Source organism: Naumannella huperziae (assembly GCF_054073625.1).
Window position 1 is genome coordinate 1469202 of the sequence record NZ_JBSXPH010000001.1, and the last position, 915958, is coordinate 2385159.

Consider the following 915958-nt stretch of genomic DNA (forward strand, 5'->3'; position numbering starts at 1 on the left):
CAGCACCACCGCCGTGTAGGCCGCGCGGCGCAGCAGGAATCCCAGCAGGGGAGGGAATCCGCGCCGGGTGGCGCCCGTCGTCGGTGTCGCGGTGGCCGTCATGATTGCGCGATCATGGCGCGAGCGAGGCGGTCCGGAACCGCACCGCCCGGTCGGACCGGATCGCATAGTTCGACAGCTTCGGGCTCCACACCTGCAGCACCGCGGGGTTGTAGAGGTAGATGTAGCTGCAGTCGTCGGCGATCGTGGTCGCGGCCTGGGCGTAGGTCTGCTTGCGTCGGGCGACGTCGGTCTCGGTGCGGCCGGCATCGAGCAGCTTGTCCACCTCGGGATTGGAGTACCCCTGGGCGTTGTTCGCGCCGTCGCTGTGGTGCTGGGCGTAGTAGAAGTCGTCCGGGTCGAGGTTGCCCAGCCAGCCCATCATCAGCAGGTCGAACTTGTGCGCGCTCTGATCGTCGAGCCAACTGGAGAAGTCCGGCTGCCGGATCTTGACCTCGATCCCCAGCGGTTCGAGATTGGCGGCGACGATCTGCGCCACGGTGACCGTCTCGGGGTAGTCGCTGGTGGCCATGAAATCGATCGTTCCGCCGGAGAAGCCGACCTCGCCGAGCAACTGCTTGGCCCTGGCCAGGTCCGTGCGGTACGTGCCGTACTCGGTGTACCACGAGCTGGTCGGCGGGATCGCGAGCTGGTTGAGCTGCGCGGTGCCGTAGCTGACCGCCTGCACGATGGCGTCGCGGTCGATTGCGTACGCCACGGCCTGCCGGGCGCGCGGATCGTTCCACGGCTGGTTGCGTTCGTTCAGCGCGAGGTACCAGTAGTCGCTGCTCGGCTCTTGTCCCAGCACGACGCCGGAATCGGTCGAGAGCGCCTGCACCTGCTGCGGGGGTACCGAATCGGTCCACTGGATCTCGCCGCTCCTCAGCGACGCCAGCGCGGTCGACGCTTCGGACACGAAGGTGTAGCGGACCTCGCCCAGCCCGGGTGCCCCACCCCAGTAGGTGGGATTCGCGGCGAGGGTGATGTGGTCGCCGTTGACGTACTCGGCGAGCGAGAACGGACCGGTGCCGATCGGCTTGGTGGTGATCGCCTTGGACTCGACATTGTTCTTGCTGACGATCGCCACGCCCTTGAAGCTGCCGAGGCTGGACAGCAGGTTCGGCGCCGGCTGTGACAACGTGATCACGACCGTCGCGGGATCGGCGGCCTTGACGTCCTTCACGGCGGCGAACTTGTAGGCGTTGGCGAGCTTGTCGTCGATGATCCGGCGGTAGGAGTAGACGACGTCGTCGGCGGTGAACGGCGAGCCGTCGTGGAACGTGACGCCCTGACGCAACGAGAACGTCCAGGTCAACTGGTCGTCGCTGGTGGTCCACTTCTCGGCCAGCGCCGGTTGCAGCTCGAGGTTCTCGTCGGGCTCGACGAGGGTGTCGTAGACGTTTTCCAGCACCTCGAAGGAGAAATAGGAGGTGGTCTTGTGCGGGTCGAGCTGGTCCGGCTCGCCGGCGATCGCGGCGTTCAGTACCGCGCCGGCGGCGGATCCGCCCGACGGGCCCCCGGCGCCGCCGAGATCCACCGACCTGCCGGTGGAGCAGCCGCCGAGCACCCCGGTCGCCGCGAGCGCGCCCGCGGTCAGGAGGGTTCTGCGCTTCATCGCTGCCTCGCAATCACTTCATTGATGATCTGATCAGTATGGGGCAGACTGGCGGCGTGCGACAAGGTTTCGGTGCGGGTGGGTTTCGCCGCCTCGGCCACGCGGAGGTGGTCCGGTGACCTACACCCTGCTCGCGGCCGGGACCGGCGGCGCGCTCGGCGCCGTCAGCGCCAGCCGCAGCCTGGCGGTCGGCGCCTCCACGATCGGGATCGACCCGACGTGCGGGGTGGTGGCGAGCCAGGCGTGGACGAACCGGCGCCTTCGCGACGTCGCCCTGCGCAGCCTGCCCGCCGGGGCCGAGGCGGCCGTGGCAGATGCGGTCGGCGCCGACCCGGACCCGGCCTGGCGGCAACTGGCCGCGCTCGCTCGCGACGGCGGCACTGCGCACTTCACCGGGCAGCGCTGCGGATCGTGGGCGGGGGCGCTCGCCGAGCGGGGCGTGGTCGCGGTCGGCAACCTGCTGGCGGGCCCGGCCGTTCTGCGCGGTCTGGTCGACGGTTTCGCGGCCCCGGACCCGGACGCCTTCTCGCTGGTACGCGAGGCCGCCGCCGACGAGTCGGACACAGGCCCGGTCGATGCGGGGGGTTCGCCCGATCGCGGGGTGCCGGGTGGCGCGGCCGAGCTCGCGATCCGGCTGCTCGCCGCGGCGGGCGCCGCCGAAGCAGCCGGCGGCGACCTGCGCGGGCGGCAGTCCGCGGCCATCGTGGTCGCCGAGCCCGCCGAGCGACTGCTGCAGCCACCGGAGTTGATCATCGACCTGCGCGTCGATGATCACGCCGAGCCGGTACGCGAGCTCGCCCGGCTGTTGGCGCTGCGGCTCGGCCACGGCGCGGACCGGGCCGAAGAGTTCGCCCGGAGCTTCGGCGGCGTGTTCAGGGCTCGATCGGGCTGACCGCCCCGAGGACGACGGTTTCGCCATCGTCGCCGTTGGCCCACCAGTGCGGCACCGAGCACGGGTAGGTGATCGAATCGCCCGCGGCGAGCCGCACTCGCCGCTCGCCGTGCACGACGATCAGCACCCCGCTCTCGACGGTCACCGCCTCGGTCCCGAGATGCCGGAACGGTTGCTCCTCGTTGGAGAAGCCCGGCGGCAGGGTCGATCGGATGAGCTGGATCACCAGCGCCGTCCGCGGGGTCAACAGCTCCCGGACGACGCGCATCGACGCCGGGGTGCCGGGCGCCACCGGGATGTGGGTGCGCTGGTCGCCGCGTACCACCATCGCGTCGTCGGCGCGCGGACTGACCAGCGCGGCCAACGGCATGTCCAGTGCGGCCGCGAGCCGGCTGAGGGAGGAGAACGACGGATTTCCCTTGCCCCGCTCGAGTTCGCTCACCAGGCCGAAGCTCACGCCGGCGCGGGTGGCGAGGTCGGCCACGCTCATGCCGAGCCGTTTGCGCGTCGTGCGGATGACGGCGCCGAGGTCGGCGACGGTCACGGCGTCGACCTCTTCGCTCACGCGGCTCCCTCGGGTCATCTGCCGGGTCGTCGGGTGGCCCGGATCAGGGTCTGCCGACAGCCTGCCACGACCCCGGACCGGGCGACAAAGCTGCGTCGCGGGTGAGCGGCGAGCCGGCCAACCGCCAGCGCCGCGCCCAACCGCCGGACCCGTCGCGATCATCACCGGCCCGATCACCGCGGGCGGGCAGCGCCCGGAGCACCGCGATCACCGCGGCGACCTCCTCGGGCGTGGGGTTGCCCCGGAACTCGATCTTGGCGGTGTCGTCGGTCATGGCGTACCTCTCGGCGGGCGGGGTGGTTCAGAGCGGGATGTTGCCGTGCTTCTTCGGTGGCAGTTGCTCGCGCTTGGTCTCCAGCAGTCGCAGCGCGCGGGCGATCTCCAGCCGGGTCCGCCGCGGGTGGATGACCTGGTCGACATAGCCGCGCTCGGCAGCGATGTAGGGATTGGCGAGCTGGGTCTCGTAGTCGTCGATCAACTCCGCCCGGCGGGCGTCGGGGTCGTCGGCCTCGGCGAGGGTGCGCCGGTGCAGGATGTTCACCGCGCCCTGGGCGCCCATCACCGCGATCTGCGCGGTCGGCCAGGCGAGATTGAGATCGGCGCCGAGGTGCTTGGAGCCCATCACGTCGTAGGCGCCGCCGTAGGCCTTGCGGGTGATCACGGTGATCAGCGGCACCGTCGCCTCGGCATAGGCGTAGATCAACTTCGCTCCGCGGCGGATGATCCCGTTCCACTCCTGGTCGGTGCCGGGCAGGAAGCCGGGCACGTCGACGAAGGTCAGCACGGGGATGTTGAAGGCATCGCAGGTACGCACGAAGCGCGCCGCCTTCTCCGAGGCGCCGATGTCGAGGCAGCCCGCGAACTTGGTCGGCTGGTTCGCGACCACGCCGACGCTGCGGCCGGACACGCGGCCGAAGCCGCAGACGATGTTCTCGGCGTACAGCGGCTGCACCTCGAGGAATTCGCCCTCGTCGACGACCGCGGAGATCACGTCGTGGATGTCGTAGGGCTGGTTCGGCGAGTCCGGGATCAGCGTGTCCAGCGCCAGGTCGGCCTCGGTCGGCTCCGGCGAGGTCTCGTCGCCGAAGCGCGGCGGGTCGGCCAGGTTGTTCTGCGGCAGGTAGGACAGCAACTCCTTGACGTAGTCGATCGCGTCCTGTTCGTCCGCGCCCAGATAGTGCGCATTGCCCGATGTGGCGTTGTGGGTACGCCCGCCGCCGAGGTCCTCCATCGTGACGTCCTCGCCGGTCACGGTCTTGATCACGTCCGGGCCGGTGATGAACATCTGCGAGGTCTTGTCCACCATCACGATGAAGTCGGTCAGGGCGGGGGAGTAGACGTGGCCGCCGGCCGCAGCGCCCATGATCAACGAGATCTGCGGGATCACGCCCGAGGCGTGGGTGTTGCGACGGAAGATCTCGGCGTACAGGCCGAGCGAGACGACACCCTCCTGGATCCGGGCCCCGCCGCCCTCGTTGATCCCGACCAGCGGGCAGCCGGTCTTCATCGCGAAGTCGATGATCTTGACGATCTTCTCCCCGTAGACCTCGCCGAGGCTGCCGCCGAAGACGGTGACGTCCTGGGAGAAGATCGCCACCGGCCGGCCGTCGACGGTGCCGACGCCGGTCACCACGCCGTCGCCGTAGGGCCGGTTCTTGTCCAGGCCGAAGTTGGTGGAGCGGTGCCGGGCGAGCTCGTCGATCTCGACGAAGCTGTCCTCGTCGACCAGCAGTTCGACGCGCTCGCGGGCGGTCAGCTTGCCCCGGGCGTGCTGCTTCTCCACGGCCTTGGCCGAGCCGGCATGGACGGCCTCGTCGATGCGGCGGTCGAGGTCGACGAGCTTGCCGGCCGTCGTGTGCAGATCTGGTTCCACAAACTCGGACCCTAGCGTTCGGCCGCCCGGGCTAGGCTCGCGGCCGTGTCAGCATCCCCGCCCGGGGCGGTCGTCGACCCGGTACGCCTGCGCGCCGCGCTGTCGGCGAGCGCCTGGCCCGAGCTGAGCGTCGTCGACCGAACCGGCTCCACCAATGCCGATCTGCTGGCCGCCGCGGCGGTCGGCGACGCGGCGCCCGGGGCCGTGCTGATCGCCGGGCACCAGACGGCCGGGCGGGGTCGACTGGCCCGGGCCTGGACGGCGCCGCCGTGGACCTCGGTCGCGACCTCGGTGCTGCTGGCGCCGCGGCGCCCGGTCGAGGACTGGGGGTGGCTGTCGATGATCGTCGGGCTCGCCGTGGCGACCGGGATCCGGGAGGCGACGGGCCTCGCGGCGCGGCTGAAGTGGCCGAACGACGTGCTGCTGGACGGGCGCAAGGTCTGCGGCATTCTCGGCCAACGGGTGCCGGGCGAGCGGCCGGCCAGCGTGGTCGGCTTCGGCCTGAACACCACGATGACCGCCGCCGAGCTGCCCGTGCCCACGGCGATCTCGCTCGACCTGGCCGCGGCGGCGGCCGACATACCCGCTCCGGACCCGACCGACGTCCTGGCCGCGATCCTCGGCGACCTCGCCGCGCGGCTGGCCCGCTGGGACGACGGCGCGGATCCGCGCCCGGACTACCTCGCGCTGAGCGACACCGTCGGGCGCCGGGTCCGGGTCGAACTGCCGGGAGGCGCGCCGCCGGCCGAGGGCGAGGCCACCGGCGTCGACGCCGGCGGGCGCATCGTCGTCCACACCGTCGCGGGCCCGCGCGCCTTCGGCGCCGGCGACATCGTGCACCTTCGCCCCGGCGAATAGCCGCACCACCGGCATCTCGGCAGGTCTCGCGCCGAAAGTGACCACTCGTCGGGGTTTCGGCTGTGGCGGGGGCAGCGTGGTGGCCAGAACTCTGGCGAGTGGTCGATAACGGCGGTTGGGTGCTGTGTGATGGCGTGCTGGGTGTTGGGTGATGGCGTGCTGGTGGTTGTGGGGACTCGACAGGCTCAACGAGCGTTGGTCTCGACTGGCGGCGCGCCCGCGCTGTGTCAGCATGGGGGCCGTGGGTGGCAGGCGCTGGCTGGCGGCGGGGGAACAGGAGATCGTCACGCTGCGCCCGCACGCGAAGGTGATCGCCTGGCCGGTGATCCTGCTGCTGATCCTCGCCGCGCTGTTCGGCGCCGGGTTGCGCGCGATCCCGGACGATCGGCCCGAGCTGTTCTGGGTGCTCGCGGCGGTGCTGGGCAGCGCGTCGCTGCTGTTCGTGCTGCGGCCGCTGCTGCACTGGCGTACCACTCGTTATGTGTTCACCGACCAGCGCATCCTCACCCGCCGGGGGGTGTTCGGCCGGGTCGGCCGGGTGATCGCGCTGCGCGGGATCCGCGAGGTCGGCTACCGGCGTACCCTCAGCGACCGGCTGCTGGGCTGCGGCAGGCTGCGCCTGACGACGTTCGACGGGCTGCCGCTGCAGATCTCCCACGTCCCGGACATCCGGCGGGTGCAGCTCGTGCTGGACGAGCTGTGCCGCGCGCAACTGCCCGCGATGCCCGCCCGCTGGTGATCCGGCGGGTACGCTGACCGCCCGTGACCGACCCGTCCCAGGCCGCGGAGGACCCGCACCCCGCCGAGCTGCCGCAGCCGATCGAGCTGCCGCTGGAGGAGCGGGGGAGCGCGGCGCCGCTGGGTACGCAGCTCGTCCGGTTCGTGGTGACGGGCGGCCTGTCGGCGGTCGTCGACTTCGGCACGCTGCTGGCGCTGACCCACTTGCTGGGGTTCAGCCAGCCGGCGGGCAAGGCGGTCTCGTTCGTGCTCGGCACCACCACGGCGTACCTGATCAATCGTCGCTGGACCTTCCGGGCCGAGCCGAGCAAGCGGCGCTTTGCCGCGGTGGTCGCGCTGTATGCGCTGACGTTCGCGCTGCAGGTCGGGCTGTACTCGCTGACCTTTCCGCTGGTGCTGCGTGCGCTCGGGCACGGGGCCGAGGTGCCCACCCAGGTGATCTGTTTCGTCTTCGCCCAGGGAGTCGCGACCGCGGTGAACTTCGTGGTCCAGCGATTCGTGATCTTCCGGCTGATCTGAGCGAGAGTTCAGGCGCCGGGCCAGGGGATCGAGGCGATCAGGTCGCGCAGCCACCGATGTGCGGGATCGCCCTCGTCGGCGACGCGCCAGAGCAGCGTGATCGCGAAGCTCGGCATCGGCATCGGCGGCGGGCTGACGGTGAGGCCGGCGGCATGGGCGAACTCGTGCGCGGCGAAGCTCGGCAGCGTTGCCACGGTCGGGGTGCGGCGCAGCGACGTCAGCACGCCGGCGAAGTGGGTGAACGAGCCGATCGCGGGACGCTCGTGGCCCATCGCGTCCAGCAGATCGTCGACGAAGCCGCGCTGGGCGTCGTAGGAGATCCGGACGTGGCGCAAGGAGACGTAGTCCCGCAGCGACAGCGGCGTCGAGATGCCGAGCCGCGCGCCGTCGTAGAGGCAACTGTAGGAGCCGGAGAACAGCGGGCGGCGCTGGTACGCGGCGGGCACGCTGCCCGGGTCGGCGCAGATGACGGCGTCCACCCGCGGGTTCGCCAGGGCATCGCGCCACAGGTGGGAATTGGTTTGTCGGAAGGTGAACCGCACGCTCCACTGTCGCTGGCCGGCCGCGGCGAGCAGGCGCGGTGCGAGCCAGGCCTCGAGGTCGTCGGAGAGCGCGATGATCATGGTGCGCCGCGATGCCTGCGGTTCGAAGACCTCGTCGCCGAACAGCGCTCCGGCGATCTGGCCCAGGGGCTGACCGATCCGCGAGGCCAGCTCCAGCGCCCGGGGCGTGGGCTGCATCCCGGAGCGGGTGCGGACGAACAGGTCGTCGTCGAAGGTACGCCGCAGGCGCCCGAGCGCGGCGCTCACCGCGCCCTGACTGATCTGCAGGGTGGCGGCGGCGCGCGTGACGTGCCGCTCGCGCATCAGCACGTGGAACACGACCAGCAGGTTGAGATCGACCCGCCTCAAATCAATGACGTTGATGATGCCCACTGTAGTCATTACTACTGGTGGTCGGTGACCGTCCCGGGTACCTAGCTTCGGTCCGCAAGGAGGCCGGCACCGGAGCCGGAGTGATCATGAATCAGGCCAGCACCCAGTCGCCCACCGCGGCGAGCGCCGGCGTGGACCTGCGCAAACGCGGCCTTGCCGTCGGCATCGGCAACTTCATGGAGTGGTTCGACTTCGCCATCTACGGCTACTTCGCCGCCGTCATCGGGGCGCAGTTCTTTCCCTCCGACGATCCGAGCGCCTCGTTGCTCGCCTCGCTCGCCACCTTTGCCGCCGGCTTCCTCGCCCGCCCGATCGGGGCGCTCGTCCTCGGGCCGCTCGGCGATCGGCTCGGCCGGCGCGCGGTGCTCGTGATCACCGTGTTCGGGATGGGGGTGGCCACGGCGCTGATGGGCCTGCTGCCCACCTTCGACCAGATCGGGATCTGGGCGCCCGCGCTGATGGTCGTGCTGCGGCTGGTGCAGGGCATGATGGTCGGCGGCGAGTGGTCCAGCGCCGCGGCGTACCTGATCGAGAGTGCACCGGGCACCCGGCGGGCCCGGACCGCGACGATCCTGACCACCACGGCGGGCCTCGCCTTCCTCACCGGCACCGTTCTGGCAACGCTGCTGACCGCGACGCTGTCCGCGGAGCAGGTCGCGGCGTGGGGCTGGCGCCTGCCCTTCCTCGCGTCGTTCGTGATGGCCGTCGTGGCCATCTACATCCGGCGACGGCTCGGCGAGACGCCGGTCTTCGAGCAGGTCGCCGCGCGCCGCGCGGCGGGGGAGACCGCGCCCCTGCGGGCCGACGCGGTGGCGCGTTCGTTCGTGCTCGCCCTGACGTTCTCCGCGCTGTTCGGCGTCAGCTTGTACTACCTGATCACCTACGCCAACAATCACCTGTCCGGCGTGGTCGGGATGGCGCGCTTCGACGCCCTGCTGGCGTGTTCGATCGGCCTCGGCTGTTACGTGTTGGTCAATCCGCTGATCGGTATGATCGCCGATCGGATCGGTCGGCGACCGGTCGTGCTCGCCTCGGCCGCCGGGCTGGTGCTGCTCGGCCTGCCCATCTTCTGGCTCTGGGACACGGGTTCGTTCCCGCTGGTCCTGCTCGGGCTGGTCGTGCTCGGTGTGCTCGTCGCGATGGCCGGTGTGATGAACGTCGTCTTGCTGGTCGAGGTGTTCCCCGCATCGATCCGTTCCAGCGGGGCCGCGCTCGGCCACAACATCGCGTTGGCGCTGCTCGCCGGCCCTGGCCCGTTCATCGCCGCGCTGCTGATCCGGCTCACCGGCAACTCGCTCGCGCCGGCCGGCTACCTGGTCGCGGTGGCCCTGCTCGCCGGCATCGTGTTGGCGACGCTGTTGCCGGAGACCCTGCGCCGGGACATCTCCGAATGATCATGGCCCGAGTGATCATGGCCCGAGTGATCATGGCCCGAGTGATCATGGCCCGAGCGATCATGGCCGCACGTGCCCGGCGTACCCCATTCATCCGCATCATCGACCGAGGAGCCGATCAATGACCCGTGTAGCCGTCGTGCAGGCCGGATCCGTGCCGTTCGATTCCGCCGCCGCCATCGACAAGACCGCGGACCTGCTGCGCGAGTGCGCCGCCGGCGGGGCCGAGCTGGCCGTCTTCCCCGAGGCATTCATCGGCGGATACCCGAAGGGATCGACCTTCGGCAGCGTCGTCGGGGCGCGCTCGCCCGAGGGTCGCGAGCTCTACCGGCGCTACGCCGACGCGGCCGTCGCCGTGGACGGCCCGGAGGTCGCGCGGCTCGTCGAGCTGGTCGGGGAGTCCGGTGTGTTCACGGTGATCGGCGTGATCGAGCGGCGCGGGAACACCCTCTACTGCACCGCGTTGATGATTGATCCGGGCGCCGGCCTGGTCGGGATGCACCGCAAGCTGATGCCGACCGCGCTGGAGCGGCTGGTGTGGGGCTTCGGCGATGGCTCGACGCTCGACGTGGTCGACTCGCCGGCCGGGCGCCTGGGTGCGGTGATCTGCTGGGAGAACTACATGCCGCTGCTGCGCCAGGCGATGTATGCCCAGGGAGTGCAGATCTGGTGTGCGCCCACCGCCGACGACCGGCCCACCTGGCAGGCGACGATGACCCACATCGCCCTCGAGGGGCGGGTGTTCGTGTTGTCGGCATGCCAATACCTGACCCGGGCCGACTTCGGCGAGGACTACCGGGTCGAGTACGAGGCCGACGGCGACGTGCTGATGCGCGGCGGGAGCATGATCATCGATCCGGGTGGGCAGGTGCTGGCCGGGCCGGTCTTCGACGCCGAGGAAGTGCTCTTCGCCGACATCGACCTCGCGGCGAAGACCGAACGGCATCTCGACTTCGACCCGGTCGGGCACTACGCGCGGCCCGACGTGTTCGAGCTCGTCGTCGACAGCCGGCCGCGCGACGGGGTCAGGTTCGACTGAGGCCGACGGCCGACGGCCGGCGGCGGCTAGGCTGAGCGGCCGTGAGTGAATCGGTACGCCCGTTCGTCGTCGGCATCATCGGCGGCGGCCAGTTGGCGCGGATGATGTACGCCGCCGCGATCCGGCTCGGGCTGCGGGTGCGCCTGCTGGCCGAGGGGCCGGACGTGAGCGCCGCGCAGGTGGTGGCCGACGTGACCGTGGGCGACTACACCGATCCAGCGACGGTACGTGCGTTCGCCGAGGGCTGCGATGTGATCACCTTTGACCACGAGCACGTGCCGACGCAGATCCTGCGCGAGTTGGAGGCGGCCGGCGTGGCGGTGCGGCCCGGGCCGGACGCGTTGGTACATGCGCAGGACAAGGCGGTGATGCGGGAGCGGCTGACCGCCCTCGGCGTACCCGTGCCGGCCTGGCGGGTGGTGGCGGATGCGGGTGAGTTACGCGCGTTCGGCGACGAGCACGGCTGGCCGGTGATCGCCAAGACATCCCGCGGGGGCTATGACGGCAAGGGCGTGTGGAAGCTGGACGGGGCCGAGGTCGCGGACGAGCCGTTCGCCGGGCTGGGCGAGGGGGTGCAGGTTGTCGCGGAGGAGTTCGTCGACTTCGAGCGCGAGCTGAGCGCGCTGGTGGTGCGCTCCCCGTCGGGCCAGGCCGCGGCGTACCCGATCAGCGAGTCGGTCCAGCGTGACGGGGTGTGCGTCGAGACCACCACGCCGGCGCCGGGGCTGACCGAGGAGCAGGCCGTGGGTGCGGAGCGGCTCGCGCTGGGGATTGCTCATGATCTTGGTGTGGTCGGGGTGCTGGCGGTGGAGCTGATGCAGCGTCGCGACGGTTCGGTTGTGGTCAATGAGCTGGCGATGCGCCCGCACAACACCGGGCACTGGAGCATTGACGGGGCGGTCACCTCGCAGTTCGAGAACCACCTGCGCGCGGTGGTCGATCTGCCGCTCGGCGATCCCGCCGCGCGCGAGTCGTGGACCGTGATGGGCAATGTGCTCGGCGGAAGCGAGCCGGATCTGGTGTCGGCGCTGTTGCACTGTTTCGCCCGGGACCGCGAGCTGCGCGCGGAGCTGTACGGCAAGGAGGTGCGCCCGGGCCGCAAGGTCGGGCACGTGAACGCCTACGGTGATGATCTTGAGCAGGTACGCCGCCGCGCCCGGCACGCCGCCGGGTACCTGATGGGTGATCCTGCCGAGCGGGGCTAGGGGTGGAGATGTCGGGTGGGGAGTACAACGCTTTCGTGTCGGGTCATGTTCGTGGTGGCCGAGCGGGGGCGGTGAAGTCGTATCGCAGTTATCGGAGTCGGGTGGCCAAGGTCCGGTCTGAGCGGGCGTATGCGAACCACCGCCGCGGGGAGCGGCAGTCGTTGGCCGAGGGTTGGTCGCGTCAAATTCCGGGTGGGCGGCGCGCGGTCCGGCGCGGGACGTGGGCTCATCCGCATCCTGATCGGTACGAGGTTGCGAAGTCTCGTAACGGTGGGGTGACGCCGGTGGCGTGGGCCAATACCTACAATCCGGAGAACCGGCCGTATGTGAGTGCTGGTTGTGGCAATGCTGACGATCCGTATACGTGTTCAGAACTCCAGCGTGAGATCGCGTTGACCGCGCTCACCTTGTTCATCCCCGGTGGGGGCACCGTTCGAGCGGGCACTTGGGCCGCCCGGAGCGGGGCGTGGGGTGTGCGGGCCACACGCGTCGCCACGTCAACCACACGCGCCGCAAACGGCGCGGGCGACATCATACGGCTGCCCACAAAGGACAGCTGGGCGAATCTCAAGACCTTGGATGACCACTTCGCGCGTCACGGGGCTGATTTCGGCGCCAAGTCGGCTGATGACTATGCCTCGATGGCGTCCGAGTTTTTCCAACGAGGCGGCGCGCAGCAGATCCCGACCAAGATCACCCCTGACGGCACGATCCGAATGTTCGACTCCGCCACCAACACCTTCGGGTCGTTCGCCCCGAACGGGATGACGAAGACGTTTTTCAAGCCAACCAGCCCCACTTGCTGGAGCCGGCAGCCAGGAGTCCTCCAATGACCCACCTACACACCTGCCCCGTCTGCGGATACCCGGAACTCTCCGAGGAGCCCCGAACCGAGAGCGGCGGGTCGTACGAGATCTGCTGGAGTTGCGGCTTCGAGTTCGGCGTCACCGACGACGACCTTGGCTACAGTTACGACTCTTGGCGGCATCTGTGGATCGAGCGCGGTATGCCGTGGGACAGCGAGCCATTGCATCCGCGGCCGGAGGGCTGGGACCCGGCCGCCCAGCTGGCGCGACTCGAGTCGGGCGGCGCCACGTGATCTGTCGCGTCTGGCGGCAGTCACCGGCTCATTCTGTGCCATCTTCGGGGTGCTGCACCGCGCAGATCGACAAGACCTCCGGCGCCGGGGCGACCACGATCACCTGGCAGCATCCCGAACCGGGCGCATCTCGTCCACACGCCCCAAGCTCGATGACGATCGCTGCGCCGGCGAAGCCGGTCGAGACCAGCAATCTCAGCTATGACGGTTCCGGGAACACCGTAAATCGAACCAGCCAACCGTCGATCTTGGTGGGGGCGAGCAGGAACGCCCAGACGATGAGCTACAACGCGGAGGGCCGGCTGGACAAGATCGTTCAGGGCACGACCACGGTGAGTTATGTCGATACCGCCGAAAGGGAGCCGTTGATCCGGCGCGATGCTACTGCGACCACGCTGTATCTGTTCGACGGCGTTGAGCTGACATTGAATCGGGCGACCAACACCCAGAGCATGGTGCGGCACTACATCTTCAACGGTGAGACCGTGGCGGTACGGACTGGTCAGGGTGCGGCGAATGTGTTCACGTTGTGGTCGGATCTGAACAACACGGTGGGGTGGCAGATTCGTAACAGTGATGAGCAGCTTGCTACCCGGCGCAGCTACCCCTATGGGGAGGTTCGCGGTGCGCCCACGACCTTGGGCACGAATCGGGGCTTTGTTGATGGCACTGTCGACTCGAAGGTGGGGATCGTGCGGATTGGTGCGCGCGACTATGACCCGGGGAGTGGGCGGTTCCTGAGCCCGGATCCGGTGATCGATCCTGCTGATCCGGGTCAGTGGAATGCCTACGGGTATGGGAATGGGAATCCGGTGTCGAAGCCGGACCCGACGGGGTTGCGGCCGGATCAGATGTCGGGTGGGGAGTACAACGCGTTCGTGTTGGGTCATGTTCGTGGTGGCCGAGCGGGGGCGGTGAAGTCGTATCGCAGTTATCGGAGTCGGGTGGCCAAGGCCCGGTCTGAGCGGGCGTATGCGAACCACCGCCGCGGGGAGCGGCAGTCGTTGACCGAGGGTTGGTCGCGTCAGATCCCGAGTGGTCGGCGCGCGGTCCGGCGCGGGACGTGGGCTCATCCGCATCCTGATCGGTACGAGGTTGCGAAGTCTCGTAACGGTGGGGTGACGCCGGTGGCGTGGGCCAATACCTACAATCCGGAGAACCGGCCGTATGTGAGTGCTGGTTGTGGCAATGCTGACGATCCGTATGCGTGTTCAGAACTCCAGCGTGAGATCGCTTTGACCGCGCTCACCTTGCTCATCCCCGGTGGGGGCGCCGCTCGAGCGGGCACCTGGGCCGCCCGGAGCGGGGCGTGGGGCGTGCGGGCCACACGCGTCGCCACGTCAACCACACGCGCCGCAAACGCAGCAGACGATGTCGCGTCGGCGTCGAACAAGATCTACTCGAGCCGCGCTCTCCAGCGGATGGCGGACGAGCCGGGGCCGTTCCACAACTTCCCTGGGTCGTTCGACGAGACGATCTTCTCCCAGGGCAACAGGACGGTCGTTCCGAATTACTTCAACAAGGTGAAACCGAACCTCGGGAACGACTCGATCCAGTACGGGTTGCCCGGCTACTTGAACGGTCGCGCGGGCACTTACGAGATCTTCACCAGACCGTCCGTGAGTAGCCGAACCGAGCTGATCATGCACCGATTCTTCCGCTCGGACTACTGATGATTACGAACAGTCACTTCGTCTCGGAGTTCGACGTCGCGGTCGTGGACTACGCGGCCGCGACTCCAGACCAGGTCTTCGCGGCCGAGGGTGCCGGGTCGCGTGCCGTCGTGGTGGCCGTCGAGCCATGGGGAGAGCCGGCGTGGACTGCTTCTTTTGCCGGTCCCGATCCAGGCCGCCGCGCGCTGACGGGGCTCTTGGGAACGCCGAGCCCGACCGGGCTTTGCGTTGTCGAACGTGGAACCGCGTTCTTGGGAGACGTACTTGAACCGGAAGTGTTCGAGGTTGTTGCAACGCCTGGCCCGGTGGTGGCCGCCGAGGAGTTGGTGGACGAGGCGATGCTCCTGCTCGTGACGCCTTGGGCGATCACGGCGGTTGGTAGGAACGGCGTCCAGTGGACCACTCCGCGGATCGCGGTCGACGGGCTGCGCGTGGATGAGGCCAGCGACGGCTGGCTCAGGGGAGTTGCTGATCCTGGCGACGACGAGCCACGTGACTTCGCCGTCGACCTGTCGACCGGGCAGGTGACTGGCGGGGCGGCGATCGCCTGATCAGCTGGCTTGTCCGCTGCAGGCTTGGCGGGCGTGGTGGCGCAGGAGGGCGCCTTCGATGAAGGCGGCGACGTGTTCTTGCTCTTCGGGGGTGAACTGGTCGACGGCTTCGAGCTTGAGCCGCAGAGTGGGGTTCTTGGGGCCGCGTTCGTCTCCGAGTGGATCGGTGAGTTGCTCGCGGCCGAGCCGAGCGAGACCTGGGGTCACTGGAAGATCCGGCACTTCCTGATCTATCTCGACGGTGCCGGCGCTTACGAGGTCGCGGCCGAGGACGTCGAGTGGCTGCCGGAGGAAGCTGCGCCGTGACTCTGAGCGACGTCGACCTGAGCCGGGCCGTGTCTCATGCCCTGCGTCACGAGCCCTGGCTCTACGAGCTCGAGTTGGACGAGGAAGGCTGGGCACCGATCGACCAACTGCTCGATGCACTGCGCGAGAAGGGTGGCGGCTGGGAGGCGGTCAACCGCGATGCGCTGGAGCGGATGATCGCGAGCGGGACGAAACGCCGTCACGAGATCGATGGTGGCCGGATTCGAGCGTTCTACGGCCATTCGGTTCCCGGTCAGATTCGACGGACTCCGGCGAGACCGCCCGCGCAGTTGTTCCACGGCACGGCGCCGGTGACCTGGGCCTTGATCGAGGCCGACGGGCTGCGGCCAATGGGACGCCAGTTCGTGCACCTGTCGGTGGATCGCGAGACCGCCACGAGGGTGGGCCGGCGCAAGAGCGCCAGCCCAGTGGTGCTGGTGATCGATGCCATCGCGGCCGAGACGGCTGGGACCAGGTTCTACGAGGGCAACGAGCTGGTCTGGCTTGCCGACACCGTCCCCGCGCAGTTCATCAGTCTGGCGGCGTAGTCAGCTGGTTTGCGCGAGCCGCCGTGCTTGGTGGCGCAGCAGTGCACCTTCGATGAGAGCGCGGATGCCTGCCCGTTCGTCGGGGTCGAGCTGGTCGAGCGCAGCAAGGTGGAGTCGCAGGGACTCGTCTTGGGACCGCGTTCCTCGGGGTCGAAGACCAACTCGTCGGCGGAGACGGTGAGCGCGACGGCCAAGGCGCGGAGGTCCAGCACCTGGCTGGCCTGGCCCGCAAGAACGAACTGCTCAACGCAGGCGAGTGGGCGCCGACCGTGCGAGCCATCGAGGACCTGTTCGCCGCGATCACCGGGCCGCCGCCACGTCGCTACCGCTGAGCACGGCTCGGCGCTGGAACACTGACGCCATGGACACCCACACCCGGCAGCCGACCTCATGGAGCTGGGTGCTTCCTTTCCTGACCGCTATCGTCGCGGTCGTGGTCACGCTGCTGAGCTGCGCCACTGCGTCCGCCGCAACCACCGCCGGGGCTGAAACTCGCGTCGGAGCTTCCGGCGTTGTGGTCGAGCCAGCCGTCGGGCCCCCGGAACACATCATCGCAGGTCAGCGGCTAGGAAACGACGGCCAACAGGTCGTAACTGTGGTGGCTACCGGTGGTCCCGCAAACGGGGCGTCGCGTCTCGCAGAGTCGTCGAACTCGGCCTTCCGCGCGGCGGACAACATTGATGATTGGTCAGTTTCTGCGAAGCACCTGCCTGGCGCGGGTGGTCGCTGGAACAAGTGGGCCGAGGGCGTCGACATCAACGGTTCCGTCGCGGGCGGGCTGAGATCTGAAGGCGCAAGTTTCCTGCCCAACGCTGGGACGGCGACCGACCGATTCATCGTGCGAACCAACATGGGTTCGATCCTCGGAACGAGGGGCGAGACCTTCGTCAAGGTTGTCGTCTCGAACGATGCCCGCATCATCACCGCCTACCCGGTGAAGTAGCGATGGCCACCATCTCGCTCAGCTTCAGCGACACAGCGTTCAGGCGCGACTCAGCGCGCAACAAATTCGACTTACTCCTGGGCGTCGAGGGCACGCTTCAATTGGCAGTCGGGGATCGGCTGGTCTACAGCGAACCGATGTTCCCAGTTGTCGAGTTGCGCCACGCATTGGCGTCTTGGCTCCGCTGCGCGGACAGCGACTTTGAATTCATTTCAATGGAATCGGACGAGCCGGGCCTCATCTGGTTCCGACAGCAGCCTTCTGGCCGCTGGAGGGCCGGCTCGATCCACCAGGACGACATCGCTGTAACGGAGCTCGATCTCCCCGCGGTCGAGGCGGGCTGCTATCGCTTCATCGAAGCCGTTGATCAGTGGGTTCGCGAAAACCTTGGGGTCGAGGTCGAAGACGTCTTGGGGGCCGACGATGTGTAGATGGCTGGTCGCCATCCGGGGCGCGGGCATCACGGGCCGGACGCATACTGGAGAGTCGTCGGCCTGAATGGACCCGTGGGAGGAATAATCCGGTGACGATCCCGACTGACCTCCTGGCGTTTGCCGCCGCGCTTCGACACCTCGCGGCACCCGCGCCTGATCAGATCGAGTACCTCACTTCGTTGGGGGTTGCAGATCTCGCTGACGAGCTCGCTCTCGAGTTCGATGACAGCTACCGCACGATCGTGGGGCCGCTTCAGCGAGTGTCGCCTGATTCTGCCGCGGCGAGCCGTGAGCTTGATCGCATGCTGTCCTCCCGACTGCTTGGCTGGACTTTTGCCGATTTGAAGTCCGGTGCGTGGGAGAGAATCCGAGCGCGCGCGGCCGACGCGATCGAGGCGCTCGCTCGCGACTCAGCAGATAGGGCGTCACGAATTGGGCGCCAGGGCAAGCCAATGCATGAGCGCTCGGAGTCTGATCCGTGTTCACCCCCGCGCCGAGGATGATCCCCGGTGCGCAAATCGGTGGCGGACCTGACCACGACGGCCCCAAGGGTGCGGGCATCAATGGGGCGGGTGTAGTCGTGATCTGGTGGCCTCGTCGGCGGGGAGGAAGGTCTCCAGGTGTAGCTCGTCGATGGTGGCGTCGTGTGCGGTGAGCACGGCGCTGACCACGCTGAACAGCCGCAGGGGTGGCGCGTCGTCGGCTACACAGAGGACGAGTTCGGCGACAGGGCCGGATGGTGTGGGCGCCGTGCCGTTGCTCGGGTACTGCCGGCACTCGGCGTGCAGCGCGGCCAGTCGCGGGTCGGCGGTGTGGTCGGCTCGGGCGGCGACTTGGTGCAATAGGTGTTCGCGCCACAGGGCGAGGTTGATGATGCGTGGGGCCAGCCCGTCGGGGTGCAGGCTGAGGCGGACGACGTTGACCGGTGGTTCCAGCAGGTGCGGCGCGCAGTCGGCGAGCAGCGGGGCGACGGCGTCGTTGGCGTCCACGAGATCCCAGTAGCGGTCCAGGAGCACGGCCGGATACGGCTGGTGTGCGTCGAGCAGGGTGCGGAAGGAGGCGAGGATTTCTGCGGTGTCCTCCGGGTGTGCGTGCCGCGGGGCGAAGCCGGCGGCGATGAGGAGGGTGTCGCGTTCGCGCGGTGGCACCTCCAGGTGGTCGGCGAGGCGTAGGACCATGTCGGCGCTCGGCCGCGATCGTCCGGTCTCGACGAAGCTCAGGTGTCGCCCGCTGACCTCGGCGCGGCTGGCGAGTTCGAGCTGGCTGAGCCGTCGGCGCTGGCGCCAGGCGCGCAGCAGCGTACCCACCTCCATCGTGGTCATGGTCGCGAATCTAGGCCGCGTGCCGACGTGCTGCCATTACCTACGGGGTAATCGCCACCGGTTCGTGGCCGGGGCAGGCTCGGCGTCGATCGAATTGACAGCACGAGACCGGAGGACACCATGAACAACATCGTCGACGCCTACCTTGCGACCTGGAACTGCACGGACCCGGAGGCCCGCCGCGACCTGCTGACGCGGCACTGGTCGCCCCAGGCCACCTACACGGATCCGATGGCCGACGTTGCCGGTGCCGAGGCCATCGGCGCCGTGGTGGCCGGTGTGCAGGAACAGTTTCCGGGGTTCGAGTTCAGCCTGGTCGGCGAGCCTGACGCGCACCACCGCCAGGTGCGGTTCCGGTGGGGCCTCGGTGCCTCGGGCGCGGAGCCGCTGGTGATCGGCTTCGACGTGGTGACCGTCGACGCCGACGGTCGAATCGCCACCGTTGCCGGCTTCCTGGACCGCGTACCGGCCTGAGCGAGGGAACTCGCGCGCTTGATCGTTGGTCGTTGGCAAGACCTGGCGGAGATCATGTGCGACTCTGGTCAAGAGCCGTGGTCTGCCCGGGATGCGACGTCAATGAGGGTGGAATGGTTGATGAAACTGCGGTAGACGGGAATGGGCTGGACGGCATCGCGACTGTCGGCGGTCGGCTCGGCGTCTGCGTGGTCATCGCGGTCGTGCTGTGGGTTCTGGGCGCCATTCTGGTGGTGTATGCGACACCGCTCGACGCGCTGGTTCCGTTCGGCGGCTGTACCCGAGCTGAGCGGATCGGTCAGGACACCGACGTGCTCGCGTGCAACGACCGAATCAAGATCGGCATGTTCGGCATGCTCCAGGCGCTCTCGGTGGCAGTGGCGATCGTCGCCGTCGTTGTCTTCGCGGTCCTGACGGCACACGCCCGCCTGCATCGACGACCTCCGCGAAGCTGACGGGCCCCGGCCTCACTCGCGCCCGGACGAACGCCGCCGATAGGCGACCACGCCCAGTGCGACGGCGGCTAGCAGGCAGATCAGCCCGAAGATCCACATCAGCGCGCCGTAGGAGCTGACCTGGCGACTGAGCGCCGCCAGCACGATCGCCGCGATCAGCAGGACGGCGACACCGATCCACAGGCCGATCGCTCTGGTTCCGCGCACGGTCGGACGATAGCGTCCGGACCGAGCAACGAGTAAGGGGCGGCGCGTGGGTGTGTTCGAGGTACTGGTGATCATCGCAGGCGTCGGGGCAGGGCTCGGGGCCGGATCGTTCTTCGTGTTCTCGGTGATGGTGCTGCCGGCGCTGGACCGGCTCGCGCCCGTCGACGCGGTACGCGCGATGCAGCAGTTCAACATCGTCGCCCCGCGCCCGCTGTTCCTCGCCGTGCTGTTCGGCACGATCCTGCCCGCACTCGTCGTGCCCGTGCTGGTGATCGGCCGGAACGGCCTCGGCGCCGTCGCGCTCGGTGCCTCGCTGGCCGCCCTGGCCCAGCTCGGCGTACTCGTGATCACCGTCGTCGGGAACGTGCCGCTGAACAACAAACTGGCCACCGCCCACCCCGAGAACGCCGAGCGCGAATGGGCCGAGTTCCGCGAGCCGTGGGCGCGCTGGAACACCCTGCGTACCCTCTCCGGCACCCTCGCCCTATTGATGTGGTTCGTGCTGCTCGCCGGTCCCACCCGCGGCCCCGCGCTCGGCGGGCTGTGACCCACTAGTCTGCCGACCATGAGCGCGCGCGTCGGCATCGTGATGGGATCGGACTCCGACTGGCCGACCATGTCCGCGGCCGGCGAGGCGCTGGCCGAGTTCGGCATCGACCACGAGGCCGACGTGGTCTCCGCGCACCGGATGCCTGAGGCCATGATCGACTACGGCCGCCGCGCCCACTCCCGCGGCCTCGAAGTGATCATCGCCGGCGCCGGCGGAGCCGCGCACCTGCCGGGCATGCTCGCCGCGGTGACCCCGCTGCCCGTCATCGGCGTACCCGTCCCCCTGAAGTACCTCGACGGCATGGACTCGCTGCTCTCCATCGTGCAGATGCCGGCCGGCGTGCCGGTCGCGACCGTCGCCGTCGGCAATGCCCGCAATGCCGGGCTGCTGGCCGTCCGGATCCTGGCCGCCGGCGACCCCGACCTGACCGCGCGGATGGTCGCCTTCCAGGACGATCTGCGGGCGGCCGCCGAGGCCAAGGGGGAGCGGGTACGCCGCGGCGACGCGGGCTGAGCTCCCGGCCGCGGGCCGACGCTGACCCGGACCGGCCCTAGCCTGCGGTCATGATCGAGCCCCGGCGGGACCGGCGCAGGTACGCGCTGCCGGTGATCGGCGCGCTGCTCGGCCTCGTCGTCGTCGCGGTCGTGGTCGGCTACACCGGCGGGTTCGTGCCGCGCCCGGCCGGGCGGACGCTCGCGCAGATCGGCGACGTGAAGCCGATCGGTCGGCCGGTCACCTGGGCCGGGCTGTACCGCGACGACTTCGCCGCCCTCGCCGACCGGGTCGCCGAGCAGGGCCGGCCGGCCGAGGAGATCCGGGGTGCGGACCCGATGCGCGGCTTCCTCTATGCCCATGCCTACGATGCGTGCGGCTACGCCTTCGACGGCTGGCGGTTCTCCCGTGGCGGCCTCGAACCGGCCATGATCGACTTGGGGCGCAACTGCGTGCGCCCGCAGTACGCGGTGGTGGTCACCTGGTTCGACTGGTCCGAGCTGCCCGGCGAGTTCACCGTGCGGGGCACGCCGGTCCGGCGCTAGCGTTGGCCGCATGGACCGTGACATCCGCGTCAGCGCCGTCGTGGTGCGCGACGCCGCTGGCCGCGTGTTGACGGTACGTAAGCGCGGCACCACCCGTTTCATGCTGCCCGGCGGCAAACCCGAGCCCGGCGAGGACCCGGCCGCCGTGGCGGTCCGCGAGTTCGCCGAAGAGCTGTCCGGGCAGCTTGATCACCGGATGCTGCGCCCACTCGGCCGGCACACGGCCGCCGCGGCCAACGAACCGCGGCATCGCGTGGTGGCCACTGTCTTCGAACACCCGCTTATCGAACCGGTCGCGCCCGCCGCCGAGATCGCCGAGCTGCGCTGGGTCGATCCTGCCGCCGCGCCGGGCGCCGATCTCGCCCCGCTGCTTGCCGACGCGGTCTTTCCGATGCTCGCGCAGGCGGCGCGATGAGGTCAGTCTTCACCGGCGCGGGCTGCCTGTTGCGTGGCGCCGGGATGATCATCCGCCGGCCGAAGCTGTTCTGGACCGGCGCGATCCCGCCGATGATCACCTCGGTGCTGTTCGTCGGCGCGCTGGTCGGCCTGTTCTTCGGTGCACCGACGCTGGGCGGCGCGCTGACGGCCTTCGCCGAGGGCTGGGATCCAGCGGTACGCGAGGTGCTGCGCGGCGTCGCCGCCCTGCTGATCGTCGCGGCCGCCGTGTTGATCATGGTCGTCGCCTTCTCCAGCATCACCCTGCTGATCGGCGGCCCGTTCTACGAGCGGATCGCCGCGTCGGTGGAGCGCGAGCTCGGCGGGCCGCCCGAGGGCCGGGCAGTCGACGTGCCCCTGGCCCGCTCGATCGGCCAGACGATCGCCGTCGTCGCGATCACCGCGCTCGGCGGTGCCATCTTCTTCGTGATCGGTCTGATCCCGGTCGTCGGCACCATCGCGGCCGCGGTCGGGGGAGCGATCTTCGGCGGCTGGATGATCGCCCTGGAACTCGTCGGCCAGCCGCTCGCCCAGCGCGGGGTGGTCAGCCTGCCCGCCCGGGACCGGGTGCTGCGCGGCCGCCGGCTGGCGACGCTCGGCTTCGGCGTACCCACTTTCTTGTTGTTGTCCGTGCCGCTGCTGGCCATCGTCGTCTTCCCCGCCGCGGCCGCCGGCGGAGTGCTGCTGGCCCGGGCCCAGACCGGCGAGCCGTTGGCCGCCGGCCGGGGGACTACCAGCCCTGCTTAGCGAGCGCTAAGCTGCCTCGGTGAGCGACTTCACCGATATCTATCGCCCGACGGAGGACCACGAGGCGTTCCGCGCGGCCGTCCGCGAGGTCTGCGACAACAAGGTGGCGCCCCGTGCCGCCGAGGTCGACGAGCTCGCCGAGTTCCCGCAGGCCTCCTACGACGCGCTGCGCAAGGCCGACTTCCACGCCCCGCACATCCCGGAGGCCTACGGCGGCGTCGGTGCCGACGCGCTGGCCACCGTGATCGTGATCGAGGAGGTCGCGCGCGCCTGCGCGTCCAGCTCGCTGATCCCGGCGGTGAACAAGCTCGGCTCGATGCCGGTGCTGCTGTCCGGCTCGGACGAGCTGAAGCAGGCCGTGCTGCCGCCGATCGCCGCGGGCGAGGCGATGTTCTCCTACTGCCTGTCCGAGCCGGACGCCGGCTCCGATGCCGCATCGATGAAGACCCGTGCGGTCCGCGACGGTGACGGCTGGGTGCTGAACGGGGTGAAGCGCTGGATCACCAATGCGGGCGAGTCGGAGTACTACACGGCGTTCGCCGTGACCGATCCCGATGCCCGGTCCAAGGGGATCAGCGCCTTCGTCGTGCGCAAGTCCGACGAGGGCGTCGACTTCGGCGCGCCGGAGAAGAAGCTCGGCATCAAGGGCTCGCCGACCCGCGAGGTCTACCTGGAGAACGTCCGCCTCGGCGACGACCGGCTGATCGGCGATCCCGGCACCGGCTTCGCGACTGCCATGCGTACCCTCGACCACACCCGCGTCACCATCGCCGCGCAGGCGCTCGGCATCGCCCAGGGGGCGCTCGACTACGCGCTCGGCTATGTCAAGGAGCGCAAGCAGTTCGGCAAGGCGATCGCCGACTTCCAGGGCCTGCAGTTCATGATCGCCGACATGGGAATGAAGCTGGAGGCGGCTCGCCAGCTCACCTACGCCGCCGCGGCCAAGTCCGAGCGGGGCGACGGCGACCTGACCTACTTCGGCGCCACCGCCAAGTGCTTCGCCTCCGATGTCGCGATGGAGATCACCACCGACGCCGTGCAACTGCTCGGCGGCTACGGCTACACCCGCGACTACCCGGTCGAGCGGATGATGCGCGACGCGAAGATCACCCAGATCTACGAGGGCACGAACCAGGTGCAGCGGATCGTGATGGCTCGCCAACTTCTGGCGGGGCTGCCGCAGGCCTGAGGAGTCAGGAGTCGGCCCGGAAGCGGTCGAGCTTGGAGGTGTCGCCGGACTTGATGTCGGCGAACATCTCCTCGGCCTGCTCGATGTCCCAGATCATCGAGCTGCCCGCGCTCGTCCGCGCATTCGCATCGCTGATCGGGATCATCAGCGTCAGGCCGTCACCACCGGACGTGCCGAGCATCGCCTGGCCCATCAGCCCCACATCGATCGGGCTGGCCTGCTCGTCGACGCCGAACGAGCGCGCCGCCGCCATGTTCACCCCCCAGTAGCGGACCGGGTTGACGAAGGTCACCGGCGAGGCCACCTTCTTGGCGATCTTGCCGATCACCTCGCGCTGCCGCTGGGTCCGCGCGATGTCGCCCGTCGCGTCCGTGTAGCGGGTGCGGACATAGCCGAGCGCCGTCGGCCCGTCGACGTTCTGGCAACCCGCCTTGATGTCCAGGCCCGCCCGACGGTCCTTGATCGCCTTCTTCGGGCACACCTCGACGCCGCCGACCGCATCGACCATCCCGGCAAATCCGGCGAAGCCGATCTCGGCGTACCGATCGACGCGCAGGCCGGTGTTCTGCTCGATCGTCTCGATCAACAGTTGCGGGCCGCCGAAGGCGTAGGCGGCATTGATCTTGTTCTTGCCCTTGCCCGGGATGCGGACGAAGGAATCCCGCGGCACCGAGATCAGCGCGGGTTTCCCGATCGTCGGCCGGTAGAGCAGCATGATCGTGTCGGTACGCCGCCCCTTGCCGCCGCCCGTGCTCAGCCGCTCGCGCTCTGCCTTCGACAGGTCCTCGCGGCCGTCGGAGCCGACCAGCAGCCACAGCGTGCCCGGCTGATCGTCGGGCCGGTTGCTGCCGCTCGGCATCGCCTCGATCTTGGTCGTCTGCGTCCATGCATAGATCGGGGTGGCGATCAGGAAGACCAGCCAGGCGATCAACAACGCGAGCAGGGTACGCCGGACCGGGTGGCTACGCCGCGGGCGACCGGCCGGGCCCGGGCGGGACGGACCGGGCCGGGGCGGGGAGGCCGGCGGGCGCGGCGGCGGCGCGGCCGGCGGAAGGGCCGACCTGCGCCGCTGCGCCGGGGCGGCCTCATGGGGCAGCCCCGACTCGGTGCGGGAACGGGCCGGGCCGCCGGGGTCGCCGAACGACGCCCGGCGCCGCCCGCCTCCGGCCGGCGGATCCGCGGGCGCATCCGGGCCGAACACCCGGGTCGGTTCCGGAGGGGACGGCTGCGGTGCGGGCTCGTCGTCGCGGCGATAGAGCCAGTCCATGTCGTCGCGGTCCTCGGGGCCGGGGCGCCCACCACGGTCGGTACCTGCCATGGCGTCCACGGTAGCCAAGGCGTACCACCGAGACCCGGTGCGGCGGCCCGGGCAGCGGGTTTCGAGACCGTGGTGCCACGCCGGTGCCGGATTGCGGACCGAGGTTCGGTACGCCGGGCCCGCGGATCCGCCACCGTCACGGCGTGGCTGGTTCCCCGGCCGTGCGCGAGCTTCCATACTGGCCAGCGGGTGTCTAACCGCCGGGCACCACTTCCCCCGCACGAAAGGCGCAGCGTGAGCGATCCCACTCACCGTCCCGCAATCTCCCGTGCCGGCAGCCGCCGGCCCGGGCCCGATGACCGCGGCTCGGAGGCCGCGGGTCGCAGCGACGGCATCCGGCTGCGACGTGGCATGGGACTGCTGCTGATCACGCTGTTGGTGCCCGGATCGGCCCAGATTGCCGCCGGCAACCGCCGGCTCGGCCGCCTCGCCGTGCGGTGCTGGCTGATCATGCTCGGCGTGGTGGTGCTGTTCGGGACCGGGCTGCTGCTGGCCCGCGGCGCGACCATCGCCGTGCTGGCATTTCCGCCGGTCACCGCCGCGTTGTGCATCGCGGTCGTGGCGGCCGGCATCGGCTGGGCCCTGCTCTTCGCCGATGCCTGGCGGATCGCGCGCCCGCCCGAGCTCGCGCGCCAGCACCGCCCCGCGTTCGCGCTGATCGCGCTCGTCCTCGCGCTCGGGGCGCTGCTCGGTTCGGCCGGCACGGCCCGCACGGTCTGGGCCCAGGGCAGCCTGCTGTCCAGTGTCTTCGTCGGCGGCGGGCAGACCGCGCCGTCGGCTGGCCGGATCAATGTGTTGCTGCTCGGTGCCGACGACGGGAAGGGGCGCGTCGGGTTGCGGCCCGACTCGATGACCGTGGCGAGCATCGACGCCGAGACCGGGCGTACCGTCTTGTTCTCGATCCCGCGGAACCTGCAGGGCGCGCCGTTCCCCGACAGCTCGCCGCTGAAGCAGTTCTATCCCGACGGGTTCCGCTGCGCCGAGGAGAAGTGCATGATCAACGGCGTCTACACCGAGGCGACCGAGGTGCACAAGGGGCTCTATCCGGAGTCGGTCGGCGATCCCGGGCTGCAGGCCACCCGCGAGGTGATCGGCGAGCTGCTCGGGCTGCAGATCAATTACTACGCGATGATCGATCTGGCCGGCTTCGAGCAGCTCATCGACGCGGTCGGCGGCATCCGCCTCGACATCAACAAGCCGGTCCCGGTCGGCGGCGGCAGCTCGAAGATCAGCCGCTACATCCAGCCCGGAAAGAACGTCTTGTTGAACGGTGAGGACGCGTTGTGGGTTGCCCGCTCCCGCGCCGAGAGCAGCGACTACGACCGGATGAGCCGGCAGAAGTGCGTGATGAACGCGATGCTGCAGCAACTCGATCCGGTCACGGTGCTGACCAAGTTCACCGCGATCGCGGATGCCGGCAAGGAGATCGTCGAGACCGACATCCCGACCGACAAGGTCGACTCCATGATCGAACTCTCCCTGAAGGCGCGCTCGACCAAGATCAGCAGCGTCGCATTCGTGCCGCCGCTGATCAAACCGGCCCAGCCCGATCTGGCGCTGATCCGGGCCACCGTCCAGGAGAAGATCGCCGCCGCCGAGGCCGCGGACGCGCCAGCCACCAGCCCGCCCGCACCCGCGGACAAGCAGTCCGATGGCGCGAAGCCCAGCGGTCCGGTGGAGTCAAGCAAGGACAAGAGTGGCTCGGGCAAGGACGACGCCGGGAGCGACCGGGAGGGGTCGGGCAAGAAGGACCGGGCGGATACCGGCGACGCCGCCGAGCCCCAGCCCGCCAATGACGACCTGGGAGAGGTCTGCAGCGCCGCCTGATCCGCGAGCCGAATCGGCAGCCGCGAGTGTTGCCCGGCCCGCGTCTGCCGGTTGGGTTCGCGGATGCGGGGTGGCGTACCTTCCGCGGGCTGAACCGGCACCCGCGGGCTGAACCGGCGCCTGCCGGGTGTGGCGGTGGGCGAGTCAGTCGGTGCGATGGTGAGAGTGCACTTTTCTGGCTGGGAGTGCGCGGCGTCGGCCAGGCCAGCGCGTCATGCCGGGGATCGGTGCGCGGGGCCGGCAGCTCCCGACCAGAAAAGTGCGGCCGAACGAGCCCTCGCCACCCAGCTTCCGGGCCACCCCCGGCCGCGACCAGGCTGACGGCCGCCGGATGTGGGGGTGGCGCACCTTCCGCGGGGTGAACCGGCAAGCGCGGGCTGAACCGGCACGCGCGGGCTGAACCGGCAGCCGCGAACCGGCGCGGTCAGGCGATCCGTTCCGCCGTGCGGATCCGGTCGAGTTCGGCGGCGGGTACGCCGGGAGCCAGCACCGCCGAGCCGCCGCCGAGCAGCGGCGCGAGCAGGCCGTCGCGTACCGCCGGCCACGGGCCCGCGGGGTCGCTGATCAGCACCGGCCCCGGCGCCGATGCCACCCCGTCCAGCAACTCGCCCAACGACCGCGCGCCCGGTGCCCCGGCCCAGGCCGCGCGGGACGGATCGTCGGCGACGGCGACATGGACATCCGGCTGGGCGCGTACCTCCGCGGCCCAGTCGAGCACCCCGGGCGCGGGATCCCCGGGCATCGCGAGCGGGTGCAGCGAACACGCCACGGTGACCGGCCCGCCCGCGCCGGCACCGGGCCCGCCGACGCGCAGCACCGCGCCCTCGGCCGGCCCCGGCGCCACCGCGAGCCCCGCCTGCCAGGCGGCCATCAACCAGGCGAAGGTCATCCAGTGCGCCGGCTGATCGGCGGCCAGCTCCAGGGCCAGCAGCGGCGCCGGCGACGGCGGGTCGTACAGATCCGCGATCCCCTCGTCCTCCAGCCAGTTGGTGGTCTTGTCGACCCAGTTGGCGAAGCTGGCGGCGGACAACTCGGTCCGCCCAGCCGCCGCGTACTGCGTCAGCAGGGGCTGCGCGGGCGCCTCGCGGACCCGCGCGGCCAACAGTTCGGTCGGGTTCGTCACCGCGCCAGCCTACGGGCGCCCCCGGCAGCGGACCCTGCGCGACGAATCGGCGTCTCGATGCCCGGCTGGTTAGGCTGTCCGCCATGCGTTATGTGGTCATCATGGCGGGCGGTTCGGGGAAACGCCTGTGGCCCCTGTCCCGCAAGGGCATGCCCAAACAACTGCTGCGGCTGGTCGGCGACACCTCGCTGCTGCGCCTGGCCTACGACCGGGTGCAGGGCAGCGTACCCACCGAGAACATCCTGGTCTGCACCGGAGCGCAGTACGCCGCCGAGGTCCGCGCGGAGATCCCGGAGCTGTCCGACGACCAGATCCTCGGCGAGCCCGAGGGCCGCGATTCGCTGAACGCGGTCGCGTGGCCCGCCGCCGTGCTCGCCGCGGCCGACCCCGATGCGACCGTCGCGATGGTCACCGCCGACCAGATCATGCGACCGGTGGAGGCATTCCGGGACGCGCTCGACGTGGCCTTCGACGCCGTCGATGCCGACCCGACGGCACTGGTCACCTTCGGTGTGGTGCCGACCTCCGCGCACACCGGCTACGGCTACCTCAAGCGCGGCGCCCAGGCGGCCGGGCTGACCGACGTCTACCGGGTGGACGGATTCCGCGAGAAGCCCGATCTCGACACCGCGCGGGAGTACCTGGCCGACGGCAAACACTGGTGGAACTCCGGCATGTTCGTCTGGCGGGCGGCCACCCTGCTGGAGCAGTTGCAGCGACTGGTCCCCGACTGCCACGAGATCGTCACCAGGATCGCCGCCGAGCCGGCGCTGCTCGGGGAGCTGTTCGGCAAGCTGCCGAAGATCAGCATCGACTACGCGGTGATGGAGCCCGTCGCGGCCGGCCGCGGCACCGCGCACGTGCTGGCCGTCCCGTTGCCGGTGACCTGGCACGATGTCGGCGGTTTCGCCGCTCTCGCCGAACATCTGCCGAGCGACGACCAGGGCAACAGCGTCGAGGGTCGCGCGGTGCTGCTCGACGCCCGCAACAATGTGGTGATCAACCGGGCCGCCGACGACACCCTGGTCGCCGTGTTCGGGATGGAGGGCGCCGTCGTGGTGCACAGCGGCGACGCGATCCTGGTCTGTTCCGCCGCCGAATCCGAACGGATCAAGGAGATCGTCGCGCTGGTCGAGAACGAGGCCGCCCAGTTCGCCTGAGACGTACGTTCGCGGAAAGCCCGGGATCGGTCAGGCGATCGTGCCGACGATGGCCCGCACCGTCGCCGGGTCGCCGTCGACGGCCTCGGTCACGGCCTTGATCAACTCCTCGCCGTCCAGTTCGACCAGCTCGGCGTACCGCTCCGTCGATCGGTACGCCGACAGCACCGCCCACAGCACCGCCTCCCGGCTGCCCCGGGCGAACAGGTCCTGCTCGGTCGGGCGCTGCAGCTCCCGTGCCGAATGCTCGGCGTCGGTGATCAACTCCGCCAGGCCACGGATCACCGCCACCGGCCGGCCGGCGAGCTTGCCCTTGGCCAGGTCGGCGGCCGCGGCAAGCTCATCGGCGACCGCCATCTCGGTGACCCGCAGATCGTTGCCATAGGAATCGCGCAACCCGGCATGATCAAGAGTCGGTCGTACGCCGGCCAGGCCGATGGCATGGTCGGTCTGCCCGATTCGCCAGGCGCGGCCGGCGGTGTCGGTGATGATCACGCCGAGCCGGAGCCCGGTGCGCGCCCCGAGCTCGCGGAGCAGTGCCGCGGCACTGGCGTCGGGGTCCTGCGGCAACAGCAAGATCGTGCCGACCTCGACATTGGAGGAGTCGATGCCGGCCGCCGCCTGGGTGATGCCCTGCCGGTTGCGGACGATGCGTACCCCGCCCCGCCGGGCGACCACGGCGACCGACTCCGCAGCGGCAGCCTCCGCGGCCCGCTCGGCCGGCACGGCACGATCCTCGGCCTTGCTGATGATCTTGGACGTCACGCAGACCAGATCACCGTCGGCGAGCGGCCGGGCCGCCGCGGCACAGGCGTCGCTGATCAACTCCGCAAGATCGGCGCCCGGGCCGACCTCGCCGATGCCGTCCGGGGCGAAGATCGTGATCATCAGGCCGCGGGCCGGGGTGGCCGGGCGAAGGCGGCGCCGGCCGTGACGAAGCGCGCCGTCGCCGCCGGGTCGGTCATCAGCAGTGGCATCGGCAGGGTGGGCAGGCCCTCGGCAGCCAGCGTCGTCGCCGCCGCCTCGTCGGCGGCGTCGACCAGCCACGCGTCCAGGATCCCGGTGCCCGACCGCGGGCCGTAGTGCCGCCCGACCCCGGCGGCGCTGACCTCGACGCCGATCGCCGGCAGCAGCTTGTCGGCCATCCCGAGCACCGGCGCGCCGCCCAGGATGCCGGAGAACCCGACCACCGCCGCGGCGGCCGTGCGCAGGGCGCCGCGGATGCCCAGCACCGCGAGAATCGGGCCGATCGAGACGACCGGGTTGCTCGGCGCGAGGAGGATCAGGTCCGCCTCGGCCAGGGCGTCCAGCACGCCGGGGGCCGGGCTCGCCTGTTCGATCCCGACGAAGACGACCTGCTCGACCGCCGGGGCGGCGTGCAGGCGTACCCAGAACTCCTGGAAGTGCACCGCGCGCCGGCCCGACGCCGCATCGGAATCGGTGATCAGCACATGGGTCTCGACGCGCTCGTCGGTCATCGGGAGCACCCGCAGCCGGGGCAGATCGGCCAGCCAACGCGCCGCCAGGACCTCGGTGACCTGGCTGAGCGGGTAGCCGTTGCCGAGCATCTGGGTGCGGACCAGATGCGTTGCGATGTCGCGATCGCCCAGGCCGAACCAGGTCGGCTCGGCACCGTAGGCGGCGAGCTCCTCGCCGATCAGCCAACCCTCGTCGCGCCGGCCCCAGCCCTTGGCCTCGTCGATCCCGCCGCCGAGGGTGTAGAGCATGGTGTCGATGTCCGGGCAGATCCGCAGCCCGTGCAGGGTGATGTCGTCCGCGGTGTTCGCGATCACGGTCACCTCGGCCTGCGGCCAGGCCGCCAGCACCCCGCGGGTGAAGCGCGATCCGCCCACGCCGCCGGCCAGTACGACGATCCGGCGGGGGGCGGGCTGCGGTGTGGTCGATTCGTCGGCGGGCACCCGCCCAGTCTGGCAGGGCCGGGTGACCGGATCGGTGGCGTGTCACATCGCGTTCCTCGCGGCAGCGCGATCTAGGCTGGCGCCGGTCGAGCACCGCCGAGCAGAACCGGCGGGGTAGGAGCGAGATGGGAAGCGTGCGGCGGTTCCGCGAACCGGTGGCCTGGGTGGTGTTCGTCGTCGTCGTGCTGCTCGCCGCCGGCGCGATCGCGCTGCACACGGTCGCCTCGTCGGCCGACGAATCCTGGCTCGCCGCCGCCGGGGCCATCTCCGAGCGCCTGTACAACCCCCTCTCGGCGATCGCCCTGACCATCGTCGTCGGCGCCTGCGTGCTCTGGCAGCCCCCGACCCGGCACGCGCGGGCGCTGACCTTCCTCGCCGCCTGGTTCGCCCTGATCGCGACCGCCCTGGTCCTCGTGCTCGGGGTGATCGGGCTCTTCGGCGCCGGCTCGGTCCTCGGCGCCCTGATCGATCTGGTCGGGCTGATCACCATCGCCTTGCTGCCCGCCCTGTCGGCGTGGTTGTTGTGGCGCTTCCGGGAGTCCGCGCGGACCGGTGAGGCAGGGTTGCCCGACCTGCGCCGGGCCCGCGCGAGCGTCGGCCTCGCCCGGGACGAGCCGGCTGAGGTGATCGACGACGGTCAGGCCGAGGGCGATGCCCCGCCCGTCTGGCAGCCGGGCGAGGCCTCCGGCGCCGTCTGGCACCGGGCCTCCGACGCGGCGGGCGGTGCGCCCGCCAGCGAGCGCGGCGGGAACCCGTCGCAGGCAGCAGCGCCGGGCGGGGCATGGCGTCCCGCGCGGCCACCGGCCGGTGGGACGGCGCCGTTGGCCACTCCCGAGCGTCAGGAGCCGGAGTCGCGCGGCCCGAAGGGGCCCGGAGAGGACCCGCCGAGCGCTTGACTTGATCGAACAACAGGCATGTAATTTCAGGCAGGGACCGGGCTCGAGCCGGTCCGGGTCGAGGAGGAATCATGCTGGAGCTGCATTCGGAAGAGCCCGCAGAAGACGACGAGGGCGCCCTGGGTTGGCAGGAGCGTGCCCTGTGCGCGCAGACCGACCCCGAGGCCTTCTTCCCCGAGAAGGGCGGGTCCACCCGCGAGGCCAAGAAGGTCTGTCTGTCCTGCGATGTCCGCAGCGAGTGTCTCGACTATGCGCTCGCCAACGACGAGCGGTTCGGTATCTGGGGCGGCCTCAGCGAGCGCGAACGCCGCAAACTGAAGAAGCGCGCCGTCTGAGCGCGGCACCGCGACACCGTGCGGCCTGAAGCCGAGCCGGGGCAGGATCCTCCTGCTGCGCGCGTACCCACTGCCCAGGACTGGTCCTGGCTGCACGAGGTGACCGACCGTCCCACCGTCGACCCCGGTGCGACCACGGTCACCGCAGTTCTCGTCGCACACAACGGCGCCCGCTGGCTGCCCGACGCCCTGGCCGCGATCGCGGCGCTGACGGTACGCCCCGGCCGGATCATCGCCGCCGACGCCGCCTCCACCGACGAGACCCCCGGACTGCTCGCCGCGGCCGCCGCATCCGGCGTGGTCGATGCCGTGCACACCGTCTCCGACGCCGGGTTCGGCCTGGCCGTCGCCGAGGCGCTCGAGGCCGACAAGGCACCGCCGGGGCAATGGCTGTGGCTGCTGCACGACGATGCCGTTCCCGAGCCCGAGGCGCTCGCCGAGTTGATCACCGCCGCCGTGCGCTCCGAATCGCCCGACTCATCAGAGTCATCGGAATCATCCGAGTCACCCCCGGCGCACCGACCGTTGGATGTGATCGGGCCGCTGCTGTTGCGGCCGCGGCTGCGCGGGCACCCGGTGGCCATCGGCGAGCTCGGGGTCTCGATCTCGGACACGGGGCGGCGCGAGCTGGGGCTGGAGCCCGGCGAGATCGACCAGAAGCAGCGCGAGGCGTCCGATGTACTCGGCGTCGGCACCTGCGGGATGTTCGTGCGGCGTACCGTCTTCGACGGCCTGGGCGGCCTGGACAGCGAGCTCGGGGTGTTCCGGGACGGCGTCGCGTTCGGGTGGCGGGCCAATCTGGCGGGGCATCGCGTCGGCACCGCGCCGCGCGCCCGGATCACCCACCGGCAGGCCGGGCGCGAGGGCGAGCGCGAGTCCTGGGTGATCGGCGAGCACCCGGCGGCCACCGATCGCGCGCTCGGGATGATGGTGATCAGCGGGCACCGCTCGGGTCCGGCGGCCCTCGGCACCGCGATCCGGCTGGTCTGGGGCGTGCTGCTGCGCGCGATCGGGTTCCTGCTCGGCAAGGACCCGGCCTCGGCGGCCAACGAGTTCCGGGCGCTGCGGCACTGGGCCGGCTCACGCGCGGTCATCGACGCCGTCCGCGAACGCAACGGAGAGGCGGCCGCCAGCCCGGCCGATCGGCAGCGCACGCGCGCGCTGCGGCCGCCGCCGCTGGATTCGTGGCGGGTCGGCGCGGACGCGGCCGGCCGCTCGATCACGAACCGCTGGCGGCGGCTGATCGGCGAGGGCGAGCGCAGCTCGATCGACGAGCTGACCGGCGATGCCTACGCCGAGCACTCCGACAGCACCCGCCCCGCGTGGCAGAACCCGATCGGCATCACCTTCGCCCTGCTGGTGCTGGCCAGCCTCACCGCCGGGCGCGAGCTGATCGGCCCCGGCGTGCTGTCGGGCCCGCAACTGCTGCCGAGCCGGCCGGACCTGGCCGCCGCCTACGGCGCCTATCTCGATGCCATTCCCGGTTCCGCGGCGATGGCGCCGCCCTGGCTCGGCCTGACCGCGCTGGCCGCGACCCTGACCCTCGGCCAGCCGGAGCTGTTGACCAGCCTCCTCGCCTTCGGCTGCGTGCCGCTGAGCTTCCTGACCGGCTGGCTGTTCGTCCGGCCGATCCTCGCCTCGCGCGCCGCGCGCTGGGGCGGCCCGCTCGCCTATGCCGCACTGCTGCCGGCGCTGGGCGGCCTGAACCGGGGCGCCCTCGGCGCCGCCGTGGTGTCCATCGTGTTGCCGCTGTTGGCGATTTCGGTACGCCGGATGGTCCGCCCCGCCGACGACAGCAGCGCCGCCGAGCGCTGGCGGCCGGCCTGGTCGGCGGCGGTGTTCTCCTTGATCATCATCGCGGCGCTGCCGTCCTTCGTCGTGCTGACGGTGCTGGGGGCGCTGGTGCTGCTGATCGTGGCGCCCGGCGCACGTGCCCGCGCGGTGGCCGCGCTGGTGGCGCCACTGGTCTTGCTCGCGCCCTGGCTGCCCGGGCTGGCGGCGGGCTGGGGGCGGCTGCTCACCGGCCCGGACGGCGCGCTGGCGTTGCTCGAGCCGACCGCCGGGGGCTGGCCGCTGCTGATCGGGCAGACGCCCGGCGCCGGCGCGGCCCCGTGGTGGTTGGTGATCGGATTCTTCGGGCTGATCTGGCTGGCGGCGCTGGTCGGGGTGGCCGGGGGACCGAGCCGCCTGCTGCTGGTCGGCCTGGGCGTCGCGCCCGTCGGTTTTGCGATGGCCGCGCTGCCCGCCGGCTGGCTGCTGCGACTCGGCCCGGGCGATGCCCAGGCCCGCGCGGATGCGCTGACCTGGCTGCTGATCGCGTTCGCGGGGCTGGTCCTCGCCGGGACCGCGGGCGCCAATGCGCTCAGTCGGGCCGGGACCACGCATCCGCTGCGCGGGATCGGCAAGGTGGCGGTCTCCGCGGGTGCGGTGATCGCCGCGGCGGGCGTGCTGGCGGGCGCGGGGTGGTGGGTCGCCGGCGGGCTGACCGGACCGATCCAGCGCGGCCCGGCGGGGGAGTTGCCGCCGTTCATGGTGAACGCCATGCGGTCGGAGGTCGGGGTACGGGTGCTCGCCATCGACCTGACCGGAGCCGAGCCCGCCTGGTCGCTGATCGAGGGGGAGGCGTACCGGCTCGGCGATGCCGACCGAGGGTATGCCTTCGGCGGCGATCCCCAGTTGCGGGCGCTCGCGGCCGGGCTCACCGCGCGGCTGCTCGGCGGCAGCGCCGACGAGGCCATCGTCGGCGACCTGAATCGGCTCGGCGTCGGCTATCTGTGGGTACGCGGCGCCGACGGCGACGAGGTGATCGCGCAGATCAGCAATGTGCCCGGTCTCGGACCGGGCAGCGGGGAGCGGGGGACGCGGGTCTGGACCGTGCCGAGCACCGTCGGCCGCGCGGTCCTGATCGGCGCCGCCGATCCCCAACCGATCGGTCGGACCGGCACGGTGATCGCGCCCGGCGGCGAGCGGACCCTGGTCCTGGCCGAGCCGGTCGACCGGCGCTGGGTAGCCGAGCTGGACGGTCGCCCGCTCGCGCCCGTGCCCGGCCCCGCGGGGCAGCCCGCCTTCGCGGTCGGTACCCAGGGCGGGCTGTTGACCTATCGCCTGGACAACGGGCTGCTTCCCGGCCTGGCGCTGGCCCAGCTCATCGCGCTGCTGGTGCTCATCGTGCTCGCCGCCCCGACCGCGCGTCGCGGCCGCGCCGCCGCCCCCGAGGTACGCCCCCGCCGGGTAGCCGACGACACCGGCGACGCCCGCGAGGCGCCCGAGTCGGCCCGACCCGCGCCCGCGGCGACACCGGCCACACCCGAACCGGTCACACCCGCACCGGCCGCACCCGCACCCGCACCCGCGGCGACGCCGGGCGCCGCACCGGCGGCCGCAGCCGGCTCGGCCACCGAAACCGACCACGAGGGTCGCCTCCGCGCGGGAGACGGGCCCGAGGCACGACCAGAACCGACCACCGAGGGCGCTTCCGGACCCGCCGATGCGCCGCGACCCCGGCGCGCGGCCCGCCGGGCACTGGCCGAGGACGAGCCGTCGGCGGACACACCGTCGTCGACGCCTCCGGCGCAACCCCCGACTGAGCCGCCGGCAGCGCCCAGCCGCCGGGCCCGGGGCGGGCCGGATCCCGGCGTACCCGCCGAGACCGAGCCGCCCCGGCCCAGGCGCGCGGCCCGCCGGGCGATCACCGAGGAGGACGAGTGATGACTGCGCCGATCCGGGCGATCTACGCGCTGGTCGCGGTCGCGCTCACCCTCGGTGCGGTGCTGCTCGGCCAGGGCCTCGGCGCCACCCCCGCCGAGCCGGACCGGCTGACCGTGACCACCGGGGCCAGCACGCGGGTCTGCCCGGCGCTGACCTCCGGAGGCTCCGGCGGAACGGTCGTGATCGACGGTCGCGCCGCCGAATCCGGCTCGGAGATCCGGCTGCAGCGCGGCGACGGGACCGATCTGGGCGTCGTCCCGGGCGGCCAGATCCGCGGCATCGGCGTGGACGAGTCGGCCACCACGCTCGCCCGCGCCGGCGTCGGCGCGGCCGACCGTTCCGGCCAGTCGGCCGTCGCGCGGATCGCCACCGGCCCGCAGCGCGGCCTGTCGCTGACGCCCTGCGCCGACCCGGGCACCGACGGCTGGTTCGTGGGGCTCCGCTCGACCGACCGGGACCGGGCCACGGTGCTGCTGACCAACCCCGACCGCTCGCCCGCCGAGGTGTCGCTCGCGGTGCACACCAGCCAGGGCGTGCAGTCGGTCGCGGGCGCCTCGGGCCTGACCCTGCAGCCCGGCCAGACCCGCGCGGTGGGTCTGGAGCCGCTGCTCACCTCGCCCGACCCGCTCGCCGTGCAGGTACGCGCCACCGCCGGTCGCGTCGCCGCGGTCGCCACCATCGAGTCGGGCACCGGCGCGGAGCCGGCCGGGGCCGACTGGACGATCCCGGCGGCCGAGCCGGCGACCAGCGTGATCATTCCCGGCGTACCCGGCGGCGACGGGTCACGCGAGCTGTCCGTGGTGAATCCGTCCGACGTGCGTACCACGGTCCGGGTGGAGGCGATCGGCGCGCAGGGCGCGTTCGCGCCGGCCGATGCCGACACGATCGAGCTCGGGCCGCAGAGCGTCGGCCGGGTGGCGCTGGAATCCGCGCTGTCGGGCGAGGCGGTCGCCATCCGGCTGACCGCCGATCAGCCCGTCACGGGCGCCGTGGTCTCGCGCAGTTCCACCGACACCGCCCGCGCCGACCTCGCCGTGGCACCGGCGGCCGCGCCGGTCACCGGGCTGGGCATTGCCGCCGTCGCGGGGTACGCCGAACACCGGGGCACGCTGGTGGCGACCGCGCCTGGCGCGGCGGCCGGCTATGCCTGGGAGGTCTTCGACGGCGAGGGGACATCGGTGGCCAGCGGCCGCGAGACCGTCGCCGCCGGCGCCACCGCGGCGATCGAGCTGCCCGCGGGGGAACAGCTCAGCCTGCAGGTGGTGCCGGATCCGGGCGCCGAGCTGTACGCCGGTGTGGTGCTGGCGGGCGACTGGGAGAACATCGCCACGCTGTCCGACGCCGCCGTGATCTCCCCCGAGGGCGTCGCCGGCCCGGTGCCGCGGTTCGATCCCCGGGTCGGCTGAGCGCGACCCCGCAGCCAGGTCGAGCACGCGCGCGAGACATCAGGGCTGGTCGAGCTGGGGATCGATCTCGTGCAGCGGGATCGTCGTCAGCGCCGACAACTGCTCCACCAGCGCGCGATGCACCAGCAACCGCAGGTCCGGCCGCGAGATCGCGCGATACTCCAGCGGCCGCCGGTACAGCACGACCCGGGCCGGCTCGTCGCCGACCGGCTCGACGGCGGCAGCCAACGGCGCCTCGCCCTCCTGCCAGGCGTCGGTGATCTCGGGGACGTCGACGACCCCGACCTGCACCCCGGCGATGGCCCGCGGGCAGGAGGCGCGTACCCGGCGTACCGATTCGGCGACGGCATCGTCGAAGAAGGCCGCCCGACCGGGCGGCCGGCGGGGCGAGGCGGGCCGTCGGGTCAGCGGATTCGGCGCCGCGAGCGGCCCGCGCAGCCCTCGCTCATGGCGGTCGCGTCGCATGCCGCCGACCCTACCCGCGGGTCGGCGGGGCCGATGGGCCCTCGCTGGTGTGTCGAACCCGGGCCCGCGCCCGCCGCGCCACTAGCCTCGAATGGCCGGACGTAGCCGGGGGCGCGTCGGTGTCGGCACCACGAGGCAGGGGAGCAGTCATGGCACGCAGGCGCTGTACGCGTACCGCATGCACAGGTTGGGCGGTCGCCACCCTGACCTACGTCTACGCCGACTCGACCGCGGTCCTCGGGCCGCTCGCCCTGCGTGCCGAGCCGGGCTCCTACGACCTGTGCCGGTCGCACTCGACCGGGCTGTCGGCGCCGCGCGGGTGGGAGATCATCCGGCTGCCCGACGACACCTTCGAACGCGAGAAGGCGGCGAACGACGATCTGCTCGCGCTCGCCGATGCGGTGCGGGAGGCCGGTCGCGGTTACGACGACGAGCGCCCCGCGCGCCGCGACGACCCCGCGCGGAACGGACTGGTCGAGGTCGCCCGGCGCGGTCACCTGACCGTGCTGGCCGAGCCGCCGACCGGCGCGGAGGCCGATGGGCCCGGCGGGGGCGATCGCGGCTAGTCTTCGCGCGTGCTGCAGGACGGAATCTTCAAGGCAAATGACATCCGTGGCGTGCTCGGGGGAGCAACTGCCGAATGGGACGCCGACGGCGCCCGCGCCGTAGGCGCGGCGTTCGCCGACGCGATCGGGCTGGGGCCGGGCAGCTCGTGCGTGATGGGCCGCGACATGCGGCTCAGCGGCCCCGAACTCGCTGAGGCCTTCGCGGCGGGGGTGATCTCGCGCGGCGCCGATGTGATCGACATCGGGCTGGCCAGCACCGATCAGCTCTGGTACGCCTCGGGCAGCCTCGATCTCCCCGGCGCGCAGCTCACCGCGAGCCACAACCCGGCCCGCTACAACGGCATCAAGTTCTGCCTGGCGGGCGCGCGGCCGGTCAGCTCCGAGCTGCTGCGCGACGTCCGCGACCGTGCGTTCGCGATCGAGCGCGGCGAGACCGGCGAGACCGGCGCGCCGGGCGTGACCCCCGGCCGGGTGATCGAGCGCGACGTGCTGGACGGGTACGCCGAGCACCTGCGCTCCCTGGTCGACCTGTCGGGCCTGCGGCCGCTGCGGGTGGTCGTCGATGCGGGCAACGGCATGGCGGGTCTCACCGCGCCGGTCGTCCTCGGCCCGCTCGATGTCGAGGTGATCGGTCTCTTCCTCGACCTGGACGGCAGCTTCCCCAACCATCAGCCGAACCCGCTGGAGCCGGAGAACCTGGTCGACGCCCAGCGGGCCGTGCGCGAGCACGGTGCCGACTGCGCGCTCGTCTTCGACGGCGACGCCGACCGCTGCTTCGTGGTCGACGACACCGGCGCCGTGGTCGACCCGTCGGCGATCACCGCGATGATCGCCAGCGCCGAGCTCGGGCGCGAACCGGGCGCGGCGGTCGTCCGCAACACGATCACCTCGCGCACCGTCGCCGAGGTGGTCGCCGAGCAGGGCGGGCGCAGCGTGACCTCGCGGGTCGGGCACACCTTCGTCAAGGCGGCGATGGCCGACAACGACGCGATCTTCGGCGGCGAGCACTCCGCGCACTACTACTTCCGGGACTTCTGGTTCGCCGACACCGGGATGCTCGCCGGGCTGCACGTGCTCAGCCAGCTCGGCCGCAGCGACCGTCCGCTGTCGGAGCTGGTCGAGAGCTTCCGCCGCTACACGCCGTCGGGGGAGATCAACTCCACGGTCGCCGACGCCGACGCCGTGCTGCGCCGCTTCGCCGACGCCTTCGCCGGGCGCGGGGAGATCGAGTGGGGCGACGGCGTGTTGATCAACGCCGAGGACTGGTGGGTGAATCTGCGCCCGTCCAACACCGAGCCCCTGCTGCGGTTGAACATCGAGGCCCGCACGCCGGAGCAGATGACCGCGCTGCGCGAGGAGGTGCTGGAGATCATCCGCGGTACGCCGTCGCGGCCGACCGGCTAGCGGCGCAATGCCGCGAACGCGATGCTTCCCTGCGCCTAGACTGCCCGCATGGAGTCCGGACCCGACGACGGCGTGGCGCTCAGCGCCGACCTGCTCGACATCCTCGCCTGCCCGCGCTGTCGCCAGCGGCTGGCGGTCGATCATGATCGCGGCGAGTTGATCTGCCTCGGGCCGGAGTGCGGTCTGGCGTACCCCGTCCGGGACGGCATTCCCGTGCTGCTCGTCGACGAGGCGCGCCCCACGCTCGCCGGCCGTCCCGCCTGAGGGGCAGCGGTGGCAGAGTTCGACGACGCCCGACTGGAGAACCCGCTGGCGCTGGGTCGCGCCGACGATGTGCTGCGCCGACTGGCGTCGGCCGGGGCGCGGGTACGCCGGGAGGCCGAGGGCGCCGAGAGTGGGCGCGCGGCGCTGCGCGACCTCCCGCGACCGCGGGCGGTGATCGCCGCGGGCGGCGAGGCCCGGCTGATCCGCGCGCTGCTGGAGCCGACCTGCCCGGTGCCGTTCCTGGCCTGGCCCCGCCCCGGCCTGCCCGGCTGGGTCGGTGCGCTCGATCTGGTGGTGGTCAGCGCCTCCGACGGCGGTTCGCCCGACCTGATCGCCACCGTCCGCGAGGCGGTACGCCGCGGCGCCACCTTGATGATCGCCTGCCCGGTGCCGTCCGCGATCGCCGAGTTCGCCGGCGGCCGTTCCAGCATCGTGTTGCCGACCGTGACCGGCGACCCGCTGGCGGCCGTCGTGATCGCCCTGGCCGGCCTGCACGACGCCGGGCTCGGCCCGTCCACCTCGCCGGAACAGGTTGCCGACGCGATGGACCGGGTCGCCGAGGACTGTTCGCCGCACGAGAGCATCGCCACCAACCCGGCCAAGGACATCGCGCTCGGCCTGGCCGATGCGCAGCCGCTGATCTGGGGCGGGTCGGTACTGGCCGCGCGGGCCAGCCGCCGGATCGCCGAGGCCATCCGGGCCGCGACCGGGCGGGCCGCGCTGGCCGCCGATGCAGGCGAGCTGACGCCGGTGATCGAGGCGGCCGGCCGCCGAGACCCGTTCGCCGATCCGTTCACCGACGATGCGCCCGCCGATCGACGCCCGGCCCTGATCGAGCTCGACGACGGCTCGGCCGACGAGCACGTCCGGTTGGACCGCAACCGGCTGACCGGCGCCGCGGCCCGCCACGACGTCCGGGTCTGCCTGATCTCGGCCCAGCACGGGTCCGACCTGGAGCGCTACGCCACTGTCCTGCAGACCGGGCTCTTCACCGCCTGCTATCTCGCCGTCGGCCTGGATCGGCTCCAGTGATGGTTCCCATCTTCGGCGGCGCTGGCACAATGGCGTCTCGTGAGCGCTGAGGGAGGGACCAGGGCCGTCGTGGCGGCCCTGACGGCGAATCTGTCGATCGCCGTCGCGAAGTTCGTCGCCTGGGGGCTGACGGGTGCCTCCTCGATGCTGGCCGAGGCGATCCACTCGGTCGCCGACTCCGGCAACCAGGTGTTGTTGCTGATCGGCGGTCGGCGCGGCCGGCGGCCGGCCGACGCCGAGCATCCGTTCGGCTACGGCCGGGTCCGCTACCTCTATGCCTTCGTCGTGTCGATCGTGCTGTTCTCCGTCGGCGGCCTGTTCGCGCTCTACGAGGCGTACCACAAGTTCGAGGAGGTGCGCACCGGCCACCCGAACGAGCTGCTGGAGAGCCAGTGGTGGTGGGTGCCGCTGGCGGTGCTGGGATTCGCGATCATCGCCGAGTCGTTCTCCTTCCGCACGGCGCTCAAGGAGGGCAATGCCGCGCGCGGCCGGCAGAGCTTCCCCGCCTTCATCCGCAATTCCAAGTCCCCGGAGCTTCCGGTGATCCTGTTGGAGGATCTGGCGGCCCTGATCGGTCTGGTCCTCGCCCTGTTCGGTGTCGGCCTGACCCTGCTCACCGGCAACGGGATCTTCGACGTGATCGGCACCGCCATGATCGGCGTCCTGCTGGTCGTCGTCGCCGCCGTGCTGGCCTGGGAGATGCGCTCCCTGCTGATCGGCGAGTCGGCGAGCGCGGAGGACATCGAGGCGATCACCGAGGCGATCACCGGTACGCCCGGGGTCGACCGGCTGCTGAACCTGCGTACCCTGCAGCTCGGCCCCGACGACGTTCTGGTCGCGGCCAAGATCTCCGTTGCCGATGCGACCAGCGCCGACGATGTCGCCCGGGTGATCAACGCCGCGGAGGAGCGGATCGCCGCCGCCGAGCCGACGGTCACCCACTGCTACCTCGAGCCCGACATCTACGCCGCCGACTACCGGCCGGCACCGCGACCCGACGGCGCGGAGCACTGATGCGCGTACTCGTTCTGAACGGCCCCAATCTCGGCCGCCTCGGTCGCCGCGAACCGGAGATCTACGGGTCGCTCACCCATGATCAACTCGCGGCACAACTGGTGGACTTCGGGTCCGGACTGGGCCTGGGTATCGAGGTCCGGCAGACCGACGCCGAGGCCGAGATGATCGGCTGGTTGCACGAGGCCGCCGACGAATCGCTGCCGGTGGTGCTGAACCCGGCGGCGTGGACCCACTACTCGATCGCGATCGCCGATGCCGTCGCCCAGCGCACGGCGGACCTGATCGAGGTGCACCTGAGCAATGTGCATGCCCGCGAGGAGTTTCGGCGACACTCCTACATCACCCCCTACGCCACCGGTGTGATCGCCGGCCTCGGCGTCGACGGCTATCGGCTCGCGCTGCGTGCCCTCGCCGACCGCATCGCGCGCCGAGACGAGGAACAGGAATGACGATGACCGACGAGCTGCTCGACGACGAGGTCGTCGACACCGATCCCGAGCCGCTCTCCCGGCGAGCACTGGGGCTGATCCTGGTGATCTGCTCCGCGGTCGGGCTGTTCTGCGCGATGGCGCTGAGCATCGAGAAGATCACCTTGCTGCAGAATCCGGACCAGGCGCTGGTCTGCGACATCAACGCGCAGATCCAGTGCGCCGAGGTGATGCGCTCGTGGCAGTCGAACGCGTTCGGCTTCCCCAACCCGTTCCTCGGCCTGGTCTGCTTCGGAATCACCATCGCCGTCGGCATGGGGCTGCTGGCCGGGGCGCGGTTCGCCGAGTGGTTCTGGGGCGGCCTGCAGGCGGGAGTGATCTTCGGCGCGGTCTTCGTGCACTGGCTGATGATCAACACGATGTTCGACATCGGCGCCATCTGCCCCTACTGCATGGCGGTCTGGGCCATCACGATGCCGATGTTCTTCGCGGTCACGGCGCGCAATCTGCATGCCTGGCGCGACGCCATCCCGGGCTCGCTGCGCGGCGCCGCCGGCTTCCTCTCCCGGATGGCACTGCCGCTGACGGTGGTCTGGTGGATCGCCGCCGCCGCGCTCGTCGTCTCCGTCATCTTGTTCGTGCTCTGAGCTGTGCCGTGTTCGCCTGTCAACGCGGGCCGGCTTTCTGTTGGTTGTCGTCAGTCCAGGACAGCGTCTCGTGCGACCATGTCTTGCCATCCGCCTCGCCGGAGAGCGCGGGGTCGATGAGACGCTTCGTTAGAACGGCAGCGCGGTCAACAGTCTGGTAGTCGGTGCAGTATGGGACGGGCTTGCTCAGCCTCGCGTAGCCGCCTGCCCACCCGGAGGGCACCATGAAGCTGTCGAACGGCTCCATCTGGCGTCGGCGTGCCTCGGTAACGACGGCGACTCGCAGCGCGCTGCCGTCGATGTCCTGCGTGGTCGCGATGACGACGAGGTCGACGAGGTCCTTCGCGCGGCTTGACGCACGTTCGTTGTACGTGGTCATGGTCGCGCAGACCTTGTCGGCGATCTGATCGACGACGGGGTAGAGGCGATACGGATGGCTGACGAGACGCGGCAGATCCAGTGCGTTCGCCGGGTCGGTCGTGGTGACCTCTCTGGTGCTTCCGGTGCCGACGGCGAGGTCCACGTGCAGGCGGCCCCTGGTGCTGAGCCCGATCAGGATCTCGAATTGGACCCGGTAGCCCTCGGTGTAAGGCTGGGTTGCGTCGCCGATCGACTGGGTGTGGCTGACGTGGTCGAACCGGAAGTGATCGCCGAGGTCGATGGCTGCCAGGCGGATCAGATCGTCGAGGGCTTGGGTGAGAGTGGAGCCGAGGCGGTACAGGTCGATGTCCAGAGTAGCGCGGGTCGAAGGCACTCGGGCGAGCATGCCTGTGCCGCCCTTCAGCACCCACTCGGAGTCCCCGGCCTCGGAGAACACGCGGCTCAAGAAGCGGTTGAAGTACTCCAACTGAATCCGCTTGCTGACATCGAGCGATGGCTCGTCCGCAGCTGCCCTCCTCGCAGCGTCCTTGATCGCGTTCTCGACGCCGCCCGGAGTGGAGTAGGGCTCGAGCTCAGTCACGCTTGGGCGCCCTCTGGCCCGTACGAGTGGCGGCGAGCGCCTCCTCCTTGAGCACGACGTTGTCGCTCAGGGCAGTGGCCCACCCCTGGCTGAGCTTCTCCATGATGCCGCTGTTGACGAGATGTGTTGAGATCTCGTCGAGACCTGTGTTCTTGACCAGGTCGGCGCTCGCGAGCGCCATAGTGGCGTGGATGTCGGTGAGCGTTGGACCCACGGCGCTTCGGATGACTGCGGCGACCAATTCCTGGATCGTCTGTTGCATCTCCGGAGTCATGACGAGCAGACCGAGGTCCTCCCTGCTGAGACCGACGAAGAAGCTCGCGGCAACTCGACGAGCGACAGCCCCCGGGTCAATGCCTGCGATCTCCATCAGCCGATCCAGCAGGGCGGCACCATCGCCATTCCTGAATCCGTTGCGCTGGGCCAGCGGAGCGAGGAGTGACCGGAGCCGGCCGAGGTTGATCTCGCGCGCGCGAAAGGCATCGCGCAGTGCGTCAGCTACGAGGCTGAGGTCACCCACCTCTTCGATCAGGTCGGCGACGGTGCGCTCCATCGTCATGACCGGCAGGCCATCGATGAGCGTGACGTCGCCGGGATCAAGGGTGCGCTGGCGGTAACGGATGGTGCTGCGCTGGCTCTGGCGGCGGACGGGGGAGACGAATTCGTGCCGCAGGGTGCGGAAGTCACCGATGCCGTGCACGTCGGCGGCGGACTCTCCTGCCACAACGACACCGTTGGCGAGGTCCTTGATGCGCGCCTCGCCCATCGTCTTCGGATCGGTGCTGAGCCAGGCTGCCTTCAGGTTGTCGTGCGGACCGGCGGGAGCGCCAACGTCCTTGTAGACCCCGTGGGCGATGCGTTCCAGCTGGCCGTCAGCGGCGAGTCGGGAGAGGTCGAGACGCGAGATGCCGTGCATGCTGGCTTGAGCCGATGTCACCATGCCCCACTGGTAGGCGGTGATCTCGGCAAGCATACGGAGAGCGGACCTAGCCTTCATGCTTGGATTGTATCTCTAATCCGGATACATTCCAAGTGTAACGCTAGGACTCATCGCCGGCGCCGCTGGCCGGGGGCGGTCGCGACTTTCACCGATGGGCGAAGGCGATGACTGGATGGTCAACCGGCAGCAGTTCCGGCCACGCGGGCCCGTGCTCAATGGGCAAGGGGCCGCCGAACCGCGAGGCAAAGGTGCGCAGGCCGAACGGCCACACGCCATTCGGACTCGGCCGCCTAGGATGGCCGCGCCGACAACGAAGGGAACCCTGTGACCACGACCACCGATGCCAGCACCGACTTCCGGGTCGCCGACCTCGGGCTCGCCGACTTCGGCCGCAAGGAGATCACGCTCGCCGAGCACGAGATGCCGGGCCTGATGGCGATGCGCGAGCGGTACGCCGAGTCGCAGCCGCTGGCCGGCGCCCGGATCGCCGGGTCCCTGCACATGACCGTGCAGACGGCCGTGCTGATCGAGACGCTGGTCGCGCTCGGCGCGCAGGTGCGCTGGGCGTCGTGCAACATCTACTCCACCCAGGACCATGCCGCGGCGGCGGTGGCCGTCGGTTCGGGTACGCCCGAGGCGCCGGCCGGCGTACCGGTATTCGCTTGGAAGGGCGAGACCCTGGAGGAGTACTGGTGGTGCACCGAGCAGATCCTGAACTGGCCGGACGGCGAGCACCCGAACATGATCCTCGACGACGGCGGGGACGCGACGATGCTGCTGCACTCCGCGGTGGAGTACCTGAAGGCCGGGCGGGTGCGCGAGGCCGGCGAGGACGACCCGGAGGAGCTGCGGGTCCTGCTGGCGCTGATCGCGGACAACCTTGCCGAGCAGCGCACCGACTGGGTGGCGCTGGCCAACGAGATCAAGGGCGTCACCGAGGAGACCACCACCGGCGTGCACCGGCTGGCCGAGATGGCCCGCGATGATCAACTGCTGTTCCCGGCGATCAACGTCAACGACTCGGTGACCAAGTCGAAGTTCGACAACAAGTACGGCTGCCGGCACTCGCTGATCGACGGCATCAATCGCGCCACCGACGTGCTGATCGGCGGCAAGGTCGCGGTGGTCTGCGGCTACGGCGACGTCGGCAAGGGCTGCGCGGAATCCCTGCGCGGGCAGGGCGCCCGGGTGATCGTGACCGAGATCGATCCGATCTGTGCGCTGCAGGCGGCGATGGACGGCTACCAGGTCGCCCGGCTCGAGGACGTCGTGGAGACCGCCGACATCTTCGTCACCGCCACCGGCTGCAAGGACGTGATCACCGCCGACCAGATGTCGCGGATGAAGCACCAGGCGATCATCGGCAACATCGGCCACTTCGACAACGAGATCGACATGGCCGGGCTGGCCCGGATCGACGGGGTGGTCAAGGACGAGGTGAAGCCGCAGGTGCACACCTGGACCTTCCCCGACGGGCGCTCGATCATCGTCTTGTCCGAGGGCCGGCTGCTGAACCTCGGCAACGCGACCGGGCACCCGAGCTTCGTGATGAGCAATTCCTTCACCAACCAGGTGCTGGCCCAGATCGAGCTGTTCACCAAGCCCGACGAGTACCCGGTCGGCGTCTACGTGCTGCCCAAGCACCTCGACGAGGAGGTCGCCCGGCTGCACCTCGGCGCCCTCGGCGTGGAGCTGACCGAGCTGACGCCGGAGCAGGCGAGCTATCTCGGCGTGGAGCAGGCCGGCCCGTACAAGCCGGAGGCGTACCGCTACTGACCGCGGGCGCGTCCGCGATCCGACCCCGCGAGCTGAACCGGCATCCGCGAGCTGAATCGGCATCCGCGAGCTGAGTATCGTTCGCGGCTGCCGGTTCGGCCCGCGGATTGTGGGTTGCCCTTGTTACCGCGAACGGAACCGGCATCCGCGGGTCGGGCGTACCCGCGTGGCCGATATCGACCGCTCGTCAGGGTTTTGGTCATCGATCTGGGTCGGCGGGCGCCAATATCCGGGCGAGTGGTCGGTTGTGGCGGGCGGTCGGCGGGTCAGGCGTGGACGCGGCGTCGATGAGTGCGGTCGGGGCCGCGAGTTGCGGTGGGTCAGTGCGGTGGCTGCGGGTCGGGCGTACCCGCATCGCCGATATCGACCGCTCGTCAGGGTTCTGGTCATCGATTTGGGTCGGCGGGCGCCATTATCCCGGCGAGTGGTCGGTATCGGCGAGGGGGTACGCGAACTGCCGCGCGGCGGGCGCCGACATCCCCACAAGTGGTCGGTTGTGCCGAGGGGTACGCGAACGACTCAGTCCTCGCCGTCCTCCGGGCGCAGGGTCTCCCAGATCTCCTTGCACTCCGGGCAGACCGGGAACTTGTCCGGGTTGCGGCTCGGGACCCACACCTTCCCGCACAGCGCGATCACCGGCGTACCCAGCACCATCGCCTCGGTCAGCTTGTCCTTCGCGACGTAGTGCGAGAGCCGTTCATGATCACCCGGCTCCGCCGGAGTGGTGTCGGTGCGCTCGTCGAGGATCGTCTCCGCGCCCGGGCTCAACTGCTGCTGCGTCATGGGCGGGAGTCTACGTCGGCCGCGTCGCGGCGAGGAGAACCCGCGTTGCGTTGACCGCAAGCGGGGTCGAGGTGGTTGCATGACCCTGTGCCCGACCGTCCCTCCGATGCCACCGCGTCGACGTCCCGATCGGTCGGCGGCGTGTCCGTGCGGGCGGACGGCACGATCCGACCCACCCCGATGCTGATCATCGGCATGGTCTCGGGGGTGTTCAGCGCCGCCTTCGAGAATATCGCGGTGGCGACCGCCATGCCGGAGGCGGCGCGCGACCTCGACGGCCTGACCTACTACGCCTGGGCGTTCACCCTGTTCGTCATCGGTCAGCTCGTCGGCACGGCGGTCGGCGGCCGGGTGAACGACCGGATCGGGCCGCTGCGCCCGATGCTGATCGGGTTCGCCCTGTTCGCCGTCGGGCTCGTGGTCGCGGGGGTTGCGCCGGTCTGGCCGATGCTGCTCGTCGGCCGGCTCACCCAGGGGCTCGGCGCCGGCGCGATGTTCGTCAGCCTGACCGTGGTGATCGCGCGGCTCTTCGACGATGCGGACCGGGCGCGGGTGATGGCGTGGATCTCGGCCGCCTGGGTGGTGCCGGCCTTCGTCGGGCCGCCGATCGCGGGCTGGCTGGCCGAACGGCTGTCCTGGCACTGGGTCTTCTTCTCCGTGCTGCCGCTGCTGTTGCTCGCGGCGGTGCTGGTGATCCCCATCGTGGTCCGGGTGGCGCGCGCCGGCCTGCTCGACGCCGATGCCGACAATGCGACCCCGATCCCGCTGTGGGCACCGGGGTTGGCGGCGGCGGCCGCGGCATCCCTGCAGGCGGCCGGCCAGTCGTGGGCGGCCGGGATGGCGTCGCTCGCCGGGCTGTTCGCCGTCGTCGGGGTGGTGCTGCTGGTAGTCGCGCTGCCGAAGCTGATGCCGGAAGGGTTCGCGCGGATGCGGCGTGGCCTGGCCTCGGTGGTCTGGTGCCGGATGATCTTCCCCGGCGCGTTCTTCGGTGCCGAGTCGTTCCTGCCGCTGATGCTGGTCGAAACCCGCGGCCTGAGCCTGACCCTGGCCGGAGCGATCCTCACCGTCGGCTCGCTCGGCTGGGCCCTCGGCGCCTGGGGCCAGTCGCGCCCGTGGGTGCGGGGGAGCCGCAATCGGCTCGTCGTGTTCGGGGTGATCGCCGTCGCGGTCGGGGTCGGCGTGGCGTCGATCGCGTCCTGGCTGCCGGCCGCCTGGCCCGGGATCGTCGCCCTCGGCTGGGTGATCGCCGGCCTGGGGATGGGGCTCGCCGTGGCGAGCACCAGCCTGGTCGTGATGACGCTGTCGCCGACCGCGCAGCAGGGCCGCAATGCCGCCTCGCTGCAGATCGCCGAGGGCATCGGCGTCAGCATCTTCGTCGGCCTGTCCGGCACGATCTTCGCCGCGCTGCACCCGTCGGGAAACCTGCCGCTGACCTTCGGCACCGTCGCCTCCGCGATGATGGTCGTCGCCGTGTTGGCCCTCCCGTTCGCCCTCCGGATCGGCCGCGTCAGCGAGACCGTCCCCCTGCGCTGACGCGCGCCCGGTCACCGAAGCGGCTCATCTCGACGGCGGTCCGGGCGGCCTCGGCGCCGACATTGTGGCCGCCGGCGCCCTCGCTGCGGGCCAATGCCTGGTCGATGTTCTCGGTCGTCAGTACGCCGAAGACGACCGGTACGCCGGTGTCCAGCCCGACCCGCATCAGCCCGGCCGCCGCCTGCCCGGCGACATGATCGAAATGCGCGGTGTCGCCGCGGATCACGCAGCCGAGGGCGATCACCGCGTCATGCTCAACCGCCAGCCGCCGACAGGCGAACGGCAGCTCGAACGCGCCCGGCACCCAGGCCTCCACGGCCGGTTCCCCGCCGAGGCCCGCCAGCTCGCGCCGCGTACCCTCCAGCAGCCGCATCGTCACGTGATCGTTGAACCGCCCACACGCCACGGCGATCCGCAGACCCGTCGCGTCGAGGGCGGGCTCGACCCGCCCGGCGTACCTCACATCCGTGCCCATGCCAGCCTCTCCTCCAGGTGTGCGGACAGTTCCGCGATCGTGATCATCGGTAGGGCGTGCCGGGCGGCGAACCGGCGCAGCTCGGGCGCGCGGGCCATGCCCCGCTTGTCCGCCGTCACCACCTCGCACAGCACACCCGCGGGCGCCCGCCCCGCCAGGCGCGCCAGGTCGACCGCGGCCTCGGTGTGCCCGGGCCGCTCCGCAACCCCGCCCGGCCGCGCCCGCAGCGGCACCAGGTGCCCGGGCCGGCGCAAGGCCTCGGGCCCGGCCGACGGATCGGCCAGCGCCCGGGCGGCACCCGCGCGCTCCGCGGCGGAGATCCCGGTCCCGGCGTCGGCAACGTCGACGGTGACCAGGTACGCCGTGCGCAGCGGGTCCTCCTGCGCGCTCGTCATCGCCGGCAGCGCGAGCTCGTCGGCCCGCTCGGGCGTGATCGCGCAGCAGATGAAGCCCGAGGTGTGGGCCAGGAAGAACGCCAGCGACGACGCGTCGGCCGCATCCGCGGCCATGATCAGATCACCCTCGGCCTCGCGGTCGGCGGCATCGAGCACCAGCGCCATCCCGCCCGCCGCGATGGCGGCGACCGCCTCCTCGACCGCGCTCATCGCCCCTCCCGCCACGCGAGCAGTCGCTCGTCCCGCCACGCGAGCAGCCGCTCGTCCCGCCACGCGAGCAGCCGCTCGACATGCTTGGCGGTCACATCGGCCTCCAGATGCACCGCATCGCCCGGCGCCCTGCGGCCGAGCGTGGTGGCCGCGGCGGTGTGCGGGATGATCGCCGCGCCGAAGGAATGATCATCCGGCTCGACCACCGTCAGGCTCACCCCGTCCACGGCGATCGAGCCCTTCGCCACCACATAGCGCGCAAGATCATCCGGCAGCGACACCCGCAGGTCAGGAGCGGGGGAGAGGACCCGCCCGACCCCGTCCACATGACCGGTGACCAGGTGCCCGTCCAGCCGGCCACCCAGCCGGGCCGGACGCTCCAGATTCACCACCTCGCCGGCCACCAGCTCGCCCAGCGCGGTACGCCGCAGCGTCTCGGCGCTGAGATCGGCGCGCCACCAGTCGGCACCACGCTCCACCACGGTCAGGCAGCAGCCGTTGACCGCGATCGAGTCGCCGAGCGCCGCATCGGCCAGCACCTCGGTACAGGTGATCACCAGTCGGCCGCCGGTCGCCTCCGTCACGGTGCCCAGCTCGGCCACGATTCCCGTGAACATCAGGCCACCCCCTTCTCCAGCTCGACCACGAGATCGCCGCCGAGGTGGCGCACCCCGGCGATCCGGCCGCGCCACACCTCGTCGATGCTGCGCGCCCCGCTCCCGCGGAACAGCGGCGCCGCGTCGTCGCCGCCGAACAGCGCGGGCGCCAGGTGCATCAGGTAGCGGTCGACCAGCCCCGCACGATGGAAGTCGTGGGCGACCCGGGAGCCGCCCTCCACCAGCAACTGCAGCACGCCGCGACGGCCAAGATCGTCCAGCACGTCGGGCAGCGGCCCGGACAGCTCCAGGCACGGGTGCACCCGTGCCCCCGCCGGCGCCCTGCCCAGCACCACCCGCAGGGGGTCGCGCCCGGCAACCGCCCGTACCGTCAACTCGGGGTCGTCGGTCCGCACCGTGCCCGCCCCGACCAGCACCGCGTCGCACTGCGCCCGCAGCCGATGCGCCTCCGCGCGGGCGGCGTCCCCGGTCACCCAGCGCGAGCTGCCGTCGGCGGCCGCGATCCGGCCGTCCAGGCTCGCCGCGAGCTTCATGATCACGAACGGCCTGCCCGTCCGCCGATGGGTCAGATAGGGCCGCAGTTGATCCGTCGCTCGATCCGTGCAAACCCCTTCGGTGACGGCGATCCCGGCAGCCCTCAGCCGTGCGGCGCCGCGCCCGTCGACCCGCGGATCCGGGTCGCCGACCGCGAACACCACGCGCGCCACGCCCGCCCCGATCAGGGCCTCGGTGCAGGGCGCGGTGCGGCCGTGATGATCACACGGCTCCAGCGTCACCCACACCGTGGCGCCGGTCACGTCGGCACCCCCGGCCCGCGCCGCGTCCAGCACGACCTGTTCGGCGTGCCGGCCGGGCGGGGGCTCGGTGGCCCCGGCGAACTCCCGGCCGTCGCGGGTACGCAGGATCGCGCCTACCCAGGGATTGGGTGAGGTCAGGTGGCGAACCCGATCAGCCCGTGTGATCGCTCGCCGCATGCCCCACTCGTCGGACTCAGGTGCGAAGCTCGCGCCCGTCATCGGTCCTCCAGCGGTCCATGCGAGCGCGCGCTGCCGCGTACCGTGCTCCGCACGCGCGTACGCTGCCGCGCACCCTCGCTCTCATCCGGACTGACGATCGCCTCGAGCGACCGAACACCGTCGGTCCCGGAATTGCGCCGGGTCGGCCAGGGTCGCATCGGGCGACCGAGGTTCGCGGACTGTCACCGCCGGTCAGGAATTGCACCGTGCCCCGCGAGGGGTCGACGCACACCCTAGCGCCGGCCCGGTGGGGTGCGTCGGGTGTCTCGACGGTCGGCCGCTGCCCCTAGGATGGGGCCAGTGAGCTCGCCCGATCCGCAACCGCTGGTCGTCCATGCGGACAAGCTCCCCCCGGCGTTCCCCGATCGGGCCGCGTGGGGCACCGTCAAGCAGTTGCGGGCCTGGCAGGCCGCGGCGCTGGAGGCCTATCGCGAGGCCCAGCCGCGCGACTTCCTCGCGGTCGCGACCCCGGGCGCGGGCAAGACCTCGTTCGCGCTGACCCTGGCCGCCGAGCTGCTCAACCGGCGCATCGTCGAGCGGATCACGGTGGTCGCGCCCACCGAGCACCTGAAGACCCAGTGGGCGCAAGCCGCCGCCCGGATCGGCATCCAGATCGACCCGAACTTCGGCACCCGGCAGGGCCGGACGTCGGCCGACTTCCAGGGCTTCGCGCTCACCTATGCCGGCGTCGCCGCCAACCCCAACGCCCTGCGGATCCGCACCGAGCAGCGCAACACGCTGGTCATCCTGGACGAGATCCACCACGCCGGCGACGCGCGCTCCTGGGGCGAGGCGGTACGCGAGGCGTTCGAGCCGGCCCGGCGCCGCCTGGCGCTGACCGGTACGCCGTTTCGCTCCGACGCCAACCCCATCCCGTTCGTCCGCTACGAGCCCGACGGCACCGGCGCGCTGCGTTCCCGCGCCGACTACTCCTACGGCTACGGGCCGGCGCTGGCCGACGGCATCGTCCGCCCCGTCCTGTTCCTGGCCTACTCCGGCGACATGCACTGGCGGACCAAGGCCGGCGACGAGCTGACCGCGCGGCTCGGCGGACCGCTGACCAAGGACCTCGCCGCGCAGGCGCTGCGCACCGCGCTCGATCCCGGCGGCGCCTGGATCCCCGCGGTGCTGCGCGCCGCCGACACCCGGCTGAGCGAGGTGCGCTCCGGCGTACCCGATGCCGGTGGCCTGGTGATCGCCGGCGACCAGACCAACGCCCGGGCGTACGCGAAGATCCTCACCCAGCTCACCGGCCGCAAGCCGGCGCTGGTGCTGTCCGACGAGCCCGGCTCCAGCAAGCGGATCAGCGACTTCGCCGAATCCGACGAGCGCTGGATGGTCGCGGTCCGGATGGTGTCCGAGGGCGTCGACGTGCCGCGGCTCGCGGTCGGCGTCTATGCCACGCCCACGCTGACGCCGCTGTTCTTCGCCCAGGCGGTCGGCCGGTTCGTCCGCGCCCGCGCCAAGGGTGAGACCGCGTCGGTGTTCCTGCCCAGCATCGCGCCGCTGCTCGGCCTGGCCGCCGAGCTGGAGGCCGAGCGCGACCATGCCCTGAAGCCGCCGACCGCGCAAGACGAGGCGGCGCTGCTGGCCGAGGCCGAGCGGCAACAGACCGAGCCCGATGCCGACCTCGACGAGGGCGCGTTCACCGCGCTGGCGAGCGAGGCCGACTTCGAGAAGGTGCTCTTCGACGGCGGCGAGTTCGGGCTGCAGACGATGGCCGGCAGCGACGAGGAGCGCGACTATCTCGGCCTGCCCGGGCTGTTGGAGCCCGATCAGGTGAAGGACCTGTTGCGCCGCCGCCAGGCCGATCATCTGGAGCGTTCCGAACAGCGGGGTACGCCGGCCCAGCCCCGGCCGGTCGCCGGGCACCAGCAACTGCGCGAACTGCGCAAGGAACTGAACGGCCTGGTCGGCGCCTGGCACCACCGCACCGGCAAACCGCACGGCGTGATCCACAACGAGCTGCGCGAGGCCTGCGGCGGACCCGCGGCCGTGGCGGCCGATGCCGAGCAGCTCACCTCCCGGATCGAGCGGATCCGGGCCTGGGCCACCCGGGCCTGATCAGGTCAGGGAGAAATAGATCCAGCCCAGCAACACGGCGAGCAGGAACGCCCCGATCGCCAGCAACAACCACGTCAGCGCGCCGCCGCGGCGGCGCTCCGGCTCCGCTGGCGGGCGCGCCGCCGGCAGGTAGCTCCAGTCGTTGACCATCTGCCCGTGCGTCGGCACGTTCTGGATCGGCGGTGCCGGTTGCCCGCCCTGCGGATGTGGGGCCTGCGTGGGTGCGGCCGGAGGCTGTGGGGTACGCGTCGGCTGGGCGGCGGGCCGCTCGGACCAACTCTGCCGCTGCCGGGCCGCGGACTGCTCCGACCACGACACGCGCTGCCGCGACGCGGGCGGCAGCGAGCCCGGCGAGGGCGCGGAATGCGAGGGCGCACCCTCGGCGGGACGCTCCGGCAGGGTCGGCCAGGCCGGCGGGGCCGTGACCCGGCGTACCCGCGTCAGGTCGACCGCGGTCGTGCTCGGCTCGGCACCATCGGCCTCGATCTGCCCGGCGATCCGGTCCAGCCGGTCCGCCAGGGCCTTCGCCGACGCGGGCCGGGCCGATGCGTCCCGGGCGAGCGCGTGCCGCAGCACATCGTCCAGGTCGGTCGGAATCCCGAGCCGCTCGGCGATCGGCTCCGGATGCTGGTCGGCGGTGCGGTTCAGCAGGTCGGCGAGATTGCGTACCCGAAACGGCGGCCGGCCGGTCAGCAGGGCATAGGTCACGCAGCCGATCGCGTAGATGTCGGCGCGATGGTCGAACCCGGCGCCGGTCGCCTGCTCCAGCGCCATGTAGGACGGCGTACCCGCCGTCATTGTCCCGCCCACGTCGTCGACCATCGACTTCGCGACGCCGAGATCGGACAGCCGGATCACCAACGACCCGTCCGCTCGCGTGTCGAGCAGCAGATTTCCCGGCGTGACGTCGCGGTGCACCACCCGGTGATCGTGCAGCACCTGCAGCGCCCGGCAGGCCTCGGCGGCCGCGCGGATCGCCTGCGCCGGCGCCCGCAGCTCCCGCCGCCACTGGTCGAGTGAGCCCGCATCGCAGTAGTCCATGACGAAGTACGGCCGACCGTCGTCCAGCTCGCCGATGTCGTAGACCCGGATGATCCGGTTGTCCGAGATCCGGCGCATCAGCCGGGCCTCGCTGACGAACCGGCCGCGCACGTCCTCGCGCGCCGACCAGTTCTCCGCCAGCACCTTGATCGCCACCGGCACGTCGAGATCGTCGTCGTGGCCCTGCCAGACGGTCGCGAACGAACCCGCGCCGATCCGCGCGACGAGCCGATAGCGTCCGATCCGTTCCATGGTCCTCCTAGTGTCGGCACGAACGGGGCCAGAAGCCAGCCCATCGGCCGCTCCCGGCCGGATTCGACCGATTCTCCCCGCCGGCGGCCGAGAGGGGACAATGGCCGGGTGAGTGACATTCCCGTCGGCCGCCCGCCCGCCCCGCCCGGCCGTCACGCCGCACCGGCCGGCTGGTATCCCGATCCCGTCGATCCGCGGCGCGCCCGCTACTGGGACGGCTGGCAGTGGAGCCGGGACACCCGCGAACAGGAGCCGGGTTCCGCCGCGCCCGGTACGCAGCAGCCCGGTCTTCAGCAGGCCGGTCTCCAGCAGGCCGGCGGTCACCACGTCGGCGGTCAGCCGGGGGCGTCGTCCTTCGGTACGCCGGGTCGCGGCGGCAAGGCCGTCGCCACCGCCGACGGCGTACCGCTCGCCGCGTGGGGCGCGCGTCTCGGCGCCTGGCTGCTGGACCTGGTGATCATCGGCGTGGTCTGGGTGCTGATCACGCTGCCGATCTGGCAGCGGCTCTTCGCCCGGGTCGGCGCCTACTACAACGAGGCGCTGGCCGCCGAGCAGGCCGGCCTGCCGATCCCGCCGCAGCCCGATCCGGAGACGCTGCTGTCGCCCGACGATCAGCTCTGGCTGTCCGGGGCGCTGCTGCTCGCCGCCATCGTGATCCACGTCGGGTTCCTGGCCTGGCGCTCGGCCACCCCGGGCCAGTTGCTGGTCGGGATCCGTGCGGTGCCGGTGGACCGCGGCCGCGAGCCGGGCCGACTCGGCGCGGGCGCCGTCGCCGCGCGCACGGTCGCGCGCGGGCTGCTGCCGCAGATCTGGCTGCTCTGGCCGCTGGTGATCATCGACGGTGTGGTCGCCGCGACCGACCCGAAACGCCAGTCGGTGCACGACAAGATCTCTCGCACCCAGGTCGTCCGCACCCGCTGATGAGCACCGTCTCCCCGCTGCACGAGCTGGCCGCCGCGCACGGCATTGCCACCGAGTACCAGGACTGGCGACAGGTCCGGCGTACCGCCTCCGATGCGACCCTGCGCGCGGTGCTGGCCGACCTCAGCGTCGACGCCTCCACCCCGGAGCGGGTCGATGCCGCGCTGGCGGACGCGCGCGCCGCCGCGGGCGCGCTGCCGCCGGTGATCATCGCCCGCGAGGGCCGACCCGGCACGGTGCCCGCGCCCACCGGTACGCTGGCCGAACTGGTCACCGAGGACGGCGCTCGCCGCTCGCTCGGTCCCGCCCGGTCCGGCGAGCTGGCGCTGCCGGGGGACCTGCCGCTCGGCTATCACCGGCTCGAGCTGGCCTCACCCGCACGCCGGATCGCGCGGACGCTGATCGTCGCCCCCGAGCGCATCCCGGTGCCGCCCGCGCTCGCCGCGACCCGCCAGTGGGGCACCGCCACGCAGGTCTACTCGATGACGTCGGCGCGTTCGTGGGGGATCGGCGACCTGGCCGATCTCGCCGACCTGGCCCGCTGGTCGGGCCGCGAGCACGGCGCGGGATTCGTGCTGGTCAACCCCCTTCAGGCCGGCGGGGTGGTGCCGCCGCTGGAGCCCTCGCCGTATCTGCCGGCCAGCCGGCGGTTCACCGATCCGCTGTACCTGGCGATCGATCGGCTGCCCGAGTACGCCGCCCTGTCCACCGCCGAGCGTGCCGAGGTGGACCGACTCGCCGACGCCGCCCGCGCCTCGCTGGGCGAACTGATCGATCGCGATGCCGTCTGGAACGCGAAGCTGGCCGCCCTGCGCCTCCTGTTCGGACACGTCGACCGGGCGGGCGAGGCGCTCACGGCGTACCGCACCGCGTGGGGACGCCCGCTGACCGATTTCGCGACCTGGTGCGCGCTGGCCCGCGAACACGGCCCCCGCTGGCAGGACTGGCCGGCCGGGCTGCGCAGCCCCGATCTGCCGGACGTCGCGGGGTACGCCGATGCGCATCGCGACGAGATCGACTTCTGGTGCTGGGTGCAGTACGCGGCCGACGCGCAGCTCGGCGAGGTCCAGGCCGGGGCCCGCGCGGCCGGGATGGCGCTCGGGGTGATGCACGACCTGGCGGTCGGCGTCAGCCCGGACGGGGCCGACGCCTGGGGCCTCGGCGACGTGTTCGCCCGGAGCTGCCGGGTGGGCGCGCCGCCGGATGCGTTCAACCAGCTCGGGCAGGACTGGGGCCAGCATCCGTGGCGCCCGGACCGGCTGGCCCAGGTCGCCTATGCGCCGTTCCGGGACATGGTCGCCGGGATCCTGCGGCATGCGGGTGGTCTGCGGATCGATCACGTGATGGGCCTGTTCCGGCTCTGGTGGGTGCCCGGCGACGCGGCGCCCACCGAAGGCACCTATGTGCACTACGACCACGAGGCGATGCTCGGCATCCTCGCGCTCGAGGCGCAGCGGGCCGGCGCCGTGATCGTCGGGGAGGACCTCGGCACCGTCGAGCCCGAGGTTAGGACGGAGCTCGCCGACCGCGGCGTGCTCGGCACCTCGATCCTGTGGTTCGAGCAGGACTGGGACGCCGGCGTACCGCTCGAACCGGGGCAGTGGCGGCGTGACTGCCTGGCCTCGGTCACCACCCACGACCTGCCGCCGACGGCCGGCTATCTCGACGGCGTACACATCGCGCTGCGCGACCGGCTCGGCCTGCTGACCATTCCGGTCGCCGACGAGGAGGCTGCCCTGGCCGCCGACATCGCGCGCTGGCGGGAGATGCTGGCGCGGCACGGCCTGCTGGCGCCGGGCGCCGGCCCGGACGCGATGATCGAGGGCCTGCACGCCTTCCTCGGGCTCACCCCCGCACGTTTGCTGGGGGTGTCCGTCTCGGACCTGGCCGGCGATCGTCGGGCACAGAACCAACCGGGCACCAGCGACGAGTACCCGAACTGGCGGCTGCCGCTCGCCGACGCCGACGGGCGCACGGTGCTGCTGGAGGAGCTGATCGCCTCGCCGAGGGCCAACGCCCTGGCCGAGGTGATGCGCGCCGCGTCGGCCCGCGACGCGTCAGCCGGCGCCGCGTCAGCCCGCGACGACTCCCCGTAGCGAGACGCCGGCACCGGCCAGCTCGTCACTGACCTGCTGGACCCGATCGGCGGCGACCGCGGCGGTCAGATCGAGCAGCACGGTCGTCGCGAACCCCTCGCGGGCGGCATCCAGCGCCGTCGCGCGGACGCAGTGGTCGGTCGCGATGCCGCAGATCTCGACCTCGCCGATCCCCTGCGCCCGCAGCCAGTCGGCCAGCCTCGCCCCGCCGGGTTCGGTGCCCTCGAAGCCGGAGTAGGCGGCGCTGTACTCGCCCTTGTCGAAGATCGCGGCGAAGTCGCGAAAGGTGAGTTGATCATCGAACTCCACCCCGGGCGTACCCACCACACAGTGCGGCGGCCAGGAGTCGACGAAGTCGGGTTCGGTGGAGAAATGATCACCGGGGTCGATGTGATGATCACGGGTGGCGACGACGGTGGCGTAGCCGTGCTGGTCTGCTAGCAGCCGGGAGACGGACTCGGCGACCGCGTGGCCGCCGGACACCCCGAGCGCGCCGCCCTCGCAGAAGTCGCGCTGCACGTCGACGACGATCAGGGCCCGACCGGAAGTGGTCGGCGCGGCGGCGTTGATGTCGGCATGGGTCATCGTCGACTCCGATAGGGGCTCAGAAGTTGATCACCGTCGGGTTCGACGTAGATGGTCTCGATCACCGGGCCGCCGCGCGACATCTTGCGCGCATCCAACGGCAGCTCGGCCCGCGCGCGGACGTGCCGCTCCCGCGCCGCGGTCAGGGGTTCGTCGCCGACGATCTCGCCCTCGCGGACCAGCGGCACCAGCAGCGGGCGGTCGTTGTGATCACCACGCGCGGGCTCGCCGATGCCGATGACCTCCGCCTCGGCCACGCCGCGCTCGTCCAGGCGGCGCAGGGCGTACTTGCGCCCCCCGATCGAGGTCTTGTTGGTGGACTTCTTGGCCACCGGGACGAGGGGAGAGGCGGGGTCGGCGTCGACGGCGCGCGCGACCAGCTTGTAGACGAATCCCGACGTCGGGTGGCCCGATCCGGTGACCAGGGCCGTGCCGACTCCGTAGCCGTCGACCGGCGCCCCGGACAGGGCGGCGATGTTCCACTCGTCGAGATCGGAGGTGACGATGATCTTGGTCTTGGTGGCGCCGAGCTCGTCGAGCTGTCGGCGTACCCGGCGGGCCGCCTCGGCCAGGTCGCCCGAGTCCAGCCGGATGGCGCCGAGCTCGCCGCCCGCGAGCTCGATGCCGGTGCGTACCGCCTCGGCGACGTCGTAGGTGTCGACCAGCAGGGTCGTGCCGGTGCCGAGTGCGTCGAGCTGGGCGCGGAACGCCTCGCGTTCGGAGTCGAACAACAGGGTGAACGAGTGCGCCGCCGTGCCGGCCGTGGGTACGCCGTAGCGGCGCCCGGCCTCCAGATTGGAGGTGGTCTCGAAACCCGCGATGTAGGCGGCGCGGGCCGCCGCGACCGCGGCCAGCTCCTGGGTACGCCGCGAACCCATCTCGATGCACGGCCGGCCGTTCGCCATCGCCGTCATCCGCGACGCCGCCGACGCGATCGCCGAGTCGTGGTTGTAGATCGACAAGAACACCGTCTCCAGCAGCACCGCCTCGGCGAAGCTGCCCTCGACCACCAGCAGCGGCGATCCCGGGAAGTAGATCTCGCCCTCGGGATAGCCCCAGATGTTGCCGGAGAAGCGGTAGTCGGCCAGCCAGTCGGCGGTCACCTCGTCGACGATCTCGCGATCGCGCAGGAACGCCAGCGACTCGTCATCGAACCGGAAGTGCCGCAGCGCCCGCAGCGCTCGACCCACGCCGGCGACCACGCCGTAGCGGCGGCCCTCCGGCAGGGTGCGCCCGAACAGCTCGAAGACGCTGTGCCGCTGCGCGGTGCCGGCCTGCAGCGCGGCGCGCAGCATGGTCAACTCGTACTGGTCGGTCAGCAGGGCGGTGGTGGGAACGTCGCTCGGCCCCCAACTGGCCCGGGGCGCGGGATCCGGCGCCGCAGCGGCGCGTGGCTCGGTCACGGTCGCAGGGTAACGCGGCCCGTCGGCATTTCAGGTGGCGGCCCGGCTTTGCCACAATGAACCCCATGCCCGCCACCATCTCGTGTTCCTCGCCGGAGGTGACCCCGGCCGGTGGCGCCGCCATCGCCGAGCGGCCCGCCGAGGGCGGACTCGACGCGGCCCCGTGGGTGACGATCGTCTGGGACGATCCGGTCAACCTGATGTCGTATGTCACGCACGTCTTCGTCACCTACTTCCACTACTCCCGGGAGAAGGCGCAGCAACTGATGATGCAGGTGCACTCCGAGGGCAAGGCCGTGGTCTCCTCCGGGGGCCGGGAGGAGATGGAGCGCGACTGCAATGCCATGCACGGCTTCGGGCTGTGGGCGACGCTGGACAAGGCCGACTGACCGGGCGTGCCCGGACGGTCCGGGCGACGGCACGGACGGCGAGAAGGAGACGATGAGAAGGTTCACCCGCAAGGGCTCGGTGCTCACCGCGCGGATGTCGGAGGCGGAGGTGGCGATGCTCGCCTCGCTGATCGGCCAGTTGGTCGAGCTGACCACCGACGCGCTGGGCGAGCCGGCCGCCGAATCGGCCGATCCGCTGGAGCGGTTGTCCGCCGAGCTGTCGGCCGAGCCCGACGAACCGGAGCAGTCCGGTGATCCCGTCATCCAGCGGCTGTTCCCGAATCCGTATCCGCACGACCCGCAGGCCGCGTCGGACTATCGGCGCTACACCCAGGCCGATCTGCGCGACCAACTCGTGGCCCACGCCCGGCAGGTGCTGGACGACCTGGCGGCCAGCGGGTCCGGGTCGCGGCCGGTCGCGGTCGCGGAGGCCGATGTCGATTCCTGGCTGAAGGTGCTGACCGCGCTGCGGCTGAGCCTGGCCGCACGGCTGGGGGTGAGCGACGCCGAGGGCGTGGAGGAGCTGGCGGCGCTGCCCGAGGACGACGCCCGGGCGTACCTGTATTCGGTCTTCGAATGGCTGGGCTTCGCCCAGGAGACGTTGGTGGGGAGCCTGTGAGCGGCAGCGAGGAACGGGCAGTGGTCGACACCGAGGCGCCGATCGGGATCTTCGACTCCGGTTTCGGCGGGCTGACCGTGGCGCGCGCCGTGGTCGACCAGTTGCCCAACGAGGACATCATCTATCTGGGCGACACCGCCCGCGCCCCTTACGGCGTACAGACCATCGGGCAGGTACGCGAGAACGCCCTCGAGTGCCTGGATCACCTGGTGTCGTTGGGCGTCAAGGCGTTGGTGATCGCCTGCAACACCGCCTCCGCGGCCATGCTCCGCGACGCCCGCGAGCGCTATGCGGTGCCGGTGGTCGAAGTGATCGTTCCGGCGGTACGCCGGGCCGCCGCCGCCACCCGGTCCGGGCTGGTCGGGGTGATCAGCACCGAGGCCACGGCCACCTCGGGCGCCTACGCCGACACCTTCGCCGCGGTGCCTCAGGTCGAGGTGATCAACCGCGCCTGCCCCAAGTTCGTCGAGTTCGTCGAGGCCGGGATCACCGGCGGCCCGGAGCTGCTGGCCTGCGCCGAGGACTACCTGGCGCCGCTGCGGGCCGCGCAGATCGACACGCTGATCCTCGGCTCGACGCACTTCCCGCTGCTGACCGGCGTGATCTCCTATGTCCTCGGCGAGAACGTCACGCTGATCTCCAGCGCCGAGGAGGGCGCGAAGGAGACCTATGCGACCCTGACTCGCCGCGCGCTGGTCCACGATCGGCCCCGCGCGCGCAACCATCGCTTCCTGACCACGGGCAACCCCGAGCAGTTCGCGGGCGTCGGCCGACGCCTGATGGGTGGATTCGTCACCGACGTCGAGCAGTTCTCCTGAGATCGGGGCCACCTGCGAAATCTCGTTGAACGTCCCGCTCGCGCGACATACGGTGGACAGCACGCGAGAGAGGAGGTGGTCCGAGTAATGAATGACTTGTGGACACGTGAGGTGGCTCGCCGCTGACCAGCGGCATCGCCAGGACCGCGCCGGGTGACCGGCGCAGCTGTTGGTAGCAGCGAATCCCAGCGAGCTACCCGGACCCGCAGGCGCCGGAAGAGTCCATCCGGCACGCCTCCTTCGCGAGGCAGCCTGCGGGTCTGTCCATGCCCGGTAGGGTCTGGCCCATGAGTTCCCAGCCTCGTGTCGACGGTCGTGCCCTTGATCAACTTCGCGAGGTGCGGATCACCCGCAACTGGCTCGACCATGCCGAGGGTTCGGTGTTGGTCGAGTTCGGCGCGACGCGGGTGCTGGTCGCCGCCAGCGTCACCGAGGGCGTACCCCGCTGGCGCAAGGGCAGCGGCCTGGGCTGGGTCACCGCGGAGTACGCGATGCTGCCCCGGGCCACCCACGACCGCTCCTCCCGCGAGTCGGTGAAGGGCAAGATCGGCGGGCGCACGCACGAGATCAGCCGCCTGATCGGGCGCAGCCTGCGAGCGGTCGTCGACTATGCCGCGCTGGGTGAGAACACCATCGTGCTCGACTGCGACGTGCTGCAGGCCGACGGGGGTACGCGTACCGCCGCGATCACCGGCGCCTATGTCGCCCTCGCCGATGCCGTGGAGTGGCTTCGCGGCCGCAATGCCCTGGCCGGTGAGCCGCTGACCGACTCGGTCGCTGCGATCTCCGTCGGCGTCGTCGGTGGTACGCCGATGCTCGACCTCGCCTACACCGAGGACTCGGGCGCCGACGTCGATCTGAACGTCGTGATGACGGGCTCCGGGCGTTTCGTCGAGGTCCAGGGCACCGCGGAGGCCGAGCCCTTCGACCGTGACCTGCTGAACACGCTGCTCGACCTCGGCGTCGCCGGCTGCGCCGAGCTGACCACCCTGCAGCGCGCCGCCCTGGACACCGAACCGGCAGCGCGGTGACCAGGCTGCTGTTGGCCAGCCACAACGCCAAGAAGCTGGCCGAGCTGTCGCGGCTGTTCGCCGGCCGCGGCATCGAGGTGGTCGGGCTCGGGGATGTCTCCGCCGAGCAGCCGCCCGCGGAGACCGGCGGCACCTTCGAGCACAATGCGCTGATCAAGGCCCGCGCGGCGGCACGCTCGACCGGGCTGCCGTCGCTCGCCGACGATTCCGGGTTGGCGGTGGACGTGCTGAACGGCATGCCCGGCGTCCGCAGCGCCCGCTGGTCGGGTCCGGAGGCCACCGATGCCGACAACCTGGCGCTGCTGTTGCGCCAGCTCGACGATGTGCCCGAGGCCGACCGCGGCGCCCACTTCGTCTGCGCGCTGGCCTATGTCCGGCCCAGCCCCGCCGGTGAGCTGCGCGAGGATGTCGCGATCGGCGAGCTGCCCGGCACGCTCACCCTCGCCCCTGCCGGGCGACACGGGTTCGGCTACGACCCGATCTTCCGCGCGGCCGGACATAGGATGACCCTGGCCGAGATGGCGCCGGAGGAGAAGGACGCGATCAGCCACCGGGCCCGGGCGCTGGCGCTGATGGCGCCGCTGGTGGTCGAGGAGCTCGGGAAGACGGACCCGCGGGAGAACTGATGCAGCAATACCTGGAGCTGTTGGACAAGGTGCTGAACCAGGGGGTACGCAAGGACGACCGCACCGGCACCGGCACCCTGAGCCTGTTCGGCCACCAGATGCGCTTCGACCTGAATGCCGGTTTCCCGCTGGTCACCACCAAGAAGGTCCACCTGCGCTCGGTGGTCGGCGAGCTGTTGTGGTTCCTGCGCGGCGACACCAATGTCGCCTGGCTGCGCGAGCACGGCGTGACGATCTGGGACGAGTGGGCCGACGAGGCGGGCGAGCTCGGCCCGGTCTACGGCTACCAGTGGCGCTCCTGGCCCACCCCCGACGGCCGCCACGTCGATCAGATCCGCACGGTGATCGACAACATCCGGTCCAATCCCGATTCGCGCCGGCACCTGGTCAACGCGTGGAATGTCGCCGAGCTGGACGAGATGGCGCTGCCGCCGTGCCACACGATGTTCCAGTTCTATGTCGCCGACGGCAAGCTGTCCTGCCAGCTCTACCAGCGATCGGCCGACGTCTTCCTCGGCGTACCGTTCAACATCGCCAGCTACGCCCTGCTGACCCACATGGTCGCGCAGGTCTGCGGGCTCGGGGTGGGCGATTTCGTGCACACCACCGGCGACACCCACCTCTACCTCAACCATCTTGATCAGGTACGCACGCAGCTCGCGCGCGAGCCGCGCCCGCTGCCGACATTGCGCCTGGATCCGGCGGTACGCGACATCGACGCCTTCTCCTTCGAGCACATCGCGGTCGAGAACTACGACCCGCATCCGCCGATCAAGGCGCCGGTGGCCGTGTGAGCGAGCTGACCGCGATCGTGATCATGGGCCACGGGGGAGTGATCGGCGACGGCGCGGACCAGCCCTGGCACATCGCCGAAGATCAACAACGGTTCAAGCGACTGACCACCGGCGGTGTGTTGATCATGGGCCGGCGTACCTTCGAGGCGATCGGGCGGGTGCTACCGGGGCGGACCACCGTCGTGCTCACCCGCGACCCGGAGTGGCGCCATGACCAGGTCACCGTCGCCCATGACGCCGACGCCGCCCTGGCGGCCGCCCGATCTGCCGGCGGGCCGATCTTCGTCGCCGGTGGTGGCGAGATCTACCGGCTCTTCGCCGACCGGCTGACCCGGCTCGAGGTGACGCTGGTCGACGCCGAGGCCGAGGGCGATGTGACCTTCCCGGTGATCGACACCGACACCTGGTACGAGTCCGCGCGCGAGAATCGCGACGGCTACTCCTTCGTCACCTGGGAGCGGTTGGATCGCGCCGGCTGAGCGGATCCGCGCGGGCCGTTGTGGTGCGGCCGGTGAGACTCGAACTCACACTGGCAGGTACCTAAAACCTGTGCCTCTGCCAATTGGGCTACGGCCGCGCAGCAGACAGGCTACGCGGTCGGCGCGGCCTCAGATGTCGAGCTGGGTCCGCAGCCGGTCGACGTGACCGGTCGCCTTCACGTTGTACTGGGCGAGGTCGATCGTCCCGGCGCCGTCGTCGTCGACGTCGATCACGAAGGTGGAGCGGATCACGCCCTCGATCTCCTTGCCGTAGAGCTTCTTCGTGCCGTAGGCGCCGTAGGCCTCCAGCACCGTCCGGTCGGGATCGGACAACAGCTCGAAGCTGATCTGCTCGGCGTCGCGGAACTGCCGCAGCTTGTCCAACGGGTCCGGGGAGATCCCGAGCACCACGACGCCGGCCTCGTCGAAGCGCGGCCCGGCCGCGGTGAAGTCGATCGCCTGGGTCGTGCAGCCGGGGGTCATCGCGGCGGGGTAGAAGTAGACGACCACGCGCCGGCCGCGCTGATCGGCGAGCGAGATCTCGGAGCCGGATGCGGCGGGCAGGGTGAAGGGCGGCGCGGGCGAACCGGCCTCGAGTCTGGTGGACATGACGGCAGGGTAGCGGGGGAGCCCGACAGCGCCGATCGAAGTGCTTTGTGTCTGTTCGGTAACCATCCACCGCAAGACATTTCCCACTCGTTGTCGACAGTCCTACAATCGGCCATTGCCGCGGCTCGACGGATAGCGGCATCTGACCCGCAAGAGAGGTGACGACGATGTCCACTGTCCTTCGCTCCCGCCCGCGAGCGCGGGTGATGCTCGCCGGCGCCATCGGTGGTCTGGCCCTGCTGGCCGCCGCCTGTGGTGCCCCGGCCGATCCGGGCGGCGGCACCGCCCCGGGCCCGACGGCCGACCAGGCCGCCTACAACGAACGCGGTCCCATCACCTACGTGCAGGGCAAGGACACCAGCGGCTTCCTGCAGAAGCAGATCGACAAGTGGAACGAGGCGAATCCCGACCAGGAGGTCACCCTGGTCGAGTTGCCGGAGGACGCCGATTCCCAGCGGACCCAGTTCGTGCAGAACGCGCAGACGCGCAACGCCGACTACACGGTGCTCGGCCTGGACGTGGTCTGGACCGCCGAGTTCGCGGCGAACAGTTGGGTGGATCCGCTGCCGAGTGATCAACTCGACCTGACCGATTTCGTCCAGGGTGGCGTGCAGACCTCGACCTACTTCGACCAGTTGTACGCCGTACCGCTGACGGCCAATGGCGCGCTGCTGTACTACCGCAAGGACCTGTTGGACGCGGCCGGCGTGACCAAGGTGCCGACGACCTATGCGGAGATGAAGCAGGCCTGCGAGACGGTCAAGTCCAAGGTCGCCGAGGCCAAGGACATCGACTGCTACTCCGGCCAGCACCAGAAGTACGAGGGGCTGACCGTGAACATCTCCGAGGCGGTGAACAGCTCCGGTGGTTCGATGACCGACGAGCAGGGCAAGCCCGCGGTGAACACGCCCGAGGCCAAGCAGGCGTTCCAGTGGCTGGCGGACTGGTTCGCCGACGGCACCATCCCGAAGGAGGCGCTGACCTGGAAGGAGGAGGAGAGCCGCACGGCATTCCAGGACGGCAAGTTGATCTTCATGCGCAACTGGCCCTACGCCTATGCGCTGGCCAACAAGGGCGACGGCTCGTCGAAGGTGAACGGCAAGTTCGACATCGCTCCGCTGCCGGGCCTGAACGGTCCCGGCACCTCGACGCTGGGCGGCCGCAACCTCGCCATCTCGGCCTTCGCCAAGAACAAGGGCACCGCCCTCGAGTTCGTCAAGTACATGACGCAGCCGGAGCAGCAGAAGGAGATGGCCCTGCAGACCAGCCAGGCTCCGATCCTGACCAGCCTGTACGACGACGCCGAACTGAACAAGACCTATGGCTACTACCCGGTCCTGCTGGAGTCGCTGAAGTCGGCCAAGCAGCGGCCCCAGGTGGTGCGTTACGGCGACGTCACGCTCGCCATCCAGGACGCCGTCTACCCGGTCGAGCAGGGCACGTCCCAACCGGACGCGGCGGCAGACCAACTGCAGACCCGGCTGAGCGAGCTCACCGGCTAGAGTACGACTCGCTCGGGCCCGACCCGGGCCCGAGCGAGCCCAGCCAGGAGGGATTCGTGTCCGACCCGAAGCAGCGCAAGGCCCCGGACCCGCGCAGCGTGTCCGAGATCGAGTCCGACATTGCGGCCACCGAGGCGCGACTGAGTGCCGACGTCGAGGATCTGGTCGATCAGGTACAGCCGGGACGCGTGAAGGAGCGGGCCTTCAGCGAGGCCAAGACCTTCGCCACGACCGAGTTCAACAAGGCCAAACAGGAATTCGTGGACAACTACGGGCTGCGCTGGGATCGCGTTGCCCTGATCGGCGGCGCGGTCGTCGGCACGGTGGTGTTCGCCCTCGTGCTGCGCGGCATCGTGAAGGCGGCCCGCCGCAACTGACCCCGTCCCGCGGGAGCGGACGCAGACGTCGAACACGCTGGTGCGACCGGCGATGCCGGGCAATGCCGGCGCCGCGGCTGCGCTGAACGAGTGGCAACCCGGGCTGGAAGGACGTGTCCTCGGGCGAGCCGGGCGGCCGTTGCGCAACGCTCTGTCGCCGGTCGCGATGCTGGGTAACGATTTGGGGCACAGCACGCGACGCGGAGTGCCCTTCGAGGCCCGACGGCGTTAAGTTCTGGCCACTGCACAAACTGAACATCCGGCACGGTCCAGACCAGCCGGGCGTACACGACATAAGGATCGACGATGGGGACGAACCGAACAGCAGTACGCCGACCCGCCGGCCGCGCGGTGCGCGCGGCGGCAGGTGTGGCGATCGTGTCGGCGCTGGCACTGACGGCGGCCGCCTGTGGCGGCACGCCGCCGCCGGGCGATCAGCCGGGCGGGGACACCGGGAGCACCGCCGCGCCCGACTTCACCCAGCGCGGCCCGATCAAATACGTCCAGGGCAAGGACACCTCGGGCAACCTGCAGAACCAGATCGACGCGTGGAACAAGGACAACCCCGACGAGAAGGTCGAGCTGGTCGAGTTGCCCGATAACGCCGATCAGCAGCGCTCACAGATGATCCAGAACGCTGAGACGCGCAGCCCCGAGTACACGGTGCTCAGCCTCGACGTGGTGTGGACGGCGGAGTTCGCGGCGAACAGCTATGTGGATCCGCTGCCCGCCGACCAGTTCGACATGGCGAGCTTCCTGCAGCCCACCGTCGACGGCGCGACCTATTTCGATCAGCTCTACGGCATTCCCGGCACCGGTGACGGCGGGTTGTTGTACTACCGCTCGGATCTGCTGAAGGAGGCCGGCGTGGCCCAGCCGCCGACCACCTGGCAGGAGATGAAGGATGCCTGCGCAGCGGTCAAGTCGAAGGTGTCGGATGCCAAGGACATGGGTTGCTTCGCCGGCCAGTACCAGAAGTACGAGGGTCTGACGGTGAATGTCGCCGAGGCGGTCGACTCCGCCGGCGGCGCGCTGGTGGACGCCCAGGGCGTACCCACCGCGAACAGCCCGCAGTCGGTCGAGGGCCTGAACTTCCTGGGCGAGTCGTTCGCCGACGGGACCATCCCGAAGGAGGCGATCACCTGGCAGGAGGAGCAGGGCCGGCAGGCCTTCCAGGACGGCAAGTTGATCTTCCACCGCAACTGGCCGTACGCCTTCGCACTGATGAGCAAGTCCGACGGCTCGTCGAAGGTGAACGGGAAGTTCGAGGTCGCGCCGCTGCCCGGCAAGGACGGCCCGGGCGTGTCCTCGTTGGGCGGGCACAACTTCGCGATCTCGTCGTTCGCCGAGAACAAGGGCACCGCGCTCGACTTCATCAAGTACATGACGAGCGCGGAGACGCAGAAGGCGAACACGCTGGCAACCTCGCTGGCGCCGACGCTGACCGCGCTCTACGACGATCCCGAGCTGAACAAGAAGTACCCGTACATGCCGACGCTGAAGGCCTCGATCGAGAGCGCCAAGCCCCGGCCGAAGGTCGTCCAGTACGGCGATGTCACGCTGGCGATCCAGGATGCGACCTATCCGGTCATGCAGGGCGACTCCACGGCCGCCGATGCGATGAATCAACTGCAGCCGCGGCTGGAGCAGTTGATCCAGAGGTGATTCCGTGCGGGGAGGCCTGATCGGGCCTCCCCGCCTGGCAAGGAGGCACGGCCATGGCCGATGAGCAAGTCCCGTCCCGAGCCGCGAGCGGATCAGCCAGTTCCGTTGCGGACGAGGAGCCCGCGGCCCGCGCCGCGGTCGATCGATCCGCGGCGGCCAAGCGGCCGCCGCACAAGACGCGGCGCAATGCGCTGTCCGACGGCCAGGGCCGGCTGGCCGGGCTGTTGCTGTCACCGACGATGCTGGTCATCTTGTTCATCGTCGGCATCCCCATCCTGTTGTCGATGCGGGAGTCGGTGTTCCGCCAGTTGGACGCGGTCGATCCCCGGACCGGCAAGGTGGTCGGGGGCGACCAGTTCGTCGGACTGGGCAACTACACCGACGTGTTCTCCAACACCGCGCAACTGGTCACCACCCAGTGGGGCACCCATGACCGGTTCACGAATGCGCTGATCAACACGACCCTGTTCACGGTGATCTGTGTGCTGATCGAAACCGTGCTCGGCGTGGCGATGGCGCTGATCATGGCGCGGGCGATCCGCGGCACCGGTCTGATCCGCGCCGGCATCCTGGTGCCGTGGGCGATCCCGACCATCGTCTCGGCGCTGATGTGGAAGCTGATCTTCGACTCCGACGGTGTCGCCAACAAGATCCTCGGCCAGCAGATCCTCTGGCTCGCCGACGGCCCGCAGTCCTTCCTGGCGGTGATCATCGCCGATGTCTGGAAGACGGCACCGTTCATCGGGCTGCTGACCCTGGCGGGCCTGCAGACCATCCCCGCCGAGGTCTACGAGGCGGCCAAGGTGGACGGCGCCAGCCCCTGGCAGACCTTCGTGCGGATCACCTTGCCGATGGTCAAGCCGGCGCTGGTGGTCGCCGTGCTGTTCCGCGCCCTCGACACGCTGCGGATGTTCGATCTGCCCTGGGGCATGATCGGCTCGGGCAAGTACTCGGTCGAGACGCTGTCCATGTTCGCCTACATCGAGAGCAATGCCACCAGATACGGGCCGGCGGCGGCGTACTCGATCGTGTTGTTCCTCTACATCATGCTGATCGCCTTCGTGTTCGTCCGGGTGCTCGGCGCCGATGTCGTCGGCGACGAGGAACTGAATGCCATCAAGGAGCAGAAGAAGCGGCACCGGCAGCAGAAGCGCACGGGCGCCCGCAATGGGAGCACCCGGTCGACCGGGGCAACGATCACGTCGGGAGACATGCCATGAGCACCACCGTCGACACCGGGTCGGAGCAGCAGCGGCGGACCAGCGCCGAGGAGTTCGCGGAACTCAAGAAGCCGAAGAAGTCGGCGCGCAGCCGCGCCTTCCAGATCCTCGGCATCCTCGGCATGGCGGCGATCCTGATCTATTGTGTGGCGCCGTTCTACTGGATGGTGGTGTCGTCGCTGCGGCTGCCGACGATGGGCCGGAGCACGGACTTCTTGCCCAACCCGCCGTCCCTGGCGAACTTTGCCGGCGTCTTCGCCGGCAACAACCGGTTCGGTCAGGCGCTGCTGAACTCGCTGATCGTGAGCCTGGCCACCACGCTGCTGACGCTGATCTTCGGCATCCTCGGCTCCTATGCGCTGGCGCGACTGCGCTTCCCGCTGAAGGGCGTGGTGCTCGGCGTGATCATCGCCTGCGCCATGTTCCCCGGCATCACCTTGCTGATCCCGCTGCTGAAGATGTTCTCCGGCTCCTACCCGTGGCTGCCGATCTATTGGATCGACACCTACCAGGCGCTGATCCTGCCCAGCCTGTCGTTCGCGCTGCCGCTGTGCGTATGGAACCTGACGGCCTTCTTCCGGCAGATGCCGCGCGAGCTGGAACAGGCGGGGATGGTCGACGGCGCCACGCCTGCCCAGGCGTTCCGGCTGCTGATCCTGCCGCTGGCCGCCCCGGGCATCTTCACCACGGCGATCATCACCTTCATCGCGGTCTGGAACGAGTTCATGATCGCGCTGACCTTCGGACGCAGCGCGGACATGCAGACCGCCGCGGTGGCGATCTCGAAGTTCACCGGCGTCAGCGGATTCGACACCCCATACGGCACGATCATGGCGGCGGGTGTCATCGTGACGGTGCCGCTGCTGATCGGCGTGCTGATCTTCCAGCGCCGGATCGTCGCCGGGCTCACCTCGGGCGGCGTGAAGTAGCCCGGTACGCTCACTCGGGATGAGCGTGCCGGGGGAGTGGACGGAGATCACCGACGACGCCGCGTTGACTGCGCTGGTCGGCGAGCCGGTTGCGCGCGTGCGGGAGAAGGTACGCCCGGCGCTGACGGCGCTCGACCGCGACTGGCTCGCCGCCAGCGCGTTCTGTGTGGTCGCCACCGCCGATGCCGAAGGCAACTGCGATGCCTCGCCCAAGGGCGACCCGGCGGGCGACCTGGTGTACGTGCTGGACGACCGCACGATCGCGCTGGCCGAGCGGCCCGGCAACCGACGGGTGGACGGCTACCGCAACGTGCTGCGCAACCCGCACGTCGGGCTGATCTTCGTCATCGCCGGTCGCGGCGACACGCTGCGGGTCAACGGGCGGGCCCGGCTGATCGCCGATGCCCCGTTCCTGGACGAGATGGCGGTGCGCGGCAGGCGGCCGATCATGGCGCTGGTGGTCGAGATCGACGAGGTCTTCCACCACTGCTCGAAGGCGTTCCTGCGCTCGAAGCTGTGGCGGCCGGAGACCTGGCGCCCGGACGCCGTCCCCGAGCGCGCGGTGATCGCCAAGGCGATGGAGCGGCCCGACGAGGACCTGTCCGAGCTGCAGCGCTACTACGGGACGTCGTACGCGGAGAAGCTCTACTGAGTCATCCGCGATAGCCCTGCTCGGCGAGCACCCGGGCGAACTCGGCCGGCGCATCGGCCGGCGCGGCCGTCGCGGCGACGAAGCCGTCCGGGCGTACCAGATGGAGCAGCGCGGGGTCGAGGTGAAGATCGCGCCGCTCGCCGAAGCGGTGGGCGGCCCTGATCACTTCCGGTAGGCCGGCAAGGGTGGGTGCGGTCGCACCGTAGGCGTGCACCTGCCAGCTCGCGTCCCGCAGCACGTCGAAGTTCTGGCCCGTCCACGGCAGCCGGCGCCCGACCACCGGATTCCGTCGCCCGGTGGCGCGGGCCGCGTCGGTCATCCAGTAGTGGATGCGGAACTGCCCGAGGTAGCCGACCAGTCGTCGGGCGATCGGCAGCCGGGGCAGCACGCCGCCCAGCAGCGGCGCCCACAGCGGCACCAGGATTCGTCGCGCCGCCACCATGGCCGGGGAGGGGTCGACGACCGCATCGAAGACCCGGTCGACGCCGCCGACCAGGCGGCGGGCGACCGGGCGGCGCTCGGCCTGGTAGCGATCGAGCGCCTTCTCGCCGGCCGTGCCGGCAGCGACCGCGGCGAGCTTGTAGGCGAGGTTGTGGGCGTCCTGCAGGCCGGTGTTCATGCCCTGTCCGCCGACCGGTGAATGCACGTGCGCGGCGTCGCCGGCAAGCAGCACTCGACCGGTGCGGAATCGGTCGGCGATGCGGTGGTGAACCCGGTAGTGGGCGAACCAGGCGGACTCGCCCCAGGTGACGCCGAATCGCTCGGCGACATCGCGGCGGACGGTGGTCTCGGACGGCTCGTCGGCGCGGTCCATCCCGATCAGGCGATGGTGATCGCGCCCGCGCATGGGGAAGGTGATCAGGAAGCCGTGCTCGGCGAACCGCAGGCTGACCGCGTCGGCGGGCAGGCCGGTCACGTCGCGGGCATCGGCGACCCAGAAGCTGCCCGGTTGGGTGGTGCCGGTGAACGCGATGCCGGCCCGCTCCCGGGTCGGCGAGGACGCCCCGTCGGCGCCGACCAGCCAGCGCCCGGTCGCCTCACCCGGCCCGTCCGGGGTGCTGAACCGGACGCGCACGCCGTCCGGGGTCTCGCGGTGCTCGGTGATCTCGTGGCCCCAGCCGACGGTGCCGCCGGCGCGCTCGAGGTGTTCGACGAGGAGCCGCTCGTTCTCCGACTGTTCCAGCTCGGCGAGGCCGGGGTAGGGGGTGAGACCGGCGCCGAGGCGGGCGAGGGGCACGGCGCTCGGTGCCGGCCGGTCGCGCCAGCCGGGGTAGACCCGGAATGCCGGTGCGGCGGCATCGCGTACCGCGTCGATCATGCCGAGCTGGTCATAGATCTCCAGGCTGCGTGCCTGCAGCGCGAGCGCGCGGGATTCGCGGGTCGGGCCGGTCTTGGGGTCGAGCAGCAGGTGGGGTACGCCGAGGCGCTGCAGCCAGTTGGCCAGCATCAGCCCGGTCGGGCCGGCCCCGGCGATGATCACCTCGGTGTCGCGGGTCGTCATGGATCGACCATAGAACTCAACGGGTGTTGAAATCAACAGTTGAGGAATTATGCTGGGCGCGTGAGTGGCACCACGGCCCGCGGGCGGCGGCCCGGCAGCCCCGGTACCCGGGCACTGATCATCGAGCGCGCGCGCGAGCTGTTCGCCGAGCGCGGCTACGAGCGGACGTCGCTGCGCGGCGTCGCCCGCGCCGCAGGGGTGGATCCCGCGCTGCTGGTGCACTACTTCGGCGGCAAGGACGGGCTGTTCGCGGCGGCGTTGGAGCTGCCGGTCGACCCGGCCGGGCTGGACGATGCGGTCGATGTCCCGAAGGCGCGGCTGGGGGAGGCCGTGACGCGGTTCTATCTGTCGATCTGGGAGGACCCGGCCAGCGGGCCGGCAGCCGTGGCGCTGCTGCGGTCGGCCGCCACCAACGAGGCCGCCGGGGCGTTGCTCCGCGAATTTGTCGAGCGGGTGGTTCTCGGGCGCCTGGTCGGCCGGATTCGCGACGATCATCCCGAGCTCCGGGCCGCCCTCGCCGGGTCGCAGCTGATCGGCGTGGCCCTGGCCCGCCACGTGCTGCGCGTCGGGCCGCTGGCCGGCGTACCCGTCGAGACCGTGGTCGCCGCCGTCTCGCCGGCCATCCAGCGCTACCTGACCGGCGCCGTGGATTTCTCAAGCCGGGCCTGACGCTGCTAGAGTTCTGCACCGCGCGCCGCTAGCTCAATTGGCAGAGCAGCTGACTCTTAATCAGCGGGTTGGGGGTTCGATTCCCTCGCGGCGCACCGATCGCAGATCGCAGCAGACCGGCCGGCACCCCAAGGGGTGCCGGCCGTTCGCGTTGGGGGCCGCCGCTACTCGAACCAGCTCAGATCGACGCGGCTGACGCTGGGCAACAGGTCGCCGACCTCGACCCCGAGCGCCTGGGCCAGCCCGACCAGCACTCGCAGCGACGGGTTGGCCGGCTGGCCCGGCTTCCATGCGCCGCGTTCGAGCTGCTGATAGTGGGTACGCGTCATGCCGGCCCGGCTGGCCAGCTTCTCCTGGCTCAGCCCCGCGACGGAGCGGCGGCGTTGCAGCTCGAGCCCCAGCTCGCGGGCATAGGACTCCCAATCGGTTGGTGCGGGGGATTGCACGCGGACAACGTTCTCAGCCGGCGTCCTTGACAGACGCCAGAAATATTTGGCCTAATTGATCAGGCAGTGGTGCGGGCCCGGGAATGATCAGGGCCGGGTGCGGTGCGGGGGTTCGCGCCCGGAGCGCCCGATCGCGGGCGCGGCTGGCGGGCCCGTTCCACTGCTCGCTCAGTCGGCATAGGGCGTCTGCGGGCCCCAACTGTCATTGAGCAGCGTCAGCTCGTCGGCGCTCAGGTCGAGGTCCGCGGCGCGTACCGAATCGGTGATCGACTCCGGGCGGCTCGCGCCCGGGATCGGGATCACCACCGGGGCCTGCGCCAGCTCCCACGCCAGTGTCACCTGCTGCGGGCTGACCCCGCGCGCCTGCGCCACCTCCGCGATGGCTGGGTAGTTCTCGCCCAGCGTCTTCGAATCCGCCCCGGTCCCGCCCAGCGGACTCCATGGCAAGAAGGCGATCCCGCGCTCGGCGCAGTACTCCAGCTCGTCCGCCGAGGACCGGTACCGCGGCGAGAACTGGTTCTGCACGCTCGCCAGGTTGCCCTCACCCAACACGTCCACGGCGACCGCGATCTCCTCGACATTGGCATTCGAGATGCCGATGGCGGTGATCAAGCCCTCGTCGCGGAACTTCGCCAGCGCCTCGACGCCCTCGGCGTAGCGGATGTTCCGGTCCGGCCGGTGCCACTGGTAGAGATCGATCTTGTCCCGGCCGAGGATCCGCAGCGACTTCTCCAGCGCCGCCCGCAGGTACGCCTCGGAGCCGTCGCGGCCCCAGCTCTCGCCCTCGCCGCGGGTGATGCCGCCCTTGGTGCCGACGACGATCGAGCCGGCATCGCCCGACCAGGAGCCGAGCGCCTTCGCCACGATCGCCTCGTTGTGGCCCATCGTGTCCCAGCTCGGGGCGTAGATGTCGGCCGTGTCGACGAACGTGATGCCGGCGTCCAGCGCGGCGTGCACCGTGGCGATCGCCTGCTCCTCGCTCGGCTGGGTGTTGCGGCCCATCGACATCGGCATGGCGCCGAGCCCGATGGCCGAGACGGTGAACGGTCCGAGGGTGCGCGTCTTCATCTGCCCAAACTAACCCGGCCGTCCCGGGCTGGCTATGCTGCCCCGGTGATCATCCGTGCGGGCGGAGCCGCGGCGGTACTGATCATGCTCGCGGCGCTCGTCGGCTGCGGCGGAGGTGTCGCGGCGCCGGCGAGCCCGAGCGACGAACGAGCGGCCCGGATCGCCGACGAGCAGATCGACTGGATCGCCAAGGACCTCGGCTATCGGGAGAACCCTCGCGACGCCGAACAGGTCGCCGCCGAGTTCGCCCCGAGCCGCTCCGACAGCAACGGCCCGACCATCGCCGTCGAGACCCTCGGCTGGGCCGGGGAGGTACGCCAGATCGGCCAGCCGGCGACCATCGACGTCCGGATCACGGTCGATCTGCCCGAGACGAACAACGCCGGATTCGGCGGCACCGAACCGCCGGGCCATGCGGTGCGCTGCTATCAGCTCGTGGTCGAGTTCAATCGCTACACCGAATACCGCCCGCTCGACTGCGCGCCCGGCGCCGCCGCCGTGACACCCGCGCCGAAGCCGATCGAGCGTCTGCCCGACGACGCGGCCGACCGGCTCGGCGCGGCGCTGGCCGACGCCGACCCGGACACCCTCGAGGCCCGGGTACGCGCGGCCTTCGACGAGGGATATGTCACGACGACCACCGAGGTACGCGGCAAGGAGCTGATCGCCACAGCCGGGGTCGCCGGCGAGCGCGACTGCGTCCTGGTGGTACGCCGCGCCGACGGCGAGATCGTCCGGCCCGGCTTCGACCGGATCCAGCTCGAACCGGGCGAGACCGGATGCCGGACCGCGCTCTACCGCGACTGAGCCCGCCGGGGCGATCCCGCGCCACCGGCCGGCATCACCTTCCACGCTAGTTGCCGCATTCCGCACCTTGCTGACGCTCGCGAACGCTCGCCGCGGCGCCCACCGCGTCGTGGCGCCGTGTGGCGGCGGACCGATGTCGCCGAGAGTCGGCACGGTGCGCGGCAGCGCGTCAATGTTGCGTCTCGGCGCGGCCGGCGATCCCGCGGCGCCGACCGAGCGCGAAATAGTGGCGGAAGCTGTAGATCAGCGGGCGCCAGGCCAGCGGATCGACATGCGAGGTGCCCGCGACGGTGAGCGGAGCGGCGACGTGCACGGCGCTGCACCGGGCGTGGGCGACGGTCAGCCCGCCGGTTTCCTCGTGCAGCGCGGTGACGCGGGCCTCGAGGTGCACCGCCAACTCGGCGACCCGCGCCGGCGCGACCGTGGTGGCGGCCAGCGGCGACCATCCGGCGGCCGCGAACTTGTCGGCCGCATGCCGGGTGTCGGCCGGCTTGTCCGCCGGCACCGGGTGCGCGCCGGTCAGCCGACCCAGTCGCTCGATCGGCTCCCACTGGTGCTCCTCGGGCAGGTTCAGCACGAGCTCGGGGCGCTCGCGCAGGTTCGCGGCGGTGTGGCCGGTCGCGCCGAGGCCGATCACCAGCAGATTCCCCAGCGCCCAGAACGACGAGATCGGAGCGAGGTTGGTCGACCCGTCGGCATTCGACGACGAGACCACCGCGACCGGCGTACCGAAGTAGAGAACCGAAGGCGTGATCGTGCGGTGTGCGCGCATCCGGCCATCCTGCGGCCCGTTCACTTCGGGGTACGCCGAAGCGCCATCTGCGATGCGGGCACCAGCGCTCACGCGTCCGTACGCGCCCTATCATTCCGGGGTCATCGAGGCGGGGTCCGACCCGTCGTGCTCTCGGAGGGTCGCATGAAACGCCACACTGCTCGCACGTCCAGTCCTGCCGGGTTTGCCCTGCTCGCCGGGGCGATCCTGCTCGCCGGTTGCGCGGCCCCCGTCGACGAGTCGGGACCGGCTGCCCGCGCACCGGAGCCCACCACCTGTACCAAGGAGGCGCTGGCCTCGGCCGGGGCGCTGAAGGCCGACGGGGTGTTGACGATCGGAACCGACAAGCCGGCGTATGCGCCCTGGTTCGTCGACGACGACCCGAGCAACGGCAAGGGCTACGAGTCGGCGGTCGGGTACGCGATCGCGAACCAGCTCGGCTTCGGCAACGACGAGGTCAGGTGGGAGGTGGTCCCGTTCAACTCGGTGATCGCGCCGGGACCGAAGGCGTTCGACTTCGATCTCAACCAGGTGTCGATCAGCGACGAGCGGAAGCAGGCGGTCGACTTCTCGTCCGGCTACTACGACGTCCAGCAGGCCGTGATCACCTACCAGGGCAGCCCGATCGACGGCAAGACCAAGATCAGCGATCTCGCCGGCGCCAAGCTCGGCGCGCAGGTGGGCACCACCTCCTACACCGCCGCGACCGAGCAGATCAAGCCGACGCAGCAGGTCGCGGTCTACGACACCAACGATCTGGCCGTGCAGGCGCTGAAGAACAAGCAGGTCGACGGCATCGTGGTCGACGTGCCCACCGCGTTCTACATGACCGCCGCCCAGCTCGACGACGGCGTGATCGTCGGACAGTTGCCCGCCGCCGGCGGCGAGGGCGAGCAGTTCGGGGCCGTGCTGGACAAGGGATCCACGCTGACCGGCTGCGTCACGCAGGCGGTCGACGCGCTGCGCGCGGACGGCACGCTGGACAAGCTGGAGCAGCAGTGGCTCGCCACCCAGGGCGCGCCCGAGCTGACATGATCACCGACCGCGCCGGGGATCAGTTGGCGGCGGCGGACGAGTGGACGCCATCGCAGCGGCAATTGCAGCGGGAGGCGTACCGCCGGCGCCGCGCGCGACGCTCGACCGTGATCGCCCTGGCGTCGACCGCGGTCGTGGTCGGGCTGCTGGTGGCCGGCGTGGTCGGCTCGCCGGGCTGGCCGCGGGTGCAGCAGACCTTCTTCGACCCGGTCAAGGCGGTCGAGGCATTCCCGGACGTGCTCGCCGGGTTGTGGCTGAACATCCGGGTGATGCTGGTGTGCGCGGTCCTGATCGGCGTGATCGGCCTCCTGCTAGCGATCCTGCGTACCTTGCGCGGCCCGGTCGCGTTCCCGTTCCGCCTGCTGGCGACGATCTACGTCGACCTGTTCCGGGGACTGCCGCTGCTGTTGGTGATCTTTCTGCTGGGATTCGGCGCACCGGCCCTGCGCCTGCAGGGACTGCCGACCAGCGTGCTGTTCTGGGGCGGCGCGGCGCTGGTGCTGACCTACTCGTCGTATGTGGCCGAGGTGTTCCGCGCCGGCATCGAGTCCATCCATCCCTCGCAGCTCGCGGCGGCGCGCTCGCTCGGGCTCAGCCACGTCCAGACGCTGCGGTTCGTCGTGTTGCCCCAGGCGGTACGCCGGGTGCTGCCGCCGCTGATGAACGACCTCGTGTCGTTGCAGAAGGACTCCGGCCTGATCGCCGTGCTCGGCGTGATCGACGCCATCCGCGCCGCCCAGATCGCCACCGCCACCGACTTCAACTTCACCCCCTATGTCGTCGCCGGCGCCCTGTTCATCTGCCTGACGGTGCCGTTGGCCCGGCTGACCGACTGGGTCGCGAAGCGGCAGGGCCTGCACACCACGGCGGGGGTTCCATGATCGGCAGAGAGGACACGGGCGCATCGGCGCCCGGCCCGCTGCTGTCACTGCGCGGCGTACGCAAGTCGTTCACGACCCACGGCCATACCAACGTCGTCCTTCGCTCGATCGACCTCGACGTCGCGGCGGGGGAGTGCGTCGTCCTGATCGGGGCCAGCGGATCGGGCAAGTCGACGCTGTTGCGCTGCGTCAACCTGCTGGAGACCGTCGACGACGGGGTGATCACCCTCGACGGCGCCGAGATCACCGATCCGCGCGTGGCCGTGGACCGGGTACGCGCCAAGATCGGCATCGTCTTCCAGGCCTACAACCTGTTCCCGCACCAGTCGGTGATCGACAACATCACCCTCGCGCCGATCCGCGTGCACAAGGTCGCCCCGGCGCAGGCGCGGGCGCGGGCGATGGAGATGCTGGAGCGGGTCGGCCTGCCCGACAAGGCGCATGCGCGGCCCGACGACCTGTCCGGCGGCCAGCAGCAGCGCGTCGCGATCGCCCGTGCGCTGGTCAACAACCCGGCACTGATGCTGCTCGACGAGGTCACCTCGGCCCTGGATCCGGAGCTCGTCGGCGACGTGCTGGATCTGCTCGGCGAGCTGTGCCGCGACGGCATGACCATGATCGTGAACACCCACGAGATGACCTTCGCGCGGCAGATCGCCGACCGGGTGTGCTTCCTGCACGGCGGCGAGATCCACGAACAGGGCACCCCGGAGGACGTGCTCGGCGCGCCGCAGCAGGAGCGTACCCAGCAGTTCCTGGCCCGGCTGCGCGACTGACGGGCCGGCTTCGTGCCGGTGATCAGCCGGTCGATGGCGCCGCTCAGCTCCCCGCGCCCGGCCCCAGCACCCGCACCGCGAGCGTGATGATCATGGTGGCGCCGAACAACACCAGGAAGCCGCCGGCGAGGCGGGTGAGCCAGGGCAGTACCCGGTCCATCCCGGCCAGCGCCCGCCGGGAGCCGAGGAGGACGGCCACGAAGATGTCCCAGGCCAGGAGGATGCCAACCATCCAGGCGCCGTAGCCGACCAGCGTCAGCGGTGCGGCGGCGCCGACCACCGCCGCAAGGCTCAGGTAGAACAGCGCGTTCTTCGGGTTCAGCAGCCCGGAGGCGATCCCGAGGCCGAAGTTCCGCAGCCAGGTGGTGCGCTCGGCGCCCCGCACCTGATCGGGATCGATCCGTGCCCCGGACCTGAGGAACGCGACGCCGACGAAGATCAGGAATCCCGCGCCGGCCAGTTGGATGGCGTCCAGCACGACCGGATGGGAGATCAGCGAGACTCCGGAGAACGCGGCCGCGATGATCATCGCGTTCGCGGCGGCGATGCCGAGGCAGGCGCCGGTCGCGTTGCGCCAGCCGCCGGTCATCGCCGTGCGCGCGATCAGGAAGAAGTCGACGCCGGGGATCAGTAGGGCCAGGAAGTGCGCGATGGCGACGCCGACGAACTGCTCCATGTCTCCCCTCGAGGACGATCAACCCCGAGAGCATCGGCGATCGGTCGGCGAGGGGTCTTGTACGTTCTTGCGGTCAGCCCCGGTACGACCCGGGCGAGGTGGCGACGTGCGCCCGGAACACCCGGTGGAAGTGGCTCTGGTCGACGAAACCCAGCTCGTGGGCGGTCTCGGCGATGGGCCGGCCGTCGCGGAGCATCCGGCGGGCCTGCAGGATGCGCGCGTTCTGCCGCCAGGCCAGCGGGGTGAGGCCGGTGGCGCGCCGCACCGCGCGGATGAGCTGGTACGGGGTCATGCCGATCGAATCGGCGAGCGCGCCGAGCGCCGGGTTCGCCCGGTCGGAGCGGAGCCGGCGCAGGACCGGCGCCAGCCGTCCGAGCAGCTCGGCGTCGGGCTCGCCGGCCACGAGATGCGCGGGAGTCGCGCGGGCGAGTTCGGCGAACAGCGCGGCCGCGCGCGCCTCGGTCGCCTCCCGGTCCGCTCCGGCGAAGATCGCCTCGGCCAGTCCGCGGGCCAGCGCGGCGACTTCGGGTCGGCGTACCACCCGGATTGCGGCGAACAGCTCGCTGCTGGCGGCTGGCGGCGCGAGCGAGGCCGCCCACTCCTGATCAAGGTGGATCATCTGGTAGTGCCACGGGCCGGTGTCGGGATTGCACGCGTGCACCCGACCGGCGGGAATGGTGATCACGTCGCCGGCGGCGAGTCGGAGCGGGCCATCGGGCGAGCCGGTGACCACCGAGGAGCCGGCCTCGATCACGCCGAGGGAGAAGTCGTCGTGGGCGTGCGGCCGGTAACAGTCCCTCTCCTGGCGCGACCGGCGCGCCTCGACCTGGGGCAGCGCCGCGCTGCGACGGAACTCCGCTACCACGCTGCCTCCTTCTCCCGATCCGGTGCGTAGTACAGCACGGCGAATGAAACGCGGACCTCCACACCCGGCCCGGCGGGCGCAGCTTGGCTTTCCGTCATCCGGTCACAGTGGACACTCAGCGCCGCCGAGACACCCGCGATGCAGGTGCGCCCTTCAGAGAAAACTTTGCCCCCGACCCGTGAGTCGGGGGCAAAGTTGCTGGGGTGGATGACGGGACTTGAACCCGCGACCACCGCGACCACAACGCGGTGCTCTACCAACTGAGCTACACCCACCATGTCCGCCCGTGGGCGGGACCGGTCGATTCTAGCGAACCGGCCCGGGCTGTGCGAAATCTTTGGCCGGTACGCCCGGTCTTCAGCCGCGCGCCGCCTCGCTGACCCGGCGGGCGATGTCGCGGGCGGCGGCGGAGTCGGGGCCGGGCGCCGGGACGAACACCGCGTCGCGGTAGTAGCGCAGCTCGTTGATCGACTCGGTGATGTCGGCGAGCGCCCGATGGTTCCCGCTCTTGGCGGGCGCCTGGTAGTACGCCTTGGGGTACCAGCGCCGGGCCAGTTCCTTGATCGACGACACGTCGACGTTGCGGTAGTGCACGTGTCCCTCCAGCTCGGCCATGTCCCGGGCCAGGAATGCGCGGTCGGTGCCGATCGTGTTGCCGGCCAGCGGTGCCTTGCGCGCCTCCGGCACCCACTCGCGCACGTACTCCAGCACCCGGCGCTCGGCCTCCGCCAGCTCCAGGCCGCCGGCCAGCCGATCCAACAATCCGGACTTCGCGTGCATCTCCCGGACGAAGTCGTTCATCTGCTCCAGTGCCTCATCGGGCGGCGTGATCACGACGGTGACACCCTCGCCGAGGACGTTCAGATCACCGTCGGTGACGAGCGCGGCCACTTCGATCAATGTGTCGGTCTGCAGGTCGAGTCCCGTCATCTCGCAGTCGATCCAGACCAGGGCATTCTGCGGCTTCGCACTCACGACGGCCCACTCTACGGGTCGCGGCGGCGTGCACCCGACGACCCTTCTGGGGATGGACCGCCGCGCAACCCGGGCGGCAGCCAGCGGGCCAGCCAACCCGCGCCGGCCAGCGACAACACGCCCATCAGCACGACCGCTGCCGGCAGCGCCGCGACGGCCACCACCGCGGCGATCAGCCCGGGCCCGACCGCATTGCCGAGATCGGCGGCGAGCCGCCACAGCGCCAGGAACTTCGGTCGCCCGGCGACGGGAGCATGATCGGCGCCCAGGGTCAGCACCACCCCCGCCGAGATCCCGTTGCCGAGCCCGATCACCACCGCGACCACGCCGAGGCTGACCGGATCGCGGGCGAGCACCAGCGCCAGCAGGCCGGCGCCGATCACCACCAGAGCCGGTACGCCGACCCAGAACCGTCCGAAGCGGTCCATGATCATCCCGCCCGGATAGAACAGCACCATGTCCGCGGCCGCGGCGATGCCGAAGATCACGCTCGTGGTCGCCGCGTCGATGCCGAGGGACTCCGCCCACAGCGGCACCAGAGTCAGCCGGGCGGCCCGCGCCATCATGATCAACATGATGCCGATGCCGAGCGTACCGAACAGGCCGCGATGGGCGATCAGGACGGACCGGAAGGACACCGCTGACTCCGGGCTCGCCCGCCGGCCGCCGCCGGGCAGGTTCGGCAGGCTGAGGTTCAGAGCGGCGGCGCCCAGCGCCGTCACGGACGCGAACAGGTACGCCGCGGACAGCCCCCAGGTGGCCACGACCGCGGCGCCGGCCAGCGGACCGACGAACATCCCGATCCGGTACACCCCGCCGAGCGTCGACATCGCCCGCGCCCGCTGGTGGGCGGGAATCGCGTCGGTCAGGTACGCCTGACGCGCCAGCCCGAAGACCGCCGCCGACATCCCGGCGACCAGCACCGCCGCACCCAGCACGACGACGCTCCGCGCCTGCCAGGCGACCAGGAAGGCGACCGCGTCCAGCAGGGACGCCCCGACCAGCGCCCGCTTCTCGCCGAACCGGGCGGCGAGCTGGCCCGCGGGCAGGTCGCCGAGCAACTGACCCACCCCGAGCAGCGCCACGACCAGCGCGGCGGTGCCCACATCGGCGCCCAGCGCCCGCGCCGACAGCGCGACGAGGGGATAGATCGCGCCGAGCCCCGTCGTCGCGATCAGCGTCGGCGCATAGGCAGAAACCGCGAGCCGCACCAGGCTGACCGATCCGCGTTCGCGCACCCGTCGAACCTATCCGGGACAGCCGGCGGTGCGGGCCCTAGGGTGTGGCGCATGACTGAACCCGGAAGCACCGCAGACATCCCCGCGTCAGTCCCGCCGGCCGAGCTGGCGGAACGCATCGATCGCGCCGTGGCGGCGCTCGATCTGCGCCAGAAGGTCGCCCTGCTCAGCGGCGACACCACCTGGACGGTGCCCGCCGAACCCGCGGCGGGGTTCGCCGGCATCACGACCTCCGACGGCCCGGTCGGCGTCCGCGGCACCAGGTCCGACGATGCCGATCCGTCGGCGAACACCCCCTCGCCGACGGCGCTCGCCGCCACCTGGGACATCGCTCTGGTGGAGCGGATCGGCGCGCTGCTTGCCGCCGAGGCGCGGCGCAAGGACGTCGACGTGCTGCTCGCCCCGACCGTGAACCTGCACCGCACCCCCGTCGGCGGCCGGCACTTCGAGTGCTTCTCCGAGGATCCGCTGCTCACCGGCGAGATCGGTACCGCCTATGTTCGCGGCGTGCAGGGCGGCGGCGTCAGCGCATGTGTCAAGCACTTCGTCGCCAATGATCAAGAACATGATCGGTTCACGGTCGACATCGTGGTCGATGATCAGACGCTGCGCGAGCTGTACCTGCTGCCATTCGAGATGATCACCGGCGACCCGGGTCGGGGCGGGGGTGGCGCGTGGTCGGTGATGGCGGCCTACAACGCCGTGAACGGACCGACCGCCACCGAGAACCCGCTGCTCGCCGACGTGCTGAAGGGGGAGTGGGGTTGGGACGGCGCCGTGATGTCGGACTGGTTCGCCGCCCGCGACACCGTGGGCGCCGGGCGAGCCGCGCTCGACCTCGCGATGCCCGGCCCGAACACCCCGTGGAGCGGTGATCAGCTCGTCGCGGCCGTCGAGGCCGGCGAGGTGCCCGAGGCCGCGATCGATGCCAAGGTGCGGGCCATCCTGCGCCTGGGCGCCCGCGTCGGCGCCCTGGCCGACCTGCCGGCTCCGGCCCGGCCGGAGGACTTCGACGATGCCGACGCGCGCGAGCTGCTGCGTACCGCCTCCTCGGCGGGAATGGTGCTCGTCCGCAACGACGGCGTCCTGCCGCTGCCGCGCGGTGCCTCGGTCGCGCTGGTCGGCCCGAACGCCGAGCGGATCCGCAACCTCGGCGGCGGATCCGCGACCGTCTATCCGGAATCGGTGAGCCACCCGCCCGAGGCGCTGACCGAGGCCGGCTTCGAGGTCCGTACGGCGCCCGGCGTCACCGCCAGCACCCGGCTCACCCGGGCCGAGGCCGAGTGGTGCGAGCTGCCCGACGGTTCCGGCCCGGGCGTGCTGGCCCGGATCTACGACACCGCGGGCAACGAGGTCGACACCGCCACCTCGCGCAGCGGCCGATTCCTGTGGAGCCGGGAGAGCCCGGCGGCCATCCCGGCCGCCGAGATCGGCCGGATCCGGCTGCAGACCCGGCTCAGCGTCCCGCGCGCCGGCCGCTACCGGATCGGCACCTCCGGGGACGGTCACACCACGCTGACGGTGGACGGTACGCCCGTGCTCGACGGGGAGGCCCACCTGCCTGCCGGCGCCGACCCTGTCCTGTTGACGATGGCGCCGCCCCAGGTGGACGCCGAGACCGAGCTGCCCGACGGCCCGGCCGAGGTCGTCGTGGACTTCGTGCCGGCGCGCTCCGAGACGGCCTTCGGCGGCGACGATCGGGTGATCATCTCCTGGCTCAACTGCGCCCCGGTGCTCGCCGACGACGACACCGAGATCGCCCGTGCGGCCGAGCTGGCCGCCGACAGCGATGTCGCGGTCGTCATCGTCGGGACCACCGAGGAGGTCGAGTCCGAAGGCTTCGACCGGACCAGCCTCGACCTGCCCGGGCGGCAGGCCGAGCTGGTCGATGCGGTACTCGCCGCCAATCCCCGGACCGTCGTCGTGGTGAACTCCGGCGCCCCGGTGCTGATGCCGTGGCTGGACCGCGTGCCCGCGACCCTGCTCGGCTGGTTCGGGGGGCAGGAGATGGGGCACGCGCTGGCCGACGTGTTGTCCGGAGCGGTCGAGCCCGGCGGCCGTGCGCCGACGACCTGGGGAGCGCCGGCCACGGTGATCATTCCCGACAACATCGGCACCGACGGCAAGCTCGCCTACACCGAGGGCCTCGACATCGGCTACCGGGCGTACCTGCGCGACGGGGTCGAGCCCGCCGTCCCGTTCGGCCACGGGCTGGGCTACACCACCTGGCAGTTCGGCGAGGCGACCCTCGGCGACGGCGAGGTCAGCGTGCAGATCACCAACACCGGCGAGCGAGAAGGCAGCCAGGTGGTCCAGGCCTACCTGTCCCGGTCGGATTCGCAGGTACGCCGGGCCACGGCCTGGCTGGTGGGATTCGCGCGGGTGGAGGCCGGTCCCGGGCAGACCGTGACCGCGACCATCCCGCTGACCGATCGCGCGTTCCGGCACTGGGCGGGCGACGGGTGGGCGGTGGAGCCGGGCGACTACGAGCTGCGGCTCGGCACCTCGGTCGCCGACACCCCGGTCGGCCTGACGATCACCCGCTGACCGTCGCGCCGATTGCCTCGTCGCTGAGCTCGGACAGGGCCGCGCGCGTCCGGCGTACCCGCTCGTCCTCGCGGTCCAGGCGTTGCTCGACCTTCGCCAGTTCGCGCCGCAGGTCCGGGCAGAGCTGCACCTGCAGGCCGTCCTCGCCGGCGGCGAGGCAATCCAGATAGCGCCGGATGGTCGCCGTGCCGAGGCCTGCCGCCAGCATCACCCGGATCCGCTCGACGGTGCCGGCGTCCTGCTCGGCGTAGTCGCGGTAGCCGCCGCTGGTCCGGTGCGGGTTCAGCAGCCCTTGCTCCTCGTAGTGCCGCAGCGCGCGCGGGCTCACCCCCGTGCGGGCGGAAAGTTCGCCGATCTGCATGGTGCCCTCCAGGTGTCGTGCTTGACCTTCACGCTAGCGGCAACCCCTAGCGTCCCCCTCATGTCCCACAACGCCAGGCCAGACGACGCCAGGCCCGACAACGCCAGGCCCGACAACACCAGGCCCGAGAACGTTGTGCCCGAAAACAGCTGGGACCGGGTGATCATCCTGCACGGCTTCGGCGCCGGCATCGACGACCACTGGTTCGGCTGGCTGGCCGGCGTGGTGCGCGGTGCCGAACGGGTCGTGCTGCCCGCATCCGACGCGCCCCGGTTCGCCGATTGGCTGCCGGTCGTCGCCGCCGCGATCGGTACGCCGACCCGCCGCACCGCGGTCGTCGCGCACAGCCTTGGCTGCCTCACCGCCGTCCGCGCCCTCCAGCGGCTGGCACCGGGGTCGGGGCCGGGCGCCTTCGTCGCGGTCGCGCCGTTCGCCGAGCTGCTGCTCCCGATCGGCGATCCGGGCCTGGATGCGTTCCTGGTCGACGGCTTGCCCGCATTCCTCGACGGCCTGGATCTCGCCGCGGCGCGAGCGGCGATCGGCCGAGCGGTCGTGCTGCGCTCGGATGCCGACCCGATCGTGCCGGCCGCCGCCAGCGACGCGTTCGCCGCCGGTCTGGGCGCGCCGGTGCGGGTCGTGCCGGGGGCGGGGCACTTCCTCGCCGACGAGGGCATCGACCGGCTGCCCGCCGCGCTCGACGCGCTCGCGGGTACGCCCGCCGCGTGAGCAGGATCGCCCGCGGTCTCGCGCTGGGCGCGCTGTCGGTGGCGCTGTTCGCCTACCTGACGGCCGAGGTCTTCACCGCGGGCGCGCTGCTGGCGATGCAGGCGGAGTTCGGGGTGCCGCCCGGCGAGATCGGCGCGCTCGTCTCGACCTATGCGATCGTCGCGGCGCTCGCCATCCCGCCCGTCGCCTGGCTGACCCGGCGGGTCGCGGCGCGGCGACTGCTGCCCGCCGCGCTGGCGGTGTTGGCCGTCAGCCAGCTCGTTGTGGCGACGGCCCCCGGGCTCGCCGTGATCCAGTGGGCGCGAGGCGCCGCGGCGCTCGGGCACGGCGCGCTGTGGGCGGGCGCGCCCGTGGTCGCGGCGGCAATCCTGCCCCGGACGCCCGGGCGGGCCACGGCGATCGTCTTCCTCGGCAGCTCGATCGGGGGAGTGGCCGGCGCGCCGATGGTGGCGCTGGTCAGTCAGCTCGCGTCGTGGCGGGCGGCCGCGGCCGGGCTGGCGGTGCTGGCCGCGTTGTGCGCGGGCGCCCTGGCGTACCTGCTGCCGAGCGGGGTGGGTACGCCGCACGCGCGGCAACGGGTCGCCAGTCGGGGGTCCGTGCGCCGGGTGGCGCTGTGGTGCGGGCTGGTCATCGCGGTGGCGACCGCGCACCTGGCGTCGTTCAGCTATGTTGCCGACACCGCACTGCGCCGCGGGCTGGCCGCCGGCTGGGTGGCGCCGCTGTTGCTGGGCCTCGGCGTGGCCGGGATCGTCGGGAACCTGCTGATCGGCCGGGTCAACGACCGGGCGCCGCTGCGCAGCACCCTGCTCGCGCTGGTGGTCCTGACGATCGGTTTCGGGCTCACGTTCGGCCCGCTGCCGCTGTTCGTGATCGGCGGGATCGCCTGGTCGGCGGCCTATGCCGGATTGACCGTTGCCTTCCAGGCGTTCGTCACCCGCGACGCGCCGGGCTGGGAGCGGCAGGCGTCGAGTTGGTACGTACTCGCCTTCCAGATCGGCATCGCCGCCGGCGCAACGCTCGGCGGGCTGGCCGTGCCGGGCCTCGACCCCGCCACCCAGCGCTCGGCGATCTCCGCCGGGGCGGCGCTCGCGGCCCTCGTGGTCGCCGCGATCGCCCTGGCCGGTCGCGCCCGCAAGATCGGAGAAGCGCCGACGGGCCCTCCCGCCTAGCGTGGGGCGTACCCGAATCCGGCAAGCCGATCCAGGAGCCCGAAATGCCCGCCATCACCCCGTGTCTGTGGTTCGACACCAAACTGGACGATGTCCTCGACTACTACTTCTCGATCTTCCCCGACAGCTCGGTGCGCGAGCAGTTGCGCTACGGCGAGGAGGCGGGCGACAACGCGGGCGAGTTGATGTATGTCGTGTTCGAGCTCGCCGGAAATCGCTTGTCCGCGATCAATGGCGGCGGCCAGGACTTCCCGTTCTCCGAGGCCGTCTCGCTCGAGATCGACTGCGCCGACCAGGCCGAGATCGACTACTATTGGGACAAGCTCACCGCCGACGGCGGCGAGGAGGGCCCGTGCGGCTGGTGCAAGGACAAGTACGGCCTGAGCTGGCAAGTTGCGCCGAGCAGCCTGAACGAGCTCTTCGGCGATCCCGATCCCGCCCGGGCCGCGCGCGCCATGAACGCGATGATGCAGATGAAGAAGCTGGTGATCGCGGATCTGGAGGCCGCCGCGAACGGCTGAACGAGGACGGACCCCGACCCGGCCAGCCCGAGACGATAAAGTCGCGAGTCGATATTCGTCGGGGCCGGCCGCGAGGCCGCACCGGGCCAGCAGCGACGGTCCACCCCGGGCCATCAGCAACCGGGAGGATCGCCCCGCCATGACCGATGCCAGCCGGACCGAGACCGCCGAGCCGCCGACCGGGGCGCTCAAACGTTGCATCTCGGGACCGTTGCTGTACTTCTACGTGCTCGGCGATGTCCTCGGGTCCGGGATCTACGTGCTGATCGGTTCGGTCGCCGCGGCGGTCGGCGGGGCATTCTGGCTGGCGTTCGCGGCCGGGGTCGCGATCGCGACGATCACGGGGATGGCGTACGCCGAACTGGTGACGAGGTATCCGCGGGCCGCGGGGGCGGCACTCTTCGTGCACAAGGCGTTCCGGCGTCCGGTGCTGACCTTCCTGATCACGATCTGCATGCTCTCCGCGAGCTTCGCCGCCGCCGGCTCGCTGGCCACCGGCTTCGCCCGCTACTTCGGTCAGGTCTGGGCGCTCCCGCCCGGGTTGTTGGTCGCCCTGTTGTTCATCCTCGCGCTGTGCGTGATCAACTTCATCGGGATCACCGAATCGGTGGTGGCCAACATGATCATGACCTTCGTCGAGATCATCGGACTGGCGATCATCTTGCTGATCGGCATCATCCACGTGGCCGGAGGCAATGCGCAGTTCGGCGTGTTGACCGATTTCAACGCCGAGGGCAACCCGATCTTCGCGCTGCTCGCGGGCATCGCGCTGGCCTTCTTCGCCATGACGGGCTTCGAGAACGCCGCCAATGTCGCCGAGGAGACGGTGAACCCGCGGGTCAACTTCCCTCGCGCGTTGATCGGCGGCCTGCTCACGGCCGGAGTGATCTATGTGCTCGTCGCCGTCACCGCCGCGCTGGTCGTGCCCACCGATGTTCTCGGGGACTCCCCGGCGGCGCTGCTGGAGGTCGTCCGCGCCGGCATTCTGCCGGCGCCCGTCGGGATCTTGGTGATCGCATTCGCGATCATCGCGATGGTGGCGATCACCAATACGACCCTGGTGGCCGTGGTCACCGAGGCGCGGATCCTGTTCGGGATGGGTCGCGAGGGTGTGGTGCCGCGCATCTTCGCCCGACTGCATGCCAGCCGACGCAGCCCGTGGGTCGGCCTGGTCTTCTCCGGGCTGGTCGTCGGCTCGTTGCTGGTCATCGGCCAGTTGGTGATGGCGGTGAACCCCGAACTCGACCTGGTCGATCGGCTGGCGACGGTGACCGTGGTCTTCACCCTGGTGATCTACGGCCTGGTGATCGTCGCGGCGTTCAAGCTGCGCGGCAGCGACACCGATGCCGACACCTATCGCGCCCCCACGGCGCTGCTCGTGCTGGGCATCCTCGGCAACCTGGCGCTGCTCGGCTATGTGGTCGCCGACGACCCCGAGTCCCTGGTCTGGGCCGCCGGGCTGCTCGGCATCGGCGTGGTGCTCTATCTGGTGTCGCGGCTGATCTCGGGCTCGGACCCGATGAAGGCCTACGACGCCGACACCGACACCTGACCGAACGCGATCTCCACGGTTGCCGGGCAACCAGCGGCTGACCACTCCGGGACGATCAGGTGAACCTTCGGCACCCGGGCCCGACCGATGTGGCGCGGCAGGCGATCGGTCGAACACGATCGGCCACGACAGCCCGGATCCGTCTCCGGGTCGCCGACGCCGAAGAGGTGATCATGACGCGACCGCCCGTGATCGAGATTGTGGCGCATCGGGGCGACCCCGTCGGCGAGCCCGAGAACACGGTCGCGTCGATCCGCCGGGCCATCGCCGACGGCGCCCGGGTCGTCGAGGTGGATGTTCGGCTGAGCGCGGAGGGGACGCCGGTGCTGCTGCACGATGCGACCACCGAGCGGTTGTGGGGCCGTGGCGCGCCGGTCGGTCGGCAGAGCCTCGCCCAGCTTCGCGCGCTGCGGGCGGTCGGCCGCCGGGAGGCGGTCGGGATTCCCACCCTCGCCGAGGCGCTGGCCGCCGCCGACGGGGCACGCCTGCTGATCGATCTGCCGGATCGGCGCACCGCACCGGCCGCGTGGGAGGTCGCGCACGCGTCCGGGGCTCCCGTCGCCTGGTGCGGGGACCTGGGCGGTTTGCGTACCGTGCGCAGGCTCGACCCGGGTGCCGAGCTGTGGCTCACCTGGCATCGGCCCGGATTCCCCGGTGCCGCGCTGCTGGCGAAGCTCAGGCCGCATCGGGTCAATCCGTTCCACCGGTTGGTCAACGACCAGTGGGTACGCCTGGCGCGGCGCGCCGGCGTGGAGGTCAGTTGCTGGACCGTCGACGACATCGGCCGCGCCCGAAGGCTCGCCGACAGCGGGGTTGCGGCGATCATCTCCAATCGCGCCGCGAGCCTGCGCAGCGCGCTGCAGCCCGCATCCGTCGCGCTCTGGCCAGCGGAAACGATCACGCGGTCGATCAACGATCAACCGGAATCGGTGGTCGGCGATCACCAGATCGATCGACAAGCATCAAGCGGACCGGCACATGACGGTGCGCCCTGGCAGACACGCGGTTTCGGGCGAAAGTTCAAGGCTGTCTCGGGTGACGGTTAACCCTGCCGGATACGCACGGGCCGAACGGGTGGCTGTGCAGTCGGCCCGCAGGCAGGTCGATGGCCGCGACATTACACCACTACGGTTGTCGAGGTCTGGGTACGCCGCCGAGTTGGTCGGGCGGAATCCGGGCATGGACCCGCCCGCGTGGCTTGCGCTCCCCGCGATCTTCACCGCGCCCCAGGAGGAGTGATTAGGTTGACCGCCGACGTCGATTCCGAAAGTCCCGCGAGGATCCGCGTCGAGTGGGCCGAAAGCTTCTCGGATCCGCTGAAGTGGGACCAGAGTGTCCTCACGCGGCTGGCGTGACGCGGCTCCCTGTCGTTCCTATCCTTGATGTCGCTCGATCCGGACATGAGTGGTCTCGGTTGTAGACCGTGACGGATACCGTGCGAAGCGACCAGGACGAGTCGACGGATCTAGGTGACACCCCACGATGAGAGGGACTCATGAGTGACAGCGAACCTAACGCTCAGCTCGACTATGCGTTCGTAGCCGAGTGGGCCAAGCTCAACGAGAACTCGACGCTGACGGCGATCGGTGCCAGTTTCTTGCGGGTGTCTGCGCCAATCGGTGCCACCGTATCGTTCGCGGTGGCCGGACGCATCCGCCTTCGAACGGGCGTCCGGGGTGCCACGCTCGCGTTGGAAATCACGCTTCCGGGAGCGGGGTCACGCAAGTTCGAGATGGTGGGCGCGGCGGGGCCAGACGTCGAGTATGGCGGGGGAAAGAGCCACTTGATGTTCGCGATGCCGGTCAGCGCTCAGATCGGCGAGTACGGTCAGGCAGTCGTGACCATCTCGGTCGATGGCGTCCGGCAGCGAGAACTCCGCTTCGACCTCATCGATCCCAACGCGACGGCACCCGGCGATGCGAGTTAAGCTAACCAAGCACGCAAAGGATCAGATGGCGGAACGGCGGATCGCCGACACCGATGTATTTGAGCTCTGCCAGCGGCCACACCCGGCGCCGGTACACGATCCGGTGAAGAACAGCTACCGGCTCGAGGGAGCGATTCAGGGCAAGGGCCGGCTCAAGGTCTGGGTGACTCCACCGTGGCCTCCGGGCGCGAACGGCATCATTGTGGTCAAGTCTGCGGCATGGAAAGATTGACACATGTTGAGCGTCGACTTCGAGGCCCAGGCTGCGTATCTCAAGCTCTCCAGCGGTCAGGTCGCGCAGACCACTGAGGTTGGTCCGGTGAACGTCGATGTGGACGACCTGGGGGTGGTGGTGGGTGTCGAGATTCTCAACCTGAACGCTGTCATCCCGATGGACACGCTGCGCGATCAGTTTGCTTTTCCTCAGGGATCGGATGGTGACTTGGAACGGCTGCGTTCCCTTCGGATGATGCAGCTAGAACCCTCGCGAGGCGGGACGGTTTCGGGCGCTCAGACGGACCGGCTTCAGATCGCCTGACGTCGAAGCCACCCGCCGAGCAGCCAGGGGCGTGACGACGTACCCTACGCATGCGGATGGGTTAGGGCGGTCGTCAAGCCCGTAGGCGGACTCATCCGGCTGCGCGGGCATCGCGCCCGAACAGTGGCGTCATGTACGGCGGTGTGCCTTACGAAGTGGCGGCACGCCTCGTTGCGAAGCAGGGGCAGTCGTGAGCCCCCGGGGGGTATCCCAGATCGGGGGCACATGGGGGCACATTTGTCTGCTACGCGAGGTCGTAGATGTTGACGTGGCGCGGATTCTCGGGGCACGCCGGGGCACACCATTAGGGCCAATTAGGACCAATCAGCGGCCGGCGCGGCCTTGATCAAACCGCCTCTGACCAGCGGAAACACTGAGCGCCCCCGGCAGGACTCGAACCTGCGGCCTGGAGATTAGAAGTCACCTGCTCTATCCAGCTGAGCTACGGGGGCCCGGCGGGTGATTCTAGTGGCCGGGACCGGCCGGGCGAGCCGGCGAGGCGCGGAATACGCTGCCGCCATGAGCACCACCGACCTACCGCCGCGCAGCCGCATCGTCGCCGAGGCGCTGGAGCGCGCGGGCGTACCGGGCCGGATCCGCGCCATCGCCGAGTCCGCCCGGACCGCGCCCGAGGCCGCCGCCGCGGTCGGCGTACCCGTCGGGGCGATCGCCAACTCGTTGATCTTCACCGCAACGCTCGACGACGACAGCACCGAGCCCGTGCTCTTGCTGGTCTCCGGCGCACACCGCGTGGATGTCGCGGCCACCGCCGAGCGGATCGGAGTACGCAGCCTCGGCCGCGCCACCCCCGACCAGGTTCGCGCCGCGACCGGCCAGGCCATCGGCGGCGTCGCGCCGGTCGGCCACCCGGCACCCGTGCGGACCTGGGTCGACGAGACGCTCGCCGAACATCCCGAGATCTGGGCGGCCGGCGGCACGCCGCACACGCTGTTCCCGATCAGCTACGACCAACTCGTCGGGCTGGCCGGCGGGCGTACCGTTCGCGTCGACTGAGCCGTACCCGTCCGCGGGTACGCTGGCCGCCATGACCCAGCTCGCCCCGCCGGAGGTACGCCGGCGCTCCGGGCTGCCGCGGCGTACCGAAGGGATGACGCCGCAGCGCCGATTTCTGACGAGCCACCTCACCTGGGTTCACCTCGGCCTGATCGCCGTCTCCCTGGTCGGCTTCGGCCTGTTGGTCCAAGAAGTCGTCCCCGATCGTCCGGTGCCCGGCGGCACCCGGATCGGGATCGGCACGGAGGCGTGGCGGATTGCGGCGTGGTACGCCCTGCCCACGGCGCTGGTGCTGATCCTGCTCTTCGTCGCCGCGGGCCGCTGGCGCCCGCGCCCGCTCGCCGGGCTGGTCGCGCTGCTCTGGGGCGGGGGCGTCGCCACCTTCGCCTCCCTGAAGATCAACACCTGGGCGGCCAGCCAGCTCAGCATCATCGGCGACGGCGACCCACAGACGGCGATACGCGCGGCGGTCTTCGTCGCGCCGTTCGTCGAGGAGTCCACCAAGGGCTCGGTGCTGTTCATCCTGGCGATCGTCGCCCGCTACCTGTGGGTCAACCGGCTGAACGGCCTGGTGCTCGGCGCACTCGCGGGCGTCGGCTTCGCGTTCACCGAGAACCTGCTCTACTACGGCCGGATCTACCGCGCCGCCGCCCAGACCTACGGCGCGGTCACCCCCGACGAGGCGGTGCAGCAGCTCGCCTTCCTGCGTGGTGTCGCGCTCGCCTTCGGGCACCCGCTGTTCACCATGATGATCGGCATCGGCCTCGCCATCGGGCTCGCCGCCCGGTCCCGGCTGGTCCGCATCCTGGCCCCGCTGACCGGATTCGTGGTGGCCGCGCTGCTGCACATGATCTTCAACTCGGTTGCCAGCCAACAACAGGCCGAGGGCCTGCCGCAGATGCTGATCTACATCTTCGGCTACTGGGGCCTGGTGATCACGATGCTGATCTTCGCGATCCGGCAGATCCTGCGCGAGTCGCGGCTGATCCGGGCCCGGCTCACCGACTATGCCCGCACGGGACAGTTGCAGCCCGGCGATCCCGAGGTGATGTCGCGTCTGCTCCGCCGCGGCAAGGCCCTGTGGCACGGGCTGCTGGCCGGCCGGCCCATCGCCACCTGGCGGATGCAGCGGGCGATGACCGAGCTGGCCTACCTGCGCGACGCGATGACCCGCGGACTGATCGACGAGGTCGGGCGCGAGCGCGAACGCGAACTCCTGACCACCATCGCGGCGCTGCGACCGGTCGCCGTCGTCGAGCCGTACACGCGCACGCCCCGGCCGGCGCTGCCGTGGCGCCGCCACCGGCCGGGCGTACCGCCGCTAGGATCGCCCGGCACGCATGGGCAGTACGCGGCGAGCGACCCCCGGTGGGGCCCGCCGCGCTGATCGGCGAGGCGTCGGCATGGGCCCGCGCCCGCGAGATGGGCGAGGAGGCGTCATGACGAGCAGCACCGAACCACCCGTGGCCGCGCCGCTGGTCGCGTTGCGCGACGCGCTGGCCACGGCGTACCTGCCCCTGCCGCTGCCCGATGCCGCGTCCGCCCGGCGTAGCGCCGCCGAGCTTGCCGGCCAGCTCGACGATTACGTGCTGCCGCGGCTGGCCCGCCTCGACGGGCCGCTGCTCGCGGTGGTCGGTGGCTCGACCGGCGCCGGCAAGTCGACCCTGGTCAATTCGTTGGTCGGGCGCGAGGTCACCCGGCCCGGCGTGATCCGGCCCACCACCCGGGCGCCCGTCCTGGTGCACAACCCCGCCGATGCCGACGCGTTCACCGGTGACCGCATCCTGCCCGGCCTCGCCCGCTCGGCCGGGTCCACCGCCGACACCCACTCGCTCCAGCTCGTCGCCGAGCCCAGCATCCCGCCCGGCCTGGCGATCCTCGACGCCCCCGACATCGACTCGGTGGTCGAGGAGAATCGCGTGCTCGCCGGGCAGTTGCTCGCCGCGGCGGACCTGTGGCTGTTCGTCACCTCGGCCGCCCGGTACGCCGATGCGGTCCCCTGGGACTTCCTGCTGGCCGCCGCCGACCGCAGCGCCGCCGTCGCCGTCGTGGTCGACCGGGTGCCGCCCGCCGCGATGGCCGAGGTGCCCCCACACCTGGGGCAGATGATGACCGAGCGCGGGCTGGCCGATTCGCCGCTGTTCGCCGTGCCGGAGACCAGGGTCGGCGCCGACGGCCTGTTGCCCGACTCGGCGGTCTCGCCGATCCGCGACTGGCTGGCCGGGCTCGCCGCCGATCACGCGTCCCGGCAGCGGCTGGTCGAGCAGACCCTGGCCGGCGCGATCGGCGCCCAGCTTCGGCGAGCACCCGCGGTCGCGGACGCGATCGACGAGCAGGCCGACGTGATCGCGCAGTTGCGGGCCGAGGCCGACGCCCATTTCGCCGAGGCCGCGCGCAGCGTCGCGGTGCAGTCCGCGGACGGGACGCTGCTGCGCGGGGAGGTGCTGCAGCGCTGGCACGACTTCGTCGGAACGGGAGAGTTCTTCCGCGCACTGGAGCAACGGGTGGGTTGGCTGCGCGACCGGGTCGGCGCCTTCTTCCGCGGCCAGCCGCCGGAGGCCGACAATGTGAAGCTCGCGGTGGAATCCGGCCTGGAGGCGCTGGTCCGCGCCGAGGGCGAGGCGGCGGCCGAGCGTACCGAATCGGCCTGGGCCGCCCACCCCGGCGGCCGCGCCGTGCTCGCCTCGACCCGCGACGATCTTGCCCGCGCCTCGCGCGACTACGGGGAGGCCGTCGGCCGGATGATCCGCGAGTGGCAGGGCGGCGTACTCGATCTGGTCGCCGACGAGGGGATGGGCCGGCGCTCCCGCGCTCGCTTCCTCGCGCTCGGCGTGAACGGCGTCGGCGTCGCGTTGATGATCATCGTCTTCTCCCAGACCGGCGGCCTGGTCGGCGCGGAGATCGGCGTCGCCGGTGGTACCGCGGTGCTCGCGCAGCGGGTGCTGGAGGCGGTCTTCGGCGACGATGCGGTACGCCGGCTGGCCAAGAAGGCCAAGGATGATCTTGATGCCCGGACCGAGGCGCTGCTGGCGACCGAGCTGGGCAGGTTCCACGCGGTGCTCGACCAGCAGGGGGTACGCCCGGAGCAGGCGGCGGCGATCCGGGAGGCCGTGGCCGCCGTCGGGGCCGGCGTCGGCGGCCATGACTCTGCTCCCGCCGCGGTCGCGGCCGGCGGCACGGTCGGCGAGCTGACCACCGGTGAGCCCGTCGCCGATCCGTGGTTCCCCGGGTTGCCGCCCGGCGAGGTGGTCGAGGCCGAGCTGGTGCCAGATCCGATCGAGCGCGAGCCCATCGACCGCGGGCACATCGAACGGGGGCCCATCGAGCGTGAGGGCCAGGCCCGCGAGGAGTGGCGATGAGCCGCAGGCGGGTCGGCCTGGCGGATCGGGTGAAGGCGCTGACCGCCGCCGTGGAGGAGAGCTCGGGGCGGCTCGACGAGGAGCTGCTGGCGCGGTCGCGCGCGCTGCTCGCCCGGGTCGGTCAGCGACAGCGGATCTCCGGCGATGCCACCGTCGTGGCGCTGGCCGGGGCCACGGGCTCGGGCAAGTCCTCGCTGTTCAATGCGCTCGCCGGCGCCGAGTTGGCCGTGCCCGGGGTGCGCCGCCCGACCACCTCGGAGGCGATGGCGGTCACCTTCGGCGAGGACTCTGCCGAGGAGCTGTTGGACTGGCTGTCGGTACGCCAGCGGCACGCGCTCGGCCAGCGCGGCGGGGCCGGGCTCGATGATCTTGTGCTGTTGGACCTGCCCGATCACGACTCGACCGAGCGCGCCCACCGCGCCGAGGTCGACCGGCTCGTCGAACTGGTCGACGCGCTGGTCTGGGTGGTCGACCCGCAGAAGTACGCCGACGCCGCCCTGCACCGCGACTATCTGGTCCCGCTGGCCCGGCAAGCCGAGCAGATGATCATCGTCCTGAATCAGGTCGACCGGCTGGAGGATCGCGAACGGAAGGCGATGGTCGATGATCTACGCCGGCTGCTGGCCCGGGAGGGCCTGCCCGGGGTCGAGGTGTTCGCGGTCAGCGCGACCACCGGCGAGGGCGTGGATCGGCTCCGCGAGCGGCTTGCCCGCCGGGTCGCGGAGAAGCGTCTGGTCGCCAGCCGGTTGAGCGCCGATGTCGCCGAGGCGGCCCGGGAGCTGCTGGAGCAGGGCGGCGCGGCGCCGGCGCCGAAGCTGGGCCGGGGCCCGGTGCGCGAGCTGGAGCGTCAGCTCGCGGCGGCCGCCGGCGTACCCGCCGTGACCGAGGCCGTGGCCGGCGCGTGGCGGCATCGCGGCGCGCTCGCGACCGGCTGGCCCGCGCTCGCCTGGCTGGGACGCTTCCGGCCCGATCCGCTGAAGCGGCTGCGGCTCGGGCTGGGCGTCGGCCGGCGGCGGTCGAAGGAGATCGCGCCCGCGGAGGTGTCGCGCAGTTCGTTGCCGGCGACCGCGGGGGTGGAGCGAGCGCGGGTCGACAGCGCGATCCGGGCGCTGGTCGGCGAGGCCACCGAGGGGCTCGCGCGGCCGTGGCGCGATTCCGTGCGCGCCGCCGCGCGCCGAAGCGAGGACCGGTTGGCCGACGACCTCGACCGCGCGGTGGCGACGACCGATCTCGGCGTCGATCGCGTCCCGGTCTGGTGGCGGATCCTGCGGGTACTGCAGTGGCTGCTGGTGGCGGCCGTGCTGGCCGGGCTGGGCTGGCTCGGGATCGGTTTCGTGCTGCTCTATCTGCAGTTGCCGCCGCTGCCGCCGGTGACCTGGTGGGGTTTCCCGGCCCCGACCGTGCTGGCCGTCGGCGGGGTGTTGGCCGGGCTCGTCCTGGCGGGCCTGTCCCGGATCGGCGTGGAGGTCGGTGCCCGGCGGCGCCGCGCCGCGGCCGGTCAGGCGCTGCGGCGCTCGGTCGGGGCGGTCGCGCGTACCGACATCGTCGACCCGGTCAATGCCGAACTCGAGCGGTACGCCATCGCGCGCGACGCCGCCGCGCAGGCCGCGTCCTGAGGGACGTCGCTCGTTCCCGCCGGAACGTATCCGTTGTCCACAGGCCGCCGACCGCACCGAGTTGTCCACAGATCGGCGCACGTCCGACAAAACGCGCGCCGCACCGCCCAACTGTCTCGATGAGCCCGGGTGTCCGGGCCGGTGGCGAGGAGGAGCGAGACATGGAGGCACGAGTGACCCTGACCGGCCGCGTCGGCGGGCCGATCGAGGTGAAGGACACGACCGGCGGGATTCGGGTCGCGTCGTTCCGGCTGGGGAGCACCCCGCGCAGCCGGCGCGATGGCGAGTGGTCCGACCTGCCGACCACCTGGCTGACCGTGAAGTGCTTCGGGCGGCTGGCGTGGAATGTCGGCGGTTCGCTCGGCAAGGGCGAGCCCGTGGTCGTCGAGGGCCGGCTGCGGACCGAGCAGTGGCAGACCAAGGAGGGCGAGGACCGCGAGCGCCTGGTCCTCAACGCCGATGTGGTCGGTCACGACCTGAACCACGGCACGGCCAACTTCCGGAAGGTGCGGGTCGAGCCGAGGCAGGCAGAGATCGCGAACGAGGAGGCGACCGCCGCGACCGATCCGGCGCTGCGCACGGAGGAGGGTGAGCGGATCGATCCGGACACCGGGGAGATCGCCGCCTGAGCCGGGCTTTGCCGAAACTCCATAAACACGTATTATCGATGTTATGGAGTTGGAGGACCGGGTGGCGGCGCTCGAGAAGGCCGTGGCCGAGCTGCGCGAGGCCGCCGAACGGGCCGCCTCCGCGTCCCCGGCCGACGGCACGTCCGTGCCCCCCGACGAGCGGGGGGCCGAGACGACCGAGCACTGGATGGTCGATGGACTGGACGCCCTCGGGTTGGCCGGCGGGGCGCTCGGGTTCGCGGGGAGCCTCCGGGTGGGCGATGGCGATCCGGTGCGTTGGCAGTGGGTACGCCCGGCCGAGCAGGTGTTGGGCGCCGACTGGCGGGTGGCCGCGGGCCGCCTGGACGCGCTCGGCAACCCGGTCCGCCTCCGGATCTTGCATGCCGTGCTGGCGGGAGCGCGCAGCACCGCCGAGCTCGGCGCGATCGACGGCCTCGGCACGAGCGGGCAGTTGCACCACCACCTGCGCACCCTGGTCGCGGCCGGCTGGCTGCAGTCGCTTTCCCGCGGCCACTACGAGGTGCCGGTCACCCGGATCGTGCCGTTGTTGATCGCCGTTCTCGCGGGGGTGGAGTGAAATGATGAGTCCGTCACGTCGCCGCAGATCAGGTCCCGCCAGGTCGGGTCCCGGCAGGCCAGATCCCGGCAGGCCAGGTCCCGGAAGGCCAGGTTTCGGCAGGCCGCGTCCCGGGCGCGCGCTCGCCGTTCTCATGGCCTGCCTGGTGGTCGGCGTGCTGGCCGCCGTGGCGATCATCCCTCGCCCGGTCCTCGGCCCCCGGGACTCGGGGGATCTCCGGCTCGCCGCCGATGCCCGCGCCGTCGCCGGCGACGGGCGGGGGCTGGGCAGCCTGGCGATCGCCCGGATCGCGAACGGTCGGGTGAGCACGGCCGCGGTCGGCGACGGCTTCCTGCCCGGGCCCGACACGAGCTTCGAGCTCGGGTCGGTCACCAAGACCTTCACCGGCAACCTGCTGGCCGATGCGGTCGAGCGCGGCGAGATCGAGCTCGACGCGCCGGTCGAACGCTGGATGCCCGAGCTGGTCGGCACGCCCGCCGGCTCCCTCACGCCCCTCGAACTCGCCACCCACACCTCCGGGCTGCCGTCCCTGCCGCCGCAACTCGTCACGCGCCCTGATTTCTACGCCCCCGACGGTCTGCCGATGCTCGGCGGCAATCCCTACCGTGGCGTGGGCACCGCGACCATGATCAACTGGCTGCGCGATGTGCCGCTGTCGGGACGCGGCCAGCGGGCCTACTCCAATCTCGGCATGTCCCTGCTCGGGCACACCGTGGCCCGAGCCGCCGGCAGCGACTACCCGACGCTGCTTCGCCAGCGGCTGCTCGACCCGCTCGGGATGACCGCCACATCCCTCGCCCTCGACGAGCCGGCCGCCCCCGCGGCCCGCCCGCACACGGCGCCGGGCTGGGCCGTCGGGCCGTGGTGGGGCGAGGCGTTCGCGCCCGCCGGGACGTCCACGCGGACCACGCTCGCCGATCTCACCCGCTACGCCCGGGCGCTGCTCGACGGCACCGCGCCCGGCGCCGCCGCGATGGACCCGGTCGACGGGCCGATCGGTGAGGAGGCCGGGCTGGCCTGGCAGCTCGCTGAGGTCAACGGCGCAGCCGTGGTCTGGCACAACGGGGCGACCGCCGGCACCAGGACGATGCTCGCGCTCGACCGGCAGCGCGGGGTCGCCGCCATCGTGTTCTCCGACCACGGCGCGGCCCCCGACCAGGACGCCACCATCGACCTGATGGGGATCCGGCTGGTCACCGGCAGCACCGAACCGTCGAACGGGCCGCGGTTCACCATCGGCGGGCTGGTTCCGGTCGCGATCGGGCTGATCTTCCTCACGCCGCTGTTCCTCGGGCTGCTGCGCCGCCGCCCGCCAACCCGCCTCGCCGCGGTCGACGTCTCCGCTTGGGCGGCGGCCGGCCTCACGCTGGTCGCCCTCACCGGTCCCTGGCAGTTCGTGCCCGGCATCGCGTGGGGCGTGATCGCGGGCGTGACGCTCGCGGCAGTCGTCGCCACCGCGCGGCGCGCCGCGGCAGGCCGCTGGATCGACCGCGGTGCGTGGTTCGGCGTCCCGTCGCTGCTGATCGGGCTCGCCGCGCTCGGCTACCTGCTGCTGGCCTTCGGCTGAGGCGGGTACTGCGCCAGCAGCACCTCCGAGGCCTTCTCCGCGACCAGATAGACGGCCGAGGCGATGAACAACCCCGGAATCCGGGGGAAGACCGACGCGTCGACCACCCGCAGGCCCTGCACCCCGCGCACCCGGAAGTCGCCGTCCAGCACCGCCATCGGGTCGTCGGCGGCGCCGATCGGGGCGCTGCACGAGGCGTGATGACCCCACGCCTGGTCCCGGACGAAATCCTCCACGGCATCCCGGCCGGCCACCTCGGCGCCCGGCACCAGCTCCTCGGCAACCAGGTCGCCGAGCCGGTCCCGCAGCCGCCGGGCGAAGTCCACGCCCTCGGCGACCGCCGTCAGATCCGCCCGCCAATCCCCGTCGCCGGTGTCGAAATAGCGGAAGTCGATCATGGGGGTATCGAGCGGATCGGCCGAGCGCAGGCGTACCGTCCCGGCCCGGTTGTCGGTGTGTCCCTTCAGGATGACGAAGGTGACGGCGTCGTGCCGGGCCCGGAAGTCCACCGAATAGCCCGGGTAGTAGCCGCGGAACTGCACCGGCAGCGAGAAGACGATCAGGTCCGGATCCTTCCCGGCCACGCTCGAGCGCTTCAGGTACGCCGCGAGCGACCCGTTCGTCGTGAACGGCCCGTCCCGGTGATCGCGCCACTCCGCGAAGAGCCGGTCCGGCTCCTGCCCGGGGCCCGGTGCGTCGAGGTCCGACCCGTCGAACACCGGATAGTCGCGGGTGAGCCGCGACACCACGCTGACCTCGTAGCGGTCCTGCAGGTTCGCCCCCACGCCCGGCAGGTCGGCCACCACCGGGATGCCGTGCTTGGCCAGTTCGTCCAGCGGCCCGACGCCCGACAGCTTCAACAACTGCGGGGTGTTGAAGGCGCCGGCGCAGACGATCACCTCGTTGCGGGCCGCGACGGTGTGCCGGGTCGGCGTACCTTCCCGATCGTTCCCGGCGGCGGGATCGGCGCGATACAGGTGCGCCCCGCGCAGATACTCCACGCCGACCGCGCGGCCGTCGACGATGTCGATCCTGGTCGCGAGACTGTGCGAGCGGATGGTCAGCTTGTCCCCGGCCCGCTGCGCTGCCTCCAGCAGCCGCTCCCGGGCGCCATTGCGCGCGCCGTGCGACACCGCGACCGGGATGAATGCCATGCCCTCCCCGTGCGCCTCGACCACCCGCCAGTCGTTCGGGTCCAGCGGCCAGTCCATCCCCTCCGGCGGGGCCGACAGCTCCTCGCGCGCCGCCTCGTCCATCGTGTTGATCACGTCGATGAACATCGGTTCGCGGTTGCCGACCGCCGGGTTCGCCCGGGTCACGCCGAGCCAGCCCGCATAGCCGTGCCGGGCGGGGTCGGGCTCGTGCTCGGGCCGCGTGGCGAAATCGCGGGTCGGATCGCGCCAACGCTCGATCCGTTCGGTGTAGAGCTCACGCATCCGCTCCGGCGACCAGCTCCGATCCCCGGTGAGATCGGCGATGCGTTGCCAGTCGGCATTGTGCGGGTAGAGATTGATCATGGCCGAGACCGCGGTGCTGCCGCCGATCGTCGCGCCGCGCGGGTAGAGCACCCCGTCGCGCTCGGCGGTGAACTTGGGATCGCGCTCGGAGCGCTCCCGGTCGGGGTAGTGCCGCACGAAGTAGTCCCACCGCAGGTGCGGATCCTCGCTCGCCTGGGCGTGGAAGATCGGCAGGTCGTAGTAGGCGCAGTCGTGATCGTCACCGGCCTCCAGCACGAGCACGCTGTGCCCGGCCAGGGCCAGGTTGGCTGCCAGGGGACCGCCGCCGGCGCCCGAGCCGACGATCACGAAGTCGAACTCTTCCATCGCCCCACCCTAGGCGCCCTCGTGCGAAGCTGGGCAGCACACCGATCGACAGGGAGAGTGTCATGACCGAGCCGAACGAGCAGATTCCCGGGATCGATCCGAGCGTGCCGCCGTCGGGCACCGGCTGTGCCGAGTGCCTGGCCGGTGAGGGGGCCGGCTGGTGGGTGCACCTGCGCCGTTGCGCCCAGTGCGGCCACATCGGCTGCTGCGACACCTCGCCGAGCCAGCACGCGACCGCCCACAACGCCGCGACGGGGCATCCGTTCCTCACCAGTTTCGAGCCGGGCGAGGACTGGTACTACAACTTCGACGACCAGCAGATGTACGCCGGGCCGGAGCTCGCGCCGCCGACCTCCCACCCGGCCGACCAGCCGGTGCCCGGCCCCGAGGGCAAGGTGCCGGCGAACTGGCGCGAGCTGATCCACTGATCGGCGGGTCGGGGAGCCGGCTGGCATACTGGCACGGTCCCGGCCGGCCGCGCGCCGGCGTACCCGCGAAGCAACGAGGTTGAACTCAGCGACATGCCCGAATTCGTCTACTCCATGTCCCGTGTCCGCAAGGCCGTCGGCGACAAGGTGATCCTCGACAACGTCACGATGTCGTTCTTCCCCGGCGCCAAGATCGGCGTCGTCGGCCCGAACGGCGCCGGCAAGTCCACCCTGCTGAAGGTGATGGCCGGCCTCGAACAGGTCAACAACGGCGACACCCATCTGGCCAAGGACGCCACCGTCGGCATCTTGTTGCAGGAGCCGCCGCTGACCGAGGGCAAGACGGTACGCGAGAACGTCGAGGAGGCCGTCGCCGACATCAAGGCGCTGCAGGCGCGGCTGGAGGAGCTCGGCATCGCGATGGGCGAGCCCGATGCCGACTTCGACGCCCTGATGGCCGAGATGGGCGAGGTGCAGACGGAGCTCGACTCCCGCAACGCCTGGGACATCGACAACCAGCTCGAGCAGGCGATGGACGCGCTGCAGCTCCCGCCGAGCGACGAGATCGTCGATCACCTCTCCGGCGGCGAGCGGCGCCGCGTCGCGCTGTGCAAGCTGCTGCTGCAACAGCCCGACCTGCTGCTGCTCGACGAGCCCACCAACCACCTCGACGCCGAGTCGGTGAACTGGTTGGAGGGCCACCTGAAGGCCTATCCGGGCGCCGTGCTCGCCGTGACCCACGATCGCTACTTCCTCGACAATGTCGCGGAGTGGATCTGCGAGGTCGACCGCGGCCGGCTGCACCCCTACGAGGGCAACTACTCCACCTACCTCGACACCAAGCGCGAGCGGCTGCAGATCGAGGGCAAGAAGGACGCCAAGCGCGCCAAGATCCTCGCTCGCGAGCTCGACTGGGCCCGGTCCAACCCGAAGGCCCGCCAGGCCAAGAACCGCGCCCGGCTGGCCCGGTACGAGGAGATGGCCGCCGAGGCCGAGCGCAACAAGAAGCTGGACTTCGAGGAGATCAACATCCCCGCGGGTCCGCGGCTGGGCTCCACGGTGCTGGAGGTGGCCGACCTGAAGAAGGGCTTCGGCGACCGGACGCTCATCGACGGGCTGTCGTTCTCGCTGCCGCGCAACGGCATCGTCGGCATCATCGGCCCGAACGGCGTGGGCAAGTCGACGCTGTTCCGGATGATCGTCGGCGAGGAGACCCCGGACTCGGGCTCGCTGGAGCTGGGGGAGACGGTCAAGATCAGCTACACCGACCAGAGCCGCTCCGGGCTGGACCCGAAGAAGAACGTCTGGGAGGTCGTCTCCGACGGGCTGGATTACATCAAGGTCGCGAACTTCGAGATGCCCTCGCGCGCCTATGTCGCGTCCTTCGGTTTCAAGGGCCCCGACCAGCAAAAGCCCTCCGGCGTCCTGTCCGGCGGCGAGCGGAACCGGCTGAACCTCGCGCTCACCCTGAAGCAGGGCGGCAACCTGCTGCTGCTCGACGAGCCGACCAACGACCTCGACGTGGAGACCCTGCAGTCGCTGGAGGACGCGCTGTTGGAGTTTCCCGGCTGTGCCGTGGTGATCTCCCACGACCGCTGGTTCCTCGACCGCGTCGCGACCCACATCCTGGCCTGGGAGGGCACGGACGAGAACCCGTCGAACTGGTTCTGGTACGAGGGCAACTTCGCCGACTACGAGTCGAACAAGATCGAGCGGCTCGGCGCCGAGGCCGCCCGGCCGCACCGGGCGACGCACCGCCGGCTCACCCGCGACTGAGCCGCGGCCCGCTCAGCGGGCGAGCAGGTCGGCCAACGTGACCGCTTGCCGCCCGGCGAGCTGGTCGGCCTGCAGCCGGCAGGAGAAGCCGTCGGCGAGGAAGATCGCGTCCGGGGCATCGGCCAGCGCCGGCAGCAGGTCGTGCTCGGCGACCTTGACCGAGACCTCGTAGTGGCCGCGCTCGACGCCGAAGTTGCCGGCCAGGCCGCAGCAGCCGCCGAGGGTGCGGACCTCTGCCCCCGTCCGCTTGATCAACGCCAGGTCCGGGCCGTAGCCGGTGACCGACGCGGCATGGCAGTGCGGCTGGGCGATGATCGTCTGCCCGCTGAGGTCCGGCGGCGTCCAGCCGTCGGTACGCTGCAGCAGCTCGGCCAGCGTGAGCACCCCGGCGGCGACGTCGGGCACCCGCGGATCGTCCGGCAACAGCTCCGGGGCATCGGAGCGCCACACCGCCAGGCAGGACGGCTCCAGTCCGATCACCGGGATGCCCTGGCTGACCAGGGGATGCAGCACGTCGAGCGAGCGCCGCAACTGCGCGCGGGCGCCGTCGAGCTGTCCGGTGCTGATCCAGGTCAGCCCGCAGCAGGCGGTACGCTCCAGCACCCGCGGGGCGTACCCGGCGCTCTCCAGCACCCGCAGCACCGGCTCCACCTCGACGCCGGCGAAGCTGTCGCTGAAGGAGTCGACCCAGATGATCACCTCGCGCCCCGACGCCGGTGCGAGATCCCTGGCCCGGCGGCGCGCCGAGCGACCCGCGAACCGGGGCAGTGGGCGTCGGCGGTCGACCCCCGCGCCCCACTTCAGCAGCGCGCTCGCCCCGGGCAGCCGGCCGACGGTGTTGATCAACGCCGCCAGACCCGGCACCGCGGTGATCATGCGCGCCCAGCGCGGCAGCCAGCCGAGGGCATAGTGCGACCGCGGCCGCAGCCGCCCGGCGTAGGCGCGGTCCAGCACCGTCGCCTTGTAGCTCGCCATGTCCGTTCCGGTGGGGCAGTCGCGCCGACAGCCCTTGCAGGACAGGCACAGGTCGAGGGCCTCGTGCACCTCGGGCGAGCGCCAGCCGTCGCCGATCACCGAGCCGTTGATCATCTCCTGCAGCACCCGCGCCCGACCGCGGGTGGAATCCTTCTCCGCGCCGGTCGCCTGGTAGGACGGACACATGACGCCGCCGCCCGGGGTCAGATCGGCGACGCACTTGCCGACGCCCGTGCAGCGATGCACCGCCGCCGCGAACTCCGGATCGGCGAGCTGCAGCGGCTTTCCGACGAACTGGGCCGCACGCACATCGGCATCCAGCGGCGCCGGCTCGACCAATACTCCGGGATTCATCAGATTGTCCGGATCGAAGATCGACTTCACCTCGCGCATCAGCCGCAGCGAAGCCTCGTCGTACATGATCGGCAACAGCTCCGAGCGCGCTCGTCCGTCGCCGTGCTCGCCCGACATCGAGCCGCCGTAGCGCGCCGCCAGCCGCGCCGCGTCGAACATGAATGCGCGGAACCGGTCCGTGCCGCCCGGGCTGGTCAGGGGAAAGTCGATCCGACAGTGCACGCAGCCGTCGCCGAAGTGGCCGTAGGGCAGGCCCTGCAGTTCGTGCTCGGTGAGCAGGGCGTCGAAATCGCGCAGGTACGCCCCGAGGTGCTCCGGGCGTACCGCCGCATCCTCCCAGCCGGGATAGGCCGGCGCGCCGAGCGAGACCTGCGCCAGCCCGGCGCCGTCCTCGCGGATCTTCCACAGCGCCCGTGCCTGCGCGGCATCGGTGACGATCCGCCCGTCGACCGCGTCTGCCGCCTCGAACAGCGCGCCGGCCCGCTCGCGCAGCCGGTCGGCGTCGTCGTCGACCAGCTCGACGAAGAGCCAGCCGTCGCCGTCGGGCAGCGGCGGAACGGCGGCATCGCCCAGATGGCGCCGCACCACATCGACGATCCGGCGGTCCAGACCCTCGGCGGCCGTCGGCCGGTGTGCCAGGATCGCCGGGATGTCGTCGGCGGCCTGCGGCATCGACGGGTATCCCAGCGCGACCATGATCGAATACGGGGCGTCGGCGACCAGATTGACCGTCGCCTCGGTCCACACCCCGAGGGTGCCCTCGGTCCCGGCGAGGAACCGTTCGACCGCGAATCCGTTCTCCGGCAACAGGTGCTCCAGGCTGTAGCCCGAGACCTGGCGGTCGAACTGACCGAAGTTGGTGCGGATGGTGGCCAGGCCGGCCCGGGTCAGCTCGCCCAGCCGGGTCAGCGCGGTCGCATCCGGCGTACCCGAATCGGCCGTGCCGGGGTGGCCGACCCGTAGTGTCTCGCCGGTGCCGGTGATCAACTCCAGCCCCAAGACATTGCTCGCGGTCTTGCCGTAGCCGAGCGCGCGCGGGCCGCAGGCGTTGTTGCCGATCATGCCGCCGATGGTGCAGCGGGTGTGCGTCGACGGGTCCGGGCCGAACCGCAGCCCGTAGGGCCGCGCCGCGGCCTGCAGCTCGGCCTGCACGACCCCCGGCTCGACGGTGGCGGTGCGTGCCTGCGGGTCGAGCGCGAGGATCCGGTTCAGCCCGGCGCGGAAATCGATCACCAGCCCGGGCCCGACGGCATTGCCCGCGCAGGAGGTGCCGGCCCCGCGCGATGTCACGGGTACGCCGTGCTCGCGCGCCGCCCCGAGCAGGGCCCGCAACTGTTCCCGCTCGCGGGGGCGGGCGACGGCTCCCGGGGTGACCCGGTAGAGGGAGGCGTCGGAGGAGTAGAGCGCGCGGGCGAGATCGGTGGTGTCGACGACATCGCGCAGTCCGGCGTGGCCGACCGCGCGGGCGAACCCGGCCCAGTCGGGCGCGGGCGCGGCCCGGGGAGCGTCGATCAGCGCGGGAGTGCTCACCGGGCGGATTCTCGCTGGTCGGGGTCACCGACCTCAAGTACGGCGCCGAAGGCGCGCCCCAGGGCCTCGAAGTCTGCCGGGTCGACCGCCTCGACGAAGATCTTGCGGACCGCCTCGACATGGCCCGGCGCCGCGCCGGCCAGCAACTCGAATCCCTTCGGCGTGAGGTGCGCCCAGACGCCGCGCCGGTCGTCCGGGCAGGTATCGCGCTCGACCAGGTTGGACTTCTCCATCCGGGCAACGGTGTGGGTGAGCCGCGAGCGCGACTGGTGCACCCGGTCGGCCAACTCGGACATCCGCAGCCGCCGATGGGGCGCCTCCTCCAGGCAGACCAGAATCTCGTACTCGCCGAGGTCGAGGCCGTGTCGGCGCAGGTCGGCGTCGAGATATTCTGCGATCCGGGCCACCCCGAGCAGATAGGTACGCCAGACGTGCTGCTGCTCCGTCGAGAGCCAGCGAGCCGAGACCCGATCGGTCTGCGTGGCGGCGCCGGTGGTCTGCGGCGGGTGGGCGGTGCGGGCGGACATGCGTACCATCCTATCCGGGAAATTGACGATTCAACTCAATACCCCTACCCTGAACGTAGTTGAAAATGCAACTATGTTGTCGACCACAGTCAACGCACCCAGCACGAGGAGCACCCCCATGACCCAGTCCACGACCGAGCAGCTCACCGGCTCCTGGCAGATCGACGCGAGCCACTCCGAGGTCGCCTTCACCGTCCGGCACCTGATGAGCAAGGTGCGCGGCACCTTCACCGCCTTCCAGGGAACGATCGAGACCCCGTCCGACGACCTGACGCAGGCCTCGGTGCAGGTCCGGATCGACATGTCCTCGGTGAACACCAACAACGAGCAGCGCGACGGGCACCTGCGCAGCACCGACATCTTCGACGTCGAGAAGAACCCGGAGATGACCTTCGCCTCCACCGCGATCACCGACAACGGCGACGGTGACTACACGATCACCGGTGATCTGACGATCAACGGCACCACCCGGTCGGTCGACCTGGCCGCGGAGTACCTCGGGGTGGACGTCGACGCCTACGGCGTGACCCGGCTCGGTGCCGAGGCGAAGACCCAGATCAACCGCAAGGACTTCGGTGTCGACTTCAACGTGCCGCTGGACGGCGGCAAGGTGCTGCTGGGCGACAAGCTCGACATCACCCTGACCATCGAGGCGACCAAGAACTGACCGAGTGCCGGCGCTTCCGTCAGCGGTCCCGGCTTCGTCTGTGCGCGCAGGCTACGGCCCGGTAGGATCGCGCCACCACGACGAGGAGGACCAATGACGGATGCGCCGGCGCGGGCGGACGGCCCGGGGCGTGAGGCCCAACTTCGGGACCGGAGCAGCTCGGTCGGGCAGATGCTTCTCGACCAGGTCGAGCGGTCCGGCAATCGGGAGGCCTTCCGTCATCGCGACGCGGCCGAACGATGGACCTCGCTGAGCTGGAACCAGACCAAGGACCAGGTCTTCGAGCTCGCCGCCGGCCTGCTCGCGCTCGGCCTCGAGCCCGAGGCGCGGGTGTCGATCGCCGCGACCACCCGGATCGAGTGGATCCTCGCCGACCTGGCCGCGATGTGCGCCGGCGGCGCGGTGACCACGGTCTACCCGACGACCCAGCACGACGATGTCGCCTTCATCATGAACGATGCGGGCGTGAGCATCGCTGTCGTCGAGGACGCCGAACAGTTGGAAAAGGTACGCCGGGACGCGGAGCTCTACGACCGGCTGCGTGCCGTGATCATGATCGACGGCGACGATCCCGACGAGAAGGTGCACTCCTGGCAGGACCTGCGCGAGCTCGGGCGTACCCTCCTGCAGGAGAATCCGGGCGCCGTGGACGAAGCGATCGCGCGCACCGGACCCGACACGGTCGCCACCTTGATCTACACCTCCGGCACCACCGGCCGGCCCAAGGGCGTCGTGCTGAACCATGACGCCTGGGCCTATGAGGGCCGCGCGGTGCAACTGTTCGCGCTGCTGCACCCCTCCGATGTGCAGTTCCTCTGGCTGCCGCTGTCCCACGTGTTCGGCAAGGCGCTGCTCGCGCTGCAACTGCAGATCGGTTTCGTCACCGCGGTCGACGGCCGGATCGAGAAGATCGTCGACGGCCTCGGGGAGGTCCGCCCGACCTGGATGGCCGGCGCCCCGCGGATCTTCGAGAAGGTCCGGGCCCGCGTGATGATGGGCACCCAGGGCGGGGTGAAGGGGCTGATCGCGCGCTGGGCCTTCTCGGTCGGGCAGCGCACGATTCCCTATCGCCTGGCGGGGCGGCCGCTGCCGCGCGGGCTCGCCGCCCAGTACTGGCTCGCCGACCGGCTGGTCTTCTCGAAGCTGAAGGAGCGGATGGGCGGGCGGATGCGCTTCATGGTGTCCGGCTCGGCCAAGCTGTCCACGCAGGTGCAGAACTGGTTCTACGCCGCAGGCCTGCTCGTGATCGAGGGCTACGGTCTGACCGAGACCTCCGCGGTCACCTTCGTCGACGACCCGCGCGCGCCTCGCCTGGGCACGGTCGGTCGCCCGGTGCCCGGCACCGAGGTGCAGATCGCCGACGACGGGGAGGTGTTGCTACGTGGCCCGGGCGTCTCCGGCGGCTATCACAACCGCGCGGAGGCGAACGCGGAATCCTTCGTCGACGGCTGGTTCCACACCGGCGACATCGGCGAACTGGACGCCGACGGGTACCTGCGGATCACCGACCGCAAGAAGGATCTGATCAAGACCTCCGGCGGCAAGTACGTGGCGCCGCAGAAGGTCGAGGGGATCCTGGTCGCCAACTGCCCCTATGCCTCCCAGGTGGTCGTCTACGGCGAGGGGCGCAAGTACGTCACCGCCTTGATCGCCCTCGATCCCGAGGCGATCACCCAGTGGGCCGCGGACAACGACCTGGGCGGGCAGAGCCCGTCGGAGCTGGCCCGGCACCCGAAGGTGCGCGAGCTGATCTCCGGCTACGTCGACCGCGCGAACGAGCGGCTCGAACGCTGGGAGACCGTGAAGCGGTTCGTGATCCTCGACTCCGAGCTGTCGGTGGATTCCGGTGAGGTGACGCCGAGCATGAAGATCCGGCGCGGCGCCGTGGTGCGCAAGTACCAGCCGCAGTTGGACGATCTCTACGAGGACTGATCTTGACTCGCTTCGAAACCGGCGTCGAGTTGCGCTGGTCGGATCTCGACGCGCTCCGCCACGTCAACAACGGCGCCTATGTCGATTTCCTGCAGGAGGCGCGCGTCGGGCTGCTGCTGAGCGGGCCGGACGGCACCGGGCCGGTCCGCGAACTGCTCGGCGGCGGGGTGCTGGTCGCCGCCCACCAGGTCGCCTACCTGCGCCCGATGACCTCCACGCGTACCCCGTTGCGGGTGTCGATGTGGACCGAGAAGATCGGTGCCGCACGGTTCACCGTCGGCTACGAGCTGTTCGACCGCGACCGGTCCGGGGTGGAAACACTGGTCTGTTCCGCGCGGTCGGTGCTCTGCCCGTTCGACCTGTCGGCCCAGCGGGTGCGCCGGCTCGGTCCCGATGAGCGGGCCTTCTTCGAGTCGGTACGCGACGACGCCGCCGAGCCGATGCGCCCGCTCGCGCCGGCCACCCGCAGCGGGCTGGCGGTCCGCGGCGATCTGCGCGTGCGCTGGGGCGACCTCGACTCCTACGGCCACGTGAACAACGTCCGCTACTTCGACTACTTCCAGGAGGGCCGGCTGTGGCTCCTGGACCGCGCGCGGGACTCGGCTTCGGCCGGGCCGTACTGGGTGGTCGCCCGGCAGGACGTGCGCTACCTGGAGCAGCTCAACCACCGGCTCGAGCCCTACCGCCTGTCGACGGAGGTCACCCACCTCGGGCGTACCTCGATGCGGCTGGACGCGACGATCACCGACCCGCGCACCGACACCGTGCACGCGACCTGCTCGACCGTCTGCGTCGCGACCGATCGCGACGGCCGGAGCGTATCGATCGGCGACGACTTCCGCGCCCGCGTCTAGCTGTTGCCGGTCCGGGGCCGGCGACTCAGACCGCCAGCCAGACCGCCTCGTCGGTGCCGACGACGCCGCTGCCGGCATCGCCGGAGTGCACCAGCACGCGGGCGCCGTCCGGGAGGGGGTACGCCTGCGCGCCGAAGTTCACCACGCACCGAAAGCCGGGCTCGCGGGTGAACGACAACACATCGTCCGGCACCCCCTCGTCCCAGGTCAGGGTGCCGTCGCCGAGCGCTGGATTGCGCCGCCGCTCGGCCAGGGCCGCCCGATACAGGTTCAGCTCGCTCGCCGGATCGGTGTCCTCGGTCTCGACGGAGAACCGCTGCCAGTCCGCCGGTTGCGGCAGCCACGGCTGGGCGTCGCCCGGCCCGAAGCCGAAGGGCGGCTCGGCGCCCGACCACGGCAGCGGCACCCGGCACCCGTCCCGGCCGCGCTGGGTGTGCCCCGAGCGCTCCCACACCGGGTCCTGCAGCGCCTCCGTCGGCAGGTCCTCCACCTCGGGCAGGCCCAGCTCGTCGCCCTGGTAGATGTAGGCGCCGCCCGGCAGGGCGAGCTCCAGCAGCGCGGCCGCACGCGAGCGGCGACGACCGAGTTCGAGGTCGGTGGCGTCGTCATTGGTGATCATGTTGGGCCGCGCCGTCTCGCCGAGCATCGAGCCGTCGGCGGCGAAGGCCGCCCCGGTGCGGGTCTTGCCGTAGCGGGTCGCGACCCGCTGGTTGTCGTGATTGGCCAGCACCCACGTGCACGGCGCCCCGACCGCGGTGTGCGCGGCGATCGTCGTGTTGATCACATTGCGCTGGGTCTCGGCGCTCCACTCGGCGAGCAGCGCGTCGAAGTTGAAGGTGGTGTGCAGCCGCTCCGGCACCACATAGCGGACCAGCCGCTCGGCCGGGGTGAGATAGGCCTCGGAGACGAAGATCCGGCCGCCCAGCTCGGTGTCGGCATAGGAGTCGGCGATCGCCCGCCAGCGCTTGTGGATGCGTTCCACGCCGGGGTGGTCCCAGATCGGCGAGCCGACGAACTTCTCGTGCGTGGGCTGCTGGGTCACCGAGTCGACCGGGACATCGGGCAGTTGCTCGAGGTCCTTGGCCATCGAGTCGGCGACATCGATCCGGAAGCCGTCGATGCCGCGGTCGAACCAGAAGCGCAGGATCGAGTCGAACTCGTCGGCGACCGCATCGTTGTCCCAGTTCCAGTCGGGCTGGGAGATGTCGAACAGGTGCAGGTACCACTGCCCGGGCGTACCGTCCGGATTGGTCGTGCGCTCCCAGGCTGGACCACCGAAGACGGCAGGCCAGTTGTTCGGCGGCTCATCGCCGTTCGGGCCGCGGCCGTCGCGGAAGATGTAGAGGTCGCGCTCGGGAGCGGCCGGGTCGGCGAGCGCCGCGCGGAAGGCCGGATGGTCCCACGAAGAGTGGTTCGGGACCAGGTCGATGATCACCCGGATGCCTGCCTCGTGGGCCTTCGCGATCAGTTCATCGGCATCGGCGAGGCTGCCGAAATCGGGGTTGATGTCGCGGTAGTCGGCGACGTCGTAGCCGCCGTCGAGCAGCGGCGACGGGTACCACGGGCTGATCCAGATCGCGTCCACGCCGAGCTCGGCCAGGTAGGGGAGCCGGTCGATGATGCCGCGCACGTCGCCGGTGCCGTCGCCGTCGGCGTCGGCGAAGGAGCGGGGATAGATCTGGTAGACGACCGCCGAGCGCCACCAGTCGGGGCTGGTGTCGAGGCGGTGCGCGCCCGGGCCGGCCGGGGCCGTCGCGGGGGAGTCGGTGCGGGTGGTCTGCGAGTCGTTCGAGGACACGCCGCGACTCTGCCACCGAAACGGTTCGACCGACAAGCCTCGGCGGCCGATCGCGTGAGAAAACGTTCCCGCGGGAACGTCTCAGATCAGGCTGGTACGCCCGTCGGGCGCGGCGGGTGAGGGCGTGTTGACCATCGCGTGCGCCGCGCGCCACAGGTAGTCCCACAGCTCCTGGGCATCGCCGTCGGGCAGGCCGAGGCTGAGCACCGCGGCGCGCATGTGGGTGAGCCACCGATCGCGCATCTCGGGGGTGACGGCGAAGGGAGCGTGGCGCATCCGCAGCCGCGGGTGGCCCTGGAGCTGGGAGTAGGTGGTCGGGCCGCCCCAGTACTGCTCCAGGAACAGGCGCAGGCGATCCTCGGCCGGGCCGAGATCCTCCTCGGGATAGAGGGCGCGGAGCTCGGGGTCGCCGGCCACGCCCCGGTAGAACTCGGCCGTCAGCTTGTCGAAGGTGGGGTGGCCGCCGACCCGTTCGAAGAAGGTCGGGCCGTCCGGTCCGGGCTGGCCGGGGGGCTGGGCGATGGGATTCGTCATGGCGCGACCAGCCTACGCGGGGTCGATGGGGAACGGACGCGCGGTGATCACCCGGTCGCCGCGACGCATTCGGCCTCGGCGCGGCTGACACCGCGCTCGTCCTCGGGCAGCACCGCGTGTTCGCCGCTGGCGAGCCGCTGCAGGGTCACGGTGCCGGCGGTCGGATAGATCTTCGGGGTCAGGCAGTCGGCGACCCGCTGCGCTCCGGCCTCGCTGAGGCCCTGGTCGGTCATGATCGACGCGATGCCGCGGCGTACCTCCGATTCCGGTGGGCGTACGCCCGCGCAACCGCCGAGCACCAGTGCCGCGGCCGCCACGGCCGCCACCAACGGCCCACGCACCGCGCGTCGTCGCAGCATCAGCCGTTGCCCTTCTTGTCCTTGTTCTTGTCGCCCTTGTTCCTGGCGTTCTTGTCGAGCTTGTGCACACACGACTCGACCGCGGAGCGCAGTTGCGGCATCGCCTCGTGCGGCAGCTCACCGTCGGCGAGGCGGCGCAACTGGGACGCGTCCAGGGTCTGGTAGAGCTCGTCCACGACGCAACCGTAGTAGCGCTCGGCCTTCTCGCTCGACGAATATGCCTGCGAGTTGACCAGCTTGCGTACGCCGTCGAGCACCTCCGCCTTGCTCGGCTTCGCACCGGTTTCACCCTCGTCCTTCGGCGACGCGGGCGCCGCGGGAGTGCCGGAGCTCGCCGGGTTGGTGGGGCTCGCCGGGTTGGCCGGGCTCGCCGGGCTGGTCGGGATGGGGCTGGTCGGGATCGTGGGGCTGGTCGGGCCGGGCGGCGCCGGGGGTGGGGAGTCCGGCGGGGCGTCCGCGCGGGTCTGGGCGGCGCAGCCGGCGAGCACGATCAGCACCGCGACGACAACCAGCACGCCGGGCAGGCGGCGGGCGATCGTCGACGAGGGCATGCCGGACAGGTTAACGAGGCCGGGCAAGACGCCGGTGGTACGCGGGGGCGACAATGGGGCGATGGGGGAGCCACCAGGGGAGCCGCCACAGCAAGCGCCCGATCCGGTCGCCGAGGCGTTCCGCCGGCTGCCGCGGGCCGGCTTCCTGCCCAGCGACCAGCGGGCCAGCGCCGCGGTCGACGCGGCCCTGCCGATCGCGGCCGGCCAGTCCAACAGTCAGCCCCGCACGGTCGCCGCGATGCTGCGGCTGCTCGCCCCGGTGCCCGGGGACCGGGTGCTCGATGTCGGTTCCGGCTCGGGCTGGACGACGGCGCTGCTGGCCGTGTTGGTCGGCCCCGCGGGCTCGGTCCTCGGCGTCGAGCGACACCCCGAGCTGGTTGCCTTCGGCCGGGCGAATCTCGCGTCGGCGCGCCTGCCCTGGGCCCGGATCGAACCCGCCACGCCGGGGGTGCTCGGCGACCCGTCGGGCGCGCCGTACCGGCGGATCCTGGTCTCGGCCAGCGCGCGCCGACTGCCCGCCGCGCTGGTGGCCCAGCTCGATGATGGCGGCGTGCTGATCTGTCCCGTCGGCTCCACCATGACGCGGGTCCGCCGCGACGGCGACCGGGTACGCGTCAGCGAGCACGGGGCGTACCGCTTCGTGCCCCTCGTCGAGGACTGATCCGTCGAGGTCTCAGTCGCGCGGGTCGGGCTCGTCGAGCAGGCGTACCCGCTGGACCGGTTGCGGTTCGACCACCGGCCGGCCGGTCCCGCCCTGGGAGAAGTTCCCGACGCGGGAGACCTCGCCGTTGCGGACGTACCACAGATTGCCGTTGTCATCGCGCAGCGTGGTGTTCCGCAGACCGACCTGGACGACCGTGCCGGAGGCCTCCTCCAGATCGACGTAGTCGCCCACGCCGAGCTGGTCCTCGACCAGGATGGTGATCCCGGCGACGATGTCCTTGATCACGTTCTGCATGCCGAAGGCGATGGTCGCGGCGACGATCGTGGTGCCGGTGAGCAGGCCGGTGATGTTGAAGCCGAGTTCGGCGAGGATCATCGCGGCGAGGATCACGAAGATCACGGCGCTGATGATGGAACGCATCATCGAGCCGAGCGCCCGCATCCGCTGCTCGCGGCGCTCGTCGCTCATCGCCGATGGGAAGCGGGGCCTGGCATCGGCGGCGCGCCGGAATGCGGTGGTCACCGCTCGGACGATGATCGCGCGGATGATCACGGCAAGCACGACCAGGAACGCGATCCGGAACGGCAGGGAGGTCAGGACCGCGAGCACGGCTTCGGGGATCCAGTTCTGCACGCTTCCTCCTCAGTCGTGGCGGTAGGTGACGCGCCCGGCCCACACGGTCATTCGGACCGGATCGGGCAGGTCGCGGCCGTGCCACGGGTTGTTCCGCGACAGCGACAGCGACGCGGCGGCATCGACGGATGCTCGGGCCTGCGGGTCGATCAGGGTGAGATTGGCCGGCTCGCCGATGGCGATCGGCCGGCCCTGCCCGGGCAGCCCGGCGATCCGGGCGGGCGCGTGGGACATCGCCTCGATGACGCGGGACCAGTCGGACCGATCGGTATTGATCATGGTCTCGATCAGTACGCCGAGCGCGGTCTCCAGGCCGAGCATGCCGAAGGCCGCATCGGCGAACGCGTGTTCCTTGTCCTGGCGCGCGTGCGGCGCGTGATCGGTGCCCACGGCGTCGATCGTGCCGTCGGCCAGCGCCTCGCGCAGCGCGTTGACATCCTCCGCCGGGCGCAGCGGCGGGTTCACCTTGTAGGTCGGGTCGTAGCCGACGACCTCGTCGGTGGTCAGCATCAGGTGATGCGGCGTCACCTCGGCGGTGATCGCGATCCCGCGTTGCTTGGCCCAGCGCAACACTTCGACGGTCTCGGCGGTGCTGACGTGGCAGACGTGGACGCGGGAGCGGGTGAGCGCGGCGAGTTGCGCGTCACGGGCCACGATGGTCGACTCCGCGGCCGCCGGCCAACCCGGCAGGCCCAGTCGGCCGGAGACCTCGCCCTCGTGGCAGCAGGCCTGCCCGCCCGCCAGCCGCGGGTCCTGCGCGTGCTGGGCGATCACGCCGCCGAAGGTCCGGACATATTCCAACGCCCGGCGCATCAGGGTCGGATCGTGCACGCACCGGCCGTCGTCGGAGAACATCCGGACCCGCGCCCGGCTGCGCGCCATCAGGCCGAGCTCGGCCAGCTCCTCACCGGCCAGCCCCTTCGACACGGCACCGACAGGCTGCACCTGCGCGGAGCCCTCGCGCGCCCCGACATCGAGGACGTACTCGGCGGCTTCTGCGGTATCGGTCACCGGTGTCGTGTTGGCCATCGCCAGGACTGCGGTGTAGCCGCCACGCGCCGCCGCGGCCGTGCCGGTGGCGATCGTCTCGGTGTCCTCGCGACCGGGCTCGCGCAGGTGGGTGTGCGGGTCCACCAGGCCGGGCAGCGCGAGCAGGCCGTCAGCATCGACGCGCTCGGCATCGGCGGGCGCGTCGGCCGGATCGGCGTACCGGCCGTCCATGATCAACAGGTCACCGGAGCCGGCGTCGGCGCGGCGGGCGCCGGTGATCAACAGTGGGCGGGCCGGCAGCGGGGCAGGTCCGGGGGGCTGGCTCACGTCGTCTCCTCCTCGCCACCCAGCAGGTGATACAGCACACTCATCCGGACCGCAACCCCCGCCGCGACCTGGTCCAGGATCAGCGACGACGCGGCGTCTGCGGCATCTGCGCTGATCTCCAGGCCGCGGTTCATCGGGCCGGGATGGCAGATGGCGGCGCCGGGCTTCATCGCGGCCAACCGCTCGCGGGTCAGGCCGTAGCCGACCGTGTACTCCCGCGGTGTGGGGAAGTAGCCGCCCGACATTCGCTCGCGCTGCACCCGGAGCATCATCGCGATGTCGACCGAGTCGATCACGGCATCGAGATCGTTGCTGATCTCGACCCCCCAGGAGTCGACGCCCGACGGCAGCAGCGTCGGCGGCGCCACCATGATCACCTGCGCACCCAGCGTGCGCAGCAGCGCGACATTCGACCGAGCGACCCGGGAATGGGTGATGTCGCCGACGATCGCGATCCGGGCCCCGGCAAGATCGCCGTGATTCCCGCGGCGCAGGTGATTGCGGATGGCGTAGGCATCCAGCAGCGCCTGGGTCGGATGTTCGTGCGTACCGTCTCCGGCATTGATCACCGGGATTCCGGTCCACGCCGCGGCCTGGGCCGGTGCGCCGGAGGCCGGGTGCCTGATCACCATCGCGTCCACCCCCATCGCCGCGATGGTCAGCACGGTGTCGCGCAGCGACTCGCCCTTGGAGACGCTGGACCCCTTCGCGGACACGTTGATCACGTCGGCCGACAGCCACTTGCCGGCCAGCTCGAAGGAGGACCGCGTGCGGGTGGAGTCCTCGAAGAACAGATTGACGACGGTACGCCCGCGCAGCGCGGGCAGCTTCTTGATCGGCCGCGACTGGACCTCGGCCATCTCCTCGGCGAGATCGAGCACGGAGTCGATCTCGGCGACGCTCAGGTCGGCCGCGGACAGCAGATTCTTCATGCGCCCGTCCCGTCGCCGGGCCGCTCGATCGCGACCTCGGTGCTGCCGTCGGTCTCGGCGAACCGGACGTGGACCCGCTCGCCGGTGGCGGTCGGGAGGTTCTTCCCGACATGGTCGGCGCGGATCGGCAACTGCCGGTGACCGCGGTCGACGAGCACTGCCAGGCGCACCGCACGCGGCCGGCCGATGTCCTTCAGCGCGTCCAGCGCCGCGGCGACGGTGCGGCCGGAGAACAGCACGTCGTCGACCAGCAGCACGGTCGCGTCGTCGATGTCGCCCGGCAGCCGGGTCCGCCCGACGGTGCGGGTCGGTTGGTTGCGCAGGTCGTCGCGGTACATGGTGATGTCGAGCTGGCCGATTCGCGGGGCGCGCGACTCGACCTGGCCGATGGCCGCGCCGATCCGTTCCGCGAGCGGTACGCCGCGGGTCGGGATGCCAAGCAGGACGAGCTGCTCCGCGCCGTGGTTGGCCTCGAGGATCTCGTGCGCCATGCGGGTCACCGTGCGAGCGATCTCCTCGGCATCGAGAACGGTGCGGGCGGAGCTGGCTGGCTCGGTGCTCGGCGGTGGCACGCTCAACGGCGTTCTCCTCGGGTCCGTTCCGACTGGCTGCCCGGGGCGCGGGCTGCACTAGCCTAGGGCCCGTGAGCGGATTCTTCAGCCCCATGCAGGTCGTTCCGATGGAGACGCTGCCCGGTTGGCCGCCGGCGCAGGACCCGTCGGCCCTGACCTTCCTGCTGGCCTTCGTCGGTATTCCGGCCCTGCTGCTCTCGGTGCTGGCGCTGCTGATCTGGGCGCCGGCGCTCGGCCGTGCCGCGCGCGGGCAGACCCGCGGGGGCAGGGAACCGCTGTGGTTGGGCTCGACGTCGTCGCCGAAGGCGCTGGCGAGCGATCCGCGGGTCGGTGCCGCGGGCGGGGCGAGCCAGGCCCCGACGCGGGAATCGCTGGAGGTGAATGCCGAGGGCGGGGTCTCGTTCACTCCGGCCGAGATCGACGATCTCAAGCAGGCGCTGCATGATGCCGACGCCCAGTCCGGGCTGGACTTCTCGCTGTTCGTCGGTGCGCCCGCCGACCAGCCGCGGCAGTTCGCCGAAGGTCTGCTGAGCGCCCAGCCGGACCCGGCCACGGCCGTGGTCGTGGTCGTGGACCCGGAGTCGCGCGGCATCGAGATCGCCACCGGGGAGCAGGCGACCCGCCAGCTCGACGACGCCGACTGCGCGCTCGCCGCCGCCGGCATCCAGCGCGCGGCCACCGACGGCGCGTTGACCGGCGGCATCGTGGACGCGCTGAATCTGCTCGGCAACGCAGCGCGCGAGATCCCCTCGCTGCACGGCTCCACGGAGTTCCACCCGGAGCACTGAGCGCGTCGGTCGCGCCCGGCGCCTCCGCCGGGGCGTCGGGTTCAGGCCGCCAGCGGCCGGTCATCGGGTGCGCGGCGCATCCCGAATCTGGCAGCCTCGAGACGTGACGCCCGCATCATCGACCTCCGTCCGACGGCCGGCCGTCCCGCGCCCGGAGTACCCGCGCCCGCAATTTCGCCGTGAGCGCTGGCTCAGCCTGAACGGGACCTGGCGCTTCCAGCGCGACCCGTCGGATTCCGGCCTGGAGCGCGGCCTGCTCGGTGCGGACTTCGCCGAGACCATCGTCGTCCCGTTCGCGCCGGAGTCGGAGCTGTCCGGGATCGGCGACCCCGACTTCTGCGAAGCGGTCTGGTATGCCCGCGAGATCGCCGTTCCGGACGAATGGCCGGCGGACGGGCGCGTGCTGCTGCACTGCCAGGCGATCGATCATGACGCGACCGTGTGGCTCGACGGGCGCGAGGTCGGGCGGCACCGCGGCGGTCACACCTCCTTCACCCTTGACCTCACCGACGCGCTCGCCGGCCGGCGTACCGGCACCCTGACGATCCGCGCCCGCGACAGTCGCGACGCTCCGCAACCCCGGGGCAAGCAGTCCACCCACTACGCCAACTCCGGCTGCCACTACACCCGCACCACCGGGATCTGGCAGCCGGTCTGGTTGGAGTGGGTGCCGGCGAGCCATCTGGCGCGGCCGCGGATCACCCCGGACGTCGCGCGGGGCGAGTTCGAGCTGGACGTTCCGGTACGCCACGGTCGGCGCGGGATGACCGTGCGGGCGCTGCTGCTGGACGAACCGGCGGCGCCCGCCGCCGCGAGCCCGATCGACGCGGACGAGGCCCCGGCCGATGCGTCGATGACGCCGCGGCTGCGGCTGCGCGTACCGGCCGACCGGGTTCGTCTCTGGGAGCCCGGCGCGCCCAACCTCTACGGCGTGCGGTTCGAATTGCGCGGCCCGGACGGTGCGCTGGTCGACGCCCTCGATTCGTACGCCGGCCTGCGGTCCATCGCGATCGACGGGCAACGGGTGTTGATCAACGGCCGCCCGGTGTTCCAGCGGCTGGTGCTCGACCAGGGGTACTGGCCCGACGGCCTGATGACCGCCCCGAGCGAGGAGGCGCTGGTCGCCGACATCGAGCTCGGCCTGGCCGCGGGGTTCAACGGGGCCCGCGTGCACCAGAAGATCGCCGAGGAACGCTACCTCTACCACGCCGATCGGCTCGGTTACCTGGTCTGGGGCGAGTTCGCCGACTGGGGCGCGAGCGGCGCGGGACCGGCGGGGGACAACCAGCGCCCGACGCCGACCTGGATCGCGCAGTGGGTCGAGGCCGTCGAGCGCGACTACTCCCACCCGAGCATCGTCGGGTGGTGCCCACTGAACGAGACCCACCAGTTCATCCATGATCGATTCACCGTGCTGGACGACGTCACGACCGCGCTCTTCCTTGCCACCAAGGGGATCGACCGCACCCGCCCGGTGATCGACGCCTCCGGCTACAGCCACCGGGTCACCGCGACCGATGTCTGGGACAGCCACGACTACAGCCAGGATCCGGAGGTGTTCGCCGACCGGATGGCCGGGCTGGAACGTGGCGAACCGTTCGCCAACACGGGCGCGAACAGCGGTGAGGCCCGGCCGGGCGCCCCGGACTACTCGCTGCCGTACGCCGGTCAGCCCTACTTCTGCAGTGAGTTCGGGGGGATCTGGTGGGTCCCGCCGCACCTGCGTGGCGACGGCGACGACGGCTGGGGCTACGGGGATCGGGTCGCCGACGAGGAGGAGTGGTACGCCCGCGCTGCCGGCCTGACCCGCGTTCTTGATCAGAATCCGCTGATGTTCGGCTATTGCTGGACCCAGCTCACCGACGTCTTCGGCGAGCAGAACGGGATCTACCGCTTCGATCGCTCCGCCAAGCTGGATCCCGATCGCGTGCGCGCGATCTTCGATCACCCGGCCGCGTACGAGGACTCGTGATCGAGCACGGCGCTCTTCACCTGCAGCCCGTAGCGGAAGCCGCCCAGGCTGCCGTCGGTGCGCAGCACCCGGTGACAGGGCACGAACAGTGCGGCGGCATTGCGCGCGCAGGCGCTCGCCGCGGCGCGCGAGGCGGCCCGATTGCCCGACAGCTCGGCGAACTCGGTGTAGGTGACCGTGCCGCGTACGGTCCGCAGCACCTGCCAGGCCTGCTCCAGGAACGGCCCGGAGCGTTGCCGGACGGCGACCGAGTCGAGGGCGGTCAGCTCGCCGTCGCCCCACGCGCGCACGGCGTCGTCGACAGCCGCGGCATTGCGTGGGCGTACCGACCCGGGGCGCAGGCTCGGGTGCACCAGCGCGCGCAGCTCCTCCGGATCGGTGGTCCAGCCGCTGGCCAGGACGACGGGCGTACCGTCCTCGTCGCGCCACAGATAGCCGAATCCGCCGCCGACGGTGTCGAGGGTGCCGAAACCGGTCTCGGGTGCGGTGGTCGGGGGGTTGGTGTCGATCATGATGGTGCTCCGTTCCACAGGTGCAGGGATGCATAGGTACGCCAGGGGGCGAGTCGGTCGGTGTCGGTGACCCCGCGGCGGTCGAGTTCGCGGCGGATGATCAGGTCGGAGTCGAGCAGCACGTCGGGATCGCCGAGCGCGCGGATCATCAGATAGCCGGCGGTCCACGGGCCGATCCCGCGCAGCGCGGTGAGCGCGCGGTACGCCGCGGGCCGGTCGGCTGCCGGGCCGAGGTCGATCTCCCCGGCAGCCAGGGTGGCGGCGAGACCGACGAGGGCGCGCCCGCGGCTGCGGGGCATCGCGAAGGCGTCCGGGTTGGCCGCGGCGAGCGTCGCCATCGACGGGAACAGCCGGGTCACCGCGCCCCGGACCAGCTCGGGGGGCAGGTCCTCGCCGTGCTCGGCGACCAGCCGTTCGGCCGCGCGTACCCCGCCGAGCAGGGAGATCTGTTGGCCGAGCAGAGCGCGGACGGCGAGCTCGTCCGGATCGGGGCCGCCCGGAATGCGCAGCCCGGGGTGCGCGGCCACCAGCGGGGCGAACGCCGGGTGCGCGCCGAGGACGCCGTCGATGGCGACCGGATCGGCGTCCAGATCGCACATCCGCCGCAGCCGTGCCACCAGCGGACCAAGATCGCGCAGCTCGGCGAGCCCGACGATCGCCTCCAGCGGTGACGTCGCGCCCGGGGTGACGACCAGCTCGAACACGCCCGGACCGTGCGGCAACCGCACGCTGCGCGCGAAGCGGAGGGGGCCGTCGGCGAGTTGCGCGGACTCGGTACCGGCGACGGTCCGGGTGCCGAGGAAGCGCAGCAGCGCCGCGCCGTCGAACGGCTCGCGGACCGGCAGTCGCAGGCGCAGCGTCCCGGCGGAGCCGGCGGCCGGCGTCCGGCGCGCCGCGCGCAGCCGGGTGGGGGTGGCGCCGAAGACCTCGCCGATCGTGTCGTTGAACTGCCGGATCGAGCTGAAGCCGGCGGCGAAGGCGATGTCGGCCATCGTCAGGGTGGTGTTCTCGATCAGCAGCCGGGCCGCGTGTGCGCGCTGGGCGCGGGCGAGCGCGACGGGGGAGGCGCCGGTCTCGGCGACCAGCATCCGATGCAGTTGCCGCTCGCTGTAGCCGAGCCGGCGCGCCAGGCCGCTGACCCCCTCGCGGTCGACGACGCCGTCGGCGATCAGCCGCATCGCCCGGGCGGCAACGTCGCCGCGCAGATTCCATTCGGGCGATCCGGGCACGGCGTCGGGATGGCAGCGGCGGCAGGCCCGGAAGCCGGCCTGCTGCGCGGCACCCGCGGCGGCGAACCAGCGACAGTTCTCCCGGCGCGGCGTGAGGGCCGGGCAGGACGGGCGGCAGTAGATGCCGGTCGAGGTGACCCCGACATAGATCCACCCGTCGAAGCGCGGGTCGCGTCCGCTGACCGCGCGGTAGCAGGTGTCCGCATCGGGCAGCGCCCCGGTGGCGGCCGGCTGGTGTGCGGTGGCTGTCATGGGAACGAGTCTGGCACCGCAACGGCGGCGGCTCTGGCGGAAATCGGACATGGGTACGGGTGGTGTCTCGGCCCGGCGCGCTCTACCCGGCCGATCATCAGGCCCCGTGCCGGAAGGTACGCCGGTACGCGTCGGGGGCGACGCCGACGATGTCGCGGAAGTGGCGGCGCAGGTTCGCCGCGGAGCCGTGGCCGGTGCGCGCCGCGATCACCTCGACGGTGTCGCCGGTGGTCTCCAGCAGTTCCTGGGCCCGGCGTACCCGTGCCTGCGCCAGCCAGTCCAGCGTGCCGTGTCCGGTCGCGGCGCGGAAGCGGCGGCCGAGCTGGCGGGTGCTGAGCCCGGCCCGCGCGGCCAGATCGGCCACCCGCAGCGGCTGGTCGAGCCGCGCGATGGCCCAGTCGCAGAGCGCGGCGAGGTCGTCGGGCCGGTCCCGCCCGGGCCGGTGCGCGACGAACTGGGCCTGGCCGCCGTCGCGGTGCGGCGCCATCACCAGCCGCCGGGCGACGGCGTTGGCAACGGCGGCCCCGTGATCGCGTTGCAGGACGTACAGGCACAGGTCAAGACCAGCCGCGTTGCCGGCCGAGGTCAGCACGTCGCCGTCGTCGACGTGGATCCGGTCGGGCTCGATGACGGCCGTCGGCGCGAGCTCGGCCAACCGACGCGCGTAATGCCAGTGCGTCGTGGCGCGGCGGCCGTCCAGCAGGCCGGCGCGCGCCAGCACGAACGCCCCGGTGCAGATCGAGATCACCCGGGCGCCGCGGGCGTGGGCCGCCCGGAGGGCGTCGACCAGGGGATCGAGATCGCGGAATCGCGCGCCGCCCACGCCGGGAACGACGATCGTGTCGGCGATGTCGAGCGTCTCCGGCGGATCCGTCGGGTCTAGCCGTCCCCAGGGACCGAGCGGCACGGAGTCGCCGCCGCAGACCCGGAAGTCGTACCAGCTCGCCGCGCCCGGCGGCGGCGCGGCGCCGAACGTGTCGCAGGGTGCGGCGAGGGACAGCATGGTCGGTGCCTCGACGAGCGCGACCGCCACGACATGGGAGCGTGGGACGTCGGGCGCGACCGTCATCATGTCCGAAATTGTACGATCGTCGTCATTTCCGACACTGGTGGATGCGGACCGCGTCCGGGCACAGTGGCGATCGTGCAACGCTTCGATTCGTCTCCGACGACCGGAGACGTTCCCGCGGGAACGTCTCGGCGAGAGGACGTTCCCGCGGGAACGCCGCGCGCCGATCGGCCGGTCTCGCCGAATGCCTGGTGGCCGCCGGCGCTGGCGCTGATGGCGGTCGGCTGGGGCGCGAACCAGTTCACGCCGATGCTGTTGCTCTACCGCGCGGACTTCGGGGTCGCCACCACGCAGGTGCAGCTTGCGTTCGCGGCCTACGTCTTCGCCCTGGTCCCGGGCCTGCTCGCCGGTGGGCCAGTCTCGGACCGGATCGGTCGCCGCCCGGTCGTGCTGATCGGGGTCGCCTGCTCCCTGCTGTCCGGGCTGGTGCTCGCCGGGGCCGGGATCGCCGATCGTCCCGCGCTGGTCGGTGTGCTGATCGCGGGCCGGCTCCTGCAGGGCTTCGCCGCCGGGGCGGCCTTCAGTGCCGGCGCCGCCTGGGTCGCCGAGCTCAGCGCACTCGTCGGCGATGCCGCTGCCGCACCTCGCCGTTCCACGATCGCCATGACCGCAGGGTTCGCGCTGGGACCGCTGGTCGCGGGGCTGTGCGCGCAGTGGGCGCCGCTGCCTCAGGTCACCGCCTACCTCCCGCATCTGGTGCTGTGCTGCGCGGCCATCCTCGCGCTCGTCCGGATGCGCGTTCCGGCGCGTCTCGGCCCGGTCGCGCCCGGTGCCACCCGCCCCCGTCGGCGGGTGCTCAGCCCGCATCTGCGGCACCGGCGGTTCCTGCTGGTGATCGCGCCGCTCGCCCCGTGGGTGTTCGCCGCGCCGAGCGTGTCGTTCGGCTATCTGCCCGGCGTGATCATGGACCGGCTGGGCGACCTTGCCCTCGCCTGGACGGCGATGCTGACCGCGGTCGTCGGTGTCGCCGGCGTCGCCGTGCAATCAGTCGCCCGCCGGCTCGCGCCGCGGGCCCTGCTGGCGGTGGCTCTCGGGCTCGCGACGGTCGGGATGCTGCTCGGCGCGGGCGCGGGGGGGCTCGGTTCGCCGGGAGCGGTGCTGGTCGCCGGGGTGGTGCTCGGAGCGGCCTACGGTTGCTGTCAGGTCGCGGGGCTTGGTGAGGTGCAGCGGCTGGCCGAGCCGGCTCATCTCGCCTCGACCACCGCCGCGTTCCAGGCGCTGTCCTATCTCGGGTTGACCGCGCCGCTGTGGCTCGCGCTCGCCGAGGCCGTAGCGCCGCCGCCGGTGCTGCTGGTGGTGGTCGCCGGTCTGGCCGCGCTGACCATGCTGATCGTGCTCGCCGCCGCGCGGCAGCCGGCGTCGCCGGAGCGCGAGCCGGAGGCTGCGCCGTGACCGATGTCGCGCTGCCCGCGCCGGGCGACCCGCTTCCCGGGCTGCCCGGCCGGCTCGGCATCACCCTCGCGGAGTGCGGGCCGCGGCTGACTCGCGCGTCGCTGACCGTGACGCACGACCACGTCGCGCCCCCGATCGTCGCCGGGCAGGAGCCGTGGTCCCACGCCGGCGCGGCGTTCACTCTCGCCGACACCGCCTGCGGCTACGGCTGCCTGGCGGCAATCCGGGCCGCCAGTGAGCAGTCGACCGATGCCGATCCGGGTACGCCCGGGCCCGCCGGCTTCACCACCATGACCACCTCGGGCAACCATCTCGCCGCGGCGCAGGTCGGCGACGCGCTGGAAGCGTTCGCCCGGCCCGCGCATCTCGGCGCCACGACCCAGGTCTGGGAGGCGGAGGTACGCCGCGGCGACCGCGTGATCATGCTCTTCCGCTGTACCCAGTTGCTGCTCCGGCCCCGCTGACCCGCTCGTCCCCCTGACCCGTGATCAGCCGGTCCCGTGATCACTCGGGCCCGTGATCAGCCGGGCCCGTGATCACTCGGAGGCCGGGTGGACGGCGAAGTCCCACGGATCGGTGCGCAGCTCCGAGACCAGTGGCCGGGCGTCCGTCTCGGTCGCGATCACCCGGCCCAGCAGCGGCAGCCAGGTCCACTCCGCCGCCCAGTGCGCGACGTCCAGCAGCGCCGGCGCATCGGCGTACTCGCGGAACTCGCTCGCGGGATGGTGCCGCAGGTCGGAGGTGAGATAGGCATCGGCGCCCGCCCGCCGGGCGTCGTCTAGCAGGGAATCACCCGCCCCGCCGAGCACGGCGACGGTGGTGATCATTGCGTCGGGATCGCCGGACACGCGTACCCCCGAAACGGTCGCCGGCAGCGCATCCGCCACCCGCGCGGCGAAGTCGGCCAGTCGCACCGGCGGATCCAGCTCGCCGACCCGGCCCAGCCCGTCGGCCGAGGGCTCGGCGGCCAACTCGTGCACATGCCAGGCCGGCTCCTCGTAGGGATGCGCCGCGCGCATCGCCGCCACCACCGCGGCCCGCCGCGCCCGCGGCATGATCATCTCCACCCGCGACTCGGCGACCTCCTCGATCTCGCCGGCCCGGCCGAGATACGGATCGCTGCCCGGCCCCGGCCGGAAGCTGCCGGTGCCCTCGGCCGTGAAGAAACACCGGTCGTAGTCGCCGATCCGACCCGCACCGGCCGCCGCCATCGCGTCCACCACCGCGCCGCGATGATCCACCGGCACGAACACCACGATCTGGTCGCGGGCCGGCTGCCGGTCGCGCTCGGCCAGCGGCCGTACCGCGCGCAGGCCGAGCGCGTCGGCGAGCGCGGCGGAGACGCCGTCGGGCGCGATGTCGGCATTGGTGTGGGCACAGACCAGGGCGATGCCCGCGGTGATCAACTCGGTCAGGATCGCGCCCTTGGGAGTCGCCGGGTCGACGGTATGGATGCCGCGCAACAGCACCGGATGGTGCGCGATGATCATCTGCGCCCCCGCCTCGCGGGCCTGCGCCACCACCTCCCGGGTGACGTCGACGCAGAGCAATACCCGCGAGACCGGCGCCGCCCGATCACCGCAGACCAGCCCCACCCGGTCCCAGCCCTCCGCGGTCCCGGGCGGCCAGTGCCGGTGCACCAGATCGGTCAGCTCGCCGACCGTCGCCATGATCAGTCCCGTCCGGCGTCGCTCGCCGCGGCATTGAACTCCTGGCAACGCAGGGCGCGCCGGGTGTCGTCGAGCTGCTCGGTCAGGATCCGCGCCACCGAGTCGGTCAGTTCGCGTTCACCCATCCACTCCTGCGCCCGCGCCACGAAGTCGGCATCGGCCACGACCCTCGGGTAGAGCATCTCCAGCACGTTCTGCGACGCCTGCGATCCCCGCTGCGGCCAGTCGCCCCGCGCGGCGGAGATGTCGTCGGCGACGGCCAGATAGCGTTCCGCGTAGGGGGCCAGCACCTCGGCCTGCCCGGGCTGGTTGAACGACGCGCAGATCTGGCGAAGGGTCTCGTTCGGCACCGACGGATCCGCCGTCGCGGCCTGCCAGGCCTGTTCCTTGGCCTCCGCGGTGTTGCCGGCGGCCCGCGCGGCCGCCGCCCTTTCGGCGCCAGTGATCGTCTGGTCCCGTTCGGCCTCCGCGGCGATCTCGGCCTCACCGACAGCGCCGAGGCGCGAGAGCTGGTTGATCAACCACCAGCGCAGCTCCTGATCGATGGCGAGGCCCTCGGGCGCCTCGTCCCCGGCCAGCCAGCCACGCAGCAACTCCGCTCCGGCGTCGTTGTGCACCGCACCCGCGAGGGCGCGGGCGAAGGCGAGCTGATGATCGGAACCGGGCTCGGCATCCTTCAGCAACCGCGCCAGGCCGGCGACGAACCGGTCGGCCACGGTGCTCGCCCGACCGGCAGGCAGGAAGCGGTCCACGGCCAGGCCCGCCTGGCCGAGGCTGCGCTGCACCGCCGTCAGGTCGGATTCGGCCCCCATCCCGGCCAGCACCAGCTCGACATAGTCGGCGACCGGGAGTTCGGCGTCGCGGCACATGTCCCACGCCGCGCCCCGCAGCAGCGCCCGCGGCAGCTCCGCCGCCAGTCGGGGCAGGTGCGCGGTCGCGGTCGCCGAGGACCGCTCGTCGAGGCGCACCTTGGCATAGCTCAGGTCGTCGTCGTTGAGCAGGATCAGGTCCGGGCGGGCCAGCCCGATCAGCTCGTCGATCTCGGTGGACGCGCCGTCGATGTCGGTCTCCACCCGCTCGGTGCGGACAAGTTGATCATCGCGCAGCCGGTAGAGCCCGATCGCGATCCGGTGCGGGCGCAGCGTCGGCCAGTTCTCCGGCGCCTCCTGCAGCACCGCGAACCGGGTGAAATTCCCGGCATCGTCGACGTCGAAGTCCGCGCGCAGGGTGTTCACCCCGGCTCGTTCCAGCCAGGCGGCCGACCACGCGGCAAGATCACGGCCGGACTCGGCCGTCAGCGCTCGCAACAGATCGGCCAACTCGGTATTGCCCCAGGCATGCTCGGCGAAGTAGCTGCGCAGCCCGGCGAGGAACTTCTCCCGCCCGACGAAGGCGACCAGTTGCCGCAGTGCGGACGCGCCCTTGGCGTAGGTGATCCCGTCGAAGTTCAGCTCCACCGCGGCCAGATCGACCATGTCCGCGGCGATCGGGTGCGAGGTCGGAAGTTGATCAACGCGGTACGCCCAGGTCTTGCGCGAGGCCCCGAACATCGCCCAGGCGTGATCAGGATCGTCGTAGATCAGCGACTGGGCGAAATGCGATGCCCACTCGGCGAACGACTCGTTCAACCACAGATCGTCCCACCAGCGCATGGTGACCAGGTCGCCGAACCACATGTGGGCAAGCTCGTGCAGGATGGTGTTGTCGCGGCTCTCGTAGGCGGCGGTGGTGACCCGGGAGCGGAACAGGTACTCGTCGCGGAACGTCACGCAGCCCGCGTTCTCCATCGCCCCCATGTTGTACTCGGGCACGAATGCCTGGTCATAGCTGCCGAACGGGTACGGCTGACCGAAGTGCTCCTCGAAGACGTCGAAACCCTTGGTCGTGGTCTCCCAGATCCGGTCGGCGTCGAGATGATCAACCAGCGACCGCCGCGCGACCAGCGACATCGGCACGACGGTGCCCGCGGCCGTGGTGTGCTCGCGCGTCACCCGGTGGTAGTCGCCGGCGACCAGCGCCGTGATGTAGGTCGAGATCGGCTTCGTGGTCTCGAAGGTCCACTGGGCGAAGCCGTCGCCGATGTCGGTCGGGTCGCCGGCGACGGTGTTGCTGATCACGGTCCAGTCGCGTGGCGCCCGGATCACGAAGTCGAAGGTGGCCTTCAGGTCGGGCTGCTCGAAGTTGGCATACATCCGCCGGGCATCCGCGGTCTCGAACTGCGTGTAGAGATAGGTACGCCCGTCGGCCGGGTCGACGAACCGGTGCAGCCCCTCGCCGGAACGGCTGAACCGGTGGATGGCGGTGATCGCCAGGCGATGATCACCCTCGGTCAGCCGCAGCGGCAACCGCGTACCCTCGAAACCGGAGACGTCGATCGGGGTGCCGTCGAGCCGGGCGTCGAGGATCCGCTCGGCGATCACGTCGACATGGGTGTCGCCGGCCTTCGAGGAGAAGTTGATCACCGATGTCGCGCCGAAGGTGGCGTCCGGCTCGGGCAGCGCGGTGCCGTCGGGCAGCCGCCCGGTCAGGTCCACCGTCACGTGGTAGTTCCGGGTGGAGACCAGCGCGGAGCGCGCGGCTGCCTCCTCGCGCGTGATATTCGCGTACATCTGCGCGACCTCTCGTCCAGTTCGAGTTGCACCTTGTCGGAGGGTGCATGCCAACAATCAAAGTCCCCCGACACTACTCACGATCATGGCGCACCGAGTGCCCGGGGGCCGGGATTTGGCCGTGACTAGGCTGAGGGCATGTCCGAGACGACGACTGGCGAGCGCCAGCAGGTTGACCTGTGGTTCGATCCGATCTGCCCGTGGGCGTGGATGACCTCGCGCTGGCTGCTGGAGGTGGAGAAGGTCCGGCCGATCACGGTCCGGTTCCATGTGATGAGTCTGTCGGTGCTGAACGAGGGGCGCGACGATCTCCCCGAGCAGTACCGGGAACTGATGAAGAGCGGCTGGGGCCCGGTCCGGGTCTGCATCGCGATCGAGCAGCAGTACGGGCCGGAGAAGCTCGCGGAGTTCTACACCGCGATCGGCACCAGGATCCATCCCGGTCAGGAGGGCCGGGGGCCCGAGGTGATCGAGGCGGCGCTGGCCGATGTCGGGCTGCCGGCCGACCTGGTCCGCTACGCCGACAGCGACGAGCTGGACGAGGCGCTGCGGGCCTCGCACCACGAGGGCATGGACCCGGTGGGCGACGAGGTCGGCACGCCGGTGATCAGGATCAACGGCAAGTCGCTGTTCGGCCCGGTGATCAGCCCCGCCCCGAAGGGCGAGACCGCCGGCCGGCTGTTCGACGGGGTGGAGCTGGTCACCGCCTACGACGGCTTCTTCGAGCTGAAGCGCACGCGCACCGTCGATCCGATTTTCGACTGACCCGGGCTTCGACTGAAATCAGGGCGCGGCGGCACCGGTCGCCGCGCCCATCAGCGCGGTCCAGGCGCCGTCGTCGGTGAGTGAGCCGCCGACGCCGATGTCGGCGAGCACCCGCCCGGTCGCGGCGCGGGTCGCGTCGTCCCAGCGTCCGGTGATCGGCACGTCGAGGCCGTACAGATAGCTGCACACGGCCTGGACGCCCTGCAGTTGCGTCCGCGAGCGCGTGGAGAAACGCGCCAGCTCCGCACCGGAGGCCCCGTTGTCGACGTGGATGTGGTTGCGATGCGCGTCGTTGTAGAGATAGGTGACCACATAGGAGAAGTGCCGGTGCAGGCTGGCCGCCAGCGCCCAGTAGCGCCGCCGCTGCGTCGGCAGGTCCGCCGCCTCCCGCCACAGGTCGTTGCGGCAGGAGACGATCTCGGCATCGCCGCGGACCAGCCGGGCGAAGTCGAGCGCCCGCCCGGAATGGTGCCAGGAATCGCAACTGCCCGACCCGTCGATCCAGGCGCCATACGTCCGGATCCGGTCCGGCGCGCCGAGGCCGGCGCGGGCATCGAAGAACTCCAGCCACCCGTCGAGCTGGCGGGCGAAATCGGCGTCGATGTTGAACGGCTGGGCCCGGTCGTTCTCCTCGTAGGCCAGTTCGGCCTCGCCGATGCCCGCGCGCCGCTGCGTCGCCGACCGGGGTACGCAGTAGGCCCGATCGCCGTCGCGCTCCCCGCCGCCCCGCCGGTCCAGGCCGCAGCCGGCGAGCAGGCTCGCGGCGCCGATGCCCGCACCGGCGCCCAGCAGGCGGCGGCGGGCGATCACGGACTCCACCGTATGTGCCATGGGGTATGCGCAGTAGGGAATGCGCAATAGTTGGGCCATGCGCGTACACCTCGCCGCCGATCACGCCGGCTTCGAACTCAAGGCCGCCCTCGCTGATGCCCTCGCCGCCGACGGACACGAGGTCGTCGATCATGGCGCGGCCGCCTACGACGCCGACGACGACTACCCGGCCTACTGCATCGCCGCGGCCGAGGCGGTGCGCGACGACCCGGGCTCGCTCGGGATCGTCATCGGCGGCTCGGGCAACGGCGAACAGATCGCCGCGAACAAGGTCGAGGGGATCCGGGCCGCGCTGATCCACAGCACCGAGACCGCGCGGCTGGCCCGCGAACACAATGACGCCCAGGTCGCGGGCATCGGTGCGCGCATGCACACCCCCGACGCCGCGATCGAGCTGGCCCGGATCTTCGTGGGTACGCCGTTCTCGAACAATCCACGCCACGTCCGCCGGATCGAGCAGGTCGCCGCCTACGACGCAGCCCGCGGCTGACGGATGCCCGAGGGTCACACCCTGCGCCGGTTGGCGCTCGATCTGGACGACGCGTTCTCGGGCACCGCGCCGCGGGTGAGCAGCCCGCAGGGACGGTTCGCCGAGGGTGCCGCGCTGCTGGACGGCATGCCCTATGCGGGCGCGATCAACAACGGCAAGCAACTGTTCGTCGGTTTCGGTCCGGACGACGAACACCCCGACGGCGCGCGGGTCCTGCACATCCATCTCGGGCTGATCGGTTCGATGCGGTTCGACGCACCGCTGCCGGCGCCGGCACGGTTGCGGATCGAGCTGCCCGACGGGCCGGTGGCGGAGCTGCGCGGGCCACAGACCTGTGCGCTGATCACGCCCGGCGAGCGGCAGGCGATCGAGGCCCGGCTGGGTCCGGACCCGTTGCGCGCCGATGCCGATCCGGATCGCGCCTGGCAGCGGATCCGCCGATCGAGCAAGCCGATTGCGGCGCTGCTGATGGACCAACAGGTGCTGTCGGGAATCGGCAACGTCTATCGGGCGGAGGTGTTGTTCCGGAACCGGATCAATCCCGACACCCCCGGCAAGGCGCTGAAGCCGGCGAGCTGGCGCGCGATCTGGGCGGATCTGGTCGAGCTGATGCCGACGGGCGTGATCGACAACCGGATCGACACGGTACGCCCGGAGCACACCCCGGAGGCGATGGGCCGCGAACCGCGCGTCGATGATCACGGCGGCGAGGTCTATGTCTACCGGCGCCATGATCAGCCCTGCCTGGTCTGCGGGTCGCGGGTGCGCACCCGGGTGCTCGAGGGCCGCAATCTCTTCTGGTGCGGGAAATGTCAGCGGCGCGGCTGATCATCGACGGCCGGCCGCTGGAGGTCGGCGACGACGGTGCGGCCGCCGCGCCGGGGGTCGCGGTGCGGCTGGTCGGCGTACTGATCGACGGCGGGCGCACGGAGATCACCGACTGGACGGTGCAGGCCGATCCCGACGAGGTGAACCTGGCCGGGGAGCTGCCGGGTCTACGGGTCGACCAGCGGCACGGCGCCGACACGGCCTGGAACTGGCGGCTCCGGCTGGCCGCCACCGGCGACGCGGAGGTACGCGTCGCGCCGATCGTCGAGATCGCCGCCGCCGACGGATGGGTACGCCGGGCCTGGGCCGGCGGCACGGATGCGTTGATCACCGTGCGCGTGCCCGGCGAACCGCTGTGGGCCTGGCGGCCGCGGCTCGGGGCGCTCGCCGTGGGGGAGCCGGGCGAGCTTGCCGTGGGCGGACCCGATGATCCGGCCGGCCCGGCGGAGTTGATCATGGCCGAGCGGGTGCTCGCACCCGGGGAGGCCTACGCCGTGCACTGGCGGGGCGAGCTGCTGCCCGATCCCGCCGCGGCGGCGGCGCTGCTGCCGGCGTGGCTACCCGATCGGCTCGAACTGGCCGACGACGCCGAGTGGGAGCTCGAGCTGCCCGATGCCGCCGTCGTGGGCGTACCCGGTGGTCCCGGTGTGCACCGGGCGCTGGTGCACGCCGGCACCGGAAGCACCGAGTTGATCATCAGCGTCCCGCAGGATCTGCCGATGCTGTTGGACGCGGCGGCCGGGGCGATCATGGCCCGCGGTGGCCGGGGCGGGGCGGATGCCGTCGTGTTGTTGCACACCGCGGCGATCGGCCCGCAGCACGGGGCGATCGAGGAGGCCGAGCTCGCGGTCCAGCGGCCGGCCTTCGACGATCCGCTGGCCGTGATCGCCGTCGCGACCGGGGTGAACGTCGCCGGCTGGAACGACGGGGAGATCGGGGCCGAACTGGTCGACGCGGCGCGGGCCCTGCCGGGCCCCGGGGGCGATCTCGCGCGCCTGCACGTGCGCGCCGCGTCCCTGGTGGCCGGTGCGGAGGCCGGGGTCGGGCAGGTGCACGGCGGCGCCGCTCCCGAGGAGATCCTGGCCCGGCTGGGGTCGGGACTGCCCGGCGAGACCGACGGGGCGAGCCCGGCATCGACCGGCCTGGCGCTGGCCTGGGCGGCAACGCTGCCGGAGGAGTTGTGGGCACGATTCGCCGACGGGCTGGCCGCGCCGCCGGGGGAGATCTTCGACCGGGCGCGGAGCTGGGCGCTGGCCCGGCTGCGCCCGGGCGACGCCTCGCCGCGGGCCGTCGAGGCGCTGGCCTGGCTGGCGATCCACCAGCAGCTCGTCCGGGGCTGACGGGGGCGCTGGTCCGCTAGACTCACGCCGTTGCGGTACGCCGCAGCGGGGCGTGGCCCAGTGGCTAGGGCACCTGCTTTGGGAGCAGGGGATCGCAGGTTCGAGTCCTGTCGCCCCGACGGGGTGATGTCTCACGACATCGGCATGGCCCGATCGACGCAGTCCCGAGGCCGGAGTGTGTCACGAAGGCTCCGTGGCGGCTGGTGCGGCGACCTCCGGCGCGGCGGGTCGGGTGCGTTCCCGCAGCAAGAAGCTTGCGGCCAGCGCGATCACCAGCAGGCCCGTCATGAGCGCCATCGTGGTGCGGATGCTCGTGGCGTCGGCGAGCGCACCGAGAGCAGGGCTGGCCAGCCCGCCGAGGGAGAGGGTGAGCCCGAGAGTGACGCCGCTGGCAAGCCCGATCCGGCTCGGCAGGTAGGAGTGGGCGAGCGTGATCTGCGGCGCGAAGGGGATGAACAGCGCGATTCCCAGTGCTCCCGACCCGATGACGACGATCGCGGGGGAGGGGGCGAGCACGATGAGCAGCATGGAGCACGCAGCGGCCAGGTACCCGCAGCGAATGACGGTGAAGCGCCGATATCGGTCGGCGAGCCACCCGCCAGCCAGGGTGCCGATCGCGCCCGCGGCCGGGAAGACCGACAGCGCGATCGATGCGACGGCCGCGTCCACCTGGAAGCGTTCGATGGAGTAGAGCGTAATGAAGGACGACACGCCGACGTAGGTGATCGACCAGAACGCGACCAGTCCTACCAACAAGGCGAAGAGCACCCATGCATCGTCCATTCGGGGCGGGCCTGCCGGCTGATCGCTGGTGGGCACTGCCGACCGGGACGAGGCCCGTCCCGCCAGCCACGCGCGGGTCAGGTACGGAATTGCCACAGCAACAGCCGGAGCCGCGAGGAGTGGGGTGGCGCCCAGGCCCAGGGTCCCGACCACGAGGATCACCGCGGTGGGCGCGAGTGCGGCGCCGACATTGCCGCCGACGGCGAACATGCTCATCGAACCGTTCGAGCCACCGCCGGCCTGCCGCGCCGCCACGGTCGCGGCCGGGTGATAGGCGGCGACGCCGATCCCCGAGATCGCGATGACGATCCAGGTGAGCCAGTAGGTCTGCGACACCAGCCCGCTGACGGCGACACCGGCGGACGCCATGCCAAGTCCGGCGATGACGAGCCACCGGAGACGGAAACGATCGCAGAGATAGCCGAACGCCGGTTGCGCAATACTGGACAACGATGTTGCCGCGAGCGTGATTCCCGCAGCCGCGGCGTAGTCGTAGCCTCGCTCGAGGACGAAGAATGGCAAGAGTGCTGCAATGGCCCCCGGGTAGAAGTCGTTGGCCGCATGGGTGGCGGTCAGGATCCACAGACCGGTCCGACGCTTCACGTGACTGCGCTTCGAGGTCTCGTGGTTCGGCTCCGCTCGTCCATTGCCATGTCCTTGTCGTGCGATCGACGGCGTTTGCGAAGTACTTTAGGCAGGAATAACTCCTCAGACAAGCTGAGAGGTGTGGATGAACACGATACGGCGCGCCCCGCTGGCCGAGCAGGCCGCAGAAGCTCTCCTGTCGCGCGTCCGAGCGGGAGAGTGGGGGCTTGGTCACAAGCTCCCGGGGGAGACGACGCTGTCGGTGCAGCTCGGTGTCGGGCGTTCGACGGTGCGGGAGGCCATCCGCGACCTCGCTGGTCGTGGGGTGCTGGAGAGTCGTCAGGGAGCGGGCGTCTTCGTCACGTCGCTGGAGCCGGCAGACGACTGGGACACGGTGTTGGCGCGGGCGGACGTCGTTGCCGTGATCGAGGCCAGGGTCGCGATCGAGGCGGAGGCCGCAGCACTCGCGGCCGGACGGCGGACCCCGGCGGATCTGCGCGCTCTGCGGCGGACTCTCGCTGATCGGTCGAAGCTGGGCACGAGTCCGCAGGTGCACGTGGACGCGGACATGGCATTCCATCGCGCGGTCGTGGTGGCGGCGCACAACGAGGTGTTGTCGGAGTTGTTCGACGCGTTCGTGCCGCGGGTTCACCGGGCGATGGTCGACATGCTCAAGATCAGCCCGCTGCCGTGGGAGGACGCGGACCATGCTTCGCACGAGGTCTTGTTCGAGGCGATCCGGGCTCGTGACCCGCTCGCCGCGGCGGAGGCGAGCCGTTCGCAGTTGCAGACCCTGAAAGACCTGTACTCATGATCGCCCGGCTCGGCCGACCGATCCCGTCCGGGCCAGTCCAACTACTCCGCAGGTCATCCGTGCGCTAGCCTGAGAGACGCCCGGAGACGGGCGACGCGGATGTAGCTCAATGGTAGAGCCTCAGTCTTCCAAACTGATTACGCGGGTTCGATTCCCGTCATCCGCTCCATTTCTCGGCCGTCCCGATGCCCGTATTTCTACGGGTCTTCGGCCACCGCGGGGCGCACGCGACCTGCGCGGCCCTCGCTGCTGCCTACCGTGTTGGGCGGGTCCGGATCAGGGCCCCCCGGAGAGCAGCGACGAGCGGATGGACCATGATCAGACAAACCCTGGTGGCGGCGGCGACGGCCGCGCTGTTCCTGGCCGGCTGCGGCACTCAGCCTGCTCCCGAGCCGCCGACGGATGCACCCGTCCCGCAGCCGAGTTCCCTTCCGACCGGTGCGGGGCCGACCGGTGAGGGGCCGACCGGAGGCGGGACGGCGGCCGCCGGCGAGCCGACGCCCGTGCCCGGCGGGGGCTGGGCCTACGGCACGTATTCGGACGGTACGCCGGTTGCCGCGGTGGCGGACACGACGGGTGGAGCCGTACTGGAAATCGCGTACTCCGACGTCTGGGGAGACGGTGCCGCCCTGCGCGCGGAAGGGCTGACCCTGGAGGAGCTGACCGAACTCTGTCCGCTCGGCTGCGACGGCACCATCGCCTACGACGGCGGGGCACCGGAAGAGCTCTCGATCACGGTGCCGGAGGCGCCCGACCGCCCGTCGTTGGCTCTCCAGGATCTGCGCGAGGTGATCTGGCCGAAGCTCCGCGAGGCCAGCAAGGTGACGATAGCCGTCGATGACACCGACGTGAGCTGGACATTCGACGTCGCCGGCATCGATCCGTCCAAGGTCCCCGGTCTCGACGCCTGACGGGGCTGCCGCTAGTCCGTGCGGGCCGGCTGCGGAACCCGCACGGCGGGCCGTTCGGCGCGCTGTTCGTGCAGGGCCAGCGCCACCACGCTGACCAGCACGACGCCCAGACCCACCCATTGGCTGGGCGCCAGGCTGGCACCCAACAGCGTCACGCCGACCAGCGCTGCGGTCAGCGGAAAGGCCAGCTCGGCCAAGGTCGCGCGGGAGGCGGCCGTCCGGCGCAGCCCGTGGTAATAGAGCAACAGCGCCGCCAGCCCGGGGATCAGCGCGAGCGACAGGATCGAGCCCCAGGTCGACACGGGCATGATCATCGGCGTACCGAGCGCAGCGTTGATGATCACCAACGCGACGAAACCGCCGGCGAAGCGCAGAGCGGTCACCTGCCAGAAGGTCAGTTGCGCCGATACCGCCCGGCCGAGCACGGTGCCGAGCGCCCACAGCGCGGCGGCACCCACGCCGAGCAAGGCCGGTACCAGCGACCGAATGCCCACCTGCAAGGGATTCGGGAAGGCCATCAACCACGCGCCGGCCAGCGCGGGGACCGCGAACAGCCAGAACCGGCCGCGTACCCGCTCGCCCAGCAGCAGGGCGGCGAGCCCGATCGCCAGCAGCGGCTGGAGCTTCTGCAGCACCTGCGGGCTGATCGGGTCGCCGTAGGCGAAGGCCGCCGTGAACAGCGTGGTGGCCAGCGCCGAGGAACCACCGCCGATCACCAGCACGGCCACGACGGTGCGCGCCGAGGATCGCCGCAGGGCCCGGATCGCGCCGGGCAACAGGGGACTCACCAACACCACCAGGAACAGGTGCTCCCACAACACGACCGAGGTCGAGGGGTAGGCCCGCGACAGCGGCGCGCGCAACAGTCCGGAGAAGCCCCACAGGGCAGCCGCCAGGGCAATCAGCCAGGTCCGGTCCGCGGCGCCACGTCGCATCACGGCGTGAGGCTAGCGCGCGGGTTGGGCGCGCGGGCGCCGGGCTGGCTACCATGGCCGGGTTATCCGCGCGGGCGGCCGCGCCCGCCAGCACACGATCATTCCCGGGAGACCATCTTGCCCAGCACCGTCGAGCAGCTCAGCCCGTCGCGCGTGAAGATCACCATCGAGGTGCCGTTCGCGGACCTGAAGCCGAGCCTGGACAAGGCGTACGCGCAGATCGCGAAGCAGGTGACGATCCCCGGCTTCCGCAAGGGCAAGGTCCCGCCCGCGGTGATCGACCAGCGGTTCGGCCGCGGAGCGGTGCTGCAGGAGGCGATCAACGATGCGCTGCCCGACCAGTACTCCAGGGCCGTCGTCGAGCACGAGCTGAACCCGCTGGCGCAGCCCGAGATCGAGGTGACGCGGCTGGAGGACGGCGATGTCGTCGAGTTCACCGCCGATGTGGTGGTACGCCCGGACTTCGAACTGCCCGACTTTGCCGACGTCTCTGCCACCGTCGACCCGCTGAGCGTCGACGACGCGGTGGTCGATGAGCAGATCGACCTGCTCCGGCAGCGTTTCGGCACCCAGCACGACGCCGACCGCCCGGCCGCCGACGGCGACATCGTGACCATCGACCTGCTCGGCCGCAAGGGCGGCGAGGAGCTTGACGACGCCACCGCCGAGGGCATCCAGTACAAGGTCGGCGCCGGCGGCATGCTGGACGGCCTGGATGACGCGGTCACCGGCCTGAGCGCGGGGGAATCGAAGGAGTTCACCTCCACGCTGGTCGGTGGGCCGCTGCGTGGCGAGGAGGCCGACATCACCGTCACGGTGCAGAAGGTCGCCGAGCAGGAGCTGCCGGAGGCCGACGACGAGTTCGCCCAGCTCGCCTCCGAGTTCGACACCATCGACGAGATGCGCGCCGACCTGCGGACCCGGGTCGAGCAGATGGCCCGCCTGGACCAGGCCGCGCAGGCCCGCGACCGGGTGCTGGAGGCGGTCATCGCTGATCTCGACTTCGAGGTGCCGGAGAGCCTGCTCGAGTCCGAGACCCGCGCCCGGCACGAGCAGATCAACGCCCAGCTCGCGCAGGCCGGCCTGACCCTGGACCAGTACCTCGCCGATGCCGAGGAGGAGCAGACCGCCGAGGAGTTCTGGGCCGATGTCGACACCCGCTCGGCCCAGGCGCTGAAGGCGCAACTGGTGCTGGACAAGGCCGCCGACGAGCTCGAGGTCGGCGTCGACCAGGCCGATCTGACCCAGCATCTGGTCCGCCGGGCGCAGCAGAACAACAGCACGCCCGAGGCCGAGGCCCAGCACATGATGGAGCACAACCACACCGGGGAGTGGATGACCGAGATCCGGCGCGGCAAGGCCCTCGCCGCGCTGGTCGCCGCGGCAACGGTCACCGACAGCGACGGCAATGCCGTCGACCTGGCCAACCTGCGTCCCGACGGCAGCATCGGCGAGGCCGCCCCGGCCGACGACGCGGCCGATGAGGCGGCGGGCGACGCCGCGGACGAGCCGGCCGCCGAGGAGGCTCCGAAGGCCTGAGGGCGCGCTGTCGGCGTACCCGCTGCGCCGACAGCGAACACGCCGCGGGCGCCGTCCGGTTTGTCCGCCCGGACCGGTACGTTCGTCGGTGTGAACGCACCAGACAAGCACACCGCGGCCGTGGCCGACGTGCGGGCCGCGACCTCCGCCCCGGCCGGCTTCGGGCTGACCGACAACGTCTATTCCTCGCTGCTGGCCAACCGGATCATCTTCCTCGGCTCCGAGGTCAAGGACGAGAACGCCAACGCGATCTGCGCGCAGATGTTGCTGCTCAATGCCGAGGACGCCGATTCCGACATCTGGCTCTACATCAATTCCCCGGGCGGTTCGGTCGACTCCGGGATGGCGATCTTCGACACCATGAAGTGGATCTCCAACGACGTGGCGACCGTCGCCATGGGCCTCGCGGCGTCGATGGGCCAGTTCCTGCTCAGCGCGGGCACCAAGGGCAAGCGGTACGCCCTGCCGCACAGCCGGATCATGATGCACCAGCCCTCGGGTGGGCTCGGCGGCACCGCGTCCGACATCCGGATCCAGGCCGAGCAGTCGCTGCACATCAAGCAGCAGATGGCCTCGTTGATCGCCGAGCACACCGGCCAGCCGCTGGAGCAGATCGAGCGCGACTCCGATCGCGACCGCTGGTTCACCGCCGAGCAGGCCAAGGACTACGGCTTCATCGACCACGTCTTCGAGCGCGCCGCCCAGATCCCCACCGGCGACGACGCCCCCAACCAGTGAGGCACCCCATGAACATCAATCCCAGCCAGCCGGGCGGGTACGCCCCCGCGGGCCCGGCGATGGACTACTTCATCCCGCAGTGGGAGGAGCGCACCTCCTACGGCATCCGCCGCGTCGACCCCTACACCAAGCTGTTCGAGGACCGGATCATCTTCCTCGGCACGCCGATCACCGACGACATCGCCAACGCGGTGATGGCGCAGTTGCTCGTGCTGCAGTCGATGGACGCGGACCGCCAGATCAGCATGTACATCAACAGCCCGGGCGGCTCGTTCTCCGCGATGACGGCGATCTACGACACGATGCGCTACATCAAGCCGCAGGTGCAGACGATCTGCCTCGGGATGGCCGCGTCGGCCGCCGCGGTGATCCTCGCCGCGGGCGCCAAGGGGCAGCGGCTGATGCTGCCGAACAGCACCGTGCTGATCCACCAGCCCTACACCAGCCAGGGCAGCTACGGACAATCCTCGGACCTGGAGATCCAGGCCAAGGAGATCCTGCGGATCCGCGAGCTGATGGAGACGATGATCGCCGAGGCGAGCGGCAAGGACCGCGAGCAGGTGAGCCTGGACGTCGAGCGCGACAAGTACCTGACGGCCGAGCAGGCCAAGGAGTACGGCATCGTGGACGATGTGTTGACGTCGCTGAAGGACGTCGAGCCGAACTGATCGATCCCGACCCGCGGCGCGGGGCGAAACACCCCCGGAATTGTCCGCGTCGCGGGTTAGGGTGGAGTCGGCAGTTGCCGGCGCCGACGGTGCCGGGCAGCGGTTGGTTGACACGGCGGACTGTTCGCACGGTGGATGGAGAGTGGACGCATGGCACGGATCGGTGAGAGCGGCGACCTGCTCAAGTGTTCCTTCTGCGGAAAGAGCCAGAAACAGGTCAAGAAGCTCATCGCGGGCTCGGGTGTCTACATCTGCGACGAGTGCATCGAGCTGTGCAACGAGATCATCGAGGAGGAGCTGTCCGGCGCCTCCGAGACCGGTCTGCTCGAGGAGTTGCCCAAGCCGGTGCAGATCCGGGAGTTCCTCGACACCTACGTGATCGGGCAGGACCCGGCGAAGAAGGCGCTCGCCGTCGCCGTCTACAACCATTACAAGCGGGTGCAGGCCCAGGCGCAGGCGCCGTCCGGTCGGCGGGCCGCCGAGGACGACGGGGTCGAGCTCGGCAAGTCGAACATCTTGCTAATCGGCCCGACCGGCTGCGGCAAGACATATCTCGCCCAGACCCTCGCCCGGATGCTGAACGTGCCGTTCGCGATGGCCGATGCGACCGCGCTCACCGAGGCTGGCTATGTCGGCGAGGATGTCGAGAACATCTTGCTCAAGCTGATCCAGGCCGCCGACTTCGACGTGAAGAAGGCTGAGACCGGGATCATCTACATCGACGAGATCGACAAGGTCGCCCGCAAGTCGGAGAATCCGTCGATCACCCGTGATGTGTCCGGCGAGGGCGTGCAGCAGGCGTTGCTGAAGATCCTCGAGGGGACCACCGCCTCGGTGCCGCCGCAGGGCGGTCGCAAGCACCCGCACCAGGACTTCATCCAGATCGACACGACCAATGTGTTGTTCATTGTCGGCGGCGCGTTCGCCGGCCTGGACCACATCATCGACGAGCGGGTCGGCAAGCGGCCGATCGGCTTCAACAACGACCTCGAGTCCCGGCGCCCGCCCGCGGAGGATCCGTATGCGGAGGTACGCCCGGAGGATCTGGTCAAGTTCGGCCTGATCCCCGAGTTCATCGGCCGGCTGCCCATGATCAGCACCGTCGCCCCGCTCGATCGCGAGGCGCTGATCCGGATCCTCACCGAGCCGAAGAATGCGCTGGTCAAGCAGTTCCGCAAGCTGTTCGAGCTGGACGGCGTCGAGCTGGAGTTCACCCCCGAGGCCGTCGAGGCGATCGCCGACCTCGCGCTGCTTCGTGGCACCGGCGCGCGCGGTCTGCGCGCGATCCTCGAGGAGGTGCTGCTGAACGTGATGTTCGACGTGCCCAGTGCCGAGGACATCGCCCGGGTGATCATCACCGAGGACGTGGTCAACGACAATGTCGTGCCCACGCTCGTGCCGCACGCCAAGCTCCCGCGCCGGGAGCGCAAGGAGAAGAGCGCCTGACGCGCCGGGTGCGTCTCCATCGGGGCTGACCCCGTCGGCCGCTACCGTCGTGCTCGTTGTCCGCGACCTGGAAGGCACCATCAGATGAAGATCAAGTCCCTCACACTCGGCGTGCTCGGTGCCGCGATGTCCGGCATGTTGCTGCTCGCCGGTTGCGGCGGAGCTCCGGCCGTTCAGGACCGCCCGACGGAGCCGGCGCAGACCCAGGACGCCGGCGACGAGCAGGGCGGCGAGGAGACCTCCGCGGGCGAGGCGTCGCCGGACACGGGCGGCGAGTCGACCGACAGCTCGGGCGGTGAGGCCGCCGGCAAGCCCAGCCTGGACGACGTGAAGTCGGGCCTGAGCACCTGGCTGAAGGAGAACGACCCGACCGGCACGCTCGGCTCCCTGCCGCAGGACATGGTGAAGAAGCTCACCGACTGCTGGGCCGAGGCGGCCTACGATCAGCTCAGCGCCGAGACGCTGCAGCAGCTGGCCGACGCGACCACCCCGTCCAATGCCGGCGATCTGCAGAAGCTGAGCGAGATCTTCTCCAGCCAGGAGTGCCAGCAGGCCGTCACCGGTTGAGCCGGGCACGTCTGATCGACGCGGCCGGGCTCGCGCCGATCATTCGCCGGTACGCCCGTCGATCAGCTCGCGCACGATGTCGAGATGGCCGAGGTGGCGGGCGTACTCGTTGATCACATGTACGCAGATCCACGCCAGGCTGGCCGGCGGCCGAGGTTCGAACCGCGGGCCGGCCGGCGCGATCTCGTCCAGCGCGTGCTCGGCGAGCACCTGCCGGGTGAGCGCGCCGCCGGCGCGCAGCGCCTCGACCAGCGCCGGCAGGTTCTCCTCCGCACCGACGTGCCAGGCGCCGTCCGGGTCATCGTCGGCGGTGTCGCCCCACGGGCGGTCCACCCGGGAGCCGAGGAACCCCCAGACGAACCAGCGCCGCTCCATGAACACCAGGTGCTTGATCAACTCGATCGGTGACCAGCCCGAGGGCAGCCTGCTCGCCCGGAGTTGAGCATCGTCGAGATCGGCAACTCGTTCGATCACCGACTCCCGGTAGAAGTCCAGGTAGTCGGCGAACAGGGCGGCGACATCGGTCGACGAAGCGGGCTCGGGGAACTTCGGCTCCGGCATCGCTGCGGCCTCAGCCGGCCTGCGGCACGAGCTGTGCCTCGACCGCGATCGGGGCGTCGTCGGCGGCCCAGTCGATCTCGCCGGTGATCCGACCGACCGCGCGCAGGTCGCCTTCGGCGGCCCGCAGCCGGTCCAGCGATGCCGTCGGCCCGCTGACCCGGGCGCGTTCGATCTCGGTCTTCATCGACACCTTGGCCTGCGACTTCGCGCCGCGCAGTGCCACCAGCGCCGCCGCCACGTCGGTCACCGCGGCCGCGTCGCCGGACGTGGTGATCTCGGCGGCGTCGGGCCAGGCGGCGGTGTGGATCGAGCCGTCGCGCCACCACGACCAGACCTCCTCGGTGACGAAGGGCAGGAACGGCGCGAGCAGTCGCAACAACACGTCCAGCGAGTACGCCAGCGCAACCTGCGCCGAGCGGGCAGCCTGTTCGCCGCGCGCCCCGTAGGCGCGCTCCTTGACCAGCTCCAGGTAGTCGTCGCAGAACGCCCAGAAGAACGCCTCGGTGACCTCCAGCGCCCCGGTGTAGTCGAAGGCCTCGAACCGCGCGGTCGCCGTCTCGATCACCGCCTTCAGCGCCTCGAGCTGCGCCAGGTCGGCCGGCTCGTTGACCACGGCCAGATCCGTGGCCGACCCGTAGCCGAGCACGAACTTCGACGCATTGAGCACCTTCATCGCGAGCCGGCGGCCCACCTTCATCTGCGTCTCGTCGAACGGCGAGTCCAGCCCCGGCCGGGCCAGCGCTGCGCGCCAGCGCACGGCATCGGCGCCGTAGCGCGCCAAGATCTCGGTCGGCACCACGACATTGCCCTTGGACTTCGACATCTTCTTGCGGTCCGGGTCGACCACGAACCCGCTGATCATGGACCGGTACCAGGGCAGCGAGTGGTTGGCCAGGTGCGCCCGCACCACCCGGGCGAACAGCCAGGTCCGGATGATGTCGTGGGCGTGGGTGTTCAGGTCCATCGGGAAGGTCAGCCCGAACAGCTCGGGATCGCGCCCGCCCCAGCCCGTCGCGATCTGCGGCGTCAGCGACGAGGTCGCCCAGGTGTCCATCACATCGGGGTCGCCGACGAACCCGCCGGGCTCGCCGCGCTGCGCCTCAGTGTAGCCGGCCGGCACATCGCTCGCCGGGTCGACCGGCAGTTGATCTTCGGTCGGCAGCAGCGGGTTGGCGTGGTCGGGCTCGCCCGCGTCGTCCAGGGCGTACCAGACCGGGAACGGTACGCCGAAGTAGCGCTGCCGGCTGATCAGCCAGTCGCCGTTCAGGCCGCCCACCCAGTTCTCATAGCGGTGCTCCATGAACTCCGGCACCCACGCCAGTTCGCGCCCGCGCGCGAGCAGTTCCTCGCGCAGCCCGGCGTCGCGGCCGCCGTTGGTCAGGTACCACTGCCGGGTGGAGACGATCTCCAGCGGCTTGTCGCCCTTCTCGTAGAAGTTGGCCTTGCGCTGGGTCGGCTCGGGCTCGCCGGCGAGGTCGCCGGAGTCGCGCAGCAGCGAAACCATCGCCTCGCGCGCGGAGAACACGGTCTTGCCGGCCAGCTCGGCGTACGGGCCGGCGTTGACCAGCCAGTCCGGGGTCTCGCGGCTCAGCCGTCCGTCGCGGCCGATGATCACCCGGGTCGGCAGTTGCAGCTCGCGCCACCAGGCGACGTCGGTCAGGTCGCCGAAGGTGCAGCACATCGCGATGCCCGCGCCCTTGTCCATCTCGGCGGCCGGGTGGGCCAGCACCGGGACCTCGACGTCGAAGATCGGCGACGTCACCGTCTCGCCGAACAGCGGCTGGTAGCGCTCGTCGTCGGGGTGGGCGATCAGCGCCACGCAGGAGGCGACCAGCTCGGGCCGGGTGGTCTCGATCCGCACCGGCGTACCGTCCGCGCGGTGGAAGTCGATCTTGTGGTAGGCGCCGGGGTAGTCGCGGGCCTCCAGCTCGGCCTGGGCCACCGCGGTCTGGAACGTCACGTCCCACAGGGTCGGCGCCTGCGACAGGTACGCCTCTCCGCGCGCCAGGTTCTCCAGGAATGCCTTCTGGGAAACGAATCGCGTGTCGTCGGAGATCGTCGTGTAGAGCAGCGACCAGTCGACGCTCAGGCCGACCCGGCGCCACAGGTCCTCGAACACCTTCTCGTCGATGTGGGTGAGCTCGGCGCACAGCTCGACGAAGTTGCGCCGGCTGATCGGGAGCTGCCGCTTCGGGTCCGGCTTGGCCGGGGGCGCGAAGTCCGGGTCGTAGGGGACGGCCGGGTCGCAGCGCACGCCGTAGTAGTTCTGCACCCGCCGCTCGGTCGGCAGGCCGTTGTCGTCCCAGCCGATCGGATAGAACACGTGCTTGCCGCGCATCCGCTGGTAGCGCGCGATCAGGTCGGTGTGGGTGTAGGAGAACACGTGCCCGACGTGCAGGCTGCCGGAGACCGTCGGCGGGGGAGTGTCGATGGAGAACACCTGCTCCCGAGACTCCGGACGGGTGAAGGCGTAGGTGCCGGCATCGCGCCAGGCGGCCAGCCACTTGTCCTCCAGCCCCTCCAGGGCGGGCTTGTCCGGTACGCGTACCTCCCGCGCTCCCGAGCCGGTGGTGGGTTCGGTGGCGGCGCGCTGCGTATCGGTCGTCATGAGCTGCAATCCTACGGATCGGGCCGAAGCGGCGCACGTTCGTGCCGCCGGACCGAGCGGGCCCGAGGCCGGGTCGATGCGTCCCCGGTGAGTGGACGAGGCCGAACACCCGACGCTCCGCCTACAGTTGCCCACCATGAGCCATGCCGAACTCACCGCCGCGCTGACCGCCCGCTGGCCCGAGCACCGGGTCGCCCCCAGCCTGTCCCGCATCCGCGCCCTCTGCGAGCTGCTCGGCGACCCCCAGAACGCCGCCCCGGTGATCACCATCACCGGCACCAACGGCAAGGGCTCGACCGCGATCATGATCGACGCGCTGCTGCGGTCGACCGGCCTGCGCACGGGCCGCTTCTCCAGCCCGCACCTGCGCGACGTGACCGAACGGATCAGCATCGACGGGCGGCCGATCAGCGAGGAGCGGTTCGCAGAGATCTGGGCCGACATCGAGCCCTATGTGGCGATGGTGGACGAGCAACGCCTGGACGGCGTACCGCAGATGACCTTCTTCGAGGTGATCACCGCGATGGCCTTCGCGGCGTTCGCCGATGCGCCGGTGGACGTGGTGATCCTCGAGGTCGGTCTCGGCGGCACCTGGGACGCCACCAGCGTCGCCGACGCCCAGGTCGCCGTGGTCACGCCGATCGACGTCGATCACGCCCACCTGCTCGGCGACACCCCGGCCAAGATCGCGCAGGAGAAGGCGGGGATCATCAAGCCCGGCTCGACCGCGGTGCTGGCCGGTCAGAGCGTCGACGTGGCGAAGGTGCTGCTGGAGCGGTGCGCGGAGGTCGGCGCACCCGCCCTGCGCGAGGGCGTCGACTTCGGCGTGCTGGAGCGCCAGCCCGCGGTCGGCGGGCAGTTGCTGCGGCTGAACGAGCCGCAGGGCACCGTCGGGGACGTGTTCCTGCCGCTCTTCGGAGCCCACCAGGCGGCCAATGCCGCGCTCGCGCTGGCCGCGGTCGAGGTCTTCCTCGGCGGCAAGGATCTCGACGCCCAGGTGATCACCGACGGGTTCGGCGATGTGCGCGCGCCGGGTCGGCTCGAGCTGGCCCGCAGCGCGCCCGCGGTGGTGCTCGACGCCGCCCACAACCCGCACGGCGCGGCTGCGCTGGTCGAGGGGATGCGTGAGGCGTACCACTTCGATCCGCTGATCGGCGTGCTCGCGGTGATGCGCGACAAGGACGCCGAGGCCATGTTGCGGATCCTGGAGCCGATCCTGAACGAGGTGGTCGTCAGCCAGGTCGCCTCCACCGACCGCGGCCTGCCGGCCGCCGAGCTGGGCGAGCTCGCCGAAGGCATCTTCGGCGCCAACCGGGTCAGCGTGCAGCCGCGCCTGGACCGGGCCATCGAGCAGGCCGTCGCGCTCGCCGAGTCCGGCACCGGCGGCGACGAGCTCACCGGGTCCGGGGTGCTGGTCACCGGTTCGGTGATCGCCGTCGGCGAGGCGCGCACACTGCTGGTCGCCGAGGAAGCCGACGAGCCCGTCGTCGACGATTCCGACGACGACGAGATCGAGATCGTCGACGCCGAACTGGTCGACGACGAGGACTGATCAGCGGCTGGTCAGGATCTCGGTCAGCGCGCCGAACAACGCCGGGTCCAGCTCCAGCGCCTCCAGCGCCGCGAGTCGGTCCAGCGGCTGGTCGTGATCGACCAGCAACTGCTGCAACGCCTGCTTGGTCAGCATCTCGACCTGGGAGGTCTGCAACAACTCCATGATCATCTCGTCGTGGCGCGGGGGTGCGATCCGCGGCGTACCGAACGACGCGCGGACGGTACGCCCGACCGGGGTGGCGGGCAGCTCGACGGTCGCGGTCCGCGTCGCCTCGTCCCACGCAGGCTTGCGCGCCCGCGGCCGGTCCACGCCGATCAGCCTGATCACCAGATCGCGCTCGGCGGGCAGCACCGACCGGTCGCCGACCGCCCGATGCACGGTCACCACGCCCGTCCCGTCGTCGTAGGCGATCCGCGTCCGCACGGCACGGGGCTCGGCCGCGTCGTCGTCCTCGTACAGCTCGAACTCGCCGTCGGCGCCGGCGAAGACCAGGATCTCCAGCGACCCCGGGTTCTCGATGCCGTATTCGCCCTCGCCGGTCAGCGGCACGATCGCACCGGCCCGGGCCAGCACGGGATAGCCCGCCAGGGGGCGGTGGAAGGCGGCCACCCGGCCGCCGGTGTAGCGCTGGGTGGTGAAGATGTCGATCCACTCGCCCTCGGGCAGCCAGGCGGTCGAGCGGCCCAGCCGGGTCCGCCGGTCCGCGGGACGGGTGATCGGTGCGATGATCAACTCGGTGCCGAAGTGGGCGGCATTCGGATGCCGGTACGGCTCGGTGCGGGCCGGGTACGACCAGTAGATCGGGCGCACCAGCGGCTCACCGAGCCGGTGGGCACGCTCGTTCATCGTGTAGAGGTAGGGCACCAGCCGGTGCCGCAGCCGGAGGAACTCGCCCATCGTCGCCTCGGCGATGGCGTCGAAGCGCCATGGTTCCTTGGAGGCGAAGGCCGAGTTCGTGCTGTGCAGGCGATTGATCGGGGAGAAGCAGCCGAGCTGCACCCACCGGGTCGCGAGCTCGTCGTCGCGCACGCCCCACGTGTGGCCGCCGACATCGTGGCTCCACCAGCCGTAGCCGACATTGGCCGCGGATGCGGTGAACTCCGGCTGGAAGTCCAGGGATTCCCAACTGATCACCGTGTCGCCGGAGAAGCCGATCGGGTAGCGGTGCGAGCCGAGCCCGGCGTACCGAGAGAAGGTCAGCGGCCGGGCGCCGTTCCGGCCGGAGTCCAGGTAGTGCACGTGGTTCAGCATCCACAGCGGATCCAGCCCCGCCATCGTCGAGTACGGGCCGGACTGCCAGTCCAGCCACCAGAAGTCGACGCCCTCGTCCTCCAGGGGGTGGTGCACAAGATCGAGATAGGGCGGCACGAAGGTCGGGTCGGCGATGTCGAACAGCACCGGTCGTTCGCTGGCCGGGTCGATCCCGCGGGCGCGGGCGATCTCGGGGTAGCGGTCCTCGAAGGCGCGGATGCCGTCGGCCGGGTGCACGTTCAGCGTCACCCGCAGCCCCTGTTCGTGCAGCCAGGCAAGGAATTGCGGCGGATCGGGGAACAGCTCGGTGTTCCAGGAGTATCCCGTCCAGCCCGAGCCGAAGCGCGGGTCGGGATCGGTCCAGTGCCAGTCCATGTCGATCACCGCGACGCTGAACGGCAGGTCCTCGGCGGCGAACCGCCCGATCAGCTCGCGGTACTCCTCGTCGGTGTAGCGGTGGTATCGGCTCCACCAGTTGCCGAACGCATAGCGCGGGAGCATCGGCTGCGGCCCGGCGATCTGGGTGAACTCGCGCACGGCGGCGGCGTAGTCGTGGCCGTGGGCGAAGACGTAGAGATCGCGATTGCCGGGCCGACGCGGCTCGACCCAGCCGCGATCGGTGAGGGCGAGGGTGGCCGAGTCGTCGACCTCGGCGTACCCGTGATGGTTGATCAGCCCCGGGTCGAGCGCGATCCGCCCGTCGACCCCGTCGAGGGTGCGCGCGGTGCCGCCCGGGTTCGAGTCCTCGCCCTCCCACGGATCGGGGGGTACGCCCGGCCGCCACACCGAGTGGTAGTTGGAGATCCCCCCGAGCAGCTCGATCCGCAGCCCGGTCGGGGAGAACTCCTGGCCGTCGTAGCTCAGTCGCAGATGCTCTGTGGTGATCAACACCCCGTCGCCGTCCCGCTCGACGGAGAACGTGGGCACCTCGAGATCGCGGTTGATCACGAGCTGAGTCGCGCGGTCCTCGAACTCGTCGTCGGGCGACCATTCCAGGCGGACCAGGCGGGAACTGAGCATCGTGATCCGCCAGTGGGGCCCGGTGATCACCGCCTCCGGCCGGGCCTCCGGCGTGGTCGCCAGACGCAGATGTGCGGGCAGGGATGGGTGGGTCGGCGTCGACTGGGCCATGCGGACAGTCTGGCAGGCCGGTGCGATGATGGCCGCATGAGGATGACGGCCCGATGAGACTGCAGCCGGGCAACCCCATGCAGTCGGTGCTGTTGTCGGTGCTCGCCTTCGAGGTGATCGTCTTCGGCCTGTCGATCTTCGTGATCTACCAGATCTCGCAACGCCCGCTGTGGCTGGCGGTGCTGCTCGGCGGCGGGCTGGCGCTGCTGGCCCTGCTCGCGGCGGCGACGCTGCGGCGGGGCAGCTTCGGCTATCTGCTGGGCTGGCTGGTCCAGCTCGGCGCCGTCGCGCTCGGCTTCGTGAATCCGGCGATCTGGATCATGGCGCTGGTCTTCGGCGGGCTGTGGGTGCTCGGCATCGTGCTCGGGCGCCGGCTGGAGGCGCGCGCCCGGGACACCGACTGAGCCTCACCATTAGGGTTGCGGCATGACTCAGCGCACCTTCGTCCTGATCAAGCCCGATGCCGTGCGGCGTGGGCTGGTCGGTGAGATCCTGCACCGTTACGAGGCGAAGGGCCTCGCGATCGAGGCGCTGGAGCTGCGCCACGTCGATGCCGAACTGGCCGACGCCCACTACGCAGAGCACGTCGAGCGGGATTTCTACCCGCCGCTGCGGGCCTTCGTCACCTCCGGGCCGTCGATCGCGATGATCCTGTCCGGCGATTCGGCCATCGAGGTGGTACGCCTGCTGAACGGCGCGACCGACGCCCGGGTGGCGGCGCCGGGCACCATCCGCGGCGATCTCGCCCTGTCCAACCGGGAGAATCTGGTCCACGGCTCCGACTCACCAGAATCCGCCGAGCGCGAGATCGCCCTCTGGTTCCCCGGCGAGGGCCCGGCCCGATGACGGCACCCCCGCCCGGGGACCGGCCGCCGGGCGCCGTGCCCGGCGACGCCGCTGCGCCACCCGACGGCTTCCCGCCGCCAGCGGCCGGCTTCGCCGTGCCACCTGGCGGCTTTCCCCCGGCTCCGGGTCCCGGGGGCTTCCCGCCGGCGGCCGTCCCGCCCGGCGCCCATCACCCGGGTGCGCAGCCGGGCCCGCCCGTGGCGTACCCGCCGGGCGCACCGCACCACCCGGTGCCGATGGCCCATCCGGGGCGGCCGCCGATGCTGCCCGTCGAGCCGCGGAACTACTACCGGTTCTATCGGACGCCGGCGCTGCGCTGGTGGCGCCCGCTGGTCGGCATCGTGTTCTTCGTCGGGCTCGGTTTCGTGGCGTCGCTGGTCTTCGGCGCGATCGGCTTCGGGGTGGACATCGCAACGGGCCGAACCGACTTCGACGCGTTGAGCCCCGCCGAGCTGGAGGTGACGCCGGCGATCTTCGTCGCCAACAACCTCGGGCTCGCCGCGCTGATCGGTATCGCGATCCTTGCCCAGTTGATCTTCTTCGGACAGCGGCCGGGCTGGCTGGCCTCGGTCGACGGCAAGCTGCGCTGGGGTTGGCTGGCCCGCTGTTTCGGGGCGGCCCTGGTCGGCTATCTGCTGATGTATGTCGTGCTCGGCCTGCTGGAGCCGTTCCCGCCGTTCGGCAATGATCCCGATTTCGGGCTCTATCTGGCCTTCACGCTGCTCACCACACCGCTGCAGGCGGCGGGGGAGGAGTACGCCTTCCGCGGATTCCTGCCCCGGGCCATCGCGTCGTGGATCCCGCACCGCTGGGTCGGCATGATTCTCGCCTGGGTGCTCTGCTCCATGGTCTTCATGACCCTGCACGGGGCGGGCGACGTCTGGCTGAACGTCTACTACTTCTGCTTCGGGATGATCATGAGCATCGCGACCTGGCTGACCGGCGGCCTCGGCGTGGCCATCGCGTTGCACGTGGTCAACAATCTCGTCTCGCTGATCGTCGCCTTCTACGCCGGGGAGGGCGGCTCGCTGTTCGAACGCGGCGCAGGCACGGTCAATCCGGTCGAGCTGGTGCCCAATGTGGTCGTGCTGGTGGTCTTGTCGGTCGTGCTGGTGTGGTGGGCGAGCCGCCGCGGCCTGCGTCGCGAGTCCGCGCCCGCGGCAGTGGCCGGTCGGGGCTGAGATGGAGCTTGTCGCGGGGCGCTTCGAGCTGTACGACCGGATCGGTGACGGCGGCATGGGTCGGGTCTGGCGTGCCTTCGACCGCAAGAGCGGGCGCTGGATCGCCGCCAAGCAACTGACCCACTCCGATGCGGCGATGGTGCTGCGCTTCGTCCGCGAACAGGCCCTGCGGATCGATCACCCGCACGTGCTCGCACCGACCGGGTGGGCGGCCGACGACGACCGGGTCGTGCTGGCCATGGACCTCGTCGCCGGCGGCTCGCTGGAGACGCTGCTCGGCGATCACGGTGCCCTGCCCGACGCCTATGCCGCGGTCCTGCTCGACCAACTGCTCGCCGCGCTGGAGGCGATCCACGCCCACGGGGTCGTGCACCGCGACATCAAGCCGGCCAACCTGCTGCTGGATGCCACCGGGACCGGGATGCCCCGGCTGCGGGTCTCCGACTTCGGCGTCTCGGTGATCATGGACGAGCCGCGCCTGACCCACACCTCGATGAGCATCGGCACGCTCGGCTACATGGCGCCGGAACAGGCCCGCGGCGCCGAGCCGGAACCACGGCACGATCTCCACGCGGCCGGCGTCGTCGGCAAGCGGATGATCACCGGCCAGCCGTCGCGCGGCCTGCCCGAGAACTGGCCATCGCCGCTGTGGCCGTTCCTCGCCCGGCTCACCGATCCCGATCCGCGGCGCCGGCCGTCGTCGGCGGCCGACGCCCGCGCCGAGCTGCGGCGTACCGGCCTGCTCACCGGGGGTACGCCGTGGCTGGCCGAACCCGATCCGCCCGAGGTGTTCGATCAGCTCGCCGCCCTGCCGCGGCGCACGCTGATCGATTCCCCGCCGACCCCGACGCCGGTGGATCCCGGCACCGGCCGTCGGATCGCCGCCCCGGCCCGCGCGCAGCGCCCCGCCCGGAACTCCGGACGGGGCGCTCGGAAGACGGCGCTGATCGTTCTCACCGCCGGCGCCTTTCTCGGCGCCATCGCGCTGGTGGTGGCGATCCTCGTGATCCTGCTCGGGTGATCCCCGGGCGGCGGGCGTGCTGTCGTGACGCGCTCAGCCGCGCCGCAACAGCCACAGCGCGCCGCCGCCGATCGCGACCAGAGCCGCCGCGCCGCCGGCCAGACCGATGATCAACGGCCAGGGCCGCCCGCCCAGCAGGCCGCGATCGTTCCCGGGGCCGCGGACGTCCGGCGGGTCGCCCTGATAGTCCGGGACCTGGGCGTCGTCGCCGATCACGTCCGCCTGCAGGGTCGCCGTCATGGTCTCACCGTCGCCCTCGTCGTAGGTGACCGCGATCAGATACTCGCCCGGCAGGGCCGCGCTCGTCCGGGCCTCGGTGGGCAGTTCCCGGTTGCGGTAGGCGATCGGATAGGTCGACACCGACGCCGCGGACTCCGTGCCCGTCGAGGTGCTGTCGGAGCTCGAGTTGGGCGATTCGGCGGCATCGACCGAGGCGTCTCCGCCCAGCGGCGACAGCACCCGGAGCTTGAACGATGACCCGTATCCGTCGCCGGTCGCGGGCGGCATCAGTACGGTCGCCTGGATGCGCTGCCCCCAGCCCGCCGGGACGCGGAAGAGTTGCACATCGCCGGGGCTGATCGTGAACCGATAGGTGCCCGGGTCGATCAGCGGTGCCGTGTCGAAGCTGAACTCGCCCTGCCGGTCGATCGGCTGGCCCAGGGGAACCGGCTGCCAGGTCGGGTCGGCCGGCGGCTGCGGGATCGCAGCATCCGCGGCCAGCGGCGGTTCCTCGACGACGTTGATCTGAATCGGTTGGCCCTCCAGCGGATCGTAGGCCTCCGCCGGGGTGACGCTGAGGACCAGATCGCCGGTCAGGCAGTCGGTCTTCGTCGAATCCGGCGGCAGCCACGAGTTCGCGACGCCGGTCAGCAGGGTCCGGGAGAAGCTTGCGGTGATCCGGCTGGCGATGTCGTCGCCGCAGCTCAGGCTGGGCTGGCCGAGCGGGGACAGGCGCAGCGAGACCTGGGCGTCTGAGCTGGACGGCGGCTGCATGCTGGCGCCGACCCAGAAGGACGAGCCCTCCACCGTGCGGGTCAGCCGGTAATGCCTGGCCTGACCCGGCGCGCCCAGCTTGTCCACCCAGCGGCCCGTGGTCAGCGGCGGCGCCGCGGCCGAGTCCGGCGTACCCTCCACCGGCGTGCCGGTGACCTCGAACGGGTTCAGCGCCTGGTCCTTCGCCTCGTTCAGCGACTGGGTGAGCTGTTCGGTGTCGGCGGCGTCGTAGTAGCCGCCCCGGCCCTTGTCGGCGATGCATTCGAGCTGTTCGCGGGCCTGCCCGGAGACCTGGAAGCCGACGACGTCGATCCGCAGGTCGATGCCCCGATCGGCGATCTGCTGGGCCACCTTGCACGGGTCCGGTGCGCAGGTCTCCTCGCCGTCGGAGACCAGCAGGATCGAGCGCCGGCCCTCACCGCCGAGATCCTTGGCGGCCTGTTCCAGGGCATAGGCCATCGGAGTCTCGCCGAACGGCTTGTACTTCGCGATCTCGGCCTTCAGCGCGGCGGCGTTGCCGGTTCCGATCGGAACGACGAGCTGGGAGTCCTCACAGGCGCCGGGGTCGTCGGCGGAGAACACCGTGGCGCCGTAGACGCGCATGCCCACCTGCGCGTCGGCGGGCAGCGAGTCGGCGACCGAGGTCAGCGCGGTCTTGGCGGCGTCGATCTTGCTGCGGTCGTCGCCGGCGGGTTCGTTCATCGACCCGGACGAGTCGAGCACCATCAGCAGCCGGCCGTCGGGGACATCGGCCCGGCTCAGCGCCGCGGGCCCGGCGACGAGCCAGGTGAGCATCAGCCCCAGACTCGCTGCGAGGGCGATGAGATGTCGGATACGCATGGTTCCCCTTTCCCAGGTGTTTACGAACGGAAAGTATTGACTACGTTCGGAACCAGTGTCAAGCATTTCGTTTCCATCCGTCATCGCCTGTCCTAGGCTGGCGCGGTGCCCGACGACCCGACAGCCAGCCACCGCGCGAGCCAGGCCGCACTCTACGGCCAGCCACTCGCGGAGATCATCGCCGAGATCGGCCGCGCGCTGGGCCTGAACCAGGCCCGGATCGCCGCGGTCCTCGGGCTGTCGGCCCCGATGCTTTCCCACCTCGTAGCGGGCCGCCGCGTGAAGATCGGCAACCCGGTCGCGCATGCCCGGCTGGGTCAGTTGCGGGCGCTGGCCGCCGATGCGACCGCGGGCCGCGTCGGGGCGGGAGAGCTCGCCGACCGGCTGGCCGGAATCGAGGCATCGAGCGACAGTTGGGCCACCACCGAGCTCTCGACCGCCGCCTCATCGGACGACCCCGGGGCGCTCGCCCGGCAGACCCAGGGCATGTTCCGCGGCGTGGCGGCCGCCGGGGACTTCCTGTCCGCCGCCGACCGACTGGACGCGGAGTTTCCCGCGATCGCGGAACTGCTGCGGATCTACGGCGCCGGACGTTCGGACTCCGCGGCCGCGCACTGGGCACGGTCGACGACCGGCTGAGCGCTGCCGGCCGCCGGCAGCTCGTCCTCGATCACCCGTGGCCGCGCGGCGAGCAGGGCGAAGACGGCCATCAGGACCGAGATCGCCATCATCAGCGCCAGCGGCCAGGTCCACCCGCCGGTGGCATCGCGCAGGACACCGACCGCCATCGGGCCGAGCAGGCCGAAGGCGTACCCGGTGCTCTGGGTGAACGCCGAGAGCGACCGCAGCCCGGCCGTCGTGCGGGCGCGGTGCCCGATCATCGCCAGATAGATCGGGAAGCTCGAGTTGCCGATGCCGAGGATGATCGCCCACAGCACGGGCGCCGCCGTGGGAGCCAGCAACAGCCCCAGGTCGCCGATCACCGCGAAGCCGATCGTCACGCCGATCAGCCCGTAGGGGCTCGGGTGCCGCGCCGTCCAGTAGCTGAAGACCAGCGCGAGCGGTACGCCGATGCCGGCGACGACGGCTAGCAGGGCCCCGGCAGTGACGCGGTCCAGGCCCGCATCGACGAAGATCGTCGGCAGCCAACCGAACAGGGCATAGGCCTGCATCGCCTGCAGCGCGAAGAAGGCCGTGAGGATCCACGCGGTCGGGGTGCGCGCGATCTCGCCCAGCCCGACCCGCCGCTCGGCGGGGCCGATCCGGGCGTCATGGCCGAGCAGCCCCAGCCACGGCACCAGACAGATCGCGGCCAGCACGGCCCAGACCGCCAGCGCGGGGCGCCAGCCGCCGACGGCGTCCGCGAGCGGCGCGGTGCCGACGCTGGCCAGCGTCATCCCGATCATCAGCGTCGTCGTGTACCACGCCGTCACCTGACCCACCCGGTCCGGGAAATGCAGCTTGACCAGCGCGGGCAACAACACATTGCCGAGCGCCATCCCGGCCAGCGCGAGCGCGGACAACGCCAGGAACGTCACCTGGTCCTGGGCGAACACCCGGCCCGCCTGTCCGGCCACCACGGCGAGCAGGCCCAGCGCGACCGCCCGGTGCAGGCCGACCAGCCCACTGAGAGCCGGGGCGAGGATCCCGAAGATCGCGAAGCAGATCACCGGCAGCGAGGTGAGCAGGCCGGCCACGACGCCCGTCATGGCGAGATCGGCACGAATGGGGCCGAGCTCGGGGCTGACCGCCACCGCGGCGACGCGCAGATTCGCGGCGAGCGAGAGCAGGGCAACCAGGGCCAGCAGGCCGGCCCCGACCCGCGGCCCGCCCCCTCTCGTCACGGCCTCACTCTAGGCAGCGCTGCCTACAGTCGATGTCATGACCGCGACCCGGAACACCCGCCGCCGCGCCGCCGTCGTCGCTGCCGCGCTCGGCGGCTGGCTGCTGCTCGGCTGCACCGCCGGCGATCCGGCGCCCGGCGCACCGCCCACCCCACCCGGGACACCCGCACCCGGCCCGCCGGGCGCGTCCCGGCCGACCCCGACCCCCAGCCCGACCCCGGCGCCGGAGTTCTCCGCCGATGCGGCGCTGGCCGACGTGGAATGGCTGGCAGGCGACATCGGCCCGCGGCTGGCGACCGATGAGTCCTTCGCCCGGGCCGCCGATGAGGTGTCGCGACGGCTGCTGCAACTCGGCTACGACGTCGATCGTCCCGAGTTCGACGTCCCGGCCGGCGACTCGTGGGGTACGCCGGTCGCGGCCGGCACCTCCAGCAACGTGATCGCCCAGCCGGCGACCTTCGACCCGGACCGCGACTACGTGATCATCGGCGCGCATCTCGACACCATCGCCGTCTCGCCGGGCGCGGAGGACAACGCGTCGGGGGTGGCCGTGCTGCTGGAGCTGGCGCGGCTCGCGGCGAGCCAAGATCTGCAGCAGGTGCGGTTCATCGCCTTCGGTGCCGAGGAACCCCGCGGGCGGGGCGACGATGATCATCACTACGGCTCGCAGCGCTATGTGGCCGACCTCGGCAGTCAGGGTGATCGGATGGTGGCGATGATCGCCCTGGACCGGGTCGGCGTGCCCGCGGACGAAGTGCCGATCTGCACCGGCGGCCCGGTCGGCCGCGACCTGCGCGACGAACTGCTCGATGTCGCCGCCGGCCTCGACATCGCCGCCCGCGGCTGCGAAGGGCGTACCTCGGATCACTGGTCGTTCGAGAAGGCGGGCCTGCCCGCGGCCCGCTTCGGCAGCGTCGACTACGCCGGCTACCACTCCCGGCGCGACACCCCCGATGTCGTCGACGAGGCCCAGCTCGGCCGGGTCGGCGAGATCGTCTGGGCCTGGCTCGCCGACCGGCCCTGACGGGCCACGGTCAGGCGTCCGGGTCGGCGAACGGGCCGGAGCTGGTCGAGGCCAGATCGCCGAGGATCTCCGCGCGCGCCCGGTCGCCGGCCAGCCGCGGGGCGTGGTCGTCGCCGATCTGGTGGGCGACCGGATCCACCGCGACGACCGTGCCGTCCCAGCTCGTGATCTCCACGAACACGCCCTGGCGTACCTGCTCGTTCATCGACATGTCGAAGACGAAATTGCCCAGCGAGTACGCGACCGTCGTGTCATCGAGTTGCTCCCAGCCCTGCACCCAGTGTGGGTGCCCACCGATCACCAGATCCGCGCCGGCATCGGCGAAGGCCCGGGCGGTCTCGCGCTGGGAGTCCTCCACCTCGTGGGTGTATTGCGTGCCCCAGTGCGGCATCACGATCACCACATCCGCGTCGGCGGCGGCCTCCCGGATCACCTGCAACGTCGCCTCCCGCTCGGCCCGGTTCAGCGGACCGGTACGCGGCGGCATCGACAGCCGGTTGACGCCGGGGGAGTCCTCGGTGGCGGCGACGCCCTCGATCGACTCCGTGCCGATGAACGCGATCCGCTGCCCCTGGGCTTCCATGATCAGTGGTGCCCGCGCGGCGGCGACATCGCGCCCGGCGCCGAACCGCCCGATTCCCGCCTCGTCGAAGATGTCGAAGGTGGTCACCAGCGCGCCGGTGCCGAAGTCGCCGACGTGGTTGTTGGCCAGGCTCACCACGTCGAAGCCTGCCCTGTTCAACCCGGCGAGTGCGATCTCGGGATCGGCGTGGAAGGAATCGGCGCCTTGGTAGGGCGGGCCGTCATCGGACAGTGCCGCCTCGAACGTCCCGACCGTGAGATCGGCCCCAGACAGTCGGTCGGCCAGCGGGGCGAAGACGGCGGTCGGGTCCTCGCCCGCGGCGAGCGAGTCACCCACCCGCCGGCCGAGCATGATGTCGCCGACGATCGTCACGGTCGCGACCGATTGCGGCGGTCGGCCGGACGTGGTCAGCGGATAGCGGGTCGGATCGGCGAGCGGATGGGCGCCGCCGACCGTCAGCACCCGTACGGTCGGGTCGACCGCGTCGGCGGGCACCAGGGCCAGCGTGTCGGGGTCGGCGCGAACCCGGTCGAGGGCCTCGGCCGGTGTGGCCGCCTCTGCGGCGCCCGGTGGCGCCGCCCGGTCCGGCAGCGCGGAGGTCACCCGCAGGCGCCCGCGCGGCAGGCCCAGGTCGGCCCAGTCGTCGGCGCCGCCGGCCAGCAGGGCCTGCGCGGCAGCCGCGTCGATGTCGAGCACGGGGCGGGTCGCGTGGGCGGCCAGGACGAGGGGTACGCGGGGCGCGGTGCTCGGCGTCCCGGCCGGCGCCGGGGAAAGCGGCGCGGACGCGCCCGGGTTGGTTTCGAGCGGGCTGGTTTCGTGCGGGCTGGTTTCGAGCGGGCCGGTTTCGAGCGGGCCGGTGCACCCGGCCACGGTCAGGGCGGCGACGGTCAGAGCGACCGCGGCGACCGCCCGGGCGGCGCGACCGTGTACTGCGCGGCGACGCGGTGGGATGCGCCTCATGCGGTGAATCTATGTAGTCCGGACAACTGGGCCGTCGAGCGCCTCCGCGGCGCGCGGCCGGCGCCGGAGTTTCGGGAGCCGGTGGAACTTGTGGGATACTGGCCGAGGTTCGGGACCGACCGGTCCCACCTGGTCAACCCGGTCACGGGTACCGGCCGCGAGGTGACAGCTCGCGACCGTGGCCCCACCGCGACGCCGCCCACCCGGGTGGCTCGACCGCGGGGGCGTACCCGGCCGCTGACCGCCGAGATCTTTCTGTCCGGCCACGGCCGGCAGCCAACCCCGGCGTGCGCATGCGCCGCCGGATGAAGGAGCCCCGATGCTCGACGAGCCGACGAACAATTCCGACAACGGCTCCGGGGAGGACGCGCGCCCCCAGCGCCGTCGCCGCCGGGCCGCCAGCAGGCCCGCGGGTCCGCCGGTAGCCGTCCCGGAGAACCCGTCCACCCCCGAACAGGCCACCCCCGAACAGGCCACGCCCGAGGTGGTCGGCGACGGCCCGATCCCGGCCGAGGCCGAGCTGACCGATCAGACGCCCGTCGATGCCGAAATCGTCGACGAGCCTGCCACCGACGCGAGCGTCGGACCGACCGAGATCACCGCGGCCCCGGCCGAGCAACAGCCCGCCGCCGAGGCCGTCGAGGAGCCTGGCGAGGCGGTCGCCACCGGCGCCGACGAGGCCGAGGACGTGCAGCCGGCCGGCGGCGGATCTACCCGGCTGAACCGCGTGCTGCTGGACCCGTTCGCGCCGCCGCAGGTCGTGGCCGCGCCCGCCCGCCCGGAGAGCGATCGTGTCGGCGAATCCGATGAGGATGCAGACGAGCCCGACGACGACAGCGACGATTCCGACAGCGACGATTCGGACAATGACGACTCCGACAACGACGACTCCGACAACGACGATTCGGACGAGTCCGGCGACGGGCGCCCGCGCCGCCGGCGCCGCCGGCGCGGCGGTCGCCGCCGCCGACGTGGCGGCGATGATTCCGACGAGTCCGACGATCAGCAGTCCGCCGGCTCCGACGACGCCGAGGGTGGCGAAGGCGACGGCAAGGCGGGCGAGTCGGCCAAGGACGGCAAGGGCGATTCCGGCGCGAAGTCCGACGACGATGCCGACGACGAGGACGAGGGTCAGTCCTCGGGTCGCCGTCGCCGCCGCCGGCGTCGCCGGCGCGGGGAGGACGCCTCCAGCGCCGATGACGACCCGAGCGATGTGGTCGTCAAGGTACGCGACGGCCGGCGCGGCAAGGCCAGCGACGAGGTCACCGGGATCGACGGCTCGACCCGGATGGAGGCCAAGCGGCAGCGCCGCCGGGAGGGCCGCTCGGCCGGCCGGCGCCGCGCCCCGATCCTCAGCGAGGCCGAGTTCCTGGCCCGCCGGGAGTCCGTCGACCGGAAGATGGTGATCCGGCAGAACGACGAGCTCGCCCAGATCGGCGTGCTCGAGGACGGCGTACTCGTCGAGCACTATGTCGATCGGGCCAGCGCCGCCTCCCTGATCGGCAATGTCTATCTCGGCCGGGTCCAGAACGTCCTGCCGTCGATGGAGGCCGCGTTCATCGACATCGGCCGCGGCCGCAACGCCGTGCTGTACGCCGGTGAGATCGACTGGAACGCCTTCGGTGTCGAGGGCGATGCCCGCAAGGTCGAGAACGTGCTGAAGTCCGGCCAGACCGTGCTGGTCCAGGTCACCAAGGACCCGGTCGGCGCGAAGGGCGCGCGGCTCACGGGCCACGTCTCGCTGCCCGGGCGCTACATCGTCTACGCGCCGGGCGGTCACCTGTCGGGCATCTCCCGCAAGCTGCCGGACAACGAGCGCAAGCGGCTCAAGGAGATCCTGGCCGAGCTGGTCGACGACGACGCATCGGTGATCGTGCGTACCGCCGCCGAGGGCGCCACCGAGGACGAGCTGGTCCGTGACGTGACGCGGCTGAAGGCGCAGTGGGAGGCGATCAACAAGCAGGTGAAGTCCGGCTCCGGCGCCCCGAAGCTGCTCTACGGCGAGCCCGATCTGACGGTACGCATCGTCCGCGACCTGTTCACCGAGGACTTCTCCGAGCTGACCATCGACGGCAACGACTCGACCAACGACGCCTACGAGACGGTCACCGCCTATGTCGGCCACGTCGCGCCGCACCTGGCCGACCGGATCAAGCGCTGGGACCGCGAGCAGGGCGACATCTTCGCCGCCAGCCGGGTGGACGAGCAGATCGCCAAGGCGCTGGAACGCAAGGTCTTCCTGCCCTCGGGCGGTTCGTTGATCATCGACCGCACCGAGGCGATGACGGTGATCGACGTGAACACGGGCAAGTTCACCGGCAGTGGCGGCAACCTCGAGGCCACGGTCACCTCCAACAACCTGGAGGCCGCCGAGGAGATCGTCCGGCAACTGCGCCTGCGCGACATCGGCGGCATCATCGTGATCGACTTCATCGACATGGTGCTGCCGAGCAACCGCGAGCTGCTGCTGCGGCGCCTCGTCGAGTGCCTCGGCCGCGACCGCACCCGCCACCAGGTCGCCGAGGTGACCAGCCTCGGCCTGGTGCAGATGACGCGGAAGAAGATCGGGACTGGGCTGGCCGAGGCCTTCACCGAGACCTGCGAGTGCTGCTCGGGCCGCGGCTACGAGATCCACGACATGCCCGTCGAGACCCAGGCGCCCTCCGACGGCGGCGAGCGCAAGGGCCGCGGCGGCCGGCGCGGCGGGAAGGACCGCTCCTCGGCCAAGGGCCGGAAGAACCGCGACAAGGCCGGTGACGATTCGGGCAAGAGCGATTCGGGCAAGAGCGACTCGGGCAAGAACGATTCGGGCAAGAACGACTCGGGCAAGAACGACTCGGGCAAGGGCGCGAGCGAACCGGCCGGCAACGATGCGGCCGGGTCCGGCGCGACGGAATCCCCGGGGCCCCAGCAGTCCGACGGCTGATCACGAGAGCGCCGCGTCCCTCGGGGCGCGGCGCTCTCTTGTATCCTTCGATGCGTCAGTTGCGTAAACGACGAAATAGGACTCCCATGCCGCCATCAACCGCCCCCGACGCGCGAGACATCCGTCGCTGGCGCGGCTACCTTGCCGACGAGCGCGCCGAGCGCCAGGTCTATGCCGAGCTTGCCCGCCGCCGCACCGGCGAGGACCGCGAGATCCTGCTCGCCCTCGCCGAGGCCGAGCGCCGACACGAACAGCACTGGGTGGACCTGCTGGGGGAGCGGGCCGAGCCGGCCCCGCGACCCTCGCTCGATGTACGCCTGCTCGGCACGCTGGCGCGGCGCTTCGGTTCGGTGTTCGCGCTCGCGCTGATGCAGCGCGCCGAGGCGCGCTCGCCGTATGCCGCCGACGCGCACGCGACCGAGCAGATGGCCGCGGACGAACAGATCCACGGCGAGGTGGTGCGCGGCCTCGCGGCCCGCGGCCGCCGCCAGCTCGCCGGCTCGTTCCGGGCCGCGGTCTTCGGCGCCAACGACGGCCTGGTCTCCAATCTGGCGCTTGTCACCGGCATCGGCGCGGTCACCCAGGAGCCGGCGATCGTGTTGGCGACTGGCATTGCCGGCCTGCTCTCGGGTGCGCTGTCGATGGGGGCGGGGGAGTACGTCTCGGTACGCTCCCAGCGCGAGCTGCTCGGCGCCTCGCGCCCCGACCACCGATCGGTGGATGTGATCGACGATCTCGATCTGAACACCAACGAGCTCGCCCTGGTGTTTCGGGCCCGGGGGCTCACCCCCGACGAGGCGGAGGCGCGGGCCGGCGCGCTGATCAGCGATCGCGAGAGCCGGTCCGCCGGACTGCTGGGCGGGATCGACACCTCCGCCGACGCCGGGGTCGATCCCGACGAGGCGGTCGGCAGCGCCTGGTCGGCGGCCATCTCGAGCTTCCTGTTCTTCGGCGGTGGCGCGCTGATCCCGGTGCTGCCGTTCCTGTTCGGCATGGTCGGCCTGCCCGCGATCGCGGTCTCGCTGGCGCTGGTCGGGGTGGCGCTGCTGCTTTCCGGCGCGCTGGTCGGGATCATGTCGGGCGCCTCGCCGGGCAAGCGCGCGCTGCGGCAGCTCGCGATCGGTTTCGGCGCGGCCGGGGCAACCTATCTGCTGGGGCGGCTCTTCGGCGCGACGATGGGCTGATCGGACCGCTCGTCCGGGGCGGTCTCGGCGATCATCGTCAGCGTCCGGCGCAGATCGGCCACCCGCTCGTTGCCGATCCGCTCGGCCAGCCAGGCGTCGAAATCGGCAACCACGCCCAGGCCGGCGCTCAGCACCTCCTCCCCGCGCGGGGTCAGGCGTACCCGGCGGACCCGACGATCGGCCTCGTCGGTACCGACCGCCAGATAGCCCCGATCGCCGAGCTGGCGGATCAGCTCGCCGACCGCCTGCTTGGTCATCCGGGTCCGCTCGGCGAGCGCCGTCACGCTCGTCCCGTCGGCGTCGATGGCCAGGAACAGCGGCGCATGCGCCGCTCGGACGTCGGCGAAGCCGGCCGCGCGCAGCGCAGCGTCCAGCTCCGCCGAGAGCCGGCGTCCCGCGGCCGCCAGCAGGGAGCCCAGCGGTGCCGGGCGCGCGCCGGATGAATTAGTAAGGTTCTTGACCATATCCGATCCCCGTTCTAGCATTTGGTCAGGAACCTTACTGAATCACAGCCCCGGTCGGGGCGGATGGGGTCGCGATGAGCTGGATGGACGGGGCGCGCCGGGTGGGCGGCTGGCTGTGGGTCTTCGGCGGACTGGCGTGCCAGCTCGTCGGAGGATTCGCGTTCGCGGTGTGGCCGGGCTGGATCACCGGCACCGTGCTGGTGGCGATCGGACTGCTCGGCATCGCGACGCTGCCGCGCGTGGCCGAGCGCCTGGGCCGCATCCCGCGGGTGCTCGGCATCGTGGTCGCGGTGTTGTTGGCGGTCTCCCTGCTCGGCGCGGTGGCCGATCGGTTCGGCCTGTTCGGGCCCGCCGGCTCGCCCGGTGTCTCCTGGGGGAACTGGCCCGCCTTCGTGGCCTACACGGCCGGCCTGTTGCCGGGCCTCCCCGCGCCGGCGGTCACGGTGGCCGCGATCGCCGCGACGATCGCCGAGGCCGTGCTGGGTGTGGCGCTGATCGTCGGCTGGCAGCGCCGCTGGGTGGGCAAGGCCGCCGCGGGGCTGTTCGCGGTCTATCTCGTCGCGATGCTGCCGAGTGTCGGCGCGGGCGAGGTGGTGCGCTACGGCGTACCGACGCTGATCGGCGGCGCCCTGCTGGTGTCGGCCACGCCCCGGTTTGACCGCCGCGAGGCCCCCGCGTACGCTTGACCGTCGGTGTGCGGAGGCGAATCTTCGCAGCGCCTCGGGAGTGCCCGGCCGGTCGGCAAGCGGCACCCACACCAGAAGCAGACGAGGAAAGAGGGTCAGGCGTGTACGCGATCGTGCGTAGTGGCGGCCGCCAGCACAAGGTCGCCGTGGGCGACGTCGTCGAGATCGACAAGGTCACCGACGAGGTCGGCTCGTCGGTCGAGCTGCAGCCGTTGCTGCTGGTCGACGGCGACTCGATCACCGCCGATGCGGCGACGCTGGGCAAGGCCAGCGTCAAGGCCGAGGTGCTGGGCGAGACCAAGGGTCCGAAGATCCGGATCATGAAGTACAAGAACAAGACCGGCTACCGCAAGCGCCAGGGACATCGCCAGCGCTACAGCCAGGTCAAGATCACCGGCATCGAGAGCTGAGGCGAGACAGATGGCACACAAGAAGGGCGCGTCCTCGACGCGGAACGGTCGCGATTCCAACTCCCAGCGGCTCGGCGTGAAGCGCTTCGGCGGCCAGTTGGTCAACGCCGGGGAGATCATCGTCCGGCAGCGCGGTACCCACTTCCACCCGGGCGACGGCGTCGGCCGCGGTGGCGACGACACCCTGTTCGCGCTGGTCGAGGGGCGGGTCGAGTTCGGCACCCGCCGCGGCCGCCGCGTCGTGAACATCCTGGTCGAGGAGACCGCCGCCGCGCAGTGACGCGACGCCTCCCGGCCGATCGGCGAGGGCCCGTCCCAGTTGGGGGCGGGCCCTCGCCGCTGTTCCGGCGCGGACCGGCGGTCGCCTAACAAACCTAATTTCGGCCGGTTTTCGTTTTGTTAGGTACGCTGATGCGCATGGACGGTCCGTTCTTCCCCGGCGCCGGGACCAGCCCGTATCGGCTCGAGGGCCGCGAGGCCGAGCTGCGGCAGTGGCGGCGCGTGCTCACCGACTTCGCGGCGTTCGGGCACACCCAGGCGAGACACCTGATCATCTCCGGCGTGCGCGGGGTCGGGAAGACCTCGCTGCTCAAGGAGTTCGCCGAGGCGGCGCTGGTCGAGGGCTGCCTCGCGATCCGGGTGCGCTGCCAGGCCTCCGGCCGGGAATCGCTGATGGACCGGGTCGACGCCGCGGTGGATGCCGCGCTCGAGCGCGCCGACTTCGCCGCCGAGCACGGCCGGCTGACCAGGGCCGCCATCACCACCCCGATCGGCGGGATCGAGCTCGAGCGCGAGCTGAACGACGATGACACGCTGATCGACACCGCGTTCATGACCCGGCTGCTCACCGCCACCGACACGGTGCGCCGACGTGGCGGCATCGGGCTCGCGCTGCTGATCGACGAGACCCAGTACGCCGATCACGCCAGCCTGGTCAACCTGTCCGAACTGGTCTCCCTGCTCGGCGAGCGCGATGCCGACAAGCCCGGGTTGATCATCTGCTTCGCCGGCCTGCCGGGCGACACCGCCCGGCTGGTCGGCAAGTCCTCCAGCCACGCCGAGCGCGTCTATCGCCGGATCAATCTCGGCTACCTCGACGCCGAGGCCACCAGAGACGCCTTCCTGCTCCCGGTCCGCGAGGCGGGTGGCGCCTGGACCCGGGAGGCGCTGGACGCCGCGGTCGAGGTGTCGGGCGGCTACCCCGCCTTCATCCAGGAGCTGGGCGCCGAGGTGTGGGCGCACCGGGTCGACGACGAGCTCACGCTGGCCGCCGTCCGGGCGGGCATCGAGGCCGCCGCGCCGCAGCTCGAGGCCTACTACGAGGGGGCCTGGGAGGCCGCACCCGCCGAGGGGCGCCGGATCCTGATCGCGCTGGCGGATGCCGGCGGCGAGGCGAGCGTCGCCGAGCTGGCCCGGGCCGTCGGCAAGGAGTCCAGCTCACAGATCGCCTGGGCCGTCGATGCCCTGGTCAAGCGCGGTACGGTGCTGCGGCCCGCCCGCGGCCGGATCGTCTTCGGCCGCTCCGGGATGGACCGCTGGGTGCTGGAGAACCACGGGGGTCCCGATCCCGGCGAGCAGCATCGGCCGATCGGCCGGAAAGGTAGGCACTGATGGCGATTCCGAGCTTCGTGGACCGGGTCAGGCTGCACGTCGCGGCCGGTCGTGGGGGCAATGGCACGGCGTCGGTGCATCGGGAGAAGTTCAAGCCCCTCGGCGGTCCCGACGGCGGAAACGGCGGCGACGGCGGCTCGATCATCCTGCGCGTCGACCCGAACCTGTCCACCCTGGTCGACTATCACCGCCAGTCCCAGCGCCGGGCCCGCAACGGCCAGCCCGGCGAGGGCGACAACCGCAACGGCGCCCGCGGCGAGGACATCGTGCTGGCGGTGCCCGACGGCACCCTGGTCACGGACGCCGACACCGGCGAACAGCTCGCCGACCTGACCGGGGCCGGCGCCGAGCTCGTCGTCGCCCGCGGCGGCAGGGGCGGCCTGGGCAATGCCGCGCTCGCCTCGGCCTCGCGCAAGGCGCCGGGCTTCGCGCTGCTCGGCGAGCCGGGCGAGGAGCGTACCGTCACCCTCGAGCTGAAGGTCGTCGCCGATGTCGGACTGGTCGGCTTCCCGAGCGCCGGCAAGTCCTCGCTGGTCGCCGCGCTGTCCCGGGCGCGGCCCAAGATCGCCGACTACCCGTTCACCACCCTGGTGCCGAATCTCGGTGTCGTCGTCGCGGGCGACCTCACCTACACCGTCGCCGACGTGCCCGGCCTGATCGAGGGCGCCAGCGAGGGCCGCGGCCTCGGCCACGACTTCCTGCGCCACGTCGAGCGCTGCGCCGCCCTGGTCCACGTCGTCGACACCGCCACCTACGAGCCGGGACGTGACCCGGTCGGCGACCTCAAGATCATCGAGAACGAGCTGGCCCGCCACGGCGGTCTGGAGGACCGCCCGCGGTTGGTCGCGCTGAACAAGGTGGACGTGCCCGACGGCCGCGACATCGCCGACATCGTCGCCGCCGATGTCGAGCAGTTCGGCTGGCCGGTCTTCGAGATCTCCACCAAGACCGGCGAGGGCCTGACGGAGCTCAGTCACGCCATGGCCGAGGTGGTACGCCGCCGCCGCGCGGCCACCCCGACCCCCGAGCCCGCCCGGATCGTGCTGCGGCCCGCGCCGTCTGCCGGCGAGGAGTTCACCATCAAGCGGCAGGGCGACGGCGAGGGCGGACACCTGTGGCGGGTCCGCGGCGACAAGCCCGAGCGCTGGGTACGCCAGACCGATTTCGGCAATCCCGAGGCCGTCGGCTATCTCGCCGACCGGCTGAACCGGCTCGGCGTGGAGGACAAGCTGCTCGCACTCGGCGCGGCCGCCGGTGATGCGGTGGCGATCGGGGGCGACCCGCGTACCGGCGACGGGGCCGTGGTCTTCGACTTCCGCCCCCAGGTCGACATCGGCGCGGAGATCTTGTCCCGGCGCGGCGAGGACGACCGACTGGTCGAGGACCGTCCGGCGGTCGCCCGGCGGCGCGAGCTGGACCGCGAGTACCACCGCCGCAAGGCCGACGGGACCTGGCGCACCGATGTCGACGAGGATGCGCGCGACGATGATCAACAGCCCCGCCGGGACCCGACCGATGACTGACCGGGCGGCGCTGCGCGATGCGCGGCGGGTGGTGATCAAGGTCGGCTCCTCCTCGCTGACCAGCGACGGCGGCGCGCTCGACCCCGACCGGCTGGCCGGCCTGGTCGACGCGCTGGCCGCCCGGCACCGCGCCGGTGCCGAGGTCGTCCTGGTGTCCTCGGGGGCGATCGCCGCGGGGCTGGTCCCGCTCGGCCTGACCCGCCGGCCGCGGGATCTGCCGCTGCAGCAGGCCGCGGCCGCCGTGGGGCAGGGCCTGCTGGTGGAGCAGTACGCCAGCCGGTTCGCCGCGCACGAGATCACCACGGGCCAGGTGCTGCTGACCGTGGACGATGTCACCCGGCGCAGCCACTATCGCAATGCGCACCGGACCTTCGCCAAGCTGCTGGAGCTCGGTGTCCTGCCCGTCGTGAACGAGAACGACACGGTCGCGACCAGCGAGATCCGGTTCGGTGACAACGACCGGCTGGCCGCGCTCGTCGCCCATCTGGTCCATGCCGACGCGCTGGTCCTGCTCAGCGATGTCGACGGGTTGTGGACGGACAAGCCGGGGACGCCGGGCGCCGTCCCGGTGCCGCAGGTGCACTCGCGTACCGATATCGACAAGATCAACATCTCGGCGACCGGGTCAGCGGTCGGCACCGGCGGCATGATCACCAAGGTCGACGCCGCGGCGATCGCCACCTCGGCCGGCATCCCGGTGGTGCTGACGGTGGCCGCGAACTGCGCGCGCGCGCTGGCCGGGGAGCCGGTCGGCACGATCTTCCATCCGACCGGCAAGCGGCGCCCCGCCCGATTGCTCTGGCTGGCCCATGCCTCCAGCACCAGCGGCGATCTGTGGCTCGACGCCGGCGCCGTGCGGGCCGTGGTCGAACGCAAGGCCTCGCTCCTGCCCGCCGGGGTCACCCGGGTCGAGGGGGCCTTCAGCGCCGGCGACCCGGTCAACCTGCGCGGCCCGTCGGGGCAGGTGGTCGCCCGCGGTCTGGCCGGCTTCGACGCCTCGGAGCTGCCGTCGCTGATCGGGCGCTCCACCCGCGAGCTCGGCGCCGAGTTCGGTCCCGAGTACGAACGGACCGTTGTGCACCGTGACGCGCTGGTGGTCCTGGGTTAAGCATTCCTGAACGCTTCGTCGCCCCCGGACGTTCGGGTCGGTCGGCTAGTTCGGGTCGTGGCGCGGGTCGGCGCCGTCGCGGACGGAGCCGAGCTGGTGGCGACCGAGCCGGGACACGCTGAGCGACTCGGCGACCTCGGCGAAGGCCCGCTCGATGGCCGCGGCCGCCGGCCGGGCGGGGCGGTCGCGGACCCGGCTGAGCAGGATCCGGCGGTGCGGCACGTCGTCGTCGGCGGCGATGCTGACCAGGCGGACGTCGTCGCGCAGGTTGGTCAGCCCGAGCCGCGGCGCCAGCGCGATGCCCAGGCCCGCGGCCACCATCGCCTGGATCTCCTGGTAGTCCTGGGCGCGGTAGGTGATCCGCGGCTCATAGCCCGCCCGCACGCAACTGCGCAGCAACAGATCGCTCGCGGGGTGGGTCTCCGACCGCACGACCCAGCGCCGATCGGCCAGGTCGGCCATCGTCACGGGCCGCTCCCGGGGCAGGTCGCTGGCCGCGGGGACGACCAGCACGGGCGGGTCGTCGAGCAGGTGGACCGAGGTCAGGCCCGGATCGCGCAGCCGGTTCCACGGGTAGTCCCACAACAGCGCGAGCTCGACCTCCCCGCTGTGCAGCAGATCGATCAGCGGCGCGAGCAGCGCGCTGTGCACGGTCAGGTCGATGTCGGGCCAGCGCTGGTGGAAGCGGGTCACCACGAGCGGCAGCAGCGACGCGCTGGCGGTCGGGAACGAGCCGATCCGCAGGCTGCCCGCGCGCAGCCCGGAATGCTCGGCCAGATCGGATTCGGCGGCCCGCAACTGCCGCCGGATCGCGCTCGCGCGCGTGGCCAGCGCGGCCCCGGCCTCGGTCAGCCGGATGCCGCGTGGCAGCCGTTCCAGCAACGGCTGGCCGGCCTCGGACTCCAGCCGCCGGAGTTGTTGCGAGATCGCCGAGGTGGTGTAGCCCAGCGCCGCGGCCGCGCCGGTCAGCGAGCCGTGTTCGGCGACATCGGCGAGCAGCAGCAGGCGACGGACATCCACGCTCATCGGCGTACCCACGACTTAAGCATGAGTACATGCTAGTCAACGAACTCGCGATTGTGCTTCAACCTCTGCGAAGTCAGGCTGGGACGCGGAACCGGCGCGGTGGCCGGACGGTGCGAGGAGGACGAGGATGCAGGTACGCGGGACCCTGGTCCGCGGTGGCACCAGCAAGTGCTGGCTGTTCACCGAGCACGACGTGCCCGGTACGCGTACCGATCTCGAGGCCATGCTCGTGGCCGCCTACAACGCGGCGGACCGGCGCCAGATCGACGGCGTCGGCGGCGCCACCTCGACCACCTCCAAAGCCGCGGTCGTCGGACCGTCTCGCGCCCCCGATGTCGACATCGACTACCTCTTCGCACAGGTCGGGATCGGCGAGGGGAGAGTCGAGTGGGGCAGCAACTGCGGCAACTGCGCGACCGCGATCGCGCTCTACGCCGTCGCCAAGGGACTCGTCCCGGCCGGCCCGCGCGAGACCCGCGTCCGGCTGCGCAATGTGAACACCGGGTCCCGGCTGGACGCCGTCGTGAGCACCCCGGGCGGCCGGATCAGCGACCACCCGAACGCGCTGGTGCCGGGCACCGACGCCGCCGGGGTCGGTGTGCGGCTGATCTTCCTGGCCCCGGGCGGCGGCAGCACCGGCGCGCTGCTGCCGACGGGTCGGCCCGCGGAACCGATCACGATCGCCGGGCGGCGCGCGCGGCTGAGCCTGCTCGACGCCGGCGCGCCGGTCGCACTGCTGCGGGCCGGCGACCTCGGGCTGACCGGCGACGAGGACCCCGCCGAGCTGGCGCCGTGGCTGCCGGAGCTGATCGCGGTACGCGCGCAGGCCGCGATCCGAATGGGCCTGGCCCGGCCCGGGGAGCCCGCCCCGCAGGCGGTACCGAAGGTCGGCATCGTGGGCGAACCGCGTGGTGATCGGATCGGCGTCCGGATGGTCTCGATGCAGGAGTTCCACCCGGCGATCGGCCTGACCAGCGCGGTCGCGCTGGCCACGGCGACCCGGACCCCCGGGTCGGTGCTGGCCGGCGCGGCCGCGCCGGAGGGGCCGGCCCGGCTCCGGTTGGCGACGCCGTCGGGGGAGGTGGCGGTACGCAGCAGCCTGACCGCGGGCGGCGCCGTGGCCGAGGTCGAACTGGAACGAGCGGCGCGGCTGATCGCCGATGCCGTGATCTACCTACCGGCGGCGGCCTGAGCGCCCACCCGGACAATCACTGTCAGCAGGACAACAACGAAGTTGGAGGCGAGGACACCATGCGGGTATCCCTTGAGCAGTTGGTGATCAAGTACGGTGCGGCAACGGCCGTCGACCGGCTCGACCTGACCATCGAGCCGGGGGAGTCGCTGGTGCTGCTCGGCAAGTCGGGCTGCGGCAAGACGACGACCATGCGCAGCATCGCCGGGCTGGAGACGCCGGTGGCCGGGCGGATCACCATTGGTGACCGCGTGGTGCTGGACGCCGAGCGCGGCATCGAGGTGCCGTCGCACCGGCGCAATGTCGGGATGGTCTTCCAGTCCTATGCGGTGTGGCCGCATCGCACCATCTTCGAGAACGTGGCCTTCCCGCTGCGGATGCAGAAGCTGTCGCGCACCGAGACCCGGCGGCGGGTGCACGAGGTGCTGGAGCTGGTCGGGCTCGGCGAGCACGCCGATCGCGGTGCCAGCCTGTTGTCCGGCGGGCAGATGCAGCGGGTGGCCCTCGCGCGCAGCCTGGTGATGCGGCCGAGCGTGCTGCTGCTCGACGAGCCGCTGTCCAACCTGGACGCCCGGCTGCGCGAGCGGCTGCGGATCGAGCTGCGCGGCATCCAGCAACAGCTCGGCCTGACCTGCGTCTATGTCACCCACGACCAGGCCGAGGCGATGGCGCTGGCCGACCGGATCGCGTTGATGCAGGGCGGCCGGATCGTCCAGGCCGGTACGCCGGAACAGATCTGGTCGCGGCCGGCGAGCGCGTCGATCGCGGACTTCCTCGGGGTCAGCAACATTCTTCCGGTACGCGGGGACGCAGGCGGCGGCTACCGGATCGACAACTCGCCGCTGACGGTGACGGCGGCGGAGCGCGTCGACGGCGATCAGGCCCTGCGCGCCTGTATCCGTCCGGAGGACCTGAGCCTGGCCGGCGAGTCGAACGGACACGGCAATGCCTGGGCGGGCGGCGTCGAGGTGGTCACCTTCCAGGGCAACCACACCGTCTACCGGGTCGGCCTGGACGACGGGCCGGCGGTCGAGGTGGCCGCGCCGGCCGGCGGTCCGGCCTTCCGTACCGACGATCGGGTCTGGGTCAGCGCCGATCCCGCCGCCGTGCGGATCCTGCCGCAGGAGGTGCCGGCCTGATGAGCACCCTCACCCGATCCCTGCGGATGCTGCCCGTCGGGGCCCAGTTCGCGCTGCTGGTCGTGCTCGTGGTGATCCCGATGGGGCTCATCGGACTCGCGGCGATCAGCGCCGAGACCCCGCGCCCGGGCGCGCTGTTCGGCGGCCTGTCGGTCGACAACTTCGCGATCCTGACCACCCCGGCCGCCCTCGGCGCGCTGGCCAACTCCGTGTTCGTCGCGGCCTGCGCCTCGGTGCTCGCCATGATCATCGGCGGGGTGCTGGCCTTCCTTGCCGCCCGCAGCGACGCGCCCGCCCGCGGCCTGATCTATTTCGCCGGGATCTCGCCGATGTTCCTGCCCTCGCTGGTCGGCGCGCTGGCCTGGTCGCTGTTGGCCGGGCCCGCGATGGGCTACCTGAATGTCGCGGCCCGCGCGATCGGCCTGCCGAACCTGGTCGACATCTATTCCTACGGCGGGCTGATCTTCGTCCTCGCCGTCTACTACGCGCCGTATGCCTTCTTGCTGATCCACGGGGCGATGAGCCTGATGAACCCCGACCTGGAGGACGCGGCCGGGGTGCACGGCGGCTCGCCGCGGGCAACCCTGCGCCATGTCACCTTCCCGTTGGTGCTGCCGGCCATCCTCGGCTCCGCGGTGCTGGTCTTCACCCTGACCATGGAGAACTTTCCGGTCGCGCAGATGATCGGTACGCCGGGCCAGATCGAGACCCTGCCGGCCTTCATCTACCGGCTGATGAACGCCGCCCCCGCGCGCGGGACGGAGGCCGCCGCGGTGGCCGTTGCCCTGACCGCGGTGTTGATCATCGTCACCGCCGTGCAGCAGCGGATCGTGATGCGGCGCCGCTTCACCACCGTGTCCGGCAAGGGCGTGAAGCCGCGGCGCTTCGCGATCGGGCGCTGGCGCTTTGCCGGGCTCGGCTTCGCGATCGCGTACCTCGTCCTGGCGCTGATCCTGCCGCTGCTCGCGCTGCTGCTCGCCTCGCTGCAGTCCTCGCCCTATGTCGCCGAGCTGTCCCAGCTCGCCCGGCCGGGCGCGCTGTCGTTCTGGTCGCTCGGCCAGACGATCACCGACCCGCAGTTCCTGCGCTCGCTCGGCAACAGCGTCGCCGTCGGCGTCCTGGTGGCGGCGATCGGCACCGCCTTCGCGTTCTGGCTCGGCTACTCGGTCTATCGCACCGAGCTGCCCGGCCGGCGCGTGCTGGAACAACTGGCGATGGCCCCGCTCGCGGTGCCCGCGATCGTGATGGGCCTCGGCCTGCTGTGGACCTGGTTGGTCGCCCCCGTGCCCGTCTACGGCACCCTGGTCGTGCTGGTGATCGCGTTCTTGTCGATCTACCTGCCGCAGGGCTATCGCGGGGCCACCGCGGCGATCCAGCAGGTCGATGCCGATCTTGAGGACAGCGCCGTGCTGTCGGGCGCCCGGCGGCTGCGGGCCATCGGTTGGGTGACTGTGCCGCTGCTGCGGACCGGGCTGTTGTCCACCGCGTTGTTGTTGCTGATGCTGGCGATGCGCGAGCTCTCCGCAGCCCTGTTCCTGTTCACCTCCGACACCCGGTTGCTCTCGATCGCGGTGTTCGACGAGTACGACAACGGCGCATTGCGCGCCGCCGCATCCACCAGCCTGCTCTACTGCCTGGCCGTCGTGATCATGGTCGGTCTGCTCCGCTTCGCCGGCGCGCGTACCGCGTCGGGACCCAGTTCTGATCAAGGGAGATCGTGATGCACCGACGTACCCTGCTGACCGGATCGGCCGGACTCGCGGCCGCACTCGGCCTCGGCGCCGCGGCCTGCGCCCCGCCGCCGCAGACGCAACTAGTGACCGGGGCCCCGGTGATCGACGATGCGGCGGCGTTGATCATCGACGGCGAGCAGATCGCCGATCAGGCGCTGTGGCGGGCTGCCCAGGACGAGGGCGGGTTGATCCTCTACAGCGGGTATGTCGAGAACAGCGAGAAGGAAGTGATCAAGGCCTTCACCGCCGACACCGGGCTGGCGGTCTCCCTGGTCCGGTTGGTGCCGAACCGGCTCCTGGAGCGGGTGCTGAGCGAACAGGGCGCCGGGAAGCTGCGCGCCGACCTCATTCGGACCTCCGACCCCGCGGGCGTGGCCAAGATGGCCGCCGCCGGCGCGTTCGGGCGCCACCGGGTCCCGGGCATCGACGACCTCGGTGCCGATGTCGTCTTCGACGACGGCCGCTACTACCGGACCTTCGATCCGGCATTCACCTTTGCCTACAACACGGCTCTCGTGCCCCCCGGACAGGAGCCCCGCGGGTGGCAGGATCTGCTGCACCCGCGCTGGCGCGGCAAGCTCGGGATCACCCAGGCCGGTGCCGGTGGCAGCTCGCTGTCGTTGCTGCGCTTTCAGCTCGACGTGCTCGGCGAGGACTACCTGCGCGCCCTCGCCGCGCAGCAGCCGCGGATCTTCGACTCCTCCGGCGCGATGCAGGAAAGCCTGGCCCGCGGTGAGCTGCACGCGGCAACGGCTGTGATCAGCTCGGTGAACGTGGCGGCGGCCAGCAATGCGCCGGTCCGTTTCGTCGTCGCACCCGAGGGCTTTGCCCTCTACGACTACTTCCTCGGGGTGAGTGCGTCGCCTGTCAACCCGGCCGCCGCGAAGGTGTTCTGCAATTGGAACCTCAGCCGCCGCGCCGGCGACGTGTTCGGACAGATCGGTGAGTATCCGGCAATCGCCGCGTCGGCGCCGCCGCGGGTACTGGGGATCGATCTGCCGTCGATCGCCAGCGGGATCCCCTATCGCCCGCTGCCCGCCGACCTGGCCGCGAACCGGGAGGCCGACCAGGCACTCTTCAACAAGATCTTCGGCTACCTGGCATGAATCCACGAGTGCCCGTGGTGGTCCTCGTGCACGGTGCGGCGCACGGCGGCTGGTGCTGGCAGTTCGTGCGCGAGGGGTTGGCCCGCGCCGGCGTACCCGCGATCGCGCCGGATCTGCCCGGTCACGGCGCCCGGGTGGGCGAGACCGAGCGGGCCTCGATGCGCGCGTACGCCGACGAGATCGCCGCGCTCGTCGCCGGCATCGACCAGCCGGCAGTGCTCGTCGGGCACAGCATGGCCGGGCAGGTCATCGCCCGGGTGGCGCTGGACGCCCCCGACCGGATCCGCCGCCTGGTGTTCCTCAGCGGCCAGGTGCTGGAGCCGGGGATGACGGCGCTGGACACATTGCCGCCGCGGCGACGTGCGGACTACCTGGCCCGCGCCCGTGAGCGCGGCGGGCTCGCCTATGACGTCGCCGAGCAGACGGTACGCGAGCTGTGGTTGAACACCTTGGCCAAGGACGATCCCCGGTTGGACTGGGTGCTCGGCCAGATCACCCCGCAGCCGCTGCGGCCCCTGACCGAACGGGCCGCGGTCGCCGGTTTCCGGCGGCTCGCGATGCCGATCGACTACCTGTGGCCGCGATCGGATCGGAGCACCACCGCGGGACGGATGCGCACCTTCGTGTCCCGGCTGCCGTCACATGCCAGCGTGCGTACCCTGCCCGGCGATCATGACATCATGGTCAGCGCGCCCGACCGGCTGATCCGAGAGCTCCTGCGGCTCACTCAGGCGGTTGCAACCCAACCGTTATCGCGAACGGCTGAGGGGCCGACGCCTTCTGGGTTAGGTTGACGCGGACCTGGACTCGATTGCGGAGGTTTCTCGTGCGCAACGGATGGAAGAAGCGCGGCCTGGCCGCGTTCGGTGCCCTGCTCGTCACGGCGGGGCTGGCGGCGTGTGCGCAGAGCGAGCGCGACCCCGGCGGTCAGAGCGGCGGCGCGGCCGACACCTTCGTCTTTGCCGCCTCCTCTGATCCGGTGATGCTCGACCCGGCGATGGCGAGCGACGGCGAGACCTTCCGGGTTGCGCGGCAGATGTTCGAGGGCCTGGTCTCGCTGCAGCCGGGCTCCACCGAGCTGGCGCCGCTGCTCGCGACGGAGTGGACCTCCAGCTCCGACGGCAAGACGCACAGCTTCACCCTGCGCGAGGGCGTCAAGTTCCACGACGGCACGGACTTCAACGCCGAGGCCGTCTGCGCGAACTTCGAGCGTTGGTACAACTGGACCGGCCTGAACCAGAACGAGAACATCACCTACTACTACGGGAAGCTGTTCAAGGGCTTCAAGAACCCCGAGGGCGCGGACAAGTCCGCCACCGGGATCTATGAGTCCTGCACCGCCGAGTCCCCGACCAAGGCGACGATCACGCTGAAGAAGCCGTTCGCCGCCTTCGTCGACGCGATGACCCTGCCGTCGTTCTCCATGCAGAGCCCCGCCGCGATGCAGCAGTGGGACGCCAACAACACCACCGGCACGGCGGATGATCCGCGATTCTCCGCCTACGCCACCGAGCACCCGACCGGCACCGGCCCGTTCAAGTTCGAGTCCTGGGACCGCGGCCAGCAGGTGACGCTGGCGGCCAATCCCGACTACTGGGGCGAGAAGCCGAAGATCGCCAAGGCGATCGTGAGGACGATCCCCGACGGCAATGCCCGCAAGCAGGAGCTGCAGGCCGGCAACATCGACGGCTACGACCTGGTCGCGCCGGGCGATGTCGAGCCGATGCAGGCCGAGGGGCTGCAGATCAAGAACCGTCCCGCGTTCAACATCCTCTACCTGGGCTTCAACCAGAAGAACAAGGCCCTGCAGGACGTGCGGGTACGCCAGGCGATCAACTACGCGATCGACAAGGAGGCCGTGATCAGCCAGACGCTGCCGCCGGGTTCGGTGGCCGCCAAGGAGTTCATGCCGGACATGGTGAACGGCTACAACCCCGATGTCACGAGCTATGACTACGACCCGGAGAAGGCCAAGCAGTTGCTGGCCGAGGCGGGGCAGAGCGATCTGACCCTGCGGTTCGCGTACCCGACCAGTGTCTCGCGGCCCTACATGCCGACGCCGGAGGACACCTTCGTGGCGCTGAAGTCCCAGCTCGAGGCGGTGGGGATCAAGGTCGAGCCGCTGAACGCGAAGTGGACCCCCGACTACCTCGACATGGTGCAGGGCGATGGTGGCACCGACAAGCGCGACATCCACCTGCTCGGCTGGACCGGCGACTACAACGACGCGGACAACTTCGTCGGGGTCTTCTTCGGTGGCAAGTCCAACGAGTGGGGCTTCGAGAACAAGGCCCTGTTCGACGAGCTGGGCGCGGCGCGCGAGCTGCCCGACAAGGAGCAGCAGGCAACGGCGTACTCCAAGATCAACGAGGACATCGCGAAGTTCGCTCCCGGCGTGCCGATCGCGCACCCGGCCCCGTCGCTCGCCTTCGGCAAGGGCGTCCAGGGCTATGAGCCCAGCCCGGTCCAGGACGAGGTCTGGAACAACGTCACGGTGACCCGCTGATCCTTCGCCCGGAGGCGGCACCATGCTGAGATTCGTGGTCCGGCGGCTGCTGTTGATGATCCCGGTGCTGTTCGGATTGTCGCTGCTGTTGTTCGCCTGGCTGCGCGCGCTGCCGGGTGATCCGGCGCGCGCGCTGCTCGGCGAGCGCGCGACCCCGGAGGGGATCGCCCGGCTGAACGAGCAGTACGGCTTCGACAAGCCGCTGGTCGAGCAGTACCTCACCTACATCGGGCGGTTGATCACCGGCGACTTCGGCAGCTCGCCGCGCACCGGCGAGGCGGTTCTGCCGACCTTCCTGGAACGGTTCCCGGCGACGATCGAGCTCGCGGTGGCGGCGTTGATCTTCGCGATCGCGATCGGCATCCCGCTCGGCTACTTCGCCGCGCGGCGGGCCGGTGGGTTCCTCGACCTGCTCGCGGTCGGCTCCTCGCTGGCCGGGGTGGTGATCCCGGTGTTCGTGCTGGCCTATGTGCTCAAGGTGATCTTCGCAGTCGGCCTGCCCGGGCTGGAGTTCCTCGCCGTGCTGCCGACATCGGGCCGACAGGACCCGCGGATCGACGCCACCCACATCACCAACTTCTATGTGTTGGACGGGCTGCTGACCCGCGAGTGGGACGCGGCGCTGGACGCGATCGTGCACCTGATCCTGCCGGCGATCGCGCTGGGCAGCATCCCGCTCGCGATCGTGGTCCGGATGACGCGCGCCTCGGTGCTGGAGGTGTTGAACGAGGACTACGTGCGGACCGCGAACGCCAAGGGCCTGCCGCGACGGTGGATCACGACCCGGCACGTACTGCGCAATGCGTTGCTGCCGGTGGTCACCACGATCGGCCTGCAGGCGGGAGCGCTGCTGGCCGGCGCCGTGCTCACCGAGTCCGTCTTCGCGTTCAACGGGATCGGCTCCTACCTGTTCGAGGCGATCTCCTCCCTCGACTTCGCCGTGCTGCAGGGCTTCATCTTGTTCATCGCGCTGACCTACGCGGTGGTCAACCTCGTCGTCGACATCCTCTACGGCGTCATCGATCCGAGGATGCGGGTCGCATGAGCGAGCGGACGAAGATCGGCGGGGAGGCCGCCGACGAGCTGACCGATCACCGCCCGCCGGCCCTGGTCGAGGCGATGGGGCGGACCGCGCGCGCCGAGGAGACCGGGACCAGCCTGTGGGTCGGGGCCCTGCGCCGGTTGGTGCGCAACCCGTCGGCCATCGTCGGCGCGATCATCGTTGCCGCCTTCTTGGTGGTGGCGCTGTTCGCTCCGTTGCTCGCGCCGTACGCGCCCTCGGACCCGCGCTGGGCGAGCCAGGTGACGCCGTCGAGCGTTCCGCCGTTCAGCGCCGAGCACCCCCTCGGGCTGGACTCGTTCGGTTCCGACCTGCTCACCCAGTTGATCTACGGGGCGCGCCAGTCGCTGGTGATCGGGGTGGTGTCCACCACGCTCGGTCTGCTCGGCGGTGCGCTGCTCGGCGGGATCGCGGGCGCGTTCGGCGGCTGGGTCGACACCGCCGTGATGCGGGTCGTGGACATCTTGTTGTCGATCCCCGCGTTGCTGCTCGCCGTCAGCGTCGCCGCGGTGCTCGGTCGCAACCCCTATGCGTTGATGATCGCGATCGCGGTCGCCCAGGTGCCGATCTTCGCCCGGCTGCTGCGCGGGTCGATGTTGTCCCAGCGTCGGCAGGACTATGTGCTCGCCTCCACCTCGATCGGCCTGCGCCAGCGCACCATCGTGATGAACCATGTGCTGCCGAACTCGCTCGGCCCGGTGATCGTCCAGGCCACGCTGGTGCTGGCCACCGCGATCATCGAGGTGGCGGCGCTGTCCTATCTGGGTCTGGGCGACCCGAATCCGACCGTCGCCGAGTGGGGCCGGATGCTGGTCCGCGCGCAGACCCGCCTGGAGTCGGCGCCGCACCTGACACTGCTGCCCGGTGCCTGTATCGCGATCACCGCGCTCGGCTTCACGCTGCTCGGCGAGGCCCTGCGCGAGGCGCTCGACCCGAAGTCCCGACGATGAGGGGGCGCGGAGGTGACCATGGCTGAGGCACGCACACCCGAGCCGGCGAGCGAGCCGGTGCTGGCGGTGCGCGATCTGCGCGTGCACTTCGTCCGCCGCGGTCAGCCGCCGGTACGCGCGGTCGACGGCGTCGACTTCGAGGTCGGGGCCGGGGAGGTGGTCGGCATCGTCGGCGAGTCCGGCTCCGGCAAGTCGGTCACCTCGATGGCGATCATGGGCCTGCTGCCGCGCCGCGGCGTACAGGTCACCGGTGCCGCCGACTACCGCGGACAGAACCTGCTGCAGCTGTCGCCCGACCGGCTGGCCAGGCTGCGCGGCAACGACCTGGCGATGGTCTTCCAGGACCCGATGAGCTCGCTGAACCCGGTGATGACCGTCGGCGCGCAGGTCGCCGAGGTGCTGCTCGCGCACGAGAAGATCAGCAAGCGTGCGGCCCGCGAGGAATCGATCGACCTGCTCCGCCGGTGCGGGATTCCCGACCCGGAGCGGCGCTTCGGCGAGTACCCGCACCAGCTCTCCGGCGGCATGCGGCAGCGCGCGCTGATCGCCACGGCGCTGGCCTGCAAACCGCGGCTGTTGATCTGCGACGAGCCGACGACCGCGCTCGACGTGACCATCCAGGCCCAGATCCTGGAACTGCTGGCCGAGCTGGTACGCGGCTCCGGCGCGTCGATGATCATGATCACCCACGACCTCGGCGTTGTCGCCGGGCTGTGTGACCGGGTGAACGTGATGTATGCCGGGCGGATCGTGGAAACCGCGCCGCGCCGCGAACTCTTCGCCCACCCCCGGCACCGCTACACCGCCGGGCTGCTCAGCTCGATCCCGCGGCTGGACGCCGTGCGCAGCGAGCGGCTGGTGCCGATTCCCGGCACCCCGCGCGACACCATCGGCTGGGACGCCGCGTGCGCGTTCGCACCGCGCTGCCGGCATGCCACCGACGCCTGCGTACGACCCGAACTGGAGCTGTCGGGCGAGGCCGAGCATCGCTGGCGCTGCGTCCATCCTGCCGAACCGGAGGCGACCCAGTGACCGACACGATGCCCAACCCAGAGACCGATCACGCAACCGACGTGCTGCTCGACGCGCGCGGGGTGCAGGTGCACTTCCCGATCCGGCGCGGGCTGGTGATCGACCGCACCGTGGGGCATGTCCGCGCCGTGGACGGCGTCGACCTGGCGGTACGCCGGGGCGAGAGCTTCGGGCTGGTCGGCGAGTCGGGCTGCGGCAAGTCCACCCTGGGGCGGGCGCTGCTGCGGCTGGAGAAGCCGACGGCCGGCACCGTCGAGCTCGGCGGCACCGACCTCGCCGCGCTGCGCGGGGAGGCGCTGCGGCGCGAGCGGCGCCGGATGCAGATGGTCTTCCAGGACCCGCTGTCCAGCCTCGATCCCCGGATGAGCGTGCAGAGCCTGATGATGGAGCCGCTGCGCGTGCACGGACTGAGCGAGCGCGACCGGGACACCTTCGGTGCGGACTCGGGCCGGACGCACCTGGCGAAGGTGCGCGACATGATCGAACGCGTCGGCCTGCCGCAGTCCAGCCTGGCCAAGTATCCGCACGAGTTCTCCGGCGGCCAGCGGCAGCGGATCGGCATCGCGCGGGCGATGGTGCTCAATCCGGAGCTGGTGATCGCCGACGAGCCGGTCTCGGCGCTGGACGTGTCGGTGCAGGCGCAGGTGATCAACCTGCTGGAGGACCTGCAGGACGATCTCGGGCTGACCTACATCGTGATCGCCCATGATCTTGCCGTGGTACGCCACATCGCCGACCGGATCGGCGTGATGTATCTCGGCCGGATCGTCGAGGAGGCCGACAGCGACGAGCTGTATGCGATGCCGATGCACCCGTACACGATCTCGCTGCTGTCGGCGATCCCTGTGCCGGACCCCGACGTGGAGGACGCGCGGGAGCGGATCCTGCTCGCGGGCGACCTGCCCAGCCCGGCGAATCCGCCCAGCGGTTGTCGCTTCCACACCCGGTGCCCGTTCCGGCAGCCCGAGCGGTGCGACACCGAGGAGCCACAACTGGTGGAGGTGTTGCCCGGGCACCGGGTCGCCTGCCACTACGCCCGCGAGATCAACGACGGGAAGATCACGGCCGCCGGATCGCAGGTCGTCGATCCCGAACGGGCCGGGATCGTGCCCGAGGCGTGAGCCGTGGTGGACTGACCGGCATGCCCGAGCAGGTACGCGTGGACAGTTGGCTGTGGGCGGTGCGCCTGGCCAGGACGCGCTCGGCCGCGACCGCGGCCTGCCGCGCGGGGCATGTGCGGGTGCGCGGCGAACGCGCCAAGCCGGCCCAGCCGGTCCGCATCGGCGACGAGGTACGCCTGCGCCTGCCCGGGGTCGAACGGATCGTGGTGGTACGCGAGCTGCTGGTCAAACGCGTCGGTGCGCCGGTGGCTGCCGAGGCGTACCTGGATCGGACCCCGCCGCCACCGCCGCGGGTGGAGCGTGGCGCCGTGCCGCAGCGCGATCCCGGCAGCGGCCGGCCCACCAAGCGGGAGCGCCGCCAGCTCGACCGGCTGCGCGGACGCCGGGGCTGACCGGGCCGATCGCCCGTATCCTGTGCGGGTGAGCGAGGTCATCGAGGCGGCGAACCGGGCGCGGGAGGCGGCGCGGGCGCTGGCGGTCGCGTCCAGCAGCGAGAAGGACGCGGCGCTCGCGGCGATGGCCGACGCGCTGGAGTCCGAGCGCGAACCCATCCTGCGCGCCAACGAGCGCGACGTGGGCGCCGCACGGGAGGCCGGCGTGGACGCAGCGATCGTCGACCGGCTTCGGCTGAACGCCAAGCGGATCGCGGCGATGGCGACCGGGCTGCGCGACCTGGTCGCGCTGCCGGACCCGGTCGGCGAGGTGGTGCGCGGGTGGACGGCGCCGAACCGCGTCGCCTATCGGCAGGTCCGGGTGCCGTTCGGTGTGGTCGGGATGATCTACGAGGCGCGGCCGAACGTGACCGCCGACGCGGCCGGGATCTGCCTGAAGTCGGGCAACGCGGCGCTGCTGCGCGGGTCGTCGTCGGCACAGGCCTCCAACGTCGCGGTCGCGGCGGCCCTGCGTACCGGTCTGGCGTCCACGCCGCTGCCCGCCGACGCGGTGCAGTTGATCACCGGGCCGCGGGAGGTGACCGGCGAGCTGATGCGCGCCCGCGGGCTGGTGGACGTGCTGATCCCGCGCGGCGGCGCGGGCCTGATCGAGGCGGTCGTCACCGGATCGCAGGTGCCGGTGATCGAGACCGGCACCGGCAACACCCATCTCTACGTCGACGAGCACGCCGACCAGCAGATGGCGCTCGACATCATGATCAACGCCAAGACGCAGCGGCCGTCGGTGTGCAACTCGCTGGAAACCCTGCTGGTGCATGCGGCGATCGCCGACTCGTTCGTGCCGAAGGCGCTGGCGGCGCTGGCCGAGCACGGCGTGACGGTGCACGGCGACGCGCGGATCGCGGGCCACGACCCGGACGGCGTCCGGCCCGCGACCGAGGACGACTTCACCGCCGAGGCGCTGTCGCTCGATCTCAGCGCCGCCGTGGTCGACGATCTCGACGCGGCGTTGGCCCACATCCGGCGCTACTCGACGGGCCACTCCGAGACCGTGGTCACCGAGTCGCTGGGCGTCGCGGAGCGGTTCAGCGCGGAGGTGGACGCCGCCGCGGTACTGGTCAACGCCTCCAGCCGGTTCGTCGACGGCGGCGAGTTCGGCTTCGGCGCCGAGATCGGCATCTCCACCCAGAAATTGCACGCCCGCGGGCCGATGGGGCTGCCGGAGATGACCACGACGAAGTATCTCGTCACGGGCCGGGGTCAGGTACGCCCGTGAGGCCGTTCGCGGCTAGGGTGTCGCCATGCTGATCCCGCTCGAGGCCGAGGTCGTCAATCACCTGCCCATGCCCGCCTATGTCTTCGGCATCGTGGCGTTCCTGCTGCTGATCGGCCTGCTGCAGCTCGTCCGCGGCGTCGGCAAGGGCCGCCCGCACAGCTGACCGATGGTGCGTGCATGACGGAGGCGACAGGGCTGGCGCACGGCGAGGAGGCCGGGCGACGCTACCGACTCGGGGTGATGGGTGGCACCTTCGACCCGATCCATCACGGCCACCTGGTCGCGGCGAGCGAGGTGGGCAGCCGGTTCGGGTTGGACGAGGTGGTCTTCGTGCCCACCGGCGTACCGTGGCAGAAGAAGGACCGCGAGGTCTCCCCGGGCGAGGACCGCTACCTGATGACGGTGATCGCGACGGCGTCCAATCCGCGGTTCACCGTGAGCCGGGTCGACATCGAGCGGCCGGGGGACACCTACACGGTCGACACGTTGAAGGACCTGCGCGAGCAGCGCGGCGACGTCGACCTGTTCTTCATCACCGGCGCGGACGCGCTGGCCAAGATCCTCACCTGGCGCGGGGCGGACCAGCTTTTTGATCTTGCCCATTTCGTCGGGGTGTCGCGGCCCGGTGTCGAGCTGAACTCGCCGGCGGTCGCGCATCTGCCGAAGGACAAGATCACGTTGATGGAGGTGCCGGCGATGGCGATCTCCTCGACGGCGATCCGGGAGCGTACCCGCTCCGGCGAGCCGGTCTGGTATCTGGTGCCCGACGGCATCGTGCAATACATCTCCAAGCGGGGCCTGTACGCCCCCGGGAATGATCAGAAGCCCGAGCATGATCACGACGGAGAAGGAGCCGGATGAGCGCGGACCCGGAGGCCCTGGCATGGGCGCGCGCGGCGGCACGGGCCGCCGATGACAAGCAGGGCATCGAGATCGTCGGCTTCGACGTCTCCGAGCAGCTTGCGATCACCGACATCTTCCTGGTGGCGAGCGCGTCCAGCGAACGCCAGGTCGGCGCGATCGTCGACGCGGTCGAGGAGGCACTGCTGAAACTCGGCGCGAAGCCGATCCGCCGCGAGGGCGACCGGCAGAACCGTTGGGTGCTGCTCGACTACGGGGTGTTGGTGGTGCACGTGCAGCACGCCGAGGAGCGGGCGTTCTATGCGCTGGAACGGCTGTGGCGCGACTGCCCCCAGCTCGATCTGGAGCTGCCCACGCACGACCGGTCGGGTACGCCGGAGGACGACGCGTGACCGCATCGCGGATCGTGGTCTGGCGGCACGGGCAGACCGACTGGAATGTCCAACTCCGCTTCCAGGGCCATGCCGACATCCCGCTGAACGAGGTCGGCCGGGCGCAGGTGGCCGCGGCCGCCCCGGCGATCGCGGCGCTTCGGCCCGATGTGATCATCTCCTCGGATCTGTCGCGGGCGCGGGAGACGGCGGGCGCCCTGGCAGCGCTGACCGGTCAGCCGGTGGCGACGGATCCCCGACTCCGCGAGATCGCGGTCGGGACCTGGGAGGGGCGTACCCTCGCCGAGATCGCCGAGGAGGAGCCGGACTTCCGGGACCGGGAGATGGCCGGCGACGACGTGCGGCGCTCGCCCACCGGCGAGACCGTGACCGAGGTGGCGACCCGGTTCGCCGCGGCGCTGGCCGAACATGCCGATGCCCTGGCCGACGGGCAGACGCTGCTGGTCGCCGCGCACGGGCTGGCGGCCCGGGTCGGCTCGTGCGCGTTCCTCGGCATGTCGGGCAAGGACGCGCGGCTGCTGCGCGGGATGGACAATGCCGGGTGGTTGATCATGGACCGCTCCGGGGAGGGCGCCTGGCGGATGGCGGCGTACAACCGGGTCGCCTGACCGCCGTCGAGGCCGCGCGTACCGAAATGCGATGATCACTCCATGAGTGAACGTATCGAGGTCTCCCGGGTGGTGCCGGCCGGCGCGGCCGAGGTGTTCGCGGTGCTCCGCGACCCGGAGGGCCATGTGGCGATCGACGCGTCCGGGATGCTGCAGGGCTCTGACGGGCGGCCGGTCGAGGCCGCGGGGGAGTCGTTCGTGGTGCACATGGACCGCGAGGCGCTGGGCGACCTGCCGATGGGCAAGTACGACGTCGAGGTGGTCTTCACCCGCTACGAGCCCGACACGGAGATCGCCTGGACCATTCACGGGACGATCAAGCCACCGATCGGGCACGTCTTCGGCTATCGGCTGGAGCCCGTTGCGGAGGGCACGCGGGTGGTGTCCTACTACGACTGGTCCGATGCCGCGCCCGAGTGGAAGGGCATCTTCCCGGTGATCGGGGAGTCCTCGCTGAAGGCCACCCTCGGCATCCTCGACCGAACGGTACGCCGGGGCTACCCGCGCGGTTGACCGAGCGGCCCCTGTCGGACCGGGCTCGGGCGGGTTAGCGTGGCACATGGCCATCATCGACAGCCCGGGATTCGCAGACGTGCACATCATCGTCTCCGACATGGAGCGGGCGAAGGACTTCTACGACCAGCTGTTCGGCTGGCCCGAGGTGGCGGCGAAGCCGATCCGCTACGACGCCAAGATCGGATCCGAGGTCGCGGCGACCTATGACCGCGGCACCGTCTACCGCACCCCGCAGGGCACGCTGCTCAGCCTGCATCCGACGGGGATCGGAGCGTTCGACCCGGCGATCACCGGGCTCGACCATGTGACGTTCGGCGTCGGCTCGAAGGCCGACCTCGATCGGGCGACGAAGGCGCTGGACGAGGCCGGGATCAGCTACACCGGGCCGATCGAGGCGACCGAGGTCGGGCTGGCGCTGCTCGCGGTACACGACCCGGACGGCCTGCCGATCAACCTCACCGCCCCGCTGACGTAGCCCCCCATTTGTGTCGTCAGTTATCGCCGCCTGCGGTAGCCCGCAGGCGGCGATAACTGACGACACGATCGTGGTGGTCAGGCCGACAGCGGCCCGAACCCCTCGTGCCGGGTGGGGGCGTCGGGGCGATCGAGCTCCTGCCAGGCGCGCGCGATCCGGCGTACCGCCTCGGCGAATGCGTCCTCCGGCGCCGCGAACGGGAGCCTGAGCCAGCGCTCGCCGCCCGGATTGCAGAAGAAGTGCGGGCCCGGGGTGAGCAACACGCCGTGCTCGGCCGCGCGCCGGGTGAGCCGCGTCGAGGATGCCGACGGCAGCTCCAGCCACAGCGATTGCCCGCCGTCGGGCCGTCGGAACGCGAACTCCGGCAGGTGCTCGCGGACCAGGTCCAGCGCGGTGACCGCCTGCCGGTGCACTCGCTCGCGCGCCGCCGGGGTCGCCGTCGGATCGGCGAGCAGCTCGGCGAGGACGAGTTGTTCGACGGCCGCACCGTGGTCGGCGAGGGTACGCGCGCGCAGCAGCGGTTCGATCATGGCGTGCGGGGCGCGGATCCAGCCGAGTCGCAGCCCGCCCCAGTAGGTCTTCGACGCCGAGCCGACCAAGATCGCCGACGGGTCGTGCGCCGCGACCGGTAGTGCTGGTGCGGCCCACGGCAGGGGGAGCTCGGCGAGGGTTTCGTCGGCGACGACGGGTACGCCGGCACGGCGGGCGCGGGCGGCCAGGCCGGCGCGGGTGGCGTCGTCCATCTGCCGGCCGGTGGGGTTGTGGAAATCGGCGATCACGAAGACGGCCGCGGGGCGGGTCTCGGCGAGGGCGGCGGCGAGGGAGTCGAGGTTCCAACCGGCGGGCGAGGTGTCGAAGGAGCGGACCCGACCGCCGGAGCGACGCGCGACATCGTGCAGCAGGTGCAGGGTGTTGCCGAAGCCGACCGACTCGGTGATCAAGGCGCGCCGTGGCCCGGCGAGGGTGCGCGCAACGATGGCGAGCGCGGAGAGGGCGCCGGTGGTGATCAGGAGCTGGCGCGGGTCGGTCGGCAGGCCGCGGGCGGCGTACCGCTCGGCGAGCGCGGCGCGCAGCTCCGGCAGCCCGTCGGGGAAATAGCCGCTGCCGCCGGTCAGCTCGGGCAGGCGGTCGAGCGCGCGGGCGTAGGCGGCGCCGACGTGGGGGAGCGCGGCGTCGGCGGCGGCGGTGAGGCCGATCCGGCCGTCGGCGTCGGGGCCGGCGGCCGGGAGCAGCGGGCTCATCGTCGGGGCGGGGCGTTCGGTGACGAAGTGGCCGGCGCCGCGGCGCGGGCGGAGCAGGTCGCGCTCGGTGAGGGTGGTGTAGGCGGCGCCGATGGTGGTGCGGCTGAGGTCGGTCGCGGCCGCGAGGTCCCGCTCGCTCGGCAGGCGCGTGCCCGCGGCGATGCGGCCGTCCGCGATCAGCCGCGCGATCCGGTCGGCGAGGTCGCGGTAGCGCGGCTGGGTCCAGGGTGGGCCGCCGAGCAGGCCGGCCAGGACGTTCGCTCCGATGGACACGGGTCCACCCTTGCAGAATTGGCTATGGCGTACCAGTCCAATTCATGGTCGACTGCTCGGGTGACGACGACGCTGCAGAACCTCGGACCGATCGAACAGCTCCGCGCCGGCCGTCTGGCGCGCCGGATCCCCCAGTTGCTGGTGGGGCTGTTCCTGTACGGGTTCTCGATCGCGATGCAGGTACGCGGGGCGCTGGGCGTCGCGCCCTGGGACGTGCTGACCCAGGGATTGAGCCGGTGGCTGCCGTTGAGCTTCGGCACGATCGCGATCCTGGTGGCTGTCGTCGTGTTGTTGTTGTGGATACCGCTGCGCCAGCTACCCGGCCTGGGGACGATCTGCAATGTCGTGCTGGTCGGGATCTCTGCCGACATCGGGCTGGCCCTGATTCCGGTGGTGGATGATCTTGGTCCGCGGATCGCGCTGATGGTCGGCGGGGTTGTGCTGAACGGGCTCGCCGGCGGGCTCTACATCGGCGCGCAGTTCGGCCCCGGCCCGCGCGACGGGCTGATGACCGGGCTGCACCGCCGGACGGGGCGCTCGCTGCGGCTGGTGCGTACCGGCATCGAGGTCGTGGTGTTGTCGATCGGTTGGCTGCTGGGCGGGCAGTTCTGGATCGGTACGCTGCTCTACGCCCTCGCGATCGGCCCCCTGACGCAGTTCTTCCTGCGCTGGACGCTGGTACGCCTCCCCGAGCCCGCGATTTGAGGCGGCGCCTCCGCGGGCGCTATCATCTCGTGGTCCTGGCCGCGAGGTCGGGCAACCTGGGGCTATGGCGCAGTTGGTAGCGCGCTTCCATGGCATGGAAGAGGTCAGGGGTTCGAATCCCCTTAGCTCCACAATTTCAGACGTATCCGGCACGGCTCCTGGCTGGCTCGTCGCGCCGGTCGGTGACCACTCGAAGTCCGACTGGATGTTTCCCCGCCCGCGGAGGAAGGGCGAGTCGATCGCGAAGCAGTACGCGAACCGGGCGGCGCTCACCCACGCAGTCGCGTGGGCGAACGAGATCGAAGGAGAGGATCCCGCGGCAATCGCCCACGAGTTCCGGCACACCTTCGCGGGGATCTCGCTGTCGGAGGCGGAGGCCGATCTCTTGAGCGTCTCCTCATGCGCGGCCGTCGATCGCCCTCGACAAGTACGGCCACCTCTCGAAGAAGGGCCTGGCACCGCTGATGGCGAAGAGCGACGTTGCTGTCGCGAGGCTTCTCGGTCGGACCCGGCCGATAGCCTTGGGACCGTGGACGAGGATGCCGAGCGGTCCGAGTTGGCCGGTGACGGAGATGTCGCTCTCGTCATGGGCGACCCCGGCCGCAACGCGGAGAGCTGGGCTTGACCAATGGCTACATCCAACGAGCTGATGCTCGCAGATCTGAAGGCCAAGTACGAGGAGCAGCCCAGCTCTGTTACCTTCGATCGGCTGTACACGGACGAGGTGGAGCTCGGCCGCGTGTTCAGCGTCCTCCACAAGCAGCTCAACGAGCACTTCGAGAGCATCAACGGCCGGGCGCGGAGCACCCATCACTACTGGGCCGACGACAGCCGTGCGCTGCTCGCGCTGATCGACGATATCGAGAAGGACCTCTACAGCCTCAAGCGGGCAGGCATCGACGTCGCGCTCGACCCGCGCTATCAGGACGGGATCGAGCACTGCCGGCCGTGGCTCTCGGACAGCGGCGGTAGCACGGTCCCGGAGGACTTCGACGAGGTTGAGGTCGTCAAGTATGAGCCGGTGTTCACCCGGCCCGCCGAGGCCGTCGTCCTCGCGCACCAGCCCGAGAGGGTCAAGCTGCGGATGGTGGGTTCGGGCTCGTATGCGAACGTCTATTCCTACGTCGACCCCGAATACGGCATCCCTTTCGCAGTGAAGCGCGCGAAGAAGGGCATCTCGAAGCGCGACCTGGCCCGGTTCAAGCGCGAGTTCGCGATCATGAGGCGCCTGAGCTTCCCGTACATCGTCGAGGTCTACCGCTACGACGAGGGCCGCGACGAGTATCGGATGGAGTTCTGCGACGACACTCTCCGGGCCTACATCGGCAAGCGCAACGCCGCTCTGAAGTTCTCCACGCGCAAGCGCATCGCCCTGCAGTTCCTCTACGGCCTGAACTACATCCACAGCGCCGAGATCCTGCACCGCGACGTCAGCCTGCAGAACGTCCTCGTCAAGAGCTACGCCAGCGGGGCCGTCATCGTGAAGCTCTCGGACTTCGGGCTGTCCAAGGAGGTCGACTCGGACTTCACCCTGACCAGGACCGAGCTCAAGGGCACGATCCGCGACCCGCAGCTCGAGAGCCTCAAGGAGTACGGGGCCGTCAATGAGATCTACGCGATCGGGTGGGTGCTGCACTTCATCTTCACCGGTAAGGAATCGCTCTCACACGGCAGCGATCCCGTCGCCGCTATCGTGAGGCGGTGCACCGACCAGGACCCCGCCAGGAGGTACCAGACGGTCCTCGAGCTCATCGCCGACGTCGAGGCCCTCGCGCCCGGCCCGACCGACGCGCCCGCATGAAGCGGCACATCAGGCCGTCCGCTCGGCCGATGCGCCCGAGATGCGCCCCGAGCCATCTCGAAACCGCCTCTGACCAGGCATGATGCGGCTGCTTTGCAAGCAGGAGGTTAGGGGTTCGAGACCCTAGGCTCCACTCGATGAAGCCGCAGGTCAGACTGCGCTTTTGCATTTCGTTTCCACGCATTAGGTCGGGCAGATCGACGCTGTGGGGACTGGTGGGGGAATCATTCCGGCCGGTTGCGCCGGGCGTCGGTGGTTGAGTCATCTCATGACACCGATCTGCCGGGTGTGTGGTCGCGAAGGTGCGCTGACGAAGGAAGACATCCAACCCCAGTGGCTACGGCGATTCATTGTGAGTTGGGCGGAGCAGCAGAACTCGCCGCTCAGTGGTCAGTTACCTGCCCGCCACGTCATCCGGATCTGCGATTCCTGCAACGCGACGATGGGATCTAATCTGGAGCAGCCGGCATCGCAGGTGCTTCCCAGCTACTTCTTGGGGCAAGAGACAGAGGTTCACCGTCAAGACCATGACCTGATGGCCGCTTGGGCTGCCAAGGCCATGCTCTTGGCGACCTTGAACTCGCACCGACCCGGTCACTGGGGCCTTCAAGAGTGTCAACAGGCCCTGGCTTCGGTCGTTCGCGACGGTCAACCGCCGGTGGGGCTGCACGTCCGTGTGGGACTGGTTGACCGCGGGTCGCAGAAACGAGGTCTCTTCGGGGTCCTGCCATCGACAATGCCTCGGTACGAGTTCTACTCGATGTCGGTAGATGTCGAGCTTGTTTGGGAAGTGCTCCTCAGCCCGCACCCAAGCCTGGACGACTTCGGCCAGTGGGCCGATCGGAACGATGGCTGGCTGACACGCATCTGGCCGTCACCCGGGCACGATGTGCATTGGCCACCGAACCGAATCTCACCAGTACAACTGGAGCAACACCGCGCGTCCTTGTTGGCGAACAGGAATCTCAGAGACCCTCTCCCGCCCCCGGTACACCGCACGTTCACCGTGCCGCCGGACTCCACTGGGACCGGTCCTCAAGGCGATTAGGCAAAGCAGCGCCGCGTGTGGGAATCACTTCCTTCAGCTTGCACGGTGCTCCTTCCAGTGATGACTCAACCACTGGACCTGGCTGTCTTGCACGTCGGCACGCAACCGCTGATCATGGAGCCGCGCGTATTGCGGATAGCTTTCGAGAGGGTTGGCGACGTCGATACGCAGACTCTCCGGATCGACTGCCAGCCAACCATCGTCGAAGAGGCGGTGAATGTCGCGGCGCAGTAGTAGACCGCCATGCTCGTGATGGACACCGAGCTGCGCATAGCTATAGAGGTGCCCAGCCTCCAGGACCCGCGTCGGCGCCTCACCGGTGAAAGCACAGGCATCCCTCTGAGTGGCCAACAGATGTTGACGGAACTGCCGTTGGCCGCGGCGCTGTGTCGCTCTTTGTCATCGCACTCGTTGTTCCTCCGGCTGAGCGGGCGTTCGTGGGGATCGGCAGATCTATGCGTGCAGGAGTTCTTCTGCGCGGATGCGAACACGGTCGAGGACGTTTCGGGTGGTCTCCTGTTCCTCGTCGCTGAGGTCTTCCACGAGGCGCGAGGTGGTCGCGGAGACCGCGGCCCGTGCCGCGGATAGCTCGGAGTGGCCGAAGTTCGTCACATCATCATGGTCGTCGACGAGGTTCGCGGATCGAAGCTCGTCGAGTACCTCATCGATGACGACCTGTTCGACTTTGAGCGCATCAGCGACGGCGGTTCGCCACGACGTCCCAGAAGAGGAAGCGTTCGCCGCCACCGCGTTGAGGACAACCCATCCCCCATATGAACTGATGGCGGTGGTCGAGAGCGTTTTCGTGAGCAGGGCGCGGAGCGCGTTCTCGGTGCGGCCGGTGACGGTCGGGAGGGGACGTGTGCTGGGCATCGGGCTCTCCTATATGTTGGTAGTACCAAGACTGTATTGGTGCCACCAAGATAGGGCAATATCCGTGCTTGAATCTCTCGCAGCGCTTCCCACCTGGATCCTCAGCTCTGCCGCCACCCGCTCGCACCAGACGCTTCATCTGCGCCTCGCCGAAGCCGGCGTCAGTGGATACGGATATCGGTGCCTTGCCGCGCTGGCCGAGCGCGGTCAGCTGAGTCAGGCCGCGCTGGGCGAAGCGGTCTCGCTCGACCCGCGCGACGTAACTCACACCGTGCGAGCACTCGAAGAATCGGGGCTCGTCTCCCGCATCAAAGACCCAGGACATGGGCGTCGAGTACTGGTCTCCTTGACCGTCGCGGGCCAGCAGGCCGCTGGTCGCTCTGGTCGCGTCATGGCGGGCGTCCAGGATGAAGTATTCGCGAAGCTGAGCGCAGAGGAACGGTCCACGTTGCTCGCACTCCTCGCGCGCGTAGGCTGACCTGGATCTGGCCGCCTCAATTGCCCGGGTGGGCGAGCACGGCGGGTAGCGGTCGATTGCAGCAATCACAGCGAGACCACGAGCAAGGACCCTCACCGATGGGCGGCGTTCATCGCGTGGCCGAGTTCGTGTTCTTCGTACCGGAAGTGGGACTCGACGATCTCGGCGAGGGCGTGGACCAGGATCCGGAGCTCGTCGCGATCTGCCGCAGTCGCGACGCTCAGGGTCCGGTCGTACGCGAGCCGGATCGCTTGGTGCATGTCGTCATGCTCGGCGCTCAAGCGGGTCAGCACGGTGGCGAGTTCGGGCCGCATCGCTGCGAGCGCGGGGAAGATGTCGCTGTCCTCGCGGACGTGATGGCTGACCAGATCGACGCAGTACCGCCGGCACGACAGCGCGGTCAGACGAGCGCGTACGGGTCGGAGGTCGAGATCGTCCTCGCCGTTGTCGAGCAACGTGTGGATGTCTTCGACAAGGCGACGGAAATGATCATGGACGTCGGTCAGGCGGCTGGTGACGGGCGCCTCGAGGGTGTCGGGACCGGTGGGGCGTTGATCTTCGTAGCTCTCGAGGCGAAGGCAGGGCGGTAGGACGAATCTCATCCGAGCGCCTCCCGGACCCGGGGTGCGATGTCGGTGCCGTAGCGGGTGATGGTGGCCGGGTCGTCGGTGAACAGCAGGAACCCGCTGATCCCGTGCTGCTCGGCCAATCGGGTGAGCTGGCGGACCCAGCTTGTCGTCGTGGTGTCGGGAGGGGCGGGGCTGTTGTAGAGCCGGCGGATGTCGGCGGGGTCGCGGCCGACAGCGCGGGCGGCTCGGTCGATGCGCGCGTTGGCGGCGTCGAGCTGCTCGGGAGGGATGCGGGTGGCCGAGGGGATCCACCCGTCGCCGAGTCGCCCGACGAGGCCGAGCATGCGGGGCCCGACCGCTCCGATCCACAGCCCGATCCGGTGCGGGTGGGCGGGCCCCGGGCTCGCTCGGACGAGCCGGTGGTGCGCACCGTCGATGGTCACGGGCGGCCCGGGGGTGGTGAGGGATCGGACAACGGTGAGGGCTTCGGTGAACGCGGCGATGCGCTCCCCGACGGTGAGGTCGGCGCCGCCCTCGGCGGCGATCGCGTGACCGTGGCCGCCCGCGCCGAGTCCGAGCTCGACGCGACCCAGGCTGAGGGCGTCCAGGGACGCTGCGGCGCGGGCGAGCCCAGCGGGCGGGCGGAGCTGGACGTTGGCAACGTTCGGCAGCACCGTCACCCGCTCGGTGCGGGCGGCGATCCAGGCGAGTAGCGTCCACGCATCCAGGAATCCCGGGTGGTACTGGTGATCGGAGACGCTCACGACGTCCAGCCCGGCCTGCTCGGCGAGGACAGCGCGATCGACGGTCCGCCCGGGGTCGCCGGCGTCGGGAGTCAGGACGACCCCGAGCAACGGCTCGTGCCCGTAACCGGTCTCCTTCGCGGCGCTCATCGGGGCGTACCCGTCGCCTGCTGGGTGCGGGCGGTACGCCCGAGGAACGCGGCCAGGGCGGCGACGAGCAGGGCGATCGCCGAGATGGTGAAGGCGAGCGTGTAGCCGCCGGGCTCGGGGACGCTCGTGCCGGCCGGGGTGTTGCCGGTGACGATGGCGGAGGCGATCTGCGCGCCGAAGGCCCCGCCGATGGTGCGCAGGATGGTGTTGACGCCGGTGGCCTCCCCGGTCTCGTGGGGGTCGACGGCCGCGACGACGACGTTCGCCAGCGCGGAGAACGCGAACCCGACGCCGACGCCGATGATCCCCGCTCCGGTGGCGATCGCCCAGCCCGCATCGCGGCCGATCGCGAGGAAGGCGAACCCGATGGCCCCGATGAAGCAGGAGGCGACGAGCGTGGCCGCCCACCCGAGTTTCGGGCCGAGCCTTCCGGCGAGGGGCCCGGCGACGAGCATCGTGGCGGCCATCGGCAGCAGGAAGAACCCGGCTTGCGTGGTTGTCGCCCCGAATCCGTACCCGGAGCTGGTGGGCGTCTGGACGAGCTGCGGGACGAGGGTGAACGCCCCGTACATCCCGAAGCCGATGATCAGGGCGGTCACGTTCGCCGCGGCGACGGGTCGGCGACGCAGGATGCCCAGGTCCATCAATGGCGAGGGCGTACGCGCCTCGACGACGAAGAACACCGCGAACGCCGCAACCGCAACCACGATCAGGGCCAGAAGCGGCAAGACGACCCAGAGACGGGACTGGCTGACCGCGAGCAGCAGTGCGACCAGCGCGACCGAGAGTGCGAGCGCGCCGATCCAGTCGACGCGCCCCGCGGTCGGGGTGGCGGGGACGCGGATGAAGGCGATGACCGCGGCGGCAGCCACAAGGACGAGGACGAGGGATGCCCAGAACAGGGACGGCCAGCCGAAGGCGTCGATGAGGGGCCCGGGCAGCACGAGCCCGAGCCCGAATCCGATGCCGAACACGGCGCTGATCGTCCCGATCACGACCGGCACCCGGTCGCGCGGGAAGATCTCTCGCACCAGGCCGAATGCCAGGGGGAAGGTCCCTGCGCCGAGGCCCTGGATGGCTCTGGCCGCGATGAGGGCGCCGATCGAGCCGGACAGGGCGGCGAGCAGCGAGCCGAGCGCGAGGATCGCGAGGCTGATCAACATCAGGCGCTTGCGGCCGAAGATGTCACCGAGGCGGCCCAGGATCACGGTGCCGACCGAGGAGGAGACGAGGAACGCGCTGATGACCCAGGAGATCGTCGCGGTGTCGGTGCCCAGGTCGACGCTCAGCGCGGGCAGTGCGGGAACGGCGAAGGTCTGGAGCAGGGAGAAGGAGAGCACGGCCAGCAGCAGGGCGGCGAATGCCCCGCCCGTGGAGTGACGAGTAGATGAGTCCATGCAGATATTGTTACACAACGACACGATTTCAAGATGTACGCTTGCTCCGTGAACGAGAGCCGACGCCCGCCGACCCTGATGCGGCTGCCGTCATACGTTGCCGGCCATGTGTCCACCATCGGCAAGAGGCCGCTGGTCGAGCGGCTCGCCGAACACGGCCTGCGGTTGCCGCACTTCGCGGTCCTGGTCGGCTTGCGCGACTTCGGCCCCACGGCGCAGCACGAGCTCGCCGACCGCCTCGGGTTCAACCGCAGCCACCTGGTCGGCTATCTCGATCACCTCGAAAACGGCGGCCTCCTCGCCCGGGCCAGGGACTCGGCGGACCGGCGCCGGCAGTACGCCGAACTCACCTCGGCGGGCACGAAGTTGACCACAGAACTCATCGATGTCGCGGAGTCCACCGAGCGCGCCCAGCTCGGCGCGCTGAGCAGCAGCGAGATCAAGACCTTGACCGCGCTGCTGGCGCGCGTCGTCGAGGGGGAAGGCGGCCTCGACCGGTAGTGGTCCGGCGCGTCATTTGATCATGGCGATGGTCTTGGATCCGGGGTCAGTTCAGTCGCCCCTCTCGGGTGCCGTTCGCATCCGGGCTGCGATCTTCTCCCCAGCGGTGACGGCGGTATGGATGGCGTTGGCGGGCGGCGGGAGGGCGCAGGCGCTGAGGTGGGAGTAGCCGCAGGGCCCGTTGCCGGCGCGGTTCAGGTCGAGAGTGAAGTCGAACGCCTCGCCGCCGTGACCCTCGGGGAAGGTGATGAACACGACCTGACCGCCCGGGTAGGTGTCGTCGCCGCTGGTGTTGTCGCGAGACGACAGGTGGTACTCGCCGCCCGCGCGGAGTAGGACTGGTACGCGAGTGCCGTGGCGTGTTCCCTCTCGGGTCGATCGTGCGGTGGGTGCTGATTGGTCACGTACTCACCGTAGGCAAGGGGCTTACCATGGGGATGTACGCACTTCGCGCTCACGCCCCAACCCCTGCCCCTGGGTAAGGAGGTGGCTGCCTTGGCAGACGCTCGCGCGCTCGACCCGTCGACGGACGCATTCGACGGATCCTGCTATGGCCGGGTGGTCCTCGACCAGCTCACCAGTCGGTGGGGATTCCTCATCCTGGTCGCCCTGCGCGACGGCGAGCACCGCTTCTTCGAACTGCGCGATCGCATCCACGGTGTCAGCGAGAAGATGCTCTCCCAGACCCTGCGCACACTCGGCGGCAGCGGCCTCATCGAGCGCAGTGTGGCGGCGACCGTTCCGCCGACCGTCAGCTACCGCCTGACCCCGCTCGGGCGCAGCGCCTCAGAACCGCTCGCCGGGGTGTTCGACTGGCTTCGTGATCACGCCCACGAAATCGCGGAACGCGGCGAGTAGACCGCGGCATCCCGGCAGGCCTGGCAAGCTGTCCTCGTGGCGACGGTCTGTGCAAGTCATCTGCAGCGATCCAAGAAGGCTTCCACACGGTCTGCCGTCTCGGGCGCCGAGTCGTGCTCCCATGTGCGAAGCACGGTCCAGCCGATGTTGCGAAGGGCACGGATGGTGTCTTCGTCGCGATCGCGGTTCACTGCAACCTTGGCAAGCCACCATGCGCGATTGTGTCTGGGTGGAACGAAGTGCTCCGGACAGCCGTGCCAGAAGCACCCGTCAACGAACACAGCGATACGAGCACGCGGAAACGCTATGTCGATGCGCCTCCGAGGGTTTCCAGGAACTGGATACTGCACCCGAAAGCGTCTACCCCGCCGGTGAAGCTCGCTGCGAAGCGCCAACTCAGGTTTCGTACCCTCTCGAACTTGACTGCTGAACCGCGACCGGACCGACGGGCTGACTGGAGGCAGTGGCGCCGCCATCGCCCGTGCGACCTCGGCGCGGAGATCCCCGTTCATCGCCAACACAGTCACCACCCTGGCATGGTGCACTCTGGGGTGTCCGACGGCGAACATATGTTCGACCGACACGCCGCGACGACTACCGCCGATGGGGATGCGATGCGGACACAATGTCCGCAGGTCATCCCCACGGGACCGAGAGAGGACTACCACGACGATGTCGGACGAGTTAGAGATCTTGATAACGCGACTTGGCTCCTTGGCGGCTGTCGCCGACGCACTGGGCAAGAGCGAACGTCAGGTACGCCGGTGGCAGGCTGGCGACACCGCGGAGCCAAGTTGGGTTCGCTCGCGGTGTGCGCAACTCCTCACGCCCCGGGTTGGGGCGCCCGACGAGAGATTCACCTTCATTGATCTGTTTGCTGGAATCGGCGGGACCCGCTTGGGCTTTGAGGGTGCGGGTGGAAAGTGTGTCTTCACTTCTGAGTGGGACAGATTTGCCCAGCAAACCTATCAAGCAAATTTCGGCGTGCAGTTAGGGCATCGCTATGCGGGCAATATAACGGATGTTCACGCCAACGACGTACCAGATCACGACGTTTTGGTTGGAGGATTTCCGTGCCAGCCGTTCAGTATCGCTGGAGTCTCAAAAAAGAACTCACTTGGGCGCCTCCACGGGTTCTCAGATGCAACTCAAGGTACGCTCTTTTTCGATGTCTTGCGACTACTCAAAGAGAAGCGACCGGCGGCTTTCGTTCTGGAGAATGTAAAGAATCTGAAATCGCATGACCGCGGGCGCACATTCGAGGTCATTCGAAGATCTCTTCAGGATGAGCTCGGGTACGAGTTCCATTATCGAGTTATCGATTCAAGGCCATGGGTACCCCAAGCCCGGCGCCGGATCTTCATGGTAGGATTTCGCGAGCCCACCAAGTTTTCGTTTGATGACGTCGAGATGCCCTCAACCGAGCCGACGATGTCAAGCGTTCTTCATCCAGAAGACGGGTCAGAGATTGCTTGCCCGCCGTATACTAATGATGACGGTGTGGTCGCCGCCAAGTACACACTGACGTCGCACCTATGGACTTATCTACAGGGATACGCTATAAAGCACCGTACTGCAGGAAACGGTTTTGGGTATGGGGTGGTAGATCGGAACAGTGTGGCTCGAACACTCTCAGCCAGGTATTATAAGGACGGATCGGAGATACTGGTCGCGCAAGGTCCGCGCAAGCGACCGCGACGTCTTACTCCGCGAGAATGCGCGCGCCTCATGGGTTTTGATGACAGTTTCGCTATCCCAGTAAGCGATACCCAAGCATACAAGCAATTCGGGAATAGCGTCGTTGTCCCGTTGGTTACGGCGGTGGCTCATGCCGTCAGGCCGCACGTCGAGCGCATCGTGGCGCCTGCAGCCGCCTAGGCTGCGAGCCCGAGGACAGGGTCAAGATTGATTGCGAAGCGCATGGCCCAAGAGGTCCTCCACGTCCCAGAGCCAGTCTTGTTGCTCGTCGGTGTATCCAGTGTGTAGCGGTCGTGGAACGACCAGCTGCACGCCGCGGTGGCGCATCTCGTCTGTTTGATGCGTCGTGACCGACGGTTGGATCGTGAGCAAAAATCTGCGCTCAACCCGCTGAGCTTCCGCGAGAACTTGGCGCCAACGATCCTTGACGCTGGTCTTCACGCCAAGAACAGTGAGTCGCTCGACTGGGAAGTCATCGTCACCGTAATGAGACGACCCCGGCAATATGAAGTCTGGTCGAGAACGCCCTTCCGTGACTGGCTGCCGGCTGTACTGCGCGCCACGCAGCTCGAACATGGCCTGAACGTGATTTTCCAGAGAATGTCCCGCGCGAGATTTCCGGCGATTTATAACAGTAAGTGCCGCGCTGACGAATTCGTCAACGGAAACAGTGTCGTCATTGACGAAGCCCTGACGCAGGCGTTCTTGTATCAAGTGGTGCTCCAGGGCGCGAAACAGTCGTTCTTCTTGGTCGAGCCACGCCTTGAGCAGATCATCGGAACTTGAATTGCTGTCTTGCGTGATCAGCCGTGCGACTTCTGAGAACCTCGACGTGGAGGGAAAGTCTGTGATGTCTATGTGCTTAGACAATTCCGTCAATGCGTCAGGAGCGTCGATCTCAGGTTCAGCGACCCCGAGAACGTCAAGAATCATGCGCTCAACCAGGCCGCTCGCACTGCCCTCAGTCATTGAATTGCCGACCGCTTTTTCGCCGACAAGTTCGACGTCGAACAGCCACGAAAGCTGGCCGATGAACTCAGACCCCGCCGCCACGTACACTATCAAGAGTTCGCGGGAAATGGTCAGAATGATAAAGCAGGCGTCGCCAGCACGCACTCCCGCTGTCAATTGTACGTGCGTGGGATAATATAGCCGATACTCTGTGCGTGTTGGGTGGTTTTGCCTGGAGTCGTACCAAGTGGTGGTGCCAAATTCTATTTCTTGGTCCTCGTCGGCGTCAAGATAGACGAACTTGGTGGCAAAGGTCTGACGTTCAGGTCCGAGCAACGATATCATGGATAGCCCACCGTTGAACTCGTGCTGATTCGAACGGTTCGGATCCGTTTCCACGGCAGTCAGTCGTTTTGCAACGACACCGACAATCGTGTCACTCAAGCGCGCCATGGGTCGCCTCCGGTTGGCCTGTGGCGGATCGTTGGCTGGATCTTAACCAACCTGCTTGCTGTCGCGGGGCGTTGGACGGTCCTGATGCCAGGCTTCGTCGGCGCTGGGATCAGGTCGTCAACGGCTCCCGAACAGCGCCCGGAGTTCCCCGATCACTCGTTTGCGGGCGGCGCCGCGGGCGGGAGCAAGATCAAGTGTGTCGGCGAGCCAGAGGCCGTCGACGGCGAACCGGATCGTGGCCGCCACCTCCGCGGGTACGCCGTCGCGGTCCAACCGGTCCTGCCACGCCCGGTAGCGCTCCCGCAGCGAGTCCAGCGCCCGCGGGTTGACCACCGTCGCCGCGAGCAGCGCGATCACCGGCTGCCCCGCCGGACCGCTGGTGCGCTCCGCCGACCGCAGGTACGCCTCGGTCGCCGCCCCCGGCTCCTCGCCGGCCCGGTTGATCAACTCGTCGAACGTCGCCACATAGCGCGCGATGAGACCGTCGATCAACAGCTCCTTCGACGCGAAGTGATAGAACAGCCCGCCCTTGCTCACCCCCGCCTCGCGCGCCACCGCCGCGATCGTCACCGCGTCCCCGCCGTCGCGGACCAGGATCCGCCCGGCCGCGTCGAGGATCCGGTCCCGAGAAGTCACCCGGGGACTGTACCGGGCGTCCGGGATGTGGTTTCGGACAATACCGGACGTCCGGTACAGTGAGATCGTGATCATGCAGCACCAGCCGCGCCGCCTGCCGGCAGCCCGCAAGGCCCTTCTCGTCGTCACCGATCTCGGTCTGCTCGCCTACTGGGCCCTGACCGCCCTCGGCGTGATCTCCGTCGGCGAGGGGGCCTGGCTCAAGGCCTGGAACTGGTCGTTCTTCCCGCTCGACGCCCTGGCGATCGCCGCCGGCCTGGTCTGGTCACTGCTGCCCGGGGGCCACCGCTGGTCGGTGCCCGCCTACGTCACCGCGCTCGCCCTCACCCATGCCGCCGGGCTGATGGCGCTCAGCTTCTTTGCGCTGTGGGGGAGCTGGGACGCCTCCTGGTGGGCGGTCAATCTCTGGCTCGCGCTGCTGCCGGTCGCCCTCGCGCTGGCTTCCGGTCTCGTCGCGTGCAAGACCCCGAACTGGGCCTGATGTGGTACGCGGGGTTATGGTGGCGTACCGGGGATGACGAGACGGCCGACGATCGGCCGCACCGAACGCCGGAAGGACAACGCATGCGACGGCTGGGCCGCGGGCTTGCGCTCGCCGTGCTGGGCAGCACCGCACTGTTGTGCACCCCGGTGCCGGCCCAGGCCGCACCCCCGACCGGCACCTGGCAGCTCGAACTGGCCGACGAGTTCAACGGCACCGCCCTCGACACCAACATCTGGAACGTCGCCGAGCAGGGCGACCACAGCGCCGACCAGGTCACCGTCGCCGGCGGGGCGCTGCTGCTGTCTGCCCGCGAGGACGGCGGCTGGTCCACCGGCGCCGTCAGCACCGGCGGCGCCGACCAGGGGGTCGCGCTCGCCCCCGGCAGCTACCTGGAGACCCGCCTGCGGGTGCCGAAGGGAGCGGCGTACCGCCCCGCCGTCCGGCTCACCCCGGCCGAACCGGACGACGCACCCGACCGGGACACCACGACGATCACGGCCCTGGAGGTGACGGGTACGCCAACCGCGGCGCGGCTCGGCCTGCGCACCCCGGACGGCCCGTGTACCGACGCCGGAGCCGCCGCCTGCACCGCGACGCTGCCGACCCCACCCGAACTACTCGCCGAGGGCGACCACACCATCGGCCTGGCGTGGCGCGACGACCGGCTCGACTACTACGTCGACGGCGACCTCGTGCTCAGCCTCACCGAGCAGATTCCCACCGGGCCGCTGGTGCTCGACCTGGCTCTCGATGTCGACCCGGGCGCCGGCTCGTCGATCGACGACGAGGCCAGCCTGCGGGTCGACTACGTCCGGATCTACCGGGCCGCCGACCCCGCGCACGTCCAGATCTCGGCCTGAGGGCGTACCTCAGAAACCAGCACCGGGATTCAGAATCCCGTCCGGGTCCAGCGCACTCTTGATCTTGTGGGTGAGCGCCATCACGTCGGGCCCGAGCTGCTGGGCCAGCGGGCCGCGCTTGAGTCGGCCGATGCCGTGCTCACCGGTGATCGTTCCGCCGAGACCGATCGCCAGGCCCATCACCTCGTCGAAGGCCCGCGCCGCGCGCGCCTCGGCGTCGGCATCGGTGCCGTCGTAGACCACGATCGGATGGGTATTGCCGTCGCCCGCGTGCGCGACGGTGGGGATCTCCACCTCGTGCCGCTCCGCGATCTGCTCGATGCCCTCCAGCAACTCGGGCAGCCGGGGGATCGGCACGCCGACATCCTCCAGCATCAGCGAACCCTTGCGTTCCACGGCGGGGAAAGCCGCCCGCCGCGAGGCGAGGAACAGCTCGCCCTCGTCGGCGTCGGTGGTCACGAAGGTCTCCTTCGCCCCCGCGGTCCGAAACGCCTCCTCCATGATCGAGATCTCCGCGCCACAGGCCTCGCCGGGCGCATCCGACTGCGCGATCAGCATCGCCCCCGCATCCCGATCCAGGCCCATCGGCTGGTAGTCCTCCACGCAGCCGATCGACCGGGCATCCATCAGCTCCATCATCGACGGGCGCAGCGTCGCTCCGACCTCCACGACGGCCCGGGCCGCCGCGCTCACGGTGGGGAAGTAGCCGACCAGTGTCGCCGCCGGCGGCTTGGCGGGGATCAGCCGCAGGATGGCCCGGGTGACGATGCCGAGCGTGCCCTCGCTGCCCACGAACAGCTTCGTCAGCGACAGCCCGGCCACGTCCTTGATCCGCTGGCCGCCGAGCCGCACGAGCGTACCGTCGGCCAGCACCACATCGAGACCGAGCACGTAGTCGGTCGTCACGCCGTACTTCACACAGCACAGCCCGCCCGCATTCGTCGCGACATTGCCGCCGATCGAGCAGATCTCGAACGAGCTGGGGTCGGGCGGGTACCACAGCCCGTGCTCGGCGGCCGCGGCCTTGACCTCGGCATTCAGGGCGCCGGGTTCGACGACGGCGGTACGCGTGGCGAGGTCGATCTCGATGCTCCGCATCCGATCCAGGCTCAGCAGCAGGCAGCCCTCGACGGCACACGATCCGCCGGACAGCCCGCTCCCGGCGCCGCGCGGCACGATCGGGATCCGATGCGCCGCGGCCCAACGGACGGCGGCCTGGACGCCCTCGGCGCTCGCCGGGCGGGCGACCGCCAGCGGCTTGCCGGCCAGGCGGCTGCGGGTCCAGTCCCAGCGGTAGTTGTCGATCAGCCCCGGATCGGTCACGACCGCGTCCGCGCCGATCTGGGAGATCAGCTCGGCAACCGTCGCCGACACGTCCTCGTGTTGCGCCATTGCGTCAGCGTACCGACCGGGCGGGGTGGGGCTCAGGCGATCCGCCGCCGCGCCAACAGCCAGCCGATCGAGCCACCGCCGATGGCGGCGAGGAAACCGCCGATGAGCGCGAACACCGCGATCGGCGGCGCGATCAGCACCGAGCCCGCGACCATCAGGAAACAGGTCAGCGTGCAGGCCGCCGCGATCACTCCGGCCGCGACCGTCGCATCGCCGTAGCCGCGACCGACCGGCGCCCGGCCGGCGGCCGGCGTGCGGGGCCCGGGCCGGGGGAGGTCGTGGAACAACGCATACAGCTCGGCCGCGCGCTGTGCGCGCGCGGCCGATTCGATCCGCTCGGACAGCTCGCCCTCGGTGAGCCGGCCGGCGGCGAAGTGGACGGCCAGTTCGTCGCAGGCGGCGGAGCGTTCGGCATCGCCGATCCTCAGATCGGGGGTCGGCATCGCGAGAGGTGCGGGCGGGAGGGGCGCGGCCGCCGGATATGAGATCGCCATGCCGCCATTGAAGGCGCCGACGCCGTGCCCGGCCACGGTCTCGGGCCGATCGCAGACCCTCGGCGGCGAAGGCCAGACCACGGTCGCACGCGCCCGGGACACGGGCCGGACGGCGGTGGCGTAGCAGATTGTTTCCGAATCGAGACCAAGTTCTGCCCGCCCACGGGAACTCCCCACTCGTCGCGGGACTCGTTTCTGCCATAGATTGACTCCCGTTGTCCCGACGCTCCGGGCCCCCCGCCCGGCAAGGAGAAGGTTCGTATGTCCCGACGAGTCCCCGCTCTGATGGCCACTGCCGCGATCGGCGCCCTGCTGTTCGGTGCCTGCGCGGCACCGGCCGACGAGGCGCGCCAGACCGCGGTGGTCGCGCCCGCGCCGACAACGAGCGCACCCGAGACCCCCTCGGCCAGCCCCACGCCCGACAACACCCCGAGTCCTACGCCGACCAAGGATCCCGCGCTGTTCTCCCGCGGCGCCAAGGGTGACAAGGTCAAGGACCTGCAGGCCCGGCTGAAGCAGATCGGCTGGCTCGAGGGCAAGGTCACCGGCGAGTACGACGAGACCACCGAGAACGCGGTCAAGGGTTTCCAGGCCAAGCGCGAACTCGAGCAGACCGGTGAGGTCGACGCGAAGACGCTCGAGGCGCTGAACTCGATGACCCGCAAGCCGACCGACGACGAGCTGAACAACCGGATCACCCCGGGCCCGACCCTGCTGGAGTCCGGCGACTCCGGCGACAAGGTCAAGGACCTGCAGGCGCGGTTGAAGCAGCTCGAGTGGTTCTCCGGCGATGTGACCGGCAACTACGGCTCGCAGACCGCCGCGGCGGTGAAGGGCTTCCAGGAAAAGCGCGCGTTGCCGCAGACCGGCAAGGTCGACCAGCGCACGCTGGACCGCCTGCACGACATGACGCGCAAGCCGACCAGCGACGAGCTGAACAACGTGAAGCCGAAGACCGACGAGAAGAAGGACAAGTCCGACAAGTCGGGCACGTCGGGATCGGACTCCTCGGCCAAGGCCAAGGGCCTCGACCCGCGCTGCATGACCGGCCGTGTGATGTGTGTGTCGAAGAAGTCGAATCGCCTGTGGTGGGTGATCGACGGACGCGCAGTCATCTCCTTCGACGTCCGCTTCGGCACCGATGAGACCCCGACCCGCGAGGGCACGTTCTACGTGGACCGCAAGTCCAAGAACCACGTCTCGAACATGTACTTCACCCCGATGCCGTACGCCATGTTCTTCAGCCGCGGCCAGGCGGTGCACTACTCGGCCGACTTCGCGGCCCGCGGCTACAACGGTGGCTCGCACGGCTGCGTGAACGTCCGGGACAAGGGCAAGATCGCCAAGCTCTACTCCCAGGTGCGGATCGGCGACAAGGTCGTCGTCTACGGCTGATCATCCGACCCGGCTCGGCTCCGACCAGGGGCCGAGCCGAGTCGTTCCCTGGGGCAGATCCTCCGGGTCGGATCCGGGTTCGCAGGACGACTACGTCGACGCCGCGCTGCACTACGCTGACAGCGTTTGCAGACCGCTGAGCGGGACCCGGCCGTGGGCTGTGGATCCGATTCCTGGCCGAGGAGAGTCACCCTGAGCATCGCCATCGCCATCGGACTGGTCGTCATCGCGTCGTTCTGCTTCGCCGGCGGCGCGATCCTGCAGCACATGGCGATCAGCGCCGACCAGACCGCCGGCGCCAAGCAGGAGATGAGCCTGCGCCAGATCCTCGGCCTGTTGCGCAAGCCGCGCTGGGTGCTGGGTCTGGCACTGGTCGGCTTCGGCGCCGCGCTGCACCTGATCGCGCTGACCCAGGCCCCCGTCACCGTCATCCAGCCGGTCGGCATCCTCGCCGTGCCCTGGTCGGTGCTCGTCGCCTCGAAGATCTACGGCTATCGCACCACCCCGGCGGTCTGGCTCGCGGTCGGCGCGACGGTGGTCGGCATCGTCGGCTTCACCATGTTGTCCACCCGCTATTCCGACGATCACCGCGCCACCATCGACTTCGGCCACATGATCATCGCGATCGCCGTCTGCTACGGCATCGGCTTCGCCCTGGTCGGGCTGAGCCGGGTGATCCCGGAGGTCTTCCGCTCCTTCGCCCTCGCTGCCGGCGGCGCGGTGCTCTACGGGCTGGCGTCGGCGCTGATGAAGTCGATGTTCGTCTTCCTCGGGCGCGGGGAGCACTTTCTCTCGCCGGGGGTGGTCGTGTCGTTCGTCGGCATCATCGCGACCTATGTGATCGGCGGTTGGATGATCCAGCAGGGGTACGCCCTGGGCCACCCCGAGATCGTCGTCGGGGCCCTGACCACCATCGACCCGCTGGTCGCGGTGATCTACGGGCTGTTCGTGCTGAACGAGGGCGTCGGCATCACGCCGCTGGTGGTCGTCGGCATGACCGTCGCCGGGGCTCTCGCCACCGCGGGCGTGGCCGGCCTGTCGAGGTATCACCCGGAGGCCCGCCAGCGCGCGGAGGCGAGCGGGCCCGCCTGATGCCGCAGCAACGCCCGCCGCGCGTCGCAGTGGTCAGCGACTACACGCTGGCGACGCTGGGCGGCGCCGAGAACGCCTTTCACGAGCAGGTCGGCACCCTCGCCCGCAGCACCGAGGTGTTGGCGATCTGCCCGCCGAGCGAGCGGCTCGCCGCCCTCGGCCGGCAACCCCGCGTCACCGCGCTCGGCGTACCCGTCGCCTTCGTCGCGCCCGGCCTCGGCTTCCCGGTCGCCCGGAACACGGCGCGGTTGCGGGCCATGTTCCGGCGAGCCTTCGCCGCCGCCGGGACCGAGGTGGTGCACGTGCACTCCGAGTTCGGCGTGGCCGCAGCGGCGATCGCCGCCGCGCGCCAGCTCGGCCTGCCCGCGGTGCAGACGATCCACACCTTCTTCTGGCAGACCCAGGCACCGATCCAGCGGCTGCTGGCCCTCGGCGGGCCGCCGTTCCACCGCTGGCTCACCGGGCTCGCCGACCCCGGGGCCCGGCTCGCCGACCGGCCCGGCGATTCCGCCCTGCGCAACATGAGCCTCGCCGTCGGCCTGGCCGCCGACCGGGTCGTCTCGCCCTCGGCGCACCAGGCCGCGGCCCTGCGAGCGGCGGGACTGGAGCGCGTCGACGTCGTGCCCAATGCCGTCTCTCCGAACGCCGCGGCCCGGCCCGTGCGCAGCATCGACGGACCGCTGCGGGTGCTGTGGATCGGCCGTTTCGCCGACGAGAAGCGCGTCCTGCCGTTCCTGCGCTCCGCGCTGCGCGCGCTGGAGGCCGTCGGCCCGGAGCGGCTGCACATCGACCTGCTGGGCACCGGACCGCAGTACGACCGGGCGCGCCGGCTGGTCGGCGCCGCCCCCGGCATCACCCTGCACGGCCGCGTCCCGCACGCCGACATCCCCGACTGGCTGGCCCGCAGCCACGTGAGTGCGCTCAGCTCCATCGGCTGGGACAATCAGCCGATGACCGTCGCCGAGTCGATCATGGCCCTGCGCGGAGTGATCTGGGCCGACCCCGCGCTCACCGAAGGCCTGGACCGCGCCGGCATCCCCGCCTTCGGCCACGACGAGGGGGTGCTGGCCCGCCGGCTCGCCGACCTGGCCCGCGACCCCGCGCCCGTGCTCGCCGCCTCGGCAGCGGCCGTGCAGGCGCGCGAACTGTTCGGCGCCGACGAGTTCACCCGAGCCGTGCTGGGCGTGTATGCCCGGGCCGGCGTACCCACGACCGGAAAGCAGCCATGAGGGTCCTGATCGGCACCGACACCTACCCGCCCACCGTGAACGGCGCGGCGCAGTTCTCCCAGCGGCTCGCCCGCGGGCTGGCCGCGCGCGGACACGAGGTGCATGTGGCCTGCCCGTCGCCGACCGGGCCACCGGAGCGGGTGGTCGGCGCGGACGGCGTCGTGGTGCACCGGATGCGGTCGATCACCTACCCGCTCTACGACACCTTCCGGGTCTGCCTGCCCGGGACGGTACGCCGCTCCGCGCGCCAGGTGATGGACGCGGTCTCGCCCGATGTGGTGCACACCCAGGACCACTTCCTGCTCGGCCGCGCGCTGATGACCATCGCCGGCGCCCGCGGGATCGGCATCGTCGCCACCAATCACCTGATGCCGCAGAACTTCTTCGATCATGTGCCGTGCCCGGTGCCGCTGCGCGGCCCGGCGTCGCGGGTGCTGTGGTGGGATCTGGCGCGGATCTACCGCAAGGCCGGTGCCGTGACCTCGCCGACGCCGCGGGCGGTCGAGCTGTTGGACCGCTCGACCGGCGTCGGTGCGATCGCGGTGTCCAACGGGATCGACATCGCCCCCTATCTGGCCGCCGCCGAGCGGGCAGAGCACGATCCGACCCCGGTGATCTTGTTCGTCGGCCGGCTGGACCAGGAGAAGCGGGTCGACGACCTGCTGCGCGCGATGGCCCGGTTGCCCGAGGACCTGCCGGGCCGACTGGAGGTGGTCGGCGACGGCTCGCACCGCGACAGTTGGCGCGCGCTCGCGGGGCGGCTCGGCCTTGGTCCCGACCGGGTCGTCTTCCGTGGGTTCCTGCCCGACGAGGCGCTGCTCGCCGCCTACGGGCGCGCCGATGTGTTCGCGATGCCCGGCGTCGCGGAGCTGCAGAGCCTCGCGACCCTGGAGGCGATGGCTGCCGGGCTGCCGGTGGTGGCCGCCGATGCGATGGCGCTGCCGCACCTGGTGCACCACGGAGACAACGGCTACCTGTTCACGCCGGGCAACGCCGCGGAGCTGGCCGGGCGCCTGGAGTCGCTGCTGCGCGATGCCGAGTTGCGGGCCACGATGGGCAAGAACAGCCGCGAGATCGTGGCCGCACACAGCTTCGAGCAGACCCTCGACACCTTCGAAGACCTCTACCGGCAGGTCGGCCGGGCGGCGCGCACCGCCTGAGCGCGAGGCTTTCCACAGGCGGGTTTTCCGCCGGAGTTCTCCACAGATCCGGCCGCGGGCGACAGTTCGGGGCGGCTCACGGCAACTGTCTGGCATGAACTCGGACGGCCCGAACTCGGGCGACATCGACTCGGGCGACATCGACTCGGGCGATCCCGGCGCCGCTGGCCATCGGATGCGCATCGGAGACCGCGGCGATCTCGTCGCGGCCGTGCCCTACCTGCTGGGCTTCCACCCGGCGGAGTCGCTGGTCCTGGTCGCGCTGCGGGGGACCCGGCTGGTGGTCACCGCGCGCGTCGACCTGCCCGATCCCGAACGGGCCGGCGAGCTCGTCGCCCGGGCCGCGCAGATCCTCGACACCCAGCGCTGTGACGGCGTGCTGCTGCTCGCCTTCAGCGACGACGAGGACTACCCGGTGGGCTATCTGCTGGCGAGGCTGGCGCAGGCGCTGGCAGGGGTGGTGGTCGATGCGCTCGTGGTCCGGCACGCGGCGTGGTGTTCGGTGTTCGAGCCGGACGGCGCGACGGAGGCCGTCGATGCCGCCAGCCCGAAGGTGGCGGAGGCGGTGGTCGCCGGCCTGCGGGCGCTGCCGAGCCGGGAGGGGCTGGCAGACCTGGCCCGGCACGGCGACGACACGCTCGCCGAGTCCTGTACCGAGGCGATGCTGGCGCTGATCCGGTCCGATCCCGACGACGACGAGCTCGACGCCCGCACGGCGGAGCTGCTGGATGCGGGGCTTGCCGGCCCGCTCGGCGAGGAGGCGGTGGCCGAGCTGGCCGTGCTCGCCGGCACCGGTGCCGGGCAGGCGGCGGCGCTGGGCCGGTTGACCCGCGACCGGGCGTCCGACCTGGTCGGGTTCTGGTCGTCCGTGGTGCGGCGTACCCCCCAGCCCTGGGCGGCTGGCCCGTTGGCGCTGCTCGGAATGGCCGCCTGGGTGAGCGGCGACGGGGCGCTGCAACTGATCTGCGCCGAGCGGGCACTGGCGATCGACGAGACCGAGCCGCTGGCCCACGACCTGCTCGACCTCAACGCCGCGATGGTGCCCCCGTCGGCCTGGGACCCCGCGCGCGCCCGTGGCCCGCTGTCCGTGCCCGACCCCGACGAGCCGGGGTAGCGTACGCGGGTGGACATCGGACGGTTCGTGGTGTGCGGCGAGGCATTGATCGATCTGCTGCCGGCGGGGGGTACGCCGGATGCCTGGTTCTCCACCACCTGGCAGGCCACCTCGGCCGGCGGCCCGATGACCACCGCGATCGCGCTGCGGCTGCTCGACCAGCGGGCCAGCTATCTGGGGCGGTTGTCCCGCGACGCGTTCGGCCAGCAACTGCGCCAGCACCTGGTCGAGAACTGGGTCGACCTCGACCTCGCCGTCTCCACCCCCGAGCCGACCTCGCTGGCGGTGGTCAGCCTCGACGAGCAGGGCCGGGCCAGCTACACTTTCCACTTCCACGACACCGCCAACTTCGCCTGGCGGCCCGAGGAGCTGCCGGCGCTCGAGCCCACCGACTGGCTGCACACAGGCACGCTGGCGGCCGTGGTCGAGCCCGGCGCCTCGGTGCTGCTCGACTGGGCACGCGGCCTGCCGGGCGGGATCTCGGTCGACGTGAACGTGCGGTCCAGCCTGATCGACGACCCGGCCGAGTACTGGCGCCGGATCCGGCCGTGGCTGCAGATCGTCGGCGAGCGCGCCCGGGCGGGTGCCGGCGGCATGGTGAAGGCCAGCGACGACGACATCCGGTTCCTGGCCCGAGGTTCTGGCGCGGCCGGCGACCCCGAGGAGCTGATGCGCGGCTGGGTCGCCGAGTTCGGCCTCGACCTGGGCCTGTTGACCCTCGGCCCGGACGGTGCCGTCGCCGTCTCCGCGACCGACGCGGTTCGCGTACCCGGGCGCAAGGTCGAGCTGGTCGACACGATCTCCGCGGGCGACACCTTCATGGCCGGGTTCCTGTCCGCCCATGCCGCGGACCCCGCCGACCTCACCGGTGCCCTGGAGCGCGCCGTGGCAGCCTCGGCGCTCGTGGTGACCCGGGTCGGGGCCCAGCCGCCGACGCTGGCGGAGGTGTTGGAGTTCCAGCGCGCGGGGGCCTGAGCGCACCGGGAAGCGCCGGTGGCGGGGCGGGGTTAGAATCGCGGCATGGAACGCACCCTGCTCCTTACCGGGCCGCGCTGAGGCGACCGACCAGGCGCGGCGGCCCCTCGTGCGCGGGGGGCTTTGTCGTGTCCGGGCGCGCACGCCCGGGCAGGGGATCCACCGGAGCAGGCTGAGGAAGGACGCATGACCAACGAACAGGCCACGCGCGAGGTCGACGAGCCGCGCGGCGGCGAGGTGGAGCGGCGCGGCTACGACGCGGCGGCGGCGCAGGAGCGCTGGCAGCGCTACTGGGCCGAGCACGACACCTTCGCCGCGCGCGATGACGACTCCGCCGAGCGCCGCTACATCCTCGACATGTTCCCCTATCCGTCGGGCGACCTGCACATGGGCCATGCCGAGGCCTTCGCGATGGGCGACGTGATCGCGCGCTATCTGCGGCTGCGCGGCTACGACGTGTTGCACCCGATCGGCTGGGACTCCTTCGGCCTGCCGGCCGAGAACGCCGCGATCAAGCGCAACGCGCATCCGGCCGAGTGGACCTATGCCAACATCGAGACCCAGGCCAACTCCTTCCACCGCTACGGCCTGAGCCTGGACTGGTCGCGCCGACTGCACACCTCCGACCCGGAGTACTACCGCTGGACCCAGTGGCTGTTCCTGCGCTTCTTCGAGCGTGGCCTGGCCTATCGGAAGGCGAGCCCGGTCAACTGGTGTCCGGTCGACAAGACCGTGCTGGCGAACGAGCAGGTGATCGACGGGCACTGCGAACGCTGCGGCGCGCTGGTCACCAAGCGCAACCTCACGCAGTGGTACTTCAAGATCACCGACTATGTGGAGGACCTGCTGGCCGGCCTGGACGAGCTGTCCGGTCACTGGCCCGAGCGGGTGCTGACCATGCAGCGCAACTGGATCGGCAAGTCCGTCGGTGCCTGGGTCGACTTCGCCGTGCCCGGCCGCGACGAGCCGATCCGGGTGTTCACCACCCGGCCGGACACCCTCTACGGGACCACCTTCCTGGTGCTGGCGCCGGAGTCGGCGCTGGCGACCGAGCTGGTCACCGATGATCATCGCGAGGCGTTCGAGGCGTACCTCGAGCAGACCAAGCAGGCCAGCGAGATCGAGCGACAGTCGACCGAGCGGGAGAAGACCGGCGTCTTCACCGGCCGGTACGCGACGAACCCGGCGACGGGGGAGGAGATCCCGATCTGGGTGGCCGACTACGTGCTCGCCGACTACGGCAGCGGCGCCGTGATGGCCGTGCCCGCCCATGATCAGCGCGACCTGGACTTCGCCCGCGCCTTCGGGCTCGACGTGCGGATGGTCGTCGACACCGGCGAGGACGACCCGGCGAGCAGCGGCATCGCAACCACCGGCGACGGCGCCTATGTGCACTCCGGCGTGCTGGACGGGCTGACCGACAAGCAGTCCGGCGTCGCGACGATCATCGAGCGGCTGACCGCGGACGGCACCGGCGAGGCCGCGACCACCTACCGGCTGCGCGACTGGCTGTTGAGTCGGCAGCGGTTCTGGGGCTGTCCGATCCCGATCATCCACTGCCCGGAGCACGGCGAGGTTCCGGTGCCCGATGATCAACTTCCCGTCGAACTGCCCGACCTGCGGGGGCAGGACCTGGCCCCGCGCGGCGGGACCGACGGGCAGGGCCCGCTGGCCGCGGCGACGGACTGGGTGAACACCACCTGCCCGATCTGCGGCGGCCCCGCGAAGCGCGACACCGACACGATGGACACCTTCGTCGACTCGTCGTGGTACTTCTTCCGCTACACCTCGCCCGGATACGACCGGGGCCCGTTCGATCCCGAGGCGGTGCGGCGCTGGATGCCGGTCTTCCAGTACGTGGGCGGCGTCGAGCACGCGATCTTGCACCTGCTCTACATGCGCTTCTTCACCCGGGTCCTGCACGACATGGGGATGGTCGATTTCACCGAGCCGATGCAGCGGCTGCTCAACCAGGGCCAGGTGATCAACCAGGGCAAGTCGATGAGCAAGTCGCTCGGCAACGGGGTCGATCTGGGCGAGCAGATCGACCGGTTCGGTGTCGATGCCGTCCGGCTGACGGTGGTCTTCGCCGGTCCCCCGGAGGACGACATCGACTGGGCCGACGTGTCGCCGGCCGGCTCGCTGAAGTTCCTGCAGCGGGCGTACCGGCTGGCCCAGGATGTGACCAGCCCCGTCGGCGCCGATCCGGCGACCGGCGACGTGGCGCTGCGGCGGGTGACGCACGGGACGATCGCCCAGGTGACCGAGCTGATCGAGGGGCAGCGGTTCAATGTCGCGATCGCCCGGATCATGGAGCTGGTCAACGCGGCGCGCAAGGCGCTGGATGCCGGCGGTGGCGACGATCCGGCGGTACGCGAGGCGGCCGAGACCGTGACGATCATGCTGAGCCTGGTCGCCCCGTATGTCACCGAGGAGATGTGGGAACTGCTCGGGCACGAGCCGTCGGTGGCGAATGCGAACTGGCCGGTGGCCGATCCCGCGCTGCTGGTGCAGGAATCCGTCACCTGCGTGGTGCAGGTGAAGGGGAAGGTACGCGCGAAGCTCGAGGTCGCCCCGGACATCTCCGACGGCGAGCTGGAGTCCCTCGCGCTGGCCGATCCGAACGTGCAGCGGGCCCTGGCTGGCGCGGAGATCGCCAAGATCATCGTCCGGGCCCCGAAGCTGGTCAGCATCGTCCCGGCCTGAGCTGGCCGTTGCCCGAGGCGTTGTCGGCGCTGGGCAACCGTCGCGCCTATTTGGCGATGCTGTCGCGGCCTTGTCGGATGACGATGTCGAGGAGACCGGGGAAGCGATCGTCGAGGTCGGTACGCCGGAGCCGGTTCAGTCGCCTGGTCCCCTCGTCGCGCTGGTGGATCACTCCCGCTTCGCGGAGGGTCTTGAAGTGACCGCTCTGGGTCGACTTGCTGACGGACAGCGCGAAGGTTGTGCAGGCCAGTTCGCCGTCGGGTTCGACATCGGCGAGTCGTGTGACGATGGCCAATCGGACCGGATCGCTGAGCGCTGCCATCACGGTGGTGAACTCCAACTCGTCAGCGGCCGGGTGCACGAGTTTGGTTGCGGTCCTGCTCGCCATGACTGCCACCCTACCGCACATGTTCGGCGGGTACGAACATGTGCTATGTTCGCAAACCATGAACATGGTACGCGGCGGCAGCACCGACGACATCGGCGCGCCGGACCGGGCTCAGCCTCCCGGCTCGGCGGCATCACATGTCGGCATCCGGCGGGCAGGAGGAGCCAGCCGGTGGAGGTTCTGGGCGACGGCGTATGCGTTGCTGATCCTGCTCACGGGAACCAATCTGCCCACCCCGCTGTACCGGAGCTACGAAGCGTCGTTCGGGTTCTCCCCGTTCGTCCTCACGCTGGTCTTCGCCGTCTATGTCGCGGCTCTCATCCCGTCCCTGCTCGTGGCCGGACCGCTCTCCGATGTGATCGGGCGACGACGGGTCCTGTTGCCGGCCCTTGTCCTGGCAGCCCTGGGCGCGCTGGGGTTCGCGCTGGCCAGCAGCACCGGCTGGCTGTTCGCCGCGCGGATCCTCCAGGGTCTCTCGGTAGGTGCGGCGTCCGGCGCACTGACCGCGGCCCTCAGTGAACTCGAGCCCACCGGCAACCGTCGCAGGGCGGCGGTGATCACCACGGTGGCCTCGGTCGGCGGACTCGGCCTGGGACCAGTCCTCGCCGGACTGATCGCCGAGTACGCACCGGCTCCGACCGTGGCCCCGTTCGTCGTCGAGATCGTGCTCCTCATCCCTGCTGCCATTGCCGTCGCGCAGCTGCCCGCGACCCACCAGACGGCGCGGTGGCGTCCTCGCCGACCGCAGATTCCGGCCGCGATGCGGACCGTGTTCATGACCAGCGGGAGCGCCAACTTCCTTGCCTTCGCCGTCATCGGACTGTTTCTCGCCCTCATCCCGACATACACCGCCACACTGACCGGAAGCACGAACCTGCTCCTCGGCGGCGGGACATCCGCGCTCATGCTGGCCACCTCCGTCGTCGTCCAACTCCTCAGCTACGGACGGCCACCACGCCGCCTGCAGCTCGCCGGACTGCCGATCCTCGCGGTGGGGCTGGGCCTCGTCGTGCTGGTCGGGGCCACGGGTTCGCTCGCACTCCTGCTGACGGCCACCGTCATCGCCGGAGTCGGCCACGGGCTGGTGTTCCTCGGCGGTCTCACCGCGGTGAACAGCAACGCCCCTTCGACCAAACACGCCGAGGTGGTGTCGAGCTTCTACGTCATCGTCTATGCCGGCGTCGGCTTGCCCGTGCTCGGTGTGGGCCTCCTCGCCACCGTCCTCGATCTGACCACGGCCATGACCTGGTTCGCCGGAACCGTGGCCGTCTTGTGCCTGCTCGTGCTCGTCGCGCTCGTGCGTACCGACCGCGTAGCCCTTGGCGAGTAGCCCGCGACATCCTCCACACTTGGGAAGGCCCGATGGATACCACTGACTTCGACGCCGTCTACAGCGATCTGCTGAGGGTCGCCGAATCGATCCGGGACACGGCGAACCACCCGGTGCCGGCGCGAGACGACATTGACTGGACGCTGAGTCACATCGCGCTCAGCGATTCGCTCCTCGTCGAAGCGGCTCGCGACATCCGTCACGGTCGCGATGCGGTCGTCGACAACCGGGGCGCGATGAACGAGACCGCGATCACCGAGCTCATCGCCTCCACCACTCACCAACAGCGCGTCGCCATGGTGAGCGACCACGCCCGGGAGCTGCGCGACGCGCTCGACGCGATCCCCGAGCAAGCGGCCGAACGTCCGGTGCTCCTCCGCGTGTTCGATCGTGCGGGCGATGCGCTTCCGGAGCAGCACATGGCCTGGCAGGACCTGGTCACGCTCCGCATCACCACCCACATCCCTGGCCACACCGCCCGGATCAGGACGTACGCAGCGGCCGACGACACGAGGCGCGATGCATGAGAACGCGCCGCTGGATCGCCGGGCCGACCTCGTCCCGGAGTTGTCCACAGCGCCCGGCCCGGCCGAAATTGTCCACAGATCGGCCCGCGGGTGACAATCCGTGGGCCCGCGAGCCAACTGTCTGGACATGGCACGCGATGGGGATGGTTCGGCGGTCGGGGGAGCCCCGCTCACCGATCATGTGCGGCGGCGGCTGGATGACCTGATCGCCCGCGAATCGGGACCCGACGCCCCGCCGTCGGACGATGGTCCCGACGGGCCGCCGACCGAGATCATCGACCCCGTCGACGACGCGCCCGGCCCCGACTGGCTGGCCGAGCTCGCGGCGCGACGCCGGGTTGGCGCCCTCGCGGTGCCGGCCGATCGCCCCCGGGGCGTCGCCCGCCGCGCGGGGGAGCCGGCGGCGAGTCCGGGCGAGCGGGCCATCGCGACCCGAGCGAGTGAGCCGCCCGGTGCCGGGCGCGGGCTGCCGGGGCGGGGTGCGTTCGCACGCATGGGCTTCGGACGCCTGCACGTGTTCGCTCTTGCCGCGCTGGCCGGCGTCGGGCTGCTGGTTGCCGGGTTCACCGTGCTCAGTGCGCGCGCGGTCCCGGTGCCGGAGGCGCCCCCCGTGACGGCCGAACCGCTGGGCGAGCAACGTGGCGGCGAGCAGCAGTCCGCGGGTGCGCCCGTGGAGCCGGAGTCGGCACCTGCCGACGGTGCCACGACCGGGCCGACGATCACGACCGAGCCGATGATCATGGTGCACGTCGTGGGTGCGGTGCAGAAACCGGGGATCGTCGAGCTGCCGGCGGGCTCGCGGGTGAACGACGCGATCGAGGCCGCCGGCGGCCTCTCCGACAAGGCCGATCCGGGCGAGCTCAACCTCGCTCAGGTGCTGAACGACGGCGAGCAGGTGGTCGTCGGCACCGACCGTGATCCGGCCGGCGAAGTGCGCGGGGCAGGCGCAGCGTCTTCGAGCGGTGAAGCCTTGGGCGGGTCGTCCGGCCCGCTCGTCAACCTCAACTCCGCGACCAGCGACCAGCTCGAAACCCTGCCGGGGGTCGGGCCGAAGACGGCGGAGAAGATCATCGCCTGGCGGGAGGAGAACGGCGGCTTCTCCGCGCCCGAGGACCTGCAGGCGGTGCCGGGCATCGGCCCGAAGACCTTTGCGGAGCTGGCGCCGCTGATCACGACGTGACCGGGTTGCCCGGGGTCGCGCGGTTCGCACGGGGCGGAGCGGAGCTGGTCCGGCGCCGGGTGGGCGCCGCCGCCCGACGGGAGCCGCCGGGTGCCCGGGGCGGCGACGAGGCGGCGGCCGCCGGTGATCATCGATTGGTGCTGCCGGCGCTCGCGGTCTGGGGCGGGGTCCTCGCCATCGTGCAGGCGGGCCCGGTGGGTGCGCTCGGCGCGGCGGTCGGCGCCGCCGTGCTGATCATGGTCGGCGTCCGATTGCGTCGCCGGGCGGCGACCGCGGCCGGGGTGTTGGTCGTGATCATCTGTGCCGCGGCCCTGCTGCGGGTCGCGGCGACCGAGGCCTCGCCGGCGCGCGCGCTGGCCCGCGACGAGGCAGGCGGTCGGGTGGTCGTGGTGATCACCTCCGATGCGCGCTACTTCGCGGCGAAGGGCGCGCGGCCGGCGTTCGCGGTGCGGTACGCCCAGCTCCGGGAGCTGCGCGCCCGGGGACAGACCTGGCGGCTCGACCAGACGATCGCGCTGACCGGCATCGGGCCGGTCGCCGAGGCGCTGCGCGGGCCCATCGTGGGGACGACGCTGGAGGCCCGCGCCGGCCTGCGGCTGCCCGACCCGGGCGAGCGGGCCGTCGTCACGGCGCGGCTGCGCGCGCCGCCGGTGACGATCGCCCCGGCAGGTGCGCTCGACCGGCGGGTCGAGGCGGTTCGCGCCGGGCTGCGGGCATCGGTCGCCGGGCATCCCGAGGAGCGCCGCGGCCTGGTGCCGGCGCTGGTCGTCGGCGATGTCTCCGGCGTGCCCGAGCGGCTGGGCGAGGACTTCCGGACCACGGCGCTCACCCATCTGACCGCCGTCAGCGGCGCCAATCTCACCCTGATGCTCGCGTTCGTGTTGTTCGTGGCCCGCTGGGTCGGCGTGCGCGGCTGGTGGCTGCGGGTGATCGGGCTCGGCGGGGTGGTCGGATTCGTGCTGTTGTGCCGCACGGAACCGAGCGTGCTGCGGGCTGCGGCGATGGGTCTGGTCGGGCTCGCCGGCCTCGGCCTGACCGCCGGGCTGCGCCGCGGGATGCGGCCGCTGTGCGCCGCAGTGCTGGGCCTGTTGCTCGTCGATCCGTGGCTCGCCGCCGAGATCGGGTTCGCGCTGTCGGTGTTCGCGACGGGCGGCATCGTCTGGTGCGCCGGTGGCTGGGCCGACCGGCTGGCGGGCTGGCTGCCGCGGCCCCTGGCCGAGGCGCTTGCCGTGCCGCTGGCCGCCCAGGTCGCGACTCAGCCCGTGGTCACCGCGATCTCCGGGCAGGTCAGCATCGTCGGGCTGCTCGCCAACGCGCTGGCCGGCCCGCTCGTCGGGCCCGCCACCGTGGCCGGTTTCGCGGCCGCGGCGCTCTCGCAGGTGCACCCCTGGCCCGCGGCCGCCGCGGGCTTCGTGGCGGCATGGTGCGCGCAGGGGATCATCGCGATCGGCACCGCCGGCGCCGCGCTGCCAGGTGCGGCGATGGCGTGGCCGGCGGATCCGTTCGCCGTCGCCGTGCTCGGCCTCGGCTGCCTGCTCTGGGCGGCGGTGCTGCCGGCAATCCTCGCCCGTCGGCTGGCCTGCCTGCTGCTGGGCATCGTGCTGATCACGATCATGCTGCGCGGGCCTGTCCAGCCCGGCTGGCCACCCCCGGGCTGGCGGCTCGTGGCCTGCGACGTCGGGCAGGGCGACGGGCTCGCCATCCGGGCCGGTCCCGCCGCCGCCGTCGTCGTGGACGCGGGCCCCGAGCCGGAGCCGATCGCCCGGTGTCTTGATCAACTCGGCATCACCGACGTGCCCCTGCTGATCCTGAGCCACGGCCACGCCGATCATGTCGGGGGACTGCCGGGCGTGCTGGAGCGCCGGCGGATGGGCACCGTCCTGGTCTCGTCGGCCTCCACCGGGTCGGCGGGCGCAGCGGCCCTCGCCGGCCGGGCCGGGGCGACGGTCGTCGCGGCAGGCGCCGGTCAGGCGTACCGGGTCGGCGAAGCCGAGGTCGAAGTGCTCGCCCCGTGCGCGGCGCCGGCGAGGGCCCGCGCCTCGCCGGCGACCGGAAAGGACGGCGAATCGGCGGCGGAGAACGACGCCGGTCTGCTGGTCCGGGTGCGCTCGGGCGGTGTGTCGGTGCTGCTGTCCGGCGACCTCGAACCCGCCGGCCAGGCCGCGGCGCTGCGTTGCGCGACCGACCTTCGCGCCGCCGTGCTCAAGGTGCCGCACCACGGCTCGTCGCGACAGGACGAGCGCTTCCTGGCCGCGACCGGCGCACGGATCGCGATCGCCAGCGCGGGCGCCGACAACGACTACGGACACCCGTCCCCGCGCACGCTGGGCGTTCTCGGTGCACTCGGGATGACCGTCGCCCGCACCGACACCCAGGGTGCCGCCGCGGTCGCCGTCGTCGACGGTCACCCACGGCTCTTCGTCCAGCGCCGGGCGTGACCCGGGACGAGGGACGATTCCGTCACCGATCGGCCGGGGGAGCCCCGGAACCGGGGGTGAGGTCGATACCGTCGACCTCACCGACGAAAGCGAGCCGACGATGTCCACCACCGCCCCCGAGATCCCCGATCGCATGCGCGCCAATGTGCTGACCGGCAAACGGAGCATGGAGATGCAGGAGCGGCCGGTGCCCACCCCGGGCCCGGGCGAGGTGTTGATCAAGGTCCGCACGGTCGGCGTGTGCGGGTCCGATGTGCACTACTACACCGACGGCCGGATCGGCGACATGATCGTCGACGGCCCGCTCGTCCTCGGCCACGAGGTGTCAGGCGTGATCGCGGCCGTCGGTCCCGGTGTCGATGAGGGCCGCGTGGGGGAGCGGGTCGCGATCGAACCGCAGCGCCCGTGCCGGGTCTGCCGCGCGTGCACGACCGGGCATCTGAACCTGTGCCCGGAGATGAAGTTCTACGCCACGCCGCCGATCGACGGCGCCTTCGCCGAGTACGTCACCGCTCCCGCCGAGTTCGCCTTCGCCGTGCCCGACACGCTCAGCGATGCCGCGGCGGCGCTGCTCGAACCGCTGTCGGTCGGGCTGTGGGCCTGCCGCAAGGCCGGGATCGGGCCCGGCGACCGGGTGCTGATCACCGGCGCCGGGCCGATCGGGGCCCTGGCGGCCGTCGCGGCCCGCAGCTACGGCGCCGCCGAGGTGATCGTGACCGACCCGGTCGCCTCGCGCCGCGAACGGATCGCGGCGTTCGGCGCCACGGCGACCCACGATCCCGCCGCGGCCGATTTCGCACCCGAGACGCTCGCCGTGGATGCCTTCATCGAGTGCTCCGGCGCGACCCCGGCGATGCTTGCCGGGCTGCGGGCCCTGCGGCGCGGCGGAACCGCCGTGATGGTCGGCATGGGAGCGGACGAGATGACCCTGCCGGTCCAGCTCATCGCCCGCAACGAGCTCGTGCTGACCGGCATCTTCCGCTATGTCGACACCTGGCCGACCGCCATCGCGATCGCCGGACAACCCGACGTCGACCTGGACGCGCTGGTCACCGCCGAATTCCCGCTCGAGGACGCCGAGTCGGCCCTGAACGCCGACGCGGACCCGCTGAGCATGAAGTCGTGCGTGGTGGTCTCGCGCGGCTGATCACACTGCCGAGCAGCGCCGCAGGTTGTCCTGGGCGAGGTCGGTCGTGAGCGAGGTCGGCCGTGAGCGAGGTCAGCCACGAGCGATGTCGGCCCGGACTGGCATGCTTGCGCCCATGGCCTCACCGTTCGGACGGACCCTGCTGGTCACGGGGCCGGAGTCGCTGATCGCCGACCGGCACGTGGCCGAGCGGGTGGCCGCCGCACGCGCCGAGACGGCAGAGGCCGAACACAACGACCTGTCGGCGACCGAGCTGGATGCGGGCAGCCTCGCCGAGATCACCGGCGGCTCGCTGTTCGCCGCCCGCACCATCGCCGTGATCCGCGAGCTGGGCGCCCTACCCGCCGACCTCGCCGACGCGGTCCTCGCGCTCGCCGGCGACACGCCCGCCGACCTCGCCCTGGTGCTGGTCCATCCGGGAGGCCAGCGGGGCAAGGGCCTGCTCGACAAGCTGCGCAAGATCAGGTCCGTCGAGACCGCCGACAGCCCGCAGGTGAAGCCGTGGGAGCTGCCGCGCTTCGTCACCGCGGAGGTACGCCGACACCATGCCCGGGCCGATCCCTCCGTCGCCCAGTTGCTGGTCGACTCCGTCGGGCACGACCTGCGCGCGCTCGCCGCCGCCGTCGACCAGCTCGTCGCCGACTCCGAGGACTCGGTGATCGACGAGCGGCTGGTCCGGCGCTACTTCTCCGGGCGCGCCGAGGCGACCAGCTTCGCCATCGCCGATCTCGCGCTGGCCGGCGAGACCGCCCGTGCGCTGGAGCACCTGCGCTGGGCGCTCGCCACCGGGGTGCCGGCGGTGTTGATCACCAGCGCGCTCGCCTCCGGGCTGCGCGGCCTCGGGAAACTCTCCGGAGCGCGGGGGAGCGGGATGCGCGAGGGCGACCTGGCGCGCGAGGTGGGCGTACCCCCGTGGAAGCTGAAGACCATGCGCAACCAGCTCCGCGGCTGGGACGATCGCCGCCTGGCGCGCGCGATCGCCACCGTCGCAATCGCCGATGCCGACGTCAAGGGCGCGGCGGACAATGCCGACTACGCCCTCGAGCGCGCCGTCCTGGCGATCGCCGCCCGTTGACCCGCGATCGCCCGCTGACCCGCGATCAGCGCGGGTAGAGCAGATAGCGCTGCCGGCGTCGGTCGAACTCGGTGAGCTCCCGGCGCCAGCGGGCGATCAGCGCCGCCGGCGCAGCGCCCCGCTCGAACTGCTCGCGGAACCGCGACGACCCGGTCAGCAGGTCGATCCAGCGGCCCTTCTGCCCGCCGCCGGCCTCGGCGCGCCAGTCGAAGTCGGCGTACAGATCTCGCGCGGCGCACAGCATCGTCACCGCGACCGCGATCGCGTCCACCCGCCGCGGCTCGGTCAGATGCACCTGGACGCCCGCGCACACCGTGCCGGCGTGCTTGGAGAAGGTCGGGTTGAAATACGCCTCGCGGAACCGCACGCCGGCGAGCCCAGCATCGTTCAGCCGCGCATTCCACCGGTGGTCCATGAACGGCGCCCCGATCAGCTCGAACGGCCGGGTCGTCCCGCGGCCCTCCGAGAGATTGACCGCCTCGAACAGGCCGGTCCCGGGATACAACAACGCGGTGTCCGGGGTCGGCATGTTCGGGCTCGGCAACACCCAGGTCAGCCCGGTCTCGGCGTAGAGCTGGTCGGGCTGCCAACCCTCGACCTTGATCACGTCCAGCGCGGGCAGCCGGCGCCCGGCCTTGCCGGCGACGAACTCCCCGTCGAAGAACCGCGCCAGCTCGCCGACCGTCATCCCGTGCTGCTGCACGATCCGGTCCTGCCCGACGCCGGAGGTGAAACCGTCGACCAGGAGCGGGCCGCGGGCGGTGCCGCCGACCGGATTGGGCCGGTCCAGGATCACGAAGCGCAAGCCGGCCCGGGCGGCGGCGATCATCGCGTGGTACATGGTCCAGATGTAGGTGTAGAACCTCGCGCCGACGTCCTGGATGTCGAAGACGACGGTCTCCACGTCCGCCTCGGCGAACAGGGCCTCGAACTTCGCGTCGTTCGCGCCGTAGGCGTCATAGACCGTGACGCCGGTGCGCTCGTCGACATAGGTGTCCTCGGACTCGCCCGCCTGGGCGCTGCCGCGGAAGCCGTGTTCGGGGCCGAAGACGCCGCCGATCTCGACCTTCCCCGAGCTGGCCATCACGTCGACGATGCTGGCCAGGCTGTCGCTCAGCACACCGGTCGGGTTGGTGATGATGCCGATCCGCTGGCCGGCGAAGGCCGACCAGTTCGCGGCGGCGGCGACATCGGCGCCGGTGCGTACGCTGCCCGCAGCGCCGGCACGGGTCGGCCCGCCCAGGCCGCCCGAGGCGGCGAGCCCGGCGGCACCCGCCGCTGCGGCGGCGCCCAGCAACACGCCCCGGCGCCCGATCGACGGCAGTTCTGGCTCGGTCACGACTGACTCCCTCGTCCGTGGTGGCTGCCTCCGACCCTAGGCGAGCCCGGCGCGGCTCGGGCGCATTCGGGCAGATCCGGCGCATTCGGGCAGATCCGGCTTGTTCGGCAGATCGGGGCCCCGATCAGCCCAGGTGCCCGCGTACCGACACGTGCCCCTTCAACAGGTTCCGGGCGATGGTGCGACGCTGGATCTCGTCGGTGCCCTCGTAGATCCGCAGCAGCCGTAGCTCGCGATACCACCGCTCCAGCGGCAGCTCCCGGGTGTAGCCCATGCCGCCGTGGATCTGCAGCACCCGGTCCACGATCTCGTTGGCCTTCAGCCCGCCGTAGAGCTTCGCGATCGACTGCGCCTGCCGCGAATCCAGGCCCTGGTCGACCTGCCAGGCGGCGGTCAGCACCAGCCAGCGCAGCGCCTCGATCTCGACCGCGGAGTCCGCGATCATCCACTGGATCGCCTGCCGGTTGGCGATCGGCTCACCGAAGGTGACCCGGTTGTTCGCCTGCTCGATGCCCATCTCGACCAGCCGCTCGCACGCGCCCAGCGCGTGCGCGGGCAGCATGTAGCGCCCCCGCCCGATCCACTGCATGGCCAGCGCGAAGCCCTGACCCTCCTCGCCGAGGATCTGGTCGTGCGGCACCCGCACGCCGTCGAAGACCAATGCCGCCGGCCCCCACTCGCCCATGGTGTCGATCGGCTCGGACTTCCAGCCCATGTCGCGATCGACGAGGAAGCAGGTCACCCCGCCGTCGGCCCCCTTCTCGGGATCCGTCACCGCGAAGACCATGCAGAAGTCGGCCTCGTTGCCTCCGGTGATGAAGGTCTTCTCGCCGGTGATCACCCACTCATCGCCGTCGCGTACCGCCCTGGTCCGGATCGCGCGCGCATCGGAGCCGGCACCCGGCTCGGTGATCGCGAAACAACTGCGCAGCTCGCCGTTGATCGTCGGCAGCAGGTAGTCCTGCTTTTGTCGATCATTGCCCGAGAACAAGATGTTGTCGGCGTACCCGGCGAACCGGAACGGGATGAACGAGCGGCCGAGCTCGACCTCGATCAACGCGGTCATCACCGCGCCGAGCCCCATGCCGCCGTACTCGGTCGGGGTCTGGACGCCGAAGAAGCCGGACTTCTTGGCCTTGTCCTGCAGGGCGGTCAGCTCCTCGCGGGTGATCGCCGGCTCGCCGCGCCGTTCGCGGTTCAACGCCTCCGGCTCCAGCGGCCGGATCTCTCGGTCGACGAAGGTACGCACCCACTGCCGGATGTCGCGCTCCTCCTCGGTCAGGGTGAGGTCCATGATCAGTTGCTCACTTTCTCGTCGTTTCCCGGCCGGGCCAGCCTCGCCCGCAGCTCACGCTTCAACACCTTGTGCGAGGGCCCCGTCGGCAAGGCATCGACCACCTCGATCCGCCGGGGAAACTTGTGCCGGGCAAGCCGGTCGCGGGCCCAGGCGCCGAGTTCCTCGGGATCGATGCGGCGGCCGGTCGCCGGGACCACCACGGCGCAGACCTCCTCGCCGACCCGGTCGTCCGGCAGGCCGATCACGGCGACCTGGCCGACGTCGGGGTGGCCCATCAGCACCTCCTCGACCTCGCGCGGATAGACATTGAAGCCGCTGCGGATGATCAGGTCCTTCAGCCGGTCGACGATGTGCACGAAGCCGTCGGCATCGGCATGACCGAGATCGCCGGTGCGGAACCAGCCGTCCACCACGGCCGCCGCCGTCGCGGCCGCGCCGTCGAGGTTCTCGCTGTCCAGGTAGCCGCCGAACACGTTGTGCCCGCGGACCACGATCTCGCCCGTCTCGCCCGGCTCCAGCAGCCGGATGCGAGCGCGGTCGGCGGGATCGGCGATCGCGGTCTCCACGCCCCACATGCCGTGCCCGACCGAGCCGGGCCGGGTGCCGAAGGTCGCCTGGTTGGCCGAGGCGCCCGAGGCGGTCTCGCTGAGGCCGTAACCCTCGTGGATCTCGGCCGAGAAGATCTCCTCGAAGCGCCGCAGCAGCGCTACCGGCAGCGAGGCGCCGCCCGATCCGGCGTGCCGCAGCTTCGGCAGCCGCGGGGCGTCTCGTGCCGCGTCGACCAGCCCGACGAACATGGTCGGTACGCCGCAGAACAGCGTCACGTCGTGCTCGGCCATCAGCTCGATCGCGCGCGCCGCGTCCCAGCGGGGCTGCAGGACCAGCGTCGAGCCCTTGCGGAACGAGGAGTTCAGGACCGAGGTCTGGCCGAAGACGTGGAACAGCGGCAGGCAGGCCAGCACCACCTCGTCCGGCTCCATGGTGCGCCCGACGTCGAACGCGTTCACGGTCGCGTTCATCACCATGTTCAGGTGGCTGAGCAGCGCGCCCTTCGGGCGACCAGTGGTGCCCGAGGTGTAGAAGATCACCGCCACGTCCATCGGGCGACTGGGCACCATCCGCGCCAGCGGCTCGTGGTCGGCCAGTTCGGCCAGGTCGGTGTGCGGTACGCCGGATGCCTGAGCCACCGCGGCGCCGGTTTCGCCGAACGAGGCGTGACTGATCACGAGCATCGCCCCCGAGTCGCCGACCAGGTGGCCGGCCTCGCCGGGGGTGAGCAGCGTCGGCACCGGGACGACCACCCCGCCCGCGGCGAAGATGCCGTAGTAGGCGAAGACGAACTCGGCGACGTTCGGCGCGAGCAGGGCGACGCGGTCGCCCGGGCGTACCCCGCGCGCCTGCAGGCCCGCCGCGTAGCGACGGGCCTGCTCCCAGGTCTCGGCGAACGTGTGCTGGCGATCGTCCTCGATCAGGGCGATCTTGTCGCCGCGCCGGTACGCCGATTCGGCCAGGATGCTGGCCACCGACAACACGGTCGCCGAGGAATCGGTGAGCGCCAGTCTGTGCTCCTCGGTGCCGCCGACGCCGGTGGCCAGCTCAGTTGTCATCTCGCGATGATCCCTTCCGTTGCGTTGATCATCAGCCGGTCGGCGGGATGCCGTTCTCCGGCGGGGTGCCGAGCTGCGACTCGCCCTCAACGATAGGCGCGTCGCCGATGTTGGTGGTCAGCAACGGGCCGATGGGCTCGGTCTTCTCGCCCTTCAGCTCGACCATCTGCAGACCGCCGAGGCCGAGATGCGACGTCGCCGAGAAGCGGAACGGCGCCACCCACGGGCCCTTCCACGACGCGCCCTTCTCCTCCATCACCTTGACCAGACCGTCCCGGGTCGGGTTCGGGCCGGCCTCCTGGAGCGCCATGACCACCGCATACGCCTGCGACATGCCGTAGATGTGGTAGTTCGTCAGCGGCTTGCCCTGCTCGCCGTACTCGGCCCAGATCTTCTGCCACAGCTCCGGCCAACCCTTGCCATCGGCGCTCTCGACCTCGGCGATGTAGTCGGTCGTGAGCGTGCCCTCGAGGGCGCTGGAGTCCTTCACACTGCCCTCGGAGAACCGCTCCAGCAGGGAGCCGACCAGCTTGGTGTCGGAGCCGACGTTGGAGTAGTACCACGTCGGCTTGTAGTTCAGGCGCATGGCCTGCAACTGGCTGAGCGCGGTGTAGCTCGGGGTGTTGAACGCGATCACGAAGTCCGCGCCGTCGGCCTGCAGGGCGGCGAGCTGCGGCGCCACATCGGTGTTGCCCGAGGTGTAGCGCTGGACCGACACGATCTCCTTGTCCAGGAACTGGCGCACACCCTTCTCGCCGTCGGCGCCGAGATCGTCGGCCTGCAGGAACAGGCCCACCTTGGCGTCGGGCTTGTTCTTCTTGATCCAGTCGCCAATGATCTTGCCCTCGATCTCGTAGTCCGGCGTGAAACCGAAGGTGTACGGCTTGGCCTTCGGGTCATCGCCCCAGGCGAGCGAGCCCGACGCCACGAACATGTCGGGCACCTTCTCCGAGTTCAGGAAGTCGACGACCGCGCCGTGGGTCGGCGTGCCGAGACCGCCGGCGATGGCGAAGACCTGGTCCTTCAGGACGAGCTCGTTGACGACCTCGGTGGTGCGGGTCGGGTTGTAGCCGTCGTCCTTGTAGACCCATTCGATCTGGCGACCGTGCACCCCGCCGTTGGCGTTGACCATCTTCAGGTACGCCTCGTAGCCGAGCGGGATGTCGGAATATCCCGGCGCCGCGACGCCGGTCAGCGGGTAGTGGCTGCCGAGCTTGATCGAGGTCTCCGTGACCCCGACGTCGGAGGCGGTGCGCTCGCCGTCGGCGCCGGTGTCACCGGAGGATCCGCGCCCGCCCGCGCCGCAGGCGGCGAGTGCGACGACGGCTGACAGGGCGGCCGCCAGGACGCCCAGGCGGCGAATCGGTGGTCTTTTCATCGAGATATCTCCTTCTCCGATACATCGTTGTGCTGCGTGGCGGGGAGCCGCGCGTCGGTCTGTTGAGTGGGGGGTGCCGCGTCGTCTCCGGTCCCGGGGGTCTCGGTGCCGAGCCCGGGTGTGACGTCGTTCTTCGCATCGCTCAGCGCGGCGCGACGGCGACGCCGCGCGATCGCGCCCCTGATGCTGCCGACCAGGCCGGCGGGGGCGACGACGATCACGATCATCATCACCAGGCCGAACACCAGCGGCGAGATCTCGGCGGCCTGCAGGTCGTTCAGCCCGGCCCGGGCGCCGAGGTCGGTGGCGAGCTGGGGCAGGAACGCCAGCAGCGCGGCACCGATCAGGGCGCCGAGCAGGCTGCCCAGGCCGCCGAGCACCACGGCGGCGAGCAGGCTCAGCGACAGCGCGAGCGGGAACGCGCCGGGGGCGGCGATCCGGGTGACCATCGCGAGCAGCGATCCGGCGAGGCCGGCACAGGCGGTCGACACGACGAACGCGAGGACCCGGTTGGCGCCGAGGTTGATCCCGGACAGCGATGCCGAGGTCTCGTCGTCGCGTACCGCTCGCCACCGCCGGCCGACCCCGCTGGCCGACAGGTTGGCCAACAAGAAGTAGCAGACGATCACGGTGAACCAGCCGAGGTAGGCGATCAGCTCGCGGGTGGTCGTGTCGGAGCCGGTCAGGAAGAACCAGGCGTCGCCGAGCCAGACCGGAACGTCGGGCAGGGACACGGTGATCCCGGGCTCGCCGCCGAGTTGATCATAGAAATGGATGGCGACGCCCGGCACCGCGACCGCCAGCGCCAGCGTGGCGCCGGCGATGTAGGGCCCGTGCAACCGCGCGGCGGCCAGTCCGACCACCGCGCCGATGACCAGCGTGACCAACATCGCGATCAGCATGATCACCACCAGCGGCGGCGGGTTCTCGTTGTCGCGCAGCAGCAACGCGGTGGTGTAGGCGCCGACCGCCATGAAGGCGCCGTGGCCGAGCGAGAGCTGACCGTTCAGGCCGGTGAGCACCGTCAGGCCGCCGGCGGCGAGGGCGAGGTAGGCCATCACCGCGAGCTGGCCCTGCCGGAACGGCGGGACCGACTCCAGGACGAGGAACACGACGACCAGGGCGAGCAGCGCCAGGCAGGCATTGCGCAGCAGCGGGGTACGCCGCAGCGCGGCGGTGATCCGTTGCCGCCGCGACGGCGCGGGAGCGGGTGCGTCGGAAACGCTCGTGCTCATCTCAGACCTTCCTCTCCTGCACCGAGGAGAACAACCCGGCGGGCCGCACCAGCAGCACCAGCACCAAGATCACCAACGCGGTCAGCGCGACCAGGCCCGAGCCGAGGAAGCCCGACACCAGGCTCAGGATGATGCCGGTCGCGAGGCCGCCGATCACGGCGCCGGCGGGGGAGTCGAGGCCGCCGATGACGGCGGCCACGAAGCCGTAGACGACGACCGGGTCCATGTAGCTCGGGTGCACCAGGCTGCCGCCGGCGATCAGGATCCCGGACAGGCTGCCGACCAGGGCGGCCAGCGCCCAGCCGAGGGTCAGCATCCGGTTGACCGGTACGCCGAGCAGCCGCGCCACCTCGGGATTGAACGCCGAGGCGCGCATCCGCAGGCCGATGTCGGTACGCCGGAAGAGCACCAGGAGCGCGACCATCACGACCAACACCGCGACCAGGGTGAAGATGCCGTAGCCGGTGATCGCCAGGTTGATCTCGCCCACCTGGAATCCCGACAGCCCGAAGGGTGCGGGGAACGAGCGGAAGTCCTGGCTGAAGATGATGCCGGCCACGGAGTGCAGGACGATGAACAGGCCGAGCGTCAGGATCACCGCGTTGATGTGGTCCTTGCCCTCGACCGGGCGGATGATCAATCGCTCCACGACGGCACCGGAGACGAATCCGACGACGAGCGCGGTGACGAAGGCGACCCAGTAGGAGATGCCGGCGTCGATCATGGTCAGCGCGACATAGGTGCTGAGCATGGCCATCGGCGCCTGGGCGAAGTTGACGATGCGGGTGGCGCGCCAGATCAGCACCAGGGCCAGGGCGAAGGCGGCGTACACGGCGCCCAGCGTCAGGCCGGTCAGCAGGGTGGACAGCAGTTGCATGGTTGTTCTCCTCAGAACCCGAGGTAGGCGTGCCGCAGGGTGTCGTCGCCGGCTAGGTCGGCGGCGGGGGAGTCGCCGACGACCCGGCCGAGGTTGAGCACGATCCCGTGATCGGCGATCTGCAAGGCGGAGCGGGCGTTCTGCTCGACCAGCACGACGGTCATCTCGCGCTCGTCGACGAGCTGGCGGACCAGCGCGAAGATCTGGCTGACGATCCGCGGCGCGAGGCCGAGCGACGGCTCGTCCAGCAGCAGCACGGTCGGCTCGGCGAGGACGGCGCGGGCGATCACCAGCATCTGCCGCTCGCCGCCGGACAGCGTGCTCGCCGCGTTGTGCCGGCGCTCGGCCAGCTTCGGGAACATCTCGTAGGTCTCGGCCAGGTCGATCCGCTTCCGGCCACGCCCGCCGAGCGCGCCGAGTCGGAGGTTGTCCTCGACGGTCAGCTCGGTGATCACGCCGCGCCCCTCGGGCACGTGCGCGAGGCCGAGCCGGCTGAGGCGGTCCGCCTCGAGGCCGGTCAGCTTCGTGTCGCCCATGCGTACGCTGCCGTGGTCCGGGCGAACCAACCCGGAGATGGTCCGCAGCAACGTGGTCTTGCCGGCGCCGTTGGCGCCGAGCACCGCGGTGATCTTGCCGCGCTCGGCGGTGAAGCTGACCTTGTCCAGCGCGCGTACCGGCCCGTAACCGGCGGACAGTTCGGCGATCTCAAGCATGCTCGGCCTCCCGGCGTGCGGTCGCGGGTTCGTCGGTCGCATCGCCGTCGGCGTCGCTCGTGGCCTCTTCGGTGTCCTCGCCGAGATAGGCGGCCAGCACAGCCGGGTCGTCGCGCACCTCGTCGGGCGTGCCGTGCGCGATCACCTTGCCGAAGTCGAGCACCGTGATCATGTCGCAGACCGACATCACGATGTCCATGTGGTGCTCGACCAGCAGGACGGCCGTGTCACCGGACAGCTCGGTGATCACCTCGCCGAGCTCGTCCATCTCGTGGGCGGACAGGCCGGAGGCGGGCTCGTCGAGCAGCAGCAGCTCGGGCTCGGCCACCAGCGCGCGGGCGAGCGCGACGCGCTTGCGCAGGGGGTAGGGCAGTCCGCCCGCCGGCAGCTCGGCGTACTTCGCGGCTCCCAGCCGATCGAGCGCGGCCATGCTGCGCTCGGCCAGCGCGCGATCGTCGCGCGCGGATCGGGGCAGCCCGAACAGTGCTGACCAGAAGCCCGTGCGGGCGAATCGGTCGGCACCGACCATCACGTTCTCCAGCACGCTCATCCGCTCGAACAGGCCGAGGCCCTGCAGGGTGCGGGCCATGCCGAGGCGGGGGAGATGATGGGGGCGCAGTCGGCCCAGCTCGCGGCCGTTGCGAAGGACGGTGCCGTGCGCCGGCTGGACGAAGCCGCAGGCGACATTGAACAGTGTGGTCTTGCCCGCTCCGTTGGGGCCGATCACGCCGTGCACCTGTCCGGGCTCGACGCTGAGCGACACCTCCGAAAGCGCGACAATGCCACCGAAGCGGACGGTGACGTCGCGTAGCTCGAAGAGTGACAACGAGGCTCCTTTGGTCGTTGTGTCACGGCTCACTCTGGACTCTGCGCCCAACCGCGCATATGGGCGTTGAGCACAAAGATCGATGTGCAGCGTCCGCGGGGTGGGACGATTGGGGGTAGCGGAGTTGTGCGCCGAGTGGGAAGGTGCCGTTGTGCAGCCGCTGACGCCACCGGTGGGCACCAGCCGCGACGAAGCGGCCGGTGCGGACCTTGTCGCCGCGATGGAACGCGCCTGGGCGACGCTGCTCCCGCGGGCGAATGCGCTCGCCGACGACATCACCTGGGCGATGGTCGAGGCCGACCGGGAGTGGTACGACGCGGCGCCGGCCGAGCTGCGCGCCGAGATCCGCGCCTCGACCCGTGAGCACGTCCGGCGCGGGCTGTGGACGATGGCGGGCGTACCCCTCCAGGAGGGGCGCGCCATCGATCTGTGGCGTGAGACGGGGCGGCGCCGCGCCCGCCAGGGCGTCCCGATGGAACTTGTGCTGAAGAGCTGCAGTCACGGCACCCGGGTGCTGTGGGAGGCGATGCTGTGGGGCCGGGGGACCCAGGAACTGCCCGACGAGGTGGTGATTCGCGCCGGGCAGCGGATGTGGGGCGCGCTCGAGGTGCAGATCGCCACGGTCGTCGACGCCTATCGCCGTGAGCAGGCACGGCTGCAGCGGCACGACCTGCAGCGCGAGATCAACGTGCTCGACGGCCTGCTGGTCGGCCGGGGTGGTGACCCCGGATTCCTGGCGGAGGCGAACGAGGTGCTGGGGCTCGGCCGGCTAGACCGCGTGACCTGCGTCGTCGTTCTCGGCACCGGGGACGTACCGCCGTCCCCGCGTTCCCCGGAGGAACGGTTGGAACGGAGCGGAATGCGCTCGTGGTGGCACGCCCACGAGGGGGCCAGCGTCGGCCTGGTCCGGCTCGGCAACCGCGAGATCGACGATGTCGTGTCGGCCCTCGCCGACGCGCCGGGTCGGATCGGCGTGGCCCCCGTTCGCGACGGTCTCGGCGAGCTCGCCTCGGCGTACCGACTGGCCCGGCAGGTGGCGACGATCCGCCGGACGCCGGGCCCGTCAGCCGTGATCGACGCGTTGCCCGAGCTGCTGGTCGCGTCCGCGCCCCAGGTCGCCTATCTGCTGGTGTCCGAGGTCCTCGGCGGGCTGCTCGCCGAACCCGATCCGCACCGCGGCATCCTGGTCGACACCCTGCGCGCCCTGCTCGCGCACAACGGTTCGGCCACCCACGCGGCCCGCGAGCTGTACTGCCACCGCAACACCGTGATCTACCGGATGCGTCAGATCGAGGCGGGTACTGCGCGGCGGATCTCCGATGCCCGGGACCGGCTGGTGCTCACCCTCGCGCTGATGGCGCTGGACCAACAGCAGCGCTGAGCGACGCGGGTACGCCGAACGCCCCGCCGAGGCGTGTTCGGCGGGGCGTCGGGGCCGCTGGTCAGCGGCGACAAAGATGCGGCGTCGCGGTCAGAGCGCGGCAGCCCGGGCCGAGATGGCCGACTTGTGGTTGGCGGCGTTGTTCTTGTGGATGACGCCCTTGCCGGCGGCCTTGTCGAGCGCGCGGTTCGCGACGGCGGCCAGCTCGGTTGCCTTGACCGAATCGCCCGCGGCGGCGGCCTCGTTGAACCGGCGGATGTGGGTACGCACGGCCGACTTGACGGCCTTGTTGCGCTGCCGCGCCTTCTCGTTGGTCTTGATCCGCTTCATCTGGGACTTGATGTTTGCCACTTCACGCCTCTTGCTCGTCTGGCCGATTGCTCGGGTCTGCTGGTGTTGCCCGGAACTCGGAGTTGCCTGGCAGGTCTGCTCGCGCGGCGCACGGGAACCACCCGGCACACGGCGCGACCGCAGACTTTACCAGCGCGCGGCGACCCGGCCTAATCGCGCCGTCGGGTCGTCGCCGGCGATTCGGGCGCGCGGCGCGTCCGTGGGAGGATGGGCCGTCCAGCCGCGCGCGTCGCGGCGTACCCGTCCGAATCGCCCATCCGAATCGTCCGTCCGAAATCGTCCGTCAGCAGACCAGCAGGAGATCACCGGCCTTGCCCGCAGCGACCACGCCCGCCCCGGGCGCGACCGACCCCGCGATCATCCGCAATTTCTGCATCATCGCGCACATCGACCACGGGAAGTCCACCCTGGCCGACCGGATGCTGCAGCTCACCGGGCTGGTCGACGACCGGACGATGCGCGCGCAGTACCTGGACCGGATGGACATCGAGCGCGAGCGCGGGATCACCATCAAGTCCCAGGCGGTCCGGCTGCCGTGGCGGGCCGGCGGTGTGGACCACGTGCTGAACATGATCGACACCCCGGGTCACGTCGACTTCACCTACGAGGTGTCGCGGTCGCTGGAGGCATGCGAGGGCGCGCTGCTGCTGGTCGATGCCGCGCAGGGCATCGAGGCGCAGACGCTGGCCAATCTCTATCTCGCGATCGATGCCGACCTGCAGATCATTCCCGTGCTGAACAAGATCGACCTGCCGGGTGCGCAGCCGGACAAGTACGCCGCCGAGCTGGCGGGGATCATCGGCTGCGACCCCGGCGATGTGCTCCGGGTGTCGGCGAAGACCGGTGAGGGCGTACCCGAACTGCTGGACCAGATCGTCGCCCAGATCCCCGCCCCGCAAGGGGATCCCGACGGCCCGGCGCGCGCGCTGATCTTCGACTCGGTCTATGACACCTATCGCGGCGTGGTGACCTATGTGCGGGTGGTGGACGGGCAGTTGTCACACCGTGAACGGGTGCTGATGATGTCCACCGGTGCCACCCACGAGGCGCTGGAGGTCGGGGTGATCTCGCCCGAACCGGCCGCCACCAAGGCGCTCGGGGTCGGCGAGGTCGGCTACCTGATCACCGGCGTGAAGGATGTCCGGCAGTCCCGGGTCGGCGACACGGTGACCGCCGCGGTGCGGGGCGCGGCCGAACCGCTGAGCGGCTACCGCAATCCGAACCCGATGGTCTTCGCCGGGCTCTATCCGATCGACGGCGCCGACTTCCCCGAACTGCGCGAGGCGCTGGAGAAGCTGCAGCTCAACGACGCGGCCCTGACCTATGAGCCGGAGACCTCGGGTGCGCTCGGCTTCGGCTTCCGGACCGGCTTCCTCGGCCTGCTGCACATGGAGATCGTCCGCGAGCGGCTGGAGCGCGAGTTCGGGCTGGACCTGATCTCGACCGCGCCGAACGTGGTCTACCGGGTGATCATGGAGGACGGGACCGAGCATGTCGTGACGAACCCGAGCGAGTACCCGACCGGCGGCAAGATCGCACAGGTGCACGAGCCGGTGGTGAACGCCACCATCCTCGCGCCGGCGGAGTACATCGGCACGATCCTCGAGCTGTGCCAGGCCCGCCGCGGCGAGCAGAAGGGCATCGATTACCTGTCCGAGGACCGGGTCGAGATCCGCTACGTGCTGCCACTGGCCGAGATCGTCTTCGACTTCTTCGACGCCCTGAAGTCGCGGACCAAGGGGTACGCCTCCCTCGACTACGACATGGCGGGCGAACAGGCCGCCGACCTGGTCAAGGTCGACATCTTGCTGCACGGCGACCCCGTCGACGCCTTCTCCGCGATCGTGCACCGCGACAACGCCTACGCCTACGGCGTCGCGATGGCGGGCAAGCTCAAGGAGCTGATCCCGCGCCAGCAGTTCGAGGTGCCGATCCAGGCGGCCATCGGGTCGCGGGTGATCGCCCGCGAGACCATCCGCGCCATCCGCAAGGACGTCCTCGCCAAGTGCTACGGCGGCGACATCTCGCGCAAGCGCAAGCTGCTGGAGAAGCAGAAGGAGGGCAAGAAGCGGATGAAGATGGTCGGCCGCGTCGAGGTCCCCCAGGAGGCCTTCGTGGCCGCCCTGTCGACCGGTGAGACCCGCTCGGAGAAGCGCTGACGACCGCCCGGGACGGGGGCGAATTTAGGGCAGCCTAAGTCTCTGGCAGACTGCGCCGGTGACCTCCGCCGCCCCGTCGATGATCGGCCGATCCCTGCGCCGGCACCGCGGACGGCTGCTCGCGGCCATCGCCCTGCTCTGCCTGTGGCAGCTCTGCGAGGCGGCCGTGCCGGTGGCCATCGGGCTGATCATCGACCGGGCCGTGCTGACCGGATCGATCCCGGCCATGGTCGTCTCGCTGATCGGGCTGACCGCGCTCTTCGGCGTGCTCAGCATGGCCTACCGGCACGGTGCCCGCACGGCCAATGTCGCCCTGCACCGCGAGACCCACCAACTCCGGGTGGAGGTCGCCGAGCGCGCGCTCGATCCGCGCGGGGTGCGGACCGACCTGATGCCCGGCGAGGTGTTGTCCATCGCCTCGGCCGATGCCGACACCGCCGGGCTGATCTTTCGCCAGCTCGCCCTGACCGGCGCCGGGCTGTGCGGTGTCCTGGCCACCGCCGGCTACCTGCTGATCACCGATTGGCTGGTCGGCATCGTGATCATCCTCGGCGTCCCGCTCGTGCTCGGTGCGGTACACCTGCTGACGCCGCGGGTCTCGCGGCACGCGGAGGAGCAACAGGGCCGGATCGCCGCCGCCAGCGGACAGGCCGCGGACCTGATGCGCGGACTGCGCGTGCTCAAGGGGATCGGGGGAGAGGCAGCGGCGGGCGAGCGATACCGCCGGACGAGTCAGCGCGCCCGCGCGGCCGGCGTCGCGACCATCGACGGGATCGCGATCATGGAGGGCATCCGCACGTTCATGATCGGCCTGCTCGTGGCCGTGGTCGTGCTGGTCGCCGGCTGGCGGTTGATCACGGGCCGGTTGACCCCCGGGGAGCTCGTGGCCGTGGTCGGGCTCGCCACCTTCCTCGCCGAACCCGTCGGGCTGGTCGCGGCGCTGGTTCCGATGCTCGCCCGAACGGCTGCCGCGGGCCGGCGCATCCGCGCGTTCCTCGGCCTCCCGCCGCTGGTGCAGGCCGGGGACCGGGCGCCCGGCGACGCGCCCGCGGACCTGCGCCTGAGCGGCCTGCGGGCCGGCCCGGCGGCCGAGGTCGATCTCGACTGCGGTCCCGGCGAGCTGGTCGTGCTGGCCTGCGGCGACCCCGCGGTGGTACGCGAGGTGCTCGAGGTGCTCGACGCCCGGTCCCGCCCGCGACACGGACACGTGCTGCTCGCCGGCGTACCCCGGAACGGGCTGGACCCGGTCGCCGCCGCTGCGTTGATCACCGTCGCGCCGCACCAGGTCGACCTGTTCGCGGGCAGTCTCGCCCACAACGTCTTCGGTGCCGAGGGCGAGCCCGGCCCGCGCGAGCGCGAGGTGCTCGCCGCCGCTGCGGTGGACGAACTGCTCGGGCTGTTCCCCGACGGGCTGGCTCACCCGCTGGCCGCCGAGGGCGCCAACCTGTCCGGCGGCCAGCGGCAGCGCATCGCGCTCGCCCGCGCGCTGGCCGCCGACCGTCCGGTGCTGGTGCTGCACGACCCGACGACCGCCGTCGATGCGGTCACCGAGCTGGCCATCGCCCGAGGCTGTCGCAGCGTACGGTCACGGTCGGCGACGCTGGTGATCACCACCAGCCCCGCGTTCTGCGCGCTGGCCGATCGCGTGGTGGTCGTCGACGAGGCGGGTTCGACGACCGGCCGGCACGATGACCTGCTGCGCACCAGCGCGGCCTACCGACGGCTGGTCCAGCGATGAGCGGGCCGGACACCGCGACCCTGTTGCCGAACGCGACGCGCGCCCAGGCGCTGGCCCGGACCTGGCGCCTGCTGCGCCGCCGGCCCGGCGAGTCGATCATGGTCGTGCTGAGCGCCGTGGTGGTCGGTCTCGCCGGGCTGGTCGGGCCGATCATGCTCGGTCGGCTGGTCGACCGGCTGCTGGCCGATCCCGCCTGGCCGCCGGTGGTGATCACCGCCGCCGCGATCGCCGGCTCGGCGGCCCTCGGCGGGATCGCCACCTGGACCGGGCTGCGGGCGCTGGCCCGGGCCGGCGAGGCGGCCGTCGCCGAGCTGCGCGAGGATGCCCTCGCCGCCGCCCTTCGCCTGGACGCGCCCGTGGTGGAGCGCGCGGGCCCGGGGGACCTGGTCTCGCGGGTGGCCGAGGATGCCCGCGTCGTCACCGAGGCCATCGCCATGGTCGTGCCGTTGCTCGTCGCCTCGCTGGTCACCGTGGCGGTCTCGGCCATCGGCCTGCTCGCGGTGGACTGGCGGCTGGGCTTGGTCGGGCTGGTCGCGGTGCCCATGTACCTGCTCTCGCTGCGCTGGTACCTGACCCGTTCGGGGGCGTACTACGCGGCGGAGCGGGTGGCCTTCGGTGAGCGTGCCGGGCTGCTGCTCGGTGGGATCACCGGCGCCGCGACCCTGCGGGCCTTCGGCCGCGGGCCGGCCGAGCTCGACCGGATCACCGCCGCGTCGGCACGCGCCCGCGATCTCGGTATCGACGTGTTCGCCATGCTCACCCGCTTCCTCGGGCGCAACAACCGGGCCGAACTGGTCACGCTCGCCTCGATCCTCGGCGCCGGCTTCTTCTTCGTCCGGGCGGGCTGGGTGAGCGTCGGCGCCGTCGCCACCGCCGCGTTGTTGTTCCACCGGCTGTTCAACCCGCTCGGCGCGCTGGTCGGCCTGTTCGACTCGGTGCAGTCGGCCGCCGCTTCCCTGGTCCGGATGGTCGGGGTCGGACAACTGCCCGCGCGTACCGGCAGCCCGGCACCGCCGGCCACGCCGCGCGGGCTGGAGATCGTCGCTGTCGGGCACCGCTATGCCGACACGGGCCCGGCCGTGCTGACCGATATCACGTTGCGGGTCGGCCGGGGTGAGACCGTCGCCCTCGTCGGCGCCACCGGCGCGGGCAAGAGCACCGTCGCCAATGTCGCGGCCGGCCTGGTCGATCCGAGCTCCGGCATCGCCCGGATCGACGGGGCGGGCGTCCGTGACCTCGATCCGGCCGCGCTGCGCCGGCTGATCATGCTGGTCAGCCAGGAGGTGCACGTCTTCGACGGCACGCTCGCCGAGAACCTGGCCTGGGGTCGCGAGGCGAGCGAGGAGCGGCTGTGGACGGCGCTGCGCGAGGTCCGGGCGGACGGCTGGGTCGCGGGACTGCCGGGCGGGCTCGCCACCCGGGTCGGCGACGGCGGTCACCGGCTGGCCGCCGCCCAGGCCCAGCAGATCGCGCTGGCCCGCGTCCTGGTCGCCGACCCGCCGTTCGTGGTTCTCGACGAGGCGACCGCCGAGGCCGGCTCCGCGCTGTCGCGCGATCTCGACGCGGCGGCCGCCCGGGTGCTGCGGGGCCGCGGCGCCCTCGTCGTCGCGCACCGGCTCAGCCAGGCGCGGCACGCGGACCGGATCGTCGTGCTCGACCACGGCGCGATCGTCGAGGCGGGTGACCATGATCAACTCGTCGCCGCCGGCGGCCGGTACGCCGAGCTCTGGGCCGCCTGGTCCGGTCGTCCTCTAGCCTGAGCCGCATGGACGTCACCGCCCTGATCCGAGACGGCGCCGACCAGTTGCGCAAGGCGCTTCGCCGCGGCGCCGACGATGGCCCGCTGGTGCTGGAGCTCGACCTGACCCGGGGCGTGATCGATGCCCCTCCGCAGAACCCGGTGGCCATGCTGCGCGCCCGCCAGACCCCGACGATGGCCGCCATCCGCGAGGGGCTGCGCGCGGGCGCCGAGGATCCCGACGTCGCCGGGCTGATCGTCGATCTCGGGCCGGGCCACATCGCGCCGGCCCAGGCCGACGAGCTGGCCGGGCTGATCGGTCGGTTCGGCGAACACAAGCCCACCGTGGCCTTCGCGCCGACCTTCGGCGAACTCGGCAACGGGATCTTCGCCTACCGGCTCGCGGCCGCGGCCGGCGACGTCTGGGTGCAGCCGTCGGGGATGCTCTCCCTGGCCGGCGTGCAGGCCCGGATGATGCTGCTGCGGGGCGGTTTCGAGAAGCTCGGCATCGAGCCGGAGTTCGCCCAGCGCTGGCAGTACAAGACCGCCGCCGACACCTATGCCGCGACGGAGATCAGCGAGGCGTACCGCGAATCGACCCGGGGCATCGCGGACTCGGTGTTGGGTTCGGTGGTCGACGCGGTGGCGACCGGTCGCGGGCTGGAATCCGTCGAGGTGCGCGGCGCCGTCGACGACGCACCGCTCGGGTCGCGGGCCGGCCAGGACCGGGGCCTGGTCGACGCGATCGGCTATCGCGACGAGGCCTACGCCCACGCGCGTCGCGCCTGGGGCGGCGACGACGGCGAGATCCGCCTGCGCTACGTGCACCGGTACGCCGAGAAGCACGGCGGCGGGCCACTCGCGCCACTGCTGAACCGGGCGCGCCCCGCGGTCGGGGTGGTCTCGGTGCACGGCGCGATCGTCACCGGCGTCAGCCAGCCCGGCGGGCTGAACGGGCAGACCGCCGGCTCCGACACCGTCTGCGCAGCGCTGCGCGCCGCCGGCCGGGACGAGAAGGTCAAAGCGGTCGTGCTGCGGGTGGACAGTCCCGGCGGCTCCTATGTCGCCTCCGACGCGATCCGTCGCGAGGTGCAGCAGTTGCGCGAGGCCGGCAAGCCCGTCGTCGCGTCGATGGGGCAGACGGCCGCCTCCGGCGGCTATTTCGTGGCCATGCCGTGCGCGGAGATCGTCGCCAACCCGACCACCCTGACCGGCTCGATCGGCGTCCTCGCCGGGAAGCTGATCACCACCGGACTGGTCGACAAGCTCGGGCTGGTCCGCGAGGCGGTCGACGCCGGCCGCCGCGCGGGGATGATGGCCGGCACCCAGCCGTTCACCCCCGAGGAGTGGGAGGTGCTGAACGGGTGGCTCGACGAGGTCTACGCCGACTTCACCGGCAAGGCCGCCGCCGACCGCGGGATGGAGCTCACCGCCCTGGAACCGCTGGCCCGCGGTCGGGTCTGGACCGGCGCCGACGCCGCGCGCAACGGGCTCGTTGATCATCTCGGTGGCCTCGATCTGGCCATCGACCGCGCCTGCGACCTGGCCGGCGTCGACCGCGACGATCTGGTCACGCGACCGGTGCCGATGCCCAGCCCGCTCAGCCAACTGCGCGGCACGGAGAACAGCGAGGCGGTCGGCGCGGCGGGTGCGCTCTCGCTCAACTCGGGCTGGGAGGGGCTGTTGGAGCTCGCGGGTGCCGCGCTCGGGATCCGGCATCGCGGGGTCCTCTCGCTGCCCGTGGACATCCGGCTCGGTTGATCATGTACGCCGCGACCACCCGGTCCGCACCCCGGCGGACGGGTCGACCGGCCGCCCCGATCCGGCTCGCGGCCGCGGCGCTGCAACGGCTGCGCCGGCATCCGGTGCCGATGCGGACCCACTTCCGGCACTCCCTGGTGCTCACCTGGGCGATTCCGCCGGCGGCCGTGCGGCGGTTCCTGGTGCCGGGGCTGGAGCTGGACACCTTCACCGATCGGTCCGGTCGGGAGTGGGCCTTCGTGGCCGCGGCCTGCGTCGAACTGGATTCGCTGCGACCGGCACCGGTCCCGGCCCGCTTCGGCGGCCGCCAGTTGATGGTGGGCTACCGGGTCTTCTGCACCCTGGCCACCCCGCGCCGGGGCGGCGGTACGCTCACCCGGCGCGGCCTGCGCATCCTGGCCAGCCAGGCGACCGATCCGCTCGCCGTGCTCGGCGCCAATCTGACCACCCGCTACCACTACCGGCCCGTGCGCGGCGAGCTGACTGCTGACGGCGACCGCATCACGGTGCGGGTACGCAGCCGCGACGGGCGCGCCGACATCCACCTCGCCGTCGATCCGCGCGACGGCCGGTTGCCCGAGGAATCGGTCTTCGCGACCGCGGCGCAGGCCCGCCGGTTCGCCGGGCCGCTGCCCTACACCTTCTCGCCCGACCCCGACGGGATCGTGGTGGTCAGGGCCACGCGGACCGACTGGTCGCCGCAACCGGTCCGGGTGTTGCACGCCGAGGTCGGCTTCTTCGCCGAGGGGCCCTTCGCCGGCGTCGAACGGCGGCTCAGCAATGCCTTCCACGTCGCCGATGTCGACTACGGCTGGCAGCGCGGGCAGTTGCACCGGGTCGAGACGCCTCGGCCATGAGCGTGCTCGATCGGCTGCGGATCCGCGGCGCCGCCCAGGTGGTGATCTTCAACTGGCCGAAGCTGGCCGGCGGGCTGGCCTTCGCCGTCGCCGGTCACCTGTTGCGCCGCCGGATGCCGTGGCCGGTACGCCTGATCGCGCTCGGCGCCGCCGCCTGGACCCCGCTGTCGGTGCTCGCCTCCTGGTGGGTCTACGACCTCTCCCCGCTACGCCGCTGGCGCTTCTTCCCCGCGCCGCAGCCCGGCCGGGTCCTGGTCGCGGTGGCCGGATTCGACGAGGCCTCGCCGGCCATCCGGGCGCGCTGGCCGGCCGCCGAGCTCCGCGTCGTCGACATCGTCACCGAGCCGGAGGTGTCGGTACGCCGGGCGCGCGCCTGGGCGGCGGGGGGCCATGCCGCGGCGGGCGTACCGCCCGTGATCGACCCGGCCCGCTTCGAGGTCGGCGACGGCTGGGACGTGATCGTCCTCGCACAGTCCCTGCACGAGATCCGCGACCCGGCCGACCGCGCGGTCCTGCTGCAGCGCGTGCGGGCCGCGCTGGCCGAGGACGGCGACATCGTCGTCGTCGACCATCTGCGCGACGCGGCCGGCATCGTCGCGTTCGGGCCCGGCGCCTGGCACTTCGGGACCGGGCGCGGCTACCGCGAAGCGTTCGCCGAGGCCGGCCTGACGGTGCGCGACCGGGGGCGCGTCGGCGTGTTGGTGCACTGGTGGCGGTTGGGCCGATGAGCCTGCTGGTGCCGCTGCTGCAACTGACGGGCGCGCTGCTGACGGTGCTCGGCATCGCCCATGTCGCGCTACCGAGGGTGCTGGGCTGGACGGACGCGACGACCTTCGGGCAGTCGCCGCTCGGCGGCCTCGTCATCCGGATGCACGTCGGGTTCATCGGCGGCTTCGTCGCGCTGCTGGGCCTGTGCACGCTGGTCGGCGCCCCGGAGCTGGCGGCGGGCGGGCGGCTGGCTGCGCTGTTCCTGGGGGCGAGCGCGCTGCTGTGGCTCGGCCGCGCGGTCTGCGAGGTCGTCCTGGTGCCGCGGGCGCTCGCCGCCCAGCCGGCGCCGAAGCGGCTGTGGCGCACCGCGCACCTGCTCGGCCTGCTCGGCTGGCCCGGGCTGGTGATCGTCTACGGTGTCGCGGCATGGCAGGCGGCAACACGATGAGGGTGCCCTCGGCCGCGTTGGCCGCCGGGCGGGTGGCGCTGGCGCTGGTCTGGCTCTACCAGGGCCTGGTGGCCAAGATCATCGGCCTGCGTGCCGACGAGCTGGACATCCTCGCCGCCGTGCCCGGGATCGGGCCCGAGCACGCGCGGCTGGCGGTCATCCTGATCGGCGCCTACGAGCTCGGCATCGCCCTCGCCGTCCTCGCCCGCCTGCGACCGGTGCTGGTCGCCGCGCTGCAGACGGTGACCCTGGTCGTGTTCAATGCCGGCGGGCTGATCTTCGCCGGCGACGCGATCGCCGACCCCGGCGCGCTGGTCACCGGCAATCTCGCGCTGCTCGCGCTGGCCTGGCTCGTGGCGCTCGGTGATCGTCGATGACGGGCGACCGCTGGGCCAGGGGCAGGCTGTTGCCCTGGGGCGCGCCGGCCGTGCAGTTCGGGCGATCGTATGAGGACGAGCGAATCGAGTTGGCGGCCTTCGGGGAGCCGGGCCGGGTCTGTGTGATCGCGGCCGCGGGGGAGACCGCGGCGGCGTGCGCGGCGGCCGGGCACCGCGTGAACGCGGTCGACATCAATGCTGTCCAGCTCGCCTACTGTCGTGACCGGTTGGCAGGTGGGCCGGCGGTCGACGGCCAGGCCGAGCGCCTCATGCGCGCCGGGCGTCGCCTGCTCGGCGTCCCCGCGCCCGGGTGGCGCAAAGACGTGCTGGCGGCGCATCTCGACGACGACGGCCCGGCGGCGGCGCGGCTGTGGCGCGAGCGGCTCGACACCCCCGCGCTGGCGGCGCTGCTGGCGCTGGTGCTGCGCCCGGGGCAGGCCCTCGCCGGCTGGCGTACCCCCGACTTCGCCGCCCTGCTGCCGCCCGACTTCGGCCGCGAGCTGCGCAACCGGATCGGCCGGGCGCTGGGCCGGCACGGCATCGCCGGCAACCGGTTCGCCCACCGGCTGCTGGCCGGTGCCGAGCTGCCTGGCTGGCGCCCGGTGACCGGCGGCGCACCCGTCCGGCTGGTCCGCGCCGACATCGCCGACCACCTCGCCGCGGTGCCGCCGGGCCACTATCGCGGCATCGCGCTGTCGAACGTGATCGACGGGGTCGGCGCCGCCCGCCGGCGCCGGCTGCTCCGGCTCGCCCACCGGGCGCTCGCCCCGGGCGGCGCCGTCGTGCTGCGCTCCTTCGCTCCGCTCGCCGACCCCGGGCTCGCCGCCGACGACCGCTCGTTGATCTGGGGCGCGGTGCGGGTACTTCGCCGCTGAGCCGGGGCCCGACCCCGTGTTGTCTCAGCCGTCCTGCATCGCCTTGTTCGCCGCGTCCTGGGCCTTGGGCAGCCCGTCGGCCGCGGACGTGCGGCCCAGGAAGATCTCGTTGAACGTCGGCTTCCAGGCTTCCAGCGCCGCGCTGTAGTTCTGCCCGACGGGTGCCTGCATCGCCGGCAGCTCGCCCTGCTTGGCGAACTGCGACGGATCGACCTGGCGACCGGACCAGTACTCGGCGAAGGCCGGCTGGGCGCCGGTCACGGCGGGCAGCGCCGCGCCGTCCGCGCCGATGAACCGCGCGCCCTCCGGCGTACCCATCCACTGCAGCACCCGCTTGGTCGCCTCCGGGGTGTCGGAGGCCGCGTTGCCGGCGACCACGACGTTGTTCACCACCGACACCGCACCCTTGGGGCCGGCCGGCATCGGCGCGATCCCCCACTCGAAGTCCGCGCCGTCCGCGACGTTCTTCAGGTTGTAGACCCCGGACTGGAACAGCGCGATCTTGCCCTGCAGGAACTGGTCGCGGGTGAAGTCGCCGTTGTCGTTGGTGTTCGAGGCCGCCGGCGAGACCTTGTACTCGTTGATCAACTTCGACAGGTAGTCGAACGCCTGGGTCGACTCCGGCGAGGCGAAGACGAAGGTGCCGTCGGGGTTCTGGAACTGGCCGCCGTTGGAGCCGACGTAGTTGTAGTAGATCCCCTGCAGGTCCTGGGCCGCCGAATAGCCCCAGGTCGCGGGCTGGGAGCCGTCGAAGCCCTGCTCGTCGCCGCGCCGGCCGGACTTGTCGACCGTCAGCTTGCGGGCCACCGGCAAGAACGTGTCGCCCTGGCCGTTCGGAGACCAGGTCAGGTCGGTGAGCTGCTCGGGGGTGATCTTGGCGTCGTCCAGCAGCTTCTTGTTGTAGTACACCGCGATGCCGCCGTCGGTGAGCTGCGGTACGCCCCACAGCTTCCCGTCGAACGTGTACTGCTCGACCGCCGCCGGCACCCAGCCGGCGCGCTGGGCGTCGAAGTCGGCGCCGATCTCGACCAACTGTCCAGCCTCGATGTAGGGCTGGATGTAGGAGCCGTTGATCATGAAGATGTCGTCGGCATTGCCGCCCGAGACGTCGGTACGCAGCTTGGTGAAGTAGTCGGAATAGGGCACCAGCACGGTCTGCACGTCGATGTCGGGATTCGCCTTCTCGAACTCGGCGAAGGAGGCATCGTAGGCCTTCTGCACCTGCTCGTCCCACAGGCGTACCGTCACGACCTGGCGCTGGCCGTTGCCCGGGGAGCTCGGCGGCGCGGCGGGCGAGCAGGCGGCCGTGGCGACCCCGAGCCCGAGCGCGGTCGCACCCGCCGCCAACCGGGCGAGGTGGCGCCGGCCGAAGCCGCGACGGCTCGCGCGCGACGGGCGCGCATCCAGTGTGTTGGCCATGATCGTTCCTCCTGTTGCTACTTGAATCCGGTGAGCTGGATCGAGTTGACGATGCGCCGCTGGAAGATCGTGAAGATCACCAGCAGCGGCGCCATGGCGATCGTCGTCGCGGTCATCACCAGCGTCCAGTTCGCGTTGTACTGCCCGCGCAGCGCGTCCGTGGCGACGGTGAGCGTCTGCCAGGTCGGGCCGGTGGTGACGATGAACGGCCACAAGAAGCTGTTCCAGTGCGTGACCACCGTGATGATCGTCAGGGTCGCGATGATCGGCCGGGACAGCGGCACGACGATGCTCCAGATGATCCGCCAGTTGCCCGCGCCGTCGATCCGCGCCGCGTCCAGGATGTCGGCGGGAATGCCGCGGAAGTACTCGCGCAGCAGGAACACCGCGTACGGCGAACCCAGGACGAACGGCAGCACGAGCGACCAGAACGTGTTCCGCAGCCCCGTGCTGGCGAAGATCGTGTAGAGCGGGATGACCGTGACGATCTGCGGCACCATGAGCGTCGCGAGATAGACCCAGAACAAGGCATCGCGACCCGGGAAGCGGAGCCTCGCGAAGGCGTACGCCGCGAGGATGGAGAAGAACAACTGCCCGATCACCAGCACCACCACGACCTGCGTGGTGACGGCGAGCGGCGTGACGAAGTCGCGACCCAGCAGCGCCAGGTAGTTCTCGGCCGTCGGCGGCGCCGGCGGGCTGAGCGGTGAGGTGTTGGCGAACTGGCGCGGCGACTTCAGCGAGGTCAGCACGCTCAGCAGGAACGGGGCGAGAGTGATCACCGCGCCGACGGCCAGGACGAGGTAGATCGCGATCGAGCCGGGCGCTCGGCGCGCGGCGGGACTAGGAGAGGTCATAGGTCACCCGCTTCGCGAACCAACGCTGCTGGACCACCGTGACCACCACCAGCAGCGCGAACAAGATCACCGCCATCACCGACGCCTGGCCCAGGTTGAACGCCCCCCGGAACGCCTCCAGATAGATCCTGGTCGCGATCACGTCGGTGGCGCCCTGCGGGCCGCCGTTCGGGGTGAGCGCCCAGATCTGGTCGAAGGCCTGGAAGGAGGCGATCACACCCGTGACCAGCACGAAGAAGAACGTCGGAGCGAGCAGCGGCAGCTTGATCGACCAGAAGATCCGCCACGGCCCGGCGCCGTCCACCTCGGCGGCCTCGATCACCTGGCGCGGGATCCCGGCCAGCCCCGCCATGAAGAACAGCGCGACGTAGCCGACCTGGGACCAGATCGTCACCGCGGCCACCGCGGGCAGGGCCAGCGCGGGCGTACTCAACCACTCGATCGGTACGCCGAGCAGCGCGTTCAGGGCACCGTCGAAGGGCGCGAAGATCCACTGCCAGACGATGCCGAGCGCGAGCGGGGCGCACACCCAGGGCACGACGTAGATCACCCGGAACAGCCCGCTCCCGGGCAGCCCCCGGGACAACAGCACGGCGACCAGCAGGCCGAGGCCGGTCTGCAACGGGATCACCATCGCGACGAATGCGAGCGTGACCAGCAGCGAGTGGCCGAAGGTCGGGTCGGCCAGCACCTCGACCCAGTTGGCGAGCCCGACGAAGCGGAGCGGGCCGAGCAGGTTCCACCGGTTCAGCGACAGCCAGAACACCACCAGCACCGGGAGCAGCAGGAAGCAGGCGATCCCCGCCAGGCTGGGGGCCAGCAGGGCGTAGGCGACGGCGCTCTCTCGCCGTGCCCTCCGTGACGCCATGATCGTCACCCTAGGACAGCGCCGCGGCCCGGTGCCCCCCGTCCAGCGACGTGGACGACTCTGCGAGGGTGGGGACATGTCCGTCACCGCGCTCACCGATCTTCCGATTGCCGTCGCGCCGATGGCCGGACCGGGCACCCCGGCACTGGCCGCCGCGGTCAGCGAGGCGGGCGGGCTGGGCAATCTGCCCGCCGGGTACGCCCCGGCCAGCTCGCTCGCCGCCGACATCGCCGCGGTCCGGGAGCTGACGGAGCGGCCGTTCGGGGTGAACGTGTTCTGCCCGCAGCCGATGGACGAGGCCGGCCAGGGGGAGGCCGTGGCGCGATTCCGGGACCGCCTGCGATCGCGCGCGGAGGGCGCGGGCGTGGCGCTGCCGGAGGTGAACTGGGCCGACACCTTCGACCACGCCGCCAAGATCGAACTCCTGGTCGCGGTCGGGCCCGCCGTCGTCTCGTTCACCTTCGGCTGCCCCACGGCCGAGGTCGTGCAGCGACTGCAGCGGGCCGGCAGCGCGGTGGTGGTCACCGTCACCGGTGCGGAGGAGGCCGCGGCCGCGGCAGAGGTCGGCGCGGACGGGATCTGCGTCCAGGGCGCGGAGGCGGGCGGGCATCGGGGCACCTTCGACGGTGCCGCCGAACCGAACACCGCCTCGACGACACAACTGTTGGCCGCCTGCCGACCGGTCGGTCTGCCGATGATCGCGGCCGGCGGCCTGATGACCGCGGCTGAGGTGGCGCAGGCCCGGGCGGCGGGCGCATCGATGGCGCAGTGCGGGACGGCGTACCTGCTCGCCGACGAGGCCGGCACCTCGGCGCCCTATCGGCGCGCGCTTGCCGAGCCGGGCCGGCAGAGCCGATTGATCCGCTCGTTCAGCGGGCGGGTGGCGCGCGGGCTGGGCAACGCCTGGACCGAGGAGTTCGAGCCGTACGCCCCGGCCGCGTTTCCCGCAATCGATCAGTTGACCAAGCCGCTTCGTGCCGCGGCGACGAAGGCCGACGACGCGGAGTCGATCAACCTGTGGGCCGGCACCGGGTGGGGTTTCGCCCGCGCCGAACCGGCGGCGGTGATCACCCGGCGCCTGGCCGGGTGATCACCGCGTACCGATCGGTCAGGAGCGGAACTGGCGACGCAGCAGCAGCGCCGCACCGGTGAGCATCGCGAGCCCCGCGGTGATGGCGACGATCCCCGCCGGACCGCCGGTCTGGGCGAGGTTGCCGCCGCCCGGCACCTGCTGGGTGCGCACCGCATCGCCCCCCGAGCCCTGATCGCCCGCGCCGCCGACCGCGGTCGGCTGGCTGGTGGGCTGGTCACCGGGATCGTCGGTGGGCGTGGGCTCGCCGGTGGCGGTCGGCTCGTCGGTGGGCGCGGGCTCGCCGGTGGCCGTCGGCTCGCCGGTCGGCGTGGGCTGGCTGGTGGCCGTGGGCTCGCCGCTCGGGGTCGGTTCCTCGGTCGGCGTGGGCTCCTCGGTGGGAGTCGGTTCGGTGGTGGCGGACGAGTCGAGCTGCAGCGCGCGACTCATGATCTTGTTCAGGTCGGTCTCGTCGATCAGGCCGGTCACGTTCGCCGCGCCGGGTCCGAAGGCCGCGACCCGAACCTGTGTGCCCGAGTGGGCGCCCGTCGGGTAGATGATGCCCATGTCGGCGCCGTCCTTGGTGCGCAGCTTGATCGACGGGACGACGTCGTCTGCGTCCTCGGTGATCTGTGAGTTGTGGGAGTGATCGGCGGTCACGATCACCAGCGTGTTCCCATCGGCCTTGGCAAAGTTCAGCGCCTCCTGCACCGCACGGTCCAGCGCGACCGTCTCGCCGATCTGGCCGCAGGCGTCCCGCGCGTGGTCGGACTTGTCGATCGAGGCGCCTTCCACCTGGAGGAAGAAGCCCTTGTCGTTGTCCAGCAGCTCGATGCTCTTCTTGGTCATCGCCGCCAGATCGGGCGAGGTCGCCGGTACGGCCGGGTTGGGCTTGCAGGTCACGGCGTCGCCGTTCGCGCCGCCCGGGGTGGCCGGCGTCGGCTCCCACTCGGTCGCCATGTTCTTGGGCTCGAACAGGCCCAGCAGCGGTGCGTCCTGGTCGGCCCTGGTCACGCCGTCCAGCGCCGTCTTGTCGTTGATCAGTTGGTAGCCCTGCTGTTGGGCGCTCTCCAGCACAGTCTTGCCCTCGTACTGCCCGGCGAGGATCGTGTCGTCGAAGTAGCTGGCGCCGCCGCCGAGCGTGACGTCGGGGCGGGTGGCGAGCAACTGCTCCGAGATCGAGCCCGGCCCGCCCTTGTCGAGCGCGTCGTCGCCACACTGTTCGATCCGCGACGGGCTGTAGCAGGCGCGCTGCTTGACGCTCGCCACCTGCACCGCGGGGGTGGCGTCCTGGATCTCGGAGGTGGTGATGTCGCCGGTCTTCAGGCCGTTCGCCTTGGCCGTCTTCAGGATCGAGGTCAGCGGGTTGCCCTGGTAGTCCACGGCGACCGCGTTGTCGTAGGTCTTGGAGCCCGTCGACCAGGCGGTGCCGGTGGCGGCGGAGTCGGGCACGTAGTCCGGGATTCCCTCCCGGGTCACGCTGTAGGTGGTCATCTGGCCGGTGATGGGCAGCGCGTCGATGCCGGGCAGCGAGCCCGCCGCACCGTACTGGTAGTTGCGCGCCTGGGTGATCTCCTGATCTCCCATGCCGTCGCCGATCACCAAGATGACGTTCTTGGCGGGCCCCTTGCGTGCCTGCTCGATGATCTGATCAGTCTTGTCGCCGTCGAGCCGATTGGCCCCGAACGGGTCGGTCACGGCTGCCGTGGCGAACCCGCCGCCGAGCAACAAAAGACCAGCGGCACCCATCGCCACCGGTACCAGCTTCTTGCGCATCTCAGTCTTCCCTCCGGGAGTGTGTGGGATTCGACGGAACTACCGGCGGGTCAACGGCGGGGCGCTGCTCGGTGGCTGGCCGGTGACCGTCGGGTGAACACTGCGCTCGCTAGCCTTCGCGCATGAGGAGTGTCGGAGCAGCAGGTGGCGAGGGCGTGTCCCGCGCCGTCGCCGCGTTGCGGGCTGCGGGCATCGCGTACCGGATCGTCGAGCACGAGCAGGTCGGCTCGGCGGCCGAGGCGGCCGCCGCGCGCGGTGTCGCCGAGTCGGCGTTGATCAAGACGCTGGTGGTACGCCGCGGCGCCGGCGACCATCTGTTCGTGCTGGTCGGCTCGGACCGCGAGATCGCCTGGCCGAAGCTGCGGGCCCTGCTCGGGGTCGGCCGGATCTCGATGCCGGACGCGGCCTCCGCTCGGGAGGTGACCGGCTACGAGCGCGGCACGATCACCCCGTTCGGGTCGCTGACCGCGCTGCCGGTGATCGCTGACGCCGCGCTGATCGGACAGGTCGCCATCGGCGCGGGCGGCCACGGTGTGGCGGCGATCGTCGACGCCGACGAGCTGATCGCCGCGCTCGGCGCCGAACGCGCCGACGTCACCGAGCCCAGGGGCTAGGTCGGTCCCGACGGGCTCGATCGGCGTATCGGCAGCCTCGCGCCGAAAGCGACCACTCGTCGGGGTTTCGGCTGGTTTGGGGCCGGAGTGGTGGCCAGAACTCTGGCGAGCGGTCGGTAATGGCGGTTGGGTGTCGTTGGTCTCGACAGGCTCGACCGGCGTATCGGCAGCCTCGCGCCGAAAGCGACCACTCGTCGGGGTTTCGGCTGGTTTTGGGGGCGGAGTGTGGCCTGAACTCTGGCGAGTGGTCGGTAATGGCGGTTGGGTGTCGTTGGTCTCGACGGGCTCGACCGGCGTGGGGCTCGACGGGCGCAGGCCGTAGGGTCGGGCCATGACCTACCAAGGCCCCCGACCAGACATCGGCATCATCGGTGGATCCGGCTTCTATGAGTTCCTCGACGACCCCGAACGGGTCGCGGTCGAGACGCCGTTCGGGCCGCCGTCGGCCGACCTCGCGATCGGCGACGTGGACGGGCGGACCGTCGCCTTCCTGCCCCGGCACGGCGAGCGGCACCAGTTCCCGCCGCACCTGGTCAACTACCGTGCGAACCTGTGGGCCCTGCGTTCGGTGGGGGTACGCCAGGTCCTCGCCCCGTGCGCGGTCGGCTCGCTGAAGCCCGAGCTCGGCCCGGGCACCTTCGTCGTCCCCGACCAGGTGGTGGACCGCACCTGGGGTCGCGGCCAGACGGTCTACGACCTCGAGGGCGATGTCGTGCACGTCGCCTTCGCCGACCCGTACTGTCCCCGCGGCCGACAGGTCGTGCTCAACGACGCCGGCGCCGCCGCGGGCGAGGTCGTCGACGGCGGGACGCTGGTGGTGATCCAGGGCCCACGCTTCTCCACCCGCGCCGAGTCGCAGTGGCACTCCGCCGCCGGCTGGTCCGTGGTCGGGATGACGGGGATGCCGGAGGCCTCGATCGCGCGCGAGCTGGCGATGTGCTTCACCACGGTCGCGATGGTCACCGATCACGACGCCGGCGTCGCCGAGGGCGAGCACGTCACCCACGCCGAGGTGTTGAAGATCTTCGCCGGCAACATCGATCGGTTGAAGGCACTGCTGCGCCAGGTGATCGGCGACCTGCCCGGTCCCGAGTCCGATGCCGACGCGACCTGCAGTTGCCGCCGGGTGCTGGACGGCATGAAGCTGCCCATCGAGCTGCCCTGACCCGGGCGTACCCGCCGGTGCGCGCCTAGGATGGCGCGATGCCCTCCGCCCTGCCCGACGGCGAACCCGCGCCCGCCGACGGTGCCCTGCCCGACGTGGCCCGCGCCGAACTCGGCGAGCGGGCGTTCGGGATCTACCTGCACGTGCCGTTCTGCGCGACCCGGTGCGGCTACTGCGACTTCAACACCTACACCGCGGCCGAACTCGGTCCCGGCGCCAACCGAGCCGACTACATCGACGCGGCGATCGCCGAACTCGATCTTGCCGCCCGGGTGCTCGGCGACACCCCGCCCGTCGCGACGATCTTCGTCGGCGGGGGTACGCCGACCCTGCTCCCGCCGGCCGACCTGACCCGCTTCGTCGCCGCCGTGGACGCCCGCTTCGGCCTCGCCGCCGACGCCGAGGTGACCACCGAGTCCAATCCTGAGTCGGTCACCGATGATGATCTTGCCCGGCTCGTCGACGGCGGGTTCAACCGGATCTCGTTCGGGATGCAGTCCGTCGCGTCGCACGTGCTGGCGATCCTCGACCGCACCCACACCCCCGACCGGCCGCAGCGGATGGCGCACGCAGCGCGGCGGGCGGGCTTCGCGCAGGTCAGCCTCGACCTGATCTACGGCACGCCCGGCGAGCGGGCCGAGGACTGGGCGGCGAGCGTGGCGGCCGCGTTGTCCGCCGAACCCGATCATCTCTCGGCGTACGCCCTGATCGTGGAGGAGGGCACCAGGCTCGCCGGCCGGGTCCGCCGCGGGGAGCTGCCGATGCCGGACGACGACGATCTCGCCGACAAGTACCTGCACACCGAGCGCGCCCTGACCGAGGCGGGCTTCGCGGCCTACGAGATCTCCAACTGGGCGCGACGGCCCGAAGCGCGCTGCCGGCACAATCTGGGCTACTGGCGCGGCGACAACTGGTGGGGGATCGGTCCCGGCGCGCACAGCCATCTGGGCGGGGTGCGCTGGTGGAACGTGAAGCACCCGCGGGCCTATGCGCAGCGCCTCGCCGCGGGCGAATCACCCGCCCACGGCCGCGAGGTGTTGGACGCGCCCACCCGGCGTACCGAACGAGTGCTGTTGGAGTTGCGGACCAGCGACGGACTGCCGGCGACGGTGCTCGGCCCGGCCGGTCGCGCCGCCGTCCCCGGGCTGCGCGAGCGGGGGCTGCTGGCCGGGAGCGACCCCCTCCGGTTGACCGTGGCCGGCCGACTGCTCGCCGACGCCGTCACCCGTGAGCTCCTGGACTGATCGGCGCGCCCCCGACGCTTCGGCGTGCTGATGTGTTGACAATGGCGACACGTCGGGGACACCGAACCGAAGGGGCACCGCCATGCTTCGCCACTGTCCACCCCCCAGCCGACATGCCGCTCGCGTGATCGTTGCTGCCCTGCTGGGCGCCGCCCTGGTCGCGGGCCTGGTCTTCGCTGGTACACCGCTGCCGGCCGACGTCGCCGCGGCGGCACCGCCCACCCGGGCGAAACCGGTCAAACCGCGGATCGACTCGATCGCCATCCCGGCCGCCGGCCGGACGGAGCGGCAGGCCGGCAAGCGCCCGGTGGTGGCCGAGCTGCGCCAGCGCGCCACCGAACGCTTCTCCACCTTCGGCGTCACCTGGGACGCCGGTCCCGCCCCCGCCGTCGACTACCGCGTCCGCCGCGACGGGAAGTGGACCGACTGGGCGGAGCTGCCGATCGACGACGCGACGGTCGCCGGGGGCGAGGAGGGGACCCGCCCGGGTTCCGCGCCCGTCTACGTGGGCTCGGCCGACGGCGTCGACCTGCGGGTCCGGGGCGAGCGCGCCCCGAGCGGCCTGCGGGCGGACCTGATCGACGCCGGGACGACGGCGGCCGATGCGAATCCCGAGACCCTGCAGGCGCCGTCCGGCGCGCCGGTGCCGACCCGCCCGGCCATCGTCTCCCGGGCCGGCTGGGGCGCCGACGAGAGCCTGCGGACCGACTGTGGCAAGCGCTACGGCACAACGGTCCGGGGCGCGGTGGTGCACCACACCGAGGGCAGCAATTCCTACAGCTCGGCCGAGGCGCCGGGCGTGATCCGCGGCATCTACGCCTACCACGTGCAGAGCCGTGGCTACTGCGACATCGCCTACAACTTCCTCACCGACCGGTACGGCAAGATCTACGAGGGCCGGGCGGGCGGTGTCGAACTGCCGGTGCACGGCGGCCACGCCCGGGAGTGGAACACCGACACCGTCGGCGTGGCGATGATGGGCAGCTATGTCTCGACCAACCCGCCGACGGCCGCGCTGGACGCGACGGCCAGGATCATCGCCTGGAAGCTCGCCGGCAACTACCGCAACCCCAAGGGCACCGTCACGCTCGCCGGCAAACAGGTGAATGTGATCTTCACCCACGGCGACGTGGTCGCCACCGACTGTCCGGGGGCGAAGATGCAGGCCCAGATGCCGGCCTTCCGGGACCGCGTCGCCGCGCTCGCGGACTACCGCACGGGCAGCTATGAGAGATGGCGCTCCCTCGGCGGGGAGTCGGGTTGGGTCGGGTCACCCTTCCGGCTGGAACGCCGCGCCTACGGCGGCGCGGAGACCCAGTTCGCCGGCGCCGACATCCTCGGCAAGGACGGCCGCATCCACGCGGTTCGCGGCAGCATCCGCACCCGGTACCGCCAGCTCGGGTCCGGGGCATCCTTCCTCGGCTTCCCGATCACCGACGAGATCGACTGGCCGGGCGGCAAGGGCAGCCGGTTCGCCAGCGGCGGCATCTACTGGTCCGCCACCACCAATCGCGCCATCGAGGTCCGGTCGGGCATCAACGGCGTCTACGTCAGCGGCGACCACCCGTCCCAGCTCCGGCAGCCGACCGCCACCGAGCGGGCATCGGCCGTCGCGGGCGTGCCCTACCAACAGTTCGAGAAGGGCCGGATCTACTGGTCGAACAAGCGTGGGTACGCCGTCTACGGCAGCATCTACCGTGCCTACGCCGACCTCGGGCACGAGCGATCGCGCCTCGGGCTGCCGACCAGCAGCGAGTTCGACGTCTCGGGCGGCCGGGCGAACAACTTCGTCGGCGGCCGGATCACGTGGAACCGCAGCACCGACCGGGTGACCGTCACCTACAACTGACCGGCTGGGCCCGACCCGGGCGCCGCGCCGCGTGGCGGCGCGGCGCCCGGGGCGTACCGGTCTAGCCTGCCTCGGTGGCATCATCCGGCGACCGGTACGGCACCGACGTCCTCAGCCCCGGCTGGCAGCGCGCGGGCAGGCCCGCGAGCTCCGAGGTCCCGCTCGCGCTCGACCTGGTCGTGGAGGAGCCCAGCTCGGGCTTCTGCGGGGCCGTCGTCCGCTGGGAGAACGGTCTCGTCGTGTTGGAGGACCGGTCGGGCAAGCGGCGCAGCTTCCCGATCGGCCCCGGCTTCTGGATCGACGGGGCGCCGGTGACGCTGGTCCGTCCGCGCCGGGGGCCTGCCGCGCAAACGCGTACCCGCAGCGGGTCGCGAGCTTCCGACACCTCGGCGAGGACGGCGCTGCCCAGCCGGATCTTCGTCGAGGGCAGGCACGATGCCGAGCTGGTCGAGAAGATCTGGGGAGACGATCTTCGACACGTCGGGGTCGTGGTGGAGTATCTGAACGGCGTGGATGATCTTGAGGCGGTCGTCGAGGAGTTCGCGCCGCGGCCGGGTCGCCGGCTCGGCGTGCTCGTTGATCATCTCGTACCCGGATCGAAGGAGGCCCGGATCGCCGCGCGGGTCGCGTCCGGGCCGCACGGGGAGTTCGTCTTCGTCACCGGGCACCGGTTCATCGACATCTGGGAGGCCATCTCGCCCGAGCGGGTCGGCCGTCCGGCGTGGCCCCGGGTCCCGAAGGGCGAGGACTGGAAGACCGGCGTCTGCCGGGCGATGGGCTGGCCGCACGAGAGTCCGGCCGACATCGGGAAGGTGTGGACGGCGCTGCTGAAGCGGGTCCGCTCCTGGGATGATCTTGATCCGCGGCTGCTGACCGAGGTCGAGAAGTTGATCGACTTCGTCACCGCCGATCATCCCGCCTGAGTTCGCCGGCGGCCGCGGGTCAGCTCGTCCGGTAGCGCGGGGCGGGGCGGCGGCAGGGCTCGATCCGCTCGGCCCAGCGCAGTTGTGCCCGCGCGATGCCGCGCAGGCCGGCCACGAGGACTCCACGCGCGGCGGCGAAGCGCGGCGGCGCGGGGGAGTCGTCGATCATCGGGGCGTCCGGCAGTGCGGAGCGGTTCTCGGCCCGGATGGTCTCGATCGGCATCGGGTAGTACACGGCAATCTCCTTGATCAATCGGTGGTCGGGACGGGGCCGGTGGTGCGGCGTACCACCAGCTCGGTGGGCAGGGTGATCTGTTCGGTGGGCTCGGCCTCGCCGATCAGCAGCTCGCCGACGAGGCGGCCCTTCTCCTCGATCGGCTGGCGCACGGTGGTCAGTCCGGCGGCCGCGGCCTCCGGCACGTCGTCGAAGCCGGCCACCGAGATGTCGCCGGGCGCGTCGAGTCCGCGCACGGCCAGGGCATCCAGCGCGCCCAGGGCGAGCACATCGCTCAGCCCGACGATGGCGGTCGGTCGGTTCCGCGAGTCGAGGACGTGCGCGGCGGCCAGGCGGCCGGCCTCGCGGGTGTTGTGGCCGCCGGTGAACACCCGGATCCGGGCGTCGGGCAGCGCGGACTCCAGCCCGGTGATCCGCGGCGCGAGGTAGGTGCCGCGCCAGTCCTGGCCGAGCCCCCGGGGCTGTTCGCGCCCGCTCTCCAACTCGTCGCAGAGCACGACGATCTCCCGATGGCCGAGCGCCGCCAGGTGTTCGCCGAGCTGCCGCCCGACCGCCCGGTCGTCCACGGCCACCCAGCAGCCCTGGGGGGAGACGTCGGTGCCGATCAGCCGGACGCCGCGGCGACGCGCCAGCTCGATCAGGTCGCCGCGGGTGGTCAGGCAGAGCGCGGCCATGCCGTCGACCTGCGCGCGGCGCGCCGCCTCGATCCCGTCGGGGTCGTCGTCGTTGACCGGCAACAGCAGCAGGCTGGTGCCGTGCTGCTCCAGGACGCGGGTGAGCGAGCGGATCAGCGCGATGGCGTAGGGATCGGAGAAGGCATAGGACAACTGCTGGTGGGTGACCAGGCCCACGGAGCCGGACCTGCCGCGGCGCAGGCTGCGGGCCGAGGCGTCCGGGCCGGCATAGCCGAGGTCCTCGGCCTTGGCGAGGATCCGGTCGCGCAGCTCGGCCGACAACTGGTCGGGCTTGTTGTAGGCATTCGACACGGTCGCGGCCGACACCCCGACCGCCTCGGCGATCGTTCGCAGCGTCACCCGGTTGGTCATCCAGGCCCCCCTCGGTTCGTCCCAGCACTGTCTGTATCGATTAACTAGAACGATACAGAACGAGCCGCCGGGTACGCAAGGTCACCCGTGTGCGAGTGTTTGTCCGTGCCGAGATTCACCCTGGACGACACCTCCACCGAGTCCGTGCTCGGGCTGCTCGAACGGGTCGCCGCCGAGATCATCAACCCGCGTTTCCGCGCCCTGAGCGGCGGACAGATCGCCGAGAAGAAGCCCGGCGACTACGTGACGATCGCCGATCGGGAGTCGGAGGCGGCACTGACCGAGACCTTGCAGGCGGCCGATCCGGGAGCCTTCGTGGTCGGCGAGGAGGCCGTCGCGGCCGATCCCGGCCTACTGGACCGGCTGGCCGCCGCCGAACACGCCTACGTGATCGATCCGCTGGACGGCACCCGCAACTTCGTCCGCGGCTCCGACGATCACGCCATGCTGCTCGCCGAACTGCGCGACGGCGAAGCGGTGCGCGGGTGGATCTGGCAGCCCCAGCACCAGCTCGCCGTCGTCGCCGAGCGGGGTCGCGGGGTGCTGCGCAACGGCGCCCGGGTCGTCGCCCCGCCGGTCAACGACCCGCCGAATGTCGCCACCTCGATGTCGACCAGGCACTTCGACCCGCCGGGAATCGAGGCGGTGCGGACGCGCTGGTGCTGCGGGGTGGACTATCCCGATCTGCTGGCCGGCACGATCGATGCCCTGGCGTACCGCAATCCGAAGCCGTGGGACCACGCGGCGGGCGCGCTGATGGTGCGCGAGCTGGGCGGCGTCGTGCGGTTCGCCGACGGCACCGATTATGTCCCCGGCCGGCCGGTCGAGTCCGGGCAGATCCTGTTGGTGGCGTCCTCGCCCGCGGTCGCCGAGCAGATCGGGCGGGGCTGACTCAGCTCCCGCCGCGCTCCAGCACGATCGGCAGTTGCGGTCGCGCCCGGACGCCGGCCGAGGCGAGTTCGGCGTAGGCCCGCGCGATGTGCGGCGCGACGGTCTCGGTCGGCCAGGGCCAGTTGCCCGCCGCGCCGGCATCGGCCTCGGCGATGCCGCGCTCGATCAACGCGCGTGCCTCGCCCGTGACGGCCGCCAGTTCGGCGCGCTGGGTGATCACGTCGGTACGCGACATCGGGCCACCGTGCCCGGGAATCACCACCGCGTCCTCGCCGAGCACCCCGACCAGACCGTCCAGCGTCGCCGGCCACTGGCCGAGCGCGCTGTCGGGGCCGGCCTGCGGCACGCCCGCCGACTCCACTAGGTCGCCGGCGATGACGACCTTCGAGTCCGGAACGACCACGACCAGATCGCCCTCGGTGTGGCCGGGGCCCAGGTGGACGATCTCGACCCGGCGACCGGACAGATCGATCCCGCGGGCCAGGTGCAGCAGGGTGGTCGGCGCCACCAGGTCGGCCGGGGACAGGCCGAGCCCGGCGAGATCGGCGGCCGTCGCCGGATCCTCGAGGCGGTTGGCGAGGCTGGCATGGCCGAAGGACGGTACGCCGGCCAGCCCCGCCAGCCCGAACCAGTGATCGCGGTGGCCGTGCGTGATCACCACGCCGGCGGGATCGGTGCCGGTCAGCTCGACCACGTCGGCGCGCAGCCGTGCCCCCTGCTCCGGGCTCGAACCGGTGTCCACCAGCAGTCCCGGCGCCCGCGGCGTACCGCCGAGCACCAGGGCGATGTTGACCGAATCCGGCTCGGCGACGGCCACCAGCACGCCCGGCGCGGCCTCGCGCCACTCGAGGAAAGTCACCTCGCCAGCCTAACCGCGCGCGAGCGCTAGACTGGCACTCCGCTGCAGAGAGTGCCAGCAAACCGGGTGCCAGCCATTCGCGAGAACCAGGAGGGGGCTGTGGACGATCGCAAGCTCGACGTGCTGCGCGCCATCGTCACCGACTACGTGTCCAGCCACGAGCCGGTCGGGTCGAAGGCGCTGGTCGATCGGCACAATCTCGGCGTGTCGTCCGCGACCGTCCGCAACGACATGGCCGTGCTGGAGGACGAGGGCTACATCACCCAGCCGCACACCAGCGCGGGCCGGATCCCGACCGACAAGGGCTACCGGCTGTTCGTCGACCGGATCGCCGCGCTGAAGCCGCTGTCGCCGGCGGAGTCGCGAGCCATCCAGGCCTTCATGTCGGGCGCGCTGGATGTCGACGACATCGTCACCCGAACCGTCCGGCTGCTCGCCCAGGTGACCCACCAGGTGGCGATCGTGCAGTACCCGATCGTCTCCTCGGCAACCGTCCGCCACATCGAGCTGGTGCCCGTCAGCGACGATCGGGTGCTGGTCGTGCTGATCAACTCGACGGGGCGGGTCGAGCAGCGCACGGTGGAGACCGGAGAGATCGCCCATGCCGACGTGGCCGAGCTGGCGGAGCGGATCAACGCCCGGCTGGTGGGTGAGCGGCTGGCGGCCGCCGCGGAGTCCCTCGACGGCCTGCCCGGGTCCGTGCCCGAGCGGCTCGCTGCGACCGCGGGCAAGCTCGCCGCGGCGCTGGGTACGATGCTCGACACCGAGGTCGCCACCCGCGTTGCCGTCGGCGGCGTACCCAATCTGACCAGCTTCGGCCCCGGTTTCGACGCGGTACGCCCGGTGTTGGAGGCACTTGAGGAACAGGTCGTGCTGCTCACCTTGTTGAGCGAGGTGGGTGATGACCCGGTGACCGTCCGCATCGGCGCGGAGAACCCCTACCGGGAGCTGAGCGCGACCTCGGTCATCGCCAGCGACTACGGGCAACACGCCGGCGTCCGGGCGAGCCTCGGCATCGTCGGCCCGACCCGGATGGACTATCCCTCGACCATGGCCTCGGTCCGGGCGGTGGCGCGCTATGTCGGGCGCTTCCTGTCCGAGCGCTGAGCCGGAGAACGACGAAGGAACCAGATGAGCATGGACTACTACGCGGTGCTCGGCGTGGAACGCAGCGCGTCCGCGGAGGAGATCAAGAAGGCCTACCGCCGGATGGCGATGAAGGTGCACCCCGATGTCGCGCCGGGCCCGGAGGCGGCGGAGAAGTTCAAGCAGATCTCCGAGGCCTACGAGATCTTGTCCAATCCGGACAAGCGGGCCCTCTACGACCGCGGCGGCGATCCGCGGATGGCCGGCGCGGGGTTCGGCCGCGGTGGCGGGTTCGGGCCGGGCTTCGGCGGCGGTTTCACCGGCGGAACGGCCGGCTTCGACTTCGGCGACCTGATCGATGCGATGTTCACCGGGCAGACCGGCCCCCGCGGCCCGCGCTCGCGGGTGCGGCGCGGGCAGGACTCGGCGGTCCCGATGACGCTCGACCTGGCGGAGGCCGCGTTCGGCACGACCGTCGAGACGACCATCGACACGGCGGTACGCTGCGCGACCTGCGAGGGCCAGGGGACCCAGCCGGGCACCCGGCCCGAGCGCTGCAACACCTGCCGGGGCGCCGGTGAGATCACCCAGATGCAGCGGATCGGGATCGCGGGCATCCGCACCTCCCAGCCCTGCCCGAACTGCCGGGGCTTCGGCGTGACGATCCCGCACCCCTGCGTCGAGTGCGACGGCGAGGGCAGGGTCCGGCAGACCGAGACGCTGCAGGTGAAGATCCCGGCCGGGCTGGAGGACGGCGTGATGATCCACCTGCCCGGGCGCGGCGAGGTGGGACCGGGCGGCGGCGAGCCGGGCGACATCTACGTCAAGATCGCGGTCCGCCCGCATGCCGACTTCCGCCGCGACGGCAACAACCTGGAGCTCGTCGTGCCGATCCCGATGACCGCGGCAGCCCTGGGCACCCGGGTCGACGTGCCCACCCTGGAGGCCGACCTGGTCGCCGCCGGGCGCGAGGACTTCGCCGATGCCGAGACGACGGTCGAGGTGGAGGTGCCGCCGGGCACGCAGTCGGGGACCAGGATCGCGCTGCCCAATCGCGGCATCCCGCGCCGCCGCGGGCGCGGGCGCGGCGAGCTGGGCGTCACCTTCCTGGTGCAGACGCCGACCAGGCTGACCAAGGAACAGCGCGAGCTGCTGGAACAACTTGCCGCCGAGCGGGACGAGACGCGCGTCGAGGTGCGCGGAGGAGCCGGGCGCGGGATGTTCGGGCGGTGGAAGGACCGCCTGGCCGGCCAGTGAGCGACCCCGTCTTCCTCGCCGACGCGGCCCGCGATGCGGCGATCGGTGACGCACTGGTGCTCGACGGGCCCGAGGGCCATCACGCCTCGGTGGTACGCCGACTCCGCGCCGGCGAGTCGATCATCGTCGCCGACGGCGCCGGCGCCGCCGTCCGGGGACCGGTCACCGAGGTGGCCAAGGGCCGGGTCGCCATCCGGGTCGACGAGCGGCTCGCCCGGACCGAGACCGGCCCACGGTTCGCGGTCGCCCAGGCGCTGGCCAAGGGTGATCATGCCGAGCGGGCGCTGGACATGCTGACCGAGGTCGGTGTCGCGGAGATCATTCCGTGGCAGGCGGCCCGGTCGGTGGTGCGCTGGCAGGGGGAGCGGGCGGCGAAGTCACTGGCGAAGTGGCGCGCCGGTGTGCGCGAGGCCACCAAGCAGTCGCGGCGCTTCCGGGTGCCGGAGGTCTCGACGCCGGTCGGGACGGCAGACCTCGCCCGGCGGGTAGCGGCCGCGGATCTGGCGCTGGTGCTGCACGAGGAGGCCGATGATCAACTCGCCGAGCTGGCGCTGCCGACCTCCGGGGAGATCTTGATCATCGTCGGGCCCGAGGGCGGGATCGCGCCCGAGGAGCTGGATCGCCTGGTTGCCGCCGGCGGGCGGCCCGCGTTGATCAGCGACGGCGTGTTGCGTACCTCGACCGCCGGGGTGGTCGCCCTGGGTGCCTGCCGGAACCGGGCGCGATCATGACGGGTTTCTCCTTCGAGGTGGGCGATCGGCTCGCCGGCGAGCGCGGGCGTACCGGTGTGATCACGACCCCGCACGGCAGGATCGAGACGCCCGCGTTCATCGCCGTCGGCACCAAGGCGACCGTGAAGGCCGTCCTGCCGGAGTCGATGCGTGAGCTCGGCGCGCAGGCCCTGCTGGCCAACGCCTACCACCTGTATCTGCAGCCGGGCAGCGACATCGTCGAGGCGGCCGGCGGGCTGGGCCGATTCATGAACTGGCCGGGCCCGACGTTCACCGACTCCGGCGGCTTCCAGGTGATGAGCCTCGGCGTCGGCTTCAAGAAGGTGCTGGCGATGGATGCGGCGGGCCTCGGCGACGACGACGTGATCGCCGCCGGCAAGGAGCGGATGGCCCATGTCGACGACGACGGCGTGACGTTCAAGTCCCATCTGGACGGCACGATGCACCGGTTCACGCCGGAGGTCTCGATGCGGGTGCAGCACCAGATCGGTGCGGACGTGATCTTCGCCTTCGACGAGCTGACCACACTGATGAACACCCGCGGCTACCAGGAGCGTTCGCTGGCGCGGACCCAGGCGTGGGCGGAGCGGTGTCTCGCCGAGCACGGCCGGCTGACCGCGGCGCATCCCGGGCGCCCGTACCAGGCCCTGTTCGGCGTGGTGCAGGGGGCGCAGTACGAGGACCTGCGGCGGAGGGCCTGTCGTGATCTTGCCGCGAGCGAGGTCGACGGGCGGCGCTTCGACGGGTACGGGATCGGCGGCGCGCTGGAGAAGGAGAACCTCGGCACCATCGTCGGCTGGTGCGCCGACGAGCTGCCCGAGGACCGGCCGCGGCACCTGCTCGGCATCTCCGAGCCCGACGACTTCTTCGCCGCGATCGCCAACGGCGCCGACACCTTCGACTGCGTCTCGCCGTCACGGGTGGCGCGGAATGCGGCGCTCTACACCCGCGACGGGCGGTTCAATGTCAACACGGCGGCGAACCGGCGCAACTTCGCCCCGGTGGACGAGGAGTGCGACTGCTACACCTGCGCGCACTACACCCGGGCGTACCTGCATCACCTGTTCAAGGCCAAGGAAATGGTGGTGAACACGCTCGCCACGATCCACAACGAGCGGTTCATCGTCTCGCTGGTCGACGACATCCGGGCGAGCATCCGGGCGGGCGACTTCGCCGCCTTCCGCGAGGAGTTCCTGGGCCGCTACTACGCCGGCCGCCGCAGCACCGCACCGTCCTGACGCTCGCCACGCGGGCCGGCGGCCGGTTCCGCGTCAGGCCGCGGCGGGCCGGGATGCCCAGGCCCGCGAGCGTCAGGACGGTGCGGTGACCTTGCCGTAGCTGGGCTCCGCGCGCTTCAGCCAGCCGGTCACGCCGTAGGTCACCGGCAGCAGACCTGCCTCGACGGCGAGCTTCCAGACGAAGCCGACGATCACATAGTTCAGGAAGTCCGAGACGGTGGCGATCCCGAGGCCGGTGGCGGCGATCGCGCAGAACACGGTGGTGTCGACCGCCTGGCCGACGACGCTGGAGCCCAGCACGCGGGCCCACAGCGAACGCTCGCCCGTGCGCTCCTTCAGCTTCACCAGCACGAACGAGTTCAGGAACTCCCCGCACAGGTAGCCGGCCAGGCCCGCCGCCACGAACTGCGGCACCACGCCGATCACCGACTCCAGCGCCGCCTGGTTGTCCCAGAACGGCGCGCCCGGAAGCTGCAGCGTCAGCCAGAAGCACACCGTCATCAGCAGCAGGGACCCGAAGCCGAGCATGATCACCCGGCGCATGGTGCGAAAGCCGTAGACCTCGCTGATCACGTCGCCAAGCACATAGGCCAGCGGGAACAGGAAGAACGCGCCGTCGGTGACGATCCCGCGGACCTGCAGCGGCCCGAGATCGAACTGCAACTGGGGGAACAACAACACCCCCTTGGTCACCACCACGTTGCTGATCAACATCACCGCGATGAACAGCGCGAGCAGCCCCATGAAGTGACTGCTGCGAGGCTGCGCGAAGTTCGCCCGCGCGGGCTCTGTCTGGGTCACGGCGAAATGTTCGCAGGATCGCCTCGCGGGTGGCGAATCCTCAGCGCAACGGCTGCCCCGCGCCCGCGGCCCGGCCGCGGAAATGCTCGGCTCGGGCCTGCGGCGACAGGTTCAGCAATCCGCTGTCCAGGCAGATCACCTGCTCGATCAGGCGCTGGTGATCACCCCCCGTCAGCGAGAACTTCCGACAGGCGGCGAGCGCCTGTTCCCAGATCAGCAGCACCCGGTTCTTGGCGACCTCGACCGGCGGCGACTCCCGCGTCCCCAGTCCCAGGAAGCCCGACTCTGCCGGTTCCGCGCACAGCGCGCGAAACAGCGGGTCGAGCTCGCCGTCGGTGATCAGGTAGCGCTGGGCGAAGGCGTAGCCGAACATGTGCCCGGCGAGCAGGTACGGCTCCGCCGCGGCCATCTCGGTGTAGGTGGCGAAGGTCCGCGGCGGTCCAGGGGGCTGGCTCATGGCGTCATCCTGCACCGGGCCGGGGGCATCGTGGCAGGGTGGGGCCATGAGCGAGCAGAACGATCAGTACGAGCAGGTTCCCGACGAGTCCGAGCAGCTCGACCAGCTTTCGGAGGACGATTCGCTGATCGATCGTGGGGTCGAGGATCCGCTGGACGAGGGCTACATCGCGCCCGACCAGTGGTCGGCCGGCGAGGGGTACGGGAACACGGCCGCCGAGGCCGAGCAGGGCGAGTCGCTCGACATGCGCCTGCGTCAGGAGAATCCCGATGTCGGGCCGGGCAGCTACGGCGGTGAGGGTACGCCGGAGCAGGAATGGGGCGCCAACAATCCCGGCACCGGTGACCTGCTGGAGGGTCGGGAGGAGGCCGAGGAGTTCGACGATCCCCGCGGGTCCGATTCGATCAACGATCCCGAGGTCGGCAACCAGCGCGCCGGCCGGCTGGTCGATGCGGAGACGGTGGACGGCGAGGACGTCGAGTCCGAGGTCCTCGGCACCGATGTCGGTCTGGCCGGCGGCGCGGCGAGCGCCGAGGAGGCCGCCATGCACATCGTGGACGAGCACTGACGACGGCCATCCAACTGACGGGCCCTCGTTCTCCGAGTCGTGTCGTCAGTTATCGCCCCCCGGACGTGGTCCCAGGCGGCGAGAGCTCACGAGGAGATCGGGGCCTCGCCCGCCTCGGCGTACCGCATCGCGCGGTGGAGAGCGTCGCGGGTCGCGTTCCTTCCGCAGGTGATGCCGCCATCCGGGGCTCGGAGCGGGCATAACTACGGAAACAATCGAGCGGGGGGGCGTTCAGCGGTTGCGGCGCAACCAGCGCAGGTCGCGGCCGAAGGACCAGGCGAGGGCGGCCAACGCGACCAGCAGCGCGCCGGTGCCGACCGGCGCGGGTGCCAGCCCGCTCAGCGCGACCAGCAGGGTGATCGGCTGCGCGGCCGCGATCACGCGCCGGGCCAGGCTGTAGGGCAGTGGCCGGCGCAGCCACGGCCAGCCGAGGCCGGCGGCGGCAAAGACATAGCGCGCGGCGCCGATCGCAAGCACCCAGCCGCCGTACTCGCGCGCGGCCAGGACCGACAGCACCGCGATCAGCAGCGCATCCAGCTCCATGTCGAAGCGGGCGCCGAGATCGCTCGCCGATCCGGTGCGCCGCGCCACCGCGCCGTCCACCCCGTCCAGGACGACCGCGAGCGCGCCCGTGGCCAGCAACAGCACCGACACCCGCGCGGAGTCGGCGATCACATAGGCGGCGAGCATCGCGACACAACTGACCAGTACCGCCCGGACCAGCGTCACCCGGTTGGCCCACCCGAGCCCGAGCGGGAGCCGGGCCGAGGGGCCCCAGAGCAGCGCGAGCGACCCGGCGGCGATCACCAGCCCGGACAGCAGCGGCGCGGCGCCGAGGGGCGCCGCGAGGGCGAGCGCGCAGATCGCGGCCACCCAGCCCGCGCTCCAGCCCAGCAGCTCGGCCCGGGGGCGGCGGGTCGTCGCCCGGGGCTCCGGCGTGCTCATGGCCGCCAAGGCTAGCGCCCGCCGGCGGCGGTCGCGGCCACGTCATCGCACCCATCGAAGCCGGTGGACGAGGCGGTCGCGGCGGATAGAATTGCGCGCAGCCGGCCCCGCGCCGGACCCAGCCACCGGAGGACTCCCATCACACCCGACACCACCACAACCACCGCGCGCCAGCCCGGCGGCAGCCGGCAGATCGTCGTTCCGCCGTCGATCGACATGGTCACGGTGCTCGGCCCGGCAGATGAGTTCCTGCGTACCCTCGAACGCGAACTGGATGCCGATGTGCATGCCCGGGGCAACGAGATCACCCTGACCGGCGACCCCGACGCCCTCGCGCTCGGCGAGGACGTGCTGAACGAGATGGTCGCCGTGATCCGCACCGGCCAGGGCCTGACCGCCGACGCCGTCGAGCGGATCATCGCGATGATGCGCAGCGCTGAGGCGAGCCCGGCGGAGGTGCTGACCCAGAACATCTTGTCCAATCGCGGCAAGACGATCCGGCCGAAGACGCTGAACCAGAAGCGTTATGTGGACGCCATCGACCAGCACACCGTCGTCTTCGGGATCGGCCCGGCCGGCACCGGCAAGACCTATCTGGCGATGGCAAAGGCCGTGCAGGCGCTGCAGAACAAGGAGATCAACCGGATCATCCTGACCCGGCCCGCGGTGGAGGCCGGCGAGCGGCTGGGCTTCCTGCCCGGCACGCTGAGCGACAAGATCGATCCCTACCTGCGCCCGCTCTACGACGCGCTGCACGACATGGTCGAACCCGACTCGATCCCGCGCCTGCTGACCGCCGGGACGATCGAGGTCGCGCCGCTGGCCTACATGCGCGGCCGCACGCTGAACGACGCGTTCATCATCCTCGACGAGGCGCAGAACACGTCGATGGAGCAGATGAAGATGTTCCTCACCCGGCTCGGCTTCGGCGCCAAGATGGTGGTCACCGGTGACGTCACCCAGGTCGACCTGCCCGGCGGCCAGCGCTCCGGCCTGCGCGCGGTCGAGGGGATCCTGGACGGCGTCGAGGACATCGCCTTCTGCCGGTTGACCAATCACGACGTGGTACGCCACAAGCTGGTCGGCCGGATCGTCGCCGCCTACGACCGGTTCGAATCCCTCTCCGACACCTCGCGTGAGCTGCCCGGCAACCGTGCGGCGCGGCGCGAGGCCGCCCGCGGCGTCGCCAGGGGCGGCGCGTGAGCATCGACCTGACCAACGAGTCCTCCTCCGAGGTCGACGAACGCGGACTGATCGCGCTCGCCGGCTACTGCCTGGACGCCCTGCGGATCCATCCGCAGGCCGAGCTGTCGATCGTGTTCGTCGACGCCGACACGATGAGCGGCTACCACGAGCGGTTCATGGGCGAGCCGGGACCGACCGACGTGCTGAGCTTCCCGATGGACGAGCTGCGGCCGCCGCGCGACGACGAGGAGCCGCCGGAGGGGCTGCTCGGCGACATCGTGATCTGTCCGGAGGTGATCGCCGAACAGGCGGCCGAGCGCGGGCGCGATGTCGCCGGCGAGACCGAGTACCTGCTGGTGCACGGGCTGCTGCACCTGCTCGGCTATGACCACGCCACCGACGCCGAACGGGCCGAGATGTTCGGGCTGAAGGACCGCCTGCTCGCGGATCACCGCGCCGCGCGATGAACGGCGCCCAACTGGCGATGGTGGTCATCGCCCTGGTCCTGACCGTCCTCGTCGGAATCCTGGCGGTCGCCGACCAGGCCCTGCGGGTGATCACCCCCGAGCGGGCGGCCGGGGCGCTGGACGAGGGCCGCCGGGGTGCCGGCAGCCTGTTGATCATCTCCCGCGATCCCGCCCCCTTCCTGAACACCATCCTGCTCGTCCGGATCATCTGCGAGATCTCGTCGGTGGTGCTGGTCACGCTCGTCGTCTCCGACTTCTTCGGTGCCGACTGGGTACGCCTGGTGATCACGGTGGCGGCGATGGTGGTCGTCTCGTTCATCGCCTGGGGAGTGGCCCCGCGTACCCTCGGGCGCCAGCACGCCGGCCGGATCGCCCGCGCCGTCGCCGCACCGGTGCGGGTGATCACCGCGATCCTCGGCCCGCTGCCCAAGTTGATGATCATGATCGGGAATGCCCTGACTCCGGGCCGCGGCTATTCCGACGGGCCGTTCGTGAACGAGGACGAGCTGCGCCAGTTGCTCGACATCGCCCGCTCCTCGGAGGTGATCGAGGCCGGCGAGCAGGAGATGATCCACTCGGTCTTCGAGCTCGGTGACACCGTCGTCCGCGAGGTGATGGTGCCGCGCCCCGACATGGTCTGGATCGAGCAGCACAAGACGCTGCGGCAGGCGGTCTCGCTGGCGCTGCGCTCCGGCTACAGCCGGATCCCGGTGATCGGCGACGGCGGGGTCGACGATGTGGTGGGCATCGTCTATCTCAAGGACCTGGTCCGCGAGGTGTTCAACGCGGCCGCGGCGCAGGGCCGGCCGGTGGCCGAGATCGCCCGGCCGGCCACGTTCGTGCCGGAGTCCAAGCACGTCGACGCGCTGCTGCGTGAGATGCAGGCCACGCGTACCCATATTGTGATCGCGGTCGATGAGTACGGCGGCACCGCCGGCCTCGCCACCATCGAGGACATCCTGGAGGAGATCGTCGGCGAGATCGTCGACGAGTACGACATCGGCGAGGTCGCGCCGATCACCCGGCTGGACGATGGTCGCGTCCGGGTGACGATGCGGCTAGGCCTGGACGAGCTGGACAGCGAGTTCGGGGTGCACACCGATGCCGACGAAGACGTCGAGACGGTCGGAGGGCTGATGGGCAAGGAACTGGGCAAGGTGCCACTGGCCGGATCGGTGGTGCGGGTGGCCGGTCTGGAGCTGGAGGCCGAGCAACCCACCGGGCGGCGCAATCGCGTGCACACGGTGCTGGTCCGCCGGCTCACCGATGCCGAGCTGGAAGACGCCGATGCCGAGGCGGCGGTGGACTGATGGGTGCCCCCGATCAGTCGAACCCCGATCAGTCGAACCCCGGTCAGTCGGGCCCGGACTTCAGGTCCGGTTTCGCCTGCTTCGTCGGTCGGCCCAATGCCGGCAAGTCCACGCTGACCAATGCGCTGGTCGGCTCCAAGATCGCGATCACCTCGTCCAAGCCGCAGACCACCCGGCATGCGGTACGCGGCATCGTCAGCCGGCCCGCAGCCCAGCTCGTGCTGATCGACACCCCCGGTCTGCATCGGCCCCGCACGCTGCTCGGCGAGCGGTTGAACGATGTCGTCCGCGACACCTGGAGCGAGGTCGACGTGGTCGGCGTCTGCCTGCCCGCCGACCAGCGGATCGGCCCGGGGGACCGCTACCTGCTCGGCCAGCTCGCCGAGCTGGACCGCGTACCCACCCTGATCGCGATCGCCACCAAGGCCGATCTGGTCGGCCCCGAACGGATGATCGAGCACCTGTCGGCGATCGACGCGCTGCAGGCCGAGCTCGGGCTCACCTTTGCCCACATCGTGCCGGTCTCGGCCACCGACGGGAACAATCTCGACCGGCTGGCCGATCTGATCATCGACGAGCTGCCCGCCGGGCCGGCGTACTACCCGGACGGGGAGATCACCGACGAGCCGTCGGAGACCCTGGTCGCCGAGCTGATCCGCGAGGCCGCGTTGGAGGGGGTACGCGACGAGCTGCCGCACTCGATCGTGGTCACCGTCGAGGAGATGGGACTGCGACCGGGCCGTGCCGAGGATCGCCCGCTGCTCGACATCTACGCCAACCTGATCGTCGAGCGGGACTCGCAGAAGGGGATCATGATCGGCCACAAGGGATCCCGGCTGCGTGAGGTCGGGGCCGCCGCCCGGGCCCAGATCACCCGCCTGCTCGGCACGCCGGTGCACCTGGACCTGCGGGTGAAGGTGCTCAAGGACTGGCAGCGCGACCCCAAGTACCTGAACCGGCTGGGCTTTTGATGCGGCCCTTCGTGTTGCTCGCGACGCGTGATCACGACGAGGCCGCCGACGACGAGTACGCCTCCTACCTGTCGATGGGTGGCCTGGCCGCCGACGAGCTGGTCCGGGTCCGGCTGGAGCGCGACCCGCTGCCGGGCTTCGAGCTGGCCGAGGTCTCGGGTTTCATCCTGGCCGGTAGCCCGTTCAACGCCTCGGATCCCGATGATCGCAAGTCGCCCACCCAGCTGCGCGTGGAGACCGAGCTCGGCAGCCTGTTGCGCCGGGTGGTCGCGCACGACTTCCCGTTCCTCGGCGTCTGTTACGGGGTGGGTACGCTCGGGCGGCTGCTCGGCGCAACGATCGACCGCCGCTTCGCCGAGATCACCAATGAGGTGACGGTGACGCTGACCGCCGACGGCCGCGCGGACCCGGTGTGTGCCGGGCTGGCGCCGATCTTCCGGGCCTTCGTCGGGCACAAGGAGGCGGTCAGCGCGCTGCCGGAGGGGGCCGTCCTGCTGGCCCGCGGCGAGGCCTGTCCCGTGCAACTGTTCAGGTACGGCGCGAATGGCTATGCCACCCAGTTCCATCCGGAGCTGGACGGGCCGGCCTTCGCCCGCCGGATCGACTTCTATCGCGATGCGGGCTACTACCCGCCGGAGCGGGCCGAGGAGCTGATCGACGCGGCGCTGGCCTCGCCGGCCAACTCGGGCCGCCTGATCGGCAACTTCGTGGAGCGCTACCGGCGCTGATCGATCAGGTCCGCGAGCACCCCGACACCCGCGCGGATCCGATCCTCGGGCACCGTCACGTAGCTCAGCCGCATCGTGTTGGCGCCCTCCCCGGGCGCGGCGAAGAACGACGCGCCGGGCACGAAGGCGACACCGGCCTCGACCGCGGAGATCAACAGCTTCTCGGCGTCGAGGCCCTCGGGCAGGGTCAGCCACAAGAACATGCCGCCCTCCGGCCGGGTCCAGTGCACGCCGGCCGGTGACCGTTCGGCCAGCGCCGCCAGCATCGCGGCGCAGCGCTGCCCGTAGGCCTCGCGGACCCGCGCGATCTGCCTCGGCAACACCTCCTCGACCAGCTCGGCGATGATCATCTGGTTCAGCGTGGGGGAATGCAGGTCGGCCCCCTGCTTGGCCTGCACCAGCTTGTCGATCACCGCGCCGGGGGCGAGCACCCAGGCATCGCGCAGGCCGGGGACGAGCGTCTTGGAGAAGGTGCCCAGCGAGATCACGCGTACCGACTCGATGTCCCCGCCGGCCCGTGCCAGGGCCAGCTCGAACAGCGACGGCTGTGCCTGACCGCGGAACCTGAGGTCGGAATAGGGGCCGTCCTCGATGATCAACAGATCGTGCCGTTCGGCGACGTCCAGCAGGGCCTCGCGGCGTTCGCGCGACAGCGTGCGGCCGGTCGGATTCTGGAAGGTCGGGATGGCGTACAGCAGCCTGACCGGCTGCTCGGCGAGCAGCGCGTCCAGCCCGTCGGGGGAGATGCCGTCGTCATCGGTGGGGACCGCGACGAACCGTGCGCCGTAGGGCCGCAGCGCCTGCAGCGCGCCGAGATAGGTCGGATTCTCCACGGCCACCAGGTCGCCCGGGTCGAGCAGCACCCGGCCCAACAGGTCCAGGCCCTGCTGGCTGCCGCTGACGATCTGCACGTTCTGCGCGGGTACGCCGGCGCGATCGCCCAGCCAGGCGCGCAGCGGCGGGTGTCCCTCCGTGGTCGAGTACTGCAGCGCCGCGGGCCCGTAGCGGTCCAGCACGGCGCCGGTGGCCGCGCGCACCTCCTCGAGCGGGAACAGCTCCGGTGCCGGAAGCCCGCCGGCGAAGGAGATGATGTCGGGGCGCTGGGTGACCTTGAGGATCTCCCGGATGGTGCTGGCGGTCATCTGTTCGGCGATGCGGCTGAGCCGGACCGGGCGTGTCGACATCGCGGCCTGGCCGGTTGTGGGGCGGTCGTGCATGGCCGCAGCGTAACCCGCGGCCGCGCTGGTGAGGTGCGCAATTCCCGTTGGACCTCAACCGCGGTGCAGGGCATAGCGTGGGCGACATGAGCATGGATGTCACGGCGTGGAACTCGTTGTACAACGCGATGCACGCCCAGTCGGACCGGCGGCCGTTCTCGGCCGCGACGGTGCGGCGGATCGGTGGCTTCGCCCGGCCGCACCGCGGCGCGCTGATCGCCTTCCTCGTGGTCGGCATCGCGACGGCCGCGACGGCGGTCGCGACCCCGGTGCTGGCCGGCCGGGTGGTCGATGCGATCACCGCGGGCGGCCCGACGGCGCTGGTGATCACCCTCGCGGTGGCGATCGCGGCGATCGCGCTCGCCGAGGCCGGGCTGAACCTGCTCGGCCGCTGGCTCTCGGCGCGGATCGGTGAGGGGCTGATCTTCGATCTGCGTACCGTGGTGTTCGATCATGTCCAGCGGATGCCGATCGCCTTCTTCACCCGGACCCGCACGGGGGCCCTGGTCAGCCGGTTGAACTCCGATGTGATCGGCGCCCAGCGCGCGTTCAGCGGGACGCTGTCCGGGGTGGTCAGCAATCTGGTCACGCTGATCCTGACGCTGGTCGTGATGCTCGGCATCTCCTGGCAGATCACGCTGCTCAGCCTGGTGCTGTTGCCGATCTTCGTGATCCCGGCCCGTCGGATGGGGGCGCGGCTGGCGCGACAATCCAGGGAGGCGGCCAACCACAACGCGGTGATGACCTCGCAGATGACCGAGCGGTTCTCCGCACCCGGCGCGACGTTGATCAAGTTGTTCGGCCGTCCCGAGCGGGAGTCGGCGGAGTTCGGGGTGCGCGCCGGTCGGGTGCGCGACATCGGGGTGCACACGGCGATGCTGCAGGCGACCTTCACCAATGCGCTGACGCTGGTCTCGGCGCTCGCGCTGGCGCTGGTCTACGGGCTCGGCGGGGTGTTCGCGGTGGCCGGCCAGTTGCAGGCGGGCGATGTGGTCGCGCTGGCGCTGTTGCTCACCCGGTTGTACGCCCCGCTGACCGCCCTGGCCGGCGCCCGCGTCGACCTGATGAGCGCGCTGGTCAGTTTCGAGCGGGTCTTCGAGGTCCTCGACCTGGAGCCGCTGATCACGGATGCGCCGGATGCGCGCGCGGTGCCCGCGGACGACGCTTCGGGCAACGGGGTCGGCCTCGAGTTCGACGACGTCACCTTCGCCTATCCTGCCGCGGGCAAGGTGTCGCTGGCCTCCCTGGAGGAGGTCGCCGTGCTCGACCAGCGCGGCGGGGAGGATGTGTTGCACGACGTGTCGTTCACCGCGGCACCGGGTCGGATGATCGCGCTGGTTGGCTCCTCCGGGGCGGGCAAGTCCACCATCGCCCAGCTCGCCGCGCGCCTCTACGACACCGACTCCGGGGCGGTACGCCTCGGCGGCGTCGATGTCCGCGAGCTCAGCGCCGTCTCGATCAAGCAGACCATCGGCATGGTCACCCAGGACGGCCACCTGTTCCATGCCTCGCTGGCGGAGAACCTGCGTCTGGCGTACCCCGAGGCGACCGATGACGACCTGTGGGACGCGCTGGGCCGGGCCCGGCTCGCCGAGGTGGTCCGGGCGTTGCCCGACGGCCTCGACACCGTGGTGGGGGAGCGCGGCTATCGGTTGTCGGGCGGCGAGCGGCAGCGGCTGGCGATCGCCCGCCTGCTGCTGGCCCGGCCGCAGGTGGTGATCCTGGACGAGGCGACGGCCTCGCTCGATGCGACCTCGGAGGCTGCCGTGCAGGCGGCGCTTGCGGAGGCGCTGGCCGGGCGTACCTCGCTGGTCATCGCGCACCGGCTGTCGACCATCCGGGCCGCCGACGAGATCCTGGTCGTCGAGGCCGGCCGGATCGTCGAGCGCGGTGATCACGCCTCACTGCTGGCCCGCGGCGGCCGGTACGCCGAACTGCACCGCACGCAGTTCGCCGGTGGCGACGACGCTCGCCGGTCGGGTTGTTGCTCAGCCGCCTGACCGGGCAAGCACCTCGACCGGGTCGCCCACCCGGATGGTGCCGGGCTGTTCGGGGATCAGGTGCCGGGCGAGCCAGGTCCGGCCGTCCCAACGCCGGTGCCGGGCGAGGCTACGGATCGGCTCCTTGCCCTTCTCCCGGGTGTCCGGGTCGATGGTGGTCATCACGCAGCGGTCGACCGACTTCACCCCCCGCAGCCGCGTTCCGCCGAGTCGCACCTGTGTCCAGGCGTCCTCCTCGAACGGTTCGCCGCCGGCCACCACGACATTGGGCCGGAAGCGCTGTGGCGTGATGGGCGAGCCGGCCGGCTCGTCCAGTTCGGCGCGGCGCTCGGCGACCCAGGCGTCGACCTGCCGCACCGATGCCTCGCCCAGCACGGTCACCGGGTAACCGTCCTGGAACGCGGCGTGATCGCCCGGCCGGCTGTACTCGGGGTTCAGGGTGCGCTGTCGCGGGTCGTGGCAGTGCACCAGGTGCACATCGGGACGGCGCAGCGCCTCGCACAGCCAGGCGTCCGCCTCGGCGCCGACCCGCAGTGCCTGCCAGGCCGGCCGCGTGAACAGCCGGACGGTGAGCTGGTGTGCAGCGGCAGCCTCGGCGAGCTCCAGCGTCCCGGCTCCGGGCGCGGACAGCCGCAGCGCGGCGCCGCACGCGGGGTCGGTCTGCGGGGTGTCGGCGACGATCGTGAACAGCGCCGGCAGTTCGCGCGCCGTGATCGCCTGCCCGGCCTCGTCCACCACCATCCACTCTCGGTCGCCGCGCAGCCCGGCGGGGCCGACCGTGGCGGCGTCGACGGGTCGGATCGCGGCGCTCTTGACGGGGTGCAGGTTCAACGCGGTGACGATCACCTGCGCAAGTCTGCCGGGGATCCGGATCGGGTCGCGAACGTCTTGCAAAAATACCGTAGGGGGGTATATTCGGCGCCAACGATTGATTACCCTCGAGGGGTATCCAGGCCGGCAATCACACGGGAGGCGAGACGATGGGCACCGCGGACTACACCGTCACCGGGATGACCTGCGAGCACTGCGCGGCATCGGTGTCGCGGGAGGTCGGTCGGGTCGGGGGTGTCACCGGCGTCGAGGTCGACCTGGCCTCCGGCCGGCTCACCGTCCTCAGTGACCAGCCCGTGCCGACCGACGGCATCCGGGCCGCGGTCGGCGAGGCCGGCTACGACCTGGCCGACGCCGAGTGATCGGGGGCGGACGGTGAGCGTGCCGGGCGAGCTGACCCGCGCTCCACGGGCCGAGGTCGAGCTGGTGATCGGAGGCATGACCTGCGCGTCGTGCGCCAACCGGATCGAGCGCCGGCTGAACCGGCTCGACGGCGTCAGTGCGACGGTGAACTACGCGACGGAGAAGGCGAAGGTCAGCCATGACGCGGGCCTCGATCCGCGCGCGTTGATCACGGCCGTGCGGCAGGCCGGCTACACCGCGCGCCTGGTGCGTCGCGACCGCGCCGACGACACCCCCGGCGCCGACGAGGACGCGCCGGTCCGCGCGCTGCGCGACCGGGTGATCATCTGCGCGCTGCTCAGCCTCCCGGTGATCGCGATGGCGATGATCCCGGCATTGCAGTTCACCTACTGGCAGTGGCTCTCGCTGACGCTGGCCGCGCCGGTGATCGTCTGGGGCGGCTGGCCGTTCCACAAGGCGGCCTGGGCCAACCTGCGGCACGGCACGGCGACGATGGACACGCTGATCTCGATGGGCACCAGCGCTGCATTGTTGTGGTCGTTGTACGCGCTCCTCCTCGGCACCGCCGGGATACCCGGGATGACCCACTCGTTCGAGCTGACGGTCGCCCGCGGGGACGGCGCCGACAACATCTATCTCGAGGTCGGCGCGGGCGTGATCACCTTCATCCTGCTCGGCCGCTACTTCGAGGCGCGCTCGAAGCGCCGCGCCGGCACCGCCCTGCGGGCGCTGCTCGAGCTCGGCGTCAAGGAGGTCTCTGTCCTGCGCGACGGTCGCGAGCTCCGGATCGGCGTCGAGCAGCTCGCCGTCGGCGATCGGTTCGTCGTCCGGCCGGGCGAGAAGATCGCCACCGACGGCGAGATCGTCGAGGGCGCCTCGGCCGTCGATGCCTCGATGATCACCGGCGAGTCCGTGCCCGTGGAGGTCGGTCCCGGCGATGCCGTGGTCGGCGCGACCGTGAACGCGGGCGGTCGGCTGGTGGTCGAGGCGACCCGGGTCGGCGCGGACACCCAGCTCGCGCAGATGGCGCGGCTGGTCGAGGACGCGCAGACCGGAAAGACCGCGGCCCAGCGGCTGGCCGACAAGGTCTCGGGCATCTTCGTCCCGATCGTGGTCCTGCTCGCCCTGGCCACTTTCGGTTTCTGGGTCGGGACGGGCGGGTCGCTGACGACGGCCTTCACCGCCGCCGTGGCGGTGCTGATCGTCGCCTGCCCGTGCGCGCTCGGCCTGGCCACGCCGATGGCGCTGATGATCGGCACCGGTCGCGGTGCCCAGCTCGGCATCCTGATCAAGGGGCCCGAGGTGCTCGAGACCACCCGCCGGGTGGACACCGTCGTGCTGGACAAGACCGGCACCGTGACCACCGGACGGATGGCGCTGCTCGACGTGATCGCCGCCGACGGCGAGGACCCCGATGAGGTGTTGCGGCTGGCCGGTGCGGTGGAGGATGCCTCCGAGCATCCGATCGCCCGGGCGATCGCCGCCGCTGCCGTCGAGCGGTTCGGCGACCTGCCCGCCGTGCACAGTTTCTCCAGTCTGGCGGGTCTCGGGGTGCGCGGCGAGGTCCGCGAGCACGGGGACGCGCGCGAGGTCACCGTGGGCCGGCCCGGGATGATCGACGAGGCGCCGCTGGCCGACGAGCTGACCGAGGCGGTGGGGGCCGCGGGCCGGCGCGGACGGACGGCGGTCGTGGTCGGCTGGAACGGCCGGCCGCGCGGGGTGCTCGTCGTGGCCGACGCGGTCCGACCCACCTCGGCCGACGCCATCGCCCAGTTCCGTGCGCTGGGCCTGACCCCGGTGCTGCTCACCGGTGACAGTGCCGAGGTGGCGGCGGCCGTGGCGGCCGAGGTCGGGATCGACCCCGAGCGGGTGATCGCGCAGGTGCTGCCGGCGGGCAAGGTCGATGCCGTGCGCCGGCTGCAGGACGAGGGCCGCTCGGTCGCGATGGTCGGCGACGGGGTGAACGACGCGGCGGCGCTCGCCCGCGCGGACCTCGGCCTGGCGATGGGCACCGGCACCGATGCCGCCATCGAGGCCTCCGACCTGACGCTGGTCCGCGGCGACCTGCGCGCGGCGGCCGACGCGATCCGGCTGTCCCGCCGGACGCTGGGCACGATCCGGACGAACCTGTTCTGGGCCTTCGCCTACAACGTCGCAGCCCTGCCGCTGGCGGCCGCCGGGCTGCTGAACCCGATGCTGGCCGGGGCGGCGATGGCCTTCTCCTCGGTGTTCGTCGTGGCCAACAGCCAGCGGCTGAGAGGATTCCGGGCCCGCGCCGCCTGACCGGCGGCGCGGACCCGGCCCGTCAGCGCGACAGCCCGCGGTAGGCGCGCGCGGTCAGCGGCACGGCGATCGCCAGGATCAGCAGCGACCAGGCAACCGAGAACAACACCGGCTGGGTGGCCGGGAGCGAGGCGTCCGACCAGACCGGTGAGCCGGTCAGCACCCGCACCGCGTTCGCCGTCGCCGACAGCGGATTCCAGGCCGCGATCGCGCCCAGCCAGGCCGGCATCGTCGCCGGATCCACGAAGATCGAGGAGACGAAGACGAACGGCCAGACCAGCACATAGCTGGCCTGCACCACACCCTCGCCGCCGCGCAGGGCGATCCCGATGCCGAGCCAGGTCACCGCGAGCCCGAGCAGCAACAGCAGGCCGTACGCCGCCAGCATCGACCACCAGGGCGCGCCCGGTCGCCAGCCGAAGAGCACCCCGACGACGCTCATCACGACCAGGCTGATGGTGATCAGCAACAGGTCGGCGAGCACCCGGCCGCCGATGATCGACGAGGCGTTGATCGGCAGCGACCGGAACCGGTCGGTGACGCCCTTCTCCGCGTCATTGACGACGATGTACATGGTCGTGGACAGACCGAAGAAGGTGGTCATGGTCAACAACCCCGGCAGCAGGGGGTTCAGGTAGGTGACCACGTCCCCGGCGATCGCGCCGCCGAACATGCCGCCCATCATCAACAACATCAGCAGCGGGAACGCGGCGGCCATGATCAACTGCATGGGATTGGTCCGCCAGTACATCATCGTGCGGCGGGTCATCACGAGGGTGTCGGAGATCATCGGTCGGCTCCTTCGCTGGCGGTGTGGGTGAGGAAGACGTCGTCGAGGGTGGCGTGGCGCAACTGGAGGGTGTCGGGTTCGAGCCGCTCGGCGTCGAGGGTGCTGCAGATCCGGATCAGGTCGCGCGTGGAGTCGGCGATCGGCACCCGCACCACGCCGGGCTCGTCGCCGCGCTCGGCGTGGGCAAGCGCGGCGAGCGCCCGATCCGTGATCTCGGGGTCGGTGAAGGTGATCTCGGCGCGGTCGCCGCCGAGTTCGGCCTTGAGCTGGTCCGGCGTACCCTCCGCGGCCACGGCGCCATCGCGCAGGATGGTGATCGCGTCGGCGAGCCGATCGGCCTCCTCGAGGTACTGGGTGGTCAACAGCACGGTGGTGCCGGCCTGCGCCAGCTCGGCGACCGCGGACCAGACGTCGCGGCGACCGGCCGGATCGAGCCCGGTGGTCGGCTCGTCGACGAACAGCACGGGCGGGGTGGTCAGCAGGCTGGCCGCCAGGTCCAGCCGGCGTCGCATGCCGCCGGAGTAACCGGAGACCGGGCGTGCTGCCGCCTCGGTCAGCCGGAACTGCTCCAGCAGCTCGCCGGCGCGGGCGCGGGCCCCGGCGGGCGAGAGGCCGGCCAGGCGGCCGAACAGCAGCAGGTTGTCGCGGCCGGTCAGCGGTTCGTCGACCGCGGCGTACTGCCCGACCAGACCGATCGACGACCGGACCGCGGCCGGGTCGGCCCCCACGTCATGCCCGGCGACGCGGGCGCTGCCCGAGGTCGGGGACAGCAGAGTCGCGAGGATCCGCACGGTGGTGGACTTGCCGGCCCCGTTGTGGCCGAGCAGGCCGTGCACCGTGCCCGCCGGGACGATCAGGTCGAGGCCAGCCAGGGCGGTCACCGGCGCCTGCCGGCGCTTCCCGGGATAGGTCTTGGTGAGTTGTTCGGTGCGGATCGCGATGTCCGGCTCGGGGCCGACGGATCGAGGGGTGACGGATCGGGGCACGGCGGATCGGGACATGACACTCCTGTCGAATGGAGGGGGTGTACAGGATACCGTACATTGTACGGAACAATTCAAGAGCTGTTGGGCGACGCTGGGTCGCTGGGTTCCTGCGGGATTTCGGTGATTCAAATCTATCATTGAAGTACAAGTGTAAATTTCGGAGCGTCGAGTTCTTGACGGGCGCGCGATCGTTGGGGGAGAGATTTCATGCCGGGTGGAGTCGGAGGTGCGGTCCGGCCGATCGAACTGGCGCGCGCCGCCGGCGTCTCGACCCAGCAGGTACGCCGGCTGGAGGACCTCGGCGTGCTGCCCCCGGTCCGGCGCAGCGCGGGCGGGCACCGTCGCTACGGCCCGCAACACCTGGCCGCGCTGCGCGCCTACACGGCACTCGCGGGCGGGATGGGTGCGAGTGGTGCGGTGGCGGCGCTCGTCCCGCTGTGGCGCGGCGAGATCGCGGCGGTGCTGGAGCGGATCGACGCGGGGCACGGGGCGCTGCACGACGAGCGGGTGGCCCTGGCCGAGCTCGCCGACGCGCTGGCGGCACTCGCGGCCGACCCGGCGGGGGCCGGTCAGGTGCCGGACGACAACTCGCTGGCGATCGGCGACCTCGCCCGCCGTCTCGGGGTGCGTACCTCCGCCCTGCGGGTGTGGGAGTCGGCGGGTCTGCTGTCGCCCGCGCGCGAGCGAGGGACCGGGTATCGGCGCTATGGCCCGGGCGATGTGCGCGATGCCCGGGCGGTGCAACTGCTGCGCCGGTCGGGTTACCTGTTCGACGCGATCTCCCCGGTGATCGCCGAGCTCCGCCGGGCGGGCGGTACGCCGGCGCTGCAGGCGACGCTGGAGCGGCGACGCGAGGTCTTGTTCGAGCGGTCGCGGGCCATGATCACGGGCGCGCGGCACCTGGCCGTGTGCCTCGAGCTGCTGGCCGCCGATGGCACGATGGCCCCATGACCCCGGATCCCGCGCCCGATCAGGCCCGCCTGATCCCGCTGATGTGGCGACCGCGGGACCGCGCCAGCCGGACCGGGCTGAGCATCGGCGCGATCACCAGCGCGGCGGTCGGGCTGGCCGATGTGCATGGCGCCGGAGCGGTGACGATGCGTGCCGTCGCCGAGATCCTCGGCGTCGGCACCATGTCGCTCTACACCCACGTGCCCGGCAAACCGGAGCTGTGGGCGCTGATGAACGACGCCGTGCTCGGCGAGATCTATGCCGACGGCCGCCTGCCCCGCGATGCGGGCGAGTGGCCGGACCGGCTGCGCTTCGTCGCCGAGCGCAACTGGAAGTCGATCATGCGGCATCCCTGGCGGGCCCAGGCCGAGCCCGGTGGTCAGGCGATGGGTCCCGGCCTGGTCGGCAAGTACGAGCACGAGCTGGGCGCGGTCGAGGGGATCGGCCTGACCGATGTCGACATGGACTCGGCGATAGCTCTGGTGAACAGCCACGTCTCCGCATCGGCGAGCTGGTATCTCGCCGAGCGATCCGATCCGAAGCAGCGCGCGATGACCACCGAGGAATGGGGCGAGCACACCCGCCGGGAGTGGGCCGAGCGTCTCGGGCCCGCGCTGGGTGCGGCGATGGCCGCGCGCGCCGGGGACTATCCGCTCGCCTCCCGGGTCGGTGAGGCCGCGGCGACGGCCTATGCCGGCGCCGATCCCCAGGTGCTGATGGACTTCGGCCTGGCGATGATCATCGCCGGGCTGCGCGAGCGGATCGCCGCATCGCAGGTGAGCTGATTCGCCGAACTCAGCCGAAGCGGGTCGACCAGCCCGACGGTGGCCCGAGCCAGAGCAGGAAGCCGAACACCGCGGCCACCCCGATCAACGTGATCAACAGCGCCGGGACCGGGTGACCGATCACCCAGGTTCGGAAGCGGCCGGCATCCCCGCCGGTCCGCCAGCCGCCGGCAAGATCATCGCGGCGCTCCAGCCAACGCTCGAAGGGGATGGTCAGCCAGGGCACGAAGGCCGCGCCGATGCCGAGCGCCAGGGTCCCGGCACGCCAGCGCTGGTTCAGGCCCACGAAGACGGTCGAGCAGACGTAGCACAAGAACGCGAACCCGTGCACGCCGCCGCCGATCCGCACGCCGAGATCGGTCACCCCGAGCCCGCGCAGCACCAGTCCGATGATCAACAGCGTCCAGGTGATCGCCTCCGCAATCGCCACGGTCCGGAACAGGCTGCGCGGTGTCATGGCGCCGAGCCTAGGCGCTGCCCGGCGTACCCGCCGATTCCAGCGCGGCGGCGATCCGCTCGACGGCGTCGGCGGCAGCCGTCTCGGCGAGCTGGGCGTACCCGAGCAACAGCCCGCTGCGCCGATGGCGTACCGCATGGTCCGACAGGGCCGCCACCGCGACGCCGCGCGCCAGGCAGCGGGCCGCGACCTCGGCATCGTCGATCCCGTCCGGCAGCAGTGCGGCGACGTGGATCCCGGCATCGACCCCGATCACGTGCAGATCGGGCAATCGCGTGGCCAGCGCCTCGACCAGCCGCCGGCGGCGCGCGGCATAGGTGCGCTGGGCGCGGGCGAGATGGCGGGTGAGCGCGCCGGAGTTGATCAGCTCCGCCAGCGCCAGGCTGGCCAGCCGGCTGGCGTCGGCGCGCAGCGTGACCGCGGCTGCCCGGACCGCGTCGGCCAGCCAGGTAGGCAGCACGGCCCAGGCCAGCCGCAGGTGCGGGGTGAGGATCTTCGACGCCGTGCCGATGTAGATCACGCAGTCGGCGCCGCGGGCGGTCGAGCGCAACGGCCCGAGCGGTGCGGACTCGTGCCGGTACTCGCCGTCGAAGTCGTCCTCGATGATCACCGCCGATCTCCGCTCGGCCCAGCGCAGCAACGCCTCCCGGCGGGCCGTCGACATCCGGGCGCCGAGCGGGAACTGGTGCGCCGGCGTGACATAGACCAGGTCCTCGTCGGTCAGCTCGTCGGTCCGCAGCCCGTGTTCGTCGATGCCGATCATCCGCAACTGTTCCACCGCCGGCGCCAGGGCGGCGCGGACCGCCGGATAGCCGGGATCCTCGATCGCGGCGAGATGTGGCCGCAGCGCCGCCAGCACGGCCTGGACCGCCGCGTTCACGCCGGGGAAGATCACGATCTCGTCCGGCGTCGTCGCGATCTGTCGGGTACGCCGAAGCTGGGTGGCGAGCGCGGCCGCCAGCTCGGGATGTTCGGCGGGCCAGTAGGCGAGCACGGGCGGTACGCCCTGCGTGGCGCGGCGCCACGCGCGCCGCCAGTCGCGGACATCGACCAGCCGCGGGTCCGGCGCGCCCGGCAGCAGGTTGTGCCGGATGCCCGTCAGCTCGGGCCGCCGCCGACTCCCGGGCGGCGGCTCGAGCCGCTCCCGGCGGCGCACCGCCAGGGCGGGTTCGGTCAGCGCGGCGGCGGCCTGCGGTTCGATCGCGACCGTGGCACCGGATCCCGCGCGGACGTCGATCACGCCGGAGGCCGCCAGTGCCTCGTAGGCGGACACGACGCCCGCGCGTGACACCCCGAGTCGGGCCGCCAGCGCCCGCGTCGACGGCAGCGGGTCGCCCGGCCCGAGCCGGCCGCGGGCGATCTCGCGCATGATCGCGTCCACCAGCGCCTCCGGTCGCCGCACCGCCCCGAGGTCGAGGGCGAGCGCGCTCGCGCGCGGGGTGCGGGGCATGGTCCCACCCTAGGGCGGCGCCCGGGTGGGCTCGGAGATCGCGTTCTGCGGTGAATCGACCCGGATCGACCGGGCTGGCCGTGCACAATGACCCGATGGAGGCGGCAACGAGGCTGCGGGCGGCCGACCGCGCGTACCGCGACGGCGATCCCGAGGGCATCCACGACCTGCGCACCAGCGCGCGGCGGCTGCGTGAGGAGCGCCCGGACCTGATCGACGAGCTGCGCTGGCTCGGCCGCGAACTCGGCCCGGCGCGAGACGCCCAGGTGCTGCGCGAACGCCTCGCCGCCCGGCTCGCCGCCGAGGCCGAGGACCCCGATGCCGGCCCGCTGGACCTCGCGCCGGCGCGGCGGCTGCTCGGCGCGCGGCTGGAGGCCGACCTGGCCGTTGGCCTGCGCCGCGCCGACCGGGCCCTGCGCGGTCGGCGGTACGCCGCACTGCTGGCGGCGCTCGAGCACAACCCCCCCGAGGACGCCGGGCCGGCGCCGGCCAGGGCGTACCGGGCCCGGGTGCGGAAACGGATCGCGGCCGCCGCACAGGCGCCCCCGGCAGAGCGCGACGACGCCCGGCATCGGGTCCGCAAGGCCGCCAGGCGGGCCCGCTACGCCGCCGAGGCAACGGGGCGGCACAAGCTCGCCCGCCGGGCGGAACGGGTGCAGGACCACCTCGGCGAGGCCCGGGACGCCGCCGCCGCGCGGCGCCTGCTGGCCGAGCTGGTCCGCGACCACCCCCGCAGTTCGGCCGCTGCCGCCGTCCTCGGCCGGCTCGATGCGGCCGAACAGCGGGCCGGCCTGCGCGCGACGCGCCGGGCCGACGCTGCGATGGCCCGGCTCGCCGACTGAGACCCACCCTTCACCCGGACGCATCGATGGCGTAGTGTCACCGATCGTGGCAGGCCGGATTCTCCTCCTCACTCGCCGCAGCGGGGCCCGTTAGACCGGTGGCTCCCTCGCTGCGGAGTCGCTGTGCGCCGCCGGGTGAACCAACCCGATAGTGAGGAATCCATCGATGACCACCACCCCCAACCGCTTCGGTACCCGGACCCAACCGCGTCCGGTCCAGCAGCCGAGCCCGATGCCCTTCGGCCGCTACACCGCCTTCGAGCCCGTCGACGTACCCGACCGCACCTGGCCCGCGAACAAGATCACCGCCGCCCCGCGCTGGCTGTCCACCGACCTGCGCGACGGCAACCAGGCGCTGATCGACCCGATGACGCCGGGGCGCAAGCGGCGGATCTTCGAGCTGCTGGTCGGCATGGGCTACAAGGAGATCGAGATCGGCTTCCCGTCGGCCTCGCAGACCGACTTCGACTTCGTTCGGGAGTTGATCACGTCCGACGCGATCCCCGACGACGTGACCGTGTCCGTGCTGACCCAGGCGCGCGAGGACCTGATCGAGCGCACCGTGCAGTCGCTGGTCGGGGCGAAGCGGGCGAATGTCCATCTGTACAACGCGACGGCCGAGCTGTTCCGCCGGGTGGTCTTCAAGATCGACGCCGACGAGTGCATCGCGCTGGCCACCCGGGGCACCGAGCTGGTGCGCAAGTACGCCGAGGAGCTGCTGGCCGACACCGAGTTCGGCTACCAGTACTCCCCGGAGATCTTCACCCAGACGCCCACCGACTACGCGGTCGAGGTGTGCAATGCCGTGATGGAGGTGTGGGAGCCGGGCGAGGGGCGCGAGATCATCCTGAACCTGCCGGCGACGGTCGAGATGTCCACGCCGAACACCTATGCCGACCAGATCGAGTACTTCGGCCGCAACATCGACAACCGCGAGTACGCCTGCGTCTCGCTGCACCCGCACAACGACCGGGGCACGGCGGTCGCGGCGACCGAGCTGGGGCTGATGGCGGGCGCGGACCGGGTCGAGGGTTGCCTGTTCGGGCACGGTGAGCGGACCGGCAATGTCGATCTGGTCACCCTGGGCATGAACCTGTTCAGCCAGGGGATCGACCCCGAGATCGACTTCTCCGACATCGACGAGATCCGGCGTACCGTCGAATACTGCACGAACCTGCCGGTGCATCCGCGGCATCCCTATGCGGGCGATCTGGTCTACACCGCGTTCTCGGGCTCGCACCAGGACGCGATCAAGAAGGGGCTGGAAGACCTCGAGCGGCGCGCTGCCGAGCAGGGCATCGACGTCTCCGAGATCGCCTGGGAGGCGCCCTATCTGCCGATCGACCCGCGCGATGTCGGGCGTACCTATGAGGCCGTGATCCGCGTGAACTCGCAGTCCGGCAAGGGCGGGATGGCCTACATCATGAAGGCCGAGCACCAGCTCGACCTGCCGCGCCGGCTGCAGATCGAGTTCTCCCGGGTGGTCCAGGAGCACACCGACGGCGAGGGCGGGGAGGTCGAGCCGCAGGTGTTGTGGAAGATCTTCGCCGGGGAGTACCTGGAGGACAACGTTCCGCTGCAACTGGTCGACGTGACCAGCGAGTCGGGCTCGGGGCGGCAGGACTCGGTGACGGCGACCGTGATCGACGACGGCGAGGAGCGCAGGATCAGCGGCGAGGGCAACGGCCCGGTGTCGGCCTTCGTGGACGCGATCTCCGGCCTCGGATACCGGGTCCAGGTGCACGACTATGCCGAGCACGCGCTGTCCGCGGGCGGCGACGCGCAGGCGGCGGCCTATGTCGAGTGCGAGGTCGGCGAGGGCGAGTCCTCCCAGGTGGTCTGGGGTGTCGGAATCGACGCCAATATCGTCACGGCCTCGCTCAGGGCCGTCACCTCGGCGGTGAATCGGGCGGCCCGGGAGTGACGCCCGCCGGCCGGCCGCATCGGGCCCGCCTGGCTGTGCACCAGCGGGGGCGCCGCGACGGATCGGTCTGGCAGGATCGCAGGGTGCGTATCGACATCGTCTCGATCTTCCCCGAGTACCTGGCGCCGTTGCGGCTGTCGCTGCTGGGCAAGGCGGTCCGCGACGGGGTGATCGATCTCGGGGTGCACGATCTGCGGGCGTTCACCCATGATCGGCACCGGACGGTGGACGGTACGCCCTACGGCGGCGGCGCAGGGATGGTGATGCGCCCCGAACCGTGGGGTGAGGCGCTGGATTCGATCATGGAATCCGGGGATTCGGGGGTACGCCCGACGCTGCTGGTGCCGACCCCCGCGGGGCGACCCTTCGACCAGCGGCTGGCACACGAGCTGGCCGAGCGTCCGTGGTTGATCTTCGCCTGCGGGCGCTACGAGGGGATCGACCAGCGAGTGATCGACGAGTACGCCGAGCGGGCCGAGGTGATCCCCTTCAGCCTCGGCGACTATGTGCTGAACGGCGGCGAGGTGGCGGCGCTGGCCGTGACCGAGGCCGTCGGCCGGCTGCTGCCCGGGGTGGTCGGCAATCCCGAGTCGCTGGTCGAGGAGTCACACAGCGACGGACTGCTGGAGTATCCCGTCTACACCAAGCCGCCGCTCTGGCGGGGCCGTGAGGTGCCCGCGGTGCTGCTCGGCGGTGATCATGGCGCGATCACGCGCTGGCGTACCGAACAGTCCATGATCAGGACGGCGCGGACCCGCCCCGATCTGCTGCATCCCTCGCAGGGATTGACTGTTCCGGGCCTCGAGGACGCCGAGTTGCGCCTCGCCGAGCCCGGGGATGTCGCCGAGCTGTTCACGCTGACCAAGGCGTGCTGGGTGAGCGAGGCGCTGGCCAACGAGCGTCTCGACATCCCGGTGCTGCACGAGACGCCGGCCGAGTTGGCCGCCGACCTGCGGAACTGGACCACGCTGGTGCTGCGCGACCACGGCCGGCTGATCGGCTCGGCCCGCGGCCGGATGGGCGAGGACGGGGCGTTCGAGATCGGCCGGGTGATGGTCGCACCCGACCTGCAGGGTCGCGGGATCGGCCGCTGGCTGCTGGAGCGGATCGAATCCCTCGCCCCGGAGGACGCGGGCGAGCTCTGGTTGTTCACGGGGGAGCGGAGCTCGGACAATCTGCGGATGTATCGCAAGGCGGGCTATCGTCCCGACCGCTCCCGCCAGGTGCCGCCCGGCGCGCGGGCGCTGAGCAAACGCCGCTGACCGTCCGGCCGCCGATCGGGGTCGTTGTCGGACCGGGGGTCATTGTCGGACCGTCTTGCTTGACTCGAACGCATGTTCGATACTGAATCGGTGTCCGCCCCAGACCATGCCGACCGGAGCCGGCCCGGTGCCCTGCTCACCGGGCTGCGGGACCGGCTCGGGCTCGCCCCGGTGCCGGTCGGGCGGGCGGTGCATGCCGACCTGCGGCCGCTGTTCCCCGGCGGGCTGCAGCCCGGGGTGCACGCCTTCGACGGGGCGCTGTCGGTCGGTCTCGGGCTGCTCGCCGGCGCCGACTGGTCGGCGGTGGTCGGGCTGGGCGATCTCGGCGTGGAGGCGGCCGTGGAGTGGGGCGTCGCCACCGAGAAGATGATCACCGTCCCCCGTCCGGGCGCCGACTGGTGGGGGGTCGTCGCGGAGCTGGTCGAGATCGCCGACGTCGTGCTCGCCGCGCCGCCGGACCGGGTTTCCGACGCCTCGGCGCAGCGGCTGGCCGCCCGCCTGCGCCACCGCGACGCAGCCCTGGTCGTCGCCGGCGACTGGCCGCGCTCCCGCTCCCGGATCCGGGCCGATGTGGAGGGCTGGTCCGGCCTCGGCGTCGGCCACGGCCACCTCACCGCGCAGCGGCTGCTGATCGAGGTCACCGAGCGCCACCGCACCCGCCGGCACCGGATCGTCCGCCGGGGGAGTTGATCATGACCAGGCAGGCTTCGGGGTACGCCCCGCTGGTCCCGCAACCGGTTCGGGTGCTGCTGGCCCGGTTCGCCGACTGGCCGTTGCAGGCGGTCCGGCTCGCGTTCGCCGCCGGTGACCCCGCCGCCGAGGCGCCGTTGATCGTGATCGATGCCGGCAAGGTGCTCGCCCGCTGCCCGGTGGCGGCCGCGGAGGGGGTGACGGTCGGACTGCGGGTGCGCGAGGCACAGTTGCGCTGCCCGGCCGCCGTGCTGTGCGCCCACGATCCCGAGGCCGAGGCGGCCGCCTTCGAGCCGGTGCTGCGGGCGATGGCCGAGGTCGCCCCCGATGTGCATCTGGTCCGGCCCGGCGTGGCCGCCGTCCGGGCCCGTGGCCCGGCCCGCTTCTACGGCGGGGAGGAGGCCGCGGCCCGGGTGCTGCTGGGTCGTCTGGACGCCTTTGCGACCCCCGACTGCCGCCCGAGCGCGGCGGTCGCCGACGGCCTGTTCTGCGCCGAGCGGGCCGCCGAGCGGGCCCGCCGATGGGCGGTGGTCCCGCCGGGGGAGTCCGCCCGGTTCCTGGCCGGGCTCGGCGTGGAGTGTCTCGGCGAGCCCCTGCTCGCGCGGCAGTTGCAGCAACTGGGCATCCGCACCCTGGGCCGCTACGCCGAGCTGCCCCGAGCCGATGCGCACGCCCGGTTCGGCGCGGCCGGCCGGCACACCCACCGGCTCGCGTCCGGGGAGGACCTCGCCGCGCTCACCCCGCGCAACCCGGCGAGCGACCGCAGCGTCGAGATCGACCTGGATGCCGCACTCGCCGAGGAGGTGGTCGCGACCTGCCGGCCGGCGATCGATGCCCTGTTCGCCGAGCTGGCCGCCGACTCGCTCGCCCTCACCGAGGTGCGGCTCCGGGTCCGCACCGAGCGTCGCCGCGACGACCGGCTGTGGCGACACCCGTGGCAGTTCGACGCCGGCGAGCTGGCCAACCGGCTGCGCTGGCAGCTCGCCGACCTCGCCGCGAGCGGGCCACCCGCGGAGGACCCGGAGACGGGCGGGGACGCCGATCCGGTCGTGGGGGTGCAGGTGATCCCGGTCGGGGTGGGCAGCCCGGAGCTCGCCGCCCGGGGTCTCTTCGGCGATCGGCCCGAGCCGCGGGTGATCAAGGTGCTGACCGATCTGCAGGAGCGGCTGGGCTACCGGGAGGTGGCGACCCTGGTGCCGCGCGGCGGCCGGTTGCTCAAGGACCGCCGGTTGCGGGTGCCGTTCGGCACGGCGCCCCCGCCGGTCCGCGAGCGTCGGCTGGACCAGCCGTGGCCGGGGCGCGTTCCCGGGCCGGCACCGGCCCGGGTGCTGCAACGGCTGGCGCCCGCCAAGCTGCTGGACCGCGCCGGCGTACCCGTCACCGTCGACGAGCGGGGTGGCCCGAGCGCCGACCCGGCCGCGCTGCTGCTCGCGCCCCGGGCGGCGCCGCGGCCGCTGCTCGCCTGGGCCGGTCCCTGGCCGCTGGACGAGCGCTGGTGGGAGACCGGCGAGGACGCCCGCGGGGTCCGGGCGGACCGCTTCCAGGTCGTCGACGCCGCCCAGCAGGCGTGGCTGCTGGTGCTGGTCGCCGGCGCCTGCTGGATCGAGGCGGCGTACTGATGAACCCGGGAGGGCAGGACTGATGGGCTGGCAGAACCCGCCGGTCACCTGGTCGGAGCTGGAGGCGAAGCTCTCCGGGCGGCCGTGGCCGCCCGAACCATCCGGACGGGCGTGGCCGCCCGAGCCGTCCGGACGGGCGTGGCCGCCCGAGCCGTCCGGACGGGCGTGGCCGCCCGATGACCGGCCGCGCTCGCACAAGCGTCCGGCCTTCCGCCCCGCCCGCGGCGTCGCGCCGCCGACCGGCGGGGTGCCCTATGCCGAGTTGCACGCTCACTCCGCCTACAGCTTCCTCGACGGCGCCTCGCCGCCGGAGGAGCTCGCCACCGAGGCGCACCGGCTCGGCCTGCACGGGCTCGCGCTGACCGATCACGACGGCCTCTACGGCGCGGTCCGGATGGCGGAGGCGGCGCAGGCGTACGGGGATCTGATCACCGTCTTCGGCGCCGAGCTCTCGCTCACCCCGCCGGAGCGCACCGGCGTACCCGACCCCGACGACGAGCACCTGCTGGTGCTCGCCCGGCGCGCGGAGGGCTATCGGCGGCTGTCGCTGGCCCTGACCGACGGCTACCTGCGCGAGGGGGCGGAGAAGGGACGCCCGCTGCACGATCTCGATGATCTTGCCGCCCGGGCCGGCGGGCACTGGCTGGTGCTGACCGGATGCCGCAAGGGCCGGGTACGCCGGGCGCTGGCGCGCGGCGGCGAGCGCGCGGCCGGGGCGGAGCTGTCCCGACTGGTCGAGCTGTTCGGCCGCGGCAATGTGGTGGTCGAGCTGACCGATCACGGGCTGCCGGACGACAGCGCGCGCAATGATCAACTCGCCGCGCTGGCCGCGACGCACCGACTGCCGACGGTGGCGACCACGGCCGCCCACCACGCCACCCCCGAGCGCTATCGGCTGGCCAGCGCGCTGGCGGCGGTGCGAGCCAGGTCCAGCCTGACCGAGCTGGACGGCTGGCTGCCCGGCACCCCGGGGGCCCACCTGCGCAGCGGCGCGGAGATGGCGGCGCGGTTCGCCCGCCACCTCGGCGCGGTCGAGCGCAGCGTCGAGATCGCCGACGATCTCGGTTTCGTGCTGCGCACCGCGCGGCCGAGGCTGCCGCAGACCGAGGTACCGGCCGGCCACAGCCCGATGAGCTGGCTGCGCGAGCTGGTGGCACGGCGCCTGCCCGAGCGCTATCCCGGGGTGGCCGGCGATCCCGACCATCCGGCCGCCCGCCGGGTGGAGGAGGAGCTGGCGGTGATCGAGGCCAAGGGGTTTGCCGGCTACTTCCTGATCGTGCACGACATCGTCGGCTTCGCCCGCGAGCGCGGCATTCTTTGTCAGGGCAGGGGTTCCGCGGCGGCGTCCGCGGTCTGCTACGTGCTCGGGATCACGGTGATCGATTCGGTGTTCTACCGGCTGCCGTTCGAGCGGTTCCTCTCCGCGCTGCGCGACGAGGAGCCGGACATCGACGTCGATTTCGACGCGGGCCGGCGCGAGGAGGTGATCCAGTACGTCTACCGCCGCTACGGCCGGCGCAATGCCGCCCAGGTCTGCAATGTGATCACCTATCGGCCGAAGAACGCGATCCGCGACATGGCGAAGGCGCTCGGCTACAGCACCGGCCAGCAGGACGCCTGGTCCAAGCAGGTGGAGCGCTGGGGCCCGGATTTCGCCGAGACCGGCCACGACATCCCGCGGCAGGTGACCGAGCTGGCCGAACAGTTGTTGACCTTCCCGCGCCACCTCGGCATCCATTCGGGCGGGATGGTGCTCACCGAGCGGCCGGTCTCGGAGGTCTGCCCGGTCGAACCGGCCCGGATGACGGACCGGACGGTGCTGCAGTGGGACAAGGACGACTGTGCCTGGATGGGGCTGGTGAAGTTCGACCTGCTCGGGCTCGGGATGCTGGCGGCGCTGCAGCACACCTTCGATCTCGTCGCCGAGCACCTGGGGGAGCGGTGGCGGATCGAGACCCTTCCCCGCAACGAGCCCGGCGTCTACGACATGTTGTGCCGGGCCGACGCGATCGGGGTCTTCCAGGTCGAGTCGCGCGCCCAGCTCGGTACGCTGCCGCGGCTGCGGCCGCGATCGTTCTACGATCTGGCGGTCGAGATCGCCCTGATCCGGCCGGGCCCGATCCAGGGCGGCGCGGTGCATCCCTACATCCGGCGGCGGACCGGGGCGGAGGCGGTGACCTGTCCGCATCCGCTGCTCGAGCCGGTGCTGGAGCGTACCCTCGGCGTGCCGTTGTTCCAGGAGCAACTGATCCAGATGGCCACCACGGTCGGCGGGTGCACGCTGGCCGATGCCGACCTGTTGCGCCGGGCGATGGGGTCCAAGCGCGGGGTGGAGCGGATCGACGAGCTGCGCGAGAAGCTGTACGCCGGGATGGCCGGCAACGGCATCGACGGCGAGCTTGCCGACGAGATCTACACCCAGATCGAGGCCTTCGCGAACTTCGGCTTCGCCGAATCCCATGCGCTGAGCTTCGCCGTGTTGGTCTATGCCAGCTCCTGGCTCAAGCTGCACTATCCGGCGGCCTTCCTCGCCGCCCTGTTGCGCTCGCAGCCGATGGGGTTCTACTCGGGCGCGACCCTGGTCGGCGATGCGCGCCGACACGGCGTGAGCGTCCGCGGGCCCGACCTGGCCCGCTCCGGAGTGCAGGCCGGCCTGGAGCGCGAGACCGGCCCGGAACGCGAGACCGGCCGCGGCGGGCCGGATGCGGCCGGGACCAATCCCGACTGCCTGCGCGATCACGACCAGTCCGAGATCGGCGAGTTCGATCCCGCAGCGCGAGACGATGCCGCGGAGCACCGCCGCGACGGCGGGTACGCCGTGCGGCTCGGGCTGGCCGAGATCAACCTGATCGGGGTGGAGGTGGCAGAGCGGATCGTGGCCGAACGCGAGCTCGGCGGGCCCTTCACCGACATCGCCGACCTGGCCAGGCGGGTTCGCCTCGATGCGGCGCAACTGGAGTCACTGTCGCTGTCCGGGGCGCTGGACGGTCTGGAGGGATCGCGCCGAGCAGCGCTGTGGGGGTCGGGACTGGTGGCGGGGACCGCGCCCGGTCAGTTGGAGATCGGTGTCGCGAGCCAGCCGCCACTGCTGCCGGAGCCGACGGCGATGGAGCTGCTGGGCCACGATCTGCGGGCCACCGGGATCAGCCCCGACGATCACCCGATGCGGCACTGTCGAGAGGAGCTGACCGAGCGCGGTGTGCTGCCGATCGAGCTGTTGGGGCAGGTGGAGCCCGGCCGCCGGATCGAGGTGGGTGGGGTGGTCACCCACCGGCAGCGGCCGATGACGGCGAGCGGAATCACCTTCCTCAACATCGAGGACGAGGGCGGCCTGCTGAACGTGATCGTCACCCCCGGGTGCTGGCAGCAACACCGCAAGGTGGCGCGCACCGCCTCGGCGATGATCATCCGCGGCATCCTGGAGCGCTCCGAGCACGGTGTGACCAACCTCTACGCCGATCGGTTGACCGAGCTCGTGCTCAGCACGCGGACCCGCTCGCGGGACTTCCGGTGACTGGGCCGCACCGCCCTCGCCGCGCCCGGCCGGCCCGCCGGCGCCGGTTCCGGAACGTTCGCCGGTGGCGGTCAGGCCCCGCCGACCTGGTTGGGGATCGCGCCGCCGTAGCGGCGGTCGCGATCGGCGTAGAGCTCGATGGCCCGCCACAGGTCGCGCCGGTCGAAATCCGGCCACAGCGTGTTCAGGAAGACCAGCTCGGCGTACGCGGACTGCCACAACAAGAAGTTCGAGGTGCGTTGCTCGCCGGAGGACCGGACGAACAGGTCGACATCCGGAATCTCCGGCTCGTCGAGGAACTGCGCGAAGCGCTTCTCGTTCAGCCGGGCCGGGTCGAGCTTCCCCGCGGCGGCGAGCTCGGCGATCCGCCGGGTGGCATCGACGATCTCCGCCCGCCCGCCGTAGTTCACGCAGAACTGCAGCGTGAGCACCGAATTGTCCTTCGACTGCTCCTCGGCGCTCTCCAGCTCGTCGATCACCGATTTCCACAGCCGCGGCCGGCGACCGGCCCAGCGGATCCGCACCCCCATCGCATCCAACTCGTCGCGGCGGCGATGGATCACGTCGCGGTTGAAGCCCATCAGCCAGCGGACCTCGTCGGGGGAGCGCCGCCAGTTCTCCGTGCTGAAGGCGTACGCCGACAGATACTTCACCCCGACCTCGATCGCGCCCGCGATCACATCGAACAGCGCGGCCTCCCCGGCCGCATGCCCGTCGGTCCGTGGCAGCCCGCGCTGCTTTGCCCAGCGGCCGTTGCCGTCCATCACGATCGCGACATGCCTGGGCAGCGCCTTCGCGGGCAGTCGGGGCGGGCGCGCCCCGGACGGGTGCGGCTTCGGCGGTTCGACGTGACGGGCCACCGGACGAGACTAGCCCGTCCGGCGGCCCCGGCCCGCGGTTACTCGATCTCCTTGCCCAGGATCGGATCGTCGGCGTAGACCTCCTTGGCGTTCTTCTGCGTGACGATCACCGGGTCGAGCTGATAGGTCGGCACGATCTTCACCCCGTTGTCGTAGTCGGTGGTGTCGTTCACCTCCGGCTGCTGACCCTGCTGCAGGCTGTCCACCATCTTGATCGTCTGGTCGACCAGCTCGCGGGTGTCCTTGTAGATCGTCGAGTACTGCTCGCCGGCGATGATCGACTTCACCGACTCGACCTCGGAATCCTGACCGGTCACCACCGGGGTCGGCTTGCCGGCCTGCTTCACCGAGGTCAGCGCGGCGCGGGCGAGCGTGTCGTTCGGCGACAGCACGCCGTCCAGCTCGGTGTCGCCGGAGTACTTGCCGGACAGGATCGTGTCCATCCGCTTCTGCACGTTCTCGGCCTTCCAGCCCTGGGTGACGACCTGGCTCATCTCGGTCTGCCCCGACTGCACGACCAGCGTTCCGTCGTCGATCTTGGGCTGCAGCACGCTCATCGCACCGTCGAAGAAGTTCTTCGTGTTGGCGTCGTCGGGGGAACCGGCGATCAGCTCGATGTTGTAGGGGCCACCGCCCTTGCGCTCGGCCAGCCCGTCCAGCAGCGCCTGGCCCTGCAGCTCGCCGACCTTGAACGGGTCGAAGGCGACGTAGTAGTCCACCGCCGGTGTGTTCAGGATCAGCCGGTCGTAGGCGATCACGGTCGCGCCGGAGTCCTTCGCCTGCTGCACCTGCGAGGACACCTGGGATCCGTCCAGCGCGCCGACGATGATCACCTTGGCGCCCTTGGTCACCATCGACTGGATCTGGTTCTGCTGCTCGGCGACCCCGCCGTTGGCGAACTGCACGTCCGGCTGGTAACCGGCCGCGCTCAGCCCGTCGTTGAACAGGCCCTCGGCCAGCACCCAGTTCTCCGAGGTCTTCTGCGGCAGCGCCACCCCGATCAGCGCGCCCTTCTCGAAACCGGCAGCGCCCTCCTGCCCGGGCGTGCCCTGCTCTGCCTCGGTACGCCCACCGCAGGCCGACAGCGCCAAGGTGGCGGCCGCCGCCGCGGCCACCGCCGCGCGTACCCACATCCCACGTGTTCTCATCTCGTTCCCTTTCCTCCAGCTCTCGAAAATTCGCCTCACGACTGCTGACCCACGCCGGGGCGCTCGGTCGAGGCCTGGTCGACCGGATCGGCCGGCTCCGCGGGCGGCGCCGCCTCCCGGGGCTTTCGCGTACCCAACAACAGGCCCGTGATCGACGGCTTGCCCTGGGTCTTGTTCCACACGTCGAAGGCGACCGCGATCAGCAGCACCAGGCCCTTGATCATCTGGGTCCAGTCGGCGCCGACGCCGAGCAGTTGCAGGCCGTTGTTCAGCACCGCCATCACCAGGCCGCCGATCAGCGCGCCGATCACGGTGCCGACCCCGCCGCTGACCGCGGCGCCGCCGATGAAGACGGCGGCGATCGCGTCGAGCTCCCAGTTCACCCCGTCGAACGGGCCGGACGAGGTCGATCGGCCGACGAAGATCAACCCCGCCAGCGAGGCCAGGATCGACATGTTCATCATCACGAAGAAGTTCACCCGCTTGGTGTTCACACCGGACAGCGCGGCGGCCTGCTTGTTGCCGCCGACGGCATAGACATGCCGGCCGGTGACGGTACGCGAGGAGACGAACCAGTAGAAGATCACCAGCACCGCGAGGATCAGCCCCGGGACCGGGAAGGAGGTGCCCGCGCGGCCGGTGGCGAACAGATAGGTCGCCGCATAGATCACCGCGGCCAGCAGCGCCAGCTTGACCACGCTCACCCACACCGGTGGCACCTCGGCCTGGATCCGCCGGCGGTTGCGGCGCTGGATCACCTCGCCGAGCACCAGGCCGGCGATCACCAGCAGCCCGAGCAGCAGGGTCAGGTTGTTGTAGCCCGTCCGCGGCCCGACCTCGGGCAGGTAGCCGCCGCCGAGGTACTGGATCTGCGGTGGCACCGGCACCGAGTTCGACTGGCCGACGAACTGGTTGGCACCGCGGAACAGCAGCATCCCGGCCAACGTGACGATGAAGGCGGGGATGCCGACATAGGCCACCCAGAAGCCCTGCCAGGCGCCCGCGAGCGCGCCGACGGCGAGGCAGAGCAGGATGCCCGCCCACCAGGGCACGCCCAGGTCGCGCATCGCGATCGCGGTGACGATCCCCGCGAAGGCCGCGACCGAGCCGACCGACAGGTCGATGTGTCCGGCGATGATCACCAGCACCATTCCGATCGCCAGGATCAGGATGTAGGCATTGCCGTTCAGCAGGTTCATCAGGTTGATCGACGTGACCACCGCGCCGCCGGTGGCGACCTGGAAGAAGACGACCAGCGCGACGAGTGCGATCAGCATGCCGAACTGGCGCCGGTTCCCGCCGAAGATGTCTTTGATGTGACGCATCGCGGCTCCTCAGGCGGCTGGTTCGGTGGTTCGGGTCATCAGGCGCATCAGGTTCTCCTGGGTGGCCTCGGCGCGCGACACCTCGCCGGTGATCGCGCCCTCGGCGATGGTGTAGATCCGATCGGACAGGCCGAGCAGTTCCGGCAGCTCGGAGGAGATCACCAGCACCGCCTTCCCGGCGTCGGCCAGCGCGCCGATGATCCGGTAGATCTCGAACTTCGCGCCGACATCGATGCCGCGCGTCGGCTCGTCCAGGATCAGCACCTCGGGCTCGGTGAACAGCCACTTGGCGAGGACGACCTTCTGCTGGTTGCCCCCGGACAGGGTCGCGACCCCGGCATTCACGCTCGGCGCCTTGATCCGCAGCTCGGTGCGATAGCTCTCCGCGGCCGCGAACTGGGCCTGCTCGTCGATCACACCGAGGCGGGCGATCCTGGCCAGGTCGGCGCTCACCACCGTGTTCTTCACGTCGTCGAGCAGATTCAGACCGAGCACCTTGCGGTCCTCGGTAACATAGGCCAGTCCGGCCGAGATCGCCTGCTCGACGGTACGCGGCTCGATCGGCCGGTCGCCGAGCCGCATCGTGCCGGACTCCCAGATGCCGTAGGAGCGCCCGAACAGCGACCTGGCCAGCTCGGTGCGACCGGCGCCCATCAGCCCGGCGAAGCCGACGATCTCGCCCCGGCGTACCTCGAAACTCTCGTTCTTGCAGACATAGCGGTCGGCGATCTCCGGATGCCGGACCGTCCATCCCTCCACCTGCAACAAGACGGGTCCGATGTTCGGCTCGTGATCGGGGAACCGGGCGGTCAGCGGCCGGCCGACCATGCCGCGAATGATCCGGTCCTCGTCGATCGGCGCCTCGTCGGCGCGGAACGTCTCCACGACCCGGCCGTCGCGGATCACGGTCACCGCGTCCGAGACCGCGGTCACCTCGTTCAGCTTGTGGCTGATCATGATGCAGGTGATGCCCCGGCCGCGCAGCCCGCGGATCAGGTCGAGCAGGTGCGCGGAGTCCGTCTCGTTCAGGGCCGCGGTGGGCTCGTCCAGGATCAACAGTTTGACGTTCTTCGACAGCGCCTTGGCGATCTCCACCAGTTGCTGCTTGCCGACGCCGATGTTCTTGATCAGGGTCTCCGGGTGCTCCTCCAGCCCCACCCTCGCCATCAGCTCGGCGGCGGCCCGGTTGGTCGCGGTCCAGTCGATCACGCCGAAGCGGCGCTGCTCGTTGCCGAGGAAGATGTTCTCCGCGATCGACAGCTCGGGGACCAGGGCCAGCTCCTGGTGGATGATCACGATGCCGGCGTCCTCGGAGGCACGGATATTGGCGAACCGGGCGGGGGAGCCCGCGAACTCGATGGCACCGTCGAAGCTGCCGTGCGGGTAGACCCCCGACAGCACCTTCATCAGCGTCGACTTGCCGGCCCCGTTCTCGCCGGAGATCGCGTGCACCTCGCCGGCCCGGACACTCATCGAGACATCGTCGAGCGCGAGCACGCCGGGGAACCGTTTCGTGATGTTGATCATCTCGAGAATGACCGGTGATCCGGGCACCTGAACTCCCTCGTTCGGGTCGGCTCTCGCTGCAGAGACGTCGGAACATTACGCTCGGCCCGACGAGGGGGTCAATCAGCTCGCCGCGACACGCTCTCGATCGTTACCGACCGTGTCGGAGGAGCGAGGGACAATCGTTCGGTGCCCACCTACCGCGACGAGGTCGTGGTCCTGCGCACCCACAAGCTGGGGGAGGCGGACCGCATCATCACCATGCTCTCGCGGCGACACGGCAAGCTGCGTGCGGTGGCCAAGGGCGTGCGGCGTACCTCCTCGAAGTTCGGGGCCCGGCTGGAACCGTTCAGCCACGTCGACCTGCAGTTCGCCCACGGCCGCAGTCTCGATGTGATCGTCCAGGCCGACTCCCTGCACGCCTATGGCGAGCCGCTCGGCCGCGACTTCGACACCTATGCCGCGGGTCAGGCGATGCTGGAGACGGCCGACCGGCTGGTCGCCGAGGAGCGCGAGCCCGCCCTGCAGCACTACCTGCTGCTGCTCGGCGCGGTCCGGGTGCTCGGCTCGGCCACCCCCGACGGGCCGCGACCGCCGCGAGCCATCCTGGACTCCTATCTGCTCCGCGCGTTGGCCATCGCCGGTTATGCGCCGACCTTCGACGCCTGCGCCCGCTGCGGGCAGGAGGGTGCGCACGACTCCTTCTCGGTGCAGGCCGGCGGGAGCGTCTGTCGGGTCTGCCGGCCGCCCGGGTCGGCGAGCCTGGACGCCGGCGTCCGGGCGTACCTGATCGCGTTGCTGACCGGCGACTGGCCGGGCACCCGCGATGCCGCGCCTGGGGTACGCCGCAGCGCCAGCGGGCTGGTCACGGCCTTCCTCACCTGGCATGTGGAGCGCCGTGTGCGCTCGCTCTCCCAGGTCGCCGGCTGAGTGCCGGGTAGCCTGCGTGCCGGAGGTGACGTGAGCGACGACAACCCGGCACAGGACCCGTCGAACCGCAGCCGGCCGAGTTCCCTGGCCGGCGCGCTGGGCGTTGTCGCGGCGGCCGTACTGGTGGTCGTCATCGCGCTGGCCGTGCGCCAGCCGGACGCGCCCGCGCCGCCGTCCGCGCCGGATCCGGCCCCGACCGGCGGCGCGTGGCCGACCAGCACGCCGACGTCGAGGCCCACCGGGCCGCTCAGCCCGGACAATCTGCCCACCACCGACGACCTGGCCTGGGACGCGCCGGGCGACTGGGCCGCCCTGGACCACACCGAGCTGGGGCCCGGCTCGGTGTGCCTGGCCCGGGGGCTGGAGGAATCGCCGGGCGCGCTACGCGGCCTGCGGCGCGAGTACGAGCTGCGCGGCCGAGACGACGGCCGGGCGCGGGTCAGCATCGCCGAGTTCCGCACCCCCGGGGAGGCCGCCCAGGCCGCGGAGTCGGTGGCCGCCCGGCTGCGCGCGTGTCGGGGCTCGCTGGAGCGCGCCGGTGCCACACAGGTGTCGGAGCTGCCCGAGCGCAGCGTGGCGGTCGCGCGCGGGATCAAGGCGATCTTCGTCGAGTACGCCTATGCGCCGCCGGCGGGCACGAATCCGGACATCGGGACCTTCGATGCCCAAGCGGTCGTCGCTTCGGGCTCGCGGCTGGCGCTGGTCCGGATGGTCGTCCAGCAGCAGGAGAACTACTGGAGCTTCCCGGGCGAGCCGCGCTCGGGGCATCCGCTGCACCCGATGTATCGCTCCTTGCCGAAGGTGGTCGACCGGCTGGATCGGTGAGGTCAGCAGTCGCTGCAGGTGCCGAAGATCTCCAGATCGTGCCGGATGGCGCGAAACCCGTTCGCCGCCGCCACATCCCCGGCCCATCGCTCCACCTCGGGGGCGTCGATCTCGACCGTCCGGCCGCAGTCGCGGCAGACCAGGTGGTGATGGTGACCGGTCGAGCAGCGACGGTACGCCGCCTCGCCGTCGCTGTTGCGGAGCACGTCCAGCTCGCCCGCGTCGGCCATCGTCTGCAGGGTTCGGTAGACGGTCGTCAGCCCGACCGACTGCCCGCGCCGGCGCAACTCATCGTGCACCTGCTGCGCGCTGCGGAAGTCGTCGAAGCCGTTCAGCACCGCGTCGACCGCGACGCGCTGCCGGGTGATGCGCTGGGACCGCGCTGCTGTCGCCATCAGGCTCCCTTCCGCCGGGCCGCCGGACCCGCACATATCAGTAGATCCGAATGTATCGTGTCGATCAAGATTCGGCCGCCCGAGGTCCGGGCGCTCGCGATCCGGCGGTCGGGGTCGCTCAGGGGCCGGCCCGGCGGGCTCGCCGCAGGGCGAGCGAGATCGGCCAGGCGAGCGCGAAGCCGGCGATCGCGAGCAGCACGATCAGCGCACCGGGGGCCGTGTCGAGGTAGAACGACCCGCCGGTGCCGACGACCGCGACCACCGCGCCGATCGCCATCGCCGCGAACAGTCCGCGGCGGAATCCGCGGACCAGGCCGCGCGCCGTCGCGACCGGGATCACCATCAGGGCGCTGATCAGCAACAGCCCGACCGTGCGCATGGCGACGCTGACGGTGATCGCGGCGAGGATGATCACGCAGAAGTTGTACGCCCGGACGGGCAGCCCCATCGTCCGCGCGTGCTCCTCGTCGGCCGAGACCGCGAAGAGCTGCGGGGCCAGCCCGATCGCCGGGACCAGCACCAGGATGCCGAGCCCGGCCACCAGCCAGGTGTCGCCGTCGTCGATCGTGGTCAGCGACCCGAACAGGTACTGGGCGAGCGCGCCGGCGCCCTGACCGGCCCGGGAGGCGAGCAGTACGCCCGCCGCGAGGCCGCCGTAGAACAGCAGCGCCAGCCCGACGTCGCTGGTCGCGCGCCCCGCCTGGCGCAGCAGCTCGATCGTCACCGCGCCTGCCACGCAGATGATCACCGCGATCGGGAGCGGGGCGGTGCCGGTGGCGAGGGCCAGGCCCACGCCCGCCAGCGCCACGTGCCCGAGGCCGTCGCCGAGCAGGCTGAGCCGGCGCTGCACGACATAGGTACCGATCGCCGGGGCGATCAGGCCGGTCAGCAGCGCCGCCAGCAGCGCCCGGACCATGAACGGGTACGCCAGGAGCTCTGTCATCACGCGCTCACCTCGTCGGCGACCAGCCGGCCCTGGTCGAGGACCAGCCGGCGCTGCAGGGAGGGGCCGAGCGGACCCGGCTCGTGCAGCACCGCCAGCAGCGTGCGCCCGTCGTCGTGCAGGGCCGCGAGGGTGGCGGCCAGGGATTCCTGACTCTCCACGTCGATGCCCGCCAGCGGCTCGTCCAGGATCAGCAGCTCCGGTCGGCCGGCGAGCGCGCGGGCGATCAATGTGCGCTGCTGCTGGCCGCCGGACAGGGCGGCGAACTCACGATCGGCCAGTCCGGAGATGCCGAGCCGGTCCAGCGCCTCGTCGGTTGCCTCGCGGTCGGCGCGGCCCGCCCGCAGGAACGGGCGTCGGCGGGCGAGCCGACCCGAGGCGACCACCTCGCCCACGGTCGCCGCATCGATGGAGACAGCCGTGCGCTGGGGCACGTAGCCGATCCGTGACCAGTCGCGGAACTTCCCGACCGGCGTACCGAACAGCGACGCCGAGCCCGCCTCGGGACGGACCAGGCCGAGCAGGGTGCGCACCAGGGTGGTCTTGCCGGAGCCGTTGCCGCCGAACAGGCCGACATAGCTCGCGGGGTCGATGGCGAAGCTGACCTCGCGCAGCACGGGCGGTCCGCCGAGCGCGACCGTCAGGTCGTCGGCCGCGACGGCCGGGGTCACCGGCATCGGTTGGCGCCGCGCAGCGCGGCCAGGTTGGCGTCCATGATCGAGAAGTAGTTGGCGCCGGTCGACGCGTCGGCCAGGCCCTCGATCGGGTCGAGCACGGCGGTACGCAGCCCGAGATCGCGGGCCACCGATTCCGACACCTCGGGCGAGACCAGCGTCTCGTAGAAGATCGTGTCGATGTCGTGGTCGCGGGCGGCCTGCTGCACGGCCGCGATCCGGGCCGGTGAGGGCTCCTCGTCCGCCGAGAGGCCGCGGATCGCGATCTGCTCCAGGTCGTAGCGCGCGGCGAGGTGGCCGAAGGCCTCGTGGGAGGTGATGAAGGCCCGCGTCTCGCACCGGGCAAGTCCGGTGCGGAAGCGCTCGTCGAGGTCGGTCAGGCGGGCGTCGAAGGTCGCATCGCGGTCGGCGTACCCGGCGGCGTCGTCCGGGTCGAGATCGGACAGCGCGGCCGCGATGCCGGAACCGATCCGCTCCATGTTCTCCGGGTCCAGCCAGAGGTGCGGGTCGCGCCCCCCGTGGTCGTGCCCACCGTGGTCGTGATCATGGCCCGGTCCGTCGGTGTGGCCCGGTTCGACGGCCGGTTCGTCGGCATGATCAGCTCCGGGGGACGGGGCGGGGACCAGCGCACCCGCCTCCAGAACCGTCCCGGTCGCATTCTCGGCGATGGCCCGGTCGACGGCGGGCTGCAGCCCGGCAAGGTAGACGACCAGATCGGCATCGGCGATCGCGGCCACCTGGCGCGGGGTCAGTTCGAGGTCGTGCGGTTCCGTGCCGGGCGGGGTGAGATCGGTCACGGTCACGTCGGGGCCGCCGACCTGCTCGGTGGCGAACTGCAGCGGATAGAACGTGGTGACGACCTCGACGGGGCCCGCGCCCTCATCGGCCTCGACCGCCGGCGCGGCGCAGGCGCCGAAGAGGAGCGGGACGATCGCGGCGCAGGGCAGCAGGCGACGAAAGCTCATGGAAATCATTTTCATCTAGAGTCGACCGCTGGGTCAAGTCGCGCTAGCTTGAGCGGTCGTGACCGATCTGCGCAGTGACCAGACAGGCGGGGCGACCGACGACCTCGAACGGGCCGTCTCCGGCTTCGCCGATGCCGCCGAGGCGGCCGGGATCGAGTTGCACGGGCTGATGATCAACTCCGGCGGGCGTACCGTCGCCCGCGGTTGGTGGGCTCCGTATGACGCCGAGACCCCGCAGCACGTCTACTCGATGAGCAAGACCTTCCTGGCGACGGCGTTCGCGCTGGCGCGACAAGAGGGCCTGGTCGACCTGGCCGACCGGATCGTCGATCACTGGCCGGAGTACGCCGCACTCGACGGCCCGCGCGCCTCGGGCTGGACCTTCGAGCACCTGCTCCGGATGAGCGCGGGGCATCGCACCGACGTGCTGTTGCTCGCCCGGGTCACCGACGGGCTGCAGTTCGACTCCGACGACGACCTGGTCGCTTGGTGCCTGGCCCAGGAGCCGGAGGCCGAACCGGGGTCGGTGTTCTGCTACAACCAGCTCTGCAGCTACCTGGTCTCCGCCACGCTGCAGCGGATCGTCGGCGAGCGGCTCGTCGACTGGCTGCGCCCGCGGCTGTTCGACCCACTCGACGTCGCACCGGTCGGCTGGCAGACCGACGGACTGGGTCGCGATCTCGGGTTCGCCGGTCTGCACATCCCGCTGCGCGGTCTGCTCGGGATCGGCGAGCTGTGGCTGCGCCGCGGGCAACTCGGCGGACGCCGGCTCGTCGAGCCGGAGTGGTTCGAGCTGGCCGTCCGGCCGCTCAGCGACACCGCCGTGCCCGACTCCTTCGGCCAGACGCCGCCGCCGGACTGGTCGCGGGGTTACGGCTATCAGGTGTGGATGATGGACGACGGCTTCCGTGGCGACGGCGCTTTCGGTCAGTACGCCCTCGTCATCCCCGAGCTGGATGCCGTGATCGCGGTGAACGCCGCCGTGCTGGACATGCAGGCCGAGCTCGACCTGATCCGGACCCATCTCTTTCCCGCGCTCGCCCGGCTCGCCGCCCGTGGTCCCGAGGCGGTCGAGCCCGAACCCGTCGAGCTGGCGAGCCGCGAGCTGCCCCCGGTCCGCAGCCTCGTCGACGCCGATTCCCCCGACGGCGGCCTCCCCGGATTCACCGACAGCGAGGGGATCACCCACGAACTGCTCGGTCGACTGCCCGCGCCGGTCGGCCGGCTGACGCCCCGCCGCGACGGCACCGACTGGCTCCTCGACCTGCAGCTCGAGTCCGGTTCGACGACCGTCCCGGCCGGCGACGGCCACTGGGCCGCCGGCACCATCGACGCCGGCGCGCCCGGGCAGGTAGCGGTCCGCAGCAGCGCCGGACTGACCGACGAGGGCTTCGTCGCCGAGCTGATCGTGATCAACACCCCGCACCGGGTCCGACTGGTCGGCGACCCGGTCAGCGGGCGGCTGCGCGCGGCCTGGAATGTCACCCCGCTGGCCGGGGCCGACCTGTCGACGCTCGTCCTCCCGGGGTGATCCGGTGCTGGTGATCAACCGATTCCGCGTACCCGATGATCGAGAAGCGGAGTTCGGCGAACGGATGCGCGCAGCGATCGAGCTGCTGGCCGGCAAACCCGGCTGCGAGGCGGTCGACCTGGTCCGCAATCTCGACGAGCCCGGGCTCTGGGCCCTGGTCGGCCGCTGGCGCGATGTCGGGTCCTATCGGCGCGCGCTGAACGGTTACGACTCGAAGATGATCATCGTGCCGGTGCTCTCGCTGGCGATCGACGAACCGTCGGCCTACGACGAGCCGCAGCGCGTCGGAGAGAACCTTCCCCGCATCACCTGAGCACTGGGGCCTGGGCGTCGGCGGCCCGCGCCTCGGGCGCCCGGGTGGACCGGGGCGGGGGAAGCTGGCCGGCGAGCATCGCGAGCAGGGCCAGCGCGAAGCCGCCGACCTGCACGGCGGTCAACCGCTCGCCGAGCAGCAGCGCCCCCAGGGCCGCAGCGACCAGCGGCGAGAGCAACCCGAGCAGGGCCGTCGCGGTCACCGGCAACCGCCTGATCCCGCGGAACCACAGCGTGTAGGCCACCAGCGCCCCCGCCAGGCCGAGCCAGAGGTAGCCGCCGATCGCCGCACCGTCGATCCGGTCCGGCACGCCGTCAAGAACCAGGGCGGGCAGGGCCAGCACCAGGCCGCCGGCGGTCAGTTGCCAACCGGCATAGGCCATCGGCCCGACACCGGCCGGCGTGCCCCAGCGCTTGGTCAGCGTGACCCCGAGTGCCATCGCGCCCGCGGCGCCCAGGCCCGCCAGCACCCCGATGCCGTCCAGCCGGGCGCCCGGACCGAGCACCACCAGCCCGATGCCGACCACGCCGACGGCACCCCAACCGAGCCGCCAGGGGGACAGGCGCTCACCGAGAATGGGGATCACCAGGAGCGCGACCATGATCGTCTGGGAGGCGCCCAGGGTGGCCGCGACCCCGCCCGGCAGGTGTTGCGCGGCCACGAACAGCAGGGTCAGGAACACCCCGATGTTCAGTGTGCCCAGCACGGCGGCCCGCCACCACCACGAGCCGTGCGGCAGCGTCCGGGTCAGCGCGAGCGCCAGCAGGCCGGCGGGCAGGGCCCGCAGCAGCGCCGCGAACATCGGGTGGCCGGGCGGCAGCAGCTCGGTGGTGACGAGATAGGTGGTGCCCCACAGGGCGGGCGCGAGCGCCGTCGCCGCCGTGCTGCCCAGGCGTTCGGTGAGTGGTGCGGCGGCCGGGGCGATGAGGTGTGCCATGGGACAAGACTCCGCTCATCCGATCAATGAGTCCAACACATGTTTGTCACCACAGCAATCGTCAATCATGATTGATCAATGGAGCTGCGACAACTGCGCTATGTGCTCGCCGTCGCCGAGACCGGCAACTTCACTCGGGCCGCCGAGCGCTGCTATGTCGTGCAGTCCGCGCTCAGCCACCAGATCGCGGCCCTGGAGCGCGAGCTCGGCTTCGCGCTGTTCGCCCGGACCAGCCGGCGGGTTGCCATCACGCCGGCCGGCACGGCCTTCCTCGACGGCGCGCGGCAGTGCCTGGCCGCGGCCGAGCGAGCCGTCGCCGACGCGGCCGCCGCGGCCGGCGAGGTCCGCGGACAACTGTCGATCGGGATGATCCCGACGGTCACGGCACTCGCCGTCCCGGCCCTGCTGCGCCGCTTCTCCGACGCTCACCCGCAGGTCCGTGTGGGCCTGCGGGTCGCGGCCAGCAACGAGATCGTGGCCGGCATCCGAGCAGGCGAGCTCGACATCGGCGTGCTGGGGCTGCCGCCGGACGAACGGCCGCGCGGGGTGCGTTGGCGCGAGCTCGGCCGGGACCGCCACGTCGCGGTTCTCCCGCCGGGCCACGGTCTCGCCGGGCGGCGACGGATCGGGCTGGAGCGGCTCGCCGACCAACGGTTCGCCGACTTCCCGGTCGGCTCGGCCGGCCGGGCCCAGACCGACCGCGCGTTCGCGGCGGCCGGCCTGGCCCGGACCGTGGCCTACGAGGCGACCGCGGTGGAGCTGATCCTCCAACTGGTCCGCGAGGGGCAGGCGGTCGCGCTGTTGCCGTCGGAGGTGGTGCCGGCCCGCGCGGGCGTACCCGTGGTCGACGTGACCCGCGGACCGGCGCGGGTCCAGTATCTGGCCTGGAGCGCATTCAACCCCAGCCCCGCGGCGCTGGCCTTCCTCGATCTGGCCGCCCGCTAGGGTGGTGGGCCGAGCGCGGGCACCAGCCGGGTGTCCGGCTCGTGTGATGCAGACATGTGCTGCAGACAAGGAAGTGACAGTGGCCCCGACCAGCCGTCTCGACAACGTGATCAGCCTCGCCAAGCGGCGCGGATTCGTCTTCCCCAGCGGCGACATCTACGGCGGTACGCGGTCGGCGTGGGACTACGGACCCTACGGGGTGGAGCTGAAGGAGAACATCAAGCGGCAGTGGTGGCGCTCGATGGTGACCGGCCGCGATGACGTGGTCGGCATCGACTCCGCGGTGATCCTGCCCCGCGAGGTCTGGGTCGCCTCCGGTCACGTCGGCGAGTTCACCGACCCGCTGATCGAGTGCCTGCACTGCCACAAGCGGTTCCGTCTTGATCATCTGCAGGAGGCGATCGCGGAGAAGAAGGGCATCGAGGATCCCGATTCGATTCCTGCGACCGAGATCAACTGCCCGCACTGCGGCACCAAGGGGCAGTGGACCGAGCCGCGCGAGTTCAACATGATGTTGAAGACCTATGTCGGCGCGATCGAGGACGAGGCCGGCCTGCGCTACCTGCGCCCGGAGACCGCGCAGGGCATCTTCGTCAACTTCCTCAACGTGTTGAACACCTCGCGCAAGAAGCCGCCGTTCGGCATCGGCCAGGTCGGCAAGAGCTTCCGCAACGAGATCACCCCGGGCAACTTCATCTTCCGCACCCGGGAGTTCGAGCAGATGGAGATGGAGTACTTCGTCAAGCCGGGCACCGACGAGGACTGGCACAGCTACTGGATCGACGAGCGCACCAAGTGGTACACCGATCTCGGCATCGATCCCGAGAATCTGCGCCACTACGAGCATCCGGCCGAGAAGCTGTCGCACTACTCCAAGCGGACGGTCGACATCGAGTACCGCTTCGGCTTCGCCGGATCCGAGTGGGGAGAGCTGGAGGGCGTGGCCAACCGCACCGATTTCGATCTGGGTACGCACTCCAAGCACTCCGGCGCCAAGCTGGAGTATTTCGACCAGGCCAATGACGAGCGCTGGACACCGTACGTGATCGAGCCGGCGGCCGGCCTGACCCGCTCGCTGATGGCCTTCCTGATCGACTCCTACACCGAGGACGAGGCACCGAACGCCAAGGGCGGGGTGGACAAGCGGACCGTGCTGAAGCTCGACCCCCGGCTGGCCCCGGTCAAGGCGGCGGTGTTGCCGCTGTCGCGCAACGAGGACCTCTCGCCCAAGGCGAAGGATCTCGCCGCGCAGTTGCGCCGCAATTGGAACATCGACTTCGACGACGCCCAGGCGATCGGGCGCCGCTACCGCCGCCAGGACGAGATCGGTACGCCGTTCTGCATCACCGTCGACTTCGACACCCTCGACGACCAGGCCGTGACCGTGCGCGAGCGCGACTCGATGAGTCAGGAGCGGATCGCGCTCGACCAGGTCGAGGGCTACCTCGCCCAGCGGCTCGTCGGGGCCTGAGCCTTCCCGCCCACCTACACTGGGCTCGCCATGACGACGACCCTGAGCCCCGCCCCGCCCCTGCGCCTGGGCGATCTCGTCGTGCCCACGCCCGTGGTGCTGGCGCCGATGGCGGGCATCACCAATGCGGCGTACCGGCAACTGTGTCGCGAGCAGGGTGCCGGGCTGTACGTGTGCGAGATGATCACCTCGCGCGGGCTGGTCGAGCGCGACCGCAAGTCGCTGCAGATGCTGGCCTTCGACCCGGGCGAGACGATCCGTTCGGTGCAGCTCTACGGCGTCGATGCGCCGACGATGGCACGGGCGACGGAGATCTTGTGCAACGAGTTCGGCGTCGCCCATGTCGACCTGAACTTCGGCTGCCCGGTGCCCAAGGTGACCCGCAAGGGCGGCGGGGCGGTGCTGCCCTGGAAGCGGGACCGGCTGCGCGCCATCCTGACCGCGACGGTGAAGGCGGGGGAGCGCTACGGCGTACCGGTCACCTGCAAGACCCGCAAGGGCATCGACGATGATCACCTGACCTACCTCGATGCCGGCCGGATCGCCGAGGACTGCGGCGTGGCGGCGATCGCGCTGCACGGGCGTACCGCCGCCCAAGCCTATTCCGGGCAGGCCGACTGGGACTCGATCGCCGCGCTCAAGCAGCACGTGTCGATCCCCGTGCTCGGCAATGGCGACATCTGGGAGGCCGACGACGCGCTGGCGATGGTACGCCGGACCGGGGCCGACGGGGTCGTGATCGGCCGAGGCTGTCTGGGGCGCCCGTGGCTGTTCGGTGATCTTGCCGATGCCTTTGCCGGCAAGGAGTCCCGGGCGCTGCCGAGCCTCGGCGAGGTGGCCGCGGTGTTTCGCCGGCACGCCGAGCTGCTGGCCGCGATCATGGGCGAGCGGGCCGGGGTGACCGATCTGCGCAAGCACGTGGCCTGGTACTTCAAGGGCTTCGGGATCGGCGGCGAGGTGCGCCGCGGGCTCGGCCTCGCCTCGTCGCTGGCCGATGTCGATCACTGGCTGTCCATGATCGATCCGGGCGAGCCCTTCCCGACGGCTGAGCTGGGTCAGCCGCGCGGTCGGCAGGGTTCGCCCCGGGAGCGGGTGATCATGCCCGAGGGCTGGCTGTCCGACACCTGCGGGTTGGACGCCGACCTGGCCGATGCCGAGCTGGGGATCAGTGGTGGCTGAGCGCTCGGCACCCGATCTGTCCGTTTCCGATCTCACCCCGCGGGCGCGCGCCTGGGCTCAGACGATGCGCGGCCACGGCAGCGCGGAGATCGTCCGGGCGCACGCCGACTCCGACGCCCGCATCGGCGCGGAGGCGCCGTTGGGTCGCGAGGACCGCGAGGAGCGGGAGCGGCTGACGCTGCGGCCCGGCGCCACGCTGGCAGAAGGCGCCGGCGACCGGGCGGTCACCGAGGAACCCGATCCCGAGCGGACCTGCTTCGAGCGTGACCGGGACCGGATCGTGCACTCGACGGCGTTCCGTCGCCTCGCCGGCAAGACCCAGGTGGTCGTCGACCCGCTCGATCACCAGCGCACCCGGCTCACCCACGCCCTCGAGGTCGCCCAGGTCGCCACCTCGATCGCCCGCGGCGTCGGGGTGAACGTCGCGCTCGCCGATGCGATTGCGCTCGGCCACGACTGCGGGCACGGCCCGGGCGGGCACGCCTCGGAGGATGCCTTCGATGCGTTCATCGGCGAGGGCTACGACCACGGGCCGTGGGGCGCCGATGTCGTGCTGACGCCGCTGAACCTGTGCGCGCAGACCCTGGACGGCATCCGCAACCACTCCTGGTCGCGCCCCGCGCCGGCCACCGTGGAGGGCGAGATCGTCTCCTGGGCCGACCGGATCGCCTACTGCGCGCACGATCTGGAGGACGCGATCCATGCCAAGATCATCACCGAGGACGACATCCCCGCCGAGGTGGCCGAGGTCGCGGGCCGCACCCGACGCGAACAGCTCGGCACCTTCATCCGGTCGGTGATCGGGTCGGTGGTCCGGCACGGCGAGGTCGGGATGGACCCGGCAACGGCCTCGGCGCTGGCGACCCTGCGTACCTTCAACTACGAGCGGATCTACACCCGCCCCGCGGCGGTCGATCAGACGCGCCGGGTGATCGACGTGCTGCATGCCCTGGTCGAGCACTACGCGGCCAACCCGCACGTCGTCCCCGATGCCGCCCCGGCCGCCCCGGGCTCGACCGAAGCGGTCCGCGAGGCAGTGCGCTATGTCGGCGGGATGACCGATCGGTACGCCTTCGAGCAGGCGGTCCGCCTCCTCGGCTGGGATCCCGCTCGGCTGCCGCAGGGCATCGACCGGGACTGAGCCGCCCGCGAGACGGCGGCGGGCTGGGCGCCGCACTCAGCGCATGGCGCACGCGGCGGTGCCGCCGGGCAGCCGGTGCCGGTTGGCGGCGACGGCGCGGTAGGCGAGCTCGGCGAGGCGGCGTACCACCGGAAGCGCGAGGAACCGGCCGGCCAGCGCGAGTGGCCCACGATGCCAGATCAGCCACTGGGCCATGGCCTGCGCGCCGCCGAACGCGCTCCCGTCCGGCAGCACCAGCACCACCTCGCGCTCGGTGCGCTCGACAGGTACGCCGAGCTCGGCATCCTGCGCTGCGCGGATCTCCACATCGCGGGGGCCGCCGTCGTTCAGGCGGCTCGCCAGCGCGCCGGAGGTCGCGCGGCAGAACCCGCAGTCACCGTCGATCAGCAGCACCGGACGTTCCACACGGCCAGTCTATTCGCGCGCTCGATTCGCCTGGCGTCGGCGCCCGGCCCGCCGCGTACACTCGCCCCGTGCCAGGCCGGATCCATCCAGACGACATCGCCGAGGTGCGCGCCCGCGCCCGCATCGACGACATCGTCGGGTCCTATGTCACGCTGCGCAAGGCGGGCTCGGGCTCCCAGAAGGGGCTGTGCCCGTTCCACGACGAGAAGACGCCCAGCTTCCAGGTCACCCCGGCCCGCGGGTTCTTCTACTGCTTCGGCTGCGGCGAGGGCGGGGACGTGATCACCTTCCTGCAGAAGATCGACAACCTGTCCTTCGCCGAGGCGGTCGAGCGGCTGGCCGGGCGTACCGGCATCCAGTTGCGCTACACCGACGACGACCCGGGCGCGCGGTTCGAGCGCGGTCAGCGGATGCGGATCCTGGAGGCCAATGCGGCGGCGGCCGAGTGGTACGCCGCCCAGCTCGCCAAGCCCGAGGCGCTGACCGCGCGCCAGTTCCTGGACTCGCGCGGCTTCGACCGGGCGGCGGCCGAACAGTTCGGCGTCGGGTACGCCCCGCGCGGCGGGCGCGAGCTCGGCAATCACCTGCGCGGCAAGGGATTCGCCGACGCCGACCTGGTCGCCGCGGCGCTGATCCGCCCCCAGGGCTGGGACTTCTTCTCCGGCCGGCTGCTCTGGCCGATCCGCGACTCCGGATCGGCCGTGCTCGGCTTCGGCGGTCGCCGGCTCTACGACGACGACCGGCTGCCGGCCAAGTACCTCAACACCTCCGAGACCGCCGTCTACAAGAAGAGCCACGTGCTCTACGGCCTCGACCTGTCGCGGACAGCGATCGGCAAGCAGTCCCGCGCCGTGGTGGTGGAGGGCTACACCGACGTGATGGCCGCGCACCTGTCCGGGGTGGACACCGCGGTGGCCTCCTGCGGCACGGCGTTCGGCGATGATCATGCCCGGATGTTGCAGCGGCTGATGGGCAATCACGACGCCTTCCACGGCGAGGTGATCTTCACCTTCGACGGCGACGCGGCCGGTCAGAAGGCCGCGCTGAAGGTGTTCGACGGGGACAAGAACTTCATCGGGCAGACCTATGTCGCGATCGAACCGACCGGCCTCGACCCGTGCGATCTGCGGCTGCAGCACGGCGACGCGGCCGTGCGCGAGCTGGTCGCGCGCCGCGTACCGCTGTACCGGTTCGTGATGTCCAATGTGATCGCCGGATTCGATCTTGACCGGGCCGAGGGTCGCACCGCCGCGATGCGCGCGGCCGCGCCGCTGGTCAGCTCCATCCGCGACGCGTCGCTGGTCAACGGGTACGCCCGGGAGCTGGCGGGCATGATCGGGCTGGATGTCGAGGAGGTACGCCGGGAGGTGACCCGGGCCGCGGGTCGTGGCCCGGAGCGGGCGCCGCGGGCGCGCGACGCCGAGCCCGACGAGGCGCCCGTGGTGCCGGCGGCACAGTTGCCCGATCCGGCCGACCGGACGCTGGCCGTCGAGCGGGGCACCTGCCAACTGATGATCCAGCAGCCCGCCTTGTTCTCGCCCACCTGGGAGGACATCGAGGCCGCCGACTTCACCCACCCCGCCTACGCGGCGGTCTACGCCGCCGTGCTCGCCGCCTGGGACGGCAGCAACGATGGATCGGCCGAGAGTTCGGCAGGGGGGTCTGGCTGGGTGCAGGCCGTGCGGGCCAGCACGCCGCACGGCTCGGGCGAGGCGCTGGACCACCTGATCGCCTCGCTCGCGGTCGAGCCGCTGCTGGTCCGCGCCGACGAGCGCTACGTGCAGGAGTACGCGGCGAAACTGCGGCTGCTCACCACGATGCGCCGGATCGCCGACCTGAAGTCGAAGCTGCAGCGCACCAACCCGGTCGAACAGCAGACCGCCTACAACCAGATGTTCGCCGACCTGTTGGTGCTGGAGAACCGTCGCAAGAGCCTGCAGGCGGCGAGCATCGGCGTCGACTGACGCGCGTCGCGATTGTCGGATCCGGTGTTGTCCGGTTGTCTCCCGGATGCGGATCCACAGGCGCCCCGCGGCGACCTCCGGGGCCGGTGTCGGCGCGCAGGCTGGGTGCATGACCGCGATCCGTGTGCAGGCCCGGCCGTTGACCCATCGACTGCTGAGCGCCGAGGAGGAGCGCGAGCTGGCGCTCGACATCGAATGCGGCCTGATGGCCGCGCACCGGCTCGCCCGCGGGGCGTGCTCGGCGCCGGCCGCCGACGAGCTGGCGGAGTTGCGCCGCCGCGGTGAGACGGCGCGGGAGCTGCTGATCCGGCACAACCTGCGGCTGGTCGGCACGATCGCCGGCGAGGTCGCCCGGCGACACGACCAGCCCGTCACCGACCTGTTCCAGGAGGGCGTGCTGGGACTGATCGAGGCGATCGAGCGCTACGACCTGCGCCGCGGGGTACGCCTCGGCAGGTTCGCCGCCGTGCTGATCCGGGCCCGGGTGCGGGACTGGTGCGCCGAGCGTGGGCGGCGGGGCGCGCGGACGGACTACCTCGCCGATGTGATCGTGGAACCGCCCGATCCGGGTGCCGTCGAGGCATTCGACGCCGCCCTCGGCCGGCAGTTGCGTCGCGAGCTGCTGGCCTGCGTCGGGAAGACCGAACGGGCCGTGCTCGCGCTGCGCGTCGGCCTGGCCGGCCCCTGCCTCACACGTGCTGAGGCCGGGCGGCGCCTCGGCCTGCCGCCGGCCCGGGTGCGCAGCATCGAGCGGTCCGCGCTGGCCACCCTGCGCCGCGCATTCGCCGAGCCGGCGGGCAGACTGGGGCAATGCTGAATCGCCTGGCCAAGCCGGTCCGTCGCGATCTTGCCGGGCATCTGGGCGCCAGCCCGCGGGTGCTGGCGTGGGGCCGGGTGGTCGACGGCCGCTGGTGTGTCGCGTTGCCGGACCGGCTGGTCTGGGGCGGCGTACCGGAGGGGGCGGGGCAGTGGGAGGAGTTGGCGTACCACCTGATCGAGCACGGCGGCTGGAACGCCGAGCTGTCCGAGCTCGCCTGGACACGTACCGACGGTCGGCGGGGCAGCCTGCGGCTGGTCGACCCGGGACGGCTACCGGAGGCCTTCGTCGACCGGGTCAATGCGACCATCGTCGCACGGGAGCGCGTGCCGATCGAGGGCACCGACGACGGCGTGGTGATCAGCGGGCGCCGCGACCTGACCGATCCGGACGCCCCGCTGACCTGGCGGGCCAGCCCGATGCGCGGCACCAGGCTGTCCGATCCGCGGGTCGCCGCCGAGGTCGACGCGGCGATCGCGCGGGTCCGCGCCGAGTACGACATCTGAGGGGCGAACTGCTACAGTCTCTTCTCGCGTCTACGCGATCCCCTGTAGCTCAATTGGCAGAGCATTCGACTGTTAATCGAAGGGTTGCTGGTTCGAGTCCAGCCGGGGGAGCCAGTCCGGCTCGGCCGCCTCAGCGGCGTTCCAGATCGGCGAGGAAGCTGCTCGCCCAGTGATCGATGTCGTGGTCGAAGACCTGCTTGCGCATCGCCCGCATCCGCTTGGTCTTGGCCGCCGGGGTGTCGTTGATCGCCCGCATCAGCCCGGCCTTCAACCCGTTGATGTCATAGGGATTGACCAGGTAGGCCTGCTTCAGTTCGCGGGCGGCGCCGGCGAACTCGCTGAGCACCAGCGCCCCGGAATTGTCGTCGCGACAGGCCACGAACTCCTTGGCGACCAGGTTCATCCCGTCGCGCAGCGGGGTCACCATCATCACGTCGGCCGCGACATACATCGCCGCCATCTCCTCGCGCGGGTAGCTGGTGTGCAGGTAGGTGATCGGCGGATGTCCGATGGTGCCGATGTTGCCGTTCAGCCGGCCGACCAGCATGTCGATGTCGTCGCGCAGCCGGCGGTACTCCTGCACCCGCTCCCGCGAGGGGTTGGCGACCTGCAGGAAGACGGCGTCGGTCGCCGACAGCGACCCCTCGCCGATCAGCTCGCCGAAGGCCCGCAGCCGCTGCCGCAGCCCCTTCGTGTAGTCCAGCCGGTCGATGCCCAGCACCAGATGCTCCGGGTCGCCCAGGTCGCGGCGAATCTCCTCGGCCCGGGCGCGGACCTGCGGGGTGGCCGCCAGGTCGGCGAATCCCTGGGCGTCGATCGAAATGGGGTACGCCTGGGCCCGCACCTCGCGCCCGTCGGGCATCGTCACCACGTGCCGGTGCACGGACAGCCGGAGCATCCGGCGTACCAGCTCGACGAAGTTGTTCGCGCCGCCCGGGAGCTGGAAGCCGACCAGGTCGGCGCCGAGCATGCCCTCCAGGATCTCGCTGCGCCACGGCAACTGGCGAAACAGCTCCGCCGGCGGGAACGGGATGTGCAGGAAGTAGCCGATCCGCAGATCGGGGCGCAACTCGCGCAGCATCTTCGGCGCCAGGGAGAGCTGGTAGTCCTGGATCCACACCGTCGCGCCCTCGTTGGCCACCGCGGCGGCGCGATCGGCGAAACGCTGGTTGATCATCTTGTAGGTCTCCCACCACTCGCGGTGGAACTCCGGGTGCGCGACGACGTCGTGGTAGAGCGGCCACAGGGTCGCATTGGAGAAGCCCTCGTAGTACTCGGCGATCTCGTCCGCGCTCAGCTCGACCGGGACCAGCGCGAGGTCGTCGGAGACGAATGGCTCGAGCTTCTCGTCCGGGGCGCCGTGCCAGCCCACCCAGGCCCCGTCGTTGGCGCGCATCACGGGCTCCAAGGCGGTCACCAGCCCGCCGGGGGAGGTCCGCCAGTCCTCCGTGCCGTCGTCGTGGATAACTCGATCGACGGGCAGCCTGTTGGCCACCACCACGAAATCAGCTCCGGACGGGCTCGTCACCTGGTGCCTCCTCACAACCGCGGACAGCCTATCCAGCGCGGTTACGGGCATGTGTCGGGGTCGACAGATCGATCTTTGGTCCGCGGTGTTTGTCGCGAGCCTCGGGATGCGCCACGCTTGTCGCATGGTCGATGTCACCGACTCCGCCGCGGACGCGTTGGGGGTCACCTCCGAGGCCGCACGGCACGCACTCGACGCCGTCCTCGCCGATCCGGCAGGCACGCTCCTCGCGCTCGACTTCGATGGCACTCTCTCGCCGATCATCGACCGGCCGGAGGATGCCGTCATCCATCCCTGCGCAGCGGCGGCGCTCGATCGACTCGGTCAGTTGATCGGCACGGTCGCGATCATCACCGGACGCCCGGCAAAGGCCGCAGTTGACCTGGGCCGGCTTGATCAACTCGACGGGCTGGGTGACATGGTGGTGCTCGGCCAGTACGGCGCCGAGCGCTGGGACGCCGACACCGGGCGGTTCTACATCCCCCCGGTACCGACCAACATCGGGCAGGTCGAGTCCGAGGTGCACAAGATCATCGACGACCTCGGCCTGCGCGGGGTGAGCATCGAGAACAAGCACCGTGCCATCGGCGTCCACACCCGGACGGCCGACGACCCGGCCGGGTCCTTCGACATGCTGGTGGAACCGGTGACCCGGATTGCGGAGGAGAACGGCCTGCACGTGGAGCCCGGCCGCTCGGTCCTGGAGATCCGGCCGTCCGGCAGGGACAAGGGTGCGGCGCTGGCGGAGTTGATCATCGAGCGCGGTGCCCGGGCGGTGATCTTCGGCGGCGACGATCTCGGCGACGTGCCGGCCTTCGACGAGGTCGTGCGCCAGCGCGACGCCGGGCTGCCGGGGCTGCTGATCGCCTCGGCATCGGATGAGCAGAGCGCGCTGGTCGGTCGGGCGGATGTGGTACGCCACGGCCCGGCGGAGGTCGCGGAGTGGTTGAACGCGCTCGCCGACGAGTTGGAGCGCCGCGCCGCCTGAGACTGCCCGCCGGGAACTGCCCTGTGGACAACCCGTCCGGGCGGATGATCGCGGCGGCCGGAACGGCAAGGCTGGTGGCCATGCCGACCTCACGCCGCCGCAACCACCGTCGACCCGCCCGTCCGCCGGCCCCTGCCCGCGGGCCGTCCCGCCCGGCCGGGAACGTGACGGAGCTTGTGTTGCCGTCTCGCCCCGCGGTGCTCCCGGCGCACCTGCTGTGCGCCTGTGGGGACGAGTGCCCTGTTGACCGCGGCGGCCTGCACGGTGGGGCCGGCCATCCGGCGGCAGGCCTGGTTCCTGGTCTGCACCTCCGCCGGGCGGTTCGCGCCGGTGCTGCTGCCGTGTGACGACCTGCCCGCCGGAGCCGGGGCCGCCGACGCGTTGCTGGTCGGGCGGCTGCTCGAAACGGTCCTCGCGGAGACCCGCACCGATGCCGCGGTGATCATCTGGGAGTGCCCCGGCGACCGCCGCCTCGATTCCCGGACCCGCGCCTGGGCGCGGGCGATGGCCGAGCTGGCAGGGCGCGGGGAGGTACGCCTGCGCGGGCAGGTGCTCGCCCACGACACCGGCGTCCGCCTGCTCGGCGCCGCCGAACTGGGCGTCGCCGAGCAGGCGGGTTGATCAGCCGGCCGCCGGGGCGTACCCCATCACGGCCTTGGTCTCCAGGAAGTCGGCGAAGGCGTGCTCGCCCCACTCGCGGCCGTTGCCCGACTGCTTGTAGCCGCCGAACGGCGCGTTCGGGTCGATGCCGGGGTTGTTCACGCTGATCTGCCCGGCGCGCAGCCGCGATGCGACGCGCAGCGCCTCCTCGCGGTCCTCGCCGGCGACATAGCCCGCGAGCCCGTACGGGGTGTCGTTGCCCATCTCGACGGCCTGGTCGACGTCGTCGTAGCCGATCACCGTGACGACGGGGCCGAAGATCTCCTCCCGGGCGATCGTCATGTCGTTGGTCGCGTCGGTGAACACGGTCGGCTGGACGTAGTAGCCGGTCTCCAGACCCTCCGGCCGGCCCTCGCCGCCGGCGGCCACCGTGGCGCCCTCGTCGATGCCGGTCTTGATCAGTCCCTGGATCTTGTCGAACTGGGCCTGGGAGACGACCGGGCCGATCTTGGCGCCCGAGTCCGGCGCGCCCGGCGCGAAGCCCTCGACGGTCTGCTTGGCGATGTCGGCGACCTCACCCATCCGGGCGCGGGGGACGAACATCCGGGTCGGCGCATTGCAGGACTGGCCGGAGTTCTGCATCACCCCGCCGATGCCGGCGGCCACGTTCTTCGCGAACGAGTCGTCGTCGAGGATGATGTTGGGGCTCTTGCCGCCCAGCTCCTGTTGCACCCGCTTCACCGTCGGTGCGGCGTTCCTGGCGACCTCCACGCCGGCGCGCGTGGAGCCGGTGAACGAGACCATGTCCACGTCCGGGTGGCTGGCCAGCGCCGCGCCGACCGTCGGTCCATCGCCGTCGACCAGGTTGAACACGCCCTTGGGTACGCCGGCCGCATCCAGCACCTCGGCGAAGATGTGGGCCGAGAAGGGGGCCACCTCCGACGGCTTGAGCACCATCGTGCAGCCCGTGGCCAGGGCCGGGGCGACCTTGGCCGCGATCTGGTTCAGCGGCCAGTTCCACGGGGTGATCATGGCGACGACGCCGATCGGCTCCTTGACGATCCGGGTGGTGCCGGCGTCGCTGGTGAACGGGTATTCCTTCAACACCTGCAGGGCAGTGCTCAGGTGCACCAGCCCCATCGCCGCCTGGGCCTGCTGGGCGAGCGCAGCCGGCGCGCCCATCTCCTCGGTGACGGCGGCGGCCAGGTCCTCGTAGCGCTTCTGGTACTCCTCGACCACCCGCTCCAGGAGCGCGATCCGTTCCTCGCGGCTGGTTTGGCCATACGTGGCGAAGGCCGCCCGGGCGGCGGCGACGGCGGAGTCGACGTCGGATTCGCTGCCGAGCGAGATCGTGCCTGCCGCCTCCTCGGTGGCCGGATTGATCACCTCCAGCGGTTTCGCCTCGGCCGGCTCGACCCACTCGCCGTCGATGTAGAACTTCTGGTAATCGCGCATGTACGCCCTCGTCTCTCACGATCTCGGTTGCACCGTCCGACGGGTTGCAACTCCACGGCAAATTTAGGTCATCGTCGCTCGTCGCGGTCAGGCGCCTCAGCCCGATATGTCTCGTGCGCTCAGCCCATGGTCGTCGCGTTCGAGATGCTCGGTGCTCGGGTGGGTGCCGGTGTCTGCGCGGACCGCCCGCTTTGGGGTCAGCCAGCAGACGGTGCGCCATGCGCTTACGACCGAGGGGGTCGCGATCTGCCCGAGTGGTCGTCGTGTTCAAGTGACGACCTGATGCGCGGCTGGCCTCTCCTGCGTGAGCGCCTAACGCGTGCGTGAAGGCGCTTGGGCCTCGGCCTCAAACCGGGGCGCCCGGCAGGCCGGCTCCCGCACCACCAAAACCCTTCGACGATCCGGCGTCGCTGCTATGATAAAACAGGCTTAGAGGCGTCTGGATATGTTTTAAGGAGGTCAGTGATGGCGAAGCGCGCTGTCCCGTTGCGACCGCACGTGCAGGACGCCCTCAGTGTGTGGGGACAGCTCATCAGGCGCGGTCGGCTCGACCGCGCCTGGACAGCCAAGGACCTCGCGGCCCGCGCGAACGTCTCGGAGCAGACCGTGCTCGCCGCAGAGGCCGGCCACCGTGGCACCGCCGTCGGCACGATGATGGATCTGGCCGACCTCGTTGGCATCCCCCTCTTTGGGATCGAAGACCGCTCCGAGATCGCAATCCGTCGTCGGCGCGGCGAGGAGATGCTCGCTCTGCTCCCAAGCCGTATTCGCCGGTCGAAGGCAGGAACCATCGATGACGACTTCTGAGGAGCTCTATGTCTGGACGTGGCTACCAGGTCAAACCGAGCCCGTCCTGGCCGGGAGGGTGGACCAGACTGGGCCGCTCTTCACCTTCATCTACGCGTCGAGGTACCTGTCGCGGCCGGATGCCATCAGTCTGTTCGCGCCGGAGCTTCCGCTGCGCCGCGGCATCCAGGAGCCGGCAGACGGACTGACCATCGCGGGTGTCCTCAGGGACGGGAGTCCCGACAGGTGGGGGCGGGGTGTCATCGAACGCCGACGAGGTGCCACACCGAACTCCCTCAGCGAAATCGACTACATGCTGAGCTCCAGCTCGAATCGCTTCGGAGCGCTGGACTTCCAAACCAGTCGTGAGACCTACGTTCCGCGGGATAACTCGGCGACCCTCGATGAGCTGCACGAGGCCTCGATGAGGCTGGAGAGGGGCGGAAGTCTATCAGCGGGCCTCGACGCTGCGCTGATACATGGCACAAGCCTGGGAGGCGCCCGGCCGAAGGTGACCCTCACCAGCAACGATGGGAGTCAGTGGCTCGCGAAGTTCGCGTCATCAGACGATCACGTGTTCTCCGTGGTGAATGCCGAGGCCGCGATGCTCGAGCTTGCGCGCAGGGCAGGTATCACGGTCCCCGAGAGCAAGGTCGTCTCGTCTCTTGGTAAAGAGGTACTTCTCGTCCGGCGGTTCGACCGAGATGCCACAGGAGGAAGGCGCCACGTAGTATCCGGTCTGACAATGGCGCAGACCGACGAGATGTACGCACGGTACGTGTCCTATCCACAGATCCTCGATGTGCTTCGTTCATACGCGGAGGATGCGGCTCAGCCCGGGCCCGAGCTTTTCCGGCGCATCGCGATGAACATCGCCATCAGCAACAACGATGACCACGCCCGGAATCACGCCGCATTCTGGGACGGGAGGCACCTGGAGCTGACCCCGGTCTACGACCTCTCGCCCGGGCAACGGTCCGGAGACACGTTCGAGCAGGCAATGGCTTTCGGGCGGGGCGAGCACGGCGCGAAGGTGTCCCGATTCGCGGCTCTGGTACGCGAGTCGGAGACCTACGGGCTCTGCGCCGCACAAGCTCGGGACATCGTCGATCATCTCGTGTCGGCTATCCGTGACAACTGGAACGACGCTGCGGAGGTCGCGCGCTTGAGCGCCGCCGACAAGAAGAGCCTTCGCGAGAGACAGATTCTGCCGAAGGCGGCCTTCTTCGACTATGCAGATGCGCCGCTCTGACGAGCCAACCGTGGACCCAGATTGTAGGCTTTCGACGGCTTGGTCGATGTGGGCTTGTACCGACTTGATGCCTGCGATGACGCGATTGAACAGTGCCAGGGTTGCTGGCACGTAGACGTATGTCCCTTCGAGGTGCTGCTGGACCCCGAGGTCAACGCCAACGCCCTCAACTGGACCCAGAACGACGACAATGCCCGAACCCAGCCAATGACTCTGTTGGCAAGGGTTCGAGCCTTGTGTGCCGGTGGTGGGGCGGGCGGGGCTCGAACCCGCGACCCAGGGATTATGAGTCCCCTGCTCTGACCTGCTGAGCTACCGCCCCGTGCCGGGCGGAAGCCTATCCGGTCGCGGCCGCGGTGGCCCCCGCGCGTGGCCGGGCGCGGATCCGGCGTACCCCGAGGACCAGGGCGGTACCGAGGAAGATCAGGGCGAGCGCCAGGCCGGCGGCGTCGGCCAGCCGGATCCACAGCGGCCAGGTCTCCTGCTCGGCATAGGGCAACAGGTTGAACGGCGCCAGCGCCACATAGCCGACCAGTGCCCATCCGCTGACCCGCAGCCCCCACGGGATGCCCGCCCGCCGCAACAGCACCAGGCCGAGCGGCAGCACCCACACGTAGTGGTGCGACCACGAGATGGGCGAGGCGACCAGTGCGGCGAAGCCGGTCAGGCAGAGCCCGAGGGCCGGTTGGTCCAGGCGCTGCCACAGCGCGCCCGCGGCCAGCCCGGCCAGGCCGGCGACCGCGGCCACCGCGAGGGCCGGGCGCTGGGCGTCCGCGCCGAAGAGCCGCACGGCATTGCCGAGCACGGACTGGTTCGTGTAGTGGAAGATCCCGTCGTTGATCCCGGAGTCGCCGCCCACCAGCCGCGTCCAGAACGTCACCGATGCCCCCGGCAGGATCGCGAATCCGATGATCACCGACGCGAGGAAGGTGCCGAAGATGATCAATGCCACCCGGCGCCGTCCGGCCAGGAACTGTTGGACGGCGAAGATTCCGGGTGTCAGCTTGATCCCGGTCGCCACCCCGGCGAGCCAGCCGACCGGCCCCCGGCGGCGGCGACCGGGTGCCGGCAACAGGTCCAGCAGCACCAGCGCCAGCAAGGCGATGTTGATCTGCCCGAAGGCGATCGTGATCCGGATCGGCTCGACGGCGATGATCACCGCCGCGGTGAAGACGCTGAGCCGCCAGCCGGCCAGCCCGAACCGGCGCCCGATCAGCATCAGCAGGCCCGCATTCAGCACGGCCCAGGCGATCACCGCGACCGGCCAGGCGAGCAGCGCCAGCGGCACGGAGAGCAGGGCCGCGAACGGCGGATAGATGAACGGCCAACCGCCGACGGGGCGGGCGTAGAAGTCCTGCCCGGTGAGCACCTGCTCGCCGGCCCGCCGGTAGATGCCGAGGTCCAGGGCGAACGGCTCGAACGGGATCAGCGTCCCCAGCTCGAGCCCGACCGCACCGACGGCGATCGCGACCAGCGCCGGCGGAACCAGCAGGGCGAGCGCGCGGACCCAGCGCGCCGGGCCGCCGCGCGTACCCGCTGCGGTCACTCCCGGCCCAGCCACGACAAGATCGTCCGCCCGACCGCGGAATCGGCGTTCGAGCCGATCGCCGGCGCCCCCAGCCCCGCCAGGCTGGCGTGCGCGTGCGCCATCACGTACGGGCGGCCCACCCAGCCGAGCATCTCGGCATCGTTGGGCATGTCGCCGAATGCGGCCACGTCGGCCGCGTCGATCCCGAGCCCCCGGCAGTACTCGGCCAGCGTCGAGGCCTTCGACACCCCGGCGGCGCTGATCTCCAGCAGCCCTAGATCGCCGAACGAGGAATGCGTCACCGTGACCCGGTCCCCGAGCAGGGGTTCGACGATCGCGTGCAGGTCGTCGGAGCTGTACGCCACATGCTGCACCAGCAGCTTGATCACCGGTCCCGCCCCGACCAGCTCCTCGGCCGGCGCCACGGTGGACTGTTCCGGATGATGATCGGCGCTGTTGCGGACATAGTCGGGTTCGGTGCCGAACCGCAGGCCCAGCTCCACCCCGAACGCCACGCCGGGCACCCGCTCGCGGATCATCGCGACCACCTCAGCCACCAGTGCGGCCGGCAGCGGGTGGCTGATCAGGGGCCGGTCGTCCGACAGGTCGAAGACCAGCGCCCCGTTGGAGCAGATCACCCGCTGCTCGTCGCACGGCAGGCCGCGCAGCACGTCCAGCCAGCGCGGCGGCCGGCCGGTCGCGAAGACCACCCCGATCCCGGCGTCGCGGGCGGCGGCGATCGCGGCCAGGTTGAGCTCGGAGACCGTTCCGTCCGGTGACAGGAACGTGCCGTCCAGATCGGAGGCGATCAACCGCGGCAGCTCACCCGCCGGTGGAGGGTACGCCGCGGCAGCGCGGGTCACAGCCGCGACCTCGTGGTCGGCGCCCCGGGCCCGCTCGACTCGCCGCCGGGCGACGGCGAACGCGATTCGCTCGGCGAGGCGCTGCCGGAGTCCTGGCCGCTCGGTTCCGGGCTCCCCGACTGCGAGCCGCCGTCGCTGGGCTGCGGGCTGGACGAATCCTGGCCGTCGCTCGGCTCCTGCGACTGCGGGCTGCCAGAGCCCGAGCCACCGCCCTGGGTCGGCTGGATGATGGGCGGCGGCTGCTGGGGCGGCTCGTTGCGGAAGATCAGGATCGCGATCAGCACCGCGAGGGCGGCCAGCAACAACATCAGCAGCCAACTGATCAGGATGCTCACCCAGCCGGCCCGGTCGAACCGGCCCGGCCACGGCAGCGGCCACATCCGGGTCAGCCCGGGTGCGATCCGCTGGATCCAGGGGAGCTGGTAATCCGGCCCGCTCGGGGTGCCCTGGGGGGCGACATCGGCGAGCTGGACCTCGCGCAGCAGCCCGTCGGCCACCCGCACCGGGCCGTCGGTGCCGTCGGCGGCCAGCGCCACCCAGGGGGCGGGCTCGCGCGGGTTCGCCGCGGGTGGGGCGCCGGTGGATTCGTCGACGAACCGGCGCCCGAGCCGACCGTCGGCCTGGCCGTCGCCGCCGCGGGCCACCACGTCGTCGATGTGCAGGTCGTTGATCACCCCGGCGAACCGGTCGCGGGCCGCCGGGTCCTCCGCGGCGCCGGAGTTGAGCTGGACCAGGATCACATCGGAGCGGCCGTCGGCGCGCGGTGTGGTGCTGTGGGCCAGGAATCCGGTGCCGGATTCGTGCGCCGCGACCCGGGCATCCAGCCAGAAGCCTCCGATCCTGGGCGGATCGGAGGCCGTCAGCGGGTACAGGTCGGGTGCGGGCATCGCTCCTCATTCCATCACGTCCGGAGCCGACAACGCCCCGCCTGCCCGGCATCGCGCGCCGGGTCGCCGACCATTCTGCCGGGTCCGGCGGCACACCCGGGCGAGTGCACAGGGCCCGCACAGGCCGCACCGAGCAAGATAAGCGAGCAACCCCCGCGCGGGTATCGTTGACCCGGCGGTCGGCTCCCGGTGCCGGCCGCGGCCGGCGTCCGCCGCCGTCACCCCGACCCGCAGGAGTTGTTCGTGAGCCCCAGCCCGTCCGACCAGCCAACCGGTCAGTTGTCGAACCAGGAGGCCGCGCGCCTCCTCGGCGAGTCGATCGCGCAGGTGCAACGGGTCATCGTCGGCCAGGACCACATGGTCGAGCAGCTGATGGTGTCGCTGCTGGCGCGCGGGCACTGCCTGCTCGAGGGCGTACCGGGCGTCGCCAAGACGCTGGCCGTGCGCAGCTTCGCCACGGTCGTCGGCGGCAGCTTCGCCCGCATCCAGTTCACCCCCGATCTGGTGCCCTCCGACATCGTCGGCACCCGCATCTACTCCCAGAGCAGCGAGTCCTTCGAGGTCGAGCTCGGCCCGATCTTCGTCAACTTCGTCCTCGCCGACGAGATCAACCGCGCCCCGGCCAAGGTGCAGTCGGCGATGCTGGAGTTGATGGCGGAGAAGCAGGTCTCGCTCGGCGGCCAGACCCACCCCACCCCGAATCCGTTCATCGTGATCGCCACCCAGAACCCGGTGGAGTCCGAGGGCGTCTACCCGCTGCCCGAGGCCCAGCGCGACCGGTTCCTGCTCAAGGTCGACGTGCCCTATCCGCGCGGCAACGAGGAATTCGAGATCCTGCGCCGGATGAGCGTGCACCCGCCCGAGGCGCGCAACGTCCTCTCCCCGGAGCTGGTACGCCAACTGCAGGACATGGCCTCCGACGTGTTCGTGCACAACCTCGTCGCCGAGTACATCGTCCGGCTGGTGCTGGCCACCCGCTCGCCGGCCGAGTTCGACATGCCCGACCTGGCGTCGGTGATCCAGATCGGGGCGAGCCCGCGCGCCACCCTCGGCCTGGTCGCCGCCTCGCGTGCCCTGGCGCTGATCCACGGCCGCGACTACGTGCTGCCGACCGATGTCCAGGCCGTCGCCAAGGACGTGATGGCCCACCGGCTGGTGCTCGGCTTCGACGCCGTCGCCGACAACATCGAGCCCGGCCAGGTGATCGAGCGGATCCTTGCCATGGTGCCGGCGCCGACGCCGGTCTGGGAGGGTGAGCAGGGCTCGCAGGACCAGCCGCAACTCCAGCCCGGCCAGCCTCAGGGCCAGCCGCACGGGCAGGGCCAGCCGCACGGGCAGGCCCAGCCGGGTCCGGCATTCCCGCCGCCCGGGCAGCAGTTCCCGCGGGGCTGAGCAGTGGCCGCGCCCCTGCATTCCGCGCCGCACAGCTCCACCGCGGCGCTCCGCTCGGTCGTCGAGGTCCCGCGGGCCGCGACGCTGCCGATCAGCCAGCTCGCGCCCGAGGCGGCGCTGCGCCGCCTCGAGTTGACCATCGCCCGGCGCCTGGACGGGTTCCTGCACGGCGATCATCTCGGGCTGCTGCCCGGCGCCGGCTCCGAGCACAACGACGCGCGCCCCTACCAGCCCGGCCAGGACGACGTCCGTCGGATGGACTGGGCGGTCACGGCGCGGACCACCGTGCCGCACGTCCGCGACACCGTCGCCGACCGCGAGCTGGAGGTCTGGGCACTGCTCGACGCCTTCCCCAAGATGAACTGGGGCACCGCGGGCGTCACCAAGCGTGACCTCGGCATCGCCGCCATCGCCACCATCGGGTTCCTCGGCCAGCGTCAGGGTGACCGGTTCGGCGGCGCCATCCTGCGGCCCGACGGGATCCGCCGGCTGCCGGCGGGCGCCGGGCGTACCGCGCTCTACGGTCTGCTCCGCCGGCTGCTGACCGACCCGATCGTGCCCGACCACACGCCCGCCCGGACCAGCCTCGCCGACGGCATCGAGCACCTGAACCGAACCGAGCGGCGCCGGGGCCTGCGGGTCATCGTGTCCGACTTCGTGACCGCCGGCGACACCGAGCTCGACCCGGACGTCGAGCCGGCCTGGGAGCGTCCGATCCGGCACATGTCGGCGCGCCAGCAGGTCCTGGCCGTCGAGGTGGTGGATGCCCGCGAGCTCGACTTCCCGAATGTCGGCGAGGTGCTGATCCGCGACCCCGAGACGACCTTCGAGCGCTATGTGAACACGTCGGACTCCGGGGCCCGCGACCGGATGAATGCGGTCGCGGCCGCCCAGCGCGAGCGGATCCGGATCGCGCTGCGCCGGGCCGGTGCCGGGCACATCCAGTTGCGCACCGATGCTGACTGGGTCGCCGACATCGCCCGCTTCGTGCTGGCCTACCGGCGGGTGGCGAGCCGGCTGCACGCGCCGCCGCGGGGGGTCGCCCGGTGAACCCGCTGGACTACCTGGTGCCGGAGTCGCTGGACTTCCCGCAGCGGCTGCTGGCGCTGCTCGCGATCCCGCTGCTCGCCGGGGCGTACCTGCTGCTGTCTCGCCGGCGCAACCGCAAGGCCATGCGCTTCACCAACACCGCCATGCTGGAGCTGGCGATGCCTCGGACCTCGCAGTGGCGGCGCCACCTGGCCGTGGCGATGGCGTTGCTCAGCCTCGTCACGCTGACGGTCGCCTGGGCCAAGCCGGTCGGCCTGGACCGGGTACGCGTGGAGCGGGCGACCGTGGTGGTGGTGCTCGATGTGTCGCAGTCGATGGCGGCGACCGATGTCGAGCCGAGCCGGATCGAGGCGGCCAAGACGGCGGCGACGGAGTTCGTCAACGGGGTGCCGCCGACCTACAACGTGGCCCTGGTCAGCCTGTCCGGCAATCCCGGTGTGGTCGTCCCGCCGACGCTGAACCGGCAGGCCGTCGAGGGCGCGATCGCCCAGCTCGAACTGCGCGACTCCACCGCGATCGGCGAGTCGATCGTGGTCGCCATGAACGCCCTGCAGCAGGCGCCGAAGGGCGACGGTGACGAGCCGCCGCCGGGCGCGATCGTGGTGTTGTCCGACGGGCAGACCAATGTCGGCCGGCCGGGGGTGCAGGGCGCTGCGGTGGCGGCCGACGCCGGCGTACCGGTCTTCACCATCGCCTACGGCACCGAGAACGGCTACGTCGATCTCGACAACGAGCGCCAGCCGGTGCCGGTGAATGTCGAGGAGATGCGGCAGATCGCCGAGCGCAGCGGCGGTCGGGCGCTGACGGCGTCCTCGGCCGAGGAACTGCGCAATGTCTACCAACAGGTGGAATCCGAGGTGGGCTTCGAGGAGGCGCGGCGCGATGTCACCGCGCGCTATGCAATGTATGCCGGCGTGTTCGCCGTCCTGGCCGCGCTGAGCACGATCTCGTTGAGTGCGAGGTGGCCGTCATGATCAACGACTGGATCCAGTTCCTGAACCCCGAGCGGCTGTGGTGGCTGCTGCTGGTGCCGGCGCTGGCCGGGCTCTACGGGCTGTTCTGCTGGCTGCGCCGCGACCGCGGCCGCAGCAGCTGGCAGGCGGTGCAGCAACTGGTGCAGCGCGAGCCCGCCTGGAAGCGTCACCTCGCCGTGGTGCTGGCGCTGGCCAGCCTGACCGCGCTGGTGGTGGCCTATGCCCGGCCGAAGCAGCAGGTGGACGTGCCGCGCGAGCGGGCCACCATCGTGGTGACCATGGACGTCTCGCTGTCGATGGAGGCCGAGGACGTCGCGCCGAACCGGCTGGCGGCCGCCAAGGCCGGCGCCACCGCATTCATCGAGTCGCTGCCGCCCGGCTACAACGTCAGCGTCGTCGCGTTCGCCGCGACCGCGCAGATCCTGGTCCCGCCGACCCCGGACCGCGAGCGGGCGACCGCCGCGATCGACCAGCTCACGCTGATGCCGTCGACCGCGATCGGCGAGGGCATCCTCAGCTCGCTCGATGCGCTGCTGCAGCTTCCGCCGACCGACAACGGCGAGCAGCTCCCCGCCCGGATCGTGTTGCTGTCCGACGGCAAGACGACGTGGGGTACGCCGGCCGCCCAGGCGGCCCAGGTCGCCCGCGACCGCAATGTGCCCGTCTACACGATCGCCTACGGCACCCAGGACGGCTATGTGGAGATCGACGGCCGCCGCGAGCCCGTCCCGGTCGACCACAACGAGCTGGAGGCCGTCGCCCGGATCTCCGGGGGCCAGGCCTACGAGGCCGCGTCTGCCGAACAGCTCCGCGAGGTCTATGCCAACATCTCCTCCTCGGTCGGCTACGAGAAGGTCGACCAGGAGGTGACCAGCCGCTACGCCGGTTTCGGTCTGTTGTTCGCGTTGTTGTCTGCCGTCGGCGTCGTCTCGCTCGCCGCGCGCTGGCCGTGAGGTGAGAACGGTGCGCAGGGCTCGAATGGGCGGGACTCGAATGGGCGGGACTCGGATGGGCAGGACTCGGATGGGTGGGACTCGTGGGTGAGATCGCCGCGCGGCTGGCGCGGGTACGCGGCCGGATCGACGAGGCCTGTGCGGCCGCCGGTCGCGATCCGGCCGGGGTGCGGCTGCTGCCGGTGTCGAAGACCCAGCCGGCGGAGGCCGTGCGCGCCGCCTTTGCGGCCGGGATGCGCGAGTTCGGTGAGAACAAGCCCCAGGAGCTGGCGGCCAAGGCCGACGAGCTGGGCGATCTGGCCGGCCTGCGCTGGGCGGCGATCGGGCACCTGCAGACCAACAAGGCCAAGCTGGTCGCCGAGCACGCGAGCGAGTTCCACGCGCTCGACTCGGTCCGGGTCGCCGAGGCACTGGATCGTCGGCTGCAGGCGCTCGGGCGGGGCCTCGACGTGTTCGTCCAGGTGAACTCCTCGGGCGAGGAGTCGAAGTTCGGGCTGGCGCCCGCGCAGGTCGCGGAGTTCGCCGCGGCCCTGGCGCCCTACCACGCGCTGCGGGTCGTGGGCCTGATGACCCTCGCGGCCAACACCGACGATCCCGCGCGGGTGGCGGGCTGTTTCGCCTCGATGCAGCAACTGCAGCGTGAACTGCGCGAGGGCGGTGTCGCGGGGGAGTGGGACGAGCTGTCGATGGGGATGTCCGGCGACTTCGCGGCGGCGATCGCCCACGGAGCCACGGTGATCCGCATCGGCACCGCGATCTTCGGGGCACGGGAGGTCGCCTGAGCCGGGGCTGGTGTCGCTGGGGCGGATGTTGCAGAATGGGCGCTGGTTCCGTCGTGCGGAGACGAGGCTGCTGGGGAAGGCACACCTCGAGCCGCAGGAGGAACCGTGAACGTGCCCACCCGTGGAGTGCTGTTCATCCACTCGGCGCCGTCGGCGCTGTGCCCACACATCGAGTGGGCCGTCGGCGGCGCGCTCGGCATGCCCGTCTCCTTGGACTGGACGGCGCAGCCGGTGGAGCGCTCGGCCTACCGTGCCGAGTATTCCTGGACCGGCCCCGCCGGATCGGCCGCCACCCTGGCGAGCGCGCTGCAGGGCTGGCAGCGGATCCGCTACGAGGTGACCGAGGAGCCGGCGGCCGGCGCCGAGGGCGTCCGCTATTCCTACACCCCGGCGCTCGGGGTGTTCTGCGGCGCCATCGGCCAGCACGGCGACCTGCTGGTGCCCGAGGACCGGATCAAGCATGCCGTGGTCAACGACGCGCTCGGTCGCAAGGAACTGCTCAGCTCACTGGACGAGTTGCTGGGCCGGCCGTGGGACGACGAACTGGAGCCGTTCCGGCACGCGGGGGCGGACACCCCGGTGCGCTGGCTGCACCAGGTGGTGTGAGCCGGGCCGCCAGCGGCTGGCCGCCGCGTTGGATCTCGAAGGCGCCGCAGTCGCAACGCAGGTAGCGGACGCGACCCTCGCTGGTCGCATGGGTCGAGGCGACCCACCACAGGTGCGGGCCGTCGGGGGCGGGGCATTGCAACATGCCCCCGATCCTGCTGTCATGTTCTTGTGCGAGTAAACCCTTACGGCGAGGATCCGGTACGCCTCGCCGTGCGGCTGGCCAACGACCCGCCCGACGATCCGGCGGAGCTGGCGCGGATCTGCAACGAGGCGGGGATGGTCGTCGACTGGCAGGTCTCGGCCGCCGAGCTCGCCGACACGACCACCTTCCTCGACCAGTGGCGCGCGCTGGCCGCGGTGGCGGGGGAGCGCGAGCGCGCCGAGCTGCTGAACGCCAGCCTGGCGGCGCACGCCACCCATCCCAGCCTGACCGATCACGACGGGCGGGGCTGGCACCTGCACTACCGGCCGGCCGGGCTGAGCCTGGACCGGGTGCTGCGCAGCATGATCAACGTGGCCACGGCGCTGCACCTGGTCACGCGCGGGATGCACCGGCTCGGGATCTGTGCCGCCAGCGGCTGTGCGCGGGTCTATGCCGACTTCACCCGGCCCGGTACCCAGCGCTACTGCTCGACGCGGTGCGCGAATCGTGACGCGGTGCGGCGGCACCGCTCGCGGCGGGCATGATCCCCTTGATCACTCGGCTGCGGTCGCCTCCGCATTGGTGAAGATCAACGAGACGTTCGCTCCGCCGAAACCGAACGAGTTGCTGATCCCGGCAAGATCGCCGTCGCCCAACCGGCGCGCGGAATTCGCCGCCACGTCGATCGGCAGGTCGGGTTCGATGTTGTCGATGTTGATCGTCGGGGGCGCCACCCGGTCCCGCAGCGCGTACACGGTGGCGAGCGCCTCGATCGCGCCCGCGGCCCCCAGCAGGTGGCCGGTCATCGACTTGGTGCCGGTGACCACGGCATCATCGGCGGCCGCTCCGAGGACGTCACGGATCGACTTCGCCTCCGCGAGATCGCCCTGCGGGGTCGAGGTGGCGTGCGCGTTCACGTGCCGGATGTCGCCCGCTGCCAGGTCGGCGTCGGCCAGCGCCTTGCGCATCGCCGAGGCCTGGCCCGCGCCGGAGGGGTCCGGCTGCACCATGTCATGGGCATCGTTGCTGATCCCGGCGCCCGCGACGGTGCCATAGATCCTCGCGCCGCGGGCGCGGGCGCTCTCCAGCGTTTCGAGCACCAGCGAGGCGGCCCCCTCGCCGAGGACGAACCCGTCGCGGTCCACGTCCCACGGCCGCGACGCCCGCTCGGGGTCGTCATTGCGGCGCGACAGCGCCTGCATCTGGCCGAACGCGGCGAGCGGCAACGGGTGTACGACGCCCTCGGTGCCGCCCGCGACCACCACATCGGCCCGGCCGAGGCGGATCATGTCGAGTGCCTGGGCGATCGCCTCGGAGCTCGACGCGCACGCCGAGACAGCGGTGTGTACGCCGGCCCGGGCGCCGAGCCGCAGCCCGACATTGGCCGCCGGCGCATTGGCCATCAGCATCGGGATGGCGAAGGGGCTGACCCGGCGTACCCCTCGCTCCTTGAGGGTGTCCCAGTTGTCCAGCAACGAGTGCAGGCCGCCGATTCCGGTCGCGATCGCCACGCCGAGCCGCTCGCGGTCGACCGGGTTGTCCTCGCCGAGGCCGAAGCCGGCGTCGCGCCAGGCCTCCAGGCTGGCCACGACCGCAAGCTGGCTCGCCCGGTCCATCCGGCGCGCCTCGACCCGGGGGAGCTGCTCGCCCGGTTCCTGGGTGACGGTGGCGGCGAAGGTCGTCGGCAGCTCGGCCGCCCACTCGGCGGTCAGCGTGTGAACTCCGGGCGTACCGTCCCGCATCGCGCGCCAGGTGCCGGGCGCGTCCGGCCCGAGCGGGCTGGTGGCGCCGATTCCGGTGACGACGACGGTGCGGGACATGCGTGGCCTCGGTCTCTCTGTGCTCGGATGGTGCGCGCGGGAACGCGCGCAGGGATTGCGTGCCGGGACCCCGGCGCCCGCCGGGGTCCCGGGCGCGGGATCAGCCCTGGTTGCGCTCGATGTAGGCCACGGCGTCGCCGACCGTCTTGAGGTTCTTGGCCTCCTCGTCGGGGATGGAGACGCCGAACTTGTCCTCGGCGGCGTAGATGATCTCGTTCATCGCGAGCGAGTCGGCATCGAGGTCGTCGACGAACGACTTGTCCATCTGGACATCCTCCACGGGCACCTCGAGCAGCTCGTTGACGATCTCGGCGAGCTGGGTGCGGATCTCTTCGGTGGTGGCCACGAGCGTTCTCCTGTGTCTGGTTACTGATAGCCGGGTTCTGACTGGCTTGCTACCTGTGTGCTGTGGCCGTCGCCCAGCGGGCGGCGGCCGCCGGACCCGGCGGGGTCGCCGGTCCGGAGATCATCATCATGCCCGCTGGGCCGCCTGCGGGGCATCGGCGCGATGGGCGCGGACGAAGGCGCGCGCCTCGTCGAGCTGCTCGGGCCCGTTCAGCGCAAAGGTCTCGACGCCCTTGAGGTTGCGCTTGGCGAGTCCGGTGAGCGTACCGGCCGGCGACAGCTCCAACAGGCCGGTCACCCCGAGATCGGCCATCGTCGCCATGCACAGGTCCCAGCGGACCGGGTTGGCGACCTGCCCGACGATCCGGAACAGCGCGTCGGCGCCGTCGGTGACCGCGCGCCCGTCGGCATTCGACAGCAGTTCGGTACGCAGAGCGCCGGTGCTCAGCCCGCGCGCCAGGTCGGCCAGCCGCTCCACCGCGGGCGCCATGTGCTCGGTGTGGAAGGCCCCGGCGACGCTGAGCGGCACCAGGCGGGCGCCGGCGGGCGGGTGCTCGGCGAGCGCGGCCAGTTGCTCGACCGTGCCGGCGGCCACGATCTGCCCGGTGCCGTTGTTGTTGGCCGGGGTGAGGCCGGCGGCCTCGATCGCCGCGAGCACCTCCTCGGGATCGCCGCGCAGCACCGCGGTCATCGACGTCGGCGCGATCGCGCTCGCCTCGGCCATGGCGCGGCCGCGCTCGCGGACCAGCGTCATGGCCTGTTCCTCCGTCAGCGCCCCGGCCGCCGCGGCGGCGGTGATCTCGCCGACGGAGTGCCCGGCCAGCACCCCGGCGGGCATCTCGTCCGACCCGTCGGTGAGTGCGGCCAGGGTGATCAGCCCGGCGGCGACCAGCAGCGGCTGCGCGATGGCGGTGTCGCGGATGGTGTCCTCGTCGGCCCGGGTGCCGTAGTGGGTCAGGTCGAGCTTGGCGACCGCACCGAGCCGGTCCAGGTGGGCGGCCGTGTCGGCGTCGGCCAGCCAGGGTTCGAGGAAGCCGGGCTTCTGGGCGCCCTGTCCGGGCGCGACGATCGCGAGCACGGGATTCAGCCTTGCGCGCCGGGCCGCCCGGGTGTGGCAGGTGAGCCGACCAATCTGGTCGCGGGTTTTTGTCAGAAGTCCACAACGGCCGACTCAGCGCGGGCCGTCGACCGTGATCTGGAGGATCGGGTTGAACAGCTCCTCGGTGAAGATCACGGTCGTCTCTCCTGGGGCCACCTCGAAGGTGGCTTTGGCGCGGACCGCCTTGCCCGGTTCCAGGACCACCTCGGGCAGCTCCGGCTGGTAGCCCGACATCTGCGCCAGGAAGGCCTCGTTGCCGCGGGAGTCCTCCGCGCTGAGGTAGAGCGGATTGACCGCCAGGGTGCCCTCGGTGCAGGCGACCTCGACGTCCAACACCAGATAGCGCAGCCCGTCCGCCGGGGGCACCGTACCGCGGGTCTCCCAACTCGCCTCGTGCACCGTGACCGTGCCGCGGCCGGTGTGTTGGTACCACTCCACCGGCTTCCCGACGCCGCCGGTGACCGGCGCGTCCGGGACGGCATAGGCGGTCGCCGGGGTGGTCGGCGCCGGCGTCGCGGGGCGATCGGCGCCGGTGCCGGCGAACGGGCTGGTGAGAAAGGCCACCGCACCGACCAGGCTGATCGCGACCAGCGCCGCGATGCCGAGGATCCACCGGGTGCTGAAGGTCGAGGCCGTCCCCGGCGGTCGCTGCTCAGCCATCGGCCCACAGCCGGCCGAGGGTGAGCGCCAGCCGCAGGAAGTACGCCTCGCGCGGATCGGCGGGGGAGTAGCCGCAGACCTCGGCGATCCGCTTCAGCCGGTAGCGCACCGTATTGGCGTGAACGAACAACGCCCGGGCCGCCGCCTCGACCGAGGAACCATGGTCGAGGAAGGCCTCCAGGGTCTCCAGCAGGCCGCCGCCGGCGTCGCGCAGCGGCCGGTACACCTCGCGGTCCAGGGACCGGCGCGCGTGCCCGTCGCCCGACAGCACCCGCTCGGGCAGCAGTTCTCGTGCCTCGACCGGGCGCGGCGCCGCCGGCCAGCCGCGGGCGGCGCGCAGACCGGACAGGGCGGCCCGGGCGGAGGCCGTCGCATCGACCAGGTGTTCCACGACCGGCCCCAGCACCACCGGCCCGGGGGCGAAGGTGTCGAGCACGGCCGCCACGGCGCGCTGCCGGCCCGGCGCGTCCACCACACCGGCCCCGCCCAGCACCACGACCAGCCGGTCGCCGTGGGTCGCGGCCAGCAGGTCCAGCCCGAGCCGGGTGGTACGCCGCCGCATCGCCTCAACGGCGCCGTCCGGGTCGTCCTCCGGCGCCCCACCGACCACCACCATCACGGCCTCCGGCCACTGCCAGCCCAGCGTGGAGGCCCGCGACAGGACCGTCTCGTCGGCCTCGCCGCGGACCACCGCATCGACCACCAGCGACTCCAGTCGGGCGTCCCAGGCGCCGCGGGTCTCGGCCGCACGGGCGTAGAGCTGCGCGGCGCCGAAGGCGATCTCGCGGCTGTAGGCCAAGATGGCCTGCGCGAGCACGGGCCGGTCGGCCCGCGGCATCAGCTCCTGGGTCTTCGCCTCCACCACCTCGATGGTGGTGCGGACCAGATCGACGGTCTGGTGCAGCGTGATCTGCCGGATCAGCGAGCGGGGGGCGGCCCGGAAGATGTCGGCACCGCTCGGCGCGGAGCGCGGGTCGGCGAACCACGAGATGAACCCGTCGATGCCCGCCTGCGCCACGAGGGCGATCCAGGAGCGATGATCGGCGCCCAGCTCGCGGAACCACACGTGGCGGCGCTCCATCTCGGTCACCGTGGCGGTGCCGAGCTGGCCGCGCAGGCCATTCAGCCGCTTCACGATCGCGTTGCGGGTGCGCGTCGACGGCCACCAGGGCCACGGGGCGGGGTCGACAGGCATGGCGGCGAGCTTAGCGGCGGCGTACCGTTGACCGACGCATCACCGGCTTGCTCCTGACCCCGCGGAGGGGTAGTAATGACGGGCACCGCATCCGAAGGGAACTGACACCGATGCCGCTGGAACTGACCGTGCTGCTCCTCGGGGCCGTCGCGCTGGCCGTGGTCGCCGTGGCGCTGTTCAACCGCCCGCGGCCGAAGTCGCGCCGCGTCCGCGTGGATCGCTGAGCGCCCGGAACTGCCGGGGGCTCATCCCCCGCACCCGCTTGAACGCCGCGCTCAGCGCGAACGCCGAGGCGTACCCGACCTCGTGGGCGATCCGCTCCAGCGTGTGCTCGCGCTCGATCAGCAGGTCTGCCGCGAGCCGGATCCGCCAGCCCGTCAGGTAGCCCATCGGCGGTTCCCCGACGGCGTCGGTGAACCGACGGGCGAGCACCGCCCGGGAGACACCGCCGTGGCGGGCGAGCGACTCGACCGTCCACGGGTACGCCGGGTTGTGGTGCAGCGCCGCCAGCGCGCCACGCGCCACGGGATCGTCGGCCGCACCCGCCCACGCCGGAGCGTCGGGGAAACCGCGCGACCATGCCCGGACGGCGCCGAGCAGCAGCAGGTCCAGCAGACGGTCGACCACCACATCCTGTCCCGCCGACGTCGTCGCCAGCTCGCGGTGCAACAGCTCGGGTATCGGCCAGTCGAACTCGTGCCCGGCGACCACCAGGCAGCGCGGCAGCGCCTCGACCAGCCGGGCGCCGACCTCGTTGCTGCGGGCATAGGTCGCCGTCACGAACTCGGTCGGCCCGTCCGCGTCGGTGCCCCAGGTGCGGACACCGAGCGCCAGCAGGTCGCGGACCAGCGTCCCGTCCGGGGCATAACAGCCACCGTCGGCGCGGATCTCGGCCAACAGCGGCGCGCCGGCATCGTCATAGGCGTGGTACGGGTCCGGCCCGCGCAGCAGGAGCACCTCGCCCGGCTCTGCCCGGGCGGTCCGGCCGTCATCGAACCGCACCTCGAGCGCGCCGCGCACCGGCACCAGCAGGCACAGCGCCGAGCCGTCGTCGATCCGGAGCCGCCAGCCCGCCGAGAGGCACACGCGCAGCGCGAAGGCGCGTTGGGCGCGGGGGCCGGTGAGCAGTGCTCCGGTGCTGTCCACGCCGGCAGTCTAGGACGATCGCGAATGTTTTGGCGCGACGAGAGCATGTTCTCTCTCGCCATGCCGCGGTGGGATAGGCCGCATGAATACGACACACGTCAATCCGGATGCCCGCCCGATCGCCATCACCTGCCCCCGCGGCAAGACCTCCCGACACGTCATCGACGCCCTCGCCGAGCGCGGCGTACCCACCCGGCCGGTCGGCCGCTCCGAGGCCATCACGTTCGACTGGAACGCGCCGGAGACCTGGACCCCCGCGCTGCAGGGGGCGCGGGCCGCGTACCTCGTCTACCAGCCCGATCTCGCCATGCCGGGCGCCGCGGAGGCGATCGCCTCGCTGGCGGCGCTCGCCCGCGACGCCGGGCTCGACCACCTCGTCCTGCTGTCCGGCCGCAACGAGCCGGGCGCCCAGGAAGCCGAGCGGGCCCTGCAGAGCAGCGGGGTCGACGCGACCGTGGTCACCGCCTCCTGGTTCGCCCAGAACTTCACCGAGGGGCTGTTCGCGCCGTTCATCGCGGCGGGCGAACTGCCGTTGCCGGCCGATGACTGCCCAGAACCGTTCACCGACACCCGCGACATCGCCGAGGTGGTGGTCGCCGCGCTCACCGATCCCGCTCACCGCGGGCGGCGCTACGAGGTGAGCGGGTCGCGCGCCTACACCTTCGCGGAGGCGGCGGCCCTGCTGGCGGAGACCTCCGGGCGCCCGGTCGAGCTGCGCCGGGTCGAGCCGGAGGAATTCGTCGCACGGCTGGCCGGTATCGGGATCGGCGCGGACGATGCGCGCGGCATCACCGAACTGTTCGCCGAGATCCTCGACGGCCGCAACTCCACGCCGGTCGAGGGTGTGCGCGAGGCGCTCGGCCGGCCGGCCCGGGACCTGCGGGCGGTGCTCGCCGACAATCGGTGAGCCGGGCGGTCAGCGGCCGAGGTTGACCAGGAACTCCACCTGACCGGTCGGCTCGACGGTGACGAAGCCCAGGTTCGGCGGCTCGATGCCGTAGTCGCGGACGTCGACGTCGACCGTGCCGGACACCGCCACGGCCTCGCCGTCGCGGGTGAGTTCGAACGTTCCGGTCGCGGGCCGGGTCTGCCCCGCCAGCGTGAGCTCGCCGCTGACCTCGGTCGCGCCGGAGCCGCCGGAGACGAACGCGGCCGGCAGGTCGACCGGCTCGGTGACCTCGAAGGTGGCGGTCGGGAACTCGTCGGCGCGCAGCGCCGTATCGCGGAAGTAGGAGTCGCGCCGCGAACTGTCCGTGGCGATGCTCGCGACGTCGACCTCGATCGTCGCCGCGGTGAGCCGGTCGCCGGCGACGGTGGCGGTCCCGCTGACCGAGTCGGTACGCCCGACCACGGTGACGTCGTTGCCGTTCAGCACCTCCTCGATCCGGTAGCCCGCCTCCGAGCCCGGACCGACACGCCACTCGCCGGCCAGGTCGTCGCCCGGAGCCGACGGGCCGGTCGTGGGAGGCGCGGTGGCCGGCCCGGCGGTGGGGGCCTGCAGCGGCGGCGGGGCGGCGGAGTTGCGTGACTCGGCGTACCAGCGCGGCCCGAGGATCGCCGCGGCCACGGCGAGCGCCGCGACGATGCCGGCGATGATCACCACCGTCCGAAGGCGCGCGCTCCGGGGAGCCTGTGGGGTTGTCGGGTCGGTCACGGTGGGCCTCCTCGGCAGAGTGCGCGGTCGATCGACGGCACATGATTGAAATTGCAACTGCCTGCTCAACGACGCGCGCCGCGGTTCGGTTCCGGATCGCGGCCGTACCCTGTGCGCGTGGATCCCGTCGTCGCCCTGCGTGAGATCGGCTTCTGGCTGGAGCGGTCGCGCGCCGACACCTATCGCGTGCAGGCCTACCGGAAGGCAGCCGACGCGGTCGCCGCGCTGAGCGGCGCCGAGCGTGCCCGCCGCGAGCGCGACGCAAGCTGGGGCGAGGTCGCCGGCATCGGGCCGAAGACGGCAACAGTGATCAAGGAGGCGGTCGCCGGGGGCGTACCCGACTATCTCGCCGGGCTGCGCGAGGCCGGCGCCACACCGCTCGCCGACGGCGGCGAGTTGATCAAGGACCTGCGCGGCGATCTGCACACGCACACGACCTGGTCCGATGGGGGATCGCCGCTGGAGGAGATGGTCGAGGTGGCGCGCGGGCTGGGCCTGACCTATCTCGCGATCACCGATCACTCGCCGCGGCTGAAGGTTGCGCGCGGGCTGACCGCGAAACGACTGACCGAGCAGATCGGTGTGATCGATTCGATCAATGCCGAGTTGGCGGGGGAGTTCCGGGTGCTGCGGGGGATCGAGGTCGACATCCTCGACGACGGCGACCTTGATCAGGATCGCGGACTGCTGGACCGGCTCGACGTGGTGGTGTCGTCGGTGCATTCCAAGCTGCGGATGGATTCGGAGTCGATGACGCACCGGATGGTTGGCGCGATCGCCAACCCGCGTACCAACATCCTCGGCCACTGCACGGGGCGCCTGATCGAGGGCGCGCGCGGCACGCGACCGGAATCGGTCTTCGATGCCGAGGTGGTCTTCGCCGCCTGCGCCCGGTTCGACGTCGCGGTCGAGATCAACTCCCGCCCGGAGCGCCGCGACCCGCCGGACCGCCTGCTGGAGCTCGCCCGCGATTCTGGATGTCTGTTCTCGATCGACACCGATGCGCACGCGCCCGGGCAGCTCGACTTCCGCGTCTACGGGGCCGAGCGCGCGGTCGCCGCCGGCATCGAGCCCGACCGGATCGTCGACACCTGGCCGGTGGATCGGCTGCTGGAGTGGGCCGGCGCGAAGAAGCAGCGGTGACCGGTCGGGGGCGGGGTCAGGGGCGCTCGACCACGGGCACCTCGTCGTAGGTGCTCGCGGTCGATCGAGGCGCGTGGGCCGCGGAGCCGCTCGGCGAGCGCCGGTCAGCCGCGCGGATGGCGGCTCGCCGTGGCCTGGTTCAGCGCCTGGGCGAGCATGCCTAGCTGGTTGCCCAGGAAGTGAGGTGCCCACCGCCGCGCCAGTCGCTGCAGCCAGGTCCGGGGTGGGGACAGCCGGCGGGCGATCCGTATCCGCGTACCCCCCGGCACTTCGGTCAGCGCCAGGTCGAGCCGGCTCCGACCGTCCGGGCGCGTCTCCAGCCAACTGACCCTGGCGCGCCCGCTCTCGGGCGGGACGGCGGTCACGAGCCGGTGCGTGATCGTGGCGGTACGCCCGCCGCCGCGCACCGTCTGGCGCAATGTGCCGTCCTCCGCGGCGACGGTGTCGTCGAGTGATCCGTCCCAGTCGAGCCGGGCGGCCGGCTCGGCCAGCAGCGGCCAGATGTCGCCGAGTGTTGCGGTGATCAACTTCTCGACCGCGATCTCCCCGTTGCGCGACGGGTGGTCCCCGGTGTCGTGGGTAGCGGCCAGTTCGGCACGGATCGCGGCGGGGTCGGCACCGGCCCATTCGAGGTACTCGCGGACGCGGGGATCGTCCAGGGCGGCGCCCAGGAAGTCACGATCATCGCGGCCGCCGATCCGCAGTGCCTTGGCGAGCGTTCTGGTCGACGGTGCGAAGTTCCAGTCGCCGCGGCGCACGAGTTCGAGTTGCTGTGTCAGGCTGAGCTCACGCTCCGGCGGCGCCGGCGGGGCGATGCCGATGTCGATCAGCTCGTCGCGCTCCAGTTCGCGGCTGGCGGTACGCAGTTGCGCCAGGCCGACCCCGTGGCGGGCGAGCAGGGCCGCCGACGGGCCGCCGGCGCTGACCAGCCCCAGCAGCAGATGATCGACATCGATCGTCTGCTGCCGCGCGCGGACCGCCTCCATGATCGCGCCGGTCAGGATGAGTTGGGTGTCTGAGACGGAGGTCATCGCGTTGGCCTTTCTGGTCGGGAGCCGCCACGTCGGCGTTTGTCGGGGTCGGTCAGGTCGGGGTGCACGCGTTTGGCGTACCTCTTGTGGGCGGCCTGCTTGGTCACCCCGAGCTCGGTTGCGATCTCGGCCCAGCTCAACCCCGCCGCGAGGGCCGCCTCGACCTGGGCGAGCTCCCAGGCGTCGGTCGCGCGACGCAGCGCGTGGATCGCGCGCAGCCCGCGGCGCGGGTCGCCCAGGTCGTTCGCCTCCGTGATCAGATCCGCCATCGCCATGCGTCAACCGTAGTTGACGACACGCAATGTGTCAATCAAAGTTGACGGCTGGTTCCGTGGCGTAGGCCCGGTGCAACAGCGCCGAGAACGCCCGCCCGTCGGCCAGGCGCCGGTCGCCGATCCGATCCAGGGCGATGCCGGGCGACCAGGAGTTGATCACCACACCGGAGAGCCGCGGATCGAGGTCGGCCGGTCGGATGTCGCGCGTTTCCTGGGGTACGCCGAGGGCGGCGAGGCGCCGCCGCAGGATCTGCATGGTGACCCCGGGCAGCACGGCGGCGTCCGGCCAGATCACCGAGCTGCCGTCGCTGAAAGCCAGGTTCCAGATGGTCGCCTCCGACAGTCGGCCATCGCGGTCGAGGAAGGCGGCGTCGTCGAAACCGCGAGCCACGGCCCGGCGCAGATATCGCGTCTTGGCCACCTCGCCCGTGTGCTTGATCTCGGGGAGATGCCGCTCGTGTGCGACCGCGTCGAGTGCCAGCGGGCCGGCCGGCGGTTGGGCAGGATCGGTGACCCTGACCAGGACGTCGAGGTCGGGCGCGACGTCCGGCGCCGTGAACTCGCCCGGTCGGCCCGTCACGAAGCAGGTGAGCGAGCTGTCGCGCGGTCCGCGGCGTACCGCATCGGCGAGCAGCGTCCGCAGCTCGGCGTCGGCGAGGTGGTGGCCGAACATCTCGTCGCTGGCGCTCCGCAGCCGCTCCAGGTGCAGGTCGAGCCCGCGAGCGGCGCGATCGCGTACCTGCATCGCGGTGAAGTGGGTGTATCCGGCGAAGGCCAACGGGGCGAGCTGTTCGGCGGTGGGGGTTCTACCGTTGAGGTAGGTCAGTGCGATGGGCATGGCCCGAAGCTAGGAGTTGACACCAGTGGCAGGGGCAAGTGCGGGGCGGTCGCTGCGGGTCGGGGAACTGGCCGAGCGGACCGGGGTGAGTGCGCGGCTGCTGCGGCACTACGAGAACAGCGGGATCCTGCCGGCTCGACGTTCCTCGGCCGGCCAGCGATTGTTCGACGCGGGCGCAGTGGAGCGGGTCCGCCGGATCCGCGAGCTGTTGGCGGCCGGGCTGCCGGTGCGGGTGATCCGCGAGCTGGTCGACTGCATCCACGAGCCGGGGCGCCTGGAGCCGTGCGCTGTACCGGTGCTCGTCGCGCACCTGCGCGAGCACGATGCGCGGATCGCCGAGCTGGAAGGTACGCGAACCTCGCTGCAGGGCCTGATCGACGCCTCGGCACCCTGACGGGCGCGCATCGACCAGTCTTGTTCAGATACCCCTAGGGGGTATAGTGCGAGACATGACCGAACACCAGCACCAGCCGGAAGAATCCATGCCGATGGCCGGCCACACCGGGCATGCGGGCCACGGCGAAGGCCATACCGGGCACGCGGGTCACGGCGGGCACGGCGACCACGCGGCCCAGTTCCGGCGACTGTTCTGGGTGATGCTGGCACTGGCGATCCCGACGGTGGCCGCCAGCCCGATGTTCGCGATGCTGCTCGGCTACCCGTTGCCCGACTGGCCCTGGCTGCGCTGGCTCTCGCCGGTCCTCGGCACGGTGATGTACCTCTGGGGCGGCCGGCCCTTCCTGACCGGCGCCGTCTCCGAACTGCGCGCCCGGCGCCCCGGGATGATGCTGCTCATCGCCCTCGCGATCACGGTCGCGTTCCTGGCCTCCTGGGGCGCCACGCTCGGCCTGCTGGACCACCAGCTCGACTTCTGGTGGGAGCTGGCGCTGCTGATCGTGATCATGCTGCTCGGGCACTGGCTGGAGATGCGCTCGCTGGCCCGGACCAGCTCCGCCCTGGACAGCCTGGCCGCGCTGCTGCCCGACACCGCCGAGCGGATCGACGCGGACGGCGGCACCAGCCAGGTCGATCCGAGCCTGCTGGCCGTCGGCGATCTCGTGCTGGTCCGGCCGGGCGGCCGTCTGCCGGCCGACGGTGAGGTCAGCGACGGCGAGGCCAGCGTGGACGAGTCCATGATCACCGGAGAGTCGCGCCCGGTCCGGCGCGGCATCGGCGACCCGGTCGTCGCCGGCACGGTCGCCACCGACTCCGCCCTGCGGGTCAGGGTCACCGCGACCGGCGACCGGACGGCGCTCGCCGGGATCCGCAAGCTGGTCGCCGACGCGCAGAGCTCCACCACCCGTGCGCAGCGCCTCGCCGACCGCGCCGCCGCGTGGCTGTTCTGGTTCGCGCTGGCCGCCGCGGTGATCACAGTGATCGTCTGGTCGGTGCTCGGGATGCCGGACCAGGCCGTCGTCCGCGCGATCACCGTGCTGGTTATCGCCTGCCCCCACGCGCTCGGTCTGGCGATCCCGTTGGTCGTCTCGATCTCCACCGAGAAGGCGGCCCGCAACGGCATCCTGATCTCGGACCGGTTGGCGCTGGAATCCATGCGCACGGTCGATGTGGTGCTCTTCGACAAGACCGGTACGCTCACCCGTGGTGAGCCCGTCCTGGTCGGCGCCCGGCCCGCACCCGGCACCGACGAAGATCAACTTCTCGCCCTCGCCGCTGCCGCCGAGGCCGACAGCGAGCACCCGCTGGCCCGCGCGATCGTCACCGCGGCAGCCGAACGCGGCCTGTCCGTGCCGCGTGCCCGCGACTTCACCGCCTCGCCCGCCCTCGGTGTCACCGCCACCGTCGACGACCGGACGGTCGCCGTCGGCGGGCCGGCGATGCTGGCCAGCGCCGGTGCCGATCCGCTGGAAACCTCCGGTGAACCGGGTTTCGGGCCGGCCGCCACGGTCCTGTCCGTCCTCGTCGACGGCCAGGTGATCGGCGCGCTGGCCCTCGCCGACGCGATCCGCGCCGAGTCGCGCGAGGCGGTCGCCGGCCTGCGCGAGCGGGGCATCGAGGTCGTGATGATCACCGGCGACGCCCGATCGGTGGCCGACGCCGTCGGCGCACAGCTCGGCATCGACCGCGTCCACGCGCAGGTGCGTCCCGAGGACAAGGCCCGAGTCGTCGGCGAGCTGCAGGCCGAGGGCAAGCGGGTCGCCATGGTCGGCGACGGCGTCAACGACGCACCCGCCCTGGCCCGGGCCGATGTCGGCATCGCCATCGGCGCCGGGACCGACGTGGCCGTCGCCTCGGCCGGTGTGATCCTGGCCAGCGACGACCCGCGCGGTGTGTTGTCGGTGATCACGCTGTCCGATGCGGCGTACCGCAAGATGAAGCAGAACCTGTGGTGGGCTGCCGGCTACAACCTGATCTCCGTGCCGCTGGCCGCGGGCGTCCTCGCACCGATCGGCTTCGTGCTGCCGATGGCGGTCGGCGCCGTGCTGATGTCGCTGTCCACGATCATCGTCGCGCTGAATGCGCAGACCCTGCGGCGGCTCAACCTGTCTCCCGAGGCGGTCGCCCCGACCCTCGCGGCGACAGCTCTGCCGGCCGCCAGCCGCGCAGGGAGTTGATCAGCGCGAGCCCGGCGGCCGACCCGAGCCGGTCGGCGGGGATCGACCGCTCGACCAGGATGCCGGCGTCGAGCAGCCGGGCGCGTTCGATCCCGGGCAGGCAGCCGTCGGTCGTCGGCGGGGTGCACCACTTCCCGTCGATCAGCGCGACGACGTTCGCCGTGGTCGCCTCGGTGATCATGCCGGCGCGGTTCACCAGCAACACCTCGTCGGCGCCCGGGTGGGCGGCCCGGGCTCGCTCGTGGACCTCGCGGTTGGTCGTCTTGTGGTGCAGCCACGGGTTGTCCGGATCGACCGGTTCGGCCCGGTGCACGGCAAGCGCCAGCGGTCGCGCGGGCGGGTCCGGCGGGGGAGCGAGGCGCACCGTCGCCGTTCCGTCGCGGGCGAGCTCCAGGCGTACCCGCGCGCGGTCGACCCCGGCCAACGCGGCGGCCACCGCGCGCTCGACCCGGTCACGGTCGAAGGCGAACCCGAAATGGTCGGCCGAGGCCGCCAGTCGGGCCAGGTGCGCGGACAGATTCACCGCGGTGGGTACGCCGTCGCGCTCGGCCACCCCGAATGTCTCCAGCAGCGCGAACGGCGCCACCGGCTGGCCGAGCACCCGTGCCTTCGCCGCGAGCTCTGCCCATTCCGCGGCCGGCTCGGAATCCCAGGTGATGGCGCCGCCGACGCCGTAGCTGGCGGCACCCTGCGCGTCGAGCACGACCGTGCGGATCGCGACGTTGAACTCCGCTCGCACCGGTGCGCCCGGCGGTGCGACGTAACCGATGGCGCCGCAGTAGAGGCCGCGGCCGCGCCCCTCCAGCTCGGTCAGCAGCTTCGCCGTGCTGATCTTCGGAGCGCCCGTGATCGAGCCGCAGGGGAAGAGTGCGGCGAAGATCTCGGCCAGCCCCACGCCCGGTGCGGGGACGGCGCGGATGTCGGAGACGAGCTGCCAGACCGACGGATAGCGCTCCGCGCGCAGCAGCTCGCTCACCGCGACCGTGCCCGTGCGCGCGATCCGGCCGAGGTCGTTGCGCAGCAGGTCGACGATCATCACGTTCTCGGCGCGCTCCTTGGCGCTGGCCAGCAACCGCTCGCGGGCGACGGCGTCCGCGGCGACCGACACCCCGCGCGGGGCCGTGCCCTTCATCGGGCTGCACAGCAGCTCGTCGGCGCTCCAGCGGAAGAAGCGTTCGGGGCTGGCGCTCGCGACGACCCGGTCGCCGACCCGCAGCAGCGCGTGGAAGGAACCGTGCTGCGCGCTCGCCAGTTGGCGGTAGAACGCGGCCGGATCGCCCGGGACGTGTCCGCGCAGGGTGGTCGTCAGGTTCGCCTGGTAGGTGTCGCCGCGCGCGATCGCCGACCGGATCGCGGCCACCCGGTCGCGATGCTCGGCGGCCGACCACGCCGGTTGCCAGGGACCGGTCGGGCCGGGCCCCTCGGCAGGGAGGCCGGACAGCGCCGGCGCGACCCGCGGCGGATCGGTGATCATGAACCACGCCAGAGGCAGTCCGTCTGCCGCCGACGGCGCCCGCGGAACCGGCAGGAAGGCGGCCGCCGCGTCGTAGCCGACGAATCCCGCCGCCCACGCGCCGGCCGCGGTGGCCCGCTCCACCTGTCGCAGCACCGGGCCGACCTGGTCGATCCGGACGGCCGACAGCTCGGCGCGCGGGGCGCCGAAGATCAGCGCCCGGTCGGCGACGAGGTCGTCGAAGCGGGCGGAGCCCCGACACCGCCCGGGCTCAGGCGTCGCCGCCCTCCTGGGCGACATCGGCAACCGCGGTCGGATCCCCCAACTGGTAGGTGTCGTAGGCCTTCGCCGCGGTGTCGTGATCGAACTGGCCGTCGGCCGCCAGGGCCTGCAGCGTACCCACCACGATCGACGGGGCGTCGGTGTTGAAGTACCGGCGCGCGGCCGCCCGGGTGTCGGCGAAGCCGAACCCGTCGGTGCCGAGCGCGTGGTAGCGGTTCGGCACCCACGGCTGGATCTGGTCCTGCACCTCGCGCATGTAGTCGCTGACCGCGATCACCGGGCCCTCGGCGCCCTCCAGCGCCTTGGTCACGAACGGCACCCGCGGCTCCTCGGTGCCGTGCGCGCGGTTCCACTCGTCGGCCTCGACGGCATCGCGCCGCAGCTCGTTCCACGAGGTCACCGACCACACCGTGGCGGCGACGCCATGATCGTCGGCGAGGATCTGCTGCGCCTTCAGCGCATCCGGCATCGACACTCCCGACGCCAGGATCTGCGCCTTCGGCCGATCCTCGGCGCCGTCCGGCGCATCGGCGTACCGGTAGATGCCCTTGAGCAGCGCCGCCACGTCCAGACCCTCGGGCTCGCCCGGCTGCGGCACCGGCTCGTTGTAGACGGTCAGGTAGTAGATGACGTTCTCCCCGCCGGGGTGCTCGTCGGAGCCGTAGTCATACATCCGGCGCAGGCCGTCGCGGACGATGTGGGCCACCTCGTAGGCGAATGCCGGGTCGTAGTGCACGATCGCCGGATTCGACGCGGCCAGCAGCGGGGAGTGCCCGTCGGCGTGCTGCAACCCCTCACCGGTCAGCGTGGTACGCCCGGCGGTGGCCCCGATCAGGAAGCCGCGGCCCAACTGGTCGGCCATCGCCCAGATCGAGTCGCCGGTGCGCTGGAAGCCGAACATCGAGTAGAAGATGTAGACCGGGATCATCGGCTCGCCGTGCGTGGCATATGCCGTGCCGGCGGCGGTGGTCGAGCCCATCGCGCCGGCCTCGGAGATGCCTTCGTGCAGCAACTGCCCCTGCGCGGACTCCTTCCACGACAACAGCAGCTTGCGATCGACCGAGTCGTAGTTCTGCCCGTGCGGGGAGTAGATCTTGGCCGTCGGGAACATCGAGTCCATGCCGAAGGTGCGGAACTCGTCGGGCGCGATCGGCACGATCCGCTTGCCGATCTCCGGGTCCTTCATCAGGTCGCGGAGCAGCCGGACGAAGGCCTGGGTCGTGGCGACCTTGTTGTCGCCCGCCGACGCGAGCAGCGGGGCATAGGCCTTGTCGCCCGGCAGGGTGATCGACTTCGGCTTCGCCCGTCGCTCGGGCAGGAAACCGCCGAGCGCCTTGCGTCGCTCGAGCATGTAGGAGATCTCGTCGGAATCGGCGCCCGGGTGGTAATAGGGCGGGTTGTAGGGGTCCTCCAGCGCGCTGTCGGGGATGTCGAGATACAGCCGGTCCCGGAAGCTCTTCAGATCCTTGCTGGTCAGCTTCTTCATCTGGTGGGTCGCGTTGCGGCCCTCCAGCGCCTCGATGGTCCAGCCCTTGATCGTCTGCGCCAGGATCACCGTCGGCTGGCCGACGTGTTCGGTCGCCGCCTTGAAGGCCGCATAGACCTTGCGGTAGTCGTGACCGCCGCGCGGCAGCTTGGTCAGGTCGTCGTCGGAGAGGTCGGCGACCATCTTGGCCAGCCGGGGATCGTCGAAGAAGTTCTTGCGGATGAAGTCACCCGACTCGACCGAATAGGTCTGGAACTGGCCGTCCGGCGTGGTGTTCATCTTGTTCACCAGGACGCCGTCGGAATCCTTGGCCAGGAGCGGATCCCAGCCGCGGCCCCAGAGCACCTTGATCACGTTCCAGCCCGCGCCGAGGAAGGTCGACTCCAGTTCCTGGATGATCTTGCCGTTGCCACGCACCGGTCCGTCGAGCTGCTGCAGGTTGCAGTTGATCACCCAGGTGAGGTTGTCCAGGCCCTCCCGGGCCGCCACCCCGATCGCGCCCAGCGACTCCGGTTCGGCCATCTCGCCGTCGCCGAGGAAGGCCCACACCCGCTGCTGGGAGGTGTCGGTGATGCCGCGGTTGTGCAGGTAGCGGTTGAACCGCGCCTGGTAGATCGAGTTGATCCCGGTCAGGCCCATCGAGACCGTCGGGAACTCCCAGAAGTTCGGCATCAGCCGCGGGTGCGGGTAGGACGACAACCCGTTGCCGGGGCCGTGGCTCACCTCCTGGCGGAACGCGTCGAGCTTGGCATCGTCCAGGCGGCCCTCCAGATAGGCGCGGGCATAGATGCCGGGCGAGGCGTGACCCTGGAGGTAGACCTGGTCCCCGCCGCCGGGATGGTCCTTGCCGCGGAAGAAGTGGTTGAAGCCGACCTCGTAGAGGCTGGCCGCGCTCTGGTAGGTGGCGATGTGCCCGCCGACCTCCAGGCCCTTGCGGTTCGCCTTCGACACCATGACCGCGGCGTTCCAGCGGATGTAGGCGCGGATCCGGCGCTCGACGTGCTCGTCGCCGGGGAACCACGGTTCCTTCTCCGGCGGGATGGTGTTGATGTAGTCGGAGCTGCGCAGGGCGGGCAGGCCGATCCGGTTCTCCCGGGCGTGCTCCAGCAGCTTCAACATGATGAACCGGGCGCGATGTTCACCCGATTCGGCGAGCAGGCCGTCGAGCGAATCCAGCCATTCCCGCGTCTCCTCGGGATCGATGTCCGGCAACTGGCTTGCCGTGCCCTCGGCGGTGATCGCGGGGCGGTCTCCGGGCCTTGCCATGGTGCTCCTTCACACGTGCCTGCTAGTGGCGCCGCCGTGCGGCGTGCCGACCCGCCCGGGGTGGGGGTGGCCGGTCTTGTTTCATTCTGGCACCGACGCGCCGCCGTGCCGAACCGCGTGCGGTGCCGACGGCACCGACCCGGGCGTCGAGCCCGGCGAACCCGGGGTAGGCAGGCCGCGCCACCTCTGGCAATCTGACATGTCAAGCGGCCCCGCAGCGGGCCGGATTCCGAGTAACAGAAAGTGTCGCGGTGCGGCCGATGACGAGGGTGGAGGAGTAGGTGGGTACGTCGCAGAAGTCCGGGGATCGGCCGACCGGGGGCAAGGGCCCCGCGGGCCCGGCACACGATCTGGAGCCGGGCCAGGTGGTCCAGGAGCTCGGCTGGGACTCCGATGTCGACGAGGATCTGCGCGAACAGATCGAGTCCGCGATCGAGGGCGAGCTGATCGAGGACTCGGTCGACGCCGTGGACGTGGTGGTGTTGTGGTGGCGAGACGACGACGGCGACGTCGGCGACGGCCTGATGGACGCACTGACCGACCTGACCGATGACGGCCGGATCTGGCTGCTCACCCCGAAGGTGGGCCGGGACAACTATGTCGACCCCGCCGACATCGCCGAGGCGGCGGCCACCGCCGGCCTGGCCATGACCAGCACCATCGCGGTCTCCGGGGACTGGTCGGCGAGCAAACTGGTACGCACCAAGGGCGCGCGGCGGTGAGCACCGGGGGCGCGCCGGCCGCAGGCGATCCCGCGCCGGACTTCACCCGACCTGATGCGCACGGCACCCCGGTCACGCTGTCCGAGGCGCTCGGGCAGACGCCGGTGCTGCTGGTCTTCTACCCGTTCGCGTTCACCGGCACCTGCACCGGCGAGCTGGCCCGTCTGGCCGAACTGCATCCGGAGTTCCTGGCGGCCGGGGTGCGGCCGATGACGATGTCGTGCGATGCGCCGTTCAGCCAGCGGGTCTTCGGCGAGGCCGAGCGCCTGCCCTTCCCGATGCTCAGCGACTTCTGGCCGCACGGCGACACCGCGCGCGCCTACGGGGTCTTCGAGGCCGAGCGCGGATGCGCCGTCCGCGGGTCGTTCCTGATCGGCCGCGACGGCGTCGTCGCCTGGTCCGTGGTGAACCCGATCGGGGCCGCCCGCGACATCGACGACCATTTGGCCCGCGCCCGCGCGCTGGGCGACTGATCCACTCAGCGGGCCAGCTCGCGCGAGCCCACCCGGAACCGGCCCAGCACGTCCGGGTCCACCTCAACGCCGAATCCCGGGCCGCGGGGGACCGCGACCACGCCGCCGCTCATCGTGATCGGCTCGGTGATGATGTCGGTGGCATAGAACCGGTCCGAGCCGGAGATGTCGCCCGGCAGCGTGAAGCCCGGCAGCCCGGCCAGCGCCGCATTCGCCGCCCGACCGATGCCCGTCTCCAACATGCCGCCGCACCACACGGCCACCCCGTTGGCCCGGGCGAGGTCGTGGATCTGCCGGGCCGCCAGGTAGCCGCCGACCCGGCCCGGCTTGATGTTGATCACGGAAGCGGCGCCCAGGGCGATCGCATCGGCGGCCGCCTGCGCCGACACGATCGACTCGTCCAGACAGATCGGGGTGTCGAGCTGGCGCGCCAACGCGGCATGCTGGCGCAGATCGGCCTCGCCGAGCGGCTGCTCGATCAGCAGCAGGCCGAACTCGTCGAGCCGGCGCAGCCGGGCGGCATCGGCGAGCGTGTACGCCGCATTGGCGTCGACCTGCAGCAACAACTCGTCGCCGAACGCGCGGCGTACCTCCCGAACTGCGTCGATGTCCACGCCGGGTTTGATCTTGAGCTTGATCCGGGCGTACCCGGCGTCCAGATAGCCGCCGACCACCCGCACCAGCTCGTCCGTGCTCGGCTGCAGTCCGACCGAGACCCCCGACGGCACGGTGTCGCGGGTCACCCCGAGGTGATCGGCGAACGAGCGCCCGCCCGCCCGCAGTTGCGCGTCCAGGACCGCCATCTCCAGCGCGGCCTTGGCCATCGGGTGCCCGACGACGGGCGCGAGGCGTTCGGCCACGGTCTCGGCGCTCAGCTCGTCGGCGGCGAACAGGACCGGCGCGAGCCAGCGCTCGATCACCTGGGCCGCGCCGTCGGCGTACTCGGCCGAGTACAGCGGCTCGGCCATCGCGACGCACTCGCCCCAGCCGGTGACCGGCTCGCCGGACCCGACGTCGAAGCGGCCCTCGACGAGGTAGGCGCGCCGCTCGGTCTGGGTGCCGAACGAGGTGGTGAACGGTGCCATCAGCGGCAGGCGCAGAGCGTGCAGGGTGAGCGAGCGCAGCTTCATCGAGACTCCTGGTGGGCGAAGGTGTAGGCGCCGCCCCGGCCGCCGGCCGGGCGGACGAAGCCGGTGGCGGACAGGCCGGCGGCGAAGGCGGCGACGAAGCGCTTCCGGGTCCGCAGGCGCCAGGCCCGCGCCGCGTCGGGGTCGGTACGCCGCAGCGCCTCGATGTCGGCCGGGATCTCGATCACCAGCTCCGGGTCGGGTGGCGCCGGCGGGTCGGGCGCGGGCGCGACCGGCCAGGTGAGGAGGATCCGGTCGCTCGGCTGACCGGCGTTGATCTCGTCGCGCATCTCGCCGTAGTGATCGACCAGGTACTCGACCGGACGCGCGCCGAGCACCGACAGGTTGAACCACGCGTTGCGGGCCACCAGCGGATCGAAGGTCCAGGTGATCGACCCGACGCCGCGCTCGGCACACCAGGCGCGCTGGTGGTGCTTGATCACGCGGCCTGCGCCGCGCTCGGTCGCGCCGACGATGTGGGAGTGCAGCGTCGCGTTGCCGGGCGGGCCGAAGAAGCCCAGGCCGGCGCCCACATCGGCGCCGTCGTGCTCGGCGATCACCACATAGTTGCCGGAGTGGGCGAGCGCCACGATCGTGTTGGCGTCGATCCCGGCGCCACCGGCCCAGATCGTCTCGATCACCGCGACCACCCGCCGGGCGCCGGCGGCATCGTGCACCGCGTGTACCCGCACGGGCGTACCGGCGTCCATGATCAGTCCAGCAGCCGCGCGACGAGCCCGGCGAGCAGCGCGGTTCGGGGCCCGAGTTGATCGACGAGGGCGTGTTCGTGGTCGGCATGCGCACCGTCCCCGACGGCGCCCATCCCGTCCAGGGTGGGTACGCCGGCCGCCGCGGTGAAATTGCCGTCCGAGCCGCCGCCCACCTCCATGGTGCCGGGGGCGACGATGCCGAGCTCGGCGGCCACCTCGGTGCCCAGGTCGACCAACCCGGCACCGCTCGCGGGCTCCATCGGCGGGCGGTTGATGCCGCCGTCGACCCGGATGCTCGCGTCGGGCAGCACCGGGGTGAGCGCGTGCATCGCCGCATCGACGCGCTGCTGCTCCTGCGCGGTCCGGGCCCGGGAATCGACCTCGACCCAGGCGGTGGCGGGAACCGTGTTGATGGCAGTCCCGCCGCCGAGCGTGGTCGGGGTGACGGTGGTGCCGAGCGCGGCGTCGCCGAGCCCGGCGATCGCGGCGATCTGGTGCGCCAGCTCCAGCCCGGCGTTGACCCCCTTCTCCGGGTCCAGCCCCGCGTGGGCGGCGCGGCCGGCGATCTCGACCAGGTAGCGCGCCACGCCCTTGCGCCCGACCTTCCAGGCGCCGCCCGGTCCGGCCGCCTCCAGCACCAGCGCGGCCCGCGCCCCGGCCGCCTCGGTCAGGATCAGTTCGCGCGAGGTGGGGGAGCCGATCTCCTCGTCCCCGGTCACCAGCAGGCACACCCCGCGGGGTGGGCGGCCGGCATCGCGGAGCAGCGCGAGCGCGTGGATCGCCATCACCAGGCCGGTCTTCATGTCGAACGAGCCCGGTCCGCGGATCACGCCGTCGGTCACCGCGAACGGCAGCCGGGCGAGCGTACCGATCGGCCACACGGTGTCGAGATGGGCGAGCAGCAGGACCCGGTTCGGTGCCGCATCGTCGCCGCGGACCCGCAGGTGCGTGCAGCCGTCGACCACCAGCGACTCCGCCGCCAGGCCGGTGCGCTCGGCGATCAGTGCTGCTGCGTCGGCCGCCGCGGCCGCGACGGCCACCCGGTCCGCGGTCGGCGTCTCCCGTTCGATCAGCCGTCCCAGGTCCGCCAGCATGTCGGGCACGCGCCCCTCGGCGTCGGTCAGCAGCCCAGCATCGGTGCGGAACGGTGTCGTCATCGGGTCCTCTCCGGCACGGCGGCCCAGCGGTGGAAACAGCTCGCAGCTTACGGCGCGGCGCGTGGCACGCGGGCCCGGCTAGAGTCGCGCGGGTGACGCAACGGGTCCTCGCCATCGACATCGGTGGCACCAAGGTCGCGCTCGCCATTGTCGACGAGACCGGGGCGCTACTCACCGAGACCATCGTGCCCACGCTCCGATCGGCCGACCCGGACGCCGTCTATGCGCCGGTCGGTGCCGCGGTCGGCGCCATGCTGGCCGACTGGGACGGCGAACCGCCGCGGATCGGCATCGGCTCGGCCGGTCCGATCGACGGGCCCGCGGGCAGCATCAGCCCGGTCAACATCGGAGCCTGGCGCGATTTCGGGATCGTGGATCGGGTGCGGGCCAGCGCCCGCGAGGCGACGGGATCGCCGCCGGGCTCGGTGACCCTGATCGGTGACGGTCACGCGATCGCCCTCGGCGAGTACTGGTTGGGCGCGGGGCGCGATGTCGATTCCATGATCGGGATGACCGTCTCGACCGGGGTCGGCGGCGGAGCGGTGATCAACGACGAACTGTTCACCGGCACGACGGGCAATGCCGTCCACGTCGGTCACATCACCGTCGACCTCGCGGGGGAGCGCTGCGTGTGCGGCGGGCACGGCTGTGTCGAGCTGTACGCCCGGGGCCCCGCGCTGACCGCCGCCGCCGGCGCCCGCGGGCTGGCGGTCGCCGATGCCCGCGAACTGACCTCGCTCGCCCGCGACGGCGACCCGGTCGCGCTCGAGGTGATCGACGAGGGGATGCGCGCGCTGGCCGCCGGGATCGCCACCGCGGCGACCATGCTCGACGTCTCGGTCGTCGTGCTCGGCGGCGGCGTCGCGAAGGCCGGGCAGGTGATCTTCGACCCGATCCGCCGCCACCTCGGCGCCTATGCGGCGCTGCCGTATGTCCGGGGGCTCGAGCTGCGGGCCGCGGAGCTCGACAATGCCGGCCTGCTCGGCGCCGCCGCCGTCGCGCTCGGCCGGGTGGAACTGCGCTGATCATGGATCGGATCGAACTGCCCGACCTGCCGGCCGAGGCCGACTGGTCGGTCTGCCTGCGCGATGCCGCCAGCGGCGAGGTGCTCGGTGCCGCGTGGCCCGAGCGGGTACTGCGTACCGCCAGCGTCGGCAAGATCTTTCTGCTGATCGAGTGCGCGCGCGCCTTCGCCGCCGGTGAGCTCGATCCGGCCGAGCCGCTGCGGCGTACCCCGGAACTGATGGTCGCCGACTCGGGCGTGTGGTACCTGCTGGCCACCGACGCCCTGCCCGCGGCGGACCTGTGCACGCTCGTCGGCGCCTTCAGCGACAACCTCGCCACCAATGTGCTCATCGAGCGAGTCGGGATCGACGCCGTCGCGGCGACCGGCCGCGCGCTCGGGATGCGCGACAGCGCGCTGTTGGACCGGATCCGTTGGCCGCGCGGGCCGCAGGATCCGCCGACCCTGTCGGTCGGTACCGGCGCGGAGCTGTCGGCGATCATGGCGGCCCTGCACCGGGGCGAGGTGATCGACGCGGCCGTCTCCGCGCGGGTCGCGCGCTGGCTGGCCGCCGATGCCGATCTGTCGATGGTCGCGGCCGCGTTCGGTCTCGACCCGCTGGCGCACGCCGACCCCGACCGCGGGATCACCCTGATCAACAAGACCGGGACGATCGCGACCGCCCGGATCGACATCGGGACCGCGGACGGCCCGGCCGGTGCCGTCGCGTATGCGGTCGGCGCGAACTGGAGCGAGGCCGTGGATCCGCGCGATGGTGTGCTCGCGGCGATGACAACGATCGGGCATCGGATCCGCGTCGCCATCGGCGCGGGGGCTTGACCGCGGCCGCGCTGCGGTGGTTCGTTGCTGCTGCGTCGCACGCGCGTGGTTGCTCCGACGGTGCACGCGAACTGGCTGCATCCGCGCGGGGTGCACGGGAGACGAATCGAGGGTCACAGTGGATCGGCTGAAGCGGCGTACCCTGCCGAGGCGGTGGCTTGCCGCCATCGCGTCCCTCGCCCTCGCGCTCGGGCTTGCGGTGACCGGCGCGAGCGCGCCGGCGCGGGCCGAGGATCCGCCACGGCTGCGGGTCGCCCTGACCAGCGACATCGACACCCTGAACCCGTTCCAGGCGGTCTTCCTCACCAGTACCGGCCTGCTGCGCTACCAGTACGAGGTGATCGTCGGCGTCGGCGTCAACAACGAGCCCGTGCCCGGGCTGGCATCGGAGTGGACGACATCGCCCGATGCCAAGGTGTGGACCTATACCTTCCCCGAGGGGCGGCTGTGGTCCGACGGGCAGCCGCTGACGGCCGAGGACGCCCGCTGGACCCTGCAGTCGATCAAGGACAACGAGGCCCTCGGGACGGCCAACGGTGGCCTGGTCGAGAACATGGCCGAGATCGCCGCGCCCGACCCGCAGACCCTGGTGATCACCCTCACCGAGCCACAGGCATCCAATCCGGGCTTCGAGATCCCGATCGTGCCCAAGCACGTCTGGGAGAACGTCGATGCCGAGACCTACCCCAATGATCGCGACACGGTCGGCTCCGGGCCGTACGTGATCAAGAGCTATGCCCAGGGGCAGAGCGTCGATCTCGACGTCAATCCGAACTTCTGGCGGGGTCCAGCGCCCAATGGCGGCCTGACCTATGCCGTCTACCGGAACCTGGACGCCGCCGTGCAGGCGCTGCGCTCGGCCGAGGTGGACTTCGTCACCCAGCTCACCCCCGCGCAGTTCGACTCGCTGGCCAACCAGCCGGGCATCACCACCAATCCCGGCAACGGCCGCCGGTTCACCTCGGTGAACATCAACCACGGTCAGCGCGGGCCCGACGACACCGAGTACGGCGACGGCAATGCCGCCCTGAAGGATCCGCTGGTCCGCCAAGCGATCATGCACTCGATCGACAACCAGGCCCTGATCGACCGGGTCCTGCAGGGCTACGGCGAGCCCGGCGTGACCCAGGAGCCGCCGGTGTATCCCGACTACTTCGGGCTGGCCGCCGGCACCGAGCCCTATGCCTTCGATCCGGCCGAGGCGAATCGGCTGTTGGACCAGGCCGGGTACGCCCGCGGCTCGGACGGCAAGCGGCTCGGGCCCGATCGCAAGCCGCTGCAACTGCGGATGCTGGTCCGCAACAGCGACCCGACCCACACCCAGATCGCCGACTTCGTCAAGGCCTGGCTGGCCGACGTCGGCATCGGCGTCGATGTCTCCGCGATGAGCGCGAACCAGCTCGACGAGGTGACCACCGCCGGCAACTACGACCTCTACGTCAGCGGCTGGTCGATCAATCCCGACCCGGACTACCAGTTGTCGATCAACACCTGCGACCGGCGGGTGGACGCGGAGGGCAACGGCAACAGCGAGGCGAACTACTGCAATCCCGAGTTCGACGAGTTGTACGCCCAGCAGCACACCGAGCTCGACCCGGCCCGGCGCGCCGAGCTGGTGAAGCAGGCCTGGTCGATCATGTACCGCGACGCCGTGGTGCGGCCCGTCTACTACCAGCAGCAGCTCGAGGCGTACCGCAGCGACCGGTTCGACGCCTTCACCCGGCAGCCGGCCGAGGGCGGGATCATCGCGTACCAGAACTACTACTGGGGCTTCCACGCGGCGGCCCCGGCGGCGCCCGCGGCCGGACCGGGCGGAGCAGGCGGGGCCGGGGGCGGCATGCCGGTCGGCGGCTGGGTCGCCATCGGTGTCGGTGTGCTGCTCGCGATCTTCGGCGGGGTCTACCTGGCCAGGCGGCGCGGCACCTCCGCCGACGACCGGGAGTGACCGGGTGAGCCTGCCCGCCGCGGAGCAGGTCGCCGAGACCAGGGCCGCCCCGCCGCGGACCGGGATCGGCCGCTACCTGGCGGCCCGGGCCGGCGGCGCCGCGATCAGCATGCTGCTGGTGGTGGTGCTGGGCTTCTTCCTGTTCCGGCTGATCCCTGGCGACCCGGTGCGGACCATCACCGCCGGTCGGCCGGTGACCGCCGAGCAGGTCGAGGCGATCCGCCGCCAGCTCGGGTTGGACCAGCCGGTCTGGGTGCAGTTCGGCAAGTATCTGTCCGGCCTCGCCAGCGGCGACCTCGGCTGGTCGTTCGTCTACAACAAGCCGGTCGCCCAGTTGATCGCCGACTATCTTGCCCCGACGCTGCTGCTCACCGGGACCGCCTTCGTGTTGTCGGTGACGCTCGGGCTGTGGCTGGGTCAGAAGGCGGCGTGGCGGCGCGGCGGCTGGTTCGACCAGAGCCAGACCGCGATCGCGCTGGTGTTCTGGTCGGTGCCGACGTTCTGGCTCGGGCTGTTGTTGCTGTTGATCTTCGCCGGCGGCCTGCGGCTGTTCCCCTCCGGCGGCATGGTCACGGCCGGCGCGCAACTGTCCGGTTTCGCCCTGGTCGCCGACATCGCCTGGCATCTGGTGCTACCGGCACTGACCATGACGGCGGTGATCTATGCCCAGTACCTGATGGTGATGCGCGCGTCGGTGCTGGAGGAGATGGACGCCGACTATCTGGTCACGGCCCGGGCCAAGGGACTGACCGAGGACCGGGTCCGCACCCGCCATGCGGTGCCGAATGCGCTGTTGCCCACGGTGACGTTGATCTTCGTCAACTTCGGCTTCCTGATCGGCGGGGCGGTCACCGTGGAGACCGTGTTCTCCTGGCCCGGCCTGGGCTATCTCACCTATCAGGGCCTGAGTACGCCCGACCTTCCGCTGCTCCAGGGCACCTTCGTGGTCTTCTCCGCGGTGGTGATCGCGATGAACCTGGCCGCCGACATCGCCTACCGCTTCCTCGACCCGAGGCTGCGGACCGCATGAGCACGGTTCGAGGCGGGTCCAGGATCGGCGGGGCGTGGGCGCAGTTCGCCGCCGACCGCGGCGGGATCGTCGGTCTGGTGGTGCTGCTCGTGGTGATCGTCATCGCCGTGCTCACCCCGCTGCTGGTGCCGCTGGAGAGCCTGGACGTGACGCGGGTGACGGCACGCTCCAACGAGCCGCCGTCGGCGGCGCACCTGCTCGGCACCGACCCGCTCGGCCGCGACGTGCTGGGCCTGTTGCTGTGGGGCTCGCGGATCTCGCTGCTGGTCGGCTTCGCCGCGACCGCGGTCGCGATGGTGCTCGGCACCGTGATCGGCATGATCGCCGGGCACGCGCGGGGGCCGGCCGAGGTGATCTTGATGCGGGTCGTCGACTTCTTCCTGGTGGTGCCCGATCTGTTGCTCGCGATCGTGCTGGCCGCGGTGCTGCCGCGCAGCCCGGGGACGATCATCCTCGCCATCGGCCTCACCTCGTGGGCACGCAATGCCCGGCTGGTCCGCGCGCAGACCCTGACGATCGAGGCGCGGCCCTACATCGAGCGGGCGCGGGCGCTCGGCGCCGGCGACGGTCGCATCCTCGGTCGGCACGTGCTGCCCGCTGTGCTGCCGCTGGTGCTGGCCACCACCACGCTCGCCGTCGGCTCGGCGGTGATCGCGGAGTCGACGCTGTCCTTCCTCGGCCTCGGCGACCCGAACACGATCTCCTGGGGGTCGATGCTGCGCTCGGCCCTGGACAGCGGTGCGGCGACGGCCGGCTACTGGTGGTTCGTGTTGCCGCCGGGCCTGGCGATCGTGGCGATCGTGCTGAGCTTCACCCTGGTCGGCCGCGCGCTGGAGGCCGTGGCGAATCCGAGCCTGCGGGGCCGGCGATGACCGCGGCACTGGAGTGGCGCGGGGTGAGCGTCGACTATCGGATCGGCGCCGAGCGGTTCCGGGCGGTCGACGACGTCGATCTTGCCGTGCCGGCCGGCGGCACCGTCGGTATCGCCGGGGAGTCGGGCAGCGGCAAGTCGACCCTGGCGATGTCGGCGCTGCGGTTGCTGCCGCGCAGCGCCGAGGTGAGCGGGGAGATCCTGCTCGACGGCGAGGACGTCACGTCGATGCGCTGGGGGCGGTTGCGCGCGGTGCGGTGGACCGAGGCGGCGATCGTCTTCCAGGGGGCCATGCATTCGCTGAACCCGGTACGCCGGGTGGGAGCCCAGATCGCCGAGGCGCTGGAGCTGCACCCGACCGACGGTGCCCGCTCGCCCGAACAGGTCCGGGCCCGGGTCGGCGAACTGCTCGGCCTGGTCGACCTGCCGGTCGAGCGCGCCGATGCCTACCCGCACGAGCTGTCGGGCGGGCAGAAGCAGCGGGTGATGATCGCGATGGCGCTGGCCTGCGATCCCGACGTGATCATCGCCGACGAGCCGACCACCGCCCTGGACGTCGTGGTCCAGGCGCAGGTGCTGCAGGTGCTCTCCGGGCTGGTCCGCGACCGCGGGCTGACCCTGGTCATGATCAGCCATGATCTTTCCGTGCTGGCGGCGACCTGCGAGCGGATCGTGGTGATGCGCGACGGCCGGATCGTCGAGCAGGGCCCGTCCGAGCAGGTGATGCGGGACCCGCAGCACGAGCACACCCGGGAGCTGGCCGCCGCCTTCCCGGTGATCGGCGATCCGGCGTCTCGCTACCGGGTCGGCCGCCGGGCCGGATCCGGACAGGCGGCGGCGCCGGCAGGCGATGCGCGGGCCGAAGCGTCCGGCACCCCGCTGCTCGCCGTGCGTGGGCTGACCGTCGACTTCCGCGTCCGCGGCGGCACCCTGCGAGCGGTCGATCAGGTCTCGCTCGACCTGCACGCGGGCGAGATCGTCGCGTTGGTCGGGCAGTCCGGCTCCGGCAAGACGACGCTCGCGCGGACCATCCTCGGGTTGCAGCGCCCGACCTCGGGGGAGGTGCGGCTGGCCGGACAGCCGCTGCCGACCAGCCGCGCCGGGCTCAAGGCGTACCGCCGGAAGGTGCAGTTCGTGCTGCAGGACCCGACGGGTTCGCTCAACCCCAGGCAGACCGTCGGCGATGCCGTCGCCGAAGGGGTTCGCATCCATCGCCTGCCCGGCGCGGAGGCCGAGCAGGTCGAGCGCGCACTGCGCCGGGCGGAACTGGTGCCGCCGGAGCGGTTCACCGGGCTGCTGCCCGCCCAGTTGTCCGGCGGGCAGCGGCAGCGGGTGGTGATCGCGGGCGCGCTGGCGCTGGAGCCGGATTTCCTGGTCGCCGACGAGCCGGTGGCCAGCCTGGACGCGTCGGTACGCGGCGAGATCCTCGCGTTGTTGCAGGACCTGAAGAATGATCTTGGTCTGGGGGCGCTGGTGATCACCCATGATCTCGGTCTGGCCTGGAACATCGCCGACCGCGTGGTGGTGATGACCGATGGTCGGATCGTGGAGGAGGGGCCGACCGAGCGGGTGCTGCTCGACCCGCAGCACGACTACACCCGCAAACTGCTGTCGGTGGTGCCGTCGCGGCTCGGCGCACGGTCGTGATGCAGTCCGTCCCCGACATCGCGATGGGGCTCGGCCCGCTGACACCGGGCGATCGCGTCGCGCTGGTCGCGCCGGCCGGTCCTCCGCCCGCGGCGCTGCTCGAACGCGGCGCGGCGCTGTTGCGCGACTGGGGCCTCGTACCGGTGATCTTCCACTCCGCGCTCGCCCGGCACCCGCGCGCGGACTATCTGGCCGGACCCGATGCCCGGCGGGCGGCCGATCTGGTGGCCGCATGGCACGACCCGTCGATCACCGCGATCTTCTGCGTCCGCGGCGGCTACGGCACCGTGCGCGTGCTGGATCTGCTGGACGCCGAGGCAATGGCGACCGTCGCGCCCAAGCCGGTGTACGGCAGCTCCGACATCACTGCGCTGCACGAATGGCTGCGCGAGCGACTCGACGTGCCGAGCTGGTTCGCCCCGATGATCGCCACCGCTGACCTGCTCGACGATGCCGCGGCGATCGCGTCGCTGCGGGCCGCGGTGTTCGACGGACCGGCCGGGCGGTCCTGGTCGGCGGGCACGGCCCGGACGCTGGTGCCCGGCCGGGCGCGCGGACCGCTGATCGGCGGCAATCTCTCCCTGCTGGCGATGACGATCGGCGCCCGCGGGCGGCCGGCGATCCACAACGCGGGTGCGATCGCGCTGCTGGAGGACGTCACCGAGGACGTCTACCGGCTCGACGGGCACCTGCAGACGCTGGTGCGGGCCGGCTGGTTCGACGACATCGCCGGGATCGCGCTCGGCAGCTGGCGCGACTGCGGGCCGCCGGAGCAGATCCGTGCCCTGATGGTCGAGACGCTCGGCCCGCTCGGCGTACCGCTGGCCGCCGACCTCGGATTCGGTCACGGACCGGCGGCGCACAGCCTGCCCCTCGGCGTCCCGGTCACCCTGGCGGCGCCGCCGGAGGGTACGCCGAGCCTGTGCGCCGGGTGAGCGCATGGACGCGCCGGAGTGCACCGGCTAGCATGATCCGCTGTCCGTCCGCGCCGTCGCGGTCGCATCGAGGGCGGGCACGGGGCGCATAGCTCAGTTGGTCAGAGCATCTGCCTTACAAGCAGAGGGTCGGCGGTTCGAGCCCGTCTGCGCCCACCGGATCGGCCGAGAGGGGACCGCGAGGTGCGCGAGGACCTGACCGGTACGCCGATCGCTGCCTACCAGCTCTCGCCGAGCGGCCCGGCGCGCGGCGATGTGGTGCTCTGTCATGGCACGCCCTGGTCGTCGCGGGTCTGGCTGCCCGTCGCCCAGCGGCTGGCCCGCGATCACCGGGTCTGGTTGTGGGACATGCCGGGCTACGGGCAGTCGATCATGGACCCGGCGTACCCGGTTGATCTGGTCCGGCAGGGCCGACGCTTCGCCGGGCTGCTGAGCAACTGGGGAGTGCGACGCCCGCATGTGGTCGCCCACGACATCGGCGGCGCGGTCGCCCTGGGTGCGCATCTGCTCGGCGGCGCCGACTTCGCCAGCCTGTTCCTGCTGGACGTCGTCACCCTGGAGCCCTGGGGCTCGCCGTTCTTCTCGCTGGTCGCCGAGCACGACGACGTCTTTGCGCGGCTGCCGCCGGCGCTGCACGCCGCGCTGGTGGTCGAGTACATCGCGGGCGCCAGCAACCACCGGCTCGACGCCGAGCGCACAGCCGAACTCGCGGCGCCGTGGCTCACCGAGGCCGGCCGGCCCGCGTTCTATCGCCAGATCGCCCAACTACGGCCGGCCGACACCCGACCGCTGGCCGAGCGGCTGGGGGAGGTACGCTGCCGGACCGGCATCGGCTGGGGCGCGGAGGACCCGTGGATCGATGTCGAACAGGCCTTCCGCCTGCACGCGGCGATCCCGGGATCGACCGCGCCGGTGATCTTCGACGGGCTGGGGCATCTCGCTCCGATGGAGGATCCCGACGCCGTCGCCACCGCCATCCGCCACTGGCTCAGCGCGCAGGGCTGACCGGCGGCGCCGCGAGCAGCCGCCCGTGCGGCATGATCAACACCGCATCCGGGTCTGCGGCCCAGGCCAACCACGCCTGCGCGATCGCCGCCAGGTCGTCGCGGTCGGCCAGACCCTCGGCCAGCGCCTGGTCGGCGATCGCCGAGTGCCGGATCCGTTCGGCCCAGTGCTCGCCCCACCAGCTCCGGTCCGCCGGGTCGGCGAAGACCCAGACATCGGCGGAGTAGGCCACCTCCGACAACCCGGCCCCGTGCGCCCAGGCGAGCAGCCGGCGGCCGGCATCGGGTTCGGAGCCATTGCGGCGCGCCACGGCCTGGAACAGGTCCTGCCAGGCATCGAGGCCGGGTAGCTCGGGGAACCATGTCCAGCCGTGATAGTCGACCTCGCGAACGGCGACGATCCCGCCGGGCCGGCATACGCGGCCCATCTCCCGCAGCGCGGCAACCGGATCGGGCAGGTGGTGCAGCAGTTGATGGGCGTGCACCACGTCGAACGCGTCGTCCGGCAGGTCCAGGTCCTGGGCGTCGGAGACCACGAACTCGCCAGCCAGGCCACGCTCGGCGAAGGTCCGGCGAGTCAGGTCGAGCGCCGATTCGGAGACCTCCACTGCGGTCACCGAGGCGACCCGGTCCGCGAGATCGGCCGTGATGGTGCCGGGACCGGAGCCGATGTCCAGCAGCCGCATCGAGGGATCGAGCCGATCGAGCAGGTGGCCCACGGAGTTCTCGGCGGTCCGCCACCGGTGCGAGCGCAGCACCGTCTCGTGATGCCCGTGCGTGTAGGTCATGATCGCAGGCTAGGCCGGGCCGCGCCCGACCCAGCCTGCGGGTCTCGCCAGTCAGGATGCGGCGAGCTGCTCTCCCCGGGACAGGGTGATGGCGCCCTCGGAGCGGGTGCTCCCCGTGGCGTCCACGAAGACCCGCAGGTCGGCGACCCGACCGCCGAGGGAGGTGGCCAGATCGCTCACCGGGCCGGTCTCGAGGGCCTCCAGGACCCGGCGCACATCGGCCAGCTCGTTCACCGACACGCGGACCTCGACCACCGGTTCGGTCGACATGCCGCGGACGGTGACCGAGGAACCGACCACGCCGGGGATGTCCTCGATGCCCTCGGCGACCGCCGACTCCAGCGCGCCGGTGTCGACGACGGTGGTGCCCCTGGCGGGATCGGTCGTCAGCCGGAACGGCTTGGCGGGGATCGGGCGGGGGAACTGCGCGATCAGCCAGACCAGGCCGAGCAGGAACAGCACGACGCCGACCGCGGCGACGCCTCGCCAGGCCCACAGCGGGACCTGACCGTCACCGACCAGCTTGGTGTTCGGGTCGGCCGGCGCAATGGGTGCCAGGCCGACCGCCTGGAGTGCGGGATTGGCCAGCCCGAGGGCGATGGCGCCGGCGACCAGGCCGCCGAGCACGGCGAGCAGGCCGATCACGAAAAGCCAGAACCGATTGGGTCCGCTGGGACCGTTACGACGCGGAACAGCCATGATCAACTCCTCGAATCCGGGTCACGCCGTCCGGCGTGCCGTGGTGGAAACCTTGGGGGTGCGGACGAAACCGATCCCGTCCAGGCGCTCCTGCACCTGCTCGGTGACCGCGGTGCGAACCGCCGTCGGATCGGCCGCGGCTGTCTTGACGCTGAGCCGGACCGAACGCGCACCGGCGCTGACCGATACCCCGTCGACGCCGTCGATCTGCGCGGCGCGGGCGCCGGAGATACGGGCGAGGGCGGAGCGCGCCAGGGCAACGTCGCTGCTGGCGATCGCCTCCGGGTCCTGTGGCGGCCTGACCGCCAGGGCGGAGGTCGCGCCCGGCTTCACGGCGAGCACGATCAGCAGTAGGCCGAGCAGGACGGCCAGCACGGAAGCGACGATGATGCTCGGTGAGAACCAGCTCGTGTCCTGTAGCCGCTGGGGCAGCCAGGCCAGCCAGCTCGGCAGGTTCCGGGTGATCGAGGCCTCGATGCCGGCCCAGGCGGCGACAAAGCCGAGCCCGGCCAGCAGCACGGCCACGATGATCGCGGGGGTACGCCGTTGCGCGTGCCTGATCATGGAAGAGCGTGCCATGTGATCATCTCCTCAACGAAGGTGCCGGGCGACCCCGGTGTCGGCGCGGGACAGCCAGGCGACATCGATGTCCACCCGGTCGACGGTGATGCCGACCTGGCGCTCGACCTGGTCGTGCACGTGGGCGCGGACCGCGTCGGTGGTCTCGCGCAGCGGCGCGGGATAGGCAACCCCGCAGGTGACGGCGATCGTCGCGGAGTCACCGCGCAGGTCCACCGAGACCTTGGGCCGGGCGTCGAAGTCGCGGCGGGCTCCGATGCCCAGGAATCCGCCCGAGGTGCCGCCCGCGGCGGAGACCTCGCTGGCGGCCTGGGAGGCGATCTTCTCCACGACTCGTCGATCGATCCGCAGCCGCCCGCGGTCGGCCGCGGGGATCTGCGAGGCTGCGCTGTTGTCGACGTCCACGCGGGGGTCGACGACGGTCATCGCCGATCGCCCGCCCGGCCGGTGAGCTGGGAGACGTCGATCCGGCCCGAGACGACCTGGGCCACCAGCCAACCGACAGCCCCGCCGATCGCGGTGATCAACAACGGCACGAAGCCGGCAATGATCGCGATGGCGCCGAGGGCCATACCCACGATGATCGCGAACTGGGTGTTGTTCATCTGCTTCTCCTCGACTTGTGCCACCAGCGGTGGCCGAACGGGAATGGGCCCCCGAAAACTGTGGAATCGGAACTGGTGAGATTCTTGCGGATTGGCGCGGCCGCGGGATGCCGGGACACGGTACGGGGGGCTTCGTGCCCCGGCACGCCCTCAGGCCGGCCCGCAGGTCACTGCAGTTCCGGACGGTCCTTCTTGTCGCCACCGCCGTTGCCGGCGGAGTCGTCGCTGGCGTCCTCCGGGAGCTGCACGTCGGTGACGTTGATGTTGACCTCGATCACCTCGAGGCCGGTGCCGAACTCGACGGCCTTGATCACGGCGTCGCGCAGGTTCTGTGCGACATCGGCGATCGGGTAGCCGTACTCGGTGATGATGGTCATGTCGACCGCGGCCTGGCGCTCGCCCTTCTCGACGCTCACCCCGCCGGTGACATTGGTCTGCGAGCCGGGGATGCGCTCGGCGATGGCGTTCAGGGTGCGGCGCGCCGCATTGCCCATGGCGTAGACGCCCTCGACCTCGCGGGCAGCGAGGCCGGCCAGCTTGGCGACGACCTGATCGGCGATCGTGGTGTCGCCCTGCTCGGTGTGCAGAGCGTCGAGCTGCTTGGACTCGGCACGCGCGACCTCGTTGCCGCCGGTGGAGGTGCTCGTGCCGGCGGGCTTGTCGGTGGACTTGGTGGTCGGGTTGGTCATGATGGGTTCCTTTCCGCAACCGTTGGGCTTGCACTGTTGAAGACGCCGGTACGCGGGAATCCTCACGCGCCGATGCGTGTGATCTATGTCACAAAACCTTCGGAGAGCGGATCGTGGCATATTTGGGGCCGTGTCGACATCGTCACCCGTGCGTGAGGCGTCCGCGCCTGATGCACGAACCGAGCCCGGAGATCCGCTCGCCGGGCAGGACGACGCAACGCTGGTGGCCCGGTCGCGGGATGGCGATGTGGCCGCATTCGAGGCGCTGGTGGATCGCTACCAGGGGCCGATCTTCCGGCACGCGCTGCGGATGCTCGGCGATCGCGCGGAGGCCGAGGACGTCACCCAGGACAGCCTGGTCGCGACGTGGCGCCGCCTGGACCAGTTGAACGAGCCCGCGCACTTCCGGGCATGGCTCTACCGCGGCGCCACTCACCGCTGCCTCGACCAGTTGCGTCAGCGTGCGCGGACGCCGGCACCGGAGTCGCTCGATGCGCCGGATCCGGCCGGGCGTACCCTGCTCGACGCCGAGGCCGCGGACGGCCCCGGGCCGGAGGGCGCGGCCGTGCACGGGGCACAGTGGCAGGCGCTCGCGGTGCTGGTCCGCGAGCTGCCGCCGAATCAGCGTGCGTGCTGGATCCTGCGCGAACTGGACGGGTTCGGTTACGCCGAGATCGCGCGCATCGTCCGGACGACGGAGGGCGGCGTACGCGGGCAACTCGCCCGCGCCCGCGCGTCGCTGGCGAAAGGAATGGCCGAATGGAGATGAGGGCACCTCGGACGGCCGATGCCGCCGGCACGCTCGCCTGCGGGCGCACGCTCGAACAGGTGTGGGCCGGCCTGGACCGACCGCCCGACGAGCACGAGCGGGACTGCCCGGAATGTGGCCGGGCCCGGGAGAGTCTGCGTGAGATTCACGAAGTGGCGGCGCAGTGGCGCGACAGCGCGGATTCCGATCCGGAGCAGCACCCGGACGTGGCGGTGAAGGCGTCGATCATGCACGTGGTCCGCTCGGAGCTGCGTGGTGGCCGGCGGTTGCCGCTGCGGCGGACCGAGTTCGGCGAGATCCGGATTCGCGAGGCCGCGATCGCCCAGCTCGCCCGTGACGGCGCCTCGACCATCGCCGGGGTCCGACCCCGCGGGTGCACGGTGGGCGGGCTGGCCGAGCCCGGGGAGCCGCTGCGGCTGCGGATCGGCCTCTCGGTCGCCGCCCGTGAGTTGAGCCCCGGGCTGGTCGAGCGGATCCGAGCGGCGGTCATCGCCCGGCTGGAGCGCGATCTGGGACTACCGGGAGCGGTGGTCGATCTGAGCGTGGAGGACGTCCATGACGACGAGTGAGTTGGACCCGGGGGCGCTTGCCGACCTGATCGCCGACGAGTTGCGCGCGACGCCCGGCGTGGTCCGGCTGCACCCGAATCCGCGCGCCGTGCTGCGCGGGCTCGCCCGAAAGGCCCTCGGGGACGGTGAGACGGTCGAGGTCGACCTGCGGGTCGTCAATGGCCGCGCCATCGTCAACGCCGACGTGGTCGTCGCCGCCGGGCGGGTACCGATCGAGGTGGTCGCCGAAGCCCAGCGCCGGGCGGCCGCGGCGCTCGGGGCGACGGCCCGCGAGCTCGAGGTCGATGTCTGCATCACCGCCCGTGAGCAGTGACGGAGCGCAGCGTCAGGGAATGATCAGCATGATCATCTCGGCCACACAGGCCGGGCGATCGCTGCCTTCCAGCTCGATGGTGTATTCGGTGATCAACTGGATGCCCTTCTCCAGCCGATTCACCTCTGCGGCGCGAGCGTGGGCGCGGATCCGGCCACCGGCCGGGACCGGGGTCATGAAGCGCACCTTGTTCAGCCCGTAATTGATCTTCGCCGAGCCGAAGTCGATGGCGCTGATCTGTGCGCCCAGCACCGGGATCATGGAAAGGGTGAGGAAGCCGTGTGCGATCGGCCCACCGAACGGGCCGGCATTCGCCCGCTCGATGTCGACGTGGATCCACTGGTGATCACCGGTGGCGTCGGCGAACTGATTGATCCGCTCCTGGGTCACCTCCACCCAGTCGCTGGTGCCGAGCTCCGCACCGGCCAGCGCCTCCAGCTCCTCCGCCGAGTTGATCTTGCGTACCATCCGTCACTCCACCCTTTCGAAGATCGCTGCGAGGCCTTGTCCGCCTCCGATGCACATCGTAACCAGACCACGGCGAGCGCCCGTCCGGTTGAGTTCGCGCGCCAGGTGACCGGTCATCCGGGCCCCGGTGGCGCCGACCGGGTGTCCGAGCGAGATGCCCGAACCGTGCACATTGGTGCGCTCGCGGTCGGTCTCGGTGAAACCCCACTCGGTCATCACCGCGAGTGCCTGTGCCGCGAACGCCTCGTTCAACTCGATCAGGTCGATGTCGGCCAGACCGAGCCCGGCTCGTTCCAGCGCGGCGGCGGTGGCCGGGACCGGCCCGATCCCCATCCGAGCGGGCTCGACCCCCGCCACGGCCCAGGAGACCAGCCGCGCCAGCGGCTGCAACCCGAGACGCTCGGCATGCTCGCGCGTCGTCACGATCACCAGCGCCGCGGCGTCGTTCTGGCCGCTGGCGTTGCCGGCGGTGACCGTCGCCTCGGGGTCGTCGGCGAGCAGGATCGGGCGCAGCTTGGCCAGCGCCTCCAGCGAGGCGTCCGCGCGCGGGTGCTCGTCGATCTCGACCGTGACCTCGCCCTTGCGGGTGGCGAAGCGGACGGGAATGATCTCGTCGTCGAACAGGCCGGCGCGCTGGGCGGCGACCGCGCGTCGGTGCGATTCGAGCGCGAGCTCGTCCTGCGCCTCGCGGCTGATCCGGTACTCGCGCCGCAGGTTCTCCGCCGTCTCCAACATTCCGCCCGGCACGGGGAAGTTCTTCCCGCCCGCGGTCACCCGCCCGCGGCCCAGCCCGTCGCGCATCGTGGTGTCGCCGGCGCGCGTACCCCAACGCATGTCGAGGGTGTAGAACGGCGCATTGCTCATGGACTCCGTGCCGCCCGCCAGCACCAGACGGGAACCGCCGGTCGCGATCTGTCCCGCGGCCGTGAGAATCGCCTGCAACCCCGAGCCACACCTGCGGTCCAGTTGCTGCCCGGTCGTGGTGATCGGCAGGCCGGCGTCGAGCGCCACCACCCGCCCGATCGCCGGCGCCTCGTTGGTCGGGTTGCAGTTGCCGAGGATCACCTCGTCCACCTCGGCCGGGTCGAGCTCCGTGCGCTCAATCAGCCCGCGCAGCAGCCCGCTCGCCAGGTCGGCGGCCGAGACGGGCCGCAGGCTCCCGCCGAAACCACCGACCGGTGTGCGGTAGGGCGCGGCGATCACGATCTCGGGGTTGGTCACGATCTTCCCTTCGGTTCGGCGTGGCGGCGCAGCAGTTGGCGAGCCACGATCACGCGCTGGATCTCGCTGGTGCCCTCGTAGAGGCGCAGCAGCCGGGCGTCGCGGTAGAAGCGTTCTGCGGCCGACTCGCGCAGATAGCCGGAGCCGCCGTGGATCTGCACCGCCCGGTCGGCCACCCGTCCGGCCATCTCGGTGCACCACAGCTTCGCCGCGGACGGCGCCAGCCGCGTGTCGGTGCCGGCATCGAACTCGCGGGCGGCGGCCAGCACCATCGCCCGGCCGGCGTATGCCTCGGTCGCGCAGTCGGCGAGCATCGCCTGGACGAGCTGGAAGTCGGCGATCGGCGTACCGCCCTGCCGGGTCACCAGTGCGTGCCGCGTGGACTCCTCGATCAGCCGGTCCGCCATGCCGACCGCGATGCCGGCCATGTGCAACCGGCCCTTGGCCAGCGAGCGCATGGCCGCGGCGAAGCCGTCGTTCTCGCGGCCGCCGACCAATGCGTCCGCGCCGACCCGGACGGAGTCGAACCAGACCTCGGCGGTGTGCGCGCCGCGCTGGCCCATCTTCTGGTCCGACGGCCCGACCGACAGGCCCGGGGTGTCGCGGGGGACCGCGAAGACCGAGATGGAGCGGTTGCCGTCGGCGGGATCGCCGGTGCGCGCGAACACCAGGAACACGTCGGCGACATCGGCATTGGTGATGAACCGCTTGGCCCCGTTGATCAGATAGCCGTCGCCGTCGCGCACCGCCTTGGTGGTCAGGCCGGACGGGTCGGAGCCGGCCTCGGGCTCGGTCAGCGCGAAGGCGCCGATCACCTCGCCGGCCGCCATCCCCGGCAGCCAGCGCTCCTGCTGTTGCGGCGTGCCGAAGTTGACCAGCACCTGGCCTGCGATCCCGTTGTTGGTCCCGAACATCGAACGGAAGGCGATCGGGCCGCGGCCCAGCTCGATGGCGAGCCGCACCTCCTCGGTCATCGAAAGGTCCAGGCCGCCGTGGCGCTCCGGCAGCGCGTAGCCGAACAGGCCCATGTCGGCGGCCTTGCGGCGCAGCCGATCGGGAACCCGGTCGGTCTCCTCGATCTCACGCTCGGCGGGGATCACCTCGGAGTCGAGCAGGTCGCGAACCGTCGCGAGCACCGCATCGAACTCCGCCGTCTCCATCGACCATCCCCTCCGTTGACGGGTCCGATCCTCCGTCGGCCGATTGCTAACCGTCAAGCTGGAAAATGCCATGGAATTGATACTCACCGAGCATCAAACTGTGCGAGCATCGGCGGGATGGACGTCGCCCAGCTCCGCGCGTTCCTCGCGGTCGCCGAGGAACTGCACTTCGGCCGCGCCGCCGAGCGGCTGCACATCGCCCAGCCGCCGCTCAGCCGGATGATCCGCCAGCTCGAGCGCGGGGTGGGCGCCCAGCTCTTCGATCGGACCACCCGGCGGGTCTCGCTGACCGCTCAGGGCGCGGCCCTGGTCGAGCCCGCGCGAGCGGTGCTCGCCGCGCTGGACGCCGCCCGGCTGGCGGTCCGCTCGGCCGGGGAGGGCGAGGTCGGCACCGTCCGGATCAGTTTCACCGGCCCGTCCACGCAGCACCTGATCAGCCGGCTCGCCCGGGCCGTGCGCAACCGTCACCCGGGGATCGACCTCGTGCTGCAGTCCCACACGTATGGCGCCGAGGCGGTCGGCCTGATCCTCGCCGGCCGGCTCGACCTGGCGCTCCTGATGACGCCGGGGCCGCCGCCCGGGATGGCCGCCAGGCCGATGCGCCGCGGCCGGTTCGTGGTCGTATTGCCCGACTCCCATCCGCTCGCCGGGCGGGCTGAGCTGGCGATGGCCGAGCTCGCCGAGGAGCCGTGGGTGGCCTTCCCGCCGTCGGCCGGCTCGGTGCTGCGCGAGGAGTTCGTCCGGCTGGCCGCCGACCGCGGCTTCGTGCCCCGGATCGTGCAGGAGGCGCCCGACACCTGGAGCAAGATCGCGCTCGTCGCCTCGGGTGTGGGGATCACGCTGAACACCGATCTCGCGCTGGACGCGATGGGCCGCGACGGGATCGTGGTCGTCCCGCTCGCCGACGACGTCGAGGCCTCACCCACCCAGCTCATCTGGCGCGAGGCCGATCCCAATCCGGCGCTGCGCCGGGTGCTCGCGCTGAGCGCCGATCTCGCCGATCCGGCCGCCGCCGCGCCGCGGGGCCGCTGACCGTCGCCGATCCGGTGCCGCAGGGTCGAGGCGCGGACCGGGAGCGCGGCCCGGCCGCGACGCGGAACAATGTGGCCATGCCCTTCCTCGATCTTCCGCTGTCCCGCGTGCACTACCTCGATCTCCCCGCGACCGGCGAACAGCTCGGCACCGTCGTGGCGCTGCACGGATTCACCTGCGATCACCGGCTGATGACCGGCGCGTTCGAGCCGGTGTTCGCCCGGCACCCGGGCTGGCGGCGGCTCTACCTCGACCTGCCGGGCCACGGTCTGAGCACCGCGACCGCGGAGTTGTCCGGCACCGACGACGTTCGCGCCGTCGTCTCGGCAGCATTGGGGCGGCTGGTGCCGGGCGGGGTGGTCGCGCTGGCCGGGCAGTCCTACGGCGGCTACCTCGCCCAGGGCCTGCTCGCCGCCGAGCCCGAGCGGTACGCCGGTGTGTGTCTGGTCGCGCCGGCGGTGCTCGCGGAGGCTGCCGCGCGAGACCTTCCCGAGCACCGCGTCATCGCGGAGCGCGCCGAGGGGATCGAGATCGTCGACGGTTCGGCGTTCGCGCTCGGCGTGGTCCGGACGCCCGAGACCTTCGTCCGCACCGCCCTGGAGGTCCAGGCGGGCATCGACAGCGGGGATCAGGACGTCCTCGCGCGCATCGCGGCCGCGTATCGCGGTGCGTGGGAGGGCTCGGTGCCCGCGTACGCCGGCCCGGGGCTCGTCGTGACCGCCCGGCAGGACGCCGTCGTCGGGTACGCCGACCAGTTCGCGCTCACCCGCGGCTGGCCGCGTACCACCTTCGCCGCGCTCGACCGCGCCGGCCACAACCTGCAGATCGAGCAGGCGGGCGTCTTCGACGCGCTGGCCGGCGACTGGCTGGCCCGGGTGGAGGAGGCGCTCGCCTCCGCCGATCGGCCCGGGCCCGCCTGACCGCGGCGGGCCGCCCGGGCCCTCAGCGCAGGTAGAGCCGCACGGTGTCGATCTCCTCGCGGAGCAGCCGCACGTCCTCGTCGGTCGGCGGGGTGGTCTCGGTCAGGTCGGCGGCGACCCGGAGCGGCCAGCCGGTGGCGCGCACCACGTCGTCGGGGTCGACGCCCGGATGCACGCTGGCCAGCTCGAGCTCGGCGAACCGGTCCGGGCGGCGCAGCACGCCGAGCGGGGTGATCACCGTGCTCACGCCGGCCCCCTGCGGCAGCGCGAAGCCCTCGCGCTCCGCGGCCTCGCGCGCGCGGACCGGGCTGGCCGAGGTGCAGAAGTCGAGCTCGGCCGGCATCGCGTCGGGGTCGTGGCGGCGGATCACCACGATCACCCGGCGCGAGTTCGCCATCACGTCCGCGGCGCCGCCCGCGCCGGGCAGGCGTACCCGCGGCTTGGCCCAGTCGCCGATCACGGTGGTGTTCAGCGAGCCGTAGCGGTCGATCTGCGCCGCACCGAGGAAGCCCACGTCGACATAGCCGCCGCCGAGCACGGCGCCGAACAGCGCCGGGATGCCGATCACCGACTCCGCCCCGGAGACCAGCGTGAAGTCGGCGATGCCCTCGGCCATCGTCTCCGGGTGCGCGCCGCACACCCCGGACTCATAGATCAGCTCGAGGTCGGGATTGATCGTGCGCTTGGCGAGATCGACGGCCAGCGTGGGCAGGCCGATCCCGGCGAAGACGCGGTGCTCGCCCGCCAGTTCGCGCGAGGCGACGGTGGCCAGGAACTCCGGCCCGACCTTCGTGCTCATGCCGCGCCCCCGTTCCGGGGGGTACGCCCGTAGTCGACCGGCGCCGCCGGCCGCGGGTCGAGCCGCACGCTCGCCCAGCGCTCCTCGCCGAGTCGCTGCACGTACGCCGCCCGGTCCACCACGCCGTGCACCCACTCGTCGAGCCAGGCGAGCAGCCGCGAGCGATCCTTCGAGATCGCCTCCCACTCGCGGTAGAAGGCGTTGTCGCGCTGGTAGTAGCCCTGCACGTACGACGGGTGCGCGCCGCGGGGGACCGGCACCACCGCGGTGACGGCGTGGGCAGGGATCAGCGTCCGGTTGGGGTCGCTGCGCACGACCTCGGGCTCGACGATCTCCTCGACGGTGACGATCGTGCGCCGCCCGGCGTAGGCGGCCTCCGGCTGGATGCCGGTGATGCCCCACAGCTGCACGTTGCCCAGCCGGTCGGCGCGCTGGGCGTGGAGGATCGTGACGTCGGGCCTGATCGGCGGCACCACCGCCACCCGGCCGCCGCCGTAGGGATCCTCGACGCTGCGCAGCATCGGGTTCACCTCGAACAGGTCCGAGCCGACGCCCGAATGCACCGGCAGGAACGGCGCGCCGGTCGCGCCGGCGGAGTAGCGCGCGGCCATCTGGCCGTGGGTCCACTCCTCGACCTCCAGCGGGCGTGGGTCGTGGTGCTGGATGCGCCGGCGTACCTCGTGCAGCGAGCCGGCCGAGCCGCTGGCGAAGAAGGACGCGACGAGCCGGTCGACGCAGTCGGCCGCGATCAACTGGTCCGCGATCAGGTCCGGCGTCATCCGGACCAGCGTCAGCCCGCGGCGGCCCTGGCGGATGATCTCGTGCGCCGCGGCGAACGGGATCAGGTGGCCGAAGCCCTCCGGGCAGATGGTGTCGCCGTCGTGGACATGGGCCGCGATGGCGGCATCCAGCTCCATCACCTTGTCCCTCGGCGCGGCCTCCGGCGGGCCTGCGGTCTGCGTGGTCATCGGTTGCCTCCTTTGGCGCAGGTACAGCGTCGCCGCCCCCACCGATGCCGAGCAAGTGCCAGATCGGAAAACGATTACCGCCGGTTCGGGTAACAATCGAGCCGCGGCCCACGGCGGCCGCGCGCGATAGCATTGCCCGTTGTGGCAGAAGACATCTCCGAGACCCTGACCGAGCTCGACAAGGCGCTGACCTCGATCGAGGCCGTCGTCGATCCCGCGGCGAAGCGGGCGGAGATCGCCGACCTCGAGGGGCAGGTCGCCGCGCCGGACCTGTGGGACGACCAGGAGAACGCCCAGCGGGTGACGTCGCGGCTCTCGCAGTTGCAGGGCGAGGTGGAGCGGGTGGCCGGACTGCGCCAGCGCCTGGACGATGCGGCCGTGCTGGTCGAGCTGGCCGGCGAGGAGGGTGATGCCGACTCGCTCGCCGAGGCCACCCGGGAGACCGCGGCGCTGCGCTCGGCGATCGAGGCGCTGGAGGTGCGTACCCTGCTGTCGGGCGAGTACGACCCGCGCGAGGCGATGGTCACCATCCGCGCGGAGGCCGGGGGAGTGGACGCTGCCGACTTCGCCTCGATGCTGATGCGGATGTACCTGCGCTGGGCGGAGCGGCACGGCTACGGCACCGAGGTCTTCGACACCTCCTATGCCGAGGAGGCGGGCATCAAGTCCGCCACCTTCCAGGTCAAGGCACCGTTCGCGTACGGGACGCTGAGCGTCGAGCAGGGCACCCACCGGCTGGTCCGGATCAGCCCGTTCGACAACCAGGGCCGCCGGCAGACCTCCTTCGCCGGCGTCGAGGTGTTGCCGGTCACCGAGGAGACCGACCACATCGACATCCCCGAAGCGGACCTGCGGGTCGACGTGTTCCGGTCCTCGGGCCCGGGCGGGCAGAGCGTGAACACCACCGATTCGGCGGTACGCCTGACGCACCTGCCGACCGGGATCGTGGTGTCGTGCCAGAACGAGAAGTCGCAGTTGCAGAACAAGGCGGCCGCGCTGCGGGTGCTCCAGGCGCGCCTGTTGGAGAAGGCGCGCCAGGACCGCGAGGCCGAGCTGAACGCGCTGAAGAGCGACGGCGGCAACTCCTGGGGCGCGCAGATGCGCTCGTACGTGCTGCAGCCGTACCAGATGGTCAAGGACCTGCGCACCGAGCACGAGGAGGGCAATCCCGACGCCGTCTTCGACGGGGCGATCGACGGGTTCATCGACGCCGGGATCCGGTGGCGCAAGCAGAGCGAGACCGTCGACGCGTGACCCCCGCCGGGCCTAGCCTCCAGGCGTGCAGTCAGCCGCCGGTGCGTGGGACGCGATCCTTGCCGATGCCCACCGCTACCCCTCACCGCACAACTCCCAACCGATCACGCTGGCCCTGACCGGCCCGCACTCGGCGATCGCGTACTACGACAAGCGGCGGGGCCTGCCCGCGGAGGACTTCGGCGTACCGTTCGGATTCGTCTGCATGGGCGTCTTCCTCGCCCATCTCGAGGTGGCCGCGGCCGGTCACGGGTACGCCGTGGAGTCCGAGCTCGAGCTGGCCGAGATGGATTTCGCCGACCCGCGCCGCCAGCATCCGTTCGCCCGGCTCCGACTGGTCCGCCGGCCCGCCGACGAGCGGGCCCACGACGGTCTGCGGCAGTTGCGCCGGCGGCGTACCTCGCGTCGCCCCTACGACTCCACGCCGGTTCCGCCGGCGGTGATCGCCGAGGTCACCGAGCTGGCCGCGCGGCACGGCTACCGTTTCCGGACCAGCGCCGAGCGCGCGGTGGTGGACAAGATCATCGAGGTGAACGCGGAGACCCTGTTCGACGATCTTCGCCGCGATGCCGTCTACCGCGAGCTGATGGACTGGCTGCGGTTCTCCCGGCGGAAGGCGGCCGCCACCGGTGACGGGCTGAGCGCGGAGACCCTGCTGATGCCCGGCCCGGCGCTGCGGTTGGCCTTCCGGAACCGCTGGTTGTGGCAGGCCCCGGTGATCGGCCCGGCGATCCGTCACCTCTATCTGCGCACCATGACCGGAGTGGCGCAGGTGGGCTGGCTCGAAGGGCCGTTCGCCAGCCTGGCGGACTATGTCGGCGCCGGGCGCTGCTTCCTGGAGGTCTGGCTGGCGCTCACCGCGCACGGGATCTGGCTGCATCCCTACGGCACGGTGATCACCAACCCGACATCGCACCGCCGGTTCGCCGAGCTCGTGGGTGCTCGCGAGGACGACGGGGAGATGGCCTGGATGCTCTTCCGCCTGGGCCGCAGCGCCACCCCGCCCCGCAGCCACCGCCGCCCGGTCGCCAGCATGATCATCGAGGAGCAGTCATGACCGAACCACGCACCGAACGCGGACGGCGGCTGGCCCTGCGGGCGCTGCTCGGGGCCCAGGATCTGGCGATGAAGCAGCTCGTCCGCAACCAGGGTGTGCACACCGCGCTCTTCGCCCGCGGCCTGGCGCCGGTGCGTGCCGAGCTGGGGCGCTACCGCGCCTGGCTCGCCTATGACAACGCCGCGCGGCGGGTCCCGGCGTACCGGGAGTTTCTCGCCGAACAAGGGATCGCGCCGGGCGCGGTCGACGGCGAACCGCCGACGCTGGCCGGGGTGCCCGAGATGGACAAGGCCAGCTACATCAAGCGCTGGAGCGTGCAGGAGCGCTGTCTGGACGGCCGGCTGCCGACGCGCGGTGTGGTGGTCGACGAGTCCTCCGGCAGCACGGGTACGCCGACCAGTTGGGTGCGCGGGCCCGCCGAGCGCAATGCCGTGCGCACCCTGCTGCAGATCGGGTTCCGCGGCACCACTGCCGCGGCCGAGAAGCCGATCTTCATCCTGAATGCATTCTCGCTCGGTGCCTGGGCGACCGGGATGAACATCAGCGCCTCGCTGACCGATGTGGCGATCATCAAGTCGATCGGCCCGGACCGGGACAAGATCATCTCCACGATCCGTGAGTTCGGCACGGGCTACACCTATCTGCTGCTGAGCTATCCGCCCTTCCTCAAGGAGCTCGCCGACGACGACCGGATCGACCTGTCCGCCCACGACGTGATGGCCGGCTTCGGCGGGGAGGGGATGAGCGAGTCGATGCGTGATCACCTGCTCGGCACCTTCGGTGCCGTGGTCGGTTCCTACGGCGCCTCGGATCTGGAGATCAATCTCGGCATCGAGTCAGATTTCACGATCGCGCTGCGCCGCGCGCTGCTGGCCGATCCCGAGCTGGCGGCCGCGATCTCGCGCAGCGAGGAATACGGCGTGACGCCGATGATCTTCCAGTACAACCCCTATGACTACCTGCTGGAGACCAACCAGGCGGGCGAGCTGCTGGTCACCATCACCCGCCCGGAGAACATCAGCCCGCGGATCCGCTACAACATCCACGACCGCGGCCACGTCGCGACCATCCGCGAGCTGGCGCCGGTGTTGCGGCGGCTCGGGCACGCCGCGCTGCTGGACGGCCTGCGGACCGACCTGCCGGTGCTCTTCCTCTACGGACGATCCGACCTGTCGGTCGACTTCAACGGTGCGGTGGTCACCCCCGACGAGGTGCGCGATGTGCTGAATTCCCACGACGACCTGATCGACGCGGTGCACAACCACCGATTGATCAGCTACGAAGACGCCAATGCCGATCGCCGGCTGCAGATCGCGCTGCAGTTGGAGGAGGGTCGGCGGGCCGATGAGGAGACGACGGCGGCCTGGGCGCGCGACGTCTTCGCGGCGCTGCTGGAGCGCAACGGCGACCTGCGCCAGGCGTGCCGGACCGCCGCGCCGCGGATCTGGCCGACGCTCGCGGCCTATGAGTTCCGCACCGGCCCCTTCGCCGCCGACGGCCGGAAGCTGAAGAACGAATATGTCTGGCAGTTGCCCGCCGACGCCGTCGCCGCGGCCGGCCTGGTGCCGGGGGTCGCGGTGACCGACGTGTGAGCGGCCCGGGCGCGCCGGGCGTACCAATCCTGAGATTTCGTTGAGTCTGTGCCTAGACTGACCACGGCCGTTTCCCCTGCCGGCCCGGGCGCTGTGGCGTGCGATCGGCCGGGGTCTTCGTCTAGCCGGCCGAGGGCAACACCGTGATCCGATTCGACAACGTCACCAAGACCTATGACGGTCAGCGCCGTCCGGCGCTGCGCAATGTCTCGGTGGACATCGACAAGGGCGAGTTCGTCTTCCTGGTCGGGACCTCCGGCTCCGGCAAGTCGACGTTCCTGCGGCTGGTGCTGCGGGAGTACCAGGCGAGCTCGGGCCAGGTCTGGGTCGCCGGGCGCGAGCTCGGACAGTTGCCGCGCTGGAAGGTGCCGAAGCTGCGCCGCGAGATCGGAACGGTCTTCCAGGACTTCCGGCTGCGACCCGGCCAGACGGTCGCGGAGAACGTGGCATTCGCCCAGCGGGTGATCGGTAAGTCCACCTCCCATATCCGCAAGGTGGTGCCGGAGACGCTGGAGATGGTCGGCCTGGCGGGCAAGGCCGACCGGCTGGTGGAGGAGTTGTCGGGTGGGGAGCAGCAGCGCGTGGCGATCGCACGGGCCTTCGTCAACCGCCCCAAGATCCTGATCGCCGACGAGCCGACCGGCAATCTCGACCCGGGGACCAGCGTCGGGATCATGAAGCTGCTCGATCGGATCAACCGCTCCGACACCACGGTGCTGATGGCCACCCACGACTCGACGATCGTCGACCAGATGCGCAAGCGGGTGATCGAACTCGACGACGGGGAGCTGATCCGCGACCAGAGCCGGGGTGTCTATGGCACCCAGTGAGTCACCGATCGTCCGCCTGACCGCCCCCCGGAACCCCCAGGACCGCTGATGCGCCACACCTTCTCCGAGACCCTGTCGGGTCTGCGCCGCAACCTCACGATGACCATCGCGGTGATCGTGACGATGTGGGTGTCGCTGACCCTGTTCGGTGCCGGCCTGCTCGCCAACCAGCAGGTCGACCTGATGAAGGACCGCTGGTACGACAAGATCGAGATCTCGGTCTTCTTGTGCAACCAGGCCTCCGTCGGGCCCAACTGCACGCAGGGCGAGAACGTGACGGATGCGCAGCGCCAGACCATCGAGCAGACCCTGCGTTCCAACTCCGAGGTGGCCGAGGTCTACTTCGAGACCAAGGAGATGGCCTACGAGGAGTTCCGGCGCGCCTTCGAGGGCAGCCCGATCCAGGACACCCTGCGGCCGGAGGACATGCAGGAGTCGTTCCGGATCAAGCTGGTCAATCCCGAGGAGTACCGGGGCGTGGTCACGGCGGTCGAGGGGCTGCCGGGGGTGCAGGCGGTACGCGACCTGCACGAGGTCCTGGACCCGTTGTTCGAGTGGCTCGGGGTCCTGCAGTGGGGCGCGATCATCGCATCGGTGCTGTTGCTGGTGGCCGCCGCGCTGCAGATCGGCAACATGGTCCGGGTCGCGGCCTTCGCCCGCCGCCGCGACATCGGCATCATGCGGCTGGTCGGGGCGTCCAACCTCTACATCATGTTGCCGTTCCTGCTCGAGGCCCTGCTGGCGGCCGTGGTCGGCGCGGGTCTCGCATGCGTCACATTGGCCGCAGGGGTTTACTTCCTCATCACCGAAAAGGTTCAAGTCTTGATTCAGGCTTCACCCTGGATCGGCCCGCAACACGTGCTGTGGGCCTGTTTGGGGGTTGCACTCGTGGGACTGCTGTTGTCAATAATTCCGACGCTCATAGCAACGCGAAGGTACCTTCGCGTCTGACCCGGGTCTGACCCGATCAGCCGCGATGTCACCGAACGGATTGGGAGATGACAGTGGACCGGGAACTTCCCCCCGCGGCACACCGGACGCACAGCCGACCCCGGTTGGCAGGCGCCGATCGCCGGATGCCCCGACGTCTCGCCGCGGTGCTCGCGGCCGCGGCCCTGAGCTTCGGGCTCGCCGTGCCGACCGCGCTGGCGAATCCCGCCGAGGACGCCAAGAAGGAGGCCGACCAGCAACTGGGCAAGGCCCGCGACACCCTCGACAACAGCTCGGTGGACCTGAGCGATGCCCAGGCCGCGCTGGACGACGCGCGCTCGCGGCTGAGCCAGGCCCGCGACGAGCTGGAACGCATTCAGGGTGAGTTGGCCGAGGCCCGCGAACGCGACGAGCAGATGGCGATCCGGCTGTCGGAGGCCCAGGAGAAGCTGGAACAGGCAAAGGCCGCCGTCGCCGCCAACCAGGATCGGGTGGACCGTCAGCGCGCGCTGATCGGCGACGTGGTCCGTGACCAGTACCAGCAGCAGAACGGCCTGGTCGGGATGGCGATGGTCGTCGACAGCACCACCGCCGGCACCCTGCAGACCCGGATGCAGTGGTCCACCACGATGTTCGACACCGCCCAGGCGAAGATGGACGCCCTGTCCGAGGCCCAGCGCAAGCTGGAGGCGGCGAAGAAGAAGCAGGCCGAGGCCGAGGAGCAGGCCGAGGAGGACCGCCGGGCGGCGGCCGCGAATCTCGCCGACATGGAACAGCTCGAGGCCGATGCGCAGGCCGAGGAGTCCGCGATCGCCGATCTGGTCGCCACCAACAAGCGGGCCGAGGCCGATCTCGCGGCCCAGGTGCAGAAGGACAAGAACCGGGTCGCCGAGATGGAGGCTGAGTCGGCCGACGCGCAGCGCAAGCTGGACGAGTACGCAGCGGAGCAGAAGAGGAAGGCCGAGGCCGAGCGCAAGGAGCGCGAGGCTGCGGCAAAGAAGCGCGCCGAGGAGAAGAAGCGCGCGGAAGAGGCCGCGAAGAAGGCCGAGGCCGAGAAGAAGGCGAAGTCCGAGCGCGAGGACAAGAAGGACGACGACGAGAAGAAGGACTCGGGCAAGAAGAAGGCCGAGCCCGCCAAGAAGTCGAAGTCGTCGAACAGCCGCAACGCAACCAAGTCCTCCCGGGCCGCGGCGGTCTCACCGATCGCGCCCGGCGACTACCGGATCTCTGCCGTCTTCGGCCAGACCGGACTGTGGGCGCGATACCACACCGGGCTCGACTTCGGCGGCACCGGGACGGGTACGCCGATCCGGGCGGCCAAGGACGGCGTGGTGATGAGCTCGAGCGCCGGCGGCTGGGCCGGGAACCACGTGATCCTGCGGCACAGCAACGGCGAGTCCACCCTCTATGCGCACATGAGCCGCAAGAAGGCCTCGCGCGGCGAGGTGGTGAAGAAGGGTGACGTGATCGGCTACACGGGCTCGACCGGCAACGTCACCGGGCCGCACCTGCACTTCGAGTACTACCCGCGCGGCGCCACCCCGGGCAGCGTCTACTCCGCAAAGGACCCGCGCGCCTGGCTCGGGCGCAACGGCGTGCGGATCTGATCGCCAGAAGCGCCCGCCCCCGGCGATCCCCGGGGGCGGGCGCTTCGGCGTGCGCCCCCCGCCGGGCATGATGGGGACCATGCCGAGGGAACAGGGCAAGACGATGGTCGCCCAGAACAAGAAGGCGCGCCACGACTATGCGATCGGCGACACCTACGAGGCGGGGCTGGTGCTCACCGGCACCGAGGTGAAGTCACTGCGGGAAGGCCGGGCATCGCTCGCCGACGCCTTCGCCACCGTCGACGACGGCGAGGTCTGGCTCCGCTCGGCGCACATCCCCGAGTACTCCCACGGCACCTGGACCAACCACACGGCCCGGCGTACCCGCAAGCTGCTGCTGAACCGCAAGGAGATCGCCCGGCTCGAGCGCGCGCTCGGCTCCTCGGGCACGACGCTGGTGCCGCTGTCGCTGTATTTCAGCGACGGGTACGCCAAGATCGAACTCGCTGTCGCGACCGGCAAGCGCGAGTTCGACAAGCGGCAGACGATCGCCAGGCGCGATGCCGACCGAGAGGCCCAGCGGGCCCTGGCCCAACGCAACAAGCGTGCCGTGACCGGGCGGGGGAGGCGCTGATGCGGATGCTGGCCCGCCGTGTTGCGGCCGTGGCGGCGATCGCGATGCTGGCGCTGCTCGGGCTGACCCCCGGCATCGCCCGCGCGGCCGACGGCGACGTGATCAACGCCTACACGATCGACTACGTGGTCAACGACTCCGGGGTGGTGTCGGTGAGGGCCACCATCGACTACCAGTTCGGCCCGGGCGAGCGCCGGGGCATCTTCTACAACATCACCACGCGCGAGCCCGACCCCGACCGGCCCGGCCAGGACATGGTCTTCCCGATCAAGAACGTCCGGGTGGAGAGTCCCACCGGCGCGCCCACCCAGACCTCGGAGGAGGACTTCGGCAGCGGCCGGGACCGGACCAAGCAGATCCGGATCGGCGACCCGAACCGCACGGTCGACAGATCCGAGACCTACATCATCTCCTACGAGGTCGAGGGCGCGATCCGGCCGCAGGACACCTTCGACGAGTTCTACTGGGACGCGATCGCGCCGGATCCGGATGCACCGCCGATCCGCGACCTGACGATCAGTGCGCGGGTGCCGGGCGGGGCGCGCGACGCCAGTTGTTTCATCGGCGCGGCCGGCTCGAAGCAGACCTGCCCGGCGCAGGTCGACGGCGACGACATCGCCCGCTTCGACGTCGGGGAGGTGCCGGGCGGCGACGGGATCACCATCGGCGTGATGATCGGCCAGGGCCTGGTTGCGGACAATCAGCCGCACTGGGAGCCCGACGGCAGCCAACTGACCCCGAGCCAGCTCACCGGGCTGGGCGCGATCGGGGCGGCCTTCGCCGTCGTGGCCGTCGGCTCGCCGCTGATCGGTCGCGCCTGGTGGCGCCGCAACGGGCGCGACGAGCGGTTCGTCGGGCTGCCTCCGGGCACCGTGCCCACCGGCGGCTCCGCGGCCGCCGTCGCCCCGACCGATCCGAAGATCCAGATCCCGGTCGCCTTCGCCCCGCCCAAGATCCCGGTCGGCGAGGGCGGTTATGTCATCGACGGCAAGATCACCGGCGAGGAGACCGCGGCCACGCTGGTCGACCTGGCGGTGCGTGGGGCGGTGCGCATCCGGGCTGCCGGTCCCCGCGAGTACGACGTCGAGTTGGTCGATCCGGCGAAGATGGCCACCCCCGAGGACCGCGCCTTCCTGCCCGCGCTGTTCCCTGGTCTGCGGGTGGGCGATGTCATCGACCTGGGCCGCACCGCCGCCCTGCACCAGCCGAGCCAGGCGCTGGATTCGGTGATCACCAGTGAGGTACACCGACACGGCTGGTTCAAGACCCCGCCGCGCGCGGGCGGGCTGGCCGGGATCGCGGTGTTGATCTTCGCGGTGGTCGCGGCCGTGATCTTCCTCGGGCCGATCGGCTTCCTCGCCGTCGTGTTGCTGGCGCCGCCGTTGATCACCGTGATGGTGATCAACCACAAGCTCGGCCGCGGCGTACGGACCGCCGCGGGTCGCGCGGTCACCGATCAGGTCGAGGGTTTCCGGACCTATCTGGCAACGGCGGAGGCCCGCCAGCTCAGGTTCGAGGAGGGTCAGGACATCTTCTCCCGCTACCTGCCCTGGGCCATCGTGTTCAACCTTGCCGATCGCTGGCAGGGGGTGTGCGAGGAGGCCATGAAGCTCGGCGTGATCCCGCAGTACACGCCCACCTGGTATGTCGGCTCGCCCGGCTGGGGCTACTTCAACGCCGGCCTGCTGGCGGGCTCCATGCAGAGCGCGAGCGCGCCCCCGCCGCCGCCCCCGAGCACCTCCTCGGGCAGCGGCTTCGGCAGCGGCGGCTCCTCGTTCGGCGGCGGGGGATTCTCCGGCGGCGGTGGCGGCGGTGCGAGCGTCGGGAGCTGGTGAGCAAGCCCAGGGTCTGACCCGATTGAGGGTCGAATAGGGGCACAGCCCGATGGGTCGGTCGCCTCGGCGGAGGCAGGATGGTCGGCATGGGTGCGATGAACGAGTACGCCGGACAGAACCAGCGCGTGGGCCATCTGGAGCGGGAACGGGCGGAGCAGTATCTGTCGGAGGCCTATGCGCAGGGCCGGATCGACGAGGACGAGTTCGAACGGCGGATCGACCGGACGCTGAATGCCCGGACCCGCGGCGACCTGAACGCCGCCTTCGCCGATCTGGTGCCCGTCACCGCGCAGTACTTCGGGCCGCACCCGGCGTACCGCCCGACCCCGCCGCGCGACAGCGTCGAACTGCCCGGTGCGAAGGGCGCCGCCGGTATCGCCCACCTGCTGCCGTTCGTCAGTTGGATCATCGGCCCGGCGTTCGTGTACGCCGTGTCCTCGCCCGGCAGCTATGCCCGACGCGAGGCGGCGAAGTCGTTCAACTGGACGCTGTTCTCATCGGCCCTGTTCTTCGCCCTCGGGATGCTCGGCATCTGGTTCGTGCCCGATGTTCTGCTCGCCCTGGCCTGGTTCGCCTGGGTCGCGCTGACCGTCATCGGCGCCGTGAAGGCATTCGCGGGGGAGAACTGGACCAATCCGCTGCTGCGGGTCATCCCGTGGAAGCCGCTCACCGAGAAGTGAGCCGCGCGCGGCCCGGTGGGCGGTCGCCGCTGATGCTCAGCCCACGCCCCGCAGGTCGCAGACGAAGATCAGGGTCTCGCCCGGCTTGATCACCCCGCCCGCGCCGGCGTCGCCGTAGGCGAGCTGGGGCGGGATCACCAGTCGGCGGCGGCCGCCGACGCGCATCCCCTCCAGGCCGCGGTCCCAGCCCGTGATGACCTGTCCCGCGCCGAGCGCGAAACGCAGCGGCTGGCCGCGGTTGTAGCTGGCATCGAACTCCTCGCCGGAGCTGTACGCCACGCCCACGTAGTCCACCTCGACCATGTCACCCGGCTTGGCCTGCTCGCCCTCGCCGACGATCAGATCGGTGATCTCCAACTCGGCGGGCGGGGGACCTTCGGGAAAGTCGACTTCCGGCTTCTCGCTCATGGCCTCGACCCTAGCGGGTCGGCCGCGCCCCGCGGGGCGGTCGGCTCAGAACTCCTGGTCGCGCGCCTGTGCCTCCGTGGCGGCGCGGTGCCCGCGGCGGGCGCGGATCCGGCGTACCACCCAGATCACGACGGCCGCGGCGACCAGCACGATCACGATCTTCTGGAAGATCGAGGCGTACTGCTCGACGACCGCCCAGTTCGCGCCCAGGTAGTAGCCGGCGATCACGAAGACCGAGTTCCAGATCGCCGAGCCCGCGAGCGTGAGCAGGCCGAACAGGACGGGCGGCATCCGGGTGATGCCGGCCGGAATGGAGATCAGGCTGCGAAAGATCGGGATCATTCGCCCGAAGAACACGGCCTTCGGGCCGTGCCGGTGGAACCAGGCCTCGGTCTTGTCCAGATCGGCCACATCGACCAGCGGCAGCTTGGCCGCCAGCCAGCGCATCCGGTCACGGCCGACGGCCGCCCCGACGGCGTACAGCAGGTACGCCCCGACGACGGAGCCCGCGGTGGTCCAGACGATCGCCTCGAGCACGCTGAAGCTGCCCCGGGCGGCGGCGAAGCCGGCGAGCGGCAGGATCGCCTCGCTGGGGATGGGCGGGAAGAGATTCTCCAGTGCCACCGCGAGGCCGGCGCCCATCGGCCCGATGGTGTCCATCAGGCCGACGAGCCAGTCCACGATCTGATTCATGCGCACTGTCTACCAAGGATTTGCCGTGGGACCATCGCCCCGTGGGGTCGGCCCGGCAATCGTGGGTGACGCCACGGTCCCAGCGGGACTAGACTGGGCCGTTCCGGTGTTGCACCGGATGGACGATCGGTGGGAGTTCTCGCCTCGCGCGAGATCTCGTCGGTCGTGACAACTCAACAGGGGGTGATCGGTTTCGACTCGGGGCGGTAGTCCCAGGAGAAGCGGGCCGAGGATCCAGGGTCAACTCGTTGATGCTCCCTGGAAACCAACAAGTGCCGATTCCAAGCGCACTGACTTCGCTCTCGCTGCCTGAGCAGTGATCGAAGGGTCAGACCGGGGTTAGCCTTCGCTCCGGACCCTGGCCTCATCAAGAAGGCTTGCTGATCAGCCTGCGTCGCAGGGGCTGATCGGGACTTCACTGCGACTGGGCCTGTCGGTGACGTGCTGGCGCGAGCACCGGGGCCAAGAAAACGCTGACACCAGCTGCGCCCGGAGAAGTCCTGGTTCACCCTTCGAGGACGCGGGTTCGATTCCCGCCACCTCCACCTCTCCCGGTTGGGAGCTCAGCGGCGGTTCGCCGGGATTCGTCCCGGCGGGCCGCCGTTTCGTGTGCGCGGGATTCGCAGGTTGTGTGGTCGCGAACCTGATGGTGCACCGAATCGCCGGGCTGGTGCTGGCCTCGTGCCCGGACGTGATTTACGCCGATGGTGGCTCACTGAGCTCTGAGCTGTCGCGCCGCAGAGACGGCTCGCACGAACCTAGGGTCGCGGCGAAGTGTCCGGAGGTAGACCTCGATCGCGCGGTCGATGACGCCCTGGAGTGAGCCTGCACCGAGCAGCGTGCTCGCCACCTCCAGCTCCAGCCGGGTTTCGTCATCGGTTCGGAAGCCGGTTGGTCGCCGAGGCGGGTGTCGGCGCAGCGGCCCGCGTCGCCCCGCATTGGGCGGCCGCTTCGGCGTGTCTGTGTCCATCACACTCGGTTCTCACGGAATTGATGAAACTATGTTTCCATGTTTCTTCCCGACGTGAAAGTGGTTCGCCAGGCGGCCGCTGCGTTGGGATGGGATGGCGATCCGGTGCAGGTCCGGTTCGGCGGCGAGGACGCTTGGGCGCTCGCGTCGCTCACTAACGCGCACCTGGACGCGACACCTAATACCTCTGCACTGGCGAGGGTCGATGGGTCGACCGTCGACGTGTCAGCGGTTCGCATCGCTGGCGTGATCGTCGCTGGAAGAACAACATCGCATGTGGTCACGCGGGCCTCGGTCTTTGCGGGCTATTCGCCCCGCGCTGTGCTGGTCCCCGACGGACCGAGAGTCCTTGCGGTACAGGTCGCGGCAGCCATGCTGGGCCAAGGCGTTGTCGTCGTCTCCGAACGCAGCGCCCGATTACTGAGCCCCGCTGAGCCGACGCAGCTTTGGAGTGCTGACGCCGCCGAAGCTGCCCAACACAGGCTGAGGGAGCGGGTCCACGCCAGTCTGGTTGCCGCTGGCGCTAGTCCCGAAGTCGGCTAGCGCCAGGCGGCGAGCGAGCGCGGCATTGATAGCGCGACCTTGTAGTTGTCTGCCAACCGCATCTCGGTCGCCAATGCGGCGTCGCACGCGGCTCTCCAGGCCGCTTGAGGATCGGCAGCGTTGAGGACCCGGTTACGCAGCGCCACCCAACTGGCGACGTCGTGGCCCTGAGCGTCAGCTCGGACGTCGGCTGGCACCTGAGGCCACTCGTAATTGAACCGCATCAGATCTCGGTCGTCGCAGTGGTCGCAGCCGCACCTCGTGATTCCGGCGCCGTCGAAGGGCTCCAGTGCTGTCAGTCGGATGCCGCGTTGCCACGAAAGCAGTTCCGGGATCCACACCGCCGGGCTCTGTTGTCGCTGGTCGAACTTCTCGCGGGCCGGGCGGCTCATGGGCTGCGGGTGATGACGCCCGGTGGTAGTCAGCCCGATGGCAGCGTGCGCCCCGCCCGCAGCGGCGAACGCAATGGCGTGGACATCAGTTCGTAGCAGTTCGACGCGCCTTTCAGCAGGTGCTGCGGCTTCCAAGACAGCCTGCAATGATGCGACTGCTTCGGCGCCTTCGAGCGGATCGAACTGGTCGGCCAACACGAGACCGAGGGGGTTGTCGCAGTTGCGGACCGCCGCCACAAGCGTGCCGTTGTGCTTGCGCTGTAGCCAGAACGAAGAAACCGATACAACCCGGACAACGTCGTTTGGCAAACTTGAGATGAAAGCAGCCCTGAGGGCAACACTGTCGTTGCGCGCAGCGAACGCGCCTTCCGATCGGATCACCGACAGGCCGAGCTCACGCTGACGACCGATCCAGTCGGTCGGGAACAGGGCCTCGTCGGGGTCGGGGTTCAAGTATCCGGCCGGGTCGAAGTCCACGCCGACAAGATCGCCATTCTTTGCGAGAGTCACGAGGACTTTCGCTCCGGATCGTCCGCTGACCGTAACGTTCCCAGTTCGGTCGCGCACCTGCCGTACCTTCTGCACATCGCCGGAGGTCAGGTAGGCGCCGACCGTTCCGGTCGTCGCTCGCTTCATCGTGATGGACATGGCTGCTCCTCGTGAGCTGGGGTTACCACGGTAGAGGGAGGTGCGGACAGAAGTCAGGGTGAGAAGGTGCCGGCTAGACCGACGCAGAGTTGGTTGCCGAGACGGACCTGCTGCGCCCATTTGCCCCGTCCCGACCCGGTAGCGGCCCGGGTGGGCCACACTGGACCGATGGCCCGACAGATTTCGATGCGACGGGTCGCCGAACGGGCCGGCGTCTCGGTGAGCACCGTCTCCCATGTCGTCAACGGCACCCGCGTGGTGGCGCCCGGGACGGTGGACCGGGTCCGCCGCGCAATGGCCGAGCTCGGCTACGTGGCGCCGGCGGAGGGCTCGCTACGGGCCGGCGATGCGCAGAGCATCGGGGTGGCGATGACCGCGGTCTCCAGCGAGTACTGGGCCGCGCTCGTCGACGCCATCGACCGCGAGGCGGGCCGACACGGATACAACCTGTTGATCGTCGACACCCGCGACGACGCCGAGCACGAGGCGCGGATGGTCGCGAACCTGCTGGCGCACCGGATCGCCGGGCTGGTGCTGGCCCCGTCCCCGGGTTGGACCGCGCACTCGCTGCCCGTGCTGCGCGCCCACGACACCCCGCTGGTGCTGGTCGACCGGCTGCAGCCCGCGCCCTACGACCAGGTCGGGGTGGAGAACCTGGAAGGCAGCCAGGGACTGGTGGGCCACCTGATCACCCACGACCACCGCCGGATCGGGCTGATCACGGGACTGGACGGGCTGACCACCACCGACGAGCGGGTGGCGGGCTACCGGGCGGCGCACGAGCGGTTCGGCGTACCGGTCGACGAGGCCCTGCTGGTCGGCGGCCAGTCGAGCACCACCGGTGGTCGGGCGGCCGCGGCCGCCCTGCTCGACCTGCCCGAGCCGCCGACCGCGATCTTCGCCGCCAACAACGCGATGCTGGTCGGCCTGCTCGACACCTTGTGGGAGCGTCGCCTGTCCGTGCCCGGCGACATGGCCGTGGTCGGCTTCGACGACTTCACCTGGGCCGACTTCATGCGGCCCGCGCTGACCACGGTCGCCCAGCCCTCGACGGCCATCGGCGCCAAGGCGATCCAGCTTCTGCTGGCGCGGCTGGCCGATCCCGAGCGGCGCGCGACGACGGTCCGGCTGCCCGGTCAGATCCGGCACCGGGAGAGCTGCGGCTGCTCGGGACGGCCCCATCCGGGAGCCGGCGACGAAGACCCGGCGGAGGTCAGCCGAGCCGGACGACCACGCTCGTCCGCGGCCGGGTCGCGGCGACCACCTCGGCGTTGACCAGGTCCGGGCCGAGGGTACGCCGCAGCGCCGCGTCGGCGGACCGGCCGTAGGCCCGGTGCCGCGCCGTCAGTCGGTCCCGGCGTACCTCCTCGGCAAGATCGAGGTACCAGATCTCGTGACACAGCTCCGCCACCCGGTGCCACGGCGGCTCGGCCGCCAGCAGGTAGTTCCCCTCGGTGATCACCAACGCGCAGTCCGGGGCCACCTCGACCGCCGACCCGATCGGCTCCTCGATCTCGCGGCGGAACTCCGGCGCCCAGACCGGGTCGGGCCCCCCGGCCCGGAGGCGTTCCAGCAGCGCGACATATCCCGCCGCGTCGAAGGTGTCGATGGCGCCCTTGCGTTCGGTGCGGCCCAGCCGGGCCAGCGCCGAACCCGCCAGGTGGAACCCGTCCATCCCGACCACCACCGCGCCCGGCACGCCGGTCGCCAGTTGGGCGGCCAGCGTCGACTTGCCGGCCCCCGGCGGCCCGGTCAGGCCGAGCACGATCCGATCGCCGGTCGAGCCCAGCCGCCGCGCGCGGTCGAGCGCGCCGGCGGTGTCGAGTTCGATCATGGCGAAACCCTAGACTCGGCGCCGTGCCACCCGCCCCCGATCCCGCGCTGTCCGGGCCGCAGGTGATGGCGATCGTCAACCGCACCCCGGATTCGTTCCACGACCGCGGCGCGACCTTCGCCCTGGACGCGGCGGTCGCGGCCGCCGAGGCGGCGATTGCCGCCGGCGCCGGTTGGGTCGACATCGGCGGGGTGCCGTTCTCGCCGGATGCCGCGCCCGTCGGGACCGCCGAGGAGATCGATCGGGTACGCCCGGTGGTGCGTGCGCTGGCCGGCCGGCCCGGGGTGATCGTCAGCGTCGACACCACCCGGCCCGAGGTCGCCGCGGCGGTGCTCGCGGCGGGGGCGCAGGTGATCAACGACACCTCCGGGCTGGCCGATCCGGAGCTGGCGCCCGTGATCGCCGAGGCGGGCGCCGGGGTGATCCTGACCCACTGCCTCGCCCCGCCGCGTACCCACCTGTCCGCGCCGCCACGCTACGGCGACATCGTCGCCGAGGTGACCGCATTCCTCGCCGAGCGGGTCGCCCGCGCCGCCGCCGGTGGCATCGACCCCGCCGCGATGGTGATCGACCCGGGCCCGGACCTGAACAAGACCACCGTGCAGACCCTGGAGCTGCTGCGCGGCGTCGACGCGCTGAACGCCGTCGGGCCGCCCTGGCTCGCCGCGGTGTCCAACAAGGACTTCGTCGGCGAGACCCTGGACCGCCCGCGCGCGCAGCGGCTGGCGGGCAGCCTGGCCGCGACCCTGTGGTGCCTGGATCGCGGGGCCGCGCTGGTCCGTGCCCACGACGTCGCGGCGACCGTCGACGCCGTGCGGATGTGGCGCTCGCTGCGCGGGGAGCGAGCCCCGGCGTACCAGCGGCACAACCTCGCCTGACCGGGCGGCCCGGGCCACGACTTCGTCGTGCATCCGGGCCCGCGCGCCGTGAGAGGATCGCGGGGTGACCGATGCAGCAACCAGACCCGCACCCTCCATCGCCTACTCGATCACGGCCCGGCTGCATGCCCCGGCGGGCGGGGCAGCGATCAGCCAGCTCACCCACGCCGTCGAGCAGGCCGGCGGCACCGTGACGGCCCTCGACGTCTCCGGCTCCGGCGGTGAGCGCCTGCAGATCGACGTGACCATGGGCGCGGCCTCGACCGAGCACGCCGACGAGCTGGTCGCGGCCCTGCGCGCGCTGCCCGATGTCGAGGTCGGCAAGGTCTCCGACCGCACCTTCCTGATGCACCTCGGCGGCAAGATCGAGATGCGCTCCAAGCACCCGATCCGCAACCGCGACGACCTGAGCCTCGTCTACACCCCCGGCGTCGCCCGGGTCTCCCGCGCGATCGCGGAGAATCCCGCCGACGCGCGCCGGCTGACGATCAAGCGCAACTCTGTCGCCGTCGTCACCGACGGGACCGCCGTGCTCGGCCTCGGCGACATCGGGCCCGAGGCCGCGATGCCGGTGATGGAGGGCAAGGCGGCGCTGTTTCGCCGGTTCGCCGAGATCGACGCCTGGCCGATCGCCCTCGACACCACCGATGTCGAGGAGATCATCTCGACGGTCCGCAACATCGCGCCCGGCTTCGCCGGAATCAATCTGGAGGACATCTCCGCCCCGCGCTGCTTCGAGATCGAGGCCCGGCTGCGCGAACAGCTCGACATCCCGGTCTTCCACGACGACCAGCACGGCACCGCGATCGTCGTGCTGGCGGCGCTGTTCAACGCGCTGCGGGTGGTCGACAAGAACCTCGCCGATGTGCGCATCGTGATGTCGGGCGCCGGTGCCGCCGGGACCGCGATCCTCAAGCTGTTGCTGATCGCCGGCGCCCGCGACGTGGTGGTCGCCGACATCGACGGGGTGATCCATCGCGGCCGCGCCGGGATGGACGAGTCGCTGACCTGGATCGCCGAGCACACCAACGCTGCCGGCCTGACCGGCAGCCTGCGCGGCGCGCTGGCCGGCGCCGATGTCTTCATCGGGGTGTCGGCGCCGGGCATCCTGGGCGCCGACGACATCGCCACCATGAACGAGCGGGCGGTCGTCTTCGCGCTGGCCAACCCCGAGCCGGAGATCGACCCGGTGGTGGCGGCCCGGCATGCGGAGGTGGTCGCCACCGGGCGCAGCGACTTCGCGAACCAGATCAACAACGTGCTCGCCTTCCCGGGCGTGTTCCGCGGGCTGCTGGACGCCCAGTCCCACGAGATCACCGCGGACCTGCTGTTGGCGGCCGCGCGCGCGTTGGCCGAAGTGGTCACCGACGACGAGCTGAACGCCGCCTACATCATGCCCAGCGTGTTCCACGCCGCGGTGCACACCGAGGTCGCGGCGGCCGTGCGCGAGGCGGCCGAGGGGGCCATCGCCGGCTGATGGGCGATCGCGCGCTGCCCGGCCCGGGCGATTTGTTGGTCTCCTCGGTGCTCGACACCGAGGGGTGGTTCGCCCACACCGTCATCCTGATGCTCGACGTCGACGCCGGTGGCGCGCTCGGTGTGGTGCTGAACCGGGTCTCCGATGTCCCGCTGGCCGCGGTCCTGCCGGCCTGGGTGGAGCAGGTCAGCGAGCCGCGGGTGATGTTCGCCGGCGGCCCGGTCTCACCCGACGGCGCGATCTGTCTGGCCACCCCGTACCAGCCCGACGAGGACCCGCCCGGCTGGCGGCGGGTGGCCGGCCGGGTCGGCCTGCTGCACCTCGACACGCCGGTCGAACTGGTCGCCGGGGCGTATGCGGATCTGCGGATCTTCGCCGGGTACGCCGGCTGGGAGCCGGGGCAGTTGGAGGGTGAGCTGGCCGCCGGGGCCTGGCACATCGCGCGCAGCAAGTACGCCGATGTCTTCTGCACCGAGCCCGAGGAACTGTGGCGCCGCGTGCTGCGCCGCCAGGAGCTCGACGTCGCCATCTATGCGACCTGGCCGGAGGAGCCGGAGCAGAACTGATCGTTGCTGCCGGGTTCGTGCGGACCCGCCGCATAGGATTGCTCCGATCGGGACGCGGATCGGCCCGGTGGCGAGATCACGGGAACGATCACGGGCAGGCTCACGGGCAGGCTCACGGAACAAGGTGTGAAGGAGTAACGGGTGAGCGATCACGGCAGGGGCCAGCAGCACCGCATCCTGGTCGTCGACGACGATGCCTCGCTCGCCGAGATGTTGCAGATCGTGCTGCGCCAGGAGGGGTTCCAGACCACCTGGACCCCCGACGGCGATGCCGCGATCGACGCCTTCCGCGAGGCCGCGCCCGATCTGGTGCTGCTCGACCTGATGCTGCCCGGGCGCGACGGTGTCTCCATCTGCCGCGAGCTGCGCGCGACCTCCGGCGTACCGATCGTGATGCTGACCGCGAAGTCGGACACGGTCGACGTGGTCGCCGGGCTCGAGGCCGGCGCCGACGACTACGTGGTGAAGCCGTTCAAGGCCAAGGAGCTTGTCGCCCGGGTGCGGACCAGGCTGCGCCGGGCGCCCGCCGATGCCGACGAGAGCCAGTTGCGGATCGGCGACCTGACGATCAGCGTGGCCGCCCACACCGTGAAGCGCGGCGACACCGAGATCTCGCTGACCCCGCTCGAGTTCGACCTGCTGCTCGCTCTCGCCAGGCGGCCGAGGCAGGTGTTCAGCCGCGAGACCTTGCTGGAACAGGTCTGGGGCTACCGGCACGCGGCCGACACCCGCCTGGTGAATGTCCACGTGCAGCGGTTGCGGTCCAAGATCGAGGAGGACCCGGAGCGGCCGAGGATCGTGGTCACCGTCCGCGGCATCGGCTACAAGGCCGGTGAACCCGTCTAGCCGGGCCGCCCAACTGGCGCGGCTGCCCGCCCGTTGGTGGTGGGGATCGTTACCGCTGCGGGTGATCGCGACGACGCTGCTCGCCTCGGCGATCGTGATCACCCTCGGCGGGCTGTTGTTGATGCAGCAGGCGACCGAGGGCGTGCTGTCGGGCAAGAAGCAGTCGGCGCTGGCCGAGGCCTCGCTGGCCTACGACACCGCCCAGCGCCAGCTCGCCGCCTCCGATCTCGACGACCGCGGCATCTCGCTGCTGTTGTTGCAGCTCACCACGGATGTCGGCAACCGCGGCAATCTCGGCAGCCGCTACCAGGTCCTGGTCGAGGGGCCGGTGTCCAACTTCGTCTCCGGGCAGGCCAGCCCGGACAGCGTGCCCGACAGCCTGCGCCGCGAGGTCGATGCCCGCGACGGGCTGTGGCTCACCCCGACCACGATCCGCTACCGCGACGCCACGCCGGACGAGCCCGGGCTGGCGATCGGCGCCGCGCTGGTCGCGCCCGGGGCGGGGCGCTACCCGATGTACTTCTTGTTCCCGCTCGCCCAGGAGCGGGAGACGATCGAGGTGTTGCGGCAGGCGGTGATCACGACCGGCGTGATGCTGATCGGACTGTTGGCCCTGATCGCGGCGCTGGTCGCGCGGCAGGTGGTCGCTCCGGTACGCGAGGCGCGCAAGGCCGCGGAGCGGCTGGCCTCGGGCTTCCTGGACGACCGGATGACCGTGCGCGGCACCGACGACCTGGCCAGCCTCGCCACCTCGATGAACAACATGGCCTCCGAGCTCAGCAAGCAGATCAGTCAGTTGGAGGAGTTGTCGCGGATCCAACAGCAGTTCGTCTCCGATGTCTCCCACGAGTTGCGCACCCCGCTGACCACGGTGCGGATGGCCGCGGAACTGCTGCACGAGGCGCGCGAGGACTTCGACCCCACCTCGCGCCGCGCCGCCGAGCTGTTGGCCAAGGAACTGGACCGGTTCGAGGAGATGTTGTCGGATCTGTTGGAGATCTCCCGGTTCGACGCCGGCGCGGCCGAGCTGAGCGTCACCGAGGTCGACATGGTCGAGGTGGTGGAGCGCGAGATCGCCGCACAGCGGGCCTTCGCGCAGCGCAGCGGGATCGACGTGCGGCTGCACGCCGGCGGCCCGATCGTCGCCGAGGTGGACGAGCGCCGGGTGCGTCGCGTGCTGCGCAACCTGATCACCAATGCCCTCGAGCACGGCGAGGGGCGACCCGTGGACATCCGGGTCGCGGGCGATGCCGATGCCGTGGCGATCACCGTCCGCGATCACGGCGTCGGCTTCGAGGCGGGCCAGGTGAAGAAGGTCTTCCACCGGTTCTGGCGCGCCGACCCCGCCCGCAACCGCACGATCGGCGGATCGGGCCTCGGGCTGGCCATCTCGATGGAGGACGCCCGGCTGCACGGCGGCTGGCTCAATGCCTGGGGCCGACCCGGAAAGGGCGCCCAGTTCCGGCTGACCCTGCCGCGGGCGCGGGGCCGGATCCTGCAGCTCTCACCGTTGCCGCTGGTGCCGACCGATCTGCTCCGGCCGGCCGAGCGCCTGGCCCTGACCACCGGCCGCGCCGATGCGCCGGCCGGCGCGGCGCCGACCGGCCCGGTGGCGCCATGAGCGGGCGGTGGGCCACGAGACGGCGAGCCCCGCGACTGCTGGCGGCCCTCGCGGCGGCGCTGGCGCTGCTCGTCACCGGATGCGCGTCGATGCCGACCTCCGGGCCGGTCGAGTTCGGCGGCCGGGGCGGGCAGGTCGCCGACGCCGAGGTCGACATCGCGCCGGAGCCGCCGCGGACCGGCGCCGAGCCGCGCGACATCGTCGACGGCTTCCTGCAGGCGATGGCGAACTACCAGCCGGGCTATGCGACCGCCCGGGAGTATCTGACGCCGCAGGCGCGGCAGTCCTGGCAGCCCGAGGCGGGGATCGTGGTCTATGCCGACGGCAGCCAGGTCAACGCGACCTCGGACTCGGCCGTGCTGACGGCGCCGGTACAGGCCCGGATCGATTCCGACGGCGCCTACGTCCCGGGCCGGCTGCTCGACCCCGAGGATCCCCTCGGCGACCTGCCCGACCGGCTCGTGCGGCGCAGCGACTCCGATCCGCAGGTACGCATCGACTTCGGCCTGGAGCGAGACGCCGCGGGTCAGTGGCGGATCGGCAATCCGCCACCCGGCAGGCTGATCCAGGCGTACCTGTTCCAGCAGTTCTTCACCCGCGCCTCCGCCTACTATCTCGACGGCGACCTGCGGATGCTGGTGCCGGACCCGGTCTACGTGCCGCGCGGCTCGCAGAGCCCGCTGGCGCGGCTGCAGATCCTGTTCCGCGGGCCGACCCGCTGGCTGGAGCCGGCCGTCCGCACGGCGATCCCGGCGGGCACGGAGCTGAGCACCCAGTCGGCCTTCGTCGATGCGGAGGGCGTGGTCGATGTCTCCCTGCGCGGTCCCGGACTGGCGGGGTTGCCCGACGAGCAACGCGGCCGGATGCGCGACCAGATCGTTGCCACGCTCGCCCAGGTGCCGGCCGTCACGGCGGTGCGGCTGTCGCTGGAGGGCGCGCCCTATCCGGTGCCCGGGGCGCCGGACGGCCTGATCGGGGTCGGGCCCCGGCCCGGCCTGGATCCGATCCCGGCCGAGCTCGGCGAGCAGTTGTTCGGCTCCACCGGACGCCAGGTGGTGACGGTGGACGACCAGCAGGGCGCGGGCGCGCTGTCCCCGGTCGCCGGGCCCTGGGGCCGCGACGCCTCGGGTGTGCAGACCCTGTCGCCCTCGCTCACCGGCGACCGCGTGGCGGGCATCACCCGCGACGGGACCGAGCTGTGGGAGGCGCCGGTCGCCGACGGCGGCGAGGCCCGGCGGGTGCTGACCGGCCGGCGCCTGCTGCGTCCGCAGTATGTCGGGGGCGGCCGCGACGAGCTGTGGGCCCTCGACGCCGCGGACTCGACCGCGCGCGTGGTCACCGCGACCGGCATCACCGACGTGCCGGTCGACCTGTCGGGCGGAGCGCTGCGGGCGTTCCGGATCTCGCCGGACGGTACGCGGATCGCCGTCGTCGCCGAACGGGACGGCCGTGCCGAGCTGGGCCTGCTGCGTGTCCGCCGCGAGGCCGAGCCGCGGATCGACGGCTGGCGCGCCCTGCCGCTGTCGGCACGGGCGGGCCGGCCCGCGCCCGACGTCGCCGCCAGCGATGTCGCCCCCATCGATGTCGCCTGGGTCTCCGACGAGGAGCTGATGGTGCTGACCGCGGGGGAGGGCGCCAACCGCCCGTGGCGGGTGGCCTCCGACGCCTCCGAGGCGACCCAGCTCGGCGCCCCCGACGGCTGGGCAGCCGAGACGATCACCGCGCTCCCGCGGCACCGCACCCCGCGGGTCGTCGTGCTCGGCCCGGCCGGGGCCTGGCGCTACGACGACAGCGCGAGCTGGTCGCGGCTCGGCGACGAGCTGACCGCGGTGAGCTTCGCCGGCTGAGTTCTCCACAGGGCCCTCGCGCCGCGCCGGGCCCCACGGTTTGGATGGGCCGGTGCACCTCGCAACCGCTCGCCGCGCAGCCGCCGGGCTCGTCGTGGCGGCCGCCGACGTGCTGGTCGGTGCGGCCTGCGCGGGCTGTCGCCGGCCCGGGATCGGGCTGTGCCCCGACTGCCGGCGCGAGCTCGCCGGTCCGCCCGTGCCGGCGGCGCCGCGACCGGCGCCGACCGGTTTCCCGCGCTGCTATGTCGCAGGCAGCTATGCCGGCGTGACCCGCGCGGCCCTCACCGCCTACAAGGAGCGCGGCGCGCTCGCCCTCGCGGGGCCGCTGGCCGGCCGGCTCGCGGCAGCCGTCGCCGCCCTGCTGTGCGAGGCGGGAGCGGCCCACTGTCTGCTGGTGCCGGTGCCGAGCAGCCCGGCGGCGATCCGTCGCCGCGGTCTCGACACGGTCGCCACGCTCGCCGGCCGGGCGGCCGCCGATCTGCGCCGCTGCGGTGTGGCGGCGCGGGCCCGCCCGGCGCTGCGCCAGACCCGGCGGGTCGCCGACCAGGCCGGTCTCGGCACGGCGGCGCGTGCCGCCAACCTCGCCGGGGCGTTCCGGGCGGGCGCGCGGCCGCGCGAGCCGCGGCCGGTGATCGTCGTCGACGACATCGTGACCACCGGCGCGTCGCTGACGGAGGCGGCACGTTGCCTCGCCGCCGCCGGCTGGCCGGTGCTGGGCGCCGCCTGCGTCGCGGCGACCCGCCGTCGATCCGCGGCCCGGGGCCCGGACCGGCCCGGGGAACCAGTGAGATCGCTGGCATGAGACGGGGCGGGCCACTAGCGTTGTTGCATGGAGCCGCGCTGCACCCCGAGACGATCCGGGGCGCAGCGCGGCGTCGTTCGTGTGGCGCCCGGTTCCGCGGCGCCGCGCTCGATGTCGGGTGCCGCCGCTGCCGTGGCGTACCCGTGAGGAGGTTGCGATGGATGTTGTGGTGACGGGCCGGCACTGCCAGGTGCCGGAGGAGTTCCGCGAGCACGTGAGCGAACGCGTCGGGTTGATCGAGAAGCTGCGCGACCGGGTGATCCGGGTCGAAGTACTGGTCTCGGCGGGCGGGCACACCAAACAGCCCGACCAGGGCAGCCGGGTCGAGATCACGCTGATCGGCAAGGGCCCCGTGGTCCGCGCCGAGGCCAGCGCGCAGGACAAGACGGCGGCCTTCGAGCAGGCGTTGGACAAGCTGCGTTCCCAGCTCCGCAAGGCCCACGACCGGCGCCGGGTGAGCCGCGGCCGCCGCGCGCCCCGATCCGTCGCCGAGGCCACCGCCGAACTCGCCGAACTGCCCGTCCCGATGGACGGCGACCGGCCGGACGATCAGCCCGACAAGCACACCGTCGCGGGCATCGAGGTGACCGGCGGCGGACCGCTGGTGGTCCGGGAGAAGACCTTCGCCGGCGCGCCGATGACCCTGGAGCAGGCCCTGGACCAGATGGAGCTGCTCGGACACGACTTCTACCTGTTCGTCGACGCGGTCTCGGGCCTGCCGAGCGTCGTCTACCGCCGCCGCTACTTCGACTACGGCGTGATCCACATCGACACGGCCGCCGACGCGGATCCCACTGCGACCAACCCATCGACGCCGCAGCGAGCCGCCTCCGCCTGACCCGGCGCGGTTGTCGGGGCGGGGCGCTAGTTTGGCGCCCATGCCAACGGCCCCGTCCCCGCCATCGGATCGGCCGGCGGTGCGCCTGCGTCTGTCGCAGGCCAGGCGCATCGCCCTGGCCGCGCAGGGCTTCGGCGCGGCCCGGCCCGCGTGCCCGGTCGGCATGCGCGATGTGCAGCGCGAGATCACCCGCCTGGGCCAGTTCCAGATCGATTCGATCAATGTGGTCACCCGGGCCCACTTCATGCCGCTGTTCTCCCGGCTCGGGCCCTACGACCCGGCGCTGCTGGAGCGGGCCGCGCACCGCCCGCCGCGGCGGCTGTTCGAGTACTGGGGCCATGCCGCCTCGCTGATCGACGTCACGCTGCAGCCCGCGCTGCGCTGGCGGATGGCGCGCGCCGCGGACGAGGCGTGGGGCTCCATGATCAGGATCCGCGAGCAGCACCCCGGTCTGGTGGAACGGATCCGGGCCGACGTGCTCGACTCGGCGCGACCGATCACGGCCCGCCAGATCGAGCACGACGAGGTCCGGGTGCGTGATCACTGGGGCTGGAACTGGTCCAGCGTGAAGACGGCGTGCGAGTGGCTGTTCTGGGCCGGCGAGATCACCTCCGCTCGGCGCAATACCCAGTTCGAGCGGGCCTATGCCGCGCCGGAGCGGGTCTTGCCGAGTTCGATCATCGAGGCGCCGACACCCGGGAGAGAGGAGGCGATCCGTGAGTTGGTCCGCCGCTCGGCCCGCGCGCTGGGCATCGGTACGCTGGCCTGCCTCGCCGACTACTTCCGGGTGAGCACCGCCGATGCCGCGACAGCGGTCGCCGAGCTGGAGGCAGGCGGAGAGCTCGTCCCCGCGTGGGTGGAGGGTTGGGACCGGCCGCTGTGGCTGTGGCACGACGCCCGCCGGCCACGCAGGATCCTCGCCCGGGCGCTGGTCAGCCCCTTCGACTCGTTGATCTTCGAGCGGCGTCGGCTGCGCGAGCTGTTCGGGATCGACTACACGATCGAGATCTACGTGCCCGAGGCCAAGCGGCGCTATGGCTACTACGTCTACCCGTTCCTGCTCGGGGAGACCTTCGCCGCCCGCGTCGACCTGAAGGCCGACCGCGCCGCGGGGCTGCTGCGCGTCCGGGCCGCCTGGCTGGAGCCGGGCCACGACCCGGGACGCGTCGCGCCGGAGCTGGCCGCCGAGTTGTCGATCATGGCCGGTTGGCTCGGGCTGTCCGGCGTCGCCGTCGAGCCGCGCGGCGATCTTGCCGGGGCCCTTGCCGTCGCGACCGGTTGATCAGCGCGCCGTCGTCGGGCGGATCCCGTCGGGGAGGTCGGTGGCATCCCCGGTGTTCAGCGTGCCGGCCGGTTCGATCATCACGACATCGGCGCCCTCGGCCGAGCGGGTCCGGTGCTCGATGCCCGCCGGAACCGTCGCGATCGCGCCCGGCCCGATGGTGATCGTGCGCTCGGCACCGTCCTCGCGCAGGTCGATCAGCAGTTCGCCTCCCGATACCCAGAAGAGCTCGTCGGTGTCGGCATGGGCGTGCCAGACGAAGTCGCCCTGCACCCGGACCGCCTTGATGTCGTAGTCGTTGATGCTGGCGGCCAGGACGGGGGAGAAGGGGCGCTCGATGGCGGAGAAGATCTCGTCGAGGGAACGGGGTTGGATGCTCATGCCGCCATCCTCGCCCTGGCCGGGCCGCGCCGCGAGTGCTAGGAATGACATATGCCGCGCAATTCCTCTCACGTACCGCGCCCGCACCGGGTCGTGATGATCACCGGCGACGGCGCGAACCCGTTCGAGCTGTCGGTCGCGACCGAGATCTTCGGCATCTCCCGGCCCGAGCTCGCCGTCGATCCCTACGCCTTCACCGTCTGCGCGCCGCGGCCGACCGTGCGCCTGCGCGAGGGCCTGCTCACCCTGACCGGCCTGCCCGGGCTGCGTACCCTCGACCGCGCGGATACCGTGATCGCGCCCAACCGCCCGGACGCCGGGGCCGGCTTCGACCCGGTCGTGCTGGCCGCGCTGCGCCGCGCGCACCGGCGCGGCGCCCGGTTGATCAGCTTCTGCACCGGCGCGTTCACCCTCGCGGCGGCCGGGCTGCTGGACGGCCGGCCGGCGGCAACGCACTGGATGTGGGCCGAGGAGTTCGCGCGCAGCTTCCCCGCCGTCGAGCTGCGCGAGGACGTGCTCTACGTCGACGACGGCGATGTGCTGACCGCCGCCGGCAGCGCGGCGGCGCTCGATCTGTGCCTGTACCTGATGGCAAAGGACCACGGCGCGGAGGTCGCGAATGCCGTGGCGCGGCGCCTGGTGTTCTCGGCCCACCGCGACGGCGGTCAGCAACAGTTCATCGATCGGCCGCTGCCCGCCGAGGGCTCGGCCGGACTGACGCCCGTGCTGGACTGGGCCCGGCGGCACCTCGACCGGCCGCTGACCGTTGCCGCGCTGGCCCGCCGGGCGGGGCTCAGCCCGGCCTCGCTGCACCGCCGGTTCCGCGCCGAACTGGGCCTGACCCCGCTCGCCTGGCTGAACGCCGAGCGGGTCCGGCACGCCCGCCGGCTGCTCGAGACGACCGATCTGACCGCGAACCGGGTCGCCGCGCAGTGCGGGATGGGCGATGTCTCGACCCTGCGCCGGCTGCTGCGGCGCGCCTGCGGGCTCAGCCCGAGCGAGTACCGCAGGCGGTTCGCACCGCCGGGGGCGGCGGTTGGCTGAGCGCGGCTTCGGCCGATGCCTCTACGATGGAGGGCGGCGTGCCGAGCCGCGGTACGCCGATGCCCGAGGGACGAGGAAGACGCGTGGCTGTACTGGACAGGTTGATGCGGATCGGCGAGGGCCGGGTGCTCAAGCGCCTGGAGAACATCGCCAAGCACGTCAACGCCATCGAGTCCGACTTCGAGGAGATGACCGACGAGGAGTTGCGCGGCCAGACCGACGAGTTCCGCAAGCGGCTCGACGACGGCGAGACCCTCGACGACATCCTTCCCGAGGCCTTCGCCACGGTACGCGAGGCCAGCCGGCGAGTGCTCGGCAAGCGACACTTCGACGTCCAGATCATGGGCGGCGCCGCGCTGCACCTGGGCAACATCGCCGAGATGAAGACCGGTGAGGGCAAGACCCTGGTCGCGACGCTCCCGGCGTACCTGAACGCCCTGACCGGCAAGGGCGTGCACGTCGTCACCGTCAACGACTACCTGGTGAAGTTCCAGTCCGAGCAGATGGGCCGCGTGCACCACTTCCTCGGCCTGAGCACCGCGGCGATCCTGACCTCGATGACGCCCGCCGAGCGTCGCGAGGCCTACCACGCCGACATCACCTACGGCACGAACAACGAGTTCGGCTTCGACTACCTGCGCGACAACATGGCGCTGCAGTTGGAGGACTGCGTCCAGCGCGGCCACCACTTCGCCATCGTCGACGAGGTCGACTCGATCCTCGTCGACGAGGCCCGGACGCCGTTGATCATCTCCGGCCCGGCCGAGGACAATCACGACTGGTACCCCGAGTTCGCGCGGCTGGCCGCGTCGCTGACCCCCGGTGAGCACTACGAGGTCGACGAGAAGAAGAAGACGGTGTCCGTGCTGGAGCCCGGCATCGATGTCGTCGAGGACCGGCTCGGCATCGACAACCTCTACGAGTCGGCCAACACGCCGCTGATCAGCTATCTGCAGCAGGCGTTGAAGGCCAAGGACCTGTTCAAGCGCGACCGCGACTACGTGGTGATGAACGGCGATGTGCTGATCGTCGACGAGCACACCGGGCGCACCCTCGACGGCCGCCGCTACTCCGAGGGCCTGCACCAGGCGATCGAGGCCAAGGAGAAGGTGCAGATCAAGGACGAGTACCAGACGCTGGCGACCGTCACCTTGCAGAACTTCTTCCGGATGTACGACAAGCTCGCCGGGATGACCGGCACGGCCAAGACCGAGGAGTCGGAGTTCCAGAAGATCTACGGCCTCGGGGTGCTGCCGATCCGGACCAACAAGCCGATGATCCGCGAGGACCAGCGCGACCTGATCTATCGCACCGAGGAGGCGAAGTTCGACGCCATCGTCGAAGACGTCGCCGCCCGCCACGAGGCAGGGCAGCCGGTGCTGATCGGCACGGCCTCGGTGGCGAAGTCGGAGTTGATCTCCGCGCGGCTGAAGAAGGCCGGCGTACCGCACAACGTGCTGAACGCGAAGAACCACGCCAAGGAGGCGCAGTTCGTCGCCGAGGCCGGGCGCAAGGGGTCGGTCACCGTCGCGACCAACATGGCGGGCCGCGGTACCGACATCATCCTCGGCGGCAATGCCGAGTTCCTGGCCGACCGGGTGCTGCAGAAGAAGGGCCTGAATCCGGAGGACACGCCGGAGGAGTACGAGGCCGCGTGGGCCGACACCCTCGCCGAGCTGGAGGATCAGGTCGAGACCGAGCACGCCGAGGTGGTCGAGCTCGGCGGTCTGTACGTGGTCGGTTCGGAGCGGCACGAGTCCCGCCGCATCGACAACCAGCTCCGCGGCCGGTCCGGCCGCCAGGGCGACCCGGGGGAGAGCCGCTTCTACCTGTCGCTGGGCGACACGTTGATGCGACTGTTCAAGTCCGACCTGGTCGAGTGGGTGCTGACCACGCTGAAGATTCCCGACGACCAGCCGATCGAGAACCGACAGGTGACGAAGTCGATCGAGAGCGCGCAGAAGCAGGTCGAGTCGCAGAACTTCGAGATGCGCAAGAACGTGCTCAAGTACGACGACGTGATGAACCGGCAGCGGCACACCATCTATGCCGACCGGCGCAAGGTGCTGGAGGGCGCCGACGTCAGCGAGCAGATCCGTGCCGCCGTCGACCGGGTCGTCGGGGAGACGGTACGCCGGCTCACCGCCGAGGGCTTTGCCGAGGACTGGGACTACGAGGCCATCTGGGCCGAGCTCGAGGCGCTCTATCCCGTTTCGCTGAAGCGCGAGGACTACGAGGGCGGCGACCTCAGCTCCGACGAGCTGGCCCAGGAGTTCGTCGAGGATGCCCGCGAGGCGTACGCCAGGCGCGAGACCGAGCTCGGCGAGGACAACATGCGCGAGCTGGAGCGGCAGGTGCTGCTCACCGTGCTGGACCGCAAGTGGCGCGAGCATCTCTACGAGATGGACTACCTGCGCGAGGGCATCGGCCTGCGCGCCATGGCGCAGCGCGACCCGCTGGTGGAGTACCAGCGCGAGGGCGGCGACATGTTCAACGCGATGATGGAGGCGCTGCTCGCCGAGGTCGTCGGATTCGTCTTCCGGGTGGAGGTGCAGCGGCCCGCGCAGCCGCGGGTCGCGGCCGTGACCGATGCCGACGGCAAGCCCGTCAGCGTGGCCGATCTGACCAATGGCCGCGCGCCCGCCGACGACGCGGACGGTGGCGATGACGTCGACGGCGACGATGACGGCGACGCCGCCGGTGCCGATGACGCCGACGACGCGGACGATGCCGACGGCAAGTCGGAACCGGACGCGGCCGACGACGGCGAACCGGAACTGGTCGGCGCGGCAGCCGAGCGGGAGGGTGCCGAGCCCGGCTCGTTGCGGATCAAGGGGGCCGGGCGGCGACGTAGCGCACCGAAGCTGCGCTACTCCGCCCCCGATGCCGACGGCGAGGCGACCGAATCGGCCGATGCCGAGGCCGACGAGTACGCCGGGGTCGGCCGCAACCAGCAGTGTCCGTGCGGCTCGGGCAAGAAGTTCAAGCTCTGCCACGGCAAGCGCGGCTGAGTCTCACGCGGCGGCGCGCAACCTGCCGGCCGCGACCGGCGGGCCGGCCAGCTCGCTGCATCGCCAGCGGCCGCCCGCCCGGTCCAGGCGGAAGCCGAGAAAGCCCGTCCGCTCGGCGACCCGATAGACCGCGACGGCCTCGATGGACCGGCCCGCGGGCCGGGCGACGACGCGCAGCAGCCGCGGCGCGTCCGGCGTGAGCGCGAGCCCCGCCAGCACCGCTGCCGGACCGGGCGCCAGCAGCGCGGCCACGCCGGCCGCCTCCCGGCGACCGGAGATCACCTCCAGGAACACCCGGGCGAACGCACCCGCGGTGCGACGGGCATGCTCGCCCCGCGGTGGTGGCGCCGCCGGCGGGGCGGCGTCGCCGGTCGGCGGCGGAGGAGCGGCCGGCAGCGGCCACGGCGCCGCGGCGCACAGGATCTGTCCGGCCGGCTCGATGTCTGGCGCCGGGCCGAGCAGGTACGGGTGCGTTGCCATGCGAGCAGGCTGACACGGCGTACCCGCCGGGCGGAACGACCCTGTGGACAACCTCCGCCCGGGGGTTCGGTCTTCGCGCCTGCTCAGAGGTCGGCGCCGGCGCGCTGGCGTACCCTGCGGACCACGCTCCACACGATCGCCAGCAGCAGCAGCGCATAGATGGTGATGGTGATCGGCTCGGAGGCGAGCACCGTCCAGTCGTTGTCGGAATTCTGCATCGCCGAGCGCAGCGAGGTCTCCGCGAGCGGGCCGAGGATGACGCCGATCATCACCGGCGCGAGCGGCACGTCGAAGCGCCGCATGCAGAAGCCGATCAGGCCCAGCACGATCATCAGCCACAGGTCGATCGAGGCGCTGCTGGCGGAGTAGACGCCGAGGCAGGCGAAGAGCGTGATGCCCGCGTAGAGATAGGGCTTGGGGATGCGCAGCAGGCGTGCCCACAGCGGGGCGAACGGCAGGTTCAGCACGAGCAGCACGACCAGGGCGACGAAGAGGCTCGCCAGCAGCGCCCAGACCACCTCGCCGTTGCGCTCGAAGATCAGCGGGCCGGGCTGCATGCCGTACTGCTGGAAGGCGGCGAGCATCAGCGCCGCCGTCGCCGAGGTGGGCAGGCCGAGCGCCAGCAGGGCACCCATCGCCGTGCCCGCCGTCGCATTGCCGGCGGCCTCGGGGGCCGCGACCCCGCGGATCGCGCCCTTGCCGAACTCCGGCGACCCCGAACGCCGGTCGATGTTGCGCTCCAGCCCGTAGGACAACAGGGTCGGCACCTCGGCCCCGCCGGCGGGAATGACGCCGAACGGCAGCCCGATGCCCGTGCCGCGCAGCCACGCCGGCAGCGCCTTGCGGAACTCGCGGCCGGACAGGAACGGACGGCCCTTGCTCGCGATCAACGACGTGTCGTCGCGTTGACCGACCCGGGAGGCCAGGTGCAGCACCTCGCCGAGGGCGAGGATGGACACGGTGATCACCACGATGTGGACGCCGTCGAAGAGCGCCGGGACGCCGGCGGTGAACCGCTGGGTGCCGGTGATCTGGTCGATCCCGACGAAGGACAGGGCGACACCGATCAGCAGCGCGCACAGCCCGCGGACGGCGCTGTCGGAGACGACGGCGGAGATGGCGATGAACGCGAACACGGCCAGCGCGAGGTATTGCGGCGGACCGAAGCTGGTCGCCAGGGTGGCCAGCAGCGGCACCGTGAAGACGACCACGATCGTGGCCAGCAGTCCGCCGGTGAACGCGCCGATCGCGGAGGTGGCCAGCGCCTGCGGCGCCCGGCCGGACAGGGCCATCCGGTGGCCCTCGAAGGTGGAGGCGATCGCGGTGGAATTGCCCGGGGTGTTCATCAGGATGCCGGAGATCGAGTCGCCGAAGAGGCCGCCGAAGTACACGCCGGCGAACATGATCAGCGCCGCGGTCGGGGACAGCGTGAAGGTCATCGGCAACAACAGCGCGACCGCCATCGACGACCCGAGCCCGGGCAATACGCCGACGGCGGTGCCGAGCAGCGCGCCGAGCACCAGCCAGAGCAGGTTCTCGACGGTGAGGACGGCGGCGAAACCGGCCCAGAGCTCGGGGAGATGTTCCATCACTGTCCTCCCAGCAACAAACCGGGCGGCAGCGGCAGCCCGAGCAGCCCGGCGAAGATCAACTGGACCGCGGCCGACAGCCCCAGGGCGAGCACCGCGTTGAACAACGGGCGGCGGGCCGCGGCCTCGCCCCAGCCCAGCGCGGTGGTCATCCCGAAGAACAGCACGGCGCCGGAGACCAGCCAGCCGACCGGTTCCAGGATGATCGCGAAAACGACGAGGCTGGCCACGGCCAGGCCGAGGGTACGCCAGTTGACCGGCGTCGGGTGGCTCGCATCGCCGGCGTGCTGCTCGCCCGGCCGCCGCCAGATGTCGACGGCATAGATCACCGCGAGCACGATCATGGCGATCGCCGCCGCCCACGGCATGGCCGTCGGCCCGAGCAACTCATCGCTCTCCACGACCTCCATGGTCACCAGGCCGAAGATCAGATAGCCGGCGACGGCGAGCATGATCGCCGGCATCACGAAGGCGCCGTAGCCACGGGTCACCCGATCGGTGACGGGGGCCTCGGGCAGGGTTGCCTCGGGCCCGGTTGCCTCGGGGTTGGCCGCCTCGGGGCTGGCCGGGTCGGGGCTGGCCGGGTCGGGGGTGGGGCGATCGCTCATATCAACCCCAGCTCCGCGAGCAGTTCGTCCACCCGGGTCTGTTCGGTGGCCAGAAAGGCGCCGAAGTCGTCGCCGGCGAGATAGGAATCCTTCCAGCGGTTGCGTTCCACGGCCGAGCGCCAGGACGGGGTGGCGATCATCTGGTCGACGATGCTGATCAACTCGTCACGCTCCTGGGCGGTGATGCCCGGCGGGGCGACGATGCCACGCCAGTTGACCAGGTCCACCTCCGGATACCCGAGTTCGATCATGGTGGGGATGTCGGTGTTCGGGAGCCGCTCCGGCGCGACGACGGCGAGCGCGCGCAGATCGCCGCCCTCCAACAGATCGCGGAAGTCGTTGAAGCCGCTGATCCCGACCTCGACCGTGCCGGCCTGCGACGACAGCAGGGACAGGCTCAGCTCGCCGCCACCGCTGTAGGCGGAGTAGACGAGGTCGGCCGGGTCGATCCCGGCGACGCCTGCCAACTGGGCGGCGACCATGTGATCGATGCCGCCCGCCGAACCGCCGCCGATGGGCAGCGCCGCCGGATCGGCCCGCCAGGCCTTCAGCAGGTCATCGAGCGTCTCGAACTTCGAATCCGCCGGGACCACGATCACCTCGAAGTCCTCCGCCAGGCGGGCGATCGGCGTGGTGTCGGCCAGGGTGTACTCGGAGTCGTTGCGGGCGATGCCGCCCATCATCACGGTGCCGGTGATCATCAGCGTGCTCGGGTCCCCGGTCATCCGGCCGAGCTGGCTGAGCCCGATGGTTCCGCCGGCGCCGGGCACGTTGACGACCTGCACATTGCGTACCAGCGGGGGCAGGTCGTCGTCGGAGTCGCCGCCCGGGGTGCGCAGCGCCCGCTGCGTCTCGCGCGCCACCAGATCCCATCCACCGCCGGCCGCTGCCGGGGCGATCACCGTCAACCGGGATCTCAGATCGGAGCGCTGGCCAGATCCCGCCGCCTGCGCCACCGCGGCAACGGTCAGCGCGAGGGTGACGGTGATCGCGATGGCCCACCCGACCGGGCGGGGTGTCTTCATCGTGCCTTCCCCTGTTCGTCGCCTGTGTCCTCATCGACCGGCCGCGTGCTCCGGCGGACGTGGGTCGCCATCATGTCACGTCCGCCCCCCCCCGCGAGGGCTCCTCAACGACCGGCGGGTGCTGCGGCCAGCAGGGCGTACGCTGCGGCCGCTGCCCGGCGCTGGACGTCCGGGTCGCAGGTCGCCCGCGACAGCACGAAGCCGCCCTGGACGACGGCGGCGACCATCCCGGCGAGGTCTGCCGCCGGCAGGTCCTCGCGCACCGCCCCGGCCTGCTGGGCGTCACCGATGGCGTCCGCCAGCAGCGCGACGATCCGCCGGAACGCCGCACCGACCGGCTCGAGCAGGCGCGGGTCGGCGACCACCGCGGGGTCGTAGGCGAGCCCGCCGATCTTGCAGCCGGCCAGCGCGTCGCGCCCGGCCAGCAGGTAGCGGCGGATCCGGGTGAGGCCCGGCTCCGGGCCGGTCAGGGTGTCTACCGCGAACGCTTCGATGTCGGCGGCATTAGCGCCGATGGCGGCCACGCCCAGGTCCGCCTTCGCGGGGAAGTGGTGGTAGAAGCTGCCCTGTCCGACCCCGCTGCCCGCCATCACCTGACGCGGGCTGGTCGCCGAATATCCCGCCTGCCAGATCAGTTCGGCGCCGGTCCGGACCAGCCTGTCTCGATTGTCGGCCATGTCGCCACCATACCTAGAGGTAGGTATGGTGGCCACCATGACACCCACCGAAGAGGCAGTGACCGCGGTCCGGCAGGAATTCGCCATCGCAGCGATCGGCGGCCCGACTGCCGTGCTGGACTACGGCGGGCTGCGGTTCGTCACCGATCCCACGCTCGACCCGCCCGGGGACTACGGGGCCTACCAGAAGCTCGAGGGCCCGGCGGTCGCGGCACCGGCCCTGGGTGACATCGATGCTGTGCTACTCAGCCACGATCTGCACGCCGACAATCTCGACCGGGCCGGGCGCGAGTTCGCGCTACGCGCACCGGTGATCCTCACCGGACCGAAGGCGGCCGCCCGGATCGGCCCGCCGGCGATCGGGCTGGCCGAATTCGCGGAGCACCAGCTGCCGGGGACCAGGTCGCTCGTGCGGGTCACCGCGGTACCGGCGCAGCATGGACCGCTGGACGGCGAGCTGGATGAGGCCGGCAACGTGAACACCGAGGTCAGTGGGTTCGTGCTGGAGAGCGACGGCCTGCCGACTGTGTATCTCAGCGGCGACAACGCCGGCATCGCCCCGGTGGTGCGCATCGCCGCCCGGTTCCCCAGGATCGAGGTGGCCGTGCTGCACTGCGGCGCGGCGCGGGTGCCGGCCAAGAACTCCGGGCGGGCGCTGACCCTGTCGGCCGCGCGGGCGGTGGATGTGACGGCCCTGCTCGACGCCGCCCAGGTAATCCCGGTGCACCATCGGGGCTGGTCGATCTACAGCGAGGGGTTCGATGACCTGGACCGCGAGTTCACCGACGCCGGGCTGCGATCACGGCTGATCCCGGCTCCTGTTGGCCGATGGGCGATCCGCCGCGAGATTGCCTGACGACGCGTCATGGGCGCTCGCCTCAGCGCAGCGGCGCGGGTGCCGCGGAACCCTCGGGGAGCCGCTTCTGGGCGAAAAGCACGTCGTGCCAGTGGCCCAGCTTCCAGCCCGCTCACCCCCTGCCAGCTCTGCCCGGTCCGGGTCCGCCATCATGTCAGGGCCGCCGCCCCGCGAGGGCTCCGGCCGATGCCCGGGAAGGCGCGCGCGGACGTGCCATGATGGCCCTGTGAGCGTGGTTGCGGTGGCCTTCAACGACAGCGTGCCGGGGCGGGCGGCGCTGGCTCGCGCCGTGCTCGAGGCCGAGCGCGACGGCCGCGAGCTGGTCGTGCTGCACGTGGTGGAGGAACTCAGCGCCGACAGCCGCGAGCACGCCGACTTCAACACCCGGCGGGCGGTCGTCGCCGCCGGCGGGGACGAGAACAACGTCCGGGTGCTGATCGGCGCGCAGGGCCCGGACCCGGCGGGCGCGCTGATCGACCAGGCGATCCAGGCCGATGCCGATGTGCTGGTGGTCGGTGGCCGGCACCGCAGCGCGGTCGGCAAGCTGCTGATGGGCAGCACCGTGCAACGGGTACTGCTGGACGCGCCGATGCCCGTCTTGCTGGTCAAGGCCGACTGACCGACGATGGCAGACCGGCTGTCCGAGCGAGACGTACTGCTGCTCGCCCTCGACACCCATCACAATCCCGGACACGCCGGCGCGGTCGACGTGTTCGACCCGGCCGCCGACGGTACGCCGCTGACCCGCGACCGGCTGCTGGACCTGATCACCGAGCGACTGGTCTATGTGCCGCGCTATCGCAAGCGGGTGCGGACGGTTCCGGGCGCGCTCGGTACGCCGGTCTGGGTCGACGACGCCGACTTCGACCTGAGCTTCCACGTCCGCTCGGCGGCGCTGCCCGCGCCCGGCACCCCCGAGCAACTGGCCGAGTTCGTCGGCCGAGTGAGCGCCGGGCGCCTCGACCGGTCGCGCCCGCTGTGGGAGCTCTACCTGGTGGAGGGCCTGGGCGGTGGGCGTACCGCCCTGGTCTGGAAGACCCATCCGGTGCTGGTGGACGGGATCGATGCGGTCGATCTCGGTCAGTTGCTGCTGGAGTCGGATCCCATCCCCGACGAGGCCGAGGAGTCGCCGTTCGGCACCGAGTGGCGACCCGAGCCGGAGCCGGGCCCGCTCGGGCTGCTCGCCGGCGCCGCGCTGGAGGCGGGCGGGGGACTGCCGTCGTTGCTGCCGCGCGCGCGTCGCGGGGCGACCGAGGCTCTGGGCGCGGTGGTCGCGGTCACCGAGGCCGTGGGTGGCACCGCCGGCGCGGTCGGCGATCTGCTCGGCGCGTTCGTGCACGGCGGACGCCCACCCACCGACTCGCCGCTCGGCGGGGCCGCCTCCCAGCAGCGCCGTTGGGCCGCGCTGGACCTGCCGTTGGCGAGGCTGCAGGAGCTGCGCGCCAAGGGGCAGGCGGCCGGCGCCCAGGAGGACACGCTCGGCGCCGTGACCATCAACGACATCGTGCTGACCGTGCTGACCGGCGCGCTGCGCGCGTGGCTGACCGGGCGCGGGGCCGCGCCGCGCCGCTCGGAGCTGGTCGCGCTCGCGCCGATGAGCGTGCGCGATGTCGACGGCGAGCCCAGCTCGCTCGGATCATCGGTCGCGCCGCTGTTGATGTCGCTGCCCGTGGGCGAGCCCAACCCGCTGCTGCGTCTGCAGCAGGTCGCGTTCGACACCCGCGCGCACAAGGACACCGGGCGCGCGGTGGGGGCCCGCGACATCTCCGAGATCGCCGGTTTCGCGCCCGCAACCCTGCAGGCACTCGCCGTGCGGGCCGCCCTGGGCAGCCGGCGCCGGCCCTACGATCTGATGGTGACCAATGTCCCCGGCCCGCAGCACAAGGTGTACGCCGGCACGGCACCGCTGGCCGCGACCTGGCCGGTGCTGCCGCTGGCGGCGGGGCACCTGCTGGCCGCCGGCCTGACCTCCTACGACGGGCGGGTGCATCTCGGCCTGACCGCCGATCGGGACAAGCTGGCCGACCTGGCGGCGCTCGCCGAGGGCGTACCCGATGCCGTCGACGAGCTCGCCGAGGCGCTGGACCGGCGACAGGAGGGGGCGCGATGAGGATGCTCGCCGCGATCGCCCTGTCGACCGAGCAGGCCGCCGGTCTCGCCGAGGGCGCCGAGCTCGTCGACCTGCGCGGGTACGCCCCGACGGCCGCGATGTTGGATGCCTTCGAGCTGTCCGTGGGCGAGGATGCCGAATATGTCGCCCTGCTGATCGCCCGGGCGGCGGGGCTGCTCGACGACGCCGCCCTGCTGGTCACCGCCGAGGTCGCGGTGCACGAGACCGAACCAGCGGAGTTCGGCGCGGTCACGGTTCCGGTGCTGCGGCTCGCCGATGTGCACGGCGTGTTCGTCGACGACGACCCGGCGGCCGCGGTGCGCGCCGCAGCCGCCGTCGAGGGCGCCGACCTCGACGAGGCCTGGGAATCCCCGGCCACGCAGACCTTTCTCGGCGAGCACGACCTGCTCTGGCATCACCCGGGAGAGCTGGCCGACCTGCTCTGAGCGGCGCTCAGGCGCCGGGGGCGAGCGACTCGATCAGCCCGTGCAGGCGTACCGCGTCGGCGAAGGTCGCGACCCGCGAGCCGCCGTCGGTCAGGTCCGCGGTGAGGGCGAGGTACTGGGCGGCGACGTGGCGGGCCTCGGTCGGCACCGCGAGCCCAGCCAGCGGGTCAGCCGCGGCGAGCGGCTGGGCGGGCCGCCCGCGGCGGATCAGCCGGCCGGACCAGCGGGAGAACTGTGGCTGGCCGGCGCCACCCGGCTCGTCCACCCCGGGAGTGGTCAGCTCCAGGACGCCGCCGTCGGTGTGCACCGTGAGCGTCGACCGCGGGTCGGGGTCGCCATCGAAGGTGACGATCGCGCCGAGCCCGGTCGGCGTGCGGAAGGTGCCGGCCAGCGTGTCGGGCGCGCTCGCCGCAACCGGACCGATGCCCTCGACCGCGACCCGCGGACGATGCACGACCGCGGCGCCGCCGACCGGGGTGAGCCCGCCGACGACCTGATCGACCAGGTCCGCGAAGTGCCCGGTGTGCACCTCGCGGTTGCCGGCGCCGCTGGCGCGGTCCAGGGTGTAGCGGCGCGGCTGATCCAGCGCGGCCAGCCCGCTGCCGCGCGAGGATCGCGCGAGAACGGTCTGGATCTCGCCCAGCTCGCCGGAGGCGAGCAGTCGGCGCGCGGACACGATCACCGGGTCGTGGCGCCCCTGCAGCCCGACGAACCCGCGCCGGTCCGGTCTGGTGAGTGCCTCCAGTTCCGCCGCCTCGCGCGCGTCCAGGGCAAGCGGCCATTCGCACAGCACATGCTTCCCGGCGGCGAGGGCGGTACGGACGAGTTGATCATGGGCCGGCACCTTCACGGTGATCACCACGACCTCGACCGCCGGGTCGGCGGCCAGCTCCTCGGCGCTGGTGTAGCCGGTGGCGCCGGTGTCCGCGGCCGCCTCGCGCGCCGACTCCGGCCGGGTGGTCGCGACGGCGGTGACCACCGGGGCGGGCAGGCCCGCATCGGCGAGCGCGGCGATGGCCGGCAGGTGCGCGCGGTAGCTCCAGCCGTGGCCGCGGCTCGCACCGACGATCCCGATGCGCGGGGGAGGGGGTGGGGTCATCAGTGGTCGTCCTCTCGCTGTTCGGGCCGGATCCGGCACCTGTGTTCGAACTTTTCGAACCTGTTCGCACGCTAGCATGGTGTTCGAAGTATTCGAACCATCGACTCGTGGAGGCGGCATGACCGAGATCGCCGCAGTGCTGCATGCGCTGGGCGACCCGGTACGGCTGGAGATGGTCGGTCGGCTCGCCGACCGGGGGGAGCCGCAGCCCTGCGGGGCGCTGTACGACGACATCGCGAAGTCGACGGCGTCCTACCACTTCCGGCTGTTGCGCGAGGCGGGGCTGATCGAGCAGTACGCCGAGGGCGGCCGCACGCTGAACGTGCTGGCCCGGGCCGAGGCGGATCGGCGCGCTCCCGGCGTACTCGAATCGGTCCTCGCGGCCCGGTCCGCCCGCGCGGCGCGCACCGATGGGGGACAATGACCCCATGCCCAGATCGATCTGGAAAGGCGCCATCTCCTTCGGCCTCGTGACCATCCCGGTCAAGCTGTACTCGGCCACCGAGGAGCGCGACGTGTCGTTCCACCAGGTGCACGCCGAGGACGGCGGCCGGATCAAGTACAAGCGGGTCTGCGAGAAGGACGGCAAGGAGATCCCCTACAGCGAGATCGCCAAGGGCTACGAGGCGCCCGACGGGCGGCTGGCGATCCTGGAGAAGTCCGACTTCGACGACCTGCCGCTGCCGAGCACCAAGCAGGTCGAGGTGGTCCAGTTCGTCGACGCCGACGAGGTCGATCCGACCTACCTGAACAAGACCTACTTCCTGGAGGCCGACGGCCCGGGTGCCAAGCCGTACGTGTTGCTGCGCAACGCGCTGAGCAAGTCCGGGAAGTCGGCGCTGGTCAAGGTCGCGCTGCGCAATCGCGAACAACTGGCGCTGATCCGGCCCAAGGACGATCTGCTGGTGCTGCACACCATGTTGTGGCCGGACGAGTTGCGCGACGGTGAGTTCGCCGCACCGCCGGCCGATGTCACCGTCTCCGATGCGGAAGTGAGGATGGCGCAGTCGTTCATCGATGCCCTCGACGCCGATTTCGCCCCGGAGCAGTACCACGACGACTACCGGGCAGCGCTCGAGGAGGTCGTCAACGCCAAGCTGTCCGGAGCGCCGATGCCGACCGAGGAGGGCGAGACCGAGGGGGCCGACGCGGCCGAGGTGGTCGACCTGGTCGCCGCGCTGCGGGCCTCGGTGGACGCCGCCAAGAAGCGCCGCGAGCAGGCCGCCGGATCGGGCGATGCCAAGACGGGGTGAGCCCGCGCCGCCGCGTTATCCTGCGAGCATGGATGCGATCGTCACCGTTCCCGAGCCCGTCAACGAACCGGTCCGCGGCTACGCCCCGGGATCGCCGGAGCGAGACAGCCTGGAGGCGCGGCTGAAGGAGCTGGCGAGCGCGGAGCCGGTCGAGCTGACCGCGACCATCGGCGGCGAGCAGCGGATGCCCGGCGGCCAGCCGTTCGAGGTGACGATGCCGTCGGACCGCTCGCACGTGTTGGGGCGCAGCGCCAACGCCAGCGCCGAGGACGCCCGTGCGGCGATCGCCGCCGCGGCCGCGGCGGCCCCGGCATGGGCCGCGACGCCGTATCACGAACGGGCCGCGGTCTTCCTGCGTGCCGCCGATCTGCTGGCCGGCCCGTGGCGCGACACCCTGAACGCCGCCACCATGCTCGGTCAGGGCAAGACGATCCAGCAGGCCGAGATCGACGCGGCCTGTGAGCTGATCGACTTCTGGCGGTTCAATGTCGCCTTCGGCGAGCAGCTCATCGCCGAGCAGCCGATCAGCTCGCCCGGTGTCTGGAACCAGCTCGACTATCGCCCGCTGGAAGGCTTCGTCTACGCGATCACGCCGTTCAACTTCACCGCGATCGCCGGCAACCTGCCGACCGCACCCGCGCTGATGGGCAATGTCGTGTTGTGGAAGCCGAGCCCGACCCAGCAGTTCGCGGCGCACTTCACCATGCGGCTGCTGGAGGCGGCCGGCCTCCCGCCGGGGGTGATCAATCTGTTGCCGGGCGACGGGATCGACGTGTCGTCGGTGGCCCTGACGGACCCGGGGTTCGCCGGCCTGCACTTCACCGGATCGACCGCCACGTTCAAGAAGCTGTGGCGCGAGATCGGCGACAACCTTGATCATTATCGGGCCTATCCGCGGATCGTGGGGGAGACCGGTGGCAAGGACTTCGTGGTCGCGCACTCGAGCGCCGATCCCGCGACCGTGATCACCGCGCTGATCCGCGGCGCCTTCGAGTACTCCGGGCAGAAGTGTTCGGCCGCCTCGCGCGCCTATGTGGCGCGCGGCGTGTGGGACAAGATCAGTGACGAGCTGATCCGGCGTACCGATGCGCTGGCCGTCGGCGATGTTCGTGATCTTGCCAACTTCACCTCCGCGGTGATCGACGAGCGCGCGTTCGCCAAGCACAAGGCGGCGATCGATGCGGCCAACACGGCGGCCGATTGCGAGGTCGTTGCCGGGGGCCGCTACGACGACTCCGAGGGCTTCTTCGTCCGCCCGACGATCATCACCTCCGACAACCCGGAGGCCGAGATCTTCACCACCGAGTACTTCGGCCCGATCCTCGGCATCTACGTCTACGACGACGATCGGTACGCCGAGACGCTGGAGCTGGTCGACCAGACCTCGCCCTACGGCCTCACCGGGGCGGTGATCGCGACGGACCGCGCCGCCATCGACCAGGCGAGGGAGGCGCTGCGCCAGGCCGCCGGCAACTTCTACATCAACGACAAGCCGACCGGCGCCGTCGTCGGTCAGCAGCCGTTCGGCGGGGCGCGCGCCTCGGGCACCGACGACAAGGCCGGCTCGATGTGGAACCTCGCCCGCTGGGTCAGCCCGCGCGCGATCAAGGAGACCTTCGTCCCGCCGACCGCCGAGGCCTACCCGCACATGGGCTGAGCTCGGCTCCCGCACATGGGCTGAGCTCGGCTCCCGCACATGGTCTGAGCTCGGCTCCCGCACATGGGCTGAGCTCGGCTCAGGCCAGCCAGCGGTTGCCGACGTCCTGCTGCAGCTTGATGCCCTCGAGCACGGCGGGCGCGGCGGCCTTCTCCAGCTTGCCGCCGACCAGCGGGATCTTGACCTTCAGGTCACCGGCGACATCGACCCGGGTGCGGTCGCCGTCGGGGATGATCTTGGTCTGGCCGGTGAGCTGTACGGGCTGGCCCGGCACCGTGAGCTCGAGCCGGCCGGTGCGCGAACCATCGGGCCCGGCCTCGCCCCAGGCGATCTCCTCGACCACGGTCAGCGTCGGGCCGGTGAACCGCGCGGCCTCGGGCGGCGCCGGCAACTGTCGGCTCATCCGGGTGTGGTTGCCCTCCACCGAGGTCTCGAAGTCCGACGCGTCGCTCGCCCGGCACAGCTCGGCCAGATAGCCCTCGTCGGTCAACATGGCGAAGACGCGGTCGGGGGTGGCGGCGAAGGTCGCGGATGAGGTGATCTGCATGGGCCTCACTATGGCGCATCAGGCGGCGGCCCGACACGCGCCCGCCGTGCCCTCGCCCCAGGTCCAGCAGATGAGACGGCGGGGATAGGGTGGGTGGCCGGGGCCGGTGTCGTCCCCGTCACAGCAAGGAACGGAGTGTCGTGACCGCGGTGCAGTCAGAGTCCGAACGGGAAAAATCGTCGCGGATCCGGAGCTTGGCCGAGTCCGGTGCCGAGCGGGCGGCCCAGCTCGGCGGCGACCCCGAGCGGGTCCAGGTGTTCCTCGGTCACTACTTCCGCCATGTCGACGCCGATGACGTCGTCGACCGCGATGTCGACGACCTGCTCGGCCTGGTGGCCAGCCATTACGAGCTGGCGCTGGAGCGCCCGGTCGGCCGTTCGGTCGTCTCGGTGGCCACCCCGGAGGCGGGGGCCGAGGGCTGGTCTGTCGGCGGCGCGACCGTGATCCAGATCGTGACCGACGACAAGCCGTTCCTGGTCGACTCGGTGACCTCGGAGGTGCTGGCCCAGGGCTGGGCCATCCGCGAGGTCTTCCACCCGCAGTTCGTGGTACGCCGCGACATCACCGGCAAGCTCGACGAGGTGATCACCCACGCCGAGGCCGAGGGCGATCCGAATGCGGTGGCGGAGTCCTGGATGCATCTGGAGGTACGCCGACCGCCGAGCGGCGAATCCCTGGAGGCCCTGAGCGAACGCCTCACCGACCGGCTGCGTGCCGTGCTGACCGATGTCTCGGAGTCGGTGGCCGACTGGCCGCGGATGGCCGAGCGGGTCGCCGACACGATGTCGGAGCTGGTCGCCGCGGGGGGCGACGGTCCGCGCGCGGCCGAGCGCGAACAGGCGATCAAGCTGCTGGACTGGCTGGCGGATGATCACTTCACCTTCCTCGGCTATCGCGACTACGACTTCGACGGCACCGGCTACACCCCGGTCCAGGGCACCGGGCTCGGCATCCTGCGCTCCGACCAGGCCGCGGCGGGACGGTTCGGCGCGCTACCGCCGGCCGACGGGCCCGCCGACCTGCTGGTGATCACCAAGGACGACGAGACCGCGACCGTGCACCGCCCGGCGTACCTCGACTACGTCGGCATCCGGCGCTTCGACGGCGACTCGGTGGTCGGCGAGCGACGCTTCCTCGGCCTGTTCGCCGCCTCGGCCTATTCGGACTCGGTGCTGCACATTCCCGTGCTCAAGGACAAGGTCGACCAGATCATCGCCGAGAGCGGCTACGAGCGCACCAGCCACGGGGCGATGGCGATCCTCGCCGCGCTCGACAACTACCCGCGCGACGAGCTGTTCCAGACCCGTGCGGACGATCTTGCCCCGATCATCGAGCGGATCTCCCGGCTCAAGGACCGCCGACGCGTCACGGTGTTCAGCCGGCCCGATGCCTACGGACGGTTCCTGTCGCTGCTCGTCTACCTGCCGACCGACCGCTACAACACCGAGGTACGCAAACGCATGCAGCACCTGCTGCGCGACGAGCTCGGGGGCGAGTCCGTCGACTTCTCGGCGCGGGTGGGCGAGGGCGTGCTGGCCCGGCTGCACTTCGTGGTCCGGATGCCCGCCGGCCGCCCGCTCGGCGAGGTGGACGTCGAGCGGCTCGGCGATCTGCTGACCGCGGCGACCCGGGCCTGGGACGACGACCTGACCGACCAGCTCACCGGCAATGCCGAGGCGGACCGGCTGACCGCGCTGACCGGTGCCCTGCCCGAGAGCTACAAGGAGGACTTCAGCGCCCGCCAGGCCGTGCAGGACCTGACCGCGATCAGCGCGCTGGCCCCCGGCGAGGGCGAGATGTCGATGGCCCTCTACGCCCCCGACGAGCCGACCGACGAGGCGGACCTGCGACTCAAGGTGTTCCGCCGCGGCGACTCGATCGCGCTGTCGAAGGTGTTGCCGCACCTGTCGCTGCTCGGTGTCGACGTGCTGGACGAGTACCCCTACACCCTGCGCTTCGACGACGGCGGCAAGGCGATGATCTACGAATTCGGTCTCGCCGTGCCGGGCGGGGCCGAGGCGGTCGCGGGGCCGGCGTGGTCCCCGCAGGCGCGGGAACGGTTCACCGAGGCCTTCGCCGCCTCCTACAACGGGCGTACCGAGGCCGACCCGCTGAACGGTCTGGTCACCCGGGCCGGCCTGACCTGGCAGGAGGTGAGCTGGCTGCGCGGCATCTCCCGCTACCTGCAGCAGGCCGGCTCGACCTATTCGCAGAGCTACATCGCCAACGCGCTGCTCGCGCAGTCGGCGATCGCCGCCGACCTGGTCGCGCTGTTCCGGGCCCGCTTCGATCCCGACGCCCCGGCGGCCGACCGCGAGGCGGCGACGGCGCAGATCACCGAACGGATCTCGGCGGCGCTGGACGAGGTGGTCAGCCTGGACTCCGACCGCATCCTGCGGTCCTTCCTCGCGGTGATCGCGGCGACGGTACGCACCAACGCGTTCCGGCCGGACCGGCCCGCGCTCGCATTCAAGGTCTTGCCGCGAGAGCTCGCGATGCTGCCGCAACCGCGCCCGGCGTACGAGATCTTCGTCAGCGCACCGCAGGTCGAGGGCGTGCACCTGCGCTTCGGCCCGGTGGCCCGCGGCGGCCTGCGCTGGTCGGATCGACCCGAGGACTTCCGCACCGAGGTGCTCGGCCTGGTCAAGGCGCAGATGGTGAAGAACACCGTGATCGTGCCGGTCGGCGCCAAGGGCGGCTTCTATGCCAAGCAACTGCCCGATCCCGCGGCCGATCGCGGAGCCTGGTTCGAGGCGGGCAAGGCTGCGTACCGCACCTTCATCACCAGCCTGCTCGATGTCACCGACAACATCGTCGGCGGCGAGGTGGTCGCGCCGGACCGGGTGGTCCGCTACGACGGCGACGACCCCTATCTGGTGGTCGCCGCCGACAAGGGCACCGCGACCTTCTCCGATGTGGCGAACGCCATCGCGCTGGAGCGCGGCTTCTGGCTCGGCGACGCCTTCGCCTCGGGCGGTTCGGTCGGCTATGACCACAAGGCGATGGGCATCACGGCCCGCGGTGCCTGGGAGTCCGTGGTCCGGCACTTCCGGGAGATGGGCATCGACTGTCAGAACACCGACTTCACCGCGGTCGGCGTGGGGGACATGTCGGGCGACGTGTTCGGCAACGGAATGCTGCTCAGCAAGCACATCCGGCTGATCGCGGCCTTCGATCACCGACACATCTTCGTCGACCCGGATCCCGACGCGGCCAGTTCGTGGGACGAGCGGGCCCGGATGTTCGAGCTGCCCCGGTCGAGCTGGGCGGACTACGACACCTCCCTGATCAGCGAGGGCGGCGGCGTGTTCCCGCGTACCGCGAAGTCGATCACCATCACCGAGCAGATGCGGGCAGCCCTCGGGATCGACGACGAGGTGACGGCGCTGAACCCGGAGGAGTTGATCACCGCCATCCTGAAGGCCCCGGTCGACCTGCTGTGGAACGGCGGCATCGGCACCTACGTGAAGGCCGAGGCCGAGACCCACGCCGAGGTCGGCGACCGGGCCAACGACGCCGTCCGGGTCAATGGCGCCGAGCTGCGGGCGCGGGCCGTCGGCGAGGGCGGAAACCTGGGCCTGACCCAGCGGGGACGCATCGAGTACGCCCGGGCGGGGGGTCGGATCAACACCGACTTCATCGACAACTCCGCCGGCGTGGACACCTCCGACAACGAGGTGAACATCAAGATCTTGTTGTCCGGCGAGGTGGAGGCCGGCCGGCTGGCCGAGGCGGAGCGCAACGAGTTGTTGGCATCGATGACCGACGAGGTCGCCGATCTGGTGCTCGACCACAACTACGACCAGAACCTCGCCCTGGCCAATGCCGCGCTGTATGCGCCCGGGATGATCCAGGTGCACGAGGACTGGATGCGCCGCCTGGAGCGTCAGGGCCTGATCGACCGCGAACTCGAGTCGCTGCCGGGCACCCGCGAGATGCAGCGCCGCCGGCAGGCCGGGGAGGGCCTCGCCGCGCCCGAGCTCGCGACCCTGCTGGCCTGGACCAAGATCGTCCTGGCCGACGAGATCGGCGCCTCCGACCTGCCCGATGATCCCTACCTCGCCGACCGGCTGGTCCAGTACTTCCCCCAGCGGCTGCGCGAGGGGTACGCCGACCAGATGCCCCGCCACCGGCTGGCGCGGGAGATCATCACCACCGTCGCGGTGAACCGGTTCGTCAACTCCGCCGGGATCAGCGCCTACCATCGCCTGTCCGGCGAGACCGGTGCGCGGGCCGCCGACGTCTTCCGCGCGCAGCTCGCGTCCCGGGCGATCTTCGCGGTCGGCGCCCACGAGACGCGGCTGCGGCACCTGGACAACAAGGTGGACGCCGGTCTGCAGACCCGGGCCAGGATGGAGTTGCGGGCGCTCGCCGAGCGCGGCACCCGTTGGATCCTGAACAACCGGCGCGCGCCCATCGACGTGACCGCTGCCATCGGGCAGTTCCGCGACGGTGTCGCCGAGATTGCCGCCGTCCTGCCCGACCTGCTGACCGGGCGCGAGCAGGCGCGCTATGCCGAACGCCGGCAGCGCTACCTCGACGACGGCCTGCCCGAGGAGCTGGCATCGGTCGTCGCCGGCTCCGACGTGCTCTACCAGTCGCTCGGCATCGTGCAGACCGCGCAGGCGCTGGGACGCGACGCGACGGAGGTGGCGCGGGCGCATTTCGCGCTCGGCCAGCAGCTCAATCTCGATCTGCTCGGCAGCCGCATTGCCGAGCTGCCGCGCGACGACCGGTGGGCGACGATGGCCCGCGGCGCGCTGCGCGACGACCTGCACCAGTTGCATGCCCAACTGACCAGCGAGGCGCTGCAGGCCGCAGACGGCGGCGGGCCGGAGGCGGCGGTGGAGAGCTGGACCCGGGCGCACGGCGACATCGACGAGGACGTCTCCACGCTGGTCGCGATCTGCGACGGACCCGCCGATCTCGCCCGCGTGTCGGTGGGGCTGCGGATCGTGCGTTCGCTGCTGCGGACCCCGGCCTGACGCGCGCATGCGGATCGACCTGCACACCCACTCCGCGGTCTCCGACGGGACCGATGCCCCCGCGGATCTCATTGCGGCGGCCGCGGCCGCCGGTCTCGATGTCGTCGCCCTGACCGATCACGACACCTTCGACGGCCTGGCCGAGGCGGCCGGGGCGGCACGGCGGCTCGGGATCGGATTCGTGCCCGGGATGGAGATGTCGGCCCGCCGCGACGGCGCCTCGGTGCACCTGCTGGCCTACGGCGCCGACCCTGCCCACCCCGCCCTCGCCGCCGAGCTGGCCCGGATCCGCTCCGGGCGGGCGGACCGGGTCGGTCCGGTCCTGGAGCGGCTCGCCGCCCTGGGGGTGCGACTCACCCGGGAGCAGGTCGAGGCGCAGGCCGGCGGTGCGTCGGCGATCGGCCGGCCGCACATCGCCGACGCCCTGGTGGCCGCCGGGTACGTCGCCGACCGCACCGAGGCCTTCGACCGCTGGCTGCGCGACGGCGGCCCCGCGCACGTCGATCGGTACGCCACGGAGCTGGCGCGGGCGATCGACCTCGTGCACGACGCCGGCGGCCGTGCGGTGCTGGCCCATCCGTGGGCACGGGAGAGCCGCACGGCGCTGCCGCCGGAGGTGATCACCGCGCTGGTCGCCGAGCACGGCCTGGACGGGTTGGAGGCCGATCACCATGATCACGACGAGGAGGCCCGCGCCGAGCTGCACGCGCTGGCCGCCCGGCTCGGGATCGTCGCGACCGGCTCCAGTGATCATCACGGCACCGGCAAGATCGATCACGATCTCGGCTCCTGCACGACCTCGCCCGCGGCCTATCGCCGGCTGTTCGGTGGGGAGGGCTCAGCCGCCGAGGCGCCGGTCCAGCCAGTCTGACCACGGCGCCGGGTCGAGCCCGTGCGAGCGTACCCAGGTGTCGTCGAAGTACGTTTCTGCATAGCGATCGCCCGGATCGCAGATCAGCGAGACCACCGAACCGGTGCTGCCGGCCGCACGCAGTTGCGCCATGATCATCGCGACGCCGACGATGTTGGTGCCGGTGGAGCCGCCGACTCGCCGGCCGAGTCGTTCGGAGATCCAGCGCGTGGCCGCCACCGACGCGGCATCCGGCACCCTGATCATCTGGTCGATCACCTGGGAGACGAAGCTCAGCTCGACCCGCGGCCGGCCGATGCCCTCGATCCGCGACCCGGTCTCGCGGGCGGTCGGATCGGCGTCGCGGTAGCCGGCGAAGAATGCCGAGCCCTCCGGGTCGACCACGCAGAGCCGGGTGGGCAGGCGGCGGTAGCGCAGATAGCGGCCGATCGTCGCGCTGGTACCACCGGTGCCCGCGCCGACCACGATCCAGGCCGGCAGCGGATGCGGCTCGGCCGCGAGCTGGGCGAAGATCGACTCGGCGATGTTGTTGTTGCCGCGCCAGTCGGTGGCGCGCTCGGCCATCGTGAACTGGTCCATGAAGTGCCCGCCCAGCTCGGTGGCCAGGCGCTGCGACTCGGCGCCCAGGGCGGCGGGATCGTCGACGAAGTGGCAGCGCCCACCCTCGCGCTCGATCAGGGCCACCTTTGCCGGCGAGGTCGAACGGGGCATCACCGCGATGAACGGTACGCCGAGCATCCGCGCGAAGTAGGCCTCGCTGACGGCGGTCGATCCGCTGGACGCCTCGATCACCGGGGCTCCGGGTCGCAGCCAGCCGTTCGCGAGCGCGTGCAGGAACAACGAGCGGGCCAGCCGGTGTTTCAGGCTGCCGCTGGGGTGGGTGGACTCGTCCTTGAGGTAGAGCTGGTGATCGGGGTCGCCCAGGTCGACCTTGATCAGATGGGTGTCTGCCGAACGCTGCGCATCCGCGTGCAGCAGGCCCATCGCCGCATCGGACCAGCGCCGGTCATCCGGATCGCTGTGGCACACGCGGCTCGGCTCGCTGGGTTCGCTCACGCCGATACCCTAGGGCGCCGGAGCCGAGCGCGACGCCGGTGACGACGACCAGGGCGCCGACGATCTCGATCCAGGTCAGCGCCTCGCCCAGGGTGAGCCAGGCGGTGGACAGGCCGACGAGCGGCACCAGCATCGAGAACGGCGCGATCCGGCTGGCGGGATGGCGGCTGAGCAGCCAGGTCCAGATTCCGCTGCCGAGCACCGTCCCGATGATCACGGTGTAGGCCAGACCGGCCAGGGCGAGGAGCCCGGTGGCCGAGCCGAGCCCGCTCGCGGAGGCGGCGATCCGGGCCGGGCCCTCGACGATCAGCGAGACGGCAAGCATCGGCAGCGGGGGCACGACGGACATCCACATCGTCAGCCGCAGTGGCTTCTCCGGCCGGGCGAGCCGGCTGCACAGGTTGCCGAATGCCCAGCCGAGCCCGCCGCACAGGGTGAGCAGGAAGGGGAGCATGGCGGCGGTGCCCGCCTGCTGGCTGCCGACGATGCACAGCCCGAGCACTGCGGCGATGATCCCGATCACCTGATCGCGGGTCAGCCGTTCCCGGAGCAGGGTCGCGCCGAGCAGCACGGTGAACGGGGCCGAGGACTGCAGCACCAGCGAGGCGAGACCCGTCGGCATGCCGGTGGCCATGGCGAGATAGAGGAAGAGGAACTGCAGGGTGCCGAAGCCGAGGCCGTAGCCGATCAGGTAGCGCACGGGGACCCGCGGGCGGGGGACCAGCACGATGGTCGGCACGGCCAGGATGGTGAAGCGCAGCGCGACCAGGAAGAACGGCGGGAACTGTTCCAGCGAGAGGTGGATCGCCAGGAAGTTGAGGCCCCAGATGACGGCGACGGAGCTGGCCAACAGGCGGTCGCGGGTGTTCATGGCGCCGAGTCAATCGCGCGCCACTGTTCAGGACAAGCGCCAATTCATGACCATTGTGTTTAGCATGCCTTCATGGAAGTCCGGCACCTGATGCTGCTCCGCGAGCTCGCCGAACGGGGGACCGTGGGAGCGACCGCACGCGCGCTGCGGGTCAGCGCGTCGGCGGTGTCCCAGCAACTGCGCGCCGCCGAGCGCGACCTGGGCGTGCCGCTGGTCGAGCCGGCGGGGCGCGGCCTGCGACTGACCCGGGCCGGCGAACTGCTCGCCGACGGCGCGGTCGAGGTGGCGAGCGCGTTGGCGGGCGTCGAGGCCCGGTTCGAGGAGTTCCGCGGGGCGGTCGGCGGCGAGGTCGGGGTGGCCTGTGTGCCCAGCGCGGCGGCGATGCTCCTGCCGGGGCTGTTCGGACGGCTGGCCGAGGGACCGGTCACCGTGCGGATCCATGATCGCGACGTCGCCGAGGCGGGGTACGCCGAGCTGGCGCGCGACCACGACATCGTGATCGGTCACCGGATGGGCGCGCGGCCCCTCCCCGAATGGTCGCGGCTGAGCCGGGTGGATCTCCTCCGGGAGCCGCTCGACGTGGCGCTGCCCGCCGGCCACCCGCTCGCCGCGCGGGACAGCCTGGCGCCGGCCGATCTGGTCGACGAGCCCTGGGTCGGCGTACCGATGGGGTATCCGTTCGACGATGTCCGGCTCGCCGTCGAGGAGCGGACCGGCGCCCGGGTCCGCGTGGTGCAGCGGGTGCTGGACAACCGGCTCGTCGAGGCGTTGGTGATCGGCGGTCATGGCATCGGGCTGTTGCCGCGGTTCAGCACCCGGGCGGGTGCTGAGCTGGTGCTGCGGCCGCTGGCCGGCGTACCGACCGGGCGCACGGTCAGTGCGCTGGCCCGGCCGGAGGTCGCCCGTAGGGTGGTCGTGCGTCATGTCATCGATGAACTGCGTGCGGTCGGCCGGGAGCTGGCCGGGTAGATTCGTCGCGCAGCGTAACCCTGACGAAGGAACCCGATGAGCGAACAGGACCCCGGCAGCGAACCGGCCGGCACCGAACCGGGTGCGAAGGGGCGGGCCAATATCGGCGTCACCGGGATGGCGGTGATGGGCTCGAACCTGGCCCGCAATCTGGCCTCCCGGGAGGGCAATACCGTCGCGATCCACAACCGGACCACCGAGAAGGCCGAACGGCTGGCGGCCGACCACCCCGACGCCGGATTCGTGGTCGCCCGGACCGCGCAGGACTTCGCCGACGCGCTGGCCCGTCCGCGGACGGCCGTGATCATGGTCAAGGCGGGCGCCCCGACCGACGCGGTGATCAACGAGCTGGCCGATGTCTTCGAGCCGGGCGACATCATCGTGGATGGCGGCAATGCCGATTTCCGCGACACGATCAGACGCGAGCGCGAGCTGCGCGCACGCGGCATCAACTTCGTCGGCTGCGGGATCTCCGGCGGCGAGGAGGGCGCGCTGCTCGGGCCGTCGCTGATGCCGGGCGGGAGTGCGGAGGGCTATGCCACCCTCGGGCCGATCCTGCAGACGATCGCGGCGCGGGCGCCCGAGGACGGCGAGCCGTGCGTCACCCACGTCGGCACCGACGGCGCCGGACACTTCGTGAAGATGGTGCACAACGGCATCGAGTACGCCGACATGCAACTGATCGGCGAGGCCTACGACCTGATGCGGCGCATCCTGGGAATGACCCCGGCCGAGATCGCCGATGTCTTCGACGAGTGGAATGCCGGTGAGCTCGATTCCTACCTGATCGAGATCACCGCGCAGGTGCTGCGGCAGGACGATCCGCGCGGCGGCGGCCCGTTGATCGACAAGGTGCTGGATGCCGCCGGGGCCAAGGGGACCGGCAGTTGGACCGTGCAGAACGCGCTCGATCTCGGCGTACCCGTGTCCGGGATCGCGGAGGCCGTTTTCGCCCGCTCGCTGTCATCCGACCCCGCGCGGCGCGCGATCGGGCAGGAACTGCCCGGTCCGGAGCGCCCGGTTCGGGTCGAGGATCCGCGGGTGTTTCTCGCCGACATCCGCGGCGCGCTCCATGCGGCCAAGATCATCGCCTATGCGCAGGGCTTCGACGAGATCGCGGCCGGGGCAGGGAAGTACGGCTGGGAGATCCATCCCGGCGAGATCGCCCGGATCTGGCGCGCCGGCTGCATCATCCGGGCGCGGTTCCTGGGCACGATCACGCAGGCGTACGCCGACAACCCGGGCCTGGTCTCGTTGCTCGGTGCGCCGGTCTTCGCCGAGTCGCTGGGCAAGGCGCAGCAGGGCTGGCGACGAGTGGTCGCCGCGGCGGTCTACTCCGGGGTGCCGGTGCCCGCCTTCGCGACCTCGCTGGCCTACTACGACGCGTTGCGCAGCCCGCGGCTGCCGGCGGCGCTGACCCAGTTGCAGCGCGACTTCTTCGGCGCGCACACCTATCGGCGGACCGACGACGAGGGCAGCTTCCATGTCTTGTGGTCGGGCGATCGCAGCGAGGTGCGCGAATCCTGATCAACTTCTGATCAGCCCGGCCAGAGCCCGCGCGCGCCGACCTTGATCACATACAGCGAGGTCGTCGCGGCGATGTGGAGGTCGGTACGCCGGGAGCCGCCGAAGGCCACATTGGACACGGTTTCGGGCAGCCCGATGCGGGCCAGTCGGGTGCCGTCGGCGTCGTAGACATCGACGCCGGCGCCGGCGCTGGTCCAGATCCGGCCGGCGTCGTCGACACGGAATCCGTCGAAGGTGCCGTCGGTCGAGGTGGCCAGCGTCCGGGCGTTCGTCAGCCTGCCGTGATCATGGTCGAAGGCGTGCAGGGTGTCGGTCTCGCTGTCGGTGACGTAGAGCACCGAGGCGTCGGGGGAGAAGGCGATGCCGTTCGGGGCGGTGAGGCTGTCGATCGCGCGCGTCGGCGTACCGTTCGGGGCGATCCGGTAGACGTCGTTGGAGCCGATCTCGGAGCTGGCCGCATGTCCCTCGTGATGATCGAGGATGCCGTAACTGGGGTCGGTGAACCAGATGGCGCCGTCCGGGGACGTGGTGACGTCGTTCGGGCTGTTCAGGCGGGAGCCGTCGATCGCGTCGGCGAGGATGGTGACCGATCCGTCGGGTTCGGTGCGGGTGACCCGGCGGGCGCCGTGTTCGCAGGTCAGCAGCCGCCCGCAGGAATCGAGGCGATGGCCATTGGCGAACCCGGCCGGCGCGCCGAAGGTCGTCACCTCGCCGGTGACCTCGTCGTAGCGCAGTACCCGGTCGTTCGGGATGTCGCTGAAGATCAGCATTCGGGCCGTCGGCACGTGTACCGGTCCCTCCAGCCACCGGCCGCCCGTCCACAGGCGGGTGAGAACGCGATCGTGGCGTACCGCGAAACGATCGTCGAAGACCGTGAGGTCGAGGGGAAGCGTGACCGGTGTCGTCATGTCGCCAGTGTGGCAGCGCGGCTGGGTGGTCAGTCGGAGAAGGCGTACCAGCAGATGTCGTTGCGGGCGGCCTGGTCGGTGATCACCAGGCTGCGGACCGCCTCGGGCAGTCGGCCGCGCTGCCAGTCACGCTCGGCGCGGGCCGCGTCCGGTTCGGTCGGGCGGGCATCGGCTGCGGCGCGGATGGCGTACGCCGCGGCGCCCAGGTCGTGCTCGGCGACGTGACCGACGCAGGCCGCCTGGCCGGCCGCATGGGCGGCGAACCGGGCGGCGCCCGCCAGCGGGCGCGCGGCACCCATCGCGTGGCCGCCCGCCGCACGGGCCCGCATCATCGGCAACTCGCCCCGGGCCCACGCGCGCGCTGCCTCGATCGCCCCGCGGGGCCGCTGGTCGTCGGGCCGCTCCTGCTCGAAGAGGGGCAACACGTGTTCGGCGCAGTCCGCCGCCCAGAGCGCCAGCAACCGATGGTCGGCGTCCGTCAGCGTCCCGCCGCGGCGGACGGTGATCAGCCGCGGATCGCGCACCTTGGGCAGGATCATGCCGGTCCCTCGTGGATGTCGGAAGGAGCTCAGTCTGGTGTGCGCCGGAGGTTCGGGACAACCTTCGCTCACGCGCGCGCCGCGACGTGTGCCGCATTCTTGTGGCTACGCCTGCGTGGCTTGTCGCCGATCGACGAACTCGGGCTGGAACCCATGCTCAGCGCAAGGATGTGCTGATCCCGTCGTGAATCGACATGCCTAGAAGAGTCCCAGCACCAGCGTGATCGCGAGGAACAGCGCCAGTTGATAGCCGGTGTTGATGGTCGTCAGCTTCAGAGGCTTCTGTTCGAATGAGTTGTGCTGAAGAAGGGTCGATGCGGACAGTGTCAGCCAAGCGACGGCCCCAACCGTCACGGCCATCCACACGGAGTCGTTGCCGGTCGCCGCGGACGTGAGCCCGACGGCGAACGCGAGCCCGATAGTGGTCGCGGCGTTGGACACGGCGAGCAGGATCAGGTTCCGCGTTCGGACAGGTTTGTTCTTCTCCGGCGTGATTCCTGTCATCGCTTCCCAGGCGTCGGCGATGGCACCCTTCGAGTACCAGACCATCGCCACGACCATTCCCGCGACGAACGCTAGGAGTGCACCAAGCCAACTGATGTCCATGCCACATACCTCCCTGATAGCCAGGGCACGGCAGTCCTGGCAACGATGACGTGTGCTTGATATAATCAAGCATGGTTGAAAAAGTCAACGCATTGTCGCGTCGGAGCTACGGGCAGTTCTGCGGACTGGCGCGCGCGCTCGACATCGTTGGAGACCGCTGGAACCTCCTGATCGTGCGCGAGCTACTGCCCGGGCCCCTGCGATATGGCGAGCTGAAAGCCTCCCTGCCGGGCGTGGCGAGCAATCTCCTGGCCGAACGGCTGCGGACGCTGGAAGAAGCCGGTGTCGTGGAGCGAGTGCTGGGAGACGCGGGCGTTCTTTATGGACTGACGCGATGGGGGGCGGAACTCCAGGAGCCGATGGAGGCTTTGGGGCGATGGGGTGTCCCTCTGCTCGCCGCCGGGCGGGGTGACGACGAGTTCCGGCCACGATGGCTGACTCTTGCCTTGCCAGCCATCCTCCGCGGGAGAACGGCAACACCGCCCGTGGAGGTCGGCTTCGAAGTGGAGGGCCTGCTCATCATTCTCCGGATCGACGCGGACGGCTCGACAACGCGCGTCGGCGACGACCATCTACCGGAGACCGTTCTGGCGGCCGACGCCGAAACCGTCGTCGGCCTCGTCGCCGGCGCGCTCACCGTCGATCAGGCGATCGATGCAGGTGAACTCCGCGGAGAGGTCGACGCACTTCGGCGAGCATTCGCCTGAGACGCCACCGCCAAGGCGCAAGGTCGGAGAGATACCCCATCAGAGTGACGTCGTGAACACCCTCATCGCCACCAACAGGTGGTTGTGGATCTCAGATGTGGGCCCGTGGGTGTCCGGAAGGGCTTGCATTCGAATAAATGTGCGATTAATATGGGTGCATGGATCGGGGGATCTCGGCGCACGATGTCCAGGCAGACCATGTCCGGGCAGCTGATGATTGTGCGTCCTTTCTGGCGAGGTTGCCCTTGCTCGATGCCGATTCGCCAGGGGAGCTGATGGTGCTGATCGAGCAGCTCGAGTTGATCAAGAACGCGGCGGCGGCCGCGCAGGCCAGGTTGAGCGTGCGGGCGGAGGAGCTGCTGCTGGCCGAGCAGGAGGCCGCCGGGGTTCCGGCGAGTCGTCTCGGTCGCGGGATCGCCGACCAGATCGGCCTGGCGCGGCACGAGTCGCCCTGCGCGGGCTCGCGGCACCTGCAACTGGCGAAGACGATCGCCGCCGAGCTTCCGGCCGCCGGCGCTCTGTTCGCGGTCGGACGATTGTCGGAATTCGCGGTGACCCGGCTGGCAGCAGCCACGGCGGCGTGCCAGCCGGCCGATCGCGCGGCGATCGATGCCCAGCTGTGCGGCGGCGCCGACCCGGTGGCCGCGCAGCAATCGCCGCGGCAACTCGAGAAGGCGGCGCGGGCGTTGGCCTATGCGGCCGAGCCCGAGGTCGCCCGGCGCTGGAGCACCGCAGCCGAGGAGGGCCGCTACGTGTCGATCCGCCCGGCGGAGAACGCGATGGTGCATCTGAGCGCCCTGCTGCCGCTCGCCCAGGGCGTCGCCGTGCACGCGGCGCTGGATCGCGCGGCCGACCGGGCGCAGGCTTCGGGAGACGCACGGAGCCGCCAGCAGTGTCGCGCCGATGCCCTTGTCGAGCGGGTGACCGGTCAGGCGGCAGCGCCCGAGGTCCCGGTCGAGATCCAACTGGTGATGACCGACGGTGCGCTGCTCGGCCCGGCCGTCCCCGCCGATCCTCCGCTAGCTCCGGCGACGGAGCGCGATGGAATTGCGCCGCAGGAGATGCGCGACGGTCCCGCTGCGGTCGTGCCGGGGTTCGGCCCGGTGGCGGCCGGGGCGGCTCGCGAGCTGGTGTGGGCCTCGCGCGCCAAGGTGTGGTTGCGGCGGCTGTGGACCGATCCGCCGACCGGCCGGGTCTCGGAGATCGATCAGCGGCGACGGCTCTTCCCACGGTCGGTGCGGCGGCTGGTGATCGCGCGCGACCAGGTCTGCCGGACGCCCTGGTGTGACGGTGCCATCCGCGACATCGACCACATCGTGCCGTGGGCGCGGGGCGGCCCGACCGGGTCCGACAACGCCCAGGGACTGTGCGCGCGGTGCAATCGGGTGCGTGCGATGCCGGATTGGGACCGTGCGGGATCGGCCCTGCGCGTGATCACCGAGTCGCCGAGCGGTCAGGTGCATGTCTCGGAGCCGCCGCCGGCCCTCTGGCTGCCGCACGCTGCCGCCATTCGGCCCGCCCGCGCCCGGCCGATGACACGCGCGGCCCAGCCACGTCCGGTGGTGACCATCGACATCGGGCACTGGCCGGAGTGCGCTGCGTCCTGAGGGCGCTCGCGCGCAAACAGGCCGGCCCGAGTTGTCAGGCCAGCCCGAGCTGCTGCGCCGCGTCGGCGCGCATCTCGACCTTCCTGATCTTGCCCGTCACGGTCATCGGGAACTCGTCGACGACCAGCACATACCGGGGGATCTTGAACCGGGCCAGCTTGCCCTCGCTGAACGCTGCGACGTCTTCCGCGCTCAGCTCGTTCTCGCCGTCGCGCAGCTGCACGAACGCACACAGCTCCTCGCCGTACTTCTCGTCGGGCACCCCGACCACCTGGACATCGGCGATCTTGGGGTGGGTGTAGAGAAACTCCTCGATCTCGCGCGGGTAGATGTTCTCCCCACCGCGAATCACCATGTCCTTGATCCGGCCGTTGATCGTCACGTACCCGTCGGGGCGCATCATGCCGAGATCCCCGGTATGCATCCAGCCGTCGGCATCGACGGCCTCGGCCGTCTTCTCCGGCTCGTCCCAGTAGCCGAGCATCACCGAGTAGCCCCGGGTACAGAACTCACCGATCTCGCCCCGCGGGACCACCTCACCGCTGGCCGGGTCGATGATCTTGATCTCCACGTGCGGGTGCACCCGGCCCACCGTGGCCGTCCGGCGCTCGACATCGTCGTCGCCGCCGGTCTGGGTGCTCACCGGCGACGTCTCGGTCATGCCGTAGGCGATCGACACCTCCGACATGTGCATCTCGGTCATCACCCGCTTCATCACCTCGACCGGGCACGGCGAACCCGCCATGATCCCGGTGCGCAGGCTGGACAGGTCGTAGTCGGCGAAGTTGGGCAGGGCGAGCTCGGCGATGAACATCGTCGGTACGCCGTACAGCGCCGTGGCCCGCTCGTCGTGCACCGCCTGCAGGCTCGCCGCCGGGTCGAAGGACGGCGAAGGAATGATCATGGTCGCTCCGTGCGAGGTGCAACCGAGGTTGCCCATCACCATCCCGAAGCAGTGATAGAACGGCGGCGCGATCACCAGCTTGTCCTGCTCGGTGAATCCGATCCGTTCGGTCGTGAAGTAGCCGTTGTTCAAGATGTTGCGGTGGCTCAGCGTGGCACCCTTCGGGTGACCGGTGGTCCCCGAGGTGTACTGGATGTTGATCGGGTCCTCGGGCCGCAGCGTCGCCGCGATCCGTTCCGCCTCACCCGCGTCGACGCCGTCCGCGCCCGCCAGGAACTCCCGCCACGACTCGTCGTCGGTGATCACCACGTGGCGCAGACTGGGCACGTTCTGGCGTACCGATTCGATCATCGCCGGGTAGTCGCTGGTCTTGTACGCCGGGCTTGCCACCACCGCGACACAACCGGACTGGTTCAGCGCGTAGGAGAGCTCATGGGTGCGATAGGCGGGATTGATGTTCACCGCGATCACGCCGATCCTGGCCGTCGCGTACTGCGTCAGCGTCCACTCGGCGCTGTTCGGCGACCAGATCCCCAGCCGATCGCCCTTGGTCAGCCCGAGCGCCAGCAGGGCCCGGGCCACCCGGTCGACGTCGGTGGCGAACTCGGCCCAGGTCCAGCGGCGCCCGGTGAACGATTCGACCAGGGCGTCGCGGTCGGGCCAGCGGCGGACCGTCTCGGCCAGGTTCGCGGGGATGGTCTGGTCCAGCAGCGGCTGCTCGGTGCTCCCCGACGCGATGGAGAGCGCGGCTTCGTTGTCCGGCATGAGGGCCAAGCTACCGCGCGGTTGGTTAGGGTGCCCGGGTGTCGATCGATGCCGCGCCGCCCGGTGCCGACCCGCTCGCCCGGGTGCGCGCCGACTGCGCCGCCGTCGCCGCCGGCGCCCGGCACGTGCGGATCGTCGACGACGCGCTCGGCGAGTACGCCGCGGCGCTGCCGATCGCGGAGGGGGCCCGCCCGGCCTTCGACGCCGACCACCACTATCGCGGCGGAGAGCCCGACACCGTGCTGGCCGTGCTCTGCCTCGACGCGATCAACTTCGGATCGGGATGGTTCCCGCGGCTGACCAAACGTCCCGGAATGTCGGGCTACTTCACGGTCGCGTCGTCGCTGAAGGACTGGTTCGGCGCGGGTACGCCGGATGCGGCCGAACTCGCCGCCCTCACCGCCGACCGGGTCGCGGAGATCCTCGGCCAGTCCGACAACGCCGACGTGGCCGAGCTGATGTCATTCTTCGCCCGCGCCCTGAACGAGCTGGGCACCGAGCTGACAGCCAACTGGGCCGGCGACGGCAGAGCCCTGGTCGCCGCGGCCGGCCGCAGCGCCGCGCGCCTGGTCGGCCTGCTGGCGGCGATGCCGATGTTTCGTGATGTCGCGACCTGGCGCGGACCGGACGGGCGCGAGCGCCCGGTCCATCTGTGGAAGCGCGCCCAGCTCACCGCCGTCGACCTGTCTCTCGCGCTCGACGGCGTACCGGGACGCGACGGCGCGCCGAGCGACCTGGGCCGCTTCGACGACCTGGACCGGCTGACGATCTTCGCCGACAACCTCGTGCCGCACGTGCTGCGCACCGATGGACTGCTCGCCTACGACGACGAGCTGGCCGCCGCGATCGACGCCGGCGCCGACATCCCCGCGGGCAGCGCCCCCGAGGTCGAGCTGCGCGCCTGCGCGGTGCACGCGGTCGAGCTGCTCGCCGCCGAACTGAATCGCGGACCCGGCCGACGGGTCAGCGCCGCCGATCTGGACTACCTGTTGTGGAACCGCGGGCAGGAACCGGCCTACCGTTCCCGCCCGCGGCACCGCACCCGGACGACCCGCTACTGAGCGGGTCAGTTGGTGCTGCTGGTGGCGGGCGATTCCGCCGGACGGTCGCCGCCGGCACCCCGACCGCGGCCTCGGCCACCGCGGCGCCGCCGCCGTCGCCGCGGGCCCTCGCCGGCCTCGTCGGTCGCCCGGTCGGTGGTCGCCGCGTCGACAGGTGCGGTCCCGTCTCGACTCGTCTCGTCGCGACCTGCCCCGTCGCGATTCGTCTGGTCGCGATTCGTCTCGTCGCGACCTGGCCCGTCGTGGTGCGTCTCGTCGCGGTTCGTCCCGTCCTGATTGGTCCCGTCGCGACCGGAGACGGGCTCGCCGTTGCGGGTACGCCGACGGTTCCGGGAGCGGCGCGGACGCTCCTCGCGCGGCCGCTCGCGGCCCTCGTCGCGCCGCTCGCGCGGCTTCTCCGGCACCAGACGACCCTTGGTCCCGGACGGGATGCCGAGATCGTGGAACAGGTGCTCCGACGTGGAGTAGGTTTCCTGCGGCTGCTCGAACGGCAACCCGAGAGTCTTGTTGATCATCTTCCAGCGAGCCAGGTCGGCCCAGTCGACGAAGGTGATCGCGACGCCCGACTTGCCGGCGCGGCCGGTCCGGCCGATCCGGTGCACATAGGTCTTGTCGTCGTCGGGGCACTCGTAGTTGATCACGTGGGTGACGCCGCCGACATCGATGCCGCGCGCCGCGACATCCGTCGCCACGAGAACATCCACCCCACCCTCACGGAACCGCTTCAGCGCCTTCTCCCGCGACACCTGGGTCAGGTCACCGTGGATCGGTGCGGCCGCGAAGCCCCGCTCGGCAAGATCATCGGCGACCCGCTGTGCGGAGCGCTTGGTGCGGCAGAAGATGATCGCGCGGTCGCGGCCCTCGGCCTGCAGGATGCGCGCCACCACCTCCGGCTTGTCCAGATCATGGGCCTGGTAGACGAACTGTGCGGTCGCCGGGACGGTCTGGTTCTCGCCGGCGTGCTCGGCCCGGATGTTCACGGGGTGGCGCAGGTGCCGGCGGGCGAGCGTGACGATCTGGCTCGGCATGGTCGCGGAGAACAGCAGCGTCTGGCGCAGCTCGGGCGTCTTGGCCAGCAGCTTCTCGACATCGGGCAGGAAGCCGAGATCGAGCATCTCGTCGGCCTCGTCCAGCACCGCGACCTTGACATGGGACAGGTCGAGCGCGCGCCGGTTGGCCAGGTCGAGCAGTCGGCCCGGCGTACCGACCACCACGTCGACGCCGGCCGCGAGCGCGTCCAACTGCGGCTCGTAGCCGACGCCGCCATAGACGGTCAGGATCCGCGCCGCGCGGACCTTGGCCGCGGTCTGCAGATCCTTGGCGACCTGGCTCGCCAGCTCGCGCGTCGGGCAGATCACCAGCGCCTGCGGCTTGCCCGCCGGGTGCACGGAGTCGGCATCGCGATCACCCGGGACCACGATCCGCTGCAGCAAGGTGACGCCGAACGCGAGCGTCTTGCCGGTGCCGGTGCGCGCCTGCCCGATCATGTCGGTGCCGGTGATCGCGATCGGGATCGCCATGTGCTGGATGGGGAAGGGGTGGGTGATCCCCACCTCGTCGAGCGCCGCGACGATGTCCGGGTGCACGCCCAGATCGGCGAAGGTCTCGCTCGGCGGGACCCGGTCGGTGGTGCCGGACTCCGCGGGTGCGTCCGCGCCGTCGGCGATGTGCGCGGGCACGCCCGCGTCCTCGGTGATTTCGGTATTCAGGATTCTTGCCCTCGTGCTCGCAGATCGCACGCCGGCGATCCCTCGGTACGGCTCCGGCACGACGCGGATCGGGACTTCCCGGTCAGCCGCCTCCCGACGGCACGCGGTGCCCGGAGCGTGCGGTCGTTCCGACCGCCACCGGGCAGTCTAGCTCATGGCCGATGCCCGCCTGCGCGGCCGATCCCGGCCGGTACGCGCCCGAGGACGAACGCGACCAGGCACAGCGCCCCGACGTAGCCGACCACGGCGGGCCAGCCCCCCGCGGCGAAGACGACGCCCCCGAGCGCGCCGATCACCGACGACCCCGCGTAGTAGCCGCACAGGTACAACCCGCTCGCCGTGCCCCGGTCGCGGTCGGCCAGCGCACCGACCCAGCCGCTGGCCACCGCATGCGCGGCGAAGAAGCCGGCCGTGAACAGCGCGGTGCCGGCCAGCACGGCGGGCAGCCACGGCGCCAGGGTGATCGCCAGACCGAGCAGCGTCGCGCCCACCGTGACCGCCAGCACCCGCGAGCGGCCGCGGCGGTCGGCCAGTCGCCCCGCCCAGGTCGCCGACACGGTGCCGGCGAGGTAGAGCAGGAAGATCAGCGCGACCGCGCCGGGCGGCAGCGAGAAGGGCGGCGCGAGCAGCCGGTAGCCGAGATAGTTGTAGACCGTCACGAAGCCGCCCATCAGCACGAAGGCGAGCGCGTACAGCGCCAGCAGCGCGGGCGTGCGCAGGTGACGGACGACGCCGGCCGCGATCCGCCGCGGCGTCGCGGGGGCGGGGGAGAAGTGCGCCGAGCGCGGCGAGAGCGCCGCGAACAGCGCGGCCGCGACACCCGCCAGCACCGCGGCGGCGAGCAGCGCGACCCGCCAGTCGGCGAGGTCGAGGGTCAGCCCGGGCGTCAGCCGGCCGATCAGGCCGCCGATGGTGGTGCCGCCGATGTAGCGGCCCATCGCCGCGCCGAGCGCCGACGGGTCGACCTCCTCGGCGAGGTAGGCCATTGCCACCGCCGGTACGCCGGCCAGCGCGACGCCCTGCAGGGCGCGGCCCGCCAGCAGCACCGGCCAGCTCGCCGCGAGCGGGAGGGCGAGCCCGATGGCGGCGGAGCCGATCGCGGAGATGATCATCACCCGCCGCCGACCGAACCGGTCGGACAGCGCGCTGATCGGCAGCACGAAGATCGCCAGCGCGCCCGTCGTCACCGACACCGAGAGCGCGGCGGACGCCGGGCCGACGGCGAACACGGCCGACAGCTCCGGGAGCAGGGCCTGGGTGGAGTAGAGACCGATGAAGGTGGCCAGCCCGGCCGCGAAGAGCGCGACGGTGATCTGGCGGTAGCCGCGATCGCCGTGCCGGTAACGGGCGGGGCGATCGGCGGGGCTCACCCGCCCCATCGTGCACCGGCCGGCGCACGACGGGGCGGGCAGGGGGTGATCAGCCGCGTGCGGCCGAACCGGACAGCGCGTCCTCGGTGCCGAGGATCAGCGTCGCCGATGCCATGAACATGCCGCCGTTGCCGAGCAGCGCCGAGACGTTCGCGCCCTCGACCTGCGCCGGCGCCTCGCCGCGCAACTGGCGTACCGACTCCTGGATCAGGAACATGCCGTACATGCCGGTGTGGGTGTAGGAAAGGCCGCCGCCGTTGGTGTTCAGCGGCAGCTTGCCGCCCGGAGCGGTGTTGCCGTCGGCGATGAACGCGCCGGCCTCGCCGCGCCCGACGAAGCCCATGTCCTCAAGGCCGTAGAGCGGCACGTGGGCGAATGCGTCGTAGATCATCAGGTGATCGACATCGTCGGTGGTCAGACCCGCCGACTCGAACGCCGCGGCGCTCGACTGGCGGAACCCGCGCGAGGACGTGAGGTCCTCCATCTGGGAGACCATCGGCGCGTCGCAGGCCTCGCCGCTGCCCAGCAGGTAGACCGGCTTGTGCTTGTCCGACAGGTCCTTGGCCCGCTCGGCCGAGGTGATGATCAAGGCGCCGCCGCCGTCGGTGACCAGGCAGCACTCCAGCAGGTGGAAGGGGTCCGCGATCATCTTCGACGCGTACACGTCCTCGACCGTGATCGGATCGCGGAACATCGCGCGCGGGTTGAGCGCCGCCCACTGCCGCTGGATGACGGGCACCGTCGCCATCTGATCGCGCGTGGTGCCGGTGTCGGCGAGGAAGCGTCGCGCCGGAACGGTGAAGGTGGTCGGCGGTCCGAAGGTGCCGTACGGCGCCTCGAACTGGCCCGGCATCGAGAACGGGTCGACCTGCCAGGCGGCATTGCCGACCCGGGAGCGGCCCGACTCGCCGTGGGTGATCAACACGGTGTCGCAGTAGCCGGCGGCGATGGCCGAGGCCGCGTGGCGGACGTGGAACAGGAAGGACGTTCCGCCCACGTTGGTGGTGTCCAGCCAGCGCGGGTTGATGCCGAGCGCGTTGGCGACGGTGAGCGGGCCCGGCAGGGCGACGCTCGCGACGCCGTCGATGTCGTTGATGGTCAGCCCGGCGTCGGCGAGCGCGTTGTGTGCGGCCTCGAGGTGCAGGCCGAGGGTGGACTGATCGGGATTCTTGCCCAGGCGCTCGGTCTCCGCGGCGCCGATGATCGCGACGGTCATGCGGCCGCCTCCTTCGGGGCGAAGACGGGCACGAACAGGTCGTCCCCGCGGTCCTGGAACCGCACGTGCAGTTCCATGTCGAGCTCCAGCGCGTCCGGCTCGATGTCGACGATGTTGGTCATCATCTGCGGTCCCTCGGCCAGACGCACGATGGCGATCGCGTACGGGGCGTCGTAGCCCGGGGCGAGGCGGTGGTTCACGTTGTAGGACAGCAATGTCGCGTCGCCGGAGGCGTCGAACCACTCGACCTCGGTGCTGGAGCAGTTCGGGCAATAGGGTCGCGGGTAGAAGTAGGCCTTCTCGCACGCGGTGCAGCGCTGGATGCGAAGGACGCCGCGGCGGGCCCCCTCCCAGTACTCAGCGGTTTCGGGGGTGGGTACGGGCCTGGCCCGCTCGGACAGGGCTGCCGCCATGACGTCTCCTGAATCTGGGTCCACTTTGACGAAGACTGCTCTGGAAATACGGACGAGGACTGTTCTAGAATACGTTCTAGTCGGCGTCAAGTGCATCGACCCACTCGGGTCTGAGCGCCCGGGTGCCATGATCGGCAGCGCAGCCGGGGAGAGGCGGGATCGGATGGGTTCGAAGTCGTCGGAATCGATCACCGAGACGGCGCGCCCGGATCGGCGCCGGCGGGGCGATGACGCCAGGAAGCGCCGCGACGACACCAAGTCGCGCATTCTCGACGCGGCGCTGGAGGTGTTTCTCGAACGCGGCTACGCCGATGCGTCGGTGGCGGAGATCGTCGAGCGATCCGCGGCCAGCGTGGGCAGCGTCTACCACCACTTCGGCGGCAAGGGCGAGCTGTACGTCGCGCTGTGGCAGGACTATCAGCGTGCCTATCTCGACGCGGCCCAGGCCGCCGTGCGCGCGGCGAAGGAGTCCGGGGAAGCGGATCCGGCCGACCTGCTCGTGGCGGGCACCCGCGCCTACCTGGAGCGGGCCTGGGCCCAACGCGAGCTGGCGGCCCTTTTCCTCGGCCTCGACGCGCCCGCCGAGCTTGCGCGGCTGCAACGCCAGATTGCCAACGAGTGGATCCGCCAGAACGCCCGGTTGTTGCGCTCGACGGGCCCGGAGGGGCGGCTGCAGGTCGCGATCCTGACCGGCATGATCGGCGACGCCACCCACGCGGTCGTGCATGCGCGCGACCGGCGCGAGTGTCGACGCCTGATCGCGCGCAGCCTGCACTACGTGCGCCTGCTCGCGACCGATCGGGGCGAGTGAGGTGCGCGATATCACCGGGTGGATCGACGGGCTTGACATCGCTCCGCCGGCTGGACCAGATTTGCCAACCTAGAACGGGTTCTAGAACCGACTTGGTTCACCATTGAGTCGGCGGCGGCAGCCGAGCCGGACGACGGCACGGTGGCCCGGATCCGTCGAGACACAGTTGTCGTGCTGGCCGAATCAAAGGAGATGCAGTGCCGCAAACCCGGTGCCGGGCCGCGATCCGCGGCGCCCGGGTCGCGTGCACCCCCGCTCCCTTCGGTCGACCGGCCACCGGCGCCGAGGCGGCGCCCCACTCGAGCGATCGCGCCCCGATGGACGGCGAGCGCGTCGTTCCCCCGATCGGTCGGACCCGCCGCGTGCCGGCGAGCCGATCACTGCAAGTCGCCGGCGGCTCGCGGGCCTGAGCAGAAACCAGAAAGAGGACAACGATCATGGACTTCACTCTCTCCGAGGAACAGCGCGACATCCGGGACACGATCCGCAAGTTCGTCGCCAAGGAGATCATCCCGCTGGAGCAGCAGGTGCTGCTGAACGAGCGGGAGAATCGCCCCGGCCTGGAGCCCGGGCAGCTCAAGGATCTGCGCGAGCGCGCGCGCAAGTCGGGATTCTGGGGCATCAACACGCCGGCCGAGTACGGCGGCGCCGAGCTCGGCGCCGTGATGGCGGCCGTGATCTCGATGGAGGTCTCGCGCAGCTTCGTGCCGTTCTCGTTCGGCGGCGACGCCGACAACATCCTCTACCACGGCAACGAGGAACAGAAGCGGGAGTACCTGATCCCGACCATCGAGGGTGAGCGCCGCAGTTGCTTCGCGATCACCGAGCCGGGCGCCGGGTCGGACGCCCGCGCGATCCGTACCCGCGCGGTGAAGGACGGTTCGGACTGGGTGATCACGGGCGAGAAGACGTTCATCACCAACGGCAGCGAGGCCGACTTCGTGATGGTGTTCGCCGTCACCGATCCCGAGAAGGGCGCCAACGGCGGCGTGACCTGCTTCCTGGTCGATCGGGAGATGGGCTGGGAGTCCCGGCCGATCCCGACGATGGGTGAGTGGGGTCCCGCGGCGCTGAGCTTCGAGGGCGTCCGGGTGCCGGAGCGCAACGTGCTCGGCGAGGTCGGACACGGCTTCGATCTCGCCATGCAGTGGATCGGCAAGGGCCGCTGGATGATCCCCGCCCGCTGCGTCGGGGCGGCCGAGCGGCTGCTCGAGATGGCCATCGAGTACTCCAAGCAGCGCGAGTCGATGGGCCACCCGATCGCCGACTACCAGGCCATCCAGTGGCAGATCGCCGACTCCCACGTGGAGACCGAGGCGGCCAAGTACCTCACTCTGCTCGCCGCCTGGCAGCAGGAGCAGGGTCTCGACCCGCGCCACCACAGCTCGGTGGCCAAGCTGTACGGATCGGTGATCAGCAACCAGGTCGTGGACCGCGTGCTGCAGATCCACGGCGGCATGGGCTACACCAAGGAGCTGCCGATCGAGCGGTGGTACCGAGAGCTGCGCCTGATGCGCATCTTCGAGGGCACCGACGAGATCCAGCGCCGCACCATCGCCCGCAACCTGCTGCGCGGGCACGTGCAAATCGGACAGATCGGGGCCTGAGCTCAGATGACCGTCGAGGAAATCACCGAGGTGCCGGCCGAGTTCACCGCGCGCCTGAACGAGCTCTTCCGGCCGCGTGGCATCGCCATGATCGGCGCCACCGACAAGTCGCGGTGGTCGGTCAACGTGTTGCAGAACCTGGAGCGCTACGAGTTCGCCGGTCCCATCCACCTGGTCAACCCGCGCGGAGGGCAGGTGCACGGGCGGCAGGCGTACAGCTCGATCGCCGAGCTGCCGGACGGCGTCGACATGGCGTTCGTGATGGTGCCGACGCGCGCCGTCCTGGACACCATGACGGCGCTCGCCGATCGCGGCATCCGGACCGCGGTCGTGCTCACCGCCGGCTTCGGCGAGCTGGGCGAGGAGGGCGCCGCGCTGGAGCGCCAGCTCGCGGACCTGTGCCGCGAGCGCGGGCTGGTGATCGTCGGCCCGAACGGCAACGGATTCATCCACGCCGCCGCCGGGGTGGTGCCGTTCGGCATGCCGATCAGCCCGCCCCTGCTTCGTGGGTCGGTCGGCTTCGTCCTGCAGAGCGGGGCCCTGGCCAGCTACGTGCTGCACTTCGCCCAGGCGCGCCGGGTCGGCATCAGCCTGCTGGTCGCGATGGGCAACGAGACGGTGCTCGGGCTGACCGATGTCGTCCGTTACCTGATCGCCGACCCGGACACCAAGGTGATCTGCCTGTTCCTGGAGTCGATCCGCGAGCCCGAGGAGTTCCGGCAGGCCTGCGCCGAGGCGCGGGCCGCGGGCAAGCCGATCGTCGCGGTCAAGGTCGGACGCAGCTCGGTCGGTGCCAGCGTCGCGCGTGCCCACACGGGCTCGCTGGTCGGCGACGAGCGGGTCACCGACGCCGCGCTGAAGCAGCTCGGCGTGATCCGGGTGCCCAGCCTGGAGGATCTGGTGATCACGGCGGACCTGCTGACCCGGCTGCGCGACAGCACGGCCGGCCGGCGCGTCGGTGTGGTCACCGGGTCGGGCGGGGCGTGCGAGCTGCTGGCCGATGTCGCCGAGGACGTGGGCATCGACCTGGTGGAGTTCACCCCGGAGACGGTGGCGGAGCTGCAGTCGTTCCTGCCCGAGTTCGCCACCGTGCACAACCCGATCGACGTGACCGGCTACGTGCTGGTGGACCCGACGCTGATGGCGCACTCGCTGGAGGTGGTCAGCCGCGACGCCAACGTCGACCTGGCCCTGATGATCACCGACGCGGTACGCGAGTCCAGCCCGGCCGACGATCTGATCGAGGAGTCGATGCGGCGCAATGCCGCCATCGTGCGCGCCTCGGACAAGCCGGTCGAGCTGATGAGCACGACGCTGCTCGACATCACCCCGTTCACCCGCGAGATGGCCGAGCGGGCCGACTACCCGCCGACCGTCGGCGGCATCGAGCACGGCATTCGCGCCCTCGGCCGGGCGATCGACTGGCTGGAGTGGGTCAGGTCCGACGAGGCCGCGACGGCCCCCGCCGCGCCCCCCGCTGTGCCCGTGCCCGACGGCGTCGCCGGGCAGACCTGGACCGAGCATGCCGCGTCGGCGTACCTGGCCGAGCACGGCGTGCCGATGGTGCCCAGTCGGCTGGTCGGCGGCGCCGACGAGGCGCTGACCGCGGCGCAGGAGCTGGGCTTCCCGGTGGTGCTCAAGCTGGCGGCCGACGACATCGCGCACAAGAGCGACATCGGCGGCGTCCGGCTGAACATCACCGACGAGGCGACGCTGCGCGAGGCCTACGCCGGCGTGGAGCAGGCCGGCCGGACGGCGGGCGTCGACCCGGTCACGGTGCTGGTCCAGCCGCAGCGCTCGGGCCTGGAGCTGATCGTCGGCATCGCCACCGACCCCACCTGGGGCAAGGTGTTGGCCGTCGGTCTCGGCGGCATCTGGGTGGAGATCATGAAGGACAGCGCGCTGCGCGTGCTGCCCGCCACCCGCGAGCAGATCCGCGCGGCGTTCGAGGAGTTGCGGGCCGCCCCGCTGCTGCACGGCGCGCGTGGCGCCGCCGCGGTCGATCTCGATGCGCTGGTCGAGGCCGTGTACCGGCTGGGCGAGCTGGCGGTCGGCCTCGGGCCCGCTGTCGACTCGATCGAGCTGAACCCCCTGCTGGCCACCCCCGAGGGCGTCGAGGCCGTCGACGCGCTGATCACGTGGGCGTGAGCGATCGGGGACCGGAAGCGATTCGAGCAAGATCGGAACAGAGAGGACGCTGACCCGATGTCATACCCGAAGGTGACGATAGTCGAGGAGGGCATGCGCGAGGGCATGCAGATCGAGAGCGAGACGATCGGGGTCGAGGCCAAGATCGAATTGCTGGACGCCTTGTCCCGGACCGGCCTGAGCAGGATCGTGATGGGCTCCTTCGTCAGCCCCAAGTGGACGCCGCAGATGGCGCAGATCGACGATGTGGCGAAGCGGTTCACCCGCGTACCCGGCGTGCAGTACACCGCGCTCGCGCTCAACGAGAAGGGGCGCGAGCGCGCCGCCGAGCACGACCTGGCGACCCGCGTCGGCCTGCCGCGCTCGCTCGTCCACGTCTGCGACGTGTTCGTCCGGCGCAACGCGAACCGCTCCCAGCAGGACGAGATCGACGCCATTCCCGCCACCGTCCGGCGCGCGGTCGACGCCGGCGCCACCGAGGCGATGATCGCGGTCAACGCCGCGTGGGGCTCGAACTGGCTCGGCGAGTTCAGCGACGAGCAGCGGATGGAGCTGCTGCAGCGCCAGCACGACGCGTGGACCGAGGCGGGGATCGCCGTCACCGGCATCTCGTTCGGCGACCCGATGGGCTGGAACGTGCCGCACAAGGTGGCGGGCCAGCTCCGGGCGGCGCTGGAGCGGTGGCCGGAGATCCGGACCGTGCACCTGCACCTGCACGATGCCCGCGGCACGGCGCTGACCTCGGCGTACGCGGCGCTGGAGGTGCTGGACGATCGGCACGAGCTGATTCTGGACACCGCGATCGGTGGTATGGGCGGTTGCCCGTACTGCGGCCACGGCCGGATGACCCGGATGATCCCGACCGAGGACGCCGTCGACATGCTGCACGAGATGGGCATCGAGACCGGCGTCGACCTGGACAAGCTGATCGAGGCGGCGGCGCTGGCCGAGGAGGTCGTCGGTCACGAGCTGTGGGGACACGTCTCCAAGGCGGGGCCGCGGCCGCGCGGGGAGCGGCTGTATGCGATGGACATGCCCTTCATCGAGACCGCCGAGCAGGCCCAGCACTTCCGCAAGGGCCCGCAGGTGTACGCCGGTGCGCGATCCCCGTGGCGCGAGCCGATCACCTCCCCGGCCCGCGACGCCGTCGAACGTTCACTGCAGGAAGGAACCACCCGATGACCCAGGCCAGCACGCCGCCGGCCCCCGACGCCGCGGAGCAGGTGCCGGGCAGCCTGTCCGGCATCCGCGTCCTAGACCTGACCGGCAATGTCGCCGGGCCGTTCGCCACACAGGTGCTCGGCGACCTCGGCGCCGACGTGATCAAGGTCGAGCGGCCCGGGTCGGGCGACGACACCCGCGGCTGGGGTCCGCCCTTCTGGGGCGGCGAGGAGGGGCTGACCTTCGCCTCGCTGAACCGCAACAAGCGCAGCATCACCGTCGACCTGAAGTCGCCCGAGGGCGTCGAGCTGCTGCGCGAGCTGATCGGCACGGCCGACGTCGTCGTGCAGAACCTGCGTCCGGGCGCGCTGGACCGGATCGGCCTGGACTGGCCGACCATCCGCGAGCTCAACCCGCGTGTCGTCTACTGCGCGATGACCGGCTTCGGCCCGGAGGGGCCGCGCGCGACCGATCCCGCCTACGACCCGCTGATGCAGGCCTTCAGCGGGCTGATGAGCGTGACCGGTGAGGACGGCCGACCCCCGGTGCGGATCCCGGTCTCCATCCTGGACAAGGGCACCGGCATGTGGGCCGTGATCGGGATCCTGGACGCGCTGCGCACCCGCGACGCGACCGGCCGCGGCGCCCGGGTCGACGTCAGCCTGCTGGACACCGCGCTGACCTGGGAGGCCACCCAACTGATGACCTACCTCAGCGAGGGCAAGCTGCCGCCGCGGCTCGGCTCGGGCTCGCCCGGCGTCGCGCCGTACGGGGCCTTCGCCGCCACCGACGGCGACGTGGTGATCGCGGCCGGCAACCAGCGGCTGTGGGAGGCGCTGTGCTCCGCGCTGGACACCCCGCAGTGGCTCGAGCTGGCCGAGTACGCCGACAATGCCGCCCGGTTCGCCAACCGGGCCGCGCTGAACGAACTGCTCGCGGCGGAGGTCGCCCGGTACAGCGTCTCGGAGCTGTTGGCGCGACTGACCGCGGCGGGCGTACCCGTCAACCCGATCAACACGGTCGATCTGGTGGTCGACGACCCGCAGGTGGCCGCGCTCGGCTCGATCGAGCGGATCGATCACCCGCGGCTCGGCGACTACGCACTGATCCGTACGCCGATCAGTGTCGACGGGCGCCGCTCGCCGACGCGGCTGTTGCCGCCGCAGCTCGGAGAGCACGACGACGAGGTGCGCCGCGAGGTGCGCGCGGGTGCCGAGGAGGGAGCACGCCGATGAGCGAGCAGGACAACGTTCTGTACGAGGTGGCCGACCGGGTCGCCACGATCACGATCAATCGCCCGGACCGGCGCAACGCGTTCGATTCGCCCACCCGGCGCGAGCTGATCGCGCGCTTCGCCGAGGCCGCGGCCGACCCCGACGTGTGGTGCCTCGTGCTGACCGGGTCCGGGACCAAGGCGTTCTCCGCCGGCGGCGACCTGCGCAGCTTCGACGACGCCGCCAAGGCGGGCCGGCGCTACCAGGAGACCCCGATGGAGGGGGCCGAGCGCAACCTGTTCGAGACGCTGCTGGAGGTCTACAAGCCGACCATCGCGGCGCTCAACGGGCCCGCGGTCGCCGGCGGTTGCGAGCTCGCGCTCGCCTGCGACATCCGGATCGCCGCCAAGCACACCGTGCTCGGGCTGCCCGAGTCCAAGCGGGGGATGGGCGCCAACTTCGGCAGCGTCATCCTGCCCCGGCTGGTGCCGCGGGCGATCGCCTTCGATCTGCTCTACACCGGCCGCTACATCGACGCCGAGGAGGCGGCCCGATGGGGGCTGGTGAACCGCGTGGTGGAGTCCGACGAGCTGGCCGAGACGGTACGCGCCTACGCCGCCGAGCTGGTCGGCAACGCCCCGCTCACGCTGCGCCGCTACAAGGAGATGATGGTGAAGGGCTGGGGGCAGCCGGTGCCCTCGGCGCTGCGCCTGAACGTGGGCCCGAATCCGTACCTCAGCGAGGATCGCCGAGAGGGCGCGGCGGCCTTCCTGGAGAAGCGCCCGCCGGTCTGGCAGGGGCGCTGAGCCGGGCGTCAGTTGGTGGCACCGGGGCCGGCCTCGCGCTGGGCGCCGAGCAGGTGGGAGATGGTCGAGGCCGCCCGCGCCACCATCGGCGCGGCCTCGCGCATCTGGCGCGGCGTCGGGAAGCCGGTCGCCGAGATCGAGCCGAGGACCTGGCCGTCGGAGCCGAACAGGGGCGCGGCGACACACAAGATCCCCTTGCCGGACTCGGCGAGGTCGTAGGCCACCCCCTCGGCGACCACTCGACGCAGCGTGCGCTCCAGCATCGCGGGCGTCGGGTGCGCCCGGTCGGGCTGCCAGGTTGCGGCGATGATGTCGTGGCGCAACTGCGGCGCGGTGTGGGCGAGGATGGCCTTGCCCAGCCCCGTGCGCAGCGCCGGCCGCCGGTCGCCCGCCGGGGTGCGCACCCTCGCCCGGGGCGCGGTCAGGCGTTCCAGGTAGACGACCTCGGTGCCCGACAGGACCGCGAGGCTGATCGTCCGGTCGGTCGCCGCGCGCAGCAGCTCCATCGTGGGGCGGGCAACCGGCACCAGCGCCTGCTGGCGCCAGGCCCGCTGGCCGAGCTCGAACAGTCCGAGCCCGAGCCGGTAGTCGGCGTCCACGCGCTCCAGCAGGCCGAGCTCGACCAGCTCCGCGCAGATCCGCGAGGCGGTCGGCTTGGGCAGGTCGGCGCGCGCCGCGATGGTGCGCAGCGGGAGCACCGGGTCAGCCGAGGTGAAGCTGCGCAGCACCGCAACGGACCGCGAGGCCAGAGATCTTTGGTCGTTTCGTCTGTCGGAACGCATCAGTGCGATTCTCGCGAGCGGTTTTCGTAAAGTCAAGGGGTAGCCGACAACGGGTGCAATGGCGCCCAAGCAGACCACGAAGGAGTGGGAGTGGATTTCCAGCTCAGCGAGCACCAGGTCGCAATTCGGGATGCCGTAGCCAAGTTGTGCTCGCGGTTCGGCGAGGACTACTGGCAGCGCGAGGACCAGGGTCATGAGTACCCCCAGGAGTTCGTCGATGCGCTGCAGGAGGGCGGCTGGCTCTCGCTGCTGATCCCCGAGGAGTACGGCGGCGGTGGCGGCACGATCTCCGATGCCGCGGTAGTGCTGGAGACCATCAACCGCAGCGCCGGGACGGGCAGCTCCGCGCACGCCCAGATGTACACGATGGGCACCATCCTGCGACACGGCAGCGAGGAGCAGAAGCAGCGCTACCTGCCGAAGATCGCCTCGGGAGAGCTTCGCCTGCAGGCATTCGGGGTCACCGAGGCCGATGCGGGGTCGGAGACAACCAAGATCAGGACGCGCGCTGTGCGCGACGGTGATCACTACGTCGTCAACGGCGGCAAGATGTTCACCTCCCGCTTCCAGCACTCCGACCTGATGTTGTTGCTGGTTCGCACCACGCCCTACGACGAGGTCGAGAAGCCGACGCGCGGGCTGAGCACCCTGCTGGTCGACCTGCGCGAGGCGCGCGACCAGATCGAGGTGCACCCGATCGAGACGATGCACAACCACGAGACGAATCAGCTTTTCTTCAACGACCTGAAGGTGCCGGTCGAAAATCTCATCGGCGAGGAAGGGCGCGGCTTCAATTACATTCTTTCGGGAATGAACGCCGAGCGCATTCTCACCTGCTCGGGCGTTTTGGGGGCGGGTTTCTGGTTCATCGATCGGGCATCGGCGTACGCGAGCGAGCGCGTGGTCTTCGGTAGGCCGATCGGCCAGAACCAGGGCGTGCAGTTCCCGCTCGCCCAGGCCTACGCCCGGCTCGAGGCTGCCAGCCTGATGCGCTGGCACGCGGCCTCGCTGTTCGAGAGCGGCGAGCAGCCGGGCGCGCAGGCCAACATGGCCAAGCTGCTCGCCTCGCAGGCGACCTGGGAGGCGGCGAATGCGGCGATGGACACCTTCGGCGGCTACGGCATGACCAAGGAGTTCGGCATCGAGCGCAAGTTCCGCTCCTCGCGGCTGTCGCTCGTCGCGCCGGTGAGCAACAACATGGCACTCGCCTTCATCGGGCACAACGTGCTCGGCATGCCGAAGTCGTACTGACCGCCCGTCCGCCCGCGATCGACCGGCCGCCACCGATGCCGGCACCCCCGATCCCCGAATGCGGGCGTCGCGACGCCCGCATTCGGTCAAGACCGTCGGCCGTGATCCGGCCGATCCCTCCACGACGAAGTGAGAGCCCCCATGAATCCGACAGTGCCGAATCCCGCCCCGCCGAAACCGGAGCGCGCGCTCGCGGCGGCGGTGCCGCGCCGGCTCACGGACGGAGCGTCGGCATGAACTGCGTCGACATGCGGGCGCGGCTGCGGGCCGCCGAGCGGCTCGTGGGTGTCTTCGTCAACCTGCCCGCGCCGGGCCTGGTCGAGCTGCTGGCCTCCGCGGGCGTCGACTTCGTCGTGATCGACTGCGAACACGGGCTGTTGAATCCCGAGTCGGTCGAGGGCCTGATCCGGGCCGCCGGTGCCAGCGGCATCGGCGCGATGATCCGGGTCCCGGCCGGCGAGCCCGCCGCCATCCAGCGCTATGTCGATGCCGGCGCGAGCGGCGTCCAGGTGCCGATGATCGAGACCGCCGAGCAGGCCGCGGCCGTCGTCGCGGCGGCGCGCTACGCCCCGGAGGGCCGGCGCGGCGTCGCGGCCACCCGCAGCAACGGCTTCGCCGCGCCCAGCGCCGAGCGGCTGCAGACCGCCAACGAGACCACGGCGATCGTGTTGCAGATCGAGACCGGCGAGGGCGTCGCGGCCGCCGCCGAGATCGCCGCCGTCCCCGGGGTCGACTCGCTGTTCATCGGCCCGACCGACCTGGCGCACGCGCTCGGCCGCGGCGGCCAGCTCGATCACCCCGACGTCGACCAGGCCATCCGGACCGTCCGCAAGGCGGTCGGCGACCTGCCGCTCGGCATCCTCGTCGGCTCGGGCGAGGACGCCGCCAAGCGCGCGGGCGAGGGGATGAGCTACCTCGTCGGCACCAGCGGGGGGTTGATCCGCGCCGCGGTACGCGGGCTGGTCGACACCGCCCGCTCCACCTCCGGGGCGCAGTCGTGAGCGCCGAGGGCCTGACCGGCGACCTCGCCGCGTTCGTGGCCGACGCCGAGCCCGGCGCGGTCGACGCCGAGACCCGCGCCGCCGCCCGGCGCGCGATCCTGGACACCGTCGGCGTCATCCTGGCCGCCCGCGGCGACTCCACGATGACGACCCTGGCCCGGGCGCGCGCCGGTTACGAGCGGGTGCTGGCCGGCGACGCCCCGGCGCCGCTGACGGTCTCGGAGTTCGCGCTCGGCGCCGGCACGGCCGCGCACGCGCTGGACTTCGACGACGTCACCGACACGCTGAAGGGTCACCCGAGTGTCGCGCTCGTGCCGGCGCTGCTCGCCGCGGCGCAGGGCCGGGCCGTCAGCGGGGCCGAGCTGCTCGAGGCGTACGCGCTGGGCTACCAGGTGGCGGTCGCCGTCGCGGACGGCCTCGACGTCAAGGGCCACTACAAGCAGGGCTGGCACACCACGATCAGCATCGGCATCTTCGGCGCTGCCGCGGCCGCCGCCCGGCTGCTCAAGCTGGACAGCGCGGCCACCGCCCGCGCGTTCGGGATCGCCGCCACCGCCGCGTCCGGCAGCCGGCAGAACTTCGGCACCATGACCAAGCCGCTGCACGCCGGTCTGGCCGCGATGCTCGGACTACGGGCGGCACACCTCGCCGGCGCCGGCTTCACCGCCGACCCCGGCGAGCTGGAGGCGCCGCTGGGCTACTACGCCCGGCTCGGCCAAGACCTCGACGCCGACGCGGTGCGCGCCACCCTGACCGAGCGCTGGTCGCTGCGCCAGCGGGGGCTCAACGTCAAGCGCTACCCGTCCTGCTACAACACCCACCGCAGCGCGGACAACATCCTCGACCTGCGCGCCGACGGGCTACGGGCCGCCGATGTCGAGTCGGTGCACATCGCGATCGAGCCGCGCGGGCTCGGCCCGCTGATCCATCACCGCCCGACGACCGGGCTGCAGGGCAAGTTCTCGATGGAGTACGTCGTGGCGGCCGCGCTGCACGACGGCGAGCTGACGCTCGCCACCTTCACCGACGACCGGGTTCAGCGCCCCGAGGTCCGGGCGCTGCTGCCGCTGGTCCGCGCCGAGGAGGTGGCGACGCCGCCGGTGGGCGAGCCGACCTTCCGGCACGCGTACTCGGTGCTCACCGTGCGCCGCACCGACGGGACCGAACACGTCGTGCGCACCGACGAACCCAAGGGCGGCGCGCGCCGCCCGCTCACCGATGAGGAACTGCACGAGAAGTTCGCCGGCTGCCTGAGCTATGCCGGCTACTCGGGGGACGAGATCGCCGCGGTCGCAGGCCGGATCGACGGCCTCGACGAGACGGCCGACATCGCAGGCACGGGTCTCGCGCAAGCCGTGGCCGAAGTCCTGGACGCACGTTCGAAGGAGAACGCTGGATGAGTGTGAAATCGCAGGATCGCAACGGGCCGGGCCCGTCGGTGCTGGAGGAGTCCGGCCTGGAGGCGACCGGCAACCGCGTACCCACCCGGGGCTGGGTGGTGCTGGGCGTGCTGATCATCTTCATGCTGATCAACTACGCCGACCGCACGGTCCTGGCCTTGGCCGGTTCCTACATCATCGACGACCTCGGCCTGACCTCGACCCAGTTCGGGTTCCTCGGCAGCGCGTTCTACTTCCTGTTCGCGGTGAGCGCCGTGCTGGTCGGCATCATGGGCAGTCGGCTGCCGCTGAAGTGGCTGATCCTCGGGCTTGCGATCTTGTGGGGCATCACCCAGATGCCGGTGTTCGCGCTCGGCACCTGGGGCTCGCTGGCCTTCAGCCGGATCAGCCTGGGTGCCACCGAGGGCCCGGCCAGCGGGTTGTCGAACACGGTCAGCTACACGTGGTTCCCCGACAGCAAGCGCGGCCTGCCCAGCGCCGCGCTGAACGCCGGCACGGCGGCCTCCAAGATCATCGCCGGTCCGCTGATCGCGTTGGTGATCATCACCTGGAACTGGCGCGCGGCGTTCCTCACGGTGGCGCTGATCTCGTTCGCCTGGGCGCTGCTGTGGCTGTTCGTCGGCAAGCTCGGCCCCGTCGGGCTGGCCGAGGAGGCGCAGCCGATGACCATGCGCGAGCGCTGGATGCCGGTGCTGCGCGCGATGCGTACCCGCACCTTCATCGGCCTGCTGATCGTCACCGTGCCGCTCTACGGACTGGTCGCCGTGATGACCACCTGGTTCCCCCTCTACATGGAGAAGGGCCTCGGGATGGACGAGGTGACCGCGGGCATCCTGATCGCCGCCCCGGCGATCGGCGCGGTGCTCGGCGCGCTGTCCTTCGGTGCGCTGTCCGACGCGATGGCCCGCCGCGGAGCCTCCCCGCGACAGGCGCGCGGCCTGCTGTGCAGCGGTCTCGTGGCGCTGTGCGGAGGCACCCTCGTGGTGTTCTCCCTGGTCTCGCTGCAGGGCTACCTGGCGGTCGCGGTGCTGTCGCTGATCTACGGCATCGGGATGGGCGGCCTGCCGCTCGCCCTGCCGTCGGTGGGCGCCCTGGTCGATCGTCGGCTGCGCTCGACGATCCTCGGCACGTTCCTCGGCGTCCAGTCGATCTCGGGCGTCGCCGCCCCGCTCTTCGTCGGGATCATCCAGGACCAGTTCGCCGAGCCGCTGCCCGGCTTCCTGACCTCGTTCATGGTCCTCGGCGGTCTGACGTTGATCGGCGGCCTGATCGGTGCGGTGATGGTGGACCCGGCGCGCGACAGCGTGCAGCCGGTCGCCGCGAACAACGGCTGAGGCAGGACCGGCGGCGGCGTCCGGGGCCGCTAGGGTGAGCGGCGTTCGGATCTCGACGAGGAGAGTGCAGTGGAACGTTTTGCCGACAAGGTCGCACTGGTTACCGGCGGCAGCCGCGGTATCGGCCTGGGCATCGCCCGCCGGCTCGCCGACGAGGGCGCGCGAGTGGTGATCACGGGTCGGGACACCGATTCGCTGGCCCGGGCCGCTGCCGGATTCGGCGAGGGACGGGTGCTGACCGTCGCCGGGAAGAGCCAGGACCCCGAGCATCGCGCGGCCGCGCTGGACGAGATCGCCGACACGTTCGGGCGGCTGGATGTGTTGATCAACAACGCGGGAACCAATCCGGTCTTCGGCCCGACGGCCGAGATCGAGCTGGCTGCCGCGAGCAAGATCATCGAGATCAACCTGCTCGGTACGCTGGCCTGGGTCCAGGGCGCGGTGGCGCATCCGCGACTGGGCTTCGGCGAGCACGGGTCGGTGGTCAACATCTCCTCGGTCGCGTCGACCAATCCCACGCCCGGCATCGGGATGTACGGCGTCTCCAAGGCCGGCATCGATCACCTGACCAAGACATTGGCCGCCGAACTCGGGCCGGGCGTCCGGGTCAATGCCGTCGCCCCGGGCCTGGTGAAGACCGATTTCGCCGTGGCGCTCTATGAGGGCAAGGAGCCCGAGCTGGCGGCCCAGTATCCGTTGCGGAGGCTCGGGGAGCCGGCCGACATCGCCGGCGCCGCCGCCTTCCTGGCCTCCGACGATGCCGCGTGGATCACCGGGCAGGTGATCAATGTCGACGGCGGGATCCTCGCCGTCGGCGGGCGCGCCTGAGGATCAGACCGCGCCGAACCCGACGCGCCGCGCGCCTTCCTTGCCGAGGTCGAGATAGGCGACCGAGGCGGCCCGCACGACCACCTTGTTGCCCTTGGTGTCGGGGATCTCCAGCAGCCCGTCCGCGGCGAGCGCCTGCTGCCAGGCATCGCGTACCTCATCGGCACCCTGTTCGGTGTCGACGGTCAGCTCGCGCGACACCTGCCGCATCCCGATCTTGACTTCCACTCCGGCCTCCTGATCACCCGTGGCGAGGTGCCACCCCTCCAGACTTCCACACGCCGAACCGGCCCGCCGGGGGTGTTCGCGGACGGCGCAACGGGTACGCGCCCGGGGTGCACAATGGGCGCCATGAGCGCCAACGACGAGGTCAACGCCAACCAGCTCGACGACGCGGGACTGCTCGCGCGGATCAACGAGCTCGCCGAGGAGCAGAAACGACTGCGCGAACGGGCGTCCGACGGCACCGGCGATCCAGAACCCGGACGCATCGGCCAGCTCGAGGTCGAGCTCGACCGATTGTGGGACCTGCGACGGCAGCGCGAGGCCAAGGAGGAGTTCGGGCAGAACCCGGACTCGGCGCGCGAGCGGCCGGCGAGCGAGGTCGAGGGCTACCTGGGCTGACGGCCTAACCCACGGTCAGCTCGCCGGGCGCGGCCGGACGCAGCGAGATGCGCGTCCACGCCCCCAGGAACAGCCGATCGTCCGGGCCCAACTCGCGGCGTTCGCCGCTGGGCAGCGGGTCGGCCGGCAGCGGCAGGCCCGTTGCGGCGACGAAGGTGCCGTTCGCGGAGTCGAGGTCCTCGACCCACCACCGGGTGCCGTCGGTGGTCAGTTGCGCGTGCCGGCGCGAGATGCCCGAATCGGGATCGCAGTCGATGTCGGGGTGGATGTTGCGCGAACGCGAGACGCGACCGATCAGCAGCGATCGATTCCGCAGGGGCACGATCCGGGGCAGGCCGGGTGAGGGCATCGGATCCGGGCTCTCCTGCATCGCATACCACTCGGGGTCGATCCACAGCTCCGCCACCCAGTCCGCGTCCGTGCTCGGTGAGATGTTCGCCGGCCGGTCCGGCGTGGCCTGGGACGCCGGACCCGGCTCGGGGGTGGGCGTGGCGCGGACAGGGCTGCTCCCGGCGGGTGCCGCGCTCTGCGGCGTGGGCTGCTCGGGTGCGGGCTGCTCGGGTGCCGGCGGCTGCGGTGCGGGCGGCTGCGGTGCGGGCGGCTGCGGTGCGGGCGTTGCAGCGGGCGCGGGTGGTGCAGCGGGCGCGGGCGGTCCGGATGGTGCGTCGGGCACCGGCCCGGCGCCACGGCGGCCCACCGGCGGCGCGTCGAGGTCGAGCAGGCCGCCGCGGGGCAGCGTACCCGTGGTGAAGTCGTAGCCGCAGGCCTCGCAGAACAGCGCCCCGGCCGCATTGCCCGCGCCGCAGTGCGGGCAGTCGCGGGCGGCGGGCCGGTCCGGCGCGGGCCCGCCCGGTGCGGCGTCCGGAGCCGCCGCGGCGTCCGGTGCGGGCGATTGTCCGGCGACCGGCGCGGGGGCCGCGTCGCCGGCGCCGTTCAGCGGCGTCCCGCAGACATCGCAGTAGTCCGTGGCGGTGCTGGCATGGCCGGCTGGGCAGGTGGGCATGGACTCAACCTCGCGTCCGGGTCGTCTTGGTGGAGGCGGTGTCGAGCGCCATCTCGTCGGCCTTGTCGACGCTCTTCTTCAGCCGGACGGTGCCGGTTTCGGCATCGTCGACGTCGACCACCTTGCGCAGCCGCGACGTCGCCTCCTCGTTGCCGGTCTCGGCCGCGAGCTGCACGGCCCGTCCGAGCCGGGTGGTCGCCTCATCGGTACGCCCGGCGGCCTTCGCCGCGAGGCCCGCCTGGATCGCCTCGGCCAGCTCGGTCTGGCCCGTGTAGTGCGCGACCGCGGGGTCGATCCGCGTGGTCAGCGCGTCGTCATCGGACCAGCGCGCCTTCACCAGCCCCTGCGTCACCGGCTGCTGGCCGACCACGAGCTGCACGCGCGCGGCGAGCTGCTCCTGGCCGATCTCGCGCGCCGCCAACCGCACGGCCACGTGATAGTCGCGCGACTCATCGCCCCAGGCTCCGGTCGGGAAGTCGACCGTGAGCGGGTTGACCGGGGTACCGCGATGCGTCAGGTCCTCGACCTGGGGCAGCACCTGGCGGCAGAACAGCACCTGCGCGCCCTGGGGCGCCCAGACCCGCAGCGTCGCCTCGGCCACCCCGCGCCCCATCGACTGCTGGATCAGCTCGGCGAACACCCGCGGCATCATCGAGGGCTCGGGGATGATGTCGACCGTGCCCAGCAGCGCCTGGGAGATCCGGCGGATCTCGGCCACCACCCAGTCGGTGCCGACACCGCGACAGTCGGCCTGGAACGCGCCGATGCTCGCGCGGATGGCCGCGTCGAGTTGTACCGGGGTTTCGTTGTGGTTCTCACCGTCGGTGAGCAGCAGCGCATGTCGCTGGGACAGATCCGGCACGGACTCGAACAGCGCGCGGGTCAGGTTCAGCCAGGAGCCGATGGCCGTCCCGCCCTCGGCGCGGAACGTGCGGATCGAGTTCACGGCCTCGAACCTGGTCTGGGGGTTCATCTGCACCATGCCGACCGGGCCCGGATTGCGCGGGTACGCCAGATAGGCCCGGTGATTGCCCGCCACCACGGCGAACCAGGTGCCGTCGATGATCTGCTCCACCGCAGCCACCGCGGCCTGCTTGGCCAGCTCCATGTTCTGGATGCCCATCGAACCCGAGGTGTCCACCACCACGATCTCGCCCGCCCGTCCGCCGCCCGAGCCCGCCTGTCCGGCGTCGGAGCAGGTCACGTTGACGATCGCGTGCACGTCGGTCCCGCCGGCCGGCAAGAACTCGTTCTGGTAGACGGCGGAGGTGAACTGGGCCACGGTGTGCGCTCCTGGGGTTCAGTCCTGCGGGGTTGCGTCCTGCGGGGTTGCGTCCTGCGGGTGTCGAGTCAGCCTACGGCCGGCGGGGGCATCCGGGGCGTACCTGGTCGGACGGGTGGCCTGATCGGACTCCGGATCGAGCGGCGACGCCTCGACCGCCGGCGGCGCGAGGGTGGGGCCCGACCACTGCTGCGGCCCGAACCGGGCCAGCGCCGCCGTGATGTTGTCCCGGCCGCCGCGCTCGCGCGCCCACTCCACCAGCAACTCCGACAGCCGGAGCGGGGCGTGGTTGCGGGCGGGATCGGCGAGGATCAGCTCGGCGACCACCGCCTCCAGGTCGTCCGCCGCCGAGGCGTAGTTCCACAGGCCGTCGCTGCAGACCAGCAACCAGCCCGGACCCGGCACCCGGAACTGGCCCGTCTGCGGCGCCAGATCGGGCGCGTCGGCCCCGAGCCACTTGGTGATCGCGTGCGCGCCGGGGGAGTTCTCGGCCTCCTCGCGGTCGACGCCCATCGCGATCCGGGCCTGGGCCACGGAATCGTCGGTGCTCAACTGCGTCGGCTCGCCCTCGTCGGGCAGCCAGTAGCTGCGGGAATCGCCGAGGTTGCCCCAGGTGACCAGGCCGTCGGTGATCATCGCCGCCGAGAACGTGCAGGACGCGGCGCTGTCGGCGCCGGCGGGGTCCTCGGCCGTGCCGAGCACCGCCGCATTCGCCGTCGCCACCGCGTCCACGATCAGTTGCACCAGGGCGGCATCTCGCGACTCGGCCGTGCCGAGCCCGGCCCGATGGGTGCTCGCCATCAGATCCCGGGCGGCCCGCGCGGCGGCCAGCGACGCGCGGTCGGAGTCGGGCGCGGTCGACACGCCGTCACAGACCACCAGCACGCCGCGCGAACCAGGGCGGTCGTCCGCGGCGAGCGCCAGCGCGTCCTCGTTGCGGTGATGGCGCACGCCGAGATCGGAGGTGCCGGCGAGCCAGTCGGCGGGAGCCTCGCCGAACCGGTCCCGCGCCCGCGGAGCCTTGGCGCCGCAGACCTCGCACCAGCCCTCGACATCGACCGCGCCACCGCAGTCGGCGCAGGTCCGGGCATGCTCACCGCCCGCGAAGCCGAGATCGACGCTGTGGGCGCGGACCGAACGGCTCAGGTTGATCGGGGCGTCGGCGAGACCCCGCTCCGGGGCACGCTCGGTCGGATCGAGCTCGTGGCCGCAGCTCTCGCAGAACGACTCGTGGGGGGAGACCTCGGCACCGCAGCCCGGGCAGGTGGGGGGCGCCGCGCCGACGCCGGCATCGGCCGCAGGCTTCGTCACGTGAGACTCCAGTTCCTGATTGCGTTCGCCCGGTCGACCCACGCGACCCGCTTCTCGGGCTCGTGGGACGCGAGCTGACGGTAGGTGGCCTCCAGGCCGTCGCGCAGCTCGGGCTCGGTGGCAGCGTAGCGCCCGATCCGGACACCCCCGGCGGGTGCCGCCGGCTGCCGGGAACCGCCGCCCCGCACGAAGCCCAGCGCCGCCTCCAGCACCTCGGCGGTGAACCGTTCCCGATCGACGGGTTCCATCGGCGCGTCGGTGATCGAGTCCAGGGCCCGGGCCAGGTCGGCCGGGCCCGAGCTGAGCGCGAGCTGATGCCGCGCGCGCAGTTGCGCGGCCTCGCCGTGGGCCCGGCTGGTGACCGGCACGAGGCCGAGCGCGTCGATCGCGCCGGGCAGATCGCCCGCCCCCTCGCGCAGCCGCGCGATGCCGAAGGCGGCCGGCACGACATAGGCGGCGTCGGTGCCGGCACAGACCCGGTACAGCGCTTCGGCGATCGCCGGCTCACCGCCCAGCTCGCAGGCCAGGCCGAGCGCCAGCTTCGGCGCCAGCTCGCCCGGCACCTGGCCGTAGACGGCGTTGAACGCCTTCTGCGCGTCGCCGAAGCGGCGCTCGGCCAGGGCCGCCAGGCCCTGCATCCAGACGGCCCGCCACTCCCACGGATCCTCGGCGAGCATCTGCGCGCAGGCGCGCTCCAACAGCTCCCGGTCGCCCAGGGCCAGGGCGCAGCGGGCCCGGTCGAGCGCCACCTCCGGGCTGGTCGCCGGCGCCGCGTCGAGCGCACGCAGCCGTTCGGCGGGATCGGTGACGTCGATATTCGACAGCCAGGCGAACTGCGGATCCGTCGGGTCCTCGCGCAGCGGCGGCAGCTCGTCGGGTCCGAGGTCGTTGCCCGACACCTGCGGCGTCTCGAACAGTACCGACGGCGCGCTGGTCGGCGCGAGACTCGACGAACCGCGACCGACCTCCTCGCGGAGCAGACCGAGCAGTTGGGTACGCAGCTCGTCGGCGGAGGCGAACCGGTCGGCCGGGTCCGCGGCGCAGGCCTTCTGCAGCAACCGGTGCAGCGAGTCGCGTTCGCCGAGCAGCGGGATCTCGGCCGCGCCCGGCAGCGACTCCTGCCAGGTGGTCTGGTAGCCGCGGAACTCCGCGGCCAGCACCAGCAGCGTCCGTCCGATCGTGTAGACATCGGAGGCGATGCTCGGCCCGACGCGGGCGACCTCGGGGGCCTGGTAGCCGATGGTGCCGTAGATGGCGGATTCGGTGTCGTCGATCCGGCGTACCCCGCCGAGGTCGATCAGCTTCAGCCCGTCGCCGACCTGGACGACGTTGTCGGGCTTGAAGTCGCAGTAGACGAGGCCGAGATCGTGCAGGTACTGCAGCGCGGGCAACACCTCCAGCACATAGGCGATCGCCTGGTCCAGCGGCAGCGGGTCGTACGCGCCGTCGTTGGCCCGCATCCGGTCCTTCAGCAACTGCTTCAGCGACCGACCGCCGACGTATTCCATCACGATGTAGCCCGCGTCGTCGTGGGTGACGAAGTTGTAGATCTCCACGATGGAGGGGTGTTCGACCTGGGCCAGGAACTGCTGCTCGGCGAGCGCTGCGGCCAGCGCGTCGGCGTCGCCGGAGTTGAGCAGGCCCTTCAGGACCACCCAGCGGTCGGAGACATTCTTGTCCCGGGCCAGGTAGATCCAGCCCATGCCGCCGTGGGCCAGACAGCCCGCCACCTCGTACTGGTGTGCGATCAAATCACCCGGTGCCAGTTTGGGGTCGAAGGAGAACGGATTGCGGCAGTTCGGGCAGAACCCCGAGGTGCGGCCGGGCCGCCCGTCGCGGGAGCGGCCGACCGGGGACTGACAGCTAGGGCAGTGTCGCTTGTTCTCCGGGACGACCGGGTTGGCCATCACCGCCTCCGCCGGATCCGTCGTCGGTGCCGGCGGTACCCGGACCAGTCCCGCGCCGATCCGACCCGTCGAGCGCAGCCGCTGCGAGCCGCCGGTCCGGCGGGTGGCGACGCTGTCGCCCGCCAGCCGCGCGGAGCCCAGGGCCGTCGAGTCCAGCCGGGACGAGCCGCGGGTACGCGTGGACAGCCCCGACGGGCCCGAGTCCGGCGCGTCGGCGGCCGACGACGACCCCGGGCCCGCGGCCGGCGTACCGCAGACGTCGCAGTACCCGTCGGCGATGGCGCCCGAACAGCCGGGCTGGCGGCATCGGCCGGTGGCCGAGGAGGGGCCTCGGCCGGTGACCGAGGAGGGGCGAACGGGGGCCGGCGGGCGCGCGGGCTGGGTCGCGGGCATCGCCGAGGTGTCCGGGCCGGCGTCGGCGGGGGTGGCCGCGGGCAGCCCGCAGATCATGCAGTACCCGTCGGCGATCTCGCCGGCGCAGCCGGGCTGGGTGCACTTCATTGCGCTGTCTCCTTCTGCGGTGACTGCTTCTGCGGTGACTGCTTCGTCGGCGGCTCCGGTCGGCGCGTCAGCCCGGACCGCCAGGCCAGCGCCGTGTCGTAGGCGTCGGTCAACTGGCGCGCCAGCACCATCGGGGTCGGATCGGCGGCCAGCGCCTCCTCGGTCAGAGCGGCGATCCCGGTCAGTACCCGGTCGCCCGCGAGCCCCACCACGGCGGCGCGCTGTTGCGAAACGTCGAGCCGGCCGCCGAGGGAGGTGTGCTCGGCGAGGGCGGCGCTGTAGGCGTGCTGCACGACCTGGAGTGCGCGACTCACCTGGTCCAGCCGCGCCAGGTAGGCGGTCAGCTCGGCCCGGCCCGCCGGCGGGTCGCCGAGTGCGGTGACGTCGGGCACCGCGTACTTCGGCGCCGGGGCGACCCGACGCACGGTCTGGTCGACGAGCTGGCGCAGGGCGGCCGCCCGGGCGACCAGATCGGCGCGCAGTTCCCGGGCCTGCTCGCTCAGCGCGCCCGCGGCCCGTCGTTCGGCGCCGCCGACGATCAGGTCGCGCTCCAGCCGGGCCGCGTCGATCTCGGCCGGGCCGAGCATCCCACCGATGTCGCCGCCGCGCTCCGCACGCGCCTGGAGTTCGGCGACCCGGTCGGCCAGCCGGGTCAGTGCCGCCTGCGCCGCCGGGCGCCCGGCCTCAGGCTCCAGCGCCACCTGGTCGCGGATTCGGTCGAGCTGCGCGCGGAGCTGGCGCAGCCGGGTGAGCAGTCCGCTGGCATCGGGGCCATGACCGAGCCGCGCCCGTAGCTGACCGGCCAGGGCATCGGAGAGGCGGCAGGCCTCGGGCAGCGAGACCGCGAATCCCGCGGGACGGGCCTCGTCGTCGCCGACCAGCAGGGACGGATCCAGGGTCGCGTCCAGCCGGCCCCAGATCAGCGACGACAGCCGCTCACGGCGTACCGCGTCCACCCGCCCGGAGTCCCAGGTGGCGATCAGCAGGTCGAGCCGGTCCCGCACCGCCTGCCACAGGGCGAGCGACAACATCACGTCACGGGTCAACGCGCGGCGCTGCGGTTCGGGCTGGGCGAGGACGGCCTCGTCCAGGGCGGTCAGCTCGGCCCGGCGGTCGTCGGACCAGGTGAGCAGGGCCGCCAGATAGCGCTGCATCGCGGCCGGCTCGACCGGTACGCCGAGCCGGCCGGGTGGTATCGGCGCCGCGGTGAGCGTCGTCACGGGTTCCTGCCGTAGGCGGGCTTGGGCGGCGCGCCCTTGCCCAGGTAGGGCAGGAGCCAGCGGTCGTAGCTGCGTTGCCATTCGCCGTCGGCCGCGCGGCGCTCCAGCACGCCGTTCACGAACCGGACCAGGTCGACGTTCTCCGCATTCACCCCGACGCCGTACGGCTCGGGCGTGATCGGCGGCATCTGCATCACCTTGGCATAGGGGTCTTGGCTGGCGAGCCCGGCGAGCACGGCGTCGTCGCCGATGATCGCGTCGGCCTGGCCGGTCTGGAACAGCCGCAGGCACTGGGTGTGGTTGGCGGCCTCGACCGGGATGGCGCCGGGCGCGTCCCGGGCGAGCAGGGCCGCCTGGGTGGTCCCGCTCGGCATGCACACGCGGCGGCCGTCGAGGCTGCCCAGGTTGATGATCGCGTCGCCGCGGGGACCGAGGACCTTGGTGCCGGCGCGGTAGTACTCGGCGCTGAACGCGATCTCCTTCCACCGGTCACAGTTGATCGTGAAATTGCGCACCACCAGGTCGACCTCCCCGTCGGCGAGCAGTGGGATGCGCTGGCTGGCGGTGATCACCCGCAGCTCGATCCGGTTCGCGTCGCCGAAGATGGCGGCCGCGATCGATCTGGCCACATCGGTGTCGAAGCCCTCGATCCGTCCGCTGGTGCGGTTGCGCGCGCCGAGCAGCCGGCTGTCGGAGGAGACGCCGACGATCAACCGACCGCGCTTGGCGATCTCGGCCATCGTCGAGCCAGCCGGCATCTTGCCCGGTGCCGGCAGCGCACCCTCGGGGGCGTAGCTCTGCAGCGCGTTGTCGCAGCTCGGGCCGCCGCCCGCCGCCGGCGGGGTCGGGGCCGGCTCCGGTGTCGGCTGCGGCACCGGCGTCTCGGCGTAGCTGGCGGCGCAGCCGGACAGCAGCACCGCCAGCAGCGCCGCGATCAGCGCGAGGGACGGGCGCAGGGGGAGGGGCCGGCGTACCCGCGCGGTGCTCGTACTGGTCACTGGTACTCCTTGATCCGCAGGTTGATGCCGACCGCGGCGCCGACGATGCCGACGGCCGCCAGCAGTCCGGTCGCGATCGCCGCGACGGTGAGCCAGGTCGCGGTGTTCGCCAGTTGCCCCGAGACCACGGCCGCATCGGCGGCGATGGCGTCGGCCGCGGCTTTGTCGAACTCGGCGAACCGGCTGTTCGATCCGCCGGGTTCGTCGGTGGTCGCGATCTGCACCGCGCCGGCCCAGTTCCCGTCCGTGTCCAGCGTGACGATCTCGCCGTGCACGTCGCGGTAGGCCTGCCACAGGCCCGCCAGGCCGGGGGCCCCCGCAAGGGCATCGGCCACGGCCGTGTCGGCCTCGACCCAGCTCTCCTCGTGGCCGTCGCGCCCGGACTGCTCGATCAGCCGCAGCGCCTCATACGATTTCGCGTCCGCCGCGTCGCCGCGGGCGGCGGCCAGGGCCGACAGTGGGGTGATCCGGTCGCGGTCCAGCGCGGCGGCCGTGGCCATCGACGAGCCCACCGAGATCAGCAGGATCAGCGCGGCGAGCGCGGCGGCGCCCGCGGCCACGGCGTACGGAATGTTGACGTAGCGGCGGAACCGGCGCGCCATCTGCACCCAGAACCAGGCCATCGCGGCCGGTACCGCCAGCGCGAGGAAGGCCGCCACCAGGCCGAGGCCACCGAGCGCCGCCGTCTCGGCGCGGATCCGCTCGGTGTTCGCCGCCAGCAGCGAATCGACGATCGGCATCGCGCGCTCGCGAAGCGTGGCCGAACCGTCGGACAGGTACGCCGTGCCGACCTGGAATCCCTGCCGGTTGTTGGTCCGGCCCGCCTCGATCGCCTCGGTGTAGCGCAGCACCTGCTCGTTCAGCGCGGCGAGGGCGGCGGCATCGGCCGGCTGTGCCCGGCTGGCCCGGACGATCTCGGCGCTCGTCGCGTTGATCGCGTCGTCGAAGCGCTGCAACTGCGCCGGGCTCGCCGATTCGCTGCCGAGGAAGGAGTTGGTCGCCGCCACGTCCGCGGCCAGCAGGCTGGACTGGATGGTCTGGATGCGAAGCAATTGGTCGACATTCGCGCTGAGCGCCGTGACCGAGGAACGGTTGGAGGCCAGCACCCCGGTCGCCAGGATGCCGAGCAGCAGGCAGCCGACGCTGATCAGCACCTGCGCCCGGCGCAGCCAGCGCGGCGTCGACAGCGCCGGTCGGGCATAGGCAGGTCGGGCCGGCGCCGCGGCCGCGCGGCGGGCGGAAGGGCCGGCCGGCGCGGGGGAGGGTTGCGGCCGGCCGGGTGCCGGTGGCTGGGGTGCCGGTGCCGGTGGTTGGGGTGCCGGTGCGTGCGTCCCCGGGGCGGACGCGAACGGGAAGCCGGGAGCCTGCCCCCGACTCGTGCCTGCTCGTGGCTGACTCATGCCTCATCCTGCCTGCGGTCGGGGTCGGGTTCGGTCAGGTCCTCGGGGCGCAGCTCGCGGAGCTGTTCGAGACTCGGCTGCTCGACATCGCGCAGTCGCCACGCGTGCGCGCCGATCGCGGCCTCGAGGCAGTTACGGGCGTACCGCGCATTGCCGAAGGCCGGGCCCCGCTCCTGGGCGGCCGCGAGCTCGGCGAAGGCGGCGATGGTCTGCGGCGCGAGGTCGTAATCGGCCGCCTCCGCGAGCAGCGCGAAGATCTCGACCAGTTCCTCGTCGCTGTAGTCGGCGAACTCGACCGTCGTCCGGAAGCGGCTCGCCAGACCCGGGTTCTGCGCGACGAACAGCGCCATCGGGCCGGGATAGCCGGCGACGATCACCACCAGGTCGTCGCGGCGGTCCTCCATCTCCTTGACCAGCGTGTCGACGGCCTCGGTGGAGTACTGGTCCCCGGTCAGCGAGTACGCCTCGTCGATGAACAGGACGCCGCCGGCCGCCGACGCGACCACGTCCGCCGTCTTGGTCGCGGTCTGCCCGAGGTAGCCCGCCACGAGATCGGAACGGTCCACCTCGACCAGATGTCCCTTCGACAGCAGGCCCAGCGCCCGGTAGATGCCCGCGACCAGGCGCGCCACCGTGGTCTTGCCCGTGCCGGGGTTGCCCACGAAGACCAGGTGCCGGGTGATCGCCGGCCGGTCCAGCCCGGCGTCGCGGCGCAACCCCTCGACGCGCAGCAGCGCTGCCTGGCGGTGGATCTCGGCCTTGACGTCGGCCAGTCCGATCAGCTCGTCCAGCTCGGCCAGTAGTTCGGGGAGGGTACGCGGGTCCTCGGCGGGCTCGGCCTCGGTCGCGGCCTGTGCTGCGGTATCGGCTGCGGGCTCCGGCCGCGGGTCACCGGTCGCGGTGCCCGGTTCGACCGCGGTGCCCGGTTCGGACGTGGTATCCGGGTCTGCTGTGGGCCTCGGCCCTGCGGCCGGTGACCCGCGGCCGGTGAGGTCGAAGGCGCCGGGGCCGATCGGGGCGGTCGCGTCGAGGTCCAGCCACGAGCCGGGGGCCGCGGGGGAGGGCCGTTGGCCGCCGAGCCGGGCCAGCACCTGCTCGACCAGCGCCGGCGCCCGGGCGACGAAGTCGTGATCCGCGGTCGGCCCGGCCGCGCGCGGGGAGCCCTCGGGCCGCGCGGCGTGCAGGCGCCGCGCCGCGGCCACCGCGGAGAGCTGCGCGCTCGCGGCGGCCGCCGCGTTCCCGGTGGCGCGGGCATCGGGGGTGCCGAGGGTTGCCGCCGCCGTGGCCACGCCGGCCAGCGCGCGGGCGTAGGCGTCCGCACCGGGCGAGCCGCTCGCGATCAAGGTGTCCAGCAGGCTGGTCGGCGCGCCGCGCCACGCCCGCCCGTGCCGCGCCGCGTCGGCGAATGCGGCGGCGCCCTCCGGCTCGCCGGTCTGGGCGGCCCACTCGGCGAAGGCCCCCGGCGACCGCTCCGCGACGGCAGCGGCCAGCCGAACGCCCTCCGCCCGGGCCGCCGCCGGATCCTGGCCGGCGCCGCGCGCGACCGCGGACAACTCCCGCAGCGCGACCGCGAGCGCCCCGGCGGGTGCATCGGCTTCGGTCACGGGCCCTCCAGGTCGAGCGGATTTCCGGTACGCGGTGGTGCCGGCGGCTGCGGCGGCCGGGTCACCGGTGCGCCCCCGAACCGTTCGGTCAGGAACCGCCCGTGCGCGACCAGCGCGGCCGCGTCGGTGCGAGCCACCGCGTCCAGCACCTTCGCCATGGTGGACCCGAGCAGGTCCAGTTGGTCGACCAGCAGCATCAGCGAGGTCTTGCCCGCATCGACCGGCCGGGTGTTCGCCCAGTCCCGCGGCAGCCGCAGGTACGCCCCGAGCGCCTCGGGCAGATAGTCGGTCGCCGTCGCCATCACGGCATAGGAATCGCTCGTGTTCAGGCCGGTGCTGCGCAACCGGGGCAGGGTGTCGCGGACCAACCCTGCCACCCGGCCCACCCGGACCAGCACCAGCGACGGCAGCCCCGCCGACCGGGCCAGTTCCTCGGTGCGCTCCAGTGCATTGAGGATGTCGGCATCGCTCGGCACCGTCGGTGCATCGATCCCCTCCGGTTCCAGCCGGTCGTTGACCCGGCCGACCCAGTCGAGAAATCCCATCGCCTCAGCGGGCCCCGGGACCGCCGGACTCGATGTCCATCGCCCCTGAGGCGAGCCGCTGGTCGTGCTGGTTCACCCGCGCCAGGTAGTCCTTGGACTTCTCGACCTCGTGACTCAGCACGCTGATCGTCTGGCCCATCGAGTCGAGCGCCTGCAGCTTGAACGCGTCGATCGAGTCCATCGTGTCGTAGACGTTCTGGAACGCCGCCTGGAGCTGGGGCAACCCGATCGTCGCCGACGCCGCCTGGGACTGGATCCGTGCCGAGTTCTCCTTCAGCATCGCCGAGGTGCGTTCGATCAGCCCCGAGGTGGTCTCGTTCAGCGCGGTGATCTGGTTCAGCACCAGTTCCTGGTTGGTCATCGCCTGGGCAACGATGATCGCCGTGCGCAGGGCCGACACGGTGGTGGTCGAGGCCCGGTCCACGCCCTTGATCAACTCGAGGTTGTTCTTGATGATCACGTCGATCGCCAGGTAGCTCTGGATCGAGACCGCGAGCTGGGTGAGCAGGTCCTGGTGCTTCTGGCGTACGTAGAACAACACATCCTGCGACAACGCCTTCGCCTTCTCCGGATCGCTCAGCTCCAGCGCCGAGATCTGCTCGGCCAGGCGGCGGTCGAGCTGCTCGGCGATGTAGATGTACTGGTTCAGCCGGCCCATGTTCTGCCAGAGGTTCTGCTTCTCCAGGTTCAGCGCCACGTTGTCGCGGGTCAACTCGTCCTTGCCGTTCTGCAGGGCGTGCAGGATCCCGTTGAGGTGCTTCTCCGCGCTCTGGTACTTGCGGAAGTAGTCCACGAGTTGATCACCGAAGGGCAGGAAGCCGAGCAGCTTGCGGGGCCCGGTGGCCTGGCTCGGGTCGAGGTCTTCCACCGTGCGGCGCAGGTCCAGCAGGGTCTTGCCGACCTTGGACTCCTTGGCGATGCCGCCCGCATTCATCTCCTTGACCGGCATCTGGAGCAGCCGGTTGGACGTCTCGGCAGCCCGCCGGATGTCGGCATCGCCCATCGATCGCACGGCCGCCGCCTGGGCGTCCATCTCCGGTGAGCGGGCTGCCGCCGTGCCCAGGGCAGCGACGAACGCGTCGACCTTCGCGTCGAGGGCCGGGACCTGCTCTGCCGACACCGGCGGTGCCATCGTGGGCGCCTCGGTCTCGGCGACCTGAGGCACCGGCGCCGGCGCCTCCAACGTGAGCGCGGGGGCCGGCGGTTCGAGGGGGGCCGGCACCGCCTCGGCCGAGGGCTGCTGCGGGGGCGGTGGCTGGGTCATGCGGTCCCTCCTGCGTCGATGCTGCGAGCCGGCGCGCTCGCCGGGTGGGTCGCCGCACAATCTAGTGCGCCGGGGAGTCAGCGAGGGGACAACCGCGTCAGGCGTTCGCCGTGACCCGGGGAAAGGCCCGGATGCCCCGCCAGGCGAGCTGGCTGACCAGCTCGACCGCCCGGGCCTGACCGATCCCGGAGCTCTCGTTGGTCCAGTACCGGGCGCTGACCTGAGCCAGCCCGACCAGCGAGACGCCGAGCAGCCGCGCCTCGTCGGCCGGCAGCCGGGTGTCGAGGGCGATCACCTGACCGATCGCCTCGGCCAGATCGGTGTGGATCCGCCAGACCAGATCGCGTACCCGCGGGTCGGGGTTGAGGTCGGTCTCAAAGATCAGCCGGAAGGTCTGGTGTTCGGTGACATAGGCATAGAAGGCGCCGATCGCCGACGACACCCGGTCGGCATTGTCGTCGGTCGCTGCCATCGCGCCGCTGACCAGCTCGACCACCTGGTCGGCCGAGGCGTCGAGCAGCGCGAGATAGAGATCCAGCTTGGACGGGAAGTGCTGGTAGAGAACAGGCTTGGAGACCCCGGCCGCCTCGGCGATGTCGTCCATCACGGTGGCGTGGTAGCCGTTGGCGGCGAAGACGGCGCCGGCCGAGTCCAGCAACTGGCGGCGGCGTTGCTCGCGCGGCAGCCGGGTGCTGCGCGCCGCGCGGCCCGGTTCGGCTCGGTGTGTGGTGGACTCCATCCTCGGCAGCCTAGTCGCTCGCGGGTAGTGGTGGCGGGTCGTCGAGCAGCAGGTCCGCGGCGAAGTCGCCGTGCTCGGCGACCCGGGCCAGGACCTCGTCCGGGCCGAATCGCAGCGCATCGGGCGTCTGCACCGCGCCCAACTCGTCCCAGGTCAGCGGGGTTGCCACCCGCGGATGGTCCCCGATCCGCAGCGAGTACGGCGCGACCGTGTTGCGAAAGGTCTGGTTCTGGTTGTAGTCGACGAATATCCGCCCGGCCCGCGCCGACCTGGCCATCTGGTCGACGAACAGGTCCGGCGCGGTGCGGACCAGCTCGGCGGCCAGCCCGCGGACGTAGTCGCGGCTCGCGGTGCCGTCGGCGGGCGCGATCGCGGCGGCCACCTGCAGGCCCTTGCCGCCCGAGGTGCGACAGACCGGCACCAGCCCGTCGCGCGCCAGCAGGCCACCGGCCAGCAGCGCCGCCCGGGCCGATTCGATCATGGTGATCCCCTCGCCGGGGTCCAGGTCGATCACCAACCGGTCGTGCAACGGCAGTGGCGCGTCCGTCGCGCTCTCGGGCAGCCGCAGCCGCCCCGGCCCGGTGGAGGCGAAACGCCACTGCGGGACGTGCAGCTCCAGCGCCGCCAGGTTGGCCAGCCAGACCACCGTCGCGGCGTCGTCGGCGACCACGTAGTCGATCGGCCCGTCGGAGGCCTGCACCGGCCGGACCCGTACCCAGTCCGGCGTACCGGCCGGCGCGTTCTTCTCGTAGAACGTCGGGCCGGCGGCGCCGTCCGGGGCGCGCAGCCGGGTCAGCGGGCGGTCGGCGATGTGCGGCAACAGCACGGGCGCGATGTGCAGGTAGTAGGAGATCACCTCGGCCTTGGTCTGCCCGCTCGGATAGAGCTCCTTGGCCAGGTTGGACAACGCCAGCCGACGACCGTCGATCTCGGTCAGCGTCTCGGAACGGGCCACCGGGCCAGCCTAGGCCCGGGCCGGCGCCGCTGGCGGTCGCGGTTCGCCGGCCCGCGTAGCGTGGGGGCATGGATCCGTTGGTCAGTCCCGGCGCCGAGCTGGAACCCGCCGAGCTCGGACGCTACAGCCGGCACCTGTTGATTCCCGACATCGGGATGGTCGGGCAGCGGCGGCTGAAGAACGCGCGGGTACTGGTGGTCGGTGCGGGCGGGTTGGGCAGCCCCGCGCTGCTCTATCTCGCGGCGGCCGGCGTCGGCACGATCGGCGTGATCGACTTCGACGTCGTCGACGAGTCCAATCTGCAGCGCCAGGTGTTGCACGGGGTGGCCGATGTCGGCCGGTCCAAGGTGGAGTCGGCCGCGTCCCGCCTGGCCGAACTCAACCCCCTGGTCACCGTCCGCACCCATCGCGAGCCGCTGACCGCGGACAACGCGCGGGCGGTCGTCGCCGAGTACGACCTCGTCGTGGACGGGGCCGACAATTTCGCCACCCGCTACCTGGTCAACGATGCGTGCGCGCTCGCCGGGCTGCCCTGTGTCTGGGCCTCGATCTTCCGGTTCGACGGCCAGGTCAGCGTCTTCTGGGCCGGCCACGGCCCCTGCTATCGCTGCATCTATCCCGAGCCGCCGCCGCCGGGCGCGGTCCCCAGTTGCGCCGAGGGCGGCGTATTGGGCGTGCTGCCCGGGGTGATCGGATCGGTCCAGGCCGCCGAGGCGATCAAGCTGATCACCGGTGCCGGCGAGCCGCTGGTCGGCCGGCTGCTGGTCCACGATGCGCTCGGCCAGGACTGGCGTACCCTGCGCGTCGAGGCGGATCCCGGCTGCCCGCTGTGCGGTCCGGACGCGACCATCGACGGCCTGGTCGACTACGGCGAATTCTGCGGTACGCCGGCACCGGGTGACCCCGTCGAGGAGGACGACGGCATCTCCGCCGAGGAGCTTCGCCGGTTGCTCGCCGAGCGCTCGGCCGGACGCGCCGACTTCACCCTGATCGACATCCGGGAGCCGGCCGAGACCGCGGTCTCGCAGATCGCGGGGGCCGAGCTCGTACCCAAGGGCCTGATCGAGGCCGACCCGGACCGGCTGCCGCCCGGGGCGGTGGTGCTGTACTGCCGCTCCGGCGCGCGCTCGGGACAGGTGCGCGAACTGCTGCGTGCCCGGGGCCGCGATGTGGAGCATCTGCGGGGCGGGATCACCGCGTGGGCGGGAGAGATCGAGCCGGGTCTGCCGGTCTGAGCGGACCCGGCGAGGCCGGCAGCCGGACGCAACGACCGCGGGCCCGGAGAAGTCTCCGGACCCGCGGTCGTGTCGTGGTCTGTCGGGGGGTGCCTCAGACGAGGCGGACCGCGTCAGCCTGCGGCCCCTTGTCACCCTGCTTGGTCTCGAACTCGACGCGCTGGCCCTCGTCGAGCGTGCGGAAGCCGCTCGAGTCGATGGCGGTGTAGTGCACGAAAACATCCGGGCCGCCGCCATCGATGGCGATGAACCCATACCCCTTTTCGGCGTTGAACCACTTGACGGTTCCTTGTGCCATGAAACTTCTCTCCTTGCTGATACTGCGAAGGGCGCGGGCGCGCACTCCTAACCACCGCCGAAACGCGTGCCCCCCGGCACAGGAACGTGGAAACTCGCTCTCCCCACCCCACGTCTCGTGGCTCGACACACACTGTCACATGTCGTCCGGCTTGGGAACCGAAGTCCGGCATTTTGTCGGTAAATCTCCTGTTGGCTCGCGCGGGCGCTGTCAGACGCGGGTGCTTGGATGGGTGCGTGAGTGAGAATCGGGCCGGGCCGGCGTGGCGACTGCTGCCCCCGGTGGTGGCGCGCGAGCCCCGACCCGAGCTGGATCCCGACCAGCGCCGGGTCGTCGAGCACGCCACCGGGCCGCTGCTGGTGCTCGCTGGCCCGGGCACCGGCAAGACCACCACGCTGGTCGAGTCGGTGGCGGCCCGGGTGGACGACGGCGCCGATCCTGGATCGATCCTCGTGCTGACCTTCTCCCGGCGCGCGGCCGGCGCCCTGCGCGACCGGATCGCGCGGCGGCTGGACCGGCCCGGCGCCATCCCGCGGGTGCTCACCTTCCACGGGCTGGCGCACGCCCTGGTCCGCCGCTTCGGTCCCGATGACGCGATGCCGCGGCTGCTGACCGCCCCCGAACAGGAGTTCCGCGTCCGCGAACTGCTGTCCGGCCCGGGCGTCGCCGCCGGCTGGCCGGCCGAACTCGCCGCGGCGCTGCCGACGCGGGCATTCGCCGGGCAGGTCCGCGACGTGCTGGCGCGGGCGCGACAGCTCGGCCTGGACCCCGACGATCTGGCCGGCCTGGGCCGCCGCGCCGACCGCGCCGACTGGTCGGCCGCCGGCGCCTTCATGGCCGAGTATCTGGACGTGCTGGATGCCGAGGGCGTCCTCGACTACGCCGAGCTGGTGCACCGCAGTCGGATCCTGCTCGCCGATCCGGCCGTCCGGGAGGCGTTCGCCCGCGAGTTCGGCCAGATCCTGGTCGATGAGTACCAAGACACCGACCCGGCCCAGATCAGGCTGCTGCGCGCACTCGCCGGGGAGCGGCGCAATGTGGTCGCCTTCGGCGATCCCGACCAGTCGGTGTTCGCCTTCCGCGGGGCACACAGTCGCGGAATCCTCGACTTCGGCGCCGACTTCGCCGATCCGGACGGGACGCCGGCGCCGATCCTGGCGCTCGGCACCGGACATCGCCACGGCGCCCGGATCGCCGCCGCCCTCGCCGGCGTCGCGCGCCGGCTGCCGCTGGCCCGCCCGCTGCCGCCGCCGGTCCATGCCGCCCTGCGCGAGCCGGCGCCCGCCCAGGTCACCGACCGGGTGGAGGTGCATACCTGCGCCTCGCCGAGCGCCGAGGCCGAGCACATCGCCGATCTGCTCCGCTCGGCCCACCTGCGCGACGGTCTGGACTGGTCGGAGATGGCGGTGCTGGTCCGCTCCGGGCGCCGGGGCATTCCGCCGCTCGGCCGGGCCCTGCTGGCCGCCGGCGTACCGATCGAGGTGGCCGGCGACGAGATCCCGCTGGCCGCCGAGCCGGCGGTCCGCCCGCTGCTGCTCGGCTGCCAGGTCGTCGCCGCGGGCGGCGTACCCGATGCCGACCAGGCGCATCGCCTGCTGGTCTCCCCGCTGGGCGGGCTGGACAGCCTCGGCGTCCGGCGGCTGGGGCGCGCCCTGCGCTCCGCCGAGCGGGCGGAGCTGGGCGAGGCGGTGCTGCCGGCGCCGTCGGCCGATCTCGTGCACCGAGCACTGGCCGAGCCCGAGCGACTCGATGCGCTGCCCGACGGGCCCGAGGTCCGGGCGGCCCGCGACCTGGCCGGGTTGCTGGCCGATGCGCGGCGCGCCGCGGCCGCCGGGCCGGCCGAGGACGTCGTCTGGGCGCTGTGGTCCGGCACCGATTGGCCGCAGCGGTTGCGCACCGAGGCGCTGGGCGGCGGCGAATCCGCCCGGCGGGCCAATCGCGACCTGGACGCGGTGGTCGCGTTGTTCGACGTCGCCGGTCGGGCGGCGGAGGTCTCCGGCGCGCGGGGCCTGGCGGGTTTCCTCGCCGAGGTGGAGGCACAGCAGATCCCGGCCGACACCCAGCGCGAGGCGGCCGTGCGCGGTTCCGCGGTCCGGCTGCTGACCGCCCACCGGGCCAAGGGCCTCCAGTGGCCGCTGGTGGTCGTCGCCGGGGTGCAGGAGGGGCTGTGGCCCGACCTCCGCGGGCGCGACTCGCTGCTCGAGCCGACCAGGCTCGGTCCCGCGGGACTGCTCGAGCCCGAGCCGGGCAGCGCTCGGCTCGCGGCGGAGCGGCGGCTGTTCCTGGTGGCCTGCAGCCGGGCCGCGCGACGGTTGGTCGTGACCGCCGTGGCCGGCACCGAGGGCGAGGGCGATCAGCCGTCGCGATTCCTGGCCGAGCTCGGCGTACCGGTCCGGGAGCTGGCCGGCCGACCGGCCCGGCCGCTCAATCTCGGCTCGCTCGTCGCCGAGCTGCGCCGGGTCAGCGTCGATCCGGCCGAGCCGCCGGTCCTGCGCGATGCGGCGGCGCAGCGCCTGGCCCGGCTCGCGGAGGCCCGCGACGACGCCGGCCGGCCGCTGGTGCCGATGGCGGACCCGGCGAGCTGGTGGGGGATGGACGAGGCGACGACCGGCGCCCCCCGGGCCGACGACGGCCCGCTCGTGCTGTCCAGCTCCGAGATCGGGGCAGCGCTCGACTGTCCGCGGCGCTGGTTCCTGGCCCGCCGCGCGCGCGGCGAACGCCCGCACGGCAATGCGGCGCTCTTCGGCTCGGTCGTGCACGCGCTGATCGAACACTCCGCCGACGGTGCGGCCGCGCGCGGCCGGCTGGGCGAGCTCGACGCCGTGTGGGACCGACTGTCGTTCGACGCGCACTGGCTGTCGGCGAGCGAGCGCGCCGAGGCGGAGGCGGCGGTGCAGCGGTGGGCCGGCTGGGTCGAGGCGCGTGGGCACCGCACCCTGGTCGGGACCGAGATCGGCTTCGACACCACGGTGCAGTTGGCGCGAGCGGAGCCGGTGCGCCTGCGCGGCCGGGTGGACCGGCTGGAGCTGACCGCCGACGGCCGGCTGTACCTGGTCGACTACAAGACCTCCCGCAGCGCGATCGGCGCGGCCGAGGCCGCCGTCCATGATCAACTGGGGGTCTACCAGTTGGCGGCCGCGGCCGGGGCATTCGAGCGCCGGGCGCCGGGCGTGCGGGGGGTCGCGGGCGGGGAGCTGGTCTTCCTGCGGGTGCAGGCCGCCAAGGTCGACCAGCCCTGGCCCGTCTCGGTCGTCCAGCCGTCCCTGGACGAGGTGCCGCATACCGCGGAGTCCGAGGCCGGCTCGCCGGCCCAGCCGACCTGGGTGCATGCCCGGGTCGCCGAGGCCGCCGGGATCGCCCGCGCCGAGAGCTTTCCCGCGCGCCGCGGCGATGGCTGCCGGCACTGCCCGTTCGCCGGTAGCTGCCCCGCTCTGGCCGCGGGCTCGCGGGTGGTCGCATGAGCGCGATCGACCGGCCCGAACAGGTCGGCGAGTTGCTCGGCATCTCGTTCTCCGACGAGCAACTCGCCGCCATCACCGCGCCGCTGGAGCCCGGCGTGATCATCGCCGGCGCCGGTTCGGGCAAGACGACCGTGATGGCGGCCCGGGTGGTCTGGCTCGTCGGCACCGGTCAGGTACGCCCGGCGCAGGTGCTCGGCCTCACCTTCACCCGCAAGGCCGCCGCCGAGTTGTCCCACCGCGTGCGGCGGGCGCTGGACTCCGCCGGGGTGGTGGACGAGCGCGGCGTCGACGAGGCCGGTGAGCAGGTGATCATGACCTATGACGCCTTCGCCCAGCGGCTGATCAGCGAGCACGGGCTGCGGATCGGCCACGAGGCGGAGCCGCTGATGATCACCGGCGCGTCGCGGTTCCGGCTGGCGTCGCGGGTGGTGGCGGCGGCCGCGGGCCCGTTCGAGTCCATCTCCAGGCTGCAGCCGCGCACCGTGACCGAGCGCGTGTTGCAGCTCGACGCCGAGCTGTCCTCGCACCTGGTCGCGATCGGCGAGCTGGATCGGCACGCGCGCGAGCACCGGGTGGCATTCGCGCAGGCGCCGCAATGGCGCGGCAAGCCCTATGCCGACGTCAGCAGGGCGGAGGCGGTGCTGGCCGAGCGGCTCGAACTGGCCAGCCTGGCCGGTGAGTACGCCGACCTGAAGCAGCGCCGCGGGCTGGTCGAGTTCGCCGACCAGATGGCCACCGCCGCCCGGCTCGCCCGCGAGGTGCCGGCCGTCTCCGCGGCGCTGCGCTCGGCGTACCGGGTCGTGCTGCTCGACGAGTACCAGGACACCTCGGCGGCCCAGGCGTTGATGCTGCGCGGTCTGTTCTCCGGCCCCGACCCGGCAGCGGGCCGGGGCCACCCGGTGACGGCGGTCGGCGATCCGTTCCAGGCGATCTACGGCTGGCGCGGCGCAGCGGCGTCCAACATCATCTCCTTCGCCGAGGACTTCCCGTCCGCCGACGGCGACCGGGCGCAGCGGTTCACCCTGACCGTGAACCGGCGCAGCGGCCCGGCCATCCTCGACGTGGCCAATGCCCTGGCGATCCCGCTGCGGGCAGATCCCCACACCGGCACCGACCTGTCCGACACCGAGCTCCGCGCGCCGCAGGACACCGCGCCGGGCTCGGTCGGCGCCGCGGTGCTGCCCACCTGGCCCGACGAGGTCGCGTGGATCGCCGACCGGATCGCCCGCGCCCGCGCCGGCGCCCGGGTGCTGCGCTGGTCCGACATCGCCGTGCTGGCGCGCCGCAATGCCGACATCGCCGTGGTCTATGCGGCGCTGTGCGATCGTGACGTGCCGGCCGAGATCGTCGGCCTGGGCGGCCTGCTCGAGCTGCCGGAGATCGCCGACGTGATCGCCACCTTGGCCGTGCTCGACGACGTCACGGCGAATCCGGAACTGATCCGGCTGCTCACCGGCCCGCGCTGGCAGATCGGTCCGAGCGACCTCGCGGTGCTCGGCGAGCGGGCACGGGAGCTGGCCGGGGCGCGACCGGCCGGCGAGTCCGATGCCGATGATCTTGCCGCGGCACTGGAGCAGGCGGTCGGGGGGACCGATCCCGCCGAGACCGTCTCCCTGCTCGATGCCGTGCACGACCCGGGCCCCGCGCCGCTCTCGGCGCCGGCCCGGGAACGGCTCGCCCGCCTGGCGGCCGAGCTCACGGCGCTGCGGGCGCACACCGGCGAACCGGTGCTCGACCTGACCCGGCGGGTGATCCGCACCCTCGGCCTGGACGTCGAGCTGGGCGCCGATCCCGATCTCGCGCGATCCGGCCGACGGGACCAGCTCGGCGCCTTCCTGGACGCCGTCGCGAGCTATGTCGATGTCGACGGCGATGCGTCGTTGTCGGGCCTGCTGGCGTGGCTGCGGGCCGAGATCGACACCGGCACCGGCCTGGACCAGGCGGTGCCGTCCGGCGCCGACTCGGTGAAGCTGCTCACCGTGCACAAGGCCAAGGGTCTGGAGTGGGAGCTGGTCTTCCTGCCGGGGCTGGTCGACGATGTGTTCCCCAGCGACCGGGTGACCGGGAACTGGCTGCGGTCCGCCGCAGTGCTGCCCGCGGACCTGCGCGGTGACGCCGCGTCGATCCCGCAACTCACCGAACCGACGAAGCAGGCGATGGGGGAGTACGCCGCCGAACTGCGTGCGGGCCAGCGCCGGTCCGAGGACCGGCTCGCCTATGTGGCCGTCACCCGGGCCCGGAGTTCGTTGATCGGATCGGCCCACCACTGGCGTCCGCAGACCAAGAAGCCGCGCCGGCCTTCGGCGTACTTCGCCGCGATCCGCGACCAGGCCGTCCGCCAGGGGCGGTTGCACAGTGACGCGCCGCCCCCGGCGCCGGGGGAGGAGAATCCGCTCGACCGGCCCGACCGCGCCGTCGCCTGGCCGGCGCCGCTCGACCCGGACAAGCTGCGGCGGCGCCGGGAGGCGGCCGAGGCCGTCGAGCGTGCCCGGCGCGCGACGGCGAGCGGCGCGCCGGCCCGCGAGCATCTGCCGGTGGATGCCGAGCCGCTGCTGCTGGATGCCGAGCCCCTGCTGCTCGATGCCGAGGCGAGGCTGGCCGAATGGGACGCCGACATCGACCAGTTGCTTGCCGAGGCGCGCGCCGCGCGCCGCGGCACGCGGGCGGTTCCCGCGCCGGCCGGCATCTCGGTCACGGGCCTGTTGCGGGCCCACGCCGAGCCCGAATCGTTCGCGGCCGAGCTGGCCCGGCCGATGCCTCGTCCACCGTCGGCGACGGCCCGCTTCGGTACGCGCTTCCACCGCTGGGTCGAACGGTTCGCCGCCCGGCGCCACCAGGCCCAGCCGCCGCTGCTGGACGACGATCCGGACGGTCTGGCCGAACTGATCGACAACGCCGAGCTGGCCCGCCTGGCCGAGCGATTCGCCACCGGCCGCTTCGCCGACCGCGCCCCGCTGGCTCTGGAGCAGCCGTTCGGGCTGCTGCTCGCCGATCGCGTGATCCGGGGCCGGATCGACGCCGTCTACGCCGCCGATCCGCCGCCCGGGGACGACCGGCCGCGCTGGCTGGTCGTCGACTGGAAGACCGGGGACCGGGATGCGACCGACCCGTACCAACTGGCGCTCTACCGGCTCGCCTGGGCCGAGCTGCAGGGCGTCGAGGTCGAGCGCGTCGAGGCGGGTTTCTACTTCGTGCGTACCGATCGGCTGCTCCGCCCGGTGGGGCTGCCCGACCGGGCGGAGCTGGAGCGGATCTTCGGCGGCTCGCGCGGGAGCGGATCGCGCGGGTAGCGTGGGCAGACGTGGAACCTTGGAATTCCGCCAGCCGGCTCGACCGCGTCGACGAGCATCGCGGTTCGGCCGACTGGGTGGCCTGCCAGTGGCGTCAGCCGGACGCGCTGTTGCTGAAGATCGACGAGCACGGGCGGTGTTTCGTCAATGACGACGGTTCGTTGCGGATGACCCGCCCGTTCGTCGAGTTCGATCCCGAACGCCATTTCCTGCTCGGCACCGTCGACGACGCCCCGGTCTTCGCCGTCGAGGCCCTGCCGGACGGTCCGATGGCCTCGTTGCGCGAGATCATCCCCTCCGCCGACGACACCGGCCGCGACATCGCCGTCGCCGGGGTGGCGCTGACGCATTGGCACCGCACCGACCGGCACTGCCCGCACGAGGGCGCGGAGACGACCGTCATCCGGGGCGGTTTCGCCCGGCGCTGCAGCGTCGGCGGCAACGAGATCTTCCCGCGCTCCGATGCGGCCGTGATCGTCGCCATCCGGGACCGGGCCGACCGGCTGCTGCTGGCCCACCAGGCGAGCTGGGATGCCGGCCGGGTGTCGGTGCTGGCCGGTTTCGTGGAGGCCGGCGAGTCGTTCGAGCAGGCCGTGCACCGCGAGATCGCCGAGGAATCCGACGTGACCCTGGACGAGCTGACCTACTTCGGCTCCCAGCCCTGGCCGTTCCCGCGCTCGCTGATGGTGGGCTTCCTCGCCCGGGCAGCGAGCGAGGAGATCACGGTCGACGGCGAGGAGATCGAGTGGGCGCGCTGGTACACCCGCCAGGAGGTACGCGATGCCACCGCGGCGGGGGAGATCAGCCTGCCCGGGTCGGCCAGCATCGCCCGCCGGATGATCGACGCCTGGCTCACCGCGAAGGCGCCCGCGATCGCCCGCTGAGCCGGGCCGGCGCCGCGCGTCAAGAACGCGTGATCATGGTTCGAGGCGGCGCCTCGTGATCATGGTCACGGTCAGATCCAGCGTCGGTGGCGGAAGACGATGAACAAGCTGATGCAGACCAGCGCCATCAGGCCGAGCGCGAACGGGTAGCCGTAGGTCCAGCCCAGCTCCGGCATGATCTCGAAGTTCATCCCGTAGATCGTGCCGACCAGGGTCGGCGCGAACAAGATGGCGCCCCAGCCGGAGATGCGCTTGACCTCCTCGTTCTGTCGCAGATTGACCTCGGTGGCGCGCTGCATCTCCTCGTTCTGACGCTCGGCGACCAGCGTGGAGTTCACCGTCAGGATGTTCTGCAACAGCCCGCGAGCCTGGTCGAGTCGCTCCACCACGCGGAGCAGGTGATCCTCCACATCGCGCAGGCTGCGCCGCAACTCCTCGTCCACGCCGTACTTGTCGAAGCCGATGGTCAGCGAGCGCAACATCGCGATCATCGGCCGGGTGGCCCGCTGGAACTCCACCACCTCGCGGGACAGCTCATAGATCCGCCGCGAGACGGAGCTGTCGCCGGCGAAGACCTGGTACTCGATCTCCTCGATGTCGTGCTCAAGGCCGTCGACGACCGGTACGTACTCGTCGACCACCTGGTCGAGAACGGCGTACAACACGGCCTCCGGCCCGAGCTGCAGCAGCTCGGGATGCTGCTCCATCCGCCGCCGGACGCACTGCAGCTTCGGCGACTCCGCATGCCGCACCGTGATCACGAAGTCGGGTCCGGTGAACACGTGCAGCTCGCCGAACTCCACGCGCTCCTCGGCGTCGATGTAGCGCGCCGGCCGCAGCACGGTGAACAGCACGTCGTCGTAGCGCTCCAGCTTGGGTCGCTGGTGCGCGGTCACCGTGTCCTCCACGGCGAGCTCGTGCAGCGAGAACCGCTCGGCGAGCGAGGCGATCTCGGCCTCGTTGGGGCGGTACAGGCCGATCCAGGCCAGCCCGCCCCCCTCACGCAGGGCACGGTAGGTCTGCTCGGGGTCGGCCAGTTCGATCTTGTGGCCTCCGTCGCGATAGACGGCATTCTGGACGATGGGCGCCATGGCGGGCTCCGGTTCGGTTTCGCGCGGCCGGCCGGACGCGGGCCGCAGGTGATCGGGGACGAGACGACTCGCCGCGAGACCGACCGGCGGGGGTCAGCGTCGCGGCGAGTGACTACTACTGACGTCGTCGCTCACCGCGCTCACCTCCCTCAAGATCAACGCGCACCGTCCGTACGCGATGCGGGCGCCCGCCGCGGGGCGCCGTTCGGGTTCAATCCTGCCAGTTGGGCGACGCGGGCGCCAACCGGCCGCCGTCCGCCGACGCGGCCGGTCAACCGAGGCGCTCGCGCAGCCCGGATGCCCGGTTCGCCGGTCGCTCGATGGCGCGCCTGATCGCCTCCGCGCTGCCGATCACCTCGACATGATCACTCGCCCGGGTGATCCCGGTGTAGAACAGCTCGCGGGTCAACAGGGGCGAGTCCGGCGCCGGAACGATCATGGTCAGCGCGGTGAACTGGCTGCCTTGGGCCTTGTGCACCGTCATCGCGTGCACGGTCTCCGTCGCGTCGAGCTGCAGCGGGGAGACCAGGGTGGCCCGGCCCCCCCGCGCGAACGCGCCGCGCGGGCCCGCGGGTGTGTTCACCACCACGCCGGTGTCGCCGTTGTAGAGGCCAGCCTCCGGATCGTTGCGGGTGATCATCAACGGGCGGCCCAGATACCACTCGCCCTCGCTGCCGTAGTCGGTGATCTGTTCGGCGAGCCAGCCCTCGACGATCCGGCTCCAGCGGGCCACGCCGAACGGGCCACCCCGGTGTGCGCAGAGGACCCGGTGCCGATCCAGCGCGGCCAGCGCCGCCTCGGCGTCACCGGCGCGCGCCGCGGCAACCAGCGCCCGGCCCGATTCGATCACCCGCTCGCGGACGCCGGTCAGCAGCGCCGTGCCCAGCAGCTCGCCGGCCGGCCGGTCGGTCTCGACGAAGGCCAGTCGGTCGGTGCCGGAGCGCAGGCGGGTGAGCGCCGCCTCCGCGTCACCGGCCCGGACGGCCCGGGCGAGCTCGTCGATGCCGCCGTCGAAGCGCCAGGTGTGCTCGAGCGTGACCTGTCCGGGGACGATCTCGGCCGCCGGCCGGTCGGCTGCCTCGGCGACCCGGGCCCGCAGTTGCGGCGAAGCCGCCGGCCTGGCCGCGGTGATGTCAGCGAGCACGGCGCCGGCCTCGACCGACGCCAGCTGGTCGGGGTCGCCGACGAGAATCAGCCGGGCATCGCGCCTGGCGGCGGTGAGCAACCGGTTCATCATGGTCAGCGAGACCATGGACATCTCGTCGATCACCACGACGTCGTGTGGCAACGGGTTGCCCTCGTGGTGGCGCATCCGGGTCGAGCGGTAGCGCGCGCCGAGCAGCGTGTGCAAGGTGGTGGCCCGGAGGCCGGTAAGTGCGCCGGACACCGCGTCGAACGGCGCCGGCAGCTCGCCGGCGGCTCGGCGTACCGCCTCCTCCAGTCGCGCGGCCGCCTTGCCCGTCGGTGCGGCCAGCGCGATCCGGGGCGTGCGGGGGGCGAGGCGGTGCAGCAGCGCGAGGATCCGCGCCACGGTCGTGGTCTTGCCGGTGCCGGGGCCACCGCCGATCACCGTCACCCGACCGAGCAGGCTCATCGCGGCTGCCAACCGCTGTTGATCGGGTACGCCGTCCGGCAGCCCCGAGCCGTCGAACAGCGTGTCCAGCCCCGCACGAAGCTCGCCCGGGTCCAGATCGGCGGCGGGCGCGATCCAGCGATCGGTGAGCTCGCGGCGGACGCGGTCCTCCTGGCGCCAGTAGCGATCGAGGTACAGCCGCGTCCCGTCCAGCCGCAACGGGCGCCCGCCCGGTGCGCTCGCGCCGTCGGCGACGAGGTCGGAGGCACGCAGCGCGGCCAGCCAGCCGGCCGGCTCGGGCCACGGCAGCTCCGCGGTGGCGATCGACTGTTCGGTCGCCTCGCCCGGTGCGGCGCCGGGCGCCGGCTCGGTCTCGAAAACGTCGCCGTGCACCAGCTCGGGGTCGATGCACACCGACCCGCCCTCGAGCGCGCGGACGGTCAGGGCGAGCGCCAGCAGGACCCGCTCGTCGAGCTTGCCGCCGGTGCCCTCGTGCAACTGGCCGATCCGCAGCGCGGCATGGACGTCGGCGGCCCGCAACACCCCAACCGCATTGAAGGGAGCCAGCAGGCCGGTCGCGCCGGCGACCAGATCGCGGGTGATCATGGCCGCCTCCCGTGCAGCAACTCCGACAACTCCATGATCAACTCCGCCGGCGGATGCCAGGCGAAGACGCCGCACGGCGTACCGTCGATCACCGGTGTGGCCGGGCCGGCCATCCCGCGCACGAACAGATAGAGCACGCCGCCGAGATGATCATCGGGCCGGTAGTCCGCCAGCCGCCAACGCAGGAAGCGGTGCAACGCGACGCAGTAGAGCAGTGCCTGCAGTGGATAGTGGGCCGCCATCATCGCGCCGGCCATCGCCTGTGGCGCGTAGTGCCCGACGGTCAGCGGCTCGCCGGGCGCCGAGCCGAGCCAGTTGGTTTTGTAGTCGACGACGAAGTGACGCGGCGTGCCGGCGTCGGTGGCGCGCAGGACCGCGTCGATCGACCCGGTCAGCCAGCCGCGCAGGGACTCCTCGGCGACCAGCGGCGCGTCGAGCAGATCGGGATAGGGCGCCAGTGGGTCATCGGCCGGCAGATGGCGGCGCAACAGCGCGGCGATGTCGCCGACCACCCCCGAGGCGCCCGGGCGATCACCGCCGCCCAGCGGATACTCGAAGTCGAGCTCGGCCAGCCGGTCGGCCGGCGCGAAGTCGGCCAGGGTGCGGTTGCCGGCCAGCGGGCCGAGCGGGGTGGCCAGTACCGGCTGCAGTGCGGCGGCCAGCTCCTCGGCGCCGACGCCGGCCAGCGGCAGCCGGGTCAATTGCTCCCGGGCCGCGGCGAGGACGGCGGCGGAGAGGTCCGGGGCCGTCGTGTCGACGCGCTCGAGGATCTCGTGGACGAGCGTGCCGAAGGCGGTCCCGGAGACCAGGCCCGCCATCGGCGACGGCAGGGCCAGGTCGGCATCGGCGAGCTGGGGGCCAGTACGGGTCGGCAGCGCTTCGCCGTCGGCGCCCGGCTCGTCGTCCTCGCGGGCAGCGGGCTCGCTGTCGGCTGCCCCGCCCAGGGCGAGCGCCGGCGACGCCGGCTCGGGATGCGCCGCATCGTGGGCCCGCGCGGTGAGTCCCGAGTAGGACGTGCGGCGCCAGGTCAGGTCCAGCTCCCGGTCGAAGACGCGGGCGAACAGCCGCCCGGGAATCGGCGGTCGGGTCAATTGCGGCGGGTCACCGGCCTCGTCCGGGACCAGCTCGGAGACCGCGAAGCCGGGGGCGGTGCCCGGGTCGACGCCGGGCCGCGCCCGGTCCGGCGGCACCGGTCCGGTGCGCTGCAGGAGGCGGTGCAACGGTGCCTCGGGGGAGACCCGGTCGTGCCACGCCCACCAGGCGATGATCATCCGGCTGGCCCGGGTCAGCGCCACATAGGCCTTGCGCAGGGCGTCCGCGCGATCCTCCTCGGCCCGCCCGGGGTGCGGTCCGGTGCGCGGGACGACATCGAGCACCCGCCGGCCGCTCTCGTCGTAGCGGACCTGCGGCCCGCGCACGGGCGGGCTGGCCGACCGCCACAGATCGGGCAGCAGCACCACCGGGAACTCCAGCCCCTTGGCCGCATGCACCGTCATCACCTGCACCGCGTGGGCGTCCGTGTCGAGGCGGCGGGCGCGCTTCTCTGAGCGCTGGTCGGCATCGGCCAGTTGTTCGCCGAGCCACTCGATCAGTCCGGCGACGCCGAGCTGGCGCGCGCGCTGGGCGGCATGCAGGTCCTGGCCGATCTGGCGTAGGTCGGTCAGTCGGCGCTCGCCGCCGCGCACGCCGAGCAGCCGCTCCGCGAGCCCGGCCTCGCCCAGCGCCTCGACCAGCGCGGCCACGCCGTGGCCGGCGAGCACCCGCCGCCAACCCCGGATCCGCGCGGTCCACTCGGCGAGTCGCGCCTCGTCCGCGCCCGCCAGCTCGGCGAGCGTCCAGCCGCCGAACACCGTCAGCGCAGCCCGGCGGATCCTGGCCGGCCGGGGTTGGGCCAGCGCCTCCAGCAGGACCAGCCAGTCCCGGGCCTCGGGGCTGCGATAGACGCTCCCGGCGCCCACCCGCACGACGGGTACGCCGGCCCGGGCCAGCGCCTCGGTCACGGTGTCGGCGACCCGGTGGGTCTGGGTCAGCACCGCGATGTCGCTGGCGGCCAGCGGGCGGTCGGCAGCCTCGGGTCCGGGACCCGCCGCCCCCGGCGGCGGCTGGTCTGCCAGCGTCGGGGGATCGGCGAGCAGGGCGGTGACCTGTCGGGTCAGGTCCGCGACGATCGCGGTCTGCAGCGTTCCCACCCGCGGGCGACGCTCCCCGGCGGGCAGCACGCGCAGCCGCAGCGGCTCGGTGACGGCCAGCCGAGGGGCGGTATGGGCGGCCGCGACCTCGCGTACCGCGATGTCGGGATGGCCGAGCTCGGCGCCGGCAGACAACTGCCCGAGCCCGTCGACCAGCCGTGCGTCGCTGCGCCAGTTGGTGCCGAGCGTGGCCACCGCACCGGTCTGCCGGACCGCGCGCAGATAGCTGTTCACGTCGGCACCGCGGAACCCGTAGATCGCCTGCTTCGGGTCGCCGATCAGGACCAGCGTCGAGGCCCCGTCGAAGGCGGTGGCGAGGATCTCCCACTGCACGGGATCGGTGTCCTGGAACTCGTCGACCAGGACCACCGGGAACTGGGCGGCGAGCCGCTCCCTCGCCGCCGGCTCGTCGCGCAGTGCATCGGCCAACCGCTGCTGTTGATCATGGAAGGTGTAGCGGCCGAGCCGGCGCTTGCGCCGCTCCACCTCCGCCCGCACGCCGCGGGCGAAGCGGCTGCGCGGCGAGTCGTCGTCCGGCGCGATGGCGGCATCGGCGTACTCCACGACCCGGGCGGCGATGTCGCGCGCCTCCGCCCAGCCGAAGGCCGGGCGGTCGGCATCGGCATAGGCGCGCAGGTAGAAGTCGGCGGCCACCTCGCGGGCCAGGTCGGACAGGTCCTCCACCAGCACGTCGTCGCGACCGTGATCGACGAGCACGCCGAGCCCGGCAAGCATCCGTTGGCAGAACTCGTGGGTGGTCGCGATGGTCGCGGCGTCGAGCTCGGTCAGCGCGCGGGCGATCCGGTCGCGCCGGGCGCGCAGCTCCTCCGGTGTGGTGGCGGCCAGCAGGCGGTCGACCGGGTCGGGCAGCGACGCGGCGGGGTCGGCGAGACGTGCCGACAGCGCTGCCTCCGTGGCGACCAGCCGGCCGCGGATCCGGTTGCGCAACTCCTGGGTGGCCTGCCGGCTGAAGGTGATCATCATCAACTGGTCGAGTCCGACGACCCCCTCGGCGAGGTAGCGGGCCGCCAGTGCGGCGATGGTCCAGGTCTTGCCCGTTCCGGCGGAGGCCTCGAGCACGATGGTGCCGCTCGGCAGCGGGCCGACGGGATCGAAGGTGGGCAGGTCGCCGCTCATCCGCTCGCCTCCGCGTCCAACAGCGGCTGCCAGACCCGGCGGGCCAGGGCCCGCATCCGCCGCGACTCGCGGGCCCCCGGCTCGCTGTTGCCGGCATCCTCGCGGCCGGCCCGGGGCCGTTCGAGATCGCCCAGCTCGGCGTACCACCGGGTCCAGATCTCATCGGCGTCGCGCTCCCAGGCATGGCGCAGGTCGTCGGGGCCCGGTTCGCGGCCGGTGTGGGCGATCTCGGCATAGGTCGCGGCCGTCGTCAGCGGCAGCGGCAGCGGCGCGCGCAGACCGAGATCGCGCACGATCAGCAGGTCGTGCAACCGGGCCCGGGCATCGGCCCGCGCGACCGGACCGAGGACGGTACGCGAACCCGACTTCGCGATGATCACCGAGCGCCAGGGCCGACCCGGCTCGGCCACGGTCAACGCGAGCAGCCGCAGCCAGGCGACGATCCGATGCCTGGCACCGAGCCCGGAGAAGGTGACCTCGACGATGTCGTTGCCCCGCACGCCGGGGATCACGCCGAACACCTGCCGCTCACCGACGGCGGCCAGCACCTGGTGGCTGCTGGCGGGCAACTGGGCGAGATCGAGCGCGGCGTCGCGGACCTTGATCACGTCGCGGCGCAACCGGTCCAGTTGCGGTGCGCCGAGATTGCGCGGGGGGACGGCGCCGCTGCGCCATTCCGCCGCGACGACGCGGTCCGGATCCGACCCGGCCAGCGCGGCGGTCAGCATCCGATCCCCGATCTGCCACAGGGCGAGCCCGTCCAGCTCGACGGGGATCTCGTCCGGCGGCGGGTCGTCCTGCGCCCACAGCGAGAGCCCCGCCCGCTGTCGCAGGAACTCCCGCGCGGGGTGGGTGTAGAACGCGGTCAGGTCCGACAGTTCGACCATCGCCGCGGGGTCGGTCCGGGCGAGCCCGGTCGCGCGCCAGGGATCGATCGGTTCGCGTGGTGGCGCCGCCGCGGCCCGCGCGCCGGTCAGTGCCAGGGCATCGAAGCTCAGCGGTTCGGGCTCGCGGAAGTTGTCCGGCGCGAACGGCTGCAGCGGATGATCGGTGGTGATCGCGGCCAGCCCGTCGGGGCCGATCATGGTCTGCAGCGCATCGGTCAGCTCCTGCACCGGGATCGCCGGCTCGCGGCGCTCACCGGTGCGTTCGGAGGTGCCGGAGTGGATGATCATCAGATGCTGGCGGGTGGCCATGATCGCATCCAGCAGCAGTTGCCGGTCCTCGCTGCGCGGGTCGCGATCACCGACCCACGGGTCGAGCGCGAGCAGATCGTCGCCGTCGGGGGTGACCGTGCGGGGGAAGCGGTCGGAATCCATGCCGAGCAGGCACACCACCCGGTGCGGCACCGAACGCATCGGGGTCAGGGTGCACATCGTCAGGCTGCCCGTGCGGAAGTTCGCCCGGCTCGGCCGGCCGCGGAAGGCGTCGGCCAGCATGGCCGAGACATCGGACGGCGTGAGTTCGCTGGTCGATGCCTCGCCCGGCGGCGCGAGCTCGGCCAGGGTCGCATGCGCATGCGCGAGCTGCCAGGACTCCGCCGACGGCACCGCGCTGACCTGCTCCAGCGCATCGCGCAGCGCGGCGACCCAGCCGGCGGCATCGTGCGGGCGCGCCAGCTCGGCACAGATCCGGCGCAGCCGGGCGAGCAGCTCGGCCAGCCGGCCGATCAGGGCCACGTCCGAGGAATCCACATCGCCCAGGGGCAGGGCCGTGCCGAGGAAATGCTGCCCGTCGGCATCCATAGCGATGCCGAGCAGCATCCGGTCCAGGCCCGCCTGCCAGGTGTTCTGGCCGAAGCCGCCCATCGCGAACCGCGACCGGTGCCCCGCGTCCAGCCCCCAGCGCACGCCGGCCCCCTCGGCCAGTTCGGCGAGCCGTTCGAGGTCGTCGGGCGTGAAGCCGAAGGCCCGGGCCACCGGCGGCTGCGCGCACAGGTCGAGCACCTGCGACAGGCCCGCCCGCGCATCGGCCAGGGCGAGCAGCTCCGCCAGTACCGCGAGCAGCGGATTCAGTTGCACCAGCGACCGGTCGGCCAGCCGAACCCGCAACTGGTGGCCGGGATGATCACCGGGCCCGTCGGCCAGCCCGAACGTGGCCGAGATCAGCGGCGCGAAGGTCTCGATGTCGGGGCACATCACCACGATGTCGCGCGGCTGCAGCGTCGGGTCGTCGGCGAGCAGCCCGAGCAGGGCCTCGCGCAACACCTCCACCTGCCGGTCGGGGCCGTGTGAGCGGTGGATGGCGATGCTGGTGTCCGCGACCGCACCGGGGGAGGGGGCCCGGTCCGCCCGAAGGTCCGCCTGCAGCCGGCCGAGCAGCGTTTCCGATGCGTCGCCCGCCGGGAAATCGGGCGTCAGGAGATCGGGGACAGGAGGATCAGGGACAGGGGGATCGGGGACAGGGAGATCGTGCGCGAGCGGTACGCCGGTGCTGGTGGCGAGCCGCAACTGCAGCTCGCGCGCATCGCGGCCGAGGCGGTTGACCAGCGGATTGCGCACCACCCGCCAGGAGTCGTCGGCGGCCCGGGGGCCGGCCGGGCGCGGGCCGAGCTCGGCGATCGCGCGCCAGGCGGCGGGCGAGGCGTGCGGGGTGAACAGGTGCACCGCGCGATGGGCGGCCAGCGCGTCGATCACCGCGAGCTGATCGGTGCTCAGCCGCGTCGGCCCGAAGATCGCCAGCCGCTGCGGCAACCCCGCACGGGCGGGCTTGGCGCGCAGCGCGGCCACGGCGTCGGTGAGGCGTTGCACCGGGTCCGGCGCCTGCGCCAGCTCGGCGGCCAGCCGGAACAGCCGCGGCTGCCAGACCCGATCGGCCGGCAGCGGCGTACCGTCCGCCGCCGCGTCCGCCCCGTCCCGCCAGCGCCGGATCAGCTCGGGTCGCTGCGCGGCATAACCGCGGAACAGGCCGGCGATCCGGTCGGCGGTCGCCCAGGCCCGCCCGCCGGGATTCTGCTTCGGCCAGGCGTGCCGTTGCACCGTGCCGAACCAGTCCTCCTCGCGGGCGGCAAGCATCGCCTGCAACACCAGCCACGGCAGCCGATCGCTCGCCCACGGGTCGTCGGCGCCGGCGCCCGCATCGACGGCTCCGGTGATCAACTTCTCCAGCGACCGGTAGTCGATGCCGGCGGCGACGCCGTCGCCTGCCGGCCCGGCACCGAGCCGGGCGGCGAGGGTCTGGGACAACCAGCGCTCCACCCCGGGCGACGGCACGCTCACCACCTCGAACGCGAACGGGTCGGGGAGTGGGTCGACCAGGAGGTCGGCCAGCACGCCCGCCAGCACCGTCGGATCGGGTCCGTGATGGATGAACAGACCGGGGCGCTGCGGCCGGTCGGGCGCTGGCTGGGACATCGCGGACCACCCTAGGCGAGCGGTCCGACAGTCGTGTCGTGGTGCGTCGCGGCGCCGGGGCGTCGGAGCCGGCGCCTACAGTGGCCATCGTGCGTGACCAGCCGGGGTTCGACCAGTTGCCGAGTCGCGACCCCGAGCGGCTGCTGGAGGGCCTCGACCCGGAGCAGCGCGAGGTGGCGACCAGCCTGCTCGGCCCGGTCGCCGTGATCGCCGGTGCGGGCACCGGCAAGACCCGGGCGATCACCCACCGGATCGCCTACGGAGTCGCCACCGGCGCCTTCGCGCCCACCGCCGTGCTGGCGGTGACCTTCACCACCCGCGCGGCGGGCGAGCTGCGGTCGCGGTTGCGGGCGCTCGGCGTACCGGCGGTCGCGGCGCGCACCTTCCACTCCGCCGCGTTGCGCCAGGCGCAGTACTTCTGGCCCCGCGCGCGCGGCGGCGAGCTGCCGCCGGTGCATGCCAACAAGCTGCCGATCGTCGCCGAGGCAGCCTCGAGGCTGCGGATCTCCACCGACACCGCCGTGCTGCGCGACCTGTCCGCCGAGATCAGTTGGGCCAAGGTGAGCAATGTCAGCCCGGAGTCCTATGCCTCGCTCGCCGGCTCGATGGGCCGCGAGCTGGCCTCGGTGGATGCCGCGTCGGTCGCCCGGGTGCTGTCGGGCTACGAGGACGCCAAGCGCGCCCGCGGGGTGATCGACTTCGACGACATCTTGTTGTGCGCGGCCTCGCTGCTGGCCGACCATCCCGAGATCGCGGCCCAGGTGCGCGGCAGCTACCGGCACCTGGTGGTCGATGAGTACCAGGACGTCAGCCCGCTGCAGGAGGCCCTGCTCAAGCTGTGGCTCGGGACCGGCCGGGAGATCTGCGTGGTGGGCGACCCGGCCCAGACCATCCATTCCTTCGCCGGCGCCCGCGCCGACTACCTGACCGGGTTCGAGCGCCGGTATCCGGGTGCCGCGGTGCTGCGGCTGCATCGCGACTACCGCTCCACCCCGCAGGTGGTCGGGGCCGCCAATGCGCTGCTCACCCGGGCGCCGCGCTCGGCCGGGCTGGAGCCGGTACGCCTCACCGCCCAGCGTCCGCCCGGGCCCGAGGTGGCCTATGCCGGCGCGCCGGACGAGGCGGCCGAGGCCGCGGCCGTCGCGGACTGGCTGGCCGGCCTGCGCGACCGCGGCACCGACCCGCGCGAGATGGCGGTGCTGTTCCGGATCAACGCCCAGAGCCCGGCCTTCGAGGCGGCGCTGGCCGACCGCGGCCTGCCCTATGTGGTGCGTGGGGCGGAGCGGTTCTACGACCGGGCGGAGGTACGCCGGGCGCTGCACGCGGTCGCGGCGCACACCGCCGATCCCGACCGCGATGCCGTCGACGAGCTCGTCGTGGTGCTCGAGTCCACCGGCTGGAGCACCGAGCCGCCGGCCGGCTCGGGAGCCGTCCGGGAGCGATGGGAATCCCTTGCCGCATTGAAGTCCGTCGCCGAGGACCTGACCCGGGCCGACCCGTCCGCCGGCTTCGCCGAGGTGGCCGCCGAGCTCGCCCGGCGGGCGGCCGAACAGCACGCACCGGTCGCGCACGGGGTGACGGTCGGCACCATCCACGCCGCCAAGGGCCTGGAATGGGACGCCGTCGCCGTGGTCGGGGTGCACGAGGGGACGTTGCCGTTCGTGCTGGCCACCACCCCGGCCGAGGTGGCCGAGGAGCGCCGCTTGCTCTACGTCGCCCTCACCCGGGCCCGGGAGCACCTGCGGGTGTCCTGGTCGGCGGGCCCGCGGTCGCGCCGGCCGTCCCGCTTCCTCGATGGGCTGCGTCCGGCCGAGCCGGAGCAGGCGGCCAGCGGGCGTACCCGCCAGCGCCGGGCGCGGACCAGCGCGCTCGCGGCGAGCTGCCGCAGTTGCGGCGAATCGCTGGCCAGCGCGGCCGAGCGCAAGCTGGGGCGGCACGAGGCCTGCCCGTCGACCTATGACGAGGACACCCTGGAGCGGTTGCGCGAGTGGCGGCGCGGCCGCGCGGCCGCGCAGAAGCTGCCGGCGTACTGCGTGTTCACCGACGCGACCCTGATCGCGATCGCCGAGGCCCGACCCGCCGACGACGCGCAATTGCTCCGGCTGCCCGGGCTCGGCCGCTCCAAGTTGGAGAAGTATGGCGCCGAGGTGTTGGAGATCATGAACGCGTGACCGTCCGGTCGGCCATGATCATGATCAACTCCTGCCGGATCCGGGCCGTCGGAGAACTCGCCGGTTAAATCGCTTGCGGCCCCGCGTGTGCCGGTCGTAGAGTCACTCGGGATGCCTCGCCGAGGCATCCCAGCAGCCGTCCGCGGCAGGCCCACCGGCCAGCCGCCGCACCGAGAGGAGGGATGTCAGATGGACACGATCGCGATGATCGAGAACCCGGTCACGGGTAGCCGACCGGCCATGTCCACGGCGTCCCGGACTCGGTTCGCCTGCTCCCCGCGCTGGATCGCCGAGACGCTCGTCCCGGCCGCGCCGCGCGTCCGCACTCGCGTGCCCGGTGATCACCTGATCACTACCCCGATGACTGGTGATCACCTGATCACTGCCCCGATGACTGATGATCACCTGATCACCACCCCGATGACCGGTGATCAGTTGATCACCAACCCGACGACGACTGATGTCGCCCCCTACAACGGCTTTGCCACTGAGCCGTTGCGTCCGGACCGATCCCGGAGACAGGTGTAGCAGCACCGAACTCTCCAGGCCGTGGATCCGGACACCGGGTACCCACGGCCTGATTCTTTTCCACCGTGGTTTCCCGGCCAGCAGACCCCAACCAGGCCGACCACAGGAGGAAAACGATGACCGTCTTGCTGGACGAGGTGAGCCTGCAGGGATTGCCCTGCCACCTCGTTGATCCGGAGGTGTTCTTCGCCGATGCCCCGGGAGACATCGAGTACGCCAAGGGTCTGTGCACCGACTGCCCGCTGCGCACGGAATGCCTGGCCGGCGCGCTGCGCCGCGGCGAGGCGGCCGGCGTCTGGGGTGGTGAGTTGCTGGTCAACGGCGAGGTGGTCGCCCGCAAGCGGCCCCGCGGCCGTCCGCGCAAGCACCCCCGGCCGGTCGAGCCGGTGACCCGGCGCGATGTCGCCCCCAACCCGCTGCGTGGCAGCACCCTGCAGCGTCCCGCCGCGATCCGCCGAAGGCGCGCGGCCTGAACCGCAGGCCAGGTTGGGGAACCGGAACGAGGGCCCGGGTCGGGCGTACCCGAAGGTACGCCCGACCCGGGCTCGTTCGTGTCCGGAGCCGGGCGGGCGCGATCAGCGGGGCCGGTCCGAGCGCGGCGGGCGCCACTGTGGCAGGAACTCGGTCAGCACCTCGCCGAAGCGGGCGGTGACGTCGAGCTGGGCGAGCACCGCGATTCCGCCCAGCCAGACTCGGTGGATCAGCAGGTAGCTCGGCGGCAGGTTGAGCTTGGCGGCGATCCCGCCGGGCCGCGCGGCGGAATTCACCCGGCTGAACTCCGACCGCATCCACTCCCGCGAGAAGTGGAACTCCTCGACCAGGGCGGGCTCGATGAACGGGGACAGGTAGTCCAGCAGTTCGCCCGGGTCGACCTCGCGTACCCCGCGCGCGAGGAAGCCCTCGGCGGCCAGGCCGGCCAGGGTGGCGCGCGCGTCGCCGGCTGCGGCGAGCGACATCAACCGGCCCATGGCCTCCGGCAGCCCGCCCGGCATCTCGTCGACCAGCCCGAAGTCGACCGCGCCGAGCCGACCGTCGGGCAACACCTTGAAGTTCCCGGGATGCGGGTCGCCGTGCAGCAACCCGACCTCCCGCGGCCCGGCGAACAGGAAGCGGACGTAGCGCAGCCCGAGGCGATTGCGGGCCTCATGATCAAGTTCGGCGGCTCGCGAGAACGGCGTACCGTCCAACCAGTCGGAGATGATCACGTGCGGGGTGTGTTCGCGGACGGCGGGTACGCAGAACTCCGGGTGGCCGGCGAATCCCTCCGCTGCGCGCTGCTGGGCGGCGGCCTCGTTCGCATAGTCGGTTTCCTGGCCGATCTTGGCGACCAGCTCGGCCACCAGCGGCTTGATGTCCACCCCGCCGGCCAGGGGAGCGAACAGGCCCGCGACCCGGCTGAGCTGTCGCAGGTCGCTGGCCAGTGCCCGGTCGGCGCCCGGGTACTGCAGCTTCACCGCCACCGGTTTGCCGGTGTCCTTCCACACCGCCCGGTGCACCTGGCCGATCGAGGCCGCGGCCGCCGGCCGGTCGGCGAAGCTGGCGAACCGGTCGCGCCAACGGCTGCCCAGCTCGGCCGCGAGGATCGCGTGCACCCGCGAGGCCGGCATCGGCGGCGCCGAGTCCTGCAGCCGGCGCATCCGCTCGCGATACGGACCGGCGATGTCCTCGGGCAGCGCCGACTCGAAGATCGACAGCATCTGGCCGACCTTCATCGCGCCGCCCTTCAGCTCGCCGAGCACCCGGAACAACTGTTCCGCGGCCTGTTCCCGGGACAGGGCGGTGGCGGCGTCCGAATCCATCCCGCCGATCCGTCGGCCGAGCCGCCGTCCGGCGCGGGTGGCCGCGCCGGCGGGCAGTGCGAACAGCTTGGCGGTGCGGCCCAGGGCGCCGCGGCGCAGGGCGAACGAGTCAGGCTGGCCGCCGGCGCCGTCGGTCTCGTCGGGTGTCACGCCTCAATTCTGGCCGATGCCCGGTGCCGGGTCGCACCCGCAACCGCACGCAGGGTGGGCGCCGAAGCCGCGGTGCACCGGGAGCCAGTCGTGGACGGTGAGCTCGGCCATGCCGCCGAGGACCGCCGGGCGCGCGCCGGCCTGGTGGGCGAGGATGGCGGCCAGAGCGGTGCCGAAGGCCCACTCGATCAGGGCCGGCGCGGGCTCGGTCGGCAGCGCCGCGAGCCGGGCCGCGTGGGTCGGCCACGCCGGGTCGCGATCGGCGCGGGTCAGGTCGAGGCAGCGCAGACAGGGGCTGCGCCCGGGCAGCACCAGCGGGCCGACCCTGGCGCGGTCCGCACCGACGGTGATGATCAACTGCGCCAGACCGTCCCGGGTGAACGTGTCGGTGATCGCGCGGTCGACCTCCGCGGCGGCGGGGGCGAGCAATGCCAGTGTCGCGCCGGCCGGCGGGTCGGGCAGCGTGCAGGCCACCGGGTGCCGGTACGCCTCGGCGGCGACGCCAGCCGCGGCGAGGCGTGCGGCCAGTCGCTCGGCGAGCGCCTCGCCGAACACCGCGACCGGCGCCCGGGCCGGCCGCCGCGGCGCGAGGAGCCCGGCAGCGGCGAGCGCGTCGACGATCGCCGCCGTGGCCTCGCCTGGCAGCCCGCTGCGGGCCGCCAGGCTCTCGCGACGGCTGCGACCGTCGAGCACGGCCAGCAGCGGCCGGGCCCGGGCGTCGAGCAGCAGTGCCCCGGCGCCGGTGCCGACCTGCAGCACGCCGCCCGGCCGATCCAGCACGGGCGTACCCGGAGGCAGCCGGGGACGGGGCTCGGCGTCGTGATCGCTGCGCACGCCCACCATCGTTGCGCTCGGGCGGCCCTCGCGGGGGAGTTGTCCACAGGGGGCGCGCATGAGGGCAGGAAGAAGGCCCCCGGGAACATCGGTTCCGCCAGCCTTCCCCTGCAGGCGGGCCGACCATCCGGGGGCCTGTTCGGATGAACCTAGGGCCTCGGCGACCCCCGGTCAAGCGGGTCGACCGAGACGGTCGAGGGCCTTTCTCCACGGCTTGTGGACAAGGCTGTGGAAGCCGTGTGGGCTCCGGCCGCCGTCCTGTGGAGTGAGCCGGCGAAGCGGGGGACAACCTGCAGACCACCTGTCGTCATGGTCTGCTCGACTGCCGTTCAGCCGCTCGTCATCTTCGACGCAGTGCTGTCCGATGGGCAGACGATGGCAGACTGGGTGACATGTCGCGGGCCGACCAGACCGATCCCGGCCAGTCCGATCCCGAATCCGTGGCGCCCCTGCTGGGCGGCGAGGCGCCCGAGGTCGAGGTACGCCGAAGCTCGCGGCGGCGCCGGACGATCACCGCCTATCGCGACGCGGGTCGGATCGTCGTGCTGCTCCCGCAGCGCCTGTCGGTGGCGGAGGAGCGCCGCGTCGTGCCGGAGATGGTCGCCAAGGTGCTGGCCAAGGAGGAACGCTCGCGGGCTCCCGCGGCCGACCTCGCCCTGACCGGCCGGGCCGCGGAGCTGAGCCGACGCTTTCTGGCGGCCGAGGGCTCCCCGATGCCGGCAAGCGTGCGCTGGGTCGGCAACCAGAACAACCGCTGGGGCTCGTGCACCCCGGGCGCCGGGACGATCCGGCTGTCGGACCGGCTGCGGCCGATGCCCGCCTGGGTCGTCGACTACGTGCTGATGCACGAGCTGGCCCATCTTGTCGAGCGCGAGCACAACGCCCGGTTCTGGCGCCTGGTCGATGCTCTGCCGGATGCCGAACGGGCGAAGGGCTACCTCGCCGGGTGGAGCGACGCGCTCGCCCGCGGCGTACCGACCGGCGAGCGCTGAGCCCTAGCTGTGCTGCCCACTCAAGGCAGTGCGGCCGCGACTCACTCGGCGTCCAGGTCGTCGCCGGACTCCGCGGCCTCCCCGGGGTCAGGACATTGTCGACGGTTCCGGCGGGTCTGGTGTGTGGAAGGTGGTGCGGTAGGACGCGGGCGAGACTCCCAGGTTGCGCCGTAGGTGATTGCGAAGTGAGCTGGCTGATCCCATTCCGCTCGTGTGCGCTATGTCGTCGATGGTCCGGTCGGTTGTCTCCAGGAGGTTCCTGGCCAGTTCGAGTCGTTGCCGGATGATCCAAGTGGTAGCGGTCGTCCCAGTTGCGGCTCGGAATTTTCTCGTGAACGTGCGGCGGCTCATCCGAGCGTGTGCCGCCAATTGATCGACGGTGAGTGGTTCGTCGAGGCGCTCGAGTGCCCAGTCCATCGTGTCGCCGAGGTGATCTTCTGGGTGCTGAGGCACGGGCTGCTTGATGAATTGCCGTTGACCTCCGTCTCGCCAGGCAGGTACGACGCAGGTCCGTGCGGTGTCGGTGGCGATGGCACTGCCGTGGTCTTCGCGGACGACGTGCAGGAGCATGTCGATTCCGGCGGCCGCGCCGGCCGAGGTTGTGATCTCGGCCGAAGTCACAAAGAGCGCGTCGGGGTCCACGGTGATGGCGGGGAAGCTGCGCGCCAGAAGGTCTGCGGCGGCCCAGTGCGTCGTCGCGGTCCGCCCGTCCAATCGCCCTGCTGCGGCCAGGAGGAACGATCCCAGGCATACGGAGGCGATTCGTGACGCGCGGCATTCCTTGAGTGCGCGAACTATCGGCGGCATGGTGTCCGCGGCCATTTTCTTCAGACTTGTGTGCTGGGGTGAGGGTGCAACCACGACAAGGTCGGCCCGTCTCAGCAGGGACAAGTCGTGTTCCAGGGTGATGCTGAATCCTGCTGCGGTCGCAAGGGGTCCGGCTCGTTCGCTGCAATGCCGCACGGTGTAACCCGGCCGGCCGCGGGCGTCGCGGACACTGCCCAGGACACGCGTGGCGAGGCTGAGTTCGAACGGCATCACGGCCGAGTCGGCGACGACCGCGACCAGTTGAGACATGGCCCGATCCTCTCATCAACTGTCCTGTGGGCCATCGCGCCCAGGGTGGCGGATCGCCCACTGTTGACCGCATGAGCAATGACGAAATGATGAAGGCGATCCGGCGGGAGCGTCTTGGTGGCCCAGAGGTTCTGCGTATCGCGTCGGTGGCGGTGCCGTCTGTGGGCCCGTCCCAAGTGCTGGTTCGGGTCGAAGCAACGAGCCTGAACCCGACGGATTGGGTTCATCGGCGAGCTGCCGGCTTTCTGGGAGACGGCCCGAAAGTGCTGGGGTGGGATGTTGCTGGGGTCGTGGTTCGAGTCGGTCTTGGCGTCACCGTGCACCGCGTGGGTGATCGGGTGGTGGGAATGCTGCCTTACCCGTTCGGGCACGGCGCCGCAGCCGAATATGTTCGTGCCCCTGCCCGTGCCCTCGTGTCAACGCCCGCTGTACTCGGATCCGCCGATGCGGCGGCCGTGCCGCTCGTCGGTCTCACCGCCTGGCAGGCCCTGGTCGACACCGCCGGCGTACAGCCGACGAACCGAGTCCTCGTTCATGCCGCGGCGGGAGGGGTGGGACACATGGCGGTGCAGATCGCCAAGGCTCACGGCGCATACGTGATCGGCACAGCCAGCGCCTCGAACCACGCCCTTGTGCGAGACCTGGGAGCGGACGAGGTGATTGATTACCGCACGACGCGGTTGGTCGAGGCGGTCGAGAACATCGATATCGCCCTGGACACCGTAGGGGGCGATACCGCAGCTCGATCCCTGCAGGTCACGCGGTCCGGAGGCACGATCGTGTCCTTGTCGCTGAATTCCACCACTCCGCTCGGTGAGATTGCCCAACGTCGTGGTGTTCGACACGAGTTGATGCTCGTCGAAAGCGACCGTGAGGGACTGACCCAGCTCATGCGCCTTGTCGAGGCTGGGCGCCTGAGGCCGGTCGTTGATCGCCAGGTCGCCCTGTTCGACATCGATGCCGTCCGCGAAGCACACGTCTACGGTGACGCCGGACATGTGGCAGGAAAGATCATCCTGCGCGCCGAGTCGGCGGCCTAGCGGTCCTCCGCGTCGGATCCCGGCTCGTCGTCGGAGTCGAGCAGCTTGGCCAACTCGGCGTCCAGGTCGTCGCCGGACTCCGCGGCCTGCCCGCCCGGGGTGTAGCCGAGCGGATCGGCCAGGTCGGCCGTCGACGGCAACAGATCGGGGTGGGTCCAGGCCGCTTCGCGCGCGTCGGCGCCCGAACGCTGCCGCAGCACCTGCCACAGTTGGGCGGCCTCGCGGACCCGGCGCGGGCGCAACTCCAGCCCGACCAGCGTGGCGAGGGTGTCCTCGGCCGGGCCGCCCGCACCGCGGCGGCGGCGCATGGTCTCGGCCAGCGCGCCCGCCTGCGGGAGCCAGCGCTCGGCCGCCACCTCGACCACATCGTCCACCCACCCCTCGACCAGGGCGAGCAACGTCTCCAGGCGCTCCAGGATGCGCTCCTGCTCCGGTGTGCGGGCCGGCGTGAACAGGCTGTTGTCCTGCAACTGTTCGGCGATCCGCTGCAGCGTCTCCGAGTCCAGCGCGCCGCCCGTGGAGCCCATCAGCTCCTCCAGGCGTGAGGTGTCGATGGTGATCTCTCGGGCGTACGCCTCGACGAGCGCGAGCACCTGCGGCCCGAGCCAGGCCGCATGGGCGAACAGCCGCTGGCGGGCCGCCTCCCGCAGCGCCAGATAGATCACCACATCGTCGGCGCCGGACTCGAGTCCGTCGGCGAAGGCCTCGATGTTGGCCGGCAGCAGCGCGACCTCGGAGCTGGGCAACAGCGGCAGCCCGTTGTCGGTCCCGCCGAGCACCGCGCCGGCCAGCCGCCCGATCGACTGGCCCGCCTGCAACCCGAACATGTGCGCGCCGCTGGTCCGCAGCATCGGCTTGAGCATCTGCTCCATGCCGGCCAGCATCTGCGCCTCCGGCGCATCGGCCGGCAGCGACATCGTCTCGGCCATCGCATCGGCCATGCTGCTCGCCACCGGCGAGACCAGCCGCTGCCAGACCTCGAGGGTCTTCTCGATCCACTCGGCCCGACTCCAGGCCTGGGCCTGCGGCGAGGAGGCCGGCAGCGCGGTCGCCTCGTCCAGCCAGGACTGCGCCAGGCGTACCGCATCCGCCACCTGCTCGCGCCGCTGCCGTCCCGGGGTCGGATCCTCGCCCTGGCTGGCCGCCGTCTTGCGGGCGACATCGCGCACCAACTGCCAGTTCACCCCGTCCTCGCCGACGGCGCCGGGCGGCTGGGTGCCCGGCATCCGGAAGCCGATGCCGCCGCCCGGGTTCGCCATCGCGCCGCCCGCGCCCGGGGCGCCGAGGCCCATCTGGCCGAGCATCTGCTGGACCTGGGCCACCAACTGGGAAAGATCGCCGCTCGCCCCGAACTGCTGGAACAGCGCCTCGAGCGACTCCCGCTGGGCGGCCTCGGAATCCTCGCCCCGGTTCCGGTCGTCGCCCGGCTGCTCGCCACGGGCGTCGTCGGGCCGGTTCTCGTCGTCGTTGTGGTCCGGATCGGGCGGGCCGGGCTGGTCGGACATCGAAGACTCTCCTGATCGGGTCGGTCTGATCCATTCAACCCCATGGCGCAAACGCGCCGCAGGGCCGCCGGGCGACGGGCCCGGCGTGCGGGCCCGAGCCCGCCGCAACGGGTATGGTCGGCGCGTGTCAACGAGCCTTCCCGAGCGGGTCCTGGGCGTTCGCCTCGGCCCCGAACCGATCGACGTCGCGAGCGTCATCGACGCCGTCGCCGATCCGGCGTGCGGCGGGCTCGGGCTGTTCGTCGGCACGGTCCGCGACACCGACGAGGCCACCGGCCCCGGCGAGGTCACCGGCCTGACCTACACCGCGCATCCGGCTGCGGCGGACGAACTGGCCCGGGTTGCCGCCGAGGTCGCCTCCCGTCACGACGTTCGCGGCGTCGCGGTCGAGCACCGTACCGGTTCGCTGCGCGTCGGCGACATCGCCGTGGTGGTCGCCTGCGCGGCCGTGCACCGGGCCCCGGCGCTCGCCGCCTGCGCCGACCTGATCGACACCCTGAAGGAGCAGGTGCCGATCTGGAAGGAACAGACCTGGGCCGGGGGCGCATCGACCTGGCCGGGGGTCTGAGGTGACCCGCCAGACCCTGACCGCGCTGGTCTCCGCGGTCCTCTTCGTCGGCTTCGCCGTCGCGCTGGCGGTGCTGCCCGTGCCGTTCGTCGTCTACAGTCCCGGCGGCACCGTCGACGTGCTCGGCAATGCCGCCGACGGCAGCCCGGTGGTCGAGCTGAGCGATGTGCGTACCTATCCGACCGACGGCCGCCTCGACATGACCACCATCAGCGTGACCCGCGCCGATGCGGTGGTCGGGGTTCCGGAGGCGATGCTGGCCCACTTCCTGCCCAGCCGGGAGACGTTGCCCCGCAATGCGGTCTACCCGCAGGGCCGCACGGCCGATGAGGTACGCAACGACAACGAGGCGCAGATGGGGTCGTCGCAGGACAATGCGCTGGTGGCAGCCACCCTGGCCGCCGGTCAGGAGGTCCAGGACCGGCCGATGGTGACCGCGGTGACGCCGCTCAGCCCGGCCGACGGCCAACTGCAACCGGGCGACCTGTTGTACGAGATCGGCGGCGAGCATGTCGCCAATGTCGACCAGGTCAGCACACTGGTCGCCCGGCATCGCGTCGGCGACACCGTGCCGTTCAAGGTCGTGCGCGCCGGCCGCGAGTTGATCATCCCGATCGTGCTGCAGGGCGCCAACGACGATCCGACCCTGCCGATCGTCGGGATCGCCGTCGGCACCGGGTATCGCCTGACCCCGCAGGTCACCTACAACGTCGACCCGGCGATCGGCGGCCCCAGCGCCGGACTGGTCTTCGCGCTCGCGATCTACGACAAGATCACCGAGGGCCAGTTGCTCGGCGATCGGGTCGTCGCCGGGACCGGCACGATCGATGCCCGCGGCAATGTCGGACCGATCGGCGGCATCCAGGAGAAGATCGCGGCCGCCGAGGGCGCCGGCGCGACGATCTTCCTGGTGCCGTCGGAGAACTGCCCCGATGTCGCCGGCGTGCAGACCTCGATGCGGCTGGTCCAGGTGGGCACCCTGCAGGAGGCGATCACCGCCGTCGAGGATCTCGCGGTGCCCGAGCGGGCGACGGGAGTGCCGTCATGCTGACCGACCCCGACGAGCGGGTGGCCGCCCTGGCCGCGGCGCTGGTCGAACTCGAGCGGACCTGCAGCGATGCCGGATGGGACGCCCCGCCGCGGCTGTTCGCGCTGGTGCCGACCGCCGACGTGATCGCCGACGAGCCCGCCCTCGCCGAGGAGTTCGGCCTGCGCGGCGACGGTCCGCCCGGCGCCTGGACCGCGATCGAGCAGGGTGACTTCCGGCCCGGCGACGACCTCGTCGGGGCGCTGCAACGGCTGTCCTGGCCGGCCGAGGTGAAGGGCTGCGCGCTCGCCCTGGAGCGCAGCTTCCTGCCGGCCGGCGCGGAGGCCGAGCTGCCCGACGAGCCGGCCGCGGCGCAGCGAGTGGTCGCCGAGCACCCGGATCGCCAGGACATCCGCCTGGTCGTCGGTGTCACCCGCGACGGAACCGGCTACGGCGTGGGCCGGCTGGTCGCGCAGCCCGATGAGCTGCTCGGCGGACCCGACCTCGCCCCCGGGCTGGTGTCGTTGCTGGCGACTACGCTGGCCTGACCCGGATGACCGCGTCCATGAGTACCAAGATGAGCACGAACGTGAGCACCAGCATGAGCACGAGCAGGAGACATCGATGACCTCGACGGCCGCCACCGCGCCGCGCCGCCGCAATGCGCTGTTGCCCACCCTGGTCGCGCTGGTGGGCCTGGTCATCGTGGCCATGCTCGGCACGGGGGTGTGGACCGACCGGTTGTGGTATGTGAATCTCGGTTACGGGCAGGTGTTCTCCACCCAGTTGTGGACCCGGGTGGCACTGTTCGCGGGCTTCGGGCTGATCACCGCGGCGGTCGTGGTGGGCAACATCGTCCTGGCGTACCGGCTGCGGCCGGCGACCAGACAGGGCCCGGTCGCCAGCCAGTTGCTGGAGCGCTATCGCGAGGTGCTGGAGACCCGGTTCAGCCAGGCCATGATCGCGCTCGGCGGGGTGGTCGCGCTCTTCGCCGGGGCCAGCGGTGCGGGGCAGCTCACCACCTACCTGGCGTGGGTCAACAAGACCGAGTTCGGTACGCCCGATCCGCGCTTCGGGCTGGACATCTCCTTCTTCGTCTTCGATCTGCCCTGGCTGAGCTACCTGCTCGGCTTCGCGATCACCACGCTGCTCATCGCGGCGGCCGGTGCGGCGGTGATGCACTACGTGATGGGAGCCCTGCGGTTCGGTCGCGGTGCCGCCCGCTCCGGCAGCCGCGCGGCGCAGATCCAACTGTCGGTGCTGATCGGGCTCGCGGTGCTCGGCTACGGCGTCGCCCGCTGGCTCGATCGCTATGTCTATGAGCTGCAGAGCGGGCCCCTGCTGACCGGCCTGACCTACACCTCCGACACCGCCCGGATCAATGCCTCGACCATTCTCGCCGCGATCGCGGTGATCTGTGCGGTGCTGTTCTGGTCGACGATCGTGCTGGGCCGGTGGCTGTTGCCGGGCGCGGGCATGGCGCTGATGGTGGTCGCCGCGATCGTCCTCGGCGCGATCTATCCGGGGGCGGTGCAGGCGATCACCGTGGTGCCGGACGAGCCCGACAAGGAGCGCCCCTACATCGGCCAGCACATCGCCGCCACGCGGGACGCCTACGGGGTCGCCGATGTGGAGGTGCAGGACTACTCGGCCGAGACGGTCGCCGCCGCCGGGCAGTTGCGCCAGGACGCCGCGACCCTGCCGGGCATCCGGTTGATCGACCCGGCCAAGGTCGGGCCGACGTTCGAGCAACTGCAGCAGGTCAGGGCCTACTACTCGTTCCCCTCGGTGCTGGACGTCGACCGCTACCTGATCGACGGGCAGCCCACCGACACGGTCGTCGCGGTTCGCGAGCTCGACCCGAACGGGATCGAGAACCCGAGCTGGAACACCCGGGTGACCGAGTACACCCACGGCTTCGGGATGGTCGCCGCCTACGGCAACCGTCGCCAGGAGAACGGCACGCCGGAGTGGATCTCGCGCGACATCCCGCCGGTCGGCGAACTGCCCGAGACCGAGCCGCGGGTGTACTTCGGCGAGCTGAACCGCGGCTTCTCCATCGTCGGCGCGCCCGCGGGCGCGGCGCCGATCGAGCTGGACACCCCCGGCGGCGGCGAGGGCAGCACCCCGCGGCTGAACACCTACCAGGGCGCGGGCGGCGTACCGATCGGATCGATGTTCAACCGGATCCTCTATGCCATCCGCTTCGGCGACCCCAACATCTTGTTGTCGGACCGGGTCAACGAGGCATCCCAGATCATCTACGACCGCACCCCGGTGGAGCGGGTGCAGGCGGCCGCGCCGTGGCTGCAGGTCGACTCCAATGCCTATCCCGCCGTCGTCGACGGACGGATCAAGTGGATCGTCGACGGCTACACCACGACGGACAACTACCCGAACAGCCAGCGGGTCTCGCTGGAGGAGGCCACGGCCGATTCGCAGTCCGGCCGCCCGCCGGGCGCGGCGCCGACCGACACGCTGAACTACATCCGCAACTCGGTGAAGGCCGTGGTGGACGCCTATGACGGCACCGTCGATCTGTACGCCTGGGACGAGACCGACCCGATGCTGCAGACCTGGCGCAAGGCCTATCCCGACACGGTCCAGCCGCGCAGCGCGATCAGCCCCGATCTGCTGGCGCATCTGCGCTATCCCGAGGACCTGTACAAGGTCCAGCGCCAGATTCTCGGCCGCTACCACGCCACCGATCCGGCCGTGTGGTACCGGGGCAGCGACCTGTGGCAGGTGCCGACCGACCCGGTGAACGGCGCGAACACCCGCAAGGAGCCGCCCTACTACCTGTCGATCAAGTGGCCGGGAGACGACCAGGCTCACTTCAGCCTGACATCGCTCTACGTGCCGAACGGCCGGGCGAACCTGGCCGCCTACATGGCGGTCAATGCCGATGCGGCCTCGCCCGACTACGGGCAGATGCGGATCCTGCGGATGTCGGACAGCCAACAGATCGACGGCCCCGGGCAGGTGCTGAGCGCGATGAACAACGACTCCGCCGTCGCGGAGACGCTGCGCCGGTTCCAGAACGAGGGCACCGCACAGGCGAGCTACGGCAATCTGCTGACGCTGCCGGTCGGCGGCGGGCTGCTCTATGTCATGCCCGTCTACGTGCAGCGCGCCTCCGGCAGCGGCTCCTATCCGGTGCTGCAGTTCGTGGTCACCCGGTTCGGTTCGCAGGTGGCGATCGATCCGACCCTGCAGGGCGCGCTGGACAAGCTGTTCGCCGGCGACGCGGGAGCGAGCACGGGGGAGGAGGACGGGACGCGGCCGCCGGACGGCGGCGAGCCGACCGAGCCGTCGGGTCCCGCGGACAATCCCGCGGCGATCGCCGCGCTGAACCAGGCGATCACCGCCAACGAGGAGGCGGAGAAGGCGCTGCGGGCCGGCGACCTCGCGACCTACCAGCAGAAGCAGAACGAGGCGGCCGAGGCGACCCGGCGCGCACTGGATGCGCTGGGCGGGGGGTAGTCCTTGGCCGGATCGCTGATCATCCGCCGCGCGCGGCCGGTATTCCCCGACGGGGAACCGGCCGCGCCGCTGGTTGATCTTGTCCTGCGCGACGGGCGGATCGCCGCGCTCGGTCCCGCGGGATCGGTCGGGTACGCCGAAGCGGCCCCCGAGATCGACGCGGACGGCCGCTGGCTGATTCCCGGCCTGTGGGACCAGCACGTGCACCTTCGGCAATGGTCGCGGGCCGAGTCGCGGCTGGACCTGTCGGGTGCCGGCTCGGCCGCCCAGGTCTGCCGGATGCTCACCGAGCGCGGCGTCGCGGCAGGCAGCGGACCGCTGATCGCCTTCGGCCATCGCTCGGCGGTCTGGCCGGACCGAGCGAGCGTGGCCGGACTGGACGCGGTCACCGGGACCCGGCCGGTGATCCTGATCAGCGGCGATGCCCACCAGGGCTGGCTGAACAGTGCGGCGCTCCGGCTGCTGGACCTGCCATCGCGCGAGGAGGCGCTGACCGAGGACGAGTGGTTCGCCGTCTCGCCCGCGGTCGAGGCGCTCGGCGCCGGCGAGCCGGAGCAGGCGGCATATGCCCGCGCCCTGGCCGCCGCCGCGCGCCGGGGCATCGTCGGTCTGACGGACTTCGAGTTCGGCGACGGCTGGCGCACCTGGCCGGCCGCCTATGCCGGCGAGCTCGGCCGGCTCCGGATCCGGGTGGCCTGCTATGCCGACGAGCTGGACGCCGTGCTCGCCGCCGGGCTGCGTACCGGTGACCCGCTGGACCCGACGGGCCGGCTGCGGATGGGCCCGTTCAAGATCATCTCCGACGGCTCGCTGAACACCAGGACCGCCTGGTGCTGCGATCCCTATGCGGCCAATGATCATGATTCTCCCGATCATGGGCAGGCCAACCAGACCCTCGCCGAGCTGACCGAACTGCTGTCGCGCGCCCACTCCGGCGGACTGCGGGTTGCGGTGCACGCGATCGGTGACCGGGCCGCCGACGACGCCCTGACTGCCCTCGAGGCGTCGGGCGCGCGGGGCACGATCGAGCACGCCCAGTTGTTGCGACGCTCCGACATCACCCGGATGGCGCGGTTGGGGATCACTGCGAGCGTCCAGCCCGCACATCTGCTCGACGACCGGGACGTCGCCGAACAGGTGTGGCCCGGGCGTACCGACCGCTGTTTCATGTTCGGCTCGCTGGCGCGCGCCGGGGTGCCGCTGGTGCTGGGGTCGGATGCGCCGGTCGCGCCGCTCGATCCGTGGCTGGCGATGGCCGCGGCGGTCGGACGCAGCGGTGACGAGCGGCCGGCCTGGCATGCCGCGGAGGCGCTGTCGCCGCGGCAGGCGCTGGCGGCCAGCACGGGTGGCGTGGATGCGGTCGTGTCGGGCGGGCCGGCCGATCTGGTGCTGCTGGACCGCGATCCGCTGGCGCCCGCGAACGATGCCCCGGCCGCCGCGGCGGCGCTGCGGCAGATGCCGGTCGCGCTGACGGTGGTGGACGGTTCTCCGGTGGCCGGCCCGCTCGCCGGCTGAGCGCGCGGGCTGAGCGCGCGCCGGGTCAGCCGCGGGTCAGCGGCGGCAGGGCGGCATGCTCGGGCAGGTCAAGATCATCCGCTGCGCCCACCACCACGGCGCTCAGCGACTCGGGCGTGACGATCTCGCGATAGGCGGCGGTCGCCTGCTCTGCGGTGACACTGCCGAGCGCCTCGAGCTGACGGGTCAGATGATCATCGGGCAGCCCGTCCAGCACCTGCCGGACGTGCTGGTCGACCAGCGCCTCGGCGGTCGCCCACTGCAGCGGCGCGGCACCGACGTAGTAGTTGACGGCATCGGTCACCTCCGCGGTGGTGATCGGGGCGACCTCGTCGATCATCAGGCCGAGCCCGCGGGTGATCGCATCGCCGGTCACCTCCGAGCGGAACGAGCCCGACAGCGCGAACGTGCCGCCGGTCCGCAGCGGCGCCGGCGCGAGCCGGACGCCGTAGGTGTAGCCGAGCTCCTCGCGCAACAGCAGGTTGAGCCGGCTGCCGAACGAGCCGCCCATCGCGTGCAGCGCCACCCGCAGGGCGGGCCAGCGCGGATCGGAGCGGTCGATGCCGAAACCGCCGATCGACACATTCGCCTGCACCGCGCCCGGTCGGTCGATCAGGCGGTACGCCGCCGCACCGGCCGCCGCAACCGGTGGCGCCGCCGCCTCGGCGCTGCCCGACCAGCCGCCGAACGCCCGCTCGGCGAGCGCGCGCACATCGGCGCCGCCGAGGTCGCCGCCGATCACCAGCGTCGCCCGGTCCGGGGCATAGCTGCGCGCATGGCGGGCGCGGGCGGCGTCGGGGGTGATCGCGGCGACCGTGTCCGGTTCGCCGCCGACGGGCCGGGCGCCGCGGTAGCCCGGGGCGAACACGGTACGCCGGAACTCCCGCGCGGCCGTCGCGGCCGGGTTGGCCTGCTGCTGCTCGATCTCGGCCAGCCGCAGCGCGACCTGCCGGGCGAGGTCGGCATCGGCCAGCGCGGGCTCGGCGAGGGCGTCGGCGAGCAGGCCGAGCGCGTCGGCCAGCCGGGAGGCGGGTACGTCGATGCCGGCGACGACCCCGCCGAGATCCTGGTGCGCGCCGAAGCCGGCGCCGAGCAGCTCCAGCCGCTCGGCGTACCGCGTGCCCGGATCCGTGGCGGTGCCCTCGTCGAGGGTGCGGGCGATGATCGTGCCGATGCCCTCGGGATCCTCGCCGGTGAGCGGGGCGTCGATCACCACCGCGGCGCTGATCACCTGCTGCCCCGGCAGGTGCAGGATGCGCAGCGCCATGCCGTTGTCGAGCCGGTCGTGCTCGGGCAGCGGGAACCGCGGGGGGAGCGGGGCAGCCACCTCGGGCGGGCTGGTCCTGGTCATGCGACGGCCTCCTCGGTGCCCTCTTCGGCGCTGCGGTAGACGAGCGTGGCGCGGGCGGCGGGGTCCAGATGCTCCGCGGCGGCGCGCTGCACCTGCGCCGCGTCGATCGAGGCGATCGCGGCCAGCCGGCGGTTGATCTCGTCGGGATCGCCGAGCAGCGTGGCGTAGGCCGAGATCTGGTCGGCACGCGAATCGAGGGTGGCCAGCCCGTGCAGCCAGTGTCGTTCGTACTGGGCCCGGGCGCGGGTCAGCTCCTCGGCCGTCGGCCCCTCGTCCGCGAACCGGGTGAGCTCGTCGACCATGATCGACTCGATCTCGGAGATCGGCGCGTCATCACGCGCCCGGGCCGAGGCGAAGCCGAAGGAGTTGCCGCCGATCAGCCCGAGCGCGGAGGCGCCGGCGCCCTGGGCCAGCTCCTCGTCGCGGACCAGCCGGCGGTAGAGCCGAGACGTCTGACCGTCGCCGATGATCGCCATCGCCAGGTCGGCCGCGTCGAACTCGCGGCGGTCGAGCGCGGGCAACCGCCAGGCGAAGTGGACCGCGTCGGCCGGGACGTCGGCGCTCACCTCGCGCCGGGGCAGGCCCGACAGCGGCGGCAGCACGCCCGGGTCGGGCGTGGTCGGTCGGCTGCCCGCCGCGATCGGGCCGAAGTAGCGGCGTACCCGCTCCAGCGCGTCGTCGACCTCGACATCGCCGACGATGCTGAGCACCGCATTGTTCGGCATGTAGAAGCGGCGGAAGAACGCGTGCACGTCGGCCAGCTCGGCGGCGTCGAGGTCGGCCATCGAGCCGATCGTGGTGTGGCCGTAGGGATGGTCGGCGGGAAAGGTGAGCGCGACCAGGTGTTCGAGCAGGTCTCCGTAGGGCACGTTGTCGTAGCGCTGCCGCTTCTCTTCCTTCACCACCTCGCGCTGGTTGTCCAGGCTCTCCTGGGTGACCGCCTCGAGCAGCGTGCCCATTCGGTCGGCCTCCAGCCACAGCGCGCGGTCCAGCCCGCCGACCGGCAGCGCCTCGAAGTAGTTGGTCCGATCGAACCAGGTGGTGGCATTCACCGAGGCGCCGGCGGCCTGCATCAGCGAGATGTGGGTGCCCGACGCGACATTCGCCGACCCCTGGAACATCAGATGCTCGAACAGGTGCGCGAAGCCCGAGCGGCCGGGCTCCTCGTGCCGGGACCCGACGTCGTACCAGAGGTTGACCGCCACCGCGGGGACCGCGTGGTCGGGGCTGATGATCACCCGGAGCCCGTTATCGAGGCGGTGCTCGTACAGCGGATATCGGACTTCGTCGGTCGCGGCCATGCCGCACAAGCTAACGCACCGCTCAGAACAGGGTCGGCTGCAGGCGTTCGGGCAGTGGCGGCAGTTGCCGGCGGGTACGCCACTGCGCGCTCGCGTCCCAGCCGAGCGCGTCGAGCACGCCCGGCTGCTCAGGCGTGGCGTCGTCGGCGCCGGCCAGGGCTCGGGCGGCGAGCGTGGCGGTCGCCGGCACGTCGTCGGCCTCGTGGCCGGGCGGGGTGACCACCTGCACGCCCAGCTCGGTCAGCACCTCGGCGGCGCGGGCGAGTTGGGCGACCAGCGTGGGCAGCTTGTCGACGCGCTGGGCCTTGTAGTCGGGCCAGCGTTCCCGGCGGGTGCTGGCGTCGGGATCGTCGAAGCCGACGACGATCCGCGCCGGCCCGATCCGGTCGGCGGCGGCGACGAGCTGGGTGAGCAGGCCGCGGATCGCCCAGATCGGCTGGCCGAGCGAGTCCCGGGCGCCGGACGCGGCGAGCGCGTGGAAGCTGCGGTGCAGCAGCGAATTGCCGTCCACCACCATCAGCGGCCGCCCGCCCGCGGCGGCGGGCACGGGGTTCGGGCCCGGTGCGGTGGCGGAGGTCACCCCACCATCATGACGCCTCGGGCCGACGGTCGCCCGTCGCCCGGGCGGGTGTTGGCCAGCGACAGCTAGTTGCCGGATTTCGAGGTACGGGCCGCCGGATCCGCTCCGGGATCGCCGCCGCCGGCCTGGGTGCGTCCGCCGATGCTCAGCGTGTAGCCGGCGTAGGAGTCGGCGGTCTCGCTCGGGTCATGGGCCATCACGATGGCACCGAGGGACTTCGCGCCGCGCATCTCCCGGCGTACCTTTGCCGCCGAGACCTCGGCGCGTCCGTCCGCACCGACCGGCACCTCGAGGTGGCCGACGCGCTTCGTGCCGTCCCAGCCGACGAGCTGCAGCGACCAGCCCTGGACGGGATCGGGACGGACCTGGGTCGCCGACCGCGCGGTGCCGAGGTCGATCTCGGTGCCGCCCACGGCGGCGTCGCGAACCCACCATCCCGTCGGCTCCGCACCGTTGCCGTTGGTCGCGGCGTCGGTCAGGTAACGGAACGAGATCAGCACGTCCTTGCCGGCATAGGCGGCCAGGTCGTAGGTACGCGTGGCCCAGTCGGCGGTGCCGGTCAGGCCGGGCAGCAGGCCGACGATGGTGCCGTCGGCGCCGGAGGCGTGCTCGCTCGTGGTGGCGTCGCCGGGCACGGTGGTCCAGGTCTCACCTCCGTCGGTGGAGACCTGCACGATGCCGAAGTCCCAACCGGTCTCGATCTCGGTACGCGACTCGAACGTCAGCGCCCCGCCGCCGGCGGGCACGCTCGCCTCGACGACGGCGCTGCGGTCGACATCGTCGCCCTCGCCGCTCCACAGCTCGCCGGAGGAGACCTGCCACTCCAGCGGCTTGACCGGATACGTCTTGGCCCCGGCGAACGTGACGCCGTAGTCGAACGGGCGGTCGGTGGCGGCGAGAACGAAGTCGGCGCCGTTGGTCGGCGCGCCCGGCGAGCTGGCCGAGCCCGCCCAGTCCCAGCGGATCGCCGAGGAGAGCCGGGCCGAGGTGAAGCGCGCCTTCTCGGCGTCGGTCAGGCCCTTGGCCCCGGAGTCGAGCAGCCGGTCGAGGGCCATCTGCGCGACGAAGTCCTCCAGCACGTCGCCGGAGCTCGTCTTGTCGGCATTCGCGGTCAGCCAGTTCTGCAGGGAGGTCAGGCCGGTCGCGCTGCCGTCGCGGTGCAGGGCGGTGATCAGGTCCTCGCCGTAGCGGTCGGCGAGGTAGGTGACCAGGGCGTACGCCGCCCCGTAGTCGGCGAGGATCTCGTTCGGCTGGTCCTCCCAGCGGGTGATCGAGTTCTCGGCACCGCAGTAGGGGAAGCTCTTCGTTGCGTAGAAGCCCTGGTAGCAGGTGATGTGCGAGTCGGCGCCGACGCGGCCGTAGGGGATGGTGGTGTCGGAGTAGCCGACGAGCGTCTGGGCGTAGTCGGACAGGCCCTCGTTCAGCCAGGTCGTCTCGCCCGGATCGGTGTAGTAGTGCAGCAGGTGCTGGTACTCGTGGGCGAAGGTCGACTCGTAGTTGCGCGGACGCGCCGGCTGTTCGGACGAGCACAGGCCCCCGGCGCCGCCGTCGGGCGGATTGGCGCCCGTGCGGTGCAGCCAGTCGTAGGAGTCGATCGTCATCACGTTGCGGTCGAAGGCCTCGTTGAACAGCGGGGAGAAGAAGCCCGCGATGAAGGTCGAGCCCTCGGGCGTCGTCGGGTCGTAGAAGTTTGCGTCGCGGACATTCGAGACCAGCACGACCGTGGAGTCGCCGTCGCCGACGTAGAACTCCGGGTCGCCGCCACCGAGCAGTTCCCACAGCGGGCCGCCGAAGCCGACATCGGTCTGGGCGCTGCCGTCGCGGGCGGGTGCGGTGGAGAAGGCCTCGGACTCGGTGGGCAGGATGTTGGTGTCGAACTCGGCGACCATCGCGTTCACCTGGTCGTCGGTGATCACATTGCGTACGCCGTCGTTGCGGCAGTCACCGTCGGGGAAGTTGATGTCGGACTGCACCCAGATCTCGATGTTGTTGCCCACCGCGCGCAGGGTGAACTCCTCGGGGGCGTAGACGCCCTCGGCGTCGTCGAGCACCAGCCACGGCTTGGTGCCGCCGATCGGCGTGCCGGTTGCCGCCGGGGGAGCGCTGCTGCGCTGGCGTCGCAACTGCGGCGCCTCGTCGCCGAACTCGCGCTTCTCGGCGTCGCTGAGCCGGGCGCGGGGCGACTTGACCAGGTCGGCGCGGGGGGCGCGGGTGTCGTCGGCGGGCGCAGCGCCGGCGTCGGCGGGGGGTGAGGGTGGCGGCTCCGCGGAGGCGGTCAGCGGAGCGACCAGCCCCGTGGTGACCAGCGCGGCGGCCGCACCGGCCGCCATCAGACCACGGTGCCATCCACCTCGGCGCATCTCGGACCCTCCTGGCATGGACAGCCGGGCCCTGGGGGCGCCCGGTCCAGTCGGCAGCAAACCATGATCGGTGACGGCGCGGAAGGTGAACGGCGAGATTTGTGGGAAACCTTGAGGTGTTCTTCAGGTGCGCGAGCGCCGGGGGCGGCGGGCATGGACATCGGGGTCGGGTGGCTGCGAGGCTCGACGTGGGGGTGGACTGGGGGTGGATATCGTGTTCTCGGAGTTCTGGTACACGGCGCTGTGGGGCTTCCTGATCTTCAGTGTCCTCGGCGTTGTCGTGGAGATGGTCTACGCCTTTGCGCGCGAGGGTGTGATCGAGTCGCGGCTCGGGGTGCTCTACCTGCCGCTCAGCCCGATCTACGGACTGGGCGGGGTGGCCATCACCGTCTTCTTGTTGCCCTATCTGCACGACCCGATCCTGTTGTTCTTCGTCGGCATCGTGGTCGGCACCGTGTTGGAGTATGTCGCCTCGTTCGTGATGGAGAAGCTGTTCCACACGATCTTCTGGGACTACAGCAACGAGCCGCTGAACCTGCACGGCCGGGTCTGCGCCCAGTACTCGCTGTACTGGGGCTTGCTGTCCCTGCTGCTGATCTATGTGATCGATCCGCCGATCGGGCGGCTGATCGACGCGATCCCGCAACCGCTCGGCGACCGGCTGCTGCTGGCCGCCTGCATCGTCGCCGCGGCCGGCATCGCGCTGACGCTGGCCGCCTTCGCCCGGCTGCGGGCCAAGGTGGACGCGCTGGAGGCCGGCCGGCCCGTGCCGAGCGGGGCGCTGGGGCGCGCGATCGACACGCTCGCGCCCGATGTGGTGATGGCCTGGACGTTCCCCCGGATGAACCTGGTCCAGGAATATCTGCGGGCCCGGGGCATCGAGCCCAGCCGGGTACGCCTGGACCTGCGCGTGCCCAGCGCCGAGCGCGAGGCCATGCTGGAGCGCGCCCGCACCGCGGGGCAGGGATGAGCGGGGTAAAGCGATGGGACGAATTGCCAAGGCGGCGGCGGTCGGAGCGGGTGCTGGGCTGGTCCTCGTAACGATCTTCGCCGTGGGCGAGATGCTGGGCAGCCCGGACGCGCCCGCGCTGCCGGTTGTGATCGTGCTCGCCCTGGCCATGGGTGGACTGCTGGTCGGGGCACCTGCCGGTGCCGTCATCGGTGGGCTGATCGGGCTGTTTCTCAGAGGCCGCGCGAAAGATGGTGCCCCTGCCTCCGTTACCGAGCCCACGACAGGGGGCCGTGTTGTGGCCGACCGCCCTCATCGTCAGCCTCAGGCGCACGATCAAGTGGACGATCCCGCTCCGCTTGCTCCCATATCGGCGCCTCCCGCACGCCCGGCGAGCCCTGCGGTGGATCCGCGTGATCCGGAACGGTTGAACCGCGTGCTCGCAGAACTTGACGGCTTGCCGGGGCTGGAGGCCGTGGCTGAGCAGGTGCGGCGGATGGCTCGTCGGGTCGCGCTTGATCAGGAGCGGAAGGTGCGGGGGATGGCGGTGGCCGAGAGCGGTTATCACGCGATCTTCTCGGGCCCGCCCGGAACCGGGAAGACCACGGTTGCGCGCATCTGGGGTAATGCCTTGGTCGCCATGGGAGCGCTTCCGTCCGGTCACGTGGTGGAGGCAGATCGAGGACGGCTTGTGGGCCAACACGTCGGGGAGACCGCGATCAAGACAACCGAAGCATTCGACGAAGCGCGCGGTGGGGTCTTGTTCATTGATGAGGCGTACTCCCTCGTGCCGCGTGGATTCGAATCGAGCAACGACTTCGGGCGGGAAGCGGTGGAGACCGTGCTCGCACGAATGGAGAACGACCGCGCCACAACAGCGGTGATCGCGGCTGGCTACGCGGAGGAGATGGATCGATTCCTGGACTCCAACCCGGGTCTACGCTCACGGTTCGCAAACACGGTGACATTCGAGCACTTCGACGGGCCGACCCTCGTTCGCGTGGCTGAGTCCATGGCGGAGAAGGGCGACTATGGATGGGATCCGGAGGCGCTTCGGCTGCTCGGGCAGGCGTTCACGCGGTTGGCTGCTGCTCCACCGAAGGGCTGGGCGAACGCGCGCAGTGTCCGCAGCGTCCTGGACCTGGCAGTCACGGCCCAGGCTGACCGGCTCAGTGAGATCGGCTTCGGGGACGATGATCTTGCCCGATTGACCGAAGAAGACGCTCGAACCGCACTCCAACGCCTCTATCCCCAAGCCATCTGACACGCGACGAGAGCGCCCACCGCCCGTCCGGATCGCCGCGGCAAAGCGAAGGGCCGCTGACCGGCGTTCTGCCTGGTCAGCGGCCCCTCCGTGGTAGCGGGGACAGGATTTGAACCTGTGACCTCTGGGTTATGAGCCCAGCGAGCTACCGAACTGCTCCACCCCGCGTCGCGAAGATTGACTATAGCCGCTGGTCACCGGCGAGCCAAATCGCGCGCGTGGATACCGACGTTTGCGTCACATCTGACGCAAACGTCGGTATCCACGCGCGGCGGCTCACTCGCGCAGCTCCGGGATCGCCTCGCGGGCATCGGGGTAGCTCATCCCGGTCAGCTCCAGCAGGTCGGCGAGCATGGAGCGAAGCTGTGCCAACACGACGACCGCGGACAGGCCACTCGCCATCTTCAGCCGGGAACTCGCCCGCGCCAGCTCCAGGATCCGGGCGCGCGCCGCCGTCGGGATCCGTCCCTCGAACAGTTCCCCCGCGCAGAAGTCGGCGACATCGGCGACCTGCTGCATCAGTGCGAGGTACGCCATCGGCACGCTCGGCTCGTCGCGCCACAGCGCCACCGCGCTGCGTCGGGCCAACACCCGCAGGTTGCGGGTCAGCCGGTCCAGCGGGTCATAGAGATCGGCGAGTGCCTCCATCCGCTCGCGTTGTCCGCGCCGGAAGGGCGAGTGCCGGATCACCGCCAGCCCCTCGGTCACCGCCTGCGACATCGTGTCCAGCAGCCGCTCGCTGTTCCGGGCCTGGCGCAGCGCGACATCGGCGGCCTCGGCGTCGCGGGCGTCCAGCGCGTCCCGGCAGGCGCGCAGGCAGCTCGCCACCTCGCCGAGGATCCGCGCGGCGGTCACCCGCGGTTTGATCACCGGCCCGGCCGGCGCCAGGGTCGCGATCAGCATCGCCAACGCGCATCCCAACAGGGCGTCCAACCAGCGCCCGAGCCCCTGGCCGGGCTGGGGCAACAGCGTGAGCACGATGATCGACTGCACCCCCGCCTGGATGATCATCAGATTTCGCGCGCCGAGCAGCGTCGCTGCCGACATGGCGATCAGCGCGGCCACCATGATCTGCCAGACGCCGGTCCCGGCGACCGTCACGAAGATGTCCCCGGTGAGCACGCCGATCGCGACCCCGATGCCCACCTCGAGCGCCCGGCTGTAACGCTGCCCGAAGCTGAGTCCGAGCGTGATCACCGCCGCCACCGGCGCGAACACCGGCATCGGGTGCCCGAGCACCACGATCGCCAGCCACCAGGCGAGGCCCGCGGTGAGCGCGCACTGCGCGATCATCCAGAACCGGGCATGCAGGCGCTCCCAGCCCTCGCCGAGGGAGCGGCGGCTGCGGCGTACCGATCTTTCGCTGAGGTCGAAGGCGCGCACCATCGCCGCGCGCAGCCTCGCCGGCCGGTCCGCATCCATGGCCCCATCCTCCCGCACATCGCCCAGCGCTCCCCGCCGGTGCTAGCGTGCCGCCCGCCACCTGTAGGGGAGAACCGATGACCCAATCGCACGACCCGAACGAACCGCGCGGTCCGCAGTTCACGCCGCCCGGCTTCCAGGGTCCGCCCCCGCAGCCCCCGGCTCCGCAACCCGGCCAGCGACCGCCCGCCCCGGGCCCGCAGCCGTACGGGCAGCAACCGCCCCAGGGCCAGCCCCCGTACGGCCAGCCCCCGTACGGCCAGCCCCCGTACGGTCAGCAGCCCTACGGGCAGCAGCCGCCGCACGGGCAGCAGCCGCCCAACCGCGGCCCGCAGCCCTACGGCCCGCAGCCCTACGGGGGGCCTTCGCCGTACGCCGGACAGCAGCCACACCTCGCCGGGCCGGGGCAGCCGTATCCGCCCCAGCAGCCCCAGGGTCCGTGGCCACCCCAGCAGCCGCCGCGCCGCGGCAGCAAGGCGCCGTGGATCGTCGCGGGCGCGATCGTGGCGGTGCTGTTGGTCACGGGCGTCGCCTGGCTCGGCACGTCGGGTTTCGGCCGCCCACGCGCTGCGCCGACCGTCGAGGCGCCTGCTCCGCCCCAGGTGCCCGCCCCGACCGCGCAGGAACCCACCGACCCCACCGAACCCGATCCGACGCGGCCGCCCGGCAGCGGCGCGATCGATCTCCCGAAGAGTTTCGACGGGCTCGAGCTGATGGGCGATCCGGTCGTCAGCGGCGACCTCGTCGTGGCCAGCTATGTGAACTCGGACTACTCGCGCAGCCTCACCGTCTCCGCGATGGCCGATGACGGGACCTTCGACGCCAAGAGCTATGCCGAGACCATGGCCGGGTCCGACGCCGGCGAAGCGACACAGGTCGACGGTGCCTGGTGCGCCACCGACGACCCGCTGACCGCCTGCGCCACCGTCGCCGACGGCTACCTGATCGCGGTCATGCCGTTCAGCGGCAGCGAGGACGTCGCGACCACCGCGCGATCGCTGCGGCTGTTCGTCGAGGCCATCTGAATCGACCGCCAGCCGGTCGGCGACCGCCAGGGTCACGCGCCCGGCCTAGAGTTGTCCGACGTGAAGGCCCTGCTGCTCGAGAACATCCATCCCTGCGCCGTCGAGATCCTCACCGACGCCGGATTCGAGGTGGAGACCCGCTCCGGTGCGCTGGGCACCGACGAGCTGGTCACCGCGCTGGACGGCGTCGACCTGCTCGGCATCCGCTCCAAGACCCAGGTCACCGCCGAGGTGCTGTCGGCCCGGCCCGGCCTGGCGGCCGTCGGCGCCTTCTGCATCGGTACCAACCAGATCGACCTGGACGCCGCCGCGGGTGAGGGCACGGTGGTGTTCAACGCCCCGTTCTCCAACACCCGCAGCGTTGTCGAGCTGGCGGTCGCCGAGATCATCTCGCTGGCTCGCCGGCTCGGCGACAAGAACGCCGCCATGCACGCCGGCCGCTGGGACAAGTCGGCCAAGGGCGCACACGAGGTGCGCGGGCGTACCCTCGGCATCGTCGGCTACGGCAACATCGGCAGCCAGCTCTCCGTGGTCGCCGAATCGCTCGGCATGCGGGTGTCGTTCTACGACATCGCCGACAAGCTGCCGCTCGGCAATGCCCGCCAGGTCGAGACCCTCGACGAACTGCTCGAGACCTGCGAGACCATCTCGCTGCACGTGGACGGGCGCCCGGGCAATGCCGGGCTGTTCGGCGCCGACCAGTTCGCGCGGATGCGGCCGCGATCGATCTTTCTCAATCTGTGCCGCGGGCTGGTCGTCGACCACGAGGCGCTGCGCGACAAGCTGCTGTCCGGCCACATCGCCGGCGCCGCCGTCGATGTCTTCCCCGAGGAGCCCGCCGCGGCCGGGGAAGGCTTCAGCTCCGTGCTGCAGGGTCTGGACAATGTCATCCTCACCCCGCACATCGGCGGCTCCACCCAGGAGGCCCAGGAGGACATCGGCCGCTACGTGGCCGGCAAGCTGCGCGACTACGCCCGCAGCGGCGCCACCACGATGTCGGTCAACCTGCCGACGGTCGCGGTCGGCCCGCCGGCCGGCTCGCGGCTGCTGCATCTGCACGCCAACGTGCCCGGGGTGCTGGCCCGGGTCAACTCGCTGCTCGCCGAGCACGGCGCCAACATCGACTCCCAGTCCTTGGCGACCCGCGGCGAGCTGGGCTACGTGGTCACGGACACGGCTGCGCCGATCCCGGCCGAGCTGGCCGACCGGTTGCGCGCCCTGCCCGAGACCGTCGAGCTGCGCGTGATCGACGCCGAGGGCTGATCACTCCCGCGGCGCGAGTTGGGCGACCACCGCGTCGTGCAGCCGGCCGTTCGTGGCCAGGGCGCCGGGGCCGACCGGCCCGTCGGCGCCGGCGACATTGCCGAACCGGCCGCCGGCCTCGGTGACGATGATCGAGCAGGCGGCCATGTCGTGCAGCGCCAGCTCGGGTTCGCAGGCGATGTCGACCGCGCCCTCCGCGACGAGCATGTAGGACCAGAAGTCGCCGTAGGCGCGGGTACGCCAGCAGCGCCGCATCAGGTCGACGAACGGCTGGCCGTGCGGGGTGGCGACCCAGCCCGCGACATCGGAGTAGGACAGCGAGGCGTCCTCGACCCGCGTGACCTCGCTGACCCGGCACTCGGTGGGGGAGCGGAACGACTTCCCCGTGTACGCCCCGCCGCCGCGGCTGGCCCACCAGCGCCGGCCCAGCGCCGGCGCGGAGACGCAGCCGAGCACCACCTCGTCGCCGTCGAAGAGTGCGATCAGGGTGGCCCACACCGGTACGCCGCGCACGTAGTTGCGGGTGCCGTCGATCGGGTCGATCACCCAGCGCCTGGGCCCGTGTCCGGTGTCGGCCAGCTCCTCGCCGTGCACCGCGTCGCGGGGGCGGGCCTTGCGCAGCACGGCCCGGACCGCCTCCTCGACGGCGATGTCGGCGTCGGTGACCTCGGTCAGGTCGGGCTTGGCGTCCACCCGAAGATCGCTGGCCCGGAACCGGTCCAGCGAGATCGCGTCGGCATTGTCGGCGAGCATGTGGGCGACCCGCATGTCCTCGATCAGGCCGCGGGAGTCCGCGTTGGTCGCCTCCCCGGTCCGCGTCTCACCCCTGCGCTCACCCGCCATGGCGGCAGCCTAGCCGCGCGGTGCCCGGAGCGCGGTCACGGCTCGCGCTCGGCGCTGATCATCCGGCGGAACGAGGCGACCCGCTCCGCGCTCACCCGGCCGGCCGCGACGGCTGGGTCCAGCGCGCAGTCCGGGGCGCCGGTGCGATGATCACAGCCGCGAGGACAGTCGCGCGCGATCTCGGCAAGATCGCCGAACGCCGCGATGATCGTCGCCGGATCGACATGGCTCAGCCCGAACGACCGCACACCCGGGGTGTCGATCACCCAGCCGCCACCGGGCAGCGGCAACGCGATGGCCGAGGTGGAGGTGTGCCGGCCGCGGCCCGTCACCTCGTTCACCCCGCCCGTCGCCCGATCGGCGTCGGGGATCAGCCGGTTGACCAGCGTCGACTTGCCCACGCCCGAATGTCCGACCAGCACCGAAACCCTGTCCTGCAAGGCGTCTTGGAGCGGGGCCAGCTCGGCATCGGGATCGAGCACCACGATCGGTACGTCGAGCGGGGCATAGGCCGCGACAAGATCATCCGGCGACGCCAGATCCGCCTTGGTCAGGCAGAGCAGCGGCGCGACGCCCGCGTCGTAGCCGGCGACCAGGATCCGGTCGATCATGCCGGTCCGCGGCGGCGGGTCGGCGAGCGCGGTGACGATCACCAGTTGATCGGCATTCGCGACGATCGGCCGCTCGTAGGGATCGTCGTCGTCGGCGGTACGCCGCAGCACCGAGCGCCGCGCTTCCACGTCGACGATGCGCGCGAGCGTACCCTCCGCACCGGAGGTGTCGCCGACCACGCGCACCCGGTCGCCGACGATCGCGGCCTTGCGGCCGAGCTGGCGAGCCTTCACCGCGATCACCGGACGGTCGCCGACGAGCACCTGATAGCGCCCGCGGGTGATCGAGGTGATCATGCCGATCTCGGCATCGGAGTAGTCGGGCCGATTCTTGGTCCGTGGGCGGGTGCGGCGCCGGGGCCGGTCGAAGCCCTCATGATCATCGGTGCCGATCCGCCGGCCCGCGCTCAGGTGTACCTCTGCGAGTCGTCGATCATGGCCTGCCAGCGCCTCGGGAAGTCCGGCATCGTCTTGGCCGTGCAGTCGATGTCGTCGACGACGACGTCGGGGACGACCAGCCCGAGCAGCGCGGCGGCGTGTGCCATCCGATGATCGGCATAGCTGGCGAACGTGCCGCCGTGCAGCAGTCGCGGTTCGATCACCAGGCCGTCGTCGGTCTGCCGCACGTGCGAGCCGAGGCCGTTCAGCTCGTTCTCCAGGGCGGCCAGCCGGTCGGTCTCGTGGCCGCGGATGTGGCCGACCCCGGTGATCGTGGAGGTGCCGTCGGCGAGCGCCGCGATGGCGGCCACCACCGGGGTGAGCTCGCTGGCATCGCGCAGGTCCAACTCGACGGCCTGCAGCGAGTGCCCACCGGTCACGGTCAGGCCGCGACCGTCGAGTTCGACGACGGCGCCGAAGGCCGTCAGGATGTCGCGGATCCGATCGCCGGGCTGTCGCGTCCGGGTCGGCCAGTCCGGGATCGTGATGTGGCCCCCGGCGACCGCCGCCGCCGCCGCGAACACCGCGGCATTGGACAGGTCCGGCTCGATCACCAGGTTGCGGGCGGCGATCGGGCCCGGCCAGACGACCCACCGGTTCTCCTCGCCCGTGTCCACGCGTACCCCGCGCTCGCGCAGCATCGCCACCGTCATCTCGACGTGGGGGCGCGAGGGCACCGGCGACTCGCCGATGTGCCGGACGTCGACGCCCCGCCGGTAGCGCGCACCCGCGAGCAGTAGGCCCGAGATGTACTGGCTCGATCCCGACGCGTCCAGCGCCACCGGGCCGCCGGGCAGGTCGGGCCGCCCGGTGATGTCGAAGGGCAGCCCGACGGGCTGCCCGGCGATCCGGGCGCCGAGGTCATCGAGGGCGGTGAGCAGCGGGCCGAGCGGGCGCTCCCGGGCCTCGGCGTCGCCGTCGAAGCGGAACTCGCCGGAGGCGAACGCCGCGATCGGCGGCACGAACCGCATCACCGTGCCGGCCAGACCGCAATCGATCAGGCCGTCGCCGGACGGCTCGGCCGGCGGCTCGATCTGCCAGCGCTCGGGATCGGAATCGTCGATGACCGTGCCGAGCCGGCGCAGCGCATCGCGCATCAGGGCGGTGTCGCGGGCGTCCAGGCCACCGCGCAGCGAGGACGGGCCGTCGGCGAGCGCGCCCAGGACCAGCGCTCGGTTGGTCTCCGACTTCGACCCGGGTACCGGTACCGAGGTGTGCATCCGGCTGCCCGCGGCCGGGGCCGACCAGGTTCCGGCCCTGCGCCGAGGGGTGGGGGTGCCGTCGAGTGTCACGCTGGCTGCCGGATCACAGGTTGAGGTCGCTCTTGGCCTTCTTGGCCGAGCGCCGCGCCTTCTTCGCCGCCCGCCGCGCCTTCTTGTCGAGGCCGTCGAGCTTCTTCTCGGCCGTCTTCTCGACCCGGTTCAGGTGCTTGTCCGCCGACTTGGCCAGATCGCGCCGGACGTGGTCGGCGCGCCAGCCGAGGCTGGGCCGGCCCTGGGTGTCGCCGCTCGCCAACAGGGTCGCGCCGAGCAGGCTCAGGCTGACCACGAAGTCGCGCCCGCGCTGCTCCTCGTCGTCGTCATCGGTGCTCCGGCCGCCGAGCGGGCTGGCCGCGATCACCTGCGGCACCAGCGTAGCGGCGAGGATGATCGCGCCCATCCGGCGACCGATCCCGGTGGCCAGCGAGATGCCGCCGATCACCTGGGCGATGCCGGTGAGGCGGGCAAGCGTGCGCGGTTGCGAGGGGATCAGCGAGGCGACCTGCGGCGGGGCCGCGGACTTGACCAGCGGGACGACGCGTTCGGCGACGGGCCGGAGCTCCCCGGCACTCGCGCCGGGATCGCGTACCGCCTTGACCCCGTCGGCGACGAAATAGCTGGCGAGCATGGTGCGGGCCAGGAAGCGCAGCATTGTCGATCCTCTCAGTGGTGTGCCCGACAGCGTAGTCCGTGGTCGGCCGGTCGATGTGTCGGCATGGCCGACTAGTCTCGTCCGCATGTGCGGGAGGTACGCCCACTGGACGGGCGAGACCCGGCTGGTCAGCGAATTCGGCATCGACAAGGTGATGGACGAGCTGCCCGGGCCGGACTACAACGTCGCGCCGACCGACGAGGTGCCGGCCGTGCTCGTGCGCACCGACCGGGAGACCGGCGAGCCGCAGCGCCGGCTCGCCCCGCTGCGCTGGGGACTCGTCCCGTCGTGGGCCAAGGACCCGAAGATCGGCGCGCGGATGATCAACGCCCGGGTCGAGACCGTCGCCGAGAAGCCCGCCTTCCGCAAGGCGTTCGCGACGCGGCGCTGCCTGCTGCCGGCCGACGGCTACTACGAGTGGTACGCCACGGAGCCCGCGAGCCCCGGCGGCAAACCCGGCAAGCAGCCGTTCTTCGTCCGCAATGCCGATCACTCGCTGCTGGCGATGGCGGGGCTGTATGAGTTCTGGCGCGACCCCTCCCGCGCCGACGATGACCCGCAGGCATGGCTGCGTACCTGCACCGTGATCACCACGACCGCCACCGATGCGGTGGGCCAGATCCATGATCGGATGCCGCTGCTCGTCGCTCCCGAGAATCGGGGGCGGTGGCTCGACCCCGCGATCTCGGAGCCGGCGGAGCTGCTCGACCTGATCGGCGTCGGCACGGAGCTCGAGGCGTATGCGGTGTCCAGGGCCGTCGGCAATGTCGCCAACAACGGACCCGAGCTGGTCGAGCCGCTGCCCGACGCCGATGACGCCCCCGAACGGCTCTTCTGATCATGGCCCGCAGTTGTCGATCATGAAAGGCATCCTCGTCGAGACGCCGCTCGGGCCGGGCCGGCTGCACCTGTCGGGCGATCCGGCGGGCACCTGGTTCCTGCTCGGGCACGGCGCCGGCGGCGGTATCGACGCGCTCGACCTCGCCCTGCTGGCCGACCGCCTGCCGGGCGACGGCGTCGGGGTGGCCCGCTACGAACAACCCTGGCGGCTCGCCGGGCGCAAGGTCGCGCCGGCACCGGCCCGGCTCGACGAGGGCTGGCTCCCGGCGGTGGCCGCGCTGCGCGCGGCGGTCGCGCCGGCGAGGCTGATCACCGGTGGCCGCAGTGCGGGCGCCCGGGTCGCCTGCCGGACGGCGCCTGCCACCGGCGCCGACGCGGTGTTGTGCTGTGCGTTCCCGTTGCATCCGCCCGGGCGTCCCGACCGCACTCGGCTGCCCGAGCTGCTCGGCGCCGGCGTACCCGTCGCGGTCGTCCAGGGCACCCGCGACACCTTCGGCACGGCCGACGAGCTCGCCGCCGCGACCGGCGAGGACGGGGGAGTGGCGGTGTTCTGCGCCCCGGACGCCGATCACGGGATGAAGACGCCGGCGCGCGCCGACCCGGTCCCGGCGCGGAATGCGGTGCTGGCCGCGGCGCGCTCGCTGATCGCCGGGGAATAGCTCCCCGGCGGGTCGTGTTGGACCGGTGTGACGACAGCACTCCTGGACCGACCACAACGGGTAGGATCGTGGGCGATGACAACGCCGACGGAGCCGACCGAGAGCAACAACGTCGATCTCGCCACCGAGACCGAGGCCGAGCGCAGCGCCCGGTTCGAGCGCGATGCGATGGTCTACCTGGACCAGCTCTACGGCGCGGCGCTGCGGATGACCCGCAACCCGGCCGACGCCGAGGACATCGTCCAGGACGCCTACGCCCGGGCGTTCGCGTCGTTCCACCAGTTCAAGCCGGGCACCAATCTGCGGGCCTGGCTGTACCGCATCCTGACCAACACCTACATCAACTCCTACCGCAAGGCGCAGCGTCAGCCGCAGATCTCCGGCGGCGAGGATGTCCAGGACTGGCAACTGCACCGGGCCGCGACCCACGACTCGACCGGCCTGCGGTCGGCGGAGACCGAGGCGCTGGACCGCCTCCCCGACGGTGATGTCCAGGAGGCGCTGGCCCAACTTCGGCCGGAGTTCCGGATGGCGGTCTATCTGGCCGACGTCGAGGGATTTTCCTACAAGGAGATCGCGGAGATCATGGAGACCCCGATCGGGACCGTGATGTCGCGGCTGAACCGCGGCCGGACCCAGTTGCGTGGATTGTTGACCGATCACGCGCGCGAGCGTGGCCTGATCGGGGCGCAGGCATGACGCGCGAGGGGCTGGGCGACGTGGACTGCGCGGAGGCGTTGCGGCGGATGCAGGAATTCCTGGACACCGAGCTCGACGGCGCCAGCGTCGACGCGATCCGGGCGCACCTGGAGGCCTGCGAGCCCTGCCTGGAGAACTTCGACGCCGAGGATGCGCTGAAGAGGCTCGTCCACCGCTGCTGCGGGGCGAGCGGGATCAGCGCGCCGGAGTCGCTGCGGGTGCGGATCGTCAGCAGGACGGTACGCTTCCGCGCCAACTGAGGCCCGTGCACCGGGCCCCCGAGAAATCGAGGCCCCCGAGAAATCGAGGCCCCCGAGAAATCGAGCCCCCCGAGAAAGCGGCTACCGACGCCTGCTCGGCAGGCGTCGGTAGCCGTTCGTCGTTGTCGCCGTCAGGCGTTGGGGCGCTTGCCGTGGTTCGCGCCCTTCTTCCTGCGGGCGCGGCGCTTGCGGCCGGTCTTGCCCATTGCAGCCTCCTTGATCGTGCAGCGAGCCAGTATGCCATGCGGCCACAGCCCACGCACACCGCGCGCCCGGGCCCGGAACGGCCCGGGCGTGGCCCGGAGCGGCCGCTAGGGTGACCGCCGTGGCAACGTTGTCCGATCAGCTCGACCGGCTCGGCGTCGACCCGGCCACCGCGGCGTGGCTCGAGCGGCTGGTCGGCGACTGGCACCTGATCGCCGACCTGTCCTTCTCCGACCTGGTCCTCTGGCTGCCCGATGCCGACGACCCGAACATCTTCCGCGCCGTCGCCCAGGTCCGCCCGGCGACCGGACCGACCGCGCTGGAGGACGATGTCGTCGGCGACGAGATCGCCTACGAGCCGGACAGCGGCGTGGTGGAGGCCTACCTGTCGGCCGAACCGGTGGAGACCAGCGACAACAAGCTGCAGGCGGGCATTCCCGTCGATCAGCTCGCGCTCCCGGTACGCCGGCCCTGCGAGGTCGCAGAACACCTCGAGGCGGGTGACTTCGAGGAGGGCCATTTCGAGGGAGACGCCGATGACGAGGTCCGCGCCGACGCGGCCATCGTCGCGGTGATCGAGCGGCACACCAACCAGATGAATGTCCGGGCGCCGAGCACCCTGGAGGACAACTACCTCGAGATCGCCGAGATCCTCACCTGGATGCTGCAGGCCGGCGATTTCCCGATCCCCGGCGAGCCGCTCGACCCCACCCAGAGCCTGCGCGTGGGCGACGGCCTGATCCGGCTCGACGCCGGCGGTCGGGTCACCTATGCGACCCCGAACGCGACCACGGCCTTCCGCCGCCTCGGCCTGACCAAGGATCTGATGGACGAGCGGCTGGCCGATGTCACGGCGCGACTGGTCACCGAGCAGCCACAGCAGCCGGTGGCGGCGTTCCTGGCCGGCGGCACGGCACGCGAGATGGACCTGGTGTCCGGGGCCGTGGTGTTGCGTCTGCGGGTCCTGCCACTGCGCGGGCCCGACGGCCCGTTGCCTCCGATCGTGTTGTGCAAGGACATCAGCGAACTGCGGCGGCGCGAACGACAACTCGTCACCAAGGACGCCACCATCCGCGAGATCCACCACCGGGTGAAGAACAACCTGCAGACCGTCGCGGCGCTGCTGCGGATGCAGGGGCGCAGGATCGACTCGCCGGAGGCCAGGGCCGCCCTGGCCGAGGCGATGAGCCGGGTGGCCGCGATTGCCGTGGTGCACGAGACCCTGTCGCAAAGCTATGACGAGGTGGTCGATTTCGACGAGGTCGCCGACCGGGTCCTGCGGATGGTCGCCGATGTCAGCCGGGCCTCTCGCTCGGATGTCCGGGTGCTGCGCGAGGGCAGCTTCGGGCGCGTTCCGGCCACCGTCGCGACCCCGCTCTCCCTGGTCGTCACCGAGCTGTGCCAGAACGCGATCGAGCACGGTTTCGGAGACCTGCCCGGCACGGTTCTGGTCCGGCCGCGAACCGACGCGGGCGAGCTGACGGTCGAGGTGTGCGACGACGGGCAGGGCCTGCCGTCCGATTTCGATCCGAGCGCCGGGCAGAGCCTCGGTCTGTCGATCGTCGACACCCTGGTCCGCGACCTCGGGGGGAGCTTCGTGCTGGAGCAGAACCCGGCTGGCCAGGGGTCGCGGGCGGTGGTCCGGGTGCCCGTGGTGCCGCCGGACGAGCATCGCGCGGGCAATGAAATGGGCTGACGCGATATCGCGTCAGCCCGTCCCCCCGGGAGTTGTTTGTTGGTCGCTCAGGCCGACCTGATCCGCGACCGCGCGGCGCGGCGCTTCAGCGCCCGACGCTCGTCCTCGCTCATGCCGCCCCAGACGCCGTGGTCCTGCCCCGCCTCGAGGGCCCACTGCAGGCACGCCTCGCGCACATCGCAGCGCTGACAGACCTTCTTGGCCTCCTCGATCTGGAGCAGCGCCGGGCCGGTGTTCCCGATCGGGAAGAACAGCTCCGGATCCTCGTCCAGACAGGCTGCCTTGTGGCGCCAATCCATCCGCTTCCATCTCCTTGTCCGTCGGCCCGGCGTCGCGAGATGGACGCGCACGGCGCGTCATCGGCGTGGGCACCCGGAGAAGATTCCGGCCCGGGGGAGTGCCGCATCCCAGCGTGGCAACTTGTGACAAGAAATACAAGGGTCAACGGAGTTGGCTGTCTCACACTTCGGCGCCGTCGCGCCGGTGCGCGATTGTCGGCCGCGGATGCTCCCGCCATGATTGTGGCATGGCCGATCCGTTGCCCGGGGTGCCGGGGTCCGTGCGCGTTGCCGCTGTGACGGTTGTCGTGCTCGCGGTGGCCTTCGGTGGCCTGGCCGTGGCCGAGTTCGCCAGCACGCGGGCCTCGCGCCCGGAGGTGGGCATCACCACCGGCCTGGCCTTCGCCGGGTACGCCGTCCTGCTGCTGATCACCGCACGCGGCCTGGCCCGGCTGCGCCCCTGGGCTCGCAGCGTCGCGATCTTCGCCGGGCTGCTGCAGATTCCGGTGGCGATCAGCTTCTGGGGTGGTCAGACGATCCCGATCGCGGTTGCGGCGCTCGTCGCCTCGATCGTGATCATCGGCGGCCTGATCACTCCCGCGGCGAATCAGGTCCTTGGCCGGAATCGGTAGCAGGGTCGGAATCGCCAGCAGCGCCGGAACCGGACTGCGGTTCGGAATCGACCGGGCCGCCCAGCGTCTGGGCATGCTCGGCCTCCGCGGCGGCTTCCTGCCTGACCCGGGCGATGAACGCCCTGGTGCGCTCGTGTCGCGGGTTGCCGAGCACCTGCTCCGGCGGACCGTCCTCGACGACCGCACCGCCGTCCATGAAGATCACCCGGTCGGCCACCTCACGGGCGAATCCCATCTCGTGGGTGACCACGATCATGGTCATCCCCTGATCGGCCAGCGCGCGCATCGCGCCGAGCACCTCGCCGACCAGCTCGGGATCGAGGGCCGAGGTGGGCTCGTCGAACAACATCAGGTCGGGCTTCATCGCCAGGGCACGCGCGATCGCCACTCGCTGCTGCTGCCCGCCGGACAGCTCGTTGGGGTAGTAGCCCGCGCGATCGGCGAGGCCGACCCGATCCAGCAGCTCCATCGCCTCCCGGCGCGCGGTGGCCGCATCGACCCCGGCGACGGTACGCGGGGCGACGGTGACGTTCTCCAACGCCGTCATGTGCGGGAACAGGTTGAACCGCTGGAACACCATGCCGATCCGTGCGCGCTGCCGGGCGATGTCCTTCGGCCGCCGCGCGTGCAGGCGCCCGCCGCGCTCGGTGAAACCGACCAGCTCGCCGTCGACATAGATCCGGCCGCCGGTCAGCGTCTCCATCTGATTGATCAGCCGCAGGAAGGTGGTCTTGCCCGAGCCGCTCGGCCCGAGCAGGCAGACCACCTCGCCGCGATCGACGTGACAGTCCACCCCCTGCAGCACCACATTGGAGCCGAACGACTTGGTCACGTTGACCGCGTCCACCAGGTGTCCCGACTCGATCTTGTCCCGCTCGACCCAGGCGCCGGAGCGGTCCGGCTCGGCGCTCATCGTTGCGCCACCGCGTTCGAGGCGTCCTGCTGCGCCTGCCGTGCGCGGCTGCGGGCGCCGAAGCCCCGGCCGAACCGCCGCTCGAGGAAGGACTGGCCGACCATCAGCACGCTGCACGCGGCGAGGTAGTACAACAGCGCCGCCATGTAGACCGGGAAGATCTGATAGGTCCGACTGCCGATGCCCTTGAGCTGGAAGAACAGCTCGGTCGTCAGCGGCACTGCCAGCAGCAGCGAGGTGTCCTTCAGCATCGCGATCGTCTCGTTGCCGGTCGGCGGCACGATCACCCGCATCGCCTGGGGCAGGACGACCTTCCAGGTGGTCTGGCGCGGGCTCATCCCGAGCGCCTCGGCCGCCTCGGTCTGGCCCTTGTCGACGCTGAGGATGCCGGCCCGGGCGATCTCGGCCATGTAGGCCGCCTCCGATGCCGCGAGGCCGACGATGGCGCCGAACAGGCCCTGGAACAACACGTTCGCGTCGAACGAGGCGATCCGCATGGTGCCGTCGATCCCGAACAGGCGCAGGATCAGCCAGTCGAACGGTACGCCGATCGAGACGCCCCCGCGGTCGAGCGGGAACAAGATGCCCAGCGCGCCCATCACGGTCAACAAGACGTAGCGCGGGATGGCCCGGAAGAACCAGGTGTAGGCCCACGACACGGCCGACAGGATCGGGTTGTCGCTGAGCCGCATCACGGCGAGGATCACGCCGCCCACGACGGCGAAGATCATCGAGACGAAGGTGACCAGCAGCGTACCGATCACGAACCCCTCGATCACCGGCTTCTGGTTCATCGCCTCGAAGACGAACGGCCAGTTGAACGCCGGGTTGTTGATCAACAGGTTCAGCAGCATCGCGAACAGGATCGCGATCACGCCGATCGCCACCCAGCGCCACGGGTGAGGCACCGGCCGGGCCTTGATCAGGCCCGGCCGGCGGGCTTCGTCGACGTCCATGATCAGGGGTTGACGGCGAAGCTGTCGATGCCGCCGTCGGCGAGGTCCCACTTCTGCAGGATCTGGTCGTAGCTGCCGTCGGCCTTGAGCTGGGTCAGCGCCTCGGCGATCGCCTCGGCGTACTCCGGCTGGTCCTTCGGCACGATGATCCCGTACGGCGCGGAGTCATAGACCTCGCCCAGCGCCTCGATCTGGCCATTGGTCTGCTGGCCCGCGTAGGCGACCACCGGCGAGTCGGCGACCATCGCATCGGCGCGCCCGCTGACCAGCGCCGCGGTCGCCTCGTCCTGCCCGGTGAAGGTCAGCACCTCGATCGGGTTGTTGCCGCACTTCTTGTTGCGCTCCGGCAGGTCCTCCTCCTGCTGGATCGTGCCGGTCTGCACCGCGACCTTCATCCCGCACGCGTTGTCGGGGTCGACCTTCTTCGGGTTGCCCGGGGCTGTGGCCCACTGCGTACCGGCCTCGAAGTAGGAGACCATGTTGGCCTGCTTCTTGCGCTCGTCGGTGATGTTGAACGAGGAGATTCCGGCGTCGTAGCGCCCGCCCTCGATGCCGGCGATGATCGAGTCGAACGCCGCCGGCTGCCACTCCGCCTGCACGCCGAGCTTGGCCGCGACCGCGTCGAACACGTCGATGTCCATCCCGATGATCGTCTTGCCGTCGGCGTCGAGGAACTCGTTCGGAGCGTAGGACGCGTCCGTGCCGACCACGATCTTGCCCGAGGACTTGATCTTCTCCGGCAGCTTCGCATTCAGCGCCGGGTCGGCCTGCACCTGCGGGGCGGGGGTGTCGGCGCCATCCGGCGCGTTGCCCGTCAGCGAGGTCGAGCCGCAGCCGGCCAGGGCGATCGCCGCGGCCGCGGCGCCGGCGAGTGCGAGCCTCGTCTTCATTGGATGCCTCCCGTCGTGCCGCGCCGATGCGCGGTCGGTCGTTTCGGACATGGTGGCACCAACCGGCGCCACGCGTGGTCGGCCCGGGGCGGTTGCGACCCAGTTGTTACCTGCTCAGGCCTCCAGCGCGCGACGCATCAGGTCCTTGGACTGGTCGTCCGAGGCCTTGTGTACGCCGACCGCGGGGGCCGACGAGGCCGGCCGCGTCACCTTCTGCAACCGCACCTTGGGCAGCTCGCCGCTGGCGGCGACCTTCTCGGCCAGGTGCAGCGCGATGAAGGGCCACGGGCCCTGGTTCTCCGGCTCGTCCTGGACCCAGCGGAAGTCCGTGACCTGGGAATAGGGCGCGAGCGCCTCGACGATCCCGTCGGTCGGCAGCGGGTAGAGCTGCTCCAGCGCGATGATCGCCACCTCGCCCTCCAGGCCCGCCTTCTCCCGAGCCTTGACCAGGTCCCAGCGCACCTTGCCCGAGCAGAGCAGCACCCGGGACACCTTGCTCGGGTCCGTGATCGTCTGGTCGGTCAGCACGGGCTTCCAGGTGTTGTCGGTGAAGTCGCTCGGCTGCGACGTCGCCAGCTTGTTGCGCAGCATCGACTTCGGCGTTGCCACCACCAGCGGCCGGTGTGCGTCGGCGAAGGCCTGGTCGCGCAGCAGGTGGAAGTAGCTGGCCGGGGTCGAGGGCTGCGCGATCCGGAACGCGTCCTCTGCGGCGAGCTGCAGCCAGCGCTCCAGCCGCGCAGACGAGTGATCCGGACCCTGGCCCTCGTAGCCGTGCGGCAGCAGCAGCACCACGCCGGACTTCTGGCCCCACTTGGCCTCCCCGGCGGCGAAGAACTCGTCGGAGATGATCTGCCCGCCGTTGACGAAGTCGCCGAACTGGGCCTCCCAGAGCACCAGCGCCTCGGGGCGGGCGACCGAGTAGCCGTACTCGAAGCCCATCACCCCGTACTCGCTGAGCGGGGAGTCGAAGATCATGAACTTGCCCTGGTCCTCGGCCATGTTGCGCAGCGGCACCCAGGCGTCCCCGTTGCGGCGGTCGATCACCGCGGCGAACCGCTGGGTGAAGGTTCCGCGCCGGGAGTCCTGCCCGGTCAGGCGTACCGGACGACCCTCGAGCAGCAGCGAACCGAAGGCCAACAGCTCCGCCGAGGCCCAGTCGATCGGCCCCTCGACCATCGCCTTCGCCCGCCGCTTCAACTGCGGATCGACCTTCGGATGCACGGTGAACCCGTCCGGCACGTTCGTGTGGGCCTCCGCGATCGTCTGCAGCACCGAGGCGTCCACCGAGGTGCCGAGATTGGATCCGGCCTTCTTCGGGTAGTTCGGAACGCGGCGGTACTCCGGTTCGTCCTCGGGCACCGAGCCGCCCTCGCGGACCTCGGAGAAGACCTCCTCCAGCCGCTTCTGGAAGCGCTTCATCGCCGCCTCGGCGTCTTCGATGGAGATCTCGCCCCGGCCGACCAGCGCCTCGGCGTACAGCTTGCGGACGCTGCGCTTGTTCTCGATCAGGTCATACATCAGCGGCTGGGTGAAGCTCGGGTCATCGCCCTCGTTGTGCCCGCGCCGGCGGTAGGAGATCAGGTCGATCACCACGTCCTTGTTGAATGCCTTGCGGAAATCGAAGGCCAGCCGGGCGACGCGGACCACGGCCTCGGGGTCGTCGCCGTTGACGTGGAAGACCGGTGCCTGGATCGTCTTCGCGACATCGGTCGAGTACAGCGACGAGCGCGACTCGGTCGGCGAGGTGGTGAAACCGACCTGGTTGTTGACGACCAGATGGATGGTGCCGCCGGTGCGGTAGCCGCGCAGTTGCGACATCTGCAACACCTCCATCACCACGCCCTGACCGGCGAAGGCCGCGTCGCCGTGCATCAGCAGCGGCAGGACGGGGAAGTCGGTGCCCTTGTCCAAGATGTCCTGCTTGGCGCGCGCGATTCCCTCGAGCACCGGATCGACGGCCTCCAGGTGGCTGGGATTGGCGGCCACCGAGGTCTTGATCGTCGAGCCGTCGAGCGCGGTGAAGTGGCCCTCGGCGCCGAGGTGGTACTTCACATCGCCCGAGCCCTGCACCGAGCGCGGGTCGATGTTGCCCTCGAACTCGCGGAAGATCTGCCCGTAGGACTTGCCGACCACATTGGCCAGCACGTTCAGCCGGCCGCGGTGCGGCATGCCGATCGCCACCTCGTCCAGGCCGTCCATCGCCGCCTGCTCGCAGATCTCGTCGAGCATCACGATGGTCGACTCGCTGCCCTCCAGCGAGAACCGCTTCTGGCCCACGTACTTGGTCTGCAGGAAGTGCTCGAAGACCTCGGCCTCGTTGAGCTTGTCCAGCACGCGCAGGTGCTCCTCGCGGGGGAGCGATTCGTGCGGCTTCTCGACCCGGTCCTGGATCCAGCGGCGCTGCTCCGGGTCGGCGATGTACATGTACTCGATGCCGATCTGCCGGCAGTAGGAGTCGCGCAGCACGCCGAGGATGTCGCGCAGCTTCATCAACGGGCGGCTCGGGCCGCCGAAGGAGCCGGTGGCGAACTCGCGGTCGAGATCCCACAGCGTCAGCCCGTGCGTCTGCACGTCGAGATCGGGGTGGTTGCGCATCCGGTACTCGACCGGATCCGTGTCGGCCATCAGGTGGCCGCGGCTGCGATAGGCGTTGATCAACTCGAAGACCCGGGCCTGCTTGGAGACCTGGTCCTCGTGGTGGGCGCTGCGGTCGGGCGCCCAGCGGATCGGCTCGTAGGGGATCCGCAGCGAGGCGAAGATCTCGTCGTAGAACTCGTCGCTGAGCAGGATGCGTTCCATCTGGGCGAGGAACTCGCCGGACACCGCGCCCTGGATGATCCGATGGTCGTAGGTGGAGGTCAGGGTGAGGATCTTGGAGACCCCGAGGTCGTTCAGCCGCTCGGGGTCGGTGCCGGCGTACTCCGGCGGGTAGCCGATCGAACCGACGCCGATGATCGCGCCCTGGCCGTTCATCAACCGCGGCACCGAGTGGTTGGTGCCGATCGTGCCCGGGTTGGTCAGGGTGATCGTGGTGCCCTGGAAGTCCTCCAGCGTCAGCTTGCCGTCGCGCGCCTTCTTGACCAGCGTCTCGTACGCCGCCCAGAACTGCGCGAAATCGAGCTGTTCGGTGCCCTTGATCGACGGCACCAGGAGCTGGCGATTGCCGTCCTTGCCGGGCAGGTCGATCGCGAGGCCGAGGTTGATGTGGGCCGGCTCGACGAGCATCGGCTTGCCGTCGGCCTCGGCGAAGGCGTTGTTCATCGCCGGCACCTGCTGGGCCGCCTTGACCAGCGCCCAGCCGAGGATGTGGGTGAAGGAGACCTTGCCGCCGCGGGCCCGGCGCAGGTGGTTGTTGATCACCACGCGCTGGTCGGTGATCAACTTCATCGGGATGGCGCGGACCGAGGTGGCGGTGGGGACGGTCAGCGACGCATCCATGTTCTTCACCGCGCGGGCGGCGGCGCCGCGCAGCGCGACCTGGCTCGACTCCTTGGCCTCGCTGGCCTCCCGGACGGTCGGATTGGGCGGATCGGCCGGTACGCCGCCCGGGGTGCCGGGCTTGGCGGGCCGCGGCTCGCGCACGGTGTTCGGCGGCTCGACCCGGGCCTTCGGCTTGGCCGACCCATTGTTGGTCGCGGGGGCGTTGGTCGCGGGGGCGTTGGTCGCGGGGGCGTTGGTCGCGGGGGCGTTGGTGGCCGCGGGTGCCTGCTGCTCGGTCGGCGCGGCAGCGGTCTTCGGGGCGGGCTTCTTCTTCGGCGTCGCGGGCTCGGCGGCGGGCTGCTTGGCCGACGCCGAGCCGGTCGGGGCGCCGTTCGCACCGGCGCGGGCCGCGAAGAAGTCCTGCCACTGCTTGTCGACCGAAGTCGGGTCGGCCGAGTAGCGCTCGTACATCTCCTCGGCGAGCCAGTCGTTGGCGCCGAATTCGTCCACTGCTTCAGTTGTCTTCTGGTCGGGCGCGGTGGCCACAATCGCCTTCTTCCAAGGTTGCGTCATTGACACGGGGCGGTGCGCGATCCGCCGCCGTCGATGTTACTCGACCGATCAGACCAGCGGTGCAGTGGTACGCCCCGCGTCGGCGGCTTTTTCCGGCCCCTTCGGCCACGCCCTCCGCACCGCGTACCAAGCGACATCGAGGGTGAGCCAGACCAGGACCAGATTGCGGCCGAGCAGGGCGGCACCCGGCAGCGTCATGTTCTCCGCCTCCCGGGTCATGGTCAGGTCGCTGTAGGTGAGCGGGAAGACCAGTTGGGTGAGCACGGCGACCAGGCAGGCCAGGGCCATCCAGCGCACCGCCGGCCCGCGCTGCTCGTCGTCGGCGACGAGCACGGCAGCGGCGACGGGCGCGCCGAGCCACGCGATGTATTGCGGGCTGAGCGTCTTGTTCACCACCAGCACGATGCAGGTGATCGCGACGATCAGGACGGCGAGAGTGAACGCGGGTGTCGGGTCGCGGCCGCCGCGCATCCGCCAGGCCGTCAGCCCGACCAGGCCGAGACAGGCAGCGACGCCGAGGATGCTCGCGACATCGGCGAGCGCCAGCACCTCCTCCCGGCCGGGTCCGAAGATCTCGAACGCCTTCCACTCGGTGTAGCGCACCGGCCACTGCGGCGGATCGGACATCCGGGCGATCACCAGGGGGATCGCCGGCACCGATTCCACGTGCAGCCCGCGGCCGGACTGGTAGGACAGCGGCGAGAGCAGCCGCGTCGGCCCGGCGATGAGCAGCGCGACGATCCCGACGGCACCGGCAGTCAGCGCGAATCCGGCGGCGGCGTGCCGCCAGCGGCGGCGTTCGGCGAGCAGCGGCAGCGCCAGCACGGCGGGCCAGATCCGCAGCCAGGCCGCCGCGGCGACCAGGGCTCCCGCGACTCCCGGGTGGCGCGCGGCCACCACGACGACGGTGCCCAGCAGCACCCCGAGCAGCAGATCGATGCGCAGCCACAACACCGAGCCGAGCCCGGCGCAGAAGAAGCACCACAGCACCGCGGCCAGGGCGCCGGCGCGGTGATCGCCCCGGCGTACCCCCGCCAGCCAGAGGATCGCGGTGAACGCGACGCCGAGCAGGGCGACCAGAACGACGAAGGCGTCCCGATAGCCCTCGACGCTGCCGTCGGAGAGCAGTCGGGGCAGGTCGAGCACCCAGACCGCCGGGACCGGGTACTCCGGCATCGCCTCCCGGATGCCCGCGACCAGCCCGTGATCGGCAATCGAGGTCAGCGAGTCGAAGTAGTAGCGGGTGTCACCGAACTCGCGCCCGCGGAACTTCGCCCAGGTCAGCCACGTGATCGCCGACGACAGCAACTGGGAGATCACGACCACGGTCAACAGACGGCCGCGATGGCGCGGCGGGGCGGGTGGCCGGTCGCTCACGATCGGCGACCCTAGCAAGCGCCCCCGGAAGGATTCGAACCTTCGCACCCGCCTCCGGAGGGCGGTGCTCTATCCCCTGAGCTACGGGGGCTCAGCGCGAAGTGCACTGTAGCAAACCGGGGCCGTCGCGGGCACATCTCACCCGGCGCGGGCCGTGCGCCCGGCGGTGGCGGCGTTTGTAGCATTCGACGCATGAGCCACACCCATGTCGCGGGGTCGATCCACGCCGACGTCTCCGCCCCGGCTCCGGGCTGGCTGCGCCGGCCCGACGACGTCAACGCACTCCTGCCCCAGTTGTGGGCCCGGGGGGTGACGCGATCGCCCTCGGGCGAGCTGGAGGTGGCGGGGATCGGGGTCACCCGGCTGGCGGCCGAGGCCGGTACGCCGGCCTATGTCTTCGACGAGGCCGACCTGCGGGCCCGCGCCCGCGCGTTCGCCGATGCCTTCGCCGGCTGGCAGGTCTACTACGCCGGCAAGTCCTTCCTGTGCACCGCGGTCGCCCGCTGGGTCGCCGAGGAGGGGCTGTCGCTGGACGTGTGTACCGGTGGCGAGCTCACCGTCGCCCTGCGCGCCGGCGTCGACCCCGCGCGGATCGGCTTCCACGGGAACAACAAGTCGGTGGCCGAGCTGGCCGCCGCGCTCGATGCCGGGGTCGGCCGGATCGTGGTCGACTCGGCCATCGAGCTGGAACGCCTGTCCGCGCTCGCCGCCGAGCGCGGCGTACGGGCCCCGGTGCTGATCCGGGTCACCGTCGGCGTCGAGGCGCACACCCACGAGTACATCGCGACGGCCCACGAGGACCAGAAGTTCGGCTTCTCGCTGGTGACGGGGGAGGCGATGGCGGCGGTCGAGTCGTGCCTGGCGGCGCCCGGGATCGACCTGCGGGGCATTCACTCCCACATCGGCTCGCAGATCTTCGAGACCTCCGGCTTCGAGATCGCAGTCCGTCGCACGGTCGGCATGCTCGCCGACATCGCTTCCCGGACGGGCCGCGAACTGCCCGAGCTCGACCTCGGTGGCGGGTTCGGGATCGCCTACACGACCCTCGACGACCCGGCCCCGCCGCAGCAGCTCGCCGACGAGCTCGCGGCGCTGGTGCGGGCCGAGTGCGCGGCGCGGGGGATCGGCGTACCGGAACTGTCGATCGAGCCTGGCCGCGCGATCAGCGGCCCGGCGGCGTTCATGCTGTACGAGGTCGGCACGGTCAAGCCGGTGACGCTGTCCGGCGGCGGCGTGCGTACCTATCTGTCGGTGGACGGGGGGATGAGCGACAACATCCGCACGGCGCTGTACGCCGCGGAGTACTCGGCAACCCTGGCCAACCGCGCCTCCGACGCGCCGCCGGTGCTCTGCCGGGTCGTCGGCAAACACTGCGAATCGGGCGACATCGTCGTCCGCGACGAGTTCCTGCCCGGCGACATCGTGCCGGGCGACCTGATCGCGGTGCCCGGCGCCGGGGCGTACGCCCGATCGATGGCGAGCAACTACAACCATGTGCCGCGGCCGCCGGTGATCGCCGTCGCCGACGGCGAGTGGCGCACCCTGGTCCGCCGCGAGACCGTCGACGACCTGCTCGCGCTGGACGTTGGTTGAATCCCGGATGCTGATACTAAGGTGCGCCCCGGGTGGCGCCCCGGCAAGGATCGGCACCGCACCCCTTCCCGAATCGGCGGACGGTGAACCCGCGAGCCCGGGCCCACGAACAAATGGAGCCAGACGATGACCGAGTCCCGCCAGCCGCCGGCCGCCGGGGAGCCCCTGCGGATCGCCCTGCTCGGCTGCGGGGTCGTCGGCTCCGAGGTGGCACGCCTGATCACGGGCTCCGCAGACGATCTGCGCGCGCGGATCGGCCGGCCGCTGGAGCTGGTCGGGATCGGGGTACGCCGGACCGGGATCGAGCGCCCCGGCATCGACCCCGCGCTGTTCACCACCGACACCGCTGCGCTGGTCGCCCGCGACGACGTGGACATCGTGATCGAGCTGATCGGTGGGATCGAGCCCGCCCGGTCCTTGATCACCTCCGCGATCGATCATGGTGCCTCGGTGATCACCGCGAACAAGGCGCTGCTGGCCGAGGACGGCGCGAGCCTGTTCGCCGCGGCCGAGCAGGCCGGTGTCGATCTCTACTTCGAGGCGGCGGTCGCGGGCGCGATCCCGATCATCCGGCCGCTGCGCGAATCGCTGGTCGGCGACGAGATCACCCAGGTGATGGGCATCGTCAACGGCACCACGAACTTCATCCTCGACAAGATGCACAGCCAGGGCGCCGGGTACGCCGATGTGCTCGCCGAGGCCCAGGCGCTCGGCTATGCCGAGGCCGATCCGACCGCCGACGTCGAGGGCTTCGACGCGGCCGCCAAGGCCGCGATCCTGGCCGGACTCGCCTTCCACAGCCGGGTTTCCGGCGCCGATGTGCACCGCGAGGGGATCACCGAGGTCACCCGCAGCGACATCGCCTCGGCCCGCGACATGGGTTGCGTGGTGAAACTGCTGGCGATCTGTGAGTTGTCCGGTGACGGTGCGGACGCGACGATCAACGCCCGCGTGCACCCGGCGATGATCCCGGACTCGCATCCGCTCGCCTCCGTCGGCGGGGCGTACAACGCGGTCTTCGTGCAGTCCCGCTCGGCCGGGCAACTGATGTTCTACGGCCCGGGCGCCGGCGGTAGCCCCACCGCCTCGGCCGTTCTCGGCGATCTTGTCACCGTGGCCCGCAACCGGGTCCGCGAGACCTCGGGTCCCGGGGAATCCAGCTATGCGAGGCGACCGGTGCGCAGCATCGGCGAGGTGGTCACCCGCTACCACCTGAGCCTCGAGGTCGACGACCGGGCCGGCGTGCTGGCCGCCATCGCGAACTGCTTCGCCGAGCACGATGTGTCCGTGCAGACCCTGCGCCAGGTGACCAGCCCGGGCGACGGGGCCGAGGCCCGGATCGTGGTGGTCACCCATCCCGCACCCGACGCGGCGTTGAGCGCCTGCGTCACGGCCCTGTCCGACCTGCCGGCGGTGCACGAGGTGCTCAGCGTGATGCGGGTGGAGGGCATGACCACCCCGTGACCGGGCCCGGGCCGGGGTGCCGGACTGATCAATCACGGATCGATCAACCCCGGATCGGTCGGGGGACGCTGGTCAGGAAGAGCTTGATCAACAAGAAGATGATCACCAGAAGGTGATCAACCAGAAGATGATCAAAGAGGAGGCAGCCGCGATGGGCGACGCATCGAGGGCGACCACCAACGGGCTGATCGCCCGCTATCGGGACCGGTTGCCGATCGGCGACGAGGACCCGGTGATCAGCCTGGGGGAGGGCGGGACCCCGCTGGTGCGGGCGGACCACCTGTCCGACCGTCTCGCCTGCGAGGTCTGGATCAAGGTCGAGGGGGCGAACCCGACGGGATCCTTCAAGGACCGCGGCATGACGGTGGCGATCAGCCGGGCCGTGGCCGACGGGGCGAACGCGGTGGTCTGCGCCTCCACCGGCAACACCTCGGCCTCGGCGGCGGCCTATGCCGCTCGCGCCGGGCTGCGCGCGCTGGTCCTGCTGCCGGCCGGGCGGATCGCGACCGGGAAGCTCGCCCAGGCGGTGGTGCACGGTGCCGAGATCGTGCAGGTGGACGGCAACTTCGACGACTGCCTGGAGGTGACTCGCAAGCTGTCGGAGGCCTATCCGGTCGCGCTGGTGAACTCGGTCAATCCCGATCGCCTGGAGGGCCAGAAGACGGCGGCCTTCGAGATCGTCGACGCGCTCGGCGACGCGCCGGATCTGCACGTCCTGCCGGTCGGCAATGCCGGGAACATCTCCGCGTACTGGATGGGCTATCGGGAGTACGCCGCCGACGAGCGGGCGACCCGGACACCCGCGATGTGGGGATTCCAGGCGGCGGGTGCCGCGCCGCTCGTCGCCGGGCATCCGATCCTCGAGCCCGACACGGTCGCGACGGCGATCCGGATCGGGAATCCGGCCTCGGGCGAGCTGGCCCGGCGCGCGGTCACCGAGTCCGGCGGGCGCTTCGGTGCGGTCACCGACGAAGAGATCCTCGCCGCGCAGTCGCTGCTGGCCTCGCGCGAGGGGATCTTCGTCGAGCCCGCGTCTGCGAGCGGCGTGGCGGGTCTGCTCGCGGCCTATGCGGCCGGCGAGCTTCGCCCGGGGCGCCGGATCGTCGTCACCTGCACGGGGAACGGGCTGAAGGACATCGACACCGCGATGCGCGGTCGCGAGGTCGCCCCCGACATCTTGCCGGCCGAGGCGGCCGCGGTCGCCGAGGTGCTGGGGCTGGCCAGTTGAGCGAGCTGCTGAGCGAGCTGCCGCCCCTGGAGCTGCGGGTTCCCGCCACCTCGGCCAACCTCGGCCCGGGCTTCGACAGCCTGGGGCTGGCGTGGGATCTGTGCGACCGGGTGCGCGTCCGGGTTGCCCGCGAGTACGCCGTCGAGGTCACCGGGGAGGGTGCCGGTGACGTGCCTCGCGGTCCGGACCATCTGATCATCGCCACGCTGCTCGGGGCCCTGCGCGACCTCGGCGGCCCGGTTCCGCCAGCGGTGGCGCTCGAGGCCGAGAACGCCATCCCGCACGCGCGGGGGCTGGGATCCTCGGCCGCGGCCGTCGTCGCCGGGTTGCTCGCGGCCTGGACGTGGGCCCGACCCGGCCGGCCGGTCGACGAGCGCTGGTTGCTGCGGCGCGCCCGGGCCGTCGAGGGCCACCTGGACAATGCGGCGCCGGCGCTGCTCGGCGGCCTGACGCTGGTGGTGCCGGGGGAGGACCGGGTGCTGCGGCTGCCGCTGGACCCGCGGGTCGCCGGCGCGGCCTTCGTCCCGGGTGACGCGCTCGCCACCCGGGCGGCGCGCGGCGTACTCCCGCCGACCGTCCCACACACCGACGCTGCCGAGAACGCCGGCGCCGCGGGCCTGCTGGTGCATGCCCTGGCCGGGGCGCCGGAGGAGTTGCTTGCCGCGACCCGGGACCGGCTGCACCAGCCGTACCGGGCTCCGCTGATGCCGGCCTCGGCGGCGCTGGTGGAGCGCCTGCGCGACGCCGGCGCGGCGGCCGTCGTCTCGGGCGCCGGCCCGACGGTGGTGGTGCTCGGGACGGCGGCCGAGCTGGCCGGCATTGCGCCGGCGACCGGGTTCCGGGTGCGGCGGCTGCGGCCCGGCCCGAGGGCGAGCGTCGGCACGCCGGGGGACTGAACGGTTTGCGATCCGCTCCCACCCCGGTGCTACGCTGGACGCGACGGTGATGGTCGGTACGCCCACATCACTCGGCGCCCAGTCAAGCCGGGCGCGGCGATATCTCGATCCAGGGTCCTCGCCACAGACTTCATCCCAAGCGACACTGCGTCGTTCCCTGTCGGGGCTTGAGCAGCGGAATCTGAGTCCACTCCGCACAACGAGGCGGCCATGCCCGGCCGCGAGAAAGAAGGACAAGTGACGGACACCACCGAGACGACGAGCGCCGCGGCGGGAAGCCGCCGGCGCAAGGGTTCGGGTCTGGAAGCCATGGTGCTCCCCGAGCTCAAGAAGGTCGCCTCCCAGCTCGGCCTGAAGGGCGCCGGCACCATGCGAAAGGGCGACCTGATCTCGGCCATTCGCGCCGCGCAGGGCGGGGCCCCGACGGGCGGCCAGGCTCCCCGTGCAGCCGCCGCACCCACCGATGCCCCGGCCACCGATGCCCCGCGTAGCGAGCAGCCGCGGACCGAACCGGCCCGCACCGAACCGGCCCGCACCGAACCGGCCCAGGCGGCGCTGCCCGATGCGGACGAGCGCGCCGAGGAGGCGCGCCGACAGGCCCGCGAGCGTTCCGAGCAGCGTCGCAACGGCACCGGCGACCAGGCCGGCGACAACCGGCCCGATGAGCGCCGCGAAGGCAACCGCAACGAGAACCGCAGTCGCGACGAGAACCGCAGCCGCGACGAGAACCGGAACCGCGACCGGGACAACGGCAGTCGCGACGAGAACCGCAGCCGCGACGAGAACCGCAACCGCGACCGGGACAACGGCAATCGCGACGAGAACCGGAATCGCGACGAGAACCGGAATCGCGACCGGGACAACGGCAATCGCGACCGCGATGACGACGGGGGTGGCCGGCGCGGTCGTCGCCGGCGCAACCGCGACCGGCAGAACCGCCGCGGCCGTGGCGGGATGGATCGCCTCGAGGTCGATCCGGTGATCAGCGAGGACGACGTGCTGGTCCAGGTCTCCGGCATCCTCGACGTGCTGGACAACTACGCCTTTGTCCGGACCAGCGGCTACCTGCCGGGCTCCGACGACGCCTACGTCTCGCTGTCGATGGTCCGCAAGTTCGGCCTGCGCAAGGGCGACGTCGTGACCGGCGTCATCCGCGAACCGCGGGAGGGCGAGCGCAAGGAGAAGTTCAACCCGCTGGTCCGGATCGAGACCATCAACGGCGACGCTCCGGAGAACGCGAAGAACCGCCCGGAGTTCGGCAAGCTCACCCCGCTCTACCCGCAGGAGCGGCTGCGGCTGGAGACGACGCCGACCAACATGACCGGTCGGATCATCGACCTGGTTGCCCCGATCGGCAAGGGCCAGCGCGGCCTGATCGTCTCCCCGGCCAAGGCCGGCAAGACGATGGTGATGCAGAACATCGCCAACGCGATCACCACCAACAATCCCGAGGTGCACCTGATGGTGGTGCTCGTCGACGAGCGCCCGGAAGAGGTCACCGACTTCGAGCGGACCGTGACCGGCGAGGTGATCTCCTCGACCTTCGACCGGCCCGCCGGTGATCACACCACCGTCGCGGAGCTGGCGATCGAGCGCGCCAAGCGGCTGGTCGAACTCGGCCACGACGTGGTCGTCCTGCTGGACGGCATCACCCGGCTCGGTCGGGCGTACAACCTGGCCGCTCCCGCGTCGGGCCGGATCCTGTCCGGCGGCGTCGACTCGGCCGCGCTCTACCCGCCGAAGAAGTTCTTCGGTGCCGCGCGCAACATCGAGAACGGCGGCTCGCTGACGATCCTTGCCACCGCGCTGATCGAGAGCGGCTCGAAGATGGACGAAGTGATCTTCGAGGAGTTCAAGGGCACCGGCAACATGGAGCTGCGGTTGCGTCGCGAACTGGCCGAGAAGCGGGTTTTCCCCGCCATCGACGTCAACTCCTCGACGCGGCGAGAAGAGTTGTTGATGAGCCGCGAGGAGCTGGGCATCGTCTGGAAGCTGCGCCGCGTGCTCAGTGGGCTGGACGGGCAGCAGGCGCTGGAGACGCTGCTGAACCGGATGCGGAAGACGCAGAGCAACACCGAGTTCTTGTTGCAGATCCAAAAGACCACGCCGAACCGCGACGACGACTGATCGGATCGACCGAACGACGGTCGGCCCCGGGCGGATCGCCCGGGGGCCGACCGTCGTTCGGTCTGCGCTCTCACCGCGCAGGGCGGCGACGGATCGTCCACAGCATCAACCCGGTCGCACACAGCGTCATCGCCGCCCCGACGAACAGGGGCGAGGCGGCGCCGTGCCCGCCGTCCAACGCCAACCCGGCCAGTGTCGCCCCGACCCAGTTGCCCAGATTCAGTGCCGCGATATTGGCGCTGCTGGCGAAACCGGCGCCGTCGGCCCAGGTCAGGATCCGGGCCTGGGTGGCCGGGGTCAGGCTGAACCCGACCGCGCCCATCGCGAAGACCCCGATCATCGCCGCGATCGGCCAGGCCGCGGTCAGCCCGAAGCCGATCATGATCATCGCGACGACCGCCGTGACGATCACCGGGAACCGGTCGCCGAGCCGGCTGGCCACCCCGCTCCCGCCGAGCAGGTTGCCGGCAAAGGTGCCGACGCCGAAGACCAGCAGCAGGCCGGCGATCGCCGTCGGCCCGAGGCGGGTGACCGCGCTCAGCGTGTAGGCCAGATACGAGAACGCGCCGAACACCCCGCCGAAGCCGAGCACGCTGACCCCGAGGGTCAACCAGACCTGCTCCGAACGCAGCCAGCCCGTCTCGGTGCGCAGATCGTTCGGGGCGCCCCGCCCGGTCGGCACGAACGCGATCAACGCGATCAGCACGATCACGCCGATACCGGTCATCACGGCGAACGTGGCCCGCCAGCCGAACTGGTTGCCGAGCAGGTTGCCGATCGGCAGCCCGAGCACGATCGCCAGCGTGATCCCGCTGAACACCATCGCCACCCCCTTGGCCTTGCGTCCCTCGGGCAGCAACTCGGCGGCCAGGGCCGCGCTGATCCCGACATAGGCGCCGTGGCACAGGGCAGCGATCACCCGTCCGGTCAGCAACAGACCGAACGACGGCGCCACCGTGGTCACCAGGTTGCCCACGACGAACACCGCTACCAGCAGCCGGAGCACGCTCGCCCGGTCCCGGCCGGCGGTCAGCAGCGACATGACGATCGCGCCGACCGCCACGGCCAGCGCGTAGGCGCCGACCACCCAACCGGACGTGCCCTCGGAGACGGCGAACTCGGCGGCGATGCCGGGCAGCAACCCGGCCGGGGCGAACTCGGTGAGCCCGATCCCGAACGCGCCGAGGGCCATGGTCAGAATTCCCAGGCGCGGGTTGGCCGGGCGTCCGGGGGCGCGCGGGTCCGTCACCGTGGTCTGCGGATCTTTGCTCATGGGCCGAGCCAATCGGCGCCGCGACACCCCAGCCAGATCCCGGGCGTTCATAGGCCGACAGGGCATACGCGACGCCTTCGTACCACCGCCAGGGTCAGGCTGTCGGCGCCCGAGAAGCGCAGAATGGGCCCATGGCACAACGTTTCGCGACCGCCCCGCGGGCCGGCGAGCTGGGCGCATTCCTGCGCGCTCGCCGGGCCATGCTGCGGCCGGAGGAGTTGGGGCTGCCCAGCTACGGCCGCCGACGCGTGCCGGGTCTGCGGCGCGAGGAGCTGGCCCAACTGGCCGGGTCTCGGTGGCGTACCTGACCCGGCTCGAGCAGGGCACTTCCACGGCCGCATCGGAATCGGTACTGGACGCCCTGGCCACCGCCCTGGCACTCGACGGCGACGAACGCGCGCACCTGAAGCTGCTCGCGCGACCCCCGCGCCGGGCGTCCGGGACCGGGACCGAGCGCGCCTCGGCCCACCTGCGCGGGCTGGTCGGCGGGCTCACCGGTACGCCGGCCGTCCTGCTCGGCCGGTTCCAGGACGTGCTCTGCTGGAATGCGGAGGGACACCGGCTGTTCGCCGGCCACCTGCCGTTCGACGCCCCGGCGCGGATCGACACTCGTCCGAATCTGGTACGCCAGCTCTTCTGCGACCCGCACGGCGTCGATCTCTATCGCGACTACGAGGTGCAGGCGAACTACAGCGTCTCGGCGCTGCGGTATGCGGCGGCCGAGTTTCCCGATGATCAGCGGCTGGTGCGGTTGGTGGGGGAGCTGTCCACCGCGAGCCAGGATTTCGCCCGGCGGTGGGCGCGGCGTACCGTCCGTCGCTGCACCGGCGGGAACAAGGAGTTCCGGCACCCGGAGTTCGGAAATCTTGATCTTCGGTTCGAGTCCTTCGAGGTCAGCGACCGGCCGGGACAGCGGCTGCTGTTGCTGAGCGCGGAGCCGGGCTCTGCCTCCGACGCCGGGCTGTCGCTGCTGTCGATGGCCGCTCGCGGCTGACACGGCGGCGACCCCGCCGGCGGGCACCATGGGCCGATGGAGCGCAGGGCGTTGCTGGGCGGGGCCATCGCCGTCGGCCTCGGGGGTCTCGGCGGCTGCGGCCGGTCGGTCACCCCCGACGATCCACCGCCTCCGCCGTCCGCGTCGCCGCTGCCGCCCGACCAGTTGGTGTTCCGGATCCACATCGCCCCGGGGCTGGTCCCCGTCTCCTACCAGGTATTCAACGTGCCGGCGTTGTCGATCTTCGGCGACGGGCGCGTGATCCGGCCGCGACCGGAGCGCACCCTCGGCGACGTGCCCCCGGAACTCGAGGTGGCGACGGTCGACCCGGCCGCGGTCGCCGGATTCGCCGAGCAGGCGGCGGCCTCCGGACTGCTGGCCGGCATCGACTACGGCTCGCCGGCGATCACCGACCAGCCGGTCACCATGATCAGGATTGCCCCCGCCGGGCCGCCACAACAGATATCTGTGTACGCCCTCGCCGACCCGGCCCGCGATGCGGAGCTGACCGGGCTGAACGCACAACAGCGCACCGACCGGGCGCGACTGTGGGCGCTGTTGGAACGCGCGCGGGCGCTGCCCGGTGACGCGCCCTTCCGCGACTTCGCCCCCGACCGCGCCCGACTGGTGGAACTGCCGGAGCCCACCGACGTGGGCGGGCAGCGGCTCCCGCGCTGGCCCGGTCCCGATCCCGACGCGGTGCTGTCGTCCGGGACGGACGCCCTCGGCGGCCGGTGCGCGGAGCTGGCGGGCGAGGTTGTCGCGCCCCTCCTGCGCGCCGCGCGCGACAACCCGACCACCCAGTGGCGGGTCGGCCGCGTGACCCGCCGGCTGCTGGTCTCGCCCCTGGTGCCCGAGCAGCCGGCCTGCGGCTAGTCAGGGCGAGACGGCGTCGCGGGAGATGTTGTGCAGGCGTACCTGCCCCCGCGCGAGCGCCTTTCCGCTGGCCTCGTCGGTGATGATCACCTGCCACAGTTGCTGGGTGCGGCCGCGGTGCAGCGGCTCGGCCACCACCTGCGCGCGACCGGCCCGTCCGGGCCGGAGAAAATCGGTGGCATTGTGCACCCCGACGACGCCGAGCCCCTGATCGGCGACCGCCGTCGCGGCGCCGACGCTGGCCGCCGTTTCGATGATCGCGCAGAACACACCACCGTGGACGATCCCGTAGGGCTGGTGGTGCTGCGGACCAAGATCGACATGCCCCGCCAACCGGTCGCCGGTGTTCTCGGTGATCTCCAAGCCGATCAGGTCCAGGAACTCGCTCGACGGGAGCGCTGCGGCGTCATTGCTCATGATCGAACCGTACCCGTTCCCACTCGGCCGGTGGCCCGGATGTCACGACGAACAACGGATGTGCCCGGGCCGGGCCCAGCTCGTCCACCAACTCCGGCGAGCGGGCCGCCAGCTTGGTGATCAGGTGTCGGTGCTCCAGCGCGAGCTGGCCATCGGTCACGGTGAGCTGCCCGCCGGGCGGGCCAGGCCGGTCGATGCGGGCGCGGTCGAAGCGGTAGCCGCGCCGGTCGGCCTCGTCGGCCAGGCCGACCAGATAGCGCCCGATCTCGCGCTGCGGTACGCGCTGGTCGGCGAACCGGGCAAGCTGCGGATGGCGCCGATAGCCCCGGGTACGCCCGGCCAGCACGGCCTGGGCGAGCAGCGCCTCGCGCCAGCCGGCGATCAGGCCCTGCCGGTCGAGCAGTTCGGGATGCAGGGACCACAGGCGCACCCCACCACCGTAGCCACCCGGCCACGCCGAAGAATGGCCAACCTTGACCTCCCGGACGCCGCGTCCTAGCTTCTCAGCAGCAAAGCGAGGTGGTGATGAGTCGATGAGGGCGCAGATGGATCGCCGCGACTTCGTCCGCCTCGGTCTGGCCGGAGCAGCCGGTGCGTCCGGTCTGCTGGCCGGTTGCGGCGGCACCGTGCCCGCGCCGCCCGACCCGAACCTTCCGCAGGTGCCGGGCGGCCGTTATGCCCACGGTGCCACCGGCGGCGGCCTGAACGACACCCTCGACGCGCACTTCCCGGTGACCACGCCGGACATCGCTCGGGTGAACAATCTCTACGAGCCGTTGTTCCAGTTCGATTTCGACGCCCAGGCCCAGCCCTGCCTGGCCGAGAGCGTGGAGCCGAACGCCGATGCGACCGTGTGGACGGTCCGCCTGCGCCCGGACGTGATCTTCCACAACGGCAAGCCGATGACCGCCGACGACGTGATCTTCAGTCTCCGGCGCGCGCTGGACCCGGACAATCCGTCGCCGGCCGCCAGCGAGCTGAGCATGCTGGACCCGGCGCGGATCCGGCGGATCGACGACCGCACGGTCGAACTGCCGCTGGACTCGGCCTATGCCGAGGTCGACCAGTTGTTGGCCAACTACGCCCTGGGCATCGTGCCGACCGGTTACGATCCCGCGGCCCCGATCGGCACCGGCCCCTTCGCCGCGCGCGAGTTCGCCCCCGGCGCTCGCAGCGTCTTCAGTCGGTTCGACGGCTACTGGCGCGCGCCCGCGTTCGTCGACGAGCTGATCATCTACGACTTCAACGACGACGCGGCGAAGGTCAACGCGCTGTTGGCCGGTCAGGTGCAGAGCATCGACGGGCTGCCGCAGTATCTCGCCCAGTCCGTCCAGCGGCAGGGGGTCAGCCCGCTGATCGCCGAGACCGGTGCCTGGATGCCGTTCACCATGCGCGTCGACGTGGCGCTGCTGGGCGATGTGGACGTGCGCAATGCGCTGCGGTGGGCGGCCGACCGGCAGCAGATGATCGACCAGGCCCTCAGCGGCTACGGCACGCTCGCCAATGACGTCTACTCACCGTTCGATCCCGCCTACGTCGGCGACCGGTTCGAACAGCGCGAGCAAGATCCCGAGCGCGTGCGGTCCCTGCTCCGCAAGGCCGGCCGCGAGGACCTGCAGCTCGAGCTGGTCACCTCCTCGGCGGTCGGCTCGGGCGCCGTGCAGTCCGCGCAGGTGTTTGCCGAACAGGCGCGCTCGTGCGGCATCGACGTCGCGCTGCGGGTCACCGATTCTTCGGTGTTCTACGGCGAGCGCTACCTGCAGTGGGACTTCGCGATGGATTTCTGGAACACCCGCAACTATCTCGCGCAGGTGGCCCAGTGCGCGCTGAAGGACTCGCCCTACAACGAGACGCACTTCGACGACGCCGAGTTCGTCGCGATCATCGACCGGGCGCGCCGCGAGCTGGATCCCGGCCGGCGGGCCGAACTGCTGGGCGAGGCCCAGCGGATCGAGTACGAACGCGGCGGCTACCTGATCCCGTTCTTCAAGCAACAGGTCGATGCCCATTCCAATCTGGTCCAGGGTCTGCGCCCGAGCCGATTCCTGCCGATGTCTGGTTTCCGCTTCCAGTACGCCTCCCTGGTACGCCCATGAGTCTGGTACGCACATGAGCGCCGACCCCGCCGCCACCACGCCCCGCCGGCCCGACGCCGGCCCGGCGTCACCGTCCGGGCGTACCCGGCCCCGCCGACCGGGATCGGCGCGCGGCTGGGCCGGCTGGCTCGCCCGGCGGATCGGCCTGGCGATCCTGACCCTGTTCGTCGTCTCGGTGCTGATCTTCTTCGCCACGGTCGCCCTCGGCGACCCGGTCCGCGCGATCCTCGGCCGCGACTATGTGAACAGTCCCGAACGGGTGGCGACGCTGCGCGCCGAGCTGGGGCTGGACCGCCCACCGGTGCAGCGGTACCTGGACTGGCTGGGCGGCCTGTTCACCGGCGACCTCGGTACCTCGCTGGCCAACCGCACCCCGGTCGCCGACCTGATCGCGCAGCCCGTGATCAACTCCGCCGTGCTGGTCCTGATCGCGACGCTGGTGATCATCCCGCTCTCCTTCGGCCTCGCGCTGTGGTCGGCGAGTGCCCGCGGGAAGCGGGCCGATCACATCATCCAGACGGTGCTGCTGGCGCTCGCGGGGCTCCCGGAGTTCGTGATCGGCATCGTGCTCGTCGCCGTCTTCTCCACCACTGTCTTCTTCGTGCTGCCGGCCGTCACGATCAGCCCGGGCGGCGATGCGCCCTGGCTGCAGCCGGCGTCGATGGTGCTGCCCGTGCTCACCCTGGTGCTCACCGTCGCGCCCTATGTGTCGCGGATCGTCCGGGCGACGCTGGTCGAGGTGTTGGACAGTGACTATGTCGCGCTGGCCCGGCTCAAGGGCGTACCCGAGAGCGTCGTCGTCCGCCGGCATGCGCTGCGCAATGCGCTGGTGCCCGGTGTCCAGGTGACCGCGCTGCAGCTCGCCTGGTTGGCCGGCGGGATCGTGATCGTGGAGTACCTGTTCTCCTATCCCGGCATCGGCGCCCAACTGGTCTCCGCGGTGAACAACAACGACGTCCCGGTGGTGCTCGCGCTGGCGATGATCATCGCGGCTGTCTACGTCGTGGTGAACCTGATCGCCGACATCGCCTCGATCCTGCTCACCCCTCGCGCCCGGACGGCGATCGCCGGATGATCGCCCGCCTGCTCCGCCAGCCCCGCTTCGTCGTCGGAGCGGTGATCACCCTGCTGGTTGTCGCGCTCGCCCTGCTCGGGCCGCTGTTCGCCCCGCACGGCGAGAACGACATCGTGGGCAACCCGTTCACCCTGGAGGGGGCATTCCTCGGCACCGACTACCTCGGCCAAGACGTCTTGTCGCGGGTCCTGCACGGCGGTCGGTCGATCCTGGTCAATGCGCTGCTGGCAACGGCCCTGGGGATGGGCCTCGGTGTCACGATCGGGCTGATTGCGGCGTATGCCGGCGGATGGCCCGACGAGATCTTGATGCGGGCCAACGACATCATGCTGGCCTTCCCGCCGATCCTGCTGGCGCTGGTCGTGCTGGCCTCGGTGGCGACGCCCACCTCCTGGATGATCATCGTCCTGGTCGGCATCTCGCACGCCCCGCGCGTGGCCCGGCTGACCCGTGGCGTCGCGCTGTCGCTGGTCTCGCGCGACTACGTGTCGGCGGCCAGGGCCCTGGGTGAATCGCCGCTGCGCATCGTGCTCTTCGAGGTGTTGCCCCAGATGACGGCGCCGCTGCTCGCCGAGGCGGGCCTCCGGCTGACCTATTCGATCGCGATGATCGCCGGGCTCGGCTTCCTCGGTTTCGCCACGGACCCGACGGCGGCCGACTGGGGTCAGATGATCAACGAGAACCGGCTGGCGCTGCTGGTGCAGCCCTGGGGCGAACTGGCCCCGGTGCTGGTGATCGGCATCTTCACCATCGGCACCAACATGCTTGCCGACGGGGTCTCCCGGGTCGCGGCCGCGGGGGAGGAGCGCTGATGAACGGCGAGCGGCCCGGACCTGCGTGCGTGGTGACCGATCTCGGCGTCGCCCTGTCCGGCACCGGTATCGACGTGGTCGACGACATCGACCTCGTGCTCGCGCCGGGCGAGGTGGTGGCGCTGGTCGGGGAGTCCGGCTCCGGCAAGACGACGGTCGGTACGGCGCTGCTCAATTACGCCCGCGAGGGCGCGGTGATCGATGCGGGAAGCGTGGTGATCGGCGACCGCGACCTGCTGGAGCTGCCGCCGGCGCAGGTCCGGCGGGCGCGCGGCGACGACATCGCCTATGTTCCCCAGGACCCGGCGGCGGCGCTGAATCCGAGCATCCGGATCGGCCGCCAGATCGTCGAGCTGTTGGAACTGCGCGGGGTCGGTACGCCCGCCGAGCGGGATGCCTGGGCCCGGGAGGGGCTGCGCGATGTGGGGCTGCCCGACGACGATGAGTTCCTTGCCCGCTACCCCCACCAGCTCTCGGGGGGACAGGTGCAGCGCGTCGCGCTGGCGATGTGCTTCCTGCCGCGGCCGTCGGTGCTGGTGTTGGACGAGCCGACCACGGGCCTGGATGTCAGCAGCCAGCGGCTGGTCCTGCAGACCATGGCCCGGCTGTGCCGCGACTACGGCATCGCCGCGCTGTATGTCACCCACGATCTTGCCGTCGTCGGCAATGTCGCGGACCGGGTGCTGGTGATGTATGCGGGCCAGGTCGTCGAGCAGGCGCCGCGCGACGCGCTGTTCGCCGACCCGGCGCATCCCTACACGCGGGCGCTGCTGGACGCGATCCCGCATCTGGACACCGCCCGTTCGCTGACCGGCATCCCGGGGACGACGCCCGGCCCCGGCCGGCGACCGGAGGGCTGCCGGTTCCATGATCGTTGCGGGTTCGCCGAGCCCCGGTGTGCGGAGACCGCCCCCGCGCTGATCGGCGTGCGGGACGCGGGGGAGTCGCCGGAGCCCGAACCGGTCAGCGGCGAGCCCGGCCAGCACCTGGCCCGCTGCGTACGGATCGGCGAGCTGCCGCGCTGGGACCCCGACCGTGGCGACATCCCCGACGCCGACCCGCAGCGGGCGCGGTCGGTGCTGCTCGAGGTCCGCGATCTGCGGGTGCGCTACGGCCGCAACGAGGTCGTGCACGGGGTCAGCTTCGACGTCGCCCGCGGCGAGGTGGTGGCCCTCGTCGGCGAGTCCGGATCGGGCAAGACGACCATCTCGCGCGCCGTCGGCGGCCTGATCGACAACTGGACCGGCCAGATCGCGCTGCACGACCGCGACGGCGCGGTGCACGATCTGGCCCGCGGCGCGCGTCGACGCACCGCCCGGGACCGGCAGCGGGTGCAGTACATCTTCCAGAATCCCTACCTGTCGCTGAATCCGCGGATGACCGTCGAGCAGATCATCGCCCGCCCGCTGAAGGTGTTCGGGCTGGCCAGCGGTGCCGCGGCCCGCGACCGGGTCGCCGAGCTGCTGGAGGCGGTGGCCCTGGGCCCGACAGTGGCGCGCTACCGGACCAACCGGTTGTCCGGCGGCGAGCGGCAACGGGTCGCCATCGCCCGGGCCCTGGCCGCCGAGCCGGACCTGCTGGTCTGCGACGAGATCACCTCTGCGCTCGACGTCTCGGTCCAGGGCGCGATCGTCGAGCTGCTGGAGGGCCTGCGCCGCGACCGCGGTATCGGGATGCTCTTCGTCACCCACAACCTCGCCCTGGTCCGGTCGATGGCCGCTCGGGTCCAGGTACTGCACGACGGTTCGCTGGTCGAGGGCGGCGAGACCGGCGCCGTGATGGACCGGCCGAGCCAAGACTACACCCGGGGACTGCTCGCCGACACCCCGACGCTCTGACCCGCGGCGCGGCTCAGGTGACGGAGACGATCAGCAGGGTCGCCGCGAACACCAGCCCGCTGGCGAGCAGCGTGATCGTGGTGTAACCGAGGATGTCGCGCATCTTCAGCCCCGCGATCGCCAGCAGCGGCAGCGCCCAGAACGGCTGGATCATGTTGGTCCACTGGTCGCCGTAGGCCACCGCCATGATGGCGATCGCCGGATCCACCCCGAGCCGCGAGGCGGCGTCCAACAGGATCGGTGCCTGGACCGCGAACTGCCCGCCGCCCGACGGCACGAAGAAGTTGACCAGGCCGGCCGACAGCAGCGCCAGCAGCCCGAAGGTCTGCGGCGTGGCGACGGCGACGATCGCATCCGACAACACGCCGATCAGCCCGGAGTCGGTCATGATCCCGAGGATCCCCGCATAGAGCGGGAACTGGAGCAAGATCTCCCCGACATTCGAGGCAGCGTTCTTGGTCAGCCCGATCAGCTCGAGCGGGCTGCGCACGATCAGCAGGATCAGCGCGAGGAAGGACCAGTTGACGATGTCCAGGGTCAGCGATCCGCCGGTGGCGAAGTGCAGGATCAGGTACGCCGTGAGCAGCAGCCCGATTGCCAGCGTCGGGATCCGGGAGGCGTCCAGCCGGTCGGCGGGGGTGGTGATGTCCTCGGCCGGCGCCGCCGGCTCGGCCGCCTGCTCGGCGGTGAGCTCGACGATCTGGCCGCCGCCGCGGGGCGCGACCAGCCAGAGCGCACCGAGGACGGCGAGCACGGTGGCGACGATGGCGATCAGGTTCCAGGTGGAGAACGTGGTTTCGGTGATCGGAATCGTGCGGCCGAGTTGATCGGCGATGAACGAGCCGGGGGTCGCGGCGGTGAGCGGGCCCGAGCCCGAATAACCCATGTGCCAGACCACGAACCCCGAGAAGCCCGCGGCCACCAGCATCGGGAAGTGCAGCCGCAGCCCGCGTTCGCGGCCGCTGCGGGCGACCTCGAGCGCCAGCAGGCCCGCGACGACGAGACCGAGGCCCCAGGTGATCAGGCTGGCCACCGCCGCGACGAGGGCGACGAAAAGGTAGGCCTGCATCGGGGTCTTCGGGATCCGCGCCAGGGCGACGAGGAGGCGGCGTACCGGACGGGTGTTGGCGAGGATCGTCCCGAGCAGCAGGATCAGCGCCATCTGGGTGATGAAGGACAGCAGTCCGGAAAGCCCGTCGCCCCAGGCGATGATCACCTCGACCGGACCGGTCGGGGTCAGCACCAGCGCGGCGATCGCGACGATGAACGTGAGCGCGATCGCGAACACCAGCGCCGACGGAATGAACCGCTCGACGAGGGAGTTGATCGGACGCATCGCCGCCGCCAGGGGCGCGTGGTCGGACGGGGCTGGCTGGGACATCGTCGTCACCTCGTGGTCGTCGTTCGCTGTGCCCGATCAGATCATGCCGTGACGGATCGGCGCGTCAGGACGATCATGCGGGCGCCGGGGCGGTTCGGCAAAGTCGCCGGCCTCGACGACGCGTGGGTCAGCGGCCGACCGGCGTCAGCACGTACAGCGCGGTGTCGTGGGAGGCCACGGACGTTCCGATTCGCCCGCCCGCCTGGCCCTGCACCTGTCCGGTCCACGCATCGGTGACCCGGTAGCGGCCGGTCACCCCCAGCTCGGTGAACGTGGTGCGCAGGTCGGCCGAGGCGCCGCCGGTGTTCAGCAGGGCCACCGCGTAGCGGCCGCCCGAAAGCTCCTTGCGCCAGACGTCGTAGCCGGCCTCGCGCCGGATCCGTTCGGCCTGCCGGCCCAGCGGGTCCTGATCGATGGCGATCACGCTGCGGTTGGCGACGATTTCTCGGGTCTCGGCATCCAGCGCGGTCAGGTCCGTGCCCAGCATCAACGGCGATGCCAGCATCGCCCACATTGCGAAGTGGCTACGGTTCTCGGCGGGCGTCAGGGAGCCATTGCCGATCTGCAGCATGTCCGGGTCGTTCCAGCCCCCCGGGCCGGCATGGGGCGCGAGCTCGGCCTGGCGCTCGATGATGCTCGAGACGGCGCTCCAGTTCGGCGCGATGTCGCTGGTGGTACGCCAGAGGTTCGCGATGTCCGGCCCCCACTGCCACGGTTGCGTCTCGCCGTACTCCGAGATCGAATAGACGATCGGGCGCCCGGTCGCGGCGAGCGCATCACGCATCTCGGCGAAGGCAGCCTGCCGCTCGATGCCGTCGCGTTCGGCCTGGCACCAGTCGTACTTCAGGTAGTCGACACCCCACGCGGCGAAGGTGTCGGCATCCACCTGTTCGTAGCCGAGGCTGCCGATGCCGCGGACGGGGTAGTTGTCCCAGGTGTTGGCACAGGTCAGGCTGCCGGGCACGGAGTAGATGCCGAACTTCAGGCCCCGGGCATGCACATAGTCGGCGAGCGCGGCGATGCCCGACGGGAAGCGTTCCGGGTCGGAGAACAACCTTCCGTCGGCACCGCGGCCGCCCTGCCAGCAGTCGTCGACGACCACGTACTCATACCCTGCCTCCCGCAGCCCGGAGTCGACGATCGCGTCCGCGGCGTCCTTGACCACCTGCTCGGAAACGTCATAACACTTGACCTGGTTCCAGGAGTTCCAGCCCATCGGTGGGGTGCGGGCGAGCCCGTTGTCCAGCGCCATTGCCCGCCCGGCCGGCAGCGCCAGCACGGTGATCAGGCAGACGAGGCTGACTGCCAGGCCGGTTCGGCAGCGGTTCATCGGGGGCCTCCGGTGCGACGGTGGAACGGGGAGCGATGAGGTGCGAGGGGCGCAACCGCGCCGGATACATCGGATCAATCCTGCGCGGGAGGGTTCGCGGTTGTCAACGACCCCCGGCGCGGCACGGGGAATAGGGGGCGCTCGGGTTTGGTTGCAACGGGTGTCTGCGGCACAATGATTGGTCGGTGTGCCGCGGGCGCACTCCCTTTCCGATCCGGTTCACGTCGAACGCGCCGCCCGGCGCCGGCGACCCGGGTCACCATGACAAGGAGCTCAGCATGAAGCAGGGGATTCATCCCACCTACGTGGAGACCCAGGTGACCTGCACCTGTGGCAACTCGTTCACCACCCGCAGCACCGCGCCCGACGGCGTGATCCGCGCCGAGGTCTGCTCGGCCTGCCACCCGTTCTACACGGGCAAGCAGAAGATCCTCGACACCGGCGGCCGCGTGGCCCGCTTCCAGAAGCGGTACGCCAAGAAGTCCTGACGACAAGTTGCCGTCCTGACAACGCAGCGTGACGGCGCCGCCGACGGGGTCTTCGACCCCGGCCCGGTCCGCGCCGAGTACGCCGAACTCGAATCCGCACTGGCCGATCCGGCCACCCACGCCGATGCGGCGCGGGTGCGCCGGGTCGGCCGTCGTCATGCCGAGCTCGGCCCGCTGATCCGCGCCTTCGACGAGCGCGAGGCCCTGACCGAGGACCTGCGCGCGGCCCGCGAGCTGGCCGCCGAGGACCCGGCCTTCGCCGTGGAGGCCGACGCGCTGGCCGCCCGCCTGAGCGACAACACCGAGCGACTGACCCGCCTGCTCGCACCGCGCGACCCCAACGACTCCGCCGATGCGATCGTCGAGATCAAGTCCGGCGAGGGCGGTGAGGAGTCGGCCCTGTTCGCCGGCGACCTGTTGCGGATGTACACCCGCTATGCCGAGGCGCGGGGCTGGAAGGTCGAGGTGCTCGACGCGCAGGAGACCGAACTCGGCGGCTACAAGTCGGTCACCGTGGCGATCAAGTCGCCGGGCACGGGCGGCGACGTCCAGCCCTACGGGGTGCTCAAGTTCGAGGGCGGTGTGCACCGGGTGCAGCGGGTGCCCGTGACCGAGACCCAGGGGCGCGTGCACACCTCGGCCGCCGGGGTGCTGGTGATGCCCGAGGTCGAGGCGACCGAGGTCGAGGTCGACCCGAACGACCTGCGGATCGACGTCTTCCGCTCCTCCGGGCCCGGCGGGCAGGGCGTCAACACGACCGACTCCGCGGTCCGGATCACCCACCTTCCCACCGGCATCGTGGTGTCGTGCCAGAACGAGCGCTCGCAGTTGCAGAACCGCGAGCAGGCGATGCGGATGCTGCGCGCCCGCCTGGTCGCCCGCGCCGAGGAGGAGGCGGCCGCGGCCGCCTCCGATGCCCGGCGCTCGCAGGTGCGTACCGTCGACCGGTCCGAGCGGATCCGCACCTACAACTTCGGTGAGAACCGGATCGCCGACCACCGGATCGGCTTCAAGGCCTACAACATGGACGCCGTGCTGGACGGCGACCTCGACGCCGTGCTGGCAGCGCTCGCCGAGGCCGATCTTGCCGAGCGGCTCGGCCGGTGACCGAACAGGTACGCCGCCTCGCGGCCGCGCTGGCCGGCGGGCCGGGGGAGAGCCCCGCGGCCGAGGCGCGGATCCTGCTCGCGCACGTGCTCGGCACCGAACCCGCGCGGCTGATCACCGCGGCGCCGCCGGACGCCGCACAGCGCGCCCGGCTGGACGAGCTGGTGGCGCGGCGGCTGACCGGCGTACCGATCCAGCACCTGACCGGCGAGGCGTACTTCCGCCGGATCAGGCTGGCGATCGGGCCCGGCGCGTTCATCCCGCGGCCCGAGACCGAGGTGCTGACCGGATGGGCCGTCGAGCGCCTGACGACGATGATCGCCCGCGGTACGCAGACGCCGGTCGTCGTCGAGCTCGGCACCGGTTCCGGCGCGATCGCCGCGGCGCTGGCCGACGAGGTGCCCGGGGCGCGGATCCATGCCGTCGAGCTCTCCGACGACGCCCTGGCGTGGGCGGCCCGTAATCTCGCCGGGACCGGGGTCGACCTGCGACACGGCGACCTCGCCGACGCCTTCGGCGATCTGGACGGCGGGGTCGACCTGGTGATCGCGAACCCGCCCTACATCCCGCTGGAGCACTGGGCGGGCGTACCGGCCGAGGTGCGCGAGCACGACCCCGATCTCGCCCTGTTCTCCGGTCCCGATGGCCTGGTAGCGATGCGGGCGGTCGCCGACACGGCGCGGCGGCTGCTGCGCCCCGGCGCGATGGTCGGCGCCGAGCATGCCGATGTGCAGGGTGAGAGCGCGCCCGCGGTCTTCGTCGGCGCCGGCTTCGACGACGTCGTCGATCATCCCGACCTGGCCGGCCGACCCCGGTTCGTCACGGCGCGGCGGCCCGGAGGCGGCGGTCCCCGCTCTGGCAGGATGGAGCGGTGAACAGCCCCGACCCGGCAGGCGCGGCGCCGGGCGACCCGGCGCCCTCCCGGATCATCGCGACCTCCGACCTGGGCCAGGCGAGCGCCCGGGCGCGCCGGCTGATCGTCGCCGGCAAGTGCATCGTGATCCCGACCGACACCGTGTACGGGATCGCCGCGGATGCCTTCGACGCGGAGGCCGTGCAGCGGCTGCTGGACGCGAAGGGTCGCGGACGCGACATGCCGCCCCCGGTCCTGGTGGCCGACGAGGCCGTGGCGATGGCGCTGGCCGTCGACGTGCCGCAGGCCGCGCGGGACCTGATGGCGCGTTTCTGGCCGGGCCCGCTGACGCTGGTGCTGCAGGCGCAGCCCAGCCTGCGGCTGGACCTCGGCGAGACCGCGGGCACCATCGCCGTCCGGGTTCCCGATCATGAGGTGGCCCGGGCCGTGTTGACCATGACCGGACCGCTGGCGGTGAGCAGCGCCAACAAGTCGGGCCGGCCGGCCGCGCGCACCGCCCAGGAGGCCGACCACCAGCTCGGGCTGTCGGTCGGTGCCTATCTGGATGCCGGGCGCACCGGTGACGGGCCGGCCTCGACCATCGTTGACTTCGCCGCGACCCGCGACGGGCGCGTGCTGCGCCTCGGCGGGATCTCCCTGGACCAACTGCGCGAGGTCGCCCCCGCGGTGGCCGGTCCCGCGGGCCAGCCGCCTGACCCGGGGGTCACGGATGACTCGCCGGCGGACGGGCCCGCGCATGCGTGAGTACCTGCTGGTCTTCACCATCGCGGCGATCGTGGCCTACCTGATGAGCGGGCTGTGCCGCCGCGTCGCGGTCCGCGCGGGCGCGGTGGCCACCGTCCGCGAGCGCGACATGCACACCGTGCCGATTCCCTATCTCGGCGGCGTGGCGATGTTCTTCGGCGTGGCCGCGGCCTTCCTGGTCGGGGTCAACCTCCCGTTCCTGGGCCGGCTCGAACTGGTCCGCCACGATGCCTGGGCGGTGCTCGCCGCCGCGGCCGTGATCTGCGCCGTCGGGGTGCTGGACGATCTGTTCGAGCTGAACGCGCTGGCCAAACTCGCCGGTCAGATCCTCGCGGCCGGTCTCGTCGTGGCGCTCGGCGTGAAGATGTTGTGGATACCACTGCCCGACCAGATCTTCACCCTGGACGCCACCTCCTCGATCGCGATCACCGTCTTCTTCATCGTCTTGTGCACCAACGCGGTGAACTATGTCGACGGGCTCGACGGCCTCGCCGCGGGGGTGATCGCCATCGGGGCGTTGGCGTTCTTCCTCTATGCCTACTGGCTGACCGCCGATGCCGACATCTCCCGGGCCACCACCGCCAGCCTGATCACGGTCGCGGCGGCCGGGGCCTGCATCGGCTTCCTGCCGCACAACTTCTTTCCGGCCCGGATCTTCATGGGCGATTCCGGTGCCATGCTGCTCGGGTTGTTGTTGGCCACCTCGGCCATCAGCCTGACCGGGCAGATCGACTCCTCGCGGCTGGCCGACGCGTCCGGCCAGGCATCCCAGGCGGGCGGGCTGCTCCCGGCGTACCTGCCGCTGGTGCTGCCGCTCGCGGCCCTCGCCCTGCCGTTCCTGGACTTCGCGCTCGCGGTCGTCCGGCGGACCATCCGGGGTCACTGGTGGTGGGTCGCGGACAAGCAGCACCTGCACCACCAACTCGTCGCGCGCGGCCACAGCCACCGCAACGCCGTCGTGCTGATGTATGTCTGGGCCGCCCTGATCTCGTTCGGCACCATCGCCATCGGGCTGACCGGTCAGTGGATCACCGTGTTGGCCCTGGTGCTGGCCGGCGCGATCATCGCCTGGGTCACCGTCGGCCCGATCAGCCGCCGGATCCAGACCCGCCAGCAGCCGCACTGAGTTCCGCCGCGTCGGCGTTGGCGCGGGCCGCGGAGTTTGTGCTAGCTTTCACAAGCAACGCAGGCGCCACCGACAAGGCTGGCCGATCGGCAGGAATGCGACCACAATGACGACCATGACCGCCCCTGGTGAGCAGTCCGGGGACGCGCCTGTCCGCGAGGTCCTCCCCGGTCCCGTGCAGCGCAGCGTCCTGGCCGGGCGTGCCCGCGCGCTGCTGGTCGGCGGCATGGTCGGTGCCCACCTGCTGGCGCTTCCGGTGATCGTCACCGCCGCCGTGCTCGACGGGGCCCGCGGTGCGGTCTCGGCCGCCCTCGGCGCGGCCCTCGCCCTGCTCTTCTACACCTTCGGCCAGGCCGTCCAGGTGCGCTTCGCCGGCGCCTCGGCAACCACCCTGATGGCCGCCTCGCTCGCGTCCTTCGGGGTACGCGCCGGCCTGCTCGCCGCCGCCTTCACCGGCTGGCTCAATCTCGATCCCGCCGCCCAGTCCCGGCTGGCCCCCGCGGCCCTGGCCGCCGGCGTCGGGGCCGGCGTGATCGGCTGGCTGCTGGGCCTCGCGCGGGCATACTCCAGGCTGCGCATCCTGGCCTTCGACGAGCCCGAGCCGGCGCCCTCCGATGCAGGGGTCGGTGCCAGATGACCGGATTCGACCGGACTGCTAGAGTCCGAGCCGCCGACCCGGCACGGACCCCCTCCGACAGCGATGCGGCGCGCATCGAGGCGGCCGATCACCGGGGCATGAACGAGGGCATGCGAGTGCTGTCGTACCTGATCGCCGGGCCGCTGTGCTACGGGGGTCTCGGCTGGCTCGGTGACCGGTTCTTCCAGACCGGATTCCTCGTGCCGGTCGGCGTACTGGTCGGCACCGCACTGTCCATTGTCCTGATCATCAGGCGATACGCGAGGTCGGATTCATGATCATCGCGTGCAGAGAGGAGACTTCGTGGGCGGTCTGATGCCCCTCGCCTTCCCGCAGGCCGGTGGCGGCGAGGAGGGCGGCGTACCGGAGTACCACGCGCCGTCCGTCGAGAAGGACTTCATGTTCACCGGGGGCTTCATCCCCGGCGTGGACTGGGTCAACAAGCCCTTCGTCCAGGCGTTGCTCGCCTTCCTGATCGTGCTGATCGTCTGGCTGCTGGCCTCCCGCAAGCTCAAGGTCGTGCCGTCCAAGGCGCAGTACCTCGCCGAATATGCCTACGATTTCGTTCGCAACGGCATCGCCCGCGACGCGCTCGGCCACGAGTTCCGCGGCTACCTGCCGCTGCTGATGAGCCTGTTCTTCTTCCTGCTGATCAGCAATGTCTTCGGGATCACGTTCTTCCTGATGTATCCGACCGCGGCGAGCATCGGCTACGCCTGGGGCCTGGCGTTCCTGGTCTGGATCGTCTACAACGCGGCCGGCATCCGCAAGCACGGCGCGATGTACTTCAGGAACAGCCTGATCCCGGCCGGCGTACCGGTCTGGCTGATGCCGATCATCATCCCGATCGAGTTCTTGTCCAACTTCATCATCCGCCCCGTCACGCTCGGCCTGCGACTCTTCGGCAACATGTTCGCCGGACACGTCGTGGTGCTGGTGTTCACCGTGGGCGGCGGCTGGCTGCTGCTCTACGGGTTGCATGCCGCCAACGGCTTCGGCGTGATCAACAACATCGCCGGCGGTGCCGCGCTGATCTTCTCGATGGCGATCTTCTCCCTCGAGCTGCTGATCGCCGGCCTGCAGGCCTACGTCTTCACCGTCCTGGCCGCCCAGTATGTCGCCTCGGCGACCGCCGAGGAACACTGACCACCCGTCCCGACAACCCCGAACTTCCTACAAGTTGCGAACTTCAAGTAGAAGCAAGAGTTCTCGAAAGGAACCCTGACATGGAAACTGTCGTCTCCGGCTCCCTGAACATGATCGGCTACGGCCTGGCCGCCATCGGCTCGGGCATCGGCGTGGGCCTGATCTTCGCCTCGGTCATCCAGGGCACCGCCCGCCAGCCCGAGGCCCGCGGCGCGATGATGGGCACCGCCTGGATCGGCTTCGCCGTGGTCGAGGCTCTCGCCATCCTGGCGCTGGCCTTCTCCTTCGTTCTGCAGTGATCAACTCCACGACCGACTGAGGACCCATGGAAATCGACTTCGGGCCGCTGCTCCCGCACTACCCGTCGGAGATCATCGCGGCCATCGTGTTCACGATCATCCTGACGATCGTGATGGCCAAGTTCGTCGTGCCTTCCTTCGAGAAGATGTACGCCGAGCGCCGCGACGAGATCACCGGCGGCATGGAACGGGCCGAGAAGGCCCAGCAAGAGGCCGAGGCAGCGCTGAAGAAGTACCAGGCGCAGCTCGCCGAGGCCCGCGAGGAGGCCGCGCGGATCCGGGAGGACGCCAAGAACCAGGGCGCCCAGATCATCACCGAGATGCGCGAACAGGCCAACGCCGAGGCCGCCCGGATCCGCGAGGCCACCCAGGCCCAACTGGAGGCCGAGCGCAAGCAGGCGATGGACCAGTTGCGCGGTGAGGTCGGCGGCCTGGCCACCACCCTGGCCGGCCGGATCGTCGGGGAGTCCCTCGATGACGACGAGCGGGCGCGTCGCACCATCGACCGTTTCATCGCCGACCTGGAGGCCCAGGATTCGGCACCGACCGGCGGTGCGTCGTGACCGACCAACAGCCGGAGCTCGATCTCGAGACGGGTCATCTCCTCGCGGGCCACAATGTGGCCGGCCAGGAGACCCGGCTCGGCACCCTGGACACCGCCCTGGACCGGATCCTCGGCGGCCGTCCGGAGGCCGCGGGGTCGATCGCCCCGGACCTGTTCGCGGTGGTCGACGCGCTCGACGCGCAGCCCGCGCTGCGCCGGGCGCTGACCGATCCGGGTACGCCCGCGCGGACCCGCAAGGGCGTCGCCGAACGGCTGTTCGGCGGCCGGATCGGCGACTCCGCCGTGGCGCTCGTGGCCGATGCGGCGGCGCTGCGCTGGTCGTCGATGTCCGACCTGGCGGCCGCGCTCGAGCGCGAGGCCGTCCGGGCCGAGCTGATCGCCGCGCAGGCCGACGGCAACCGGTTGGACGCCGTCGAGGACGAGCTGTTCCGCTTCGAGCGACTGGTGGCGGGTGACCGGCCGCTGCGCGACGCGATCGCCGATCGCTCGGTGTCCGTCGCCGGGCGAGCCGACCTGGTCGGGTCGTTGCTGCAGGGCAAGGCCGATCCGGCGACCGCGCTGCTGGCCCGCCGGGCCGTCGCGGCGCGGGAGCGTACCTTTGCCCGGACGCTGGAGCACTACCTGGTGCTGGCGGCTGAGCTGCGGCGTCGTGCGGTGGCGACCGTGCGGGTCGCGCGGCCGCTCGACGGCGAGCAGTTCGACCGCCTGCAGGCCGCGCTCAGCAAGTCCGCCGGACGCGCGATCGCGATGCATGTCATCGTCGACCCGAGCATCATCGGTGGTGTCCGCGTCCAACTCGGCGACGAGGTCATCGAGGGCACCATGGCCGCCCGGCTCGACGAGGCCCGCCGAACCATCCGCTGATCCAACTGACCAGACCACGAGTCACCAGACAAAACGAGTCACCAGACAACGAGGAATCCCGCTGATGTCCGAACTCACCATCCGCCCGGAGGACATCCGGAGCGCGCTGGACAGCTTTGTCCAGAACTACACCCCCGAAACGGCGGCGACCGAGGAGGTCGGCACCGTCATCACCTCCGGCGACGGCATCGCCCGCGTCGAGGGCCTGCCCTCGGCCATGGCGAACGAGCTGCTGGAGTTCGACAACGGCACGATGGGCATCGCGCTGAACCTCGACGTCCGCGAGATCGGTGTCGTGGTGCTCGGCAACTCCGAGGGCATCGAGGAGGGTTCTGAGGTCAAGGGCACCGGCGAGGTGCTGTCGGTGCCCGTCGGCGACGGCTACCTCGGCCGCGTGATCGACGCCATCGGCAACCCGATCGACGGGCTCGGCGAGATCAGCCCGCTGGACGGTCGGCGCGCGCTGGAGCTGCAGGCCGCCGGCGTGATGGATCGCCAGGAGGTACGCGAACCGCTGGCAACCGGCATCAAGGCCATCGACTCGATGACCCCGATCGGCCGCGGCCAGCGGCAGTTGATCATCGGCGACCGGAAGACCGGCAAGACCGCCATCGCCGTCGACACGATCATCAACCAGAAGGCCAACTGGGCCTCGGGCGACCCGAAGCAGCAGGTCCGGTGCATCTACGTCGCCGTCGGCCAGAAGGGCTCCACGGTTGCCGAGGTGAAGCGCACGCTGGAGGAGGCGGGCGCGATGGAGTACACCACCATCGTCAACGCCCCGGCGTCGGATCCCGCGGGCTTCAAGTACCTCGCCCCCTACACCGGCTCGGCCATCGGCCAGCACTGGATGTACCAGGGCAAGCACGTGCTGATCGTCTTCGACGACCTGACCAAGCAGGCCGAGGCGTACCGCGCGATGTCGCTGCTGCTGCGTCGCCCGCCGGGCCGTGAGGCCTACCCCGGCGACGTGTTCTACCTACACTCCCGGCTGCTGGAGCGTTGCGCCAAGCTGAACGACGAGCTGGGCGCCGGCTCGATGACCGGCCTGCCGATCATCGAGACCAAGGCCAATGACGTCTCGGCGTTCATCCCGACCAACGTCATCTCGATCACCGACGGCCAGATCTTCTTGCAGTCCGACCTGTTCAACGCCAACCAGCGGCCGGCCATCGACGTCGGCATCTCGGTCTCCCGCGTCGGCGGCGCGGCCCAGACCAAGGCGATGAAGAACGTCACCGGCCCGCTGAAGGTGAACCTGGCGCAGTACCGCGACATGCAGGCCTTCGCGATGTTCGCCTCCGACCTGGACGCCACCTCGCGGCGCCAGCTCGAGCGCGGCGCGCGGATGACGGAGCTGTTGAAGCAGCCGCAGTACGACCCGTACCCGACCGAGAACGAGGTCATCGCGATCTGGGCCGGCAACTCCGGCCACCTCGACGACGTCCCGGTCGACGACGTGCTGCGCTTCGAGTCCGAGTTGTTGGACTACCTCAAGCACAACACCGAGGTGTTGAACGTGATCCGGGAGACCGGGAAGTTCGACGACGACACCGCGTCGGCGGCCGAGAAGGCGATCGCCGAGGTGAAGGCCGGCTTCAAGACCTCCGACGGCAAGTTGCTCGCCGGCAAGGAGGAGTCCGAGCCGATGGAGGACGAGGACGTGGAGCAGGAGCAGATCGTCAAGCAGAAGCGGGGCTGAGCATGCCCGTCAGCCCCGGAGCGGAGCTCAGATATGCCAGCTAGTTTGCGCGAGTTGCGGAGCCGGCGCGCGTCGGTGAGCAACATCAAGAAGATCACCCGCGCGATGGAGCTGATCGCGGCCTCGCGGATCATCAAGGCCCAGCAGCAGGCCCGGGCGGCGGCACCGTACGCCCGGGAGCTGACGCGTGCGGTGTCGGCGCTGGCCACCTTCTCCAATGTGGACCATCCGCTGACCACCGAGCCGGAGGCGCCGAAGCGGGCCGGCGTGTTGTTGATCACCTCCGACCGCGGCCAGGCCGGGGCGTACTCCTCGAGCGTGATCAAGGCCGGCGAGCAGTTGAACGAGAAGCTGCACCGCGAGGGCAAGGAGGTCGTCACCTTCATCACCGGGCGCAAGGGGCAGGCGTTCTACAACTTCCGCCGGCGCCCGCTGGAGGCGGCATGGGACGGCTTCTCCGATTCGCCGACCTATGCCAACGCCCGGGAGATCTCCGATGCGCTGCTCGAGGCGTTCCTGACGCCGACCGAGGAGGGCGGGGTGGACGAGATCCACGTCGTCTACACCCGGTTCGTGTCGATGCTGACCCAGCGCCCCGAGGTGATCCGGCTGCTGCCGCTCGAGGTCGTCGAGGGTGAGGCACCGCCCGCCGAGGACGAGGCCCTGCCGCTGTATGAGTTCGAACCCGATGCCGAGACCGTGCTGGACGAGATGCTCCCGCTGTATGTCTCCAGCCGGATCTTCTACTGCCTGCTGCAGTCCTCGGCCTCGGAGCTGGCGGCGCGGCAGCGCGCGATGAAGGCGGCCACGGACAATGCCGAGCAGCTCATCGAGAGCCTGACGCGCCAGGCCAACCAGGCCCGGCAGGCGTCCATTACCCAGGAAATCAGCGAGATTGTCGGTGGCGCGAGCGCGCTCGCCGACGCGACCAGCGAGTGAGGCGAGCATGACCGCGACAACGACCCCTGACCAGCAGACGACCGACCAGCGCGAGCCCGGCGTGGGCCGCGTGGCCCGGGTGATCGGCCCGGTGGTGGACGTCGAGTTCCCCGCCGACCAGATGCCCGACATCTACAACGCTCTGACCGTCGAGACCGACGTGATGGGTGAGAAGCGCACGATGACCATGGAGGTCGAGCTGCACATCGGCGACAACATGGTGCGCGCGATCGCCCTGAAGCCGACCGACGGCATGCAGCGTGGGGCCAAGGTCACCGACACCGGCGCGCCGATCACGGTGCCCGTCGGCGAGGTGTCCAAGGGCGTGGTCTGGAATGTCACCGGCGAGGCGCTGAACATCGAGCAGTCTGAGCTGAAGATTGACGAGCGCTGGCCGATCCACCGTCCCGCGCCCAAGTTCGACGAGCTGGAGTCCAAGACCGAGATGCTGGAGACCGGCATCAAGGTGCTGGACCTGCTCACCCCGTACGTGCAGGGCGGCAAGATCGGTCTGTTCGGCGGCGCCGGCGTCGGCAAGACCGTGCTGATCCAGGAGATGATCTACCGGATCGCCCACAACTTCGGTGGCACCTCGGTGTTCGCCGGGGTGGGGGAGCGGACCCGCGAGGGCAACGACCTGATCACCGAGATGGAGGAGGCGGGCGTCCTCGGCGACACCGCCCTCGTCTTCGGCCAGATGGACGAGCCGCCGGGCACCCGGCTGCGCGTCGCGCTGACCGCGCTGACCATGGCCGAGTACTTCCGCGACGTGCAGAACCAGGACGTGTTGTTGTTCATCGACAACATCTTCCGGTTCACCCAGGCCGGCTCGGAGGTCTCCACGCTGCTCGGCCGGATGCCGTCCGCGGTGGGTTACCAGCCGAACCTGGCCGACGAGATGGGCCAGTTGCAGGAGCGGATCACGTCGACCCGCGGTCACTCGATCACCTCGATGCAGGCGATCTACGTGCCCGCCGACGACTACACCGACCCGGCGCCGGCGACCACCTTCGCCCACCTCGACGCCACCACCGAGCTGTCCCGCGAGATCGCCTCCCGCGGCCTCTACCCGGCCGTGGACCCGCTGACCTCGACCTCGCGCATCCTCGATGCGCAATACATCGGCCAGCAGCACTACGACGTGGCCACCGAGGTGAAGGGGATTCTGCAGCGCAACAAGGAGCTGCAGGACATCATCGCGATCCTGGGTGTCGACGAGCTGTCCGAGGAGGACAAGATCATCGTCGCCCGCGCCCGGCGGATCCAGCAGTTCTTGTCGCAGAACACCTACATGGCGGAGAAGTTCACCAATGTGCCGGGTTCGACCGTGCCGGTGGCCGAGACCGTCGAGTCGTTCAAGATGATCTGTGACGGCAAGGTCGACAACCTGCCCGAGCAGGCCTTCTTCAACACCGGCAACATGGACGACGTGGAGAAGCAGGCCGCCGAGCTCGAGAAGGCCAACTGAGATGGCCGAGCAGGCCGCCAACGAGTTGCACGTCGAGGTGGTCTCGGCCGACCGGGTCGTCTGGTCGGGCGAGGCGACCATGGTCGTCGCGCGTACCGTCGAGGGCGATGTCGGCATCATGGCCGGCCACGCCCCGATGCTGTCGGTGATGGTGCCGAACGGCGTCGAGATCGTCACCACCGCCGGGGGGCGTGAGATCGTCGCCGTCGACGGCGGATTCGTCTCCGTGGCTGCCGGTCGGGTGTCGATCCTGAGCGAGTACGCCACCCTGGCCGAGGAGATCTCGCTGGCCGATGCCGAGAAGCGGCTGGCGGCGGCGACCTCGCGGCTGGAGACCACCGGCGACGACGACGAGGACGCGCGCCGCGAGATGCAGCGCGCCGAGGCGCAGGTCCGCGCCGCCCGCAAGGCGAGCTGACCCGACCCGGCGTACCGCCCGTCGTCCCGGTCCGAGCCGGGGCGGCGGGCGTTCGCATTGCCACCGGCGTGCCCGAATCGTTACCGCCCGGTTTTGGCGCGATGCTGAGAGCCCGGTAAGTTTCCGCCATGCTGTTGCCGGTGGTCGAGGTGGCGCTGATCCTCATCGCGCTGCTGATCACCGTGCCGTTGGTGGTGTTGATCTTCCGCCGGCGCTGGTTGGCCCGACATGGCGGCCTGTTCGAGTGCAGCGTGAAGCTCCGTCCCGGACGGGACAACTGGGCCCTCGGGGTGGCGCGCTACAGCGGAGAAGATCTGGAATGGTTCCGGGTCTTCTCCTTTTCTTTTGCCCCGCAGGTGGTGTTCCGGCGCGGGCGTACCTCGGTGATCGCGGTGCGCGATCCCGATGCCGAGGAGAAGGCGATGCTCTACGACGGGCAGCGGATCCTGCGGCTGGATCCGGTCGAGCCGCCGACCGTCGGCCCCGTCGACCTGGCCATGGCGGCCGAATCGGTGACCGGCCTGATGAGCTGGCTGGAGGCCGCCCCGCCCGGTCTGCGCCAGCGCGGCACCTGAGGCCGATCGCCCCCGGCCACCCGGTCAGGCCGGGGGATCGCGGTCGGTGCCGGGCCGCCACAGCACCTCGTTGTCGGTGCCGTTGACCACCCGGACCAGGACGAACAACAGGTCCGACAGCCGGTTCAGGTAGGTCACCGCGAGCGGATTCACGCCGCCGGACCCGCGCTCGCTCCCCGGCTCGGTCCCCAACTCGGCCACGGCGGCCCAGGCCGAGCGCTCGGCCCGACGCACCACCGTGCGGGCGACATGCAGTTGTGCTCCCACCGGGCAGCCGCCGGGCAGGATGAACGAGCGCAACGTCGGCAGACCCTCGGCATGGCGATCACACCAGCGTTCCAGGCGGTCGATCGACGACTGCTCGATCCGCAGCGGCGGATGCTCGGGATCGACGGCGAGCGGCGTGGACAGGTCCGCGCCGAGGTCGAACAGCTCGTTCTGCACCACGCCGAGCACCTCGGCGATCTCGTCGGGCACCGAGCCCTGGGCGAGCGCGACGCCGATCGCGGCATTCGCCTCGTCGACATCGCCGTAGGCCGCGACCCGGGGATCGGTCTTGGCCACCTCGGACAGATCCGACAGGCGGGTGGTCCCGGCATCGCCGGTGCGGGTGTAGATGCGGCTCAGCACGACCATGCGTCTCTCCTCTGTCAGGTCGAGCCTAACCCGGGCGCCGCGTCCGATATGGCACGGTACGCGGGTGACATCTCGTGCACTCGCCGTGCCTGCCGCCCTGCTCCTGGCCGCCGCCGTCGCCGGTTGTGCGCCGCCGGCGCCGGACGGGGCGGACGGCCCGGCGCCCGGCACGGTGTCGTGCGTCTATCGCCCGGACGGTACGCCCGCGCGCCCGGCCGACCCGCCGCCGGCCGAGGTCGCGCCCGGATCCGTCCGGCCCGACTGGGTGATCTCCACCAACGAGGGCGAGATCCCGATCACGCTCGACGTGACCGGCACGCCGTGTACGGCGAACTCCTTCGCCTCGCTTGCCACCCAGGGCTATTTCGACGGCACCACCTGCCACCGGCTGGTCGACACGGGGATCTTCGTGCTGCAGTGCGGCGACCCGACCGGCTCCGGCACCGGGGGACCGGGCTACGTCTTCGACGACGAACTGACCGGGTCGGAGCAGTACCCGCCGGGCACGATCGCGATGGCGAACGCGGGAGCGAACACCAACGGCTCGCAGTTCTTCCTCGTCTATGCCGACACGCCCCTGCCGGCCGACTACACCGTCTTCGCGACGATGGACGAGGCCGGCCTGGAGGTCGTCAACCGGATCGCGGCGGAGGGCCAGGACGGGTCCTCGCCGTCCGGCGGCGGGCGGCCGAACAATGCCGCCGAGCTGCTCACGGTGGCGCCCGGCTGACCTCAGGCGTCGAGGAAGGCGCGCAGCGTACGGACGAACGCGTCGGGCTGTTCGGAGTGCACCCAGTGCCCGGCGCCCTTCACCCGCACGCTGCGCACGCGCGGGAACAGCGCGCGCATCGCCTCGCGGTGCTCGGGGCGCACGTAGTCGGATTCGGCGCCGGCGACCCAGAGCACCGGCCCGTCGAAGGTGGCATCGGTCGCGGGCCACTCGCCGAGCCGGTCGAGCTGGTCGCCGAGCAGGCCCAGGTTCATCTGCCAGCGCCAGTTCTCCGGCGCGGACGCCCGGCGCAGGTTCTGCAGCAGGAAGCCGCGCACGACCGGGTCGGGTACGCCGTCGCGCAGCGCCTCGTCAGCGGCCTCCCGGTCGGGCAGGGCGGCCAGGTCGATCGCCCGCATCGCCGCCACGTAGTCGCCGAACGCGCTCAGCCCGCGATAGTCGGCGGGTGCGATGTCGACGACGACGAGCCGGCGCACCAGCTCCGGCCGGCGCAGCGCGACCTGCATCGCGATCTTGCCGCCCATCGAGTGCCCGACCAGATCGAGGGGGGCGTGCGGGGCCAACGTCTCGGCGACCAGATCGGCATAGCCGGGGTAGTCGACCAGCTCGGTCCACGGCGAGCGCCCGTGGTCCGGCATGTCGACCAGCAGCGAGGTGTGCCCGGGGGTGAGGGCCTTCGCGATCTGCGTCCAGTTCTTGCCCTGGCCGAACAGCCCGTGGGCGAACGCGACATCGGGTTCTCCGGCACCGACCGTGGTGGTCGCCAGGCTCATCGCCCGCCCTCCGGGCCGAAGCGCAGCCAGCACGGATGGTGCCAGTGCCGGCGCTCGGCGGCTCCGTCGGCGCTGCGCCAGGCCACCAGGTGCGGCGTACCCGCCGCGATCGGCCGCTGGCAGCCGGGGCAGCGGTACTCCTTCAGCGCTCCGGCGCCGCTCACCCGGCGGACGACCCAGCCGGCCGGCGCGGACGCGTCTGCCGCGAGGCCCGCGGACAGCGGCCGGGCCGGGCGCAGATGCTTGCTGGGGCGGCGGGCCATGATCAGCATCGCCCGGCGGGCGGGTTCGCAGACACCGATTCGCTCACCTCGTCAGTCTGTCAGCTACGCTCCGATGCCGTGCGCCTGGTTGTTGCTGACTGCTCCGTCGACTACGCGGGCCGGCTCACCGCCCACCTGCCGATGGCGACCCGGCTGATCCTGATCAAGGCCGACGGGTCGGTCTCGATCCACGCCGACGACCGGGCCTACAAGCCGCTGAACTGGATGAGCCCGCCGTGCACCCTGACCATCGACGAGTCACCCGAACCGGACGAGGCGGCGCCCGGGGTGGCGCTGGAGGCCCGCTGGCAGGTCCGCGGTAAGGACGGCGAGCTGCTGCAGATCTCGATCGCCCGGGTGCATCACGACTCCTCCCACGAGCTCGGGGTCGATCCGGGGCTGCGCAAGGACGGCGTGGAGGCCCATCTGCAGGAGTTGCTGGCGGCCAATCCCGAGACCCTGGGGCGGGGCTGGGCGCTGGTCCGCCGCGAGTTCCCGACGGCGATCGGGCCGGTCGACCTGTTGTGTCGCGACGCCGATGGCACGCACATCGCGGTCGAGGTGAAGCGCCGCGGCGAGATCGACGGGGTGGAACAGCTCACCCGTTACCTTGAGCTGCTGAACCGGGATCCGCTGTTGGGGAAGGTACGCGGGGTCTTCGCCGCGCAGGCGATCAAGCCGCAGGCCCGGGTGCTCGCGACGGATCGCGGCATCGCCTGCGTGACGGTGGACTACGACGCGCTGCGCGGTCTCGACGATCCGGATTCGCGGCTGTTCTGAGTCCGGACCACCGGCTGGCGCAGGATCGTCCGCAGTCTCTCCGGCGCCGACCGGCGCGGGTCGCCGAGGTAGATCTCGTGGTGCCGACCGGTCAGTCCGAGCCCGTTGGCCGGCAGGAACTCGTCGTGCAACGCGGCCAGCACGGGGCCCTCGGCGTCGTAGGGGCCGATGTGCAGCGTCTGCACCACCAGATCCTCGGCCAGGGTTTCGGCCCGCAGCGCGTCGATCGCCGGGGCGCCACCCTTGCGGCGTACCGTCTCGCGGGCCTCGGCGACCGCCGCCGCATCGAGCCAGTCGGGGATCATGATCATCGCCGTCCAGTCCCAGCGCGATTTGTCGCGGGCGGCGGTGAACGCGGCCATGTCGTCGGCCCACCACAGCGCCTCCAGCGGCGGAACCGTGTAGTCGCGGCCGAGCTCGGAGCGGCTGGCGAACTTCAATCGGTACGCCACGGGGTAGAGCGTGGCCAGCGCATCGGCATAGCTGCTCGCCGTGTTCGGATCGCCGTGTCCGTCGATCATCAGGTAGCGCAACGGCGGCACCGTGATCAACTCGAAGCGCCCGCGCGGCGCGCTGTAGCAGGCGAGTTCGCGCTTGAAGTCGATCTTGCCCGCCGCGGCGTCCGCATTCGCTGGCATGGGCGAATCCTCACAGATCGCAGGGTCGACCAATAGGGTGTTGGCCCATGAAGCGTGCAGCGTTCCTCGCACTGCTCGGGCTCGCCGGTGTCGTCGGGTTGGCGCTGGTGGCACTGGCGGCCGCCGGCTGGTGGTCGATCGGGCCGCTGGCCGGTGCCGGGGTGCTGGTGTTCGGCAGCTACGGGCCGTGGGTCCTGCCGATCTCGGCGGCGGTGCTGGGCATCGGTCTGCTCGGTCGCCGCTTCGGCCGCACCGTGCTCGGCTGGTTCGTCGCCGCGCTGGCGACGGTGTCGCTGCTGGCCGGGCTGGTCGTGGTCACACCGCAGGTGGTGCTGGCGCTCAGCGAGGGCTCGGCGATCGGGCCGGCGAATGCCCTCGGCATCGAGACGGGACCGCCCGCCGAACCCGACCGCGTCGAGGTCTACGCGACGCCGGACGGCACCGAACTGCGGGCCGGCATCTGGCTCCCGCCGCGCGAGGCGCTGGATCCCGGTGCGGCGGTGCTCTGGGTGCATGGTGGAAGATTCGTCGGCGGCGGTTTCGGCGACGATGCGCGGCGGCTGCGCCGGATCGCCGATGCCGGCTACCCGGCGATCTCGATCGACTACCGGCTGTCCCCGCCGCCGCGCTGGCGCGATGCCAACGGCGATGTCGCCTGCGCGCTGGGTTGGCTGCGCGGGCGAGGCAAGGAGTTCGGGATCGACCCCGACAAGATCGTGCTCGGCGGTGCATCGGCCGGCGGGACCCTCGCCCTGAACGTCGCCTACGGGCTGGGCCTTCCTGAGGACGAGGGCGGGGTGACATCGAGCTGCGGCGATCGACCGAAGCCGCCGGCCGCCGTCCTCGCCGTCTCGCCGCCGGTCGACCTCACCCGGCCGAGCCCCAGCGGCGAGTTCCGTTATCGCGACTTTCTCGGTGGCGGGCCCGACGAGGCAGCCGAGGCCTACGCCTACGCCTCGCCGAGCACGAAGATCCGGCGCGGGCTGCCCCGGACCCTGATCGTGCAGGGCGATGCCGACCGGCTGGTCGACCCGGCCGTCAGTTCGGCCTTCGCCGAGCAGGTACGCCGCGCCCGCAACGAGGTCCGCTATGTGAGCTATCCCTTCGGTGGGCACGCCTTCGACCGCCCGGCGACGCTGGGGGAGGCGCTGACCGAGCGGGCGATCATGCGCTGGCTCCAACAGTGGTTCCCCGTGCCCTACTGAGCCGAGGTGCCCCTGTCGGGGAACCGCGCGCGGTGCAACGCCTGGAGCTCGTCCACCAGTTCCGGCGCCGGCCCGTCGACGACGGCTCCCGGCACCACGTCGAGGATCGGCAGGGCGGCCACCGGGCCGGGCGGCACGCCCCACGCGTCGAGCCAGCCCGCGAGCTGTGCCGACGACGCGGCGTACACGATCCGCCCCAGCCCCACCCAGCCGTGACCAGCCGCGCACATCGGGCAGTGTTCACCGGAGGTGTAGACGGTGGCGCCGGCACGCTCGGCCGGGGTCAGGTGCTCTGCCGCCCAGCGGGCGATCGCGAACTCCGGGTGCCGGGTGGCATCGCCGCCCCGGACCCGGTTGCGGTCGGCGAAGAGAGTTTCGCCCGAGGCCGCGACGAGGATCGAGCCGAACGGCTCGTCCCCGTCGGCCAGGGCCTGGCGAGCCAGTTCGACGCAGCGGCGCAGGTGGTCCAGGTCGTCGGGCGTGATCGGCATGGGGGCATTCTCCCGCGCCCGGTCGGGCGACGCGCCGGCTCAGCTCCGGTCGAGTCGCGGGACGAGCACCTCGCGGTAGAGCAACAGCAACACCGCGGCCACCGGGATGGCGAGGATCGCGCCGACGACGCCGTAGAGGATTCCGCCGGAGATCGCGGCGATCACGACAATGACGCCCGGCACGTCGACCGAGCGCTGGAACACGCGGGGCTGGATCACATAGGCGTCGAACTGCTGGTAGACGAGCCCGTAGATCACGCAGGCGACCCCCTGCGGGATGCTGAGGGAGAAGCCGATCAGCGCGACGATGGTCAGCGAGATCGTCGAGCCGACGAGCGGGATGAAGGCGAACAGCGCCACCACGATCGCCAGCGCCAGGGCGTACCGGCCGATCCCGGCGATGTTGAGGAAGATGAAGGCGCAGGTCGCCGCGCACAGCGACACGAAGAACATCCCGGTGAGGTAGCCGCCGACCTGGCGCATCATCTTGTCGGCCAGGTAGCGAGCCCGTGGCCGCCGCGACGCCGGCGCGAGTTGGTAGATGGCGCGTTTGATGCTCGGCAGCGAGATCAGGAAGTACAGGGTCAGCACGATCGTCACCACCAGCGAGAAGACCGTGTTGGCGACGGCCACGCCGGCCCCGAGGAGACCACCGAAGGCCTGGTTGGCCCACTGTCCGGACCCGATGAAGTCCGAGAGCCGCTGGCTGATCTGGTAGTCGTGGTCGAGTGCCGCGATTCGCGGATTGGTGAGCAACCGATCGAGGACGGCGGGCATCGCCGCCGACAGCGAATTCACCTGGTCGATCACGATCGGGATGATCGCCCACAGCGCGAGTGCCACCAGCCCGAGCCCGATCACCGCGACGCCGAGCACACCGATACCGCGCCGCAACCCGCGCCGGGTCAGGAACTCCACCAACGGGTTCAGGCCGAGCGCGATGAACAGCGACAACACCACGAGCATGATCACCGACTGGAGCCGGATGACCATCAGGCCGACGCCGAGCGCGGCCAGCACACCGAGCGTGCCGAGAAAGCCGACCGCGAACGGCGACATCTGCGCGAGCCCGCTGCGGATCGGCCCCGATGGTGCCGGCGGCGGAGCCTCGCCCGGGTCGGTATCGCCGGGTACGCCCTCGCCTGCCGGCGGGTCAGTGGGTTGGTTGGTCGTCAGGCCGCGCAGTCGTCCCAACAATCCGCGGCGGGCGGGGTCGGCGCTCACCGGCTGTCGCTCCCTGCTCGGGTGGGGTTCACTGCTTGGTGGCGGCCTTTCCGGGCGTGTCCTCGCCCGGGGTCAGCTTGCGGGTGCTGACCTCGGTCGCGGTCGGCTCGTCGTCCTCGGCCGGCCCGGTGGGATTGGCCGGCTCGGTGGGATTGGCCGGCCCGGTGGGATCGGCCGGCGCGGCGGGCTTGTTCCCGGCCGGCCCGGCGGCGGGCTGCTGCGGCGAGCGGGTCGCCTGGGCCGCGGGCTTGTTCCCGGCCGGCTCGGCGGCGGGCTTGTTCCCGGCGGGCTTGGTCTTCGGCTGCGCGGCCGGGGGCTCGGCAGCCAGCGTCGCCGACTTGCTCTCCAGCTCAGCACCGAAGTCGCCGACGGTCATGTCGGGAAACTCCTCCGCGGTCTGGGTGGCCAGGGCCGACAGGCTGGTGAGCTGGGCCAGGATCGACTGCTTGCGCTGGTTCAGCATGGCGGTCTCGCGGGCCAACTGCTCCTTGCGCCAGGCGAACTGCTCCTCGGCGCGCCTGGTCATCGCCTCGGCCTGCTTGCGGGCATTGGCGATCTGCTCCTCGGTCTCGCGCGCCGCGAGCACCTTGACCCGCTCGGCCTCCTTGATCGCCTCGCCGCGGATGCGGTTGGCCTCGGCCGCCTGCTTGGCGAGGACATCGTTGGACTCCGCGTGCTGCTGCTTGGCCTCGGCCAGCAGCTTGGTGGTCTCCGTGCTGACCTTCTCGTGCTCGCTACGCACGGACCCGAGCATCTCCTCGCGCTTGCGGGCGGCCTCGGCGGTCGCCTCCGCGGCCTGGCGCTTGGCGCCTTCCAGGGTCTGCTCGGCGCTCAGCCGGGCCTGCTCGACCCGCGCGGCGGCCTGGCGCTCGGCCTCGGCGACGATCGTCTGGGCGCGCCGCTCGGCCGCCTGCACGACATTGGCCGCCTCGGCCTGGGCCATCTCGACGTGCTGGGTGGCCTGCCGGTCGAGGTTGTCGCGCAGTTGTCGCAGGTCGCCCAGCGCCGCGGCCTTGGTGTCCTCGGCCTCGCGCGCGCCGGCCGTGCGCAGCTCATCGCCCGCGCGCCGCGCCTCCTCCTTGATCCGCTCGGCCTCCAGCGCGGCCCGGTCGGTCAGCTCGCGGGCCTGTACCTGGGCAACGCGCAGGATCTCCGTGGCGTGATTGCCCAGATGCTCGAAGTCGCCCTCGGCCGGCACGATCGGTTGCGTCGGCTCCGCGGCGCTCAGGTCCGCATTCTGCTGTTCGAGGTCGCGGATGTAGTCGCGGGCCTGGGCCAGGCGTTCCTCCAGGGAGAGCACGTACTCATCGACCGCGTTGCGGTCATATCCCCGCAGTGAGGTGGGGAAGTTGCCGGCCGCGCTGGCCTTGTCATCGAAAAGATTGAGTCCGGTCATCTCGGTCACGGTGGTGCTCCTGGTAGCTGAGTCGTGCGAGGCTCGGTGAACGGCGCCTGGTACCACGCTAGCGTGCCCGGTGGCAACGAGCCCTCAGCCGCTGGTCGGAGCCGGCTCGACGAGCTCGAGCAAGATTCCTGCGGTGTCCTTGGGGTGCACGAAGTTGATCCGGGAGCCGCCCGTGCCGCGCCGCGGTTCGTCGTAGAGCAGGCGCAGGCCGCGCTCGCGCAACGTCTGCGAGACCGCGGCGACGTCGCGGACCCGGTAGGCGACCTGCTGGATGCCGGGACCCGAACGATCGAGGAACCGACCGATCGCAGAATCCGGCCGGAGCGGGGCGAGCAACTGCACCTGGGCGCCGGAGCCGTCGCCCGCGGCGAGCATGGCCTCGGCCACGCCCTGCTCCTCGTTGGTCTCGCGGTGCACCTCGCGCCAGCCCAGCACCTCGGTGTGGAAGCGCACCGCCTCGGCGAGGTCGGGGACGGCGTACCCGACATGGTCGATCCCCTCGAACAGCTCATCCCCCTCGAACAGCTCATTCATGCGGCCAAGCATGCCGCGCCCGGGGCGCCGTCGCGCGGGTAGGGTGGGCCCGACATCGGCCGCCGCGACGGGCGGCGTTCGGGACAGGGAGGTGCCGGGAATGGCTTCGCAGGGCACACAGGCGCGAGATGACCGCCGGGGCGGCGGGTCCTACATCGTGGGCGGGGCGCGTACCCCGTTCGGCAAGCTGCTCGGCGGCCTGGCGAGTCTGTCGGCGACCGACCTCGGCGGTCTGGCGATTGCCGGCGCGCTCGAACGCTCCGGCGTGGATCCCGGCGAGATCGACTACGTGATCATGGGACAGGTGCTGCCCGCCGGGGCAGGTCAGTTGCCCGCCCGACAGGCGGCGGTGAAGGCCGGCATCGCGATGGACGTCCCGGCGATGACGATCAACAAGGTGTGTCTGTCGGGGCTCACTGCGGTGGCGATGGCCGACCAGTTGATCCGGGCCGGCGAGGCCGAGGTGGTCGTCGCCGGCGGGATGGAGTCGATGACCGCGGCACCACATCTGCTCACGGGATCGCGGGCCGGATACAAGTACGGCGAGGTGACCGCGGCCGATCACATGGCCCTGGACGCGCTGACCGATGTCTACACCGACCAGTCGATGGGCGCGCTGACCGAGCAGTACAACAAGGGTGACGTCGAGGTCAGCCGCGCCGACGGCGATGCGTTCGCCGCCCGGTCCCACCAGCGTGCGGCCGCGAGCGCGGGCGTGCTGGCCGAGGAGATCGTCGAGGTACGCATCCCGCAGCGCAAGGGCGATCCCGTGGTGATCGCCGCCGACGAGGGGGTACGCGGCGACGCGACCGCGGAGGGCCTGGGCAAGCTCCGCCCCGCGTTCGCCCCGGACGGGACCATCACCGCCGGCTCGTCCAGCCCGATCTCCGACGGCGCGGCCGCGGTGATCGTCGCCAGCCCCGAGGCGGCCCGGCGGCTCGGTCTGACCCCGATCGCACGGATCGGCGGGTACGGCCAGGTCGCGGGACCGGACTCCTCGCTGCAGTTGCAGCCGGCGAACGCGATCCGGCGGGCGGCCGAACGGGACGGCATCGACGTCGCCGACCTCGACGTGATCGAGATCAACGAGGCCTTTGCCGCCGTCGGGGTGGCCAGTGCCCGGTCGCTCGGGCTGGACGAGCAGGCCATCGACGACAAGATCAACATCCACGGCGGCGCGATCGCCCTCGGCCATCCGGTCGGCGCCTCGGGCGCGCGCCTGGTGCTCACGCTCGCCACCGAACTCGATCGCCGGGGTTCCGGGGCGGGCGCCGCGGCGCTGTGTGGCGGTGGCGGACAGGGCGATGCCCTGATCCTGCACGCCGTGGGTGACTGACGAACGCCGCCGCCGCGACCGCCCGGCGGATTAGGCTGACCGTGTGATCAGGGTCCTCGCCGTCGCGGATTCGGACCCGAACCTCGAGTGGGGGGAGGGTCTGCTGGGCGGCGCCCGGGACCGGATCGATCACTATTCGGTCGTGCTGCGCGGTCCGGATCCGCCGACCAGGGCACAGATCCGGTCGGCAGCGGGCCGCGTGGTGCCCGTGGTCGGCGCCCACCGGCTGTTGGCGCTGGTCGGGGAACTGGAGCCGGACGCCGTGCTGCTGGCCTGCAGCAGCGGCGTCGTCGGCGCCCTGCTGGACTATCCGGCCCTGCGCGGTCCCGCGCGGCCGGTGCTGATCGCGGGCACGCCGGGCATCGCGTACCCGGTCGGTCCGACGAAGCTGCGCGCGATGGCCGGGATCGACCTGCTGATCGTGCACAGCCGGACGGAGCGGGCGGCGTACCGACGGTTGCTGGTGGACGACACCGAGTTCGCCGACCAGGCGACCCAGATCGGGCTCGCCACGCTGCCTGCGCTGGCCGGGGCCGAGGTCCGGCGCGGGCGCCAGGCACTGGTCGTGTTCGCGGCGCAGGACGCGGTCCCCGCGACGGCACGGCAGCGCCGAGCGATCCTGGATGCGCTGGCCGCGGTGCCGCCGGAGTACATGCCGGTGATCCAGGCCGGGATCCCCGGACGGCGGCGCGGCTCGGGCGCACCGGCGGCCTATGCCGACCTGGAGCCGCATCCGCGGATCGAGTTCCGCCACGGTGGGGCGGCGGAGACGCTCGACCATGCCGCGGGTTGCGCGACGATCTCGGGGACGGTGGCCCTGCAGGCTCTCGCGCGGGGCATACCGGTGCTGGCCCTCGACGACTTCGGGATCGGCCCGGCGCTCGGCAACGAGGTGTTCGAGGACTCGGGCCTGTTCGGCGGCCTCGGGGACCTGCGGGAGGCGAGATTCCGGTCGCCGGTGCGGGACTGGCTGCTCGCGAACTACTTCCAGCCGGCGGCCGAGGCCGACTGGCTGGCCCGGCTGGACGGGCTCGTGGCGCGCCGCAATTCCGGGGCGCTGGGGGCGGCGACGCCGGGGCAGGTGGCCCCGCGGGCCCGGGTGGCGCGGCAACTACGGCTGCGGCTGCCGGGCATCAGCAGGTACGCCGATGCCGCGCGCGGCCGGCGCCCGGCGAACTGAATCTCCGGCGGTGTTCGCTGTGGGCGATCAGGGGAAGAATCGCCCGAGCCCGGGGGTTGAGTCGGTGACACTCAATTCCTGGAGGACGACGTGCAACTTCCCATTCTCTTCCTCGGCGAGTTGGTGGTACTGCCCGGCATGGTGGTGCCGATCGAGCTCGACGAGTCATCCCGGTCCGCGGTCGACACGGCGCGGGCCAGCAGCGACGGCCGGCTGGTCGTCGCCCCCCGCCTGTCCGATCGGTACGCCAGCTACGGCGTGATCGCCGAGATCGTCCAGGAGGGCCGCCTCGCCAGCGGCGAGCCTGCCGCCGTGCTGCGCGCCGGGCGTCGGGTGAAGATCGGCTCCGGCGTCGCCGGTCCCGGCACTGCGTTGTGGGTCGAGACCGACGACGTCGACACCGGCACCGTCGATGACGGCGTTCGCGAGCTGGCCAAGGAGTACAAGTCGCTGGTCATCGCCACCCTGCAGCGCCGCGACGCCTGGCAGGTGATCGACAACGTGCAGAAGATCACCGATCCCGATCAGCTTGCCGACCTCGCCGGCTATGCCAGTTGGCTGTCCGATGACCGCAAGCGCGAACTGCTGGAGACCCCGGAGGTCGCCGAGCGGTTGCGGCTGCTGACCGAGTGGACCCGCGACCACATCGCCGAGACCGAGGTCAACGACAAGATCGCCGGCGATGTGCGCGAGGGGATGGAGAAGTCCCAGCGCGAGTTCCTGCTGCGCCAGCAACTGAACGCGATCCGCAAGGAACTGGGCGAGGACGAGCCAGACGGCGCCGACGACTACCGCTCGCGGGTGGAGGCGGCCGACCTGCCCGAGCAGGTGCGCGAGGCCGCCCTGCGCGAGGTCGGCAAGCTCGAACGCAGCTCCGACTCCACCCCGGAGGCTGGCTGGATCCGGACCTGGCTGGACACGGTCCTCGACCTGCCGTGGAACACCACGACGACCGACAACACCGACATCGCCGCCGCGCGGCAGGTGCTGGACGCCGATCACCACGGGCTGGAGGATGTGAAGGACCGGATGATCGAGTACCTGGCGGTCCGCTCCCGGCGCGCCGAGCGCGGGATGCACGTGGTCGGCGGCCGCGGCTCGGGAGCTGTGCTGGCGCTGGCCGGCCCGCCCGGTGTCGGCAAGACCTCGCTGGGGGAGTCCGTCGCCCGCGCGTTGGGCCGCAAGTTCGTCCGGGTCGCCCTCGGCGGCGTGCGCGACGAGGCCGAGATCCGCGGGCACCGGCGTACTTATGTCGGGGCACTGCCGGGCCGGATCGTCCGGGCGATCGGCGAGGCCGGTTCGATGAATCCGGTCGTGCTGTTGGACGAGATCGACAAGGTGGGCTCGGACTACCGCGGCGACCCGTCCTCGGCGCTGCTCGAGGTCCTCGATCCGGCGCAGAACCACACCTTCCGTGATCACTACCTCGAGGTCGATCTCGACCTGTCCGATGTGTTGTTCCTGGCCACCGCGAACGTGATCGAGAACATCCCGGGCCCGTTGCTGGACCGGATGGAACTGGTCACCATCGACGGCTACACCGAGGACGACAAGATCAACATCGCCCGGGACTTCCTGTTGCCGAAGCAGCGCGAGCTGGCGGCGCTGGATGCCGACGAGGTGGAGATCACCGACGCCGCGCTGCGGGAGATCGCGGCGAACTACACCCGCGAGCCGGGCGTGCGGCAACTGGAACGACTGCTGGCCAAGGGATTGCGAAAGGTCGCGACCCGGTTGGCGCAGGGTGTCGACGGCAAGGTGATCATCGACGAGCCGAACCTGACCGAGTTCCTCGGCCGGCCGCGATTCACCCCGGAGGCGCACGAGCGGACATCGGTGCCGGGCGTCGCGACGGGGCTCGCGGTGACCGGGCTCGGCGGCGACGTGCTCTTCGTCGAGGCGAATGCCGTCGACGGTGAGCGAGGGCTCACGCTGACCGGCCAACTGGGTGAGGTGATGAAGGAGTCCGCGCACATCGCGCTCTCCTACGTGCGTGCCCACGCCGAGCAGCTCGGGATCGCCGATCCGAGCGTGCTCGACCGGCGGATCCACGTCCACGTGCCCGCGGGCGCGATCCCGAAGGACGGGCCGAGCGCGGGCGTCACCATGGTCACCGCGCTGACCTCGATGGCCACCGGGCGTCCCGTCCGCGGCGATGTCGGGATGACCGGCGAGGTCACCCTGAACGGCCGGGTGTTGCCGATCGGCGGGGTGAAGCAGAAGCTGCTTGCCGCCCAGCGCGCGGGCCTGAGCACGGTCTTCGTGCCGCAGCGCAACGAACCGGATCTCGACGAGGTCCCGGCCGAGGTGCTCGAGGCCCTGACGGTGGTGCCGAGCACGGATGTCGCCGCCCTGGTCGAGGCCGCGCTGGAACCCGCCGATCGGGCGGCGAGCGTCGCCGCCTGACCGACCACCCGGCCCGCACCGGATGCCCGGTCCGACCGCACCCCGTGTGGGTGTCGGTGGGACCGGGCATGCTGGCGCCATGACCGATGTGCATGCCGATGCCGGCGCCGCCCCGCGACTGGGCCTGACCTTCGTGCCATGGGATCGCCCGCCCGAGGACCTGCCGGCGTTCGCCCGCCTGGTGGAGGACTCGGGCCTGGACACGCTGTGGCTGTGGGAGGACTGCTTCGCCCAGAGCGGGCTGGCCTGCGCGGCGACCGCGCTCGCGGGGACGTCGCGGATCCGGGTCGGGGTGGCGCTGCTGCCCACGCCCCTGCGCAATGTCGCGCTGACCGCGATGGAGCTCGCGACGCTGGCGCGGCTGTATCCGGGCCGACTGCTTCCCGGCATCGGGCACGGCGTGCAGGACTGGATGGCCCAGGCGGGGGCGAAGGTCGCGTCGCCGATGACGTTGTTGCGGGAGTACGCCGTGGCGCTGCGCGCCCTGCTGGCGGGCGAGGAGGTCACCGTGTCGGGCCGGTACGTGAAGCTGGACCGGGTGCGGCTGCGCTACCCGCCGACCGAGCCGCTGCCGCTGCTGATGGGCGGATTCGGGGAGAGGACGCTGCGGTTGTCGGCCGAACTCGCCGACGGGGTGTTGCTGGCGCGCGGTGGCGCCGAGGCCGTGGGGCGGATGCGCGGCGTGCTCGACGAGACCGGTTCGCGTGCCGGCATCGTGCTCGGGATCGGGCCCGAGGAGGGCGCGAACATCCCCGGCGCCGCGGAGGCGATCACCGCCGCCGCGCGCGCCGGGGCCACCGACATCACCGTCGAGCCGGCCCCTGACGAGCCCGACCTGCCGGGGCTGATCGAGGCGATCCGCGCGACGCGCCAGACACCCCCGCGGGCCTGACGCCGGTTGACTCAGCCGGCGAGTACGCCGTCGACCAGGCTCTGGGCCTGCTCTTGCACCTCGCGAAGATGATCTTCGCCGCGCATCGATTCGGCATAGATCTTGTACTTGTCCTCCGTGCCCGAGGGGCGCGCGGCGAACCACGCATTCTCGGTGGTGACCTTGATCCCGCCGATCGGCGCATCGTTACCGGGCGCGCGGGTGAGCACGGCCGTGATCGGCTCGCCGGCCAGCTCGCTCGCGGAGACGTCATCGGGGGACAGGGCCGCGAGCCGCGCCTTCTGTTCGCGACCCGCGGTGGCATCGGTGCGCGCGTAGGCCGGCGTACCGAAGCGCTCGGTGAGGCCGGCATAGAGCTGGCTCGGTGTCTGCCCGGTGACGGCGGTGATCTCGGAGGCGAGCAGGCACAACAAGATGCCGTCCTTGTCGGTGGTCCAGGTGGCGCCGTCGCGGGTCAGGAACGACGCACCGGCGGACTCCTCGCCGCCGAAGCCCAGCTCACCGGTGCTCAGCCCCGGCACGAACCACTTGAAGCCGACCGGCACCTCCACCAGCCGGCGACCGAGGTCGGCGACGACCCGGTCGATCATGGACGACGAGACCAGCGTCTTGCCGACCCCGGCGCCCGCCGCCCAGCCGGGACGATTGGCGTACAGATAGCCGATGGCCACCGCGAGGTAGGCATTCGGGTTCATCAGGCCCGCATCGGGGGTGACGATGCCGTGCCGATCGGCATCGGCGTCGTTGCCGGTCGCGAGGTCGTAGGCATCGCGACTCGCCAGCAGCGAGGCCATCGCGTCCGGCGAGGACGGGTCCATCCTGATCTTGCCGTCGGAGTCCAGCGTCATGAACGACCACGTCGGGTCGACCGAGTCGTTGGTCACCGTCAGGTCGATGCCGAGCCGCTCGGCGATCGCCTGCCAGTACTGCACGCTCGCCCCGCCCATCGGGTCGGCCCCGATCCGCAGCCCGGACCCGCGGATCGCATCGAGATCGATCGCGGAGTCAAGATCATCGAGATAGCGGCCGAGATAGTCGAAGCGCTCCACCTGCCGCGCCGCCTCGGCGTAGGCGATCCGGCGGATGCCGCTCGGATCGCGCAGCAGTTCGTTCGCGCGCGCCGCGATCGCGGACGTGGCATCGGTGTCGGCCGGACCGCCGTGCGGCGGGTTGTACTTGAACCCGCCGTCGCGCGGCGGATTGTGCGAGGGGGTGACGACGATTCCGTCCGCCCGCGCCCCGGATCCCGAGTTGTGCACCACGATCGCCCGGGACAGCGCAGGCGTGGGGGTGTAGTCGCCCTCGCCCTCGGCCAGCACGGGCACGCCGTTGGCGATCAGCACCTCGGTGGCGGTCTGCCAGGCGGGCAGCGACAGCGCGTGGGTGTCCTTGCCCAGGTAGATCGGCCCGTCGATGCCCTGGCTTGCGCGGTACTCGACGATCGCCTGCGTCGTCGCCGCGATGTGCGCGTCGTTGAAGGCCCCGTCGAGGCTGGAGCCGCGGTGCCCGGACGTCCCGAAGACCACCTGCTGGTCGGGGTTGTCCGGATCGGGAGCGACGTCGTGGTACGCCGCGAGCACCGCGTCGACATCGATCAGGTCGCTGCTCTGCGCCGGCTGGCCGGCCCGCTCGTGTGCCATGCCCCCATCCTGCCGCACGGCCGCGTGCCGGGAGGCGTCCGGTACGCCGCACCGGCCGACCCGCCTGCCAGAATGGGCGCCATGACGTCTTCCAGCTTCAGCGGTGCAATGGACCTGTCGGCGCTCAAGGCCAAGGCGCAGGCGGGTGCGCAGGGCGGCGGCGCGCCCGGCGGCGCCGGTAACTACGTCGTCGAGATCAGCCAGGCCAACCTGCAGCAGGTCCTCGGTGAGTCGGTCAAGTACCCGGTGATCGTGGAGTTCTGGTCGCCCCGCGCCCAGGGCGCCGACGAACTGAGCGCCACCCTGAGCGGGCTGGCCAGTTCCTCCGGCGGCCGCTTCCTGCTCGGCCGGATCGACGTGGACGCCCAGCCCGAGATCGCCCAGGCGCTCGGCGTACAGAGCGTTCCCACCGTTCTCGCGCTGCTCGGCGGCCAGGTCGCCCCCCTCTTCCAGGGCACCCAGCCGCCCGAGCAGGTCCGCGCGATCGTCGACCAGGTGCTGCAGGCCGCCGTCGCGAACGGCATCGTCGGCACCGCGCCGAGCCAGGGCGGCGCGCCCGCCGGTGCCGCCGGCGAGGACGCTCCCGAGCCGCCCGCCGACCCGCGCTTCGAGGCCGCGGACGCGGCGCTGGCCGAGGGCGACTTCGCGAAGGCGGAGGCCGAGTTCGACAAGATCCTCGCCGAGACGCCGAACGACGCCGAGGCGAAGGCGGGCAAGGCGCAGGTCGGCCTGCTCGCCCGCACGAGCGGGGTGAACAACGACCCCAAGGTGGCGATCGCGCGCGCCGATGTCGAGCCCGACGATGTCGAGGCCCAGCTCGCCGCCGCCGACTTCGAACTGGTTGGCGGCGACCCGGGCAAGGCCTTCGACCGCCTGATCGGGCTGGTCCGGCGTACCGCCGGCGATGATCGGGAGAAGGTACGCCGCCGCGTGCTGGAGCTGTTCGAGACCGTCGACCCGGCCGATTCCGCCGTGCTGAAGGCACGCCGCGACCTGATGACCGCGCTCTTCTGATGGCGGCGGTGGACCCGGCGGTCGCCGGGCGGTCGGTGCGCCCGGCGCGGGACGCGGACTCGGCGGCGCTGATCGACCTGATCGAGAAGATCTGGGCCGAGTACCCAGGCATCGTGCTAGACGTCGACGGCGAGGAGCCTTGGTTGCGCGCGCCGGCGCAGGCGTACGCGACGACCGGCGGCGAGCTCTTCGTCGCCGAGGACGCCGGCGTACCCGTCGCCACGATCGCCTGGCGCCCGGCGGGGGACGGGGTCGCGGAGCTGAAGTCGCTCTACGTCGCCGCGGCCGGACGGCGCGGCGGGCTGGGCTCCGGGCTCGTCCGGTTCATCGAGGACCGCGCGCGCCGCGCGGGCGCCGAGCGGATGATCTTGTGGACCGACACGCGGTTCGCCGATGCCCACCGGCTGTACGAGCGACTCGGCTATCGGGCGACGGGCCGCGAGCGCGAGCTCGGCGACCGGTCGCAGACCGAGGAATACGAGTACGAGAAGCCGTTGCGGGCACCGCTCACCGACAGGCGCCCCGCCGAGCGCCGCAACCACGGCGATGTCTTCGTCGACGACTACGAGTGGCTGCGCGATCGGGAAAACCCCGAGGTGATCGCGCACCTACGGGCCGAGAACGCCTATGCCGAGGCGGTCACCGCCGACCAGGCGTCGCTGCGCCGGGCGATCTTCGACGAGATCAGGTCCCGGACGGAGGAGACCGATCTGTCGGTGCCCTGGCGGCGCGGCGAGTGGTGGTACTACCGGCGTACCGTCGAGGGCAGCCAGTACGCCCTGCACTGCCGGGTCCCCGCGCGCGGCGACGATTGGACGCCGCCGGTGATCGACCCCGCCGCGCCGCCGGCGGACGAGATGATCATGCTCGACGAGAACGCCGAGGCCGACGGGCACGCGTTCTTCTCGCTCGGCGCGAGCGCGGTCAGCGACGACGGGAAGCTGTTGGCGTACGCGGTCGATGTGACCGGGAACGAGAAGTTCACGCTGCGCTTCCGCGATCTTGCCACCGGAAATGATCTTGCCGATACGATCCCGGAGACGTTCTACGGCACGGTGTGGGCACCGGACTCGGCGTCGGTGACCTACCTCGTGGTGGACGAGACCTGGCGCCCGCACGAGGTACGCCGGCACGTGCTCGGCAGCGACCCGGCGCAGGATCGGGTGATCTTCCGCGAGGACGACCCCACGCTGTGGACCGCAATCGACCGGTCCGCCGACCACCGCACCCTGATCATCTCGGCCGGCAACTCCGAGGTGAGCGAGACCCGGCTGATCGACTTCGCCGAGCTCGACGCGTCCGACCGGGTCGAGCCGCGGGTGGTGTTGCCGCGGGCGGCCGGGGCGCTGTACGCGGTGGAGCCGCTCGACCTCGACGGCCGCCGGGAGTTGTTGATCACGCACAACCGGGACGGCGCGGAGAACTCGATGGTCTCGCTGCTGGCGGTCGATGAGTTGCCGCTGCCGCTCGCCGAGCAGCACTGGCGCACAGTCGTCCCGCACCGCGACGACGTCCGGATCGCCGTCGCCTTCCCGGCGGCCGGCCAGTTGTGCGTCGGCCTGCGCCGCGACGCGATCCCGACGGTCGCCTTCGCGCCGCTGGACGGCCTGGCCGGCGACGCGTCCGTCGAGCTCTCCTCGCCGGATTTCGGCGAGCAGCTGTACTCCTGTGATGTGGTGCGCGCCAGCCTGGAGGCGCCGGTCGTGCGGCTCGGCTATGAGTCCTTCGTCACCCCGGGGAGGGTCTACGACTACGACCCTGCCGGCGGCGAACTCCTGCTGCGCAAGGAGATTCCGGTACGCGGTGGCTACCGCGCCGAGGACTATCTGGCCGAGCGGGTCTGGGCCAGGGCCGAGGACGGCACCGCGATCCCGGTCACGCTGGTACGGCGGCGCGACCTCGACCCGGGCATCCCGCAGCCGACGATCGTCTACGGGTACGGCAGCTACGAGATCTCGATGGATCCGGACTTCCGGATCCCGCGGCTCAGCCTGCTCGACCGCGGGGTGCTGTATGCCATCGCGCACGTTCGCGGCGGCGGCGAGCTCGGTCGCCGCTGGTACACCGACGGCAAGAAGCAACACAAGATCAACTCGTTCACCGACTTCGTCGCGGTGACCCGGCATCTTGTCGAGTCCGGGAGGTCGGATCCCGATCGGATCGGGGCGATGGGCGGGTCGGCTGGTGGCCTACTGATGGGGGCCGTGGCGAATCTCGCGCCGGAGCTCTATCGGGTGATCGTCGCGCAGGTGCCGTTTGTCGACGCCCTCACCTCGATCCTCGATCCCGAGCTGCCACTCTCCGCCCTGGAGTGGGAGGAGTGGGGCAACCCGATCACCGATGCCGAGGCGTACAAAACGATCAAGGCCTACACGCCGTACGAGAACATCCGGCCCGCGGCGTACCCGCGAATCGCGGCGGTGACCAGCCTGGACGACACCCGGGTGCTCTATGTCGAGCCGGCCAAGTGGGTGGCGCGACTCCGCGAGGTCACGACCGGGGACGAGCCGATCGTCTTCAAGATCGAGATGGACGGCGGTCATGGGGGCGGTTCCGGGCGCTACAAGGGCTGGGAGGACATCGCCTGGGACTACGCGTTCCTGCTGGACGGTCTCGGGATTCGCTGATCGTCAGGTCGGCGGTAGGTCCGCCAGTGGCCGGCGGGTCACAGTCGTGGTGATCGCGAGGGACGTCGCCGCAAGAGCGACGATCGCCGGTCCCGGACCGATGAACTCTGCCAGGCTGCCACCCAGCATCGCGCCGACGCCCTGGGCGGTCATCCGGAGGGCGTTCTCCAGTCCTTGTGCCTGGCCGAGGAGATGGTGGGGCGTGGCCCGCAGCAGCCCCTCCTGCAGGGCCAGTGTCGCCGCGTAGCCGATGGAGCCGATGCCCACGGCGATTGCGGCGACGACCAGCGTCGGTGAGGCGGCGAAGATCAGGAACGAGCCGGCGAGCAGTACGCGTAGCGGCAATTGCAGGCGTGCGCGACGGGCGGGGGAGAACAGTCGTCCGAGGACGATGTCGCCGAGCATCATGCCGAACGCTCCGGCGAGGTACAGCACGGACGCGCGAGCGTTCGCCCACGGCACGAACAGGGCCTCACAGCCGACAATCAGGCCGTTCGGCACGCTGGCGGCGATGATCAGCCGCCGGATTCTCCCGTCACCGAGCAGGCGGAGGTTGGCCCGCCAGCTCGACAGCAGGGCTAGCCTGCCGGTGCGACGCGCGGCATGTGCGGGTAGCCCGAGTGTGAGCGCGGCCGCCAGGGCGCTGCAGGCGGCAGCCACCCAGAACACCGTATCCACGGTGAAGGCGAGCAGGAGGGCCCCGCCGCCGGCGAAACCCGCTATCTGCAGGGCCCCGACACTGGAGTTGATCAGGGATCGGCCGGGGGCGTACTGGATCGGGCTCAGCAGGTCACCCAGTAGCCCCCAACGAGCACCGGCGGCCACCGCCGATGCGGCGCCGATGATCAGCATCGGCGCCAGGCGCGCGACCGGGGAGAGACCGGGCATGGTCTGCACTGCGAGGCAGGCCGCAATCAGCAGGTAGATCACGCGCAACAAAGTTCTTGGTGGCACCGTGTCGGCGGCAGCGAGCAACGTGTTGGCCCCGATCACCGCCGCCAATGGCGAGGCAAACATTCCGAGCGCAGTCAGCAGCGGTGAACCGGTGCTCTGCTGGAGCCCGGTGGCCAGGGCGAGCGATGCCGCTGTGGTGGAAGCGGTCTGCAGGCTGCTGACCGCGAACAGGATGCGGTAGTCGCGGATGGACAACAGCGCGCGGTAGCCGGGAGTCATGTTGCTCAGCCTTGGCTTGTTCACACCCTCCGCCTAATGTTTCGCTGGGAGGCGAAACATGTCACGATGGCTGGTCGATGCCGACCTGCTGGCGCGCAGCCGGTTCGCCGTCTCACCGCTGCTGGAGACGGTCGCCGGGCTGTTGATCCTGGTCGGCGCTCGGTGTGAGCCATGGCAGCTCGAGTGGCGTCGGCGGCACCGGCCCGCACTACGGGCGCAGCTGGCCGACCATCCGGTGCAGGCAGACATCTCCCGGCTCGCGGCGGGCCCCGGGTGGGTGGCCGACTGCCTGACCGTCGCGCCGCCCGCCACGGCTGACGGGTTCGCCGCCGAGCTGCGTTGCGTCAGCGAACGACCCGACCGCATGATTCGCACCGAACTCGGCATGATCGGCGAACTCACGCCCCGGTTGCGCCGGCGGCGAGGGCTGGGGCGAGACGTGGCCGCACTCCTGGAGTGGGTCTGGGAGACCGGCATCGCGCCGGACTGGTCGCGTCGGGAGAGGATTCTTCGCGCCGACGTGCTGCTCAGATCCGCCGTGCTCGGCGCGCGGGGCTGGTCGGCGGTGCTACCCGAGCTGCATCCGCGAATGGCCTGGTTGGCCGACGGTTCGCTCCGGATCAGCAACAACGACCTGCCGGACAAGGACCTGACCAGCGCAGACGAGCTGGTCTGGTATCCGGCGGACTCGCCGCGGGCCTTTGTGGTCTGGGATCCGCCACGCCGATTCGGCGCGGCGTACCCCGTTGCCGGGGTCCATGCCGACCCGGCACCGGCCGCCGGTGGGCTCGTTCGGCTGCTCGGCGCCAATCGGGCCGAGGTCCTGCAGCGGCTCGCCGCGCCGCTCAGCACGACGCAACTCGTTCAGTTGACCGGGCTGGGTCTGGGCACGGTGGGTGATCAGCTCGCGGTGCTGCGCGGGGCCGGGCTCGTCCAGCGCCGGCGGAGCGGCCGCGAGGTGATCTACCGACGCACCAATCTGGGCGATCGGCTGGTTGCCGAGCAGTGGGCAAACGGGCGGTAGGCGGTCGACGCACTCAATGGCGCCGACGGATCAGCAATCCGATTCCCGTCGCCCCACCCAGCAGGCCCACGAGCAGGCCCGGTCCGGGCCCGCCGGTGTCGGCCAGCGGTGGGCGCGCCGTGGTGCCCGCGCCGTCGGCAGGTTTGTTCGGTTCGCCGCTCGCGCCGGTCGGGGACGACGTGCCGAGGGGCGGCTGGCTGGCGCTCGTCGGTCCCGGGTGGTCGGGGCCCGTCGGGCTCGGCGTGGGCGTCGCCGACGGCGCGAGGATGCGCTCGGTGTAGAACGCGTGCAGGGCGTCGGCGTATGCGTCGAAGCCGATCTGCTTGGGGTGGTACGCCTCGGGGCCGTAGGGGTCGCGGATGCCGATCAGCCAGGCGTCCTCGGGCCGCGCGGGATTGTGGGTCTGGTACTTGCCCCGGTTCTGGTCGATGGAGTGGCCATCGAAGACCTCGGGGATCGTGTCGACCACGTAGACCTGGGCCCCAGGCGTCGCATTCGCCCGGTTCGCGACGCGGCGCTGCAGCGCGATGAAGTCGTCGGTCGTCTGCAGCAGGTCGGGTGCGTAGTCGTAGCGTTCGTCACCGGTGCCGATGGTGACGGAGTCGGCCTCGGTCAGGTCGGGATAGGAGAGCCAGATCAGCTTGGCGTCGGGCCGCAGCTTCTCGCGGATACGCGCGATGCCCTCGGCGGCGCGTCGCTCGACCAGGCCGTCGGGGCGTACCGAGTCGAGGGTCTGGGCCAGGTTCTGGCGGCAGGCGACCGCATCCTCCTGGTCGACGCACACGCCGAGGCCGCCGAAGCCGAAGTCGTTGCCGCCCATCGTCATCAACACGATGTCGGTGTCGCTTGTCACCGCGTCGACCTGCGGCGCCACCGGCCCGCCGGAGTCCTGCTGGCCCGTCAGGTCGGGGAACTGCGCGCCGCCGCATGCGGCGTTGACGTAGCTGCCACCGATCCGTTCGGCGAACAGTTGACCGTACGTGGTCTCGGAGCGGCCGCACCGCAGGTTCTGTACGTAGGTCAACCGGCCGAACGGGTGGGCGCCGACGCCGGAGGAGTAGGAATCGCCGAGCTGGACCACGGCAGGCTTGCTCGCCTGCGCCGGGATGGCCACGTACGGGGGGAGTACGCCCGCCGTCGGCGGTGCCGAGGCGGGGGCGGTCGTCGGCGGGGGCGTCGTCGGCGGGGGTGTGGTTGGGCCAGGAGTAGGAGCAGGAGTAGGAGTAGGAGTGGGGGCGATGTTCGCGACGTAGTAGTCGTGGAGCGCGTCGGCGTACGCGTCGTAGCCGCGCTGCTTGGGGTGGTAGCTCTCGAAGCCGTACGGGTCGTCGAGGCCGATCAGCCACGAGTCGTCGGACTCGGCCGGCAGGTTTGTCTGGTACCGGCCCTGGCTCTGGTCGAGCGAGTTGCCCTCGAACGCGTCGGGGATGGTGTCGACGACGTGCACCTCGGCGCCCGCTTCCGCGTTGGCCCGGTCGGCGACGCGGTGCTGCAGGTCGATGAAGTCGTCGATCAGCCGGCGCAGGTCGGGGACATAGTCGTAGGTGTCGTCGCCGGTGCCCAGCGGCACGGAGTCCGCGCTCGTCAGGTCGGGATAGGACAGCCAGATCAGCTTGGCATCGGGACGCAGCTTCCCGCGGATCAGCCCGATCCCCTCGTCGGCGATCCTCTCGACCTTGCCGCCCGGCCGCACCGAATCGAGCGAGGACGCGAGGGCCTCGCGGCATTTCGCCGCGTCCTTGTCGTCGAAGCAGGGGCCGATGAGCGCGGGGAAGCCGAAGTCGTTACCGCCCATCGTCATCAGCACGAGGTCGGCGTCGGTGCTGACGGCGTCGAGCTGTGGCGCCACCGGACCCCAGAAGTCCTGCTCGCCCGTCAGGTCGGCGAAGGTCGCGCCGCCGCACGCCGCATTCACGTAGCTGCCGCCGATCCGCTCGGCGAACTGCTGACCCCAGTTGGTCGCGGAGCGGCCGCACCGAAGCTGCGCGTAGTTCAGTACCTGCCCGAACTCGTGCGCGCCGACGCCGGAGGAGTAGGAGTCGCCGAGTTGCAACACGTTCGGCTTGCCTGCCGCGGGGGCGATCGCCACGTACGGTTCGAACCCGTCGGCCGCGTGGGCCGTGGCCGGGGCCGTCAGACCCAGCAGCGCGGTCGCGGCCAGGACGGCGGGGATCCAGCGGCGCATCGGTTGTCTCATGTGGCGGCTCCGTCGTCGCACAGCGTCTCCTTCGACTCCCCGAGAGGGATATCGAAGTACTTTAATCAGCTGCCGCCGCGATGCGCCAGAGTTTCGCGGGAACGATTTCGGTGCCGGTCAGTCGGCGGCGTCGAGTTCGGCGCGCAGGCGACGGACCTCGCGGCCGCGGCTGCGGCGGATGTAGCCGAGGATCCACAACACGATCGCGACCGCACCGGCGATCGCGGCGCCGATACCGGTCGCTCCGCGGAACCAGGGCGCGTTCACGTCCATCGTGGTACGCGCGATCTCGTTCGCCCGCCCCGGTGCCACCGAGACGCTCAGGGTGATCAGGTTGGGCACGGCGAGCAGGATCGCGAGCACCGCCAGGGCGATGCGCACGCCGAGGTACTTCCAGTTCCGGAACAGCGCGACGCCCATGATCAACAGCGGCACCAGGGTGAACAGGAAGCCGAGGATCAGGCCCCAGCCGACCCCACCGGAGAAGGTGCCGCCCGTCTGCCGACTGATCGTCTGCGCCCACCAACGGGGCAGGAACGAGGTCCAGACGAAGAACAGCAGCAATCCGGCAGCGACCAGCAGGGCGCCGACGATCAACCAGCGACGCCAGTGCCGGAAGTGGCCCGGGTCGGGCGCTGGCTCCGCGGCGGGGGCCTCGACCGCGTCCTCCGTCGGCCGTGCTGCCGATGACTCGCGATGGGGTTCGGTCATGCCGACAGTCTGGCACGAGCGGCGATTCACCCCGGCGGGTCGCCATCCTCCAGGTAGTGCGTCGCGCCGGGTCGCTCCGTGATCAACTTCAGGCGCCGGGCCGCGCCGGCCCGGAGCATCGGGTAGGCCTGCTCGGCGCTGGTCCAGTGCACCGCCGCGATCTCGCTCGGCTGCAGCACCATCGCCGCACACTGCTCGGCGCTCAGCTCGCCGCCGTCGAAGATCAACTCCAGGGCATCGTCCCAGCCGAGATAGGGCGGCAGCCAGTCGACGGCCAGCACCTCGCCCACCTCGACCGCCAGCCCGAGCTCCTCGGCCACCTCGCGAACGGCGCCGGTGCGCGGGGACTCGCCGGGCTCGACCACCCCGCCCGGCAACTCCCAGTCGGTCTTGAACACGGTCTGGCAGAACAGATACTGCATCGGCCCGCCGGCGGGATCGGTACGCCGGAACAGCACATGCGCGATCAGCCGGGTGCGGGGCAGGACGGTGTTCATCACCTGGGAGAAGGCGAGCGGGCCCGCCACCTCGTCGTCGGCGAGCCGCGCATAGATCCGGGCATCGAGCATCGCGCCGCCCGGACCGGGCAGGGCGCGGCGGCGTACCCCCTCGGAGCGGAAGCCGGCCTGGTGCAGGGCCCGTCGCGCGGGCACGTCGGTGTCTGCGACCTCGGCCTCCACCCGGTCGGCCTGGTCCAGCGCCTGCGCGGCGGCGGTCGCGATCATCGCGCGGTCGGGAGCGCCGTCCCAGCGCAGCCGGGCCGTCCGGTCGGGACCGATGGTGATGTCAACCGAGGTCATCGACCGGGCCGTGCGGATCGTGAACGAACCAGAGCGCGGCCAGCGGCGGCAGCACGATCGATGCGCTCGCCGGGAAGTTCCCGTGCGGGACGGGCCGGGCGATCACCTGCCCCGAGTTGCCGAAGCGCCCCGTCCCGTCGTAGAACTCCGCATCGGTGTTCAGCACCTCGCGCCAGGTGCCCTCGGCGGGCAGTCCGATCCGCAGGTCCTCCCGCGGCTCGGGCGAGAAGTTGATCACCGCGGCCAACTGCTCGCCGTTCGCGCCGAACCGCAGGAAGGAGAAGGCGTTGCCACCGGAGTCATCGGCGTCGATCCAGGCGAAGCCGCTCGGTGCGTTGTCGATGCTCCACAGTGCGGGGTTGTCGCGGTAGGTCCGGTTCAGGTCGCGGACGAGCTGTTGCAGACCGTTGTGCCCCCACAGGTCGCTGACCCACCATTCGGGGGGCACCGACTCGTCGAACTCCGGCCGCTGCCCGAACTCCTGGCCCATGAACAACAACTGCTTGCCGGGATGGCTCCACATGAACGCGTAGTAGGCCCGGAGCGTGGCGAACTTCTGCCAGTCGTCGCCCGGGATCTTGTTGATCATGGAGCCCTTGCCGTGCACCACCTCGTCGTGGCTGATCGGCAGGATGAAGTTCTCGCTCCAGGCGTAGACCATCGAGAAGGTCATGTCGTGATGGTGGTACTGCCGGTGGATCGGCTCGCGCCCGAGATAGGACAGCGTGTCGTTCATCCAGCCCATGTTCCACTTGAAGGTGAAGCCCAGGCCCCCCTCGGCGGCCGGCCTGGTCACCCCCGGGAACGAGGTCGACTCCTCGGCGATCGTCATGATCCCCGGCACCCGGTCGTGCAGGTGGGTGTTCACATAGCGCAGGAAGTCGATCGCCTCGAGGTTCTCCCGGCCGCCGTACTGATTCGGCACCCACTCGCCCTCGTTGCGGGAGTAGTCGAGATAGAGCATCGAGGCGACGGCGTCGACCCGCAGCCCGTCGATGTGGAACTCCTCGATCCAGTACAGGGCATTGGAGACCAGGAAGCTCTTCACCTCGTTGCGACCGAAGTTGAAGATGTAGGTGCCCCAGTCGGTGTGCTCGCCCTGTCGGGGATCGGCGTGCTCGTACAGCGCCGAGCCGTCGAAGCGGCCGAGCGCCCAGGCATCCTTCGGGAAGTGCCCGGGCACCCAGTCCAGCAGTACGCCGATGCCCGCGGCGTGCAGCCGGTCGATCAGGTAGCGAAGATCATCCGGGTCGCCCATCGTCGACTGCGGCGCGAAATAGCCGGTCACCTGGTAGCCCCAGGACGGGGCGAACGGGTGTTGGGCGAGCGGCAGGAACTCCACATGCGTGTAGCCCTGCCAGGTCACGTACTCGATCAGCTCGTCGGCCAGCTCCCGATAGCCCTTGGCGCCACGCCACGAGCCGAGGTGAACCTCGTAGATGCTGATCGGCTCGACCCTGGGCTCGCTCCGGGCGCGCCGGGCGAGCCACTCCTCGTCTCGCCACTCGTAGCCGGACTCCCAGACGATGGAGGCGGTGGCCGGCGGCTGCTCGGCGTAGCGCGCCATCGGGTCGGCCTTCTCCAGCCACTCGCCGTCCCGGGTCAGGATCTGGAACTTGTACAACGCACCCACGCCGACGCCCGGCACGAAGCCCGCCCACACCCCGGTCCCGGGCATCAGCTCCAGCGGCGTGCCCGCCCAGCCGTTGAAGTCGCCCGCGACCGAGACCGCGCGGGCCTGCGGCGCCCAGACCGCGAACCGGGTACCGCTGACCGGACCGTCCGGGCCCGGCACGGTCAGCACGTGCGAGCCGAGGCGCTTCCACGCCTCCGTGTCGCCACCGCTGTGGAAGCCCTCCAGGTCCCAGCCGGCCAGGCCGCCGAAGCGGGTCTGGTCGACCGGCCGTTCCGCGGCCGACGGGTCGGAGTCCGGTGCGGGTGCATCGGGTGCGGGTGCATCGGATGGGGGTGCATCGGGTGGAGGCGCATCGGGCGCGGGCGGATCGGGTGTCGTGCCGGTCCCGGCCAGCGCGGCCAGCGCCGCGAGCGGGATCGGCAGCCAGTCCGGGCGGTGCCGCGTCTCGTACGCGGCCTCGTAGGCGGCCTTCGTCGCCGCGCCGGCGGCCAGCAACTGCTCGCCCGCTTCGTCGCGTTCGGGTGCGTAGGCGTCGATGAAGGCTCGCTGCGCCTCGCGTACCCAGGCGGCCGTGGCCGCCTCGTCGCCACCCGCGCGGCGGGCGGTCGCGCCGGCGTAGTCCAGCGAGCGCAGCACTCCGGCGGCGTCGCGCCAGACACTGTCCGGCGCCCGCCGCTCGTCGATCGCGCGCAGCGGCTCGCCCTCGAAGTCGATGATCTTCCAGCCGTCGGCCGTGCGCAGGGCCTGGCCGAGATGGAAGTCGCCGTGGATCCGCTGGGTGGGCACCCGGTCCTGGGCGGCGACGGGCTCCAGCAGCCGCTCCGCGTGCGGGAGGTACGCCTCGAGCTGCGCGACCTCACGCGATGCGCGGGTGAACTCGTGCCGCAGCCGCCCGGCGAACACGTCGCCGGCGACCTCGGAGGTCCCGAACGCCTCGGCGAGCGCGGCGTGCAGCCGGCGCAGCGTCGTGCCCAGCTCGGCGGCCGGCCCGGTGAAGTCCGCACCCTCGCGCGCCGCCGCGACCGCCAGCTCCCAGCCGTCGTGGGTGGCACCGTCCGTCGCCGCCGGCACCTGGTCGGTGATCATCGCCAGGTCGGCCCGACCCGGCTGGTCGTCGGCGTCCTCGCCGGGCCACTCGGCCTCGACGACCCCGCGAAGATCGACCGTCGGGCTGCCGGGGCCGGCGGGCAGGGCGCGAAGCACCTCGATGTCCACGCTCGGTCCCGGCTGCAGTCGCCGGAAGATCTTCAGCAGATAGTCCCCGCCGACCAGCAGCGAGGTGTTGGACTGCTCGCCGGCGACCGGGCGTACCGCCAGCCCCGGCCGCAGCGCTCCGAAGGTGCGGAACCGCAGCAGGTGCCCGCCGTCGCGAACCTCGCCACCGGAGATCAACCGGTCCAACAGCACGCCGAGCGCCTCGCGGTCGGCGGTCGCGTCGAAGACCGCCACCCGGCCCAGCTCCGGGTGTTCGATCACCCCGAGGGCGCCTTCCGGCGCGCCCCAGGCCGGCCGATAGGCGAGCACCACCTGGTACTGGTGCACCGAGCCGTCGTCCAGCTCGACCTCGGCGAGCTCGGTGCGCACCCACAGCGGCCGCCCCGACAGCCAGGGCAGCGCGACGATGTTGACCAACCGGCCGGAGCGGCCGGAGAACCAGCGGCTCGACCGGATGTGTCGCCACACCAGTTCCGTCGCCACGAGCGTCGGGCTCATCGCACACCCCTTCCCGCGCCCCGCCGGACGCTGAACACGTGCGCCGGGTGCTCCGGCGTCAGGCGGACGAAATTGCGCGCGCCCCACTCGAAGGTCTCACCGGTCAGCTCGTCGCGGACGGTGATCAACTCGTCCGGTTCGAGGCCGAGCGCCTCGGAGTCGAGGAAGACCTCCGACTCGACCGTCGCCTTCGGCTCCAGGCTGACCGCGACGATGACCTCGTCGAAGTCGCCCGCGGCCGGTGCGCCGTCGGCGTCCACGTGCGCCGGGTCGCGCTTGGAGTAACACATCACCTGCGCATTCGGTGCGTGGTGGAAGGTCAGGTTGCGCAACTGCTGCAGCGCGGGGTGCGCGCGACGGATCTCGTTCAGCCGGGTCAACAAGATGCCCAGATTCGGCTCGGCGGCGTAGTCCCGCGGCCGGTATTCGTACTTCTCGGAGTTGAGGTACTCCTCGCTGCCGGGCCGCAGGTTGACGTTCTCGAACAGCTCGAAACCGGAGTAGACGCCCCAGGTCGGCGACAGTGTCGCCGCCAGCACCGCGCGGACGGTGAACGCCGGCGGGCCGCCGTGGACGAGGTATCCGGGCAGGATGTCGGGCGTGTTGACGAAGAAGTTCGGCCGGAAGAACGCGTCGGTCTTCGTGGTCAGCTCGGTCAGATACTCCTCGAGCTCCCACTTCTCGTTGCGCCAGGTGAAGTAGGTGTAGGACTGCTGGAAGCCGATCTTGCCCAGCGTGTGCATCATCTCGGGCTTGGTGAACGCCTCGGCGAGGAAGATCACCTCCGGATGATCACGGCGTACCTCGGCCAGCAGCCAGGCCCAGAACTCCACCGGCTTGGTGTGCGGATTGTCCACCCGGAAGATCGTCACCCCGTGATCGATCCACAGGTTCACGATCCGCAGGCATTCGCTGTAGATCCCCTCGGGATCGTTGTCGAAGTTGATCGGGTAGATGTCCTGGTACTTCTTCGGCGGGTTCTCCGCATACGCGATCGTGCCGTCGGCGCGGGTGGTGAACCACTCCGGATGATCATGCACCCACGGATGGTCGGGCGAGGCCTGCAGCGCGAGGTCGAGGGCGACCTCCAGGCCGAGTTCGCGGGCGCGCGCCACGAATCGGTCGAAGGAGTCGAAATCGCCGAGATCGGGGTGGATCGCGTCGTGGCCACCCTCGGCGGCGCCGATCGCCCACGGCGAGCCGGGGTCGTGCGGGCCCGGGGTGAGGGTGTTGTTGCGTCCCTTGCGGTACGCCCGGCCGATCGGGTGGATCGGCGGCAGGTAGACCACGTCGAAGCCCATCGCCGCGGCGGCCTCGAGGCGCTCGTGGGAGGAGTCGAAGGTGCCCGAGGTCCAACTGCCGTCCTCGTGGTGGACCGCGCCCGCCGAGCGGGGGAAGAACTCATACCAGGAGCCGAACAGCGCCCGCCGGCGCTCGCACCACAACGGATAGTCCGGCGTCGGGGAGACCAACCGGCGCGGGCCGTGGGCGCGCATCGCGGCGGCCAGGGCGGGGGAGTCGGCGCTCTGCCACAGGTCGTGTCCGGGCCGGCCCGGGTCCAGTGCGCGCGCGGCGTCGCCGAGCGCGGTGACCGCGGCCCGGTCGCCTGCCGTGCGGGCGGTCTCGGCGGTCTCCTCGATCAGGGCCCGGCCCTCGGCACAGACCAGTTCGACGTCGATGCCGGCGGGGAGTTTCACCTCAGCGACGTGGTGCCACGTGCCCCAGGGGTCGTCCCAGCCCTCGACCCGGAACGTCCACGGGCCTTCGGCGTCCAGGCGTACCCATGCCTCCCAGCCGTCCAGCCCGAGCGGCCCGAACCGCGCCATGTCGACGCGGCGCTCGGCGCCGTTCGGATCGGTCAGCACCACCGAGGCGTTGACCGCGTCGTGCCCCTCCCGGAAGACCTTGGCCCGGATCGGCAGCTCCTCGCCGACGACGGCATTGGCCGGATAGGCGCCGCCCTCCACGACGGGGGAGACCTTGGTGACCGGAATCCGGCCGATGCCGGTGGGGCGCGGCGGCTTGCGCCGGCCACCCTTGTGTCCCGCCGGGCCGGTGCTGGCCGTCGACCCGCCCGCCGGATCCTTGCGCTTCTTGCCCTTCGCCGCTGTTGCCGGAGTCACGCTCCCACGCTATCGGGCGCGGTGCTGGATGGGCAGCGGCGGTGGGCACCCAATCGGGGCGCAGAGCGGGGAATGTTCACCACAGCCCCCACGCGGCCTCAGCGGCCAGCTCGGGCCGGCCGCTGCGCACGGCGGCCGCCAGCCGGGTCAGGGCGTCCGTGTCCGGGTCCGCGCCGCCCGCCGCGGAGACGACCTCCTGCACCGCCGTGGCCAGCGCCTCGTCGTCGGCCAGCCGGCGCAACGCGCGCCACAGGTCGGGCCAGGTGGGCGGTGTACCGTCCGGCGCGAGCATCGCCTCGCGCGCGGTTGCCCCGGCCCGTTCGGCGGCGAGCCGCGCCAGACCGGAGACCAGGCTGGCGCGCAGGCCCGCGAGCTGGGGCGGCGCGAGTCGGCCGGTTGCCCAGGGGTGGTCCGGGTCGACGCGCCCCAACACCACCGCGCCGTTGCCGTGCTGCACCGAGACCAGCCCCCGGACCTCGAGTGCGACCAGGGCGCGGCTCAGTGTCGCCCGGCTGACGCCCAGCTCCGAGGCCAGTGCGCGCTCGGGCGGCAGCCGATCGCCCGGGCCGAGGCCCTGGGCGTCGATGAACGCGGAGATGTGCTCGGCGAGCTGCTCGTACAGCGGGGGACGGGCCAGCGGCCCGGGGCCCGAGGTGGCCATCGGATCTCCCGTCGGTCGACTTCGACGTGCTTGACAATCATGGCACCGGCCTAGAGGCCAGGCCAATATTCCGCTGGGCCCGCCGACAGGGAGGTCGCGCACCAATGAGCGTCCAGATCATCTCACTCCTCGTACTCGCAGCCGTCTTCCTGATCGCGACCGTGCGTCCGGTGAACATGGGCGCCCTCGCCCTGGTCGCCGCCGCGGTGGTCGGGATCGTCGTCTTCGGCGGCGATGTCGACGATGTGCTGGCGGGTTTTCCGGCCAGCCTGTTCGTCATCCTCGTCGGCGTCACGTACCTGTTCGCGCTGGCCAAGAACAACGGCACCGTCGACTGGATCGTGCATGCCGTGGTGCGCGCGGTGCGCGGCCGCGTCGCGCTGATTCCGTGGGCGATGTTCGCCGTCTGCGCGGCGATCACGGCGGTCGGTGCCGTGTCCCCGGCCGCGGTGGCCATCGTCGCGCCGATCGCACTCGGCTTCGCCAGCCGCTACCGGATCCACCCGGTGATGATGGGCATGATGGTGGTGCAGGGCGCGACCGCCGGCAGCTTCTCACCGATCGGCATCTTCGGCTCGATCACCAACGGTGTCGTCGAGCGCAGCCAGTTGCCCGGCAATCCGCTGGTGCTGTTCCTGACCACGTTCGGCGCCTCGCTGCTCATCGCCGGACTCGCCTTCGTGGTCTTCGGTGGCCCGCGCCTCGTCGGCCGCGGCGCCGGCGCCGATCTCGATGCCGCGGCCGAGCAGGCCGAACGAGTCGCCCACGCCGAGGTCACCGGGACCCCCGAGGCGGCCGTCCGCCGCGGCCAGGCCGGCTCGGCGGGCAGCGCCGCGGCAGAGCCGCCCGATGAGGGGCACCGGCTGAATGCCCCGCGCGCGCTGACCCTGCTGGGCCTGGTCGCGCTCGCCGTCGGCGCATTGATCTTCAAGCTCGACGTCGGCTTCACCGCGCTCGCCATCGCCGTCGTGCTCACGCTGATCTTCCCCGGCAGTGCCAAGGGCGCGGTGGACAAGATCGCCTGGGGAACCGTCTTGCTGATCGGCGGCATCGTCACCTACGTCGGTCTGCTCGAGGAGCAGGGTGTCGTCGCCTGGCTCGGTGAGTCCGTCGCCGGTATCGGTACGCCGCTCCTGGTGGCCCTGCTGATCTGTGTGATCGGCGCGGTGGTCTCGGCCTTCGCCTCCACCACGGGCATCCTGGGCGCCCTGATCCCGCTCGCCGTGCCCTTCCTGGTCACGGGGCAGGTCGGCGCGGTCGGCATGATCTGCGCGCTCGCCATCGCCTCCTCGGTCGTCGACTGCAGCCCGTTCTCGACCAACGGCGCGCTCGTGGTTGCCAACTCCGAGACCGAGGATCGTGACCGGGTGTTCCGTACGCTGTTGATCTGGGGGATGTCGATCATGGTCATCGCGCCCGTCGTGGCCTGGCTCGCGCTGGTGGTGCCAGGATGGCTGTGATGCACAACGATTCGAATCCCTCGCACCCCGGCCCACTGTCCGACCTCGTCGTCATCGACCTCACCCGCGCGCTGGCCGGGCCGCATGCGGCAATGATGCTCGGCGACCTCGGTGCCCGCGTGATCAAGGTCGAGGCGCCGGGTTCGGGCGATGAGACCCGAGGGTGGGGCCCGCCGTTCGTCGACGGGGTGTCCACCTACTTCCTGTCCTGCAATCGCAACAAGGAGTCCGTCGCGCTCGACCTCAAGTCCGATGACGGGCGCCAGGTGCTGCGCGAGCTGATCGCCCGCGCGGACGTGGTCTGCGAGAACTTCCGGACCGGGGTGATGGATCGTCTCGGTCTCGGCACCACCGAGCTGTTGGAACTGAATCCGCGCCTGGTGATCTTGTCCATCACCGGCTTCGGGCACGATGGGCCGGAGGGCGGCCGCGCGGGCTACGACCAGATCCTGCAGGGCGAGGCGGGGCTGATGTCGCTGACCGGCCCGGGTCCGGACGAGCCGACCCGCGTGGGCGTACCGATCGCCGACCTGCTGGCCGGCATGTACGGCGCCTTCGGCGTACTGGCCGCGCTGCACGAGCGCGAGCGCACCGGTCACGGCCAGGTCGTGCGGACCTCGCTGCTCGCCTCGGTGGTCGGGGTGCACGCCTTCCAGGGCACCCGCCAGACCGTCGCCGGTCAGACCGGACGCGCCCAGGGCAACAGTCACCCGTCGATCACGCCCTACGGACTGTTCCACTGCCGTGGCGGCTCGGTGCAGATCGCCGCCGCCAATGATTCGCTGTGGCGCAAGCTGTGTGCGGCCTTCGGGCTCGATCCGCAGACTCCGGGGATGGTGACCAATGCCGAGCGGGTCGGCAATCGGCAGCAGGTGACCGCGCTGCTCGAACAGACCTTCGCCGACCTGTCGCCGGACGAGGTGTTGGACCAACTGGCGACGGCCGGGGTGCCGGCCGGTCGGGTACGCGATCTCGCCGAGGTCTACAACTGGGAACAGACCGCCTCCCAGGGGCTGCTGATCGATGTCGACCATGATCAGCTCGGCGGAATCCGGCTGCCCGGCCCTCCGCTGCGGTTCTTCTCGGTCGATTCCTCCGGTGCGGAGCGCGAGGTCACCCGCACGCGGCACGCCGCGCCGCCGGTGCTCGATGCCGACGCCGACGCGCTGCGGCGGTGGGTGGCCGGTGAGTCCGTTGCCGGCGATGACTGAGGCCCCGCGGCTCAGCGGTCCACAACTGCTGGCCGCGACGCTGGACGCGGATTCCTTCGTCAGTTGGGATTCCCCGGTCCCCGAGCCGGCCGACCCGGACTATGCCGCCTCACTCGCGGCGGCCCGGAACCGGACTGGGCTCGACGAGTCGGTGATCACCGGTTGCGGCACCCTGGACGGGCGCCGGGTCGCGGTGATGGTCTGCGAGTTCGGTTTCCTCGGCGGATCCATCGGGCGCGCCGCGACCCGACGGCTGATCGACGCCGTGCAGCGGGCCACCGCCGAGCGGTTGCCGCTGCTCGCGGCCACGGCCTCCGGCGGGACCCGGATGCAGGAGGGTACGCCGGCCTTCGTCGGCATGATCGGGATCGGCGCGGCGCTCGCCGCACACAAGCGGGCCGGGCTGCCCTATCTGGTCTATCTGCGCCATCCGACCACCGGCGGTGTGCTGGCCTCCTGGGGCGCGCTCGGGCATCTGACGGTGGCCGAACCCGGTGCGCTGATCGGCTTCCTCGGGCCGCGGGTCTACGAGGCGCTCTACGGCGCGAGTTTCCCCGAGGGCATCCAGGTCGCGGAGAACCTCTACGCCCACGGGCTGATCGACGCGGTCGTCCCACCCGACCATCTCGCCGAGATCGCCGCGCGGGCGTTGCGGGTGCTCGTCGGCGACCGGATAGCGGCACCGGCCGAACCGCCCGCCGAACCGATCGAGCCGGTGCCGGCCTGGGAGTCGATCACCCGTTCGCGGCGCCGCGACCGGCCGGGGGTACGCCGGCTGCTGAAATATGCGGCCACCGATGTGTCGATGCTGAACGGCACCGGCCAGGGGGAGCGCGATCCGGGGCTGATGCTGGCGCTGGCCCGCTTCGGCGGGGTGCCCTGCGTGCTGCTCGGCCAGGATCGCCGCGGCCAGACCGCCGAGCAGCCGCTCGGGCCTGGCGCGTTGCGCGAGGCTCGCCGCGGGATGCGGCTGGCCACCGAGCTCGGGTTGCCGCTGCTGACCGTGATCGACACCCCGGGCGCCGCGCTCAGCGTGGCGGCCGAGGAGGGCGGGCTGGCCGGCGAGATCGCCCGCTGCCTGACCGACCTGGCCACGTTGCCGACGCCCACCGTGTCGGTGATCATCGGTCAGGGCACCGGCGGCGGCGCGCTCGCCCTGCTGCCGGCCGACCGGGTGATCTGCGCCCAGCACGGCTGGCTCTCACCGCTCCCGCCCGAGGGCGCGTCGGCGATCATCCACCGCGACACCGATCACGCGGCCGAGCTCGCGCAGGCCCAGGGCGTCAGTTCGGCCGAGCTGCTGGCGGCCGGCATCGTCGACAAGATCGTGCCCGAGCGGCCCGATGCGGCCGAGGAGCCGGCGGCGTTCTGCCGCCGGATGGGCCAGGTGCTCGCCCACGAGCTCGCCGAGCAGGCGAGCATCGATTCCCACGAGCGCCTGGCGCGCCGCGCGGCGCGCGCGAGGGGCTGATCGGCCCGAGTCGGACGGGCGCTCGGCTCAGCGCGGACCGGGGCGGCCCCGCTGGCTCGGGTCGCCCGCCTCACCGGCGGCCGGGCGTGCCTGCTCGCGCGCCCGGTTCGCCGCGGCCCAGACCGGCACGTCCGCGCGCAGCACCGCGACCGTGCGGCCCGGCAGCCGCAGCGTGGTGCCCGGCTCCAGCGGGTGTGCCGGCAGCTCCCCGGGCGGACCGGTCTCGATCTCCAGGTGCCACGAGGTCGCCCAGGGCGCGGCCGGCAGCACCACCTCGACCTCGTCGGGGCCACCGTTGAACCAGCTCAGGAACGCGGCGCGCCGATCCGAGACGTACCAGCCGAGCAGGCGCCGGGACCCGTCGGCCCACTGGTCGCCCGTCATCTCCGTACCGGACTCGGAGAACCAGGCGACGTCCTTGCGGCCGAGCGGCTTGCCCTGCAGATCGGACAGCTCGCGACCGTAGTGGAAGCGATTGCGGCGCAGCACCGGGTACTTCGCCCGCAGCGCCAGCGTCGCCCGGACCAGCCCGTGCAGCTCGCCGTGTCGGTCGAGCAGGTCCCAGTGCACCCAGGAGATCGGCCCGTCCTGGCAGTAGGCGTTGTTGTTGCCGCCCTGCGTGCGGGCGAACTCGTCGCCGGCGGTGATCATCGGTACGCCGACGGCGAGCAGTTGCGTGATCATCAGATTCTTCATCTGGCGCGTCCGGAGCGCGTTGATCGCCGGGTCGTCGGTCTCGCCCTCGACGCCGCAGTTCCAGGAACGGTTGTCGTCGGTGCCGTCGCGATTGTCCTCGCCGTTGGCCTCGTTGTGCTTGCCGTCGTAGGTGACCAGATCGCGCAGGGTGAACCCGTCGTGCGCGGTGACGAAGTTGATCGAACTCGACGCGGGCCGGCCGTCGTGGTCGAAGATGTCGGCGGAGCCGGCGAGCCTGGTGGCGAGCTCGTCCACGCCGTCGGTGTGCCCGCGCCAGAAGTCCCGGGCGTACCCGCGGAAGCGGTCGTTCCATTCGCTCCAGCCCGGCCCCCAGTTGCCGACCTGGTAGCCGTAGGGTCCGAGGTCCCAGGGCTCGGCGATCATCTTGATCCCGTCGAAGGTGGGATCCGATTCGATCAACGCCTTGAACTCGTGCTCCTGGTCCACATGGTGTTGATCATCGCGAATCAGCTCGGTGGCCAGGTCGAAGCGGAAGCCGTCAACGCCCATCTCGGTCACCCAGTAGCGCATCGAGTCGATGATCATGGTGAGCACGCCGGGATGCGCGGTGTCCACGGAGTTGCCGCAACCGGTGACGTCGTAGTCGTTGCGCAGGTCCTCGGTCAGCCGGTAATAACCCGCGTGATCGATCCCCCGGAAGCTCAGCGTCGGGCCCTCATGGCCGCCCTCACCGGTGTGGTTGTAGACGACGTCCAGGATTACCTCGATGCCGGCCTCGTGCAGCGCGCTGACCATGTCCTTGAACTCGCGCACCTGCTCCCCGGTCGTGCCGACCGAGCCGTACGCCGAGTGCGGGGCGAAGAAGCCGAGGGTGTTGTAACCCCAGTAGTTGGACAGCCCGCGGCCCACGATGAACGGCTCGGAGACGAAGTAGTGGCTGGGCAGCAGCTCGACCGCGGTCACCCCGAGCTCGGTCAGGTAGTCGATCATGGCCGGGTACGCGAGCCCGGCGAACGTGCCGCGCAGGTGCTCGGGCACGGCCGGGTGCAGCCGGGTCAGGCCCTTGACGTGCGCCTCGTAGATCACGCTCTCGGCCAGCGGCCGGCGCCGCGCGATCGGCGTGGGGGGCGGGGAGTCGGCGACGACGACGCTCAGCGGCACCGCCAGGTAGCTGTCGGTGGTGTCGACCTCGTAGTCGGACTCGGCGGTGTGATCGAGGATCGGCCCCGAGTAGTCCACCCCGCCGGTGATCGCCCGTGCGTACGGATCGAGCAGCAGCTTCGCCGGATTGAATCGGGCCCCGTCGTCGGGGTCCCACGGGCCGTGCACCCGAAAGCCATAGCGCTGCTCGGGACCGACGCCCGGCGCGAACACCGTCCACACGCCGTCGGCATCGGAGCGTTGCATGTCGAGATTGCGCTGCTTGCGCTGGGGATCGACCAACGCCAGCTCGACCCGGGTGGCGCGTGGCGCCCAGAGCCCGAAGCGCGTGCCCCCCTCGCAGAGCCGCGCGCCGAGGACGCGTGAGTCGATCACGGGGGGCGGTGGGGTCGACATGCTGTCCCTTCCGTCGGGGTTCGGCGCTTTCGCCGCATGGTCTCGCTCGACGATGAACGGGTCAGTTCTAGCGCATCACGGTCGGTGGGTCGGCACCGCCACGCAACGTTACCTGAGCGACCGCTAGGCTGGTCATGGTCGCGGAAGTTACCCGGGAGTAGCATTGGTACGCTCCATCCTCGACGGCGACCCCTACACGGTGAAGTGGAGAGAGATGAAGATCGTTGCACTGGTGAAGTACGTGCCCGATGCCACCGGCGACCGCGAGTTTGCCGATGACGGCACCGTCGACCGCGACGGCGCCGACGGCATCTTGTCCGAGCTTGACGAGTACGCCATCGAGCAGGCGCTCCAGGTGGCCGAGAACGGCGACGACGTCGAAGTGGTCGCGCTGACGCTGGGCCCGGACGACGCCGCGGATGCGATCAAGAAGGCGCTGCAGATGGGCGCCGATGCCGGTGTCCATGTCAGCGACGAGCAGGTGCACGGATCCGATGCGCTGGCCACCAGTGAGATCCTCGCCGCGGCGATCGGCAAGATCGGCCCCGACCTGGTGATCGCGGGCATGGCCTCCACCGACGGCACGATGGGCGTCGTGCCCGCGATGCTCGCCGAGCGGCTCGGCTGGCCGGGCGTCACGCTGGCCAGTGAGCTGTCGGTCGACGGCGACACGGTGAAGATCCGCCGCGACGGCGATTCCGCCAGCCAGCGGATCGAGGCCACCCTGCCTGCGGTGGTCAGCGTCACCGACCAGTCGGGCGAGGCCCGCTACCCCTCGATGAAGGGGATCATGGCCGCCAAGAAGAAGCCCGTCGACGAGTGGACGCTGGAGGACCTGGGCGTCGACGCCGGCGGGGTCGGCCTGGCCGCCGCCCGGACCAAGGTCACCGAGACCGCGCCGCGTCCGCCCAAGGAGGCCGGCAAGGTCGTGACCGACGAGGACGGGTCGGGCGCCACGGCGCTGACCGAGTTCCTGGTCGCCGGCAAGTACCTGTGATCCCGACGACGAGCGATAAGGAGAACCGAGAATGAGTGATGTCCTGGTGGTCGTCGAGGCGGCTGACGGCAAGGTCGCCAAGCCGACCTTCGAACTGTTGACCCTGGCGCGCCGGATCGGTGAGCCGGTCGCCGTGGTGTTCGGCGACGACGCGGCCGCACTGGCGCCGCAGCTCGCGGAGTACGGGGCGACGAAGACTCTGGCCGTCGGCGATCCGGCGATCGCCGAGTACCTGGTGGTGCCGAAGGTCGATGCGCTGGCCGGGCTGGCCGGCGACGACACGGCGGTGCTGCTCAGCTCGACGCCGGAGAACAAGGAGATCGCCGGTCGCCTGGCGGTACGCCGCGGCGGCGGTCTGATCACCGACGCCGTCGACGTGAACGCCGGTGGGGACGGTGTGAGCACCAAGCAGTCGGTCTTCGCCGGCAACTGGACCGTGAACGCCGATGCCGGCGCCGCGCCGGTGATCACCGTCAAGGCCAACTCGGTCGCACCCGAGGCGGCGGCAGGCAGCGACGCCGTCGAGGATGCAGCGGTCACCATCTCCGATGCGGCCAAGGGCGCGCGGATCGTGTCCTCGGAGGAGAAGCCCGCGACCGGGCGGCCCGAGCTGACCGAGGCGGCGATCGTCGTCTCCGGCGGCCGTGGCACCGGCGGCAACTTCGACGAGGTCGAGGCCTTCGCCGATGCGCTCGGCGCCGCCGTCGGCGCCTCGCGCGCCGCGGTCGACTCCGGCTGGTACCCGCACAACTTCCAGGTCGGCCAGACCGGCAAGACGGTGTCCCCGCAGCTCTACGTCGCGGCGGGCATCTCCGGTGCCATCCAGCACCGCGCCGGGATGCAGACCTCGAAGGCGATCGTGGTGATCAACAAGGACGAGGAGGCGCCGATCTTCGAGCTCGCCGACCTCGGCATCGTCGGCGATCTGCACACCGTGCTGCCCGCGGCGACCGAGCAGGTGAAGGCGGCCCGGGGCTGAGCGTGCCCGACGCCCGCAGTTATCTCGATCACGCGGCCTCCGCCCCGATGCGGGCGGAGGCCGCGGCTGCGTTCGCGGCCGAGGCCGGGCAACCGGGCAACCCCTCGTCGCTGCACGCCTCCGGTCGCCGCGCCCGCCGGGTGCTGGAGGAGGCCCGGGAGTCCATCGCCGCCGATCTCGGCGCCGCGCCGCCGGAGGTGATCTTCACCTCGGGCGGCACCGAGGCCGACAACATCGCGGTCCGTGGCAGTTGGATCGCGCGGCGGGCACAGGCCAACCGGATGATCATCTCCGCGACCGAGCATCCCGCGGTGGCGGCGAGCGCAGCCGCCTGCGCCGCCGAAGGGGCCGAGCTGATCGTCGCGAGCGTGGATGCCGACGGCCGCATCGACCCGGACGAGATCGGGCGGGCGCTGCGCGTACCCACGGCGGTGCTGTCGGTGCACTGGGTGAACAACGAGACCGGCGCGTTGCAACCGGTCTCCGCGCTGGCCGCCGCGGCTCGGCAGGCCGGTGCCTGGTCACACAGCGATGCCGTCCAGGCGGTGAAGACGCAACCGGTCGATTTCCGCGCCAGCGGGCTGGACCTGCTGTCCGCGACCGCCCACAAGATCGGCGGACCGGTCGGCATCGGCGTACTGCTGGCCCGCAAGGAACTGGCCCCGGCGGCGCTCGGTCACGGCGGGGGGCAGGAGCGCGACGTGCGGTCGGGAACGCTGGCGGCGGCGCTCGCCGCCTCGTTCGCGGCGGCCCTGCGGGTGACCGTCGCCGAACGGGACCGCGAGGCCGCGCGCCTCGGGGCGTTGAAGGACCGGGTCGTGGCGGCGGTGGCCGCCCTGCCCGGCACCGCGATCAACGGGGAGCCGGGCAGCCCGGCGATCGTGAACGTCGAGTTCTCGGGTACGCGGGCCAGCGACCTGCTGTTGCTGCTCGATGCCGCCGGGATCGACGCCAGTTCCGGCTCCGCCTGCTCGGCGGGTGTGTCGCGGCCGAGCAGCGTGCTGTTGGCGATGGGCCGAGACGACGATGCGGCGTCGGCCGCCCTGCGCTTCTCCTTCGGTTCGACCACCACCGACGGAGACGTCGATCGCCTGGTCGCGGCCCTGCCCGCGGCCCTCGACCGGGCCCGTGCCGCCTTCGGCTGAGCACGGTGTCAGGCGATCAGAGCGCGGAGCCCTTGCGATAGTCGGCGAAGGACAGGTTCCAATCGCCATAGCCGTTGTCCGGGTCGGTCTCGCTGTCCGAGCCGGTGTACTCCACGGGCGTACCGATCGGCGAGCGCTCGTACAGCCAGTACGCGTCGTCGGTGTCGAGCCCGGTGCAGCCGTGGCTGGCGTTGGTCTCGCCCATGTTGCCGGCATTCCAGGGGGCGGCGTGCAGGAACTCGCCCGAGTTGGTGATCCGCATCGCCCACTGCACCTTGAGGTTGTAGGCCTCGGAGCCGTAGATCGAGACGGTCTCGGAGTTCATCTGTCGCGAGTCGCTCTTCTCGCTGATCACCTTGATGCCGGACCGGGTGGTGAACCCCTCCTTGCCCGCACTGATCGGCAGCGTCTTGGTGACCTTGCCGTCCTCGATGTATTGCAGCGTGTGCTTGCGCAGGTCGACCTTCTCCACGACGTTCTTGCCGATGCTGAACTTCTCGTGCACGCTCTGTTGGCCGTAGCGCCCGCCGCCGACGCTCACGCCGTTCAGGTACGCGTCGAGTTTGATCTTGCTGCCGGCCTTCCAGTACTTCTCCGGCCGATAGCGCACCACGGTGTCGGAGAACCAGTGCCAGCTTCCCTGCTGGGCCGGCTCGGCGGTCACCTTCAGCCGCTTCTCGACCGCCGCGCGATCCTTCACCGGCAGGTCGAAGGTGATCTGGATCGGCATCCCGACCCCGTAGGTCTCGCCGTCACTGGTCGCGGTCTCGGGGTAGACCTGATCGTCCAGGGTCAGCTCGGCGGTGCTGAACTGCGAGCGCTGCTCGACGCTCTCGCCGTCGGCCCCGCTGAGCTTCAGCGTCGCGCGGTACTTCTCACCCGGGTCGAGCCCCTCCGATGCCTCCCATGTCGCGCCGTCATCGGCGAGCTCGCCGGCGACCGGGCCGTCCTGCTTGCCCTTGGCGTCGCCGTTGCCGTGCTCGATCCTGACCGATTCGATCCGGGTGCCGGGCGCCGCCTCGACCTTCAGCACGGTGTCGACCTTCACCCGCTTGGCGCCGTCGGCGACGTTCAGTTTCGCGGCCGCCGGGCCCTGCTCCGGTGTCGGTGTGGGCGCCGCGGTCGTATCGACCGGCGCGCTCGCGACGGGGGTCGGCCGGGTGTCGTCGGCCGGGCCGCCCGCGGACTGCTCGGTGCCACAGCCGGCGGCGGCCACGGCGATCAGCGCAATCGGCGCCGCCAGCCAGCGACGCCATCGATGATCAGCCTGACTCACACGAACCTCCTCGGGGCGCCTGTCGACGCGCGCTGCGGCCCAGCGTAGACGCGGCGAGGACCGGTCCGGGGCAGCCGCGCTGCACCGGGCGCCGCGATTCGGGAGGGGCGGGCCCCGGGACTAGACTGTGCGGCCGGACGGGCAGGTGGACCCGAACAACGAGCGGCCCCGGGACCGGGCCGGGAGGAGAGCGGGATGAGGGTGCTGGCGGCGATGTCCGGCGGCGTCGACTCGGCCGTGGCGGCGGCGCGGGCGGTCGACGCGGGCCACGACGTCACGGGCGTGCACCTCGCGCTGTCCAAGAACCCGCAGTCCTTCCGCAGCGGCGCGCGGGGATGCTGTTCCAAGGAGGATTCCGGGGATGCCCGCCGGGCCGCCGATGTGCTCGGCATTCCGTTCTACGTCTGGGATCTGTCGGACCGGTTCGCCGAGGACGTGGTGGACGACTTCGTCGCGGAGTACGCGGCCGGCCGCACCCCCAACCCGTGCCTGCGCTGCAACGAGAAGATCAAGTTCTCCGCGGTGCTGGACCGCGCGCTGGCGCTCGGCTTCGACGCCGTCTGCACGGGCCACTATGCCCGGCTGGCCGAGGTGGACGGGGAGCCGGCGATGTTTCGCGCCCGCGACACCGACAAGGACCAGTCGTATGTGTTGGGCGTGCTGACCCGGGACCAACTGACCCACTCGCTGTTCCCGCTGGGCGACTCGTTGAAGACGCAGGTACGCGCGGAGGCCGCCCGGCGCGGCCTGCTGGTGGCCGACAAGCCCGACTCCCACGACATCTGCTTCATCCCCGACGGCGACACCCGCGGCTTCCTCGAGGCGCGGCTCGGCGCCCGGCCGGGAGAGATCCGCGACGCCGACGGGGCCGTGGTCGGTCGGCACGACGGCAGCCACGGCTTCACCATCGGTCAGCGCCGCGGGCTGCGGCTCGGCGTACCTGCCGCCGACGGCCGACCCCGCTATGTGCTCGACATCTCCCCGGTGGACAACGCCGTGACCGTCGGACCGCGCGAGGCCCTGCAGGTACGCACCATCGACGGCATCCGGCCGGTCTGGACCGGCCCGGCGCGACCCGGCGAGGACTGGGCCGCCACCGTCCAGGTGCGCGCACACGGCGCGCCGTTGCGCGCCCGGGTGAGCGCCGCCGACGGCGCGGTCCGGGTCCGGCTGGCCGAGGCCGCCACCGGCATCGCGCCCGGGCAGGCCGTGGTGATCTACGACGGCGACCGGGTGGTCGGCTCGGCCACGATCTCGGCCGCCGCCTGATGGCCGGGGTCCGCCACGCCCAGGTCGGGTCGCTGCCGGGCACCGACTTCGACGCCGCCGCCCGCTTCGCCCTGGCCGAGACCCCCGACCCGTCGCACCTACCAGAACTGCCCGCCCGCGGGGCCCCGGCGCAACTCGTCGGACGGGCCACCGCGCTGGCACCGGGGCTCGCCTTCGACCTGCAGCCGGCTGGCTGGCGGCTGACCGGCGGCGCGCTCGGCGTCGGCGACAGCGCCGACGCCCGGCGCGCGCGGGCGCTGCTGCGCGACGACCTGGACCGCTTCGAGGAGGCGGCCCAGGGATTCGTCGGGCCGGTCACGGTCTCCGCAGCCGGGCCGCTGACCCTGGCGGCGAACGTGGAGTTGCCGCGCGGGGACAAGGTGCTCGCCGATCCCGGCGCGCGGCGCGACCTGGGACAGGCGTTGACCGAGGGGCTGCGCGGGCTGGTCGATGAGTTGCGCGGCCGACTCCCTGACATCGAGTGGTCGCTGCAACTGGACGAGCCGCAGGCCGGCGCCGTGCTGGCCGGCTCGGTGCCGACCGCGAGTGGCTACGACCGGCACCGTCCGCTGCCCGCGCCGCAGGCGGCCCAGGAGTACGCGGAGTTGGCGCGAGCCCTGGCCGGCGTACCGCTCGGACTGCACAGCTGCGCCGCGGACTTTCCGTGGGAGTTGAGCGCCGAACTGGACTCGGTCAGCCTGGACGGCGAACGGCTGGGAACACGCGATCGGGACGAGATTGCGCGCTGGCTGGAGTCCGGCCGCGAGCTGCGGCTCGGGGTGGTGCCGACGACGACCCCCGGCCGGGTGCCGGGGGTCGACGAGGTGATCGGGCGCACGCTGTCCGTGCTGCGCCCGCTGGAGCTGGGGGAGGCCGCGGTGCAGAACCTGGTGCTCACGCCGGCGTGTGGGCTGGCCGGATGGTCGGCCGCCGACGCGCACCGGGTGCTGCGCACCCTGCGCGACGCGACGGAACCGGTGGCCGAACAGCTCACGCGCTGACGCGGGTCAGCGCCGCGAGCGGAACTTCTGCCAGGCCTCGCGGGCCTTGCGCTGGTTCTCCGGCTTGCTCAGCTCACGCTGGGCGACCTGCAACACCTTGGCGACGATGGCGCCCTTGACCAGACCCTTGACGAATCGCATGTCGACAACGCTACTCGCCCGCGCCACCGATCCCGGCCGGCTCAGGGGCGAGTGGGGGTCACCCCTGGGTCCGGACGGGCGGCCGCTGCTCAGCCGTTGTCGTGTTCGTGCCGGCGGCTCTGCGCGAGGTCGCTGGCGGCGACGGAGCGCTCCTCCTCGGTGGCATTCGGGTCGCTCAGCACCTCGCCGGCCTCCGAGGCGACGCGCTCGGAGGTCTGGTCTCCGGTGCTGCGCTGGGAAAGATCGCTGCCGGCGATCGAGCGGTCCTCGGCGCTGGCGTTCGGATCCGCGAGGATCTCGCCGGCCTCCGAGGCGGTCGTCGAGCCGGTCTCGTCCGGGTTGTTGGTCATCTGCCTCACCTCTCGTTGTCCGTGCTCCCGCGACCTGCGGGGATCTCTCGATTGTTCTCCATCAACCGGTTGCTGGGAAGGCATGTCGTCAGACGATGCAGCCGTGAAGAGACTCGGGAGGCCAGTGCGGCGGGACGTGACCGGTGAGGACCTGGCCAGCCCGCTACCCTGCACCCGTGCTCATCGGTGTGCCGGCGGAATCGCGTACCCCTCTGGTGGCGGCGACGCCGGCCAGCGTGACCGCCCTGCGCAGGCTCGGCCACGACGTGCTGATCGCCGCCGGGGCCGGCGAGCGGGCCGGGTTCACCGATGCCGACTATGCGGAGGCCGGCGCGCGCGTTGTCGACGACGGCGAGGCGTGGCGCACCGACCTGGTGCTCAAGGTCGACCCGCCGGACGCTGCGGAGCTGGGCCGGCTGGCGCCCGGGACGCGGCTCGCGGCGCAACTCGCGCCCGGACGATCACCAGCCCTCCTGGAGGAGCTTGCCGCCCGCGATCTCACCGCCCTCGCGCTGGACGCGGTGCCGCGGATCTCGCGCGCCCAGTCGCTCGACGTCTTGTCCTCGATGGCCAATCTCGCCGGCTATCGCGCGGTCGTGGAGGCGGCGAGTGCCTACGGGGGCATGCTCGGCGGCCAGGTCACCGCCGCGGGCAAGGTGCCGCCCGCGCGGGTCTTCGTGGTCGGCGCCGGCGTGGCCGGTCTGGCCGCTATCGGGACGGCGCAGAGCCTCGGCGCGGAGGTCCGCGCATTCGACGTGCGGCCCGAGGTCGCCGAGCAGGTCGCGTCGATGGGCGCGACCAATGTGTCGCTGGACGTCGCGACCGGCAGCGACCGCAGCGACGGGTACGCCGGTGAGCTGACCGGTGCCGCCGAGGCCGCGGCCGCCGAGATGTATGCCCGCGAGGCGGCCGCCGCCGACATCGTGATCACCACCGCGCTGATTCCGGGCCGCCCGGCGCCGCGGCTGATCGATGCGGAGACCGTCGCGCGGATGCGGCCGGGCTCCGTGGTCGTCGACCTGGCGGCGGCCAACGGTGGCAATGTCGCCGGCACGGTGGCCGGGGAGCAGGTGATCACCGACAACGGCGTGACCATCCTCGGCTGGACCGACCTGCCCGCCCGCCTGCCCCGGCAGGCATCCACGTTGTACGCGACCAACCTGGTGAATCTGATCAAGCTGCTCACGCCGGACCGCGACGGGCGGCTGGTCGTCGACGAGACCGACGACGTGCAGCGCGGGATGCTGGTCGCCGACAAGGGCGCGGTGACCTGGCCGCCGCCCCCGATCGCGGTCAGTGCCGCGCCCGCGCCTGCGCCGGTCACGGCCGAACCCGCGGCCCCGAGACCGCGCGGGCCGTCCCGGGCGATCACGCTCGGTCTGGTGGCGATCCTCGGCATCGTCGCCGCGATCCAGCTCGAGTGGGTGCTGGGCGACAATCTGGTGATCTTCGCGCTCGCCGTGCTGCTCGGTTACTACGTGATCTCCCGGGTCACCCACGCCCTGCACACGCCGTTGATGTCGATCACCAACGCCGTCTCCGGGATGATCCTGGTCGGGGCGATGCTCGAGGTGGGCGACAGCGACCCGCTCGTGGCGGGGCTGTCCATGGTGGGCATCTTTCTGGCCTCCATCAATGTCTTCGGCGGCTTCTTCGTCACCCGGCGGATGCTCGCGATGTTCCGAAGGAGCGAGTGATGATCATCGGCGGTGTCGGATCGGTCGTGCAGGTCGGCTACCTGGTCGCGGCGTTGCTCTTCGTCGGTGCGCTGGCGGGCCTGTCGCGGCACGAGACGGCGCGCCGGGGGCTCGGCTTCGGCATGGTCGGAATGATCATCGCCGTGGCCGCGACCGTGCCCCTGGCGCTGGCCAACTCCGACCGGCCACCGCTGGTCACGGTGCTGTTGATCGCGGTGCCGATGCTGGCCGGGGCGGCGGTCGGGCTGTGGCGCGCGCGTACCGTCGCGATGACCGGCATGCCCCAGTTGATCGCGCTGCTGCACAGCTTCGTCGGCCTGGTCGCGGTCTTCGTCGGCTTCATCACCTACCTGACCCACGGTTCGACACTCGCGCCCGAGACACCCGTCCTGCGGATCGAGATCTGGCTGGGCGTCTTCGTCGGGGCGATCACCCTGACCGGCTCGATCGTGGCGTGGGGCAAGCTCAGCGGCCGCTTCGCCGCCCGCCCACTGACCCTGCCCGGGCGACACCTGATCAATCTGGCGATCGTGCTCGCGAGCATCGCGCTCGGCATCTGGTTCGTGCCGACCAACCACCCGGCCCCGCTGCTGATCATGACCGTGCTCGCATTGGCCCTGGGCTGGCATCTGGTGGCGGCCATCGGCGGTGGCGACATGCCCGTCGTCGTCTCGATGCTGAACTCCTACAGCGGCTGGGCCGCCGCGTTCTCCGGATTCATGCTCGGCAATCCACTGCTGATCATCGGCGGGGCGCTGGTCGGCACCTCCGGCGCGATCTTGTCCTACATCATGTGCAAGGGCATGAACCGATCCTTCGTCAGCGTCATCGCGGGCGGATTCGGCGACGCGCCGGCCGCGACCGGCGCCGACGAGGCGGACGGTGAGATCCACGAGGTGAGCGCCGAACAGGTCGCCGAGCAGCTCGCCGGGGCGCGGTCGGTGATCATCGCGCCGGGGTACGGGATGGCCGTCGCCCAGGCCCAGCACCCCGTCGCGGAGCTGACCGCCCGGCTCCGCGAACGGGGGGTCGCCGTGCGCTTCGCGATCCACCCGGTCGCCGGCCGGCTGCCCGGTCACATGAACGTGCTGCTGGCCGAGGCGCGGGTGCCCTACGACATCGTCGAGGAACTGGACGAGATCAACGACGACTTCGCCGAGACCGACATGGTGTTGGTGATCGGCGCCAACGACACCGTCAACCCGGCCGCGCTGGAGGTGCCGGGCAGCCCGATCGCCGGGATGCCCGTGCTGCAGGTCTGGAAGGCCGGCCGGGTGGTGGTGTTCAAGCGCTCGATGGCGGCGGGGTACGCCGGGGTGCAGAACCCGCTGTTCTTCCGCGACAACACCGAGATGCTCTTCGGCGACGCCAAGGAGCGGGTGAACGAGATCGTGGCGGCGCTCCCGGTCGCCGCGCGCGGCTGATTGTCGCCGTCCGCCGCTAGATTGTCGCGGGTGAGCGAGACCCCGACCGTGCAGCAGCCGCCGGCGCAGGCCAGCCAACGGCACAAGGAGCTGGCCGAGGAGCTGAACGAGCACCGCTGGCGCTACCACGTGCTGGACGCGCCGACGATCTCCGACGGGCAGTACGACGCCGGCATCCGCGAGCTGGCCGAGCTGGAGGAGCGCTGGCCCTCCCTGCGTACCCCGGACTCACCGACCCAGACCGTCGGCGCACCGCCGAGCGCGACGTTCGCCCCGGTGACCCATCTGCAACCGATGACGAGTCTGGACAATGCCTTCGAGCCCGCCGAGGTGGACCGCTGGGCCGAGCGCGTCGTCCGTGCGGTCGGCGAGCAGGCGATCACGGAGTCGGGGTACCTGTGCGAGCTGAAGATCGACGGGCTGGCGCTCGACCTGGTCTATGAGAACGGCCGGCTGACCCGGGCGGCCACCCGCGGCGACGGGCGGACCGGCGAGGACGTCACTGCGAACGTGCGCACCATCGCCGCGGTGCCGACCCGGCTGGCCGGCGACGACGTGCCCGCCCTGCTGGAGGTGCGGGGCGAGGCGTTCTTGTCGCTGGAGGCCTTCCGGGCGCTGAACGAGTCGCTGGTCGCCGCCGGCAAGGAGCCGTTCGCCAACCCGCGCAACTCGGCCGCCGGCTCGTTGCGGCAGAAGGACCCCAAGGTCACCGCCGGTCGCGATCTCGGCTTCATCGCACACGGCATCGGTGCGATCGAAGGCGTCGAGCCGGCGCGGCTGTCGGGGGCCTACGACCTGCTGGCCGGCTACGGGCTGCCGGTCTCGCCGCACCGCAAGGTGGTGGGCGACCTGGCGGGCGTGCACGACTACATCGCCTGGGCGGGGGAGCACCGCCACGACTTCGCCCACGAGATGGACGGCGTGGTGATCAAGGTCGACGAGCGGCGGCTGCAGGACCAGCTCGGCTACACCTCGCGCGCGCCGCGCTGGGCGATCGCCTGGAAGTATCCGCCGGAGGAGGTGACCACGAAGCTGCTCGACATCCGGGTCAACGTCGGGCGGACCGGCCGGGTCACTCCCTACGGGGTGATGGAGCCGGTGCTGGTGGCCGGCTCGACCGTGGCGAATGCCACGCTGCACAACGCGGGCGAGGTGCGCCGCAAGGGTGTGCTGATCGGCGACACCGTCGTGCTGCGCAAGGCCGGCGACGTGATCCCGGAGATCCTCGGGCCGGTCACCGACCTGCGCGACGGCTCCGAGCGCGAGTTCGAGATGCCGACGCACTGTCCGTCGTGCGGCACCGAGCTGGCCTTCGAGAAGGAGGGCGCCGCCGACCTGCGCTGCCCGAATCACCGCTCCTGCCCGTCCCAGTTGCGCGAGCGGCTGTTCGCGCTCGCCGGCCGCAATGCCCTCGACATCGAGGTGCTCGGCTGGCAGGCCGCCGACGCCCTGCTCGGTGCCGGGCTGCTCACCGACGAGGGCGACCTGTTCTCGCTGACCGAGGAGCGGCTGACGGGCGTACCGCTGTTCACCACCAAGGCCGGCACCCTGTCGGCCAACGGCCGCAAGCTGCTGGCCAATCTCGCCGATGCCCGGCATCGGCCGTTCGCCCGGTATCTGATCGCGCTGTCCATCCGGCACATCGGCAAGGGGGTCGCGCCCGATGTCGCTGCCGCCTTCCGCGACATCGATGCGCTGTCTGCTGCCAGCGAGGAGGAGCTGGCCGCCGTGGAGGGGATCGGGCCGACGATCGCGAAGTCGATCATCGACTGGTTCGCCGTCGACTGGCACCGGGCGATCGTCGACAAGTGGCGCGCCGCCGGCGTGATCATGGCCGACGAACCCGGCGCGGTCAGCGACCTCGAACAGAACCTGGCCGGGTTGTCCATCGTGATCACCGGATCGCTGCCCGGCTACACCCGCGACGGTGCGGCCGACGCCGTCACGGCTCGGGGCGCGAAGGCCGCCTCCTCGGTGTCGAAGAAGACCGACTTCGTGGTGGTCGGGGACGCGCCGGGTTCCAAGTACGACAAGGCGGTCGCGCTGAAGCGCCCGATCCTGGACGCCGCCGGCTTCGAGATCTTGATCAACGAGGGCCCCGATGCCGCGGGCCGGGTGGCGCGGGTCGGGGAGTCCTGACCGCGCCGGTCACGGTTCCTCGCCGAGGGCGCGCATGTGGGCGGCGTACGCCTCGGCCAGGGCGGCCAGGTCCGCCCGGTGGTCGCCGATCCGACAGCCCTGTCGGTTCGGCTTGAGGCGGATGCCCTCGGCGGCCCAGTGCTCCATCCAGCGCTCGGAGGGGCGTACCGGATGATCACCGGCGGCATTGGTCACCCGCCACCAGGGGACGGTCGAGCCGTACTCGCGCAGGATCCGCCCGACCAGGCGCGCGGAGTTGCCCGTGACCGCCCCGATGTCGCCATAACTCGCGACCCGGCCCGGCGGGATCAGCTCGACGGCGGCCAGCACCCGCTCCAGCCGCAGCTCATCCATCGTCGCTGCCGTCGGCGGCCCATCCGGATTCCAGTTCGCGCAGCGCCCGCGCCAGGTAGCGGCTGAGCGGCGCGTCGGCGTGCTCGGCCCAGATCTCGTAGGCCGCGCGACAGACCGCCAGTGTGGCGGCACCCAGGGCCCGCGCGGCCAGGCCGTCCGGGTCGGCGCCGAGCCGGTCCGCCGCGAACTCGGTGATCGCGGCCTCCCAGGCCCCGTAGTGGCGCACCGCGAGCGCCTGCAGCTCGGGCGCGGTGCCGATCAGCCGCATCCGCAGGCGCAGCTCGGGCAGGTCCTCGGGGCGGTAGCGGTTCGCCCCGAGGACCGCCTCGCGGATCGCCGGGAACATGGCGGTGCCGGCTGGGGTGGCGGCCAGCAGCCGCCGGATCTGGGCGACCTCGGAATCGAAGTCCAGCCACACCACGGACGCCTTGTTCGGGAAGTACCGGAAGAAGGTACGCCGAGACACGCCGGCCGCGGCGGCGACCTCGTCGACGGTGACCGTCGCATAGCCCTGCCGCTCGAACAGTCTCATCGCGACCAGCGCCAGCTCCCGTCGCGTCGTCGACCGCGGCCGCCCGGGACCGGCCGCGACGGCCGGGCGGGAAGAATCCGCGGGGGAGCGCGCCATGGCCGTCGACCCTAGCGGTCGGCCGCGCCGTCGGCACCCTTGCGGATAGCGACACGGAGTGCCAAAATCGGCGGAGCGACTCACCGACGAGAGGAGACGATCATGACGATCATCGACGAGCAGCAGGCACCGGTGCTCGAGGACGAGCGCACCGAGCCGCTCACCGGCCCGGCGAACACCGAGTCCGCCGACGACGCCGAGGAACTGCTGATCGAGGAGGTCTCCATCGACGGTATGTGCGGCGTCTACTGATCGGTCGCGATCATGACCACCCCGACGACGGCGACGGCCGAGCCGGTCTTCGACGCGGCGCGCCCGTGGCGGCTGCACCCGCAGGTCGCGCTCCGCCCGGAGCCGTTCGGCGCGATGCTCTACCACTTCGGTACGCGCCGGCTGACCTTCCTGAAGACGCCGACGCTCGTCGAGCTGGTCCGCGACCTGGGCGAGCGGGCCAGCGCCGAGGAGGCGTGTCAGGCCGCCGGGGTCGGGGGGTCGGCGGCCTACCGCAAGGCGCTGGCCGGGCTCGCCGCAACCCAGATGATCATCCCCGCCGACGAGGCGGAATCCCCGCGAGAACCGAACGGAGCACAGTCGTGACCGCGCAGGCACAACCTCTGGTCGAGACGTTCAGCCACGGGCTGGACGCGCCGATCTGCCTCACCTGGGAGCTCACCTACGCCTGCAACCTCGCCTGCGTGCACTGCCTGTCCAGCTCGGGTCGTCGCGATCCGGGCGAGCTGAGCACCGAGCAGTGCAAGGCGGTGATCGACGAGCTCGAACGCATGCAGGTGTTCTACGTGAACATCGGCGGCGGTGAGCCGACCGTGCGACCCGACTTCTTCGAGCTGGTGGACTACGCGACCGATCACCGGGTCGGGGTGAAGTTCTCCACCAACGGGGTGCGGCTGGACGAGCGCCGGGCCCGCGAGATCGCGGCCAACGACTACGTCGACGTGCAGGTCTCGCTCGACGGCGCCACGGCCGAGGTCAACGACGCCGTGCGCGGGCCGGGGTCGTTCGACCTGGCGGTGCGCGCGCTCGACAACCTCGCCTCCGCCGGGATGCGCAACGCCAAGATCAGCGTCGTGATGACCCGGCACAACATCTCCCAGCTCGACGAGTTCGCCGAGCTGGCCGACCGCTACGGCGCAACGTTGCGCCTGACCCGGTTGCGACCCGCCGGCCGGGGTGCCGACACCTGGCACGAGCTGCATCCCTCCCAGGAGCAGCAACGGGCGCTCTACGACTGGCTGCTGGTCCGGGGGGACAGCGTGCTGACGGGCGACTCGTTCTTCCACCTGTCCGGTTATGGCGAGACACTGCCCGGCCTGAACCTGTGTGGTGCGGGCCGGGTGGTGTGCCTGATCGACCCGGTCGGCGATGTGTACGCCTGCCCGTTCGCGATCCATGATCGTTTCCGGGCCGGCAACCTGCTCACCGACGGCGGCTTCGGCTCGGTCTGGCGGGACTCGGAGCTGTTCGCCGAGCTGCGCGCGCCGCAGTCCGGTGGGGCCTGCTCCTCGTGCTCGGCCTACGACGCGTGCCGCGGTGGTTGCATGGCGGCCAAGTTCTTCACCGGCCTGCCGCTCGACGGCCCGGACCCCGAGTGCGTGCGCGGCCACGGCGCGCCCGGGCTGGCGGCGGTCGACCCCGACGCCGCCCCGCGACCCTCGGGTGATCACTCCCACCGCGGCAAGCGGGTCTTCCTGACGCTCGGCCGCCGGCCCGATCGCGCCTGCGACACCTCACCGCTGGCCTGATGCGCGTCGCGGTCGTCACCGGCGCGGCGCGGGGCATCGGCGCCGCGACGGTCCGCCGGCTCGCCGCCGACGGCTGGGCGGTGCTCGCGGTCGACGCCGCGGCCGACGACCCGAACCTGCCGTACCCGCTCGGCACCAAGGACGAGCTGGCCGCGGTCGCGGCCGAGGCCGGGCGGATGGCCGAGCGGGCCGGTGCCGGCGAGCCGCGGATCGCCCACCGGGTCGCCGACGTGCGTGACCCCGACGCGCTGGCCGCCGCCGTTGCGGAGGTGCAGGAGCGCTGGGGCGTCCTACACGCGGCGATCGGGGCGGCGGGCGCGATCGCGGGCGGCGTACCGCAACCCGAACTCGCCCCGGCCACCGAGCGCGCGCTGATCGAGATCAATCTCGGCGGCGTGCTGAACCTGGCCCGCGCAGCGCTGCCGGCCCTGCTGGCCGCGCCGCAGCCGCGCTCGGGCCGGTTCCTGGCGGTCGCCTCGGCGGCGGCGACCCGCGGACTGCCGCTGCTCGCCGCGTACTGCGCCGCCAAGGCCGGGGTCGCCGGGCTGATCCGGGCGCTGGCCGCCGAGCTGGGCGACAGCGGTGTCACGGCCAATGCTGTCAGCCCCGGCTCGACCGATACGGCGATGCTGGCCGAGAGCGCGCGGATCTACCGGCTGGCGGCGGCCGAGGCGTTCGCCGACCAGCAGCCGCAGCGCCGGCTGCTGCGGCCCGAGGAGATCGCGGCCGCGCTCGCCTTCCTGGCCGGCGAGGATTCCTCGGCGGTGACCGGGGCGGTCGTCCCGGTCGACGGCGGCCTGGCACTGTGACCGGCCCGCCCCGGTCTCCCGAACCCGCGAGCCCGCTGCCGAGCGGCTGGCGGCTGCGCGTGGACCGCGACACCCGCGCGATCGGTGGGCGCACGCTGCGGGGCGGTACGCCGGCGCGCGGGCTCACGCTGAGCGCCGCCGGCGCCAGGGCCTGGCGCGCCCTTGCCGCCGGCGCGCCGACCGACGCACGCACCGCGGGCCTGGCCCGCCGCCTGACCGATGCGGGCCTCGCGCACCCGGTGCCGCCGGCCGCCGCGGTCGTCCCGGACGTGACCGTGCTGATTCCCGCCTGGAATCGGCCCGAGCCGCTCGCGGCGTGCCTGGCCGCGCTGCCGCCCGGGCGGCGGGTGCTCGTGGTGGACGACGGCTCCGACGATCCCGGCGTCGGCGCGGTGGTACGCCGCGGCGGCGCCGAACTGCTGCGGCTGCCGCGCAATCGCGGTCCGGCGGCCGCGCGCAACGCCGGGCTGGCCCGGATCGACACCGAGCTGGTCGCGCTGCTCGACAGCGACTGCCGGGGCGCCGCCTGGATCGACGCGCTCGCTCCGCACTTCGCCGACCCGACCCTGGCCGCCGTGGCACCGCGGGTGCGTGGGGACCGGGCCGGCGCGGTGAGCGCGCTCGACCTGGGCGACCGGCCGGCGCCGGTGCGCCCCGGATCGCGCGTGCCCTGGGTGCCGTCGGCGGCGCTGCTGGTGCGCCGAGGCGCGGTGCTCGGGGCCGGCGGCTTCGACGAGCGGCTGCGGGTGGGGGAGGACGTCGACCTCGTCTGGCGCCTCGTCGAGGCCGGCTGGCGGGTCCGCTACGAGCCGGGCGCCGAGGTGACCCACGCCGAGCCGGTCGGCGCGCGCGCGATCCTGGTCCGGCGCTACCGCTACGGCACCTCGGCGGCGCCGCTCGCCGCCCGGCACCCGGCGGCGTACACGCCGCTGGACCTGCACCCGGGCCATGCCCTGGCCGCCGCCGCGCTGCTCGCCCGGCGCCCGGGAATGGCCGCGCTCGGCCAGGCGGCGGTGACGCTGCGGCTGGCCCGGCGGTTCGCCGCGGCGGGCCTGCCGGCCCGCGGCGCAGCGCCCGAGGCGCTGCGCGGGAGCTGGCTGACGCTGCGCGCGCTCGGGCGCGCCGGGGTGCAGCTCGCACCGGCCGCGCTGCTCGCCGGGTTGCTCGCGCGCCGCACCCGACCCGCCGCGGCGCTGCTGCTCGGCGCCGCCCTGACCGCGACCCGCCCGCCCCGGGCGCTCGGCCTGGCCGAGGAGATCGCCTACGGCGCCGGCGTCTGGGCCGGCGCCCTGCGCGCGCGCGACCCGCGCGCCCTGTTGCCTCGCGTCCGCCTCGGCGGCGCGTCGACACCGCCGGCCGACCGGCGTCCCACCAGCAAGGAAGGAAGTCACAGATGACGCAATGGTTCGAGACGGTGGCCCAGGCCCAGCGGCTCGCCCGCCGGAGGCTGCCGCGATCGGTCTACAAGGCGCTGATCGCCGGCTCGGAGCGCGGCAGCACGCTGCGCGCCAACCTGTCCGCCTTCGATGCCATCGGGCTGTCCCCGCACACCGCCGGCCAGCCGGCGCAGCGCGAGCTGGCCACCCGGGTGCTCGGCCAGGACCTGTCGATGCCGGTGATCATCTCGCCGACCGGCGTGCAGGCCGTGCACCCGGACGGCGAGCTGGCCGTGGCCCGGGCCGCGGCCGCGCGGGGGATCGCGATGGGACTCAGCTCCTTCGCCTCGCAGCCGGTGGAGGAGGTCGTGGCCGCCGGCGCGCCGACGTTCTTCCAGGTGTACTGGTCCGGCTCGCGCGAGCAGATCGCCGAGCGGCTGGCCCGGGCCAGGCGCGCCGGCGCGGTCGGCGCCATCGCCACCCTGGACTGGTCGTTCTCGCACGCGCGGGACTGGAACAGCCCGCACATCCCCGAGCGGATCACCCTGCGCGAGGCGCTGCGCTTCGCGCCGGAGGCGCTGACCCACCCGGCGTGGCTCGCGAGCTGGTTGCGGGCCGGCGAGCTGCCCGACCTGTCCGTGCCGAACATGGTCGCCGAGCCGGGTACGCCCGCGCCGACGTTCTTCGGCGCCTACGGCGAGTGGTACGGGACCCCGCCGCCGAGCTGGGAGGACGTGGCCTGGTTGCGCGAGCAGTGGGGCGACGGGCCGTTCGTGATCAAGGGCGTGCTGCGTACCGACGACGCGCGGCGGGCGGTGGACGCCGGCGCGACCGCGATCTCGGTGTCCAACCACGGCGGCAACAACCTCGACGGCAGCCCGGCGACGATCCGGGCGCTGGCCGCGGTCGCCGAGGCGGTCGGCGATCAGGTGGAGGTGCTGCTCGACGGCGGGGTACGCCGCGGCTCCGACGTCGCCAAGGCGCTCGCCCTGGGCGCCCGCGCCGTGCTGATCGGCCGGGCCTACCTGTGGGGGCTGGCGGCGAACGGGCAGGCCGGCGTGGAGAACGTGTTGGACATCCTGCGTTCGGGCCTGGACTCGACCCTGCTCGGCCTGGGCCGGGGTTCGGTCGACGAGCTGGCCCCAGAGGACCTGGTGATCCCGCCGGGCTTCGAGGTCCGGCTGGGCGGCTGACGGCCACCGCGCGGGCGGTGGCCGTCAGGTCGCCGCCCGCTCAGGACTCGTAGTCGATCCAGCCGCGCACGGTGTCGCCGGCGTGCATGTCTTCGTAGCCCTTGGCCACCTGGTCGATGGTGTAGGACTTGGTCATCATCTCGTCCAGCTTGAGCAGCCCCGAGGTGTAGGCGTGCAGCAGCGTCGGCACCGAGTTGAACGGGCTCCAGTTGCCGAAGATCACGCCCTGCAGGCGCTTTTGCATCATCGGGTACATCAGCGCGTTGGTGGTGATCTGCATCGGCTCTTCGGACTTGCCCATGCCAGTCATCGCGACCGTGCCGCCCTTGCGGATGGACTCCAGCGCACCCGAGATGTGGTCGCCGGTCACCACGCCGATGGTGACGATGGTGGAGTCGGCGCCCTGGCCGTTGGTGACGGCGCGCGCGGCCTCGGTGGCCTCGTCGAGGGTCTCGAAGGTGTCGGTCGCGCCGAACTGCTTGGCGGCCTCGCGCTTGTAGGGCACCGGGTCGACGACGATCACGCTCGCGGCGCCGGCCGCCGCCGCGCCCTGCACCGCGCTCATCCCGACGCCGCCGACGCCCATCACGATCACCACATCGCCCGGCCTCACCTCGGCGGCGTTCACCGCGGCGCCCCAGCCCGTGCCGGCCGCGCAGCCGAGCAGGCACAGCGGCTTCAGCGGCACCTCCTTGGGCACCTTGTACGCCGACATCACGTTCACCGTCGTGTACTGGCTGAAGGTCGAGACGCCGAGCTGCTGGCCGACGGGCTCGCCGTCCAGGCTCATCCGGTAGCTCGACTGGTCATCGATCCGCGCGCCGGTCAGCGAGTACGCGCCCTGGTCGCACAGTTGCTGCATCCCGCGCGCGCACCACAGGCAGCGCCCGCAGGCGGGCAGGAAGGTCATCACGACGTGGTCGCCGACCTCGAACCCCCTGGTATTGGGCCCGACCTGCTCGACGACGCCCGAGCCCTCGTGGCCGCCGCACATCGGCAGGTGCCGGGTGGGCATGTCGCCGGTCGCGGCGTGATCATCGGAGTGGCACAGGCCGGAGGCGACCAGCCTGATCAACAGCTCGTTCTGGCGCGGCTCGTCGAGTTCCAGTTCGGCGGTCTCGAAGGTTCCGGGCTGGCTGCGCAGGATGGATCCGGTGGTCTTCATTCGTTGCTCCTCAACGCGTCATTGCGTACCGCCGCGCAGGCGCGGCCGGTCGGCCGAAGTTCTTCGGTGCGGGATCAGTGTCCACCAGGATCGCCCGATCGCGTCAAGTGGCGCAGGTGACAATCGCGACCCTGCGGAGGGTACATTTGCGAGGGTGTCCTTCTCCGACCTGAACCTGAACGGTCCGACTCCCGCCCGGGTACGCCCGAAGCTCGGCGAGTGGGGTCCGACCGAGGTCCCGGGGACGAAGGCGAAGCGGCGACAGCGGCGACTGGTGCCGTTCGTCTTCGCCGCGGCCCTGCTGATGCTGTTCCTGACCGGTTGGCTGAACTACTCGTTGATGACCGGCCGGATCGGCTTCGGTCTGGATCCGCTGATCGCGCCCTGAGTCACCGCCGGGCGCTGCTCGCCTGCCGCCGGCCCGTCAGCCGCGCCAGAGCAGGCTGATGCCGAGCCCGACGATCCCGAACCTGACCGTCAGGCCCGCGGCTGCGGCGACCGCGAACAGGGCCGCCGGCAGACGGGTGCCGGCCACGACGGCGGTCAGCGGGTAGAGCGGGGGAATGCCGCAGGCCGCCGAGAGCGCCACGACCGGGCCGCCCCAGCGCGGGCGCGCGGCCAGCTCCGACAGCCGCGCCCCCCAGCGGGCGACCCGCGCGACCACGCCCGCCCCGGAGGTGACCCGGGTGGCGAGCGCGCTGCTCCGGCGGCGCAGCCAGGGGAGTCGATAGCCATGCCGCAGGCCGATCAACAGGCCGGTCTTGGCGGCCGCGTTGCCCAGCGCCAGCGCGATGCAGACGGCGGCGAGCAGCGGTGAGCCGAGGACCCGGGCAGCGATCACGACGGGCTCGGCGGCAAACACCGGCACGGCGCCGGACAGCAGGCCGTAGCCGAACGCCCCGAGCACCTGCCAGAGCTCGTTCGCCATGGGGTGTGGGTGGGGCTCAGCCGGCCATCGCGGCCAGATGCCGGATGCGGGCCAGCTCCGAGGGCAGGAAGCTGGGGCCGCCCTGCCGACCGACGATCAGCGCGAGGTTGTCCCGCACGGGCGCCACGGCGACGACGGCCTCGCCCCAGTCGGGCAACCAGCCCTCCAGCAGCTCCCGCGTACCGATGTCGTCGAACGGGCCGAGCAACTGCAGCGTCTCCGCGGTCAGATCGGGCGCCATCTCGGTCGCATAGCGGACCACCGACTCGGAGCGGTCGGCGAGCAGTGCCCACTCGCAGTGGAAGACCGAGGGGGCCGCGCCGGCCAGGATCTCAGGAGCCGTGTCGGGTGCGGCAGTCATCCGCTCCAGCGTCTCGATGTCGGCCTCCAGCCCCTCGCCCTCGGGGTAGCGGGAGAACCACAGCACGCGCACGTCCTCCAGTGCGGTGCAGGCGCTGACCAGCTCATCGGGCATGGTGCCGGGCGGCAGCGCCAGCATGAAGTCGTCGATGGCGTACCCGTCCTGGCGACCCACCACCTCGACCGCATGGATGTCGCCCCCGACAGTGCCGACGATGGACGCGACCGCGCCCAGGGAGCCGGGGCGGTCGGGGAGGGCGACGCGCATCAGGAACACACCCACCATCATTCCCGACCGCACCGACGTGCTGCCAGCGGAAGGGATCCTGCATAGAGTGACTCGCGTCACCAGACCCCGTCAGGTCACGATCTGGTGACGGTTGCCACAGATTTTCACATGGAATCGTGAGGAAACGCTTAGGTGAGGCATCGGCTTCCCCTGCGATTTTCCCCCCGATCGACCGAGCCAGGAGTGAGATGAGAATGCGCAAGACGTACGCCGGTGCGGTGCTCGCCGCGACCGTGCTGGCGGTGGGCGGCGCGGTGCCCGCGTGGGCCGCCGAGCCGCCGAACATCGACGAGATGGTCGCGGCCGTCAACCCGGACAACGTGATGGGTCATCTGGCCGAGCTCCAGAAGATCGCCGATGCCAACGGCGGCAACCGCGCCTCCGGGCTGCCCGGCTACGAGCAGTCGTCGGCCTACGTCGAGTCGGTGCTCGCCGAGGCCGGCTACGAGCCGGTGCGGCAGACGTTCCAGTTCCCCTACTACGAGGTGAACTCGAGCTCGCTGGTCGGCTCGGAGGGGACCGAGTACGAGAACAACCCGATGGTCTTCGCCCCGAGCACGGACGGCGAGCTGACCGCGGAACTGGTGGCGCCGCCGACGGCCGAGGGCTGCGATGCCGCCGCTTGGGGGAATGTGGACGCGACCGGCAAGATCGCGCTCGTCAAGCGCGGCACCTGCACCTTCGGCGAGAAGGACCTGGCCGCCGCGGCGGCCGGTGCCGAGGCGGTCGTCATCTACAACAATGCCGAGGGTGCCCTGAACGGCACGTTCGGCGAGACCAACGACGGCTTCGTCCCCGCGACCGGCATCAGCCAGGCCGACGGCGAGGCGCTGGTCGGGGCGATGGCGGCCGGCCCGGTGTCGCTGACCTTCAACCTGGACGCGACCAGCGAGGTCCGCGAGACCTGGAACATCATCGCCGAGACCCCGGGCGGGCGGACCGACAATGTCGTGATGGCCGGTGCGCACCTGGACGGCGTCGTCGAGGGACCGGGCATCAACGACAACGGTTCCGGTTCGGCGGCGCTGCTGGAGACCGCGGTCACCCTGGCGAAGTACCCCGACAGCGTGAACAACAAGGTGCGGTTCGCGTGGTGGGGTGCCGAGGAGCTCGGGCTGCTGGGCGCGACCAACTACGTCAGCGACCTGCAGGCCAACAACCCGGCCGAGCTGAAGAACATCGCCGGCTACCTGAACTTCGACATGGTGGGTTCCCCGAACTACATCGTCGGCGTCTACGACGCGGACGAGTCGACCTACCCGGCACCGGAGGGCGTTCCGATCCCGGCGGGTTCGGCCGCACTGGAGAAGATCTTCACCGATCGCTTCGCCGCCGTCGACCAGGCGTGGGTGGACACCGAGTTCTCGGGCCGCTCGGACTACCAGCCGTTCATCGACGCCGACATCCCGTCCTCGGGCCTGTTCTCCGGCGCCGACGGGGAGAAGACGGCCGAGGAGGTCGCGAAGTTCGGTGGCCAGGCCGGCGTGCTGTACGACCCGAACTACCACTCCGCCGCCGATGACCTCGACAACGTCAGCGCCGAGGCGATCGCGATCTTCACCCCGTCGATCGCCCACGCGATCTTCACGCTGGCCTACGACGCGTCGTCGGTGAACGGCAAGTACCCGATCGAGCCGACCCCCGAGCCGAGCCCGACCGGGACGGCGGAGCCGAGCCCGACCGCCACCACGGAGCCGAGCGCGACCGGGGCACCCGATGACGACGACGCCGAGCCGGTGAAGCCGCGCCCGCCGCTGGCCGACACCGGTGCCGCGAACCTGCTGGTGCCGGGCGCGCTGGCCGGGGTCGCCCTCGCCGGTGCCGGGTACGCCCTGACCCGGCGTCGCCGCTGAGGCAGCACCGCAGTACCGAGCGGATCGCCGCCCACTCCGTACCGGGGTGGGCGGCGGTCTGCGTCCGATCCGTGTCCCGGGCGATCCGTGTCCCGGGCGATCCGTGTCCCGGGCGATCCGTGTCCTGGGCGATCCGGGTGTGCGGGCGATTCGGCGCACCGTTCGGCGGAGCACTATCTTGGCTCCGACCCGCGGGCGGTACGCCGCTCGCGCACCCACCCCGATCGAGAGGACCCCACGTGGCGCAGACGAGCCCCGAGACCCGCCTCAGCGCGGACGACGTCGCGCGGCTGGGCAGGCTGGCCCGGATCGAGCTGAGCCCCGATGAACTGGACCGCCTCGCGCCGCAGCTCGAGGTGATCCTGGACTCGGTGGCCCGGGTCCAGGAGGTGGCCGTCGCCGACATCGCGCCGACGTCGCACCCACTGCCGCTGCGCAATGTGTTCCGCGCCGACGAGGTGGCGCCGTCGCTGGACGCCGAGGCCGCGCTGGCCGGCGCCCCGGCCGTCGAGGACGACCGCTTCCGGGTGCCGCGGATCCTCGGGGAGGAGCAGTGAACGAGTTGCTGCGCCGCTCGGCCGCCGACCTGGCCGGACTGATCGCCGACGGCGAGGTCAGCGCCGCCGAGGTCACCGACGCGCACCTGGACCGGATCGCCGAGACCGATGGCGAGATCCATGCCTTCCTGCATGTCGACGCCGACGGCGCCCGGGCCGCTGCCGCGGCGGCGGACGAACGCCGCGCGGCGGGGGAGGCCCGCGGGCCGCTGGACGGCGTACCGCTGGCCCTGAAGGACGTGCTCGCCCAGGAGGGCGTACCCACCACCGCGGGCTCGAAGATCCTCCAGGGCTGGATCCCGCCCTACAGCGCGACGGTGACCAGGCGGCTGGTCGATGCCGGGCTGGTGATCCTGGGCAAGACCAACATGGACGAGTTCGCGATGGGCAGCTCGACCGAGAACTCCGGCTACGGGCCGACGCGCAACCCGTGGGACGTGGAGCGGATCCCGGGCGGATCGGGCGGTGGCTCCGCCGCGGCCCTCGCCGCGTACCAGGCCCCGCTGGCGATCGGCACCGACACCGGCGGCTCGATCCGTCAGCCCGGCGCCGTGACGGGAACCGTCGGCGTCAAGCCGACCTACGGCGGCACCTCGCGCTACGGCCTGATCGCGCTGGCCTCCAGCCTGGACACCCCGGGCCCGTGCACCCGGACCGTGCTCGATGCGGCGCTGCTGCACACCGTGATCGGCGGCCACGATCCACGCGATGCCACCTCGATCGACGCGCCCGTCCCGGACGTCGTCGGCGCGGCCCGCAACGGCGATGTCGCCGGGATGAAGGTCGGTGTGGTGCGCGAGCTCGGCGGGGAGGGGTACGCGCCGGGCGTGGAGGCGATGTTCGCGAAAACCGTTGCCCTGTTGGAGAAGCTCGGCGCCGAGGTGGTCGAGGTCTCCTGCCCGAACTTTGAGTACGCGCTGGCCGCCTACTACCTGATCCTGCCCGCGGAGGCGTCGTCGAACCTGGCCCGGTTCGATGCGATGCGGTACGGCCTGCGCGTCGGCGACGACGGCACCCGATCGGCCGAGGAGGTGATGAGCCTGACCCGCGAGGCGGGCTTCGGGGACGAGGTGAAGCGGCGGATCATCCTCGGCACCTATGCGCTGTCGGCGGGCTACTACGACGCCTACTACGGCTCCGCGCAGAAGGTCCGGACCTTGATCAAGAACGATTTCGACGCAGCCTTCGGCGCGGCCGATGTGCTGATCAGCCCGACCGCGCCGACCACGGCGTTCCGGATCGGTGAGCGGATCGACGACCCGCTGGCGATGTACATCAACGACCTGTGCACCATTCCGGCCAATCTCGCCGGGATCGCGGCCGCGTCCTTCCCGGTCGGCGTCAGCGCCGACGACGGGCTGCCGGTCGGCTTCCAGGTGATGGCGCCGGCGATGGCCGACGACCGGCTCTATCGCGTCGGCGCCGCGCTGGAGCGCGAGCTTGCGGGCGAGTGGGGTCTGGCGAAGCTGGGGGAGGGCGCGAAGTGAGCGATTCGATCATGGACTATGCGGACGCGCTCGAGCGCTTCGATCCGGTGCTGGGGCTGGAGGTGCACGTCGAGCTGAGCACCGCGTCCAAGATGTTCTGCGGCTGCTCCACCGAGTTCGGCGCGGACCCGAACACCCAGACCTGTCCGGTCTGCCTCGCGCTGCCCGGCGGGATGCCGGTGATCAACGGCGCCGCCGTCGAGTCGGCGATCCGGATCGGCCTGGCGCTGAACTGCGAGATCGCCGAGTGGTCGCGGATGTCGCGGAAGAACTACTTCTATCCAGACATGCCGAAGAACTACCAGATCAGCCAGTACGACGAGCCGATCGCGCACGACGGCCATGTCGACGTCGAGGTGGACGGCGAGGTGATCAGGATCGGCATCGAGCGCGCCCACATGGAGGAGGACACCGGCAAGTCGCTGCACGTCGGCGGGGCCACGGGTCGCATCCACGGGGCGAGCCACTCGCTGCTTGACTACAACCGCGCCGGCGTACCCCTGATCGAGATCGTGACCAAACCGATCGAGGGCACGGGGGCCAGGGCACCGCAGGTCGCGCGGGCGTACGTGCAGTTGGTACGCGACCTGATGCGCGCGCTGAAGGTGAGCCATGCGCGGATGGAGCAGGGCAATGTGCGCTGCGATGCGAACGTGTCGCTGCGGCCGATCGGGCAAATCGAGTTCGGCACCCGGACCGAGACCAAGAACGTCAACTCCCTGCGCTCGGTGGAGCGGGCCGTCGCCTACGAGATCTCTCGCCAGGCGCAGGTGCTGGCGGGCGGCGGCACGATCACCCAGGAGACGCGGCACTGGCAGGAGGGTTCCGGCATCACCACGCCGGGCCGGTCGAAGGAGACCGCGGAGGACTACCGGTACTTTCCCGAGCCGGACCTGGTGCCGATCGCGCCCGACCGGGACTGGGTCGAGTCGCTGCGCGCGACCCTGCCGGAGCCGCCGGCCGAACGGCTGAAGCGGCTGGCCGGCGAGTGGGGCTTCTCCGAGCTGGAACTGCGCGATGTGGTCGCCGCCGGCGCGGTCGACGTGATCGAACAGACCGTCGCGGCGGGATCGGCGCCCCAGCCGGCGCGCAAGTGGTGGCTGTCGGAGCTGGCGCGGCGCGCGAACGAGGCCGGCGTCGAGCTGGAGGAACTCGCGATCACGCCGCAGCAGGTGGCGCAGGTGCAGGCGCTGGTCGAGGCGAAGACGATCAACGACAAGCTGGCCCGGCAGGTGATCGACGGGGTGCTGGCCGGCGAGGGGGACCCGGAGCAGGTGGTCGAGGCCCGCGGGCTCGCCGTGGTCTCCGACGACTCCGCGCTCGGCGATGCCGTCGACCGCGCGATCGAGGCAAATCCCGATGTCGCGGACAAGATCCGCGGCGGCAAGGTCGCGGCCGCCGGCGCGCTGATCGGTGCCGTGATGAAGGAGATGAAGGGCCAGGCCGACGCCGGCCGGGTCCGCGAGTTGATCATCGAACGCCTGAGCTGAGTCGAGTCCGGCTGGATCAGTCCTCGAGTACGCGATCCACGAAGCGGTCGACATTGGCCCGGAGCCGGATGATCTTGGCCTCGACCGACAGCGTCTCGCCCATCGGGCGGGCTGCCTCGGAGGTGAGTACGCCGCGCACGTAGAGCGGGCAGCGCAGGTTGGCGCAGATGTAGGTGCCGACCGTGTCACCCCGGCGACCGCCGGGCCCGGAGCGACGCGCGGCGAAGAGCGCGACATCGGCCATCGGGTGCACCGTCAGGCACAGCGAGCACATGGCCGCCTTCGGGTCCCGCCGCGACGGCTCCTGGGTGCGCAGCGCCACCCCGGTCAGGCCACCGTCGCGGGACGCGACCAGGTAGCCCTGTTGGGGCGCCTTCGGGTCGCGCCAGCCCAGGAAGTCGAGATCGTCCCACCGCTCCGTGGCCAGGTCGGCCGGAACGGTGAGCTTCTTGAGCTGCGACCGGGTCGTGTTGACGAAGCTGGCGCGGACTTGCTCGGCGGTGATGGGCTCCATGCGGATCGGGCTCCTTTCCGGCGGTCGAGGCTACTCCCGGCTCGTCCCCACTGCCCGCGGTTTTCCTTCCGCCCGTGCGGCTTCGGTCGGGTTCGCGGGTGCCGGTCGGGTTCGCGGGACGGATGCATGCCGAACTTGCGGTTGCCTGCGGGGCCCAGCAGGCAACCGCAAGTTGGGCATGCGGCTGGGGAGGTCAGGGGCGGGGGGACTGCCCGGCGGCCCAGCGCTCGATGGTGGCGATGATCTTGGGGCGCAACTGCGCGGCGGAGATCACCTCGTCGACCGAGCCCACCTCGACCGCCCGGTGGATGGAATGTACGCCGTCGAACTCCGCGGCGATCTCGGCGATCTTCTCCGCGCGCAGTTGCTCGCGCAGCTCCGCCTGCTCGACCACCAGCTCGCCGCGTTCGGCCGCATCGGCTGCCTCGATCCGCGCCTCCAGCTCGGTGGCCCTGGGATCGGCCGCCGCGCGCTTGTCCACCTCGGAGGCAAAGACCACCGCGGCCGCCGGCGCCCCGCCGAGCACCGACGCAAAGGAACCGTCGAGCGCCAACACGGTCATGTTCGGGTTGAGCCGCTTGGAGAACACCACGAAGGCGCCGCCGTGATAGCGCGAGATCACGCAGAACACGATCGGGCCGTCGAAGTTGACGATCGCTCGGCCGATCTCCGCGCCGTACTCCAATTGCAGCTTGCGCATCGACTCCGGCGACCCGTCGAAGCCGGACAGGTTCGCCAACACGACCAGCGGCCGGTTGCCCGAGGCGGCATTGATCGCCCGGGCGACCTTCTTCGACGACTGCGGGAACAGCGTGCCCGCGGTGTAGGTGTCCGGGCCGTCGGTGGGCGGGAAGCCGTGCCGGGCGACGGGCTTGGACTCGATCCCGATCAGGCAGACGCCGAAGCCGCCGATCCGGGCATCGGTGACCACCGCGGTGTCGGCATCGGCCATCTGTGCCCAGCGCTCGAGCAGCTGATGATCGGCATCGGCCAGCGCGCGCAGCACCGTGCGGATGTCGAACGGTCGCTTGCGGTCCGGGTTGTGCTCGGCGGAGAAGACATCGCCCACCGTGGCGAAGTCGCCGCCGTGCGGATGATCACTGATGTCTCGATCCGACGGGTCAGCGGTCGGCGCGCGGCGCGGACCCGCCTCCCCGGGCACGACGTAGGTGTGCGCGTAGTGCTCCATCAGGACCTCCATCGCGCCGGCCAGGTCGGGCGCCCAGTACTGCGCCTGCCCGTTCGGTCCCATCACCCGGTCGTAGCCGCCGATCCCGAAGTTGTCCTCGGCCGACACGCCGCCGGAGAAGTCCAGCGACTGCTTGCCCGTCAACACCATCGCGCTGTCCGGAGTCATGACCAGGATGCCCTTGGTGTGCATCAGCATCGTCGCCTCCGCATTCCAGTACGGCTGCGCGCCGACATTGATGCCGGCCACCACGACGTTGATCTCACCGCCCGCCTGGGTGAACTCGACGATGCGCTTCAGCGCCGCCGCCACCCAGTCCATGTTCTCGGTGCCGCTGTCCATCGACACCCGGGCGCCGGCGGACAGGGCGAACCATTCCAGCGGTACGCCGAGCTCGTCGGCCAGGTCGATCGCCGCGATCACCCGGCGGCACTCGGCCTCCGACAGCGCCCCCAGCGCCCGGGTCGGGTCGCCGCAGAGCACCACCCGGGTGATCCCGTCGGGATGCAACGGCGTCGGGGTGGTCACCACGGCGACGATGATCCCCGCGGTGTTCCGGCCCGGCGGACGGTCCACGGGGACCAGCCGCCCGGACGGATCGAGATCGTGCTCCACCAGGCTGCCGCCGCCGGCGAGCACCGATGCCAGCTCGTAGGGATAGACCAGCCCGCGGCGCTTGGCCCGCAGCGCCCGGCTGGCGTAGTCGTCCACCGGGGCCAGCGGTTCGGTGGGCGGGGCGATCACATCGGCGACCGTGCCGGCACCCGGTTGGGCGTGGAAGCGGATCGCGATCGGCTGCGCCGGCCCGCCCTCGCTGGCGATCCGGCCCTGGGCCAGCACCTCCTCCAGACCCGCCCCCTCCGAGAGCGGGATGATCTTGTCCTGCAGCGCCGTCAACTGCGAGATGTCGGCCTCGACGACCGGCCAGACCGTGACCCAGACGTGGTTCTGGTCCAGCCGGGCGCCGGCCCGGCCGCGCGACGTGCGTACCCGCCGGATCGCCTCCAGGCAGTTCTCCACGGCCCGCTCGGCATGCGGCAGCCCGACCACCCGTCCCTCGTCATCGCGGACGACGGCGAGCTGGCGCACCTGGGCCGCCGCGACCAGCCGGCGATCGGCCGGATTCGACTTCGCCACGCATTCGTAGAGCAGCACATCGTCCGGCGCGTCGAGCCGGGTCACGTCGAACTCGGACAGCCGCCACAGGTTCAGCCGGCGGCCCACCATCGGGTGCATCCCGCGGACCAGGGTGTCCTCGACCAGCCCCTCGCCACCCGGCCGGAAGGTGAAGTAGTCGACCGGGCGCGGCGCGCGCGGGCAGACCGCCACCGAGACCCGGCGGCAGCGGGTCACCCAGGGCTGGTCCGCCAGGGTCGAGGCGAGCTCTGCGGACACATCGTCCGGGCGCGCTGGAGGCTGCGGCCAGCGCAGATAGATCTCCACGACATTGTCATGATCATCGGCGAACTCGCCCGCGACCAGCTCACCCAGGGAGCCGTCGGCGAGCTCGGCGACGTCGCCGATCGTCGAGATCACCCGGGTCGGGCCCTTGGCCCCCGCGTCGTACTCGGCGCGTACCACCGGTCGCCCGAGCGCCGTCGCGACCGATCGATCGTGCAGATCGAGCTCCAGATAGTGACGCCCGATCAGCACCTCCAGCAGCGGCTCGCGCTCGGGCAGCCCGTCGGCCATCCGATCGCGCAGGAAGGAGACCAACTGCTCGGGGATCGCCGTCAGGGCGGCGATCCGGGCGGCACGGTCCGGCGCGTCGAAGTCCGTGAGCTGCGCCACCTCGGCGCCGACACCGGCCAGCACCTTGTCCCGCTCCGCATCCACCGCGGGCTGGTCGAACCAACGGAACCGGATCGACCGGGCGATGTCGCCGACCACGGGGAACCGCAACTGCGTCGCTCGGACCATCCGCTCCAGCATCGCCCGAGCCCGGATCGCGCGGTCGGCCGGCGGCGCCGGCTCGCTCAGCCAGTGCTGCAGCAGCCCGAGCGCGATGTCGACATCGGAGACGTGCTGCTGGGCCAGCGAGATCCGGAACAGCGCCTCCTCGAGCTGCGGTGTCCGCTCGAGATCGGCGACGCCGTAGTGCCCGAGGACGCGCAGCAGCTTCTCGGTGAAGTGATCCGGCAGTCCGCTGCGCTCGGCGTCAACGCTGCGCAGGTAGCTGTGGAACAGCTCGCGCGAGCTGTGCACCCGCAACTCGGTGTGCAGCTCCTCGCCGGCCGGGCGGTTCCGGCTCAGCTCGGCATAGTCGGTGAACAGGTCGAGCAGCGCCATCTCGGCGCCGAAGACATCGATTCCGGCCACCGCCAGCGCGTCGCGGTCGGCGAGGTAGTCGGCCAGCACATCGCCGCGGTGGTCCGCGTCGACGTCGTAGCCCATCAACAGCCCGCGCAGGCGGCCGAGCGCGGCCCGCGCGCGTTCGCCGGCCGACGGTACGCCGTCCGCCGGCTCGGGCAGGTCGAGATCGGGCCGCTCCGTCACCGCGGACGCCTCGTCGGCCTCCTCGCCGACCGGCTCCAGCCGCGCCAGCGCGGCGCCGGTCTCCACCTGGCTGCCGGTGCGTACCAACAGTTCGGTGATCCGCCCGGCATAGGGCGCCGGCAGGACCGTCTCCATCTTCATCGATTCCAGCACCAGCACCGGCGCACCGGCCGCCACCTCCTCGCCGACACCGTGCGGGGTCGCGACGACCAGCGCCGGGGCCGGGGAGCGCAGCACGCCCCCCTCCTCGCGGCTGATCCGATGGGTGACCCCGTCGACCTGGACCAGGTGCACGGGGCCGTGGGTCGCGGTCACCAGTCGGTACCGACGACCGCCCACGGTGAGCCGCCCGTGCACCTCGTCCAGGCGGTCCAGTTCCGCGGTCACGGTGTGCGCGACATCGCCGTCGGCGACCGTGACCCGGTAGCGCTGCGGCGAGGTCTGCCAGACGCTGACCCGGTAGGGCGTACCGCGCAGCGACAGTTCGACCGTCCGGCCCGGCTCGTGCTGCAACTGCGGCCGCCCACCCTGGGCGGTCTGCAGGAAGCGCGCGATCTCGGTCCGCTCGGCCTCGGAATAGGCGTCTATCGCCGCGGCCACCAGCGCCACGCCGGCGTGCTGACGGGCCACCAGCCGCCCCTGCGCGCGTACCCGGTCGATCCAGCCGGTGTCGGCCCAGTCGGGCTCCCCCCGGGTCACCTCGGGCGCTGCCAGGAGCTCCTGCACGAAGCTGGAGTTGGTAGCGCCACCGTCGATCACCACGGTCGTCTCCGACATGGCGCGGCGCAGCCGGGCGAGCGCGGTCTCCCGATCGGGCCCGTGCGCGATGATCTTGGCGATCATCGAGTCGAAGTCGGCGGGGATGGTGTCGCCCTCGGCCACCCCGGTGTCCACCCGGATCCCCGGCCCCGCCGGGAACTCCAGTCGCGCGATCCGTCCCGGCGACGGCGCGAAATCGCGATCGGGATCCTCGGCGTTCAGCCGGGCCTCGACCGCGTGCCCGCGCTCCTCGGGCCGGGTGCCCGCGGCCTCGGTCAGGCTGCGCCCCGAGGCGATCTGGATCTGCAGCGCGACCAGGTCCAGCCCGGTCACCACCTCGGTGATCGGATGCTCGACCTGCAGCCGCGTGTTCACCTCGAGGAACGCGAACGTGCGGTCGGCGGGGTGGTAGAGGAACTCGACGGTGCCCGCCCCGGCGTACCCGACCGCCAGCGCGAGCCGTTCCGCGGCGGCCCGAAGCTCTGCGGTCTGCTCCGCATCCAGCAGCGGCGACGCGGACTCCTCGATGATCTTCTGGTTGCGGCGCTGGATCGAGCAGTCGCGGACGCCGACGGCCCAGGCCTCTCCCTGCCCGTCGGCGATGAGCTGCACCTCGACGTGCCGGGCTCCGGAGACGGCCTTCTCCAGGAAGACCACGCCGCTGCCGAACGCGCGCTCGGCCTCGTCGCGGGTGCGCTGGTAGGCGTCGGCGAGCTCGTCGGCGCTCTCCACCTTGCGGATCCCGCGCCCGCCGCCGCCGGCGGTCGCCTTCAGCATCAACGGGTAGCCGATCCGCTGCGCGGCGGCCAACGCGTCGTCGAGGGTGTCGACGCCGCCACCACTCCACGGGGCGACGGGTACGCCGACCTCCTCGGCGAGCAGCTTGGAGCCGATCTTGTCGCCCAGCCGGCGCATCGCCTCGGCGCTGGGTCCGATGAAGGTCACGCCGAGCCGCGCGCACAGGTCGGCGAAGGCCGGGTCCTCGGCGACGAAGCCCCAGCCGACCCAGACGGCGTCGGCCCGGGTGTCGACCAGGGCGCGCTCCAGCACCGCAAGGTCGAGGTAGGGGCGGTCGGCGGCGGCGCCGAGCAGGTACGCCTCGTCGGCCTCCCGGACGAAGGCCGCGCCGGCGTCGACATCGGTGTGCAGGGCGACGGCGGTCAGCGGCTCGCCGCCGGGCGAGCGTCCGTTGAGATCGCGGACGGCATGGATGAGTCGCATCGCGGCCTCACCCCGGTTCACGATGGCGATCCGGGACAACGGGGCGATCCGGGACGACGGGGCGATCCGGGACGACGGGGTGATCCGGGACGACGGGGCGGTTCGGGACAGCTCGGGCACGCCCCGACCCTGCCACCTCGGAGGCGGAACGCCCAGACGACAAGCGGCCCCGCGCGGGTCGTCGCGCATGCTTTGTCGAGGGCTACAGATTCTGTCCCACGGCCTTGTGGGGGACCTACAGCGCCGCCGTTTCGGGCGCCGCCGGCGCCAGCCTGTCGACCAGCCAGCGGCGCGCACGGACACCCATCCGGAACGGGGTACGCCGCACCGGCGTACCCGCCATCGCCGCCTCGGCGCCGTCCAGCAGGTCCTCCAGGAGTTGATCATGCAGCGGCACCACGACCAGCCGAGTGAGCAGGTCGGGGGCTTCGATGATCAACTCGTGGGTCCAGCGGACCCCGGAGCCCTCGCCGGCGAGGGTGAAGGTGTGGCGCCCGACCAGGTCGTCCGCGTCGAAGCCGAAGGTGATCGTGCCGGGGGCCGAGGTCTCGACCCGATAGCGGATCGGGCCGTGGCCGCCCGCGCTGCCGGTGGCCAGCCCGCGGTCGAGGACCAGGGGCGGCCACCGGTCGGTCGGCCACAGCGGGTTGTCCGGTTCGGCGATGCCCTGCAAGAGGGCCGCTGCCGCCTCCGGCGGTCCCGCGGTGAGGCGGCTGTGCACGTTGCGGATGCCGGTCGGGGTGCGGCTGGTCCAACCCATCGTCCTCTCCATTCGCTGGCGTATGGTTAACCGTACGCCTGCGTATGGCCGATGTCGAGGGTAGCGTCGTGCCCGTGTCCGCCGATGCCTCCGCCCGCCGGCGCCTGAGTCGCGCCGACTGGATCGCGGCAGCGCGGGCGCTGCTGGCCGAGCAGGGGGTGGAACGCCTTGCCGTCGAGCCCCTCGCGCGCCGCGTGGGCGCGACCAAGGGCAGCTTCTACTGGCACTTCGCCGACCGCGGCGCGCTGCTCGAGGCCGTGCTCGCCGACTGGTCGGACCGCGCGACGGCGGCCGTGATCACCGAGGTCGAGCGCGCGCCGGACGACGAACGACTCGCAGCGCTGCTCGCGCACGCCCTGGGCGAGGCGGACGACGAAGACGAGGCGCTCGAGCGCGCGGTCCTGGCGGCCGCCGACGACCCCAGGGTCACGCCCGCCGTGGCGCGGGTGCACGCCGCGCGGGTGGAGTACCTGTGCCGGCTGTTCGCCGACCGCGGCCTGCCTCCCGCTCGGGCGCAGGCGCGGGCGCGGATCTGTTATGCCGCCTATCTCGGCGGGCGCCAGCTCGACGCGCTGCCCGGTGGCCCGCCCGGCGCGCGCGTGGCGTACCGCGAGGAACTGCTGCGGATGGTCACCGCTCCCTGATCCTCACAGGCCGAGTTCGACCTCGCCGAGCTTGATCAACGCCGCCGGCTCGCCCACCGACAGGACCTGGGCGCGGTCGCCGCGCCCGTACGCGTACAACATCAACTCCGACGGTCGGCCGACCAGCGTGACGGTCTCCGGGCCCGAGGAGACCCGAATCGTCTCGGGCTCCCGATCCCCGCCCGCCTCGCCGTCGGAGCGCTCCAGGACGACGCCGACGCCCGCGCGGCGGAAGAACGCGCGGCCCATCAGCCGCAGCCGTCGCCACATCCAGTCCTCGGCCTCGGCGTCCAGCTCGCGCGGCTCGATCGGCGCCTCGGCGGCGCGCCGGACGTCCTCGTGGTGCACGAAGTACTCCAGCGTGTTGGCGCCCTCGTCCACCCCGGGGATCGCGAACACCGACAGCGGCGCCGGGCCGCGGCGTACCCGCTCGACCAACTCGGGATAGCTCCAGCGGTCCTTCGCCTCCGCCATCCGCCGCTCCGTCAGCCCGGCCAGCGGGCGGGCCAGGATCCCGGGCGCGCCGAGCGGGTCGGTCTCGCGGATCCACAGGTGTGCCGCGAGGTCATGGGTGGTCCAGCCCGCGCACAGCGTCGGTGCCGCCGGCCCCGTCTCGTCCAGCAACTGACACAGGGCGGCGCGTTCGGATTGGGCGAAGTTCACCCGCCCGATGCTAGGCGACGGTGAACCGCTGCGGGTGCTGGCCGCTGGTTCTACCCCAGCGGGGTGTGAGCGTCCGATCGCGGCCGGGAATGATCATCGGCCATGACCGCCCCCGCCTGCCCGCACCTGCCGGGCGCACCCGATCCGGACCTGCCCCGCACGCCGCTGAGCGGCGCGGCCTACCATCGCGATCCCTACCCGCTGCTGCGCGCGCTGACCGCCGCCGGCCAGGCTCATCCGGTGCGTTTCCCGGCCGTGCACGCCTGGCTGATCACGGGGTACGCCGCGGCGCGGGCGGCACTGACCGACCCGCGGCTCGGCAAGGACCATGCGCGGGCCAATCCACATTTCCTGGCCCACGCATCGGTGATGCCGCAACCGCAGCGCTCGCGGCTGCAGGTACACCTGCTGCACGTCGACGGCGAGCGGCACCGCCGGATGCGCGCGCTCGTCGCCCGCGGCCTGTCGGCGCCCGCCGCGGAGTCGGCGCGGCCGAGCATCCGCGCGTTCGTGGACGACCTGATCGACGACTTCCCCGAGCCGGGGAGTGGGACGGCCGAGGTCGATCTCGCGGCGGCCCTCGGCCGGCCGCTGGCCCTGACCGCGCTCGCCGAGGCCATCGGTCTGCCCGATGACCTGCGGGACGCCTTCGACCCCGACTGGGGAGCCGTGGTCGCGCCGGTCGGTCCGGAGCACCCCGAACGCCCGACCTACGAGCGACGACTCCGCGAGCTGGAGGACTACATCGCGGCCGTCGTCGTCGACGCCGCCCGACCGCAGCGGCGCGCCGGAATCCTCGGCGAGGTTGTCGCCGCAGCGGCGGCCGGCGTGATCACCGCGGCCGAGCGCGACTCGATCATCTTCCAGCTCCTGGTCGCCGGCCAGGACCCGGTCAGCGCGCAACTAGGCCTGTGCGTCCTCGGCCTGTTGGAGCATCCCGGGCTGGTCGATCGCCTGCGCGCCGAGCCGTCCGCCGCGCCGGCGATCGTGGAGGAACTGCTGCGCCACGACGCCGCGTTCTCGCTGACCACCTGGTGCTTCCTGGACCGCGGCGACCGGCTCGGCGGCGTGGACATCCCGGCCGGTGACTCGGTGATCGTCTCCCTCGGTGCGGCCAATCGCGATCCGGACGCCTTCGCCGACCCGGACGCGATCGACCCCGATCGCTATGCCGTCGACGGTCCCCGTCGCCATGACGTCGACGGTCCCCGCCGCCCCCATCTTGCCTTCGGTCACGGAGCACACCGCTGCCCCGGGGCGGCGCTGGCACGGGTGCAGCTCGCCGAGGCGCTGATCGCGCTGACGAGCCGGCTGGAGGGACTGCGGCTCGCTTGCCCCCGAGACGCCCTGGAGTGGTCCACCGCGCCGCTCACCCGCGCCGTGCGTCGGCTCCCGGTGACCTACCGCGGGAAGGGGCCGCGGCGATGACGATCACCCGCGAGTCGCCGATCACCGAGCGGGCGCTGCGTACCGCCGAACGGATCGTGCAGGTCTTGCTGCGGCACCGACGGGGCATTCCCGGCGAACCTGCCCCGACCGCCGCTCCGCGGCCGCAGTTGATCAAGGTCCTGGACCGGGTGCTGGCCGGGGTGCCGATCGAGCTGGCGCTGCCCGCCTTCCCGTGCAAGTCGCCGAACCCCGCCAAGGTGTGCGGCCCGCTGCCGGACGAGGGGGAGCGGCTGGCCCTTTCCTACCTGCAGGGCATCTGCGACGAGATTGCCGACATCCATCCGCCCGGAGCCCGGGTGATCATCTGCTCGGACGGCCACGTCTTCGCCGACGTGGTCGGCGTGCCCGACGAGACGGTCACCGCCTACGGTGATCATCTTCGCGCTCTGGCCGATGCCGAGGGGCGGACCCGGATCGGCTTTTGTGATCTCGGCGATCTGTGGCCCGGCGATGATCATGCCGAACGGCGGGCGCGGCTGATTCGCGGCTGGACCGAGCCGGTCGACGAGCTACGCGTCCGGGCCCGCTCCGACGAACAGGTCGCCCGCACGCTGCGCGGCATGATCAGGTTCGTGCTCGCCGACGCCGTCGATCTGACCGGTACGCCCGCCCAGCGCCAGCGCGAGGCGAAGCGGCGGGCGTACCAGTTGCTCGCCCGCTCGCGCGCCTGGGGTGCGCTGCTGCTGGCCAGGCGACCCGACGCCGTGCGACTGTCGATCCACCCGCAGCCGCTCGGGGCGGCCAAGCTGGGGATCGCCCTGCTCGACCGCACGGCGACCGACGACGCGTGGCTGACGCCGTGGCACGCGGTGGTGCGCTACGACGTCGCCGGTACGCCACGGCTCGTCCACCACGCGGCGGTCGGCGATGCCGAGCCGGTCCGGCGCGGGGGACGGCTGTGGTGCTACCGGGATCGCCTCGCTGGTAGAAACAACCCATGAGCACCGCCGCCCCGACCGCGAGCACCCGGATCGTGCTGGCCGCCCGACCGCACGGCGAGCCGACCGCGTCCGACTTCCGCACCGAGACCGTCGAGCTTCCCCCGCCGGGCCCGGGGGAGGCGCTGCTGCGCACCCGCTACCTCTCGCTCGACCCGTACATGCGCGGCCGGATGAGCGATGCGCCCTCCTATGCGCCGCCGGTCGCGATCGGCCAGCCGATGGTCGGCGCGACCGTCTCCGAGGTGATCGACGGCAACGACACCGGCCTCGCGCCGGGCCAGCTCGTGCTGGGTCAGGCCGGCTGGCAGACCGCCAGCGTCGAGCGTGCCGACCACCTGCGCCAGCTCGATCCGGCGGTGGTCCCGCCCACCACGGCCCTCGGCGTGCTGGGCATGCCGGGATTCACGGCCTGGGCCGGGCTGCGCAACATCGGCCGGCCGAAGCGCGGCGAGACCGTCGTGGTCGCGGCGGCGACCGGACCGGTCGGCTCCGTGGTCGCGCAGCTCGCCCGCGCCTGGGGCTGTCGGGTGGTGGCCATCGCCGGCGGCCCGCAGAAGTGCGCCTGGCTCGACGAGCACGGCATCACCGCGCTCGACCACCGCGCGCCCGATCTCGCCGGAAGGCTCGCCGCGGCGACCCCCGACGGGATCGACATCTACTTCGAGAACGTCGGCGGAGCCGTCTTCGAGGCCGTGCTGCCGCGCTTCAACCCGTTCGCCCGGATGCCCGTCTGCGGGCTGGTGTCGAGCTACAACGCCACCGAGCTGCCGGCCGGGCCGGACAAGACGATGGTGTTCCTCGGCTCGGTGCTGCGCAAGAGCCTGACGGTGCGCGGCTTCATCCAGACCGAGTTCGTCGACCAGGAGCCCGAGTTCCTGGCCGAGGTGACCCCGCTGGTCGCCGACGGCCAGATCGCTTATCTGGAAGACATCGTGGACGGCCTCGATCATGCGGTCGAGGCCTTCCGGGGGCTGCTGGTCGGCAAGAACCGCGGCAAGCTGATCATCAAGGTCTCCTGACCCGACCGGCGGCCTGCGCCCACGGGCCTGTTACATCCGAGTTGTCACATCCGAGTTGTCACATCCGAGCAGCCGCCGTCGTCCAACCGGTACGGGGTGCGCACGGGCGTACCCGATGACCCAAGGAGCCCAGATGCCCAGGATGAAGCTGCAGAAGGTGACGCCGCTGGCCTATGCGCCGATGGTCGCGCTGGAGACCTATGCCCGGACCCACAACGACGCGCGGACGTACGAACTGATCAAGATCCGTGCCTCGGAGCTGAACGGCTGCGGCTACTGTCTGGCCATGCACACCCGGGACGCCCGCAAGCAGGGGGAGTCCGACGAACGGATCGCCGCGCTGGCCGGCGACTGGCGCGCCGTGGACCTGTGGTCGCCGGCCGAGGCCGCCGCGCTGGCGCTGACCGACGAGGTGACCCGGCTCGGCGAGGGCGGGGTCAGCGACGCCACCTGGGACGAGGCCGTCGCCCGCTGGGGCGAGAAGGGGGTGGCCGGACTGATCATGGCCATCGTGGTGATCAACGCCTGGAACCGGATCGCCATCCCGACCGGGCTGGAGGCCGCCGACCTGTGAGCACCCGGTGAGCGGACCCGGAGCCGACGAACTGGGCCCCGAGGAGTTCGCGCGGCTGCACACCCGGCTGCTCGGACTGGCCTACCGGATGCTCGGCGGCTGGGCCGATGCCGAGGACGTCGCGGCCGAGACGTGGCTGCGCTGGCACACCTCGCGACCGGACGATCTGGTCCACCCGCAGGCCTGGCTGACCACGGTCGCCACCCGGCTCAGCCTCGACCGCTGGCGGACCCTCGCCCGGCGTCGCGAGGACTATGTCGGGCCGTGGCTGCCCGAGCCGATCGATCCGGGCCGGCTGCCGCACGAGACGGTCGAGCAGCGCGAATCCCTCGCCTTCGGGTTGCTGCACCTGATGGAGCGGTTGACTTCGGACGAGCGCGCGGTCTACGTGCTGCGGTACGCCTTCGACCACAGCTTCGCCGAGATCGCCGAGATGCTCGGGCGAACCCCGGCGAGCTGCCGCCAGCTCGCCCACCGGGCCAGGGCGCGGGTCGCCCCGGACGGGGTCGGCGGCTCTCGTTCCGCCCAGCGCGCCCTGCTGGACCGGCTGGTCGCGGCGATCGCCGACGGTCGTGCGGGCGACGCGGTCGCGATGATCACCGAGGATGCCGTGCTGATCTCCGACGGTGGGGGAAAGGTCAAGTCGGCGCTGCGGCCGATCCTCGGACCCGACAAGATCGTCCGGTTCCTGGTCGGCATCTCCCGCGCGGTGCCCGGCGCGACGCTGACCGCGATCGACGTCAATGCCGGTGCCGCGCTGCTGCTGCGCCAGGGAGCCGAGCGCCGGCTCCTGCGCATCGACACCCGCGACGGCGCCATCTCGGCGGTGCACCTGGTCGGCAATCCGGACAAGCTGGACCGCCTAGAGTTGCCTGCGTGAGCGAGGCAGGAGTGACGACCGACGTCGCGGCGGTCCGGTTCGGGCCCGACGGGCTGGTGCCGGGCATCGTCCAGGACGCGACCGACGGCCGCGTGTTGATGCTCGCCTGGCTGAACGCCGAGGCCCTGCGGGCCACCCTGACCACCGGGCTGGCGACGTTCTGGTCCCGCAGCCGCGGCGAGCTGTGGGTGAAGGGCGCCACCAGCGGCAACACCCAGGCCGTCCGCGAGGTACGCCACGACTGCGACGGCGATGCCCTGTTGATCAAGGTCGTCCCCGCCGGCCCGGCCTGCCACACCGGCGCCGAAACGTGTTTCGACGAGGGCGAGCTGCCGCTCGCGGGTTCCGACGGGGGCGAGCTGCCGCTCGCGGGGAAGCGCGGATGAGCGCGAAGATCGAGATCGAACCGGCCCTCGACGAGTTCCTGGTCCGCGCGAAGACCCGTCGAGTCGTCTCGGTCCACACCAGGCTGCGGGCCGACACCGAGAACCCGCTCACCCTCTACCGCCAGCTCGCCGCCGATCGCCCCGGCACCTTCTTGCTGGAGTCGGCCGAGGCGGGGGTCTGGTCGCGCTGGTCCTTCGTCGGGGTCCGCTCCGCGGCCACGCTCAGCGCCCACGGGGGCGAGGGCGCCTGGACCGGTCAGCTGCCCGCCGCGCTGGACCGCACGGGCGACCCGCTCGCCCTGATCGAGCAGGCCCTGGCGGTGCTGCACACCCCGCGCGATCCGGACCTGCCGCCCTTCACCTCCGGCCTGGTCGGCACGCTCGGCTACGACGTCGTCCGCCGCCTCGAACATCTGCCCGACACCGGCACCGACGACCTTCGCCTGCCCGATGTGGCGATGCTGCTGGCCACCGACGTCGCCGCCTTCGACCACCACCGCGGCGAGGTCTGGCTGATCGCCAACGCGCTCAACTGGGACGAATCGCCGCAGCGCGCCGAGCAGGCCTGGCGCGACGCCCGCGACCGGGTGCAGGCGATGGCCGATCAGCTCGCCCGCCCGCGCGCCTCCGAGGTCGCCGTCCGCGCCAGCGGGCCGGAGCTGCCCCAGGTCCGCGACCAGCGCAGCACCGCCGACCACCACGCCGCCGTCGCCGCCGCGGTCGAGGAGATCCATGCCGGGGAGGCATTCCAGATCGTCGTCAGCCAGCGCTTCGACGTACCCACCCGCGCGGACGCGTTCGACATCTACCGGGAGCTGCGGACCGCCAACCCCAGCCCCTACATGTACCTGCTGCGGCTCGGCGATTTCGATGTGGTCGGCTCCTCCCCGGAAGCGCTGGTCACCGTCAGCGACCGCACCGCGACCACCCACCCGATCGCGGGCACCCGCTGGCGCAGCCACGATCCCGACGCCGATGCCGCCCTGGAGTCCGAGCTGCTCGCCGACCCCAAGGAGCGGGCCGAGCACGTGATGCTCGTCGACCTCGGCCGCAACGACCTCGGCCGGGTCTGCGTACCGGGCACCGTGCGGGTGATCGAGTTCATGGTGGTACGCCGCTACAGCCACGTGATGCACCTGGAGTCGACGGTCACCGGCCGGCTCGCCGACGGGGTCACGCCGCTGCGCGCCACCCTCGCCTGCTTCCCGGCCGGCACCCTCAGCGGGGCGCCCAAGGTGCGCGCCATGGAGATCATCGACAAGCTCGAGCCGACCCGGCGCGGGCTCTACGGCGGGACCGTCGGCTACTTCGACTTCGCCGGCGATGCCGACAACGCGATCGCCATCCGCACGGCCGTCCTGAAGGGCGGCATCGCCCACGTGCAGGCGGGCGGCGGGGTGGTCGCCGATTCCACGCCGGCCTACGAGGAGGCCGAGTCGCGGACCAAGGCCGCCGCCGTGCTGCGCGCGATCGCCGCCGCGGAGCGGCTCGCGCCGCTGGCATCCCGGGACGGCTCGTGACCGCCGCCCGGCCGACCGTGCCGGCGCCGGTGCGTCGGCTCGTCCTCGGCGGGCTGTTGGTCGGCATCGCCGGCGCGGCCGGTGCCGGGGCGGGGCCCTGGTGGACGCTCACCGTCCAGGCCCGCAGCGCCACCTTCTCCGGTGGCGAGTCCACCGGGGGACTGGCGATGCTGCTGGTGCTCGCCGCCGGGGCAGGGGTGTTGTTGTTGCTCGCGACCGGCCGGGCCGGGCGCCGGGTCGTCGGCATCGTGCTCGGCGCGCTCGGGGCGGCCATCGGTGTGCTCGGCGCCAGCCGGCCCGCGCCCCCGCCCGCCGAGGTGCAGGCCCGGCTGCGCAACCTGTCGCTGGCCGAGGCCTGGCAGCTCGACCCGACCCCGCTGCCGTGGCTGTACGCCCTGGCCGGGCTGGTGCTGGTCGCGGCGGCGCTGACCCTAGCGATCACGGCGCCGCGCTGGCCGGACCGGTCGGCCCGCTATCGGCGTACCGCTCCGCTCGCCGCCGACGATCCCGAGGGCTGGTGGCGCGCGCTCGACGCGGGGGACGACCCGAGCCAGGACGCGAGCGAGGTGCCCGATTCCGACGCGGGCACCGATCCCGATTACCACCCGCGCACCTCCACCCGCCAGAATGGCGATGCAGAGCGAGGAGGTCACAGATGAGCGACACCGCCACCGGTGCCACGGAGTCGGCGGTCCGGCCGCGCGACGAGGGCGGGCACTTCTACCACCACGGCCGGTCGCCCGCGGCCTGGGTCGGGTCGATGGCCACCATGGTCGCCTTCGTCGTCGGCTTCTTCGCGGTCGTGCCCGTCCTGAACCCGGTGATCGGGATCGTCGCCGCGGCGATCCTGCTCGTCGGCCTGATCGCGGCCCAGTTGCTCCGCTCCCTCGGTTACGGCCAGGGCGGCCGGCGGCGCTGATCATGGCCGCCCCGACCACCTCCGTGCTGGCCGACATCGTCGCCGGCGCGCGCGCCGACCTGGCCGAGCGCGAGCGAGCGCTGCCGCTGGCCGAGCTGAAGGCGCAGTTGCCGAGCGCACGGGAGACGATCGACCCGCGTCCGACCTTCCGCGCGGACGGCGTCGCCGTCATCGCCGAGGTCAAGCGGGCCAGCCCGAGCCGCGGAACGCTGGCCCACATCCCGGACCCCGCGGTGCTGGCCGAACGCTACGAGGCCGGCGGCGCCGCGGCGATCTCGGTGCTCACCGAGGGGCGGCGATTCTCCGGCAGCCTCGCCGATCTGGTCGCGGTCCGCCGCAGCGTGGACATCCCCGTGCTGCGCAAGGACTTCATCGTCACGGCGTACCAGCTCGTCGAGGCCCGGCTGAACGGCGCCGACCTCGCCCTGCTGATCGTCGCCGCGCTGGACGACTGCGAGCTGGTCGGGCTGATCGAGCGCGCCCGCAGCCTGGATCTGGTGCCGCTGGTCGAGGCGCACACCGCCGACGAGGTACGCCGCGCCGTCGATGCCGGGGCCGACGTGATCGGCATCAACAACCGCGACCTGAAGACCCTCGAGGTCGACCCGAGCACCTTCCACCGGCTCGCCCCGCTGATCCCCGACGGCATCGTCCGGATCGCCGAGTCCGGCGTCCGCGGCCCGCACGACGTGATCGAGTTCGCCCGCGCGGGTGCCGATGTCGTGCTCGTCGGCGAGGCCCTGGTCACCGGCGAGGACCCCCGCGCCGGGGTGGCCGATCTGGTGGCCGCCGGCGCCCACCCCGCCCTGCAGCACCCGAGGAATCCGTGACCCCGAACGAGCCCCCCGCCCCGACCGCCGGCACCGGCCCGGCTCTCGACGACGAGCAGGAACGCCGCCCGGACAAGGCCGGTCACTTCGACCGGTTCGGTGGCAAATTCGTCCCCGAGGCGCTCTACGCGGCGCTGGCCCAGCTCGAGGACGAGTTCGCCGCGGCGATGGCCGATCCCGACTTCGTGGCCGAACTGGAGCGGCTGCGGCGCGACTACACGGGTCGGCCGAGCCCGCTCACCGAGGCCCGCCGGTTCAGCGAACAGGCCGGCAACGCGCTGGTGCTGCTGAAGCGCGAGGACCTGAACCACACCGGATCGCACAAGATCAACAACGTGCTCGGTCAGGCGCTGCTGACCCGCCGGATGGGCAAGACCCGGGTGATCGCCGAGACCGGCGCGGGTCAGCACGGCGTGGCCACCGCGACCGCCGCCGCGCTGCTCGGCATGGACTGCACCGTCTACATGGGCAAGGTCGACACCGACCGCCAGGCGCTCAACGTCGCCCGGATGCAGTTGCTCGGCGCCGAGGTGGTCGCCGTGGAATCGGGCTCGCAGACCCTCAAGGACGCGATGAACGAGGCGATGCGCGACTGGGTCGCCTCGGTCGACCACACCCACTACCTGATCGGCTCGGTCGCCGGACCCCATCCGTTCCCGATGATCGTCCGCGAGTTCCAGCGGGTGATCGGCGCCGAGACCAAGGCCCAGGTACGCGAGCGCTACGGCCGGTTGCCCGATGCCGTCGCCGCCTGTGTGGGGGGCGGGTCCAATGCGATGGGCATGTTCGCCGACTTCGTCGCCGATCCCGGCGTCGCCCTGCTCGGCTTCGAGGCCGGCGGCGACGGGGTGGCGACCGGGCGGCACGCAGCCTCCATCGAGGGCGGACGGGTCGGCGTCCTGCACGGCATGCGTACCTTCGTCCTGCAGGACGACGACGGCCAGACCATCGAGTCGCATTCGATCTCGGCCGGACTGGACTATCCCGGCGTCGGACCGGAACATGCCTGGCTGGCCGAGACCGGCCGCGGCAGCTACACCTCCGTCACCGACACCGAGGCGATGCAGGCGCTCGCCCTGCTCACCCGCACCGAGGGCATCCTGCCCGCGATCGAGTCGGCGCACGCGCTGGCCGGCGCCCTGCGCTGGGGGCGGCAACTGGCCGAGACGGACCCGGACGCCCGCCCGCTGATCGTGGTCAACCTGTCCGGCCGCGGTGACAAGGACGTCGACACCGCCATCCGCTGGGCCGGCCTCGACGGCAGCGTCGACCGCTCCGAGGGGGGCGCATGATCGCCTTCGACCCCGGTCGCACCGGTACGCTGATGCGCCGGCTCGCGGCCGAGCAGGACCGCTCGGCCTTCGTCGGCTACTGGCCCGTCGGCTTTCCCGACCTGCCCGCCTCGCTGGAGTACCTGCGCGCGCTGTGCGGGCAGCGCGACGAGCCCGGCGCGGATCTGGTCGAGATCGGCATCCCCTACAGCGACCCGATGATCGACGGGTCAACCGTGCAGCGGGCCACCACCCAGGCCCTGGCGAACGGGGTGCGTACCCGCGACGTGTTCGCCGCCGCCGAGACCGTCGCCGCGGCCGGCCGGGCGCCGGTGGTGATGACCTACTGGAATCTGATCGAGCAGTACGGGGTCGACGCCTTCGCGCGCGATCTCGCCGCCGCCGGGGGACAGGGAGTGATCACACCCGACCTGACCCCCGACGAGGCGGCCCCGTGGCTCGAGGCCTCCGAGGCACACGGACTGGACCGGATCTTCCTGCTCGCGCCGTCGTCCACCCCGGAGCGGATCGCGGCGACCCTGCGGGCCTGCCGAGGCTGGGTCTATGCCACCGCGGTGATGGGCGTCACGGGCGCGCGCGCCCAGGTGTCACAGGCCGCGCCGCTGCTGGTGCAGCGAATCCGTGAGTCCGCCCCGGACGCGCTGGTCGGCGTCGGCCTCGGCGTCTCCACCGGCGAGCAGGCCGCCGCGGTCGTCGAGTACGCCGACGCCGCGATCGTCGGCTCCGCGCTGATCCAGCGGGCCTTCGACGTGGACGTCGCCGACGGCCTGAGTGCGGTCCGGGAACTGGCGAGCGAGTTCGCTCGTGGAGTTGGGTGTCGTCCCCGAACAAGCCCCCCGGGGGTAGCAAGTACCGCCGCGACCGCGGCGCCCGAGCGAGGAAACCGATGAGCAACAAGACCCGGCAGAACAAGCAGCTCAAGCGCAGCCAGGCCCCGCGTACCGATTCCCGGACCGCCCGCGACCGGGCGCGCGCCGAGGCCGAGCTGGCCGCCAGGAAGAAGCGCGACGTGCGGATCGTGATCGGGATCGCCGTTGCCGTCGTGCTGCTCGCCATCGCAGGCGGCGTCGGGTTCATGCTGTACCGGCAGTTCGGCGGACCGAGCGGCTCGGTCGCCGCCGGACCGGAGCAGTCCGTGCCCGCCCCGTCCGGGTCGGACCCGATCGTCTACGGGCAGGCCTCGGCGGCCAAGACCGTCGACGTCTACCTCGACTTCTCCTGCCCGCACTGCAAGGACTTCGAGAACGAGCAGGGCGCGACGCTGAAGCAGCTTGCCGAATCCGGAGAGTTCAAGGTCGCCTACCATCCGCTGTCCTTCATGGTCCGCCCCGGCGCGTCGGTGAACGCCGCCAATGCCTTCGCCTGTGCCGCCGAGCGCGGCTTCGGTCAGGCCTACATGGCCGAGCTGTTCCGCAACCAGGGCCTGCAGTGGTCGGACAACCAGCTCGTCGATCTGGCCCGTCAGGTCGGCGGTGACGCCGGCAGCGACATCTCCGGGTGCATCACCCGGCGCCAGAACTCGGGCTGGGTCGACGCGGTGAACGGCGCCCCGAAGCCGCCGGACTTCACCGGTACGCCCGCCATCTACGTCAACGGCACGCAGATCCAGTGGAGTGCCGGGATGACGCCGGAGCAATTCGGCCAGGCGCTGCGGGCGGCGTGATCCCCGCCTACCTGCCCAGCCCGCCGACCGGGGTCTGGTACCTCGGGCCGGTGCCGATCCGGGCGTACGCCCTGTTCATCCTGGCCGGCATCGCCGTCGCCGCGTGGCTGAGCATCCGGCGGTGGAAGGCGCGCGGTGGCAATCCCGAGACGCTGGAGACCGTGCTGTTGTGGGCGCTGCCGTTCGGCATCGTCGGCGCGCGCCTCTATCACGTGATCACCGACTATCAGCTCTACTTCGGGCCGGGCCGCGACCCGATCCGTGCGCTCTACATCTGGGAGGGCGGGCTCGGGATCTGGGGGGCCGTCGCGCTCGGCGCGCTCGGCGCCTGGATCGGCTGCCGGCGCAGCGGCGCGAGCTTCCTCGCCGTGGCGGACACGATCGCGCCCGGGCTGCTGATCGCCCAGGCGATCGGGCGGCTCGGCAACTACTTCAACCAGGAGCTGTTCGGCGCCCCGACGGATCTGCCCTGGGGTCTGCTGATCGATCCGGCGCACCGCCCCGCGGGCTATCAGCAGTTCGCGACCTTCCACCCGACGTTCCTGTACGAGATGATCTGGAACCTGCTGATCGCGGGCCTGCTGTTGTGGGCCGATCGGCGCTGGCGGCTCGGCCACGGCAAGCTCTTCGCGCTGTATGTGGCGCTCTACTCGCTCGGTCGGTTCTTCGTCGAGGCGGTGCGGATCGACACGGTGAACGAGATCGGCGGCTTCCGGCTGAACAACTACACCTCGGCCATCGTCGGCCTTGCCGGGTTCGTCTGGTTCTTGTGGCTGGTCCGCAACCGGCCCGGCCGCGAGGAGCGCGTGGACCGGTCCGGCGACCCGGCAGAGGACGAGCCGGCAGAGGACGAGCCGGGAGAGGACGAGCCGGCAGAGGACGAGCCGAGCGCCGAGCCGGCGGCCGAGCCACCCGGGGCGGGGGAGACCGCCGCCGGCGACCGGACATGACGGCGCTCGCCGCACCGACGCGACCGGTTGCCGCGACGGTGGCGGTGTTCGGTGCGGCGACGGCGCTGGCCGCGGTGCCGGGCTGGCTGCTGACCCCGGTCCACCCGGCGCTCGCGGCCGCCTACCCCTTCGCGTCGGCCGCGCCCCTGGTCGGGGCGTTGGCGGTGTTGGTGCTGCGGCGCCCGGCGGCGCTCGCCGTGGTGACCGATCTCGGCGGGCCGGTGGGCCGCCGAGCGTGGCGCCGGGCGCTGCTCGCCGGGCTGGCCGGACTCGCGGTCGTGCTCGGGCTGATCCAGACCCGGACCTTTCTCGACTGGGGTCTGGTGCCGCTGGAACTCGTCGTCCTGCCCGCGCCGCTGGCCGTGGTCGCCGCGATCACGCTGGTCGCGGTGACGGCGCAGGAGATCGGCTGGCGGGGCGTCCTGGCACCCACGCTGCGCGCGCGGTTCGGCGAGCCGGCCGCCGCGGCACTGACCGGCTGCGCCTGGACGGCGTGGGCGCTGCCCGGGCTGGCCGTGCTCGGCGGGGCGCAGGTGGTGCTGCTCGCGATCGCCCTGGTCGGCTACTCGGTCGTGATCGAACGGCTGCAGGGCCGACTGCCGGGTGGCCGGCTGCTGGTGGCGATCGCGTTCCGCTGGGTGCTCGCGATGGGGCTGCTGGTCTTCGGCGACGAGGAGGCCGGCAACGTCTTCGCGCTGGCCGTGCTGGCCGGCGTCGGCGCACTCGCCGCCGCGATCGCGTGGTGGGGGGCGCCGGCGCTCGACAGGTACGCCACCGCCGCCGACCGGCGGACGCGCCCCTGAGCGGCCCGCTCCGCGCGAAGCACCGGCCCGCTGGTCTATGCTGCACGCGGGCGTGCGGCGTACCCGTGCCGGACACGCCCGCTCGGCACCCACCGGCGCCGCCCGAAGGCTGAGACTCATTTTCCGGATCGTGGGACAACTGGTTAGTCTCGGCTCCCATTGCGCACCTCACCGCGCCCCTGCCGACATCGCGGTCGGCGCGGGCGGGTCGCGTGTGCCCGGATGGACGGAGGTCCGAGATGGTTGCGACACCGCAAGGTGCCCTTCCCCTCCCGAGTGTCGCCCCCGCGGCGCAGGGGCTCTACGATCCCGCGTTCGAGCATGACGCCTGCGGCGTGGCCTTCGTGGCCACCCTGTCCGGCGTACCCGAACACCGCATCGTCGCCCAGGGCCTGGAGGCGCTGCGCAATCTGGACCACCGTGGCGCCACCGGGGCCGACGAGCTCGCCGGCGACGGCGCGGGCATCCTGATCCAGGTTCCGGACGCCTTCCTGCGTGCCGAGTGCGACTTCGAGCTGCCACCGGCGGGCAGCTACGCCGTCGGGCTGGCCTTCCTGCCCGCCGATCCCGATGCACGCGAGGCCGCCCGGTCGCGGATCGCCGAGCTCGCGGCCGAGGAGGGGCTGGTCGTCCTCGGCTGGCGCGTGGTCCCCGTCCGCACCGACACCCTCAGCCCCGTCAGCACGGCCGCGATGCCGCACTTCGAGCACCTGCTCGTCGCGGCCCCGCCGGCCGCCGACGGCGCCCGCCCGGCCGGGATCGAGCTGGACCGTCTCGCGTTCTGTCTCCGCCGGCGCGCCGAGCGCGAGGCGGACACCTACTTCGCCTCGCTGTCGGCCCGGACCCTTGTCTACAAGGGGATGCTGACCACGCTGCAGCTCGAGCAGGTCTTCGGCGAGCTGCACGACGAGCGGATCACCAGCGCGCTCGCGCTCGTCCATTCCCGGTTCTCCACCAACACCTTCCCGTCCTGGGACCGGGCCCACCCCTACCGGCTGATCGCCCACAACGGGGAGATCAACACCGTCCGCGGCAACCGCAACTGGATGCGGGCGCGCGAGGAGCTGCTGGCCTCGGACCTGATCCCGGGCGACCTCGAACGGCTGTTTCCGATCTGTACCCCCGAGCACTCCGATGCCGCGTCCTTCGACGAGGTGCTCGAACTGCTCCACCTGGGCGGCCGGTCCCTGCCGCATGCGGTGTTGATGATGATCCCGGAGGCCTGGGAGAACAACGCGGAGATGCCGCAGGCCCTGCGCGACTTCTACGAGTTCCACGCCTGCCTGATCGAGGCGTGGGACGGCCCGGCCTGCATCTGCTTCACCGACGGTACGCAGATCGGCGCCGTGCTGGATCGCAACGGCCTGCGCCCCGGCCGGTACTGGGTGACCGACGACGGGCTGGTGGTATTGGCCTCCGAGGCCGGGGTGCTGGACATCGCCCCGGAGCGGGTGGTCCGCAAGGGCCGGCTGCAGCCCGGGCAGATGTTCCTCGTCGACCTCGACGAGCACCGGATCGTGCCCGATGCCGAGATCAAGGACGGACTGGCGGGCGCCGCGCCGTACGGCGAGTGGCTGCACGCCGGTCGGCTGCGGTTGTCCGACCTGCCCGACCGCGAGCACACGATCCACGGCCACGCCTCGGTGACCCGGCGCCAGCAGACCTTCGGCTACACCGAGGAGGAGCTGCGGCTGATCCTCGCCCCGATGGCGAACACCGGGGCCGAGCCGATCGGCTCGATGGGCACCGATGCGCCGATCGCCGCGCTCAGCGCCCGGCCCCGGCTGATCTTCGACTACTTCACCCAGATCTTCGCCCAGGTGACCAACCCGCCGCTGGACGCGATCCGTGAGGAACTGGTCACCTCGCTCGCCGGCACCATCGGCCCCGAACACAACCTGCTCGAGCCCGGACCCGCGTCGTGTCGGCAGTTGGTGATCCCGTTCCCCGTCCTGGACAACGACGAGCTGACCAAGATCCGGCACGTCAACCTCGACGGCGACCTGCCCGGCTACGACGTGCACGTGGTACGCGGCCTCTACTCCGTGCACGGCGGACCGGAGTCGCTGGAGCGTGCGCTCGAGGCGTACTGCCGGCAGGTCTCCGACGCCATCGAGGGCGGCGCGCGAACCATCGTGTTGTCCGACCGGCACTCCAATGCGGTGAAGGCGCCCATCCCGTCGCTGCTGCTCACCGCGGCGATCCACCACCACCTGGTCCGGGAGAAGACCCGGACCAAGGTCGGCCTGGTGGTCGAGGCCGGCGATGTCCGCGAGGTGCACCACGTCGCGCTGCTGATGGGCTACGGCGCGGCCGCGGTGAACCCCTACCTCGCGTTCGAGTCCGCGGAGGATCTCGCCCGCAACGGCCTCTATGTCGATGTCACCCCCGAGCAGGCCGTGCGCAACCTGAAGCAGGCGCTGGGCAAGGGCGTGCTGAAGGTGATGTCCAAGATCGGCATCTCGACGATCGCCTCCTACACCGGCGCGCAGATCTTCGAGGCCTACGGACTCGGCGCCGACGTGATCGAGCGCTACTTCACCGGCACCACCTCCAGGCTGGGCGGCATCGGTCTGCCCGAGATCGCCCGCGAGATCCGGTCCCGGCACGTCACCTCCTACCCGGTGGACGGCATCCCGCTCGCCCACCGCGAGCTGGAGACGGGCGGGGAGTACCAGTGGCGCCGCGAGGGCGAGCCGCACCTGTTCGACCCCGAGACCGTCTTCCGGCTGCAGCACGCGTCGCGGGCCGGCCGCTACGACATCTTCAAGACCTACACCGCGCGGGTCGACGACCAGGCCAACCGGCTGATGACCCTGCGCGGGCTGTTGCGCTTCGCGCCCGACCGCGAGCCCGTGCCGATCGAGGAGGTCGAGCCGGTCAGCAAGATCGTCAAGCGCTTCTCCACCGGTGCGATGAGCTACGGCTCGATCAGCGCCGAGGCGCACGAGACCCTGGCGATCGCGATGAACCGGCTCGGCGCGAAGTCGAACACCGGCGAGGGCGGCGAGGATCCCGAGCGGCTGCGCGATCCCGAGCGTTGCTCGGCGATCAAGCAGGTCGCCTCCGGGCGCTTCGGCGTCACCTCGGACTACCTGAGCCATGCCACGGACATCCAGATCAAGATGGCCCAGGGCGCCAAGCCGGGGGAGGGCGGCCAGTTGCCGGGCTCCAAGGTCTACCCGTGGGTCGCCCAGACCCGGCACTCGACCCCCGGGGTCGGGCTGATCTCCCCGCCCCCGCACCACGACATCTACTCGATCGAGGACCTCAAACAGCTCATCCACGACCTGAAGAACGCCAATCCGGCGGCTCGGGTGCACGTGAAGCTGGTCGCCGAGTCGGGCGTCGGCACGGTCGCCGCGGGCGTGTCCAAGGCCAAGGCCGACGTGGTGTTGATCTCCGGCCACGACGGCGGCACCGGCGCCGCGCCGCTGACCTCGCTCAAGCACGCCGGCGGTCCCTGGGAACTCGGCCTGGCCGAGACGCAGCAGACCCTGCTGCTGAACGGGCTGCGGGACCGGATCGTGGTCCAGGTCGACGGGCAGATGAAGACCGGCCGCGATGTGGTGATCGCCGCGCTGCTCGGCGCGGAGGAGTACGGATTCGCGACCGCGCCGCTGGTGGTCGAGGGCTGCATCCTGATGCGGGTCTGCCATCTCGACACCTGCCCGGTCGGCATCGCCACCCAGAACCCCGAACTGCGCAAGAAGTACACCGGTCGCGCCGAGCACGTGATCAACTTCTTCACCTTCATCGCGGAGGAGGTACGCGAGATCCTCGCCTCGCTCGGCTACCGCAGCCTCGACGAGGCGATCGGACAGGCGCAGGCGTTGGACACCAGCGACGCGGTCGCGCACTGGAAGACGCACGGGCTCGACCTGACCCCGATCCTGCACCGGCCCGAGGTCGCCGACGGCGCGCCGTTGCGCGCGGTGATCGGGCAGGACCACGGCCTGGCTGATGCGCTGGACAACGAGCTGATCGAGATCGCGCGCCCGGCCCTGCGTACCGGCCAACCGGTGCAGGCCGAGCTCGCGGTCCGCAATGTCAACCGCACCGTCGGCACCATGCTCGGTCACGAGGTGACCAGGGCCACCGACGGCCGCGGGCTGCCCGACAACACCATCGACCTGACCCTGCGCGGTTCCGGCGGGCAGAGCTTCGGCGCCTTCCTGCCCCCGGGGATCACGCTGCGGCTGGTCGGCGACTCCAACGACTATCTCGGCAAGGGGCTGTCCGGCGGCCGGATCACGGTACGCCCAGACTCGGCGTCGGCCTTCGTCGCCGAGGAGCACATCATCGCCGGCAATGTGATCGGTTACGGGGCGACCAGCGGGCAGCTCTTCCTGCGCGGCAAGGTCGGCGAACGCTTCTGCGTGCGCAATTCCGGGGCGGTCGCGGTGGTCGAGGGCATCGGTGATCATGGCTGCGAGTACATGACGGGCGGCGAGGTGTTGATCATCGGACCGACCGGACGCAACTTCGCGGCCGGGATGTCGGGTGGTGTCGCCTATGTGCTCGACCTGGATCGGGACAAGCTGAACACCGCGCTGGTCGACCCGTTGCCGGTGGAGGAGGACGATCTCGCCCGGGTGCGGCAGTTGCTGGTCAGCCACACCGAGGAGACCGGCTCGGCGGTGGCCGCGGCACTGCTGGCCGCCGAGGATGCCGAGCTGGCCCGGCGGCTGACCAAGGTGCTGCCGCGCGACTACGCCCGGGTGCTGGCCGCCCGGGAATCCGCGCAGGCCGAGGGCCTGGACGAGCAGGCCACGACGATCCGGATGATGGAGGCGGCCAATGGGTGATCCGCGCGGATTCATGAAGCACGGCGCGGAGCACGCGCAGCGCCGGCCCGTCGCCGAGCGGCTGGGCGATTGGGGCGAGGTCTATCCCGGCGGACCCGGGCGGGCGCTGCTGCCGATCATCTCCGAGCAGGCCGGCCGGTGCATGGACTGCGGCATTCCCTTCTGTCACACGGGTTGCCCGCTGGGCAACCTGATCCCGGAGTGGAACGATCTGGTCTGGCGCGGCGAGTGGGATCGCGCGCTGGAGCGGCTGCACGCGACCAACAACTTCCCCGAGTTCACCGGTCGGCTGTGCCCGGCGCCGTGCGAGTCGGCGTGCGTGGTGGCGATCAGCGACGACCCGGTGACGATCAAGAACGTCGAGGTGTCGATCATCGACCGCGGCTTCGCCGAGGACCGGGTACGCCCGCAGGTGGCCGACTGGCACACCGGGCGTACCGTCGCCGTGGTCGGTTCCGGCCCCGCCGGGCTGGCCGCCGCCCAGCAGTTGACCCGCGCCGGGCACACCGTGGCCGTGATCGAGCGCGACGACGCGCCGGGCGGGCTGATGCGCTACGGCATCCCGGAGTTCAAGCAGGAGACCGCGGTGCTCGAGCGACGGCTGGAGCAGATGCGCGCCGAGGGCACCATCTTCCGCTGCGACACCGAGGTCGGCGTCGACGTCTCCTGGCGCGACCTGAAGCGGCGCTACGACGTGGTGATCGTTGCCACCGGCGCGACCGTGCCGCGCGAGGTGCCGGTGCCCGGCCGTGACCTGAACGGCGTGCACCAGGCGATGGACTACCTGCCGCAGGGCAACCGGGCCGCCCGCGGCGAGGAGGTGCCGGACCAGATCAGTGCCGAGGGCAGGCACGTGGTGATCGTCGGTGGCGGCGACACCGGCACCGACTGTCTCGGCACGGCGCTGCGCCAGGGGGCGGCCAGCGTCACCCAGCTCGACATCCACCCCGAGCCGCCGGGCGGGCGCGCCGATCACGAACCGTGGCCGACCTATCCGCGGATCCTGCGGGTCGCGGCGGCCAACGAGGAGGGCGGCGAGCGCCAGTACGCGCTGAACACCGCCGAGTTCGTCGACGACGGCGAGGGCAATGTCCGGGCGATCCGGCTCAGCGAGGGCCGGCGGGTGAACGGGCAGTGGGAGGCGAGGCCGGATTCCGAGCGCGAGATCCCGGCCGACCTGGTGCTGTTGGCGATCGGCTTCTCCGGACCGGAGACCGATTCGATCACCCGGCAGCTCAACACCGCACTGGACGAGCGCGGCAACGTCGCTCGCGACGAGACCTACCGCACGTCGGTGCCGGGGGTGTACTGCTGCGGCGACGCGGGTCGCGGCCAGTCCCTGATCGTCTGGGCGATCGCCGAGGGCCGGGCCTGCGCCGCCGAGGTCGATCGTTACCTGTCGGGCGAGACGAAGCTGCCTCGGCCGATCGGCCCGCACGAGCGGCCGATCACCGTCTGAGCGAGGCGACCGCCGCGGGTCGTGCGCTCAGAGCCAGGCCGGCGCCGGCTCCTCACCGGGGAGATCGGCGCGGCCGGTGGCCCAGCCGAGCAGTGCGGTACGCGGGGCCGCCACCTCACGGGTCAGCGGGCCGGCGGTGGCGTAGCGAGCGCCGGAATCGGTGTCGACCAGCGCGAGACCCGCGCCCACACCCTTGCGATCCCAGGTCGCGACGACATCGGCGAGCAGCGGGTCGGCGAGCTCGCCGGGCAGTTGGGCCAGGGTCGCGCCCGCCCGCAGGTCCACGGCATGCAGCCAGACCTCGCGGATCCGCATCCACGGCGTGGCGGACAGCGGCACGGTGCGGCCCTGCGCGGTACGCACGGGAGCAGACCATGCCGCGGGCGGCGCGTCGCGCCACTGCACGTCCAGGCTGATCGCGGCGTGCTCGGACAGGTGTCGCAGCGCGTGCGGCGGGAGCGTCGCACCGATCTCGATCTCTTCGTTGCGGGCCTGCGGCGAGGCATACATCGGCGTCTCGACCCCGGTGGTCGCCCACTCGACCAGCCGGCCGATCGCCCGCGCGTTGTAGCCGACATGCGCGATGAGCGCGCGCCGCGACCAACCGGGCAGGCCGCTCGGCTCGTCGAGCCCGGCGTCCGGGACCCGGGACAGCTCGCGCGCCCAGAACGAGGTGCCGCGCCGCGCGAGCAGCAGGTCCGCTCGCACGGCCGGATCGGTGACGAGGTCCGTGCGCGCCCCCATCAGCCGGCGACCATCGGCGTGCGCAGCTCGCCGATCCCGCCGACCGCGGTGATCACCTCATCGCCGGGCCGCAGGTAGACCGGCGGCTTGCGGGCGCGGCCGACCCCGCCGGTGGTGCCGGTGAGAATCAGGTCGCCGGGCCGGAGCACCGTCATGGTCGAGACATAGGCCACCAGCGCGGCGGGCCCGAAGACGAGGTCGCCGATGGTCGCGTCCTGCATGACCTGCCCGTTCACCGTGGTCGAGACCCGCGCGCCGCGGCCCAACTCGTCCGGGGTGGCCAGCACCGGGCCGAGCGGCGTGCTGGCCTGCCAGGCCTTGCCCTGCAACCACTCCTTGGTCCGGAACTGCCAGCCACGCATCGAGATGTCGTTCGCCACGGTGTAACCGGCGATGTGGCCGAGCGCCTCGGTCTCGTCGATCCGCCGGCCCTCCTTGCCGATCACCACCACCAGTTCGGCCTCCCAGTCGACCTCGGGATCCTCGGCGGGCACCTCGACCGGATCGTTCGGGCCGGTCAGGGTGTCGGTGAACTTGGCGAACAGCGTCGGGTACTCCGGCAGGTCGCGACCCATCTCCAGGATGTGCGTGCGGTAGTTCAGCCCGACGCAGATGATCTTGGACGGGTGGGGCACGACCGGGGCCAGATCGGCCGTGGCTGCGGCGTGCCGCGGGCCGTTCGCCGCGGCCGCCGCCTGCGCCCAGTCGGCGTCGGCGAGCAGCGCGCCGACATCGGTGGCCTGCGTCTCGACGAACTCGTCGCCGTCGAGACGGGCGGCGGCGGTCCGGCCGGGCAGGCGCAGGGTGGCAAGCTTCACGTGGGTCTCTTCCTTCGGTTCCGGGACGGGGATGGGTGCTGGCGGGAGGTCAACGCGGCCGGTGTTTCACGGCCGCTGGACATGGGTACGCGCCAGCCCGAGTCGCTCGCTGATCGGCTGGTCGCCGAAGCGGAACAGGTCGAGGCCGGCATCGGTCTGCGCGGTGAACGGCACCCAGGAGGGAACCACGAACATGTCGCCGGTGCCGACGCGATGCTCGGTGCCGCCGAGGCTGACCGTGCCCTCGCCGTCGAAGACCTGGTAGACCGAGGAGGCGGCCTCGCGGGTGGTCGCGGTCGATGCGCCGGGGCGCAGTCGATGGAACTCGGCACGGATGGTCGGCATCACGTCGCCGCCGGTGGTCGGGTTCACGAAGCGCACCGCGGCATGCCCCAACTCGACCGTGGCGGGCTGCCCCTCGTCCTCCAGGGCGAGCTGCTCGGCCAGGGCGGCGTCGGTGTGCTCCCAGCGGTACGCCGCGATCGGCGAGTTCACCGTGTCGTCGAGCCCGGACAGCGGCCGCAGGCCCGGGTGCGCCCACAGCCGCTCCGAGCGAGACACCGGGGGAGTGGCCTCGTCGGTGACCCGGTCAATGCCGAACTCGAAGAACGTGGTGTCGGTGTAGTGCACGAACGGGATGTCGAGGCCGTCGATCCAGGCCATCGGCGCATCGGTCTCGTTGTGGTGGCCGTGGAAGTTCCAGCCCGGGGTGAGCAGGAAGTCACCGCGGCGCATGGCGACCGGGTCGCCGTTCACCACGGTCCACACGCCCTCACCCTCGACGACGAACCGGAAGGCGTTCTGCGAGTGGCGGTGTTCGGGAGCGACCTCGTGACCGCCGAGATACTGGATCGCCGCCCACAGGGTCGGTGTCGCGTACGGCCGGCCACCCAGGCCGGGATTGGCCAAGGCGATCGCCCGGCGCTCGCCGCCGCGACCGACCGGCACCAGCCGGCCCGCGTCCTCGGCGATCGGCAGCAGCGTCGACCAGCGCCAGACGTGCGGCACCGCGGCCGGGCGCGGAGTCTGCGGCATCAGGTCGCCGATCTCGGTCCACAGCGGAATCATGTTCTCCGCGCCCATCCGGGCATACAACGCGTCCAGCTCCGCGGCCTCGGCGGCCGTCGGGGGAGTCATCACGTTCGCGGGGCGATCGGGGGCGGTGGAATTGCTGGTCGGGGTCACCGATGACCTCCTGGGGAGTCCGGACGGGGCGAGTCGCGAGACTAGGCGCGGATCCGAGGTCTCCGGGGAGGATTCTGCACCACAGAACTCCTGCCTCCCCCAGAACACGGCGTCCGTCAGTCGTCGGCGGTCAGGCCCGCCTGGCGCAGCTCCCCGTCGATGGAGCGGCCCACCTCCATCACCGCGCGCAGGGTGCGGGGCGTGTGCACCGCCTCGAAACGCCGCGTCGGCACGGTGACGGTGAGCCCCGCGATGGCGGTACCCCGGGAATCGTGCAGCGCGATGCCGATCGCGCTGACGCCCTCCTCGGTGCCGTCGACGTTGATCGCGTAGCGGCGCTCGCGGGCGTCGTCGAGCTGGGTACGCAGGTGCTGCAGCCCGTCCTCGTCGAGCCGATCGCCGGCCAGCTCGGCGGCCGCGCCCGTGAACAGGTGGCGCACGGTCGGCCAGGGCAGTTCGGCGAGGATGGCGCGGCCCGCCGACGCGCGATGGGCCGGCAGGGCAAAGCCCTGGCGGTCGCCGACCCGCAGGGCCTGGCTGCCCTCGGCCGTACTCAGGAAGCGGACCTTCGTGCCGATCCGCACCAGCAGGTTGGTCGTCTCGTCGAGCCGGTAGGACAGCGCCTCGAGGTAGGGGCTGACCAGTGAGCGCAGTTCCCTGGTCCAGCGCTGCTTCGCCGGGCCGAGCCCGACCGCCGGCCCGGGCAGATAGCGCCGGGACTCGTCCTGGGTGGCGAAACCGCGATAGACCAGCGCCGAGAGCAGCCGGTGCGCGGTCGAGGGGGCGACGCCGAGTTCGACGGCGGCCTCGGAGACCCGGAGGCTCCCGGTGTCGCGGAGCAGTTCGATCAGTACCAGGGCGTGGTCGACCGACTCGGGCAGGTAGGTCGGCCTGGTGCGGACCGGGTGTTTCTGCATATCAGAATGTTAGCCGTCGGCAGCCGCGCGTGGTGAACTCTGTGCGCCATGAGTCGACTCGATGATGAGCGCACCGCCGCCACACCCGCCGCCCCGCCGGCCACCGATTCGCCGTCCACCGGTTCGCCCGCGGTCGTGCCCGGTTCCCGGCAGGCGCTCGCCGCCGTGGCCGTGTGCTGGTTGCTGGTGGTCTGCGACGGCTACGACCTGATCGTCTACGGGTCGGTCCAGAACCAGTTGATCAACGCGACCGGATGGGGGCTGAACGCCGCCTCCGCCGGCACCATCGGGTCGATGGTCTTCATCGGCATGATGATCGGCGCGCTCGCCGCCGGCCGGATCGCCGACAGCCTTGGCCGCAAGCGCGCCATTCTCGCGTGTGCGTTGATCTTCTCCGTGTTCACGGCGGCCTGTGCGCTCGCCACCGGGCCGGTGATGTTCGGAGCCTTCCGGCTGATCGCCGGCATCGGTCTCGGTGGCCTCGTGCCGACCGCGAACGCACTGGCCGCCGAACTGGTCGGTCCGCGCTGGCGCGCGATGGTCGCCACCTTGATGATGTCCGGCGTGCCGATCGGCGGCGTGATCGCCGCCACCTCGGGAATGGCGGTGATCCCCGCGGCCGGTTGGCGGCCGATGTTCGGGATCGCGTTGATCGCGGCGGTCGTCCTGGTGCCGATCGGTGCCCGGGTGATCCCGGAGACCCTGCAGGCTCGCGCGCCCGGCGCGGAGAAGGCCGGCTTCGGGACCCTGCTGCGCGCGCCCTACCTGGGCGCCAGCCTGCTCTTCGCGGCGGCCTCCTTCGCCACCTTGTTCGCGTGGTACGGCCTCGGCACGCAGTTGCCCAAGATCATGGGCGACTCCGGTTTCGATCTCGGCTCGGCCCTGTCGTTCACGCTCGCCCTCAATCTCGGCGCCGTTGCCGGGTCGCTGATCACTGCCTGGGCCGGCGACCGCTTCGGTCCGGTGCCGTCGGCGATCATCGCGGCGGTGATCGCCGGCGCCGCGCTGATCGCGATCTTCGTCGCCGATCTGCCTACCCCTGCGGTCTACGCGGCGCTGGTGCTGGCCGGCATCGGTACCCACGGCACGCAGTGCCTGATCATCGCCGCGATCACCTCCTCGCTGCCGGCCCACCTGCGCGGTACCGGGCTCGGCTGGGCCCTGGGCGTCGGGCGGATCGGCGCGGTGCTCGCCCCGCAGACCTCGGGATTGCTGCTGGCCAGCGCCTTCAGCCCCCTGGTCAGCCTGCTCGTGTTCGGCGGTGGAGCGCTGCTCGCCGCCGGCACCCTGCTCGGAGTGCTCGGCTTCGTCCGCGCCCGCCGGGCAGCGATCGCCTGATCGCGGGCCGCCTCGCGGATTGGGGGGGACCTGCGGGGCGGTCTCGGCGGCGCCGGCGCGCGATCACGCACGCCGGCGCAGCCCGCCTCAGTGGCCGTCGGCGACCGCGAGAGCCTCGTCGAGAATGGCCAGGCCCTGGCGGGCCTCGTCGTCGCTGATGGTGCACGACGGCACGACGTGGATCCGGTTCCCGGCGGTGAAGGGCAACAACCCGGCCGCCTTGCAGGCGGCGACCGTCGCCGCGACCCGATCGGCGCCGAGCGGTTCGCGCGTCTCCTGATCGGCCACCAGATCCAGCGCCCAGAACACGCCGATCCCACGCGCCTCGCCGACGCTGCGGTGGCGCTGCGCGATCTCGGCCAGCCCGGGACCGAGCACCTGCGAGCCGATCCGGTCGGCGTTGTCGATCATGCCCTCTGCGCGCATGGTGGTGATCGTCGCGACCGCCGCGGCGCAGGCCAGCGGATGTCCCGAGTAGGTCAGCCCGCCCGGATAGGGACGCTGCCCGAAGTGATCACGAATCGCGCGCGAGATCGCCACGCCGCCCAGCGGCACGTAGCCGGCGGTGACGCCCTTGGCGAAGGTCATCAGATCCGGGGTCACCTCGTAGTGGTCGAGCGCCAGCCAACGGCCGGTGCGGCCGAAGCCCGCCATCACCTCGTCCAGGATCAGCAACACCCCGTACCGGTCGCAGATCCGGCGTACCCCGGCGAGATAGCCCTCCGGCGGCGGCATGATTCCGGCGGTCCCGGGGATGGTCTCCAACATCACCGCGGCGATGGTGTCGGGTCCCTCCATCCGGATCGTCTGTTCCAGGTGCTCCAGGGCCCGGTCGCGCTCCTGCTCGGGCGTCTCGGCGTGGAAGACCGAGCGATACAGGAAGGGGCCGAAGAAGTGCACGGTGCCCGCGGTCGCGGTGTCGGACGGCCAGCGTCGCTCGTCGCCGGTGACGTTGATCGCCGTCTGGGTCGCGCCGTGGTAGGAGCGGTATCGGGACAAGATCTTGTTCCGGCCGGTGAACTGCCGCGCCATCCGGATCGCGTGCTCGGTGGCCTCCGCGCCGCCGTTGGTGAAGAAGATCGAATCGAGGTCGCCGGGGGTGAGCTCGGCGATCAGTCGTGCGGCCTCCGACTTCGCCGCCGTGGCGTGCGCGGGCGCGGTGGTGCAGAGCTGGGCCGCCTGGGCGGCGATCGCCTCGGTGACCCTGGGGTGTTGATGGCCGATGTTGGTGAAGACGAGTTGCCCGGAGAAGTCGAGGTAACGGCGGCCGTCGCCGGCGATCACGTAGTTGCCCTCGCCGCCCACGACGACCATCGGGTCGACCTTGTCCTGGGCGGACCAGGAGTGGAAGACGTGCGCGCGATCGAGGCGGGCGATCTCGGCCGGATCGGTGGGCAGGGAACCCGTCCCCGCGGCAGTGGTGGGCTCGGTGACAGCGCTCATGGCCGCATCGTGACACACCGCCGCGGCACCGCATCGGGCGGGCGCGGGGGCAGCCGATCCGGCGACCCGGGATGCTTCCGCGCTCGTCGGGCGCGAGCGCTATCCGGTCGGTGACGGACGGGATTCAGAGCAATCCCTGCCGGGTCGCCGTGGCGGCCGCCTCCGAACGATTGGCCGCGCCGAGCTTGGCCAAGATGTTGGACACGTGCACGCTGGCGGTCTTGGTGCTGATGTGCAGCCGTTCGGCGATCTGACCGTTGGTCGAGCCGGCGGCGACCAACCGCAGCACCTCGGTCTCGCGCGCGGTCAGCGGGCCGACGGTCCCGCCGGGTCGCAGGCGCGCGACCAGTTCGCCGGCGCCGAGCTGCTCCGCCAGCGTCAGCGCCGCGCGCCGCTCGTCCCGCGCGCCGGCGCGATCGCCGGAGCGTTCGAGCAGGTCAGCGAGCAGGATCCGGGCGCGGGCCTCCTCGAACGGGATGTCGCCGGCGACGAACTCGGCGAGCGAGGCGCGTGCGGCCTCGACCGACTCGGGCGGCGGGACGCGATCGCCGGCGGCGATCGCCGCCAGCAGGGGCCGCACCGCGTCGGCCCGCGCGGCCCAGGCGCGCAGCTCGACACCCGGCGTGGTGCCGGAGCCGGGCACCCGGCCCTCGGCGTACGCGGTGCGTACCCGGTCGACATCCGAACCGAGCCGGGCCACCGCCTCGCGGTGCCGGGCCGCCTGCGCCGGATCGGCCAACGCCAGATCGGCGATCCGGAGCAGCGTCGTGGTCGCGGCGCGGACCCAGAAATCGGCCCGGTCGGACCAGATCGCGCCGTCGACCGCGGCGAGGTCGGCATACACCGCCAGCATGGCCGCGACATCGCCCCGCGCGCCGTGCATGTCGATCGTGGCGACCGCGCTGTGCACGGCGACGAACATGTCGCGGGTCCAGGCCGGACGGACCAGGGTGAGCGCGGCCAGTGCCGCATCGGTACGCCCGCGCTGGGCGTCGAGCACCAGGCGCAGCGCGCGGATGGCGGCCGCCTCGACCCCGGGCGCACCGTCGGCGGCGAGCAGCTCGTCCGCGGTCTGCCACCGCCCGGTGAGGATGGCGAAGTGGCCCGCCAGTGCCCGGCCGTCGCGGGCATGCGGATTGGCGGTGGCCACGCCCAGCTCGCGGCCACGGCGGACGAGCGCCAGCAGCGCGGTCAGCGTGTCGGGGTGATCGTCGAGCCGGGCGAGCACCCTGGCCAACTGGTAGCGGGCGCGCAGCTCCGCTGCCTGCCGGCCCGCGCGCTCGCTGCGCGCGATCAGGGAGCGCAGGGTCTCGGCCGAGGCCTCGGAATGGCCGGCGAAGTCGTCGAGCCGGGCGAGCGTGGTCTCGATGTCGGCGGCCAGTCCGGGCACGGCCAGCTCCCGGGCCTCCGCCAGGCTCGCCTCGCCCTGGCTGCGGGCCAGCTCGAAGTCGTCGATCCGGACCGCCATCCGGGCCGCCATGTGGCGCAGCCGGGCCCGCTGCGGGCTGGGGCGGTCGAGGCGTCCGATCATCGCCAGCAGCCGCTCCAGCGGCTGCCCCGCGACATCGAGCACGTCGTGCGCCAGCGCGAGCTCCATCAGCAGGTCGGCGCGCGTCTGCAGCTCCGCGTCGGAGGCGCCGATCGGCGCCTCACCGAGGCGGGCGAGCCGATCCTCGACCAACTCGGCGGCGCGGAACTCGTCGCCCGCGGCCCGCCAGGCCCGCGAGGCGGAGATCACCAGCGCGTCAACATCGGGCGCATCGGTCAACTCGAGCAGAGCGGGGTCGCGACCGGCCAGTTCGAGGGCGTCGGCATAGTGCCGGGCGGCGCGGTCGGGGGCGGAGGACTCCTCGGCGCGGCGGCCGGCGGCGATCAGGGCGGGGAAGGCGAGCCGGGCGTCGCCGGCCTGGCGGGCGTGCTCGGCGATCTCGGCGGGCGCGGAATCCGGGCGCTCGCCGAGCGCCGTGGCGAGGGCGCCGTGCAGTCGCGAGCGCTCCCCGGGCAACAATTCCTCGCGGATGGTGGCCGCCAGCAGCGCATGCCGGACCCGATAGCCGGGCGGGGTGTCGGTGGTCTGCAGGACGTGTTGGTCCAGCAACTCGCGCAGCGCCGCCTCGAGCTCGGGACGCGGCAGCCCGGTCACCGCGGCGAGCAGGTCGTCACCGACCCGGTGTCCGGCCAGCGCCGCGACCCGAGCGACCGTCCGGGCCTGCGGGGTGAGGCGCTCCAGGCGTACCGCCAACAACTCGGTGAGCTGATCGCTGATCCGGGTCGCGCCCAGGCTGCGGGCGGCGTGCAGTTCCTCGGCATAGAAGGGATTGCCGCCGGCGAGCTCGAGCAGCTCCGGCGCCGGATCCGGGTCGCCCAGATCGCCCAGGATCGCGCGCATCTCCTCATCGCCGAGCGGGCCCAGCACCACCCGTCCGACGCGGGGCAGGCGGGTCCATTCGGCGAGCGAGCGGCGCAGCGGATGGCGCCGATCGATGTCGTCGGTGCGCCAACTGATCACCAGGCCGACCGGCCCGGTGAATCCACGGATCAACAGGTAGCCGAGCGCATCTCGGGTCGAGGAGTCGGCCCAGTGCACGTCCTCGACGATCAGCAGCAGCGGGCCCGTGGCGGCTGCCCGCTCGATCGCTCCGTGCAGGCCGAGCAGCAGCGCGGCGCGCTCCGACCACCCGCCGGCGGACCCGGCCGGCAACAACGGCGCCAGCGCGGGGAACTCATCGGCCAGCCCGGACCCCAGGCCCGCGACCAACTCGGCGAACGGCAGATAGGGCGGCGCCGCGTCGCCGAGCTCGAGGCAGTGCCCGACCAGCACCCGGACCCCGCGATCCGCGGCGAGCCCGGCCAGAGCGTCGAGCAGGCGTGACTTGCCGACCCCGGCATCGCCGCCGAGCAGCGCCGCGCCGCCTGCCCGGCCGAGCACCGTGTCGGCCAGAGCGGTCAGTTCCTCGCCCCGCCCCACGAGTGGGCTGCTGTAGGTCACCTGCGCCATTGTGCTGGGCGGCACCGACAGCGCGCCAAGAGATTCCGGCCGCGGCCGTGCCGGGCCCGGGAAATGCGATTGTGAGTGAGTGCTCACTCCGATAGGCTTCCCGTCGTGTCACCCCGAGCCGACGCCCTGCCGCAGACCGAGCGACGCGATCAGATCGTGGACGCCGCGTTGCCCCTGCTGAGGGAGCACGGGCGCCAGGTCACGACGCGACAGATCGCCGACGCCGCCGGAATCGCCGAGGGCACGATCTTTCGGGCGTTCGCCTCCAAGGAGGAGATCATCGAGGCCGCGCTGGCTCGCCTCGCCGATGCCAGCGTGCTGGGCGAACGCATCCTCGCGATCGACCCGACCCGCTCGCTGGAGGAGCGCATCGGCGCCATCTGGCAGATCCTGCTGCATCGGCACGAGGAAGTGCTGGCGCTGGTCTTCGCACTGGGCCCCCCGAACGCCGGCAAGGGGGAGGCCGCCGACCAGCACCGCCGGCGGCACGCGGACTATCAGCGGCTGGTCGTCGAGGCCGCCGGTCAGGTGCTCGACGCCGACCGCCGGCGGCTCGCCGTCGACATCAGGTCGCTGATGTTGTTGATCAACGCGTTGGCGATGCAGGCGGCGCACCCGATGCTGCGCGAGTCGGCCCTGCGCGACAAGGCCACGGTCGTCGACCTGGTGTTGCACGGGGCGCTCGTTGGGGGCAGAAGCTGATGAACCTGATTCGACTGCTCCGGCGCTTCCTGCGGCCCTACGTCGGCTGGATCGTGGTCGTGGTCTGCCTGCAACTGGTGGCCTCGATCAGTGGGCTCTATCTGCCCACACTGAACGCGCGGATCATCGACGACGGGGTCGCGGTCGGTGACATCGGGCTGATCTGGCGTACCGGCGCGATCATGCTCGGTGCCAGCCTGCTGCAGCTCGGCTGTCAGGCCGCGGCCGTCTACTTCGGCGCCCGGGCGGCGATGGCATTCGGCCGCGACGTGCGAGGCGCGATCTTCGATCGCGTGCTGTCGTTCTCCGCGCGCGAGCTCAACTCCTTCGGTGCGCCCACGCTGATCACCCGCAACACCAACGACGTGCAGCAGGTGCAGATGCTCGTGGTGATGGCCGCGACGCTGCTGGTCGCCGCGCCGATCACCATGATCGGCGGCGTGGTGCTCGCCGTGCGCGAGGATATCGGGCTGTCCTGGTTGATCGTGGTCGCGGTGGCTGTCCTGGTCGGCCTGATCGCGGTGATCGTCTCCCGGATGGGACCCCTGTTCCGGCGGATGCAGGAGAACATCGACGGCGTGAACCGGGTGCTGCGCGAGCAGATCATGGGGATCCGGGTGGTCCGCGCATTCGTCCGCGAGGACTACGAGGCCGCGCGATTCGACCGGGCGAGCGTCGCGCTGGCGGAGGTGGCCACGTCCGCCGGCCGCTGGATGGCCGCGATGTTCCCGATCGTGATGGGAGTGGCGAACCTGTCCAGCGTCGCCGTCGTCTGGTTCGGCGCGGCACGGATTGTCGAGGGCCAGCTCCAGGTCGGGCAACTGACGGCCTACATCGCCTACCTGATCCAGATCCTGATGTCGGTGATGATGGCGACCTTCTTGTTCGTGATGGCGCCGCGTGCGGCGGTCTCTGCCGATCGCATCGGACAGGTGTTGGCCACCGGGTCCAGCGTGGACTTCGACCCGGACGGGGTGACCGCGCTGCCCGAGCCGGGTCGGGTCGACTTCGACCGGGTGTCGTTCACCTATCCCGGTGCCGACGCGCCGGTGCTGCGCGACATCAGCTTCTCGGCCCACCCGGGGCAGACCACGGCGATCATCGGCTCGACCGGTGCCGGGAAGACCACCCTGATCTCGCTCGTCCCGCGGTTCTTCGACGCGACCGCCGGCACCGTGTCCGTCGGTGGTGTACCGGTCCGCGAGATCGCCGCCGACGCGCTGTGGCGCAGTCTTGCCCTGGTGCCGCAGAAGGCGTTCCTGTTCTCCGGCACCGTCGCCTCCAACCTGCGCTACGGCAATCCCGACGCCACCGACGACGAGCTGTGGCGGGCACTCGAGGTGGCCCAGGCCGCCGACTTCGTCGCCGATCTGCCCGAAGGGCTGGACGCACCGATCAGCCAGGGTGGCACCAACGTCTCCGGCGGTCAGCGGCAGCGTCTGTCGATCGCCCGTGCGCTGGTGGCCCGCGCCAAGATCCTGATCTTCGACGACTCGTTCTCCGCGCTGGATGTGGCGACCGACGCCCGGCTGCGCGGCGCGCTGCGCGCCGAGACCCGCGACGCAGCGGTGATCATGGTCGGTCAGCGCATCGCCACCGTGCGCGATGCCGATCAGATCGTGGTACTCGAACACGGCGAGGTGGTCGGGATCGGCACCCACCAGGAGCTGCTGGAGACCTGTCAGACCTACGTCGAGATCGTCGCCTCCCAACTGAGCGCCGAGGAGGCCGCGGCATGAGCGAGCGTACGAGCACCAACGCCCGTCCGGCGCCCATGCGCGGCCACGGCCGCGGCCCCCTCGCCACCCAGGCCCCCGCCGAGAAGGCACTGAACTTCGGCCCGTCGGTGCGCCGGCTGCTCGGCCATCTGCGGCCCGAGCGGGCGGTGCTCGGCTGCGCGCTGGTCTTCGCCCTCGGCGCGGTGCTGCTGAACGTGATCGGCCCCCGGATCCTCGGCTGGGCGACCGATGTCGTCTGGAACGGTGCCGTGGTCGACCGGGCGGCCGGGATCGACTTCGGCGAACTGGGCATGGTGCTGATGCTGGCCGCCGGGTGCTACCTGGTGGCGGTGCTGCTGGGCTTCGCGCAGGGCTGGTTGCTGAACGGTGCCGTCCAGCGGTCGGTACGCCGGATGCGCGGCCAGGTCGAGGACAAGCTCAACCGCCTCCCACTGAGCTATTTCGACAAGACCGCACGCGGGGAGTTGCTGAGCCGCGTCACCAACGACATCGACAACGTCGCCCAGGTGTTGCAGCAGACCCTGGCCCAGCTCGTCAACGCGCTGCTGATGGTGATCGGCGTGATCATCATGATGTTCCTCACCTCGCCGATCCTGGCCGTGATCGCCCTGATCACCGTCCCGGTCACGCTCGGCATCTCGGCGGTGATCGGCTCGCGCGCGCAGCGCCGATTCATCGAGAACTGGGCCGCCACCGGCGCCCTGAACGCCCAGGTCGAGGAGGCCTACACGGGCCATCAACTGGTCAAGGTCTTCGGCCGGCAGCGCGAGGTGGAGGCCGAGTTCGCGCAGCGCAACGAGCGGCTGTTCGCCGCCGGGTTCGCCTCGCAGTTCCTGTCCGGGTTGATCATGCCGGCGACGATGCTGATCGGGAACCTCAACTATGTGGTGATCGCCGTGGTCGGTGGCCTCCGGGTTGCCGGCGGCCAGATGACCATCGGCGAGGTGCAGGCATTCATCCAGTACTCCCGCCAGTTCACCCAGCCGCTGTCCCAGATCGCCGCGATGGCCAACCTGCTCCAGTCCGGTGTCGCCTCGGCCGAGCGGGTGTTCGAGGTGCTGGATGCGGCCGAACAGTCGGCGGAGCCCTCCGGGGCGCTGGCGCGGCCGGTCCGGGGTCGGGTGGTCTTCGACGATGTGTCCTTCTCCTACGATCCGGACAGCGAGTTGATCACCGGCCTCGACCTGGTCGCCGAGCCGGGCCAGACCGTGGCCATCGTGGGGCCGACCGGGGCCGGCAAGACGACCCTGGTCAACCTGCTGATGCGCTTCTACGACGTGCAGGGTGGGGTGATCGCCCTGGACGGCGTCGACCTCGCCGGCGTACCCCGCAAGGAACTGCGTGCGGTCACCGGGATGGTGTTGCAGGACAGTTGGCTGTTCGGCGGCACGATCCGCGACAACATCGCCTACGGTCGCCTCGACGCGACCGAGGAGGAGTTGCTGGCGGCCGCCCGCGCCGCCTATGTCGACCGCTTCGTGCACGCGCTGCCCGACGGCTACGACACGGTGATCGACGAGGAGGCCGACAACGTCAGCGCCGGCGAGAAGCAGTTGATCACGATCGCCCGGGCCTTCCTCGCCGACCCGGCGCTGCTGATCCTGGACGAGGCGACCAGCTCGGTCGACACCCGCACCGAGGTGCTGGTGCAGCAGGCAATGGCCAGGCTGCGGGCGGACCGGACCAGCTTCGTGATCGCCCACCGGTTGTCCACGATCCGCGACGCCGATGTGATCTTGGTGATGGAGAAGGGGCGGATCGTCGAGCAGGGTACGCACGCCGAGCTGCTGGAGCGGCACGGAGCCTACCGACGGCTCTACGACGCCCAGTTCAGCGCGCCGGTCACCGACGAGCAGGAGCGGGCGGTCGGCACGAGCTAGGGGCGGGCCGCGCGCTCAGAGCGCGGCGACCGCCGCGGTGAACCGGCGCCCGCGGTCCCACTTGTCGGCGAACATCCCGCCGTTACCGGCGGCGCCGGGGGAGAGCAGCACCACATCGCCCGGCTCGGCCAGTCGGGCGGCGGTCGCCACGATCGCGTCCATCGAGTCCCCGCCGAGAACCGCCCGGTCGTATCCGCGCCCGGCGAACAGCTCCGCCAGTTGCGGGGCGAGGTCGTCGATCAGCACCACCCCGCGGACCGACTGCTCGGCCGCGATCGCGGCCACGAAATCGGCCTGCGGCACCTGCTTGTCGATGCCGCCGATGATCAACACCTTGGGCCGGTCGAAGCTGCGCATCGCCGCCAGCGCGGCATCGGGCGCCGTGGCGTAGGTGTCGTTGTACCACCGCACGCCGCCGGTCTCGCGGATCAGCTCGAGGTGCTCGCTCAGGCCCGACCAGCGACGCAGCACGGCGCGGGCCGCGTCCAGATCGCCGGCGATCTCGGGCCAGGTGGCCGAGACCGCGGCGCAGACATTCTCCAGGTTGTGCCGGCCCGGGAGCGCGATCTCCGCGACGTCCATGATCATCGTGTCGCCGTGCCAGAGTCGCTCGCCGTCGACGAATGCGGCCTCGCGCGCCGCCGGGGACTCACCGATCGGCGGCACGTCGAAACCGAGCCGCCGGCCCGGGCTGTGCGCGGCGGCCGCGGCGGCCGTGGCCGAGCGCGCATTGAACACCGTCACGTCCCCGGGCGCCTGGTGGGCGAACAGCCGCGCCTTGGCGCCCTGGTAGTCGGCAAGATCGGCATGCCAGTTCAGGTGCTCGGGAGTGATGCTCAGCGCCACCGCGGTCGGCACCCGGCCGGTGAAGTCGAAGAGCTGGAAGCTGGACAACTCCAGCACGCAATGATCATCGGGGCCGACCAGGGGCAGCAGGGACAACATGCCGATGCCGATATTGCCGCCGAGATGCACCGTGCGCCCCGCCGCGCGCAGCAACTCGGCGATCAAGGTGGCGGTGGTGCCCTTGCCCTTGGTGCCGGTCACCCCGTACAGGTGGCTGCTCGGGCTGTGGCGGACGAACTCGTTCACGCTGGTGGTGATCTTGTCTGCCAGCCCCGGTGCCGCGGGATTGGCGGCCAACAGCTTGTCGGGGTGGACGCCGGAGCTGCGGACCACCAGGTCGAAGGAGTCCAGGTCGGACAGATGGTCCGGCCCGAGCAGGCGGTCGAAGGAGGGGTCGATCTCGGTCGCGGGGTTGGCGTCGCGGATCTCGACCCGGTCGCCCCGGGCGGCGTGGTAGGCCGCGGTGGCGCGGCCGTCGGTGGCGTACCCGACGACGGCGACGCGCAACGGTGCGGCGCGCTCGCTCACTTGAGCCGGGCGAGCAGGTTCTGCGGGTTGATGATCCGCGCGGCGTCCTCGTAGGTCTTCACCCGGGAGGCGTCGTCGGCGCAGACGACGCGCTGCTGCCAGCGGTCGGTGCCGTCGAAGCGCGGGGACTTGGCCTCGGTGTAGTTGCGCCGCCCGTGCAGCACCCGCCGGTTGTCGATCAGCACCAGGCAGCCCGGGTCGGTCGGCAGGTCCACGGCGAAGTCGCCGAGCACCGAGCGGAACTCATCGAGCGCGGCCTGGGCCTCGGGATGTGCGTCCTTGACCACGATCAGGTTCGCCGTGTTCGCCCGGATGAAGGTCTCCGAGCGGCCGGGGGACTCATACAGCAGCGCCTGCGGCAGGTCGGCGTTGTTGTCGGCACCGCCCTGGCCGGGATTGGTCAGGTTGATGTAGTAGGGCTGGCGCAGCAGCTCGTTGGCGCGGTCGGACAGCGCATCGGGGTCCGGTGCGGAGACGAAGGTCGGCACCCGGTCGGGATTGCGCAGGAAGTGCAGGGTCAGCCAGTCGGGGCTGATGTCGTAGCTGGCGTCCAGCCGCGAGCCGTCCTCGGCGACCGCATCGGCCAGGTTGTAGGAGGCGTCCTCGGTGTGCAGGCCGAGCTCGGCCGCGGCGTTGGCGCTCACGCCGTGCACCCCGGCCAGGCGCTGGATGGCGATCACGTCGTTGATCACGTTCCCCGGCTGCTGGGAGGTGTAGCCGAAGCCGTACCAACCGGCGAGCCCCAGCACCAGGCCGCGGTAGATGCCGACCTTGAGCAACTCGTTGTCCTCCGGGCTGCGGTAGTCGACCGGTGTCGGCGGCAGCTCGTTCTCCGCCGCCGGCGGCAGCACCAGGACGGTCGCCTTGAACGACGTGTGGCTGGCGATGTCGGCCAGCAGCTCGGCGAGCTCCGGCACCTCCTCGCGCAGGCTCTCCCCGGCCGCATACATCCGGTCGAAGGCGGTCGCGTGGTCCAGCCCCGTCAGCTCCGGATGCAGGGCCTCGACCTGCTCGCCCAGCACCGACAGATCGTGGTCGCTGGGCACGGCCCGGACGACGGTGTCGAGGTGGGAGTAACGGTCGAGGGTCAACTGACTCATCGGTGCGGAGTTCCTTCGTGGCTTGTCGTGGGCTCGGGCTGGGGGACTCAAGTGAGGATAGCCTAAGTCCGGCGCCGGGCCGGTCCCGGCGTACCCGCATCGATGGAAACACGCGGGGCCCCCGCAGGCCAAGCGGATCGGGCTGTGAGAGCGCCCACGTCGCGCGCGATCGCCCCGGACGCAATCAGCCTAGACTGCGATGCGCCGAGGGCGAGAGGAAGCGAATGGACCGCAACAGTGCGCTGATCGCGCTGATCGTGTTGTGTGTGCTGATGGCGGCGCTGGTGGCGGGGGCGATCTGGCTGACCCGCAAGTTCTTCACCGGTTGGCTGGAGCGCAACGGGTGGGAGAAGAAGTGAGGTACGCCGCCCCGCGGCGCGCGTCCCCGAGAGGTCGGTCGGCCCGTCTAGTCTGGGACTCCGCGTGAGCCCGGGCGGCCCGTCAGCCGCCGCCCGCCGCACCGCCCCACCGAAGTTCGAGCCCCACCGCAGTTCGAGCCCACCGCAGTTCGAGGAGGCCGCACCAGATGCCGCGTGACGCCCGTAACGGCGATTCGTTCGTCCACCTGCACGTGCATTCGGAGTACTCGATGCTGGACGGCGCCGCTCGGGTCGGCGACCTGTTCGAGGTGGCGGCGGAGCAGCAGATGCCGGCGATCGCGGTCACCGACCACGGCTTCTCGTTCGGTGCCCACGAGTTCTACCGGGCCGCGAAGGGCACCGGCGTCAAGCCGATCATCGGCCTCGAGGCCTATCTCACGCCGGGCACGCATCGCGGCGAACGCAAGCGGGTGCAGTGGGGCGACGGCGGCGGCGACGATGTCTCGGGCGCCGGGGCGTACACCCACCTGACCCTGCTGGCCGAGACCACCCAGGGCATGCACAACCTGTTCCGCCTCGGCTCGCGCGCCTCGCTGGAAGGCTTCTTCTACAAGCCGCGGATGGACCGCGAGCTGCTGCACACCTATGCCGAGGGCCTGATCGCGACCACCGGCTGCCCGTCCGGGGAGGTGCAGACGCTGCTCCGGCTCGGCAAGTACGCCCAGGCCCGCGATGCGGCTGCGGAGTTCCGCGACATCTTCGGCGCCGGCAACTACTACGTCGAGCTGATGGATCACGGCCTCGACATCGAGAACCGGGTCCGGGCCGATCTGCTCAAGATCGCCAAGGATCTGGGCCTGCCGCTGGTCGCGACCAACGATCTGCACTACACCCGCCGCGAGGACGCCGCCGCGCACGAGGTGTTGTTGTGTGTGCAGTCCGGCTCCAACATGGACGACCCGAAGCGGTTCCGGTTCGACGGCGACGGCTACTACCTGAAGTCGGCAGCCGAGATGCGCGAGCTCTTCGCCGAGCTGCCCGACGCCTGCGACAACACCCTGGAGATCGCCGAGCGGTGCAATGTCGAGTTCACCGAGGGCGAGGGCCGGTTCATGCCGCAGTTCCCCGTCCCGGCGGGAGAGGACGAGACCTCCTGGTTCGTCAAGGAGGTGGAGCGCGGGCTGCACGAGCGCTATCCGGGTGGCGTACCCGACTCCGCGCGCCGGCAGGCCGAGTACGAGACCGAGGTGATCGTCGGCAAGGGCTACCCGGGCTACTTCCTGGTGGTCGCCGACTTCATCAACTGGGCCAAGAACAACGGCATCCGGGTCGGCCCGGGTCGCGGGTCGGGCGCCGGTTCGATGTGCGCGTACGCCATGCGGATCACCGACCTCGACCCGCTGCAGCACGGCCTGATCTTCGAGCGCTTCCTCAACCCCGAGCGCAGGTCGATGCCGGACTTCGACGTCGACTTCGACGACCGTCGGCGCCCCGAGGTGATCCGCTACGTCACCGAGAAGTACGGCGATGACCGGGTGGCGATGATCGTCACCTACGGCACGATCAAGGCCAAGCAGGCCGTCAAGGACGCCTCCCGGGTCTTCGGCTTCCCGTTCTCCACGGGGGAGAAGATCACCAAGGCGATGCCACCCGCGGTGCAGGGCAAGGACGTCCCGCTGGACAAGATCTTCGACCCCTCGCACGAGCGCTACCACGAGGGCGGGGAGTTCCGCGGGCTGTACGAGTCCGACGCCGAGGCCAAGCTGGTCGTCGACAAGGCGATGGGCATCGAGGGTCTGAAGCGGCAGTGGGGCGTGCACGCCGCGGGCGTGATCATGTCGAGCGAGCCGTTGCTGGACATCATCCCGATCATGAAGCGCGAGGCGGACGGCGCGATCATCACCCAGTTCGACTACCCGACCTGCGAGACGCTCGGGCTGGTCAAGATGGACTTCCTCGGGTTGCGCAACCTGACGATCCTCGACGACGCGGTGAAGAACGTGAAGGCCAACCGCGACATCGACGTCGACCTGGACCAGTTGTCCAAGACCCTGGACGACCCGGCGGTCTATGCGCTGCTGACCCGCGGCGAGACCCTGGGGGTCTTCCAGTTCGACTCCACCGGCTACCGGCAGCTCTGCCGACTGATGCGTCCGGACGGGTTCGAGGACATCTCCGCCCTCGGCGCCCTGTACCGGCCCGGGCCGATGGGCGCGGAATCGCACACCAAGTACGCGATGCGCAAGAACGGCCAACAGCACGTCGAGTACCTGCACCCCGAGCTGGCCGAGGCGCTGGAACCGATCCTCGGCGAGACCCACGGGCTGATCGTCTACCAGGAGCAGGTGCTGCGCATCGCCCAGCAGCTCGCCGGCTACAGCCTCGGCCAGGCCGATCTGCTGCGCAAGGCGATGGGCAAGAAGAAGAAGGAGGTGCTGGACGCCGAGTTCGGTCCGTTCTCCGACGGGATGCGGGCGAACGGTTACTCCGACGCCTCCATCAAGGCGTTGTGGGACGTCTTGGTGCCGTTCTCGTCCTATGCCTTCAACAAGGCACACTCCGCGGCCTACGGCCTGGTCTCCTACTGGACGGCGTACCTGAAGGCGCACTATCCGGCCGAGTACATGGCGGCGGTCCTGGAGTCGGTGAAGAACGACAAGGACAAGATGGCGATCTACCTGGCGGAGTGCCGCCGGATGGGGATCCGGGTGCTGCCGCCGGACGTCAACGAGTCCGCGCACGACTTCACCCCGGTCGGCGACGACATCCGCTTCGGGCTGACCGCCATCCGCAATGTCGGTGCCAATGTCGTCAGCGGCATCATCGCCGCCCGCGAGGAGCTCGGCCCGGCGCGGGACTTCGGCGACTACCTGGACAAGATCCCGCTCGTCGCCTGCAACAAGCGGGTCACCGAATCCCTGATCAAGGCCGGCGCGTTCGATTCGATGGGGCACGGCCGCCGGGCGTTGATGGAGGTCTTCGAGACCGCGATCGACCAGGTGGTGGAGCTCAAGCGCAACGAGGCCAACGGTCAGGACGACCTGTTCGGCGAGTTCGCGGATCCCGACGGTGGGGCCGGGGCCGCGTCCGGCCCCGTGCTGCCCGACATCGAGGACTGGGACAAGCGGACCAGGCTGGCGTTCGAGCGCGAGATGCTCGGGCTCTATGTCAGTGATCATCCGCTGCAGGGACTGGAGCACGTGCTGGCCGCAGCGCGCGACACCACGATCGGGTCGCTGCTCGGCGAGGACGGCCCGCGGGAGGCGACGGTGACGATCGCCGGGATGATCACCGCCGTGAACCGCCGGGTGACCAAGGCCGGCGACACCTGGGCGGTCGTCACCGTGGAGGACCTGGAGGCGTCGATCGATGTGCTGATGTTCCCCAAGGCGTACCAGTTGGTGGCACATGTGCTGGCGACGGACACGGTGGTCCGGGTCAAGGGCAAGGCGCGCGCCAAGGAGGATGCCGTCGAGATCATCGGGCAGGAGATGACCCTGCCCGATGTGACGACCGGCCCGGCCGGCCCGGTCGTGCTGACACTGAACCGGACCCGGATCAACTCCCACAGCGTCGCGGAGCTGCAGAACGTGCTGCGTCGCTACCCGGGCACGACCGATGTCCAGGTGCTGGTGCCGGCGGGGGAGATGCTGGAGCGCTGGCGGCTGCCGGACACCTTGCGGGTCGCCCCGTCACCGCCCCTGATGGCCGATCTCAAGGCGCTGCTCGGCCCGGCCTGCCTGGCGAGCTGATCATGGTTTTCCAACAACCGGCCGGGGGCAGGCAGGCACCCGAGGGGCACGAGACGCGGCCCGCCGCCGAGCAGCCCGATGTGCGCTATGTCGGTGACGCCGTGACCACCGGGTCGATCCCCGTGATCACCGATGACATGGCCACCCCGCCGGAGCTGCGCCCGGCCTTCTCCGCCACCAGGATCGCCCGCTGGGCGGCGATCTGGTTCGCCCTGTGCGCGGCGACCGGCGCCCTGGCGGGGGCACTGTGGTTCGCCGTGGTCGCGTTGCCCGGTTACCAGATCGCCCCGGACGGAGCCGCCACCACGACCGAACGCGGCCTGGCGAGCTACTACGCCTCGGACGCCTGGTTCGTGGTGATCGGGCTGGTGCTGAGCCTCGCGCTCGGGGTGATCTGCTGGCGCTGGTTGTCCGAGCTGGGCTGGCCGGTCGCGGTGCTGGCGGCGCTGGGCGCGCTGGCGGCGGGTCTGGTCTGCTGGCTGGTCGGCTGGCTGCTCGGCCCCGGCGACTTCGAGTCCCGGATCGCGATGGCCCAGCCGGGCGACGTGGTCGCGGTCGCGCTGACGGTACGCGGCAGCGCGGCGCTGCTGGCCTGGCCGCTGGCGGGCGTGCTGCCGGTCCTGTTGTGGTCCTCGCTCGCCCCGGACCACGAGGAGCCGACGCCGCTGCGACTGCCCTGGCGTCGCCGCTGATCAGCGGGCGATCGCGGCCCACTGCGCATCGGTCAGCGCCGCCAGGTCGGTCGGCGCCAGCTCGACCTGCAGGCCCCGGCGACCGGCCGAGACGAAGATCGTCGGCCATGCCCGCGCGCTGTCGTCGATGATCGTCGGCAGCGGATGCCGCTGGCCCAGCGGGGAGATGCCGCCGACCACGTAGCCGCTGGACCGCTGCGCCGCGGCCGGATCGGCCAGCTCGGCGCGCTTGCCGCCGGCGGCGGCCGCGAACGCCTTGAGGTCGAGTCGGTCGGCAACGGGCAGCACCGCGCAGACCAAGCCGCCCGCCGGTCCGACCCGGGCGATCAGGGTCTTGAAGACGTGCCGCGGATCCAGTCCGAGCGCGGCCACCGCCTCGTCGCCGAACGCGGAGCTGCGCGGGTCGTGCGGATAGGGGTGCAACGTGTGCGCCGCGCCGGCTGCGACCAGGGCGGCGATCGCCGGCGTACCAGTGCTGTCGCGTCGTGCCATGCGGCCCATTCTTCCGGGGGTGTCTCGCGCGGGCGGAACCGGCAGGCGCCCGGCGGTGCCGGCTCCTAGAATCGGGCGGGTGATCCGCACCATCGACCTGCGCGGCCGCGACCTGGCCGCCGAGGACCTGACCGCGATCGTGCCGCGCGCGCCGTTCGACGTGGCCGCCGCGGCGCGAGTCGTCGCGCCGGTGATCGACGACGTGGCCGCGCGCGGCGCCGATGCGCTGGCCGAGTACTCCGAGCGGTTCGATCATGTGGTACCCGACAGCTTCCGGGTGCCGGCAGCCGCCATCGCGGACGCGGTCGCCGGCCTGGATCCCGAACTTCGTGCCGCATTCGAGGTCGCGATCGACCGGCGTCGGCGGGTCGCCGCGGCCGAGGGCGGCGATCGGTCCACGGTGGTCGAGCTCGCGCCCGGCGCGCGGGTCGGCCAGCGGATGATCCCGGTCTCCCGGGTCGGGCTCTACGTGCCCGGCGGGCTGGCGCCGCTGTCGTCCAGCGTGTTGATGAACGTCGTTCCGGCCCAGGTCGCAGGCGTCGACCGAATCGCCGTGGCCTCCCCGCCGCAACGCGATTTCGGCGGGCTGCCGCACCCGGCGGTGCTCGCGGTCTGCGGCCTGCTCGGCGTGGACGAGGTGTACGCCGTCGGCGGGGCGCAGGCCATCGCGATGTTCGCCCACGGGGTCCCCGGCCTGTGCGAGCGCGTCGATCTCGTCACCGGGCCCGGCAACATCTACGTCGTTGCGGCCAAGCGCCTGCTGCGCGGCCAGGTCGGCATCGACGCCGAGGCCGGACCGACCGAGATCGCCGTCCTCGCCGACGACAGCGCCGAGCCCGCCCACGTCGCCGCCGACCTGATCTCCCAGGCCGAGCACGACCCGCTCGCCGGCGCCGTGTTGATCACCGATGCGCCCGCCCTGGCCGACTCGGTCGCCGCCGAGCTCGAATCGCGGGTCGCCGCCGCCAAGCACGCCGAGCGGATCGCCACCGCGCTGGGCGGCCCGCAGTCGGCGATGGTGCTGGTCGACGACCTCGCTGCCGGGATCGCTGTGGCCGACGCCTATGCCGCCGAACACCTGGAGATCCAGACCCGCGACGCCGCCTCCGTCGCGGCCCGGATCCGCAATGCGGGCGCGATCTTCGTCGGCGCGTGGTCGCCGGTCTCGCTCGGCGACTATGCCGCGGGCAGCACCCACGTCCTGCCGACCGCCGGCTGTGCCTGTCATTCCTCGGGCCTGAACGTGCGCACCTTCCTCAAGGCCGTGCACGTGATCGACTACGACCGCTCCGGGCTGGCCGAGATCGCCGACGCCGTGGTCACCTTCGCCGAGGCCGAGGACCTGCCCGCGCACGGGGCCGCGGTGAGCGCACGATTCGACTTGGCCCTGGTCGAGGGGGCCCGGGTCGACGGGGCCCGGGTCGATGGGGCCGGGGTCGAGGAGGATCCGCGATGAGCCGCCTCGCCGATCTGCCGCTGCGCCCGGAGCTGGCCGGACAGGAGCCGTACGGCGCGCCCCAACTGGACGTGCCGGTACGCCTCAACGTGAACGAGAATCCCTACCCGGCGCCGGCGGCCATGCGTACCGAACTCGGGGCCGCGATCGCGGAGGAGGCCGCCGGGCTGAACCGCTATCCCGACCGCGAGGCCGCGGATCTGCGCGCGGACCTGGCGGCCTACCTCGGGCACGGCCTGACCGCCGCGAATGTCTGGGTCGCCAATGGCAGCAACGAGGTGATGACCCAGCTCCTGCAGGCCTTCGGCGGTCCCGGCCGCAGCCTGCTGACCTTTCCGCCGACCTACTCGATGTATCCCGAGTACGCCCGCAACACCCACACGGCGATGCTGCACGTCCCGCGCCGCGACGACTTCAGCATCGACCCGGACGCCGCCGTGGCCGAGATCGCCGAGCGGCGCCCGGACGTCGTCCTGATCGCCTCGCCGAACAATCCGACCGGGACCGCGACGCCGTCGGAGCTGATCGAGGCGGTGCTGGCCGCCGCACCCGGCCTGGTGATCATCGACGAGGCGTACGCCGAATTCGCCCGGCCGGGCACCCGGTCGGCGCTGGAACTGCTGCCGGGCCACCCCAGGCTGGTGGTCAGCCGCACGATGTCCAAGGCCTTCGGGTTCGCGGGCGGGCGGCTGGGCTATCTGGCCGCCGATCCGGCCGTGGTCGACGCCTGCCGGATCGTCCGGCTGCCGTACCACCTGTCCGCGCTCAGCCAGCGTGCGGCCCGGGTCGCGCTTCGGCACTCGGCGGAGCTGCTCGGTCAGGTCGCCGCGCTGCGTGCCGAGCGCGACGGGCTGGCCGACTGGCTGACCCGGGCCGGGCTGCGCGTGGCCGAGTCCGATGCCAATTTCGTGCTCTTCGGTACCTTCACCGACCGGCACGCGGTGTGGCAGGGTCTGCTGGACCGCGGCGTGCTGGTCCGCGAGACCGGGCCGGCCGGCTGGTTGCGCGTCTCGGCGGGTACGCCGCAGGAGATGGCGGCCTTCCGCGACGCGCTGCTCGAGGTCGCCCGCGAGCTGGACCTGCCGATCACCGACCCCCGCCCGTCCGCCGAGGAGGCCCCCCGATGAGCCGCACCGCCGAACTGACCCGCGAGACGGCGGAATCGCGCGTCACGGTCCGCGTCGACCTGGACGGGACGGGCCGGACCGCGATCAGCACCGGCGTACCGTTCTTCGACCACATGCTGACCGCGCTCGGCAAGCACTCGCTGATCGACCTGCAGATCGAGACCGTGGGCGATGTCGAGGTCGATGCGCACCACAGCGTCGAGGACACGGCGATCGTGCTCGGGCAGGCGATCCGCGAGGCGCTGGGCGACAAGGCCGGCATCCGCCGCTTCGGCGACGCCACGGTCCCGCTGGACGAGGCGCTGGCGCACTGCGTGGTGGATGCCTCCGGGCGGCCGTACAGCGTCGTGTCCGGGGAACCGGAGCTGCAGGCGTACGCCCTGATCGGCGGCGGCCGCGGACAGGTGCCCTATCCCGGGTCGCTGACCGCGCATGTCGTCGAGTCGATCGCCCACCATGCGGGCATCTGCGTCCACCTGCGGCTGCTGGCCGGGCGCGACCCGCACCACATCGCCGAGGCCCAGTACAAGGCGCTGGCCCGCGCGCTGCGGGCGGCGGTCGAGCCGGATCCCCGGGTCGACGGGGTGCCCAGCACCAAGGGTGCGTTGTGACGTCGGCCCTCGGCCTGCTGCGCGGGCCGCGGGTCGTCCTGCTCGACTACGGATCCGGCAATCTGCACTCGGCCTCCCGCGCGCTCGCCGCGGCGGGCGCCGAGGTCGAGATCACCGCCGACCCGGAGGCGGTGGCCGCCGCGGACGGCCTGGTGGTGCCCGGTGTGGGCGCCTTCGCCGCCTGCATGGACGGCCTGGTCAGTGTCGACGGCCCGAGCCTGATCGCGGACCGGTTGGCCGCCTCCCGCCCGGTGCTCGGCATCTGTGTCGGACACCAGGTGCTCTTCACCAGCGGCGTCGAGCACGGCGTCGCCAGCACCGGCTGCCAGATCTATCCGGGGACGGTCGAGCGACTCCAGGCCCGGCGGCTGCCGCACATCGGCTGGAACACCGTGCAACCGGGCGCCGGCAGCCGGCTGTTCGACCAGGTGGCGGACGAGCGCTTCTACTTCGTGCACAGCTATGCGGTGCGCGAGGCGGCGGGGCTGCCCGGCGACGCGGTGGTCACCTGGGCCGAGCACGACGGCGACCGGTTCGTCGCCGCGGTGGAGTGGGGGGCGTTGGCCAGCACCCAGTTCCACCCGGAGAAGTCCGGCGAGGCCGGTGCGCGGCTGCTGCACAACTGGGTCGACAGCCTGGTCCCGGCCGGCTGAGGCGCCCTGTCCTGTCGTGGCGGTCCGGCCCGGCCGGTGTCGAGTAGGGTCGGCTGGTGCTTCAACTCGAGCTGTTGCCCGCCGTCGACGTCAAGGGCGGTCAGGCCGTCCAGCTTGTCCAGGGCGTCGACGGCACCGAGAAGGTGTTCGGCGATCCGTTGGCGGCCGCGCGGCGTTGGCAGGACGGCGGCGCGGAGTGGATCCACCTGGTCGACCTCGATGCGGCGTTCGGCCGCGGCGACAATGCCGAGGTGATCGCCGAGGTGGTCGCGGCCATGGACCTGCAGGTCGAGCTGTCCGGGGGCATCCGCGACGATGCCAGCCTGGAGCGGGCCCTGGCGACCGGCTGCCGCCGGGTGAACATCGGCACCGCCGCGCTGGAGAACCCGGACTGGTGCGAGGAGATCATCGCCGCGCACGGCGACCGGATCGCCATCGGGCTGGACGTGCGCAACGACCGACTCGCCGCCCGCGGCTGGACCCGCGAGGGTGGCGACGTCTACGCCACGCTGGCCAGGCTGTCCGAGGCGGGCTGCGCGCGCTTCGTGGTCACCGATGTCGCCTCCGACGGCATGTTGTCCGGGCCCAACTACGAACTGCTCGGCAACATCTGTGCCCGCACGGACGCCGCCGTCGTGGCCAGCGGTGGCGTGTCCACGCTGGAGGACCTGCGGCGTCTGCGGGGCCTGGTGCCGATCGGCGTGGAGGGCGCGATTGTCGGAACCGCCCTGTATGTCGGTAACTTCTCCCTGCCCGACGCGCTGGCGATCTGCCGGGGCGCCGAGCCCGCCGGCCCGGACCCCGCCGGTGCGACATCCGCCGAAGGAGAGCAGCCCAGATGACGTCGAGCGCCCCGCCGGACAGCCCCGACTCCGGCCACGCGGGGTTCGGCGAGCACGCGCCCGCGGCCAGCTTCGGCGTCGCCCCCGGCCAGCCGACGGGGACGGTCCTGGACGGGCGACTCGCCGAGCTGTTGGGCGGCAAGAAGATCGTGATGACCGGCGTCACCGGCTTCATCGGTGAGTTGTTGTTGTGGAAGATCCTGACGCAGCTGCCCGACACGAAGGTGGCGTTGTTGGTACGCCCGAAGGGCAAGCGGCCGGCGGAGACCCGGGTCCGCGCCCTGCTGCAGAAGAGCATCTTCGCCTCCGCGCGCGAGGCCGCCGCCACGCCCGAGCGGCCGGACGGGGTGGCCAATCTGCTGGCCGACCGGATCGAGGTGATCGCGGGCGATCTGCCGGACGTGCCGGCGCTGCCGCGAGACCTCGACATCGTCCTGCACTGCGCCGGCGATGTGTCCTTCGACCCGCCCATCGACAAGGCCTTCAGCACCAATGTGTTGGGCACCCGGGCGTTGATCGAGCGGACCATCGAGGCGTGCACCGGTCCCGACGGGACGCTGGAGCGCGTACCGCACTATGTCCACGTCTCCACCGCCTACACCGCGGGCCGCCGCCGCGGCGCGATCCCCGAGGCCGCGCACGACCACGATGTCGACTATCTGGCCGAGACCGCTCAGGCGATGGAGATGAGCGAGACCATCGAGAAGCAGTCCCGCACCCCGGGCCAACTGGCCGAGCTGCGCCGCGCGGCCGAGCGCGACCACCGCAAGGCCGGGTACCTGACCACCTCCCGCGACACCGAGCGGCGCCGGCTGGAATGGGTCGCCGAGCGGCTCGTCGAGGCCGGCACCGAGCGCGCCCGGTCGCTGGGCTGGACCGATGTCTACACGTTCGCGAAGGCGATGGCCGAGCGGGCCGTGGAGGATCTGGGCTCGACGATCAAGGTCAGCATCGTCCGGCCGGCGATCGTCGAGTCGGCGCTGAGCCAGCCCTACCCGGGCTGGATCGAGGGCTTCAAGATGGCCGAGCCGCTGATCATGGCCTACGGCAAGGGCCAGATGCCGGAGTTCCCGGCGTCGCCCGACTCGGTGATCGACATCATTCCGGTCGACCTCGTCGTCAACGCCACGCTGGCGGTCTGTGCCACCGACCCCGAGGTGGGCCGGCCGGAGTACTTCCATCTCAACTCGGGAGCGCGCAATCCGCTGACCTATTCGCGGATCTACCAGATCATCCGCGCGTACTTCCAGGAGCATCCGTTCGAGATCAACGGCAAGAATCCGGAGCTGCCCGAATGGGACTTCCCCGGCGCCGCCGCGGTCGACCGGAAGCTGCGCTGGTACCGGACCGGGGTGGACGCCGCCCGCGGGGCCCTGCGCTTCCTGCCCCGATCGCGGACCACGCGCGAGCTCGCCCGCCGGGTGGACAAGGCCAGCGCCGAGCTGGAATTCCTGGAGCGCTACCTGACCCTGTACGGGGAGTACCTGCAGTCCGAGCTGCACTTCGTCGACGATCACACGCTCGCGTTGCACCGCTCGCTCGACCCTGCCGATGCCGCGGACTGGGCGTTCGACTCCGGGGCCTATGACTGGCGGCACTACATGGGCGAGGTGCACACGCCGAGCGTCACCGCGCCCGTCCGCCGCGGCGAGCACCGGCGCTCCCGCCAGGAGAAGGTCGCCCGGGGTGCCGCCCCGCTGCCGAAGGCCACCGACGTCCTCGCCGCCTTCGACCTGGACGGCACCATGCTGGCGACGAATGTCGTCGAGACCTATCTGTGGGCGCGGCTGCCCGAGCTGGGTCCGGCCGGTCGGCTCGGCGAGGTCGCCGCGCTCGCCCGCCGGGTGCCGGACTACCTGGTGGCGGAGAGCCGGGACCGCGGCACGTTCCTGCGCAGCTTCTACCGCCGCTACGCCGGGGCCGATCTGGCCGCGCTCGATCGCCTCGTCGACACCGAGCTGGATGCGCAGATCCTCGGCCGGTTGTCGCCCGATGCACTGCGTCGCGTCGAGGAGCACCGGGCCGCGGGGCACACCACGGTGTTGATCACCGGCGTGATCCGCCCGCTGACCCGTCCGCTGCGCCGCTACTTCGACGTGATCGTGGCCGCCGACCTGGAGACCGACGACGACGGCATCTGCACCGGATTCCTGACCGGTCCGCCGATGGTGGGGGAGTCGCGCGGCGCGTGGCTGCGGCACTACGCGCAGTTGCACGGGATCGACCTGGACCGCAGCTACGCCTATGCCGACTCCCATGCCGACGAGCCGATGCTCAGCGCGGTCGGCCGGCCGGTGGCGGTGTGCCCGGACCTCGGCCTGCTCCGGGTCGCCGATGCGCAGGGTTGGCCGATGGTCGAGTGGACCCGGGTACGCCCGGTGGTCGAGGACGCGGAGGCCCGGCTGGGCCGCGAGCGCCGGCCGGTCAGCCCCGTGCTCGCCCGGCGCGGCAGCACTGTCTGGCGCTGAGCCCGCTCAGCGCGTCGCGAGCGCGGCGGCGTCGTCGCTGCGGTGCGCGGCGTCGGAGCGCAGCCGCGGGGCGAGCGCGAGGAAGAGCAGCACGAGCGCCGCGGTCAGACTCATGTGGCCCAGCCCGGCGATGCCGGCGAGCATCTTGGAGTCGGCGGCGGCGCTGCCGAGCACCTGCAGCGACCCCTTCGCCACGAGCGTGCCGAAGGTCAGCGCGAGACCCGCGTTCCACAGCCAGAACCAGGCGGCGAACCGGCGTCCGGTCAGCCCGAACACCTGACGCAGACCGAGCACCACCAGCCCCACCGTGGTGCCCAGGGCGAGCGCGTGCGTGTGGGCGACGGCGAGCTGGGTGTCGCCGGTGAACCCGTTCAGCTTGGTGAACTCGCGGTAGAACAGCCCGCTGGCCAGGCCGAGCGCGGTCCAGACAGCCGTGGCCAGATAGATCTTTCGTCCCATCGATGTTCCTCTCGTTCGGCCGGACAGTTTCCGACACCTGTGTCGGCATCATACCGACGCAGGTGTCGGGAACAAATCCCGGCGGTAGGGTGTCCGGCATGCCGCGGATCGCCGCCCCCACCGTCCAGGAACACCACGAGCGCGTGCTCGCGGCGCTGATCGACGCGGCCGAGACGATCATGCGTAGCGGCGGCCCGGGTGCGCTGACCGCGGCGGCGGTCAGCCGTGAGGTCGGGATCGCCCGCAACTCGCTCTACAGCTATGTGCGCTCGGTGGACGAGTTGCGCGGCCTCGTGCTGACCCGGCACCTGCCGCCCTGGTTGGCCGCCGTCGACGCCGCCGTCGCCGGCCGCGACGACGCGCGGGAGCGACTGCTCGCCTGGGCGCGCGGCAACCTGGACCAGGCCGCACGGTCCGGCCACGGCTGGTTGATGGGCATCGCGCGCGAGGGGGCGCTGCCGGAGCAGCTTCGCCGCGAACTCGCCGACGTCCATGCGGGCAGCGACGCGGTCACGGGGGCGTGGCGCGAACTGCTCGGACCCGGGAGGCCCGCCGATCTCGCGCTGCTCGTGGCGATGACGCACCAGCTCGTGGATGCGGGTTTCGCGCGGCTCGATGCCGGCGACGACGCCGGCGCGGTCACCGAGGGGGTGCTCGCCGCGCTTGCCGCGGTGATCGATGCCCGGGTCGGGCCGGATCGCTGACCGGCCGGCCGCGACGGTAGGCGCCCGACCCCGTCGGACATAGGGTGGGCATTGTCGACAACCGAGGAGGATCAACGGTGATCCAGGATCTCGCCCACAGCGATCTCGCGCGCACGGATCTGGACTGGCGCCCGCTGCGCCGCGACGACCTCGGGGCGCTGGCCGACCTCCTCGCCGCCGCCGAACATCTCGACGACCCGGCCGATCGGCACGGCCTGGAGCGTTTGCGCGCCGACTTCGACGAGTCGCCGGTCGACCCGTCCGAGCACGCGGTGATCGGCAGCGAGGGCGGCTCGGTGGTGGCGTACGGCTGGAACCATCCGCGTGCCGGCGACGTGGACCCGGTGCGGGTGGTGCTGACCGGCGTGGTCCACCCGGCGTGGCGCTACCACCGGATCGGCCGCGGGGTGTTCGAGTGGCAGCTCCGCCGCGCCCGGGAACACCACCGCGAGACCGGGGCGAGCGGCGGCCTGCGGGTCGAGGCGTACGCCGATGAGCACCTGAACAGCCGCCGCCGGCTGTACGAACGCAACGGGCTCGCACCGCTGCGCTGGTTCAGCGACCTGCACGTGCAGCTCGACCGCGCCGGCGAGCGACCGATCGCGCCCGATCCCGTGGGCATCGAGCTGGTCCCGTTCACCGCGGCGCTGTCCGAGCCGGTCCGGCTCGCCCACAACGACGCATTCGCGCAGGGCTGGGGCAGCCAGCCGGTCCCGCCCGACGCCTGGCGCCAGTCGATCGAACGGCGGGCGGCCCGCCCGGAGTGGTCGTGGGTCGCGCTGTCACGCGGCGAGGTCGTCGGCTATGCCCTGAACTCCGCGACCGCCCAGGAACACCCGGGTGCGTATGCGGAGGGCTGGACCGACCGGCTCGGCGTCCGCCCCGACTGGCGCGGGCGCGGCGTGGCGCGGGCCTTGCTGCAGCGTACCCTCGCCTCGTTCGCCACCGCCGGGCTGGACGGCGGCGGCCTCGGCGTGGACGCGACGGAGCGCCGCTTCGAGCTGTATGAGTCGGTCGGCTACGAGGTGACCGACACGGTGCTGTTGTACGGGCGGGAGCAGTAGGATGGGCAAGTTATGAGTGGACACTCCAAATGGGCGACGACCAAGCACAAGAAGGCCGTGATCGACGCGAAGCGCGGCAAGCTGTTCGCCAAGTTGATCAAGAACGTCGAGGTGGCGGCCCGGTTGGGCGGCCCCGATCCGGCCGGTAACCCGACGCTGTACGACGCCATCCAGAAGGCGAAGAAGTCCAGCGTCCCGAACGACAACATCGACCGCGCGGTCAAACGCGGCGGCGGCCTGGACGGCGGCGGTGCCAACTACGAGACCGTGATGTACGAGGCGTACGGCCCGGCCGGGATCGCGATGCTGATCGAGTGCCTGACCGACAATCGCAACCGGTCGGCCTCCGATGTCCGGGTCGCGGTGACGCGCAACGGCGGCACGATGGCCGATGTCGGTTCGACGGCCCGGATCTTCCAGCGCAAGGGCGTGGTGGTGCTGGAGAAGAACCAGGACGGACGCGCGGTGTCCGAGGACGACCTGCTGGAGGCCACGCTCGATGCGGGGCCGGAGGAGGTCAACGACCTGGGCGAGGTGTTCGAGATCGTCTCCGGCCCGAACGAGCTGGTCGAGGTCCGCAAGGCCGTGCAGGCCGCCGGCCTGGACTACGACTCCGCCGAGGTCGGCTTCGTGCCCGACTACACCCAGACCGTCGACGCCGACGACGCCGCGAAGCTGGAGAAGATCGTCGACGCGCTCGAGGACTCCGACGACGTGCAGAACGTCTACACCAATGCCGACGTCCCCGAGGACGCGCTGGCCGACGCCTGAGCGCGCGCCCGACCCGGGCAGCGAAACGGGGCGGCCGGCTCTCGCCGGCCGCCCCGTCGCTTCTCGTGCGCCGGAGCGGTTCCCGGTCAGCGGGCGCAGTTCACCTCGCCGGGCAGCGAGCCGCCGTTGAACAGGGTCAGCGCGGCAGTGAAGTTGTTGCAGCGCTTGGTGTCCTCGGCGTCGTTGGCGCGGTAGCCGATGCCCTTGTTGACCGCCGCCATGTCGAGCGCATCGGCCGCCGCGTTCAGGTCGCGATCGGTCCAGTACCAGGTCGCGATCCTGGCGCTGTGGTCCCGGCTCATCGCCAGCTCAGGGTTGCTGGAGAGGTCGACCCCCAGCGCGTTCGACGCGGCGGCGTAGTTGTCCGCGGTGGTGAGCTGGATGTAGCCGCGGCCCCAGTAGGGCTGGTTGTGCGACTGGTCGCCCTCCTCGCGGTCGTAGGCGAGGCCGCTCTCCGAGGCGAGCGTGGCCAGGAACGCCGCCTTGCGTGCCGGCGTGGTGATGCCGGCCGCCTTCATCTCGGCGTTCAGGTTGGCCAGGTCCTCGGCCAGCGTCGCCTCGTCGTGGATGTCGTTCGGGAACAGCGTCTTGAGCTGGTCGAGCGTGACGTCCTCGCCCCCGGGCGCCGGCGGCTGTGTCGGCTCGGAGTCGCCGTCGCAGGCGGGCAGGCCGAAGTCGGCCGGGCCCTGCAGGAACACGTTGTTCACGTAGCCGCCGAGCTCGTCGCTGCGCGACCACAGGTTGTTGGTGTAGCCGTCGGAGCTGACGGTCTCGCCGGCCTTCTGGCAGGTGAAGACCGCGGTGCGCTGACTGACCTTGCCCACGGAGGTGCTCTGGCTGGTGGCGTCGCTGCGGACGTTGACGTCCGTGGCGTACACCGTGATCGACTGGCCGTCCGCGGCATGCGCCGGGGCGGTCGGGGACAGGGAGGTCGGGGCCAGGGCGCCGGTCGCGGCGAGCGCGGTCGCTGCCAGGGTGAGGCCGCCGGTGCGAAGCTTGCTGGTGTTCATGATCATCTCCTGGAGTCGGTGTGGCTGCGGGTGGTCAGCAGGTCGGCAGGCCGAAGTCGGCCGGGCCCTGCAGGAACACGTTGTTCACATAGCCGCCGAGCTCGTCGGAGTAGGACCACAGGTCGTTGGTGTAGCCCTCGGAGCTGACGCTCTCGCCCCGCTTCTGGCAGGTGAAGTTGGCCGCGCGCTGGCTGACCTTGCCGACCGAGGTGCTCTGGCTGGTGGCGTCGCTGCGGACGTTGACGTCCGTGGCGTACACCGTGATCGACTGTCCGCCCGGGCTGGGTGGCGGGACGGTTCCGCCGCCGTCGCCGCCGTGCCGGAAGGTGCCCACCCGCGTCCGGTCGCCCTGCGAGCTCACCGGCTTCACGTTCAGGCCCTCGTCGGCGCCCTGGGCCTGCACCATCTGCCCGCCGCCGAGGTAGATCGCGGTGTGCCCGGTCCAGATGATGATGTCGCCGGGCTGCCAATTGGCCTCGTCGGTTCCGACATCGGTGAAGCCGTTCGCCTCGAGCGCGTCGGGCATCCCGCTGGTGGCCACGCCGCCGAAGTCGACGCCCGTCGCCTTGAACCAGGCCCAGCGGACCAGGCCCGAGCAGTCCAGGCCGGTGCGGTTGGTGTGGTCGTAGCCGGCGTCGGGATTCGGGATGCCGGTCGACGGGCCGGGCTCGGCGTCGTGCCCGCCGCCCCACGAGTAGAGGGTGCCGGCCGCGACCTCGGCGCAGGCGGCGTCGATCATCGCCGTCGCCTCGGCGGTGGCGTCGGTCTGCGCGGCGCAGCTCACGGCGCTGGCCCGGTCGATCGGCGCCGTGGTCGCGACGCCGACGGCGAGGCCGCCGCCGAGCGCGAGGGTCGCGGCGATGCCGGCGATCGTCCTGCGGATTCCGTCGGGACGGATGGTCGTGGTGGTCATGATCTTTCCTGCCCTTCGTGAGTGTCCGGTTGTTGCGAACACCACGCTGGCCGGAGCGGATCGGGGACGACAATCCTTTGCAGAAGGACGCAAAGGTGCCCGGCGCCTGACTGCGTCGAGCTGGTCCGGGGTCGCCGCCCCGCCGGAACCGACCACTCGCCCAGGTTCTGGCTGGCCCGGGCTGCCGCATCGCCGCCGAAACCGACCGCTCGTCGGGGTTTCGGCCGGCATCGGCCGGCGTCGGCGACCAGAACCCGGGCGAGCGGTCGGTTCCGGCGGGGCGGCGGCCGGTGGCCGGGGCGAGCAGGCGTACGCGGGTTCCGGCGGGCGGAGGCTCAGGCGCCGTCGAGCAGGGTCCGGCCGAGGTCGGTGAGGCGGTGCTCGACGCTGCGCCCCGTCCGGTAGGACGCCAGGAGCCCCGCGGCCCGGAGGACCGCGGCATGCCGGCTGGCCGCGGACACCGACACGCTGGCCCGGTCGGCCAGATCGCTGGTGGTGCCGGGTACGGCGGCGGCGCCGAGGATCTCGTGCCGGGCCGGCCCGATCAGCCGGGCGACGCCCGGATCGGCGGTGTCCTCCCCGGCCGCCAGCACCTCGGGGTCGTGCGCGGTGGGGTGGACCAGGGTCGGTCGGCCCAGCGGGTCGCGCAGCTTGGTCGGGTCGTCGAGGCAGAAGTACGCCGGCTGCAGCACGATCCCGCGGCCGTCGAGGTGCAGGTCCGCCGAGCGGCGCGGGCCCTTGATGATCAAAAAGGGCGGCTGCCACTCGATCCCAGGCCCGAGCGACTCCAGCAGCGCCGCGATGCCGCTGGTCGCGAGCAGTTGGCGGCGTACCTCGAGGTCTTCGTGGACGCGCCGGCGGATGCGTTGCCAGTAGGGCGCCAGCGCGAGGTGCCAGTACACGTCGAGCGCCTTGACGAGCGCGTCGATGTCGACGGCCGGCCGCTGCGCCGCGGCCAGCCCCCGTTCGGCGTCGAGCTCGGCGACCTGGGCGCCGACGATGCTGCGGTCGGTGTCGGCGATGGCGTCGCGGCCGGCATCGATGCTGGTCACCGCGTCCTCGGGGGTGAGGAAGTCGGGGGTGTAGCCGATCGGGGGCGCGAGGTGCAGCAGCACGCGGCACTGCTCCGGCAGGCCGGCGGCGAGCACCTCGGCCTGCCACGCATCGAACGCCCGGTGCCGGCGACGCGCCTGGAGCCGGTGCACGCTCAACACGAGCTCCCACATCAACGAGACGTCGTCGGCCAGGACGACGCTGGTCAGGTCCCGCTCGGTGAAATGGATGCGCAGCATGTTGGTCCCCGACCGCCCGGCGCCGACAGATTCGCGAGCAAGCTAGCAACGCCGGGGGCCGACCGGCGGCGGGCCCGGCGCGCCGGACCGCCAACCGCCGCGCCCGCCGCTAACATCCGAACACGTGTTCTATCGATCAGGAGGCCGGATGCGCGTGCTCGGGATCGACCCGGGCCTGACCCGCTGCGGGTTGGGCGTGGTCGAGGGGACCGTCGGCCGGCCGCCGGCGCTGGTCGCGGTCGGGGTGGCCAGGACACCGGCCGAGCTCGATCCGGCGCGCCGGCTGGTGCAGATCGAGCGGGCGGTGCAGGACTGGCTCGCCGAACACCGGCCCGAGGTGGTGACGATCGAGCGGGTGTTCGCCCAGCACAACGTACAGACGGTGATGGGCACCGCGCAGGCGGCAGGGGTGGCGATGCTGGTCGCGGCGCGCGCCGGGCTGCCGGTGGTGCTGCACACGCCGAGCGAGGTGAAGGCGGCGATCACCGGCTCCGGCCGCGCCGACAAGCGCCAGGTCGGCGAGATGGTGACCCGGATCCTGCGCCTGCCGGAGGCGCCGAGGCCCGCGGATGCCGCCGACGCGCTGGCCCTGGCGATCTGTCACCTGTGGCGCGGCGGCGCCGCCGGACGGTACGCCGATGCGGTGGCGGGCGCCTCCCGACCGACGAACGGGTACGCGGCCGCGGTGGCCGCCCACGCCCGCGGCGGGAGGAAGGCGTGATCGCGCATCTGGCAGGCACGGTCGACCGGGTCGGCACGACCTCGGCGGTGATCGATCTCTCCGGATTCGGCGTACTGGTGCTGATCACGCCGGCGACGGCGAGCGAGCTGCGGCCCGGCGAGCGGACCCGGCTCGCCACCTCGATGGTCGTCCGCGAGGACTCGATGACCCTCTACGGCTTCGCCGATGCCGACGAGCGCGATCTGTTCGAACTGTTGATCACCGCCAATGGCGTCGGGCCGAAGCTCGCCCAGGCGGCCCTGGCGGTGCACGGGCCGGACGATCTGCGGGCCGCCATTGCCGCCGGTGATCTTGCCACCCTGACCCGGGTGCCGGGGATCGGTCGCAAGGGCGCCGAACGGATCTGCATCGAATTGCGCGACAAGATCAACGCGGTCGGTCCGGCGGGGGTCGCGGCGCCCGCCTCGCCGACGGCGGCGTGGCGCGAGCAGGTGCTGGCCGGCCTGCAGGGCCTGGGATGGTCGGCCAAGGAAGCCGAGGCGGCGTGCGACCGGGTCGCGCCGATGGCCGACGAGCGCGCGGGCGTCGCCGACCTGATGCGGGCCGCGCTGCAGACCCTCGCGCGCAAGTGATCGCCCGATCGCGCACCGGGGGCGGCGGATGACCGGCTGGCAGAATGGCCGGGTGTCTGCCGACAGCGACTCCCGCGATCCCGGCGGCCGGCGCGACGGATCACCGGTCGACCCGGCGGCCGGCCCGGACGAGGCGGCCGCGGAGGCCGCCCTGCGACCGCAGCGGCTGGCCGACTTCGGCGGCCAGCCGCGGGTCGCCGACCAGCTCGGGCTCGTGCTGTCTGCCGCGCGCGGGCGCGAGCACGTGCCGGACCACGTCTTGTTGTCCGGGCCGCCCGGGCTGGGCAAGACGACGCTGGCGATGATCATCGCCAATGAGCTGGGCGTCGCGCTGCGGATCTCGTCCGGGCCGGCGATCCAGCACGCCGGCGACCTGGCGGCGATCTTGTCCGGGCTGGGGGAGGGCGAGGTCTTCTTCCTCGACGAGATCCACCGGATGTCGCGTGCCGCCGAGGAGATGCTCTACCTCGCGATGGAGGACTTCCGGGTCGACGTGGTCGTCGGCAAGGGGCCGGGCGCCACGGCCATTCCGCTGGAGATCCCGCGGTTCACCCTGGTCGGCGCGACCACCAGGGCCGGGCTGCTGCCGGGTCCGCTGCGCGATCGCTTCGGGTTCACCGCCCAACTGGACTTCTACGATGCCGACGCCCTGTGCGAGATCGTCTCGCGGTCGGCGCAGCGGCTGGGCGTCGCTCTGGCGCCCGACGCCGCCGCCGAGATCGCCGGCCGCTCCCGGGGTACGCCGCGGATCGCGAACCGGTTGCTGCGCCGCGTGCGCGACTACGCCCAGGTCAAGGCCGACGGCGCGGTGACCCTGGAGCTGGCGCGGGCGGCACTGGCGCTCTACGAGGTGGATGAGCGCGGACTCGACCGGCTGGACCGTGGCGTCCTGGAGGCCATGTGCCGGCGCTTCGCCGGCGGCCCGGTCGGGCTGTCCACGCTGGCCATCGCCGTGGGTGAGGAGCCGGAGACGGTCGAGGAGGTTGCCGAGCCGTTCCTGGTCCGGGAGGGGTTGATGATGCGTACCCCCCGCGGACGGGTCGCAACGCCCGCGGGCTGGGCGCATCTGGGCCTGTTGCCGCCGAACAATCGCAGCGATCCGAGCCTCTTCGACGCCGACTGAGCGCAGCGGGTCGGCGCGGCCGGTGCGGGATTCACGGGTTGTCTGGGTAGACTCCGGCGGTCGGAAGGCACGAGTGTGCGCGCCGTGCCCGCCGGGTAGGCGCGGGGACACGTGCGCAACGAGCAGAGCACCGCCGAACGAGGAGCCGAATGAATCTCGAGAACCTGACCACGCTCGGGCTGATCGCCCTGATGGTCGTCGGTTTCTACTTCCTGATCATCCGCCCGACCCGCAATCGGCAGAAGGAACAGGCACGGACCCTCGAGTCGGCCACCGTCGGCGCCCGCGTGATGACGGCGTCCGGGGTCATCGGCACCGTCGCCGAGGTCGGCGACCGGCAGGCCCGGATCGAGATCGCCCCCGGAGTGATCGTGACCGTGGTCAAGCAGGCGATCGTGCAGGTGCTGCCCGACGGCGACGGCGACGAGTTCACCGACGTGCCGGCGGTCGAGGATCCGGCAGCGGAGCCCTCCGGACCCGAGAGCATCCCGCCGGCATCCGACCCGGTGGACGACCAGGACACCGGCGGTGCCAAGCCACCCGCCGACCGCTGAACGGCTGATGAGGTAACCGATCCGTGGCAGCACGAAAGATTCATCCTGTCCGCACGCTGATCATCTTCGGCGTGGTGATCGCGGCCCTGGCCGGCGCGATGGCGGCCTTCGGGACCTGGGTGCCCCGGCTCGGGCTCGACCTGCGCGGCGGCACCACCGTCACCCTGACGGCCACCAACACCACTGGAACCGGCGCCGTCGACCCGACCAGCCTGGAACAGGCCCGCCAGATCATCGAGCAGCGCGTGAACGGGCTCGGCGTCGGCGAGGCGGAGATCACCACCTCCGGTGACCGGCAGATCGTCGTCGCCGTGCCGAACGTCGACCAGGAAGAACTGGTCCGCCTCGTCGGCACCACCGCGCAACTGCGGTTCCGGCCCGTGTACCAGATGGAATCGGTGACCCCGCCGCCGAACGCCGGCGGTCAGCCCGGCGCCGAGGCGACCGCACCGCCGGAGGAACCACCGCCGGCCGAGGGCAACCGGCGTCCCGGGCCCGGTCTGCCGACGGCCCCGCCGGAGCCGCTCGCGCCGCGCCCCAGCGTCGAGGGCCAGCCGGGCGCGACGGCGCCCGACCAGGCGCTCAACTGGCAGCCCTCGGAACAAGACCTCGCCGACTTTGCCCAGTGGACCTGCGGTCAGCCGTTCCCGGACGTGGCCGACCAGCCGCTGTTCTCCTGCGACACGGCCGGGACGGCGAAGTTCCTGCTCGGTCCGATGCTGATCAGCGGCCAGGACGTGACCGGCGCGCAGGCGGGCATCCCGCAGGGCCGCTTCGAGTGGGTTGTCACGCTCCAGTTCAACGGTCAGGGATCGGCCGCCTTCGAACGGGCGACCGGTACGCTGGCCACGAAGCAGCAGCCACAGAACCAGTTCGCGATCGTGCTGGACGGCGACACCGTCTCCGCGCCGAGCGTCAACCAGCCCATCGCCGGCGGCCAGGCCGAGATCTCCGGCTCCTTCAACCAGGACAGCGCCAACGAGCTCGCCAACGTGCTGAAGTACGGCGCGCTGCCGTTGTCGTTCACGGTCGACTCGGCGGAGACGGTGTCGCCGACGCTCGGTGCGGACCAGTTGCGCGCCGGCCTGATCGCGGGCGCCGTCGGCCTGCTGCTGGTGCTCGGCTACTGCTTCCTCTACTACCGCGCGCTCGGCATCGTGGTGGTCGCCACGCTGGTGATCGCGGGTGCGCTGACGTATGAGGCAATGGTGCTGCTGGGTTCGATCACCGGTTTCGCGTTGAACCTGCCGGCCATCGCCGGGGCGGTGGCGGCGATCGGTCTGACGGCGGACTCCTTCGTCATCTACTACGCCAAGATCCGTGACGAGGTCCGCGAGGGGAGGACCCTGCGCTCGGCCGTGGAGACGGCGTGGGTCAAGGCCCGGCGTACCATCATGATCGCCAATGCGGTCTCGCTGCTCTCCGCGATCGTGTTGTTCATCCTGGCGATCGGTGGCATCCGCGGATTCGCGTTCACGTTGGCCCTGACCACGCTGATCGATCTCGCCGTGGCGTTCTGGTTCACCAAGCCACTCATGTCGTTGCTGGTGCGGACGCGATTCTTCGGTTCCGGCAAGTACCGGCTGTCCGGCCTGAGCGCTGACCACATGGGCGTCCGCCGACTGCCCGGCGGGCGGACCCGCGGCGCGGAACCCGCACTCGCCGGGAAGGGGGCCTGACATGGCAACCAAGCAGACCGATCCGACCGACGACACGTCGGGCGAGCCGATGGAGGCAGCCGAACGGACCACCGGACCGGACCGGGGCGGCAGCGCCCTCGGCCGGCTGGCGCACCGGTGGTGGACCGGAAATCTGGCCTTCGAGTTCATCCGCGTCCGCAAGCGCTGGTACGCCGCCTCCGCCGTCGTCATCCTGATCTGCCTGATCGGGTTGTTGGTGCGCGGCCTGTCGCTCGGCATCGAGTTCACCGGCGGCGCCGCCTTCACCGCTCCGGCGCCCGACGCCGCCGCGGCGGTGCCGGTGGTGCGCGAGGCGGTGCAGAACTCCGGCGTACCCGACATGCAGGAGGTCACCGTCCAGGTGACCGGCGCCAGCGTCCGAACCCAGACCCGTGCCCTGACGCCCGAGGAGACCACGACGGTTCGCACGGCGATCGCCGACAGCCTGCAGATCCCCCCGGACCAGGTCGCCAACAGCGTGATCGGCCCATCGTGGGGCCAGCAGGTGTCCAGCAAGGCCGCGCTCGCGCTGGGCATCTTCCTGGCCCTGGTGATGATCATGATCGCCATCTACTTCCGGGACTGGAAGTACTCGGCGGCGGCCATCGTCGCCTTGATGCACGACCTGATCCTGACCGTCGGTGTCTATGCGCTGCTCGGCTTCACCGTCACCCCGACCACGGTGATCGGCGTGCTGACGATCCTCGGCTACTCGCTCTACGACACCGTGGTGGTCTTCGACCGGCTCCGGGAGAACACCCGCGAGCTGTCCCGCAAGACCTATGCCGAGGAGGCCAACGACGCGGTCAACCAGGTGCTGATCCGGTCGCTGAACACGACCATGATCGGCATCCTGCCCGTCGTCGCGCTACTCTTCACCGGCGCCGTGCTGCTCGGCACCGGACCCCTGAAGGACGTCGGCCTGGCCCTGTTGGTGGGCATGCTCGCCGGCGCCTACTCCTCGATCTTCATCGCCACGCCGCTGGTGGTGGACTTCAAGCGCCGCGACGAAGACGTGGTACGCCAGGACAAGCGGGTGCACAAGCGCCGCGACGAGGCCGAGCTGAAGGCCCGCAATGCCTCCTCGGCCAAGGTCAGCATCACCGAGACCGCCGACGAGGAAGGCACACCCGACGGCTCGGTACTCACGATGCCGCGGACCAAGGTCGACGATCTCAGACGCGGCGCAGCGGGGCGCCCACAACCCAGCCGAAAGACCCGCAGCGAGAGGAAATCTCGATGACATCTGTGACCCAGAGCCCCAGCGAGGCGAATGCCGGACTGATCGCGGACCTGATCCGCGACGTGCCCGACTTCCCCAAGCCCGGGATCATGTTCAAAGACATCACCCCGCTGCTGGCCCGCCCGTCGGGGCTCGCCGCCGCCGTGACCGAGCTGGTCGCCGCATCGCCGCGCGATGTGGACCTCGTGGTCGGGATGGAAGCGCGCGGGTTCATCTTCGCCGCCCCGATCGCGCTCGCGCTGGGGGCTGGGTTCGTGCCCGTCCGCAAGCCCGGAAAGCTGCCCGGCGCAACGGTTTCGGAGACCTTCGCCCTGGAGTACGGCACCGAGACCCTGACCGTGCACTCCGATGCCATCCCCGCCGGTGCGCGGGTGCTGGTGGTCGACGACGTGCTCGCGACCGGTGGCACGGTGGCCGCCACGGCCGCGCTGTTGAAGCAGCTCGACGCCGAGCTGGTCCAGGTGTCGGTGCTGTTGGAGCTGACCGCGCTGGACGGTCGCGCGAAGCTCGCCGAGCACGGGATCGAGCGGGTCTCCTCGGTGCTGCGCGCCTGAGGCGGGGCGATGCGCAATCCGGTGCGGGCGGGATGGAGTGCCCAGAAGATCCTGGTCAATCTGCCGGTTCGCGACGCCTCCCCGGTCCGCCAGCTCGCCATCCGCGCGCTGGTCGCGGTCGCCCTGGTGACGATCTCGACCGCGCTGGTCTGGTTCGACCGGGACGCCTACATCGACAACACCAACAGCGACGGCGTCTCGCTGATCGACGCGATCTACTACTCGACGGTCACCGTGACCACCACGGGCTACGGTGACATCACCCCGATCGAGCCGCACTCGCGGTTGATCAACGCGCTGGTCGTGACGCCGCTGCGTATCGCCTTCCTGGTGTTGTTGGTCGGCACCACCCTGGAGGTGCTGGCCAACCAGGGCCGGCGCATGTGGCTGGACAACCGCTGGAGGAAGAGGATGCGCAATCACACGGTGGTGGTCGGCTACGGCACCAAGGGCCGCAGCGCGGTCGGCACGCTGCGCCGACACGATGCCGATCTGGCGAAGGTGGTCGTGATCGACCAGAGCCCGGTGGGCATCGAGGACGCCAGCCTGGATGGGGTGGCGTCGATCCAGGGCGACGGTACGCGGCGCGACGTCCTGCGTCGGGCCGAGATCTCCAAGGCCCGCGAGGTGATCATCACCCTGGACCGCGACGACGCGGCGATCCTGTGCACGCTGACAGTGCGTCAGTTGAACCCGAGCGCGCATGTCGTCGTCGCCGTCCGCGAACAGGAGAACGGTTCCCTGCTCCGGCAGTCGGGCGCAGACTCGGTGGTGACTTCGTCCGATGCGGTCGGCCGCCTGCTCGGGCTGTCCGCCGTCAGTCCCGACATCGGCACCACCATCGAGGACCTGCTCGCCTCCGGCGAGGGCCTGGAGGTGGCGGAACGGCTGGTGCGACCCGACGAGGTCGGCCGCTCGCCGGTCGAGATCGCCGGCGAACAGGTGCTCGCCGTGGTCCGTAACAAGACGCTGCGCCGGTTCTACGACCCGTCGGTGAAGACGCTCGCGACCGGGGACCAGTTGATCGTGGTACGCCGGTCCGAGGCTGAGGTGGCACGGCTGCGGGGCGGCGAGAACTCGGCCCCCGGCCCCGGACGCGAATCCCGCGCCGAACTGGACTGAGGCCCCCGCCCGCCCTCGCGCACCGCCACGGCTGACTAGACTGGACCGACTGGTCAAAGCCGGCCCGACTCGCCGGGCCGAGCCCGAGGCGGGAGGGGTGCGGATGAGCGATGCGACACCGGACGATGCGCGCGCCGACGCACGGGAGCGGCCCGTGCCCGCGCCGGTGGATGTGCTCGCCGAGCCGATCGGGCGTACCAATCGATTGAGCTCCGGGCCCGAGCAACCTCGGTTGCGGATGCGCCAGCGGCTGGCGCGGCTGGGCGCGTCGCGCAGCCCGCAGATGGCCGTGCTGGATCCGCTGCTGAAGGTGATCAAGTCCCATCACCCGAAGGCGGACACCGCGCTGATCGAGCGGGCGTACCGCACCGCCGAGCACTATCACTCCGGTCAGCAGCGCAAGTCCGGCGACGCCTACATCACCCACCCGCTCGCGGTGACGACGATCCTTGCCGAACTCGGCATGAACGAGCCGACGCTGTGTGCCGCGCTGTTGCACGACACCGTCGAGGACACCTCCTACACGCTGACCCAGCTCGAGGCCGACTTCGGCGCCGAGGTGGCCCAGTTGGTCGACGGGGTGACCAAGCTGGACAAGGTTCGTTACGGCGACTCGGCGAAGGCCGAGACCATCCGCAAGATGGTGATCGCGATGTCGCGCGACATCCGGGTGCTGGTGATCAAGCTCGCCGACCGGCTGCACAACATGCGCACGCTGCAGTTCCTGCGGCCGGACAAGCAGCGCCGGATCGCGCGCGAGACGCTGGAGATCTTCGCCCCGCTGGCCCACCGGCTGGGCATGAACACCGTCAAGTGGGAGCTGGAGGATCTCGCGTTCTCGGTGCTGCATCCCAAGATCTACGACGAGATCGTGCACCTGGTCGCCGAACGGGCGCCGTCGCGGGAATCATTCCTGCGCGAGGTCACCGCGCAGGTGAATGACGACCTTCGCGATGCCAAGATCAAGGCGACCGTGCAGGGGCGGCCGAAGCATTACTACTCGATCTACCAGAAGATGGTGGTCCGCGGCCGCGACTTCTCCGACATCTATGATCTTGTGGCGCTGCGCATCCTGGTGGACAACCCGCGCGACTGCTATGCGGCTCTCGGCGTGATGCACGTGCGGTGGAACCCGCTCCCCGGCCGGTTCAAGGACTACATCGCGGTGCCGAAGTTCAACATGTACCAGTCGCTGCACACCACCGTGCTGGGGCCGAAGGGTGCCCCGGTCGAGCTGCAGATCCGGACCTGGGACATGCACCACAAGGCCGAGTACGGCGTCGCGGCCCACTGGAAGTACAAGGAGACCAGGAACGGCCAGGGCCAGGCGCCGGGCACCGAGCTGTCCTGGGTGCGGTCGCTGACCGAGTGGCAGCGGGAGACGACCGATCCCGGCGAGTTCCTGGACTCGCTGCGGTTCGAGATCAACACCTCCGAGGTGTACGCCTTCACGCCGAAGGGCGACGTGCTGGCGTTGCCGCAGGGGGCGACCCCGGTCGACTTCGCCTATGCCATCCACACCGAGGTCGGGCAGCGCTGCATCGGTGCCCGCGTGAACGGGCGTCTGGTCCCGCTGGAATCGGTGCTGAGCAACGGCGATGTGGTCGATATCCTGACCTCGAAGGCCGAGAACGCCGCGCCGAGCCGCGACTGGCTGAACTTCGTCAAGAGCCCCCGCGCGCGGAACAAGATCAAACACTGGTTCACCCGGGAGCGCCGCGAGGAGGCCATCGAGAACGGCAAGAACGCGCTCGCCCGCGAGCTGCGCAAGGCGGGCCTGCCGCTGCAGCGGCTGCTCACCGGCGCACATCTGGCGGAGGCGGCCCGGCACAACCGGCTGCGCGACGTGGACGCCCTGTACGCGGCCATCGGCGAGGGCAATGTCACCGCCGCATCGGTGGTCAGCCGGCTGCTGGTGCTCGAGGGCGGGGAGTCCGAGGACGAGACCGCCACCGATGTCGGGGTGGAGCGTCGGCGCTGGACCGACAAGGCCTCCGGGACGGGCGTCGCCGTGCACGGCGCCACGGATCTGTGGGTGAAGCTGGCCAAGTGCTGTACGCCGGTGCCGGGCGATCCGATCCTCGGGTTCGTCACCCGCGGCGCGGGCGTGTCGGTGCACCGCCGCGACTGCACCAATGCCGCGGCGCTGCTCGACCAGCCCGAGCGGCTGGTCGAGGTGTCGTGGGCGCCGACCGCGCAGAGCAGCTTCCTGGTCTCGCTGCAGATCGAGGGCCTGGACCGGCACGGCCTGTTGTCCGACGTGACCCGGGCCGTGACCGAGCATCACGTGTCGATCGTCTCCGCGAACGTGAACACCGGCCGCGACCGGGTGTGCAAGATCAGGATGAGCTTCGAGACCTCCGACCCCAAGCATCTGGACGCCCTCGCCAAGGCCGTGCGCCGCGTCGAGGGCGTCTACGACGTCTACCGCGTGACGTCCTAGCTCGCGGCGCGATCCGCGCGCAAACACGGGCACCGCGCCCGGGCAGGTTCACAGCCGCGCCAGCGGCGCCGCACAGCATCCCGCGCGCCCGCGGGGCTAGCTTCGGCCCCGATGAGGCGGAAAGGATGATCATGAACGAACCGACGAGCTATCGGGGCCGGCCGCTGCCCCGGCCGGGCGAGGACGTCGAGGACCAGGGGCTGGCCTTCGATCTCGGCACCCTGTTCGGCCGGCGCCGCATGCTGGCCCTGATCGGCGCCGCGGGCGCCGGGCTCGGGCTCGCGGCCTGCGGGGCGCTCCCGCAGGCCGGCGCGGAGGGTGCCGGAACGGGGGAGATCCCCGACGAGACGGCCGGCCCGTATCCCGGCGACGGTTCCAACGGCCCCGACCTGCTGGAGCGCAGCGGGGTGCTGCGCAGCGACATCCGGTCGAGCTTCGAGACCGGCAGCGCGACCGCGGCCGGCGTACCGATGAAGCTGGAGTTGATCATCACCGACCTCGCCGCGGGTACGCCCTTCGCCGGCGCGGCCGTCTATGTCTGGCACTGCGACCGGGAGGGCCGGTACTCGATGTATGCCGCGGGGCTTGAGGACGAGAACTACCTGCGCGGCGTGCAGGTCGCCGACGCCGAGGGCCGGGTCGGCTTCACCAGCATCTTCCCCGCCTGCTACGACGGGCGCTGGCCGCACATCCACTTCGAGGTCTATCCCGCCGCGGACACGATCACCGACGCCGCGAACGCGATCGCCACCTCCCAGGTGGCGCTCCCGCGAGACGCCTGCGAGGCGGTGTACGCGACGGACGGCTACCAGACCTCGGCGGCCAACCTGGCGCGGGTCAGCCTCGCCACGGACATGGTGTTCGGCGACGACGGGGGAGCCCCGCAGCTCGCCACGGTGACCGGGGACGCCGAGACGGGCTATCGGGTCGAGCTGGCCGTCGGCGTCGACACCCGGACCGCCCCCGCGGCGGGTGGCGGGGGCCCCGGTGGGGCCGCGCCTCGGGCCTCGGGAGCACCGCCGCAGCCTCGCCGATGATCTTCTCCTCGGCCCCGCGGGCGGCGTGAGCACTTTGTGGTCACCTCAGGGCGCGCGAGTGACCACAAAGTGATCATGGCGCCGGGCCGCGCGTCTTGGTGACGCGGACGCCGGCGCACGGACCGGGGTCAGCGCGGCGAGGAGCTGGACGCGGGGTCGGGTGCGGGGGCGTCGGGGCCGCCCGGCGTACCGACCCCGCGACGGCGGTTGAACCACTCGAGCACCCGGTCCAGCGCGAAGCCGAGGACCAGCGCCAGGGCCACGGCGAGGGCGGCGGCGAGCAGCGGCTGGTCCTTCACCCAACTCCCGGCCACGGTGCCGATGCCGATGCCGTACGCGGCCCACAGCGTGCCCGCCAGGATCGTCAGCGGCACGAACCGGCGCCGGGGATAACCGGTCGCCCCGGCCATCATGTTCACCGCGACCCGGCCGACCGGGATGTGCCGGGCGACCAGGATCATCACCGCCGCGCGGTGTTCGAGAGCACGCCGCGCCCACGCGAACGCTCGGGCCATTCGCTCGCCCCGCAGGAATCGGGGTCCGCGCTCGCCCCCGGGATGCAGCACCCGGCCGATCTGGTAGGCGACGTTGTCACCGGCGACGGCACCGAGGGCCGCCGCCAGGAAAAGCAGCGGCAGCGAGGGGTTCCCGTCGCTCACCGACAGCGCGGCGAGGGACACCACGACTGATTCGCTCGGCACCGGGGGGAAGAATCCGTCGATGGTGGTCAGCGCGAGGACCACCGGGTACACCCACGGCGTGCTCGCCAGCGCGGTGATGGTTTCGGTGAGGTGCGACAGCACCGCGAGCAGGTCCATGACGCTGATTCAACCCATCAGCGCGCCCCGCCACCAGCCGAGAGCGGTCCCGCGCCGACCTTCCCGGGTCGGACCGGGGTCGGAGTGCGGGTGGCTCGGGGCGGCCCGACGTTGACCGGCCGGACGGCCGACTAACGGGAGAAGTCCTGCACGGCCTTCTCGGCCTGCTCCAGCCAACTGCGGTAGGTCGCCGCCGACTCGCGCGCCTTTCGGGCCGCCGACGCATCGCCGCGTGCCTCGGCCTTCGCGGCCTTCTCCTCCAGCCCGGCAATCTGCGCGGTCAGCTTGTTCGCCGTGTCCTCCGCGCGCGCCCGGGCCTGCGGATCGGTACGCTTCCACTCCGCGTCCTCGGTGCTCCGCAGCGACTGCTCCATCGCCCGCACCCGGGCGTCCAGCGGCCGGATCGCATCGCGCGGCACCTTGCCGATCTCCGACCAGCGCTCCAGGAACTCCCGGAACGCGGCCCGCGAGCCGGCCAGGTCCTCATCGGGGCGGACCCGCGGCTCGTACTCCGCGAGCAGCGCCTCCTTCGCCTCCTGGTTGCCGCGAAACTCCTCGTCCTGGGCGCTCATCGCGGCATTGCGGGCCTCGAAGAACTGGTCCTGCAGGCCGCGGAAGCGCTGCCAGAGCTTCTCGTCGACCTCCCGCGGCGCCGGCCCTGCGGCCTTCCACCGCGACATCAGGTCCCGGAAGGCGCCCGCCGTCGGGCCCCATTCGGTCGAGGTGGCCAGGCCCTCGGCCTCGCGGATGATCTTCTCCTTGACGCCCTTGGCCTGCTCGCGGCGCTCCGCCTGCTGGGCGAACTGGGCCTTGCGGCGCTTCGTGTACTGCGTGCGCGCGGAGGAGAACCGGTGCCACAGCTCGTCGTCGGTCGCCCGGTCGATCCTGGGCAGGCCCTTCCACTCCTCCAGCAGCGCCCGGAACCGGTTCACCCCGCCCCGCCAGTCGTTGCCGGCGGCGAGCTTCTCCGCCTCGGTGACCATCCGCTCCTTGGCCGACCGGGTCTCGGCCTGGTTGCGGGCGCGCTCCTCGCGGCGCTGCTGCTGCGCCTGCGCCAGCACCGGCTCCAGCCCGTCCAGTCGCGCGAGCAGTCCCGGCAGGTCGCCGACGGCATTGGCGCCGTCGATGCTGCGGCGTACCGTCCCGACGGCCTTGCGCGCCTCCTCCGGAGACAGCGCGCCGCCGCGGACCCGCGTCTCCAGCAACTGCACCTCCAGCGCCAGCGCGTCATAGCGCCGGGTGAAGAAGGCCAACGCCTCCTCCGGGGTCGTGTCCGGCACCTGGCCGACCGCGCGCTCGCCCTCGTCGGTCCGCAGATAGACCGTGCCGTCCTCGGCGACCCGGCCGAACGAGTCCGGCGCAGGTCCGGGGGCGGCGGCTTCCGGGGACGGAGCGGTGGGCAGCGGGGCGGCGCCCGGAACGGGCGGGCCGGCCGGCGACCCGGCGGCCGGCGCGGGGCCGGGCGGCGGGGCAGGGGTCGGCTTGTCGGACTCGGTCATGGATCCATACTGCCGCATCCGGCACTCCCGTCCCGGGCAGTGCACGGGGCCGGGCGAGCGGTCGCGCCGTGGCTAGGCTGGGCCGCCATGAGCCCGCGCGTGACCGCCCTGTCCGGATACCCCGAGTACCTGCCCGCGGGGCGCATCGTCGAACAGCGCGTGCTGGACCTGCTGCGGGAGACCTTCGAGCTGCACGGCTTCGGCTCGCTGGAGACCCGAAGCGTCGAGCCGCTGTCGGTGCTGGCAGGCAAGGGCGAGATCGACAAGGAGGTCTATGCGGTACGCCGCCTGCACGCCGACGCCGAGACCGAGGCCGAGCTCGGACTGCGCTACGACAACACCGTCCCGTTCGCCCGCTATGTCACCGAGTTCGCCGGCAAGCTGAACTTCCCGCTGCGCCGCTACCAGATCCAGAAGGTCTGGCGCGGCGAGCGACCGCAGCAGGGCCGCTACCGCGAGTTCACCCAGGCCGACATCGACATCGTCGGCGCCGATCAGCTCGCGGCCCACCACGACGCGGAGATTCCCCTGGTGATGCTGGAGGCATTCGGCCGGCTGAGCGACGAGCTGGGCCTGCCCGAGGTCACCATGCACGTGGCCAACCGCAAGCTGGCCGAGGGCTACTACCGGGGACTCGGCATCGCCGAGCCCGCCGGGGTGCTGCAGCGCGTCGACAAGCTGGACAAGATCGGGTCCGAGAAGGTCGCCGCGTTGCTGGTCGACGAGCTCGGGCTGGACACCGACACCGCGGCCGCCTGCCTGCGACTGGCCGAGATCCGGACCCCCGACACCGGCTTCGTCGAGCGGGTACGCGCCCTCGGCGTGTCCCACGAACTGCTGGACGAGGGGCTCGCCGAGCTCGCCGCGGTGATCGAGACGGCTCGCGCGTACCGGCCCGGCGGCGTCGTTGCCGATCTGCGGATCGCGCGCGGGCTCGACTACTACACGGGCACCGTCTACGAGACCGAGCTGGCTGGCCACCCCGAGCTCGGCTCGATCTGTTCCGGCGGACGCTACGACTCGCTGGCCAGCGATGGCAGGCACAGTTGGCCGGGTGTCGGGATCAGCGTCGGCGTGACCCGGCTGCTCGCCCCGCTCGTCGCCGCGGGGCGGGCCGACGCGTCGCGCAGTGTACCGACCGCGGTGCTCGTCGCCGTCGACGACGAGGCCAGCCGGCCCGCCGCGATCGACATCGCCGGCCGGCTGCGCTCGCGGGGGATCGCCACGGAGGTGGCGCCGAGGGCGGACCGGTTCGGCAAGCAGATCAGGTACGCCGAGCGGCGCGGCATCCCATTCGTCTGGTTCGGCTCCGGTGAGGTCAAGGACATCCGCAGCGGCGAGCAGGTCGCGGCCGATCCCGATGCGTGGCAGCCGCCAGCGGGCGACCGGCGCCCGGCGGTACGCCTGCACTGAGCCGCAGGATCGGAGAAGCGCGCGACGGCCTAGGTTCGCAGAAATCACCGACGGAGGAGCGCAGGGTGCCATCGACGAGGCGCTGGCCTACCGGGAGAAGGTCGGGAACCGGATGGAGTGGTACTCGACGGCCGACAGCCCGTTCGGGGCCGACGTCGGCGCGCCGCCCGGCGGCGAATTCGGGTTCAACGTGTTCCTCCGCGACGGCGATCAGGTCTATCGCACCTGGACCACCGGCGGGCGCGGCGCGGAACAACTGAGCTTCAGCTTCGCGCTGATCGACGTCCTGCCCTACGGCAGGCAGGAGGACTGGCAGGATTCGCCGGACGGCTGGCCGCGGTCGCCGGCGTATTCGGGATGGCTCGGCTCGGAGCAGATCGCGAGGCTCTACGGCGACACCCGGGACTGAGCGGGTCGGGTGGCCCGTCGCGGAGTTAGTCTCGGCGTACCGCTGCCGGGCCCCCGCCCGCAGGTCCCCGCGCATGTTTCCAGGGAGTCTCGATGAGCCAGCCGCCGCAACCGCCCAACGGTCCCGGATGGGGCCCCAGCGGGCCCGGTCAGGGACCGCAACAGCAGCCGCCGTGGCAGGGCCCGCCCAACCAGGGGCCACCGCATCGACCGCCCTACCAGGGGCCGCCCAACCAGGTTCCCCCGAACCAGCCCGGCCCGAACCAGCCCGGCCCGAACCAGCCCCCGCCGCCCTACCAGGGCCCGCAGCAGGGATACGGGCAGCAGGGGCACGGGCAGCAGGGCTACGGCCCGATGCCGCCGGGTGGCCCGGCCCCGAAGAAGTCGCGCAAGCTGCTGATCGGAATCGCGGCCGGCGTGGTCGGGCTGATCGTGCTGATCAGCGGGGGTGTGTTGATCAAGGGACAGCTCGACCGGCAGGCGGCCGAGCAGGCCGCGGCCGCCCACGAGGCGGAGAAGCAGCGTCGTGCGGACGGCGCGACCGAGACGGTCGAGCGGTATTTCGCCGCGCTGTCCGACGGCAATGCCGCCGACGCGCTCGGCCTGCTGAGCAACGTGCCGGACGATGCGCCGCTGCTGGCGGACAAGGCCGTCAAGCAGTCCCGCGACATCGCCGCGGTGGGCGGCGCCGAGGTCGGCGAGGTCACCGTCTCCGACGCGCTCGACAGCGCTCAGGTGGATGCGACCTACACCGTCGGCGGGGACTCGCAGAGCTACACGTTCGAGCTCACCGGTGCCGGCGACGGCTGGATGATCGACAACGGGCTCGCAGAACTCACCCTGGTCTCCGACGGGGCGCTGCAGGTGAACGGCCAGGCGATCGAGTCCGGATCGGCTGCGCTGGCACTGCCCGGCGGGTACGCCATGACGACCGGCTCGGACCGGGTGCAGTACACCGAGCGGGAGATCGTGGTCGGCAAGCCCGGACCGGCCGAGTGGACCGGCACGATGGAGCTGACCGACAACGGCCGCAAGTTCGCCCTGGACCAGGCAAAGCGGTCGCTCGACAAGTGCGCCTCGGCCAAGGAGCTCGCGCCGGAGGGGTGCCCGTTCGGCATTCAGGCGGGCACCAGCCAGAAGGTCGACTCGGGCAGCATCGACTGGAAAATCAAGAACGACCCGATGCGGGGCGCGAAGGTCGAGTACAGCCCGGACGTGGCGACGATCCGGACCACCGTGAAGTGGGAGTTCAGCGCCACCGGCACCTGCCGCGGTGGAGCGTCGTGCACCTTCGAAAGCGATGGCGAGCCGACGGCGTCCTTCGTGCTGACCGGGGTCAGCGGGGGCAGGCCCACCGGGCAGTGGCTGCCGTTCTGATGGCGCTCGCCGGCGGCGGCGTACCCACCGCCGCCGATGCTGAGGTGATGCCGGGGTAATGGGTGTGCGCCGGCTGCCGGGCGGGGCATAGCATCGCCCTGACCGGCGCCCGCACCGTCGATGCGGGGCCACGACGAGAGGAACAGCGACACCCGTGATGCGCACCCACGAGGCCGGGACCCTGACCGCGGCCGATGCCGGAACCACCGTCACCCTCGCCGGCTGGGTGGCCCGGCGCCGAGATCACGGCGGCGTCGCCTTCCTCGACCTGCGCGATGCCTCCGGGATCGCCCAGGTGGTGGTCCGCGACGAGGTGCTGGACGCCTCGGGCGCGCACGACCTGCGCAACGAGTTCGTGATCAAGGTCGCCGGCACCGTGGAGCTGCGCCCCGAGGGCAACGCGAACCCGGACCTGCCGACCGGCGAGATCGAGGTGGTGACCAGCGAGCTGGAGGTGCTCAATCCGTCCGCCCCGCTGCCGTTCCAGATCGATGATCGCTCCGGGGTGGGCGAGGAGGCGCGGCTGCGCTACCGATACCTGGACCTGCGCCGCCGCTCGGCCGGCGACGCGCTGCGGCTGCGCTCGCAGGTCAGCCGGGTCGCCCGCGACGTGCTGGGCCGGCGCGGCTTCGTCGAGATCGAGACCCCGACGCTGACCCGCTCCACGCCGGAGGGGGCCCGCGACTTCCTCGTGCCCGCCCGGTTGGCGCCCGGTTCCTGGTACGCGCTGCCGCAGAGCCCGCAGCTGTTCAAGCAGTTGCTGATGGTCGCCGGGATGGAGCGCTACTACCAGATCGCGCGGTGCTATCGCGACGAGGACTTCCGGGCCGACCGGCAGCCGGAGTTCACCCAGCTCGACATCGAGATGAGCTTCGTCGACCAGGACGACGTGATCGCCCTGGGCGAGGAGCTGGCCCGCGAGATCTGGGCGCTGAAGGGCGTCGAGCTGACCCCGCCGTTCCCGCGGATCACCTGGCACGACGCGATGGATCGCTACGGCTCCGACAAGCCGGACCTGCGGTTCGGCAACGAGATCGTCGAGGTGACCGACTTCTTCGCCGACACCCCGTTCCGCGTCTTCCAGGCCGACTACGTGGGCGCGGTGATCATGCCCGGGGGCGGCGACCAGCCCCGCCGGCAGTTCGACGCCTGGCAGGAGTGGGCGCGCCAGCGCGGCGCGAAGGGGCTGGCCTACGTCACGGTCGGCGCGGACGGCGAGCTCGGCGGCCCGGTCGCCAAGAACATCTCCGACGCCGAGCGCGCCGGCCTGGCCGAGCGGGTCGGGGCGCAGCCCGGTGACGCGATCTTCTTCGGCGCGGGGGAGCGCCGCGGTTCCCAGGAGCTGCTCGGCGCCGCCCGGGTCGAGATCGCCCGGCGTACCGGCATGATCGAGCCCGGCGCCTGGGCCTTCTGCTGGGTGGTCGACGCGCCGCTGTTCGAGCCCGCCGCCCAGGCAGTGGCCTCGGGCGATGTCGCGGTCGGCTCGGGCGCCTGGACGGCGGTGCACCACGCGTTCACCTCGCCGAAGCCGGAATCGATGGACACCTTCGACACCGACCCCGGCTCCGCGCTGGCCTATGCCTACGACCTGGTCTGCAACGGCAACGAGATCGGCGGCGGCTCGATCCGTATCCATCGCCGCGACGTGCAGGAGCGCGTGTTCAAGGTGATGGGCCTGAGCGAGTCCGAGGCGACCGAGAAGTTCGGCTTCCTGCTCGACGCGTTCGCCTACGGCGCGCCGCCGCACGGCGGCATCGCGTTCGGCTGGGACCGGATCGTCGCGCTGCTCGCCGGCACCGACTCGATCCGCGACGTGATCGCCTTCCCGAAGTCCGGCGGGGGCTACGACCCGCTCACCGGCGCACCCGCGCCGATCACCAGCCAGCAGCGCAAGGAGGCCGGCGTCGACGCGCGGCCGGAGCAGGGCGACAAGACCGATCGACCCGCGCAGGACGGCGACCGGACCACCGAGCCGGGCGAGGAGCAGAGATGACGGGCGACATGCGGGCGGGCGGCGACGACCGGACGCTAGCGGTGCTGGCGCACCTGTCCGCGATCATTGCCATGATCATCTCCGCGGGCTGGCTGAGTTTCGCCGGGCCGCTGCTGATCTGGCTGCTGTTCCGCGGGCGCGGGCCCCTGGTCCGAGGTTCGGCGGCCGGTGCGTTCAACTTCAACCTGTGGGCCTGGCTGATGACGGTGATCGGCTGGATCCTGTTCATCACCGTGATCGGGATCCCGGTCGCGATCATCCTCTGGGTGATCGCCGCCGTGCTCACCGTCGTCTGTCACGTCATCGGCGCCCTGCGAGCATCCCGCGGCGAGCTGTACCGCTACCCGGCACAGATTCCGATCTTGCACTGAGCGGTCGTTGTCGGACCGTCCCCCTAACATGGCGGCCATGTCTGCCCCAGATCCGGCCGAGCTGCAGGTGCGATTCTCCGCCGACCCGTCGGCCTCGGGCGCTGACCGGCTGGTGGTGCTGCTGCACGGTTTCGGGGCCGACGAGGCCGACATGCTCGGCGTCGCGCCGCACCTCCCGGACGGCTTCGTCGTCGCCGCTCCGCGCGCGCCGTTCGCGCTGCCCTGGGGTGGCCGCGCCTGGTATCCGCTGGAGCTGGTGCCGGGCGGGATCGTCGACGCCCCGGCCTATGCCACCCAGGCCGCGGCGGCCGCAGCGGTGGTGCTGGAATGGCTGGCTGGCCAGTCCGGGCGCTGGCGCGAGGTCTTCATCGGCGGCTTCTCCCAGGGCGCGAGCGTCGGTCTCGCCGCGATGGCGGCCCGACCGGAGGCCGCGGACGGCTGGCTGGTCCTGTCGGGCTTCGTGGCACCGGGTACGCCCGAGCCCGCGCCGGCCGACCCGCTGCCGCGGGTCTTCTGGTCGCGCGATGTCGCGGACCCGGTCGTGCCGGCCCGCTGGGCCGAGGCGACGCAGACCTGGCTCGACGGACACGCGCGGGTCGATGCCCACACCTATCCCGGGCTCGGCCACTCCCTCGACGCGCGGGTGATCGCCGACCTCGATGCGTTCCTGGTCGCCGGATGAGCGAGGACCTCTTCGGCAACATCACACCGGCCGCGACCGGGCGTGGCCGCGGCGGCGGCAGCCTCGATGCCGACCACGACCGGCTGCCGCTGGCGGTGCGGATGCGCCCGCGTACCGTCGACGAGATCCTCGGCCAGCAACACCTGCTCGCGCCGGGCGCGCCGCTGCGCCGCCTGGCGACCGGCGAGGCCGCGATGTCGGTCTTCTTGTGGGGCCCGCCCGGCGTGGGAAAGACGACCATCGCGAGCGTGGTGTCGCAGACCGCCGATGCCCGGTTCGTCGAGCTGTCGGCGGTGACCGCGGGGGTCAAGGAGGTCCGCGCGGTGCTGGAGGAGGCCCGGCGTGATCTCGCGCGCGGCGTACCCACCGTGCTCTTCGTCGACGAGGTGCACCGCTTCTCCAAGGCGCAACAAGACGTGTTGCTGCCGGCGGTGGAGAACCGGATCGTCACCCTGATCGCCGCGACGACGGAGAATCCGAGCTTCTCGGTGATCAGCCCCCTGCTGTCGCGGTCGCTGCTGCTTACCCTGAAGCCGCTCACCGATGACGACATCGGCACCCTGATCGACCGGGCCCTGGTCGAGCAACGCGGTCTCGGCGGGCGGTACGCCCTGACCGCCGACGGCCGCGAGACGCTGCTCCGGATGGCCGGAGGCGATGCGCGCCGCGCGCTCACCTTCCTCGAGGAGGCCGCCGCCGGGGCGAGCGCCGAGGGCTCGACCAGCATCGACCCGGCGACCATCGAGCGGGCCGTCGACGTGGTCGCGGTGCGCTACGACCGCGACGGCGACCAGCACTACGACGTGATCAGCGCCTACATCAAGTCGATGCGCGGCTCCGACGTGCAGGCCGCATTGCACTACCTGGCGCGGATGCTGCAGGCCGGCGAGGATCCCCGGTTCATCGCGCGCCGACTGGTGATCCTGGCCTCCGAGGACATCGGGATGGCGGACTCCAGCGTGTTGCAGACCTGCGTCGCCGCCGCCCAGGCCGTGCAACTGATCGGCATGCCCGAGGCCCGGATCAATCTCGCCCACGCCACCGTCGCCTGCGCGATGGCGCCGAAGTCCGATGCGGCCTACCAGGGGCTGGAGCGCGCCAGCGCCGATGTCCGCGCCGGCCGGATCGGGCAGGTCCCGCCGCACCTGCGCGACGCCCACTACGCCAGCGCGAAACAGCTCGGGCACGGCGTGGGCTACCGGCACGCGCACAATTCCCCGCACGGCGTCGCCGAGCAGGCCTATCTGCCCGACGAGCTGGCCGACGCCCGCTACTACGAGCCGACCGAGCACGGGCGCGAGGCCGCCGTTGCCGAGCGGCTGCGGGTGATCGAGGAGCTGCTCGGCCGGAGGCGCTGAGCGGGTAGGGTGGGCGACTGTTTGTCGACACCGACCGCCGAGTACGGACCCAGACCAGCGAGGTGCCCGGATGACGTTCCGCCCCGAGATCCACGGCCTGCGCGCCGTAGCCATCGGGCTGGTCGTGCTGCACCACGTCTGGTTCGGGCGGATCTCCGGTGGAATCGACGCGTTCTTGCTGATCGGGGCATTCCTGCTCACCGGGACCTTCCTGCGCCGGCATGACCGGGGCGAGGACGGACGGCCGCTGCAGGTGCTGTTCTCGCGGATGCTGCGCCTGGTGCCCGCGGCCGCGGTGACCGTGGCCGCGGTCGTGCTGGCCACCCCGTTCCTGATTCCCGGTACGCGCTGGGCCGCGATCTGGCAGCAGGCCGTCGCGGCGCTGACCTTCCGGCAGAACCAGGTGCTGATCGACTCGGCCGTGAACTACTACACCGCCGCCTCGGAGCTGACCAGCCCGCTGCAACATTTCTGGTCCCTGTCCATCCAGGGGCAGGTGATCATCGCCTTCTGCCTCGGCCTCGGGGCGATCACCACCATCCGCGACGGGCGGCGAATGCGGCGGGTGCTGGCCGCGGCGTTCGGCGTGCTGTTCGTGGCGTCCTTCGCCCACGGGGTCGCGAGCACCGCGCAGGCGCCGGTCGCAGCGTACTTCGCGACCAGCGGCCGGTTGTGGGAGTTCGCGCTCGGCGGGCTGCTGGCCCTGGCGGTCGAGCGCTGGCAGGTCGGTGGCCGGGCCGGCACCGTCCTCGGCGCGCTGGGGCTGACGACGCTGCTGGGCGCCGCATTCGTGCTGCCCGCCGACGTCCGCTATCCGGGTGTGGTCGCCCTGGTTCCGACGCTGGCGACCGCGGCCGTCATCCTGAGCGGCGGTGGCGGCCGGATCACCCGAGGCCTGCTGCAGCACCGCGTGACGGGCTGGCTGGCCGAGCGTTCCTACGGGCTGTTCCTGTGGCACTGGCCGCTGCTCACGTTCTGGATCATCGTCACCGACGACCCGTCCGTCGGGGTGGTCCAGGGTGCCGCGGTGATCGCCGCGAGCCTGGTCCTGGCGGCGCTGACCCGCCGCTTCGTCGAGGTGCCGCTGCGGGACTGGCGCCCGCGGTTCGGCCCGCTGCCGGGTTGGACCCGAGACGGCGCGGTGGCCGGCGTGACGCTGGTCCTGGTGGTCGGCCTGGTGCTCGGCGTCCAGCGCTGGGAGGACGCGGAGGCCGCCCGGGCGTCGGCGCAGCCCATCTCGGCGAATCCGGGCGCGCGGGTGCTCGAACCGGGCTACGACCCGGCCGACGCGGTGCCCGGGCCGCTGCTCCCGCTGCCCAACCGGCTGTCGGCCGAATGGGCGCCGGAGATCGACGTGTGCCCGGACTACGCCTTCGGCGAAGGCGTCGCCGCCCGCTGCAAGCTGTTCGAACCCGAGGGTGAGACGACCGCGACCGTAGCGGTGGTCGGCAGTTCGCACGCCGCGCAGTGGGTGGGTGCCCTGCTGCCGATCGCCCGGGACCGCGGCTGGCGGCTGCTGCAACTGGAGATGGCCGACTGCGAGCTGCGCGGCGAGCTGGACGACGCCGCCGCCGACTGCGCGGCCTTCAACCGGGAGGCCACCCAGAAGGTGCTCGACGAGCGCGCCGACGCCGTGCTGACCGTGGCGACCCGGACCGGCTGGCAGGAGCCGGACGAGATTGCCGTTCCGGGGTACGCCGAGGCGGTCGCCCCGTTCGTGCAGGCCGGGATGACCGTGCTGGCGGTCCGGGACAACCCGCGCTGGGCCAAGGATCCCGCGGAGTGCCTGGCCCGGTACGGCAGCGATTCGCCGCTGTGCGGGGCGCCGGCCGAGGAGATGCTGGCGGCGGACTCGCCACTGGCCGAGGTGACCGGCGACCCCCGGGTGGTCGGCATCGATTTCACCGACCTGCTGTGCCCGGACGGGTACTGCCCGGCCGCCATCGGCAATGTCGGCGTCTACCTCGACACCCACCACCTCACCCGCAGCTATCTGCAGACCGCGCGGCCGCAGGTGGAGAAGGCCCTGGACCGCGCGACGGGGTGGACCGTCGACGGGCCGCGGTGACCACCGGGCGACCCCGGCCGGCGCCGGACGGCTAGGCTCGCGGCCATGACTGTGACCCTTGGCGGAGTGGCCGGCCTGCTGGCCGCCATTGCCCTGTTGATCTTGGTCGGTTTCCTGGCGGTGCCGCTGTACAAGCTCGGCAAGCTGTTCGACTCGATGCGGGAGACCGTCGACGAGATCGGCGACGAATCGGTGCCGATCCTGACCGAGCTGCAAGGCACCGTCCAGGCGACCAATGTCGAGCTGACCAAGGTCGGAGTGGTCACCGACGATGCCGCGAAGCTGTCCGGCAGCGTGAGCACCATCGCCGAGAACGGCGCCCAACTGTCCAATCTGATGACCACCGCCGTCGGCGGCCCGATCATCCGGCTGACCGCCTTCGTGCACGGGCTCCGGCTGGCCGTGGGACAGCGGCGTCGGCGTGGCGAACGCAGGCGGGCGCGCGGCCCCCGTCCCGATCGGGCCGACATCGTCACCCGGACGGATCTGGAGCCCCGGTGATCCGCAACGTCGTCCTGCTCGGCGTCGGCGCCGTCGCGGGGGTGCTGGTCTTCCGCTGGGCCCGACGCAAGGTGGATGCCGTGATCGCCGAGACCCGGCCGGACGCCGTCGTGGCCCGCGTCGCCCGCGGGGCCCAGCACGTCGGCAACCAGATCGCCGACTTCGCCGACGATGTGTTGATCAACACCCGCCGCCGCGAGTCCGAGATCCGGGCCGAACTGGGCATGGCCCCCGTCGTCGAGCAGATCGACCCGGAGCCGGCCGAGTCGTTGGCCCGCCGCCGCGCCTGAGCTGGTCGAGCCTCGTCGGTCAGCCCCGCGAGATTGGTTGGTCGAGCCTGTCGAGACCGGACGGGCGCTTCGCGCCGAAAGCGACCACTCGTCGGGCTTTCGGCTGCCTTGGGCCTGGGAAGCCCACCACAATCGTGACGAGTGGTCGGTTTCGGCGGGTGGGGTGGGTACGCCGCGCGCTCGGGCTGTGCTCGGGGCTTGGTCGGCGCTGGCTTCCTCGCTTGCTCGACCGGCGTTGGTCGAACCTGTCGAGACCGCTCGGGGTTCTCCGCGCCAAAAGTGACCACTCGTCGGGCTTTCGGCTGCCTTGGGCCTGGGAAGGCCACCACAATCGTGGCGAGTGGTCGGTTTCGGCGGGCGGGGTGGGTACGCCGCGTGCTCGGGCTGTGCTCGAGGCTTGTCTCGACGGCGCCCGCTTCGCGAGCCTGCTCGACCGGCGGTGCGATCGCTGCTCGACAGGCGTTCGGCGGGCGCGGCGCTAGGCTGTACGCCGCCCGCCCGCGCGGGCGTACCCACATCGCTCGACCCCGAAGGAACTCGATGAAGACGGCCGACATCCGGCGTACGTTCCTGGACTTCTTCGTGCGCAACGGCCACGAGCTGGTCCCGTCGTCGTCGCTGGTCTACCCGGACCCGACCCTGTTGTTCGTGCCGGCCGGGATGGTGCCGTTCAAGCCGTACTTCACCGGCGAGGAGAAGCCGCTGTGGGACCGGGCCACCAGCGCCCAGAAGTGCGTGCGGACGCTCGACATCGACGAGGTCGGCAAGACGACCCGGCACGGCACGTTCTTCCAGATGCTCGGCAACTTCTCCTTCGGCGACTACTTCAAGGCCGACGCCATCCGCTACGCGTTCGAGCTGATCACCACCCCGCAGGGCGTCGGCGGCCTCGGCTTCGACCCCGACCAGCTCTGGGTCACCGTGCTCGGGCCGGGCCACCACCCGGACTATCCGGACGGCGACGTCAAGGCGCGCAAGCTGTGGCGCAAGGTCGGCATCCCCGACGAGCGGATCCAGGGCCGGGGGCTGGCCGACAACTTCTGGCAGATGGGCGTACCGGGGCCCGGCGGCCCGTCCTCGGAGATCTACATCGATCGCGGCCCGGCCTACGGCCCGGACGGCGGCCCGATCGTCGACGAGGACCGGTTCCTGGAGATCTGGAATCTGGTGTTCATGTCCGAGGAGCTGTCGGCCGTGCGGTCGAAGTCCGACTTCGACATTGCGCACCCGCTGCCCAGCAAGAACATCGACACCGGCATGGGGCTGGAGCGCACGGCGTACCTGCTGCAGGGCGTCGACAACATGTACGAGATCGACGAGATCTTCCCCGTCATCGAGCGCGCTGCACAGCTCGCGGGCAAAACCTACGGCGCGGACCGCGAGGACGATGTGCGGCTGCGCGTCGTCGGCGACCACGTGCGGTCCTCGCTGATGCTGCTCACCGACGGGGTACGCCCCGGCAACGAGGCCCGCGGGTACGTGCTGCGCCGCCTGCTGCGCCGCTCGGTCCGCGCGATGCGGCTGCTCGGCGTCGACACCGCGGTGCTGCCCGAGTTGTTGCCGGTGAGCAAGGACCTGATGGCGCAGTCCTGGCCGGAGGTGGAGGCCAACTGGGACGGCACCTCGACCGCGGCCTATGCCGAGGAGGGTGCCTTCGCGCGCACCCTCACCGCGGGCACGCAGATCTTCACCGGCGCCGCGGCCCGGACCCGCGCGGCCGGCGGCGACACGCTGTCCGGCGAGAGCGCGTTCCAGTTGCACGACACCTACGGCTTCCCGGTCGACCTGACCCTGGAGATGGCGGCCGAACAGGGGCTCAAGGTCGACACGGAGGCGTTCGCGTCGCTGATGGCCGAGCAGCGCGACCGCGCGAAGGCCGATGCCCGCGCCCGCAAGGGGCTCGCGACCTCGACCGAGGCCTACCGCCAGCTCCGCGCCGACGGCGAGACCCGGTTCACCGGGTTCACCGAACTCGGCGAGGAGACCCGGATCCGCGGCCTGGTCCGCGACGGCGCGGTGGTCCCCGCGGCCACGGCCGGCGAGGTCGTGGAGGTCGTGCTGGAGGAGACCCCGTTCTATGCCGAGTCCGGCGGGCAGGACTCCGATTCCGGCACCATCCGCGCCGACGGCGCCGACCTCACGGTGCTGGACGTGCAGCGGCCGGTGCCGGGGCTGATCGTGCACAAGGTCCGCCTGGAGGCGGGCGAGCTGCACCCCGGGCAGCGGGTCACCGCCCAGGTGGATGCCGACAACCGGCGCGGCGCCTGCATGGCCCACACCTCGACCCACATCATCCACGCGGCGCTGCGCGAGGCGCTCGGCCCGACGGCGGTCCAGGCCGGCTCCTACAACCGGCCCGGCTACCTGCGCTTCGACTTCCGCAGCAACCAGCCGCTGAGCAAGGACCTGCGCGACCAGATCGAGGGCCGTTCGGCCGAGGCGATCGGTGACGACCTGCCGGTCAGCGCGACCGAGATGAGCCTCGACGAGGCCAAGGCGCTCGGGGCGATGGCGATGTTCGGCGAGAAGTACGGCGAGCGGGTCCGGATGGTCGAGCTGGGCGGTGCCTGGTCGCGCGAGCTGTGCGGCGGTACCCACGTCGCCGACACTTCCCAGATCGGCCTGCTGACCCTGACCGGGGAGTCTTCCGTCGGTTCGGGGGTACGCCGGGTCGAGGCGCTGGTCGGCCGCGACGCCTTCGACCGGCTGGCCGCCGAGCGCAGCCTGGTGCTCGGCCTGGCCGACACCCTCCGGGTCCAGCCGGACCAGCTCGCCGACCGGGTCTCCCGGATGGTCACCCAGCTCCGCGAGGCCGAGAAGGAGATCGCGGCCCTGCGCGCGGAGCGGGCGCGGGCGGCGATCGGGGACCACCTGGCCGGGGCCAAGGACCTCGGCGGCGTGGCCTTCGTCGGCGTGCGGGCCGACGCCGCCGGCAACGACCTGCGGACGCTCGCCCAGGAGGTACGCGACCGGCTGGGCGAGCGGCCCGGCGTGGTGGCGCTGATCGGCGGGCCCGACGACAAGCCGGGCATCGTGGTCGCGGTCAACGGCCCGGCCCGCGATCGCGGGCTGAACGCCGGGGAACTGGTCCGGATCGGCGCGTCCGAGCTGGGCGGCAAGGGCGGCGGCAAACCCGACCTGGCCCAGGGCGGCGGCACCGACGGGGCCCGCGCCGACCAAGCGCTCGGGGCGGTCGAGCGCGCCGTGTCCGGCGGCTGAGCGCCATGCGGACCGGGACCCGGCTCGGGATCGACTGGGGCGAGGCACGGATCGGGGTCGCGGCCTGCGACCCGCGCGGCGCCCTGGCGTACCCCGTCGAGACGGTGCCCGCCTCGCCGGCCCCGGTGGACCGGATCGTTGCGCTGGTCGCCGAGTACGATCCGATCGAGATCGTCGTCGGTCTCCCGCGCTCGCTCGCCGGCGGTGAGGGTCCGGCGGCGGCTCGCATCCGGGAACACGCAGCACAGCTCGCCCGGGCGTTGCCCGGGGTTCCGCTACGGTTGGTGGACGAACGATTGACCACCGTCAGCGCCTCGCGGATGCTGACCGGTCAGGGTCGCAAGGCCCGCCGGCAGCGCTCCGTGATCGACCAGGCTGCGGCGGTGGCGATCCTGACCGACGCGCTGGAGGCCGAGCGCTCGACCGGGCAGCCGCCCGGCGAGGAAGTGACGATCCGGCGAGAGCCGGACCGGGGAGGTACGCAACAGTGAGTGACCCGGTGGACACCAGACCGCACGGGCGGGGCGCGGCGGAGGCGCCGGAGCCGCGCGACGGCCGCGGCGAGCTGCCCACCCCGCCGTCGGGGGTCAATCTGCGTTCGGTCGCCTATCACGGCAAGAGCGCCATCGCCGTGCTGATCTCCCTCGCCGTGCTGGTCGGTGGCGGCTGGTTCGCGATGACCAAGCTGCAGAGCGGCATCGAGGGCTTCCTGACCGCGGAGGACTATCGCGGCCCGGGCGAGACCGAGATCCTCGTCGAGGTGCCGTCCGGCTCGAGTGTCAGCGAGATCGGCGCGCTGCTGGTCGAGAAGGACGTGATCAAGTCCACCGAGGCCTGGCGCAATGCCGTCCGCAACCGCACCGACGAGGTGAACCTGCAGGCGGGCTACTACCAGTTGCTGACCCAGATGAGCGCTGCCCAGGCGCTGGACCGGATGCTCGCCCCCGATGCGCTGAAGCAGGAGAAGGTGACCATCCGCGAGGGCCTGCGGATCGGCGAGCAGTACGAGGCGCTGGCCAAGGCGACCGGGATGAGCGTCGAGGAGTTCGAGGCGGCGGCCAAGGACGGCAAGTCCTACGGGCTGTCGCCGTGGGCCGAGGGCAATCCCGAGGGCTTCTTGTTCCCCGACACCTACAACGTGCAGGTGGCCGCCGGCCCGACCCCGGTGCTGGCCGCGATGGCCGGCCAGTTCGACAAGGTGGCGGGCGACATCGACCTGGAGAAGCGGGCGAAGGAGCTCGGTCGCTCGCCGCGCGAGATCGTCACCGTGGCCTCGATCATCGAGGAGGAGGTACGCCGCGACGAGGACCGGCCGAAGGTCGCACGGGTGCTGTACAACCGCCTGGACAAGGGCATGAAGCTGCAGCTCGACACCACGGTCATGTACGCCAACAACAAGCGGGGCGGCGCGTCCACCAGCGAGGAGATGCGGAAGAACCCCTCGCCCTACAACACCTATGTCGCCGACGGCCTGCCGCCGGGCCCGATCGCGGCGCCCGGCAAGGCCGCGTTGGAGGCGGCGGCGAATCCGGCCGACGGCAACTGGCTCTACTTCGTCGCGGTGAACCTGGAGACCGGCGAGACCAAGTTCGCCGACGATGCCGCCGGGCACCAGCGCAATGTCGAGACCTGGCGACGCTGGTGTTCTGAGAACAAGGGCAAGTGCTGAGGCCGGAGATCTCCCTCGCGATCCGGCGCTGTGCGGTGATCGGCAGCCCGATCGCGCACTCGCTGTCGCCGGCCATGCACCGCGCCGCCTATGCCGAGCTCGGCCTGGACTGGGAGTACGGCGTGGTCGAGGTGCCGCGCGGCGGGGTGGCGGCACTGATCGAGGGCCTCGACGTGAGTTGGCGCGGGTTGAGCGTGACGATGCCGAACAAGCCCGAGCTGCTCGATCTGCCCGGCGCCACGATCGACCCGGCGGCCCGGCTGGCCGGCGGCGGCAACACCGTGATCCTGGACGCGCCGGCGGACCGGCGTACCGTCACCGTGTACAACACCGACATCGCGGGGCTGGCCCGCGCCGTGCGCCGCTGCGCCCCGGGGCTCGCGCCGCGGACGGCGCTGCTGCTCGGCAGCGGCGCGACCGCCCGCTCGGCGCTGCTCGGGCTGGCCGACCTCGGCGTCAGCCGGGTACTGATCGCCGCGCGGGCACCGGAGAAGGCGGCCGCGCTCGGCGAGCTGGCCGCGCGCGCCGGGGTGGGCCTCGAGATCGCGGACTGGTCCGCGGCGGCACCGCCTACCGATCTGGTGGTCAGCGCGCTGCCCGGCGGCGCGCTGACCGAGGCGGTCGCGGCGCGGTTCGCGACGGCGCCGGTGGTCTTCGACCTCGCCTACGACCCCTGGCCCAGCACCCTCGCCGCCGTCGCCGCCGAGCGCGGGGCCCAGGTGCTCGACGGGCTCGAGCTGCTGGCCGACCAGGCCGTGCTGCAACTGGAGCTGATGATCGGCCGCGGCGTGCCCGCGGGGACGCTGGTGACCGCCGGCCGGGCGGAACTGCGTCGGCGCGCGGCCCCGTGACACACTGGCGCCCATGCTCCGCTGGATGACCGCCGGCGAATCCCACGGGGAGGCCCTGGTGGCCATCATCGAGGGATTGCCCGCGCACGTGTCGATCACCACCTCCGAGATCTCCGAGGCGCTTGCGCGCCGCCGGCTCGGTCACGGTCGCGGGGCGCGGATGAAGTTCGAGGCCGACCGGGTGCGCCTGCTGGGCGGGGTACGCCATGGGCAGACGATGGGCTCGCCCGTCGCGATCGAGGTCGCCAACACCGAATGGCCCAAGTGGCAGACCGTGATGTCGCCCGATCCCGTCGATCCGGAGGTGCTGGCCGGGCAGGCGCGCGGCGCGGCGCTGACCCGGCCGCGGCCCGGGCATGCCGATCTCGTCGGGATGCAGAAGTACGCCCACGACGAGGCCCGGCCCGTGCTGGAACGCGCCTCGGCGCGCGAGACCGCCGCGCGGGTTGCCGTCGGGCGGGTGGCGCAGAACTTCTTGTCCCAGGCGTTCGGCGTCGCGATCCTCTCCCATGTCGTGGAGCTCGGGCCGGTGGCGGTGGCGCCCGGCACGCTGCCCGGGCCGGGTGACCTCGCGGCGATCGACGCCGACCCGCTGCGCTGCCTGGACCCGGAGGCGGCCGCGGCGATGTATGCCGAGGTCGAGGCCTGCCAGAAGGCGGGCGACACCCTCGGCGGGGTGGTCGAGGTGGTCGCGTGGGGGCTGCCGCCCGGCCTCGGCAGCTACAGCCAGGGCGATCGGCGCCTGGACGCGCGGCTGGCCGGCGCGCTGATGGGTATCCAGGCGATCAAGGGCGTCGAGATCGGCGACGGTTTCGCGCTGGCCCGCACCCGGGGCTCCCGGGCACACGACGAGATCGAGCCGGCGGCCGGCGGGGTGCGGCGCGCCAGCGGTCGCTCCGGCGGCACCGAGGGCGGGATGAGCACCGGCGAGGTGCTGCGGGTACGCGCGGCGATGAAGCCGATCGCGACGGTGCCGCGCGCGCTGCGTACTGTCGACACGGCCACCGGCGAGGCGGCCTCGGCGCATCACCAGCGCAGCGATGTCGCCGCCGTCCCGGCCGCCGGCGTGGTGGCCGAGGCGATGGTCGCGCTGGTGCTGGCGGAGGCGGCGCTGGAGAAGTTCGGCGGCGACTCGGTCGGCGAGACCCGGCGCAATGCCGAGGCCTATCTCGCCGACATCGCTGCGCGTGGACTGGCGGTCGCGCCGGCGGAGGTGCACGCGTGAGCCTGGTCCTGGTCGGCGCCCCCGGCTCGGGCAAGTCGACGGTCGGCCCGGCGCTCGCCGAGCGGCTCGAGCTGCCCTTCGTCGATGTCGATCAACTGATCGAGGCCGGCACCGGTCGCGCGATCGCGGAGATCTTCGCGACCGACGGCGAGAAGGCGTTCCGGGACCTGGAGCGCGAGGCCACGCTGGCGGTGCTCGCGGAGCCGGGGGAGCGGGTGGTCTCCCTCGGCGGCGGTGCCGTGCTGGACCCGCAGATCCGCGACGCGCTGGCCGCCCACGAGGTGGTGTGGCTGAAGGTGAGCGCGGGTCGCGCCGCCGATCGAGTGGGCCTGAACGTGGCGCGGCCGCTGCTGCTCGGCAACGTCCGCGGCCGGTTGATCAAGCTGCTCGGCGAGCGAACCCCGCTGTATGCGGCCGCGGCCGGACTGACCGTCGACACCGACGATCTGGCCGCCGCCGAGGTGGCCGACCTGATCATCGCGGAGCGCTCCGGGTGAGCACGATCGAGGTGGCCGCCGAACGGCCGTACCCGGTGATCATCGAACGCGGCGCCAGTGAGCGGCTGGGCGAGCTCGCGGGCGATGCGTCCCGGGTCGCCGTCCTGCACCCGGCCGTGCTGGCGGAGCGGGCGGAGCGGCTCGCGGCGGATCTCGGCGTACCGGCCAGCCTGATCGAGGTTCCCGACGCCGAGGCGGCGAAGACCCCGACGGTGCTGGCGCGGTGCTGGGACCGACTGGCCGCCGACGGATTCACCCGCTCGGACCTGGTCGTCGGTCTCGGCGGCGGTGCGACCACCGATCTGGCGGGATTCGTCGCGGCGAGCTGGCTGCGGGGGGTACGCCTGATCACGATCCCGACCACCGTGCTCGGCATGGTCGATGCCGCGGTCGGCGGCAAGACCGGGATCAACATCGCCGCCGGCAAGAACTTGGTCGGGGCCTTCTGGGAACCGTCCGGGGTGCTGTGTGACCCCGCGCTGCTGGACACCCTGCCGAGGGCCGACCTGGTCGCCGGGCTGGCCGAGGTGATCAAGTGCGGACTGATCGCCGACCCGGAGATCCTGGACCTGATCATGGATGATCCGGCCGACGCGGTACGCCCGGACTCGGCGCGGCTGACGGAGTTGATCACCCGCGGCGTCGCGGTCAAGGCCCGCGTGGTGTCGGCCGATCTTCGTGAGGCGACCTCGGAGGGCACGCGGGTCGGTCGGGAACTGTTGAACTACGGGCACACGCTGGCGCACGCGATCGAACGGCTGCACGAGTACCGCTGGCGGCACGGCGAGGCGGTCGCGGTGGGCATGGTCTATGCGGCGCTGCTGGCGCGCCGGCTGCGGCTGGCCGACGATGCGCTGGTGGACCGGCACCGGGAGGTGCTTGCCGCGGTGGGGCTGCCCACGACCGCGGCGGGTGCCGGGGAATGGTCCGGACTGCGCGCGGCGATGGCCCTGGACAAGAAGGCCCGCGGCGCGGTGTTGCGCTTCGTGCTGTTGGACGGGCTGGCGAGCGCGTGCGTGGTCGCCGGCCCGGACGAGGCGGCGCTCGCCGCGGCGTACCGAGAACTCGGAGGTGACGCGTGAGCGAACCGCAGCCGGAGCCCGGCGCGCAGGATGCCCCACGGCTGCTGGTCTTCCTGCACGGGCTGGGGGAGACGCCGCTGGTCTGGCAGGACCAGGTGGTGGCGATGGCGCCGGGTTGGCGGCCGCTGACGCCGTGGATCGCGGGAACCAAGCCGACCGACAGCGGCGCGTTCGATCTGGGCGCGGCGGTCGACGCGCTGGCGCGGCTGCCGCAGTTGCACGGTGTGCAGCGGATCAGCCTGTGCGGGCGCAGCCTCGGCGCGGCGGTCGCTATCCGGCTGGCCGCCGACCATCCCGAGCTGGTCGACCGGCTGGTGCTGGTGGATCCGCTGCTCGGCCTGCCGGGCTGGGCCCGGGCGAGCCAGCGGATGGCGGTGAAGCTGATGCCGCGCAGCCGCCTCGCCGACCGCAATATCGACAAGGACCGGCTGCTGGCCGCCATCGATGCGCTCGGCCGGGTCGATGTCACCGGGCGCCTCGGGGAGGTGCGGGCTGCGTCCCTGGTCCTCGCCGATGGTGCCGACGAGCGCGCGGTCCGGCTGGTCGAGCGTGGATTGCCCGACGGGCGGTACGCCCGACTCGGTGACGGGGGCCTGAATGCCGCCATCTGGGAGTTCCTCGAGCCCGCCTGAGCGCCCCGGTGCGGCGGGCGCAGGTGTGGCTGCGGGTCAGGCGTCGTTCTCGACGACCAGCTCGATGCCGAGGGCGTCGGCGAACTGCCCGGCGAGCTCGGCGAGATTCACCGGTTCGATACGGGCGCCGGCGAGCGATGCGACGCCGGTCAGCCCGGTCATCGTGCAGCCGACGAACCGGACCGAGGACAGCCGCGCCCCGGCGAACCGCGCGTCGGTCAGGTCGCAACGATCGAAGGTGACCGACTCCAGCTCGGCGCCACCGAAGTCGGCCCCGGCCAGCCGGCAGCCCGTGAACGCCGCCCGGCGCACGCGCGCCTGCCGCCAGTTGGCGAGCTCGGCGACGGCATCGACCACCGTCAGATCGGCGATCCGGCAGCCCGCCAGCATGAGCCCGGTGGCGCGGCAACGCTCCAGCGCGACCCGCGACCAGATGCTCTCCCGAAGCACCAGATTCGCCAGATCGGACCCGACCACCTCCACGTCGGTCCAGCGCGTCCGATAGAGCTGCGCGTCCGCGAGCGAGCCGCCGTGCAGCGCGACCTGCAGCAGCTCGGCGAACTCGGTGTCGGTCGCCGCCCAGCCGGGTGCGTCCACGGACACGGCCTCCAGCACCGTGTCCGAGCGCAGCTCCGCGCGCGTGCCGACCGGCTCCTCGAGCCGCGGACGCGCCGGCCTCATCCGTCTCCGCCGGTGAGCACCAGCGGCTCGCCGGCGCCGGGATCCACCAGGGTGAGCCGCCCGACCCCGTCGGCCAGCAGCGCGCGCGCCCCCTGGTCGAGACCGACATCGCTGATCACCTCGTCGACGTCGTCGAGGCCGGCGAAGGAGCTGATCCCGAGCAGGCCCCACTTGCTGTGGTCGGCCAGCACCACCCGCCGGCGCGCCGATTCCAGGAACGCGCGGTTGGCATCGGCCTCCAGCATGTTCGGTGTGGTGAACCCGGCGCGTTCGTCGATGCCGTGCACCCCGACGAACAGCAGGTCGATGTGCAACTGGCGCAGCGCCGACACCGCGATCGGACCGACCAGCGCGTCGGAGACGGTTCGCTGGCCGCCGGTGAGCACGGTGCTGGCCCCGGCATGTTGCCGCAGGGCCTCGGCGATCGGCACCGAGTTCGTCACCACGGTGAGCTCGCTGACCCGGCCGAGCAGGCGCGCCAGCGCGAGTGTGGTGGTGCCGGCCGACAGTCCGACGGCCTGTCCCGGCTGGATCTGGGCCAGCGCCGCCTCGGCGATCGCGGCCTTCTCGGCCTGCTGCTGCCGTGCCTTCTCGCCGGGCCGGGGCTCCTCCGTCGCGCCGTGTCGGGCCAGCCGGGCGCCGCCGTGCACGCGTTCCAGCAGCCCCTGCTCGTGCAGCCCGTCGATGTCGCGGCGGATGGTCATCGGGGAGACCTCGAAGTCGTCGGCAAGATCGCTGACCCGGACGATCCGTCGCTCGCGTACGGTCTGCATGATCGCGGCCTGCCGCTCGGCGGCGATCATCGTGCGCGTGCGTTGGTTCATCGCTCTCATCCTTTGCTCGATCCCAGCGTAAGCCCGGCGACGAAGTGGCGTTGCAGCAGCAGATAGACGATCAACGTCGGGATGAGAGTGATCAGCGCGCCCGCGGCCAGCAGGTTGTAGTCGCTGAAGAACTGGCCCTGCAGATTCTTGATCGCCGTGGTCACCGGTAGCCGGTCCCCGGAGGTGATGAACAGCAACGGCCAGAAGAAGTCGTTGTAGATGAAGATGATCTCCAAGGTGGCCAGCGCGGCCAGCGCGGGTCGGCACAGGGGAAGCACGATCGACCAGTAGCGACGCCAGACGCCGGCGCCGTCGACCAGGGCGGCCTCGGTGAGATCGGGGGAGAGCGCCTTCATGTAGTTGGCGAGCACGAAGGTGCAGAACCCGACCTGGAAGGCCAGGTTCACGATGATCACCGAGATGTAGGTGTTGAGCAGCGAGCCGGAGTCGGAGAACCAGTAGGGCAGTCGCAGGTTCTTGAAGATCGCGAACAACGGGGCGGCCAACACCTGGGGCGGCAGCAGGTTTCCCGCGGTGAAGGCGATCAGCAGCGGGATGCTGAGCGCCCAGCGCACCCGGGTCACCGCATAGGCCATCATCGACGACAACGCCAGGGTGAAGAAGACGGTCGGGACCACGATGATCACGGAGTTCGTCAGGTAGGTGAGGAATCCGCTCTGGGTCCACGCCCTGGCGAAGTTGTCCAGGTTGTACTCGCCGCCGACCGAGAAGTAGCCGAGGCGCTGGGTGGAGCCGTAGGGCCGCAGCGCGGTGTAGGCGGCCCAGAGCAGCGGGGCCAGCCACATCACGGACATGGCCAACAAGAACAGATGGGTCCCCCATCGGGGTCGGATGGTACGCGCGGTGGTCGCCATCAGTCCTCCCTTCCGAAGGCGCGGGTGAGGTAGAAGATGATCGGCCCGAGGGAGACGACCAGCAGGATCACCGCCAGCGCGGAGCCGATGCCGATCACCTGGCCCTCGCCGACCAGGTTCTGCACGACCAGCGCGCCGAGCAGCTCCAGGCCGTTCGTGCCCCGGTTGATCACATAGACGATGTCGAAGGCGCGCAGGCACTCGATGATCGTGATCACCACAATGATGATGTTGATCGGCCGCATGGCGGGGAAGACGACCCGGAAGAATGTCTGCCAGCCGTTCGCGCCGTCGATCGCGGCGGCCTCGCGCAGCGCCGGGTCGACGCCCTTGAGGCCGGCGAGATAGAGGATCATCACATAGCCCGCGTGCCGCCAGGTCGCCGCCACCATCGCCGCCAGCAGGTTGACATTTGGATCGCCGAACCAGTCGATCGCGGCCGGCGTACCTGCCGTGCCGAGGATGTTGTTCAGCAGGCCGTTGTCGCGTTGGTAGAACAGTTGCCAGATCACGCCCGTCAGAGCCAGCGAGATCATCACCGGGACGAAGAACACACTCTGGTAGATCCGGCTGCCGGCGAGCTTGCCGTCCAGCAGCACGGCGAGCAGCAGCCCGAGCGGGGTGGCGATGCCGGCCAGGAAGAGCAGCCAGATGACGTTGTGCGCCACGGCGGGCCAGAACGGCGGGTAGAGCGAGACGATGTAGTCGTAGTTGGCCAGTCCCGCCGGCTCGATGCGGTCGAGATCGATCCCGTTCCACCGGGTGAAGGACAGGCCGATCGAGGCCAGTGCGGGCAGCCAGACCAGCAGCAGTTGCACCAGCGTCGGGACGCCGACCATGATCGCCAGCGCGATCTTGTCGGTGATCGAGAGCGTGCGCAGGGGGCGGCGCGGCCGGACCCGGTCGCGGGCCGGCGCATCGAGCGTTGCGGTCACTGGGCTGCGTAGAGCTGGGCGGCCTGCGCCTCGATGTTGGCGAGGTCGATCTTGCCGTCGCGGGTGAACTCCTGCAGGGCCGGAGCCAGGACATTGCTGGCCATCGCCGGCAGGGCATCGCGGTCGAAGAACTGGCTCACCGCACTCGCCCCGGCGATCAGCTCGGCCGCCTTGGTCAGCATCGGGGTCAGATAGCTGCGATCGGCCTCGGCTGCCGTCGGCAGGTTGGACGTGTCCTTGGCGGAGTAGGCATCCTGCCCCTGCGGCGTACCGACGAACTTCGCGAAATCGCGGGCGACCGGATTCTCCCCGCCGCGGCGTGACAGCAGCAGCCCGTCGATCGGCGCCTCGACCGCGCTCTGCCCCTCGTCGCCGATCGCCGGGAACGGGAAGAAGTCGATGTCGTCGAGCACCTCGTTGTTGTCGGCGTACTCCTGGGTGACGAAGGTGCCGATCAGGTACATGGCCGACTTCTTCTCGCCCAGGTTCGCCGCACCGTCCTGCCAGGTCATGCCCAGCGCGCCGGGATTCTGGAAGGGCAGGATCTCGCGCCACCCGTCGAAGACCGCGGCCACGTCCGGGCTGTCCCAGCTCGACCGGTGGGCGCACAGGTCGGCATGGGCCTGGTAGCCGTTGGTCCGCATGTTGAGGTAGTCGAACATGCCGAACGCGGGCCAGCCCTCCTTGTTGGTGAACTCGATCGGAATGATCTTGTCGCCCTGGATCTGCTTGCAGAGCGCGACGAACTCGTCCCAGGTCGTCGGCACCTGGTAGCCGCGATCGGCGAACAGGCTCTTGCGGTAGTGCACGACCCACGGATAGTTGTAGTTCGGCACCAGGTACTTCTTGCCGTCCAGCCCCGTCGAGGCGGCCGCCAGAGCCGGTGAGAAGTTCGAGCCGATCTCGGCCCAGACGTCGTCCACGTCCGCCAGCACACCCTGCTCGGCGTAGTACTGCATCCGGTAGCCGGCGAACCAGGTGAAGACGTCGTCCGGGCTGCCCTGCAGGTAGGTGCTGATGTTGTTCTGGAAGTCGTTGTGCGGGACCGTGTTGGTGGTCACGGTGTTGCCGCCGGCGGAGTAGGCCTCGACCACCGCGGCATAGGCCGCCCGGGGCACCGGGTCGGAGGCGTTCGAACCGAAGGTGGCCGAACCGGTGGCCCCCGGCGAGCCCGCGCCCGGCGGGGTCGTGGTCCCGGTGCAGGCACCGAGCGCTGGTACGGCGCCGATGGCGGCGGCCCCGAGTCCGAGCCCGAGAAGGCGGCGGCGGGTGAGGGCGGGATGAGTGGTCACGCTGACTCCTGACGACATTGTCCAGACCGACGCGGCCGACCGCGGCGGGTGAACGCCGACTGACGTTCTGAAACGACCATAAACGAAAAAACCTGCACATGGTTGGTGCGTATGAACGCGTTTGTGTAACGAAGTGTTAGTTTTGCCCCCGAAACGGGGTCGGCGGGGGCGTGGCGGCGGGAGGATGACACACGTGGCATCGCGCAGCGGACGAGTGGCGACGACCCGGCGGGAGCCGGCATCGGAGGTCACGCAGCGCGCCGGGCGGCTGGCCGACGGCCGCGAGATCATCTACTTCGACGACCCGGGTACGCCTCCGCGTCCGGTGCCTTCGGTTGACCGCCGCAGCCTCGCGCCGCGCCCCGAGACGCCGCAACTGCGGCGCGACCCGCTGACCGGCGACTGGATCACGATGGCCACGGCCCGCCAGGCCCGCGCCGTGCTGCCCACCCTGGATCCGCTGGCACCGCAGGGCACCGACAACCCCAACTCGGAGATCCCGGACGACTACGACGTCGCGGTCTTCGAGAACCGGTCGCCCGCCTTCGGCCCGGACGTCGCGGAGTCGGTCGGCGCCGGCCCCGGCGATCCCGGCCTGTTCGACCATCGGCGCGCGGTCGGCCGCTGCGAGGTGGTCTGCTTCAGCCCCGACAGCACGGGCTCGTTCGCCACCCAGACCGCGACCCGCGCGCGGACCGTGGTCGAGGCGTGGGCCGCGCGCACGGCCGCCCTGAGCCGGGTGCCCGGGGTCGAGCAGGTCTTCGCGTTCGAGAACCGGGGCGTGGAGATCGGCGTCACCCTGCACCATCCGCACGGTCAGATCTACGGCTATCCCTACATCACTCCGCGGACATCGGCCCTGCTGCGCCAGATCGACAGCTACGGCCCGACGCTGATGGGCGACATCGTCGCCGCGGAGCTGTCCGGGCCGCGCGTGGTCCTGCGCGGTCAACACTGGTCGGCCTATGTCCCGTTCGCCGCCCGCTGGCCGCTGGAGGTGCATCTGGTCCCGCATCGGCAGCTTCCCGATCTCGCCGCGACCAGTTCCGAAGAGCGCGCCGAGCTGGCGGTTGCCACGCTGGAGCTGCTGCGCGGGGTGGACGCGCTCTACGACACCCCGACGCCCTATATCGCCGGCTGGCACCAGGCCCCGGTGCACCAGCACCGCGACACGGTACGCCTGACCTGGCAGATCACCTCGCCGCGCCGCGGCCCGGACAAGCTGAAGTACCTCGCCGGCAGCGAGGCCGCGATGGGTGGCTGGGTCGGTGACGTGGCCCCGGAGGAGCAGGCCGACCGGTTGCGCGAGGCGATCGCCCGGGCCGAGCGGGAGCATCCGGTGGTCGCGCGATGAGCACGACCTGGTCGGCGCCCGGCCGGGTGACCCTGATCGGCGATCACACCGACTACAACGCCGGCCTGTCGCTGCCGTTCGGCCTGGACCGCAGAACGTCGGTCACCGTGCGCCGCGCCGACGACCCGATCCTGCGGGTGCGCAGCGACAGCCCGGGTGCCGGGCCGGTGAGCGTCCCCGCCCGGGTCCTGGAGCTGCCCGAACCCCCGGCCGTCGACGGCTGGGCGGCGTACCCGATCGGGATGGCGTGGGCGCTCGCACAGGCGGTGCCCGGGGCGATCGGGCCGTTCGAGGCGACCGTCACCTCCGACGTCCCGGTCGGCATCGGCGTCTCGTCGTCGGCCGCCCTGGAGATGGCCGTCGGGACCGCGCTGGCCGAGCTGTTCGGGCTGGACCTCGGTCCCGCCGAGCTCGCGGCGGCCGGTCAGCGGGCGGAGAATGTCGCGGTCGGCGCACCCACCGGCATCCTCGACCAGACCGCCGTGATGTTTGCCCGGCGCGATCACGGCGTACTGATCGACTTCGCCGATCTCGCCCGGCGCGCGGTCCCGCTCGGCCTGGCCGCCGCGGGGCTCGGCGTGTTGATCATCGACTCCGGGACCCGGCACGAGCACGGCACGGGCGGCTACGGGCAGCGCCGGGCCGAGTGCGCAGAGGCGACCTCGGTGCTCGGCCTGACCTCGCTGCGCGAGCTGGGCGTCGATGATCTTGATCGGGTACGCCCGCGCCTGGCCCCGAATGTGTTTCGCCGGGTCCGCCATGTCGTCACCGAGAACGCCCGCACGGCCCGGGTGACCGAGCTGTTGGACGCCGGCCGCGCGGCCGAGATCGGCGACCTGCTCACCGCCTCCAACGCCTCGATGCGCGACGACTTCGAGAACTCCGTGCCCGCGATCGACGCGGCCGTGGCGGCCGCCGTCGATGCGGGTGCGCTCGGGGCCCGGCTGTTCGGCGGGGGATTCGGCGGTGCGTGCCTGGCACTGGTGCCGACCGACCGCGCGGAGCAGCTCGCGGCCGCGATCACCGCCGGGGTCGTCGCGGGCGGGCACCCGGACCCGGTGATCCGGCTCGCGGCGGCGGCCGACGGCCCCCGCCGCGAGCCCGATCCGGGCTGACCTACCGGCCGGGCAGACTCACTTGCCCGGCAGGGCCAGGCGGAACCTGCCCTTGGCCGGCGGAGTCATCGGCTCGTCGGCGGTGTAGGCGGCGATGTAGCGATCGAGGAACGGCGCGCGCTCGCCCTCGGCCGCCACGTCATCGGCCGTCGACTGCAGGGCCAGGTCGAGCTTGGCCGACTGCACGGTGACCTGTTGCCCGGAGGGCTCCGGCCACCAGTAGCCGTCGGTGAGCGTACCGATCGTCACCGCGAGCGAATCGCCCCGATGGAGCGTCCACTCCATCGACTTCAGGTCGAAGCGGGTCCTCCCGTCGGCCTCCAGCACCGCGACATTCTCGTTGATCATCACCGCGGTGCCGTCCGGCGAGACGTCCCACAGTCGCACCATCACATTGCGCTCACCCTTGGTCTTGAGGTTGATCGCGGGCGTACCGGTCAGGCGTACCTCGCTGCGCACCGGATCGGAGAAGGTCGCATAGTTCTGGCCGACCTCGCCGTGCCGCGGGCCGCCACGCTTGTCCCGGTCCTTGCGCAGGCCCGGCGGCGTGCGCTCGACATACTCCATGTCGCCCTCGCGGGCGGCACCCTCGCCGGATCGGCCCCGGTCCGCCTGCCTCTGGTCTGCCTGCCTCTGGTCGGCCTGGGTCTGGTCTGCCTGGGTCCGGTCCGGGGCGGGGCCCTGGGCCACGCCGTCGTCGAGATAGCGACCGCCGCCGAGGCTGACCGAGACGGTGCGGGCCTTGCCGGGCCAGGTCTCCTGGCCGCGCCTGTTGCCGTCGCTGTCCTGGATCAGGAAGTTCGGGTAGTCGACGGTCGGCTCGACGCCTTGGAGGTACTCGTCGTAGAACGACATCACCTCGTCGAACCAGCCCTCGCGGCCCATCGCGAGCGGGCTGTTCGGATCATCGGGGTCGTCGAGATCGTTGCCGCGGACGTGGTTCCACTGGCCGAGCCAGCCGCGCTGCGGGCCGGCGTGGTTGGCCAGGTAGGTGTCCATGTCCTCGGGCTTGGTGTTGGTCTCGATGAAGCCCTGGGTGACGAACAGCGGCACGGTCGAACCCTGCGCCTGCGCCGCGAGATCGCGGGCCTGCCAGTACGCCGTGTCGAGGCTGGTGTTCTCGGCGGGCTCGCGGGAGTTCGTCTCGTAGCAAGCGCCGGCGGGCGTACCCGTGTAGGCGGCGTTGTCGCGGTAGCGCTGGCTGTCCTCGGGGAATCCCGGGATGCTGGCGATCGAGTTGTACGCCGAGGGCGTGTAGATCTGGTTGGGCCGCGGCACGTTGTTGGAGTACAGGTAGTTGTACATGTTCCACACCGGCTCCTGGGCGATCACCGCCTCGAGCCCCTCGGGCTGCAGGTTGGCACCGATCAGGCCGGTGACGGCATCGTAGGACTTGCCGTACATGCCGACCTTGCCGTTGGACCATTCCTGGTCGGCGGCCCACTCGACGGCCGCCTTCACGTCGGCCTGCTCGCCCGGCCCTGCCCAGTCCAGGCAGCCCGAGCTGCCGCCGAAGCCGCGCAGGTCGACCATCACGAAGGTGTAGCCGCGATCCATCAGGTCCGCGCCCTCGATCAGGTCGTTGAACCGCTCCGAGGGGCCGGTCGCCGACTGCTCGACACTGGTCTGTCCGGCGTGGGCGAAGTAGGGCCCGACGGACAAGATCACCGGGGTTTGCTGGTCGGCCGGGATGTCGGCCGGCCGGATGACGTCGGCATGCAGTTCCACGGCGCTGCCGTCGTTGGAGGCGACGGGGGAGTCGAAGTACTGCTCGTACCAGACGGCGCCCTCGGGTACGCGGGGATTCTCCGCGCGGGTGATCCCGTCGGCGGGATCGAGCGGGTCGGCGCCGGCGATCTGTGGCGGCGACGCCACGAACAGGCCGGCGGCGGCGAGCGGCACGGCGGCGATGGCCGCGGCGAACCGCCGCGGGGCGGATCTGTACATCGGCATTGATGTTTCCTTCGGTCGGACGGTCGGGGGTGCCGGCTACCCGCGAGTGGCAGCCGGAAAGGTCAAACCACTGCGACCCTAACCGTCACCGCCCGAGTGCCGCCAGCCTTTGGGCAGCCTCGGCCGACGCGATTCGGCGCCGTCGACATCGCGCCGCCACAACCCCGACCAGTGGTCGGTAACGGCGAGTGCGAACGCCGAAGGCCGGACCAAACCCCGACCAGTGGTCGGTTGTGGCGCGCTCTGCCGCCGACCCGGACCGCGACCTCGGCGATCAGCGACGCAGCGCCGACAGCCGGTCTGCGGCCTCGGCCAGCACCTCGGGTCGCTTGCAGACCGCGAAGCGGACCAGCGGCCGGGGCGTCTGCTCGGCGTAGAACACCTGGCTGGGGATCGCCGCGACGCCGCACCGCTCCGGCAGGGACCGGCAGAAGGCGAGCCCGTCGCTCTCGCCGAGCGCCGACACGTCCGCGGTGACGAAATAGGTGCCCTGGCTCGGCAGCACGTCCAGGCCCGCCTCGGCCAGCGCCGGCACCAACACGTCGCGACCGGCCTGCAGGTCGGCGCGAATCTGCTCGAACCGCTCGGGCGGCAGCCCCAGCCCGGCGGCGATCGCGTGCTGGAACGGCGCGCCGTTCACATAGGTCATGAACTGCTTGACCGTGGTGACCGCGTTGATCAACTCGGGCACCGCGCAGACCCAGCCGATCTTCCAGCCGGTGACCGAGAAGGTCTTGCCGGCAGACGAGATCGAGATCGTGCGGTCCCGCATGCCCTCGAACCCGGCCAGCGGAAGGTGGGCATGATCATCGAACGTCAGGTGCTCATAGACCTCGTCGGTCACCACCAGCAGGTCGCGTTCGGTCGTCAGGTCGGCGATCGTCTGCAGCTCGGTGCGATCGAGGACGCGGCCGGTCGGGTTGTGCGGGGAATTGACGATGATCAACCGGGTACGCGGACTCACCGCGGCGCGCAGGAGGTCGGGGTCCAGGCGCAGGTCGTGGCCCTGCAGCGGGACCGGCACCGCCCGCGCGCCGGCCAGGGCGATCGAGGCCCAGTAGGAGTCGAAGGCGGGCTCGAGCAGGATCACCTCGTCGCCCGGCTCGCACAGGGCGAGGATGGTGGCGGTCATCGCCTCGTTGGCGCCGGCGGTGATCAACACCTCGGTGTCGGGATCCCAGTTCTGGCCGTACCAGGCGCGCTGGTGTTCGGCGACCGCGCGGCGCAGGGCCGGGATGCCCCGGCCCGGCGGGTACTGGTTGTGCCCGTCGGCGATGGCCCGTTGCGCGGCCTCGAGCACCTCGGGTGGTCCGTCGGTGTCGGGAAAGCCCTGGCCGAGATTGATCGCCCCCGTGGCGTCGGCGAGTGCCGTCATCTCGGCGAAGATCGTCGTGCCGAAGCCCCGCATCCGATCGACCAACGGGTTGTGCATGCTGCCTCCCTCGCTCGCGTGCGCGGCCGACGTTACGGCACGCCGGCGGCGCCCCCGGCCGTGCCGATCGTCGCGCGGGTGAGCGCGTCCGCAACGGCGCGCACGCTCGGTCGCGACAACTGGGCCCGCCGCGCGCGAATCACGACCTGTCGGTACGCCGGGACCGGCAGCGGCACCAGCGGTGAGCTCGTCGGGCGCAGCCGCACCATGCGGGCGGTGACGGGAGTGATGCCCGCGCCGGCCTCGGCCAGCGCGATCGCCACGGCGGTGTCGGTGACCTCGTGTCGCACCCGCGGCGTGATGCCGGCACGCCCGCAGGCGACCCGGACCGCCCGACCGAAGTAGGAACTCGCCGGCCCGAGAATCCAGTCGAGCCGATCGGCCAGCGCGGCGCGGTCGGCCGGATCCGGATCCGATCCCGGGGGCAGCGCCAACAGCAGCTCCTCGGTCTGCAGCACCTCGGTGTCGACGCCGCGCAGGGGCGGTTCCGGCGCATCGGCGTACCCCACTCCGAGGCCGAGATCGACCCGGCCGGCGGCTACCGCGGCGCCCAACTCGTCCACGCCGATCTCGCGGGTCTCGACCGCGATCGCCGCGTGGCCCGCCAGCTCGTGCATCGCCGCCGGGACGATGGTGGCCGCGGCCGACCCGAACACGCCCAGCGTCACCGTCGCCCGCCGGGTCGCATCGGCCGCCAGTGCCTGCTCGGCCTCGCGGGCGGTGGCGAGGATGCGCTCGGCGTACCGCGCGAAGGTGCGGCCGGCGTCGGTGGTGACCAGGCGGCGACCGTCGCGGACCAGCAACGGTTCGGGCAGTCCGGCCTGCAGGGCCGCGATGCGCTGGGACACCGCGGCCAGGCTGAGGCCCAGCCGGTCGGCGGCCTCGGCCATGGTCGCCTCGCCGGACACGGCGAGGAATGCCTCCAATTGCTGCGGTGACCACTGCATCGGGAAAGCTTCGCAAGCTGTGAAGTGATTGGTCAAGGAAACTTCACTTGACGTAAACGGATCGGCGGGGTGGGATGGCGCCATGTCCGCACCGCTCCCGGACCGCGCCGCCGCGGTCGTCATTGGCGGCGGCGTGCTCGGGGTCTCGGTGGCCCACCACCTCGCCGCCGGCGGGCTGTCGGATGTCGTGGTGCTCGAGGCGGCCGAGCTGGGCGCCGGATCTTCGGCCAAGCCGCTGGGCGGGGTCCGCGCCACCTTCTCCGATCCCGCCAATGTCGAGCTGGCCGCGTGGAGCCTGCGGCGCTATCTGGACTTCGGCGCCGAGGTCGGCTGCGACATCGGGCTGCACCGGGTGGGCTACCTGTTCCTGGTCCGCGACGATGCGGACCTCCCGGTCTGCGAGGACGCCGTCGCGGTGCAGAACGCGTTCGGCGCGGGCGCCCGGGTGATCGGCCCGCAGGAGGCGGCGGCGCTCTGTCCGCCGGTGGATCCCGCCGCCCTCGTGGCGGCGTCGTGGTCGCCGCGCGACGGATTCGCCCAGCCGGCCCGCGTCGTCGACGGGTACGCCGCCGCTGCCGCCCGCGCCGGCGCCACCATCTGCACCCGCACCGCGGCGACCGGCATCGAGCTCACCGGCGGCCGGGTGGCCGGGGTCCGGGTCGGCGATCGCCTGGTCGCGACCGACACGGTGATCTGCTGCGCCGGGGCCTGGAGTGCCCGCGTCGGGGACTGGGTGGGCGTCGACCTGCCGGTCACCCCGGTGAAACGACAGATCGCGATCACCCCGCCTCGGCGCGGAGGCTGGCCGCGGGTGCCGTTCACCCTCGACCTCGCCACCACCATGTACTTCCACAACGCGAGCTTCGGCGCCCGGACCGCCGCGGCCGACGACGGATTGCTGGTCGGCATCTCCGATCCCGACACCCCCGACGGTTTCGACCGCGAGCCGAGCGAGGAGTGGCTCCCCGGGTTCCGGGCCGCCGCACGGGTCTGCGCACCCGGGCTGGCCGACCTGCCCACCACCGGCGGATGGGCCGGGCTGTACGAGAACACGCCCGACCACAACGCCCTGATCGGGGCGAGCGATCGGGTGCCGGGATTCCTCTATGCCACCGGCTTCTCCGGCCACGGATTCCTCCAGGCGCCCGGTGCCGGGCGGATCGTCGCCGATCTGGTGCTCGGCCGGCGCCCCTTCATGGATCCCGCGCCGTTCAGCGCCGAGCGGTTCGCCCGCCGTGCCGAACGGCCGCGCGAGTTGCACATCATCTGAACCGTCCACGATCGATCGAAAGGGCAGCGATGAGTTTCGTCCCGGCCTGGCAACTGCGGGCCGCGTTCGCCCGCAGGCTGTCGGCCATGTACGGGGCCGAGGTGCCCGCCTACACCACGCTGGTCGAGGTCTCGACGGAGGTGAACACCGATGTCGCGGCCGCCGACCCGGCGGGCGCGGAACGGCTCGGGTCGATCCACCGGGTGACCGCCGAGCGGCACGGCGCGATCCGGGTCGGTTCCCCGCGCGAGCTCGCGGAAGTGGCGCGGGTGTTCGGCGCGTTCGGGATGAGCCCGGTCGGCTTCTACGACCTGCGCGATGCGGCCGCCTCCGCGGTGCCCGTGGTCTCCACCGCGTTCCGGCCGACCACGGCCGACGAGCTGGCCCGCAACCCCTTCCGAGTGTTCACCTCGATGCTCACCCCGGGCGATCGGCGCTTCTTCGATCCCGAGCTCGGCGCCCAGGTCGAGGCCTTCGTCGCCTCGCGGCAACTGTTCGGCCCGGAGCTGCTCGAACTCGCCGATGCCGCGATCGCCGGCGGCGGGCTGCGCGATGACGACGCCGAGCGACTGCTCAAGCTCGCCACCGGCGCGTTCGAACTGTCGGCGGAGCCGGTCGACCACGACTGGTACCGGCGCCTGGAACGGGTCAGCGCGGTCGCCGCCGACATCGCGGGTGTGACGTCGACCCACATCAACCACCTGACACCCCGGGTGCTGGACATCGATCAGCTCTACGACCGGATGGAACGCCGCGGGATCACCATGATCGACGAGATCCAGGGCCCGCCGCGCTGGAACGGGCCCGACGTGTTGTTGCGCCAGACCTCGTTCCGGGCGCTGGACGAGGAACGCAGCTTCCGCTTCGCCGACGGCACCGAGGGCCCCGGCGCGCTCCGCGTCCGGTTCGGCGAGGTCGAGGCGCGCGGGATCGCGCTGACCCCGGCGGGACGGGACCGCTACGACGAGCTGCTCACCGAGATCGACTGCCGACTGGCCGCCGACCCGGACGGGCCCGCCGAGGCGAGGCCGAGCGGCGACGGGCCACGGATCCGGGCCCTGGGCACGCCCCGCCAGCGCACCGCCCGGGCGGTCTGGGCCGCGGGACTGCCGGACACCGAGTCCGGGCTGGCCGAGCAGGGCCTGGGCTGGTTCAGCTACACCGTGGGCGAGGACTCCGTGGTACGCGGCGGCGAGCACGACCTTGCCGACCTGGTCGCCGGCGGCGTGCTCGTCGCCGAACCGATCGTCTACGAGGACTTCCTGCCCCGCTCGGCCGCCGGGATCTTCCAGTCCAACCTCACCGGGGAGGGTACGCGCGATGCCTCCCGGTCGGGCGAGGACTACGATCTCGCCCGACTGTCCGAGCTGATCGGCGTCGCCATCGCCGATCCCCAGCGGCTCTACGCCGCGCGTCGTACCGAGTCGCTGGCCGCCGCGGCCGACCGACTCGGCATCAGCATCCGCACCGAACCGATTGGAGATCGATCATGACCCTGCCCGGCACCGCGACCATCGCCGGATCCGTCACCGACGCCCTCGCCGCCTGCGGCGTGGCCCCGGATCGGATCGGCGGCGACTTCGCCACGCGTACCCCGATCACCGGCGGTGCGCTGCCCGGCGCGACCGGGGACGATGCGGCGAGCATCGACGACAAGATCTCCCGTGCCGCCGCGGCGTTCCCGGCCTGGCGCGACACCCCGGCACCGGTGCGCGGCAATCTGATCAAGCGCTGGGGAGAGCTGCTCACCGAGCACAAGGCCGACCTTGCCCGGATCGTCACCGCCGAGGCGGGCAAGATCACCTCCGAGGCGCTCGGCGAGGTCCAGGAGATGATCGACATCTGCGATCTGGCCGTCGGCCAGTCGCGCCAGCTCTACGGCAAGACGATGCCCTCGGAGCGGCCGGGGCATCGCCTGATGGAGACCTGGCACCCGCTCGGCGTGGTCGGGATCATCTCCGCATTCAACTTCCCGGCCGCGGTCTGGGCGTGGAACACCGCCCTCGCGCTGGTCTGCGGCAATACCGTGGTGTGGAAGCCGAGCGAGCTGACGTCGCTGACCGCGCTGGCCGCGGACGCGCTGCTGGGGAAGGCCGTCGCCGAGGTCGGTGCGCCGGCCGACCTGCACCACGTGATCGTTTCCGACCGGGCCGGCGGCGAGCGGCTGGTCGACGACCCGCGGGTGGCGCTGGTCTCTGCCACCGGCTCGGTCCGGATGGGCCGCGAGGTCGGGCCGCGCGTCGCCGCGCGGTTCGGCAAGCTGCTGCTCGAGCTGGGCGGCAACAACGCGGCGATCGTCACCCCGAGCGCCGATCTCGATCTTGCGGTACGCGGCATCGTCTTCGCCGCCGCCGGCACCGCCGGGCAGCGCTGCACCAGCATGCGCCGCCTGATCGTGCACTCCTCGATCGCCGACGAGCTGGTCGGCCGGATCACCGCCGCCTACGGCACGCTGGCGATCGGCGACCCGGAGGCCGAGGGAACGCTGGTCGGCCCGTTGATCAACGAGAAGGCATTCGAGGGGATGCGGCGGGCGCTGGACGAGGCCCAGGCCCAGGGCGGCAAGGTCCGCGCCGGTGGCGAGCGGGTGCTGGCCGACGAGGCGCCCGAGGCGTACTACGTCGAGCCGGCCGTGGTGTCCATGCCGGGCCAGGAAGCGATCGTCACCGAGGAGACCTTCGCCCCGATCCTCTATGTGATGACCTACGACGACATTGAGGACGCCATCGCGATGAACAATGCGGTTCCGCAGGGCCTGAGCGCGGCGATCTTCACCGGCGACCAGGCCGAGGCCGAGCTGTTCGTCTCCAGTGCGGGCTCCGACACCGGGATCGCCAACGTCAACATCGGCACCTCGGGCGCGGAGATCGGCGGCGCCTTCGGCGGCGAGAAGGAGACCGGTGGTGGCCGGGAGTCGGGTTCGGACTCCTGGCAGTCCTACATGCGGCCCGCGACCAATACGGTCAACTACTCCGGCCAGCTCCCGCTCGCCCAGGGGGTCGAGTTCGTCTGATTCGGGCGAAACGCTGGACGCGGCAGCCTCGGGGAGCGAGCCTGAATCAGTGGACGACCGTACGGGGGAACCGAGCGGGAAGGGGAGTTCGCCATGAGCACGACCCGAGAAGGGGGAGGGCCGCCGCCAAGCGGCGGGCTGTTCTCGACCGGTGAGCGGGGGATCTTCCGGCGTACCCTGCCGGCGGATGTGCCGAAGGATCAGACCTTCACCCGGTCGCTGACGCTGTTGCAGTTGACCATGATCGGCGTGGGCGCGATCATCGGCGCCGGCATCTTCAGCCTGGCCGGCGAGGTGGCGCGCAACACCGCCGGCCCGGCGGTGGTGATCAGCTTCCTGATCGCGGGCGCGGCGTCGCTGTGCGCGGCGTACGCCTATGCCGAGTTCTCCTCGCTGGTACCGCGCGCCGGCTCGTCCTACACCTACGGCGCGGCCGTGCTGGGCGAGTTCGTCGGCTGGCTGATCGGCTGGGACCTGCTGCTGGAGTACACCGCGATCGTCGCGGTGGTGGCGATCGGGGTGTCGGGGTACCTGAACTATGTGCTGGAGGCGATCGGCCTCGGGCTGCCGCAATGGGCGGCCGCCTCGCCGTTCGCCGAGGAGAATCCGGGCGTTGTCGATCTCGGCGCGGTGATCGTCTGCCTCGGCGTCGGGTTCCTGCTGACCCGCGGCACCAAGTCGTCGGCGCGGGTCGAGACCGTCCTGACGATCATCAAGATCATCATCGTCTGCGTGGTGGTCGGGGTCGGCGTCTTCTACGTCGACCCGGGCAATCTGGCCGACTTCATGCCGTTCGGCTGGCCCGGCGTCTTCGCCGGCGCGTCGGTCGTCTTCTTCGCGGTCTTCGGCTACGACGCGCTGTCCACCGCCGCGGAGGAGTCGGAGGACTCCCGGCGCAAGATGCCGAAGGCGATGCTGCTCAGCCTGGGCATCTGCATGGTGCTCTATGTGGCCGTCGCGCTGGTGATGTGCGGCATGGTGCTCTACACCGAGCTCGACCCCGAGGCCGCCCTGGCCTACGCCTTCCAGGCACACGGGCTGGGCTGGCTCGGGTTGGTGATCGCGATCGGCGCGGTGGTCGGCATCGTCACGGTCTGCTTCACGTTCATGATGGCCGGTGCCCGGCTGTGGTACGCGATGAGCCGCGACGGGCTGATGCCGCGCTGGTTCGCGACGATGCACCGCAAGAACAAGGTCCCGCACCGGCCGACCTGGGTGATCGCGGTGCTCGCCGCCATCCTGGCCGGCGTCGCGCCGATCGGCATCGTGGCCGAGCTGGTCAACATCGGGGTGCTCGCCGCCTTCATCGTGGTCAGCCTGGCGGTGCTGGTGCTGCGCTACCGCCGCCCGGACCTGCCGCGCGAGTTCCGGATGCCGCTGATGCCGGTGCTGCCGATCGTCGGCGTCGGGTTCTCCTTGTTCCTGATCGCCCAACTGCCGCTCGACACATTCATCCGGTTCTTCGGCTGGATGGCGATCGGCATCGTCGTCTACGTGCTCTACGGCTACCGGCGTACCCGGCGGGTGATGCCGGGCGGTTCGGTCGACATCGCCAAGATCACCACCGACGACACCGGCACGGAGCCGGCCGGGGGACCAGGTGCCGATCCGCGTTCTTGATCACGCGACGGTCGCGGCGTTGATCGACCCGCTCGCGATCATCGACTCCCAGCGCGCGGTGTTCGCCGCGTATGCGCGCGGGGAGGTGGCACTGGCACCGCGCGGCCTGCTGCCGGGGCCCGACGGCAGCACCGCCTTCGCCTACGCGGCCCGGGCGGGCGAGTGGGCCGGAGCGGTGGCCAAGTTCGGCAGCGTGAATCCGGCCAATGCCGCGGCCGGGCGGCCCGCCATCAGCGCGACGATTCTGGCGCAGGATCCGACCACCGGCCGGCTGGCCGCGATCCTCGACGGCGAGGCCGTGACGACCGCGCGGACCGCCGCCGCCAGTGCGGTCGCCGCGCAACTGCTCGCGGCGCCGGGACCGGGCCGGGTCGCGGTGCTCGGCGCCGGGGTGCAGGCCCGCGCCCACCTGCGCGCCCTGGCCGCGGTCGGGCTGCTCGGCGAGGCCGTGGTGATCGGGCGCAGCGCGGGTTCGGCCGACGCCCTGGTCACCGAGCTCGGACCCGAGTTGGGCGTACCGCTCGCCGCGGGAACCCTGTCCCAGGTCGGCGATGCCGCGATCGTGGTCTGCGCGACGACCAGCACCGAACCGGTCCTCGATGCCGGTGACGTGACGTCGGGGGCGCTGGTGATCTCGGTCGGTTCCTTCGCCCCGCATGCCGCCGAGCTGACCCCGGCGTTGCTCGACCGGGCTGGCCTGGTCGTGGTCGACGACATCGCGACCGCTCGGGAGCAGGCGGGCTGCCTGGTGCGGGCCGGTGCCGCGGGCGTACGCCCACGGCTGCATGCGCTCGGCGAACTGCTGAACGACCCGCCCGGCCGCGACCCGGAACGGATCGTGGTGTACAACTCCGTCGGGCTCGGCTTCCAGGATGCGGCTGCGGTGGCACCGATCCTTGCGGCGGCCGCCGAACAGGACGCGGGCCTGCTCATCGAGTTGGGCTGAACGGCGCCGGAGGCGGCTAAGCTGTGGCGTTGTTCCCCGCCGGTCCCGGCGGGCCGGACAGCACGACTCGACGAGAAGGGGCAGCGGGTGGCATCCACCAACGACATCAAGAACGGCATGGTCCTCGACCTGGACGGTCAGTTGTGGCAGGTGCTGTGGTTCCAGCACCACAAGCCGGGCAAGGGCAATGCGGTCGTGCGGACGAAGCTCAAGAATGTGCTGTCCGGCAAGGTGGTCGACAAGACCTTCAACTCCGACTCCAAGGTCGACACGGCCAATGTCGACCGCCGCGAGATGCAGTACCTCTACCACGACGGTGCGGGCTTCGTGTTCATGGACACCGCCACCTACGACCAGATGACCATCCCGGACGCCGTGGTCGGCGACGCGAAGGACTTCTTGCTGGAGGAGGCGCTGGCCACCGTCGCGCTGCACCAGGACAACCCGCTGTCGATCGAGCTGCCCACCTCGGTCGAGCTGGAGATCACCTACACCGAGCCCGGGCTGCAGGGGGACCGCTCCACCGGCGGCACCAAGCCCGCCACGCTGCAGACCGGCAAGCAGATCCAGGTTCCGCTGTTCCTGACGACCGGGGAGCGGGTCAAGGTCGACACCCGTACCGGTGAATACCTGAGCCGGGTCTGAGGTGGCCGCCGATCCCGCGGCGGGGCACGACCCCGCGCCGGGCCCGGAGCGGCGCGGCCCACGGGCGAAGCTGTCCACCCGCTCGAAGGCGCGCAAGCACGCCCTGGACATCTTGTTCGCCGCGGAGCTGCGCGGTTTCGACCCGGCGCGGCTGCTGGCCGACCAGATCGCGGCGGCCGACCCGCCGGTGCGCGACTTCACCCGGGAGTTGGTGCGCGGGGTGATCGACAATGCCGACCAGATCGACTCCGCCCTGCGCGAGTCGCTGTCCAGCGGCTGGAGCCTGGAGCGGATGCCCCGCGTCGACCGGATCGCTGCCCGCCTGGGCGTCTACGAGATCCTGCACACCGATGTCGCCGACGACATTGCCATCGCCGAGGCCGTCGCGCTGGCCGGCGACCTGTCCACCGACGACTCGCCCGCCTTCCTCAGCGGCGTACTCGGCCGGGTCGCCCAACGCTCCTGAGCCCCTCGCCCGGCTCACCCCCGTTGCACCATCCGCGAACCCAACCGGCACCCGCGGACTCATCCGGCACCCGCGGACTCATCCGGCACCCGCGGACTCATCCGGCACCCGCGGACTCATCCGGCACCGGGGGACTCAACCGGCATCCGCGAGCCGAACCGGCACTAGGGGACTCAACCGGCACCCATGGGCCGAACCGGCAGCCGCGGGCGTGACTCGGTTCGCGTCTGCCGGTTGAGTTCGCGTCTGGGCCCGGCGGTTTCCATCCGCGGGCTGAACCGGCAGTCGCGAGCGTAACCGGCACCAGGGGACTCAACCGGCATCCATGGGGCGAACCGGCAGCCGCGGGCGTTACTCCGTTCGCGTCTGCCGGCTGAGTTCGCGTCCGGGCCCGGCGGTGTCTATCCGCGGGCCGAACCGGCAGCCGCGGGCGTTACTCGGCCCGCACCTGCCGACTCGGCCCGCGGCTGCCAACTGACCCCGCGTTTGGCGAGGAACTAGCCTGCGCGGCCGCCCGCGGTCTCGTACTCGGTCAGCACGGCGACCTTCTCCGCCGACGCGCTGGCCGGGTCGAAGGTGTAGCCGATCCACTCGGCCGCCAGGCGCCGGGCCAGCTCGCGACCGATCACCCGCTGGCCCATGCACAGCACCTGCGCGTCGTTGCTGAGAATCGACCGCTCGACCGAGTAGGAGTCGTGGGCGGTGACGGCGCGGATCCCCGGCACCTTGTTCGCGGAGATCGCGACGCCGAGGCCGGTGCCGCAGATCAGGATTGCCCGGTCGGCGGCTCCGTCGTTGATCATCTCCCCGGCGGCGATCGCGACGCTCGGATAGGGGGTGTGCTGGTCGGCGCCGACACCGACGTCGAGCACCTCGGCGACCCGGCCGTCGGCGGCCAGGTCGGCCTTGATCATCTCCTTGTATTCATAGCCGGCGTCGTCCCCGCCGACCACGATCCGCAGCCCTTCACTCATCTCGCGCCTCCTGGTCTGGTTGCTGCTGGGTGTCGCCACGATCGGCCAGCACATCGGCCACCGTGGTGAGGATCATCGCCATCGACACCGCGCCGGCATCGGGGTGGCCGAGGCTCTTCTCGGCCAGCGGACGGGCGCGGCCGACCTGCGGTCGCAGGTCCGCGGTTGCCTCCGCCGCCGCCCGGGCGCTGGCGGCGGCGGCCGCCCACGCGCCGGCGAGATCGTCGCCGGCGGCCAGCCGGGTGTCGAGCTCGTCGACGAAGGGGTAGCTCGCATCGAGCAGCGTCTTGTCGCCCGGACGAGCGCCGCCGAGTTCGGCGATCTCGTCGACGAAGGAACGCGCCGCGGCCGCGACATCGGTCGGCGTGATCTCCGCGGCGGACTGGTCCAGGCTGCGCCCGAAGGCCTCGAGAGCGGCGCCCCACAGCACGCCCGAGGTGCCGCCCGCATGGTCGGCCCAGGCGCGCCCGGCGAGGGCGGAAAGCGAGGCAATGCCGCTGTCGGTCGGCGCGGCATCGATGGCCGCCACGGCCGCGCGCAACCCGCGTACCATCCCGCGCCCGTGGTCGCCGTCGCCGGCGATCGCGTCGATCCGGCCGAGCTCGGCCTCCTGCGTGGTGATCATGTCGGCCGCCGCGCGGATGGCCTCGGCGAACGCCTCGCCCGCCCGGACCCCGGCCGGCGACGCGGGTTCGGCGGCGGCCGCCTGCCCCTCGCCGGCCGCCTCGGCCGCGGGCGGCCGCAGACCCGCCAGCGGCGCGGCCTCCTTGCGGTACGCCGGTGTGTAGGCGTCGGCCCGCCACAGCGTTTCGAGCTCGGCGTCGAGCCACATCAGGGTCAGCGAGCAGCCGCCCATGTCGAGGCTGGTGACCAGCTCGCCGACCTCGGGCTCGACGATCTCGAGGCCACGCTCGCGCAGCAACCGGGCGACGTGGCCCCAGAGGAGGAACAGCTCCTCGTACTTCGTCGTGCCCAGGCCGTTCAGGATCGCCGTGACCCGCGTGCCGGCGCCCTCGGGCGTGGCCGCCAGCAGGTCGTTCACCAGCAGCTCGGCCAGCTCGCCGGCCGGCAGCATGTCGATGTCGCGGATCCCGGGCTCACCGTGGATGCCGAGGCCGAGCCCGAGCTGACCCTCGGGCACGGAGAACAGGGGCTCGTCGGCGCCCGGCATGGTGCAGCCGGAGAAGGCGACGCCGAGGCTGCGGGTGGCATCGTTCGCCGCCCGGCCGAGGCGCTCGACCTCGTCGATGTCCAGGCCCCGGGCAGCGGCGGCGCCCATGATCTTGAAGACCGTGAAGTCGCCGGCGATCCCGCGGCGGCGCTCGGGTTCGTCGGCGGACGCGATGTCGTCGGTGACCACGACGATCCGGGCGTCGATGCCGTCATCGGCGAGCCGCTTCGCCGCGATCCCGAAGTTCATGTTGTCGCCGGCGTAGTTGCCGAAGCTGAAGATCACGCCGCGGCCGCGGTCGGCGGCCCGCGCGACGTTGTAGGCCTGGGTGGCCGACGGCGAGGTGAAGATGTTGCCGACCACCGCGCCGGCGGCCAGGCCCGGGCCGACGGTCCCGCAGAACGCGGGGTAGTGGCCAGAGCCGCCGCCGATCACGACGGCGACCTGGGGCTCCTCGGCGTGGTGGGCGACGACGCCGCCCGGTACGGCGCTGAGCCGGTCGGCGTAGAGATCGCAGAAGCCCGCGAGCTGTTCCTCGGCGAACTGGGCGGGGTCGTTGAAGATCTTGGTCATCAGCCGTCGCTTCGGGTCGGTCCGGGGCCGAGCGGCCGGGCCAGTCCGAGCGGACGAGCGGGGACCGACAACCCCCGTTGGTTGGGTGTGCGAGCAGCCTGTCGAGTGCCTGAACGAATGTCAAGCACATCTGTTCAGCAGGACGTTCCCGTGGGAGCACCGCCGAGCGATCGCCTCAGCCGAGCGCGACCCGCAGGATCTTGTCGTCGCCGTCGCGCGGATCGCCGCGGCCGTCGGTGTTGGAGGTGCCGACCAGCAGGGAGTCGCCCTCGCCCAGCACCGCGCGCAGCCGGCCGTACTCATCGGCGAAGTGGGCGCGCGGCTCCCCGGTGCCGTCGGCGGTCAGCGGGATCTCCCACAGCCGTTCGCCACGCAGCCCGGCCATCCACAGCGAACCGCGGGCATGGGCCAGCCCGGACGGCGAGGCCTGATCGGTACGCCAGACCCGCAGCGGCGCGATGAACTCGTCGCTGTCGGAGCCCTGCGTGCCCTCGACCTCCGGCCAGCCGTAGTTGCCGCCGCGCTCGATCAGGTTCAGCTCGTCGAAGGTGTTCTGCCCGAACTCGCTGGCGAACAGCCGGCCGGAGTCGTCGAAGGCCAGACCCTGGACATTGCGGTGCCCGAGCGAGAACACCTCGTTGTCGAACGGATTGTCCGGCGCCGCCCGGCCGTCCTGGGTCAGTCGCAGGATCTTGCCCGACAGGCTGTTGCGGTCCTGGGCTGAGCCGCGCTCGGTGGCATCTCCGGTCGAGGCGTACAGCAGCTCGTCCGGCCCGAACGCCAACTGCCCGCCGTTGTGGATGCTGGCAACCGGGATGTTGTCCAGGATCACCTCCGGGTCGCCCGTGATCGCGCGCCCGTCGAACGGATAACGGGCGATCCGGTTGTCCCGCGCGGTCGAGTAGTAGACGAACAATCCATCCCCGGCGGGGTTGATCGCCAGCCCCAGCAGGCCGCCCTCGGAGCTGGCATCCACATCGCCGACCCGGGCCAGTTCGACCGCCCGGTCGCCGTCGAGGCGCAGAATGCGGCCGGTGTCTCGTTCGGTGACGAAGATCGTCGCGGCGTACCGGGCCAGCCCCCACGGGCTGGTCAGGCCGGTCGCCACCGGGGAGGGGTCGCGCGGCTCGGGCGGGGTGGTGGCGGTAGGGCTGCTCGGTGCGGAGGGTGTGCCCGTTGCCGAGGGTGTGCCCGGGGGCGCGGTGGACGGCGCGGGCGGATCGGCCGGCGCCGCGCAGGAGGCGAGGACCAGCGGCAGAACGGCGGCGGGCACGGCGAGCAGGAGGCGCGGGCGCATGTGCCGAGTGTGGCCGACGCCGCAAATCCGGCGTACCGGAATCCGGTCGGGTATGCGCTAGAGTCGCTGGGACAGCCACCCTTTAAGTCCTGTCCTGTGAGGCAGGAAAGGACGGTTCATGCCCGCACCATCATCGCCCGCGCCCGCTCTGTTGGTCCTGGAGGACGGCCGCACCTTCCGCGGACGCTCGTTCGGCGCCGAGGGCGAGGTCTTCGGCGAGGCCGTGTTCGCCACGCCGATGACCGGCTACCAGGAAACCCTCACCGACCCGAGCTACCACCGCCAGGTCGTCATCGCCACGGCGCCGCACATCGGCAACACCGGATGGAACGATGTCGACGACGAGTCCGGAAAGGTCTGGGTCGCCGGCTACGTCGTTCGCGATCTCGCCCGCCGGCCGTCGAACTGGCGCTCGACCCGCTCGCTGGCCGACGAACTCGCCGAACAGGGCGTGGTCGGCATCAGCGATGTGGACACCCGCGCGCTGACCCGGCACCTGCGCGAGCAGGGCGCGATGCGCGTCGGCGTCTCGACGACCACTCTCGATCCGGACGCGCTCCTGGCGAAGGTACGCCAGGCCCCCGCCATGTCGGGAGCGCGGCTGTCGGGTGAGGTGAGCACTCCGGAGCCGTATGTCGTGCCCGCGGTCGGCGAGCGGCGCTTCACCGTCGCCGCCATCGACCTCGGCATCAAGTCGATGACCCCGCACCGGATGGCCGAACGGGGCGCGGAGGTCCATGTCCTGCCCGCCGACACCGACTTCGCCGCGATCGAGGCGTTGGCCCCCGACGGTGTCTTCTTCTCCAACGGCCCCGGCGACCCCGCCGCCGATGATCATGCGGTGGAACTGTTGCGACGCACCCTCGATGCGGGCCTGCCGTTCTTCGGGATCTGTTACGGCAACCAGATCTTCGGCCGCGCGCTCGGTTTCGGCACCTTCAAGCTGAAGTACGGACATCGCGGCATCAACCAACCGGTGATGGAATTGGCGACCCGCAAGGTCGAGGTGACCGCGCACAATCACGGCTTCGCCGTCGACGCCCGTCCGGGCGAGGAGCGCGAGACGCCGTGGGGCAGCGCCCGGGTCAGTCACGTCTGCCTCAATGACGATGTGGTCGAGGGCCTCGAACTGGTCCGCGACGACCGGGTGGTGGCCTTCTCGGTGCAGTACCACCCGGAGGCCGCGGCCGGGCCGCACGATGCGGCGTACCTGTTCGATCGTTTTGCCGACGTGCTCGGTGAGCGCAGCGGGGAAGGGAAGCGCTGATGCCGCGCCGCGACGACATCTCCTCGATCATGGTGATCGGCTCGGGTCCGATCGTCATCGGCCAGGCCTGTGAGTTCGACTATTCGGGTACGCAGGCCTGCCGCGTGCTGCGCGAGGAGGGCTATCGGGTGATCCTGGTCAACTCCAACCCGGCGACGATCATGACCGACCCGGAGTTCGCCGACGCGACCTACGTCGAGCCGATCCGACCCGAGTATCTGGAGAAGATCATCGAGCTCGAGCGCCCCGATGCGCTGCTCGCGACGCTCGGCGGTCAGACGGCCCTGAACGCCGCGGTGTCGCTGCACGAGAGCGGTGTGCTCGAGAAGTACGGGGTGGAACTGATCGGTGCGTCGATCGAGGCCATCCAGCGCGGCGAGAACCGCGAGGAGTTCAAGGAGATCGTCCGGCGGATCGCGGGTGCCGAGCCGGCAGCCGGCGTAGCGAGCGAGGCCCGGGACGGGTCGTCCTACCAGGGCCCGGTCGCCGAGGTGGCCCGCAGCCGGATCTGCCACAGCATGGACGAGGTGCTGGCCGCCGCCGAGGACCTCGGCTACCCGGTGGTGGTGCGGCCGTCGTTCACCATGGGCGGCGTCGGTTCCGGCTTCGCGCACACCGAGTCCGACCTGCGCCGGATCGCCGGCGCGGGGCTGGCCGCGAGTCCGACCAGCGAGGTGTTGATCGAGGAATCGATCCTCGGCTGGAAGGAGTACGAGCTCGAGGTGATGCGCGATCGCGCCGACAATGTCGTGATCATCTGCTCCATCGAGAACCTCGACCCGATGGGCGTGCACACCGGCGACTCGATCACGGTCGCGCCGGCGATGACGCTGACCGATCGGGAGTACCAGCGGATGCGCGATGTCGCGATCGGCGTGATTCGCGAGGTCGGCGTCGACACCGGCGGCTGCAACATCCAGTTCGCGATCAATCCGGCCGACGGCCGGATGGTCGTGATCGAGATGAATCCCCGCGTCTCGCGCTCCAGTGCGCTCGCGTCGAAGGCCACCGGCTTCCCGATTGCCAAGATCGCGGCCAAGGTGGCGGTCGGCTACACCCTGGACGAGATCGACAACGACATCACCGGCGTCACCCCGGCCAGCTTCGAGCCGACCCTGGACTACGTGGTGGTCAAGGTGCCGCGATTCGCGTTCGAGAAGTTCCCGAATGCCGAGGCGACGCTGACCACCCACATGAAGAGCGTCGGCGAGGCGATGGCGATCGGCCGCAACTTCACCGAGGCGCTGAACAAGGCGCTGCGCAGCGTGGAGAAGCCGGAGGCGATCTTCGACTTCGCCAGCCCGGTCGAGCGGTCGGCCGGCGACCTGCTGGCCGAGGCGATGCGCCCGCACGACGGTCGGCTCGGCCTGGTGCTGCAGGCGATCCGGGCCGGTGCGAGTGCCGACGATGTGTACGCCGCGACCGGCATCGACCCCTGGTTCGCCGACCAGCTCGTGCTGCTGGTCGAGGTGGCCCGCGAGGTCGCGCAGGCGCCGGAACTGACCGCGGAGGTGATCATCCGCGCCAAGCGGCACGGCTTCTCCGATGCCCAGCTCGGGGCCCTGCGCAATCTCGACGAGGACGTGGTACGCGGCGTGCGCTGGGCGCTCGGCGTACGCCCGGTCTACAAGACGGTCGACACCTGTGCCGCCGAGTTCGCGGCCCGCACGCCCTATCACTACAGCAGCTACGACGACGAGACCGAGGTCGCGCCGCGGAGCAGGCCCGCGGTGATCATTCTCGGCTCCGGGCCGAACCGGATCGGGCAGGGCATCGAGTTCGACTACTCCTGCGTGCACGCCGCGCTCACGCTGAGCGAGGCCGGCTACGAGACGGTCATGATCAACTGCAACCCGGAGACGGTGTCGACCGACTACGACACCTCCGACCGGCTCTACTTCGAGCCGCTGACCGCCGAAGACGTGCTCGAGGTCTACCACGCCGAATCCCAGGCCGGACCGGTCGCCGGGGTGATCGTGCAGCTGGGCGGGCAGACCCCGCTCAAGCTGGCACAGCGGCTCAAGGACGCCGGCGTACCGATCATCGGGACCAGCCCGGAGGCGATCGACCTGGCCGAGGAGCGCGGCGCGTTCGGGCAGGTGCTCGCGCGCGCCGGGCTGCTGGCACCCAAGCACGGCATGGCGACATCGCACCAGCAGGCGGTGGCGATCGCTGCCGAGATCGGCTACCCGGTGCTGGTCCGGCCGTCCTATGTGCTCGGCGGCCGCGGCATGGAGATCGTCTACGACGACGATTCGCTGCGCGGCTACATCGAGCGGGCCACCACGATCACCCCCGAGCATCCGGTGCTGGTCGACCGGTTCCTCGACGACGCCGTGGAGATCGACGTGGACGCGCTCTACGACGGTGATCAGCTCTACCTGGGCGCGGTGATGGAGCACATCGAGGAGGCCGGCATCCACTCCGGCGACTCGGCGTGCGCGCTGCCGCCGATCACCCTCGGCGGCGAGGTGATCGACCGGATCCGCAGCGCCACCCGGGCCATCGCCGACGGGGTCGGGGTACGCGGACTGATCAACATCCAGTACGCCCTGGCCGGCGACACCCTCTACGTGCTGGAGGCCAATCCGCGCGCCTCGCGTACCGTGCCGTTCGTCTCCAAGGCCACCGACACCCCGCTGGCCAAGGCCGCGGCGCGGATCATGGTCGGCGAATCGATCGCTGACCTGCGCACGGCCGGCCTGCTCCGGGCGAGCGGCGACGGCGCCGACGCCGAGGACCACGGCCCGATCGCGGTCAAGGAGGCCGTGATGCCGTTCAACCGGTTCCGCACGCCGGACGGCTCGTTCGTCGACACCGTCCTCGGCCCGGAGATGAAGTCGACCGGTGAGGTGATGGGGCTCGACACGACGTTCGGGACGGCCTTCGCCAAGAGCCAGGCCGGCTCGTTCGGCTCGCTGCCGATGCAGGGCCGGGTCTTCGTCTCGGTCGCCAATCGCGACAAGCGCAGCGTGATCTTTCCGGTCAAGCGGCTCGCCGACCTCGGCTTCGAGGTGCTGGCGACCGCCGGGACGGCCTCGATGCTGCGCCGCCACGGTGTGGCCGCCCGGCCGGTCCGCAAGTTCAGCCAGGGCACCGGTCCCGACGGCGAACCGACGATCGTCGAGTTGATCAACGACGGGCAGGTCGATCTGATCTTCAACACCCCGCACGGGGCGAGCGATCACGGCAGCCCCCGGATGGACGGCTACGAGATCCGCACTGCCGCGGTACTGAACGACATTCCCTGCATCACCACGGTCCAGGGGCTTGCTTCGGCGGTCCAGGGGATCGAGGCGCTGCGGGCCGGCGGCGTCGGCGTGCGATCGCTGCAGGACTGGGCCGCGAAGCAGTCGGAGCCCGGCGGCCCGGCGTGACCGATCCGCTGCTGATCGGTTACCGGCGCCTGCTGCGGCCGGCGCTGTTCCGGCTCGGGCGGGGCGATCCCGAGTCCGCGCACGAGCGCGCGCTCGGCCTGCTGGCCCGGGTCTCGGCGATACCGGCGGCCCGGGCCGGGCTGTCGGCCCTGCACGCCCCGGGCGAGCCGATCGAGGTCGCCGGCATCGCGTTCGGCAATCGGGTGGGGTTGGCCGCGGGTCTGGACAAGCAGGGCGCGGCGGTCCGCGCCTGGGGTCCCCTCGGCTTCGGTCATGTCGAGCTCGGGACCGTCACCCCCCGACCGCAGCCGGGCAATCCCCGGCCACGGATCCATCGCTTCCCGCGCTCGGGCGCCATCGTCAACGCGATGGGATTTCCCAGCGAGGGAGCCACCGCTCTCGCCGCGCGCCTGGCCCGGCTGGGCATCCGTCGCGGCGATGGCGCCGCCGGCGCCCGGATCGGGATCTCGATCGGGAAGAACAAGGACACCCCGCTGGCGGACGCACCCGGGGACTACCTCGCCGCATTCGCCGCGCTGCATGCCCACGCCGACTACATCGCCGTGAACGTCTCCAGCCCCAACACCCCCGGCCTGCGGACCCTGCAGGATGCCGGCACGCTGGGCGAGCTGTTGGGGGCCCTCACCGCGGCCGCGCGGTCCGCCGATCCGGCGCGGCCCGTGCCGATCATGGTCAAGGTAGCGCCCGACCTGGGACCGGATGCCCTGGACGAACTGCTCTCCGTCTGTGTGGGGGCCGGAGTCGCCGGACTGATCGCCGGCAACACGACGCTCGACCGCACCGGGCTGGCGCCCGCCGACCGGCGCCCGGCCACCGACCTCGCCGGTGGCCTCTCCGGTCGGCCGTTGACCCGGCGCGCGTTGGGCGTCGTTCGCCACCTCGCCCGACGCGGGCCGTTGCCGGTGGTCGGAGCGGGAGGCATCATGACCCCCGACGACGCATGCGCGATGTTCGACGCGGGCGCCCGGCTGGTGCAGCTCTACACGGGCTGGATCTATTCGGGTCCCGCGCTGGTCAATGCGATCAATCGGCTCCCGTACCCGTGCCGACCCGAGGAGTGACCATGACCGAGCCCTACTCGAAACGCCTCGCGCTCGCGGTCGAGGAACGCGGCCGGCTGTGCGTGGGCATCGATCCCCACCCGTCGCTGGTCTCCGCCTGGGGACACACCCCCGATGCCGCGGGGGCCGAATCCTTCGCTCGCGGGTTGATCGAGGCGATCGGCTCGCGGGTCGCGGTGTTCAAGCCCCAGTCGGCACTCTTCGAGGCCTACGGCTCGCCCGGTGTCGCCGTGCTCGAGCGGGTCCTGCGGTCGTGCCGGGAGGCCGGCGCGCTGGTCATCCTCGATGCGAAGCGCGGGGACTTCCAGCCGACGATGCAGGGCTACGCCCGGGCGTACCTGATGGCGGACTCGCCGTTCGCGGCGGATGCCCTGACCGTCAGCCCCTATCTCGGCGTCGGGTCGCTGCAACCTGCTTTCGACGCGGCTGCCGAATCCGGTCGTGGCCTCTACGTGCTGGCGCGAACCTCCAACCCCGAGGGCGGCATCGTCCAGTTGGCCAGCACCGGCGAGGGCACCTCGGTCGCCCAGCAGGTGGCCGACGACGTGCAGGTACGCAACGACGTGGTCGGCCCGGAGTTCGGGCTCGTCGTCGGCGGCACGCATGACGATCTCGGGCTGGATCTCGCACGCTTCACCGGCTCGGTCCTGGTGCCGGGGCTCGGCGCGCAGGGGGCGACCATGGCCGACATCGACCGGCGCTTCGCCGGGACCGGCGCCTCGTTGCTGCCCACCACGAGTCGTCAGGTCGCCGCAGCCGGTCCGGCTGCCGCTGCCCTGTGCGAGGCGGTCGACAGGCTGCTCGCGGGCTGAGGGCCAGCGGCGCGTCGCGTGCCGATCTGGTACTCGCGGCGCCGCGATGCAATACTGCAGCCGTTCTGTCTCTGCAGCTCCCGCGGTGGGAGCGTGATCGGGGGATTGCCGGAGACAGCGGGGTTCAGGGGAATGGGGATATCGGTGCGCAGTGCCTTTTTCGCTCGGCTGTGGGTATTGCTGGGGCTCGTGCTCCTGGTCGGCCCGATGACCGTGCTCGCGCCGGCGCCCGCGCAACTGCCGCGCGCGGCAGCCGTCGGTCCCTTCGATTGCAGCGCGCTCTATTCCGTCCAGGGAACGGGAACCCGAAACATCTGGCAGGTCAACCCCACGAGCGGTGCCCAGACCACGGTCGGCAATTTCACATTCAGCCCGGCCACCAACGCGATCAACGGCTTGGGAATCACCGGGGACGGCGCTTTCGCCTACGGCGTCTACCCGGTGGCGAACAGCAATGATCGCCAGATCTATCGCTACGACGCGGCGGCCGGCACGACAACCCTGATCGCGACGGCTGCCACCGGTGGGCTGGTCACCCACGGGGCATTCAACGCCGCGACGGGTATCTACTACTACGGCGGCTTCAACGCGGGCCAGATCTACATCTACGGCGTGAACGTCGCGACCGGGCAGCCGCTCGGCCTGGTCGCGCAGGGGACCATCCCGACCGCAGGCACGAACGGCGACTGGGCGTTCGACAGCCAGGGCAATCTCTACGTGGTCGGCGGTGGCACCGCCGCCGAGACGAGCATCATCTCGGTGGTCAATGAGCCGATTCCGACCACCCCGCAGGCGACCCCACTGACCATCACCGCGACGTCGCTGGCGACGATCGCGCGGGGCGCGGGCAACGGCATCGCATTCGGCAGCGACGGCTACCTCTACGTCACCACCGCGACCGAGCTGCTGAAGATCAACCCGACGACCGGCGCACTGGTCACTTCCGTCCCGTTTGTCAGCTCGGGCACGGTCGATCTCGCGTCCTGTGCCTCGCCGAACACGATCAGTGTGCAGAAGGACTTTCCGCAGGGCCGCGTGAGCGCGAACGACCAGGCGACGCTCACCGTCACCGGGGGCGGCCTCAGCCGTGGCAACACCGCAACCACCGAGGGCAGCGATCCCGGACTGCAGGACACGCCGGCCGAGGTGGCCGGACCGGTTCTCGCCCTGGTCGGGACCACCTACACGGTCTCCGAATCCGGCTCCGGCACGCGCAACAGCAGCGCTACTGCGTTCGGCTATCGGCAGAGCTGGACCTGCGTCAACGCCAACAATGGCGAGACCATCGCGAGCGGGACGGGCACCTCCGGCGAGTTCACCATGCCCTCCGGCGGTGCGGCCGGTGTTGCCGCGGTCTGCACGTTCACCAACGACGCACAGATCACGGCCGTGACGCTGGACAAGCAGGCGGCTGCTCCGAGTAGCAATACCGCGGGCGGCACGATCGCCTACACGTTCGTGGTGAGGAACACCGGCACGGTGCCACTGGACACGATCAGCGTGTCCGATCCCAAGGTCGGCTCGGTGAGCTGTCCGCCCGGCCCGCTGGCGGTCGGGGCAACGGTCAACTGCACCGCCAGTTACACACTGACCCAGGGCGACGTCAACGCGGGCGGGGTGACCAACACCGCGACCGTGACGGGCACCGCGGCGAACCTGCCGAACGCGACGGCCAATGACAGCGTCACGACCCCCATCGCGGCGGCTCCCGCCATCGACCTGGAGAAGACCGGTGAGGCGACGGGATCGGGGCCGGACGGCCAGATCCTGCCCGGCGACCCGGTGCGCTACCGGTTCACGGTGCGTAACACCGGGAACCTGGTCCTGACCGATATCGCAATCACCGATCCCAAGATCGGCTCGGTCACCTGCGCGAACACCACGCTGGCCCCCGGCGCCAGCACCGACTGCCAGGCGGATGCCGCGTATGTGCTGACCCCCTCGGACCTCGATGCGGGTGAGGTGAACAACACCGCCACGGTCAGGGCGAACAGCCTCGGGGGCGCGGTCACCGACACCGACGAAGCCACGGTCCCGTTGCCGGCCGCGCCCGCGCTGGAGCTCACCAAGACCAATGATGTCCCGGCCGGCCAGCAGGTCTCGGTGGGCGAGGTGATCAACTACACCTTCACCGTCCGCAACACCGGCAATGTGTCGATCGGGGACCTCGCGGTCACCGATCCCAAGGCCGGAGCCGTGAGCTGTCAGCAGACCAGCCTGGCGATCGGCGCCGAGACCACCTGCACGGCGAGCTAGACCGTCAGCCAGGCCGATGTCGACGCCGGTGCGGTGATCAACAATGCCAGCGCCACCGGTACGCCCGCGCGCGGCGAGCTGACCGACCCCACGGCCCGCAACGAGGTACCGACGGTCGACGCGGCGCCGGGGATCGGCCTGGAGAAGATCGCCAGCCGCGAGGGCAAGGCACCGAACGATCCGCTGGTGGTCGGCGACGTGATCAGCTACTCGTTCGTCGTGACCAATACCGGCAATGTGACACTGACCGAGGTCGCCGTCACCGATCCCCAGATCGCCGGCATCACCTGCCCGGCGCCGCTCGCGCCCGGAGCTTCCGTCGTCTGTGAGACCGACCAGACCTACACGGTGACCCAGACCGATGTCGACGCCGGCGAGAAGTCCAACACCGCCACGGCGACAGGTACGCCCATCCGCGGTGACGAGGTGGACGCGACCGACACGGCCACCACGCCGAGCGAGCCAGCTCCGGCGATCGCACTGCAGAAGACCTCGAACGTGGCCGAAGGCGACAAGGTTGCCGCGGGCGACCAGATCACCTATTCGTTCCTGGTCACCAACGTCGGCAACGTCACGCTGGCCAATGTGGGCGTCACCGACACCATGCTCGGCGGGCCGCTCGAGTGCGCACCGACCACCCTCGCGCCGGCCGGCACGGCAACCTGTGAGGCCAGCTACACGGTGACCCAGGCGGATGTGGATGCCGGGTCGATCGTGAACAACGCCGAGGCCGCTGGCGTATCCCCGGGCAACGTGCGGGTGACCGCGCCGGACACGCTCACCATCGACACCGTCGACGAGGAGCCGTCGATCGGCCTGACCAAGACCGCCGATGTCGGCGACGAGCGGGTCCGGGTCGGCCAGGTCGTGACCTACACGCTGGTGGCCCGCAACACCGGCAACGTCACCTTGTCCGAGGTGTCGATCACCGACGACCTGCTCGGCGCGCTCACCTGCGACGACACCTCGACGCTGGGACCGGACGACACCTTCACCTGTACCGGCACCCACACGGTGACGCAGGCGGATGTGGATGCCGGGTCGATCGTGAACAACGCGACCGCGACCGGCACGTCGCCGGCGGGTGCGAAGCCGACGGCTGATGATCAGGTGACGGTGAACACGGTCGAGGAGGATCCGTCGATCGGCCTGTCCAAGACCTCCGACGTGCCGGCCGATGGCCGGGTGGCGGTGGGTGATGTGATCACCTACTCGTTCGCGGTGACCAATACCGGCAATGTGACCCTGCGCGATGTCGCGGTCACCGATGACTTGATCACGGGTCCGGTGACGTGTGATCCGACCACGTTGGCGCCGACGGAGACGTCGAACTGCACGGCGACCTACACGGTGACGCAGGCGGATGTGGATGCCGGGTCGATCGTGAACAACGCGACCGCGACCGGCACGTCGCCGGCGGGTGCGAAGCCGACGGCTGATGATCAGGTGACGGTGAACACGGTCGAGGAGGATCCGTCGATCGGGCTGACGAAGACTTCCGATGTCGGTGACGGCAAGGTCGAGGTCGGTCAGCAGGTGACCTACACGCTGGTCGCGACGAACACCGGCAATGTGACGTTGTCGGGGGTTTCGATCACCGATTCGAGGCTGGAGACGCTGGACTGCCCGGATGCCGCGACGGTCGCGCCGAACGGCACGTTCACCTGTACCGGCACCTACACGGTGACGCAGGCGGACGTGGACGCGGGCGAGATCGTGAACGACGCGACGACGAGCGGGACCTCCCCGGCGGGGACCGCGGTGGAGGCGCCGGCCCAGGCGGTGGTGGACACCGTCGACGAGGATCCCTCGATCGGCCTGACGAAGACTTCCGATGTCGGTGACGACAAGGTCGAGGTCGGTCAGCAGGTGACCTACACGCTGGTCGCGACGAACACCGGCAATGTGACGTTGTCGGGGGTCTCGATCACCGATTCGAGGCTGGAGACACTGGACTGCCCGGATGCCGCGACGGTCGCGCCGAACGGCACGTTCACCTGTACCGGCACCTACACGGTGACGCAGGCGGACGTGGACGCGGGCGAGATCGTGAACGACGCGACCACGAGCGGGACCTCCCCGGCGGGGACCGCGGTGGAGGCGCCGGCCCAGGCGGTGGTGGACACCGTCGACGAGGATCCCTCGATCGAGCTGACCAAGACCTCCGACGTGCCTGCGGACGGGACCTACCAGGTCGGTCAGCAGATCACCTACTCCTTCGTGGCGACGAACACGGGCAATGTGACGTTGTCCGATGTCGGCGTGACCGACCCGATGCTGGGCGGCGCGCTGACCTGTACGCCGACGACGCTCGCGCCGGGGGAGGAGTCGACCTGCCGGGCCACCTACACGGTGACCCAGGCCGACTTCGACGCGGGTGAGATCGTGAACACCGCGACCGCGCAGGGCACATCGCCGGCCGGCGAGCAGCCGACCGACGACGCCGGCGTGACCGTGAACGCCGGGTCGGGCGAGCCCGCGATCGAGCTGGACAAGATCGCCAGCCGCGACGGCAAACAGCCCGACGATCCGCTCGTCGTGGGCGACGTGATCGCCTACACCTTCGTGATCACCAACACGGGCAACGTGACGCTGAACTCGCTGGCCGTGGACGATCCGCAGATCGACAACATCACCTGTGATCCGACCTCGATCGCGCCCGGCGGCGTTGCGACCTGCACCACGGATGTGACCCACGAGGTCACCCAGGCCGACGTGGACGCAGGCGTCGTCACCAACACCGCCACCGCTTCCGGAACCGGAGCGCGCGGCGGCGACGTCGAGGACAGCGACGACACGACCACCCCGGCCGACCAGCAGCCGTCGCTGGTGATGGTCAAGACCTCCGACATCGCGGACGGCGACACCGTCGCCGTCGATCAGGTGATCAACTACACGTTCACCATCACCAACACCGGGAACGTCACGCTGACCGACCTCGCTGTCGACGACCCCAAGGTCGGCGCCGTCACCTGTGACCCGACCCTGGTCGGCCCGGGCGCCTCCGTTGCCTGCACGGCCAGCTACACCGTCACCCAGGCCGATGTCGACGCCGGGGTCGTGGCGAACACTGCGGAGGCGAGCGGCATTGCCCCGGACGGCAGTTCGGTCGGCGACGACGACTCGCTCGACGTGCCCACCGACCCAGCCGTCCCGGCGATCGCCGTCGACAAGCAGGCGGCGATCGGTGACCAGCAGACGGTATCTGCCGGCGATCCGATCGATTACACGTTCGTGATCACCAACACGGGCAACGTGACGCTGAGCGATGTCACGATCGACGACCCGCGACTCACCGAGATCACCTGTGATCCCGCTGCCGACCGCGTACTGGCGCCGAACGAGACGCTGACCTGCACCGGTACCTACGTGGTCAGCCAGGCCGACGTGGACGCGGGGACCATCGAGAACACCGTGACCGTGTCGGGCACCGATCCGTCCGGCGACGAGCCGCCGCCGGGCACCGATACCACCGAGGTGCCCGCGGACCCGGCCGAGCCGGGCCTGGCCGTGGTGAAGACCTCCGACGTCGCCGACGGTGACACGGTCGCCGCGGGCGACCAGGTGACCTACACCTTCACGGTCACCAACACCGGCAACGTGACGCTGACCGATGTCGCGCTGACCGACCCGCTGATCGCCGACCTGGTCTGCACCGCGCCGTCGCTGGCGCCGACCGACCCGCCGCTGACCTGCACCGGCAGCTACACCGTCACGCCGGCGGACGTGGACCGCGGCCAGATCGACAACACCGCGACGGCCAGCGGTCAGCCGCCGAGCGGGGACCGCATCGAGGGCAGCGGCTCGGCCACGGTGCCGACCGATCCGGCGGCGCCCGCGGTGACGCTGGACAAGTTCTCCGACGTGCCGCAGGGCACCCAGGTCGCGGTTGGTGACCAGATCACCTACACCTTCCGGGTGACCAACACCGGCAACGTCACGCTGACGCAGTACGCGGTCACCGACCCGAAGATCGGCGACGTGACCTGCCCCGGTGGGCCGATCGCGGCCGGTGCCTTCGCCGACTGCACCGCGACCTACACAGTGACCCAGGCCGATGTGGACGCCGGCAACGTGGTGAATGCCGCGAGCGTGACCGCGACCGGCGCACGCGGCGGCTCGGTCGACGCGCAGGACGACGACACGGTGCCCACGCAGCCGGCGGCGCCCTCGATCGCGATCGAGAAGACCGCGGCCCACGACGGCGCCGACGTCAGCCTCGGCGAGGTGATCGACTACACGATGACGGTGACCAACACCGGCAACGTGACCCTGACCGGCGTGGTGGTGAGCGATCCGCTGATCGGCGCGCTCACCTGCGATGCCGACGCGATCGCGCCGGGGGAGTCGCTGACCTGCACCGGCAGCTACACCGTGCAGCAGTCCGATGTCGACGCGGGCGCAGTGATCAACACGGCCTCGGTGTCCGGGCAGCCGCCGACCGGCGGGCCGGTGACCGACGACGACACCGTGCAGACCCCGGCCGAGCCGGCCGACCCGGCCATCGCGCTCGACAAGACCGGCAGCTTCGGTCCCGACGCCCAACTGCGGGCCGGCGATCGGATCGACTACACGTTCGCCGTCACCAACACCGGGAACGTGACGCTCTCCGGCGTCACGGTCGACGACCCGAAGGTGGGCGGCGTCGAGTGCCCCGCCGGGCCGCTCGGGCCGGGGCAGTCGCGTACCTGTGTCGCGACCGGCTACGTCGTGACCCAGGCCGATGTGGACGCCGGCCAGGTGGTGAACACCGCGACCGCGACGGGCACGGCGCCCGACGGGCGATCGGTCTCGGCGCGAGACGATCACACGGCCGGCGTCGCTGACCCGGCTCCGGGCATCGCGCTGGACAAGATCGCCTCGCGGGACGGCAAGTCGCCGGACGATCCGCTGGCCGTCGGGGACGAGATCGCGTACACGTTCGTGGTGACCAACACCGGCAACGTCACGCTCGATCCGGTCGCCGTGACCGACCCGCTGGTCGGCGCGGTCACCTGCCCGGACGGCGCGCTCGCGCCGGAGCGGTCGGTGACCTGCACCGCCGACGCGACCTACACCGTGACCCAGGCCGACGTCGACGCCGGGGTACGCGAGAACACCGCGAGCGCCACGGGCCAACCGCCGACCGGTGACCCGGTCAGCGCCGAGGACTCCACGACCACGCCGGCCGATCAGCAGCCCGGCCTGGCGATGGTCAAGTCCAACAACGTCGCGGACGGCGACACTGTCGGCCTCGGCCAGGTGATCGACTACACCTTCACCCTGACCAACACCGGCAACGTCACCCTCGACCGGCTCGCGGTCGCCGACGCCAAGGTCGGTGCGGTCACCTGCCCGCCGGAGCCGCTCGCACCGGGGGCCGCGGCCGACTGCACGGCGAGCTACACCGTCACGCAGGCCGACGTGGACGCCGGCCGGGTGGTGAACGACGCGGTCGCCTCCGGCGTACCGCCGTCGGGTACGCCGGTCGAGGCGCGCGACAGCAACCAGGTGCCGACGGTGCCCGCCGACGCGGCGCTCGAGCTGGACAAGCAGGCGCTGCTGCCGCCGGGGGCGACCGTCGCCGCCGGCGACCAGGTCGCATACCGGTTCCTGATCACCAATGCCGGCAACGTCACCCTGACCGAGGTCACGGTGGACGACCCGCTGTTGGGCTCCGTCACCTGCCCCGAGGGGCCGCTGGCGCCGGGACAGACGATCGAGTGCACGGCCGACGCGAGCCACACCGTCAGCCAGGCCGAGGTGGACGCGGGCCAGGTGGACAACACGGCGACGGCGACCGGCCGGCCGCCGAGCGGTGAGCCGCCGACCGCGACCGACACCACGTCGATCCCGGCGACGCCGGCCGCCCCGGCGATCGCGCTGGAGAAGCTGTCCGGCGTGGCCGAGGGCGCCACGGTCGCGGCGGGCGACGAGATCGACTACACGTTCCGGGTCACCAACACCGGCAACGTGACGCTCAGCGACATCGCGATCGACGACCCGTTGGTCGGCAAGGTGACCTGCCCGCCGGAGCCGCTGGCCCCGGGGGCGAGCACGGACTGCGCCGCCGACGAGGCGTACGCGGTGACCCAGGCCGACGTGGACGCCGGCCGGATCGTGAACACCGCCACCGTGTCCGGTACGCCGCCGAGCGGCGAGCCGGTGACGGCCAGTGACGACAACGTCGTGCCGACCAGCCCGGCCGCGCCCGCCGCGACGCTGGAGAAGTTGTCCAGCGTGCCGGCGGGGGAGACGGTCGCCGCGGGCGATCGGATCGACTACACGTTCCGGGTCACCAACACCGGCAACGTGACGCTGACCGGCGTGGCGATCACCGACCCGAAGATCGGCGCGGTGAGCTGCCCGCCCGCCCCGCTCGCACCGGGTGAGGTCACCGAGTGCACCGGCACCTACGCGGCCACCCAGGCCGACGCCGACGCCGGTCAGGTGCTGAACACGGCGACCCTGACGGCGACCGGGCCCAACGGCGAACCGGTCACGGCCACCGACGACAACGTGGTGCCGACCGATCCGCGCGTACCGGGGCTGACGACGACCAAGGTCGCGGCCCGCACCGGGTCCCCGGACTCCCCGATGACCGTCGGCGAGTCGATCGGCTTCTCGGTGATCGTCACCAACACGGGCAACGTCACCCTGGAGGGGGTCGTCGTGGCCGACTCGATGGTCGGCGACATGACCTGCCCGCGGACCACGCTGGAGCCGGGAGATGTCGTGTCCTGTGTCGGCAACCGCACCTACACCGTGACCCAGGCCGATGTCGACCGCGGCGTGCTGACCAACGTCGCGACGACGACGGCGGTGCCGGTGGGCGGCGGCGAGCCGCTCACCTCGACGGCGACGACCACCACCCCGAGCGAGCCGCGGCCGGCCATCGCGCTGCAGAAGCTGTCCGACCTCCCGGCCGGCGAGACGCTGTCGGTCGGTCAGCCGGTCCGCTACTCGTTCCGGGTGATCAACACCGGCAACGTGACGCTCGACCCGGTGGCGGTGACCGACCCGAAGATCGGGGCCGTGAACTGCCCGGCCGGCGCGCTCGCGCCGGGCGCCGAGATCGAGTGCGCGGCGGCCGATGCCTACGTCGTGACCGCGACGGAGGCCGCCGAGGGCAAGGTCACGAATACCGCCGAGGCCACCGGACGGCCCACGGTCGGCGACGATCCGGTGCGGGCGAGTGATGACCTCGTGCTCCCGGCCACCGTGCCGGCCGCCCAGCTCACGCTGATCAAGGCCTCCGATGTCCCGGCCGGTGACACCGTGCGCGCCGGACAGCCGGTTCGCTACCGCTTCACCGTGACCAACACCGGGAACGTGCCGGTGCGCGACCTGCGGATCAGCGATCCCAAGATCGGCTCGGTGACCTGCCCGAGCGATCCGCTCGCGCCGGGCGCGGAGGCCTCCTGCACGGCCGACCGGGCCTACACCGTGACCCAGGCCGAGGTGGACGCGGGCGGCGTCGACAACGTCGCCGGCGTCACGGGCATCGACCCGGGAGGCAATCCGGTCACCGCGCGCGACGAGCTGGCCATTCCCGCCGAGCAGGCCGCCCCGGCGCTCGACGTGGTCAAGGAGGGATCGCTGGTCGATCCCGACGGTGACGGGTATGCCGAGGTCGGCGATCACGTCCGCTTCGTGATCCGGGTGACCAATGTCGGCAACGTGACGATCGACGACATCGCGGCCGACGACCCGCTGGTCGGGAAGCTGCGCTGCTCGGCCGACAGCCTCGCCCCGGGCGCCTCGCTGACCTGCGAGCCCGAGACCGGCTACGTCGTCAGCGCGGCCGACCTCGGCCGCGGCGAGGTGGTCAACCGGGTCGCGGTGACCGGCGAGCCGGTACGCGGCGGGGACCCGGGTCCGGACGGTCGGCCGATCGTGACCGGCGAGGACACGGTGACCGTGCCGCTGCCGGCCGAGGTCGAGCCGGGCGAGCCGCCGGTCGGCCGGCCGCCGCTCGGCCGGACGGGTGGCGAGGACCTGTCCGCGCTGCTGGCGGGGCTGGCGTCGATGGCCGCGGGCGCCTGGCTGATCCGGCGGGGCCGCCGCGACTGAGACCGGTCGAGCGCGCCGGAATGGCAGTCGCGCGGCCAGCTCGATAGGTTGACGCCGTGATCTCGGTTCCCCCGCTCTCGGCGGACCAGCGGCTACAGGCGCGGGCCGCGGCCACCCAGGCCCGGCGCCACCGGGCCGCGGCCAAGGCCCGGTTGCGCTCGGGCGATCTGCGGCTGTCGGAGCTGTTGGAGTTGGCGCAGACCGATGACGTGCTGGCGCACCTGCGCGTGGTCGAGGTGCTCAAGGCCCTGCCGCGGGTGGGGGAGAAGCGGGCCGCCGAGACGATGGACCGACACGAGATCGCGGCGAGCCGCCGGCTGCGGGGGCTCGGCCGGCACCAGCAGGCCGGCCTGTTGGCGGAGTTTCGTTGAGCGCGCCCGGGCGGGTCTTCGTGCTGGCGGGGCCGACCGCCGTCGGCAAGGGGACGGTCGTCGCGGCACTCCGGGAGCGCCATCCCGAGCTGTGGGTGTCGGTCTCGGCCACCACCCGGCGCCCGCGCCCGGGCGAGGTGGACGGCCGGCACTACCTGTTCACCAGCGACGCCGAGTTCGACGACCTGATCGCCCACGACGGGCTGCTGGAGTGGGCGGTGGTGCACCGCAAGGCGCGCTACGGCACCCCGCGCGCCCCGGTCGCGGCCGCCGTGGCGCAGGGGCACACGGTGCTGCTCGAGATCGATCTGCAGGGCGCCCAGCAGGTACGCCGCAGCCTGCCGGAGGCGCACTCGATCTTCCTGATGCCACCGTCCTGGCAGGAACTGGTCCGCCGGCTGAACCTGCGCGGCACCGAGGACGCCGAGGAGCGGGCCCGGCGGCTCGAGACGGCCCGGGCCGAGATGACCGCCTTCGACGAGTTCGACGATGTGGTGGTCAATGCCGACCTCGACACGACGGTCGCCGAGATCGCCGAGATCTTGGGCCTCGACGGCTCGGTCGGGTAGCATTGGCGCGGTTGTCCGCAGTGCGCCGCGAGCCGCTGCCCCCACACCGTTTCCCAGAACCGTCGCGAAGGCATTTCTCTTGACGAACACCGAAGCCGTCGGCATCACCAATCCGCCGATCGACAACCTGCTGACCAAGGTCGACTCGAAGTACCGCCTGGTGCTGTTCGCGGCCAAGCGCGCCCGGCAGATCAACGCCTACTACTCCCAGCTCGGCGAGGGCCTGTTGGAGAACGTCGGCCCGCTGGTGGACGCCGGCGTGCAGGAGAAGCCGCTGTCCATCGCCCTGCGCGAGATCGAGGACGGCGTGCTGGAGTGCGAGGAGTTCGATCCGGACGCCGAGCCCGCAGCCGACGAGACCGAACGTCCCTCGCTGACCGCGGTCGACGGCGACGACGAGTTCTCCCGCGACCCCGACTTCTCCGCCTGAGCACACGTCCATGACCCGCCCGTGCGAGCCCCGGGGCCGGACGTGAGCCGGATCGTGCTGGGGGTCGCCGGCGGCATCGCGGCGTACAAGGCGTGCGAGCTGCTGCGTCGGCTGACCGAGTCCGGACACGAGGTCACCGTGGTGCCGACCGCGGCCGCGCTGAACTTCGTCGGGGCGGCGACCTGGGAGGCGTTGTCCGGTCGCCCCGTGCACACCGGGGTCTTCTCCGCCACCGATCAGGTGAATCACGTGCGGCTCGGCCGGGAGGCCGACCTCGTGTTCGTGGCTCCCGCCACCGCGGATCTGCTCGCCCGCGCGGCGACGGGCCGGGCCGACGACCTGCTCACCAACGTCCTGCTCACCGCGAGCTGTCCCGTGGTGATGGCCCCGGCGATGCACACCGAGATGTGGCAGCACCCGGCGACCGGGGCGAATGTCGCCACTCTGCGCGAGCGCGGCGTGTTGGTCGTCGACCCGGCGGCGGGCCGGCTGACCGGCGCGGACTCCGGCCCCGGACGCTTGCCGGAGGCCGCCGAGCTCGCCACCATCGCCGGCACGGTGCTGGAGGATCCGGCGATCCTCGGCCGGGGCCGCGATCTCGCCGGTCGGCGGGTCGTCATCTCCGCGGGCGGTACGCGGGAGCCGCTCGACCCCGTCCGCTACATCGGCAACAACTCCTCCGGCCGGATGGGCATCGCACTGGCCCGGGCCGCGCGGCTGCGCGGCGCCGAGGTGACGCTCGTCCTGGCCCACACCGAGGAGGACGCGCCGAGCGGCGTCGGCATCGAACGCGTTGCCAGCACCGCCGATCTGGATGCGGCGATGGCGCGGTTGGCGCCGGGAGCCGACATCGTGGTGATGGCGGTCGCGGCGGCGGATTTCGCCGCCCGCGAGCCGGCCGGCGCCAAGATCAAGAAGGACGGCTCCGGCACGCTCACGCTCGACCTCGTCGAGACCACCGACGTCCTGGCCCACCTCGGGCGGGAGCGGGTCGGGTCCCGGCCCGTCCTGGTCGGCTTCGCCGCCGAGACCCCGCGCTGCGCCGAGGAGCTGATCGCGCTCGGGCGTACCAAACTGGAACGCAAGGGCGCGGACCTGCTGGTGGTCAACGATGTCGGCGACGGCCGGATCTTCGGACAGCCGGACACCTCGATCAGCATCCTCGGGCCGGACGGGGTGATCGCCGAGGGGCAGGGTTCGAAGGAACGCTGCGCCCATGTCGTCCTCGACGCGGCCGCCCGGGTGCCGGCCAGATGATGATCGGGCCCCGCTGCGTGGGAGTGTTTCGCTAGGGTCGGGCGCATGAGCCGACGACTGTTCACGTCCGAATCCGTGACCGAGGGGCACCCGGACAAGATCGCCGACCAGATCAGCGACAGCGTGCTGGACGAGCTGCTGCGGCAGGACCCGAACAGCCGGGTGGCGGTGGAGACGCTGGTGACCACCGGACTGGTCGTGGTGGCGGGCGAGGTGACCACCGAGGCGTACGCCGAGATCCCCCGGATCGTCCGCGAGCGGGTGCTCGAGATCGGGTACGACTCCTCGCACAAGTCCTTCGACGGCGCATCGTGTGGCGTGCAGGTCAGCATCGGCGCGCAGTCGCCGGACATCGCCCAGGGCGTGGATCGCGCGGAGGAGGCCCGCGACGGGTCCGCGGAGTCCTACGACCTGCTCGGCGCCGGCGACCAGGGCCTGATGTTCGGCTACGCGAGCACCGAGACCCCGGAGCTGATGCCGCTGCCGATCACGCTGGCGCACCGGCTGGCCGAACGGCTCGCCGACGTGCGCAAGAGCGGCGAGGTGCCCTATCTGCGCCCGGACGGCAAGACCCAGGTGACGGTCGAGTACGACGGCGACCGGCCGGTACGCCTGGACACCGTCGTGATCAGCTCCCAGCACGCCGCCGACATCGACCTGGCGAATCTGTTGACGCCGGACCTGCGCGAGCAGGTGGTGAAGCCGGTGCTGGAGGCGTTCGACCTGACCCACCACGACTACAAGCTGTATGTGAACCCGACCGGGCGCTTCGAGATCGGCGGCCCGATGGGCGATGCCGGACTGACCGGGCGCAAGGTGATCGTCGACAGCTACGGCGGGATGGCCCGGCACGGGGGCGGCGCGTTCTCGGGCAAGGACCCGTCGAAGGTCGATCGCTCGGCCGCCTACGCGATGCGCTGGGTCGCCAAGAATGTCGTCGCCGCGGGGCTGGCCGAGCGCTGCGAGGTCCAGGTGGCCTATGCCATCGGTCGCGCACATCCGGTCGGCTTCTATCTCGACTGCTTCGGCACCGAGAAGGTGCCGGTCGGCCAGATCGAGGCCGCGGTCCGGGAGACCTTTGATCTTCGCCCGGCGGCGATCATCGAGCAGCTCGACCTGCGCCGCCCGATCTATGCCCGCACGGCGGCCTACGGGCACTTCGGTCGCGAGCTGCCCGAGTTCACCTGGGAGCAGACGCCGTACGCCGACAAGCTCGCCGCGGCCGTCCGCGGCTGAGCGCAGGACCGGTCACGGTTGTCCCGCGCGAGTCAGGCGAGCCGGCGGCCCACGCGGGCGAGCAGGCCACCCGTCGCGTCGGCGTCCATGCCGACGGGGTAGACACACGGGATGCTGATCCCGGCATCGGCGTAGGCGTGCAGGCGCTCCACGATCAACGCGTCGTCGGGCTCGGAGACGCAGGTCTGCGCGACGAGCTGCTCGGGCTCGGTGATCTGGATCCGGGCGAACTGCCGGGCGTAGTTCGGCATCGCGAGGTAGGCGGCGGCATCGCCGGAGACCTTCGCGTACGGCCCGGTGCGCATGATCAGCGCACTCTCGGCGCCGCCGTCGCGGGCCAGCGCGGCGGGCGCGGCGGCGGTCTCGGGGGTGAGCCAGTTCAGTACGACGCCGTCGGTGTCGGTGACCGCGAACTCGATCATCTTGGGGCCGAGCGCGCCGATCCAGATCGGCGTCGCCTTCGGGCCGAACGCCGGCCGGTTGTCGCGGACGGCGGCGACGTAGTCGCGCAGCTCGCTCATGGGGCGCTCCGGGATCGGCAGACCGAGCCGCTCCAGCACGCGGTGGTGCGAGGTCCCGAGGCCGAGCACGAACCGACCACCGGACAACTCGGCGAGCGTGGCGGCCTGGACCGCGGTCAGCCGGGCCGGCCGGGCGGGTGCGACCGCGACCGCCGTCGCCACCACCAGCCGCTCCGTGGCGGTGAGCGCCGCCGCGGCGACCAGGAACGGGTCGCGCCCCTCGTCGCCGCTCAGGCCGGTCTCCGGCAACAGCAGGTAGCTCGCGCCGGCCGATTCGGCCGCCCGCGCCACCGTCACGATGTCGTCCACGGAATGATCTCGCCGCGCCACGCCCCACGTCCGCATCTGGCTCCTTCGCTCGTCTGCCGGCCGTGCGCTCACCCTAGTGATCGCCGGACCCGCGGCCGGTCGTGTCCGTCGGATGCCCCGCCTACCATGACCCGGTGACCGAACCAGCCGCCCTGATCCCGGCGCCCCGGCCGGCATCGGCGCGGGTGGCCAGGGTGGCGGTGGACGTGTCCCTGCCGCACCTGGACCGCCCGTTCGACTATGCGGTCACCGACGGGCAGGACGCCGCCGCCGTGGTCGGCGCGCGGGTCCGGGTCCGCTTCGCCGGCCGGCTGCGCGACGGGTTCGTCCTCGAACGAACCGAGCAGACCGATCACGAGGGCAGGCTCGCACCGCTGCACGCGGTGACGTCTCCCGAGCCGGTGCTCACCCCGCAGGTGGCCGCGCTGATCCGCCGCGTCGCCGATCACTACGCCGGCACCTTCGCCGATGTCTCGCGGCTGGCCGTGCCGCCCCGACACGCCGCCACCGAGAAGGCCGAGCGGAGCGCCGAGGCGGACGCGGCGCCCGCCGATGCGCCGTCGGTCCTCGACCGCTACCCGACGGGGCGCGAGCTCGCCGAGGCGCTGGCCCGCGGGGAGAACCCCCGCGCGTACTGGCAGGTGACCCCGACCGCGGGGCCGGACGGGGACTGGGCGGGCGGGCTGGCCGAGGCCGCCGCCGCGACCCGGCGGGCCGGGCGCGGCGCGATCATCGTCGTTCCTGATCATCGCGACCTCGATCGGCTGGCGCGCGCCTGCGCCGCCCGCTTCGGGCCGGACGGCTTCGCCCGGTTGACCGCCGAGCTGGGCCCGTCGGCCCGCTACCGGGAGTTCCTCCGGGTCTCCCGCGGTGAGGTCCGGGTGGTGATCGGCACCCGGGCGGCCGCCTATGCGCCCGTCCGCGACCTGGGCCTGGTGGCGCTGTGGGACGACGGCGACGACCTGCTGGCCGAGCCGCGAGCGCCCTATCCGCACACGCGCGAGGTGCTGGCGTTGCGGGCGGCGGGGGAGCGGACCGCGGTCGTCCTCGCCGGCTACGGGCGCAGCGCCGAGATCGAGCAGTTGGTGCAGACGGGCTGGCTCACCCCGCTGGCGCAGCCCCGGGGCACGGTGCGCCGGGTCGCGCCGCTGGTCCGGATCGCGGCCGACACCGACCGCGCGCTCGCCCGCGATCCGGCCGCCCGGGCCGCCCGCCTGCCGCACGACACCTTCGAGGTGGTACGCCGGGCGCTGCCGCAGGGGCCGGTCCTGGTCCAGGTACCGCGGGCGGGCTATCGGCTCGGGCTGGTCTGCGCGCAGTGCCGCAGCCCGCTGCGCTGCCCGCACTGCGCGGGACCGGTGCGAGCCGAGGCGGGCGACCGGCTGGACTGCGGCTGGTGCGGCCGGATCCTCCCCGGCTGGCACTGCCCGCAGTGCGGGGACACCCGCTGGCGGGCGCCCGTGGTCGGTGCGACCCGGCTGGCCGAGGAACTCGGCCGCGCCTTCCCCAACACCCGGGTGATCAGGTCCTCGGGGAACAAGGTGGTGGCGGCCGTGGACGACGAGCCGGCCCTGGTCGTGGCGACGCCCGGTGCCGAACCGGTCGCCGCCGGGGGGTACGCCGCGGCGGTGCTCGTCGATGCCACCGCGCTGCTCGCCCGGCCGGATCTGCGCGCCGGGGAGGAGGCGCTGCGGCGGTGGCTGAACGCGGCGGCCCTCGTCCGACCGGCCGGTGACGGCGGCACGGTGCTCGCCGTCGGGCCGCCCGAGGCGCGTGCCCTGCAGGCGCTGGTCCGCCTCGATCCCGCCGGATTCGCCCGCCGCGAGCTCGCCGAGCGGGCGGAGGCGCACCTGCCGCCCGGGGCCCGGGTGGCGACCCTGGAGGGCGGCGGGGCGGCGATCGGCGAGCTGCTCGACCCGATCCGCGACGAGCTGCCCGCCGGGGCGGAGGTGCTCGGCCCGGTCGCGGTCGGGGAGCTGCCCGACGGCGGCGAGCTGCAGCGGCTCACCCTGCGGGTGCCGCGCGGTGCCGGCGAGGAGCTGGCGCGGTTGCTGCGGGAGGCCCAGGGCATCCGCAGCGCGCGCAAGGCGGCGGGCGCGACGCGGGTGCGGATCGACCCGCTGGTGATGGAGTGAGGGGCGCGGGCCTCAGCGGAGCAGGCGGGTGTCCAGCCGCTCCTCGGTGGCGGTGCCGTCGCCGCCGGGGTCGACCCGGTAGGCGTAGCGGCCGGGCTCCTCGCTGAGCGCCTCGACCAGCTCGGTGTCGCGGTAGAGCAGCCCGGCGCCGTCGTCGGTGGCGTACCCGCCCGGCAGGGTGCCGTCGGCGATCAGCCGCTGGAACAGCGGGCGGCGCTGCGGCTCGGAGTCGTGGTGCACGCCGTTGGCGTACGGCAGGAAGCCCAGCCCGTCGGTCACGGCGCGCAGGCGCGGGCCGAACGAGTCCGTGGTCCCGCCGGCGTGCCAGCACAGCGAACCCGCGGAGACTCCGGTGAGCACCACGCCGGCGCGCCAGGCGGCATGCATCGCCGTGTCGACCCCGTGCATCCGCCACAGGGCGAGCAACCCGGCGACGCTGCCGCCGCCGACGAAGATCACGTCCTGGTCGAGCAGCAGTTCGGTCGGGTCGGCGACGTTCGGCATCGGGAACAGCGCGAGATGGCTGGGCGCGAACCCGGCCGCCTGGGCGGCGGTGTAGAAGTTCACGAGATAGGCCGAGTCGTCGCCGCCGGCCGTGGCGAGGAAGCAGACCCTTGGCGTACCCGCGACACCGGACAGATCCACCGCATGACGGGTGAGGGCGGTGAACTCCCATCGGGTACGCGTGCCCGGGCCAATGCCCCCGGACGTGGCGAGGATGGTGGGTGCGTCGGCGGGCATGCCGCGAGCCAACCACCGCCGCGCGGTGCGGGCAAGGGCATTCCGCTCGCCTGTGGTTCGGGCGCGGGTGGTCCGGCTTCTGGGCTGGTTGCGGCTCCTAGGATGGCGAGGTGCGCCTGCTGCTTGCCGGAACCCCCGAGGTCGCCGTCCCGTCCCTGGACGCGGTCGCCGCATCCGGACACGAGCTGCTCGGCGTGATCACCCGGCCCGACGCCCCGGCCGGGCGCGGCAAGAAGCTGCGCGCCAGCCCCGTGGCCGCCCGCGCGGACGAGCTGGGACTGCCGGTGCTCAAGCCCGGCCATCCCCGCGACCCGGAGTTCGTCGCCCGCCTGACAGAGCTCGCGCCGGACTGCGTTCCGGTGGTCGCCTACGGCGCGCTGGTGCCGCAGCAGGTGATCGACATCCCCGACCAGGGCTGGGTCAACCTGCACTTCTCCCTGCTCCCGCGCTGGCGCGGCGCGGCGCCCGTCCAGCACGCGATCCTGGCCGGAGACGCCGAGACGGGCGCCTGCACGTTCTCCCTGGTCCGCGAGCTGGACGCCGGCCCGATCTATCGGACCCTGCGCACGCCGGTCGGCGCGGAGGAGACCGCCGGCGAACTCCTGGACCGACTGGCCGTCGACGGCGCCGGCCTGCTGGTCGAGACCCTCGACGCGATCGCCGCGGGGGAGCGCCCGGTCCCGCAGCCCGCCGACGGCGCGACCCGCGCGCCCAAGATCGACACCCGTGACGCGCGGCTCGACTGGGCCGACCCCGACGACCGCCTCGACCGGCAGATTCGGGCGTGCTCGCCCGCGCCCGGCGCCTGGACCACCCTGCGCGGCGAGCGGTTCAAGATCATCCGGGCGCGGATGGTCGGTGGTGATCAACTTCCGCCGGGCGAGCTGCGGATCGAACGTGGCCGGGTGCTCGCCGGCACCGGGACCCGACCGCTGGAGTTGATCACCGTGCAGCCGCCCGGCAAGCGCGCGATGCCCGCCCCCGACTGGGCCCGCGGCGCCGGACTCGCCGCCGGTGAGCGGTTCGATGGCTGAGCGGCGCGGACCGGCCCGGCGCCGCAGCCACGGCCGGCGCCGGATCGATCCGGCGCGGCGCGCGGCGTACCGGACGCTGCGTGAGGTGTCCGAACACGATGGGTACGCCAACCTGGTGCTGCCCGAGGCACTGCGCGGCGCGGGGGTGTCCGGGCGCGATGCCGCCTTCGCGACCGAGCTGACCAACGGCACGCTGCGGGCGCTGGGCAGCTACGACCTGATCATCGAGGCGGCCTCGGGTCGCGCGCCGGGCGAGTTCGACCCGCCGCTGCTCGACGTGCTTCGCCTCGGCGCCCACCAGGCCCTGGCCATGCGGGTGCCGGACCACGCGGCCGTCGCCGCCAGCGTCGACCTGGCCGGGGTGGAGGTCGGCGAGCGGGTGACCGGCCTGGTGAACGCGGTGATGCGCAAGATCGCCGCGCGCGACCTGCCGGCCTGGACCGAGCTGCTGAGCGCCGGGGAGGACGAGCTGGGCGCGATCGCGATCCGCACGCACCACCCGCGCTGGATCGTGCAGGCCTATGCCGACCTGCTGCCGGAAGACGAACTGGTGGCCGCGCTCGAGGCCAACAACGCCCCGCCGCAGACCTGGCTGACCGTGCGCCCGGGGCTGGCCAAGGTCGACGAGCTGGTCGCCGCGGGCGCCGCGCTCGACCCGATCGCCCCGTTCGGGGCGCGCTGGTCCGGTGATCCCTCGGCTGCTCCCGGGGTACGCGAGGGCCGCGTCGGGGTCCAGGACCCGGGCTCGCAGCTCGTCGCGCTCGCGCTGGCCCGGGGAGACGCGCCGGCCGGGCGCTGGCTCGACCTGTGTGCGGGTCCGGGCGGGAAGGCGGCGCTGCTCGCCGGGCTGGCCCGCGAGCGCGGCGACGAGTTGATCGCGGCCGAGCCGCAACCGCACCGGGCCCGGCTGGTGGAGCGGGCGCTCCGGGCGTACCCGTCGCCGCCGGAGGTGGTCGTCGCCGACGGCACCGCGCCGCCCTGGGCCGCGGGCAGCTTCGCCCGGGTCCTCGCCGACGTCCCCTGCTCCGGCCTGGGCGCGCTACGCCGGCGCCCGGAGGCGCGCTGGCGGCGCGACCCGGAGGACATCGCCGCGCTGCGGCCGCTGCAGGAGACCTTGCTCGGCTCGGCGCTGGACCTCGCCGAGCCGGGCGGCCTGGTCGCCTACGTCACCTGCTCCCCGCATCGCGCCGAGACCGCCGAGGTCCTGGACGCCGTGCTGGCCGCCCGCGCCGACGCCGAGCCGGTCCGCGCGGAGCTGCCCGAGGCGCCCGCGGCGACCGGCCCGGACGGTCGCGTCCAGCTCTGGCCGCACCGCGACGGCACCGACGCGATGTTCCTCGCGCTGCTGCGCAAGCGCGCGACCGGCTGAGCCGGCGCGCAACCGCTAACCTGCCGGGGTGGAGACGATGATCACCCCGAGCCTGCTCAGTGCCGATTTCGCCAACCTGCAGCGCGACATCGACGCGGTCGCGAATGCCGACGGGCTGCACATCGACGTGATGGACTACGACTTCGTCCCCAACCTGACCGTCGGATTGCCGGTCGTCGAGTCGATCCGCAAGGCGACCGACCAGTTCCTCGACATCCACCTGATGATCACCGACCCGGACCGCTGGGCGCCGTCCTATGCCGAGGCCGGGGCCGAGTCGGTGACCTTCCACATCGAGGCCGCCAAGGCGCCCATCCGCCTCGCCCGCGAGCTGCGCCGGATCGGCGCCCGGGCAGGCATGGCGCTCAACCCGGCGACCGACATCGACGGCTACCGCGACATCCTCGGCGAGGTCGACATGGTGTTGATCATGACCGTCGAGCCGGGCTTCGGCGGTCAGAAGTTCCTTGACCTGTGCCTGCCCAAGATCACCCGCACCCGCGAGCTGCTCGGCGACCGCGACATCTGGTTGCAGGTCGACGGCGGCGTCGGCCCCGAGACGATCGAGCGCTGCGCCGAGGCCGGGGCGAATGTCTTCGTCGCCGGCTCCGCCGTGTTCAATGCCGACGATCCGGCCGCGATGGTCGACCTGCTGCGCGCCGAGGTGGCCGGGTGAGCGTGCCGGCCGCTCGATGAGCTGGGTCGAGGCGACGGTACGCGCGTCCAGCCGGATCGGGCCGCACCTGCAACGGATCACCCTGACCGGCGAAGGCGTGCGGGGCTACCGGGCCGAAGGGCTGGCCGACGACTACTGCCGGGTGCTGTTTCCCGACCCCGGCCGCGAGCGACCGGTGATCGGCCGGACCGGCCGCGACCCGGCGGAGTCGGCGCCGATGCGCAACTACACCATCCGGCGGCTGGACCGGACCCGCGGCGAGATCGACCTCGACTTCGTCCTGCACGGGCGAGGCGTCGCCGCCGACTGGGCCCGACAGGCCGCGCCGGGCCGGTCGGGCGTCGCCCTGTCGCCCGCCTTCGGCAGCTACCGCCCGCCCGCCGGGGCCGTGGATCGGCTGTTGGTCACCGACCTCAGCGGGCTGCCGGCGGCGGGCCGGATCCTGGCGGAGGCAGCCCCGGACGAACGCTTCCGGATGGTCGGGATCGTTCCCGGCAACGCCGATGAACTGCCGCTGACCAGCCCCGCGGCGCTGGACCTGCGGTGGCTGCACGTGCCGTTCCCCGGTCAGGGCGCGGCGCTGGCGCGGGCGGTCGTCGATCAGGTGGCGGAGCTGCCCGCCGACACCTATGTCTGGGGCGCCGGCGAGTCGGCGGGTTGCCGGGCGGCCCGCAACCATCTGTGGCGGGTGCTGCGGCGACCGCCCGCCTCCACCTGCGTGTTCGGTTACTGGAAGGCTCGTACGCCCGTCGGCTGACGCACGATGCTCAGGCGTCGCGGCGGCGCAGGTAGCGCTGGAACTCGGCGGCGATCGCGTCCCCGCTGGCCTCGGGCAGTCCGTCGGCGTCCTGGCTCTCCTCGAGTTGCGTCACGTACTCCGCGATCTCGCCGTCCTCGGCCGCCAGCTCGTCCACGCCGCGCTGCCATGCCCGGGCCATCTCCGGCAGCTCGCCGACCTCGAGCGGCAGGTCGATCACGTCCTCCAGCCGGCTGAGCAGCGCCAGGGTCGCCTTCGGGCAGGGCGGGTGCGCGACATAGTGCGGGACCGCCGCCCACAGGTTCACCGTCGGCCAGCCCGCCTCGCTGCACGCCTCCGAGAGCAACCCGACGATCCCGGTCGGCCCCTCGTAGTCCGGCAGGTCGAGCCCGTGCCGCTCGAGCAGATCGGGATGCACCGTGCTGCCCGAGACCGGCACCGGCCGGGTGTGCGGGCAGTCCGACAACAGCGCGCCGAGCATCACCACGACGGACGGCTGGGCGCTGCGCAGGGCCGACATCACCAGCCGGGTGAAGCCGCGCCAGCGCAGGTTCGGCTCCGGCCCGGTGACCAGAACCAGGTCACGCGTCTCGCCGCTGCCGCCGGCCACCCGGGCCACGCTGACGGTGGTCTCGGGCCAACTGTGGATGGCCTCGGTCGGGGAGTCCCGGCGTACCGTCGGCCGGTTCACCTGGAAGTCGTAGAAGTCCTCGCCGTCGATAGCGAACGCCTGCTCCGCCCCGAGCGTGTCCCGCAGGTGCTCCAGGCAGGAACTCGCGGCGCTCGCCGCGTCGTTCCAACCGGAGAAGGCCATCACCACGACCGGGTCGTGCAGGTCCCTCAGCTCGGGGCGATGTTCTGCCATGCCCGCCACTGTAGTTGCCCGTTCGGGAACCCGAGCCGATCGCGAGACGTTGCCCGGTGTTGGCAGCCATCCGCCTGCCGCCCGAACAGTCCGTGCGGCCACGCCCCGGGACCTGCTCAGCCGACGGGCACGGGCTCGGGCCGATAGCCGAGGTTCGGGGCGAGCCAGCGCTCGGCCTCGGCAAGGCTCCAGCCCTTGCGTTGGGCGTAGTCGGCGACCTGATCCGCGCCGAGGCGGCCGACCACGAAGTACTGGCTGTCGGGATGGGCGAAGTACCAGCCCGAGACCGCCGCCGCCGGCCACATCGCCATCGACTCGGTCAGCTCGATGCCGGTCCGCTGCTGTACGCCGAGCAGCCGCCACAGCGTCGCCTTCTCGGTGTGGTCGGGGCAGGCCGGGTAGCCGGGCGCGGGCCGGATCCCGCGGTAGCGTTCGGCGATCAGCTCCTCGTTGCCCAGCCGCTCGGCCGGGGCGTACCCCCACCACTGCGTGCGCACCAACTCGTGCATCCGCTCGGCGAAGGCCTCGGCCAGCCGATCGGCCAGCGACTCCAACAAGATCGCGTTGTAGTCGTCCAGTTGTTCCTTGTAGCGGGCCGCGGCCTCCGCCGCGCCGAAGCCTGCGCTGACCGCGAACCCGCCGACCCAGTCGGTCAGCCCGCTCGCCCGGGGCGCGACGAAGTCGGCCAGGCTGCGATGCGGTACGCCCGGCCGGTGCTCGCCCTGCTGGCGCAGGTGGTGCAGCAGTTCGAGCCGCCGCCCGCGGCCGGCATCGGCGTACACCTCGATGTCGTCGCCCACCGCATTCGCCGGGAAGAAGCCGACCACACCGTTCGCGCGCAGCGACCCGTCGGCGATCAGCCGGTCGAGCATGGCCCGCGCGTCGGCATAGAGCTTGCGCGCGGCCTCGCCGCTGGCCGGGTTGTTCAAGATGTCGGGGAAGCGGCCGCGCAGTTCCCAGGCGGCGAAGAACGGCGACCAGTCGATGTAGTCGACCAGATCGGTCAGCGGGTGATCGATCAGCTCCTTGATGACCGGCTGGCCGTCCGCCGCGAGCTGCGGCACGGGCGGGGTGTAGCCGGACCAGTCGATCGGCGAGGCGTCGCTTCGCGCATCCGGGTACGCCAACAGCTTCTTCTCCGCCTTCCCGGCGTGCCGCTCGCGCAGCGCCGCATAGTCGGTGGCGACCTCGTCGAGCAGCGCCGGCCGCTGCTCGGCCGACAACAGCCGGGACACGGTCGGCACCGACCGGGAGGCGTCCTTGACCCAGACCACCGGTCCGGAGTACTCGGGCGCGACCTTGACCGCGGTGTGGGCGCGCGAGGTCGTCGCCCCGCCGATCAGCAGGGGAGTCTGCAGGCCACGCCGCTCCAGCTCGGCGGCGAAGCGGACCATCTCGTCCAGCGACGGCGTGATCAACCCGGACAGGCCGATCACGTCCGCGCGCTCGTCGGCGGCGGCGTCCAGGATCCGCTCGGCCGGCACCATCACCCCGAGGTCGACCACGTCGTAGTTGTTGCACTGCAGCACCACGCCGACGATGTTCTTGCCGATGTCGTGCACATCGCCCTTCACGGTGGCCAACACGATCTTGCCCTTGCTGGGCGCGCCCTCGTCGGTCTCGGCCTCGATGAACGGCACCAGATGCGCGACGGCCTTCTTCATCACCCGCGCCGACTTCACCACCTGCGGCAAGAACATCTTGCCGGCGCCGAACAGGTCGCCGACGACGTTCATCCCGTCCATCAGCGGCCCCTCGATCACCTCGATCGGCCGGCGCCCCTGCCCGGCCAGCTCCGCCCGCAGTTCCTCGGTGTCGGCCTCGATGTGGGCGTCGATGCCCTTCACCAGGGCGTGCGTGATCCGCTCGGCCACGGGCAGCTCGCGCCACTCCTCGGTGCGCTGCTCGGCGGCCGCGCCGTCGGCGGCGTAATCGCCGGCGATCTCCAGCAGCCGCTCGGTGGCGTCGGGCCGCCGGTTCAAGATCACGTCGGTGATCCGCTCCCGCAGCTCCGGGTCGACCTCGTCGTAGACGGCGAGCTGGCCGGCGTTGACGATGCCGGCGTCCATCCCGGCCTCGATGGCGTGGTAGAGGAAGACCGCATGGATCGCCTCGCGCACGGGGTTGTTGCCACGGAAGGAGAACGACACATTGGACACGCCGCCGGAGACGGAGACGCCGGGCAGGTTCTGCGTGATCCAGCGGGTCGCCTCGATGAAGTCGCGCCCGTACTCGGCGTGTTCCTCGATGCCGGTCGCGACGGCAAAGATGTTCGGGTCGATGATGATGTCGGTGCCGGCGAAGCCGATCTCGGTCAGCAGCCGGTACGCCCGCTCGGCGATCTCGATCCGGCGGGCGTAGTTGTCGGCCTGACCCTGCTCGTCGAAGCACATCACGACGACCGCGGCGCCGTAGCGCTGGCACAGCCGCGCGTGCTCGAGGAACGGCTCCTCGCCCTCCTTCAGCGAGATCGAGTTCACGATCGCCCGGCCCTGGATGCAGCGCAGCCCGGCCTCGATCACCTCCCACTTGGAGGAATCGACCATGATCGGCACCCGGGAGATGTCGGGCTCGGAGGCGACCAGCTTGCAGAACCGGTCCATCGCGGCCACGCCGTCGAGCATGCCCTCGTCCATGTTGATGTCGATCACCTGCGCGCCGGCCTCGACCTGCTGGCGGGCGACCTCCAGCGCGGTGTCGTAGTCGCCGGCGGTGATCAACTTCTTGAACCGGGCCGAGCCGGTCACATTGGTCCGCTCGCCGATGTTGACGAACAACGACTCATCGGTGACGTTCAGCGGCTCCAGCCCGGACAGCCGCAGCGCCGGCCCGGCCTCGGGCACCTCGCGCGGCGCGGTGCCGGCCACCTGTTCGGCGAACGCCGCGATGTGCTCGGCGGTGGTGCCGCAGCAGCCGCCGACGATGTTGACCAGCCCGTCGGTGGCGAACGATCCGATCACCTGCGCCATCTGCTCCGGCGACTCGTCGTACTCGCCGAAGGCGTTCGGCAGGCCCGCATTGGGGTACGCCGAGACGAAGCAGTCGGCGACCCGGGACAGCTCGGCCAGCCAGGGCCGCACCTCGGCGGCACCCAGGGCGCAGTTCAGGCCGACGGCGAGCGGGCGCGCGTGGCGTACCGAGTTCCAGAAGGCCTCGACGGTCTGCCCGGACAGGGTCCGCCCCGACGCGTCGGTGATGGTGCCCGAGATGATCACCGGCCAGCGGCGACCGTGCTCGGCGAACAGTTCCTCCAGCGCGAAGATCGCCGCCTTCGCGTTCAGGGTGTCGAAGATCGTCTCGATCAACAAGGCGTCCACGCCGCCCTCGACCAGCCCCTCGGCCTGTTCGCGGTAGGCGGTCACCAGCTCGGCGAAGCCGATATTGCGCGCGCCGGGGTCGTTCACGTCCGGCGAGATGGACGCGGTCCGGTTGGTCGGGCCGAGAGCGCCCAGGACATAGCGGGGACGCTCCGGCGTGGAGTACGCATCCGCTGCGGCGCGGGCCAGCCGCGCGGAGGCGACATTGAACTCGCGGGCCAGGTCAGACATCGCGTAGTCGGCGAGCGAGATCGCCTGGGCGTTGAAGGTGTTGGTGGAGATGAAGTCGGCGCCGACCTCCAGGAAGTCGCGGTGGATCCGCTCGATCACGTCGGGGCGGGTCAGGCTGAGCAGGTCGTTGTTTCCTTGCAGGTCGACCGGCCAGTCGGCGAACCGCTCCCCGCGGAAGTCGGACTCGGTCAGCCCGAGACCCTGGATGGTGACACCCATGGCGCCGTCGAAGAGCATCACCCGGCGCTGCAGGGCGTCGGTCAGTTCGGCGGTGCGATCGGGTTGCGGGCTCACCGGGCCATTGTTGCTCACGCGGCCCGCGGGCGGCGCTTTTGTCCGGACGGCGACGGGTTTGGGAAGATGACGCCGATGAACATGTCAGCCTCGCAGGCCGCCGCCGAGCGGCCGCCCGTCCCGGCACGGCCGCCCGCCGCCGCGCTGTGGGATTTCGACGGGACGCTGGTCGACACCGAGCCCGTCTGGGTGCAGGCCCAGTACGCCCTTGCCGACCGGCTCGGCGTGCGCTGGACCGATCAGGACGCCGAGCGGCTGGTCGGCAACGCGCTGCTCGACTCGGGGCGCTACATCGTGTCGGTGCTCGACGCCCAGCTCGGTCCGGGGCACGGCTGGACGCCGGCCGGGGTGGTCGATGAGTTGGTGACCCGGGTGGTGGCGCACATCCGCGAGCACGACATCCCGTGGCGGCCCGGGGCCCGGGAGCTGCTGGCCTCCTTCGCCGCGGCGGGCGTACCGTCCGCGCTGGTGTCGGCGTCGTACCGGGTGATCCTGGACGCCGTGCTGGACCGGTTGGCGCCGGACACGTTCGCCACCGTGGTGGCCGGGGACGACGTAACCCACGGCAAGCCCCACCCGGAGCCCTACCTGACCGCGGCCCACAGGCTCGGGGTGTCGGCCGCCGACTGCGTCGTGCTGGAGGATTCCGTGCCGGGCGCGGCGTCGGGCAATGCCGCGGGCGCCGTCGTCGTCGGGATCCGGCACCTGGTCGCGCTGCCCGCGCAGCCGCGCCGGGTGGTGATCGACACCCTGGCCGGCCTGGACGCGGAGGCCATGGCCCGGCTGGTCGCCGGCGCGTCATGAGCCGCGCGCGGCGCCTCGCCGCCCGCCTGGTCGCGCTCACCGCCGCCGCCACGCTGCTCGCGTCGTGCACCTGGGCCGGTAACCAGCCGGGCCACCCCGAGCGCAAGGCGTTCACCGTCGGCGTCACCGAACCGTTCAACCGGCTCGATCCCGCGGCCAACGGTGTCGGCATGTCCGACGCCATGGTGCTGGCCAGTTTCCAGCGCCTGCTCGCGCTGGATCCCGGCGACGGGCTGCTGAAACCCGACGCGGCCAATTGCGTCTATCGGACCCCGGTGAGCTATCGGTGCACCCTGGTGGAGGGCCTGGAGTTCATCGACGGTACGCCGGTCGACCCCGCGGCGGTGAAGTTCAGCATCGAGCGGGCGATCGCCCTCGACGACACCGGCGAGGCGCGCACGCTCTTCGCCGCGCTGGCGGGCATCGAGACGGGCCCCGACACCGTCGTCTTCCGGCTGAGCCGGCCGGACAATCAGTTCGGGTACGCCCTCGCCGCACCGGTCGCCTCGCTGGTCAGCCCGGCCGCCTACCGGCCGGATCGGGTCCGCCCGGCCAGCCAGCTCGCGGTGGGCAGCGGGCCGTACCGGATGGAGATCATCACCGAGCACCGCGTCGGCTTCACCGCCTACCCCGACTATGTCGGGTTCGCGCCGTCGGGCCAGGAGCGGCTCAGCATCCAGCGCTACGAGGCGAGCGAGTTCTTGCGCAATGCGATGACCAATGCCGAGGTCGATGTCGTCTGGGGCGGCCTCGACGAACAGCAGGAGGGCGCGCTGGGCGTGCAGGTCGAGGCGAACCCGCTCGGCACCACCCGGGACGGATTCCGCCGCCTGGTCGAGCCGGCCGGGCGTTCGTGGACGCTCGCCTGGTCGCCCCGCTCGGCCCTGCGCGCCGACGCCGAGTTGCGCGGCCGGGTGGCCGACGCGGTCACTCCGCTGCGGACCGACTTCTCCTTGCTGCCGCCGGACGCGCCCGGCTACCGGGCCGTGTTCGGCGACGCGACCGAGCCGCGGACCGGCCCGCCGGTTCGGGTCAGCCTCGGCTTCGACAACGACGTCGCCGACGAGGCGCTGCGCGCCGAGCGGGTGTCCGCCGCGTTGCGGGGGGCCGGGTTCGACGTGCTGGTCCAGCCCGACGAGCGGCGAGCCGACCTGTGGCTGGGCTCGCCGGAACCGGCGACCGACAGCCCGATCGCCCAGTTGCTGCCCTGGCTGGCGGCGCCCCTGCCGGAATCGGCCGACGAGGCCCGCGCGCTCGCGGCCCGGCTGGGCGCGGCGGCGACGCTGGCCGACCGGCGGGCAGTGCTGGCCGACCTGCAGGTGCTCTCCGCCCGCGACGCCACCGTGTTGCCGCTGTGGCGCGAGGACCGCGACACCTGGATGGGGCCGGGTATCTCGACCACCGGCCGGGCCTACCTCGGGCCCGGCGGACAACTTGCCGTCTGGGGGTTTCGCTGGTGACCGACGAAGTTTCGTCCGAGGACCAACCGCAGGGCCCGCTGTCAGGGGTCGGTCGGGGCCCGCTGGCGGCGGGGGACCGAGTGACGCTGCACGACCCTAAGGGTCGGCGGCACTCGGTGCTGCTGGAGGCCGGGCGCTCCTTCCACACGGCCAAGGGCGCGATCGCCCACGACGACCTGATCGGCGGCCCGGAGGGCGTGCTGGTGACGTCCACCGGAGGCGCGCAGTACCTCGCGCTGCGCCCGCTGCTCGCCGAGTTCACGGTCACCATGAAGCGCGGTGCCGCGGTGGTCTACCCCAAGGACGCCGCGCAGATCCTGATGGCGGCCGACATCTTCCCGGGCGCCCGGGTGGTCGAGGCCGGTGTCGGTTCGGGCGCGCTGAGCATGTCGCTGCTGCGCGCGATCGGTCCGACCGGGACGCTGTACTCCTACGAGCGTCGCGCCGACTTCGCCGAGATCGCCGAGCGGAATGTGACGAACTTCTTCGGCGTACGCCCCGACAACTGGCAGGTACGCCTCGGCGACCTGGCCACCGATCTCGGCCCGGAACCTGTCGACCGGGCGATCCTGGACATGCTCGCGCCGTGGGACTGCGTACCCGCGGTGGCCGACGCGCTGGAGCCGGGCGGCGTGTTCTGCGCCTATGTCGCCACCACGACCCAGCTCGGCCGGATCGTGGAGACGCTGCGCGCCCACACCGGCTTCACCGAGCCGGAGGCGACCGAGTCCTCGCTGCGGCCCTGGCACGCCGAGGGACTGGCCATCCGGCCCGGTCACGCCGCCACCGGTCACACCGGCTTCCTGGTCACGGCGCGGCGGCTGGCCCCGGGAGTCGCGGCACCGCCGCGCAAGCGGCGGCCCGCGCCGGGCGCCTACGGCCCGGACTACACCGGGCCACGACCGCCGGGGGTGGGCGGCTGACCGGCGCGGGGGGTGAAACTCCCGGGCCGCGGGTCGACCGGTGGGTAGGCTCGTGGGACACCCCCAGCCGGGGGAGGCCGAGCCAGGGGAGGCCAGGATGACCCAGAACGTCACGGGTGGTACGCCCGAACCGGACCGGGCGGCACAGCTCACCGCGCTCGAGCGCCGGCTCGCCGAGGCCCGCGGCCAGGTCCGCGAGCTGACCGGCCAGAACGAGCGGCTGTCGGCGACGCTGAGCCAGGCGCGCGAGCGACTGACCCAGGTCCGCGCCGAGGTGGAGCAGATGGCCCAGCCCCCGGTCAGCTTCGGCATCCTCGACCAGATCGTGGAGGCCGCCCGCACGGGCGCGGAGCCGCTGGTCCATGCCGATGTCTGGCTCGGCGCGCGGAAGCTGCGGGTCAGCGTCGCGCCCGAGGTGGATCAGGCGATGCTGACGCCGGGCGCCGAGGTGGTGCTGAACGAGGCCCATGTCGTGGTCGATGCCTTCGCCCCGATCGCGGTCGGCGATGTCGCCGTGCTGAAGGATGTCCTGGAGGACGGGCACCGGGCCGTGGTGGTCGCCCAGGCCGATGAGGAGCATGTGGTCCGGCTGGCCGACCAGCTCCGCGGCCAGACGCTGCGGCCGGGCGACTCGCTGCTGGTCGACCGGCGCATCCTGTACGCCTTCGACGTGGTGCCGAAGGTGGACGTGGAGGATCTGGTGCTGGAGGAGGTGCCGGATGTCGAGTACACCTCGATCGGCGGCCTCGGCCGCCAGATCGAACAGATCCAGGACGCGGTCGAGCTGCCGTTCCTGCATCGCGACCTGTTCGCCGAGTTCGAGCTGGCGCCGCCGAAGGGCATCCTGCTCTACGGACCGCCCGGCTGCGGCAAGACCATGATCGCCAAGGCGGTGGCCAATTCGCTGGCCCGCAAGGTGACCGAGACGACCGGCCGCGAGGGACGGAGCTGGTTCCTCAACATCAAGGGCCCGGAGCTGTTGAACAAGTATGTCGGCGAGACCGAGCGGCACATCCGGCTGATCTTCACCCGCGCCCGGGACAAGGCGTCGGAGGGGATGCCGGTGATCGTCTTCTTCGACGAGATGGACTCGCTCTTCCGCACCCGCGGTAGCGGCGTCTCCTCCGATGTGGAGAACACGATCGTCCCGCAGTTGCTCGCCGAGATCGACGGCGTCGAGGGTCTGGACAATGTGATCATCGTCGGCGCCTCCAACCGCGAGGACATGATCGATCCGGCAATCCTGCGACCGGGGCGATTGGACGTGAAGATCAAGATCGAGCGGCCCGACGCGGAGGCGGCACGGGAGATCTTCGACAAGTACCTGTCGGCGACCCTGCCGCTGAATCCCGACGACCTGGCCGAGTTCGACAACGATCCGGCGCGCTGCCGGGCGGCGATGATCGACCGGACCGTCGAACACATGTACGCCGACTCCGACGACAACCGCTTCCTCGAGGTGACCTATGCCGGCGGCGACACCGAGGTGCTCTACTTCCGCGACTTCAACTCGGGCGCGATGATCAACAACATCGTCGGCCGGGCGAAGAAGCTGGCGATCAAGGAGCGACTGGCGACCGGCGTCGGCGGCATCCGGATCCAGCATCTGCTGCAGGCCTGCACCGACGAGTTCGCCGAGAACGAGGACCTGCCCAACACCACCAATCCCGACGACTGGGCGCGCATCTCGGGCAAGAAGGGGGAGCGGATCGTGCACGTGCGTACCCTCTTCACCTCCAAGCAGGCCACCGATCGCGCCGTGGAGAACATCAGCACCACGGGGCAGTACCTGTGACCGACGTCGACGACCGGACCGCGGCCACCGGCCGGATCGGGCCGGTCAACACCGTCGTGTTGGCCGCGCTGCTGGACGCGATCGTGATCGTCGGCTTCGCCACCGTCGGCCGGGCGAGCCACGGCGGCGCGCAGGACGCCAGCCAGGTGCTGGCCGTGGCCGCGCCGTTCGCGGCGGGAGCCGCCATCGGCTGGCTGGTCCTCGGCGCGGCACGGCGGTGGCGGCGAGCGGACCGGATCTCCTCCGGCGCGATCGTGGCCGCCGCCACGCTCGGCGTGGGCCTGGGCTACCGGATCGCGGTCGGCGCCGGAGCGCCCGCCTTCCTGGTGGTGGCGACGCTGACCCTGCTCGCCGGACTCCTGGGCTGGCGGGCGCTGGTCGCGCTCGTCCGCGCCCTCGCCCGCCGCGCGGCATCGGCCGGGGCGCGATGAGTCCGATCTTCGGGATCGAGACCGAGTACGGCATCACCCTCGCCCCGGGCGCGGAGTTGGACCTGCACCCGATGTACCTGTCCAACCATCTCGTGCGCGCCTATGCCGACGAGATCGCCGGCGGCCGGATGCGTTGGGACTACGAGACCGAGTCCCCGTTGCGCGACCTGCGCGGCTTCGACGTCGATCGCAGCGGCGCGAGCCCCGACATGCTGACCGATGTCGAGGACGGGCTGGCCAATGTGGTGCTCGCCAACGGTGCGCGGTTCTATGTCGATCATGCCCATCCGGAGTACTCCGGGCCCGAAGTGACCAGCGCGCTGGACGCCGTGCGCTACGACGCCGCCGGCGATGAGATCCTGCTCCGCGCCGCGCGGGCCGCGTCCCGGCGGATCGGCGCGCAGATGCGGATCTGGAAGAACAACACCGACGGCAAGGGCGCCTCGTACGGGACCCACGAGAACTATCTGCTGTCGCGCCGCACCCCGTTCCACCGCGTGGTCGTCCAGTTCACCCCGTTCCTCGCCTCGCGTCCGGTGATCACCGGCGCCGGGCGGATCGGCATCGGCCAGCACAGCGAGCGCCCGGGGTTCCAGCTCAGCCAGCGCGCCGACTTCTTCGAGGCCGAGGTCGGCCTGGAGACGACCATGAACCGGCCCTTGATCAACACCCGCGACGAGCCGCATGCCGATGCCACGCTGCATCGCCGGCTGCACGTGATCACCGGCGATGCCAACTGCTCGCAGACCGCGACCTTCCTCAAGATCGGTACGGCGGCCCTGGTGCTGCGCGCCCTGGAGGCCGGCGACCTGGACGGCTCGCTCACCCTGGCCGATCCGGTGGCCGCCTTCCGGGCGATCAGCCACGACGCCGATCTGGATGCGGGCGCGCTCGGCGAGCTGGTGCCGCTGGCCGACGGCCGGGCGATGAGCGGGGTGGACCTGCAGGAGGCCTATGCGGAGGCGTGTCGCCGACACCTCGGCCGGGTCGATCCGGGCGGCGCGGACGCCGAGGCGTACCGGGTGCTGGAGGAGTGGCAGGCGGCGATCGACGGGCTGCGCGCCGATCCGCTGGCGATGGCCGACCGGCTGGACTGGGTGGCCAAGTGGCGGCTGGCGGAGTCCTACCGGCGCCGCGACGGCCTCGGCTGGGATGCGCCCAAGCTGGCGCTGGTCGACCTGCAGTACGCCGACCTCGATCCCGCCCGGTCGCTCTACCGGCGCCTGCTCGACCGCGGCCGGATGCGGCGGCTGGTGACCGACGACGCGATCGCCGCCGCGATCACCGAGCCGCCGGACGACACCCGCGCGTACTTCCGTGGCCGCTGCGTCGCCGAGTACGGCCGCTCGGTGCTCGCCGCGTCCTGGGACTCGCTGATCTTCGAGGTGCCGGGGCGGGCGAGCCTGCTGCGGGTGCCGACGACCGATCCCGCGCGCGGCACCCGGCGTCACGTCGGGGAGCTGATGGATGCGGCGGACGGGCTGGCCGACCTGCTGGAACGGCTGCACCTGTGAGGGTCGGTCGCGGTCGCTAGGCTGGAGTTCCGGCCAGGGCGGCCGGACGCAGGGACGGAGGTGCCGACATGGCGCAGTCGCAGGAACGCAGCAATCGGCCGGGCTCGGGCGACGGCGGCGAGGACGCCGACGCCGGCGCCCCTGGCCAGGCGCAGGCCCAGCCGCAGACCGACGACTTCGACGACCTGCTCGACGAGATCGACGGCGTGCTGGAGACCAATGCGGCCGAGTTCGTCCGCTCCTTCGTGCAGAAGGGCGGCCAGTGACCGACGCACAGCGCAGCCCCGGCAAGCTCCTGCCCATGACGATCGCCGACCTCGCGGCGGCGGGCTCGCCCGGTTCGCTGCCGGGCTCCTCGACCGCCGCCGACGGCACGCGCGCCGCCGAGCTGGCCCCGCACGGCACGACCATCGTCGCCGCCGGATTTCCCGGCGGGGTGGTGATGGCGGGCGATCGCCGGGCCACGATGGGCAACATGATCGCCCAGCGCGACATCGAGAAGGTGTTCGCCGCCGATGAGTACTCCATGATCGGAATCGCCGGCACGGCCGGGATCGCGGTCGAGCTGGTGCGGCTGTTCCGCGTCGAGCTGGAGCACTACGAGAAGATCGAGGGAGCGCCGCTGTCGCTGTCCGGCAAGGCCAATCACCTGGCGTCGATGATCCGCGGCAACCTCGGCCTGGCCATGCAGGGCCTGATGGTGCTGCCGTTGTTCGCCGGCTGGGATCCGGTGCGCGGCGTGGGCCGGATCTTCTCCTACGACGCGACCGGCGGCCGCTACGAGGAGACGGCCTTCCATGCGGTCGGTTCCGGCTCGACCTATGCCCGGGGTTCGCTGAAGAAGCTCTATCGCGACGACCTGGATGCCGAGGGCGCGGCGACCGCGGTGGTGCAGGCGCTCTACGACGCGGCCGATGACGACTCCGCGACCGGTGGGCCGGACCTCACCCGGCGGATCTTCCCGGTGGTGATGATGGCCACCGCCGACGGCGTCCGTCGGCTCACCGACGACGAGGTCGGCGAGATCGTCGACCGGGTCGTCGCGGCCCGGATGCAGCGTCCCGACGGTCCCGCGGCGCCGCTGCTCTGAGCCGGAGGAAATGATCATGGATGACCCGACAGGCAGGAGACCGCGATGAGCATGCCGCTCTACGTCGCGCCCGAGCAACTGATGAAGGACCGGGCGGACTTCGCGCGCAAGGGCATCGCCCGCGGGCGTTCGGTCGCGGTCAGCCGGTACGCCGACGGCATCTTGCTGGTCGCCGAGAACCGCTCGCGCGCGCTGCACAAGATCTCCGAGGTCTATGACCGGATCGGCTTTGCCGCCGTCGGCCGCTACAACGAGTTCGAGCACCTGCGGGTGCTGGGCATCCGCTCGGCCGACCTGCGCGGCTACTCCTACGCCCGGGCCGATGTCACGGGCCGGGCGTTGGCGAACATGTACGCCCAGTTCCTCGGCACGATCTTCTCCACCAGCGGTGAGAAGCCCTATGAGGTGGAGCTCGCCGTCGCCGAGCTCGGCGAGGAGCCGGCCGGCGACGTGATCTATCGGCTGAGCTATGACGGGTCGGTCGCCGACGAGGAGACCTTCGCCGTGATGGGCGGGTCGGCGGACGCGATCACCAAGGCCATCGAGCCGGACTGGCGGCCCGACCTGCCGCTGGCGGAGGCCCTGCAACTGACCGTGCGCGGGCTCGCCACCTCCACCGACGGGGCGAATGCCGCCACCGGCGAGCCGGGCCTGCTGGCCCCGGAGGCACTGGAGGCCGCGGTGCTCGACCGGACCAGGCCGCAGGAGCGCAAGTTCCGACGGTTGACCGAGCCGGCGCTGGCCGAGCTGCTCGGCGCCAAGGCGTGACCGCTGCCGGCTCGCCGCTGGGCCCGGTCGTCCTGATCGGCGCCGGCCTGGTCGGCGCCTCGATCGGGCAGGCCCTGACCCGGGCGGGCGAGACCGTGCACCTGGTGGACGCCAATCCCGCCCACGCCCGGGTGGCGGCCGAGCGGGGGGCGGGCACACTGACGTCGGCTTCCGCGCCGCACGAGGTCGGCCTGGTGATCGTCGCCGTGCCGCCGCGGGCCATCGCGGGCGTGGTCGACGAGGCGCTGGACACCTACCGCTCCGCCGCCGTGACCGATGTCGGTTCGGTCAAGGAACCCGTGCTGCGTGAGCTGATGGAGCATCGCTCGCTCGGCCGCTATGTGGGCTCGCACCCCATGGCGGGATCGCACCTGCCGGGTCCGCTTGCTGCCGATCCCGAGCTGTTCGTCGACCGGACCTGGGCGATCACCCCGCACCCCGACGCGGAGCCGGCGGCGGTCGCGGCCGTCACCCGGCTCGCCGAGCTGTGTGGCGCCCGGGTGATCAGCCTGGCCCCGGACGAGCACGACCGGGCCGTCGGCCGGGTCTCCCACCTGCCCCATCTGGTCTCCGCGGCGATGGCCGGCCACCTGCTCGGCGTACCGCCCGAGGAATTGTCGCTGGCCGGCCAGGGGCTGCGCGATGTCACCCGCATCGCCGGCAGCGATCCCGCGCTGTGGCAGCAGATCGTCTCGGCCAACGCGCGGATGCTGGTGCCCGAGCTGCGGGCGCTGACGAAGCGGCTGACGGTCGTTGCCGACCAGCTCGCCGAGCCGGGCGCGGATGTGGCGCAGTGGCTGGGCGACGGCGTCGCCGGCACCCGGCGGCTGCCCGGCAAGCACGGTCGCGCGCCGGTGGACTATGCCGAGGTCGTCGTGGAGATCCCCGATGCGCCGGGCTCGTTGGCCCGGCTGTTCGCCGATGTCGACGCCGCCGGGGTGAACGTCGAGGACATCGCGATCGAGCACGATCCCGCGCGGCTGGTCGGGCATCTTCGGCTGTCGGTACGCCCGGAGCGCCGCGCGGAGCTGGACCGGGTGATGACCGGGTCCGGCTGGACCGTCCGGCCCGCCTGAGCAGCGCGTTCTGATCAGCGATGGGGCCCGAGCAGCTCCTCGCAGGCCGCGATCGCGGCGGGGGTCGGCACGTTCCAGCCGGGCCGGTAGCCGTAGACCTCGCGTACCGTGGCCGAGCCGGAGGCGCCGTCCATGATCTCGACATCGTCGGGGGAGACCAGGGCCGGGTGCGGTACGCCGACCGCCTCCGCGACGCGCGCGAGGTCGCGGCGCAGCGTACCCAGATAGTTCGCCACCCGGATCGACTTGTCGTGCGGGTCCAGGCCGTGCGCGAGCCAGCGGTTCTGCGTCGCGACGCCGGTCGGGCAGTGGTCGGTGTGACACTTCTGCGCCTGGATACAACCGACGGCGAGCATCGCCTCCCGGCCGACGTTGATCAGGTCCGCGCCCAGGGCGAACGCGACGATCGCATTGTCGGGTACGCCGAGCTTGCCCGATCCGATGAAGATCAGATCGTCGGCCAGCCCCGCCTCGGCGAACCGGGACCAGACCTTGGCGAACCCCACCCGGAACGGGAAGGCGACCGAGTCGGCGAAGATCAACGGAGCGGCGCCGGTGCCGCCCTCGCCGCCGTCGATGGTCAGGAAGTCGATGCCGCGGTCGCCGCGGGCCTGGGCCTCGATCAGCTCGTCGAAGAAGGTCAGGTGCCCGACGGCGGTCTTGATCCCGACGGGCAGACCGGTCTCGGCGGCCACCAGCTCCACGAAGTCGAGCATGGAATCGACGTCGCCGAAGGCCGTGTGCCGCGACGGGCTGGCGCAGTCGACGCCCTCCTCGATGCCACGGATGCGGGCGATCTCGGGCGTCACCTTGACCCCGGGCAGCATCCCGCCGAGGCCGGGCTTGGCGCCCTGGGACAGTTTGATCTCCAGCGCTCGCACGGGCGCGGAGGCGACCAGGTCCTTGAGCCGGGCAAGATCGAATCGCCCGGCGGCGTCGCGACAGCCGAAGTAGCCGGTGCCGATCTGGAAGATCAACTCGCCGCCGTGCCGGTGATGAGCGGACAGGCCGCCCTCGCCCGTGTCGTGCAGCACCCCGGCCAGCCGGGCGCCCGTGTTCATCGCGCGCACGGCATTCGCCGACAGCGATCCGTAGGACATTCCGGAGATGTTGACCACCGAGCCGGGGCGGAAGGCGTGCCGGCGCCCGCGCGCGCCGCCGAGCACCTTGACCGAGGGCAACCAGGCGTCGTGGGAGTCCATCCGGGTGGGCGGCGCGACCCGGGCGAACGTGCGCTGCTTGATGATCGGATAGCCGACGGTGTATTCGACGTCGTTGTCGGTCCCGAACCCGAAGTAGTTGTTCTCCTGCTTGGCCGAGGCATAGATCCAGCTCCGCTGGTCGCGGCTGAACGGCCGCTCCTCGTTGTTGGAGGCGACGATGTATTGGCGCAGCTCCGGCCCGATCCGCTCGATGGCGTACCGCGCTCGACCAAGGACCGGGAAGTTGCGCCGGATCGCCCGCTTGCGCTGGACCAGGTCCTGGGCGGCCAGCCCGGCGAGGCCGGCCGCAGCGAGCGTTGCTGCGATCCATGGTGCGCGCACGAGAGCCCATTGTGCCGTGCACATCCCGAGAGGTCATGTGCCGTGCACATCCCGAGAGGTCATGTGCCGTGCACATCCCGAGAGGTCATGTGCCGTGCACATCCCGAGCGGGGCGGACCGGTGCAGGTTTGGCCAAACCGTCCGGGTGTCGGCAAGCTTGGCCCGATCATCGGGCCGGAGGAGGGAAGCTGCGTGGGCACAGGACAGGAAGCGACGATCCGCCTCGTCGTGGCGATCGACGGGCCGTCGGGTTCTGGCAAGTCCAGCGCGGCCCGCGGGGTGGCCCGTCGGCTCGGTCTCGCCTTCCTGGATACCGGTGCGATGTATCGAGCGGGCGCCTGGCTCGCCCTCGACCGCGGTGTGGATCTCGCCGACACCGAGGCGACGGCCCGGCTGGTGCGTGCTGCCCGTCTTGACATCGTCACCGATCCCGATGCCTTCGCGATCGCGATCGCCGACATCGACGTGACGGCGGCGATCCGGGAGCCGCGGATCTCGGCCGCCGTGTCGCGGGTGGCCACCAATCTCGCCGTCCGCGAGGATCTGATCGCCCGGCAGCGGGCGATCATCGCCGGCGCCGAGCGCGGGATCGTCGCGGAGGGTCGCGACATCACCACCGTGGTCGCGCCGGATGCGGATGTCCGGGTGCTGTTGGTCGCCGATGCCGATGCGCGGGTGCGGCGCCGGCACACCGAGCTCGGTCAGCGGGTCAGCGCCGCCGACGTCACCGACCAGGTGGTACGCCGAGACGCCGACGACTCGACGGTGGCGAACTTCACCACCGCCGCCGACGGCGTCACCGTGATCGACTCGACCGCGCTGGATCTGGCCGGCGTGATCGATCGGATCCTTGCACTGGCGGACGCCGCGACCGGGACGGAGATTCGGCCCTCGCGCCCCGGTCGGCCCTGAGACATCCGATCAATCGTGTAGCTTGTCGCGCAGCGACAGTCTCGCGAAAGGGTCAACGATGATTCCCGCCCCCCGCCTCCGGCGCCTGGTCGCCGTCCTCGCCGGCTCGGTGCTCGCCCTCGGCACCGCCCTCACCCTCGCCCCGCCCGCGGCCGCCGCACCGCCGGGCCGCGTACCGGTGATCTCCCCGACCCCGCGGGAGGTCCGCGCCGCCGGGCCGGACCTCCCGTTGGCGGGTCGCGTGGCCGTGGTCGTCGGCACCGACACCGATCCCGCGGCGCGTGACCTGCTGCTCGGGGTGTTGCGCGAGCGCGGCGCCCGGCCGCAGGTGGTCGAGGGTGCGGCGCCGCGGGGTGTGCTGACCTTCCACCTCGGCGGCCCGGAGCGCGCCGACGTTCGCGACGCGCTGGGCGACACGGCGCCCGTCTCGGACGAGGAGGGCTATGCGCTGCGGGTCACCCGCGGCGGTGGTTCCGTCGGCCGGGTCGCGCTGGCGGGCGCCGACGGGGCCGGGCAGTTCTATGCGGTGCAGACGCTGCGCCAGGTGCTCACGCCGCGCGGCAGCGGCTGGCGGGTGGCCGGGGTGGAGGTACGCGACGCGCCGGCGATGGCGCTGCGCGGCACCATCGAAGGGTTCTACGGCAAGCCGTGGAGCCAGGCCGAGCGGCTGGACCAGCTCGCCTTTTACGGGCAGATCAAGGCGAACACCTACATCTACGCCCCGAAGGATGATCCCTACCACCGCGAGCGGTGGCGTGACCCGTACCCGGCCGAGAAGCTGGCCGAGCTGCGCGAGCTCGTCGAGCAGGCGGCGGCCAACCACGTCCGGTTCTCCTTCGCCCTCTCCCCGGGCAACACCATCTGCTTCAGCGGCGAGTCCGACCGCGCCGCGCTGCTGGCCAAGTTCGAGGCGATGTATGCGGCCGGGGTCCGCGCCTTCTCCATCCCGCTGGACGACATCGCCCTGCAGTTTCGCTGCGCCGCCGACACCGAACGCTACGGCGCGGCGAATCAGGGCACGGTCGGGCGGGCGCAGGCGGAGCTGTTGAGCTTCGTGCAACGTGAGTTCGTGGCGACCAAGGGCGATGTGTACCCGCTGCAGACGGTTCCCACCCAGTACGGCGACCTGACCGAGACGCCCTACAAGGCGGCCTGGCGCGAGTACCTCGATCCGGCGGTCGTGGTGATGTGGACCGGTACCGATGTCGTCCCGTCGAGCATCACGGTGGAGCAGACCGAACGGATCGGCGAGCTCTTCGGTCGCGAGGTGTTCGTCTGGGACAACTACCCGGTCAACGACTTCGCCCAGACGGCCGGGCGATTGCTGCTCGGCCCCTACGACCACCGTGAGCCGGGGTTGTCCGACACCACCCAGGGCATCGTGTCGAACCCGATGAACCAGGCCTACGCGAGCAAGCCGGTGATCTTCACCATGGCCGACTTCGCCTGGAACGACCGGGCCTACGACCCGAAGGTCTCCGGAGCGCAGGCGGCGCGGTTCCTCGCCGACGGGGACCCGGAGGTGGCGGCGGCGCTGGAGACGTTCGTCGATCTCAACCATGCCGCACCCCGCTTCAATGGCGAGAACTGGTTGCCGCAGGCGCCGCGGCTCGCGGCCGAGCTGGCCCGGTTCTGGGACCGCTGGGACGCCGATCCGCCCGGCGCGTTGGCCGAACTCGATCCGGTGGTGACCGGGATCGAGGAGGCGCCCGCCCTGATTCGCGCCGGCACGGAGGCGGGCTTCGTCGCCGACGCCGACCGGAACCTCACCGCGACGACGTTGTGGGGCGAGTCGCTGCGGGCGGCGTACCGCCTGCTCGGCGCGCTCGACACCGGCGACGCCGACGCCGCCGAGCGGGCCCGGGCCGAGATGGATCGCGCGGCCGCCGAGGCAGCGGCGGTCCGGTCCGAGCCGGGCAAGACCCGGATCGAGGGCCCGGTCAAGATCGGCGACGGGGTGCTGGACGTGTTCATCGCCGATGTCGCCGCCCTGCACGACCGGTCGATGGGGCTGGAGCCGCTGGTGAACGCCAGCCGGGGCAAGCAGGCGACCGCGATCTCGCAGTGGGGCGACGGCTTCGGCCCGGAGCGCGCCGTGGACGGCAACACGGGCAACCTCTTCGCGAGCTCGGGCCGCGAGGTGCAGCCGTGGTGGCAGGTCGACCTCGGCGGGGCGTTCGACGTGGAATCGGTCGCGGTCTACAACCGGGCGGACTGCTGCACCGCACGACTGGCCGACTACTGGGTGCTGACCTCGGAGCGACCGTTCCCGGATTCGCTGGACGCCGCACTGGCGGACCCGGCGGTGACCAAGGTGCGCCGCGACGATGTCGCGGGGGTGCCGACGACGCTGCCGTGGGACGCCCGCGCCCGCTACGTGCGGATCTGGTTCCCCGGCGACGATGCCCGCGAACTCGATCTTGCCGAGGTCGAGGTCCTCGGGCGGGCGGCCTCCTGACCTGCGCCCGCGTTCCGCAGGCCGGCGGACGGCGGGAGGGGGTAGGGTGTGGCGGCCTCCGCGGCGTCGAGCTGCGGGGACGCTGATCACTGACGGCCGGAGGACATGCGATGACGGAACCGGAACCCGCCGCACCCGCGGTCCCGGCCAGCAGGCCGGTGCTGGCGGTGGTCGGCCGACCGAATGTGGGCAAGTCCACGTTGGTGAACCGGATCCTCGGCCGCCGGGAGGCGGTGGTGCAGGACACGCCGGGGGTGACCCGGGACCGGGTGAGCTATGACGCCGTCTGGAACGGCCGCGAGTTCGTGGTCGTGGACACCGGCGGCTGGGCCTCCGACGCCGACGGGATGGCCGCGCGGATCGCAGAGCAGGCCGAGCTGGCGATCGGCGCGGCCGATGCGGTGCTGTTCGTCGTGGACGCCACGGTTGGCACGCTGGACGAGGACGAGGCCGTCGTGCGGGTGCTGCGGCGGTCGAAGAAGCCCGTGGTGCTGGCCGCGAACAAGGTCGACGACCCGCGCGCCGAGGCCGAGGCGGCGGCGATGTGGAATCTCGGCCTGGGGGAGCCGTATGCGGTCTCCGCCCTGCACGGCCGGGGCAGCGGCGATCTGCTGGATGCCGTGCTGGAGGCGCTGCCGCCGGCGCCGCCGGAGAGCTTCGAGGAGGTACGCGGGCCGCTGCGCGTCGCCATCGTCGGCAAGCCGAATGTGGGTAAGTCCTCGCTGCTGAACAAGCTGGCGGGCGCCGAGCGGTCGGTGGTCGACAACGCCTCCGGCACCACCGTGGACCCGGTGGACGAGCTGGTCGAGCTGGACGGGCGTACCTATCAGTTCGTGGACACCGCCGGGATCCGGCGGCGGGTGAAGGAGGCGTCGGGGCACGAGTACTACGCGAGCCTGCGCACCCAGGGCGCGATCGAGCGAGCCGAGATCTGCGTGATGGTGATCGATGCGGCCGAAACAGTGAGCGACCAGGACCTGCGGATCCTGACCAGCGTCGTCGAGGCCGGCAAGGGACTGGTGCTGGTCTTCAACAAGTGGGACCTGACCGACGACGAGCGGCGCTACTACCTGGCGCGCGAGGTCGAGAAGGATCTGCAGACCTACTGGTGGGCGCCCCGGGTCAATCTGTCGGCGCTGTCCGGACGGCACGTGGACCGGCTCGGCAAGGCGATCGAGGAGGCCTACTCGGGCTGGGAGCAGCGGATCTCCACCGGCAAGCTGAACGCATTCCTCGGCCGGCTGGTCGCTGCCCATCCGCACCCGGTGCGGGGCGGCAAGCAGCCGCGGATCCTGTTCGGCACCCAGGCCCAGGCCGGGCCGCCGACCTTCATCCTGTTCACCACCGGTGATCTTGATCCGCAGTACCTGCGCTACGTCGAGCGGCGGCTGCGCGAGGAGTTCGGATTCCCGGGTACGCCGATCCACCTGCAGGTTCGGGCCAGGGAGAAGCGCAAGAACCGCTAGCCCCAGACGGCGGTTGCGCCGGAGTGTCCGGCGAGGATGGTCAGCACCAACGCGCCGAGGCCGCCGACGACCGTGATGATCGTTCCGATCCAGCGCAGGGCGCGGGGCCGGTCGTCGGTTCCGGTGGCCCACAGCGTGATCAGGTAGCCGACCACCAGCGCGATCACCCACCACAGCACGGGGCTGCCGAACCCCATGTGGGTGGTCATCGCCGGCGTCGGGCGCGGGATTGATTCGTAGAGGTCCTTGCCGGACTGGCGGGCGGTCAGCGTGGCGACCAGCGCGATGATCGCGAAGACGGCGATCAGGCTGCCGTACCGGCGCCGGGCGGCGGGCCAGAAGACGGTCACGATGGCCCCGATCGCGACGAGCGGGACCAAGATCACGACGGCGTGGATGATCAACGGGTGCAGCGGGAGGCCGAGGATCGACATGGGTCACCCTAACCCGGACCGTGACGCGTGGCTGGTCGCGAGAGGATGGTTGCGTGAGGGCGCCCGGAGGTCGGATGGTCGGTACGCGCTGGCTGTGGCTGGCGGCCGCCGCGGGTTGTCTGCACGCGGCGTTCAGCCTGTACCGGGCGGTCGGCGGGACCTGGCTCTTGGCGACGGTCGGGCAGTGGGCGGTACGCGCGCGCGCCGAGAGCCCGCTCGTCGTGGGCGGGGGCCTGGCGGCAATCGGGGTGATCAAGCTGGTCGCCGCCCTGGCGCCGGTGCTCACCGAGCGCCGGGGGCCAAGCTGGCTGCGGCGGGCGGTGCGCGCGATCGCCTGGATCGGCGCGGGTGGGCTGGTGCTCTACGGGGGAGCGAACATGCTGATCGCCTGGCTCGTGCTCGGCGGCGCGATCCGGCCCGATGGCGGCTACGACCGTGACGCGATGATCGGGCACGCTGCGCTGTGGGACCCGCTGTTCCTGGTCTGGGGCGTCTGCCTGGCGATCGGGCTGTGGCTGACCCGCCGGCGATCGACGGCGCGCCCCCACGAAGGTGACCCGGACGAGTCCGACTGATAACCTTCCACCCGCGCCGGGATCGGCGCGGCGGGCTGTGGCGCAGCTTGGTAGCGCACTTGACTGGGGGTCAAGGGGTCGCAGGTTCGAATCCTGTCAGCCCGACAATGTGATGTCTCAGGACATCGGATAGCCGGACCTGCGATGGTTTTGGTCGGCTTAGTGCGTGTGGGTCCGCTGGATGCTCCAGTGCCTCGGTAGTCGAGCGTGAGTTCGCGGAGGATTTCGCTGGCGGTCGCGTTGATGACACGACCCCCGCTTCCACTCAGCTAGTCACTCGAGCTCGATGGTCTTGGGTCTCGGACTTCACACCCGAGAGATCGACGCGATGCGATCATCGAACTCACCAACGGAGGGCATCGGATCGCGCGTGGAGAACCGTCAACTTCTTCTCGCTCAACGCACTTTCTCGGGATGAGCGCATCAGACTAGGAAGCACCCAACTCGCGATCCGGTGAGTCTCGCTTCGTCCCCCACGTCCTTCAGACGAGGGTTTCCGGCTAGGCTGAGGGGCAAGCGGGCGGGCCATTCGGCCCGCATGAACGATCTGAATGGCGGTGTGAACATGACCCCTGAGCGGAACATCGCAACACTCGTTGGCAACGGTCTATCCATCGCGTTCAACCCGGAATTGAACCTCCAGTGCATCACTGAAGAGGTGCTTCGTCGTATCGAAGAGTCAGACGGTGGTGACGTTGTTGTCGCCATGAAAGAGATTGCCGAGCGGGCTCTTCCCGGCGGCGCATCGAGTGCCGAGGACTTCGAAGTGCTTGTGGGTGCCTTCGGGGCCGAGTCGCGTACACTGGATGTTCTGAATACTCTCGCCGAGTTGACCCAACCCGCTGACATAGAGCTCAGGAAGGCCATCAAACGAGTCTCTAGGTTCGCTGAACAAGTGCGAGACACAGGCGTATCGCATGTTCTTGAAGTGATTGCTGAGCGATCACACGCTTATGTTGATGAAGCCCAGAGCCTCTACGACCTGGTGACAGCGATCACCACGTCCTTCGGTGGCAAAGTTGTCATTGCCAATCTCAACTACGACACGCTTCTGCTCGCCGCTCTGCTGAAGGTCTGCCAACCCGAGCTAGCAGATATGGGGCACGGGTACCACCGCGTGAAGGTTCTGGTTGCCGACGGAGTCCTACACGAGGTGCCGAAGCTCAGATCAAGCAGCGCGGATTTTCCGACGGACAAGAGGGTGCAGCTACTACACATTCACGGATCGCTGACCTTCTGGGCGACGCGAGACGGGACGATTCACGCGAAGCTGCCCAAGGAGGTGCTCGATAATGACGACCAGTGGCGTGCGATCCGTGAAGACACAACGAACGTCCGACCAGTCGTTGTTCTCGCGAACCGGAAGGACAAGGCAGAACACGTCGCTAAGTTCCCCTTTAATTTGGCATACGAGATGTTGGCGGACGGACTGGCTGACGCTGAACACTGGCTCATAATCGGCTATTCCTTCAAGGACGATCCCGTGAACTCCACGCTACGGGCGGAGTTCATCAACCGCGATCCGAAACCCACCGTCCTCATCGTGACTTACGGCGACGAGCCGCGTCGCCGCGATGTGGAGCGGGCATTTGGCTGGGGTGTCGAGGACGGTTCTTCCAGGACATGGCTCACTTTCAACCGCAATGGTGCGTGCGGCGTGGAGACGACCGGCAACTGGCAAGACTTCGTCATGTAGCGAGGGAGTTCCCGAAGCCCGTCCAGTCGGAAGCGCACCTGCGCCGTGTGGCGGTTTCGATGCGGGTGGTGCGTACGGGCGACTGCTACAACTCCCTGCCCAAAGGTGTCTTGATCGGCTTGTTTCTGCGGTTCTTCGTCTACTCCGTGACTCTGGGGGTCGCGTAGGTTGCGGGGCGCCGCGCGTCGAGCTCGCGCAGCAGCGCGTCGAGCGCGGCCTGCCCGGCCTGCGAGAGGGTGGCCCGGAACTCGGCGTCGAGTTCGGCGGCAGCACTTTCGCTCTTCGATAGAAGGTCACGGCCTCGCTTGGTGAGCTCGATGGTCTGCACTCGCCTGTCTGTGGCGCTGCGCGAGCGGGTGACTGCGCCGAGTTCGATGAGCTGATCGGCCAGCGATACCACCAAGCTGGGTGCAACCTGTAGTCGTGTCGCGATGTCGCGCTGTGAGTGGGCGAGGCCCGCGTTGACCACGGCGAGCAGGCCGACCTGTTTGTGCGTGACTCCGATCTGCTCGATGCGTTCGGAGAACGCGTGCGTGAGCCGCGCCCCCAGCAGACCCAGCCGGAAGCACGCCGTGCCCAGGATCGCCTCGGTGTCCTCCTCGCTCATGATCGCTACGGTAGCATCGTGAATTATTCAGTAGTGAATGAATGATTGGAGAATGAGTATGCCTTGGTGGATCGCGCTGCTCAACACTCTGGCGGCTCTCGCCTCGACCGGCTTCGGCGTCGCCGCGCTGGTCAAGCCCGCCCTGATCGCACCCCGAACCGACGACAGCACAATCAGCCGCTTCTACCCAGCGATGTACGCTGCTCGCGCGATCCCGCTCGGCCTCGCGGTCAGCATTGCAGTCTGGTTGCCCGCCACGTCAACGCTTCTGCTTCTGCTCGGGGCCGCGATCCTCGCGCAAGTCGGGGACGTCATCATCGGGGGTCTGCATCGGCTACCCGGGATGACCGCCGGTGCGCTATTCGCCGTGCTCTGTCATGGTGCGGCAGTTCTGGCGACGCTCTAAACCCGGGATCAGTCGGCCGGAGGGCTACAGACCACGCCCTGGTCCATCGCGGCGTGGGTCATGGCGGTGGGGGTCGTGCTCGAACAGGTCGTGCAACTGCCGTGCCCGTTCTGCTGCCTGCTGTCGAGCTCGCGGTGCCGTGCGGATTCGCTGCCCGCATCCCGATGTAGTCGCGGCGTACATGTTCAACTCTCCGTACTCGCCTACCAGCAGCCTCGGCCGTTCCCGCTCGTGCCGGTCGCGATTCGCTGGGCCGGCCTACCAGCAGCTCGCCTCGATCGGCGTGCGGATCGAACAGCGCGACGACGCTCTCTCGGGTCGATGCGACCGGTCCGGACGGTGCGGGTGGCGCACGTCGATATCGCCAGTGTCGGGGCGGCGGCACGCGATCACTGCGAGTGGCGGAGCACCTTGAATCTCGGCTTCGCGGTCACCGCGCGCTGTGCCCAGGGCGTCACCACCGACGCCGCCCACGCGGGCCGTTTCGCTTGGTCTGCCCCCGGGCCTGTCGAACTTCCGGGTCGACTGCTCGCCCGTGACTCGTCCGCTGCGGAGGCTAGGTCAATACCTGGTTACCCGTAGCGAAGCGAGTGCTTCTGTCCAGGCGATGACCTCGTCGATCAGCGTGCTTAGCGCGGCCTCTTGGTGGGGGTTGGGCTTCAGTGCGCCTGGGTCGGTGGGGTCTGTCGGGTCGGCGAACTCGAACTCGGTGAACACGGGCAGTGCGACGTGGCTGCGCACGGTGGCGACTTTGACTTCGGCCAGGGAGAGTCTGAGATGTTCGACTGCGCGCGTGCCGCCTTGGGTGCCGAGGCTGACGAACCCGGCGGCCTTGTTGTTCCATTCGGCGAACAGGTAGTCGATGGCGTTCTTCAGGGCCGCGGGCATGGAGTGGTTGTACTCGGGGGTCACGAAGATGAAGCCGTCGTAGCTACCGATCGTCTCTGCCCAGCGCCGAGTGTGGGCATTCTCGTACTGGCCCATCATGGGCGGCAGCCGCTCATCGAACAGTGGCAGGTTGTAGTCGGCGAGATCTACGAGGTCGACGCTCGCCTCGCCCGCGGCGATCGCGGGCTGGGTGCGGGCGGAGTGAGCCACCCAGTCGGCGACGGCGGTGGTTCGCCGTCCGGGGCGGGTGCTGCCGATGATGACGGCGAGGCGGATTGTCATGCGGTGCTCCTGGCTTTTGGTCTTACCTCGGGGATGTCTGTCCGGTAGGCTACAACGAGCGTAGCAATGCGTACAACACATACTGTAAGGAGTGGAGATGGCCGAGTCGCAGAGTCCGCGTCCACGCGGCGGGCAGGCCGACAAGCGTCGGGCGATACTTGCCGGTGCACTGCGCGTGTTCGCTCGTGATGGCTACACCCGAGCCAGCATTGACGGCATTGCTGCCGAGGCGGGCGTTTCCTCACGCACGATCTACAACCACTTCACCGACAAGGCCGAGTTGTTCGGCGTCGTCATCGTCGAGAGCACCGCGAGTGCCGCCGAGCTGCAGGTCGCGATCATCGAACGGCACTTGGCCAAGATCCTCGACCTGGAAGCCGACCTCATCTCCTTCGGTGAAGAACTTGCCGTGCCACCAGAGGGATACGCCGAGCACTTCGGGCTCGTTCGCCAGGTCATCGCCGAAGCAGAGCACATCCCGGCCGAGGCCGTCACCGCCTGGCAGGAGGCCGGACCGCGCCACGTTCGCCGCGTCCTGGGGCAACACCTCGCTGCCGCACAAGACCGCGGACTGTTGCGGGTTCCTGATCCAGAACTCGCAGCATCACAATTGATGTCGCTGCTCTCAGTGGTACACCCCACACATGTTGGGGACGCACCAGACGCCAAAGAGATCACCCGCATCGTGACCTCGGGCGTCGGTCTGTTTCTGCATGGCTACCAGCCCTCTGCCAACTGAAATGGTCCCCGTGCGCCCATTCGATGAAGTCCGGCTTCGGGCGCGCCGACAAGAAAATCTGGCTTCCGAACTCATCCTGGGTCAGCCACGGAGCTTCCCGGGGCACAGGCCTACAGGTTGGCACACACCGAGTTGGCCGCGAAGGGATCGCGGAGCTGGCGTTTGCGCTCGATCTCGCGGGCGAGTTTCGGGGCCGCGGTGTACGCCGCCTGTGCGGCCCGCGCGATCTGAGGCTGGGCGAGAGGATCGATGCGCGACGCTGCGCCCTCGATGAAGTCGGCGGCGTTGTCCACCGCCTGCTGGCGTTCGTCGAAGGCCCCGCGAAGGTCGGCGAGCACCGCTTCGCCGTCCTCGACCGGCGGCGAACCGAGTGCTTCGATGGATGCTCGTGCCGATCTGATCTGGGTGGAGACGGCCTTGAGATGCGACACAAGCTCGGCGGCCGTCGCCGGATCCGAGACCCGGGACCAGTCCAGCTCGCTTCGGCGATCGGCGGTCTCGGCTACCGTGCCGACGGCGGCGCAGGCACTGCCGACCCACGCCTCGACCGGGCCGCTCACGTTCTCACCGTCGCGGCGCTCAGGCAGTGCGCAGCCCGCCGTCAGGAGCACCGCGACGAGATATCCCGCCAGCACCGCCTCGGTCGGCATTCGAAGACCCATCCCGCCTCCTGTTGGTGATCTCGTGAACATCACGCTAGCACAGGCGTGCTAGTATTCGTCCATGGCACGTGTGGACCATCAGCAACGGCGGCGCGAGATCGCGGAGGCGGTCTGGCGGTTACTGGAGAACGGCGGGGTCGAGTCGGCATCGGTACGCGGGGTCATCGCCGAGACCGGGCTGTCGTCGGGATCGATCCGGTTCTTCTTTTCGACCCAGGCAGGGCTGCACCAGTTCGCGATGGCGAGCCTTGCCGAGCGGGTCCGGGAGCGAATCCGCGGCGCGACCGCCGAGCCGGATCCCAGCGCCCGCGCCCTGGCAATGGCGAGCGAACTGATGCCCTTGAGAGACGACACCGAGCGCGAGCTGTCCGTCTGGATGGCGTTCGTCGCGAAGGCTCGACACGACCCGGAACTCGCCCGCATCGTCGCCGAGCAGGCCACCGCCATCCGGGAGTTCCTCGCGAAACTCCTGTCCGACCTGGTGGCCCTCGGTGTTCGGGCCCCGGGCACCGACACCGGCACCGACGTCGCCCACCTGAACGCCGTCATCGACGGCCTCACCCTCGAATTACTGACCGTCCCGGAGCTGATCGACAGGGATCAGGCCGCTGCGCTGCTGCGACGCGCGCTGCTGCCCGGCGAGGAGCCGACCCGCAAGGAGGAGAACGCATGACCCAGCGAAGGCAGGCACCCGAGGCCCGCGCCCGGGCCACATCCGGGCGGTGGGCGCCGTGGTGGATCTATCTGATCGTGCTGCTGGGGACCAACTACCTGCGCAGCTACTTCCTGCCGGGCGGGTCGATGCCGCTGGCCGTCACGGCGGCGATCGCCATCGGCCAGGCAGTTGTGCTGTTCGTGATCATCACGGCGATCTGGCGGGCAACCCGCCGCAGCGCGGGCTGAGTGGTTCGACGGTAGGGAAAACCGGACCGCCAGCTCGTCGGTCAGCGCCACTGTGTAACGGGGCCGGTGCGGCTGGAATGATCACATGCCCTTCACCGATGCCCCGTCCACCACCGACCCCACGAACACCGATCCGGCCGCCGCGCCGAGGCGGGCCCGGCGTACCGCCTGGCTGATCGTCGGAGCGGCCGCCGCGATCCTCGCCGCGCCGGGCCCGTTGCAGGTCCCGCTGCTGATCTTCGTCGCCATCCCGGCGATGATCGTTTGGGGCCGCTCGGCGTCGTCGTGGCGTGCCGCTCTGGCCGGCCAGTGCGCGGTCTGGGGAGCCAGCACGGTCTGGACCTTCCTCAGTGCCGCCCTCGCCGATGTCAAGGTCCTCGACCCGACCATTCTGGCGTTGTCGATCATGTACCTGCCGCTCAATGTCGTCCCGATGCTCGCCGACCGCTGGCTCGCCCGAAGCTTCCGCGACCGCCCGCTGCTCGCCAGCCTCGGCTACCCGACGGTGCGGGTGATCGGGGAGTACGCCTTCGCCTGCCTGATGCCGCTGGGCGGCGTGCTCGGACTGCTCGGCAGCAGCCAGGCGGAGTTCCCGGCGCTGATCCAGCTCGCGTCCGTGACCGGGGTCTGGGGCGTGTCGTTCATGATCGGCTGGGTGGGCTCGCTCGGCGCGGGCGTCCTACTCGGCGGCCTCCGCTCGGCCGCGGCGCGACGCTGGTTCATCGGCCTGGCCGCGCTGGCGGCGGTGATCATCGGCGGCTCGATCCGGCTCGCGGTCGCCGACCTGGTGCCGGCCGAACGGGTCCGCGTCGCCTCGATCAGCGTGCCCGCCGAGCTGCGCAACACCGACACCGGCAGCGGCGCAGTCGCCCGGACCGAGGCGATGGTCAGCGCGACCGAACGCGAGCTGGAGGCCGGCGCGAAGATCGTCTCCTGGTCCGAGGCGGCCGGCCTGACGCGTACCCAGCGGGACCACGACGCCCTGCTGGCGCGGATCGGGGACCTGGCCGCCAGGCACGACGCCTGGATCAATCTGGGCCTCGGCCACGGCGAGCTGACCTCGCCGGAGGCGAAGGTGCGCAACCTCAGCGTGCTGGTCGGGCCCGACGGCTCGGTGGTTTGGACCTACGACAAGGCCCGGCCGATCCCCGGGTTGGAGGACAACCTGACCGCGGGGGATGGCAAGCTACCGATCGCCGAGACCCCGTATGGTCGGCTGACCACGATGATCTGCTACGACACCGACTTCCCGAGCACGGCCCGCGCCGCCGGCGGGGCTGACATCTTGTTGTCCCCGACGTTCGACTGGCCGGGCATCGAGCGCCTGCACGCGATGTCGGCGACGCTGCGGTCGGTCGAGACCGGCGTGCAGTTCGTCCGCTCCACTGCGGGCGGCTGGTCGATGATCATCGACGGCAACGGGCGCTGGCGTTCGGTGACTCCCGACGGGGACAGCGGCCAGACCGTGGTGCTGGCCGACGTTTCGACCCGCGGCGTCCGGACCGTCTACGCCGTACTCGGCGACTGGTTCCCCGCCGCCGCGGGCCTCGGCCTCGCCGGCCTGCTCGCCGCGGCCGTGATCGGGCGGCGCCGTGCCCGTTGAGGCGGACCGCCCCGGCCTGCCACGGGCGGCGGTCGGTCGGGCGCTTGGCTGCTGGGCCTACGCTCTGCTGACCGCCGCCCGGTCGATCGTCGCCTGGCCGGCCGTGATCGCGTCCACGGTGTTGGTGATCACCATTCCGCTGCTGCTGCCGATCGCGCTGGCCATCGCCGCGAGCGAGCGGGCGCTGCTCCCGCTGATCGGCCGGTACGCCCGGGACCGCCACCGACGCTGGCGGGGGCAGGGGGAGCGCTGGTGGCGGCTGCGCTGGTCGGAGGCCGCGACCCGCGACGACCTCCGTTACGCGGGCGCCTGGCTGGTCACGTCGCTGGTCGCCTGGGCCGTGCCCGCGCTGCTCGTCGGCGGCGTGATCTTCGCCCGACAGGCGGTGATCGGCCCCTGGCAGTGGGCGCTGCTCGCCGTGGGGCTGGTGACACTGTCGGGGGTGATCTCCTGGCCGGTGGCCGAGGGTCAGGGCTGGCTCGCCTCCCGGCTGCTCGGCGGCCGGGACCTCGACGCCGAGGTCGGCGAGCTGCGCGAGTCGCGAACCCGCTTGGCTGCCGCCTTCGAGGCGGAACGGATCCGGATCGAGCGCGACCTGCACGACGGCGCCCAACAGCAGTTGCTGGCGCTCGGCCTGACCATCGGGCTGGCGCGCGAGGCGGCTGGCCCCGAACGCGATCTGCTGCTCGACCGGGCAGCGGACGAGGCGGCGCGCGCGAGTGATCAACTCCGCACGCTGGTACGCGGGATCCGGCCCAGGGTCCTCGATGACCACGGCCTCGGGGCCGCCCTGGCCGAGATCGCGGGCCGGAGCGGGGGCACGGTAGCGCTGGATATCGCGCCGGTCCGGTTCGATCCGGCCGCGGAGAGCTGCGCCTACTTCGTCGCCATGGAGGCGCTGACCAATGCCACCAGGCATGCCGGGGCCACGCGGGTGATGATCACGATCACCGAACGCGACCGGGACCTGGTCCTCACCGTCGTCGACGACGGGCACGGCGGCGCCGTGGTGCGCCCGGGTGGCGGCCTGCAGGGCCTGATCGACCGGGCGGCGGTGCACGACGGCAGCATCGCGATCGACAGCGCGGCCGGCGGCCCGACGACGCTTTCGCTGCTCATCCCGGGCGCGCTGCGGCAGAGTGACGAGGCGGTGGGGTGATGAGCCGGATCGTGCTGGCCGAGGACTCGGTGTTGCTGCGCGAGGGACTGGTCGCACTGCTGCGCGGCGGCGGCGACGAGGTGGTCGCGGCCGTCGGGCGGGCCGACGAGATCGCCGGTGCGGTGGCCGAACACGAGCCCGATCTGTTGATCACCGACGTGCGGATGCCCGTGCGGGAGGGGTTCGCCGACGCACCCGGTGCCGAGGTGTCCGGCCTGGCCGCCGCGCTGGAGATCCGCCGCGACCGTCCCGACCTGCCCATCCTCGTGCTGTCGCAGTACGTGGCGGCCGCCTACGCCGCGCAACTGATCGACAGCGCGGGCCGGGCCGGGCTGGGGTACCTGTTGAAGCAGCGGATCGCCGACGTGGCCGAATTCCGGCGTACCGTCTCGGTCGTCCTCGCCGGGGGCACGGTGATCGACCCGGACGTGCTGCAGACCGTGCTCGCCGATGCCCGCCGCAATTCCCCGCTGCTCCGGCTCACCCCGCGCGAACGGGAGGTGCTCGCCTGCGTGGCGCGCGGGCTGTCCAATGCTCAGATCGCCGCCGAGCTCGTCGTGGGCGCGGCAGCGGTGGAGAAACACCTCGGCAACGTCTTCGACAAGCTCGGGCTCACCGCCGACGACGGCAACCGCCGGGTGCGCGCAGTCCTGGCCTACCTGAAGGGGTGATCGGGGCCTACCGCTCATTCGCCATCCTCAGCCGGGGATCGCGGGTCGGGTCGGCGTACCGGTCCGGGCAGCCGACCCGGGGCGCGTCCGGCCGCAACTCGAAGTGCCAGGGCTCGTTGCGGTAGATCCGGCACAGCCCGTAGCCCGCGCCGTGCCGGGCCAGCCAGGTCGTCGCCGCGGCCGGCCCAAGATCAACCGCGTCGCCCGACACGTGCGGCGAGTTCTCCGGGGTGGCCACCCAGCGCGCGGCCGCCCGCGCCGACCCGTACTTCCGCACGGCCTCGTCCAACAGTCGTTGCTGGTACGCCCGGGAGCGCCACCCGCTGTTGACCGTGAACGACACACCGGAGTCCTCGGCGTCCGTGGCCGCCCGCCGGAGCGCGCTCAGCAGCGCCGGATCGAGACGGCGGATGCCCGGATAGGACTCGGTGAACACCCCGACGCCATCCGGCAGGACGCCATCGCCCCAGGGCGATCGGGCCGAGCGTGCGGGGTCGGAACCGAGAACGATCGCGGCGAGGATCAACACGGAGGCAGCGACGCCGAATGCCGTGGCGCCGATCAGGATGCGATTCATGCGGCCAGTCAAGGCAGGTGCGCGTTGCCCGGTTGTATCCCGATTTCCTTACACCGACGATATCTGCGGCCTCCTACCATCGAGGCGTGCGCGTACTGGTCGTCGAGGACGAGCCCGATCTGGCGGAGGCGATCCGGGACGGGCTGCGTCTTGCGGCGATCGCGGCGGACCTGGCCGGCGACGGCGACACGGCGCTGGAGATGCTCGCCGTCAACAATTACGACCTGGCCGTGCTGGACCGCGACATTCCCGGACCGTCGGGGAACGACATCGCGGCCCACATCGTCGCCTCGGCGAAGCCGATCCCGATCCTGATGCTGACCGCCGCTGATCGGCTGGACGACCTCGCGTCGGGCTTCGAGCTGGGGGCCGACGACTACCTGACCAAGCCGTTCGAACTGCGCGAACTGGTGCTCCGCCTGCGCGCGCTCGACCGCCGTCGGGCGCACAACCGTCCGCCGGTGTGGGAGATCGCGGGCCTGCGGGTCGACCCGTTCCGCCGGGAGGTGTACCGGGACGGCCGCTATGTGGCCCTGACCCGCAAGCAATTCGCCGTGCTCGAGGTGCTGGTCGCCGCCGGCGGGGGAGTGATCAGCGCCGAGGAACTGCTCGAGCGCGCCTGGGACGAGAATGCCGACCCGTTCACCAACGCGGTGCGGATCACGGTCTCCGCCCTGCGCAAGCGCCTCGGCGCGCCGTGGTTGATCGCGACCGTGCCCGGTGTCGGCTATCGGATCGATCCGGCGTCATCGGACGGTACGCCGGCGGGCGAGGCGCGCTGATCATGGATCGCCGACCCGGCCTGAGTGTCCGCCTCAAGCTGACGCTCAGCTATGCCGGCTTCCTGATCATCGCCAGTCTCGCGCTGCTCGGTGCGGTGTGGGTCTTCCTGCTCCGCGGCCGATTCGTCGCCGGCACCGACGACCTGCGCACGCTCTTCTCCAATGTGTTGCTCCTGCAGGGTTTCGGTCCGGCGGTGTTCGTGCCGGCCGCCGTACTGGTCTTCGCCTTCTTGTTGATCTTCGGCCTGGTCGGCGGCTGGTTCCTCGCCGGCCGGATGCTGGCGCCGCTCGACCGAGTCACGGAGGCGGCCCGGCTGGCGGCCGACGGCTCGCTGGGGCACCGGATCCGGCTACCCGGCCGCCGCGATGAGTTCCGGGAGCTGGCCGACGCCTTCGACACCATGCTCGCCCGGCTGGAGGCACAGGTCGAGGAACAGCAACGGTTCGCGGCCAATGCCTCGCACGAACTGCGCACCCCGCTGGCGATCACCGCAACGCTGCTGGACGTGGCCCAGGCCGACCCGGACCGCGACACCAGCGAGCTGATCGCCATCCTGCGTCGCGTCAACGGCCGCGCGATCGATCTGACCGAGGCCCTGCTGCTGCTCGGCCGCGCCGAGCGGGGCGGGTTCAGCCGGGACCCGGTCGACCTGTCCCTGCTCGCCGAGGAGGCGGTCGAGACGCTGCTGCCGCTCGCGGAACGGCGCGGCGTCGCGATCGAGCTCACCGGGGATGTCGCCGTCGCCGCCGGTTCTCGGGCACTGGTGCTGCAGTTGATCACCAATCTGGTGCACAACGCGATCGTGCACAACGTGGCCGGCGACCCTCGCGTGACGATCCGCACGTCGGCAGATTCCGGGCAGGCGGTGCTGATCATCGAGAACACCGGACCGTCCCTGGGTGCCGGGTTGGTGGCGACGCTCACCGAACCGTTCCAGCGCGGCACCGGGCGGGTTCGCGGTGATCATGCCGGAGTGGGGCTGGGGTTGGCGATCGCCCGCAGCATCGTCGCGGCACACGGCGGCACCCTCGCCCTGCGACCACGGGCCGGTGGCGGGTTGCTCGCCTCCGTTGAGTTGCCGGAGTGGTCCGTCGAACGGGCGCAGTCCTGACGACTCCGCCCGTTCAACTGACCAGACGCCCGGTCTTCCGCAGTGCGCTGCCGCTCAGGACGCCGGCCGCGGCCGATGGCCACTGCCGGGCCGGCGTCCCGCGGGTCGGGAGATCACCCCGGGTACGCCGCGGCCGCGCAACGAGACGCCCTTGGTCTCGATCACGCCGATCAGGGCCACCGCGCCGATCGCGCAGGCGATCATCATGTAGATCGCCGGAAAGATGGTGATCCCGGTCGCCTCGATCGCCGCCTCGTTGACGTAGGGCGCCGTGCCGCCGAACAGCGAGGTCGCGACGTTGTAGGAGATCGCCAGCGCGGCATAGCGCACCTGGGTGGGGAACATCGCCGGGAAGGTCGCCGAGATGGTGGCGAGCTGGGGGACGTAGAGCAGCCCCAGCACCGCAAAGCCGACCGCTGCGCCGATCGCGGAGGTGCCGATCAGCAGATACATCGGGATCGCGAGCACGAACAGGCCGACCAGCGAGAACCACCACATCGGTTTGCGGCCCACCCGGTCCGACAGCGAGCCGGCGAACGGCAGGAAGATCATCATCGCCAACTGGCCGATGATCGGGACGACCAGCGCCCCCTCCTCGGTCAGACCGATGGTGGTCTGCAGATAGGTCGGGGTGTAGGTGATCAAGGTGTAGTTCACGACGTTCAGCGCGATCACCAGCCCGAACAGCTGCAGGATCGGCTTCCAGTAGGTGACCAGCATCTCCTTGAAGACGACGCCGACGTTCTCCTCGGTCTGGTCCTTCTCGTCGAGCTCGCGGAAGACGGGGGTGTCCTCCACCCTGGACCGCAGATAGAGACCGACGATGCCCAACGGTCCGGCGACCAGGAACGGAATCCGCCAGCCCCACTCGTACATGGCGTCGTTGCCGACGACCAGCAGCGTGCCGAGCATCATCAGCGCGCCGAGGGAGAAGCCGCCGAGCGTGCCGAACTCGAGGAAGCTGCCGAAGAAGCCACGGCGCTTGTCGGGGGAGTACTCGGCCATGAACGTGGCGGCCCCGCCGTACTCGCCACCGGTCGAGAAGCCCTGGATCATCCGCAGCAGGATCAACAGGGCAGGCGCCCAGTAGCCGATGGTTTGGAAGCTCGGCAGCAGGCCGACACAGAACGTCGCGGCGGCCATCATCACGATCGTCGCGGCCAGCACCTGCTTGCGGCCGAGCCGATCACCCAGCGGGCCCCAGACCATCCCGCCGAGCGGCCGGATCAGGAACGACACGGCGAAGATGCCGAGCGTGATCAGCGGATTCTCGTTGGGGATGAGGTTCGCGGTGATGAAGGCGGTGCCGTAGGCGTACAGCCCGTAGTCGAACCACTCCGTCGCATTTCCGATGGCCGAGGCTCCGACCGCCCGCTTCAGGGTCTTCGGGTCCACCTCGTGCTCGGCGGGGCTTGCTGTGCCTCCGCCTGTGGAATCCGCCTGTTCAGTCATGTCACCACTCCTGACGCCAAATAGGATTGTCTACAATCGTGGTCCGCCTCACACTAGCCACTGCCCGCGGTGTTGGCCAGCGAGGCCGATCGGTGCGTGTCCGGCGGGCCCGGAAGATCCATCGAAGTGCTTGTGTGGCCCGGCCCGGGAAGGGGAGGATTGCCGCCAAGGCAGCGCCAGCATCCTCCGGAGGGGCTTCGATGAAGAGCACCATGCAGGACTTTCCCCTGACCATCGGGTCGATCCTGACCCACGGGACGACCGTGCATCACGACTCGGAGGTGGTGACGGCCACCGCCGACGGGGTACGCCGGGAGTCCTACGGCGAGCTCGGCGCCCGTGCCGCCCGACTGGCCCACGCGTTGCGCGGACTCGGCATCTCCGGCGACGAGCGGGTCGCCACCTTCCAGTGGAACAACGCCGAACATCTCGAGGCCTATCTCGCCATCCCCTCGATGGGCGCGGTCCTGCATCCGCTGAACATCCGCCTCTTCCCCGAGCAACTGACCTATGTCGCCAACCACGCGCAGGACCGGGTGGTGATCGTCGACGACTCCCTGGTCCCGCTGCTGGCCCGCCAGCTTCCGACCCTGGAGACGGTGACCCATGTCCTGGTCGCGGGCCCGGACGCGGCCGGCGCCGATCTCGACGCGCTGCGGGCCAGCGGCAAGGAGGTGCTCGACTACGCGACCCTGCTCGCCGAGCAGCCCGAGGAGTTCGACTGGCCGGCCGTCGACGAGCGATCCGCGGCGGCGATGTGCTACACCAGCGGCACCACCGGCAACCCCAAGGGCGTCGTCTACAGCCACCGCTCGTCGTGGCTGCACTCCCAGGCCTGTTGCACCGGCAATGCGTCGGGGATGTCGCTGGCCGACCGGATGCTGCCGATCGTCCCGATGTTCCACGCCAACGCCTGGGGCCTGCCCTACGCCGCGATCATGAGCGGCGCATCGCTGTGCATGCCCGACCGCTGGCTGCAGGCAGAACCGCTGGTCCGCTTCATCCAGGAGAGCCGGCCGACCATGTCGGGCGCGGTGCCGACGATCTGGAACGACGTGCTGCGGTACCTCGACGCCCATCCCGACATCACGCTGGATTCGCTGAAGCTGATCCTGTGCGGCGGATCGGCCGTGCCGGTCAGCCTGCAGAAGGCGCTCGCCGAGCGGCACGGGCTGACGATCCGGCAGGCCTGGGGGATGACCGAGACCTCGCCGGTGGCATCGATGGCGACCCCGCCGGTCGGCGTCGAGGGCGAGGAGGCCTGGCGCTACCGGGGCGGACAGGGCCGACCGCTGGTCGGTGTCGAGGCGCGGATCGTCGCTGACGACGGCGCCGTGCTGCCCGCGGACGGCGAGTCGGTCGGCGAGCTGGAGGTACGCGGGCCGTGGGTGACGGCGCAGTACTACAACAGCGACGATCCCGAGACCGGCGCCAAGTTCCATGACGGCTGGCTGCGTACCGGCGATGTGGGCACCCTGGACGACCTGCGCTACATCACCCTCACCGACCGGGCCAAGGACGTGATCAAGTCCGGCGGCGAATGGATCTCCTCGGTCGACCTGGAGAACGCCCTGATGGGCCACGACGCGGTCGCCGAGGCCGCGGTCGTCGGCATCCCGGACGAGAAATGGCAAGAACGCCCGATGGCGGCGGTCGTGATCAAGGAGGGCGCGAGCGCGACCGCGGAGGAACTGCGCGACTACCTGGCCACCCGGTTCGCGAAGTGGCAACTGCCCGATGCCTTCACCTTCATCGACCAGGTGCCGCGTACCTCGGTCGGGAAGTTCGACAAGAAGGTGATCCGCAGGGCCTATGCCGACGGCGAGCTGCAGGTCGATCCGCCGGCGAACTGATCAGCGGCGCCGCAGCCAGGGCAGCAGGTCCGCCAGCAGTTGCCGCGGACCCACCGTGTCGGGCGCCGCCGGCGTCGCATACTCCGGCGGGTCGTCGTGCAGGGTACGCAGGGTGGTGACGACATCGCGGTGCAGGTGGTCGGCGGCGGGCACATGACCGGTCAGCCCGCCCGAGGTGTGCGTCTGCCCCTGGTACTGCACGCAGGTGGCGGGTACGCCGGCCCGCCACAGGGCCCGGGTGTAGGCAGCGCCGTCGCCGCGCAGCGGGTCGAGCTCCGCGGTCAGGATCACCGCCGGCGGCAGCCCCCGGTGCGTGGGGGCGCGCAGCGGGGAGGCGTACCGATGCCGGCGCAGTCGCCGGTCCGGCCCCAGATACTCCTTGACCACCGGTTCGAACACCGGGCGCAGCGCGATCCGCGGCAGGAATCGGGAGACCGCCCGCGGGTCCAGGTGCCCACCGGTGAGGTCGACGACCGGCGCCTCGAGCAGTTGCAGCCGGACCGGGTGATCGGCCCGCTCGGCATTGATCAGCGTCGCCGCAGCGGCCAGGTTCGCGCCCGACGACGCGCCGCCGATCGCCACCCGGGCGGGATCTGCGCCGAGCTCGCGGGCGTGCCGGACCACCCAGTCGAAGATCGCGTAACACTGCTCGGGCTGCGCGGGAAAACGCACTTCCGGGGCGTGGGAGTACTCACCGGCCACCACGATCACGCCGGCCTCGTGCGCCCGGGTCCGGAACTGATGGTCCCAGCCGGGCCAGTCGATACCGGCGATGGTGAACGCGCCGCCGAAGAAGTGGACCAGGACGGGCAGGTCCGCCCCGGGCTCGGCCGGGCTCTCGGTCGGCCAGTACACGCGCAGCCGCGCCGACGGGTACCCCGGCACCACGACCTCCTGCTCACGAGTGGCCACCTCGATGCGGCGGCGGCCGAGCACGGAGTAGGCCCGGTGATCCGCGGCGGTGGTGAGCCGGCGGCGCTCGGCCGGGTCGGGGTTGAACGCTGGGTTGTCTCCCGCGGCCAGCAGTCGTTCGGTGGCCGCTACGAACGGATCGAGGCGCACGGCATCTCCTTGGGTCTCGTGCTCCTTCGAAGCACTTCGAGTCGCTGCAGCGAGTGTAATGTTCGGCTCACCGTCCAGGGCCGGAGGGAGCGTGCATGGCCAGGGGCCGCCCGACGATCTACACCATCGCCGAACGAGCGGGAGTCAGCATCTCCACGGTCTCGCTCGCCATCAACCACCCGCAACGCGTCGCGCCCAACACCCGTCGGCGGATCGCCGAGGTCGCGGCGGAGCTCGGCTACCGACCGGACACACCGTCGGGCGAGCGGCGCGGCGGTCGCCGCGGCGGGGTCGGGGTCGCCGGCCCCTTCACCTCGGTGGCCAGCTACGCACGGCGCCTGAACGGCATCCTCACCGAGCTCCGCGGCACCGGGATCGACGTCACGGTCTACGACCTGCCGAGCGCGGAACGGGTCGACGCTCCCCTGCTCGACACGCTGCCGATCCGGCCGGGGGTGGACGGCATCATCGTGCTCGGCATCCCGCTCTCGGCCGAGGGCGCGGCCCGGCTGTCGGCGTGGGGCCCGCCGGTGGTCCTGATCGACGTGGCGAACAGCGAAGTCGGCGGGGTACGGGTCGACGATCTTGCCGGGGGTGAGCTGGTCGGGAGCCACCTCGCCGCCTTGGGACATCGCCGGGTGGCGTTCGTGCACCCCCCGCAGCGATCGTTCAGCTACGTCTCCGCGGGGATGCTGCGCCACGACGGTCTGGTCCGCGCGCTCGGCCGCGCCGACGGCCCGACGGCGGTGGTGCCGGTCGAGGTGACCGATCCCGACCCGGCGGCGATCGCCGAACAAGTGCTGGCCGTGCCCGGGGTGACAGCGGCGTTCGCGCACACCGATCTGATCGCCGGCCGGCTGCGCGCCGGGCTGATCGCGCGGGGCATCGGCGTACCGGACCAGTTCTCGGTGGTCGGCTACGACGACGGCGAACTTGCCGAGACCCTGGGGCTGACGACGGTACGCCAACCGCTGGAGGAGACCGGCCGGGCGGGCGCCCGGATGCTGCTCGACCTGATGGATCAGGGCGCGTGCGAGTCCGAATCGATCATCCTCGACCCCGAGCTCGTCGAGCGCGCGACCACCGCGCCGGCACCGGCCTGATCGGCTCCGCGCTCAGCGCACCCCGCGTACCCCGAGGATCGCGAGTCCACCCAGCAGACTGAGCACGATCGAGCAGACGAAGAGTGCGGAGTAGTTCTGCCCGCCACCGATCGCGAGCACCGGGATCGCCAGCATGGGGGCGAGCAACTGCGGAAGCTGGTAGGCGAGGGCGACAATGCCGAGATCCTTCCCGGCCTCCTCGAACGTGGGCAGCACCTCCGTCATCAGCGCGACATCCACCGCGACGTAGGCGCCCTGGCCCGCGCCGACGATCAGGATCGCCACCATGAAGACGCCGGTCGAACCGGCGAAGACCGCGATGATCAGGCCGATCACGGTGACCAGGCAGGAAACGAAGACGATCGGCTTGCGGCGCCCGGTGTGGTCGGAGAGCCAGCCGAACACGAGCGTGGTCACCACATTGCCCGCAAAGAAGAAGAGCATCGCCTGCGCCAGCACGCCGGAGGCCTGCTCGATCGGGATGCCGAGCTTGTCGATGATGAAATAGAGCAGGTAGAGCGTCACCGAGACGATGGACATCGTGACCAGGAAGCGGCACACCCAGGCCCACCCGAAGTTGCGGTAGACCACGGGATTCAGCCAATAGGTCGAGACGATCTCCTTGATCGACAACGGTTCGGCCGGCTCCGTGCGCACGCGGTCGCGGAGCACGAGGACCAGCCCGAGCGAGAGCGCCGCACCGATCAGCCCGGGCACCAGGAACCAGGTGGCCTGCTGGTCGTTCGGCAACATGGCGACCGTCTGCGCGCCGACGATCAGCGCGATACCGGCCGACACACCGGTGACGGCCGCGATGCGGGCGCGGATCCGACGGGGAATCTGGTCGGCGAGCAGGGCGTGCACGGCCATATTGGTCGCCCCGAAGCCGATCTGGGTGACGCACCAGAACAGGGCCATGGCGGGCACGGTAGTGCTGAAGGCGAGGCCGACCACGCCGACCACACCCACGGCGACGCCACCCACCATCCATGGATTGCGCATCCCGAATCGGGACCGGGTGCGGTCGCTGAGCCGTCCGAACAGCGGGGTGATGATCACCACGACGATGCCGCCGATGCCGGCCACCAGGGCGAGGTTGGTGCCCTTGTTCTGATTGTCGAGGATCGCCAGCGCCTTCGGGATGGCGGCCCCGCCGAGGGTGCTCAGGGCCAGGCTCACCCCGAACCAGGCGAGCACGTACATCGGCAGGAAGACCCGCCGCTGCGGCGCGCCGTGGACCTCGTCGCCCGCCGGGTCGACGGCCGGTGCGGCGGCCTCGGTCGGTTCGATGGCATCGGTGCTCATCTGGGACTCCGTTCGGTGTGGTAGGCATCGCGAAGTGCGGCGGCGCAGTTCTCCTGCCACTCCCGCGCGCCCGCCATGGTCGCGGTGAGCGCGGGAGTGCCGTGCAGATGGCCGGCGCCGCGGAGCACGCAGACATCGGCCCCGGCCGCGGCGAGTCGGGCTCCGTACTCCTCGGCGCCGTCGCGCAGGAAGTCGTGCTCGGCGGTCATGATCAACGTCGGCGGCAGGCCGGTCAGGTCCGGGACGTCCAGCGGTTCGGCGTACCGTCCGGTCCCGCCGGGCAGATAGAGCGGTACGACCGCGTGTGCTGCCGCCGCTCCGAACTCGTCGCCGTAGAGCTCGCCGGAGCGCCCGTACGGCCGGACCGCCGCCGCTGGCACCTCCAGCGCCTGATGGGTCGGCACCAGGCCGTGCCGGTCGCGCAGCGCCAGCGTGGTCCCGGCCGCCAGCGTGCCGCCCGCGGACGATCCGCCGACGCCGATCCGGGCCGGGTCGATCCGCAGCCGGTCGGCGGCCTCGGTCAGCTCGAGCCAGGCGGCGACCGCGTCCGACAGCGCGGCGGGGTAGGGGTGTTCCGGCGCGAGCCGGTAGTCCAGGCTGAAGATCACGAGCCCGGCCGCAAGGGCACGGGCGGCCAGCAACCGGTCGTTGACGAGCTCGTCCGGGCTGCCGTGGACGAATCCGCCCCCGTGCAGGAAGAGCTGTGCGGGGGCCCGGTCGGAGATGCCGTCCGGGCGGTAGCAGCGCACCCGCAGGGCGGCACCGCCCGTGGCCGGCAGCCATGCGTCGGCGATCGCCACGCCGGCGGGCGCCTCGGCGGTGAAGATGACGGCCAACCGGTCCGACAACCGGCGCGCAGCAGCCCGCTGGACCGCAGGATCCGGTGCGGTGAGGTCCGGCAAGGACGACCGCAACTCGGTCTCCCTGGCCAGCCAGGTGTGGACGGCCGGGTCGAGATCGAGTTCGCTCAACCGGGTCTCGGTGGCGTCGTTGCCGGGCACCGCACTCCTATCGAAGTTCTTCGAGAATCGCACGCACTCTACCGGGGCCATCACGCTTGCACCAGATGTGCTGGATTGATTGGCTGGGGGTCTTTCCCAATGGTGCGGCGACAAGGAGAGCGATCATGGCGAACCAACCTGCCGTGGACCGGCCCCCGCGCGAACAGTGGTCCGGCCAGGCCGGATTCCTGTTCGCCGCGATCGGATCCGCAATCGGCCTCGGCAACATCTGGCGCTTCCCGGGAGTGGCCTACAGCAACGGCGGCGGGGCGTTCCTGATCCCGTACCTGGTCGCGCTGCTGGTGGTCGGTATCCCGATCCTGCTGCTCGACTACGCCCTCGGGCACCGTTATCGCGGCTCGGCGCCGACCACCATGCGCAGGCTGTGGCGGCCAGCCGAGACCCTCGGCTGGTTCCAGGTGATGATCGCCTTCGTGATCGCCACGTTCTATGCGGTGATCATCGCCTTCGTGATCGCCACGTTCTATGCGGTGATCATCGCCTGGGCGCTGCGCTACACGATCTTCTCGTTGACGCTCGCCTGGGGCGACGACCCCGCGACCTTCTTCACCGAGGACTTCCTGCAGGCCGCCGGCGAGGGCGTCAGCCTGGCGTTCGTACCGGGCGTTCTGGTCCCGCTGCTGGTGGTCTGGGTGATCGTGGTGGGCATCCTCGCGATGGGGGTACGCAACGGCCTGGAGCGGGCGAACGTGATCTTCTTGCCGCTGCTCTTCCTCGCCTTCGGCATCCTGGTCGTGCGCGCGTTGTTCCTGCCGGGTGCGGCCGAGGGGCTGAACGCGTTGTTCACCCCCGACTTCGCCGCGCTCGCCGACCCCGCCGTCTGGATCGCTGCCTTCGGCCAGATCTTCTTCTCGCTGTCGATCGCCTTCGGCATCATGATCACCTACGCCAGCTACCTGAAGCGCCGCTCCAACCTGACCGGCACCGGACTGACGGCGGCCTTCGCGAACTCCTCGTTCGAGCTGCTCGCCGGGCTCGGCGTCTTCGCGGTGCTGGGCTTCATGTCGCTGCAGTCCCAGACGCCCATCGACGAGATGTCGATCACCGGCGTGGGCCTGTCCTTCATCGCCTTCCCGCAGATCATCAGCCTGATGCCGGGCGGTGCGCTGATCGGCACCCTGTTCTTCGGCTCCCTGGTGGTCGCCGGCCTGACCTCGCTGATCTCGGTGGTCCAGGTGATCTCCGCGGCCTTCCAGGACCGGTTCGGGCTGACCGCGCGGACCGGGGCGCTGGCGGTCGGCATCCCGTGCGCGATCGTGTCCTGCCTGTTGTTCTCCACCACCACCGGGCTGGTCACCCTGGACACCGTGGACAAGTTCACCAACGAGTTCGGCATCGTCGGTTCGGCCATCGCCACCGTGGTGATCGTCGGGCACCTCGCGCGGCAGACGCCGGCGCTGCGTGCCCACCTGAACGACGTGTCCCGCCCACGGATCGGGTCCTGGTGGGAGGTGCTGATCAAGTGGCTGATCCCCGCCGTGCTGTTGATCATGCTGCTCTGGTCCGGCTACGGCGTGGTCACCGAGGGCTATGAGGGGTACGCCGGATGGTTCCTCGGGGTCTTCGGCTGGGGCGCGCTGTTGTTCATGTTGGTGATGGCCTACGTGCTGACGGCACTGCCGCGTCGCCCCGACGAGGACGCCGAGTTCGCCGCGACCGAGGCCGGCGGGACAACCGGCCAGACGAAGGAGGACTGAGCCATGACCACCGTCGCAATCTTCTTCATGCTGCTCGCGATGCTGACCATCTGGGGAGGCCTGATCGTCAGCGTGATCATGCTGGCGCGCAACTCGCGAGGGGGCTGAGGTCGCCCCGCGGAAGCGGGACATGCTTGACTTCTGTTCGTGGGAGCGGTCCGGACATCGCTGCGCCGGACCCCGGTGTTGCTGGGTCCGGCCTTCGTCGCCGCCGTGGCCTATGTCGATCCGGGCAATGTCGCCACCAATCTGACGGCCGGTGCGGCCTTCGGCTACCTGCTGTTGTGGGTGCTGGTGGTGGCGAACGCGATGGCGGTGGTCGTGCAGTACCTGTCGGCCAAGCTGGGCCTGGTCACCGGGCAGAGCCTGCCCGAGCTGTTGCGCGAGCGCCTGGGGCGGCGTACCCGACTGGCCTACTGGGCACAGGCCGAACTGGTGGCGGCGGCGACCGATGTCGCCGAAGTGGTGGGCGGGGCGATCGCGCTGCACCTGCTGTTCGGGATCTCGCTGCCACTGGGCGGCGCCATCGTTGGCGTCGTCTCGATGGCCCTGCTGGTCGTCCAGTCGCGGCGCGGTCAGCGTCCGTTCGAGTTCGTGATCATCGGGCTGCTCGCCGTGATCGTCGTCGGCTTCCTCGCCGGGCTGGTGGTCGCCCCGCCGGACTGGGCCGCCGCGGCCGGGGGACTGGTGCCGCGATTCGCCGGCACCGAGACGGTGCTGCTCGCGGCGGGCATGCTCGGCGCCACGGTGATGCCCCACGTCATCTATCTGCACTCCGCCCTGGCCCGCGACCGGCACGGCGGCGGCCACCCGCCGGCGGTGCTGGGCCGGTTGCTCGCCGCGACCCGTTGGGATGTGGGGCTGTCGCTGGCCGTCGCGGGGGCGGTGAACATCGCGATGCTGCTGCTCGCGGCAACCAGCCTGCGCGGCGCGCCGGGCACCGACAGCATCGGCGGCGCCCATGCCGCCATCGCCGCGAGCCTCGGCGCCGGCATCGGCACCATCTTCGCGGTCGGACTGCTCGCCTCCGGGCTCGCGTCGGCCTCGGTCGGGGCCTATGCCGGCGCCTCGATCATGGGCGGGTTGTTGCGTACCCGGATACCGTTGCTCGCGCGCCGGGCGATCACGCTGGCCCCCGCGCTGGCCGTGCTCGTCCTCGGGGCGGATCCGACCCGGGCGCTGGTGATCAGTCAGGTCGTGCTGAGCTTCGGCATCCCGTTCGCGGTGCTGCCGCTGATCAGGCTGACCGGTGACCGGTCGCTGATGGGGTCGTTCGTCGACCCGCCGGCGCTCCGGGCCGCCGGGGTGGCGATTGCGGCGATCGTCTGCACTCTGAACGCGGTGCTGATCGTGTTGACCGTGACGGGGATGGGCTGATCAGGCACCGCCGCTGCCGGCCGGCGCCTCGTCGGTCGGATGCAGCGACGGTTCGGCCGGCGCCGCCAGCGTCAGCACCACGTCGGCGATGTCCGGATGAGTCTCCAGGTCCGCCTCCAACGCGCGCAGCCGCTCGGCCAGCCGCGTCTCGTCGTCATTGCCGACCAGATCCACCGCCGCCACGATGTAGACCCGGCGCGGACCGACAAAGGCACAGTAGAGATAGCTGACCCGGTCGATCTCCGGTCGGGCCAGCAGCATCCGCAGCACGCGGTTGCGCCAGCGCGCCGGCACCGTCTGCCCCACCAAGAACTCCCGATTGCGCTGGATCAGGAAGATCGCCATCGCCGCCAGCAGCAGGCCGATCATGATCGATCCGACAGCATCGGGCACGGGGCTGCCGGTGAGCTGGTGCGCCGCGATGCCCAGCGCGGCGATGAGCAGACCGATCAGCGCGCCGAGATCTTCGACGAAGACCGCACGCAGCGTCGGCACGGAGGTGTGGTTGATCACCCCGAGCACCGACATGTGGGCCAGCTCCGCCTCCTGCCGAGCCTCCTTGAGCGCCTGCCGGAAGGAGAACCCCTCCAGCACGAAGGCGATCGCCAACACCACGTAGTTGATCACCAGGTGCTCGGCCGGTTCCGGATGGAGCAGCGTGTTTACCCCGTTCAGGATCGAGACCACGGCGCCGACGGTGAACAGCCCGAAGCCCGCGAACATCGACCAGACATAGGCCTCGCGGCCGTACCCGAGGGGGTGGCTCGGATCGCGGCGGGGGCGGCTGCGTCGGTTGGCGACCAGCAGGAACACCTCGTTGCCGGTGTCGGCCCAGGAGTGGGCCGCCTCGGCCAGCATCGAGGCCGAACCGGTGAAGGCCGCGGCGACCGACTTGGCGATGGCGACCAGCGCATTCGCCGCGAACGCGATGACCACCGTCCGGGTCGACTCCTCGGCCCGCTCACCTGCCGCCTGCTCCATGCGGAGACCCTAGTGTGGCCGGGCGGCTCCGTCGCGGGATTCGGAGTGGTGCTCCGGGCGATCGGCCAGCACCGGGGCCGTGCGGGAGTCGGCGTACCGCGCCCCGGTCAGCGCGGCAGCCAGACCATCGCGGCTGAGCAGTCCCGCGACCAGCAGCCCGAGCAGCCAGACCGGCGCCGCGTAGCCGAGCGCACCGAGCCCCGGCAGTTGCGCCGCCGCCATCGCCAGCGCCGGGAGCGCGGGCCCGAGCAGCGCCAGGGCGAGCCGGCGCATCGGCGTACCCGCCCCGTCGGTCCAGCGCGGAACCAGCCACAACAGCCGCTGGCCTGCCGACGCACCGAGATGGGACAGCGCAGGAACCACGAAGACCAACAGTGCCGGCAGCAGCCAGCGCGCCACGCCGACCCCGGTCTCGGGCAGGAAGCCGGGCGCGTCCGCGATCGCATCGAGCGCCCGCGCACCCAGCTCGACCGCGGCGAACACGACCGCGAACAGCGCCGCGTCGACGACCGCGCCCAGCCAGCGGCGGGCCCGGGTCACCGGGCGCGGATCGAGCCGACGCCCCTCCAGCGCGCGGGCCCGGCTCACCCAGGACAGCACGAGCGGGGCGATGGCGACCCCGATCGCCGCGCCGACACTGTTGGCGATCAGGTCGTCGGCGTCGGCGATCCGCCAGCGGCACGGAAGCAGGCCGAACGCCGCCGTGCCCTGGGTCAGTTCGATCAGCCCGGAGACGCCGATGCCGGCCAGGATCGTGACCGCGGCCGGCCATTCCAGCAGGCGCCGGCCGAAGACGCCGAGCGGGACGAACAGCACGACATTGAGCAAGAGCTGGCGCAGCGCGAACGATGACGCGAGGCCACCCGCGCCGCCCGCGGCATAGGCCGCGGCCAGGTCGTGGACGAAGACGAACGGCTCCGGCTGGACCCGCACGTCGTAGCGGGCGCACCAGGCCTCGCCGTATCCGTCGGGAATCGGCAACATGGTGTAGGCCAGCAGCGCGAACGCATAGACCGCGACCATCCCGAAGGCCGCCATCCGGGTCAGGCTCAGCCCGCCGAAACGCCGCGCCTGCACCACGATCAGCGGGATCAGGACCACCCCGAAGGTGAGCGCGCCGAGCAGCATCGCCTGCATGGCAAGGCTCAGGTAGGTGGTCATGCTCTCCTCCGGTCGACACCCCAACTGTGCCCACCGCGACAACCGGCACCAACGCGACCGTGGTCGTGGTTGCGGCGGCGGCCCTCGGCCGGCGGGCCGGTCAGCCGAAGGCCGTCAACAGCCAGGGGCCGATCGCGGCACCCAGCAGGACCAGTGCGCCGACCGCGGCCAGCAGCGGGCCGATCGCATTGCCCGGCCCGTCCAGGGTGAATCGGTCGGGGTCGGCGGGGTCGTAGTAGACGGTCACCTGATCGCCCTCGCGCGCCGGGGCCGGGGAGGAGCCGACATCGGAGCGGGCGCGATGGATCCGGCCGTCGCGCAGCGCGAACTCGACCACCGGGTAGGAAACGCTCGCGCCGCGGTCCATCGACCAGTCGTGGTCAACGTCGAGCGCCACCACCTGGCCCGACGCCCGGACCCCGTCCCGGCGCAGGGCCCGTGCCCGGCGCATCGCCGACCAGCCCATCAGGACGAAGGCCGCGCCGACCACGGCGGCGACGACCCGGATCATCGTCACCATGGTGCCGAAATCGGGAATCCCGTTCCTCATCGCCGCCCCCTCGGTCGCGCGTGCAGCCACGGGCGCAGCAGCGCCGTGATCCACGGCAGGAAAAGATAGGTCATCAGGGGGGTCAGGACGACGGTCGCCAGCAGCACCCGGACGGGCAACGGCCACCCGCCGATGACCAGACCGAGCAGCCAGTTGACCAGCAGGCTCAACGGGAAGAAGACCACGAAGATGCTGACCGCCTGCTTCCAGCGCGGCGGTGCGGTGATCATCATCGGTTCGCCGGCGCCGGTCTCGCCGACCGGCACGTCGAACCAGCCCTCGATGCCGGTCAGTCGCTGCTCGCGATGCGTACGCACCAGGTCGCTGCCGGCCGCGATCCACCAGGCCCGCTCCGGCGACCCTTCCCAGGCCGCGAGGCTCTCCGGATCGGCGAACCGGTAGAGCATGTGCCAGGCGCGCGGCTCACCGGGATCGCGGACCCAACCCGAGCCGAGATAGCCCGGCGCCTGCCGCGCGAGATCCTGACCCGCCCGCGCCCAGGCATCGGCCTCGCGCGCCTGGGCCGGGTCGACGAGCCGGGTGACCGCGACCGTGACCGCGCTGTGGCGTACCTCCTGCACGGGCCCAGCCAATCATCCGCGACCGGCATTCTTCCAGCGGCCTGGCTCTGCTCAGGGGCCTAGACTCGCCGGGTCATGTCGCACCGGATGTTCGTTGCCGCCCTGCCGCCCGAGGATGTCATCGACGATCTCGACGCCTTCGTCGAGCCGCGCCGCGGCGCCGACCCGCGGCTGCGCTGGACGCCGGCGGAGCAGTGGCACCTGACGACGGCGTTTCTGCCGCGGGTCCCCGATCGCGCCGTGGAGCCGTTGATCGCGGAGCTGACGGCCGCCACCTCCGTCGTGCCGCCCTTCGCCGCGGCCCTGACGGGTGCCGGCTGTTTCGGTCCGCCGGATGCCGCGCGTGTGCTGTGGCTCGGTCTGGCGCCGGGCGCCGATGAGCTCGCGCGGCTGTCCCGGCGTACCCGGAGCGCGGCGAACCGGGTCGGCGCCGAACCGGACGGGAGCAACTTCACCGCACACCTCACCCTCGCCCGGGCCAACCGCCGTTTCGAGGCCGGCCGCTGGCTGCAGATCCTCGACACCCACCGCAGCCGGCAGTGGACGGTCGACGAACTCTGGCTGATCGCCTCCCACCTCGGCGAGGGACCTCGCGGCCGCGCGCGACACGAACGCCTGGCGGCGCTCCCACTGGCCCGGTCCACCTCCTGAGATGCCGAGCGCTCGGCGCGGGGCCCCGCCTAGCGTGCCGGGGTGCCGACGGTCCGCCTGTTCGATCGTGATCATCCCCTGACGCTCGCGAGCGGGGCGATGATCGATCAGGTCGATGTCGCCTACACCACGCACGGCACCCTGAACGCCGCCGGCGACAACGCAATCTTCGTCTGCCATGCCCTGACCGGCGATTCCCACGTCGCCGGGGTCGACGAGAACGGGCGGCGCGGCTGGTGGGACACCATGGTCGGTCCCGGCCGGCCCCTGGACACCGATCGGTACTTCGTGATCTGCCCGAATCTGCTCGGCGGCTGTCGCGGCACCACCGGTCCGTCCTGCGCCCGGGCGGACGGCGGCGAGGCCTGGGGCCTGGACTTCCCGCTGCTGCAGATGGCCGACCTGGTCAGCGTGCACCGGGCGCTGCTGGACCACCTCGGCGTCGACCGGCTGCATGCCGCGGTCGGCGGGTCCCTGGGTGGGATGCAGGTACTGGAATGGACCCTCACCCATCCCGGGCAGATCGACCGCGCGGTGATCATCGCCGCCTCGAGCCGGCTGACCGCGCAGAACATCGCCTTCTCCGCGGTCGCCCGGGAGGCGATCCTGCGCGATCCCGGCTTCGCCGGCGGACGGTACGCCGAACGCGGCACCACGCCGGCGACCGGGCTGTCCATCGCCCGGATGATGGCCCACATCACCTACCTGTCGGAGGAGGCGATGTCGGAGAAGTTCGGCCGGCGGTTCCAGAGCCCGGACCGCGCCGGCGGCGGCTTCGGCGTCGACTTCGCGGTGGAGTCCTATCTGGCCCACCAGGCCAAGTCGTTCCTGACCCGGTTCGATGCGATGTCCTATCTCTACCTGACCCGGGTGATGGACTACTTCGACCCGTTCGCCGGGCCGGCAGCGGCGGCGGGCGCGGTGGACGCCGGCACCGATTTCTTGATCATGTCCTTCGACTCCGACTGGCGCTTCGACTCCGGCCACTCCCTGCGCATCGTGCGGGAGCTGGAACAGGCGGGGGCGCCGGTCACCTTCCGCGAGATTCCCTCGCCCTGGGGCCACGACTCGTTCCTGTTGGAACTACCCGCCTACCAGTCCACCGTGGCCGCCTTCCTGGACAGCCCCGCCCGCGCCCGCGCGGTGGCCGCGTGAGCCTCGTCGGCGGCCTGCGCCGCGACCAGTTGCCCCTGGTCGAGCTGGTGCCGCGCGGCGCCCGGGTGGCCGATCTGGGCTGCGGCGACGGCGCGCTGTTGGCGTACCTGCGCGATGACCGGGGCTGTAGCGGCACCGGGGTGGAGATCGACCCGGACGCCGTCCTGGCCGCGATCCGGGCGGGCGTACCCGTCATCGAGCGCGATGTCGACGACCAGGTCGCGGACTTCGCCGACGACTCCTACGACGTGGTGATCCTTTCCCAGACCCTGCAGGTGATCCAGCACCCGGCACAGGTGCTCACCGAGATGCGGCGGATCGCCCCGACCATGATCGTCTCCGTGCCGAACTTCGGGCTGTGGCGGCACCGGCTCCGGCTGCTGCGGGGGCGGATGCCGATGTCGCGGGAGCTGCCGCACGCCTGGTACGACACGCCGAACCTGCACCACACGACCCTGGTCGATCTGGAGGACCTGTTCGCGTCCCTCGGGCTGCGGATCCGGACCCGGGTGGTGCTGGACGAGTCCGGCCGGGTGCGCCGCTGGTCGCGCCGCGCCGCGAACCTGCGTGCGGGCTCGGCCGTCTACGAGCTGCGCCGCGACTGACCCCGTCAGCGGGCGGCGAGGGCGGCGCGGGTCGGCGTCCGCGGGATCCAGGCCAGCCGCATCCGCGCCTCCTCCGGGGTCCGGTTGGCCTTCCGTGCATTGCACGGGCCGCAGGCTGCGACCGTGTTCGACCAGGTATTTCTGCCGCCCCGGGAGACGGGCACCAGGTGGTCCACCGTGCTGGCGTGGCCGGCACAGTAGGCGCAGGTGTGGCGGTCGCGGCGGAGCACGCCGCGCTTGGTCCAGCCGGGGGCCCGGGCGTACAGGAAAGCGGTCTTGACGTAGCGCACCAGCCGCAGCACCAGCGGCCAGGGATAGGGCCCGATCACCGCGCCCTCGCGGGCCTCCTCGACGATCGCGACCTCGCGGACCAGCATGCCGATGGCGTGCTTGACCGAGACCGTGTGCAGCGCCGTGTTGTCCGCGTTGAGGACCAGGACCCCGCTCATCGCGCCGCGCCCTCGCGCCGGCCCGGGACGCGGGGATCAAAAAACCGCCCGGCGCACGGCGCGAGCGGTTCAGCGAGGTGTGCGACGAGACGCACACCCATCGGCGGGCGGCTGCCTATCCGCGTCGCGAGGTGGTGGGGCAGCAGGACGGCGCGGCCGTCCTCCGGCCGCGTGCCGATGAACTGTCGCATCTCGCCTCCTCCGCTGCTTCGGGCGCATCGCCGACGGTGCCCGACCCGAGCGGCCGGACGGGAACAGAGTAATGAGCATCCGGGGAATTGTCACCGAACTTCTCCGGTCGCCGCGGGCTCGACCGGCAGGCGCGGGCTGGACCGGCAGGTACGGGCTCAACTGGCAGACGCGGGCTGAACCGGCAGATGCGAGGGTTGCACCGTTCGCGGGTGCCGGTTCGGCTCGCGGATGTCGCAGGTACGCCGGTCCCGCGGGTTCAATCTGCAGACGCGGACTCAACCGGCAGGCACGGGCTCAACCGGCAGCCGCGGACCCGACCGGCAGGGTGCGGGATGTGGCCGCTCGGCGCCCGAGCGCACCGATCTGACTCTCGGGGGCGGCAGCGGGAGCGCGCGCGGCGTGGCGGCGCGGTTGCGGTCTGCGCCACCCGCGACGAGAGTCAGATTGGTGCGCCACCCGCGACCTCGACCGCCGACCCGGCCCGAACCAAAGGCCCGCCCGACCCGTTCTCAGCCGGCCCGGGCGGCCAGGGCCTTCCGGATCCGGTCGGCCGAACTGCCGAGGCCGTGACGCTCCGCCAGCTCGTCGAACCGGGCGCCGGGCGGGCCGGGAAGCGGTCCGGGCTGGGGGAGGGGCAGGTCGCGGGCCACGCGTACCACCTCGCCGGCGACCCCGAGATAGTCCACGGCGCCGGCAAGCTTGCGCCGGGTGGCGGTGGTCAGCGACGAATCGGAATCCATCGCCGCGCGCGTCAGCCCGGCCAGATCGTCATACTCGCCGAGCAGGCTGGCGGCGATCTTCTCACCGATCCCCGCCACCCCGGGAATGCCGTCGGACGGATCGCCGCGCAGGACGGCGAAGTCGGCGTACTGCCACGGCGCGATCCCGTACTTCGAGCGGACCCACGCGTCGTCGACCTCGGCCAACCGACTCATCCCGCGGGCGGTGTAGACGATCCGCACCGAATGCTTGTCGTCGACGAGCTGGAACAGGTCACGATCACCGGTCACCACGTCGACCGGGCCGGACCAGGTCGTCGCCAACGTGCCGATCACGTCGTCGGCCTCGTAGCCGTCCGCGCCGATCACCGGCAGCCCGAGCGCATCGAGCACCTCCATGATCACCGGGACCTGCGCCTCGAGCTCGTCCGGCGCCTCCTCGGCGGCGCCGGACTCCGCGCCCACCCCGCCGGCCCCCACCGGCGCGCCTGCCGGCACCCGGGGCGCGACCCGGTGCGTCTTGTAGCTCGGCAGCAGCTCGACCCGCCACGACGGCCGCCAGTCGTTGTCCCAGCAGCAGGCCAGCGCGTCCGGGGAATAGTCGGTGATCAACCGCGCGATGAAGTCGAGCAGGCCCCGCACCGCGTTGACCGGGCGCCCGTCGGGCGAGCGCAATGTCGACGGCAGCCCATGGAACGCGCGGAAGTACAACGAAGCGGTGTCCAACAACATCAGGCGCCCGTGACTCACCCGGTGATTCAATCACGCGGCCCCCGGTCGGATCGCTACTGCAAGGATGGGGGGATGGAGGAGACCGATCGCCTGATCCTGGAGCTGCTGGCCCGCGACGGCCGCATGTCCTACACCGACATCGGCAAGGAGACCGGCCTGTCGACCTCGGCCGCGCAACAGCGGGTACGCCGGCTCGAGCAGCGCGGGGCGATCACCGGCTACCACGCCCGGATCGACCCCGGCGCGCTCGACCGGACGCTGACCGCGTTCATCGCGCTCCGCCCGTTCGACCCGAGCCAGCCCGACGACCTGGCCGAGCGGATGGAACCGATGAGCGAGGTGACCTCCTGCTACTCGGTCGCGGGAGACCCGAGCTATCTGATCAAGGTGCAGGTGGAGAACCCGCTCGCGCTGGAGGCCCTGCTGACGCGGATCCGGACCGAGCTCGCCGTCTCCACCCTGACCACGCTCGTCTTGTCGGTACCGTTCGAGGACCGCCCGGTCGTCTAGGGCGTACGCACATCCGGCCGCGCTGCGCGGCGTCGCCTACGCTGTGTTGGTGACCGCTCAGCAGGTACGCGCGCCGCAGCCGACGACCCCCCGGGTGCTGGTGCCGCGGCTGCGCGGCCCGGCCAGGATGGGCGCCGCGGCGCTGATCGGCCTGCTCGCCGGACTCGGCTGGGAACCCACCGCCGCCTGGCCGCTCACGCTGTTCGGCGTGGCGGCGCTGACCCTCGCCTGCATCGGGCTGCGACCGCGGGCCGGATTCGGCGTCGGCTTCGGATTCGGGCTCGGGCTGATGGCGGTCACGGTCGGCTGGACCTATGTGATCGCCGTGCCGGTGGCCGCGGCGCTGGTCGCCTTCGAGGCTCTGTTCTTCGGCGGGCTCGGTGCCGCGCTGACCCTGGTCACCCGGTTGCCGGGCTGGCCGGTGTGGGCCGCCGCGGCCTGGTCGCTGTGCGAGTTCAGCTACTCCCGCGTCCCGTTCGACGGCTTCGGCTGGACGCGGCTGGCCTATGTGGCCGTCGACACCCCGTTGGCCGGGCTCTTCGCCTTCGTCGGGGTGAGCGGGGTCAGCTTCCTCGTCGCGCTCGCCGGCCAGGGCCTCGCCGCCATCGTCGCGGCCCGGCCCGACCCGGCCGCCCGGCGCCGCGTCGCGGCACAGGTGATCGTCGTGGCGACCGTGGTTCTGCTGGCCGGTCTCGGCGGGCGGGCATGGCAGCCCGAGCCCGCCGCCGGCGTCGGCGTGCCGGTGCGGGTCGGCATCGTCCAGGGCAATGTCGACGGCGTGGGCATCGGCGCGATGGGCCGGGCCCGGTCGGTGACCAACAATCACCTGAGCGAGACCGTCGGCCTGATGGCGCGGGTGAACGCGGGGGAGTTGCCCCGGCCCGACTTCGTCCTGTGGCCGGAGAACTCCACCGACATCGACCCCACCACCGATCCGCAGACCGGCCAGATCGTGCAGGCCGCCAGCGAGCTGACCGGCGTACCGATCCTGGTCGGCGCCGTGATGGACGGCCCCGGCGCCGACGAGCGGCAGACCGCCGCGCTGTGGTGGGATCCGCACATCGGCATCACCGCCCGCTACAACAAGCGCAATCTCGTCCCCTTCGGCGAGTACATCCCGCTGCGCCAGGTGTTGCTGCCGCTCGTGCCGATGCTGCGGCTGGTCGGTGCCCAGTCGGTGCCCGGCACGGAACCCGGCCTGATGCAGGTACGCCTCGGCGACGGGCGGGCCCTGGCGATCGGCGACGTGATCTGTTTCGAGCTGGCCTGGGACAGCACGGTCCGCGAGGCGACGTCGGGGGCGCAGTTGTTCGTGGTGCAGTCCAACAACGCGACCTATCTGCGTACCGGGCAGCTCGACCAGCAGTTCGCGATCACCCGGGCCCGGGCGATGGAGACCCGGCGGGAGGTGGCGATCGCCACGACCAATGCGCTGTCGGGTTTCGTCGACCGCAACGGCACGGTGCTGTGGGAGGCCACCCCCGGTGAGCCGGCATCGACGGTCGTGGAGATGCCGGTACGCGAGGCCACCACCCCGGCGATGGCGATCGGCGCCCCGCTGACCTGGCTGCTGGCGGCGCTCGGTGCCGGGGCGATCGGTGTGGCCATCGCGCGGACGGTGCTCCGCGGGCGGGTAGCATCGACGGGCATCGCTTCCGGCCGCGCGGCCGGCCGGTGACGCGCCCCGACCCACCATCACCGAGGTGACGAATTTGTCAGTTGACCCGGCCCTGGCGACGACCCCGCTGGTCATCGTGCCGACCTACAACGAGGCCGACAACGTGCCGTCGCTCGTCGGCCGCCTGCGCCGGGCGGTACCGGCCGCGCACGTGCTGATCGCGGACGACAATTCCCCGGACGGCACCGGCCGGATCGCCGACACCCTGGCGGCGGCCGATGATCACGTGCATGTGCTGCACCGGCGCGGCAAGGAAGGCCTCGGCGCCGCGTACCTGGCCGGTTTCGGCTGGGGGCTGGACCGCGGCTACGGGATCCTCGTGGAATGCGATGCCGACGGCTCGCACGCGCCCGAGGAGCTGCCGCGGCTGCTGCACGCGCTGTCCGGTGCCGACATGGTGAAGGGTTCGCGCTGGGTCCGCGGCGGCCGGCTGGTGAACTGGCCCCGCTCGCGCGAGCTGCTGTCGCGCGGCGCGAGCCTGTGGGTGCGGATGTGGCTCGGCATCGGGGTCAAGGACTCCACCGGCGGCTACAACGCGTTCCATGCCCGCACGCTGCGCGGGCTGGAGCTCGACGACATCGCGTCGGCCGGCTATTGCTTCCAGGTCGAGTTGACCTGGCGGGCCGTGCGCAATGGGTTCAGCGTCGCCGAGGTGCCGATCACGTTCGTCGAGCGCGAGCACGGCGCGTCGAAGATGGGCCGCGCGATCGTGATCGAGGCGATGATCCGCACCGCCTTGTGGGGGCTGGAGCATCGCGTCGGTCAGTTGCAGCGGCTGCTCACCGGTGGCGTGCATCGGGCCCGCCGTCTGCGCGGCCGGTCGAAGCAGGTCCACCGCGCCCGACATTAGGGGCGGCTTGGCACCATGGGGTCATGACCTCGCCCGTGCAGCCGTCGCCGGCCGGCACCCCGCGGCGCCGCAACGGATGGGCCTCGCTGGCGATCCTGGCCGGGCTGATCGCGCTGCCGGTGGCCGAGATCTGGGTGCTGATCGCGCTGGCCGGACAGATCGGCTGGTGGACCCTCCTCGTGCTGCTCGCCGGAGCGTTGCTCGGCGGCTGGCTGATCCGCCGGGAGGGTGCCCGCGCCTGGCGCAAGCTGGAGAGCGCCGCCCGCAGCGGGGCCGAACCGGGGCGCCCGCTGCTGGACGGCGCGCTGGTGCTGATCGGCGGGGTGGCGTTGATCATCCCCGGGCTGATCACCGACGTGATCGGCCTGCTGTTGCTGCTGCCGTTCACCCGCCCGGTGGCCCGGGCCGCGCTCGGGGCGTACCTGAATCGCCGGTTCGGCCGGCTGCGCGACCAGGTCGACACCTTCCGAGCACGCGGCGCCGGCATGGTGATCGAGGGCGAGGTGGTCGATCCGCCGGACGATCCCGAGCCGGGGCAGCGGCGCACGATCGAGGGCTGACCGGGCCCGGACATGCCGATGGCCCGGATCATCGGACCCGGGCCATCGGTCAGCGTTGCCGATCGTGCGTCAGCGACTGGTACGCCGGGACGCGCGCGGCCGTTCGGCCTTGGAGATCTCCATCGGAGTCAGCTCGCCGGCGCGGAGCAGGTCGAGGCGCTCGTGCAGCAATTCCTCCAGCTCGGAGATGGAGCGCCGTTCCAGCAGCATGTCCCAGTGGGTGCGTACCGGCTTGGCCTCCTTGGCCTCGCCCTTGACACCGTCGGAGCGGACGGCCTCGGCGCCGCAGCGCGGGCACTCCCACTCGGTGGGCAGCTCGGCCTCGACGGCGAACATCTTGGTGAAGTGGTGGCCCTTCGGGCAGTCGAAACCCAGCTCCTGGCGGGCGGCGAACTCGACGCCGGCCTCGTCCTCGAAACTCTTGCTGCCCAAGCCCGTACCACGCAGTGAACGGTCAGCCATGATTCCCTGCCTTTCCTTGGACTAGCTCCTACAACGTCGCGGCGGCCACGAATGTTCCCGCCGCCTTCTCATGGTGGCACGCGTGAGGGCAACCTGTCGCCCGTGTCGAGCCGTCACCGCTGTCCAACGTCTGTCCCGCAGGGATCATTTCCTCCCGCCCGGCGAGCCGTCGCCGACGGCCGGATCCGGTGCCGCCGCCGGGGTGTTCGGCAACCGCCACAGCAACAGACCGCCCGCGAGCAGCAAGACGACGATGCCGAGCGTGCCGAGCCGGTCGCCTCCCCAGGCAGCGAACGCGGCGAACAGCGCCGGGCCGACGAACGAGACGGCGCGGCCGGTCGTGGCGTACAGGCCGAACATCTCGCCCTCGTGCCCCCGCGGCGCGAGTCGCGCCAGGTAGCTGCGCGACGAGGCCTGCGCGGGCCCGACCGCCAGGCACAGGATCAGCCCGAAGATCCAGAACATCGTCGGGCCGCTGACGAACAGCAGCACGGTGCCGGCGCCGACCAGCAGGGCGAGCGAGGCCATGATCACCGGCTTCGGGCCGACCCGGTCCTCGATCCGGCCGCCGATCACCGCGGCCAGGCCGGCGACCACGTTCGCGGCGATGCCGAAGATCAACACCTGGCTCTCGCTGAGCCCGTAGACGGTGACCGCGAGCACGGCCCCGAAGGTGAACACGCCCGCCAGCCCGTCTCGGTAGAGCGCGCTGGCGAGCAGGAACCAGACCGCCGACCGCCTGGTCTGCCAGAGGGTGCGAACATCGGCATACAGCTTGCGGTACGCCGCGATCGGCCCGAGCGGTCGCGACCCCGGCGGCGGGACATTCCTCGGCACCGCGAACAGCACCGGAAGGCCGAAGATCATGAACCACACCGCGGCCCCGACGGCGACGACCCGATACTTCATCCCCTCGTCCGCGGTCACACCGAACCAGCCGACCTCGGGGGCGATCAGGCCGAAGTAGACCAGCGCCAACAACACGATCCCGCCGAAATAGCCCATGCCCCAGCCGAGTCCCGAGACCCGGCCGACATTCGCCGGCGTCGAGACCTGCGGCAGCATCGCGAAGTAGTTGACCTCGGCGAACTGGAAGCAGACATTCCCGAGCCCGATCAGCACCAGACCCGCGAGCAGATAGTCGGGGGAGTCCTTGATCGCGAAGAGCGAGAACATGATCAGCCAGGTAAGCGCGGACCACACCCCGAGGCTGGAGCGGCGGCGGCCGCGCGCATCGGCGCGCTGGCCCATCACCGGCGCGAAGACCAGGATCACCAGGCCGGTGATCGCCATCGCGCGGGCGACGTACTCGGTGCCGCTGACGGGCCCCTCGGCCGGAGCGACCGCCCGGGCCAGGTAGGGCACGAACACGAAGGTCGTGATCACCGCATTGAACGCCGCCGATCCCCAGTCCCACAGCGCCCACGCGGCGGCGGCGACCCGGCTCGGACGCGGCGGCACCGCGTCGCCGACGCTCACCACAGACCCCGTTCGACCAGCACATCGCGCAGGGTATCGATCCGGTCGCTGACCAGGCCGTCGACGCCGAGATCGATCAGCCGGCCCATCTCGTCGGGGTCGTCGATCGTCCACGCGTGTACCTGCCGTCCCGCCGCGTGGGCGCGGGCGACGAAGCGCGGGGTGATCACCGGCACTCGGATGCCCCGCCAGGTGTGACTGACGGGCACCTGGTAGGCGTACCCCGCATCCGGGTCCCGGCGTGGGGCAAGCGGGGCGAAGGCATTGCGCGCGACGGCGAGGGGTCCGGCGGAGGTGGCGACCGACGGTCCGGCGAGCCGGCGGAACGCCCGCAGCCGAGATGACGAGAACGACCCCACGCAGACCCGGTCCGCCGCACCGTGCCGCCGGATCGCGGCGGCCAGCGGCGCGACGGCCGCGTCCGCCTTCAGGTCGATGTTGAGCCGCGCGTCGAAGGCGTCGAACACCTCGGCCAGGGTCGGGATCGGCTCGCTGCCGCCGATCCGCGCCCGGCGTACCCGGGCATATGGCAGCTCGCCGATCCGGCCGGTCTCGTCGGTGACCCGGTCCAGCACGCTGTCGTGGAAGGCGACGAGCACGCCGTCGGCGGTCGCATGCACATCGGTCTCCAGGTAGCGATAGCCGAGCTCGACGGCGTTGGCGAACGCGGCCAGCGTGTTCTCCTTGCCGAGGTTGGCCGGCAGCAGCGCGCCGCCGCGATGCGCGAGCGCGACGAAAGGGGAGTCGAAGTACGGGTGACGCGGAGGAGGCGAGGAATCGTCGCGGACGGGCGGCACGCTGAATTCTTGCATCGCCCGCCGACGGCGCGGCAGTGGCACAATTCCGCGGTGACCACCGTCTTGTCGATCCAGTCCACCGTCGCCTACGGCCACGTCGGGAACTCGGCCGCCACTTTCCCGATGATGCGGCGCGGGGTGGAGGTGTGGCCCGTGATCACCGTCCACTTCTCCAACCACACGGGCTATGGCCAGTGGCGCGGCCCGCTGCTCACGCCGGACGACGTCCGCGAGGTGGTCACCGGCATCGACGAGCGTGGCGTACTCGGCCGGGTCGACGGGGTGTTGTCGGGGTATCAGGGTGCGGAGGCGATGGGCGCGGCGGTGCTCGACGTCGTGGCGCAGGTTCGCCGGCGCAATCCGGCCGCGGCGTACTGCTGCGATCCCGTGATGGGCGATGTCGGTCGCGGTATGTATGTCCGGCCCGGCATTCCCGAGTTCATGCGCGACACCGTGGTGCCGGCCGCGGACATCGTCACCCCGAACCATTTCGAGCTGGAGTTCCTGGTCGGCCGGGCCCTGCCGACGCTGCCGGACGTGCTCGCGGGGGCCCGTGAGCTGCGCGAGCGCGGGCCGCGCGTGGTGCTGGTGACCAGCGTCGACGTGCCCGAACTGCAGGCGGGGCTGCAGGCTGACGGGCGGCAGGGTGAGGGGCTGTCGATGGTCGCCGTCGACGGTGATGGCGCCTGGAGCGTGACCACCCCGCGGCTGGACCGGACCTTCACCGGCTCCGGCGACCTGACGGCGGCGACATTCTTCACCGAGCTGCTGGGCGGCCGGAGCACCGCCGAGGCGCTCGGCACCACGGCGGACGTGGTCCATGCCGTGCTGCGGATCACCACCGAGGCCGACAGCGCCGAGCTGGCCCTGGTCGCCGCCCAGGACGAGATCGCGCAGCCGTCGCGGACCTTCGAGGTACGCCCGGCCGGCTGAGCGTGATCAACGCCCGAGCCCGGGCGAGACCGGACAGTACTGATCGAGCTCGGGTTGCACCCGGCGGGCGATCTCGGCCATTGCCTCGTCGGGCCCGCTCTGGCCGAGCAGGACGCCCTCGCGCGCGGTGTTCATCGCCTCCCACAGGGCGGGCCCGACCGGCAGGGGCGGACGCGAATGCCCGTAGCCGCCGATCAGCAGATCGGCGAAGAAGCGCTGGTCGGCGATCAGTGACTCGTCGCTCAGCATCGCCGTTCGGGTGGGCAGGTAGTTCTGCCGCTGCACCCAGACCGCCTGACCCTGCGGCGATGTCATGAACTTGATGAACTCCCAGGCGTCCTCGACATTGGCGGCGCCGGTCGGGATGGTGAAGCCGGACCCACCCGACCACGAGTAGGGTTCGTCGCCGTCGGCCCGCACCGGGAGGTAGGTGACCCCCCAGTCGAGCTTGGGGGCGTACTTCTTGAGGTTGAAGATGAAGTTGGAGAACACGACGCTGGTGGCGAGCCGGTCGTTGAAGAACGGCGACTGGCTGGGCGGTGCGTTCGGCGGCTTGTAGGTGGCCACGAATGCGTCGACCTTGGGGTAGTCGAGTCGCCGGGCCCAGTCGCGGTAGTCGGCATAGACCTGACGAAAGCCCGGGTCGTCCACGGCGATCCGACAGCTCGCCTCGTCGAAGATGACCGCGTCATTGGCCAGACACCAGGTGAACGGCCAGGCCTGTTCTTCCCACGGGATGAAGCCGAGGTGGGTGTAGCTGCCGGCGGCGTCGGTCCGGCTGACCTTGTCGGCGATCTCCCACACCTGATCGAAGGTGGGCGCCCCGCGGGCCGGATCGAGCACCGCCGGGTCGACGCCGCTGTCTCGTAACAGGCCCTTGTTGAAGTAGAGACCGCGGCTGTCGGTGTCGAACGGGATGCCGTACACAGCCCCGTTGTAGGCCGCCTCGTTGACCGTGAAGGGTAGGAAGTCGCCCAGCAGATCGGCGTCCTCGCCCGCCAGCAGCGGGGAGAGGTCCTGCAACAGTCCACGGCTGCCGAACTGCGCGAAGGTGAACCGGTCGCCGAGAAACACATCCGGCGCGGTGTTCCCGCGAATCGCGGTGATCAGCAGCGTCGCATCGTCGTCGCCGCGGCTCTGCACCGTGACCAGCCGGACGAGCTTGCCGGGATTGCGCTGCTGGTAGGTCTCGGCGAGTATGCCGAGCGACTCCATCATGTCCGACGAACCGCTCTTCACCCAGACCACGATCTCGTTCGGCCTGCGGGCCGGGGCGCAGGCTGCCCAGGTGGGCACAGCCGCTCCGCCTGCCGCGGCCAGCAGCAGGGTCCGGCGACTCACTGGCAACGAATGCATCACCGGAAACCTCCCACATTGAGTCCGCGCACGAAGTACCGCTGGAAGATCGCGAACAAGACGATCAACGGGGCGAGCGTCATGATCGAGGCGGCCATGAGCTGGTTGTACTGCGTGTCGGTCTCCGTGCTGAACATCTGCAGGCCGATGGCCAGGGTCTGCACCGACGGGTCCTGCAGATAGATAAGCGGACCCATGAAGTCGTTCCACGCGAGCACGGCGGCGAAGATGGAGACCGCGACGAGCGCCGGCCGGGCGATCGGGAAGACCACCCGCCAACAGATCTGCCACTCCGATGCGCCGTCGATCCTGGCGGCGTCGATGGTGTCCTGGGCGGTCTGTTTCAGGAACTGTCGGAGCAGGAAGATGTAGAACGCGCTGGCGAACATCGACGGGACGATCAGCGGCAGCAGCGTGTTCACCCAACCCAACCAGGCGAACAGGTCGAACATCGGGATGATCGCCAGCGGGAACGGGATGAACAAGGTGGCGAGCACCAGATAGAAGATCTTGTCGCGTCCGGGCCAGTCGATGCAGGCGAAGCCGTAGGCGACCACGAAGCTGGACAGCGTGACCAGCACGGTCGACGCCACGGTGACCAGCACGGTGTTGGCGAACATTCGGAAGAACGGGAACGCCTGCACCGTCTCGGCGAACACGCCCCACTGTGGGTCGGTCGGCCAGAAGGTCGGCGGGAAGGCAGCAAGCTCCTCGCTGGTCTTCAGCGCGGTGATCACCATCCAGTACAGCGGCACCAGGAACAGCAACGAGATGACGATCATGATCAGCCGGGCGAGGCCTTTTCCGATCAAGCGGCCGCGTCGCTGCTGGGCCTGCCATCCGCCCGGCCGACCCGGTGGGGTGTCCGTCGTGCCCGTGGGGCCGGCATCGGTCGCCCCCGCGGGGCGGGTGAGTTCGGTCGTCATCCGTTCACCTCATAGGTCACGAAACGCCGCGACAGCGTGTAGATCAGCACCGCCAGCAGCAGTCCGACGAGGAAGAGCACGACCGCCAGCGCCGAGGCGTACCCCAGTTGCGCGTAGGAGAAGGCGTTCTTGTACAGGTAGTACAGGTAGAAGAGGGTTCCGTTGTTCGGCCCGCCCTCGGTCAGGATGTAGGCCTGGGTGAAGATCTGCAGCCCGCCGCTGATCCCCGTGACCAGGTTGAACAGGATGGTCGGGGAGAGTAGTGGCAGGGTGATCACGAAGAATCGGCGCAGCGGCCCCGCACCGTCGACCGTCGCGGCCTCGTAGAGCGAGTCGGGGATGTTGTTCAGTCCGGCGAGGAAGATCAGCGCCGCATTGCCCGCCGCCAGTTGCGCCATCAAGACGATGATCAGTTTGGCCGAGGTCGGGTCGCCGAGGTAGTTCTCCGGCGGAAGGCCGAACCAACCGACGATGCGGTTGAACAGGCCGTACTGCGGATTCACGAAGACCACGAAGATGAAGCTCAGCGCAAACACCGGCACCAGCGACGGGAGATACAGCGCGGTGCGATAGAGGCCGACCTCGCGGACCCGCGCATTCATGCACAGCGCCAGGACGAGCGCGACCGCCAGCCCGAGGGGGACCGCGAGGCCGGCGTAGAACAGGGTGTTCCAGGTCGACTTGACCACCAGCGGGTCCTGGGCGATCCGGGTGTAGTTGCCGACTCCCGCGAAGGTCGGCTGCTGCAGGCCGGTGTAGTTGAGCAGCGAGACGACCAGGGAGTAGATCAGCGGATAGGCGACGAAGGCGAGGAAGCCGATGATCCACGGGCTGATGAACGCCAACCCCAGCCGCAGATTGCGGCGCCGGATCGCGTTGCCGGCCCGGGTCGCATTGCCGGCCCGGGTCGCATTGCTGGCCCGGTTCGCGGGGCCGGCCGGGTCGGTTCGTCCGCCGTGCCGCGTGCCCGTCGGCGTCGATGGTGCCACCTGCATCGCCTCCCAACATCGTTGTCGGAGATGGATCTCAGGCGCGCCGCCTGATTTACTCTCATCGCTGGAGTAATCACGGACATTAGGCTGCGGCGCACGTACCGTCAAGGGCCGGCAGGCCCCGGGGAAGGCGGGCGATGATCGAGGGGGTGGGCCACATGCCGAAGGCGGCATCACAACTCGCCATGGGCGATTTCAACCAGGTGCTGGTGCTCGACCTGATCCGGCGGGCAAATGGTCAGGTGAGCCGGATCGATCTCGGCGACCGCTCCGGGCTCGCGCCACAGACGGTGTCCAACATCGTCGGCCGGCTGCTGGACAGTGGGTTGGTGACCGAAGGGGCGGCCGTCCCGCGCGGCCGCGGCAAACCACCGCGCCCGTTGACGGTCAATCCCGCCGGCGCCTGCGCCGTCGGCGTCCACCTCGACCCGGCGACCGTCTCCTACACGCTGCTCGATCTGGCCGGCGGGGTGGCCGGGCGGCTGCGCAGGCGGACCCCGCCGGGAACGAAACCTGCCGACATCGTGGCCCAGGTGGTGGAGACCGTCGCCGATCTGACCGGGAGTTGCGGCGCCGACCCCGACCGGCTGCTCGGCATCGGCCTGGCCGTCCCCGGCCCCATCGACGACAGCCGTGGAGTGTTGCTGACGCCACCCCAATTGAGCCAGTGGCACGACGTCCCGCTGCGCGACGACCTCGCGGCGGCGGCCGGCGTACCGGTGCTGATGGAGAAGGACGTGAACGCGGCGGCCGTCGCGGAGGTGTGGGCGCGCGAGGGGTGTCACGAGGACTTCGTGCTGCTCTACCTCGGCACGGGCGTCGCAACCGGGTTGGTGCTGGGCGGGGAGGTCTGGCGCGGCCGGAGCGGGAACAGCGGCGAGATCGGTGGCGTGCTGACCACCGACGGCTCCGGCGCGCCGCTCCGGTTCGCCGACCGGGTGATCCCGGGCGATCTGATCTGCCAGGCACGCGAGCTCGGGGTCGACGTGCCCGAGGTCGACCCCGACGACCCGGTCGCGGTCGACGAAGCGTTCACCCGGCTGGTGCTGCTCGCGGCCGACGGCGACCCGGCGGCCGGCCGCGTCCTCGACGAGTCGGTGACGGCGGCCGGCGCCGTGCTGGCCCAGTTGATCAACCTCGTCGATGTCGATCATGTCGTCGTCGGGGGGCCGCTGTGGTCGCGGGTCAGCGATCGCTACCTCGCCGACCTCGCGTCGACGATGCGGCCACGGCTGGTCGATCGGGACGATGTCCGGGTGCTGCCTTCGGTGCAGGGTGACACGGTGACCGCCTACGGTGCCGCGGCCCTGGTGATGAACCGCTTCCTGGCTCCCCGGCCGGGGAGCCTGATCGGAGCCTGAATCGTCTTGACCAGGATTAAGTCCATCGGATTGAATGAATGGACCCGACCGAGAGTGAGTCATGTACCCCGAACGTGCACTGCTGCAGGAGCGGCTGGCCCGCTTCCGTCGTGATCATCTCGAGCCCGCGGTGGTCCGCGACCGCGTCCCGCTGACGATCACCCGATGGGACGCGCCGGACGAGCCCGTGCCGTTCGACGAAGCGGCGGCCGCGAGCTACACCCGGGCCGACATCGGCGATCCCTGGGGTCGACCGTGGGGCACCACCTGGTTCCGCCTGACCGGGGCGATCCCCGGCGCCTGGCATGATCAGCCGGGCACGCGAGCCGAGCTGATCGTCGATCTCGGCTGGACCGGCGGTCCCGGCTTCCAGGCCGAGGCGCTGGCGTATCGGCCCGACGGAACGATCATCAAGGCGCTGGAGCCCTACAACTCCTGGCTTCCGGTCACCGGCGACGCGATCGACGTCCTGGTCGAGGCCGCCGGCAACCCCGATCTCAACACCGACTTCCGGCCGAGTCCGATGGGGGACAAGGCCACGGCACCGCGCGATCCGCTGTACCGGCTGCGGACGGTTGAGGCGGCACTGCTCGACGAGGTGATCATCGAGCTGCTGGCCGACCTGGACGTGCTGGACGGGCTGATGGCCGAACTGCCCGAGAGCTCACCGCGCCGCGCCGAGATCCTGGCGGCCACCCAGCGCGCGGTGGACGCCGTCGACCCCGACGACGTGCCCGGCACCGCCCGGGCCGGGCGTGATCAACTCGCGGACGTGCTGGCGCGTCCGGCGAGCGCCAGCGCGCACACGGTGTACGCGGTCGGGCACGCCCACATCGACTCGGCGTGGCTGTGGCCGGTCCGCGAGACCATCCGCAAGTGCGCGCGTACCTTCTCCAATGTCTGCGACCTGATGGACCGCGATCCCGACTTCGTCTTCGCCTGCTCGTCGGCCCAGCAGTACGCGTGGATGAAGGAGCACTATCCGGATGTCTTCGCCCGGATCACCGAGAAGGTCGCCGAGGGCCGCTTCGTGCCGGTCGGCGGGATGTGGGTCGAATCCGACACCAACATGCCCGGCGGCGAGGCGATGGCTCGTCAGTTCGTCGCCGGCAAGACCTTCTTCCTCGACAACTTCGGCGTGGACACCGAGGAGGTCTGGCTGCCGGACTCCTTCGGCTATTCCGCCGGCCTGCCGCAGATCGCCCGAGCCGCGGGCGCCCGCTGGTTCCTGACCCAGAAGATCTCCTGGAACCAGACGAACAAGATGCCGCACCACACCTTCTGGTGGGAGGGCATCGACGGCAGCAAGATCTTCACCCACTTCCCGCCGGTCGACACCTACAACGCGCAACTCAGCCAGGACGAACTCGCCCATGCCGAGCGCAACTACGCCGACGCAGCCCGCGCGAACCTGTCGCTGGCGCCCTTCGGCTGGGGCGACGGGGGCGGCGGTCCCACCCGGGAGCAGCTTGCGGCCGGGCGGCGGGCCGCCGACCTGGAGGGCTCGCCGCGGGTCCGGTTCAGCACGCCCCGGGCGTTCTTCACCGAGGCCCAGGAGCTGGACACCAATCCGCCGACCTGGCGCGGGGAGATGTACCTGGAACTGCACCGGGGGACGCTCACCTCGCAGGCCCGCACCAAGCGCGGCAACCGGCGCAGCGAGCATCTGCTGCGCGAGGCCGAGCTGTGGGCGAGCACGGCGACGCTGCTGCGCGGCGCGGCGTACCCCTATGACGAACTGACCGAACTGTGGCAGCTCGTGCTGCTGCAGCAGTTCCACGACATCCTCCCGGGCAGCTCGATCGCGTGGGTGCACTCCGATGCCGAGCGCAACTACGCCGCGATCCAGTCGCGGCTGGAGGAGATCATCGCCCGGGCACTGAGCGTGCTCGGCGACTCCGCCGCGGGGTCGACCATGATCGCCAATGCGGCGCCGCACGCGCGCGACGGCGTACCCGCGATGGCGATCGGCGCGCCGGCCACCGCAACGCCGGCGACGGTGGTCGCCGACGGCGACAACCACGTGCTGGACAACGGATCGGTGCGCGCCGTGATCGACCCGCACGGCCGCATCACCTCGCTGATCGACGCCGCGTCGGGACGGGAGGCCATCGCGCCCGGCGGTGCGGGCAATGTCTTGGAACTGCACCGGGACATCCCCAATCAGTGGGACGCCTGGGACATCGACGAGCACTACCGGCGCAATGTCGTCGAGCTCGCCGACGCCTCGGCCCGCGAGGCCGCGGTCGGGCCCGAGGGCAGTGCGGTCGTCACCGTGAGTCGCGATCACGGGCGGTCGACGATCACCCAGCGGATCGTGCTGCGACCGGGCGCCGACGCGCTGGAGATCGAGACCGTGATCGACTGGCACGAGCGGCAGAAGCTGCTCAAGCTCGGCTTCGCCCTCGACGTGCATGCCGAGCACTCCAGCGCCGAGACCCAGTTCGGCCACGTCCGACGGCCGACCCACGTGAACACCTCGTGGGAGTGGGCGCGGTTCGAGTTCTGCGCGCACCGCTTCCTCCATGTCGGCGAGCCCGGCTACGGGGTGGCGATCGCCAACGACGCCACCTACGGCCACGAGGTCGTCGCGACCCCGCGAGCCGGCGGCGGGCGCGCGACCACGGTCCGGCTGTCGCTGTTGCGCGCGCCGCTGTATCCCGACCCCGAGGCCGATCAGGGCGAGCATCGCCACGTGGTGGCGGTACGCCCGGGGGCGGGGATCGCGGAGGCCGTCGAGCTCGGCTACCGGACCAATCTCGAGCCCCGCCGGCTCGCCGCGACGCAGCCGGTCGATCCGCTGATCAGCATCGACAACCCGGCGATCGTGGTCGAGTCGATCAAGCTCGCCGAGGACCGCAGCGGCGACGTGATCGTGCGGCTCTACGAATCGCTCGGCGGGCGGGCCGACGGCCTGCTCACCACCGGCTTCCCGGCGGGCGAGATCCGCGAGACCGACCTGATCGAGCGCACGCCACCGGAGGCGTCCGGAGCGGTGCGCACCGACGGCGACGGGACCGCGCTGGCGCTGCGCCCCTTCCAGTTGCTGACGCTACGGATCAGCCCGGCGAGCTGATCTCGCTGCCGGCTCAGTCGGAGAAACGCTCGATCTGGGCGCCGACGGCGTTCAGCCGGTTGGCCAGGTCCTCGTAGCCGCGGTTGATCACATAGACATCGCGCAGGATCGAGGTGCCCTTGGCGGCCAGCATGCCGAGCAGGAGGCAGACCGCCGGCCGCAGCGCGGGCGGGCAGACGACCTCCTGGCCGCGCCAGCGGGTCGGCCCCTTGACCTGAACCCGGTGCGGGTCGAGCAGCGTGACCTGGGCGCCGAGGCGATTCAGGTCGGTCATCCGGATCGCGCGGTTCTCATAGACCCAGTCGTTGATCAGGGTTTCGCCCTCGGCCGAGGCCGCGATCACCCCGAAGAACGGCAGGTTGTCGATGTTCAGCCCGGGGAACGGCATCGGGTGCAGCTTGTCGATCGGCGCCCGCAGCTTGGACGGGCGTACCGTCAGGTCGACCAGCCGGGTGAACCCGTTGCGCGCCGCGTACTCCTCGCTGAGCGAGAAGTCCAGACCCATCTCGGTGAGGATCGCCAGCTCGATCTCGAGGAACTCGATCGGCACCCGCTCGATGGTCAGCTCGGAGTTGGTGACGATCGCGGCGGTGAGCAGGCTCATCGCCTCGATCGGGTCCTCGCTGGGGGAGTACTCGACATCGGTGTGGATCTCGTCCACCCCGTGCACGGTCAGCGTGGTGGTGCCGATGCCCTCGATGCGTACCCCCAACTGCTGCAGGAAGAAGCACAGGTCCTGGACCATGTAATTGGACGAGGCGTTACGCAGGACGGTCGTACCGGGGGTCATCGCCGCCGCCATCAGGGCATTCTCGGTGACCGTGTCTCCGCGCTCGGTGAGGATGATCGGGCGGTCCAGGCTCGCGGCGTCCGGATCGACCGTGCAGTGGTAGTAGCCCTCGGTCGCCTCCACCTGCAGCCCGAACCGGCGCAGCACCTGCAGGTGCGGCTCGATGGTCCGCGCGCCAAGATCACATCCGCCGGCGTACGGCAGGCGGAAGTCCTCGTAGTAGTGCAGCAGCGGGCCCAGGAACATGATGATCGAGCGGGTACGCCGGGCGGCCTCGGCGTCCATGCCGTCCAGGTCCAGTTCGTCCGGCCGCTCCAGCACCAGGTCGCTCGTGCCAGGCAGCCAGGTCGCCCGCACCCCGATGCTGGTCAGCACCTCCAGGATCCGGTTCACCTCCTCGATCCGTGCGATGTTGCGCAGGGTCGTGGTGCCGCGGTTGATCAGCGAGGCGCAGAGCAGCGCCACGGCGGCATTCTTGGACGTGAGCACCGAGATCCGGCCCGACAGCGGGCGCCCGCCCTGCACCCGCAGGTGCTCGGGGCCCGTCCGGCCGACGGTGATCAACTCGCTGTCCAGCGCGCGGGCGATCCGGCCGACCATGTCGATGCTCAGGTTCTGGTTCCCGGCCTCGATCCGGTGGATCGCGCTCTGGCTCGTGCCCAACAGCTCCGCGAGCTGATGCTGGGTCAGACCGCGATGCTTGCGCGCGTCGCGGATCAGGGAGCCGATGCGGTCGAGTGAGGTATCGGTCATCGTCACGCGGACCACCGTAACTCATATACGAGATATTTCCAGTCGACGCGCTCAGACCTCACGATACGTGGCCGATCAAGGGCCCTAGAGTTGGGGCCCATGAGTGCACAACACTTCGACGTCGTCGTGCTCGGCGCCGGCCCCGGCGGTTACGTCGCGGCGATCCGGGCCGCCCAGCTCGGCCTGAAGACCGCCATCGTGGAGAAGAAGTACTGGGGCGGGGTGTGCCTCAATGTCGGATGTATCCCGTCCAAGGCGCTGCTGCGCAATGCGGAGCTGGCCCACATCTTCAACCACCAGGCCAAGACCTTCGGGATCAGCGGGGAGGCGACCTTCGACTTCGGCGTGGCGCACTCGCGCAGCCGCCAGGTCGCCGACCGGATGGTCAAGGGCGTGCACTACCTGATGAAGAAGAACAAGATCACCGAGTTCGACGGCTGGGGCACCTTCACCGACCCGAAGACGATCGAGGTCGAGCTGAACGGGGGCGGCACCGAGACGCTGACCTTCGACAACTGCATCATCGCGGCCGGGGCGACCACCAAGCTGCTGCCGGGCACCGAGGTGTCCGACCGAGTGGTCACCTACGAGGAGCAGATCCTCACCAACGAGCTGCCGAAGTCGGTGATCGTCGCCGGCGCCGGCGCGATCGGCGTGGAGTTCGCCTTCGTGATGGCCAACTACGGCGTCGACGTGACCATCGTCGAGTTCCTGGACCGGATCGTGCCGACCGAGGACCCGGAGATTTCCGCCGAGCTCGCCAAGGCGTACAAGAAGCTCGGCGTGAAACTGCTCACCTCGACCAAGGTCGACAAGATCGAGGAGCATCCCGACGGGGTGAGGGTGACCGTCAGCGGCGCGGACGGATCCGACTCCCAGGTGCTGGAGGCCGACAAGGTCCTGCAGGCCATCGGCTTCGCGCCGCGGCTGACCGGCTACGGCCTGGAGAAGGCCGGCGTCGCCACCACCGACCGCGGAGCGATTGAGATCGACGACTTCATGCGTACCAATGTCGACGGGGTGTACGCCATCGGCGACGTGACCGGAAAGCTGATGCTCGCCCACACCGCCGAGGCGCAGGGCGTCGTCGCCGCGGAGACCATCGCCGGCGCCGACACCATGCCGATCAACTACGACATGATCCCGCGCGCCACCTACTGCCAGCCGCAGATCGGGTCGTTCGGCTACACCGAGGCCCAGGCCAAGGAGCGCGGCTACGACGTGAAGGTCGCCAAGTTCCCGTTCAGCGCCAACGGCAAGGCCCAGGGCCTCGGCGAGACCGTCGGCTTCATCAAGGTGGTGGCCGATGCGGCGCACAACGAGCTGCTCGGCGCGCACCTGATCGGGCCCGAGGTGACCGAGCTGCTGCCCGAGCTGACGCTGGCCCAGATGTGGGACCTGACCGCCGACGAGGTCGCCCGCAACATCCACGCCCACCCGACGCTGACCGAGGTGCTCAAGGAGGGCGTCGAGGGCATCGCGGGCCACATGATCAACCTCTGAGCCGGCGGTCCCGGCGTACCCGACCGTCAGCCGCGGACGCAACCGGCACCCGCGAGCCCAACCGGCAGGTGCGGGCCGAGTAACCCTCGCGGCTGCCGGTTCAGTCCGCGGATGACCTGGCGTACCCGCAGACGCGAACCCAACCGGCACACGCGAGCCGAGTAACCCTCGCGGCTGCCGGCTCGACCCGCGGCTGCACGTTCGACCCGCGGCTGCCGGTTTGACCCGAAGCTGCCGGTTCAGCCCGCGGATGACCCGGCGTACCCGCAGACGCGAACGCAACCGGCACACGCGAGCCGAGTAACCCTCGCGGCTGCCGATTCGGCCCGCGGCTGCCGGTTCAGCCCGCGGCTGCCGGTTCGACCCGAGACTGCCGGTTCGACCCGCGGCTGCGGTTCGGTCCGCGGCGGGCCGGGGATGGTGCACGATGGGGGTGCGAGAGGATGATCTTCATGGCGATGCACATCACCGGCGATCCGGCCGCCGACGACCTGCTCGACCGCGACGACAACGCGCTGCTGATCGGGATGACGCTGGACCAGCAGATCCCGATGGAGAAGGCCTTCTCCGGCCCGGCCGTGATCGCGGAGCGGATGGGCGGCAGGTTCGATGTCGCGGCCATCGCGGCGATGGACACGGACGCCTTCGTGGCGCTGTGCTCGCGCCCGCCCGCGGTGCACCGCTTCCCGGGCTCGATGGGCAAGCGGGTGCAGCAGGTGGCCAGCGCGCTGGTCGAGGACTACGCGGGCGACGCCGCCAACATCTGGGCCGGCGTCGACGACGCGGCGACCGTGCTCAAGCGCCTCAAGGCGCTGCCGGGCTTCGGCGACCAGAAGGCCAGGATCTTCCTCGCCCTGATCGCCAAGCAGCGGGGGGTACGCCCGACCGGCTGGGAGACGGCCGCGGGCGACTACGCGGTGGCGGGCCACCGATCGGTCGCCGACGTCACCGACGAGGCCAGCCTCCAGCAGGTGCGGGCGTACAAGAAGGAGCAGAAGGCGGCCGCCAAAGCCGCCGCGGCGGACAAGTCGTGATCCGGGACGAGTAGGCACAGGGAGGAGTGTGCGATGGGCGACGTGGGTGACCGGGCGAAACGAGCGGGCCAACAGGCCGCGGACCGGGGCGAGCAGGCCGGCGAGGCGATCCAGCAGAGCAAGCCCTATCAGGCGCTCGTCGCGCTCGGGCTGGTCAGCTACGGGATCGTTCACCTGCTGATCGCCTGGATCGCGCTACAGCTCGCCTGGGGCCTCGGCAGCGGAGACGCGTCCAACACGGGCGCGCTGCGCCAGCTCGCGGCCCAACCCTTCGGGAACGTCTTGTTGATCATCGTCGCGGTCGGGCTGTTCGCGCTGACCCTGTGGCAGTTGCTGGAGGCGGCCATCGGCCACACCCACATCGAGACCCCGAAGCGGTACGCCCGCCGGGCGGGCTCGGTCGGCAAGGCGATCATCTACCTGCTGCTCGGGATCAGCGCCGCGCGGGCGGCCACGGGCGGGGCACAGTCCCATTCCAATGCCAGCCAGGAGAGCGCCTCGGCGCAGTTGTTGGCGCTGCCGTTCGGGCAGGCGCTGGTGGTGCTCGCGGGGGCGGTGATCCTCGGCATCGGCGTCGCCCAGATCGTCAAGGGGGTACGCCGCAGCTTCCGCGACGACCTCGACGGCGCCGTCCCGCAATGGGCGCTGCGCCTCGGCACCGCGGGCTACGTCGCCAAGGGGGTCGCGCTCGGCATCGTCGGCGCGCTGTTCGCCTGGGCCGGGATCAGCTACGACCCGGGCGCGGCCGGCGGCATGGACGACGCCCTGCGTACCCTGCTCGACCAGCCGTTCGGCCCGTTCCTGCTCAGCGCGCTGGCGCTCGGCCTGGCCTGCTTCGGCGTCTACTGCTTCGTCTGGGCACGCAATGCCCGCCACGAGAAGGCATGACCCGCACGCTGGTGGTCGCGGCCGCGATCGTCCGCGACGGGCGGGTGCTGGCCACCCGGCGGCGCTATCCGCCCGCGCTGGCCGGCCGCTGGGAGTTCCCCGGCGGCAAGGTCGAACCGGGGGAGCGCGCGGAGGACGCGCTGGACCGCGAGCTCGTGGAGGAGTTGGGCGTGCGCGCGGAGCTGGGGCCCGAGATCGCTCCCGATGCCGGCGGCGCCTGGCCGATCGACGAGCGCCTCGAGCTGCGCCTGTGGTGGGCATGGGTACGCCCGGACAGCCCCGAGCCCACGCCGGGCCACGGTCACGACCGGCTGGTCTGGCTCCCGCCGGACGAGCTCTCCCGGCTGGACTGGCTGGACCCCGACCGGCCGATGGTGGACCGAATGCGCCGCGACGGGCTGCCGGGCGCTCCTACTTGATCATCCCGTCGCGCCGCATCGCGTCCTGGGTGGCGCCGGGCATCACATACAACTGATAGCCGTAGAACTGCGTACCGTCGACCGGCACGGCGCGGAAGTCGTCGGCGACGGACCACCGGATGCACGCCAACACCAGATCGTCGTGGAAGCCGTTCAGGTTCGACACCACGTCGACCTGGCGCGGCCCGAGCCAGTAACCGACCCAGTTCAACGCCTGCGCGCGCCGGTACTCCGAGATCCGGCAGGTTACGTCGACGTCGACGTTCTGCGTGCGGCCGGTGAGCTGCTCGGCGCGGACCACGGCCGCGGTGATCTTGTCGGGGGTGTCGCGGCCCTGTTCGGGATTGCCGATGATTGCGGCGGTGGTCAACAGCGCCGTCAGGAACAGCGCCACCGCCTTCGCCCAGCGGCGCAACACGAGCAGGACGAGCGAGGTCGCGAGTACGGCGATCGAGGCCCACCAGAAGAACCGATTCGGATTGTCCAGGGTCGGCACGAGCGGTCGGCGGAACTTCTCGCCGCGCGGCCACAGCCACGACCAGGTCTGCACACCGGCCGTGTTGCCCGGCCCGTAGTTGCTGCCGTAGGTCGGCACGATCGGTGCGACGGCGAAGATCATGATCAGACTGAGCGTCACCCCGAGCACGGTGGCGAGCGCGAGCAGGCCGAGCCGCGTCACCCGGAACAACGCGATCAGCGCGAAGGCGACGGCGAGCGCGGCGTACGAGTCGAGATAGCGGGTGTAGATCCACACGTCGAAGCGCGGGTCCGCCGCCTTCGACATCGTCTCGGCCGGGCCCACCCAGCCGAGGATGCCCACCGCGGTGCCCAGCAGGACCAGGCCGAGGACGAAGCCGACGGGGCCGACCGTGCGGAAGCGGCGCAACTCCTGCCAGCTCCAGGCGATGATCACCAGCGCGCCGAGCAGGGCGAGCCCCAAGGTGGCCACGAGCTGGGCCCAGGTGTGCGCGACCGTCACCCGCGCGAACAACTCCGGCCAGGTCGTGCGCAGGTTCTCCAGGAAGTTGCCCTCCTGACCGAAGTCGTTCAGCAGGATGCGTGCGGTCGTGACGCCGACCAGCCAGCGCACGGCGAAGTAGCCGGCCACCAGCGCGGCGAGCCCGACCAGCGCCGGCACGATCCGCCGGCGCAGCAGGCAGACCAGCCAGACCCCCGCCGCCACAACCGCCACGAGCGCGCGGATGTGGGTCAGGTGCGCGGCGCTGACCAGCGCCACGAAGACCAGGGTGCGCGGCACGGTCGGGCGGGCCCAGACCCAGAACGCGGCCGCGACGACCCAGGCGAGCAGGAAGCCGAGGAGCTGATCGGCGAGCACGTAATCGCCGAGGGCGGTACGCGACGGCAGGCAGGCCACAATCGCGCCGACGGTGATCGCCGGGGCGAGGCCGAGCCCGAGGCGCCGCGCCACGGTGGCGATCGGCCAGATCGTCGCGACCGAGAGCACATTCCCGACGACGACGGCCGCCACGTAGACCGTGCGCGGGTCGTCGGTGACCCACCAGATCGGGGCGAGCAGGAACGAATAGCCGGGGTAGTAGCCCGCGCCAGACATCAAGGTGACGTGCGGTACGCCCGCGATCAGCTTCGCCATCGCCAGGATTCCGATCTCGTCCCACGGGGCGCGCGGCGCCACGGCCGACTGCGCCACGATGACCCGGATGACGATCGCGGCGGTGGTCGCCAGCGCCGCGAGCGCCCACCACGCTCCGGTGGACGCCACCCGCTGTCGCACCGGCCCGCGCTCACCCGACTGCGGGCGGACGCGAGCCAGACCGGCGGTGTAGAGATCGCCGGCCGACGGCACGGCCGTCGATCCGGCGGAAGCCGCGGGAGGACGCGTGGCGGGGGATCGGTCTGACATCGGTCGGATCGGCCTTTCGGGAAGCTTCGCGCCCGCCCGTCCCGGGCACAACGCGACGCCGACGCTAACACGCAGCAGCCACGATTCTGGTCGGCGCGTGGCCGCGTTCGCTCATGCGGCGCACAGCCTCGTCGGGTAGCGTTCCCGCGCGGGCGAACCGTGGCCCGCCGAGCGACCTCCAGGGAGATGCATGCAGCGCAAGTCCGTCGCGGCCGTCGTGGTCGCGTACAACCGGCGCGAGCTGCTGACCGAGACCCTCACGGCGCTACTGGCCCAGGAGCGGGTCCCCGACCGGATCGTCGTCGTCGACAACGGTTCGACCGACGGCACCAGCGAGCTCGTCTCCGAGCGGTTTCCCGCCGTCGAGTTGACCACCCTGCCGCGCAATACGGGCGGGGCGGGCGGGTTCGCCGTCGGTGTCGAACGCGCGCTGCTGGCCGGGCAGGGGGCGGACTGGGTCTGGCTGATGGACGACGACACCGTGCCGGGGCCGGGCGCCCTGGGCGCGCTGCTCGACGCGGCGGATCGTTTGGCAGAGCCGGAGCTGCTCGCCTCGCGGGTGGTCTGGACCGACGGCCGCGACCACCCGATGAACATGCCCCGGGTGCGGCCGTTCGCGGACGCCGCGGATCGCGGGGACGCCGAGCGCGTCGGCGCGTATCCGGTCCGCTCGGCCTCGTTCGTCTCCACCCTGGTCCGCGCCTCGGCGGTGCGCCGCGCCGGGCTGCCGATCGCCGACTACTTCTTGTGGAACGACGACTTCGAGTTCACTACCCGGCTGCTGCGTCACGGCCGCGGCTATCTGGTGCGGGGGAGCACCGTCACGCACAAGACCAAGGTGTTCGGCGGTACCGACGCCGATCCCGGCCCGCGGTTCTATCTGGAGGTACGCAACAAGGTCTGGCTGCTCGGGCGCGGCCGCTCGCTCGGGCCGCTGGAGCGGCTGCTCTATGCCGGGTCCACGCTGCGGCGGTGGGCCAGGACGATCGCGCGCTCGCGTCGGCGACGGGTGCTGGCCGACGGACTCGTCCGCGGCCTGCGGGACGGGCTGGCCCGTGGCCCGCGGCACAATGCCGACGTGCTCGCCGACCTGCCCGCACCGCTGGTGGTCGGGCAGCGCGCGCTGGGGGGCCGCCCGTGAGCGTCGAACCGTTCTCCGTGTTGTTGCCGGTCTATGCCGGCGACCGCCCCGACCACTTCCGCCGCGCCCTGCGCAGCGTGACCACCGAACAGCAGCGCGCCCCCGACGAGGTGGTGTTGGTGCAGGACGGGCCGGTGTCGGTCGAGCTGGCTGCCGCGATCGAGCACGCCCGGGGGGACTGCCCTGTCCGGCTCGTGCACGTGTCCATCGGCACCAATATCGGGCTCTCGGGAGCGCTCACCGAGGGGCTGGCCGCCTGCCGCAACGACGTCGTCGCCCGGATGGATGCCGACGACATCGCGCTGCCCGAGCGGTTCGCCCGCCAGCTCCCCCTGATCGAGGACGGCGCCGACCTGGTCGGAACCGGGATGTTCGAGTTCACCGGCGGAGAGGAGGTGACCGCCGTGCGTACCCCGCCGACGGGGGAGCGCGAGATCGCGCGGTTCGCCACCTTCCACGATCCGTTCAACCACCCGACCGTGGTCTACCGGCGCGCCGTGGTGGCCCGCGCCGGCGGCTACCGCGAGCTGCCGCTGATGGAGGACTACTGGCTGTTCGCGCGGATGATCGCCGCCGGGGCGCGGGTGGCGAACGTGCCCGAGCCGCTGGTGATGTACCGCACGGACAAGGGCTCCTACAACCGGCGCGGCGGGTGGCGGCTGTTCGTCAGCGAGCTGCGATTGCAGCAGGAGTTCCTGCGTTCGGGGTTCGTTTCGCCGCTGCAGTTCCTGCGCAACGTCATCGTCCGCGGCGGATACCGTTTCGTGCCGGTACGCGTGCGCCGCGCCCTCTACCAGCGGCGCTTCGCCCGACCCCTGACCGCGCCACGCTGAGGCCGGCGCCCGCGCGCGCCGATTCGCGTTGCAGGGTGCGTGGCTGCGTACTATGAATGCCCGATGCACGACCGCGAGACCGACCAGTGACCGACACCTACCGGAGCGATGTGACCGCAACCGATCTGAGTGAGTTCCACTCACCCGGCCGCGGACGCGGCATCCTCGACGTGTTCGAGTGGCGCTACCTGCTACGCCTGCTGGTGCGCAAGGGCACCCAGACCCGCTACCGCAATTCCGTCCTCGGCTGGACCTGGTCCTATGTGAAGCCGGCGGCCCAGTTCGCCGTGTTCTATCTGGTGATGGGTGTATTCCTGCGCCTCGGCGAGAACATCCACAACTTCGCCGTCTACCTGTTCTCCGGCATCATCGTGATCAACTTCTTCACCGAGGCGCTGAACAACGCCACCAACTCGATCATCGACAATGCACCGCTGGTGAAGAAGATCTACCTGCCCCGCGAGCTGTTTCCGATCGCGGCGGTGATCGTTGCCTTCGTGCACTTCCTACCGCAGGCGGCGATCCTGCTGATCGTCTGCCTGCTGCTCGGCTGGGTGCCGACGCTCGGGGCGGTCGTCGCCTTCGTTCTCTCGCTGCTGATCACGGCCGCCCTGGCGCTCGGCCTGGGCCTGTTCTTCGGCTCGGTCAACGTGGCCTTCCGCGACGCCTCCAACTTCGTCGAGCTGATCTTGATGTTCGCGACCTGGTCCGCGCCGGTGCTCTATCCCTGGACCTTGGTCCGCGACGCCGTGCCGGCGTGGCTGTTCGCCGTCTACCAGCTCAACCCGCTGACCGTCGCGGTCGAGCTGATGCACAAGGCGACCTGGTTCCTGACCACCAGCGGCGATCCGCGCCCGGATCGACTGATGCCGATGCCCGCGCTGTGGGAGCACTCGGCCATCGCCGTCGCGATCTGCGCGGTGATCCTGGTGGGCGGGCAGTTTGCCTTCCGCCGCCTCGAACGCCGCTTCGCCCAGGAGCTCTGAGCGCACGCGATGACTTCGACCGAGGACCTTCCCGTGCCGCCGGCGACCGCCAAGCCGTCGATCATCGTCACCGGGGTGACCAAGGAATTCTCGATGCGGCGGACCCACTCGCTGAAGGAGACCTTCGTCGAGTGGATCAAGGGCAAACAGGTCCGTGCGAACACGTTCACCGCTCTGGACGACGTCTCCTTCACGATCAACGAGGGGGAGTCGGTCGCCCTGCTCGGCTTCAACGGGTCGGGCAAGTCGACCATGCTGAAGATGATCTCCGGTGTGTTGGAACCGGATCGCGGCAAGGTGCTGGTACGCGGTCGCCTGGCCGGTCTGATCGAGGTCGGCGCAGGCTTCCACCCCGACCTGTCCGGCCGGGAGAATGTCTATCTCAATGCCGCCATCCTCGGGATGCAGAAGGACGAGATCGACGCGCGCTTCGATGACATCGTCGCCTTCAGCGAGATCGAGGAGTTCATCGACCAGGAGGTCAAGCACTACTCCTCGGGCATGTTCATGCGCCTGGCGTTCTCGGTCGCCATCCACACCGAGCTCGATGTCTTGCTGGTCGACGAGATCTTGTCCGTCGGCGATGCCCCGTTCCAGGAGAAGTGCCGGGCCAAGATCAAGGAGCTGGCTGCGCAGGGCAAGACGATGGTGATCGTCAGCCACGACGAGGACATGGTCCGTGAGCTGACCCAGCGCGGGATCGTGATCAAGCACGGCCAGCGCGTCTTCGACGGGCCCACCGACGAGGCGCTCGACGTGATGCTCGGCCGGGAGTAGCGGGCGGGGCCCGGGTCAGTCCACCAGACGTTCGCGGGCCAGGCCGTCCTGGACCGGCCCGGGCATCACCCAGATCACGCTCCATCGCGTGCTGGCCGCGTTGTAGCGCAGTGCTCCCGCGTCGCGCCCGGTGATCCATCCGTCATCGCAACTGATGATCAGATCGACGTTCATCTGCTCGGGGGTCTGCCGCAGCCGGTCGACCTCGCTGATCACCGTGGGCAGCAGCCAGAAGCCGTTGTAGTTCTGCCCGACGGCGGTGTTGAACCCGGGGCGCCAGCAGCCGCGGTCGTAGCCGATGCGTACCGGCCCGTACCTGGCCTCGATGGCGTCGATGGCGGCGACGACCTGACCGACTTAGCCCTCCTGACGCTGGAACTGGTCGCTTCTGACATTGGCGACCAGCGAGCCTGCCGCGAACAGCACGCCGAGCAGTCCCGCGACCAGCACCGGGCGTCGGCGAAGGATGACGACGACCGCGAGCACGACGAGCGCGGACAACGAGGCGATCAGCCAGAACCGGTTCTCATTGGTCAGCGTCGGCAGGACCCAGGCGAACTCGGGGAACTCCTGACCGGGCAGCGTCTGGTACCACGGGAGCACGCCCGCGATGTGCGCCGGCGTGACGTAGCCCCAGGTCGGTGCCGTCGGCGCGACCCACAGCACCACGGGCGCCACCAACAACCCGGTCAGGGCCAGGGCCACCAGGCCGGGACGCAGGCGCAGCCCGCGTACCACCACCGCCAGGCCGACCGCGACCACGAGTGCGGTGACGGGCTCGATGTAGCGGCCATAGATCCAGGCATCCAACCGCCGCCAGTTGGTGAAGTAGAGGTCCCACTCGTTCGCCCACGACATCACCGAGAGCAGGAACATCGCGAGCGTGCCGGCCAACAGCCAGCCGGCCCGGCCGACCCGGAACCGGCGCAGCTCCCGCCAGGTCATGATCGCCAGTGCCACGACGCCGACCGCGATCATGCCCAGCGATCCGACGGTCTGGTTCCAGGCCTGGCCGAGCGCGACCCGGGCGAACAGCGACGGGCGGCTGTCGAACAGACCGATGAACGCCTCCTGGGCCTGGCCGAAGCCGCCGAGCAGGATGACGTTGAGCTGGCTACCGGCCCAGTAGGCGAAGCCGGCCAGCGGGATCAGCGATGCCAGCCCGACCAGGGCGACCCGCCAGTTGCGCAGGGCGAACAGGGCCAACCAGATCACCGCGGCAGCGACCAGGGGAGCCATCCGGACATGGGTGAACAGCACGGCGGCGATCAGCACCGAGAACAGCACGGCACGCCACCAGGAGGGCCGCTCCCACAGCCGCCAGGCCACGAGGAAGCTGCACACGACCAGCAGGAACAACAACTTCTCGCTCAGCGCGTAGTCCGACTGCAGCGCGCGGCTCGGCATCGTCATCACCACCGCGGCCACCGTCACCGACTGCGTCACCGACAGGCCCAGCTCGGCCACGAAGCGGCTGAGCGGCCAGATGGTGATCATCGCGACGGCGACCCCGATCCAGATCGCGACCCGGTACATCACCCCGGGGTCCGAGGTGAACCACCACACCGGCGCCAACACGACCGACCAGCCCGGGTTGTAGCCCGCGCCCCGGACGGCCGGCACCTCCAGCCCGGCCAGCATCCGGCTCATCTGCAGGGGGGAGACCTCGTCGAACGGAAACGACGGCGCGACCGCACTCCAGGCGACCACCACATTCACCACGAGCGCGACGATCACGGCAGCGGCGGCGACGGCGGTCCAGACGCGGCCGCCGTCACGCTCCGACGAACTCGCCTCCACCACCCACGACGGCAACGCGTCACTCACCCGCGTCGCGGTCATCGCTCATCCTGGCGCCAAGCATCCACGAGCACGAGATCCTACCGGTCTCGCCCGCTCGATCAGCTCAACCGACCCTGTGCCGCGAGTTCGTCCTGGACGGGTCCGGGCAGCACCCAGATCACGCTGTCGCGGCTCTTCACGTCGCGATAGCGCCGGGCACCGGCTGCCTCGCCGGCTGGCCAATCGGCGCAGCCGAGGATGACGTCGGGTTGCTGGACGCCGGGGGAGCTCGTCGCGGTCAGGACCGTCGGCAGGAGGTAGTAGGCGTAGTAGTTGAGCCCGGAGTCGGTGTTGAACCCGGATCGCTGGCACTCGCGGTCATAGCCGATCCGGAGCCCGGGATGGCTCGCCCGGATGCCCGTGACCGCCTCGACGACGGGCCCCGGCGATCCGTTGGCCCGCTGGAACTCGTCGCTGCGGACATTGCCGACCAGGCTCCCGGCGCCGAAGACGACCGCGAACAGCACCGCGAGCAGCAGGGCCTGTCGGCGCAGCACGATGATCAGGACGAGCATCGCCACCGTGCACACCGAGGCGATCAGCCAGAACCGGTTCTCGTTCGTCAGCGTCGGCACGATCCACGCGCCCTCGGCGAACCGCTCGGTCGGCAGCGCCCACCACCAAGGCATCACCCCGGCCAGGTGCGCCGGGGTCGCGTACGCCCAGGTCGGTGCCTGCGGTGCCAGCCACAGCAGGACGGGCGCGAACAGCGCCAGCGCCGCGCCGAGGGCCAGCCAGGCGGTACGCCGCCGCAGCCCGCGGACGACGAGGGCGAGGCCGATGGTGACCACCACCGCGGTCAGCGGCTCCACGTAGCGGCCGTAGATCCACACGTCCAGCCGGCGCCAGCCGTCGGAGAAGAGCTGTGAGTCGCGGCTCCAGGACAGGACCGACAACAAGAACATCGCCGTCGTCGCGCCGAGCACCAGTCCCGCGGGGCCGACCCGGCGCGCCCGCAACTGCCGGACCACCATGCCCACCAGCACGACCACGCCGACCAGAACCAGCCCGAGGCTGCCGACCACCTGCTCCCAGGTCTGGCCCAGTCCGGCTCGCAGCACCAGCGACGGGCGGGTCAGTGCGAGTTCGCCGAGGGCGCGCTCGTCCTGGCCGAAACCGCCGACCAGCAGCAGGTTCAGGCGCACGCCACCCCAGTAGGCCAGCGCACACAGCGGCACGGCGGTGAGCAGCCCGATCACGGCGGCGCGTCGGTCACGCAACCACAACAGCACCAGCCACAGCCCGGCGGCGGCCGTCATCGGGGCCATCCGGACATGGGTGAACTGGACCGCGGCGAGCAGCACCCCGAAGATCACCGCCCGGGCGGCCGACGGCGCGTCCCACAGTCGCCAGGCCGCCCAGAAGGTGCACGCGACGAGGAAGAACAGCAGTTGCTCGCTGAGCACATTGTCCGACTGCAGGGAGCGGCTCGGCATGATCATGACGGTCGCGGCGACGGTGATCGCCTGCGCCGTCGAGAGGCCCAGCGCGACCGCGATCCGCGACAGCGGGACGATGGTCGCCATGGCGAGTGCGATCCCGAGCGCGACGGCGATCCGGTACGCGACGAGAGGGTCCACACCGAACCACCAGATCGGGGCCAGGACGACCGACCAGCCCGGGAAGTAGCCGCCGCCGCCGACCGGCGGGACCGGCTGCCCGGCGAGCAGGCGACTCATCTGCAGCGGGCTGACCTCGTCGAACGGGAAGGAGGGGTGGGTCGCGCTGGCGGCGACCGCCACATTGACGACCAGCGCCGCCAAGATCGCCGCGATCGCCACGACCCGCCAGGTCCGTTCGGCCGGATCCGCCTTGCTGCTCGTCACGAGAACGAGAGCTTAGTCGGCCGACACCGTTCGGATCGGCCCGCGTGATGCGGGTTCGGGCGGCCCGATCGTCTAAGGTGTAGGGCGCGTCCGCGACGGGCGGCTTCGCCGGCGTCGCGGGCTCGCCCGACGAAAGGAATCCTGGACCAGATGCGGCTGTTCGTGCAGATCCCATGCCTCAACGAGGAAGCGACGCTGCCGCTCGTGCTCGAGTCGATCCCGAAGCAGATCCCGGGCATCGACGAGATCCACGTGCTGATCGTCGACGACGGATCGACCGACCGCACGATCGAGGTGGCGAAGGCCTACGGGGTGACGCATTTCGTCCGCCACGCACGGAACATGGGCCTGGCCCGCTCCTTCCGCGACGGCGTCGACTACGCCATGGCGCACGGCGCCGACATCGTCGTGAACACCGACGGCGACAATCAGTACCCGCAGGCGAGGATCGCCGACCTGGTCGCCCCGCTGATCAGCGGCGAGGCAGACATCGCCATCGGCGACCGGCAGACCAAGACCATCGAGCACTTCTCGCCGTTCAAGAAGGTGATGCAGGGCTTCGGCAGCCAGGTGGTCAACTTCGCCGCGACGACCGATCTGCCGGATGCGGCGAGCGGCTTTCGGGCGTATTCCGCGGAATCGCTGGTCCGGCTGAACATCGTCACCCAGTTCTCCTACTGCATGGAGACGATCATCCAGGCCGGCAACAAGCGGCTGCGCATCGCCAGCGTGCCGGTCACCACGAATGCGAAGACCCGCGAGTCGCGGCTGTTCAACAACATCTTCCAGCACATGGCCCGCTCCGGGCAGGCGATCATGCGCAGCTATGTGATGTTTCGCCCCCATGTGGTCTTCCTCACCCTCGCCGCGATCTTCGCCCTCGGCGCCGCCGTGCCTTTCGTCCGCTTCCTCGTCCTGCGCGCGATGGGCAGCGACGGGCAGTTCATCCAGTCGTTGATCTTCGGCTCGGCGATGCTGATGGGCGCCCTGATCTCGGTCGCGCTGCTGGTGATCTCCGACATGTTGCAGACCAATCGCACGCTGTTGGAGGACACCCTGGAGCGGCTGAAGGAGATCCAGTACGCGCCCGAGCGCGTCATCCCGCCCGCCGGTCCGACCTGGTCGGAGCAGCCGCTGCCGTCGGTCGGCGCCGCGGTATCGGCGGAGCCGACCGAGCTGCCCGCCATCGGCGCCGAGTCGCGCCCGGGACCGGTCAAGGGATATGTCACCGAGGACCCGGCGGTCCGCGACGGCGCGGCGCAGCCTGCACAGGGGGAGTCGACCGGCAGCCGGACCACGGCGTGACCGCACCCGCCGACCCCGCGCCCGAACCCGGTCGCCGCACCGTGCTCGGCCGGGCGGTCGGCGTCCTGCGCTCGACGTGGGTACGCGTGGGCTTCCTGGTCGTCGCCTTCGGGCTCGGCGCCTGGGCCATCGTCCGCTACCGCGACCAGCTCGGCGCCGCCTTCGAGCAGATGGCGCCCGGCCCGCTGCTCGCCGCGCTCGCCCTGTCCGTGCTGCACGTATTCCTCACGATGTGCGCCTGGCGGGTGATCCTCGGCGGTCTCGGCTCGCCACTGCCGCTGGGCGACGCGGCATCGATGTATGGAGTGGGGCAGGTCGGCAAGTACATCCCGGGCGGGGTGTGGAACTATCTCGCCGCCGCCGAGCTGGGGGCGGACCGGCAGGTCCCGCGGCGTTCCTCCGTCGCGGCGATGGCGATCGCGACCATGCTCAACGTGCTGGTCGCCCTGGCGATCGGATCGTTGACCTTCGTGCTCGCCCCCGGCCCGCTGTTGCGCGACTGGGGCTGGCTGGTCTGGTGCTTCGTCCCGCTGTTGCTCTGTCTCTTCCCGCCGGTGCTGAACCGGGTGATCGGTCTCGCCTTCCGCGTGTTCCGGCTCAAGGAGCCGCCGCGCCCGCTGGGCTACCGGACGCTGCTCGTGGCGACCGGCCTCGCGGCGCTCGCCTGGATCTGCGCCGGTCTGCAACTGTGGTTCCTCGCCGGCGACCTCGGCCTGCCGCCGACCCCGCGCAACATGGTGATGACCGTCAGCGTCTCCGCGCTGGCCTGGGCAGCGGGGCTGCTCTTCCTGCCGGCGCCCGCGGGCGTCGGCATCCGGGAGGGCGTCACCACCCTCGCGCTGCTGGGAGCGCTGCCGGAGGGGGCGATCTTGTTGCTGGTGCTGGTCAGCCGGCTGCTGCTGGTCGCGTCCGATCTGCTGTTCGCCCTTGCCGGACTGGTCATCACCCGGCTCAACCCCAGGCCGCGCACCGCCCGGCGGGCGGGTGATTCCGACCGCGGCGAGGACTCGCCATGACCCACGACGCGAACCCGGAGCGCCGGCCGCGGGTGGCGATCGTCGGGCCGGTCGCGCCGTACCGCGGCGGCATCGCCCGCTACACCGCGAGCCTGTCCGACGCGCTGGCCGAGGTCGCCGATGTGACCGTGTGGTCGTTCGCCAAGATGTATCCCGAGCGGCTCTATCCCGGCGCCACCGATGTCGATCAGGGGGCGGAGCGCCGCGAGGACGTGCACTACACCCTGCATGCGCTGAACCCGCTGAGCTGGGTCCGCACCGGCCGCCTGATCGCCGCGTCCCGGCCCGACCTGGTGTTGATCAACTGGTGGACCGTCTACTGGCAGCCGGCGTGGGCGTTGATCACTCAGATCCTGCGGCGCCGCGGCATCCGCGTCGTCTACCTGGTGCACAATCTCGCCGACCACGACGCACCCGGTCTGCAGCGCCGGGCCAGCCATGCGCTGCTCCGCGGCGCGGACGGCTACGTCGTGCACTCCGCGCACCAGGTGGAACAACTGACCACGATCAAGCCCGGGGCCACGGTGCTTCGCCGCCCGCACCCGGTCTATGACTACTACCCGCCGGTGGTCGAACACCTGCCCCGCCGCGGGCGCCTCGAGCTGCTCTTCTTCGGATTCATCCGGCCCTACAAGGGGCTGGACGTGCTGATCGACGCGCTGCGGCGGCTCGACGATCCGAGCGTCTCGGTCTCGGTGGTGGGGGAGTCGTGGGACGACGTCTCCGAGCTCGTCGAGCGGGTGCGTCACCTACCGGTGGAGTTCAGGCTGGAGTACGTCACCGACTCCGAGGCCGCCGCCTACCTGGACCGTGCCGATGCCGTGGTGCTGCCCTACCGCACCGCCACCGGAAGCGGGATCGTCGCCTCGGCGTACCACCACGGCACGCCGGTGATCGCGACCGATGTGCCCGGCCTGATCGATGTGGTCGACGAGTCGACCGGCTGGGTCGTGCCGGTGGACGATCCCGAGGCGCTGGCCGACACGATTCGCACCATGACTCCCGAGGATTGCGCGAGGCGGAGCGCCGGTACGCGCGAATTCACCCGGGACAATGACTGGCCCGCGATGGCGCGCGCGGTTCTGCGGACCTTCCTCGGTGACCGCGGCCCGCGTCAGGGGCGGCCGAGGCCCGCGTAGGTCCAGCCGGCGCCCTGCCAGGCGGCCGGATCGAGGACATTGCGGCCGTCGATCACCAGGCGCTGGGCGACCAGGCCGGCCGTCGCCGTCGGGTCCAGCTCGCGGAACTCCGACCACTCGGTGACCAGCACCACCGCCTGCGCGTCCTTCAGCGCCGCCTCGGCGGACTCGGCATAGACGAGCTGCGGATGCGCGCGCCGCGCATTCTCCACAGCCTCGGGATCGAAGGCGAGGACCTCGGCACCGAGACCGTTCAGCATCACGGCGACGTCGAGGGCCGGCGAGTCGCGGATGTCGTCGCTGTTCGGCTTGAACGCAAGGCCGAGCACCGCGATCCGCTTCTCATAGACCGAGCCGCCCAACAGCTCGGTCGCCAGGTCCACCACCCGCTGCCGGCGGCGCAGGTTGATCTCGTCGATCTCCTTGAGGAAGGCCAGCGACTCGCCGCGCCCGAGCTCCTCGGCCCGGGCCCGGAAGGCCCGGATGTCCTTCGGCAGGCAGCCACCGCCGAAGCCGACGCCGGCATTGAGGAACTTGCGCCCGATCCGGGCGTCGTGGCCGATCGCGTCGGCCAGCTTGGTGACATCGGCGCCGGTCACTTCGGCAATCTCGGCCATCGCGTTGATGAAGCTGATCTTGGTGGCGAGGAAGGCGTTGGCGGCGGTCTTCACCAGCTCGGCGGTCGCATAGTCGGTGACCACGACCGGCGTACCCGCATCCACCGCGGTGCGGTACACGTCGTCGAGGATCTGCCGCGCGCGGTCGCTGCGGACGCCGTAGACGATCCGGTCGGGCTCGATCGTGTCCTTGACTGCGAAACCCTCCCGCAGGAACTCGGGATTCCAGGCCAGCTCGGCGCCCGTCGGCTCGATCCGCTCGGCCAGCCGCTCGGCGGTGCCGACCGGCACGGTCGACTTGCCGACCACGAGCGCGCCCGGCTTGAGGTGGGGCAGCAGCGACTCCACGGCCGCATTGACATAGGTCAGGTCGGCGCTGTGCCCGCCGCGGCGCTGCGGCGTACCGACCGCGACGAAGTGCACATCGCAGTCGGCGACCTCGGCGATGTCGGTGGTGAAGCGCAGCTTGCCGCTGTCGTGGTTCTCGGTCAGCAGCTCGGGCAGTCCGGGCTCGAAGAACGGCGCCTGGCCGGCTGCCAGCGCCTCGATCTTGGCCGGATCGACATCCACCCCGACGACCTCGTGTCCGAGGGATGCCATCGCCGCCGCATGCACGGCACCGAGGTACCCGCACCCAATAACCGACATCTTCATCTGTGCCAGATCCTCCTGCGTCCGCACCACCGCCGGTCGGCGGCCCCGGCCACGATACGCGAACCGACCGCCCGACACGGAAACCGCCGGTTCGGGCCCGCGGGCGCGTCACGGTTAGACTCGCCGCGGTTCTGGCCGACAAAGAGTGGGAGTGGACGAGGATGAATGCCGATCTGGTGGTGGTGGGGTCCGGGTTCTTCGGGCTGACGATCGCCGAACGCGCCGCCGCCGAGCTGGGGCTGAAGGTGCTGGTGATCGACCGACGCGACCACATCGGCGGCAATGCCTACAGTGAGGACGACCCCGAGACCGGGATCGAGATCCACCGCTACGGCGCCCACCTGTTCCACACCTCCAACGAGACGGTGTGGGACTACGTGAACCGGTTCACCGCGTTCACCGACTACACCCACCGCGTCTACACCCGGCACAAGGGCGTGGTGTATCCGCTGCCGATCAACCTCGGCACAGTGAACCAGTTCTTCTCCGCGGCCCACTCGCCGGACGAGGCGCGCGCGCTGATCGCCGAACAGGCGGCCGAGTTCGACTCGAAGACGGCGGCAAACCTGGAGGAGAAGGGCATTTCGCTGATCGGCCGCCCGCTGTACGAGGCGTTCATCCGCGACTACACCGCCAAGCAGTGGCAGACCGACCCGACCGAGCTGCCGGCGGAGATCATCACCCGGCTGCCGGTCCGCTACAACTACGACAATCGCTACTTCAACGACACCTGGGAGGGCCTGCCGGTCAACGGCTACACGGCGTGGCTGGAGGCGATGGCCGATCACCCGAACATCGAGGTACGCCTGTCCACCGACTTCTTCGATGCCGGTCAGGAGGTCGCCAAGCAGACCACCGTCGGCAACGTGCCCGTCGTCTACACCGGGCCCGTGGACCGCTACTTCGACTACGCCGAGGGCGAGCTGTCCTGGCGTACCCTCGACTTCGAGCGCGAGGTCGTGCCGACCGGCGACTTCCAGGGCACCTCGGTGATGAACTACGCCGACGCGGACGTGCCGTTCACCCGGATCCACGAGTTCAAGCACTTCCACCCCGAGCGCGCCGATCGCTACCCGAGCGACAAGTCGGTGATCATGCGCGAGTTCTCCCGCTTCGCCTCGCGCACCGACGAGCCCTACTACCCGGTCAACACGCCGAAGGACCGCGCCGGCCTCGAGGCATACCGCGAGCTCACCGAGGGGGAGCCGAACGTGCTGTTCGGCGGCCGCCTCGGCACCTACAAGTACCTCGACATGCACATGGCCATCGGCTCCGCGCTGTCGATGTATCGCAACAAGCTGCGCCCGATCTTCGGCCAGCCGGCCGAGTAATCCCGGCTCCTACTCGCCGGCGAAGCTGCGCTCCCAGGCCTCCAGCGAGGTGATCTCGGGCAGCGCGCGCTGGTACTCGGCGGCCAGCTCGTTCCAGCGCCGCTCCAGCTCCCGGTGCAGCCGCAGGCTCTCGGCCAGCATCTTGCGGAACTCGGCCTGGTCGCGCCGGTAGACCGACTTGCCGCGCCCGTCGGCGGTGGAGATCAGCGCGCTGTCGAAGAACGGGACCCGCCACCACGCGGCGTCCTTCTTCGCCAGCTCCACCTCGGGCTGCTCGACGTTCTCCGGCCGCGGGCGGGTGAGCAGGTGCCGGATCGTGCCGCGCGCACCGAACGCCCACAGCCTCGGCCCCTGCGGGGGCTGCTCGATCACCGGCGGATAGATCTTCTTGCCCCGGTTGGCGTGCGGCATCTCCTCCTCGGTGCCCGAGATCACCCGGGTCTCGGGGAAGTCGGCCTTCGCGGCCTGCAGCTCCGGCAGCCGCTCGCGCTGGGTCGGGTGCATGTGCGCCGGACCGGACAAGATGTCGCGCAGCGCCCGATGCCGGGCGGCGACCGCGTAGTACTGCATGGACAGCAGGTGCTTGAGATCGATCCGGCGGCTGTTCGACATCAACCGCCCGCCGTGCTTGAACGGCGAGTGCAGCAGCGCCGCGACGATCCGGTTGCGCGCGTGGAAGTACGCCTGCCAGTCCTGGGAGTCGTCCTTGTCCACCCACGACACGTGCCACAGCGCGGCGCCGGGCAGCGAGACGGTGCGGTAGCCGGCCTCGCGCGCCCGCAGCCCATACTCCGAGTCGTCCCACTTGATGAAGGCGGGCAGCGACAAGCCGATGTCCTTGACCACCTCGACCGGGATCAGGCACATCCACCAGCCGTTGTAGTCGGCGTCCATCCGCGCGTGCATCCACGGCGTCTGGCGCAGGTTGGTCTTGCGGAAGTCGTGCCGAATCTGCTCGTCGAACAGCGGCCGCCACAAGAAGTACTTCATGTCGACGACCTCGGCGAACGCGTGCAGCACCGGCTTGTCGAACAGGTCGAACATGTGGCCGCCGACGATCGTCGGCGTGCGGGCGTACCGCGCGAACTGCAGGGCCCGGAAGATGCCCTCCGGCTCGACCTGGACATCGTCGTCGAGCAGCATCACGAAGTCGCTGGTGCCGGCCTTGATCGTCTCGGCCATCCCGCGGGAGAAGCCGCCGGAACCGCCGATGTTGTCCTGGCGGATCAGGCCGAGCTGGTCGCCGAGATCGGCAGCGACCTCGGCGAAGCCGGGCTCGTCGGAGACGAGCTTGGTGCCCTGGTCGACGACGTAGACCTTGTCGATCTCGCGCCGCAGATCCTTCTCGGCCGCGAGCGTGCCGAGCGTGCGTACCGCGTAGTCGGGCTTGTTGACCGTGGTCATCCCGAGCGAGACGTTGCCGCCGACCCGGGGCTCCCGCTCGGTGGTCCACTCGCCGCCGCGCAGGATCACGTCGTCGTCGTTCGCGACGATCTCGAACCAGTACCAGCCGCCGTCGCCGAAGTTGGTGACCGCCAGCTCGAACTCCGAGGTCTGCTCGCCGGAGACCATCGCGGAGTCGACGCGTTGGGCGTTGCCGGCGGCGTTGGAGCGGTAGACCAGCACGGTGCCGTCGCCGGAGGTCGTCACCCGCAGCGTGATCTTGTCGATCGTGGTCCAGCGCTGCCAGTACGCCGCGGGAAAGGCATTGAAGTAGCTGGCATACGACACCCGTCGCCCGGCCGGCACCCGCGCGCTGCTCCGCGACAACACGTTGTCCATGTGGGCCAGGGCGGACACGCGGACGTCCTGGGGGCCGATGCGGGTCCAGGTCTCCGGATCGGCATAGAGGGGAAGGATGTCCGGGTCGTTGTCCTGGGGAAAGACGACGTGCTGGATGGTGGTAGTCATGGCGGCCGGTGGGGCTCCTGGTTCGCGATCGGACGGGGGCGGCAGTGGCGTCGAGCGTGCTCGGCTCCGGCTCACAGCCCATCACATTGCGGCCCCGAGGGCCACTCAGCCGGGCGGCGCGTCCTCGTCCGCGGCGGCAATCAGGTCGGCGCGGGCGGCGATGGTCGCCCGGTCGCGGCCCTGGGCCTGGCCGAGCGCGGCCTCCGTGGCATCGATCCGGTGCCAGGCCGCCATGTCCAGCGGGTGCAGGCCTTTGTCGGCCAGCAGCGCGGTCAGCGGGCGGGGATCGGGCGGCGCGGGCGGGTCGTCCTCGGCGAGGTCGTGCAGCAGCGCACCGACGGTCTCCACGGCGTCGTGCTTGTTGGTGCCGATCACGCCGGTGGGCCCGCGCTTGATCCAGCCGGCGACGTACTCGCCGGGGGAGAAGGCGCCGTCGCGCAGCACCCGCCCGTCGACGTGGGGCACCCGGCCGGTCTGGTCGTCGAACGGTACGCCCGGCAGCGGTTGGCCGAGATAGCCGATCGAGGTCACGAACAGGTCCGCGGCCACCTCGTGCTCGGCGGGTACGCCGCCCGGCGGGGCGGTGGCCAGGCGTACCCCCGTCACGCGATCGGAACCGAGCAGCGCGACCGGGACGGTCCAGAAGTGCAGGTGCACCCGCTTGCGGGCGGCGCCCGGGCGCTTGGCCTGCCAGGCGAGGAACTCGGTGACATTGCGGGCAGCGACCTTGTCCGACGCGCGTACCCGATCGAGGACCGCCGGCAGGTCGAGCGGGTCGGGATGGAAGGCGATCTCGACGTCGGGCAGGCCGCCGAGCTCGCGTACCTCCTTGGTCGTGAACGAGGTCTCGCCGGGGCCGCGCCGGTGCACCAGGTGCACCTCCTCGACATCCTTGCGGGCCAGTGAGGCGAGCACGGGGTCGGCCATGTCGGTGGTGGTGAGATCCGCCCCGTCCTTGATCAGGATCCGGGCGACGTCGAGCGCCACATTGCCGGCACCGATGATCACCGCGCGGCGGGTGGTCTCCACGAGGCTGGGCAGGCTCGCCCGATCGGTCGCGGACGCCTCCCCGGGATGCACGTCGGGGTGCCCGCAGTACCAGGCCACCAGATCGGCCGCGCCGATCGCACCGGGCAGTTCATGACCGGGGATGTCCAGCAGCCGACTGGTGGCGGCGCCGTAGGCATAGATCACGGCATCGACGTGGCGGCGCAGCTCGTCGATGGTCAGGTCGCGGCCGATCTCCACGTTGCCGACGAAGCTGACCGCCGGGGAGTCAAGCGTGCGTTCCAGGGTGTTGCGGATCGAGCGGATGCTCGGATGGTCGGGGGCGACGCCGTAGCGGACCAGCCCGAACGGGGTCGGCAGTCGGTCCAGGACCGTCACCTCGACGGGCGTCTCGGCCTGCTGGGCCAGCGCCTCGGCGGCGTAGATGCCGGACGGTCCGGCGCCGACGATCGCGATCCGGCGCGGCCGGTCCGCGGCGCCGCCTCCCGGGCTTCCCATGGGCGCAGTATCGCCGACCGCGCCGGGGAGGTCACCCCCCGGGCGTGAGCGGCGCCACCGACGCGGTTGCGGCCGCCGGGCGAGTGGCCAGGCGGGCGTCGAGCAGGCGCCGGCCGAACACCGCCAGCACGAGCGCACAGGCGGCCCCGGCGCAGGTGACGGCGTAGGCCAGCCGGTGACCGCCGAGATCGGCCAACTGTCCGGCCGCGGTGGAGCCGATGGCGTACCCGAGACCGATGGTGCCGGCGAGCACCGTCATCACGGTGCCGAGCCGCCGGCGGTCCGCGACCCGTTCGGCGAGCGTGAACACAGTGATCATGTACGGCGCCACCGTCAGGCCGAGGAGGACGAGCAGCACGGGCAGTTGGTCGATCGATCCGACGACGAGCAACGGCAACGTCAGGACGACCATGGCGGCGGCGAACGCGAGATAGCGCCCGACCAGCCCGAATCGCGGGGGGAGAGCCGGCAGCGAGAAGCCGGCGATCACGCTGCCGACACCGAGCAGTGCGTGCAGCCCGCCGGCCAGTCCGGGTTGGCCGGCCTGCGTGGCGAGAACCGAGTTGCCGGTCTGTACCGAACCGAAGATCGTTCCCATCAGCAGCATCGCGACCAGCAGCAGCGCCAGGGCCCGGGTCAGCACCGGGCCGCCCGGGGTGGTCGCCGGGGCGTGGGCCTCGGGCCGGGTGAGCGCGGCGCTCGGATGGAGCGCGAAGGCCGAACCGAACACGATGATCATGACTGCCGCGGCGACCAGGGCTCCCGCCGGCGAGATCAGCGCAGCACCCAGTCCGACCAGGGCCGGCCCCAGCATGAACGATGCTTCGTCGGCCGTGCCCTCGTAGGAGAACGCGGTCTCCAGTCGGCGTCGGCGCTCGCCGGCGGCCGGAGTCGCAGCGTTGATCATCAGCGGCCAGCGCACCCTGGCGAGCGAGCCGACCTGGGGGAGCGCGATGCCCGACAGACCCGCCAGCGCGGCCAGCGCGGGCCACGGCAGCCCGGCAGCGGCGCCGGCGACCAGCCCGAGCAGCGCCGCGGCCGCCGCGACCGAACTGATCAGGAGCACCCAGCGCTGGCCGATCCGATCGGTGAGCGCACCGATCAGCGGCGCCACGACGGCGTTGCAGACCGCGAGCACGCCGGCGCTCACGCCCCCCGCGCCGTAGGAGCCCGTCGCGCCGGCGACCAGCAGCAGGGTGCCGAGTTGGGCCATGGCCAGGGGCAGGCGCGCGATCGCGGCGATCACCACGAACGGCCAGCCCGACTGGCCGAAGAGTTCCCGATAGCCCGCGATGAGGCCGGTCGGGGCGGTGGACTGGGACACTGATGCCTCCGGGTTCGATCAGCGGCGTGCCGTCCCACCCATCCGACACGCCCAGAACCCTGTGCTGGCGACCATGGTACGCCGCCGGATCCGCCGCGGCGAACCTCGCCTCGCGCTCAGTCGGCCTGGTCCAGCCCGAGGGCGATCACATCGGCGGAGCCGCCAGCGCGCCAGACGAAGTGCACGGTCGTGCGGTCGGGGGCGCTGCGCCACGAGGCGAGACTGACATCGCGGTCCACCCCGCAGGCCAGGCTGAACAGGTCTCGGCGGCAGGTCGCGCCGACGAGCACCACCGTGCCGTCGGCGAAGCGGACCCGCGCGGTGCCGGCACGCTGGGCCGGCAGCACGGCGCGAACCGGTACGCGGCGGCTCCGCAGGACCCGCAGCCGCGCGTCGATCGCCGCGGCCCGGACGGGCGCGTGATCGGCGGCAATGGCCGCGAACCGCTCGCTCAGTTCACTCACATCCCGCGGGTCCAACATCGGCTGCGGGGCCGCGCGCCGCCTGCGCGCCCCCAGCGCACCGGCCACGACCGCCACCGCGATACCGCCGACCGCGATACCGCATGCCACGAGCACGCCGAACTGCCACCACTGCATGTCACGAGTCTGCGCTTCGTGAGCCGCGCATGCCAGCGATAATTCGTACCGTTTCGAGTTCGCCGTTCGGGGGTTGACGTTTCGGGGGTTGATCGTCACGTCCGGCGGTACAGCGCGACCCAGTCCTCGACGGTCAGGTCGCGAGGCAGTGCGCCGTCGGCGATCCCGGACCGGCCGAGCCAACCGGCCGCGGCACGGGTGGAGGAGAAGCAGCCGGCCCGTCGCAGGATGGCGGGCAGGCGGGCGCCGGGTCCGGTGAACACCCGCCGCACCAGCTCGCGATAGGCGCCTCGCTCACCCGCCGGCAACAGCGGCGGACTGCGCCGCTCGATGATCAGGATGGCTGCGTCGACGCCCGGGCGCGGTTCGAACGCGCGCGACGGCACCCGGCGATCCAGCCGGAAGTCGAACCAGGGCAGCCATTGCGCCGTCATCAGGGTGGATCCGCCGATGCCCGCTCGCCGGCGCGCGACCTCCCACTGCAGGAGCAGGACCGCCCGGGTCCAACCGGGTGCCTGCAGCACCCGACGCAGCATCGCCGTGGTCTGGTGGAACGGCAGGTTGCCGACCAGCACCTGCGGCCCCGGCGCGAGCCGGTGGTCGAGGAAGTCCCCGGTGATCACGCGAACCCCGGGCAGCCGGGACCGCAGCCTCCTCGCGTACCGGTCGTCGATCTCGACGGCGGTGAGTGGGCGGCCGAGACGCGCGAGTGGTGCGGTCAGGGCGCCGTCGCCCGGGCCGATCTCGGTGATCGGGCCGTCGGTCGGTGCCACCAGCTCGACCATCCGACCGATGACCGCGCGGTCGATGAGAAGGTTCTGGCCGAGTTCGTGTGGGCCGCCCGCGGATCCGGCGCGCCTGGGCCGGGTCGAGCGAGATGACGGATTCTTGCGTGCCATGGGTGGTGCTCCGCTGTCGATTCGGACAGCCGGGCAGCACAAGATCGCCGCCCGGCCAGGGACCGGAGGACGGCGGAACGCGATCAACAGGTACGCCGCGCGGCGCGCGGCACCGAACACTCCGCCGTCAGCGGCGGCGCAGACGCACGGCAACTCCGACAGCGAGGGCACAGGTCGACATGGGGCCACCGTAGGCCCAGCACGCGTGGCGGTCGAACGGTTTTCCGCGCCCGGCGCGCAGCGGCCCGCGACTTGTGCCCGCCACGACCGCGGGAGTAGGAGTGGAGCCATGTCATCTCGCCCCCCGACGAACCCGACCGACGCAGCCGCGGATTCCCGCACCGTGGTCCCCGCCGCGGAGCGCACCTTCTTCGGACATCCGTGGGGGCTGGCCAACCTGGCCGGCGTGGAGATGTGGGAGCGGTTCAGCTTCTACGGTATGCAGGCGATCCTCGCGTTCTACATCTACTACTCGGTGAGCGAGGGCGGCCTGGGGCTGCCGGAAGCGGCGGCCACCTCGATCGTCGGTGCCTACGGCGGCCTGGTCTACCTGTCCTCGATCGTCGGCGCCTGGGTGGCGGACCGCCTGATCGGCGCCGAGCGCGCGGTGCTCACCGCCTGCGTGGTGATCATGATCGGTCACATCTCCCTGGCCGTGCTGCCCGGTGTCGCCGGTCTCGGGGTCGGCCTGGTCGCGATCGCGCTCGGCTCCGGCACCCTGAAGACGACGACCAGCTCGGTGCTCGGGGACATGTACGCCCCTGGTGACACCACGCGCGATGCGGCGTTCTCGATCTACTACATGGGCGTGAACCTCGGCGCGCTGATCGGTCCGTTGCTGACCAGCGCGCTGTGGGGCTGGCGGGGCTTCCACTGGGGCTTCGGGCTGGCCGCGATCGGTATGGCGGTCGGGCTGGTGCAGTACCTGCTGATGCGGCGCCGCACGATCAGCGTCGTCGGCCGGCCCGCGCCGAATCCGCTGCCCGCCGCGCAGCGGGCGCGCCTGTTGATCATCCTGGTCGGGGCAATCGCACTGATCGCGGTCCTCGCCGCGACCGGGGTGCTCCGCGCCGAGCGACTCTCGGCCATCGTTGTCGGCCTGACCCTGGTGGCCGCGGTGGTGATGTTCGCCGTGATCCTGACCAGCTCCGAGATCACCTCGACCGAGCGTAGCCGGGTGATTGCGTTCGTTCCGATGTTCATCGCCAGCGCGGTGTTCTGGTCGCTGTTCCAGCAACAGTTCGGCGTGGTCGCGATCTATGCCGACCAGCGCCTTGACCGCAACCTGTTCGGGGTCGAGCTGCCCCCGTCGCTGGTCAATTCGATCAACCCATTGTTCGTGATCATCTTCGCCGGTGTGTTCGCGACGCTGTGGACCAGGCTCGGCAGTCGCCAGCCGTCCGCCCCGATGAAGTTCGCCCTGGGAACCGTGATCATGGGCGTGGCCTTCCTGGCCTTTCTTCCGTGGTCCGGCGGCGGCCCCAACAGCACCCCGCTGTATGCGATCGTGCTGATCCTGTTGCTGTTCACCTTCGCCGAGCTGTGTCTGTCACCGGTCGGCCAGTCGCTCGCCACCAAGCTCGCCCCGCGGGCATTCCACACCCAGATGATCGCGCTGTTCTTCTTGTCCATCGCGGTCGGCTCGGCCGGTGCGGGTGCGCTCGGCGGCTTCTACACCGAGTCGAGCGAGCGACCGTACTTCCTGATCATCGGCGGCGCGTCGATCGCGGTCGGGGTGCTGGTCGCCCTGCTGTCGCGCTGGATCAACAAGATGATGATCGACGTGCGCTGAACCGCGACCGACTTCATGATCGCGTCGGGATTCGGCCCGACGGGGATCACCGCATCGCCGGGCGGGCCCATGTGGCAGATTCTCGACCATGGCAACCGAACTGACAGACCACCAGCGGCGACTGCTGGAACAGCCGATCTATGCCTCGCTCGGGACGACGCGCCCCGACGGCACCCCGCAGGTGAACCCGATGTGGTTCGGCTGGGACGGCGGGGACACGATCAGGTTCACCCACATCCCCGGCCGGGCGAAGTACCGCAATCTGCAGGCCAACCCGGCGATGTCGCTGATGCTGCTCGATCCCGACAACCCGTTCTCCTACATCGAGGTACGCGGGCGGCTGGTCGGGGTCGATCCCGACCCCACCGGCGCCTACTACGTCGAGCTGCAGAACCGGTACGGCAATCCCAGCACCACGCCGCCCCCGGATGCGGCCGATCGGATCGTATTGCAGATGAGCATCGACAAGGTCATCGGTCAGTAGCGGGCGGCGATTCCGCAGGGGCGCCACGAAGGTCCTGCCCGATCGCCCGGAACGCCGCGACCGCCCCGCCGAGCATGCCCGAGCGATGTCCGCAGCGGGCGGGGACCAGGGCGGCTGCCCCGGTGCGGCGTCCGGACCGCCGCAGGTAGGCCTCGGTCGCGGCGGTACGCAGCGGGGTGTCGGCGGTCCCGAGCCCGCCGCCGAGGACCACCGCGTGCGGGTCCAACACGGCAACCAGCGCCGCGATCCCTTCGCCGAGCGCCGTCCCGGCGCTGGTCAGCACGTCGAGCGCCGCCGCGTCGCCGGCGCGGGCGGCGGCGGCGATCGCGCGCCCGTCGGCGCGGCGACCGGTCCGTTCGGCGTAGCGGGCCTGCACGGCGCTCCCCGAGGAATAGGTCTCCAGGGTGGCCCGGTCCGCGGAATCCGCGGGTAGGGCCAGGGGAAACTCGCCGAAGCCGATTGCCTCGCCGCGGGCACCGGCCCAGATCCGGTCGTCGATGACCAGGGCCGAGGACAATCCGGTGCCCAGCGACACGTAGAGGAACGATGCGAATCCGGCACCGGCCCCGAAGCGGGCCTCACCCAGCGCCCCGAGTCGGACATCGGAATCGATCACCAGCGGCCGCTCAGCCGCCCCGGGATCGCGGGCGAGGTAGGCGTCGTGGGGCTGGACCGCCCAGTCCAGCACCTCGTGGGAGGTGAGACGCCCGTCGACGACATATTCCGGGAATCCGGCCGCAACGCAGAGCGGGGGGTGGCCGAGCCGACCGAGATCCGCGGCGGCCCGGGCCGCGAAGTCGATCACCCAGGCGACCTGATCGCCGTCGGCCGCGCCCGGCCCGGTCGCCTCGGTCCACTCGCGCACGACCCGACCGTCCGCGGCGACGCCGGCCGCCAGCGTCTTGGTGCCGCCGACATCGAGCGACAACACGGTCGCCGTCATCGCTGCTCGCGGTCCGGGGATTCGCCGGCGGCGGCGCGGTCGGCGTACAGCATGGCCGGCGGGACCAGCCGATAGACGGTGGCCGGCCATTCGGGGTCGTAGCCCTCCCCGGTGGTCAGCCGGGTGTAGGCGTGTCGCTTGTCGGCACCGAGGAGGATCATCGGGGCGCTCGCGGAATGCCGCACGATCGTGCCGATGCCGATCGTGACGCCGTGCGTCGGCACGTCGTCCAGGCCGCCGAAACCGGGAAATGTGGCCAGGTTGTCGCGCCGCGTCTGCTCGCCGAGCCGCACGATCCGGGTGAGCGAGTCGACCGGTGAGCCCGGGGGATTGAATGCGACGTGCCCGTCGCCGGCGCCGCTGGCGAGCAGGAAGCAGTCGATGCCACCCGCATCCGCGATGCGCTCCTCGTAGGCTGCGGGGTCCTTGGGATCGGGGAACCAGACATGCTCGTCGCGCACCCAGCGACCCGCGGGCAGCACTCGATTGAGTACGCCCTGGATCTCCACCCGGGCGAACCGCCGGCACGAGTAGTGCGCGTCGCCGGCCACATTGCGCCAGCTTGTCCCATCGGACACGACGTAGTCGTCCATCATCGCGATCACGAGGCCGGACAGGTCCAGCTCGCGCGCGGCGGCCAGCGCGGCCAGGGCGTGATAGGTGCTGACCGGTGTCCGACCGCCGGGGCAGCCGAGCACGAATCTCCGACCACCGCGCAGGGCCGTTGTCAGGTCGTCGACGATCCGGCCGGCAACGGCCGCGCCGACCGCGGCGGCGTCGGGACCGATCTGGATCTGCGGCATCGATCTCACCGGTCCTTCCGCGCCAGCGCGGGGCCGAGATGATCTTCCAGCCAACGCAGATTCGCCGCCTGGTCGGCCACCACCGCCGGGTAGTCCGCCGCGGTCAACGGCGCTCGGTCCTGCTCGACCACCACCCAGCCGTCGTACCCGGTGTCCAGCAGCGCCTCGGCGAACTCGTCCAGCCGCGAGTCTCCGCGCCCGAGGGTCGTCGAGACACCGGACCACCACTCGTCGAAATCGGTACGCCGCTCGGCGCGGGCGGTCTCGAGCACGTCGATGTGGACATCCTTGATGTGGACGTGGTTGATCCGCTCGCGCCAGCGCCGGTACAAGGCGATGCCGTCTCCGCCGGCGAGCACCAGGTGCCCGATGTCGAAGGTGAGCGACAGGTCCGTGGCGTCGAGCAGGCGGTCGACCTCGTCGGGCAGCTCGACGAAGGTGGCGATGTGCGGGTGGACGCTCGGCGTCAGGCCGCGATCCCGGGCGCGGGTCGCGGCGTCGGACAAGACGCGGACCAGTCGGGCCCAGTCGTCGCCGGCCAGGCTCTGCGCGGGGTCCTTGCGGGGCCGGCGCAGGAGATCGTCCGAGCCCTCGTCGGCGAGGATGGCCAGGCCGTCCGGGTTCGTCCGCTCCAGCTCGGCGAAGGTCTGCTCCATCCGGGCCAGGTCGCGCTCCAGTGCGTCGGGATCCTGCGTGTGCAGCGGAACGTAGGCCCCGACCGGGGTCAGGCCCGCGTCTGCGAAGACCCGGGCGACGCCGTCGGGATCTCCGAAGAATCCGGGTGGCCCGAGCTCGGATCCCGCGTAACCCGAGCGGGCCATGGTGTCCAGCAGCTCGGCGGTGGTCACGACGCCGTCGACATCAAGATCACCGAACACGCCGTAGGAGACGGGGGCATTGGCCAGCCGGATCATCGCTCATCCTCGATTAGGCTCTCGTCCTCGATTCCGATCGACTCGCCGAGGTTCTCCGCGACGGCTCGGGCGAGGAGCTGCAACTGCCGGATGTCGGTCTTGACCCCGGCCAGGTCGGCGGCATTGGTTCGACCCGTGCGGATCGCCGCGGCAAAGGCGTCGAGCTGGCGCAGGAATCCGGTCTCGTGGCCGCTGGTGTAGGTCGTGTCCCGGCGCAGCTCGCCCTCGTGACGCTGGCTGCGCAGCCGGCTGCGAGCCTCCAGCAGGTACGGCTTGGCGAGGCTGAACTCCAGCCGGCCGTTGGCCGCCAGCACTGCCAACTCCTCGTGGTACTCCGGGTGATCGGGCAGCCAGTTCCAGTTCAGCAGGTACGCCGTATCGCCGACGCGGGCGTGGGCGAGCAGCGACGGTGGCTCCGCGGCGCCGAGCGGACCGAGCAGCTCGGCCGACCAGCGCGTCGGCAGGGGCAGGCCGAGCGCCCGCAACAGGCTGAACTCGTGGATGATCGATCCGTTCAGGACGTCGGCGTAGTAGCGGGTCAGCGGCTCGGTGGCCCCGGGCAGCGCCTCCCGCGCCCGCGCCGAGTCGTAGTCCACGAACGGGCGGATGGCTTCCGGGTCGGCATCGTGCGGAGCCGGGCCCATCCGCAGGTGTGAGACCTGCGGATCATCGGCGGGGTGGGAGACGGTGATCCGCACCAGGCGCGTGTCGCGGTACTCGGCGAGTTCCGCGGCCGCCGTCTCCACCAGGGGATCGAACATCTTCATGTAGCCGACCTGGGTGACCACCCGCTGCTCGGCTGCGAGCCGTTCCAGTTCGTCGACCTCACCGACAGTGAAGGCGAGCGGCTTCTCGGCCAACACGTGCTTCCCGGCCCGGATGGCCGCCGCGGCCAGTTGGGCATGCGATCCGGGAGTGGCGATCAGCACGGCGTCCACGTCGGACCCCAACACCTCGGCGGGGTCGGTGAACCCGCGCGTGCCGAGCAGGGCAGCCACCTCGGCGGCGCGGCTGGGGGAGGCATCACACACCGCCGCCACCTCGAATCCGGCGCGTCGCAGGCTCGCGAAGTGCACCGATTGCGAGATGGTCCCGGCACCGATCACCCCGATCCGGATGCGGCGTGCAGCGTCTGTCATCGGCAGTCCCGTCGTCGTCGATCGAACCCGTCGCCGAGAAGATACCAGTTAGTCCATACGGTCTGCCACACGATCCTTGGCGCCCGGACGGGCCGTCAGCTCACCGGGCGGAAGAGATCGGCCTTGAAACGGTACGCATCGCCGCGGTACTTCACCTCGCCCAGGATGATCGGGCGACCCCGGTCGTCATAGGCGGTCTCGGTCCCGACGAGGACCGGACTGCCCAGATCGATCCCTAGCTGTCGGGCCAGCTCCTCGTCGGCGGCGCGAGCCTCCACGGCATAGGAGCTGCGGGTGATCTCGACGCCGGCGAGGTCCGCGAGCGCGGCATACAGCGACCGGTCGACAAGATCGAGCTCGGCCAGGGCACCGGGCTCTGCCAGGTGCACGACGCTGCGATCGACGCACACGGGGGAGGGGCCGAGGAACCGGAGCCGCCGGATCTCGACCACCGGCGTCGCGGGGGCGACCCCGAGGCGAAGCGATTCGTCGTAGCTGCACGGTCGCATTTCCTGGAGGAGGATCCGCGAGTGCGCGGTGAGGCCGCGAGCCGTCGCCATTTCGGTGAAGCTCTGCAGGATGCTGGGCGGCTCACCGATCCGCTCGCCGGATACGTGCCAGCCACGCTGCCCGGTGGAGGCAACGCGCTCCTCGCGGGCCAGCCGATTGAGGGCAAGGCGAAGCGTCGACCGCGAGGTTTCCAGGCGGTTGGCGAGCTCGCGCTCGGCCGGCAACCGGGAACCGGGTCCGTAGACGCCGCGGTTCAGATCACCGAGGAGCTGGCGGTAGACCGCCTCGGCCGCCGGCCGGCCACGCGTCAGGTCGCGCGCCTCGGAGCCGCCGTCCGCTCGGGCCGGTGCACAGGGAGCCATGGCGGCAGCGTACCAATGAACGCTTGGAGCCATCTATGGCGCAGGACCGAATCATCTGGTCTAATTGGTTTGTCAGAGTTGACACCCGTAAGCCCTGGAGGAGCAATGAAGCACCGACTGCCCCGCGCGGCACTCATCGTGGCCAGTGGGGCCACCCTGCTGCTGTCCGCCTGCGTGCCCGGCGCCTCCGGCCCGTCCGCACCGCAGGAGGGAGGCCCGGCGATCACCGCGCCCGTGACCGTCGAGGAGGTCGCGGCGCTCGGCGAGACCACGCTCGATGTCCTCGCCGACTCCGGTGAGGAGGGGACCCTCGCGGCGCTCGAGCCGCTCTACGAGGAGCGCTATCCGAACGTGGACGTCCGGATCACCGTGAAGGGCTTCGACGACCTGATGAAGACGGTCGTCAACGTGGTGAGCAGCGAAGGCGCGCCCGATGTGGTGCAGGGCAACCAGGGCTACGCCGTCGACGGCGCTCTCGTCGAGGCCGGCCTGATCCGCAATCTCGATGATGTGGCGACGGCCTACGGCTGGGAGGAACAGTTCGGCGCGGCCACGCTGGAGCAGTTCCGCTGGACCGAGGGGGGCGCCGCGTTCGGCGAGGGCGCCCTCTACGGCGTATCGCCGGTCGACGAGTTCGTCGGCGTCTTCTACAACCGCAGCGAGCTGGAGAAGCTCGGCATCACCACCCCGCCCAAGACCTTCGAGGAGTTCCAGCAGGCGCTCGCTGCCGCCAAGGCCGCGGGCAAGGTGCCGCTGATGCTCGGCAACTCGAGCAAGTACCCGGCGAACCAGGTCTTCTCGGTCGTGCAGTCGGCGTTCCAGGCGCCCGACGCGACCCGCGCCTGGATCACCGGAAGCGGGGAGAACTATGCGAACCCGGCGAATCTCGAGACGGCATCCATCATGCGGCAGTGGGTCGAGCAGGGCTACGTCGTCGAGGGCTATGACGGCATCAGCCCCGACGACGCGGTGGCGAAGTTCTCGGCGGGGGAGGGCGTGTTCCTGATCGGTGGATCGTGGAATGCGAATGCGCTGGCCGAGGTCGGAGGCGGCGACGGCTTCGGCTTCGTCGCGCCGCCGGTCGGCGCCGGCGGCGAGCGGACGGGGCCGGGCTCGCTGGGGCTGGGCTGGCACATCAATGCGGGTACGCAGAAGCTGCCGGCGGCCGTCGCCTTCGTGGCCATGCTGAACGATCCGAGCTTCGCCCAGCAGCTCGCGGACCTGAACCGCATTCCGGTTGCCGCGGATGGCGTCACCGCGCCGAATCAACTGTTCGCCGATGCCATGACGGCGGCGGGGGAGATCCGCGCCGGCGGCGGGGCGACCTTCTTCGTGGACTGGGCGACCCCGACCATGGCCGACACGGCAGGCTCCCGACTGCAGGAGTTGCTGGCCGGACGGATCACGCCGCAGGAGTACGTCAATGCGGTGCAGGCCGACTGGGTCGACTTCCAGGAACAGCGCGCCACCGGCAGATGACCAGCATCGTGACTGACCCGGCACCGAGGTCTGCCCCGGCGGCCGTGAGGCCCGTCCGCCGGCGGCGGATCCTGGGTGACTTCTCGGCGTACTGGTTCTTGGCGCCGGGGCTGATCGTCTATGCGATCTTCGTGCTCTGGCCGATTGCCCAGACGGCGTGGCTCAGCCTGTTCGACTGGAACGGGCTGACGGCCGGGCGCTGGGCGGGCCCCGACAACTACCTGCGCGCGTTCGGCGACCGGCGGATCACCGGGGCACTGGGCCATTCCTTCGCGTTCATCGGCTTCTACGCGTTGTTGCCGACGGCCATCGGGCTGGTCCTCACCGGCCTGCTTTCGCGGGTGCGGGTGTATGGGCTGACCTTCTTCCGCGCCGTGCTCTTCCTTCCGCAGATCCTCGCCACCGTGGTGATCGCGGTCGCCTGGCGCTGGATCTACGACATCGACGGACCGCTCAACGCCGGCCTGCGGGCGATCGGCCTGGGCGGACTCACCCGGGCCTGGCTGGGCGACTTCGACCTCGCGCTGCCCTCGGTCGGCATGATCGGCGCCTGGATGACCTACGGGTTGTGCATGGTCTTGTTCCTGGCGGGTGCGCAGAAGATTCCTCGCGAACTCTACGAGTCGGCACGGCTCGACGGCGCCGGTGCGGTCCGCGAGTTCCTGACCGTCACCCTGCCCGCCCTGCGCGGGGAACTCCAGGTTGCGCTCGTGCTCACCGTCACCTTCGCCCTGCGCAATTTCGACATCGTCTGGAACACGACCGCCGGCGGCCCGGGATCGTCCACGGCGGTTCCCTCGGTGTACATCTACCAGGGCGCGTTCCTCACCCGCGAGGTCGGCTATGCCGCGGCGATCAGCGTGCTGCTGACCATCCTGATCCTGGCCGTCACCGGGATCGTGCTGTGGACGCTGAGGGAGCGACGATCATGAAGGAACGTCCCGCCGCAGTAGGCATCACCCATGCCTTGTTGATCCTCGCCTCGATCGTCGCGCTGTACCCGTTCTTCTCGATCCTGGCGCTCGCCGTCAGCGAGCCCGGCCGCCGGCCGACCGGCATGTCGCTGCCCAGCAGCTTCACCCTCGACAACTTCGCGCGGGCATGGACCGGTGGCCACTTCGATCAGGCGCTGGTGTCCTCGGCCATCGTCTCGGCGGTGGTCGTCTGCGGCACGGTCGTGCTGTCGGCGCTCGCGGCGTACCCGTTGGCGATGATGCGGGTGCCGTTCGGGCGGCTGATCATGGGCCTGTTGTTGCTGGGTCTGGTGATGCCGGTCGAGGCGATGATCGTGCCTCTTTACTACCAACTGCGCGGCCTGGGGCTGACCAACAGCTATCTCGCCCTGATCCTCCCGCAACTCGGTCTGCAACTCGCCTTCGGCACCTTCTGGATGCGCACAGCGTTCGCCGACATCCCACCCAGCCTCTCCGAGTCCGCCGCCCTGGACGGTGCGAGCCGCCTGCAGGGACTGCGCCACGTTCTGCTTCCCGTGGTCAGTCCCGCCGTCGGGACGCTCGCCACGTTGATCTTCTTGTTCAGTTGGAACGAGTTCCTCCTGGCGCTGGTCATGGTGCCGACGAACCAGGCGGTGCAGACCGCGCCGCTGGCCCTGTCGTTCTTCGCCGGCAACATCCGGACCGGCGATCCGGGCGTCACCGCCGCCGCCGCCGTTCTCGTCGCCCTGCCCGTGCTCGTGGTCTACGTGTTCCTGCAGCGCCGATTCATCTCGGGCATGCTGTCGGGTGCAGTGAAGGAGTGACCACGGAGAGGGCCCTGATGCGTACCCGACCGAACATCTTGTTGATCATGAGCGACGATCATGCCGCTCGCGCGATCGGGGCGTACGGATCGGTGGTGAATGCCACTCCCCGGATCGACGAGATCGCTCGCCGGGGTGCCCGGTTGGACTCCTGCTTCTGCACCAACGCCATCTGCGCCCCGAGCCGGGCGAGCATCCTGACCGGAACCTACAGCCACGTGAACGGGGTGCTGACGCTCGCGATACCGATGGACGCGTCGCAGCCGACCTTCGTCTCCCGGCTGAAGGAGGACGGATATCGCACCGGGCTCGTCGGCAAGTGGCATCTGGGGCACGGCGAGGCGCATGACCCACAGGGCTTCGACTACTGGGACGTCCTGCTCGGCCAGGGGGAGTATGTCGACCCGCGGTTCCGCACCGCGGCGGGCGAACGCACCGAGACCGGATATGTGACCGACGTGATAACCGATCTCGGCATCGGGTGGCTCGACAGCCAGGCTCCCGACGAACCGTGGTGCCTGCTCGTTCATCACAAGGCGCCGCACAGTCCCTGGGAGCCGGACGCGAAGCACGCCGGGATGTATGCCGACCCGATTCCGCTGCCGGACACCTTCGATGACGACTACGACACCAGGAGCGTTGCCGCCCACCATGCGACGATGCGGGTCGCCGACTACCTGCGCCGCGACGATCTCAAGATCGATCCGCCGGAGGGGCTGAGCTATTCCGATCTGGCGGCGTGGAAGTACCAGCGGTTCATGGAGGACTACCTGGCGGTGATCGCATCCGTCGACGACAACGTAGGCCGGCTGATCGACTGGCTCGACGACCGCGACCAGTTCGACGACACGGTCGTCATCTACACCTCCGACCAGGGCTACTTCATCGGCGAGCACGGCTGGTTCGACAAGCGATTCATGTACGAGGAGTCGCTGCGGATGCCGTTCTTGATCAGCTACCCCAGGGCGATCGCGGCGGGCACCGAATCGGGCGAGATGGTCGCCAATGTCGACTTCGCCCGGACCCTGCTGGAGGCGGCCGGGGTCCAGCCGGATCCGCGGATGCAGGGGAGAAGCTTCTGGCGCGATCTCGCACCAGGTACGCCGGAGCCGGCCCGCGACGGCCTGTACTACCGGTACTGGGAGAACGACTCCTCCGACCATCACGTCCTGGCGCACTATGGCCTGCGCACGGAACGCTACAAGATCATCTACTTCTACAACGACGGCCTGGGGGTCCCGGGCTCCGGCCCCTACACCTACCCGCCCGAATGGGAGCTCTACGACCTGGCGAACGACCCGGACGAGCTGCACAACGTGTACCACGACCCCGCCTACGGCGAGATCCGCGAGCAGTTGAAGCGCGAGCTGTGGCAGGCCCAGGCCGCGGTCGGCGACGAACCTCACCCGCGGCAACCAGCGCCGGGACCGTTGACGGCCGACTAGAGTGGAGCGCGGCCGAGTCAGGGACGGGAGCGCAATGTCGACCACGCCGCACATCGCCGACAACCACGACACGATCCGGGTACGGGGTGCCCGGGAGAACAATCTGCGCGACATCAGCGTCGAACTGCCCAAGCGGCGGCTCACGGTGTTCACCGGGGTATCCGGGTCGGGCAAGAGCTCACTGGTCTTCGCGACCATCGCCGCCGAGTCGCAGCGGATGATCAACGAGACCTACAGCGCGTTCGTCCAGGGCTTCATGCCACGGATGGACCGGCCCGATGTGGACCTGCTGGAGGGCCTGACCACCGCGATCATCGTCGATCAGGAGCGGCTGGGCGCCAATCCTCGGTCGACCGTCGGCACGGTGACGGACACCGGCACCATGCTGCGGATCCTGTTCAGCCGGCTGGGTCAGCCGCACATCGGCTCGCCCCAGGCGTACTCGTTCAATGTCGCGTCGATCAGCGGCGCCGGCGCGGTCACGCTGGAGCGCGGGGGAGAGCAGGTCAAGGAGCGCCGGGACTTCTCGATCACCGGCGGGATGTGCCCGCGCTGCGAGGGCACCGGCCGGGTCAGCGACTTCGACCTCACCGCGCTGTACGACGAGGAGCTCTCGCTCAACGATGGCGCGCTGAAGATCCCGGGCTACAGCATGGACGGCTGGTACGGCCGGATCTTCCGCGGCGCGGGCTTCTTCGATCCCGACAAGCCGATCAAGAAGTTCACCAAGAAGCAGCTCAACGATCTGTTGCACAAGCCGCCGACCAAGATCAAGGTCGAGGGCATCAACGTCACCTACGAAGGCCTGATCCCGCGGATCCAGAAGTCGATGCTGAGCAAGGATCGCGAGGCGATGCAGCCGCACATCCGAGCGTTCGTGGACCGGGCCATCGCCTTCGACGTCTGCCCGGAGTGCGCCGGCACCCGACTGAACGAGGGGGCGCGTTCGTCCAAGATCGACGGCGTCAGCATCGCCGACGCGAACGCGATGCAGATCAGCGATCTCGCCGAGTGGGTACGCCGGATCGACGACCCATCGGTGGCGCCGCTGCTGACGGCCCTGCGCGACAGCCTGGACTCGTTCGTGGAGATCGGGCTGGGCTACCTGAGCCTGGATCGTTCGTCCGGTTCGCTGTCGGGCGGCGAGGCGCAGCGGACAAAGATGATCAAGCACCTCGGTTCCTCGCTGACCGACATCACCTATGTCTTCGACGAGCCGACCATCGGGCTTCACCCGCACGACATCCGGCGGATGAACGACCTGCTGATCCGCCTGCGGGACAAGGGAAACACCGTGCTCGTGGTGGAGCACAAGCCGGAGGCGATCGCCGTCGCCGATCACGTCGTCGACCTCGGTCCGGGTGCCGGATCGGGCGGCGGCACGATCTGCTTCGAGGGAACGGTCGAGGACCTGCGGGCCAGCGACACCCTGACCGGACGGCACTTGGACGACCGGGCGCGGGTGAAGGACGAGGTGCGCGAGTCGACCGGTGCGCTGGAGATCCGCGGCGCGACGACCCACAACCTGCAAGACGTCGACGTCGACGTACCGCGCGGTGTGCTGTGCGTGATCACCGGGGTCGCCGGATCCGGCAAGAGCTCCCTGATCCACGGATCGCTGGGCAACCTCGACGGCGTGATCGCGATCGACCAGGGCGCGATCAAGGGCTCGCGGCGCAGCAACCCGGCCACCTACACCGGCCTGCTCGACCCGATCCGCAAGGCCTTCGCGAAGGCGAACGGCGTCAAGCCCGCCCTGTTCAGCGCCAACTCCGAGGGCGCCTGCCCGGTGTGCAAGGGCGCCGGCGTCGTCTACACCGAGCTGGGCTTCATGGAGACCGTGGCCACGACCTGCGAGGAATGCGGGGGCAAGCGCTTCCAGGCGGCGGTGCTGGACTACAAGCTGGGCGGCTCTGACATCAGCGAGGTGTTGGCGATGCCCGTCGCGGAGGCGGAGCGATTCTTCGCCGAGGGCGACGCGCGTACCCCCGCCGCACACAAGATCCTGGAACGGCTGGCTGCCGTCGGGCTGGGCTATCTCAGCCTCGGGCAGCCGCTCACCACGCTGTCCGGCGGCGAGCGCCAGCGACTGAAGCTCGCGACGCAGATGGGGGAGAAGGGCGGCGACGTGCTGATCCTCGACGAGCCGACGACGGGCCTGCACCTCGCCGATGTCGAGCAACTGCTGGAGCTGCTGGACGGCCTGGTCGACTCGGGCAAGTCGGTGATCGTGATCGAGCACCACCAGGCGGTGATGGCGCACGCGGACTGGATCATCGACATCGGACCGGGCGCGGGCCACGACGGCGGCCGCGTGGTGTTCGAGGGTACGCCCGCGCAGCTCGTCGCCGACGGCTCGACGCTCACCGGCCAGCACCTGGCCGAGTACGTCGCGGATGGAGCAGCCGCGGGGAAGGGGTAGCCAGAGCGTCGATGTCGGCGCATTGTGGAGTCATCCGAGGAAAGGATGAGTCATGGCTGACTCCAACCGCGTCGTCGTGTACCAGGGTCCCGGGAAGGTGGCGGTCGAGTCGATCGACTACCCGAAGCTGGAGATCCCCGAGGAGGTCGCGAGTCACTTCGGTATCGCACAGAAGGCCCCACACGCGGCCATCCTCAAGCTGGTCACCACCAACATCTGCGGCTCCGACCAACACATGGTGCGCGGGCGTACCACCGCGCCCGTGGGGCAGACGCTCGGGCACGAGATCACCGGCGAGGTCGTCGAGACCGGGGAGGACGTGCTCTTCGTCAAGAAGGGCGACATCGTCTCGACGCCGTTCAACATCGCCTGCGGTCGGTGTCGGCTGTGCAACGAGGGCAAGACCGGGATCTGCCTGAACGTCAATCCGGCAAGGCCCGGTGCCGCGTACGGCTACGTGGACATGGGCGGCTGGATCGGCGGGCAGGCCGACTATGTGATGGTGCCGTACGCCGACTTCAACCTGCTGAAGTTCCCCGACCGCGATCAGGCCCTGGAGAAGATCCTGGACCTGACGATGCTGTCCGACATCTTCCCGACCGGCTATCACGGCGCGATCACCGCCGGCACGACGACGGGCTCGACGGTCTATGTCGCCGGCGCCGGGCCAGTCGGGCTGGCCGCCGCGTACGCCGCGCAGTTGCTCGGCGCGTCGGTGGTGATGGTCGGTGACATGAATCCCGAGCGGATGCGCCAGGCCGAATCGTTCGGCTGTGTCGGGATCGACCTGACCAGCGAAGGGGAGTTGGGCGACAAGGTGGCCGACATCGTCGGCGAGCCGGTCGTGGACGCGGCCGTGGACGCGGTCGGATTCGAGGCGCGCGGCCACGGCGAGGGCGCCGCGGAGGCGCCCGCGACTGTGCTCAACGACGCGATGACCATCGCGCGGGCGGGCGCAGGGATCGGCATTCCCGGCCTCTACGTCACCGGCGACCCCGGTGCCGTCGACGACGCCGCCAAGGAAGGAACGCTCGGCGTCCGGTTGGGCCTCGGCTGGTCCAAGTCGAACTACTTCGTGACCGGCCAGTGCCCGGTGAAGCAGTACAACCGGAAGCTGATGAACATGATCTTGAGCGACAAGGCCGACATCGGGAAGGCGGTGAACGCGACCGTGATCACGCTGGATCAGGCCCCGGAGGGCTATGCCAGCTTCGATCAGGGCGTCGCGCGCAAGTACGTGATCGACCCGCACGGCATGGTCGCCTGAGGCACCCTTGGTTGCGCTTGTCGGGCCTCGATCATCGGGTCGCTTGGAAAAAGCGGGATCGTTGCGACGGAGGCAAGACGACAGGCAGCCTCGGCTACCCAGACAGCATGGGTCCGATCGACAAGCCCAGTTACAACCGAAGGCGCTCAGCCGATTCCCAGCAGGACTTCGAACTTGGCACGCAGGAGCGGGTAGTCGTAGGGAGCGCTGGGATCCGCCGCAGCCTCGGCGAGGGTGCCGAGATCATCGTCTGTGAGGACGATAACGTAGCCGTGCCCGTCATGAGCGATCGAGGCGGCACGAGCGTTCGCGGCAGCAATGTCTTGCAACGATCTGCACACAAGGAGGCCGAACTGCCCGCGGTGAGGAGAAAACCGCAACGCAAGTTGATCGAATTCCGGATTATTGACATCACTCCGGTAGTTCTTACATTCGACCGGGACTAATGCAGAGCGGTAGTTCTTACGGAGCCAGTGGAAGAAACCTTCTCCCGCGACGTTATCGTATGTAATGTCGATTCGTTTCAAGCCCCCGTGGATATGCTGCTCAATCCGCTCATTGCCCAGCTGGGTATCGAACAGAGCAGTCAAGAACTTGGCGACTGATCGGTGGTAGTTGTTCGCCCCCGCATGCCCGGGCGCGACCGCTTTGATCTCGTCGAGGAGATCAGCCAGAGACTCCTGGCCAGAATTAGTACGCCCATGGATCGTACTATCAGGCAGAGGCGTCGACCCCTCTGCGTCGAGATCTCTCTTGTAAGCGCGGAGGGCTTGCGGAAACCTTTCCGTGTGAGCTTCGATCGCAGCCTTGTTCTTGCCTAGGTGCTTGTCAAGTTTGCCCTTCATGACTCGTCGCGTTGTTCCTTCAGCGCCTCCGCGCTTAGCGCGCGGCCTCTGCTTGACGGTGCGAACGAACTCGGATGAAGGTTTGCTTAGCTCGATGTCCTCGTAGTAGGGCCGTAGGTAGCCGCGATAGTACCTGCCTGTGTCCACGGAAAGGCGGAGCCGCACGATCGATTTCGGCACAAGAAGCAACTTGTTCTCGCCTGCACGGGGTAAGTCGACGTAGGCGTCCATCCACGTTGATGCACCGCTGTCCCACATCGGCCCGGAGTCCTGTAGTTCCATCGGTATGCTGTGGAACCTGCATTGGTCTTGCGTGTACAGGATCAGTTGCTCGCGGATGATGCAGGTTGTCATGTCGCTGATGACGTCCCGGTCAACGCCGGCGACAAAGAGAGCTGCATCCTCGAGGTCTCGGAGGCGGCCCGTCTGAGCAGCACGACTACTTCTTAGGTTGCTGATCAATTCATCGGCCTTTTTTTGTGACCCTAAAGAGCGTCCGCGGGAGCGACCTATACTTTCGCCAAGATGCGTCTCGTTGGGCTCCTGCAGCGGCACGATCAGTTCCTTGATTCGTGCAATGTCGTCGCGCCGAACGGCACCGAGTAACGCGGCAAAGTAGGTCTGGATAGAAAGAATGCACTCATCGGCCCAGTCACCTGTCTGCAAACGGATGGCCTGCGGGTCAATATAAACCGGGATGTCCGCCGTCGTGTCGACATCGACAAAGTCCACGCCGCTCTGGCTAGCGCCGAGGTTAAAATATTCGGAAACTCGCACAGTTACTCTGTCCGCCAACATGCGCTCTGACTCGCCATCTGATGCATGCAATCTACGACTACCTGCGCAGATGCGGCAAGACGCTACATCTACTTCAGCCTCCGCAGAGGTCGTGTCCGATAAGCCACATTATGACACTTCACGATCGCCGGGCCGGTACCGGCTACCGCTCCAGGACCGCCCTCATACCTTCGAGCGTCTGCCTCATCCCCCGCTCGTTGGTCCGGCGTCGTGCCCGCCCGAACAACAGCCAGTACGCACGGACCGGCACCGAGGGTTCCAGCCGGAAGTACTCGGTGACGACGGAGCCGTCGTCGCCGTCGGGTTCGATCCGGTAGCCCCAGTTGTTCACGGTGACCCGCTCGGTGCCGACCGAAAACTCGAAGACCCGCAATGGTTCGCACCGGGTCACGGTGCACGGCGTCCAGTAGGTCGGCCCGATCCCGTTGCGGCGCACGTGCCCACTGAAGGTCGCGCCGACCGCCGGGCCGGTCGAGCCGCGAGTCCAGCGCGCCTCGAACGTCTCCGGGGAGAACTCGCCGATCCGTGTCACGTCACTGACCAGCGCCCACACGCGATCCGGCGTGGCGGACATCCGCATCGCCACCTCGCCGCCGAGCCACGTTCGATCGGCCCGGGCCTGCCGCCTCATCGCCACCTCATTGCTGGCAGGCTACCCGGCGCGCGGGCACGGGCGTACCCTCGGCTCGTGGCCCGCACCCGCCTCGCCGTGATCATCGACGCCAACGACCCCGCGCTGCTCGCAAGGTTCTGGGCCGCCCTGCTCCGACGCGACCTGATCAGCGACGCCGCCCGGCCGACTCTGCCGGCCCGTGACGACCGCGAGCTGGCCATCCGGTTCGAACCCACCGCACGCGCCAAGCGCGTTCCCAACTGGGCCCACTTCGATCTGACCAGCACCTCGCTCGATGACCAGAAACAGACGGTGACCCGGGCGCTCGGGCTCGGCGCGACCTTGATCGACTTCGGACAGGGCCCCGATGCCGTGCACGATGTGCTGGCCGACCCCGAGGGCAACGAGTTCTGCGTAACCCCGCACTGGAACACCTTCCTCGCGCGGACCGGCCGCATCGGCGCGCTCGCCAGCGACGGCACCCGCGCGGTCGGAGAGTTCTGGGCCGCCGCCCTCGGCTGGCCGCTGGTCTGGGACGAGGGCGAGGAAACGGCGATCCAGTCCCCTGCCGGCGGGACCAAGATCAGTTGGGGCGGCCCGCCGCTGATGGAGCGCGACGGGCGCAACCGTTGGCGCTACGAGTTGATCACCGAGACATCGGTACGCGACGAGGTCGATCAGCTGACCGCCCTCGGCGCCGCCCTGGTCTCCCCCACCGACGACCGGGCCGATTCGGCCGCGATGAGTGACCCCGATGGCAACGAGTTCACGGTTGCCGCCCCGCGGTCGTGGACATCGGAGCGGCGACCCCGCCCGGTGTGACACTGGCGCCATGTCGCTGCCCCGGCGCACGCTCGTCGCGCTGCTGCCCGTCGCCACAGCTCTCGCCGCCGGGCTGGTCGGCTGCGGCGACGCCAAACCGGCGCCGGAGGCCGAGGCGACCGCCTCGCGGCTCGGCACGGCACTCGCCGAGATCGACGGCGTCACCTCGTCCGAGGCGAGGGTGCACATCCCCCGCCGCTCTCCCCGCGCGCGGATCGTCGGCAATGTCACCGTTCGCCCCGATCTCGATCTCGCCGAACTGACACGGGTCGCCCGGGCCTTCCGCGCCGCGCTCGAGGCCCACCAGTTTCCGCCGTACCTCACCGAGGGCCGGCTCACCACATCGCTCGACGGTCACGAGTTCAGCTGGGAGATGGACCTGGCTGCGCCGGGCGAGCTGGTCGGACCCACGGTCGAGACCGCCTACGCCGAGCTCGATCGCGCGGCCAGCTCCGTCCAACTCGACCGGTACGGCGTCCGCTCCTCCTGGGAACGGATGGACGATCGTGCCCTGCTGGCGCCGGTCGACCGGGTCCGGGTCGGCCGCGGGCTCACCGCGAGCGATTCCGCAGGCACGTTCACCTGGGTCGATGTCGTCGTGTTCCCCGACCAGCGCATCTACCCGATCCCCTTCACCTCTCTTGCCACCCCGATGATCGGCATCATGCGCAGCATCAGGCTCGGCTTCCTCGACAACCGGGTGAGCTGGCAACTGTCTCCAAGGTCCGAACGGATCGGGGGCGCCGACGATCCCCTGCTGCGCAGCACGGCGGCCCGATTCCTGCGCGACCTGCTCGCCCGCCCGGTGGCGCCGGAGCAGGACGTCGAGTTCATGCCGCCCTGGGGCGTGAAGCTCCGGGTCGCCGACACGGTCACGATCACCGAATGGAACAACGATGCGACGCGTGCCCAATCGGAGGCGGTCGTGATCGGCCTGCTCGAGGAGCTGAACCGCTGAGCGGGCGTACCAACGCCGGCGGATCGGACTACAGCTCGGCGATCCGGCGGCGCAGGAGGCAGAACTCGTTGCCCTCCGGATCGGCCAGCACGTGCCACTCCTCCTCCCCGGTCTGACCGACATCGGCCGGCCGGGCACCCAGCGTCAGCAGCCGGTCCAGCTCGGCCTCCTGATCACGGTCGACCGGGTTCACGTCGAAGTGCAGCCGCAGCGGGTTCCTCGCCTGCCCCGCGTCGGCGACCTTCGCCAGAATGATCGTCGGCGCCAACCCGCCGAAGCCCGATTCCGGGCCGATCTCGATGTCCTCGCCGTCGCGGTCCAGCACCACATAGCCGAGGACCGCGCACCAGAAGTCCGCCAGTCGGGCGGGATCGTTGCAGTTCAACACCAGTTCGGAAAGCCGGCAGCTCATGGTCCGACCGTATGCCGCGCGGCGCCGCGTGTCAGACTTCGGACATGATCGACAGCGAGCGGGTCGAAGTTCCCACCCCGGACGGACCGATGCCTGCCGAGTGGTTCGGGCCGACCGACGGATCCGTGCCCGTGATCGTGGTCTGCCAGGAGATCTTCGGCGTCACCGACTACATCCGGCGTCGCTGCCGCGATCTCGCCGACGCCGGGTACGCCGTCCTGGCCCCCCGCTTCTACTGGCGCCTCTCCCCCACCGGCGACGCACCGGAGATCGCCGAGACCGACGAGAACGCCCTGCAGCAGGCGATGGGGCTGGCCCAGCAGCTCGACTTCGCCGCGGCAACCGCGGACGGAGTGGCCGCCGTGGCGTACGCCCGCGAGCACGGGACCGCGGTCGGCCTGGTCGGCTTCTGCTTCGGCGGCGGGCTCGCCTTCGCCATCGCCGCGCAGGCGGAGCCGGACGCGCTGGTCAGCTACTACGGCTCGGGATTGCCCGGCCTGCTGGAGCTGGCCCCCCGGGTCACCGCACCCAGCCTGCACCACTTCGGCGACGCGGACTCCTTGATCGATGCCGACGCCCAGGCCCGGGTACGCGACGCCGTCACCGCCAACACCGAGGCCGAGTGGATCACCCACCCCGGCGCCGACCACGCCTTCGACAACGACGTGGCCCCCTGGCACCACCCCGAGGCATCGGCCCGCGCGTGGCAGGCGACGCTGCGTTTTCTCGCCGACCGGTTGCCCGCCCGCTGAGCCTCACCCTGCCTCGCGGGCACGCCCGCGCCCACCCCGGGCCTGCGCTCGCCAGAGCGCGGCCGCGGCGAGCGTCGACGCCACTGCCAGCCCGCAGGCCATGATCACGAAGCCGGCGACACCCGGGACGAAGGCCCCGAGGACGGTGGTACCCACCGCGACGCCGAGATTGGAGGCCGAGTTGTTCCAGGACACGACGCTGCCCCGCTGCCGGGGGAACCGGGTGGCAAGCTGCGCCTGGGTCGCCCCGAAGAGCGTCCCGCCGGCCGCGAACCAGACCACGAGTCCTGCCAGTGCCACCTGCACGTGGCTCGCGGTGAGGGCCACGCCCATCGCCACGGCCAGGACCGTCCCCGCCCCGACGCTGATCGAGGCGATCGACCAGCCCGACCGCCGCCAACGGTCCACCAGGGGGCCCGCCACGAACGAGCCCAGCAGGGCGCCGACCCCCGCCACGGCACCGACCAACCCCAGTTGGGTCACACCCAGCCCGAATCGCCGGCCGAACAGCAGCCCCACGAACGAGTACGCACCCATCCGGGAGGCCTGCGCCAGCGTCGTCATGACGATGATCAACACGAACTCCGGGCGCCGCCACAACGCCGCCGAGGCACGCAACGCCTGCGTCGCGGAGCGCTCCGCGGGCCTGGGGCGGTCAGGATCGCGCAGCCGGAACGCGAGCAGCAGCATGGTTGCGAGCATGCACGCCCCGAGCGCGGCGAAGGACCAGCGCCAGCTCGCCGCGCCGGCCACGAAGGTGCCGAGAGGCACGCCCAGGATCTGGCCGGAGGCAAACGCGGCGGTGCCGCGGCCGATCGCCCGGCCGACCTGGTGCGGTGCCGCCGTCTCGCCGAAGTACGCCCAGATCGCCGGGCCCGCCAGCGCCCCTCCGACGCCGGTGACACCGTGCGCGACGACGATGATCGGCAGGGACGGCCCCAGCGCGCAGACCAGGTCGGCGATTCCGAAGATCGTTCCCCCCAACAGGATCACCCGGCGCCGGGAACGGTTGTCGGCCAGCGCGCCGAGGACCGGGCTGACCAGGGCGTACCCCAACACGTAGGCGGTGATGATCATCGCCGCCGCGGACGGCGGCTCCCCGAGGTCTGTGCTGACATCGGCCAGCATCGGCGAGACGACGAACATCTGGGCACCGATCAGGAAGAACACCAGATACAACAGCCCGTGCTGACGCCAGGGCGTCTGCACGGGAACCGTCCTCGTCGTCTGCGTAGTGGTCGTCACACTCCCATGGTGACCCCCGGGAACCCGTCCGGTCCAAGACCGGGTTCTTCGGCGTCGATAAGTCACGCTTATCATCGGTACGTGGGACTGGAACGACTCGAGTACTTCCTTGCGCTGGCCGACGAACTGCATTTCGGCCGCGCGGCCGAACGCGTGCACATCAGTCAGCCCGCTCTCTCCCAGCAGATCAAGAAGCTGGAATCCGAGCTCGGGGCCACCTTGATCGACCGGACGAATCGCTCGCCGACGCTGACCGCCGCCGGCGAGCGGCTGCGCACGGGAGGGCAGGAGCTGCTGGGTGCCCACGCGCGGCTCTGGGAGGATGTCCGCGCCGCCGCGCAGGGCCGGACCGACACTCTTCGCCTGGCGCGAACCAGGTCGAGCACCGACCCCCTGATCACCGATCTGGTCTCCCGGTTCCAGGACGCGTACCCGACCGTGGCCGTGCACACCTCGACCGGCTGGACAGCCTGGAATCTCACCCAGCTCACCATCGGCACCTTCGACGTGGCCGTGGTCCGCGGCCATCCGCGTCATCCGGGGGTACGCACGATGCGCCTCGCGCGCAGCGAGCTGGTCGCCGTCGTCTCGGACCGACATCCCGCGGCGCGGCGCGGCGGGCCGATCGGCATCGCCGACCTCGCGGGCCAGGCGCTGGTGATCTGGCCGCGGGAACTGGGACCGGATTTCTACGACCGGATCGTCACCCATGTCCGCGACCGCTCCCGCCGGCCGATCATCCTCGAGGCCGACAACGCCAGCACCTTCGACGCCGTGGCCGAGGGGCGCGGCTTCGGCGTACTCGACCGCATCCGCGTACCGGATGACCATCCCGGGATCACTGCGTTGCCGTTCGCCAAACCACTGCGGGTCGATCTGCGGCTGGCCTGGCACGGGGAGCCGGAACGGGGCGGCGCGCTGGCCGGATTCCTCCGCCTGGCGCAGCGGGTGGCCGTGCGGACCTGACGCCCGTCCGACCTCCGTCGGGCAGCCGGTCAGCCCAGGGCGAGCCGCAGTGCGTGGTCGGGATCGGCGGCGACCAGCAGCCTGGCCCGCGCCTCGGGTGTCAGGAAGCCCGCGCTCTCGAAGTGCTTGGCCAGCCCCAGCAGCGGCTGCCAGAAGCCGCCGTCGTCCAGCAGCACCAGCGGCTGACGCAGGTAGCCGAGGTTCAACCAGCTCCAGATCTCGACCAGCTCCTCCAGGGTTCCGGACCCGCCCGGCAGGCAGATGAAACCGTCGCAGCGGTCGGCCATGATCTTCTTCCGCTGGTGCATCGACTCCGTGATCACCAGCTCGGACAGGTCGCCCCGACCCCACTCGCGATCCATCATCGATTGCGGGATCACGCCGACCACCGTGCCGCCGTGGTCGAGCGCGCCCTGCGACACCGCGCCCATCAGGCCGACGCCGCCGGCCCCGTAGACCAGGGCGGCCCCGCGCCCGGCGATGGCCGCGCCCAATCGGTACGCCGTGTCGGACCAGCGCTCATCCACCCCGGGCGCCGAGCCCGCGAACACCGTCACCGCCGCACCGGTCTGCCCCACGGTCACCGGGCCTGGTCGGCCACACCCCAGAAGATCGCCGCGGCGCCCTGGGCCATGCCGTTCTTGGTGTGGGTCCGGAAGAACGGCGATGTGCCGAAGAGCAGCACGCGCGATCCCGAAGCGGACTCGGCGGAGATCACCGATGCCCGGCCGGCGGCGAACTCGGGGCCGGACTCGCCGGCACCGCGCCAGTGCCCGGCCAACAGCGGGTTGCCGGGCCCGTATCGCTGCTCGGCGCGGGTGCCGGCGCCCAGGTCGACGAACGTCACCGGCGGGTAGACGAAGGCGCTGTCCTGGGCCGACGCGGCCAGCACTCCGTCGGCCGGCGTCTCGACGGCGACGATCCCGTTGCCGCTGCCGGTCCCCTGCACCGCACGGGCATCGATCGCCCCGAGGCCGCCGGCGGCCCGCGCCGCCGCGAGCCCGCGGCCCAGCAGCGGATGGCCGTCGGCGAGGTACGCCTCCAGCGCGGCCCGCCCGACCGCCTGCTCGGTGGAGAACCGAAGATCGCTGCCGACCCAGACCGCGTCGGCGTCGTCGAGCAGGCCGGGCTCCTCGGTCAGCAGTTGGGCGCCGATCGGGACCAGGTCGGTGAAGCCCAGTTCTGTCAGCGCCAGCCGGTCGTCCGCGGTGCCGGTGTAGGCGATCCGCAGCGGGCCGGACAGCCGGCGGGTCCCGGCATCGTCGAGTTGCCCCACCTGCTCGGCGGTGGCCGAGGTGATCGTCAGGTCGTGGCTGCGCCACAGTTCACGCAACTTCGGCAAGGCGTCGCGGCCGAGGACCGGCGTACCGTCGGACAGCAACGCCACCTCGACGCCCGAGTCGAGCAGGGCGTTCAACGCCTGGTATTCGGTCAGCCCGGCAAGCTCGAAGGTGAACGAGCGGGCGGCCCCGTCGATCCGGCCGATCCGGTCCGGGGCATCGACGCGGCTGCCGCGGATCCGGGTCCGGTCGGTGATGTCACCGGCTTTGATCACGTCCGCTCCCCACAGATAGGAGTAGGACCAGGCCGACACGTCGTACATGCTGGGGACCTTGGCACTGATGTCGGAGCCGCGGTCCAGCAGCGCGTTGGCGAGCGCGCGCAGCGGCTGGTTCATGTCCACCGCATACGAACCCACCGGATAGGTACGCCCGCCCAGTCGCAGCTCGCGGTCCAGCCGGGTGACCCGGATGTCCTGCGCGATCAACTGCCGCACCAGACGCTGTGCATCGCTGCGCGAACGCTGATCATCGCCCATCGGGATCAGGTACGCGCGCGGCAGCGTGACCGGCTCCTGGTCATCGGCGGCGTCCCAGAACTCCTTCCACTCCGCGGGTCCGGGCACCTGGTCGATGGTGGCGCCGGTGAGCTGGGCCTTCGGCTCGCCCGCGACGGCGCGGCGGAAGAACTCGATCTGATTGGCCAACATGTCCTCGGCGTTCTCGTTGGTGTAGGCGACCAGGCTGTCGATCGTCTGCACGCCGACGGCGGTGTTGATCACGCCGTTCCCGGGCGTCTGGGAGTTGCCGTTCGGACGCTGCTTCGGCAGTTCAACGGTGCTGGTCACGGCACCGTGGAAGGCCGCGTACTGCGCGGTGAAGATGGGCGGGAAGTCGTCCCAGCCCGATGGGGTGTCGCGGTAGGGAATCTTGATGTGGGAGGTGGCCGGCCCGGTGTTCTCGTTGACCACCTGGCCGGTCTCGATGTTCAGGTAGGTGTTGCCGTCGATGTCGGCCGCGACAACATCGCGCTCGACCCGCAGCGCCGCGGCGTAGGCGTGGGGCAGGAACAGGTCGTACTCGTAGTTGTCGCCGTGCGGAGGGCCGCAGGGCTCGACCTGGAGCACGCCGGTGTAGCCGTGCAGATCGGCGGCGTACAGCGGCTGCAGGGCCTGGACGGTACGGACGAAACTCATCGATTCCGGTGTCGCGTTGGTGATCATGTCGCGGTTCTCGTCCAGCCCGAGTGCCGTCTGCCGGGTGCCGAGCGCCCGGCCGTCCGGGTTCAGGGTCAGACTGAAGTAGAGCCGGCTCTCCGCCAGCAGCTTCGTCGTGGCCGCATCCTTCGCGGTGATCAACTTCTCGATGTTGGCCAGCGCGGCGTCGGTGCCCTCCCATTCGTTGCCGTGGATGTTGCCGCTGAACCAGATCGGGGTCTTGTAGCCGCGGGCGAGCCCGCGATCCCGGGCCGCGACATCCGGCCGGTCCCTGATCTTGTCGCGCCAGCGGGCCTGCTTCGCGGTCTCGGAACGCGACTCCGGGGCGGTGACGGTGACCAGGTAGAGGTCTCGCCCACCCGTGGTCTCGCCGACGACCTGCGCCGAGATCCGATCCGAGGACCGCATCCACGCGTTCAGCTTCGGGGCGATGGCGTGGTAGGGGGTCAGACCCCCGGTCAACGAGCGATCGTCCGGGTTGTCGGGGAAGGTACGCAGCACCGGCTGCGAGGGATAGGACGCGGGCATCGGCAAGGCGCCCGGTGCTGCCTGCCCCTGTCCCTTCGCGGCCGCCCGAGCCAGTGCGGCGGGCGAGGCGGGGGCAGTGGATGCGGAGTCCTCGCCGCGCCCGTCGGACGGTTCGGCATGCGCCGGACGCATGCCGGGCGCCAGCAGCCCGACGGCGGCGAGGACCGCCACCAGCAGCAGAATCGGTGAACGCGGATGCCGCATGTCGCCTCCCAGGATCGCCCGGGACCCCGAGCTGCGTCCCGTGGCCCCACCCTGCCCGATCCGGGCGGGTTCCACCACCGATTCGGGCCGATGCCCGATCGGAACCCGCAGCGCCGTGCATGCCAGACTCGAGCCGTGACGCCTACCCCCGATCCGGAGGCCCTGCCCGAGCGCAACGAGACGCCCGCGGAGCGGATGGACCGCAACTGGGTCGAGCTGTTGCAGGAGCTTCGCGTGCTGCAGACCGGTACGCAGATCCTGGCGGGCTTCCTGCTGATCCTGCCGTTCCAGCCCGCCTTCGCCGAGCTCTCGCTCGCTCCCCGGATCGTCTACCTCTCCGCCAGTGGGCTGACCGTGATCACGACCATTCTCGTGCTCGCTCCGGTCAGCGCGCACCGGCTGCTGTTCCGTCGCGGGCGCAAGGCCCAGCTCGTCGATCTCGGCGACCGGATGGCCCGGCTCGGCCTGGCCAGCCTGGCACTCAGCCTGGCCTGTGTGATGTTCCTGATCTTCACCATGGTGCTCGGGCTCGTCGCCGGCGCCGTCGCCGCCGCGGTCGTGCTGATCATGGTGGTCATGCTGTGGCAGGTGCTGCCCCTCACCGCGCTCCTGCGACGCTGAGGCGGGTCAGATCCGCAGGTTGTCGATCAGCCTGGTCTGCCCCAGTCGGGCGGCGACCAGGGCGACCTCCGCCTCGCCCGCGCCCGCCGGCTCGGACAGGTCGGCGCGGCGCAGCACCGCATAGTCGGGTTCGAACCCGGCAGAGCTCAGGGCGGCCATCGCCTCGGCCTCGACGGCGGGGAGCGACGTACCCGCCCGCGCCGCGTCGGCCATCGCCGACAGCACCCGGTGGATGAGGCCCGCCCGGTCCCGCTGTTCGGTGTCGAGGAATCCGTTGCGCGAGCTCATCGCGAGACCGTCCGGCTCGCGCACGGTCGGCGCGGCGACGATCTCGATCGGCGCCGACAGGTCGGCCACCATCCGGCGGATCACCTGCAACTGCTGGTAGTCCTTCTCGCCGAACACGGCGACCTCGGCGCGACTCTGGTTGAACAGCCGCGTCACGACGCTGGCCACCCCGTCGAAGTGGCCGGGTCGGTGCGCACCCTCCAGGACGTCGGTCAGCCCGGGCACGTGCACGGTGGTTGCCGCCCCGGGCCCGAAGGGATACATCGCCTCCACCGAGGGCAGCCAGACCGCGTCAGCGCGGTCGGCGAGCGCGGCGAGATCGGCGTCGACGGTACGCGGATAGCGGTCGAAGTCCCCGCCGTCGCCGAACTGGGTCGGATTGACGAAGATGCTGACCAGGACCGCATCGGCCCGCTCCCTCGCGGCGGCGACGAGCGACAGATGCCCCGCGTGCAGATTGCCCATCGTGGGCACCAGGCCGATCCGGCGGCCGGCCGCGCGCGCCTCATCGGTCCAGGCGCGCAACTGCGCGGGCTCGGTCAGCGCCCGGGGCCGGCTCTGTTCACTCACAAGGCCCGGACCCTACCGGTCAGCCGGCGCGGGACCGCCGGGCGTTCACGAACGATCGCACCCCGATCACGACATAGCACGCCGTGATCACGAACAGCAGCACGCTGGTGATGATCGCCGACGGCCGCTCGGCGGTGCCGGCGAACAGTTGGCCGATCTTTACCACGTTCATCAACGAACCGAGCGCACCCAACAGGGCGATCATCAACGCGATGTGCACGACGATCTTGCGCAATCCATCCTGCCGGGCCAGCACACCGCAGATCACGATCGGCACGCCGACGAAGGCCGGGATCAGCGCGGTCACGCTCACCGCGCCCGTCGCCAGGTAGGCGATCAGCCCGATCACCGTGAGCAACACACCAACGGTCAGGGTCAGCCTGGGCACGAGATCTCACTTCCAGCCGGGTACGGACCAGAAAGATACTACTCACAGTAGTAAAGATCGTCCAGCGCGGTACGCCTCACTCCGGCGCGAGGTCGGTCTCGGCCTCCCCCGTCGGATCCTCGTGCACCCGGATGGTGATCGGCCGCAACCTGGCCCAGAGCAGGAACAGCGCCCCGACGGCGGTCATGGCGATCCCGGTCCACAGATTGGCATCGACACCGCCGGTGCGGGCGGCCTCGTCCGGGGTGAAGCCGACCAGGCCGACGATGATCAGCACGACCCCGTAGAGGCCGATCAGAGCGCCGATGAAGTTGCGGATGTCGAAGGCACCGACCCGCTCGGTGTGCACGCTCGATTCGGTCATGATCAGCTCCTCAGCCGAAGATCACATTCAGGATGATCACGATGCCCAGCGCGACCGCCGCCACCGGCACCGGCCGCTGCCACGGCTTCAGCTTGGCATCGTTCTCGTCGCGAAGGTCCGCGCGCGGGGTTTCCGAGGCGACCAGCCCGCGCAGCTCGTGCGCCGGCTTCGGGGTGGTCACCAGCGAGACCACCACCGACAACACGATGTCGACCGCGAACGCCACCGACGCGGCCAGGAACGCGGCGCCCTGGCCGGGCAGGTTGATCACGCCGACCTCGGACAGGATGAAGACCAGCACCGCCGACAAGGTGCCGCAGACCAGGCCGACCCAGCCGGCGGTCGGCGTCATCCGCTTCCAGAACATGCCGAGGATGAATGTGGCGAACAACGGCGCATTGAAGAAGCCGAAGAGCGTCTGCAGGTAGTCCATCAGGTTGGAGAAGTTCCCCGCGATCAGCGCGGTGAAGATGGCGATGATGCAGGCGGCGACCGTGGCGTACCGGCCGACCTTGAGGTAATACGCGTCGTCGCGGTCCTTGACCACGTACTGCTGCCACAGGTCATAGCTGAAGACCGTGTTGAAGGCCGAGATGTTGGCCGCCATTCCGGCCATGAACGCCGCCAACAGGCCGGCGATCGCCACCCCCAGCAGCCCGTTGGGCAAGACCTCGCGCATCAGCAACAGCAGCGCGTCGTTGTAGGTGACGCCGGTCTGCGCCACGGCCGCCTCCTCGCCGGCGCGGTAGTAGATCTCCTTGAACTGCGTGAGCTGCGGCACCAGCACGGCCGCGATCATGCCGGGGATCACCACGATGAACGGTACGAACATCTTCGGGTACGCCCCGATGATCGGGGTCATCCGCGCGGAGTTGATGTCCTTGGAGGCCATCGCCCGCTGCACCTCGACGAAGTTCGTCGTCCAGTAGCCGAAGGAGAGCACGAAGCCGAGGCCGAAGATGATCCCGACCACCGACAGCACCGGATTGGCGAAACCGGAGAGCTGTTCGCCCGGCCAGGTGTGCAACTGTTCCGCGCCGAGCATCCCGTCGTTCGCGACGCGCTGCATCAGCCCGTCCCAGCCGCCGACCCGGTTCAGGCCGATCAGCGTCAGCGGCAACAGCGCCGCGACGATCACGAAGAACTGCAGCACCTCGTTGTAGATCGCGGCGGACAGGCCGCCGAGCGTGATGTAGGACAACACGATCGCCGCGGCGACGATCAACGCCACCCACAGCGGCCAGCCGAGCAGGCGATTGACGATAGTGCCGAGCAGGAACAGGTTCACGCCGGCGATCAGAATCTGCGCGAGCGCGAAGGACAGCGCATTCACCAGGTGCGCACCGGTGCCGAATCGCATTCGCATGAACTCGGGCACCGAGCGGACCTTCGACCCGTAGTAGAACGGCATCATCACCACACCGAGGAACAACATGGCGGGGATGGCGCCGACCCAGAAGTAGTGCATGGTCGGGAAGCCGTACTGGGCGCCGGTCGCCGACATGCCCATCACCTCGACCGCGCCGAGGTTGGCCGAGATGAACGCGAGGCCCGTCACCCAGGCGGGCAGGCTGCGCCCGGACAAGAAGAACTCGATGCTGTTGGAGACGCCGCGCCGGGCGTACCAACCGATCCCGAGGACGAACAGGAAATAGACCGCGATCAACACGTAGTCGATCCACTGGGCGTCCAGCCTGATCTCATTCATGCCGATTCCCTTCCTACCCGGGCGCCGACGATCACTGCCTCCTTCGAGACTAGACCCATCAGGCCGGTACGCGCAGCAAACTCTTGATCGCGCGTCGCTCGTCCATCGCCCGGTACGCCTCGCCCACCTCGGCGAGCGGCAGCTCGAGGTCGAACACGCGCCCGGGCTCGATCTCGCCGTCGAGCACCAGGTCGAGCAGCCGCGGCAGGTACTCCCGCGCGGGGGCGATCCCGCCGGCGACCGTCAGGTTGCGCCCGAAGATCGTTTCTGCGGGCAGCTCGACCTCGTGCGGGACACCGACGAAGCCGATCACGCCGCCCGGCCGCACAATCCCGAATGCGGTCTGCATGGACTGTGCCGAACCGACACACTCCAGCACCGAGTCCGGGCCGAGTCCGCCCGTCAGCTCGGCGATGGCCGCCTCTCCGTCCGCGCCGCGCTCGGCGACGATGTCGGTCGCGCCGAAGGCCCGGGCCAGGCGCTGCCGCGGCTCGTGTCGCGACATCGCGATCACCCGGTGCGCGCCCATCCGCGACGCCGCCAGCACCGCGCACAGCCCGACGGCACCGTCCCCGATCACCACCGCCGTGGCGCCCGGACCCACGCGGGCGGAGACCGCGGCGTGCCAGCCGGTCGCCATCACGTCGGTCAGCGCCAGCAGCGAGGGCAGGTGGCTCTCGTCGTGCTCGACGACCTTGATCAACGTCCCGTCGGCCAGCGGTACCCGGACCGCCTCGCCCTGCCCGCCGTCGACGGGCAGTCCCTCACGATCGGGCGCGCCGTAGTTGCCGCCGTTGCGGCAGGACGGCTGTACGCCGTAGCGGCACTCCGGGCAGGTGTTGTCCGACCACCTGAACGGGGCGACCACGAAGTCGCCCGGGTGCAGCGTGCGCACCTGCTCACCCACGGCCTCGACCACGCCGACGAACTCGTGCCCGATCGGGCGCGCGTCCGGGACCGGAGTCACTCCCCGGTAGCGCCACAGGTCCGACCCGCACACCGCGGCCGCGGTGACCCTGACCACGGCGTCGGTCGGGCGTCGGATCGTCGGATCCGGACGCTCCTCCAGCGTGATCGTGCCGCCGGGATGCATCATGGTCGCTTTCATGATCAGCGAGCCTAGCCCGGGTGCCGCCGGTCAGTGCACCGCCGGGAACTCCTTGCGGGCGAACGACGCGATCCGCTGCATCATGAAGGTGTCGACGCCCGCGCCGATCGCCCCACCCACCGCGGGCAAGGCCTTGCCGAGCCGGCTCAGGCCGCTCCTGGCCAGCGAGGCCGCGAGGCGGAAGCCGATCGCCTTGTTGATCACCATCATCGCGGAGCGGGGCAACCGGCTCAGGGCCAACCCGGCGAGCCTGCCGCCCGGCACCACCACGCCGGCCTTGGTCAGGATCTCGTCGGCATTCGAGCCGGTCAGGGCGAGCAGGACGGCCGTGCGTACCTGCGGGTCCGCGATGTCGTAGCCGCGGATCTTGGCGATCGCCGCGATCATCCGGGTGGCCAGCAAGTGGAACTCCACGACATTCACCGGCAGCGCGACGGGCATCGTCACGAAGCCGCCGAGGCCGGTGACGAATCCGCCCGCCGCGCCCTTGGCCAGGGTCTGGCGTACCACCTTGCCGATTGCGGCCTCCTCGCTCGACGAGCTCGCCAGCGCCCGGTCGGCGACGGTCGCTGCCGACGCGAACGGCCCGCGCCCATCGATCCCGATCTCGAGCAGGGCCCGGACCAGCGAGTCCGCACGGCCCTCCAGGCCCTCGTTCTTGGTCTGCTCGACCACCTGCCGGGCCTGTTCCAACACGCCGGCCTCGTCATCGTTGCGGGACTGCCAGGGAAGGCGCACGATTCCTCCAAATGTCGACATCGAGATTGTGTCGGCACTCTAGCCCCTCCGCCGGATCGCGTCCCGGCCCGGAACGACTCGTGGACGCGACCCGCCCCAGAACGCGAGCCGCCTCAGAACGACTCGCCTCAGAACGACTCGCCTCAGAACGACTCGACCGCGTACACCCCGCCGTTGGTCGCCGCGGCATTGCGAGCCAGGTGCTGCAGATCGGTCAGGTAGTCGACCAGCTCGGCCGGGTCGGCGCTGCCGTCGAAGGCATCGGTCGCGCTCCACGGTCCGGCGAGATCGGTGAACTCCTGGGCGTCCCGGTCGGCGATCTGGGCGACCAGCCCCGAGCCCAGGGCGACGACGCTCTGGGTGGCATCGGTCGCAACATCGTCGCGGACGGTGTACTCGTCGCCGTCGAGCTGGTCGAGCTGCTTGCCGGTGACCAGTTCGATCAACGCGGTGAACCGGTCGTCGTCGGGAGCGATGTCGCTGGTCAGCACCTCATCGCCGGTCGGCGGGTTCTTGAGCGCCTGCACGGCCTGATCGTCATCTGCTGCGGTGTAGTAGGTCGTCATGGGCCCATGCTGGGCCATCGAGCCGGCCGGCGGAAGGGGGTTCGGAATATCCGGCGTCAACGAACGGTTGAGCGGGTGTCCGGGCAGCGCACCCCGCGCGCCGCCGAGCCGAAGGAGGCAACCGTGGACACCCGTTGGATCAACTACCGTCGCGCCGTGGAGGCCTTCGAGGCCAAGGACTACCGCAGCGCCATCCCGGTCCTGCAGGGGCTGTTGGCCGACCGGCCCGAGGCCGTCGAGGTGCGGATGCTGCTGGCCCGCTCCTACTACCACTCGGCATCGCTGGAGCCCGCCGCGGAGCAACTGCGCGTCGTGCTCGACCAGCAGCCGACCGAGGCGTACGCCCACCTGCTGTTGGCCCGGACCCTCGAACGCCAGTCGCGTGCGGAGGAAGCCCGGCCGCACCGCAAGCTCGCCGCCGTCCTGACCGGCGACGACACGCTGGCCGCGACGCACGAGGTCGGCCGCTGAGCCGTTCACCGTCTCGTCAACCGCGAGACACCAAGGGGGCGCGGGATCTGCGTACCCTGAACCGGTGAGCGAGACCAGCACGACCCAGTCCGAGACGCCCCCGGCGAATTCTGCCGGGGGCGTCGTGTCGCAGGTCGGCGAGCGGTGGCCGATCGACCTGGCCCGGCTCGAGGGCTATCGGGTGGTCGATGTGGACGACGACGACCCCATCCTGCTCGACGCCTCCGGGCGGCCGGTCGAGACCTGGCGAGAGGGCTACCCCTACACCGACAAGCTCGACCGCGATCGCTACGACCTGGAGAAGCGGCTGCTGCAGATCGAGCTGCTGAAATTGCAGAAGTGGATCCAGAAGACCGGACGCCGGCTGGTGATCATCTTCGAGGGTCGCGACGCCGCCGGCAAGGGCGGAACGATCAAGCGGTTCACCGAGCACCTGAATCCCCGTGGCGCCCGGGTGGTCGCACTGGAGAAGCCGACCGACCGCGAGCAGACGCAGTGGTACTTCCAGCGGTATGTGGCGCATCTGCCCTCGGCCGGCGAGATCGTGATGTTCGACCGGTCCTGGTACAACCGGGCGGGAGTCGAGCGGGTGATGGGCTTCAGCACCGACGACGAGTACCGGCTGTTCATGGACGACGCGCCGGCCTTCGAGCGGCTGTTGACTCGCGACGGCATCGACCTGGTGAAGTTCTGGTTCTCGGTCTCCCAGGCCGAACAGCGCACCCGGTTCGCGATCCGCCAGGTGGACCCGGTACGCCAGTGGAAGCTCTCCCCCACCGATCTCGCCTCGCTGGACAAGTGGGACGCCTACACCGCGGCCAAGGAGAACATGTTCGCCCTGACCGACAAGCCGGATGCGCCGTGGACCGTGGTGAAGTCCAACGACAAGAAGCGCGCCCGGCTGGAGGCGATGCGGCACGTGCTGTCGCGCTATGACTACGAGAACAAGGACCGCGAGATCGTCGGCACCCCCGACCGCAAGATCGTCGGCCCCGCCGCCGAGATCTTCCGCGACGCCGAGGACTGAGCCTCGGCGGCACGCCGCTCCCGGGCTTGCCCACCCCTTGGGCTTGCCCGGACCCCTTGGGCTTGCCCGGACCCCGGCCTTGCCCGAAACCCCGGCCTTGCCCGACCCCCGGGGCGTACCCCTCTCTCCCCCGCTCACCCAACACGTGCTCGGTCACCCAACACCTATAGCTGTTGGGTGACGGGACAAGTGTTGGGTGAGCGGTTGGGTGACGGGCAAGTGTTGGGCGAGCGGGAACAAGTGTTGGGCAAGCGGGTGTCTCAGCTCGCGAGGTCGCCGCGGAGTCGCCGGCGCAGGCGCTCGATGAGGGGCCACCGCTCGTCCAGATCGGTGGTGATCCAGCGCGTCATGCCATAACCCAGATCGCGGACCGCGTCCTCGCGTACCTTCTCGCGGATCACCACCGCCGACACATCCTCGCCCGGCCGGCGAAGCCGCCCGTACTTGATCATCCCGTCGAACTCGCCGGTGTGGCGCCACTGCGGCCAGTAGAAGTCGACGATCGCCACCGTCGCGGATCCGTCGGTGATCTTGTGTTGCAGGACCGGTGCCGGCAGTCCGGCATCGTGGAAGATCAACCTGCTGACCGACTCCCCCGGCGACTCGCTCCGCCCGTCGAGCAGGCCACAGATGCGGCGTGCACCGACGATCCCGCGCCATCCCGCAGCCCGGTCGAGGGCCGCGTCGAGCTCGTCCCCGCTCAGACCTCGGGCGAGCGCGGCATCGCCTGCGGCCACGGCCAGCGCACCGGGGTAGCGCCGAGCAAGATCGACGACGGTACGCGCCAGCGAGGTGACGCGCATCCCGGCGACGGTGATCACCTCGTCCTCGCGCAGCACGGAGGCGTGCATGACCTGGCCGGGGCGGATGCGCCCGCCGTGCTCGCGGTGCTTGGTCAGGTGCACCCGCCACAGGTCTCCGCGCCAGACGGGCAGACCGTGCAGCACCGCCGCCGAGATGTGACTGGCGCAGGCGTCGTTGCCCACGTGTGCCAGCGCCGCCCGCACGGCCAGTCGATGTTGCGCCTCGGGCGAGGCCGCGGGCTCCGGGTAGGCATAGGCACCGCGCCGCACGCGGATCAGCTCGCCGCGGCGTACCAATGCGGCGATTCCGTCGGCCGAGTGTCCGCGCGCGGCGAGGTCTCCCGGGGACAAGATCAGACCCGCCTCCGCCCGCGGCATCTGCTCGCCCATGCCCAGAGTCTTGATCAGCACGCGGGCCACTCGCCAGCCCCCCTGTGGACAACCGGGTCTGCCCGAGCCCGGGCCGCCCGGCGCAATCCCTCCCCGACCCCCGCCGACGCACCACTTCCTCGGTCACCCAACACCTATGGCTGTTGGGTGACCGAGCAAGTGGTGGGTGAGCGCTCCGATCGGGCCCGGCTCAGTCGGTGAGGAGTGTCTTGTGCAGCGGGCTCGGGAAGCGGACCCGGAAGCGGGTCTCCCCGATCCACCCGGCGACTTCCTCGGCGCGGGTGGTGATCTCGTGGCGACGCCTGGCCGGCACCTCCTCGAACCAGTGGATCCGGATCTCCCCGTCGGCGCGCTGCGCCCAGGTTCCGACCACCCGGCCGTCGGCCCAGACGGTCGGCGAGGCATTGCCGGCGCGGTCGAAGGCGTCCCGGGCCGCCGTTTCCGGGAGGTACCACCGCCGGTGCTTCCATCCCATCGTCGTCGGGTCCAGCGTCGGCAACAGGGCGACCCACGGCCCCGGGTCGGCGAAATCATGATCATCGGGCGCCAGCCAGCCGGGCCCCTCGGACAGTTCCACCGGCTCGGCCCCCGCCGCGGCCAGCGCGTCCCCGGTCAGCGTCTTGGTCCAGCCCATCCACCACTGCAGATCCTCGGCCGTCGCCGGACCGAATCGCCGCAGCCAGGCGCCGGCCAGCTCGGCCGCGCTCTCGGCGAGTGGCGGGCCGGCGAGCCCGCGGCCGAGCCAGTCGGCCGTCGGCAGCCAGGCGAATTCCGAGGTGTGCCAGCCCCCGACCGGGGTGGTTCGGGTCACCACAGCCTCGAAGCCGAGCAGGGTGAGCAGGCGGGTGTGCGCGGACTGGGCGACCTCCCATTTCGTGCCGGACCCGGCCCGGAGCCCGGTGTTCAGCCGCGGCAGGCGCTTGCCGATGGCCCGGGAGTTCAGCGGACCCTCGGCGCGCAGCAGCGCGAGCACCTCGGCGGTGGCGTCGGCGATCCAGCGCTCGGGGGCATCGATCCCGCTGTCGGTGAGCATGCGGACCAGCAGCCGGCGTTCGTTGGCGGCGATCTTGCGGGTGGCGGCCTCGTGCATCAGCGCCATCGTGGGGACGCCCGCCACCCAGAGGGTGCGTCGCATCGCGTGGTGGCGGACCAGGGTCTTGTCGGCCAATCGCTGTTCGACCGCCGACGGCTCCGGCGTCGCCATCCGGGCCCAGGCCGACAGATGCACGGTCGGCGGGTCGGTGGCGTGGAGCGCGAGCACGGCGTCGGCGATCGCGCCCGCGTCGTCGCACCGCGCCGCCGGGGCCAGCAGGTGACGAGCGCCGAGCCGGGCGCGCCGCTGCGCATCAGTGATCCGGCGTACGCTCATCCCCGCCGCCTATGCCGCCGGGCCGGCATCGCGGTCGGTACCGCGCAGGCGGGCGATCCCGCTCATCAGGTGGTAGACGACGATCGCCGCGACCGATCCCAGTGCGATCCCCTTGAAGCTCAGCGCGCCGGCGCTGAAGGTGAAGTCGGCGATGGCGATGATCAGCGCCACCGCGGCCGTCAACTGGTTCGCGGGCCGGGAGAAGTCGACCCGGTTGTCGATCCAGATCCTGATTCCGATCACCCCGATCAGCCCGTAGAGCACGGTCGTCACGCCCCCGATCACCCCGGGCGGAATGGTGTTGATCAACGCGCCGACCTTCGGCGACAGGCCGAGCGCGACGGCGACGACCGCGGCCACCCAGTACGCGGCGGTCGAGTAGACCCGGGTCGCCGCCATCACCCCGATGTTCTCGCCGTAGGTGGTGGTGCCGGAACCGCCGGCCGAGCCCGAGAGCGTCGTCGCCAGCCCGTCGGCGAACAGCGCGCGCCCGGTCAACGGTCCGAGATCGCGGCCCGTCAGTTGGCTGACCGCCCGCACGTGGCCCACATTCTCGGCCACCAGGACCAGCACCACGGGCAGGAAGATCGGCAACACGGCCGGATCCAGCGTCGGCGTCGAGAACTGCGGCAGCCCCATCCAGGCGGCCGCAGCCACGGTGGCGAAGTCGACCTCGCCGCGTACCACCGCGACCAGATAGCCCACGACCACGCCGAGCACGATCGCCATCCGCCCCAGCAGGCCCCGGAACACGACCGTGGACAAGATCACCACCGCCAGCGTGATCACCGCCGTCACCGGCTGCTGGACGAAGTTGTCCCGGGCGGCCGGGGCCAGGTTGAAGCCGATCAGGGCGACGATCGCGCCGGCCACGACGGGCGGCATCAGGGCATCGATCCACCGCGTACCGGCGACGTGCACGATCGCGCCGACGATCATCAACAAGACGCCGATCGCGACGATCCCACCGAGCGCGCCGCCCGGCGATGCGGCGGCAGTCACCGGGGCGATGAACGCGAACGACGACCCCAGGTAGCTCGGCAGCCGGTTGCCGGTGATCAACAAGAACAGGATCGTCCCGATCCCGGAGAACAGGATGGTCGTGCTGGGCGGGAACCCGGTCAGCACCGGCACCAGGAAGGTCGCGCCGAACATGGCGAGCACATGTTGGACGCCGAGTCCGACGGTCCGCGGCCAGGACAACCGCTCGTCCGGCGCGACGATCGCTCCCGGCCGGTCCGGTACGCGTCGCCAACGGAAGCTGCGGGTGGGGCCTGCGGTCTGGCTCGGGTCCGGATCGATCACGGCGACAATCTAGGGCCCCGCCGCGACCGCGCGCGCCCGGCGAACGACAACCGGACCCCCCTTGCCCGATGCGACCGGGGTTCGGCAGGGTGAGAGCAATCGAATCACTTCGAAAGGACTCGCCATGGACCGCATGCCCCCCACGGTCATTGACGACATCGACGGCCCGCGACGGCCCGGCCGCAGGTTGCTGGCCGCCGTCGCGGTCGGCGCACTCGCCTGGTTCGCGCCGATGACTCCCGCCCGGGCCGAGCCGCTGCCGCCCGCCGAGGACGCCAAGGGGATCACCGTGCAGCGGGTGGAGCGGGTGGAGAACCTGGAGCGCTCCTATGACTACCGGATCTCCTCGGACAAGGTCACCGACGACGTCCAGACGACCTACGGCCTGTCCCTGCGCGTGACGCTGCCCGAGGATTACTTCTCCTCCGACCGGGACTACCCCGTGCTGTACATCTACAACGGCAATCCCGGCAACTACCGCGAGTGGACCGAGAAGGCCGGCCTCGAGGACGCGACCGACGGCACCGAGGTGATCTATGTGTCGGTCGAGGGCGGCGAGACGAGCTGGTACACCGACTGGAAGGGGTCCAACGGCTCCGGGCGGAAGAACGACTGGCGGACCTTCCACAACGAGCAGGTGGTGCCCTTCATCGACGCCAATCTGCGCACCATCGCCGATCGCGACCACCGCGGCGTGGCCGGCTTCTCGATGGGTGGCTTCGGCGCGATCCGGTACGCCCAGCAGTATCCCGAGCTCTATTCCTACGCGGCGTCGTTCTCCGGGGGTCTCGACCTGGAGGACCAGGTGATCCGCGGCGCGGTCATCGGCAGCCTGACCGTGCAGGGCTGGAACCCGTACGGTCCGTTCGGCCCGGTCGTCTGGCCGAAGGACGGGGGCTGGAAGGAACAGAACCCGGTGCGGCATGCGGGCGACCTCGCCGACACCACGGTCAGCCTGTACGCCGGCTCCGGCGCCAATGACGCAGACATCTTCGAGCGCGGGGCCGGCTGGTCGACCCGCACCTTCGCCAGGTCGCTGGCCGCCGCCGGCGTGGAGCACCGGTTCGACATGTACGGCCGCAACGTGACCTATCAGGGCCGGCGCTGCAACGGCGGACACAACTGGGACTGCGCGGGTCTTGCCTTCGTCAAGGAGCGCGAGCGGATGTTGGACGCGCTCACCGACGGCTCCGGAGGCTGATCGGACCGCCCGCGGCCGATGTCGCGGCGGCGACGGTTCGGACTCCGATCAGGACGAAGGCAGCGCCGGCGATCGTGTGCAGGGCGAGGAGCGTCGTCGCGGTGCGCGGATCGTGGGCGCCCAGCAGCGGAAGGGGAATGCTGAGGGCGGCGAGCACGCCGCCGAGGACGATGACGCCGCTCGCCGCACGTCGGGATCGTTGCGCCGCCAGCCACACGACCAGGGACCCGGCGAGCACCGGGACGGCGGTCTTCCACGCGACATCGACACCCGTGACAAGATGATTCGCCGGCCCGATCCCGGGGTCCACCAACAAGGTGGCCCCAACAGCGCGGGCGACGCCGAAGCAGGCGAGATTGAGCGTCGTCGCGATCAGCGAGACGGTGGCGGCGGTGCGGGCAAACCGCCCGAAGCTCGGGGCGGCGCGACGGTTGCCCGCAGGGGCGGGGGCGGTTGCCGACGGTGTGGTGATCATGGCGTCGTCCTCAGGGTGTTGCGGCGGAAAAGGTGACGCCTCTCAGACAGAACCGGGCCGCCCGCTGTGACAGTGCCGCGGGAACCTCTGCACAGCCGCTCTCGCGATCAGCGCGCCGTGCGGCGCGCCCGCTGGAAGTCGGCCCGGATCGCCCAGGCGTCGCCGACTCGTCCGAGATGGCCGAGCTTGTCGGGATTGCTCACCGCAAGAATGGTCGAGATCTGATCGCCTGCGACGTCGAGCACGAGGGCGTACACGACCCGGCCGCCGGAATCGCGCGCGATGGCGCCGGGCTGTCCGTTGATCGGGTGCCGTTCGTGGCTGATCCCGATCTGCGCGAGCACCGGGCCGACCGATCCCAGCACGCGTGCCACCTGTTCCGCACCGGTGACGGGCCGGACCAGGGCCGGGGCGTTGCCACCGCTGTCGCCGGCTATCCGGACATCCCGGGCAAGCAGCGCCCGGAGGGCGTCCACGTCGCCATCGGTGAAGGCCGCGAAGAAGCGCGCGGCAAGTTCGTCCCGGTCACGACCGTCCGCCTCGAAGCGGGGGCCTCCCGACTCCATGTGGCGACGAGCGCGAACCGCCAGTTGACGGCAGGCTGCTTCGGAACGTTCCAGCGTCACGGCGATGTCGGAGAAAGCGAAGTCGAAGACCTCGCGCAGCACGAACACGGCCCGCTCCGGCGGGCTCAGGTGCTCCAGGAGCCGAAGCGCGGCCATCGACACCGAGTCCGCCAACTCTGCCGAGCGCTGCGGGTCGGCGTACGGATCGTCGAGCAGTGGTTCGGGCAACCACTCTCCGACGTACTCCTCGCGCCGGACCCGCGCGGATCCGAGCACATTGATCGAGACCCGGGTGACCGCTGTGCACAGGTACGCCTTCGGCGACCTCGGCACGGTGCCGACCGCCGCATAGCGCAACCAGGTCTCCTGGACGGCGTCCTCGGCCTCGGCCACACTGCCCAGAATCCGGTAGGCGATCGAGAACAACAGGGGTCGCAGCGCTTCGAACTCCTCCGCTCGATGCATCTGCGTCTCCCCCGTCGGATTGGTCAGGACTCCCGACGAATCCGGTCAGCCAGCGTAGCGAGCAGCCGAACGCGCCCTGGCCTTGGCCGCCTCGACCTCGCGGTTCTTCGGCGGGGCGGAGGTGACCAGGGCATCCAGCAGGTGCCGGGTGCTGTGCGCGACCTCGGCGACGGCTCGGTCGAATGCCGCCTGGTTGGCCTGGCTGGGCTTGGTCGTCCCGGCGATCTTGCGAACGTACTGCAGCGCGGCGGCGTGGACCTCGTCGTTGGTCGCCTCGGGTTCGAAATTGTGCAGGGTGCGGATATTGCGACACATGCGGGCAGCTTAGGCCTGACACGTGCGCCGGCGACCTGCTCGCCCTAAGCTCAACCCTGTCAGTTCGAGGGCTTGGAGGCCGCGACATGAGCATCGACGCTCCGCAGGGCAACGCGATCCGCACCGATCCCGACCTGCCCCCCGTGGCGGTCCAGGAGCCGCCGGGGACCAGCCTGCGGGCCAAGATCGTGATCGGCATCATCGCGCTGCTGGCCGCGATCGGCTGGGTGATGATCGCGGTCGTCCGGGGCGAGCAGGTGAACGGACTGTGGTTCGTGTTCGCCGCCGTCGGCAGCTACATCATCGGCTTTCGCTTCTACTCCAAGCTGATCGACCGCAAGATCGTCCAGCCCGACGACACCCGGGCCACCCCGGCCGAGATCCTGAACAACGGCAAGGACTTCCTGCCGACCGATCGGCGGGTGCTGTTCGGGCACCACTTCGCCGCGATCTCCGGTGCCGGACCGCTGGTCGGCCCGGTGCTCGCCGCGCAGATGGGCTACCTGCCCGGCACCATCTGGATCATCGTCGGGGTCATCTTCGCCGGCGCGGTCCAGGACTTCTTGGTGTTGCACCTGTCCCTGCGCCGCCGCGGTCGAAGCCTCGGGCAGATGGCCCGCGACGAGCTCGGCCCGATCGGCGGTTGGGCGGCGATGATCGGCGTGCTGACGATCATGATCATCCTGATCGCGGTGCTCGCCGTGGTGGTGATCGGCGCACTGGCCGAGAGCCCGTGGGGTGTCTTCTCCGTGTCGATGACCATCCCGATCGCCATCCTGATGGGGATCTACCTGCGATTCATCCGCCCCGGTCGGGTCTCCGAGACCTCGGCGATCGGCGTGGTGCTGCTGCTGTTCGCGATCATCGCCGGCGGGTGGGTGGCCAACTCCTCCTGGGCGGAGTTCTTCACCCTCGAGCCCGCGACCCTGGCGCTGTGGCTTGCCGCGTACGGATTCCTTGCCTCCGTGCTGCCGGTCTGGCTCCTGCTCGCTCCCCGCGACTATCTGTCGACCTTCATGAAGGTCGGCACGATCATCCTGCTGGCCCTGGCCATCGTGATCGCGCAGCCGGTGATCCAGATGCCGGCGGTCACCTCCTTCGCCTTCACCGGGACCGGCCCGGCCTTCGCCGGCGCGCTGTTCCCCTTCTTGTTCATCACCATCGCCTGCGGCGCCCTGTCCGGCTTCCACGCGCTGATCTCCTCGGGGACCACGCCCAAACTGATCGAGAAGGAGAAGCAGGCCCGCCTGATCGGTTACGGCGGCATGCTGACCGAGTCGTTCGTCGCGATCATGGCGCTGGTCGCGGCGGTGGCGATCGATCAGCACCTGTACTTCGTGATGAACGCCCCCAAGGGCGTCACCGGCGGCGAGCCGGGAACCGCAGCCGCCTGGGTGAACAGCCTCGGCCTGCTCTCCCCCGGCGGCCAGCCGCTGCCGCCCTACCCGGCCGAGCAGATCGCCGCCGCCGCGCAATCGGTCGGCGAGGAGTCGATCGTCTCGCGGACCGGCGGCGCGCCCACGCTCGCCTTCGGGATGTCGCACATCCTCGCCCAGATCCCGTTCCTGCCCGCGGCCCAGGCGTTCTGGTACCACTTCGCGATCATGTTCGAGGCGCTGTTCATCCTGACCACCATCGATGCCGGTACGCGGGTCGCCCGCTTCATGCTGACCGACACCTTGGGCAACTTCCCCGGGATGAGCCGCTTCAAGGACCCCTCCTGGCGCGTCGGCGCCTGGCTCTGTTCGGCGATCGTGGTGGCAGCCTGGGGGGCGATCTTGCTGATGGGCGTCACCGACCCGCTCGGCGGGATCAACATGTTGTTCCCGCTGTTCGGCATCGCCAACCAGCTCCTTGCCGCGATCGCGCTGGCGGTCGTGTTCACCGTCGTGGTCAAACGCGGGCTCTACAAGTGGGCCTGGATCCCCGGGCTGCCGCTGGCCTGGGACCTCGCGGTCACCCTCACCGCCAGCTACCAGAAGGTCTTCTCCGCGAACCCGAAGATCGGCTACTGGGCGCTGAATGCCGCGGCCCGGGAGGCGCGCGCGTCCGGCGCGGACAGCTTCCAGACGGCGACCACACCCGCCCAGATCGACGCGGTGATCAGGAACACCACGGTCCAGGGCACCCTGTCGGTGATCTATGCGTTGCTCGTGATCATCGTCGTCATCGCCGCCCTGTGGGCGTGCGCGAAGGCCGTTCGCGGGTCATCCGGGCCGCCGACGGAGGACGCGGTGGTGCCGACCCGCATCTTCGCCCCGGCGGGATTCATCCCGACCGCCACGGAGCGGGCCGTGCTGGCCGAGTGGCAACAGGCCGGCCTGGACCCGTCGCCGGACCGGCCGCGGCCGGTCACCGCACCCGCCGACGGTGAGCGACGATGACCGCGGTGCTGGAGCGGGCCTGGCGGGTGGCCAGTTGGTACGTCGGCTCGATCATGGGCGATCGGGCGTACCGGCGCTATGTCGAACACCTGCGCGCCACCCACCCGGACGCGTCGGTGCCGACCGAGCGGGAGTTCTGGCGTACCAGACACGCCGAGGCCGACGCGCGCCCCGGCATGCGCTGCTGCTGAGCAGAAAGTTCAAAAGGTCTGACTCCAGACCATTGACAGGGACCGGCGGTGCCCCGACAGACTGGGGACCATGACACAACGGGCCGCCACGACCGCCGTCGGGCAGATCCCCGCGGTCGTGCTGCGTCCCGTACGGGCCCATCACGCGTTCGAGGCCTGTGTCGAGCAACTGGCCACGGCCATCCGGCTCGGCGCCTGGGCGCGGGGCGAACTGCTGCCGCCCGAGCGCGAGCTGGCCGCCCGGCTGCAGGTCTCCCGTGCCACCCTGCGGGAGGCGATCGCGGCGCTGCGGGCGGCAGGCATGGTCCGCACCCGACGGGGGCGCGGCGGCGGGACCGAGGTCACGTCGAGCCCGACCGTGCCCAACGACGACCCGGACCAAGCCGGCGCCATCCTGGGTGCCGGCCCGCTGCCCGGCCAGCCGCCGCGTACCGAGCAGCTCCTCGACACCCTGGTCTATCGTCGGATCGTCGAGCCGGGCGCCTGCGAGTACGCCGCGAGCCTCACGCTCGCCCCGGCACAACGCGAACTGCTCGCCGCCAGCCTCGCCGAGGTCGAGGACGCCGGGGATCCCGCCGAGCACCGGCAGGCCGACGCCCGCCTGCACCTCGCGCTGGCCGGCGTCACCGGCTCGGCCGCGATCACCTCTGCGGTGACGCATGTCCAGGCCGACCTGCA

At 71.3% G+C, this 915958-nt stretch carries 836 protein-coding genes, 13 tRNA genes, 1 other RNA gene, 5 pseudogenes and 1 riboswitch (2 of these 856 only partly in view); of the genes and pseudogenes, 526 read left to right on the top strand and 329 right to left on the bottom strand.

What is annotated here, in order from left to right; all coding sequences use genetic code 11:
- Both ACXDC7_RS06995 and ACXDC7_RS07000 read right to left on the bottom strand, forming a co-directional pair.
- On the bottom strand, window positions 1-102 hold the start of the coding sequence (locus tag ACXDC7_RS06995) for an ABC transporter permease (protein WP_179444199.1). The gene continues 897 nt to the left of window position 1, outside the view; 102 of the gene's 999 nt are visible here — the first part of the coding sequence; the start codon lies at window positions 100-102; its stop codon lies beyond the left edge, outside the window.
- Window positions 103-112: 10 nt separating this feature from the next.
- Window positions 113-1654 carry an ABC transporter substrate-binding protein gene (locus tag ACXDC7_RS07000; protein ID WP_179444198.1) on the bottom strand — a complete coding sequence of 514 codons (1542 nt, stop codon included), beginning with the start codon at window positions 1652-1654 and terminating at the stop codon, window positions 113-115.
- Between the two features lie 115 nt (window positions 1655-1769).
- Here ACXDC7_RS07000 and ACXDC7_RS07005 point away from each other — a divergent pair, with 115 nt between their 5' ends.
- Entirely contained in the window at window positions 1770-2546 is a 777-nt protein-coding gene (locus tag ACXDC7_RS07005; RefSeq protein ID WP_459221646.1) for a DUF1028 domain-containing protein, read from the top strand.
- Here the strand turns inward: ACXDC7_RS07005 and ACXDC7_RS07010 are convergent.
- Genes ACXDC7_RS07010 through ACXDC7_RS07020 form a run of 3 tightly spaced genes read right to left on the bottom strand, consistent with a single transcriptional unit; the run spans window position 2527 to window position 4984 of the window.
- Entirely contained in the window at window positions 2527-3111 is a 585-nt protein-coding gene (locus tag ACXDC7_RS07010; protein WP_218843684.1) for a helix-turn-helix domain-containing protein, read from the bottom strand. The genes ACXDC7_RS07005 and ACXDC7_RS07010 overlap by 20 nt on opposite strands.
- Window positions 3112-3154: 43 nt before the next feature.
- On the bottom strand, window positions 3155-3385 hold the full coding sequence (locus ACXDC7_RS07015; RefSeq protein ID WP_459221647.1) for an acyl-CoA carboxylase subunit epsilon: 231 nt from the start codon (window positions 3383-3385) through the stop codon (window positions 3155-3157).
- A gap of 27 nt (window positions 3386-3412) precedes the next feature.
- On the bottom strand, window positions 3413-4984 hold the full coding sequence (locus tag ACXDC7_RS07020; protein WP_459221648.1) for an acyl-CoA carboxylase subunit beta: 1572 nt from the start codon (window positions 4982-4984) through the stop codon (window positions 3413-3415).
- 45 nt (window positions 4985-5029) lie between these two features.
- Between ACXDC7_RS07020 and ACXDC7_RS07025 the strand changes: the two genes are divergently transcribed.
- The 3 genes from ACXDC7_RS07025 to ACXDC7_RS07035 all read left to right on the top strand — a co-directional run bounded on the left by ACXDC7_RS07025 (window position 5030) and on the right by ACXDC7_RS07035 (window position 7099).
- Window positions 5030-5842 carry a biotin--[acetyl-CoA-carboxylase] ligase gene (locus ACXDC7_RS07025; RefSeq protein ID WP_459221649.1) on the top strand — a complete coding sequence of 271 codons (813 nt, stop codon included), beginning with the start codon at window positions 5030-5032 and terminating at the stop codon, window positions 5840-5842.
- Window positions 5843-6083: 241 nt separating this feature from the next.
- Entirely contained in the window at window positions 6084-6581 is a 498-nt protein-coding gene (locus ACXDC7_RS07030) for a PH domain-containing protein (protein ID WP_459221650.1), read from the top strand.
- A 23-nt stretch (window positions 6582-6604) separates the two neighbouring features.
- On the top strand, window positions 6605-7099 hold the full coding sequence (locus tag ACXDC7_RS07035) for a GtrA family protein (RefSeq protein ID WP_343045843.1): 495 nt from the start codon (window positions 6605-6607) through the stop codon (window positions 7097-7099).
- Window positions 7100-7107: 8 nt separating this feature from the next.
- On the opposite strand, the gene ACXDC7_RS07040 is transcribed toward ACXDC7_RS07035, so the two are convergent.
- Window positions 7108-8010 (bottom strand): LysR family transcriptional regulator, encoded by a 903-nt coding sequence (locus ACXDC7_RS07040; RefSeq protein ID WP_179444191.1) that lies wholly within the window; start codon window positions 8008-8010, stop codon window positions 7108-7110.
- Window positions 8011-8120: 110 nt separating this feature from the next.
- Between ACXDC7_RS07040 and ACXDC7_RS07045 the strand changes: the two genes are divergently transcribed.
- The 11 genes from ACXDC7_RS07045 to ACXDC7_RS07095 all read left to right on the top strand — a co-directional run bounded on the left by ACXDC7_RS07045 (window position 8121) and on the right by ACXDC7_RS07095 (window position 17223).
- Entirely contained in the window at window positions 8121-9428 is a 1308-nt protein-coding gene (locus tag ACXDC7_RS07045; RefSeq protein WP_459221651.1) for an MFS transporter, read from the top strand.
- Window positions 9429-9549: 121 nt separating this feature from the next.
- Window positions 9550-10467 carry a carbon-nitrogen hydrolase family protein gene (locus ACXDC7_RS07050; protein ID WP_459221652.1) on the top strand — a complete coding sequence of 306 codons (918 nt, stop codon included), beginning with the start codon at window positions 9550-9552 and terminating at the stop codon, window positions 10465-10467.
- 41 nt (window positions 10468-10508) lie between these two features.
- Window positions 10509-11672, top strand: a complete 1164-nt coding sequence (locus ACXDC7_RS07055; protein ID WP_459221653.1) for a 5-(carboxyamino)imidazole ribonucleotide synthase — start codon at window positions 10509-10511, stop codon at window positions 11670-11672.
- Window positions 11673-11956: 284 nt separating this feature from the next.
- Entirely contained in the window at window positions 11957-12505 is a 549-nt protein-coding gene (locus tag ACXDC7_RS07060; protein ID WP_459221654.1) for a hypothetical protein, read from the top strand.
- Window positions 12502-12771, top strand: a complete 270-nt coding sequence (locus tag ACXDC7_RS07065; RefSeq protein ID WP_459221655.1) for a hypothetical protein — start codon at window positions 12502-12504, stop codon at window positions 12769-12771. The genes ACXDC7_RS07060 and ACXDC7_RS07065 overlap by 4 nt, the downstream gene beginning before the upstream one ends.
- Window positions 12772-12923: 152 nt before the next feature.
- Window positions 12924-14444 carry an RHS repeat-associated core domain-containing protein gene (locus tag ACXDC7_RS07070; protein ID WP_459221656.1) on the top strand — a complete coding sequence of 507 codons (1521 nt, stop codon included), beginning with the start codon at window positions 12924-12926 and terminating at the stop codon, window positions 14442-14444.
- Complete coding sequence (locus tag ACXDC7_RS07075) at window positions 14444-14995, top strand: hypothetical protein (protein WP_459221657.1); 552 nt, start codon at window positions 14444-14446, stop codon at window positions 14993-14995. Before ACXDC7_RS07070 ends, ACXDC7_RS07075 begins: the two co-directional genes overlap by 1 nt.
- Window positions 14996-15019: 24 nt before the next feature.
- Window positions 15020-15301 (top strand): hypothetical protein, encoded by a 282-nt coding sequence (locus ACXDC7_RS07080; RefSeq protein ID WP_459221658.1) that lies wholly within the window; start codon window positions 15020-15022, stop codon window positions 15299-15301.
- Window positions 15298-15849: an RNA 2'-phosphotransferase gene (locus tag ACXDC7_RS07085; protein ID WP_459222807.1), complete on the top strand. Its 552-nt coding sequence runs from the start codon at window positions 15298-15300 to the stop codon at window positions 15847-15849. Before ACXDC7_RS07080 ends, ACXDC7_RS07085 begins: the two co-directional genes overlap by 4 nt.
- A gap of 361 nt (window positions 15850-16210) precedes the next feature.
- Window positions 16211-16792, top strand: a complete 582-nt coding sequence (locus tag ACXDC7_RS07090; protein WP_459221659.1) for a hypothetical protein — start codon at window positions 16211-16213, stop codon at window positions 16790-16792.
- 2 nt (window positions 16793-16794) lie between these two features.
- Complete coding sequence (locus tag ACXDC7_RS07095; protein ID WP_459221660.1) at window positions 16795-17223, top strand: DUF7878 domain-containing protein; 429 nt, start codon at window positions 16795-16797, stop codon at window positions 17221-17223.
- A 563-nt stretch (window positions 17224-17786) separates the two neighbouring features.
- Here the strand turns inward: ACXDC7_RS07095 and ACXDC7_RS07100 are convergent.
- Window positions 17787-18548 (bottom strand): helix-turn-helix domain-containing protein, encoded by a 762-nt coding sequence (locus ACXDC7_RS07100; protein WP_459221661.1) that lies wholly within the window; start codon window positions 18546-18548, stop codon window positions 17787-17789.
- Window positions 18549-18668: 120 nt separating this feature from the next.
- On the opposite strand from ACXDC7_RS07100, the gene ACXDC7_RS07105 reads away from it, so the two are divergent.
- Both ACXDC7_RS07105 and ACXDC7_RS07110 read left to right on the top strand, forming a co-directional pair.
- The gene (locus ACXDC7_RS07105) at window positions 18669-19022 is read left to right on the top strand and encodes a nuclear transport factor 2 family protein (protein WP_179444184.1); all 354 of its coding nucleotides are present in this window, start codon (window positions 18669-18671) and stop codon (window positions 19020-19022) included.
- Between the two features lie 113 nt (window positions 19023-19135).
- On the top strand, window positions 19136-19477 hold the full coding sequence (locus ACXDC7_RS07110) for a hypothetical protein (RefSeq protein WP_179444183.1): 342 nt from the start codon (window positions 19136-19138) through the stop codon (window positions 19475-19477).
- 12 nt (window positions 19478-19489) lie between these two features.
- Here ACXDC7_RS07110 and ACXDC7_RS07115 read toward each other — a convergent pair whose 3' ends face one another.
- Window positions 19490-19684: a Z-ring associated ZapG family protein gene (locus ACXDC7_RS07115; RefSeq protein ID WP_179444182.1), complete on the bottom strand. Its 195-nt coding sequence runs from the start codon at window positions 19682-19684 to the stop codon at window positions 19490-19492.
- Between the two features lie 46 nt (window positions 19685-19730).
- On the opposite strand from ACXDC7_RS07115, the gene ACXDC7_RS07120 reads away from it, so the two are divergent.
- Genes ACXDC7_RS07120 through ACXDC7_RS07145 form a run of 6 tightly spaced genes read left to right on the top strand, consistent with a single transcriptional unit; the run spans window position 19731 to window position 23642 of the window.
- Window positions 19731-20231: an anthrone oxygenase family protein gene (locus ACXDC7_RS07120; protein ID WP_459221662.1), complete on the top strand. Its 501-nt coding sequence runs from the start codon at window positions 19731-19733 to the stop codon at window positions 20229-20231.
- 18 nt (window positions 20232-20249) lie between these two features.
- A complete protein-coding gene (gene purE, locus ACXDC7_RS07125) occupies window positions 20250-20747 on the top strand; it encodes a 5-(carboxyamino)imidazole ribonucleotide mutase (RefSeq protein WP_459221663.1) in 498 nt (165 codons plus the stop codon).
- A gap of 50 nt (window positions 20748-20797) precedes the next feature.
- Window positions 20798-21271 (top strand): hypothetical protein, encoded by a 474-nt coding sequence (locus ACXDC7_RS07130; RefSeq protein ID WP_459221664.1) that lies wholly within the window; start codon window positions 20798-20800, stop codon window positions 21269-21271.
- 10 nt (window positions 21272-21281) lie between these two features.
- Entirely contained in the window at window positions 21282-21686 is a 405-nt protein-coding gene (locus ACXDC7_RS07135) for an NUDIX hydrolase (protein ID WP_459221665.1), read from the top strand.
- Entirely contained in the window at window positions 21683-22453 is a 771-nt protein-coding gene (locus ACXDC7_RS07140) for an EI24 domain-containing protein (protein WP_459221666.1), read from the top strand. Before ACXDC7_RS07135 ends, ACXDC7_RS07140 begins: the two co-directional genes overlap by 4 nt.
- 19 nt (window positions 22454-22472) lie before the next feature.
- Window positions 22473-23642: an acyl-CoA dehydrogenase family protein gene (locus ACXDC7_RS07145; RefSeq protein WP_459221667.1), complete on the top strand. Its 1170-nt coding sequence runs from the start codon at window positions 22473-22475 to the stop codon at window positions 23640-23642.
- A gap of 4 nt (window positions 23643-23646) precedes the next feature.
- On the opposite strand, the gene ACXDC7_RS07150 is transcribed toward ACXDC7_RS07145, so the two are convergent.
- Window positions 23647-24960, bottom strand: coding sequence for an LCP family protein (locus ACXDC7_RS07150; protein ID WP_459221668.1), 1314 nt, complete (start codon window positions 24958-24960; stop codon window positions 23647-23649).
- Between the two features lie 234 nt (window positions 24961-25194).
- Here ACXDC7_RS07150 and ACXDC7_RS07155 point away from each other — a divergent pair, with 234 nt between their 5' ends.
- Window positions 25195-26787, top strand: coding sequence for an LCP family protein (locus ACXDC7_RS07155; RefSeq protein ID WP_459221669.1), 1593 nt, complete (start codon window positions 25195-25197; stop codon window positions 26785-26787).
- Between the two features lie 424 nt (window positions 26788-27211).
- Here the strand turns inward: ACXDC7_RS07155 and ACXDC7_RS07160 are convergent, their stop codons facing one another.
- On the bottom strand, window positions 27212-27910 hold the full coding sequence (locus ACXDC7_RS07160) for a TIGR03089 family protein (RefSeq protein ID WP_459221670.1): 699 nt from the start codon (window positions 27908-27910) through the stop codon (window positions 27212-27214).
- An 83-nt stretch (window positions 27911-27993) separates the two neighbouring features.
- On the opposite strand from ACXDC7_RS07160, the gene ACXDC7_RS07165 reads away from it, so the two are divergent.
- Complete coding sequence (locus ACXDC7_RS07165) at window positions 27994-29070, top strand: mannose-1-phosphate guanylyltransferase (RefSeq protein WP_459221671.1); 1077 nt, start codon at window positions 27994-27996, stop codon at window positions 29068-29070.
- 30 nt (window positions 29071-29100) lie between these two features.
- Here the strand turns inward: ACXDC7_RS07165 and cofE are convergent, their stop codons facing one another.
- Both cofE and cofD read right to left on the bottom strand, forming a co-directional pair.
- On the bottom strand, window positions 29101-29958 hold the full coding sequence (gene cofE, locus ACXDC7_RS07170) for a coenzyme F420-0:L-glutamate ligase (protein WP_459221672.1): 858 nt from the start codon (window positions 29956-29958) through the stop codon (window positions 29101-29103).
- Complete coding sequence (gene cofD, locus ACXDC7_RS07175) at window positions 29958-30989, bottom strand: 2-phospho-L-lactate transferase (protein ID WP_459221673.1); 1032 nt, start codon at window positions 30987-30989, stop codon at window positions 29958-29960. The genes cofE and cofD overlap by 1 nt, the downstream gene beginning before the upstream one ends.
- A gap of 125 nt (window positions 30990-31114) precedes the next feature.
- Here cofD and ACXDC7_RS07180 point away from each other — a divergent pair, with 125 nt between their 5' ends.
- The 4 genes from ACXDC7_RS07180 (at window position 31115) to ACXDC7_RS07195 (ending at window position 37334) form a co-directional block, all read left to right on the top strand.
- Window positions 31115-31885: a hypothetical protein gene (locus ACXDC7_RS07180; RefSeq protein WP_459221674.1), complete on the top strand. Its 771-nt coding sequence runs from the start codon at window positions 31115-31117 to the stop codon at window positions 31883-31885.
- A 71-nt stretch (window positions 31886-31956) separates the two neighbouring features.
- Window positions 31957-32220 (top strand): WhiB family transcriptional regulator, encoded by a 264-nt coding sequence (locus ACXDC7_RS07185; protein WP_179444168.1) that lies wholly within the window; start codon window positions 31957-31959, stop codon window positions 32218-32220.
- Between the two features lie 99 nt (window positions 32221-32319).
- A complete protein-coding gene (locus ACXDC7_RS07190) occupies window positions 32320-35928 on the top strand; it encodes a glycosyltransferase (protein ID WP_459221675.1) in 3609 nt (1202 codons plus the stop codon).
- Window positions 35928-37334, top strand: coding sequence for a DUF5719 family protein (locus ACXDC7_RS07195; protein ID WP_459221676.1), 1407 nt, complete (start codon window positions 35928-35930; stop codon window positions 37332-37334). Before ACXDC7_RS07190 ends, ACXDC7_RS07195 begins: the two co-directional genes overlap by 1 nt.
- 39 nt (window positions 37335-37373) lie before the next feature.
- Here the strand turns inward: ACXDC7_RS07195 and ACXDC7_RS07200 are convergent, their stop codons facing one another.
- On the bottom strand, window positions 37374-37799 hold the full coding sequence (locus ACXDC7_RS07200; RefSeq protein WP_179444165.1) for a metallopeptidase family protein: 426 nt from the start codon (window positions 37797-37799) through the stop codon (window positions 37374-37376).
- A gap of 149 nt (window positions 37800-37948) precedes the next feature.
- Here ACXDC7_RS07200 and ACXDC7_RS07205 point away from each other — a divergent pair, with 149 nt between their 5' ends.
- From ACXDC7_RS07205 to ACXDC7_RS07235, 7 genes are read left to right on the top strand one after another with little or no spacing between them, the layout of a single operon-like run.
- Window positions 37949-38365: a DUF3499 domain-containing protein gene (locus ACXDC7_RS07205; RefSeq protein WP_459221677.1), complete on the top strand. Its 417-nt coding sequence runs from the start codon at window positions 37949-37951 to the stop codon at window positions 38363-38365.
- A gap of 9 nt (window positions 38366-38374) precedes the next feature.
- Window positions 38375-39769 (top strand): phosphomannomutase/phosphoglucomutase, encoded by a 1395-nt coding sequence (locus ACXDC7_RS07210; protein WP_459221678.1) that lies wholly within the window; start codon window positions 38375-38377, stop codon window positions 39767-39769.
- Between the two features lie 48 nt (window positions 39770-39817).
- Window positions 39818-40033 carry a Trm112 family protein gene (locus tag ACXDC7_RS07215; RefSeq protein ID WP_218843677.1) on the top strand — a complete coding sequence of 72 codons (216 nt, stop codon included), beginning with the start codon at window positions 39818-39820 and terminating at the stop codon, window positions 40031-40033.
- Window positions 40034-40042: 9 nt separating this feature from the next.
- On the top strand, window positions 40043-41065 hold the full coding sequence (locus ACXDC7_RS07220) for an SIS domain-containing protein (protein ID WP_459221679.1): 1023 nt from the start codon (window positions 40043-40045) through the stop codon (window positions 41063-41065).
- Window positions 41066-41104: 39 nt separating this feature from the next.
- Window positions 41105-42079: a cation diffusion facilitator family transporter gene (locus ACXDC7_RS07225; protein WP_459221680.1), complete on the top strand. Its 975-nt coding sequence runs from the start codon at window positions 41105-41107 to the stop codon at window positions 42077-42079.
- Window positions 42079-42531 (top strand): type II 3-dehydroquinate dehydratase, encoded by a 453-nt coding sequence (gene aroQ / locus ACXDC7_RS07230; RefSeq protein WP_179444160.1) that lies wholly within the window; start codon window positions 42079-42081, stop codon window positions 42529-42531. The genes ACXDC7_RS07225 and aroQ overlap by 1 nt, the downstream gene beginning before the upstream one ends.
- Window positions 42528-43157, top strand: coding sequence for a vitamin K epoxide reductase family protein (locus tag ACXDC7_RS07235; RefSeq protein WP_459221681.1), 630 nt, complete (start codon window positions 42528-42530; stop codon window positions 43155-43157). The genes aroQ and ACXDC7_RS07235 overlap by 4 nt, the downstream gene beginning before the upstream one ends.
- Window positions 43158-43176: 19 nt before the next feature.
- Here the strand turns inward: ACXDC7_RS07235 and ACXDC7_RS07240 are convergent, their stop codons facing one another.
- A complete protein-coding gene (locus tag ACXDC7_RS07240; protein ID WP_459221682.1) occupies window positions 43177-44118 on the bottom strand; it encodes a nucleotidyl transferase AbiEii/AbiGii toxin family protein in 942 nt (313 codons plus the stop codon).
- Window positions 44111-45091, bottom strand: a complete 981-nt coding sequence (locus ACXDC7_RS07245) for a type IV toxin-antitoxin system AbiEi family antitoxin domain-containing protein (RefSeq protein WP_459221683.1) — start codon at window positions 45089-45091, stop codon at window positions 44111-44113. The genes ACXDC7_RS07240 and ACXDC7_RS07245 overlap by 8 nt, the downstream gene beginning before the upstream one ends.
- 291 nt (window positions 45092-45382) lie before the next feature.
- On the opposite strand from ACXDC7_RS07245, the gene ahcY reads away from it, so the two are divergent.
- Window positions 45383-46834, top strand: coding sequence for an adenosylhomocysteinase (gene ahcY, locus ACXDC7_RS07250; RefSeq protein WP_459221684.1), 1452 nt, complete (start codon window positions 45383-45385; stop codon window positions 46832-46834).
- Between the two features lie 519 nt (window positions 46835-47353).
- Here ahcY and ACXDC7_RS07255 read toward each other — a convergent pair.
- On the bottom strand, window positions 47354-47617 hold the full coding sequence (locus tag ACXDC7_RS07255) for a DUF3039 domain-containing protein (RefSeq protein WP_459221685.1): 264 nt from the start codon (window positions 47615-47617) through the stop codon (window positions 47354-47356).
- 87 nt (window positions 47618-47704) lie between these two features.
- On the opposite strand from ACXDC7_RS07255, the gene ACXDC7_RS07260 reads away from it, so the two are divergent.
- The gene (locus ACXDC7_RS07260; protein ID WP_459221686.1) at window positions 47705-49150 is read left to right on the top strand and encodes an MFS transporter; all 1446 of its coding nucleotides are present in this window, start codon (window positions 47705-47707) and stop codon (window positions 49148-49150) included.
- Here ACXDC7_RS07260 and ribH read toward each other — a convergent pair.
- Genes ribH through ribD form a run of 4 tightly spaced genes read right to left on the bottom strand, consistent with a single transcriptional unit; the run spans window position 49125 to window position 51863 of the window.
- A complete protein-coding gene (ribH, locus tag ACXDC7_RS07265; protein WP_459221687.1) occupies window positions 49125-49625 on the bottom strand; it encodes a 6,7-dimethyl-8-ribityllumazine synthase in 501 nt (166 codons plus the stop codon). The genes ACXDC7_RS07260 and ribH overlap by 26 nt on opposite strands.
- Window positions 49610-50230 carry a 3,4-dihydroxy-2-butanone-4-phosphate synthase gene (gene ribB, locus ACXDC7_RS07270; RefSeq protein ID WP_179444154.1) on the bottom strand — a complete coding sequence of 207 codons (621 nt, stop codon included), beginning with the start codon at window positions 50228-50230 and terminating at the stop codon, window positions 49610-49612. Before ribB ends, ribH begins: the two co-directional genes overlap by 16 nt.
- Window positions 50227-50847, bottom strand: a complete 621-nt coding sequence (locus tag ACXDC7_RS07275; protein WP_459221688.1) for a riboflavin synthase — start codon at window positions 50845-50847, stop codon at window positions 50227-50229. Before ACXDC7_RS07275 ends, ribB begins: the two co-directional genes overlap by 4 nt.
- On the bottom strand, window positions 50847-51863 hold the full coding sequence (gene ribD / locus ACXDC7_RS07280) for a bifunctional diaminohydroxyphosphoribosylaminopyrimidine deaminase/5-amino-6-(5-phosphoribosylamino)uracil reductase RibD (RefSeq protein WP_459221689.1): 1017 nt from the start codon (window positions 51861-51863) through the stop codon (window positions 50847-50849). Before ribD ends, ACXDC7_RS07275 begins: the two co-directional genes overlap by 1 nt.
- A 69-nt stretch (window positions 51864-51932) precedes the next feature.
- Window positions 51933-52086, bottom strand: a riboswitch (FMN riboswitch).
- Between the two features lie 68 nt (window positions 52087-52154).
- Between ribD and ACXDC7_RS07285 the strand changes: the two genes are divergently transcribed.
- Window positions 52155-53927: a DEAD/DEAH box helicase gene (locus ACXDC7_RS07285; protein WP_459221690.1), complete on the top strand. Its 1773-nt coding sequence runs from the start codon at window positions 52155-52157 to the stop codon at window positions 53925-53927.
- Here ACXDC7_RS07285 and ACXDC7_RS07290 read toward each other — a convergent pair whose 3' ends face one another.
- Window positions 53928-55220 carry a protein kinase domain-containing protein gene (locus tag ACXDC7_RS07290; RefSeq protein ID WP_459221691.1) on the bottom strand — a complete coding sequence of 431 codons (1293 nt, stop codon included), beginning with the start codon at window positions 55218-55220 and terminating at the stop codon, window positions 53928-53930. It abuts the gene before it with no gap.
- A gap of 108 nt (window positions 55221-55328) precedes the next feature.
- On the opposite strand from ACXDC7_RS07290, the gene ACXDC7_RS07295 reads away from it, so the two are divergent.
- Together ACXDC7_RS07295 and malQ are read left to right on the top strand one after the other, a co-directional pair.
- Window positions 55329-56141, top strand: coding sequence for an RDD family protein (locus ACXDC7_RS07295; RefSeq protein WP_459221692.1), 813 nt, complete (start codon window positions 55329-55331; stop codon window positions 56139-56141).
- Entirely contained in the window at window positions 56141-58237 is a 2097-nt protein-coding gene (gene malQ / locus ACXDC7_RS07300; RefSeq protein WP_459221693.1) for a 4-alpha-glucanotransferase, read from the top strand. The genes ACXDC7_RS07295 and malQ overlap by 1 nt, the downstream gene beginning before the upstream one ends.
- Here the strand turns inward: malQ and ACXDC7_RS07305 are convergent.
- Entirely contained in the window at window positions 58214-58822 is a 609-nt protein-coding gene (locus ACXDC7_RS07305; RefSeq protein WP_459221694.1) for an isochorismatase family protein, read from the bottom strand. The genes malQ and ACXDC7_RS07305 overlap by 24 nt on opposite strands.
- Complete coding sequence (locus tag ACXDC7_RS07310; protein WP_459222808.1) at window positions 58819-60117, bottom strand: nicotinate phosphoribosyltransferase; 1299 nt, start codon at window positions 60115-60117, stop codon at window positions 58819-58821. The genes ACXDC7_RS07305 and ACXDC7_RS07310 overlap by 4 nt, the downstream gene beginning before the upstream one ends.
- Window positions 60118-60290: 173 nt before the next feature.
- Between ACXDC7_RS07310 and clpS the strand changes: the two genes are divergently transcribed.
- The 7 genes from clpS (at window position 60291) to ACXDC7_RS07345 (ending at window position 64981) form a co-directional block, all read left to right on the top strand.
- On the top strand, window positions 60291-60614 hold the full coding sequence (gene clpS / locus ACXDC7_RS07315) for an ATP-dependent Clp protease adapter ClpS (RefSeq protein ID WP_179444146.1): 324 nt from the start codon (window positions 60291-60293) through the stop codon (window positions 60612-60614).
- A 52-nt stretch (window positions 60615-60666) separates the two neighbouring features.
- A complete protein-coding gene (locus ACXDC7_RS07320; protein ID WP_179444145.1) occupies window positions 60667-61233 on the top strand; it encodes a DUF2017 domain-containing protein in 567 nt (188 codons plus the stop codon).
- 20 nt (window positions 61234-61253) lie between these two features.
- The gene (gene murI / locus ACXDC7_RS07325; protein ID WP_343045842.1) at window positions 61254-62051 is read left to right on the top strand and encodes a glutamate racemase; all 798 of its coding nucleotides are present in this window, start codon (window positions 61254-61256) and stop codon (window positions 62049-62051) included.
- A gap of 287 nt (window positions 62052-62338) precedes the next feature.
- Complete coding sequence (gene rph, locus ACXDC7_RS07330) at window positions 62339-63082, top strand: ribonuclease PH (RefSeq protein WP_179444143.1); 744 nt, start codon at window positions 62339-62341, stop codon at window positions 63080-63082.
- Window positions 63079-63708: an RdgB/HAM1 family non-canonical purine NTP pyrophosphatase gene (gene rdgB / locus ACXDC7_RS07335; protein ID WP_459221695.1), complete on the top strand. Its 630-nt coding sequence runs from the start codon at window positions 63079-63081 to the stop codon at window positions 63706-63708. The genes rph and rdgB overlap by 4 nt, the downstream gene beginning before the upstream one ends.
- Window positions 63708-64502: a thymidylate synthase gene (locus ACXDC7_RS07340; protein ID WP_179444141.1), complete on the top strand. Its 795-nt coding sequence runs from the start codon at window positions 63708-63710 to the stop codon at window positions 64500-64502. Before rdgB ends, ACXDC7_RS07340 begins: the two co-directional genes overlap by 1 nt.
- Window positions 64499-64981 carry a dihydrofolate reductase gene (locus ACXDC7_RS07345; protein WP_459221696.1) on the top strand — a complete coding sequence of 161 codons (483 nt, stop codon included), beginning with the start codon at window positions 64499-64501 and terminating at the stop codon, window positions 64979-64981. The genes ACXDC7_RS07340 and ACXDC7_RS07345 overlap by 4 nt, the downstream gene beginning before the upstream one ends.
- A gap of 21 nt (window positions 64982-65002) precedes the next feature.
- On the opposite strand, the gene ACXDC7_RS07350 is transcribed toward ACXDC7_RS07345, so the two are convergent.
- A tRNA-Leu gene (locus ACXDC7_RS07350) sits at window positions 65003-65079 on the bottom strand.
- 31 nt (window positions 65080-65110) lie between these two features.
- Window positions 65111-65590, bottom strand: a complete 480-nt coding sequence (locus tag ACXDC7_RS07355; protein WP_179444139.1) for a peroxiredoxin — start codon at window positions 65588-65590, stop codon at window positions 65111-65113.
- Window positions 65591-65757: 167 nt separating this feature from the next.
- Here ACXDC7_RS07355 and ACXDC7_RS07360 point away from each other — a divergent pair, with 167 nt between their 5' ends.
- The 6 genes from ACXDC7_RS07360 to ACXDC7_RS07385 all read left to right on the top strand — a co-directional run bounded on the left by ACXDC7_RS07360 (window position 65758) and on the right by ACXDC7_RS07385 (window position 71935).
- The gene (locus ACXDC7_RS07360) at window positions 65758-67092 is read left to right on the top strand and encodes an ABC transporter substrate-binding protein (protein ID WP_459221697.1); all 1335 of its coding nucleotides are present in this window, start codon (window positions 65758-65760) and stop codon (window positions 67090-67092) included.
- 56 nt (window positions 67093-67148) lie between these two features.
- A complete protein-coding gene (locus ACXDC7_RS07365) occupies window positions 67149-67469 on the top strand; it encodes a DUF3618 domain-containing protein (RefSeq protein WP_179444137.1) in 321 nt (106 codons plus the stop codon).
- Between the two features lie 306 nt (window positions 67470-67775).
- Entirely contained in the window at window positions 67776-69134 is a 1359-nt protein-coding gene (locus ACXDC7_RS07370) for an ABC transporter substrate-binding protein (RefSeq protein ID WP_459221698.1), read from the top strand.
- 53 nt (window positions 69135-69187) lie between these two features.
- Entirely contained in the window at window positions 69188-70354 is a 1167-nt protein-coding gene (locus tag ACXDC7_RS07375) for a carbohydrate ABC transporter permease (RefSeq protein WP_459221699.1), read from the top strand.
- Window positions 70351-71283, top strand: coding sequence for a carbohydrate ABC transporter permease (locus ACXDC7_RS07380; protein WP_179444134.1), 933 nt, complete (start codon window positions 70351-70353; stop codon window positions 71281-71283). Before ACXDC7_RS07375 ends, ACXDC7_RS07380 begins: the two co-directional genes overlap by 4 nt.
- 19 nt (window positions 71284-71302) lie before the next feature.
- On the top strand, window positions 71303-71935 hold the full coding sequence (locus tag ACXDC7_RS07385; protein ID WP_459221700.1) for a pyridoxamine 5'-phosphate oxidase family protein: 633 nt from the start codon (window positions 71303-71305) through the stop codon (window positions 71933-71935).
- 1 nt (window position 71936) lies between these two features.
- Here ACXDC7_RS07385 and ACXDC7_RS07390 read toward each other — a convergent pair whose 3' ends face one another.
- On the bottom strand, window positions 71937-73436 hold the full coding sequence (locus tag ACXDC7_RS07390; RefSeq protein ID WP_459221701.1) for an FAD-dependent monooxygenase: 1500 nt from the start codon (window positions 73434-73436) through the stop codon (window positions 71937-71939).
- Between the two features lie 60 nt (window positions 73437-73496).
- On the opposite strand from ACXDC7_RS07390, the gene ACXDC7_RS07395 reads away from it, so the two are divergent.
- Complete coding sequence (locus tag ACXDC7_RS07395; protein ID WP_459221702.1) at window positions 73497-74105, top strand: TetR/AcrR family transcriptional regulator; 609 nt, start codon at window positions 73497-73499, stop codon at window positions 74103-74105.
- A gap of 22 nt (window positions 74106-74127) precedes the next feature.
- A tRNA-Lys gene (locus tag ACXDC7_RS07400) sits at window positions 74128-74200 on the top strand.
- Between the two features lie 69 nt (window positions 74201-74269).
- Here ACXDC7_RS07400 and ACXDC7_RS07405 read toward each other — a convergent pair.
- Window positions 74270-74551 carry a helix-turn-helix domain-containing protein gene (locus ACXDC7_RS07405; RefSeq protein WP_179444124.1) on the bottom strand — a complete coding sequence of 94 codons (282 nt, stop codon included), beginning with the start codon at window positions 74549-74551 and terminating at the stop codon, window positions 74270-74272.
- Between the two features lie 168 nt (window positions 74552-74719).
- Window positions 74720-75619: an aldo/keto reductase gene (locus tag ACXDC7_RS07410; RefSeq protein ID WP_459221703.1), complete on the bottom strand. Its 900-nt coding sequence runs from the start codon at window positions 75617-75619 to the stop codon at window positions 74720-74722.
- A 45-nt stretch (window positions 75620-75664) separates the two neighbouring features.
- On the opposite strand from ACXDC7_RS07410, the gene ACXDC7_RS07415 reads away from it, so the two are divergent.
- Window positions 75665-76426 (top strand): hypothetical protein, encoded by a 762-nt coding sequence (locus tag ACXDC7_RS07415; RefSeq protein ID WP_459221704.1) that lies wholly within the window; start codon window positions 75665-75667, stop codon window positions 76424-76426.
- 169 nt (window positions 76427-76595) lie between these two features.
- Here ACXDC7_RS07415 and ACXDC7_RS07420 read toward each other — a convergent pair whose 3' ends face one another.
- A complete protein-coding gene (locus ACXDC7_RS07420) occupies window positions 76596-77198 on the bottom strand; it encodes a flavin reductase family protein (protein WP_459221705.1) in 603 nt (200 codons plus the stop codon).
- A gap of 144 nt (window positions 77199-77342) precedes the next feature.
- Between ACXDC7_RS07420 and ACXDC7_RS07425 the strand changes: the two genes are divergently transcribed.
- The 3 genes from ACXDC7_RS07425 to ACXDC7_RS07435 are packed head-to-tail and all read left to right on the top strand — an operon-like array spanning window position 77343 to window position 79890.
- Window positions 77343-78233 carry an ABC transporter substrate-binding protein gene (locus ACXDC7_RS07425; protein WP_459221706.1) on the top strand — a complete coding sequence of 297 codons (891 nt, stop codon included), beginning with the start codon at window positions 77343-77345 and terminating at the stop codon, window positions 78231-78233.
- Entirely contained in the window at window positions 78230-79114 is an 885-nt protein-coding gene (locus ACXDC7_RS07430) for an amino acid ABC transporter permease (protein ID WP_179444119.1), read from the top strand. Before ACXDC7_RS07425 ends, ACXDC7_RS07430 begins: the two co-directional genes overlap by 4 nt.
- On the top strand, window positions 79111-79890 hold the full coding sequence (locus ACXDC7_RS07435; protein WP_459221707.1) for an amino acid ABC transporter ATP-binding protein: 780 nt from the start codon (window positions 79111-79113) through the stop codon (window positions 79888-79890). The genes ACXDC7_RS07430 and ACXDC7_RS07435 overlap by 4 nt, the downstream gene beginning before the upstream one ends.
- A 43-nt stretch (window positions 79891-79933) precedes the next feature.
- Here the strand turns inward: ACXDC7_RS07435 and ACXDC7_RS07440 are convergent, their stop codons facing one another.
- The 5 genes from ACXDC7_RS07440 to ACXDC7_RS07460 form a co-directional block, all read right to left on the bottom strand.
- Window positions 79934-80566, bottom strand: coding sequence for a LysE family translocator (locus ACXDC7_RS07440; protein WP_179444117.1), 633 nt, complete (start codon window positions 80564-80566; stop codon window positions 79934-79936).
- A 73-nt stretch (window positions 80567-80639) separates the two neighbouring features.
- Entirely contained in the window at window positions 80640-81431 is a 792-nt protein-coding gene (locus ACXDC7_RS07445; protein WP_459221708.1) for an AraC family transcriptional regulator, read from the bottom strand.
- A gap of 199 nt (window positions 81432-81630) precedes the next feature.
- A tRNA-His gene (locus ACXDC7_RS07450) sits at window positions 81631-81706 on the bottom strand.
- A gap of 82 nt (window positions 81707-81788) precedes the next feature.
- On the bottom strand, window positions 81789-82406 hold the full coding sequence (gene orn / locus ACXDC7_RS07455) for an oligoribonuclease (protein WP_459221709.1): 618 nt from the start codon (window positions 82404-82406) through the stop codon (window positions 81789-81791).
- Window positions 82407-82417: 11 nt separating this feature from the next.
- Window positions 82418-83644 carry an MFS transporter gene (locus ACXDC7_RS07460; protein ID WP_459221710.1) on the bottom strand — a complete coding sequence of 409 codons (1227 nt, stop codon included), beginning with the start codon at window positions 83642-83644 and terminating at the stop codon, window positions 82418-82420.
- A 51-nt stretch (window positions 83645-83695) separates the two neighbouring features.
- Between ACXDC7_RS07460 and ACXDC7_RS07465 the strand changes: the two genes are divergently transcribed.
- On the top strand, window positions 83696-86191 hold the full coding sequence (locus tag ACXDC7_RS07465; protein ID WP_459221711.1) for a beta-glucosidase: 2496 nt from the start codon (window positions 83696-83698) through the stop codon (window positions 86189-86191).
- Here ACXDC7_RS07465 and ACXDC7_RS07470 read toward each other — a convergent pair.
- On the bottom strand, window positions 86181-86552 hold the full coding sequence (locus tag ACXDC7_RS07470) for a MerR family transcriptional regulator (RefSeq protein WP_459221712.1): 372 nt from the start codon (window positions 86550-86552) through the stop codon (window positions 86181-86183). The genes ACXDC7_RS07465 and ACXDC7_RS07470 overlap by 11 nt on opposite strands.
- Window positions 86553-86687: 135 nt before the next feature.
- On the opposite strand from ACXDC7_RS07470, the gene ACXDC7_RS07475 reads away from it, so the two are divergent.
- The 8 genes from ACXDC7_RS07475 (at window position 86688) to ACXDC7_RS07510 (ending at window position 92985) form a co-directional block, all read left to right on the top strand.
- Window positions 86688-87278: an RBBP9/YdeN family alpha/beta hydrolase gene (locus ACXDC7_RS07475; RefSeq protein WP_459221713.1), complete on the top strand. Its 591-nt coding sequence runs from the start codon at window positions 86688-86690 to the stop codon at window positions 87276-87278.
- On the top strand, window positions 87275-88447 hold the full coding sequence (locus ACXDC7_RS07480; RefSeq protein WP_459221714.1) for an MFS transporter: 1173 nt from the start codon (window positions 87275-87277) through the stop codon (window positions 88445-88447). The genes ACXDC7_RS07475 and ACXDC7_RS07480 overlap by 4 nt, the downstream gene beginning before the upstream one ends.
- A gap of 44 nt (window positions 88448-88491) precedes the next feature.
- Window positions 88492-88968: a VOC family protein gene (locus ACXDC7_RS07485; protein WP_459221715.1), complete on the top strand. Its 477-nt coding sequence runs from the start codon at window positions 88492-88494 to the stop codon at window positions 88966-88968.
- A 139-nt stretch (window positions 88969-89107) separates the two neighbouring features.
- Complete coding sequence (locus ACXDC7_RS07490) at window positions 89108-90520, top strand: APC family permease (protein WP_459221716.1); 1413 nt, start codon at window positions 89108-89110, stop codon at window positions 90518-90520.
- Between the two features lie 173 nt (window positions 90521-90693).
- Window positions 90694-91566: a glycerophosphodiester phosphodiesterase gene (locus ACXDC7_RS07495; protein WP_459221717.1), complete on the top strand. Its 873-nt coding sequence runs from the start codon at window positions 90694-90696 to the stop codon at window positions 91564-91566.
- A 449-nt stretch (window positions 91567-92015) separates the two neighbouring features.
- Window positions 92016-92447, top strand: coding sequence for a hypothetical protein (locus ACXDC7_RS07500; protein ID WP_459221718.1), 432 nt, complete (start codon window positions 92016-92018; stop codon window positions 92445-92447).
- Complete coding sequence (locus ACXDC7_RS07505) at window positions 92437-92679, top strand: DUF4258 domain-containing protein (protein WP_459221719.1); 243 nt, start codon at window positions 92437-92439, stop codon at window positions 92677-92679. The genes ACXDC7_RS07500 and ACXDC7_RS07505 overlap by 11 nt, the downstream gene beginning before the upstream one ends.
- Window positions 92680-92682: 3 nt before the next feature.
- Window positions 92683-92985 (top strand): DUF2283 domain-containing protein, encoded by a 303-nt coding sequence (locus ACXDC7_RS07510; protein WP_459221720.1) that lies wholly within the window; start codon window positions 92683-92685, stop codon window positions 92983-92985.
- Window positions 92986-93363: 378 nt separating this feature from the next.
- Here ACXDC7_RS07510 and ACXDC7_RS07515 read toward each other — a convergent pair.
- A tRNA-Arg gene (locus ACXDC7_RS07515) sits at window positions 93364-93437 on the bottom strand.
- Between the two features lie 67 nt (window positions 93438-93504).
- On the opposite strand from ACXDC7_RS07515, the gene ACXDC7_RS07520 reads away from it, so the two are divergent.
- From ACXDC7_RS07520 to ACXDC7_RS07550, 7 genes are all read left to right on the top strand, one after another.
- Complete coding sequence (locus ACXDC7_RS07520; protein WP_179444107.1) at window positions 93505-93999, top strand: YbaK/EbsC family protein; 495 nt, start codon at window positions 93505-93507, stop codon at window positions 93997-93999.
- A gap of 31 nt (window positions 94000-94030) precedes the next feature.
- Entirely contained in the window at window positions 94031-95386 is a 1356-nt protein-coding gene (locus ACXDC7_RS07525; RefSeq protein WP_179444106.1) for a PrsW family intramembrane metalloprotease, read from the top strand.
- Between the two features lie 52 nt (window positions 95387-95438).
- The gene (locus ACXDC7_RS07530) at window positions 95439-97358 is read left to right on the top strand and encodes an ABC transporter (RefSeq protein WP_459221721.1); all 1920 of its coding nucleotides are present in this window, start codon (window positions 95439-95441) and stop codon (window positions 97356-97358) included.
- On the top strand, window positions 97355-98974 hold the full coding sequence (locus ACXDC7_RS07535; protein ID WP_459221722.1) for a GTPase: 1620 nt from the start codon (window positions 97355-97357) through the stop codon (window positions 98972-98974). Before ACXDC7_RS07530 ends, ACXDC7_RS07535 begins: the two co-directional genes overlap by 4 nt.
- Before the next feature lie 161 nt (window positions 98975-99135).
- Window positions 99136-99603: a single-stranded DNA-binding protein gene (locus tag ACXDC7_RS07540; RefSeq protein ID WP_459221723.1), complete on the top strand. Its 468-nt coding sequence runs from the start codon at window positions 99136-99138 to the stop codon at window positions 99601-99603.
- Window positions 99604-99646: 43 nt separating this feature from the next.
- Window positions 99647-100180 (top strand): ArsR/SmtB family transcription factor, encoded by a 534-nt coding sequence (locus tag ACXDC7_RS07545; protein WP_179444102.1) that lies wholly within the window; start codon window positions 99647-99649, stop codon window positions 100178-100180.
- Between the two features lie 133 nt (window positions 100181-100313).
- The gene (locus ACXDC7_RS07550; RefSeq protein ID WP_459221724.1) at window positions 100314-101747 is read left to right on the top strand and encodes a serine hydrolase domain-containing protein; all 1434 of its coding nucleotides are present in this window, start codon (window positions 100314-100316) and stop codon (window positions 101745-101747) included.
- Here ACXDC7_RS07550 and ACXDC7_RS07555 read toward each other — a convergent pair.
- Window positions 101723-103570: a GMC family oxidoreductase gene (locus ACXDC7_RS07555; protein ID WP_459221725.1), complete on the bottom strand. Its 1848-nt coding sequence runs from the start codon at window positions 103568-103570 to the stop codon at window positions 101723-101725. The two genes, ACXDC7_RS07550 and ACXDC7_RS07555, sit on opposite strands and share 25 nt — an antisense overlap.
- 62 nt (window positions 103571-103632) lie before the next feature.
- On the opposite strand from ACXDC7_RS07555, the gene ACXDC7_RS07560 reads away from it, so the two are divergent.
- Both ACXDC7_RS07560 and ettA read left to right on the top strand, forming a co-directional pair.
- Window positions 103633-103998, top strand: coding sequence for a UBP-type zinc finger domain-containing protein (locus tag ACXDC7_RS07560; RefSeq protein WP_459221726.1), 366 nt, complete (start codon window positions 103633-103635; stop codon window positions 103996-103998).
- A 93-nt stretch (window positions 103999-104091) separates the two neighbouring features.
- Window positions 104092-105774: an energy-dependent translational throttle protein EttA gene (ettA, locus tag ACXDC7_RS07565; protein WP_179444098.1), complete on the top strand. Its 1683-nt coding sequence runs from the start codon at window positions 104092-104094 to the stop codon at window positions 105772-105774.
- Window positions 105775-105786: 12 nt separating this feature from the next.
- On the opposite strand, the gene ACXDC7_RS07570 is transcribed toward ettA, so the two are convergent.
- Both ACXDC7_RS07570 and ACXDC7_RS07575 read right to left on the bottom strand, forming a co-directional pair.
- The gene (locus ACXDC7_RS07570) at window positions 105787-108546 is read right to left on the bottom strand and encodes an FAD-binding and (Fe-S)-binding domain-containing protein (protein WP_459222809.1); all 2760 of its coding nucleotides are present in this window, start codon (window positions 108544-108546) and stop codon (window positions 105787-105789) included.
- Window positions 108547-108629: 83 nt separating this feature from the next.
- Window positions 108630-109160 (bottom strand): MarR family winged helix-turn-helix transcriptional regulator, encoded by a 531-nt coding sequence (locus tag ACXDC7_RS07575; RefSeq protein WP_179444097.1) that lies wholly within the window; start codon window positions 109158-109160, stop codon window positions 108630-108632.
- A 118-nt stretch (window positions 109161-109278) separates the two neighbouring features.
- Here ACXDC7_RS07575 and ACXDC7_RS07580 point away from each other — a divergent pair, with 118 nt between their 5' ends.
- The 3 genes from ACXDC7_RS07580 (at window position 109279) to ACXDC7_RS07590 (ending at window position 112613) form a co-directional block, all read left to right on the top strand.
- Window positions 109279-109827, top strand: a complete 549-nt coding sequence (locus tag ACXDC7_RS07580; protein ID WP_179444096.1) for a YceI family protein — start codon at window positions 109279-109281, stop codon at window positions 109825-109827.
- A gap of 93 nt (window positions 109828-109920) precedes the next feature.
- Entirely contained in the window at window positions 109921-111759 is a 1839-nt protein-coding gene (locus ACXDC7_RS07585; RefSeq protein ID WP_179444095.1) for an AMP-dependent synthetase/ligase, read from the top strand.
- A gap of 2 nt (window positions 111760-111761) precedes the next feature.
- The gene (locus tag ACXDC7_RS07590; RefSeq protein ID WP_459221727.1) at window positions 111762-112613 is read left to right on the top strand and encodes an acyl-CoA thioesterase; all 852 of its coding nucleotides are present in this window, start codon (window positions 111762-111764) and stop codon (window positions 112611-112613) included.
- Between the two features lie 25 nt (window positions 112614-112638).
- Here the strand turns inward: ACXDC7_RS07590 and ACXDC7_RS07595 are convergent, their stop codons facing one another.
- The 4 genes from ACXDC7_RS07595 to ACXDC7_RS07610 form a co-directional block, all read right to left on the bottom strand.
- Window positions 112639-114291 (bottom strand): glycoside hydrolase family 13 protein, encoded by a 1653-nt coding sequence (locus ACXDC7_RS07595; protein WP_459222810.1) that lies wholly within the window; start codon window positions 114289-114291, stop codon window positions 112639-112641.
- Between the two features lie 201 nt (window positions 114292-114492).
- On the bottom strand, window positions 114493-114945 hold the full coding sequence (locus ACXDC7_RS07600) for a globin (RefSeq protein WP_179444092.1): 453 nt from the start codon (window positions 114943-114945) through the stop codon (window positions 114493-114495).
- Window positions 114946-114992: 47 nt separating this feature from the next.
- Window positions 114993-115304: a hypothetical protein gene (locus ACXDC7_RS07605; protein ID WP_459221728.1), complete on the bottom strand. Its 312-nt coding sequence runs from the start codon at window positions 115302-115304 to the stop codon at window positions 114993-114995.
- Complete coding sequence (locus ACXDC7_RS07610; RefSeq protein WP_459221729.1) at window positions 115304-115855, bottom strand: hypothetical protein; 552 nt, start codon at window positions 115853-115855, stop codon at window positions 115304-115306. Before ACXDC7_RS07610 ends, ACXDC7_RS07605 begins: the two co-directional genes overlap by 1 nt.
- A gap of 61 nt (window positions 115856-115916) precedes the next feature.
- Here ACXDC7_RS07610 and ACXDC7_RS07615 point away from each other — a divergent pair, with 61 nt between their 5' ends.
- Window positions 115917-116516 (top strand): protein-L-isoaspartate O-methyltransferase family protein, encoded by a 600-nt coding sequence (locus ACXDC7_RS07615; RefSeq protein ID WP_459221730.1) that lies wholly within the window; start codon window positions 115917-115919, stop codon window positions 116514-116516.
- A 12-nt stretch (window positions 116517-116528) separates the two neighbouring features.
- Here the strand turns inward: ACXDC7_RS07615 and ACXDC7_RS07620 are convergent, their stop codons facing one another.
- From ACXDC7_RS07620 to pyrR, 4 genes are read right to left on the bottom strand one after another with little or no spacing between them, the layout of a single operon-like run.
- Entirely contained in the window at window positions 116529-117152 is a 624-nt protein-coding gene (locus ACXDC7_RS07620; RefSeq protein ID WP_179444088.1) for a mechanosensitive ion channel domain-containing protein, read from the bottom strand.
- A gap of 9 nt (window positions 117153-117161) precedes the next feature.
- Window positions 117162-118469, bottom strand: a complete 1308-nt coding sequence (locus ACXDC7_RS07625; RefSeq protein ID WP_459221731.1) for a dihydroorotase — start codon at window positions 118467-118469, stop codon at window positions 117162-117164.
- The gene (locus ACXDC7_RS07630; RefSeq protein WP_459221732.1) at window positions 118466-119401 is read right to left on the bottom strand and encodes an aspartate carbamoyltransferase catalytic subunit; all 936 of its coding nucleotides are present in this window, start codon (window positions 119399-119401) and stop codon (window positions 118466-118468) included. The genes ACXDC7_RS07625 and ACXDC7_RS07630 overlap by 4 nt, the downstream gene beginning before the upstream one ends.
- Complete coding sequence (gene pyrR, locus ACXDC7_RS07635; RefSeq protein WP_459221733.1) at window positions 119398-119979, bottom strand: bifunctional pyr operon transcriptional regulator/uracil phosphoribosyltransferase PyrR; 582 nt, start codon at window positions 119977-119979, stop codon at window positions 119398-119400. Before pyrR ends, ACXDC7_RS07630 begins: the two co-directional genes overlap by 4 nt.
- A gap of 65 nt (window positions 119980-120044) precedes the next feature.
- Between pyrR and ACXDC7_RS07640 the strand changes: the two genes are divergently transcribed.
- Entirely contained in the window at window positions 120045-120761 is a 717-nt protein-coding gene (locus ACXDC7_RS07640; protein WP_459221734.1) for a DUF5130 family protein, read from the top strand.
- 103 nt (window positions 120762-120864) lie between these two features.
- Window positions 120865-122733 carry a glycoside hydrolase family 2 protein gene (locus ACXDC7_RS07645; protein ID WP_459221735.1) on the top strand — a complete coding sequence of 623 codons (1869 nt, stop codon included), beginning with the start codon at window positions 120865-120867 and terminating at the stop codon, window positions 122731-122733.
- On the opposite strand, the gene ACXDC7_RS07650 is transcribed toward ACXDC7_RS07645, so the two are convergent.
- From ACXDC7_RS07650 to ACXDC7_RS07660, 3 genes are all read right to left on the bottom strand, one after another.
- Window positions 122706-123245, bottom strand: coding sequence for a methylated-DNA--[protein]-cysteine S-methyltransferase (locus ACXDC7_RS07650; RefSeq protein WP_459221736.1), 540 nt, complete (start codon window positions 123243-123245; stop codon window positions 122706-122708). The genes ACXDC7_RS07645 and ACXDC7_RS07650 overlap by 28 nt on opposite strands.
- Window positions 123242-124726 (bottom strand): AlkA N-terminal domain-containing protein, encoded by a 1485-nt coding sequence (locus ACXDC7_RS07655; RefSeq protein WP_459221737.1) that lies wholly within the window; start codon window positions 124724-124726, stop codon window positions 123242-123244. The genes ACXDC7_RS07650 and ACXDC7_RS07655 overlap by 4 nt, the downstream gene beginning before the upstream one ends.
- A 97-nt stretch (window positions 124727-124823) precedes the next feature.
- Complete coding sequence (locus tag ACXDC7_RS07660) at window positions 124824-125798, bottom strand: GlxA family transcriptional regulator (RefSeq protein WP_246292538.1); 975 nt, start codon at window positions 125796-125798, stop codon at window positions 124824-124826.
- Window positions 125799-125870: 72 nt separating this feature from the next.
- On the opposite strand from ACXDC7_RS07660, the gene ACXDC7_RS07665 reads away from it, so the two are divergent.
- Together ACXDC7_RS07665 and ACXDC7_RS07670 are read left to right on the top strand one after the other, a co-directional pair.
- On the top strand, window positions 125871-127187 hold the full coding sequence (locus ACXDC7_RS07665; RefSeq protein ID WP_459221738.1) for an MFS transporter: 1317 nt from the start codon (window positions 125871-125873) through the stop codon (window positions 127185-127187).
- Window positions 127184-127651: a PaaI family thioesterase gene (locus ACXDC7_RS07670; RefSeq protein ID WP_459221739.1), complete on the top strand. Its 468-nt coding sequence runs from the start codon at window positions 127184-127186 to the stop codon at window positions 127649-127651. The genes ACXDC7_RS07665 and ACXDC7_RS07670 overlap by 4 nt, the downstream gene beginning before the upstream one ends.
- A 72-nt stretch (window positions 127652-127723) precedes the next feature.
- Here the strand turns inward: ACXDC7_RS07670 and ACXDC7_RS07675 are convergent, their stop codons facing one another.
- Both ACXDC7_RS07675 and pepN read right to left on the bottom strand, forming a co-directional pair.
- Complete coding sequence (locus ACXDC7_RS07675; RefSeq protein WP_459221740.1) at window positions 127724-128857, bottom strand: Nif3-like dinuclear metal center hexameric protein; 1134 nt, start codon at window positions 128855-128857, stop codon at window positions 127724-127726.
- A 2-nt stretch (window positions 128858-128859) separates the two neighbouring features.
- Window positions 128860-131466 carry an aminopeptidase N gene (gene pepN, locus ACXDC7_RS07680; protein ID WP_459221741.1) on the bottom strand — a complete coding sequence of 869 codons (2607 nt, stop codon included), beginning with the start codon at window positions 131464-131466 and terminating at the stop codon, window positions 128860-128862.
- A 138-nt stretch (window positions 131467-131604) separates the two neighbouring features.
- On the opposite strand from pepN, the gene ACXDC7_RS07685 reads away from it, so the two are divergent.
- On the top strand, window positions 131605-132231 hold the full coding sequence (locus ACXDC7_RS07685) for a mycothiol-dependent nitroreductase Rv2466c family protein (RefSeq protein ID WP_179444078.1): 627 nt from the start codon (window positions 131605-131607) through the stop codon (window positions 132229-132231).
- An 18-nt stretch (window positions 132232-132249) separates the two neighbouring features.
- Here ACXDC7_RS07685 and ACXDC7_RS07690 read toward each other — a convergent pair whose 3' ends face one another.
- Window positions 132250-133062, bottom strand: a complete 813-nt coding sequence (locus tag ACXDC7_RS07690; protein ID WP_459221742.1) for a hypothetical protein — start codon at window positions 133060-133062, stop codon at window positions 132250-132252.
- Between the two features lie 37 nt (window positions 133063-133099).
- Between ACXDC7_RS07690 and ACXDC7_RS07695 the strand changes: the two genes are divergently transcribed.
- From ACXDC7_RS07695 to ACXDC7_RS07710, 4 genes are all read left to right on the top strand, one after another.
- Window positions 133100-133552, top strand: a complete 453-nt coding sequence (locus ACXDC7_RS07695) for a ribose-5-phosphate isomerase (RefSeq protein ID WP_179444076.1) — start codon at window positions 133100-133102, stop codon at window positions 133550-133552.
- 3 nt (window positions 133553-133555) lie between these two features.
- Complete coding sequence (locus ACXDC7_RS07700; RefSeq protein ID WP_459221743.1) at window positions 133556-134380, top strand: Fpg/Nei family DNA glycosylase; 825 nt, start codon at window positions 133556-133558, stop codon at window positions 134378-134380.
- Entirely contained in the window at window positions 134353-135720 is a 1368-nt protein-coding gene (locus tag ACXDC7_RS07705) for a hypothetical protein (RefSeq protein WP_459221744.1), read from the top strand. Before ACXDC7_RS07700 ends, ACXDC7_RS07705 begins: the two co-directional genes overlap by 28 nt.
- A gap of 46 nt (window positions 135721-135766) precedes the next feature.
- Window positions 135767-135839: transfer RNA gene (locus tag ACXDC7_RS07710), tRNA-Pro, on the top strand.
- A 61-nt stretch (window positions 135840-135900) separates the two neighbouring features.
- On the opposite strand, the gene ACXDC7_RS07715 is transcribed toward ACXDC7_RS07710, so the two are convergent.
- Entirely contained in the window at window positions 135901-137106 is a 1206-nt protein-coding gene (locus ACXDC7_RS07715; RefSeq protein WP_459221745.1) for an MFS transporter, read from the bottom strand.
- A 127-nt stretch (window positions 137107-137233) separates the two neighbouring features.
- On the opposite strand from ACXDC7_RS07715, the gene ACXDC7_RS07720 reads away from it, so the two are divergent.
- The 3 genes from ACXDC7_RS07720 (at window position 137234) to ACXDC7_RS07730 (ending at window position 138813) form a co-directional block, all read left to right on the top strand.
- A complete protein-coding gene (locus tag ACXDC7_RS07720) occupies window positions 137234-137902 on the top strand; it encodes a FadR/GntR family transcriptional regulator (protein WP_459221746.1) in 669 nt (222 codons plus the stop codon).
- Between the two features lie 95 nt (window positions 137903-137997).
- A tRNA-Gly gene (locus tag ACXDC7_RS07725) sits at window positions 137998-138071 on the top strand.
- Between the two features lie 145 nt (window positions 138072-138216).
- Window positions 138217-138813: a hypothetical protein gene (locus tag ACXDC7_RS07730; protein ID WP_459221747.1), complete on the top strand. Its 597-nt coding sequence runs from the start codon at window positions 138217-138219 to the stop codon at window positions 138811-138813.
- An 11-nt stretch (window positions 138814-138824) separates the two neighbouring features.
- Here ACXDC7_RS07730 and ACXDC7_RS07735 read toward each other — a convergent pair whose 3' ends face one another.
- Window positions 138825-139748: a DMT family transporter gene (locus tag ACXDC7_RS07735; protein WP_179446400.1), complete on the bottom strand. Its 924-nt coding sequence runs from the start codon at window positions 139746-139748 to the stop codon at window positions 138825-138827.
- A 117-nt stretch (window positions 139749-139865) separates the two neighbouring features.
- Here ACXDC7_RS07735 and tig point away from each other — a divergent pair, with 117 nt between their 5' ends.
- From tig to ACXDC7_RS07760, 5 genes are all read left to right on the top strand, one after another.
- Entirely contained in the window at window positions 139866-141287 is a 1422-nt protein-coding gene (gene tig, locus ACXDC7_RS07740) for a trigger factor (RefSeq protein ID WP_459221748.1), read from the top strand.
- Window positions 141288-141407: 120 nt separating this feature from the next.
- Window positions 141408-142025, top strand: a complete 618-nt coding sequence (locus ACXDC7_RS07745) for an ATP-dependent Clp protease proteolytic subunit (RefSeq protein ID WP_179446399.1) — start codon at window positions 141408-141410, stop codon at window positions 142023-142025.
- Between the two features lie 8 nt (window positions 142026-142033).
- A complete protein-coding gene (locus ACXDC7_RS07750) occupies window positions 142034-142693 on the top strand; it encodes an ATP-dependent Clp protease proteolytic subunit (RefSeq protein WP_179444069.1) in 660 nt (219 codons plus the stop codon).
- A gap of 150 nt (window positions 142694-142843) precedes the next feature.
- On the top strand, window positions 142844-144139 hold the full coding sequence (gene clpX, locus ACXDC7_RS07755; protein ID WP_179444068.1) for an ATP-dependent Clp protease ATP-binding subunit ClpX: 1296 nt from the start codon (window positions 142844-142846) through the stop codon (window positions 144137-144139).
- Between the two features lie 84 nt (window positions 144140-144223).
- Window positions 144224-144706, top strand: coding sequence for a hypothetical protein (locus tag ACXDC7_RS07760; RefSeq protein WP_179444067.1), 483 nt, complete (start codon window positions 144224-144226; stop codon window positions 144704-144706).
- 39 nt (window positions 144707-144745) lie between these two features.
- On the opposite strand, the gene ACXDC7_RS07765 is transcribed toward ACXDC7_RS07760, so the two are convergent.
- Together ACXDC7_RS07765 and valS are read right to left on the bottom strand one after the other, a co-directional pair.
- Window positions 144746-145267, bottom strand: coding sequence for a DinB family protein (locus ACXDC7_RS07765; RefSeq protein ID WP_459221749.1), 522 nt, complete (start codon window positions 145265-145267; stop codon window positions 144746-144748).
- A 10-nt stretch (window positions 145268-145277) separates the two neighbouring features.
- Window positions 145278-147875, bottom strand: a complete 2598-nt coding sequence (gene valS / locus ACXDC7_RS07770; protein WP_179444065.1) for a valine--tRNA ligase — start codon at window positions 147873-147875, stop codon at window positions 145278-145280.
- Between the two features lie 136 nt (window positions 147876-148011).
- On the opposite strand from valS, the gene ACXDC7_RS07775 reads away from it, so the two are divergent.
- Complete coding sequence (locus tag ACXDC7_RS07775) at window positions 148012-149427, top strand: bifunctional folylpolyglutamate synthase/dihydrofolate synthase (RefSeq protein ID WP_179444064.1); 1416 nt, start codon at window positions 148012-148014, stop codon at window positions 149425-149427.
- Here ACXDC7_RS07775 and ACXDC7_RS07780 read toward each other — a convergent pair whose 3' ends face one another.
- Window positions 149428-151812, bottom strand: coding sequence for a TIM-barrel domain-containing protein (locus tag ACXDC7_RS07780; protein WP_459221750.1), 2385 nt, complete (start codon window positions 151810-151812; stop codon window positions 149428-149430).
- 53 nt (window positions 151813-151865) lie between these two features.
- Here ACXDC7_RS07780 and ACXDC7_RS07785 point away from each other — a divergent pair, with 53 nt between their 5' ends.
- The 4 genes from ACXDC7_RS07785 to ACXDC7_RS07800 are packed head-to-tail and all read left to right on the top strand — an operon-like array spanning window position 151866 to window position 154860.
- Window positions 151866-152216 carry a DUF4233 domain-containing protein gene (locus tag ACXDC7_RS07785; RefSeq protein WP_179444062.1) on the top strand — a complete coding sequence of 117 codons (351 nt, stop codon included), beginning with the start codon at window positions 151866-151868 and terminating at the stop codon, window positions 152214-152216.
- Between the two features lie 22 nt (window positions 152217-152238).
- Window positions 152239-152658, top strand: coding sequence for a nucleoside-diphosphate kinase (gene ndk / locus ACXDC7_RS07790; RefSeq protein ID WP_459221751.1), 420 nt, complete (start codon window positions 152239-152241; stop codon window positions 152656-152658).
- The gene (locus ACXDC7_RS07795; RefSeq protein ID WP_459221752.1) at window positions 152655-153839 is read left to right on the top strand and encodes a CPBP family glutamic-type intramembrane protease; all 1185 of its coding nucleotides are present in this window, start codon (window positions 152655-152657) and stop codon (window positions 153837-153839) included. The genes ndk and ACXDC7_RS07795 overlap by 4 nt, the downstream gene beginning before the upstream one ends.
- A 1-nt stretch (window position 153840) precedes the next feature.
- Window positions 153841-154860 carry a serine/threonine-protein kinase gene (locus ACXDC7_RS07800; RefSeq protein WP_179444059.1) on the top strand — a complete coding sequence of 340 codons (1020 nt, stop codon included), beginning with the start codon at window positions 153841-153843 and terminating at the stop codon, window positions 154858-154860.
- A gap of 33 nt (window positions 154861-154893) precedes the next feature.
- Here the strand turns inward: ACXDC7_RS07800 and ACXDC7_RS07805 are convergent, their stop codons facing one another.
- Entirely contained in the window at window positions 154894-156693 is a 1800-nt protein-coding gene (locus ACXDC7_RS07805) for a vWA domain-containing protein (protein WP_179444058.1), read from the bottom strand.
- A gap of 105 nt (window positions 156694-156798) precedes the next feature.
- On the opposite strand from ACXDC7_RS07805, the gene ACXDC7_RS07810 reads away from it, so the two are divergent.
- On the top strand, window positions 156799-157332 hold the full coding sequence (locus ACXDC7_RS07810) for a DNA-binding protein (RefSeq protein WP_218843664.1): 534 nt from the start codon (window positions 156799-156801) through the stop codon (window positions 157330-157332).
- On the opposite strand, the gene ACXDC7_RS07815 is transcribed toward ACXDC7_RS07810, so the two are convergent.
- Window positions 157272-158537 carry an MFS transporter gene (locus tag ACXDC7_RS07815; RefSeq protein WP_459221753.1) on the bottom strand — a complete coding sequence of 422 codons (1266 nt, stop codon included), beginning with the start codon at window positions 158535-158537 and terminating at the stop codon, window positions 157272-157274. The two genes, ACXDC7_RS07810 and ACXDC7_RS07815, sit on opposite strands and share 61 nt — an antisense overlap.
- Window positions 158538-158574: 37 nt before the next feature.
- Between ACXDC7_RS07815 and ACXDC7_RS07820 the strand changes: the two genes are divergently transcribed.
- Window positions 158575-159561, top strand: a complete 987-nt coding sequence (locus ACXDC7_RS07820) for a M28 family metallopeptidase (protein WP_459221754.1) — start codon at window positions 158575-158577, stop codon at window positions 159559-159561.
- Between the two features lie 10 nt (window positions 159562-159571).
- Here the strand turns inward: ACXDC7_RS07820 and ACXDC7_RS07825 are convergent, their stop codons facing one another.
- Window positions 159572-161104 carry a CapA family protein gene (locus tag ACXDC7_RS07825; protein WP_459221755.1) on the bottom strand — a complete coding sequence of 511 codons (1533 nt, stop codon included), beginning with the start codon at window positions 161102-161104 and terminating at the stop codon, window positions 159572-159574.
- A gap of 319 nt (window positions 161105-161423) precedes the next feature.
- On the opposite strand from ACXDC7_RS07825, the gene ACXDC7_RS07830 reads away from it, so the two are divergent.
- On the top strand, window positions 161424-164030 hold the full coding sequence (locus ACXDC7_RS07830) for an Rne/Rng family ribonuclease (RefSeq protein ID WP_459221756.1): 2607 nt from the start codon (window positions 161424-161426) through the stop codon (window positions 164028-164030).
- An 86-nt stretch (window positions 164031-164116) separates the two neighbouring features.
- Window positions 164117-165214, top strand: coding sequence for a VIT1/CCC1 transporter family protein (locus ACXDC7_RS07835; RefSeq protein ID WP_179444054.1), 1098 nt, complete (start codon window positions 164117-164119; stop codon window positions 165212-165214).
- Here the strand turns inward: ACXDC7_RS07835 and ACXDC7_RS07840 are convergent.
- A complete protein-coding gene (locus ACXDC7_RS07840; protein ID WP_459221757.1) occupies window positions 165175-165678 on the bottom strand; it encodes a MarR family winged helix-turn-helix transcriptional regulator in 504 nt (167 codons plus the stop codon). The genes ACXDC7_RS07835 and ACXDC7_RS07840 overlap by 40 nt on opposite strands.
- A 74-nt stretch (window positions 165679-165752) precedes the next feature.
- Between ACXDC7_RS07840 and ACXDC7_RS07845 the strand changes: the two genes are divergently transcribed.
- The 6 genes from ACXDC7_RS07845 to proB all read left to right on the top strand — a co-directional run bounded on the left by ACXDC7_RS07845 (window position 165753) and on the right by proB (window position 171016).
- Window positions 165753-166364: a hypothetical protein gene (locus ACXDC7_RS07845; protein WP_459221758.1), complete on the top strand. Its 612-nt coding sequence runs from the start codon at window positions 165753-165755 to the stop codon at window positions 166362-166364.
- A gap of 101 nt (window positions 166365-166465) precedes the next feature.
- Window positions 166466-166774, top strand: coding sequence for a 50S ribosomal protein L21 (gene rplU, locus ACXDC7_RS07850; RefSeq protein ID WP_179444051.1), 309 nt, complete (start codon window positions 166466-166468; stop codon window positions 166772-166774).
- Window positions 166775-166784: 10 nt separating this feature from the next.
- Window positions 166785-167054 (top strand): 50S ribosomal protein L27, encoded by a 270-nt coding sequence (gene rpmA, locus ACXDC7_RS07855; RefSeq protein WP_179444050.1) that lies wholly within the window; start codon window positions 166785-166787, stop codon window positions 167052-167054.
- 137 nt (window positions 167055-167191) lie between these two features.
- Window positions 167192-168385: an ATP-binding protein gene (locus ACXDC7_RS07860; RefSeq protein ID WP_179444049.1), complete on the top strand. Its 1194-nt coding sequence runs from the start codon at window positions 167192-167194 to the stop codon at window positions 168383-168385.
- Entirely contained in the window at window positions 168385-169908 is a 1524-nt protein-coding gene (obgE, locus tag ACXDC7_RS07865; RefSeq protein ID WP_459221759.1) for a GTPase ObgE, read from the top strand. Before ACXDC7_RS07860 ends, obgE begins: the two co-directional genes overlap by 1 nt.
- The gene (gene proB, locus ACXDC7_RS07870) at window positions 169871-171016 is read left to right on the top strand and encodes a glutamate 5-kinase (RefSeq protein ID WP_459221760.1); all 1146 of its coding nucleotides are present in this window, start codon (window positions 169871-169873) and stop codon (window positions 171014-171016) included. The genes obgE and proB overlap by 38 nt, the downstream gene beginning before the upstream one ends.
- Before the next feature lie 45 nt (window positions 171017-171061).
- On the opposite strand, the gene ACXDC7_RS07875 is transcribed toward proB, so the two are convergent.
- Window positions 171062-172054: a LysR family transcriptional regulator gene (locus ACXDC7_RS07875; RefSeq protein ID WP_459221761.1), complete on the bottom strand. Its 993-nt coding sequence runs from the start codon at window positions 172052-172054 to the stop codon at window positions 171062-171064.
- A gap of 115 nt (window positions 172055-172169) precedes the next feature.
- Between ACXDC7_RS07875 and ACXDC7_RS07880 the strand changes: the two genes are divergently transcribed.
- From ACXDC7_RS07880 to ACXDC7_RS07965, 18 genes are read left to right on the top strand one after another with little or no spacing between them, the layout of a single operon-like run.
- Complete coding sequence (locus ACXDC7_RS07880; protein ID WP_459221762.1) at window positions 172170-173234, top strand: PrpF domain-containing protein; 1065 nt, start codon at window positions 172170-172172, stop codon at window positions 173232-173234.
- 59 nt (window positions 173235-173293) lie between these two features.
- Complete coding sequence (locus ACXDC7_RS07885) at window positions 173294-174373, top strand: ABC transporter ATP-binding protein (protein ID WP_459221763.1); 1080 nt, start codon at window positions 173294-173296, stop codon at window positions 174371-174373.
- Window positions 174373-176094: an ABC transporter permease gene (locus ACXDC7_RS07890; protein ID WP_459221764.1), complete on the top strand. Its 1722-nt coding sequence runs from the start codon at window positions 174373-174375 to the stop codon at window positions 176092-176094. The genes ACXDC7_RS07885 and ACXDC7_RS07890 overlap by 1 nt, the downstream gene beginning before the upstream one ends.
- Window positions 176094-177212 (top strand): ABC transporter substrate-binding protein, encoded by a 1119-nt coding sequence (locus ACXDC7_RS07895; protein WP_179444043.1) that lies wholly within the window; start codon window positions 176094-176096, stop codon window positions 177210-177212. Before ACXDC7_RS07890 ends, ACXDC7_RS07895 begins: the two co-directional genes overlap by 1 nt.
- Window positions 177209-178006 carry an alpha/beta fold hydrolase gene (locus tag ACXDC7_RS07900; protein ID WP_459221765.1) on the top strand — a complete coding sequence of 266 codons (798 nt, stop codon included), beginning with the start codon at window positions 177209-177211 and terminating at the stop codon, window positions 178004-178006. The genes ACXDC7_RS07895 and ACXDC7_RS07900 overlap by 4 nt, the downstream gene beginning before the upstream one ends.
- 32 nt (window positions 178007-178038) lie before the next feature.
- The gene (locus ACXDC7_RS07905) at window positions 178039-179718 is read left to right on the top strand and encodes an ABC transporter substrate-binding protein (RefSeq protein WP_459221766.1); all 1680 of its coding nucleotides are present in this window, start codon (window positions 178039-178041) and stop codon (window positions 179716-179718) included.
- A gap of 22 nt (window positions 179719-179740) precedes the next feature.
- Window positions 179741-180763 (top strand): ABC transporter permease, encoded by a 1023-nt coding sequence (locus ACXDC7_RS07910; protein WP_179444040.1) that lies wholly within the window; start codon window positions 179741-179743, stop codon window positions 180761-180763.
- Window positions 180760-181728, top strand: coding sequence for an ABC transporter permease (locus tag ACXDC7_RS07915; protein ID WP_179444039.1), 969 nt, complete (start codon window positions 180760-180762; stop codon window positions 181726-181728). The genes ACXDC7_RS07910 and ACXDC7_RS07915 overlap by 4 nt, the downstream gene beginning before the upstream one ends.
- An 18-nt stretch (window positions 181729-181746) precedes the next feature.
- Window positions 181747-182760 (top strand): ABC transporter ATP-binding protein, encoded by a 1014-nt coding sequence (locus tag ACXDC7_RS07920; RefSeq protein WP_459221767.1) that lies wholly within the window; start codon window positions 181747-181749, stop codon window positions 182758-182760.
- Window positions 182761-182768: 8 nt separating this feature from the next.
- Entirely contained in the window at window positions 182769-183881 is a 1113-nt protein-coding gene (locus ACXDC7_RS07925) for an ABC transporter ATP-binding protein (protein WP_459221768.1), read from the top strand.
- A gap of 20 nt (window positions 183882-183901) precedes the next feature.
- Entirely contained in the window at window positions 183902-184273 is a 372-nt protein-coding gene (locus tag ACXDC7_RS07930; protein ID WP_459221769.1) for an RNA-binding S4 domain-containing protein, read from the top strand.
- Between the two features lie 28 nt (window positions 184274-184301).
- Window positions 184302-185549 carry a glutamate-5-semialdehyde dehydrogenase gene (locus ACXDC7_RS07935; RefSeq protein ID WP_459221770.1) on the top strand — a complete coding sequence of 416 codons (1248 nt, stop codon included), beginning with the start codon at window positions 184302-184304 and terminating at the stop codon, window positions 185547-185549.
- Window positions 185550-185574: 25 nt separating this feature from the next.
- Window positions 185575-185712, top strand: coding sequence for a hypothetical protein (locus ACXDC7_RS07940; protein ID WP_179443516.1), 138 nt, complete (start codon window positions 185575-185577; stop codon window positions 185710-185712).
- A gap of 14 nt (window positions 185713-185726) precedes the next feature.
- Window positions 185727-186410, top strand: coding sequence for a nicotinate-nucleotide adenylyltransferase (nadD, locus tag ACXDC7_RS07945; protein WP_459221771.1), 684 nt, complete (start codon window positions 185727-185729; stop codon window positions 186408-186410).
- Complete coding sequence (gene rsfS, locus ACXDC7_RS07950) at window positions 186407-186802, top strand: ribosome silencing factor (protein WP_459221772.1); 396 nt, start codon at window positions 186407-186409, stop codon at window positions 186800-186802. Before nadD ends, rsfS begins: the two co-directional genes overlap by 4 nt.
- Window positions 186799-187410 (top strand): histidine phosphatase family protein, encoded by a 612-nt coding sequence (locus ACXDC7_RS07955; RefSeq protein ID WP_179444033.1) that lies wholly within the window; start codon window positions 186799-186801, stop codon window positions 187408-187410. The genes rsfS and ACXDC7_RS07955 overlap by 4 nt, the downstream gene beginning before the upstream one ends.
- Window positions 187411-187452: 42 nt before the next feature.
- The gene (locus tag ACXDC7_RS07960; protein WP_179444032.1) at window positions 187453-187923 is read left to right on the top strand and encodes an SRPBCC family protein; all 471 of its coding nucleotides are present in this window, start codon (window positions 187453-187455) and stop codon (window positions 187921-187923) included.
- 46 nt (window positions 187924-187969) lie between these two features.
- The gene (locus ACXDC7_RS07965; protein WP_459221773.1) at window positions 187970-188401 is read left to right on the top strand and encodes a VOC family protein; all 432 of its coding nucleotides are present in this window, start codon (window positions 187970-187972) and stop codon (window positions 188399-188401) included.
- Window positions 188402-188478: 77 nt separating this feature from the next.
- Here the strand turns inward: ACXDC7_RS07965 and ACXDC7_RS07970 are convergent, their stop codons facing one another.
- On the bottom strand, window positions 188479-189915 hold the full coding sequence (locus tag ACXDC7_RS07970) for an aminotransferase-like domain-containing protein (RefSeq protein ID WP_459221774.1): 1437 nt from the start codon (window positions 189913-189915) through the stop codon (window positions 188479-188481).
- 60 nt (window positions 189916-189975) lie between these two features.
- Between ACXDC7_RS07970 and yczE the strand changes: the two genes are divergently transcribed.
- From yczE to ACXDC7_RS07985, 3 genes are all read left to right on the top strand, one after another.
- Window positions 189976-190620, top strand: a complete 645-nt coding sequence (yczE, locus tag ACXDC7_RS07975; RefSeq protein ID WP_459221775.1) for a membrane protein YczE — start codon at window positions 189976-189978, stop codon at window positions 190618-190620.
- Between the two features lie 58 nt (window positions 190621-190678).
- Window positions 190679-190751: transfer RNA gene (locus tag ACXDC7_RS07980), tRNA-Ala, on the top strand.
- Window positions 190752-191269: 518 nt separating this feature from the next.
- A complete protein-coding gene (locus tag ACXDC7_RS07985; protein ID WP_459221776.1) occupies window positions 191270-192421 on the top strand; it encodes a protein kinase family protein in 1152 nt (383 codons plus the stop codon).
- A 1081-nt stretch (window positions 192422-193502) separates the two neighbouring features.
- Here ACXDC7_RS07985 and ACXDC7_RS07990 read toward each other — a convergent pair.
- Together ACXDC7_RS07990 and ACXDC7_RS07995 are read right to left on the bottom strand one after the other, a co-directional pair.
- Window positions 193503-193820, bottom strand: coding sequence for an HNH endonuclease (locus tag ACXDC7_RS07990; RefSeq protein ID WP_459221777.1), 318 nt, complete (start codon window positions 193818-193820; stop codon window positions 193503-193505).
- A 102-nt stretch (window positions 193821-193922) separates the two neighbouring features.
- Complete coding sequence (locus ACXDC7_RS07995; RefSeq protein ID WP_459221778.1) at window positions 193923-194342, bottom strand: hypothetical protein; 420 nt, start codon at window positions 194340-194342, stop codon at window positions 193923-193925.
- A gap of 64 nt (window positions 194343-194406) precedes the next feature.
- Here ACXDC7_RS07995 and ACXDC7_RS08000 point away from each other — a divergent pair, with 64 nt between their 5' ends.
- Window positions 194407-194820 (top strand): MarR family winged helix-turn-helix transcriptional regulator, encoded by a 414-nt coding sequence (locus ACXDC7_RS08000; protein ID WP_459221779.1) that lies wholly within the window; start codon window positions 194407-194409, stop codon window positions 194818-194820.
- A gap of 92 nt (window positions 194821-194912) precedes the next feature.
- Here the strand turns inward: ACXDC7_RS08000 and ACXDC7_RS08005 are convergent, their stop codons facing one another.
- The 3 genes from ACXDC7_RS08005 to ACXDC7_RS08015 are packed head-to-tail and all read right to left on the bottom strand — an operon-like array spanning window position 194913 to window position 197679.
- Window positions 194913-195422, bottom strand: a complete 510-nt coding sequence (locus ACXDC7_RS08005; protein WP_459221780.1) for a hemerythrin domain-containing protein — start codon at window positions 195420-195422, stop codon at window positions 194913-194915.
- Window positions 195419-196282, bottom strand: a complete 864-nt coding sequence (locus ACXDC7_RS08010) for an LLM class flavin-dependent oxidoreductase (RefSeq protein WP_459221781.1) — start codon at window positions 196280-196282, stop codon at window positions 195419-195421. The genes ACXDC7_RS08005 and ACXDC7_RS08010 overlap by 4 nt, the downstream gene beginning before the upstream one ends.
- Window positions 196279-197679 (bottom strand): MFS transporter, encoded by a 1401-nt coding sequence (locus tag ACXDC7_RS08015; RefSeq protein WP_459221782.1) that lies wholly within the window; start codon window positions 197677-197679, stop codon window positions 196279-196281. The genes ACXDC7_RS08010 and ACXDC7_RS08015 overlap by 4 nt, the downstream gene beginning before the upstream one ends.
- A 48-nt stretch (window positions 197680-197727) precedes the next feature.
- Between ACXDC7_RS08015 and ACXDC7_RS08020 the strand changes: the two genes are divergently transcribed.
- A complete protein-coding gene (locus tag ACXDC7_RS08020) occupies window positions 197728-198180 on the top strand; it encodes a MarR family winged helix-turn-helix transcriptional regulator (protein WP_459221783.1) in 453 nt (150 codons plus the stop codon).
- 51 nt (window positions 198181-198231) lie between these two features.
- Here ACXDC7_RS08020 and ACXDC7_RS08025 read toward each other — a convergent pair.
- Window positions 198232-198492 (bottom strand): annotated as a pseudogene (locus ACXDC7_RS08025) (DUF1684 domain-containing protein); the annotation flags it as partial.
- A gap of 183 nt (window positions 198493-198675) precedes the next feature.
- On the opposite strand from ACXDC7_RS08025, the gene ACXDC7_RS08030 reads away from it, so the two are divergent.
- Window positions 198676-199038, top strand: coding sequence for a winged helix-turn-helix transcriptional regulator (locus ACXDC7_RS08030; protein WP_459221784.1), 363 nt, complete (start codon window positions 198676-198678; stop codon window positions 199036-199038).
- 56 nt (window positions 199039-199094) lie between these two features.
- Here the strand turns inward: ACXDC7_RS08030 and ACXDC7_RS08035 are convergent, their stop codons facing one another.
- Window positions 199095-199607 (bottom strand): very short patch repair endonuclease, encoded by a 513-nt coding sequence (locus tag ACXDC7_RS08035; protein WP_459222811.1) that lies wholly within the window; start codon window positions 199605-199607, stop codon window positions 199095-199097.
- A gap of 103 nt (window positions 199608-199710) precedes the next feature.
- Between ACXDC7_RS08035 and dcm the strand changes: the two genes are divergently transcribed.
- Window positions 199711-200916 carry a DNA (cytosine-5-)-methyltransferase gene (dcm, locus tag ACXDC7_RS08040; protein ID WP_459221785.1) on the top strand — a complete coding sequence of 402 codons (1206 nt, stop codon included), beginning with the start codon at window positions 199711-199713 and terminating at the stop codon, window positions 200914-200916.
- 21 nt (window positions 200917-200937) lie between these two features.
- On the opposite strand, the gene ACXDC7_RS08045 is transcribed toward dcm, so the two are convergent.
- Window positions 200938-202140, bottom strand: coding sequence for a type II restriction endonuclease (locus tag ACXDC7_RS08045; RefSeq protein ID WP_459221786.1), 1203 nt, complete (start codon window positions 202138-202140; stop codon window positions 200938-200940).
- A 117-nt stretch (window positions 202141-202257) separates the two neighbouring features.
- Window positions 202258-202776, bottom strand: coding sequence for a TetR family transcriptional regulator (locus ACXDC7_RS08050; RefSeq protein WP_459221787.1), 519 nt, complete (start codon window positions 202774-202776; stop codon window positions 202258-202260).
- Window positions 202777-202849: 73 nt separating this feature from the next.
- On the opposite strand from ACXDC7_RS08050, the gene ACXDC7_RS08055 reads away from it, so the two are divergent.
- Both ACXDC7_RS08055 and ACXDC7_RS08060 read left to right on the top strand, forming a co-directional pair.
- A complete protein-coding gene (locus ACXDC7_RS08055) occupies window positions 202850-203257 on the top strand; it encodes a DUF5360 family protein (protein WP_459222812.1) in 408 nt (135 codons plus the stop codon).
- A gap of 83 nt (window positions 203258-203340) precedes the next feature.
- Window positions 203341-204120 carry a glycoside hydrolase family 16 protein gene (locus ACXDC7_RS08060; RefSeq protein WP_459221788.1) on the top strand — a complete coding sequence of 260 codons (780 nt, stop codon included), beginning with the start codon at window positions 203341-203343 and terminating at the stop codon, window positions 204118-204120.
- Between the two features lie 9 nt (window positions 204121-204129).
- On the opposite strand, the gene ACXDC7_RS08065 is transcribed toward ACXDC7_RS08060, so the two are convergent.
- Entirely contained in the window at window positions 204130-205512 is a 1383-nt protein-coding gene (locus tag ACXDC7_RS08065) for an FAD-binding oxidoreductase (RefSeq protein ID WP_459221789.1), read from the bottom strand.
- A gap of 32 nt (window positions 205513-205544) precedes the next feature.
- Complete coding sequence (locus ACXDC7_RS08070; RefSeq protein WP_179444021.1) at window positions 205545-206006, bottom strand: DUF1707 SHOCT-like domain-containing protein; 462 nt, start codon at window positions 206004-206006, stop codon at window positions 205545-205547.
- A gap of 261 nt (window positions 206007-206267) precedes the next feature.
- Between ACXDC7_RS08070 and ACXDC7_RS08075 the strand changes: the two genes are divergently transcribed.
- From ACXDC7_RS08075 to leuS, 7 genes are all read left to right on the top strand, one after another.
- Window positions 206268-207401 (top strand): peptidoglycan-binding protein, encoded by a 1134-nt coding sequence (locus ACXDC7_RS08075; protein WP_459221790.1) that lies wholly within the window; start codon window positions 206268-206270, stop codon window positions 207399-207401.
- Window positions 207402-207527: 126 nt separating this feature from the next.
- A complete protein-coding gene (locus tag ACXDC7_RS08080; protein WP_179444020.1) occupies window positions 207528-208493 on the top strand; it encodes a DMT family transporter in 966 nt (321 codons plus the stop codon).
- Window positions 208493-209722: a glycosyltransferase family 4 protein gene (locus ACXDC7_RS08085; RefSeq protein ID WP_459221791.1), complete on the top strand. Its 1230-nt coding sequence runs from the start codon at window positions 208493-208495 to the stop codon at window positions 209720-209722. The genes ACXDC7_RS08080 and ACXDC7_RS08085 overlap by 1 nt, the downstream gene beginning before the upstream one ends.
- The gene (locus ACXDC7_RS08090; RefSeq protein ID WP_459221792.1) at window positions 209719-210882 is read left to right on the top strand and encodes a glycosyltransferase; all 1164 of its coding nucleotides are present in this window, start codon (window positions 209719-209721) and stop codon (window positions 210880-210882) included. Before ACXDC7_RS08085 ends, ACXDC7_RS08090 begins: the two co-directional genes overlap by 4 nt.
- 94 nt (window positions 210883-210976) lie before the next feature.
- The gene (locus tag ACXDC7_RS08095) at window positions 210977-211996 is read left to right on the top strand and encodes a DUF4192 domain-containing protein (RefSeq protein ID WP_459221793.1); all 1020 of its coding nucleotides are present in this window, start codon (window positions 210977-210979) and stop codon (window positions 211994-211996) included.
- 9 nt (window positions 211997-212005) lie between these two features.
- Complete coding sequence (locus ACXDC7_RS08100) at window positions 212006-212971, top strand: PfkB family carbohydrate kinase (RefSeq protein WP_459221794.1); 966 nt, start codon at window positions 212006-212008, stop codon at window positions 212969-212971.
- A gap of 186 nt (window positions 212972-213157) precedes the next feature.
- Window positions 213158-215677 carry a leucine--tRNA ligase gene (gene leuS, locus ACXDC7_RS08105; protein ID WP_459221795.1) on the top strand — a complete coding sequence of 840 codons (2520 nt, stop codon included), beginning with the start codon at window positions 213158-213160 and terminating at the stop codon, window positions 215675-215677.
- Between the two features lie 46 nt (window positions 215678-215723).
- Here the strand turns inward: leuS and ACXDC7_RS08110 are convergent, their stop codons facing one another.
- Window positions 215724-216065 carry an ArsR/SmtB family transcription factor gene (locus ACXDC7_RS08110; RefSeq protein WP_179444014.1) on the bottom strand — a complete coding sequence of 114 codons (342 nt, stop codon included), beginning with the start codon at window positions 216063-216065 and terminating at the stop codon, window positions 215724-215726.
- A 58-nt stretch (window positions 216066-216123) separates the two neighbouring features.
- Here ACXDC7_RS08110 and ACXDC7_RS08115 point away from each other — a divergent pair, with 58 nt between their 5' ends.
- The 6 genes from ACXDC7_RS08115 to holA all read left to right on the top strand — a co-directional run bounded on the left by ACXDC7_RS08115 (window position 216124) and on the right by holA (window position 223762).
- On the top strand, window positions 216124-217395 hold the full coding sequence (locus tag ACXDC7_RS08115) for an MFS transporter (RefSeq protein ID WP_459221796.1): 1272 nt from the start codon (window positions 216124-216126) through the stop codon (window positions 217393-217395).
- Between the two features lie 32 nt (window positions 217396-217427).
- The gene (locus ACXDC7_RS08120) at window positions 217428-217922 is read left to right on the top strand and encodes a hypothetical protein (RefSeq protein WP_459221797.1); all 495 of its coding nucleotides are present in this window, start codon (window positions 217428-217430) and stop codon (window positions 217920-217922) included.
- Window positions 217923-218049: 127 nt separating this feature from the next.
- A complete protein-coding gene (locus tag ACXDC7_RS08125; RefSeq protein ID WP_459221798.1) occupies window positions 218050-219102 on the top strand; it encodes a helix-hairpin-helix domain-containing protein in 1053 nt (350 codons plus the stop codon).
- On the top strand, window positions 219099-221540 hold the full coding sequence (locus ACXDC7_RS08130; protein ID WP_459221799.1) for a ComEC/Rec2 family competence protein: 2442 nt from the start codon (window positions 219099-219101) through the stop codon (window positions 221538-221540). The genes ACXDC7_RS08125 and ACXDC7_RS08130 overlap by 4 nt, the downstream gene beginning before the upstream one ends.
- 100 nt (window positions 221541-221640) lie before the next feature.
- The gene (locus ACXDC7_RS08135; RefSeq protein WP_459221800.1) at window positions 221641-222687 is read left to right on the top strand and encodes an NAD(P)-dependent alcohol dehydrogenase; all 1047 of its coding nucleotides are present in this window, start codon (window positions 221641-221643) and stop codon (window positions 222685-222687) included.
- A gap of 115 nt (window positions 222688-222802) precedes the next feature.
- Window positions 222803-223762 carry a DNA polymerase III subunit delta gene (holA, locus tag ACXDC7_RS08140; protein ID WP_459221801.1) on the top strand — a complete coding sequence of 320 codons (960 nt, stop codon included), beginning with the start codon at window positions 222803-222805 and terminating at the stop codon, window positions 223760-223762.
- 25 nt (window positions 223763-223787) lie between these two features.
- Here the strand turns inward: holA and ACXDC7_RS08145 are convergent, their stop codons facing one another.
- The 8 genes from ACXDC7_RS08145 to ACXDC7_RS08180 all read right to left on the bottom strand — a co-directional run bounded on the left by ACXDC7_RS08145 (window position 223788) and on the right by ACXDC7_RS08180 (window position 233034).
- Window positions 223788-225101, bottom strand: a complete 1314-nt coding sequence (locus tag ACXDC7_RS08145) for an exo-beta-N-acetylmuramidase NamZ family protein (protein ID WP_459221802.1) — start codon at window positions 225099-225101, stop codon at window positions 223788-223790.
- Window positions 225102-225225: 124 nt separating this feature from the next.
- Window positions 225226-226395, bottom strand: a complete 1170-nt coding sequence (locus ACXDC7_RS08150; protein WP_459221803.1) for an acyl-CoA dehydrogenase family protein — start codon at window positions 226393-226395, stop codon at window positions 225226-225228.
- A 2-nt stretch (window positions 226396-226397) separates the two neighbouring features.
- Window positions 226398-228005 carry a long-chain-fatty-acid--CoA ligase gene (locus tag ACXDC7_RS08155; RefSeq protein WP_459221804.1) on the bottom strand — a complete coding sequence of 536 codons (1608 nt, stop codon included), beginning with the start codon at window positions 228003-228005 and terminating at the stop codon, window positions 226398-226400.
- 31 nt (window positions 228006-228036) lie between these two features.
- Entirely contained in the window at window positions 228037-229383 is a 1347-nt protein-coding gene (locus tag ACXDC7_RS08160; RefSeq protein WP_459221805.1) for an ABC transporter substrate-binding protein, read from the bottom strand.
- A complete protein-coding gene (locus tag ACXDC7_RS08165; protein ID WP_459221806.1) occupies window positions 229380-230618 on the bottom strand; it encodes a branched-chain amino acid ABC transporter permease in 1239 nt (412 codons plus the stop codon). Before ACXDC7_RS08165 ends, ACXDC7_RS08160 begins: the two co-directional genes overlap by 4 nt.
- A 1-nt stretch (window position 230619) precedes the next feature.
- Window positions 230620-231495 carry a branched-chain amino acid ABC transporter permease gene (locus ACXDC7_RS08170; RefSeq protein WP_179444005.1) on the bottom strand — a complete coding sequence of 292 codons (876 nt, stop codon included), beginning with the start codon at window positions 231493-231495 and terminating at the stop codon, window positions 230620-230622.
- A gap of 11 nt (window positions 231496-231506) precedes the next feature.
- A complete protein-coding gene (locus tag ACXDC7_RS08175; protein WP_459221807.1) occupies window positions 231507-232250 on the bottom strand; it encodes an ABC transporter ATP-binding protein in 744 nt (247 codons plus the stop codon).
- Window positions 232201-233034 (bottom strand): ABC transporter ATP-binding protein, encoded by an 834-nt coding sequence (locus tag ACXDC7_RS08180; RefSeq protein ID WP_246292530.1) that lies wholly within the window; start codon window positions 233032-233034, stop codon window positions 232201-232203. The genes ACXDC7_RS08175 and ACXDC7_RS08180 overlap by 50 nt, the downstream gene beginning before the upstream one ends.
- A 151-nt stretch (window positions 233035-233185) precedes the next feature.
- Between ACXDC7_RS08180 and ACXDC7_RS08185 the strand changes: the two genes are divergently transcribed.
- The gene (locus tag ACXDC7_RS08185) at window positions 233186-234415 is read left to right on the top strand and encodes a PucR family transcriptional regulator (protein WP_343045835.1); all 1230 of its coding nucleotides are present in this window, start codon (window positions 233186-233188) and stop codon (window positions 234413-234415) included.
- 90 nt (window positions 234416-234505) lie between these two features.
- On the opposite strand, the gene rpsT is transcribed toward ACXDC7_RS08185, so the two are convergent.
- Window positions 234506-234766 (bottom strand): 30S ribosomal protein S20, encoded by a 261-nt coding sequence (rpsT, locus tag ACXDC7_RS08190; protein ID WP_459221808.1) that lies wholly within the window; start codon window positions 234764-234766, stop codon window positions 234506-234508.
- Window positions 234767-235077: 311 nt separating this feature from the next.
- Here rpsT and lepA point away from each other — a divergent pair, with 311 nt between their 5' ends.
- Genes lepA through ACXDC7_RS08235 form a run of 9 tightly spaced genes read left to right on the top strand, consistent with a single transcriptional unit; the run spans window position 235078 to window position 245427 of the window.
- Window positions 235078-236925, top strand: a complete 1848-nt coding sequence (gene lepA, locus ACXDC7_RS08195) for a translation elongation factor 4 (protein ID WP_179444001.1) — start codon at window positions 235078-235080, stop codon at window positions 236923-236925.
- A 58-nt stretch (window positions 236926-236983) separates the two neighbouring features.
- Window positions 236984-238663 carry an ABC transporter transmembrane domain-containing protein gene (locus tag ACXDC7_RS08200; protein WP_459221809.1) on the top strand — a complete coding sequence of 560 codons (1680 nt, stop codon included), beginning with the start codon at window positions 236984-236986 and terminating at the stop codon, window positions 238661-238663.
- Entirely contained in the window at window positions 238660-240423 is a 1764-nt protein-coding gene (locus ACXDC7_RS08205; RefSeq protein ID WP_459221810.1) for an ABC transporter ATP-binding protein, read from the top strand. The genes ACXDC7_RS08200 and ACXDC7_RS08205 overlap by 4 nt, the downstream gene beginning before the upstream one ends.
- A gap of 5 nt (window positions 240424-240428) precedes the next feature.
- Window positions 240429-242162 (top strand): signal peptide peptidase SppA, encoded by a 1734-nt coding sequence (gene sppA, locus ACXDC7_RS08210; RefSeq protein WP_459221811.1) that lies wholly within the window; start codon window positions 240429-240431, stop codon window positions 242160-242162.
- A 2-nt stretch (window positions 242163-242164) separates the two neighbouring features.
- Complete coding sequence (locus ACXDC7_RS08215) at window positions 242165-243019, top strand: DUF2071 domain-containing protein (RefSeq protein ID WP_459221812.1); 855 nt, start codon at window positions 242165-242167, stop codon at window positions 243017-243019.
- Window positions 243016-243747: a class I SAM-dependent methyltransferase gene (locus tag ACXDC7_RS08220; protein ID WP_179443997.1), complete on the top strand. Its 732-nt coding sequence runs from the start codon at window positions 243016-243018 to the stop codon at window positions 243745-243747. Before ACXDC7_RS08215 ends, ACXDC7_RS08220 begins: the two co-directional genes overlap by 4 nt.
- Window positions 243744-244175: a hypothetical protein gene (locus ACXDC7_RS08225; protein WP_179443996.1), complete on the top strand. Its 432-nt coding sequence runs from the start codon at window positions 243744-243746 to the stop codon at window positions 244173-244175. Before ACXDC7_RS08220 ends, ACXDC7_RS08225 begins: the two co-directional genes overlap by 4 nt.
- Entirely contained in the window at window positions 244172-244552 is a 381-nt protein-coding gene (locus tag ACXDC7_RS08230) for a DoxX-like family protein (RefSeq protein ID WP_179443995.1), read from the top strand. The genes ACXDC7_RS08225 and ACXDC7_RS08230 overlap by 4 nt, the downstream gene beginning before the upstream one ends.
- Window positions 244549-245427 carry a DUF3419 domain-containing protein gene (locus ACXDC7_RS08235; RefSeq protein ID WP_179443994.1) on the top strand — a complete coding sequence of 293 codons (879 nt, stop codon included), beginning with the start codon at window positions 244549-244551 and terminating at the stop codon, window positions 245425-245427. The genes ACXDC7_RS08230 and ACXDC7_RS08235 overlap by 4 nt, the downstream gene beginning before the upstream one ends.
- Window positions 245428-245451: 24 nt before the next feature.
- Here the strand turns inward: ACXDC7_RS08235 and ACXDC7_RS08240 are convergent, their stop codons facing one another.
- From ACXDC7_RS08240 to ACXDC7_RS08250, 3 genes are read right to left on the bottom strand one after another with little or no spacing between them, the layout of a single operon-like run.
- Window positions 245452-246846: an ABC transporter substrate-binding protein gene (locus ACXDC7_RS08240; RefSeq protein ID WP_459221813.1), complete on the bottom strand. Its 1395-nt coding sequence runs from the start codon at window positions 246844-246846 to the stop codon at window positions 245452-245454.
- A gap of 17 nt (window positions 246847-246863) precedes the next feature.
- Window positions 246864-247703, bottom strand: coding sequence for a carbohydrate ABC transporter permease (locus ACXDC7_RS08245; protein WP_459221814.1), 840 nt, complete (start codon window positions 247701-247703; stop codon window positions 246864-246866).
- On the bottom strand, window positions 247690-248571 hold the full coding sequence (locus tag ACXDC7_RS08250; protein ID WP_459221815.1) for a carbohydrate ABC transporter permease: 882 nt from the start codon (window positions 248569-248571) through the stop codon (window positions 247690-247692). The genes ACXDC7_RS08245 and ACXDC7_RS08250 overlap by 14 nt, the downstream gene beginning before the upstream one ends.
- A 76-nt stretch (window positions 248572-248647) precedes the next feature.
- Between ACXDC7_RS08250 and ACXDC7_RS08255 the strand changes: the two genes are divergently transcribed.
- Window positions 248648-249661 (top strand): NAD(P)H-dependent flavin oxidoreductase, encoded by a 1014-nt coding sequence (locus tag ACXDC7_RS08255; protein WP_179443990.1) that lies wholly within the window; start codon window positions 248648-248650, stop codon window positions 249659-249661.
- Window positions 249662-249679: 18 nt separating this feature from the next.
- Here ACXDC7_RS08255 and phoA read toward each other — a convergent pair whose 3' ends face one another.
- Window positions 249680-251416 carry an alkaline phosphatase gene (gene phoA, locus ACXDC7_RS08260; RefSeq protein ID WP_459221816.1) on the bottom strand — a complete coding sequence of 579 codons (1737 nt, stop codon included), beginning with the start codon at window positions 251414-251416 and terminating at the stop codon, window positions 249680-249682.
- Between the two features lie 122 nt (window positions 251417-251538).
- Here phoA and ACXDC7_RS08265 point away from each other — a divergent pair, with 122 nt between their 5' ends.
- The 5 genes from ACXDC7_RS08265 (at window position 251539) to ACXDC7_RS08285 (ending at window position 257211) form a co-directional block, all read left to right on the top strand.
- The gene (locus ACXDC7_RS08265; protein WP_459221817.1) at window positions 251539-252030 is read left to right on the top strand and encodes an aminoacyl-tRNA deacylase; all 492 of its coding nucleotides are present in this window, start codon (window positions 251539-251541) and stop codon (window positions 252028-252030) included.
- Between the two features lie 331 nt (window positions 252031-252361).
- On the top strand, window positions 252362-253195 hold the full coding sequence (locus ACXDC7_RS08270; protein WP_459221818.1) for an S-methyl-5'-thioadenosine phosphorylase: 834 nt from the start codon (window positions 252362-252364) through the stop codon (window positions 253193-253195).
- A gap of 38 nt (window positions 253196-253233) precedes the next feature.
- Window positions 253234-254439, top strand: a complete 1206-nt coding sequence (gene hemW / locus ACXDC7_RS08275; protein WP_459221819.1) for a radical SAM family heme chaperone HemW — start codon at window positions 253234-253236, stop codon at window positions 254437-254439.
- Between the two features lie 124 nt (window positions 254440-254563).
- Window positions 254564-256288 (top strand): N-acetylmuramoyl-L-alanine amidase, encoded by a 1725-nt coding sequence (locus ACXDC7_RS08280; RefSeq protein ID WP_459221820.1) that lies wholly within the window; start codon window positions 254564-254566, stop codon window positions 256286-256288.
- Window positions 256289-256362: 74 nt separating this feature from the next.
- Complete coding sequence (locus tag ACXDC7_RS08285) at window positions 256363-257211, top strand: DUF3097 domain-containing protein (protein ID WP_459221821.1); 849 nt, start codon at window positions 256363-256365, stop codon at window positions 257209-257211.
- Between the two features lie 19 nt (window positions 257212-257230).
- On the opposite strand, the gene ACXDC7_RS08290 is transcribed toward ACXDC7_RS08285, so the two are convergent.
- Window positions 257231-257446 carry a hypothetical protein gene (locus ACXDC7_RS08290; RefSeq protein ID WP_459221822.1) on the bottom strand — a complete coding sequence of 72 codons (216 nt, stop codon included), beginning with the start codon at window positions 257444-257446 and terminating at the stop codon, window positions 257231-257233.
- A 14-nt stretch (window positions 257447-257460) separates the two neighbouring features.
- Entirely contained in the window at window positions 257461-258492 is a 1032-nt protein-coding gene (locus tag ACXDC7_RS08295) for a LacI family DNA-binding transcriptional regulator (protein WP_179443982.1), read from the bottom strand.
- 105 nt (window positions 258493-258597) lie between these two features.
- Here ACXDC7_RS08295 and ACXDC7_RS08300 point away from each other — a divergent pair, with 105 nt between their 5' ends.
- Entirely contained in the window at window positions 258598-259383 is a 786-nt protein-coding gene (locus ACXDC7_RS08300) for an inositol monophosphatase family protein (protein ID WP_459221823.1), read from the top strand.
- A gap of 1 nt (window position 259384) precedes the next feature.
- On the opposite strand, the gene ACXDC7_RS08305 is transcribed toward ACXDC7_RS08300, so the two are convergent.
- A complete protein-coding gene (locus tag ACXDC7_RS08305) occupies window positions 259385-260242 on the bottom strand; it encodes an MBL fold metallo-hydrolase (protein WP_459221824.1) in 858 nt (285 codons plus the stop codon).
- A gap of 99 nt (window positions 260243-260341) precedes the next feature.
- On the opposite strand from ACXDC7_RS08305, the gene hrcA reads away from it, so the two are divergent.
- The 4 genes from hrcA to tgt are packed head-to-tail and all read left to right on the top strand — an operon-like array spanning window position 260342 to window position 264554.
- Window positions 260342-261349, top strand: coding sequence for a heat-inducible transcriptional repressor HrcA (gene hrcA, locus ACXDC7_RS08310; protein WP_179443980.1), 1008 nt, complete (start codon window positions 260342-260344; stop codon window positions 261347-261349).
- A gap of 24 nt (window positions 261350-261373) precedes the next feature.
- The gene (gene dnaJ / locus ACXDC7_RS08315; RefSeq protein WP_459221825.1) at window positions 261374-262585 is read left to right on the top strand and encodes a molecular chaperone DnaJ; all 1212 of its coding nucleotides are present in this window, start codon (window positions 261374-261376) and stop codon (window positions 262583-262585) included.
- Entirely contained in the window at window positions 262582-263316 is a 735-nt protein-coding gene (locus ACXDC7_RS08320) for a 16S rRNA (uracil(1498)-N(3))-methyltransferase (protein WP_459221826.1), read from the top strand. Before dnaJ ends, ACXDC7_RS08320 begins: the two co-directional genes overlap by 4 nt.
- Window positions 263313-264554 (top strand): tRNA guanosine(34) transglycosylase Tgt, encoded by a 1242-nt coding sequence (gene tgt, locus ACXDC7_RS08325; RefSeq protein ID WP_179443977.1) that lies wholly within the window; start codon window positions 263313-263315, stop codon window positions 264552-264554. Before ACXDC7_RS08320 ends, tgt begins: the two co-directional genes overlap by 4 nt.
- 72 nt (window positions 264555-264626) lie before the next feature.
- Here the strand turns inward: tgt and ACXDC7_RS08330 are convergent, their stop codons facing one another.
- Together ACXDC7_RS08330 and ACXDC7_RS08335 are read right to left on the bottom strand one after the other, a co-directional pair.
- The gene (locus ACXDC7_RS08330) at window positions 264627-265355 is read right to left on the bottom strand and encodes a queuosine precursor transporter (protein ID WP_343045834.1); all 729 of its coding nucleotides are present in this window, start codon (window positions 265353-265355) and stop codon (window positions 264627-264629) included.
- A gap of 40 nt (window positions 265356-265395) precedes the next feature.
- On the bottom strand, window positions 265396-265812 hold the full coding sequence (locus ACXDC7_RS08335; RefSeq protein WP_179443976.1) for a hypothetical protein: 417 nt from the start codon (window positions 265810-265812) through the stop codon (window positions 265396-265398).
- A gap of 46 nt (window positions 265813-265858) precedes the next feature.
- Between ACXDC7_RS08335 and ACXDC7_RS08340 the strand changes: the two genes are divergently transcribed.
- On the top strand, window positions 265859-266380 hold the full coding sequence (locus ACXDC7_RS08340; protein ID WP_179443975.1) for a DUF5709 domain-containing protein: 522 nt from the start codon (window positions 265859-265861) through the stop codon (window positions 266378-266380).
- Between the two features lie 231 nt (window positions 266381-266611).
- On the opposite strand, the gene ACXDC7_RS08345 is transcribed toward ACXDC7_RS08340, so the two are convergent.
- Window positions 266612-267325 carry a CDP-alcohol phosphatidyltransferase family protein gene (locus tag ACXDC7_RS08345; RefSeq protein WP_459221827.1) on the bottom strand — a complete coding sequence of 238 codons (714 nt, stop codon included), beginning with the start codon at window positions 267323-267325 and terminating at the stop codon, window positions 266612-266614.
- A 216-nt stretch (window positions 267326-267541) separates the two neighbouring features.
- On the opposite strand from ACXDC7_RS08345, the gene ACXDC7_RS08350 reads away from it, so the two are divergent.
- Genes ACXDC7_RS08350 through ACXDC7_RS08370 form a run of 5 tightly spaced genes read left to right on the top strand, consistent with a single transcriptional unit; the run spans window position 267542 to window position 271986 of the window.
- Complete coding sequence (locus tag ACXDC7_RS08350; protein ID WP_459221828.1) at window positions 267542-268528, top strand: PhoH family protein; 987 nt, start codon at window positions 267542-267544, stop codon at window positions 268526-268528.
- Window positions 268525-268977: an rRNA maturation RNase YbeY gene (ybeY, locus tag ACXDC7_RS08355; RefSeq protein ID WP_459221829.1), complete on the top strand. Its 453-nt coding sequence runs from the start codon at window positions 268525-268527 to the stop codon at window positions 268975-268977. The genes ACXDC7_RS08350 and ybeY overlap by 4 nt, the downstream gene beginning before the upstream one ends.
- Window positions 268974-270287 (top strand): hemolysin family protein, encoded by a 1314-nt coding sequence (locus ACXDC7_RS08360; protein WP_179443971.1) that lies wholly within the window; start codon window positions 268974-268976, stop codon window positions 270285-270287. The genes ybeY and ACXDC7_RS08360 overlap by 4 nt, the downstream gene beginning before the upstream one ends.
- Window positions 270287-271258, top strand: a complete 972-nt coding sequence (gene era, locus ACXDC7_RS08365; protein ID WP_459221830.1) for a GTPase Era — start codon at window positions 270287-270289, stop codon at window positions 271256-271258. The genes ACXDC7_RS08360 and era overlap by 1 nt, the downstream gene beginning before the upstream one ends.
- Window positions 271258-271986, top strand: a complete 729-nt coding sequence (locus ACXDC7_RS08370) for a glutamine amidotransferase (RefSeq protein WP_179443969.1) — start codon at window positions 271258-271260, stop codon at window positions 271984-271986. Before era ends, ACXDC7_RS08370 begins: the two co-directional genes overlap by 1 nt.
- Here ACXDC7_RS08370 and ACXDC7_RS08375 read toward each other — a convergent pair.
- Entirely contained in the window at window positions 271974-273203 is a 1230-nt protein-coding gene (locus ACXDC7_RS08375; protein WP_459221831.1) for an aminotransferase-like domain-containing protein, read from the bottom strand. The genes ACXDC7_RS08370 and ACXDC7_RS08375 overlap by 13 nt on opposite strands.
- Before the next feature lie 86 nt (window positions 273204-273289).
- Here ACXDC7_RS08375 and ACXDC7_RS08380 point away from each other — a divergent pair, with 86 nt between their 5' ends.
- Window positions 273290-275203: an ABC transporter ATP-binding protein gene (locus tag ACXDC7_RS08380; RefSeq protein ID WP_459221832.1), complete on the top strand. Its 1914-nt coding sequence runs from the start codon at window positions 273290-273292 to the stop codon at window positions 275201-275203.
- On the opposite strand, the gene ACXDC7_RS08385 is transcribed toward ACXDC7_RS08380, so the two are convergent.
- A complete protein-coding gene (locus ACXDC7_RS08385; RefSeq protein WP_459221833.1) occupies window positions 275192-276049 on the bottom strand; it encodes an MOSC domain-containing protein in 858 nt (285 codons plus the stop codon). The genes ACXDC7_RS08380 and ACXDC7_RS08385 overlap by 12 nt on opposite strands.
- Window positions 276050-276183: 134 nt before the next feature.
- On the opposite strand from ACXDC7_RS08385, the gene ACXDC7_RS08390 reads away from it, so the two are divergent.
- Together ACXDC7_RS08390 and ACXDC7_RS08395 are read left to right on the top strand one after the other, a co-directional pair.
- Window positions 276184-276396, top strand: a complete 213-nt coding sequence (locus ACXDC7_RS08390; protein ID WP_179443966.1) for a heavy-metal-associated domain-containing protein — start codon at window positions 276184-276186, stop codon at window positions 276394-276396.
- A gap of 76 nt (window positions 276397-276472) precedes the next feature.
- Complete coding sequence (locus ACXDC7_RS08395; RefSeq protein ID WP_459222813.1) at window positions 276473-278680, top strand: heavy metal translocating P-type ATPase; 2208 nt, start codon at window positions 276473-276475, stop codon at window positions 278678-278680.
- 22 nt (window positions 278681-278702) lie between these two features.
- On the opposite strand, the gene ACXDC7_RS08400 is transcribed toward ACXDC7_RS08395, so the two are convergent.
- Window positions 278703-279470 (bottom strand): ABC transporter permease, encoded by a 768-nt coding sequence (locus ACXDC7_RS08400; protein WP_459221834.1) that lies wholly within the window; start codon window positions 279468-279470, stop codon window positions 278703-278705.
- Window positions 279467-280471: an ATP-binding cassette domain-containing protein gene (locus tag ACXDC7_RS08405; protein WP_459221835.1), complete on the bottom strand. Its 1005-nt coding sequence runs from the start codon at window positions 280469-280471 to the stop codon at window positions 279467-279469. Before ACXDC7_RS08405 ends, ACXDC7_RS08400 begins: the two co-directional genes overlap by 4 nt.
- A gap of 192 nt (window positions 280472-280663) precedes the next feature.
- Here ACXDC7_RS08405 and ACXDC7_RS08410 point away from each other — a divergent pair, with 192 nt between their 5' ends.
- On the top strand, window positions 280664-281407 hold the full coding sequence (locus tag ACXDC7_RS08410; protein ID WP_459221836.1) for a MerR family transcriptional regulator: 744 nt from the start codon (window positions 280664-280666) through the stop codon (window positions 281405-281407).
- The gene (locus ACXDC7_RS08415; protein ID WP_459221837.1) at window positions 281404-282192 is read left to right on the top strand and encodes a TetR/AcrR family transcriptional regulator; all 789 of its coding nucleotides are present in this window, start codon (window positions 281404-281406) and stop codon (window positions 282190-282192) included. The genes ACXDC7_RS08410 and ACXDC7_RS08415 overlap by 4 nt, the downstream gene beginning before the upstream one ends.
- A gap of 10 nt (window positions 282193-282202) precedes the next feature.
- On the opposite strand, the gene ACXDC7_RS08420 is transcribed toward ACXDC7_RS08415, so the two are convergent.
- Both ACXDC7_RS08420 and pdxR read right to left on the bottom strand, forming a co-directional pair.
- A complete protein-coding gene (locus ACXDC7_RS08420) occupies window positions 282203-282649 on the bottom strand; it encodes a DUF3817 domain-containing protein (protein WP_459221838.1) in 447 nt (148 codons plus the stop codon).
- A 10-nt stretch (window positions 282650-282659) separates the two neighbouring features.
- Complete coding sequence (gene pdxR / locus ACXDC7_RS08425) at window positions 282660-284099, bottom strand: MocR-like pyridoxine biosynthesis transcription factor PdxR (RefSeq protein ID WP_459221839.1); 1440 nt, start codon at window positions 284097-284099, stop codon at window positions 282660-282662.
- 50 nt (window positions 284100-284149) lie between these two features.
- Between pdxR and ACXDC7_RS08430 the strand changes: the two genes are divergently transcribed.
- The 6 genes from ACXDC7_RS08430 (at window position 284150) to ACXDC7_RS08455 (ending at window position 293950) form a co-directional block, all read left to right on the top strand.
- Complete coding sequence (locus tag ACXDC7_RS08430) at window positions 284150-284941, top strand: CHAD domain-containing protein (RefSeq protein WP_459221840.1); 792 nt, start codon at window positions 284150-284152, stop codon at window positions 284939-284941.
- A gap of 166 nt (window positions 284942-285107) precedes the next feature.
- A complete protein-coding gene (leuA, locus tag ACXDC7_RS08435; RefSeq protein WP_179443958.1) occupies window positions 285108-286865 on the top strand; it encodes a 2-isopropylmalate synthase in 1758 nt (585 codons plus the stop codon).
- Window positions 286866-286948: 83 nt separating this feature from the next.
- Window positions 286949-288127: a tRNA (guanosine(37)-N1)-methyltransferase TrmD gene (gene trmD, locus ACXDC7_RS08440; RefSeq protein WP_179443957.1), complete on the top strand. Its 1179-nt coding sequence runs from the start codon at window positions 286949-286951 to the stop codon at window positions 288125-288127.
- A 90-nt stretch (window positions 288128-288217) separates the two neighbouring features.
- On the top strand, window positions 288218-288817 hold the full coding sequence (locus tag ACXDC7_RS08445; RefSeq protein ID WP_459221841.1) for a hypothetical protein: 600 nt from the start codon (window positions 288218-288220) through the stop codon (window positions 288815-288817).
- 2 nt (window positions 288818-288819) lie between these two features.
- Window positions 288820-290436, top strand: a complete 1617-nt coding sequence (locus ACXDC7_RS08450; protein ID WP_459221842.1) for a Y-family DNA polymerase — start codon at window positions 288820-288822, stop codon at window positions 290434-290436.
- Between the two features lie 22 nt (window positions 290437-290458).
- Window positions 290459-293950: an error-prone DNA polymerase gene (locus ACXDC7_RS08455; protein WP_459221843.1), complete on the top strand. Its 3492-nt coding sequence runs from the start codon at window positions 290459-290461 to the stop codon at window positions 293948-293950.
- 71 nt (window positions 293951-294021) lie between these two features.
- On the opposite strand, the gene ACXDC7_RS08460 is transcribed toward ACXDC7_RS08455, so the two are convergent.
- From ACXDC7_RS08460 to mmsA, 4 genes are read right to left on the bottom strand one after another with little or no spacing between them, the layout of a single operon-like run.
- Window positions 294022-294810 (bottom strand): isoprenyl transferase, encoded by a 789-nt coding sequence (locus ACXDC7_RS08460; RefSeq protein ID WP_459221844.1) that lies wholly within the window; start codon window positions 294808-294810, stop codon window positions 294022-294024.
- A gap of 38 nt (window positions 294811-294848) precedes the next feature.
- Window positions 294849-295958: a substrate-binding domain-containing protein gene (locus ACXDC7_RS08465; protein ID WP_218843639.1), complete on the bottom strand. Its 1110-nt coding sequence runs from the start codon at window positions 295956-295958 to the stop codon at window positions 294849-294851.
- Between the two features lie 35 nt (window positions 295959-295993).
- On the bottom strand, window positions 295994-297283 hold the full coding sequence (mmsB, locus tag ACXDC7_RS08470) for a multiple monosaccharide ABC transporter permease (RefSeq protein ID WP_179443953.1): 1290 nt from the start codon (window positions 297281-297283) through the stop codon (window positions 295994-295996).
- Window positions 297284-297292: 9 nt separating this feature from the next.
- Complete coding sequence (gene mmsA, locus ACXDC7_RS08475) at window positions 297293-298837, bottom strand: multiple monosaccharide ABC transporter ATP-binding protein (RefSeq protein ID WP_459221845.1); 1545 nt, start codon at window positions 298835-298837, stop codon at window positions 297293-297295.
- Between the two features lie 141 nt (window positions 298838-298978).
- Between mmsA and recO the strand changes: the two genes are divergently transcribed.
- Both recO and ACXDC7_RS08485 read left to right on the top strand, forming a co-directional pair.
- A complete protein-coding gene (recO, locus tag ACXDC7_RS08480; RefSeq protein ID WP_179443952.1) occupies window positions 298979-299719 on the top strand; it encodes a DNA repair protein RecO in 741 nt (246 codons plus the stop codon).
- A gap of 30 nt (window positions 299720-299749) precedes the next feature.
- Window positions 299750-300544 (top strand): hypothetical protein, encoded by a 795-nt coding sequence (locus ACXDC7_RS08485; RefSeq protein WP_459221846.1) that lies wholly within the window; start codon window positions 299750-299752, stop codon window positions 300542-300544.
- A 2-nt stretch (window positions 300545-300546) separates the two neighbouring features.
- Here the strand turns inward: ACXDC7_RS08485 and ACXDC7_RS08490 are convergent, their stop codons facing one another.
- The 4 genes from ACXDC7_RS08490 to ACXDC7_RS08505 form a co-directional block, all read right to left on the bottom strand.
- The gene (locus ACXDC7_RS08490) at window positions 300547-300939 is read right to left on the bottom strand and encodes a Fur family transcriptional regulator (RefSeq protein WP_179443950.1); all 393 of its coding nucleotides are present in this window, start codon (window positions 300937-300939) and stop codon (window positions 300547-300549) included.
- Window positions 300940-301057: 118 nt separating this feature from the next.
- A complete protein-coding gene (locus ACXDC7_RS08495) occupies window positions 301058-301882 on the bottom strand; it encodes a metal ABC transporter permease (RefSeq protein WP_218843636.1) in 825 nt (274 codons plus the stop codon).
- Window positions 301882-302559, bottom strand: a complete 678-nt coding sequence (locus ACXDC7_RS08500; protein WP_459221847.1) for a metal ABC transporter ATP-binding protein — start codon at window positions 302557-302559, stop codon at window positions 301882-301884. The genes ACXDC7_RS08495 and ACXDC7_RS08500 overlap by 1 nt, the downstream gene beginning before the upstream one ends.
- Window positions 302550-303521: a metal ABC transporter substrate-binding protein gene (locus tag ACXDC7_RS08505; protein WP_459221848.1), complete on the bottom strand. Its 972-nt coding sequence runs from the start codon at window positions 303519-303521 to the stop codon at window positions 302550-302552. The genes ACXDC7_RS08500 and ACXDC7_RS08505 overlap by 10 nt, the downstream gene beginning before the upstream one ends.
- A gap of 58 nt (window positions 303522-303579) precedes the next feature.
- On the opposite strand from ACXDC7_RS08505, the gene ACXDC7_RS08510 reads away from it, so the two are divergent.
- Complete coding sequence (locus ACXDC7_RS08510) at window positions 303580-305052, top strand: serine hydrolase domain-containing protein (RefSeq protein WP_459221849.1); 1473 nt, start codon at window positions 303580-303582, stop codon at window positions 305050-305052.
- A gap of 10 nt (window positions 305053-305062) precedes the next feature.
- Window positions 305063-305365, top strand: coding sequence for an antibiotic biosynthesis monooxygenase family protein (locus ACXDC7_RS08515; RefSeq protein WP_343045831.1), 303 nt, complete (start codon window positions 305063-305065; stop codon window positions 305363-305365).
- Here ACXDC7_RS08515 and ACXDC7_RS08520 read toward each other — a convergent pair.
- A complete protein-coding gene (locus tag ACXDC7_RS08520) occupies window positions 305358-306302 on the bottom strand; it encodes an EamA family transporter (RefSeq protein ID WP_459221850.1) in 945 nt (314 codons plus the stop codon). The genes ACXDC7_RS08515 and ACXDC7_RS08520 overlap by 8 nt on opposite strands.
- Window positions 306303-306380: 78 nt before the next feature.
- On the opposite strand from ACXDC7_RS08520, the gene ACXDC7_RS08525 reads away from it, so the two are divergent.
- The 4 genes from ACXDC7_RS08525 (at window position 306381) to ACXDC7_RS08540 (ending at window position 311038) form a co-directional block, all read left to right on the top strand.
- A complete protein-coding gene (locus ACXDC7_RS08525; protein WP_459221851.1) occupies window positions 306381-307247 on the top strand; it encodes a LysR family transcriptional regulator in 867 nt (288 codons plus the stop codon).
- Window positions 307248-307326: 79 nt separating this feature from the next.
- On the top strand, window positions 307327-308718 hold the full coding sequence (locus ACXDC7_RS08530; RefSeq protein WP_343045830.1) for a glycine--tRNA ligase: 1392 nt from the start codon (window positions 307327-307329) through the stop codon (window positions 308716-308718).
- Between the two features lie 30 nt (window positions 308719-308748).
- Complete coding sequence (dusB, locus tag ACXDC7_RS08535; RefSeq protein ID WP_459221852.1) at window positions 308749-309897, top strand: tRNA dihydrouridine synthase DusB; 1149 nt, start codon at window positions 308749-308751, stop codon at window positions 309895-309897.
- Between the two features lie 64 nt (window positions 309898-309961).
- A complete protein-coding gene (locus ACXDC7_RS08540; protein ID WP_459222814.1) occupies window positions 309962-311038 on the top strand; it encodes an HD domain-containing protein in 1077 nt (358 codons plus the stop codon).
- A gap of 36 nt (window positions 311039-311074) precedes the next feature.
- Here ACXDC7_RS08540 and ACXDC7_RS08545 read toward each other — a convergent pair whose 3' ends face one another.
- Window positions 311075-311443 (bottom strand): thiol-disulfide oxidoreductase DCC family protein, encoded by a 369-nt coding sequence (locus tag ACXDC7_RS08545; RefSeq protein WP_459221853.1) that lies wholly within the window; start codon window positions 311441-311443, stop codon window positions 311075-311077.
- 68 nt (window positions 311444-311511) lie between these two features.
- On the opposite strand from ACXDC7_RS08545, the gene dnaG reads away from it, so the two are divergent.
- From dnaG to ACXDC7_RS08565, 4 genes are all read left to right on the top strand, one after another.
- The gene (dnaG, locus tag ACXDC7_RS08550) at window positions 311512-313407 is read left to right on the top strand and encodes a DNA primase (protein WP_459221854.1); all 1896 of its coding nucleotides are present in this window, start codon (window positions 311512-311514) and stop codon (window positions 313405-313407) included.
- 109 nt (window positions 313408-313516) lie between these two features.
- Entirely contained in the window at window positions 313517-314224 is a 708-nt protein-coding gene (locus ACXDC7_RS08555; RefSeq protein WP_459221855.1) for a sigma-70 family RNA polymerase sigma factor, read from the top strand.
- Window positions 314218-314730, top strand: a complete 513-nt coding sequence (locus ACXDC7_RS08560; RefSeq protein ID WP_459221856.1) for a hypothetical protein — start codon at window positions 314218-314220, stop codon at window positions 314728-314730. Before ACXDC7_RS08555 ends, ACXDC7_RS08560 begins: the two co-directional genes overlap by 7 nt.
- 38 nt (window positions 314731-314768) lie before the next feature.
- A tRNA-Asn gene (locus tag ACXDC7_RS08565) sits at window positions 314769-314844 on the top strand.
- A gap of 16 nt (window positions 314845-314860) precedes the next feature.
- Here the strand turns inward: ACXDC7_RS08565 and ACXDC7_RS08570 are convergent.
- Window positions 314861-316309, bottom strand: coding sequence for an alpha,alpha-trehalose-phosphate synthase (UDP-forming) (locus tag ACXDC7_RS08570; protein WP_179443937.1), 1449 nt, complete (start codon window positions 316307-316309; stop codon window positions 314861-314863).
- A 73-nt stretch (window positions 316310-316382) separates the two neighbouring features.
- On the opposite strand from ACXDC7_RS08570, the gene otsB reads away from it, so the two are divergent.
- A complete protein-coding gene (gene otsB, locus ACXDC7_RS08575) occupies window positions 316383-317246 on the top strand; it encodes a trehalose-phosphatase (RefSeq protein WP_459221857.1) in 864 nt (287 codons plus the stop codon).
- Between the two features lie 225 nt (window positions 317247-317471).
- Window positions 317472-317867 carry a hypothetical protein gene (locus ACXDC7_RS08580; RefSeq protein ID WP_459221858.1) on the top strand — a complete coding sequence of 132 codons (396 nt, stop codon included), beginning with the start codon at window positions 317472-317474 and terminating at the stop codon, window positions 317865-317867.
- On the opposite strand, the gene ACXDC7_RS08585 is transcribed toward ACXDC7_RS08580, so the two are convergent.
- Window positions 317868-319301 (bottom strand): aldehyde dehydrogenase family protein, encoded by a 1434-nt coding sequence (locus tag ACXDC7_RS08585; RefSeq protein WP_459221859.1) that lies wholly within the window; start codon window positions 319299-319301, stop codon window positions 317868-317870.
- 465 nt (window positions 319302-319766) lie between these two features.
- Between ACXDC7_RS08585 and ACXDC7_RS08590 the strand changes: the two genes are divergently transcribed.
- Entirely contained in the window at window positions 319767-320108 is a 342-nt protein-coding gene (locus ACXDC7_RS08590) for a helix-turn-helix transcriptional regulator (RefSeq protein WP_459221860.1), read from the top strand.
- On the top strand, window positions 320095-321339 hold the full coding sequence (locus ACXDC7_RS08595) for a type II toxin-antitoxin system HipA family toxin (RefSeq protein ID WP_459221861.1): 1245 nt from the start codon (window positions 320095-320097) through the stop codon (window positions 321337-321339). The genes ACXDC7_RS08590 and ACXDC7_RS08595 overlap by 14 nt, the downstream gene beginning before the upstream one ends.
- A 245-nt stretch (window positions 321340-321584) precedes the next feature.
- Here the strand turns inward: ACXDC7_RS08595 and ACXDC7_RS08600 are convergent.
- The 4 genes from ACXDC7_RS08600 to ACXDC7_RS08615 all read right to left on the bottom strand — a co-directional run bounded on the left by ACXDC7_RS08600 (window position 321585) and on the right by ACXDC7_RS08615 (window position 324617).
- Window positions 321585-321661, bottom strand: a tRNA-Ile gene (locus tag ACXDC7_RS08600).
- A gap of 15 nt (window positions 321662-321676) precedes the next feature.
- Window positions 321677-322900 (bottom strand): glycosyltransferase 87 family protein, encoded by a 1224-nt coding sequence (locus tag ACXDC7_RS08605; protein ID WP_459221862.1) that lies wholly within the window; start codon window positions 322898-322900, stop codon window positions 321677-321679.
- Complete coding sequence (locus tag ACXDC7_RS08610; protein WP_459221863.1) at window positions 322882-323730, bottom strand: HAD hydrolase family protein; 849 nt, start codon at window positions 323728-323730, stop codon at window positions 322882-322884. The genes ACXDC7_RS08605 and ACXDC7_RS08610 overlap by 19 nt, the downstream gene beginning before the upstream one ends.
- Window positions 323727-324617, bottom strand: a complete 891-nt coding sequence (locus ACXDC7_RS08615; RefSeq protein WP_179443931.1) for a hypothetical protein — start codon at window positions 324615-324617, stop codon at window positions 323727-323729. The genes ACXDC7_RS08610 and ACXDC7_RS08615 overlap by 4 nt, the downstream gene beginning before the upstream one ends.
- Before the next feature lie 243 nt (window positions 324618-324860).
- Between ACXDC7_RS08615 and ACXDC7_RS08620 the strand changes: the two genes are divergently transcribed.
- The 7 genes from ACXDC7_RS08620 (at window position 324861) to ACXDC7_RS08650 (ending at window position 331064) form a co-directional block, all read left to right on the top strand.
- Complete coding sequence (locus ACXDC7_RS08620) at window positions 324861-326009, top strand: AAA family ATPase (protein WP_425487392.1); 1149 nt, start codon at window positions 324861-324863, stop codon at window positions 326007-326009.
- A 15-nt stretch (window positions 326010-326024) separates the two neighbouring features.
- Window positions 326025-327059: a DUF58 domain-containing protein gene (locus ACXDC7_RS08625; protein WP_179446379.1), complete on the top strand. Its 1035-nt coding sequence runs from the start codon at window positions 326025-326027 to the stop codon at window positions 327057-327059.
- Complete coding sequence (locus ACXDC7_RS08630; protein WP_343045827.1) at window positions 327056-328033, top strand: VWA domain-containing protein; 978 nt, start codon at window positions 327056-327058, stop codon at window positions 328031-328033. Before ACXDC7_RS08625 ends, ACXDC7_RS08630 begins: the two co-directional genes overlap by 4 nt.
- Window positions 328030-328986 (top strand): VWA domain-containing protein, encoded by a 957-nt coding sequence (locus ACXDC7_RS08635; protein ID WP_179443929.1) that lies wholly within the window; start codon window positions 328030-328032, stop codon window positions 328984-328986. The genes ACXDC7_RS08630 and ACXDC7_RS08635 overlap by 4 nt, the downstream gene beginning before the upstream one ends.
- Before the next feature lie 83 nt (window positions 328987-329069).
- A complete protein-coding gene (locus ACXDC7_RS08640) occupies window positions 329070-329768 on the top strand; it encodes a YggS family pyridoxal phosphate-dependent enzyme (RefSeq protein ID WP_459221864.1) in 699 nt (232 codons plus the stop codon).
- 105 nt (window positions 329769-329873) lie between these two features.
- Window positions 329874-330374, top strand: a complete 501-nt coding sequence (locus tag ACXDC7_RS08645) for a DUF3145 domain-containing protein (protein WP_425487391.1) — start codon at window positions 329874-329876, stop codon at window positions 330372-330374.
- A gap of 171 nt (window positions 330375-330545) precedes the next feature.
- Window positions 330546-331064, top strand: a complete 519-nt coding sequence (locus ACXDC7_RS08650) for a CGNR zinc finger domain-containing protein (RefSeq protein ID WP_179443928.1) — start codon at window positions 330546-330548, stop codon at window positions 331062-331064.
- A gap of 9 nt (window positions 331065-331073) precedes the next feature.
- Here ACXDC7_RS08650 and ACXDC7_RS08655 read toward each other — a convergent pair whose 3' ends face one another.
- The 6 genes from ACXDC7_RS08655 to ACXDC7_RS08680 form a co-directional block, all read right to left on the bottom strand.
- A complete protein-coding gene (locus tag ACXDC7_RS08655) occupies window positions 331074-332339 on the bottom strand; it encodes a beta-ketoacyl-[acyl-carrier-protein] synthase family protein (RefSeq protein WP_459221865.1) in 1266 nt (421 codons plus the stop codon).
- Between the two features lie 100 nt (window positions 332340-332439).
- Window positions 332440-332685 (bottom strand): acyl carrier protein, encoded by a 246-nt coding sequence (locus ACXDC7_RS08660; RefSeq protein WP_179443926.1) that lies wholly within the window; start codon window positions 332683-332685, stop codon window positions 332440-332442.
- A 126-nt stretch (window positions 332686-332811) separates the two neighbouring features.
- A complete protein-coding gene (locus tag ACXDC7_RS08665; RefSeq protein ID WP_459221866.1) occupies window positions 332812-333762 on the bottom strand; it encodes an ACP S-malonyltransferase in 951 nt (316 codons plus the stop codon).
- 93 nt (window positions 333763-333855) lie between these two features.
- Window positions 333856-334443 (bottom strand): hypothetical protein, encoded by a 588-nt coding sequence (locus tag ACXDC7_RS08670; protein WP_459221867.1) that lies wholly within the window; start codon window positions 334441-334443, stop codon window positions 333856-333858.
- Complete coding sequence (locus tag ACXDC7_RS08675; protein ID WP_343046008.1) at window positions 334436-335524, bottom strand: PucR family transcriptional regulator; 1089 nt, start codon at window positions 335522-335524, stop codon at window positions 334436-334438. The genes ACXDC7_RS08670 and ACXDC7_RS08675 overlap by 8 nt, the downstream gene beginning before the upstream one ends.
- Window positions 335525-335815: 291 nt before the next feature.
- Window positions 335816-336784, bottom strand: a complete 969-nt coding sequence (locus ACXDC7_RS08680; protein ID WP_459221868.1) for an AraC family transcriptional regulator — start codon at window positions 336782-336784, stop codon at window positions 335816-335818.
- A gap of 82 nt (window positions 336785-336866) precedes the next feature.
- On the opposite strand from ACXDC7_RS08680, the gene ACXDC7_RS08685 reads away from it, so the two are divergent.
- Complete coding sequence (locus tag ACXDC7_RS08685) at window positions 336867-337691, top strand: NmrA family NAD(P)-binding protein (protein ID WP_179443921.1); 825 nt, start codon at window positions 336867-336869, stop codon at window positions 337689-337691.
- Window positions 337692-337700: 9 nt separating this feature from the next.
- Here ACXDC7_RS08685 and ACXDC7_RS08690 read toward each other — a convergent pair whose 3' ends face one another.
- Complete coding sequence (locus ACXDC7_RS08690; RefSeq protein ID WP_179443920.1) at window positions 337701-338438, bottom strand: YceI family protein; 738 nt, start codon at window positions 338436-338438, stop codon at window positions 337701-337703.
- Window positions 338439-338555: 117 nt separating this feature from the next.
- Here ACXDC7_RS08690 and ACXDC7_RS08695 point away from each other — a divergent pair, with 117 nt between their 5' ends.
- A complete protein-coding gene (locus ACXDC7_RS08695; protein ID WP_459221869.1) occupies window positions 338556-339581 on the top strand; it encodes a PHP domain-containing protein in 1026 nt (341 codons plus the stop codon).
- Between the two features lie 104 nt (window positions 339582-339685).
- Here ACXDC7_RS08695 and ACXDC7_RS08700 read toward each other — a convergent pair whose 3' ends face one another.
- Genes ACXDC7_RS08700 through ACXDC7_RS08710 form a run of 3 tightly spaced genes read right to left on the bottom strand, consistent with a single transcriptional unit; the run spans window position 339686 to window position 341725 of the window.
- Window positions 339686-340612 (bottom strand): Clp protease N-terminal domain-containing protein, encoded by a 927-nt coding sequence (locus ACXDC7_RS08700; RefSeq protein ID WP_459221870.1) that lies wholly within the window; start codon window positions 340610-340612, stop codon window positions 339686-339688.
- Window positions 340609-340887: a hypothetical protein gene (locus tag ACXDC7_RS08705; protein WP_179443917.1), complete on the bottom strand. Its 279-nt coding sequence runs from the start codon at window positions 340885-340887 to the stop codon at window positions 340609-340611. The genes ACXDC7_RS08700 and ACXDC7_RS08705 overlap by 4 nt, the downstream gene beginning before the upstream one ends.
- 31 nt (window positions 340888-340918) lie before the next feature.
- Window positions 340919-341725, bottom strand: coding sequence for an aminotransferase class IV family protein (locus tag ACXDC7_RS08710; protein ID WP_179443916.1), 807 nt, complete (start codon window positions 341723-341725; stop codon window positions 340919-340921).
- A 25-nt stretch (window positions 341726-341750) separates the two neighbouring features.
- On the opposite strand from ACXDC7_RS08710, the gene ACXDC7_RS08715 reads away from it, so the two are divergent.
- Window positions 341751-342119, top strand: a complete 369-nt coding sequence (locus tag ACXDC7_RS08715) for a MerR family transcriptional regulator (RefSeq protein ID WP_218843625.1) — start codon at window positions 341751-341753, stop codon at window positions 342117-342119.
- 55 nt (window positions 342120-342174) lie between these two features.
- Complete coding sequence (locus ACXDC7_RS08720; RefSeq protein ID WP_459221871.1) at window positions 342175-344298, top strand: heavy metal translocating P-type ATPase; 2124 nt, start codon at window positions 342175-342177, stop codon at window positions 344296-344298.
- On the opposite strand, the gene pabB is transcribed toward ACXDC7_RS08720, so the two are convergent.
- Together pabB and aceE are read right to left on the bottom strand one after the other, a co-directional pair.
- Window positions 344222-346051 carry an aminodeoxychorismate synthase component I gene (gene pabB, locus ACXDC7_RS08725; RefSeq protein ID WP_459221872.1) on the bottom strand — a complete coding sequence of 610 codons (1830 nt, stop codon included), beginning with the start codon at window positions 346049-346051 and terminating at the stop codon, window positions 344222-344224. The two genes, ACXDC7_RS08720 and pabB, sit on opposite strands and share 77 nt — an antisense overlap.
- On the bottom strand, window positions 346023-348785 hold the full coding sequence (gene aceE, locus ACXDC7_RS08730) for a pyruvate dehydrogenase (acetyl-transferring), homodimeric type (RefSeq protein ID WP_459221873.1): 2763 nt from the start codon (window positions 348783-348785) through the stop codon (window positions 346023-346025). The genes pabB and aceE overlap by 29 nt, the downstream gene beginning before the upstream one ends.
- A 350-nt stretch (window positions 348786-349135) precedes the next feature.
- Here aceE and ACXDC7_RS08735 point away from each other — a divergent pair, with 350 nt between their 5' ends.
- Both ACXDC7_RS08735 and ACXDC7_RS08740 read left to right on the top strand, forming a co-directional pair.
- Entirely contained in the window at window positions 349136-349507 is a 372-nt protein-coding gene (locus ACXDC7_RS08735; RefSeq protein WP_218843956.1) for a DUF3052 family protein, read from the top strand.
- Window positions 349504-349980: a redoxin domain-containing protein gene (locus ACXDC7_RS08740; RefSeq protein WP_179443911.1), complete on the top strand. Its 477-nt coding sequence runs from the start codon at window positions 349504-349506 to the stop codon at window positions 349978-349980. The genes ACXDC7_RS08735 and ACXDC7_RS08740 overlap by 4 nt, the downstream gene beginning before the upstream one ends.
- A gap of 5 nt (window positions 349981-349985) precedes the next feature.
- Here ACXDC7_RS08740 and menC read toward each other — a convergent pair whose 3' ends face one another.
- Genes menC through ACXDC7_RS08755 form a run of 3 tightly spaced genes read right to left on the bottom strand, consistent with a single transcriptional unit; the run spans window position 349986 to window position 352974 of the window.
- A complete protein-coding gene (menC, locus tag ACXDC7_RS08745) occupies window positions 349986-351110 on the bottom strand; it encodes an o-succinylbenzoate synthase (protein WP_459221874.1) in 1125 nt (374 codons plus the stop codon).
- The gene (locus ACXDC7_RS08750; RefSeq protein ID WP_459221875.1) at window positions 351107-351817 is read right to left on the bottom strand and encodes a hypothetical protein; all 711 of its coding nucleotides are present in this window, start codon (window positions 351815-351817) and stop codon (window positions 351107-351109) included. The genes menC and ACXDC7_RS08750 overlap by 4 nt, the downstream gene beginning before the upstream one ends.
- Before the next feature lie 2 nt (window positions 351818-351819).
- The gene (locus tag ACXDC7_RS08755) at window positions 351820-352974 is read right to left on the bottom strand and encodes a M20 family metallopeptidase (RefSeq protein WP_459221876.1); all 1155 of its coding nucleotides are present in this window, start codon (window positions 352972-352974) and stop codon (window positions 351820-351822) included.
- 92 nt (window positions 352975-353066) lie between these two features.
- Between ACXDC7_RS08755 and ACXDC7_RS08760 the strand changes: the two genes are divergently transcribed.
- The 9 genes from ACXDC7_RS08760 to ACXDC7_RS08800 all read left to right on the top strand — a co-directional run bounded on the left by ACXDC7_RS08760 (window position 353067) and on the right by ACXDC7_RS08800 (window position 362250).
- On the top strand, window positions 353067-353999 hold the full coding sequence (locus ACXDC7_RS08760) for an ROK family protein (protein WP_459221877.1): 933 nt from the start codon (window positions 353067-353069) through the stop codon (window positions 353997-353999).
- Window positions 354000-354001: 2 nt separating this feature from the next.
- The gene (locus ACXDC7_RS08765; protein ID WP_459221878.1) at window positions 354002-354817 is read left to right on the top strand and encodes a serine hydrolase; all 816 of its coding nucleotides are present in this window, start codon (window positions 354002-354004) and stop codon (window positions 354815-354817) included.
- Window positions 354818-354935: 118 nt separating this feature from the next.
- Entirely contained in the window at window positions 354936-356762 is a 1827-nt protein-coding gene (locus tag ACXDC7_RS08770) for an ABC transporter substrate-binding protein (RefSeq protein ID WP_179443905.1), read from the top strand.
- Window positions 356763-356766: 4 nt separating this feature from the next.
- Entirely contained in the window at window positions 356767-357792 is a 1026-nt protein-coding gene (locus ACXDC7_RS08775; RefSeq protein WP_459221879.1) for an ABC transporter permease, read from the top strand.
- Entirely contained in the window at window positions 357789-358664 is an 876-nt protein-coding gene (locus ACXDC7_RS08780) for an ABC transporter permease (protein ID WP_459221880.1), read from the top strand. The genes ACXDC7_RS08775 and ACXDC7_RS08780 overlap by 4 nt, the downstream gene beginning before the upstream one ends.
- Window positions 358661-360310 carry an ABC transporter ATP-binding protein gene (locus tag ACXDC7_RS08785; RefSeq protein WP_459221881.1) on the top strand — a complete coding sequence of 550 codons (1650 nt, stop codon included), beginning with the start codon at window positions 358661-358663 and terminating at the stop codon, window positions 360308-360310. Before ACXDC7_RS08780 ends, ACXDC7_RS08785 begins: the two co-directional genes overlap by 4 nt.
- Window positions 360310-361245, top strand: a complete 936-nt coding sequence (locus ACXDC7_RS08790) for a S66 peptidase family protein (RefSeq protein ID WP_459222815.1) — start codon at window positions 360310-360312, stop codon at window positions 361243-361245. The genes ACXDC7_RS08785 and ACXDC7_RS08790 overlap by 1 nt, the downstream gene beginning before the upstream one ends.
- A gap of 82 nt (window positions 361246-361327) precedes the next feature.
- Window positions 361328-361401 (top strand) — tRNA-Val (locus tag ACXDC7_RS08795).
- Window positions 361402-361428: 27 nt separating this feature from the next.
- On the top strand, window positions 361429-362250 hold the full coding sequence (locus ACXDC7_RS08800; protein WP_459221882.1) for an alpha/beta fold hydrolase: 822 nt from the start codon (window positions 361429-361431) through the stop codon (window positions 362248-362250).
- Here ACXDC7_RS08800 and ACXDC7_RS08805 read toward each other — a convergent pair.
- The 6 genes from ACXDC7_RS08805 to ACXDC7_RS08830 all read right to left on the bottom strand — a co-directional run bounded on the left by ACXDC7_RS08805 (window position 362234) and on the right by ACXDC7_RS08830 (window position 365609).
- Window positions 362234-363037 (bottom strand): class I SAM-dependent methyltransferase, encoded by an 804-nt coding sequence (locus ACXDC7_RS08805; protein WP_459221883.1) that lies wholly within the window; start codon window positions 363035-363037, stop codon window positions 362234-362236. The genes ACXDC7_RS08800 and ACXDC7_RS08805 overlap by 17 nt on opposite strands.
- Window positions 363038-363088: 51 nt before the next feature.
- Entirely contained in the window at window positions 363089-363736 is a 648-nt protein-coding gene (gene amaP, locus ACXDC7_RS08810; RefSeq protein WP_179443900.1) for an alkaline shock response membrane anchor protein AmaP, read from the bottom strand.
- A 21-nt stretch (window positions 363737-363757) separates the two neighbouring features.
- Window positions 363758-364315 carry a DUF6286 domain-containing protein gene (locus tag ACXDC7_RS08815; protein WP_459221884.1) on the bottom strand — a complete coding sequence of 186 codons (558 nt, stop codon included), beginning with the start codon at window positions 364313-364315 and terminating at the stop codon, window positions 363758-363760.
- 12 nt (window positions 364316-364327) lie between these two features.
- The gene (locus ACXDC7_RS08820) at window positions 364328-364741 is read right to left on the bottom strand and encodes an Asp23/Gls24 family envelope stress response protein (protein WP_459221885.1); all 414 of its coding nucleotides are present in this window, start codon (window positions 364739-364741) and stop codon (window positions 364328-364330) included.
- Window positions 364738-364920, bottom strand: coding sequence for a hypothetical protein (locus ACXDC7_RS08825; RefSeq protein ID WP_179443897.1), 183 nt, complete (start codon window positions 364918-364920; stop codon window positions 364738-364740). The genes ACXDC7_RS08820 and ACXDC7_RS08825 overlap by 4 nt, the downstream gene beginning before the upstream one ends.
- Window positions 364921-365087: 167 nt before the next feature.
- Window positions 365088-365609: an Asp23/Gls24 family envelope stress response protein gene (locus ACXDC7_RS08830; RefSeq protein WP_179443896.1), complete on the bottom strand. Its 522-nt coding sequence runs from the start codon at window positions 365607-365609 to the stop codon at window positions 365088-365090.
- Between the two features lie 247 nt (window positions 365610-365856).
- Here ACXDC7_RS08830 and ACXDC7_RS08835 point away from each other — a divergent pair, with 247 nt between their 5' ends.
- The 3 genes from ACXDC7_RS08835 to ACXDC7_RS08845 are packed head-to-tail and all read left to right on the top strand — an operon-like array spanning window position 365857 to window position 367260.
- The gene (locus ACXDC7_RS08835; RefSeq protein WP_459221886.1) at window positions 365857-366378 is read left to right on the top strand and encodes an RNA polymerase sigma factor; all 522 of its coding nucleotides are present in this window, start codon (window positions 365857-365859) and stop codon (window positions 366376-366378) included.
- Window positions 366369-366947, top strand: coding sequence for a hypothetical protein (locus ACXDC7_RS08840; RefSeq protein WP_459221887.1), 579 nt, complete (start codon window positions 366369-366371; stop codon window positions 366945-366947). Before ACXDC7_RS08835 ends, ACXDC7_RS08840 begins: the two co-directional genes overlap by 10 nt.
- Complete coding sequence (locus ACXDC7_RS08845) at window positions 366934-367260, top strand: hypothetical protein (RefSeq protein WP_459221888.1); 327 nt, start codon at window positions 366934-366936, stop codon at window positions 367258-367260. The genes ACXDC7_RS08840 and ACXDC7_RS08845 overlap by 14 nt, the downstream gene beginning before the upstream one ends.
- A 12-nt stretch (window positions 367261-367272) precedes the next feature.
- Here ACXDC7_RS08845 and ACXDC7_RS08850 read toward each other — a convergent pair whose 3' ends face one another.
- The 3 genes from ACXDC7_RS08850 to ACXDC7_RS08860 are packed head-to-tail and all read right to left on the bottom strand — an operon-like array spanning window position 367273 to window position 370109.
- Entirely contained in the window at window positions 367273-367728 is a 456-nt protein-coding gene (locus ACXDC7_RS08850; RefSeq protein WP_179443892.1) for a MaoC family dehydratase, read from the bottom strand.
- A 3-nt stretch (window positions 367729-367731) separates the two neighbouring features.
- The gene (locus tag ACXDC7_RS08855) at window positions 367732-368949 is read right to left on the bottom strand and encodes an acetyl-CoA C-acetyltransferase (protein WP_343045825.1); all 1218 of its coding nucleotides are present in this window, start codon (window positions 368947-368949) and stop codon (window positions 367732-367734) included.
- Window positions 368946-370109: an acyl-CoA dehydrogenase family protein gene (locus ACXDC7_RS08860; RefSeq protein ID WP_179443891.1), complete on the bottom strand. Its 1164-nt coding sequence runs from the start codon at window positions 370107-370109 to the stop codon at window positions 368946-368948. The genes ACXDC7_RS08855 and ACXDC7_RS08860 overlap by 4 nt, the downstream gene beginning before the upstream one ends.
- 117 nt (window positions 370110-370226) lie before the next feature.
- On the opposite strand from ACXDC7_RS08860, the gene ACXDC7_RS08865 reads away from it, so the two are divergent.
- Together ACXDC7_RS08865 and ACXDC7_RS08870 are read left to right on the top strand one after the other, a co-directional pair.
- The gene (locus ACXDC7_RS08865) at window positions 370227-371141 is read left to right on the top strand and encodes a LysR family transcriptional regulator (RefSeq protein WP_459221889.1); all 915 of its coding nucleotides are present in this window, start codon (window positions 370227-370229) and stop codon (window positions 371139-371141) included.
- Window positions 371142-371218: 77 nt separating this feature from the next.
- Window positions 371219-372061: an alpha/beta fold hydrolase gene (locus ACXDC7_RS08870; RefSeq protein WP_459221890.1), complete on the top strand. Its 843-nt coding sequence runs from the start codon at window positions 371219-371221 to the stop codon at window positions 372059-372061.
- Between the two features lie 22 nt (window positions 372062-372083).
- Here the strand turns inward: ACXDC7_RS08870 and ACXDC7_RS08875 are convergent, their stop codons facing one another.
- Both ACXDC7_RS08875 and ACXDC7_RS08880 read right to left on the bottom strand, forming a co-directional pair.
- Window positions 372084-372860 carry a CoA-transferase subunit beta gene (locus ACXDC7_RS08875; RefSeq protein WP_179443888.1) on the bottom strand — a complete coding sequence of 259 codons (777 nt, stop codon included), beginning with the start codon at window positions 372858-372860 and terminating at the stop codon, window positions 372084-372086.
- A complete protein-coding gene (locus tag ACXDC7_RS08880) occupies window positions 372857-373828 on the bottom strand; it encodes a CoA transferase subunit A (RefSeq protein ID WP_179443887.1) in 972 nt (323 codons plus the stop codon). The genes ACXDC7_RS08875 and ACXDC7_RS08880 overlap by 4 nt, the downstream gene beginning before the upstream one ends.
- A gap of 141 nt (window positions 373829-373969) precedes the next feature.
- On the opposite strand from ACXDC7_RS08880, the gene prfB reads away from it, so the two are divergent.
- The 9 genes from prfB to ACXDC7_RS08925 all read left to right on the top strand — a co-directional run bounded on the left by prfB (window position 373970) and on the right by ACXDC7_RS08925 (window position 384187).
- Window positions 373970-375082, top strand: a complete 1113-nt coding sequence (gene prfB, locus ACXDC7_RS08885; protein WP_459221891.1) for a peptide chain release factor 2 — start codon at window positions 373970-373972, stop codon at window positions 375080-375082.
- Window positions 375083-375107: 25 nt separating this feature from the next.
- Window positions 375108-376139, top strand: coding sequence for a hypothetical protein (locus ACXDC7_RS08890; protein ID WP_459221892.1), 1032 nt, complete (start codon window positions 375108-375110; stop codon window positions 376137-376139).
- Window positions 376136-377731, top strand: a complete 1596-nt coding sequence (locus tag ACXDC7_RS08895) for a phenylacetate--CoA ligase family protein (protein ID WP_459221893.1) — start codon at window positions 376136-376138, stop codon at window positions 377729-377731. Before ACXDC7_RS08890 ends, ACXDC7_RS08895 begins: the two co-directional genes overlap by 4 nt.
- A 143-nt stretch (window positions 377732-377874) precedes the next feature.
- A complete protein-coding gene (ftsE, locus tag ACXDC7_RS08900) occupies window positions 377875-378561 on the top strand; it encodes a cell division ATP-binding protein FtsE (RefSeq protein WP_179443883.1) in 687 nt (228 codons plus the stop codon).
- 48 nt (window positions 378562-378609) lie between these two features.
- Window positions 378610-379512 carry a permease-like cell division protein FtsX gene (gene ftsX, locus ACXDC7_RS08905; RefSeq protein WP_179443882.1) on the top strand — a complete coding sequence of 301 codons (903 nt, stop codon included), beginning with the start codon at window positions 378610-378612 and terminating at the stop codon, window positions 379510-379512.
- Window positions 379513-379637: 125 nt separating this feature from the next.
- Window positions 379638-381098, top strand: coding sequence for a peptidoglycan DD-metalloendopeptidase family protein (locus tag ACXDC7_RS08910; RefSeq protein ID WP_459221894.1), 1461 nt, complete (start codon window positions 379638-379640; stop codon window positions 381096-381098).
- A gap of 79 nt (window positions 381099-381177) precedes the next feature.
- The gene (gene smpB, locus ACXDC7_RS08915; protein WP_179443880.1) at window positions 381178-381672 is read left to right on the top strand and encodes an SsrA-binding protein SmpB; all 495 of its coding nucleotides are present in this window, start codon (window positions 381178-381180) and stop codon (window positions 381670-381672) included.
- Window positions 381672-383507 carry a DUF2207 domain-containing protein gene (locus tag ACXDC7_RS08920; protein WP_459221895.1) on the top strand — a complete coding sequence of 612 codons (1836 nt, stop codon included), beginning with the start codon at window positions 381672-381674 and terminating at the stop codon, window positions 383505-383507. Before smpB ends, ACXDC7_RS08920 begins: the two co-directional genes overlap by 1 nt.
- A gap of 86 nt (window positions 383508-383593) precedes the next feature.
- Window positions 383594-384187, top strand: coding sequence for a DUF1707 and DUF4870 domain-containing protein (locus ACXDC7_RS08925; RefSeq protein ID WP_179443878.1), 594 nt, complete (start codon window positions 383594-383596; stop codon window positions 384185-384187).
- A gap of 36 nt (window positions 384188-384223) precedes the next feature.
- Here ACXDC7_RS08925 and ACXDC7_RS08930 read toward each other — a convergent pair whose 3' ends face one another.
- Together ACXDC7_RS08930 and ACXDC7_RS08935 are read right to left on the bottom strand one after the other, a co-directional pair.
- Window positions 384224-384595 carry an FKBP-type peptidyl-prolyl cis-trans isomerase gene (locus ACXDC7_RS08930; RefSeq protein WP_179443877.1) on the bottom strand — a complete coding sequence of 124 codons (372 nt, stop codon included), beginning with the start codon at window positions 384593-384595 and terminating at the stop codon, window positions 384224-384226.
- A 45-nt stretch (window positions 384596-384640) separates the two neighbouring features.
- Window positions 384641-385288 (bottom strand): DedA family protein, encoded by a 648-nt coding sequence (locus ACXDC7_RS08935; protein WP_459221896.1) that lies wholly within the window; start codon window positions 385286-385288, stop codon window positions 384641-384643.
- Between the two features lie 179 nt (window positions 385289-385467).
- On the opposite strand from ACXDC7_RS08935, the gene ssrA reads away from it, so the two are divergent.
- Window positions 385468-385836: a transfer-messenger RNA gene (gene ssrA, locus ACXDC7_RS08940) on the top strand.
- A 461-nt stretch (window positions 385837-386297) separates the two neighbouring features.
- Entirely contained in the window at window positions 386298-386801 is a 504-nt protein-coding gene (locus tag ACXDC7_RS08945; RefSeq protein ID WP_459221897.1) for a hypothetical protein, read from the top strand.
- On the opposite strand, the gene ACXDC7_RS08950 is transcribed toward ACXDC7_RS08945, so the two are convergent.
- Window positions 386798-387841 (bottom strand): YbaB/EbfC family nucleoid-associated protein, encoded by a 1044-nt coding sequence (locus tag ACXDC7_RS08950; RefSeq protein WP_459221898.1) that lies wholly within the window; start codon window positions 387839-387841, stop codon window positions 386798-386800. The two genes, ACXDC7_RS08945 and ACXDC7_RS08950, sit on opposite strands and share 4 nt — an antisense overlap.
- A 168-nt stretch (window positions 387842-388009) precedes the next feature.
- Between ACXDC7_RS08950 and ACXDC7_RS08955 the strand changes: the two genes are divergently transcribed.
- On the top strand, window positions 388010-389116 hold the full coding sequence (locus tag ACXDC7_RS08955) for a LacI family DNA-binding transcriptional regulator (RefSeq protein WP_459221899.1): 1107 nt from the start codon (window positions 388010-388012) through the stop codon (window positions 389114-389116).
- Here the strand turns inward: ACXDC7_RS08955 and ACXDC7_RS08960 are convergent.
- The gene (locus ACXDC7_RS08960; RefSeq protein ID WP_459221900.1) at window positions 389055-389675 is read right to left on the bottom strand and encodes a nucleoside/nucleotide kinase family protein; all 621 of its coding nucleotides are present in this window, start codon (window positions 389673-389675) and stop codon (window positions 389055-389057) included. The genes ACXDC7_RS08955 and ACXDC7_RS08960 overlap by 62 nt on opposite strands.
- A 23-nt stretch (window positions 389676-389698) precedes the next feature.
- Between ACXDC7_RS08960 and folP the strand changes: the two genes are divergently transcribed.
- The 9 genes from folP (at window position 389699) to ACXDC7_RS09005 (ending at window position 399832) form a co-directional block, all read left to right on the top strand.
- Entirely contained in the window at window positions 389699-390553 is an 855-nt protein-coding gene (folP, locus tag ACXDC7_RS08965) for a dihydropteroate synthase (protein ID WP_459221901.1), read from the top strand.
- Window positions 390554-390617: 64 nt separating this feature from the next.
- Entirely contained in the window at window positions 390618-392030 is a 1413-nt protein-coding gene (locus tag ACXDC7_RS08970; protein ID WP_459221902.1) for a malic enzyme-like NAD(P)-binding protein, read from the top strand.
- Window positions 392030-392596, top strand: a complete 567-nt coding sequence (locus tag ACXDC7_RS08975) for a YqgE/AlgH family protein (protein ID WP_179443873.1) — start codon at window positions 392030-392032, stop codon at window positions 392594-392596. The genes ACXDC7_RS08970 and ACXDC7_RS08975 overlap by 1 nt, the downstream gene beginning before the upstream one ends.
- Before the next feature lie 141 nt (window positions 392597-392737).
- Window positions 392738-393442, top strand: coding sequence for an MtrAB system response regulator MtrA (gene mtrA / locus ACXDC7_RS08980; protein ID WP_343045824.1), 705 nt, complete (start codon window positions 392738-392740; stop codon window positions 393440-393442).
- Window positions 393429-395063, top strand: a complete 1635-nt coding sequence (mtrB, locus tag ACXDC7_RS08985; RefSeq protein WP_343045823.1) for an MtrAB system histidine kinase MtrB — start codon at window positions 393429-393431, stop codon at window positions 395061-395063. Before mtrA ends, mtrB begins: the two co-directional genes overlap by 14 nt.
- Window positions 395060-396910, top strand: a complete 1851-nt coding sequence (locus ACXDC7_RS08990; protein ID WP_459221903.1) for an LpqB family beta-propeller domain-containing protein — start codon at window positions 395060-395062, stop codon at window positions 396908-396910. The genes mtrB and ACXDC7_RS08990 overlap by 4 nt, the downstream gene beginning before the upstream one ends.
- Window positions 396911-396962: 52 nt before the next feature.
- The gene (locus ACXDC7_RS08995; protein ID WP_459221904.1) at window positions 396963-397712 is read left to right on the top strand and encodes a ComF family protein; all 750 of its coding nucleotides are present in this window, start codon (window positions 396963-396965) and stop codon (window positions 397710-397712) included.
- A gap of 157 nt (window positions 397713-397869) precedes the next feature.
- Entirely contained in the window at window positions 397870-398550 is a 681-nt protein-coding gene (hpf, locus tag ACXDC7_RS09000; protein ID WP_179443869.1) for a ribosome hibernation-promoting factor, HPF/YfiA family, read from the top strand.
- A 79-nt stretch (window positions 398551-398629) separates the two neighbouring features.
- Window positions 398630-399832 (top strand): winged helix-turn-helix domain-containing protein, encoded by a 1203-nt coding sequence (locus ACXDC7_RS09005; RefSeq protein ID WP_459221905.1) that lies wholly within the window; start codon window positions 398630-398632, stop codon window positions 399830-399832.
- Here the strand turns inward: ACXDC7_RS09005 and ACXDC7_RS09010 are convergent, their stop codons facing one another.
- Entirely contained in the window at window positions 399833-400213 is a 381-nt protein-coding gene (locus tag ACXDC7_RS09010) for a cupin domain-containing protein (RefSeq protein ID WP_459221906.1), read from the bottom strand.
- 51 nt (window positions 400214-400264) lie between these two features.
- On the opposite strand from ACXDC7_RS09010, the gene ACXDC7_RS09015 reads away from it, so the two are divergent.
- Together ACXDC7_RS09015 and secA are read left to right on the top strand one after the other, a co-directional pair.
- Window positions 400265-401257: a GlxA family transcriptional regulator gene (locus tag ACXDC7_RS09015; protein ID WP_459221907.1), complete on the top strand. Its 993-nt coding sequence runs from the start codon at window positions 400265-400267 to the stop codon at window positions 401255-401257.
- Window positions 401258-401340: 83 nt separating this feature from the next.
- A complete protein-coding gene (secA, locus tag ACXDC7_RS09020; protein WP_459221908.1) occupies window positions 401341-404268 on the top strand; it encodes a preprotein translocase subunit SecA in 2928 nt (975 codons plus the stop codon).
- 3 nt (window positions 404269-404271) lie between these two features.
- Here secA and ACXDC7_RS09025 read toward each other — a convergent pair whose 3' ends face one another.
- The 5 genes from ACXDC7_RS09025 to ACXDC7_RS09045 form a co-directional block, all read right to left on the bottom strand.
- Entirely contained in the window at window positions 404272-404748 is a 477-nt protein-coding gene (locus tag ACXDC7_RS09025) for an Rv3235 family protein (RefSeq protein ID WP_459221909.1), read from the bottom strand.
- 83 nt (window positions 404749-404831) lie between these two features.
- On the bottom strand, window positions 404832-406337 hold the full coding sequence (locus ACXDC7_RS09030; protein ID WP_179443864.1) for a tripartite tricarboxylate transporter permease: 1506 nt from the start codon (window positions 406335-406337) through the stop codon (window positions 404832-404834).
- Window positions 406337-406945 (bottom strand): tripartite tricarboxylate transporter TctB family protein, encoded by a 609-nt coding sequence (locus ACXDC7_RS09035; RefSeq protein WP_459221910.1) that lies wholly within the window; start codon window positions 406943-406945, stop codon window positions 406337-406339. The genes ACXDC7_RS09030 and ACXDC7_RS09035 overlap by 1 nt, the downstream gene beginning before the upstream one ends.
- Window positions 406942-407970, bottom strand: a complete 1029-nt coding sequence (locus ACXDC7_RS09040) for a Bug family tripartite tricarboxylate transporter substrate binding protein (protein ID WP_459221911.1) — start codon at window positions 407968-407970, stop codon at window positions 406942-406944. Before ACXDC7_RS09040 ends, ACXDC7_RS09035 begins: the two co-directional genes overlap by 4 nt.
- A 104-nt stretch (window positions 407971-408074) precedes the next feature.
- Entirely contained in the window at window positions 408075-408647 is a 573-nt protein-coding gene (locus ACXDC7_RS09045; protein WP_179443861.1) for a TetR/AcrR family transcriptional regulator, read from the bottom strand.
- Between the two features lie 37 nt (window positions 408648-408684).
- Between ACXDC7_RS09045 and ACXDC7_RS09050 the strand changes: the two genes are divergently transcribed.
- The 4 genes from ACXDC7_RS09050 to ACXDC7_RS09065 all read left to right on the top strand — a co-directional run bounded on the left by ACXDC7_RS09050 (window position 408685) and on the right by ACXDC7_RS09065 (window position 412059).
- The gene (locus tag ACXDC7_RS09050) at window positions 408685-409503 is read left to right on the top strand and encodes an MBL fold metallo-hydrolase (RefSeq protein WP_179443860.1); all 819 of its coding nucleotides are present in this window, start codon (window positions 408685-408687) and stop codon (window positions 409501-409503) included.
- A 226-nt stretch (window positions 409504-409729) separates the two neighbouring features.
- Window positions 409730-410122, top strand: a complete 393-nt coding sequence (locus ACXDC7_RS09055; RefSeq protein ID WP_459221912.1) for a universal stress protein — start codon at window positions 409730-409732, stop codon at window positions 410120-410122.
- 6 nt (window positions 410123-410128) lie between these two features.
- Window positions 410129-411613, top strand: coding sequence for a wax ester/triacylglycerol synthase family O-acyltransferase (locus tag ACXDC7_RS09060; protein WP_459221913.1), 1485 nt, complete (start codon window positions 410129-410131; stop codon window positions 411611-411613).
- Entirely contained in the window at window positions 411610-412059 is a 450-nt protein-coding gene (locus ACXDC7_RS09065; RefSeq protein ID WP_459221914.1) for a DUF6912 family protein, read from the top strand. Before ACXDC7_RS09060 ends, ACXDC7_RS09065 begins: the two co-directional genes overlap by 4 nt.
- Window positions 412060-412066: 7 nt before the next feature.
- On the opposite strand, the gene ACXDC7_RS09070 is transcribed toward ACXDC7_RS09065, so the two are convergent.
- Complete coding sequence (locus tag ACXDC7_RS09070) at window positions 412067-413158, bottom strand: Gfo/Idh/MocA family protein (protein ID WP_459221915.1); 1092 nt, start codon at window positions 413156-413158, stop codon at window positions 412067-412069.
- A 118-nt stretch (window positions 413159-413276) separates the two neighbouring features.
- Between ACXDC7_RS09070 and ACXDC7_RS09075 the strand changes: the two genes are divergently transcribed.
- The 3 genes from ACXDC7_RS09075 to pruA are packed head-to-tail and all read left to right on the top strand — an operon-like array spanning window position 413277 to window position 416068.
- Window positions 413277-413582 carry an ArsR/SmtB family transcription factor gene (locus ACXDC7_RS09075; protein ID WP_459221916.1) on the top strand — a complete coding sequence of 102 codons (306 nt, stop codon included), beginning with the start codon at window positions 413277-413279 and terminating at the stop codon, window positions 413580-413582.
- Between the two features lie 4 nt (window positions 413583-413586).
- Window positions 413587-414411 (top strand): non-homologous end joining protein Ku, encoded by an 825-nt coding sequence (gene ku / locus ACXDC7_RS09080; protein ID WP_459221917.1) that lies wholly within the window; start codon window positions 413587-413589, stop codon window positions 414409-414411.
- Between the two features lie 28 nt (window positions 414412-414439).
- Window positions 414440-416068, top strand: a complete 1629-nt coding sequence (gene pruA / locus ACXDC7_RS09085) for an L-glutamate gamma-semialdehyde dehydrogenase (protein ID WP_459221918.1) — start codon at window positions 414440-414442, stop codon at window positions 416066-416068.
- A 79-nt stretch (window positions 416069-416147) separates the two neighbouring features.
- Here pruA and ACXDC7_RS09090 read toward each other — a convergent pair whose 3' ends face one another.
- Window positions 416148-416615, bottom strand: coding sequence for a DUF2505 domain-containing protein (locus tag ACXDC7_RS09090; RefSeq protein ID WP_179443852.1), 468 nt, complete (start codon window positions 416613-416615; stop codon window positions 416148-416150).
- A gap of 194 nt (window positions 416616-416809) precedes the next feature.
- On the opposite strand from ACXDC7_RS09090, the gene ACXDC7_RS09095 reads away from it, so the two are divergent.
- The gene (locus tag ACXDC7_RS09095) at window positions 416810-421600 is read left to right on the top strand and encodes an NAD-glutamate dehydrogenase (protein ID WP_459221919.1); all 4791 of its coding nucleotides are present in this window, start codon (window positions 416810-416812) and stop codon (window positions 421598-421600) included.
- A gap of 7 nt (window positions 421601-421607) precedes the next feature.
- Entirely contained in the window at window positions 421608-422471 is an 864-nt protein-coding gene (locus ACXDC7_RS09100) for a PHP domain-containing protein (protein WP_459221920.1), read from the top strand.
- Here the strand turns inward: ACXDC7_RS09100 and ACXDC7_RS09105 are convergent.
- Window positions 422439-423527: a PLP-dependent cysteine synthase family protein gene (locus tag ACXDC7_RS09105; protein ID WP_459221921.1), complete on the bottom strand. Its 1089-nt coding sequence runs from the start codon at window positions 423525-423527 to the stop codon at window positions 422439-422441. The genes ACXDC7_RS09100 and ACXDC7_RS09105 overlap by 33 nt on opposite strands.
- Entirely contained in the window at window positions 423478-424398 is a 921-nt protein-coding gene (locus ACXDC7_RS09110; protein ID WP_459221922.1) for an EamA family transporter, read from the bottom strand. Before ACXDC7_RS09110 ends, ACXDC7_RS09105 begins: the two co-directional genes overlap by 50 nt.
- 72 nt (window positions 424399-424470) lie before the next feature.
- Between ACXDC7_RS09110 and ACXDC7_RS09115 the strand changes: the two genes are divergently transcribed.
- Together ACXDC7_RS09115 and gndA are read left to right on the top strand one after the other, a co-directional pair.
- Entirely contained in the window at window positions 424471-425367 is an 897-nt protein-coding gene (locus tag ACXDC7_RS09115) for a LysR family transcriptional regulator (protein ID WP_459221923.1), read from the top strand.
- 36 nt (window positions 425368-425403) lie between these two features.
- The gene (gene gndA, locus ACXDC7_RS09120) at window positions 425404-426894 is read left to right on the top strand and encodes an NADP-dependent phosphogluconate dehydrogenase (RefSeq protein ID WP_459221924.1); all 1491 of its coding nucleotides are present in this window, start codon (window positions 425404-425406) and stop codon (window positions 426892-426894) included.
- A gap of 11 nt (window positions 426895-426905) precedes the next feature.
- Here the strand turns inward: gndA and ACXDC7_RS09125 are convergent, their stop codons facing one another.
- The 3 genes from ACXDC7_RS09125 to ACXDC7_RS09135 all read right to left on the bottom strand — a co-directional run bounded on the left by ACXDC7_RS09125 (window position 426906) and on the right by ACXDC7_RS09135 (window position 428947).
- A complete protein-coding gene (locus ACXDC7_RS09125) occupies window positions 426906-427802 on the bottom strand; it encodes an SMP-30/gluconolactonase/LRE family protein (RefSeq protein ID WP_459221925.1) in 897 nt (298 codons plus the stop codon).
- A 29-nt stretch (window positions 427803-427831) separates the two neighbouring features.
- Window positions 427832-428341, bottom strand: coding sequence for a putative immunity protein (locus tag ACXDC7_RS09130; RefSeq protein WP_459221926.1), 510 nt, complete (start codon window positions 428339-428341; stop codon window positions 427832-427834).
- A gap of 198 nt (window positions 428342-428539) precedes the next feature.
- Window positions 428540-428947, bottom strand: coding sequence for a DUF1761 domain-containing protein (locus ACXDC7_RS09135; protein ID WP_179443844.1), 408 nt, complete (start codon window positions 428945-428947; stop codon window positions 428540-428542).
- A gap of 71 nt (window positions 428948-429018) precedes the next feature.
- On the opposite strand from ACXDC7_RS09135, the gene ACXDC7_RS09140 reads away from it, so the two are divergent.
- Entirely contained in the window at window positions 429019-429654 is a 636-nt protein-coding gene (locus tag ACXDC7_RS09140; protein WP_179443843.1) for a winged helix-turn-helix transcriptional regulator, read from the top strand.
- 275 nt (window positions 429655-429929) lie between these two features.
- Window positions 429930-431261: a DUF222 domain-containing protein gene (locus ACXDC7_RS09145; protein ID WP_459221927.1), complete on the top strand. Its 1332-nt coding sequence runs from the start codon at window positions 429930-429932 to the stop codon at window positions 431259-431261.
- A 34-nt stretch (window positions 431262-431295) separates the two neighbouring features.
- Here the strand turns inward: ACXDC7_RS09145 and ACXDC7_RS09150 are convergent, their stop codons facing one another.
- On the bottom strand, window positions 431296-432930 hold the full coding sequence (locus ACXDC7_RS09150) for an AMP-binding protein (protein ID WP_459221928.1): 1635 nt from the start codon (window positions 432928-432930) through the stop codon (window positions 431296-431298).
- A gap of 38 nt (window positions 432931-432968) precedes the next feature.
- Between ACXDC7_RS09150 and ACXDC7_RS09155 the strand changes: the two genes are divergently transcribed.
- Window positions 432969-433991 carry a queuosine salvage family protein gene (locus ACXDC7_RS09155; RefSeq protein ID WP_459221929.1) on the top strand — a complete coding sequence of 341 codons (1023 nt, stop codon included), beginning with the start codon at window positions 432969-432971 and terminating at the stop codon, window positions 433989-433991.
- Window positions 433992-433996: 5 nt separating this feature from the next.
- On the opposite strand, the gene ACXDC7_RS09160 is transcribed toward ACXDC7_RS09155, so the two are convergent.
- From ACXDC7_RS09160 to ACXDC7_RS09175, 4 genes are all read right to left on the bottom strand, one after another.
- The gene (locus ACXDC7_RS09160) at window positions 433997-435511 is read right to left on the bottom strand and encodes a DEAD/DEAH box helicase (protein ID WP_459222816.1); all 1515 of its coding nucleotides are present in this window, start codon (window positions 435509-435511) and stop codon (window positions 433997-433999) included.
- Window positions 435512-435852: 341 nt separating this feature from the next.
- Window positions 435853-437070, bottom strand: a complete 1218-nt coding sequence (locus ACXDC7_RS09165) for an MFS transporter (RefSeq protein WP_218843610.1) — start codon at window positions 437068-437070, stop codon at window positions 435853-435855.
- A 49-nt stretch (window positions 437071-437119) separates the two neighbouring features.
- Window positions 437120-438286 (bottom strand): thiolase C-terminal domain-containing protein, encoded by a 1167-nt coding sequence (locus tag ACXDC7_RS09170; RefSeq protein WP_179443839.1) that lies wholly within the window; start codon window positions 438284-438286, stop codon window positions 437120-437122.
- Window positions 438283-438699, bottom strand: a complete 417-nt coding sequence (locus ACXDC7_RS09175) for a Zn-ribbon domain-containing OB-fold protein (protein WP_459221930.1) — start codon at window positions 438697-438699, stop codon at window positions 438283-438285. Before ACXDC7_RS09175 ends, ACXDC7_RS09170 begins: the two co-directional genes overlap by 4 nt.
- A 163-nt stretch (window positions 438700-438862) precedes the next feature.
- On the opposite strand from ACXDC7_RS09175, the gene ACXDC7_RS09180 reads away from it, so the two are divergent.
- From ACXDC7_RS09180 to ACXDC7_RS09205, 6 genes are all read left to right on the top strand, one after another.
- Window positions 438863-439510: a TetR/AcrR family transcriptional regulator gene (locus ACXDC7_RS09180; RefSeq protein ID WP_179443837.1), complete on the top strand. Its 648-nt coding sequence runs from the start codon at window positions 438863-438865 to the stop codon at window positions 439508-439510.
- Between the two features lie 437 nt (window positions 439511-439947).
- Window positions 439948-441117 (top strand): acyl-CoA dehydrogenase family protein, encoded by a 1170-nt coding sequence (locus tag ACXDC7_RS09185; RefSeq protein WP_179443836.1) that lies wholly within the window; start codon window positions 439948-439950, stop codon window positions 441115-441117.
- A 6-nt stretch (window positions 441118-441123) separates the two neighbouring features.
- Entirely contained in the window at window positions 441124-443265 is a 2142-nt protein-coding gene (locus ACXDC7_RS09190; protein WP_459221931.1) for an acetate--CoA ligase family protein, read from the top strand.
- Window positions 443266-443322: 57 nt separating this feature from the next.
- Window positions 443323-444447 carry a citramalate synthase gene (locus ACXDC7_RS09195; protein WP_459221932.1) on the top strand — a complete coding sequence of 375 codons (1125 nt, stop codon included), beginning with the start codon at window positions 443323-443325 and terminating at the stop codon, window positions 444445-444447.
- Window positions 444444-445661 (top strand): CaiB/BaiF CoA transferase family protein, encoded by a 1218-nt coding sequence (locus ACXDC7_RS09200; RefSeq protein ID WP_179443833.1) that lies wholly within the window; start codon window positions 444444-444446, stop codon window positions 445659-445661. Before ACXDC7_RS09195 ends, ACXDC7_RS09200 begins: the two co-directional genes overlap by 4 nt.
- Window positions 445658-446446, top strand: coding sequence for an enoyl-CoA hydratase/isomerase family protein (locus ACXDC7_RS09205; RefSeq protein ID WP_459221933.1), 789 nt, complete (start codon window positions 445658-445660; stop codon window positions 446444-446446). Before ACXDC7_RS09200 ends, ACXDC7_RS09205 begins: the two co-directional genes overlap by 4 nt.
- 8 nt (window positions 446447-446454) lie before the next feature.
- Here the strand turns inward: ACXDC7_RS09205 and ACXDC7_RS09210 are convergent, their stop codons facing one another.
- On the bottom strand, window positions 446455-447228 hold the full coding sequence (locus ACXDC7_RS09210; protein WP_179443831.1) for an IclR family transcriptional regulator: 774 nt from the start codon (window positions 447226-447228) through the stop codon (window positions 446455-446457).
- Window positions 447229-447318: 90 nt separating this feature from the next.
- Between ACXDC7_RS09210 and ACXDC7_RS09215 the strand changes: the two genes are divergently transcribed.
- From ACXDC7_RS09215 to ACXDC7_RS09235, 5 genes are all read left to right on the top strand, one after another.
- Entirely contained in the window at window positions 447319-448479 is a 1161-nt protein-coding gene (locus tag ACXDC7_RS09215) for an acyl-CoA dehydrogenase family protein (protein ID WP_459221934.1), read from the top strand.
- A 233-nt stretch (window positions 448480-448712) separates the two neighbouring features.
- Window positions 448713-449480 carry an HpcH/HpaI aldolase family protein gene (locus tag ACXDC7_RS09220; protein ID WP_179443829.1) on the top strand — a complete coding sequence of 256 codons (768 nt, stop codon included), beginning with the start codon at window positions 448713-448715 and terminating at the stop codon, window positions 449478-449480.
- Complete coding sequence (locus ACXDC7_RS09225) at window positions 449477-450880, top strand: MmgE/PrpD family protein (protein WP_179443828.1); 1404 nt, start codon at window positions 449477-449479, stop codon at window positions 450878-450880. The genes ACXDC7_RS09220 and ACXDC7_RS09225 overlap by 4 nt, the downstream gene beginning before the upstream one ends.
- Window positions 450877-452214 carry an MFS transporter gene (locus tag ACXDC7_RS09230; RefSeq protein WP_179443827.1) on the top strand — a complete coding sequence of 446 codons (1338 nt, stop codon included), beginning with the start codon at window positions 450877-450879 and terminating at the stop codon, window positions 452212-452214. The genes ACXDC7_RS09225 and ACXDC7_RS09230 overlap by 4 nt, the downstream gene beginning before the upstream one ends.
- 69 nt (window positions 452215-452283) lie before the next feature.
- Complete coding sequence (locus tag ACXDC7_RS09235) at window positions 452284-453042, top strand: glucose 1-dehydrogenase (RefSeq protein WP_179443826.1); 759 nt, start codon at window positions 452284-452286, stop codon at window positions 453040-453042.
- A 3-nt stretch (window positions 453043-453045) separates the two neighbouring features.
- On the opposite strand, the gene ACXDC7_RS09240 is transcribed toward ACXDC7_RS09235, so the two are convergent.
- On the bottom strand, window positions 453046-453270 hold the full coding sequence (locus tag ACXDC7_RS09240) for a DUF3107 domain-containing protein (RefSeq protein WP_459221935.1): 225 nt from the start codon (window positions 453268-453270) through the stop codon (window positions 453046-453048).
- 123 nt (window positions 453271-453393) lie between these two features.
- On the opposite strand from ACXDC7_RS09240, the gene ACXDC7_RS09245 reads away from it, so the two are divergent.
- A complete protein-coding gene (locus ACXDC7_RS09245) occupies window positions 453394-453666 on the top strand; it encodes a DUF2630 family protein (protein ID WP_459221936.1) in 273 nt (90 codons plus the stop codon).
- 4 nt (window positions 453667-453670) lie between these two features.
- Here ACXDC7_RS09245 and ACXDC7_RS09250 read toward each other — a convergent pair whose 3' ends face one another.
- From ACXDC7_RS09250 to ligD, 12 genes are all read right to left on the bottom strand, one after another.
- The gene (locus tag ACXDC7_RS09250; RefSeq protein ID WP_459221937.1) at window positions 453671-454669 is read right to left on the bottom strand and encodes an FHA domain-containing protein; all 999 of its coding nucleotides are present in this window, start codon (window positions 454667-454669) and stop codon (window positions 453671-453673) included.
- Window positions 454670-454673: 4 nt separating this feature from the next.
- Window positions 454674-455951, bottom strand: a complete 1278-nt coding sequence (locus tag ACXDC7_RS09255; protein ID WP_179443822.1) for a VWA domain-containing protein — start codon at window positions 455949-455951, stop codon at window positions 454674-454676.
- Between the two features lie 18 nt (window positions 455952-455969).
- On the bottom strand, window positions 455970-457262 hold the full coding sequence (locus tag ACXDC7_RS09260) for a protein phosphatase 2C domain-containing protein (RefSeq protein ID WP_459221938.1): 1293 nt from the start codon (window positions 457260-457262) through the stop codon (window positions 455970-455972).
- Window positions 457259-459670, bottom strand: coding sequence for a tetratricopeptide repeat protein (locus ACXDC7_RS09265; protein WP_459221939.1), 2412 nt, complete (start codon window positions 459668-459670; stop codon window positions 457259-457261). The genes ACXDC7_RS09260 and ACXDC7_RS09265 overlap by 4 nt, the downstream gene beginning before the upstream one ends.
- Complete coding sequence (locus ACXDC7_RS09270; RefSeq protein ID WP_459221940.1) at window positions 459667-460890, bottom strand: hypothetical protein; 1224 nt, start codon at window positions 460888-460890, stop codon at window positions 459667-459669. The genes ACXDC7_RS09265 and ACXDC7_RS09270 overlap by 4 nt, the downstream gene beginning before the upstream one ends.
- Complete coding sequence (locus ACXDC7_RS09275; protein ID WP_179443818.1) at window positions 460887-461888, bottom strand: transporter substrate-binding domain-containing protein; 1002 nt, start codon at window positions 461886-461888, stop codon at window positions 460887-460889. The genes ACXDC7_RS09270 and ACXDC7_RS09275 overlap by 4 nt, the downstream gene beginning before the upstream one ends.
- Window positions 461885-463288 carry a hypothetical protein gene (locus tag ACXDC7_RS09280; RefSeq protein ID WP_459221941.1) on the bottom strand — a complete coding sequence of 468 codons (1404 nt, stop codon included), beginning with the start codon at window positions 463286-463288 and terminating at the stop codon, window positions 461885-461887. The genes ACXDC7_RS09275 and ACXDC7_RS09280 overlap by 4 nt, the downstream gene beginning before the upstream one ends.
- Entirely contained in the window at window positions 463285-464892 is a 1608-nt protein-coding gene (locus ACXDC7_RS09285; RefSeq protein WP_459221942.1) for an AAA family ATPase, read from the bottom strand. The genes ACXDC7_RS09280 and ACXDC7_RS09285 overlap by 4 nt, the downstream gene beginning before the upstream one ends.
- Window positions 464889-465437: a hypothetical protein gene (locus ACXDC7_RS09290; protein ID WP_459221943.1), complete on the bottom strand. Its 549-nt coding sequence runs from the start codon at window positions 465435-465437 to the stop codon at window positions 464889-464891. Before ACXDC7_RS09290 ends, ACXDC7_RS09285 begins: the two co-directional genes overlap by 4 nt.
- A 4-nt stretch (window positions 465438-465441) precedes the next feature.
- Window positions 465442-466701, bottom strand: coding sequence for a toxic anion resistance protein (locus ACXDC7_RS09295; protein WP_179443815.1), 1260 nt, complete (start codon window positions 466699-466701; stop codon window positions 465442-465444).
- A gap of 97 nt (window positions 466702-466798) precedes the next feature.
- Window positions 466799-467440: a TetR/AcrR family transcriptional regulator gene (locus ACXDC7_RS09300; protein WP_179443814.1), complete on the bottom strand. Its 642-nt coding sequence runs from the start codon at window positions 467438-467440 to the stop codon at window positions 466799-466801.
- A 10-nt stretch (window positions 467441-467450) separates the two neighbouring features.
- The gene (gene ligD, locus ACXDC7_RS09305) at window positions 467451-468395 is read right to left on the bottom strand and encodes a non-homologous end-joining DNA ligase (protein WP_459221944.1); all 945 of its coding nucleotides are present in this window, start codon (window positions 468393-468395) and stop codon (window positions 467451-467453) included.
- A gap of 68 nt (window positions 468396-468463) precedes the next feature.
- Here ligD and moeB point away from each other — a divergent pair, with 68 nt between their 5' ends.
- Window positions 468464-469630, top strand: a complete 1167-nt coding sequence (gene moeB / locus ACXDC7_RS09310; protein ID WP_459221945.1) for a molybdopterin-synthase adenylyltransferase MoeB — start codon at window positions 468464-468466, stop codon at window positions 469628-469630.
- Window positions 469631-469724: 94 nt separating this feature from the next.
- On the opposite strand, the gene ACXDC7_RS09315 is transcribed toward moeB, so the two are convergent.
- Window positions 469725-469928 (bottom strand): cold-shock protein, encoded by a 204-nt coding sequence (locus ACXDC7_RS09315; protein WP_179443811.1) that lies wholly within the window; start codon window positions 469926-469928, stop codon window positions 469725-469727.
- A 236-nt stretch (window positions 469929-470164) separates the two neighbouring features.
- On the opposite strand from ACXDC7_RS09315, the gene ACXDC7_RS09320 reads away from it, so the two are divergent.
- From ACXDC7_RS09320 to nudC, 3 genes are read left to right on the top strand one after another with little or no spacing between them, the layout of a single operon-like run.
- A complete protein-coding gene (locus ACXDC7_RS09320; RefSeq protein ID WP_459221946.1) occupies window positions 470165-473389 on the top strand; it encodes an ATP-dependent helicase in 3225 nt (1074 codons plus the stop codon).
- The gene (locus tag ACXDC7_RS09325; RefSeq protein ID WP_459221947.1) at window positions 473386-476679 is read left to right on the top strand and encodes a UvrD-helicase domain-containing protein; all 3294 of its coding nucleotides are present in this window, start codon (window positions 473386-473388) and stop codon (window positions 476677-476679) included. Before ACXDC7_RS09320 ends, ACXDC7_RS09325 begins: the two co-directional genes overlap by 4 nt.
- Before the next feature lie 11 nt (window positions 476680-476690).
- Complete coding sequence (gene nudC / locus ACXDC7_RS09330) at window positions 476691-477563, top strand: NAD(+) diphosphatase (protein WP_179443808.1); 873 nt, start codon at window positions 476691-476693, stop codon at window positions 477561-477563.
- A 71-nt stretch (window positions 477564-477634) separates the two neighbouring features.
- On the opposite strand, the gene ACXDC7_RS09335 is transcribed toward nudC, so the two are convergent.
- The 4 genes from ACXDC7_RS09335 to recC all read right to left on the bottom strand — a co-directional run bounded on the left by ACXDC7_RS09335 (window position 477635) and on the right by recC (window position 487512).
- On the bottom strand, window positions 477635-478654 hold the full coding sequence (locus ACXDC7_RS09335; RefSeq protein WP_179443807.1) for a magnesium and cobalt transport protein CorA: 1020 nt from the start codon (window positions 478652-478654) through the stop codon (window positions 477635-477637).
- 271 nt (window positions 478655-478925) lie between these two features.
- Window positions 478926-480833 (bottom strand): exodeoxyribonuclease V subunit alpha, encoded by a 1908-nt coding sequence (gene recD, locus ACXDC7_RS09340; RefSeq protein WP_459221948.1) that lies wholly within the window; start codon window positions 480831-480833, stop codon window positions 478926-478928.
- Window positions 480830-484159 carry a UvrD-helicase domain-containing protein gene (locus tag ACXDC7_RS09345; protein ID WP_459221949.1) on the bottom strand — a complete coding sequence of 1110 codons (3330 nt, stop codon included), beginning with the start codon at window positions 484157-484159 and terminating at the stop codon, window positions 480830-480832. Before ACXDC7_RS09345 ends, recD begins: the two co-directional genes overlap by 4 nt.
- Window positions 484156-487512, bottom strand: a complete 3357-nt coding sequence (gene recC, locus ACXDC7_RS09350) for an exodeoxyribonuclease V subunit gamma (protein ID WP_459221950.1) — start codon at window positions 487510-487512, stop codon at window positions 484156-484158. The genes ACXDC7_RS09345 and recC overlap by 4 nt, the downstream gene beginning before the upstream one ends.
- An 89-nt stretch (window positions 487513-487601) precedes the next feature.
- Between recC and ACXDC7_RS09355 the strand changes: the two genes are divergently transcribed.
- The 3 genes from ACXDC7_RS09355 to ACXDC7_RS09365 all read left to right on the top strand — a co-directional run bounded on the left by ACXDC7_RS09355 (window position 487602) and on the right by ACXDC7_RS09365 (window position 490684).
- Window positions 487602-489683, top strand: coding sequence for an ATP-dependent DNA helicase UvrD2 (locus ACXDC7_RS09355; protein ID WP_459221951.1), 2082 nt, complete (start codon window positions 487602-487604; stop codon window positions 489681-489683).
- 189 nt (window positions 489684-489872) lie between these two features.
- A complete protein-coding gene (locus tag ACXDC7_RS09360; protein WP_459221952.1) occupies window positions 489873-490211 on the top strand; it encodes a hypothetical protein in 339 nt (112 codons plus the stop codon).
- A 116-nt stretch (window positions 490212-490327) separates the two neighbouring features.
- Complete coding sequence (locus ACXDC7_RS09365) at window positions 490328-490684, top strand: WhiB family transcriptional regulator (RefSeq protein WP_179443801.1); 357 nt, start codon at window positions 490328-490330, stop codon at window positions 490682-490684.
- A gap of 102 nt (window positions 490685-490786) precedes the next feature.
- Here ACXDC7_RS09365 and ACXDC7_RS09370 read toward each other — a convergent pair whose 3' ends face one another.
- Together ACXDC7_RS09370 and ACXDC7_RS09375 are read right to left on the bottom strand one after the other, a co-directional pair.
- On the bottom strand, window positions 490787-492160 hold the full coding sequence (locus ACXDC7_RS09370) for an ABC1 kinase family protein (protein ID WP_343045818.1): 1374 nt from the start codon (window positions 492158-492160) through the stop codon (window positions 490787-490789).
- 3 nt (window positions 492161-492163) lie between these two features.
- Entirely contained in the window at window positions 492164-492994 is an 831-nt protein-coding gene (locus ACXDC7_RS09375) for a hypothetical protein (protein WP_459221953.1), read from the bottom strand.
- A gap of 392 nt (window positions 492995-493386) precedes the next feature.
- Here ACXDC7_RS09375 and ACXDC7_RS09380 point away from each other — a divergent pair, with 392 nt between their 5' ends.
- The gene (locus ACXDC7_RS09380; RefSeq protein ID WP_179443799.1) at window positions 493387-493986 is read left to right on the top strand and encodes a M48 metallopeptidase family protein; all 600 of its coding nucleotides are present in this window, start codon (window positions 493387-493389) and stop codon (window positions 493984-493986) included.
- An 87-nt stretch (window positions 493987-494073) separates the two neighbouring features.
- On the opposite strand, the gene ACXDC7_RS09385 is transcribed toward ACXDC7_RS09380, so the two are convergent.
- Window positions 494074-495063 carry a GlxA family transcriptional regulator gene (locus ACXDC7_RS09385; RefSeq protein WP_459221954.1) on the bottom strand — a complete coding sequence of 330 codons (990 nt, stop codon included), beginning with the start codon at window positions 495061-495063 and terminating at the stop codon, window positions 494074-494076.
- 71 nt (window positions 495064-495134) lie between these two features.
- On the opposite strand from ACXDC7_RS09385, the gene ACXDC7_RS09390 reads away from it, so the two are divergent.
- A complete protein-coding gene (locus ACXDC7_RS09390; RefSeq protein WP_459221955.1) occupies window positions 495135-496103 on the top strand; it encodes an NADP-dependent oxidoreductase in 969 nt (322 codons plus the stop codon).
- Here ACXDC7_RS09390 and ACXDC7_RS09395 read toward each other — a convergent pair.
- Window positions 496100-497608: a zinc-dependent metalloprotease gene (locus ACXDC7_RS09395; protein ID WP_459221956.1), complete on the bottom strand. Its 1509-nt coding sequence runs from the start codon at window positions 497606-497608 to the stop codon at window positions 496100-496102. The two genes, ACXDC7_RS09390 and ACXDC7_RS09395, sit on opposite strands and share 4 nt — an antisense overlap.
- A gap of 124 nt (window positions 497609-497732) precedes the next feature.
- On the opposite strand from ACXDC7_RS09395, the gene ACXDC7_RS09400 reads away from it, so the two are divergent.
- The 5 genes from ACXDC7_RS09400 (at window position 497733) to ACXDC7_RS09420 (ending at window position 504201) form a co-directional block, all read left to right on the top strand.
- On the top strand, window positions 497733-498176 hold the full coding sequence (locus tag ACXDC7_RS09400; protein ID WP_343045817.1) for a molybdenum cofactor biosynthesis protein MoaE: 444 nt from the start codon (window positions 497733-497735) through the stop codon (window positions 498174-498176).
- A gap of 1 nt (window position 498177) precedes the next feature.
- On the top strand, window positions 498178-499227 hold the full coding sequence (locus ACXDC7_RS09405; RefSeq protein ID WP_459221957.1) for a YlbL family protein: 1050 nt from the start codon (window positions 498178-498180) through the stop codon (window positions 499225-499227).
- The gene (locus ACXDC7_RS09410) at window positions 499221-499751 is read left to right on the top strand and encodes a PPA1309 family protein (protein WP_459221958.1); all 531 of its coding nucleotides are present in this window, start codon (window positions 499221-499223) and stop codon (window positions 499749-499751) included. The genes ACXDC7_RS09405 and ACXDC7_RS09410 overlap by 7 nt, the downstream gene beginning before the upstream one ends.
- A gap of 76 nt (window positions 499752-499827) precedes the next feature.
- Window positions 499828-502686, top strand: a complete 2859-nt coding sequence (locus tag ACXDC7_RS09415; protein ID WP_459221959.1) for a UPF0182 family membrane protein — start codon at window positions 499828-499830, stop codon at window positions 502684-502686.
- A gap of 3 nt (window positions 502687-502689) precedes the next feature.
- Window positions 502690-504201 (top strand): amidohydrolase, encoded by a 1512-nt coding sequence (locus ACXDC7_RS09420; RefSeq protein WP_459221960.1) that lies wholly within the window; start codon window positions 502690-502692, stop codon window positions 504199-504201.
- Between the two features lie 25 nt (window positions 504202-504226).
- Here ACXDC7_RS09420 and ACXDC7_RS09425 read toward each other — a convergent pair whose 3' ends face one another.
- The 4 genes from ACXDC7_RS09425 to ACXDC7_RS09440 form a co-directional block, all read right to left on the bottom strand.
- Entirely contained in the window at window positions 504227-505552 is a 1326-nt protein-coding gene (locus ACXDC7_RS09425) for a M16 family metallopeptidase (protein WP_459221961.1), read from the bottom strand.
- Window positions 505549-506853: a M16 family metallopeptidase gene (locus tag ACXDC7_RS09430; RefSeq protein ID WP_179443789.1), complete on the bottom strand. Its 1305-nt coding sequence runs from the start codon at window positions 506851-506853 to the stop codon at window positions 505549-505551. Before ACXDC7_RS09430 ends, ACXDC7_RS09425 begins: the two co-directional genes overlap by 4 nt.
- A gap of 22 nt (window positions 506854-506875) precedes the next feature.
- A complete protein-coding gene (locus tag ACXDC7_RS09435) occupies window positions 506876-507433 on the bottom strand; it encodes a hypothetical protein (RefSeq protein ID WP_459221962.1) in 558 nt (185 codons plus the stop codon).
- Window positions 507434-507498: 65 nt separating this feature from the next.
- Window positions 507499-509763 carry a peptidase M6 gene (locus ACXDC7_RS09440; protein ID WP_459221963.1) on the bottom strand — a complete coding sequence of 755 codons (2265 nt, stop codon included), beginning with the start codon at window positions 509761-509763 and terminating at the stop codon, window positions 507499-507501.
- A gap of 235 nt (window positions 509764-509998) precedes the next feature.
- Here ACXDC7_RS09440 and ACXDC7_RS09445 point away from each other — a divergent pair, with 235 nt between their 5' ends.
- Both ACXDC7_RS09445 and ACXDC7_RS09450 read left to right on the top strand, forming a co-directional pair.
- Window positions 509999-510763 carry a putative ABC transporter permease gene (locus ACXDC7_RS09445; protein WP_459221964.1) on the top strand — a complete coding sequence of 255 codons (765 nt, stop codon included), beginning with the start codon at window positions 509999-510001 and terminating at the stop codon, window positions 510761-510763.
- Between the two features lie 91 nt (window positions 510764-510854).
- A complete protein-coding gene (locus ACXDC7_RS09450; RefSeq protein WP_459222817.1) occupies window positions 510855-512006 on the top strand; it encodes an AAA family ATPase in 1152 nt (383 codons plus the stop codon).
- A gap of 91 nt (window positions 512007-512097) precedes the next feature.
- On the opposite strand, the gene ACXDC7_RS09455 is transcribed toward ACXDC7_RS09450, so the two are convergent.
- Window positions 512098-512174, bottom strand: a tRNA-Met gene (locus tag ACXDC7_RS09455).
- A gap of 108 nt (window positions 512175-512282) precedes the next feature.
- Window positions 512283-513428: an FUSC family protein gene (locus tag ACXDC7_RS09460; RefSeq protein ID WP_459221965.1), complete on the bottom strand. Its 1146-nt coding sequence runs from the start codon at window positions 513426-513428 to the stop codon at window positions 512283-512285.
- Between the two features lie 77 nt (window positions 513429-513505).
- On the opposite strand from ACXDC7_RS09460, the gene ACXDC7_RS09465 reads away from it, so the two are divergent.
- Together ACXDC7_RS09465 and serA are read left to right on the top strand one after the other, a co-directional pair.
- Complete coding sequence (locus tag ACXDC7_RS09465) at window positions 513506-514453, top strand: hypothetical protein (RefSeq protein WP_459221966.1); 948 nt, start codon at window positions 513506-513508, stop codon at window positions 514451-514453.
- 60 nt (window positions 514454-514513) lie between these two features.
- Window positions 514514-515716 carry a phosphoglycerate dehydrogenase gene (gene serA, locus ACXDC7_RS09470; RefSeq protein ID WP_459221967.1) on the top strand — a complete coding sequence of 401 codons (1203 nt, stop codon included), beginning with the start codon at window positions 514514-514516 and terminating at the stop codon, window positions 515714-515716.
- Here serA and ACXDC7_RS09475 read toward each other — a convergent pair whose 3' ends face one another.
- The 4 genes from ACXDC7_RS09475 to ACXDC7_RS09490 form a co-directional block, all read right to left on the bottom strand.
- On the bottom strand, window positions 515717-516484 hold the full coding sequence (locus ACXDC7_RS09475; protein WP_459222818.1) for an inositol monophosphatase family protein: 768 nt from the start codon (window positions 516482-516484) through the stop codon (window positions 515717-515719). It lies immediately after the preceding gene.
- 110 nt (window positions 516485-516594) lie between these two features.
- Entirely contained in the window at window positions 516595-517581 is a 987-nt protein-coding gene (rsgA, locus tag ACXDC7_RS09480) for a ribosome small subunit-dependent GTPase A (RefSeq protein WP_459222819.1), read from the bottom strand.
- The gene (aroA, locus tag ACXDC7_RS09485; protein ID WP_179443780.1) at window positions 517578-518828 is read right to left on the bottom strand and encodes a 3-phosphoshikimate 1-carboxyvinyltransferase; all 1251 of its coding nucleotides are present in this window, start codon (window positions 518826-518828) and stop codon (window positions 517578-517580) included. The genes rsgA and aroA overlap by 4 nt, the downstream gene beginning before the upstream one ends.
- An 85-nt stretch (window positions 518829-518913) precedes the next feature.
- Window positions 518914-519519: a DoxX family membrane protein gene (locus ACXDC7_RS09490; protein ID WP_459221968.1), complete on the bottom strand. Its 606-nt coding sequence runs from the start codon at window positions 519517-519519 to the stop codon at window positions 518914-518916.
- Between the two features lie 85 nt (window positions 519520-519604).
- On the opposite strand from ACXDC7_RS09490, the gene ACXDC7_RS09495 reads away from it, so the two are divergent.
- The 4 genes from ACXDC7_RS09495 (at window position 519605) to rsrA (ending at window position 521977) form a co-directional block, all read left to right on the top strand.
- Window positions 519605-520357 carry an SOS response-associated peptidase gene (locus tag ACXDC7_RS09495; RefSeq protein ID WP_459221969.1) on the top strand — a complete coding sequence of 251 codons (753 nt, stop codon included), beginning with the start codon at window positions 519605-519607 and terminating at the stop codon, window positions 520355-520357.
- Window positions 520332-521018 (top strand): alpha/beta hydrolase family protein, encoded by a 687-nt coding sequence (locus tag ACXDC7_RS09500; RefSeq protein WP_459221970.1) that lies wholly within the window; start codon window positions 520332-520334, stop codon window positions 521016-521018. Before ACXDC7_RS09495 ends, ACXDC7_RS09500 begins: the two co-directional genes overlap by 26 nt.
- A 75-nt stretch (window positions 521019-521093) precedes the next feature.
- Window positions 521094-521717 (top strand): sigma-70 family RNA polymerase sigma factor, encoded by a 624-nt coding sequence (locus tag ACXDC7_RS09505; RefSeq protein WP_459221971.1) that lies wholly within the window; start codon window positions 521094-521096, stop codon window positions 521715-521717.
- Complete coding sequence (gene rsrA / locus ACXDC7_RS09510) at window positions 521714-521977, top strand: mycothiol system anti-sigma-R factor (protein WP_459221972.1); 264 nt, start codon at window positions 521714-521716, stop codon at window positions 521975-521977. The genes ACXDC7_RS09505 and rsrA overlap by 4 nt, the downstream gene beginning before the upstream one ends.
- A gap of 131 nt (window positions 521978-522108) precedes the next feature.
- On the opposite strand, the gene ACXDC7_RS09515 is transcribed toward rsrA, so the two are convergent.
- Window positions 522109-522183, bottom strand: a complete 75-nt coding sequence (locus ACXDC7_RS09515) for a 50S ribosomal protein bL37 (RefSeq protein ID WP_369797015.1) — start codon at window positions 522181-522183, stop codon at window positions 522109-522111.
- Window positions 522184-522302: 119 nt separating this feature from the next.
- On the opposite strand from ACXDC7_RS09515, the gene ACXDC7_RS09520 reads away from it, so the two are divergent.
- On the top strand, window positions 522303-523877 hold the full coding sequence (locus ACXDC7_RS09520; RefSeq protein ID WP_179443774.1) for a histidine kinase N-terminal domain-containing protein: 1575 nt from the start codon (window positions 522303-522305) through the stop codon (window positions 523875-523877).
- Between the two features lie 47 nt (window positions 523878-523924).
- Here the strand turns inward: ACXDC7_RS09520 and ACXDC7_RS09525 are convergent, their stop codons facing one another.
- Window positions 523925-524176: a WhiB family transcriptional regulator gene (locus ACXDC7_RS09525; RefSeq protein WP_179443773.1), complete on the bottom strand. Its 252-nt coding sequence runs from the start codon at window positions 524174-524176 to the stop codon at window positions 523925-523927.
- Between the two features lie 227 nt (window positions 524177-524403).
- On the opposite strand from ACXDC7_RS09525, the gene ACXDC7_RS09530 reads away from it, so the two are divergent.
- Window positions 524404-524787 (top strand): hypothetical protein, encoded by a 384-nt coding sequence (locus ACXDC7_RS09530; RefSeq protein ID WP_179443772.1) that lies wholly within the window; start codon window positions 524404-524406, stop codon window positions 524785-524787.
- A 103-nt stretch (window positions 524788-524890) separates the two neighbouring features.
- Here ACXDC7_RS09530 and ACXDC7_RS09535 read toward each other — a convergent pair.
- From ACXDC7_RS09535 to ACXDC7_RS09560, 6 genes and pseudogenes are all read right to left on the bottom strand, one after another.
- Window positions 524891-525637: pseudogene (locus tag ACXDC7_RS09535) on the bottom strand (amino acid ABC transporter ATP-binding protein); the annotation flags it as partial.
- 59 nt (window positions 525638-525696) lie between these two features.
- A complete protein-coding gene (locus ACXDC7_RS09540) occupies window positions 525697-526656 on the bottom strand; it encodes an amino acid ABC transporter permease (protein ID WP_179443770.1) in 960 nt (319 codons plus the stop codon).
- A gap of 2 nt (window positions 526657-526658) precedes the next feature.
- Complete coding sequence (locus ACXDC7_RS09545; RefSeq protein WP_459221973.1) at window positions 526659-527546, bottom strand: ABC transporter substrate-binding protein; 888 nt, start codon at window positions 527544-527546, stop codon at window positions 526659-526661.
- Between the two features lie 114 nt (window positions 527547-527660).
- Window positions 527661-531539: a multifunctional oxoglutarate decarboxylase/oxoglutarate dehydrogenase thiamine pyrophosphate-binding subunit/dihydrolipoyllysine-residue succinyltransferase subunit gene (locus ACXDC7_RS09550; RefSeq protein ID WP_459221974.1), complete on the bottom strand. Its 3879-nt coding sequence runs from the start codon at window positions 531537-531539 to the stop codon at window positions 527661-527663.
- Between the two features lie 48 nt (window positions 531540-531587).
- Window positions 531588-532916, bottom strand: a complete 1329-nt coding sequence (locus ACXDC7_RS09555) for a glycosyltransferase 87 family protein (RefSeq protein ID WP_459221975.1) — start codon at window positions 532914-532916, stop codon at window positions 531588-531590.
- 19 nt (window positions 532917-532935) lie between these two features.
- A tRNA-Arg gene (locus ACXDC7_RS09560) sits at window positions 532936-533007 on the bottom strand.
- A 101-nt stretch (window positions 533008-533108) separates the two neighbouring features.
- On the opposite strand from ACXDC7_RS09560, the gene lysA reads away from it, so the two are divergent.
- The 5 genes from lysA (at window position 533109) to rho (ending at window position 540224) form a co-directional block, all read left to right on the top strand.
- Window positions 533109-534509 (top strand): diaminopimelate decarboxylase, encoded by a 1401-nt coding sequence (gene lysA / locus ACXDC7_RS09565; protein ID WP_459221976.1) that lies wholly within the window; start codon window positions 533109-533111, stop codon window positions 534507-534509.
- 126 nt (window positions 534510-534635) lie between these two features.
- Complete coding sequence (locus ACXDC7_RS09570; RefSeq protein ID WP_179443765.1) at window positions 534636-535973, top strand: homoserine dehydrogenase; 1338 nt, start codon at window positions 534636-534638, stop codon at window positions 535971-535973.
- Between the two features lie 151 nt (window positions 535974-536124).
- Window positions 536125-537201, top strand: coding sequence for a threonine synthase (gene thrC, locus ACXDC7_RS09575; protein WP_179446362.1), 1077 nt, complete (start codon window positions 536125-536127; stop codon window positions 537199-537201).
- Window positions 537198-538097, top strand: coding sequence for a homoserine kinase (thrB, locus tag ACXDC7_RS09580; protein ID WP_459221977.1), 900 nt, complete (start codon window positions 537198-537200; stop codon window positions 538095-538097). Before thrC ends, thrB begins: the two co-directional genes overlap by 4 nt.
- A gap of 309 nt (window positions 538098-538406) precedes the next feature.
- Window positions 538407-540224 (top strand): transcription termination factor Rho, encoded by a 1818-nt coding sequence (gene rho / locus ACXDC7_RS09585; RefSeq protein WP_459222820.1) that lies wholly within the window; start codon window positions 538407-538409, stop codon window positions 540222-540224.
- 70 nt (window positions 540225-540294) lie between these two features.
- Here rho and ACXDC7_RS09590 read toward each other — a convergent pair whose 3' ends face one another.
- Complete coding sequence (locus tag ACXDC7_RS09590) at window positions 540295-541497, bottom strand: MFS transporter (RefSeq protein ID WP_459221978.1); 1203 nt, start codon at window positions 541495-541497, stop codon at window positions 540295-540297.
- A gap of 131 nt (window positions 541498-541628) precedes the next feature.
- Here ACXDC7_RS09590 and ACXDC7_RS09595 point away from each other — a divergent pair, with 131 nt between their 5' ends.
- From ACXDC7_RS09595 to ACXDC7_RS09605, 3 genes are read left to right on the top strand one after another with little or no spacing between them, the layout of a single operon-like run.
- Window positions 541629-541805 carry a hypothetical protein gene (locus tag ACXDC7_RS09595; RefSeq protein ID WP_459221979.1) on the top strand — a complete coding sequence of 59 codons (177 nt, stop codon included), beginning with the start codon at window positions 541629-541631 and terminating at the stop codon, window positions 541803-541805.
- Complete coding sequence (locus tag ACXDC7_RS09600) at window positions 541793-542491, top strand: MmyB family transcriptional regulator (protein WP_459221980.1); 699 nt, start codon at window positions 541793-541795, stop codon at window positions 542489-542491. The genes ACXDC7_RS09595 and ACXDC7_RS09600 overlap by 13 nt, the downstream gene beginning before the upstream one ends.
- Before the next feature lie 36 nt (window positions 542492-542527).
- Window positions 542528-543367, top strand: a complete 840-nt coding sequence (locus ACXDC7_RS09605; protein ID WP_459221981.1) for a hypothetical protein — start codon at window positions 542528-542530, stop codon at window positions 543365-543367.
- Here the strand turns inward: ACXDC7_RS09605 and ACXDC7_RS09610 are convergent, their stop codons facing one another.
- Together ACXDC7_RS09610 and ACXDC7_RS09615 are read right to left on the bottom strand one after the other, a co-directional pair.
- The gene (locus ACXDC7_RS09610; protein WP_179443760.1) at window positions 543368-543784 is read right to left on the bottom strand and encodes a PaaI family thioesterase; all 417 of its coding nucleotides are present in this window, start codon (window positions 543782-543784) and stop codon (window positions 543368-543370) included.
- On the bottom strand, window positions 543774-544214 hold the full coding sequence (locus tag ACXDC7_RS09615) for a pyrimidine dimer DNA glycosylase/endonuclease V (protein ID WP_179443759.1): 441 nt from the start codon (window positions 544212-544214) through the stop codon (window positions 543774-543776). The genes ACXDC7_RS09610 and ACXDC7_RS09615 overlap by 11 nt, the downstream gene beginning before the upstream one ends.
- Window positions 544215-544329: 115 nt before the next feature.
- Between ACXDC7_RS09615 and ACXDC7_RS09620 the strand changes: the two genes are divergently transcribed.
- Genes ACXDC7_RS09620 through ACXDC7_RS09635 form a run of 4 tightly spaced genes read left to right on the top strand, consistent with a single transcriptional unit; the run spans window position 544330 to window position 549605 of the window.
- Entirely contained in the window at window positions 544330-545880 is a 1551-nt protein-coding gene (locus ACXDC7_RS09620) for an ABC transporter substrate-binding protein (RefSeq protein WP_459221982.1), read from the top strand.
- A 13-nt stretch (window positions 545881-545893) separates the two neighbouring features.
- The gene (locus tag ACXDC7_RS09625; protein ID WP_459221983.1) at window positions 545894-546955 is read left to right on the top strand and encodes an ABC transporter permease; all 1062 of its coding nucleotides are present in this window, start codon (window positions 545894-545896) and stop codon (window positions 546953-546955) included.
- On the top strand, window positions 546952-547767 hold the full coding sequence (locus ACXDC7_RS09630) for an ABC transporter permease (protein WP_179443756.1): 816 nt from the start codon (window positions 546952-546954) through the stop codon (window positions 547765-547767). Before ACXDC7_RS09625 ends, ACXDC7_RS09630 begins: the two co-directional genes overlap by 4 nt.
- Window positions 547767-549605 carry an ABC transporter ATP-binding protein gene (locus ACXDC7_RS09635; protein WP_459221984.1) on the top strand — a complete coding sequence of 613 codons (1839 nt, stop codon included), beginning with the start codon at window positions 547767-547769 and terminating at the stop codon, window positions 549603-549605. Before ACXDC7_RS09630 ends, ACXDC7_RS09635 begins: the two co-directional genes overlap by 1 nt.
- A 13-nt stretch (window positions 549606-549618) precedes the next feature.
- On the opposite strand, the gene ACXDC7_RS09640 is transcribed toward ACXDC7_RS09635, so the two are convergent.
- Both ACXDC7_RS09640 and ACXDC7_RS09645 read right to left on the bottom strand, forming a co-directional pair.
- Complete coding sequence (locus tag ACXDC7_RS09640) at window positions 549619-550986, bottom strand: short-chain fatty acid transporter (protein WP_459221985.1); 1368 nt, start codon at window positions 550984-550986, stop codon at window positions 549619-549621.
- Between the two features lie 127 nt (window positions 550987-551113).
- Complete coding sequence (locus tag ACXDC7_RS09645) at window positions 551114-552316, bottom strand: glycoside hydrolase family 27 protein (RefSeq protein WP_459221986.1); 1203 nt, start codon at window positions 552314-552316, stop codon at window positions 551114-551116.
- 278 nt (window positions 552317-552594) lie between these two features.
- Between ACXDC7_RS09645 and rpmE the strand changes: the two genes are divergently transcribed.
- From rpmE to ACXDC7_RS09725, 16 genes are all read left to right on the top strand, one after another.
- The gene (gene rpmE, locus ACXDC7_RS09650; protein ID WP_179443753.1) at window positions 552595-552804 is read left to right on the top strand and encodes a 50S ribosomal protein L31; all 210 of its coding nucleotides are present in this window, start codon (window positions 552595-552597) and stop codon (window positions 552802-552804) included.
- A gap of 15 nt (window positions 552805-552819) precedes the next feature.
- Complete coding sequence (gene prfA, locus ACXDC7_RS09655) at window positions 552820-553911, top strand: peptide chain release factor 1 (RefSeq protein WP_459222821.1); 1092 nt, start codon at window positions 552820-552822, stop codon at window positions 553909-553911.
- On the top strand, window positions 553908-554786 hold the full coding sequence (prmC, locus tag ACXDC7_RS09660) for a peptide chain release factor N(5)-glutamine methyltransferase (protein ID WP_459221987.1): 879 nt from the start codon (window positions 553908-553910) through the stop codon (window positions 554784-554786). The genes prfA and prmC overlap by 4 nt, the downstream gene beginning before the upstream one ends.
- A 50-nt stretch (window positions 554787-554836) precedes the next feature.
- Window positions 554837-555529 carry an L-threonylcarbamoyladenylate synthase gene (locus ACXDC7_RS09665; RefSeq protein ID WP_459222822.1) on the top strand — a complete coding sequence of 231 codons (693 nt, stop codon included), beginning with the start codon at window positions 554837-554839 and terminating at the stop codon, window positions 555527-555529.
- The gene (locus ACXDC7_RS09670; RefSeq protein WP_179443750.1) at window positions 555522-556655 is read left to right on the top strand and encodes a glycosyltransferase family 4 protein; all 1134 of its coding nucleotides are present in this window, start codon (window positions 555522-555524) and stop codon (window positions 556653-556655) included. The genes ACXDC7_RS09665 and ACXDC7_RS09670 overlap by 8 nt, the downstream gene beginning before the upstream one ends.
- 115 nt (window positions 556656-556770) lie before the next feature.
- On the top strand, window positions 556771-557292 hold the full coding sequence (locus ACXDC7_RS09675; protein ID WP_459221988.1) for a hypothetical protein: 522 nt from the start codon (window positions 556771-556773) through the stop codon (window positions 557290-557292).
- A gap of 110 nt (window positions 557293-557402) precedes the next feature.
- Window positions 557403-557570 (top strand): hypothetical protein, encoded by a 168-nt coding sequence (locus ACXDC7_RS09680; protein WP_179443748.1) that lies wholly within the window; start codon window positions 557403-557405, stop codon window positions 557568-557570.
- 37 nt (window positions 557571-557607) lie between these two features.
- Window positions 557608-558438 carry a F0F1 ATP synthase subunit A gene (atpB, locus tag ACXDC7_RS09685; RefSeq protein WP_179446359.1) on the top strand — a complete coding sequence of 277 codons (831 nt, stop codon included), beginning with the start codon at window positions 557608-557610 and terminating at the stop codon, window positions 558436-558438.
- Window positions 558439-558518: 80 nt separating this feature from the next.
- Window positions 558519-558737 (top strand): ATP synthase F0 subunit C, encoded by a 219-nt coding sequence (locus ACXDC7_RS09690; RefSeq protein WP_179443747.1) that lies wholly within the window; start codon window positions 558519-558521, stop codon window positions 558735-558737.
- 26 nt (window positions 558738-558763) lie between these two features.
- Entirely contained in the window at window positions 558764-559300 is a 537-nt protein-coding gene (locus tag ACXDC7_RS09695; protein ID WP_459221989.1) for a F0F1 ATP synthase subunit B, read from the top strand.
- On the top strand, window positions 559297-560166 hold the full coding sequence (locus ACXDC7_RS09700) for a F0F1 ATP synthase subunit delta (RefSeq protein ID WP_459221990.1): 870 nt from the start codon (window positions 559297-559299) through the stop codon (window positions 560164-560166). Before ACXDC7_RS09695 ends, ACXDC7_RS09700 begins: the two co-directional genes overlap by 4 nt.
- Before the next feature lie 64 nt (window positions 560167-560230).
- Complete coding sequence (atpA, locus tag ACXDC7_RS09705) at window positions 560231-561868, top strand: F0F1 ATP synthase subunit alpha (RefSeq protein WP_459221991.1); 1638 nt, start codon at window positions 560231-560233, stop codon at window positions 561866-561868.
- Window positions 561869-561901: 33 nt separating this feature from the next.
- A complete protein-coding gene (locus ACXDC7_RS09710) occupies window positions 561902-562807 on the top strand; it encodes a F0F1 ATP synthase subunit gamma (protein WP_459221992.1) in 906 nt (301 codons plus the stop codon).
- A 7-nt stretch (window positions 562808-562814) separates the two neighbouring features.
- Window positions 562815-564275, top strand: a complete 1461-nt coding sequence (atpD, locus tag ACXDC7_RS09715; RefSeq protein WP_459221993.1) for a F0F1 ATP synthase subunit beta — start codon at window positions 562815-562817, stop codon at window positions 564273-564275.
- Between the two features lies 1 nt (window position 564276).
- Window positions 564277-564693, top strand: a complete 417-nt coding sequence (locus ACXDC7_RS09720) for a F0F1 ATP synthase subunit epsilon (protein WP_179443741.1) — start codon at window positions 564277-564279, stop codon at window positions 564691-564693.
- Between the two features lie 128 nt (window positions 564694-564821).
- Entirely contained in the window at window positions 564822-565268 is a 447-nt protein-coding gene (locus tag ACXDC7_RS09725) for a DUF2550 domain-containing protein (protein ID WP_459221994.1), read from the top strand.
- 24 nt (window positions 565269-565292) lie between these two features.
- Here ACXDC7_RS09725 and ACXDC7_RS09730 read toward each other — a convergent pair whose 3' ends face one another.
- On the bottom strand, window positions 565293-565904 hold the full coding sequence (locus ACXDC7_RS09730; protein ID WP_459221995.1) for a cob(I)yrinic acid a,c-diamide adenosyltransferase: 612 nt from the start codon (window positions 565902-565904) through the stop codon (window positions 565293-565295).
- 64 nt (window positions 565905-565968) lie between these two features.
- Here ACXDC7_RS09730 and ACXDC7_RS09735 point away from each other — a divergent pair, with 64 nt between their 5' ends.
- Entirely contained in the window at window positions 565969-566634 is a 666-nt protein-coding gene (locus tag ACXDC7_RS09735; protein WP_459221996.1) for a peptidylprolyl isomerase, read from the top strand.
- Window positions 566635-566636: 2 nt separating this feature from the next.
- On the opposite strand, the gene ACXDC7_RS09740 is transcribed toward ACXDC7_RS09735, so the two are convergent.
- Complete coding sequence (locus ACXDC7_RS09740) at window positions 566637-567407, bottom strand: alpha/beta fold hydrolase (RefSeq protein WP_459221997.1); 771 nt, start codon at window positions 567405-567407, stop codon at window positions 566637-566639.
- Window positions 567404-567670 (bottom strand): hypothetical protein, encoded by a 267-nt coding sequence (locus ACXDC7_RS09745; protein WP_218843598.1) that lies wholly within the window; start codon window positions 567668-567670, stop codon window positions 567404-567406. The genes ACXDC7_RS09740 and ACXDC7_RS09745 overlap by 4 nt, the downstream gene beginning before the upstream one ends.
- A gap of 78 nt (window positions 567671-567748) precedes the next feature.
- Between ACXDC7_RS09745 and nucS the strand changes: the two genes are divergently transcribed.
- Window positions 567749-568450, top strand: a complete 702-nt coding sequence (nucS, locus tag ACXDC7_RS09750) for an endonuclease NucS (protein WP_459221998.1) — start codon at window positions 567749-567751, stop codon at window positions 568448-568450.
- On the opposite strand, the gene ACXDC7_RS09755 is transcribed toward nucS, so the two are convergent.
- Window positions 568402-569088 (bottom strand): GyrI-like domain-containing protein, encoded by a 687-nt coding sequence (locus ACXDC7_RS09755; protein WP_459221999.1) that lies wholly within the window; start codon window positions 569086-569088, stop codon window positions 568402-568404. The genes nucS and ACXDC7_RS09755 overlap by 49 nt on opposite strands.
- A gap of 47 nt (window positions 569089-569135) precedes the next feature.
- Here ACXDC7_RS09755 and ACXDC7_RS09760 point away from each other — a divergent pair, with 47 nt between their 5' ends.
- Window positions 569136-570293, top strand: coding sequence for an alpha/beta hydrolase (locus ACXDC7_RS09760; RefSeq protein ID WP_179443734.1), 1158 nt, complete (start codon window positions 569136-569138; stop codon window positions 570291-570293).
- Here the strand turns inward: ACXDC7_RS09760 and ACXDC7_RS09765 are convergent.
- The 4 genes from ACXDC7_RS09765 to mce all read right to left on the bottom strand — a co-directional run bounded on the left by ACXDC7_RS09765 (window position 570287) and on the right by mce (window position 573947).
- Complete coding sequence (locus tag ACXDC7_RS09765; protein ID WP_459222000.1) at window positions 570287-570784, bottom strand: nucleoside deaminase; 498 nt, start codon at window positions 570782-570784, stop codon at window positions 570287-570289. The genes ACXDC7_RS09760 and ACXDC7_RS09765 overlap by 7 nt on opposite strands.
- A gap of 39 nt (window positions 570785-570823) precedes the next feature.
- Window positions 570824-572008 carry an AI-2E family transporter gene (locus ACXDC7_RS09770; RefSeq protein ID WP_179443732.1) on the bottom strand — a complete coding sequence of 395 codons (1185 nt, stop codon included), beginning with the start codon at window positions 572006-572008 and terminating at the stop codon, window positions 570824-570826.
- A 28-nt stretch (window positions 572009-572036) separates the two neighbouring features.
- Window positions 572037-573413: a hypothetical protein gene (locus tag ACXDC7_RS09775; protein WP_459222001.1), complete on the bottom strand. Its 1377-nt coding sequence runs from the start codon at window positions 573411-573413 to the stop codon at window positions 572037-572039.
- Window positions 573414-573497: 84 nt separating this feature from the next.
- Complete coding sequence (gene mce / locus ACXDC7_RS09780; protein WP_218843593.1) at window positions 573498-573947, bottom strand: methylmalonyl-CoA epimerase; 450 nt, start codon at window positions 573945-573947, stop codon at window positions 573498-573500.
- A 100-nt stretch (window positions 573948-574047) separates the two neighbouring features.
- On the opposite strand from mce, the gene ACXDC7_RS09785 reads away from it, so the two are divergent.
- The 4 genes from ACXDC7_RS09785 to ACXDC7_RS09800 all read left to right on the top strand — a co-directional run bounded on the left by ACXDC7_RS09785 (window position 574048) and on the right by ACXDC7_RS09800 (window position 579761).
- Window positions 574048-575283 (top strand): acetyl-CoA C-acetyltransferase, encoded by a 1236-nt coding sequence (locus ACXDC7_RS09785; RefSeq protein ID WP_179443729.1) that lies wholly within the window; start codon window positions 574048-574050, stop codon window positions 575281-575283.
- Window positions 575284-575326: 43 nt separating this feature from the next.
- Entirely contained in the window at window positions 575327-576463 is a 1137-nt protein-coding gene (locus tag ACXDC7_RS09790) for a DUF6716 putative glycosyltransferase (protein WP_459222002.1), read from the top strand.
- A 90-nt stretch (window positions 576464-576553) separates the two neighbouring features.
- The gene (gene lon, locus ACXDC7_RS09795) at window positions 576554-578869 is read left to right on the top strand and encodes an endopeptidase La (protein ID WP_459222003.1); all 2316 of its coding nucleotides are present in this window, start codon (window positions 576554-576556) and stop codon (window positions 578867-578869) included.
- A gap of 79 nt (window positions 578870-578948) precedes the next feature.
- Complete coding sequence (locus ACXDC7_RS09800) at window positions 578949-579761, top strand: LLM class flavin-dependent oxidoreductase (RefSeq protein WP_459222004.1); 813 nt, start codon at window positions 578949-578951, stop codon at window positions 579759-579761.
- A gap of 11 nt (window positions 579762-579772) precedes the next feature.
- Here ACXDC7_RS09800 and pgm read toward each other — a convergent pair whose 3' ends face one another.
- Entirely contained in the window at window positions 579773-581401 is a 1629-nt protein-coding gene (gene pgm / locus ACXDC7_RS09805; RefSeq protein WP_459222005.1) for a phosphoglucomutase (alpha-D-glucose-1,6-bisphosphate-dependent), read from the bottom strand.
- An 81-nt stretch (window positions 581402-581482) separates the two neighbouring features.
- Between pgm and ACXDC7_RS09810 the strand changes: the two genes are divergently transcribed.
- On the top strand, window positions 581483-582415 hold the full coding sequence (locus ACXDC7_RS09810) for a tetratricopeptide repeat protein (RefSeq protein WP_459222006.1): 933 nt from the start codon (window positions 581483-581485) through the stop codon (window positions 582413-582415).
- Window positions 582415-585042 (top strand): GNAT family N-acetyltransferase, encoded by a 2628-nt coding sequence (locus ACXDC7_RS09815; protein ID WP_459222007.1) that lies wholly within the window; start codon window positions 582415-582417, stop codon window positions 585040-585042. Before ACXDC7_RS09810 ends, ACXDC7_RS09815 begins: the two co-directional genes overlap by 1 nt.
- A gap of 3 nt (window positions 585043-585045) precedes the next feature.
- Here the strand turns inward: ACXDC7_RS09815 and ACXDC7_RS09820 are convergent, their stop codons facing one another.
- On the bottom strand, window positions 585046-586215 hold the full coding sequence (locus tag ACXDC7_RS09820; RefSeq protein ID WP_459222008.1) for a hypothetical protein: 1170 nt from the start codon (window positions 586213-586215) through the stop codon (window positions 585046-585048).
- Between the two features lie 58 nt (window positions 586216-586273).
- On the opposite strand from ACXDC7_RS09820, the gene ACXDC7_RS09825 reads away from it, so the two are divergent.
- Window positions 586274-587239, top strand: a complete 966-nt coding sequence (locus tag ACXDC7_RS09825) for an ArsR/SmtB family transcription factor (RefSeq protein ID WP_459222009.1) — start codon at window positions 586274-586276, stop codon at window positions 587237-587239.
- 13 nt (window positions 587240-587252) lie between these two features.
- Here the strand turns inward: ACXDC7_RS09825 and ACXDC7_RS09830 are convergent, their stop codons facing one another.
- From ACXDC7_RS09830 to ACXDC7_RS09860, 7 genes and pseudogenes are all read right to left on the bottom strand, one after another.
- Complete coding sequence (locus ACXDC7_RS09830) at window positions 587253-589436, bottom strand: SGNH/GDSL hydrolase family protein (protein ID WP_459222010.1); 2184 nt, start codon at window positions 589434-589436, stop codon at window positions 587253-587255.
- A 117-nt stretch (window positions 589437-589553) separates the two neighbouring features.
- Window positions 589554-590147 (bottom strand): hypothetical protein, encoded by a 594-nt coding sequence (locus ACXDC7_RS09835; protein WP_459222011.1) that lies wholly within the window; start codon window positions 590145-590147, stop codon window positions 589554-589556.
- A 26-nt stretch (window positions 590148-590173) separates the two neighbouring features.
- Window positions 590174-590947 (bottom strand): NUDIX hydrolase, encoded by a 774-nt coding sequence (locus ACXDC7_RS09840; protein ID WP_179443717.1) that lies wholly within the window; start codon window positions 590945-590947, stop codon window positions 590174-590176.
- Window positions 590934-592823 (bottom strand): 1,4-alpha-glucan branching protein GlgB, encoded by a 1890-nt coding sequence (glgB, locus tag ACXDC7_RS09845; RefSeq protein WP_459222823.1) that lies wholly within the window; start codon window positions 592821-592823, stop codon window positions 590934-590936. The genes ACXDC7_RS09840 and glgB overlap by 14 nt, the downstream gene beginning before the upstream one ends.
- Before the next feature lie 1194 nt (window positions 592824-594017).
- Window positions 594018-594296: pseudogene (locus tag ACXDC7_RS09850) on the bottom strand (maltokinase N-terminal cap-like domain-containing protein); the annotation flags it as partial.
- Window positions 594293-596299 (bottom strand): alpha-1,4-glucan--maltose-1-phosphate maltosyltransferase, encoded by a 2007-nt coding sequence (locus tag ACXDC7_RS09855; RefSeq protein ID WP_459222824.1) that lies wholly within the window; start codon window positions 596297-596299, stop codon window positions 594293-594295. The gene ACXDC7_RS09855 and the pseudogene ACXDC7_RS09850, both read right to left, overlap by 4 nt.
- 196 nt (window positions 596300-596495) lie before the next feature.
- On the bottom strand, window positions 596496-597080 hold the full coding sequence (locus ACXDC7_RS09860; protein ID WP_179443714.1) for a FadR/GntR family transcriptional regulator: 585 nt from the start codon (window positions 597078-597080) through the stop codon (window positions 596496-596498).
- Between the two features lie 104 nt (window positions 597081-597184).
- On the opposite strand from ACXDC7_RS09860, the gene ACXDC7_RS09865 reads away from it, so the two are divergent.
- Genes ACXDC7_RS09865 through ACXDC7_RS09875 form a run of 3 tightly spaced genes read left to right on the top strand, consistent with a single transcriptional unit; the run spans window position 597185 to window position 601222 of the window.
- Window positions 597185-598540, top strand: a complete 1356-nt coding sequence (locus ACXDC7_RS09865) for an SLC13 family permease (RefSeq protein WP_459222012.1) — start codon at window positions 597185-597187, stop codon at window positions 598538-598540.
- The gene (locus ACXDC7_RS09870; RefSeq protein ID WP_459222013.1) at window positions 598540-599751 is read left to right on the top strand and encodes a CaiB/BaiF CoA transferase family protein; all 1212 of its coding nucleotides are present in this window, start codon (window positions 598540-598542) and stop codon (window positions 599749-599751) included. Before ACXDC7_RS09865 ends, ACXDC7_RS09870 begins: the two co-directional genes overlap by 1 nt.
- On the top strand, window positions 599744-601222 hold the full coding sequence (locus ACXDC7_RS09875; protein WP_459222014.1) for a carboxyl transferase domain-containing protein: 1479 nt from the start codon (window positions 599744-599746) through the stop codon (window positions 601220-601222). The genes ACXDC7_RS09870 and ACXDC7_RS09875 overlap by 8 nt, the downstream gene beginning before the upstream one ends.
- 27 nt (window positions 601223-601249) lie before the next feature.
- Here ACXDC7_RS09875 and glgX read toward each other — a convergent pair whose 3' ends face one another.
- Window positions 601250-603436 carry a glycogen debranching protein GlgX gene (gene glgX, locus ACXDC7_RS09880; RefSeq protein WP_459222015.1) on the bottom strand — a complete coding sequence of 729 codons (2187 nt, stop codon included), beginning with the start codon at window positions 603434-603436 and terminating at the stop codon, window positions 601250-601252.
- Between the two features lie 214 nt (window positions 603437-603650).
- Between glgX and ACXDC7_RS09885 the strand changes: the two genes are divergently transcribed.
- From ACXDC7_RS09885 to ACXDC7_RS09895, 3 genes are read left to right on the top strand one after another with little or no spacing between them, the layout of a single operon-like run.
- Window positions 603651-604433, top strand: a complete 783-nt coding sequence (locus tag ACXDC7_RS09885) for an electron transfer flavoprotein subunit beta/FixA family protein (protein WP_179443709.1) — start codon at window positions 603651-603653, stop codon at window positions 604431-604433.
- Between the two features lie 31 nt (window positions 604434-604464).
- Window positions 604465-605412, top strand: coding sequence for an electron transfer flavoprotein subunit alpha/FixB family protein (locus ACXDC7_RS09890; protein WP_179443708.1), 948 nt, complete (start codon window positions 604465-604467; stop codon window positions 605410-605412).
- Window positions 605413-605414: 2 nt separating this feature from the next.
- The gene (locus tag ACXDC7_RS09895) at window positions 605415-606557 is read left to right on the top strand and encodes a cysteine desulfurase family protein (RefSeq protein WP_459222016.1); all 1143 of its coding nucleotides are present in this window, start codon (window positions 605415-605417) and stop codon (window positions 606555-606557) included.
- A 16-nt stretch (window positions 606558-606573) separates the two neighbouring features.
- Here ACXDC7_RS09895 and ACXDC7_RS09900 read toward each other — a convergent pair whose 3' ends face one another.
- On the bottom strand, window positions 606574-607833 hold the full coding sequence (locus tag ACXDC7_RS09900) for an Ig-like domain-containing protein (protein ID WP_459222017.1): 1260 nt from the start codon (window positions 607831-607833) through the stop codon (window positions 606574-606576).
- Window positions 607834-608028: 195 nt separating this feature from the next.
- Here ACXDC7_RS09900 and mnmA point away from each other — a divergent pair, with 195 nt between their 5' ends.
- Window positions 608029-609102, top strand: coding sequence for a tRNA 2-thiouridine(34) synthase MnmA (gene mnmA / locus ACXDC7_RS09905; protein WP_459222018.1), 1074 nt, complete (start codon window positions 608029-608031; stop codon window positions 609100-609102).
- Window positions 609102-610103, top strand: a complete 1002-nt coding sequence (locus tag ACXDC7_RS09910; protein WP_459222019.1) for a methionine synthase — start codon at window positions 609102-609104, stop codon at window positions 610101-610103. The genes mnmA and ACXDC7_RS09910 overlap by 1 nt, the downstream gene beginning before the upstream one ends.
- Before the next feature lie 6 nt (window positions 610104-610109).
- On the opposite strand, the gene ACXDC7_RS09915 is transcribed toward ACXDC7_RS09910, so the two are convergent.
- Both ACXDC7_RS09915 and ACXDC7_RS09920 read right to left on the bottom strand, forming a co-directional pair.
- Complete coding sequence (locus tag ACXDC7_RS09915) at window positions 610110-610244, bottom strand: hypothetical protein (protein WP_281370011.1); 135 nt, start codon at window positions 610242-610244, stop codon at window positions 610110-610112.
- An 89-nt stretch (window positions 610245-610333) separates the two neighbouring features.
- The gene (locus ACXDC7_RS09920; protein WP_179443704.1) at window positions 610334-610594 is read right to left on the bottom strand and encodes a hypothetical protein; all 261 of its coding nucleotides are present in this window, start codon (window positions 610592-610594) and stop codon (window positions 610334-610336) included.
- Window positions 610595-610770: 176 nt separating this feature from the next.
- Here ACXDC7_RS09920 and ACXDC7_RS09925 point away from each other — a divergent pair, with 176 nt between their 5' ends.
- Genes ACXDC7_RS09925 through ligA form a run of 3 tightly spaced genes read left to right on the top strand, consistent with a single transcriptional unit; the run spans window position 610771 to window position 615854 of the window.
- Window positions 610771-612291 carry a Re/Si-specific NAD(P)(+) transhydrogenase subunit alpha gene (locus tag ACXDC7_RS09925; RefSeq protein ID WP_459222020.1) on the top strand — a complete coding sequence of 507 codons (1521 nt, stop codon included), beginning with the start codon at window positions 610771-610773 and terminating at the stop codon, window positions 612289-612291.
- Window positions 612291-613715: a Re/Si-specific NAD(P)(+) transhydrogenase subunit beta gene (pntB, locus tag ACXDC7_RS09930; RefSeq protein ID WP_459222021.1), complete on the top strand. Its 1425-nt coding sequence runs from the start codon at window positions 612291-612293 to the stop codon at window positions 613713-613715. The genes ACXDC7_RS09925 and pntB overlap by 1 nt, the downstream gene beginning before the upstream one ends.
- A gap of 30 nt (window positions 613716-613745) precedes the next feature.
- Entirely contained in the window at window positions 613746-615854 is a 2109-nt protein-coding gene (gene ligA / locus ACXDC7_RS09935; protein ID WP_459222022.1) for an NAD-dependent DNA ligase LigA, read from the top strand.
- Window positions 615855-615863: 9 nt separating this feature from the next.
- Here the strand turns inward: ligA and ACXDC7_RS09940 are convergent, their stop codons facing one another.
- Both ACXDC7_RS09940 and mftR read right to left on the bottom strand, forming a co-directional pair.
- The gene (locus tag ACXDC7_RS09940) at window positions 615864-616208 is read right to left on the bottom strand and encodes an MGMT family protein (RefSeq protein ID WP_459222023.1); all 345 of its coding nucleotides are present in this window, start codon (window positions 616206-616208) and stop codon (window positions 615864-615866) included.
- Entirely contained in the window at window positions 616201-616836 is a 636-nt protein-coding gene (mftR, locus tag ACXDC7_RS09945) for a mycofactocin system transcriptional regulator (RefSeq protein WP_179443699.1), read from the bottom strand. Before mftR ends, ACXDC7_RS09940 begins: the two co-directional genes overlap by 8 nt.
- A gap of 102 nt (window positions 616837-616938) precedes the next feature.
- On the opposite strand from mftR, the gene mftA reads away from it, so the two are divergent.
- Genes mftA through mftD form a run of 6 tightly spaced genes read left to right on the top strand, consistent with a single transcriptional unit; the run spans window position 616939 to window position 621974 of the window.
- Entirely contained in the window at window positions 616939-617088 is a 150-nt protein-coding gene (gene mftA, locus ACXDC7_RS09950; protein WP_179443698.1) for a mycofactocin precursor MftA, read from the top strand.
- Window positions 617089-617100: 12 nt separating this feature from the next.
- Window positions 617101-617433 (top strand): mycofactocin biosynthesis chaperone MftB, encoded by a 333-nt coding sequence (gene mftB, locus ACXDC7_RS09955; RefSeq protein WP_179443697.1) that lies wholly within the window; start codon window positions 617101-617103, stop codon window positions 617431-617433.
- The gene (gene mftC, locus ACXDC7_RS09960) at window positions 617430-618596 is read left to right on the top strand and encodes a mycofactocin radical SAM maturase (protein WP_459222024.1); all 1167 of its coding nucleotides are present in this window, start codon (window positions 617430-617432) and stop codon (window positions 618594-618596) included. Before mftB ends, mftC begins: the two co-directional genes overlap by 4 nt.
- Entirely contained in the window at window positions 618596-619405 is an 810-nt protein-coding gene (locus tag ACXDC7_RS09965; RefSeq protein WP_459222025.1) for a mycofactocin-coupled SDR family oxidoreductase, read from the top strand. The genes mftC and ACXDC7_RS09965 overlap by 1 nt, the downstream gene beginning before the upstream one ends.
- Window positions 619402-620802, top strand: a complete 1401-nt coding sequence (mftF, locus tag ACXDC7_RS09970) for a mycofactocin biosynthesis glycosyltransferase MftF (RefSeq protein WP_459222026.1) — start codon at window positions 619402-619404, stop codon at window positions 620800-620802. The genes ACXDC7_RS09965 and mftF overlap by 4 nt, the downstream gene beginning before the upstream one ends.
- Window positions 620799-621974 carry a pre-mycofactocin synthase MftD gene (gene mftD / locus ACXDC7_RS09975; RefSeq protein WP_179443694.1) on the top strand — a complete coding sequence of 392 codons (1176 nt, stop codon included), beginning with the start codon at window positions 620799-620801 and terminating at the stop codon, window positions 621972-621974. Before mftF ends, mftD begins: the two co-directional genes overlap by 4 nt.
- Window positions 621975-622014: 40 nt before the next feature.
- Here mftD and ACXDC7_RS09980 read toward each other — a convergent pair whose 3' ends face one another.
- Window positions 622015-623139 (bottom strand): NDMA-dependent alcohol dehydrogenase, encoded by a 1125-nt coding sequence (locus ACXDC7_RS09980; RefSeq protein ID WP_459222027.1) that lies wholly within the window; start codon window positions 623137-623139, stop codon window positions 622015-622017.
- A 154-nt stretch (window positions 623140-623293) separates the two neighbouring features.
- Between ACXDC7_RS09980 and ACXDC7_RS09985 the strand changes: the two genes are divergently transcribed.
- Window positions 623294-623527, top strand: coding sequence for a hypothetical protein (locus ACXDC7_RS09985; protein WP_459222028.1), 234 nt, complete (start codon window positions 623294-623296; stop codon window positions 623525-623527).
- A gap of 36 nt (window positions 623528-623563) precedes the next feature.
- Here ACXDC7_RS09985 and ACXDC7_RS09990 read toward each other — a convergent pair whose 3' ends face one another.
- Together ACXDC7_RS09990 and ACXDC7_RS09995 are read right to left on the bottom strand one after the other, a co-directional pair.
- Window positions 623564-624067 carry a hypothetical protein gene (locus ACXDC7_RS09990; RefSeq protein WP_459222029.1) on the bottom strand — a complete coding sequence of 168 codons (504 nt, stop codon included), beginning with the start codon at window positions 624065-624067 and terminating at the stop codon, window positions 623564-623566.
- A 16-nt stretch (window positions 624068-624083) separates the two neighbouring features.
- On the bottom strand, window positions 624084-624698 hold the full coding sequence (locus tag ACXDC7_RS09995) for an ACT domain-containing protein (protein ID WP_179446351.1): 615 nt from the start codon (window positions 624696-624698) through the stop codon (window positions 624084-624086).
- Between the two features lie 206 nt (window positions 624699-624904).
- Here ACXDC7_RS09995 and ACXDC7_RS10000 point away from each other — a divergent pair, with 206 nt between their 5' ends.
- The 4 genes from ACXDC7_RS10000 (at window position 624905) to gatB (ending at window position 630103) form a co-directional block, all read left to right on the top strand.
- Complete coding sequence (locus ACXDC7_RS10000) at window positions 624905-626569, top strand: M28 family peptidase (RefSeq protein WP_459222030.1); 1665 nt, start codon at window positions 624905-624907, stop codon at window positions 626567-626569.
- Window positions 626570-626808: 239 nt separating this feature from the next.
- Entirely contained in the window at window positions 626809-627126 is a 318-nt protein-coding gene (gatC, locus tag ACXDC7_RS10005) for an Asp-tRNA(Asn)/Glu-tRNA(Gln) amidotransferase subunit GatC (RefSeq protein WP_179443691.1), read from the top strand.
- The gene (gene gatA / locus ACXDC7_RS10010) at window positions 627123-628613 is read left to right on the top strand and encodes an Asp-tRNA(Asn)/Glu-tRNA(Gln) amidotransferase subunit GatA (protein ID WP_179443690.1); all 1491 of its coding nucleotides are present in this window, start codon (window positions 627123-627125) and stop codon (window positions 628611-628613) included. Before gatC ends, gatA begins: the two co-directional genes overlap by 4 nt.
- A gap of 11 nt (window positions 628614-628624) precedes the next feature.
- Window positions 628625-630103 (top strand): Asp-tRNA(Asn)/Glu-tRNA(Gln) amidotransferase subunit GatB, encoded by a 1479-nt coding sequence (gene gatB, locus ACXDC7_RS10015; RefSeq protein WP_459222825.1) that lies wholly within the window; start codon window positions 628625-628627, stop codon window positions 630101-630103.
- Between the two features lie 16 nt (window positions 630104-630119).
- Here gatB and ACXDC7_RS10020 read toward each other — a convergent pair whose 3' ends face one another.
- The 3 genes from ACXDC7_RS10020 to ACXDC7_RS10030 form a co-directional block, all read right to left on the bottom strand.
- Window positions 630120-630617 (bottom strand): FBP domain-containing protein, encoded by a 498-nt coding sequence (locus ACXDC7_RS10020; RefSeq protein ID WP_459222031.1) that lies wholly within the window; start codon window positions 630615-630617, stop codon window positions 630120-630122.
- Between the two features lie 193 nt (window positions 630618-630810).
- Window positions 630811-636402 (bottom strand): ATP-binding protein, encoded by a 5592-nt coding sequence (locus tag ACXDC7_RS10025; RefSeq protein ID WP_459222032.1) that lies wholly within the window; start codon window positions 636400-636402, stop codon window positions 630811-630813.
- Window positions 636403-636517: 115 nt separating this feature from the next.
- On the bottom strand, window positions 636518-637042 hold the full coding sequence (locus ACXDC7_RS10030; protein WP_459222033.1) for a hypothetical protein: 525 nt from the start codon (window positions 637040-637042) through the stop codon (window positions 636518-636520).
- 68 nt (window positions 637043-637110) lie between these two features.
- Here ACXDC7_RS10030 and ACXDC7_RS10035 point away from each other — a divergent pair, with 68 nt between their 5' ends.
- The gene (locus tag ACXDC7_RS10035) at window positions 637111-637686 is read left to right on the top strand and encodes a TetR/AcrR family transcriptional regulator (protein WP_459222034.1); all 576 of its coding nucleotides are present in this window, start codon (window positions 637111-637113) and stop codon (window positions 637684-637686) included.
- 3 nt (window positions 637687-637689) lie between these two features.
- Here the strand turns inward: ACXDC7_RS10035 and ACXDC7_RS10040 are convergent, their stop codons facing one another.
- Window positions 637690-638349, bottom strand: a complete 660-nt coding sequence (locus ACXDC7_RS10040; RefSeq protein WP_179443685.1) for a TIGR03085 family metal-binding protein — start codon at window positions 638347-638349, stop codon at window positions 637690-637692.
- Between the two features lie 102 nt (window positions 638350-638451).
- On the opposite strand from ACXDC7_RS10040, the gene ACXDC7_RS10045 reads away from it, so the two are divergent.
- The 17 genes from ACXDC7_RS10045 to ACXDC7_RS10125 all read left to right on the top strand — a co-directional run bounded on the left by ACXDC7_RS10045 (window position 638452) and on the right by ACXDC7_RS10125 (window position 657842).
- Window positions 638452-639777: a cytochrome P450 gene (locus ACXDC7_RS10045; protein ID WP_459222035.1), complete on the top strand. Its 1326-nt coding sequence runs from the start codon at window positions 638452-638454 to the stop codon at window positions 639775-639777.
- Window positions 639774-640739 (top strand): isocyanide synthase family protein, encoded by a 966-nt coding sequence (locus ACXDC7_RS10050; protein ID WP_179443683.1) that lies wholly within the window; start codon window positions 639774-639776, stop codon window positions 640737-640739. Before ACXDC7_RS10045 ends, ACXDC7_RS10050 begins: the two co-directional genes overlap by 4 nt.
- Complete coding sequence (locus ACXDC7_RS10055; protein WP_179443682.1) at window positions 640736-641758, top strand: NADP-dependent oxidoreductase; 1023 nt, start codon at window positions 640736-640738, stop codon at window positions 641756-641758. Before ACXDC7_RS10050 ends, ACXDC7_RS10055 begins: the two co-directional genes overlap by 4 nt.
- Window positions 641759-641891: 133 nt before the next feature.
- Window positions 641892-642332 (top strand): carboxymuconolactone decarboxylase family protein, encoded by a 441-nt coding sequence (locus ACXDC7_RS10060; protein ID WP_179443681.1) that lies wholly within the window; start codon window positions 641892-641894, stop codon window positions 642330-642332.
- 7 nt (window positions 642333-642339) lie between these two features.
- Window positions 642340-643212 (top strand): sigma-70 family RNA polymerase sigma factor, encoded by an 873-nt coding sequence (locus tag ACXDC7_RS10065; RefSeq protein ID WP_179443680.1) that lies wholly within the window; start codon window positions 642340-642342, stop codon window positions 643210-643212.
- A complete protein-coding gene (hisI, locus tag ACXDC7_RS10070) occupies window positions 643209-643598 on the top strand; it encodes a phosphoribosyl-AMP cyclohydrolase (protein WP_179443679.1) in 390 nt (129 codons plus the stop codon). The genes ACXDC7_RS10065 and hisI overlap by 4 nt, the downstream gene beginning before the upstream one ends.
- Window positions 643595-645118 carry an anthranilate synthase component I gene (locus ACXDC7_RS10075; protein WP_179443678.1) on the top strand — a complete coding sequence of 508 codons (1524 nt, stop codon included), beginning with the start codon at window positions 643595-643597 and terminating at the stop codon, window positions 645116-645118. The genes hisI and ACXDC7_RS10075 overlap by 4 nt, the downstream gene beginning before the upstream one ends.
- A complete protein-coding gene (locus ACXDC7_RS10080) occupies window positions 645115-645777 on the top strand; it encodes a Trp biosynthesis-associated membrane protein (RefSeq protein WP_459222036.1) in 663 nt (220 codons plus the stop codon). The genes ACXDC7_RS10075 and ACXDC7_RS10080 overlap by 4 nt, the downstream gene beginning before the upstream one ends.
- A complete protein-coding gene (locus ACXDC7_RS10085; protein WP_179443676.1) occupies window positions 645774-646037 on the top strand; it encodes an HGxxPAAW family protein in 264 nt (87 codons plus the stop codon). The genes ACXDC7_RS10080 and ACXDC7_RS10085 overlap by 4 nt, the downstream gene beginning before the upstream one ends.
- Window positions 646038-646039: 2 nt before the next feature.
- Window positions 646040-646867 (top strand): indole-3-glycerol phosphate synthase TrpC, encoded by an 828-nt coding sequence (gene trpC, locus ACXDC7_RS10090; RefSeq protein ID WP_179443675.1) that lies wholly within the window; start codon window positions 646040-646042, stop codon window positions 646865-646867.
- Window positions 646864-648159 (top strand): tryptophan synthase subunit beta, encoded by a 1296-nt coding sequence (trpB, locus tag ACXDC7_RS10095; RefSeq protein WP_179443674.1) that lies wholly within the window; start codon window positions 646864-646866, stop codon window positions 648157-648159. The genes trpC and trpB overlap by 4 nt, the downstream gene beginning before the upstream one ends.
- A complete protein-coding gene (gene trpA / locus ACXDC7_RS10100; protein ID WP_459222037.1) occupies window positions 648156-649049 on the top strand; it encodes a tryptophan synthase subunit alpha in 894 nt (297 codons plus the stop codon). Before trpB ends, trpA begins: the two co-directional genes overlap by 4 nt.
- A complete protein-coding gene (locus tag ACXDC7_RS10105; RefSeq protein WP_459222038.1) occupies window positions 649046-649822 on the top strand; it encodes a thioredoxin domain-containing protein in 777 nt (258 codons plus the stop codon). The genes trpA and ACXDC7_RS10105 overlap by 4 nt, the downstream gene beginning before the upstream one ends.
- On the top strand, window positions 649819-650772 hold the full coding sequence (gene lgt, locus ACXDC7_RS10110; protein WP_459222039.1) for a prolipoprotein diacylglyceryl transferase: 954 nt from the start codon (window positions 649819-649821) through the stop codon (window positions 650770-650772). Before ACXDC7_RS10105 ends, lgt begins: the two co-directional genes overlap by 4 nt.
- Window positions 650769-651575: a CPBP family glutamic-type intramembrane protease gene (locus tag ACXDC7_RS10115; protein WP_459222040.1), complete on the top strand. Its 807-nt coding sequence runs from the start codon at window positions 650769-650771 to the stop codon at window positions 651573-651575. The genes lgt and ACXDC7_RS10115 overlap by 4 nt, the downstream gene beginning before the upstream one ends.
- Before the next feature lie 239 nt (window positions 651576-651814).
- Window positions 651815-656383 carry a glutamate synthase large subunit gene (gene gltB / locus ACXDC7_RS10120; protein WP_459222041.1) on the top strand — a complete coding sequence of 1523 codons (4569 nt, stop codon included), beginning with the start codon at window positions 651815-651817 and terminating at the stop codon, window positions 656381-656383.
- Window positions 656376-657842, top strand: coding sequence for a glutamate synthase subunit beta (locus ACXDC7_RS10125; RefSeq protein ID WP_459222042.1), 1467 nt, complete (start codon window positions 656376-656378; stop codon window positions 657840-657842). The genes gltB and ACXDC7_RS10125 overlap by 8 nt, the downstream gene beginning before the upstream one ends.
- A 27-nt stretch (window positions 657843-657869) precedes the next feature.
- On the opposite strand, the gene ACXDC7_RS10130 is transcribed toward ACXDC7_RS10125, so the two are convergent.
- From ACXDC7_RS10130 to ACXDC7_RS10145, 4 genes are all read right to left on the bottom strand, one after another.
- Window positions 657870-658586: a maleylpyruvate isomerase family mycothiol-dependent enzyme gene (locus ACXDC7_RS10130; RefSeq protein WP_459222043.1), complete on the bottom strand. Its 717-nt coding sequence runs from the start codon at window positions 658584-658586 to the stop codon at window positions 657870-657872.
- Window positions 658586-659404, bottom strand: a complete 819-nt coding sequence (locus ACXDC7_RS10135; protein ID WP_459222044.1) for a fumarylacetoacetate hydrolase family protein — start codon at window positions 659402-659404, stop codon at window positions 658586-658588. The genes ACXDC7_RS10130 and ACXDC7_RS10135 overlap by 1 nt, the downstream gene beginning before the upstream one ends.
- 66 nt (window positions 659405-659470) lie before the next feature.
- Window positions 659471-660589: a cupin domain-containing protein gene (locus tag ACXDC7_RS10140; protein WP_343045811.1), complete on the bottom strand. Its 1119-nt coding sequence runs from the start codon at window positions 660587-660589 to the stop codon at window positions 659471-659473.
- Window positions 660590-660705: 116 nt separating this feature from the next.
- Window positions 660706-661506 carry an IclR family transcriptional regulator gene (locus ACXDC7_RS10145; protein ID WP_179443665.1) on the bottom strand — a complete coding sequence of 267 codons (801 nt, stop codon included), beginning with the start codon at window positions 661504-661506 and terminating at the stop codon, window positions 660706-660708.
- A 48-nt stretch (window positions 661507-661554) separates the two neighbouring features.
- Here ACXDC7_RS10145 and ACXDC7_RS10150 point away from each other — a divergent pair, with 48 nt between their 5' ends.
- The gene (locus ACXDC7_RS10150; RefSeq protein WP_179443664.1) at window positions 661555-662844 is read left to right on the top strand and encodes an MFS transporter; all 1290 of its coding nucleotides are present in this window, start codon (window positions 661555-661557) and stop codon (window positions 662842-662844) included.
- An 87-nt stretch (window positions 662845-662931) separates the two neighbouring features.
- On the opposite strand, the gene ACXDC7_RS10155 is transcribed toward ACXDC7_RS10150, so the two are convergent.
- Together ACXDC7_RS10155 and ACXDC7_RS10160 are read right to left on the bottom strand one after the other, a co-directional pair.
- A complete protein-coding gene (locus tag ACXDC7_RS10155; RefSeq protein WP_459222045.1) occupies window positions 662932-664287 on the bottom strand; it encodes an aminotransferase class III-fold pyridoxal phosphate-dependent enzyme in 1356 nt (451 codons plus the stop codon).
- Window positions 664288-664411: 124 nt separating this feature from the next.
- Complete coding sequence (locus ACXDC7_RS10160) at window positions 664412-667276, bottom strand: helix-turn-helix transcriptional regulator (protein WP_459222046.1); 2865 nt, start codon at window positions 667274-667276, stop codon at window positions 664412-664414.
- 114 nt (window positions 667277-667390) lie between these two features.
- On the opposite strand from ACXDC7_RS10160, the gene ACXDC7_RS10165 reads away from it, so the two are divergent.
- Genes ACXDC7_RS10165 through ACXDC7_RS10175 form a run of 3 tightly spaced genes read left to right on the top strand, consistent with a single transcriptional unit; the run spans window position 667391 to window position 671606 of the window.
- Window positions 667391-667987: a TetR/AcrR family transcriptional regulator gene (locus ACXDC7_RS10165; RefSeq protein WP_459222047.1), complete on the top strand. Its 597-nt coding sequence runs from the start codon at window positions 667391-667393 to the stop codon at window positions 667985-667987.
- Window positions 667987-669726, top strand: a complete 1740-nt coding sequence (locus tag ACXDC7_RS10170) for an ABC transporter ATP-binding protein (protein WP_459222048.1) — start codon at window positions 667987-667989, stop codon at window positions 669724-669726. Before ACXDC7_RS10165 ends, ACXDC7_RS10170 begins: the two co-directional genes overlap by 1 nt.
- The gene (locus ACXDC7_RS10175; RefSeq protein ID WP_459222049.1) at window positions 669723-671606 is read left to right on the top strand and encodes an ABC transporter ATP-binding protein; all 1884 of its coding nucleotides are present in this window, start codon (window positions 669723-669725) and stop codon (window positions 671604-671606) included. Before ACXDC7_RS10170 ends, ACXDC7_RS10175 begins: the two co-directional genes overlap by 4 nt.
- A gap of 15 nt (window positions 671607-671621) precedes the next feature.
- Here the strand turns inward: ACXDC7_RS10175 and murD are convergent, their stop codons facing one another.
- Both murD and ACXDC7_RS10185 read right to left on the bottom strand, forming a co-directional pair.
- The gene (gene murD, locus ACXDC7_RS10180; RefSeq protein ID WP_459222050.1) at window positions 671622-672980 is read right to left on the bottom strand and encodes a UDP-N-acetylmuramoyl-L-alanine--D-glutamate ligase; all 1359 of its coding nucleotides are present in this window, start codon (window positions 672978-672980) and stop codon (window positions 671622-671624) included.
- The gene (locus ACXDC7_RS10185; RefSeq protein ID WP_459222051.1) at window positions 672977-674080 is read right to left on the bottom strand and encodes a TauD/TfdA family dioxygenase; all 1104 of its coding nucleotides are present in this window, start codon (window positions 674078-674080) and stop codon (window positions 672977-672979) included. The genes murD and ACXDC7_RS10185 overlap by 4 nt, the downstream gene beginning before the upstream one ends.
- 224 nt (window positions 674081-674304) lie before the next feature.
- Between ACXDC7_RS10185 and ACXDC7_RS10190 the strand changes: the two genes are divergently transcribed.
- The 3 genes from ACXDC7_RS10190 to ACXDC7_RS10200 all read left to right on the top strand — a co-directional run bounded on the left by ACXDC7_RS10190 (window position 674305) and on the right by ACXDC7_RS10200 (window position 678844).
- Window positions 674305-674439, top strand: a complete 135-nt coding sequence (locus tag ACXDC7_RS10190; RefSeq protein ID WP_281370010.1) for a hypothetical protein — start codon at window positions 674305-674307, stop codon at window positions 674437-674439.
- Window positions 674440-674606: 167 nt separating this feature from the next.
- Entirely contained in the window at window positions 674607-678152 is a 3546-nt protein-coding gene (gene dnaE, locus ACXDC7_RS10195; protein ID WP_179443656.1) for a DNA polymerase III subunit alpha, read from the top strand.
- A 2-nt stretch (window positions 678153-678154) separates the two neighbouring features.
- Complete coding sequence (locus ACXDC7_RS10200; RefSeq protein ID WP_246292504.1) at window positions 678155-678844, top strand: hypothetical protein; 690 nt, start codon at window positions 678155-678157, stop codon at window positions 678842-678844.
- Here ACXDC7_RS10200 and ybaK read toward each other — a convergent pair whose 3' ends face one another.
- Window positions 678845-679336, bottom strand: coding sequence for a Cys-tRNA(Pro) deacylase (gene ybaK / locus ACXDC7_RS10205; RefSeq protein WP_459222052.1), 492 nt, complete (start codon window positions 679334-679336; stop codon window positions 678845-678847).
- Between the two features lie 79 nt (window positions 679337-679415).
- Between ybaK and hisD the strand changes: the two genes are divergently transcribed.
- From hisD to ACXDC7_RS10235, 6 genes are read left to right on the top strand one after another with little or no spacing between them, the layout of a single operon-like run.
- A complete protein-coding gene (gene hisD, locus ACXDC7_RS10210) occupies window positions 679416-680792 on the top strand; it encodes a histidinol dehydrogenase (protein WP_343045810.1) in 1377 nt (458 codons plus the stop codon).
- Window positions 680789-681919 carry a histidinol-phosphate transaminase gene (locus ACXDC7_RS10215; RefSeq protein ID WP_179443653.1) on the top strand — a complete coding sequence of 377 codons (1131 nt, stop codon included), beginning with the start codon at window positions 680789-680791 and terminating at the stop codon, window positions 681917-681919. The genes hisD and ACXDC7_RS10215 overlap by 4 nt, the downstream gene beginning before the upstream one ends.
- Entirely contained in the window at window positions 681916-682530 is a 615-nt protein-coding gene (gene hisB, locus ACXDC7_RS10220; RefSeq protein WP_179443652.1) for an imidazoleglycerol-phosphate dehydratase HisB, read from the top strand. The genes ACXDC7_RS10215 and hisB overlap by 4 nt, the downstream gene beginning before the upstream one ends.
- A complete protein-coding gene (hisH, locus tag ACXDC7_RS10225; protein WP_343045809.1) occupies window positions 682527-683183 on the top strand; it encodes an imidazole glycerol phosphate synthase subunit HisH in 657 nt (218 codons plus the stop codon). Before hisB ends, hisH begins: the two co-directional genes overlap by 4 nt.
- A gap of 53 nt (window positions 683184-683236) precedes the next feature.
- Window positions 683237-684025 (top strand): bifunctional 1-(5-phosphoribosyl)-5-((5-phosphoribosylamino)methylideneamino)imidazole-4-carboxamide isomerase/phosphoribosylanthranilate isomerase PriA, encoded by a 789-nt coding sequence (gene priA, locus ACXDC7_RS10230; RefSeq protein WP_179446345.1) that lies wholly within the window; start codon window positions 683237-683239, stop codon window positions 684023-684025.
- Window positions 684022-686493 (top strand): HAD-IB family hydrolase, encoded by a 2472-nt coding sequence (locus ACXDC7_RS10235; RefSeq protein WP_459222053.1) that lies wholly within the window; start codon window positions 684022-684024, stop codon window positions 686491-686493. Before priA ends, ACXDC7_RS10235 begins: the two co-directional genes overlap by 4 nt.
- Before the next feature lie 6 nt (window positions 686494-686499).
- Here ACXDC7_RS10235 and ACXDC7_RS10240 read toward each other — a convergent pair whose 3' ends face one another.
- Entirely contained in the window at window positions 686500-686952 is a 453-nt protein-coding gene (locus ACXDC7_RS10240; protein WP_459222054.1) for a DUF2871 domain-containing protein, read from the bottom strand.
- A 98-nt stretch (window positions 686953-687050) separates the two neighbouring features.
- Between ACXDC7_RS10240 and ACXDC7_RS10245 the strand changes: the two genes are divergently transcribed.
- From ACXDC7_RS10245 to ACXDC7_RS10255, 3 genes are all read left to right on the top strand, one after another.
- Window positions 687051-687656, top strand: coding sequence for a TetR/AcrR family transcriptional regulator (locus tag ACXDC7_RS10245; RefSeq protein ID WP_179443649.1), 606 nt, complete (start codon window positions 687051-687053; stop codon window positions 687654-687656).
- A gap of 77 nt (window positions 687657-687733) precedes the next feature.
- Window positions 687734-688720 (top strand): GNAT family N-acetyltransferase, encoded by a 987-nt coding sequence (locus ACXDC7_RS10250; protein WP_179443648.1) that lies wholly within the window; start codon window positions 687734-687736, stop codon window positions 688718-688720.
- Window positions 688721-688732: 12 nt separating this feature from the next.
- Window positions 688733-689491: a YebC/PmpR family DNA-binding transcriptional regulator gene (locus tag ACXDC7_RS10255; RefSeq protein WP_179443647.1), complete on the top strand. Its 759-nt coding sequence runs from the start codon at window positions 688733-688735 to the stop codon at window positions 689489-689491.
- Between the two features lie 86 nt (window positions 689492-689577).
- Here ACXDC7_RS10255 and ACXDC7_RS10260 read toward each other — a convergent pair whose 3' ends face one another.
- The 3 genes from ACXDC7_RS10260 to ACXDC7_RS10270 all read right to left on the bottom strand — a co-directional run bounded on the left by ACXDC7_RS10260 (window position 689578) and on the right by ACXDC7_RS10270 (window position 692706).
- Window positions 689578-690501: a glycoside hydrolase family 19 protein gene (locus ACXDC7_RS10260; RefSeq protein ID WP_459222055.1), complete on the bottom strand. Its 924-nt coding sequence runs from the start codon at window positions 690499-690501 to the stop codon at window positions 689578-689580.
- Between the two features lie 34 nt (window positions 690502-690535).
- Window positions 690536-691414 (bottom strand): NlpC/P60 family protein, encoded by an 879-nt coding sequence (locus tag ACXDC7_RS10265; RefSeq protein WP_459222056.1) that lies wholly within the window; start codon window positions 691412-691414, stop codon window positions 690536-690538.
- A 335-nt stretch (window positions 691415-691749) separates the two neighbouring features.
- Window positions 691750-692706, bottom strand: coding sequence for an ArsR/SmtB family transcription factor (locus tag ACXDC7_RS10270; RefSeq protein WP_179443644.1), 957 nt, complete (start codon window positions 692704-692706; stop codon window positions 691750-691752).
- A 148-nt stretch (window positions 692707-692854) separates the two neighbouring features.
- Here ACXDC7_RS10270 and ruvC point away from each other — a divergent pair, with 148 nt between their 5' ends.
- The 10 genes from ruvC to ACXDC7_RS10320 all read left to right on the top strand — a co-directional run bounded on the left by ruvC (window position 692855) and on the right by ACXDC7_RS10320 (window position 703775).
- Window positions 692855-693427: a crossover junction endodeoxyribonuclease RuvC gene (ruvC, locus tag ACXDC7_RS10275; protein WP_459222057.1), complete on the top strand. Its 573-nt coding sequence runs from the start codon at window positions 692855-692857 to the stop codon at window positions 693425-693427.
- The gene (gene ruvA, locus ACXDC7_RS10280) at window positions 693424-694020 is read left to right on the top strand and encodes a Holliday junction branch migration protein RuvA (RefSeq protein WP_459222058.1); all 597 of its coding nucleotides are present in this window, start codon (window positions 693424-693426) and stop codon (window positions 694018-694020) included. Before ruvC ends, ruvA begins: the two co-directional genes overlap by 4 nt.
- Before the next feature lie 52 nt (window positions 694021-694072).
- Entirely contained in the window at window positions 694073-695143 is a 1071-nt protein-coding gene (gene ruvB / locus ACXDC7_RS10285; protein WP_459222059.1) for a Holliday junction branch migration DNA helicase RuvB, read from the top strand.
- A 149-nt stretch (window positions 695144-695292) separates the two neighbouring features.
- Window positions 695293-695697, top strand: coding sequence for a preprotein translocase subunit YajC (gene yajC, locus ACXDC7_RS10290; protein WP_459222060.1), 405 nt, complete (start codon window positions 695293-695295; stop codon window positions 695695-695697).
- Between the two features lie 23 nt (window positions 695698-695720).
- Window positions 695721-697376 (top strand): protein translocase subunit SecD, encoded by a 1656-nt coding sequence (gene secD / locus ACXDC7_RS10295; protein WP_343045807.1) that lies wholly within the window; start codon window positions 695721-695723, stop codon window positions 697374-697376.
- Window position 697377: 1 nt separating this feature from the next.
- Window positions 697378-698619: a protein translocase subunit SecF gene (gene secF, locus ACXDC7_RS10300; protein WP_459222061.1), complete on the top strand. Its 1242-nt coding sequence runs from the start codon at window positions 697378-697380 to the stop codon at window positions 698617-698619.
- On the top strand, window positions 698616-699173 hold the full coding sequence (locus tag ACXDC7_RS10305; RefSeq protein WP_179443639.1) for an adenine phosphoribosyltransferase: 558 nt from the start codon (window positions 698616-698618) through the stop codon (window positions 699171-699173). The genes secF and ACXDC7_RS10305 overlap by 4 nt, the downstream gene beginning before the upstream one ends.
- Window positions 699174-699182: 9 nt before the next feature.
- Window positions 699183-700295 carry a potassium channel family protein gene (locus ACXDC7_RS10310; protein ID WP_459222062.1) on the top strand — a complete coding sequence of 371 codons (1113 nt, stop codon included), beginning with the start codon at window positions 699183-699185 and terminating at the stop codon, window positions 700293-700295.
- A gap of 103 nt (window positions 700296-700398) precedes the next feature.
- Window positions 700399-702738 carry a RelA/SpoT family protein gene (locus ACXDC7_RS10315; protein ID WP_179443637.1) on the top strand — a complete coding sequence of 780 codons (2340 nt, stop codon included), beginning with the start codon at window positions 700399-700401 and terminating at the stop codon, window positions 702736-702738.
- Window positions 702739-702869: 131 nt separating this feature from the next.
- Window positions 702870-703775 (top strand): intradiol ring-cleavage dioxygenase, encoded by a 906-nt coding sequence (locus ACXDC7_RS10320; protein WP_459222063.1) that lies wholly within the window; start codon window positions 702870-702872, stop codon window positions 703773-703775.
- Between the two features lie 128 nt (window positions 703776-703903).
- On the opposite strand, the gene ACXDC7_RS10325 is transcribed toward ACXDC7_RS10320, so the two are convergent.
- Together ACXDC7_RS10325 and ACXDC7_RS10330 are read right to left on the bottom strand one after the other, a co-directional pair.
- A complete protein-coding gene (locus tag ACXDC7_RS10325) occupies window positions 703904-704593 on the bottom strand; it encodes a DedA family protein (RefSeq protein WP_179443635.1) in 690 nt (229 codons plus the stop codon).
- A 131-nt stretch (window positions 704594-704724) separates the two neighbouring features.
- The gene (locus ACXDC7_RS10330; protein WP_459222064.1) at window positions 704725-706092 is read right to left on the bottom strand and encodes a DUF349 domain-containing protein; all 1368 of its coding nucleotides are present in this window, start codon (window positions 706090-706092) and stop codon (window positions 704725-704727) included.
- A gap of 87 nt (window positions 706093-706179) precedes the next feature.
- On the opposite strand from ACXDC7_RS10330, the gene hisS reads away from it, so the two are divergent.
- From hisS to ACXDC7_RS10420, 18 genes are all read left to right on the top strand, one after another.
- Window positions 706180-707505, top strand: a complete 1326-nt coding sequence (hisS, locus tag ACXDC7_RS10335) for a histidine--tRNA ligase (RefSeq protein WP_459222065.1) — start codon at window positions 706180-706182, stop codon at window positions 707503-707505.
- Entirely contained in the window at window positions 707453-707914 is a 462-nt protein-coding gene (locus ACXDC7_RS10340; RefSeq protein WP_459222066.1) for a DUF899 family protein, read from the top strand. Before hisS ends, ACXDC7_RS10340 begins: the two co-directional genes overlap by 53 nt.
- Window positions 707915-708006: 92 nt before the next feature.
- Entirely contained in the window at window positions 708007-709290 is a 1284-nt protein-coding gene (locus ACXDC7_RS10345) for a hypothetical protein (RefSeq protein ID WP_459222067.1), read from the top strand.
- A gap of 154 nt (window positions 709291-709444) precedes the next feature.
- Window positions 709445-711283 (top strand): aspartate--tRNA ligase, encoded by a 1839-nt coding sequence (gene aspS, locus ACXDC7_RS10350; protein ID WP_459222068.1) that lies wholly within the window; start codon window positions 709445-709447, stop codon window positions 711281-711283.
- Window positions 711280-711654, top strand: a complete 375-nt coding sequence (locus ACXDC7_RS10355; RefSeq protein ID WP_179443629.1) for a DUF4870 domain-containing protein — start codon at window positions 711280-711282, stop codon at window positions 711652-711654. Before aspS ends, ACXDC7_RS10355 begins: the two co-directional genes overlap by 4 nt.
- 37 nt (window positions 711655-711691) lie before the next feature.
- Window positions 711692-712336, top strand: coding sequence for an alpha/beta hydrolase (locus ACXDC7_RS10360; RefSeq protein WP_459222069.1), 645 nt, complete (start codon window positions 711692-711694; stop codon window positions 712334-712336).
- Window positions 712333-713694: a replication-associated recombination protein A gene (locus tag ACXDC7_RS10365; protein ID WP_459222070.1), complete on the top strand. Its 1362-nt coding sequence runs from the start codon at window positions 712333-712335 to the stop codon at window positions 713692-713694. Before ACXDC7_RS10360 ends, ACXDC7_RS10365 begins: the two co-directional genes overlap by 4 nt.
- 70 nt (window positions 713695-713764) lie before the next feature.
- On the top strand, window positions 713765-715762 hold the full coding sequence (locus ACXDC7_RS10370; protein ID WP_459222071.1) for an acyltransferase family protein: 1998 nt from the start codon (window positions 713765-713767) through the stop codon (window positions 715760-715762).
- A 45-nt stretch (window positions 715763-715807) separates the two neighbouring features.
- On the top strand, window positions 715808-716263 hold the full coding sequence (locus tag ACXDC7_RS10375) for a DUF948 domain-containing protein (RefSeq protein WP_218843577.1): 456 nt from the start codon (window positions 715808-715810) through the stop codon (window positions 716261-716263).
- The gene (locus ACXDC7_RS10380; RefSeq protein ID WP_179443625.1) at window positions 716260-716553 is read left to right on the top strand and encodes a hypothetical protein; all 294 of its coding nucleotides are present in this window, start codon (window positions 716260-716262) and stop codon (window positions 716551-716553) included. The genes ACXDC7_RS10375 and ACXDC7_RS10380 overlap by 4 nt, the downstream gene beginning before the upstream one ends.
- A gap of 540 nt (window positions 716554-717093) precedes the next feature.
- Complete coding sequence (alaS, locus tag ACXDC7_RS10385; RefSeq protein WP_459222072.1) at window positions 717094-719772, top strand: alanine--tRNA ligase; 2679 nt, start codon at window positions 717094-717096, stop codon at window positions 719770-719772.
- A 5-nt stretch (window positions 719773-719777) separates the two neighbouring features.
- Window positions 719778-720263: a Holliday junction resolvase RuvX gene (gene ruvX / locus ACXDC7_RS10390; protein WP_459222073.1), complete on the top strand. Its 486-nt coding sequence runs from the start codon at window positions 719778-719780 to the stop codon at window positions 720261-720263.
- Entirely contained in the window at window positions 720260-721441 is a 1182-nt protein-coding gene (gene mltG, locus ACXDC7_RS10395) for an endolytic transglycosylase MltG (RefSeq protein WP_459222074.1), read from the top strand. Before ruvX ends, mltG begins: the two co-directional genes overlap by 4 nt.
- Entirely contained in the window at window positions 721435-722292 is an 858-nt protein-coding gene (locus ACXDC7_RS10400; protein ID WP_459222075.1) for a shikimate dehydrogenase family protein, read from the top strand. Before mltG ends, ACXDC7_RS10400 begins: the two co-directional genes overlap by 7 nt.
- Window positions 722293-722305: 13 nt before the next feature.
- Window positions 722306-723517 carry a chorismate synthase gene (gene aroC, locus ACXDC7_RS10405; protein ID WP_459222076.1) on the top strand — a complete coding sequence of 404 codons (1212 nt, stop codon included), beginning with the start codon at window positions 722306-722308 and terminating at the stop codon, window positions 723515-723517.
- Window positions 723514-724014: a shikimate kinase gene (locus ACXDC7_RS10410; RefSeq protein ID WP_459222077.1), complete on the top strand. Its 501-nt coding sequence runs from the start codon at window positions 723514-723516 to the stop codon at window positions 724012-724014. The genes aroC and ACXDC7_RS10410 overlap by 4 nt, the downstream gene beginning before the upstream one ends.
- Window positions 724011-725096 (top strand): 3-dehydroquinate synthase, encoded by a 1086-nt coding sequence (aroB, locus tag ACXDC7_RS10415; protein ID WP_459222078.1) that lies wholly within the window; start codon window positions 724011-724013, stop codon window positions 725094-725096. The genes ACXDC7_RS10410 and aroB overlap by 4 nt, the downstream gene beginning before the upstream one ends.
- Entirely contained in the window at window positions 725093-725728 is a 636-nt protein-coding gene (locus tag ACXDC7_RS10420; RefSeq protein WP_459222079.1) for an alpha/beta fold hydrolase, read from the top strand. Before aroB ends, ACXDC7_RS10420 begins: the two co-directional genes overlap by 4 nt.
- Window positions 725729-725764: 36 nt before the next feature.
- Here ACXDC7_RS10420 and ACXDC7_RS10425 read toward each other — a convergent pair whose 3' ends face one another.
- Genes ACXDC7_RS10425 through ACXDC7_RS10445 form a run of 5 tightly spaced genes read right to left on the bottom strand, consistent with a single transcriptional unit; the run spans window position 725765 to window position 730335 of the window.
- Window positions 725765-726409: a pentapeptide repeat-containing protein gene (locus ACXDC7_RS10425; protein WP_459222080.1), complete on the bottom strand. Its 645-nt coding sequence runs from the start codon at window positions 726407-726409 to the stop codon at window positions 725765-725767.
- Entirely contained in the window at window positions 726406-727233 is an 828-nt protein-coding gene (locus ACXDC7_RS10430; RefSeq protein ID WP_246292500.1) for a DeoR/GlpR family DNA-binding transcription regulator, read from the bottom strand. Before ACXDC7_RS10430 ends, ACXDC7_RS10425 begins: the two co-directional genes overlap by 4 nt.
- Window positions 727234-727238: 5 nt before the next feature.
- Complete coding sequence (locus tag ACXDC7_RS10435) at window positions 727239-728108, bottom strand: carbohydrate ABC transporter permease (protein ID WP_459222081.1); 870 nt, start codon at window positions 728106-728108, stop codon at window positions 727239-727241.
- Window positions 728108-729043 (bottom strand): carbohydrate ABC transporter permease, encoded by a 936-nt coding sequence (locus tag ACXDC7_RS10440; protein WP_459222082.1) that lies wholly within the window; start codon window positions 729041-729043, stop codon window positions 728108-728110. Before ACXDC7_RS10440 ends, ACXDC7_RS10435 begins: the two co-directional genes overlap by 1 nt.
- Window positions 729040-730335: an ABC transporter substrate-binding protein gene (locus ACXDC7_RS10445; RefSeq protein ID WP_459222083.1), complete on the bottom strand. Its 1296-nt coding sequence runs from the start codon at window positions 730333-730335 to the stop codon at window positions 729040-729042. Before ACXDC7_RS10445 ends, ACXDC7_RS10440 begins: the two co-directional genes overlap by 4 nt.
- Before the next feature lie 193 nt (window positions 730336-730528).
- Between ACXDC7_RS10445 and galT the strand changes: the two genes are divergently transcribed.
- A complete protein-coding gene (gene galT, locus ACXDC7_RS10450) occupies window positions 730529-731689 on the top strand; it encodes a galactose-1-phosphate uridylyltransferase (RefSeq protein WP_343045804.1) in 1161 nt (386 codons plus the stop codon).
- A complete protein-coding gene (locus ACXDC7_RS10455; protein WP_459222084.1) occupies window positions 731686-732804 on the top strand; it encodes a galactokinase in 1119 nt (372 codons plus the stop codon). Before galT ends, ACXDC7_RS10455 begins: the two co-directional genes overlap by 4 nt.
- Before the next feature lie 18 nt (window positions 732805-732822).
- Here the strand turns inward: ACXDC7_RS10455 and ACXDC7_RS10460 are convergent, their stop codons facing one another.
- The 3 genes from ACXDC7_RS10460 to ACXDC7_RS10470 all read right to left on the bottom strand — a co-directional run bounded on the left by ACXDC7_RS10460 (window position 732823) and on the right by ACXDC7_RS10470 (window position 737136).
- Window positions 732823-734757: a CocE/NonD family hydrolase gene (locus ACXDC7_RS10460; protein ID WP_459222085.1), complete on the bottom strand. Its 1935-nt coding sequence runs from the start codon at window positions 734755-734757 to the stop codon at window positions 732823-732825.
- Between the two features lie 274 nt (window positions 734758-735031).
- A complete protein-coding gene (locus ACXDC7_RS10465) occupies window positions 735032-736189 on the bottom strand; it encodes a pyridoxal phosphate-dependent aminotransferase (protein WP_459222086.1) in 1158 nt (385 codons plus the stop codon).
- Window positions 736190-736221: 32 nt separating this feature from the next.
- The gene (locus ACXDC7_RS10470) at window positions 736222-737136 is read right to left on the bottom strand and encodes a LysR family transcriptional regulator (RefSeq protein WP_459222087.1); all 915 of its coding nucleotides are present in this window, start codon (window positions 737134-737136) and stop codon (window positions 736222-736224) included.
- 82 nt (window positions 737137-737218) lie between these two features.
- On the opposite strand from ACXDC7_RS10470, the gene ACXDC7_RS10475 reads away from it, so the two are divergent.
- The 7 genes from ACXDC7_RS10475 (at window position 737219) to nusB (ending at window position 745096) form a co-directional block, all read left to right on the top strand.
- A complete protein-coding gene (locus ACXDC7_RS10475) occupies window positions 737219-738406 on the top strand; it encodes an NAD(P)/FAD-dependent oxidoreductase (RefSeq protein ID WP_459222088.1) in 1188 nt (395 codons plus the stop codon).
- A gap of 29 nt (window positions 738407-738435) precedes the next feature.
- The gene (gene hglS / locus ACXDC7_RS10480) at window positions 738436-739899 is read left to right on the top strand and encodes a 2-oxoadipate dioxygenase/decarboxylase (RefSeq protein ID WP_459222089.1); all 1464 of its coding nucleotides are present in this window, start codon (window positions 738436-738438) and stop codon (window positions 739897-739899) included.
- Window positions 739896-741419 (top strand): L-piperidine-6-carboxylate dehydrogenase, encoded by a 1524-nt coding sequence (gene amaB, locus ACXDC7_RS10485; RefSeq protein ID WP_179443608.1) that lies wholly within the window; start codon window positions 739896-739898, stop codon window positions 741417-741419. Before hglS ends, amaB begins: the two co-directional genes overlap by 4 nt.
- Before the next feature lie 93 nt (window positions 741420-741512).
- Window positions 741513-743039, top strand: a complete 1527-nt coding sequence (locus tag ACXDC7_RS10490; protein ID WP_459222090.1) for an amino acid permease — start codon at window positions 741513-741515, stop codon at window positions 743037-743039.
- Window positions 743020-743985: an ornithine cyclodeaminase family protein gene (locus ACXDC7_RS10495; RefSeq protein ID WP_459222091.1), complete on the top strand. Its 966-nt coding sequence runs from the start codon at window positions 743020-743022 to the stop codon at window positions 743983-743985. Before ACXDC7_RS10490 ends, ACXDC7_RS10495 begins: the two co-directional genes overlap by 20 nt.
- Before the next feature lie 87 nt (window positions 743986-744072).
- A complete protein-coding gene (gene efp / locus ACXDC7_RS10500; protein WP_179443605.1) occupies window positions 744073-744630 on the top strand; it encodes an elongation factor P in 558 nt (185 codons plus the stop codon).
- A gap of 1 nt (window position 744631) precedes the next feature.
- Window positions 744632-745096, top strand: a complete 465-nt coding sequence (nusB, locus tag ACXDC7_RS10505) for a transcription antitermination factor NusB (protein ID WP_459222092.1) — start codon at window positions 744632-744634, stop codon at window positions 745094-745096.
- Between the two features lie 497 nt (window positions 745097-745593).
- On the opposite strand, the gene ACXDC7_RS10510 is transcribed toward nusB, so the two are convergent.
- The 3 genes from ACXDC7_RS10510 to ACXDC7_RS10520 all read right to left on the bottom strand — a co-directional run bounded on the left by ACXDC7_RS10510 (window position 745594) and on the right by ACXDC7_RS10520 (window position 749111).
- Window positions 745594-746070, bottom strand: a complete 477-nt coding sequence (locus ACXDC7_RS10510) for a ribose-5-phosphate isomerase (RefSeq protein ID WP_179443604.1) — start codon at window positions 746068-746070, stop codon at window positions 745594-745596.
- The gene (locus ACXDC7_RS10515) at window positions 746063-747814 is read right to left on the bottom strand and encodes a dihydroxyacetone kinase family protein (protein ID WP_459222093.1); all 1752 of its coding nucleotides are present in this window, start codon (window positions 747812-747814) and stop codon (window positions 746063-746065) included. The genes ACXDC7_RS10510 and ACXDC7_RS10515 overlap by 8 nt, the downstream gene beginning before the upstream one ends.
- A gap of 175 nt (window positions 747815-747989) precedes the next feature.
- Window positions 747990-749111: a PQQ-dependent sugar dehydrogenase gene (locus ACXDC7_RS10520; protein WP_459222094.1), complete on the bottom strand. Its 1122-nt coding sequence runs from the start codon at window positions 749109-749111 to the stop codon at window positions 747990-747992.
- Window positions 749112-749229: 118 nt separating this feature from the next.
- On the opposite strand from ACXDC7_RS10520, the gene carA reads away from it, so the two are divergent.
- The 11 genes from carA to metK all read left to right on the top strand — a co-directional run bounded on the left by carA (window position 749230) and on the right by metK (window position 769820).
- Complete coding sequence (gene carA / locus ACXDC7_RS10525; protein WP_459222095.1) at window positions 749230-750378, top strand: glutamine-hydrolyzing carbamoyl-phosphate synthase small subunit; 1149 nt, start codon at window positions 749230-749232, stop codon at window positions 750376-750378.
- Window positions 750378-753755: a carbamoyl-phosphate synthase large subunit gene (carB, locus tag ACXDC7_RS10530; protein ID WP_459222096.1), complete on the top strand. Its 3378-nt coding sequence runs from the start codon at window positions 750378-750380 to the stop codon at window positions 753753-753755. The genes carA and carB overlap by 1 nt, the downstream gene beginning before the upstream one ends.
- On the top strand, window positions 753752-754837 hold the full coding sequence (locus tag ACXDC7_RS10535; protein ID WP_459222097.1) for a quinone-dependent dihydroorotate dehydrogenase: 1086 nt from the start codon (window positions 753752-753754) through the stop codon (window positions 754835-754837). Before carB ends, ACXDC7_RS10535 begins: the two co-directional genes overlap by 4 nt.
- Before the next feature lie 2 nt (window positions 754838-754839).
- On the top strand, window positions 754840-755649 hold the full coding sequence (gene pyrF, locus ACXDC7_RS10540) for an orotidine-5'-phosphate decarboxylase (RefSeq protein WP_459222098.1): 810 nt from the start codon (window positions 754840-754842) through the stop codon (window positions 755647-755649).
- A 144-nt stretch (window positions 755650-755793) separates the two neighbouring features.
- Window positions 755794-757905 (top strand): DUF7507 domain-containing protein, encoded by a 2112-nt coding sequence (locus tag ACXDC7_RS10545; protein WP_459222099.1) that lies wholly within the window; start codon window positions 755794-755796, stop codon window positions 757903-757905.
- Between the two features lie 33 nt (window positions 757906-757938).
- Entirely contained in the window at window positions 757939-765957 is an 8019-nt protein-coding gene (locus ACXDC7_RS10550) for a DUF7507 domain-containing protein (protein ID WP_459222100.1), read from the top strand.
- A gap of 59 nt (window positions 765958-766016) precedes the next feature.
- Complete coding sequence (gene mihF, locus ACXDC7_RS10555) at window positions 766017-766328, top strand: integration host factor, actinobacterial type (protein WP_179446336.1); 312 nt, start codon at window positions 766017-766019, stop codon at window positions 766326-766328.
- On the top strand, window positions 766325-766897 hold the full coding sequence (gmk, locus tag ACXDC7_RS10560) for a guanylate kinase (protein WP_459222101.1): 573 nt from the start codon (window positions 766325-766327) through the stop codon (window positions 766895-766897). The genes mihF and gmk overlap by 4 nt, the downstream gene beginning before the upstream one ends.
- A gap of 79 nt (window positions 766898-766976) precedes the next feature.
- Window positions 766977-767327: a DNA-directed RNA polymerase subunit omega gene (gene rpoZ, locus ACXDC7_RS10565; protein WP_246292498.1), complete on the top strand. Its 351-nt coding sequence runs from the start codon at window positions 766977-766979 to the stop codon at window positions 767325-767327.
- Between the two features lie 42 nt (window positions 767328-767369).
- Window positions 767370-768584, top strand: a complete 1215-nt coding sequence (coaBC, locus tag ACXDC7_RS10570) for a bifunctional phosphopantothenoylcysteine decarboxylase/phosphopantothenate--cysteine ligase CoaBC (RefSeq protein WP_459222102.1) — start codon at window positions 767370-767372, stop codon at window positions 768582-768584.
- 45 nt (window positions 768585-768629) lie between these two features.
- The gene (gene metK, locus ACXDC7_RS10575; RefSeq protein ID WP_459222103.1) at window positions 768630-769820 is read left to right on the top strand and encodes a methionine adenosyltransferase; all 1191 of its coding nucleotides are present in this window, start codon (window positions 768630-768632) and stop codon (window positions 769818-769820) included.
- Window positions 769821-769852: 32 nt separating this feature from the next.
- Here metK and ACXDC7_RS10580 read toward each other — a convergent pair whose 3' ends face one another.
- On the bottom strand, window positions 769853-770686 hold the full coding sequence (locus ACXDC7_RS10580) for an LLM class flavin-dependent oxidoreductase (RefSeq protein WP_459222104.1): 834 nt from the start codon (window positions 770684-770686) through the stop codon (window positions 769853-769855).
- 98 nt (window positions 770687-770784) lie between these two features.
- Between ACXDC7_RS10580 and ACXDC7_RS10585 the strand changes: the two genes are divergently transcribed.
- Window positions 770785-772785, top strand: coding sequence for a primosomal protein N' (locus ACXDC7_RS10585; protein ID WP_459222105.1), 2001 nt, complete (start codon window positions 770785-770787; stop codon window positions 772783-772785).
- Between the two features lie 12 nt (window positions 772786-772797).
- On the opposite strand, the gene ACXDC7_RS10590 is transcribed toward ACXDC7_RS10585, so the two are convergent.
- Window positions 772798-773526: a Type 1 glutamine amidotransferase-like domain-containing protein gene (locus ACXDC7_RS10590; protein WP_459222106.1), complete on the bottom strand. Its 729-nt coding sequence runs from the start codon at window positions 773524-773526 to the stop codon at window positions 772798-772800.
- 110 nt (window positions 773527-773636) lie between these two features.
- On the opposite strand from ACXDC7_RS10590, the gene fmt reads away from it, so the two are divergent.
- From fmt to ACXDC7_RS10610, 4 genes are read left to right on the top strand one after another with little or no spacing between them, the layout of a single operon-like run.
- Entirely contained in the window at window positions 773637-774560 is a 924-nt protein-coding gene (gene fmt, locus ACXDC7_RS10595) for a methionyl-tRNA formyltransferase (protein ID WP_459222107.1), read from the top strand.
- Entirely contained in the window at window positions 774553-775929 is a 1377-nt protein-coding gene (locus ACXDC7_RS10600; RefSeq protein WP_459222108.1) for an RsmB/NOP family class I SAM-dependent RNA methyltransferase, read from the top strand. Before fmt ends, ACXDC7_RS10600 begins: the two co-directional genes overlap by 8 nt.
- A 37-nt stretch (window positions 775930-775966) precedes the next feature.
- On the top strand, window positions 775967-776605 hold the full coding sequence (rpe, locus tag ACXDC7_RS10605; RefSeq protein ID WP_218843922.1) for a ribulose-phosphate 3-epimerase: 639 nt from the start codon (window positions 775967-775969) through the stop codon (window positions 776603-776605).
- A 16-nt stretch (window positions 776606-776621) separates the two neighbouring features.
- Window positions 776622-777362 (top strand): siderophore-interacting protein, encoded by a 741-nt coding sequence (locus tag ACXDC7_RS10610; RefSeq protein WP_459222109.1) that lies wholly within the window; start codon window positions 776622-776624, stop codon window positions 777360-777362.
- A 10-nt stretch (window positions 777363-777372) separates the two neighbouring features.
- Here the strand turns inward: ACXDC7_RS10610 and ACXDC7_RS10615 are convergent, their stop codons facing one another.
- Window positions 777373-778227, bottom strand: coding sequence for a PAC2 family protein (locus ACXDC7_RS10615; protein WP_179443586.1), 855 nt, complete (start codon window positions 778225-778227; stop codon window positions 777373-777375).
- Window positions 778228-778343: 116 nt separating this feature from the next.
- Window positions 778344-782069: a methionine synthase gene (gene metH / locus ACXDC7_RS10620; protein ID WP_459222110.1), complete on the bottom strand. Its 3726-nt coding sequence runs from the start codon at window positions 782067-782069 to the stop codon at window positions 778344-778346.
- A 75-nt stretch (window positions 782070-782144) separates the two neighbouring features.
- On the opposite strand from metH, the gene ACXDC7_RS10625 reads away from it, so the two are divergent.
- The 10 genes and pseudogenes from ACXDC7_RS10625 (at window position 782145) to ACXDC7_RS10670 (ending at window position 791930) form a co-directional block, all read left to right on the top strand.
- On the top strand, window positions 782145-782873 hold the full coding sequence (locus tag ACXDC7_RS10625; RefSeq protein WP_246292496.1) for an HAD family hydrolase: 729 nt from the start codon (window positions 782145-782147) through the stop codon (window positions 782871-782873).
- Window positions 782874-783055: 182 nt separating this feature from the next.
- On the top strand, window positions 783056-784333 hold the full coding sequence (locus ACXDC7_RS10630) for an ABC transporter substrate-binding protein (RefSeq protein WP_281370032.1): 1278 nt from the start codon (window positions 783056-783058) through the stop codon (window positions 784331-784333).
- Window positions 784219-785256 (top strand): annotated as a pseudogene (locus ACXDC7_RS10635) (tRNA (adenine-N1)-methyltransferase); the annotation flags it as partial. The gene ACXDC7_RS10630 and the pseudogene ACXDC7_RS10635, both read left to right, overlap by 115 nt.
- 97 nt (window positions 785257-785353) lie before the next feature.
- Window positions 785354-787051: a proteasome ATPase gene (arc, locus tag ACXDC7_RS10640; RefSeq protein ID WP_179443584.1), complete on the top strand. Its 1698-nt coding sequence runs from the start codon at window positions 785354-785356 to the stop codon at window positions 787049-787051.
- Entirely contained in the window at window positions 787048-787482 is a 435-nt protein-coding gene (locus tag ACXDC7_RS10645) for a DUF3054 family protein (protein WP_459222111.1), read from the top strand. Before arc ends, ACXDC7_RS10645 begins: the two co-directional genes overlap by 4 nt.
- Entirely contained in the window at window positions 787479-788996 is a 1518-nt protein-coding gene (gene dop / locus ACXDC7_RS10650; protein ID WP_459222112.1) for a depupylase/deamidase Dop, read from the top strand. Before ACXDC7_RS10645 ends, dop begins: the two co-directional genes overlap by 4 nt.
- 68 nt (window positions 788997-789064) lie before the next feature.
- Window positions 789065-789262, top strand: a complete 198-nt coding sequence (locus ACXDC7_RS10655) for a ubiquitin-like protein Pup (RefSeq protein ID WP_179443581.1) — start codon at window positions 789065-789067, stop codon at window positions 789260-789262.
- A gap of 35 nt (window positions 789263-789297) precedes the next feature.
- On the top strand, window positions 789298-790086 hold the full coding sequence (prcB, locus tag ACXDC7_RS10660) for a proteasome subunit beta (RefSeq protein WP_179446333.1): 789 nt from the start codon (window positions 789298-789300) through the stop codon (window positions 790084-790086).
- A 45-nt stretch (window positions 790087-790131) separates the two neighbouring features.
- The gene (prcA, locus tag ACXDC7_RS10665; protein WP_179443580.1) at window positions 790132-790854 is read left to right on the top strand and encodes a proteasome subunit alpha; all 723 of its coding nucleotides are present in this window, start codon (window positions 790132-790134) and stop codon (window positions 790852-790854) included.
- Window positions 790851-791930, top strand: coding sequence for a prephenate dehydrogenase (locus ACXDC7_RS10670; protein WP_459222113.1), 1080 nt, complete (start codon window positions 790851-790853; stop codon window positions 791928-791930). The genes prcA and ACXDC7_RS10670 overlap by 4 nt, the downstream gene beginning before the upstream one ends.
- A 14-nt stretch (window positions 791931-791944) precedes the next feature.
- Here ACXDC7_RS10670 and ACXDC7_RS10675 read toward each other — a convergent pair whose 3' ends face one another.
- Window positions 791945-793474 carry a glutamate synthase-related protein gene (locus ACXDC7_RS10675; RefSeq protein WP_459222114.1) on the bottom strand — a complete coding sequence of 510 codons (1530 nt, stop codon included), beginning with the start codon at window positions 793472-793474 and terminating at the stop codon, window positions 791945-791947.
- Window positions 793475-793666: 192 nt separating this feature from the next.
- Here ACXDC7_RS10675 and cmk point away from each other — a divergent pair, with 192 nt between their 5' ends.
- The 3 genes from cmk (at window position 793667) to der (ending at window position 798310) form a co-directional block, all read left to right on the top strand.
- A complete protein-coding gene (gene cmk, locus ACXDC7_RS10680) occupies window positions 793667-794386 on the top strand; it encodes a (d)CMP kinase (protein WP_459222115.1) in 720 nt (239 codons plus the stop codon).
- Between the two features lie 58 nt (window positions 794387-794444).
- On the top strand, window positions 794445-796844 hold the full coding sequence (locus tag ACXDC7_RS10685) for a beta-N-acetylglucosaminidase domain-containing protein (RefSeq protein ID WP_459222116.1): 2400 nt from the start codon (window positions 794445-794447) through the stop codon (window positions 796842-796844).
- A 110-nt stretch (window positions 796845-796954) separates the two neighbouring features.
- A complete protein-coding gene (gene der / locus ACXDC7_RS10690) occupies window positions 796955-798310 on the top strand; it encodes a ribosome biogenesis GTPase Der (protein WP_179443575.1) in 1356 nt (451 codons plus the stop codon).
- Here the strand turns inward: der and ACXDC7_RS10695 are convergent.
- A complete protein-coding gene (locus ACXDC7_RS10695) occupies window positions 798307-798744 on the bottom strand; it encodes a DUF2231 domain-containing protein (protein ID WP_179443574.1) in 438 nt (145 codons plus the stop codon). The genes der and ACXDC7_RS10695 overlap by 4 nt on opposite strands.
- Window positions 798745-798797: 53 nt before the next feature.
- Between ACXDC7_RS10695 and ACXDC7_RS10700 the strand changes: the two genes are divergently transcribed.
- From ACXDC7_RS10700 to ACXDC7_RS10710, 3 genes are all read left to right on the top strand, one after another.
- Window positions 798798-799319: a DUF3995 domain-containing protein gene (locus ACXDC7_RS10700; protein WP_459222117.1), complete on the top strand. Its 522-nt coding sequence runs from the start codon at window positions 798798-798800 to the stop codon at window positions 799317-799319.
- A 31-nt stretch (window positions 799320-799350) separates the two neighbouring features.
- Window positions 799351-799424 (top strand) — tRNA-Pro (locus tag ACXDC7_RS10705).
- Window positions 799425-799857: 433 nt separating this feature from the next.
- Window positions 799858-801015 carry an SIR2 family protein gene (locus tag ACXDC7_RS10710; protein WP_459222118.1) on the top strand — a complete coding sequence of 386 codons (1158 nt, stop codon included), beginning with the start codon at window positions 799858-799860 and terminating at the stop codon, window positions 801013-801015.
- A gap of 139 nt (window positions 801016-801154) precedes the next feature.
- Here the strand turns inward: ACXDC7_RS10710 and ACXDC7_RS10715 are convergent, their stop codons facing one another.
- The gene (locus tag ACXDC7_RS10715) at window positions 801155-801622 is read right to left on the bottom strand and encodes a MarR family winged helix-turn-helix transcriptional regulator (RefSeq protein ID WP_459222119.1); all 468 of its coding nucleotides are present in this window, start codon (window positions 801620-801622) and stop codon (window positions 801155-801157) included.
- Window positions 801623-801674: 52 nt separating this feature from the next.
- On the opposite strand from ACXDC7_RS10715, the gene ACXDC7_RS10720 reads away from it, so the two are divergent.
- A complete protein-coding gene (locus ACXDC7_RS10720) occupies window positions 801675-802028 on the top strand; it encodes a hypothetical protein (protein ID WP_459222120.1) in 354 nt (117 codons plus the stop codon).
- Between the two features lie 561 nt (window positions 802029-802589).
- Here ACXDC7_RS10720 and ACXDC7_RS10725 read toward each other — a convergent pair.
- Window positions 802590-803198, bottom strand: a complete 609-nt coding sequence (locus ACXDC7_RS10725) for an NADPH-dependent FMN reductase (protein WP_459222121.1) — start codon at window positions 803196-803198, stop codon at window positions 802590-802592.
- A 97-nt stretch (window positions 803199-803295) separates the two neighbouring features.
- Here ACXDC7_RS10725 and ACXDC7_RS10730 point away from each other — a divergent pair, with 97 nt between their 5' ends.
- Window positions 803296-803937: a TetR/AcrR family transcriptional regulator gene (locus ACXDC7_RS10730; protein ID WP_459222122.1), complete on the top strand. Its 642-nt coding sequence runs from the start codon at window positions 803296-803298 to the stop codon at window positions 803935-803937.
- Between the two features lie 110 nt (window positions 803938-804047).
- On the opposite strand, the gene ACXDC7_RS10735 is transcribed toward ACXDC7_RS10730, so the two are convergent.
- On the bottom strand, window positions 804048-804599 hold the full coding sequence (locus tag ACXDC7_RS10735; protein ID WP_459222123.1) for a hypothetical protein: 552 nt from the start codon (window positions 804597-804599) through the stop codon (window positions 804048-804050).
- Between the two features lie 61 nt (window positions 804600-804660).
- On the opposite strand from ACXDC7_RS10735, the gene ACXDC7_RS10740 reads away from it, so the two are divergent.
- From ACXDC7_RS10740 to ACXDC7_RS10760, 5 genes are all read left to right on the top strand, one after another.
- Entirely contained in the window at window positions 804661-805272 is a 612-nt protein-coding gene (locus ACXDC7_RS10740; protein WP_459222124.1) for a TetR/AcrR family transcriptional regulator, read from the top strand.
- On the top strand, window positions 805269-805502 hold the full coding sequence (locus ACXDC7_RS10745; protein ID WP_459222125.1) for a hypothetical protein: 234 nt from the start codon (window positions 805269-805271) through the stop codon (window positions 805500-805502). The genes ACXDC7_RS10740 and ACXDC7_RS10745 overlap by 4 nt, the downstream gene beginning before the upstream one ends.
- 85 nt (window positions 805503-805587) lie before the next feature.
- The gene (locus ACXDC7_RS10750) at window positions 805588-807105 is read left to right on the top strand and encodes a nitrilase-related carbon-nitrogen hydrolase (RefSeq protein ID WP_459222126.1); all 1518 of its coding nucleotides are present in this window, start codon (window positions 805588-805590) and stop codon (window positions 807103-807105) included.
- The gene (locus ACXDC7_RS10755; RefSeq protein ID WP_459222127.1) at window positions 807095-808264 is read left to right on the top strand and encodes a sensor histidine kinase; all 1170 of its coding nucleotides are present in this window, start codon (window positions 807095-807097) and stop codon (window positions 808262-808264) included. Before ACXDC7_RS10750 ends, ACXDC7_RS10755 begins: the two co-directional genes overlap by 11 nt.
- A complete protein-coding gene (locus ACXDC7_RS10760; protein ID WP_179443557.1) occupies window positions 808264-808935 on the top strand; it encodes a response regulator transcription factor in 672 nt (223 codons plus the stop codon). Before ACXDC7_RS10755 ends, ACXDC7_RS10760 begins: the two co-directional genes overlap by 1 nt.
- 7 nt (window positions 808936-808942) lie before the next feature.
- Here the strand turns inward: ACXDC7_RS10760 and ACXDC7_RS10765 are convergent, their stop codons facing one another.
- A complete protein-coding gene (locus ACXDC7_RS10765) occupies window positions 808943-809512 on the bottom strand; it encodes a M15 family metallopeptidase (protein ID WP_459222128.1) in 570 nt (189 codons plus the stop codon).
- Window positions 809513-809598: 86 nt separating this feature from the next.
- On the opposite strand from ACXDC7_RS10765, the gene ACXDC7_RS10770 reads away from it, so the two are divergent.
- Together ACXDC7_RS10770 and ACXDC7_RS10775 are read left to right on the top strand one after the other, a co-directional pair.
- Window positions 809599-810294, top strand: a complete 696-nt coding sequence (locus ACXDC7_RS10770) for a response regulator transcription factor (protein ID WP_459222129.1) — start codon at window positions 809599-809601, stop codon at window positions 810292-810294.
- A 2-nt stretch (window positions 810295-810296) separates the two neighbouring features.
- On the top strand, window positions 810297-811406 hold the full coding sequence (locus ACXDC7_RS10775) for a sensor histidine kinase (protein ID WP_459222130.1): 1110 nt from the start codon (window positions 810297-810299) through the stop codon (window positions 811404-811406).
- Between the two features lie 54 nt (window positions 811407-811460).
- Here the strand turns inward: ACXDC7_RS10775 and ACXDC7_RS10780 are convergent, their stop codons facing one another.
- Window positions 811461-812858, bottom strand: coding sequence for an MFS transporter (locus ACXDC7_RS10780; protein ID WP_459222131.1), 1398 nt, complete (start codon window positions 812856-812858; stop codon window positions 811461-811463).
- A gap of 200 nt (window positions 812859-813058) precedes the next feature.
- Here ACXDC7_RS10780 and ACXDC7_RS10785 point away from each other — a divergent pair, with 200 nt between their 5' ends.
- Entirely contained in the window at window positions 813059-814711 is a 1653-nt protein-coding gene (locus ACXDC7_RS10785; protein WP_459222132.1) for a fatty acid--CoA ligase, read from the top strand.
- Here ACXDC7_RS10785 and ACXDC7_RS10790 read toward each other — a convergent pair whose 3' ends face one another.
- Entirely contained in the window at window positions 814712-815773 is a 1062-nt protein-coding gene (locus ACXDC7_RS10790; RefSeq protein ID WP_459222133.1) for an alpha/beta hydrolase, read from the bottom strand.
- Window positions 815774-815868: 95 nt separating this feature from the next.
- Between ACXDC7_RS10790 and ACXDC7_RS10795 the strand changes: the two genes are divergently transcribed.
- A complete protein-coding gene (locus tag ACXDC7_RS10795) occupies window positions 815869-816876 on the top strand; it encodes a LacI family DNA-binding transcriptional regulator (RefSeq protein ID WP_179443550.1) in 1008 nt (335 codons plus the stop codon).
- A 12-nt stretch (window positions 816877-816888) separates the two neighbouring features.
- On the opposite strand, the gene ACXDC7_RS10800 is transcribed toward ACXDC7_RS10795, so the two are convergent.
- Complete coding sequence (locus tag ACXDC7_RS10800; protein ID WP_179443549.1) at window positions 816889-818181, bottom strand: MFS transporter; 1293 nt, start codon at window positions 818179-818181, stop codon at window positions 816889-816891.
- The gene (locus ACXDC7_RS10805; protein ID WP_459222134.1) at window positions 818178-819182 is read right to left on the bottom strand and encodes an alpha/beta hydrolase; all 1005 of its coding nucleotides are present in this window, start codon (window positions 819180-819182) and stop codon (window positions 818178-818180) included. Before ACXDC7_RS10805 ends, ACXDC7_RS10800 begins: the two co-directional genes overlap by 4 nt.
- 125 nt (window positions 819183-819307) lie before the next feature.
- Here ACXDC7_RS10805 and ACXDC7_RS10810 point away from each other — a divergent pair, with 125 nt between their 5' ends.
- Genes ACXDC7_RS10810 through ACXDC7_RS10820 form a run of 3 tightly spaced genes read left to right on the top strand, consistent with a single transcriptional unit; the run spans window position 819308 to window position 822277 of the window.
- Window positions 819308-820900 carry a sodium-dependent transporter gene (locus tag ACXDC7_RS10810; protein ID WP_459222135.1) on the top strand — a complete coding sequence of 531 codons (1593 nt, stop codon included), beginning with the start codon at window positions 819308-819310 and terminating at the stop codon, window positions 820898-820900.
- 3 nt (window positions 820901-820903) lie between these two features.
- Complete coding sequence (locus ACXDC7_RS10815) at window positions 820904-821008, top strand: methionine/alanine import family NSS transporter small subunit (protein WP_179443546.1); 105 nt, start codon at window positions 820904-820906, stop codon at window positions 821006-821008.
- A gap of 39 nt (window positions 821009-821047) precedes the next feature.
- On the top strand, window positions 821048-822277 hold the full coding sequence (locus tag ACXDC7_RS10820; protein ID WP_425487388.1) for an Nramp family divalent metal transporter: 1230 nt from the start codon (window positions 821048-821050) through the stop codon (window positions 822275-822277).
- Here the strand turns inward: ACXDC7_RS10820 and ACXDC7_RS10825 are convergent, their stop codons facing one another.
- The 4 genes from ACXDC7_RS10825 to ACXDC7_RS10840 form a co-directional block, all read right to left on the bottom strand.
- Window positions 822278-823258, bottom strand: a complete 981-nt coding sequence (locus tag ACXDC7_RS10825) for a cation diffusion facilitator family transporter (RefSeq protein WP_179443545.1) — start codon at window positions 823256-823258, stop codon at window positions 822278-822280. It abuts the gene before it with no gap.
- Between the two features lie 9 nt (window positions 823259-823267).
- Entirely contained in the window at window positions 823268-824419 is a 1152-nt protein-coding gene (locus ACXDC7_RS10830) for a VanZ family protein (protein WP_459222136.1), read from the bottom strand.
- 100 nt (window positions 824420-824519) lie between these two features.
- Window positions 824520-824969: a DUF3592 domain-containing protein gene (locus ACXDC7_RS10835; protein ID WP_179443543.1), complete on the bottom strand. Its 450-nt coding sequence runs from the start codon at window positions 824967-824969 to the stop codon at window positions 824520-824522.
- Window positions 824966-825550 carry an antibiotic biosynthesis monooxygenase gene (locus ACXDC7_RS10840; RefSeq protein ID WP_179443542.1) on the bottom strand — a complete coding sequence of 195 codons (585 nt, stop codon included), beginning with the start codon at window positions 825548-825550 and terminating at the stop codon, window positions 824966-824968. The genes ACXDC7_RS10835 and ACXDC7_RS10840 overlap by 4 nt, the downstream gene beginning before the upstream one ends.
- Before the next feature lie 75 nt (window positions 825551-825625).
- Here ACXDC7_RS10840 and thpR point away from each other — a divergent pair, with 75 nt between their 5' ends.
- From thpR to metW, 3 genes are read left to right on the top strand one after another with little or no spacing between them, the layout of a single operon-like run.
- On the top strand, window positions 825626-826201 hold the full coding sequence (thpR, locus tag ACXDC7_RS10845) for an RNA 2',3'-cyclic phosphodiesterase (RefSeq protein ID WP_179443541.1): 576 nt from the start codon (window positions 825626-825628) through the stop codon (window positions 826199-826201).
- 42 nt (window positions 826202-826243) lie between these two features.
- On the top strand, window positions 826244-827356 hold the full coding sequence (gene metX, locus ACXDC7_RS10850) for a homoserine O-acetyltransferase MetX (RefSeq protein ID WP_459222137.1): 1113 nt from the start codon (window positions 826244-826246) through the stop codon (window positions 827354-827356).
- Window positions 827353-827961 (top strand): methionine biosynthesis protein MetW, encoded by a 609-nt coding sequence (metW, locus tag ACXDC7_RS10855; RefSeq protein WP_459222138.1) that lies wholly within the window; start codon window positions 827353-827355, stop codon window positions 827959-827961. Before metX ends, metW begins: the two co-directional genes overlap by 4 nt.
- Before the next feature lie 5 nt (window positions 827962-827966).
- On the opposite strand, the gene ACXDC7_RS10860 is transcribed toward metW, so the two are convergent.
- From ACXDC7_RS10860 to ACXDC7_RS10870, 3 genes are all read right to left on the bottom strand, one after another.
- Window positions 827967-828410, bottom strand: coding sequence for an HNH endonuclease (locus ACXDC7_RS10860; RefSeq protein ID WP_179443540.1), 444 nt, complete (start codon window positions 828408-828410; stop codon window positions 827967-827969).
- A complete protein-coding gene (locus ACXDC7_RS10865) occupies window positions 828407-828601 on the bottom strand; it encodes a hypothetical protein (RefSeq protein ID WP_459222139.1) in 195 nt (64 codons plus the stop codon). The genes ACXDC7_RS10860 and ACXDC7_RS10865 overlap by 4 nt, the downstream gene beginning before the upstream one ends.
- Window positions 828602-829111: 510 nt before the next feature.
- A complete protein-coding gene (locus tag ACXDC7_RS10870) occupies window positions 829112-830071 on the bottom strand; it encodes a 5'-3' exonuclease (RefSeq protein WP_459222140.1) in 960 nt (319 codons plus the stop codon).
- Window positions 830072-830125: 54 nt separating this feature from the next.
- Between ACXDC7_RS10870 and ACXDC7_RS10875 the strand changes: the two genes are divergently transcribed.
- From ACXDC7_RS10875 to ACXDC7_RS10890, 4 genes are read left to right on the top strand one after another with little or no spacing between them, the layout of a single operon-like run.
- The gene (locus ACXDC7_RS10875; RefSeq protein ID WP_179443538.1) at window positions 830126-830563 is read left to right on the top strand and encodes an Lrp/AsnC family transcriptional regulator; all 438 of its coding nucleotides are present in this window, start codon (window positions 830126-830128) and stop codon (window positions 830561-830563) included.
- 49 nt (window positions 830564-830612) lie between these two features.
- Window positions 830613-832241 carry an apolipoprotein N-acyltransferase gene (lnt, locus tag ACXDC7_RS10880; RefSeq protein ID WP_459222141.1) on the top strand — a complete coding sequence of 543 codons (1629 nt, stop codon included), beginning with the start codon at window positions 830613-830615 and terminating at the stop codon, window positions 832239-832241.
- 34 nt (window positions 832242-832275) lie between these two features.
- Window positions 832276-833091 (top strand): polyprenol monophosphomannose synthase, encoded by an 816-nt coding sequence (locus tag ACXDC7_RS10885; RefSeq protein WP_218843914.1) that lies wholly within the window; start codon window positions 832276-832278, stop codon window positions 833089-833091.
- A gap of 23 nt (window positions 833092-833114) precedes the next feature.
- The gene (locus ACXDC7_RS10890; RefSeq protein WP_459222142.1) at window positions 833115-833651 is read left to right on the top strand and encodes an FxsA family protein; all 537 of its coding nucleotides are present in this window, start codon (window positions 833115-833117) and stop codon (window positions 833649-833651) included.
- Window positions 833652-833720: 69 nt separating this feature from the next.
- Here ACXDC7_RS10890 and ACXDC7_RS10895 read toward each other — a convergent pair whose 3' ends face one another.
- From ACXDC7_RS10895 to ACXDC7_RS10905, 3 genes are all read right to left on the bottom strand, one after another.
- Complete coding sequence (locus ACXDC7_RS10895; RefSeq protein ID WP_179443535.1) at window positions 833721-834113, bottom strand: RNA polymerase-binding protein RbpA; 393 nt, start codon at window positions 834111-834113, stop codon at window positions 833721-833723.
- Window positions 834114-834257: 144 nt separating this feature from the next.
- Entirely contained in the window at window positions 834258-835592 is a 1335-nt protein-coding gene (locus tag ACXDC7_RS10900) for an MFS transporter (protein ID WP_459222143.1), read from the bottom strand.
- Window positions 835589-836389 (bottom strand): glycerophosphodiester phosphodiesterase, encoded by an 801-nt coding sequence (locus ACXDC7_RS10905; RefSeq protein ID WP_459222144.1) that lies wholly within the window; start codon window positions 836387-836389, stop codon window positions 835589-835591. The genes ACXDC7_RS10900 and ACXDC7_RS10905 overlap by 4 nt, the downstream gene beginning before the upstream one ends.
- Before the next feature lie 51 nt (window positions 836390-836440).
- Here ACXDC7_RS10905 and pdxY point away from each other — a divergent pair, with 51 nt between their 5' ends.
- Window positions 836441-837322, top strand: a complete 882-nt coding sequence (gene pdxY / locus ACXDC7_RS10910) for a pyridoxal kinase PdxY (protein ID WP_459222145.1) — start codon at window positions 836441-836443, stop codon at window positions 837320-837322.
- 6 nt (window positions 837323-837328) lie between these two features.
- On the opposite strand, the gene ACXDC7_RS10915 is transcribed toward pdxY, so the two are convergent.
- The 3 genes from ACXDC7_RS10915 to ACXDC7_RS10925 are packed head-to-tail and all read right to left on the bottom strand — an operon-like array spanning window position 837329 to window position 840593.
- Window positions 837329-838618, bottom strand: a complete 1290-nt coding sequence (locus ACXDC7_RS10915) for an ABC transporter substrate-binding protein (RefSeq protein ID WP_459222146.1) — start codon at window positions 838616-838618, stop codon at window positions 837329-837331.
- A gap of 59 nt (window positions 838619-838677) precedes the next feature.
- Entirely contained in the window at window positions 838678-839604 is a 927-nt protein-coding gene (locus tag ACXDC7_RS10920; protein ID WP_459222147.1) for a carbohydrate ABC transporter permease, read from the bottom strand.
- Window positions 839601-840593 carry a carbohydrate ABC transporter permease gene (locus tag ACXDC7_RS10925; protein ID WP_459222148.1) on the bottom strand — a complete coding sequence of 331 codons (993 nt, stop codon included), beginning with the start codon at window positions 840591-840593 and terminating at the stop codon, window positions 839601-839603. The genes ACXDC7_RS10920 and ACXDC7_RS10925 overlap by 4 nt, the downstream gene beginning before the upstream one ends.
- 140 nt (window positions 840594-840733) lie before the next feature.
- On the opposite strand from ACXDC7_RS10925, the gene ACXDC7_RS10930 reads away from it, so the two are divergent.
- Together ACXDC7_RS10930 and ACXDC7_RS10935 are read left to right on the top strand one after the other, a co-directional pair.
- Window positions 840734-841957 carry an ROK family transcriptional regulator gene (locus tag ACXDC7_RS10930; RefSeq protein WP_459222149.1) on the top strand — a complete coding sequence of 408 codons (1224 nt, stop codon included), beginning with the start codon at window positions 840734-840736 and terminating at the stop codon, window positions 841955-841957.
- Window positions 841958-842018: 61 nt separating this feature from the next.
- Window positions 842019-845033, top strand: a complete 3015-nt coding sequence (locus ACXDC7_RS10935; RefSeq protein WP_459222150.1) for an alpha-mannosidase — start codon at window positions 842019-842021, stop codon at window positions 845031-845033.
- 13 nt (window positions 845034-845046) lie between these two features.
- Here the strand turns inward: ACXDC7_RS10935 and ACXDC7_RS10940 are convergent, their stop codons facing one another.
- Window positions 845047-846576, bottom strand: a complete 1530-nt coding sequence (locus ACXDC7_RS10940) for a UDP-N-acetylglucosamine 1-carboxyvinyltransferase (RefSeq protein ID WP_179446327.1) — start codon at window positions 846574-846576, stop codon at window positions 845047-845049.
- A gap of 99 nt (window positions 846577-846675) precedes the next feature.
- On the opposite strand from ACXDC7_RS10940, the gene lpdA reads away from it, so the two are divergent.
- The 4 genes from lpdA to ACXDC7_RS10960 all read left to right on the top strand — a co-directional run bounded on the left by lpdA (window position 846676) and on the right by ACXDC7_RS10960 (window position 850420).
- A complete protein-coding gene (gene lpdA / locus ACXDC7_RS10945) occupies window positions 846676-848079 on the top strand; it encodes a dihydrolipoyl dehydrogenase (RefSeq protein ID WP_459222151.1) in 1404 nt (467 codons plus the stop codon).
- Window positions 848080-848531: 452 nt separating this feature from the next.
- Window positions 848532-849113, top strand: a complete 582-nt coding sequence (locus ACXDC7_RS10950) for an HhH-GPD-type base excision DNA repair protein (RefSeq protein WP_459222152.1) — start codon at window positions 848532-848534, stop codon at window positions 849111-849113.
- 33 nt (window positions 849114-849146) lie between these two features.
- Window positions 849147-850001 (top strand): DUF1206 domain-containing protein, encoded by an 855-nt coding sequence (locus ACXDC7_RS10955; RefSeq protein WP_459222153.1) that lies wholly within the window; start codon window positions 849147-849149, stop codon window positions 849999-850001.
- Entirely contained in the window at window positions 849998-850420 is a 423-nt protein-coding gene (locus ACXDC7_RS10960; RefSeq protein WP_459222154.1) for a (deoxy)nucleoside triphosphate pyrophosphohydrolase, read from the top strand. Before ACXDC7_RS10955 ends, ACXDC7_RS10960 begins: the two co-directional genes overlap by 4 nt.
- On the opposite strand, the gene ACXDC7_RS10965 is transcribed toward ACXDC7_RS10960, so the two are convergent.
- On the bottom strand, window positions 850413-852245 hold the full coding sequence (locus ACXDC7_RS10965) for a hypothetical protein (protein WP_459222155.1): 1833 nt from the start codon (window positions 852243-852245) through the stop codon (window positions 850413-850415). The two genes, ACXDC7_RS10960 and ACXDC7_RS10965, sit on opposite strands and share 8 nt — an antisense overlap.
- Window positions 852246-852492: 247 nt before the next feature.
- Between ACXDC7_RS10965 and ACXDC7_RS10970 the strand changes: the two genes are divergently transcribed.
- From ACXDC7_RS10970 to ACXDC7_RS10985, 4 genes and pseudogenes are all read left to right on the top strand, one after another.
- Window positions 852493-853443, top strand: coding sequence for a glycosyltransferase (locus tag ACXDC7_RS10970; RefSeq protein WP_459222156.1), 951 nt, complete (start codon window positions 852493-852495; stop codon window positions 853441-853443).
- On the top strand, window positions 853440-854276 hold the full coding sequence (locus ACXDC7_RS10975) for a glycosyltransferase (RefSeq protein ID WP_459222157.1): 837 nt from the start codon (window positions 853440-853442) through the stop codon (window positions 854274-854276). Before ACXDC7_RS10970 ends, ACXDC7_RS10975 begins: the two co-directional genes overlap by 4 nt.
- Window positions 854277-854386: 110 nt before the next feature.
- A complete protein-coding gene (locus ACXDC7_RS10980; RefSeq protein WP_459222158.1) occupies window positions 854387-855262 on the top strand; it encodes an ABC transporter permease in 876 nt (291 codons plus the stop codon).
- A gap of 180 nt (window positions 855263-855442) precedes the next feature.
- A pseudogene (locus ACXDC7_RS10985) lies at window positions 855443-856039 on the top strand (ABC transporter ATP-binding protein); the annotation flags it as partial.
- Window positions 856040-856054: 15 nt separating this feature from the next.
- Here the strand turns inward: ACXDC7_RS10985 and ACXDC7_RS10990 are convergent.
- The 3 genes from ACXDC7_RS10990 to ACXDC7_RS11000 form a co-directional block, all read right to left on the bottom strand.
- Window positions 856055-856255, bottom strand: coding sequence for a hypothetical protein (locus ACXDC7_RS10990; protein WP_459222159.1), 201 nt, complete (start codon window positions 856253-856255; stop codon window positions 856055-856057).
- A 141-nt stretch (window positions 856256-856396) separates the two neighbouring features.
- A complete protein-coding gene (locus tag ACXDC7_RS10995) occupies window positions 856397-857881 on the bottom strand; it encodes a hypothetical protein (protein WP_459222160.1) in 1485 nt (494 codons plus the stop codon).
- 59 nt (window positions 857882-857940) lie between these two features.
- Window positions 857941-859707: a hypothetical protein gene (locus ACXDC7_RS11000; protein WP_459222161.1), complete on the bottom strand. Its 1767-nt coding sequence runs from the start codon at window positions 859705-859707 to the stop codon at window positions 857941-857943.
- 150 nt (window positions 859708-859857) lie between these two features.
- On the opposite strand from ACXDC7_RS11000, the gene ACXDC7_RS11005 reads away from it, so the two are divergent.
- The 3 genes from ACXDC7_RS11005 to ACXDC7_RS11015 are packed head-to-tail and all read left to right on the top strand — an operon-like array spanning window position 859858 to window position 863167.
- Window positions 859858-861012: a glycosyltransferase family 2 protein gene (locus ACXDC7_RS11005; RefSeq protein WP_459222162.1), complete on the top strand. Its 1155-nt coding sequence runs from the start codon at window positions 859858-859860 to the stop codon at window positions 861010-861012.
- Window positions 861009-862028 (top strand): lysylphosphatidylglycerol synthase transmembrane domain-containing protein, encoded by a 1020-nt coding sequence (locus ACXDC7_RS11010; RefSeq protein WP_459222163.1) that lies wholly within the window; start codon window positions 861009-861011, stop codon window positions 862026-862028. The genes ACXDC7_RS11005 and ACXDC7_RS11010 overlap by 4 nt, the downstream gene beginning before the upstream one ends.
- Window positions 862025-863167: a glycosyltransferase gene (locus ACXDC7_RS11015; protein WP_459222164.1), complete on the top strand. Its 1143-nt coding sequence runs from the start codon at window positions 862025-862027 to the stop codon at window positions 863165-863167. Before ACXDC7_RS11010 ends, ACXDC7_RS11015 begins: the two co-directional genes overlap by 4 nt.
- On the opposite strand, the gene ACXDC7_RS11020 is transcribed toward ACXDC7_RS11015, so the two are convergent.
- Complete coding sequence (locus tag ACXDC7_RS11020) at window positions 863143-864438, bottom strand: UDP-glucose dehydrogenase family protein (protein WP_459222165.1); 1296 nt, start codon at window positions 864436-864438, stop codon at window positions 863143-863145. The two genes, ACXDC7_RS11015 and ACXDC7_RS11020, sit on opposite strands and share 25 nt — an antisense overlap.
- Before the next feature lie 161 nt (window positions 864439-864599).
- Between ACXDC7_RS11020 and glf the strand changes: the two genes are divergently transcribed.
- A complete protein-coding gene (glf, locus tag ACXDC7_RS11025; protein WP_179446324.1) occupies window positions 864600-865769 on the top strand; it encodes a UDP-galactopyranose mutase in 1170 nt (389 codons plus the stop codon).
- A gap of 9 nt (window positions 865770-865778) precedes the next feature.
- Here glf and ACXDC7_RS11030 read toward each other — a convergent pair whose 3' ends face one another.
- The 5 genes from ACXDC7_RS11030 to erm form a co-directional block, all read right to left on the bottom strand.
- Complete coding sequence (locus ACXDC7_RS11030) at window positions 865779-867680, bottom strand: glycosyltransferase (RefSeq protein WP_459222166.1); 1902 nt, start codon at window positions 867678-867680, stop codon at window positions 865779-865781.
- Between the two features lie 105 nt (window positions 867681-867785).
- Window positions 867786-869186, bottom strand: coding sequence for an FAD-dependent oxidoreductase (locus ACXDC7_RS11035; RefSeq protein ID WP_459222167.1), 1401 nt, complete (start codon window positions 869184-869186; stop codon window positions 867786-867788).
- Between the two features lie 31 nt (window positions 869187-869217).
- Window positions 869218-870510, bottom strand: a complete 1293-nt coding sequence (locus ACXDC7_RS11040; RefSeq protein ID WP_246292671.1) for an MFS transporter — start codon at window positions 870508-870510, stop codon at window positions 869218-869220.
- Between the two features lie 116 nt (window positions 870511-870626).
- Entirely contained in the window at window positions 870627-871109 is a 483-nt protein-coding gene (locus tag ACXDC7_RS11045) for a hypothetical protein (RefSeq protein WP_179446321.1), read from the bottom strand.
- Between the two features lie 95 nt (window positions 871110-871204).
- Window positions 871205-872008, bottom strand: a complete 804-nt coding sequence (gene erm / locus ACXDC7_RS11050; RefSeq protein WP_459222168.1) for a 23S ribosomal RNA methyltransferase Erm — start codon at window positions 872006-872008, stop codon at window positions 871205-871207.
- 289 nt (window positions 872009-872297) lie between these two features.
- Between erm and ACXDC7_RS11055 the strand changes: the two genes are divergently transcribed.
- A complete protein-coding gene (locus ACXDC7_RS11055; RefSeq protein ID WP_179446319.1) occupies window positions 872298-873800 on the top strand; it encodes a peptide MFS transporter in 1503 nt (500 codons plus the stop codon).
- An 88-nt stretch (window positions 873801-873888) separates the two neighbouring features.
- Window positions 873889-874284, top strand: a complete 396-nt coding sequence (locus ACXDC7_RS11060) for a PPOX class F420-dependent oxidoreductase (RefSeq protein ID WP_179446318.1) — start codon at window positions 873889-873891, stop codon at window positions 874282-874284.
- Here the strand turns inward: ACXDC7_RS11060 and ACXDC7_RS11065 are convergent.
- From ACXDC7_RS11065 to ACXDC7_RS11085, 5 genes are all read right to left on the bottom strand, one after another.
- On the bottom strand, window positions 874271-875227 hold the full coding sequence (locus ACXDC7_RS11065; RefSeq protein WP_459222169.1) for an ROK family protein: 957 nt from the start codon (window positions 875225-875227) through the stop codon (window positions 874271-874273). The two genes, ACXDC7_RS11060 and ACXDC7_RS11065, sit on opposite strands and share 14 nt — an antisense overlap.
- Window positions 875224-876030, bottom strand: a complete 807-nt coding sequence (locus tag ACXDC7_RS11070) for a 6-phosphogluconolactonase (protein ID WP_459222170.1) — start codon at window positions 876028-876030, stop codon at window positions 875224-875226. Before ACXDC7_RS11070 ends, ACXDC7_RS11065 begins: the two co-directional genes overlap by 4 nt.
- Window positions 876031-876035: 5 nt before the next feature.
- The gene (locus tag ACXDC7_RS11075) at window positions 876036-876944 is read right to left on the bottom strand and encodes a sugar phosphate isomerase/epimerase family protein (protein ID WP_179446315.1); all 909 of its coding nucleotides are present in this window, start codon (window positions 876942-876944) and stop codon (window positions 876036-876038) included.
- The gene (locus ACXDC7_RS11080; RefSeq protein ID WP_459222171.1) at window positions 876941-878083 is read right to left on the bottom strand and encodes a Gfo/Idh/MocA family protein; all 1143 of its coding nucleotides are present in this window, start codon (window positions 878081-878083) and stop codon (window positions 876941-876943) included. The genes ACXDC7_RS11075 and ACXDC7_RS11080 overlap by 4 nt, the downstream gene beginning before the upstream one ends.
- 95 nt (window positions 878084-878178) lie before the next feature.
- A complete protein-coding gene (locus ACXDC7_RS11085) occupies window positions 878179-878955 on the bottom strand; it encodes a GntR family transcriptional regulator (RefSeq protein WP_459222172.1) in 777 nt (258 codons plus the stop codon).
- Window positions 878956-879060: 105 nt separating this feature from the next.
- Between ACXDC7_RS11085 and ACXDC7_RS11090 the strand changes: the two genes are divergently transcribed.
- The 6 genes from ACXDC7_RS11090 to fdhA are packed head-to-tail and all read left to right on the top strand — an operon-like array spanning window position 879061 to window position 887327.
- A complete protein-coding gene (locus ACXDC7_RS11090) occupies window positions 879061-880434 on the top strand; it encodes an ABC transporter substrate-binding protein (protein WP_459222173.1) in 1374 nt (457 codons plus the stop codon).
- An 8-nt stretch (window positions 880435-880442) separates the two neighbouring features.
- On the top strand, window positions 880443-881366 hold the full coding sequence (locus ACXDC7_RS11095) for a carbohydrate ABC transporter permease (protein WP_459222174.1): 924 nt from the start codon (window positions 880443-880445) through the stop codon (window positions 881364-881366).
- The gene (locus tag ACXDC7_RS11100; protein ID WP_179446311.1) at window positions 881363-882193 is read left to right on the top strand and encodes a carbohydrate ABC transporter permease; all 831 of its coding nucleotides are present in this window, start codon (window positions 881363-881365) and stop codon (window positions 882191-882193) included. Before ACXDC7_RS11095 ends, ACXDC7_RS11100 begins: the two co-directional genes overlap by 4 nt.
- A complete protein-coding gene (locus tag ACXDC7_RS11105; RefSeq protein WP_459222175.1) occupies window positions 882190-883638 on the top strand; it encodes a sulfatase family protein in 1449 nt (482 codons plus the stop codon). The genes ACXDC7_RS11100 and ACXDC7_RS11105 overlap by 4 nt, the downstream gene beginning before the upstream one ends.
- A 34-nt stretch (window positions 883639-883672) precedes the next feature.
- Complete coding sequence (locus ACXDC7_RS11110; protein ID WP_459222176.1) at window positions 883673-886060, top strand: ATP-binding cassette domain-containing protein; 2388 nt, start codon at window positions 883673-883675, stop codon at window positions 886058-886060.
- A 52-nt stretch (window positions 886061-886112) separates the two neighbouring features.
- Entirely contained in the window at window positions 886113-887327 is a 1215-nt protein-coding gene (gene fdhA, locus ACXDC7_RS11115) for a formaldehyde dehydrogenase, glutathione-independent (protein ID WP_459222177.1), read from the top strand.
- A 146-nt stretch (window positions 887328-887473) separates the two neighbouring features.
- On the opposite strand, the gene ACXDC7_RS11120 is transcribed toward fdhA, so the two are convergent.
- The gene (locus ACXDC7_RS11120) at window positions 887474-888904 is read right to left on the bottom strand and encodes a hypothetical protein (protein WP_459222178.1); all 1431 of its coding nucleotides are present in this window, start codon (window positions 888902-888904) and stop codon (window positions 887474-887476) included.
- 208 nt (window positions 888905-889112) lie between these two features.
- Window positions 889113-889601 carry an SRPBCC family protein gene (locus ACXDC7_RS11125; protein WP_459222179.1) on the bottom strand — a complete coding sequence of 163 codons (489 nt, stop codon included), beginning with the start codon at window positions 889599-889601 and terminating at the stop codon, window positions 889113-889115.
- 57 nt (window positions 889602-889658) lie between these two features.
- On the opposite strand from ACXDC7_RS11125, the gene ACXDC7_RS11130 reads away from it, so the two are divergent.
- Entirely contained in the window at window positions 889659-890405 is a 747-nt protein-coding gene (locus tag ACXDC7_RS11130; protein WP_459222180.1) for a VOC family protein, read from the top strand.
- 10 nt (window positions 890406-890415) lie between these two features.
- Window positions 890416-891363: a hypothetical protein gene (locus ACXDC7_RS11135; RefSeq protein WP_459222181.1), complete on the top strand. Its 948-nt coding sequence runs from the start codon at window positions 890416-890418 to the stop codon at window positions 891361-891363.
- A gap of 28 nt (window positions 891364-891391) precedes the next feature.
- Here ACXDC7_RS11135 and ACXDC7_RS11140 read toward each other — a convergent pair whose 3' ends face one another.
- Window positions 891392-891775, bottom strand: coding sequence for a VOC family protein (locus ACXDC7_RS11140; RefSeq protein WP_459222182.1), 384 nt, complete (start codon window positions 891773-891775; stop codon window positions 891392-891394).
- Window positions 891776-891819: 44 nt separating this feature from the next.
- Here ACXDC7_RS11140 and ACXDC7_RS11145 point away from each other — a divergent pair, with 44 nt between their 5' ends.
- Window positions 891820-892527 (top strand): dienelactone hydrolase family protein, encoded by a 708-nt coding sequence (locus ACXDC7_RS11145; protein WP_459222183.1) that lies wholly within the window; start codon window positions 891820-891822, stop codon window positions 892525-892527.
- 3 nt (window positions 892528-892530) lie between these two features.
- Here the strand turns inward: ACXDC7_RS11145 and ACXDC7_RS11150 are convergent, their stop codons facing one another.
- Complete coding sequence (locus tag ACXDC7_RS11150; RefSeq protein ID WP_459222184.1) at window positions 892531-893772, bottom strand: MFS transporter; 1242 nt, start codon at window positions 893770-893772, stop codon at window positions 892531-892533.
- Window positions 893773-893853: 81 nt separating this feature from the next.
- On the opposite strand from ACXDC7_RS11150, the gene ACXDC7_RS11155 reads away from it, so the two are divergent.
- Window positions 893854-894738: a LysR substrate-binding domain-containing protein gene (locus ACXDC7_RS11155; RefSeq protein WP_179446301.1), complete on the top strand. Its 885-nt coding sequence runs from the start codon at window positions 893854-893856 to the stop codon at window positions 894736-894738.
- 29 nt (window positions 894739-894767) lie between these two features.
- On the opposite strand, the gene ACXDC7_RS11160 is transcribed toward ACXDC7_RS11155, so the two are convergent.
- Window positions 894768-895322: an LOG family protein gene (locus ACXDC7_RS11160; RefSeq protein WP_459222185.1), complete on the bottom strand. Its 555-nt coding sequence runs from the start codon at window positions 895320-895322 to the stop codon at window positions 894768-894770.
- The gene (locus ACXDC7_RS11165; RefSeq protein WP_459222186.1) at window positions 895319-897967 is read right to left on the bottom strand and encodes a M14 family zinc carboxypeptidase; all 2649 of its coding nucleotides are present in this window, start codon (window positions 897965-897967) and stop codon (window positions 895319-895321) included. Before ACXDC7_RS11165 ends, ACXDC7_RS11160 begins: the two co-directional genes overlap by 4 nt.
- Window positions 897968-898102: 135 nt before the next feature.
- Between ACXDC7_RS11165 and ACXDC7_RS11170 the strand changes: the two genes are divergently transcribed.
- Window positions 898103-898588 carry a DUF6328 family protein gene (locus ACXDC7_RS11170; RefSeq protein WP_459222187.1) on the top strand — a complete coding sequence of 162 codons (486 nt, stop codon included), beginning with the start codon at window positions 898103-898105 and terminating at the stop codon, window positions 898586-898588.
- A gap of 6 nt (window positions 898589-898594) precedes the next feature.
- Here the strand turns inward: ACXDC7_RS11170 and panC are convergent, their stop codons facing one another.
- The 7 genes from panC to ACXDC7_RS11205 form a co-directional block, all read right to left on the bottom strand.
- Complete coding sequence (panC, locus tag ACXDC7_RS11175) at window positions 898595-899446, bottom strand: pantoate--beta-alanine ligase (RefSeq protein ID WP_459222188.1); 852 nt, start codon at window positions 899444-899446, stop codon at window positions 898595-898597.
- A 19-nt stretch (window positions 899447-899465) separates the two neighbouring features.
- Entirely contained in the window at window positions 899466-899834 is a 369-nt protein-coding gene (locus ACXDC7_RS11180; protein WP_459222189.1) for a hypothetical protein, read from the bottom strand.
- Window positions 899835-899910: 76 nt separating this feature from the next.
- A complete protein-coding gene (locus tag ACXDC7_RS11185) occupies window positions 899911-900198 on the bottom strand; it encodes a hypothetical protein (RefSeq protein ID WP_179446297.1) in 288 nt (95 codons plus the stop codon).
- 10 nt (window positions 900199-900208) lie between these two features.
- Window positions 900209-901906 carry a sodium:solute symporter family protein gene (locus tag ACXDC7_RS11190; protein WP_179446296.1) on the bottom strand — a complete coding sequence of 566 codons (1698 nt, stop codon included), beginning with the start codon at window positions 901904-901906 and terminating at the stop codon, window positions 900209-900211.
- Between the two features lie 58 nt (window positions 901907-901964).
- Window positions 901965-903014: a zinc-dependent alcohol dehydrogenase family protein gene (locus tag ACXDC7_RS11195; protein ID WP_459222190.1), complete on the bottom strand. Its 1050-nt coding sequence runs from the start codon at window positions 903012-903014 to the stop codon at window positions 901965-901967.
- A gap of 30 nt (window positions 903015-903044) precedes the next feature.
- Window positions 903045-903773: an EcsC family protein gene (locus ACXDC7_RS11200; RefSeq protein WP_179446294.1), complete on the bottom strand. Its 729-nt coding sequence runs from the start codon at window positions 903771-903773 to the stop codon at window positions 903045-903047.
- A 122-nt stretch (window positions 903774-903895) separates the two neighbouring features.
- Window positions 903896-904318 carry a hypothetical protein gene (locus ACXDC7_RS11205; protein WP_179446293.1) on the bottom strand — a complete coding sequence of 141 codons (423 nt, stop codon included), beginning with the start codon at window positions 904316-904318 and terminating at the stop codon, window positions 903896-903898.
- A 123-nt stretch (window positions 904319-904441) separates the two neighbouring features.
- Here ACXDC7_RS11205 and ACXDC7_RS11210 point away from each other — a divergent pair, with 123 nt between their 5' ends.
- Both ACXDC7_RS11210 and ppk2 read left to right on the top strand, forming a co-directional pair.
- The gene (locus tag ACXDC7_RS11210) at window positions 904442-904789 is read left to right on the top strand and encodes a tetratricopeptide repeat protein (protein WP_218843908.1); all 348 of its coding nucleotides are present in this window, start codon (window positions 904442-904444) and stop codon (window positions 904787-904789) included.
- A gap of 124 nt (window positions 904790-904913) precedes the next feature.
- On the top strand, window positions 904914-905816 hold the full coding sequence (ppk2, locus tag ACXDC7_RS11215; RefSeq protein ID WP_179446681.1) for a polyphosphate kinase 2: 903 nt from the start codon (window positions 904914-904916) through the stop codon (window positions 905814-905816).
- Between the two features lie 260 nt (window positions 905817-906076).
- Here the strand turns inward: ppk2 and ACXDC7_RS11220 are convergent, their stop codons facing one another.
- The 3 genes from ACXDC7_RS11220 to ACXDC7_RS11230 form a co-directional block, all read right to left on the bottom strand.
- Entirely contained in the window at window positions 906077-907009 is a 933-nt protein-coding gene (locus ACXDC7_RS11220; RefSeq protein WP_218843907.1) for a type IV toxin-antitoxin system AbiEi family antitoxin domain-containing protein, read from the bottom strand.
- A gap of 190 nt (window positions 907010-907199) precedes the next feature.
- Window positions 907200-908378, bottom strand: coding sequence for a winged helix DNA-binding domain-containing protein (locus ACXDC7_RS11225; protein WP_459222191.1), 1179 nt, complete (start codon window positions 908376-908378; stop codon window positions 907200-907202).
- A gap of 9 nt (window positions 908379-908387) precedes the next feature.
- Window positions 908388-909683, bottom strand: a complete 1296-nt coding sequence (locus ACXDC7_RS11230; protein ID WP_459222192.1) for a uracil-xanthine permease family protein — start codon at window positions 909681-909683, stop codon at window positions 908388-908390.
- A 124-nt stretch (window positions 909684-909807) separates the two neighbouring features.
- Here ACXDC7_RS11230 and ACXDC7_RS11235 point away from each other — a divergent pair, with 124 nt between their 5' ends.
- Window positions 909808-910884 (top strand): alpha/beta hydrolase, encoded by a 1077-nt coding sequence (locus ACXDC7_RS11235; RefSeq protein WP_459222193.1) that lies wholly within the window; start codon window positions 909808-909810, stop codon window positions 910882-910884.
- Here the strand turns inward: ACXDC7_RS11235 and ACXDC7_RS11240 are convergent.
- From ACXDC7_RS11240 to ACXDC7_RS11250, 3 genes are all read right to left on the bottom strand, one after another.
- Window positions 910862-911359: a DUF6069 family protein gene (locus tag ACXDC7_RS11240; RefSeq protein ID WP_179446289.1), complete on the bottom strand. Its 498-nt coding sequence runs from the start codon at window positions 911357-911359 to the stop codon at window positions 910862-910864. The two genes, ACXDC7_RS11235 and ACXDC7_RS11240, sit on opposite strands and share 23 nt — an antisense overlap.
- A gap of 107 nt (window positions 911360-911466) precedes the next feature.
- Window positions 911467-912390, bottom strand: a complete 924-nt coding sequence (locus tag ACXDC7_RS11245) for an RNA polymerase sigma-70 factor (protein WP_459222194.1) — start codon at window positions 912388-912390, stop codon at window positions 911467-911469.
- Between the two features lie 45 nt (window positions 912391-912435).
- On the bottom strand, window positions 912436-912705 hold the full coding sequence (locus tag ACXDC7_RS11250) for a DUF2277 domain-containing protein (RefSeq protein WP_179446287.1): 270 nt from the start codon (window positions 912703-912705) through the stop codon (window positions 912436-912438).
- 86 nt (window positions 912706-912791) lie between these two features.
- Here ACXDC7_RS11250 and ACXDC7_RS11255 point away from each other — a divergent pair, with 86 nt between their 5' ends.
- The 3 genes from ACXDC7_RS11255 to ACXDC7_RS11265 form a co-directional block, all read left to right on the top strand.
- Entirely contained in the window at window positions 912792-915089 is a 2298-nt protein-coding gene (locus ACXDC7_RS11255) for a carbon starvation CstA family protein (RefSeq protein ID WP_459222195.1), read from the top strand.
- A complete protein-coding gene (locus ACXDC7_RS11260) occupies window positions 915086-915280 on the top strand; it encodes a YbdD/YjiX family protein (protein WP_179446285.1) in 195 nt (64 codons plus the stop codon). Before ACXDC7_RS11255 ends, ACXDC7_RS11260 begins: the two co-directional genes overlap by 4 nt.
- A gap of 70 nt (window positions 915281-915350) precedes the next feature.
- Window positions 915351-915958, top strand: the 5' portion of a protein-coding gene (locus tag ACXDC7_RS11265) for a FadR/GntR family transcriptional regulator (RefSeq protein ID WP_459222196.1). Its footprint extends 169 nt past the window's final position; 608 of the gene's 777 nt are visible here — the first part of the coding sequence; the start codon lies at window positions 915351-915353; the stop codon falls past the right edge of the window.

Bases quoted from the DNA above. Each gene is read 5' to 3' on its own strand.
- ACXDC7_RS07000 (WP_179444198.1), bottom strand. From the start codon at position 1,654: ATGAAGCGCAGAACCCTCCTGACCGCGGGCGCGCTCGCGGCGACCGGG.
- ACXDC7_RS07015 (WP_459221647.1), bottom strand. From the start codon at position 3,385: ATGACCGACGACACCGCCAAGATCGAGTTCCGGGGCAACCCCACGCCC.
- ACXDC7_RS07045 (WP_459221651.1), top strand. From the start codon at position 8,121: ATGAATCAGGCCAGCACCCAGTCGCCCACCGCGGCGAGCGCCGGCGTG.
- ACXDC7_RS07050 (WP_459221652.1), top strand. From the start codon at position 9,550: ATGACCCGTGTAGCCGTCGTGCAGGCCGGATCCGTGCCGTTCGATTCC.
- ACXDC7_RS07065 (WP_459221655.1), top strand. From the start codon at position 12,502: ATGACCCACCTACACACCTGCCCCGTCTGCGGATACCCGGAACTCTCC.
- ACXDC7_RS07070 (WP_459221656.1), top strand. From the start codon at position 12,924: ATGACGATCGCTGCGCCGGCGAAGCCGGTCGAGACCAGCAATCTCAGC.
- ACXDC7_RS07075 (WP_459221657.1), top strand. From the start codon at position 14,444: ATGATTACGAACAGTCACTTCGTCTCGGAGTTCGACGTCGCGGTCGTG.
- ACXDC7_RS07090 (WP_459221659.1), top strand. From the start codon at position 16,211: ATGGACACCCACACCCGGCAGCCGACCTCATGGAGCTGGGTGCTTCCT.
- ACXDC7_RS07095 (WP_459221660.1), top strand. From the start codon at position 16,795: ATGGCCACCATCTCGCTCAGCTTCAGCGACACAGCGTTCAGGCGCGAC.
- ACXDC7_RS07100 (WP_459221661.1), bottom strand. From the start codon at position 18,548: ATGACCACGATGGAGGTGGGTACGCTGCTGCGCGCCTGGCGCCAGCGC.
- ACXDC7_RS07105 (WP_179444184.1), top strand. From the start codon at position 18,669: ATGAACAACATCGTCGACGCCTACCTTGCGACCTGGAACTGCACGGAC.
- ACXDC7_RS07110 (WP_179444183.1), top strand. From the start codon at position 19,136: ATGGTTGATGAAACTGCGGTAGACGGGAATGGGCTGGACGGCATCGCG.
- purE (WP_459221663.1), top strand. From the start codon at position 20,250: ATGAGCGCGCGCGTCGGCATCGTGATGGGATCGGACTCCGACTGGCCG.
- ACXDC7_RS07130 (WP_459221664.1), top strand. From the start codon at position 20,798: ATGATCGAGCCCCGGCGGGACCGGCGCAGGTACGCGCTGCCGGTGATC.
- ACXDC7_RS07135 (WP_459221665.1), top strand. From the start codon at position 21,282: ATGGACCGTGACATCCGCGTCAGCGCCGTCGTGGTGCGCGACGCCGCT.
- ACXDC7_RS07140 (WP_459221666.1), top strand. From the start codon at position 21,683: ATGAGGTCAGTCTTCACCGGCGCGGGCTGCCTGTTGCGTGGCGCCGGG.
- ACXDC7_RS07150 (WP_459221668.1), bottom strand. From the start codon at position 24,960: ATGGCAGGTACCGACCGTGGTGGGCGCCCCGGCCCCGAGGACCGCGAC.
- ACXDC7_RS07165 (WP_459221671.1), top strand. From the start codon at position 27,994: ATGCGTTATGTGGTCATCATGGCGGGCGGTTCGGGGAAACGCCTGTGG.
- cofE (WP_459221672.1), bottom strand. From the start codon at position 29,958: ATGATCACGATCTTCGCCCCGGACGGCATCGGCGAGGTCGGCCCGGGC.
- ACXDC7_RS07180 (WP_459221674.1), top strand. From the start codon at position 31,115: ATGGGAAGCGTGCGGCGGTTCCGCGAACCGGTGGCCTGGGTGGTGTTC.
- ACXDC7_RS07185 (WP_179444168.1), top strand. From the start codon at position 31,957: ATGCTGGAGCTGCATTCGGAAGAGCCCGCAGAAGACGACGAGGGCGCC.
- ACXDC7_RS07195 (WP_459221676.1), top strand. From the start codon at position 35,928: ATGACTGCGCCGATCCGGGCGATCTACGCGCTGGTCGCGGTCGCGCTC.
- ACXDC7_RS07200 (WP_179444165.1), bottom strand. From the start codon at position 37,799: ATGCGACGCGACCGCCATGAGCGAGGGCTGCGCGGGCCGCTCGCGGCG.
- ACXDC7_RS07205 (WP_459221677.1), top strand. From the start codon at position 37,949: ATGGCACGCAGGCGCTGTACGCGTACCGCATGCACAGGTTGGGCGGTC.
- ACXDC7_RS07215 (WP_218843677.1), top strand. From the start codon at position 39,818: ATGGAGTCCGGACCCGACGACGGCGTGGCGCTCAGCGCCGACCTGCTC.
- aroQ (WP_179444160.1), top strand. From the start codon at position 42,079: ATGCGCGTACTCGTTCTGAACGGCCCCAATCTCGGCCGCCTCGGTCGC.
- ACXDC7_RS07235 (WP_459221681.1), top strand. From the start codon at position 42,528: ATGACGATGACCGACGAGCTGCTCGACGACGAGGTCGTCGACACCGAT.
- ACXDC7_RS07245 (WP_459221683.1), bottom strand. From the start codon at position 45,091: ATGCTTGCCGAGATCACCGCCTACCAGTGGGGCATGGTGACATCGGCT.
- ACXDC7_RS07255 (WP_459221685.1), bottom strand. From the start codon at position 47,617: ATGACGCAGCAGCAGTTGAGCCCGGGCGCGGAGACGATCCTCGACGAG.
- ribH (WP_459221687.1), bottom strand. From the start codon at position 49,625: ATGGGCACGGATGTGAGGTACGCCGGGCGGGTCGAGCCCGCCCTCGAC.
- ribB (WP_179444154.1), bottom strand. From the start codon at position 50,230: ATGAGCGCGGTCGAGGAGGCGGTCGCCGCCATCGCGGCGGGCGGGATG.
- ACXDC7_RS07275 (WP_459221688.1), bottom strand. From the start codon at position 50,847: ATGTTCACGGGAATCGTGGCCGAGCTGGGCACCGTGACGGAGGCGACC.
- ribD (WP_459221689.1), bottom strand. From the start codon at position 51,863: ATGACGGGCGCGAGCTTCGCACCTGAGTCCGACGAGTGGGGCATGCGG.
- ACXDC7_RS07285 (WP_459221690.1), top strand. From the start codon at position 52,155: ATGGGGCCAGTGAGCTCGCCCGATCCGCAACCGCTGGTCGTCCATGCG.
- ACXDC7_RS07290 (WP_459221691.1), bottom strand. From the start codon at position 55,220: ATGGAACGGATCGGACGCTATCGGCTCGTCGCGCGGATCGGCGCGGGT.
- malQ (WP_459221693.1), top strand. From the start codon at position 56,141: ATGAGCACCGTCTCCCCGCTGCACGAGCTGGCCGCCGCGCACGGCATT.
- ACXDC7_RS07305 (WP_459221694.1), bottom strand. From the start codon at position 58,822: ATGACCCATGCCGACATCAACGCCGCCGCGCCGACCACTTCCGGTCGG.
- ACXDC7_RS07310 (WP_459222808.1), bottom strand. From the start codon at position 60,117: ATGCTGCGCGCCGCGCTGCAGGCCGGCACCGCGCAGCGGCACAGCGTC.
- clpS (WP_179444146.1), top strand. From the start codon at position 60,291: ATGCCCGCCACCATCTCGTGTTCCTCGCCGGAGGTGACCCCGGCCGGT.
- ACXDC7_RS07320 (WP_179444145.1), top strand. From the start codon at position 60,667: ATGAGAAGGTTCACCCGCAAGGGCTCGGTGCTCACCGCGCGGATGTCG.
- rph (WP_179444143.1), top strand. From the start codon at position 62,339: ATGAGTTCCCAGCCTCGTGTCGACGGTCGTGCCCTTGATCAACTTCGC.
- ACXDC7_RS07340 (WP_179444141.1), top strand. From the start codon at position 63,708: ATGCAGCAATACCTGGAGCTGTTGGACAAGGTGCTGAACCAGGGGGTA.
- ACXDC7_RS07355 (WP_179444139.1), bottom strand. From the start codon at position 65,590: ATGTCCACCAGACTCGAGGCCGGTTCGCCCGCGCCGCCCTTCACCCTG.
- ACXDC7_RS07360 (WP_459221697.1), top strand. From the start codon at position 65,758: ATGTCCACTGTCCTTCGCTCCCGCCCGCGAGCGCGGGTGATGCTCGCC.
- ACXDC7_RS07370 (WP_459221698.1), top strand. From the start codon at position 67,776: ATGGGGACGAACCGAACAGCAGTACGCCGACCCGCCGGCCGCGCGGTG.
- ACXDC7_RS07375 (WP_459221699.1), top strand. From the start codon at position 69,188: ATGGCCGATGAGCAAGTCCCGTCCCGAGCCGCGAGCGGATCAGCCAGT.
- ACXDC7_RS07380 (WP_179444134.1), top strand. From the start codon at position 70,351: ATGAGCACCACCGTCGACACCGGGTCGGAGCAGCAGCGGCGGACCAGC.
- ACXDC7_RS07385 (WP_459221700.1), top strand. From the start codon at position 71,303: ATGAGCGTGCCGGGGGAGTGGACGGAGATCACCGACGACGCCGCGTTG.
- ACXDC7_RS07390 (WP_459221701.1), bottom strand. From the start codon at position 73,436: ATGACGACCCGCGACACCGAGGTGATCATCGCCGGGGCCGGCCCGACC.
- ACXDC7_RS07410 (WP_459221703.1), bottom strand. From the start codon at position 75,619: ATGAAGACGCGCACCCTCGGACCGTTCACCGTCTCGGCCATCGGGCTC.
- ACXDC7_RS07420 (WP_459221705.1), bottom strand. From the start codon at position 77,198: ATGCGCGCACACCGCACGATCACGCCTTCGGTTCTCTACTTCGGTACG.
- ACXDC7_RS07425 (WP_459221706.1), top strand. From the start codon at position 77,343: ATGAAACGCCACACTGCTCGCACGTCCAGTCCTGCCGGGTTTGCCCTG.
- ACXDC7_RS07430 (WP_179444119.1), top strand. From the start codon at position 78,230: ATGATCACCGACCGCGCCGGGGATCAGTTGGCGGCGGCGGACGAGTGG.
- ACXDC7_RS07435 (WP_459221707.1), top strand. From the start codon at position 79,111: ATGATCGGCAGAGAGGACACGGGCGCATCGGCGCCCGGCCCGCTGCTG.
- ACXDC7_RS07440 (WP_179444117.1), bottom strand. From the start codon at position 80,566: ATGGAGCAGTTCGTCGGCGTCGCCATCGCGCACTTCCTGGCCCTACTG.
- ACXDC7_RS07465 (WP_459221711.1), top strand. From the start codon at position 83,696: ATGACTGAACCCGGAAGCACCGCAGACATCCCCGCGTCAGTCCCGCCG.
- ACXDC7_RS07470 (WP_459221712.1), bottom strand. From the start codon at position 86,552: ATGCAGATCGGCGAACTTTCCGCCCGCACGGGGGTGAGCCCGCGCGCG.
- ACXDC7_RS07485 (WP_459221715.1), top strand. From the start codon at position 88,492: ATGCCCGCCATCACCCCGTGTCTGTGGTTCGACACCAAACTGGACGAT.
- ACXDC7_RS07490 (WP_459221716.1), top strand. From the start codon at position 89,108: ATGACCGATGCCAGCCGGACCGAGACCGCCGAGCCGCCGACCGGGGCG.
- ACXDC7_RS07495 (WP_459221717.1), top strand. From the start codon at position 90,694: ATGACGCGACCGCCCGTGATCGAGATTGTGGCGCATCGGGGCGACCCC.
- ACXDC7_RS07500 (WP_459221718.1), top strand. From the start codon at position 92,016: ATGAGTGACAGCGAACCTAACGCTCAGCTCGACTATGCGTTCGTAGCC.
- ACXDC7_RS07505 (WP_459221719.1), top strand. From the start codon at position 92,437: ATGCGAGTTAAGCTAACCAAGCACGCAAAGGATCAGATGGCGGAACGG.
- ACXDC7_RS07510 (WP_459221720.1), top strand. From the start codon at position 92,683: ATGTTGAGCGTCGACTTCGAGGCCCAGGCTGCGTATCTCAAGCTCTCC.
- ACXDC7_RS07520 (WP_179444107.1), top strand. From the start codon at position 93,505: ATGAGCACCACCGACCTACCGCCGCGCAGCCGCATCGTCGCCGAGGCG.
- ACXDC7_RS07525 (WP_179444106.1), top strand. From the start codon at position 94,031: ATGACCCAGCTCGCCCCGCCGGAGGTACGCCGGCGCTCCGGGCTGCCG.
- ACXDC7_RS07530 (WP_459221721.1), top strand. From the start codon at position 95,439: ATGACGAGCAGCACCGAACCACCCGTGGCCGCGCCGCTGGTCGCGTTG.
- ACXDC7_RS07535 (WP_459221722.1), top strand. From the start codon at position 97,355: ATGAGCCGCAGGCGGGTCGGCCTGGCGGATCGGGTGAAGGCGCTGACC.
- ACXDC7_RS07540 (WP_459221723.1), top strand. From the start codon at position 99,136: ATGGAGGCACGAGTGACCCTGACCGGCCGCGTCGGCGGGCCGATCGAG.
- ACXDC7_RS07545 (WP_179444102.1), top strand. From the start codon at position 99,647: ATGGAGTTGGAGGACCGGGTGGCGGCGCTCGAGAAGGCCGTGGCCGAG.
- ACXDC7_RS07550 (WP_459221724.1), top strand. From the start codon at position 100,314: ATGGCCTGCCTGGTGGTCGGCGTGCTGGCCGCCGTGGCGATCATCCCT.
- ACXDC7_RS07555 (WP_459221725.1), bottom strand. From the start codon at position 103,570: ATGGAAGAGTTCGACTTCGTGATCGTCGGCTCGGGCGCCGGCGGCGGT.
- ACXDC7_RS07560 (WP_459221726.1), top strand. From the start codon at position 103,633: ATGACCGAGCCGAACGAGCAGATTCCCGGGATCGATCCGAGCGTGCCG.
- ettA (WP_179444098.1), top strand. From the start codon at position 104,092: ATGCCCGAATTCGTCTACTCCATGTCCCGTGTCCGCAAGGCCGTCGGC.
- ACXDC7_RS07575 (WP_179444097.1), bottom strand. From the start codon at position 109,160: ATGTCCGCCCGCACCGCCCACCCGCCGCAGACCACCGGCGCCGCCACG.
- ACXDC7_RS07580 (WP_179444096.1), top strand. From the start codon at position 109,279: ATGACCCAGTCCACGACCGAGCAGCTCACCGGCTCCTGGCAGATCGAC.
- ACXDC7_RS07585 (WP_179444095.1), top strand. From the start codon at position 109,921: ATGACGGATGCGCCGGCGCGGGCGGACGGCCCGGGGCGTGAGGCCCAA.
- ACXDC7_RS07600 (WP_179444092.1), bottom strand. From the start codon at position 114,945: ATGACGAATCCCATCGCCCAGCCCCCCGGCCAGCCCGGACCGGACGGC.
- ACXDC7_RS07605 (WP_459221728.1), bottom strand. From the start codon at position 115,304: ATGCTGCGACGACGCGCGGTGCGTGGGCCGTTGGTGGCGGCCGTGGCG.
- ACXDC7_RS07610 (WP_459221729.1), bottom strand. From the start codon at position 115,855: ATGCCCTCGTCGACGATCGCCCGCCGCCTGCCCGGCGTGCTGGTTGTC.
- ACXDC7_RS07615 (WP_459221730.1), top strand. From the start codon at position 115,917: ATGGGGGAGCCACCAGGGGAGCCGCCACAGCAAGCGCCCGATCCGGTC.
- ACXDC7_RS07630 (WP_459221732.1), bottom strand. From the start codon at position 119,401: ATGAAGAATCTGCTGTCCGCGGCCGACCTGAGCGTCGCCGAGATCGAC.
- ACXDC7_RS07650 (WP_459221736.1), bottom strand. From the start codon at position 123,245: ATGATCGACACCAACCCCCCGACCACCGCACCCGAGACCGGTTTCGGC.
- ACXDC7_RS07655 (WP_459221737.1), bottom strand. From the start codon at position 124,726: ATGACAGCCACCGCACACCAGCCGGCCGCCACCGGGGCGCTGCCCGAT.
- ACXDC7_RS07660 (WP_246292538.1), bottom strand. From the start codon at position 125,798: ATGATGACGGTCGCGCCCGACGTCCCACGCTCCCATGTCGTGGCGGTC.
- ACXDC7_RS07675 (WP_459221740.1), bottom strand. From the start codon at position 128,857: ATGGCGACGGTCGGCGAGCTGACCGATCTGGTGCACCGGCACTGGCCG.
- pepN (WP_459221741.1), bottom strand. From the start codon at position 131,466: ATGTACGCGAATATCACGCGCGAGGAGGCAGCCGCGCGCTCCGCGCTG.
- ACXDC7_RS07685 (WP_179444078.1), top strand. From the start codon at position 131,605: ATGTCCGAGACGACGACTGGCGAGCGCCAGCAGGTTGACCTGTGGTTC.
- ACXDC7_RS07690 (WP_459221742.1), bottom strand. From the start codon at position 133,062: ATGGCACATACGGTGGAGTCCGTGATCGCCCGCCGCCGCCTGCTGGGC.
- ACXDC7_RS07695 (WP_179444076.1), top strand. From the start codon at position 133,100: ATGCGCGTACACCTCGCCGCCGATCACGCCGGCTTCGAACTCAAGGCC.
- ACXDC7_RS07700 (WP_459221743.1), top strand. From the start codon at position 133,556: ATGCCCGAGGGTCACACCCTGCGCCGGTTGGCGCTCGATCTGGACGAC.
- ACXDC7_RS07720 (WP_459221746.1), top strand. From the start codon at position 137,234: ATGAACACGATACGGCGCGCCCCGCTGGCCGAGCAGGCCGCAGAAGCT.
- ACXDC7_RS07730 (WP_459221747.1), top strand. From the start codon at position 138,217: ATGATCAGACAAACCCTGGTGGCGGCGGCGACGGCCGCGCTGTTCCTG.
- ACXDC7_RS07735 (WP_179446400.1), bottom strand. From the start codon at position 139,748: ATGCGACGTGGCGCCGCGGACCGGACCTGGCTGATTGCCCTGGCGGCT.
- ACXDC7_RS07750 (WP_179444069.1), top strand. From the start codon at position 142,034: ATGAACATCAATCCCAGCCAGCCGGGCGGGTACGCCCCCGCGGGCCCG.
- clpX (WP_179444068.1), top strand. From the start codon at position 142,844: ATGGCACGGATCGGTGAGAGCGGCGACCTGCTCAAGTGTTCCTTCTGC.
- ACXDC7_RS07760 (WP_179444067.1), top strand. From the start codon at position 144,224: ATGAAGATCAAGTCCCTCACACTCGGCGTGCTCGGTGCCGCGATGTCC.
- ACXDC7_RS07765 (WP_459221749.1), bottom strand. From the start codon at position 145,267: ATGCCGGAGCCGAAGTTCCCCGAGCCCGCTTCGTCGACCGATGTCGCC.
- valS (WP_179444065.1), bottom strand. From the start codon at position 147,875: ATGACGACCGATACGCAGCGCGCCGCCACCGAACCCACCACCGGCTCG.
- ACXDC7_RS07775 (WP_179444064.1), top strand. From the start codon at position 148,012: ATGAGCCATGCCGAACTCACCGCCGCGCTGACCGCCCGCTGGCCCGAG.
- ACXDC7_RS07780 (WP_459221750.1), bottom strand. From the start codon at position 151,812: ATGGCCCAGTCGACGCCGACCCACCCATCCCTGCCCGCACATCTGCGT.
- ACXDC7_RS07785 (WP_179444062.1), top strand. From the start codon at position 151,866: ATGAGACTGCAGCCGGGCAACCCCATGCAGTCGGTGCTGTTGTCGGTG.
- ndk (WP_459221751.1), top strand. From the start codon at position 152,239: ATGACTCAGCGCACCTTCGTCCTGATCAAGCCCGATGCCGTGCGGCGT.
- ACXDC7_RS07795 (WP_459221752.1), top strand. From the start codon at position 152,655: ATGACGGCACCCCCGCCCGGGGACCGGCCGCCGGGCGCCGTGCCCGGC.
- ACXDC7_RS07800 (WP_179444059.1), top strand. From the start codon at position 153,841: ATGGAGCTTGTCGCGGGGCGCTTCGAGCTGTACGACCGGATCGGTGAC.
- ACXDC7_RS07805 (WP_179444058.1), bottom strand. From the start codon at position 156,693: ATGCGTATCCGACATCTCATCGCCCTCGCAGCGAGTCTGGGGCTGATG.
- ACXDC7_RS07820 (WP_459221754.1), top strand. From the start codon at position 158,575: ATGACCGCGACCCGGAACACCCGCCGCCGCGCCGCCGTCGTCGCTGCC.
- ACXDC7_RS07825 (WP_459221755.1), bottom strand. From the start codon at position 161,104: ATGAGGCGCATCCCACCGCGTCGCCGCGCAGTACACGGTCGCGCCGCC.
- ACXDC7_RS07830 (WP_459221756.1), top strand. From the start codon at position 161,424: ATGCTCGACGAGCCGACGAACAATTCCGACAACGGCTCCGGGGAGGAC.
- ACXDC7_RS07835 (WP_179444054.1), top strand. From the start codon at position 164,117: ATGCCGCCATCAACCGCCCCCGACGCGCGAGACATCCGTCGCTGGCGC.
- ACXDC7_RS07840 (WP_459221757.1), bottom strand. From the start codon at position 165,678: ATGGTCAAGAACCTTACTAATTCATCCGGCGCGCGCCCGGCACCGCTG.
- ACXDC7_RS07845 (WP_459221758.1), top strand. From the start codon at position 165,753: ATGAGCTGGATGGACGGGGCGCGCCGGGTGGGCGGCTGGCTGTGGGTC.
- rpmA (WP_179444050.1), top strand. From the start codon at position 166,785: ATGGCACACAAGAAGGGCGCGTCCTCGACGCGGAACGGTCGCGATTCC.
- ACXDC7_RS07860 (WP_179444049.1), top strand. From the start codon at position 167,192: ATGGACGGTCCGTTCTTCCCCGGCGCCGGGACCAGCCCGTATCGGCTC.
- obgE (WP_459221759.1), top strand. From the start codon at position 168,385: ATGGCGATTCCGAGCTTCGTGGACCGGGTCAGGCTGCACGTCGCGGCC.
- proB (WP_459221760.1), top strand. From the start codon at position 169,871: ATGATCAACAGCCCCGCCGGGACCCGACCGATGACTGACCGGGCGGCG.
- ACXDC7_RS07880 (WP_459221762.1), top strand. From the start codon at position 172,170: ATGCAGGTACGCGGGACCCTGGTCCGCGGTGGCACCAGCAAGTGCTGG.
- ACXDC7_RS07885 (WP_459221763.1), top strand. From the start codon at position 173,294: ATGCGGGTATCCCTTGAGCAGTTGGTGATCAAGTACGGTGCGGCAACG.
- ACXDC7_RS07890 (WP_459221764.1), top strand. From the start codon at position 174,373: ATGAGCACCCTCACCCGATCCCTGCGGATGCTGCCCGTCGGGGCCCAG.
- ACXDC7_RS07895 (WP_179444043.1), top strand. From the start codon at position 176,094: ATGCACCGACGTACCCTGCTGACCGGATCGGCCGGACTCGCGGCCGCA.
- ACXDC7_RS07900 (WP_459221765.1), top strand. From the start codon at position 177,209: ATGAATCCACGAGTGCCCGTGGTGGTCCTCGTGCACGGTGCGGCGCAC.
- ACXDC7_RS07910 (WP_179444040.1), top strand. From the start codon at position 179,741: ATGCTGAGATTCGTGGTCCGGCGGCTGCTGTTGATGATCCCGGTGCTG.
- ACXDC7_RS07915 (WP_179444039.1), top strand. From the start codon at position 180,760: ATGAGCGAGCGGACGAAGATCGGCGGGGAGGCCGCCGACGAGCTGACC.
- ACXDC7_RS07920 (WP_459221767.1), top strand. From the start codon at position 181,747: ATGGCTGAGGCACGCACACCCGAGCCGGCGAGCGAGCCGGTGCTGGCG.
- ACXDC7_RS07925 (WP_459221768.1), top strand. From the start codon at position 182,769: ATGCCCAACCCAGAGACCGATCACGCAACCGACGTGCTGCTCGACGCG.
- ACXDC7_RS07930 (WP_459221769.1), top strand. From the start codon at position 183,902: ATGCCCGAGCAGGTACGCGTGGACAGTTGGCTGTGGGCGGTGCGCCTG.
- ACXDC7_RS07940 (WP_179443516.1), top strand. From the start codon at position 185,575: ATGCTGATCCCGCTCGAGGCCGAGGTCGTCAATCACCTGCCCATGCCC.
- nadD (WP_459221771.1), top strand. From the start codon at position 185,727: ATGACGGAGGCGACAGGGCTGGCGCACGGCGAGGAGGCCGGGCGACGC.
- rsfS (WP_459221772.1), top strand. From the start codon at position 186,407: ATGAGCGCGGACCCGGAGGCCCTGGCATGGGCGCGCGCGGCGGCACGG.
- ACXDC7_RS07960 (WP_179444032.1), top strand. From the start codon at position 187,453: ATGAGTGAACGTATCGAGGTCTCCCGGGTGGTGCCGGCCGGCGCGGCC.
- ACXDC7_RS07965 (WP_459221773.1), top strand. From the start codon at position 187,970: ATGGCCATCATCGACAGCCCGGGATTCGCAGACGTGCACATCATCGTC.
- ACXDC7_RS07985 (WP_459221776.1), top strand. From the start codon at position 191,270: ATGCTCGCAGATCTGAAGGCCAAGTACGAGGAGCAGCCCAGCTCTGTT.
- ACXDC7_RS07995 (WP_459221778.1), bottom strand. From the start codon at position 194,342: ATGCCCAGCACACGTCCCCTCCCGACCGTCACCGGCCGCACCGAGAAC.
- ACXDC7_RS08005 (WP_459221780.1), bottom strand. From the start codon at position 195,422: ATGAGATTCGTCCTACCGCCCTGCCTTCGCCTCGAGAGCTACGAAGAT.
- ACXDC7_RS08010 (WP_459221781.1), bottom strand. From the start codon at position 196,282: ATGAGCGCCGCGAAGGAGACCGGTTACGGGCACGAGCCGTTGCTCGGG.
- ACXDC7_RS08015 (WP_459221782.1), bottom strand. From the start codon at position 197,679: ATGGACTCATCTACTCGTCACTCCACGGGCGGGGCATTCGCCGCCCTG.
- ACXDC7_RS08035 (WP_459222811.1), bottom strand. From the start codon at position 199,607: ATGTTCGCCGTCGGACACCCCAGAGTGCACCATGCCAGGGTGGTGACT.
- dcm (WP_459221785.1), top strand. From the start codon at position 199,711: ATGTCGGACGAGTTAGAGATCTTGATAACGCGACTTGGCTCCTTGGCG.
- ACXDC7_RS08045 (WP_459221786.1), bottom strand. From the start codon at position 202,140: ATGGCGCGCTTGAGTGACACGATTGTCGGTGTCGTTGCAAAACGACTG.
- ACXDC7_RS08055 (WP_459222812.1), top strand. From the start codon at position 202,850: ATGCAGCACCAGCCGCGCCGCCTGCCGGCAGCCCGCAAGGCCCTTCTC.
- ACXDC7_RS08060 (WP_459221788.1), top strand. From the start codon at position 203,341: ATGCGACGGCTGGGCCGCGGGCTTGCGCTCGCCGTGCTGGGCAGCACC.
- ACXDC7_RS08065 (WP_459221789.1), bottom strand. From the start codon at position 205,512: ATGGCGCAACACGAGGACGTGTCGGCGACGGTTGCCGAGCTGATCTCC.
- ACXDC7_RS08070 (WP_179444021.1), bottom strand. From the start codon at position 206,006: ATGGCGATCTCATATCCGGCGGCCGCGCCCCTCCCGCCCGCACCTCTC.
- ACXDC7_RS08075 (WP_459221790.1), top strand. From the start codon at position 206,268: ATGTCCCGACGAGTCCCCGCTCTGATGGCCACTGCCGCGATCGGCGCC.
- ACXDC7_RS08085 (WP_459221791.1), top strand. From the start codon at position 208,493: ATGCCGCAGCAACGCCCGCCGCGCGTCGCAGTGGTCAGCGACTACACG.
- ACXDC7_RS08090 (WP_459221792.1), top strand. From the start codon at position 209,719: ATGAGGGTCCTGATCGGCACCGACACCTACCCGCCCACCGTGAACGGC.
- ACXDC7_RS08095 (WP_459221793.1), top strand. From the start codon at position 210,977: ATGAACTCGGACGGCCCGAACTCGGGCGACATCGACTCGGGCGACATC.
- leuS (WP_459221795.1), top strand. From the start codon at position 213,158: ATGACCAACGAACAGGCCACGCGCGAGGTCGACGAGCCGCGCGGCGGC.
- ACXDC7_RS08110 (WP_179444014.1), bottom strand. From the start codon at position 216,065: ATGGCGAGCAGGACCGCAACCAAACTCGTGCACCCGGCCGCTGACGAG.
- ACXDC7_RS08115 (WP_459221796.1), top strand. From the start codon at position 216,124: ATGAACATGGTACGCGGCGGCAGCACCGACGACATCGGCGCGCCGGAC.
- ACXDC7_RS08120 (WP_459221797.1), top strand. From the start codon at position 217,428: ATGGATACCACTGACTTCGACGCCGTCTACAGCGATCTGCTGAGGGTC.
- ACXDC7_RS08125 (WP_459221798.1), top strand. From the start codon at position 218,050: ATGGCACGCGATGGGGATGGTTCGGCGGTCGGGGGAGCCCCGCTCACC.
- ACXDC7_RS08135 (WP_459221800.1), top strand. From the start codon at position 221,641: ATGTCCACCACCGCCCCCGAGATCCCCGATCGCATGCGCGCCAATGTG.
- holA (WP_459221801.1), top strand. From the start codon at position 222,803: ATGGCCTCACCGTTCGGACGGACCCTGCTGGTCACGGGGCCGGAGTCG.
- ACXDC7_RS08150 (WP_459221803.1), bottom strand. From the start codon at position 226,395: ATGGACCTCACCCTGACCGAGGAGGAGCGCGACATCCGGCAGTGGGTG.
- ACXDC7_RS08155 (WP_459221804.1), bottom strand. From the start codon at position 228,005: ATGACAACTGAGCTGGCCACCGGCGTCGGCGGCACCGAGGAGCACAGA.
- ACXDC7_RS08160 (WP_459221805.1), bottom strand. From the start codon at position 229,383: ATGAAAAGACCACCGATTCGCCGCCTGGGCGTCCTGGCGGCCGCCCTG.
- ACXDC7_RS08165 (WP_459221806.1), bottom strand. From the start codon at position 230,618: ATGAGCACGAGCGTTTCCGACGCACCCGCTCCCGCGCCGTCGCGGCGG.
- ACXDC7_RS08170 (WP_179444005.1), bottom strand. From the start codon at position 231,495: ATGCAACTGCTGTCCACCCTGCTGACCGGCCTGACGCTGGGCGCCGTG.
- ACXDC7_RS08175 (WP_459221807.1), bottom strand. From the start codon at position 232,250: ATGCGACCGACGAACCCGCGACCGCACGCCGGGAGGCCGAGCATGCTT.
- ACXDC7_RS08205 (WP_459221810.1), top strand. From the start codon at position 238,660: ATGAGCGGGCCGGACACCGCGACCCTGTTGCCGAACGCGACGCGCGCC.
- sppA (WP_459221811.1), top strand. From the start codon at position 240,429: ATGGACGTCACCGCCCTGATCCGAGACGGCGCCGACCAGTTGCGCAAG.
- ACXDC7_RS08215 (WP_459221812.1), top strand. From the start codon at position 242,165: ATGTACGCCGCGACCACCCGGTCCGCACCCCGGCGGACGGGTCGACCG.
- ACXDC7_RS08220 (WP_179443997.1), top strand. From the start codon at position 243,016: ATGAGCGTGCTCGATCGGCTGCGGATCCGCGGCGCCGCCCAGGTGGTG.
- ACXDC7_RS08225 (WP_179443996.1), top strand. From the start codon at position 243,744: ATGAGCCTGCTGGTGCCGCTGCTGCAACTGACGGGCGCGCTGCTGACG.
- ACXDC7_RS08230 (WP_179443995.1), top strand. From the start codon at position 244,172: ATGAGGGTGCCCTCGGCCGCGTTGGCCGCCGGGCGGGTGGCGCTGGCG.
- ACXDC7_RS08235 (WP_179443994.1), top strand. From the start codon at position 244,549: ATGACGGGCGACCGCTGGGCCAGGGGCAGGCTGTTGCCCTGGGGCGCG.
- ACXDC7_RS08240 (WP_459221813.1), bottom strand. From the start codon at position 246,846: ATGGCCAACACACTGGATGCGCGCCCGTCGCGCGCGAGCCGTCGCGGC.
- ACXDC7_RS08245 (WP_459221814.1), bottom strand. From the start codon at position 247,703: ATGACCTCTCCTAGTCCCGCCGCGCGCCGAGCGCCCGGCTCGATCGCG.
- ACXDC7_RS08250 (WP_459221815.1), bottom strand. From the start codon at position 248,571: ATGGCGTCACGGAGGGCACGGCGAGAGAGCGCCGTCGCCTACGCCCTG.
- ACXDC7_RS08255 (WP_179443990.1), top strand. From the start codon at position 248,648: ATGTCCGTCACCGCGCTCACCGATCTTCCGATTGCCGTCGCGCCGATG.
- phoA (WP_459221816.1), bottom strand. From the start codon at position 251,416: ATGCGCAAGAAGCTGGTACCGGTGGCGATGGGTGCCGCTGGTCTTTTG.
- ACXDC7_RS08265 (WP_459221817.1), top strand. From the start codon at position 251,539: ATGAGGAGTGTCGGAGCAGCAGGTGGCGAGGGCGTGTCCCGCGCCGTC.
- ACXDC7_RS08270 (WP_459221818.1), top strand. From the start codon at position 252,362: ATGACCTACCAAGGCCCCCGACCAGACATCGGCATCATCGGTGGATCC.
- hemW (WP_459221819.1), top strand. From the start codon at position 253,234: ATGCCCTCCGCCCTGCCCGACGGCGAACCCGCGCCCGCCGACGGTGCC.
- ACXDC7_RS08295 (WP_179443982.1), bottom strand. From the start codon at position 258,492: ATGACCAACCGGGTGACGCTGCGAACGATCGCCGAGGCGGTCGGGGTG.
- dnaJ (WP_459221825.1), top strand. From the start codon at position 261,374: ATGAGCATGGACTACTACGCGGTGCTCGGCGTGGAACGCAGCGCGTCC.
- tgt (WP_179443977.1), top strand. From the start codon at position 263,313: ATGACGGGTTTCTCCTTCGAGGTGGGCGATCGGCTCGCCGGCGAGCGC.
- ACXDC7_RS08335 (WP_179443976.1), bottom strand. From the start codon at position 265,812: ATGAGCCAGCCCCCTGGACCGCCGCGGACCTTCGCCACCTACACCGAG.
- ACXDC7_RS08340 (WP_179443975.1), top strand. From the start codon at position 265,859: ATGAGCGAGCAGAACGATCAGTACGAGCAGGTTCCCGACGAGTCCGAG.
- ACXDC7_RS08345 (WP_459221827.1), bottom strand. From the start codon at position 267,325: ATGAGCACGCCGGAGCCCCGGGCGACGACCCGCCGCCCCCGGGCCGAG.
- ACXDC7_RS08350 (WP_459221828.1), top strand. From the start codon at position 267,542: ATGGTCACGGTGCTCGGCCCGGCAGATGAGTTCCTGCGTACCCTCGAA.
- ACXDC7_RS08360 (WP_179443971.1), top strand. From the start codon at position 268,974: ATGAACGGCGCCCAACTGGCGATGGTGGTCATCGCCCTGGTCCTGACC.
- era (WP_459221830.1), top strand. From the start codon at position 270,287: ATGGGTGCCCCCGATCAGTCGAACCCCGATCAGTCGAACCCCGGTCAG.
- ACXDC7_RS08370 (WP_179443969.1), top strand. From the start codon at position 271,258: ATGCGGCCCTTCGTGTTGCTCGCGACGCGTGATCACGACGAGGCCGCC.
- ACXDC7_RS08375 (WP_459221831.1), bottom strand. From the start codon at position 273,203: ATGCACGACCGCCCCACAACCGGCCAGGCCGCGATGTCGACACGCCCG.
- ACXDC7_RS08380 (WP_459221832.1), top strand. From the start codon at position 273,290: ATGAGCATGGATGTCACGGCGTGGAACTCGTTGTACAACGCGATGCAC.
- ACXDC7_RS08390 (WP_179443966.1), top strand. From the start codon at position 276,184: ATGGGCACCGCGGACTACACCGTCACCGGGATGACCTGCGAGCACTGC.
- ACXDC7_RS08395 (WP_459222813.1), top strand. From the start codon at position 276,473: ATGACCTGCGCGTCGTGCGCCAACCGGATCGAGCGCCGGCTGAACCGG.
- ACXDC7_RS08400 (WP_459221834.1), bottom strand. From the start codon at position 279,470: ATGATCTCCGACACCCTCGTGATGACCCGCCGCACGATGATGTACTGG.
- ACXDC7_RS08405 (WP_459221835.1), bottom strand. From the start codon at position 280,471: ATGTCCCGATCCGCCGTGCCCCGATCCGTCACCCCTCGATCCGTCGGC.
- ACXDC7_RS08410 (WP_459221836.1), top strand. From the start codon at position 280,664: ATGCCGGGTGGAGTCGGAGGTGCGGTCCGGCCGATCGAACTGGCGCGC.
- ACXDC7_RS08415 (WP_459221837.1), top strand. From the start codon at position 281,404: ATGACCCCGGATCCCGCGCCCGATCAGGCCCGCCTGATCCCGCTGATG.
- ACXDC7_RS08420 (WP_459221838.1), bottom strand. From the start codon at position 282,649: ATGACACCGCGCAGCCTGTTCCGGACCGTGGCGATTGCGGAGGCGATC.
- pdxR (WP_459221839.1), bottom strand. From the start codon at position 284,099: ATGCCCCGCACCCCGCGCGCGAGCGCGCTCGCCCTCGACCTCGGGGCG.
- leuA (WP_179443958.1), top strand. From the start codon at position 285,108: ATGACCACCACCCCCAACCGCTTCGGTACCCGGACCCAACCGCGTCCG.
- ACXDC7_RS08450 (WP_459221842.1), top strand. From the start codon at position 288,820: ATGACCAGGCAGGCTTCGGGGTACGCCCCGCTGGTCCCGCAACCGGTT.
- ACXDC7_RS08455 (WP_459221843.1), top strand. From the start codon at position 290,459: ATGGGCTGGCAGAACCCGCCGGTCACCTGGTCGGAGCTGGAGGCGAAG.
- ACXDC7_RS08465 (WP_218843639.1), bottom strand. From the start codon at position 295,958: ATGAGAACACGTGGGATGTGGGTACGCGCGGCGGTGGCCGCGGCGGCG.
- mmsB (WP_179443953.1), bottom strand. From the start codon at position 297,283: ATGCGTCACATCAAAGACATCTTCGGCGGGAACCGGCGCCAGTTCGGC.
- ACXDC7_RS08490 (WP_179443950.1), bottom strand. From the start codon at position 300,939: ATGGCGACAGCAGCGCGGTCCCAGCGCATCACCCGGCAGCGCGTCGCG.
- ACXDC7_RS08495 (WP_218843636.1), bottom strand. From the start codon at position 301,882: ATGACAGAGCTCCTGGCGTACCCGTTCATGGTCCGGGCGCTGCTGGCG.
- ACXDC7_RS08500 (WP_459221847.1), bottom strand. From the start codon at position 302,559: ATGCCGGTGACCCCGGCCGTCGCGGCCGACGACCTGACGGTCGCGCTC.
- ACXDC7_RS08505 (WP_459221848.1), bottom strand. From the start codon at position 303,521: ATGAGCTTTCGTCGCCTGCTGCCCTGCGCCGCGATCGTCCCGCTCCTC.
- ACXDC7_RS08520 (WP_459221850.1), bottom strand. From the start codon at position 306,302: ATGGCACACCTCATCGCCCCGGCCGCCGCACCACTCACCGAACGCCTG.
- ACXDC7_RS08525 (WP_459221851.1), top strand. From the start codon at position 306,381: ATGGAGCTGCGACAACTGCGCTATGTGCTCGCCGTCGCCGAGACCGGC.
- dusB (WP_459221852.1), top strand. From the start codon at position 308,749: ATGACGACGACCCTGAGCCCCGCCCCGCCCCTGCGCCTGGGCGATCTC.
- ACXDC7_RS08540 (WP_459222814.1), top strand. From the start codon at position 309,962: ATGCGCGGCCACGGCAGCGCGGAGATCGTCCGGGCGCACGCCGACTCC.
- ACXDC7_RS08555 (WP_459221855.1), top strand. From the start codon at position 313,517: ATGACCGCGATCCGTGTGCAGGCCCGGCCGTTGACCCATCGACTGCTG.
- ACXDC7_RS08560 (WP_459221856.1), top strand. From the start codon at position 314,218: ATGCTGAATCGCCTGGCCAAGCCGGTCCGTCGCGATCTTGCCGGGCAT.
- ACXDC7_RS08570 (WP_179443937.1), bottom strand. From the start codon at position 316,309: ATGCCCGTAACCGCGCTGGATAGGCTGTCCGCGGTTGTGAGGAGGCAC.
- otsB (WP_459221857.1), top strand. From the start codon at position 316,383: ATGGTCGATGTCACCGACTCCGCCGCGGACGCGTTGGGGGTCACCTCC.
- ACXDC7_RS08585 (WP_459221859.1), bottom strand. From the start codon at position 319,301: ATGCGCGATTACCAGAAGTTCTACATCGACGGCGAGTGGGTCGAGCCG.
- ACXDC7_RS08590 (WP_459221860.1), top strand. From the start codon at position 319,767: ATGGCGAAGCGCGCTGTCCCGTTGCGACCGCACGTGCAGGACGCCCTC.
- ACXDC7_RS08595 (WP_459221861.1), top strand. From the start codon at position 320,095: ATGACGACTTCTGAGGAGCTCTATGTCTGGACGTGGCTACCAGGTCAA.
- ACXDC7_RS08615 (WP_179443931.1), bottom strand. From the start codon at position 324,617: ATGCCCGCACCCGACCTGTACCCGCTGACGGCCTCCGATCCGCCCAGG.
- ACXDC7_RS08635 (WP_179443929.1), top strand. From the start codon at position 328,030: ATGATCAACGACTGGATCCAGTTCCTGAACCCCGAGCGGCTGTGGTGG.
- ACXDC7_RS08655 (WP_459221865.1), bottom strand. From the start codon at position 332,339: ATGTCCCGCACCGTCGTCGTCACCGGAATCGGCGCCACCAGCCCGCTC.
- ACXDC7_RS08670 (WP_459221867.1), bottom strand. From the start codon at position 334,443: ATGGCTGAGCAGCGACCGCCGGGGACGGCCTCGACCTTCAGCACCCGG.
- ACXDC7_RS08675 (WP_343046008.1), bottom strand. From the start codon at position 335,524: ATGGAGCGCCGCCACGTGTGGTTCCGCGAGCTGGGCGCCGATCATCGC.
- ACXDC7_RS08685 (WP_179443921.1), top strand. From the start codon at position 336,867: ATGAATACGACACACGTCAATCCGGATGCCCGCCCGATCGCCATCACC.
- ACXDC7_RS08700 (WP_459221870.1), bottom strand. From the start codon at position 340,612: ATGACCTCCGTCTCAGACACCCAACTCATCCTGACCGGCGCGATCATG.
- ACXDC7_RS08705 (WP_179443917.1), bottom strand. From the start codon at position 340,887: ATGGCGATGGCGGATCTGATCACGGAGGCGAACGACCTGGGCGACCCG.
- ACXDC7_RS08710 (WP_179443916.1), bottom strand. From the start codon at position 341,725: ATGCCCATCGCACTGACCTACCTCAACGGTAGAACCCCCACCGCCGAA.
- ACXDC7_RS08720 (WP_459221871.1), top strand. From the start codon at position 342,175: ATGACCGAACACCAGCACCAGCCGGAAGAATCCATGCCGATGGCCGGC.
- pabB (WP_459221872.1), bottom strand. From the start codon at position 346,051: ATGTCGCCCAGGAGGGCGGCGACGCCTGAGCCCGGGCGGTGTCGGGGC.
- aceE (WP_459221873.1), bottom strand. From the start codon at position 348,785: ATGGCAAGGCCCGGAGACCGCCCCGCGATCACCGCCGAGGGCACGGCA.
- menC (WP_459221874.1), bottom strand. From the start codon at position 351,110: ATGAAGCTGCGCTCGCTCACCCTGCACGCTCTGCGCCTGCCGCTGATG.
- ACXDC7_RS08750 (WP_459221875.1), bottom strand. From the start codon at position 351,817: ATGGACGCCGGTACGCCCGTGCGGGTACACGCGGTGCACGATGCCGCC.
- ACXDC7_RS08755 (WP_459221876.1), bottom strand. From the start codon at position 352,974: ATGACGACACCGTTCCGCACCGATGCTGGGCTGCTGACCGACGCCGAG.
- ACXDC7_RS08765 (WP_459221878.1), top strand. From the start codon at position 354,002: ATGGATCGGATCGAACTGCCCGACCTGCCGGCCGAGGCCGACTGGTCG.
- ACXDC7_RS08780 (WP_459221880.1), top strand. From the start codon at position 357,789: ATGAGCACGGTTCGAGGCGGGTCCAGGATCGGCGGGGCGTGGGCGCAG.
- ACXDC7_RS08785 (WP_459221881.1), top strand. From the start codon at position 358,661: ATGACCGCGGCACTGGAGTGGCGCGGGGTGAGCGTCGACTATCGGATC.
- ACXDC7_RS08790 (WP_459222815.1), top strand. From the start codon at position 360,310: ATGCAGTCCGTCCCCGACATCGCGATGGGGCTCGGCCCGCTGACACCG.
- ACXDC7_RS08805 (WP_459221883.1), bottom strand. From the start codon at position 363,037: ATGACCTACACGCACGGGCATCACGAGACGGTGCTGCGCTCGCACCGG.
- amaP (WP_179443900.1), bottom strand. From the start codon at position 363,736: ATGGCTGTTCCGCGTCGTAACGGTCCCAGCGGACCCAATCGGTTCTGG.
- ACXDC7_RS08815 (WP_459221884.1), bottom strand. From the start codon at position 364,315: ATGGCACGCTCTTCCATGATCAGGCACGCGCAACGGCGTACCCCCGCG.
- ACXDC7_RS08820 (WP_459221885.1), bottom strand. From the start codon at position 364,741: ATGACCGTCGTCGACCCCCGCGTGGACGTCGACAACAGCGCAGCCTCG.
- ACXDC7_RS08825 (WP_179443897.1), bottom strand. From the start codon at position 364,920: ATGAACAACACCCAGTTCGCGATCATCGTGGGTATGGCCCTCGGCGCC.
- ACXDC7_RS08830 (WP_179443896.1), bottom strand. From the start codon at position 365,609: ATGACCAACCCGACCACCAAGTCCACCGACAAGCCCGCCGGCACGAGC.
- ACXDC7_RS08840 (WP_459221887.1), top strand. From the start codon at position 366,369: ATGGAGATGAGGGCACCTCGGACGGCCGATGCCGCCGGCACGCTCGCC.
- ACXDC7_RS08845 (WP_459221888.1), top strand. From the start codon at position 366,934: ATGACGACGAGTGAGTTGGACCCGGGGGCGCTTGCCGACCTGATCGCC.
- ACXDC7_RS08850 (WP_179443892.1), bottom strand. From the start codon at position 367,728: ATGGTACGCAAGATCAACTCGGCGGAGGAGCTGGAGGCGCTGGCCGGT.
- ACXDC7_RS08860 (WP_179443891.1), bottom strand. From the start codon at position 370,109: ATGGAGACGGCGGAGTTCGATGCGGTGCTCGCGACGGTTCGCGACCTG.
- ACXDC7_RS08865 (WP_459221889.1), top strand. From the start codon at position 370,227: ATGGACGTCGCCCAGCTCCGCGCGTTCCTCGCGGTCGCCGAGGAACTG.
- ACXDC7_RS08870 (WP_459221890.1), top strand. From the start codon at position 371,219: ATGCCCTTCCTCGATCTTCCGCTGTCCCGCGTGCACTACCTCGATCTC.
- ACXDC7_RS08875 (WP_179443888.1), bottom strand. From the start codon at position 372,860: ATGAGCACGAAGGTCGGGCCGGAGTTCCTGGCCACCGTCGCCTCGCGC.
- ACXDC7_RS08880 (WP_179443887.1), bottom strand. From the start codon at position 373,828: ATGACCACGCAGACCGCAGGCCCGCCGGAGGCCGCGCCGAGGGACAAG.
- ACXDC7_RS08895 (WP_459221893.1), top strand. From the start codon at position 376,136: ATGACCGAACCACGCACCGAACGCGGACGGCGGCTGGCCCTGCGGGCG.
- ftsX (WP_179443882.1), top strand. From the start codon at position 378,610: ATGCGCCACACCTTCTCCGAGACCCTGTCGGGTCTGCGCCGCAACCTC.
- ACXDC7_RS08910 (WP_459221894.1), top strand. From the start codon at position 379,638: ATGCCCCGACGTCTCGCCGCGGTGCTCGCGGCCGCGGCCCTGAGCTTC.
- smpB (WP_179443880.1), top strand. From the start codon at position 381,178: ATGCCGAGGGAACAGGGCAAGACGATGGTCGCCCAGAACAAGAAGGCG.
- ACXDC7_RS08920 (WP_459221895.1), top strand. From the start codon at position 381,672: ATGCGGATGCTGGCCCGCCGTGTTGCGGCCGTGGCGGCGATCGCGATG.
- ACXDC7_RS08925 (WP_179443878.1), top strand. From the start codon at position 383,594: ATGGGTGCGATGAACGAGTACGCCGGACAGAACCAGCGCGTGGGCCAT.
- ACXDC7_RS08930 (WP_179443877.1), bottom strand. From the start codon at position 384,595: ATGAGCGAGAAGCCGGAAGTCGACTTTCCCGAAGGTCCCCCGCCCGCC.
- ACXDC7_RS08935 (WP_459221896.1), bottom strand. From the start codon at position 385,288: ATGAATCAGATCGTGGACTGGCTCGTCGGCCTGATGGACACCATCGGG.
- ACXDC7_RS08945 (WP_459221897.1), top strand. From the start codon at position 386,298: ATGTTTCTTCCCGACGTGAAAGTGGTTCGCCAGGCGGCCGCTGCGTTG.
- ACXDC7_RS08950 (WP_459221898.1), bottom strand. From the start codon at position 387,841: ATGTCCATCACGATGAAGCGAGCGACGACCGGAACGGTCGGCGCCTAC.
- ACXDC7_RS08955 (WP_459221899.1), top strand. From the start codon at position 388,010: ATGGCCCGACAGATTTCGATGCGACGGGTCGCCGAACGGGCCGGCGTC.
- ACXDC7_RS08960 (WP_459221900.1), bottom strand. From the start codon at position 389,675: ATGATCGAACTCGACACCGCCGGCGCGCTCGACCGCGCGCGGCGGCTG.
- ACXDC7_RS08975 (WP_179443873.1), top strand. From the start codon at position 392,030: ATGGGCGATCGCGCGCTGCCCGGCCCGGGCGATTTGTTGGTCTCCTCG.
- ACXDC7_RS08990 (WP_459221903.1), top strand. From the start codon at position 395,060: ATGAGCGGGCGGTGGGCCACGAGACGGCGAGCCCCGCGACTGCTGGCG.
- hpf (WP_179443869.1), top strand. From the start codon at position 397,870: ATGGATGTTGTGGTGACGGGCCGGCACTGCCAGGTGCCGGAGGAGTTC.
- ACXDC7_RS09010 (WP_459221906.1), bottom strand. From the start codon at position 400,213: ATGAGCATCCAACCCCGTTCCCTCGACGAGATCTTCTCCGCCATCGAG.
- ACXDC7_RS09015 (WP_459221907.1), top strand. From the start codon at position 400,265: ATGCCGCGCAATTCCTCTCACGTACCGCGCCCGCACCGGGTCGTGATG.
- ACXDC7_RS09025 (WP_459221909.1), bottom strand. From the start codon at position 404,748: ATGGCAACGCACCCGTACCTGCTCGGCCCGGCGCCAGACATCGAGCCG.
- ACXDC7_RS09030 (WP_179443864.1), bottom strand. From the start codon at position 406,337: ATGGAACATCTCCCCGAGCTCTGGGCCGGTTTCGCCGCCGTCCTCACC.
- ACXDC7_RS09035 (WP_459221910.1), bottom strand. From the start codon at position 406,945: ATGAGCGATCGCCCCACCCCCGACCCGGCCAGCCCCGACCCGGCCAGC.
- ACXDC7_RS09040 (WP_459221911.1), bottom strand. From the start codon at position 407,970: ATGAAGACACCCCGCCCGGTCGGGTGGGCCATCGCGATCACCGTCACC.
- ACXDC7_RS09045 (WP_179443861.1), bottom strand. From the start codon at position 408,647: ATGGCCGACAATCGAGACAGGCTGGTCCGGACCGGCGCCGAACTGATC.
- ACXDC7_RS09050 (WP_179443860.1), top strand. From the start codon at position 408,685: ATGACACCCACCGAAGAGGCAGTGACCGCGGTCCGGCAGGAATTCGCC.
- ACXDC7_RS09060 (WP_459221913.1), top strand. From the start codon at position 410,129: ATGGCAGACCGGCTGTCCGAGCGAGACGTACTGCTGCTCGCCCTCGAC.
- ACXDC7_RS09065 (WP_459221914.1), top strand. From the start codon at position 411,610: ATGAGGATGCTCGCCGCGATCGCCCTGTCGACCGAGCAGGCCGCCGGT.
- ACXDC7_RS09070 (WP_459221915.1), bottom strand. From the start codon at position 413,158: ATGACCCCACCCCCTCCCCCGCGCATCGGGATCGTCGGTGCGAGCCGC.
- ACXDC7_RS09075 (WP_459221916.1), top strand. From the start codon at position 413,277: ATGACCGAGATCGCCGCAGTGCTGCATGCGCTGGGCGACCCGGTACGG.
- ku (WP_459221917.1), top strand. From the start codon at position 413,587: ATGCCCAGATCGATCTGGAAAGGCGCCATCTCCTTCGGCCTCGTGACC.
- pruA (WP_459221918.1), top strand. From the start codon at position 414,440: ATGGATGCGATCGTCACCGTTCCCGAGCCCGTCAACGAACCGGTCCGC.
- ACXDC7_RS09090 (WP_179443852.1), bottom strand. From the start codon at position 416,615: ATGCAGATCACCTCATCCGCGACCTTCGCCGCCACCCCCGACCGCGTC.
- ACXDC7_RS09100 (WP_459221920.1), top strand. From the start codon at position 421,608: ATGCGGATCGACCTGCACACCCACTCCGCGGTCTCCGACGGGACCGAT.
- ACXDC7_RS09110 (WP_459221922.1), bottom strand. From the start codon at position 424,398: ATGAACACCCGCGACCGCCTGTTGGCCAGCTCCGTCGCCGTCATCTGG.
- ACXDC7_RS09115 (WP_459221923.1), top strand. From the start codon at position 424,471: ATGGAAGTCCGGCACCTGATGCTGCTCCGCGAGCTCGCCGAACGGGGG.
- gndA (WP_459221924.1), top strand. From the start codon at position 425,404: ATGAGCGAACAGGACCCCGGCAGCGAACCGGCCGGCACCGAACCGGGT.
- ACXDC7_RS09125 (WP_459221925.1), bottom strand. From the start codon at position 427,802: ATGACGACACCGGTCACGCTTCCCCTCGACCTCACGGTCTTCGACGAT.
- ACXDC7_RS09130 (WP_459221926.1), bottom strand. From the start codon at position 428,341: ATGATCCTGCCCAAGGTGCGCGATCCGCGGCTGATCACCGTCCGCCGC.
- ACXDC7_RS09135 (WP_179443844.1), bottom strand. From the start codon at position 428,947: ATGGACATCAGTTGGCTTGGTGCACTCCTAGCGTTCGTCGCGGGAATG.
- ACXDC7_RS09140 (WP_179443843.1), top strand. From the start codon at position 429,019: ATGGTTGAAAAAGTCAACGCATTGTCGCGTCGGAGCTACGGGCAGTTC.
- ACXDC7_RS09145 (WP_459221927.1), top strand. From the start codon at position 429,930: ATGGTGCTGATCGAGCAGCTCGAGTTGATCAAGAACGCGGCGGCGGCC.
- ACXDC7_RS09150 (WP_459221928.1), bottom strand. From the start codon at position 432,930: ATGCCGGACAACGAAGCCGCGCTCTCCATCGCGTCGGGGAGCACCGAG.
- ACXDC7_RS09160 (WP_459222816.1), bottom strand. From the start codon at position 435,511: ATGGCGATCCCGATCGCGATCACCGGCACCGACATGATCGGGCAGGCG.
- ACXDC7_RS09170 (WP_179443839.1), bottom strand. From the start codon at position 438,286: ATGACCGTCGCGATCATCGGCGCCGCGGAGACCGAGCGCCTGGGCAAG.
- ACXDC7_RS09175 (WP_459221930.1), bottom strand. From the start codon at position 438,699: ATGGCGGCAGCCCTGTCCGAGCGGGCCAGGCCCGTACCCACCCCCGAA.
- ACXDC7_RS09180 (WP_179443837.1), top strand. From the start codon at position 438,863: ATGGGTTCGAAGTCGTCGGAATCGATCACCGAGACGGCGCGCCCGGAT.
- ACXDC7_RS09185 (WP_179443836.1), top strand. From the start codon at position 439,948: ATGGACTTCACTCTCTCCGAGGAACAGCGCGACATCCGGGACACGATC.
- ACXDC7_RS09190 (WP_459221931.1), top strand. From the start codon at position 441,124: ATGACCGTCGAGGAAATCACCGAGGTGCCGGCCGAGTTCACCGCGCGC.
- ACXDC7_RS09195 (WP_459221932.1), top strand. From the start codon at position 443,323: ATGTCATACCCGAAGGTGACGATAGTCGAGGAGGGCATGCGCGAGGGC.
- ACXDC7_RS09200 (WP_179443833.1), top strand. From the start codon at position 444,444: ATGACCCAGGCCAGCACGCCGCCGGCCCCCGACGCCGCGGAGCAGGTG.
- ACXDC7_RS09205 (WP_459221933.1), top strand. From the start codon at position 445,658: ATGAGCGAGCAGGACAACGTTCTGTACGAGGTGGCCGACCGGGTCGCC.
- ACXDC7_RS09210 (WP_179443831.1), bottom strand. From the start codon at position 447,228: ATGCGTTCCGACAGACGAAACGACCAAAGATCTCTGGCCTCGCGGTCC.
- ACXDC7_RS09220 (WP_179443829.1), top strand. From the start codon at position 448,713: ATGAACTGCGTCGACATGCGGGCGCGGCTGCGGGCCGCCGAGCGGCTC.
- ACXDC7_RS09230 (WP_179443827.1), top strand. From the start codon at position 450,877: ATGAGTGTGAAATCGCAGGATCGCAACGGGCCGGGCCCGTCGGTGCTG.
- ACXDC7_RS09245 (WP_459221936.1), top strand. From the start codon at position 453,394: ATGAGCGCCAACGACGAGGTCAACGCCAACCAGCTCGACGACGCGGGA.
- ACXDC7_RS09250 (WP_459221937.1), bottom strand. From the start codon at position 454,669: ATGCCCACCTGCCCAGCCGGCCATGCCAGCACCGCCACGGACTACTGC.
- ACXDC7_RS09265 (WP_459221939.1), bottom strand. From the start codon at position 459,670: ATGAAGTGCACCCAGCCCGGCTGCGCCGGCGAGATCGCCGACGGGTAC.
- ACXDC7_RS09280 (WP_459221941.1), bottom strand. From the start codon at position 463,288: ATGAGTCAGCCACGAGCAGGCACGAGTCGGGGGCAGGCTCCCGGCTTC.
- ACXDC7_RS09290 (WP_459221943.1), bottom strand. From the start codon at position 465,437: ATGGGATTTCTCGACTGGGTCGGCCGGGTCAACGACCGGCTGGAACCG.
- ACXDC7_RS09295 (WP_179443815.1), bottom strand. From the start codon at position 466,701: ATGACCCAGCCACCGCCCCCGCAGCAGCCCTCGGCCGAGGCGGTGCCG.
- ACXDC7_RS09300 (WP_179443814.1), bottom strand. From the start codon at position 467,440: ATGGAGTCCACCACACACCGAGCCGAACCGGGCCGCGCGGCGCGCAGC.
- moeB (WP_459221945.1), top strand. From the start codon at position 468,464: ATGGATCCGTTGGTCAGTCCCGGCGCCGAGCTGGAACCCGCCGAGCTC.
- ACXDC7_RS09315 (WP_179443811.1), bottom strand. From the start codon at position 469,928: ATGGCACAAGGAACCGTCAAGTGGTTCAACGCCGAAAAGGGGTATGGG.
- ACXDC7_RS09325 (WP_459221947.1), top strand. From the start codon at position 473,386: ATGAGCGCGATCGACCGGCCCGAACAGGTCGGCGAGTTGCTCGGCATC.
- ACXDC7_RS09335 (WP_179443807.1), bottom strand. From the start codon at position 478,654: ATGGCGCCCATCGTCCAGAATGCCGTCTATCGCGACGGAGGCCACAAG.
- recD (WP_459221948.1), bottom strand. From the start codon at position 480,833: ATGATCACCCGCGATCTGGTCGCCGGCGCGACCGGCCTGCTGGCTCCC.
- ACXDC7_RS09345 (WP_459221949.1), bottom strand. From the start codon at position 484,159: ATGAGCGGCGACCTGCCCACCTTCGATCCCGTCGGCCCGCTGCCGAGC.
- recC (WP_459221950.1), bottom strand. From the start codon at position 487,512: ATGTCCCAGCCAGCGCCCGACCGGCCGCAGCGCCCCGGTCTGTTCATC.
- ACXDC7_RS09360 (WP_459221952.1), top strand. From the start codon at position 489,873: ATGGACACGATCGCGATGATCGAGAACCCGGTCACGGGTAGCCGACCG.
- ACXDC7_RS09365 (WP_179443801.1), top strand. From the start codon at position 490,328: ATGACCGTCTTGCTGGACGAGGTGAGCCTGCAGGGATTGCCCTGCCAC.
- ACXDC7_RS09380 (WP_179443799.1), top strand. From the start codon at position 493,387: ATGTCGCGGGCCGACCAGACCGATCCCGGCCAGTCCGATCCCGAATCC.
- ACXDC7_RS09385 (WP_459221954.1), bottom strand. From the start codon at position 495,063: ATGTCTCAACTGGTCGCGGTCGTCGCCGACTCGGCCGTGATGCCGTTC.
- ACXDC7_RS09390 (WP_459221955.1), top strand. From the start codon at position 495,135: ATGAGCAATGACGAAATGATGAAGGCGATCCGGCGGGAGCGTCTTGGT.
- ACXDC7_RS09395 (WP_459221956.1), bottom strand. From the start codon at position 497,608: ATGTCCGACCAGCCCGGCCCGCCCGATCCGGACCACAACGACGACGAG.
- ACXDC7_RS09410 (WP_459221958.1), top strand. From the start codon at position 499,221: ATGCTGACCGACCCCGACGAGCGGGTGGCCGCCCTGGCCGCGGCGCTG.
- ACXDC7_RS09415 (WP_459221959.1), top strand. From the start codon at position 499,828: ATGACCTCGACGGCCGCCACCGCGCCGCGCCGCCGCAATGCGCTGTTG.
- ACXDC7_RS09425 (WP_459221961.1), bottom strand. From the start codon at position 505,552: ATGACCAGGACCAGCCCGCCCGAGGTGGCTGCCCCGCTCCCCCCGCGG.
- ACXDC7_RS09430 (WP_179443789.1), bottom strand. From the start codon at position 506,853: ATGGCCGCGACCGACGAAGTCCGATATCCGCTGTACGAGCACCGCCTC.
- ACXDC7_RS09440 (WP_459221963.1), bottom strand. From the start codon at position 509,763: ATGGCGGCCGGTGCGGCCGCCGCGCTGGTCACCACGGGGCTGGTCGCT.
- ACXDC7_RS09450 (WP_459222817.1), top strand. From the start codon at position 510,855: ATGCTGGGCAGCCCGGACGCGCCCGCGCTGCCGGTTGTGATCGTGCTC.
- ACXDC7_RS09460 (WP_459221965.1), bottom strand. From the start codon at position 513,428: ATGGATGCGGACCGGCCGGCGAGGCTGCGCGCGGCGATGGTGCGCGCC.
- ACXDC7_RS09465 (WP_459221966.1), top strand. From the start codon at position 513,506: ATGACCCAATCGCACGACCCGAACGAACCGCGCGGTCCGCAGTTCACG.
- ACXDC7_RS09475 (WP_459222818.1), bottom strand. From the start codon at position 516,484: ATGCGGGTCGCCCACATGCTCGCCGACAATGCCGACGCGATCTCGCTG.
- aroA (WP_179443780.1), bottom strand. From the start codon at position 518,828: ATGCACACCTCGGTACCGGTACCCGGGTCGAAGTCGGAGACCAACCGA.
- ACXDC7_RS09490 (WP_459221968.1), bottom strand. From the start codon at position 519,519: ATGCTGCGCTTCCTGGCCCGCACCATGCTCGCCAGCTATTTCGTCGCC.
- ACXDC7_RS09495 (WP_459221969.1), top strand. From the start codon at position 519,605: ATGTGCGGGAGGTACGCCCACTGGACGGGCGAGACCCGGCTGGTCAGC.
- ACXDC7_RS09500 (WP_459221970.1), top strand. From the start codon at position 520,332: ATGACGCCCCCGAACGGCTCTTCTGATCATGGCCCGCAGTTGTCGATC.
- ACXDC7_RS09505 (WP_459221971.1), top strand. From the start codon at position 521,094: ATGACAACGCCGACGGAGCCGACCGAGAGCAACAACGTCGATCTCGCC.
- rsrA (WP_459221972.1), top strand. From the start codon at position 521,714: ATGACGCGCGAGGGGCTGGGCGACGTGGACTGCGCGGAGGCGTTGCGG.
- ACXDC7_RS09525 (WP_179443773.1), bottom strand. From the start codon at position 524,176: ATGGATTGGCGCCACAAGGCAGCCTGTCTGGACGAGGATCCGGAGCTG.
- ACXDC7_RS09530 (WP_179443772.1), top strand. From the start codon at position 524,404: ATGGCCGATCCGTTGCCCGGGGTGCCGGGGTCCGTGCGCGTTGCCGCT.
- ACXDC7_RS09540 (WP_179443770.1), bottom strand. From the start codon at position 526,656: ATGGACGTCGACGAAGCCCGCCGGCCGGGCCTGATCAAGGCCCGGCCG.
- ACXDC7_RS09545 (WP_459221973.1), bottom strand. From the start codon at position 527,546: ATGAAGACGAGGCTCGCACTCGCCGGCGCCGCGGCCGCGGCGATCGCC.
- ACXDC7_RS09550 (WP_459221974.1), bottom strand. From the start codon at position 531,539: ATGACGCAACCTTGGAAGAAGGCGATTGTGGCCACCGCGCCCGACCAG.
- lysA (WP_459221976.1), top strand. From the start codon at position 533,109: ATGAGCCACACCCATGTCGCGGGGTCGATCCACGCCGACGTCTCCGCC.
- ACXDC7_RS09570 (WP_179443765.1), top strand. From the start codon at position 534,636: ATGACCGAGTCCCGCCAGCCGCCGGCCGCCGGGGAGCCCCTGCGGATC.
- thrC (WP_179446362.1), top strand. From the start codon at position 536,125: ATGGGCGACGCATCGAGGGCGACCACCAACGGGCTGATCGCCCGCTAT.
- rho (WP_459222820.1), top strand. From the start codon at position 538,407: ATGGTGCTCCCCGAGCTCAAGAAGGTCGCCTCCCAGCTCGGCCTGAAG.
- ACXDC7_RS09590 (WP_459221978.1), bottom strand. From the start codon at position 541,497: ATGAGCAAAGATCCGCAGACCACGGTGACGGACCCGCGCGCCCCCGGA.
- ACXDC7_RS09595 (WP_459221979.1), top strand. From the start codon at position 541,629: ATGGCACAACGTTTCGCGACCGCCCCGCGGGCCGGCGAGCTGGGCGCA.
- ACXDC7_RS09605 (WP_459221981.1), top strand. From the start codon at position 542,528: ATGGAGCGCAGGGCGTTGCTGGGCGGGGCCATCGCCGTCGGCCTCGGG.
- ACXDC7_RS09610 (WP_179443760.1), bottom strand. From the start codon at position 543,784: ATGAGCAATGACGCCGCAGCGCTCCCGTCGAGCGAGTTCCTGGACCTG.
- ACXDC7_RS09620 (WP_459221982.1), top strand. From the start codon at position 544,330: ATGGATCGCCGCGACTTCGTCCGCCTCGGTCTGGCCGGAGCAGCCGGT.
- ACXDC7_RS09625 (WP_459221983.1), top strand. From the start codon at position 545,894: ATGAGCGCCGACCCCGCCGCCACCACGCCCCGCCGGCCCGACGCCGGC.
- ACXDC7_RS09630 (WP_179443756.1), top strand. From the start codon at position 546,952: ATGATCGCCCGCCTGCTCCGCCAGCCCCGCTTCGTCGTCGGAGCGGTG.
- ACXDC7_RS09635 (WP_459221984.1), top strand. From the start codon at position 547,767: ATGAACGGCGAGCGGCCCGGACCTGCGTGCGTGGTGACCGATCTCGGC.
- ACXDC7_RS09640 (WP_459221985.1), bottom strand. From the start codon at position 550,986: ATGTCCCAGCCAGCCCCGTCCGACCACGCGCCCCTGGCGGCGGCGATG.
- ACXDC7_RS09645 (WP_459221986.1), bottom strand. From the start codon at position 552,316: ATGAACCGCTGCCGAACCGGCCTGGCAGTCAGCCTCGTCTGCCTGATC.
- rpmE (WP_179443753.1), top strand. From the start codon at position 552,595: ATGAAGCAGGGGATTCATCCCACCTACGTGGAGACCCAGGTGACCTGC.
- ACXDC7_RS09670 (WP_179443750.1), top strand. From the start codon at position 555,522: ATGCGTGAGTACCTGCTGGTCTTCACCATCGCGGCGATCGTGGCCTAC.
- ACXDC7_RS09675 (WP_459221988.1), top strand. From the start codon at position 556,771: ATGACCGCCCCTGGTGAGCAGTCCGGGGACGCGCCTGTCCGCGAGGTC.
- ACXDC7_RS09680 (WP_179443748.1), top strand. From the start codon at position 557,403: ATGCGAGTGCTGTCGTACCTGATCGCCGGGCCGCTGTGCTACGGGGGT.
- atpB (WP_179446359.1), top strand. From the start codon at position 557,608: ATGCCCCTCGCCTTCCCGCAGGCCGGTGGCGGCGAGGAGGGCGGCGTA.
- ACXDC7_RS09690 (WP_179443747.1), top strand. From the start codon at position 558,519: ATGGAAACTGTCGTCTCCGGCTCCCTGAACATGATCGGCTACGGCCTG.
- ACXDC7_RS09695 (WP_459221989.1), top strand. From the start codon at position 558,764: ATGGAAATCGACTTCGGGCCGCTGCTCCCGCACTACCCGTCGGAGATC.
- atpA (WP_459221991.1), top strand. From the start codon at position 560,231: ATGTCCGAACTCACCATCCGCCCGGAGGACATCCGGAGCGCGCTGGAC.
- ACXDC7_RS09710 (WP_459221992.1), top strand. From the start codon at position 561,902: ATGCCAGCTAGTTTGCGCGAGTTGCGGAGCCGGCGCGCGTCGGTGAGC.
- atpD (WP_459221993.1), top strand. From the start codon at position 562,815: ATGACCGCGACAACGACCCCTGACCAGCAGACGACCGACCAGCGCGAG.
- ACXDC7_RS09720 (WP_179443741.1), top strand. From the start codon at position 564,277: ATGGCCGAGCAGGCCGCCAACGAGTTGCACGTCGAGGTGGTCTCGGCC.
- ACXDC7_RS09725 (WP_459221994.1), top strand. From the start codon at position 564,822: ATGCTGTTGCCGGTGGTCGAGGTGGCGCTGATCCTCATCGCGCTGCTG.
- ACXDC7_RS09730 (WP_459221995.1), bottom strand. From the start codon at position 565,904: ATGGTCGTGCTGAGCCGCATCTACACCCGCACCGGCGATGCCGGGACC.
- ACXDC7_RS09740 (WP_459221997.1), bottom strand. From the start codon at position 567,407: ATGAGCCTGGCGACCACCACGGTCGGTGCCGGAGAACCCGATGTCGCG.
- ACXDC7_RS09745 (WP_218843598.1), bottom strand. From the start codon at position 567,670: ATGGCCCGCCGCCCCAGCAAGCATCTGCGCCCGGCCCGGCCGCTGTCC.
- ACXDC7_RS09755 (WP_459221999.1), bottom strand. From the start codon at position 569,088: ATGCCAGCGAATGCGGACGCCGCGGCGGGCAAGATCGACTTCAAGCGC.
- ACXDC7_RS09760 (WP_179443734.1), top strand. From the start codon at position 569,136: ATGAAGCGTGCAGCGTTCCTCGCACTGCTCGGGCTCGCCGGTGTCGTC.
- ACXDC7_RS09765 (WP_459222000.1), bottom strand. From the start codon at position 570,784: ATGCCGATCACGCCCGACGACCTGGACCACCTGCGCCGCTGCGTCGAA.
- mce (WP_218843593.1), bottom strand. From the start codon at position 573,947: ATGAATGAGCTGTTCGAGGGGGATGAGCTGTTCGAGGGGATCGACCAT.
- ACXDC7_RS09785 (WP_179443729.1), top strand. From the start codon at position 574,048: ATGGCTTCGCAGGGCACACAGGCGCGAGATGACCGCCGGGGCGGCGGG.
- ACXDC7_RS09800 (WP_459222004.1), top strand. From the start codon at position 578,949: ATGACCGATGTGCATGCCGATGCCGGCGCCGCCCCGCGACTGGGCCTG.
- pgm (WP_459222005.1), bottom strand. From the start codon at position 581,401: ATGGCACACGAGCGGGCCGGCCAGCCGGCGCAGAGCAGCGACCTGATC.
- ACXDC7_RS09810 (WP_459222006.1), top strand. From the start codon at position 581,483: ATGACGTCTTCCAGCTTCAGCGGTGCAATGGACCTGTCGGCGCTCAAG.
- ACXDC7_RS09815 (WP_459222007.1), top strand. From the start codon at position 582,415: ATGGCGGCGGTGGACCCGGCGGTCGCCGGGCGGTCGGTGCGCCCGGCG.
- ACXDC7_RS09820 (WP_459222008.1), bottom strand. From the start codon at position 586,215: ATGACTCCCGGCTACCGCGCGCTGTTGTCCATCCGCGACTACCGCATC.
- ACXDC7_RS09825 (WP_459222009.1), top strand. From the start codon at position 586,274: ATGTCACGATGGCTGGTCGATGCCGACCTGCTGGCGCGCAGCCGGTTC.
- ACXDC7_RS09830 (WP_459222010.1), bottom strand. From the start codon at position 589,436: ATGAGACAACCGATGCGCCGCTGGATCCCCGCCGTCCTGGCCGCGACC.
- ACXDC7_RS09835 (WP_459222011.1), bottom strand. From the start codon at position 590,147: ATGACCGAACCCCATCGCGAGTCATCGGCAGCACGGCCGACGGAGGAC.
- ACXDC7_RS09840 (WP_179443717.1), bottom strand. From the start codon at position 590,947: ATGACCTCGGTTGACATCACCATCGGTCCCGACCGGACGGCCCGGCTG.
- ACXDC7_RS09860 (WP_179443714.1), bottom strand. From the start codon at position 597,080: ATGGCCACCTCGGGCCCCGGGCCGCTGGCCCGTCCCCCGCTGTACGAG.
- ACXDC7_RS09865 (WP_459222012.1), top strand. From the start codon at position 597,185: ATGAGCGTCCAGATCATCTCACTCCTCGTACTCGCAGCCGTCTTCCTG.
- ACXDC7_RS09870 (WP_459222013.1), top strand. From the start codon at position 598,540: ATGCACAACGATTCGAATCCCTCGCACCCCGGCCCACTGTCCGACCTC.
- ACXDC7_RS09875 (WP_459222014.1), top strand. From the start codon at position 599,744: ATGACTGAGGCCCCGCGGCTCAGCGGTCCACAACTGCTGGCCGCGACG.
- glgX (WP_459222015.1), bottom strand. From the start codon at position 603,436: ATGTCGACCCCACCGCCCCCCGTGATCGACTCACGCGTCCTCGGCGCG.
- ACXDC7_RS09885 (WP_179443709.1), top strand. From the start codon at position 603,651: ATGAAGATCGTTGCACTGGTGAAGTACGTGCCCGATGCCACCGGCGAC.
- ACXDC7_RS09890 (WP_179443708.1), top strand. From the start codon at position 604,465: ATGAGTGATGTCCTGGTGGTCGTCGAGGCGGCTGACGGCAAGGTCGCC.
- mnmA (WP_459222018.1), top strand. From the start codon at position 608,029: ATGAGGGTGCTGGCGGCGATGTCCGGCGGCGTCGACTCGGCCGTGGCG.
- ACXDC7_RS09910 (WP_459222019.1), top strand. From the start codon at position 609,102: ATGGCCGGGGTCCGCCACGCCCAGGTCGGGTCGCTGCCGGGCACCGAC.
- ACXDC7_RS09915 (WP_281370011.1), bottom strand. From the start codon at position 610,244: ATGCGATTCGTCAAGGGTCTGGTCAAGGGCGCCATCGTCGCCAAGGTG.
- ACXDC7_RS09920 (WP_179443704.1), bottom strand. From the start codon at position 610,594: ATGACCAACAACCCGGACGAGACCGGCTCGACGACCGCCTCGGAGGCC.
- pntB (WP_459222021.1), top strand. From the start codon at position 612,291: ATGATCATCGGCGGTGTCGGATCGGTCGTGCAGGTCGGCTACCTGGTC.
- ACXDC7_RS09940 (WP_459222023.1), bottom strand. From the start codon at position 616,208: ATGGATGAGCTGCGGCTGGAGCGGGTGCTGGCCGCCGTCGAGCTGATC.
- mftR (WP_179443699.1), bottom strand. From the start codon at position 616,836: ATGGCGCGCTCCCCCGCGGATTCTTCCCGCCCGGCCGTCGCGGCCGGT.
- mftA (WP_179443698.1), top strand. From the start codon at position 616,939: ATGACGATCATCGACGAGCAGCAGGCACCGGTGCTCGAGGACGAGCGC.
- mftB (WP_179443697.1), top strand. From the start codon at position 617,101: ATGACCACCCCGACGACGGCGACGGCCGAGCCGGTCTTCGACGCGGCG.
- ACXDC7_RS09965 (WP_459222025.1), top strand. From the start codon at position 618,596: ATGCGCGTCGCGGTCGTCACCGGCGCGGCGCGGGGCATCGGCGCCGCG.
- mftD (WP_179443694.1), top strand. From the start codon at position 620,799: ATGACGCAATGGTTCGAGACGGTGGCCCAGGCCCAGCGGCTCGCCCGC.
- ACXDC7_RS09980 (WP_459222027.1), bottom strand. From the start codon at position 623,139: ATGAAGACCACCGGATCCATCCTGCGCAGCCAGCCCGGAACCTTCGAG.
- ACXDC7_RS09990 (WP_459222029.1), bottom strand. From the start codon at position 624,067: ATGGCGAACGAGCTCTGGCAGGTGCTCGGGGCGTTCGGCTACGGCCTG.
- ACXDC7_RS10000 (WP_459222030.1), top strand. From the start codon at position 624,905: ATGAGAATGCGCAAGACGTACGCCGGTGCGGTGCTCGCCGCGACCGTG.
- gatB (WP_459222825.1), top strand. From the start codon at position 628,625: ATGGACTATGCGGACGCGCTCGAGCGCTTCGATCCGGTGCTGGGGCTG.
- ACXDC7_RS10020 (WP_459222031.1), bottom strand. From the start codon at position 630,617: ATGGAGCCCATCACCGCCGAGCAAGTCCGCGCCAGCTTCGTCAACACG.
- ACXDC7_RS10030 (WP_459222033.1), bottom strand. From the start codon at position 637,042: ATGGGTTGGACCAGCCGCACCCCGACCGGCATCCGCAACGTGCACAGC.
- ACXDC7_RS10045 (WP_459222035.1), top strand. From the start codon at position 638,452: ATGACCGCCCCCGCCTGCCCGCACCTGCCGGGCGCACCCGATCCGGAC.
- ACXDC7_RS10050 (WP_179443683.1), top strand. From the start codon at position 639,774: ATGACGATCACCCGCGAGTCGCCGATCACCGAGCGGGCGCTGCGTACC.
- ACXDC7_RS10055 (WP_179443682.1), top strand. From the start codon at position 640,736: ATGAGCACCGCCGCCCCGACCGCGAGCACCCGGATCGTGCTGGCCGCC.
- ACXDC7_RS10060 (WP_179443681.1), top strand. From the start codon at position 641,892: ATGCCCAGGATGAAGCTGCAGAAGGTGACGCCGCTGGCCTATGCGCCG.
- ACXDC7_RS10075 (WP_179443678.1), top strand. From the start codon at position 643,595: ATGAGCGCGAAGATCGAGATCGAACCGGCCCTCGACGAGTTCCTGGTC.
- ACXDC7_RS10085 (WP_179443676.1), top strand. From the start codon at position 645,774: ATGAGCGACACCGCCACCGGTGCCACGGAGTCGGCGGTCCGGCCGCGC.
- trpC (WP_179443675.1), top strand. From the start codon at position 646,040: ATGGCCGCCCCGACCACCTCCGTGCTGGCCGACATCGTCGCCGGCGCG.
- trpA (WP_459222037.1), top strand. From the start codon at position 648,156: ATGATCGCCTTCGACCCCGGTCGCACCGGTACGCTGATGCGCCGGCTC.
- ACXDC7_RS10105 (WP_459222038.1), top strand. From the start codon at position 649,046: ATGAGCAACAAGACCCGGCAGAACAAGCAGCTCAAGCGCAGCCAGGCC.
- ACXDC7_RS10115 (WP_459222040.1), top strand. From the start codon at position 650,769: ATGACGGCGCTCGCCGCACCGACGCGACCGGTTGCCGCGACGGTGGCG.
- gltB (WP_459222041.1), top strand. From the start codon at position 651,815: ATGGTTGCGACACCGCAAGGTGCCCTTCCCCTCCCGAGTGTCGCCCCC.
- ACXDC7_RS10125 (WP_459222042.1), top strand. From the start codon at position 656,376: ATGGGTGATCCGCGCGGATTCATGAAGCACGGCGCGGAGCACGCGCAG.
- ACXDC7_RS10130 (WP_459222043.1), bottom strand. From the start codon at position 658,586: ATGGGGGCGCGCACGGACCTCGTCACCGATCCGGCCGTGCGAGCGGAC.
- ACXDC7_RS10145 (WP_179443665.1), bottom strand. From the start codon at position 661,506: ATGCAGAAACACCCGGTCCGCACCAGGCCGACCTACCTGCCCGAGTCG.
- ACXDC7_RS10150 (WP_179443664.1), top strand. From the start codon at position 661,555: ATGAGTCGACTCGATGATGAGCGCACCGCCGCCACACCCGCCGCCCCG.
- ACXDC7_RS10155 (WP_459222045.1), bottom strand. From the start codon at position 664,287: ATGAGCGCTGTCACCGAGCCCACCACTGCCGCGGGGACGGGTTCCCTG.
- ACXDC7_RS10170 (WP_459222048.1), top strand. From the start codon at position 667,987: ATGAACCTGATTCGACTGCTCCGGCGCTTCCTGCGGCCCTACGTCGGC.
- ACXDC7_RS10175 (WP_459222049.1), top strand. From the start codon at position 669,723: ATGAGCGAGCGTACGAGCACCAACGCCCGTCCGGCGCCCATGCGCGGC.
- ACXDC7_RS10185 (WP_459222051.1), bottom strand. From the start codon at position 674,080: ATGAGTCAGTTGACCCTCGACCGTTACTCCCACCTCGACACCGTCGTC.
- ACXDC7_RS10190 (WP_281370010.1), top strand. From the start codon at position 674,305: ATGGACCGCAACAGTGCGCTGATCGCGCTGATCGTGTTGTGTGTGCTG.
- dnaE (WP_179443656.1), top strand. From the start codon at position 674,607: ATGCCGCGTGACGCCCGTAACGGCGATTCGTTCGTCCACCTGCACGTG.
- ACXDC7_RS10200 (WP_246292504.1), top strand. From the start codon at position 678,155: ATGGTTTTCCAACAACCGGCCGGGGGCAGGCAGGCACCCGAGGGGCAC.
- ybaK (WP_459222052.1), bottom strand. From the start codon at position 679,336: ATGGCACGACGCGACAGCACTGGTACGCCGGCGATCGCCGCCCTGGTC.
- ACXDC7_RS10215 (WP_179443653.1), top strand. From the start codon at position 680,789: ATGAGCCGCCTCGCCGATCTGCCGCTGCGCCCGGAGCTGGCCGGACAG.
- hisB (WP_179443652.1), top strand. From the start codon at position 681,916: ATGAGCCGCACCGCCGAACTGACCCGCGAGACGGCGGAATCGCGCGTC.
- ACXDC7_RS10235 (WP_459222053.1), top strand. From the start codon at position 684,022: ATGACGTCGAGCGCCCCGCCGGACAGCCCCGACTCCGGCCACGCGGGG.
- ACXDC7_RS10240 (WP_459222054.1), bottom strand. From the start codon at position 686,952: ATGGGACGAAAGATCTATCTGGCCACGGCTGTCTGGACCGCGCTCGGC.
- ACXDC7_RS10245 (WP_179443649.1), top strand. From the start codon at position 687,051: ATGCCGCGGATCGCCGCCCCCACCGTCCAGGAACACCACGAGCGCGTG.
- ACXDC7_RS10255 (WP_179443647.1), top strand. From the start codon at position 688,733: ATGAGTGGACACTCCAAATGGGCGACGACCAAGCACAAGAAGGCCGTG.
- ACXDC7_RS10260 (WP_459222055.1), bottom strand. From the start codon at position 690,501: ATGAACACCAGCAAGCTTCGCACCGGCGGCCTCACCCTGGCAGCGACC.
- ACXDC7_RS10265 (WP_459222056.1), bottom strand. From the start codon at position 691,414: ATGACCACCACGACCATCCGTCCCGACGGAATCCGCAGGACGATCGCC.
- ACXDC7_RS10270 (WP_179443644.1), bottom strand. From the start codon at position 692,706: ATGCTGCGCATCCATTTCACCGAGCGGGACCTGACCAGCGTCGTCCTG.
- ruvC (WP_459222057.1), top strand. From the start codon at position 692,855: ATGCGCGTGCTCGGGATCGACCCGGGCCTGACCCGCTGCGGGTTGGGC.
- yajC (WP_459222060.1), top strand. From the start codon at position 695,293: ATGAATCTCGAGAACCTGACCACGCTCGGGCTGATCGCCCTGATGGTC.
- secF (WP_459222061.1), top strand. From the start codon at position 697,378: ATGGCAACCAAGCAGACCGATCCGACCGACGACACGTCGGGCGAGCCG.
- ACXDC7_RS10305 (WP_179443639.1), top strand. From the start codon at position 698,616: ATGACATCTGTGACCCAGAGCCCCAGCGAGGCGAATGCCGGACTGATC.
- ACXDC7_RS10310 (WP_459222062.1), top strand. From the start codon at position 699,183: ATGCGCAATCCGGTGCGGGCGGGATGGAGTGCCCAGAAGATCCTGGTC.
- ACXDC7_RS10315 (WP_179443637.1), top strand. From the start codon at position 700,399: ATGAGCGATGCGACACCGGACGATGCGCGCGCCGACGCACGGGAGCGG.
- ACXDC7_RS10320 (WP_459222063.1), top strand. From the start codon at position 702,870: ATGAACGAACCGACGAGCTATCGGGGCCGGCCGCTGCCCCGGCCGGGC.
- ACXDC7_RS10325 (WP_179443635.1), bottom strand. From the start codon at position 704,593: ATGGACCTGCTCGCGGTGCTGTCGCACCTCACCGAAACCATCACCGCG.
- ACXDC7_RS10330 (WP_459222064.1), bottom strand. From the start codon at position 706,092: ATGACCGAGTCCGACAAGCCGACCCCTGCCCCGCCGCCCGGCCCCGCG.
- hisS (WP_459222065.1), top strand. From the start codon at position 706,180: ATGAGCCCGCGCGTGACCGCCCTGTCCGGATACCCCGAGTACCTGCCC.
- ACXDC7_RS10340 (WP_459222066.1), top strand. From the start codon at position 707,453: ATGCGTGGCAGCCGCCAGCGGGCGACCGGCGCCCGGCGGTACGCCTGC.
- ACXDC7_RS10345 (WP_459222067.1), top strand. From the start codon at position 708,007: ATGAGCCAGCCGCCGCAACCGCCCAACGGTCCCGGATGGGGCCCCAGC.
- ACXDC7_RS10355 (WP_179443629.1), top strand. From the start codon at position 711,280: ATGACGGGCGACATGCGGGCGGGCGGCGACGACCGGACGCTAGCGGTG.
- ACXDC7_RS10360 (WP_459222069.1), top strand. From the start codon at position 711,692: ATGTCTGCCCCAGATCCGGCCGAGCTGCAGGTGCGATTCTCCGCCGAC.
- ACXDC7_RS10365 (WP_459222070.1), top strand. From the start codon at position 712,333: ATGAGCGAGGACCTCTTCGGCAACATCACACCGGCCGCGACCGGGCGT.
- ACXDC7_RS10370 (WP_459222071.1), top strand. From the start codon at position 713,765: ATGACGTTCCGCCCCGAGATCCACGGCCTGCGCGCCGTAGCCATCGGG.
- ACXDC7_RS10375 (WP_218843577.1), top strand. From the start codon at position 715,808: ATGACTGTGACCCTTGGCGGAGTGGCCGGCCTGCTGGCCGCCATTGCC.
- alaS (WP_459222072.1), top strand. From the start codon at position 717,094: ATGAAGACGGCCGACATCCGGCGTACGTTCCTGGACTTCTTCGTGCGC.
- ruvX (WP_459222073.1), top strand. From the start codon at position 719,778: ATGCGGACCGGGACCCGGCTCGGGATCGACTGGGGCGAGGCACGGATC.
- aroC (WP_459222076.1), top strand. From the start codon at position 722,306: ATGCTCCGCTGGATGACCGCCGGCGAATCCCACGGGGAGGCCCTGGTG.
- ACXDC7_RS10425 (WP_459222080.1), bottom strand. From the start codon at position 726,409: ATGAGGCCGGCGCGTCCGCGGCTCGAGGAGCCGGTCGGCACGCGCGCG.
- ACXDC7_RS10430 (WP_246292500.1), bottom strand. From the start codon at position 727,233: ATGAACCAACGCACGCGCACGATGATCGCCGCCGAGCGGCAGGCCGCG.
- ACXDC7_RS10435 (WP_459222081.1), bottom strand. From the start codon at position 728,108: ATGGCGACCACCGCGCGTACCATCCGACCCCGATGGGGGACCCATCTG.
- ACXDC7_RS10455 (WP_459222084.1), top strand. From the start codon at position 731,686: ATGAGCACGACCTGGTCGGCGCCCGGCCGGGTGACCCTGATCGGCGAT.
- ACXDC7_RS10460 (WP_459222085.1), bottom strand. From the start codon at position 734,757: ATGCCGATGTACAGATCCGCCCCGCGGCGGTTCGCCGCGGCCATCGCC.
- ACXDC7_RS10465 (WP_459222086.1), bottom strand. From the start codon at position 736,189: ATGCACAACCCGTTGGTCGATCGGATGCGGGGCTTCGGCACGACGATC.
- ACXDC7_RS10470 (WP_459222087.1), bottom strand. From the start codon at position 737,136: ATGCAGTGGTCACCGCAGCAATTGGAGGCATTCCTCGCCGTGTCCGGC.
- ACXDC7_RS10475 (WP_459222088.1), top strand. From the start codon at position 737,219: ATGTCCGCACCGCTCCCGGACCGCGCCGCCGCGGTCGTCATTGGCGGC.
- hglS (WP_459222089.1), top strand. From the start codon at position 738,436: ATGAGTTTCGTCCCGGCCTGGCAACTGCGGGCCGCGTTCGCCCGCAGG.
- amaB (WP_179443608.1), top strand. From the start codon at position 739,896: ATGACCCTGCCCGGCACCGCGACCATCGCCGGATCCGTCACCGACGCC.
- ACXDC7_RS10490 (WP_459222090.1), top strand. From the start codon at position 741,513: ATGAGCACGACCCGAGAAGGGGGAGGGCCGCCGCCAAGCGGCGGGCTG.
- ACXDC7_RS10510 (WP_179443604.1), bottom strand. From the start codon at position 746,070: ATGAGTGAAGGGCTGCGGATCGTGGTCGGCGGGGACGACGCCGGCTAT.
- ACXDC7_RS10515 (WP_459222093.1), bottom strand. From the start codon at position 747,814: ATGACCAAGATCTTCAACGACCCCGCCCAGTTCGCCGAGGAACAGCTC.
- ACXDC7_RS10520 (WP_459222094.1), bottom strand. From the start codon at position 749,111: ATGCGCCCGCGCCTCCTGCTCGCCGTGCCCGCCGCCGTTCTGCCGCTG.
- carA (WP_459222095.1), top strand. From the start codon at position 749,230: ATGCCCGCACCATCATCGCCCGCGCCCGCTCTGTTGGTCCTGGAGGAC.
- carB (WP_459222096.1), top strand. From the start codon at position 750,378: ATGCCGCGCCGCGACGACATCTCCTCGATCATGGTGATCGGCTCGGGT.
- pyrF (WP_459222098.1), top strand. From the start codon at position 754,840: ATGACCGAGCCCTACTCGAAACGCCTCGCGCTCGCGGTCGAGGAACGC.
- metK (WP_459222103.1), top strand. From the start codon at position 768,630: ATGAGCCGACGACTGTTCACGTCCGAATCCGTGACCGAGGGGCACCCG.
- ACXDC7_RS10580 (WP_459222104.1), bottom strand. From the start codon at position 770,686: ATGCGGACGTGGGGCGTGGCGCGGCGAGATCATTCCGTGGACGACATC.
- ACXDC7_RS10590 (WP_459222106.1), bottom strand. From the start codon at position 773,526: ATGCCCGCCGACGCACCCACCATCCTCGCCACGTCCGGGGGCATTGGC.
- ACXDC7_RS10600 (WP_459222108.1), top strand. From the start codon at position 774,553: ATGGCTGAGCGGCGCGGACCGGCCCGGCGCCGCAGCCACGGCCGGCGC.
- rpe (WP_218843922.1), top strand. From the start codon at position 775,967: ATGATCACCCCGAGCCTGCTCAGTGCCGATTTCGCCAACCTGCAGCGC.
- ACXDC7_RS10610 (WP_459222109.1), top strand. From the start codon at position 776,622: ATGAGCTGGGTCGAGGCGACGGTACGCGCGTCCAGCCGGATCGGGCCG.
- ACXDC7_RS10615 (WP_179443586.1), bottom strand. From the start codon at position 778,227: ATGGCAGAACATCGCCCCGAGCTGAGGGACCTGCACGACCCGGTCGTG.
- ACXDC7_RS10625 (WP_246292496.1), top strand. From the start codon at position 782,145: ATGAACATGTCAGCCTCGCAGGCCGCCGCCGAGCGGCCGCCCGTCCCG.
- ACXDC7_RS10630 (WP_281370032.1), top strand. From the start codon at position 783,056: ATGGTGCTGGCCAGTTTCCAGCGCCTGCTCGCGCTGGATCCCGGCGAC.
- arc (WP_179443584.1), top strand. From the start codon at position 785,354: ATGACCCAGAACGTCACGGGTGGTACGCCCGAACCGGACCGGGCGGCA.
- dop (WP_459222112.1), top strand. From the start codon at position 787,479: ATGAGTCCGATCTTCGGGATCGAGACCGAGTACGGCATCACCCTCGCC.
- ACXDC7_RS10655 (WP_179443581.1), top strand. From the start codon at position 789,065: ATGGCGCAGTCGCAGGAACGCAGCAATCGGCCGGGCTCGGGCGACGGC.
- prcB (WP_179446333.1), top strand. From the start codon at position 789,298: ATGACGATCGCCGACCTCGCGGCGGCGGGCTCGCCCGGTTCGCTGCCG.
- prcA (WP_179443580.1), top strand. From the start codon at position 790,132: ATGAGCATGCCGCTCTACGTCGCGCCCGAGCAACTGATGAAGGACCGG.
- ACXDC7_RS10685 (WP_459222116.1), top strand. From the start codon at position 794,445: ATGATTCCCGCCCCCCGCCTCCGGCGCCTGGTCGCCGTCCTCGCCGGC.
- der (WP_179443575.1), top strand. From the start codon at position 796,955: ATGACGGAACCGGAACCCGCCGCACCCGCGGTCCCGGCCAGCAGGCCG.
- ACXDC7_RS10695 (WP_179443574.1), bottom strand. From the start codon at position 798,744: ATGTCGATCCTCGGCCTCCCGCTGCACCCGTTGATCATCCACGCCGTC.
- ACXDC7_RS10710 (WP_459222118.1), top strand. From the start codon at position 799,858: ATGAACGATCTGAATGGCGGTGTGAACATGACCCCTGAGCGGAACATC.
- ACXDC7_RS10715 (WP_459222119.1), bottom strand. From the start codon at position 801,622: ATGAGCGAGGAGGACACCGAGGCGATCCTGGGCACGGCGTGCTTCCGG.
- ACXDC7_RS10720 (WP_459222120.1), top strand. From the start codon at position 801,675: ATGAGTATGCCTTGGTGGATCGCGCTGCTCAACACTCTGGCGGCTCTC.
- ACXDC7_RS10725 (WP_459222121.1), bottom strand. From the start codon at position 803,198: ATGACAATCCGCCTCGCCGTCATCATCGGCAGCACCCGCCCCGGACGG.
- ACXDC7_RS10730 (WP_459222122.1), top strand. From the start codon at position 803,296: ATGGCCGAGTCGCAGAGTCCGCGTCCACGCGGCGGGCAGGCCGACAAG.
- ACXDC7_RS10735 (WP_459222123.1), bottom strand. From the start codon at position 804,599: ATGGGTCTTCGAATGCCGACCGAGGCGGTGCTGGCGGGATATCTCGTC.
- ACXDC7_RS10740 (WP_459222124.1), top strand. From the start codon at position 804,661: ATGGCACGTGTGGACCATCAGCAACGGCGGCGCGAGATCGCGGAGGCG.
- ACXDC7_RS10745 (WP_459222125.1), top strand. From the start codon at position 805,269: ATGACCCAGCGAAGGCAGGCACCCGAGGCCCGCGCCCGGGCCACATCC.
- ACXDC7_RS10750 (WP_459222126.1), top strand. From the start codon at position 805,588: ATGCCCTTCACCGATGCCCCGTCCACCACCGACCCCACGAACACCGAT.
- ACXDC7_RS10760 (WP_179443557.1), top strand. From the start codon at position 808,264: ATGAGCCGGATCGTGCTGGCCGAGGACTCGGTGTTGCTGCGCGAGGGA.
- ACXDC7_RS10765 (WP_459222128.1), bottom strand. From the start codon at position 809,512: ATGAATCGCATCCTGATCGGCGCCACGGCATTCGGCGTCGCTGCCTCC.
- ACXDC7_RS10775 (WP_459222130.1), top strand. From the start codon at position 810,297: ATGGATCGCCGACCCGGCCTGAGTGTCCGCCTCAAGCTGACGCTCAGC.
- ACXDC7_RS10780 (WP_459222131.1), bottom strand. From the start codon at position 812,858: ATGACTGAACAGGCGGATTCCACAGGCGGAGGCACAGCAAGCCCCGCC.
- ACXDC7_RS10785 (WP_459222132.1), top strand. From the start codon at position 813,059: ATGAAGAGCACCATGCAGGACTTTCCCCTGACCATCGGGTCGATCCTG.
- ACXDC7_RS10795 (WP_179443550.1), top strand. From the start codon at position 815,869: ATGGCCAGGGGCCGCCCGACGATCTACACCATCGCCGAACGAGCGGGA.
- ACXDC7_RS10800 (WP_179443549.1), bottom strand. From the start codon at position 818,181: ATGAGCACCGATGCCATCGAACCGACCGAGGCCGCCGCACCGGCCGTC.
- ACXDC7_RS10810 (WP_459222135.1), top strand. From the start codon at position 819,308: ATGGCGAACCAACCTGCCGTGGACCGGCCCCCGCGCGAACAGTGGTCC.
- ACXDC7_RS10815 (WP_179443546.1), top strand. From the start codon at position 820,904: ATGACCACCGTCGCAATCTTCTTCATGCTGCTCGCGATGCTGACCATC.
- ACXDC7_RS10825 (WP_179443545.1), bottom strand. From the start codon at position 823,258: ATGGAGCAGGCGGCAGGTGAGCGGGCCGAGGAGTCGACCCGGACGGTG.
- ACXDC7_RS10830 (WP_459222136.1), bottom strand. From the start codon at position 824,419: ATGACCACCTACCTGAGCCTTGCCATGCAGGCGATGCTGCTCGGCGCG.
- ACXDC7_RS10835 (WP_179443543.1), bottom strand. From the start codon at position 824,969: ATGAGGAACGGGATTCCCGATTTCGGCACCATGGTGACGATGATCCGG.
- thpR (WP_179443541.1), top strand. From the start codon at position 825,626: ATGTCGCACCGGATGTTCGTTGCCGCCCTGCCGCCCGAGGATGTCATC.
- ACXDC7_RS10860 (WP_179443540.1), bottom strand. From the start codon at position 828,410: ATGAGCGGGGTCCTGGTCCTCAACGCGGACAACACGGCGCTGCACACG.
- ACXDC7_RS10865 (WP_459222139.1), bottom strand. From the start codon at position 828,601: ATGCGACAGTTCATCGGCACGCGGCCGGAGGACGGCCGCGCCGTCCTG.
- ACXDC7_RS10875 (WP_179443538.1), top strand. From the start codon at position 830,126: ATGGAGGAGACCGATCGCCTGATCCTGGAGCTGCTGGCCCGCGACGGC.
- ACXDC7_RS10890 (WP_459222142.1), top strand. From the start codon at position 833,115: ATGACCTCGCCCGTGCAGCCGTCGCCGGCCGGCACCCCGCGGCGCCGC.
- ACXDC7_RS10895 (WP_179443535.1), bottom strand. From the start codon at position 834,113: ATGGCTGACCGTTCACTGCGTGGTACGGGCTTGGGCAGCAAGAGTTTC.
- ACXDC7_RS10920 (WP_459222147.1), bottom strand. From the start codon at position 839,604: ATGACGACCGAACTCACCCGCCCCGCGGGGGCGACCGATGCCGGCCCC.
- ACXDC7_RS10930 (WP_459222149.1), top strand. From the start codon at position 840,734: ATGATCGAGGGGGTGGGCCACATGCCGAAGGCGGCATCACAACTCGCC.
- ACXDC7_RS10935 (WP_459222150.1), top strand. From the start codon at position 842,019: ATGTACCCCGAACGTGCACTGCTGCAGGAGCGGCTGGCCCGCTTCCGT.
- ACXDC7_RS10940 (WP_179446327.1), bottom strand. From the start codon at position 846,576: ATGACCGATACCTCACTCGACCGCATCGGCTCCCTGATCCGCGACGCG.
- lpdA (WP_459222151.1), top strand. From the start codon at position 846,676: ATGAGTGCACAACACTTCGACGTCGTCGTGCTCGGCGCCGGCCCCGGC.
- ACXDC7_RS10950 (WP_459222152.1), top strand. From the start codon at position 848,532: ATGGCGATGCACATCACCGGCGATCCGGCCGCCGACGACCTGCTCGAC.
- ACXDC7_RS10955 (WP_459222153.1), top strand. From the start codon at position 849,147: ATGGGCGACGTGGGTGACCGGGCGAAACGAGCGGGCCAACAGGCCGCG.
- ACXDC7_RS10960 (WP_459222154.1), top strand. From the start codon at position 849,998: ATGACCCGCACGCTGGTGGTCGCGGCCGCGATCGTCCGCGACGGGCGG.
- ACXDC7_RS10970 (WP_459222156.1), top strand. From the start codon at position 852,493: ATGCAGCGCAAGTCCGTCGCGGCCGTCGTGGTCGCGTACAACCGGCGC.
- ACXDC7_RS10995 (WP_459222160.1), bottom strand. From the start codon at position 857,881: ATGACCGCGACGCGGGTGAGTGACGCGTTGCCGTCGTGGGTGGTGGAG.
- ACXDC7_RS11005 (WP_459222162.1), top strand. From the start codon at position 859,858: ATGCGGCTGTTCGTGCAGATCCCATGCCTCAACGAGGAAGCGACGCTG.
- ACXDC7_RS11015 (WP_459222164.1), top strand. From the start codon at position 862,025: ATGACCCACGACGCGAACCCGGAGCGCCGGCCGCGGGTGGCGATCGTC.
- ACXDC7_RS11020 (WP_459222165.1), bottom strand. From the start codon at position 864,438: ATGAAGATGTCGGTTATTGGGTGCGGGTACCTCGGTGCCGTGCATGCG.
- glf (WP_179446324.1), top strand. From the start codon at position 864,600: ATGAATGCCGATCTGGTGGTGGTGGGGTCCGGGTTCTTCGGGCTGACG.
- ACXDC7_RS11030 (WP_459222166.1), bottom strand. From the start codon at position 867,680: ATGACTACCACCATCCAGCACGTCGTCTTTCCCCAGGACAACGACCCG.
- ACXDC7_RS11035 (WP_459222167.1), bottom strand. From the start codon at position 869,186: ATGGGAAGCCCGGGAGGCGGCGCCGCGGACCGGCCGCGCCGGATCGCG.
- ACXDC7_RS11045 (WP_179446321.1), bottom strand. From the start codon at position 871,109: ATGCAGTGGTGGCAGTTCGGCGTGCTCGTGGCATGCGGTATCGCGGTC.
- erm (WP_459222168.1), bottom strand. From the start codon at position 872,008: ATGGCACGCAAGAATCCGTCATCTCGCTCGACCCGGCCCAGGCGCGCC.
- ACXDC7_RS11055 (WP_179446319.1), top strand. From the start codon at position 872,298: ATGTCATCTCGCCCCCCGACGAACCCGACCGACGCAGCCGCGGATTCC.
- ACXDC7_RS11060 (WP_179446318.1), top strand. From the start codon at position 873,889: ATGGCAACCGAACTGACAGACCACCAGCGGCGACTGCTGGAACAGCCG.
- ACXDC7_RS11065 (WP_459222169.1), bottom strand. From the start codon at position 875,227: ATGACGGCGACCGTGTTGTCGCTCGATGTCGGCGGCACCAAGACGCTG.
- ACXDC7_RS11070 (WP_459222170.1), bottom strand. From the start codon at position 876,030: ATGCCGCAGATCCAGATCGGTCCCGACGCCGCCGCGGTCGGCGCGGCC.
- ACXDC7_RS11075 (WP_179446315.1), bottom strand. From the start codon at position 876,944: ATGATCCGGCTGGCCAATGCCCCCGTCTCCTACGGCGTGTTCGGTGAT.
- ACXDC7_RS11080 (WP_459222171.1), bottom strand. From the start codon at position 878,083: ATGACAGACGCTGCACGCCGCATCCGGATCGGGGTGATCGGTGCCGGG.
- ACXDC7_RS11085 (WP_459222172.1), bottom strand. From the start codon at position 878,955: ATGGCTCCCTGTGCACCGGCCCGAGCGGACGGCGGCTCCGAGGCGCGC.
- ACXDC7_RS11090 (WP_459222173.1), top strand. From the start codon at position 879,061: ATGAAGCACCGACTGCCCCGCGCGGCACTCATCGTGGCCAGTGGGGCC.
- ACXDC7_RS11100 (WP_179446311.1), top strand. From the start codon at position 881,363: ATGAAGGAACGTCCCGCCGCAGTAGGCATCACCCATGCCTTGTTGATC.
- ACXDC7_RS11110 (WP_459222176.1), top strand. From the start codon at position 883,673: ATGTCGACCACGCCGCACATCGCCGACAACCACGACACGATCCGGGTA.
- fdhA (WP_459222177.1), top strand. From the start codon at position 886,113: ATGGCTGACTCCAACCGCGTCGTCGTGTACCAGGGTCCCGGGAAGGTG.
- ACXDC7_RS11125 (WP_459222179.1), bottom strand. From the start codon at position 889,601: ATGAGGCGGCAGGCCCGGGCCGATCGAACGTGGCTCGGCGGCGAGGTG.
- ACXDC7_RS11135 (WP_459222181.1), top strand. From the start codon at position 890,416: ATGTCGCTGCCCCGGCGCACGCTCGTCGCGCTGCTGCCCGTCGCCACA.
- ACXDC7_RS11140 (WP_459222182.1), bottom strand. From the start codon at position 891,775: ATGAGCTGCCGGCTTTCCGAACTGGTGTTGAACTGCAACGATCCCGCC.
- ACXDC7_RS11145 (WP_459222183.1), top strand. From the start codon at position 891,820: ATGATCGACAGCGAGCGGGTCGAAGTTCCCACCCCGGACGGACCGATG.
- ACXDC7_RS11165 (WP_459222186.1), bottom strand. From the start codon at position 897,967: ATGCGGCATCCGCGTTCACCGATTCTGCTGCTGGTGGCGGTCCTCGCC.
- ACXDC7_RS11185 (WP_179446297.1), bottom strand. From the start codon at position 900,198: ATGACCGAATCGAGCGTGCACACCGAGCGGGTCGGTGCCTTCGACATC.
- ACXDC7_RS11190 (WP_179446296.1), bottom strand. From the start codon at position 901,906: ATGAATGAGATCAGGCTGGACGCCCAGTGGATCGACTACGTGTTGATC.
- ACXDC7_RS11195 (WP_459222190.1), bottom strand. From the start codon at position 903,014: ATGAAAGCGACCATGATGCATCCCGGCGGCACGATCACGCTGGAGGAG.
- ACXDC7_RS11200 (WP_179446294.1), bottom strand. From the start codon at position 903,773: ATGTCGACATTTGGAGGAATCGTGCGCCTTCCCTGGCAGTCCCGCAAC.
- ACXDC7_RS11205 (WP_179446293.1), bottom strand. From the start codon at position 904,318: ATGACGACCTACTACACCGCAGCAGATGACGATCAGGCCGTGCAGGCG.
- ACXDC7_RS11220 (WP_218843907.1), bottom strand. From the start codon at position 907,009: ATGGGCGAGCAGATGCCGCGGGCGGAGGCGGGTCTGATCTTGTCCCCG.
- ACXDC7_RS11225 (WP_459222191.1), bottom strand. From the start codon at position 908,378: ATGAGCGTACGCCGGATCACTGATGCGCAGCGGCGCGCCCGGCTCGGC.
- ACXDC7_RS11235 (WP_459222193.1), top strand. From the start codon at position 909,808: ATGGACCGCATGCCCCCCACGGTCATTGACGACATCGACGGCCCGCGA.
- ACXDC7_RS11240 (WP_179446289.1), bottom strand. From the start codon at position 911,359: ATGATCACCACACCGTCGGCAACCGCCCCCGCCCCTGCGGGCAACCGT.
- ACXDC7_RS11245 (WP_459222194.1), bottom strand. From the start codon at position 912,390: ATGCATCGAGCGGAGGAGTTCGAAGCGCTGCGACCCCTGTTGTTCTCG.
- ACXDC7_RS11250 (WP_179446287.1), bottom strand. From the start codon at position 912,705: ATGTGTCGCAATATCCGCACCCTGCACAATTTCGAACCCGAGGCGACC.
- ACXDC7_RS11255 (WP_459222195.1), top strand. From the start codon at position 912,792: ATGAGCATCGACGCTCCGCAGGGCAACGCGATCCGCACCGATCCCGAC.
- ACXDC7_RS11260 (WP_179446285.1), top strand. From the start codon at position 915,086: ATGACCGCGGTGCTGGAGCGGGCCTGGCGGGTGGCCAGTTGGTACGTC.